Genomic DNA, 922,746 nt, shown 5'->3' with positions numbered 1-922,746 from the left:
GCACGTCCGGGCGCAGTTTGTGCACGGCGCCAATGGCCTCAATGGCGTTTGCGCACTCCCCCACAATCTCAATGTCAGGCTGCTCCTGCAACAGAACGCGCAGGTTTTCCCGTGCTAACGGCTCATCATCCACAATCAGCACTCTTAGCATGCGTTTTCCTCCAGCGGCAGTCGTAACGTAATACGGGTGAATCGGTCGGGCTCGCAGGCCACGGTAATGCCACAGTCATCACCAAAGTGCGCGCGCAGGCGTTTATCCACCAGGCTCATCCCTAATCCGCCTGAGGTGGAAGGCACGTAAAGCCCGGCGTTATCTTCAATATCCAGCACCAGATGATGGTTAAAGCGGCTGGCGGAAATGGTGATCTCCCCAATCCCCAACAGCTGTGACGTACCGTGTTTTATGGCGTTTTCCACAATAGGCTGCAGGGTAAAGGCCGGAAGATGCTGATACGCCAGCTCATCCGGGACGGATAACGAGACCTGCAGACGAGTCTGGAAGCGAGCCTGCTCAATCTGCAGATAGGCATTAACGTGTTCTATTTCATCGGCCAGGGTCACAATCTCGGACGGACGTTTAAGGTTTTTGCGGAAAAACGTCGACAGGAACTGAACCAGCTGCGCGGCCTGATCGCTGTCGCGGCGGATCACCGCTTTGAGCGTATTAAGCGCATTGAACAGGAAATGCGGATTCACCTGAGCGTGCAGGAGTTTAATTTCGGATTGCGTCAGCAACGCTTTCTGACGCTCATACTGCCCGGCGAGGATCTGCGCGGAGAGTAGCTGAGCGATGCCCTCTCCCAGCGTACGGTTGATAGAGCTGAACAGACGGTTTTTCGCTTCATAAAGCTTGATGGTGCCCATTACCCGCTGGTTTTCCCCGCGCAGCGGAATGACCAGCGTGGAGCCCAGTTTACACTGCGGGTGCAGCGAACAGCGGTAAGGAACTTCGTTGCCGTCGGCATACACCACTTCGCCGGTTTCAATGGCGCGCAGCGTATAGGCGGAGGAGATCGGTTTCCCGGGCAGATGGTGGTCGTCGCCCGTGCCGGTAAAAGCCAGCAACCGTTCACGGTCGGTTATCGCCACCGCGCCGATATCCAGCTCCTTATAAAGCACCTGCGCCACCTTCATGCTGTTCTCTTCGTTAAAGCCCTGACGCAGGATCCCCTCCGTCGAGGCGGCGACCTTCAGGGCCGTCGCGGAAAACGCCGAGGTGTACTTCTCAAACATGGCGCGCTTGTCGAGCAAAATACGCATAAACAGCGCAGCACCGACGGTATTCGTCACCATCATCGGGGCGGCGATATTGCTCACCAGATGGAGCGCATCGTCAAACGGCCGGGCAATCAGCAAGATGATGGCCATTTGCGCCATTTCAGCGACAAAGGTGATCGCCCCGGCGGTGAGCGGGCTAAAGACTTTATCCGGACGACCGCGCTTAATCATGTAGCTGTGAACCAGTCCGCCGAGCAGCCCTTCGACGATCGTTGAGATCATACAGCTTAGCGCCGTCATGCCGCCCATCGAATACCGATGCAGGCCACCGGTTAACCCGACCAGCCCACCGACCACAGGGCCGCCAAGCAGCCCTCCCATCACGGCACCGATGGCTCGCGTATTGGCAATGGAGTCTTCGATATGGAGACCAAAATAGGTTCCCATAATGCAGAAAATAGAGAAGGTCACGTAGCAGAGCAGCTTGTGCGGCAGGCGTACGGTAACTTGCATCAGCGGAATGAACAGACGCGTTTTACTCATCAACCAGGCGATGACAAGAAACACGCACATCTGCTGAAGCAACAGCAGCACCAGATTAAACTCGTACATACTCAAAACCGCACACCCTCAAAACGCGTAACATACACTGCTGGCGGTAAACTTTCTTTGAAGCGCGGCAAAAAAGCTGCAATTCGTGCCCGGCATCACACCTTTTGCCGAACCTAACGCCTGCTTCGCATTATTCGTGCAAAAAACAACCATTTCTTCCTGGTTCAGTAAACAGGGACTACAGTTAAGCTGGGGACGCGTAAGCCAGGGGGCGAATATGGCGCTTTACACAATCGGTGAAGTGGCACTCCTTTGTGATATCAATCCCGTCACGCTACGGGCATGGCAGCGACGGTATGGATTACTCAAACCGCAGAGAACGGACGGAGGCCATCGTCTCTTCAACGATGCCGATATCGACCGGATCCGCGAGATCAAAAGCTGGATCGATAACGGTGTGCAGGTTGGCAAAGTGAAATCCCTGCTCAGCCATGACGATCCTGACACGCAGCTTCTCTGGCGCGAACAACAGGAAACGTTGCTGCGCCTTCTGCAGGCGGGCAATCTGCAGCGCTTGCGTGCATGGATAAAAGAGCAAGGGCGCGATTATCCCGCGCAAACGCTGATCACGCATCTTTTCATCCCGCTCCGTCGACGCCTGCAGTGCCAGCAGACCACCCTGCAGGCGCTGCTGAGTATGCTCGACGGCGTCCTGATCAACTATATTGCCGTCTGCCTTGCCTCGGCGAAGAACAAGCACGGAAAAGACGCGCTGGTGGTCGGCTGGAACGTGCACGATACTACTCGTCTGTGGCTGGAGGCCTGGATTGCCACCCAGAATGGCTGGCGCGTTGACGTCCTTGTGCACTCGCTGGCGCAATTTCGCCCTGAATTGTTCGACGGCCAGACCCTGCTGGTCTGGTGCGGAGAAGTGCCTTCCGCCTCGCAGCAACAGCTGATGACGGAATGGCGTGAACATGGCTACCCGGTTTACTCGCTTGGCCCGGAAGAGCCGTAACGGCATTTAATGGTTCATTAACAGCTGCGCTTCACCGTATAATTGTTCCGTTAACAACAGGAGCACATGATGAAGGCAACCAAACTGGCCGTAATTACCCTTTTTGTTCTGATGGCCGTAAGCGGTATCGGTGGCGTGATGCTGGCCGGGTATTCGTTTATTGTTCGTGGCGGTGTCGGCTGAGATACTGCGCCAGACGCTCAAAAACGCGATCGACGACGATTGCCGCCAGCGCGACCAGCAACGCCCCCTGCACAATATAGGCCGTATTGAACCCGCTTAAGCCGATGATAATCGGCGTTCCCAGGGTATTGGCTCCCACCGTCGACGCAATGGTCGCCGTCCCGATATTGATGATCACCGACGTACGGATCCCCGCAAGGATGACCGGTGCCGCCAGGGGGAGTTCAACTTTGCGCAGCCGCTCTGCGCGACTCATCCCCATCCCTTCAGCAACGCTCAGTACCGACGCAGGTACCGCCGCAATACCGGCCAGTGTACCCTGCAGAATGGGCAACACACCGTATAAAATCAGCGCAATGATGGCAGGTTGCTGACCAAAGCCCATCACCGGCACTGCAATCGCCAGCACCGCCACCGGCGGAAACGTTTGGCCAATCGCCGCAATGGTCTCCACCAGCGGGCGAAACTCCCGGCCCGCGGGGCGCGTGACCGCGATGCCCGCCCCCACGCCCAGTACAATAGCGACGGCACTTGAGAGCACCACCAGCCAGAGATGGGCCAGGGCGAGATTAATAAAACTCTCCTGCTGATACACCGGGCGCGGCAAGTCGGGGAAGAGCGTGCTAAACAGCGCCGCGCTGTGCGGCATCAGAAACAGCAAAGCGACAAAGAGCACGACCAGCCAGAACAGCGGATCACGAAGTGCCTTCACGTGTCACCTCCCCTGCCAGCAGATCGCGAAAATGCAGGGTGCCACTTGGCGCGCCCCGGGCATCCGCAACGGGCAACACTTCACACTGACGGGCAACAAACGCCGAAAGCGCATCCCGCAAGCTCATCTGTTCCTGCAGAGGCTCGCCACGCACCGTCGCGTCCTGTCGACGCATATAGTCGCTGACCGTACGCAGCGAGAGCAGCCTGACGCCCAGCTCGCTGCGGCCAAAAAACTCACGCACAAAATCGTTTTTCGGCCAGGTCAGCAGCTCAAGCGGCGTCCCCTGCTGCACCACCTCGCCATGGTCCATCAGCACCAGATGGTCAGCCAGACGCAGCGCCTCATCGATATCGTGCGTCACAAGAATGATTGTTCGCCCCAGAATGCGATGAATGCGGGTCATTTCCGCCTGCAGTGCGGCGCGCGTGACCGGATCCAGCGCGCCGAAGGGTTCATCCATCAGTAACACCTGCGGATTGGCCGCCAGCGCACGCGCCACGCCCACCCGCTGCTGCTGGCCTCCGGAAAGCTGGTGCGGGTAGCGGTCACGCAGCGCAGGTTCTAACCCGAGCAGAGACATCAGTTCATCAACCCGGTCGGCAGTTTTTGCCCGCGACCATTTCTCCAGCTGTAGCACGGTGGCGATGTTCTGCGCGACCGTCCAGTGCGGAAACAGGCCGATAGACTGGATGGCATACCCCATACGACGACGCAGTTCCAGCACAGGCAGGCTGCGGATCTCCTCTCCGGCAAAGCGGATCAGACCGCTGTCGTGCTCAACCAGGCGGTTAATCATCTTCAGGGTGGTGGATTTTCCCGATCCCGATGTGCCAATCAGCACGGAAAATGCGCCCTCGGCAAAATTCAGGTTGAGATGGCTTGCCGCCGGACGACCCGCAAAGGTTTTACTGACATCGTGAAATTCAATCATTGGCTCTTCTCCTGAGCAGCGCGAGCCATAAGGCAAACAGCGCGTCGATGACAACCGCCAGCGCAATCGTGGGCACCACGCCCAATAACACCAGGTCCAGGGCGCTACTCAACAGCCCCTGGAAAACCAGCGCGCCAAAGCCGCCCGCGCCAATCAGCGCCGCAATCACCGCCATACCAACGGTTTGCACCGCCACCACCCGCAGGCTGCGCAGCAGCAGGGGCAAAGCCAGCGGCAGCTGGATCTTCCAGAAACATTGTCTCGCGCTCATCCCCATTGCATGGGCACTTTCCAGCACGTCCGGCGCGACCTGGCTCAGCCCGGCCACCACGCCGCGCACCAGCGGCAGCAGCGCATAGAGCACCAGCGCGATAAGGGCTGGCGTTAAACCGGTTCCGGCGATCCCCATCGTTCCCAGCACCGGGAACGACTTCACCAGCCCGGCCAGCGGAGCAATCAACAGGCCAAACAGAGCGATGGACGGGATGGTCTGAATCACATTCAGTACGGCAAACACCCCACCCTGACGTGAAGGGTGGCGATAGCACCACATACCCAGCGGTATGCCGAGCAGTAAGGCCGGGATCAGGGTGCCGAAGAGGATCGTGAGGTGTTGCGCCAGGGCGTCATTAAACACCTCCTGACGGTTGGCGTACTCTTTTAACAGCGAGAGATTATTCAGCTCACCGCTAAACAGCAGCAGCAATGGAATACACCATATCTGGGCATTGAGTATCCAGCGCCAGACGGATGTTGATATAAGACGGCGAATAGCATCGCTGCAGGCCAGCAGACACAGCGCCAGCCAGAGCCACAAACCGCTACCCACAGAAGTTCTTGCCAGCGGATTTTCCGCCGAGGTCATGTGCGTTGCTGCAAGTCCGCCTCCCCAGAATAAGACGATAAACAGCCCTTCACAAAGGAGCAGCGTCAGCCACTGGGCCGTGCGTCCTTGCCAGAGCGACAACGCAACCCATGCGCCCAGCGCCGCCACCAGCAACCACGGCGTAAATGACCAGACCTGCCAGAGCGAGCGACTCTCCCCCGACATCAGGCGATTCGGGGCCACATTCACAAACGGTAACGCGACCGCCGCGATGGCCACACAGGCCAACAGCAGCAGTACGCGGTTATGACATTTTATTGGCACAGCCCTGTCCTGTTACTTCACAAGCCCTTGTTGTTTCAGGAAATCGGCGGCCACTTTTTTGGCATCCAGTCCCTCAACGGCAATGCTGGCATTCAGCTGTTGCAGCGTTTTTGCATCCAGCTTTTCGAAGACCGGTTTGAGCCATTCAGCAATATCCGGGTACGCTTTAAGTACCGCTTCCCGCACGACAGGTGCCGGGGCGTAAATCGGCTGGACGCCTTTTGGATCGGTTAAGGTTTGCAGGCCAAGCGCCGCGACCGGGCCGTCGGTGCCGTAAGCCATCGCCGCATTAACGCCCGACGTTTGCTGCGCAGCGGCTTTGATGGTCACCGCGGTATCACCGCCCGCCAGAGAGAGCAGCTGGGCCTGATCCAGTTTGAAATCATAGGCTTTTTCAAACGCCGGCAGTGCATCCGGACGCTCAATAAACTCAGCGGAAGCCGCAAGCTTAAAGTCACCCTTCTCTTTCAGGTAGCGACTCAAATCCGCAAGCGAGGTCAGCTTTCCTTTCTCCGCCACGTCCTTGCGCACCGCGATGGTCCAGGTATTGTTGGCCGGCGCCGGCGTCAGCCAGACCAGCTTATTTTGCTCAGCGTCGAGTTTTTTGACTTTTTCATACCCGGCTTTGGCATTTTTCCACGCCGGATCGTTTTCATCTTTGAAGAAGAACGCGCCGTTGCCGGTGTATTCCGGGTAGATATCCAGCTCGCCGGAGGTAATCGCGCCGCGTACCACAGGCGTGGTTCCCAGCTGGACTTTATTGACGGTTTTAACACCGTGGCTTTCCAGTACCTGCAGAATAATGTTACCGAGCAACGCACCTTCGGTATCTATCTTGGAACCCACTTTTACCGGTTCTGCCGCCTGTAATGGCAGACTCAGCGCCGCCAGTAACACCGCTGAACCCAACATCCCCTTTGCAATCGTCATTCCACTGTCCTCATTTTTTTGCTGCCTTTTTCAGAGGCTTGAGAGAAAAGCGTAGCTTAAAACGGCGGAATTAACCGTCAAAATGCCTTTTTAACATAAGGTAAGACGCATCCCCCGCAAAGCGGGGGATGCAAGGGAGGGAAATGTCAGAGCAGCTCGAACTCGCCTTTATTAACGCGGGCGGAATCGACCCCGATAAAGACGTTAAACTTGCCGGGCTCCGCATCATATTTCATCTGCTGGTTCCAGAACTTCAGCGCATCCACGTCGATGGGGAAGCTGATGGTTTTGGTTTCGCCCGGCTTCAGGTTGACCTTCTCGAAGCCACGCAGCTGTTTCACCGGACGGCTCATGGAGGCGGTCACATCCTGGACGTACATCTGAATGACCGTTGCCCCTTCGCGTTTACCGGTGTTGCTCACCTCGACGCTTGCGGTAACTTTGCCGTCACGCTTCAGGGTCGGCGCAGACATTTTGACGTCAGAAACCTTGAAGGTGGTGTAGCTCAGACCGTAACCAAACGGATACAGCGGGCCGTTCGCTTCATCGAAGTAACGGGAGGTGTACTTATTCGGTTTGTCGGCGTTGTACGGACGGCCGGTATTCAGGTGGCTGTAGTAAACCGGGATCTGCCCGACCGAGCGCGGGAAGGACATTGGCAGCTTGCCTGACGGGTTGTAATCGCCAAACAGCACGTCGGCAATCGCGTTACCGCCTTCAGTACCGGCGAACCAGGTTTCCAGGATCGCGTCGGCCTGCTGGTCTTCTTTGACCAGCGCCAGCGGACGACCGTTCATCAGCACCAGCACCAGCGGCTTGCCGGTCGCCTTCAGAGCGGCAATCAGATCGCGCTGGCTTTGCGGAATGGTGATGTCGGTACGGCTGGAGGCCTCATGCGCCATCCCCTGCGCTTCACCCACTACCGCGACAACCACGTCAGATTGCTTAGCGGTGTTCACCGCTTCATCAATCATCTCTTTCGGCGAACGCGGATCGACCTTCACCGCCTCTTCGTACTGATTGAGGAAGGTGACAATGTCTTTATCGTTGGTGACGTTCGCCCCTTTGGCGTAAACCACTTTCGCGTTCTCACCCACGGCGTTCTTGATACCGGTCAGCACCGTGACGGACTGATCGGCCACCCCCGCTGCAGACCAGCTCCCCATCACGTCGCGCTTGCTGTCAGCCAGCGGGCCCACCACGGCAATGGTGCCGGATTTCTTCAGCGGCAGCGTGTCGAGGCGGTTTTTCAGCAGCACCAGGCTTTCGCGTGCCACATCGCGGGCCTCTTTGCGGTGCAGACGGCTTTCCGCGTTGGTGTCTACCGGGTCAGAATCTTTCGGCCCCAGGTGGCTGTACGGGTCGTTAAACAGCCCCATATCATATTTCACGTTCAGCACGTGGCGCGTGGCGTCATCCAGCTCCGCCATGGTCACCTTACCGCTCTTCACCAGCCCCGGCAGGTATTTACTGTAGTACTCGTCGCTCATGCTCATGTTGATGCCGGACTTGAGCGCCACGCGTACCGCATCTTCCGGATCGGAGGCGGTACCGTGCTTAATGAGCTCTTTAATGGCGCCGTGGTCAGAGACGGTGATGCCCTTAAAGCCCCACTGGTCACGCAGAACGTCTTTCAGCAGCCACGAATCGGAGGTCGCCGGCGTGCCGTTGAGGGAGTTCAGCGCCACCATCACCGCGCCGCTGCCGGCATCCAGCCCCGCTTTGTACGGTGGCATGTAGTCGTTGAACAGCCGCTGCGGGCTCATATCCACGGTGTTGTACTCTTTACCGCCTTCCACGGCGCCATAGGCCGCGAAGTGTTTGACGCTGGTCATCACCGCGTAGCGATCTGCCGGGCTCTTGCCCTGCATCGCTTCCACCATGGTTTTCCCCATCGTGGCTGTTAAATAGGTATCTTCACCGAACCCTTCTGAGCCGCGGCCCCAGCGCGGATCGCGGGAGACGTCCACCATCGGTGCCCAGGTCATATTCAGGCCATCATCCGCCGCTTCATAGGCAGAAACGCGCCCCACGGTTTTCACCGCATCAAGGTTAAAGGACGATGCCAGACCAAGGCTAATCGGGAAGACGGTACGCTGACCGTGCACCACGTCATAGGCGAAGAACAGCGGAATTTTCAGGCGGCTGAGTTCCATCACCTGATCCTGCATTTTGCGGATATCCGGGCGGGTGACGGTGTTAAAAATAGCCCCGACCTGCCCGTCTTTGATCATCTCGCGGATGGCCTCTTTCGGGTTATCCGGGCCGACGCTGATAAGACGCAACTGGCCAATTTTCTCATCGACCGTCATTTTCTTGAGCAATTCCGTGACAAACGCGTCCCGGGCTTCAGGCGTGAGCGGGTGATTGCCAAACAAATCCTCTGCCAGCGCAGGTTGCAGCGCCAGGCTGACGGCGACACCTACAGAACATAGCCATTTCATGTCGTTTTACTCTCTCATCAATAACCGCCGGAAGAACTCGGCCAGACCGTGCGAAAAGCGCAGTGTGCCACAAACCCTCAGATCGTTGCAGGGTTATTCTCTGATTTTTCTCGTGAATACTCGACCGCTTAACAGTTAATCGCGCTATGCTTTACAGCGAGAAATTTGCCCCACCACAAGGAGTGGAAGATGTCTTCTGTTCGAACTCACGATAACACGACGTTTATTAACGAACTGTCGCGCCTGGTTGGCTCCTCTCACCTGCTTACCGACCCGGCAAAAACCGCCCGCTACCGTAAGGGCTTTCGTTCCGGTCAGGGCGAGGCGCTGGCGGTGGTGTTTCCCGGCACGCTGCTTGAACTCTGGCGCGTCCTGAGCGCCTGCGTGGCCGCCGACAAAATTATTCTCATGCAGGCGGCTAACACGGGCCTGACTGAAGGCTCAACGCCGAACGGCAACGATTACGATCGTGACATCGTGATCATCAGCACCCTGCGTCTCGACAAACTGCATCTGCTGGATAAAGGCGAGCAGGTGCTCGCGTTCCCTGGCACGACGCTCTACTCCCTTGAAAAAGCGCTTAAGCCGCTGGGACGCGAACCGCATTCGGTCATTGGCTCATCCTGTATTGGCGCCTCCGTGATCGGCGGGATCTGCAATAACTCCGGCGGTTCGCTGGTGCAGCGCGGCCCGGCTTACACCGAGATGTCACTTTTTGCCCGTATCGACGAAAACGGCAAGCTGACCCTGGTCAACCATCTGGGCATTGATCTTGGCGTTACGCCGGAGCAGATCCTGAGTAAGCTCGACGACGATCGGGTGAAAGATGAAGACGTCCAGCACGACGGTCGTCATGCTCACGACCACGATTACATCACCCGCGTGCGGGACATCGAAGCGGATACCCCGGCACGTTACAACGCCGACCCTGACCGCCTGTTTGAATCTTCGGGCTGTGCGGGCAAGCTGGCTGTTTTTGCCGTGCGCCTCGACACCTTCCCGGCCGAGAAAAAACAGCAGGTGTTCTACATCGGCACCAATCAGCCGGACGTGCTGACCGAGATCCGTCGTCATATTCTGGGCGAGTTCGCTCACCTGCCGGTGGCGGGCGAGTACATGCACCGTGATATTTATGACATCGCGGAACGCTACGGCAAAGATACGTTCCTGATGATCGACAAGCTCGGCACCGATAAAATGCCGTTCTTCTTCACCATGAAGGGCCGTACCGACGCGATGCTGGAAAAAGTGCCGCTGTTTAAACCCCACTTTACCGACCGCTTTATGCAGAAACTGGGCAACGTCTTCCCGTCACATCTGCCGGAGCGGATGAAAACCTGGCGCGATAAGTACGAGCATCACCTGCTGCTGAAAATGGCCGGGGACGGAATTGCCGAAGCGCAAACCTGGCTTAGTGAATTCTTCAAAACTGCCGAAGGCGATTTCTTTGCCTGTACCCCTGAAGAGGGCAGCAAAGCCTTCCTGCACCGTTTCGCCGCTGCGGGTGCCGCCATTCGTTATCAGGCGGTGCATTCAGACGAGGTGGAAGACATTCTGGCGCTGGATATCGCCCTTCGCCGCAACGATACCGAGTGGTTTGAACACCTGCCGCCGGAAATCGACAGCAAGCTGGTCCACAAGCTCTATTACGGCCACTTTATGTGCTACGTCTTCCACCAGGATTACATCGTTAAGAAAGGGGTCGATGCGCACGCGCTGAAAGAGCAGATGCTCGCGCTGCTGCACGCGCGAGGCGCACAATATCCTGCGGAACATAACGTGGGGCATCTTTATAAGGCTCCTGACGCACTTAAGCAGTTTTATCGCGAGAATGACCCCACAAACAGCATGAACCCCGGCATTGGTAAAACAACGCGGAATAAATACTGGAAAGAGAGTCCTGACGCGGAGCAGCCCGTGACGCAAGCGTCTGATTAATTCCCACAGCCAAATTTGAGAGATTGTTAAGCGCGCCTTAATCGTACTAGAGTAGCGTTCTGTCGCCGGAGAAACGTTTCTCCGGCATCTGTTACGAGGAGCAGGCACATCATGTCGGCTGTTGATATTTTATCCGAAACCGAAGTGGAAGTGCGCGATGCCCTTCCCGACGATGTGCATGCTATCGCCGCTATCTACGCCTGGCATGTGCTTCACGGGCGCGCATCCTTTGAAGAAGTTCCCCCCACCATTGATGAAATGCGTCAGCGAATGAAAAGCGTAGACGAGAACGGCTTACCGTGGCTTGTCGCGCTGTATCGCGGCATCGTCGTAGGCTACTGCTACGCGACACCTTACCGTCCGCGCCATGCCTATCGTTACACTCTGGAAGAGTCGATTTACGTGGATGCGAGTACTACCGGTCGTGGTTTTGGCTCCGTCCTGATGGATGCGCTGATCGCCCGCTGCGAGCAAGGACCGTGGCGGCAGATGATTGCCGTTGTGGGGGATGGCAACAACAATGCCGGCTCGTTACGGCTGCATAAGAAATACGGCTTCGAAATCGTCGGTCAGTTACGCAGCGTCGGGTATAAGAAAGGTGACTGGCGGGATACGGTGATCATGCAGCGCTCACTCAATGACGGAGACTGGACGCTGCCGGAGTAAGGCGCAGCGAGGTCTGTTGCCCTCTCCCGCGGGAGAGGGCGAAAACACAGTCATTAGCAATCCGGCTCAGTCGTTCTGGGCGGTTGCCATCTGCTCTGCTTTCTGCTTTTTGTAGGTCAACGCCGCGGCCGGTACCGGCTGCACTTTCCCCGTCTCAATCCAGGTACGCAGTCGGCTTGCATCCGCGAAGTGGGTGTATTTACCAAAGGCATCCATCACCACCAGCGCCACCGGTTTACCGTTGAATACGGTACGCATCACCAGGCAGTGTCCCGCCGCGTTAGTAAACCCGGTTTTCGTTAACTGAATATTCCAGTTATCCCGGTACACCAGATGGTTAGTATTACGGAACGGCAGCGAATAGGCCGGGTTAGCAAAGGTCGCCATCTCTTCACGGGTCGTACTGAGCTGACCAATCAGCGGGTACTGTTTGCTGGCAATCAGCAGTTTTGTCAGGTCGCGGGCCGTGGAGACGTTGTGAATCGACAGGCCAGTCGGCTCGACGTAACGGGTATTGGTCATCCCCAGCGATTTGGCTTTTGCGTTCATCGCACGAATAAATGCGTCGTAGCCACCCGGATAGTGGTGGGCCAGGCTCGCCGCTGCGCGGTTTTCAGAAGACATCAGCGCCAGCAGCAGCATATTTTTACGGCTGATTTCGCTGTTCAGTCGCACGCGGGAGTAGATCCCTTTCATCTCCGGCGTATGGCTGATATCCACTTTCAGTTTTTCGTCCAGCGGCAGATGTGCATCAAGCACCACCATCGCGGTCATTAATTTGGTAATCGAAGCGATCGGGCGTACCAGATCCGGATGGCTGGCGTAAATCACCTTATTGGTGTTGAGATCAACAATCATCGCACTGCCGGAAGCGATTTGCGGCTGGGCAGCAGCGGTGGTCACGGCGGGCGTTTTGGCGATCGCTGGCGCGGCAGCGGACGCTCCCAGCAACAGGGCCAGGCTAAGTAAAGAGACTCGGAATTTCAGCATGGTGAGACTTCTGATAATTATTCACGCACGTTATGACGTACACCGCCTGTGTCGATGGAGAAACGCAGGCTGGCTTCGGCATCATAGCGGTCACCGGGCTTTGTCGCCAGAGGATAATCGTGAACAGATGCTGCATTGCTGGCATTTACGCCAGCAATGCAGTGAGCCTAGAAGAGACGGTATCCATAACCCCACAGAATAACCGTCAGAGCCAGTAGCGCTTCCAGCACCAGCACGCCGATGGCGAGCGTTGAACTGGAGAAGCTCAGGCCCTCTTCTTTATTGATATTAAGGAAGGTTGGTACCCCCAGATACAGCAGATAACCGGTGTAAAAGAGGGCAATAGTACCGATCAGCGCGCACAACCAGACCAGTGGGTACAGCGCCACAATACCGCTTAAGAACAGCGGCGTCGCGACATACCCGGCGAAAACCATACAGTGTGCCAGCGATGGACGTTGCGGATAGTTACGCGCCATCCAGTGAATGACACGCCCCATGACAGCCACACCCGCCAGCATCAGGCCATAAAAGAGAATGGCCAGTGAAAGACCAGTAAACCAGGAAAGCTGAACCACGGTGCCATCACCAAAGTTCCAGCCGATTTGTGTTGTGCCAATAAACGCGCAGATTACAGGCACCGCCGCCATCAGCAGCACATGATGCGTGTAATGATGCGAGACCGTTTCGTTCTCCGTTTTGATGACATGCATTTCACGATCGGGATGGGAGAAAAGTCCCCAGACATGGTTCATAACGCCCCCTTGTTGTCGGCCCGTCAGCGATATCTTAAGTATAATGCAGGCCTGAGATTATTTTATGTACAGTGGGAAATTTCCGTTGATTGCCCCGTTATTGATTCATGGGGTATATGATTAACCGAGGCATAATAAGGGAGATGACATTGACGTAATGGATATCAACAGTCTTATTGAACACTATGGATACGCTGCACTGGTCGTTGGCAGCGTGGCGGAAGGAGAAACCATCACGCTGCTCGGCGGGGTGGCCGCGCATCAGGGGTTACTCAAATTCCCACTCGTTGTTGCCGCAGTCGCACTCGGCGGGATGATTGGCGATCAGCTGCTCTACTTTCTGGGACTGCGCTTTGGCCCCACGCTTTTGAAGCGCTTTTCAAAGCACCGCAAGAAAATTCACCGTGCCCAACGGCTTATCCAGCGTCACCCTTACCTGTTCGTGATTGGCACCCGTTTTATGTACGGCTTTCGGATTATCGGCCCAATACTGATTGGCGCCAGCCATTTACCGCCGAAAATTTTCCTGCCGCTGAACATCCTTGGCGCGATTGCCTGGGCCCTGATCTTTACCACGCTCGGTTATGTGGGTGGAGAAGTGATTGGTCCGTGGCTGCATAATGTTGACCAGCATCTGAAGCACTGGGCATGGGTTATCCTGATTGTCGTGGTGGTAATTGCGGTCCGGCTGTGGCTGAAGCATCGGGAAAAGACGCGGGATGAAGAGTAAGTGCAATGGCGCCCTCTCGCACAAAGAGAGGGCGAAAAGTTTCTACCCGGCGGGCTTAAATTGCGGATTTGCCAGCATAAAACCGCCGTCGACAATAAATGATTGCCCGGTAGCATAGCTGGCGTCACCGTCACACAGCCACGCCACCAGGCTGGCAATCTCTTTGGTATGCCCCGGCCGCGCGAGCGGGATCGCGGGCATCGAACCGGCCTTCACTTCACTGTCGTCCATATCATTCATTGGCGTGGCAATGGCACCTGGCGCAACGGCATTCACCAGGATGTTATGCTCGACCAGCTCCAGCGCCATGGATTTGGTTAATCCGCCCAGGGCATGCTTGGCCGCCGTATACGCACTGGCATCCGGTAAAGGCGTGTGTTCATGCACCGAGGTAATGTTCACAATTCGCCCCCCTTCTCCCTGCTTCACCATCTGACGCGCAGCGATCTGTGAACAGAGAAACGCGCCATCCACGTCAACGGTAAAAATCCCCCGCCACTCCTCAAACGGCATGTCGAGAAACGGCGCTTTGGTCATCGCCCCGGCATTGTTGACCAGCACGTCCAGCCGACCAAAGCGCGTAATTAACGTTTCAATGGCCTGCGCCCCCTGCGGGAGAGTGCTTAAATCAAGTTGAACCGCCTCTGCACGCCGCCCCTTCGCCTCGACTTCGCGGCAGGTTTCCAGCGCACCTTTTTCGTCAGAATGCCAGGTGACGCCGATATCAAACCCTCGTTCAGCCAGCATCAAGGCCGTGGTTTTCCCAATCCCGGAATCCGATGCGGTAACAATCGCGACTTTGGTCATACTCACCTCCAGAAAAGCTGCAAAGAGGTAAGTATAGATAATCGCGCTTTTTAGCCCTGATGATAGCCGCCCCCCAGCGCCGAGGTCAGCTGCAGCGTGGCGTCAACGTACTGGCCTTTGAGCATCACCCCGGTGAGCTGCTCCCTGAGGGCCGGTATTCTGGCCTCACTCACGCGGGAGCCGGCGATAATGCCGGCGCGAAAGCGGGCCTGAGCCAGTGCAACAACGCGGGCAGCCTCTTTTTCGACACGCTGCTGGTGCTGGTTTTTGGCGGTCAGTGTTTCGACTTCGCTGGCCGTGCGCGCCACCTGATTCACCGCATCCACCACCGCTTTGTTATAACGCGCGACGGAGAGATTGTTCTGCGCCTGGGCAATATCCAGTTCGGCGTTTAGCCTGCCGCTGTCGAAAATGGGCAGCGTCAGACCGGCGGTAACGCCCATCTGCTGCGCAGAAGAGCGGAACAAATCGCTCAGGTGCAGGGCATCCTGCTGTAAGAAAGCCATCAGATTCACATCGGGATAGAAGGCTGCTCTGGCGGCCTCAACGTCACTCATGGAGGCCTCGATATACCAGCGAGCCTCCTGCAAATCCGGTCGACGTGCCAGCAGTTCATACCCCAGCGTAGCCGGGAGCGAGGCTTCTACCGTGGGTAAGGCGTGGCGTGTAAGCGTCACTGAGGGGGTGTTCGTCAGGGCGCTCAGACGCGCCTCAACGGCTTTCATTTTTCCGTTCACTTCTGCCAGTTGCTCGTCAGTTTTGCTGGCGTTGATGTCGGTCTCGACGCCCTCAACGGAAGAGGTGATCCCATGCTGATACAGTTCGCGGTCGGCTGCAATAATCGTGTCCTGCTGGTGTTTAATCTCCGTGAGAACATCCCCCACCGCAGCCTGGGTTTGCCACGCCCAGTAAAGACGCGCCACGCTGCTGGCAAGCAGTTGCCGGGTTTGCTCAAGCTCCGCTTTTTGCGCGTTTACCCGGCCAATTCGGGCTTCAACCCGTGCACGATTTTTCCCCCACAAATCGAGATCCCAGCCCGCGCTCAGACCAAAAGTACCGTTGGTGTACCACGGTCCGGTGGTTCCCGCCGCCGGATCGGTTATCGCAAAGGGCCCCATCAACCCTTCGGCCGACATTTTTTGCCGTTCAGCATCCGCTGAGAAATCAATTTCCGGCCCCCCGGCGGCCAGGGTGGCTTTTGCCTGCGCTTCCGCCAGCGTGATGCGCTGACGGGCAATTTGCATATCCGGCGCATCGTTCAGCGCCTTCGCAATCAGCGAATTGAGTTCAGGATCGTTATACGTTTTCCACCATGCATCTTTCGGCCACGCGGTATGGCTCAGCGTAGTATTCACCGCAGCCGTTGTTGATTGCATATTTACAGGGGAAACCGAGGCATGTTCCGGCGCGCAGGCCACCAGAATAAAAACCAGGGGAATACTCAGAGATAAAGGTTTCATTACGCCATTCACGCGAAAAATAAAGGCGCAACTTACGCCAGACGTCGCTCTTTTTTTTAGTAACGCGTGGCAACCCGTAATTTGTCATACATTTTCATATTCGGAAAATTATTCATCATAAGAATGAATTAAATGAGTGAATTCATCTTCATTATAAATTCACTGCTACACTTACTTTCGACAAACAGACGCAGGAGAAGCGAATGAAAATATTACTGTGGGTTATTTTAATTATATTTCTGATAGGGCTGCTGGTGGTGACCGGTGTATTCAAGATGATTTTCTGATTTCATTGCCCGGCTCAGCGCCGGGCACATTCCGTTACCTGGACTGAATCACCCGTGCAATATCAGCGGAAGTCTGCAGCGTGCGGATCTCCTGAAATAACCCCAGCGCTTCACTGTACTCTTTGCGTAAATAACTGAGCCACTGCTTAATTCGCGCGACGTGATATAACCCGGTATCACCCTGTTTTTCGAGGCGGCTGTATTTTTTCAGTAGCGTGACCACATCAGCCCACGGCATACGTGGTTCGTTATATTTAATCACCCGGCTGAGGTTTGGTACGTTAAGCGCGCCGCGGCCAATCATCACCGCATCGCAGCCAGTCTCTTTCAGGCACGCCTGCGCGCTTTCGTAATCCCAGATTTCCCCGTTGGCAATAACGGGAATGGTGAGTCTTTTGCGGATCTCGCCAATCGCCTGCCAGTTAATACGTTCGGCTTTATAGCCATCTTCTTTGGTGCGGCCATGCACCACCAGCTCAGTGGCCCCGGCCTGCTGCACGGCATCGGCAATCTCAAATTGCCGCGCGTCGCTGTCCCATCCCAGACGCACCTTTACCGTCACCGGCAGATGCGACGGTACAGCCTCACGCATGGCTTTTGCGCCACGGTAAATCAGCTCCGGATCTTTCAGCAAGGTGGCGCCGCCGCCGCTGCCATTCACCAGTTTTGATGGGCAACCGCAGTTGAGGTCAACCCCAAAGGAACCAAGCTCTACGGCACGGGCCGCGTTCTCCGCCAGCCATTCGGGATACTGACCCAGTAGCTGAATGCGCACCAGCGTGCCGGAAGAGGTGCGGCTTTGATGATGCAGTTCCGGGCAAAGGCGATAGAATGATTTTACTGGCAACAACATATCGACCACGCGCAAAAACTCCGTCACGCAGAGATCGTAGTCGTTCACCTCGGTCAGAAGCTCGCGCACGAGGGAGTCGAGCACGCCTTCCATTGGGGCCAGTAAAACACGCATAGCAGTACCTGTGAAAAAAGACGCGCTATAGTAGCCGCTCTCCCGGCATGAGGAAAGCCCGGCGGTTAACCCGGTGAGGTTATACCAGACGTTCCATTTCGGAATGTCTGGTATGCTCAAAATTCATGATGTGATCCGTGGCACATTTTTAGGTTTAATTGTATGATGAATGCGTTTCATCAAGGACTTTCACCATGAGAAAATCATTGAACATTATCTGGCAATATCTTCGCGCATTCGTCCTGATTTACGCCTGCCTGTATGCCGGAATCTTTATCGCATCCCTGCTTCCCATTACCATCCCCGGCAGTATCATTGGAATGTTGATCCTCTTTGTTTTGCTGGCATTGCAAATTCTGCCTGCCAAATGGGTTAACCCTGGCTGCTTTGTCCTTATTCGCTATATGGCGCTGCTGTTCGTGCCTATCGGCGTCGGGGTTATGCAGTATTTTGATTTGCTCCAGGCGCAGTTCGGACCCATTGTGGTCTCCTGCGCGGTCAGTACGCTGGTGGTTTTCCTGGTAGTAAGCTGGAGTTCGCATCTGGTGCATGGCGAACGTAAAGTGGTTGGGCAGAAAGGAACAAAACAATGATGGCCAATATCTGGTGGTCGCTGCCGTTAACGCTGGCAGTGTTCTTCGCCGCACGCAAACTCGCCGCACGTTTCAAAATGCCGTTGCTTAATCCGCTGCTGGTGGCGATGGTGGTGATTATCCCGTTTCTGCTTCTCACCGGCATTCCTTATGAACGCTACTTTGCCGGCAGCAAAATTTTGAACGACCTTCTGCAGCCCGCCGTGGTGGCGCTCGCCTTTCCTTTATATGAGCAATTGCACCAGATCCGCGCCCGCTGGAAATCCATCATTACCATCTGTTTTGTCGGGAGCCTGGTGGCGATGATCACCGGCACCTCGGTGGCGCTGCTGATGGGCGCGTCCCCGCAAATTGCGGCCTCTATTCTGCCTAAGTCGGTCACCACGCCTATTGCGATGGCCGTGGGCGGCAGCCTGGGGGGGATTCCGGCCATCAGCGCCATGTGTGTGATATTCGTGGGGATCCTCGGCGCGGTCTTTGGACATACCCTGCTGAATGCGATGCGTATCCATACCAAAGCGGCACGAGGTCTGGCGATGGGTACCGCGTCGCACGCCCTGGGCACCGCGCGCTGCGCTGAACTGGATTATCAGGAAGGGGCGTTTAGCTCACTCGCACTGGTGATCTGCGGGATTATCACCTCCCTGCTCGCACCGTTTATTTTCCCGCTGATTGTGGCGGTCATGGGTTAAAATTTGCGATGCGTCGCGCAAATTTCATTTTGTTTTCATAAGTTGCATACATAATGAGAAGTGGATCACATATAAAGCCTCAGCGGCTCCGTAAACTACCGATCCATTAACCTTTATGAGGCAAACGCCATGCATCCACGTTTTCAAGCTGCTTTCGCCCAGCTTGCAGAGAATGTGCAATCAGCTCTGGCCCCGATTCTGGCGGATGAGCATTTCCCGGCCCTGCTGACGGCTGAACACGTCACGGCACTGAAAAAAGCCACAGGGTTGGACGACGACGCGCTGGCCTTCGCGCTGCTGCCGCTGGCGGCGGCCTGCGCCCGCGCCGATCTCTCTCATTTCAACGTCGGTGCGATTGCACGCGGCGTAAGTGGAACCTGGTACTTCGGTGGCAACATGGAGTTCCTGGGCGCGACCATGCAGCAGACCGTTCACGCGGAACAAAGCGCCATCAGCCACGCCTGGCTGCGCGGTGAACAAGCGCTGAGCGCCATTACCGTTAACTACACCCCTTGCGGCCACTGCCGCCAGTTCATGAACGAGCTGAACAGCGGGCTGGAGTTACGCATCAATCTGCCAGGCCGTGCGCCGCATACCCTCGGGGATTACCTGCCTGACGCGTTTGGTCCGAAAGATCTCGACATCAAAACGCTGCTGATGGATGAACAGGATCACGGTTTTGCCCTTTCCGGCGATGCGCTGAGCGAAGCCGCGATTCGTGCGGCGAACAAGAGCCACACGCCATACAGTCACTCCCCAAGCGGTGTGGCGCTGCAGTGTCGTGATGGTCGCATCTTCACCGGAAGCTATGCCGAAAACGCCGCCTTTAACCCGACGCTGCCACCGCTTCAGGGCGCCCTGAATTTGCTGAGCCTCAATGGCTATGACTACCCGGACATTCAGCGCGCTATTCTGGCAGAGAAAGCCGACGCGCCGTTGATCCAGTGGGACGCCACCGCCGCAACGCTGAAAGCGCTCGGCTGCTCAACTATTGACCGTGTTTTGCTTGCGTAATGCCTCCGGCGGGCAGAAATGCCCGCCGCTTTGCTGAAAAACCCCTCAGTTGATTCGCTGTTTCTTGCGCTAACCAGGCGGGTAAAGTAGCCTGAGTTAAATTTCACCTTCGGTACGAGCCATCTGCATGTTAAAGCGCGCTTTTTACAGCCTGTCTGTCCTGGTCGGCATACTGCTGTTGATCGTGCTGGGTCTTGATCGCTGGATGAGCTGGAAAACGGCTCCGTATATCTTTGACGACCTGCAGGACCTGCCCTATCGTCAGGTCGGCGTTGTGCTGGGTACCGCCAAGTATTACCGCACCGGGGTGATTAATCAGTATTACCGTTACCGCATTCAGGGCGCGCTGAACGCGTATAACAGCGGCAAAGTGAATTACCTGCTGCTGAGCGGCGATAATGCGCTGCAAAGCTATAACGAACCGGTCACCATGCGCAAAGACCTGATTGCCGCCGGTGTCGATCCGGCTGATATCGTACTCGACTACGCCGGGTTCCGCACTCTGGATTCCATCGTGCGTACGCGCAAGGTGTTCGATACCAACGATTTCATCATCATCACCCAACGCTTCCACTGCGAACGCGCGCTGTTTATCGCACTGCATATGGGTATTCAGGCGCAGTGCTACGCCGTGCCGTCGCCTAAAGATATGCTGAGCGTCCGCGTACGTGAGTTTGGCGCGCGTTTTGGCGCTCTGGCCGATCTGTACATCTTCAAACGTGAACCGCGCTTTTTAGGTCCGCTGGTACCCATTCCGGCAATGCATGAAGTGCCGGAAGATGCGCAGGGCTACCCGGCCGTCACGCCAGAACAACTGCTTGATATGCAGAAAAAAGAGAAAAAATAGCCTCGCCTTTATACTTTCTTTATACCGGGCGTAACGCTTTTTATCCCGCCTTTACGCCGCCCCTTTTAAGCTGAGTTCACTGCCGCTACGGCTTCATTGAAGAATGACTATGAACTCAATAATGAATGCGTTTTTCCTGAAAAATATCCGCCCCTATTTTAACTTCCCGGGTTTATCACTCCCGACGGCACTCAATGCTGGCCTCTGGCTTGATGACAAACTTGATGCCATGCAGCACAACGTCTCGCTGGAAGTGGCGGATTACCTGGAACGTTACCCGCAGACAAAACATATTGACGTTTACCTGAACGATATCAATGGCATTATGCGCGGCAAGCGGCTCTCGGTGGAAAACATGCTGAATCTGGAAAAAGGCTGTTACTTCCCCCTCTCCGTCTACTCCATGGACCATAAAGGCAAAATAGCCGCCCCGCTTGATGATGAGCCCGACCGGCTCTGCGTTCCCGTCGGCGGTTCCCTGCGCCCCTGTTCGCAAGACCCTCAGCATAACGCGCAGATCCTGCTGACCATGAAAGAGAGCGACGGCAAACCGTGCCCGCTTGAGCCAAGGGTGATATTGCAAAACGTTCTGGCTCGTTTCCATCAGCACGGGCTCTTCCCGGTGATTGCCCCGGAAATTGAGTTTTATCTGACCGGACGCGGCACGCAGGATCCACAAAATCAGGGCTGCTTTCATATGGATACCTCAACGGCACACGCGGCGCTGTTTGACGAGCTGGAGCAGCTGGCGCACCTGCAGCGTATCCCCCTGACCGGGATCGTGGCCGAGGCCGAATCTGGCCAGTTCGAGTTAAACCTGAAGCATAGCCATCGCGTCGTTGAAGTCTGCGATAACGTGCTGGCCCTGCGACGCCTGACCCGCTACGTTGCGGAGAAACAGGGTCTGCAGGCCAACTTTATGGCCAAACCGTTCAGCCAGCAGTCCGGCAGCGGTTTGCACTTCCATTTCAGCCTGAACGATATTCATGGCGAAAACGTATTCGCGTCACCGGTGGAAGCGCTGAACAGCATGATGCGCCTCTGCATCGCTGGCCAGCTGGCGCTGATGCCCGCCTCCATCGCCATTCTCGCCCCTGGCGTTAACGCATTCCGCCGCCTGCGTAAAAACCTCACGGAACCGCTATTTAACTCCTGGGGCTATAACACCCGCTCCGCCGCGCTGCGTATTCCCTGCTCTGATGACCATAACCGGCGTATTGAGTACCGGCTGGCCGGGGCTGATGCCAACCCGTATCTGGTGGCGGCAACGCTTCTGAGCGGAATGCTGTACGGGCTGGAAAATTTTGACGAGCAGGATTTACCTGAACCTCAGCAGGACGGGCCGGATCTGCCGCTGTTTCAGCAGGAGGCGATCGAGACATTTGCACGCTGTCAGTATCTCACCAACAGCCTGGGAGAGGCTTTTTCTCAACAGTGGGTTGCCTGCAAGCTCTCTGAGCTCGACTGGTTCGAGAGCATCGTCACCCGGGAGGAGTCGAGTCTGGCATGAAGCACAAAAAAGCCCGCTCGATGAGCGGGCCAGGTAATGCCAGAGGCGATTATTTTTTACGCGCGTATTTGAGTGAATCCAGGGCGACCGCAAAGATGATGATGCCGCCTTTGATGATGTACTGCCAGTACGGGTTCACGCCGATGTAGGTCAGACCGTAGTTGATTACGGTGAAGATGATGACACCGGTTACCACGCCGAACACGGTACCCACGCCGCCGCTAAAGGAGACGCCGCCGACCACACAGGCTGCGATCGCATCCAGTTCGTACATGAAGCCCAGGTTGTTCGTTGCAGAGCCGATACGGCCCGCTTCCAGCATCCCACCAAAGGCGTAGAACACACCTGACAGGGCATAGATCATCAACAGGTTCAGGGCAACGTTGACGCCGGACACTTTCGCCGCTTCCGGGTTACCGCCGATAGCGAAGATGTTTTTACCGAAGCGGGTTTTGTTCCACAGGATCCAGACAAAAGCGACGGCAATCAGGGCGTAGAAGGTAATGTACGACAGGCGGAAACTGCCCAACGCGATAAACCCTTGCGTAAAGGTCGAGAACCCGCTGTCGAAGCCAGAGATTGGCGACGCCCCCACGAAGTCGTAGTACAGGGAGTTGATACCGTAAACGATGATCATCGTACCTAAGGTGGTGATAAATGGCGTCACGTTCAGGTAAGCGATAATGATGCCGTTAATCAGACCAATCACTGCGCCGATCGCACAGACAATCAGGATCACCACGAAAATGGGCATGGTCGCCATTTCCGGGAACACCTTGTTGGCGTTTTCCATCGACTGCAGCAGCGTTGCCGCGATAACCGCCGCGAGGCCAACCTGACGTCCCGCTGACAGGTCAGTCCCCTGCGTCACGATAAGTCCCGCCACGCCCAGCGCGATAATAATACGCACGGAGGACTGGGTCAGGATGTTACTGAGGTTCAACAGGCTTAAGAACGTAGGGTCCTGGAAAATGATGATAGCCAGCAGTACTAAAAGAACAACGTAAATACCGCCTTCTTTCAGGTAAGTGAGAAAACTTTTTTTATTTAACGCACTCATGAGGAGCCCCTGATCTTAAAGGTGCAAAGACGCAAGACGCAAAATTTCGTTTTGCGTTGTCGTTTTGGTGTCAACAATACCGGCAACGAGACCATTGCTCATAACCAGAATACGATCTGTGATCCCTAACAATTCCGGCATTTCGGAAGAAATAATAATGATCCCTTTATTCTTTTTCGCCAGCTCGGCAATCAGCTGATAAATCTCAAACTTCGCGCCGACGTCAATACCGCGGGTCGGTTCATCCAGCATCAGGATTTCTGGCTGGGTTAATAACCAACGGCCAATAATGACCTTCTGCTGGTTACCGCCTGACAGCGAACCAATTTGCGTGCGGTGACCTGGCGTTTTGACGCGCATGGAGTCAATCACCCACTGGGTATCGCTCTTCATGCGGGAGTTATCCAGCAGCCCGACTTTGTTTTTATAGTTGCGAATATTGGAAATTAACGAGTTAAAGTTAATATCCAGATACGCATAAATACCGGTCGAACGACGCTCTTCCGTGACCAGCGCAAAACCATTATTAATGGCTTCGTTAGCGCTGTGGTTATTGATTTTCTTACCGTGCAGCGTGATGGTGCCCGCGGCTTTCTCACGAATACCGAACAGGGTTTCGACAATATCAGTACGTTTTGCCCCAACCAGACCTGCGATACCGAGAATTTCGCCCTTATGCAGGTCAAAAGAGACATCGCGAATAGACGGCTGACGCAGCGAGGTGAGATTGCGAACCTCAAGGATCACTTCACCCGGCTTGTTCTCTTTGTCCGGGAAGCGCTGGTTCAGAGAGCGCCCCACCATCATGGCGATGATCTTGTCCATATCCAGCCCTTCGAGAGGCTGGGTGGCAATCCACTGGCCGTCGCGCAGGATGGTAATCTCATCACACAGCTGGAAGATCTCTTCCATTTTGTGAGAGATATAAACAATGCCGCAGCCGCGGTCTTTGAGCTTACGAATAATGGTAAAAAGGTGGTTAACCTCTTTTTCCGTTAATGACGATGTCGGTTCGTCCATGATGACGATTTTCGCATCATAGGAGAACGCTTTGGCAATTTCGATCATCTGCATTTGGGATACGGATAACGTTCCCACGCGGGCGCGCGGATCGATATCAATATCCAGTTCATCGAAAATCGCTTTGGTGTCGCGATACATTTTATCCTGATCGACAAAGACACCTTTGGTCGGATAACGGCCCAACCACATGTTATCCATAACAGAACGCTGCAGCACCAGGTTTAATTCCTGGTGAACCATTGAGATACCGTTTTCCAGTGCTTCTTTTGCTGAATGGAAATCGATCTCTTTCCCCTGAAAAAGAATGCTGCCAGAATCTTTTTGATAGATCCCAAAAAGACATTTTAATAATGTTGATTTACCTGCGCCGTTCTCCCCCATTAATGCATGAATAGAGTGAGGACGAACTTTTAAATTAACATTATCGAGTGCCTTAACCCCGGGAAATGACTTGTTGATAGCGCTCATTTCCAACAAGTATTCACCAGATGACTGAGTATTTGTGCTGACCATAATTATACCTTGTTGGCCTCGCATATCGCGTTATAAAAGGGCGCAACAAGTTGCGCCCAGTGAAGACAATTCAAATAACTTATTTACCGATAAACTCAGCCAGGTTGGACTGGTCTACGCCAACGTAAGGTACGCGAACGATTTTGTTTTCAATTTTCCAGGTCGTACCGTCTGCCGCACCTTTGCCATCGGCCAGGTTTTTCGCTAGATCGAAGGTTGCTTTCGCCTGGTTGTTGGCATCGTTCAGCACGGTACCGGCCATTGCACCGGATTTCACCAGGGCCAGAGCTTCTGGCAGCGCATCCACACCGAACACAGGAATGGCTGATTTGTTGTGCGCTTTCAGCGCTTCTACCGCCCCCATAGCCATCGCATCGTTGTTGGCAATTACCACTTCGATTTTGTTAGCGTTCGGGCCGGACAGCCACGCGTCCATCTTATCTTTCGCCTGAGCGGTATCCCACATCGCGGTATCTAATGCCAGCTGCTGGGTTTTCAGGCCCTTATCATTCAGCTCTTTGATAACGTAAGTGGTACGGGCTTCAGCATCCGGATGGCCTGGTTCGCCTTTCAGCAGCACGAACTGGATCTGGCCGTCTTTGTTCAGGTCCCAGTTCGGGTTCGCCGCCCAGTGTTTAGCGATCAGATCGCCCTGAATAATGCCGGACTCTTTGGAGTCAGTACCGACGTAAAACGCTTTGTCATAGCTGTCCAGCGCTTTACGGGAAGGTTCTTTGTTGAAGAAGACAATCGGCACATTCTGGCCGCGCGCTTTTTCAATGACCGTGCCTGCCGCAGCTGGGTCAACCAGGTTGATGGCCAGTGCCTTCACGCCTTTTGCCAGCAGAACGTCGATCTGGTCGTTCTGTTTGGACTGGTCGTTCTGGGAGTCATTCATCAGCAGCTGAACATCTGGCGCTGCTTTAGCATCTTTCTCGATAGCTTTACGGACAACAGACATGAAGTTGTCGTCGTATTTATAGATGGTCACACCAATACGGGTATCCGCAGCGTGCGCTGCTGCACCAAAAAGCATGCTTGCCATTACAGCAGACAGGGTCAACACCTTCTTATTCATGGTATCTCCGGTTTTTTTTATGCAGGGTAGTTCTTGTGAATAACGATCGGCAGGCAGGTGTTAATAAAACGTTACTGACAGCCGAAGTTCACTTATAAAATTTCTATCTTCCGTGTTCGGTAACGCTCCAGAAATGCGTTTTATTCGTTGTTTGCGGCACATTGGCTATGGTGAAAGTGATTAATCACTGTTACATAGCGTTTCAGCCCCTAAAACGCTGACATCATAGTCAGCGCCTTGTTAAGATACTGTGAATTTACTCACAGATTGAAAACGGTTACATCAGCTGATGTAATCAGTTAGTGATCGGAACCACAATTTGCCGGGCAGCGACAGAATGTCGACGCACTAAAGTCGGCATGAAACAGTGTGTTGCGCCCGGATCCAGCAGCCCTGCCGCCCCCTGTAACGCCAGCTCAGTGGCCAGTTTGGCCATAGAGGCAATGGGGTAACGCACGGTGGTCAGCTGCGGGTCGGTGTAACGGGCAATGGGAATATCATCAAAACCAATCAACGATAAATGCTGTGGCACCGCAATGCCGTTATCCTTCAGCGCAGTCAGCGCCCCGGCCGCCATGTTATCGTTATAGGCAAACACGGCAGACAGCTGCAGATTACGGCCCAGTAACTCCACCATCGCCGCCTCCCCGCCCTGCATATCCGGCGTTCCGGTTCCGACCCAGCTTTCAGACGGCGTAATACCCTGTTCTTTAAGGGCGTTTTGCCAGCCTTCGCGCCGCAGCTCATCATCTTCAATATGATGGCTGGAGGCCAAAAAACCGATCCGCTGATGCCCGTTGTTGATGAGCATTTTGGTGGCCATCATCGCCCCGCTGACGTTATCCAGCCCGACGCAGCGGTGGGCATACCCTGGCACAATACGGTTAATCAGCACCATGCCCGGGATTTGCTCCATAAACCCGGAAATCTCGTCATCGCTTAAGGCTTTTGAGTGCACAATCAGTGCGTTACAACGCTGGCGGATCAGCACTTCAATCGCATGACGCTCTTTTTCAGCCTCGTGATAGCTGTTGCCAATCAGCACGTATTTCTGATGCTGCTGAGCGACAACGTCTACCGCTTTAACCAGCGCACCGAAAAAGGCATCAGAGACATCCATCACCACCACGCCAATGGTATCGCTGACCTGCGTGGCAAGCGCCTGCGCATTGGCATTAGGGCGATAACCCAACTGGGTCACGGCTTTCATTACGGTTTCGCGGGTGTCAGGGCTGACCAGCGCGCTGTTGTTCAGCACGCGTGAGACGGTAGCCACAGAAACACCCGCCTGACGGGCGACGTCACGAATGGTGATCATATTCACCATCCTTCAAAGGATTGCAGCAACTCACAGACACCCCCTGTGTTTAGCAAGGTGGCTATTTTGGCAGCGAGAGAAAGGGGACTACGTGAAGAAGCTCACACAGATGAAAACGTTTACATCCGTTTTGTTAATGATTGTGATCCAGATCGTTATCTGGATGTATTTCTCAATGATACCCCTGAAGCATGTGCGGTTAACTGACGCCACACCCACTCCAGCGGCCCCTGGCGGAAATAACGTAGCCAGAGAACAGAAAACGCCAGGTTAGCCATCCAGACCGGGATTACAAACGCCAGCAGCGAAAGCCGGTCGAATTTCATAAACAGGCCAAACCGATAGAAAAGCGTGGTGCATATCAGCGTCTGCAGAATGTAATTGCTGAGGGCCATACGGCCTACGCAGGCAATGGCACTGACAATCCCTGCGCGACACATTTGTGGCCAGAAGCCGTAAATGAGTGCCGCATAGCCAATCGTCTGGAAGGGCGCGCTCAGCTCGCGCGGGACCTGAAGCAGAAACGCACACCAGCGGTAGTTCCAGTGCAGATGCCACTGCATGATCACGGCCGGCAGATTAATCAGCACGCCGAGAAGAATTAACCCGGCTCCCGTCAGGCGATAGTGGCGAAGGGAAAACTCCCCTTTCAGCCAGCCGGTGCGCATCAGTGATGCCCCCATCAGCATCATCCCTGCCAGCTGCCAGCCATACTGCGCCCCCAGCGCCAGCAGGTTATCGCCAAGCATATCCGCACGGTTGCTTATCGCTTCCGTGCCTCCTTTCAGCTTCCAGTACTGCTCGTACTGAAGATTGGCGGCATCGGGGATCCATGAACGGTTTGCCGCATCACCGGAGATTATCCCCAGCAGTAACAGCACGCCAAGGCCCATGACGTAAAGCATCACGCCCGTGTTAAACAGGCTTTTTACGCTGTGCGCATCGCGAATGAGCCGCCAGCAAATCAGCCCGACTAAGCCATAGGCGAGAAGAATGTCGCCATCCCAGAAGAACAGCCCGTGAATAAAGCCGAGGATCACCAGCAATGTCAGACGCGACTGGATCCAGCGCGTGCCGCGCCTGAGCAGTAGCTGCAGGCCCGCGCCAAACAGCAGGGCAAACAGAGTGAGGAATTTGACCTGGGCAAAGAGATCGAGGATGGCCCACGTCCAGGCATCGCTGCGGGTGATGTCGCCATACCACGCAGGATTGAGATACGCCGCCTTCGGCAAGCCGAAGGCGCTGATGTTAAGCAGCAGGATACCGAGAATGGCGACGCCTCGAACAAAATCGAGCGTGACGTTTCGCTCCATGTAGCCTGCCCTGTCAGATTAGTTGTGGTGACGCACGGCGCGCAGAAACTCCTGGCGGGTGTTCTGGCTGGATTTAAACAGACCGCCCAGCGACGTCGTGGTGGTCGCACTGGTGGCATCACGCACGCCGCGCGCTTTCACACAGTAGTGAACGGCGTCGATAGATACTGCCACGTTATTGGTGCCCAGCAGCGTTTGCAGCGCGGTCAGGATCTGCTGCGTCAGACGCTCCTGCACCTGTGGACGCTGAGCAAAGAACTGCACGATGCGGTTAATCTTCGACAGACCAATCACCGTATCTTTAGGAATATAAGCCACGGTCGCTTTACCGTCGATGGTCACGAAGTGGTGTTCGCAGGTACTGGTTAACGTGATATCACGTACCGTTACCATCTCATCCACCTTCATCTTGTTTTCAATGACGGTGATTTTCGGGAAATTGGCGTAATCCAGGCCGGAGAAAATTTCGTCAACGTACATTTTTGCGATACGGTGCGGCGTCTCCATCAGACTGTCGTCGCTCAGATCGAGATTCAGCAGTTGCATGATCTCGGTCATATGCCCAGCAATCAGATGCTTACGGGTTTCATTGTCCAGTTCCTGAACGGGTGGACGCAGTGGCGTTTCAAGACCACGCGCAACCAGAGCTTCGTGAACCAGGGCTGCTTCTTTACTGAGTGATGGCATTCTTTTCTCCTGCAGGTGTGGCGTCTTTTGCCCTCGTTGTGGCAAAAGTGTGCGCTCATTGTGCGTGAGGCGGCGCACATAATCCAGTATTCACGACGATAATTATTGCAATTGCTGTTGCCTTTCGGCCTGACGATCCCAGACCAGTGCGCCGCCGATGAACAGCGCGACGCCCGCCAGCCCCAGCGCAGGCTCCAGTCGGTGCGTGAGCCACGTCGACAACGCCGACGTTACCGGGCCAATCAATTGACCGATGGCATAACCGGTAGTAAGCAGTCCCGCCATGTAGCGCGTGTGATCTGGTGCCAGTTCGCGCCCATAAAGTAAAGAGAGCTGAACGGCACACAAGAACCCGCCCCCAACGAGCAAGCCGCCGGTCAGTAACCCGCCAATCCCCGGCAACAGCCAGGCTGCCAGTACGCCGGCCCCCTGCAACCACAATACGATAGCCAGCCTGCGGTTTGAGGTTGAGGTGTGGCGTAAAACGATGCTGAGCGCAATGCCCGCCACGGCGGCAATACCAAATATCGGCCAGACAAACTGGGCAAACAGACTGCCGGGAAAACGCACGGCCGCCATTTGCGATAAAAAAGTCGCCGGAAGGATATAGCCAAACCCGGCCAGGCTGTAGCTCCAGACCAGGCGCTTTAAATTCTTCGTCAGGACGAGCGGTTCCGGTGCGCTGCCCGGCCGGTGAAGTTGACCCGCCCGCGGCAGATACCGGGCCACCAGCGCGATAAGCACCAGCGCCAGCACGCCGTAGATTTGCCATGCTGCACCGGCGGAGAGCGCCTTAGCCTGGATATAGACGGCGAGCAGCCCGCTGAGCGCAATACCAGCACCTGGCCCGGCAAATACCGCGGCGCTGAGACCCGGTTTCCCCAGTTGTCCCAGCCGCTCGTTGGTCCAGGCGGCAATCAGCACCATCGACCAGCCGCTCATGCAGCCAATCACAAAGCGCAGCAGGCCATGTACCACGGCGTTATCGACCGCAGCGGAAAGCAGCGTCAGCGCAACTGCACCAAAAATACCCAACCAGAGGCGTGTTTCAACGAAGCGGTGCGCACGCATTGCATCCCATGCTCCCACCAGATAGCCCAGATAGTTCATCGCCGCCACCAGGCCCGCGCTGGTGAGCGTGAGTTGCCCGGCGGCAATCATTAGCGGCACCTGAGGGGTAAAAGCAAAGCGCCCTATCCCCATCGCTACCACCAGAACCACAAACCCACTGAGCGCGATACGCAGCGCCATGACCGCTCCAATTGTTAAAGAAAAGTTAATTTATGATGCCGCATCTTACCGTCCTGCGAAAGTGAAAGTTGCTCACAGGTAAATGAAAACTCTGTATTATGGGCCGAGTAAATAGCAATTCGTATTAAGGAGCCCTGCATGGAACTGCTCGAAGAGCATCGTTGTTTTGAAGGTCGACAGCAGCGCTGGCGGCACGACTCCAGCGTACTGAACTGTGCCATGACGTTCAGCATTTTTTTGCCGCCAACTGAAACGGGCGTAAAGCCACCCGTGCTGTTCTGGCTGTCCGGTTTAACCTGTACCGACGAAAACTTCACCACCAAAGCGGGCGCGCAGCGTATTGCGGCTGAACTGGGGATTGCGCTGGTCATGCCTGATACCAGCCCGCGTGGCGATGATGTCGCCGATGATGCCGGGTACGATCTGGGCAAAGGCGCCGGATTCTACCTGAACGCGACAGAGCAGCCCTGGGCACGTCATTACCGCATGTATGATTACATTCGTGACGAACTGCCTGCGCTGGTTCAGGCCGAATTTGAGGTAAGCGACCGCTGCGCCATTAGCGGACACTCCATGGGTGGACACGGCGCGTTGATAATGGCGCTGAAAAATCCGGGAAAATACACCAGCGTGTCGGCATTCGCCCCGATTGTGAACCCCACTCAGGTGCCATGGGGTCAGAAAGCCTTCACCCATTATCTGGGCAGTGACACAGATAAATGGCAGGCGTGGGACAGCTGTGCGCTGATGCTGGCCAGCAACACGGGGGACGCCATCCCGACGCTGATCGATCAGGGCGATGCGGATCAGTTCCTCGCCGGTCAGCTTCAACCTGCGGTTCTGGCCGAAGCGGCACGCCAGAAGGACTGGCCGCTGACGCTGCGTATCCAGCCAGGGTATGACCACAGCTATTACTTTATGGCGTCATTTATTGAAGATCATCTCCGCTTCCATGCGGCGCATCTGTTTAAGTAAGTTCCTCCCTTCTTGCCCGGTGGCGCTCCGTCTGCCGGGCCTCAAAACCCTATCCCTTTGAATAAAAGCCAGTTTCACCAACCAACATCAAAACACAAATGATTTCGATTATCATTTGTGTTTACAATTTCACATTCTTTTGTACAATTCCAGGCTCTTCTCCATCACAAAGAGTTCTTACAAGACAAATACATACAGTTCTCAGGGTTACCCGATGGAGTGTTTTTCTTTTTGATATGGAATGTTCAAATGACAATACCACGCGTTACGTTACTGGCTGTTGCCATCAGCGCCGCCATGCTCTCCCCACTTGCTCACGCAGCCGACCCGGATACCGTGGTGGTGACCGCCACGGGTTTTGAGCAAAAAATCCAGAATGCCCCAGCCTCTATCTCCGTCATTTCAAAGCAGCAGATTGAAGACAAGGCTTACCGCGATGTGACCGATGCGCTAAAAGATGTCCCGGGCGTCGTCGTCACGGGCGGCGGAAGCAGCAGCGATATCAGCATTCGCGGCATGGCGTCCCAGTACACCTTGTTCCTGGTCAATGGCAAGCGCGTCAGCACGCGCAGCACGCGCCCGAACAGCGATAACTCGGGCATTGAGCAAGGCTGGCTACCGCCGCTGGAGTCTATCGAGCGCATCGAAGTGATCCGCGGGCCCATGTCATCGCTCTATGGCTCAGATGCAATGGGCGGCGTAATCAACATCATTACCAAAAAAGTCTCGAATACCAAAGCCTGGACCGGATCGTTACACGGCGATGCCACGTTCCAGGAGAACCATGATTCCGGGGATATCTTCCAGACCAACGCCTACGCTTCCGGCCCGTTAATTGACGGACTGCTCGGTGCAAAAGTGACAGGCCTGCTCTCACGTCGCGCGGAAGATCAGATCCTGAACGGTTTCAATGAGCAGAAAATGCGTAACGGCGGGATCACGCTGAACTTTACCCCGGACGAGCAGAACGATTTTGACCTCGATTTTGCCCGCGAACTTCAGGACCGAAACAGCACGCCGGGCAAGTCGAAAGCGACTGAAACCTGCCGCGGGGCAACCTGCACGCCAAACAGCAAAAGCGAAACCCGCTACGAACATACGACCTATTCCCTTACCCACAGCGGTTACTACAGCGACTTCAACACTACCAGCTACATCCAGCAGGAAAAGACCAATAACCCGGTTCGCAAAATGCGTTCGTATAACACCACTTTCAACAACCAGAACCAGATCTTCCTCGGCGACCATACCCTGACCCTCGGCGGTCAATATCGCTATGAGAAGCTGCGTGACAACGGTAACCAGCTTGAGGCGGCGGACGGGCTCAACAAACTGACGCGCTGGAGCTGGGCGCTGTTTGCTGAAGATGAGTGGGCGATAACCGATAGCTTCACGGCGACCGGTGGTCTGCGTATGGATAAAGACCAGAACTATGGCACCAACTGGACGCCTCGCGGTTATGGGGTGTGGCACCTTGCAGAACAGTGGACGTTAAAAGGGGGCGTTTCTGCCGGCTACCGTGCACCGGATCTGCGTCAGTCCTCCGCCAACTGGGGTCAGGCAACGGGCGGCGGTCGGCTGGATGGCATGATCGTGGGTAACCCGGACCTCAAGCCGGAGAAGAGCCTGAGCGAAGAGATCGCCCTGCTCTGGGATAACAATGACAGTCTTAACGCCAGCGTTACGCTGTTCAATACCGACTTCAAAAACAAAATCACTGAAGTACGTCGCTGTAACAGCAGTGCCGACCCTGCCTGTACGATTGGCGGCCATGCCTACGATTTTGTCAGCGACCGGGTCAACGTCGATAAAGCCAACATGCGCGGTGTGGAATCCACCTTCGGCTGGAAAATCACCCGTGATGTTAACTGGACGGCTAACTACACCTATACCGAATCCGAGCAGAAGAGCGGTCAGTTCTCCGGTAAGCCACTGAATAAAATGCCTAAGCATATGTTCAACACCACGCTGGACTGGCAGGCCACGCAGGATGTGGGCTTCTGGAGCCGCCTGAACTTCCGCGGCAAATCTTCTGAGTATCTCAGCCGAACCTCAATGTCACAGGGCACACCGTCTTACACGCAGGTTGATGTGGGTCTGCGTTATAACGCCAACAAGAACCTGCTGGTAACCGCAGGCGTGTATAACGTGCTGGATAAACAGATTGATTACGAGACTTACGATACCGTACTTGATGGCCGCCGTTACACTGTCGGCATGACCTACAGCTTCTGATCGCCAATAAAAAAGCCCGCTCAACCGAGCGGGCTAAAAGAGAGGAAGTGCGGTTATTGTTTTACGCGTCCCGGAAATTCCATTTCACTGTAGCGAACAAAGCGCGTCCCCTTCGTCAGTTTGTAACCAAACCAGATTATCAGGAACAGCGGAATACCGATGTAGGTCGCCGTTACACCACCCCAGTCGATACGGTCCGCAAGGAACGCTTCATAGTTCTGTCCCAGCGTAATAATCAGGCACAGAATGAAGGCGAAAATAGGCCCCAGCGGGAAGAACCCTGAGCGATACGGCAGGTCATTGATGTCATGACCTTGCATAACGTAACCGCGACGGAAGCGATAGTGGCTGATAGCAATCCCGAGCCAGGCGATAAAGCCCGTCATACCGGACGTATTGAGCAGCCACAGGTACACCGTCTGGTTGCCAAACATGGAGGTCAGGAAGCACAGACCGGCAATCACCGTTGTGGCATACAGGGCGTTACGCGGTACGCCGCCACGGGACAGCTTAGAAAAGATGCGTGGCGCTTTGCCGTCGCATGCCAGGGTATAGAGCATACGGGTAGACGCATACATGCCGGAGTTACCCGCTGAGAGCACGGCGGTCAGGATAACGGCGTTCATCACCGCCGCGGCGGAGAGCAGACCGGCATGCTGGAAGACCAGCGTGAACGGGCTAACGCTGATGTCTTTCACATCATTGCGCAGCAGGCTTGGATCGGTGTAAGGAATGATCAGGCTGATAATCAAAATCGCAAACACATAGAACAGCAGGATACGCCAGAATACCTGACGCACCGCGCGTGGAATGTTCTTCTCCGGGTTCTCGGATTCACCGGCAGCAATCCCGATCAGCTCGGTTCCCTGGAATGAGAAGCCGACAATCATCGCCACGCCAATCATGGCCGAGAATCCACCCGCAAATGGCGCATCGCCAATGCTCCAGTTACTCCATCCTGCAGGTTGAGCGCCTTTGAAAATACCAACGATCATCGCCACACCGACGACGATAAAGATGATGACGGTTGCCACTTTGATCAAAGAGAACCAGTATTCCGCTTCGCCAAAACCACGCACGGAGATGTAGTTGAGCAGGAAGATCACCGCCAGGAACAGCGCACTCCAGATCCAGCCTGGCGTGTCCGGGAACCACCAGTTCATCACCAGCTGTGCGGCGACCAGGTCAACGGCGATAGTAACGGCCCAGTTGTACCAGTAGTTCCAGCCCAGCGCGAAGCCGAAGCCTTCTTCAACGTATTTTTGACCGTAGGTCGAAAACGAACCGGATACCGGCATGTACGCCGCCAGTTCGCCCAGACTGGTCATCAGGAAGTACACCATCAGGCCAATCAGGATATAAGAGAAAAGTGCCCCACCCGGGCCGGCTGCCGAAATTGTTGCGCCAGAGGCAACAAAAAGACCTGTACCGATTGAACCGCCGATAGCGATCATCGTCAGGTGACGCGCCTTAAGTTCGCGACGTAGCGCGGGCGCTTCTGTGGTTTTAATTTCTGAAACCATGTGAAAATGCTGTCCCTTCAACAAATGAGGCGCGATTGTAGCAGACGATACGCGTTCCTTCCGGCAGAAATGCTCAGTTATAAGAGAGCTTCATGACTCGGCCAGGATTATAAGTAAAGCACGCATCTGCATCTCCCCTCTCCCAACGGAGAGAGGATCCGCATTGCGGGTTTACATGTCGCAATAGCGCAGGAAACGCTGCAGAGAGCTGGAAAGGTGTTTCTGACGATGATGAATGCACCACAGCGTGCGCACCAGTTTAGGCAACGGGAGCGGTATTTCGACCAGCGTGCCGGCCTCAAGCTGTTCAGCAATCACCCGCCGGGAGAGACAGCTGATGCCCAGCCCATGACGGACCGCGTGTTTGATGGCTTCCGAGTTGCCCAGCTCCATACTCAGCCGGAAATGCGGCAGGTGGGAGAGCAGCAGGTAATCGACAATTTCACGGGTACCGGAGCCCTGTTCCCGGAGGATCCACTGCGCCTGAGCCAGCCGTTCCAGCGTTACTTCACCCTGTAATAAAGAAGAGGCTGGCGAGGCGAACACCACCAGCTCATCTTCCAGCCAGGGTTCAGCAATGATATCGACGTTGTGACACGGCCCTTCAATCAAACCGATGTCCACGCGGAAATCGATCACCGCATTGATGACATCCTGGCTATTGCCAACGCTCATCTCCAGCGGCAGGGTCGGGAAATCCCGGCGATAGCGGGCAATCACTTCCGGCAGAATGTAATTGCCGATCGTACTGCTGGCGTAAACGCGGATGGCCCCGTTCTCTTCGCGGAACAATTGTTCGATTTCAGTCGCCTGCTCCAGCAATGCCAGCGCGCGCGGGTACAGCAGGCGGCCATGTTCATTGACGACCAGCCGTTTCCCCACTCTGTCGAAAAGCTGAACCCCCAGTTGCCCTTCCAGATCGGTCAGGGCTGCGCTTACCGCGGACTGGGACAGCGCCAGCATTTGCGAGGCCTGCGTCGTCGACCCGCTTTTCAGCACTTCGGCAAAAACTTCCAGCTGACGCAACGTAATGTGCATGGTTACTTACCACTTATATAGATTGATTATAAGTATATAATCAATTTTATTTTTAAGCCACAACGCCGTAACCTTTTAGCCAGATAAAGGAGAAGGTTATGTCAGAACACACCTTACAGCATCAACGTACATTGTTGCACTTCGTGCCGGGTCTTGCGCTCAGCGCGGTGGTAACTGGCGTAGCGTTATGGGGCGGCAGTATTCCGGCCGTCGCCGGGGCAGGTTTTAGTGCCTTAACGCTGGCAATATTGCTCGGCATGGTGGTGGGAAATACCGTTTACCCCCATATCTGGAAGTCCTGTGATGGCGGGGTTATTTTCGCCAAACAGCATCTGCTGCGCCTCGGGATTATCCTTTACGGCTTCCGCCTGACCTTTTCACAGATTGCGGATGTCGGCGTCAGCGGGATCGCTATTGACGTCCTGACCCTGACCAGCACCTTTTTACTGGCCTGCTTTATTGGCCAGAAAGTGTTTGGGCTGGATAAACAAACCAGCTGGCTGATTGGTGCCGGCAGCAGCATCTGCGGGGCTGCCGCGGTACTGGCAACCGAGCCTGTCGTTAAGGCAGAATCCAGCAAAGTGACGGTTGCCGTCGCGACCGTGGTTATTTTCGGTACGCTGGCGATTTTCCTCTACCCGGCCATGTACCCGCTGGTTGCGCACTGGTTTAGCCCGGAGACCTACGGCATTTATATTGGTTCAACCATGCATGAAGTGGCTCAGGTGGTGGCGGCGGGTCACGCCATTAATCCGGATGCGGAAAATGCCGCGGTCATTGCCAAAATGCTGCGCGTCATGATGCTGGCTCCGTTCCTGATTATCCTGGCCGCTCGCGTAAAACAACTCGCGCCGGCAGGCAGTAGCCAGAAGAGTAAAATCACCATTCCGTGGTTTGCGATTATTTTCATCGTGGTGGCGGTATTTAACTCCTTCCACCTGCTGCCGAAAGCCGTGGTGGATATGCTGGTCACGCTGGATACCGTCCTGCTGGCGATGGCGATGGCGGCGCTCGGGGTCACGACACACGTGAGCGCGCTGAAAAAAGCAGGTGCAAAACCGCTGCTGATGGCGCTGGTACTCTTCATCTGGCTGATCGTTGGCGGCGGTGCGATTAACCTCGCGGTACATAGCCTGATGGCATAAACCACTTCATCCTTCTCCTGTTAACCCGCTATCATACGTATTTCGGGTTAACAGGAGTCCCTTTATGAAATATGTTGGAGCGCACGTCAGCGCTGCAGGTGGCCTTGCGAATGCCGCCATTCGCGCCGCCGAAATTGAGGCGACCGCTTTCGCCCTGTTCACCAAGAACCAGCGCCAGTGGCGCGCCGCCCCGCTCACCTCTGAAGTGATTGATGATTTCAAAGCCGCCTGTGAGAAATACCACTACGGGCCGGGTCAAATCCTTCCCCACGACAGCTATCTCATTAACCTCGGCCATCCCGTGCAGGAGGCGCTGGAGAAATCCCGCGAGGCTTTTCTTGATGAAGTGCAGCGCTGCGAGCAGCTTGGACTGACGCTGTTGAACTTCCATCCGGGAAGTCATCTGATGCAGATTGACGAAGATGCCTGTCTGGCGCGCATTGCCGAATCCATCAACATCACGCTGGATAAAACCCAGGGCGTGACGGCGGTCATCGAGAACACCGCCGGCCAGGGCAGTAACCTCGGCTTTAAGTTCGAACATCTGGCGGCCATTATTGACGGCGTGGAGGATAAATCCCGCGTGGGCGTATGTATTGATACCTGCCATGCCTTTGCCGCGGGTTACGATCTGCGAACGCTTGATGAGACGAAAAAGACTTTCGATGAGTTTGAACGCATTGTGGGCTTCAAGTATCTGCGCGGAATGCACTTGAACGATGCGAAAAGCGCGTTTGGCAGCCGCGTGGACCGCCATCACAGCCTCGGTGAAGGCAATATCGGCCACGATGCGTTTCGCTTTATTATGCAGGATGCCCGTTTCGACGGTATCCCGATGGTGCTGGAAACCATTAATCCGGACATCTGGGCAGAAGAGATTGCCTGGCTGAAGGCACAGCAAACCGCTGAACAGGCGGCATAAAAAAAGCCGGGTCGCATAAGCACCCGGCTTTTTTATTGTTTTACCGCTTACGCCGCTTTCGCGACCCCTTCCGCTTCCGGACGTTTCAGCACCGCGTAAGAGAGACCTGCCACCAGCGTACCGGCCACAATCGCCAGCAGATAACCCAGCACTGGCGTGATTGCACCTGGGATCAGCAGCACGAACAGACCGCCGTGTGGTGCCATCAGTTTCGCGCCAACCGCCATGGAGATAGCACCGGTTACCGCGCCCCCCACGATACAGCATGGCAGCACGCGCATTGGGTCACGCGCCGCGAACGGAATTGCCCCTTCGGTGATAAAGCACAGGCCAAGTACCAGGGCGGCTTTCCCCCCTTCCTGCTGCGCTTTGTCGAACTTACGACGTGCAATGATGGTTGCCAGGCCAAGAGCCAATGGTGGCACCATACCGGCCGCCATAATCGCTGCCATTGGCGCGTAGGTCTGGGTACTCAGCAGGCCAACACCGAATGCGTATGCTGCTTTGTTCACCGGGCCACCCATGTCGGTACACATCATGCCACCGAGAATAGCTCCCAGCAGTACCGCATTCGCGGTACCCATGGTTTGCAGCCAGTGGGTCAGACCCGCCAGGATACCCGCTACAGGTTTACCGATGAGGTAAATCATCGCCAGACCCACCACCAGGCTGGAAATCAACGGGATGATCAGGATCGGTTTCAGCGCTTCCATACTCTGCGGCAGTTTCAGCTTCGAGCTGATAAGCTTCGCAACGTAACCCGCCAGGAAACCGGCAATGATACCACCGATAAAGCCAGAACCGGTGCTCACCGCCAGCATACCGCCGATAAGACCCGGCGTCAGGCCCGGACGGTCAGCGATGGAGAAGGCGATAAAGCCTGCCAGCACCGGTACCATCAGGGCAAACGCGGAACCACCACCAATCTGCATCAGGGCAGCAGCCAGCGTGCCTTCTTCTTTAAACGCGGTAATACCAAACGCGAACGAGAGGGCAATACACAGACCGCCCGCCACCACCATCGGCAGCATATAAGACACGCCGGTCAGCAGATGGCGATAGGCGCCAGCTGACTCTTTCTTACCTTCCGTCGCAGTTTGCGTGGACCCTGTTGCCTGATACGGCTTCGCTTCCACCAGCGCTTTATCAAACTCCTGAGCAGTCTTTTTCAGCGCCAGGCCCGTTGACGTGCGGTACATCGGCTTACCGGCAAATTTCGCCAGGTCCACTTCGATGTCAGCCGCAACCATCACCAGATCGGCTTCAGCCACCTCTTCAGGGGTGATTGCGTTGCCCGCACCAACGGATCCACGTGTTTCAACTTTTACCCACCAGCCGCGTTTTTTCGCTTCGGTTTCAATGGCTTCAGCCGCCATAAAGGTATGAGCCACGCCCGTCGGGCAGGCCGTGATCGCCACAATACGTTTTGGTCCGGACGCGGCAACCGGCGCCGCGACCGGTGCGCTGTAAACAGACGCATGACCTTTCGCTTCGCTCAGGAACAGTTCCGGGTGTGCCACCGCGCGATTGATATCGCCCAGCCACACTTTTTTGCCATTCAGCGCACTGTCAGCGGGAATTTTATCACCCAGAACAATCACCATTTCGGCGTCGCCCGGGTTATCCGTGATCTCGAGATGTGCTTTGTTCGCCGCCGCTCCCAGCAAGGTCTTCGCCATATAGGCGCGAGCCTGTCCGAGACCGGAGTCAATGATCAGCAGCGTTTTCATTATTCCTCTCCTGCTGTTAGTTAAAAGGTTTTAAGTCAACGCGCGCCATCATCGCGGCTAACTGGGTACGATCGGTAATACCGACATTGCTCTGGCTAACGGCCAGGGCAGCAACGGCGGTGGCAAGACGTAAAGTATGTTCACTGGATTCACGCATCAGCAGGCCATAAATCAGACCGCCAACCATTGAATCCCCTGCGCCAACGGTGCTGACAACGTCAACCGATGGCGGTTTGGCGATCCATTCGCCAGAAGCGTTAACCCACAGCGCCCCTTCTGCACCAAGAGAGATAACCACGTGAGCGATACCCTGCTCGCGCAGCGCATGGGCAGCGTCAATCACATCTTTTAATTCTGGCAGCTTACGGCCAGCCCAGATCTCCAGTTCGCGGCGATTCGGCTTCACCAGCCACGGCGAGGCTTTCAGGCCGGCGACCAGCGCGTCACGGCTGCTGTCAAAAATAATGCATGGGCACTGGCTTCGCAGACGCGTCATCCAGTCGGTGAACGCTTCCGGGCTCACGCCGGACGGCAGGCTGCCGCTGACGCAGACCATGTCGAACTGACCAAGCCAGGTCAGAGAGTCGTTCACGAAGCGCTCCCAGTCTGACGGAGTCACCTCGAAGCCTGAGAAGTTCAGATCGGTCACTTCGCCGTCTTTCTCCGTCAGCTTGACGTTGATACGGGTACGGCCCTGAACAACCTGAAAACGGTTAGCAATCCCCAGCTCGCTGAACAGCTGCTGGAAACCATCCTGGTTATCTTTACCGAGGAATCCGCCCACGGTGACATCGATACCGAGATCCTTGAGCACTTTCGCGACGTTAATCCCTTTACCTGCAGCATGCAGGCCAGTGGTACGCACGAGGTTTACTTCGCCGCGCTCAATCTCCGGGCAAAACCCCACCAGGTCGTATGCCGGGTTCAGCGTAATAGTCGCAACACGTCTGCTCATTATGCGCCCTCCCCCAGACCTGCCGCGATGGCGTCGCCAATCGCTTTCAGCGCCTGTTCAGCATCAGCACCCTGTGCGGTAAAGCGCAGACGGTGACCTTTCTTCACGCCCAGCGCGACAACTTTCATCAGGCTACGGCCGTTGGCCGGTTTGCCCGTGCCATCAAGGTTAGTCACGGTAATCTCACTTTCGAATTGTTTAATAGTATTCACCAGCATGGTGCCAGGACGGGCATGCAGGCCGTGCTCGTTACGCACTACAAACTCAGCGGTCAGCACGTCATCAGTCAGCACATCATCGCTGGTCAGCAGCGCCAGCAGCGTGCTTGCGTCAGCGTTCAGCAGTTTTTCAGCCTTGTCATTCAGCAGCAGATCGCCAAGTCGTTTTAGCGCGGAAACCGGCTGTTCATCGGTCATCGCGACAGTGACCAGCATCGCAGCGTGCGCGCCCTCAACGTCAAACGCGTTGGCCGCGCGGCTCACCGCGATAGCGCTGCGCAGGTTGCCTTCAGCACTGTCGTTCAGCCAGATACCTTGTCCCAGGTTCAGCGGCTTCTCATTGATAACGCGCGTGATAAAGGACGCGTCTACCGCACCGGCTTCTTTCAGGCGGCCTGCATTCAGCGCCTGCAGCGTGACCAGATCGCTCGCCACAACATCCAGGGTCAATGTTTCATTATCCAGTTTCAGCGCTTCACTCTGTTTTTCGCCCATCAGCAACGCGCGCAGCTCTTCCGCCGTCGTCGCGGACTTCAGCTGTTCAGCCACCGAATCATCGCTCAGCACATGCGTCAGCTGACGCAGCAGGCCCAGGTGCTCGTCGCTGCTGGCAGCGATACCGATTGCCACGTAAGCAACCTGACCGTCGCCCCACACCACACCCTGAGGGAACTGATAAACCTGAACGCCGGTTTTCAGCACCTGATCGCGGGTGTCCGTTGTACCGTGCGGAATGGCGATGCCATTGCCGAGGAAAGTGGAGGTCTGCTGCTCGCGCGCCAGCATGCCGTTAACGTAGCCGTCCGCGACATTACCCGCCTGCACAAGGGCAGCGGCAACCTGGCGAATGGCCTCTTCTTTGTTCCCGGCCTGAGCGCCCGGGTGGATATCCTGAACAGATAACTGGAACATGGTTCTCCTCTCCTGCTGAACTTGAATCGTTTCAGCTTAAATGAGAAAAAATGCGCTAGCCTGCTCCGTTTGTTAAAACAAGATAGCGCTGAAACGTTTCAAAAAGTCTTACGCTTTCTGCTTAACCTTGCAAGAAAAGTTACAAATGGCGATGCAGAATTTAGAGATGCAGCACATTTCTTCTTCGCTCAGCTGAATCTTGCTGACGTTCAGCAAGTCAGTTTCAGCTAAGTTCAGCCCGAGCCTGTTAATTGAAATGGCATTTTGATTTTTCGTGGCGAAATTGACCGCAGTACCTGTTTATTTTCTGACAAGCGTCGTACACTCCGCGTCTCTTTATGACTTGCTGATACTGAAAGTATGCATAACACCCCTGCCGCCGCCTCGCCAAAACCCTTTGATTTGACGTCCACGGCGTTTTTGATTGTTGCCTTCCTTACCGGTATTGCCGGGGCGTTACAGACGCCCACGCTGAGCCTGTTTCTGACCAATGAAGTCCACGCCCGTCCGGCAATGGTTGGCTTCTTTTTTACCGGCAGTGCCATCATCGGCATTCTGGTGAGTCAGTTTCTGGCGGGGCGTTCCGACAGAAAAGGCGATCGTAAAAGTCTGATCGTCTTTTGCTGCCTTCTCGGGGTGTTTGCCTGCGTGTTGTTTGCTTTTAACCGCAACTATTTCATCCTGCTGTTCGTGGGGGTGTTCCTGAGCAGCTTCGGTTCCACGGCGAACCCGCAGATGTTCGCCCTCGCCCGCGAGCACGCCGACCATACCGGTCGTGAAGCGGTGATGTTCAGCTCTATTCTGCGTGCCCAGGTGTCGCTGGCATGGGTCATTGGCCCGCCGCTGGCGTATGCCCTGGCGATGGGATTTGGCTTTACGGTGATGTACCTGAGTGCGGCTGTCGCGTTTGTGGTGTGCGGCACCATGGTGTGGTTCTTCCTGCCGTCGATGCGCAAAGAGCCTAAAGTGGCTTCAGGCGTACTGGAAGCCCCGCGCCGTAACCGTCGTGATGCGCTGCTCCTGTTTGTTATCTGTACGTTGATGTGGGGAACAAACAGCCTTTATATTATCAACATGCCACTGTTTATTATTGATGAGCTGCATCTGCCAGAGAAGCTGGCGGGCATTATGATGGGAACCGCGGCCGGGCTTGAGATCCCGACCATGCTGATCGCGGGCTATTACGCGAAGCGTTTCGGAAAGCGTTTTTTAATGCGCATCGCGGCTGTCGCAGGACTGCTGTTCTATATCGGTATGCTGACGGTGCACACGCCAGGACTCTTGCTGGCATTGCAGCTTCTCAACGCCATTTATATCGGCATACTCGCCGGGATTGGCATGCTCTATTTCCAGGACCTGATGCCAGGCCAGGCAGGCTCCGCCACCACCCTTTATACCAATACCACTCGCGTGGGCTGGATTATTGCAGGCTCAATGGCCGGCATCGTGGCCGAGATCTGGAGCTATCACACGGTATTCTGGATTGCGCTGGTGATGTGTACGCTGACGATAGCGTGTCTGGTGCGAATTAAGGACGTTTAAGGGGCGGTGAGCGCTTCCAGCTCAAGAAGGTAGGTGATCGCCTGCGCGCGCGTGCTGCCGCACATCTCCGCGGACGGCTGAAGGCCGGAACAGACTTTCGGGCGCAGCGGGGAACCAAAGATCATGCACAGGTTATTTTCAGCAAGCTGCACACAGCGGGTATTAGCAGGTTTGCCTAATGAACCATTATTCATAGTTTATCAAAAACATTGTTCCATTAATATCTGGCTAATTTATCTATTATATACCACTCTAAGTTGATCGTATTGTATGTTACCCCACCTTTATTCAGATGTAACTTATTAATATATCGAAGTAAAGAAAGTAAACTTAATCAAACGTCTACACTGTATAGATCTTAAATTTCAAATCTATATCAACTTCTTACAACTACTTTCGGCGGTCTTAATATTTCACTCTTCATAGGAAAAATCGTTTGTATGGAAGCAAAAATTCGAGAACTAAAAAAAACAAATACAAAATGGAGCATTTAATAATTTTACATATAATGTGAAAGCATAAATAAAATATACATTCATCCACCATCCACGCAACGCCACAAAAAAATAAAATGATAAATAGTGAATTTGGGTTTGAAGACTATCAATGAAGGTGGCAAAAAAATCACCACCTTATAAGGTATTACTAAGGTATCACTTATAAATGTCAGCGTTAATAGTCTTATGCTCCTCTTTCCCTTCCTTCGAAGTAATAACGTAGTACTTTCCACCCTTACTATCTACCTTTTGGGAAAGATCATCGTCAGACATTGTAAAACCATCTTCAGTTACTGATAACGTTCCAATTTTGGTGTATTTACTTGCATTTTCCGCATCAATTTCCTCAGCAGCAAATACAGTAGAATTAAACAATACTATAATACAACACAAATATTTTGAGAGTTTCATTCGATTACTCCAAGAATTTTAGAAGCATGTAATATTTTCATATAAGAAGAATCGATAACTTTTACGAATTACGGGTAAGATCAAACAATTCTTAATCAACTGAAAATAATACCTGTACAGTATTAGATTCAGTAATTTTAAATGTTAGCTATAAGTGCTACTATGTCAAGACGCACCTAAAGAATCACATTATATAATCGAAAAATCTGATCGAGATCACGCATAGTTTGTTTATTAAAATTTTCCTAGAAAAAAACTAGATGTATGTTACTTTAATATTTGTATAGGATATGAATAAAAAAAGGATAAGATATATCATGCATGATATATGATGTAAATTTCACGATTTCTCTAAATCTTAAAGGCCGCGAACATGCAAAAACATTCTATACTGATAAAATTAACCATCCTAATTATTGTATATGTGGTTTTTCCGTTAGGAACAACTTCTTATGCTGCCATCTCTGATGCAAAAATAAGCAATCCGATTTATTCAGAAAACAATGATTCAGTATATTTAAAATTTATCAATAACGACAATCTAAATATTGATGCGACTACGCCGAAGTTATTTGTCTCATTTCCAGACGGCGCTGAACGAGAGGTGGTAGTTGATACTGGCTCCACAGGCTTAGTAATTTCAGCTTCTGCAATACCAAATGCAAGTAAGCTATCACCTAGGCCAGGTAAAATCACGTACAACAGTTCCGGACGTATTATGATTGGATCTTGGCTCAATACAACTGTTACTATTGGTGATGGGGATAAATACATTTCTACGAATATTATCCCAGTATTGGCTGTTAACGAAATCCAGTGCCTTGCTCTTGCAAGAAATTGTAAACCTGAACTAAACCCTGAGCATGTATCAATGATGGGCATCGGTTTTGATCGAGAAAGTAGCTTGCAGAGCGAAAGTACTCCAAACACAAATCCTCTTTTAAACACAAATTCAGGAAGCAATAATGGTTATAAACTTACGCGCAACGGCATATATGTTGGAATTAATAAGGATATTGCCGAAGGGTTCTCATTTATTAAATTACAACCTTCAAAAGAAAATAAACATGAATGGATAGCACCGCCAGCATGTATCAAAATAACTGGTTGGCAAGGGTATCAGTGTGGTACGGTCCTTATTGACACAGGAGTAAAAAGTATGTTTTTAACAATACCAAACTACACTTTAAATGGTGGACAATTACCTAACGGAACAACATTAGATATTAAACTAGCAGATGGAATAGAATATGAAATTAAAATTGGGGGGCACAAAAGAAACACTTCTCCTAAAGAAATATTTTTAAACACAACTAGGCAACATATATTCGTTAATACAGGATTCAATTTTTTAAATGGATATGACATTTTGTATGATTATGAAAATGGTTATTTTGGATACAAAGAGAATATATCTCTTCCGTAAAATATCATTTAAAAAAATAATCACATGCAATAAAAAGAGAGATGATTGAAAATGAGTTTCGTATTCAAAACATATAGAAATGATATAACAAACCATACGATGACATTAGAATTCGAGAAAAATAATCGCATCCTATTATATATTGTCTCATTTTACCAAAACTATATTTTTAATATATTGTTTTTAAACAAACACCTTAAAAAGGTACTAAGCAATTTATATGTACATTTTCAACAAAAACCTTATTATTCATAGTCCAACAGCTCATTTAAGATAGAGCGAGGGTTATTTACAAATCGACGAGTCACAATGTAATGATCAGTATTCTCAAGTTTAGTTTCTTCGATCCCATCTTCACTAAAATGCAAGATCTTCGAATCTGGATATGACATTAGTATAGGAGAATGGGTTGCTATTATAAATTGTGAATTGCTCTGAGCCAAACGATGAATATGAGCAAGCGCAGCCATTTGTCTGGTAGGTGATAAAGCTGCCTCAGGTTCATCTAGAATATATAGGCCATTTGGTGAAAAGCGATTCAGTAATAATGACATAAATGATTCCCCGTGCGATTGTTCATGTAGGGAACGTCCTCCATAGGCTCCTTGCACACCTAAACTATCAATCTCAGTTGCAACATTATAAAAACTTTCTGCTCTGAGAAAGAATCCATCTTTTGGTCGCCTAACTCCTCTGACCAGTCGAATTGCATGATGAAGTGAAGAATGACTTTCATTTGAATGAAAATTAAAATTACGTGACCCTCCCTCTGCATTATATCCTGCCGCTACTGCAATGGCTTCAATCAAAGTTGATTTTCCACTACCATTCTCTCCCATTAAAAAAGTTACCCTCGGATGCAGATCCAAGCAATGAAAATTTTTCAAAGCTGGAATGTTATAGGGGTATTGATTCCTTTCATAATCTGTAATTCTTTCTTTCAGTAATAATACTGCTCGGAGAAATTGTTCTAGAGTATGCATAATATAATACGAAACCTTCAGTTTATAACAAAGTGAACAAAAAATAAGGAAGCATAGCTTAATTTAGTCAACCTCTACTAATCATCAACATTTGATAATTAATTAAAATGCTAATAGGCCCGATATTCTTAGAACTTATCGAGATAAAGAACTAACTAAATTAACTTTGATATTAGACATATCAATTTGTATCGGAGTTCTAAATTAATTATTTCAATATCTAATCTGAGGTGTGCATATAATAATTAACGAAGAACATAAAAATCTATTCATTAGGTTCCGAGTACTCTTTAAGCAAATGTGAAACAATAAATGATAATAAAATCAACAAAATTGCTGCAACAAGCATTACATTACCGTGAGAATTTAGAAAGGCAATTTTTGAGGCATGAACTAATTCTTGTCCTTGCCAGTGTGGTAATGAATCTGCAATACCGATCGCCTCACTTAGTGATAATGGAGGAGCTTGCTTGATATCAGCAAGAAAATCAAGAGACAGATTAGCTGTGAATGAAGCCGTCATAATCATCCCGAATAATATGATACCAGTTCCTGCTCCGAGTTCATACGCCATTCCTTCAATTGCTCCAACTTCCCCTGCTTTCTCTTTTTTTGCGGCATTCATAATTACATATGTAGAAGAGATTAAAGCTGCTTCTATGCAAAACCCTAAAATAATCATTGCAACCCAAACCTCCCATCTATTAGAACTAAAATCCATAAATGCCATGAAAAAGAAACATAACGAGCTTAATAAAACACCATAAAATCCAATTTTTTTAACTCCTAACCATGTAAGTGTGAATCCAACGAAAGGACCGGATATAGAGCTCGCAATAATAAATGGAAATAGAAACAGTCCAGCTTGAAAAGGTGATAACCCAAATACTAATTGTAATTCCTGAGAAACAAAAAATTCGAATCCAACCAGCGTGGCCATAGCGATAAACGCAAGAATTAGCCCCGCCAATATAGGCTTATGTTTGAAGAGTTCAATATCTATCATTGGATGAACGAGCATCACCTGCCTTTTCCAAAATATCGTTAACATAACTAGTCCCAACATAATGAATGATAAATAAGTAATAAACTCTTCAGAAGCCCCTAAGTTTTTAACACCTAAAACAATCATTAATATAGAAAACATTAAAAGCAAAGGATCAAGTAAATTTATAATTTTAGAACTGCCTAATACTTTATATTCTTTAAGACCGATTAACATAAAAAAAACAATGAAGCAAATAGGAATATTGATAAAAAAGACAGAGTTCCACGAATAATTTTCTATTAAAAGACCACCCACAAATGGACCGAATGCAGCTCCACCAGTACCTATAGCGGACCATACACCTAGTGCAACAGCACGCTCTTTTGGCTTGACGAAAGATAGCCTTAATGCCAAGAGAGTTGCAGGAATGATCATTGCGGCCCCAATGCCCAATAAAGTTCTTGCACAAATTAACATTATGGTATTAGAAGATATATATGCTAAACATGATGCAATACAAAATAATAGCATTCCAATCAGAGATATCTTTTTGAACCCAATTTTATCGGCGAATACCCCCATCGGCAGCAAAAGACATGCCATAACCAACGAATAGATATCTATAATCCATAAAACTTCCTTTGAAGAAGCTTTAAGATCTAAAGCTACAGATGGAGTTGCAACATGTAGGATAGTAGCATCTAAAGATACGGGTAAATACATTAAAATAACTGTAATAAGAATAAAATTCTTATTATTAAAAAATACATTCTTCTTTTCTAACATAGCATTATCTTTAAAAAGTTTATGATATACACATTTTATTTAAACAAATTACCCTCACAACATCATAAACAAAAAGTTAAAAACTGCAATTACTTGTGATGTAATAGTACATTCGTTTAGCAAGCGTTTAACATTTAATAGTTTTAAATAATAAATTTAATGATAGCATCATAAAACAAAAGCCATAAAATACACAAGGAGCATTTCAACCAAAAATTTACTTGTAATTTACATAAACTGAAAAAATTTACATAACCTATAAATAATATTTGAAACTAACAAATTTACATGGACAAGAAACAAAACTTAATTTTAATCTTTAGTGATAACAGCTATTTATCATTGGGTGTATACAATATAATATCGCGTAACGATGCAATTGTTTATACAAAAGAGGAGTTTATTGACTTTATTGATTTTTTATCTATTTCAAAATACTATAAAATAATTTTTATTTATGACAAAAAATATCGTGACTTGATTTCATTAATGTTTAATGGAACCTCTGCTTTTCACTTTCAAAGTGAAACCTTGTCTAAAGATAACGTCTTAAGTAGTTTATATGTCGAATCATTTATGAGATATAAAAAACATCATTTTTTAGGATTAAAAATTCTTTATTACTATTTTTACTTGCAGCTTAATTATTTTCAGATTAGTGAAATATTAAACATTGATTCAAAAAAAATTAGCCGGCATATCATCAGATGTCTTACAACGGTCAATTATAAAGGTAAGAGAAGTTTTTGGTACGATTACTTAAATAAAAAGCATTGATATACCTTTAGCAGAGACTAGGATTTTAATACAAACTCTCTGCTATGCTCGATAATCCATTCCTTGAAAACATTAAGTGCTTCACTATTATGATTAACCCGAGATTTCTGCAAAGTAAGCCAATAACCGCCAAGCGTGGCATAAATTTCAAAAGGTTTTGCCACGGATCGCTCATTTAATTCTTTTTGAAACATATGATAAGGAACTAGTGCTGCATAATCACCTAACTTTACAGCATCTATCATAAGTCTGGTAGAATCAAAGATAGGCCCTGTAATAGTCCAAGGGTCGATCCCAGCAGCTTTAAACCAATTATTCCATTCCTCCTTTCGATAGGAACGCAGTAAGCAAACTTTTTTTAAGTCTGATGGAATGTACAATTTCTTGGATGTTTCCGGGGAACACAATACTGTATGCGGCGCCTGAAAGAGTAAAATATTTTCCGTATTAATCCAGCCGCCTGTTCCAAATCTAATAGATGCATCAATACCTTCTGCAGCAAGATTGACAACGTTATTATGCGTTAAAATTCTAATATCAATCCATGGATTTTCATTAAGAAACGCAGTAATCCGAGGAAGGAGCCATCCTATTGCAAAAGTCCCTACGACAGCAATAGTAAGCACCTCTTTAATCTTACCTTCATGGAATTTATCCATCGCAGAACTCATCATCTGCAAAGCTTCTGTAATCGAAGGCAAAAGATGCATGCCTTCGTCTGTCAACTGTAACCCACGCGGTACTCTTGTAAAAAGAGCCACACCAAGCATTTGTTCAAGTGTTCTGACCTGCTGGCTTACGGCGGCCTGGCTTACATGAAGTTCTAGTCCGGCTTTAGTAAAATTTAGATATCTTGCTGAGGCTTCAAAAGCTCGTAATGCATTTAAAGGTAATCTGGCACGCATGGTAACCCAAAGAAAAAGTTATGTCTGTATAAAAATTATATTGCTTCAAAGAAAAAATAACAACTGTATAATCGCTCGCTGTTGAAAGTTAATACACGCTATGTCCTAGTTAATATAGAAAATTGTATATAAGGTAAAACCATGTCACTTAATGTAAAGCAAAGTAGAATAGCCATCTTGTTTAGCTCTTGTTTAATTTCAATATCATTTTTCTCACAGGCCAATACGAAGGGCATTGATGAGATTAAAAACCTTGAAACAGATTTCAATGGCAGGATTGGTGTCTACGCTTTAGACACTGGCTCGGGTAAATCATTTTCGTACAGAGCAAATGAACGATTTCCATTATGTAGTTCTTTTAAAGGTTTTTTAGCTGCTGCTGTATTAAAAGGCTCTCAAGATAATCGACTTAATCTTAATCAGATTGTGAATTATAATACAAGAAGTTTAGAGTTCCATTCACCCATCACAACTAAATATAAAGATAATGGAATGTCATTAGGTGATATGGCTGCTGCTGCTTTACAATATAGCGACAATGGTGCTACTAATATTATTCTTGAACGTTATATCGGTGGTCCAGAGGGTATGACTAAATTCATGCGGTCGATTGGAGATGAAGATTTTAGACTCGATCGTTGGGAGTTAGATCTAAACACAGCTATTCCAGGCGATGAGCGTGACACATCTACACCTGCAGCAGTAGCCAAGAGTCTGAAAACCCTTGCTCTGGGTAACATACTTAGTGAACATGAAAAGGAAACCTATCAGACATGGTTAAAGGGTAACACAACCGGTGCAGCGCGTATTCGTGCTAGCGTACCAAGCGATTGGGTAGTTGGCGATAAAACTGGTAGTTGCGGAGCATACGGTACGGCAAATGATTATGCGGTAGTCTGGCCAAAGAACCGGGCTCCTCTTATAATTTCTGTATACACAACAAAAAACGAAAAAGAAGCCAAGCATGAGGATAAAGTAATCGCAGAAGCTTCAAGAATTGCAATTGATAACCTTAAATAAACCTAACTGTAGCCATCATTTCATTATGATGGCTTAACTTCATCATGAAAAAAATGAAAATTTTAATTTTTTTATCATTAGCTATGAGTAGTTTGTCAGCATATGCTCAGTGTGATTTTATCACCGAAGATTCGACAGTGATAGATCTTAAAAACAATCTAGAATGGCAGGCTTGTACTTTCGGCATGCAATGGAATATAGAGAATGGATGTACTGGAGAACCAACTCCCCTTACTTTGAGTACAGCTTTTGGTGAAGCAATAAAACAAGGGAATGGATGGAGACTGCCAAGTATCGAGGAATTATCTTTACTCTCTTCAAAAAGCTGTCTTAAAAATAACCTTTTCAAATCATATTTTGACATACCCCAAGATAATGGTGAAGGAGCATCGCCTTACTGGAGCTCAACGCAAATTCAAAGCATACCTTATTTGTATTATACATTTGACATGATCAATCATTATATTGACGGTCATACTATTGAAATGACTTATCCTGTTCGATTTGTAAGATATGTAATGGTCGACGATGATTTAATATTATAAAAACAGTTTATTACCCATTATTGATTAAAAAAGGATATGCAGTATATTTATAATCACTTAATAAACTGCATATCCAAACACTATCTAAAATTCATTATAAATCGTCCCATTCAGGCAATTCATTTACCACTCTTCGCCATAAATGATAAATACTCATTGATATACCAAAAAGGAAACCTGCCGAGACTGAATATATTAGAAAAGTTTTAATCTCGAAGAGATCAAGCAATAATAGCAGGACTAACATAAGCCCACCCCATACAATCGAAAAATACATCCCAAATATTAATGCATTTAGCCATACAGATGCAAACGGAGGTGGCGGGATTTGATAGCCTTTTTTCCATAACCTTTTATATAAAGGTGGTGCATAATTTAACTCCCACATATTCTTTTGCTTCATAATTGACAATGATTTCTCAAGTTTTTCTTCAAAATTGGTTTTATTCATTTGTATACCTTATTTATTACACAGTAGTTTAATGAACCAATTATAATTATAGCACTTAATCTTAAAAAAACATTATCAACATCATAACTAGAAAAGCTTACTAAAGAAAACAAACATGATAAATCATATCGTGGCACTAAGTTCTCACTATTAAAACACATGTGAACAAGCAAAATTCCCTCCAGCATGGCTTAGAAAGCAGCTTCCTTTTTTCTTCATTCAATCTACCTATGACCGCTCAATTACGATAATATAAAAAAAGCAAATCCTTCAGATATTTCTCGTAAATTTTTTTTGCAAAAGGAATTCTATTTAACTTCAGTTTAACCATGATCTTATATTATAAAAATAGCAAAAATATTACATAAACCGCTTTCTCAATACACTTAAATAGAATGACGAAATTGTATATATTATTATTTATCAATATGTTGGCATTGATCAGCTTTCCTCTTCAAGCCAATAACTTAGACTCCATTGCTGTTCGTGCAACTGAAAAATCCCTGTGGGCTATACCAGTAGGAGATAAACATTTATTTATAAAAACTTTTAAATTGATAGTTACACTGCTCAGTAAGGAATCTATAGATTTATCTGAACACTGCTTTAAAGCTTATACAACGGTTCAAAATGAATATGACCTAGATTCATTTGACGAAGTGTTAAGCGCTGGTGTTCTTATTTTTTTGAAAACCAATTAGAGGAGTAGCTTCATTTTCATCGGATGAAGAACACATTCATAAAGCATCGCTTGTAAGAATTACAAAAAACTGCTGAGAATTTACGTTCTGATTCTATTATATTATTAAGGCTCGCATTAATTTTACCTTTTATTAATTAGAGTCATTTATTAAAAATTACCATTTACTTTATAAATTTTGAGAACTGATGAGACAATTATATTTATTCTCTTGGATCAGCGTATACGCTCTTCTTTGGACAATTGCGACTACTTGGCTTGATCCAACTGTTCCTTATGACGCAATTGAGGCTCTCAATTGGGCACAAAATGCTAGTTGGGGTTCACCTAAGAATCCATGGTTAGTTGGTATGATATGGCGACCGGCATTATGGCTTATTGATTTTCCTATGAGCTTATATTGGTATTGTACGCATTTTACTGCAATTGCTATAGGCATGCTTGGTTGTTGGTATTTAGCAAAATACCTAAGCGGTAACGATCAATTGGCATGGCTAGCATTATTAACTTTGAACCTTTCTGGCATTATAAATTTCGACATAATAAGTTACAACGACAATTATTTACTTGTTATGTTGTGGCCATGGATGTTTTTATTTTTTTATTTTTCAATTACTCGTCATCCGGCGTGGTGGTTATTGTTCTCCATTGCAGCTGGATTGGGAATGATGGCTAAATATTCTACTTTTGTATTCGTCTTTGCCATCTTCATCGCCACAATTTTTGTGCCAAAAATTCGCTATTGTTACCGTTCGCCTTTTTTCTACCTCGCGATATTCCTCTGTGTATGCATTGTAACTCCTAATATTTTATGGCTTTGGAATCATAACTTTGCTGCTGTAGATTGGGTTGATTCACAGATAATTAGACAATTTAATCCTAAAATCATTGTAAAAATAATTAGCATATTTTACCCACTTTTGTTTATGCTATTAATATTGCATCATTATAAGCTCCATTTAAAATGGCCCACTGAAGTTTCTATACTCGTCATTATATACATCGCTTTCATACCACAGTTCTTCATTTGGCTATGGTTCCTTTTTCATCACGGAGGTCGTTTAACAGAGTGGCTTCAGCCTTTTTTCATTATAGCACCTCCTATTATTGTCGCTTGCGTTAGAAATTATAATGGACAATCTTTTAGCAAAGCATTTTTAGCTTTATTTGCAGCAGGTTTACTTTTTCTAATAGGATATATATCAGTATTAGCATTGAACATCAGCAATTCTGGTCAAAAAATGCAAGGAGTAATCACTTTTAGCCAAAAAGTTGAAGCAATATGGCAGAAACATTATAATTCTCCTTTCAAGTATGTTGGAGGCGAGTATCTTTCTGAATGGATCACTTTTTATGCTTCTTCACGACCACAAGTCATAACCCGCTGGGATGAAAATACCCAACCTAATATTTACAACAAAAACATCGAGTTTAGTGACATTCAGAAATTTGGTGCTTTGATTATCGGTCATGCAGATGGACAATGTGAAAACTCAAGCTTTACTAAAGCAATAACTCAATGGCCACAACTTAAGATCGATTATATTATAGATTTAGACTTTCAGAAAGATAAGCAAAGCAGTATTTACACGGTCTGTGTTGGATTAGTGAATCCTGTATAGTTTTTTATAAATTACCAGCAGATAAACTGCTGGTATTTATTATCTTTTTTTGATTTAACAATAAACTTACTTCTGATAAGAATAACTCAGCCTTGATTCGAGTACAATTTTAGTAACAGAATAGCATTTTCTCTGTATATAGTGTATATTACTGACATGCATAACCTAGATTAATATCATGGATATAAGCCATCATGTCAGTTTATACTTAAAAATTTTCCACCTGATATATCATCGACATTCGTGAGATACACTATCAATTCCTATCGGACAAACATTAGATTCCTCAAGAAGCTCAACAATAAGTGATTGCCCCCTCTGTAGAACAACCAACTGATAGTGCATTAATATAATCAAGCATACTCGAATGATCATAAAACCTTACCTCGTAAGCAACATGCTTTTTATAAATCAATATCCAAATATACTTTCTATTAATGTTATAAACTTTATACAACCTAACATTTCATTAATACATTTGTACATTTTACACGCGAGGAAATGCAAAGACAATTGTTTAACATGAACAAATAGCATACAATTTCTTAATAATATAATGTATTTATATTTTTTAACATAATTGTCACTAACGTTGCTAAACTTCCTAGTAAAATTTGTTAATAGATCCTTTTTGTCCCATGCATTTTTGAGATCCCGACCAGATATTTTTTTGCAGTATTCCTCCGTTATCATATCATTCAACAATTAATGCAGGCGTTCACGGCTATATTCTGACAACAATTTTTTCCGTCATTTCTCGTGCTTCATTCAGTGATTTGTACAGATAATAATCAGGTTCTCCTATATGGTATCTCCGGTTAAAATGCTCTTGAAAGCAATCTGCTTCGGTTTACCCGACTGGTTAAATTCCAGTTTCAGTATGTTTCTCTGTACATTCGTCATTACCAGCAAAATACACTCCGGACCTTTATCCATGCGCACCATAGCCGGATAGCCGCACTTTATCGTAATCCTATCGGATCCCTAGACCACTCATGGAGCGGGTAAATAAGGCCAATTTAAATCGGCAACTCCTCTCGGTTACATTCTGGAACTACTTTAAACGTTCGAAAACGACGACAACAGACTAAGGAATCATGCATAAAATCGATCATCTTTGGTTTAGTGTTTCCATAAGGACAAGTGTTGAGGGATTACACACCGATAACAGTTGTTTGCCCTGACGGCAATAATTCAGCTTCAGCAGAGTATAAATAGGGTGGATCCTATTGTGATGCCACGGGTATCCCTGTCGTCGCAGAATCAAGTACAGCTAGCAAAAATCGTATCGTGGATATCATTCTACTACCGCCTGCAATGCAGCAATAACGGGTTCGTCACATGAGATATCCGGACGGTAATGGTAAAACCCCTCAGCTTAGTTTATACAACTACTGGGCTGACGGATACTGAGTCCGGATGTATTGATTAGATAAATGACCAGCTCAGGCTTAGAGGCTGGTAATCATCTGTTTAAGATGTCTGTTCTCGTACTTAAGATCCAGTATCTTTAGTATCAGAAACGTCTATATCGCAGTAATGGGGCTTCCAGTTGTAGCAGGTGTCTTCAGAAAGGTCTGCCTTCAGCCCTACACCTTTGGCATTTCGTCCGGCTTAAACCGACTTAATCATGGCGATGATCTGCTATTCAGTAAAACGGACTATACGCATGGCGATCTCCTTTGTTGGCTGATTGATTATGCCCGCGTCTCTCTAAATGTGAATGAAACTATTATGTGAGATGCTTACGGTTACAGGGCAAGTTTGATTCTCAAGTTTGATAAGGTAGGTCACGGCATCTGTTCGATTTGTTGAACACATTCCCAGAGACGGTTGTAGACTACTGCAAACTTTAGGACGAAGGTTGGATCCAAAAATCTTACATAGATTATCTTTTGATAACTGAACACACCTTACATTTGCTGGCTTGACTAACATATAATTATTCACTGTTTAAAATTCACATTCATGCTGTTAGCATCAGGTCTATCTGATCAATCAATATCATCCGAAGGGAATCACACTCAATGAAACCCAAGCTGTATTCATACGTACGTTTTTCATCTGTGAAACAACGGGAAGGTAACTCCCTGGAGCGTCAGCAAGATACCGCTTTAAAAATTGCGGCCCGCTATAATCTCGAACTTGATACAACGGCTTTCCACGATCTCGGCATGTCTGCGTTCAAAGGAAAAAATGCTCATGAAGGGAAGCTATCGGAGTTCATCAAGCAGATTGGGGCTAAAGTTCCCGTTGGCTCGTGGCTAGTAGTCGAAAATCTTGACCGCATTAGTCGTGATGATGCCTGGAGCGCTTTGGATATATTCAAGAACATACTTAGCAGGGGGATAGTCGTTGTTACTGGCATGGATGAAAAGGTCTATAAGTACGCTGACGTAAAGAATAATCCAACTGATTTAATCATTTCATTGTTGATGTTCACACGCGCCCACGACGAATCGTTGACAAAAAAGAATCGAGTTGAAGCCCAGGCCCGTTCGTTGATACGACAGAACCTGACAAGAAAATCGGGCACACCAGCAAAAGCAATAGAATCTGTCGGTCAGAATGTTTGGTGGGTAGATACAAAATCAGGATACGTTACTCCACATCCTATATATTTTACCGCTGCTCAGAAGATTATCGAACTTAAACAAAACGGCGAAACTCTTCTTGGAATCCAACGATATCTTAACGAACATTACCCTGCCCCTAAAAAGAGGGTTTATAAAGACCAGACCGGTCAAGCGCTCCCCCCCAAAACTGAACAATGGGGTAAACATTTGATCAGAACCTTTTTGAACCCCACTGTTCATGGACAAAAAACCTTCACGCTGGATAAACGCGATGAATCAGGTGTCATCATATACGATTCCGAATCAGATGAGCCGTTAAAAGAAACCTTCATTATTCCTGATTACTACCCTGCTCTTATGTCGGAAGTGGACTACTTGACACTTTCGAAATTAGATCGACACCGCGCCATCACTCGTAATTCATCAAAATACCCAGCAGGTAACCCTGAACCAGAAATCCCGCTACTCTCAGGTATCGGTATTCTTTTTTGCGGCAAATGTGGTTCTTTCATGTTCAAATCTGGTTCAAGTGAAAACAAGTACCGTTATATATGTGGTTCGAAAATTGTTCAGGGTAAACCTTGCGGTAAAAAAGGTTTTACGTCATACCAGCTTGAGCACACTGTTTTGCAACTAATCGCTGATCATGTCTGGAACAATCACCAAGAAGATAAAACGGCCTGGTATGAATCTGAAATTGAAAAGGCATCAGAAGCTGTTAAAAAGCTGCTAAAGCTTGCAACTTTGACAGATGAACTCGAAGAATTGGCAGATCAGATTAATGCCAATAACCAGAAAAAAATAACGCTTGAGCGAGAATTTCAGCAGTACAAAATCCGTCGCTCTGAAATCCAAACTACTGGCTGGGATCAATTTCGAAATTTCGATGTTCATGACACTAAGAACCCTGACCGTAAGCGAATTAGGCTGAAGATTAAGCAAGCTATCAAACGTATTGATTGTTATGACATTGATGGGCGGCATAGTCATTTTGAAGTAACCTTCGCCGACGAGACAAAACAGAGAATCGTGATTAAGTTCAATCGAAACCGATCACCTGGTGTTTCGTATGTAGAAGCACAGACAGTAAATGATCATGACTTACTAAAAATGCAAGGACTAGTGTTGCACTCCTTCATTGATGAACTGATTTCACCTGAAAAATTTGCACAGCATATTAAGGACAAGCATGAAGTCAGCATTCTAAACCCGACGTTTATAACCAAGCTGGAGGATGGTGTAAACCAAGACGAAGGCAATGGATTGGCTATCAAGGTAGATAGTACGACAAGTAAATCGTATGCAACAGTCAACGGTATTAAATACGAGATTAACTCTCTGGAAGACTTAAAAAAACTCTCACAGTAAATCACTCTCCCCTTGCATACCTGTCAAGGGGGAGCTTACCAACGCTCCCAATAGCCTTATCTCCGTTTCAGTTACATCAAAGCATTCTCGGGATTCTTCACACCATAAATGATCGTTTTTATAGATCAATTTCAAGTTATTGATAGTTTTTACAGATCAATGTAAGATCATGATTCTTCGAGTAGTGTTTCTTACAAGCAAGACTCACGGGATGGTGCTCTGCCCCCCGATGGACTGCAGTAGAAAGAAGGTATCCAGAATGACTATCCTTATAAAAACATTAAAAATCATGGCGTCAGGCGTTGTGCTCATTTCAGGTATTACCGCCGCCTCCAGTACCGTCTATTTCTTGCCAGAGGCGAAATCAGCAGGTGTCGCCAGCAACGACAAAAACGCCCTGATGTTTCTCGGAATGGACAGGGATGTAAATCTGAAGGGAATATGCTTCGCGATAACAAAGCAATCATCCTCGATCGTGCCGCTGGTAGATATCACTGCTACAACTGATAACGGCAGATTCACGATGCACGGACTACGCCCAAAGAATAACGACGATACGAAGGAATTAGTCTGTTCACTTGGTTCAGAAGCTGGGGATTTCTTGACTGGCATTGCGAACTCAACCACCGTCAACGTGAAACTAGATTTCAATGGCGAGATCCGCAGTTACAGTTTCAACACTACAGAGTTCAGAAAAATACTGACTGCCAATGGTCAAGGTGTGTGGGACAAAGCAGCTAAAGACTACGCTCAAGGAGTTCGCGCACCCATTTTCTATAATAACAACCGCGAAGCCACCAAAAACAATGCAGTAACCTCAAATGTCGATACACATAGTTATAAAGCAAGCGATGAGAAACTAAATTCGGTCTGGAAAAACCTTAGCCCTGAAACTAGAAAACGATTACTCCCTTCCCAAAGAGAATGGATAAAGCAAAAATCCGGTTGCAATAATGAACAGAAATGTCTTACCGACATGACGAACAACCGTATTATTGAACTAGAATCTGAAAATGAAAAATAATGCACTGACTTTGGTTTTAAAAAACGACTGGATAACTTCGTCTTCTAGTCAAACCTATAACGGGAAATACATGGTTGGACATTTTCACTTGACAGATACGTTTATCGTTGAATATATGAAGCTGATACATGGAGTCGAAATACCTGTTTCATGGATAAGCAGCTGCTTCACTAATACATCAGATACCAATATCCGTAAGGTTATGTATATGGAAGGCTGCGGTATGTTATCTAACGATACAATGAATGAGATCCGTAATGCAGTTAAGTCCCCAACTGACAACGTGAAAATATACCGCAATGGGGAACATATTGTTAAGTTAGAAGTTATGGAAAAGCAAAATGAGAGCACACTCTAAACGTCACTTTAAAAAATCGATTGCAACTGTCGCCATCTCCTTCGGGCTTTATGTGTTGAACGGATTATTAATAACACCATGCCAAGCCAGTACATCCGAATCAATACAGGTATCAAATGGAGGCTCAACTTATTTTCAACAAAAACAACAACCATCCAAACCATCAATAATCGATATACTTCCAAGAGCGTATACTACCGGGGAAGTTTATGCGCGGTTTAAAGAACACGAATTCAGGGCAACGAATGACTTCAAGAAGTGTCGTTTGATGGTGATTGGTAAAATTAAAAGCATCGGTACAGCCACTTTCAGTAAAAAACCGTTAGTAACGTTATATGTCCCTGATTCGAATGAAGGATTAAAATTCATTTTCGAAAATACGGATTATGATAACGATAAAGTTGCTGCGTTAAACGTGGGAGATACTGTGATTATTGCCGGAAGGAATGCACGCCCTGGAACATTTGAAGGTATTTTTTTAGATGGCTCGCAAATCATGACGGGTATGATTTCAAAGAAGAAAAGGCAAATGCTGGCTGTAAATGGTGGAGTCTATGACCGGGAAATTTGCCATAAGTAACGTTCTATAGGATTTTCAAATGCAGGGGCGAATCCCCCCTGCATTACTCGCCAACGGATTAAGTTATTTAATCAATACATGTTCTGCTGTTTAGGATTCGATAAAAAAGTATACCCGACCGATAAGTCAGCTTTGTATCCCATTTCATCAGGCACCAGGGGCGGTGGAATGCGGGTTGTAGCCCACAATGTATCCCATTCTGTATCTCATTTGTAGTAGGTATGTATTTGCTTCTGATCTGACTAACCATTAACAAGTTTCTTGCACATCTACAGCAATGTAACTGGAACAAGTTTACGGGACATTTTGTGTCACGAGAGTCATACTTAACACTAAGATTACGCTTCTCTATTAGTCAAACCATGACTTGAACGTGTACTTGTCCCGCGCTTCCTGCTCTGACATCCCTGTGTAAGCAAAGAACTTTTTAAAGTCTGGTTTCTTAATTGGTTCTATACACTTCAAAAACGCCGCTTGTTTGTTCTCATAAGTCGGCACACCTCCCCATTCCCTGACTCGACTTAACTCAATGTTGCTTTCTGCGATAGCAGGAAACTCAGAAAGAAAGTGATAAAGTTCAACGATTACATGATCTATCAGCGCGATAGAGGTTTCAGTGATGTCAATGAAGCCCCCACAAAGTTTTTTTCCAAGCGTCTGTTGGACATGTTCGAGCGTCAGAATGTCACCATACATCGAAATCTTATCTTTAACTTGTTCGTTCAACTCGTTTCTGTATCTGAGTAAACCCATTGCCTCGTTGTAGTTTCCGAACAAAGCCCCTACTCTGACACTGTTTCGCCAGGTTCCCCTTAGCTCTTCAGATGACGGGGCTCTAATCTTCATTCGTAAAATACGATGCTTAATTTTCCATACGACTGACTCATACAGTTTTTTGTTCGCGGTCGGTATTGGACGTATAAAATACAAGCTGTTTGTACTAAATGTTACATCATCAAACTTAGTGATTATCGTTGTAAAAGCACCAGCCCTTACAAGTGGCTCATCACTGTCTATCTTAAGGTAATTGGTTTTGATGGCAACTAGGTTACTCAGGCAATCTTGTGCTAGCGCTACAGCTTGTATGGAAGTAATCAGATTATCTCTAGCGATTTTTTGTTGCTCTTGTCTTTTGTTGATATAGACCGCTGACACCCCTCCCAGAAAGGCTGAAGCAAATGCCATCGTAACAGGGAAGATGTAATCTTTCACATAATCTGTTGTTGGTCGTAATGACTCAATGGCTTTAGATATATCGCTGGTGTGCTGGTTTAGAATTAGCCAGTCAGTGAATGTCATGATTTATCCACCGTGTACTCGTAATGCATTTTCTCCTCAGACCCTATTTTGAAATCAGGATTTGCTTGCATAATGAAACACCACAAACCAAGAGCCTTACCTTTGTAATCCTTGGGAATCTCAACAGAGAATACGTCAGGGTCAGCTTTCGGAGTTATAGCAGTCACTTCTTGCTCATATACGGTATGCTCGTTGTATGCTTCAGTTATCATCGAACTGAGGCTACCAAACATGGCAAAACCGTTGCGTTCAAAGTCCTCTAATGATTCAGGGTTAAACGTGAAGCGCACGCTGTGAAGTTTCCCGTTTTCATCCATTTCTCCCTCTGGTTCGCCACATTCCCAGCGACCAAACCGCATCAGGTAGAAAGCAATATTCTTCTCATCGTGATCTTCAATCTCTTTCCCGGCACAGTACATCTTCACGTCACCGCAAATGAAACTTGCACGATTTTCTTCATCGACAGAGGCATCTTTACTATTGTCAGCTACCAGTTCGAAAACAAGAGGGGGCTTAGTCCCGACGTTCACGTCACCGAGCATCGCCATTTCATTGTTTGCAAGTGAATGTATCGGTGTTGTTTCGTACTTGTGTTTCAGTTCAATAAATGAATTCACAGGCAGCAATGTCCACATCCTGAGACAACGGTAATAGATTGCAAAATACAATGGAACACCATTTAGCTCACTATAGCGTTGAAGTTTTGCTACGTAGTCCTTTCTCAGTAGGTATGTTGATGTTGGGTTTGGGACACTAGTATTTTTCACCTCAACGAATATCTGCCGACCGTCCTTCAGGACGAGTCTATAGTCAGGTAGTAAAATATCAGCATCATCAGAAATGACGTCACCAGTGTCTTCAGTTTTTATCAGGCGACACCCTTGTAGTCCGGCGGCAACTTGACCAAAACACGCTTCCATGCGTTTCCCGTGAAGTAGTATCTGATTTTCCTGTGAAGCTTTGAGCGATTCGCCAAACTGTTCAAGAAATTTTTCAGTGTCCTCTGGTGATTTTAGTTTGTAGTCATGTTCACGGCTAAATGCTGTAAATACTTCCAGAGCTTCAAATTTTCCAGGATTTCTTACGAGGCGTTTCATCATTTGATGTTCTGTGTTTTTAGGAGGTTACCTAAAATTACACCTGAACAATGATGATGCGCAACAACACTTACAAGGAAGCCCATATAGGGGCGCGATTGGAGAATGAATTTAGCCTAGATTTTTTGACTACCCTGTTTTGTACCATCAAGCCCCCAAATATCCGCAAGGGAAATTGCTGATAAGATATCTCTTTTGGGTATACCTGATTAAGACCATGATACAAAGTCTCAATAGGGTTAAATTAAACTCTATTGACAGCATAACGACGTGATGTATCATATGGGTATCAACTCGATATTCAAAAGAGAATTCATAATGAATATCCGAATCTACTGCCGTGCATCTATTGAAGGCCAACATGCTGATCGTGCATTAGTAAGCTTGCGCGAATTTGCGCAAAGCAAAAACTGGTCGGTTGCCGGAGAATACATTGAGAATGCAAGTGGTGCGAAGCTGGAACGTATGGAACTGATGCGCCTACTTGCGGAAGCACAGCCTGGCGATTTGCTTCTAATTGAAGCGATTGACCGTCTCAGTCGTCTTCAACATGAAGAATGGGCTGAACTCAAAGCTACGTTGAACAGTAAAGGGCTGGTGATCGTATCAATGGACTTACCGACGAGTTGGCAGATGGTTGAAATGTCCGGTAACGACCTTACCAGCGGCATTCTTCGGGCAGTCAACTCTATGCTGATCGATATCCTTGCGACAATGGCACGACAAGATTATGAAACCCGCCGTAAACGCCAGGCACAGGGGATCGAGAGAGCAAAACAGGCAGGTTTATATACGGGGAAAGAAAAAGATATGGAAGCCCGTGAGACTGTTCGCGAAATGCTGGCCCAGAACGTTAAACCAGCCCACATCATGAAAGCGGCAGATATCAGCCGTGCCACCTTCTACCGAATCAAGAAGGAGTTAGTAAGCTAATTATATTAGAATTACATCGGAAGAATGCTCTCGGATATGACCGCCCGCCTTGAGTAAGGTGCAGACATTGCATACTATCTTTTGGTCATTCAAGTGTAAATATCCCGCTGAATATAGCATATTTGATAGTCAGGTCTCCTTAACCACATTATCATCATTGGCTTCATAAGCTGTATAATCATTATCCCCTGTGTACTGGCATTTCTGTTCTTCCAAATATCCATCTGCGAGATACAGAATCCGGTCTGCAGAGGCAATGGTTTCCGGGCGATGGGCAACCAGCAGGACAGGTAGCCCCAACTGGCGTAGTGTCTGGCTTATCTGGATTTCACTCTCAACATCAAGGTGGCTGGTCGCTTCGTCCAGTAATAAAAACCCCGGTTGTTTGTACAACGCTCTTGCCAGCAAAATACGTTGCTTTTGCCCTCCGGAGAGTCCACCACCGGTTTCACCGATTAATGTCTGATATCCCATTGGCATTGCCATGATATCAGTGTCAATCAGCGCAAGACGGGCACACTGGATCATTCTTTCCTGATTGCGGTCTTCGCTGAAGAAAATGATGTTATCTGCAATGGATCCCCTGAAAAGGTGATCATCCTGCAATACGGTACCAATCCGACGTCGTACCTGAAAATAATCGGGGTGCGTTTGCGGTATGCCAAATGTTCTGATTGTCCCTTCATCAGGAATATGAATCCCCAGGATAAGTTTCACCAGCGTCGATTTTCCGCACCCAGATTTACCCGTAATGGCCACCACTTCACCCGGCTGCAGCGCCAGTGAAATTCCGCGAAGTATCGGTTTGTTCCCGCCCTTGTGGCTGAATAAGATGTGCTCGATAGATAACGGGGGATGAGCTTCCGGATTCCCACTGACTACGGAGGTAATGACAGAAGTACTGACGTCTTCATGAACGGGCCGTTGCTGATGCCCTTCTGTTTGGGTTAGCACAATGTCAGCCAGACGCTCATTATAAACAGCAAGCATTCGCCACGAAAAAAACTTGTCAGTAAGGCTGCTAATACTTGAAGAAAAACGCATCTGATAAGACAAGTAGGCAACCAGCATACCGACGGTAAAGGTGCCATTCAGCACTTCACCGGCACCTTTCCACAAAATAACCGCCGATACCACACTGCCGGTCAGGGTGTGCGCAATGTCATAGCACATCAGCAGACGACTCTGGCGCAACTGCGTATTTCTCCGGGTGACGTTAAGATTCAGCCAAGCGGCTTCCCGAAATGCAGTCACACCGTTTATTCTCAGGCTCAGGATCCCGTTAAGGGTTTCAAGAAAATATCCTGATTCCCTGGCCCCAGCATCCCAGACGTCTTCTGCAGACTGTCGAAGAGACGGATACCAGAGCGCTCTCAGCACGCCGTAAATGACTGCTGCCAGTACCGCTATCAGCGTCATTTCAGGACTGTATAACAACATCATGCAGAGCGCAGTCACCACAAGCAGCACATCCAGAATGCCTTCAAGTACCTGCGTGGTCAGCGCCTGCTGGATGGTGTCTACCGCATCAAAACGCGCGTTAATACTCCCCTTACTGCGTGCATCGTACCAGGAGAGAGGGAGACGAACCAGATGATGGAACACCCGGGCAGTCCACTGCATATTAAAATTAACGGACAAGGTAATACTGGCCCACTGACGGGCCAACGACAGCAGCATCTGGGTAAGTGACAGCAGTAATAGGGCGATGATAATAACGGTCAACAGGCTTCGATCGGCGGCGACCAGGACTTCATCGATAACCAGCTGGTTGAGAAGAGGACTTCCTAATGTCAGTATCTCCAGCGCCAGGGCAAAAACGATGATGCGGGACATTGCCGCCAGTAGGCCGGGTGTTTTTCCTGTCAGCTGGCGTAGACGAATTTTCTTTCTTTCATCACTTGCAGTGAAATCGCTTGCCGGCATTAGCTCCAGCGCGACGCCGGTGAAGTGCTTCCCTGCGTCCGTCAGGGAAATTGTCACCTTCCCCTTATCGGGATCATGTATAACCAGCCTGCTCCCACGAACCTTATGAAGTACAACGAAATGATTCATGTTCCAGTGGAGAATACAGGGTAGAGAAAGAGACTTCAGGTCTTCCGGCTCCAGCCTGACGGCGCGGGAAGACAAACGGATACCGGCAGCACATTCAATCAGCCTCTGCAGGGTCATTCCCTGAGTACTGATACTGAAGCGTTCACGAAGGGTGGGAAGATCCGTCTGCAGACCGTGCCAGCTGGCCATCATTGCCAGACACGCCAGGCCACACTCCGCTGACTCTGTCTGGCGGATGAGGGGAAGCTGTCTTCTCCCTGTCCAGTTCAATGCTCCCATTACAGTTTTCCTTTCAGGCTCCAGAGCGGTTCTGTCAGCCACTCCCACAAATGACGTGTATCCAGGCTGACATCCCCTTCGAGGGTCATACCGGGACGAAGAGGTTCTTTTTTGCCATAAGCCAGAATAAAAGTATTCTCAGGTTCGACAATCACACGGTAGTGCCCTTCATTCTCCCTCCAGGTGACAGGGGATACGGAGAGTAAATCTGACGGCGTCAGCGTTGTACGGCTTATCTCACGAATAGTCCCGTACTGAACACCAAACTTCTGATAGGGGAAAGCAGCGAACCTGAGTGCAACACGTTGCCCCGGCTGGACAAATCCGGCGTTCTGACTGGTGGCATAGAGTTCTATCTGCAGACGCGCATTGTCGGGGACCAGCGTCATGACAGGTTCAGATGCTCTGACCGACTGCCCCTGCCTGACCAGCACGGCGGCAACGGTTCCGGATACCGGAGCGGTGAGCGTAAAATGCTCCTGTCCGGCCAGTTCGCCCTGCTGCTGTCTTATCCCCTGTAACTGCCTGTCCAGTTCAGCTTTCCGGCTTTCGCCCTGAACGATGAGATGGATAAGGTCGTCTTCAGCGGCCTCCATTGCTGTGCGTAATTGCAGAAGCCCCTGACGTTGATCCTCAACATTTTGCTGTGCCGTGGAGACGTCAATCTGCTTCTGCTGGTATTCGATATCTGAAACGTAATGCGTACCGGCAAGTTTTTTATAACGCTCCATGACGGACACGGCCAGCGCAACCTGATGCCCGGCAAGCGACAGGCGCTGCTCTGCACTTTTAATCTGAGGTTTCAGGGAGGCAATTCGCTGTTTTATGGCGTGCTGCTGCTGACTGTTGTCACGCATTTCGAGAGCCTGTTGAGAAGACAGCATGGCATACTGAGTTCTCAGGGACATGCCCATGGCAGCCAGCGTACCTGTGCCCTGTTCGTTATAATGCTCGCCGCTGATATGGTAAACGGGCTCACCTGCGATGACATGCTGACCTTCTGAAACAGTCTGTCGGGTGACGTATCCGGCATATTGAGGTGTTATTTTCACCAGTCCTGATGAAGGCATAACGATGCCTGTAAGATGTGCCTTACGGGTATAACTATCAAAATAAATAAATAATGCGATGCTCAAAACCAGGAATATTGTTGTAAGGGCGTATACTGTCATGCCGAATGATGTGGGTAAGACAATATCTCCGTACCCAGTATCACTGTGATGATTTAAAGCTTCTTCCCTGAATATACTCATAGTTATAAAACACTCTGAATATTTAATAATATAACAAATGCATTCATACTTGAATGTATTAATATAGGGTAGAAAAGAGATCTACTTTTTATTTTAACAGCAAATAATAACATCGATACAACAAAAAGAATCATCTGATCCAGCATATTGTAATACTGCCCATGCATTAGACAAAAAAACAAAGAAGTTATTACACACGGAATGACCAGGTTTTTTCTGTAAATTGAGCATGCAACCTCGAAGGCACAGCCTCTGTAGATGATCTCCTCATAATAGGGAACTACTAATGTCATTACTATAACCGTTATCCAGTTTATCTGTGATGGTTCGTAATGGTATAAATAGTTTCTGTAGCAATAAACAGTAAGTTGTATAAAAATAATTATGAGGAATGAAAATACTGAAAATTTAACTGAAGCCGGACTTCCACTCATTTTTATTATACATCCAGGAATCTTTTTCAGATAAAAAAAATAAACGAAAGTTGAAATTAGAATTTCGGTAATAAATATAATAGTAAAAGCAGTATCCAGTCCGACATAGCGCAGCATAAAAGCCGGGGATAGGGTTACAACGGTTGATATAACAACCACTATAAGAAAAACGATAGCACTTTGTTTACTATATATAACTTGGCCCGTACGCTCATTCATTACAAGGCGTCACTTTATGAAAGTTTTTATTTTTGCTAAAATCATATCTGTAAATTTAGCAGTGGAAAACAGAGTAATCAATGTAATTACTATCTTTGAAAACTCCTCAGGTAAGGAAAACCAGGATAGGTCAATAATGGAGGAGCCACTTAATAGCGCAAAACCCAGTAATAAACTTAATATAAAAGACAATATTTTAATAACCATTGCAGCATCCTCCGTTGATACTTACTTATCGGCTACAAGTACCGCCGATGTCACCTCCTGAACAATGACTGGAACCGGCTGTATTTCCTCCCCCGTTACCATTTCCACCACCGGAGAGACACTGGCCGGTAACTGCTCCACCAATAGTTCCTCTTGCCATTCCAACAAGGCCACCTTTGATTGCACCACCGACCATCCCACTAAACACAGCATCACCACACCTAGATGTGTCCGGATCACTGTAAATATGTGTCGGTGCATTCCGTCCCAGCGTGTTACGTGCTCCAGTTTCAGAGTGACTGTTGAAGTTATGTTCATGGTCACCAGAGTTTCCACCACCGCTAACTAGTTCTATTTCACTTAAAGTTAATTCTTTGATATTTGACATAAAAATCCCTCTTTTACATTTTAACATAAAGTGCGATTGCACTATCACACGACAGAAATGTATGGATAAAGTGAATTTATGTAAATAAATGTAAACGCAACCTATTGACTGATTGAATTGAGTTTGCTTTTTATTGCTTATTGATTTTATTCACTGGCATATCTCGATAAGATGCTTGTATCCGACAGGCCTGTGAAGAGCTGTAGCCAGTTGCTTCAGCTGTTTCCCGGATATTCAAGTTTTATACTTGTTGATAGTATCGGGGTCTGAAGTTCAACCGTACGCTAAGTACGTTTTTTGAAGGGTATCAAGTTAAATATCCAAATCAGACTGATTGAAACTCATCATCCCCCTCCTTTACTTCGTTTAGATCAACTAAAAAGACAAGACCTCGAGCGAAGCGAGTTTCGTCAAGCGAAGCGAAGACGGATAGCTAAGCTGGTTAAAAAGCATACGGATATGTCTACTTTTCTCTATATATAAAATATAAAAATATAATAGTAGACATTAGACACTCACTACGTTCGAGTCCCTCGCTTCGCTCGGAATTTTGAAGAAATGTATGAATCTATAAGCAAAGCAACTATCGTTGAACTATCAAGCAACTGACCGAAGCCAAAGTTAATCAGGTTCAAATCATGCCTTAAAACGCTCTGAGCTAAGCTGTAATCGATTTTTATGATATTGGTAATACAATTGCATGCCTTGTAAAGAAAAACGCTCTACGGGCTTCCTGTGCGATATTTACGAATTCAGTGCTTTACTACTCAATTTTGATGTTGAATACAAGCGCGTTCCCTTCCCTGTTTGCGACTTCCCTCGTTCTTTTGCCAGATAAGAAAGCCAGAATACCGGGTCATCAAGTGATTCATGAGCATCTCCATGAATGACGTAGTGCTCGGGATAGTCTTTAGTGGCTTTAGACAAGTTTACCAGCGTTGCTTTACCACCTGTCAGTTTCATCCAGATTTCCGTAATAATACCAGCGATCCCTCTTTCAGGAGTTCCAAACCACCTTACCGAACGATGTGGAAGTGCAATCCAGCAATGGTAATGGGGCTGTGAAGCCTTTTCCTGTTCGCAAACCCAACCGTAAGCAAAATCGATAATAGGTTCCGATAAACCGTTGTTCCCTGACTCCAGGCGGGCACGTAATCGTTTGAACAGTTTGCGTATGTATTCGTTAGAGCGAAAAGGTTGAGCCAATCGAAGACTGTATCCTCTTTGAAATTGGGGAGCACAGCAATGAAACGATACAGGAAAACCAATGTGTGAGATCTGGAAGGATGATGAATCACGAACGAAGAACATTACAGCTTTAAACAAATACAATTAACGTATATTCAGATCACTGTCTTTTACCTTACCAAATCTACCGACCTAATTATTACCGACGAGTCGCGTAGCGACGAAGTTTCACGAGGCGAAGCCGAAGTGACACACAGCATTTTTGAATGTTAACAGTAGGACTATCACTTGTTCGCTTCGCTCACTGCGTGATACTTCGTCGCTACGCGACTCGTAGTAGTTATATTATGTTATTAAAAGTTCTGATTAGGCTGATCCCTGTCATCCGTTCGCTACGCTCACGTCTGAACTCGCTTCGCTCGAGTTCTTTCAGAATTATTGCTTGGGTATGATTTCAACGAGGCGCAGCCGAAGTTGCTATATATTATAATGCAAAATTAAAACATTAAAAAACAATAACATACAAAAATAGATGTCCTTTGCATGTCTCATTCAAGGGTTTTAACGCAAATAAAAAAACATATATATCAATAAGTTATAAATGCATGTCTTTATATGTCACGACTTATGGGACATACAAATTTTGATTGTCCGTGAAAGATGATAAATAATGGCATCAACAACAAATCCAAGTGGATGTAACCATGAAATTGTACTTTACAATCTTTCCCAAAAGAACAGAAAGCGAATCTTATTTTCTTCGCGATTCCAACGTAAAACTGAACCGGGTTGACAATAAAGAAGTTGATTTACATCTCGATTTTGAGCGTTCTTTCTCAACCATAGCCCAAAGACGGGGACTCGATAAAAGCGAAGTAGATCGAGTTAGAAAGATTAAACAACGTCTTCCTCAGCACAAACACATAGGCGTTGCTCGCCTGAGCATAACTATATTAAAAAATCGCCAATCAGCGTTGTGTTATCTTTTCGTCTGTGAAGGCAACGTAGCATACCTGTCAGCACCTGAAATGGTTTTCTGTGGCGATTCTATGTTCATAAGCTCAACAAAAAGATGCTCGGTTTATGAAACGACCTACAAGGCCACCAAACCCGATTCGAAGCATAGTTACGTTAACTTGCGTTTTGATTCTGAATATAAACTTGTCACGAAAAGACGTGGGCCATCGAAGATTGAGAAATCGTCGCTAACTGCAGCTTCCGACGCCTCCTTATTAGAGGAAGTTAAAACTTTGCGCAAAGAAAATGAGAGGTTAAAAAAACAAAACAATGTCACATAAAATTATAGGTGGACGCCGTTCTCATCCGAAGGCGCTGTTGCCTCTTCCAACTGTATAAGGTAAATCATAGCCTCATCGCGGTTCGTAGCACACATTTCTATTGATGGTTTAAGACTAATGCATATTTTTGGGCGTAGGGGCGACCCAAAGATGCTACACAGGTTATCTTCAGATAACTGAACACATCTTACATTAGCAGGCTTACCCTGCGACATTCCTGGGATTGGGCTTGAAATCGATGGGGCAGTACAACAAGCCCCACAATCGGTACGACATTTCATTACTGATTCCTTGCTCATCGTCCATTGGTCATTGACAGTAACAGAATGTCTTACTGGCTGATAGTTTGCCGTATATGTCCACATTTTAAAGTAATGTGACTATTCATTTTCAATGTATTGAAAATATGGGAATAGAAGCATAAATACCCCCATATGCTTTTCTTAACCTCTTCATTTTTTCAGTGTAAAATCTTGCTCAGATGCATTTTCATGCAACTTATTACAAGGAGTTACTATGAGCTTTTATGTTAAGAAGAGCATTCGCGTTGGACCGATGAGATTCAACCTATCCAAATCAGGAGTCGGTGCATCTATTGGTATAAAAGGGCTGAGGTTTGGTACTGGCCCAAGAGGAAATTACATCCACATCGGCGCTGGCGGGGTCTATTATCGTGCTTCGCTTTCACCAAGCCTGGTCCCACAGAACAGAAAGAAGGTTCAACATTTACCAGACGACTCCCCAATAGAACATGCCACTACACATGCACCTCTTGAGGAAATCGAGTCATCCCATATCTCGGAAATCGTTGATTCAAGTTCCCGAGAACTACTTGAAGAGTTGAACAACAAACGTAAGAAGTCACAAATATGGCCCTTGGTCATGTGCCTTTCGATTGCGCTGTTACTTTACGGTTTTTCACAGGCATGGCCTGAGTGGTGCATCGCTATAGGATTTATCGCAGGGGTAGCAATCTCTGTTTTTGCTTACATGTACGATCAGCTAAGAAAGACTACTGTGCTTTTTTATGACTTTGATGATCAAATGATGGCATGTTACCAGCAACTTCATGATAGTGGAGCAAAGCTCGCAAGCTGCTCAAAAGTATGGCATATAGAGGCTTCTGGAGCCGTTTATGACCCCAAGTATCATGCCGGAGCTGGTAACTTACTACGCAGAAAAGTAACCTCTATCAGCAAATCAAAGCCTCCCTTTGTTAAAACAAATATTGAGACGATTGCTATCAATGTCGGTCGCCAAACATTACATTTTTTTCCAGACAGAGTACTCGTTTATGACCGTGAAGGTGTAGGCGCTGTTGGTTATAACCAGCTATTCGTTAATGTTGGTGATAGCCGATTCATTGAAAGCGAAGGTGTACCTGGAGATGCCATAGTCGTTGGCAGGACATGGAAGTATGTGAACAAGTCTGGAGGCCCAGACAGAAGATTTAAAGACAATTCAGAACTTCCTATATGTCTGTATGAAAACCTTTCGTTTACAAGTCATTCTGGACTAAATGAGTTATTACAACTGTCTAAAACTGGCTATGGAGAAAGCTTTTCACATTCAATCGAAACTCTTAGCAAAAAAGTCATTTCTGCTTAGCTTTGTCATTTTTATACTGCGAATAATTGACCATTAGGCTTGCCGTCCGGCATGCCAGGAATGGGGCTTGAAATGGACGGTGCGGTACAACACGCGCCACAATCGGGACGACAATCCATACAGGCTCTCTTTCGCTGAAGAACGCCCGCGCAGTCGGGCATTGCGCGCACAGTAACACCTTTTGTGTATTGATAGCAAAAGCCACGAATTCCGCTTGCCTGAAAGGCCGAGCACGAGTAATTTGGCGCGATATTTTTTACCACCCGTAAACAGGATTACTGCAATGCCAAGAGCGAACGAAATTAAGAAAGGTATGGTACTGAATTACAACGGCAAGCTGCTGATTGTGAAAGATATCGATATTCAGGCCCCGAGCGCCCGTGGTGCAGCAACGCTGTACAAAATGCGTTTCGCCGATGTGCGTACCGGTCTGAAAGTGGAAGAACGTTTTAAAGGTGACGATATCGTTGATACCGTGACCCTGACCCGCCGCTATGTTGATTTTTCCTACATTGATGGCAACGAATACGTGTTCATGGATAAAGAAGATTACACCCCGTATATCTTCACCAAAGATCAGATTGAAGAAGAACTCCTCTTCATTCCTGAAGGCGGGATGCCTGACATGCAGGTTCTGACCTGGGATGGCGTGCTGCTGGCGCTGGAGCTGCCACAGACCGTGGATCTGGAAATCGTGGAAACGGCTCCGGGCATCAAAGGTGCATCCGCAAGTGCCCGCAACAAACCAGCAACCCTGACGACCGGTCTGGTGGTGCAGGTGCCAGAATACCTCTCCGCGGGCGAGAAAATCCGCATCCATATTGAAGAAAAACGCTATATGGGTCGCGCAGACTAATGCGCTATTCGCCCGGTGGCACAACGCCACCGGGCAACAGACGTTACAGCAGTTCCGGGTATTTCGTCATCTTCAGCGCCAGCTCAACGCCCCGCACTTCCGCCATGCCTTTCAGACGACCAATCGCCGAATAACCTGGGTTCGTTTTCTTACGCAGATCGTCCAGCATCTGGTGACCATGATCGGGACGGAACGGGATAGGACGAACGTCACCCGCGTGCTTACGACGTACCTCTTCCGCCAGAATCGCATCCACTACCGCGACCATATTCACATCGCCGCCCAGGTGCGCTGCTTCATGGAAGGTTTTTGGATTATCCTCACGACAGGTCGCACGCAGATGCGTGAAGTGAATACGATCGCCGAAGGTTTCAATCATCTGCACCAGATCGTTATCCGCACGCACGCCATAAGAGCCGGTACACATGGTGAATCCGTTATAGATACTGTCCACGGTCTCTTTCAGCCACTGCATATCTTCAATCGTGGACACGATTCGCGGTAAACCGAGAATAGGACGCGGAGGATCGTCCGGGTGCACGGCCAGGCGTACGCCCGTTTCTTCCGCTACCGGTACGATAGCGCGCAGGAAAAACGCCATGTTTTCACGCAGCTGGTTTTTATCGATATTCCCGTATTCCGCCAGACGCGCGCGGAACTGATCCAGCGTATAGCCCTCTTCAGCGCCCGGCAGGCCAGCAATAATATTGCGGGTCAGCTTTTCAATCTCGGCGTCACTGGCTGCGTTAAACCACGCGAGCGCCTGCTGCTGCTCTTCAGCCGTGTAATCGGCTTCTGCACCAGGACGTTTCAGGATGTGCAGCTCAAATGCGGCAAAGGCAATCTGATCGAAACGTAATGCTTTTGAGCCGTCCGGCAACGTGTACTCAAGATCGGTGCGCGTCCAGTCAAGAATGGGCATGAAGTTATAGCAAACAGTATCAATACCGCAGGCCGCCAGGTGACGAATGCTCTGCTGGTAGTTGGCAATCCAGGTCTGATAATCACCTGAATGGGTTTTGATATCTTCGTGAACCGGGATGCTTTCCACCACAGACCAGGTCAGGCCTTTTTCCGCCAGCAGCGCCTGACGCTTTTTGATTTCTTCAATCGGCCATACCTGACCATTAGGAATGTGATGCAGCGCCGTCACGACACCCGTTGCGCCAGCCTGACGCACATCATCAAGAGAAACCGGATCGTTCGGCCCGTACCAACGCCAGGTCTGTTCCATTGCCTCACCTCTAAAGTTGTTATACCAATATGGATGACTACGATGACGACTACCATACATGTTTGCCGTAAAGGGTCAACACACCGCCACACATTGATTGATCAAACTCACACTTCGGGGATATTTACGGCTCACCAATTTAATTTGCTGTCATATAACTTTACACTGGCGTTGTTAATTAATGGTTAATCAGGTGTGTATTTCATGAAGACAATTGCCTCCACCTCGCTTCCTGCCCATGTCCAGCTCCCTCGCTACGATCGTAAGCAGTTACGCTCTCGCATCGTCCATTTTGGCTTCGGCGCATTTCACCGCGCGCATCAGGCCTTGTTAACAAACCGGGTGCTGAATGAGAAAGGCGGCGACTGGGGTATTTGTGAGATTAGCCTCTTCAGCGGCGACGTGCTGATGAGCCAGTTGCGCGCACAGGATCATCTCTTCACCGTGCTGGAAAAAGGGGCGGAGGGAAACCAGCCGATTATCGTCGGTGCCGTCCATGAATGTCTGAACGCAAAACTGGATTCTCTGCCTGCCATCATTGAGAAATTTTGTGAACCTCAGGTCGCCATTGTGTCGCTCACCATCACAGAGAAAGGTTATTGCATCGATCCCGCCACCGGTAATCTGGATTTGCACAACTCCCGGATCGTTCACGATCTGGAGAACCCGTCTGAACCGCACTCCGCGCCCGGGATCCTGGTCGAGGCGCTCCACCGCCGCCGTGAACGCGGCTTGTCCGCTTTTACCGTCCTCTCCTGCGACAACATCCCTGATAACGGCCATGTGGTGAAAAACGCGGTACTGGGGATGGCCCAGAAACGCGACCCGGCGCTGGCAGAGTGGATTGATTCACATGTGAGCTTTCCGGGGACCATGGTCGACCGAATTGTCCCTGCCGCGACCGAGGCGTCGCTGGCAGAAATCACGCAAGAGCTTGGAGTAGAAGATCCTTGTGCTGTCAGCTGCGAACCGTTTATTCAGTGGGTAGTGGAAGATAACTTTGTTGCCGGACGCCCGGCATGGGAAGTGGCTGGTGTACAAATGGTGCAGGACGTTCTGCCGTGGGAACAGATGAAATTGCGCATGCTCAACGGCAGCCACTCTTTCCTCGCGTATCTGGGCTACCTCGCCGGGTATGCGCACATCAACGAATGTATGGAAGACACCGCGTTTCGCGAAGCCGCACGTCGGTTAATGCTAAATGAGCAGGCTCCTACGCTGCGTATTAAGGATGTCGACCTCACGGCTTATGCCGATAGCCTGCTTGAACGCTTTGCCAATCCGGCACTGCAGCACCGGACCTGGCAAATTGCGATGGACGGAAGCCAGAAATTGCCGCAACGCATGCTGGATGGGATCCGCATCCATCTTGAACGTAAAACCGCGTGGCCGCTGCTGGCCCTGGGCGTTGCAGGCTGGATCCGCTACGTCAGCGGTACCGACGAGCGTGGCGACGCGATTGATGTGCGCGATCCGCTGAGTGATAAAATCCGCACCCTTGTTGCAGCCAGCAGCGACGCTGAGCGCGTCAACGCCCTGCTGGGGCTGAGTGAAATCTTTGGTCACGATCTCGCACAAAATAGCCTATTCGTGGAGGCCATCAGCCAGGCCTATCAGCGCATCGCCCGCCATGGCGCGCGTCAGGCTGTTATCGAAACGTTAAATATTTAGCGATTATTGCGCTTAAGGCGAACGGCGATTGCCTCCGTTCGCCCTCCCCCTTCTCATTGCGCCCGTTTTTCGCCAGGATGATGGATAATTGTTATAGCATCACAATTATCGACTGGAGCGCACGTGACCAAAACCAACCTCATTACCGGTTTTCTCGGCAGCGGTAAAACCACCTCAATTCTCCACCTGCTGGCCAATAAGGATCCGGCAGAAAAATGGGCCGTCCTGGTCAATGAATTTGGCGAAGTGGGTATTGATGGCGCATTACTGGCAGACAGCGGCGCGATGATCAAAGAGATCCCCGGTGGCTGCATGTGCTGCGTAAATGGTCTGCCGATGCAGGTCGGGCTGAATACGCTGCTGCGTCAGGGCAAACCAGACCGTCTGCTGATTGAACCGACCGGGCTGGGTCATCCGAAGCAAATTCTCGATTTACTGACCGCGCCGGTCTACGAGCCGTGGATCGATCTGCGTGCCACGCTGTGCCTGCTGGACCCCCGTCAGCTGCTGGATGAAAAAGCCGTGACCAACGAGAACTTCCGCGACCAGCTCGCCTCGGCAGATATTATCGTCGCCAATAAAGAGGATCGCGCAACGGCGGAAAGCCAGTCCGCACTGGAGACATGGTGGCAGCACTTCGGTGGCAACCGTCAGCGGGTGCAGACCACCCAGGGGAAAATTGATAACGCCCTGCTTGACCTGCCTCGTCTGAACCTGGCGGCGCTCCCGGCAAGCGCGGAACACGCCCACAGCCATCCGCAAAAACAGGGTCTGGCTGCCCTGAGTCTGCCGGAACACCAGCGCTGGCGTCGTAACCTTAACAGCGGCCAGGGCTATCAGGCCTGCGGATGGATTTTCGATGCGGATACCGTTTTCGATACCATCGGCGTACTCGAATGGGCCAGACTGGCTCCGGTCGATCGTGTTAAAGGGATCATGCGCACCCCGGACGGGCTGGTGCGGATCAACCGTCAGGGCGAAGATTTCTTTATCGAAACGCAAAATGTGGCGCCACCTGATAGCCGAATAGAGTTAATTAGTGCGGTTAACGCCGACTGGAATGCCCTGCAGTCCAGCCTGTTGAAGCTTCGTTTAAGTTTGGGCGGCTAACGTTGCCCCAGATTTCACTCTATGCTGAATGTTATGACGACTCGACTTCCCCTGATATTACTGCTTAATGTCGCCGGTCTGGCGCTCTTTTTCTCCTGGTATATCCCGGCGAATCATGGTGTCTGGTTTCCGCTGGATTCTGCCATTTTTCACTTCTTCAACCAGGAACTGGTGAAGAGCGAAGCCTTCCTGTGGCTGGTTGCTATCACGAATAACCGCGCCTTTGACGGCTGCTCGCTGCTGGCGATGGGCGGCCTGATGCTCTCTTTCTGGCTGAAAGAGGACAAAACAGGACGCCGCCGTATTCTGATTATTGGTTTGATGATGTTGCTGCTTGCGGTGGTAATTAACCAGCTGGCAACGGCCATTATTCCGGTTAAGCGTTCCAGCCCAACGCTCTTCTTCCCCGATATTTATCGCGTCAGCGAGCTGCTGCATATTCCAACGAAAGATGCGTCGAAGGCCAGTTTCCCGGGCGATCACGGAATGATGCTGCTTATTTTTTCCGGCGTGATGCTCCGCTATTTCGGCCGAAAAGCCTTTGCGATAGCCCTGATTATTTTTGTGGTTTTTGCCTTCCCACGGGTAATGATTGGCGCTCACTGGTTTACTGATATTGCAGTCGGTTCGCTCTCTTCTGTGCTGGTTGCGCTGCCGTGGTGTCTGATGACACCGCTGAGCGACAAGATAATAGCCGTGTTCGATCGCTACCTCCCCGGCAAAACGCAACAAATCAGAAACCAATAATTAACCTTAATTAACACTATGCATCAGGGATCGTTTTGATCCTTGATGCACTTTTCTCCCCTTTCCCCCCCTCCCGTCATCATTTCGTCACAATATTCGTGATAAAAATGAATGTGTTGCACGGTTTTTAACCTTGATCGTGCGCTTTTTGAACAATTATCAATTTTTACTTTCTGTATCACAATTTCTTATAAAAAAAAGGCTTTTTTTGCTCGCAATACCCCAGGCAATCGGTTAATCTCGAACTCGTTTTGCCCCATAGAGATAATTATTTCGCTGGTGAATAAATTTGTGCGCTACGCCACAAATGTGATCAGAAAGAATTGTCTCATTGTGAACAGATAATTAGTCTCGTCACGTTTGGCATTTTTTATAACGATATTTGTCGTTAAGGACTTCAAGGGATAATAAACAAAATGGTCAAATCTCAACCGATTTTGAGATATATCTTACGGGGGATCCCGGCGATAGCAGTGGCGGTACTGTTATCTGCATGTAGTACATCGAACACCGCAAAGAATATGCATCCTGAGACGCGTGTTGTGGGAATGGAAGATTCCTCGTCACTGCAAGCCTCTCAGGATGAATTTGAAAATATGGTACGTAATCTGGACGTGAAGTCCCGTATTATGGACCAGTATGCTGACTGGAAAGGCGTGCGTTATCGTCTTGGCGGTAGCACCAAAAAAGGCATTGATTGTTCCGGTTTCGTACAGCGTACTTTCCGTGAGCAGTTTGGGTTAGATCTTCCGCGTTCAACTTACGAACAGCAGGAGATGGGCAAGTCGATTTCACGCACTAAACTGCGCACCGGGGATTTAGTCCTGTTCCGTGCGGGTTCGACAGGTCGACATGTTGGCATTTACATTGGCAATGACCAGTTTGTACATGCCTCCACCAGCAGCGGTGTGACCATTTCCAGCATGAACGAACCTTACTGGAAGAAGCGCTATAACGAAGCGCGCCGCGTACTGACCCGCAGTTAAAATAATCATTGTATCGTTGGTTATCCCTTGGCCGGCGATATGATAAAAAAAAGCACTGCTTCGGCGGTGTTTTTTTTTGCCCGTTACACTGAATACATTCAGCGGCAATCCAGGAACCACGACGTCTATGTTCACCCGCTACTTCTCCAGTAATCGCAAGATACTTTTCCTCAGCCTTATCACCGGCCTGATCACAGCCCTGCTCCTGGGTTCATTGCAATTTTTCTGGAGCTACCACAAGCGGGAAGTCAGATTCGACACCCTGATTGATGACGTGAGCATCTACATGGAAAGCTACTTCGATGAGTTGAAAAGCTCTATCGATCTCCTTCAGCCGCTCACGCTGAACAGCTGCCACGACGTCAACGCTGAACTGACCTCTCGCGCGGCGTTTAGCCTTAACGTGCGCGCCTTTTTGCTGGTCAGGGATAAACTGGCGTACTGCTCTTCAGCCACCGGTCCGATGAACGTCCCGATGGAAGAGCTGATACCTGAGCTGCACATCGATAAACAAATTGATATGGCGTTACTGCCGGGTACACCGATGATGCCGCACAGACCCGCGATTGCCATCTGGTATCGAAATCCGCTGGTGAAGGACGGCGGCGTGTTTACTTCGGTAAACATCAACCTGACTCCGTATATGCTTTACACCGCACGCCAGAACGAGTTCGCGGGCATTGCCATCATCATTGGCGACAATGCGTTGTCGACAAGGTCCGCCACACTGGTTAAGGCACAGGATTTACATGAAACGCCGGCGCGTACCGCGACCCTAAAAGAGGTTCCGCTGACGATCAAACTGTACGCCGAAGAGTGGACGAGCGATGAAATCCTGTTCGCGGTGTTCTTTGGACTGGTCTGCGGGATCGCGGCCGGCTCGCTTAATTTCTATATCCTCACCACGCGTCTTAACCCGGGCAAAGAGATCCTGAGCGCCATTAAACGCGGCCAGTTCTATGTGGTGTATCAACCTGTTGTGGATGCCGAGACGCTGCAAATGCGTGGTGTCGAAGTCCTGATGCGCTGGAAACACCCGACGATGGGGGAAATTCCGCCTGATGCCTTTATCAACTTCGCCGAAGCGCAGAAGCTGATTGTGCCGCTGACGCTGCATCTTTTTGACCTCATCATCCGCGACGCGCCGGTATTACAGACCCTTCTGCCACCGGGCGCAAAACTGGGCATTAACATTGCGCCGGGGCATCTGCATGCGGAAAGCTTCAAAGAGGATATGCGCACTTTCCTGGACTTAATGCCGCCGGATCATTTCCAGATCGTGCTGGAAATCACCGAGCGCGACATGGTTAACCATCGGGAAGCCAACAATCTTTTCGAATGGCTGCACAATGAAGGCTTTGAAATTGCGATTGATGATTTTGGTACCGGCCACAGTGCGCTGATTTACCTTGAGCGTTTCACCATGGATTACATCAAAATTGACCGGGGTTTTGTCAACGCGATTGGGACGGAAACCGTGACCTCCCCGGTGCTTGATGCCGTACTCACCCTGGCAAGGCGACTGAATATGTCGACCGTCGCCGAAGGGGTGGAAACGCCGGAGCAGGCAGCCTGGCTGCGCGAACATGGCGTTGTTTTCCTTCAGGGTTACTGGATTAGCCGCCCAATGCCGCTGGAGCAGTTCCGCCAATGGCAGCCTGAACGTTGAATGATTTCACATTGCCCGTGACGTCACTTATTATTCAGCTTAACTGAGCCGGTTAGTCGAAAGGGAGCCGCCGCGAGATGCTTATGCGCTTTATGTTGCTGCTGTTGGCATTAACGAGCCTGTCCAGCCAGGCGCAAACCATCAAAGAGAACATCGCGTTCTCCGTGATTGGTGAGCCAAAGTACGCGGTCAATTTTACGCACTTTGATTACGTCAATCCTGCCGCGCCAAAAGGCGGGAACGTGACCCTCTCCGCTACGGGAACGTTCGACAACTTCAACCGCTTCGCCCTGCGCGGCGTGGCGGCAGCGCGAACAGAATCGCTCTACGATACGCTGTTTGTTACGTCTGATGATGAACCCGGCAGTTACTACCCGCTGATTGCCGACAACGTGCGTTACGCGGATAACTTTGCGTGGGCGGAAATTTCGATTAACCCACGGGCGCGTTTTCACGATGGGACGCCGGTCAAAGCCAGCGACATTGCCTTCACATTTCACAAATTTATGACTGAGGGCGTTCCCCAGTTCCGCATTGTCTACAAAGGCGTTACGGTCAAAGCCATTGCCCCGCTCACGGTGCGTATTGAGCTGAGTGAGCCGAATAAAGAGAACATGCTCAGCCTGTTCTCCCTGCCCGTGATGCCTGAATCGTTCTGGAAAGATCACAAACTTAGTGACCCGCTCTCCACGCCCCCGCTGGCGGGTGGCCCATACCGTATCACCGACTGGCGCATGGGGCAGTATGTTGTCTATTCCCGGGTCAAAGACTACTGGGCGGCAAACCTGCCGGTAAACCGGGGCCGCTGGAATTTCGATACCCTTCGCTACGATTACTATCTTGACGATAACGTAGCATTTGAAGCCTTCAAAGCCGGTGCGTTCGATATGCGCGTGGAGAGCAGCGCTAAAAACTGGGCGACACGGTATATCGGCAAAAACTTCGCTAACGGGTATATCGTTAAAGACGAGCATAAAAACGCGTCCGCTCAGGATACGCGCTGGCTGGCGTTTAATATTCAGCGTCCGGTATTTACTGACCGCCGGGTGCGGGAAGCCATTACCCTGGCCTTTGATTTTGAATGGATGAACAAAGCGCTATTTTACGGCGCTTACAGCCGGGCCAATAGCTATTTCCAGAACACTGAATATGCCGCACGCGATTACCCAAAAGCGGACGAACTTGTCCTGCTGGCACCGCTGAAAGCAGAACTGCCACCGGAGGTGTTCACGACGGTATTTCAGCCTCCGGCGTCAAAGGGTGACGGCTACGATCGCGACAACCTGCTTAAAGCCAGTAAACTTCTGGATGACGCAGGCTGGCCACTGAAGAATCAAAAACGCGTCGATTCCAGAACGGGCAAACCGTTAAGCTTTGAGCTGCTGCTTGCGTCCGGAAGCAACGATCAGTGGGTGCTGCCGTTTAAGCACAATCTTGAACGGCTGGGGATTACCATGAACATTCGCCAGGTCGACAACGCGCAGCTCACCAACCGCAAACGCAGCCGTGATTACGACATGATGCAAACCCTGTGGCCCGCGCAGCCGTGGCCCAGCTCAGATCTGCAAATCTCCTGGGCATCCAGCTATATCGACTCCTCCTACAATGCGCCGGGGGTGAAAAGCCCGGCGATTGATGCCTTGATTGCGAAAATTGTGGCGGCGCAGGGTGATAAAGAAAAACTCCTGCCGCTGGGACGCGCCCTCGACAGGGTCTTAACCTGGAATTACTACATGCTGCCAATGTGGTATATGGGCGAAGACCGGCTTGCGCGCTGGGACAAGTTCTCCGAGCCTGCCGTACGCCCTGTCTATTCACTGGGCTTCGACACCTGGTGGTATGACGTTAACAAAGCCGCCAGACTTCCCGCTGAGCGGCGATAAGGAATCATCATGGGTGCGTATCTGATCCGCCGTCTCCTGCTGATTATCCCGACCCTCTGGGCAATCATCACGATTAACTTTTTTATTGTGCAAATCGCGCCCGGCGGCCCGGTCGACCAGGCTATTGCAGCCATTGAATTTGGCAACAGCGGCGGCATGCCTGGCGGCGGTGGCGAAGGAATGGGCGCGAGCCATGCCCGCACCGGCCTGGGAAATATCAGCGAAAGCCATTATCGCGGCGGACGTGGCCTGGATCCGGAAGTCATCGCCGAGATCACCCATCGTTATGGCTTCGACAAACCGCTTCACGAGCGGTATTTCAACATGCTCTGGGACTACCTCCGCTTTGATTTTGGCGACAGCCTGTTTCGCAGCGCGTCGGTTTTAACATTGATTAAGCAAAGTCTGCCGGTGTCGATTACCCTGGGGCTGTGGGGAACGTTGATTATTTATATCGTCTCTATTCCCCTGGGGATCCGTAAAGCGGTTCACAACGGCAGCCGCTTCGATGTCTGGAGCAGCACGTTTATCATCATCGGCTATGCCATTCCGGCGTTTCTGTTTGCCGTTCTGTTGATTGTCTTTTTTGCCGGTGGCAGCTATTTCGATATCTTTCCGCTGCGGGGGCTGGTGTCAGCGGATTTCAGCACCCTGCCCTGGTACAAGAAGATCACCGATTATTTCTGGCACATCACGCTGCCGGTGCTTGCGACCGTCATTGGCGGCTTTGCGGCCCTGACCATGTTGACCAAAAACGCCTTTCTCGATGAAATCCGTAAACAGTACGTTGTGACTGCCCGTGCGAAGGGCGTCGGCGAAAAGCAGATCATGTGGAAACATGTCTTTCGCAACGCCATGCTGCTGGTGATTGCCGGATTTCCTGCCACGTTCATCAGTATGTTTTTTACCGGCTCGCTGCTGATAGAGGTGATGTTCTCCCTCAACGGACTGGGCTTGCTGGGATATGAAGCCACCGTGTCGCGCGATTATCCGGTCATGTTTGGCACACTTTATATCTTCACCCTGATTGGCCTGCTGCTGAATATCATCAGCGATATCAGTTATACGCTGGTTGATCCCCGAATTGATTTTGAGGGCCGCTGATGCCGCGTTTAAGCCCCGTCAACCAGGCCCGATGGGCCCGTTTTCGCCACAACCGCCGCGGCTACTGGTCGCTGTGGATCTTTGCCGTCCTGTTTGTCTTAAGCATGTGTTCGGAATTGATTGCCAACGATAAACCGCTGCTGGTGCACTTTAACGACCGCTGGTATGTGCCCGTTCTCACCCAATACAGCGAAAGCGATTTTGGTGGCCCGTTTGCGACGCCCGCTGAATATCAGGATCCGTGGCTTCGCCAGCAAATTGAACAGCACGGCTGGGCACTCTGGGCGCCGGTGCGTTTTGGCGCAAACAGCATTAACTTTGCGACCACCACCCCCTTCCCTTCCCCGCCTTCCGCGCAAAACTGGCTGGGAACGGATGCCAACGGTGGCGATGTGCTGGCACGCATCCTCTACGGCACGCGGATCTCGATCCTCTTTGGGCTGATGCTGACCGTCTTTTCCAGCGTGATGGGCGTAGTAGCAGGTGCCGTTCAGGGCTACTACGGCGGGAAAATCGACCTGTGGGGTCAACGTTTTATTGAAGTCTGGTCAGGCATGCCGACGCTGTTTCTGATCATTCTGCTTTCAAGCGTGGTACAGCCAAACTTCTGGTGGCTGTTAGGCATTACCGTCATCTTCGGCTGGATGGCGCTGGTAGGCGTGGTGCGGGCGGAATTTCTGCGCACCCGTAATTACGATTACATTCGCGCTGCCCAGGTGCTGGGGGTGAGCGACCGCGGGATCATTTTCCGCCATATGCTTCCTAACGCCGTGGTAGCGACCCTCACCTTCCTGCCGTTTATTCTGTGCAGTTCCATCACTACCCTCACCTCGCTTGATTTCCTTGGCTTCGGACTCCCTCTTGGTTCCCCGTCGCTCGGCGAGCTACTGCTGCAGGGCAAGAACAACCTGCAGGCACCGTGGTTAGGCATCACCGCCTTTCTTGCCGTGGCCGTGCTGCTTTCACTGCTGATTTTTATTGGCGAAGCCGTGCGCGATGCTTTTGATCCCAACAAGGCGGTATAAGATGACGCAGCCCCTTCTCAGTATTGATAACCTGTCGATTGCCTTTTCAAAACAGGGGGAGGCGCGTACCGTGGTCACGGAGTTGTCGCTGCAGATCCAGCGCGGCGAAACGCTGGCGCTGGTAGGCGAGTCAGGCTCTGGCAAGAGCGTATCGGCACTGTCGATCCTGCGCCTGCTTCCGTCTCCGCCCGTCAGCTATCCGCAAGGCGACATTCTGTTTCACGGTCGCTCGCTGCTGCATGCCGATGAAAAAACCCTGCGCGGAATTCGCGGCAATAACATTGCCATGATTTTCCAGGAGCCGATGGTCTCCCTTAACCCGCTGCACACGCTGGAAAAACAGCTCTATGAAGTGCTGTCCCTGCACCGGGGCATGCGCAAAGAGGCGGCGCGGGGGGAGATTCTGGATTGTCTTGAACGAACCGGCATTCGCAATGCCGCAAAACGGCTGAGCGATTTTCCCCATCAGCTTTCCGGGGGGGAACGTCAGCGGGTGATGATTGCGATGGCCCTGCTCACGCGACCCGAACTGTTGATTGCCGATGAGCCCACCACCGCGCTGGACGTGACGGTGCAGGCGCAAATTCTGCGGCTGCTGCGGGAGTTGCGTGACGAATTGAACATGAGCCTGCTGTTTATCACCCATAACCTCAGCATTGTGAGAAAGCTCGCCGACAGCGTCGCCGTGATGCAAAACGGACGCTGCGTCGAGCAGAACACCGCAGCCACCCTGCTGAAAGCGCCTCAGCACCCCTATACGCAGCGTCTGCTTGATAGCGAGCCCACGGGTGACCCGGTTCCCCTGCCGGCTGACAGCGCGCCGTTGCTGCGCGTTGAGGGGCTGGGCGTGTCGTTTCCTGTTCGCAAAGGGATTCTGCGGCGCATCGTCGACCAGAATCCGGTATTGAAAAATATCCATTTTGCCCTGCGTCCGGGCGAATCGCTGGGGCTGGTGGGCGAGTCCGGTTCGGGAAAAAGCACCACCGGCCTGGCACTGCTGCGCTTAATCGCCTCGCAGGGTGAGATCCTCTTTGACGGTATGCCGCTGCACAACTGGAACCGTCGCCAGATGTTGCCCGTTCGTCCCCGCATGCAGGTTGTGTTTCAGGATCCAAACTCCTCGCTTAACCCACGGCTGAACGTATTACAGATTGTCGAAGAGGGTCTGCGCGTTCATCAGCCGGCATTGACCGTCCGGCAGCGGGAAGAAGAAGTGATACGCGTTATGGCAGAAGTTGGCTTAGATCCGGATACCCGGCACCGCTACCCGGCTGAATTTTCCGGCGGTCAGCGCCAGCGTATCGCCATTGCCCGCGCGCTGATCCTCAAACCGGAGCTGATCATTCTGGATGAACCGACGTCGTCGCTGGACAGAACCGTTCAGGCTCAGATCCTGGCATTACTGAAAGGATTGCAGGAAAAGCACAGGCTGGCCTATATCTTTATCAGCCATGATTTACAGGTTGTGCGGGCGTTATGCCATCAGGTGATTGTGTTGCGACAGGGAGAAGTGGTCGAGCAGGGAGAGTGCCAGCGCGTATTTGCTGCGCCAACGCAGAGCTACACGCGCCAGCTGTTGTCCGCAGACTAGCGCTCAGAAAGGATACTGGCCCGAGAAAGGCTCAGCGATAGCAACACCAAAGTTTTTCAGACGGCAGGTCGCGGCAAATTCATCCTGACTTTTCACGAACAGGCAGGGTTCACCTTCACACTCCAGTACGGAGCTGTCCACTTCAATATCCGTCAGGGCCTCACTGAGACGCTCCATGACTCGCCATGCATTTTCGTCGCTCGGGCTCAGCAACTTAAGTGCAACCAGACAATTCTCGCAACCCGCGACGCTTTGCGGAATCGGTTCAACTTTCGAACCTGCAAAACCCGCCGACCAGCGATAGCTCTGGGGCAAGCGATGGACTATGGAGAGTTGTAATGTATTCACGTTCGTTCCCCGGAAGCAAAATTTACTTCACAATTTATTTACATTTATAGTAACACATCATCGCCAGCCTGCACTATTCGGCGCTTTTTTATAGGTGTTCAGGCTCGCGTCGGCGCTATATGTACCCGTTTCTGCGATCTAACTCAACCTTTTTAAATACAATGATGTGACTTTTTACACAAATAGATTTTACATAAAAGAAACAAACACAGGGTAAACGAACGCAGCTTTGGTTGATGTGTGTCAACAAAAAAGGCCCTGACTGGGCCTTATTTGCGCGTTAGCTGGCCACCTTTCGCGGCCGACTGGCGTAGAGATAGAAAAGAATGGAGCTGGTTGCGCAAAACGCCATCGCCCACAGCATCGGCCAGGCCGTATTAAACGTGGCCATCGACAGTAACGCCCCGACGATGGCGCCGATGCCAAAGCGGAATGTTCCGGCCAGCGACGAGGCGGTGCCTGCCATATGCGGGAATTCGTCGAGGATCACCGCCATCGCATTGGAGGAAACCATCGACACGCAGCCGACGAAGGCCGCAACCCCCACCACCAGCGCCCAGAAGCCCACGCCTGTAAAAGCACTCAGCACCAGCCAGATAGCCATCACAAACTGGATCCAAAGCCCGGCGCGGAACATGTTCAACGCCCCGACTCGGCGGACAAAGCGGCTGTTAATGATGGTCATAATGAACAGGAAGACGATGTTGAGCGCAAAGTAATAACCGAAGTGCTGCGGAGAAACATGGTTCAGTTCGATATAGACAAACGGCCCGGCACTCAGGAATGAGAACATCCCGGCGAAGCTGAAACCGCTCGCCAGCATATAGCTCAGCACGCGCTTATGGCGAAACAGTGAGGCGAAATTCCCCATTGTGGTTCGGATGTGGAACTTCTGTCGGCGCTCCGCGGGTAGCGTTTCATCAATAAAGAAGAAGATCATTGCCGAGGCCAGTAGCGCGGCAAGCGCCAGGATCCAGAAAATCACATGCCAGCTGAACCATACCAGTACCGCACCACCGGCCATAGGGGCCACCAGCGGTGCAATCGTCGTCACCAGCATCACAAACGACATCATCCGGGAGAACTCTTCTTTCGGGTAGATATCGCGCATCAGGGCATTGATCACCACGCTTGCCGCTGCCGCCGCCAGACCGTGGAAAAAGCGCATGACAATCAGTTGATCGATGGTTTGCGCCTGCGCACAGGCCACCGCTGCCCCTGCAAAAATCAGGGTCCCGCCAAGAATAACGGGCTTGCGGCCAAAGCTGTCCGCCATCGGGCCATAAAACAGCTGACCGAGGGCAAAACCGAGAATATAGGTGCTGAGCGTCATCTGCGCGCTGCCTGCCGGTACGCCAAACTGCGCGGAAATAACCGGCAGCGCAGGCAGATACATATCAATAGACAGCGGCATCAGCATGGCCAGCAGGCCAAGAATGAAGACGATTTTGAACGACGAGTGTGGCCTGGTGGTCACAGAGTTCTCCTGAAATTAATGCGAAGGCAGACCAACGCTGGCGATCTCTTCTTCCGTTAACGGGCGATATTCGCCGGGCGCCAGCTCAGGATCGAGTTCAATTGCGCCAATACGTTCACGATGCAGACCGACAACGTGGTTACCCACTGCGGCAAACATACGCTTCACCTGATGGTAGCGCCCTTCACTGATGGTCAGACGAACCTCGGTAGGCGCGATCACTTCAAGCACGGCAGGCCGGGTCAGATCTTTTTCATTATGCAACTGAACGCCGTTGGCAAATTGTTCTGCCGTGTCATCCGCGACCGGAGACTCCAGCGTCACCCGATACGTCTTCTCACAGTGATGGCGCGGAGACGTGATACGGTGTGACCACTGCCCGTCGTCGGTCATCAGCACCAGCCCGGTGGTGTCGATATCAAGACGGCCAGCGGCATGCAGCTTGTGCGCGACCGGTTCGTCGAGGAAATAAAGCACCGTTGGATGATCCGGATCGTCCGTAGAACAGACATAGCCTTCCGGCTTATTGAGCATGAAATAGCGCGGCCCGTGCTGTTGGGTCAGCGGGTTGCCGTCATATTCAACCTGATGGTCAGGCTGGAGTTTGAACGCAGTGTCTTTCACAATGTCGCCATCCACGGTAACGCGGCTGGCGCGAATTTCACGCCCGGCAATAGCGCGGCTTACGCCGAGTTGCTGAGCGATAAACTTATCAAGTCGCATGAAATCTTTTTAGCCTTAATGGTGCTGGAAGTCGGACAACAGGTCCGAAAAAGAAGCAGTCTGGAATGGCTCAGTATAATGGTCTGGTTGCGCCACTCAAGGGAAAAAGTTTCGTGGCATACTATATGCGAAATAACTAAACCGAGACCCCATGACTTTTACACTTCGTCCTTATCAGCAGGAAGCCGTTGACGCTACTCTCGCCTGGTTTCGTAAACACCATGCACCGGCGGCCATTGTGCTTCCCACCGGTGCTGGCAAAAGCCTGGTGATCGCCGAACTGGCGCGTCTGGCACGCGGACGCGTGCTGGTGCTGGCCCACGTCAAAGAGCTGGTGGCACAAAACCATGCCAAGTATTGCGCGCTCGGGCTGGAAGCTGACATTTTCGCTGCCGGGCTAAAGCGTAAAGAGAGCCACGGCAAAGTGGTCTTTGGCAGCGTACAGTCGGTGGCCCGCAACCTTGATCTGTTTCGCAGTGAATTTTCGCTGCTGATTGTCGACGAGTGTCACCGCATCAGCGATGACGACGACAGCCAGTATCAGCAAATCCTCACTCACCTGAAAGAGGTAAACCCGCATCTTCGCCTGCTTGGCCTGACGGCGACCCCGTTTCGCCTGGGTAAAGGCTGGATCTATCGCTACCATTATCACGGCATGGTGCGCGGCGACGAGAAAGCGCTGTTCAGCGACTGTATCTATGAACTTCCTTTGCGCTACATGATCAAGCATGGCTACCTGACGCCGCCCGAGCGGCTGGACATGCCGGTGGTGCAGTACGATTTCAGCCGGTTACAGGCGCAGAGCAACGGGTTATTCAGCGAAGCGGAGTTGAACCAGGAGCTGAAAAAGCAAAAGCGCATTACCCCGCATATCATTAGCCAGATAGAAGAGTTCGCCGCGACGCGCAAAGGGGTCATGATCTTTGCCGCCACCGTGGAGCATGCGCGAGAAATTACCGGGCTGCTGCCCGCCGAGGACGCGGCCTTAATCACCGGCGAGACGCCCGGGCCGGAGCGCGACCGCCTGATCGACGCCTTCAAAGCGCAACAATTCCGCTATCTGGTGAACGTGTCAGTGTTAACCACCGGGTTTGATGCCCCGCATGTCGATCTGATTGCCATTTTACGTCCGACCGAATCGGTCAGTCTTTATCAGCAGATTGTGGGGCGCGGCCTGCGCCTGGCGCCCGGGAAAACCGACTGTCTTATTCTGGATTACGCCGGAAACCCGCACGATCTCTACTCTCCGGAAGTCGGCACGCCAAAAGGCAAAAGCGACAACGTCCCCGTTCAGGTCTTTTGCCCTGCCTGTGGTTTTGCCAACACCTTCTGGGGTAAAACCACCGCAGACGGCACGCTGATTGAACATTTTGGCCGCCGCTGTCAGGGCTGGTTTGAAGATGACGAAGGACATCGCGAACAGTGCGATTTCCGTTTCCGCTTTAAAAACTGCCCGCAGTGCAATGCGGAAAACGATATTGCCGCCCGTCGCTGTCGCGAATGCGATACGGTTCTGGTCGATCCTGATGACATGCTAAAAGCAGCGCTGAAGTTAAAAGATGCGCTGGTGCTGCGCTGTTCCGGTATGGCACTGCAACCCGGCGCGGATGACAAAGGCGAGTGGCTGAAAATCACCTATTACGATGAAGACGGCGCAGACGTCAGCGAGCGCTTCAGGGTACATACGCCTGCCCAGCGTATGGCCTTCGAACAACTCTTTATTCGCCCGCACACCCGTACGCCCGGTGTACCGCTGCGCTGGATTACCGTGGCCGATATCGTGCGCCAGCAGGTGTTACTGCGCCACCCGGATTTTGTTGTGGCTCGTATGAAAGGACAGTTCTGGCAGGTTCGGGAAAAGGTGTTTGATTACGAAGGCCGTTTTCGTCGCGCCAACGAATTGCGCGGTTAAGGGGACTTTTCATTGATGTGAGGGGCGTTTGAGTATAAAATGCCGCCCGCTTCATATCCGTGAAGCAGAACACTCACCTGCTGCTGGGTCGCCTGTAGTAGGGTTTAAAATACAGAGAGAAATCAATGTTTACTATCGAAGCAGAAGTACGTAACGTGCAGGGTAAGGGTGCGAGCCGCCGCCTGCGTAACGCTAACAAGTTCCCGGCTATCGTTTACGGTGGCGAAGCTGCTCCAGTTGCAATCGAACTGGATCACGACAAAGTGTGGAACCTGCAGAACAAACCTGAATTCTACAGCGAAGTTCTGACCATCGTTGTTGGCGGTAAAGAAGAAAAAGTGAAAGTTCAGGCTGTTCAGCGTCACGCGTTCAAGCCAAAAGTCACTCATATCGACTTCGTTCGCGCGTAATCGCAAACACGTCGAAAAAAAAGCCCCGCTTCTGCGGGGCTTTTTTTATGCCTGTTATTTCCCGCCTGAGGTGCGGCGCTGAAGCTGATCGCGCAGGTTCGGCGGCGTGCCTTTAATGGTCAGCGTATCGGTGGCCGGATCCCAGAAGATGCGTTCACCCAACAGCATGGCATCAAAGTTGATGGTCAACCCACCGCCGCTACCGGCAAATTTAGTGAGCTGTCGCAGCGTACTGCGATCCGCCGGGAAGCTCTCTTCGAGCTCATAGCCTTTATCAGCAGTAAATTCCTGGAAGCTGACTTCACTGACGCCCGCCAGCTCTTTTGACAGCGACTCCAGCTCAATCTCTTCTCCCGCCTGCAGCTGTTCGTTGCAGTAACTGTACACCTGCTGGCGCACGGTCTGACGCTCAGATTTATCGAGCTGCGCTTCGGCGGTAAAGTCGTCAACCGCCTGCAGCAGCCCTTTGTTCTGCGCTTTGGCGTTAAGACCTTCGCTGGCGCCGAGGAAGTCCATAAAGAAATCAGCCACTTTACGGCCGACGCGGCCTTTCAGGAAGGTCAGGTAGCGGGTCGATTCCGGGTTCGTTTCCCACTCGGTTAAATCGATACGCGCCACGATATCCGCATGGTTGATATCAAGATAATGGGTAGAGCTGATATCCAGCTGCTCATTCACGCGCATGCTGCTTAAATTGTTCAGCACGGTGACCAGCAGATACTCTACTGCCAGGTACCGATAGTGACAGAACAGGACGATACCGCCGTCTGCGAACGGGTATTTTGCCAGTTCGTCACGCAGACGTCCGGTAGCGGCGCGGCTAAACGCCAGGAAATCCTCTTCGCCCTGACGCTGCAGACGAAGACTATCAGCCAGTTCGCTCTCTTCGCTGAACAGACCATAGGCTTTATTTTTAGCACTGTAGACGCGGTGCAACTCCGCCATCATTTCCACAACGGTCGCTGTGGGTTCCAGTAACGAATCGCGAAGCACCACTTCAAGGGTTTGCTCATCACGCTTGATAAGCTGGTGCAAGGCAATCTGGTTGATTTCCAGACTCATGATAAACTCTCCTTTTAGACCGGGCGGTATTCAACCACCACCAGGTCATGTGTGCAACAACAGATAAAAAAGGGGAAAAAAAGCTGTCGCTACGGTAATATGTTGCCCTTTCATCAACAAACTGATTTTGATTTATGCCACAACATTCCCGCTACAGTGATGAACACGTTGAACAACTGCTCAGTGAGCTGGTCAACGTACTGGAAAAACATAAAACGCCGACCGATCTCTCCCTGATGGTTTTGGGAAATATGGTCACCAACCTTATCAATACCAGCGTTGCTCCGGCTCAGCGTCAGGCGATCGCCAAATCTTTCGCCCAGGCGTTACAGTCCTCCGTCAGCGACGACCAGGCCCATTAAGGGAAACGAACAACAGTTTATGGTGACGAATCGTCAGCGCTACCGTGAAAAAGTCTCCCAGATGGTCAGTTGGGGACACTGGTTTGCCCTGTTCAACATTCTGTTAGCGACGGTCATTGGCTGTCGTTATCTGTTTGTCGCAGACTGGCCGACAACGCTAACCGGGCGTATTTACTCCTGGATGAGCGTTGTGGGTCACTTTAGCTTTTTGGTTTTCGCCACCTATCTGCTGATCCTGTTCCCCCTGACGTTTATCGTCATGTCGCAGCGGCTCATGCGTTTCTTGTCCGCTATCCTCGCGACGGCGGGGATAACGCTGCTGCTTATCGACAGCGAAGTCTTTACCCGTTTTCACCTGCATCTCAACCCCATCGTCTGGGAACTGGTGATCAACCCGGATCAAAACGAAACGGCCCGTGACTGGCAGCTGATGTTTATCAGCGTTCCGGTGATCCTGCTTATTGAGATGCTGTTTGCCACCTGGAGCTGGCAAAAACTGCGCAGCCTGACCCGGCGCCGCCATTACGCGAAGCCCGTTGCGACGCTCTTTTTCGTCTCCTTTATTAGCTCGCACATCATGTATATCTGGGCGGATGCGAACTTCTATCGCCCTATTACCATGCAGCGCGCTAACCTGCCGCTCTCTTATCCGATGACGGCCCGCCGTTTCCTCGAAAAACACGGCCTGCTGGATGCGCAGGAGTATCAGCGCCGTCTGGTCGAACAGGGTAATCCGGAAGCGGTCAGCGTTCAGTATCCGCTGAGCGAACTACGCTATCGCGATATGGGCCGCGGGCAAAACGTCCTGTTAATCACCGTCGATGGCCTGAATTATTCACGTTACGAGAAGCAGATGCCTGCTCTGGCTGATTTCGCCAGTAAGAACGTGACGTTTACACAGCATATGAGTTCCGGTAACTCGACCGACGCGGGTATCTTTGGTCTGTTCTACGGCATTTCAGCCGGATACATGGACGGCGTGCTGTCCGCCCGTATTCCTGCGGCACTGATCACCGGGCTTAATCAGCAGGGTTATCAGTTAGGGCTATTCTCATCGGATGGCTTTAATAGCGCGCTCTATCGCCAGGCGCTGCTGTCAGACTTCTCACTGCCGGCGGCACAGAGCCAGACAGATGAACAGACCGCCAGTCAGTGGATAAGCTGGCTACAACGCTACGCCCAGGAAGATAACCGCTGGTTCTCGTGGGTTGCCTTAAACGGCACCAACCTTGAGGACACGAATCAGAAAGGCTTTGCGCGCCGCTACAGCCGCGCTGCCGGTGATGTGGATGCACAGATTGGCCGCGTACTCGACGCGTTGCGCGAGTCTGGCAAGCTGGATAACACCGTCGTGATCGTCACGGCCGGTCATGGTATCCCGTTGGGTGACGAGACGAAGAGCATGGAGTGGTCGCGTCCAAATCTGCATGTTCCGCTGGTGATCCACTGGCCGGGAACGCCGGCGCAGCGCATCAATATGCTGACTGAACATAAAGATGTGATGACGACCCTGATGCAACGTCTGCTGCACGTCAGCACGCCAGCAAACGAGTATTCACAGGGGCAGGATCTCTTCAGTGCCACCCGCCGCCATAACTGGGTGACGGCAGCCGGAGAGAGCACGCTGGTGGTGACTACGCCAGCGCTGACGCTGGTGCTGAACAACAATGGGAAGTATCAGACGTATAATCTGCAGGGTGAGCGGTTGAAAGACCAAAAACCGCAGCTGAGCCTGCTGCTGCAGGTCCTGACGGATGAGAAGCGCTTTATCGCTAACTGATTAATTATAAACCAGTTAGCAACAGATTCCCTTGCATTCAAAACGGAATCGAGTAGTATTCTTTTTATGCGTCGGCACGTAGCGCAGCCTGGTAGCGCACCGTCATGGGGTGTCGGGGGTCGGAGGTTCAAATCCTCTCGTGCCGACCAAAAATACTCTTTAAAACCAGCCAGCTATGGCTGGTTTTTTTATTGCATCATTTCTGATGGGAATCATTACCTGTAGTTTCAGCACCAACGGTCGACACCTCCCCCCTTAAAACACTCCGCCACGCTTGACGCTGTATATTTTTACAGTAAAAATACCTCCCCCACTTGAAGTTATTACGGAGGTTTTATGTTTGTTGAATTGGTTTACGATAAGCGAAATGTTCAGGGCCTGAATGGAGCCAGAGAAATTATATTGGCCGAGCTTACGAAGCGAGTGCATAACATCTTCCCTGATGCTGAAGTGAAGGTTAAGCCTATGCAGGCTAACGGACTCAATAGCGATGCCAGCAAAAGCGATCGTGAAAAGTTGAACCGCATGCTGGAGGATATGTTTGAAGAGTCTGATATGTGGCTTACAAATGAATAAATTTCTTTGAAGCCCTCATATCGAATGTACTGGCGCGGACTTTAGCTGATAATTTTCCTTTGTGTAACACAATAACATTGGACAATCGACTTAGTGCGATACACCAACGTCTGGAGCAGTGATGATGAAAACAGTCGAGATACTGCAATACAATTTACACAAAGGCACCGGAGCATTTTTTCATAACGTCATGGCAGAAATTAGCGTTCCTCTACATCAACGCCACGGCATCGATGTGGTGTCGTTTGGTAACTCTCTGCACGATCTTGATTGCTACTATCTCATTCGAGCCTTTGAAAGTATTGAAAATATGAATACGGTGCTTAATTCTTTCTATGCGAGCGCAGACTGGCGCTGCGGGCCTCGTGAGTCCATCATTGACTGCATTGAAACAAGCATTAAGACAGTAATTGATCTGCCACGAGTAAGTGTGGATGGGCTACGAGTGTAAGTCCAAATCTGTTACGTCGCGATTGAGCGTTTACTGCCATATTAGGTTTGGTTCGGTGTATTGAAACTGCCAAAACGAGTCTGAGCTTATACATATCTAACCCTGCCCTGCTCCCCATTGATTAACACACCGCGATGTTTGTAATGTCTTCATAAGCCACATGAGGACATCCCCAAGAAGCGTTTTTCCGACCAACATATTGTTGAAAACCAACCCTTCCGGGTTGTTTTTTTATTTCTGCAAAGGGAAATGGGTGTCATGCCACTCACTGGAAAAAAAGGGGCCCGTTTTGGCCCCTGATGCATTACTGTTTCACTTTGGCCTTTTCCTCATTGATGACGTTTAGCGCTGCTGCGGTGCAATCACCCTGAGCGATCCTGAGCGTACCCGCCTGTTGGCGTTGCTCCAACAATGCGGAAAGCGTGTTGTAAACTTTCGTTTCGTGGTGGGCCTGTGCATAGCCCAACGCCTCGCAGATTTGAAAATCTGACATTGCCGCAACACGTTTACCGTTCCCCCCCATGAAAGGCCGGGTGCTTAATGCATCCGTTTCGGGTTGAGAAGCAATGCTACATCCTGTTGTAGTCACCGCTGCCAGAATGAAGAATATCCACTGAGCCTTTTTCATCAGTAACACTTTTTTTAAGGGTTTCACTTAAAATACTTCCCAAATTCGACATGTTGTCGCCTGATTTCTTTCAGGTTTGCCACTATTCCAGCCATACACCAGCCACTGACAACCCCCAAAAACCAACCCATCAAGAGATTTACTATCACCAGTGACCCACGTTTCTGGAGCCAGACTGAGCGCTACCACCACCAATATGATTGCCACCGCCTAAGCCGTGGGCGCTGTTGCTGTTGGCTGCATTGTTGCTGCCGTTCCCCGTTCCATGCTCATGTCGTGAGTTATTACGGCTATGATCGCTTCCCTGACGCTGAGAGACGATCAACGCGTCTACATGCGGAACTGCGATTTGCACATTCGGATCGACTTTGGCGATCTCCCCTGCGGTGGTGGTAGTGGTGACACCATTAACCGTGATATTCACAGGCGTCCCCGGCTTCATACTGGACACAGCAACGTTAATCGAGCCCGTGTCTTTTGTTATGGCAACACTTGTAACGTTATCAGGTGCTTTCGTGGTGGCTGGAGTATGAGTAAGCGAGGGCGCAGTAACCGCCGTGCCAGCGGGTAAGGCTGGACCTGTTGTCGCTTGCTGCATAGACACCACTGCGGCGCGGTAAGTTGTGCCTGTGATTTGTGGCGCAGCCACTGCAGACGTTTTGGTGGCGTCAGGGGGGTTAACGGCAGTTCCTGCAGGTAAGGCTGGCCCTGTAGTGACTTGCTGCATTGAAATCACAGCGTTCCGGTAAGTCGTGCCCGTAATGTGTGGCGTTTTCTGCTGCAGGGGTTGCGGCGTTCTTTGTGTTACAGGTCGCGGCGCATCGGGAGCCATTTCAGTTGCCTGTACTGCATTAATACGATCGCCTGCAGTGCGTAAGCTGTTTTCGATGTCCCCTAAACGGGCCATATTTTCAGGTGAACGGTCGGCATTGTAAGCCTTTAATGCAGCCTGCTTATCCTCCATGGCCTGATTGGCTTCATTGCGAATCGACTGAATAGCAGTGGCTTTTTCCTCCATGGTCATGAAATTAGAAGCGAAGGCGTTCACACTTCCGCATGAAAGCGCAATTATTACGGATAAAGAAATGATAGAATGGCGGTTCATTACAATAATTACCTTTAATTTATGTTAAGGGAAAACAGAAACAACAATTAACTACCCCGGCACATGTCGGGGACTTTTTTCAATAAACGAAACAAGCACTTCAAACCGCGCATAATAACGACTGTAAACGATTACATTTTTGATATTTATCAATATCCCTAATTCAAATCGTAGAAATAACAATCAACTCAACCACTACATTTCCCTGTTAATTCGTTTCAAAACATCTCTATTGTTTTTGCAACCAATCATTTTTTAGTGAATAACACTCATATGGTGAATTTTTCCGGTTCATTATCCTGATTAAAAAAAATGAAATAATGTTTCAGTGCACGTGCATTGACGTAACGAAAGCATCCCTCTTCTGGATAAAGCGCCCTGTCCCTGCATAGCTGGTGTGGCCCCAAGCCAGACACCGTCAGCAATGCAGAGAGGAATACATGCCCGGATTTCACGCGATAAGAGGTGTGATAATTGAACAACGTGGCGGTATAGCGGGAGGCTAATTACAGAGGCAGGAATTTATTGCAATTGATGACAGGGCTGGTTGAATCAGCATAAATGCTGTCCAGCCCAGATTCGTACGACTAAAAAAAGAAAAGCATTTTAATAACCGTATTCTTACCGCACTTCGGCAGGCGTTTTACGCAGATAAAGCAGCGTCAGCAAACAAATCACCGCGCCGGCATAAAAGGTATATTCTGCGCCCCACAGTTCCCAGATAGCGCCGGCACCCACGCTGGACATCAGTAACCCGACCCCGCTGACCAGACTAAAAAGACCAAACGCCGTACCGCGCAAATCCGCAGGCGCTGTTTTGGCCACCATCGCGGCCAGCAGCCCCTGAGTCATCCCCATATGCATGCCCCAGAGCGCAACGCCGACAATAATACCGATCCAGTGGGTACTCAGGGCCAGAACGACATCAGCGGCAATCAATACGACTAGCCCCCACTGCAGAAGCCGGGTATGGCTCATACCATCAGAGAGTTTGCCAAACGGATAGGCCGAGAAAGAATAGATCACGTTCATCACCACCATCACCAGCGGGATTAAGGCCAGGGGAACGCCAGACTGTTGCGCACGGAGGATAAGAAAAGCCTCGCTAAAACGTGCCAGTGTGAATACCGCCCCCAGGCCAATGACCCACCAGCACGATTTTCCCAGCCGCGTTAAATTCTCTCTTTTGATGGGATTAGTGCGTTTATGTTCGACAGGGGTTTTCGGCTCCTTCAGGCCGAAATACAGCAGCGCAACCGAAAGAAAGCCGGGGATCAGGGCTATCCAGAAAACCGCGCGAAAATCATTGTGTAGCAGCAGCATTAATCCCACGGCCAGTAGTGGCCCCAGAAATGCGCCGGTGGTATCCATAGACTGACGCAGGCCGTATGCCGCCCCACGCAGTTCCGGCGGGGTGATATCTGCGACCAGCGCATCCCGTGGAGCACCGCGGATCCCCTTCCCCGCACGATCCATCAGGCGCGCGCCTAAAACCATCCCCGAAGAGGATGCGAGGGCGAAAAAGGGTTTGCTCAGCGCACCGAGGCCATACCCGAGTAGCGCCAGCCCTTTACGCTTGCCAAGATAGTCGCTAATCGCCCCCGAAAAGACTTTGATAAAGAGAGCGGTAGCCTCCGCGAGCCCTTCAATCAGGCCGATAACCAACACGCTCGTTCCAAGCGTAGTCACCATAAACAGTGGAAGCAGGCTGTGAATACTCTCTGACGAGATGTCCATCAACATACTGACGCCACCCACTACCCAGACCCCACGAGGGATCCGGCTGAGTACCGTAAATCTGGAAAGCATCTGTAACTCCTGCTCTGAAAACAGTGGCCTGACTGCTTACAGAATAGGATACGACGGATTAAAAAACCTGAGGAAGAACAACGAGCCAATAAAAAAGCCAGCGCTCAGGCTGGCTTTTTTATCGCAGGAAAGGCGTTTAATGTTTATCACGCCCACCCAGGAAGAAAATACCCAGCGGAATGGCAAGCAGCACGGTGAACACCAGGCTATAAACAAAGATCATCGCTGATTGCAGGACATACATGCTGGTCGTCCAGGCAGAGAGAGGAATGTTGTACTGTTCAATAACGCCAACAATGGTTGCCCGCCCAACGCACGCGGCAGCAATCATAAACACAACCAGTAGCGCCAACAGGAACTTGCGGCCTTCAGGTGTTTTCAGTTTTGCACGTACCATCTCTCTCTTCCCTTCACAGATGAATAACATTATGTGGCGCTTAAAATAACACGATCTGCCGCCAGACTCCAATGCAGTACAAACAACCACTCATTGTGCATGAATATAGTTTTATACGCTGCCAATATTGAAAATGTAAGTAAATTACACTAGCCATTCACGAACATTATGTTAACCTGTGCCTGATAGTTTGACATAAAGGAATGACTGTGAAAAAAGCACCTAAATTTGCCATTGCCCTGATTGCCGCCGCATGCGTTAGCACCAGCGCTTTCGCCAGCGACACCCCTAAAGCGCAGCCTCTGGAAAAAGTAGCGCCTTATCCGCAAGCGGAAAAAGGGATGAAGCGTCAGGTCATTCAGTTACCCGCTCAGCAGGATGAAGCGAATTTCAAAGTGGAACTGTTAATTGGCCAGACGCTGGAAGTGGACTGCAACCAGCACCGTCTGGGCGGTCAGCTGGAAAGCAAAACCCTGGAAGGTTGGGGCTACGACTATTACGTCTTTGATAAAGTGACGTCTCCGGTTTCGACCATGATGGCCTGCCCGGATGGCAAGAAAGAGAAGAAATTTGTTACCGCGTATCTGGGTGACAACAGTCTGCTGCGCTATAACAGCAAGCTGCCAATCGTCGTTTATACGCCTGCAAACGTGGAAGTGAAATATCGCGTGTGGAAGGCGGAAGAAGAGACGGGCACCGCAGAAGTCCGTTAAGGATAAGCCGGGTGGCGATTACGCCTGACCCGGCCATGATACTGTGCGGTTTAATAAGCCGGGTAAGCGCTAACGCTACCCGGCTTTTTCACATCAGAGTGCGATATCCGCGACCGGTTTGTTTTCCGCCTGAGGCTTCAGCTCTGCCTTCGGTGCTGCGTCAGCAGCAGCTTGCGGCTTCACATATTGCAGCTGCAGAACGCGGCTGGTGTATTCCAGTTCCTGTTCCGTCGCGTCAACGTTACCGTTCAGCTTAGTGCCGTAAGAAGGAATAATGGTTTTCAGTTTTGCCTGCCATTCCGGGCTGGCAACTTTGTCTTTAAACACTTTTTCCATCAGATGCAGCATGATTGGCGCAGCGGTAGAAGCCCCCGGTGACGCACCCAGCAGCGCAGCAACAGTGCCTTCTTTGTCACTGACCACTTCGGTACCCAGACGCAGTACACCGCCCTCTTTCGGATCGCGTTTGATGATCTGTACACGCTGACCCGCCTGCCACAAACGCCAGTCTTCTTTCTTCGCCTGCGGATAGTACTCTTTCAGCGCGTCAAAGCGTTCATCGTCAGAGAGCATCACCTGGCTAATCAGGTATTTCACCAGATCGAAGTTATCCAGACCGACGTCCATCATGGGCTTAACGTTAGAGGTGGTGGTCGCACTCAGCAGGTCCCACAGGGAACCGTTTTTCAGGAACTTCGTGGAGAAGGTCGCGAATGGCCCGAACAGCACCACACGTTTACCGTCAAGCACGCGGGTGTCGATGTGCGGAACGGACATGGGTGGCGCACCAACGGAAGCCTGACCGTAGACTTTTGCCAGGTGACGATTCACCACTTCCGGGTTTTCAGACACCAGGAACTGACCGCCCACAGGGAAGCCTGCGTAATCGTCCGCTTCCGGAATACCGGTTTCCTGCAGCAGTTTCAGCGCCGCGCCGCCCGCACCAATAAAGACAAACTTCGCCTTGATGACGTGCTCTTCTTCATTGTGTTTCAGATCGGCAACGGTCACGCTCCAGCTGTTATCCGCATTGCGCTTGAAGCCACGCACTTCGGTGCTGAGCTGCAGATTAAAGTTCTCTTTTTTCTGCAGGGAACCTACCAGCTGGCGGGTAATTTCGCCGTAGTTCACGTCAGTACCAATTTCAGTACGGGTTGCGGCGACTTTCTGGTTCGGATCACGACCTTCCATGACCAGCGGAGCCCACTCTTTAATCTGCGCGTGATCTTCGGAGTATTTCATGCCGCGGAACAGCGTGCTCTGCTGCAGAGCCGCATAGCGCGCACGCAGGAAGTTAACGTTCTGCTCGCCCCACACAAAGCTCATGTGCGGCACGGTGTTGATGAAGGAGTGCGGATCGTGCATTACGCCGCTGTTCACCTGGTGAGACCAGAACTGGCGAGAAATCTGGAATGCTTCGTTGATCTCAACCGCCTTCTCGATACTAATGGAACCGTCCTTTTTCTGCGGTGTGTAGTTCAGTTCCATGAGTGCCGAATGGCCCGTACCGGCGTTGTTCCAGCCGTTCGAGCTCTCCTGCGCCACGCCATCGAGGCGCTCGACCATGGTCATAGACCAGTCCGGCTGCAGTTCTTGCAGATAGGTTCCCAGCGTGGCGCTCATAATACCGCCACCAATTAAAAGGACGTCCGTTTCCTGCTCTTTTGGCGTGTCAGCTTTTGCCGCCATTGAGACGGTATTCAGCCCCACGGCCAGAGACAAGAGCATGGCAGTCATTTTTTTCATAATTTATGCCTTAGTGTAAAAGTGCGTGATGCGTGGAAATTGCAGGTGAAAAAAGCTGCGCGGGAACGGTAACAACTTTTAAATGGTGTTTAAAGGTTAAGAAATTATTGTAATTGTGAAATTTAATGATGGATTGTTTGTGAGGGATTACCTATGCGGCTGGCAAAAGGCGGCTTTTCTGGCTAGTATGTTGCGTTTTGTGATCGCGCGCACGGAAGCCTGCCCTAACCTGCGAAGTGTTATGTCATTACCCGATTCTTCTTTACCCCATGAAGGCCATGTCGCCTCGGTATTACGCTCTCCCCGGCTGCTGATGCGTGAAACGCTGGCGGGCGTGATTACTGCCCTGGCGCTTATTCCTGAAGTGATTTCGTTTTCTGTCGTCGCAGGGGTTGATCCTAAAGTCAGCCTGATTGCTTCCGTGGTGCTGTGTCTTGCCCTGTCCGTGCTCGGCGGCCGCCCGGCAATGGTCACGGCGGCAGCGGGTTCCGTGGCGCTGGTGATTGGCCCGATGGTGCATCAGCATGGCGTGCAGTACATTTTGCCGGCCGTTCTGCTGGCCGGGGTGATCCAGATCCTCTTCGGCGTGCTCGGTATGGCGCGTCTGATGCGCTTTATTCCGCAGTCGGTGATGACCGGGTTTGTTAACGCGCTCGGTATTTTGATCTTCTTCGCCCAGGTTCCCCATTTCTGGAGCCGAAGCCCGCTGATTGTGGGCCTGTTTGTGCTGACGCTGCTGATCGTCCTCTGGGTGCCCCGCTATATCAAAAGTATCCCCGCGCCGCTTATTGCCATTGTGGTGTTAACCCTGTTTACCGTGACCAACGGGCAAATCCTGCCGACCGTGGGTGACGAAGGCACCATGAGCGGTGGCCTGCCCGGGCTGACGCAGCTGCTTGTCCCGCTGAACACCGATACGCTGAGCATTATCTGGCCATGCGCATTAAGCATTGCGTTTGTGGGTCTGCTGGAGTCGCTGCTGACGGCAAAACTGGTGGATGAGCTGACGGCAACCCCGTCCGGCAAGCGCCGCGAAAGCATTGGTCTGGGCATCGGTAACATTCTGGCCGGCTGGTATGGCGGTATCGCAGGCTGCGCCATGATTGGTCAAACCATCGTCAACGTGGAGATGGGCAAAGGCCGAAGCCGCATTTCCACTGTTGCGGCCGGTCTGGTGCTTCTGGTGCTGGTGACGGCGCTGAGTGAAGTGATGGCCCGCATCCCGATGGCCGTGCTGGCCGGGATTATGGCGATTGTCGCCGTCAAAACCTTCAGCTGGCATAGCCTGCAGCCCGCGACGGTGAAAAATGCCCCCATTGCGGAAACGGTCGTGATGCTGGTGACCGTTGCAGCCACGGTATCAACCGGCAACCTGGCCATTGGCGTGCTGGGCGGGATTATCGTGATGGCACTCCTTCCCGCCCGAATTAAGCGTCGGGTTAAAGAAGAAAAAGCGTTGCCAGCCCAAGAAAAATAAAGAAGCCGCCCGTATCGGTGATGGCAGTGATCATCACGCTCGACCCCACTGCGGGGTCGCGCCCGAGCTTTGTCATCGTCAACGGGATGATGACGCCCATCATCGACGCAACCAGCAGGTTCAGCACCATCGCCAGCATCATCACGCCGCCTAATGCCATATCGTCGTACAGCCACCAGGTAATGCCGCCCATAATTCCGCCCCACACCAGGCCATTAATCAGCGCTACGCCCATCTCTCTGAAGATCAGAAAGGCAAAGTTACCCGGCTGAATGTTCTCCAGCGCCAGCGCGCGAACAATCATGGTGATGGTCTGGTTGCCGGTATTGCCGCCTATCCCGGCCACAATCGGCATCAGCGAGGCTAACGCGACCAGCTGCGAAATGGTGTGTTCGAAGCCATCAATCACGCGGGAGGCGATAAACGCGGTACAGAGGTTAATGGCAAGCCAGGCCCAGCGGGTTTTGACCGCCTTGCCCACGGAGGCATGGACGTCATCTTCGGCGCTGATCCCCCCAAGCGCACGCAGATCGTTATCGGTCTCTTCGTAGACCACGTCAACGATCTCATCGATTGTCAGACGTCCCATCAGCTTGCCGACCGAGTCCACCACCGCCGCACTCACGAGGTCGTCACGTTCGAAGGTACGCGCGGCCTTTTCCGCGTCATCCTCCGGCGAGAAGACCATCGGCTCGTTTTCCATGACCTCGCTCACCCGCCGCTGAGTGCTGTTGAGCAGGATCGTTTTCAGCTCCAGCTCACCGAGCAGGGTTTTATCCCGCGAGGTCACGAACAGTTTATCGGTGTTGTCGGGCATACTCCCCATGCGGCGTAAATAGCGCTGCACCGTGCCAAGCGTGACGTCCGGGCGCACCGTGATGACGCCAAACTCCATAATTGCGCCAACGCTGTGTTTATCGTAGTGCATCACCTGGCGCACGCGCGCCCGCTCATCGGCAGGCAACGAGGCCAGCAGTCGGCCGGTCAGGTTACGCGGCAGGTGTTGAACAAGGTAAATCTGTTCGTCGATATCCAGCGTTTGCAGGGCATCAAGAATATCCCGGTCGCTCATCTCATCGATAAGGTCATCCCAGACGTTTTCCGACGCCTCCAGCAGCACCTGCCCGCGCTCGTGATCCTGCACCAGACGCCACAGGGCGTGACGCTCTTCCGAGGGAAGTGCTTCGAGGGTATCCGCCAGGTCGGGCGGAGGCAAATGGGCAACCAGTGCACCTACCTCAGCAATATCGTCGGCTAAAGTGCCGACATCATATTGCTCAGCCAGGGTCAGTTTGCCCAGTAACGCAGACGTGACCGCTTTATCGGTCGTGAGAAGCCAGATGAGACGCGCACGTTCCTGGTCACGCTGCCGGGCGCTATTTTTCTTTAATACCGACATCAATCATAAATCCATGAAATGAGATGGCATTAAGCATAGCGCGGGGATATGTAAATAAGAATAAACAACGGGACGGGATGCATAAAAAAGCGGCACATCGGCCGCGATTTTATCCCCTCTCCCGGTCGGAGAGGGTCAGACGAGACATCAGGCCGTGCGCGCTACCGCATCACGAGACGCCGCATCGCGCTCCTCGCCGGTCAACTCGCTGAGCTTGCCGTCGCGCATCTCCAGCAGACGGTCGGCATGAATGAAGTAGTGATCGTCATGGCTGATAGCGAAAATAGTTTTGCCCATCGCCTTCATCAGCGGCAGTAACACCTGATAAAACTCGCGGCGGAAATGCGGGTCCTGATCTGCCGCCCATTCATCAAGCAGGATGATGTCACGCTCTTCAGCCAGTGCCAACAGCAGCGCCACGCGCTTTTTCTGCCCCTTCGAGAGTTTCAGGTTCAGGATTTTACCGTCCTGAAGCTCAAGCTTATGGGACATCTGCAGTTGCCCAAGCCATTTCTCCACCAGCGCAGGGTTAGCCTGCTGCCCTTCCGGCCCCAGCAGGTGATCAAAGAGCCAGACATCGGTAAAGACCGCCGAGAAGAGCTTGCGATAATCCTCTGGTTTCTCCGCGCTCAGCGCTTTGCCATCCAGCAAAATCTCGCCCGATTGCGGCTGATATAAACCGGTGAGCAGCATCGCCAGCGTGGATTTTCCGCTACCGTTACCGCCAATCAGGAACAGCAGTTCGCCGCGATGAATCGTCAGGTTTACCGGTCCGACGGAAAAAGCGTTGTCCTGATAGCGGAACATGACGTTACGCAGCTCCAGGGTTTGCCAGTTCGGGAAGGCCTGCGGGCGTGGGAATTCGGCTTTAAACGGTGCGAGATCGAATTTATTGAGCTTGTTAAACGCCACCTGAGCGCTCAGCAACGTTGGCAATGCGCCCACGGCGGAGAGGAGCGGTGTACGTAAAAACAGCAGCGTCAGTGAATAGGTCGCCGCGACGTTGGTATCCGCCCATCCCAGACTGTTCGCCATCCAGAAGACCAGACCAATGGCGCCCAACATCATAATGTTCGACCAGTTCACCGCGCTCAGGTGGAAGGTATCGGCGCGAATGATGTGATGCCGGTATTCGCGGGCATCGGGAATATAGAGATGGTTAAAGATATGCTCGGCACGCTCGCGATTCAGGGTCAGCTCTTTACGCCCTTCCAGCACGGTCTGGTAATCGTTATAGAGCTTATCCTCGGTTTCACGCAGCACCGCCATGTGTTTATAGACGCGCGACACCAGCAGAAAACCGCCCCAGATGGTGATAACAATCCACAGCGCAGTGACCGCCAGCATTTTTGTGGAGAGCCAGGCGAGATACGCCGCCGAACCAAAGGTCAAAATAATGCCCTGCACCAGCTCCGGCAGACGAACGAAGGCAATGGTAATGGCGCGCACGTCGCTGGTCAGCCCTGCCAGCAGGGAGGCACTTCCAAGCTGCTCAACGCGTTCTACCTGCGTGTCCAGAATACGCTTGATAAATTCACTGCGCAGACGGAAAACGAAATGGTGTCCCAGCGCCGTCAGCGCCAGCTGCGAGCCGAGCGTCACCGCCATCAACAGCAGTAGCAGGCCAAGAAACTCCGGCAGGACGGCGAGTGAGGTATCGACCATTTCAATCAAGCGCACGTTAATAAACGCGATCAGGCCGATACCTAACGCGGCGCTGGCGAGGCTTAACGCCATGACGGCAATGAAGGGCCAGCGATACTGACGCCAGACGAGGAGAAGTAGTTGCATGCAGGCAATCCGGGCAATAAAAATCAGCCAGCAGTTTAAACTGCCGGACGGTTACATCAAGAATAATTCTTATTTTTATTGGCCACGGGATGCCTGCCGGAACGTCAGGTTAAGGCGGAACTCGCCGGTCTGAGGATGTACTCCCGGTTTGAGGGGCTGAATGCCGTGATAAAAAAGCCGCGATTCCCTGCCCCAAACCACCACATCACCGTGCTCCAGCATGAGCCGTTTCAGCGGATCGTTACGGCGTAATCCGCCAAACTGGAAGACCGCGGGCAGGCCTAAGGATACCGAGACGATCGGCGCGCGCAGATCGGGTTCATCCTTGTCCTGATGCAGTGAGAGCTTTGCCCCCACGGCGTAGCGGTTAATCAGACAGGCATCCGGGCGAAAGTCGGCATAGCCCGCTTCAACGGCGGCGTCATGGCAGAGCGCCCGAAAAACGTCAGGCATCGGCGGCCATGGCTGGCCGGTTACAGGATCGCCCGGGGCATATACATAGCCCTGCGCGTTTGTCGCCCAGCCCAGTTCCCCGCAGTTCGTCATCGCCACCGACATGGTGTACCCCCCGGGTGTCACCATGTGTCGAAACGGCGAGACCGCCGCCACCTCATCGATGCCGGCAAGCAGCGCCGCCGCGCGGGAAAGCGCAAAGCGGCGCAGGATCACCGCGCCGGGCGCAAGGGGCTCCTGCCAGGGTTCCGCATCCGCAAAAAGATCGAGCATTATCCCTCCGGGTTCTTTGCCTCACGTTTCAGTAACAACGCCTTTCGTTCTGGCCCCCAGCGGTAGCCCGAAAGCGCACCGTCGTGACGAACAACACGGTGGCAGGGGATGATAACGGCCAGTTTATTTGCGGCACAGGCTCCCGCCACCGCACGCACAGCGCCTGGGCTACCGATCGTCTGCGCCACCTGGCGATAACTTGCCGTTTCACCGCGGGGAATGTCACGAAGCGCCTGCCACACACGCTGCTGGAAAGCGGTGCCCCGAATATCCAGCGGAAGTGCCAGCGGCACGGTATGGTCATCGATAGCGCTAATCACCCGCTCAATACGCCGGGCGAATTCTCCTTCCAGCGTTTCTCGCTCTGCTTTTGGAAACAGCGTCAAAAGCTCCTCGCTTAATGTCGCATCGTCGTCACCCAGCAGAATCGCGCAGATCCCACGCTCGCTTTCCCCCACCAGGCAACGGCCTAACGAACACTCACCAATCGCATAACGCACGGCCACATCCCCTTTCCGGTACTGCTTCGCCGTCATGCCCAGCGCAGCGTTGGCTTGACGATAATAGCTGCTGCTGTCAGGAAACCCGGCGGCCAGCACGGCATCGGTAATTTTGTCCCCCTGCGCAAGCGCGGTACGCAGGCGTTGTACCCGCGCCGCCTGTTGCCAGGCTTTAGGCGTCATACCGGTAACGGACTTAAACAAGCGGTGGAAGTGGAAAGGACTCATGGCGACCTGCTGCGCCAGCATTTCCAGCGTTAACGCGGGATCGCGCTCCAGCAGACGGCAGGCATGTTCAACTTTTGCCAGCGTCTGTTCCTGCGGATCGCGTTTGTCCGGCTGACAGCGTTTACACGGACGAAACCCTGCCTGAAGGGCATGATCTACATCGGGGTAGAAGCGGACATTTTTACGTAACGCGTGGCGGGCACGGCAGGACGGACGACAGACGATCCCCGTCGTTTGCACGGCAAAGACAAACTGATCGTCAGCACGCGGATCGCGAGCCAGCACGGCCAGCCAGCGATCGTCATCGGTAGTAAAGGTCGGGTTTTTCATCATCAGCTCCTCTTACAAGCATACATACAGCGTGCCCGAGTGCCACTGATTAAAAACCCGCAACCTTGCTTTTTAATTCTTATCACTTACCAGGAAGCTGTCGAACTGCGGCGAACTCCAGGTTTTGAAGCCATCAGCCTCTTTGGTGATCATATAGACAGCCAGTCCTTCCTGGCGGACCACCTCTTTGGCTTTCTCCGGACCGAGGACCATTAAACCGGTATCCCAGGCATCGGCTTCCAGCGCGGTGGGGGCAATGACCGTCACCGAGACCAGATTATGCGCGATTGGGCGGCCGGTCTGCGGATCGATGACATGCGAAATCCGCTTCCCGTCGAGCTCATAATAGTTACGGTAACTCCCGGAGGTGCTGATACCGTGGCCGTTGATATCCACAATCGCCTGTACGGCGTTTTGCTGGTCGGTCGGTTTTTGAATCGCCACCCGCCACGGATTACCGCTGGCATTCATGCCGCGGCTGACTAACGCACCGCCCACGGACACCAGGTAACGTGAAATACCTTCCTGGGCCATCAGCGCGGCCAGATGATCTGCCGCATACCCTTCCCCTACCGTCGACAGATCAACAAACAGATCGGGAATATCTTTTTGCAGGTACTGTTGTCCGTACTGGTTGATCACCGTCAGGTGCTGCAACCCTGTCCGGGCCCGGGCGTCATCTATCGCCGCCTGGTCAGGCGTGGTGACAGGCTGCTTGTTCGGGCCAAACCCCCACAGGTTAACCAGCGGCCCCACGGTCACGTCCATCGCGCCGTTGGTCTTGTAGCCCACGCGCATTGATTCGGTCACGATATCGGCCATTGCTTCGCTCACCGGCCACAGGGAAGTGCTGGTGGAGAGGTTAAAGCGCATCAGCGCAGAGTCATTTTTGTAGGTCGAAAGAAGCTGATCGTCGGCGTCCAGCTGCGACTGAATTTTGCTGCGAAGCTCTTCAGCGCGTGTCTTATCGAGATTCATCACGCTGACACGCCAGAATGTGCCCATCGTTTTGCCTTCCAGCACCGTCGCCGCGGGAGCATCCGTTTTGGCCACAGGCGTGGAAGAGTCACATGCTGTCAGGAAAAAAAGTATAGCCAGGAAGCTGGCGCGTAAAAAAGTCATGTCCATTCATTATTATCCTCATGCCAGGGCGGCAAGAGTACACCAAAAGGGTGAATTGTAAGAACCGAAAAGGCACGAAAAAGGGGCCATAAGGCCCCCTTTGTCACACGATGAAGCGATTAGAACTGGTAAACCAGACCCAGCGCTACGATATCATCAGTACCGATACCCGCCTGACGGGTGAATTCATTTTCATCAACCAGGTTGATTTTGTAATCAACGTAGGTGGACATGTTTTTGTTGAAGTAGTAAGTCGCACCAACATCAACATATTTCAGCAGATCCTGATCGCCGTAACCTTCGATGTCTTTACCTTTGGACTGCAGGTAAGCCACGGATGGACGCAGACCGAAGTCGAACTGGTACTGAGCAACCACTTCGAAGTTCTGTGCTTTGTTAGCAAAGCCGTAAATGTCGCTGCTGCTCTGAGAGTTACCGAAACGGGTTGCGTTATAGGTCTGAGAGTACTGCGCCGCCAGGTAGATGTTGTTGGCGTCGTATTTCAGGCCACCAGAGTAAACTTCAGCACGATCGCCTTCGCCTTTCAGCGCCAGGTTAGCGGTGTCGTTCTGGTCAGCAGTACGTTTAGAAGAAGACATCGCACCACCGATGCTGAAGCCTTCGCCCAGGTTGTAGGTCACAGACGCGCCGTAACCGTCACCGTTCTGTTTCAGGGTGCTACGACCGGAATCGTTTTCACCGCTTACGCTGCCGTTTTTACCCTGATACTGCAGAGCAAAGTTCAGGCCATCAACCAGACCGAAGAAGTCCTGGTTACGGTAGGTTGCTACGCCGTTAGCACGGGATTGCAGGAAGTTGTCTGCACCGTAGGTGTCGCCGCCAAATTCTGGCAGAACGTCAGTCCAGGACGTTACGTCGTAGATCACACCGTAGTTACGACCATAATCGAAAGAACCCGCGTCAGCGAATTTCAGACCCGCGAACGCTACACGCGTCCAGGACTGGTTGTCGCTTTCAGAGGTGTTGCCCTGAATCTGGTATTCCCACTGGCCGTAACCGGTCAGCTGATCGTTAACCTGGGTTTCGCCTTTGAAGCCAAGACGCATGTAAGTCTGGTCGCCATCATTGCTCTTGTCGTCAGAGAAATAGTGCAGACCATCAACTTTGCCGTACAGATCTAATTTGTTGCCATCTTTGTTATAAATTTCAGCCGCATTTGCTGCGCCTGCCACCAGCAGAGCTGGTACCAGGAGGGACAGTACTTTAACTTTCATTTTATTAACCCTCTGTTATATGCCTTATAATTGCCACTGCTTACTGATTAACCCTCATTAACCAGTCGGCAATTTCATTCTCCGCAAAATTACAGAATAATCCAACGGGAATATGATACGAAAACTTTGAAAATGTTTCATTTCACGATAAACATGTTTCAAAATGTAAATATCAAGGAACTTTTACAAAGCACAGAGAGCTTAAGAATTTAGCACTTATCATCAAGCGAGAAGAAAAAACATTTAAATTCAGCAAACTACATTAAAAATATTTACAGCACTGAATGACAAAACAAGATCGGCCGTTATCTCTAAAATAACTCTCGCTATCATCATTAACTTTATTTATTACCGTCATTCAGATTTGAATGTCTGTTTATCCCTAATTCTACCGAATGCCTGGCATTCGGTTTTTTTTTACCTTTCTTTACGTAGCATGCGTTTTTTTGTGCTACCGCCCTGAAATTGTAACGACTATTAACTAAATTCGTTTCCTCTCTCCTTGAGAACCGCGTCATTACTGCAAATCTCAATTTCTTGTTAATTCGTGCTATTTGCCGGTATATATCGGTTTTTATTTGTACACTCTCACTCGCTTTGTACATGTTTCATGCAATGGCGTTCTCCGATATTGTCAGTCGAAAAAGTGGCGGGTTCAAAGAGCGTGACGCTGGAAATTCAGGTATTACCCTTTATACTGCCCTATCGCCATAGAGCACGACCATTACGGGTTAAAGATATCAATGAGTCAGACTGAAACTACCGCTCCGAGCAAATTCTCCCTCTTACCCGGGAGCATCACCCGTTTCTTTCTTCTTTTGATCGTTGTGCTGCTAGTCACAATGGGGGTTATGGTTCAGAGCGCGGTTAACGCCTGGCTGAAGGACAAAAGCTATCAGGTTGTTGATATCACCCACGCCGTCCACAAGCGCATTGATACCTGGCGCTATGCAACCTGGCAGATTTACGACAACATCGCGGCCGCGCCGGCAACCTCCTCCGGAGACGGGCTTCAGGAGACTCGCCTGAAGCAGGACGTCTATTATCTGGAAAAACCACAGCGCAAAACCGAAGCGCTGATCTTCGGCTCTCATGACAGCGCAACGCTTGAGATGACCCAGCGCATCTCAACCTATCTTGATACCCTTTGGGGTGCCGAGACGGTGCCGTGGTCGATGTACTATCTGAACGGTCAGGACAACAGCATGATCCTGATTTCAACCCTGCCGCTAAAAGATCTCTCTTCCGGTTTCAAAGAGACGACCGTGGGCAGCATTGTCGATTCCCGCCGGGCAGAAATGCTGCAGCAGGCGAACGCCCTTGATGAACGTGAGAGCTTCTCATCTCTGCGCCGCCTCGCCTGGCAGAATGGTCATTACTTTACGCTGCGTACCACCTTTAACCAGCCAGGCCATCTGGCGACGGTGGTGGCCTTCGATTTGCCCATCAATGACTTGATTCCACCGGATATGCCGCTCGACAGCTTCCGTCTGGAGCCGGACAGCAGCACTCAGAATATGCGAGCCGCATCGGACAAAGAGGCCGCAGAGAGCGTATCGATCTCCTTTAACGGCTCGAAAATCGAAATTGCCTCTTCGCTGAACTCAACCGGTATGCGTCTGGTGTGGCAAGTGCCGTTCGGCACCCTGCTGCTTGATACGCTGCAAAATATCCTCCTGCCCCTGCTGCTGAATATCGGCCTGCTGGCGCTGGCGCTGTTTGGCTACAGCACGTTCCGCTTCCAGTCAGGGCGTCAAAGCGATGCCGCCCCGGTCCCGGCAGGAACCAGTAACGAACTGCGCGTGTTGCGCGCGCTGAATGAAGAGATTATTTCCGTGCTGCCGCTTGGGGTGCTGGTTCACGATCAGGAAGCCAACCGTACGGTGATGAGCAATAAAATTGCTGACCACCTGCTGCCTCATCTCAATCTGCAGAACATCACCGCTATGGCGGATCAACATCAGGGCGTGATTCAGGCCACCATTAATAACGAGCTGTATGAGATCCGACAGTTCCGCAGCCAGATCGCCTCCCGCACGCAGATCTTCATCATCCGCGATCAGGATCGTGAAGTGCTGGTGAATAAAAAGCTCAAGCAGGCACAACGTCTGTATGAGAAAAACCAGCAGGGACGCGCTGCCTTTATGCAGAATATTGGTGATGCCTTCAAGAAGCCGTTAAAAACGCTGGCGACCCAGGCGGCGGCGCTGAATACATCTGAAAGCCATCAGCTTGCCTGCCAGGCCGACTCGCTGGTGCGCATGGTAGATGAGATCCAGCTGGCCAATATGCTCGAAAATGATTTCTGGAAAGGAACGCCGACCCTCTTCTCTATCCAGAATCTGATCGATGAAGTGGTGCCTGAGGTCCTGCCCGTGATTAAGCGCAAAGGGCTGCAGTTGCTGATCAATAACCATTTACCGGCGAATGATGAACGTCACGGCGATCGCGAAGCGCTGCGTCGCATTCTGCTGATGATTATTCAGTACGCCGTCACCACCACCCAGATCGGCAAGATCACCCTGGAAGTCAGTACCGACGAGTCGGCTGAAGATCGCCTGACGTTCCGTATCCTGGATACCGGGGAAGGCGTAACGACAAGCGAAATCGATAATCTGCATTTCCCGTTCCTGAATGACACCCAGAGCGATCATTACGGCAAGGCCAATGCCCTGACCTTCTGGCTGTGCGATCAGCTGGCACGTAAGCTCGGTGGCCATCTGAATATCAAGGCCCGCGAATCACTTGGCACGCGTTACTCACTGCACGTTAAAATGGCGGCGAATCCACAGGAAGAAGACGAAGAACGCCTGCTGGATGATGTGGTCGTGATGGTGGATGTGACCTCGAATGAGATCCGCAATATTGTGGTTCGTCAGTTAGAAAACTGGGGCGCGGCCTGCATAACGCCGGATGAAAGACTCTCAAGTCAAGAATTTGATCTGTTTTTAACTGATAATCCGTCTAATCTTACTGCCTCCGGCTTGCTTTTAAGCGATGATGAGCCAGGCGTGCGAAAAATCGGCCCAGGCCAGCTGCGCGTCAACTTTAATATAAGCAATGCGATGCAGGAAGCTGTACTACAACTAATAGAAGAGCAACTGGCGCAGGAAGAGATAGCGGAATCACCGTTAGGCGGCAATGAAAATGCCGAGCTTCACGCCAGCGGATACTATTCACTCTTTGTTGATACAGTACCAGATGATGTTAAGCGGTTGTATACTGAGTCCGCTGCGAATGATTTTGCAGCGCTGGCACAGACAGCACACCGGCTTAAAGGGGTGTTTGCCATGCTTAATCTGGTTCCCGGCAAGCAGTTATGTGAAACGCTGGAACATCTAATTCGTGAGAAAGATGCCTCTGGCATTGAAAAATACATCAGCGACATTGACGCCTACGTCAAAAGCTTGCTGTAGCAAGGTAGCCTTATACATGAACAATATGAACGTAATTATTGCCGATGACCATCCGATTGTACTGTTCGGTATTCGCAAATCACTTGAACAGATCGAGTGGGTGAATGTAGTCGGTGAATTTGAAGACTCTACAGCACTGATCAATAACCTCCCAAAGCTTGATGCGCATGTGCTCATCACCGATCTCTCCATGCCTGGGGACAAATACGGTGATGGGATCACACTCATCAAATATATCAAACGTCACTTCCCGGACATCTCGATCATTGTTCTGACCATGAACAACAACCCGGCCATTCTGAGCGCCGTGCTGGATCTGGATATCGAAGGGATTGTACTGAAACAGGGTGCGCCGACCGATCTGCCAAAAGCGCTCGCTGCGCTGCAGAAAGGCAAGAAGTTCACGCCTGAAAGCGTCTCTCGTCTGCTGGAAAAAATCAGCGCCGGTGGCTATGGCGACAAACGCCTGTCTCCGAAAGAGAGCGAAGTTCTGCGCCTGTTCGCCGAAGGTTTCCTGGTCACCGAGATTGCCAAGAAGCTGAACCGCAGTATTAAAACCATCAGTAGCCAGAAGAAATCAGCAATGATGAAACTGGGTGTGGATAACGATATTGCGCTGCTGAACTATCTCTCCTCCGTTACGCTGAGCGCGTCGGATAAGGATTGATGTTGACCGGGTGTGCGGCCTGATGGCCTCACCTCCCCCCTCCCGGCGTGTGAGGGAAACAACAAAAAAGGCCCTGACGGGCCTTTTTTTATACTCTCGCTTTTCTGACCCGCTCCGCATACACGGAGATCGTCTGTTTCAGAACGTCCAGCGTCACCGGTTTCGACAGACAACTGTCCATCCCTGACTCCAGACAGCGCTGTTTCTCTTCCGCCAGCGCATTCGCCGTCACGCCCACGACCGGCAACGTCAGGCCAAGCTGGCGTATACGCTGCGTCAGACGGTAGCCATCCATATTCGGCATGTTGACGTCGCTAAGAACGATATCAATGTGGTTTTTACTCAGCACATTCAGCGCATCCACGCCGTCATTGGCGGTTTTGCACTGATAGCCAAGCGAACCCAGCTGGTCTGCCAACAGGCGACGGTTAATCGGATGGTCATCCACCACCAGAATCATCATATCGTCATTCAGCGATGCCAGCGCATCCGGTGACGGCAACTCCGTCGCCCCGTCGCTATCTTCCAGCTGCACGCTGTAAATACGTGCCAGCAGGCTCATGAGCTCATGCGGCGTCGCCACGCTGTGCACCCATTCACCCGGAGCTCGTTCGACCGGAATACCGATATGGCGACGGCAGAAGTGAACCACCCCTCTGCCCTGCCAGGGTTGTTCCAGCACCTCGTCGGTGATCAGCACATCGTCAACATCCGGCGTTTGCCCTTCATAGCGGGACACGCGCACGCCGCTGTGGGTAAGAAGCGCCGTCAGGTAATCATTCAGGGAGGCATTGTGTACTGCCAGCCAGCAGCGCTTATCGCTCAGGCCGTCCACCACCGCTTTTGCCGGGTACTGGGCAGAATAGAGCGGAATGCGGATAGTAAACTGGCTGCCCATGCCTGGCTCGGTATCAACGGAGATATCGCCGTCCATCATGCTCACGAGCTTCTCACAGATCGCCAGACCCAGCCCGGTCCCCTGGAAGTTACGCTGTACGCCGGTACCGACCTGAAAGAACGGGTCAAACAGACGCACCACTTCCTTCGCCGGGATACCCACGCCGGTATCACGCACGCGAATACTCAGGTAGTCCCCTGCCCGGCACACGTGCAACACAATGCAGCCGATATCGGTAAATTTAATGGCGTTACTGAGCAGGTTAGAAATGACCTGCTGCAGACGCATCGGATCGCCATGCAGCGTCAGCGGCACGTCCGGCTCAATAAAGCAGTAGAGGCCCAGCTGTTTACGTACCACCAGCGGCAGATAGTTGGCGCTGATGTGGTTCATCACCTCGCGCGGAGAGAACTCCCGCGGCTCAATTTTCAGCTGCTCCGACTCAATTTTGGAGAAATCGAGAATATCGCTGATGATTTTCAGCAGCAGGCTGGAGGAGTTATTCATCGCCGTCACCAGGCGATCGACCCCTTTCGGCAGCTCTTTGGTCTGGAGAAGATCAAGGTTACCGATAATCCCGTACAGCGGGGTACGCAACTCGTGGCTGACGGTGGCAAGGAACATGGATTTCGACTGGCTGGCCTGCTCGGCGGCCTGCGCCATCTCCTGCAGGGACTCTTCCATCTTCACACGCGCCGAGACGTCAACCAGGACGCAAATTGCCACGTTCTCATTACGATAGCGGGAGTGCACAAAGCTGATTTGCAGGTTCGTGTGCGTGCTGGTCAGCACGTCAACGAAGTTCACCTGCTGGCCACAGATAATCTGCGTCAGCCTCTGTCGGTCCTCATGCGTCAGCATGTTCAGGTAGTTATGCGCCAGCTCGTTACTGAGGATATTGGTCCCGTCCTGCGTGCGCAGGATGCAGATCCCCACCGGCGCCGAGGCGACAATCTTGCGGTTAAACTGCTCGTGCTCTTCCAGCCGCTGGGCGTCGCTTTCGGCGGGTATAAAGATTTTGCGCTCATACATTCGCGCCAGGGTAAACAGCGCCCCCCCGGCCAGCAGATTCAGCAAAATCGCGTTCATGATAAGAATGCGGATCCGCTCAAGCACCATATCCACGGGCAGCGAATAGACAATACTCAGTGACGAAGGCGGCAAACTCTTTTTAAGCACCAGCTCACGGAAGCCTGAGGTATAGCCAAACCACGACCGCTCCTGCATCCAGTGCGGGTCGACGTTCAGTCGATTATCCGGACCGGCAAGTGAGATCAGGGTATGTCCGTTTTCATCCAGAATGGTCACGCCCATCGGCAGACTGCCCGGCGTGAAGAAGTTTTCCATGCGAATGGTCTGTTCAATCCCCAGCAGCGCCTGCAGACGATTGCCCAGATAGACCGGCGTGAGGGCGTAGAAATAGCCCACGCCCATACGTGGCCCCTGGCTTATCCAGAAGATGTTATTCCCGCGCTCGTCCTGCGGCGCATTGCGATATTTCACAATACGTTCGTGCAGGCTTTTCAGCGCATCATCGCGCTCAACGGGCACATCGCGCAGGCCAAAGTCGGCCATGCAGAGATTTTCACTGCCAATCAGGAAGACGCGGTTCAGATCATAGGCGGCGGAAAAGTTGTCACGCCAGTAGCGCATAAACCAGGAGAGCGACTCCAGTGAACCACGCCAGGTGCTGCCCATCGCAGAGCAATCGGAATCCGGAAACAGCGGCTCGAAATTCGGTACTTCGGTTTTGTCATTACGCCCACGGATGGCAAGAATGCCGTTTTCCGCGGTCAGGCGATTCTCGGCAATGTACTTCAGCTCCTTCATCACGTCGGACGTTCGCTGAATATAGCGCTGGGCCTGATCGGAGCTTAAGTTAAACTCCTGGCGGATCTCCGCTTCTTTCTGATGAAGGGCGTTAACGATGTAGAACACCGACAATAATGCCACCAGCAACCAAAGCAAGAGCGCCAGCGCCCGAAACAGATAGCGAGAGACTTTCAGCGTGGTACGAAAGGAGACGAGGTATTTCAAAGGGGCGAGGCTCCGCCGTCGGGGTCAAAAAGAATGTGGTTAAGGTAGCGGTAAACGCGCCTTGTCGCAACGTTCACTTATCTGCTTGTGCAAAAGAAAAGGGCCGGAAACCGGCCCTTTTTGCATCAGGAGACATTACTCGTCAGCGTCATCCGCTGCATCATCTTCGGTATCGGCTTCTGGTGCGATTTCATCATCACCTTCTGCGACGCTACCGTCGATGGAGTCGAGCTCTTCGTCATCCACAGGCTCAGCTACACGCTGCAGACCCACGACGTTTTCATCTTCCGCGGTACGGATGAGGATCACACCCTGAGTATTACGGCCAACCACGCTGATCTCAGATACGCGTGTACGCACCAGCGTACCGGCATCCGTGATCATCATGATCTGGTCGGCATCGTCTACCTGTACCGCACCCACAACGGATCCGTTGCGCTCGGTAACCTTGATAGAGATAACGCCCTGCGTGCCACGAGACTTGGTCGGGTATTCGCTTTCGGCAGTACGTTTACCGTAGCCGTTCTGCGTGACGGTCAGGATAGCACCTTCACCGCGCGGAACGATCAGGGAAACGACGGTATCTTCACCGGCCAGTTTGATACCACGAACACCTGTTGCAGTACGGCCCATCGCACGAACCGCGTTCTCTTTGAAGCGCACCACTTTACCGGCGGCGGAGAACAGCATCACTTCATCAGAACCGGAGGTGAGGTCAACGCCAATCAGTTCGTCACCGTCGTTCAGGTTCACCGCGATGATACCGGCAGAACGTGGACGGCTGAATTCGGTCAGCGCGGTTTTCTTCACGGTACCGCTGGCGGTCGCCATAAAGACGTTCACGCCTTCTTCGTACTCACGTACCGGCAGAATCGCGGTGATACGTTCGTTCGCTTCCAGCGGCAGCAGGTTCACGATTGGACGACCACGTGCACCACGGCTCGCTTCTGGCAGCTGATAGACCTTCATCCAGTACAGACGACCACGGCTTGAGAAGCAGAGGATCGTGTCATGGGTGTTTGCCACCAGCAGACGGTCAATAAAGTCTTCTTCTTTAATACGTGCTGCCGATTTGCCTTTACCGCCACGACGCTGTGCTTCGTAGTCGGTCAGCGGCTGATACTTCACATAGCCCTGGTGAGACAGGGTGACCACCACATCTTCGCGGTTGATCAGATCTTCAATGTTGATATCAGAGCTGTTCGCCGTGATTTCGGTGCGACGCTCATCGCCGAACTGATCGCGGACCAGTTCCAGCTCTTCACGGATCACTTCCATCAGGCGCTCTGCGCTACCCAGGATATGCAGCAGCTCGGCAATCTGTTCCAGCAGTTCTTTGTATTCGTCGAGCAGTTTTTCGTGCTCAAGGCCGGTCAGTTTCTGCAGACGCAGATCCAGAATCGCCTGGGCCTGCTGTTCAGTCAGGTAGTACTGACCGTCACGCACGCCGAACTCAGGCTCCAGCCACTCAGGACGCGCAGCATCGTCGCCAGCGCGTTCCAGCATGGCGGCCACGTTGCCCAGATCCCACGGACGGGCAATCAGAGACGCTTTCGCTTCCGCAGGGGTTGGTGCGCGGCGAATCAACTCAATGATTGGGTCGATGTTTGCCAGTGCAACGGCCAGCGCTTCAAGGATATGCGCACGATCGCGGGCTTTACGCAGTTCGAAAATAGTACGGCGAGTCACCACTTCACGGCGGTGACGCACAAACGCGCTCAGAATATCTTTCAGGTTCATGATCTTCGGCTGACCATGGTGCAATGCAACCATGTTGATACCGAAGGAGACCTGGAGCTGAGTCTGGGAATACAGGTTGTTCAGTACAACCTCGCCCACCGCGTCGCGTTTGATTTCAATCACGATGCGCATGCCGTCTTTATCAGATTCGTCACGCAGCGCGCTGATGCCTTCAACACGTTTTTCTTTTACCAGCTCGGCGATTTTTTCAATCAGACGCGCTTTGTTCACCTGATACGGGATCTCGTGAACAATGATGGTTTCACGGCCGGTTTTGGCGTCCGCTTCCACTTCGGCGCGGGCACGGATATAAATCTTGCCACGTCCGGTGCGGTACGCTTCTTCAATACCACGACGACCGTTGATGATCGCCGCCGTCGGGAAGTCTGGACCCGGGATGTGTTCCATCAGCCCTTCAATGCTGATGTCTTCATCCTCAATATAGGCCAGGCAGCCGTTGATCACTTCCGTGATGTTATGCGGTGGAATGTTGGTTGCCATACCGACGGCGATACCGGACGAACCGTTCACCAGCAGGTTAGGGATTTTCGTTGGCATAACGTCCGGAATGCGTTCCGTGCCGTCATAGTTATCAACGAAATCAACCGTCTCTTTTTCCAGGTCAGCCATCAGCTCATGGGCAATTTTCGCCAGACGGATTTCCGTATAACGCATTGCCGCGGCGGAGTCGCCGTCGATAGAACCAAAGTTACCCTGACCATCTACCAGCATGTAACGCAGCGAGAATGGCTGCGCCATTCGGACGATAGTGTCGTACACCGCGGAATCACCATGGGGATGGTATTTACCGATTACGTCACCAACGACACGGGCAGATTTTTTGTAGGCTTTATTCCAGTCATTGCCCAATACGTTCATGGCGTATAGTACGCGACGGTGTACCGGCTTCAGGCCATCGCGGACGTCCGGCAGCGCACGGCCAACAATGACCGACATCGCATAGTCCAGATAGGAGCTCTTCAGCTCTTCCTCGATGTTAACCGGTGTAATTTCTCTCGCAAGGTCGCTCATCTAACCGCTATCCCTCTACTGTATCCCGGATTCAAAGGTCGCAAATTATAACACAGCCGCGGTGATTGAGGTAAACCAATAAGCTTTATTCAACCGCGCGGGCTGATATACTCCGAAGTCTTGCAAAATAAGGAGTAAAAGCGCCCATGAATGCCGAAAAATCCCCGGTGGCTCACAACGTTGACCATGAAGAGATTGCCAAATTCGAAGCGGTGGCATCCCGCTGGTGGGATCTCGAAGGTGAGTTTAAACCTCTGCACCGCATTAACCCGCTGCGCCTGGGCTATATCGCGGAGCGTTCCGGCGGCCTGTTCGGTAAGAAAGTGCTCGACGTCGGCTGCGGCGGCGGCATTCTGGCAGAAAGCATGGCGCGCGAAGGGGCCACCGTCACCGGTCTGGATATGGGCTTTGAACCGCTGCAGGTTGCCCGTCTTCATGCGCTGGAATCTGGAGTGCAGGTGGAATATGTGCAGGAAACCGTCGAAGAACATGCGGCGAAGCATGCCCATCAGTACGACGTGGTGACCTGTATGGAGATGCTGGAGCACGTTCCCGACCCCCAGTCCGTGGTTCACGCCTGTGCAAAACTGGTGAAACCGGGCGGCCAGGTCTTCTTCTCAACGATCAACCGAAACGGAAAAGCCTGGCTGATGGCGGTCGTCGGGGCGGAGTATGTGCTGCGTATGGTGCCAAAAGGCACGCACGACGTGAAGAAATTCATCAAGCCTGCTGAATTACTGAGCTGGGTTGATCAGACGTGGCTCAAGGAGCAGCACATCACCGGTCTGCATTACAATCCATTGACCGATAAATTCAAACTCGCACCGGGTGTAGATGTTAACTATATGTTGCATACAACCGCCAAAAACGACTGACGTCATCCATTATTCTTATAAAGATTGCGCGACATCATGTTGCGCAATTCTGACCTCCCGTTGAAGAAATCAGCACTCGATCAAATTTTGAATTTTTTTTCTTAATTATTGACATCTCTTCCAGGCCTTACGGTACGAGGACTTAGCCTTTTTTACCCTTTGACAACCTCAATTTAACGTCAAAATCAACCCTTGTGCTGAAAAGATTCGATACTAGAATACTCACCATATAGCGTTTTTCTTATCGCAAACCCCCTATATGTAGTATTTATCCACAGAGTTAGTCACAAGACGGATCTGTGGATAAGCGGGGGATATTTTTTATTTCACGGACAGGTAAAACCCACATGAATCAGAGTCTGCTGGTGACTAAGCGCGACGGTACCACCGAGCGTATCAATCTGGACAAAATCCATCGTGTTCTCGACTGGGCAGCAGAAGGACTGAATAACGTATCTATCTCCCAGGTTGAACTGCGCTCTCACATTCAGTTCTACGATGGCATCAAGACGTCTGATATCCACGAAACCATCATCAAGGCTGCGGCGGATCTCATCTCCCGTGAAGCCCCGGATTATCAGTACCTCGCTGCACGTCTGGCGATTTTCCACCTGCGTAAAAAAGCGTACGGCCAGTTTGAGCCGCCAAAGCTTTACGATCACGTGGTGAAAATGGTTGAGCTGGGCAAATACGACACGCATCTGCTGGAAGACTATACGGAAGAAGAGTTCGAGCAGATGAACGGGTTTATCGATCACTGGCGCGACATGAACTTCTCTTACGCGGCGGTGAAGCAGCTCGAAGGCAAATACCTGGTTCAGAACCGTGTGACCGGTGAGATCTACGAAAGCGCCCAGTTCCTCTATATTCTGGTGGCCGCCTGCCTGTTCTCTAACTACCCGCGTGACACCCGTCTGGAATACGTGAAGCGTTTCTACGATGCGGTTTCCACGTTCAAGATTTCTCTGCCTACGCCAATCATGTCTGGCGTGCGTACCCCAACCCGTCAGTTCAGCTCATGCGTCCTGATCGAGTGTGGTGACAGCCTGGATTCCATCAACGCGACCTCCAGCGCCATCGTGAAATATGTCTCCCAGCGTGCCGGTATCGGCATCAACGCCGGTCGCATCCGTGCACTGGGTAGCCCGATTCGCGGCGGTGAAGCGTTCCACACCGGCTGTATCCCGTTCTACAAATACTTCCAGACCGCGGTAAAATCCTGCTCTCAGGGCGGCGTACGCGGTGGTGCAGCCACCCTGTTCTACCCAATGTGGCACCTGGAAGTGGAAAGCCTGTTGGTACTGAAAAACAACCGTGGCGTTGAAGGCAACCGCGTTCGTCACATGGACTACGGCGTACAGATCAACAAGCTGATGTACACCCGTCTGCTGAAAGGTGAAGACATCACCCTGTTCAGCCCGTCCGACGTTCCGGGCCTGTATGACGCGTTCTTCGCCGATCAGGATGAGTTCGAGCGTCTGTACACCAAATACGAAAAAGACGACAGCATCCGTAAGCAGCGCGTTAAGGCGGTTGACCTGTTCTCCCTGATGATGCAGGAACGTGCCTCTACCGGCCGTATCTACATTCAGAACGTTGACCACTGCAACACCCATAGCCCGTTTGACCCGGTGGTTGCGCCAGTGCGCCAGTCTAACCTGTGCCTGGAAATCGCCCTGCCGACCAAACCGCTGGAAGATGTTAACGACGAAAACGGCGAAATCGCGCTCTGCACCCTCTCTGCTTTCAACCTGGGCGCTATCAAGAGCCTGGAAGAGCTGGAAGAACTGGCGGTGCTGGCCGTGCGTGCGCTGGATGCCCTGCTGGATTACCAGGACTACCCAATCCCGGCGGCAAAACGTGGAGCGATGGGCCGTCGTACCCTCGGTATCGGCGTTATCAACTTTGCCTACTGGCTGGCGAAACACGGTAAGCGTTACTCCGACGGCAGCGCGAACAACCTGACCCACGAAACGTTCGAAGCGATTCAGTACTACCTGCTGAAAGCCTCCAACGAGCTGGCGAAAGAGCAAGGCGCGTGCCCGTGGTTCAACGAAACCACCTATGCGAAAGGCATTCTGCCGATCGATACCTACAAGAAAGACCTGGATGCGATTTCTAACGAACCGCTGCATCTGGACTGGGAAGCGCTGCGTGAATCCATCAAGACTCACGGCCTGCGTAACTCCACGCTGTCTGCCCTGATGCCGTCTGAGACCTCTTCGCAGATCTCTAACGCCACCAACGGTATTGAACCACCGCGCGGCCACGTCAGCATTAAAGCGTCGAAAGACGGTATTCTGCGTCAGGTTGTGCCTGACTACGAGCTGCTGAAAGACAACTACGAGCTGCTGTGGGAAATGCCAAACAACGACGGTTACCTGCAGCTGGTGGGGATCATGCAGAAGTTTATCGACCAGTCGATTTCTGCTAACACCAACTACGACCCGACGCGCTTCCCGTCTGGCAAGGTACCGATGCAGCAACTGTTGAAAGACCTGCTCACCGCCTACAAATTTGGTGTGAAAACCCTGTACTATCACAACACCCGTGATGGTGCGGAAGACGCTCAGGATGACATGGCACCGTCAATTCAGGACGATGGCTGCGAAAGCGGCGCATGTAAGATCTAATGAAGGGCGGGGATATCCCCGCCTTTATTTCGTAAGACAGGACTCCAATTCATGGCATACACCACCTTTTCACAGACGAAAAACGACCAGCTCAAAGAGCCGATGTTCTTCGGGCAACCGGTCAACGTGGCACGCTACGATCAGCAAAAATATGACATCTTCGAAAAGCTGATTGAAAAGCAACTCTCCTTCTTCTGGCGCCCGGAAGAAGTTGACGTCTCTCGCGATCGTATCGATTTCCAGGCGTTGCCGGAGCACGAAAAGCATATCTTCATCAGTAACCTGAAGTACCAGACGCTGCTGGACTCCATTCAGGGCCGTAGCCCGAACGTGGCGCTGCTGCCGCTGATCTCCATTCCGGAGCTGGAAACCTGGGTGGAAACCTGGGCGTTTTCTGAGACCATCCACTCCCGCTCTTACACCCACATTATCCGCAACATCGTTAACGATCCGGCGGTGGTGTTTGACGATATCGTCACTAACGAGCAGATCCAGAAACGTGCTGAAGGTATTGCGCACTACTACGACGAACTGATCGAGATGACCAGCTACTGGCATCTGCTGGGCGAAGGCACCCACACCGTGAACGGCAAAACCGTCACCGTGAGCCTGCGTGCGCTGAAGAAACAGCTTTACCTGTGCCTGATGAGCGTTAACGCACTGGAAGCCATCCGCTTCTACGTGAGCTTCGCCTGCTCCTTCGCGTTTGCAGAACGCAAGCTGATGGAAGGTAATGCCAAAATCATCCGTCTGATCGCCCGTGACGAGGCCCTGCACCTGACCGGCACCCAGCATATGCTGAACCTGCTGCGCAGCGGTACAGACGATCCGGAGATGGCTGAGATTGCCGAAGAGTGCAAACAGGAGTGCTATGACCTGTTCGTGCTGGCCGCTCAGCAGGAGAAAGAGTGGGCAGACTACCTGTTCCGCGACGGCTCCATGATTGGCCTGAACAAAGACATCCTGTGCCAGTATGTTGAGTACATCACCAACATTCGTATGCAGGCGGTCGGGCTTGAGCTGCCGTTCAAAACCCGCTCTAACCCAATTCCGTGGATCAACACCTGGCTGGTATCCGATAACGTGCAGGTTGCGCCACAGGAAGTGGAAGTCAGTTCTTATCTGGTCGGGCAGATTGACTCTGAAGTTAACACCGACGACCTGAGCGACTTCCAGCTCTGATGAGCCGCGTAACGCTTAGCCTTTCCGGTACCGAAGTGCTGTGCCGGGAAGAACACCCTTCCCTGTTGATTGCGCTTGAGGCGCATCAGGTTGAAGTGGAGTATCAATGCCGCTCAGGCTATTGCGGCTCATGTCGCTGCCGTTTAGTCGCCGGACAAGTGGACTGGCTGACCGAACCGCTGGCCTTCATCAACGAAGGTGAAATTTTGCCCTGCTGCTGCCGGGCAAAAGGCGATATAGAGATTGAGATGTAAACCGCCCCTCCGGGCGAAATAAAAAAGGGCCTTACGGCCCTTTTTCTTTTACTTCAAAAACTGCACGGCTTTATCCGGGAAATCGGTGAACAGCCCGTCCACCCCGGCCTGGTTATACAGCACGTCGTACAGCTGGTTTACGTCCGTCGCATAAGCCGGTAGCTGGTCCGCACGCACCGTATACGGATGAACCTGCATATGGCTGGCATGCGCCTCTTTCACCATTGCCGTCAGCTTGACGTGGCCTGGCGTTGAGCCTTCCGCCACCAGCATATGGTAATCCGGTCCGATACCGTCGGCGTACTGCGCGATCTGTTTCATTGCGCCCGGCTTAAACATCCAGTCGTAGTTGTAATTCACCCACGTGCCGTCGGGCTGTTTCTCCTGAGTTTCATTCCAGTCGGTGTAGGCAATCAGCTGTACCAGATTGAGATCCATCCCTCTCTTTGGCTCCAGCTCGGTTTTGATGCGCTTCAGCTCAGCGGCGTCAAAACACTGCAGATAGACTTTGTCGCGCTTGCTGGTGTAGCCGTACTTTTTCAGCACGTCCAGCGTCTTCGCGGCAATGTCCTTCCCTTCCTGATGGTGGAACCACGGCGCTTTTATCTCCGGGTAGATGCCGATGTTTTTCCCGGTTGAGTGGTTCAGTCCCTGAACAAACTCAATCTCTTCTTCGAAGGTATGAATGCGAAAATCAGATTTACCCATCGGGAAACGTCCCGGATAGACCTGCACCTTCTTGCCGTTTTCAACCTCGAAACCCTCGGTAAACTTCAGCGAACGAATCTCATCCAGCGTAAAGTCAATGGCGTAGTAGCGACCATCTTTGCGGGCGCGGGCCGGAAAACGCTCAGCCACGTCCGTCACGCGGTCAAGATAGTGGTCATGAAGGACGACCAGCTGGTCGTCACGGGTCATCACCAGATCCTGCTCGAGATAATCAGCCCCCTGCGCATAGGCCATCGCTTTTGCCGGGAGCGTGTGCTCTGGCAGATAGCCGCTTGCGCCGCGATGGGCGATAACTATTTTCTCGTTAGCCAGCGCTGAACCTGTCATCAGGCCCGCCACCAGTAGGCCCGTTGCTACGTAAGTTAATTTCATCAGCCTTCTCCTTATTGACGACGCGCCTGCATTTCGGCGTGATGACGTTTTTCACCAATCATCACCACAATCAACAGCAGCACCGCCAGCACGCTACCGCCAATCATCACCATAAAGCCGCCGTCCCAGCCGAAGAAGTCAACGGTGTAGCCCACAATGGCGCTCGCCGCGACCGAACCGCCCAGATAACCGAACAGACCGGTAAAGCCGGCTGCCGTACCTGCCGCTTTCTTCGGCGCCAGCTCCAGGGCATGCAGACCAATCAGCATCACCGGGCCGTAAATCAGGAAGCCGATAACGATCATACAGGCCATATCGATTGATGGGTTACCCGGCGGGTTGAGCCAGTAAACCACGGTGGCAATGGTCACCAGCGTCATAAAGAAGACGCCCGTCGCACCACGGTTACCCCGGAATACTTTGTCCGACATCCAGCCGCAAATCAGCGTCCCCGGGATCCCGGCGTATTCATAGAGGAAGTAAGCCCAGGAGGATTTATCCAGCGCGAAATGCTTCACCTCTTTCAGATAGGTAGGTGACCAGTCGAGGATGCCGTAACGCAGCAGGTACACGAAGACGTTGGCCACCGCGATATACCACAGCAGTTTGTTGGGCAGGACGTACTTCATGAAGATCTGTTTGGCCGTCAGCTCTTCTTCATGCTGCTCGCTGTAATCATCCGGATAGTCGTTTTTGTACTCTTCAATCGGCGGCAGGCCACAGGACTGCGGCGTGTCACGCATCAGGGCGAAAGCGATAACCGCCACCAGAATGGCACCAAAGGCAGGCATATAAAGCGCGGCTTTCCAGTCGTTAAACCACGCCATCCCCAGCAGGAACAGCAGAGGTGGAATACCACCACCGACGTTATGCGCACAGTTCCACACCGACACGATGCCGCCACGCTCTTTCTGCGACCACCAGTGCACCATGGTGCGCCCGCAAGGCGGCCACCCCATTCCCTGGAACCAGCCACAGAGGAACAGCAGCACGAACATCACGGCGATGCTGGAGGTTGCCCATGGCACAAAGCCCATGAACAGCATCACCGCTGCCGCCAGGATCAGACCCGCAGGCAGGAACACGCGTGGATTCGAGCGATCGGACACTGAACCCATGATGAATTTGGAAAAACCGTAAGCGATAGAGATCCCCGACAGCGCGAACCCCAGATCGCCACGAGAAAAACCCTGCTCCACCAGATACGGCATGGCGAGCGCAAAGTTTTTACGCACCAGGTAGTACGCCGCGTACCCGAAGAAGATCCCCAGGAAGATTTGCCAACGCAGACGACGGTATAGCGGATCAATTTCTGCCTCTGGCAGACGCGCCCGATGCGGCGCAGGTTTGAAGATACTGAGCATGACAGCCTCCGTGGCCAGGTATTGAATTTACAGGGGTTTAACTGCCCCACACTCCAGAGAGGCGGCGATGTTAAGAAATCACGGTGATTGTTACTGTGAATCAACGCACAAATTGTTACAGAAATATGACAATGTGCGCAGAAAAGCGCATGGAATCACGTTTCACTTTCGAATTTCGTTCGTTTATGTTCGAAATCAAACAAACCACAGTTTTGATGTGGCTAAATGGTAAAAAACGAACACAGAGGGATAACAATGACAATTCACGATCCTCGCTACAGCGATGTGATTATCATTGGCGGTGGCGCCACCGGCGCCGGCATCGCACGCGACTGCGCCCTGCGTGGGCTGAGCGTCACGCTTCTGGAGCGCCATGACATTGCGACGGGCGCAACCGGGCGCAATCATGGTCTGCTACACAGTGGTGCCCGTTACGCGGTGACCGACCCCGAATCCGCGCGGGAATGCATTGCTGAAAACCAGATCCTCAGACGCATTGCCCGCCACTGCATTGAACCGACCAACGGTCTGTTCATTACGCTTCCCGAAGACGATCTCTCATTTCAGCCAACCTTTGTGACCGCCTGCCGCGCTGCAGGGATTGAGGCTGACGTCATCGACCCCGAACTCGCGCGTCGTCTGGAACCGTCTGTCAACCCGGCCCTTATCGGCGCGGTGAAGGTCCCGGACGGTACGGTTGACCCTTTCCGCCTGACCGCCGCGAACATGCTGGACGCCCGTGAACACGGCGCACAGGTTCTGACCGGGCAGGAAGTGACCGGGCTTATCCGTGAAGGGAACCGCGTCTGCGGCGTGCGTGTTTTTGATACGCAGTATAAGGAGCATGGCGAACTGTACGCCGCCGTGGTGGTCAACGCGGCGGGGATCTGGGGGCAACGCATCGCGGAGTACGCCGAGCTGTCTGTGCGCATGTTCCCGGCAAAAGGCTCGCTGCTGATCCTCGACCACCGCATTAACAACCACGTGATCAACCGCTGCCGCAAACCTTCTGATGCCGACATCCTGGTGCCGGGCGATACCATTTCGCTTATCGGCACCACCTCAACCCACGTGGACTATAGCGAGATTGATTACAACCGCGTGACCGCCGACGAGGTGGATATCCTGCTGCGCGAAGGGGAAAAGCTGGCTCCCGTGATGGCGCAGACCCGAATTCTTCGCGCCTATGCCGGCGTGCGCCCTCTGGTGGCGAGCGATAACGACCCGAGCGGGCGCAACGTCAGCCGTGGCATCGTGCTGCTCGACCACGCCGCACGCGATGGCCTGGACGGGTTTATCACCATCACCGGCGGCAAGCTGATGACCTACCGCCTGATGGCCGAGTGGGCAACCGATGCCGTCTGCCGCAAGCTGGGTAATAGCGAACGGTGTGTGACCGCAGAGCAACCACTGCCTGGCTCGCGTCAGTCCACCGAGAAAACGCTGCAAAAAATCATCTCCCTTTCCGCCCCCCTGCGCGGTTCCGCCATCTATCGCCACGGAGACCGCACGCCGGTCTGGCTGGGGGAAGGACGGCTGAGCCGTAGCCTGGTGTGTGAATGCGAAGCCGTCACGGCGGGTGAAGTGCAATACGCCGTGGAGAATCTGACCGTCAACAGCCTGCTTGATTTACGTCGGCGCACCCGCGTGGGCATGGGCACCTGCCAGGGTGAGCTGTGCGCCTGCCGTGCCGCCGGGTTGTTACAACGTTTTCATACCACCACTGCCACCCAGTCGCTGGCACAACTCAGTGATTTCCTGAACGAACGCTGGAAAGGTATTCAGCCTGTCGCCTGGGGTGATGCCCTGCGTGAAAGCGAGTTTACCCGCTGGGTCTACCAGGGGCTGTGCGGTCTTGAGAAGGAGCAACAGGATGAAATTTGATACCGTGATTGTCGGTGGTGGGCTGGCGGGTCTGCTCTGTGGTATCAGGCTAACGAAGCAGGGGCTGCGCTGCGCCATCATCACCCGGGGCCAGAGCGCACTGCACTTCTCGTCGGGTTCGCTGGATCTGCTGGATGAGGCGTATCGCGATGCCCTGCCGCCAGAGCATCCCTATAACCTGACGGGCAGAGACACCGTCGACCGCTTCGCCCATGAAGCCGAAACCCTTCTGGCCGAGTGCGGCGCACGGCTGCAGGGTAACGCCCGGAAAAATCATCATCGGGTTACCCCGCTCGGCACCCTGCGCTCTACCTGGCTCAGCCCGGAAGAGGTGCCTGTTGCCCCCTTTAACGCAGGACGGGTCCTGGTCGTGGGTATTAGCGGTTTTCTTGATTTCCAGCCCCACCTCGCTGCGGCATCGCTCTGTCGCCAGGGCGTGAACGCACAAACGGCTGAGATAGAGCTTCCTGAGCTTGACGTCCTGCGCGACAACCCGAGCGAGTTTCGCGCGGTGAATATTGCCCGTTTTCTTGATAACGACGATAAATGGCCGCTGCTGTATGCCGCGCTCCGGCCGCTTGCCGAAGGTTGCGACACGCTGTTTATGCCCGCCTGCTTTGGCTTAAGCGACAACCGGCTCTGGCGCTGGCTCTCGGATCGCCTGCCCTGCTCGCTTGGCCTGCTGCCGACGCTTCCCCCTTCTGTCCCCGGCATTCGCCTGCATACCCAGCTTCAGCGTCGGTTTATCGCTCAGGGTGGCGTGTGGATGGCGGGTGACGAGGTGAAAAAAATCACCCTGACGGATGGCTCGGTGAGCGAAGTCTGGACGCGTAATCACGCTGATATTCCGCTTCACGCGCGTTATACGGTGCTGGCAAGCGGCAGTTTCTTCAGCAACGGGCTGCTGAGCCGTCGGGACGGCATCCAGGAGGCCATTATGGGGCTGGATGTCCGGCAAACGCCCTCCCGCGCGGACTGGTATCAGAGTGATTTCTTCACCCCACAACCCTGGCAGCAGTTCGGCGTGATTGTCGATAAGCAACTGCACCCGCAACGTTCTGGTCAGCCGGTCAGTAATCTCTATGCCATTGGCTCTCTTCTGGGGGGATACGATCCCATCGCTCAGGGTTGCGGCGGCGGGGTCTGCGCCGTCACGGCGCTGTATGTGGCAGAGCAAATTGGCCAGCGCATGGAGGCTGAGCAATGAACGATACCCGGTTTGAAAGCTGCATCAAATGCACAGTTTGTACCACCGTCTGCCCGGTCAGCGGTGTGAATCCGCGCTACCCGGGCCCGAAACAGGCCGGACCTGACGGCGAGCGCCTGCGTCTTAAAGACGGTGCGCTGTACGATGAGGCGCTGAAATACTGCATCAACTGTAAACGTTGCGAAGTTGCCTGTCCGTCGGACGTGAAGATCGGCGATATCATCCAGCGAGCCCGCGCGCGTTACAGCACGCAAAAGCCGTCCCTGCGCGATGCGATCCTGAGTCACACCGACCTGATGGGCAGTGTCTCCACGCCTTTTGCCCCGCTGGTGAATGCTGCAACGTCTCTCAAGCCGGTGCGAAAACTGCTGGATGCCACGCTGAAGATAGACCACCACCGCAGCCTGCCAAAATACTCTCACGGTACCTTCCGGCGCTGGTATACATCCGTGGCAGCGGAACAGGCGCAGTACACCGATCAGGTCGCGTTCTTCCACGGCTGCTATGTCAACTACAACCACCCGCAACTGGGAAAAGATCTGCTGAAGGTACTCAACGCGATGGGGACCGGCGTGCAGCTCCTGAAGAAAGAGAAGTGCTGCGGTGTGCCGTTGATTGCCAACGGTTTTACCGATAAGGCGCGCAGACAGGCCAAAAGCAACGTCACATCCCTGCGCGAGGCCATCGTTGATAAAGGAATTCCGGTACTGGCCACCTCGTCCACCTGTACCTTCACCCTGCGTGATGAGTATCCGCACCTGCTGGACGTGGATAACACCGGTCTGCGCGAGCACATTGAGCTGGCGACGCGTTTCCTGTGGCGCAAACTGGACAGCGGGCAGACGCTGCCGCTGCGGGAACTACCGCTGAAAGTGGTGTATCACACACCGTGTCATATGGAGAAAATGGGCTGGTCGCTCTATACGCTTGAGCTGTTGCGGCTCATTCCGGGGCTGGAGCTGACGGTGCTGGACTCGCGGTGCTGCGGCATCGCGGGCACTTACGGCTTTAAGCGAGAAAACTACGAAACGTCACAGGCGATCGGCGCCCCGCTGTTTCGCCAGATTGAAGAGAGCGGCGCAGATATCGTGGTCACCGACTGCGAAACCTGCAAGTGGCAGATAGAGATGTCTACCAGCAAGCGCTGCGAGCATCCGATCACTCTGCTGGCGAAGGCGCTGGGCTAAACCGTGCCGGGGCAAAACGCCCCGGCAAAGGCATCACTCAACAAACAGCGATTCGACAACATTAATCCAGCCGTGTTCGCTGGCCACCTCTTTACCCTTCAGCCAGCGGCGCAGCATGTTCAGCGCCATCATGGCGCAGACCTCCTGACGTACCGCCAGACTGTGGCGGGTAACGCTCATTTTAACCCGCAAAGCATACGTGCCTTCCGGCGTCGCCAGCGCAAAGTTGAGATGTTCCTCATCCAGCCCCCCCACAAACAGCGCCAGGCCAGCAAAATGTTTCACCCTTCTTTCCGAAGCCCAGCGCGCGGTCTGCGCCAGCGTTTCCTGCTGGAACGGCACCACTTCACTGGCTAACAGCGGCGCACTGGCGCGCGACAGCTGCAGCGCCAGCAGGCCGCCGGTGAACTGTTCGCTTAAGGTCACGCTCAGTTGGCGAGACTGCAGATGTGACGCAATCTGCGCCGGCAGCCCCTCGGTGCCTTCAAAGATCAGGCTTTCACCTGCCACGCGCTGCACCTCCGGCCAGAGCGCCAGCATCGCCGCCTTCTCTGAGGCCGGTCCTGTCAGCTTGAGTTCAATGATGGGCATGGAGGAGCGGTAGCCCATTGAGACACCGGGTGGCAGGGAGAGATGATCAAGACTCTGGGCCAGATCGCTTTCGGAGCGGCCAAACGTGGTCAGACGCAGGCAGAGCGGGGGCTCAGGCAGGGTAAAACGTTCGCGAAGGCGCGGCAGGATCTGCTGCTCGACCATCACTTTAAATTCTGACGGTACGCCCGGCGTGAAGAACATCAGGCAGCGGTTCAGCGTAATGGCAAACCCACACGCGGTACCCACGGGGTTATCGACCAGTTCGGCGCTGGCGGGAATTTCCGCCTGCTTGCGGTTGCTGGGTGCCATAACACGGCCACGTTCGGAGAAGAAACGCTCCATCTGCGCCAGCCACTCTTCATGCAGCACCAGCCCTTCACCTTTTGCGGTCGCGGCGGCCAGGGCGCTGAGATCGTCGCTGGTGGGACCGAGCCCGCCGTTCACAATCAACACGTCGGCGTGTTCGCTACGCTCGCGCAGCACATTCACCAGTGACTCAAGATTGTCGCCCACCGTATTGCGGCGCGTTAACGGTAATCCTTGCTCAAAGAAAAGATCGGCAAGCCAGGCAGCATTGGTATCAATAATTTGTCCATGCAGCACTTCGTCGCCGGTGGATAACATCTCCACGTTAATCATTGTGTTCTCCCGCTTATATGGTCAAAACACTATAGCGCAAATGGATGTCGGGAGAAGAGAGAAACTGGCGCGACAGAATGCCGCGCCGGCGTGATTAGAACCCTGCGCTGACCCCCACGTACGGGCCGTCAGCCAGTGCGTTGTCGCGGTTGCCGTCTTTACCCGCCAGGTTCAGATAGCGATAGCCTGCTTCAATCGTAATCGGACGCATGATGGTCCAGCGCGCGCCCGCGTTGGCTTCTTCATAGCTGTCGATACCGCTGGAGAGCGAATCCGGTGAGTAGTAATACTCGCCGAACAGGCCGAAGCTATCGCCAATTTTCCACTGCAGGCCGCCGCCTACCGCCGCCGCGTAACCTTCATCACCGTCGTTCGGGTTAGTGTAAATCCCCTTACCGCCCACGGTAGCCAGGAACGGGCCAAGCGGAATGTTCAGACCCAGGCCGAGGCTTGCCGCATCGCCATCGTCATCGTTATGTGTCCAGCCGCCGGTCATCGCCAGACCGGAGGTCTCGGTCCCAAGGCCAAAGCCGAGGTGAGTATAATCCTGACCCGCCGAGCCGTTGAAGCTGATGGCGTTCGCCGCCGAAGAAACAACCATCAGGCCTAAGCCCACTAATGCCACTTTTTTCATTGTCGTGATCCCGCACAATTTTATAGAGAAGTCCCAAAACCGCGAGATTTTAACCTGAGTCACCCGGGGATCAAGCACTCTGCGTGCGGCAGACAAGTAGTTTGTAACGATTTGATACCCGGTGTTTTTTTACGTGAGCAGCAGAAAACGCATTTTAACGCTCAGGCCACCCAGCGTTTCGCTGCGCGTCAGCTGCAAAGGACTTCTGTGCAGACGGGCAATATCAGCGGCCAGCGCCAGCCCGATCCCTGACCCGGCGGCATCTCCGACGTTATCCAGCCGGTGGAAAGGCAGCATCGCCTGCTGGATCTGGTCCTCTTCGATGCCCGGACCACTGTCCTCCACGCTCAGCTCAACGGCGCCCTGATCTGTTCGCAGAAACACGGTCACCGTCCCTTCTGCAGGGGTATATTTGATCGCATTCTCCAGCAGGTTGGCGCACAACTCCCCCAGCAGCACGTCATCCCCTTCGATCATAACCGGCTGCTGCAGACCGTCATAGCCCAGGTCAATCGCTTTACTGCGCGCCTGCGCCAGCCGGGAGAAGCAGCAGTTTTGCACCACCTGAACCAAATCCACCGGCGCAAACTGGCCCTCCCCCTGCTCCTTACGCTTCACCGCGGAAAGCTGCAGCAGCCGTTCGGTCAGTACAATGGTGTCATCCAGGGTCGCATTCATTGCCCGCAGGCTCTCCTGCCACAGGGCGGGATCCTGACGCATCAGGGCAACGGAGACCTGGGTTTTCAGCACCGCCAGCGGGGTTTTGAGCTGATGCGAGGCATCCGCGTTGAAGCGTTCCTGACGCGACAGCACGCCGCGCAGCCTGTCGATATAGCGGTTGAACGCCACAATCAGCAGCCGGGTCTCAGACCAGGGCAACAACTCCGGCAGCGGCGCGAGCAGGCCAGGATCACGGCGCACCATCAGCGAAGAGAGCTGGCGCATTGGGCGCAGTACGCGACGCAACAACCACGCGGTCAACACCAGGGTCAGCAGCACCAGCAATCCCTGAGAGACCCATGATGAAAAGAGCAACTGACTGGCGAGATAGCGGCGGGACTGGAGCGTCTCCGCAACATAAATCTCCGCCATGCCGACGATATTCCCTTCATTGACGGGCTGCAGCAGACGCGCGACACGGATCGCCTGCCCGCGATATTCGGTGTGATAAAACCAGGCCAGCGCCGGATAGAGCGTGGTGCGGGATGTTGCCGGGGGCATCCGGGGCAGATCGTCATAACCCGAGATTACCCGCCCGTCGGGATCGACCACTTTATAATAGAGCCGGTCGTTCATATTGAGTTCAAAGCTGTCGAGCACCACCCAGGGAACATTCACGCCCAGCCTGCCGTCGTGAACCTCCAGCCGCTCCGATATTGTTCGGGCAGAGGATAACAGCGTGCGGTCGTAAGCCTGCGTGGCCGCCTGCAATGCGCTGACATAGCTGTTAAATGCTGACAACCCCCACAGCAACAACAACGGAAGCCCAAGAAACAGCAGCAGTTGCAGGTAAAGCGACTGCGGCTTAACCCACCTCATCGCCGCACTCCAGCACATAACCCAGTCCGCGAAGGGTGGTAACCCTCACGCCGCTACCGCTGAGCTTTTTGCGCAGACGATGAATATAGAGATCGATACTCTCCGGGCTAACGTCGTCATTCAGGCTAAACACCTGATCGAACAGCTGCTGTCGGGAAACGGGCCGGGTCCGGCGATGCATCAACACCTTCAGCAGCGACAGTTCACGCGGCGTGAGCGACAGAGGCTCGTCGCGCAGCAGGAAAAAGCCTTCGTCGTCATATTCCAGCTCCCCAAGGCGCTGACGCTCCTGCGTTCGCCCTTCGCTTCTGCGCAACAGGGCGCGCAGCCGCGCGTCAAGCTCCTCCAGCTCAAACGGTTTCGGCAGATAATCATCCGCCCCGGCGTTGAGCCCTTTCACCCGGTCCGCCACGTTACTGCGCGCGGTGAGAAACAGGACGGGCAGCGTCTGACCGCGTTTACGCAGACGATGCACGACCTCCAGACCGTCAAAGCCAGGCATTCCGATGTCCAGAATGGCAACCGCATAGCTTTCTCCCTGCAGCAGATGGTCGGCGGCGCGCCCGTCAGAAACGCAGTCCACGGCAAAGCCCTCCTGCACCAGCGCTTTCTCCAGCCAGTGAGCCAGCTCACGATTATCTTCCGCGAGTAAGAGACGCATATCACATCCTGTAAAGTTGGTGTCGCATTGAAAGGGAAATGAAAGGTTATTGTTTTAACAATCACGCAACGGAACCGCTACAAGGTGGTTCACATAATCAGAAAAAAGCCCCGTACCCGTACTCCCGGAACTCCGGCGTGAGGATAAACGATGAAAAAACAACTACTTTCGACGCTTGCTGCAAGCGTATTGATGATAAGTGCCTCTGTCGTTCAGGCGCAGGATGCCCCGTCCCGCACCGAGTGCATCGCGCCGGCGAAACCCGGCGGCGGTTTCGATCTCACCTGCAAACTCATTCAGGTCAGCATGCTGGAGACCGGCGCTATCGCAAAACCCATGCGTGTGACCTATATGCCCGGCGGCGTGGGTGCCGTTGCGTACAACGCGATTGTCGCGCAACGCCCTGCGGAAGCCGGCACGGTGGTGGCTTTCTCCGGTGGCTCGCTATTGAACTTGTCTCAGGGGAAGTTTGGCCGCTACGGCGTGGATGACGTGCGCTGGCTGGCAACCGTCGGTACCGACTACGGCATGATTGCCGTGCGCGCGGATTCACCGTGGAAATCCCTGAAAGACCTGCTGACCGCCATGGAAAAAGATCCGAACAGCGTGGTGATTGGCGCCGGTGCCTCCATCGGCAGCCAGGACTGGATGAAAGCCGCCCTGCTGGCACAGCAGGCGAAGGTTGATCCTCACAAGATGCGCTACGTGGCGTTTGAAGGGGGCGGCGAACCGGTGACGGCGCTGATGGGAAATCACGTTCAGGCGGTATCTGGCGATCTCAGTGAAATGGTGCCCTACCTGAACGGCGATAAAATCCGCGTGCTGGCGGTCTTCTCTGAGAACCGCCTGCCGGGCCAACTGGCGAACGTCCCTACCGCAAAAGAACAGGGTTATGACCTGGTCTGGCCGATTATCCGCGGTTTCTTCGTCGGGCCAAAAGTGACCGATGCCGAATATCAGTGGTGGGTCGAAACCTTCAATAAACTCCAGCAGACCGAAGCGTTTAAAAAGCAGCGCGATCTGCGCGGGCTGTTTGAGTTCAACCTGAGCGGCAAGCCGCTGGATGAGTACGTCAAAAAACAGGTCAATGACTATCGCGAACAGGCGAAAGCCTTTGGCCTTGCCAAATAACCGGAGGCGGTATGAGCGATCGTATTTTTGCCGGGATTTGGCTGCTGCTCTGCGTCGGTGGGATGTTCGTCGCCTGGCAGATCCACAGCGAATACAGCTATGAACCGGTGGGGCCGCGCCCCTTCCCGATGGGCATTGTTGGACTGATGCTGCTCTGCTCGGTGGCCCTGCTGCTCCGTCATCCGGATACCGTAGAGTGGCCACCGCGCCGTATTCTGCAGCGTCTGCTGGTGATGGTCATCGTTCTGCTGATGTACGCCTGGGGTTTTGAGTGGCTCGGCTTTCCGGTGGCAACCGCCATCCTGACGATGGTGATCGGCATGCTGTTTAACGCCACCCTCCCGGCGGCGGGGATTTCCGGCGCGGTAATGGGGATCTTGCTGTGGTTTGCCTTTGACCGCCTGCTGGATGTGACCTTACCGCTCGGCGCATGGTTTAATTAACGGAGCACGCTATGGATACCTGGATTTATCTCTCGCAGGGGTTCGCCGTGGCGATGACCCCCGAAAACCTGGTGATAGCCCTGATCGGCTGCTTTGTCGGGACCATTGTGGGTCTGCTGCCCGGCCTTGGGCCGATTAACGGCGTCGCCATTTTACTCCCGCTGGCGTTTGCCCTGCATCTGCCTGCGGAATCGGCGCTGATCCTGCTGGCGACGGTGTATATCGGCTGTGAATATGGCGGGCGTATTTCATCCATCCTGCTGAACGTGCCAGGCGATGCGGCGGCCATTATGACCGCGCTGGATGGCTACCCGATGGCACGGCAGGGTCGCGGTGGCGTGGCGCTGTCCATCTCCGCGGTCAGTTCGTTTTGTGGTTCGCTGATTGCCATCGGCGGTATCATTCTTTTTGCCCCTGCGCTGGCCCAGTGGTCGCTGGCGTTTGGTCCGGCAGAGTATTTTGCGCTGATGGTCTTTGCCATCGCCTGTCTCGGCAGCATGATGGCGCAGAATCCGCTGAAATCGTTTTTGTCCGCGTTGATTGGCTTAGGGTTAGCCACCGTCGGCGTGGATGCCAACACCGGGGTTTATCGCTTTACCTTTGACAGCGTGCACCTTTCCGACGGCGTGCAGTTTATCGTGGTCGTGATTGGCCTGTTCTCGGTCTCTGAAATTTTATTGATGCTGGAACATACCAGCAGCGGACAGACGCTGGTGCGTAAAACGGGCCGCATGCTTTTCAGTGCCAAAGAGGGCGCACAGTGTATCGGCGCGACGCTGCGTTCGTCGGTGATTGGCTTCTTCGTCGGCATTCTGCCGGGGGCCGGGGCGACCATCGCCAGCGCCATCACTTACATGACCGAGAAAAAGCTCAGCGGCAACAGTGACAGCTTCGGCAAGGGCGACATTCGCGGGGTAGCGGCACCAGAGGCTGCGAATAACGCCTCGGCCTGCGGTTCGTTTATCCCGATGCTGACCCTTGGCGTACCGGGCTCGGGCACCACGGCGGTGATGATGGGCGCGCTGACGCTCTATAACATTACGCCTGGACCGGCCATGTTTACCGAGCAGCCGGATATTGTCTGGGGGCTGATTGCAGCGCTGCTGATCGCCAACGTGATGCTGCTGGTCATGAACATTCCGCTGATTGGTCTGTTCACCCGGATGCTGACAATTCCCCTGTGGTTCCTGGTGCCGGCTATCGCGGCCGTCTCTGCGGTGGGGGTGTATGCGGTACACAGCACCACTTTCGATCTGGTGCTGATGGTGCTGCTTGGTGTACTGGGCTACATCCTGCGTAAGATGCACTTCCCGATGTCACCGCTGATTTTAGGTTTTGTGCTGGGAGAGATGCTGGAGCAGAACCTGCGCCGCGCCTTGTCCATCAGCAACGGCAATATGTCTATTCTGTGGGACAGCAGCGTGACGAAGGTGCTGTTAGCGATGGCCATCCTGGTGATTGTGGTTCCGCCGGTATTGCGTCTGCTGCGTCGCCGCCAGCGCAAACCGGCACCTGATATCGGTTGATTATCCTTTCAACAGACGGGTGACCCACTGTTTTAATGCCTGGCGGGAGATCTTAATCCCGCCATTTTTGAGCTCTGCAGGCAGCATCAGCCAGTGCACCGGCTGCTCAAAGCGCGCCAGTTTACCCTGTACCCACGCCGGGAAGCCGGTGATATCGGTTCCCGGTTCACACTCCACCACCGCCACCGGACGCTGACCGAACTCGGCGTCATCGAGTGGGACGATAAACGCCTGGTTTATCTGCGGATGGCGGGCAATAACCCGCTCAAGGCTTTCCGGCTGGATCCCTTCGCCCCCGCTGAAAAAGAGGTTGTCCATTCGGCCAAGGATCGTCAGGCGCCCGTCATGCCATTCCCCGCGATCGCGGGTGGCAAACCAGCCCTGTGCATTGGTCAGCGGAATCAATGCACCGTCCCGCCAGTAACCTGCGGCCATACTTTGCGCTTTGATCCACACTTCACCGTCAACCACCCGCACCTCTCTGCCCGGCAACGCAGCGCCGACGTCCGGTTCACCGTCCGCCTCTTTGGCACAAACCGTTGAGGCAAACTCCGTCAGACCGTAGCCACAGAAAGTGCGGATCCCCCGCTGGCTCGCCTGCTGAGTCAGGTCAACAGGGATCGCGGCCCCGCCAAGCAGTACGGCTTTTAGCGCGACAGGCTGGTGTGCATTAAGCAGACGCCAGAGCTGCGTCGGTACCAGTGAGGCATGCGTACAGCCCTGCAGGGCCTGCGCCAGCGGCTGCTTCTCGCGGACGGTTAAGCGCGCGCCGGCCTGCAGCCAGCGCCACAAAATCCCCTGCCCGGAGACATGAAACAGCGGCAGGGAGAGCAGCCAGTCGTCTTCATCGTCGTAGGGCATCAGCGAAAGCACGCCGCGCGCACTGGCAAGATGGGCGGCACAGGTATGGACCGCCGCCTTGGGTAAACCGGTTGAACCGGATGTCAGCGTCATGGAAGCCAGCCGCGACGGTTGCCACGCCACGCGACACCCGCCCGGCGCCTCGCGCATACTGAGCGCGACCAGCCCGTCGTAGACGCCGTCCAGCACCAGGGCAAAGCGCAGCGTCATCTGCGGGAGCAACACGTCCAGCATCGGGTGCGGCAGCTGCGGGTTAACGGGAAGAATACGTGCCCCGCACTGAAGCAATGCCAGCCACGCCATCAGGGTTTGCGGGTGATTATGCGCCAGCAGCAGTACGCCGTCGCCCTCCTGCACACCCTGCAGCTGAAAGCCTGCGGCCAGTCTGTCGATGCGCGCGCACAGCTGTTGCCAGCTGAGCGTCTCATCGTTCAGCCTCAGGGCCGGTTTATCAGCATACTTCGCGCACCAGTGTCGCCACGGCCAGTCGGTAAAACTCATAGCAATGGCTCCAGCCCCTCAACGTCAATGAGCGGCAGCGTGCTGTCTGGCCACGGACGGATAAGCTGATTTTGCATCAGGTTCAGCGTATCGAGACCGGGGACAGTGTCTGGCGTTAACCAGGCGGCAATGCGCGCCAGTTGGGTTAGCCCCAGGCTGGACTCAATCGAAGAGCTAATGACCGCCGTCAGCCCGGCGGCATGGGCCGCCGCGACCTGCTCACGTACCTTAGCAAGGCTGCCGGTCAACGTCGGTTTAATGACCACCGCGCGGACACCCGGTTCGGCGACAAACGCAAAGCCGTCTTCACGCAGGCTTTCATCCCACGCGATGGCAATGCCGGTTTCACGGGCAAACGCCCGGGAATCGTCGCGAGTTTTACACGGCTCTTCCAGAAACGCGATACGACTGCGGTACGCCGGGTTTACGTACTTCGCGAACTGCTGCGCCTTCAGCGGCGTCCAGGCGCGGTTAGCATCCAGACGCAGATGCAGGTCGGGCAATGCTTCCAGTAAGAGGTTAGCGACCATCCCATCGCGCACCGCTTCATAGAGACCGACTTTGATTTTCGCCACTTTCTCGCCCGGCATGGCGGCGAGCAGCGCAAACAGTTCATCCGGATCGCCCGTACAGAGCGGTGCCGCGCGGTAATTAGCCTCTGCAGGCAAGCTACCGTCCAGCTCCGCCAGCGCGCAGCTAATACCAAAAGCCGCGGAAGGCACCTCCGGCAACGCCGGGTTCGCGCCCTCACGCCACTCACTGGCCCACGCCAGTAATACCGCCTGCGCGTCCTCCAGCGATTCAAGGCTAAAGCCCGGCAGCGGCGAAATCTCGCCCCAGCCTTCCTGCTCGCCCTGCTGCAGATGCACCAGCATGCCATCACGGGTTTTTAACCGCCGTTCACGCAGCACCACGCCCGCGTCCATCGGTATCTGCCAGCGGTAAACCTGCGCGCGACGCATTACGGATTCCGTTTATATTTGCTGAAGTCAGGCTGGCGTTTTTCGTTAAAGGCGTTGCGACCTTCCTGCCCTTCTTCGGTCATGTAGAACAGCATGGTGGCGTTACCTGCCAGCTCCTGCAGACCTGCCTGACCGTCACAGTCGGCATTCAGGGCCGCTTTCAGGCAGCGCAGCGCCATTGGGCTGTTTTGCAGCATTTCACGACACCAGCGCACGGTCTCTTTCTCGAGATCGGCAATTGGCACCACGGTGTTCACCAGGCCCATATCCAGCGCTTCCTGAGCTGTGTACTGACGGCACAGGAACCAGATTTCGCGGGCTTTTTTCTGACCGACAATGCGAGCCATGTAGGAAGCCCCCCAGCCACCATCGAACGACCCCACTTTCGGGCCCGTCTGGCCAAAGATGGCGTTCTCTGCGGCAATGGTCAGGTCACACATCATGTGAAGCACATGGCCGCCGCCGATGGAGTAGCCTGCCACCATCGCCACCACCGGTTTTGGACAGGTGCGGATCTGGCGCTGGAAATCGAGCACGTTCAGGTGGTGAACGCCAGAGTCATCCTGGTATCCGCCGTAATCGCCGCGCACTTTCTGATCGCCACCGGCACAGAACGCTTTTTCACCTTCGCCGGTCAGGACGATAACACCGATGTTGTCGTCATAGCGCGCGTCTGCCAGCGCCTGAATCATCTCTTTGACGGTCAGCGGACGGAACGCGTTACGCACCTGCGGGCGGTTGATGGTGATTTTGGCAATGCCGTCTGCGGATTTGTGGTAACGAATGTCGGAGTAACCTTCGGAGCAGTCTTGCCATTCAACCGGCGCATAGAGCATGTGTTCATCAGGATAGATCATAGAGAGTCCTTTATTCGAAGACGCAGTATCTGAGCCAGACTCGCAGCAACCGCAGCGGGGTTTTCCCGGTGGGCGTTGTGTCCGGCATGGGGAATCGCATGGCGTACGGCGTGCAGTTCAGCCGCAAGGGCTTTGAACTTCTCATCACGTTCACCATATAAATAATCAAAAGCGACGTTGCAGGCGCTCAGTGCCGGACGCAAATCAGGCTGCACGGCCAGCGAGGTGGCCTCGAGCATCATCGCCAGATTCGCGCCATTGTTCTGGCTACGCAGGCGAATAAGCGCCTGCCGCTGAACGTCCGTCAGGGAAGCAAATACGGGTTGTCGGTACCAGTCGGTGAAAACCACGTCGAGCGATTCGGTGCGAAAGCGCCGCGCCCAGCGGCGATCGGATGCCAGCCGCGCACTCCGCTCACCGGCATCCTGTAGCCCGGGATGGCCGCCTTCCACAATAATGCCCTTCAGCCCCTCTGGCTGCTGGCAGGCATGGAACATCGCAATGCGGCCGCCGAGGGAGTACCCCACCAGCCAGAAATTCAGTATGTTGTAACTAAGCAGGGTTCGGGTCAGCAAATCGCTCATCTCCTCGAACCCGGTTACGCCAGTATTGCCGGAATCACCGTGCCCCGGCAGGTCGAGATACAGCTGCGGGTAATCGCTCAGCGCCGCCCCGACCGTCTGCCACTCGCGGCAATCCCCGGAAAAACCGTGCAAAAAGACCAGCCAGGGATAACCTGGCTTTCCAGCCTGCTGCACGCCCGCGAGGATCACAGGTGGCTTACCTGGGCCAGCAGGCTTTGCAGTTTCTGCGCGCCGTCAGCATCGTTCACCACCAGCTCGATCAGCGTTGCACCGGGCTGTCGCCAGGCACTGCTCAGGGCCGCATCAAGCGCCTCCCAGCTTTCCGGGCGATGGTATTTCAGGCTGAACATTGCCGCGGCGTGTTCAAACTGCACGTTCTGGGGCATCAGATAGAAACGCTCACGTTCGCTCTGCGGGGTGGGCAGCAGGGAGAAAATCTGTCCACCGTTGTTGTTAACCACAATCAGCACAAACGGTGCCGAAACCTGACGCAGCAGCGCCAGGGCATTGAGGTCGTACAGCGCGGAGAGATCGCCAACGATTGCCAGCGTAGACTTCGCGCTGGCACGCTGTACGCCCGCCGCCGTGGAGATCAACCCGTCAATGCCGCTGGCCCCCCGGTTACTGTAGACCGGGTAACCGGCTGGCAGCTTTGAAAAGGCATCTATCAGGCGAACCACCAGGCTGTTGCCGACAAACAGCTGCCCCTGCTCGGGCAGATACTGACGAATACGGTGTGCCAGCCCGGCCTCACTGAACGCTTCGCAGCTCGCCTGGGTTAACGCCCAGGCCTGTTCCGAAAGCGCCGGGATCGCAACGGCCCAGGGCTTGCGTTTTTCAGCCGGATGGAGCGCAAGCCAGGCGTCAATCTCACTGACCAGACGACGACCACGATGGTGCGCCGGGTCGAGCCGCCCGTCCAGCGAGTCCACCAGCCAGTACTCTTCTGGATCACAGGTAGCCTGCCACTGCAGTAACCGTTTGCCGGTCAGGCTTGAGCCGAACTGGATAATAATCTGCGCCTGCGCAAGCTCGGTGACCGCCTTCGCATTCCCCAGCCAGAGATCGGCACACGGCAGCGGCTGACCGGTCTGGGAAAGCACGTCGCCAATCAGCGGCCAGCCAAGGCTTTGCGCCCATTCCGCAACCAGCTTGCCTTGCGCGGCGCTCATGCGCCCGGCAACCACCACGCCACGTTTCTGCCGCCAGAAGAACCAGTCACGTTGTCTGGCGCTTTCAGGATGCGGTTGTGCACGCAGCCACGGCTTTTCACTTTGCCACCACTCACCCAGGGTGCGCTGCCATTCAAGACCGGTGTCATCCATTTCGCCATACAGCGGTTCGGCAAACGGACAGTTAATATGCAGCGCCCCGCCGTGCAGTGTCCCGATGGCATGATCGATTGTCGAGACCAGCCAGCTTGCCGGAATATCCTGAGTGGGACGCGGTAACGCGATTGCCTGTGAAGGGTGCGAGGCAAAGATGCCCGGCTGACGAATGGCCTGGTTGGCGCCACAGTCGATAAGCTCGGGGGGACGATCCGCGGTCAGCAGGATCAGTTTCTCCCCGGTTAATCCGGCTTCGATCAGCGCCGGATAGAGGTTTGCCACCGCGGTACCGGAGGTCACAATCACCGCAACAGGCTCGTTGCTGACTTTCGCCAGCCCCAGCGCCAGATGGCCAAGCCCGCGTTCATCAAAATGAGTGTGGTGAATAAATGCCCGGTTTTCAGCGGCCGCCAGCGTCAGCGGGGTTGAACGAGAACCCGGTGCAATACACACGTGCCTGACGCCATGGCGAATCAGGGCTTCAAGGATCACCGCCGCCCAGCGTCGGTTAAAAGAACTTACTGACATGAGATTGTCCGGTATCAAGAATGCGACACAGTATAAATAATAGAAAAAATTGGAATTTTGATATGAATCGGGATTGCGCGAATCAGTCTTAATCCCTTAGGAGCAGAGAGCGCAGCCCGGCCGCTTTGTTTTCTATCTCCTGCCACTCCTGCTCCGGGTCAGAGCCGCTGACAATTCCCGCCCCGGCGTACAGCCGCAGGGCGTCTTCGTAAACACGGGCAGAACGCAACGCCACGCAGAACTCGCTTTGTTCAGGGGATAAATACCCGGCAGAACCGGCGTACCACTCGCGGTCGAACGGCTCGTTGTGGTGGATAAAGTCGCGCGCCGCCTGACGCGGCAGACCGGCGACGGCCGCCGTGGGCTGCAGAACATGCAGGCATTGTGCATCGTCAGCGTGTTTGAGCTCGGTCCAGATACAGCGACGCAGATGCTGTACTTTACGCAGCCGTACAACCTGGGCGGGCAGCACCTCCAGCGTCTGGGTATGGTGCTGGAGCCGCTGGCAAATATCTTCCACCACCAGCATATTTTCACGCTGATTTTTGTCGTCGTTCATCAGCCAGTCGCCCAGCCGTTCGGCCTGTTTATCATCGGTATGGCTGGCGACGGTGCCTGCCAGCGCTTCCGTGCGCAGCAGCTTGCCGCGTCTGCGCCACAGGCGCTCGGGGGTCGAGCCGAGAAACGCGTTGCTGGCATCGAACACCATGCAGAAATGGTAGCAGTTCAGGTTCAGGGCGCGGCTGGCAGCCATCAGTGCGACAGGGTTAACAGAGTGCTTAAACTGCAGGTCGGTTGCCCGGGCGAGCACCACCTTTTCAAAATCACCGCGAGCGATGGTCTGGGTTGCCTTGCGGATAAGGCGCAGCCATTCGGGTTGTTCCGGATGATGCTTTTCCTGCACAACCTCAACGGACAGTGGACGAATGGGTCTCGCCTCACCGAGTTGCTGGAGAAAATCCAGCGCGGCGCGGGCATCATCGTGAAGTGAACTGTCGCTCCACAGCTGCAGGCGTAACGTGGCCTGTCCGGCGGTACGTCGCCACAGCAGACGCGGTAAAAACAGACTGCCCTGCTCGGGATTAAACGCATTCAGGCCGCAGATACGCGTGTCGCGGGCCGCATCATGCGCCTGCAAAAACTGTGAGGCACATGCCAGAGAGGAGAAATGCGCGACGGCACCAAGCGCAGCAAGTTCTTCATCACCGTTACGCTGTTGCCAGTAAAACTGAGGATAGCAATGCTGAACGCCCAGCCAGGCCAGGGGATCGAAGGCGTCGTTTAACGGGAAAGAGACGTCGAAGTGATGTAAACCGGGTGCAGTGGGTAACGCTTGCGTAAGCTGGCTACGCAGATGCTCCAGCGCGGTGGAAATCGAATTCACGCGAACCTCTCCCTGTTAAAACCGCATATTATACGGGGTACTGACCATAAATAGCAGTACCCACGTATAGGGAGTGGTTAACCGTATAAGGAACGTTAACGGCGGGCTAAAAGCAGCCCCAGCACCAGTCCGACAGCTGCCCCTACCCCGATGCCTTGCCATGGTTTTTCATGGACGTAATCATCGGCACGGTATACCGCCTTTTTCGCGCGGTAATAGTAATTGTCCGAAGCATGGCTGACGCGATTTTTAACATCATCCAGCGCTTTTTCGGCACGGGCTTTCAGCTCAATATATTTCTCATCGGCAGGGTCGCCCGACGAACGTAACACCTCTTCCAGCGTTTCGCTCAGCAAGGCCAGGTCGTCATCGATACGGGTATCCCAGGATTGAAATGACATATTTTTCTCCATGTTAGTACACCAGTCCGCTAACTATAGCCAACGACTCGCCATTACGCCTGTTTCGCTTCCCGCGCCATGCCGATGTGTGGAATACCGTCCTCATCGTACACGTCCGTCACGGGGGTAAACCCAAAATGCCCGTAAAACGGTTGCAGGTGCGCCTGCGCGCCCAGATATAATGCCTTGTCCGGCCACTGTTTTTGGCACGCTTCCAGCGTTTTTTCCATCAGCTGATAGCCCAGTTTTTCACCACGCGCGTTGCCGCTGATAATCACGCGACCAATCACGACAGGCTCAAAATCGTCTTCGCTTTTCAGAATCCTCGCATACGCCACCAGCGCGTTGTCCCGCCAGCCAAGAATATGGCGATTCTCGCCAATAAGATCATCGCCATCGATATCCTGATACGGGCAGGTTTGTTCAACAACAAACACTTCGCAGCGCAGTTTGAGCAGCGCGTAAAGTGACGTTACCGTGAGCTCACTATGGTGTAAATCTTGCCACTGGATCATGTCAGTCTCCTTCCTGGGTTCATCACGTTATACTAAACCCCTCCCCGTTCGGCAAAGGGCTGATTACGTTATGGAACTGATTTTTCTCGGTACGTCCGCTGGAGTGCCAACCCGATCACGAAATGTGACCGCGATTCTGCTGGATTTGCAGCACCCGACGCGGGGTGGATTATGGCTTTTTGACTGCGGTGAAGGGACGCAGCATCAGCTGTTACATACCCCGTATCATCCCGGCAAACTGGATAAAATTTTCATTACCCATCTGCATGGCGACCATCTGTTTGGCCTGCCTGGCCTGCTGTGCAGCCGCTCAATGGCGGGCAATGCCAACCCGCTGACGATTTACGGGCCTGCGGGTATCCGGGAATTTGTCGACACCACGCTGCGTCTGAGCGGCTCATGGACAGATTATCCCCTGGAGGTGGTGGAGATAACCGCCGGTGTGGTCCTGGATGACGGTGTGTATCGGGTGACAGCCCAACCCCTGAGCCATCCGGTGGAGTGCTATGGTTATCGCATTGAGGAGCGGGATAAACCCGGCGCGCTCAATGCGTCGGCGTTACTGGCCGACGGGATTAAACCCGGGCCGCTGTTCCAGCGCCTGAAGCAGGGCGAAACCGTGACGCTGGAAGACGGGCGCATCATCAACGGGCAGGATTATCTCGCCGCCCCGCAGCCCGGGAAAAAACTGGCGATTTTCGGCGACACGGCCCCATGCCCGGCGGCGTTGCTGCTGGCACAGGGTGTGGATCTCATGGTGCATGAAGCCACCCTCGAGGCGGCGATGGAAGAGAAAGCCAACAGCCGGGGCCATAGCTCTACGCACCAGGCGGCGCAGCTTGCGCGTGACGCGGGCGTCGGGAAACTGATCGTCACCCATGTCAGCTCGCGCTACGATGCCCGGGGCTGTGAACGCCTGCTGGCAGAGTGCCGTGAACGGTTCCAGGAATGTGAGCTGGCCGAAGATTTCGCTAAGGTCAGCGTTTAGTCCTTCATTTTTCTCTCAGAGTGCCGATAACGATTAAAAGGTCAGCATTTCTCTCGAGGGTAGAATGGATAATTTCCAGAAAGATATTGATGACAGGGCGAATCTCACCCTGTCGAACCGTTTTGAACTGTTGCTGTTCCGTCTTGGCACCTCTCTGAACGCAAATAAATCCGAGCTGTTTGGCATTAACGTCTTTAAGCTGCGTGAAATTGTGCCGATGCCAGAGTTCACGAAACCCGCCGGGATGAAATCACCGCTGATGGGCATGGTGAATATTCGCGATCAGGTTATCCCGGTAATCGACCTGGCTGCCGTGGCGGGCTGTAAGCCAACCACCGGGCTGAACATCCTGCTGATCACGGAATATGCCCGCAGCGTGCAGGCTTTTGCGGTGGAATCCGTTGAGAACATCATGCGTCTTGACTGGAAGCAGGTGCACGCGGCGGAAACTGCCGTCAGCGGGCGGTACATCACCAGTATCGCTTGTCTGGATGAGAAGACCGATACCAATGAGCTGGCGATGGTGCTCGACGTTGAGCAGATCCTGTATGACATCACCCCGGCCAACCACGACCTGCATGCCACGGATCTGAAGACCACGAAATTCCACATCAAGCCCGGTGCCGTCGCGATTGTCGCCGAAGACTCTAAAGTGGCACGCTCGATGCTGGAAAAAGGTCTGCAGGCGATGGAGATCCCGGCGCAGCTGCATATCACCGGCAAAGACGCGTGGGAGAAAATTAGCGTGCTGGCGGCACAGGCTCAGGCTGAAGGTGTGCCGATTACCGATAAGATCGCACTGGTGCTGACCGACCTGGAAATGCCGGAGATGGACGGCTTTACCCTGACGCGTAAAATCAAAACCGACCCGCTGTTGAAAGATATTCCGGTGGTGATCCACTCTTCCCTCTCCGGCAATGCTAACGAAGATCATATTCGCAAGGTGAAAGCCGACGGTTACGTGGCAAAGTTTGAACTCAATGAACTCTCGTCAGTCATTGAAGAAGTTCTGGATCGGTCAATGAAGAAGATTGACGGTCCGCTGATTAGCCGTAAACAGCTGGCTTAACTTTCAGCAGGCTCACGCCTTCCCGACAGGGCAAGGCCGCAAGCCAACAAAAAACCCGCCGAGGCGGGTTTTTTTATTCACTGCGGTCAAACAGCAACGTGATTACATCAGCGGCATCGCGTGCTGCACGATGGTGATCAGCGGCTGTGGATAGATACCGAAGATCAGTACCAGCAGCGCGGAGATCAGTACCACGATACCACCGGCGCTGTACTGCCAGTTACGCGGCGCATCGCGGTTCAGTTGCTGAGGTGCACTCAGATACAGACTCACGGCCACACGCAGGTAGTAGTAGAGACCGATTGCAGAGCCGATAACCACGCCCGCCGTCAGCCACCACAGGTGTGCCTGCACACCCACTGCCAGCACGTAGAACTTACCGATAAAGCCCAGCGTCATCGGAATACCCGCCAGAGAGAGCATCATTACGGTCATAACGGCGGACAGAATCGGACGGTGCCAGAACAGACCACGGTAGGAGAACAGGGAATCTGCATCCGGACCACGGTACGGGCTGGACATCAGGCTCACCACGCCGAACGCGCCGAGGCTGCTGAACAGGTAACCGGCCAGGTAAACACCGACGGTCTCCATCGACATCTCACCGCTCTGCAGCGCAATCAGTGCCACCATCAGGTAGCCCAGGTGGGAGATAGATGAGTAGCCCAGCAGACGTTTAATGTTGGTCTGGCTCAGCGCCATCAGGTTACCGAAGATGATGGAAGCAAACGCGATGATACCCAGCACCACGCGAACCGCTTCGCTGTCACCCACCGGCGCGTACAGGAACAGACGCATCACCACCCCGAAGATAGCGATTTTGCTCGCCGTCGCCAGGAAGGTTGAGACAGGAGCAGGCGCGCCCTGGTAGACGTCTGGCGTCCACAGGTGGAACGGAACCAGAGAGAGCTTAAAGCCAAGGCCAACAATCATCATGCCCAGACCCGCCAGCAGCAGCGGTTCGTGCAGCATACCGTCGCCGAGGCTCTTGCCGAGCGCCATGAAAGAGAGGTTTCCGGACTGTGCGTACAGCAGCGCGATACCAAACAGCAGGAAAGACGACGCGGCAGCAGACAGAATGGTGTACTTGATGCTCGCTTCCAGAGAGCGTTTCTGACGGAAGGCGTAACCAATCAGACCGAACAGCGGCAGAGAGATAAGCTCAATACCGAGGAACAGCGCAGCCAGATGGTTCGCATTCGCCAGCAGAATACCGCCCAGCGCGGCAATCAGTACCAGCAGGTAAAACTCTTCTTTGTTGTCGTTGTAGCCTTCCAGCCATGGGTACGCAAACGTACAGGTTGCCAGGCTCGCCAGCAGAACCAGACCCGAGTACAGCATGGCATAGCCGTCAACGCGCATCAGTGGAGTGACGTCCATCGCCCCGCCCTGGCCAACAAACCAGAGAGAGACTAATGCGGCGTTCAGACCGATGACCGACAGCGTGGCATTCAGGAAGTGATTGCGTCGCCACGCAATGGAGAGCATCACAACCACCACCGTCAATCCGACGATCAGCAGCGGTAGCAGCGCGATCAGTTGTTGTGGAGTTATTGTCATGGCGAATTACGGCCTTGTAGTAGAAGCAGAATTAACAAACCACTGCTGGATATTCCCCATCGCGGAGTGCGAGGTATCCAGAATTGGCTGCGGGAAGAAGCCCAACAGCACCAGCAGTACGACCAGCAGCAGGATGATGAACAGCTCACGCAGCGACATCCCCGGCAGTTCTTTTGCAGCAATTTCGCTCTTCGCTTTACCGAAGTAAGCGCGGTGCAGCATCGCCAGCGAGTAAACGGAAGCGAACACCAGACCAAAGGTGGAGATCACGGTAATGACCGGCACCACTTTGAAGCTGCCGAACAGAATCATAAATTCGCCGACGAAGTTACCGGTGCCTGGCATACCCAGCGTGGCCACCGCGAAGAACATAGAGAGCGCTGGCAGCCATTTAATTTTGCTCCACAGACCGCCCATCATACGCATGTCACGGGTGTGAAGACGTTCGTACAGCTGACCACACAGGATGAAGAGACCGGCTGCGGACAGACCGTGCGCAATCATCTGGATAACCGCACCCTGGTAAGCCAGCTGGCTGCCGGTGTAGATGGCAATCAGTACAAAGCCCATGTGGGAAACGGAGGTGTACGCAATCAGACGTTTAATGTCGTACTGCGTGAAGGCCATCCAGGCACCGTAGAAGATACCGATCACACCAAGCCACATCGCAATTGGCGCGAACTCAGCGGACGCATTCGGGAACAGCGGCAGAGCGAAACGCAGCAGACCGTAGGCCGCGGTTTTCAGCAAGATCCCCGCCAGGTCAACGGAACCCGCCGTTGGCGCCTGTGAGTGCGCGTCTGGCAGCCAGCCGTGCAGGGGAACCACCGGCATTTTCACCGCGAAGGCAATGAAGAAGCCCAGCATCAGCAGGTATTCCACACCATGAGACATCGGGGTCTTCAGCAGGTCTTCATAGTTGAAGGTCCAGATACCGGTCGCCGTGTGGTGAACAAACACCAGCGCCAGAATCGCAATCAACATCACCAGACCGCTCGCCTGGGTATAGATGAAGAACTTGGTTGCCGCCGTGATACGCGTTTTACCGTCGGACGCCTTATGGCCCCACAGCGCGATCAGGAAGTACATCGGCACCAGCATCATCTCCCAGAAGAAGAAGAACAGGAACATGTCGATGGCAAGGAACACGCCGATAACGCCGCCCAGGATCCACATCAGGTTCAGGTGGAAGAAGCCCTGGTATTTTTCAATTTCTCGCCAGGAGCACAGTACCGCCAGAACGCCGAGCAGACCCGTCAGCACCACCATCAGCAGCGACAGACCGTCGATAGCCAGGTGAATGGTTATCCCAAAACGCGGGATCCACGGCAGAATAAATTCAGACTGCCACTGCGGAATCCCCGCAGACTGCGTCAGAGAGTAGCCACCCTGCAACCACAGTTGCAGACCAAGCGCGAGCGTCAATCCCATGGTGATCAGCGCGATCCAGCGCGGCATCTTCACGCCAAAGCGTTCAGTCTGCCAGCACAGGAAGCCGCCGATGAAGGGAATTAATATTAGCCAGGGTAGTAACATGGCGATTTACATTCCTTTTTAAGGCCCCCAGCAGGAGCCTGATTTTCAACGAATTCGAATAAAATTCACTTAACGATCAACGCAACACCATCAGCAGCGCCAGCACGACAACCGCACCGATGCTCATGGACGCCACATACCAGCGCAGGTAACCGTTCTCGCTGAACAGCAGGCCTTTACCTGCAAAGCGGGAAAGGATCGCCGGGATATTCATCAGGGAGTTCAGCGGATCGCGTTTCAGCAGCCACGCAATGCCCAGGAACGGCTTGACGAAGATCATGTCGTACAGCCAGTCGAAGCCCCACGCGTTGTACCACCAGGTCCCCAGCAGGCGGCCTGGCGCACTGTTGGCAACGGCAGTCACCAGCGTACGTTTGCCCAGCCACAGCCATGCTGCGATCAGGATGCCCGCGATAGCGACCACACCCGAGGTGATTTCAAGCGTCAGAACGCGACCGTGCTCAAGCTCGGTGGTGTCCGGCAGTACGCCCTGCAGCGGTGGCACAATCAGTGCGCCAACGAAGGTGGAGAGTACCAGCAGCACAATCAGCGGCAGGTGATGAGTAATCCCCTTCCCTGCGTGAGCGTGAATTTGTTCTTTACCGTGGAATACGATGAAAATCATACGGAAGGTATACAGGGAGGTCATGAACGCACCGACCAGACCCGCAACCATCAGATTGATATGACCATTCGCCATGGCACCGGCAAGGATTTCGTCCTTACTGAAGAAGCCCGCGGTAATCAGCGGCAGTGCCGCCAGCGCCGCGCCGCCCACTAGGAAGCAGACATAAACCAGCGGAATGGACTTACGCAGTCCGCCCATCTTGAAGATGTTCTGCTCGTGGTGGCAGGCCAGAATCACGGAACCGGATGAGAGGAACAGCAGCGCTTTAAAGAACGCGTGCGTCATCAGGTGGAAAATGGCTGCGTCCCATGCCTGAACACCCAGTGCCAGGAACATATAACCAATCTGGCTCATGGTGGAGTACGCGAGAACGCGTTTGATGTCGGTTTGAACCAGCGCGGCAAAGCCTGCCAGCACCAGCGTTACCGCACCAACGATACCCACCAGATGCAGAATTTCCGGCGTCATCAGGAACAGACCATGCGTACGCGCAATCAGGTAGACCCCAGCGGTAACCATGGTTGCGGCGTGGATCAGCGCGGAGACAGGCGTTGGACCTGCCATCGCGTCGGCCAGCCATGTCTGCAACGGCAGCTGCGCGGATTTACCCACGGCACCACCCAGCAGCATCAGCGTTGCCCACCACAGCATGTCATTGCCGGCAGCGAAGTGCGCTGGCGCCAGTTCCACCATTTCGCGGAAATTCAGCGTGCCCAGTTCGTTGTAGAGAATGAACAGCGCGAAGGCGAGGAAGACGTCACCCACACGGGTCACGACAAACGCTTTCATGGCCGCTGCGCCATTCTTCGGATCGGTATAGTAGAAGCCGATCAGCAGATAAGAGCAGAGACCCACGCCTTCCCAGCCGAGATACATCAACAGCAGGTTATCGGCCAGCACCAGAACAACCATGCTCGCGATAAACAGGTTGGTGTAGGCGAAGAAGCGGGAGTAACCCTCTTCACCGCGCATATACCAGGAGGCAAACATGTGGATCAGGAAGCCCACGCCGGTCACCACGGAGAGCATGGTCAGAGAGAGACCATCCAGCACCAGGTTGAAACCGATGTTGAAATCACCGACCGACATCCAGGTCCACAGCGGTACGCTGAAGGCCTGACGCCCGTTATTAAAGAAGTCGATACCCGCATACGCTGTTACCAGCGCAGCCAGACCCACAGAGCCCATGCCGACGGTGGCGGACAGATTCTCAGACCAGCGGCCACGAGAAAACGCCAGCAGCACGAAGCCAATCAGCGGAAAAATAATGGTTAAGGCAAGCATGTTCATCCACGCAACTCACTTACTGAATCGATGTTCAGGTTCTGGCGGCGACGATGGAGCTGCAGTAACAGCGCCAGGCCAATACTCGCTTCGGCAGCCGCGAGGCTGATGGCGAGAATGTACATCACCTGACCATCGGTCTGGCCCCAGTAGCTTCCGGCGACCACGAAGGCCAGCGCGGAGGCGTTAATCATGATTTCCAGACCGATCAGCATAAACAGCAGATTGCGGCGGATAACCAGACCGGTTAAGCCCAGAACGAATAAAATCGCAGCGAGGATCAGTCCATGTGTTAAGGGGATCATGCGCGTTCCTCCGTTTTTCTTTTCGCGCGGTCGTCAGTGCGGTTGCTCAGCAACTCACCAGCACGCTCTTCGCGGCCAACGTGGAAGGCAACAACCAGGCCCGCCAGCAGCAGCATAGAGGCCAGTTCAACCGCCAGGACGTATGGGCCAAACAGCGTAATACCCACCTCTTTAGCGCCGATTGGCGTGCCGTCGATGCCCTGATCATTCACACCCAGAATGGCGTAAACAATGACCACCAGCATGATGGCCGACAGGATCGCCGGGCCAATCCAGACCTGCGGTTTTAACCACTGACGTTCCTGCTCAATTTCAGAGCCGCCCAGGTTCAGCATCATCACCACGAAGACGAACAGCACCATGATGGCCCCGGCGTAGACGATGATCTCCAGCGCACCAGCAAAGTGCGCGCCCAGCGCAAAGAACACCCCGGAAATAGCCAGCAGCGAGATAATTAAGTACAGCAGCGCATGCACCGGATTGGTGTGCGTAATCACTCGCAGCGTAGCCAGGATGGCGATAAGGCCACAGATATAAAAAGCGAATTCCATTGCCCTCTCCTTACGGTAACAGGCTCTTGACGTCGATAGGCTTAGCTTCGTTCTCTGCTTCGCCCTTATCTTTGCCGTCGATTGCCATACCCGCCATCCGGTAGAAGTTATATTCCGGGTATTTGCCCGGACCGGAAATCAGCAGATCCTCTTTCTCGTACACCAGGTCCTGACGCTTATACTCACCCAGTTCGAAGTCCGGGGTCAGCTGAATCGCCGTGGTTGGGCACGCTTCTTCACACAGACCGCAGAAAATGCAGCGTGAGAAGTTGATGCGGAAGAACTCAGGATACCAGCGGCCATCTACCGTCTCTGCTTTCTGCAGAGAGATACAGCCCACCGGACACGCTACCGCACACAGGTTACAGGCAACGCAGCGCTCTGAACCGTCCGGATCGCGCGTCAGCACGATACGGCCACGGTAGCGCGGCGGCAGATATACCGGCTCTTCCGGGTACATCCGGGTTTCGCGTTTGGCAAACGCGTGCAGGCCGATCATCCAGATACTGCGTACCTGAGTGCCGAAACCTACCAATAATTCTTTTAAGGTCATGGTCTATAGCCCCTTATGGCTGCTGCCAGAGAATGACAGCCGCCGTTACCAGCAAGTTGATGAGCGTCAGCGGCAGGCACACTTTCCAGCCGAAGGACATTACCTGGTCATAACGCGGACGCGGTAACGCTGCGCGAATCAAAATGAACATCATCATGAAGAACGCGGTTTTCAGCGCGAACCAGATGAACGGCGGTAAGAACGGGCCATGCCAGCCACCAAAGAACAGCGTTACCATCAACGCGGAAATGGTGACAATACCGATGTACTCGCCCACGAAGAACAGACCGAATTTCATACCGGAATATTCGATGTGGTAACCGTCGGCCAGTTCCTGTTCGGCTTCTGGCTGGTCAAACGGGTGACGGTGACACACCGCCACGCCCGCGATAGCAAAGGTAATAAAACCAAAGAACTGCGGGATAACGTTCCAGATGTCAGCCTGGTTGTTGACGATGTCGGTCATGTTGAATGAACCGGCTTGCGCCACCACACCCATCAGGGAAAGCCCCAGGAATACTTCGTAGCTCAGCGTCTGCGCAGAAGCACGCATCGCACCCAGCAGGGAGTATTTGTTGTTACTGGACCAGCCCGCGAACAGCACCGCATACACGGCGAGGCCTGCCATCATCAGGAAGAACAGAATGCCGATGTTCAGGTCAGCCACCACCCAGGTCGGGCTGACAGGAACAATCGCGAACGCCAGCAGCAGCGAGGTAAAGGCGATCATCGGTGCCAGAGTAAAGATCACGCGGTCAGAGAAGCGCGGGATCCAGTCCTCTTTAAAGAACATCTTGATCATGTCCGCTACCAGCTGGAGTGAACCACCCCAGCCCACGCGGTTCGGTCCGTAACGGTTCTGGAACAGACCGAGCAGACGACGTTCACCAAAGCTCATGAACGCGCCGCAGGTGACGACCACCAGCAGGATAACTATCGCTTTCAGAATGCTCAGCAGGATGTCGATAAGATCCGGCGTTAACCAACTCATGCTTTTGCCTCCTGCAGATTATCAAGACGCGCACCCGCCAGTACCGGCGCGATGCCAGGCATACCCATCGGCAGACCCACCTGCCCTGCAGTCAGACTTTCAGAGATAATCAGCGGCAAGCTGATTGTCTGGCCATCATAGCTAAAGGCGATGTTCGCACCCGCGTTAACGCCAAGCTTCGCGGCATCTGCCGGGTTAAGCTTGATGTACGGTTGCGGCATGCGGCTCTGGAATACCGGAGAACGCTGGGACAATTCGTCACTGCCGAACAGATGGTAGTACGGCGCAATACGCCAGTTCCCTTCCTGCGCCTGGAAGCTCGCCGGCACGGTGGTGAAGAAGTCCAGACCGGTGTCGGAAGCTTCAATCAGACGCACGCCCGGGTCACCGTGGCGCAGAGAGCCGCCCACTTCAGCCTGGAATTTGTTCCATGCCTGCGGGGAGTTCCAGCCTGGTGCCCATGCGAACGGAACCTGAGAGCGCGGTGCAGACGGCTGGTTGTTCCCTTCCATTGAGAAGGCAAACATCGTGTCTTTATCCTGCGGCTGACGAGGTTCGTGAACGCTGATGTTGGCTCGCATCGCGGTACGACCGCTGTAACGGTGCGGCTCACGCGCCAGTTTCTGGCCACGAATACGGAAGCTTGCGTCAGGAGCCGCATCTTTGATGCCAGCCAGCTGAGGCAGTTTTTCCACGACCGCGTCGATAACATGGTCGAGCTGCGTCCAGTCCACTTCACGGCTCTGAACGGTGCTGTGCAGAGAGTGCAGCCAGCGCCAGCTTTCCAGCATTATGGTGTTGCTGTCGTAGTACGCCGGGTCATACACCTGGAAGAAACGCTGTGCGCGGCCTTCGTTGTTGATAACCGTACCGTCGCTTTCCGCGAAGCTTGCCGCAGAGAGCACCAGGTGCGCTTTGTCCATGATCGCGGTGCGCTGATGGTCAATAACCATCACAAGCGGCGCTTTGGAGAGCGCTGCGTCAACGCGTGCGGCAGAAGCATGACGATGCAGGTCGTTTTCCAGCACCACAACGGCGTCAGCAGCACCGGATTCCAGTTCGCTTAACGCAGCTTCCAGAGAGCCACCGCCAATCATTCCCAGACCGATGCTGTTCACCGCACGAGCAATCATGGTCACGCCAACGTCTGCACCACGGCCTTTCAGCGCTTTAGCCACGTTCGCGGCAGCCTGAATGATCTCTGCGCTACCGGCGTTAGTCCCGGAAACAATCAGGGGTTTCTTCGCACCCGCCAGGGCCTGAACAATCACATCAACCTTGTTCTGCAGGTCGCGATCGAGACCTTCAACGGCCGGAGAATTGCTGTCCAGCGCATGAGCAATCGCAAAGCCAAGACGGGCCTGGTCTTCAACCGGCGCGCAGTAGGTCCATGCCGCGATATCGTCCAGACGCGTGTTGTCGACGTTGGTCACAAACAGAGGATGCTTCGCACGCTGACCGATGTTGAGGATTGCCGCAATCTGCCAGTCAGCCACTTTTTGAGCCGCCGCCATTTCACGAGCTTTACCTTTGACCGCCTGACGAACCGCCAGGGCAGCGCGAGCGCCGGTCTGCGTCAAATCTTCACCCAGCACCAGAACCGCATCATAAGACTCAATTTCACGCAGCGCTGGGGTATGAATACCGCCTTCACGCAGCACTTTCAGTACCAGCTGCAGACGTTCCTGCTCGCCCTGAGCGATACCGGTGTAGAAGTTTTCCGCCCCAACCAGCTCACGCAGCGCGAAGTTACTTTCGATGCTGGCGCGCGGGGAGCCGATCCCGATCACTTTCTTCGACTGGCGCAGAATATCTGCCGCGCCCTGCATCGCCTGTTCAGCGTTCAGGGTGATGAAGTCATCACCACGGCGTTGAACGGGCTGACGTGGACGGTCTTTCAGGTTCACGTAGCCGTAGCCAAAACGACCGCGGTCGCACAGGAAGTAATGGTTAACGGTACCGTTATAACGGTTTTCAATACGACGCAGTTCGCCATAGCGCTCACCCGGGCTGGTGTTACAGCCCAGCGAACACTGCTGGCAGATGCTTGGTGCAAACTGCATGTCCCACTTACGGTTGTAACGCTCGGAGTGGGTTTTATCGGTGAAGACGCCGGTTGGACAAATCTCGACCAGGTTACCGGAGAATTCGCTTTCCAGCGTACCGTCTTCCGGACGACCGAAGTAGACGTTGTCATGCGCGCCATACACGCCCAGATCTTGTCCGTCTGCGTAATCTTTGTAGTAACGCACGCAGCGGTAGCAGGCTATGCAGCGGTTCATTTCGTGAGAGATGAACGGCCCCAGATCCTGGTTGCGGTGGGTACGTTTGGTAAAGCGATAGCGACGGAAGCTGTGACCGGTCATTACGGTCATATCCTGAAGGTGGCAGTTACCGCCCTCTTCACAGACCGGGCAATCGTGCGGGTGGTTGGTCATCAACCATTCCACAACGCTTTCACGGAACTGTTTGGCTTCTTCGTCATCAATCGAAATAAAAGTGCCTTCGGTGGCTGGCGTCATACAGGACATCACCAGGCGACCACGCGTGTCTTCCGCGTTTTGATATTGCTTCACCGCACACTGGCGGCAAGCACCGACGCTGCCCAGCGCCGGATGCCAGCAAAAATACGGAATATCAAGGCCGAGCGACAGACAAGCTTCCAGCAGGTTGTCCGCCCCGTTGACCTCATACTCTTTGCCGTCTACATGAATCGTAGCCATTAGCATGCTTCCAGTTGGCTCAGTCGTAACTGAGCGTTAATCAAAATTCTGTTTTACCAGCGCGCTTTCAGCAGGTTCGGCTGAATCCCATTGATGGCATGGGTATTGCTGAACGGCTGCTTGATGCCTGCTTCGAATTCGTCGCGGAAATATTTAATCGCGCTCTGCAGTGGCTCAACGGCGCCTGGTGCGTGGGCACAGAAGGTTTTCCCTGGACCCAGGAATCGACACAGTTGCTCAAGTGTCTCGATATCGCCAGGCTGGCCTTCGCCACGTTCGATAGCACGCAGGATCTTCACGCTCCACGGCAGACCATCACGGCACGGTGTACACCAGCCGCAGGACTCGCGGGCAAAGAACTCTTCGAGGTTACGCACCAGCGATACCATGCCGATCTCGTGGTCGACGGCCATCGCCAGCGCCGTACCCAGACGGCTGCCTGCTTTACCAATGCTTTCGAATTCCATTGGCAGATCAAGATGGGCCTCGGTCAGGAAGTCGGTCCCTGCACCGCCTGGCTGCCAGGCTTTGAATTTCAGGCCATCACGCATGCCGCCAGCGTAGTCTTCAAGAATTTCACGTGCAGTGGTGCCAAACGGCAGTTCCCAGACGCCAGGGTTCTTCACGCGACCGGAGAAGCCCATCAGCTTGGTACCGGCATCTTTACTGTTCGAGATGCCCTGATACCACTCCACGCCATTGGCGAGGATTGCCGGGACGTTACACAGGGTTTCGACGTTGTTTACACAGGTCGGTTTACCCCAGACGCCAGAGCTTGCCGGGAACGGTGGCTTGGAACGTGGGTTCGCACGGCGGCCTTCCAGGGAGTTAATCAGTGCGGTCTCTTCACCACAGATATAACGCCCTGCCCCGGTGTGCACGAACAGCTCGAAGTCAAAACCGGTGCCAAGGATGTTTTTACCCAGCAGGCCCGCTTCAGTGGCTTCGGCAATCGCGCGACGCAGGTTTTCAGCCGCTTCGATGTATTCACCGCGCAGGAAGATGTAACCCCGGTACGCTTTCAGCGCGAACGCGGAGATCAGCATGCCTTCCACCAGCAGGTGCGGCAGCTGTTCCATCAGCAGGCGGTCTTTATAGGTGCCCGGCTCCATTTCATCAGCGTTACACAGCAGGTAACGGATGTTCATGGATTCGTCTTTTGGCATCAGGCTCCACTTCAGACCGGTGGAAAAGCCTGCGCCGCCGCGCCCTTTCAGGCCAGCGTCTTTGACCGCACTGACGATGTCGTCCGGCGCCATGCCGCCCAGGGCTTTACGCGCACCGGCATAGCCGTTTTTGCTCTGGTATTCGTCGAGCCATACCGGCTGTTTGTCATCACGCAGACGCCAGGTCAGTGGATGAGTTTCAGCAGTACGAATTACAGTTTTCATTTGTACTGCTCCAGCAGGTCAGGAATGGCTTCCGGCGTCAGATAACTGTGAGTATCCTCATCAATCATCATGGTCGGCCCCTTGTCGCAGTTCCCCAGGCAGCAGGTTGGCAGCAGCGTAAAGCGGCCATCGAACGTGGTCTGGCCTGGCTTGATATTGAGCTTTTTCTCAATCGCTGCCTGAATGCCCTGATAACCGGTAATGTGACAAACCACGCTGTCACAGTAGCGGATCACATGGCGACCCACCGGCTGACGGAAGATCTGGCTGTAGAACGTGGCTACGCCTTCTACGTCACTTGCCGGAATGCCCAGCACTTTTGCGATCTCATAGATCGCCCCATCCGGCACCCAACCACGCTGTTTCTGAACGATTTTCAGCGCTTCAATGGACGCCGCACGCGGGTCTTCGTAGTGGTGCATCTCGTGCTCAATGGCGGCACGTTCTGCTTCACTCAGCTCAAAAGCCTCGGTTTGTGGTTGTTGATTCTCGTGCATAATTAGCGGTCCACATCTGACATAACAAAATCGATACTACCCAGATACACAATCAGGTCGGAGACCAGACTGCCGCGGATGGCGGACGGGATCTGCTGCAGGTGCGCAAAGCTTGGTGTACGCACGCGGGTACGGTAGCTCATGGTGCTGCCGTCACTGGTCAGGTAGTAACTGTTAATACCCTTGGTCGCTTCAATCATCTGGAAGGATTCTTGCGCCGGCATGACCGGACCCCAGGAAACCTGCAGGAAGTGGGTGATCAGGGTTTCGATATGTTGCAGCGTGCGCTCTTTCGGCGGCGGCGTCGTCAGCGGGTGATCCGCCTTGAACGGGCCTTCCGGCATGTTGTTGAGGCACTGCTCAAGGATGCGCAGACTCTGGCGCAACTCTTCAACTTTCAGCATCACGCGGGTGTAGCAGTCGGAAACACCGCCGCCAACCGGGACTTCGAAGTCGAAGTTCTCATAGCCAGAGTAAGGACGGGCTTTACGCACGTCGAAATCAATACCGGTTGCGCGCAGACCCGCACCTGTCGTACCCCACTCCAGCGCTTCTTTCGCACCGTAGGCTGCAACGCCCTGGGAACGGCCTTTCAGGATGGTGTTACGCAGTGCGGCTTTCTCGTATGAAGCCAGACGTTTTGGCATCCAGTCGAGGAATTCACGCAGCAGACGCTCCCAGCCGCGCGGCAGATCGTGTGCCACACCGCCGATACGGAACCAGGCCGGGTGCATACGGAAACCGGTGATGGCTTCTACCAGATCGTAGATTTTCTGACGATCGGTAAAGGCGAAGAAGACCGGGGTCATCGCGCCAACGTCCTGAATGAACGTGGAGATATACAGCAGGTGGCTGTTGATACGGAACAGTTCGGAGAGCATCACGCGGATGACGTTAACGCGATCCGGTACGGTGATACCTGCCAGTTTCTCAACGGCCAGCACGTAAGGCATTTCGTTTACGCAACCGCCGAGGTACTCGATACGGTCGGTATACGGAATGTAGCTGTGCCAGGACTGACGCTCGCCCATCTTCTCAGCACCACGGTGGTGGTAACCGATGTCCGGTACGCAGTCGACAATCTCTTCGCCATCAAGCTGAAGAATAATACGGAAAGCACCGTGCGCAGAGGGGTGGTTTGGACCGAGGTTGAGGAACATGAAGTCCTCGTTTTCCGTCCCGCGTTTCATGCCCCAGTCTTCCGGCTTGAAGGTCAGCGCTTCCATCTCCAGATCCTGCTTGGCTTTCGTCAGCTCAAACGGGTCGAATTCAGTCGCACGTGCCGGATAGTCTTTACGCAGCGGGTGGCCGGTCCACGTCTGCGGCATCATGATGCGCGTCAGATGCGGGTGGCCGTCGAAGGTCATCCCGAACATTTCCCAGGTTTCACGCTCATACCAGTTAGCGTTCGGGAAAAGTTTAGTGATCGTCGGCAGATGCATGTCGTTTTCAGACAATGCCACCTTGAGCATGATATCCGTATTACGGTCTATTGAGATCAGGTGGTAGAAAACGGAAAAATCCGCAGCAGGGAGACCCTGGCGGTGCGTACGCAGACGTTCATCCATGCCGTGTAAGTCAAACAGCATGACGTAAGGTTTTGGCAATTTCTTGAGGAAATCGACCACTTCCAGTAATTGCTCACGCTTCACCCAAACAACAGGTACCCCGGTGCGGGTCGCCTGAACAGTAAAGGCATCCGGCCCAAAACGGTTGCGCAGTTCGCCAATGACAGGGTCATCCAGATGATCCCGTGTTTGCCAGGCGGCTTCTTGCGCGGTTAAGTCGGTCATATTGTTCACCATTGCAAATGGTCCGTGGTGACTGTAGGGCGTGGCTTCGCGCTATTTGAGTAGTGATATGCGAAGGTTTACTCCATGCCCACAGGCGCAAATTAAATTTCGTCAGGCGTACGCAGATTGGTTACTGCAATACGTTCGCCGCGTTTACGCTCGCGCTCAGACTGCATGTTGGCGCGGTAAACACCCTGATCGCCAACCACCCAGGAGAGCGGACGACGTTCTTTACCGATAGACTCCTGCAGCAGCATCAGCGCCTGCATGTAAGCTTCCGGACGCGGCGGACAACCCGGGATGTAAACATCCACTGGAATAAACTTATCTACGCCCTGTACGACGGAATAAATGTCGTACATACCGCCAGAGTTTGCACATGCGCCCATGGAAATAACCCATTTTGGCTCCAGCATCTGGTCATACAGACGCTGAATAACAGGTGCCATCTTGGTAAAGCATGTACCTGCCACCACCATCAGGTCAGCCTGACGTGGGGAAGCACGCAGTACCTCTGCCCCAAAACGCGCAACGTCATGCACCGCAGTGAATGACGTCACCATTTCAACGTAGCAGCAAGAAAGGCCAAAGTTGTAAGGCCAGATGGAGTTCTTACGACCCCAGTTGACCATATCGTGCATGGCATGCTCGAGTTTGCCCATGTACACGCTTTTATTGACTTCTTGCTCCAGGGGGTCGGTTACGATCTCCTGTTTTTGCAGGGGGTAACGGTCATTCTCACCGTTAGGATCTATGCGGGTGAGCGTATAATCCATCTTATTGCCTCGCTGTTACTGCTGACGATTAGAGATACTGTTTTCCGGGTTGATGTGTTCACGACGTGAACGCGCAGGCGTCCAGTCAAGCGCGCCAATACGCACCAGATAAACCAGACCGGCCAGTAACACTAAAATGAAAATTGCGGCCTCGACAAAGCCCACCCAACCACTTTCGCGGATGGAAGTTGACCATGCGAAAAGGTAAAGCGCTTCCACGTCAAAGATGACGAAGAACATGGCTACCAGATAGAACTTGGCAGACAGGCGTAAGCGAGCGGAACCTACTGAATCAATACCTGATTCGAAAGGTGTGTTCTTGTGCCTTGCACGGGCGCGACCGCCCAGGAACCAGCCGCCGACTAACATCAGGCAGCACAGGCCAATGGCTACAATAAGAAAGATTGCGAATGCCCAGTGATGAGCGATGACTTCTGTGGATGTTGACATACTCATTGCTTACTCATCAAAAGTGATACCTACGACACTGCTCTTGCTGGCAGATGGGCATCACATCGATTCATGGGGAGGAACGAAAAACCTTACACTAACTGTCAGAAATGAGACGTAGACAGCAAAATGATGGGGTTTTTTACTCCTTTCTATAACCTTTTGTCAACTTTAACAAAGGTTTCTTCACATTAAATTACATCGAGCGATTCTCATTAACATTTGGTGCCCTTTAACCCTGGTGGGTACCTGAGTTTACGTCAAATGCATGTTGTTGAATCGTGTCCGTTTTGGAAGTAAAAAAAATAACCCTCCTATTTTGACAGGATTTGCCAACGATTCCTCCCCCCAAAGAGGAGTATTTTCTTGATCTGAGACACGCTTTTGTTAATTCACCCAAAAAACCAGCAACATATTTCCTGTTTTATTAACATCGGGGCGAGCTGGAGGGAGACTGAACGGGAAATGCACAACATTTGAACAAAAGCATTTATCTTACTGATAAATAGCGACTATCCTGAAAATCCACGTGGTGATCGCGGGTATTACTGCCAAAAAAAAGCCACTGCAGGCGAAAATCGCGTGAGTGGCTTTTTTTTACATTTACAAATTGTTACCAGAATTTTGAGCTGTCGATCACTCAAAGTCCCCTTCAACGATCAGGGAATCATCCCCCCCTTCGGAGGTAACATGTTCGAACTGCCATGGATTATGGTAGTTTTCCATCGCCTCGAACACGACTTTCGCCAGTTCGTTATTGCTGGACGTATTGTGGCAGAGCAGATACTCCGTATCAGGCAAAGCAGGAAGACCATCTGATTTACCCAGTACGCGCAGATCCGGGCTCATCATTTCGACCGGACGGGCCGTTACTCCAAGCCCCGCTTTCACGGCAGCACGTACCGCTGGCAATGTGGAAGCCACATAAGCCAGACGCCATGGAATATTGGCCTCATTGAGCGCCGACAACACCATATCGCGGAACGGGCTCGGATCATCCAGTAATACCAATGGAATTGGCTCACCTTTTTGCAGCACATATTCAGCGGCGCAATACCAATGCGTCGGAGACGTGCGCAACGTCAGGCAATTAAATTGCCCTGGACGGTGCGTGGTCACCACCAGATCGACCTTATTCTCATTTAGCATCTCAATCATAAAAGCATTTCGTTTTACGCTAACGTCCAGCGCAAGCTTCGGATAAACCGAACTAATTCGATTGAGAAGAAATGGCAATATTGTGTCTGCTGACTCATCAGACGCACCTAACGTTAGCACCCCTTGCAGGTTGCTATACATTAATGACATACATGCTTCGTCATTAAAGCGAAGTATTTTCCTGGCATAACCCAGAAGCTGAATACCGTGTTCCGTTAAGAGCTTATTACGCCCGTGACGGGCAAAGAGCTCTTTACCAACCAGTTGTTCCAGCCGTTGCATTTGCTGGCTAACGGCGGACTGGGTTCGGCAAACGGCGGCAGCAGCAGCTGCAAAAGTGTTGAGATCGGCGACCGCAACAAACGTTCTCAGCAGATCGAGGTCGAGATTCATTATCGGACGATTTGCATTTATCATATCTTTTCACTTTCAGGTTGCTCGTGCGGAGCTGCCCGGGTTGAAGCTGTGTGTGTAACAGTTAAGCAATTCCCTCTGAAGGTTTTCCCTCGCATCCCGGCCCGGCAGACTGCCTGACAGATAGTTATTGTGCTGTTTTAATATCAACAGTCAGAAAGCACGTTTCATGACGTTATTTTTATTCTCTTAAACGTTCAGGATATTTAGATGTTTGCAGGTTTATGTAAATTCCATTAAGGGTGATACACCCTTTCTGCCATCTTTCTCGCAGTGCTGTCAACGTAGCAGGAGATGTTTAACCCATTCCGGCCAGAGATAACTCTAACAATAACAATCAATTAATTCAGAAAACCTGTTCCACAAATACAAAACATATGTATCTGCGCCCAGCTTTCCTGAAAGACATCTTAACCCAAATCCACTTTATTTATAAGTCTTATTGCAATATTGCGGATTTATGAGGGTTGTTAAGCTTCTCAACTAATTTTATTAAAATTAACTAAAGTTGCATTTTGTTGGTTAATAATAAATAAATTTTAATTTAGATTAAGGCCATTCATTAATAACACTTAACATTAATTTCACATGAGTAACTTTTAGCCAATGCACACTATTACAACGCCACGTAACGAAGCATTCAGGTTTTACGAAAGGTCACTCAGCGTAACTGCCACGCAGGTTGCGGATATTATTTATTTTTATCAGCACAATATACAACTTTAATATTCTTTAACAGCACAATAAACCTATTATTACACCATTAACCTTACTTTACGTCAGTTAAATTGTTCGTTGATAGCGAAAAAGATTCACACCATTTTCATTCCCTACACAAAATCTTCTCCTGCCCGCCCTTCAAAACGAAGCGAGGGGGGAGTACATTATTCCGTGCTGACTTCCACGGCAGGGAGTGGCAACAATCGCGAAAAGGTTAAAGGTTCATGTCCCCTATCGAAAAATCCAGCAAGCTAGATAACGTCTGTTACGACATCCGTGGCCCGGTTCTGAAAGAGGCTAAACGCCTTGAAGAAGAAGGCAATAAGGTTCTGAAACTCAACATTGGTAACCCTGCGCCATTTGGTTTTGAAGCGCCGGATGAAATTCTGGTTGATGTGATCCGCAACCTGCCTACTGCGCAAGGCTATTGCGATTCAAAAGGACTTTACTCCGCACGAAAAGCCATCATGCAGCACTACCAGGCGCGCGATATGCGTGATGTTACCGTTGAAGATATCTATATCGGCAACGGCGTCTCTGAGCTGATCGTGCAGGCCATGCAGGCGCTGCTGAACAGCGGCGACGAAATGCTGGTTCCCGCGCCGGATTATCCGCTGTGGACGGCGGCCGTATCCCTGTCCAGCGGTAAAGCCGTGCACTATCTTTGCGATGAGTCCTCTGACTGGTTCCCGGATCTCGATGATATTCGCGCGAAAATTACCCCACGCACGCGCGGCATCGTCATTATTAACCCGAACAACCCAACGGGCGCGGTCTACTCAAAAGAGCTGCTGATGGAGATCGTGGAGATCGCCCGCCAGCACAACCTGATCATCTTTGCCGACGAAATTTACGACAAGATCCTGTATGACGCGGCGCAGCACCACTCTATCGCCGCACTGGCTCCGGACCTGCTGACCGTGACTTTTAACGGCCTGTCTAAAACCTACCGTGTGGCCGGTTTCCGTCAGGGCTGGATGGTCTTAAACGGCCCGAAAAAACATGCGAAAGGCTATATTGAAGGGCTGGAAATGCTCGCCTCTATGCGTTTATGTGCCAACGTGCCGGCGCAGCATGCTATCCAGACCGCACTCGGCGGCTATCAGAGCATCAGCGAGTTTATCGTGCCGGGCGGGCGTTTATATGAGCAGCGTAACCGCGCGTGGGAGCTTATCAACGATATTCCAGGCGTCTCCTGCGTGAAGCCGAACGGCGCACTCTACATGTTCCCGAAAATCGACGCGAAACGCTTTAATATTCATGACGACCAGAAGATGGTGCTCGATTTCCTGCTGCAGGAAAAAGTGCTGCTGGTTCAGGGTACCGCCTTTAACTGGCCATGGCCGGATCACGTGCGTATCGTTACCCTGCCGCGTGAAGATGACCTCGAGATGGCCATCAGCCGCTTTGGACGTTTCCTCTCAGGTTACCACCAGTAATCTTAAAATCAGGCTACTTCGGTAGCCTGATTTGCATCTTGCCTCCCCTCCCCGCACAATGAAGTCTGTCGCAGTGAAGACAAAAGGTAACCTATGAGTCAGAGTCATTTCTTTGCCCACCTCTCCCGCCTTAAACTGATCAACCGCTGGCCGCTGATGCGCAATGTCCGCACTGAGAATGTGTCGGAGCACAGTCTGCAGGTTGCGATGGTCGCTCACGCTCTGGCTGCCATTAAAAACCGGAAATTCAACGGGCAGGTTAACGCTGAGCGTATTGCCCTGCTGGCGATGTATCACGATGCCTCGGAAGTGCTGACCGGGGATTTACCGACACCCGTGAAATATTTCAACTCGCAGATAGCCCAGGAATATAAGGCCATTGAGAAGATTGCTCAGCAGAAACTGATCGACATGGTGCCGGACGAGCTGCGCGATATTTTTGAGCCGCTGATTGATGAGCATCAGTACACGGAAGAGGAAAAATTGCTGGTTAAGCAGGCGGATGCGCTATGCGCTTACCTGAAATGTCTGGAAGAGCTGTCCGCGGGGAATAACGAATTTCTGCTGGCGAAAACGCGTCTGGAAAAAACGCTGGAATCACGCCGCAGCGAAGAGATGGATTATTTCATGCAGGTGTTTGTGCCGAGCTTCCATTTGTCGCTGGACGAGATCAGTCAGGACTCCCCTCTCTGACGGTATGCCGGGTCGCGACATCGCTCCCCGGCATCAGGGTTTAAAACGGGAACAGCACGGGAATCAGTATCACGCACACCACCATCACCAGCACGGTGAAGGGCACGCCTATCTTCACAAAATCACTGAATTTGTAATTTCCCGGGCCAAGCACCAGCGTATTGACCGGTGACGAGACCGGAGTCATAAACGCTGCAGATGCCGCCATAGCGACGATCATGGCAAACGGGTACGGCGAAACCCCCATTGATTTCGCCATCGCCAGTGCAATGGGTGCCATCAGGACGGCCGTGGCCGTATTGGAGATAAACAGGCCTATCGTGGCGCACATGATAAACAGGCAGACCAGCATCATGTAAGGCCCGTATCCACCGCCTGCGTCCATGAGTCCCTTGACGATCAAATCCACCCCACCGGTTTTTTGTAACGCCAGGGCAAAGGGCATCATCCCGACAATCAGAATAATGCTCGGCCAGTGAATGGCTTTGTAGGCGCTTTCGGCATCAATACAGCGGAATTTCCCCATCAGAAGACAGGCGATAATGGCCGCAATGGGGTTTGGAATTTCGTCAGTCAGCATCAGTGCGACCATCAACACCAGGCAAAAAATCGCATGCGGTGCCTGGCTGTGCGCCGGAGAAGCATCGCTCTCTTCAACCGGCATATTGAGTACAACAAAGTCGCGGCCTTTCTGCCCGAGCTGACCGATCAGTTTCCAGTTGCCGACGACCAGGAAGATATCACCGAGCAGGATAGGCTCATCCACTACCGCCCCTTCCATCGCCACGCCATCACGCTTTAAGCCCACCACGTTTAGCCCATAGCGGGTCCTGAAGCCGATTTCGCGCACGGTTTTACCCAGTAATTCTGATTCCGGGATCAGCGACACTTCGGCCATGCCGACATCCAGCGCCTGGTCTGAGAAATACTCCCCACGTAGCACCATGGGTTCCAGCAACTGTTCACTGCAAAACTCGCGCAAATCGACATCGGCGGTGGACATATCAATCAGCAAAACGTCGCGTGCACGGAATTCCGACACCCCGTTGACGTTAACAATCACCCGCCGAAAACGACGCCAGCGCTCTACGCCGATCACGTTCGCGCCATAGCGCTCGCGCAGCTTCAGGTCGTCAAGACGCTGGCCAATGAGGGGCGAGCCGGGGCGGATAGCCAGACGGCGCGCCCGCCCGGTCAGACGATACTCTTTGATCAGATCGCGGAAGGTCCGTCGTTTCCAGCCGTCTTTGCTTTTATCCTGTTTTTCCCCCTTCAGGGCAAAACGAGTTAACAGCATGTAGACCACACCCAGCACCAGAATCACCAGTCCAAGTGGGGTCACGCTGAAAAAGCTAAAGCCTTCAAACCCTTCGCGGATAAGCTCACTGTTGACGACCAGGTTCGGCGGGGTCGCCACCAGCGTCATCATCCCGCTAATAAGCCCGGCAAAGCTCAGAGGCATCATCAGGCGCGACGGTGAGGTTTGCATCCGCATGGAGACGCTCAGCACCACCGGGATAAAGATGGCGACGACGCCCGTGGAGCTCATAAACGCCCCCAGCCCGGCAACCGTCAGCATCAGGTAGATCAACATTTTGGTTTCGCTGTTGCCGGCCACCTTGACCAGCCACGACCCCATAATGGTCGCCACGCCAGTGCGCACCAGCCCGTCGCCAATAATAAACAGGGCGGCAATCAGGATAACGTTGGGATCACTAAATCCGGAGAAAGCCTCCGGCAGCGTGAGCGTACCGCTCAGCACAAAGGCAACGATGACAAACAAGGCGATGGCATCCATGCGCACCTTGCCTGAGGCAAAGAGAAGGATGGCGATTAAAAGCAGGCTCAGGACCCAAATCAGTTCACCGTTCACAACATATCCTTGTCAGTGGAGGAGACAAAATTTTGCCATAAAAAAGCCCCAACAATGTGGGGCTATATCATGGGATTACATTTTAAGCGAGACGGTTACAACTCCGTCCGGTGCCTTCGCAACGTTGATGGCCGTCAGCGTGTTAAGCACCAGATCCGCCTCGTTCAGGCGGGGTGAACCCGCCGGAACGTTAACGGCGATGACGTGGCTTCCGGCGTTCAACCCCGCCAGGACGCCTGCTGCCGCATCCTCCACCACCACGCAATCGGCTGGTGCCAGGCCAAGCAGTTCGGCACCGAGTAAAAAGGCATCCGGTTCAGGCTTGCCGCGCTTCACGCGCTCTGCCGTGATAAACACTTCGGGCGTCGGTAACCCTGCGGCCTTGTGGCGGGCATGGGCAACGGGCACCGAGCCGGAGGTGACGATCGCCCACGGGATTTGGGCTTCGTTCAGATGTTCAAGCAGTTCATGCGCCCCCGGCAGCGCTGTGATGCCATCCGTGTCGGTGGCTTCAATGTGCTCAAGATAGCTGAACTCCGCCTGAATCTCTTCCTCAGAACGTCCTGCTAAGAAGTGCCGCAATGAGGTTATGGCCTGTTTGCCATGGATAAAATTCAGTACTTCCTGATGGTCAATGCCATGTCTGTCCGCCCAATGGCACCATGAACGCTCCACAACCGGCAGCGAATCCACCAGCGTACCGTCCAAATCAAACAGAAAACCTCTACACTGCACAAGCACCTCCGTCAGGCATTAATAATTTGTTGAATCTCATTGTTACTTAAATGGTACTGGCGCGGGCAGGCGTGCCAGACGCTCAGCATGCGCTGATATTTTTCCCACATTGGGGTCTGCGCATTGAAGCCGTGTGTGCCCGCGTCAAAATGGGTATAGCGCCCTTCCGTGTTCACCATAAAACGCACATAGCTCAGATAACGCGCTTCCGTTGCGGCATCAAAGCCCAGGAAGGTGACGCGACGTTCGTCAATGGACTGCTGATCTTTGAGATTGGTCCAGGAAACATGCAGGGCGTGATACATCTCCATAATGTCGATCACGGTGCGGCAGGTTTCTTCTTTCATCTCACCAAACTCGCGGTCCAGTTCACGCATCTGCAAACCAAAGCCACGTTCGACGATTGTCTGCAGGCGGCTGTAGCGCTCAGCGTTATCGGGATCAAGCATAGTCATCATTTTGTACTGGTTGGACAAAATCAGACGTTGAGCATGGGTCATTTCCATCTTTCGACTCCTGTAGCGCATTGCACTGTAAAAAAAAGACACGGTAACGGTGAGTTACTGTGCCTTCTTTTATTCGTCGTTTCGATGATCAATCACAAGTCATCGAGGAATGTTTTGTCGAGTTGCTTAAAAGCGCGCTTGAGCGTGTCAGCCAGCGCCTGGTAATCGGGCTTGCCTTCGACCGGGGCAAGCGCCTGCCCGGCTTCCTCCAGTTTCCCGCGAACTTCATAAAACCAGTGTAAAATAGAAGGCGGGAGTGGCGTGATAGAACGTTTACCTAACCACCACAGACCCTGCATCGGCAGACTTAACGCGAAAAGTGCCGTCGCAACGGCCGGGCCAAGCTGCCCACCCAGCGCGATTTGCCAGCAGAGCGTAAAGATGGCGACAGGTGGCATAAAGCGAATCGCATAGCGCGTGGCGCGGATCGTGCGGTTCTCAATAAACATGGGCGCAAGGCGCTTTTCCATTGGCCACGTCTTTGCGTAATGCTGTCCCCGACGAAACAGACTGAAAAAATTCACGGACGGGTTCACTGGTGTCGACATGGCTGTACCTCAACTTCACATATAAAAATTAAAATTTTCGTGCAAAACCACAACAGGCTATGACAACGTTCAAAATATTTTGTCATCAGCACCCCGTATCGGGTATTCTGTGCCAGCCTGATAGGCCCTTAGACGAGAACCATTAACTCGTCAAATTATCGCATATTATGCCATTGGCTGAAAAATGTTCAAAATGGCATAAAATCATATGTATTTCTTCCATCATGCCACAATGTTCGTTTGGCATGATGTTAATCATAAATGTCTGAGTCATTATGCGTTACGCTTTTAGACTCCCTGACGTTTTTTTAGCCACGTATCAATAATAGGTACTTCCATGTCGAGTAAGTTAGTACTGGTTCTGAACTGCGGTAGCTCCTCACTGAAATTCGCCATCATCGATGCGCTCAACGGTGACGAATACCTCTCTGGTTTGGCCGAATGTTTCCATCTGCCTGAAGCACGTATCAAGTGGAAGATGGACGGCAGCAAACAGGAAGCGGCTTTAGGTGCAGGCGCCGCTCACAGTGAAGCGCTGAACTTTATCGTTAACACTATTCTGGCACAAAAACCAGAACTGTCTGCTCAGCTGACTGCGATTGGTCACCGTATCGTCCACGGCGGCGAAAAATACACCAGTTCCGTCGTTATCGACGAAACGGTTATTCAGGGCATTAAAGACTCTGCCTCTTTCGCACCGCTGCACAACCCAGCTCACCTGATCGGTATCGCTGAAGCGCTGAAATCCTTCCCGCAGCTGAAAGACAAAAACGTGGCTGTGTTCGACACTGCGTTCCACCAGACCATGCCGGAAGAATCTTACCTCTATGCCCTGCCGTACAGCCTGTACAAAGAGCACGGCGTTCGTCGCTACGGCGCGCACGGCACCAGCCACTTCTATGTGACTCAGGAAGCCGCTAAAGTGCTGAACAAGCCGGTTGAAGAAGTTAACATCATCACCTGCCACCTGGGCAACGGTGGTTCTGTTTCTGCCATCCGCAACGGTAAATGTGTTGATACATCCATGGGTCTGACCCCGCTGGAAGGTCTGGTGATGGGTACCCGTTCCGGTGACATCGACCCGGCGATCATTTTCCACCTGCACGACACCCTGGGCATGAGCGTTGATCAGATCAACAAAATGCTGACCAAAGAGTCTGGCCTGCTGGGTCTGACCGAAGTCACCAGCGACTGCCGTTATGTTGAAGACAACTATGCAGAAAAAGCAGACGCTAAACGTGCAATGGACGTTTACTGCCACCGTCTGGCGAAGTACATCGGCTCTTACACTGCGCTGATGGACGGTCGTCTGGACGCGGTTATCTTCACCGGTGGTATCGGTGAGAACGCGGCAATGGTTCGTGAACTGTCCCTGGGTAAACTGGGCGTTCTGGGCTTCGAAGTTGACCACGAGCGTAACCTGGCTGCCCGCTTCGGCAAGTCTGGCTTCATCAACAAAGAAGGCACCCGTCCGGCTATCGTTATCCCAACTAACGAAGAGCTGGTCATCGCGCAAGACGCGCACCGCCTGACTGCCTGATTCCACACCGCCAGCAATGCTGGCGGTGCTGTTTTGTAGCCCGCCCCCTGTCGGCGGTAACGAAAGAGGATAAACCGTGTCCCGTACTATTATGCTGATCCCTACCGGAACCAGCGTCGGTCTGACCAGCGTCAGCCTTGGCGTTATCCGTGCTATGGAACGCAAAGGCGTTCGTCTGAGCGTCTTTAAGCCTATCGCCCAGCCTCGTGCCGGTGGCGATGCGCCAGACCAGACCACCACCATCGTGCGTAAGAACTCCAATCTGCCAGCGGCTGAACCGCTGAAGATGAGCCACGTTGAATCTCTGCTGTCCAGCAACCAGAAAGACGTGCTGATGGAAGAGATCATCGCCAACTATCACGCTAACACGCAAGACGCGGAAGTGGTGCTGGTTGAAGGCCTGGTCCCGACCCGCAAACACCAGTTCGCTCAGTCTCTGAACTTCGAAATCGCGAAAACGCTGAATGCGGAAATCGTGTTCGTCATGTCCCAGGGTACCGATAACCAGGAACAGCTGAAAGAGCGTATCGAACTGACCCGCAGCAGCTTCGGCGGCGCGAAAAATACCAACATCACCGGCGTTATCGTTAACAAACTGAACGCACCGGTTGATGAACAAGGTCGTACCCGTCCTGACCTGTCCGAAATCTTCGATGACTCTTCTAAAGCGAAAGTGGTTAAAGTTGATCCGGCGACTCTGCAGGATTCCAGCCCGCTGCCAGTACTGGGCGTGGTGCCATGGAGCTTCGACCTGATTGCTACCCGTGCAATCGACATGGCGCGTCACCTGAACGCTACCGTGATTAACGAAGGCGACATCAACACCCGCCGCGTGAAGTCTGTGACCTTCTGTGCGCGTAGCATTCCGCACATGCTGGAACACTTCCGCGCAGGCTCCCTGCTCGTGACCTCCGCTGACCGTCCTGACGTGCTGGTTGCTGCGTGTCTGGCCGCGATGAACGGTGTGGAAATCGGTGCCATTCTGCTGACCGGTGCTTACGAGATGGATCCACGCGTAAGCAAGCTGTGCGAGCGTGCGTTCGCCACTGGCCTGCCAGTCTTTATGGTGAACACCAACACCTGGCAGACCTCTCTGAGCCTGCAGAGCTTCAACCTGGAAGTGCCGGTTGATGACCATGAGCGTATCGAGAAAGTGCAGGAATACGTTGCGGGCTACATCAACGCAGACTGGATTGAATCCCTGACGGCAACCTCCGAGCGCAGCCGTCGTCTGTCTCCTCCGGCCTTCCGTTACCAGTTGACCGAGTTGGCACGTAAAGCGGGCAAACGTGTTGTTCTGCCAGAAGGCGACGAACCACGTACCGTTAAAGCGGCTGCCATCTGTGCAGAGCGCGGCATCGCGACCTGTGTGCTGCTGGGTAACCCGGATGAAATTAACCGCGTTGCTGCCTCTCAGGGCGTTGAGCTGGGTGCAGGTATTGAAATCGTCGACCCGGAAGTGGTTCGCGAAAGCTACGTTGCGCGCCTGGTTGAGCTGCGTAAGAGCAAGGGCATGACCGAAGCCGTTGCGCGTGAGCAGCTTGAAGACAACGTTGTGCTGGGCACGCTGATGCTGGAGCAGGACGAAGTTGACGGTCTGGTTTCCGGTGCGGTTCACACCACGGCGAACACCATCCGTCCACCGCTGCAGCTGATCAAAACGGCACCAGGCAGTTCTCTGGTGTCTTCCGTGTTCTTCATGCTGCTGCCTGAACAGGTTTACGTTTACGGTGACTGTGCGATCAACCCGGATCCAACTGCAGAGCAGCTGGCTGAGATTGCTATTCAGTCTGCCGATTCCGCGATTGCCTTCGGTATTGAACCTCGCGTGGCAATGCTCTCCTACTCCACCGGTACTTCTGGTGCAGGTAGCGATGTAGAGAAAGTCCGTGAAGCGACGCGTCTGGCGCAGGAAAAACGTCCTGACCTGATGATCGACGGTCCACTGCAGTATGATGCCGCGGTTATGGCTGACGTTGCGAAATCCAAAGCACCGAACTCACCGGTTGCGGGTCGCGCTACCGTGTTCATCTTCCCGGATCTGAACACCGGTAACACCACCTACAAAGCGGTACAGCGTTCTGCAGACCTGATCTCCATCGGGCCAATGCTGCAGGGTATGCGCAAACCTGTGAACGACCTGTCCCGTGGCGCGCTGGTTGACGATATCGTCTACACCATCGCTCTGACCGCGATCCAGTCTTCACAACAGCAGTAATACGTTACTGACTAAAAAGGCGACCCGAGGGTCGCCTTTTTTATTTACAACAACTCCCTCGCCGCCGACACAATGTCGTGTGCCGTCAGGCCATACTCCTTCTGCAGGAAGTCCTGTGTCCCCACCTGGCCGTAACGCTCCTTCACGCCCACCCGACGCATCGGCACCGGACAGGTTTCCACCAGCACTTCCGCCACTGCCGATCCCAGCCCGTTATGAATGCTGTGGTTTTCGCAGGTCACGATACGTCCGGTTTTCTCGGCGTAGTTTTTCACCAGCATCCGGTCAATCGGCTTAAGGGTAAACATGTCGATCACCGCGGCGCTGACGCCCTCCTGTTCGAGCTGACGCGCCGCTTCAAGCGCTTCCGCCACCATAATGCCGTTGGCAATCAGGGTGATGTCACTGCCTTCGCGCAGTACGTTGCCCTTGCCAAGCGTAAATGTCGAACCCGGCGCATACACGCTCGGGGCCTGCTTACGGATGGTACGCACCCAGTAGAAACCGTCGAGGTCAATAAGCTGGCGCAGTACATCTTCAAACATCACCGCATCCGTTACCTCCAGCACCACCGAATGGGCAAGCCCCCGCACGATGCCCATATCTTCAAACGACATATGCGTGCCGCCGTTATGACAGGCCGTCACGCCGGCATCTGAAGCAATGACCTTCACATTGTTACGCTGGTAGTCCAGGGACATAAACAGCTGGTCGAAACAGCGACGGCTGGCGAAGGCGGTAAAGGTATGCACGAACGGCTTGCGTCCGGTCAGCGACAGCCCCGCCGCCGTCCCCATAACGTTAGCTTCCATGATGCCGCAGTTAATCACATGCTGCGGATAATCACGTGCCACGCCATCCATCGCCATTGAGCTCATCAGATCCGCCTCGAGGGCGATAATGTCGCTCCCGGCTTCAATCTGCTGTGCCACAAACCCCGCGTAGACTTTACGCATCTCGACGGCGTCTTTCTGACCTGCAGGTGCAACCTTAATCATGTGAAGCCTCCAGTTGGCGAATCGTCTCGTTGAGGGCCGCCTTGCTCTCGGCGGTTAATCGCAGATGGTGCGAGTTACTCAGTTGCTCCAGATACGGCACGCCCTGCCCTTTGATACTGTCGAGGATCACCACCAGCGGGCGAGCATCCGCCGCCGGAACCAGCGATGTCACCTCCAGCAGTGCCGGAATGTCATCTCCTTTCACCGTCACCACGTCAAACCCGAAGGCACGGAATTTTCCTTCCAGATCGAACGCACAGATAATGTCGTCGAGTTCGCCATCAAGCTGCTGTTTGTTCCAGTCAACGAATACCGTCAGGTTATTCAGGCGATGGTGTGCAATAAACTGGAACGCTTCCCAGCACTGCCCTTCGTTCAGCTCGCCGTCGCCGACGATACAGAAAACCCGGTTGGGACGTCCCGCCAGCTTATGCGACAGCGCCATTCCACCGGCGATGGAAATCCCCTGCCCCAGCGAGCCGGTGGTGGCATCCACGCCGCGCGTTTTTAGCCGGTCCGGATGGCTCGGCAGACGCGTACCGTTCTGGTTCAGCGTGCTCAGCTCTTCCATCGGGAAATAGCCTTTGATCGCCAGGGTGCTGTACAGCGCCGGGCCAGCGTGTCCTTTTGACAAGACAAAGTAGTCACGCTCTGGCCAGTCCGGGTCGGCCGGGTCAATTTTCATCACTGCGCCGTACAACACGGCCAGGGTTTCAACAACCGACATACTGCCGCCGTAGTGACCAAAGCCCAGCAGGGTCAGCATTTTCAGCGTTTCAAGGCGGATCTGACGCGCCAGATGGGTTATCTCATTCTCATTCATGATTTGGCTCCGGTGTTTTCCTGCGCGTTATCGCCCGCAGATTTGTTTTTAGCGAACACGTTGTACGCCACCAGCAGTGCGAACAACGCCACAACAAGGCCGGTGATGGCAAGCGGCGACAGGAAGCGCGCCAGGTTACCCAGCACGATCCCGACAGCGCCAAAGTCAGCGTCCGAGAACGTGGTATTGGCAAATCCAATTGCCCCCAGCACCGGCAGCAGCAGAACCGGCAGGAAGGTGATCAGCAGGCCGTTGGCAAACGCACCAATCATCGCTCCACGACGTCCCCCGGTGGCGTTACCAAACACGCCCGCGGTAGCGCCGGTGAAGAAGTGCGGCACCACACCAGGCAGAATCAGCACCCAGCTGAATTGCCCACAGATAAACAGACCCACCAGCCCGCCAAGGAAGCTGAACAGGAAGCCAATCAGCACCGCATTTGGCGCATACGGATAGACAACCGGGCAGTCCAGAGCCGGACGTGCATTCGGCACCAGTTTTTCAGAAAAGCCGGTAAAGGCCGGGACGATTTCCGCCAGAATCAGGCGCACACCCTGCAGGATGATGAACACCCCCGCGGCGAACGTGATGGCCATGATGATGGCATAGACCAGGTAGTTCTGACCGCCGCTAAAGGTCGCCTCAACGTAGTCACGCCCGGCGCTCACCGCCATGATCAGGTAGATGATCATCATAGTCAGCGAGATGGAGATAGAGCTGTCGCGCAGGAAGCTCAGGTTCTTCGGCAGGTTCATCTCTTCAGTCGAGCGAGAGCCTTTGCCGAACTTGCTGCCAATCCAGCCGGAGAGAACATAGCCCAGGGTACCGAAGTGACCAAAAGCAATGTCATCGTTGCCGGTAATGCGCTTCATGTAACGCTGCGCCAGCGCCGGGAAGAAGGCCATTACCAGACCGAGGATCAGCGACCCGGTAAACACCAGACCAACGCCCTCAAAGCCCGCCACGGTGAGGATGACCCCAATCATGCATGCCATGTAGAAGGTGTGATGCCCGGTCAGGAAGATATACTTCAGACGCGTAAAGCGGGCGACAATGATATTTGCCACCATACCGAATGCCATAATCAGCGCGGTAGAGGCACCGTATTTCTCCAGCGCAATGGAAACAATTGCCTCGTTATTGGGAATAATGCCCTGAATATTAAAGGCGTGTTCAAACATTCCGCCTAACGGATTTAATGACCCAACCAGCACCGTGGCCCCGCCGCCAAGCACAATAAAACCGAGTATGGTTTTAATGGTCCCTTTCACCACATCAGAAAAAGATTTCTTTTGAGCGACCAGGCCAATTAAGGCTATTAAGCCCACCAGCACCGACGGGACTTTTAATATATCAACAACGAAATTCAGCGTTTCAAGGATAAACATATCCACCTCGCCTTATCAGGATTATTGTCTGTCGAACCAGGCGCGGAGCTGCGCTTCGAGTTCGTTGATATCAATGATGTTGTTGATCACCACCAGCTGGCTTTCCGGCACGCTGGCACTGGCGGCAATGTCCTTCGCCATCACGAAAAGATCGGCGGCACCCGGCGTTGCCGAGGAGAGATCGGAGTGTTCAACGTCGGCGTCAATGGCCAGCTTCTTGAGCACCTTTTTAATATTCATTTCGACCATAAAACTACTGCCCAGGCCTGAACCGCAAATAGCCATAATTTTCATTGTTGTCCCCTTTTTTTGAGTAGAGCACGCCCCATCACGCTAAACGTAATGTTGTGATAAATCGGATGAGAGAATTAAATCAGAAGCGGTCAATAATCGTTTTAATGTCCTCCAGGGTATTCGCCTGATGCAATTCAGCCATATCGTCGTCACTGGAAAATAATTCAGCGAGGGCAGAGATCATGTCGATGTGACTGTGTTTATCCGGCGCCGCGAGCATAATAATAACATCCACGGGATCGAACTCGCCGGCACCAAAAGAGACTCCCTTTTTCAGTTTTAATAATGAGAGGCCTAATCCTTTGGCCCCCTCTTCCGGCCGCGCATGCGGCATGGCCAGCCCTGGTGCCAGCACATAATAAGGTCCTAGTGCATGATGCTGCTCAATGATGGCCGTCACGTATTCCGGGCCAATCACCTGCAGATCCAGCAACGGTTTCGCGCATATTTCCAGCGCCTGCGGCCAGCTTTCCACGCTCTCCTGCAGCGTGATGGTTGTATCATATATCCACTTTTTCAGCATTTCTCCGTCCCGCCACAATGCAAAAGATGAGCAAACTTTATTCAACACATCCCATATTGACTGCGATCGGGATCACAAAGATAGCGCTACCAATCGCTAACATTCAGAAGTGTGATAGCGCTATCAAATTGTAATCATGGTGTGAATTCACAGCAAAAAAAGGGATTTAAGGCGTATACTGCGTTTCACGTGAAACGAAGGATGATAATAAAAACGCGTCTGGTCAGCAGGAAGGTGTATGTCTCTAACCCGAAAACGGCGCAGTACCGGTAAAGTGACACTCGCCGATGTCGCACAGCTTGCCGGGGTGGGCACGATGACCGTGTCCCGTGCACTCCGCACGCCTGAACAGGTTTCCGATAAACTGCGAGAAAAAATAGAAGCCGCTGTACAGGAATTGGGTTACATGCCTAATCTCGCTGCCAGCGCGCTGGCCTCGGCATCGTCATGGACGATTGCGATGGTCGTTCCTAATCTCTCCGAATCCGGTTGCTCGGAGATGTTCGCCGGGCTTCAGCAGGTGCTGCAGCCTGCCGGCTACCAGATCATGCTGGCCGAATCACAGCATCGACTCGAGCAGGAAGAAAAATTGCTGGAGACGCTGCTGGCGTCGAACATTGCCGCTGCGATTTTGCTCAGCGTTGAACACTCCGATACTGTCCGCCACTGGCTGAAAAACGCCTCCATTCCGGTCATGGAAATGGGGGCCATGCGCGCCGATCCTATCGATATGAATATCGGGATTGATAACGTCGCGGCGATGTACGAACTGACGGAGATGGTTATTAAGCGCGGCTACCAGAATATTGGCCTGCTGTGCGCTAACCAGGAGCAGTGGATTTTCCAGCAGCATTTACAGGGCTGGTACAAAGCGATGCTTCGCCACCATATGTCACCAAACCGGGTGATTAACGCCGCCATGCCACCGAGTTTTTCCACGGGTGCGGCGCAACTGCCGGAGTTCCTGCTGGCGTGGCCAGAGCTGGATGCACTGGTGTGCGTGTCGGATGAACTGGCCTGCGGGGCACTTTATGAATGCCAGCGTCGGCGTATAAAAGTACCGGACGATCTGGCCGTGGTGGGTTTTGGCGATAGCGACGTCAGCCGGGTCTGTCAGCCACCGCTGACGACCATGGCTGTGCCACATCGTAAGATTGGGATTGAAGCGGGACGCGCGTTACTGGAACGTCTGAATGATGGAGACTGGCGCGATCATAAACCTATCGCGTCCAGCCTGTGTCTGCGGGAGAGCTGTTGAGGCTTACTCCGCCTCTTCCTCTTTTTCCGCTTTCGTGGATTCGTTTTTAGCGTTGCGGGTCATCCACAGCGCCAGCGCTTTTAACGAATCCGGGGTGAACTCGTCGCAACGCGCGGTAATTTCTTCCGGCGTCATCCAGTTCACTTCGCTTACTTCTTCTTCCTGCAGGGCGAACGGGCCATGGGAAACGCAGCTAAACAGCCCGCCCCAGACGCGGCAATGTTCGTCCTCGAAATAGAACTGACCATGCTCGGCAAACGGCACGCCGGCAATCCCTAACTCTTCTTCCGCTTCACGACGCGCGGAGTCCAGCAGAACTTCATCCGCCTGAACAACGCCGCCTGCAGTTGCATCCAGCATACCAGGGAGAAAATCTTTGGTGTCCGTGCGGCGCTGAACCAGAATTTTGCCCATCCCGTCATGCACAACGATGTATGTCGCACGGTGACGCAGACGCTGCGCGCGCATTTGTTCGCGGCTGGCCTGCGCGATCACTTCATTCTCTTCGTTGACAATGTCAACCCACTCTGTACTTGCCAAATGACTCTGCTCCACCATCGGGAAACCTTCTCGTCTAAGCGCTCTTTCGGCGCGTTTGCAGTTGAGGTGTAACTTACGGATTAATCGCTATTTGCGCAATAACTTGCTGATCATTAAGTGCGATTACGCTTAACGTATTCTCATCGAGCATGCCATAGCTTGCTGGATTTCCACCTTTCGGTATGCTGACCGAACCGGGGTTAAAGTGATACATCTCGCCGCGTTTTTCTGCCACCGGAATATGAGTATGACCGTAAACCAGGACATCGCCAGCCGCCAGTGCCGGGAGATTTTCCGGGCTAAAAAGATGACCATGGGTCAGGAACAGACGGCTATTTTCCATCAGTACCTGTTGCCAGGGGGCAGTGATGGGAAAATCCAGCAGCATCTGGTCCACTTCACTGTCGCAGTTACCGCGAACGGCGATAATGCGCGAAGCATACTGGTTGAGTTTTTCCGCTACCTGCGCCGGTGCATAGCCTTCCGGCAGCGCATTGCGCGGACCATGATTTAACACATCCCCCAGAATCACCAGCCATTGCGCCCCGCTTTGAGCAAACAGAGAAAGAACACGCTCGGTCGCGGGCAGCGAACCATGGATATCAGACGCAAACATCAGTTTCATCAGTCACTCCCTGGAAATCAGACTGCCCTATCATACCTGAAGCGTCAGGCTATATCAGCCCGCCCGCTTAGCGGAGAGTGCCACATAGCGCTGCACTGAGGCGCGCTGCCACTGAAACGCAGCATAATCCACCAGCAGCTGAGGCACCTCATCCCCATTGAGGATCAGACGGTTCAGCATCAGCGCCAGATCGGTATCGGCAATACACCACTCGCCGAATAAATTCGGATTACCATGAGCCAGCAGAGAAGTCGCGGTATCGATCAGTTTTTGGGCACTGGCCGCACCGTCTTTACTCAGCGCCGGTTTTTTCACCCCGGCAAACACCACATCCGTGGAGCGTTCCACGCGAATCGGCACCAGATCGCTGCGCAGCCACGCCTGGATCTGACGTGCGCGGGCACGTTTTTGCAGATCGTGAGGGTAGATGCGCTCCCACTCAGGTGGTGCGAACCGATCTTCCAGATACTCATCGATCGCCGACGATTCACTCAGCGCGAAGCCATCAATGTCCAGCACCGGTACGCGACGGGTCAGGGCGTAGCCCTGCCACTGGGGTTTCAGATGTTCACCGCCGCCCAGATCCACCGTCTTTAGCGTAAATGACAGTCCTTTTTCGGCCAGCGCCACGTACGCGCTCAGAACATAGGGAGAAAAGAAATCTGCATCGGACCATAACGTGATTACGGGCTGGTTCATAACATCCTCATCGGCTGATCGGTTTTCATTCAACATATAATCTCTTTGCCTCGCTGTCACTTGATGAAAACTCACGATTTACAACAACCACCTATACTCATTTTTCATGGCGTCACTATTTTCACTGACAGGAGTTGAGAATGATCGACCTTTATTATGCCCCTACCCCGAACGGCCATAAGATCACCCTCTTTCTTGAGGAAGCCGAACTGGATTACAGGATCATTCGCGTGGATATCAGCAAAGGCGATCAGTTCAGTCCTCTCTTTCTGGCTATATCGCCAAACAATAAAATCCCGGCCATTATTGATAACCATCCTGCCGATGGGGGCAAGCCGTTGAGCCTGTTTGAATCCGGAGAAATATTGCTCTATCTGGCAGAGAAGACTGGCAAATTGCTGAGCGGAGAGTTGCGCGAGCGTCACCACACGCTGCAGTGGCTTTTCTGGCAGACGAGCGGTCTGGGGCCGATGCTCGGACAAAACCACCATTTTACTGCCTACGCACCACAGCCGATTCCTTATGCTATCGAACGCTATCAGGTGGAAACCCAGCGGTTATACGGCGTTCTGAACCGTCGGCTGGAGAAAGCACCGTGGCTCGGCGGGGATCATTACAGCATCGCCGACATTGCCTGCTGGCCCTGGGTGAATACCCATGAAAAGCACCGCATTGACCTGGCGTCTTACCCGGCGGTGAACAACTGGTTTGAACGAATCCGCACGCGTCCGGCCACCGAACGCGCCATGCAAAAAATCCAGCAAATTTAAGCCGGTGGCTGGTGTGTGCCGGAGAGGCTCTCATGTATTATGTGAAGGAAATTCTGACACGGAGAAGACCTGCAATGTCACAGCATGACGCTATTATTCGTATAAAAAATTTACGCCTACGCACCTTCATCGGAATCAAAGAGGAAGAGATCGCCAACCGTCAGGATATCGTGATTAATGTGGTTATCCACTACCCGGCTGAGAAAGCGCGGGCCAGCGAAGACATTAATGATGCGCTGAACTACCGCACGATAACCAAAAAAATCATCCAGTACGTGGAAAACAACCGCTTCTCTTTACTGGAAAAATTAACTCAGGATGTGCTCGACATCGCACGCGATCATCACTGGGTCACTTATGCTGAAGTAGAGATCGATAAACTTCACGCCCTGCGTTACGCCGATTCCGTCTCGATGACGTTAAGCTGGCAACGCCAGGCGTAACCCTGGAGGTTGTATGAAGATTTTGCTGACCGGCGGTACCGGCCTGATTGGTCGCCATCTCATTGCGCGTCTGCAGGCGTTGCATCACGACATCACCGTGGTGACGCGCAGTCCAGAGAAAGCGCGCCAGGTGCTGGGCGCAGGTATCGACATCTGGAGAAATCTGGCCGAGCAGCAGAATCTGGACGGGTTTGACGCCGTCATCAACCTGGCAGGCGAACCGATCGCCGATAAGCGCTGGACGGAAGAGCAAAAACAGCTCTTGTGCAGCAGCCGGTGGACCCTCACCGAAAAGCTGGTTGAGCTTATCCGTAACAGTCATACCCCGCCGTCGGTTCTCATTTCGGGTTCCGCCGTAGGGTATTACGGCGATCTCGGCGAGGTGGTGGTAACGGAAGAAGAGCCGCCCCACAACGAGTTTACCCATAAACTTTGCGCCCAGTGGGAGCGTATCGCCTGTGCTGCGCAAAGCGATCATACCCGCGTCTGCCTGCTCCGCACCGGTGTGGTCCTTGCCCCGAAAGGCGGCATTCTGGCGAAGATGCTCCCCCCTTTCAGGCTCGGTCTTGGCGGGCCAATCGGCAATGGCCGTCAGTATCTGGCATGGATCCATATCGACGATATGGTCAACGGTATTCTCTGGCTGCTGGATAACGATCTGCGCGGGCCGTTTAATATGGTTGCGCCCTACCCGGTGCGAAACGAACAGTTTGCCCATGCTCTCGGACATGCCCTGCATCGCCCGGCGATTTTGCGCGTGCCTGCTACGGTGATCCGCCTGATGATGGGTGAAGCGTCCGTGCTGGTGTTAGGCGGGCAACGGGCCCTGCCAAAACGGCTGGAAGCGGCCGGGTTTGCGTTCCGCTGGTATGACTTAGAAGAGGCGCTGGGGGATGTGGTGAGATAATGTTACAGTGATATGCCATGTTCCGACGAAATGGCATATCTATGGCAACCATTACCACTCCCCGGCTCCACCTCACGCCCTTCGAACCCACTGACTGGCCTTTTTTCCGTGCCCTGCGCGAGGATCGCGCCATCATGCAGTATATGGCCGCTATCGCCCCGGAAAAAGAGACCCGACGCCTGTTTGCCGCACGACTGACGGCAGCGCATGTATTCGTTATCCGCTTACGCGATGAAGAGACCCCGCTGGGCGATATCGGCCTGCAAATCAGCGCTGAAAATCGTGAAGAGGCGGATATCGGCTATACGGTCGTGCCTGCCGTGCAGGGACAGGGCATCGCCAGTGAGGCACTGCGCGCGGTGTGTGACTACGCATTTAACCAGACGGGTGTAAAGGCGATTAACGCATATGTGCTGGCAGACAACGGCGGGTCAGTCCGGGTACTGGAGAAAGCGGGTTTTGTGCGCACGCAGGTGCTGGAAAAAGCGTATGAGATTAACGGTGTGCGGTATGACGACTGGGTGTATCGACTGGAGTGTGGTGCGGTCTGATGCCCACACTCCGGCCCTCTCCCACAGGGAGAGGGGAAAGGTTAAACCTACTTCAAAGACCCCTTCAGGAACTGCTGCAGACGCGGGCTTTGCGGGTTCGCTAACACCTCATCGGGATGCCCCTGCTCTTCGATTTTACCCTGATGCAGGAAGATGACGTGGTTAGAGACGTTCCGGGCAAAGCCCATCTCGTGCGTCACCACCACCATCGTTTTGCCCTCTTCGGCGAGCTTCTGCATGATGCGCAGCACTTCGCCAACGAGTTCCGGGTCCAGCGCGGAGGTCGGTTCGTCGAATAGCAAGACTTCCGGCTCCATCGCCAGCGCACGGGCAATGGATACACGCTGCTGCTGCCCGCCGGACAGATGTACCGGATACTTCATCTGCTGGCGCTCATCAATACCCACTTTCGCCAGGTATTTCACCGCACGGTCGCGGGCGTCCTGTTTGCTGAGACCCAGCACCTGGATTGGCGCTTCCATTACGTTCTCCAGCACCGTCATATGGCTCCAGAGATTAAAGTGCTGGAAAACCATCGTCAGGCGCGTACGCAACAGACGCAGCTGATTTTTATCCGCCACCTTCAGCTGGCCGTCTTTGTCACGCACCAGATTGATGTTCTGCCCGCTCACCACAATTGAGCCTTCGCTCGGTTTTTCGAGGAAGTTAATGCAGCGCAGGAAAGTACTTTTACCGGAGCCGGATGAGCCGATAATACTGATGACATCGCCCGCGTTTGCCTGCAGCGACACCCCTTTCAGCACTTCATGTTCGCCGTAGCGTTTGTGCAGATCAATAACGTTTAATTTGTTCTCAGCCATCATCATTCTCAGTGCGTCGAAGAAGGTTTTATATGCTGCAACCAGCGTTTTTCTGCCTTACGGAACAGGCTAATCAGGACGTATGAAATTATCAAATAAAGCACTGCCGCAATACCGAATGCGGTAAACGGCTGATAGGTTGCCGAGTTAATATCCCGGGCAATCTTCAGTAAGTCCGGCACCGTGGCGGTAAAGGCCAGCGCCGTGGAGTGCAGCATCAGAATCACTTCGTTACTGTACGCCGGTAACGCAATACGCAGCGCCGATGGCAGAATGATGCAACGGTAAAGCTTCACGGAGGAGAAGCCGTACGCACGCGCCGCTTCAATCTCACCGTACGGGACAGAGCGAATCGCCCCTGCGAAAATCTCGGTGGTATAGGCGCAGGTATTGAGCGTCAATGCCAGCACCGTACAGTTTAGACCGCTGCGGAAGAACGCATTGAGCATTTCAGTGCCTTTTACGATCTCAAGCGTGTACATCCCCGAATAGAACACCAGCAGCTGCACGTACAGCGGCGTACCGCGAAACACATAGGTAAACAGCCAGATTGGGAACTGGATAAATTTATTGTTCGACACACGACCAATGGCGAGAAATACCGCCAGAATGCCGCCCATCACCACAGAGGAGATCAGAAGCCAGAGCGTAATGGCGACGCCGGTGAAGCGATAGCCATCTGTCCACAGCAGCGATTTCCAGTATTCCTGAATAATCTCAATCACAGATCAGCCCTCTTCACACCCACGGAGTAGCGACGTTCGAGCAGAAGCAGCACACCATTGGAGGCGGTCGTAAAGACCAGATAGATTACGCCACATACCACCGCAAAGTAGAACGGCTCCCAGGTGCTTTTGCCGGCAAGCTGGGTCGCTTTCACCACATCTTCCAGGCCAAGCAGAGAGACCAGCGCGGTTGCCTTAAGAATAACCTGCCAGTTGTTACCGATACCTGGAAGCGCATAGCGCATCATGGCCGGGAACATGATTCGACGAAACGTCTGTGAGGAGGTGAAACCGAATGCGGTTGCCGCTTCAATGTGGCCTTTCGGCACAGCCATATACGCGCCGCGGAAGGTTTCGGTGAAGTAGGCCCCGTAGATAAAACCGAGCGTAATAATACCGGCCACCATCGGGTCGATATCGATTTGTCCCATACCCATAGCGTCCGTCACGCTGTTAAGCGCAATCTGCAGACCGTAAAAGATCAGAAGCATCAGCACCAGATCGGGAACACCGCGAATCAGCGTCGTATAGCCTTCAAAAATCAGCGCCAGCGGCTTGTTAGCCGAAAGCTTCGCCCCTGCGCCCGCCAGACCTATCAGCACCGCCAGCACCACGGAGCTGAGAGCCAGCTCAAGGGTGACAAGCGCGCCCTGTAAAATAACGCCAGAAAATCCGTACAGCATACCGCGAGCCCTGTCGTATCGTGAGTGGTGGAACCGTGTCTTTTCCCCTCCCACAGTGGGAGGGGCTGCACGTTATTTGACGGGGCGATTAGCCGCCGTAAACATTGAAATCGAAGTATTTTTTCGCAATTTTCTCGTACGTGCCGTCAGCGCGCATTTCGGCAAAGGCTTTGTTCAGCGCTTCACGCAATTCGTTGTCTTCCTTGCGCAGGCCCATACCGGTGCCTACACCAAACAACTTCACATCCTTGATGGATGGACCGCCAAACTTATAGTCTTTGCCGACCGGCTGCTTCAGGAAGCCTTCGCTCGCCGCGACTTCATCCTGGAACGCCGCGTCAATGCGACCTGCCGTCAGGTCAGCGTAGATATTTTCCTGGCCCTGATAAGAGACGATTTCAATCCCTTTCGGTGCCCAGTGTTCGTTACCGTAGGTTTCCTGAGTGGTTCCCTGCAGCACGCCCACGCGTTTGCCTTTCAGCGACTCAAGAGTGGGCTGAATATCGGAAGATTTGGCGACCACCAGACGTGAATCTGCCGCGTAAAGTTTGTCCGTGAAAGCAATCTCCTGCTGGCGTTTTTCAGTGATGGAGAGCGAGGACATAATCACGTCGATTTTTTTCGCTTTCAGTGACGGGATCAGCGCATCCAGTGGGTTCTCAACATAGGTACACTGCGCTTTGATGCGTTTGCACAGTTCGTTGGCCAGATCGATGTCAAAACCAACCAATTCACCTTTAGAATTCTTCGATTCGAACGGTGCATAGGTAGGATCGGTACCGATTCGAATTTTCTGCGGAATTGCTGCGAATGCCGCGGTGGCGCTGGAAAAGGCCAGCACCAGAGAAAGTGACAATACTAGTTTTTTCATATCTGTCCTCAACAAACTGTCTACATACGGGATTTTTACGACGACGGGGTGGTGCTAATGTGCCATCAATCCCCTCCGTCAGGCAAAGAATAATGCCTTTGAGCCGGGATTTTTTGCATTATAAATGCGTAAGTATGCACACAGCGATCCAATACAGTGCATTAATTGCACCATATTGGATCATCCCGCCCGACAATGCACCTCAGCAGTGCATTGCCGTCAGGTATTAGTCACCGTAGACGTTGAAGTCGAAGTATTTCTTCGCCAGTTTGTCGTAGGTACCGTCTTTACGCAGCTCAGCAAACGCTTTGTCGAAGGCGGCTTTCAGCTCGGTATCGTCCTTGCGCAGGCCGATACCCGTACCGTCACCAAAGTACTTTTTGTCTTTCACGGACGGGCCAGCAAAAGCGTACTCTTTGCCCGCTGGCTGTTTCAGGAAGCCTTCGCTCGCGGCGACTTCATCCTGGAATGCCGCATCCAGACGGCCTGCAGCCAGGTCAGAGTAGATCAGATCCTGGTTCTGGTACGCCACTACGTCGACGCCCTTCTCACGCCAGTTCGCATTGGCAAACCCTTCCTGCGTTGAGCCCTGAAGCACGCCGACATGCTTGCCTTTCAGCGAGTCGATGGTGGGTTGAATCGGGGAGCCTTTAGCGGCAATCAGACGTGAATCTGCAGCGTAAAGCTTGTCAGAGAAGGCAATCTCCTGCTGACGTTTTTCGGTGATAGAGAGAGAAGAGATAATGGCGTCGATTTTCTTGGCTTTCAGCGACGGGATTAACGCATCAAAGTCGCTGCCCACCCATGTGCATTTCACCGCAATGCGTTTGCACATTTCATTTCCCAGATCGATATCAAACCCAACGAAATCGCCTTTCGCATCCTTGGAAGAGAATGGCGCGTAGGTTGCGTCTGTACCGATACGAACTGGCTGTGGAAGCGCTGCGTAGCTACCTGCTGCCGCACTTAACCCCACCAGCAAAGACAGAGCCAGAACCGTCTTCTTCATACATTTACCCTCAAGTACCGTGATTTTATTATGTATTGTGTTGTGTGTTGTGTTGCAGGCTTCTCTTGCAGGTCTTATGCCACATTGCCGTCTGGTGAAAAGTTCGACGTTAAATATGTTAATAAAACGTTGCGATATTGCCTTAATGGTGAAAGATAGCAGGTCTGCCGAACGAACCGGAAAGAGAAAAAGGGAAAAAGCGAATTAAATGTCGAGGATATGATCGCCGTTGCATAATTGCCCTGAAACAGGGCACGTTATCTTTTCATGCACGCTGTGGGTGCACAGATTCAGGCACCCTGCCAGCGGGTGAAAAGGTCTTCAGGCAGGTCGATATCAAACTGATCGAGAACGCGGTTAACCGTCTGATTAATCACATCATCCAGTGAAACGGGCCGGTGATAGAACGCCGGTACCGGTGGCATGATCACCGCGCCGAGTTCAGCAGCCTGAGTCATTAAACGCAGATGTCCCAGGTGCAGCGGCGTTTCCCGCACGCAAAGAACCAGAGGACGGCGCTCCTTCAGCACCACGTCCGCGGCGCGGGTGACCAGCGTGTCGGTATAGCTGTTTACAATGCCGGAGAGCGTTTTAATGGAACAAGGCAGGATAACCATGCCGGCCGTTTTAAACGAGCCTGAGGAGATGCTGGCGGCGATATCGCGGGCATCGTGAACCACATCCGCCAGCGCCTGAACATCACGCAGTGAGAGGTCGGTTTCAAGAGAGAGGGTCTGACGTGCCGCCTGGCTCATGACCAGATGCGTTTCCACTTCTGCCACGTCGCGCAGCACCTGTAACAGACGTACGCCGTAAATCGCGCCACTGGCACCACTGAGCCCAACAATGAGTCGTTTCATGATTTTCGCCCTAACTGATTTCAGGGCAGACTGTGCAGGATTTTGCGGGGAGTTGCAAGTGAGGGCAAATGCCCTCACTTGCACAGACATCAACCTTCGTTGTGCATCTCTAAACTTTCGAGATCGTTTTGCAGCTGGACGGCCTTCGCATCGTCGTTGCGCAGCGAATCAAGGTAGTCGAGGTACTGCTGGTCAACGTCTTTCGTCACGTAGACGCCATTAAACACGGAGCATTCGAACTGCTGAATATCCGGGTTCTCAGCGCGTACTGCGTCGATAAGATCGTTCAGATCCTGGAAAATCAGGCCGTCGGCACCGATGATCTGACGAATTTCGTCCACTTCACGACCGTGAGCGATCAGCTCATTGGCGGTTGGCATATCGATGCCGTACACGTTCGGGAAACGAATTTCCGGTGCGGCTGAGGCCAGATACACTTTCTTCGCACCCGCTTCGCGCGCCATCTCAATAATCTGTTCTGAGGTGGTGCCGCGAACGATGGAGTCATCCACCAGCAGGACGTTTTTGTCGCGGAACTCAGCGCGGTTTGCGTTCAGTTTACGACGTACGGACTTACGGCGCAGCTGCTGACCCGGCATGATAAAGGTACGACCAACGTAACGGTTTTTCACAAACCCCTGACGGTATGGCTTGTCCAGAATGCGGGCGATTTCCAGAGCGATATCGCAGGACGTTTCCGGAATAGGAATAACGACGTCGATATCCAGATCGTCCCATTCGCGGGCAATCTTCTCGCCAAGTTTTGTCCCCATGTTCACGCGCGCGCTGTAAACGGAAATCTTGTCGATAAACGAGTCCGGACGGGCGAAGTAAACATATTCAAACAGGCACGGATTGCTCACCGGGTTGTCAGCACACTGGCGGGTGAACAGCTGGCCCTTCTCAGTGATATAGACCGCTTCGCCAGGCGCAACATCACGCAGGAACTCGAAGCCCAGGGTATCCAGCGCCACGCTTTCAGAGGCAACCATGTATTCGGTACGACCATCACCGAGATCGCGCTTACCGAGCACCAGCGGGCGGATGCCGTTTGGATCGCGGAAGGCAACCATCCCGTGGCCGATAATCATCGCCACGCAGGCATACGCACCACGGATCTGGCGGTTAGTCGCGGCAACGGCGGCAAAAATGTTGTCTGCTTCCAGCGGATAGTGACGGAAGTTATCCAGCTCGCTGGCAAAGATATTGAGCAGAATTTCAGAATCAGAGGTGGTGTTAATGTGGCGACGTTTCTCTTCGAACAACTTCTTACGCAGCTCGTGCGCGTTGGTCAGGTTGCCATTGTGGGCAAGCGTGATGCCATACGGTGAGTTGACGTAGAAAGGCTGAGCCTCAGAGGCGCTGGAACTGCCAGCAGTAGGATAACGAACGTGACCGATCCCCATATTACCTTGCAGACGCTGCATATGGCGGGCTTCAAACACATCATTTACCAGACCATTCGCCTTACGTAAACGGAAGCAGTTGTTTGCATCAATGGTGATGATACCCGCAGCATCCTGCCCACGGTGCTGAAGCACCGTTAACGCGTCATAAATCGACTGGTTTACCGGCATGAAACCGGCGATACCGACAATACCGCACATTCGTCTTTTCCTCGTTAAGCCACATCTCAGAGCGCATTACGCTCTGGGCAAGAAACTCGACGAGCTTTGCAGATAGTCAAAGAACCATCTGATGATGAAACTGAACTCTGGAATGAGCTGCGATTTTTGCCAGTCTTCACTTTTGGAGAACCCGGTAAAGGTATCCAGGAAGAACAGGATCGCGGCCACAATCAGCACGCCTCGTAGTGCGCCGAAACAGATCCCGAGTACCCTGTCTGTTCCTGACAGACCGGTTTTCTCGACCAGCTGACCTATCACGTAATTTACGATAGCGCCGACAATCAGCGTCGCGATAAACAGCACCGCGATAGCGATTCCATTTCGGACCAGTTCATCTTCAAAGCCCGTGAACCAGACAGACAGGTAAGTGTAGTAATGACTGGCAACAAAGAAAGCACAACCCCAGGTTACCAGCGATAACGCTTCACGAACAAAGCCACGGATCAGGCTAACCAGACAGGAAAAACCAATCACCGCAATGATGGCGTAATCAATCCAGACCATATGTGTCCCACGATTTAACGCCCTGTCATCCAGTTCGGGGCGAATTCTAACAGAAAAAGAAAACGTTTGCGTAGGGATTTCCTTCCCGCGCGTAAATAAAAAAGGCGCTGAAAAAATGTTCAACGCCGTGGCTTTTTACGTCTCTGTGGACGTCTGCCGTCACTCTTCCCCCCACCCTCTCCTCACAGAAAGGATAAGGGTGAGGGAGGGGTTAGTTCGCGCTGTAGCTCATCACCACACCGCTCAGGCCGGAGATCTGCTTCAGCTCACCCAGCGATCCTTTAAGCTTATCTTTGGACGCTTCTGGCCCCACGAGAATACGGGTAATTTTACCCTGTACCGGCGTGGAAGGTGAAGTGTAAACACGATATCCCGCACTGCGCAGTTTACCCACCACCTCATTGACCTTATCGGCATTTTTCAGCGCACCCAGCTGCACGACGTAGGCTTTGCCCGTCGGAGCGGCTTCCTGCTGAGCCGATTTCGCCGGAGGCGGTGTCTCTGTCGCTGCGGCAAGCTGTTCGCTCGTTTTATCACGCTGCGGTTTCGGCTGCGTTTTTTCGACCGACTTCGGTTTCTCAGCCGGTTTAGGCTGCACGACCGGAACCGGTACCGGATCGATATCGTTGGTGTTGCTCGCCGCCAGACGAGACGGATCAAGAGACGGCGCAGCCGCATCGCCCGCGCGAACCTCTTCCGCTGCGCCTTCCGGCGGCTGAGCAGGAAGGGCCTGTGTCGCCGCAGGCAGCATATCCGGCTCGTCGCGATCGCCCGGTTTCGGTACCAGAGGAATGGCTGCAAACTCATCCTGATAGTGCTTTTTCTGCCCGTCGAGCAGGCCCGGGAGAATAATGACTCCCAGCGCCACCAGCACTATTGTTCCTGCTAAACGGTTCTGAAACTTACTCGCCACCGGTTCTCCCCGCGTCCATCACGTCCATGACATGTGCCACCGTGTGGAACGAGCCACACACCAGCACGGTATCTTCTGGTTTAGCATCCGCCATCGCGGCATGCCAGGCCTGAGCCACGCTATTATAGATTGCGCCTTTGCCGAGATGTTCCATCAACTGCTCAGCGGTCGCCCCGCGTGGCCCCTCCAGAGGAGCACAATACCAGCTATCGACCACACTCTCCATGCAGGCCAGCGTACCGCCAATATCTTTATCATGAAGCATACCGATAACCGCCAGCACGCGCCCGGTTTTTGGTAACGATTTGAGACGTCCCGCGAGATACGCCGCGGCATGCGGGTTGTGCGCCACATCGAGGATCAGGCGCGGTGACTCGCTGACAATCTGGAAACGCCCGGGCAGGATCGCCCGCTCAATGCCCTCGCGAATCGCCTGCTCGCTCACCGCCAGACCGCTTGCGCGCAGTGCCGCCAGCGCGGTTGCCGCGTTAGGCTGCGGCACCTGCGGCAATGGCAGGTTGTCCAGTGCGCCCTGCGCATCGCTAAAGCGCCAGACGTCTGCCTGAACCTCATACTGCCACTCTACGCCACGGCGCAGCAGACGCGCACCCGTCTCATTCGCCACCTCTGCAATGGTGTGCGGCATATCCGGCTCGCCGACCACGGCAGGTTTATTCGTCCGGAAAATCCCAGCTTTCTCGCGACCAATGCTTTCGCGATCCGGCCCCAGCCAGTCGGTATGATCCAGCGCAATGCTGGTCACGACGGCCACATCCGCATCCACCATGTTGGTAGCATCAAGACGCCCGCCGAGGCCGACTTCCAGAATCACCACGTCCAGCTGCGCCTGCTTAAACAACCACAGTGCCGACAGGGTGCCGTATTCAAAATAGGTTAATGAAATTTCACCGCGCGCGGCTTCAATTTCCGCGAAAGAGGCGGTATGCGCTGATTCCGGCAGCTCGCGATTTTGCACACGCACCCGCTCGGTATACCGCACGAGGTGTGGAGAGCTGTAAACACCAACCTTATAGCCTGCTGCCATCAGGACAGACTCCAGCGTGCGGCACGTCGTGCCTTTACCGTTCGTTCCGGCAACGGTGAACACAAACGGCGCTGGTTTCAGTACGTCGAGACGCGCGGCAACCTGGCTTACGCGCTCAAGCCCCATATCGATGGTTTTACTGTGCAGGTTTTCCAGATAAGAAAGCCACGCGGCCAGGGGCGACGTGGCTTGGGGAATGCTTTTATTTTCCATGATGCCCGGTCATTAACAGTTGAGAAAGCAAAAGGGCAGCGCCATCCGGCCCTGCCCTTTTCAGTTATCAGGCCTCGGGTTCCTGATCCGGTACCACCACGCCTTCGCGCGGCTCATCCGGGTTCGGCGCTGGCAGATTCATCATCTTCGCCAGGATGCTTGCCAGTTTCAGGCGCATCTCCGGACGGCGGACGATCATGTCGATAGCGCCTTTCTCGATGAGGAACTCACTGCGCTGGAAGCCCGGCGGCAGTTTTTCACGTACGGTCTGTTCGATGACGCGTGGACCCGCAAAACCGATCAGCGCTTTCGGCTCAGCGATGTTCAGATCGCCCAGCATGGCAAAGCTTGCGGAAACGCCACCCATCGTCGGGTCGGTCAGCACGGAGATGTACGGCAAACCGCGCTCCTGCATTTTCGCCAGCGCAGCAGAGGTTTTCGCCATCTGCATCAGCGACATCAGCGCTTCCTGCATACGTGCACCACCGGAAGCGGAGAAGCAGATCAGCGGGCAGTTGTCTTCCAGCGCCTGCTCAACGGCACGCACAAAGCGCGCACCCACGACAGAGCCCATTGAGCCACCCATAAAGGAGAACTCAAACGCGGCAGCCACCACCGGCATCGTGTGCAGGGTGCCTTTCATGACGATCAGCGCGTCTTTCTCGCCGGTCTCTTTCTGTGCAGAGGCCAGACGGTCTTTGTATTTTTTGGAATCACGGAACTTCAGCACGTCTTTTGGCTCAAGCTCGCTACCCAGTTCTACCAGAGAACCTTCGTCCAGCAGGCTATGCAGGCGATTACGCGCCGTCATACGCATGTGGTGGTCACACTTCGGACACACTTCAAGATTGCGTTCCAGCTCTGCGCGGTACAGAACCTGGCCGCAGCTATCACACTTCGTCCATACCCCTTCAGGAATGCTCGCTTTACGAGTCGGGGTTATGTTGCTTTTAATTCGTTCAATCCAGCTCATTGATAACCTTTCTGCCTGAACCTGGTCGTATGCCAGTTTTGCTATAAGAGGCGAATAATGCCATTTTTGCCTCCAACAGACCATGAATGTTGCACATTAAAACATAACAGCCCGAAACTTTGGATAAAAAAGTGGTCGAACCGCCAGTATGCATTTACTTCGCTTGCTTTGCTGCCGCACGTCGGTGACGAATAATCTCAATAACCCCAGGCAGTACCGAAAGCACAATAATCGCTACAATCAGCAACTTAAGGTTTTCCTGGACCACCGGGAGATCGCCAAACAGGTAGCCGGCATAGGTAAACAGCAACACCCACAGCAGCGCGCCAACAACGTTATATGCCGCAAAGTGACGATAGGACATATGCCCCATTCCCGCCACAAACGGTGCAAATGTACGCACAATAGGCACAAAACGGGCAAGGATAATGGTTTTGCCGCCATGGCGTTCATAGAACGCATGGGTTTTGTCGAGATAGCTGCGACGGAAAATTTTCGAGTCCGGATTGCTGAAAAGCCGCTCACCAAACACCCGCCCAATCGTGTAGTTCACCGCATCACCAATAATCGCGGCGATAACCATCAACACAACCATCAGATGCACATTCAAATCGTTAGTCGGTAACGCGGATAACGCGCCGGCCACGAACAGCAGTGAATCCCCCGGCAGGAACGGGGTGACAACCAGACCGGTTTCACAGAACAGAATGAGGAACAGAATAGCGTAAACCCAGACGCCATACTGCGCGACCAGCTCCGCCAGGTGAACATCAATATGCAGGATGAAATCAATCAAAAAACGTATTACGTCCATTTTGTCTAAGCCTTAATTGCACCTTTGATTAGTCCGCTAAAAACAGCGGGCCCATTGGCGGTTTCGGCAGGTCAAACCGATCCGGATAGTCTACCGAGACCAGATACAGCCCTTCCGCTTTCGCCGTGGCTGCCGCAAGCGTTCTGTCCTTCGCTGCCAGCAGTTCTGCAATCCAGCTCTCCGGCTGGTGTCCGGCACCCACTTCCATCAGGCTGCCCACAATATTCCGCACCATATGATGTACAAAGGCATTGGCTTTGATATCCACCACCACATACGCGCCATAACGGCTGACGTTTATGTGCATGACATTACGCCACGGCGTACGGGACTGGCACTGCACCGCACGGAACGAGGTAAAGTCATTTTCACCAATCAGACACTGCGCCGCACGATGCATACGTTCAGCATCAAGCGGTTCATAAAAATGCGTCACGCCCTGGCTTAACACCGCCGGACGTAGACGCTGATTGTAGATGACATAGCGGTAACGGCGCGCGGTGGCGCTGAAACGCGCATGAAAATCATCGGGAACATCTTTAACCCAACGAACTGCAATGTCTCCAGGTAAATTCGCATTCACCCCCAGCGTCCATGCGGCGTCCTTTCGCACAGCGGTGGTTTCAAAATGAACCACCTGCCCCGTGCCGTGAACGCCGGCATCCGTACGCCCGGCACAGAAAACGCTTATCGGTTCGTTCGCCACCTGAGAGAGCGCTTTTTCCAGTTTTTCCTGGACGCTGCGCACCTCATTTTGACGCTGCCAGCCATAATACTTACTGCCATCGTACTCAATACCGAGGGCAATTTTATGAACAGGCTTGTGATCCACTTCTGACATCAGTACAGGTACTCCTGCACGAGTTTCTCCGCAATTTTCACCGCCATCAGCGCGCCGCCAAAGCGAACGTTATCGGCAACTGACCAGAACTGGATCTGCTCAGGCATTCCGTAATCGTTACGTACGCAGCCAACAGACAGATGTGCACTACCGGTCGCATCACCAACCTGCGTCGGGAACTCACTCTCTTCGGAGAGGGCGATATCCTCACCGCGACCAAACGCGTCACGCGCTTCTTCTGCGGCGAGCGGGCGCAGCGCTTCAAAACCGACCATCTGTGCGTGGCCGTAGAAGACAGGAGACTGCACGCAGCTGGCAGAGATCATCAGGCCGTCATCCTGCAGGATTTTGCGGACTTCATCGACAATACGGCGTTCTTCGCGCACGCTGCCTTCGCGATCCGGCAGCAGTGGCAGCATGTTAAACGCCAGCTGGCGACCAAAATAGTCGTCTTCATCAATCGGAACGCCGCTCAGCAATTTCGCGCTCTGCCCGGCCAGCGCGTTAACCGCTTGCTTGCCGTTGGCAGACGCAGACAGCAGGCTGGTGACGAAGATACGCGACAGGCCGCCTTCGTCGATCAGCGGTTTCAGCGCGGTAAGCAGCTGACTGGTCAGGCTGTTCGGTACGGCGATAACGTTGCGGTTACGGTAGTCTGCCAGCACAAACGGGTTCACATCCGGCACCACCAGCGGCACATCCGGCTCAAGCGCGAACAAGCCGCTTAAATCAATCACCAGACAACCCGAGTTGGTGGCCTCTTCAATGTAAGACGCCGTAGCCTCAGCACCGGCTGCAAAAAACGCCAGCTGCGCCTGAGTCCAGTCGAACCCGACCGCATCCTGAACCATGACAGATTTACCGCCAAAACGCAGATGTTCACCCGCGCTATCTGTACGCGCCAGCGCATAGATATCACCCACCGGGAACTGACGCTCAGCAAGGGTTTCGAGCAGGGCTTCACCCACGGCACCCGTGGCACCTAAAATGGCAATGTTCCAGCCTTCAGACATGGTGGTTTACTCCAGAAATAAAAAAGCGTCCCTGTCGGAGTATCCAACAGGGAGCATTAAGAAGACATTAATGTGCCGGGTGATGAACGGCGTTAAAACCCAGTTTATGCAGCTGCGTCGCAGCCGTTGCGTCGTCGCAAATCACATACAGGGAAGACCATTCGCGGCGCTCAACATAGTTCTTGCGCAGCTTATCAAACTCACCCGGAATACCCGCCACTTTACGCAGCAGCGCGTCATCGCGGCGCACATCATACACCAAATGGACCAGTCGTTTCAGCGTTGCCTGATCGAGTGGTCCGTGCAGGGTAATGCGGCCAAATTCAGGCGCAGGCAGTAAGGTATCCAGCGCCACCTGCTGTGGATGGCCGATAAAGGCGCTATAGGCCTCAAAGACCTGCGTCGTGCCGCGGGCTTTTCCTTCAAGGGTATAACCGGCTATATGCGCCGTTGCGACGTCCACCTTGTTAAGCAGCGCAACGTTAAGCTCAGGCTCCGGCTCCCAGACGTCCAGCACCACGCTAAGCGCTTGCCCCTCGTCCAGACATTTCAGCAGCGCAAGGTTATCGACCACCGGGCCCCGGCAGGCATTTATCAGAATAGAGCCAGGCTTCAGACGACGGATCAGGGCTTCGTCAGCAAGGTGCAGCGACTTATAAGGCCCCTCTTTAAACAGCGGCGTATGGAAAGTGATCACATCGCACTGTGCAACCAGTTCATCCAGCGAACGGAAGTCGCCTTCATCACCGTTGTCTTTACGCGGCGGATCGCACAGCAGAGTGCGAATGCCTAACGCCTCAAGACGTTTATGCAGGCGCCCGCCCACGTTGCCCACACCAACAATCCCGACGGTACGGTCCTGCAACGCAAAACCGTCGCGCTCTGCCAGCATCAGCAGAGAGGAGAAGACATATTCCACGACCGCAATGGCGTTGCAGCCCGGCGCGGCTGAAAAACCGATCCCCGCCTGCTTAAGCCATTTATCATCCACATGATCCGTCCCTGCCGTTGCGGTCCCGACAAATTTCACCGCTTTGCCGGAGAGCAACGCCTCATTTACTTTGGTTACCGAGCGCACCATCAGCGCGTCTGCATCATCCAGCTCGTTTACCGGGATCGGCCGACCCGGGACAGCCTTAACGTTGCCGAGGCGGCTAAAGAGCTCGCGGGCATAAGGCATATTTTCATCAACGAGGATTTTCACGTCTGAGTACCTGTTTGAGAGGAAGAAAACCCATCAAGTGTGCCATAATCTGGCCGCCAGGCATATACGTCTGCCAGGTTTACGCTGAGTTTTGACTTTAAGGATTTTTGACGATGCAGCCCATTTCAGGTACGCCGCCGCGCCCTCCGGGTGAAGGCCCTGTCACACCAAACGTTGCAGGCGAACAACCGCTATCCACACAACAGCGCACCGTGCTGGAGCGACTGATCACGCGTCTGATCGCGCTGACGTCGCAGCAAAACGCGGAAGTCTGGGCTGGGGTAAAGCACGATTTAGGTGTCAGGAACGACGCACCTTTGCAGTCGCGCCATTTCCCTGCTGCCGAGCAAAACCTGAACCAGCGGATTGATACTGCACAGCAGAATCACAGCACACGCCAGATTGTCTCGCAGCTGACCGAGCTGTTGGGCCAGGGAAATAACCGCCAGGCGGTGAGTGATTTTATTCGCCAGCAGTTTGGTCAGACCGCCCTGAGCCAGCTGACCCCGGAACAGCTCAAAACCGTACTGACGCTGCTGCAAACCAATCAGCTGTCAATTCCACAGCCTCAGCAACGCCCTGCGACCGAGCGTCCGCTGCTGCCTGCCGAGCACAACACGCTCAAGCAGATGGTGACCAAGCTGGCCGCCGCCACCGGCGAACCAACGAAGCTTATCTGGCAATCAATGCTGGAACTCTCCGGCGTAAAAGCGGGCGAGCTGATCCCGGCGAAACAGTTTACGCATCTGGTGACCTGGCTACAGGCGCGTCAGACCCTCAGCACCCAGACCGCTCCAACCCTGCACACGGTTCAGGCGGCACTTAAGCAGCCGCTGGAGCCGAACGAATTTGACGCCATTCGTGATTACGCCCAGCAAACCTGGCAGGCCACACCGCAAACGGTACTGACCACCGCGCAGGTGCAGGATGTGCTCAACCAGATTTTCGTTCGCCGCGCCGAACGCGAAGGGGGCGTGCCGGAAGCACGAAACATACAGCCAATCTACAATCCGCTGTTTGCGCCAGTGGTGGAAACGTTCAGAACCCTCTCTGCCCGTCCAGGATTGATGTTTATTGCGTTAATGATTGCACTGGCGATTTTCTGGCTGGTCGCATAACGGTTTCGCCCGGTGGCGCTACGCCTGCCGGGCCGACAGCACACCGGGGAAGGCTTGCCGCCCCGGCACTTAACCGCTAAGACTGACGAAACGCCACCAGCGTCACCACAATGCCCACAACCGCTGCAACCGCGCCCGCCAGGAAAACAGACGGATACCCGAACGACGTCGCTAACAGACCTGCCAGCGGCCCGGTTACCCCGTATGAGATATCCTGAAACGCCGCATAGCCGCCAAGCGCCGTGCCACGCACCTGCGGGGCGACACGTTTTACCACCTCCACGCCCAGCGCCGGAAAAATAAGCGAGCATCCGCAGCCGGTCAACGCCGCGCCTAACAACGCTACGGACGCAACGGGTGCATTCCACAGTAACAGCAAACCCAGAGTTTCAATCACCAGTGATGCCACTGCAACCTTCACGCCGCCAAAACGATCCGGCATCCAGCCGAACAGCACGCGCATTAAGACAAATGCGCCACCAAAGGCGCTCAGCGTAAAACCTGCCATCGCCCAGCCGCGGCTCATAAAGTAGAGCGAGACGAACGTACCGATTACCGCAAAACCGACACCCTGCAGGGCCAGGCCAAGGCCCGGCTGCCAGATTTGACCCACCACGCTCCACAAAGACGGGCGCTCCCCTTTATGGGCAGGGACTTTACGCACCGGACCGTTGAATGCCCATGCCAGCAGCGGCAGCATCAGGGTGGTCGCTGCCAGCGCGGCAAAGCCAAAGTGGCTGTGGATAAGCAACCCGAGCGGGGCGCCTGCGGCAAGCGCGCCATAAATGGCCATGCCATTCCAGGACATGACTTTGCCGGAGCGTGCAGGCCCCACCAGTCCCATACCCCATGTCAGCGTACCGGTCAGGAGCTGGCTTTCACCAAAGCCCAGGATTAAACGCCCCACGATCAGCAGCGCAAATTTATACGCAGCGTCAACCGGCAGGAGAGCGGCCAGCAGCCATGCACCTCCCGCCAGACCACAGGCAAACATGCCCTGTAACGCCGAGCGTTTTGCCCCGTGCTGATCCGCCAGACGTCCGGCATAACCGCGGGTTAATACCGTAGCCAGGAACTGAATACCCACAGCGACGCCGACCATGGTGTTGCCATAGCCCAGCTCCTGATGAACAAACAGCGGGATCACCGGCAGCGGCAGGCCGACGGTCATATAGGTCAGGAACACCGCAAACGCGATGCGAAACAGCGAGACGTTCGCTGAAGAGGTTGTTTCTGTTTGAGTGACTGCAGTCATGCTTTACTCCGAAATGAAGAGTAAGGCGGGGAAAAACCACGCCCCCTCTTCCTGATAACCAGGATTTAGGTGCGTTGGTTGACGTTGAACGCTTACGCATTATCGTGAGGATAATGTTGAGGTAGGAAGTTTGCCTGCGAGATCAGCCGCTTGTCAATGCATAAAAAAAGGGAGCCGTCAGGCTCCCCTTTTGAATCAGTCAGAACTTATGCGTTGTACTTACGCATCACCAGCGTGGCGTTAGTACCGCCGAAACCGAAGCTGTTGGACATGACGGTAGTCAGTGTCGCTTCTTTAGGCTGGGTCACGATGTTCAGACCTGCGGCCTGCTCGTCCATTTCGTCAATGTTGATGCTTGGGGCGATAAAGCCATTTTCCAGCATCAGCAGAGAGTAGATCGCTTCCTGAACGCCAGCAGCACCCAGAGAGTGACCGGTCATGGCTTTGGTCGCAGAGATAGCCGGGCTGTTGTCACCGAACACTTCACGGATCGCACCCAGCTCTTTCACGTCGCCTACCGGAGTAGAGGTACCGTGGGAGTTCAGGTAGTCGATTGGTGTGTCAACGCCGTGCATCGCCATCTTCATGCAGCGCACTGCGCCTTCACCGGATGGAGCCACCATGTCAGCGCCGTCAGACGTTGCACCGTAGCCCACGATCTCAGCGTAGATGTGCGCACCACGCGCCAGCGCGTGCTCCAGCTCTTCAACCACAACCATACCGCCGCCGCCTGCGATAACGAAACCGTCACGGTGCGCATCATAGGTACGGGATGCTTTATCCGGAGTTTCGTTATATTTGGTGGACAGTGCCCCCATTGCGTCGAATTCACAGGCCATTTCCCAGCCCAGTTCTTCGCCGCCGCCAGCAAACACGATATCCTGTTTACCCAGCTGGATCTGCTCAACCGCATTACCGATGCAGTGTGCGGAGGTCGCACAGGCAGAGCTGATGGAGTAGTTAACGCCGTGGATTTTGAACGGGGTCGCCAGGCAAGCGGAAACCGCTGAACCCATGGCTTTAGTCACAACATAAGGACCTACCGCTTTCAGACCACGTGGGCTACGCATTGCGTCGGCACCAAAGACCTGCGCTTTAGATGAGCCACCGGAACCGGCGATCAGACCTACGCGTGGGTTGTTCTGGTAAACTTCCGCGCTCAGACCCGCATCCGCAATCGCTTCCTGCATGGAGAGATAAGCATAAATAGAGGCATCGTTCATGAAACGAACCACTTTACGGTCAATCAAACCGGTGGTGTCCAGTTTGACGTTACCCCATACGTGGCTACGCATACCTGAATCTTTAAACTCTTCAGAGAAAGTGATCCCGGAGCGTCCTTCACGCAGAGATGCCAGGACTTCCTGCTGGTTATTACCGATGCTGGAAACGATGCCCAGGCCAGTAATCACTGCACGTTTCATTCAATACCTCTGTAAGTCGCACTATATTAAGTTTCGAGTCGCACAATAGCGTACACTTGTACGCCGAACAAGTCCGATCAGACATTTTCTGCGGAAATTTGCACCGATGGACGCACATCGTTAAGATCGTGTCACTGCCTGTCAGACGAGTAACTTACGTGAAACAAAACGCTATACAACCCGCCAACCTCGAATTCAACGCTGAGGGTACACCTGTTTCCCGAGATTTTGATGACGTCTACTTTTCTAATGATAACGGACTGGAAGAAACCCGCTATGTTTTCCTCGACGGAAACCAGTTAAACGCCCGTTTCCCCACGCATCCGCGCAGTCTGTTCGTGGTCGCCGAGAGCGGGTTTGGCACCGGTCTGAATTTTCTCACCCTCTGGCAGATGTTCGATCAGTTTCACGCTGCTCACCCTGACGCTACACTGCAAAGATTACATTTCATCAGTTTTGAAAAATTTCCGCTCACCGCGCATGACCTTCGTCTGGCCCATCAGCACTGGCCGGAACTTGCGCCATGGGCGGAGCAGCTTCAGGCGCAGTGGCCGCCGCACCTCGGCGGCTGTCATCGTCTGCTGCTGGACGGCGGACGCGTCACGCTGGATCTGTGGCTCGGCGACATCAATGATCTGACCGATAAGCTTGATGATTCGATGAACCAGAAAGTGGACGCATGGTTCCTCGATGGTTTTGCTCCCGCCAAGAATCCGGACATGTGGAGCCAGCATCTGTTTAACGCCATGGCACGCCTGGCGCGTCCTGGCGCAACGCTCGCGACCTTCACCTCGGCAGGCTTTGTCCGCCGCGGATTGCAGGAGGCCGGCTTTACCATGCAAAAGACCAAAGGTTTTGGTCGCAAGCGCGACATGCTGGTCGGAAGAATGGATCAGATGCTGGAGATCCCCGCTCAGACGCCCTGGTTTTCACGCAGCGCCAGCACTTCACGAGAGGTAGCAATTGTCGGCGGCGGGATTGCCAGCGCCCTGCTTTCGCTCGCGCTTTTACACCGTGGCTGGCAGGTAACGCTCTACTGCGCCGACGACGCGCCGGCAAAGGGCGCTTCCGGCAACCGCCAGGGGGCGCTCTACCCACTGTTAAGCGCTCACGATCCGGCGCTGAGCCAGTTTTTCCCGGTAGCCTTTACCTTTGCCCGGCGCCTGTATGATGCCCTGCCTGTGGCGTTTGACCACGACTGGTGTGGCGTTACGCAACTGGGCTGGGATGAGAAGAGCCAGCAAAAAATCGCGCACATGTTGTCGCTGGGTCTGCCGCTCGAAATTGCCCGGGCGGTGAATGCGCAGCAGATAACCGAAACCGCGGGCGTCGATACGGGCTGCGACGGTATCCACTATCCGCTCGGTGGCTGGCTGTGTCCGGCAGATCTGACCACGGCAGCCATTGCGCTGGCGCAGTCGCGCGGGTTGACAGTGCACTATTCCCGCCAGGTCGCCTCACTTCACCACACGGAGCACTGGAACCTGCATTTCACCACCGGCGAAGAGGCGCAGCATACCTGCGTAGTGCTGGCCAACGGTCACCCTATCAGCCAGTTCAACCAGACGGAAAAGCTGCCGCTTTACCCTGTCGGCGGCCAGGTCAGCCATATCCCCACCTCGCCAGCGCTGGAAAAACTGCAGCAGGTACTCTGCTACGACGGCTATCTGACGCCACAAAATCCGTCCAACGGCCACCACTGCATTGGTGCCAGCTACCATCGCGGTGAGACCGACATGCGCTACAGCGAAGACGATCAGCAGCAAAATCGCCAGCGCCTGCTCAACTGCTTCCCGCAGGCCGACTGGGCAAAAGAGGTGGATATCAGCGCCGGTGACGCGCGCTGTGGCGTACGCTGTGCCACCCGGGACCATCTGCCGATGGCGGGAAATGTGCCTGACTATGAAGCAACGCTTGAGGCCTATCAGGATCTTGCTGAAAACCGTGATACCGCGGTGAGTGCGCCAGTTTATCCGCAGCTGTTTATGCTCGGGGGACTCGGTTCACGGGGATTATGCTCAGCGCCGTTGCTGGCCGAAGTGCTGGCGGCACAGATGAGTGATGAGCCCGTTCCGCTGGACAGCGTTACGCTTGCGGGGCTCAATCCCAACCGTTTGTGGGTACGGAAGTTACTGAAAGGAAAAAGGGTGAAGTAACGTACGGGTCGATGTCCTCCCTCTCCCACCGGGAGAGGGAGGAGAAATGACTACCTGGCTTTTGCCTGCTGGAACAGGGTGTCCCACATACCCAGCACTAATGACTGGTCACGCGGAGAGAGTTCCCCTGCCTGGATCGCTTTCTCCAGGCTGCGGCTCACTTCATCATGAATGGCCTCGGCAGAGTGATCGTCCCCTGCTTCCAGCTCAGCGACAGCCAGCGTCAGGTGACCACGCAGATAACCGCTGGCGAACAGCTCATCATCACTGGCGTGTTCCACCATGTCATCAATTAACGCCAGAATGCGTGATTCAAATTCTGCGATCATCTTCTTTCCTCTGTTAAAGATCTTCCGGCCAAGGGAAGCATTCCGCCGTGATCTCCGGCGTGTGGTAATAATTCTTTAAGGCCTCGATCAGGCGCGCCGGGCGTTCCGGGATGCCTTTCTCAAGATACTCCATCACCTGCGCATGAACGCGGCGCTGGAAGACAATACGGTCTGGCTCGACCTCTCCTTCGAGGTTGTCACAGCTGACGTTGAACGGGAAACCTGCCGCCACACAGAATAACCATTCCAGCGCCTGCGGTTTCACCTCCACATCTTCAAACTGGCTCTGCGTGGCGGCGTCACGTCCGTCCGGACAATACCAGTAGCCGAAGTCCACCTGCTCACGACGCGCTTTCCCCGCAATACACCAGTGCGAAATCTCGTGTAACCCACTGGCGTAAAAGCCGTGTGCGAACACGATACGGTTATACGGCACGTCCGCATCAGCAGGAAGATAGATCGGTTCGTCGTCGCCTTTAATCAGACGGGTATTAAAATCATCAGCAAAACAGCCATCAAAAATCTCAATCAGCTGTTCGTATTTATGGGTTGTGTTCATTAATTCATTCCCAGCCAGGTGAGGATCTCTTGTCCATGGCTGTCATAAAGCAGTTTGGCACTCATGACCGCTGAGACGACAACAATCATCGGGCGAATGAGCTTCTGTCCTTTGCTTAATACCAGACGCGAGCCCGCGCGTGCGCCTAAAAACTGCCCTGCCATCATCACAAATCCGGTTGCCCAGATAACTTTGCCACCAATGATAAACAGCAGCAGGCCGCCGACGTTTGACGTCGCATTGAGCACTTTGGCGTGGGCGGTGGATTTAGCGAGATTAAAGCCGGCCAGCGTCACGAACGCAAGGGCATAGAACGAGCCTGCTCCGGGGCCAAAGAAGCCATCGTAAAACCCGACGCAGCCACCCGCGATAAGAGCGAACGGCAGGCCATGCAGACGACGCTGCCGGTCTTCTTCCCCGAGCTTTGGCATCAACAAAAAGTAGAGACCGATGCAGATAACCAGAATGGGGAGGATCTGGCGCAGAATATCGGACTGTACATGCTGAACCAGCAGTGCACCCGAGGTCGAACCAATAAAGGTCATCAGGATATTGAGCTTCTGGTCAGCCAGACTGACGACCTTACGGCGAATAAAATAGAGCGACGCGGAGAGCGAGCCGCCGCACGCCTGAAGCTTGTTAGTGGCGAGCGCCTGTGCCGGGCTCATGCCCGCGGCCAGCAGCGCCGGTACGGTTAACAAACCACCGCCGCCCGCCAGAGCATCAATAAACCCGGCCAGCATCGCCACAAAGAAAAGCACCACCAGCAGAAGCGGCGACACCATAAACAGTTCGACGAAATTATCCATTAAAGTACATGCTCATCCAGTAGCGCCTGGCAGGAAGGCGGCAACGGAGGCGGTGTCTTCTTCTCAGGCTTAGAGGTTCCAGGTTTTGCCGGCTCAAACCAGCTCTGCAGTTCCGCACCACAGCCATCGCCTGGCGGGGGTAACGGCTGATCTTCACATTCCAGGCTGTTTGCCGGGCAGCGCAGACGAACGTGCATATGTGCACGATGCTGGAACCACGGGCGCACTTTACGCAGCCAGTCGCGATCGGTGCCGGCATCCAGGCAGAGCTGCTGCTTGATGGCCGGGTTCACGAAAATCCGCGTGACATCGTTATCTTTCGCCGCCAGCTTAATCATGCTGAAGACGTCCTGCGTCCACAACGATGGCACGACGTTTTTACCGTCGCGCGCCACCAGATCCAGCGCCTGCGGTTTCAGCAACTGGGCTGAACTCCAGCGCGCTTTCGGCAGTTGCAGGAAGATATCGACATCGAGACCGGTCTGGTGACTGGCGTGTCCGCCGTTGAACCGACCGCCGGCAGGCATCCCCATATCGCCAATCAGCATCGTGCCCAGCCCCAGGTTATGCACCTGGTTTCCCAGACGCTGGATAAACAGCACCAGATCCGGGTGGCCAAAATAACGACGCTGGTCGGTACGCATCACCTGATAGGTATCGGACTGCAGCGGAAGTTCCTGTGCCCCAACGATACAGCCGTTCGAGAACGCGCCAATAGACTGCGCGCTGCCCGCCACAGGATGGGTGATTTTCTGCCATGGCGTCGCGGCCAGACTGGCTCCACTGGCAAGCAGTGCCAGCAGAGCAATGACGGTTTTTTTCATGTTTACCAGCGTGGAATGGTGGTCGTCACATCCGCATTCTGCGCGCGCTGGCGCAGGAAGTGATCCATCAGTACGATCGCCAGCATCGCTTCTGCGATCGGCACCGCACGGATCCCCACACAGGGATCGTGACGTCCTTTAGTGATCATCTCAACTTCTTCGCCAGAGCGGTTAATCGTGTGGCCTGGCACGGTAATGCTGGAAGTCGGTTTCAGCGCAATATTGGCAATAATCTGCTGACCGCTGCTGATACCGCCGAGGATGCCGCCCGCGTGGTTGCTCTGGAAACCGTCTTTGGTGATTTCGTCGCGGTTCTGGCTGCCCCGCAGCGCAACGACGTCAAAACCGTCGCCAATTTCTACGCCCTTCACCGCGTTGATGCTCATCAGTGCGTGAGCGATGTCCGCATCCAGACGGTCAAATACCGGTTCACCCCAGCCTGGCGGTACGCCATCAGCCACGACGGTGACTTTGGCACCAATGGAGTCGCCCTCTTTTTTCAGGCCACGCATCAGTTCGTCCAGCGCTTCCAGCTTATCTGCATCGGCACAGAAGAACGGATTTTGCTCGACCAGATCCCAGTCTTTGATAGCCAGTGGAATATCGCCCATCTGGGTCAGACAGCCGCGGATCACAATGCCAAATTTCTGCTGCAGGTATTTTTTGGCGATAGCCCCTGCCGCAACGCGCATCGCGGTTTCACGGGCAGACGAACGTCCGCCGCCGCGATAATCACGGAAGCCATACTTTTGTTCGTAGGTGTAATCGGCATGTCCAGGACGGAACACATCTTTGATGGCGCCGTAATCCTGCGAGCGCTGATCGGTATTTTCAATCAGCAGCCCGATGCTGGTGCCGGTGGTGCGGCCTTCGAAAACGCCGGAAAGAATTTTGACCTGGTCCGGCTCGCGACGCTGCGTGGTGTAGCGAGAAGTCCCCGGACGACGACGGTCGAGGTCGTGCTGTAAATCGGCTTCGGTCAGTTCGATGCCTGGCGGTACGCCGTCAACGATACAGCCCAGTGCCAGCCCGTGCGATTCACCAAAGGTGGTCACCCGGAATAATTGTCCAATACTGTTTCCTGCCATCACGGCTCCGATGTCGTTATTTGTGTTTGAGCGTTGTGAAACGGGCCGAAGCCCGCTGGATTAATCTTTGTAAATGCTGAAGTATTCGCGCGCGTCAAGCAGCTGCGCTTTGGTCAGCATAAAGACGCCGTCACCGCCGTTATCGAACTCGAGCCAGGTGAACGGCACATCCGGGTACTGCTCTATCAGATGTACCATGCTGTTGCCCACTTCACAAATCAGAACACCGTCGTCGGTCAGATAATCCGGCGCGCAGGCCAGAATGCGACGGGTAAGCTTCAGGCCATCAGAGCCTGACGCCAGACCCAGCTCCGGCTCGTGGCGATATTCGTTTGGCAGATCGGACATGTCTTCCGCATCAACATACGGCGGGTTGGTGACGATCAGATCGTACTGCAGCGTTGGCAGATCGCGGAACAGATCGGAGCGGATTGGCGTAACGTGATGGATCAGACCGTGCTCTTCAATATTGTGCTCGGTAACAGCCAGCGCATCGGTGGAGATATCCACGGCATCCACTTCCGCTTCCGGGAAGGCGTACGCACAGGCAATCGCGATACAGCCGCTGCCGGTACACATATCAAGGATATGCTCTGGCTGATGGTTAATCAGGCCTTCAAAGTGGTTGTTGATCAGTTCGCCAATCGGCGAGCGCGGCACCAGAACGCGTTCATCAACATAGAACTCGTGTCCACAGAACCAGGCTTTGTTGGTCAAATAGGCAACCGGAATGCGCTCGTTAACGCGGCGGATAACACGCTCCACGATACGGTGCTTTTCGCTGGAGGTCAGGCGTGCGGTACGCATGTCTTCCGGAATGTCGAGCGGCAGGTAGAGGGACGGCAGCACCAGTTGAACGGCCTCATCCCACGGGTTATCGGTACCGTGCCCGTACCAGATATTTGCGGCGCTGAAGCGGCTAACCGACCATCGCAACATGTCCTGTATGGTATGCAGCTCGTTTACTGCTTCATCGACAAAAATTTTATCCACTCTTTCCTCCAGGGCATGCTCGCATAATTTTCGGCGGCTAGTTTGCCATGAAGACGGCGATAAATCAGCAATGACGCGTCGCGCTTGAGGTTAAAAAATGCGTTTAGTCGGGTACACTGTCGGAAATACGAGATGAGAATGACCCATGAAAAAGAAAACATCCCTTAGCGAGGAGGATCAGGCGCTCTTCCGTCAGCTGATGACCGGGACGCGTCAAATCAAGCAGGACATCATTGTCCACCGTCCGATGCGCAAAAAAATCACGGAAGTCCCGGTCAAGCGATTGCTCCAGGAGCAGGCGGATAATAGCCACTATTTTTCAGATGAATTTCAGCCCCTGCTCAATACGCAGGGCGCGGTGAAGTACGTACGGGAAGATGTCAGCCACTTTGAGCTGAAAAAATTACGCCGGGGGGATTACTCGCCCGAACTGTTTCTTGATCTGCACGGTTTGACGCAGATGCAGGCGAAGCAGGAGCTGGGCGCGTTAATTGCCGCCTGTCGTCGCGAACATGTTTTCTGCGCCTGCGTGATGCACGGCCACGGCAAACATATCCTGAAGCAACAAACACCGCTGTGGCTGGCTCAGCACCCCCACGTGATGGCGTTTCATCAGGCACCCAAAGAGTACGGCGGAGATGCCGCATTACTGATGTTGATTGAAGTAGAAGAGTGGCAGCCGCCAGAATTACCCTGACAGGACGGCGGGAGGCATGTTCTGCTCCCCGCCATATCGCACGTCACATCAGATAGCTTTTGCCATCTTCAGATTGCACGGACTCATTTGCCAGTTGAAGACCCCTTTGCCCGTTTCGTCGAGAGCGACGTTGGCAATGGCGGAAGTCGTGAACATCGGCGGCGTCTCGCCCGGGCACAGCTCAGATACCAGATAGCCAACGAGTGGCAGGTGGGAAATGACCAGCGCGGAAGCGACACCTTCATTGCACAGCGCCTGAAGATAAGCGCTGACAAGGCCGACATCACCGCACGGGGTGAGTTCCGGGAGAACATCCACACTGGCTGGCAGGTTCATACACTCCCCCACCACTTCCAGCGTCTGTTCTGCACGCAGGAACGGACTCACCAGAACGCGTTCGATGTCGACTTTTTGACCTTTAAGCCAGGTCGCCATCAGACGAGATTCGTCGCAGCCACAGACGGTCAAAGGACGTACTGAGTCACTGGCGGCATCGAGTGCCGCGTCGCCGTGACGCATGATAAAAACTTGCATATTGCACCGCTTTTGTTAACCAGAATCACCGGCGTTGACTACCCGCGATTACCGCTCCGAGGTAGAAAACCCGATGGTCGGGCATTGTGCCTGATCCATTCGGTGAATGAAACGCTGTTTTTTACCTCAATGGCGTAAGTATAGTCAATCTCTGTTTACAAAATCGCCAAAACAGGTTCATACACTTCAGGATTTACCCTTTTTTGACCTCAACTTACGAGGACAGTTTCCCTTGAAGGCCAAAATGTCTGGCCCCGTTCCGCCATCTGCAATAATTCGTCACACGGTGTAAACCGCGGACCGTATTGCGAGGCCAGACGTTGCAGGATCGCAACCACTTCACCCGCACCGAGAGTGTCCATGTAACGGAACGGGCCGCCGAGGAACGGCGGGAAACCAATGCCAAATACCGCACCGATGTCACCATCGCGCGCGCTTTTAATCACCTGCTCACCAAAGCAGCGTGCCGCTTCATTAAGCATCATCATCACACAGCGTTCAGCACACTGAACGGGTGACAGTTTCCCCTGACCGGTTGTCGGAATAAGCCCATAAACCGAAGGGTCGACCTGTTTCTTGCTTTTACGCCCTTTCGCGCCGTAAAGATAGAAACCGCGTTCATTTTTTCTGCCTTTGCGATCGTCCTTCAAAATTGCAGAAACAATGTTTGCAGGCGGGCTAAAACGATCTCCATAAGCATCTTCCAGCACAGGTATAATTTTAGTGCCGGTGTCGATTCCCACCTCATCCAAAAGTTGGATTGGGCCAACGGGGAACCCAAACTTCACCAGCGCCTCGTCGACGTGTTCGATCTTCTCCCCTTCCGTCAGCAGCCGCATCGCTTCATTTATATAAGGCGCCAGAATGCGGTTAACGTAAAAGCCGGCTTTGTCCGCCACCACTATCGGTGTTTTCCCCTGCATTTTGGCCAGTTTAACCACGGTAGCAACGGTTTGCGGGCTGGTACTGGCGTGCGGGATAACCTCCACCAGCGGCATTTTTTCAACCGGACTGAAATAGTGCAGGCCAATCACCTGCTCCGGACGCTGGGCTCTGGCCGCAATATCACCAATGGGCAATGACGAGGTGTTCGACGCAAAAATGGTATGGGGTGCGCAATGTTGCTCAACGTCAGCCACCATCTGCTGCTTAAGCGCCAGGTCTTCAAACACCGCTTCAATCACCAGATCGCGATGGGCAAAACCGCTGTAGTCTGTCGTGCCGGAGATCAGTGCCAGGGTTTTATCACGCTCATTGGCCTTGATATGGCGGCGTTTAACCTTTTGATTAAGGTTCTGCCAGCTGTACTGCAGCGCGTGATTGATTCCTTTCGCATTGATGTCTTTGATACGTACAGGCAATTTGCCTTTGCTGGCGGTAACAAAAGATATTCCGCCCCCCATCAGCCCGCCACCCAGTACGCCAATGGCATGCAGCGGGGCAGGTTGCGCCTCGCTGCCGGGGTCTTTTTTTACCTCTGTACTGGCAAAAAAGATGTTACGCAGCGCCTGAGACTGCGGCGTCATTGCCAGCTCACCAAAGGCTTTTGCTTCTGCGACATAGCCGCTGCTGCTGCCCTGAGATAAGCCCACTTCAATAACCTCAAGGATACGTTTCGCCGCCGGGTAGTTGCCTTTGGTTTTTTGTTCGGTTTTCTTGCCCGCCATGCTGAACAGGAGTGTGCGGCCCAGTGGCCCGGCCAGCACGCGCTCACGCACCGGCAGAGGACGTTTTGCCTGCCGTCCTTTGAGCGCCAGTTCAACCGCCGCCTCAAGCAAAATGGCGTGAGGAACCACCTCGTCGACCAGGCCGGCTTTCAGCGCCTGACGGGCACGCAGTTGTTTGCCGGTTAATATCATTTCCAGCGCAGTGCTGACCCCAACCAGACGCGGCAGACGCTGCGTCCCGCCGGAGCCTGGCAGGAGGCCTAACTGTACTTCAGGCAGGCCCAGAACGGTTTTCGCATCGTCGGTACAAATGCGGCTGTGACAGGCCAACGCCAGCTCCAGCCCACCGCCCAGACAGGCACCGTGGATCGCCGCGATGACCGGGATAGACAGCGCATGGATCTCCGCCATGACCTGTTGCCCCTGACGCGCCAGCTCTTCGGCTTCCTGAGCGTTTTGCGCCCTGGCAATCATGTTGATATCGGCTCCGGCAATAAAGTTGTCCGGTTTCGCCGAGATAAACACCAGGCCGCGAATCGCTTTGTTCTCGCGGATCTGCTTTAGCATCGCGCGCACCTGAACGCCGAACTCGGCTTTCAGGGTGTTCATCTTTTCGTTGGGAACATCGATAGTAATAACGGCGACGTTATCGAGGCGTACCGTCAGATTAAATGCAGATGGCATATCCATTATTCAGCCTCCAGAACCATTGCCGCGCCCAGACCACCCGCTGCGCAGGCGGTTACGAGACCAAAACCACCGCCCCGGCGACGTAACTCATGTAATGTCTGGGTGATCATCCTCGCTCCCGTCGCCGCAAATGGATGACCGTAGGCGATGGAACCACCCAGAACGTTAAATTTGCTCTGATCCACTTCGCCAGTGGCATGCGCCCGGCCAAGGACATCGCGCGCGAAACGTTCACTCGCCAGCAGTTGTATGTTTGCCAGGGTTTGTGCGGCAAAGGCTTCGTGCATATCAATGAGGGTTAAATCCGCGAGGGTAAGTCCCGCGCGTTCCAGCGCCAGCGGAGTGGACCACGCCGGCCCTAACAACATGTCCTGCCACACATCTATCGCCGTGAAGGCGTAGCTGCGCAGGTAGCCCAGCGGTTTTATGCCCAGCTCTTTGGCACGGGATTCCGTCATCAGGATCACCGCGGCGGCACCGTCCGTCAGCGGAGTACTGTTGGCGGCCGTGACGGTACCGTGTTTGCGGTCAAATGCCGGACGGAGCCTGGCGTAATCCGCCATCGTCGAACTGCCGCGAATATTGTTATCTTCTGAGAGCGGTTCACGGTATGGCGGGATGTACGCCGTCATGACTTCATCAGCCAGTTTGCCTTCCGACCAGGCTTTCGCCGCCAGCTGATGTGAGCGATGAGCCAGCGCATCCTGCTGCTCACGGGTGATCCCGTAAGTTTTTGCCATCTGCTCGGCGGTATCGCCCATTCTCAGACCGGTGGAATACTCCGCCACTGCGGGCGGTACAGGCATAAGGTCACGCAGGCGTAAGCGTGAGAAAAGTTTGAGTTTCTGACCGACGGTACGGGCTTTGTTGGCGTCAACCAGGATCCGGGCCAGCTTTTTACTGACCCCAATCGGCAGAACCGAAGAGGAGTCCGCCCCGCCGGCGATCCCAGCGCGAATGGTACCTGCCATCAGGCTTTCAGCCACATTAGCCACCGCCTGGAAACTGGTAGCACATGCCCGGCTGACGCTGTAGGCATCAGTGTGGACGTTCATCCCCGTACCGAGGACGATTTCTCGCGCAATATTGGGTGCTTCAGGCATCTGCACAACCTGGCCAAAAACCAGCTGCTCGATGACCTCAGGCGGAATTTCGCTGCGAGCCAGCATCTCCCCCACCACCATTTTCCCCAGATCGACAGCCGGTATGCCATGAAACGCTGTCGCCTGACGTGCAAATGGCGTACGTAATCCACTGACAATGGCAATGCGATCGCCCTGACGGGTAATAAGCGGTAACGCCTGACTCATAACCTTCCCCTGTAAAATTTTTTACTCAAACATAAAGTGGTCTGACCTGATAACAGTCTTAACCATTTTTTTACATTCAGCCAATCAGGGAAACGAAAAAGTGCGAGCTAAGGCACAGAGAAGAAAAAGAAAATGTCTCTGCGAAAACAAAAGCAAAACGGTAACCCGAAGGTTACCGTTTTAGTGTGCACCCTCTACTGTGAGAGAGGGCCAGGATGAGGGCATTACGCCGTTGAGGTTAGCGCAGACCCAGCTGGAAAATCAGCGTTTCCGCCTCGCAGGCGAACACAAAGTCGATATCCAGCTTCACACCACCGTCCACGTCAGTAAAGGTGGATTTGATTTCGCACGGATCGGATTCGACTTCACGTGCACGTTTGCTCAGCGCGGCCAGGGTTTCTTCCGCCTCGGCGCGGTTGCTGAATACACGGCTGTAAGAGGCGGTGCAATCGGAGTTGTCCATGATGGTACCAACATCCATACAGCAGCAAACCGGGGTTTCATCAGCACTGCATTTACTCATAGCTCAATTTCCTCTGTATTCGCGCAAGACGCGAGATAAACACGATGCTGCTATTTTACGCCCCGGGGCTGGCTCTCTCCAGCCGTTAATGGCGCAAAAGCGGATAAGTGACCAATATCACACTAAAAAATGATCTAGAACAAAAATCACCCTTTCAGACGATTCGCAATGGTCACAATTTTGCCAACCAGATCTCGTTTCAAGAAACATGTTTGAAAATATTAATAAACAAACTTGCAACATTCTGGCTGGTCAGACCTATACTCTCGCCACTGGTCTGATTTGTATGTCATACCTCAGACCCTACACTTCGCGCTCCTGTTACGGTATGTAACAATTATTGAATAAAAATAACTCAATGAGGTTATGGTCATGAGCCAGAAAACCCTGTTCAAAAAGACTGCGCTGGCAGTCGCAGTGGCAATCGTCTCTACGTCCGCCTGGTCCGCGGGCTTTCAGTTAAACGAATTTTCTTCCTCTGGCCTTGGCCGTGCGTATTCCGGGGAAGGCGCAATTGCTGATGATGCGGGCAACGCGAGTCGTAACCCTGCACTGATCATGATGTTCGATCGTCCGACCTTCTCTGCTGGTGCAATCTTTGTTGATCCGGGTGTTGATATCTCGGGCCGCTCGCCAACAGGCGCCAGCCTGAAGGCAGACAACATCGCGCCAACAGCCTGGGTGCCAAACCTCCACTTCGTTGCGCCAATTAATGACCAGTTCGGCTGGGGCGCTTCCGTGACGTCTAACTACGGTCTGGCTACCGAGTTTAATAATAACTACGCCGCAGGGGCGTATGGCGGTAAAACCGACCTTGAAACCCTGAACCTGAACCTGAGCGGTGCTTACCGTCTGGACAACCACTGGAGCTTCGGCGTCGGCTTTGATGCGGTTTATGCTAAAGCGAAGATCGAGCGCTACGCGGGTGACCTGGGTAAAGTCGTTGCTGGCTCAGGCGCTCTGCCACCAATTCCGGGTCTGGCACAGCAGGTTGCAGGTATTCCGGCAGATACCCAAATTGCTTACCTTAAGGGTGACGAATGGGGCTTCGGCTGGAACGCCGGTATCCTTTATGAAATCGATAAAAATAACCGCTACGGTTTAACCTACCGTTCCGAAGTGAAAATTGACTTCGATGGCGATTATAAGAGCAGCCTGCCTTCAGCCTATAACCAGATTCTGGGTAGCTTCGGCCTGCCAATGGGCACCGACGGCCGTACCACTGGCGGTTCTCTGAGCCTGCACTTGCCAGAAATGTGGGAACTGTCGGGTTATAACAAAGTGGCGCCGCAGTGGGCGGTTCACTATAGTCTGACCTACACCAGCTGGAGCCAGTTCCAGGAGCTGAAAGCGACCAACAGCAATGGTGACACGCTCTTCTATAAAGATGAAAGCTTCCGTGATGCCTACCGTATCGCGCTGGGTACCACCTACTATATGGATGACAACTGGACATTCCGTACCGGTATTGCCTTCGATGATAGTCCGGTACCGGCTGACAAGCGTTCCATCTCCATTCCGGACCAGGACCGCTTCTGGCTGAGCGCAGGTGCAACCTATGCCTTCAATAAAGATGCTTCTATCGATGCGGGCATCTCTTACATGCACGGTCAAAAAGTTAACTTTAAGGAGGGGCCGTATGAGTTCTCTTCTGAAGGTAAAGCCTGGCTGTATGGCATGAACTTCAACTACGCGTTCTAATCGCGCAGGGATTAAAAAAGGTGAGCATGGCTCACCTTTTTTCTTTATTCCGGGTCGATATCTTTATTCCGAGTCGATATCTTTTAATTCGTTCTCGATTGCTTTCGCGTTCGGATTCTCTTCCGGCTTCAGCTTGCCGCCATTGGCAATAAAGTCGTGATTCTGGAAGTAAGCTTCGCGGACCATAATATACGGGTCAGAAGACTGACGCAGCAGACCGTCCGAATCAAGCAGTTGCGCACGCGTCTCGATCCCTTCCACCGTCCATTTCCCTACCGACAGCGGCCAGGTCAGCCACGACAGAACCGGATACAGCGTATCCACCATGTCGCCGCCGTCATCACGTACGGTGAAACTGCCGTAGAATGGCAGATGAACATATGGGCCATAACCCACGCCATAATGCCCCATCGTACTGCCGAAACGGTGCGGTTGCTCACGCTGAAGTTTCGGGTTCGCCATACCGGCAACATCGATGAAGCCCCCCATCCCCAGCAATGAGTTCAGGAAGAAGCGGGTAAAGTGCACCATACCCTGATACGGATCGCCCTGCAGGAAGTAGTTCACCATCACCGCAGGTTCTTCCAGGTTACTGGTGAAGTTACTCAACCCGTTACGCGCAGGTTGTGGAACATAATCACGCCATGCAACTGCCACCGGGCGAACCACATACGGGTCCAGCACGTTGTAGTTGAAGCTGTACATTGAGCGGTTAAATCCTTCGAGAGGATCGGAGCGTCCCGTTTGCTCTCCAGAGCTGGCGCAGCCCACAAGCATCGTCGCGCCCAGCGCAAGCGCCGACAGCCGAAGTTTCATAAATATCTCCCTGTTCAGTATGGCTATCGTTGATTGCCATCCGTAACGGAGCATGGGTTGCTCCGCCTGTAAACGTGCAAGTGATTGTAACAGCACGTTTACCGATGTCTACGAGCACAATTACGGGCAGTAACCACCGTCACTCTGATCTCAGCATAGCCTGGCTTTTAGAATTCGTTTCGCTGGCAATTTTATAATGTCTTTTAATGAGATGTATCGCCTTTGTTGCCATTGCCGCCAATTTAAGAGCATCCCCACGGGCATTTCATTAAAAGCCGCTACGCTTTATAGAAAGATCATCGTGTTGGAGTGGCTATGAAAGAAGTGGGCGAAGAAAAAATTGGCGAGAGTAATGAGGAAATTGAAATTGAAAGCGAGGAAAAAGAGCGCGGTGAGGAGATAGAAATCAATGAAGATCGCCTTCCTTCCCGTGCGATGGCGATCCATGAACATATCCGACAGGATGGCGAAAAAGAGATGGAGCGTGATGCCATGGCTCTGTTTTGGTCGGCCATCGCGGCAGGCTTGTCGATGGGCGCCTCACTCCTCGCCAAGGGCATATTTCATGTGCAACTGGAAGGGGTACCCGGTGGCTTTTTACTTGAAAATCTCGGCTACACCTTTGGCTTTGTGATTGTCATTATGGCGCGCCAGCAGCTGTTTACTGAAAACACCGTTACCGCCGTTCTCCCGGTGATGCAAAACCCTACCCTCGGTAATTTCGGTTTACTGATGCGTTTATGGAGCGTGGTGCTGCTGGGGAATATCATCGGTACAGGCGTGGCGGCATGGGCATTTGAATATATGCCGATATTCGATGAGCCCACCCGGGATGCCTTCGTGAAAATCGGTATGGACGTAATGAAAAACACGCCGTTCGAAATGTTCTCGAATGCCATCATCTCCGGCTGGATAATCGCGACCATGGTGTGGATGTTTCCTTCCGCGGGCAGCGCCAAAATTGTCGTGATCATATTAATGACCTGGCTGATAGCGCTGGCTGACACCACGCACATCGTGGTCGGAACCGTTGAAATCCTCTATCTGGTCTTTAATGGTACGCTTCACTGGAGCGATTTTTTCTGGCCGTTCGCCCTGCCGACGCTGGCAGGCAATATCTGCGGCGGAACGTTTATCTTCGCACTGTTAAGCCATGCGCAAATCCGTAACGACATGTCTAATAAGCGCAAGGCCGAACAGAAAGCGCGGGAAAACGATGATAAATCTGCAAAAAAAACGACCTGAATGGTGACTCTTTGAGCAGTCAGGCGGCGATGAGCTTAACGCAAAGTGTAAATGAGGCTATACTCGTGCCGCCTTGTCCCCTTAGTTAAATGGATATAACGAGCCCCTCCTAAGGGCTAGTTGCAGGTTCGATTCCTGCAGGGGACACCATGCTCTCATCGGCGCGCCGATACACCGGTACAAGGCGAGTGGTTCCGGTAAGATTATCAAATACCTGTTTTTCCGCAGTGATAATTCTCATTCCGGCCTTTCTCAGACGTGACACCTCAGCAGCAATCCGCTGGATCCCAAACCAGAACAGCGCATCAAGCGCGGTTACCTCCAGACCACTTAACAGAGCACGCTTCAGACGTTCCGTGGGGGGCTTAATTTCTTTGGCTATCTGCAGAAAAGGTTCCGCGGTCAATTGTGTCGCTTCCGTTCGCCGTATACGTGTGGACAGATGATATTGAAAAACGTCAGGTACACCGCTCAAATCGGACTTCACGCTCCAGACACAGCCAAACCGCTTCCCGTTAAAAATGACATTCTTCTGGCTGAGCTGCAGTTCATCACGCAACCCGGCAATTAACTGAGGTGTCCGCACGAGCAGCAGGCGGAAAGGCAGCTCAAAGCTGGTAACGTAATCGACATTGGTCAGGGCAATACGCAGACGCGCCTCGGCCCCGGCCTGGATCGCCTTGCACTCGCTTAAAACGTCGGCCCACTGACGGGTAAGACGCGGAGGTTCATTCGCCTCGGTAAATCTGTATTTTTCAATCTGATAATCGATTTGCTCTGTCACCCGCTTTTCCCTGTCAGTCACGTTTTAGCCGCTAAAGAGAATTTAGCAGCACAGGTTATTATGCTCCAGAGGTGATGTGCAGTGATTGAACCCTCATTTATATGGGTTATGTTATTCCGTATTACAATTCCACTGCTTTGCTCCACAGACCCTCTTCTCTTTCAGGCAACCATCATGAAACAAATCACGCTCTCCGATTTGACGCAACAAAGTGAAGCGGCGGCTAACGCCCCGCGTTTACGCGCGCATCGTAACTTTCATCCTGAACTGAGCGACCCGGTTCAGCGACTGGCCATCGCGATGGAACCTGGCACCTATGTTCGCCCTCATCGTCATCCGCATACCTTTGAGCTGTTACTTCCCCTTCGCGGGCGTTTTGTCGTGCTGAATTTTGACGACCAGGGCGTCGTCACCCGTCGCGTCGTATTAGGTGAAGCGTGTATGGCGCTGGAGATGGAGGCGGGAACCTGGCATGCCGTGCTGTCACTGGATCACGGCGGCGTTATTTTTGAAGTTAAACACGGTGGCTATCAACCGGTGGCTGATGAGGATTTCGTTACCTGGGCCCCCGCCGAGGGAGAGCCCGGTACAGCCGCGCTGATGGCATGGTATAAACAGGTACAGCCTGGCGATGCGGCCTGGAAAGCATAACGACTGCTTTCAAAATATCCAAACAGATGCCGTCGCGCATCTGTTCTGGTTTATAAAAACAGAAAAATCAAAGACCTTTCGAATTGCCGCTTTTTTAATCAAGAACGAGTAATAGCACATACCGTATAAAGGGTGCTACATTATACCGCCCACCCAACGTCAGCAATGGCCAGGCAACGCCGTAAAGATCGGTAAAGCCTGCAACCATGACCTTGTACTACGGTCTAACAGGTACGTGGTTACGCAATGCGTGACTTTCACCGACTTTATATAGGTTCCCATTATTTTGTCACAATCCAAATTCAAACGCGCGTTCCTGCACCCGCGTTACTGGTTCACATGGTTTGGTCTTGGCGTGCTCTGGTTACTGGTTCAGCTTCCTTATCCCGTAATCCGCATTCTGGGCTCCAGGCTTGGCAGCGCATCGCGCCACTTCCTTAAACGTCGTGAGTCTATTGCGCGTAAAAATCTCGAACTTTGCTTTCCACAGTACAATGCGGAACAGCGCGAAAAACTGATTGCTGAAAACTTTAAATCTATCGGCATGGCTCTACTTGAAACCGGTATGGCATGGTTCTGGTCTGATGAACGTGTTCGTAAATGGTTTGATGTGGAAGGCCTGGATAACCTGAAACGTGCCCAGATGCAAAACCGCGGCGTGATGGTGGTCGGCGTTCACTTTATGTCTCTGGAACTGGGGGGTCGCGTCATGGGGCTTTGCCAGCCGATGATGGCAACCTACCGTCCGCACAACAGCGCCGTGATGGAATGGGTGCAGACACGTGGTCGTATGCGCTCGAATAAGGCGATGATCAGCCGTAACAACCTGCGCGGCATGGTTGGCGCACTGAAAAAAGGTGAGGCCGTCTGGTTCGCACCGGACCAGGATTATGGGCGTAAAGGCAGTAGCTTCGCTCCGTTCTTTGCGGTGAAAGATGTCGCCACGACCAATGGTACCTTTGTGATTTCACGTCTTTCCGGTGCCTCCATGTTGACCGTCACGATGGTCAGAAAAGCGGATAAATCAGGCTATCGCCTGCATATCTCCCCTGAGATGGCTAACTATCCGGAAAACGAAGGCGAAGCCGCTACGTTCATCAATAAAGTTATCGAAATGGAAATCATGCGTGCGCCTGAGCAATATCTCTGGATGCATCGCCGTTTCAAAACACGCCCTCTTGGCGAAGCCTCGCTGTATATCTAAATTCCAGAAGGTTAGTTTCGTTAAGAAACTAACCTTTTCAATGACCTGTAATCACGCTGTGTACTGTCTTTCTTTGCGTCGCTCAAAGTGAATTTATTGCGTTCTGAAATCAAACTGTCGCCGTTCCACGACACTCGTAAGTGACGGAAATTATTTAAAAAAATCCCTCTTGTCACCCCCCATTTTTAGGCGTACATTAGCGCCGTCTGGCAACAGGAAAGCACAGAATTCTGAGCGGGAGTCAGCGGTATTACGGGAAAAATCTTATTTCCGCTATAAGCCAACTTCAGCTCTCTATAATCAGGTGGACTCTGTTTTTAAATGCGTACCACAAGATACGCGGAGCGATGAAACGTGAAATATTTCTTTATGGGCATTTCGGTGATTGTTTTAGTCTGGGCCGGAACGTTTGCCCTGATGATCTAGTGAAGAACATGCAGTCAAAAAAACAGGAGCCGATGGCTCCTGTTTTTTTATGTCATGATGACGCGTGATGTTCGGTGACGCTTTTCGATGAGAGAAGTCCGTCGGCGCGGAACATACTCTTGATGCCCCTCACCGCCTGCCGGATGCGGTCACTGTTTTCAATCAGAGCGAATCGCACATGGGTGTCGCCATAATCACCAAAGCCAATGCCCGGCGAGACACATACCTTCGCGTCCTGCAGCAGCTTTTTGGCAAACTCCAGCGATCCCATTGCCGCATACGGCTCCGGAATTTTAGCCCAGACGTACATGGACGCTTTTGGCATGTCCACCATCCAGCCAGCTTCATGCAACCCTTTGACCAGCACATCACGGCGACGCTTATACTGCGCAGCAATCTCATGCACACACTGCTGATCGCCTTCAAGTGCTGCAATAGCCGCGACCTGAAGCGGGGTAAAGGTACCGTAGTCGTGATAACTCTTGATGCGCGCCAGGGCATTCACCAGCGTCTTGTTGCCCACCATAAAGCCGATGCGCCAGCCAGCCATGTTGTAGCTTTTCGACAGCGTAAAGAACTCAACCGCCACATCGCGTGCGCCAGGAACCTGCATAATCGAAGGGGCTTTCCAGCCGTCATAGACAATATCGGCATAGGCTAAATCATGCACCACCAGCACGTCGTAACGTTTGGCCAGGGCGACCACTTTTTCAAAGAAATCGAGCTCTACGCACTGCGCCGTCGGGTTCGACGGAAAACCGAGGATCATCATCTTAGGTTTCGGATAGCTTTCGCGAATCGCACGTTCCAGTTCGTTAAAGAAATCGACCCCTTCCACCAGTGGTACGGAGCGAACCTGCGCTCCGGCAATCACTGCGCCATAAATGTGAATCGGGTAGCTCGGATTGGGCACCAGTACAGTATCACCATGATCCAGTGTCGCCAGCATCAGGTGCGCCAGACCTTCTTTTGAGCCGATGGTGACAATCGCCTCGCTTTCAGGGTCGATATCAACCTGGTAGCGATCCTGATACCAGCGAGAAATTGCACGACGTAATCGAGGAATACCGCGAGAGGTGGAGTAGCCGTGCGTATCCGGACGCTGAGCAACCGTACATAACTTCTCAACAATATGCGGCGGTGTTGGGCCGTCAGGGTTACCCATGCTGAAATCAATAATGTCTTCGCCGCGCCGACGCGCAGCCATTTTCAGTTCAGCAGTGATGTTGAATACATAAGGGGGGAGACGATCGATACGCGTAAAACGGCGTTCAGGACTGAATTCAGCCATAGATTCCTCAGATTAACGTTAGCGCCCGGACCGTCCGAGCGACGCTGCCACCGATGTGGCATGTTTAGAAAATAACCTAAAAAAAATCATGCTGTCGAGAGGGAAATGAAAAAAAAGAGTGCGCACTAAAATCGGAACCCTGCTGCATTGAAAAGCGGAAGCGTCCAAAGTGACAGCCTCTTTCTGATATCTGTTGTGTAACACGATGATATCAAAATCGTTACCTGCTCAGGCGTTATCACAAAAAAATCGGGAGACTTCAGCCCTCTCCTGATAATCCCCTTTGCAAAACAGGGTTTTTCCCCATTTGATAAACCTGACGGATAGCTGGTCAATACGCGCCAGGTTTTTTATCATGGTTCTTTCCCGTTTTCCCTGGTCTACTCGTGCACGAAATATTCAATATGCTGCTGGCGGTTTTTGACCGCGCGGCATTAATGCTGATTTGCCTGTTTTTCCTTATCCGCATTCGCCTGTTCCGCGAGCTTTTGCACAAGTCTGCGCACTCGCCAAAAGAGCTGCTGGCCGTCACCGCGATCTTCTCGCTGTTCGCGTTGTTCAGCACCTGGTCCGGCGTGCCGGTCGAGGGATCGCTGGTTAACGTGCGTATCATTGCCGTCATGTCCGGCGGGATTTTGTTTGGCCCGTGGGTCGGCGTCATCACCGGACTGATTGCCGGTACGCACCGTTACCTGATTGATATCGGTGGCGTGACGGCAATTCCCTGTTTTATTACCAGTATTATTGCCGGGGTACTGTCAGGATGGATTAACCGCAAGATCCCGAAAAAGCAGCGCTGGCGCGCCGGGATCATCGCCGGCATGGTGTGCGAAACGCTGACCATGATCCTGGTGGTGGTGTGGGCCCCCACTATCGCACTGGGGCTGGATATCGTTTCGAAAATCGGTATTCCCATGATCCTCGGCAGCGTCTGCATCGGTTTTATCGTGCTGCTGGTACAAAGCGTTGAGGGAGAAAAAGAGGCCAGTGCCGCGCGTCAGGCGAAGCTGGCGCTGGATATCGCCAACAAAACGCTGCCACTCTTCCGCCATGTGAACGCGGAGTCGTTACGTCAGGTCTGCGATATAATCCGCCGCGATATTCATGCCGATGCGGTCGCCATTACCAATAACGACCACGTACTGGCTTATGTCGGCGTCGGGGAACACAATTACCGCGATAATGACGATACCATTAGCCCCACCACCCGACAGGCGATCAACTACGGTAAAATCATCATTAAGAACAATGATGAAGCTCACCGAACGCCGGAAATCCACTCCATGCTGGTGATTCCGCTGTGGGAAAAAGGCGTGGTAACGGGCACGCTAAAAATCTACTACTGCCACGCGCACCAGATCACCTCCACGCTTCAGGAGATGGCCATCGGCCTGTCGCAAATTATCTCTACCCAGCTGGAAGTTTCCCGTGCAGAACAGCTGCGCGAGATGGCAAATAAGGCAGAACTGCGCGCGCTTCAGAGCAAAATCAATCCTCATTTTCTGTTTAACGCGCTGAACGCCATCTCGTCCTCCATCCGGATGAATCCGGACACCGCGCGTCAGCTTATATTCAATCTGTCGCGCTACCTGCGCTACAACATTGAACTGAACGATGACGAGCAGATCGACATCAAAAAAGAGCTGTATCAGATCAAGGACTATATCGCGATTGAGCAGGCCCGTTTTGGTGACAAGCTCACGGTGATTTACGATATCGATGAAGAGGTCAACTGTGTGATCCCAAGCCTGCTGATCCAGCCGCTGGTGGAAAACGCGATTGTTCACGGCATTCAGCCGTGTAAAGGTAAAGGCGTGGTCACCATCAGCGTAACCGAAAGCGGTAACCGCGTGCGCATTGCCGTGCGCGATACCGGCCACGGTATTGATCCAAAAGTCATTGAGCGCGTGGAGTCTAACGAAATGCCGGGCAATAAAATTGGACTGCTGAACGTGCACCATCGGGTCAAGCTGTTGTTCGGCGACGGACTGCACATTCACCGTCTCGAACCCGGCACCGAAATTGCTTTTTACGTCCCGAATGAACGCTCCCCCGTTCATGCGGCGACATCACTGTTGCCATAGGCCGGAGTAATCAATGAAAGTCATCATCGTGGAAGATGAAATTCTGGCTCAACAGGAGCTGAGCTGGCTTATCAAAACGCACAGCCAGATGGAGATTGTGGGTACCTTTGAGGATGGTCTGGACGTACTCAAGTTTTTGCAGCATAACCGGGTCGACGCCATTTTTCTGGATATCAACATTCCATCACTGGACGGTGTATTACTGGCGCAAAATATTAATCAGTTTGCCCATAAGCCGTTTATTGTTTTCGTTACCGCCTGGAAAGAGCACGCCGTAGAAGCCTTCGAACTGGAAGCGTTTGACTATATTCTGAAGCCTTACCAGGAATCGCGTATTGTCAGCATGCTGCGAAAGCTGGAAGCCGCATGGCAACAACAGGCCACGCCTGCTAACGCAAGCCCGGCGATACGTGAAAACGACACCATAAATCTGGTCAAGGATGAACGCATCATCGTGACGCCTATCGACGATATCTACTATGCCGAAGCGCACGAGAAGATGACGTTTGTCTATACACGGCGTGAATCGTACGTGATGGCAATGAACATCACCGAGTTTTGCAATAAACTGCCGGCGGCGCACTTTTTCCGCTGCCACCGTTCGTTTTGCGTCAATCTAAATAAGATCCGCGAGATCGAACCGTGGTTTAACAACACCTATATTTTGCGTCTGAAGGATCTTGATTTTCAGGTCCCGGTGAGTCGCAGCAAGGTGAAAGAGTTCCGCCAGCTGATGCATCTGTAAAAATCCCCTCTCCCGCAGGAGAGGGATAGTCGTCAGAGGATTTGACCCAGTACCTGACGCAGGTGCGCGCCCGAGCCAAGCAGGCCAGGGTTATCGTGCACAATCAGGTACACAGGGATGTCCTGCACATAGCTTCTGAAGCGACCTTTGTCTTCAAACGCACCGCGGAAGCCTGAGGCAGTAAAGAAGTCGAGGAAACGCGGTACGATCCCGCCCGCGATGTAGACTCCCCCGAAGGTACCCAGCGTCAGCGCCAGGTTGCCGCCAAACCGTCCCATGATCACACAGAACAGCGACAGCGCACGGCGACAGTCGATGCAGCTGTCCGCCAGCGCGCGCTCGGTCACATCTTTTGGCTGCAGATTTTCCGGCAGACGGCCGTCTGATTTTACAATCGCACGGTACAGATTCACCAGACCCGGACCGGAAAGCACGCGCTCGGCGGAGACGTGGCCGATTTCAGCGCGCAGCTCTTCGAGGATAATGCCCTCTTCTTCGCTGTTGGGCGCAAAGTCCACGTGACCGCCCTCACCCGGCAGGCTTACCCAGCGCTGGTCGACGTGAACCAGATGTGAAACGCCAAGACCGGTACCGGCACCGTAGACCGCAATCGGCTTACCTTCTACTGGCGCTGTACCGCCAAACTGAATCAGATGCTCTGGCTTCAGCATCGGGATCGCCATGGACACGGCAGTAAAGTCATTGATGATTTCAAGATGCGCAAAACCAAGGTTTTTTTTCATCTCAGCGATGGAAAATGCCCAGACATGGTTGGTCATCGCCACCCAGTCACCGGTAATCGGGCAGGCAATGGCGATACATCCGTCTTCGATGCTCACCTGTTGCTCTTCAAGATAGACCCGAACAACGGCCTCAAGACTTGGATAATCCAGCCCTGAATAGGTTTTCGCCCGGGAAATTTCACCGCTATTTACATCGCATAGGGCAAGGCGAGCATTCGTGCCGCCCACATCGCCTACCAAAGCATACTTTGTCATTCTTCTACTGCTCCGCTAAAGTCAGAATAAATCTTTGGGACACTGTAAGTTCAAGGCGTGATAACAACAACGACCGGAAGGTGAATGCCCGTAGATTATCGATCTTCGTCACAGAATAACTTTACCGTTTCAGCACCTTTTGCACTATTGCCATAAAGCTGATTGTGCAAAGTAACGTAATAGCGTTTTGTACAAGGAAATCATCATGCTCCATCCGCGAGCCAGAACCATGCTCTTACTGGCAATACCGGCGCTGATCATTGGCGTTGCCTCAAGTCTGGTGCTCATTGTCGTGATGAAAGTCGCGTCGGTGTTGCAGGCGATGTTATGGACGGCGCTTCCTGCACAACTGGGCGTCAGTGTGGATTCGCCGGGATGGATCATGTTGATGCTGACGCTCACCGGCGTTGCGGTGGGTCTGGTGATCCGCTTTAGCCCCGGGCACGCCGGGCCGGATCCGGCGCTTGAGCCACTGATCGGTGCGCCCGTTCCCCCCTCGGCGCTGCCGGGGCTGATTATCGCGTTGATCCTGGGTCTGGCGGGCGGTGTCAGCCTTGGTCCTGAACACCCCATCATGGCGGTAAACATTGGTATGGCGGTCTTTCTCGGTTCGCGCATTTTACCCCGGGTCGGTGCGCTGGACTGGACCATCCTCGCCTCTGCAGGCACCATCGGGGCGCTTTTCGGCACGCCCGTTGCCGCCGCCCTTATTTTTTCTCAGACGCTTACCAGCAATAACGACGTCCCGCTCTGGGATAAACTCTTTGCGCCGCTGATGGCCGCTGCGGCTGGCGCGCTCACGACCAGTCTTTTTTTCCATCCTCATTTCTCACTCTCTCTGCCCCACTACGGTCAAATGCATATTGCCGATATTTTCAGCGGTGCCATCGTCGTCGCGATCGCCATTGCACTCGGGATGATTGCGGTATGGTGCCTTCCGCGCCTGCACCGGCTGAAGCACCCGGTGCTGATTCTGGGGGCGGGTGGTCTGATGCTGGGCGTGTTAGGGGCTATCGGCGGAACGGTAACGCTGTTTAAAGGCCTTGATGAAATGCAGCAGTTGGCTTTCAGCCAGGTGTTCAGCGTGTCTGATTACCTGCTGTTTGCGCTGGTTAAACTGGCGGCGCTGGTGGTGGCTGCTGCATGTGGGTTCCGCGGTGGGCGTATCTTCCCGGCGGTGTTTATCGGCGTGGCGTTGGGGCTGATGCTGCATGAACATGTGGATGCGGTGCCGGCAGCGATAACGGTCTCTTGCTCAATTCTGGGGCTGGTGCTGGTGGTGACGCGCGATGCGTGGCTGAGCCTGTTTATGGCGGCGGTAGTGGTGCCGGATTCAACGCTCTTCCCCCTGCTCTGTATCGTGATGTTGCCCGCCTGGCTTCTGCTGGCGGGCAAACCGATGATGATGGCCTGGCGAAACGACAAGTAATCAGGCGTTATTACACGCTTCCAGAGCCTTGGTAAGCGCCCCGAGCAGCGGCGGGATATCCGCTTTCGGGAGCATCACCTCAATCAACGAGAGCCGCTCGTGGTGCGCCACTTTTTCAAGTACGTCCGCCAGCTGTTCCGCTTCACTGACCCGCCAGCACTCAGACTGAGGATCGAGGCTCAACGCCTGCGGAATGTGCGTCCAGTTCCACAAAGCAATGTCGTTATACCGCTGCTCCGCCCCGTGGATAGCCCTCTCAACCGTGTAACCTTCGTTGTTGAGCACCAGAATAATGGGGTGCTGTTTATCACGCAGCATCGAGCCTAGTTCCTGAATAGTGAGCTGGGCAGCGCCATCCCCCGTCAGCACAATCACGCGCCGGTTCGGGCATGCGGTTTGTGCACCAAACGCCGCCGCCAGCGTGTAACCAATCGAGCCCCACAGCGGCTGGACGATAAAGTTCACATCAGCCGGTAAACGCAGATCAATCGCGCCGAAGGCCGATGTTCCCTGGTCGGCAAGGATAATGTCCCCCGGGCGAATAAAGGTTTGCAACGTTCTCCAGAAATTCTCCTGGGTAAGCGAACCGTCCGGCTGCGGGAACGGTATTGCGCCGGATGATGACGACATAAGGCCAGCATGCACGTGCTGTTTGCAGAGTTCGACCAGCGTCTCAATCGCCTGGTTCATTGGGATGCCGGTAAACCAGACATCCCCGACGCGTGCGGCATGCGGCTGAACTTCAATGGTCTGCGCCGGGGTAAGCTGGTGCGTGAACCCGGCCGTCAGGGTATCGGTAAAACGCGTGCCAACACACAATACCGTGTCAGCCCCTTCAATCGCCTCTTTTACCGCGCCAGTGCTGGCTGAACCACTGTATGTGCCGTAAAAACCCGCCTGACGCTCGTCGAATATCCCTTTCCCCATCAGCATGGTGGCATGGGCCATCGGTACCTCTTTCACCCACTTCTGTAGCGCATGTTTCAGGCCATGGCGCAGAACAAGGAAGTCGGCCAGCAGCGCGGTACGTTTGCTCATCGCCAGTTTGTTCTCAGCAGCATCCCGGAACGCTTTCAGGCAGGCGCTATCGGCATGAGCCTGCTTATGAGTGAGAGCGTTTACAGGCGGCGTGGCGGCTTTTTTTGCCACATCGGCGGGTAACATCAGATAACCGGGGCGGCGTTCCCGAAGCATGGTTGTCAACACACGGTCGATTTCATAACAGGCATTTTGTTCGGTAAGGACCGCCTGTGCGACGGTGATCGGCTCGCTCATATGATAAAAGTGACGGAACTCCCCATCCCCCAACGTATGATGCAGCAACTCTCCCCTTTGCTGTGCCGCCGTACCCGGCGCCCCCACAATATGTAAAACCGGGACATGCTCGGCATAGCTGCCGGCAATGCCGTTCATGGCACTTAACTCCCCAACGCCGAATGTGGTCAGTAGCGCGGCAAAGCCCTTACATCGGGCGTATCCGTCAGCGGCATAGGATGCGTTCAGCTCATTGGCACAGCCCACCCAACAAATATCCGGGCTGTCTATTACGTGGTCGAGAAACTGCAGGTTATAGTCGCCCGGCACGCCAAACAGATGATCGGCACCACAATCTGTAAGACGGTCCAGCAGGTAATCGGCGACGCAGTATGGGGTTCGCATAACAGGTGTCCTTCTGACGTTGACCTCACTTTGAGTATTAAAGAAGCGTGATGGCTGTCCAGAATTGGTCGTAAGAAGGGCATGGAAAGAATGCTTTACAAAAAAGGCTGCGCTATGCTCTTTTTTTTCATGTAAATGTAAACGTATACACTGATTTTTCCTTTCAGCGCCAGAGGGCATCAGAATGGGTTACCAGCCGGACAAAAATCGTTATCAGACAATGCAGTATCGCCGCTGCGGGCAAAGCGGACTCAGGTTGCCCGCTATCTCACTCGGGTTGTGGCACAATTTTGGCGACGCCACGCTTGTCGAAAACAGCCGTCAACTTTTACAACGCGCGTTCGATCTGGGTATTACGCATTTCGACCTTGCCAATAATTATGGTCCTCCTCCCGGCTCAGCCGAACGTAACTTCGGTCGCATTTTGCAGGAAGATTTCCTGCCATGGCGCGACGAGCTGATCATCTCGACCAAAGCGGGTTATACCATGTGGGATGGCCCCTACGGCGACTGGGGGTCACGCAAATATCTGGTTGCCAGCCTGGATCAAAGCCTGAAGCGTATGGGGCTGGAATATGTGGATATCTTCTATCATCACCGTCCTGACCCACAAACGCCACTGCTGGAAACCATGAAAGCGCTTGACCATGTGGTGCGCCAGGGAAAAGCCCTTTACGTCGGGTTATCAAATTACCCTGCAGAACAGGCCCGCAAGGCTATCGATATCCTGAACGACCTTGGGACGCCGTGTCTGATCCACCAGCCGAAATATTCGATGTTTGAACGTGCGCCAGAGGAAGGCCTGCTGGACGTGCTGCAGGAAAAAGGCGTCGGCTGCATTCCCTTCTCGCCGCTGGCGGGGGGACAGCTGACTAACCGCTACCTGAACGGTATTCCTGCAGACTCGCGTGCGGCAAGCGGCAGTAAGTTCCTGAACCCCGATCAGATCACCAAAGAGAAGCTGGAGAAGGTTCGTCAACTGAACGCGCTGGCGGAAAGCCGCGGCCAGAAATTGTCACAGATGGCGCTGGCCTGGATTTTACGCCACGAGTCGGTAACGTCAGTGCTGATTGGGGCCAGTAAAACTGCCCAGATTGACGATGCCGTGACCATGCTGGAAAACCGCCATTTCTCGGCGGAAGAACTAGCAATCATTGATGGGATCCTGAACAGCTCAAAATAAAATCACTTTTAGCAAAAAGTGCTCTCATTCATGAATTAGGAGTTGAGGCGATGAAACGAGCCTTTACCAACTCGTAATATTGCGTTAACAGGCCCCACAAAGGCCCCGATCGTGAAGGAGAAAGAGTATGTTCAGGTCACTGATTCTTGCAGCGGTATTACTGGCTTCGGCCCCGCTGATCGCCACTGCGGGCGAAATCACCCTGTTGCCATCAGTTAAATTACAAATTGGCGATCGTGACGACTACGGCAGATACTGGGACGGTGGCTACTGGCGCGACCGTGATTACTGGAACCGTCACTATGAGTGGCGCGGCGACCGCTGGCGCAGACATGATAATGGCCTGCATCGCGGCTGGTACAAAAACAACGCCTATGAGCGTGGTTACCGTGAAGGCTGGAACGATCGTGACGACCGCCGCGGTGGCTGGGGTCACGGTGGCAGAGGACACGGTGGTCACGGCCATCATCACTAATGCGTCATCAGTAATGCATCATCAATAATGCAAAAAGGAGCCTCCCGGCTCCTTTTTCTTTGGTTCAACGCGACGCTATAACCCCAGAGCAGTGCCGACCAGGAGCCACAGGTTCAACGACACCACTACCGCCACAATGACCCAACCGGTTCGTTTCACCAGCGTGCTGTTCACCAGTTCGCCCATCAGGCTTTTGTCACTGGTAAAGATCAGCAGCGGCACCAGTGCAAGCGCGATACCAAAACTCAGCAGTACCTGGCTCATGACCAGAATTCTCGTGGGATCCAGCCCCATCAGAATCACAACAAAGGAGGGCAGCATGGTCACGGAGCGACGAACCCAAAGCGGAATGTGGAAACGGACAAAGCCCTGCATCACCACCTGCCCTGCCAGCGTCCCCACAACCGTTGACGAGAGACCGGCCGCCACCAGGCTCAGCCCGAATATCGTGGCAGCAGCATGGCTCAGTAACGGCTCCAGCGTAAGGTATGCCTGGTCGAGATCGGCAATACCGGTGTGACCGTTAAAATGGAAAGCGGCGGCAGCGGTCGCCATCATCGCCAGGTTCACAAAACCGGCAATGGTCATGGCGATCGCCACATCCCATTTCGTCGCAGAGTAACGCTCTTTGCGCGTCCCACCGTGCAGGTGCTGTGTCAGCGAGGAATGCAGGTAAATGACATGCGGCATGATGGTTGCGCCCAGCACCCCGGCGGCCAGGAACACCGCTTCAGAGGTTGGCAGGCTCGGGATAATCATCCCTTTGCTGAGCTGTGCCAGATTCGGCTGAGAGAAAATCAGCTCGACGATATAGGCCGCCGCCACAAACAGCAGCAGCCCGCCGATAACTTTTTCCAGCGGTTTTTGACCGCGACGCTGCAGCATCAGGATCAGGAAAGTGGCAATCCCGGTGAGCACCGCGCCCTGAAGCAGCGAGACGCCGAGGATCAATTTAAAACCAATCGCGGCCCCGATGAATTCGGCGAGGTCGGTTGCCATGGCGATAATTTCCGCCTGAACCCAGTAAAGCCATACCGCCGGACGCGGATAATGATCGCGAATTTGTTCAGCCAGGTTTTTGCCCGTGGCAATCCCCAGCTTCGCAGACAGCATCTGGATCAACATGGCCATCAGGTTAGCCCACACGACCACCCAGAGCAGCTTATAGCCGAAGCTGGCCCCGGCCTGAATATTGGTCGCAAAGTTACCTGGATCGATATAGCCGATGGCAGCAATGAACGCAGGTCCCATTAACGCGAACCGCAACTTGCGCGCTGCTCTGCCACTGCTACCCTCTACGCGACTGTTTGTCATTTCTGCCTCTGGAAATATAGCCTTTGCTATGTTTAATGCTATCAAAATGAGAATGATTATCAAGATCATTTAGTGAGTTTATAGTGATTTCTCTGATAGCTTTGAACAATAGACGGGCGGGTAAGGTGGGGCGATCTAACAAAACCTGCAATCGCGCACGCTTTTGTGAAGACTAGCACACAAACTTAACTTTTCACGCATTTACCTAACATAACAAAAATGTATTGTGGATCACTAATTTTGAGACTCGTCACAGGATGTAACTATAGTGTGTCCTTGATCTCGTTTTCTTTTCGCTTGTTACATAGAATGTGCACGAAAATTAAACCTGCCTCATATTTGGAGCAAATATGGACCGCGTCCTTCATTTTGTCCTGGCACTCGTTGTCGTTACTGCGCTTGCGTTACTGGTCAGCCATGACCGTAAAAAAATCCGCATCCGCTTTGTTGTTCAGCTTCTCGTTATTGAAGTTTTGCTCGCGTGGTTCTTCCTGAACTCCAACGTGGGGCTTGGCTTCGTAAAAGGCTTCTCCGAAATGTTCGAAAAACTGCTCGGATTCGCCAACGAAGGGACGAACTTTGTCTTCGGTAAAATGAACGACGAAGGTCTGGCGTTCTTCTTCCTGAAGGTACTGTGCCCTATCGTCTTCATCTCTGCGCTGATCGGTATTCTGCAACACATTCGTGTGCTGCCCGTCGTTATCCGCGCCATTGGTACCGTACTCTCCAAAGTTAACGGCATGGGTAAACTGGAATCGTTCAACGCCGTCAGCTCCCTGATCCTGGGTCAGTCTGAGAACTTCATCGCCTATAAAGACATCCTCGGTAAGATGTCCCGCAACCGCATGTACACCATGGCAGCCACCGCAATGTCTACCGTCTCCATGTCTATCGTGGGTGCGTATATGACGATGCTGGAACCTAAATACGTGGTTGCCGCGCTGGTCTTGAACATGTTCAGTACCTTTATCGTTCTCTCTCTGATCAACCCGTACCGTGTTGACGAAGGCGAAGAGAACCTGCAGATGGCAAATCTGCATGAAGGTCAGAGCTTCTTCGAAATGCTGGGTGAGTACATTCTGGCTGGTTTCAAAGTGGCGATTATCGTTGCGGCGATGCTGATCGGCTTTATTGCCCTGATTTCTGCTCTGAACGCCCTGTTCGCAGCGGTTCTGGGTATCTCCTTCCAGGGCATTCTGGGCTACATCTTCTACCCGGTTGCCTGGGTGATGGGTGTTCCTGCACATGAAGCGCTGCAGGTAGGCAGTATCATGGCGACCAAACTGGTCTCTAACGAATTCGTTGCAATGATGGATCTGCAGAAAATTGCCAGCACGCTCTCTCCACGCGCGGAAGGCATCCTGTCCGTGTTCCTGGTCTCCTTCGCTAACTTCTCTTCCATCGGTATTATCGCCGGTGCGATTAAAGGTCTGAATGAAGAACAGGGTAACGTGGTTTCTCGCTTCGGTCTGAAGCTGGTTTACGGTTCTACGCTGGTGAGCGTACTGTCTGCCTCTATTGCGGCACTGGTACTGTAACACCTGCAGCGAAATAAAAACCGGGAGCTCAGCTCCCGGTTTTTTTATGTCCGTAGTTCATTAAGCGGTTTGGGTTTACCAATCAGGTAACCCTGCAGATAGTCGACCCCGAAGTGAAGCAGCTTCTCCCGCTGTTCCGGCGTTTCAACATACTCGGCCACCACACTCAGTGATTTCGTCTTCGCCAGGTTGCAAATCGACTGCACGATCATCGCATCCATATCGTCGGTACAGATATCTTTTACAAAGCACCCGTCAATTTTGATAATGTCCGCCTGCAGACGTCTGAGACGTTCGTAGTTGGCATATCCGGTGCCGAAATCATCAATCGCGATCCGGAAACCGCAGTCCCGCAACTGCTGAATGTTTTTGATACTGCTGCCCGAATTAGAGAAAGCCTGCTCTTCGGTGATCTCAATCACCACCGCCTGTGGTGCTACGCCATAGCGTTCAAAGAGCGAGCAAATCTCGATGGCCACCTCTTTTTGCATCAACGTCAGGGGCATCAGATTGACAGAAAAACGCACTCCGGCATGCGTCGCTGGATGATCGCGCAGCCACACCAGTAATTTTTCCATCACGCACATGTCGAAGCGGTGGCTCAGGTTAAACTGGGCAATCAGCGGTATAAAGCGGTCTGGGGTGATGATCTCGCCCTCGCTTTCCATGCGCGTCAGTATTTCGTAATACCCGCTACCATCTGCCTTCTGGATTGGCTGGGCGTATAAATGAAACTGTCCGGCATCCAGAGCATGTTTAATGCGCGCTAACATCAAAACCCGCTCGGTTGTTTGTCCTGATGCCACCTCGAGGCTATTGGTGAGCGCCAGTACATTATGCGCTCCGCAAGATTGCTCAGCCAGCCAGCTGAGCTGCCCCAGCGTATGGTGTAACTTCTCACCGTTTTCAACCATTCCCCAGGAAGCGCCAAATTCAATATCCAGCCCGGTGTTGTTCCAGACAATCTTACGGCTGTTCAGCTGATCGACCATATGCTGCAGGCGCTCAGCGGTTCCCGGCCCCAGCAATACCAGCACCAGTTCGCTGCCCGGGAGCTGGAAAAGCCGCTCATCTTTTTGCAAAAATGGCTGCAGCGAGGTGGTCACCATCCGTTTGCAATGCACCCGCATAAGAATGCCGTAGTGACGACTCAAGAACTCAAGGTTGTCCATTCGCAGACAGCACACTTTGGCATCAGGGTGGTCCTGCAAAAAATCTTCCAGTGCACGAATGTTCGGTAAACCGGTCAGCGGATCGGTTAGCGCCCTGTCCTGCCAGTCCTGCTTCAGCCACTCGCTGCGCTGATAAATCCGCGACATGTAGAGCAAACAGATGGCGAAAGAGATAAGGACAGACAAAATAAAGGAGAGCGAATGGCCTGACTCCACGCCATTGAGGAAATTATAGTTATAGGTCAACAGCAGAAGTGCGGATGCCGCCCAGAAAAGAGAAATGAGCGCGTAGCTCAGGCGACTGATCCCTAACGTAAAGAGAATAAAAATCACTGGCATTAAATAGCCCGCAATAATAGGTGACTCAAAAGGAGCACATAAAATTGCGAGGATGACGATTAAAAGCATCAGCCAGACTAATATATATAGCGATTTCTTTTGAAAAAACACGGGCTTCACACTGCGTCGCCAGAAGGTGATGGCATAACGTGGATTAATTATCATTCTTAACGGGTAATAGAACATCATGGTAAATATCAACGCCGCGCAGATCAGACTTTGTATATCGACTACGTTATAAATTGCGGTACCTTCACCGAAGAAGGTTGAGATAGTAACCGGGAAATGGAACAAATAACCTGCCAGGTACATCGACACTTTTATGCCTATCGGTACCATAAAGCCGAGCCAAAATATCCGTAACCCAATATGCTTGTTCGGCACGCAGTAGCGCCAGCGCTTGCCCAGTATGATCCTGAGGATGCCGCACCCCGCAAACACCGAGAACGTCTGACAGAACAATAAAACTGAATATTGTAGCGGTGCTAAATCAATGCTGAGTATATTAGTGATAGTAAAACTTAACAGAACAGGAATAACCGCCCGACGCCCAAATACCAGAATAACCGCCAGCATTACGCTTAAAGGCAGCCATGCTAAATATACGTCATGACCATTAACAACAGCGCGCGGAGAGATATAACGGGAGAATGGCACCGCAACCAGGCAAAGCGCGAGGGCAGTTATAAATATCTTTACATTATTGTAAGTTTTTCTATTCATTAAGTTAGATAATCTATTTTCCATTCGTATCATTGACCGGATGGATAATAGGTTTATTAATTGCGCGAATCAAGTTGAAGTCTATTTATAGACCGCTTTATTGATTTTGATTGAGGTGAGGTACAAAAATACCTCTATTTCAGCAACAAATTAGGGTGAAGAGTTTTACAAAAGCATAAAAAAAACCCCCGTCTTTCGACGAGGGTTCAAATTTTGGTGGAGCTAAGCGGGATCGAACCGCTGACCTCTTGCATGCCATGCAAGCGCTCTCCCAGCTGAGCTATAGCCCCACATGTTGACTTTACTGACCGCACTCTGTTGGGTTCAGAGTGTGGTGGAGCTAAGCGGGATCGAACCGCTGACCTCTTGCATGCCATGCAAGCGCTCTCCCAGCTGAGCTATAGCCCCATCGTAAAGCTGTCATGTTGACGGGCGGCATAATATGAATTCCGCTGCGGAGTGTCAACGGCAAAATCAATGACGGCGGTTCAATCGCCGAAAAATCATGCAAATGAATCACTTTGCGAGTCTGCTCGCAGTCATGAGTTAAGCCTGTCACATTTTCCTCTAAAACGGTGCTATAAAATGAGCCGTTAATTAACCCCACGAATATTCAGGAAATTGCATGATCAAGGAACGAATGACGCCAGAAGAGTTAGCCCTGCTCACTGGCTATAGCCGCCAGACCATCAATAAATGGGTACGCAAAGAGGGTTGGATTACATCGCCAAAACCAGGAGTCCAGGGCGGCAAAGCGCGTCTGGTGCACGTTAATGAAAAAGTGCGTGAGTTTATCCGCAGCGCGCGCCGGGCAAGTGAAACGGCTGAGATACCAGAAAGTGCCAGCCATGATGGCTCGCTTCACTCCCTGCTCCTGACGCTGGCAAATGAAATGACGCCGGAAGAGCAAAGGCAGATGACATCACTGTTACTGCGGGAAGGGATTACCGGATTGTTGCAACGTTTAGGGATACGCGACCAGAACTGATATGAAAAGATTCCGTAGCAAAATGACCACCGAAGAGCTGGCAGAAAATTTGGGTGTTGCACGGCAAACGGTGAACCGCTGGATACGCCAGCAGGGATGGAAAACCGAGGGTGTCAATGGGGTGAAAGGCGGACGTGCACGGCTGATTCACATTGATGCCCGCGTGAAGGAGCACATCATGAGCCTCCCGGCTGTCCGTAACCGTCAGGCGGTGTACCATCTGGCGGAGGTGACATCGTTGTACTGTGACCCCTCCTCTACTTTGCGTCCTGGGATCATCGAGACGCTGGAGAATATGACGCACCTTGAGCAGGAGCGTCTGGATGCCTTACTAAAGCGTGAAGGGATACGCGGCTTTCTTGCACGTCTCGGCATTGCTGAATTTAATGCATAAAAAAACGGCAGGTCTCCCTGCCGTTTTTCATGGTTCAGGCGTTATTACTGCTGATTTTCGCGCTCAGTAATAAAATCCAGCGCCTTGTTAATGCGCGCTACGCTGCGTGATTTACCAATGGCATGAACGGTAACATCGAGTGCCGGAGACTGACCCGCACCGGTGACTGCCACACGCAGTGGCATACCCACTTTGCCCATACCAACTTCCAGCTCATCTGCCGTCGCCTGAATGGCATGATGCACATTCTCGGCAGTCCAGTCAGTCATCGCCGCCAGTTTGTCACGCACCACTTCGAGTGGCTGACGCGCAACCGGACGCAGGTGCTTCTTCGCCGCGTCCGCGTCGAACTCGTCAAACTCTTCATAGAAGTAGCGGCAGCTTTCAGCGATCTCTTTCAGCGTTTTGCAACGCTCGCCGAGCAGTTTCACCAGTTCCGCCAGTTCAGGGCCAGTACGAGTATCAATATTTGCCTGCTCGATGTGCCACTGCAGGTATGTCGCCACATATTCCGGCTGCATGGTATTGATGTAGTGGTGGTTCAGCCAGAGCAGCTTATCAGTGTTAAACGCGCTCGCAGATTTGCTCACCGCGCCCAGAGAGAACAGATTGATCATCTCTTCACGGCTAAAGATCTCCTGATCGCCGCTGGACCAGCCCAGACGCACCAGATAGTTCAGAAGCGCTTCCGGCAGATAGCCGTCGTCGCGGTACTGCATGACGCTGACCGCACCGTGGCGTTTAGACAGTTTTTTGCCGTCGTCGCCATTGATCATGGACACGTGCGCATAGACCGGAACAGGGGCGTTCAGCGCTTTCAGGATGTTGATTTGACGTGGGGTGTTGTTGATATGGTCTTCGCCACGGATAACATGCGTGATTTCCATATCCCAGTCGTCAACCACAACGCAGAAGTTATAGGTTGGGGAACCGTCGGTGCGGCGAATGATCAGATCGTCCAGCTCCTGGTTGCTGAATTCGATCGGGCCACGGATCTGGTCGTCAAAAATTACCGAGCCGTCCTGCGGGTTAGCAAAACGCACCACGCACGGTTCATCAGCAGCATGCTCGCTATGGTCATGGCGGCAGCGGCCGTCATAACGCGGTTTTTCACCCTTCGCCATCTGATCTTCACGCAGCGCATCAAGGCGTTCTTTGGAGCAATAGCATTTATACGCTGTACCCGCGACCAGCATCTCATCAATCACGGCGTTGTAGCGGTCAAAACGTTTGGTCTGGAAATACGGGCCTTCGTCCCACTCCAGATTGAGCCAGTTCATACCATCCATAATGGCTTCAATTGCTTCCGGCGTGGAGCGCTCGAGATCGGTGTCTTCAATACGCAGTACGAACTCACCTTTGTTGTGGCGTGCAAAAAGCCAGGAATAGAGAGCGGTACGTGCACCACCGACGTGCAGATAGCCTGTCGGGCTCGGCGCGAAGCGAGTTTTGATTTTCATGAAATGGCCTTACGTTATAAAGATGCCGGCAATCGGCAAATCCTGGGAAAAAAACAATGGGCAATATTCTATCACTGTGGGGGGATTCCTCAATGTTGATCCCTTTATCGTGAGGGAGTTTGCGATTTTTGTTTAGAAATCATGCGTCATCGCCCGTTTCGCGATCGTTTTGTTTAATTTTACGACGAACGAATAAAAACTTTAGAAAATGCGTTGACTCATTTTCAACTCTCCCTATAATGCGACTCCACACAGCGGGGGTGATTAGCTCAGTTGGTAGAGCATCTCCTTTACACGGAGGGGGTCGGCGGTTCGAGCCCGTCATCACCCACCATCTACTTAAGTAGACTCGCAGTGTAGATAAGTATTGAGATTGGGCGATTAGCTCAGTTGGTAGAGCATCTCCTTTACACGGAGGGGGTCGGCGGTTCGAGCCCGTCATCGCCCACCATTCTCACCTTATCGCAGCAGTTCCGAAATGGGCGATTAGCTCAGTTGGTAGAGCATCTCCTTTACACGGAGGGGGTCGGCGGTTCGAGCCCGTCATCGCCCACCATTTCGGGTCGTTAGCTCAGTTGGTAGAGCAGTTGACTTTTAATCAATTGGTCGCAGGTTCGAATCCTGCACGACCCACCAATGTAAAAAAGCGCCCTAAAGGCGCTTTTTTGCTATCTGCGGTATGGATGATTCGAACCTGCAGCAGGTCCGAGCCGAACGCAGTGACGCAACGGAGCCGTTTACGGCGACGGCCCGAAGGGCGAGCGAAGCGAGTCATCCTGCACGATCCACCAATGCAAAAAAGCGCCCTAAAGGCGCTTTTTTGCTATCTGCGGTATAACATCACTCTTCCGTCAACGTTGCTATCAACGACTTAATCGCCGGTGTCGCCTGCTTCTCGTCATACACCACATACAAATCTGCCGGTATACGTACCTGTAATGGACGAAATACCACACCGGGCCACTGCATTTGCGCATAGCTGTCAGCAGCTAACGTAATCCCCATTCCCATGCTGATCATTGCCAGCACCGTCTGTGGTTCATCGGCTTCACGCACTATCATCGGTGAAAAACCGGCCTGCTGGCACACGCGCTGTAAGAACGACCAGTCAGAATGCGCAGACGGCATAGTTACAAAGTACTCATTCTGCAGTTCGGTGAGCGCAATTGCGCTTTCCCCCACCAGCCGGTGATCCTCCGGCAGCGCAACCAGAAACGCCGCATCCCGTAAGCGGATACTGGTAAACCCTGCGGTGGGCTCGGTTGCCATTCGCCAGATCCCGACATCCAACTCCCGACGCTCCAGCAGCGCCATTTGCATTACCGGCGACTTTTCGCGAAAGACGACATCAACGTTCGGATGCTCTTTCAAAAATGTGCGCATGACCGTGCGCACTTCGCTCCACATGGCGGTACCGACAATGCCCAGCGCAATCCGCCCCGCCTCACCCCGTCCAATTTGTTCGACCCGCGCCAGTGCCTGGTTTGCGCTGGCAAGCAGTCGACGGGACTCTTCCATCAACACTTTACCCGCATGGGTCAAGGCGACGCTTCGTGAGTGGCGAATAAACAGTAAGGTACCGAGCTGACTTTCCAGCTCTTTTATATGCAGGCTCAACGGCGGCTGCGACATATTGAGACGGGCCGCAGCCCGTCCAAAATGAAGTTCCTCAGCGACGGCCAGAAAATAGCGCAGCAGCTTGAGGTCGGTTCGGTAGACGCGTTCCATCAACACATATCCTGGCGATAACACTTATGCTCCCACCTTAAAGCCTTTCACCGCCTGCCGGGAAAACTTTAATGCGCAACTGTGCGCAACTCGCTGTTTTTACTGGTGTGGCGATAGTTAAAGCTGAAATAAAACACCACGGCGAGCACCAACGCATACGCCGCAAATACCAGCCAGATGGTCTGCCAGTCTTTCACCCCATCCACGGAGAAATAATCTACCGCCGCGCCGCTCAATACCGATCCGAAATAAGCACCGATACCGTTAACGGTCGTCATAAACAGCCCTTGCGCGCTGGCGCGGATATCAGCGCTTACCTCCTGTTCGACAAACACCGAACCGGAGATGTTGAAGAAGTCGAACGCGCAACCGTAGACCAGCATTGACAGCATCAACAGCCCGACGCCTGTCGCGGAAGGATCGCCATACGCAAAGAGTCCAAACCGCAGCATCCAGGCCACCATGCTCATCAGCATCACGGTTTTTATGCCAAAACGTCGGAGGAAGAAAGGAATGGTCAGGATGAACAGCACCTCTGACATCTGCGAGACGGAGAGCAAAATAGAAGGATATTTAACGATAAAGCTTTCCGCATACGCCGGATTACGCGCAAAATCATGCAGAAAGGGGCTACCGAAAGTATTGGTGATTTGCAGCACGGCGCCCAGCAGCATCGCAAACAAAAAGAACACCGCCATTCGGGGTTGTTTAAACAGGACGAACGCATTCAGGCCAAGTTTGCTTGTCAGCGACGATGAGGTTTTATTCTTCGCCACCGGAATGGCCGGTAACGTCAGTGAATAGAGCGCCAGAACCAGCGACGCGGCAGCAGCAATGTAGAGTTGAATGTTGGTTAACTCTGCCCCCATCAGGCTTATGGCCCACATCGCCACAATGAAGCCTACCGTGCCATAGACCCGCACCGTTGGAAAATGGGTCACCGTGTCCAGCCCTGCCTGCTCAAGACAGGAGTAGGAAAGGGTATTCGATAGCGCAATGGTCGGCATAAAGGCCATGGCATTAACCAGCATGACCCAGAACATCAGCCCCGGTTCATTGACCTGCGCGGCATAGCAAAGCGCAACGGCACAGACGAGATGGCAAATCACGTATGCACGATCTGCCCGCAGCCACTTATCGGCAATAATGCCCACCAGCGAGGGCATCACGATCGCGGCAAGCCCCTTCGAGCTGTAGACCATACCCACGTCAGAGCCGGAAAAACCCAGGGTGTTAATCATGTAAGCGCCGAGAGTAACGAGCCAGCTTCCCCAGATAAAATATTGCATAAAGGACATCATCTTTAAGCGCGTCGTGATGTTCATACCCGATTCCTTATAGCAGAGTGGCCCTCACGGGCCACGGTGTTGTTTCGCTCAGGCAAGCTGGCGCAGAAAACCGCAGATAAGATCGATGAAGTTCTGGCGAGAGAGTTCGGCGGCGGCAAGCGTTTGTTCATGCGACAGTTTTACATCGCTCAGACCTTCAGCAAGGTTGGTTATGGCCGAAACGGCGACCACCTTCAGGCCACAGTGGCGCGCCGAGATCACTTCCGGCACCACTGACATTCCCACCACATCTCCGCCGATGATCTGCATCATGCGGATCTCAGCCGCAGTTTCGAAGTTAGGGCCTGGATAAGAGACAAACACCCCCTCATGCAATGGAAAGCCCTTCTCGCTCGCCACGGTCTGCAGCAGGGCACGGCAATCTGCGTCATAAGCATTGGCCAGCGAGAAAAAACGGTCGCCAAAACGGTCATCGTTCAGCCCGACCATCGGAGTACCCGGCAGGGTGTTGATGTGGTCGCAGAGGGCAACCAGGCTTCCCGGTTCAACCTCCGGACGTAATGAACCGGCGGCATTGGTACTGAACAGCAGTTCGCAGCCCAGCAGTTTGAAGGTGCGGATTGCATCGGTCATGACGGCGATGCCGCGGCCCTCATAGAAGTGACCGCGCCCTTTCATACAGGCGACCGGAACACCGGCAAGATGCCCCAACACCAGCTCACCGGCGTGACCGTGAACGGTGCTCACCGGGAAGCCCGGCAGTTTTTCATAGCTCAGTACCACAGCATCAACAATCTGCTCGGCGAGCGCGCCAAGACCAGAGCCGAGAATAAACGCAACCCGCGGAGTGAAATCAGGTTTAGCGGCACGAATGATGTCGGCAGAGAACCAGGGATTATTCGAGAGGGTCATAAAAGCTCCTTGAGAATTAAGATCGCGATATCACCGATCGCATGACCTTAGTCTTATATCTGGAGCCTGCGGGTTACCTCCAATACACTTTCTCTGCACCATCAATACTGATTTGGTATCAATACCTTTCCCTGCCAGATATGGCAGTTTTGCTCAAGCTAATTGCGTTGGCGCCGATACCTCTGTTTTACAGCGAGAGGAAAAAGTATGACGACCATTCAGGCTACAACCCAGCCCATTCAAACCAGCGGTGGCGGGAGTCGTTCTTCCGGCGGCAACGATATCGCTGCCCAGATCAGCCGTATCACTGACAAGATAACCAAGCTGACTCAACAGTTAAAAGAGGTTGCGAACGGTTCCGGCAGTGCGGAAGAGAAGAAGAAACAGCAGGAGCTTATCCAGGTGCAAATCAAAGTGCTGCAGGCACAGCTCGCACAGCTGCAGCGCCAGCAGGCGGAAGAAGCCCAGAAGAAACAAGAGCAAAGTCTGGTCAACGTGGAAGGTCCGAAGAACGCATCAGACAATCATCAAATAGACATCTACGTCTAACGCTCTGTTGAGTTAAACAGTGGATCGCGTATACGGGCCTCGGTTAATCGTTGCGCCTGGATACGCACCACTTCCCAGATAGCCTGCGCAGCCCCGGAGAGCGAACGGTTTTTTCGCCGTACCAGCATCAGTTTTCGCTCAATAGCAGGCGTCAGTCGCTTCACGACCAGACGGCTTCCCTGCGGCAAAGGGAGCGCCAGGGCGGGTAATACACTGATCCCTATGCCGGCCTCCACCATGGGAAACAGCGTTGCCGGGTGTCCAATCTCCTGCACAATGGTCGCCTTAACGCCCTGCGTCACCAGCGCAGAATCAATCAGCGGACGGCTGCCTGAGGCATAATCCTGTAATACCAGGTTCGCTCCCTGCAACGCCTGCCAGAGAACAGACGGCTGCGCGGCTAGCGGATCGTCGTCCCGGCAAAGCAACAGAAACGGCTCAGAAAGCACAATTTCACACTCCAGGTCACTCACCTGACCGGGATCGATAACAATACCAAAATCCACATCGCCCTGACGGATGCTCTCCAGCACCCACTGCTGCGGCCTGTCATGCAAAACAAAATCGATATCCGGATAGCGATGATTACCCTCTGCAATACACTGCGGGATAAGGTGCGCGGATATCGTCTGGCTGGCCGCAACCCGCACGGTACCCGACAGCTGCTGTCCCAGTCGACCTACATCTCTGAGCGTACTGTTGAGTTCGTCCAGCAGCCGTTCAAGGCGCTGAGCCAGCTGCTGTCCGGCTTCCGTGAGCACGACTTCACGCGTGGTGCGATCAAGCAGCCGGACACCCGTCTGGCTCTCCAGCTCTTTCACGCTGTGGCTTACCGCGGACTGGCTCAGGCCGATGATCTCCCCTGCCCGACTGAAGCTGCGGGCATGGGCTACGGTGACGAAGATGCGAAGCTGGCGTAAGGAATAATTCATCTGTTTAATTCATGAATGGATGCAATAAATCAATTTTATTTCTCAAACGGAAAAAAGCACAATAGCGATATCTGTTTTCAGGAGTCATTATGAAACTATTTCGTATTCTTGATCCGTTTACGCTTACTCTGGTTGTCACGGTATTACTGGCCTCCTTCTTCCCTGCGCGAGGTGGGTTCGTTCCTTTTTTTGAAGGACTGACGACCGCGGCCATCGCGCTGTTGTTCTTTATGCACGGCGCAAAGCTCTCGCGCGAAGCCATTATTGCGGGGGGGAGCCACTGGCGACTGCACCTGTGGGTGATGTGCAGCACGTTCATCCTCTTCCCTGTACTCGGCGTACTGTTCGCATGGTGGGCGCCGGTGAATGTCGACCCGGCCCTTTATACCGGCTTCCTGTATCTGTGCATTCTGCCGGCCACCGTGCAGTCCGCTATCGCGTTTACCTCTCTGGCGGGCGGTAACGTCGCAGCCGCAGTCTGTTCAGCGTCGGCATCCAGCCTGTTAGGGATTTTCGTTTCGCCGCTGCTGGTGGGTCTGCTGATGAACATGCACGGCGCGGAAGGTAACCTGGAACAGGTAGGTAAAATCTGTCTGCAGCTGCTGTTGCCGTTTGTGCTGGGTCATCTCTCTCGTCCGTGGACGGGCGCGTTTGTTGCAAAGCACAAAAAATGGATCTCAAAAACCGACCAGTCATCGATTCTGCTGGTGGTCTATTCAGCCTTCAGTGAAGCGGTTGTGAATGGCATCTGGCATAAGGTGGGCGCAGGCTCGCTGCTGTTTATCGTGGTGGTCAGCCTTGTTCTGCTAGCGATTGTGATTGGCGTAAACGTCTTTGTGGCCCGCAAGTGCGGCTTCAACAAAGCCGATGAAATTACCATTGTCTTCTGTGGCTCGAAGAAGAGCCTGGCGAACGGCATTCCTATGGCAAACATTCTCTTCCCGACCTCAATGATAGGGATGATGGTACTGCCACTGATGATTTTCCATCAGATCCAGCTGATGGTCTGCGCGGTGCTGGCGCGTCGTTACAAACGCCAGACGGAAAAACAGGCGCAGGAAGAGACCCGCGCCGCGAAAGCTTAAGGACGTTTCAGGGGCTGAACCAACTGCGTCAGCCCCTCGGTTTTAATCAGTAACGTGATAGCCATCAGCTCACCCAGTCGTCCGGCCGGGAACCCATCTTTGCGGGCAAACCACAGCAAATAATCTTCCGGTAAATCAATCAGCCTACGGCCCTTATATTTACCGAATGGCATCTCCGTGTTGGCGATCTCAACGAGCTGCTCTTTCTCCACGTTACTCTCCTAACAGGCGCATCATTTCCGCTTCGTCGATAACCTCAATGCCCAGCTCCTGAGCTTTAGCAAGCTTCGAACCGGCGGCTTCCCCGGCAATAACCAGGTCGGTTTTCTTCGACACGCTGCCTGCCACTTTTGCCCCCAGCGCAACCAGTCGCGCTTTAGCATCATCACGTGAAAGCTGGCTCAGGCTGCCGGTCAGAACGACCGTTTTGCCGGCAAACGGGCTGTCGATCTCGTCAGCGTTGACCACGACCGGAGCCGGCCATCTGATGCCCTCTTCCAGCAGCTTGCCGATCACCTCGCGGTTGCTCTCTTCGGCAAAGAAGTTAAAGACATGCGTCGCGACGACAATCCCCACGTCCGGGACTCTCTGCAGCTCGTCAATACTCGCTTTTTCCAGAGCTTCCAGCGTACCGAAATACGCCGCCAGCCCCGCCGCCGTGGCTTCGCCCACTTCGCGAATACCGAGCGCATAAAGGAATCGGGCAAAAGTCGTCTCTTTGGCAGCATCCAGGGCATTAACCACATTCTGGGCCGACTTCGGTCCCATGCGATCAAGACCCGTGAGCTTACCCGCGGTCAGTTTGAAGAGATCTGCAGGCGTATGAACATATTCTTTCTCTACCAGCTGATCGATAATTTTGTCACCCATTCCGTCGACGTCCATCGCCCGACGGGAAACGAAGTGCTTCAGTGACTCTTTACGTTGTGCCCCGCAGATTAAGCCGCCCGTACAGCGAGCCACCGCTTCACCTTCAACGCGCTCAACGTCAGATCCACATACCGGGCAATGCGTCGGGAACACGATGGCGCGCGTATCGTCAGGACGCTCTGACTCAACCACGTTCACCACCTGCGGGATAACATCGCCCGCGCGACGAATCACCACTTTGTCACCAATGCGCAGGCCGAGACGTTCAATTTCATCGGCGTTATGCAGCGTGGCGTTACTCACCAGCACGCCGGCAACCTGCACCGGCTCCAGACGGGCAACCGGGGTAATCGCGCCCGTACGGCCCACCTGGAACTCCACGTCACGGACAAAGGTCATCTGCTCCTGCGCCGGGAATTTAAACGCCACTGCCCAGCGTGGCGCGCGCGCCACAAAGCCTAACTGCTCCTGCAGCGCAAGTGAGTTAACCTTGATAACCACGCCATCAATATCAAAACCAAGCGTCGGGCGGTCTTCTTCCACTTTGTGGTAGAACGCCAGCACGGCTTCCGGGGAGTCGCACAGCTGAACACGGTTACTCACCGGCAGGCCCCACGCTTTAAACTGCAATAAACGTCCAAGATGGGTATCCGGCAGTTCACCGCCTTCCAGAATCCCAACGCCATAGCAGAAGAAAGTAAGCGGTCGCTTCGCAGTGATACGGGGATCAAGCTGGCGCAGGGAGCCTGCCGCCGCATTACGCGGGTTAGCAAACACTTTCCCGCCGGTACGGCGCGCCTCTTCGTTGATTTTCTCAAAGCCCGCCTGCGGGAGGAATACCTCACCGCGCACTTCCAGACGGGCTGGAATATTATCCCCTTGCAGCTTCAGCGGGATCGCACGGATGGTGCGTACGTTGGTGGTAATGTCTTCACCCGTCGTACCATCACCCCGCGTCGCGGCACGCACCAGCACACCGTTTTCATAGAGAAGGCTGACCGCCAGACCATCCAGCTTCAACTCGCAGCACCAGGTCAGGGAGTCGCTGCTTTTGAGGCGATCCTGCACGCGCTTGTTAAACGCGAGGAAGCTCTCTTCATCAAAGACGTTGTCCAGAGACAACATTGGCACTTCATGACGTACCTGACTGAAAGCACCCAGCGGCTCCGCGCCCACGCGCTGCGTGGGTGAGTCGGGCGTAATCAATTCCGGGTGCTGCGCCTCTAGCTCGCGCAGCTCGCGCATCAGACGGTCATACTCCGCATCCGGCACTTCCGGCGCGTCCATAACATGATAGAGGTATTCATGATGGCGAAGCGTGGTTCGCAGTTCAGTGAGTTGTTGTTCGATTGAGTCCATATCACACCATCAATGAGAAAAAACCCCCGACATGCGGGGGTTGAGGAGGAGTCGATGTAAACGCGATGATTACGCGTTGGCTTCCTTAACTTCGCGGATGCGGTCCTGATACTCGCGCAGTTTCTGCGGCGTCATCATACGACGCTGATCGTCGAGCACCACACCACCGACTTCGTCAGCAATGTGCTGTGCGGACTGCAGCATCAGCTTAAAGTTTTGCAGTTCATCACCGTAGGACGGCACCTGCATGAAGATAGTGACACCCGGCGTCACGAAATCACCGGTCATTTCCGGGTCAAAGGTGCCAGGGTTGACCATATTGGCCAGGCTAAACAGCGCCGGACCGCTACCGTCAGGACTCAGGTGACGATGGAAAATATTCATGTCGCCAAACTTGAAGCCTGCCTGTTGAATGCTGTTAAGCAGGACATCGCCATTCAGGTGGGTGCCATGATGCGCAGCCACGTTCATGATGATGACCGCTTCTTTACGCTGCGGTTTTTCAACAACCGGTTCTGGCTCAACCACGGGCTCTGGTTCAACGAGCGGGGCCGGCGCAGGCTGAGGTGCAGGCTGCACGTGAACAGGCTGCTGCGGTTGGTGTAGCGGCTGTGCAGGCTGTTGTGGTGCAGGTTGCTGCACAGGCTGTTGCTGAACCGGCTGTGGCGCAGCAGGCTGCTGATGGACAGGCTGTTGCGGCGGCTGACGCACCGGCTCTTCTCCAGGCTGCGGCGCCTGCTGGCGCGGCTGTGCAGAAGCATACGGCGGTTGATACTGGTGCTGCGGAGGCTGACGAGGGGCTTCATGCTCCCCATGAGCCGCGCCGGGCGCAGTATTGACCCGATGAACACGAACTTCACCCACGCCGTCGTCGTCGCTTCCGTCGATGTCATTTTCACTGTCATCGTCATCACGACTGGACTTCATGCGCTTCAGTGGGCGATCGCGAAACATAGAGGAACGCTCTTTACGGCTGGTCCAGAAACCATGTACCAGTAAAGCGATTATGGCGATCGCGCCAACAATGATTAATATCAGACGCAAATCCTGCATCATTATATTCTCTGTTGTTCTAACACCTTGCCACCACGGCAAACATTTACTCACTAAGAGTATTTGCCGTTTACGTCAAGTGCAAGTGTGTGCAGAGCATTCACAGCATAAAGATGAACTAAATCGTGCTTTTTGCTGTTTTTTCGAACATTTCCGAACTGGTCATTGGTCCGTAAGTGGATAATATAGGCGGGCAATTCCACTGGTTGTGAAAAAAGGAGTACAGCCTGGTTATGGTTTCAACATCATCTTCTCCCCCGCGCAGCGGCGTCTGGTATTTTTCTCAGGGCTGGAAACTGGTCTCACTGCCGGGGATTCGTCGCTACGTCATTCTGCCGTTGCTGATTAACATTATCCTGATGGGCGGCGCGTTCTGGTGGCTGTTCACCAGACTGGAGAGCTGGATCCCTTCGCTAATGAGCCATGTGCCGGACTGGCTGCAGTGGCTGAACTACCTGCTCTGGCCGGTAGCGGTTATCTCCGTGCTGCTGGTGTTCGGCTACTTCTTCTCGACGATTGCAAACTGGATAGCTGCGCCGTTTAACGGCCTGCTGGCAGAACAGCTGGAAGCACGTCTTACCGGCGCAACGCCGCCGGATACGGGTATGCTGGGGATCATGAAAGATATCCCACGCATCATGAAGCGCGAATGGCAGAAGTTTGCCTGGTATCTTCCCCGCGCCATTGTGCTGCTTATCCTTTATTTTGTCCCTGGCGTCGGTCAGACGGTGGCCCCGGTGCTGTGGTTCCTGTTCAGCGCCTGGATGCTGGCAATCCAGTACTGCGATTATCCGTTCGATAACCACAAGGTGCCGTTCAAAACGATGCGCAGCGCCCTGCGCACGCAAAAAGTCGCGAATATGCAGTTCGGGGCGCTGACCAGTCTGTTCACCATGATCCCGGTGCTCAACCTGTTCATCATGCCGGTCGCCGTTTGCGGCGCAACGGCGATGTGGGTTGACTGCTACCGTGCTAAGCACGCGTTATGGAAGTAATGCAAAAATGTGTAAAAAGGGGGTGGCTTATGCCGCCCCTTATTCCATACTGATCCCCATTATTTCCTTGCAGTATATAGATATGCGAATTCCTTACTTCCCCCTACCTGTTCAACAGGTATGCTGGGACGGTATCCCAATTTCATACAGTTAAGGACAGGCCATGAGTAAGATTTATGAAGACAACTCGCTGACTATCGGTCATACGCCCCTGGTTCGACTGAACCGTATCGGTAATGGACGCATTCTGGCGAAGGTCGAATCACGTAACCCGAGCTTCAGCGTAAAGTGCCGTATCGGTGCAAATATGATTTGGGATGCTGAAAAACGTGGCGTGCTGAAGCCAGGCGTTGAGCTGGTTGAACCGACCAGCGGTAACACCGGTATCGCACTGGCCTATGTTGCGGCGGCGCGCGGTTATAAACTGACGCTGACCATGCCTGAAACCATGAGCATCGAACGTCGCAAACTGCTGAAAGCGCTGGGCGCGAATCTGGTGCTGACCGAAGGTGCCAAAGGCATGAAGGGTGCGATTCAGAAAGCAGAAGAGATTGTTGCCAGCGATCCGGCGAAATATCTGCTGCTGCAGCAGTTCAGCAACCCGGCGAACCCGGAAATTCACGAAAAGACCACCGGCCCGGAAATTTGGGAAGATACCGACGGTCAGGTTGATGTATTTATCTCCGGTGTAGGCACCGGCGGAACCCTGACTGGCGTGTCGCGCTATATAAAAGGCACAAAAGGTAAAAAAGACCTGATTACCGTTGCCGTGGAACCAACCGACTCGCCGGTGATCACCCAGGCGCTGGCGGGCGAAGAGATTAAACCCGGCCCACATAAAATTCAGGGTATCGGTGCCGGCTTCATTCCGGGCAACCTGGATCTGAAGCTTATTGATAAAGTGGTGACCATCACCAACGAAGAAGCTATCTCTACCGCACGTCGTCTGATGGACGAGGAAGGTATTCTGGCGGGCATCTCTTCCGGTGCTGCTGTTGCGGCAGCGCTCAAACTTCAGGAAGACGAGGCCTTTACCAATAAGAATATTGTGGTTATCCTGCCTTCATCGGGTGAGCGTTACTTGAGCACCGCACTGTTTGCCGATCTGTTCACTGAAAAAGAACTGCAACAGTAATGCCAGCATGTTAATAACGCGTAAAAAAGCACCTTTTTGGGTGCTTTTTTGTGGCCTGCTTCAAAGTTTTACCCCTCCTGGCATTGATTCACCCCGTTGGGTCTGGTATTTAAACCAGCAATTATTTTGATGCGTGAAATTAATCAGTGAACGAAATAGCCTTGCTGAATCGATTTTATGATTTGGTTCAAGTCTTGCTTTCGCTGCATAATGTTTAATGACGATCGAAACGTCAGCGCTAACAATACAGGCTAAAGTTAAGTCGCCAGGCTAGACTTTAGTTCCACAACACTAAACCTATAAGTTGGGGAAATACAATGTTCCAGCAAGAAGTTACCATTACCGCTCCGAACGGTCTGCACACCCGCCCTGCTGCTCAGTTTGTTAAAGAAGCGAAAGGCTTCACTTCTGAAATCACTGTGACTTCCAACGGCAAAAGCGCCAGCGCAAAAAGCCTGTTCAAACTGCAGACTCTGGGTCTGACTCAGGGTACCGTTGTCACCATCTCTGCTGAAGGTGAAGACGAGCAGAAAGCAGTTGAGCATCTGGTAAAACTGATGGCTGAGCTCGAGTAAGTTTGCGGGTTCTTTTAAATATCAGTCACAAGTAAGGTAGGGTTATGATTTCAGGCATTTTAGCATCCCCGGGTATCGCTTTCGGCAAAGCACTGCTGCTGAAAGAAGACGAGATCGTCATCGACCGGAAAAAAATTTCTGCCGACAAGGTTGATCAGGAAGTTGAACGTTTTCTGAGCGGTCGTGCCAAGGCATCTGCGCAACTGGAAGCAATCAAGACTAAAGCTGGCGAAACTTTCGGTGAAGAAAAAGAAGCCATCTTCGAAGGGCACATCATGCTGCTCGAAGATGAGGAGCTGGAGCAGGAAATCATAGCCCTGATTAAAGATAAAAGCATGACGGCAGACGCTGCTGCGCATGAAGTTATCGAAGGTCAGGCAACTGCCCTGGAAGAACTGGATGATGAATACCTGAAAGAACGTGCGGCTGACGTACGTGACATCGGTAAGCGCCTGCTGCGCAACATCCTGGGTCTGGCCATTATCGACCTGAGCGCTATTCAGGATGAAGTCATCCTGGTTGCCGCCGATCTGACCCCGTCTGAAACCGCACAGTTGAACCTGAAAAAGGTCCTCGGTTTCATCACTGACGCGGGCGGCCGTACCTCCCACACCTCTATCATGGCGCGTTCTCTGGAACTGCCTGCCATTGTGGGTACCGGTAGCGTCACCTCTCAGGTTAAAAACGACGATTATCTGATTCTGGATGCCGTAAACAACGTGGTTTACGTCAACCCAACTAACGAAGAGATCGAAAAACTGCGCGCGGTTCAGGAGCAAGTTGCGACTGAAAAAGCGGAACTCGCTAAGCTGAAAGACCTGCCAGCCATCACTCTGGACGGTCATCAGGTTGAAGTGTGCGCAAACATCGGTACCGTACGTGACGTCGATGGCGCTGAGCGCAACGGCGCGGAAGGTGTGGGTCTCTATCGTACTGAATTCCTGTTCATGGACCGTGACGCACTGCCAACTGAAGAAGAACAGTTTGCTGCGTACAAAGCTGTGGCTGAAGCGTGTGGCTCTCAGGCGGTTATCGTCCGTACCATGGATATCGGTGGCGACAAAGAGCTGCCGTACATGAACTTCCCGAAAGAAGAGAACCCGTTCCTGGGCTGGCGTGCGATTCGTATCGCGATGGATCGTAAAGAGATCCTGCGCGATCAGGTTCGCGCTATCCTGCGTGCGTCTGCTTTCGGTAAACTGCGCATCATGTTCCCGATGATCATCTCTGTTGAAGAAGTGCGTGCACTGAAGAAAGAGATCGAAATCTACAAACAGGAACTGCGCGACGAAGGTAAAGCATTTGACGAGTCAATTGAGATCGGCGTGATGGTGGAAACACCTGCGGCGGCGACCATTGCGCGTCATTTAGCCAAAGAAGTTGATTTCTTTAGTATCGGTACCAATGATTTAACGCAGTACACCCTGGCAGTTGACCGTGGTAATGATATGATTTCACATCTCTACCAGCCAATGTCACCGTCCGTACTGAACTTGATCAAGCAAGTTATTGATGCTTCTCATGCAGAAGGTAAATGGACTGGCATGTGTGGTGAGCTTGCAGGCGACGAACGTGCTACACTTCTGTTGCTGGGTATGGGTCTGGACGAATTCTCTATGAGCGCCATTTCCATCCCGCGCATTAAGAAGATTATCCGTAACACGAACTTCGAAGATGCGAAGGTGTTAGCAGAGCAGGCTCTTGCTCAACCGACAACGGACGAGTTAATGACGCTGGTTAACAAGTTCATTGAAGAAAAAACAATCTGCTAATCCACGAGATGCGGCCCAAATTACTGCTTAGGAGAAGATCATGGGTTTGTTCGATAAACTGAAATCTCTGGTTTCTGATGATAAGAAAGACTCCGGAACTATTGAGATTGTTGCTCCGCTCTCCGGCGAGATCGTCAACATCGAAGACGTGCCGGATGTAGTGTTTGCTGAGAAAATCGTTGGTGATGGCATTGCTATCAAACCAACTGGCAACAAAATGGTTGCTCCAGTTGACGGCACCATCGGTAAAATTTTTGAAACCAACCATGCGTTCTCTATCGAATCTGATAGCGGTATCGAACTGTTCGTTCACTTCGGTATCGACACCGTTGAACTGAAAGGCGAAGGCTTCAAACGTATCGCGGAAGAAGGCCAGCGTGTTAAAGTTGGCGACCCGGTCATTGAATTCGATCTGCCACTGCTGGAAGAAAAAGCCAAGTCTACCCTGACGCCGGTTGTTATCTCCAACATGGACGAAATCAAAGAACTGATCAAACTGTCTGGCAGCGTCACCGTGGGTGAAACCCCGGTTATCCGCATCAAGAAGTAATTCTTGCCGCACAGAAAAATGGCGCCTTCGGGCGCCATTTTTGTTTATGCGGGCAGGATAAGCTCGTCGTAGCCTTTCGACTGCGTATAAATCATCACATCTGTGACGCGGTCTCCGGCCATGCGAATCGCATCGGCAACGGTTTTGCCCTCAACGATCCCGCTCACCAGCTCTGAACAGAAGAGGTCGCCCGTGCCTTTCAGGTCCGTTTCAACACGCGGATGCGCACTGACGGTCACACCGTCTCGGGTAACCAGCACCACGTGAATATTCTCCGGATCGTCCGCCACCGGCGCGCTGGTGATGGCCACCCATTTCAGCGTGTCGGAAAGTAACCCCTGCGCTGCCGCTATAGCACTTTCAGGCGTACGACACGGTTTACCGCTTAGCACTTCCAGCTCAAAGACGTTAGGCGTGATCCCCTGCGCCAGTGGCAGCAGGTACTCCCGATACGCTTCAGGGATATCAGGTTTCACATACATCCCACTGTCAATATCGCCAATAACGGGGTCAACCAACACCAGCAGGTCAGGATGCTGCGCTTTGATCGTGGTGAGCCACTGCGCCAGGCATTTTATCTGGCTGGCGCTGCCCATGTAGCCCGTGGTAACGGCTTTAAGCTCGCGCAGGATCTCGCGCTCTTCCAGCGCCTTAAGATACCCGCTGAACCACTCATCGGGGATCACGCCACCGTAAAAGGTATCGTAGTGCGGCGTGTTGCTGAACAGCACGGTCGGCACGGCGGTGACGGTCAGCCGGTGGGTACGAATGTTCGGCACCGCAATGCTGTTCCCCACGCTGCCGTAAACCACCTGCGACTGTACCGCGACAATATCGGTTTGCTGCGCCCGGGTGTTATCCCGGAATAAAATCATCTCCATGACGCTTAAATCCCCGCCCCCTGCGTATAACTCTCTTCACCAAAGACGCCGGTAGAAAGATAGCGATCGCCGCGGTCGCAGATAATCGCCACCACGACAGCCCCGGGATGTGCCTGCGCAACACGCAATGCTCCCGCTACCGCGCCACCCGAGCTGACCCCGCAGAAGATACCTTCACGCACGGCCAGTTCACGCATCGTATTCTCCGCCTCGCGTTGATGAATATCCAGCACCTGATCCACCAGCTGGGCGTTATAAATGCCCGGCATGTATTCCGCCGGCCAGCGGCGAATACCCGGTATGCTGCTCCCCTCTTCCGGCTGCAGACCCACAATCGTTACCGCCTTTTCCTGCTCGCGCAGAAAATGGGATACGCCGGTAATGGTGCCTGTCGTGCCCATGCTGGAGACGAAGTGAGTGATGCGCCCGTTGGTCTGCTGCCAGATTTCCGGACCGGTAGTGGTGTAGTGAGCGTACGGGTTATCCGGGTTATTAAACTGATCGAGCAGTTTGCCTTCACCGCGTTCGGCCATGGCTAGCGCCAGGTCGCGCGCCCCTTCCATCCCCTCTTCTTTAGAGACCAGAATCAGTTCGGCACCATAGGCGCGCATCGCCGCACGGCGCTCCTGGCTCATGTTATCGGGCATCAGCAACGTCATGCGATAGCCTTTCAGCGCGGCAATCATCGCCAGCGCAATACCGGTGTTACCGCTGGTGGCTTCAATCAGCACGTCGCCGGGCTGAATTTCACCGCGTTTTTCGGCCTGCACAATCATGGAGAGCGCAGCCCGGTCCTTCACCGAACCGGCAGGGTTATTGCCTTCGAGTTTGACCCAGATTTCGCTGCCGTTGTCCGGCCCCATGCGCTGAAGTTTGACCAGAGGGGTGTTGCCGATGGTGTGTTCTAATGTGTTCAAGATCGCTGTCCAATAAAAAGCCCGGTGGCGCGCAGCGCTCCGGGCATACGGAGATCATATTCCAGACCGGCTAAGCGCAGCGCCTCCGGTCAAACTACGTGTCATTAACCTATCAGGCTGACTCCGCCAGAGCAATATCCTCGCGCGTCTCTATGCGCTCATTGCCATGATAAATACGGGCATGCTGCAGCCCAACAAACAGGCGTTCGCCCCGGTACGGCGGCTCGTCATCACGCATCACTACCGTCAGCGGCTCGGTATACCAGCCCAGCGGCTGTACCACCAATTGGGTGTAGTGCCCTTTAGGGCTAGCTTCCAGCACCTGCACCGGCAGCGGTGAATCCAGACTCGTCCGGCGGCTCACGTCCACTTCCCAGGGACGCAGGAACAGATCGACCGGCCCCTGATGTGCGGAGGTGTATCCCAGCGGCCAGCGGTGTGCGCCCACGTGGAATTGCCCACCGCGGATGGTGCCCTGCAGCCGGTTAACTTCGCCCATAAACTCGAGGACAAATCGGGTCGCCGGTTCACGCCAGAGCTGCTCTGGCTCATCAACCTGCTCGATGTTCCCCTGGCTCATCACTACCACGCGGTCCGCGACTTCCATCGCCTCTTCCTGATCGTGGGTGACGAAGACGCTGGTGAATTTCAGCTCTTCATGCAGCTGACGCAGCCAGCGGCGTAACTCTTTACGCACCTGCGCATCCAGCGCGCCAAACGGCTCATCCAGCAGCAGAATTTGCGGCTCAACGGCCAGGGCCCGCGCCAGCGCGACGCGCTGCTTCTGGCCGCCGGAAAGCTGCGCCGGGAAGCGGTCAGCCAGATGCGCAAGCTGTACCATCTCCAGCAGTTTGGTCACTTTCGCTTTGATGGTGGCCGCATCCGGGCGCTCGCGGCGAGGCAGCACGGTCAGACCGAAAGCGATGTTATCGAACACGGTCATATGGCGGAACAGCGCGTAATGCTGGAACACAAAGCCCACTTTACGGTCGCGGGCGTGCAAACGGCTTACGTCGGTACCGTGAAAACGAATATGTCCGCTGGTCTGATGCTCAAGCCCGGCGATAATGCGCAGCAGCGTGGTTTTACCCGAGCCAGACGGCCCGAGCAGTGCCACCATTTGTCCGGAAGGGATATCCAGCGAGATATCATTCAGCACCTGGGTGCGACCAAAAGACTTCTTAATATTGGCAATCTCAATGCTCATGATTTCCCTCCTGGTGCTGACGTTTTTCCTGGTTCTCTAAACGCCACTGCACCACACTCTTCAAAAACAGGGTCAAAATCGCCATCAGCGTCAGTAACGCTGCGGCAGTAAAGGAACCGACGGTGTTGTAGTCCTGTTCCAGTAATTCAATCTGTAACGGTAACGACAGCGTTTCGCCGCGAATAGAGCCCGAGACGACCGAAACTGCACCGAACTCGCCAATGGCGCGGGCATTGGTCAGCACGACGCCATAGAGCAGCGCCCAGCGAATATTCGGCAGCGTCACGCGGCGGAACATCTGCCAGCCGGATGCGCCCAGCAGAATTGCCGCTTCATCTTCGTTGCTGCCCTGGCTTAACATCACCGGGACCAGTTCGCGCACCACAAACGGACAGGTTACAAACACCGTGACCAGCACCATGCCCGGCCAGGCAAACATGACCTGCAGGTTATGCTCATCCAGCCAGCCGCCCAGCGGGCCGTTAGAGCCGTAGAAGAGCAGATAAACCAGACCGGCCACCACCGGCGACACGGCAAACGGGATATCCAGCAGGGTCAGCAGCAGCTGACGTCCCGGGAAGTTAAAGCGCGTTACCAGCCAGGCCAGCAGCGTACCGAACACCAGGTTGACCGGCACCGTGATAAGCGCAATCAGTACGGTTAGCCAGATGGCGTGCAGCATATCCGGGTTCGCCAGGTTTTCCAGCGCTGGCATCAACCCCTTGCTGAACGCCTGAACAAAAATATAAATCGTCGGCACGACGAGAATAAAGGCGGACACCAGCACGCCCGTACCAATCAGAAACCATTTTCCCCAGTTGATACGGGGAGCATCGTATCGCTTCAATTGAGTAACTTCCGCCATCAGTGACCTACCACGCGTCGACCAAAGCGACTTTGCAGAGTGTTAATTGAGTAGAGCAGCAGCAGCGATGCGGCAAGAATGACCGAGGCAATCGCGCTCGCCGCCGGGTAATCAAACTCCTGCAAGCGGATAAAAATCATCAGCGAGGTAACTTCGGTTTTCCACGCAATGTTCCCGGCAATGAAAATAACCGCGCCGAACTCACCGAGGCTACGGGTAAACGACAGCGCGATACCGGCCAGCAGCGCTGGAGAAAGCTCAGGCAGGACGACCTTGCGGAAGCTCTGCCAGCGCGTGGCACCCAGCGTTTCCGCCGCTTCTTCGTATTCAGGACCTAACTCTTCGAGCACTGGCTGCACGGTGCGTACAACAAAAGGAATGCTGGTAAAGGCCATCGCGACCGCGATACCGAGCCAGGTATAGGTCACTTTGATATCAAGCTTCGCCAGCCACTCACCGTAAAACCCGTTCACGGAAAAGAGCGAGGCGAGGGTTAACCCCGCCACCGCCGTCGGCAGCGCAAACGGCAGGTCCATTAACGCGTCGAGCAGCGTACGGCCCGGGAAACGGTAGCGGGTTAAGATCCACGCCATCAGCAGGCCAAAGGCCCCGTTAAAAATGGACGCCACGAACGCCGACAGCAGCGTCACCTTATAGGCTGCGACGACCTGCGGGTTGGTTATCACTTCCCAGTACTGCGCCCAGCTCATTTGCGCAAGCTGCATTACCAGCGCGCTGAGCGGCAACAATAAGATCAGGCAGACGAACAGCAGGCTGGTCCCGAGGCTTAAGGTAAAGCCCGGCAGCACGCGTCTGGTAGAGACTGCAAACATTACTTACGCCCCGCCGCCAGCAATTTGTCTAACTCACCGCCGCTGGCAAAATGCGTTTTCATGACATCAGGCCAGGAGCCGAAATGGTCTTCCACGCGGAACAGCTCGGTCTGCGGGAATTTATCCTTCAGTTTGTTCATCACATCCGGGTTATTCACGCGGTAGTAGTAATCGGTAATGATCGTCTGCGCCTGTGGGCTGTACAGGTAGTTAAGGTAAGCTTTTGCCGCTTTCTCTGTGCCGTTGGACTGCACGTTTTTATCTACCCACGCTACCGGGAACTCGGCGAGGATATTGGTTTTCGGGATAACGACCTCGAAGCCCTGCGCATCGTACTGTTTGCGGATATTATTCACTTCCGACTCAAAGCTGATCAGCACATCGCCCAGTCCGCGTTCTGCAAAGGTCGTGGTCGCGCCGCGACCGCCGGTATCAAACACCTCGACGTTTTTCAGGAACTGGGTCATGAACTGCTCGGTTTTCGCTTTATCGTTACCGTCAGCTTTGTCCGCCGCGCCCCACGCAGCCAGATAGGTATAACGCGCGTTACCGGAGGTTTTTGGATTCGGGAAAATCAGCTTCACGTCGGAACGCACCAGGTCATTCCAGTCGTGGATATTTTTCGGGTTGCCCTTACGCACCAGGAAACCCATGGTGGAGTAGAACGGTGAGCTGTTGTTCGGCAAACGACTCTGCCAGTCAGCGGCGATCAGCTTGCCTTTGTCGTGCAGGATCTGCACGTCAGTGACCTGGTTATAGGTCACCACATCCGCTTTCAGCCCCTGGAGAATGGCCAGCGCCTGCTTGGACGACCCTGCGTGTGACTGTTTAATGGTCAGCTTGTCGCCGTTGTTGTCTTTCGCCCACTGCTGTTCAAACGGTGGGTTAAGGGCGGCAAACAGCTCGCGGGAAACATCATACGAACTGTTCAGCAGCTCAGTAGCCTGCGCCTGTGCCACCAGCAGCAAACCTGCCAGTGCCAGCGATCCTTTTTTCAGTACAGTAACGGCCATTGCGCACCCTTATAAATGTGATGACTATCTTATAGTCATAATATTTATAACGAGGACGAAAGGAGTAACGGTTTTATATACCGTTTGGTGATTTACAAGCAGAAAAGAGAATAAGGGTGCAGCCCGTCGTGGTCCGCACCCCAGCCCTCTCCGTGCGGGAGAGGATGGAAAGCACTTACAGCGCCAGCAGACGCTCGACGGACGGGGCGAAGTAGTAGCCGCCGGTCACCGGTTTGGTGAAGCGCAGCATGGCGTCACGCTTGCCGTCGGTATCGCCAAACATGCTCAGCAGCTGCTGTTCGATGTTATGCAGGCGCGCGCAGTACGCACAGAAGTAAAGACCGTGGGTACCGCTTGCTGTGCCGTATGGCAGGCTCTGGCGAACAATCTTCAGACCTTTTCCGTCTTCCTTGAGGTCAACGCGGCTCAGGTGAGAGGTGACAGGACGGGCATCGCCGTCGATCTCTTCGTTGGCCTCTTTCGTACGGCCAATCATCATCTCCTGGTCATGCACGCTCATGCGGTTCAGCTGCTTGAGGTTGTGCTCCCAGCGCTGGACGAACACATAGCTGCCGCCCGCGTCGACGCCGTCTTTGATCACTGCCACTTCACGACGCGTCTCTTCACCCGCCGGGTTTTCAGTTCCGTCAACGAAGCCGCTCAGGTCGCGTTCTTCCACCCAACGGAAACCGTGGATCTCTTCCTGAACGTCAATGCTGTCACCAAAAGCCGCAACCGCCGCCTGGGCAACGGAGAAGTTCACATCATGACGCAGCGAGAGAATGTGGATCAGCACGTCGACCTGCGTTGCGGGTGCCAGGCCTTTACCGTAAGGGATAAAATCCTTCAGCTCTTCGGCGCCTTCGCCACCGCTCAGTTGACGCCAGACGTTATGACCAAAGGCAACGACCGCGCCCAGATGGGCATCCGGGAATTTGGCCTGGAAGGTGGCCAGCTTATCAACGAACGCTTTACTGGCCGCACGCAGGGCATCCACATCCCCTTTAACATTGGCTTCAATCCAAATCGCCGCGCGGCAATGTTCTGGCAAAATGCCACTCTGAACCTGAGACATCGCTCCTCCTGAAATAAAGATGCCACGTCAGCGTGGCATTGATGGCGGCTATTATACCCGTATTTCAGCGAGACGGTTTGTTCAGGCGCAAATTACTGCTTCCAGATAATTTTGCTCACTTTCCAGCTTTTCAGCGTGTCGTCAGACGGCATTAAACCTTCCGGACCACTCCAGGTACCGGTGAAGAGATAGCTGATGTGCTGGCTGCCCTGCGCTTTACATTCCACCGCCACGCCGTCGTCAGACGGGGCGCTGGTGCAGTTGCCGAAGGCCTGTTTATAGAGTTCGCTAAACGGGGTTCCCACTTTCACACCGCTTTCGGTTGGGATGTCGTCGTCCATCACAGCAATGCGGTTTACCGTGCCTTTATCACCGTTAATCACCAGCGCCAGCGTGTCACCCTTCAGCGCTTCGAAATAACGCACGATATTGCCGTTTTCTGTTTTCATGCCGCTGCGCAGGCGATAACCGCCACCCAGTGCATCCTGAAGGGCGTCCTGATCCAGCGCCGTCGCGGCGGTAATTTTACCCACGCCCTGCTCGGTCACTTCCGTTAAAGAGCCAAACCAGTTCCACGGATAGGCCGCAGACCAGTTAATTGATGAGAGCGTTGAACAGCCGGTTAACGCCAGCGGGAGAGCGCATAAAAGTAAACGCAGCGATTTCATTGAAACGTCCTTACGTGTTAAATCAACGCTTGTTGGAGTGCGGTATCGGCAAAAAGTGCCAGGTTAATCTTCCTGATGCGTAAAACAGGCGCGAAGGCGGGGATTCGTCAGCAGCCACAGCAGCGCCACGATATCCGCTACGACCAGCGCAATACCGATCCCCGTAAGCGGTTCACCGCTCCACCAGAGCACCGGTTGCCAGACGAGCAGCGCAAGCTGAGCAAGGATCAGCAGCCAGCGAAGCGCACCCCACAGGCACGGGATCGTATTCCGTCGCCCGCTGCATAAAAACGCCACCACCGCCGGCACGCCCGGCAGCAAGCCGAGCCAGAAGGCATCGTGATCGGGATAGAAGAGCGTCAGAAGCGTATCGCCCTGCCCGCGCGACGCGGCGGCCATCACAAACAGCACCCAGGTACGGGCCTGCAGCAGCAGAACGCACCAGAACAAAAAGGGCAGCCTGACACGCCCTTGCGCATCATAATCTGCCGGATGGATCTCAGTACTCTTCATCTTCTATCAGGCGCTTACCTAAGCTCAGTACGTCCGCGTGTTCATAACCCAGGCGTTCATACATGCCCAGCACCACGTCGTTATCTTCCCGCACCATGATCTGAATCTTCGGGCAGCCGCGGGCAATCAGTTTCTTTTCCAGCCGATTGAGCAGCGCATTGGCGATGCCGCGCGCACGAAATTCCGGGTGCACGCCCAGATAATAGGCCGAGCCGCGATGGCCGTCGTACCCGCCCATCACTGTTCCCACCACCTCGCCGTTGACTTCTGCCACCAGAAACAGACTGACGTCGTGATTCAACTTACGTTCAATATCCATTTCCGGATCGTTCCACGGACGCAGCAGATCGCAGCGCTCCCAAAGGGTGATCACCTCTTCGAAATCTTCCTGGCGAAAAACGCGTATCTCCATGGTATTAACCGCCTTTTCGGGTTTAAAAACAGTGATTATGGCGTGAACATCGCGTTTAGCCAATAACCGGGGAAAAACTCGCCAAAATTTGGCATAATGTCACTTTGTCACGTATTGAAATGAAAAGTAAAACAATTCTCAATAAGGACTGTCGTAACGCTAATCACGATACGATATAACACCAGGACCCCAATTTTTACAATTCAGGCCGCATGAGCACATTCAAACCATTAAAAGCACTCACATCGCGTCGTCAGGTTCTCAAAGCGGGGCTGGCGGCCTTAACGTTAACGGGCATCGCACAGCAGGCTCAGGCAAAAGAAGAGAGCACGCTCAAAACCAGTAACGGACACAGTAAACCGAAATCGAAAAAGCCGGGCGCGAAGCGTCTGGTCATGCTGGACCCCGGTCACGGCGGAATTGACACCGGCGCTATTGGTAAAAACGGTGCGAAAGAAAAGCATGTCGTGTTAGCGATTGCAAAAAATGTGCGCGCAATTTTACGCAGCAATGGCATTGACGCCCGCCTGACGCGTTCTGGCGACACGTTTATTCCGCTGTACGACCGCGTAGAGATCGCCCACCAGCACGGTGCCGATCTGTTTATGTCGATTCACGCGGACGGTTTTACCAACCCGTCGGCGGCGGGGGCTTCGGTGTTCGCCCTCTCCAACCGTGGGGCGAGTAGCGCCATGGCGAAATATCTCTCCGATCGTGAAAACCGGGCGGATGAGGTTGCGGGGAAAAAAGCCACCGACAAAGATCATCTGTTACAGCAGGTGCTGTTTGACCTCGTTCAGACGGACACCATTAAAAACAGCCTGACGCTCGGCTCGCATATTCTGAAGAAGATTAAACCGGTGCATCGCCTGCACAGCAGGAGCACCGAACAGGCGGCGTTCGTGGTGCTTAAGTCGCCGTCAATTCCGTCCGTACTGGTGGAGACGTCGTTCATCACCAACCCGGAGGAAGAGCGCCTGCTCGGCACCACCGCGTTTCGCCAGAAGATCGCCAACGCCATCGCCTCAGGCATAATCAGTTACTTCAACTGGTTCGATAACCAGAAAGCGCACTCCAGGAAACGTTGATGAAACCCAATGCACAGCTGGTAAAAACATTCCTGCTGCAGCTGCAGGATGAGATTTGCCAGAAACTGGCCGCCGCAGATGGCGGTGAATTTCAGGAAGATAGCTGGCAGCGCGAAGCCGGTGGCGGCGGACGCAGCCGCGTGCTGCGTAACGGCGGCATCTTTGAGCAGGCTGGCGTCAATTTTTCCCACGTCCACGGAGACGCGATGCCCGCTTCCGCCACGGCCCATCGACCAGAACTGGCAGGCCGCAGCTTCGAAGCAATGGGCGTATCGCTGGTGGTTCATCCGCACAACCCGTATGTGCCGACCAGCCATGCCAACGTGCGCTTTTTCATTGCTGAAAAACCCGGGGCCGATCCGGTCTGGTGGTTTGGCGGCGGTTTTGACTTAACGCCCTACTACGGGTTTAAAGAAGATGCCGTGCACTGGCATACCACCGCACGCGATCTCTGTCAGCCGTTTGGGGACGACATCTACCCGAAATTTAAAAAATGGTGCGATGACTATTTTTATCTGAAGCACCGCGATGAGCAGCGCGGCATTGGCGGGCTGTTCTTTGACGATCTCAACACGCCAGATTTTGATACCGCGTTCAGCTTTATGCGGGCGGTAGGTGAAGGGTATACCGGGGCCTATCTGCCGATCGTGGCGCGGCGTAAAGATACCGACTACGGCGTGCGCGAGCGCGAGTTCCAGCTTTACCGCCGCGGGCGCTACGTAGAGTTCAACCTGGTATGGGATCGCGGCACGCTGTTTGGCCTGCAGACCGGCGGGCGCACGGAGTCCATTTTGATGTCGATGCCGCCGCTGGTTCGCTGGGAGTACAGCTACGAGCCAAAAGAAGGCAGCCCGGAGGCTGCCCTGAAAGACTTTATTACGATTCGGGACTGGGTGTAATGCCGGCAGGCGCAGCGCTTACAGCGGCTGCGTCTGCGCTTCAACCACCGCCAGTGCCACCATATTCACGATACGACGCACCGAAGCAATCGGCGTCAACACGTGCACTGGCTTCGCCACGCCCATCAGCACCGGTCCTACGGTGACCCCTTCAGAGCTGGAGACACGCAGCAGGTTGTAACTGATGCGGGCCGCTTCCACGTTCGGCATAATCAACACGTTTGCAGAACCTTTCAGCGGGCTGTCCGGCATGCGTTCGTTACGAATGCTCTCCACCAGCGCAGCATCACCGTGCATCTCGCCGTCAATCATCAGTTCCGGCGCACGCTGGCGAACCAGCTCCAGCGTCTGGCGCATTTTGCACGCCGCCGCTGATTTCGACGAACCAAAGTTGGAGTGCGACAGCAGCGCTACCTTCGGTTCAATACCAAAGCGACGCACGGTTTCTGCCGCCATCACGGTGATCTCCGCCAGCTCTTCCGGGCTCGGATCGTCGTTGACGTAGGTGTCGGCAATAAAGGTGTTGCCGCTTGGCAGCAGCAGCGCGTTCATCGCCCCGGCGGTGTGGACCCCTTCGCGATAGCCGAAGATCTCCTGCACCACGCTGAAGTGCTCGTGGTAATCACCGATCGTGCCGCAGATCAACGCATCCGCTTCACCGCGGTGGACCATGATCGCCCCGATCACCGTCGTGTTGCTGATCACGGCCTTTTGCGCCTGCTCCTGGGTGATCCCGCGACGTTTCATGATCGCGTAGTATTCGTTCCAGTACTCTTTAAAGCGCGGATCGGATTCGTTATTAACGATCTCAAAATCCACACCCGCTTTGATCTGCAGCCCCAGTTTCTGAATACGCATCTCGATAACGCTCGGACGACCGATCAGGATTGGCTTCGCCAGACCTAAGGTGATCAGCTCCTGCGTGGCATGCAGAACGCGCGCCTCTTCCCCTTCCGCCAGCACCACGCGTTTCGCGTCGGCACGCGCCTGAGAGAAAATGGGCTTCATAAACAGGTTGGTTTTGTAGACAAACTCGGTGAGCTTATCGACGTAAGCATCGAAATCTTTGATGGGGCGCGTCGCCACACCGGAGTCCATTGCCGCCTTAGCAACCGCCGGGGCGATTTTGACAATCAGACGCGGGTCGAATGGTTTTGGAATGATGTAGTCCGGGCCAAAGCTCAGATCCTGGTCACCATACGCCGAGGCGACCACTTCGCTCTGCTCGGCATGCGCCAGTTCCGCAATGGCATGAACGGCCGCGAGCTTCATCTCTTCGTTGATCGCCGTCGCGCCCACGTCCAGCGCCCCGCGGAAGATGAACGGGAAGCAGAGAACGTTGTTCACCTGGTTCGGGTAATCGGAACGACCGGTACAGATAATGGCATCTTCACGCACGGCTTTTGCCAGCGGCGGCAGAATTTCCGGTTCCGGGTTTGCCAGCGCCAGAATCATTGGCGCACGCGCCATTTTCTTCACCATCTCCTGGGTCAGCACTTTCGGGCCTGAACAGCCAAGGAAGATATCCGCGCCGTCAATCACGTCCTCCAGCGTGCGTTTACCGTCGTCTTCTACCGCGTAGGCCGCTTTGGTTTCCGCCATGTTCGGCTCACGGTCCTTGTAGATAACGCCTTTGGAGTCGCAGACCACAATGTTGTGCTTCTGCATGCCCAGCGCCACCAGCAGGTTCATACAGGCGATTGCCGCCGCGCCTGCGCCGGAGACCACCATACGCACGTCAGAGAGATTTTTCTCAACCACACGCAGACCGTTCAGAATGGCCGCGGTGCTGATAATCGCAGTACCGTGCTGGTCATCATGGAACACGGGAATGTTCATACGCTCGCGCAGTTTCTGCTCAATATAGAAACATTCCGGCGCTTTGATGTCTTCGAGGTTGATCCCACCGAAGGTCGGTTCCAGCGCGGCAACCACGTTGATAAATTTATCAGGATCGAGCTCATCCACTTCGATATCGAACACGTCAATACCGGCAAATTTCTTGAACAGAACACCCTTGCCTTCCATCACGGGCTTACCGGCCAGCGCACCAATATTGCCTAATCCCAGCACCGCCGTCCCGTTAGAGATCACGGCGACCAGGTTGCCACGCGCGGTGTATTTATAGGCTGCCAGCGGATCTTTTTCGATTTCGAGGCACGGCGCCGCGACGCCGGGTGAGTAGGCCAGCGCCAGATCGCGCTGAGTCGCCAGCGGTTTTGTCGGGGAGACCTGAATTTTACCTGGGACAGGGAACTCGTGGAAATCGAGAGCACTCTGTTTTAACTGATCATCCATCTTATTTTTCCTTTCACGTATCGGTCAAAAGGGTGACGTTTGCGATCCTGAAGCACACCCTGGTGTGCCGCCTAGTATCGCCGCAGGCAGCCACATAAACTTTGAAGGCTGCCAAACTCTCACCATTGCAGAATAAAAATTGTTATCAATTTATAACAACCATGTTACCCGTCTCAGAAAGCAATGCCTCCCCCGTCTGCTATGCTTTTTTGTTAAGTCCATCATGATTTTTGCAGAAGTGTGAACTAACGCACTCGAGTAACTCTTTTATTTCCAAGGAGTAATTATTTATGAACCAACTAGACGGCATCAAACAATTCACTACCGTGGTCGCCGACAGCGGTGATATCGAGTCGATTCGCCACTATCAGCCCGAAGATGCGACCACTAACCCTTCGCTGCTGCTCAAAGCGGCCGGTCTTGCTCATTTTAGTCATCTGATTGATGACGCTATCGACTACGGTAAACAGCGCGGTAAAACACAGGAGCAGCAGGTCGCCGAAGCGAGCGACAAGCTGGCCGTTAATTTCGGTGCGGAAATTCTGAAAAGCATCCCGGGACGCGTCTCTACCGAAGTGGACGCCCGCCTCTCCTTCGACCAGGAGAAGAGCATCACGAAAGCCCGCCGCCTGGTTGAGCTCTACCAGGAGCAGGGCATCGATAAATCGCGCATTCTGATTAAGCTGGCCTCAACCTGGGAAGGGATCCGCGCGGCGGAAGTTCTGGAAAAAGAGGGGATCCATTGCAACCTGACGTTGCTGTTCTCCTTTGCGCAGGCGCGCGCCTGTGCCGAAGCCGGCGTCTTCCTGGTGTCTCCGTTCGTCGGGCGAATCTATGACTGGTATCAGGCTAAACAGCCGATGGATCCGTACGTGGTGGATGAGGACCCGGGCGTGAAATCGGTGCGTAATATCTACGACTATTACAAACAGCACCGCTACGAAACCATCGTGATGGGCGCCAGCTTCCGCCGTACCGAGCAGATCCTCGCCCTGGCAGGCTGTGACCGCCTGACCATCTCCCCTAACCTGCTTAAAGAGCTGCAGGACAAAGAGGAGACGGTTATCCGCAAACTGGTGCCCACATCAACCGTCCTCCCCAAACCTAAAGCCATGACCGAAGCGGAATTCCGCTGGGAGCACAATCAGGACGCAATGGCCGTCGAAAAACTGGCGGAAGGCATCCGCCTGTTCGCCGTCGACCAGCGCAAACTTGAAGATCTTCTTGCCGCCAAACTTTAACCTTGCCACGGAGTGAATTATGTCCCGTAAAGAGCTAGCCAATGCCATTCGCGCCCTCAGCATGGATGCCGTGCAGAAAGCCAATTCCGGCCACCCTGGCGCCCCCATGGGCATGGCTGACATTGCCGAAGTGCTGTGGAATGATTTCCTGAAGCACAACCCGAACGATCCCAGCTGGTACGATCGCGACCGTTTTATTCTCTCTAACGGCCACGCCTCCATGCTGCTCTACAGCCTGCTGCACCTTTCCGGCTACGACCTGCCGCTATCCGAGTTAAAAAACTTCCGCCAGCTGCACTCAAAAACGCCGGGCCACCCGGAGATAGGCTATACGCCGGGTGTGGAGACCACCACCGGGCCGCTCGGCCAGGGGTTAGCCAACGCGGTCGGGCTGGCGATTGCCGAACGCACGCTGGCGGCGCAGTTTAACCAGCCAGACCACGAGATTGTCGATCACTACACTTATGTGTTTATGGGCGACGGCTGTCTGATGGAGGGGATTTCTCACGAAGTCTGTTCGCTGGCGGGCACGCTGGGGCTGGGCAAGCTGATCGGATTTTACGATCACAACGGTATCTCCATCGACGGGGAGACCAAAGGCTGGTTTACCGACGACACGGCAAAACGGTTTGAGGCCTACCACTGGCACGTAGTGCATGAAATTGACGGTCACGACCCAGAAGCGGTGAAAAAAGCGATTCAGGAAGCGCAAAGCGTGAAGGACAAACCGTCCCTGATCATCTGTCGCACCACCATCGGTTTCGGCTCACCGAACAAAGCGGGTAAAGAGGAAGCCCACGGCGCGGCGCTGGGTGAAGAAGAAGTGGCGCTGACCCGGCAGAAACTGGGCTGGAAATACCCACCGTTTGAGATCCCGAAAGAGATCTACCGCGAGTGGGACGCCCGCGAAGAGGGTGAAAAAGCCCAGCACGCGTGGAATGAAAAATTTGCCGCCTATCAAAAAGCCCACCCGGAACTGGCCGCTGAATTCTCGCGTCGCATGAGCGGTAGCCTGCCGGAGGACTGGGAAGCGAAAACCCAGGCGCTGATTGAAAATCTGCAGTCTAACCCGGCGAAAATTGCCACCCGTAAGGCCTCGCAAAACACGCTGAACGCCATCGGCCCCCTCCTGCCCGAACTGCTGGGCGGCTCCGCGGATCTGGCTCCAAGTAACCTGACCATCTGGTCTGGCTCAAAATCGCTGAAAGAGGATATTGCCGGGAACTATATCCACTACGGGGTACGTGAGTTCGGGATGACCGCCATTGCCAATGGCATCGCCCATCACGGCGGGTTTGTGCCCTACACTGCTACCTTCCTGATGTTCGTTGAGTACGCCCGTAACGCGGCGCGTATGGCGGCATTAATGAAAGCGCGGCAGATCATGGTCTACACCCACGATTCGATTGGTCTGGGTGAAGACGGTCCCACGCACCAGGCCGTTGAGCAGCTGGCGAGCCTGCGTTTGACGCCAAACTTCAGCACCTGGCGTCCGTGCGATCAGGTCGAAGCAGCGGTTGGCTGGAAGCTGGCGGTTGAGCGCCACACGGGGCCAACGGCATTAATTCTGTCGCGGCAAAACCTGGCCCAGATTGAACGCACGCCGGAGCAGGTAAAAAATATCGCCCGCGGCGGGTACATCCTGAAAGACAGCGGCGGCAAACCGGATGTCATCCTGATTGCTACCGGTTCTGAGGTGGAAATTACCGTGAAGGCAGCGGAAAAACTGACCGCCGAAGGTCATGCGGTACGCGTGGTATCCCTGCCGTCCACCGACATTTTTGATGCTCAGGATGAGGCCTACCGTGAATCGGTCCTGCCCTCTAACGTCGCAGCCCGTGTGGCCGTCGAGGCGGGTATCGCCGACTACTGGTACAAATATGTCGGGCTGAAAGGTGCTATCGTCGGGATGCGTGGGTACGGCGAGTCGGCGCCTGCCGACAAGCTGTTCCCGTATTTTGGCTTTACCGTTGAGAATGTGGTTGAGAAGGCGCTGAGCGTAATTTAGCGCGTGATCCACAACGTGGGCCAGGCATCTGGCCCATTCCAGTTATCGCAGCTGGGCTCTTCTGCATAACGCACCAGGCGGAAACGCTGGCCGTCAAAACGCCAGCGCGTCTGGACCCCACAATCGCCAAGACCGCGCCCCAACGCGAGCGTAGTCAGCTCGCGCGTTTTCTCATCAAAGCGGGCATTCATCAATTCGATTTCACTGCTATCGTCTGCAGGGGTGAAAGGCAGACGCAGCCTTACGCTGCGGGAAGAAAACGGCTTTTTGCGCGATACCAGCCAGGCCAGATCGACCGTGTTATACGCCCCCGCCTCACAGCTAATAATCAGCAATGCTTTTTCATCGGTTAACGCGGTGACGCGCACTTCCCGGCGGTTAGGATCGAGCGAGCACTGGCTGTTGTTCATCCGCCAGGTGCCATAATCCAGCAGGTCATTCAGTTCGGCATGGGAGAGCGGCGTCGGCGTCGGATTGACTACCGCCACCTTTTTTAAGGCGGGTGCAGGCGGCACGCTTAACGGCGGATCGTCACCTTTTTTAATCCAGGCCGTTTCACTCCCGACACGTTTCTGCTGCGCGTCAATAAACAACAGCGCGGCTTTCAGGCCGTTCAGAGAGATAACCTGGTCACCGCCGCGCAAGGTCAGGGCTTTTCCTTCCTGGATATTTTTCAGAAACGCCGTGATGGTGGCGGCATCATCACTTTTCAGATGCCACGGGGTTAACTGCCAGTGCTGCCGATCCAGCTTGAGAGGAACCTTATCCAGCAACAACCGTGGCGCAATATCCGCTTCTTTCACGGCAGGGTCAGCAAGGCCGCCGAGATCGATACGCAGCGTAGCGTCGGTTTTCGCGCCGGCACTGCGGCTGAGCGTCATGACCAGCCCCCGGTGTTCACCGGTATTGCGTGCGAGGCAAAAATTCTGGTTATTGCAGGTCACCTGCCAGTCAGAAAATAATTGCTGGGCAGGCGCAGCCCACACCTGCGAGGAGGTGAGCACGCAAAACAGGCAGAGAAGAGAGACGCAATAGCGCATGAATGGCACAATCCCGGAACGAAAACGCTTAACTGGGCTGTATCTTCGTGTTCCCGCCCGGGTTGCTCAATCGGATTTATCGGATAGATTTATCCGAAATACATTCTATCACCGTTCGAAAGAGGCGTTCATCAGCCCGGTCGTTTGAAGATACTGTAGTAATATCACAGCTTTACCATCCCTGATTTCCCCGGCATGCATCATCTCCAGCGCCCGGGAAAACGGCAACTCCAGCACTTCAATATCTTCATCTTCCACGCCACCGCCGCGGTGAGTACGCTGCGCATCGCTGTATTCCGCGATGAAGAAGTGGACGATTTCCGTCACGCCGCCAGGAGACATAAACAGCTCGAAGACTTTTTTGACCTCTCCCACTTCAAAGCCCGTCTCTTCGACGGCCTCTTTGCGGATGCACACTTCCGGCTCGTCGTCATCAAGCAGGCCCGCACAGGTTTCAATCAACCTTCCGTCAGGGTTGCCATTGACCCATGTTGCTACCCTGAACTGACGGATCAGCACCACACTCTGCTTTTCACGGTTATAGAGCAAAATGGTGGCGCCATTGCCGCGGTCATAGACCTCGCGTTTATGGCGGATCACTTCACCGTTATTACGGGTTAAATCGTAAGTGATGTTACGCAGGACAAAGTAGTTTTCAGAAAGGATTTTGTCTTTGATAACGTCAATTTTCAGGGTCATACGGGCTCCACGACACAATGAGTCTTCCTATAGTACGCCGTGAAACCCGCTTTGTCGCCCGCCTGGTTTAGTGCGTTTTCGGCACACTGACCTCAAGCCAGTCGAGGATCCCCCGCGCCGCATGACGCCCTTCCGCCATCGCCGTCACCACCAGATCAGCGCCGCGCACCGCATCACCGCCGGCGAAAATTTGCGGGTTAGACGTCTGGTAACGATAGCGACTTTCCACCGAGGCAATGATTCGCCCCCAGTCATCGGTGTTGACGCCCTGACTCTCCAGCCAGGGCATGGCATGTGGGTTAAAGCCAAAAGCCATAATCACCGCATCGGCCGGCATGACAAACTCGCTGCCCTCCACCGGGACGGGTCGACGACGCCCCTGCGCATCCGGCTCTCCCATCCGGGTGCGCAGCATCCGGATGCCGTTAACCTTGCCGTCAGCAGCAAGGGTCAATTCAACGGGCTGGACGTTAAATTCAAATGCGGCTCCCTCTTCTTTCGCATTCTTCACCTCTTTTTTCGAGCCCGGCATATTGGCTTCATCCCGGCGATAGGCGCAGGTGACTTTTGCCGCGCCGTGACGTAACGCGGTGCGCACGCAGTCCATTGCGGTATCGCCCCCGCCCAGCACCACCACGTTGAGCCCACGGGTGTCGATAAACGGTTCGTTGGCCGTCGCGTCCAGCCCCATGACGTGGCGCGTGTTCCCCACCAGGAACGGCAGTGCATCGTAGACGCCCGGCGCATCTTCATGGGGGATGCCCGCTTTCATCGAACGATAGGTTCCCACGCCAATGAACAGGGCGTCGTAATCTGTTTGCAACTGAGACAACGATACATCGCTGCCCACGTCGCAGTTCAGCTCGAAGTGAACCCCCATCGCAGTAAAAATCTCTCTGCGTCGTGCGAGCAGGGATTTATCCAGCTTAAAGGCCGGAATGCCGAAGGTCAGCAAGCCGCCGATTTCGGGATGCCTGTCATAGACCGTTACGCTCACCCCGCTGCGCACCAGCACATCCGCGCATGCCAGTCCGGCAGGCCCCGCGCCGATAATCGCGACGCGTTTTCCCACCGAAGAAACGCCAGACATATCCGGTCGCCAGCCCAGCGCCAGCGCCTGGTCAGAGATGTAGCGCTCGAGGTTGCCAATGGTCACTGACCCTGATGCATCGCGCACGGTGCAGGCACCTTCACATAACCTGTCCTGCGGGCAGACCCGGCCAGTAATTTCAGGTAAACAGTTGGTCTGATGAGAAAGTTCAACCGCGCCGAGGATGTCACCGGCGTTAATCCGTTCAATCCACTGCGGAATGTGGTTGTGCAGCGGGCAGGTCCATTCACATATGCTGTGCTCCCCGCATTTCAGGCAGCGCGATGCCTCGCGTCTGGCCTGTTCGGTCCGAAACGGCAGGTATATTTCATTGAAATGGCCAACCCGCTCTTCGGCAGCCAGTTTGTCGGGCTCGCCGCGTGGTGGTGTGTTGTGCATCTGCTGCAGTTTGGTGGGTGCCGTCTCCTCGCTGACTGCCTCACTGTGCCAGGGCTGCGCCTCCAGCCTGGCGGTGCGCTGACGGCGCGATTTTGCCAGGTTATCCAGCACGTCAGGCGTCGCCAGCATCAGCACATCTGCCGGGCAATTTTCAATACAGGCCGGGCCCTGCGGGCGGGTCAGGCAGAGATCGCATTTATACGCCGAAGCTTTTGCACTGCCGTTGTCGAGCGGCGTAACGATAATCTCCATTGTGCCGAAGGGACAGGCAACCATGCAGGCTTTACAACCGATGCATTTTTGTTGATTCACCTGTACGCTGTCATCGCATTTGCTGATGGCGCCGTTCGGGCAACTGAGTGCACACGGGGCATTTTCACAGTGGTGACAGGTGACGGGGCTGTTCTGCGCGCCAGAGTTAAGGACCGTAATACGGGGATGGAAATGGCGCTCGCTCAGGACATGTTGCTCATCATTATGCGCCATTACGCAGGCAACTTCGCAGGCATGGCACCCAATACATTGCTGGCTGTTAGCCATAATAAAACGATTCATAACGACACCTGTTTTTGGTTCAATAACCTTATTCTTTGTATGAATATGGTATTTACTCATCACAGCGTCGTCAGGCAATGTTCAATTGCCCGGAATGCCAAACTATTTCCAGTGAACCTGTGGCAGATCAATTTTATTCAGGAAGCCGTTCTGTGACCGTTAAACGCCCTGTTTCCGCAAGCCTGGCCTGGGCTTTCTTTTCGATGATTGTGTTATCCGTTCTGACCAGCACCGTCGCGCTGCTGACGCTTGCCAGCAGCCAGCGTGACGCCGAAGCCATCAATATTGCGGGTTCACTGCGTATGCAGAGTTACCGGCTGGGCTATGAGATGCAGCGCAACAGCCCTTCCCTGACACAGCATCGCCAACACTGGCAACACACCCTGAGCGCACCTGCACTACAAAAGCTGAACCGCTGGTACGTGCCGGACGATGTCAAACAGCGCTACCAGCAGCTGCATCTGGCCTGGCAGGAGATGGATACGCACATCGCCCGCGGCGATCTCGCGTGGTATCAAACCCATATCGAAGATTTTGTTGGCCGCATTGATGCCTTTGTGCTCGCCCTTCAGCACTATACCGAACATAAAATTCAGACGGTGACCCTGCTCTCGCTGGCCGGTGCGCTGGGGATCCTGCTGCTGACGGTGTTTACCCTGCGACGCATCCGTCGCCAGGTTGTCTTGCCCCTCAACAATCTGGTCGCCGCAAGCGAACGCGTTGAACGGGGACAATTTGATACCCCGGCACCGGATACCGCTTTGCCGAATGAACTCGGTCAGCTGTCCCGCGCCTTTAACCATATGTCGGCGGAGTTACACACCCTCTATCGCTCGCTTGAAGATTCGGTTGCGGAAAAGACCCGGCACCTGAACGAGGCGCACCAGCAGCTCGAAATGCTGTTCAAATGTTCGCAGGCGCTCAACACCGGACAGATAGACAGCCACTGTTTCCGCCATATATTGCAAATCGTCCATGAATACACCCGGATGAATTATCTGGAGTTACGGACCAGCGACGACTGGCGTCTGTGTGAAGGAAGTGAGGCAGCCGACATGCCGCTGCAAAACCTGCCGGTGCTGATGCAGGGCACGCTCTACGGCGAGCTGCGCTGGCAGAGCGAGACGGACAGCGTCCCGCTTCCGCTGATGAGAAGCGTGGCGACAATGCTCGGGCGCGGGCTTTACTTCAACCAGGCACAAAAGCATTACCAGCAGTTGCTGCTGATGGAAGAGCGGGCGACGATTGCCCGCGAACTGCATGATTCCCTCGCGCAGGTGTTGTCGTATCTGCGGATCCAGCTTGCGCTGCTTAAGCGTGCCGTACCGCAAGAGAATGCCCCCGCGCAGACCATCATCACCGACTTCTCCCGCGAGCTTAACAATGCCTGGCATCAGCTTCGCGAGCTGCTCACCACCTTCCGCCTGACGCTCAACCACGCTAACCTGCCGGCGGCCCTTCAGGAGTCACTCGACGGTCTGCAGAGCCAGACGCAGGCAAAGCTGCATCTTGACTGTCGCCTCTCCTCGCTGGCCCTTGACGCACAAAAGCAGGTGCATCTGCTGCAGATCGTGCGTGAAGCGGTGTTGAACGCAATCAAGCACGCGCAGGCCAGCGAGATCACCGTAAGCTGCATCACCGCCGTGGACGGCACGCACAGCGTGAGCATTCGCGACAATGGCATCGGGATTGGCGAAGCCAGCGAGCCGCCGGGACATTACGGGCTGAATATTATGCGTGAACGCGCGGAACGGCTCGGCGGTACCCTGCACTTTTCGCAGCCACAAAATGGGGGAACACAGGTGAGCGTGACATTCCCTTCGTCGCTGGCGTTAACAGGTAAATAACCGTAAAGGGGGCAGCGCAGAGAAACGCGCATGATAATTTACATTATCTCCTTTATTTCTCCACGTTTGGTCTTCGTCTTGCCGCTAAAGTGGTGCGGGCAATAAACAATAATGACGTGCAGCAAAACGAGGTCAATTTTTCATGGCGAATTTTTTCATCGATCGCCCCATTTTTGCCTGGGTACTTGCCATTCTGTTGTGTCTGACAGGTGTCCTGGCCATTACTTCACTTCCCGTTGAGCAATACCCCGATCTGGCACCCCCTAACGTGCGTGTCACAGCAAACTATCCCGGCGCCTCGGCACAGACGCTGGAAAATACCGTGACGCAGGTTATCGAGCAGAACATGACGGGTCTGGATAACCTGATGTACATGTCCTCACAAAGCAGCGCCACGGGCCAGGCGACGGTGACCCTGAGCTTTACGGCCGGGACTGACCCGGACGAAGCGGTGCAGCAGGTACAAAATCAGCTGCAGTCAGCCATGCGAAAACTGCCGCAGGCAGTGCAAAATCAGGGCGTTACCGTACGTAAAACGGGGGATACCAATATTTTGACCATCGCGTTTGTCTCCACCGATGGTTCCATGGATAAGCAGGATATTGCGGACTACGTTGCCAGTAACATTCAGGACCCGCTCAGCCGTATTAACGGCGTAGGGGATATCGACGCCTACGGGTCACAATATTCAATGCGCATCTGGCTCGATCCTGACAAGCTGAACAGCTTCCAGATGACGGCGACTGACGTGACGGACGCCATCAAGTCGCAGAACGCCCAGATTGCCGTAGGGCAGCTGGGAGGAACGCCTTCCGTCGAAAAACAAGCCCTGAATGCCACCATTAACTCGCAATCGCTGCTTCAGACTCCGGACCAGTTCCGCAACATCACCCTGCGCGTGAATCAGGACGGTTCAGAAGTGCGGCTGGGCGATGTCGCCACGGTGGAAATGGGCGCGGAAAAGTACGACTACCTGAGCCGCTTTAACGGTAATCCCGCCTCCGGCCTGGGGATTAAACTGGCCTCCGGCGCAAATGAAATGGCGACGGCGAAACTGGTGTTAGACCGCCTGGACGAGCTGTCGAACTATTTCCCTCACGGCCTTGAATACAAAGTCGCCTACGAAACCACCTCCTTCGTTAAAGCGTCGATTGAGGATGTGGTGAAGACCCTGCTGGAAGCCATCGCGCTGGTCTTCCTGGTCATGTACCTGTTCCTGCAAAACTTTCGGGCGACGCTGATCCCGACCATAGCTGTCCCCGTGGTTCTGCTGGGCACCTTCGCGGTGCTTTACGCGTTTGGCTACAGCATCAACACGCTGACGATGTTTGCAATGGTGCTGGCAATTGGCCTTCTGGTGGATGACGCCATCGTGGTGGTTGAAAACGTCGAGCGCATCATGAGCGAGGAAGGTCTTTCCCCGCGCCAGGCCACGCGTAAATCGATGGGGCAAATACAGGGCGCGTTAGTCGGCATCGCCATGGTGCTTTCGGCGGTCTTTATCCCGATGGCCTTCTTTGGCGGCACAACCGGCGCCATTTACCGCCAGTTCTCGATAACTATCGTCTCGGCAATGGTGCTTTCGGTACTGGTGGCGCTGATCCTGACCCCTGCGCTCTGCTCTACCCTTCTTAAGCCTTTGCACAAAGGCGAGCAGCATGGTCAGAAAGGGTTCTTCGGCTGGTTTAACCGCATGTTTAACCGCAATGCCGCGCGTTATGAATCCGCTGTCGGTAAAGTGTTGCACCGCAGCCTGCGCTGGATGCTGATTTACGTAGTGCTGCTGGGCGGAATGGTCTGGCTGTTCCTGCATCTGCCTACCTCGTTCCTGCCAATGGAGGACCGGGGAATGTTCACCACCTCCGTGCAACTTCCGAGCGGCGCGACGCAGCAGCAGACGCTGAAAGTGGTCGAAAAAGTCGAACAGTACTTCTTCACCCAGGAGAAAGATAATGTGGTGTCGGTCTTCTCCACCGTGGGCTCTGGCCCGGGCGGTAACGGGCAGAACGTTGCCCGTATGTTTGTACGCCTGAAGGACTGGGACGAGCGCGACACAAAAACGGGGACCGCGTCGGCCATCATTGAACGCGCAACCCACGCTTTTACGAAGATCAACGAAGCGCGCGTCTTTGCCAGCAGCCCACCGGCCATTAGCGGGCTGGGCAGTTCTGCCGGGTTTGACATGGAGCTGCAGGATCACGCCGGTGCAGGCCACACGGCGCTGATGGCGGCGCGCGATAAGCTGTTAGCGCTGGCGGGCAAAGACGCTGACCTGACCCGCGTTCGTCATAACGGCCTGGATGACAGCCCGCAGCTGCAGGTGGATATTGATCAGCGTAAGGCGCAGGCTCTGGGTGTTTCCATCGACGACATTAACGACACCCTGCAGACGGCCTGGGGCTCAAGCTATGTGAATGACTTTATGGATCGTGGGCGTGTGAAAAAAGTGTATGTCCAGTCCGCCGCGCCGTTCCGTATGTTGCCGAATGATATTAACCGCTGGTTTGTTCGTAATAACGCAGGCGGGATGGTGCCGTTCTCGGCGTTCGCCTCGTCGCACTGGGAGAGTGGTTCGCCGCGTCTGGAACGCTATAACGGCTATTCGGCGGTAGAAATCGTCGGTGAAGCCGCGCCGGGCGTCAGTACCGGTACCGCCATGGACACCATGGAGAAACTGGTGCAACAGCTGCCTGCCGGGTTTGGGCTGGAGTGGACGGCGATGTCTTATCAGGAGCGGCTCTCCGGGGCACAGGCGCCTGCGCTTTACGCGCTTTCCCTGCTGGTGGTCTTCCTCTGTCTTGCCGCGCTGTATGAAAGCTGGTCCGTTCCGTTCTCGGTCATGCTGGTGGTGCCGCTTGGCGTCATCGGTGCGCTGCTGGCGACCTGGATGCGCGGTCTGGAGAATGATGTGTACTTCCAGGTAGGGCTGCTCACCGTGATCGGCCTGTCGGCGAAAAACGCGATCCTGATTGTTGAGTTTGCCAACGAGATGAATGCCAAAGGCCACGAGCTGATGGCGGCCACACTGCACGCCTGCCGTCAGCGCTTGCGTCCGATCCTGATGACGTCGCTGGCATTTGTCTTTGGGGTATTACCGATGGCAACCAGCACCGGTGCGGGCTCCAGCAGCCAGCATGCGGTAGGTACAGGGGTGATGGGAGGCATGATTTCGGCAACCGTCCTGGCCATTTATTTTGTGCCGCTGTTCTTTGTGCTTGTGCGTCGCCGCTTCCCGCTGAAGGAACGTCCTGAATAACAGTACGTAATAAAAAAGGCGGCTCTCAGGGCCGCCTTTTAGGGTGTGTGATTAATTCACACTATGGTTATTTTACTTATTTAAGTGCTCTTGCAATTCTTACTGAATGTCATTTACGAAGCATGCCTTCGATAAAATCTTTCCAGTTCCCCAGTTCACGTTCAATCATAACTACCTCTCTTATTATTATGCGCATTCTACGAAAACGTATCATCATTGTGAAGACCGTCTAACCTATCGCTGTGATTGTACCCCGCTACTGTCAGGGATTTATGATAAATATGAACGCAGGGCCTTAAATTTTGTGTGACGCTCAGCAATATTTTGAAATAACCATACAGGCAGGTGAGATTTAAATTACCGCCTGAGTTCATTAGCATTTTCGGTCTTATGGACATCTATGCTTAAATGATGAAAGAATATTCAGCGTACAGTTGTGAGTTGAATTAAGAAGAAGTGTAAATCAAGACAATTCCTGAATGTGTTATATTCCACTTAAGGATATATCTTCGAAATTACTGAACATTTAATCATCATAAGAACAAAAGGATTCACCATGGTTGTGATGTACGGCATTAAAAATTGCGACACCATCAAAAAAGCACGCCGCTGGCTGGAAGCAAACAACGTGGAGTACCGTTTCCATGACTATCGCGTTGACGGGCTTGATGCAGAATTTCTGCATACCGCTATCAAGGAACTGGGTTGGGAGGCGCTGCTGAATACCCGTGGTACCACCTGGCGTAAACTGGATGAAGCCGTCCGGGCTGGCATCACCGACGCCGACAGTGCCGCCAAACTGATGCTCAAAATGCCGGCAATCATCAAACGCCCATTGCTCTGCGCGCCCGGGCAGCCTATGCTGCTGGGTTTCAGTGAAACCCTTTATTCCGACTTTTTTCGTTGAGGTGTAGTTTATGTCATGCCCGGTCATTGAGCTGACTCAGCAGCTTATTCGCCGTCCCTCCCTTAGCCCGGACGACGCAGGTTGTCAGGCATTAATGATTGAGCGCCTGCGTGCCATCGGTTTCACCGTTGAACGCATGGACGTTGGCGACACCCAGAACTTCTGGGCATGGCGCGGTCAGGGCGAAACGCTGGCCTTTGCCGGACATACCGACGTCGTTCCTGCAGGTGATGCGGATCGCTGGATCAACCCGCCGTTTGAACCGACCATCCGCGATGGCATGTTGTTCGGGCGCGGTGCGGCAGACATGAAAGGCTCGCTGGCGGCGATGGTCGTGGCGGCAGAGCGCTTCGTTGCCCAACATCCGAACCACAGAAACCGCCTCGCGTTTCTGATCACCTCTGATGAAGAAGCCAGCGCCCATAACGGCACCGTGAAGGTCGTTGAGGCGCTGATGGCCCGTAATGAGCGTCTCGACTACTGCCTGGTCGGCGAGCCGTCCAGTACGGAAGTGGTGGGAGACGTCGTCAAAAATGGTCGCCGTGGTTCGCTGACCTGCAATTTGACCCTTCATGGCGTTCAGGGGCACGTTGCCTATCCACACCTGGCCGATAACCCGGTCCATCGCGCGGCACCGATGCTGAACGAACTGGTGACCATCGAGTGGGATAAAGGCAATGAGTTCTTCCCGCCGACCAGCATGCAGATTGCAAACCTGAAGGCCGGTACCGGCAGCAACAACGTGATCCCGGGTGATTTCTTTGTCCAGTTTAACTTCCGCTTCAGCACTGAACTGACCGATGAGATGATCAAAGCGCGCGTTATCGCGCTGCTGGAAAAATATAATCTGCGTTACACCGTGGACTGGTGGCTTTCCGGCCAGCCGTTCCTGACCCAGCGCGGCAAACTGGTGGATGCGGTAGTGAACGCCATCGAGCACTATAATGAAATTAAGCCACAACTGCTGACGACAGGTGGCACCTCAGACGGACGCTTTATTGCCCGGATGGGGGCCCAGGTTGTCGAACTGGGGCCGGTGAACGCAACCATTCATAAAATCAATGAATGTGTGAATGCTGCTGATTTACAGCTGCTGGCCCGTATGTATCAACGAATTATGGAGCAACTCGTCGCCTGACGAACGCTCTGAGAGGAATAGCGAATGGACTGGCTTTCAAAGTACTGGTGGATTCTGGTGTTAGTGTTTCTGGTCGGCGTGTTACTTAACGTCATTAAAGATCTTAAGCGCGTTGATCACAAAAAGTTTCTCGCCAACAAACCGGATCTTCCACCGCATCGTGATTTTAACGATAAGTGGGACGATGATGACGACTGGCCGAAGAAAGACCAGAAGAAGTGATTCTCTGTCCCCTCTCCTGCGGGAGAGGGGGCTACATCACATAAACTCGACGATATCATCGTCATTTGGCTTGCCACCGCTGAGCGCTTCATCAAAGTAGTGCTTCGGTACGGTATAACGCAGATGATCGAGCGCAAACTGCATGCTGCGGTCATCAATCGCGTGCCCCAGATCGTCTACAATATCCAGCGTCACATCCCCGCCTTCGCGGATCAGTGCTTCCTGCGCGGCAACCGCATGCGAAAGTTCAATCACACGGTCTTCACCACCGTGGATCAGATGGATCGTGGTCTGCGTCGTCGCGCGTTGCGGTAACGTCGCAAAGCGACCGTTAAAAGCAATCACACGCGACACCAGGCCTGGCTGCGCTTTTACGCTCTCCAGGGACATGATAGACCCCTGCGAAAAGCCAATCAGCGCGGTCGCATCGGCACCAACGCCGCTCTGCTGCTGCCAGTAACGCACGGTGTCGATAAAGACAGGCATGACGGCGTCAATACGTGCCTGACGGTTCTCTTCCGTAACGCCCTGAACGGAGAACCACTGCCGTCCGTTCGGACCACACGGCTCCACCCCGCCAATACTGACAATCAGCGCCTGCGGAAATACCGGGGCAAACCAGCTGCCAATCTGGCCCATATTGACGGCATTATCGCCAACACCATGAAACAGAAGCAGTAACTGTTTAGCCGGTTTATCAGGGCTTTGAACAACAAAATGATCGTGTTTCATGGCGGTCTCCTTATTTGATGGCCTGGATTCTACGCCTCTCAGGAGGAATGACCATGCCACTTTACTGAAGAAGTCATTGAAAAAATTGCCATTGCAAAATGTCGTCTTTCAGCTGCTGACAGCGTGCAGGTTCAAGGCTTTCAAGCGCTTGCGCCGTTTCACTGCGAAGCCTGGCCAGTAACGCTTTTCGCCCCGAAAGAAGCAGTTCAGCGCTGAGCCGGGCGTCATCACTTCTCGCCTCCACTTTCCCGCGCAGGGCGGGCAGCGGCATGTCCACGCTTAGCAGCAACCGCGTTAACGCCGCGACGGAGGTAGAAAATGCGCGATGGGCAAAGGCAAACCCCGCCAGCTCCAGCCAGTCGTCACTATTAAGGGTAGCCTCCCAGCCATCGTCCACCGGGATCTTTTCACCGTTCAGGGCCGATAACACGCGCGCATCGCGGCGCAGTCGCTGATGCGCCTGCTCACACAGCTGTCGCCCCGCGTCGCTGAGCGGCAGCAAGGCCATTGCGGTATAACAGCCGCTGCTGGCTTCGCGATGGCTGCCCATGCGCACCAGCACAAAGCCGCATCGCTGCCAGAAACGCCACAGTTCATCGGTATAGCCAAAGCTCACCGACAGGTAATCCTCGCCGCTTGCGTTGCGGATCAGTGCCTGTCCGATGCCTTCCCGTTGACGACGAGGATGTACCGCTATTCGGGTCACCCGTCGGCCTTTGAGCGTTGCCGCCAGCGGGGAGCCGCCATGCGCGGCAAGGGACTGCGCCACCAGGTTCCCGCGAGGGCGGCGGAACCCCGCCCAGACGGCACGGCTGAGCTGCGCTGTTAATCCCCCCTCTTCCACCAGCCAGAGCGCCCCGGCAATGACAGAGTCCGTTTGGGCGACGGCGAAGTGCTGGCCGGGCGCGTCCATCATGCGGCGTAAATCAAGCGGTGAGGTGCGGTAATGTGCCGCACAAAGCAGCTCATACACACTCGCCGCCAGCGCCGGGTTGCTCGTCCAGGCTTCCGGGGCCAGAGAGGTCAACTGTATGGCGCCTGTTGGGCTGAGATCGATAAGCGTATCGTCAAACAGCAGTGCGCTGGCGACGACCCGCTCAAGAGGACATCCTGCAGCCCAGCGTACCGGGGTTGATAAGGTATACCGCTGCAACCCGCTGAACCGGCTACAGAACTTAAGCAGAAAGCCTCTTCCAGTTCCTTCGTAACCCTGCACCGTTGTGGTCAGCAGGACGCGCGGGAAACGGTCAACCAGCTTTTCAAGCAGCGGTCCGGGGATGGCGGCGGCTTCGTCGACAATCAGCCAGTCGGCCTGCTCCTCAGAGGCCAGCAGCGCGTCCGGGGCCATAAAGTGAAAACGTTCGCCGGCAAAACGGGCGATAACCTCCGTCGCCCCCTTTGATGGCGCGGTGACAATGGCACTGCCCTGCGTGCGGCTCAACAGCATGCCCGCCAGCGCAGACTTTCCGCGTCCGCGCGGGGCCGTAACGGCCACAACGCCGCGTTTCATGGCCAGGAGTGCTGCCAGGATCTCAGCCTGCTCGCGCTGCGGCGCACCGCTGGCGGGCTGCCAGTCAGGGGCGTCGGATCGTGCGGGAAGCGATAAAGGCTGATGCTGAAGCCAGACTATCGCCTCAGGATCCCCGGCAATCGTCCGGCAAAAGTGGTGAATAAAATTTGGTGTGGCGATGGGTTCGGCGCTGTCACTCCAGCGCAGGGAATCGCTGTCAGGTTGTTCCGCCCACACGTCAGGGGACGGTACCAGCAGCACCAGAAGGCTACCGGCACGCAGCGTCCCGCTCAGGGCCGCAAAGGCTGAGACGTCAAACCCGGCGCGGGCATCAAAAATTGCGTGCCGGAACTCGCGTCCCAGCAGCCCGCTGATGGCTCTGGACGCGTTATCCGCCAGCCACAGCCAGTCTCCGGGCAAGGCATCACGCAGGGCTGATGCCTGCGTGAATGTCCATTGCTCATCGCCGCTGAGCACCACCAGCTGACGATGACCTTTGTGCTCAAGCTCGCGAATCAGATGTTCAAACGCCACCATTACATGGCTTTGCCAAAGGTATTACACTGCGCCGGGTCACCACTGTCGAAACCGCGTTTGAACCAGCTGTATCGTTGTTGTGACGTGCCGTGAGTAAAGCTGTCCGGCACGACGCGGCCCTGGCTCTGCTGCTGAAGACGATCGTCACCGATAGCCTGCGCGGCATTGAGCGCCTCTTCCAGGTCACCGGATTCCAGCACGCCCTGCTGCTGCATGTTGTGCCCCCAGACGCCCGCAAAGCAGTCCGCCTGCAGTTCCATGCGTACGGAAAGACGGTTTACCTCAGCCTGAGAGGCGTTTTGCTGAAGCTGGCGTACTTTGGGTTCTATCCCAAGCAGTTTTTGCACATGGTGCCCGACTTCATGCGCAATGACGTAGCCCTGGGCAAAATCGCCGTCAGCGCCAAGCTTGCGTTTCATGTCATCATAGAAAGAGAGATCGATATAGACGGTGCTGTCTGCCGGACAGTAGAACGGCCCCATCACCGACTGTCCGGTGCCGCATCCGGTACGGGTTGCGCCACGGTACATCACCAGTTTGGGTTGCTGATAGGTACGCCCCATTTTCTCGAACAGCTGACCCCAGGTTTCTTCTGTGGTGGCGAGAATAACGGAGGTAAATTTGGCCGCTTCATCCTCGTTCGGGCTGATTGAGCGCTCAGAATGCTGCTGTTGCTGCAGAGGCTGGCCGGTCATTAAACCGGTCAGATCGACACCGTAGTACCCCGCGACCAGCACCACAATCAGCAGAATAATACCGCCCTTTCCGCTGGGTAACCGGAAACCAGGCCCACCCATTGAAGGACCGCCGCCGCTATCGCTGCGCCTGTCTTCTACATTGTCACTTTCACGACGCCCTTGCCAGCGCATAACCACCTCGAACTATTCCATTAATAATAGCTATGATCGTAGGCGGTTAACGGCAAGATTACCATAGGAAACAAGGGTAAGACGCCAAAGGATATACATATCCTTTGGCGATGAGGGAGTTAGTCGAGCTTAACGCCTAAACGGTGAGCAACCGCTTCGTACGCTTCAATCAGGCCACCCAGGCTCTGACGGAAACGGTCTTTGTCCATTTTATCCAGCGTTTCTTTATCCCACAGACGGCTGCCGTCCGGAGAGAACTCATCACCCAGAACCACTTCGCCTTTGAACAGGCCGAACTCCAGTTTGAAGTCGACGAGGATCAGACCCGCGTCATCAAACAGTTTTTTCAGCACGTCGTTGGCTTTGTAGGTCAGTTCTTTCATGCGCGCCAGGTTCTCTTTATTCACCCAGCCGAAGGTTTCGCAGTAAGAGTCATTGACCATCGGATCGTGCATGGCATCGTTTTTCAGGAACAGGTCAAAAAGCGGTGGATTCAGCTCAATACCTTCTTCAATACCAAGACGCTTCACCAGGGAGCCTGCTGCGCGGTTACGAATGACGCACTCAACCGGAACCATATCCAGTTTTTTCACCAGACATTCCGTATCGGACAACAGCGCTTCCATTTGGGTCGGGATACCCGCTTCGGCCAGTTTGGTCATAATGAAGTGGTTGAACTTGTTGTTCACCATGCCTTTACGATCGAACTGCTCAATGCGTGCGCCATCCCCTGCTGACGTATCATTGCGGAACTCGAGCACCAACAGATCCGGGTTTTCCGTGCTGTATACGGTCTTCGCTTTGCCACGATACAACTCAGCTTGCTTCTGCATCTTCATTACTCCTGGTGTGATGATTGGTGTTCAAAACTGGGGATATTATGCCACGCACACGTTTGCGTAGCACGAAAATAAAAAGGGCTGGATTAACCAGCCCTCGTATTTATTTGCTGAATGCAGCCTGGAAGACGGCCACCAGCGCATCGTTCTGCGACTGGGTCAGCGTGTGGCCTTTCGGATCGATAAACTGCAGACTGCTGCGGTTATCGAGGTCACCTACCTGAATCTTGTAGTCGCCGGAAGCCAGCTGTGGATCGGTGGCGCCCAGTTCCTGCCATGCACTGTCAGACAGCGGCTTATAGGTTGCCGTCATGCTACCGGTTGAACGGGTGCTGTCGGTCACTTTCATGCCCACTTTTTCCAGCGTCGCTGGCAGGCGCTGCCAGGTCTGGTTAAACGGTGCACGCACAACCAGCATTGGCAGACCGGTGTCATCCGCACCGCTCTGAACGTCAAACGTCGCGCCGTTGCGGCTCTGCGCTGCGTTAGCGGCGTCGCTGGCGTTCTTATCCAGACCCGCGGCAATCACGTTCAGCATTTCAGTGCTGTAACGCTGCATTGATGCGGCATCCGCAACCGGTTTACCCGCCTGCTCCAGGTTCAACAGCTTAACGGTAACCGCCTGCTGATAACCCTGAGGTTTAACGGAGACTTGATAACGCCCACGGTACTGCTGATCTTCGTCCAGACGGTTCCACTCGATCCAGTCGGTGGTCAAGGTCTGGCTGGCATCATCGCGTTTATCGATGGTGTAGTTCTTCGCCTGAATGACGCTCACAACCTGCGGCCACAGGGTGGTACCGCGGGCGCTTTCAACCAGCAGCGACGCCGTATCACCGGTGAACTGGGTACGCGCCCCGCTCACCAGCGCCAGAGGCTGTGCTGGCGGACGAATATCGAGCGCTTTACCGACCAGGCCGCTGCCGTTGGTCACGGGAATATTGTAATCGCCGTTCTGAATCGGCAGGATCATACCAGCCGGTGCGTGAAGTTCAGCAAGCGGGGTCGCATCCAGATAGGATTCATCACCGCTCACCTGGCGCTTGTAGCGCGAGTCTGAACTACAGGCAGCGAGCAGCATAACAAGCGAAACACTCGCAACCTTCGCCAGGCGCGACTTCTGTACTGAATAAGCCATCAAATCTCCCTAAACTCTACAGCAAACCGGCATGCTTCAGCGCTGCTGTGACAATTTCACGACCGTGGTCGGTAATCGGTGTCATTGGCAGACGCAGCGTATCGGTTGCTACAAGTCCCAACTCCTTACACGCCCATTTCACGGGGATCGGATTGGGTTCGACAAATAATTTATTATGCAAAGGCATCAGACGCTGATTAATCACGCGAGCTTCATCAAAGTGACCGGCAGCCGCCAGTTTGCACATTTCAGCCATATCGCGGGCCGCAACGTTCGCCGTTACGGAGATCACGCCATGGCCACCAAGCTGCATAAAGTCCAGTGCGGTCGCATCATCGCCGCTCAACAGGATAAAGTCGTCTGAAACCAGCTCTTTGATCTGATGAACGCGGCTTAAGTTCCCTGTCGCCTCTTTAATCCCGATAATATTTTTTACTTTCGAGAGACGACCAACGGTTTCCGGCAGCATATCGCAGCCAGTACGGGACGGCACATTATACAGAATTTGTGGCAAGTCAGTATGTTCTGCGATGGCTTTGAAATGCTGGAACAGACCTTCCTGAGTAGGACGGTTGTAATAAGGGGTCACCGTCAGACAGCCCACGATGCCGCTGTCGTTAAAACGTTTGGTCAAACTGATAGCTTCTGCCGTGGCGTTAGCGCCTGTCCCTGCGATGACCGGGATACGCCCGTCAGCCAGTTCCAGGGTCAGCATCACCACATCGCCGTGCTCTTCGTGGCTTAGCGTTGCAGATTCACCGGTAGTCCCTACCGAAACGATCGCCGAGGTTCCATTGGCGACATGGTAATCAATCAGCTTCTTCATGCTTGACCGGCAGACATTACCTTTTTCATCCATCGGTGTAACAAGCGCGACAATACTTCCCGTGAACATGAGCCATCCTCTGTGCGAACAAGAGCCTCAATGGTACGTTTGGAACTGTAATAAAAGCAAGCGACCTGAGGCCCTCAGGCGGTTGTATGCATGTTTTTTTTATGCTTTCCTTAGGAAGACTTAACCATGCAAAGGAAGAACAGGTTTGACAACCTCATCACAACATTACCTGGTTATCACTGCGCTGGGTGCTGACAGGCCGGGTATCGTGAACACCATCACCCGCCATGTGAGCAGCTGCGGCTGTAATATCGAGGACAGCCGTCTGGCTATGCTGGGCGAAGAGTTCACGTTTATTATGCTGCTGTCCGGGACATGGAATGCCATTACCCTTATCGAATCGACCCTGCCGCTCAAAGGTGCGGAGCTGGATTTGCTGATCGTGATGAAACGCACCACTGCTCGCCCACGTCCGGCCCTGCCCGCGACCGTCTGGGTGCAGGTTGAAGTCCCCGATTCCCCCCATCTGATTGAGCGCTTCACCGCGTTATTTGACAGCCATGAGATGAATATTGCCGAACTCGTTTCCCGAACGCAGCCGGGTGACGGCAGCGCCATTCCCACCCTTTTTATTCAGATTACCGCGCACAGCCCTGCCTCGCAGGATGCGTCAAATATCGAGCAAGCGTTCAAAGCCCTCTGTACAGAATTAAACGCGCAAGGCAGTATAAGCGTCGTCAATTATTCGCAGCATGAACAGGATGGAGTTGAGTAATGAACCCACTGAAAGCCGGTGACATCGCACCGAAATTTAGCTTACCTGACCAGGATGGTGAGCAAGTAAATTTGACCGACTTCCAGGGACAGCGTGTTCTGGTCTATTTTTACCCGAAAGCCATGACCCCGGGCTGCACCGTACAGGCCTGCGGCTTACGCGACAACATGGACGAGTTGAAAAAAGTCGGCGTGGAAGTGCTGGGTATCAGCACCGATAAGCCAGAAAAGCTGTCACGATTTGCTGAAAAGGAGCTGCTTAACTTCACGCTGCTTTCTGATGAAGACCACCAGGTATGCGAGCAGTTTGGCGTCTGGGGCGAGAAGACCTTTATGGGCAAAACCTACGACGGCATTCACCGTATCAGCTTCCTGATTGACGCTGACGGTAAAGTTGAACATGTGTTTGATGACTTCAAAACCAGCAACCACCACGACGTGGTGCTGAACTGGCTCAAACAAAGCGCCTGATCGTTGGGCCGCGGCTTCGCCTGACCCGACCTACGCGGTAAATGCAATACGGTAACGCAGGTTACCGTTTTTGATATTTGCCCCTCTCCCCACGGGAGAGGGTATCAGGCCGCACAACTATCTACTTATCCTCAACCGCAGGCACATCCGGCCACGCGTGAACCACTGCTTTGATCAGCGTTGCCAGCGGAATGGCAAAGAACACGCCCCAGAATCCCCACAGCCCGCCGAAAATCACCACGGATAAGATAATCACCAGCGGATGCAGGTTCACCGCTTCTGAGAACAGCACCGGCACCAGCAGGTTGCCATCCAGCCCCTGAATGATCAGGTACACCGCGAAGCAGCTCCAGAACTCGGTCCCCAGACCAAACTGGAACAGCGCAACGCCGACAACCGGAATGGTCACCACAAAGGCACCGATGTAGGGAATGAGCACCGACAGCCCCACCAGCACCGCCAGCAGCAGCGAGTAGTTAAGCCCGAAAATTAAAAAACCAATCCAGGTAGCCACACCCACCACAATCATCTCCAGCACTTTGCCGCGAATGTAGTTGGTGATCTGCTGGTTCATCTCTTCCCACACCTGCCCGGCCAGCCCGCGATTACGCGGCAGAATGCGCCGCACCGCGTTCAGCATCTGCTCTTTATCTTTGACGAGGAAGAAAACCATTAACGGAACGAGAACAAGGTAGACGGCCAGCGTGAGCAACCCTACCAGCGACGCCAGGGAATATTTCACCACGGAATCGCCCATTGTCATGATGCGGGCGCGCATGTTTTCGGCCATCGCATCAATGATCCCGGCATCCATCAGGGCGGGATATCGGCGCGGCAACGTGGCGGCAAAATCAGAAAGCTTATTCAGCATGCCAGGCATATCGCGGATAAGGTAAATCCCCTGTTGCCAGGCCACAGGCATAACGACAAACGACATTAACAGCAGAATGCCGACAAACAGCACCAGGACGATACTGGTCGCCCAGCGTCGGGAACAGCCTATATTTTCCAGACGCGCCGTTGGCCACTCCAGCAGGTACGCCAGCACAATCGCGACCAGCAGGGGGGCGAGAAGACCGCTGAAGAAGAACAGAATGCCGAACCCGGCGACCAGAATAACCAACAAAGCAATGGCTTCCGGGTCGCTAAACCGACGGCGGTACCACTGCATTAACATTTCGAGCATACAACCCTTCCCTGAATCGGATGGCGGGAGTGAGAACGTGAATTGTATCTAACTGTCACAAAAAAGACTTTCGCTTTTTGTCTCCCTGCCACGATCCGCAAAACCCTGATGAATGGGATTTTCTTCATGCCTCAACACGGCTACACTCGCAGGGCAGTGGAGATGAACGATATGCCGGTTCATCGGTCAAATTAGCACATCCCAAATACAGGACAGTGGTTATGTTCAGGCAGTTGAGAAAAACACTGGTTGCGACACTGATTGCCGCACTGACGGTCGGTCAGGTGTTGCCAGCTTTCGCTGACTCGTCCGATTCATTGCCGGACATGGGCACTACAGCAGGAAGCACGCTCTCCATTGGGCAGGAAATGCAGATGGGGGATTATTACGTTCGTCAGCTGCGTGGCAGTGCGCCGCTGATTAACGACCCGTTGCTGGTTCAGTACATTAACGGGCTGGGCATGCGCCTGGTCGCGCACGCGAACTCGGTAAAAACCCCCTTCCACTTCTATTTAATCAATAATGACGAAATCAACGCCTTCGCCTTCTTTGGCGGCAACGTGGTGCTGCATTCGGCGTTATTCCGCTACTCTGATAACGAAAGTCAGCTGGCCTCGGTCATGGCGCACGAAATCTCTCACGTCACCCAGCGCCACCTTGCCCGCGCAATGGAAGACCAGAAGCGTAACGCTCCGCTGACCTGGGTTGGCGCATTGGGTTCCATTCTGCTGGCAATGGCCAGCCCGCAGGCAGGGATGGCGGCGTTAACCGGTACGCTGGCGGGAACACGTCAGGGGATGATCAGTTTCACCCAGCAAAACGAACAGGAAGCGGATCGTATTGGCATTCAGGTGCTGCAACGTTCGGGCTTTGACCCGCAGGCCATGCCGAGCTTCCTCGAAAAACTGCTCGACCAGGCGCGCTACTCCTCCCGTCCGCCGGAAATTTTGCTGACGCACCCCTTACCGGAAAGCCGTCTGTCGGATGCGCGTAACCGTGCCAACCAGATGCGCCCGGTCGTGGTTCAGTCGTCGCAGGATTTCTACATGGCAAAAGTGCGAACGCTTGGCATGTACAATTCCGGGCGTAACCAACTGACCAGCGACCTGCTGGATGCGCTGGCGAAAGGCAACGTGCGTGAGAAAAACGCGGCTCAGTATGGCCAGGCGTTACAGGCGATGGAAGCGAGCAAATATGACGAAGCGCGTAAAACGCTGCAGCCACTTCTCGCCGCCGATCCGAATAACCCGTGGTATCTCGATCTGGCCACGGATATCGATCTGGGGCAGAAAAAAGCCACCGATGCGATTAATCGCCTGAAAGGGGCAAAAGAGGTGCGGACTAACCCGGTGCTGCAGCTTAACCTGGCGAATGCTTACTTACAGGGTGGTCAGCCTGCTGAAGCGGCGAACATTCTGAACCGCTACACCTTTAACAATAAAGACGATCAGAACGGCTGGGATCTGCTTGCCCAGGCAGAAGCGCAGCTGGGCAACCGCGATCAAGAGCTTGCGGCACGCGCCGAAGGCTTTGCCCTGGTGGGACGTCTTGATCAGGCGATTTCCCTCCTGAGCAGTGCCAGTTCCCAGGTTAAGCTCGGCAGTCTGCAACAGGCCCGTTACGATGCACGTATCGATCAGCTTCGCGGTCTGCAGCAGCGCTTTAAGCCGTACGAGAAGATGTAATAAAGGAGAATTCAGGTCATGACAGACGCGGTAAAAATCTACCACAACCCACGCTGCTCGAAGAGCCGTGACACCCTTAGCCTGCTGAAGTCGAACGGCATTGACCCGGAAGTGGTGCTGTATCTGGAGACACCGCCCGATGCACAGACGCTTCGTCAGCTGCTGCACATGCTGGGAATGGGCAGTGCCAGAGAGCTAATGCGCCAGAAAGAGGACCTGTATACGTCGCTCAATCTGAATGACAGTCGTCTAACCGAGGCTGAGCTGATTCAGGCGATGGTTGAAAATCCGAAACTGATTGAGCGCCCCATTGTGGTCGCAAACGGTCAGGCGCGTATTGGACGCCCGCCGGAAGAGGTGCTCGAGATTCTCTAATCCTTACGCCGCAGCGCTTCCAGAAAGGCCTGCGGCGTGCTCTCTCCCAGCTTTTTCTGCGCTTTACCCCGATTGTAAAACTCGCACATCTCGATCAACACCTGCCCTAACGGAACAGCATTCACTCGTGGAATGATGTCGCCGAGCGGTACCGCAACCTGCACGGCCTTGTGCCTGGTCGGCTGTACTTTTACGACAGGTTCACCCGCGGGTAAGTCGGGTTCAAAACCGAAAGTCTCAACAGATTGGATATCAGCCGGACAGGCGTTCAGCAACTCACGCATCCAGTTGTTCAGCAGCTGTGATGAAATTCCCGCATAGAGCCGGGCATAACACCAGCCGCTCACCGGTTCGCGCCCCCACAGCAGATGCTGCTCCCCGCCATCATCCATATGCAGCGATAAAGGCTGGTGATGCACCAGCAGTTTTGTGGGTAAAACGCCTGCCTTTAGCGCTTTTTTCCCCTGAAGTTCAACGCCTTTGTGTTTCGCAGAAGCGGGACGGAGATAACGGTTCAGCGTCGCCCGCGAAACGGAAATCCCCAGCACCCCGTTAACCAGCAGCAGCAGTTCATCCAGCGGTGCGCCCGTGATATCACGCAGCGCATTAACGAGGTCAACCTGCTCTTGTCTCAGCGCTTTGTGTATCACTTTTGGGGTCGTATGATTGTCAGAAACCCGATCGCGATTGCGCCATCGCCGCACGGTCGTCACGGAAATACCCAGCTCCGTAGCCAGTTCTCTGTCGCTTTTATTGGATTGTTGCAGATAGCGACGGATCCGCGGCGTGGTGGTGGCATTGGCGTGCAATTTGATTTCCATCGCTGTAACTCCATAACCAATCTCATGAGATTTATAATATCTTAGCGAGTGCTTTGTGACCTGTTTCACCTTTCAGCCACCGCGCTTCACTGATAATCCACAGACATAACATAACAACACCACTCAATCTTGTACGGAGTTCACAATGAACAATGTTCTGGGATTTCTTGAAGCAAAACTGATGCCGCTGGCGGCCAAAACCGCGCAACAGCGGCATCTGGGCGCCATACGCGGGGCCTATGTTTCCTTCATGCCGTTTATCATCGTCGGCTCGATTCTGCTGGTCATCTCCTCTTTTCCGAACCAAACCTATCAGCAGTTTATGTCTCAGGCATTTGGTGAAAGCTGGAGTGCCATCATTGAAATTCCGTTCAACGCGGTGTTCTCAACCATGTCGCTGTTTATCAGCTTCCTGGTGGCGTTTCGCCTGGCTGAACACTACGGCGAAGATCGCATTTCCTGCGGCATTCTGGCTCTGGTCGCCTTTTTAATCCTGACACCTTTTATCAAAGTGGCCGAAAACGGCGGTATCACGGTCATGCCGGTGGAGTGGATTGGCAGCAAAGGGCTGTTCGTGGCGATGATTGGCTCTCTGCTGTGGACGGAGCTGTTCTGCTGGCTGAAGCGCAAAAAGCTGGTCATCAGAATGCCTGATGGCGTGCCGCCAGCGGTGCAGGAGTCGTTCGCCGCGCTGATCCCGGCCCTGCTGGTAATGATTCTGGTGCTTATTATCCGCATCATTTTCGAAAACACCCACTACAACACCATTCACCAGTTTATTTACGAGGTGGTCGCCACGCCGGTTCGCCACTACGGGACCTCCTATTTCGGCGCGCTGATGACGGTGTTCAGCATCACCATTCTGTGGTCTGTGGGCATTAACTCAGGCTCAATGATCAACGGCATCATTCGCCCGCTGTGGATGGAGAACCAGACCGATAACATCGCCGCCATCCAGGCGGGTACGACGCCGCCGCACATTATCACCGAACAGTTTTTTGACATGATCTGGATGGGTGGCGCAGGGGCAACGCTCTCGCTGGTGATTGCGATGCTGATTTTTGCCCGCAGCAAAAACATGCGCGAGGTGGCGCGTCTCGGCGCGGGGGCCTCGGTGTTTAACATCAACGAGCCGATTCTGTTTGGTCTGCCGGTTATCATGAACCCCATCATGCTGATCCCGTTCAATCTGGTGCCGCTGGTCCTGGTTACCGTGCAATATGCTGCGATGAAAATGGGTGCCGTCGCTGTGACCACCGGGGTGTTTATCCCCTGGACGTTACCGCCGGTGATCAGCGGGTTTATCGTCACGGGGCATCTCAGCGGCAGCGTGATGCAGCTTATCAACCTGCTGATTGGCGCCATGCTGTATCTGCCTTTCATGCGTATCGTGGATAAACAATACCGCGCCGCGGAGATTGCCACCGTGACGCAAACCGACCCAACCCTTGCAAAACAGGAGTAAAGCATGTGGGGAATTATCGCAACCTGGCGAATGGCGCTTGAAGGGGTCACGGAGTCTGCGTCTGCGCTGGCTGCGGGGAAACCGGTAGCAGAAGCGGTGGTCGATGCCATTGCTGCCGTCGAGGACTTCCCGTTGTATAAATCCGTCGGCTACGGCGGGCTGCCAACCGAAAATGGCGAAGTCGAACTGGACGCGGCGTATATGGATGGCGATACGCTTGCGTTTGGGGCCGTGGGAGATCTGGTTGATATTGCGAACCCGGTGCGTGTCGCCCATGCGCTAAGCCGCCAGCGCTATAACAGCCTGCTGGTCGGCCAGGGCGCGCGCGAATGGGCGCTGAGTCAGGGGTTTGCCGACAAAACCATGCTTACCGACCGCGCGATGCAGCATTACCGTAAGCGCTGCCGGGAAACGCTGGACAAAGGCTTAAGCCCGTACGATGGGCATGACACCGTCGGGATTATTGGCCTCGACAAAAGGGGGTCGATGAGCGTGGCCACCTCCACCAGCGGTCTGTTTATGAAAAAGCGCGGCCGTATTGGCGACTCGCCGATTATCGGCTCCGGCTTTTACTGCGACAGTGAAACCGGTGCCGCCACCGCCACCGGCGTGGGGGAAGACCTGATGAAAGGCTGCACCAGCTACGAAATTGTTCGCCGCATGGCACAGGGCATGTCACCGCAGCAGGCGGCGGACTCGGTGGTCTTCGAACTGGAAGACAAACTGATGTCGCGCTTTGGCCGCGCGGGCGATCTCTCGGTGGTGTGCATGAATAATAAAGGCGAATTCGGCGCCGCAACCAACATCAAAACCTTCTCATTTGTGGTGGCAACGGCCCGCCAGCCTCTCACCGTATTTCGCGCCGAGCGCCTGCGGGAAAAAACGCACTATCAGCCCGTGGATGAGGAATGGATGCAGGCCTATGCCGCGCGGATCCGCGCGCCAGTTGAGGAGTCACAATGATTACCTTTAAGCTTATCACCGCCCTTGCAGACGCAAAGCCCCGGAGTCATCTTATTGCCCGGGCCGCCTGCGCGTTACTGCCGGACACCGCACTCATCGCTGAAATGCGTGAACAAAACGCCGTCGCAGATACCCGCTTTGGCTGTGCTCCGTTTGCCAGAATCACGCTGCTGCCGGATGCGCTCTGGCAGGACAGTCTGACAGAAGGGTTACTCGCCGCCCTCCGTCCACTGCTGGCAGCCCCGGTCAGCGCCGATGTGGTACTGGATGTCACGGATATTGACGAGGTGGTGCTGACGCAGGTTCTGCGTTTTCTCTTTAACCAGGCGTATGACCTTCGCGATCTGCAGCTTAAGAAAACCGATGGCAAAAGCGTTCGCCTTCGCCATGTCACCGCCCTGTGTCATCCGCAACAGCGTGAAAGGCTGGACGCTCTCTTCCAGCAACAGCAGGCCATTGCCCGAGGAATGGTCGCCGCGCGACGTCTGGCGGATATGCCGTCCGATCGCTGTACGCCGCAGTATGTCGTCGACGAAGCGCAAAAGCTGTGCGCCGCCTTCCCCGCCCTGCGGTGTGAAGTGCTTGATGAAAAGCAAATTAATGAACAGGGTCTGGGGCTTCTGCATGCCGTCGGTAAAGGCGCGACCTGTCCACCGCGGCTGCTGGCCATTCACTATAACGGCATCGCTGAGGGCCCGGTACGCTGCTACGTGGGCAAAGGTATAACGTTTGATACCGGTGGCCTGTGGCTGAAGGAAGGCGCGGGCATGTACACCATGAAATATGACATGTGCGGGGCAGCGAACGTGCTCGGGTTGATGCTGAGCGTGGCAGAACTCGGCCTGCCGGTTCGTATTATGGGCGTACTGGCGCTGGCGGAAAACGCCATAGGACCGGATGCAATGCAGCCGGGCACGGTGGCCAGCGCCTGCAACGGTATCACGGTTGAAATCAACAATACCGATGCCGAAGGCCGGCTGGTACTGGCGGATGCGATCGCCTGGGCCAGCCAGCGTCATCCGCAGGCTCGCTATATTATTGATATGGCGACCTTAACCGGTGCCGTCGTGAAAGCGCTGGGGTACGAGCTGAGTGGGTTAATGACGCAGGACGAAGCGCTGCGTCAGGCGCTCACCCGCGCGGGGAAACGGAGCGGTGATGAGGTGTGGTCCCTGCCACTGGATGCACGGTTAAAAAAACAGACCGACAGCGCCATCGCCGACCTGTGCAATACCCCACCCAATAATGCGGCGATCAGCGCATCGGCGGCCTGGCTGTTACACCATTTTTGCCCGCCGACCATTCCATGGGCCCATCTGGATATTAGCGGCACGGCGCTGTGGCGTGAGAACGGAAAAAGCGTGGCCTCGGGCAGACCCATTCCACTTCTGGTTGAGCATTTGCTGGAAGACAGGTGAGTTTTAGCCAGTGGCACTGGTTCTCCCTCTGCGCCAGGCAGAGGGAGAAAAGCGCATCACAGCTTCAGAATATCTTTCACAAAAGGAATGGTCAGCTTGCGCTGCGCGGTAATCGAAGCGCGATCGAGCTGATCGAGCGTATCAAAGAGCGTGCGCATTTCCCGGTCCAGGCGCTTGAGCAGGAAGCGCCCCACGTCTTCCGGGAGTTCAAAGCCGCGCAATCTTGCGCGCAGCTGTAACGCCTGAAGTTTGTCTTCATCCGACAGCGGTTGCAGCTTGTAGATTTGCCCCCAGTCCAGACGGGAAGCCAGATCCGGCAGCCCCAGATTCAGCTGGCGCGGCGGACGATCGCCGGTGATCAGCAGCCGGGTTTTCCCCGACTCCAGAATGCGGTTATAGAGGTTAAAGATCGCCATTTCCCACGGCTCATCCCCCGCCACACATTCGATATTATCGATGCAGACCAGTGAGAGATGTTCCATTCCCTCCATGACTTCAGGCACAAACCAGGTACGTTTATCCAGCGGCACATAGCCTACCGCATCACCCCGCGCGGAAAGCTCCGCACAGGCGGCATGCAACAGGTGGCTGCGCCCCGCGCCTTCGCGTGACCAGATATAGATGTATCCGCTGTGTTCCTGACGCAGCACGTTTTGCAGTGCAGCCAGTAAAGAGGGGTTATCACCCGGCCAGAAACTCGCAAAAGTTTCGTCGTCAGGGAGATAGAGTGGCAGAGAGAGCTGTGCCGGTCCGTTCAGAAGTACCTCAACCAGATCTTACATAAAATCGGCGGTGAGTTTAGCACGGAACGTGCAAGGAGAGAACCGGGCGGATCGTCCGCCCGGTTTTACGATCAATGTGACGCTTTTTCGCTGTCTTCAGCATCCAGCACCACTTCTTCCGGGCGCAGGACGGAGATCAGTTTGAAGATCAGGCTCAGGCCCACACCCACGATGGTCGCGAGCGCCATGCCTTTCAGTTCAGCCGCACCGATGTGCACCTTCGCGCCGCTCACGCCGATGATCAGGATCACAGAGGTGAGGATCAGGTTTTGCGCTTTGCTGTAGTCCACTTTCGATTCAATCAGCACGCGAATACCGGACGCGCCGATCACACCGTACAGCAGCAGAGAGACGCCTCCCATTACCGGTACCGGAATGATCTGAATAGCCGCCGCCAGTTTGCCCACGCAGGAGAGCAGGATGGCGATGATTGCCGCGCCGCCAATAACCCAGGTACTGTAGACACGGGTAATCGCCATCACGCCGATGTTCTCACCGTAGGTGGTGTTCGGCGTAGAACCAAAGAAACCGGAGATAATGGTAGAGAGGCCGTTGGCAAACATCGAGCGGTGCAGACCCGGGTCGCGGATCAGGTCACGTTTAACGATGTTTGCCGTCACCACCAGGTGACCTACGTGCTCAGCAATAACCACCAGCGCCGCGGGCAGGATCGTGAAAATGGCAAACCATTCAAAGCGCGGCGTATAGAAGGTTGGCAGTGCGAACCAGTGCGCTTCAGCAATGGGCGTGGTATCAACAACGCCCATCACGAAGGAGAGCGCATACCCCGCCAGCACACCGATCAGGATCGGGATAATTGCCATAAAACCGCGGAACAGCACGGAACCAAATACCGTTACGCCCAGTGTCACCATCGAGATGATGATGGTTTTGGAATCCGGTGACTGCCCGTCAGCAGGCAGCAGGCCAGCCATATTGGCCGCCACGCCCGCCAGCTCCAGACCGATGACGGCGACAATGGCCCCCATTGCGGCAGGCGGGAACATAACGTCCAGCCAGCCGGTACCGGCCTTCTTCACAATGAAAGAGACCAGGCAGAAGAGGACGCCACACATAATGAAGCCGCCCAGCGCCACTTCATACCCCAGCGGCAGCAACAGCAGAACCGGTGAAATAAAGGCGAAGCTTGAGCCGAGATAGGCAGGGATTTTGCCTTTACAGATAAAGAGGTAAAGCAGCGTACCCACACCGTTGAACAACAGCACGGTAGCCGGGTTAATGTGAAACAGGATTGGCACCAGCACGGTTGCGCCAAACATGGCGAACAGATGCTGCAGACTAAGCGGGATTGTCTGTAAAAGCGGCGGTCTTTCACTCACCCCGATAGCACGGCGCGTCATAGTGTTTTCCTCTGAGTAGTATTGTTGTTGGCGTTTTATTCAAAAAAAAGCCGACTATCAAAGTCGGCTTCATTATCGTTATTCGATTATTTAGTACCAAAAATCTTATCGCCGGCATCGCCAAGCCCCGGGATGATGTACCCGTGCTCATTCAGCCCCTGGTCGATAGACGCGGTATAGAGTTCGATGTCCGGGTGCGCTTTTTCCAGCGCCGCGATACCTTCTGGTGCAGCAACCAGCACCAGCACTTTGATGCTGCTGCAACCGGCTTTTTTCAGCAGGTCGATGGTGGCAATCATTGAACCGCCGGTCGCCAGCATCGGGTCAACCACCAGGGCCATACGCTCGTCGATGTTAGACACCAGCTTCTGGAAGTACGGTACCGGCTCCAGGGTCTCTTCGTCGCGGTAGACCCCGACCACGCTGATGCGCGCGCTTGGCACGTGCTCCAGCACGCCTTCCATCATGCCGAGGCCGGCACGCAGGATAGGCACAACGGTAATTTTCTTACCTTTGATCTGCTCAACCTGAACCGGGCCGTTCCAGCCCTCGATGGTCACTTTTTCCGTTTCCAGGTCAGAGGTCGCTTCATAGGTCAGCAGGCTGCCGACTTCAGAAGCCAGTTCGCGAAAACGCTTCGTGCTGATGTCATGCTCACGCATCAGGCCCAGCTTGTGTTTAACGAGTGGGTGCTTCACTTCCACAATCTTCATTCTCTTTCTCCTCTGAGGGGGCAACCGCAAAAAAATCGCGGGATTATACCGCTTTTTTCGGATTGCACCATACCCAACTTGCTTGACGTACATCAAGCAAAGTGTTTTAGAGGCAAAAAAGCCGGAGGGCAAGCTCCGGCTTTTTGCGTTTTTACTCTGCTGGAATTAAAGAGTGTCGCCGTTGCTGGCTATCACCTGCTTATACCAGTCAAACGACTTCTTCTTACTGCGGTTCAGGGTACCGTTACCTTCATTGTCTTTGTCGACAAAGATAAAGCCGTAGCGTTTTTTCATTTCACCCGTTCCGGCAGACACCAGGTCGATACAGCCCCACGGGGTATACCCCATCAGATCAACGCCATCTTCGACCACCGCTTTTTTCATTTCGCGGATGTGCGCGGCAAGGTAATCAATACGGTACTGGTCATTCACCGAACCGTCGCTCTCCTGCACGTCGATGGCGCCAAAGCCGTTCTCCACGATGAACAGGGGCAGCTGGTAGTGATCCCAGAACCAGTTAAGGGAGTAACGCAGGCCCACCGGATCAATCTGCCAGCCCCAGTCAGATTTCTGCACGTACGGGTTGGAGACCAGGCTCTTACTTTCGTCGTAATCCAGCTCCGGGTTATCCGCCGTCGCTTTGGTGGCGAAAGACATGTAATAGCTAAAGCCAATGTAATCGACACACCCCTGCGTCAGCGCCGCGTTATCTTCTTCTGTAATATCCAGCGTGAAACCGCGACGAGCAAAGTAGTTAAGCAGATGCTGCGGGTACTTGCCGCGCACGTGGACATCGGTGAACCAGTAGCGACGGTGCATGGCGTTCATCGCCATCATCATATCGTCCGGGGCACAGGTCAGCGGATAGATTGGACACATGGCAATCATGCAGCCGATCCGCAGCGACGGGTTAATCCCGCGCCCGGCCTTCACCGCCAGGGCGCTGGCCACCAGCTCATAGTGTGCCGCCTGGAACATCACCGGCTCGCGGTCTTCGCCCGGCTCGTACTTCAGACCGGAGTTGGTAAACGGTGCAAAGTCTTCGTGGAAGTTGGCCTGGTTATTGATCTCGTTAAAGGTCATCCAGTACTTCACTTTATGCTGGTAACGTCTGAACACAACCTCCGCAAAGCGAACAAAGAAGTCGATCAACTTACGGTTACGCCAGCCACCGTATTCGGTGACAAGGTGGAACGGCATCTCGAAATGGGAAAGGGTAATAACCGGCTCGATGCCATACTTCAGGCACTCGTCAAACAGGTCGTCATAGAATTTCAGGCCAGCTTCGTTAGGCTCCAGCTCGTCCCCTTTCGGGAAGATACGCGTCCAGGCGATGGAGGTACGGAAGCATTTGAAGCCCATCTCGGCAAAGAGTTTGATGTCCTGTTTATAGCGATGGTAGAAATCGATGGCTTCATGGTTAGGGTAATTTTTCCCTGGCAGCACGCCGTTGGTGATTTCACGCGGCACGCCGTGCGCGCCGGCCGTCATCACATCGGCAACGCTGATCCCCTTACCGCCCTCATTCCAGCCCCCTTCCAGCTGATGCGCTGCGACCGCACCACCCCACAGAAAATCTGCTTTGAATCCAGACATACACTTTCCCTCATTCTGCGTTATTTTCTGCAAAAACAATTACAGAAACCGGTTTCATCCTGATGATGTGCAAAGGGGCTTTCTGTTGCAAGGAGAAAACCGAAACCGGTTTCATTTTCGTGAACAGACTCAACTTTGGGCGCATTCGCAGGGCCTGCTGAAAAAAAAATCCTCTCGCCGAGAATAGGCTCGCAAACGTTTGCCTGGACTGTTAGAATTGCGCCGATTTTTCTTACTAGCTATGCAATCGCGTGGGGACTTGAGCCGTGACCAACAAAACTTCTCTCAGCTACAAAGATGCCGGTGTTGATATTGACGCAGGTAATGCGCTGGTTGACCGAATCAAAGGTGTGGTGAAAAAAACCCGCCGCCCGGAAGTGATGGGTGGTCTGGGTGGATTCGGCGCACTGTGCGCACTGCCGCAAAAATATCGTGAACCTGTTCTGGTCTCAGGTACTGATGGTGTAGGGACGAAACTGCGCCTGGCGATGGATTTAAAACGTCACGACACGATCGGTATCGATCTGGTCGCGATGTGTGTTAACGACCTGGTGGTTCAGGGCGCAGAGCCGCTGTTCTTCCTGGATTACTACGCGACTGGGAAACTGGACGTGGATACCGCAGCAAGCGTCATTAACGGCATTGCCGAAGGGTGTCTGCAGTCTGGCTGTGCGCTGGTCGGTGGTGAAACCGCCGAAATGCCCGGTATGTATCACGGCGAAGATTATGACGTCGCAGGCTTCTGCGTTGGCGTAGTAGAAAAATCAGAAATTATCGACGGCAGTAAAGTGGCTGATGGTGATGTGCTGATCGCGTTGGCCTCCAGCGGCCCGCACTCGAACGGCTACTCACTGGTGCGTAAAATCCTCGACGTGAGCGGCAGCGATCCACTGACCACCGAGCTTGATGGCAAGCCACTGGCTGACCATCTGCTGGCGCCGACCCGCATCTACGTGAAAAACGTGCTGGAGCTGATTGAGAAGGTTGACGTTCACGCCATTGCCCACCTGACCGGTGGCGGCTTCTGGGAAAACATTCCGCGCGTCCTGCCGGACAACACTCAGGCGGTGATTGACGAATCGTCCTGGCAGTGGCCGTCCGTCTTTAACTGGCTGCAGACTGCGGGCAACGTGAGTTCACACGAGATGTACCGCACCTTTAACTGTGGCGTGGGCATGGTTATCGCGCTGCCAGCAAGCGAAGCGGATAAGGCGATTAAACTGCTGACCGACAAAGGTGAAAACGCGTGGAAAATCGGTATTATCAAAGCATCCGATTCCGAACAGCGTGTGGTCATTGAATGAAAAACATTGTGGTGCTCATTTCCGGTAACGGAAGCAATTTGCAGGCGATAATTGACGCCTGCAAACAGAAGAAAATCAACGGCACCATTCGGGCAGTATTCAGCAATAAGGCCGACGCGTTCGGCCTTGAACGTGCCCGGGAAGAGAACATTCCCGCGCACGCGCTGGAAGCCAGCCAGTTCTCCGGACGTGAAGCGTTTGACCGGGAACTGGTTCAGGAGATTGATGCCTACGCGCCTGACGTTGTCGTGCTGGCGGGGTATATGCGTATCCTGAGCCCGGCCTTTGTCGGGCACTACGCTGGTCGTCTGCTGAATATCCACCCTTCCCTCCTGCCGAAGTATCCCGGCCTGCACACCCATCGTCAGGTTCTGGAAAACGGCGATGAAGAGCACGGTACCTCCGTGCATTTCGTTACCGACGAGCTGGACGGCGGGCCGGTGATCCTGCAGGCAAAGGTGCCGGTCTTTGAAGGTGACAGCGAAGACGACGTTACCGAACGCGTGCAGACGCAGGAACACGCCATTTATCCTCTGGTGGTAAGCTGGTTTGTTGACGGGCGTCTTCAGATGCGCGACGGTGCCGCCTGGCTAGACGGCATCAGGCTCCCTGCACAGGGTTATGCCGCTGACGAGTAGTTTGTTTGATGTGCCCGGCGGCGCGACGCCTGCACGGGCCTGTGGTCTTCACTGTCGGGTGAGCACCGCGCTTCCCGACATGCCCTTCCCCCAACCCTCTAAAATCTCCCAGAAAAAAAATAACTGTCATACTTTTCTGGCACTGTTGGACATATCGTGGAAATGCTCGCCATAATAAGGACGAGACGGATTTACCACGTCCTGTGATTGAACTGGAGTGTGAGCTGTAATGGGTCAGGAAAAGTTATATATCGAGAAAGAGCTAAGCTGGTTAGCATTCAACGAACGTGTACTCCAGGAAGCGGCAGACAAAAGTAACCCGCTTATCGAGCGTATGCGTTTTCTGGGGATTTATTCCAACAACCTGGATGAGTTCTACAAGGTTCGCTTTGCCGAACTGAAACGGCGAATCATCATCAGCGAAGAACAGGGCTTAAACTCTCACTCGCGCCATCTGTTGGGCAAAATTCAGTCGCGCGTATTGAAAGCCGATCAGGAGTTTGACGGCCTGTATAACGAACTGCTGCTGGAAATGGCACGCAATCAAATCTTCCTGATTAACGAGCGTCAGCTTTCAGTTAACCAACAAACCTGGCTGCGTCACTATTTCAAACATTACCTGCGCCAGCACATTACCCCTATTCTGATCAACCGCGAAACCGATCTGGTGCAGTTCCTGAAAGATGACTACACCTACCTAGCGGTGGAAATTATTCGTGGCGACACGATTCGTTACGCATTGCTTGAGATCCCGTCCGATAAGGTGCCGCGCTTTGTGAACCTGCCGCCGGAAACCCCGCGCAGACGCAAGCCAATGATCCTGCTCGATAACATCCTGCGTTACTGCCTGGACGACATCTTCAAGGGCTTCTTCGATTACGACGCGTTAAACGCCTACTCCATGAAGATGACCCGTGACGCCGAATACGATCTGGTGCACGAGATGGAAGCCAGCCTGATGGAGCTGATGTCATCCAGCCTGAAACAGCGCCTGACCGCGGAGCCGGTGCGTTTTGTTTATCAGCGCGATATGCCAGATGCCATGGTGGAAATGCTGCGCGACAAGCTGACCATTTCTCGCTATGACTCCATCGTGCCGGGCGGTCGTTACCATAACTTTAAAGACTTTATTGGCTTCCCGAACGTCGGCAAGGCCAATCTGGTGAACAAACCGCTGCCGCGTCTGCGCCATCTCTGGTTCGATAAATTCCGTAACGGTTTCGACGCCATTCGCGAGCGCGATGTCCTGCTCTACTATCCGTATCATACGTTTGAACACGTGCTGGAACTGCTGCGTCAGGCTTCGTTCGACCCGAACGTACTGGCGATCAAAATCAATATCTACCGTGTGGCAAAAGATTCCCGCATCATCGACGCGATGATCCATGCGGCGCACAACGGCAAAAAAGTGACCGTGGTGGTTGAGCTGCAGGCGCGCTTCGACGAAGAGGCAAACATTCACTGGGCGCGCCGTCTGACGGAAGCCGGTGTCCACGTTATCTTCTCAGCGCCCGGGCTGAAAATTCACGCCAAGCTGTTCCTCATCTCCCGTAAAGAGGGGGAGGACGTGGTGCGTTATGCCCACATCGGGACCGGGAACTTTAACGAAAAAACCGCGCGAATTTATACCGACTACTCGCTGCTGACTGCCGATGCACGCATCACTAACGAGGTTCGCCGGGTGTTCAACTTTATTGAGAACCCGTACCGCCCGGTCAGCTTCGATTATCTGCTGGTCTCGCCGCAGAACTCACGCCGCTTGCTGTACGACATGATCGATAAAGAGATCGCCAATGCCCAGAAAGGGCTGTCGTCGGGCATTACGCTGAAACTCAACAACCTGGTCGACAAAGGACTGGTGGATCGTCTGTATGCGGCGTCCAGCTCCGGCGTTCCGGTCAATCTGCTGATACGCGGTATGTGCTCACTGATCCCTGAACTCGAAGGCATCAGCGACAATATTCGCGTGATCAGCATTGTTGACCGCTACCTGGAACACGATCGGGTCTATATTTTCGATAATGCGGGTGATAAACAGGTCTATCTCTCTTCTGCAGACTGGATGACGCGCAATATTGACTACCGAATTGAAGTCGCGACACCGCTCCTGGATCCGCGGCTGAAGCAGCAGATCCTCGATATCATCGAGATTCTGTTCAGCGATACGGTGAAAGCACGCTATATCGACAAAGAACTCAGTAACCGCTATGTACCGCGCGGCAATCGCCGTAAAGTGCGGTCGCAACTGGCGATTTACGACTATATCAAATCACTCGAGCAACCCGATTAACCTATGCCGATAAATGATAAGACCCCACGCCCGCAGGAATTCGCCGCGGTCGATCTTGGTTCTAACAGTTTCCACATGGTCATCGCCCGTGAGGTGGATGGCGCGTTGCAGATCATCGGTCGTCTGAAGCAGCGTGTACACCTGGCGGATGGTCTTGATGAGCGCAGCATGCTCAGCGAAGAGGCAATGGAGCGAGGCTTAAACTGCCTGTCGCTGTTTGCTGAACGCCTGCAGGGCTTCTCGCCCTCCAGCGTATGCATTGTGGGCACCCACACGTTGCGCCAGGCGCTGAACGCGCCTGAATTCCTCAAGCGGGCCGAAAAAGTGATCCCCTACCCCATTGAGATCATCTCCGGTAACGAGGAAGCCCGACTGATTTTCATGGGTGTTGAACACACTCAGCCGGAAAAAGGACGCAAGCTGGTCATCGACATCGGCGGCGGCTCTACGGAACTGGTGATCGGCGAAGATTTTGAGCCGCGTCTGGTCGAAAGCCGTCGTATGGGCTGCGTCAGCTTTGCGCAGATGTATTTCCCGGGTGGCGCAATCAGCCGCGAAAACTTCCAGCGCGCGCGCATGGCCGCTATCCAGAAACTGGAGAACCTGGCCTGGCAGTACCGTATTCAGGGCTGGAACGTAGCGCTGGGCGCATCGGGCACCATCAAAGCGGCACATGAAGTGCTGTTGGCGATGGGTGAAAAAGATGGGTTTATCACCCCTGAGCGCCTGACCTTGCTGACCGAAGAGGTGCTGAAACATAAAAGCTTTGACGCCTTAAGCCTGCCGGGTCTTTCCGACGAGCGCAAAGCGGTATTCGTACCGGGGCTGGCTATCCTGTGCGGCGTATTTGATGCGCTGGCAATTAAAGAGCTGCGTCTTTCCGACGGCGCGCTGCGTGAAGGTGTGCTGTATGAAATGGAAGGCCGTTTCCGCCACCAGGATATTCGTAGCCGCACCGCGCAAAGCCTGGCAAACCAGTACAATATCGACCGTGAACAGGCGAAGCGCGTGCTGGAAACAACCGTTCAGATATACGACCAGTGGCAGGAGCAGAACCCTAAGCTGGCGCATCCGCAGCTTGCCGCCCTGCTGAAATGGGCAGCGATGCTGCACGAAGTGGGACTGAATATTAACCACAGCGGAATGCATCGCCACTCAGCCTATATCCTGCAAAACAGCGATCTGCCTGGCTTCAACCAGGAGCAGCAAACCATGATGGCGACCCTGGTGCGCTACCATCGTAAAGCCATCAAGCTTGACGATCTGCCGCGCTTCACGCTGTTTAAGAAGAAGCAATTCCTGCCGCTTATCCAGCTGCTGCGTCTCGGCGTGCTGCTCAATAACCAGCGTCAGGCCACGACCACCCCGCCCACGCTGAAGCTCAAAACGGATGACAACCACTGGACCCTGAGCTTCCCGCCAGACTGGTTTAGCCAGAATGCGCTGGTGCTGCTGGATCTGGAAAAAGAGCAGCAGTACTGGGAAGCGGTCACCGGCTGGCTACTCAAAATCGAAGAAGAGAGCTCAGACGTCGCGGCGTAACGGCTCAGGTCTCGACCGGCGACGCCTCTGCTTCCAGCAGTGACTCAAGCGCCACCGGTCTGCCAATCAGATAACCCTGCACATAATCGATACCTAGCGCGTGAACCGCGCTACGTATCTCTTCTGTTTCGACATACTCCGCGACCACCAGCATTTTCTTCATTCGCGCCAGATGGCAAATCGAGGCCACTATCTGATAGTCCAGACTGTTGTTGACGATATTGCGGATAAAGCTTCCGTCTATCTTAAGGATATCGGCGTCCACGCTTTTTAGCCGCGCGTAGCTCGCATAGCCGGTACCGAAATCATCAATCGCAATGCGTACCCCCATTTTTTGCAACTGCCTGAGGGTATGTAACGCCTGCTCACCACTGCCGAAGGTGCTGCACTCGGTCACTTCAAATATCAGCTGCCAGGGTTCCACGGCGTATTTCGCCAGCAGACGACTCACCTCAGCCGGGAACTGCGCACGGCACACGGTGGAAGGGCCCAGATTAATGGCAAAACGCTGGCCGGGCAGATGTACCCGATGCTCTGCCAGGAAGCGTAGCGTGTTCTCCAGTACCCACAAATCAACCCGCGACGACAGACCAAATTCCTGGGCGACGGGCAGGAATTGCAAGGGAGAGAGCAACGCCCCGTTTGCATCTGACATCCGCAGCAACACTTCGTGGTAGCAATCGCCCCGCACGCCGCAAACCGGCTGGACCAGCAGAGTAAACGCGTTACTGTCGAGCGCACTTTGCAGACGGCTCATCATCGCAACCTTGTCCTTCAGGCTACGCTGGAGATGGACAGCACCGCGCTGCTGCAGATTTTCCGGATGGTTGGTCGAAATCGACAGATCGGCAATTACCCCCAGTTCACCGAGGACCAGATAGAGATGGGTCACCGGTGAGCGCACATAGCAGTAGCTCACGCCCACCTGAGGCTGCAGTGGCATCCCATCCCAGACAAAGCGGAACTGTTTAATATGCTCGTCCAGCGCCTCAATGCGTTGCTGGTGCGATTCCGCGTTAAGGCGAACCGCCAGGTCACAGCCGGTGAGGTGATAGACCCGCTCACTGGGCTGCAAGGTGCCATTGACCCACTGCGCCAGCTGCTGTTTATACAGGATCCGCAACAACACCCCGTAATTTCGGCCCAGCACCTCCAGCTCCGGAATGCGCAGCAAACAGAGCGCCGACCACGGGTTTTTGGCAAGATCGCGCGACAAGGCCCGCAGATTCGGCATATGGACAACCGGGTCGAGTAGCGCCAGCCTGCGGGAACGTTTATTTGCGGCGCGCTGGCAGGTGGCCAGCATCGACATGTAAATCACCACAAACGAAAAGACCAGATAGCTGGAAGAGGTAATTGCCAGCTGAATGTCATACCCGGACTGTTGAGGGATATAGCGGTAAAAATAGTGAATAGACACCAGCAGCACCGGGGTCCAGATAAGCGACATCAGCTTATAGCCAAACCGCATCGCTCCCCAGAGCATCACCGGCATCAGCAACGACAGGGTGTAGTTGGTGGTGAAAATCGAGCTGTTTTCATTCATCGGGAGCAGCAGGAGGGTAAGCAGTCCGCCAAGCGCAATGGCCCACAGCAGAAATTCAATGACCGTCACCTTTTTGTCTATCTGCATTCGCACCTGCGAGACAAGACTTCTGATATACCGCGGATGGCGAATCAGACGGATCAGTAAATAGCTTAACGGCACGCCCGTCAGCCCACTGACCAGCAGCGCCTGATAGTTAATCAGCGTACGAATATTAAGCGGGGTCAACCCCTCCAGGCTCTGACGGCTCTCATACACACCCAGATAGAGGGCAAACTGGAACAGCACCAGAAACAGCGTCGCGGGGCAAAAGGCCTGCCAGAAGATACGCTGCGCCATCAGTCTGACATCCCCGTAAGCCGTCATGCTGCGTCTGGGCGCAAACACCCGATACCCTCCCCAGCTGAGCACAACGGGGACAATAAAATGAAAAATGCCGGCGATGGTTTCGAACAACCCAACCGACGGGTAGTAGCGGATGAACAGTGACAATACGATGCCGGGAAGCGCTTCCAGACCAAAAAACATCATCACCGAAAGCAGAAAGGAGAGAGGTAAATAATAGAGTGCCACCAGACCATCGCCCAATCGGGTAAAGGTATTGGCAACGCTTAATACAGGCAGTAAACCCACCGGTAAAATAAGCGGTAAAGCCCACCAGCGGTCTTTATTGTTTTTCAGGAAAGAAATAATGTTCATAGATGCCCGTTTAAACCCCTTTCGCTCCAGAGGGAAATGAAGACAGGCATCCAACCTGACGTACTTGCCGCCCGACAACGTGCGGGGCGAACAGTATGGAGGTGGGATTTTAAATACCAGGCCAGGGAAACCGTTGACTTAAATCAAACTAATTTACTCAAACGATCCTTTCTTACATTTTTTTTGAAATAGTTTTCTTCATATTATCAATATGGTAAATGCAATTATTAATTTCAATAACATTAATTAATGTAACTATTGACGGTTATTTACACATTTGCGAATTGACCCTCTCTTCCCGCTGTGCCTTAATATCCCTGTCGCCCAAAAGGGCATGCCCAGGAAAAACACAGTGAGTCAGGCCACGCGTATGCGAAAACGACATCAGTTCAACACCCGGATGACCCGCATCATACTGCTTATCAGCTTCCTGTTTTTCTTCGGCCGCTTCGTTTACTCCTCTATTGGCGCCTGGTATCACCATCAGGACAAGGCCCAGTCACAGCAATCCAGCCTGACCGTTGATTCAGCCGATCGCTAACGCGTCGAAGGATTTTGTAATATCCGAATTATCCCTGCTATTCCTTTGCTCAGGATTTTATCCTGGCGCATCACCACAGCCAGCTGTCGCTGCAGCACGGGCGTGAGCGACATCACGCATAGCCCTTCGCGGTCAGCCGCCAGGTCTACGGCCATACGCGGCACGATACTGTAGCCAAGCCCCGCACGTACCATCCGCTTGATCGCCTCGATGCTGCCCAGCTGCATCACCGGCGTGAGGATTCGCCCCTCGGCCGCAAACCAGCCGTCGATCAGCGCCCGGGTGCCGCTGCCTGATTCAAAAGCAATGAATGGCTGCGCGTGCAACGCAGCCGGCGTCAACGACTGAAAACCGTCCTGCTGGTCCAGCGACGCGATAAAAACAAACTCTTCGTCCATCACTGGCGTAACGTCGAGCGCTCTTCCGCTCACCGGTAACGTCACCAGCCCCATATCAAGACGGTTTTCTTCAATTGCCCGGACGATGTCGAGCGTATTGCCGGTCGTCACGCCCACTCTGAGAAGCGGATAGTCACGTCCGAGCTGCTGCAACAGCGGCGGCAGAAGATGAATGCAGGCCGTTGCGCCCGTGCCAAGCGTAATGGTGCCACTCACGTCATGGCTGAACTCACTCACGGACCGAATGGCTTCATCCACCGCCTGCTGAATACGCTCCCCGTGCACCAGCAACGCCTGCCCGGCAGCCGTGGGTTTGATGCCCCGCCCGGTACGCTCTACCAGCCGGGTTTGCAGAAACTGCTCCAGCTGGCGGATTTGCAGGCTGACGGCCGGCTGGGAAATGCCCAGCAGGTCCGCCGCCGCGGAAAAACTGCCGCGCTGGATAACCAGACGGAATGTCGCGAGATAGCCCAGGTTGAGCGTTGTCATTCAAAGTTTCTCTTATACAGCGCATAAGGTGACTGACCTGCCAGCACAATAGCGCGCTCGCTATGCTCAGGACAACTGCATAACGGAATGAAAAACAATGAAAACACCTGCCCTTCCCCGTCACCTCGCCCTCCGGGCAGGTTGTCATCAGCTTATCAACTGGGGGATCTCGTTTTATATGCCCGGGACCTTTGCCCAGGCGATTGTGGCCGACCGGGGGTGGTCATCACCGCAGCTCTACCTCGGCCTGACGCTGGCGATGCTGGTAATGGCGATGGTCTCCCCTTTTGTCGCCCGACTGTTGGCGTACGCTGGCGGGCAGAACGTGGTGATGAGCGGAACGTTACTGATTGCCGCAAGCTGCGCGGGCATGGCATATACGCAGACGCTGTTCGGCTGGTACGGTGCCTGGCTGGTTGCCGGTATCGGGATGCGGCTGTCGCTGTATGATGCGCTGTTCGCCGCGCTGGTGAACCTGTACGGCCAGCAGGCACGCAGAACGATCTCGCGCATCACGCTCGCTGGCGGTCTGGCATCAGCGGTTTTTTGGCCGCTGGGTGATGGGCTGCTGAAAGTGATGAGCTGGCAACACGCATTGCAGATCTACGCCCTCTTTGGCCTGCTGAGTGCGGTGCTGATTCGCACGCTTCCCCACCAGCGGCTGGCGGCCCCCCCGCACGTTACCGCGCCGCCCGTGCGCGAGGAACGGCGTAACGGCTGGCGGTATGCCACGTTTATTGCCCTCATGACCTTTGTCTCTAACGGCACGTCCACCCATCTGCCAGAGTTTATTGCCAGTTTTGGCCTGCCGGTCGCCATCGGCATGCTGTGGGGAGTTGGCCAGACGGGCGCACGCGCCACGGAGGTGCTGGCGGGTGCACGCTTAACCCCGCTCAACCTCACGCTCCTGACCGCCCTCGCCATGCCGCTCTGCTTTGTGATCGGGTTAAGCAGCTCGCTGTTTGTCGGGTGTGCCGCCGGTTTTGTGCTGGGCTATGGCGCCATCAACGGGCTGATGACGATAGTAAAAGCCACCCTGCCGCTGACGCTTTTCAGCGCCGAAAGCTATGCCCGCCGCACCGGCATGCTGCTCATTCCCGCACAGCTTATGGCCGCGGCATCGCCGTTTGCCTATGCGTGGCTAAACAAAACGCTGGGGATCGCCGGCGCAATGTGGGTTTCCACCGCGCTGACGCTGGTGATTGCCGGGCTGGCGATAGCGATTGTGCGCAGTGCCGACCCCGCGCGGAATGATGAAATGTATCCCACTGTATCCGGAGCGCCACGCTGACAAGCCGGTACAAAACGCCGTTCCCCGCAAACATCCCGGATACATAAAAATGGTTTTCTGTGTCTGTCATTGTTTGAAACCGAATTTGAAACCGATTGAGGAGAGACTCAGATGATCCGTCGTTATTTACTGCTCCCTGCACTTGTTCTGGCGTCAACAACCTGCTCCTGGGCCGCACCGCTGGATAACCTCAGCGCTGCCGACGTCAACGGCCCTGCCGCTGTTGCCCCGCTGGAACGTCCACAGCCGGCCGCTAAGCTGATTGTCGATCCACCGCTTGCCGGCCCGCTGAGCAAGGGGGCGGTCTTTATTCAATACCGGGCTGAAAACCTGCGCATCGAGCCGGTATTTGGGCCCGATGCGCTGAAGGTCACACCACGTATCGGCCATATCCATGTCGTGGTGGATGACGCCCCCTGGCACTGGGCCGATACCAGCGGAGAGCCAATCATTCTGGTTGGGTTACCCGCCGGGAAGCATAAAGTGACCATAATTATGGCCGACCCCACGCATAAACCCATCGACCATAAAACCATTGAATTCACCGTACCGCCTCACGCAACGGTCCATCATTTTTAAGGAGCCAGACAATGAAAGCACGCTCTGTACTGACGGCGGGTCTGCTGGCGCTTTCCGCCAGCGCCTTTGCTGAGAGCAAAACCAGCGTGGTGCTGGTCCATGGCGCGTTTGCCGATGGCAGCAGCTGGAACAAGGTCATTACCCGGCTGCAAAAACAGCATACCGAGGTGATTGCCGTCCAGCTGCCGCTCACGTCGCTTAAAGATGACGTTGCCGCCACCCGGCGCGCCATTGCACGGGCGCATGGCGATGTGGTGCTGGTAGGTCATTCCTGGGGCGGAACGGTGATCAGCGAAGCGGGCAACGATGCACGGGTAAAATCCCTGGTGTACGTAGCGGCCTTTGCGCCTGATTCCGGCCAGTCGACGGCGGACCTGGCGGGAAGTTACCCACCGCCAGCGGGGAGTGCGGATATCGCAAAAACGGCAGACGGGTATTTGTATCTCCCGCCAGAAGCCGTGATGAAAGACTTCGCACCGGATGCAGGCGCCGTTGAACAGCAGACCATTGCAGCCACTCAGGGGCCGATCAAGGCCGACGCGTTTGCGGAAAAAGTGAGCCATGCGGCCTGGCATGAAAAGCCAAGCTGGTTTGTGGTCAGCAAAAATGACCGGATGATTAACCCGGAGCTTGAACGTGCGATGGCGAAAACGATCCACGCGAAAACCACGGAAGTGGCAGCAAGCCACGTGTCGATGGTGAGTCAGCCGGATGATATTGCCCGCACGATTGAGCAGGCAATAACAAACCATTAAGCATGACACAACAGCCCGCGTATCGCGGGCTTGCAGAGCGTCGGGTTACGTCACTTTCTGCACCTCAGTATCTTGCGCCTTCAGCGCCGTTCCATCCTGCGCTGCTGGCGCCATCAGGGGAACCGGCTTGCCGGTACGCCTGTCGATCAACAGCGAGTGGCGCTCCCCGCGCTCAAACAGATGCTGCTCTCCCCACTGGCGAAGCGCAACGACGATGGGAAACAGGCTTTCGCCTTTGTCCGTCAGGACATATTCCTGATACGACGTACCGTCTGACGCCCCCTGCATCGCGAGAATGCCCGCGTCGACCAGCTTGCGCAGTCGGTCAGCCAGAATGTTACGCGCAACCCCGAGATCCCGCTGAAAATCCCCGAAACGGCGCATGCCGTCAAAAGCATTACGCACAATCAGAAGCGACCAGCGATCGCCAATCAGATCGACGCTGCGGGCAACGGGACAAAATTCCTGTTCAATCGGTTTACGAGACGGCACAGCGTTACCCCGGCAGGTTAGTCAATAATAACTGGTTGCATTTTAAAACTGCATAGCCTAGCCTTCAACTGGTTTCTTTTTAAAACCACATTACCCAGGGCGAGGATTTGAACATGTCACACGCGTCACCACTACCGTCAGATCGAAAAACCGGGCTCGTCCGCTCAGGCGACATGCCGCGTAGCCTGGTGTGGCTGTTCGCCCTCGCCAGCGGCTTAAGCGTGGCCAACGTCTATTACGCACAGCCGTTGCTTGACGCGTTGTCCAGAGACTTTGGCATCAGCCATGGTGCCATTGGCGGCGTGGTCACCGCCACGCAGATTGGCTGTGCTCTGGCTCTGCTGTTCGTGGTTCCTCTGGGGGATAAAGTGGATCGCCGGGGTCTGATGGCGCTACAGCTTGTCGTACTGGTGGCCGCTCTGGTCGCGGTCGGCATGGCGCAGACGTCAACGATGCTGCTGGCGGGTATGCTCGCCACCGGCATGGCAGGAACGGCCATGACGCAAGGGCTAATCGCCTATGCCGCCAACGCCGCGTCGCCGCATGAGCAAGGCCGCGTTATTGGTGCGGCACAAGGCGGGGTATTTATGGGCCTGTTAGTGGCCCGCGTCGTCTCCGGAGGCATCAGTGATATCGCGGGCTGGCGTGGCGTGTATCTCTCTGCCGCCGGGCTGATGGTCATTATTGCGTTTCCGCTGTGGTGGAGGCTGCCCCGTTTGCCTGCGGTGCCTGAAACGATGAGTTACCCGCGCCTGATTCACTCAATGCTGACCCTGCTGCGGGAAGAAAAAGTCCTGCAGGTGCGCGGCGTACTGGCTTTACTGATGTTCGCTGCGTTCAATATTTTCTGAAGCGCCCTGGTGCTGCCGTTAAGTGCTCCACCCTATAACTTATCGCATACCGCCATTGGTGCTTTTGGCCTGGCCGGAATGGCAGGCGCGTTAGCGGCAACCCGGGCCGGAGAGTGGGCCGATCGAGGATATGCCCGGCGCACCAGCGCGGCTGCACTGGTCTTGTTACTCCTGGCGTGGTGGCCGATTTCACTGATGGATCGTTCGCTCGGCATTTTACTCGTTGGCATCGTGCTGCTCGATTTGGGCGGGCAGGCGCTGCATGTCACCAACCAGAGCCTGATCTTTCGCGCCCGCCCCGAGGCGCATAGCCGGCTGGTCGGGCTTTACATGCTGTTTTATGCTGTCGGCAGCGGTCTGGGCGCGCTGAGCACCACGATGACGTATGCCATTGCGGGCTGGCAGGGCGTCTGCCTGACTGGCGCAGCGGTGAGCCTGGTGGCGCTGGTGTTCTGGTGGGTAACGCGCAAAACAGGATAAGGGTGATAAAAAAGCCCGCGGGGTGCGGGCTTCTGCAACGTCAACGTGGATAGTCGCGGTTGATCCACGCGTGATCGTCTTCCCAGGTGAACATCCATTTTCGCACCGGACCGGCCATCACGTTGAGATAGTAGCTGTCATAACCAGCCAGCGTCGCCACCGGATGGTACCCCTTCGGCACCATCACCACATCGCGGTTATAAACGGCCATACACTCATCCAGCGACCTGTCGTCGGTATAGACCCGCTGCATGCAGAACCCCTGCCCGGGATTGAGGCGATGATAGTAGGTCTCCTCCAGGTAGGTTTCCTGCGGTGGATTATCCGTATCATGCTTATGGCTCGGGTATGAACTGGTGCAGCCTTCGTTGGTCCAGACCTCAACCACCAGCAGGCTGTCGGCGGGTTGATCTTCCGGCAGAATATTGTGCACGTAGCGCTGGTTATGGCCTTTGCCACGCGCCTGTGCGTCGATATCCTGCGGAGCGATAAGCCGTGTCGGGAAGGACCCTTTGCCGGGTGCGGCACAGACCGCCAGCTCCAGCGTCGTCAGCGCCTTAATCTGCACCGTCTCCTGCGGCGTGACGTAGACCGCCCAGGGTTTTATGCGCTCAAACGGACTCATCCGCTCGCCGATGTCAGTAAACTGCGCGGTAGGTGTGCTGATAGAGGCCCGTCCGGCTACCAGCACCAGACAGCGCTCTTCGCTGACGGCGGGCAGCGTCAGCGTCTGCCCCTCCTGCAGTTCATACGCTTCAAAGCCAACGTATCCCCAGCCCGCGCGTTCCGGCGTGACGGACTGGGTGCGGCCCTCCGCACTCGGCGGTTGCCAGCGTGATAACAGGCGTGACATGTCACCTCCTCAGATAAGCCCGGCGTCACGCGCCAGACGGCTCAGGTTGTTATACCCCAGACGGGCGTAGGTCAGCGGGTGAGCGATAGCAGGATCCTGCTCCGCCTCCACCACCAGCCAGCCGTGATAATCCTGCGCCTTCAGCAGCCGCATGATGGGCGGATAGTCCACGCAGCCGTCACCCGGTACGGTGAAGACCCCACTCAGCACCGCATCAAGGAAGCTGGTTTTGCGGTTTTTGACGTCCGCCAGCACGTCGGCGCGCACGTCTTTGCAGTGAACATGGTTAATGCGCGATGCCCAGCGCTGGGCCACCGCCAGCGGATCAGCCCCGGCAAAGGTCAGATGGCCCGTGTCCAGCAGCAGGCCCACCTCCTCACCAGTATGAGTCATCAGGTTATCGACATCTTCAGCGGACTCAATGACCGTTCCCATATGGTGATGGTAGGCAATCTGCACCCCCTGCTGCTGCGTGTAGCGGGCAAAAGCGGTCAGCTTCTCGCCGTACTCTTTCCAGCGCGCGTGCGGGAAGCGCGGGCGAAGATGAACCGGCGTCTGTTGCTCGCCGTGAATACAGCCGCTCACTTCGGCGAATACCAGCACCTTTGCCCCCAGTTCGCGCAGCAGCGTCAGGTGGGACTGCACGGCGGCAATCTCCTCCTCCACGCTACGCTCCAGCAGACGCCCTGAATACCAGCCGGAGACCAGCTGCAGATCGTGGCGCTGCAAAATGGGGCCAAGCAGGCGCGCCTCACGCGGGAATTTATTGCCCAGTTCGAAACCGGCAAAACCGGCCTCTTTTCCTTCGCTCAGACAGGTATCCAGCGGCGTCTCCGCGCCGAGTGAAGGCAGATCGTCGTTCGTCCATGTCAGCGGGTTAATGCCTAATTGCACACTCATTGTCGTCTCCTGAATTATGCGTGTCCGCGCTCGCGCCACCAGGCGATAAGCTGCAGGTAATTGTCCCGGATGCGTGCCACCAGCTGCGCATCGTCAATATCGTGTTTCAGCCATGCACGGGACGCATCGCCAAACAGCGTGCGTCCTACGGCAAAGCCCTTCACCAGCGCGTGTCCCGAGGCGGCTTTAAAATCAGCACGAAGCTGCTCAGCCGGGGCGTCCAGCCCGAGGATCACCACGCCACGACAGTGTGGATCCCGACGTTCAATAATCTCGCTCAGCGCCGTCCAGCCATCGGCAGAGAGCGGCGGCAGTTTCCACCAGTCGGGATAAATCCCCAGGTTGTAAAAACGCGAGATGGCGCGCAGGTAAAGCTCATCGCTGCGCGGCATGCTGGCAGGCAGGATCACCTCCAGCAGCAGTTCATGACCGGACTGGCAGCAGGCGTGGTAGACCTCAGCGATTTTCTGCTCCTGCTCCAGACGCAGGCCGTGCGCATCTTCCGGATGGAAAAAGACCAGGCATTTCACCACATGCTCCTGCGGCCAGCTGATGAGCTGCGTGCCGATGTTACCGTGCTCCATCTCCAGCGGCCGGGAGCCCGGCAGCTCAATAGGGCGGCCTATCCACCACCCTTCACCGGTAATCGCGTTCAGGGCGTCCTGACCAAAAGTGCCGTCACACAGCAGACCGGCCTTGCCCTCAAGCCCTGCGCTGCTTGCCGCCTCACGGCTGGCCTGCAGAATAAGCTGCTTCAGCGCCGGGATGCGCTTCAGGGATGCCCCGCACTGCAACGCCATATCTTCCAGCTGGCTGCGATGATCGAAGGCCATCACGCACAGCTCCGGCCACTCGCGGCGGCGGGTAGTGACGCGGTGCAGATGGTTCAGGCGCGCGTCAAGATCGGGACGCGGCACCGACGCCGCACGCGACAGGTAGTCGTCCAGCTCAGCCTTGCTCGGCATCGCCGGGGCACAGCCGTGGCGGGACACCACCAGCGCACCACACGCGTTGGCATAGCGGCAGGCCTGCTCCCAGCCTTCGTCGTTAAGGTAGCCGCGCAGCAGGCCGGACATAAACGCGTCGCCCGCACCGAGCACGTTCAGCACCTCAACGCGCACGCCGGTCACCGTCAGACCCTCATCCAGCCGGGGCGGTATAGCGTCGGTATACACCGAACAGCCAAGCGCTCCACGCTTGCAAACCAGCGTAGCGTTACTCACGGCGCGCACGCGACCCAGCGCCTGCAGGGTATCGGTACTGCCACCTGCAATGTGGAACTCTTCTTCGGTGCCGACAATGACGTCGAAAAGGTGCAGCACCTCCTGCAGTTCACGGGTCACGTTTTCTGCGGCAATAAAGCGCGTCTCCCCGTCCCCTAATGAGGTCAGCCCCCACAGTACCGGCCGGTAGTCGATATCCAGCACCGTGCGAACACCGTGACGGCGGGCATAGTTAAGCGCCGTCAGCACCGCGTCACGGGTCTGAGGGTGCGAGAGATGGGTCCCGGTGATGGCAAGGCACCGTGCGGAGGCAATGTAGCGTTCGTCCACATCGCTGGCCGTGATGGCCATATCCGCGCAGTTATCGCGATAAAAAATCAGTGGAAAGGTGTCCCGGTCTTTAATGCCGAGGAGCACCAGCGCCGTCAGGCGTTCTTTGTCGGTGATCAGATGGCTGGTATCGCAGCCCACCTGGTGTAACTCTTCTCGCAGGAAGCGTCCCATATGTTCATCACCGACGCGTGCCAGCATCGATGAGCGCAGCCCCTGACGCGCCGTCCCGTAGGCCACGTTGCCGGACGAGCCGCCGAGATATTTCGCGAAGCTCGACACATCTTCAAGACGGGCACCAATTTGCTGACTGTAGAGGTCTACCGCCACGCGGCCCATGCATATCACATCAAACTGCTTTTCCACGTTGATACCTCATCAGACAATGTCGTTCACGTTCAGCCAGCGGCCTTCCTGGTGTGAGAGTGCGATGGCGTCCAGCACCCGCGAAACCTTCCAGCCCTCTTCAAAGTCCGGCCACATCGGCACATCAGCGGCAATACCGTCGACCAGGTCGCGTACTTCCACCGTTTTTTGATCGTTAAAACCGATACCATGGCCCGCCCCCATGCAAAACGCGCCATAGTCCGGATGTGACGGACCCACAAGCAGCGTGCGGAATCCCTGGCGGTTTACCGGGTCGTCATGCAGATAGAGCTTCAGTTCCGCCATCCGCTCCTGGGTAAAACTGATGGCCCCTTTGGTGCCGGTTATCACGTACGACAGTCCCATCTTGCGCCCGCAGGCGACGCGGGACGTTTCAATCACCCCTTGTGCTCCGCCGGCGAAACGGACCATCGCGTGCGCCTGATCTTCGTTTTCAACCGCAACGTTTTGCGACGAACCGGCCTGCGCCGGGCGCTCAGGCACAACAATTTTTAAATCACCGCAGACCTGCTGAATGTCCCCGACCAGATACTGCGCCATGTTGACGATATGCGCCGCCAGGTCCCCCAGTGCACCCAGTCCGGCGGTCTCTTTAAAACAGTGCCAGTGAATGGGAGAAAGCGGGTCGGCCATATAATCTTCGTTGTGGGTACCGTAGAAGTGGATCACCTCGCCAATCTCGCCGCGGGCGATGATCTCTTTCGCCAGCTGTGCCGTCGGGTTTTTCATGTAGTTAAAACCCACCAGCGTTTTCACCCCTGCCCGCTTCGCGGCGTCCACCATTTCACGTGCGTCATGGGCATTCAGCGCCAGCGGCTTTTCCGAGTAGACATGCTTACCGTGGCGAATGGCCTCCAGCGCCATCTCTTTATGCAGATGGTTGGGGGAGCATATATCCACGACATCAATCGCCGGGTCAGCCACCAGTGCCCGCCAGTCGCCGGTTGAGCGGTTGAAGCCAAAGGCCTGCGCCCGCTCTGCCGCCAGCGCGGGCGTCACTTCCGCCACCATCTCGCGCACCAGTTTGCCGCGCAGGGTAAATACCGTCGGCGCCTGGGCATAGGCGATGGCATGTGCCTTGCCGATATACCCGGTGCCAATCAATCCAATACGAACCTCTTTCATCCTGATCCTCACAATGCGCCGCGACGGCTCTTGGCATAGGTGTCGAATGCCACCGCCAGAACGATAATTAATCCGGTGATTATTTGCTGGTAATAGGCCGAGACGTTCATCAGCACCAGACCGTTAATCAGGATCCCCATAATGATGGAACCGATGATGGTGCCGCCGATGCGTCCATAGCCGCCCATCAGCGAAGTGCCGCCGATGACCACCGAGGCGATAACGCGCAGTTCAAAGGAGATCCCGGCGACCGCTTCCGCACTGCCAAGACGAGCGCTGAGAATGAAGCCCGCCAGTCCCGCCAGACAGCCAATCAGCACATAGACACTCACCAGCACGCGCTTCACGTTGACCCCCGCCAGGCGCGCTGCCTCCGGGTTACCGCCGATGGCATAGACGAAGCGTCCCCAGCGGGTTTTATGCAGCGCAAGATACCCGCCAAGCGCCACGATGGCGAAAATCCAGATTGGAATGGAGATGCCAAGCAACTCCCCGCGTCCCCACCAGCGGTAACCCGGGTCGAAACCTGCAATGGGCGCGCCGTCGTTGATCACCAGCGTCAGGCCACGCCAGATGGTCATCCCGCCGAGGGTGACGATAAACGGCGGCAGGCGCAGGCGGGTTACGCCCAGGCCGTGCAGGAAGCCAATCGCCGTGCCCATCGCCAGACAAATCCCCAGCCCAATCAGCCAGCTCATGCCGCCCCAGGCGTTCGGATCAACGGTGGTGAAGTTGTCGCCCTTAATCACGTATGCGGCGGTCATGGCGCAGACCGCCAGGATGGAGCCGACAGAAAGATCGATACCGGCAGTCAGAATGACGAAGGTCATCCCCACGGCCATGATCCCGTAGATGGACACCTCGGTCAGGATGTTGAAAATATTGCGTTCAGAGAAAAAATTGCTGTTCTGCGACTGAAAGAAAATCAGCAGCAGGATCATGAAAATCAGTACCCCGAAGCGCTCGAAGAAGGCGATGGGATCGAGGCGTCCGCTGCGTTTCACCGGAACCTGCGTTTTAGAAATCATCTGCGTCATGGAAAACTCCGTTATGCCGCGTTGAGGGCGTTGTGGTTGATGGCCATCATCGTCATCAGCCGCTCTTCGTTAGCGTCGTCGCCGTGGATCTCACCGGTCACCCGGCCTTCACTGAGCGTGATGATCCGATCGGATACCGCCATCACTTCAGGCAGATCGGAGGAGATCACGATCACCGCCACGCCCTGTTTGGCCATATCAAACAGCACCTGGTGCACTTCCGACTTGGTGCCCACGTCGATACCGCGCGTCGGCTCATCGACAATCAGCACCCGAGGGTTCAGCGCCATGCAGCGCGCCAGGATAACTTTCTGCTGGTTACCGCCGGAGAGCTTGCGCACCTCCTGCGCGCTGTTGACCATTTTGATCTGCAGCGCCTTGCGGTAGGACTCAATCAGATCGTCCTCTTTGCGGGTATTCACAAACCAGCGCCACTGCATCAGAGAAGAGAGGCTGGAGAGCGACAGGTTGTCGCGAATCGATAACCCCAGCACCGCCCCCTCTTTCTTGCGATCTTCCGGGACCAGCGCGATGCCCTGCTCAAGGGCGTACATTGGGTCGCGCGGTTGATACGGGACGCCGTCCAGTTCAAAGCTGCCCGAGGTAAAGGCATCCGCCCCGAACAGGCAGCGCGCCACTTCGGTACGCCCTGCCCCCACCAGGCCGGCAATGCCCAGTACTTCTCCGGCGTGGACATGGAAGCTGATGTCATGCAGGGCAATGCCGTGCGGATCCAGCGGCGGTTTTTCGCGGCTTAGCCCTTTTACTGCCAGACGGACCGGCTTGTTTTCATGATGGGTTTCGCTGGCGGGACGACGATTAAAGGCCACGTCACGCCCCACCATCAGACGGATCAGCTGCTCGACATTGGTTTGCGCCACGGCGCCACTGCCGGTGAAACGGCCGTCCTGGAAAACGGTAAAGCGATCGCAAAGCTGGAAAACTTCGTGCAGTCGGTGGGTAACGTAAATAATGCTCACCCCCCGGTTTTTCAGCTCGCGCACCACGCGGTGGAGGCTTTCCACCTCGCTGTCGCTCAGCGCCGCGGAGGGTTCATCCATGATGATCAGCCTGGCGTTCAGCGTCAGCGCCCGGGCAATCTCGACCATCTGCTGCTGGGCTACGCTCAGACGGGCGACAGGCGTGGTTGGCGCAACGTTCAGCTGCAGATAATCGAGGATCACCTGCGCCTCCTGGTTCACCGCTTTTTCGTCGACAATCAGGTTACGTTTACGCGGCTCACGCCCGAGAAACATGTTTTCCGCGACGGTCATATTGGGCAGCAGGTTAAATTCCTGATAGATAGTGATAATGCCCTTGTTCTGCCGCTCAACCGGTGAATCATCCACCGGCAGCGTGTCGCCGTTGAACCAGATATCCCCGCGCGTTTGCGGCTGTGCGCCCGCCAGGGCTTTCAGCAGCGTGGATTTCCCCGCTCCGTTCTCACCCAGCAGCGCGTGGATCTCCCCGGCACCGACGGTGAGCTGTGCGCTGCTCAGCGCCCAGACGCCAGAAAAGCTTTTTGCCAGGTCGGTCACTTTCAGTAAGGGTTGCGACATCGGTCTGCTCCTCCTTAATAGTGAGCCGCCACCTGCGCGGCGGCTCCGGATAAATCAGTTACCGGCCTCACTGATGCGCTCAGCCTGCTGCAGATTTTCTTTGGTGATAAGCGTTGGCGGGTAGTCCGCGCCGGTGATGGCTTTCTTCTCACGCACGTTGGCCACCAGCTGGCTCATCGCCGTTTGTACCGCGAAGCCCGGGCGCTGATCCGCCGTGACCGCCAGCCAGCCGTCGCGCACGCGCGCCAGCGCCTCAGGGACCGCGTCAAAGCCGGTCACCAGAATTTCACCTGGCTTCACGCCCTGGCCCTGCAGCGCTTCAATTGCGCCCAGTGCCATGTCGTCATTGGCGGAGAGGATCACCTGTGGGCGTTTCGGCAGTGACGGCAGAACGCTTTCCACAATGCGCATCCCTTCAGAACGCATCCAGTTGCCGGTCTGATCGGCAACGATCTTGTACTTGTCCCCGCCCGCCTTCAGGCTGTCGCGGATCCCTTTGGTACGTTCAATGTTGGAGGAGGAACCTGGCTGGCCGGTGAGCAGAATAATGTCTGCCCCGTTGGGGAATTTGCTTTTAACGAAGTCGCCAATCGCCTGGCCGCCTTTGTAGTTGTTGGCACCAAAATGCGGCACCTTCTTCTGGCTGTCGACGGAGCGGTCAAGCGTCACAACGGGCAGATTCGCATCCTGAATTTCATCCACCGCGCTGGAGACGGCATTGACGTCATTCGGGGAGACGATGAACCCCTGCGCACCACGGGTGATGGCGTTTTCCAGGTCAGCGACCTGTTTCGGCGAGCTGCCCTGCCCGTCCAGTACCTGAAGCTTTACGCCCATCTCTTTTGCGGCTTTTACCGCAGTACGCTGCATGTGAACTTCAAACGGCATCGCCAGGTTTGGTGTACTGAAAACAATTTGCTCGTTTTCGGCCATTGCTGCCCCGGCGGTCATGGCGATGAGGGCGGCTAAGATCAGTTTTTTCATTATTATGTCTCTCTGTGTAGGGTTGTTGTGTTTAGAGGACGATCTCACGCTGGCTACGCAGGGATTCCAGCGCTTTATCCGCCAGGTACAGCGCACGTTCACCATCATCGCCGCTACAGTCAGGCGTCGCTTCGCCGCGCAGCACCGCAACAAAGTGTTCCCATTCCGCGGCGTAAGCGGATTTGTAGCGCTGCAGGAAGAAGTGTTCCGGCAGCGCGCCGGTGCAGCCCTGTTTGCCGTAGTGCTGCACCTGATTTTCAAGAATATTGCCCGCGCACAGCAGGCCTTCTGAGCCGTGCAGTTCCAGGCGCTGGTCGTAGCCGTAAGAAGAGCGGCGGCTGTTGACGATGGTCGCCATCGCGCCGGAGGCATACTTCAGTACGATAAACGCGGTATCGATATCCCCCGCCTCGCCAATCGCCGGATCCACCAGATTGCTGCCCTGGGCATATACCGACACCGGCTCTTCGCCCATGATGAAGCGCGCCATATCAAAATCGTGAATGGTCATGTCGCGGAACATACCGCCGGAAACGCGCACATATTGCGCCGGTGGCGGGGACGGGTCGCGGGAGATAATCAGCAGCGATTCGGGCTTGCCGATCCGCCCGGCCTGCACCTCGGTTTTGACCCGGCGAAACTGCGGGTCAAAGCGGCGGTTAAAACCGATAAACAGCGGTACGTTGTACTCGTTAACCACTTTCAGGCAGTCGCGCACGCGGGCAAGATCCAGGTGTACCGGCTTTTCACAGAAGATCGCTTTGCCGTGGCGGGCGGCCATCTCAATCAGATCCGCGTGGGTGTCCGTCGCAGACGCGATCAGCACGGCATGAACGTTTGGGTCGCTCATCGCGTCCTCCAGGCTCTGCAGACGAGCCTGATATTGCGTGGCGAGGCGGGTGGCAAATTCCTGATTCGGGTCGACCACAGACCAGAGCGTGGTCTCACTGTGGCTGGCGATGTTAGCTGCATGTACCTGGCCAATTCGGCCAGCGCCCAGTAAAGCAATGTTAAACATAACGGCTCCCGGTGTTGGTGAATGCTGTGAACTAACGACCCCTTAAATAAAACATTTATTTCATTTTTATAAATAGTGAAAATTATATTTTTGAGTGCGGGTTAACACTTTTGAGATGATTGAGATAAATTTTGTTATCAATCTCACAACATGGAAGAAGGTGCTACTAACCCCTCACCCCTGCCCTCTCCCCAAAGGGGCGAGGGAGAAAAGAGTGCACCACACCATCCCCTCTCCCCTTTGGGGAGAGGGTTAGGGTGAGGGGAAAATGAAATGAAAATTTCGTTACGGCGGGAAAACTTAATACTGGCGTGCTTTTTTCACCTGCGCCTGAGTTTGCTCGGCGGCTTTGCGCACCGCAGACGATCCCGCGACCTGCGCATCACCGGTTCGCCACCATGACGCGTAATCATGGGTCATGGTTTTCGGCAGCACTTTGATATCCAGCAGCGTTGGGCCAGGATGCGCCCGCGACGCCTCCAGCGCCACCAGCAGACTCTGCTCGTCGTGGACCCGCCACGCGCGACAGCCGTAGCTTTCCGCGTTCTGGGCGAAATCGACTTTCACCAGCGGCCCGTCAAGCCGGCCTGAATCTGGATTTCGATGACGGTTTTCCGTACCGAAGCTCCCCATCCCGTGCCCCATCTGCAGGTTATTAATGCAGCCGAAGCTGACGTTATCAAACAGCAGGACGGTGACGTTGATCCCCTCCTGCACCGCGGTTTGTAGCTCGGAGTGCAGCATCATGTAGGAGCCATCCCCCACCATGGCGTAAACCGGCTGATGCGGGCTGGCAAGCTTCGCGCCTATCGCCGCCGCAATCTCATACCCCATGCAGGAGTAGCCGTACTCCAGGTGATAACTGTCCGGCGTCTTCACCTGCCAGAGGCGCTGTAAATCCCCGGGCAGCGATCCGGCCGCGCCCACAACGATGGCGTTATCTTCGATATGTTGATTGATAAGCCCCAGCACCCGCGTCTGGGTCAGGCGGGTATTGAGCGCCTCACCGTATTCCGCCAGCTGCGCATCAAGGTGCCCTGCCACTTCAGGCGCATCGTCGGGATGCCACTGACGGCCCCATAAGCGCTGGCACTCCGCATGCCAGGCAGATTTCGCCTGAGCGATCTCCTCTCCCCAGTGGCTTCGGTACGCCGGGAGCGCCTGCGTTAACGCGTGCAGCCCGGTTTGCGCATCGGCAATCAGCGCCGTGGCATCCAGTTTCAGGGCATCAAACTCGGCGACGTTCAAAAGCAGGAACTCGACGTCCGGATGGGAAAAGAGCGCTTTGGAGCCGGTGGTAAAGTCCGTCAGGCGCGTGCCGATGCCAATCACCAAATCCGCCCTGGGTGCAAGCTGGTTAGCGGCCATTCCGCCCGTCACACCGATCCCCCCCAGATTAAGGGGGTGATCGCTTACCAGCGCCCCCTTTCCGGCCTGGGTTTCGGCAAACGGCAGCTGCAGCGTCTCGACAAATTCCCGAAATGCCTCATGCGCGCCGGAATAACGCACGCCCCCGCCACACACCACCAGCGGACGGTGTTTACGGGCAATCAACGCCTGTGCCTGGGCCAGACGCTGGGGGTCAGGCGGACGGCGTTCAATGTGATGCACGCGACGCGCAAAGAAGCTCAGGGGATAATCCCAGGCTTCGCCCTGTACGTCCTGCGGCAGGCAAATGGTCACTGCTCCCGTCGCTGCAGGGTCAGTAAGCGTTCGCATCGCATTTAACATCGCGCTCATTAACTGTTCCGGACGGTTAATGCGGTCCCAGTAGCGTGAAACGGGACGGAAGCAGTCGTTGGTGCTGATACTGAGATCGTGGTACTGCTCGATTTGCTGCAAAACCGGATCGGGCTGGCGGCTGGCATAGATATCCCCCGGTAACAGCAGGAGCGGAATGCGGTTCGCGGTGGCGGTCGCCGCGGCCGTCACCATATTAGCCGCGCCGGGCCCGACGGATGAGGTGACGGCAAAAATGCGCCGACGGCGATGCTGTTTAGCGAATCCGGTCGCCATATGGGCGATGCCCTGTTCGTTACACCCCTGCATCACCTGCAGGTGGCCAGGATCCTGCTCCAGTGCCTGGCCTATACCCAGCACGTTGCCGTGACCAAAAATGGTCGCCACGCCCTCCACGAAGGGCGTTTCTTGTCCATCAATGGAGACATATTGTTGATTAAGGAATCTGACCAGGGCCTGAGCCATGGTCATACGTTCGGTTTGCATAAAACCTCCTGTCAGCCCAGCGTCGGCATGGAGAACGCAGCGCCAGTCTCCTGCTGCATTTCCGGCCAGCGTGCGGTGATGGTTTTCATTCGGGTGTAGAAACGCACGCCGTCGTTGCCGTGGACATTCAGCGCACCAAAGATCGAACGCTTCCAGCCACCAAAACTGTGGAACGCCATCGGCACCGGGATCGGCACGTTCACCCCAACCATCCCCGCCTGCACCTCTTCGCAGAAGCGGCGCGCGCAGCCACCGTCACGGGTAAATATTGCCGAGCCATTACCATATTCATGCCGGTTAATCAGGTCCACCGCGCTGCTGTAATCTGCAACACGCACCACAGAAAGTACCGGCCCGAAAATCTCTTCTTTATAGATGGTCATCTCCGGCGTGACGTTATCGAACAGCGTTGGTCCGACAAAATAGCCTTTCTCGTGGCCTTTCACGCTGAACCCACGGCCATCCACGCGCAGGCGGGCTCCCTGAGTTTCCCCGCTGTCGATATAGCCCAGCACTTTGTTACGGTGTGCCGAGGAGATAAGCGGCCCCATTTCATTCTCTGGCGTCTGGTCCAGACCCGGTCCGACGCGCAGCGCGGCAATCTGTTTTTCCAGCCGGGAACAGAGTTCATCAGCGGTGTTATCCCCCACCGCCAGCACCACCGACAGCGCCATGCAACGTTCTCCCGCCGCGCCGAAGGCTGCGCCCATAATCGCGTTCGTCGCCATATCCATATCGGCATCCGGCATTAAGATGCAGTGGTTTTTTGCCCCGCCCAGTGCCTGACAGCGTTTACCGTGGGCGGAGGCGGTCTCGTAAATGTATTGGGCGATCGGCGTTGAACCGACAAAGCTCACAGCCTGCACGCGTGGGTCAGTCAGCAGCACGTCAACCGACTCTTTATCGCCCTGCACCACGTTAAACACGCCGTCAGGCAGGCCGGCGTCTTTCAGCAACTTTGCCAGCGCGAGCGCCAGAGAGGGATCTTTTTCCGACGGTTTCAGCACGAACGTGTTGCCGGTGGCCAGCGCAATCGGGAACATCCACATCGGCACCATTGCCGGGAAATTAAACGGCGTGATCCCGGCACATACGCCGAGCGGCTGCATCAACGAGTGGCTGTCGACACCGGTGCCAACGTTAGCGGAGTGCTCACCTTTTTGCAGATGCGGGATGCCGCAGGCAAACTCCACCACTTCCAGGCCGCGGGTCAGCTCGCCCACCGCGTCGGAGAAGACTTTGCCATGCTCTTCGCTGATGATGCGGGCCAGGCGCTCCATGTTCTCTTCCAGCAGCGCTTTGAAGCGGAACATCACGCGTGCGCGTTTAAGTGGAGAATGACGCGCCCAGCCAGGAAAAGCCTGCTGTGCTGCGGCAATCGCCTGTTCGGTTTCCTGTGCCGTACTCATCACCACCTGGCGGATCTGCTCTCCGGTGGCCGGGTTGAAGATTGCCTGAACGCGCTGGCCTGAACCGGTGACACACTCGCCGTGAATAAAATTCGCTACCGTCTCCATCCTTAACCTCTCGCTGTTGATACGTGACTGTTACCTGAACACTATATATGAAACAAATATTCCATTTTAAGTTGAAATAAAATAAATGATGATTATTGTGATCAAGGATGGATTTTTATGTTAACAGCCACTATCACCGGTGCAGCCTGCGCTATTAAGGCATTTCAGGCGTTGAAATGCGTGAAGCTTCTGTTTCATTTTTGAGGCCAGATGGACGGCCGGCATTTAAAAGACGCGGTTTTGCGTTTAGAATCATAAAACTATGCATAGGGGGTAAAATGACCACAGCAACCAGCCTGAATGAGCTGCAGCAGCAAATCCGCGATCGCTACGATAGCCTGAGCAAGAGGCTGCAGCAGGTCTCCCGCTATGTGCTGGATAATACCAACAGCGTGGCCTTTGATACGGTCGCCGTCATTGCCGAGCGTGCCGATGTGCCGCCGTCAACGCTGATCCGTTTTGCCAATGCTTTTGACTTCACCGGCTTCAACGAGATGAAACAGCTGTTTCGCATGAACCTGGTGGAAGAGACCGCCAGCTACAGTGACCGCGCCCGGCTGTTTCGCGAAATGGAAAGTCAGGCCGTCCCGGAAACCCCGCTCGATATTCTGCAGGAGTTCGCCCGTTCAAATGCGCAGGCCCTCCAGCAGCTGGCCGCCCGCGCCGAGCCGGAGATGCTGGAACGCGCCGTACAACTGCTGGCCGACGCCGACACAATCTATATCGCCGGGTTACGCCGCTCGTTTAGCGTCGCCGCCTATCTGACCTACGCCCTGAGCCACCTGGAGTGCCGCCCTATTCTGCTCGACGGAATGGGGGGGATGCTGCGTGAGCAGATCAACCGCATCAAAGCGCAGGACATTGTGGTATCGATCAGCTTCTCGCCGTATGCGGAAGAGACGGTAATGGTCAGCGAAACCGCCGCCAGCGTCGGCGCGCGGCAGATTGTGATCACCGACAGCCAGATAAGCCCGCTGGCCACCTTCAGCGATCTCTGTTTTGTGGTGAAAGAGGCGCAGGTTGACGCGTTTCGCTCGCAGTCGGCGACGCTGTGCCTCGTGCAGTCGCTGGTGGTAGCGCTGGCATATCGGCTGGGCAGTGGGAAGTAACGGAGAATAAAAAACCCCCTGCGCAAGCAGAGGGTTTGGGGTGATATCAGGGTAAAATCATTCCCACTCAATCGTAGCCGGTGGCTTACCGCTGATGTCATACACCACACGGGAGATACCGTTCACTTCGTTGATAATGCGGTTAGAGACGCGGCCCAGGAAGTCGTACGGCAGGTGCGCCCAGTGCGCGGTCATGAAGTCGATGGTTTCCACCGCACGCAGGGAAACAACCCAGTCGTACTTACGGCCATCGCCCATCACACCGACAGAGCGCACCGGCAGGAATACGGTGAACGCCTGGCTCACTTTGTTGTACAGGTCAGCTTTGTGCAACTCTTCAATGAAGATAGCGTCCGCGCGACGCAGCAGGTCGCAGTACTCTTTCTTCACTTCGCCCAGCACACGCACGCCCAGACCTGGACCCGGGAACGGGTGACGGTAGAGCATGCCATATGGCAGCCCCAGTTCCAGGCCGATCTTACGTACTTCATCTTTGAACAGCTCACGCAGCGGTTCAACCAGGCCCATCTTCATCTCTTTCGGCAGGCCGCCCACGTTGTGGTGAGATTTGATGACGTGTGCTTTACCGGTTGCGGAAGCCGCAGATTCAATCACGTCAGGGTAAATGGTGCCCTGCGCCAGCCATTTAACGTCTTCCAGCTTCAGCGCTTCTTCATCGAACACTTCAACGAAGACGCGACCGATGATTTTACGTTTCGCTTCCGGATCGTTCTCGCCAGCCAGCGCGTCGAGGAAGCGCTTCTCGCCTTCCACGTGAATGATGTTCAGACCGAAGTGGTCGCCGAACATATCCATAACCTGCTGCGCTTCGTTCAGACGCAGCAGACCGTTGTCCACGAATACACAGGTCAGGTTTTTGCCGATTGCGCGGTGCAGCAGCATCGCGGTGACAGAGGAGTCAACACCGCCGGACAGGCCGAGGATCACTTTGTCATTGCCAACCTGCTGGCGGATACGCTCAACGGCGTCGTCGATGATTTTTGCTGGCGTCCACAGTGCTTCACACTGGCAGATATCACGCACGAAGCGTTCCAGCATGCGCATACCCTGACGGGTGTGGGTCACTTCCGGGTGGAACTGCACACCGTAGAAGCGTTTTTCTTCGTTCGCCATAATCGCAAACGGGCAGTTATCGGTGCTGGCAACGGTCACAAAGTCAGACGGGATAGCGGTGACTTTGTCGCCGTGACTCATCCACACGTCCAGCAGCGGTTTGCCGTCTGCGGTCAGGGAGTCTTCGATACCGCGAACCAGCGCGCTGTCGGTAACGACTTCAACCTGCGCGTAACCAAACTCACGCTCGTTAGACCCTTCTACGTGGCCGCCCAACTGCATGGCCATAGTCTGCATACCGTAGCAAACGCCGAATACCGGCACGCCCGCTTCAAACACGTACTGCGGTGCGCGTGGGCTGTTCTCTTCGGTGGTGCTTTCCGGGCCGCCGGACAGGATGATGCCGCTTGGATTGAATTCGCGAATCTGTGCTTCCGTGACATCCCATGCCCACAGTTCACAGTAAACGCCCAGTTCACGCACGCGACGTGCCACCAGTTGAGTGTACTGAGAACCAAAGTCCAGGATGAGAATGCGATGTTTATGAATGTTTTCCGTCATTGACGCTAATTCCGAGGCAAGTGAAACAAATACAGAGCGCCCGGCATGAGCCGGGCGCGGAAATTTATCAGGAGCCCAGACGGTAGTTCGGGGACTCTTTGGTGATCGTCACGTCGTGAACGTGGCTCTCCTGGATACCCGCACCGCTGATGCGTACGAATTCCGCTTTAGTACGCAGCAGGTCGATGGTACCACAGCCGGTCAGACCCATACAGGAGCGCAGGCCACCCATCTGCTGGTGAATGATCTCTTTCAGGCGGCCTTTATAGGCAACGCGGCCTTCGATACCTTCCGGTACCAGTTTGTCAGCGGCGTTATCGCTCTGGAAGTAACGGTCGGAAGAGCCTTTGGACATCGCGCCCAGGGAGCCCATACCACGGTAAGATTTGTAAGAACGGCCCTGGTAGAGTTCGATTTCGCCCGGGGATTCTTCAGTACCGGCCAGCATGGAGCCAACCATGACGGCTGCAGCACCTGCAGCGATCGCTTTCGCGATGTCGCCAGAGAAGCGGATACCGCCGTCAGCGATAACCGGAATACCGGTACCTTCCAGCGCTTCAACCGCGTCGGATACCGCGGTGATCTGCGGAACGCCTACGCCAGTCACGATACGGGTGGTACAAATAGAGCCAGGACCGATACCGACTTTCACCGCGCTGCAGCCTGCTTCAGCCAGTGCGCGAGCGCCTGCGCCCGTTGCAACGTTACCGCCGATGATCTGCAGGTCTGGGTATTTCGCACGGGTTTCACGAATACGTTGCAGAACGCCTTCGGAGTGGCCGTGAGAGGAGTCAATCAGCAGTACGTCAACGCCCGCAGCCACCAGCGCGTCAACACGCTCTTCGTTACCTGCACCCGCGCCAACGGCAGCACCTACGCGCAGACGGCCATGCTCGTCTTTACAGGCGTTAGGCTTACGTTCTGCTTTCTGGAAATCTTTAACGGTGATCATGCCCAGCAGGTGGAAGTTCGCGTCCACAACCAGTGCTTTCTCAACGCGCTTCTCGTGCATTTTAGCCAGCACGACGTCACGGGTTTCGCCTTCACGGACGGTCACCAGACGCTCTTTCGGGGTCATGTATACGCTGACAGGCTGGTTCAGGTCAGTCACGAAACGCACGTCACGGCCGGTGATGATGCCCACCAGTTCGTTATCTTCGGTGACAACCGGGTAACCGGCGAAACCGTTACGTTCGGTCAGGGCTTTCACTTCGTGCAGGGTGGTGGTTGGCAGAACGGTCTGTGGGTCAGACACGATGCCGGATTCATGTTTCTTCACGCGGCGAACTTCTTCAGCCTGACGCTCGATAGACATGTTTTTATGAATAAAGCCGATGCCACCTTCCTGTGCCAGGGCGATAGCCAGGCGCGCTTCAGTCACGGTGTCCATTGCCGCAGAGAGCATAGGAATGTTCAGGCGAATCGTTTTCGTCAACTGCGTGCTGAGATCGGCAGTATTCGGCAGAACGGTGGAATGAGCGGGAACGAGGAGGACGTCGTCAAACGTCAGTGCTTCTTTAGCGATACGTAGCATGGGCAATATCTCTGACCTGGTGGGTGGTTAAATATTGCCGTGGCATTATACAGAGCGTAACCGATTGCATCCACACTTTTTTATAAAAAAACCTTGCACTCCCCTCTCAGCAGGTTACTATCGACTGAATAACTTGCTGATTTAGAATTTGATCCCGCTCACATGTTATCCACTCAATCCCCCTCAATTTTTACTGTCAGCCGCCTTAATCAGACGGTTCGTTTGCTGCTTGAGCAGGAAATGGGGCAGGTCTGGATCAGCGGTGAAATTTCTAACTTCACGCAGCCTTCATCTGGTCATTGGTACTTCACGTTAAAAGACGACACCGCTCAGGTGCGCTGTGCAATGTTCCGCAACAGCAACCGCCGCGTGACGTTTTGCCCTCAGCATGGTCAGCAGGTTCTGGTTCGCGCCAATATCACCCTGTATGAGCCGCGCGGCGATTACCAAATCATCGTCGAAAGTATGCAGCCTGCGGGCGAAGGTATGTTGCAGCAGAAGTACGAGCAGCTAAAAGACAAACTCTCGCAAGAGGGTCTGTTCGATCAGCAGTTCAAAAAACCGCTCCCCTCACCTGCCCACTGCGTTGGGGTGATTACGTCAAAAACCGGGGCGGCACTGCACGATATTCTTCATGTCCTCAAACGCCGCGACCCGTCCCTGCCCGTTATCATCTACCCGACCGCTGTTCAGGGTGATGACGCACCGGGTCAGATTGTCCGCGCCATTGAACTTGCAAACGCACGTCAGGAGTGCGACGTGCTGATTGTCGGGCGTGGCGGCGGTTCGCTGGAAGACCTGTGGAGCTTTAACGACGAACGCGTGGCACGGGCCATTTTCGCAAGCCAGATCCCGGTCGTCAGCGCCGTCGGCCACGAAACGGACGTGACAATAGCTGATTTTGTGGCGGATTTACGCGCGCCAACGCCCTCCGCAGCCGCGGAAGTGGTGAGCCGCAATCAGCTGGAGCTGCTGCGCCAGCTGCAGAATGGTCAGCAGCGTCTGGAAATGGCGATGGACTATTTCCTGGCCAACCGGACGCGCCGGTTTACCCAGCTTCATCATCGCCTGCAACAGCAGCACCCGCAATTGCGGCTGGCCCGTCAGCAAACCGTGCTCGAGCGTCTGCGTCAGCGAATGAACGTCGCGCTGGATATTCAGCTCAAGCGCGCGGTCTCGCGCCAGCAGCGTATTACTCAGCGCCTGAACCAGCAGAACCCACAGCCGAAGATTTATCGCGCGCAAACGCGTATCCAACAGCTTGAGTATCGACTGGCAGACACTATCCGTGCACGTCTTAGCACCACACGTGAACGCTTTGGCAACGCGGTCACCCACCTCGAGGCGGTCAGCCCGCTCTCGACGCTGGCACGAGGCTATAGCGTAACGACCGCCACCGACGGTAAAGTGCTGAAGCAAACGAAGCAGGTGAAAGCCGGAGATGTTCTCACCACCCGTCTGTCAGACGGCTGGGTGGAGAGCGAAGTGAAAGAGATTAAACCGGTGAAAAAAACGCGCCAGCGAAAAACCGGATAATTCTTCGTCGGTTACAAACTATACTGCTGCTATTCCCTTTTATCTGGCCTTGCCCGAACTAAGGAGAGCAGCATGTCTTATCTTCACAGCGTCATTCCCCCCTATATTCTTCGTCGCATTATCGAAAGTGGCTCTGAGCCGCAGCAGCGCTGCGCCCGTCAGACGTTAACGCATGTGCAAACGCTCATGGCGCATATGCCGGGCAAACCCGCCGCGCCGCACGTCAATAAAGCCGGTCAACTGGAGCGTGATATTTACGATGCCAGACAGACGCAGGAGCTGCCGGGTACTCAGGTGCGTTATGAGGGCCAGCCGTCAAATGGCGATGTGGCCGTTGATGAAGCCTACAATTATTTGGGGGTCACCCATGATTTCTTCTGGAAAATGTATCAGCGCGATTCGCTTGATAATAAAGGCCTGATCCTGACCGGTACCGTGCACTATGGCCGGGAATATCAGAACGCCTTCTGGAATGGTCAGCAGATGGTCTTTGGCGATGGCGACGGCGAAATATTTAACCGCTTTACTATTGCCATTGACGTCGTGGCCCACGAGCTAAGCCACGGTGTCACCGAGACCGAAGCCGGGCTTATCTATTTTGAGCAGTCTGGCGCGCTGAATGAATCATTGTCAGATGTGTTTGGCTCGCTGGTCAAACAGTACCACCTCAAACAGACCGCCGATGAAGCCGACTGGCTGATTGGTGAGGGGCTGCTGGCAGACGGTATTAACGGCAAAGGGCTGCGCTCCATGTCAGCGCCCGGCACTGCCTACGACGATCCTCTGCTCGGTAAAGACCCGCAGCCTGGGCACATGAAAGACTTTATCAAAACGCGCGAAGACAACGGCGGCGTACACCTGAATTCAGGTATTCCCAACCGGGCGTTTTATCTGGCCGCGAAGGCGATTGGGGGTCATGCCTGGGAAAAAGCGGGATATGCCTGGTACGACACAGTTTGCGACCGTCACCTGGCGCAAGATGCCGATTTTGAGGCCTTCGCAAAACTGACGGTTGCCCACGGCGAGAAACGGTCCGGTGGCGACGTGGCGGCTGCGATAAAACAAGCCTGGGAACAGGTGGGAGTGCTGTAAATGCAGGTTCCGGAACTCACAGATGACGCCGTCGTTGAGCTGGCTCGGGAAGGCGGCGTCGCTTTTATCCCTAAGCTAAGCGGCCAACGCACCATTACGCTTTCGTCACTCAATGAGGCCCAGCGTCAGCGCGTGGTAAGCATCCTGGAGCAGGCATTTCCACGCGGCCAGCCGCCGGGTGAACCCACCTCGCCGGGGAGTGGCGATCAGCGTTATTTTCGCATCCAGATAATCTGGACTCAGCACAATCAGGCCCAGTACACCGATATGATTGTGCTGGTGCCTGAGCAGGAAGCCCCTGAGTCGCTGGTCGAGCTGTGGCAGAAAGGCGAAGGCTGCGTGTGTGATTAAACTTCAGCCGGGACAAATTCCACGCGCTTTTTCGAAATCAGGCCGTGGCCGTTCTGGCAGAAATAATCCACCGCACCGCAGGCTTTTAAGACCTGGAGTGGCTGATGACACTCCGGGCAGCGGGCTTCGAGCGCGATATCCTTATCGCAGTGCTCACAGTGGGCGATGCCATTTTGCGCTTCAAGCTCTGCGTGGCAATCCGGGCAGGTAATCGACATGATGACTCCTTTGCTGGGCATTCTGTAATGCGTTGATATTAACACGCAGCACTCAGTGCGGGCCACGCAGCTGTTGCTGTAAGGTCAGCAGCAGTTCTACTTCCGCCATTCGACGGCGTGTCGTCCGGCTCACTTCTTCCGGGTCACATTCGAACAGACTTTTCTGCCCCAGAATGCGCTCTGCCAGGCAGTGCGTATAAATCGTGCCTGGAATATGCCAGCGCTGAACCCGATCGCCGTCCGTCAGCACGAGCACATCTTCCGCTCCGTGACGATCGTGGCTTATGACGCGCCCGTCATGCAGATACAGCCGTAACCCTTTTCGCCCGCCTGACGGTCCCGCATATTTGTTGAGCCAAATCTCCACCGGAATGCCACTAAGCTGCCCGCGAAGATGAGCGCTGCCCTCTGCCGTGGTGAGATCGCCCTGTTTGATCTCACGCCCAAGCCGGTCAGTAGCGGCCACCACCTGCAGCGTCATATCATCCCCGCCCCCCAGATAACGCACCGTTTCACGCAGCATCGCCAGCACATGCGTGCCGATGTCCAGGATAACGCCGTCAGGATGGCGAAGCGTGCGGGTGTCCATTTCACCCGTGGCGAAGTTAAGCGCGACAGGTTCTCCTTTTGCGTTAAACCCGCTCGGTTCCTGCAAAAAACCGTCAATTCTGGCGATATCAGCAAAAGTCCCGATCAGCCCAAGCTGAACCGTTGCGAGGCGCGCCATCCAGTGGTCAAGTGCGAGCACACGGGACGCCGCACCGGGCAACGCCAGCAGTCTGTTCAGTTTTTCGAGCTGCGAGAGCGTGGCGACGATGGGTTTTTCAACCACGATCCGCACCACAGGAGACGCCAGGGCGTGCTCCAGCACCTCAAGATGCTGCAGAGAAGCCGTGGTAATAAACAGGGTATCAAGAGGATGCGAGAGAAGTTCGGTGAGAGAGGCGCAGCGCGTCACGCCTTCAGGGTGTCTGCCAGGCTGAACATCAAACCCCAGGCAGTGCAGTGAATCGCCATACAGATTGTGTAATGCAGGTAAATAAGCGGTTTCCACCACCGCGCCAAGACCAACAAACTCTAACAGCATGTTCTACCTCGTCGAGTAAATTACCGGGGCAAACGCCTGCCCCGGTATTGACGAGCGAGGCGTTATCAGGCGTTAGCGGCCGGTTTAGTCTGCGCATTTTCCAGCATGCGACGTACCGGAACAATGAGGACGATCAGCACCGCGGCACAAATCAGCAGCGCGATGGAGCAACGTGCGAAGAGATCCGGCAGCATATCCAGCTGGTCGGCCTTCACGTGACCGCCAATCAGACCTGCCGCCAGGTTGCCCAGCGCACTTGCGCAGAACCACAGGCCCATCATCTGCCCACGCATTCTTTCCGGTGCCAGCAGCGTCATGGTCGCCAGACCAATCGGGCTCAGGCACAGTTCCCCCAGCGTCAGCATCAAAATGCTGCCCACCAGCCAGAATGGCGACACGCCCGCGCCACCGTTATTCAGTACGTTCTGCGCAGCCAGCATCATCAGACCAAAGCCTGCGGCGGCACACAAAATACCAATAACAAACTTGGTGATACTGCTCGGACGAATATTCATGCTGGCAAGTTTCGGCCAGGCCCAGCTGAATACCGGTGCCAGCAGGATGATGAACAGGGCGTTAATCGACTGGAACCATACCGCCGGGATTTCGAAATCACCGATCATGCGGTTAGTGTAGTCGTTGGCAAAGAGGTTGAATGACGTTGGCTTCTGCTCGAAGGCGGACCAGAAGAACGCAGCGGAGACCAGCAGAATAAAACAGACCAGAAGTCTGGCACGCTCTTTACGATTCAGGCCCGCAAAAAGGAACAGGTAGATAAAGTAGAGGGCAACGGACGCCGCAATCACGTAAACCAGCACGCTGGCTACCGCAACCGGGTTAATCACAATCACACCCTGCGCGATCAGCGTAACGATAACAGCCACCCCAACGGCCAGCGCCAGCAACCATGCGCCTACGCCGTTTCTTTTCACCACCGGGCTGTTCCAGGTCGAGTCCAGCCCCACTTCGCTGTCATAGCGTTTCATTGCCGGAACGGCAAACACACGGAAGATGATCAGGGCAACCAGCATCCCGATGCCACCAATGCCGAAGCCCCAGTGCCAGCCGTGAGATTTAATCAGCCAGCCGGAAATCAGCGGCGCGATAAACGAGCCCATGTTGATGCCCATGTAGAACAGCGAGAAACCGCCGTCACGACGCGCATCGCCTTTTTTGTACAGCGTCCCCACCATGACCGAGATACAGGTCTTAAACAGACCAGAACCGAGCACGATGAACATCAGGCCGATAAAGAACAGGTTATCGCCCATGATGGCCGAAAGCGCAATCGACAGGTGGCCGAGCGCAATCAGGATAGATCCGTACCAGACGGCTTTCTGCTGGCCGAGCCAGTTATCCGCCAGCCAGCCACCCGGCAGTGCGGCCAGGTACATGGTGCCGGCAAAGATGCCCACAATTGCCGACGCGTTTTCACGTGCCAGCCCCATCCCGCCGTCATACACGGTAGCGGCCATAAACAGGATCAGTAATGGGCGAATGCCGTAAAACGAGAAACGTTCCCACATCTCGGTAAAGAACAGCGAACCGAGCGGATAAGGGTGGCCGAAGAACGTTCGGCTTTCTTTTTGATTAACAGAGGATTGCATAATTCTCCCAGGAAGGTATGTGTCGTGCTTGTAAACACCAGCATGTACGCCGGCCAGTTACGTATCTGACCGATTTTTTACATGCGGCGAAAAGTTAGTTAACCATTTGATAACCAGTCGCTAGTTTTGTCTAGTACCGGACCCTGGACTTTAAGATGAAAATTCGATGATTGTCTACTTTCTTAGATTTAAACTTGGTTAAAAGTGAATAGTGATTGACATCACACAGAGAGGACTGGCGGTGTGAGCGGGCGAAAAAAAGCCCGCGATCAACGCGGGCTTCAGAAAGAACGGCAACGCTTATTTGCTTTTCTTAATGTGCTTAATCAAACGCTTACGCTTACGCATCTGGTTTGGCGTCAGGGTATTGCGCTTGTTGGCGAACGGGTTCTCCCCTTCCTTGAACTGGATGCGGATTGGCGTGCCCATTACGTCCAGTGATTTACGGAAGTAGTTCATCAGATAGCGCTTGTAGGAATCCGGCAGGTCTTTAACCTGGTTGCCGTGAATCACCACGATTGGTGGGTTATACCCCCCGGCGTGAGCATATTTCAGCTTCACGCGACGACCACGCACCAGCGGCGGCTGATGGTCTTCTGCTGCCATGTTCATGATACGGGTCAGCATGGCGGTGCTCTGACGACGGGTGGAGCTGTCGTACGCTTCACGCACGGACTCAAACAGATTACCTACACCGCTGCCGTGTAACGCAGAGATAAAGTGCACGCGAGCAAAGTCGATAAAGCCCAGACGGAAGTCGAGCGTCTCTTTCACCTGCTCTCTCACCTCATTACTCAGGCCATCCCATTTGTTGACCACGATAACAAGTGAGCGCCCACTATTCAGAATGAAGCCGAGCAGAGAAAGGTCCTGATCGGAGATACCTTCACGCGCATCGATGACCAGCATGACCACGTTGGCATCTTCAATCGCCTGCAGGGTTTTGATAACGGAGAATTTTTCCACCACATCGGTGATTTTCCCGCGCTTACGTACGCCTGCGGTATCAATGAGCACATACTCACGCTCATCGCGCTGCATCGGGATATAAATACTGTCGCGGGTGGTGCCCGGCATGTCGTAAACGACCACACGCTCTTCGCCGAGGATACGGTTAGTAAGTGTAGACTTACCTACGTTTGGACGGCCCACGATAGCCAGTTTGATCGGCAGATCCTGCGGGTTGAAGTCGTCTTCAGGCTCTTCCTCGCCCGCTTCGCCGTCTTCGAACTGCGCCCAATATTCGGCGTCTTCATCGATCTCTTCCGGCGGGTTAACTTCATCAACCCACGGCAGCAGAACGGTTTCCAGCAGGCTGGTCACGCCACGGCCATGAGATGCCGCGATCGGGTAGATTTCGCCCAGACCTAAGGACCAGAAATCCGCAACCGCCTGGTCTGCATCAATACCGTCAGTTTTGTTCGCCACCAGGAAAGTGGGTTTTTCACGCGAGCGCAGATGTTTCGCAATAGCGGAGTCCGCCGGCATCAGGCCTGCGCGAGCGTCCACCATAAACAGAACCACGTCAGCTTCTTCAATCGCCAGCAGCGACTGTTCCGCCATACGGGTTTCAACACCATCTTCTGTCCCGTCAATACCACCGGTATCAATACAGATGAACTCGCGTCCTTCTACTTCTGCACGACCGTACTTACGGTCACGCGTCAGCCCCGGGAAATCCGCAACCAGCGCATCACGGGTGCGTGTTAAACGGTTAAAAAGAGTGGATTTTCCAACGTTAGGGCGCCCGACAAGCGCGACCACAGGTACCATGTTTGAAGCCTCATAAAATTCAAATAAACGTCGCATTTGCGGCGTTTTTAAAAATGTCAAAACGGCTCCTGAGTGAACAGGAGCCGTTTAGTATACTACAACCGCTGGGTAATTAACGCGTGATCGCGTACAGCGTGCCGTCTTTTGCCTGAATCAGCAGTTTGCCGTCAGCCACGACCGGTTCCGTCAGGAAACCTGAGCTGTCGACTTTTTGCTGAGCAACAAAACGACCGTTGTCCGGGTCAATCCAGTGCATATACCCTTCGCTATCACCCACCACCAGGCTACCGTTATACAGTGCTGGTGCGGTCAGCAGGCGGTGCAGCAGATCGCTTTGCGTCCACAGCGTAACACCACCTTCGGTGCTGAGCGCCAGCAGACGGTCGTTCTGATCGACCATATAGATACGGTTGCCATCAACCACGAAATCATTTACTGAGCCCAGTTCACGTTTCCACATGACCTGGCCGCTGCGCAGATCCAGCGCGGTCAGGTTACCGTTATAGGCCAGTGCGTAAACCACACCGTCAACGATAACCGGGGTCGTGTCGACATCGCTCAGACGATCGATTTCCGTTGAGCCTGTCGCCTGAGAAATACGCTGCTGCCAGATCATCTGGCCTTGCTGCATCAGTACCGCGCTTACACGACCGTTGTCACCGCCAACAATGGCAGCACCAAAGGCGGTAGCCGGCGCAGATTCACCGCGCAGGGACAAGGAAGGCATATCCAGGTTCACGGTCCATTTCACCAGACCATCGGCTTCGTTCAGCGCCTGCAGCTGGCCGTTGCTGGTGTGGATCAGTACCATGCCGTCGCTCACGACCGGACGAGACAGAGACTCACCGGCCACGGAGGTTTGCCATGCAACAGAACCATCGCTGGTGTTGAGAGCATAGACCTGGGCTTTCTCGCTACCCACGTACACATGCCCACCGGCAACGGTCAGACCGCCAGAAAGCAGTGCCGGTTTACGAGAGAACCAGCCGTCTTTTTCCGCCAGGTTAACCGACCACACTTCTTTCCCGTCATCGGCGTTAACCGCCTTCACGGTACCTTTGCGGTCAGCCGCATAGATAACGCTGTCGGCAAAAGCCGGGTGCAGGTTGGAATAAAAATCACCAATACCATCGCCCACGGAGGTGCTCCACGCGGTGGACGGGGTAAACTGGTTTTCAACAGTCGGCAGTGGGGACATTTTCACAACGTCTTCTTCGCCACTGAACAGTGAACAGCCACTCAATAACGTAACAGAAAGCAGTCCTGGCAGAAGTAATTTACGCAATTGCATCGGGTCCCTCTCAGACGGACAAATTATTTATTTTCATCTGCATCATTTCGCTCAGCGCAGGTGAAGCTTTGCTCTCTACGCCAGCTTGCCACGCTTTACGCGCGCCCGCTTTGTCACCTTTGCTCAGCAGTGCTTCACCGCGCAGATCGGCAACAATGGCAGCAAAACCTTCGCCTTTGATGGTATCGAGCGTTTTCAGCGCATCGTCAGCTTTTTTCTGCTGAACCTGAATACGAGCCAGGCGCAGATTGATCACCGCTTTCAGATTTTCATCACTGGCGGCGGTTAGCCCTTGTGACAGCAGGCTAGCGGCTTTATCCAGTTCGTTCTTATCAACGTACTGCTGCGCCACTTCCAGTGCGGCCAGCGCACCGTAGGTGTTTTTGTTGTCAGCGGCAAATTTCTCTGCCGCCGTCAGCGTTTGCGGCTGATCGGCACGGATTGCGCTAACGGTATTTTCATACGACAGCGACGCGTCACGCGCGGAGTCCGCCTGATGACTGTTCCAGTAACGCCAGCCTACCAGCGCACCGACACCTAAAATAACCCCAACAACCAGCGCCTTGCCGTTTTCGACAAAGAAGCGTTTAATCGCGTCGACCTGATCGTGTTCGTTCTCGTAAATTTCCACGCAGTCCTTCTCCTTAGCCCAATAGAGTGCGCAAGTGCGCCGCAACGCCGTCCTGCGTTACCGTTGTCTGCTCACCAGAGCGCAGGTCTTTCACAACCACTTCGCCGTTAGCCACTTCGGACTCGCCCAGCACCAGTGCAATACTTGCGCCCCATTTATCGGCACGAGCAAACTGTTTTTTGAAGTTGCCGCCGCCATGGTTGGTCATCAGCTTCACGTCCGGCAGTGCATCACGCACACGTTCCGCAAGCTGCATTGCCGCAGGCTGCGTTTCCGCGCCTGAGGCTACCAGGTATATATCGACAACGGAATCTGCTTTAAATTCCGGATTAACTGCCTGAACAAGCAAAACAAGTCGTTCAAGACCCATGGCGAAGCCAACGCCAGGGGCTGGACGGCCACCAAGCTGCTCAACCAGACCGTCATAACGACCGCCGGCACACACGGTGCCCTGGGAACCGAGGCTGGATGTCACCCACTCGAACACGGTGCGGTTGTAGTAGTCCAGACCGCGCACCAGACGCTGGTTCACGGTATAAGCAATGCCCGCGGCTTCCAGCAGTTTGCACAGACCCGCAAAGTGCTCACGTGACGCTTCGTCCAGGTAGTCGCCCAATGCAGGAGCATCGTTCAACAGCGCCTGTACGTCAGGGTTTTTGGAATCCAGCACGCGCAGTGGGTTGCTGTACATACGACGTTTGCAGTCTTCGTCCAGCTTCTCTTTGTGCTGCTCCAGGAACGCAACCAGTGCGTCACGGTAGTTCGCACGTGCTTCCAGAGAACCGATGGAGTTCAGTTCCAGTGAGACGTGCTCAGCAATGCCGAGCGCACGCCACCAGCGGGCAGTCAGCATAATCAGTTCGGCGTCAATGTCCGGGCCCTGCAGGCCAAAGACTTCCACACCCAATTGGTTGAACTGGCGATAACGACCTTTCTGTGGACGTTCGTGGCGGAACATCGGGCCGATATACCACAGGCGCTGCTCCTGATTGTACAGGAGACCATGTTCGATGCCGGCGCGTACGCAGCCCGCCGTACCTTCGGGACGCAGTGTCAGGCTGTCGCCGTTGCGGTCCTCAAAGGTGTACATCTCTTTTTCAACCACGTCGGTCACTTCGCCGATCGCGCGTTTGAATAACGGGGTCTGCTCTACAATCGGCAAACGGATTTCGCTGTAACCGTAGCTGCCGAGCACCTGTTTGAGTGTGCCTTCAATGCGCTGCCAGATGGCGGTTTCGCCAGGCAGATAATCGTTCATGCCGCGGATGGCTTGAATGTTTTTTGCCACGTTTATTCTCTTTCTATATACAAAAAAGAACCCAAAGAATGGGTTCAATCATACATGGGAAGCGCCACGCTTCCCATCACGTTATTTTTCAACCTGCTGAATGCTGATGCGCTGCGCTTCATCCATCATTGTTGCTTTGGCACGGATGCGGGCTTCAAGCTGGTCGATCATGTCACTATTATCCAGACGATCTTTACGCACGCCATCTTCATAGAGACCACTTTTCTTGTTACCACCGGTGACGCCGAGCGTTGACACCAGGGCTTCACCCGGACCGTTCACCACGCACCCGATGATGGAGACATCCATCGGGGTGATGATATCTTCCAGACGTTGCTCAAGCGCATTCACCGTGCCAATCACGTCAAATTCCTGACGTGAACAGGTTGGACAGGCAATGAAGTTGATCCCACGTGCGCGGATACGCAGTGATTTGAGGATATCGAAACCGACTTTGATCTCTTCTACCGGATCGGCCGCCAGCGAAACGCGCAGGGTGTCACCGATCCCTTCCGAGAGCAGCAGCCCCAGACCGATCGCCGATTTAACGGAACCGCTACGAAGGCCACCGGCTTCCGTAATCCCGAGGTGCAAAGGCTGATCGATCTGTTTTGCCAGCAGGCGATAAGACTCTACTGCCAGGAATACATCTGAGGCTTTTACGCTGACTTTGAACTGATCGAAGTTCAGACGATCAAGATGATCAACGTGACGCATCGCGGATTCAAGCAGCGCCTGCGGCGTTGGCTCACCGTATTTTTCCTGCAGATCTTTTTCCAGCGAACCGGCGTTAACGCCGATACGGATAGGTATATTTTTATCGCGGGCGCAATCCACCACCATGCGGATACGCTCTTCGTTACCGATGTTGCCCGGGTTAATACGCAGGCAGTCGACGCCATATTCAGCAACTTTCAGCGCAATGCGGTAATCGAAGTGGATATCAGCAACCAGCGGAACGCTGACCTGCTGTTTGATCAGTTTGAACGCCTCTGCGGCATCCATTGTCGGCACGGAGACGCGAACAATGTCCGCGCCTACACGCTCTAACGCTTTGATCTGATTGACCGTCGCTTCCACGTCAGTGGTGCGCGTGTTGGTCATCGACTGGACGGCGATAGGAGCCCCATCGCCGATTGGCACATTACCAACGTAAATCCGTTTCGATTTTCTACGTTGAATCGGAGCCTGGTTATGCATGAAAAATCTCCCGCGTTGCCCGTCTGTTACTGTGCTGCTGATTGTTCGGCATTAACGGTAAGACGCGCAACCTGGTTAGTTCTGATAAAGCGGCTCAGGTCGACAGGTTTTCCTTGATACTGGATCTGTACTGCTGCCGGAGCGCCGATTTTAAGTTTATACGGTGCCTGGCCAGTTAGGTTTAACGTGCCATCTTTACGCTGCAGACCACTGAACAGTTTTTTACCTGTTGCATCGGTCACTTCCAGCCAGCAGTCAGCAGAGAAGTTCATCACCAGCGCATTTGGGTCCGCCGCCGGCGCAGCCGTTCCGGCCGGGTTGGTTGGCAGTGACGCAGCACCGTTGTCCGCAGGCTGAGTGGCCGCTGGCGCGTTGGTCGCGGTATCCACGTTTGCCTGAGAAGGGGCAACCACCGCGTTTGGATCCTGAGCCTGAGGCGCAGGGGTATTAGCCGTTGCGGCGGGTGCCTGCCCGGCATCGGTTGCAGGCGCATCGGTCGCGGCAGTCTGCGGCTCGCTGGAGGTGGCAGCACCTTCGGTATTCAGCGGCACGCTCTGAGCGTTGTCATTGCCGGACTGATTGAGCTCGGCGGAGGATTGATCGGCCATGGTGGTGATCTCTTCCTGCTGCGCCTTGTGGTTTTGCCACCACCATGCGCCCGTCAGGCCGATCACCACAAACAGCACCAGCCAGGTAAAGCTCATCAGCCAGCCATCACGTTTTTTACGACGTTTTCCCAGGGAGAAGGTCTGCATCGGCGCAACTTTTGCTGCGCGGACCGGTGCCTGCTTCTCCATCATTGGCAGTAATTCTTCTTCAGGGATATGCACCAGTTTTGCATAAGAGCGGATGTAACCACGCAGAAATGTTGAAGCCAGATCGGCCGGAGCCTTATCTTCTTCAATATCGCGAACCGTGGAAACCTTCAGACATAAGCGTTCTGCAACGGCTTGCTGGCTGAGTCCGAGTTGTTCACGGGCGTTGCGAAGACGAACGCCAGTGGAGAGTGCTTCATGTTGGTCGTGAGTGGCTTCAGTATTCATTCGCTACAACTACTGGTACGTGAAAAAAAAGGGTTCAGGTGCCGGTAAGTCACAATGCCACCCGCACCGCGAAAGTTCTGATCAGTTAACCTTGAACAGACAGTATAAGTCTGTCAGCCCGGAGATGACAGCACAGCCCTGCCCGTCAGGATAAACTGTTGTTACGTCGTTACATACTGCCCGAAAGTCGGATGAAACGCACCGTAATTATTGATCAGTCATCACGAATCTGACTGATTATTCAGTAAGATTATGCTTCACGGCGCAAATAATGCGCCGTGAGTGCATAAGAATCAAACAGCTTTGACCGCAATCGTCTCGCCCTGCATACGTTTACGCAGGGTACGTTTGGTACGGTCAATCACATCACCTGCCAGCTGTCCGCATGCAGCATCGATATCATCACCACGGGTTTTACGCACGATAGTGGTGAAACCATACTCCATCAGCACCTTGGAGAAACGGTCGATACGGCTGTTCGAGCTACGGCCATAAGGCGCGCCCGGGAACGGGTTCCATGGGATCAGGTTGATTTTGCACGGCGTATCTTTCAGCAGTTCAGCCAGCTGATGCGCATGCTCGGTACCGTCGTTTACATGATCGAGCATGACATACTCGATCGTCACGCGGCCCTGGTTCGCGTTGGATTTCTCCAGGTAGCGACGCACGGCGGCGAGGAAAGTTTCGATATTGTACTTTTTGTTGATGGGTACAATTTCGTCACGGATTTCGTCGTTCGGTGCATGCAGGGAGATCGCCAGCGCAACGTCAATCATGTCGCCCAGCTTGTCCAGTGCAGGCACTACGCCTGATGTCGACAGCGTTACGCGACGCTTGGACAGACCAAAGCCGAAGTCATCCAGCATGATTTCCATCGCCGGAACGACGTTGGTCAGGTTCAGCAGTGGCTCGCCCATGCCCATCATCACTACGTTGGTGATTGGACGGGTCCCGGTTACTTTCGCCGCACCGACGATTTTCGCCGCACGCCACACCTGGCCGATAATTTCAGACACGCGCAGGTTACGGTTGAATCCTTGCTGAGCGGTTGAGCAGAACTTGCACTCCAGCGCACAGCCCACCTGAGAGGAGACGCACAGCGTGGCGCGGTCTTCTTCCGGGATGTAGACGGTTTCAACGCGCTGATCGCCAACGGCAATCGCCCATTTGATGGTGCCATCGGCAGAGCGCTGCTCCTCCACCACTTCTGGTGCACGGATTTCAGCCACTTCTTTGAGCTTATTGCGCAGCACTTTGTTGATGTCAGTCATGTCATCAAAGTTGTCGCTGCAATAGTGGTACATCCATTTCATGACCTGATCGGCACGAAACGGCTTCTCGCCCATCTCTTTAAAGAACTCGCGCATCTGCTGACGGTTCAGATCCAGCAGGTTAATTTTTCCATTTTTATTTGGAACCGCAGGAATGGCGACTTCGGAGGTATTCACTAATTCAGACATAATTTTTTCCGGCCTCGTTGTTACACGTTATGGCCCATGGAGGGTTGAAAAGAAACGCCCCGGAAAGCAGTCTGCTCGTCCGGGGCGTTGCATTGTACAAAGTCTGGCGCAGGGATGCCACGTCTGCACGCGGCATTTACGAAAATAATGTGTAAACGAAACCGTTAAATTAACGGGTACGTGGACACACTTCGCCTTCAGCGAAGAAGAACGCGATTTCACGAGCGGCAGATTCAACAGAATCGGAACCGTGGGTGCCGTTCTCGGTGAAGCTGTCTGCATAGTCAGCGCGCAAGGTACCAGCCAGTGCGTTATCCGGGTTGGTCGCACCCAGCAGGTCACGGTGACGCTGTACTGCGTTTTCGCCTTCCAGTACGGATACAACGATCGGGCCAGAAGTCATGAACTCAACCAGACCGTCAAAGAATGGACGACCTTCGTGCTCAGCGTAGAAACCGCGAGCCTGCTCAACGGTCAGGTGCAGCATTTTGGTGCCAACGATTTTGAACCCTGCTGATTCAAAGCGAGCAAAGATGCTGCCAATAACGTTTTTTGCCACCGCGTTTGGTTTGATGATGGAAAAAGTACGTTCAATAGCCATGATAACCTCTGTAAATGTTCTGTTGTTTTTCATACCTGAGTATGGTGTGGCGCGGATTATAATGAGCAATAGCGCCATTGCCTATGGATTCAGGTAACATTTTTTTAAAATGAGACGAAGATTAGCAACAGCTCACAGCAGAAGAGACGTTTAACGCTACTGCAGCATGAAATTCACCGTCGCCACCTGCCCCGCTTCATCCATCACCAGCACCTGATAATCGCCTGATTTATCAAGCTGCAAGGTGTAAACCCGGCTCTTCACCGCCAGCGGTTCGCCATTCAAAAACCACCAGCGTTCACCGCTATTGCCGGTGGCCTGTAGCGGTAACGAGACGCGGGATTCCCCCGGCAGACGCTTGATAACCGCGCCTTCACGCACGCCAGTCAACATCAGCGGTGCAGGTGAGTCCTGCGACAAGGGCGGACAGGTAGCCGATGGTGAAGGGATCCGTGCTGAGCGCCGCTCGGCTGCAGGCAGCCAGGGTTCCAGCGGCAGCGGCCAGACATCCAGAACTTTCTCGGTCGCATCCGGGCAGTCTGCCGCCACGCGTTTGCCCTCTTTATCCAGCCAGACCGGGAAACGGATCCCGCGAATACCTTCCTGTTCAGGTAGAAGCAATGTCGGCGGCTCGCTGCCGTCCAGCAGCCAGGTCGCCAGGCGACGACGGCAATTTTCGCTCCCTTCCGGCAGCGACTGGCCGCCCGGCCAACAGATGACGCCGCGCCCCACACCGTCAGGACGCGGGTCGCGTGGCAGACGCGCCTGATCGAGCGTTGAACCAGACTGCAGTACATTATTCACCTGGTTAAGCAGAGGTACCGCGCTCGCAAACCCAAACTGACCCGCCACAGGCGTGCCGTCCGGTCGTCCGGTCCAGATCCCAATAACGTAACGGGCATTCAGCCCTACCGCCCATGCGTCACGGTAGCCATAGCTGGTTCCCGTTTTCCATGCCAGAGGTACCACCTGAGGCAGCACATTGTCCGGCAGCGGCTGCGCCTCATTGGCCAGAATACGGCGAATGATCCACGCCGCCCCTTGGGATAACAACGGCCGCTCTGACAGGGGATCGCCTGGCTGTAAGCGCAGCCGGCCCGCTTTACCGTGTCGGGCGAACGCGCTATAGGCCGCGGTGATATCGGCCAGCCGCGCCCCTGCCCCCCCCAGGATCAGCGATAAATTCGGCTGTGCGCCAGCAGGTAAAATCAGCGGCAAACCTGCATTACTCAACATCGCAGCAAAACGTTTTGGTCCGTATGCCTCGAGCACCTGCACGGCGGGCAGATTAAGAGAGCGTACCAGCGCTTCACTCATACTCACCGGCCCATGAAACCCACTGTCGAAATTACCCGGGCGATAATCCCCCGTTTTTCTTGGAACATCCTGGAGCAGCGATGCCGGGTGGATCAAACCGTCGTCCAGCGCCATACCGTAGATAAAGGGTTTGAGCACCGATCCCGGCGATCGGATCGCATTCACCATATCCACATGGCTAAACCGGGTGTCATCGTTAATGTCGACCGATCCCACCCAGCCACGCACTTTCATATCCGTGTGATCGACGACGATCATTGCCAGCGAACTGCGTGCTGGCAGGCGGGATTTCCAGTTCATCGCCAGTTCTTCAAGCTGCCTCTGCAGGGACGCATCTAAGGTAGTCACAATTTTAGTATCGCGACTTTTACTGAGCATCATGCGCGAAAAGAGCGGTGCCAGCTGCGGCATTTGCCGGGGCGCCAGCCATACCGCTTCTTCACGGGACTCCTTAACCTGGCTTGCCGACCAGACGCCCTGCGTCACCATCCGGTCGAGCACTTTGTTGCGTGCCGCTTCTGCACGTTCCGGCCAGCGGTCAGGACGTAACCGGCTTGGTGCCTGCGGCAATACGGCGAGCAGCGCCGCTTCGGAATAGCTGAGCTGCGAAGGTGGTTTGCCGAGGTAGGTCCAGCTTGCCGCACCAATCCCCTGCAGCGTACCGCCAAACGGGGCGCGGTTAAGATAAAGCGTGAGGATGTCGCGCTTAGAGAGGTGCCACTCAAGCTGCATGGCTCGCCAGAGCTGACGAATTTTGCCACCAAAAGTGCGCGGATGCGGATCCAGCAGGCGCGCCACCTGCATGGTGAGCGTGCTACCGCCTGAGACAACCCTCCCGGAGGTAAGATCCTGCCAGGCGGCGCGCAGCACAGAGAACGGATTCACGCCTGGATGGTCCCAGAACCAGCGATCTTCATACTGAATCAAGGCTTCAAGATAGCGGGGAGAAACCTCTTCGAGAGTGACCGGATAGCGCCAGATCCCTTCGCTGTCGGCAAAACGCCAGAGCGGCGTGCCCTTTTCGTCCACCACCACCCGTGCGGGGTTGACCTCTTTCAGAGGCAACGGCCACAGGCGATCAGCGGCCAGGATCAGCCCCCATAAAACGAGAAGCGCTCCCGCCAGCCACAGCCAGCGGGAGCGTATCAGACGTACAAGCCGCATATTACGGTACAACAATCAGCGGGCCACTGGCCGCACCTGTTGCCCGCCACTGCGGAACATACATGGACTCCACCATCGGGACCGGCACCTCATAGGTTCCCGGTGTCACGGCGCGCGCCAGATAAACCAGCGTGACCGGCTGCCCTTCGTTAACCGGCACCGCCGCCACAAAGCGATCGTCGCGGAATTCCATATGCTGAATATCCGCCTGCTGCATCTGACTGAGCAGGTTCTGCACTTCGCTGCCGCTGTCCTGCAGGCTGGCGCTGCTGCTCGCCAGGTTCTGGTTTTCCAGTTCCAGCCCCGCCGGGAGGAGATCGACAACCAGCGCATCCGGCACGTTCTGGCTGGCCTTCACTTCAAGCCATACCAGCACCAGCTCGCCGCTCTTCAGTGACGTGAGCGACTTTGTACTGCCGTCGGTTGCCAGAATATGGCGCTCAATCTGCAGCACGTTAGACGATGGCTGAGGTGCAGATGCCGGATAACCGGTGCTATCAAGGCGTACCCACAGCGGTGTGCTACCGGTATTGGTCACCTGCAGCGCGCCAAGCTGGTCGCCGTTCACGTTCTGTACCAGGGCTTTATCACCGCCTGATGCAGTATCCGCCAGAGACGTTTGCGCCTGCCATGCGCCGGATAAAGTTTGCAGCGAGCGTCCGGCCAGGAACAGGGCGTTACTCTCCTGGGTCGAGAGCCAGCGCTGGCTGAAAGCTTGTTCCGACAAGGCGTTCAGCAGCGTATTTTGCGCATCCGGCAGAAGCTTGTACTCCTCAAGCAGAGAGAGCATCAGCGCATTATCACGAAGCGCACTGCCATAATCGGCCATCCAGTTTTTGCTGTCGTTACGCGGCGTTTTGATGGCCAGACCCAGCGCCTGCTGGCTGCGCGGTGCGTCGCCCATCAATTTAAGCGCCATCCCCAGCTGCATCAGCGGCAGCCCGGAAGCGGCCTGTCCGTGACGTTCCCAGATTTCACGCAACGCACCAAGCGGGGCTTTTTGCTGACGAGCCAGCACCAGCGCGGCATAGGCCTGCACCGCAAATTTACTGGCCTGGGTATCATCGCTGTAGCGGATGGACATCATGCCCGGGTCCTGCAGGTAACGCAGCAAGCGGCTGTTGGCGTTGTTAACCGCCTCAGCAGGCACGCTGTAGCCCTGCTCGCCTGCACGAACCAGGAAGTCAGTGACATAGGCGGTGAGCCAGTACTCCTCCGGACCGTTTTTATCCCAAAGCGCGAAACCTCCGTCATCACGCTGCATCTGCAGCAGACGGGAGATTCCGATATCAATGGCCGCACGGCGCTTGTCATCCGTATCCCCTTTGATGCCAAGCGCGGTCAACTGCGCCGCGTTGGTGTAGAGCGACGGGAACAGACCACTGGTGGTTTGCTCCAGACAGCCATACGGGTATGCCTGCAGCTCACGAATATAGCGCGCCAGATTCAGAGGCGGTTTCCCGCTCAGCAGCAATTGTCCCTGTAGCGTGGCAGGAGAGAAGCCATTAAGGTGCTGCGCCGGTGCACTCCACGACTCACCGGGATTCAGCATGGCACCGGTATTAACGGTCTGCGCCGGGAATGCCGGACGAACGCCGATTTTCCAGCTCTTCTGTTGTGCAGCGAACGTCTCGCCCGGCAGCTGCAGGCCGGTCACCTGAGCGGTCACTTCACCGTCACCGTAACCATCCAGTGCACGTACCGGGATAAACAGGGTGCTGCGCGCGCCCGGCGGTAACTTCACGGGCTGCGGCTGTGCGCCCTCAAGCGACAGCTTGCCGGTAGCGGTAAAGGCAACGTTCAGCGTTTGCGGCTGGTCCGTCAGGTTGGTCACATCCAGCGTCAGGCGTGAGGTATCGCCGCTTGCCAGGAAGCGCGGCGTGTTCAGTTCGGTAATGATTGGGGCGGCGACAATCACTTTACCTTCGCTGCTGCCGAAATCATCTTCCGTCCAGGCCTGCGCCATCAGACGCAGCTCGCCGTTGAAGTCTCCAATGGGCAGCGTCACGGTCCCTTCACCGTTAGCATCGAGCTCGACCGGCTGCGCCTGCTGGGCAATGATAGTCACGTGGTTCACCGGTGGTTTACCGCCGCGCTTAAGCTCATCGCCGTCACCACCAAAGCGCAGTGCAGCCATGCGGCCCTGCCCTTCAATGACCTGACCGTAAATATCGTAGATATCCGCGCCGTAGCGCTTCTGACCGAAGAACGCTTCCCACGGATCCGGGGTAACGTAATCGGTGATGTTCAACACGCCGCTGTCCACTGCCGAGATCAGCACATTCACTTTCTGCGGAACGGCGCCTTCTTTGACGCTGGCCTTCACCTTCACGGACAGCGTCTGGTTTGGCCGCATTTTCTGCGGATTTTCCAGCGCGACATTCAGGCGGCGATTCTCATCGCCCATCGGCAGATGCAGTAACCCGACGGCACGTTTCGGCGTCGCTGATTTGGATTTATCGCCAGGGCGTACCACCAGCGTGCTGAGATAGAGATCGTGACGTTTCCAGGCCTTATCCACCGGGATTGAGAGATCGAGCCCGTTGGCCGGTACGTCGATCTCTTTCCACCACAGCGGCCCTTCGCTGGACTCGATCATCGCATAGCCTTTACCCGCCGCCGGAGCAGCGATATGCAGCTGGATGGTATCTCCCGGCTGATAGGAAGGCTTGTCCAGTTTCATGGTCACACGGTCAGGGCGAGCGGCACCGGTGCCGTCGCTATTATCCTGCCAGCTGTAGCCGGCCCAGAAGCGCACGCTGCTGACCATGTCGTCCGGCGCTTTGACCTCCAGACGGTACGAACCCCACTCCACCGGGAAGGTCACTTTACCGGTTTCATCGGCCTTGAGGGTCAGCTCCTGCTCGCCCTCAACCAGGTCTTTCTGATCAAACTGTGACTGCCAGCCATCGCTCTCTGACCAGTTCCAGTAGTAGTCACGGCGCTCACGGATCAGGCGAACCTGTAACCCGGAAACCGCCTTTTTTGCCCCGCTGGCATCGGCATAGACGATATCAAAGCTGGCATTGCCGTTTTCATCCACGATCGGCTGGTTGACGGTAGTGTCAGTGCGGTAGTCGTAAACGGCCTTACTGGCAAACTGAGGACGGATACCCGGCAGATCGGCCGCCGGCCAGATGGCCTGCTCAGCACGGCGCGTCACCGGGCGACCGCCCGATTCCAGAAGGCTGGCCTGCAGGATCAGCTGCAGCGGTGAATGCGCCTCTTTCCACTGGCTTTCGGTCGAGACCTGTCCGCGCCCCTGTTCATCAAGGGTTAGCTGAACTTCATCCAGGCTGCGGCTCAGGTTCTCTTCGGCGATATCACCGAACTGGAAGCCCGGTAGTGCAGCGACGGCTTCGCGCAGCGGTCGCAGGAAAAGCTGGCCTTGCAGGGAATTTCCGTTGGCAGGTGCGCCATACAGGTAATAACCCGCAATGTTAAAGTCGACGTTATCCTCGGTGGAAACCGGCGCTTTTTGTCCCGTCAGATTAAGCGCCATACGCTCCGGCATAAAATCTTCAACGTGGAAATCCCACAGGCGCTGTTGGTTATCGCCGGTATTGGCGCGGATATGCCACATACCGGTCTGCGCCCCGCCGTCCAGGGAATAATTGAAGCGATAGAGGCCGTTCTCAGGCTGGACGACAACCGTGCGTGCCACCTGTCCGTCCGGGCGCAGTACGTCGAGTTTAACCGGCTGGGCAGGAAGCGGTTTACCGTCGCTGTCGCGCAGCAAACCATTGAGGATCACCGTTTCGCCAGGGCGATAGAGATCGCGCGGGCCAAACATAAAGAATTGCTTGCTGTAGCCTGGGCTACCTGCGATATCAAACTCCGCCAGATCGAGGGCCGGAAGCTTGAGGTCAAGCAGCGTGGTCTGTCCGTCTTTGCTGGCCAGAATCAGCGCGGCTTCTTTGTCAGTCTCAAGTTTTGCGTGGCCGTCAGCATCGCTGTTCGCTTCGGCAAGCGTCTGCCCTTTATCATTCAACAGGGTGACGGTAACGCCGGATTGCGCCGCGCCATCTTCCAGGCTCTGGGTGAAAATATCCAGACGGTTATGATAACGGTGAGCGGACAACCCAATATCACTTAAGGTAAAGAGCGTCGCGGCATTGCTGTAGTTATAGTGCCCGGCCTGATTCATGACCGCGATGTACACGCCTGACTGCTGGAGCGGCTTAATATCCCGCAGCGGCAACAGCAGTTTTTCACGGGTGTTGCGTGCCGGATTGAGGTCAAACCGGCCGGTATACACCAGGTCCGCCATTTTGAGCAGATTATCGGACTCCCAGTTGGTCAGGGAGTTACGGTACTCCCACTGGCTGACAAAGGAGGCCAGGGATTCAGGCTTCACGCGGTAGAAATTCACGTCAACATTGTTGACGTTGAGCGCCATTACCGGCAGACCTTCCACCACCTTGCCCGGCAGCAGCGAGCCACGGCTGGCAAAACCGACCGTCGGTTCAACATCCCGGGTAGTCAGGGCTTTTTCGTAATCGATACCAAATGTCGCTTTGTTCAGCGCCTGCAGATCACGTTCAACGGTGACAACCAGATTGCGGTTGGGTTCCAGATGGCGCAGGCGTAGCTCTTTCAGGTTAGGTGCGAGTTCCCACGCCCCGTCAACCTTGCCGCTTTTTTTATCCACCACATGCACTGTTTTGGCGAAATCCTGATCGGGATTAAGCGGAACAGAGAAGGTCAGCACCAGCGTGGCCGCGCCATCAAGCTGCACCTCTGAAGTATCCAGCAGGGTGAGCGCTTTGCCCTGACTCTGTGCCGCCAGCGTTGCCAGCTTTTCAGCGTCCGGCTTTTCCGGTGCTTTCGGTGTCGTTGCTGTGGATGCTGCGGGAGCCGCAGCCTGAGAGTTATCGTCGCTGTTATCACAGCCGACAAGCGAAAATGTGGTAAGCAGCGCGAGAGAAATCGCGGCTAAGCGAAACGGTGTCATCCTTTGTCCCTGGCCCATGGAGCCTGTTGGTCGTCTTCCGGATAAGTATTATCCGCAAGTTTCATTAATACAAAAAGTCTAATTTTAGAATCTGGAAAGCACCTCGCAGAGCGACGACGCCTTTACTCAGGCACTGCTATGCCGATCACAGTCGCAAACGTCACATGTTACCTTTTACGTCATTTGTTTTTAAAACAAGAAGATAGCTGGATTACCTCGCCTTTAGCCTGCTAGCTTTAAGCTCAAGACGCACCCCGAGTGCGCGGTTCACTAAGAGAGACAGTCATGAAACGAGCCGTGAACGCCCTACAAAATTTCGGAAAATCGTTGTACGGACCGGTACTTATCTTACCGATCGTCGGTCTGTTTATCGCATTCGGTAACGTCCTGGGGAACGGTAACCTCGCAGAGTATGTGCCGTTTCTCGGCCATCCGCTGATTCAGCATGTTGGTCAGCTTATCGCGAAATCGGCCGTGTCAGTACTGGTTAACCTGGCACTGGTGTTTGCCGTCGGGATACCGATTGGCCTGGCCACGCGTGATAAAGGCTATGCGGCCCTGATCGGCCTGGTGACCTTTGTTGTTTTCATTAACGCGATGAACGTTACGCTGCAGCTCCAGGGCGAACTGGCCCCCGCTGACCAGATGAAAGCCGCCGGGCAAAGTATGGTGCTGGGCGTGCAGGTGCTGGAGATGGGCGTTTTCGCCGGGATCCTGACCGGGGCGCTGTCCGGATACCTGTACAACAAATACTCCGGCGTACAGTTTAACGGCGCGATGGCCATCTATTCCGGCCACTGTTTCGTCGCCATCGTCATGCTTCCTGTCTCAATGCTGCTCGGCGTCGTGATGAGCGAACTGTGGCCATTTGCCCAGCATGGCATCAGCGCACTGGCGCTGGCGATCAAAGGTTCCGGGCCTGTTGGGGTGGCCATTTACGGCTTCCTGGAACGTATTCTGGTGCCGACCGGCCTGCATCATCTGGTCTATACCCCCTTCCTGTATACCGAACTTGGGGGGACGCAAGAGGTATGCGGCACGGTTTATCAGGGCGCACGCAATATCTATTTCGCCGAAATGGCTTGTCCGGAAGTGAAGCAGTTGAGCAGCACGGTAGTGTGGGACGCGCGCGGCATCAGCAAAATGTTTGGCCTGCCCGCGGCGGCGCTGGCGATGTACATGACCGCCAGGCCGGAGCGCAAAGCGGCAGCCAAAGCCATCCTGATCCCGGCAGCATTAACCTCTTTGCTGGTGGGCGTTACCGAGCCGATTGAGTTTTCGTTCCTGTTCGTCGCTCCACTGCTGTTTGTGGTACATGCGGTGCTGACCGGCATCGGCATGATGCTTTTCTCCCTGTTCGGTGTTCATGCCATCGGCGCTAACGGAATTATCGATTTTATTCTTTATAACCTGCCGCTCGGCACGGAGAAGTCCAACTGGCCGATGTACATCGTGGTCGGGCTCATCATGTTCGCGCTCTATTTTGTGGTGTTCCGCTTCCTGATCCTGCGCTTCAACATGAAGACGCCGGGACGCGAGGATGACGATCAGGAGACGCGCCTGTACAGCAAACAGGAGTATCAGGCGAAGGGGAACAATGACGGGCTGGGTGAATCCATCGTGGTGGGACTGGGAGGCCGGGAAAACATTGAGGTAGTGGATAACTGCTACACCCGCTTACGCGTCACGGTGAAGGATGTCTCCATCATCGACGAGCCGCGCCTGAAAGCGACCGGCGCGAAAGGGATTATCAAACAAGGTAACAACGTTCAGGTGGTCTACGGGCTGCATGTCAAAAAAATGCGAGAAGCCGTTGAGACGTTTCTCTGAGAGGAGCTAAAGATGTTTACACCCCCTTTTATTCTGTCAATTGCCGGTGGCGGCAGCACCTATACGCCAGGTATCGTGAAAAGCCTGATGGTACGCCTGCAGGACTTCCCGCTGGCCGAGATTCGCCTCTACGATATCGACGAAGCACGCCAGAACACCATTGCACCGGTGGTGGAGAAGGTCATTCGCGACCATAGCCAGAGCATTACCTTCACCGTGACCACAGACCCGGAAGTCGCGTTCAGCGGGGCGCACTTTGTCTTCGCCCAGATGCGTGTCGGCCAGTACAGAATGCGTGAGCAGGATGAGAAGATCCCGCTGCGCCACGGCGTGGTGGGCCAGGAAACCTGCGGTCCTGGCGGGCTGGCATACGGCCTGCGCACGATCCTGCCGATGGTCGAGCTGATCGATCTGGTGGATCGCTACGCGCATGAAAAAGCCTGGATCGTGAACTATTCCAACCCGGCCGCGATCGTTGCGGAAGGGGTGCGCCGCCTGCGACCGGACGCCCGCGTGCTTAATATCTGCGATATGCCAGTGGCCGCGATGCGTAACATGGGGGCCATTTTGGGTGTGGACCGCCACAAGCTGGAGGTGGACTACTTTGGTCTGAACCACTTCGGCTGGTTTACCCGCGTGCGGGTGGACGGCGAGGACAAGCTGCCGGAACTGCGTCGGCATATCGCGAGGTTCGGCCTGCTGACGGAAGATGCGGCCAAAACGGATCCGCAGCACTCGGATCCGTCGTGGGTGAAAACCTGGCGCAACATCAAGCCCATCATGGATAACTTCCCGGAATATCTGCCAAACCCCTATCTGCAGTACTACCTGATGCCAAACCAGATTGTGGAGCATCAGAACCCGGACTATACCCGCGCGAACGAAGTGATGAACGGGCGTGAGAAAAAGCTGTTTGCCGCCGCAGAAGAGTATAAGCGTACCGGGATTTTACCGGATGCCTTCCACGTGGGCGTCCACGGCGAGTTTATTGTCGATGTCGCCTGCTCGCTGGCATTTAACCTGCGTCAGCGCCATCTGGTAATGGTGGAAAACCGCGGGGCGATAACCAATCTGCCGTACGACGCGGTGGTGGAAGTCCCGGCCTACATCACCTCTGAAGGGCCAGAGCCGATCCGCGTGGGTCGGGTCCCGCTGTTCCATCAGACGCTGCTACAGCAGCAGCTCGCCTCTGAACAGCTGCTGGTGGAAGCGACCATTGAAGGCAGCTACGAAAAAGCGCTACAGGCGTTCACCCTGAACCGCACCGTGCCCACCATGGAGCACGCAAAAGCGATTCTTGATGACATGATTGACGCCAACCGTGACTACTGGCCTGTGCTGCAAAAAGCCTGGCAGAACGGTGAAGCGGTGAAAAAATAGGGTCGTGCTCGCGAGTTGAACGTGGTTTGCTTGTCGGTGTCAGAAAAAACACCGACAATCCTTTTTTACGGAAAAGAATGGAGGCAACCCATGTCCACCTCATATTTTGTCGCCGCCGACTGGCTGATTGAGCACGGTGACGATCCGGAAGTACAGATTATTGACGCGCGTATGGCACCTGCCGGGCAGGAACATCTTCGCGATATGGTCGCAGAATACCGCGCAGGGCATTTGCCGGGCGCGGTATTTTTTGATATTGAAGCTCTGTCCGACCATAACTCCCCTCTCCCGCACATGCTGCCGCGCCCGGAAGCGTTCTCCGTGGCGATGCGCGAACTTGGCGTTAATCGTGACAAACACCTCGTGGTTTACGATGAAGGTAACCTCTTCTCCGCACCGCGCGCCTGGTGGATGCTGAAAAACTTTGGCGTGGAGAAAGTCTCAATTCTTGCAGGCGGTCTCGCGGGCTGGAAGCGTGATGAACTGCCATTGCAGCAGGGCGACGTGACGCTGCCGGAAGGCGAGTTCGACGCGACGTTTGATGCGCATCAGGTAAAACGTCTGACCGACGTGCTGGTGGTCAGCCATGAAAAAACGGCGCAAATTGTCGATGCCCGCCCTGCAGCGCGCTTTAACGCCCAGGCGGATGAACCGCGTCCGGGGCTGAAGCGCGGCCATATTCCCGGCGCGTTGAATGTGCCGTGGGGCGATCTGGTGTTTGAAGGTGAATTAAAAACGACCGATGAGCTGCGCGCCATTTTTGATCGTCAGGGCGTGGATTTGCATCGTCCCATTATTGCCAGTTGCGGGTCCGGCGTCACGGCCTGCGTGGTGATTCTGGCGCTCGCCACACTCGGTGTAAACGACGTGACGCTCTATGATGGCGCCTGGAGTGAATGGGGTGCACGAGACGATTTGCCCGTTGAACCGGCCAAATAATGGATAACCGTCTGGCCACGCTGTTAACGCGCGGGGCGTCACTGACCCGCGCGGAATATCGCGTGCTGGCCCACCTCACAGAGCATCCTCTGCTGGTGGGCAATATTACGGTGCGCGAACTGGCGCAGGCGACGTTCGTCTCAACCGCTACCATTATGCGTCTGTGTCAGAAATTAGGCTTCAGCGGTTTTAGCGAATTTATCTGGCACTGCAAACAGCTGTTAACCGAGACGCCGTATATCGCCGCGCAGGCACAACAGCGCCCCGAACTGCCGGAGCTTTTCAGTCAATTTATCGCGAACTATCAGCAAACCTTTCAGTGGGTAACGCAGGAGAAGCGCGCGCAATTTTCGACGTTACTGCGCCAGAAAGAGAGCTTCTTTCTTTATGGCGCCGGCTTCTCTTATCTCTTCGCCGAGTACCTCACCAAGAAATTGCAGGTGCTGGGCAAAACGGCGTTTATTTCCGGGCCGGGCGATAGCCGAAACATTTTCCTCAGCAACGCTGCGCGGTATCAGGTGTTTATCGCCGTCTCACGCAGCGGGGAAACCGAACAGGTGCTGGATAAAGCGCGAATCGCTAAAAACGTGGGTATGACGGTCGTGGCTTTTACGCGCGCTTCGGCCAATACGCTGGCGGGAAAGGCAGATTTGCACTTTGCCTTATATGACGAGGCGGTACATTACGCCGCAGAAGCCGCTGGCGTGACGTCGTTTGAGTCGAATCTGGTCCTGCTGATGGATTTATTGCTGCTGGAAGCGACGGGGTGAAAAATCACCCCGCGTAATCAGATAATGCGGGTGGTTTTGAGATCGCGCAGGAATCCGCCCCAGCGACGCTCGTAAAACGGCGTGATGTGTTCGGTAATAAAGTGGCTGATGCCCTTCTCATCCTTCTTCACCTGACAGATATCGATCGGCTCATCACCCGGCAGCGTATCGGTGGCAACACTGCCCGCAGCCTGAATAATCTCCTCGATATCGCCGTCTGCTTCAATGCCAATCAGCAGTACCGGCTGTTCATCCGTGCTCTCTTTAACAGAGCAGAGGAACGCGCGCCTCACGGGTTTGAGGGTTTTGAACAGCGTGGTCAGCGAATCAATCATCTGCGCAGGGGGGTCGGCTACTTCAGACAACAGCAGCGTTTCGCCCCCTTCCAGCACTTCCTGCGTACTGAGCGGGTTGCCCTCCTCGCCAATCAGATGGTTGATTTCACGCGGGGTGAACTCTTTCCCGGTTGGCAGTTTGGCGTTGAGGAACAAGGTCTGGCCCAGCGTCATTTCGAAGAGAGTGCGCACCGGCATCACCACGAACGCCTGCTCGTCTTCAACAGCCTGCTGCAGCGCTTCCAGCGAAGTGAAGAACGGGATCACCGAAGTGCCGTCGTCTTTCTCCCAGTGGAGCAGGTCCAGCGCGCTGTCTTCAACAACCTGTTCGCCTTCCGCTGCGGTACCCGGAACCCAGACGGTGGACTCCAGCAACGTGCGGAAAAATGCCGGACGGTGGGCAGGTTCGGTCGCCGCCTGTTCCAGCAGAGTTTCTAATTCGTTTTTCGTTTCAGACATAGTTTGGCTACTTCAAGATAATGTCGGCTGGCGCAAGGCTAACAGGCCTACAAAACCGTAGGCCCGGACAAGCACAGCGCCGCCGGACAAAGACAATTACTCGGCAGTCAGCAGGTTCGCGATAGTACGCACGCCCAGTCCCGTTGCCCCTGCAGACCACTGCTCAACGGCCGCTTTACGGTAGGTTGCGGAGCAGTCGATGTGCAACCAGCCTTCGTGATAGTTCTCAACGAAGTGAGACAGGAAGCCGGCCGCCGTGCTCGCACCCGCCGGATAGGCTGCGCTCGCGGTATTGTTCAGTTCGGCGAAGTTAGACGGCAGCTGGCTGCGGTGGAATTCGGCCAGCGGCAGACGCCAGAACGGTTCGTTCTCCGCGGCCGCGCTTGCCAGCAGACGGGCTGCCAGTTTGTCGTCAAAGCTGAACAGCGCATGGTAGTCGTTGCCCAGCGCGGTTTTCGCCGCACCGGTCAGGGTCGCCATGTCGATAATCAGCTCTGGCTTCTGCGCAGACGCGTCGATGAGACCATCAGCCAGCACCAGACGACCTTCCGCATCGGTGTTCATGACTTCCACGTTTTTACCGTTACGGTAGCGAATGATGTCGCCGAGCTTAAAGGCATTACCGCTCACCATGTTGTCCGCACAGCACAGGTAAAGCTTCACGCGCTTGTTCAGACCGCGCGTAATGGCAAACGCCAGCGCGCCGGTGATGGTTGCTGCACCGCCCATATCGGACTTCATGGAGTCCATGAACGCGCTCTGCTTCAGGCTGTAACCGCCGGTATCGAACGTGATGCCTTTCCCGACCAGGCAGGCAAATACCGGTGCTGCTTTATCACCGGTTGGGTTGTAATCCAGCGCCAGCAATACCGGAGGACGCTCGGAACCGCGACCCACGGTGTGGATCCCCATATAGTTCTGCTCGCGCAGGTCTTCACCTTTGGTGATGCGGTAAGACATTTTGTCGCCGGCCACGCCGCACAGCAGGTCAACGGCGCGCTGCGCAAGTTGTTCAGGACCCAGCTCTTCTGCCGGGGCGTTAATGGTATCGCGCACCCAGTCGATAATGGTCAGACGGCTTTCCAGCTCTTTCTGACCCGCTTCGTCGAGCGTCGCCCACTCGATTTTACGGCTGCCTTTCGGTCCTTTGTAACCCGCCCAGAATGCCCAGCTGCGGTCGATATCCCAGCCTTCGCCGTCCAGGGTGACATGTTTAATGCCCAGACCATCAATTTTGCGCGCCGCGCGCTGGATCAGACCCAAATCATCGTTGCCAGTCAGGTGCAGGGTAATACCGTCGTTGTTGATACTGTAGGTGGCTTTCTCGCCCCAGCGCGCGTCAGCAGGCTGATTCGAGATCGTAATCTTCATCGCTTCGGTCATTTTATTTATCCTTATTAGCAAACGGGCCGCCTGAAGGCAGCCCGTAAGGTGATTTATTCTGCTTCATCTAACCAGACTAACAGAATCGCCTCCAGAATTTTTTCATTGGATGCGTTTGGATCGTCGTCAAAATCGTCTAAATCGCAGATCCACTGATGCATATCGGTGAAGCGTACGGTTTTAGGATCGAGATCCGGGTTAGCGTCGTAGAGCGCTTCGCCGATTTCACGGCTGTCAGTCCACTTCAGTCCCATATCAGTGCTCGCGTGCGTGGTTGATGGTGTAGCGTGGGAATTCCACGACCAGATCTTCATCGGTCACCAGAGCCTGGCAGCTCAAACGGCTGTCTGGCTCCAGACCCCATGCTTTATCCAGCATGTCGTCTTCATCTTCGGTGCTCTCGGCCAGAGAGTCAAAACCTTCACGCACGATGCAGTGGCAGGTTGTGCAGGCACAGGATTTTTCACAGGCGTGTTCCACTTCGATACCGTTACGCAGGGCAACATCGAGAATGGTCTCACCGGTCTTCGCTTCCAGAACAGCACCATCCGGACAGAGGTCCGCATGAGGCAAAATAACAATCTTTGGCATATTAAACCTCGTCCACGGACTGGCCTTTCAGCGCGACGCGGACAGATTTGTCCATGCGGCGAGCAGCAAAGTCCTGGGTTTGTTTATCAACGTTTTTAATGGCTTCTTCTATTGCATCAGCATCATTGCCTTCGGCCACTGCACTTAAGCGCGCGGCAGCCTCGTCAATCACCTGACGCTCAGCGGCGCTTAACAGCGCGGCGTCGGCAGCGAGCGCACCGTTCAGACTTTCCAGCACGCGTGCGGCTTCAACTTTCTGTTCTGCCAGCATACGCGCCTTCACATCCTGTTCGGCGTAGCTCATTGAATCCTGAATCATGGAGGCGATCTCACCATCGGTCAGGCCGTAGGACGGCTTCACCTGGATAGACGACTCAACGCCGGTGGATTTCTCCATCGCCGTGACGCTCAGCAGGCCGTCCGCATCCACCTGGAAGGTAACGCGAATATGCGCACCGCCCGCAGGCAGCGCAGGAATACCGCGCAGCGCAAAGCGCGCCAGTGAACGACAGTCCTGCACCAGCTCGCGCTCGCCCTGCATCACATGGATGGACATCGCGGTCTGGCCGTCTTTGAAGGTGGTGAATTCCTGTGCACGCGCCACCGGAATGGTGGTGTTACGCGGAATGACTTTCTCCACCAGTCCCCCCATGGTTTCTAAACCCAGGGAGAGCGGAATAACATCCAGCAGCAACATCTCGCTGTCCGGCTTGTTGCCGACCAGAATATCCGCCTGGATAGCCGCGCCCACGGCAACCACTTTATCCGGGTCGATGGACGTCAGCGGCGTGCGGCCAAAGAATTCACCCACCCGTTCACGCACCAGTGGTACGCGCGTGGAGCCGCCAACCATGACCACTTCCAGCACCTCGTCAGCCTCAACGCCCGCATCTTTCAGTGCGCGACGGCAGGCCAGCAGAGTGCGTTTCACCAAAGGCGCGATCAGGTCGTTAAACTGTTCCCGGGTGATTTCCCCCTGCCAGCCCGCCACGTTGACGGTGACAGACTGCGCATCGCTCAGCGCGATTTTCGCGTCGATGGCCACGTCCAGCAGTTCACGCTGCACGCGTGCATCGCTGCGATCGGGAATACCCGCCTGTTCACGAATGAAATCGGCCAGCAGATGGTCGAAGTCATCGCCACCCAGCGCAGAATCACCGCCGGTAGCCAGCACTTCAAACACCCCACGGCTTAAGCGCAGGATAGAAATATCAAAGGTCCCGCCACCCAGATCGTAAACCGCAATCACCCCTTCCTGACCGGAGTCCAGGCCGTAGGCAATGGCGGCCGCCGTCGGTTCGTTCAGCAGGCGCAGAACGTGCAGTCCCGCCAGACGCGCCGCGTCTTTGGTGCCCTGACGCTGTGCATCATCAAAGTAGGCCGGAACGGTAATGACCACGCCATCGAGATCGCCGCCGAGCGTTGCCGTAGCACGCGCCGCCAGCGCTTTGAGGATATCAGCAGAAACGCGGATCGGGTTCAGCAGCCCCGCTGCCGTGGCAATCATTGGCAGGCCGTTTTCACTGGCCTGCAGCTGATACGGCAGATGCGGATAACGGGTCTGAATATCGGCGAGGGAGCGGCCCATCATGCGTTTTACGGAACTGATGGTGTTCGCCGGATCGCGCGCGGCGTTCGCGCGTGCGTCGTAGCCAACCGCGTGGCCCTGCTGTTGGTAGTGGACCACGGAAGGCAGCAGATGACGGCCCTGCTCGTCAGCCAGCGTTTCCGCCTGGCCGCTTCGCACGGTCGCCACGAGAGAATTGGTGGTGCCCAGATCAATACCTACCGCCAGACGACGCTGGTGCGGTGCGGCACTTAAGCCAGGCTCACTAATTTGTAATAAGGCCATAATTGCTTCCGAAATTAAAAATCGAGCAGCTTTTCTTCGAGTTGTTCAGCACTGCTTCGCAGTTTATCGAGAAAACGGAGTTTGCGCACAGTGTCTGCCGCCACATCCCAGGTCTCGTTGTTCAGTTGCTCCACCATCAGTTGATGGCGGGTATCGAACATGCCTTTTACGCGCTTGATGAAGCTTTCCAGACGCGCTTCATCTTTGGCCTGTTCAATCTCATCCAGCTCTTCACGCAGTTCCAGCTGTTCCATCAAAAACGCCGTATCACGCACGGTGTGCTGTTCACTCGCCAGATCAAAGCCATGAAGCGAGAGCAGATACTCAGCGCGAGACAGTGGATGGCGCAGCGTCTGCCAGGCCTGATTGATGGTCGCAGATTGCGATACCGCAGCCAATTGCTCTGACTGAGTACCACTGGCGAATTTATCCGGATGATACTGACGCTGCAGATCCTGGAAGCGGATCGTCAGCGCCTGCAGATCAATCGGGTATTGAGCGGGTAGTCCGAAGAGAGTGAAGTAATCCATAACAATCTCAGGGGTAGCCTGTTAGAACAAACCCCACGCGCAGGAGTCCTGCGGTGGGGTTTCGGATGACGCGCGGTTAAACGTGGAAGCTTTCGCCGCAACCACACTCGTCTTTGACGTTCGGGTTCGTGAATTTGAACCCTTCGTTCAGGCCTTCTTTTACAAAGTCCAGCTGAGTGCCATTGAGGAATTGCAGGCTTTTGCCATCGACCACCACCTTCACGCCCTTGTCTTCAAACACGGTGTCATCAGACGCCGGTTCGTCAACAAACTCCAGTACGTAAGCCATACCAGAACAGCCGGAGGTACGTACGCCCAGTCGCAGGCCAAAGCCTTTACCACGGTTCGCCAGAAAAGAGCTTACTCGCGCGGCAGCGCTGTCGCTAAGGGTAATCGACATACTCAAACCTCAATTATTTTGCTTCACGTTTGCTTTTGTAATCCGCAATGGCGGCTTTGATCGCGTCTTCTGCCAGGATAGAACAGTGAATTTTCACGGGTGGCAGTTCGAGTTCTTCAGCAATATCCGTGTTCTTGATTGCCTGTGCTTCGTCCAGAGACTTGCCCTTCACCCATTCGGTGACCAGGGAGCTGGAGGCGATAGCAGAACCGCAGCCGTAGGTCTTGAAACGCGCGTCTTCAATGATACCTTCATTGTTGACTTTAATCTGCAGCTTCATCACGTCGCCACACGCTGGCGCACCGACCATACCGCTACCTACGCTTTCGTCGCTGTTGTCAAAAGAGCCAACGTTGCGCGGGTTCTCGTAATGATCAATAACTTTTTCGCTGTATGCCATGTTGAATTCTCCTTATGTACCGATTAGTGATGTGACCATTCAATGCTGTTCAGATCCACGCCCTGCTTGAACATTTCCCACAGTGGAGAAAGGTCACGCAGACGACCGATGGAGTTGCGAACCAGCTTGATGGTGTAGTCAATCTCTTCTTCGGTAGTGAAACGACCTAAAGAGAAACGGATAGAGCTGTGTGCCAGCTCGTCAGTCATGCCCAGTGCGCGCAGCACGTAGGATGGCTCCAGGCTTGCAGACGTACAGGCAGAACCGGAAGAAACCGCCAGGTCTTTCAGCGCCATAATCAGCGATTCACCTTCAACATAGTTGAAGCTGACGTTGAGAATGTTTGGTGCGCCCTGTTCGAGATCGCCGTTCAGATACACTTCTTCCATATCTTTCACGCCATCCCACAGACGGTTACGCAGCGTGCGCAGGCGCGACATCTCGGTTTCCATCTCTTCTTTCGCAATACGGTAAGCTTCGCCCATACCCACGATCTGGTGAACAGGCAGCGTACCGGAACGCATACCGCGCTCGTGACCGCCACCGTGCATCTGTGCTTCGATGCGGATACGCGGTTTACGACGAACGTACAGTGCACCAATACCTTTCGGGCCATAGATTTTGTGGCCGGAGAAGGACATCAGGTCCACTTTCAGCTGGCTCAGATCGATAGGCAGTTTGCCCACGCTCTGGGTGGCGTCTACGTGGTAGATGATGCCGCGCGCACGGCACATTTCGCCGATGGTCGCGATATCTTGCACAACGCCAATTTCGTTGTTTACGTGCATGATGGAGACCAGAATGGTGTCATCACGCATGGCCGCTTCGAGCTCTTTCAGGTCGATGATACCGTTGCTCTGTGGTGCCAGGTAAGTCACGTCGAAACCTTCACGCTCGAGCTGACGGCAGGTGTCCAGCACGGCTTTGTGTTCGGTTTTGCTGGTGATGATGTGCTTGCCTTTTTTCTGATAAAAGTTGGCCGCACCTTTGATCGCCAGGTTATCGGATTCGGTCGCACCGGAGGTGAATACAATCTCACGCGGGTCGGCACCCACCAGGTCAGCAATCTGATTACGGGCGATATCTACCGCCTCTTCAGCATGCCAGCCAAAACGGTGTGAACGGGAAGCTGGGTTACCAAAGTTTCCGTCCAGGGTCAGACACTGCATCATTTTCTCGGCAACACGCGGGTCCACCGGCGTGGTTGCGGAGTAGTCGAGATAAATCGGTAATTTCATTGCTCTATAAACTCCGTACATCGCTTCAATGCAAGGAATCAGGCAACCGGCTGGATGTACGACCGAGTACACGGAGCGAGCGAACGCTCCGGCCTGATTCTGAAATACTTATCTTTTTATTACGCGCGTAATTTGACGTCGATCGCGTCCTGCCCGCGGGTGCTGCGTTGGGAGTCCTGGCTGTGCTGACGGCCAGAGACATCCAGAACTTCCTGGTTATTTACCAGTTCACCTAAGGTGATGTTGTTCAGGAAGCCGGTCAGACGATCGCTCAGGTCGCGCCACAGCGCGTGGGTCAGGCACTTATCGCCGCCCTGGCAGCCGCCTTTACCCTGGCAACGGGTCGCATCAACGGATTCGTCAACGGCACTGATCACTTCGCCAACTGCAATACTGCCCGCGTCTTTACCCAGCAGATAACCGCCGCCTGGGCCACGAACGCTGGAAACCAGTCCATTTTTACGCAGTCTGGAGAACAGCTGCTCCAGATAGGAGAGGGAGATCCCTTGTCGTTCAGAAATATCAGCCAACGGAACCGGGCCCGCTTCGGAGTTGAGCGCAACGTCCAGCATCGCGGTCACGGCATAACGCCCTTTAGATGTCAGTCTCATGTCTTACTTAACCTCAAACTCGCCCCTGCCCGGGGTTTTTTATAGTAAAATGGGGGTATTGCATAGCAGGGCCAAGTCTGACATTCCTGACTAAAATGGTCAACTATTTACTTGACTGTTTTAGTCAGGTATTTAACCTTCCGTGCCGTATCACCAGGATGGGCACTACTCTTTATTCTTTTGCTCAATCGACGCCAGAATCCCGCGCAGAATGTTCAGTTCCTGGCTTTCCGGACGTGCACGGGTAAACAGGCGGCGCAGCTTGTTCATTACCTGCCCCGGGTGACCTTCACGGATGAAACCGGTAGAGAGCAGGGTCTGCTCCAGGTGACCATAGAAGCGCTCCAGATCGTCCACCAGCGGGTAGACGGCCTCTTCCTGCGGCTCTGCCGTTGCTTTTTCCTGCGTCGCCAGCCACGCCATACGCACTTCATAGGCAATCACCTGAACGGCCATTGCCAGGTTCAGGGAGCTGTATTCCGGGTTAGCGGCAATGGCCACGTGGTAATGGCACTTCTGCAGTTCATCGTTGGTCAGGCCCACGCGTTCACGGCCAAACACCAGCGCTACAGGAGCCTGTTCGGCTTCAGAGACGCTTTTCAGACCGCATTCACGCGGATCCAACATCGGCCACGGCAGTGTACGGGAGCGGGCGCTGGTCCCGACCACCAGACTGCACCCTGCCAGGGCTTCGTCCAGAGTATCCACGATCTGCGCGTTACCAATGACATCGCTGGCGCCCGCAGCCAGAGCGATAGCCTGTGAGTCGGGTTTCACCAGTGGGTTAACCAGCCACAGGTTCGTTAAGCCCATAGTTTTCATAGCGCGGGCTACGGAGCCCATATTGCCAGTGTGCGATGTTTCGACCAGCACGATTCGAATGTTTTGCAGCATAGTTTTAATGTCTGGATTCTGTGTCTGAAGAATATTCGGCCATATTATCATAAACGAGAGACATATTCCGATCTCGCTGCTATACTCTGCGCCGATTTTCCCGTTCTTTAACATCCAGTGAGAGAGACCGATGCATCCGATGCTGACCATCGCCGTGCGCGCAGCGCGCAAGGCGGGTAATGTAATTGCCAAACACTACGAAACGCCAGATTCTGTTGAAACCAGCCAGAAAGGCAGCAATGATTTCGTAACCAACGTCGATAAAGCCGCTGAAGCGATTATTATCGATACCATCCGCAAATCTTACCCGCAGCACACCATCATCACCGAAGAAAGCGGTGAACTTGAAGGTACCGATCAGGATGTTCAATGGGTTATCGATCCACTGGATGGCACCACCAACTTCGTCAAACGTCTGCCACACTTCTCCGTGTCTATCGCAGTACGCATTAAAGGCCGTACTGAAGTCGCCGTGGTTTACGATCCAATGCGTAACGAACTGTTCACCGCAACCCGCGGTCAGGGCGCGCAGCTGAACGGCTACCGTCTGCGCTGCAGCAATGCACGCGACCTCGACGGTACCATTCTGGCGACCGGCTTCCCGTTCAAGGCGAAGCAGCACGCAACCACTTACATGAATATTCTGGGCAAACTGTTCACCGAATGCGCGGACTTCCGTCGCACCGGTTCTGCCGCGCTGGACCTGGCCTATGTGGCTACCGGTCGCGTTGACGGTTACTTTGAGCTGTCATTGAAGCCGTGGGATTTTGCAGCGGGCGAGCTGATCGCGCGTGAATCAGGCGCCATTGTTTGCGATTTCACCGGCGGACACAACCATCTGACGACCGGCAACATCGTTGCAGGTAACCCACGTGTTGTTAAAGCCATGCTGGCAAACATGCGTGATGAGCTGAGCGACGCGCTGAAGCGTTAATCCAGCCTGCGGTGCCCTCTCCCGCCGGGAAAGGGCACCATGCTGTACCTGACTAAAACGGCCTTAATCCCCTTCCCACCGGCACCGCGCTCATCCACATCGTTACCGCAGCCACCAGCAGAATCATCCCGCCCGCCAGCGCGAGCGTTGTCCATCCGACCTGCCGCCACAGCACCGGCGTTTTATTGCCGCTGAGTTTGACCGCCAGTTGACGGAAACTGTGCACCAGCAGTGCCAGTGACGAAATCGTGAGTGACGTCCCGGCCGCCATGGCCAATGCCGAGAGCATTCCCCAGCCAAATACACCCATCACCTTACTGAACAGCAGCACCATGATTGCCCCTGAACACGGACGCATGCCCATTGAGAGCACAACCATCAGCCGCGCTCGCCAGTCATCACCGTTCTGCAGCTGCGCCTGCGTCGGCAGATGCTGATGCCCACAGCCGCAGTTCGCAGTGTGTTCATGGTGCGGCGTAAAAGCCCTGAACTGGGGTTTGTGCAGTAAAGCCCGCAGTTTTTTCAGTGCCCGCCAGCACAGGAGCAAGCCCAGCACACCGACCAGCGCGTAACTGCCCTTCTCCAGCCAGAAACTGCTGATATGCAGCTGACGAGCAGGAAGGCGTAATAACGACAGGACGACCACCACCAGCGCAATCGCCACGCCGCCCTGAAGCAGCGAAGATGCGAGGGTCAATCCAATGCTTGATTTGAGCCTGGACGGATGGGTCGCAAGCCAGGTCGCGATCACGATTTTGCCGTGTCCCGGCCCCAGCGCATGCAGGACACCGTAGAGAAAACTGAAGGCCAGAAGAGAACCGCCTGCCTTCGTCGGGTTTTCCGCCACCGCCTTCAGTAAGCCACTCATCTGCTGGTTGACCTCGCGCTGCCAGACAATGCTTTTCATCATCACCTGCGGCCAGGCGTGCCATAGCCACAACGCGCCGCACACGGCCAGCAGCAAAAAGAGCGCCAGCGGCCAGAGATGAAGCCAGCGGCGTGATTTTCGTGCCGGAGACGCGATCACTGACATTGCAACGTCACCTGCTGTGCGAACTGTTTACCCAGCTCCATGTCTTCGGGTGGTGCATCTTCTTTATCGAGAGAGACCGCAAAATTGAGCGTCTCTTCGCTCGGTTTTGGCGTGTGCATTGCCATCTTGCAGGTTTTTTGCAGGGCTGCCGGTAGCGTCACATCACTCCCCTCTGCGTAATGCATATCGACATAGTAAGTGGGATCAAAGGTGGAAAACGTATAGGTCTGCCCAGCCAGCGGTTGCGGATGCGCCAGCGGCAGGACAAACGTCAGTACCGCCTGATGTCCGTCGCGGGTCATGCCATATTCCGTCGGCCGATTCATAAATTTCACTTTTTGTCCGTTATGCCAGAACTCGGTGAAATAGTGCTGACCAAGCACGTTGGCCATCACTTCCGCCGCCAGCTTTTTCCAGATTTCATCCCCGGGTTTTGCATTCCCGGCATCGTACAGCAGGTCAGCCGAGGTGATTTCATCCATCGTCCAGCGCATTTTCAGGCCACTGAGCTGCGTTCCGTCCGTTACCAGCTCGGTTTTCAGGCTGATAAAACTGTGAGGATGCGCGACGACAGCAAAGGGGATCACCGTCAAAAATAACGCCATTGCGCTTTGTTTAACTGTTTGCATCAATTCCTCACGTCATAAATTCTGTGATGTTCGCCAGCAATCCTGAGTGAAAGGCCTGCCGGCGCGCTTTTCAGCGCCCATCCTTTAGCTATTCTTATCAAACATTCCCACTGGATACCCGACAGATGATGACGACGCTTGAAATTCCATCTGTGCTTTCCAGTTCGCAGCGCCGCTGCCAGGTGCTTTTAATGCTTTACCTGCCCGATGCTGCCGTTACCGCACAGAGCATTATCGCTGCCAATGGCGTGGACGACGCTATGGCACGGCAAGATATAGCCGAGACGCGCGATGAAATCCAGCGCTATCACCGGCTCGACATCGTCACGTACCATGACGGCAGCTACCGGATTGAAGGCTCAGCCCTGAATCAACGTTTATGCCTGCTGCACTGGCTGCGCAGGGCTATGCGGCTGTGTCCGCAATTCGTTTCGCATCAGTTTACCCCCGCGCTGAAAACCGCGCTTAAACAGCAGGGCATTGCCCGGCCTCTCTATGACGATACCAACCTGCGGGCGTTGATCAGCTTCTGCTCGCGCAAGCTTCAGCGCCCGTTTGATTGCCGGGACGTACAGTTTTTGCAGCTCTATCTGCAGTATTGCCTGATGCAGCATCATCTGGGGAATACCCCGCAGTTTTCATCGGTGCAGCGTAACTGGACGCAATCAAGAGGGGAATATTTCACCGCTCAGGAGATTGTTCGTCACTGGAAACGCCGTGTGCCACAAGGGACCCACAGCGATGAACAACTTTTTCTCGCGCTGCTGTTTATGATGCTGCGCACTCCTGACCCTGTGCTTGATAAGCATCAGCAGGATCAGCGTCTGCGCCGGGCAATTGTGCGCATGGTCGCCCGTTTTCGGGCGCAAACCGGAATGAACTTCAGCGATGAACAGGGGCTGACCGATCAGCTTTATATTCATCTGGCCCAGGCGCTGGACCGTTCGCTGTTTGAGATAGGCATCGACAATAGCCTGCCGGAAGAGATCCATCGTCTCTACCCCCGCCTGTTACGCACCACCAAAGAGGCGTTGTTTGAGCTGGAAGCGGAATTCGGGCTGCGTTTTTCTGATGAAGAGATGAGCCTGGTGGCGGTCATTTTCGGCGCCTGGCTGATGCAGGAGACCGATCTGCATGAGAAGCAGGTGGTGTTATTGACGGGAGAGGATAAATCCTGTGAGGACGTGATAGAGCAGCAACTGCGCGAATTGACGTTGCTGCCGCTCAACATTCGATATCAGACGCTGCAGGCCTATCAGAAAGAGGGGGCACCGCGCGAAGCGGCGCTGGTCATCACCCCTTATCCGACCGCCCTGCCCCTGTTCTCACCACCGCTGATCCACGCCGTTGAGACGCTGAACACGCAGCAGCAAGAACATATTCGCGCCATGCTGGAATCGTAGCTACGCGCGCGCGGCGACTTTAGGACGAACGAACATCGCCGGTAGGGCGACAAGCGCCATGACCCAGAAGACCCCGTGTCCCAGATGCTGGTAAAGGAAGCCCGCAAAGACCGTCATCACCGCAATGCTGCCGCCCATCGCCACCGCCGAATAAACCGACTGCAACCGAATGACATCCCCGCCTTCACGCGCGGCGATATAGCGCATGGCCGCCAGGTGACATACCGTGAAGGTGCCGCAGTGCAGAATTTGCGCCACGATCAGCCACGGCAGTTCCGTCGTCCAGCCCATAATGCCCCACCGTACGACACCACAGACTGCAGAAAGCAGGAGCAGATCGCGCGCGCCGAAGCGCCGGAACAGCTTTTTGCTCAGCGCGAAGATAATCACCTCAGCGACCACACCGAGCGACCACAGGTAACCCACTGCAGATGCGGAGTACCCAGCCCCCTGCCAGTAGATGGCGCTGAAACCATAGTACGCCGCGTGCGCGCCCTGCAGCAGACAGACGCAGGCCAGGAAACGCCAGCTTTGTGCCACCAGGCTTCGCCAGGCCGGCCAGCCGGCGCTTTCCTGATGACGGCTCTCACCTTGCGGCATTACCGATGGACGCAACAGCATCCCCAGCAGCATGGAGGCAATGCCGATACTCAGCAGCGCAAGGATCGCACGGTAATCGTAAAGGCTAACCAGTTTACCCACCAGTGCAGAGCCGATGACAAAGGCAATTGAGCCCCACAGCCGCACGCGGCCATAATCCATCGTTATCTGTTTTTGCCAGGTGTTTGCCAGGGCATCCGTCAGCGGAACCAGCGGCGAGAAAAAGAGGTTAAAACCGACCATCACCACCATCAGCCATGCAAACTGGTGGCTCACCCAGAAACAGGCGACAAAGACCAGCGTCAACAGCGCCAGAATGCGTACCGCCTTAATCAGCAAGGAGGGATCGCTGACGCGCGGTGCGATCAGCAGGCTTCCCAGGAAACGTGCCACCAGACCAGCGCCAAGCAGGATACCTATGGTCTCGGGCGTCAGGCCGATCCCCTTGAGCCAGACGCTCCAGAAAGGCAGAAAAATACCGTAGCTAAAGAAATAGGTGAAATAACTGAGCGCCAGCCAGCGCGTGGAATGCAAGACCATGAATCCCTCCCGAAATGGAGGCCATAGTCTGGCGAGAATACAAAAATTAAGCAAGTCGATAGCCTGCTATAAATTAACGAAAATTTAACATACTGTGCAGTCATCTGACTTATGGCAGGGAATGAAAATGTGTATTACGTTTAAATTACTCCACTTGCAGAGGTATTTCTGCCATGAACTCACTTCGCTATTTAGATTTCGGCCAGGCACGTCACCTGTTGCTGTTAATAGGTCGTATCGCGCTTGTCGTACTGTTTATTATCTTCGGCTATCCAAAACTGACGGGGTTTAGCGGGACCGTACAATATATGACGTCGCTGGGTACACCCATGCCCATGCTGGCGGCCATTATTGCGGTGGTAATGGAGGTACCTGCCGCCATCCTGATCGTGCTGGGCTTTTTCACCCGCCCTGTTGCCGTACTCTTTGTATTTTACACGCTGGGTACCGCGATTATCGGCCACCACTACTGGGATATGACCGGTGATGCCGTCATGCCGAATATGATTAACTTCTACAAGAATATCAGTATTGCCGGAGCGTTTATTTTACTGGCGATAGTGGGACCGGGAGCACTCTCCCTTGACCGGCGTTAACCCATAAAAAAAGGCCGCAATCGCGGCCTTTTTTATTTCTGCAAAACAGAAAGATTATGCGTATACCGGGAAGCGTGCGCAGATTTCCAGAACTTTACCTTTAACGCGCTCGATAACCGCTTCGTCATTGATATTGTCCAGAACGTCACACATCCAGCCTGCCAGCTCTTTCACTTCCGCTTCTTTAAAGCCGCGGCGAGTAACAGCCGGAGAACCGATACGGATACCGGAGGTCACGAATGGGCTCTTCGGATCGTTTGGCACGCTGTTTTTGTTCACGGTGATGTTGGCGCGGCCAAGGGCAGCGTCAGCTTCTTTACCGGTCAGGTTTTTATCAACCAGGTCCAGCAGGAACAGGTGGTTCTCAGTACCACCGGAAACCACTTTGTAACCGCGGTTCAGGAAGACTTCCACCATCGCTTTGGCGTTTTTAGCAACCTGCTGCTGGTAAACTTTAAACTCTGGCTCCATCGCTTCTTTCAGCGCCACCGCTTTCGCCGCGATAACGTGCATCAGTGGGCCGCCCTGCGCGCTTGGGAATACGGCAGAGTTCAGCTTTTTGTACAGCTCTTCATCGCCACCTTTTGCCAGAATCAAACCACCGCGTGGGCCCGCCAGGGTTTTGTGCGTGGTGGTGGTCACAACGTGAGCATGCGGAACCGGGTTCGGATAAACGCCTGCAGCAATCAGGCCGGCAACGTGCGCCATGTCAACGAACAGGTAAGCACCGATGCTGTCTGCGATTTCACGCATTTTTGCCCAGTCAACGATACCGGAGTAAGCAGAGAAACCGCCGATAATCATCTTCGGTTTGTGGGTCTGCGCCTGCTTCGCCATGTCTTCGTAGTCAATTTTACCGGACTCATCAATGCCGTAAGGAATGATGTTGTACAGTTTGCCAGAGAAGTTAACCGGAGAGCCGTGAGTCAGGTGGCCGCCTTGCGCCAGGTTCATACCCAGAACGGTATCGCCCGGTTGCAGCAGCGCGGTGTAGACCGCGAAGTTAGCCTGAGAGCCAGAGTGTGGCTGTACGTTAGCGTAGTCGGCGCCAAACAGTTCTTTAGCGCGATCGATGGCCAGTTGCTCAACGATATCAACGTACTCGCAACCGCCGTAGTAGCGTTTGCCCGGGTAACCTTCAGCGTATTTGTTGGTCAGCTGAGAACCCTGCGCCTGCATTACGCGCGGGCTGGTGTAGTTTTCGGAGGCGATCAGTTCGATGTGCTCTTCCTGACGTACTTTTTCCTGCTCCATAGCCTGCCACAGTTCGGCATCATAATCGGCAATGTTCATTTCACGCTTTAACATCCGCATCTCCTGACTCAGCTAACAATAAAATTTTGGCCTGAAAAGGCAGTCCTGTTGGACGACGGGCAACAGTATAACTGATTAGTTCTGTGATAACAGGTCTTGACAAACGATTTTACGCAAACGTTTTCCTACCCGCCACGCAAGGGTTTGAGGAATAAAGCCCTCATCATTTTCAACGGATTTCTTTTCAGGTTTGTGATGCATATTTTTCACGTTGCAAAGAACCATTTACAACGCAGGGGTATTTTTTATAAGATGTATTTAAAATACATTATTAAAAACACCACTGAAGGACGCTGCTATGCTCGACGCTCAAACCATCGCCACAGTTAAAGCCACTATTCCCCTGCTGGTCGAAACCGGCCCGAAACTCACCGCCCATTTCTACGATCGTATGTTTACGCATAACCCGGAGTTGAAAGAGATTTTCAACATGAGCAACCAGCGTAACGGCGATCAGCGCGAAGCTCTGTTCAACGCCATCGCAGCCTACGCCAGCAATATCGAAAATCTGGCGGCGTTGCTGCCTGCCGTGGAAAAAATTGCGCAGAAGCACACCAGCTTCCAGATCAAACCCGAGCAGTACAACATCGTCGGCGGCCATCTGCTGGCCACACTGGATGAGATGTTTAGCCCGGGTCAGGAGGTGCTGGACGCGTGGGGAAAAGCCTACGGCGTGCTGGCAAACGTGTTCATTAACCGTGAAGCACAGATCTACAGCGAAAACGCCAGTAAGGCTGGCGGCTGGGAAGGTACCCGCGCTTTCCGCATCGTCGAGAAAACGCCGCGCAGCCAGCTCATCACCAGTTTTGAGTTCGAGCCGGTGGATGGCAACCCGGTCGCTGATTATCAGCCGGGGCAGTATCTGGGCGTGTGGCTGAAGCCTGAAGGTTTCCCGCACCAGGAGATTCGGCAGTACTCCCTGACCCGCAAACCAGACGGTAAACGTTATCGCGTTGCCGTAAAACGCGAAGATGGTGGCCAGGTATCAAACTGGCTGCATAACGAGGCTAACGTGGGTGATGTGGTTCATCTGGCCGCGCCTGCGGGCGACTTCTTTATGGCGGTTGAGGCGAATACGCCGGTTACCCTGATCTCAGCCGGGGTGGGTCAGACGCCAATGCTGGCGATGCTCGATACCCTCGCTAAATCAAACCACAGCGCGCAGGTAAACTGGTTCCACGCCGCCGAGAACGGTGAAGTGCACGCGTTTGCCGATGAAGTGAATGCGCTGGCTTCCGGTCTGCCACGCTTTACCGCCCATACCTGGTATCGTCTGCCGACGGATGCCGACCGTGCAGCCGCACGCTTTGACAGCGAAGGTCTGATGAATTTGAGTCAGCACGAAGGGGCATTCAGCGCGCCGGAGATGCAGTTTTACGTCTGCGGACCGGTAGCGTTTATGCAGTATGCCGCGAAGCAGCTGGTGGAGTTGGGTGTGAATAAAGACAACATTCATTACGAATGTTTCGGGCCGCATAAAGTACTGTAATCGCCCGATGGCGCTACACTTTCCCGGCCGGTGAGGTTTTGCAGGCCGGGTAAGCATAGCGCCACCCGGCTGAATCAGGAATCAGGTACTGACGATTAAATCGCGGCGTCGTCTTCTTCACCGGTACGGATACGGATCACGCGTGCCACATCAAAGACGAAGATTTTACCGTCGCCAATTTTGCCGGTCTGCGCCGTACGGATAATGGTATCCACACAGGTATCCACGATATCGTCGCTCACCACGATTTCAATTTTCACTTTTGGCAGAAAGTCCACCATGTACTCTGCGCCACGGTAAAGTTCGGTGTGGCCCTTCTGGCGACCAAAACCTTTCACTTCCGTCACTGTCATCCCGGTGATGCCCACTTCCGCCAGCGCTTCACGCACATCATCCAGTTTGAAAGGTTTAATAATCGCATCAATCTTTTTCATGGTGGGTCCTTAAACTCTTGCCTGTAAGCTGCTTCGTAATCGGTTGCTCACAGTATCATACTCATTCAGATTTTGCGGTACTACTCTTTAAAATCGTTTGCTTCCAGCTCATGGCGGGAGAGCAGCTTGTAGAACTCGGTACGGTTGCGCCCGGCCATACGCGCCGCATGGGTTACGTTGCCTTTGGTTATCTGCAGGAGTTTGCGCAGATAGTTCAGTTCGAACTGATTACGCGCTTCTGCAAACGTCGGCAGCGCGGTGTTTTCCCCTTCCAGCGCCTGCTCCACCAGCGCGTCGCTAATGACGGGTGACGAGGTCAGCGCCACGCACTGTTCAATAACGTTCACCAGCTGGCGCACGTTGCCCGGCCAGCTTGCGGCCATCAGCCGTTTCATCGCATCGGTGGAAAACGCCCGGACAAAAGGCTTATGCCGATCGGCCGCCTGGCGCAAAAGATGGTTTGCCAGCAGCGGAATATCTTCCGCCCGCTCGGCCAGTGCCGGAATTTTCAGGTTCACCACGTTCAGACGGTAGTAGAGATCTTCACGAAACTCGTTGCGCGCCATGACTTTTGGTAAATCGCGGTGCGTGGCCGAAATGATACGCACGTTAATATCAATATCGCGGTTACTGCCGAGGGGGCGCACTTTTCGCTCCTGCAAAACACGCAGCAATTTGACCTGCAGTGGTGCCGGCATATCGCCAATCTCGTCCAGGAAAAGTGTGCCGCCTTCTGCCGCCTGGAAAAGCCCTTCCCGGCTGCTCACCGCCCCGGTGAACGCCCCGCGGGCATGACCAAACAGTTCAGACTCAAGCAGTTGTTCAGGGAGCGCACCACAGTTAATCGCGATAAAGGCGTTTTTGCTGCGCGGGCTGGCGTTATGGATAGCCTGGGCAAGGATCTCTTTCCCGGTACCGCTCTGGCCGTTAATCAACACGCTAACGTCTGACTGCGCCACCATCCGGGCCTGTTCGAGCAGACGCAGCATAATCGGGCTGCGGGTGACGATAGACTCCCGCCACGCTTCATCATTCGACGGAGCCGCGTGCTCAAGCGCGCTGTCGATAGCCTTATAGAGGGCATCTTTATCTACCGGCTTGGTCAGGAAGCTGAATACCCCCTGCTGCGTCGCGGCAACGGCATCCGGAATCGATCCGTGCGCCGTCAGGATGATCACCGGCATGCCAGGCTGCTGCTTCTGGATCTCCGCGAACAGCTGCAGGCCATCCATTTCATCCATTCGCAGGTCGCTAATCACCAGATCAACCTTCTCGCGGCTCAGGACTTTCAGCCCCTCCTGCCCGCTTTCCGCCGTCACCACGCTGTAGCCTTCACTGACCAGACGCATCCCCAGCAGCTTTAACAGCCCCGGATCGTCATCCACCAGTAAGAGATGGGCAGGTTTTCGGCTTGTCATGGCTTCACATCCTCTTGTTTCTGCGCATCACCGTCTGGCGTCGCGGCTGACCCTTTTGGCGCGTCAGGCAGATAATTTCCGGCCGGTTTACGCGTCGAGAGCTGCCTTTCGATGTCGGTCAGGTTTTCAAGCTTGCGCGTCGTGGTATCCAGTTGAGCACGCAAGTGCTGCTCCTGCTGGCGCAGCGTATCAAGCTCGCTGTCGGTGGATTGCTGTAATTTGCTGTAGCGAAAACGCTCTTCAGACAACTGCAGTTGTAACGCCTGACCATCACGCCAGAGCTGATACACCGGGCGCACCTGCGCCGGAAGATTTCCGACAAACGTGTCCAGCCGCGTGACGTTGGTGCGACGCTCGACGGGGGTGATTTTCGCATCCGCGAGTAAAATCCCACGCTTGAACGCGTCCTGCCAGGTATCGTCACTGAGCATCGCCGCTTGCGAGCGCGCCTCAACCGGCGCCAGACGCTGGGCGCAATCTATTCCACGTAGCCAGAACAGCGGATTGCTCTCGACGTCATGCCCCGACAGATTCCAGATGTCGTCACAGCGGGTCGACAGGAAATCTGCCAGCTGATTATCTGGCCATTTATCTTGTTGTTTATCGCTAATCGCACTTTGCGGCACATGGGAAACACAGCCCGCCAGAAATAAACAGGGCAGGCTCAGGCGAAACATATTGCTGGAAAACACCGCGCGCACGGCGCGGGAAAAGACGTGTGACATACTCACCAGGCATAGATTCATTTCATTGATTTTTCCGGCTCAGGGGCAGTTCAATACGGAAGCAAACATCTGACCGTTCGTCCGTGGCAATTTTCAGCTCACCCTGCATGCGTCGTATGCAGTCCCGGGCAATACTCAGGCCCAGCCCACTTCCTTTTACCGCCCCTTTCCGCTGATGACTTCCCTGGAAAAAGGGTTCAAAGATCATGGTTTTTTCGTCATCAGGGATTGGAGTGCCGGTGTTAGCGACGTCAATAAACACCCGTGAACCATTCGTATAACTTCGGATATAAATGTTACCGGATTCAGTACCATAGTGCACCGCATTGGAGTAAAGATTATCCAGAACGCTCATCAACAGCATCGGTTCCGCGAGGCAGGTTGGCTCACTGAGCTCCACCCCGGTATGCATCATTTTAGCTCTTGCTGGCAAGCTATGGGCGGAGATCACCATATCCACCAGCGGCGCAATATCGACGTTTTCCAGCAACACCGCGCCATCCGCCAGCTTGCGGTTGTAGTCCAGCAGTTGCTCAATCAGCTTTTGCAGATTGCGGCTGCTGGCATCCAGGATGTCGACAATCTCTTTCTGTTCGGGCGTAAGCGGCCCCGCCACTTCATCTGCCAGCAGTTCCGTTCCTTCGCGCATGCTGGCAAGCGGCGTTTTAAGCTCATGGGAAATATGGCGCAAGAACTGATGGCGCTGGGATTCCAGCCATGCCAGACGTTCAGAAAGCCAGATAATGCGCTGGCCAACGGAGCGCAACTCGCGCGGGCCTTTAAAGGCGACCGTATCCCCGAGAGACTTCCCCTCGCCCAGGCGGTTAATCATGCGCTGTATACCCTTCACCGGGCCGATGATCATGCGGGTAAAGAGCAGAACCAGACCGAGGCTGACGAGGAACAGCACCAGCGCCTGCCAGCCAAAGAACTGGCCACGTTCCGCAATCTCCTGCTGCAGCTGTTGCCCGCGCGAGAAAATAACCGTGCGGGTAGACTGCACCATCTCGGTATTGGCATTCGCAAAGGCTTCCAGACGGGCAGCCGCTGCGGCATCCGGGCCGCTGTTCTTACACTGCAGTTGCGCCAGATCGTTCAAATCCTGACGTAACGCCTGATAAAGCTTATCGTCCGGCAGCACCCCTGCATGGGCGTCCAGCATTTCACTGTAGCGTTTACGTTGATTCTGATAGACCTTTTCCAGAGTAGGATCGTCAAGCACGCAGTACTGGCGATAGCTGCGTTCCATCTCCAGCGCGGCGTTAGTCATCGCTTCACTGCGTCGGGCGTCGATCAGCGTCGTGCGGTTAGTCAGTGCCGCCTGCGCACTCAGCGCGTTGAGACTCTGCCACGCCTGCCATGCCAGGATCAGCAAAGGCAGCAGGATTAGCAGAAAGGCCATCATGACAAGCTGTCGCAGGGAACGAGGAAAAACGGGCCAGCGTTTCAACGCATTACTCTCTTTATCGGGGTTTAAGGAGAGCGTAACTGAGTCTGCCCTTCAGATACAACAAAGCCGGGTAAAAACCCGGCTTTGTCATGGAATGAGGCGGTGCCTAACTCGACGTTTCGCCCTGGCCTGATAAAGCAACGCTATGATCAGTAGTTGGACGGCAGGCACCTTTTTGTGCGTCATTCGAAGTTTATGTAGCACGTCCCGAAGGGGCTGACATAAGAAGGTGAATGAGCCACTGATTAATATTATGCAACACTCGTGCCATAATGCAAAACAATAAATTATCTTGTTGATATTTATGTATTTTATGCAATCATGCCGTTAATTGCCCGCTGAATGATTTCCAGGCTAAGTGTCGCTAAAAAGCAACACCTTAACGACAACCCACCACACCCTATACAATTCAATGAGTTAAATGTCTCCTTTTGGAGACACCACGAATAGCGGATTGTCGCGGTTTTGCGACAGGCACAAAAAAGCCCGGTGGCGTTTTCGCGCACCGGGCCTGCTGTGGGAATAGCGGTACGCTTAACCTAGCTGTTTACGCGCATTACGGAAGATACGCATCCACGGGCTGTCCTCGCCCCAGTTTTCCGGGTGCCAGGAGTTGCTCACGGTACGGAACACTCGTTCCGGGTGCGGCATCATAATGGTCGCACGACCGCTTTCGCTGGTCACCGCAGTGATACCGTTCACCGAACCGTTCGGGTTAGCCGGGTAGGATTCTGTCACCTTGCCGAAGTTATCGACAAAGCGCAGCGCCACCAGACCTTTGCTTTCAAGCTGAGCCAGATGAGCTGCATCGCGCACTTCAACCTGGCCTTCGCCATGGGAAACGGCGATTGGCATCTGCGACCCTACCATGCCCTGCAGCAGCAGAGACGGGCTTTGGGTCACTTCCACGAGGCTGAAACGCGCTTCAAAGCGGTCAGACTGGTTACGCACAAAGCGCGGCCAGGCTTCGCTACCGGGGATCAGCTCGCGCAGGTTGGACATCATCTGGCAACCATTACATACGCCCAGCGCCAGCGTTTGCGGACGGTGGAAGAAGGTTTCAAACTCGTCGCGGACACGGCTGTTGAAGAGGATGGACTTCGCCCAACCCTCACCTGCACCCAGCACGTCGCCGTAAGAGAAACCACCGCAGGCGACCAGCGCCTGGAAATCTTCCAGACCGGTACGCCCGGCCAGCAGGTCGCTCATGTGAACGTCGATGGCATCAAAGCCCGCACGGTAGAAGGCAGCAGCCATCTCAACGTGGGAGTTGACGCCCTGCTCACGCAGTACGGCCACTTTCGGACGCGCGCCGGTCGCAATGTACGGCGCGGCGATATCTTCGTTGATGTCGAAGGAGAGCTTCACGTTCAGGCCAGGATCGTTGTCGTTAGCCTTCGCGTTGTGTTCCTGATCGGCACACTCCGGGTTGTCACGCAGGCGCTGCATCTGCCAGGTGGTTTCAGCCCACCACATACGCAGGGTAGAACGGCTCTCGCTGAACACCGCGTGGCCATCCGCTTCAATGACAAAGCGGTCGCCCTGCACGGCTTTCCCCAGATAATGCACGCAATCTGCCAGGCCGTGTTGAGCCAGTACGCTTTCAACCGCGTCACGATCTGCGGCACGCACCTGAATCACCGCGCCCAGCTCTTCGTTAAACAGCGCCGCCAGACGATCCTCGCCCAGCGTCGCGATGTTCGCTTCAACGCCGCAGTGGCCGGTGAAGGCCATCTCAGCCAGAGTAACCAGCAGGCCGCCGTCGGAACGGTCGTGGTAGGCCAGCAGTTTACGCTGTGCCACCAGTGCCTGGATGGCGTCGTAGAAACCTTTTAACTGCGCCACATCACGTACATCTGCCGGCTTATCACCCAGTTGACGATAAACCTGCGCCAGCGCGGTCGCTCCCAGCGCGTTATGACCTTTACCCAGGTCAATCAGCAGCAGGGCGTTATCTTCAGTCACCAGCTGTGGCGTCACGGTATGGCGCACGTCTTCTACGCGGGCAAACGCGGAGATGATCAGCGACAGCGGAGAGGTCATCTCGCGCTGCTCGTTACCCTCCTGCCAGCGGGTCTTCATCGACATGGAGTCCTTACCCACCGGAATGGTCAGGCCGAGTGCCGGGCAGAGCTCTTCACCCACCGCCTTCACGGCTTCATACAGGCCCGCATCTTCGCCCGGGTGGCCCGCTGCGGCCATCCAGTTCGCGGAAAGTTTGATACGTTTAATGTCGCCAATCTGCGTTGCGGCAATGTTGGTCAGTGCTTCACCAACGGCCAGGCGAGCAGACGCGGCGAAGTCCAGCAGAGCGACCGGGGTACGTTCGCCCAGCGCCATCGCTTCACCGTAGTAGCTGTCGAGACTCGCGGTGGTGACGGCACAGTTAGCCACCGGGATCTGCCACGGGCCAACCATCTGATCGCGCGACACCATACCGGTCACGGTACGGTCGCCGATGGTGACCAGGAAGGTTTTCTCCGCCACGGCCGGCAGGTGCAGAACGCGATTGACCGCGTCAGCCACGGTAATACCCTGACGATCCAGCGCTTTGCCAGCTGCTTTACGGGTCTCAACGTCGCGGGTCATCTTCGGCGTTTTGCCGAGCAGCACGTCCAGCGGCAGATCGATTGGCTGGTTGTCGAAATGGGTGTCGCTCAGGGACAGGTGCAGCTCTTCGGTCGCTTCACCGATGACGGCATACGGGGCACGCTCGCGGCGGCACAGCTCGTCAAATAGCGGCAGCTGATCGGCAGCGACGGCCAGAACATAACGTTCCTGGGATTCGTTACACCAGATTTCCAGCGGGCTCATGCCTGGCTCATCACTCAGGATGTCGCGCAGGTTGAAGCGACCGCCACGACCACCGTCACTGACCAGCTCCGGCATGGCGTTGGACAGTCCGCCCGCGCCTACGTCGTGAATAAAGAGGATGGGGTTGGCATCACCCAGCTGCCAGCAGCGGTCAATGACCTCCTGGCAACGGCGTTCCATCTCCGGGTTATCACGCTGTACGGATGCAAAATCGAGATCCGCATCAGACTGACCGGAGGTCATAGAGGAGGCAGCCCCGCCGCCCAGGCCGATGTTCATAGCCGGGCCCCCCAGGACGATCAGCTTCGCACCGACTACGATCTCGCCTTTTTGCACGTGATCGGCGCGAATGTTACCGATTCCGCCAGCCAGCATGATCGGTTTGTGATAGCCGCGCAGCTCTTCGCCGTTGTGGCTCTCCACTTTCTCTTCGTAGGTACGGAAGTAACCGTTCAGCGCAGGACGTCCAAATTCATTGTTGAACGCCGCCCCGCCCAGTGGGCCTTCGGTCATGATATCCAGCGCGGTCACAATACGTTCCGGCTTGCCGAAATCTTCTTCCCACGGCTGTTCAAAGCCCGGGATGCGCAGGTTGGAGACGGAGAAACCGACCAGACCGGCTTTTGGTTTAGCACCCCGTCCGGTTGCGCCTTCGTCGCGGATTTCTCCGCCAGACCCGGTCGCCGCACCCGGCCACGGCGAGATCGCCGTCGGGTGGTTATGCGTTTCGACTTTCATCAGGATATGCGCCGGCTCCTGATGGAAATCATAGCGCCCTGCTTCGCGATCGGCGAAGAAGCGGCCCACGTCAGAACCTTCCATCACCGCGGCGTTGTCTTTGTAGGCAGACAGCACGTGGTCAGGCGTTTTTTCCATGGTGTTTTTGATCATTTTGAACAGCGACTTCGGCTGCTCTTCACCGTCGATAATCCAGTCGGCGTTGAAAATCTTGTGACGGCAGTGCTCAGAGTTTGCCTGAGCGAACATGTAAAGTTCGATGTCGTTCGGGTTGCGGTTCAGCTTAACAAACGCATCCTGCAGGTAGTCAATTTCGTCTTCTGCCAGTGCCAGACCGAGACGCAGGTTGGCGTCAATCAGCGCCTGACGGCCCTGCCCCAGCAAATCGACGCTCTGTACCGGCGCAGGCTGATGGTGGGAGAAGAGTTTCTGCGCATCGTCCAGAGAGGCAAAGACACTCTCCATCATGCGGTCGTGCAGCTCAGCGGCAACGGTTTGCCACTGCGCATCGGTCAGGGTAGAGGCTTCAACGTAGTACGCCACGCCGCGCTCCAGACGGTTAATCTGGTTCAGACCACAGTTGTGGGCGATGTCGGTGGCTTTGGAAGACCAGGGGGAGATGGTGCCTGGACGAGGCGTCGCAAGGATCAGTTTGCCGGTTGGCGTATGGCTGCTCAGGCTTGGACCATATTTGAGCAGGCGTTCCAGCTGTACTCGCTCCTCTGCATTCAGGGGTGCATTCAGGTCAGCAAAATGGACATACTCAGCGTAAATATTGCTTACCGGAAGGTCGGCTGCCTGAAAACGTGCCAGCAGTTTATTGATACGGAAGGCAGACAGTGCAGGCGAACCACGCAGAATTTCCATCATAAGTCTCTCGTCTTCGAAGCGCCGGGGCGCTTACAGTGTGCGCAAGGGGGGAAAACGGGCGTCATTATAGAGAATCCTGAGCGTCGACGAAACCGTTTGCGTCGAAATAAAATCAACGTTTACGTTTAACAATAGATGTGACCTCTCTCTCTAATTTGTTGCCAAGTGGCGTAACTTTACGCAAAATGCCGCTCATTCAATGGCAAACCTTATTCTTAACATGGCTACAGCATACTGAGGCACCCGGCGTCGCAGAGAATTAACTAATTGAAAAAATTAAAGATTAATTATCTGCTCATCGGCATTGTAACGTTGCTGCTGGCAGTGGCCCTCTGGCCTTCCATCCCCTGGTTCGGTAAAGCCGAAAACCGTATCGCCGCCATACAGGAGCGGGGGGAATTGCGCGTCAGTACCCTCAACTCGCCGCTGATTTACAGCGACATTAACGGCAAAACGATTGGCCTGGATTATGAACTGGCGCAGCAGTTTGCCGACTATCTTGGCGTGAAGCTCAAAATTACCGTCCGTCAGAATATCAGCCAGCTGTTTGATGACCTGGATAACAACGATGCCGATATCCTTGCGGCCGGGCTGGTGTACAACAGCGAGCGCAGCAAGAACTATCAGCCAGGCCCAACCTACTACTCCGTTTCGCAACAGCTGGTCTACCGGGTCGGGAGCCTGCGCCCGCGAACGCTGGCGGCGATTAATGCACAACAGTTGACCATCGCCCCGGGTCACGTCGTGATTGACGATCTGCGTGAGCTCAAGGAGAAGAAATTCCCGGACCTGAGCTGGACCGTTGATCCTAAGCTCGGCACGACTGAACTGCTGGACCAGGTAAAAGATAAAAAACTGCCCTACACCATCGCTGATTCGGTCGCGATCAGCCTTTTCCAGCGCGTGCACCCCGAAATCGCGGTGGCGCTGGACGTGACAGACGAACAGCCGGTGACCTGGTTTAGCCAGCTTGATGACGATCAGACCCTCTCTGCGGCGATGCTCGATTTCTTCAACACCATCAATGAAGACGGTACGCTGGCGCGTCTGGAAGAGAAATACCTCGGCCACGGTGACGATTTTGATTACGTCGACACCCGAAGCTTCTTGCGCGCGGTCGATAGCGTGCTGCCAGACCTGCAGCCGTTATTTGAGAAGTATGCCCAGGAGATCGACTGGCGATTACTGGCAGCGATCTCTTATCAGGAATCCCACTGGGATACTCAGGCCACCTCGCCCACTGGCGTTCGCGGCTTAATGATGCTCACTAAAAATACCGCTCAGAGCCTTGGGCTGACCGACCGCACCGATGCAGAACAGAGCATCAGCGGCGGCGCACGGTATCTGCAGGACATGATGGGCAAAGTGCCGGAGACGGTGCCTGAAGAGGAACGGATCTGGTTTGCGCTGGCAGCCTACAACATGGGTTACGCGCACATGCTTGACGCGCGCGCGCTGACGGCGAAAACGAAAGGTAACCCGGACAGCTGGTCAGACGTAAAACAGCGCCTGCCGCTGTTGAGCCAGAAGCCGTGGTACAACAAGCTGACCTACGGTTACGCACGCGGGCATGAAGCCTACGCCTACGTGGAAAATATCCGTAAATATCAGATTAGCCTGGTGGGTTATCTGCTGGAGAAGGAAAAAGAGGCGGCAGAGGCAAATCAGCTGGCCCAGAGTTATCCGGTGGTGGCACCGGACGAACTTACTCGCCCGACAACTTCAATTCTGCCTTTTGTTGCTTTTTCTGCTGACGGCGCATTCGAAAGAAATCACTTAATAGCCCCGCACACTCTGGTGCAAGTACCCCACCGATAGTCTGCACCTGGTGGTTCATCCCCGGGTGTCCCAGTACGTCCATCAGCGAACCGGCCGCTCCGGTTTTTTCATCCCGCGCGCCAAAGACCAGCGTGCCGATACGGCTATGCACCATCGCGCCGGAACACATAACGCACGGCTCAAGCGTGACATACAGCGTGGTATCAAGCAGACGATAGTTTTGCAGCACCATTCCGCCCTGACGAAGGGCCATGATTTCAGCGTGCGCAGTCGGATCGTGACGGCCAATCGGGCGGTTCCACCCTTCCCCTATCACCTGGTTATTGTGGACAAGCACAGCACCCACGGGCACTTCCCCCTCGTCCCAGGCACGCTGGGCAAGCGTAAGCGCATGGCGCATCCAGTATTCATGATCGCGTTCAGGGTTGCACAACGGTTGATACTCCAGTCTAAAAGCGGGCGGCATTATACACACCCGCTATAGATAAGACTATTCGAGTTGCTGAAGTTCGCCTGCGGGCGTGACGCGCCAGCGATGCTGGCAAAAATAGAGCAGCGGGTTGTCCTGCTTGCTGTCGCTGTAGCCGCTGTAAAGACGCAGTGGCGTACCGATTCGCTTCTCCAGTTGCACCACCTTTTCATGCCCCAGGCAGCGCATGGTCAGTACCCATCCGCCATACCCGCGGGTAATTTGCGTGGCGATAAGATTCACCCGCGGCAGCCACGGGGTATCATAATAGACCTGTTCCACCAGCGCTTGCGGGGATCCGGTAATCAACCAGATGTCGGCATCGTTCGCGTCGAGATAGCTGGTGAGCCTTGCCTGAACAACCGGAAACGCGGTCACATGCCCGCGAAACCAGTGCACAAAGTCCTGCTGAAGCTGTTTAAGCCGCGCTTCGCTGCGTCCAAAGGTACAGCCCCAGAGCAACAGGCTCATTGGCCAGCGCGCTGCCCGACCTTTTAGCAGCAACGCAATGCCAATTACGGGTAAGAGAGGTAATACGAGCAGCGCATTCAAAGGCTGACGCCGCAGCAGGTAGCGCATAAACGTACCAAACATATCCTGCTGATGCAGCGTACCGTCCAGGTCGAAAAAAACAACGCGACGCTCGTGATTTGCCAAACCTTACTCCTCTGGATCGTTGAATCCTAACAGCCAGGTAAACAGGAACCCGGCGATCACCGCTACCAGATAGCCTAACAGACAGAGCATAACTTTTCCGGTCACGATGGTGAGCGCCAGCGGCAGCCCGGAGATCCCGAAGGTGATCACCGTTGCCACTTTCCAGTAGCTGATCAGCGCTCCGCCTACCGCCCCCCCCAGGCAAGCACCGAGGAACGGTTTCCCCAGCGGCAGCGTGACGCCGAAAATCAGCGGCTCGCCAATTCCGAGTAATCCGACCGGCAGCGCACCTTTGATCACTTTTTTCAGCCGCGCGTTGCGGGTTTTCATCAGTACGGCAATCGCCGCCCCGACCTGCCCCACGCCAGCCATCGACAGGATGGGCAGCAGCGCGTTGTAACCGTGCGCCTGCACCAGCTCGACGTGGATCGGCACCAGCCCCTGATGCAGACCGGTCAGTACCAGCGGCAAGAAGGTGCCTGACAGCACGGCACCCACTAACAGACCGCCGCGATCGATAGCCAGCGATGCGCCATGGGCGATGGCCTCAGAGATCCAGCCCCCCAGCGGTTGCAACGCCACAATAGCCACGCTACCGGTGATCAATGTCGTTAACAGTGGATTGAGGATCAGCTCAATTGATCCAGGCAGGAGGGTGCGCAGTTTCTTCTCGATCCAGCACATCAGGATGACCACCAGCAGCACGGCAATCACCCCGCCGCGGCCAGGCTGGAGCGCCTCACCAAACAGGGTTATCTGCGCCAGTTGTGGGCTGGACAGAATACCTGCCATCACCCCGCCCATGGCCAGCGAGCCGCCAAAGACCTTCGCGGTGTTGACCCCCACCAGAATGTTCATGATGGCAAACACGGCGCTGCCGAAAATCCCGAGAATGCCTAATAAATTAGGATACTGGGTCGCGAAGTCCCCTACGATATCCGGACGCTTAAGAATATTGATGATCCCGGTGATTAAGCCAGAGGCAATAAACGCCGGGATCAGCGGAATAAAGACGTTGGCCAGTTGTCGCAGCGCATCGCTCATGGGGGCTTTGTATCGGGCCTTTGCCTGCGCCTTCGTACGTTCGACGTCATCGATCGCCACGCTTTCGCCGCCGACCATCAGCGCACGCATGGCATCCACAACCTGCGCCGCCTTTCCCGGCCCGACAATCAGCTGGTGCTGTTGCCCCTGTTTAACGTAACCACTCACGCCGGAAAGCTGCTTCAGACGCGGCACATCAAGCTGCTCGTCGTTATGCACCTCGACGCGCACGCGCGTCATGCAGTTTTCCAGACGCTGAATATTTTTTTCCCCACCGATCCCCTGCAGGATATCGCTGGCGAGCGCTGCTGTTTTGTCCATACACGCCTCTGTTAGTTTTCTAATGCCGCCCGTAAGAACCCGTTATGGGCATTGAGCCTTGCTCTGGCGGCCGCAGCGTCCAGTCCGCTCAGGATCATCAGAATGGCCGGTTTAACATCGTGATCGGTTTGTTTCAGTACCGCTTCCGCCTCTTCGCGGCTTGCTCCTGTCGCCTCCATGACCATACGGCAGGCTCTGTCCACCAGCTTGACGTTGGTCGCTTGCATATCCACCATCAGGTTCTGATAAACCTTGCCAAACTTCACCATCGCGCCAGTGGAGATCATGTTGAGCACCAGCTTTTGCGCGGTGCCGGATTTCAGGCGCGTAGAGCCGGTTAACGCTTCCGGGCCGACAACCGGAGAGATAGCGATAGCAGCGACCTGCGCAATCGGCGAGCCAGGATTACAGGAAATCGCCACCGTGGTGCAGCCCGTCTTGTTGGCATACTCCAGACCGCCGATAACGTACGGCGTACGCCCGGAGGCCGCCAGCCCAACAACCAGATCCTGAGCGGTCAGATTTAGCCCCTTCAGGTCATCCTCGCCGAGCTGTTTGTTGTCTTCCGCTCCTTCCACGGCTTTCAGCAGCGCGCCAGGGCCGCCAGCAATCAACCCGACCACCAAACCGTGCGGCACACCAAACGTTGGCGGGCATTCAGAGGCATCCAGCACACCAAGACGCCCGCTGGTTCCGGCGCCCATGTAGATAATGCGACCACCGGCCTTCAGTGCTTCCGCCGCCGCATCGACGGCTTTCGCCACCTCCGGTAATGTCTCTTTCACTGCCTGCGCGACCAGCGTATCCTGTTGATTAAAACGGTTAACCAGTTCCAGGGTGCTGAGCGCATCCAGATCCATGGTTTGTGGGTTACGCGTTTCAGAAACAAGTGAGCCAAGATTCATCTTTTGTACCTCAAGAATTTTTAATTCATAATAATCTCACTATAATGGAATATAAAATTCATTCAGGCGAGCAAAATTCGTATTTGCGCAGACAATCACAATTTCGCCAGGAGAACCTATGAACTGTTTAATTCGCATTCGCCAGCGCTATGCAGGCTTTGCTCAAAGCGATAAAAAGTTGGCGGATTTTCTGCTCTCTCAGCCCGACCATGCCCGCCATCTCAGCTCGCAGCAGCTGGCGAGTGAGGCCGGAGTGAGTCAGTCGAGCGTGGTGAAATTTGCCCAGAAGATTGGCTTTAAAGGCTTCCCGGCTCTCAAGCTGGCGATTAGCGAAGCGCTGGTGAGTAACCCCAATCCGCAGTCGATGCCGGTACATAATCAGATTCGTGGCGATGACCCGATGCGTCTGGTGGGAGAGAAGCTCATCAAAGAGAATGTCGCGGCCATGCATGCCACCCTTGATGTGAATACTGAAGAAAAATTACTGGAAAGCGTGGCGATGCTGCGTGCAGCGCGACGTATTATTTTGACCGGGATAGGCGCGTCCGGACTGGTGGCACGTAACTTTGGCTGGAAGCTGACAAAAATAGGTTACAACGCCATTGTCGAGCAGGATATGCACGCCCTGCTGGCAACCGTGCAGGCGATGGATGCTAACGATCTGCTGCTGGCGATCTCCTATTCCGGCGAACGCCGCGAGATCAATATGGCTACCGATGAAGCCTTACGCGTAGGCGGTAAGATTCTGGCCATCACCGGGTTTACTCCCAACGCGCTGCAGCAGCGGGCTACGCGCTGTTTATATACGATCGCGGAAGAGCAGGCTACGCGCAGCGCGGCGATCTCCTCGACAAGTGCGCAAATGATGTTGACCGACCTGCTGTTTATGGCCCTGGTGCAACAGGATCTGGAGCACGCGCCAGAGCGTATCCGGCACAGTGAAGAGCTGGTAAAAAAACTGGTTTGAACAGGTAATGAGCGTATAATGCCCGCCCTGTTTGTGTTGTTTCTGAGAATTTCCTGATGGCGCTGTTAATCACCAAAAAATGCATCAATTGCGATATGTGCGAACCGGAATGCCCGAACCAGGCGATTTCGATGGGCGAGAGCATTTATGAGATTAACAGCGACCGCTGCACCGAATGCATCGGCCACTACGAAACACCGACCTGTCAGAAAGTGTGCCCAATCCCCAATACCATCCTGAAAGATCCGGCACACGTCGAGAGCGAAGAGCAGCTTTGGGATAAGTTTGTCCTGCTGCATCACGCGGACAAACTTTAACTTTCGATAATCACCGTCGCGCAGGCGTAGTGGCGTTCATCGGCGAGCGTCACGTGCATGTGATTTACGCCGAGTTTCTCTGCCAGCGTTTGCGCCTCACCCCATAAACGCAGGCGTGGTTTACCCAGCTCATCGTTAAACACTTCAAACTGGTTAAACGCCAGACCGTTACGAATACCGGTGCCGAAGGCTTTGGCTGCCGCCTCTTTGACGGCAAAGCGCTTGGCCAGAAAACGTACCGGCTGCTGATGCGTCTCCCAGATGGCCCATTCGTTATCGCTCAACACGCGTCGTGCCAGGCGATCGCCGCTACGGGCGATCACCGCTTCAATGCGGGCTATTTCAACGATATCGGTGCCTAAGCCCAGAATAGCCATTACTGACGCGCTTCCAGCATCAGGCGTTTCATTTCTGAGACCGCCTCTTTCAGGCCACTCATTACCGCACGGCCAATAATAGCGTGGCCGATATTCAGCTCATGCATTTCTGGCAGGGCTGCAATAGCCTTGACGTTATGGTAGGTCAGGCCATGCCCGGCGTTAACTTTCAGACCCAGGCTCGCGGCATAGGTGGCCGCATTGGCGATACGCTCCAGCTCTTTGGCCTGCGTAGTTTCGTCTTTCGCATCAGCGTAACAGCCGGTATGAATTTCAATATAGGGCGCGCCCACTTCGGCAGCCGCTTTGATCTGTGCTACATCGGCGTCGATGAACAGAGAGACCAGGATACCTGCCTCAGCCAGACGCTTGCAGGCATCACGCATTTTGTCGCGTTGACCCGCCACGTCCAGGCCCCCTTCGGTGGTCACTTCCTGACGTTTTTCCGGTACCAGGCAGCAGAAATGCGGCTTCGTCTCGCAGGCAATCGTCAGCATCTCTTCCGTGACCGCCATCTCCAGGTTCATGCGGGTGTCCAGCGTCTGACGCAAAATGCGCACATCGCGGTCGGTAATATGACGGCGGTCTTCACGCAGGTGAACGGTAATGCCATCGGCGCCAGCCTGCTCAGCGATGAACGCCGCCTGAACCGGATCGGGATAAGCCGTGCCGCGTGCATTACGCAGCGTGGCGATGTGATCAATGTTGACGCCTAACAGTAATTCAGCCATGACAATCCTCGGTATTTTAGTTCGTGTCCCTGCCTCCCTCTCCCTCAATGAGAGGGCTGGAGCGAGGGTCTGATACGTTAACGTTTCGGCATAAACTGCCTGAACAATTCGCGGCTCTTTAAGGGCTTGCCGCCAAGATACGGCTTGAGCGCAATCCGGGTAAAGCGTTTTGCTGCGCGAAGGGTATCCTGATCGGGAAACTCGCGCGCATACAGCGCTCTAAGCTGTCGCCCGGTAAAGGTGCTGTTATCTATCACAACGCTGGCGATAAAGCCTTTTTCTTCACGGTAGCGATAGGTCATCGCATCCTCTACCTCGTCTCCGCTCCCTGCACAATGCAAAAAATCGACCCCATAGCCCAGGTGTCCAAGCAGCGCCAGTTCAAAACGACGCAGGGCAGGTTCGGGCGTACCGGTAGCGCCGGCCAGCGCCTGGATACAGTGCAGGTAATCAAAGAAAAGTTCAGAGAAGCGAGTCTCATGCTCCAGAACACGTGAGATGAGTTCGTTGACATAGAGACCGCTGTACAGCGTGATACCAGAAAGGGGGAGCGCCAGAGAGACGGCTTCGGCACTGCGCAGGGTTTTGACTTCCCCACGCCCACCGAAGCGTACCAGCAGCGGAGTGAAAGGCTGTAAGGCACCCTTCAGGCCGGAGCGTTTGGAACGTGCGCCTTTAGCAACAAGGCGCACACGGCCCGACTCTTCCGTGAAAACGTCCAGCATAAGGCTGGTCTCGCTCCACGGACGGCTATGGAGGACAAAGGCACGCTGCCATCCATCCACGATGTTCAGTCTTAGACGTCGTCGCCGTAACCGAGGCTGCGCAATGCACGCTCATCATCGGCCCAGCCTGATTTCACCTTCACCCACAGTTCAAGGTGAACCGGGGCTTCAAACATGTCCTGCATGTCTCTGCGCGCTTCAATGCCGATGGTTTTGATCTTGGCACCTTTGTTGCCGATCACCATCTTCTTCTGCCCTTCGCGCTCAACGAGGATCAGGCCGTTGATGTCATAGCCGCCGCGTTCGTTGGTCTGAAAACGTTCAATCTCAACCGTTACGGAGTACGGCAGTTCCGCGCCAAGGAAACGCATCAGTTTTTCACGGATGATCTCAGAGGCCATAAAGCGCTGAGAACGATCGGTGATGTAATCTTCCGGGAAGTGATGAATCGCTTCCGGCAGATGTTTGCGCACGATGCCTGCGATAGTATCGACGTTCAGACCGGTCTCGGCAGACAGCGGGACGATATCAAGGAAGTTCATCTGGCTTCCCAGCCACTGCAGGTGCGGCAGCAGATCGGCTTTTTCCTGCACGTTGTCCACTTTGTTGACCGCAAGGATCACCGGCGTTTTACCGTCGCGCAGTTTGTTCAGCACCATTTCGTCGTCAGGCGTCCAGCGGGTGCCCTCCACCACGAAAATCACCAGCTCTACGTCGCCAATCGAGCTGCTCGCCGCCTTGTTCATCAGGCGGTTGATGGCGCGCTTCTCTTCAATGTGCAGGCCCGGGGTATCAACGTAGATCGCCTGATAGGCGCCTTCCGTGTGGATACCGACGATGCGGTGACGCGTGGTCTGCGCCTTACGGGAAGTAATGGAAATTTTCTGCCCAAGCAGATTATTCAACAGGGTAGATTTGCCAACGTTCGGACGTCCGACGATGGCAATAAACCCGCAATACGTTTTTTCTTCGCTCATTCCAGCTCCAGCATTTTTAACGCCTGTTCGGCGGCAGCCTGTTCAGCCTTACGACGGCTAGAACCTGTGCCGACCACCGGTTCACTCAGGCCACTGACCTGGCAATGGATGGTAAATTCCTGATCGTGCGCTTCACCCCGCACCTGCACCACCAGATAGGATGGCAGCGGGAGGTGGCGACCCTGCAAATATTCCTGCAGACGCGTTTTCGGATCTTTTTGTTTATCGCCCGGACTGATTTCGTCCAGACGGGTTTGATACCAGTTAAGGATCAGCTTTTCTACAGTCTGAATATCGCTGTCCAGGAACACACCACCAATTAATGCTTCGACCGTGTCGGCAAGAATAGATTCACGACGGAAGCCGCCGCTTTTCAGTTCACCCGGCCCAAGTCGCAGACATTCGCCCAGTTCAAATTCACGAGCGATTTCCGCCAGGGTATTACCCCGAACCAGCGTCGCGCGCATGCGGCTCATATCACCTTCGTCCACACGTGGGAAACGATGATAAAGCGCATTCGCGATCACGAAACTTAAAATAGAGTCACCCAGGAACTCGAGGCGCTCATTATGCTTGCTGCTGGCACTGCGGTGGGTTAATGCCTGTTGCAACAACTCCTGATGATGAAAAGTGTAGCCCAGCTTCCGTTGAAGCCGATTAATTACGATGGGGTTCATGCGATACCAGTAAATGAATGCGTCAAAAATGCAGCACACGAAACCGACCTGAGAAGACCAACGCGGTTTCGTGTGCCGTGGCACCCTTGCAGGGCCAACCTTAAACTTCGGGGGAATATTCTATACACAACGACAGGGGATGTCGTTAGTCCAAAGAGATTTATCGCTGAAATAATTCACGTAGCCGCTAATTAACGCGGCTACGCGTTCATTTAATGAGAATTAATGGATCCCGCCGATACGATTCAGGCGAACGCCGGTAGGCCATTCGCCTTCCTGCTTCTCAAAACTCATCCAGATAGCGGTCGCTTTACCTACCAGATTCGCTTCCGGCACAAAGCCCCAGTAACGGCTGTCCGCGGAATTATCGCGGTTATCACCCATCATGAAGTAGTGTCCCGGTGGTACGATCCAGCTGGCCAGCTGTTGGCCTGGCTGCCGGTAGTACATCCCCACTTGATCCTGCGCGATTGGCACGGTGAGGATACGGTGGGTCACATCACCCAACGTCTCTTTACGTTCCACCAGGCGAATACCGTCCTCTTTGGTCTCTCCTTTGGGCACCTGGAAGAAACCGCTGGTCGCTTCACCGCCGTTACGGCGAGCAAAGGTCTGCACAAAATCACTTGGCTCAACGTTTGAGTAAGTGATTGGCAGCGCGTTTTCACACGCGGTACCGGAGCTGCAGCCAGGCTGAACGGTAACTTCTTTCGCCACCGGATCGTAGGTGACTTTATCACCCGGCAGACCCACTGCACGCTTGATGTAATCCAGACGCGGATCTTCCGGGTATTTAAACACCACGATGTCGCCACGTTTCGGATGACCGGTTTCGATCAGCGTTTTCTGGTAGATCGGATCTTTAATCCCGTAGGCAAACTTCTCAACCAGAATAAAATCGCCAATCAGCAGCGTTGGCATCATTGAACCAGACGGGATCTGGAACGGCTCGTAAATAAACGAGCGGACAACCAGCACAATCGCCAGCACCGGAAATACCGATGCCCCGGTTTCCAGCCAGCCCGGTTTCGGGCCGACTTTCTTCAGGGTTTTCGCGTCCAGCCCATCGCCAGTGGCTGCCTGTGCGGCAGCCTGACGTTCATGGCGTTTTGGGGCGAAAATAAACTTATCCAGACACCACAACAAACCTGTCACCAGGGTAGCAATGACCAGAATCAGGGCAAACATGTTCGCCATGCCAACTCCTTAGGGTTATTTGCCGTCTTTACCAACATGAAGGATGGCAAGGAATGCTTCCTGCGGCAGTTCGACGTTACCGACCTGCTTCATACGCTTCTTACCTTCTTTCTGTTTCTGCAGCAGCTTTTTCTTACGGCTGACGTCACCGCCGTAGCATTTCGCCAGAACGTTTTTACGCAGCTGTTTCACAGTAGAACGGGCAATAATGTGGTTACCGATGGCGGCCTGAATCGCGATATCAAACTGCTGACGCGGGATCAGCTCTTTCATCTTCTCAACCAGCTCACGGCCACGGTATGGCGCATTGTCGTTGTGAGTGATCAGTGCCAGCGCATCCACACGCTCGCCGTTGATCAGCACGTCCACACGCACCATGTTAGACGCCTGGAAGCGTTTGAAGTTGTAATCCAGTGACGCATAGCCACGAGAGGTAGACTTCAGACGATCGAAGAAGTCGAGGACCACTTCCGCCATAGGGATTTCGTACGTCAGCGCAACCTGATTACCGTGGTAAACCATGTTGGTCTGTACGCCACGCTTCTCAATACACAGCGTAATAACGTTACCTAGGAACTCCTGCGGCAGCAGCATATGACACTCTGCAATGGGCTCGCGCAGTTCTTCGATATTGTTCAGTGGCGGCAGCTTGGACGGGCTATCGACGTAGACGATCTCTTTGTTGGTGGTCTGCACTTCGTACACAACGGTCGGTGCCGTGGTGATCAGATCCAGATCGTATTCACGCTCCAGACGCTCCTGGATGATCTCCATGTGCAGCAGACCAAGGAAGCCGCAGCGGAAGCCGAAGCCCAGCGCCGTGGAGCTTTCTGGTTCATAGAACAGGGAAGCATCGTTGAGGCTCAGCTTGCCGAGCGCATCGCGGAAGTTTTCATAGTCGTCAGAGCTGACCGGGAACAGACCCGCGTAAACCTGCGGTTTAACCTTTTTAAAGCCTGGCAGCGCTTTGTCTGCCGGGTTACGTGCACCGGTCAGGGTATCACCCACTGGCGCGCCGAGGATGTCTTTAATGGCGCAGACCAGCCAGCCTACTTCGCCACATTTCAGCTCGGTACGGTCAACCTGTTTTGGCGTGAAGATACCCAGACGGTCAGCGTTGTAAACCTGGCCAGTACTCATTACCTTGATTTTGTCGCCTTTACGCATGGTGCCGTTTTTAATACGCACCAGCGAGACAACGCCCAGGTAGTTATCAAACCAGGAGTCGATGATCAGCGCCTGCAGCGGGGCATCCGGGTCACCTTCTGGTGCCGGAATATCACGCACCAGGCGTTCCAGCACGTCGGTAACGCCCACGCCTGTTTTAGCGGAGCAGCGCACCGCATCGGTCGCGTCGATGCCGACAATATCTTCAATCTCTTCCGCTACGCGCTCAGGATCGGCAGCTGGCAGGTCAATTTTGTTCAGAACCGGAACAACCTCGAGATCCATTTCCATCGCGGTGTAGCAGTTTGCCAGGGTCTGGGCTTCAACGCCCTGCCCGGCATCCACAACCAGCAGCGCGCCTTCACAGGCCGCCAGCGAGCGTGAAACTTCATAGGAGAAGTCAACGTGGCCTGGGGTGTCGATAAAGTTCAGCTGATAGATTTCGCCATCAGCCGCTTTGTAATCAAGCGTAACGCTCTGCGCTTTGATGGTGATACCGCGTTCGCGTTCCAGGTCCATGGAGTCCAGAACCTGGGCTTCCATTTCACGATCAGACAGGCCACCGCAAATCTGGATAATACGGTCAGACAGCGTCGACTTACCGTGGTCAATGTGAGCAATGATCGAAAAGTTACGTATGTTCTTCATATAGTTAAATAATTATGCCTTACGAATTCCTGGAGGCCGCTGTTCTTAGCCTGACGTTTTTCAGTGCGAAAACGCCGCATTCTACACTACATCCCCGTTACCTGGAAATGTACTTAGCGCCAGGTATAGCGTGAAGAAATGACGTTTTCTGTTTTAGGACGTAAAAAAGGACAAAGCCCGATGGATCACCGGGCCTCAGAAGAGAGCGTCTCAACACGAAGCTGGTCGGGTGCCAGCCCAACGCTGAGAATAACAGGCTGCCACTCTTCGCGTGCGGCAAGCTTCGGGGAGAGAGCTTTGGCCAGCCAGAATCCCCCTACGCCGCCCAATGCCGCACCACACATGGCGGCCACATCGGTACCAAACAGCATCTGGAATACGCCGCCCATAACAAACAGCCCCACCAGCGGAGAGAGATAAACCAGCATGGCGGACGTGAGCAGGCTACCTTCTGCAATTCCCAGCTCCACCTTTTGCCCCACCATCAGCGGCCGATCGCTTGGCACGGAAATGGTATGCGAGGTTTGCGGCCCGAGCTTGTTCAGCACGCGGCTACCGCAACCGGCTCTGGAAGCACAGCTATTGCATGAGGCCTTAACATCACAGCTCACCAGCGCAATGCCATTCTGCCACGATACGACCGTAGCCCACTCTTTAATCATTGTGCAGTCCTGAATTTAATGCTGTCGGAAATACGCTTCGCCGTTTGTGGCGGTAATTCACCCACAATGGTGATCTCTGCGTTATCGCGAACCGTGGTGCTGACCGTCCTGCGTCCGGTACGAAGCATTTGTTCAGAACTGTTTGCCGATGCGCGGTTAATGTTCACCGAGAAACTGAACAAACCATCGGAATAAAGACGCGATTCAACCGGTGTTTCAATGGTTGGCAGTTGTCGACGGCTGCTGGAGACTTCGCTAAACCCTTGCGGGATCCAGGAAGGAACCCAGTTGAAGTTGACGGAATCACCCGCCGGTACCGAAAGCAGTGGCGGCAGGCTGGCTTTCGCCAGATTCTGCATGCTATTACCCACCTGATTGTTTACGCTAAAGGAGATAACGCGGAACTGTTCCAGCGTTTCACCATCACGGTCAAGCAGGTCTACACGCATTGGCAGCTTGGTTTCGGCGTCAATCCAGACGATATAGCTGTAACGCGTTCCGTCACGAGCAACAACGCGGATTACTTCGCACAGTCTGTCCGCAATGCGCGTACGCCCTACCGAAATGAAATCATAGTAAGGCGCAAGACGTTTGAAGTCGGTGTAGATAAGCGATGGCAGAGAATCGACGATATAATCGCCATTCAGTGTGAAAGGCTCCAGACCGGGTTCGAAATAACTGATTTCGTTACCACGCTGGACAACTTCCCGACGCGGGCCATCCATCTGTAAAAGCTGGGCGAGTGGCTGGTTATCAAGACGGGCATGGCGGTATCGTAACGACTCGACGCCCTGCTTATTGATACTGATAAATGCCAACTCGTAATTGAGTGACTGGCTGGCCAGATTCATTTGCTGCAACAACGCCCCGGATGAAACATCAGCCGAGGCGTTGGCAGAGAAGAACAGGCTACCCGCCATCAGAGACATGGCGAACCAAAGTTGCTTCATTACTGCGATTGCGTTCCTAAAGTTTGGTTTCCGGGCACCTGCACAGCCGCTTGCTGGGTTTGTGCCTGCTCAAACTGAAGCTGTTCAGAGTGCAGACGACGCTGCAACTCGTAATCCTGCAACATCGCATTAATGCGACGGCGTTGCTCCTGAACCTGCTGTTGCTGGCCGCCGCTGGCGGATGCATCAGCCGGAACACCCAAACTTACCGGGCTGGCTTTGCCCATCATCGGCAGTGTGTTGAACACTGGCGCTTCTGGCTGCTGATTAGTTTCAGACTGAGTATTATAGTGCTGGACGCCAACGATAACTGCAAGCGATACGCATGCAGCCACACCCATTTGGGTGAGCTGGCTGGCCCACGGACGCACCTTGTGCCAGAACGGCATTTTCTGCCACTGGTGAGGCGCAGGTTGAGCTTCAGGAATCAGCGGAGTGGTCTGACGGACAGGCTCATTTTCAATGGCCGCCATCACGCGAGCTGAGATATCGAAATGGAGAACCTCGCCGGTGTCACCGCGAAGGGTGTCACGGATGAGATGGTAACTCTCCCAGGTCTCTTGCATTTCGGGAGAATGAGACAGCTCGTTGAGCAGCTCACTATCCAGCGTTTCACCATCCATTAAAGCGGAAAGTTTTTCTTTCTGCATGCCTAATACCTTTTCCAGTATCCCGCTATCGTCAACGCCTGATAAGCGGTTGAACTTTATTATCAATTGCTTCTCGCGCACGGAAAATACGTGAACGTACCGTGCCGACCGGACAATCCATGATGGCGGCTATCTCTTCATAGCTCAGACCATCCAACTCCCGTAACGTAATTGCCATGCGTAAATCTTCCGGGAGCGACTCGATCGTGCGAAAAACGATTTGTCTCAGTTCTTCTGACAACATTAAGTTCTCAGGGTTCGAAATTTCTTTCAGCGCACCGCCACTTTCGAAGTTTTCGGCGTCGATTGCGTCCACATCACTTGAAGGCGGACGGCGGCCCTGAGCGACCAAATAATTCTTTGCCGTATTGACCGCAATACGGTACAGCCAGGTATAAAAAGCACTATCTCCCCGGAATGAATCCAGCGCGCGATAGGCCTTAATAAAAGACTCTTGTACTACATCAGGCACATCGCCTGACGGTACATAGCGGGAAACCAGGCTCGCCACCTTATGCTGGTAGCGCACCACCAGTAAGTTAAAGGCTTTCTGATCTCCCTTCTGGACCCGTTCAACCAGGACCTGGTCCGTTAACTGCTCGCTCATCCGAGGTAATGTCTCCCCAAACCTAAATTCCACGCGTTATCGAAACGCCACTCTTAAAAAACCGCACTTTGAGCAAGCACCGAATTAGAGTGTCTGATCTTCAATAAGTTCCGTAACGCCTTTGTTTTTGTTCATCGCGCCGCAGACTGTTCATTTTCTCTCATTATAAGTCTGTTCACGATACGCACCACTTTATGACAAGAAACATCTCTTTTCCCGCCAGAAGAGTAACGCAACCCAGTCTTTATTTCACCACAAAATCTGACGCTAACGATCTGCTTCGCAAAATATTTTCTTTCTTTTACGTGGTTTTAATCCTCCGCCTCGAGTTTAGCGGTTACAACTCATATCAAAAAAAACGTGCGATATCTCGCATTCGGATGCTATTCTGACCAAACACTGTTTAGTAAATTAAACAAAAATCATGAACACAACACCTGAACTGCATTGTGATGTACTGATCATCGGTAGCGGCGCTGCCGGTCTCTCCCTGGCACTGCGTCTGGCCGAACATCAGAGCGTTATCGTTCTGAGCAAAGGGCCGATAAGTGAAGGTTCTACGTTTTATGCCCAGGGCGGTATTGCCGCCGTGTTTGATGAGACAGACAGCATTGCGTCGCATGTCGACGATACACTGATTGCCGGGGCCGGGATCGTGGATGCACATGCCGCAGAGTTTGTGGCCAGTAATGCCCGTCATTGCGTGCAGTGGTTGATCGATCAGGGCGTATTATTTGATACACAGGTGCAGCCAAACGGTGAAGAGAGCTACCACCTGACCCGCGAAGGCGGGCATAGCCACCGCCGTATCCTGCATGCCGCAGACGCTACCGGTAAAGAAGTCGAAACCACGCTGGTCAGCAAAGCCCTCAGCCATCCTAACATTCGGGTCCTTGAGCGCAGCAATGCCGTTGATCTGATTATTTCCGACAAGATTGGCCTTCCGGGTACGCGTCGTGTCGTGGGTGCCTGGGTCTGGAATCGCAATAAAGAGAAGGTTGAGACCTGTCAGGCGAAAGCCGTGGTACTGGCGACTGGCGGTGCATCCAAAGTGTATCAGTATACCACCAACCCCGATATTGCCTCCGGAGACGGGATCGCCATGGCCTGGCGCGCCGGTTGTCGCGTGGCAAACCTTGAATTCAACCAGTTTCACCCGACCGCCCTGTTCCATCCTCAGGCGCGTAATTTCCTGCTGACGGAAGCCCTGCGCGGTGAAGGCGCATACCTGAAACGCCCTGACGGCTCCCGCTTTATGCCGGACTTTGACCCCAGAGGCGAGCTGGCACCGCGTGATATCGTTGCCCGCGCCATCGACCATGAAATGAAGCGTCTTGGCGTGGACTGCATGTATCTGGACATCAGCCATAAGCCGGCAGAGTTTATCCGCCAGCATTTCCCGATGATCTACGAAAAGCTGCTGGGTCTGGGGATTGATTTAACCCGCGATTCGGTGCCCATCGTGCCTGCCGCCCACTATACCTGCGGGGGCGTAATGGTTGACGATCATGGTCGCACCGATGTGGATGGCCTGTATGCTATCGGTGAAGTAAGTTATACCGGACTTCATGGCGCGAACCGGATGGCGTCGAACTCACTGCTGGAGTGTCTGGTTTACGGCTGGTCTGCCGCGGAAGATATCACGAAGCGCATGCCTTACGCCCGTCAGACAGAAAATCTGCCTGCCTGGGATGAAAGCCGCGTGGAGAACCCGGATGAGCTGGTCGTTATTCAGCATAACTGGCACGAACTGCGGCTGTTTATGTGGGACTACGTCGGGATTGTGCGGACCACGAAACGTCTCGAACGCGCATTACGCCGTATCACGATGCTGCAGCAGGAAATCGATGAATATTATGCCAATTTCCGCGTATCCAATAATCTGCTGGAGCTGCGCAATCTGGTTCAGGTTGCCGAATTGATTGTTCGCTGCGCGATGATGCGCAAAGAGAGCCGCGGTTTGCACTATACCCTCGACTACCCCGATCAGCTGGCCGAGTCCGGCCCGTCGATCCTCTCCCCGCAGGTTCACATAAACAGATAAAACGCCTGGGTCAGAGCGGTGTAATCTTCGGAATAACGCTGGTCTGGCCCACGGATCACCATTCGGTCGTTAAAGCATTCACCTTCTTTAGGTGAGAGCGCCAGCAGCACGCGGTGCGGCAATCGCCCTTCGGTATCCGCAATATCGGTGCGTAAACGTAATTTCCAGCCAATCTCTTGCGCTATGCCAATAAACGCATTGCCGGTGCTTTCTGGCAGAACCACGCAGAAAAACCCCTCTTCTGAAATAAGCTCTGCGGCACTGATCAGCAGCGCCTTATGGTCGAGGGAGCCGGTATAACGGGCCTGTTCACGCTCAGGCGTTCCGCACTCAACACCGGGCGCGTAGTAGGGAGGATTGCTGACAATCAGGTCGTAACGCGCGGTTTGCTCCGGCGTCCAGTCGAGCACATCTGCACATTCAACGTTAATCCGGGCGGCCCACGGAGATTCAGCCGCATTTTCACTCGCCTGCTCTGCCGCCTGCGCATCCAGCTCCACCGCATCTATGGTGACATGCGCTTCGGTACGTTGCGCCAGCATCAGCGCCAACAGCCCGCTGCCCGTCCCAATATCCAGAATACGCTTTACACCTGCGACAGGTGCCCAGGCACCCAGTAAAATACCGTCTGTACCGACTTTCATGGCACAGCGATCGTGAGCGACAAAAAATTGTTTAAACGTAAAACCATCGCGGCGCAACTGCGCTTTGAGTTGAGACATGTCAGGGCAACCTTCTAAGTGAAACTGGAGTAGCATAGGGGAAAGCGAAGTGGCCGCAAAGCGATATCCATACAAACAGATGAAGATTACAGCCGTAACGTCTATAATCAGCGCCCCACACAGAGGTAGAACATGACTGTAACGACTTTTTCCGAACTTGAACTCGATGAAAGCCTGCTCAATGCACTTGAGAGCAAAGGCTTTACACGCCCGACCGCCATTCAGGCAGCGGCCATTCCGCCTGCGCTTGAGGGCCGCGATGTGCTCGGTTCTGCGCCAACCGGCACGGGGAAGACAGCAGCTTACTTGCTGCCTGTGTTGCAGCATCTGCTCGATTTTCCACGTAAAAAATCAGGCCCGCCGCGTATTTTGATTCTGACGCCGACGCGCGAGCTGGCGATGCAGGTTGCCGATCACGCCCGAGAGCTGGCGGCCAATACCCATCTGGATATCGCCACGATCACTGGCGGCGTTGCGTATATGAACCACGCCGAAGTGTTCAGCGAAAACCAGGACATCGTCGTTGCGACGACCGGTCGCCTGCTGCAGTACATTAAAGAAGAGAACTTCGACTGCCGCGCGGTAGAAACACTGATTCTGGATGAAGCTGACCGCATGCTGGACATGGGCTTCGCGCAGGATATCGAACATATCGCGGGTGAGACACGCTGGCGTAACCAGACGATGCTGTTCTCTGCCACCCTTGAAGGGGACGCGATCAAAGACTTCGCAGAGCGCCTGCTTGAAGATCCGGTGGAAGTTTCCGCGACGCCGTCCACGCGCGAGCGCAAGAAGATCCACCAGTGGTATTACCGTGCAGATAACCTTGAACACAAGGTTGAGTTACTTAAGCACCTGCTGAAGCAGGACGATGCCACCCGTACCATCGTCTTTGTGCGTAAGCGCGAGCGTGTGCATGAACTGGCTGAAATGCTGCGTAATGCCGGAATCAATAACTGCTATCTCGAAGGCGAGATGGCGCAGGTTAAGCGTACCGAAGGGATTAAACGTCTGACTGATGGTCGCGTGAACGTGCTGGTCGCAACAGACGTTGCTGCACGCGGGATCGACATTCCGGACGTCAGTCACGTCATTAACTTCGATATGCCACGCAGCGGCGACACCTATCTGCACCGCATTGGCCGTACCGGTCGTGCCGGACGCAAAGGTATCGCGATCTCTCTGGTCGAAGCGCATGACTACCTGCTGCTGCAGAAAATTGGCCGCTACGTTGATGAGCCACTGAAAGCACGCGTTATTGATGAGCTTCGCCCGACCACACGTGCACCGAGTGAAAAAATGACGGGCAAACCGTCTAAAAAAGCGCTCGCAAAACGTGCTGAGAAAAAAGAGAAAGAAAAAGAGAAGCCGCGCGTGAAGCAGCGCCACCGCGATACCAAGAATATTGGTAAACGCCGTAAACCAAGCTCTGCCGCACCAGAGACGAAAACTGAAGAGTAAAAAAAAACCGGGGAAAACCCCGGCTTTTTTATTCCACCCCCGAGACTGAAACCTTACAGGCTTTCAGTAAAGGTACGCGCAATAACGTCGCGCTGCTGTTCCGGGGTCAGAGAGTTAAAACGTACTGCATAACCTGATACACGAATGGTCAGCTGTGGGTATTTTTCCGGGTGCTTAACCGCATCTTCCAGCGTTTCACGACGCAGCACGTTCACGTTCAGGTGCTGACCACCTTCAACGCGCACTTCCGGTTTTACTTCCATTGGGATTTCACGGTATTCGATTTCGCCCAGTTTGTTCACCGGAACGATTTCATCTTCAGCAAAACCCGCTTTCGCTACTACACAGCGCGCTTCATTTTTCTCGCTGTCCAGCAGCCAGAAAGAGTTGAGCAGGTCGTCATTTGCAGCTTTAGTAATCTGGATACCTGTAATCATGTGTTGCCTCCCTTAGGCTACATTAACTGGTGTCGGCCTCGCGCGGCCAATTGGTAAAACCATTGTTTCTTGTGTGTATATATATCACTCGCACCCCGGTCATTTATTGATTTAAATCAACAAAAACACCAACCACACAAAGAGTGTGGTTTGATTTTATTGTCCCAGATCAATTTCATTGCTTTGCCAGCTCAACTCCTTTCGCATCTATTCAAAATAAATTGAATGACTTACGGTGATTTTATGCCTGGGATTTTGCACCCCGGGTTTTAGCGGTTAAGCTAGGCGCAGAATGTGATTCGCAGGAGAGCGAGATGACGACACCGTTGACCTGGCACGATGTGCTGGCAGAAGAGAAACAGCAGCCCTATTTTATTAACACCCTCAGCACCGTTGCGGCAGAGCGGCAGTCTGGCCAGACGATTTATCCGCCACAAAAAGATGTTTTCAACGCGTTTCGCTATACCGAACTCAGCGATGTGAAAGTGGTTATCCTCGGTCAGGATCCTTACCACGGACCGGGACAGGCTCACGGGCTTGCTTTCTCTGTACGTCCTGGGGTTGCTATCCCCCCTTCGCTTCTGAATATGTACAAAGAACTCGAAAAGACCGTGCCCGGGTTTACCCGGCCCACGCATGGTTATCTGGAAAGCTGGGCGCGCCAGGGCGTGCTGTTACTGAATACGGTACTCACCGTACGTGCCGGTCAGGCACATTCTCACGCCAGCCTGGGCTGGGAAACCTTTACCGATAAAGTCATCAGCCTTATCAACCAGCATCGTGAAGGGGTGGTGTTTTTACTGTGGGGTTCCCACGCGCAGAAGAAAGGGGCGATTATCGACAGGCAGCGTCATCATGTCCTGAAGGCACCGCATCCGTCACCGCTGTCAGCGCATCGTGGTTTCTTTGGTTGTAATCATTTTGTTCTGGCGAACGAGTGGCTGGAAAAACGTGGCGAAACGCCAATTGACTGGATGCCAGTGTTACCGGCTGAGAGTGAGTAACGCATCGGATGTGCCCGTTAGCGGGCACATCCGACGCACAGTCTTATGCTTTATTCTGACGCCACCATTCCGCCAGCAGTACGCCAGTCGCAACGGAAACGTTCAGACTTTCAACATTGCCTGTACCGTCGATAGAGACGCTCAGATCCGCGCTGGAAAGCGCAGCATCGGACAGGCCATCACGCTCCTGACCCAGCACCAGCACCATTTTACGCGGCAGTGTCGCTTTAAACAGCGGCGTAGCGGCATGGCTGGAGGTTGTGACGATGGCATATCCCGCATTACGGAACTGCTCAATGGCATCCAGAACGCTGTCGCCGGTGATCGGCTGAACATGCTCTGCCCCGCCCTCTGCGGTACGGATCGCGGCACCAGATTCCAGCAGCGCGGCATCCTGTAACAGCACGCCTTTCACGCCAAAGTGCGCGCAGCTACGCATCATTGCACCCAGATTATGTGGGTTGCCCACATCTTCAAGTGCCAGCACGCAGTCATCGGCTTCCGCCTGGCTAACCCACTGCTGTACGGTAGTCCCGTTACGTTTTTTGATCAGGAAGCACACGCCACCGTGGTGTTCAGTGCCTGATGCTTTCGTCAGCTCAGCGTCATCCACCACATGGTAGGCTTTACGGTTTGCCGCCATCCAGCGCAGCGCTTCTTTAAAGCGCGGGGTTACGCTCTGGATAAACCATGCGCGAACGATGCACTCAGGACGGCTCTGGAACAGCGCCTGGCAGGCGTTCTCGCCATAGACTCGGGTCTCTTCTGCACGCTGACGGCGCAGCACTTCCGGGTCAATAAAGCTTTTCCCGCTGATACCGCCGTGATCGGCTTTTTCAGGCGCCTCATCACCAGGGGCGCGAGAAACGGTACGCCAGGGGGATGAACCCTCGCGCGAGAAATCATCGCGTTTGCGATCGTCACGCTTGCGGTCATCACGTTTGCGGTCATCACCGCGGTTATTTCTGTCATCGCGGGCGGGGCGACGGCCACCGTCTGCACGAGAAGACGCCGGACGCCCGCCACCTTTTCCGGTACGCGGATTTTGGGTGCGTTTATCAGAGTCATCATCACTGCGGACATACATCACTTTGACCTTGCCGCTTTTGTTTTTCATTTCGTCGTTCATGCTTTTCTCCACCAGCGCTGCGCGAAGCGCGCAGATTACCCGATGTGCAAGCTCATAGCCATAAATTCGTACAAAAGCCTGTGACTATTGTTCTCATTGAATAAAACGCATTGTCGTTTCAAACAGGCTGAATGATAATATGTAACATATTAGAAACATTATCGGCATTCTGCCGCTGTCCCACGGCTCTATCAGAGGTTAGTTATGAATACCGTATGTGCCAACTGTCAGGCTCTTAATCGCATTCCGGACGATCGGATTGAAGATGGTGCGAAATGCGGGCGTTGTGGCCATGAACTGTTTGATGGCGATGTTATCAACGCTACGGGTGCTACGCTGGACAAACTTCTCAAGGACGATCTTCCGGTGGTTGTCGATTTTTGGGCACCGTGGTGTGGTCCGTGCCGTAGCTTCGCGCCAGTCTTCGAAGATGTTGCCGAAGAACGTAGCGGCAAAATGCGTTTTGTTAAGGTCAATACCGAAGCAGAACGTGAGCTGAGCGCACGCTTTCGCATTCGCAGCATCCCAACCATCATGATTTTCAAAAATGGTGAAGTGATCGACATGCTTAACGGTGCCGTTCCTAAAGCACCGTTTGATAGCTGGTTAAACGAATCACTGTAACATTAACGGGGCGCATCTTGTGCCCCGTTCCTTCCTCTGCGAAAATAGGGTTTTTCCTGCACTTCGCCCATGACTGATAACGCTGTTCTTCAACTGCGCGCCACACGCCTGGCCCGCGCGACTCGCCCTTTTCTTGCCCGCGGCAATCGTATTCGCCGCTGTCAGCGTTGTCTGCTGCCGCTAAAAGTTTGTCTGTGCGAGACCCTTGCGCCGAGCACCGCGAAGAGTCGTTTTTGCCTGGTCATGTTCGATACCGAACCAATGAAACCCAGCAATACCGGACGCCTTATTGCCGACATTCTGCCGGATACCGCGGCATTTCAGTGGTCACGCACGGAACCGCCTCAAGCCCTGCTCGACTTAGTAGCAAACCCGGACTATCAGCCAATGGTCGTATTTCCGGCCTCGTATGCTGGCAAAGATCGCCAGGTGCTTTCGGCACCGCCATCAGATAAACCGCCGCTGTTTATTATGCTGGACGGAACCTGGACCGAAGCGCGAAAAATGTTCCGCAAAAGTCCTTATCTCGATTCATTGCCGGTGATTTCGGTCGACCTTTCACGCGTCTCGGCCTACCGCCTGCGAGAAGCGCATGCTGACGGGCAGTACTGTACCGCTGAAGTGGCGATTGCCCTTCTGGATTTAGCGGGAGATACCGTCGCGGCAGGTGCGCTGGGGAGCCATTTCTCCCGCTTTCGTGAACGTTACCTGGCAGGAAAAACCGTTCATAAGGGCAGCGTCACAGCAACTGAGACAGAAAACGTTTAAAATCATCAGGTCGCTTGCATTCACAGGAGGCCTGCATGAGCCAGCGAGGGTTAGAAGCGCTACTTCGTCCTAAATCCATTGCCGTTATCGGCGCATCAATGAAACCAGATCGCGCAGGCTATCTGATGATGCGTAACCTGCTGGCCGGCGGATTTAATGGCCCCGTCATGCCCGTGACGCCTGCCTATAAGGCTGTTCAGGGGGTGCTGGCATGGCCGGACGTGCAGAGCCTGCCTTTCATACCGGACCTTGCCATCCTGTGTACAAATGCGAAACGTAATCCAGCCCTGCTGGAGTCGCTCGGCAGGAAAGGATGTAAAACCTGCATTATTCTCTCGTCTCCGCCCGAACAGCAGCCGGAGCTTCTGGCATGTGCCAGTCGCTACCAGATGCGCATTCTTGGGCCAAACAGTCTGGGCCTGCTCGCCCCGTGGCAGGGGCTGAATGCCAGCTTCTCCCCGGTTCCTATCCGCAAAGGCAAACTCGCTTTCATTTCGCAATCGGCTGCGGTATCGAACACGATCCTCGACTGGGCGCAACAGCGTGAGATGGGGTTTTCCTACTTCATTGCTCTGGGTGACAGCCTGGACATCGACGTTGATGAACTGCTCGATTTTCTGGCTCGCGACAGCAAAACCAGCGCCATTCTTCTTTATCTTGAGCACCTGAGCGACGCCCGTCGTTTTGTGTCAGCTTCCCGTAGCGCGTCCCGTAACAAACCGATTCTGGTGATCAAAAGCGGGCGTAGCCCCGCCGCCCAGCGTCTGCTGCAGTCGCATTCCGGCATGGATCCCGCCTGGGATGCCGCGATTCAACGCGCGGGTTTGCTGCGGGTTCAGGATACACACGAGCTTTTTTCCGCCGTCGAGACGTTAAGCCATATGCGTCCGTTACGCGGTGAGAAGTTAATGATTGTCAGTAATGGCGCGGCTCCTGCCGCACTTGCACTGGATGAACTGTGGCTGCGCAATGGCAAGCTGGCCACCCTGGGTGAGGAGACGCTACAACGCCTGAAAGAGGCACTGCCGGCAAGCGTTAGCCCGGGCAATCCCCTCGATTTGCGCGATGATGCCAGTAGCGATCACTATATCAGGGCGATCTCCCTTTTACTGGATAGCCAGGATTTCGACGCGCTGATGATTATTCACTCCCCCAGCGCGGTCGCTCCCGGGAGTGAAAGCGCACGCGCACTGATTGACGCTGTCCGGAACCATCCTCGTGGTAAATATGTCACTCTGCTGACCAACTGGTGCGGTGAGTTCTCTTCCCAGGAGGCACGACGCCTGTTCAGTGAAGCCGGTCTGCCCACCTACCGCACTCCGGAAGGCACGATTACGGCGTTCATGCATATGGTGGAGTATCGCCGCAACCAGAAGCAGCTCCGTGAAACCCCGGCTTTACCGGGGAACCTGACGGCGAACACGGCGGATGTTCACCGGCTTTTACAGCAGGCTATCGAAGAGGGAGCCACCTCGCTTGATACGCACGAAGTGCAGCCGATTCTGGGCAGTTACGGGATGCAAACCCTGCCCACCTGGATTGCCGGCGACAGCGCCGAAGCCGTGCATATTGCCGAACAGATTGGCTATCCCGTTGCCCTCAAGCTTCGCTCACCGGACATCCCGCATAAGTCTGATGTCCAGGGGGTGATGTTATATCTGCGGACTGCGACCGAGGTACAGCAAGCCGCTGATGCCATATTCGACCGGGTCAAAATGGCCTGGCCTCAGGCGCGGATCCACGGGTTGCTGGTGCAAAGCATGGCTAATCGCGCGGGCGCTCAGGAGCTGCGCGTGGTGGTTGAATACGATCCTGTCTTTGGCCCGCTTATCATGCTGGGGGAAGGTGGCGTCGAGTGGCGTCCTGAGGAGCAGGCGGTCGTGGCTTTGCCACCACTGAACATGAACCTGGCACGCTATCTGATCATCCAGGCCATCAAAAGCAAAAAAATCCGGGGCCGAAGCGCGCTGCGCCCTCTTGATATTGCCGGGTTGAGTCAGTTCCTGGTGCAGGTGTCTAACCTGATTGTTGATTGCGCGGAGATCCAGCGGCTGGACATCCACCCGCTGCTCGCCTCCGGCAGTGAGTTTACGGCCCTGGACGTCACGCTGGATATCGCGCCTTTCGAGGGTGACAGAGAGAGCCGCCTTGCGATCCGCCCGTATCCTCTGCAACTGGAGGAGTGGGTGGAGATGAAAAACGGAGAGCGCGCGTTGTTCCGCCCTATCCTGCCGGAAGATGAACCGCAGCTGCGCACGTTCATCTCTCAGGTAACGAAAGAGGATCTTTACTATCGCTATTTTAGCGAAATCAACGAATTTACCCACGATGATTTAGCCAATATGACCCAGATCGACTACGATCGAGAAATGGCATTTGTCGCCGTTCGTCGTTCCGATAAGGGCGATGAGATCCTCGGCGTTACGCGTGCTATTTCCGACCCGGATAATGTTGATGCGGAGTTTGCTGTGCTGGTGCGCTCCGATCTGAAAGGGTTGGGTCTGGGGCGACGGCTGCTGGAAAAACTCATCAGTTATACGCGAGATCACGGATTGTTACGCCTCAATGGCATTACTATGCCTAACAATCGCGGTATGGTGACCCTGGCGCGAAAACTTGGATTTGACGTTGATATTCAGCTGGACGAAGGTATTGTGGCCTTATCCCTGAGCCTGATATCAGCGGATAAAGCCGAGTAAGCTACTGGAAATGTTACCCACTTTGGACGGGACTGGTGGTATCATTGTCCGCTTATGTTGTTTGCATGGTACAGACAACCCTTCAATGAACAGAGAAGAAACGCACTGTGATGTTGTCAAAATTTAAGCGTAATAAACATCAACAACACCTTGCTCAACTACCGAAGATTTCTCAGTCAGTTGATGATGTAGAGTTCTTTTACGCTCCCGCCCATTTTCGGGAGACGCTTCTGGAAAAGATTGCCGGCGCTACGCGTCGCATTTGCATTGTGGCCCTGTATCTTGAACAAGATGAAGGTGGGCGCGCGATCTTAAATGCGCTCTATGAAGCCAAGCGTCAACGTCCGGAACTGGATGTTCGCGTGCTGGTCGACTGGCACCGCGCTCAGCGTGGCCGTATAGGCGCTGCTGCTTCAAACACCAATGCTGACTGGTATTGCCGCACGGCGCAGGAAAATCCTGGCGTCGATGTGCCCGTTTACGGCGTACCTGTAAATACCCGGGAAGCGCTCGGCGTCCTTCATTTCAAAGGGTTCATCATTGATGACAGCGTGCTGTACAGCGGCGCGAGCCTGAATGATGTTTACCTCCATCAGCTCGATAAATATCGATATGACCGTTACCATCTGGTTCGTAATCCGCAGATGGCGGATATCATGTTTAATTGGGTTGATAAGAACTTAGTACAGGGTCGCGGCGTAAATCGTCTTGACGATCCACACCGTCCTAAAAGCCCGGAAATTAAAAATGATATCCGCGCGTTCCGCCAGGAACTGCGTGATGCGGTCTACCATTTCCAGGGCGATGCCAATAACGAAGAGCTATCCGTTACACCGCTGGTGGGGTTAGGCAAATCAAGCCTGCTGAACAAAACGATTTTCCACCTGATGCCGTGTGCGGAGCAGAAACTCATCATCTGCACCCCTTACTTCAACCTTCCCGCCGTGCTGGTGCGTAATATCATTCAGCTGCTGCGTGATGGTAAAAAAGTTGAAATTATCGTCGGTGACAAAACGGCTAACGACTTCTTTATTCCTGAAGATCAACCGTTCAAGATTATCGGTGCCCTCCCTTATCTCTATGAGATTAACCTGCGCCGTTTCCTGAGCCGTTTACAGTATTACGTTAACACTGACCAGCTGGTCGTGCGTCTGTGGAAAGATGAAGACAACAGTTATCATCTGAAAGGGATGTGGGTCGACGATGAATGGATGCTGCTTACGGGCAATAACCTGAACCCTCGCGCCTGGCGTCTGGATCTCGAAAATGCCATCCTGATCCATGACCCGAAACATGAGTTAGCGACCAGTCGTGAACGTGAGCTCGAGCTTATTCGCACGCATACCACTGTGGTTCAGCATTACCGTGAACTGCAGAGCATTGCCGATTACCCGGTGAAAGTCCGCAAGCTTATTCGTCGCCTGCGTCGAATCCGTATTGACAGACTTATCAGCCGTATTCTGTGATGTCCAGGCCCTGTCAGCGACAGGGCTTTTTTTTGGAGTCCGCTAATGCGTATTCTTCTCTTGCTGAGTGCTCTCTTTCTCAGTGGCTGTAGCCACATGGCTAACGATAGCTGGTCCGGGCAGGATAAAGCGCAACACTTTCTCGCCTCCGCGATGTTGTCCGCTGCCGGTAATGAGTATGCACAACATCAGGGGTACAGTCGGGATCGTAGTGCGGCAATCGGCCTGATGTTCTCTGTAAGCCTTGGGGCTTCAAAAGAACTGTGGGATAGCCGCCCCGCGGGGAGCGGCTGGAGCTGGAAAGACTTTGCCTGGGACGTAGCCGGTGCCACGACCGGCTATGCCGTGTGGCAGATGGCTCGCTATTAGAGACGAATACCTTTACCCTTTCGATGCAACATCAGGGAGACAATAAAGGCCAGTGCCCCCATCACCGTCACGTACCAGAAGAAGGTTGTTTCCGTTCCCCATGATTTAAGCGACAGCGCGACGTACTCCGCAGAGCCACCGAACAGCGCATTGGCGACCGCATAAGAAAGCCCTACCCCCAAAGCGCGTACCTGTGCCGGGAACATCTCAGCCTTCAGGATCCCACTGATCGATGTGTAAAAACTGACAATGACCATCGCCAGCATGACCAGACCAAAGGCGGCATACGGTGAGGAAACGTGCTGAAGCGCAGTTAAAATGGGAACAGTACATAACGCGGACATGCCGCCAAAGATCAGCATTGATGTGCGACGCCCTATTTTATCGGAGAGCGCGCCAATAAGTGGCTGAATCAGCATAAAGACGAACAACGCGGCGGTCATGATAGCGCTGGCGACGTTGGCGTGCATGCCCGTGGTGTTCACCAGATATTTTTGCATGTAGGTGGTGAAGGTGTAAAAGCTGAGAGAACCGCCCGCGGTGAACCCGAGAACCATCAGGAAAGCTTTGCGGTTACGCCACAGCCCTTTAAACGACCCCGCCTCCTTCAGCGCCCGGACCTCTTTTTGCGAGGTTTCATCCAACTGACGACGCAACCAAAGTGCGACGACCGCCAGTACAGCGCCCATCGCGAAAGGAATTCGCCATCCCCACTCATGAAGCTGGCTGTCGGTAAGGACCTGCTGCAGAATAACCACCACCAGAATGGCCAGAAGCTGGCCACCAATAAGCGTGACGTACTGGAAAGAGGCGTAAAATCCTTTCCGGCCCTCGAGGGCAATTTCACTCATGTAAGTGGCGCTGGTACCGTATTCTCCTCCAACAGAAAGTCCCTGGAACAGACGAGCCAGTAGCAAAAGAGCCGGCGCCCATGTCCCGATAGCATCATAACCGGGGAGACAGGCGATCACCAGCGAGCCAAAGCACATCATGCAGACCGAAATCAGCATGGATGCCTTACGTCCTCGACGGTCTGCGATCCGTCCAAACAACCATCCACCAATGGGGCGCATTAAGAAGCCCGCAGCAAATACGCCAGCCGTTTGCAGAAGCTGTGTGGTGGTGTTTCCGGACGGGAAGAAGATATGTGCGAAGTAAAGTGAACAGAATGAGTAGACGTAAAAGTCGAACCATTCCACCAGGTTCCCTGAAGAGGCACTGACGATTGCCCATACCCTTCTACGGGAATCACTGGCAGCCAGCGTCCCGTTCGATGTTATGCTTTCTGTCATTGTGATTATGCTCCTGCCATAAAAACGGCATGCTGAGTCCTGAGAACTCACGATCTTGTAAAGCAAATGTTATTATTTTGTTATAAATAACATTGAGAGTAAGATCACATTTTCTGTTAGCAAGGTAAGTTATAGGATAAAGACTAAGGGTCGTTGGCTGGTGTGGCGGTGTGCAGTCTGATGCCGTCTCCGGCGACGGGAAAAAACCAAAGCAAAAAACCCCGCACCATACGGTACGGGGTTCTTTTAATTGATCCCTGGCAGTTCCCTACTCTCACATGGGGAGACCCCACACTACCATCGGCGCTACGGCGTTTCACTTCTGAGTTCGGCATGGGGTCAGGTGGGACCACCGCGCTAAAGCCGCCAGGCAAATTCTGTTATCTGTATCAGCTGAAAATCGTCTCTCATCGCCAAAACACCTTCGGCGTTGTAAGGTTAAGCCTCACGGTTCATTAGTATCGGTTAGCTCAACGCATCGCTGCGCTTACACACCCGACCTATCAACGTCGTAGTCTTCAACGTTCCTTCAGGAGACTTAAAGTCTCAGGGAGAACTCATCTCGGGGCAAGTTTCGTGCTTAGATGCTTTCAGCACTTATCTCTTCCGCATTTAGCTACCGGGCAGTGCCATTGGCATGACAACCCGAACACCAGTGATGCGTCCACTCCGGTCCTCTCGTACTAGGAGCAGCCCCCCTCAATTCTCCAGCGCCCACGGCAGATAGGGACCGAACTGTCTCACGACGTTCTAAACCCAGCTCGCGTACCACTTTAAATGGCGAACAGCCATACCCTTGGGACCTACTTCAGCCCCAGGATGTGATGAGCCGACATCGAGGTGCCAAACACCGCCGTCGATATGAACTCTTGGGCGGTATCAGCCTGTTATCCCCGGAGTACCTTTTATCCGTTGAGCGATGGCCCTTCCATTCAGAACCACCGGATCACTATGACCTGCTTTCGCACCTGCTCGAGCCGTCACTCTCGCAGTCAAGCTAGCTTATGCCATTGCACTAACCTCCTGATGTCCGACCAGGATTAGCTAACCTTCGTGCTCCTCCGTTACTCTTTGGGAGGAGACCGCCCCAGTCAAACTACCCACCAGACACTGTCCGCAACCCGGATCACGGGTCTACGTTAGAACACCAGCCATTAAAGGGTGGTATTTCAAGGTTGGCTCCACGCAGACTGGCGTCCACGCTTCAAAGCCTCCCACCTATCCTACACATCAAGGACCAGTGTTCAGTGTCAAGCTATAGTAAAGGTTCACGGGGTCTTTCCGTCTTGCCGCGGGTACACTGCATCTTCACAGCGAGTTCAATTTCACTGAGTCTCGGGTGGAGACAGCCTGGCCATCATTACGCCATTCGTGCAGGTCGGAACTTACCCGACAAGGAATTTCGCTACCTTAGGACCGTTATAGTTACGGCCGCCGTTTACCGGGGCTTCGATCAAGAGCTTCGCGTTGCCGCTAACCCCATCAATTAACCTTCCGGCACCGGGCAGGCGTCACACCGTATACGTCCACTTTCGTGTTTGCACAGTGCTGTGTTTTTAATAAACAGTTGCAGCCAGCTGGTATCTTCGACTGATTTCAGCTCCACCCGCAGGGGCTTCACCTACATATCAGCGTGCCTTCTCCCGAAGTTACGGCACCATTTTGCCTAGTTCCTTCACCCGAGTTCTCTCAAGCGCCTTGGTATTCTCTACCTGACCACCTGTGTCGGTTTGGGGTACGATTTGATGTTACCTGATGCTTAGAGGCTTTTCCTGGAAGCAGGGCATTTGTTACTTCAGCACCGTAGTGCCTCGTCATCACACCTCAGCGTTAATAAGGTACCGGATTTACCTGGAACCTCCGCCTACATGCTTAAACCGGGACAACCGTCGCCCGGCTAACATAGCCTTCTCCGTCCCCCCTTCGCAGTAACACCAAGTACAGGAATATTAACCTGTTTCCCATCGACTACGCCTTTCGGCCTCGCCTTAGGGGTCGACTCACCCTGCCCCGATTAACGTTGGACAGGAACCCTTGGTCTTCCGGCGAGCGGGCTTTTCACCCGCTTTATCGTTACTTATGTCAGCATTCGCACTTCTGATACCTCCAGCACCCCTCACAGGACACCTTCAACGGCTTACAGAACGCTCCCCTACCCAACAACGCATAAGCGTCGCTGCCGCAGCTTCGGTGCATGGTTTAGCCCCGTTACATCTTCCGCGCAGGCCGACTCGACCAGTGAGCTATTACGCTTTCTTTAAATGATGGCTGCTTCTAAGCCAACATCCTGGCTGTCTGTGCCTTCCCACATCGTTTCCCACTTAACCATGACTTTGGGACCTTAGCTGGCGGTCTGGGTTGTTTCCCTCTTCACGACGGACGTTAGCACCCGCCGTGTGTCTCCCGTGATAACATTCTTCGGTATTCGTAGTTTGCATCGGGTTGGTAAGCCGGGATGGCCCCCTAGCCGAAACAGTGCTCTACCCCCGAAGATGAGTTCACGAGGCGCTACCTAAATAGCTTTCGGGGAGAACCAGCTATCTCCCGGTTTGATTGGCCTTTCACCCCCAGCCACAAGTCATCCGCTAATTTTTCAACATTAGTCGGTTCGGTCCTCCAGTTAGTGTTACCCAACCTTCAACCTGCCCATGGCTAGATCACCGGGTTTCGGGTCTATACCCTGCAACTTAACGCCCAGTTAAGACTCGGTTTCCCTTCGGCTCCCCTATACGGTTAACCTTGCTACAGAATATAAGTCGCTGACCCATTATACAAAAGGTACGCAGTCACCCCATAAAAGAGGCTCCCACTGCTTGTACGTACACGGTTTCAGGTTCTTTTTCACTCCCCTCGCCGGGGTTCTTTTCGCCTTTCCCTCACGGTACTGGTTCACTATCGGTCAGTCAGGAGTATTTAGCCTTGGAGGATGGTCCCCCCATATTCAGACAGGATACCACGTGTCCCGCCCTACTCTTCGAGTTCACAGCCTGTGTGCTTTCGTGTACGGGACTTTCACCCTGTACCGTGCGACTTTCCAGACGCTTCCACTAACACACAAGCTGATTCAGACTCTGGGCTGCTCCCCGTTCGCTCGCCGCTACTGGGGGAATCTCGGTTGATTTCTTTTCCTCGGGGTACTTAGATGTTTCAGTTCCCCCGGTTCGCCTCGTTAACCTATGTATTCAGTTAACGATAGTGTGACGGATCACACTGGGTTTCCCCATTCGGACATCGCCGGGTCAAAGGTTCATATCACCTCGCCGGCGCTTTTCGCAGATTAGCACGTCCTTCATCGCCTCTGACTGCCAGGGCATCCACCGTGTACGCTTAGTCGCTTAACCTCACAACCCGAAGATGTTTCTTTCGATTCATCACCGGCTTGCGAAAATTTGAGAGACTCGAACACACATAACATGTGTGTCGTTTCAATTTTCAGCTTGATCCAGATTTTTAAAGAGCAAATATCTCAAACGTCACCCGAAGATGAGTTTTGAGATATGTCGGCAGGTGACTTTCACTCACGAACCAGCAAGTGGCGTCCCCTAGGGGATTCGAACCCCTGTTACCGCCGTGAAAGGGCGGTGTCCTGGGCCTCTAGACGAAGGGGACACTGAAGTCTCAATCGCAAGACGCCTTGCTATTTACTTTTCATCAGACAATCTGTGTGGACACTACAAAGGCAGGTTCTTTAAGGTAAGGAGGTGATCCAACCGCAGGTTCCCCTACGGTTACCTTGTTACGACTTCACCCCAGTCATGAATCACAAAGTGGTAAGCGCCCTCCCGAAGGTTAAGCTACCTACTTCTTTTGCAACCCACTCCCATGGTGTGACGGGCGGTGTGTACAAGGCCCGGGAACGTATTCACCGTAGCATTCTGATCTACGATTACTAGCGATTCCGACTTCATGGAGTCGAGTTGCAGACTCCAATCCGGACTACGACGCACTTTATGAGGTCCGCTTGCTCTCGCGAGTTCGCTTCTCTTTGTATGCGCCATTGTAGCACGTGTGTAGCCCTACTCGTAAGGGCCATGATGACTTGACGTCATCCCCACCTTCCTCCAGTTTATCACTGGCAGTCTCCTTTGAGTTCCCGGCCGGACCGCTGGCAACAAAGGATAAGGGTTGCGCTCGTTGCGGGACTTAACCCAACATTTCACAACACGAGCTGACGACAGCCATGCAGCACCTGTCTCAGAGTTCCCGAAGGCACCAAAGCATCTCTGCTAAGTTCTCTGGATGTCAAGAGTAGGTAAGGTTCTTCGCGTTGCATCGAATTAAACCACATGCTCCACCGCTTGTGCGGGCCCCCGTCAATTCATTTGAGTTTTAACCTTGCGGCCGTACTCCCCAGGCGGTCGACTTAACGCGTTAGCTCCGGAAGCCACGCCTCAAGGGCACAACCTCCAAGTCGACATCGTTTACGGCGTGGACTACCAGGGTATCTAATCCTGTTTGCTCCCCACGCTTTCGCACCTGAGCGTCAGTCTTTGTCCAGGGGGCCGCCTTCGCCACCGGTATTCCTCCAGATCTCTACGCATTTCACCGCTACACCTGGAATTCTACCCCCCTCTACAAGACTCTAGCCTGCCAGTTTCGAATGCAGTTCCCAGGTTGAGCCCGGGGATTTCACATCCGACTTGACAGACCGCCTGCGTGCGCTTTACGCCCAGTAATTCCGATTAACGCTTGCACCCTCCGTATTACCGCGGCTGCTGGCACGGAGTTAGCCGGTGCTTCTTCTGCGGGTAACGTCAATTGCTGTGGTTATTAACCACAACACCTTCCTCCCCGCTGAAAGTACTTTACAACCCGAAGGCCTTCTTCATACACGCGGCATGGCTGCATCAGGCTTGCGCCCATTGTGCAATATTCCCCACTGCTGCCTCCCGTAGGAGTCTGGACCGTGTCTCAGTTCCAGTGTGGCTGGTCATCCTCTCAGACCAGCTAGGGATCGTCGCCTAGGTGAGCCGTTACCCCACCTACTAGCTAATCCCATCTGGGCACATCTGATGGCAAGAGGCCCGAAGGTCCCCCTCTTTGGTCTTGCGACGTTATGCGGTATTAGCTACCGTTTCCAGTAGTTATCCCCCTCCATCAGGCAGTTTCCCAGACATTACTCACCCGTCCGCCACTCGTCACCCGAGAGCAAGCTCTCTGTGCTACCGTTCGACTTGCATGTGTTAGGCCTGCCGCCAGCGTTCAATCTGAGCCATGATCAAACTCTTCAATTTAAGTTTGATGCTCGTGAATTAAACTTCGTAATGAATTACGTATGTTCACTCAGAGACTTGGTATTCATTTAGTGTCCGAAGACATTAAGAATCCATGTCACTTTGAGTGCCCACACAGATTGTCTGATAAATTGTTAAAGAGCAGTGCCGCTTCGTTTTCGCTGCGGCGCGGGGTGTGCATATTACGCTTTCCCGCTTCAGAGTCAAGCATTTATTTTCGCTTGTCTCTGTTGGTGTTCATCTCTGAACCCCGCTGACCCGGCGGCGTGTGTGCCGTTGTTCCGTGTCAGTGGAGGCGCATTATAGGGGGTAATTCTGAAGCTGCAAGGATAAAGTGAAAATTATTTACTGACTGCTCACTTTCCAGGCAATTTGCATCCCAGACCTCAATTCTGGCCTGGTTTTTAAACAAAAACGAGCCGCAAGCGGCCCGTTTTTGCGTTTTGTGACTTACTGCACTGCCACAATTTTGTCGTCGTTGGCTTCCAGACGGATAACTTTGCCCGGAATCAGCTCCCCGGAGAGTATCTGCTGCGCCAGTGGGTTTTCGATCTGTTGCTGGATTGCGCGTTTCAGCGGACGCGCCCCATAAACCGGATCGTACCCATTTGCGCTCAAGAGCCTCAGCGCATCATCGGAGATGTGAATTTCATATCCACGCTCTTCAAGACGTTTATACAGACGCTGCAGCTGAATCTGCGCAATCGACGCAATATGTTTCTCACCCAGAGGATGGAACACTACCACTTCATCAATACGGTTAATGAACTCTGGACGGAAGCTATGGCTTACCACGCCCATCACCAGATCCTTCATATGGCCGTAGTCCAGTTCACCGAAACGTTCCTGAATCAAATCGGAACCCAGGTTCGAGGTCATGATCACTACCGTGTTACGGAAGTCGACCGTTCTCCCCTGTCCGTCAGTCAGCCGTCCATCGTCAAGAACCTGCAGCAGAATGTTGAACACATCCGGATGCGCTTTTTCCACTTCATCCAGCAGGATGACGGAATAAGGACGACGGCGCACCGCTTCTGTCAGGTAGCCACCTTCTTCATAACCCACATATCCTGGAGGCGCACCAACCAGTCGCGAAACGGAGTGTTTCTCCATAAACTCGGACATATCGATACGCACCATCGCATCATCGCTGTCAAACATGAAGTTAGCCAGCGCCTTACACAGTTCGGTTTTACCGACCCCCGTAGGCCCCAGGAACAGGAACGAACCGATCGGACGATTAGGGTCAGACAACCCTGCACGGCTACGGCGAATGGCATTAGAGACCGCTTCAACCGCCTCGTTCTGACCAATCACGCGCTGATGCAGATCCTGCTCCATGCGCAGCAGTTTGTCGCGTTCGCTTTCCATCATGCGCGCAACCGGAATACCGGTCCAGCGAGCCAGCACTTCAGCGATCTCCTCATCCGTTACTTTGTTTCGTAACAGACGCATCGTTTTGCCTTCCGATTGCGTGGCGATCTCAAGCTGTTTCTCAAGCTCAGGAATTTTGCCGTACTGCAGTTCAGACATTCGCGCCAGGTCACCCACACGACGCGCTTGCTCAATGGCAATTTTCGCCTGTTCCAGTTCAGCTTTAATTGTCTGAGTACCCGAGAGTGATGCTTTCTCCGCTTTCCACTCTTCTTCCAGCTCAGAGTACTGACGCTCTTTATCGTCCAGTTCTTCGTTGAGCATATCCAGCCGTTTCTTACTGGCTTCATCAGACTCTTTCTTCAGTGCCTGCTGTTCCAGTTTGAGCTGGATGATGCGACGGTCAAGCCTGTCCAGCTCTTCCGGTTTCGAGTCAATCTGCATACGAATGCTCGAGGCCGCTTCATCAATAAGGTCGATTGCTTTATCGGGCAATTGACGGTCAGCGATATAACGATGCGAAAGCGTGGCTGCTGCAACAATCGCCGGGTCAGTAATCTGCACATGGTGGTGCAGTTCATAACGTTCTTTCAGCCCACGCAAAATCGCGATGGTATCTTCAACGCTTGGCTCAGCAACAAACACTTTCTGGAAACGACGCTCCAGCGCAGCATCTTTTTCGATATACTGACGGTACTCATCCAGCGTGGTAGCCCCTACGCAGTGAAGCTCCCCACGAGCCAGGGCTGGTTTCAGCATGTTACCGGCATCCATCGCGCCGTCCGCTTTACCCGCGCCGACCATGGTGTGCAGTTCGTCAATAAACAGGATGACGTTGCCTTCCTGTTTCGCCAGGTCGTTAAGCACGCCTTTCAGACGCTCTTCGAACTCACCGCGGTATTTCGCCCCGGCCACCAGCGCACCCATGTCGAGCGCCAGTACACGACGACCTTTCAGCCCTTCCGGCACTTCACCGTTCACAATGCGCTGCGCCAGACCTTCGACGATGGCGGTTTTACCGACCCCCGGCTCACCAATCAGCACCGGGTTGTTTTTGGTACGACGCTGCAGTACCTGGATAGTACGGCGAATCTCTTCATCACGGCCGATCACCGGGTCAAGCTTGCCCTGCTCGGCACGCTCGGTCAGGTCGACCGTAAATTTTTTCAAAGCCTGACGTTGGTCTTCGGCTCCCTGATCGTTCACGCTTTCACCTCCGCGCATTTTCTCAATCGCCTGAGTCACATTGGCGGTGGTTGCACCGGCAGATTTCAGCAGGTCGGTCAAGGTACCGCGTGATTCAAGCGCCGCCAGAACGAAAAGTTCTGACGAAATAAAGTTGTCCCCACGTTTTTGCGCCAGCTTGTCGCAAAGATTCAGCACACGCACCAGATCCTGAGACGGCTGAACGTCGCCACCGGTACCTTCTACCTGGGGTAAACGGCTCAGGGCCTGATCGATGGCGGTGCGTAACTGGCCAGCATTAATGCCGGCAGACGTTAATAACGGACGTACCGATCCCCCTTCCTGATTCAACAAGGCGCTCATTAAATGAAGAGGTTCGATGAATTGGTTGTCGTGCCCCAGTGCAAGGGACTGGGCATCGGCGAGAGCAAGCTGGAATTTATTAGTAAGACGATCCAGACGCATAACTCCTCCCATAACAGGTCAAATTTGCTACTGGAGATTAAATGAGGTCATCCCTCAATTATTCAAGGTTAATGACCTGAATTATGTGAAAAGAAAACGGCACGTTCCGGATCGTCTTGATTCTTTAGGTTATATCAGCCAAATAAAACTTGCCATACGACCTGTCGTCTTGTCGCGGCGATAAGAGAAAAAATCACCCTTTTCGGTGAAGGTACAGCGATCGCCGCCGAAGATCTGCGTCACGCCGACATTATTCAGGCGCTGGCGGGCCAACAGGTAAATATCGGCCAGATATTTTTCACCGGCAGGAAGGAAAGCATCCGCGGCCTGCAGATCTTTCTCCATAAAGGCTTCGCGGACCTCTGGCCCCACTTCAAACGCACGAGGACCAATGGCCGGGCCGAGCCAGGCCATGATATTCGCAGGGTCATCTTTAAAGCAGGCGACGGTCTCTTCGAGCACACCTTCACACAGACCACGCCAGCCCGCATGCGCTGCTGCCACCTCGGTACCGGCACGGTTACAGAACAGAACCGGCAGGCAATCGGCAGTCATTACCGCACATACCGTTCCCGGGGTATCACTGTAAGACGCATCGGCCCGTTTAGACGCATAGGGTTCGCCCGTTAACGTCAGTACCGTTTTACCGTGTACCTGTTCCAGCCAGACCGGCTTCGACGGTAAATTCCCGGCAGCAAACAGGCGTTTGCGGTTTTCTTCAACGTGCTCCAGGTTGTCACCACAGTGTGCGCCGAGATTCAAAGATTCCCACGCGCCCTGGCTCACACCGCCGATACGGGTTGAACTGCAGGCAGCCACGCCCTCAGGCAGTGGCCACTCCGGGACAATCAGTTTGGTCATAACCAGTCCACTTGATCTTTATGTTCTTCAAAATCAACGCGCATGGCGTCAATAAGGTCGACCATATCCTGTGGGATCGGCGCGTGCCATTCCATCTGAATACCGGTGATAGGATGGTAAAGACGCAGCATCGTTGCGTGCAGCGCCTGGCGATCAAACTTACGCAGTACGCTAATGAACTCATCCGATGCGCCTTTTGGCGGACGCGGACGACCACCGTAGACCTGATCGCCCACCAGCGGATGGGTAATGTGCGCCATATGAACACGGATCTGGTGAGTACGACCGGTTTCCAGACGCAGACGCAGACGCGTATGAATGCGGAAGTGTTCCATAATGCGGTAGTGCGTTACCGCAGGCTTACCCATCGGGTGCACCGACATATGGGTACGTTTGGTTGGGTGACGGCTGATAGGTTCTTCCACCGTACCGCCAGCGGTCATATGACCAATGGCCACCGCTTCATATTCGCGGGTGATTTCACGCAGCTGCAGAGATTCCACCAGACGTGTCTGAGCTGGAACGGTCTTTGCCACCACCATCAGACCCGTGGTGTCTTTATCCAGACGGTGAACGATGCCGGCGCGCGGAACATCCACGATAGGCGGGTAATAATGGAGAAGTGCGTTAAGCACTGTGCCATCAGGGTTCCCCGCGCCCGGATGAACAACCAAGTCACGTGGCTTGTTGATCACCAGGATGTCATCATCTTCATAGACGATGTTCAGCGGGATATCCTGCGGCTCGAAGCGGATATCCTCTTCGATTTCAGCATTGATGGCGACGGCTTCCCCACCTAACACTTTCTCTTTTGGTTTGTCCCAGATCTTGCCGTTTACCAGCACGCGCTGGTCAAGGATCCATTCTTTTATGCGTGAACGCGAATAATCAGGGAACAATTCGGCCAAAGCCTGATCTAAGCGTTGACCGAGCTGATTTTCGGAGACTGTTGCGGTGAGTTCTACTCGTTGTGCCATAAACTGCTTCTTCGTTTAACGTTGGGTTTTACGGCTTTGCCGTTTAATATAGTGTGCTATTGTAGCTGGTCTTAATCGGGAGCAGGAACAGAGTTTCTCCCGGACAAACATTTGAGGAAAGTCAAAACGTCATGACGCGCATGAAATATCTGGTGGCAGCGGCCACGTTGAGCCTGGCTTTGGTGGGCTGCTCCGGTTCAAATGAACAGGTCCCTGACAATCCGCCGAATGAAATCTATGCGACTGCACAACAAAAGTTGCAGGACGGTAACTGGAAACAGGCGATAACGCAACTGGAAGCGTTGGATAATCGCTATCCATTTGGTCCGTATTCGCAGCAGGTACAGTTAGATCTCATCTATGCCTACTATAAAAATGCCGATCTGCCGCTGGCTCAGGCAACCATCGATCGTTTCATGCGTCTGAACCCGACTCATCCTAACATCGATTACGTCATGTACATGCGCGGTCTTACCAACATGGCGCTGGACGACAGTGCCCTGCAAGGTTTCTTCGGTGTGGATCGTTCTGACCGTGACCCGCAGCATGCGCGTGATGCTTTCAACGACTTCTCCAAACTGGTGCGCGGCTACCCGAACAGCCAGTACGTCACTGACGCGACCAAACGTCTGGTGTTCCTGAAAGATCGTCTGGCGAAATACGAATACTCCGTTGCGGAATACTATACCCGCCGTGGCGCATGGGTTGCCGTGGTTAATCGTGTAGAAGGTATGTTGCGTGATTACCCGGATACACAGGCAACGCGTGATGGCCTGAAGCTGATGGAAAATGCTTACCGTCAGATGCAGATGACCGCACAGGCTGACAAAGTGGCGAAAATCATCGCCGCGAACAGCAGCAACACCTGATATTGCCTCAATGCAAAACGGCAGCCTTCGGGCTGCCGTTTTTTTATGCGTTCAGAGATCAGCTGAAGCGGTTTAGCCTCAACACATCCTATCAACTATGACCGCAAATCGGGCCTTCCACAAGGTAAATATCACCTCTTCCTGCCCTGCCTCACAAAAAACATTCCCTGACAAAAACCGACAAAATAACGTGATCTAAATCACACATTTTGACATTAGGACAGGTATGCTGGAATCACCAAGACGGAAAGACAAGAGGTAAAATTTATGACAATGAACATTACCAGTAAACAAATGGAAATTACTCCGGCAATCCGCCAACACGTCGCAGACCGTCTCGCCAAACTGGATAAATGGCAAACACATTTGATTAACCCACATATCATCCTGTCCAAGGAGCCGCAAGGTTTCATCGCTGACGCAACTATCAATACTCCAAACGGCCATCTGGTCGCCAGCGCAAAACATGAGGATATGTACACCGCTATTAACGATTTGATCAACAAGCTGGAACGGCAGCTCAATAAAGTGCAACACAAAGGTGAAGCCCGTCGCGCCGCAACGTCGGTGAAAGACGCCAGCTTCGCGGAAGAAGTTGAAGAAGAGTAATCCTTTAAATTGAGTTTACCGCCAACGCGCCTTCGGGCGCGTTTTTTATTGACAGCGTGAAAACAGTACGGGTACTTTAACGGTATCAACGACAGGATGATTTCATGAAACACACACCGTTTTTCTTCGCATTCTTTTTTACCTTCCCCTGATTGGGAGGCGTTTCGTCGTGTGATAAAGAATGCGAAGACGAACAACAAGGCCTCCCACACCGGGAGGCCTTTTTTATTAATAACGATAAACGAGACAGGCAACACTATGACACCGGAAAACCCGTTACTGGACCTGCGAGTGAAAATCAGCGCACTGGACGAAAAATTACTGGCCCTGCTGGCAGAACGTCGCACACTCGCCATCGAAGTGGGAAAAGCCAAGCTGGACTCCCATCGGCCGGTGCGTGATATTGACCGTGAACGCGACCTGCTGGAACGCCTGATTCAGCTTGGCAAAGCGCACCACCTCGACGCCCATTACATCACCCGTTTGTTCCAGCTCATCATCGAAGACTCCGTTCTGACCCAGCAAGCGCTACTCCAGCAGCATCTGAATAAAACGAACCCGCACTCTGCACGTGTCGCCTTCCTCGGCCCAAAAGGCTCTTACTCTCACCTTGCCGCACGCCAGTACGCAGCGCGTCATTTCGAAGAGTTTATTGAAAGCGGCTGCGCAAAATTTGCTGATATTTTCAATCAGGTCGAAACCGGACAGGCGGATTACGCCGTCGTACCGATTGAAAACACCAGCTCAGGCGCCATTAACGACGTGTACGATCTTCTGCAGCACACTACGCTGTCGCTGGTTGGCGAGATGACCATCCCTATCGATCACTGCGTACTGGTCTCTGGCTCAACCGACCTAAGCCAAATCGAGACGGTGTACAGTCACCCACAACCGTTCCAGCAGTGCAGTCAGTTCCTCAACCGTTATCCGAACTGGAAAATTGAGTACACCGAAAGCACTTCTGCGGCGATGGAAAAAGTGATGCAGGCAAATTCCCCGACGGTGGCCGCGCTTGGCAGCGAGGCGGGCGGAGCGCTGTATGGCCTGCAGGTACTGGAACGCAACCTGGCGAACCAGACGCAAAATATCACCCGCTTCGTGGTACTGGCCCGTAAAGCCATCAATGTCTCTGAGCAGGTTCCGGCTAAAACGACACTGCTGATGGCGACCGGGCAGCAGGCGGGTGCGCTGGTTGAGGCCCTGCTGGTACTGCGTAACCACAACCTGATCATGACGAAGCTGGAATCTCGCCCGATTCATGGTAATCCGTGGGAAGAGATGTTCTATCTGGATATCCAGGCCAACCTGGAATCTGCATCCATGCAGAAAGCCCTGCGTGAACTGGGTGAAATCACCCGCTCAATGAAAGTGCTTGGCTGCTATCCGAGCGAAAACGTCGTGCCGGTTGACCCCGCTTAACGTTCGATAAAGCGGCTTTTCTTCATCCCTGCCACGCTGACGGGCAGGGTGAAGATGGCGCCGGAGAGCGGATACTGCGCCACTTCATCCGCATCCATATTTTCCCGCGTGGTCGTGATAAACAGGGTCTTCATATCCTCGCCGCCAAAGCAGACCATCGTCGGACAACGAACCGGCATGCGATGCTCTTCCAGTTGTTCCCCTTGCGGTGAAAAGCGTGCGATACGCCAGCCATCAAACATTGCGCTCCAGTAGCAGCCTTCTTCATCCATCGCAGCACCGTCGGGTATGCCCTCCCCCTCTTTAAAGCGGCGGAATATCTCGCGTTTCCCCGGCTCACCTTGCTCATCAAGCGGCGTGCGGTAGATAACGCCATTTGGCGTGTCAGAGGTGAACATCCACTGTTTGTCCGGGCTGAATGCCAGACCGTTGTGCCCGTGAATATCACACTGGATCACTTTCGGCGTCAGGTCATTATCGATACGCATCAGCATGGCGCCGTTGTAATCCCCAGGTCCCCAGAAGGTTCCCGCATAGAACCGTCCATGATGATCGGTACCTCCATCATTAAAACGCGCCAGTTGCGGGTTAGAGGGGTTATCACACACCTTGCGCTGGAGCAGGCCGTGCTTGTCAGCAAGCCAGATGCCATTGCGCATCGCGACGATAAAGCCGCCACGCTCACGCAGAGCGAAACAGCCTACTTCTTCATGGAAAGAGAGTACCGTGTGTTCCGCGGTGGGCAGATGATAACGGTGGATCTCCCCCTCCAGAATATCTGCCCAGTAGAGCGCATGCTCTTCGGCACTCCACGTCGGACATTCGGGCAGATGCCCGGTGTAATTCAACAGCGGCTGCGGTTCGGCCATAACAGTTCCCCAAAATGAAAAAAGCCAGCATTGCTGGCTTTTAGTATATACATCATCGCATTACTGGCGACTGTCATTTGCCTGACGCAAAAGCGTGCGGCTCTCACTCTGAAAACGTTGCGCATAATCGCCAAACCAGTGCTCGACTTTACGGAAGCTGTCGATAAACGCCTGCTTATCGCCATGCTCCAGCAAGGTGATCGCTTCACCAAACCGCTGGTAATAACGTTTGATAAGCGCCAGGTTGTTCTCAGAGGACATAATAATGTCGGCGTAAAGCTGCGGATCCTGAGCGAACAAACGCCCGACCATCGCCAACTCCAGGCGATAGATCGGCGAAGAGAGCGCCAGCAGCTGTTCAAGCTGCACATTCTCTTCCGCCAGATGCAAACCGTAGGCAAAGGTCGCAAAATGGCGCAGCGCCTGAATGAACGCCATGTTCTGATCGTGCTCTACCGCGCTGATCCGGTGCAACCTGGCACCCCATACCTGAATCTGTTCCAGGAACCACTGATAGGCCTCCGGCTGACGACCATCGCAGTACACCACAACCTGCTTCGCCAGGCTGCCACTGTCCGGACCAAACATCGGGTGCAGGCCAAGCACCGGGCCAGTATGCGCCGCCAGCATCGCCTGCAGGGGGCCATTTTTGACCGATGCAAGGTCAACCAGGATGCAATCTTTCGGCAACGGTGGAAGCTTGCCGATGATCTGCTCCGTCACGTGGATAGGCACGCTGACGATAACCATCCCCGCATCGGCCATCAGCGCTGGCGCGTGTTCCCAGTCCTCTTTTTCCAGAATGCGAACCTGATAACCAGAAAGCGTCAGCATTTTTTCAAACAGACGCCCCATCTGGCCCGCACCACCCACAATAACCACCGGGCGCAAGGACGGACAGAGGGTTTTGAAGCCCTTATCGTTTTCGCTGGAATAGGATTCCCGCATTACGCGACGCAAGACATCTTCAATCAGATCCGGCGAGACGCCCAGCGCCTGGGCCTCTTTGCGCCGCGAGGCCAGCATGGATGCCTCACGCTCCGGGACGTAAATCGGCAGGCCGTATTTGCTTTTTACCTCACCCACTTCGGCAACCAGAGCCATACGGCGCGCCAGCAGGTCCAGCAACGCCTTATCTACTTCATCAATTTGATCGCGTAACGCGGTCAATTCAGCAACCATAACTACCCTCTTAAGCCAGACGCGTCGCCAGCTGGCCGCTTAAATCTTTATGGATCTCACGCAGCAGCGCGTCGGTGGTTTCCCAGCTGATGCAGGCATCCGTGACGGATACGCCGTGCTTCATTGCGCTGCGCGGTTGTTCAGATGACTGATTGCCTTCATGAATATTGCTCTCAATCATCAGACCGATAATAGAACGGTTGCCGTCTTTTATCTGTGCCACCACAGATTCCGCAACCGCAGGCTGACGACGGTAATCTTTATTCGAATTACCATGACTGCAATCTACCATCAGTGCCGGGCGCAGTCCCGCCTGCTCCATCTCTTTTTCACACTGTGCCACATCTGCCGGGCTGTAGTTCGGTGCTTTACCACCGCGCAGGATCACGTGACCATCCGGGTTACCCTGCGTTTGCAGGAGGCAAACCTGCCCCGCCTGGTTAATGCCAACAAAACGGTGCGGCATTGCCGCGGCACGCATGGCGTTAATTGCAGTGGCCAGGCTGCCATCGGTACCGTTTTTAAAACCAACCGGCATCGACAGGCCAGACGCCATCTCGCGGTGGGTTTGTGATTCCGTGGTACGTGCCCCAATGGCAGACCAGCTAAACAGGTCGCCCAGGTACTGCGGGCTGTTCGGATCCAGCGCTTCAGTGGCCAGCGGCAGCCCCATGCTGACCAGCTCCACCAGCAGACGACGCGCAATTTTCAGTCCTGCTTCCACATCAAACGAGCCATCCATGTGCGGATCGTTAATCAACCCTTTCCAGCCAACGGTGGTACGTGGCTTCTCAAAATAGACGCGCATTACCAGATAGAGGCTATCGCTGACCTCCTCCGCTAATGTTTTAAATCGACGAGCGTACTCAATGGCGGCTTCAGGATCGTGAATAGAACAAGGACCACATACCACCAGCAGGCGCGGATCGCGGCCAGCGATAATGTCTGAAATGGTCTGACGCGAGTGCTCAATTTGAGCCTCCTGCGCGATGCTCAGCGGGAATTCCGCTTTCAGTTGATCCGGAGTAATCAAAATCTGTTCGTCAGTGATGTGTACGTTGTTCAGCGCGTCTTTTTGCATGATTGCGATCCTGTAAAGCTCGTTTGCGATAGTTGTTTTCCTCGAAGAGGTGAAACAACGATACCATAACAAGTAAAGATTTCAATCCAAAATACGTACACTTTTCTTTACGATCGCCAATTTATTGCAAAAATCAGCCGCCAGATCCGTAAACTTTAAATTACACCCTTACTTTCCGTTACCAGGCTATGCTGAAGAAAAAAGGAGAATGGCTATGCGTTCAATTGCTCTGGTGCTGTTGTCGCTCATTTTATCGGGTTGCCAAATCAATCCTTATACCTTCCACCCGGACTGGACCAGCCCCAGCTGGTTTGATGCAGGTAAAGAAGACGCCATGAATGGTCTGCCGGTTAAAGATAACCAGACGCTGGCCGATAATTTTAATGATCCGCATGTTGATCGTAGTGAATATCTCCGGGGATATGCAGACGGACAGAAGAAAGTGTGTGAAGAAGGTTTTCTCCACGCCTGGGGATTAGCGGGCAAATCTTTTCCTGCCAGCTGCGATACTGCTGAAAATGCAGCAAAACTGCACGAGTCATGGCAAAAAGGCATGGATGAAAGCATGCGCTCCAGCAGACTTAATTAAGCCTCTTTTTATTCACCGGAATATAACAAAGTGTAGGATTTAGCTTAGGTCGAGGCAGGGAAAATTCTGACATAATGACGGCTTTGGTAAACAATGGTATTCTGCCCACAACTCTTAAGGACATCTATTTCCGGAGCGAAGTGGCGGATTCTGGTGAGAAATTTATCCTTGATCTCTTTTTTCCGACTCACTCTGGTGCTAATGCTGTTCCTTATGGTGGGCGCAGCGGCGGCAGGCACGTTCACCGAAACCGATAAATCGGTACGTTCGATCGTTTCAGGTATTGTGAGCTACACCCGATGGCCGTCACTTTCCGGCCAGCCAAAACTCTGTGTTTATGCTTCTTCTCACTACACGCATGCACTCACCAGCAAGGACGGGCAAAGCGAATTACCTTATACCCCCGTTATTGTGCGTAACGATCAGGAAGCCCTGTCCGCGACGTGTGATGCTATTTATTTCGGGGCGGAATCCCCCGTAAAACAACGTGAATTAATAAGTCAGTATCAGGGCAGAGCATTGCTATTAATCTCAGAGCAAAATCCGGAATGTATTATTGGCAGCGCCTTTTGCCTGATAATTGATCGCAACCATGTCCGGTTTTCCGTCAATCTGGATGCGCTGACTCGCAGTGGCGTGAGAGTCAATCCGGATGTATTAATGCTCGCACGGAATAAGCAGCATGGATAAAGATTTCACTTCAGCGCCACGTCCGACGTTTAAAAGAACACTCAGACGAATCAGCATGATAAGCGTCATCATCACGATGACATTAATATGGCTGCTCCTCTGTTTTGCCTCCGTCGTGACATTAAAGCAATACGCACAAAAGAATCTCGAATTAACCGGCGCCACCATGAGCCACAGCCTTGAAGCCTCCCTGGTGTTCAACGATTCAGTGGCAGCCAATGAAACGCTTGCCGCCCTTGGCAAACAGGGCCAGTTTGCCGTGGCTGAAGTCCTCAACGTGCACAAAAAACGCTTTGCGTACTGGTCGTGGAACCCGGCGGATAACAACGACACCCTGGGCGCACTGGTCAGCCGCTGGCTTTTCCCCGAGCCGATTTCCCAGCCCGTATTCCATAACGGCTCAACGATTGGCGAAATACGCCTTACCGCGCGTGACAGCCTGATAAGCCACTTCATCTGGATGTCGTTTGCCGTTCTCACCGGCTGTATTCTGTTTGCGACGGTGGTCGCACTGACCATTACGCAATCCTTGCATCACGGCATGGTTACAGCGCTGCAAAACATTACTGACGTCGTTCATGACGTACGCACTAACCGTAACTTCTCCCGACGGGTGAAAGACGGGCGCATTGAAGAATTTCACCAGTTTGGCGAGGACTTCAACAGCCTTCTGGATGAAATGGAGGAGTGGCAGCTTAAACTGCAGGCGAAAAACGCCCAGCTATTACGCACCGCCATGCACGACCCGCTGACGGGTCTTGCCAACCGTGCGGCGTTTCGTAACAGCATCGCGGCATTAATGAATGACCCCTCAGCAAAAACAAACTCGGCCCTGCTCTTCCTCGACGGTGATAATTTTAAGTTTATTAATGACACCTGGGGACACGCGGCAGGAGACTGTGTGCTGATTGAAGTCGCCAGAAGAATGGTCGAGTTCGGTGATAAGCGCCATCAGTCATACCGCCTTGGCGGCGACGAGTTTGCCATGGTGCTGTACGGCGTCCATTCAGAGCCTGAGGTTCAACATCTTTGTGCTGCCTTATCGCAGCAGTTTATCCGCCCGTTCGAATTGCATAACGGGCAAAAAGCATCAATGTCACTCAGTATTGGCTTTGCTCTGGCGTGGGAAAATGGTTCTGTGGAAGCATTACTGGAGAAAGCCGACCGCAATATGTACCAGGTTAAAACCAGCGTACAAAAACGATAAATTAGAAGGGAAACGATATGTTAAAGCGATACTTCGCGCCGTTGTTATTAGCCTCAGTCGTGCTGGCAGGTTGCCAGTCACCGCCGCAAGGCAAGTTCACTCCTGAGCAGATTGCGGCGATGAAGTCTTACGGTTTTAACGAACTGAACGGCGACTGGTCTCTTGGCCTGTCAGATACCATCCTGTTTGATAAAAATGACGCCAGGCTGCGTGCGGAAAGTGAAACGCAGATCAAGACTATGGCCTCTCGCCTCGCGGCAACCGGCCTGAACCACGCGCGTATGGACGGTCACACGGACAACTACGGCGAAGAGCGCTACAACGAAGCGCTGTCATTGAAACGTGCAAATGCGGTAGCCGACGCCTGGGCGAAGGGAGCCAATATCCCACGCAGCAACCTCTCCACGCAGGGGTTAGGCAAAAAATACCCTGTTGCGAACAACAGTACTGCAAAAGGGCGCGCTGAAAACCGCCGGGTTGCGGTGGTGATCAGCACGCCATAAGGTTATTTAACCGATGATTCTGCGAGCGACACGCCTGTTGCCGCTCGCCAGCGCAGCCAGTCGACCAGCACAAACAGGGCCAGACTCACACCCATCACCGGCATCGCCAGCCCCAGCAGGACACTCACTATCGCCGTGACGGCTCTTCCCCATCCCGATAGCGCCAGCCAGCTCTGACAGAGCGTCTGAACCGGGTTCACGACCGATTGCGCCGGACGACGCATCCACCACATCCGGTATCCCCAGACGATCAGCACGCACAGGGCAATACCGAACGCGATCAGCAACAGCTGATTGGCCAGCCCAAACAAGATCCCCATGTGGAAATCCACGCCCCAGCGGGTCAGTTTTGCCATTAACGGGAAATCTTCAAACCGGGTTCTGTCCAGAATGTGCATGGCGTGCGGATCGACCGCCACCGCATCGACCTGAGTCGGCCAGCTACGATCGATTTCCGTCACGGTCCAGGCCTGTTCAGCCGTTTTCGCCGGGCGGATTTCGAGCTTGCTGGCATCTATACCCGCCGTACGGGCGGCATGCAGGACGTCATCAAAAAGCGTCGGATCCATCACCATCCCGGGCATCATCATCCCGCTATGATGCCCACGGTGCTCAGCGTGCTCGTCCATGATGGCAGGCACACCGGAGAGCGTAGTATTGACCTGCGGCGTAAGCCAGTTCATCCGGGCACGCAGTGTATCCACGTTACCGCCCGCCCACTGAGACCACGTCAGGCCTGTCGCTGAGAACAATAACATTCCCCCCAGTAACACCCAGCCCAGTGCCACATGCACACGACGGCGGTTCTGGAAACGGTTGTCCATCCGACGTTTTGGTCGGGTGTAAAACCACAGGGCGATTCCACCCAGCGCGGCAACCCACATCCAGGAGGCGGCCAGCTCGCTATAGAGACGCCCGACATCGCCAAGCATCAACGAGGTGTGCAGATAATCGATGGTCTGGCGCAACGGCAGAATGCCACTCGTGCCGTACACCGTCATATCGCCCCGCACCTCAAGGCTCACGGGATCCACAAAGATAGCGCGGTTCTCCGAGGGGCCAAGCGCCGGGTCAGCGAACATTACGCGGGTAGTATCACCGTCAACCAGCCCCGGACGAACGGCATGCAGGCGCAGATCTGAACCCACGGCGTTTTCCGCCACGGCAATCTGCTCGGCCAGAGGCTGCGCCTCTCCCACCGAATCCGTGTGCAACGCGTGCCGGTAAAGCGTGTTTTCCAGCTGCGGCGTCGCCACATACAGCGTACCGGTCAGCGCGGCGAAGAAGATAAACGGGCCAACAAACAGCCCGACATAGAAATGGAGTCGACGCAGCAGGTTTCCCCATGCCGCGCGCGGAGTGCAGGTAGTCATACTTTTCCTTTTTAAGGCAAAAAGTTATCGATTTTTTTTAAAGGGAAAAAGCAGACTGCCGCGGCGGCGCGCGGGTATCAGGAAAGAGCCAGGGGAAAAAGTGCCAGTGGCTGACCGGCGGTTGCGGCGGTGTAACGCGACTCCTTTGCAGTACCACACTGAGCAGTACAATCAGCGCCAGCATCATGCCCGGCACATGCGCTAACAGTACACAGTAGCCACACGCTTCCGCATGGTCGACGGGCATCGAGTGCGGCATATCGCCATGGTGCTCATCCATCGACATCATGCTCATGTCATGATGCATTCCCGGCATGGCGCTCATGGGATCTTTTTGCAGCGAGATGGAGATAAGCGGCGCAACCACGATCAGCAGGATCGCAAACAGCGCGGTCAAAGCCGCTGCGCGTTTCCAGTTATGCCGATGCAGTACGTTATCCACTTTCCCTCCCGTTAAGAGGCCAGCATTGTAAATGATTTATGACGAAAGGGTTAATGCGAGAGGTGCAATGGAATAAAAAAGGGCCAGCCTTTCGGCCAGCCCTTTTTAACAGGATGTCGCTTAAGCGAATCTTAGTTCAGACGCTCTTTAATACGAGCAGACTTACCAGTACGCTCACGCAGGTAGTACAGTTTAGCTTTACGTACAGCACCACGACGTTTAACAGCAATGCTGTCAACTACCGGAGAGTGAGTCTGGAAGACACGCTCAACGCCTTCGCCGTTGGAAATTTTACGAACAGTGAATGCAGAGTGCAGACCGCGGTTACGAATAGCGATAACCACGCCCTCGAATGCCTGCAGACGTTTTTTGGAACCTTCAACAACCCATACTTTCACTTCCACGGTGTCACCTGGACGGAAGGAAGGTACGTCCTGCTTCATCTGCTCTTGTTCAAGTTGCTTAATAATGTTGCTCATAATTTAATCTCTTATCCTGGGTAAACTGATATTCGGGAGCGTATTACGCATTCCCATCATGTTCATGCTGCTGTTGCGCGTGTTCTTTTTTGAACTCGGCCAGCAACTTTGCTTGCTCTTCAGTCAGAGCCAGGTTTTCCAGAAGTTCAGGTCTTCTAAGCCAGGTTCGGCCCAGCGACTGCTTCAAACGCCAGCGACGTATCTCAGCATGGTTTCCTGACAGTAACACCGCCGGTACTTCCATCCCTTCTAACACTTCAGGACGAGTATAGTGTGGACAGTCCAGCAACCCATCAGCAAAGGAATCTTCCGTTGCCGAAGCTTCATGGCCCAGTACACCCGGAATGAACCGGGCAACGGAGTCAATCAGCGTCATCGCTGGTAACTCACCACCGCTGAGTACGTAATCGCCGATAGACCATTCTTCGTCAATCTCGGTTTGAATTACGCGCTCATCTATCCCTTCGTAGCGACCACAGACCAGAATCAATTTTTGATTCGTCGCCAGTTCGCTGACGCCCGCTTGATCAAGCTTGCGTCCCTGAGGTGACAGATAAATCACCTTCGCGCCTTCACCTGCCGCGGCTTTTGCTGTGTGAATGGCGTCCCGTAAGGGTTGCACCATCATTAACATCCCCGGTCCGCCGCCGTAAGGACGATCGTCCACGGTACGGTGCCGGTCATGCGTAAAGTCACGAGGACTCCAGCTCTGGATGTTCAGCAGGCCATTCTTTACTGCCCGGCCAGTTACCCCGTAATCGGTAATCGCGCGGAACATTTCAGGAAACAGGCTAATTATGCCAATCCACATAGCGCCGTCTTTTACCGTTTATCCGGAGAATTTAAAAACCAGGATCCCAATCTACTTCAATCGTTTGAGTAGCGAGATCGACTTTCTTGATAACCTGTCCATCGAGGAACGGAACCAACCGCTCCTTGATGCCAAATGCATCTTTCAGGTTTGCCCTAATGACGAGAACGTCATTTGACCCGGTTTCCATCATGTCGATGACTTTCCCCAGGCTATAACCTTCAGTGGTGACCACCTGGCAACCCATAAGGTCTTTCCAGTAGTAGTCGCCCTCTTCCAGCTGCGGCAACTGCGACGAATCCACGATAATTTCACAATTAGTCAGTGCATTCGCGGCATCACGATCGTCAATGCCTTTCAGCTTGATGATGATGTCCTGATTGTGGTGACGCCAGCTTTCCAGCTCGACCTCTTCCCACTTACCGGCTTTCTGGATAAACCAGGGCTGGTAATTAAAAATGCTATCAGCGTCTTCAGTGGAGGAAAACACTCTGAGCCAACCACGAATACCGTAGCAAGAACCCATTTTGCCCAATACAATCGGTTCAACAGGTGCTTTATTGCTCATCATGACCACCGTGACAGATTAAGCTGCTTTGTTTGCTGCTTTGATCAGCGTAGCAACGCGATCGGAAACAGTAGCGCCCTGGCCAACCCAGTGAGCGATACGATCCAGATCCAGACGGGTTTCTTCTTCAGAACCAGAAGCGATCGGGTTGAAGAAACCAACGCGCTCAATGAAGCGACCGTTGCGTGCATTACGGCTGTCAGTAACAACAACCTGGTAGAACGGACGCTTTTTAGCGCCGTGACGTGCTAAACGAATAGTTACCATAACATCCTCTTGTGTGAATAAAACAACCGGGCCCCATCGAGGAACGGAGCCCGGGTGTCATATTAAAAGCCCGAAAATTTTACTGATTTCTGGGGAAAATGCAATCAGCAGTTAAAACTCTGCTGCAAAACACGGCCAGGGTGCGCTTTTCGGGCACACCCCGGCATCAAAATAGCCAACAGCCAGGCGATTAACGGCCAGGGAATCCTGGCGGCATCATGCCCTTCATGCCACGCATCATCTTCGCCATGCCGCCTTTCTTCATTTTCTTCATCATGCGCTGCATGTCGTCGAACTGTTTCAGAAGGCGGTTTACGTCCTGCACCTGCATGCCGCAACCGGCTGCGATACGGCGTTTGCGGGACCCTTTGATGATGTCCGGGTTAGCTCGTTCCTTGAGGGTCATCGAGTTGATGATCGCCTCCATACGCACCAGCACCTTGTCATCCATCTGCGCTTTTACGTTGTCAGGGATCTGGCCCATGCCCGGCAGTTTGCCCATCAGGCTTGCCATGCCGCCCATGTTTTTCATCTGTCGCAGCTGCTCAAGGAAATCGGTCAGGTCAAAGCCGTCGCCTTTTTTCAGCTTGCTGGCCAGCTTCTCAGCCTGGGCGCGGTCAACCTTGCTCTCGATATCTTCGATAAGCGACAACACGTCGCCCATGCCGAGGATACGGGAGGCGATACGGTCCGGGTGGAATGGCTCCAGCGCTTCGGTTTTCTCACCCACACCGAGGAATTTAATCGGCTTGCCGGTGATATGACGAATCGAAAGCGCCGCACCGCCGCGGGCGTCACCGTCCACTTTGGTCAGCACTACGCCGGTTAACGGCAGCGCTTCGTTAAACGCTTTCGCGGTGTTCGCCGCATCCTGACCGGTCATGGCGTCAACAACAAACAGGGTCTCTACCGGATTGATAGCGGCATGCACCTGTTTGATCTCATCCATCATCGCTTCGTCAACGTGCAGACGACCGGCGGTATCCACCAGCAGCACGTCGTAGAATTTCAGCTTCGCCTCTTTCAGCGCCGCGTTAACGATGTCGACAGGCTTCTGGGCAACGTCAGACGGGAAGAAATCCACGCTGACCTGCTGCGCCAGGGTTTCCAGCTGTTTAATCGCCGCCGGGCGATAGACGTCCGCAGAAACGACCAGCACTTTTTTCTTGTGCTTTTCACGCAGGAATTTACCCAGCTTACCCACACTGGTGGTTTTACCCGCACCCTGCAGGCCTGCCATCAGCACGACGGCCGGTGGCTGTGCCGCCAGGTTAAGCACCTGGTTCTCTTCGCCCATCGCCGAAACCAGTTCGTTACGGACGATTTTGACGAACTCCTGACCCGGGGTCAGGCTCTTGTTAACTTCATGACCAACCGCCTTCTCTTTAACGCGGTTGATAAAATCACGAACAACCGGCAACGCGACGTCTGCTTCCAGCAGCGCCATGCGCACTTCGCGCAGCGTTTCCTTGATGTTGTCTTCGGTAAGGCGTCCGCGGCCGCTGATGTTGCGCAGCGTGCGCGACAAACGATCGGTTAAATTATCAAACATTGTCTCTCGCCTGAGTAGAAACGTTGGGTCGCTGGCAGCGACACATACACAGAATTTTGCCGGAGTATAACATGAAGGCGGCTTTGTTGTTATGCAACGGTTGGAGCAGGCGTCACGTAACGTTATACTGCTTCTCTTTCTTATTAAGACAACTGTCGATGCCTATATGCCTGTTTTCGCACTGATCGCCCTTGTTGCCTACTCTGTCAGCCTCGCGCTGATCATTCCTGGACTGCTGCAAAAAAACAGCGGCTGGCGACGCATGGCTATTCTTTCGGCGGTGATCGCACTGATAAGCCATGCGTTCGCGCTGGAATCGCGCATTATCCCCGGCGATGGCAGCGTACAGAACCTGAGCGTGCTCAACGTCGGCTCGCTGGTCAGCCTGATGATCTGCACGGTGATGACCATTGTCGCCTCTAAAAACCGTGGCTGGCTGCTACTGCCGATTGTGTATGCCTTCGCGCTGATCAACCTGGCCCTGGCCACGTTTATGCCCAATGAGTTTATTACGCATCTGGAAGCGACGCCGGGAATGCTGGTGCATATCGGCCTGTCACTCTTCGCTTATGCAACGCTCATTATCGCCGCGCTCTATGCCATGCAGCTCGCCTGGATTGACTACCAGCTGAAAAACAAAAAGCTGGCCTTTAACCATGAGATGCCGCCGCTGATGGTGATTGAGCGTAAGATGTTCCACATCACGCAGGTCGGTGTCGTGCTGCTGACGTTAACGCTGTGCACGGGCCTGTTTTATATGAAGAATCTGTTCAGCGTGGAGAATATCGATAAAGCGGTTCTCTCTATCATCGCGTGGTTTGTCTATATTGTCCTGTTATGGGGCCATTATCATGAAGGCTGGCGCGGTCGTCGCGTGGTCTGGTTCAACGTCGCGGGCGCGGGCATTCTCACCCTTGCCTATTTTGGCAGCCGCTTCATACAGCAATTTGCTGGCTAAGTAACAAAGGAGTTCCCCCTGGAACACATCTCTACCACCACGCTGATCATTACCCTGATCGTCATGGTGGTCATCTCCGCCTATTTCTCCGGCTCGGAAACCGGCATGATGACCTTAAACCGCTACCGGTTACGTCATCGTGCTAAGCAGGGTAACCGTGCCGCCCGTCGCGTCGAAAAACTGCTGCGTCAACCGGATCGTCTGATCAGTCTGGTGCTCATCGGTAACAACCTCGTCAACATTCTTGCCTCTGCGCTCGGTACCATCGTTGGGATGCGCCTGTACGGCAACGCCGGCGTCGCCATTGCCACCGGTGTGCTGACGTTTGTGGTGCTGGTGTTTGCAGAAGTGCTGCCTAAAACCATCGCCGCGCTCTACCCGGAAAAAGTGGCCTACCCCAGCAGCTTCCTGCTGGCACCGCTGCTGATCCTGATGATGCCGCTGGTCTGGTTACTGAACATGGTGACGCGTATTCTGATGCGGATGATCGGTATCAAAGCAGACGTCACCATCAGCAGCGCGCTCAGCAAAGAAGAGCTGCGCACCATCGTGCATGAATCACGCTCGCAGATCTCCCGGCGTAATCAGGACATGCTGCTGTCGGTACTGGATCTGGAAAAGGTCAGCGTTAACGACATCATGGTGCCGCGTAACGAGATCGTCGGCATTGATATCAATGACGACTGGAAAGCCATCGTCCGCCAGCTGACCCACTCCCCGCACGGGCGCATCGTGCTGTACCGCGACTCTCTGGACGATGCCATCAGCATGCTGCGCGTGCGCGAAGCTTATCGTCTGATGACCGAGAAAAAAGAGTTCACCAAAGAGGTGATGCTCCGCGCCGCCGACGAAATTTATTACGTGCCGGAAGGAACGCCGCTCAGCACCCAGCTGGTGAAGTTCCAGCGTAACAAGAAGAAGGTCGGCCTGGTGGTCAATGAGTACGGGGATATTCAGGGGCTGGTGACGGTTGAAGATATTCTGGAAGAGATTGTCGGGGACTTTACCACCTCAATGTCCCCTTCCCTTGCGGAAGAAGTCACCCCGCAAAACGACGGCTCGGTGCTGATCGACGGCAGCGCGAACATTCGCGAACTCAATAAAGCCTTTAACTGGCATTTACCGGAAGATGAAGCACGCACCATAAACGGGATGATTCTGGAAGCACTGGAAGAGATCCCGGCGGCGGGCACGCGGGTGCGCATTGAGCAATACGATATTGATATCCTGGACGTGCAGGACAATATGATTAAGCAGGTGAAAGTCCTGCCGGTAAAACCGATTCGGGAAAGTATTGCAGAGTAGAGAGTAGGCCGGGTACGGCGCAAGCCGCCACCCGGCACTACAGATGGCAAATTACGCTTTCGCTTTCGCCACGGTAACCATTGCAGCACGAATGGTACGACCGTTCAGGGTATAACCTTTCTGCATCACGCCAAGCACTTTACCGGCTTCAACGTCTTCTGATTCCACCATCGCAATCGCCTGGTGCACGTTTGGATCCAGCGGAACGTTGGTATCGCCAACCACTTCCACGCCAAACTTACGTACCACATCCAGCATGGATTTCAGCGTCAGTTCGATACCTTCGATCATCGCAGTGTTGTCCGGGTTAGCTTTATCAGCCACTTCCAGTGCGCGATCCAGGCTATCAATCACCGGCAGCAGTTCATTGATGAATTTCTCCAGCGCAAATTTATGCGCCTTCTCAACGTCCTGCTCGGTACGACGGCGCAGGTTTTCCATTTCCGCCTTGATGCGCAGAACACTGTCGCGTTCGCGATTCTGTGCTTCTACCAGCTGAGCTTCCAGATTCGCAATTTTTTCATCGCGCGGGTCCACCTGCTCAGCAGATGCGTCCGGCTCTACAGCCTCAACATCATCGTGCTGTTCCGTGATAATTTCTTCAGGGGCTTGCCCCTCAGGCGTTTTCTGTTCTTTACTACTCATGAATTTCTCCGCGTTTTTCTGCATTCATATCGCTAACTTCGCTTATTATGGGGATCAGTTTCCGGGATTCAAGGGAACAAGACAGATTGTCATCATTCATCAGGCACAAGGACCTCCAGAAAATGAATAATCATTTCAGGTGTATTGGGATCGTCGGGCATCCGCGTCACCCTACCGCATTGACGACACATGAAATGTTGTATCGCTGGCTGTGTAGCAAAGGCTATGAAGTGATGGTCGAGCAGCAGATTGCTCAGGAGCTGCAGCTGAAGAGCGTCAAAACCGGCACGCTGGCGGAAATTGGCCAGCAGGCGGATCTCGCCGTGGTGGTCGGTGGCGACGGCAATATGCTCGGCGCGGCCCGAACGCTCGCGCGTTATGACATCAAGGTCATCGGTATCAACCGCGGCAATCTCGGCTTTCTGACCGACCTCGATCCGGACAACGCCCAGCAGCAGCTGGCCGACGTGCTGGAAGGTCATTATATCAGCGAAAAACGCTTTTTGCTGGAAGCGCAGGTGTGTCAGCAGGACTGCCAGAAGCGCATCAGCACCGCGATTAATGAAGTGGTGCTCCATCCCGGCAAAGTGGCGCACATGATTGAGTTCGAAGTCTATATCGACGAAATCTTCGCCTTCTCGCAGCGTTCTGACGGGCTGATTATCTCCACGCCGACAGGGTCGACTGCCTACTCGCTCTCTGCGGGTGGTCCGATCCTCACCCCTTCACTGGATGCCATCACCCTGGTACCGATGTTCCCGCACACGCTCTCGGCGCGTCCGCTGGTGATCAACAGCAGCAGCACCATCCGTCTGCGTTTCTCGCACCGCCGTAACGATCTGGAGATCAGCTGCGACAGCCAGATTGCGCTGCCTATTCAGGAAGGTGAAGATGTTCTCATTCGTCGGTGTGATTACCACCTGAATCTTATTCACCCGAAAGATTACAGCTATTTCAATACATTAAGCTCGAAGCTTGGCTGGTCAAAAAAATTGTTCTGATTTTGCATCCAGTACTTTACTGTATATAAAACCAGTTTATACTGTATGAAAACACAGTCATGGTTTTTCATACAGGAAAACAATTATGCTGGCACAACTGACCATCAGCAACTTTGCCATAGTTCGTGAGCTTGAGATCGATTTCCACAGCGGCATGACGGCGATCACCGGGGAAACCGGTGCGGGTAAATCCATTGCCATAGATGCCCTCGGCTTGTGCCTCGGCGGCCGTGCAGAAGGTGACATGGTGCGCAGGGGCGCAAACCGTGCCGATCTCTGCGCTCGCTTCTCCCTGAAAGATACCCCTGCCGCCCTGCGCTGGCTGGAAGAGAACCAGCTGGAAGACGGACGTGAGTGTTTACTTCGTCGCGTTATCAGCAGCGATGGTCGTTCCCGCGGCTTTATCAACGGCACTGCAGTCCCGCTTTCCCAGCTTCGCGAGCTCGGCCAGTTACTCATTCAGATCCACGGCCAGCACGCGCACCAGCAACTCATTAAACCGGAGCAGCAGAAAGCGCTGCTTGATGGCTATGCAGGTGAGTACGCACTTACTCAGCGCATGGCGGAGCACTATCGCCAGTGGCATCAAAGCTGCCGTGAGCTTGCCCAGCACCAGCAGCAAAGCCAGGAACGTGCAGCCCGTGCTGAGCTTCTGGAATACCAGCTTAAAGAACTCAACGAATTTAGCCCGCAGGCGGGTGAATTTGAGCTTATCGACGAAGAGTACAAGCGCCTGGCTAATAGCGGTCACCTGCTCTCAACCAGCCAGAATGCCCTTAACATGCTGGCTGACGGTGAAGACGTGAACCTGCAGAGCCAGCTGTATAATGTTCGTCAGCTCATCACCGAGCTGGCCGGCATGGACAGCAAACTCTCTGGCGTACTGGATATGCTGGAAGAGGCCGCGATTCAGATTTCAGAAGCCAGTGACGAACTGCGCCACTACTGTGAACGTCTGGATCTCGACCCGAACCGTCTGTTTGAGCTGGAGCAACGCATCTCCCGTCAGATCTCGCTGGCGCGTAAGCACCACGTTACGCCAGAAGAGCTGCCTGGCTACTATCAGTCCCTGCTTGATGAACAACAGCAGCTTGACGATCAGGCTGACTCGCTGGAAACCCTGTCACTGGCGGTGAACCTGCACCATGAACAGGCGCTGACGACGGCGAAACAGCTGCATGAGATCCGTCAACATTACGCCCAGGAACTGAGCCAGCACATCACCGACAGCATGCACACGCTGGCGATGCCGCACGGCGTATTCACCATCGATGTCCGTTTCGAAGAGAACCATCTGACGGCGGAAGGTGCGGACCGTATCGAATTCCGCGTCACCACCAACCCGGGGCAGCCGTTGCAGCCCATCTCTAAAGTGGCTTCCGGCGGTGAACTGTCGCGTATCGCGCTGGCGATTCAGGTGATTACCGCACGTAAAATGGAAACCCCGGCGCTGATTTTCGATGAAGTGGATGTGGGGATCAGCGGCCCTACGGCGGCGGTCGTCGGCAAACTGTTGCGCCAGTTGGGTGAATCAACGCAGGTCATGTGTGTTACCCACCTGCCGCAGGTGGCCGGGTGTGGTCATCATCACTTTATCGTCAGCAAAGAAACTGACGGTGAAATGACAGAAACGCATATGAAGCCACTGGATAAACGCGCACGTCTGCAGGAGCTGGCACGCCTGCTGGGCGGCAGTGAAGTCACGCGAAATACGCTCGCGAACGCGAAAGAACTGCTGGCGGCATAAACTTTTTCGGGATCTCAGGGTCATAGAGAACAACAAAAACGCCGCCAGACCGGTTTCAAAGTGGGGCAAGGTCTATTATCATCGGCATATAACATATGAGCCGCGTTCTGCTCGGGCCCGAAAAGGAATCAAATCACTATGCGTTGTAAAATGCTGACCGCTGCCGCAGCGGTTCTTCTGATGTTGACCGCAGGCTGTTCCACTCTGGAGAAAGTGGTTTACCGTCCTGATATCAACCAGGGGAACTACCTTACCCCTAACGATGTGTCCAAAATCCGTGTGGGGATGACACAACAGCAGGTCGCTTATGCACTTGGAACCCCAATGATGTCCGATCCGTTCGGCACAAACACCTGGTTCTATGTATTCCGTCAGCAGCCGGGCCATGAAGACGCGTCCCAGCAGACCCTGACGCTGACCTTCAGCAGCGCCGGTGTGTTGACCAATATCGACAACAAGCCTGCCCTGACCAAATAATCAGGTGTCAGAGATGCAAAAAGGTGCTCAATGAGCACCTTTTTTGTTTTCCTTCATCCCCCTCGCCCCTTTGAGATCAGGCTTAAGGTGAAGAGCGAACTACTTACCCGATTTCTCCGCACGCTGGCGACGCAGCTCTTTCGGGTCGGCAATCAGCGGGCGATAAATTTCGACCCTGTCACCCTCATTCACCACATCAGCCAGTTTGACTGGACGGCTGTAAATGCCGACTTTATTTTTCGCCAGGTCGATGTCACGACGAAGCTCAAGGATGCCAGAAGCGCGAATAGCCGCCTCAACGGTCGCACCTTCTTCCAGCATCACACGCTGGAGATATTGCTTCTCCGGCAGCGCATACACCACCTCGACAGCTATCTTATGCGACACTGTAAACCTCTTTGGCGCGGGTAGTGAACGCCTGAACCATATTCAAGGCCAGCTCTTTAAAGATGCGGCCAAACGCCAGCTCAATCAGTTTATTGGTAAACTCAAAGTCCAGCTGGAACTCGATGCGACAGGCATCAGCGCTGAGGGGGGTAAACTTCCAGCCACCCATCAGGGTTTTAAACGGACCATCTACCAGATGCATCAAAATACTCTGATTGCTCGTCAGCGTATTGCGGGTGGTGAACGTCTTGCTGATCCCCGCTTTGGAGACATCGACCGCCGCCGTCATCTGCGTCGGGCCAGACTCCAGCACTCGGCTCCCGGTACATCCCGGAATAAACTCTGGATAAGACTGAACGTCGTTCACTAACTGATACATTTGTTCCGCGCTGTATGGAACAAGCGCAGTACGGCTAATCTGAGGCATAGCATTTCCCATGGTCACACAACCGACAAATAATAACATTTATCACCTGTTAAAAAAACGCTAAGCCTCATCTCGTGCTAATATAGCGCGTTAGACCTCACAGGACGCAATGAGGTGACTTTTTGAAATCAGATTACCGATGGCTTTACGATACTTATGACGAAGAAAAAAGCACATAAACCAGGCTCGGCGACCATTGCGCTCAACAAGCGTGCTCGCCACGAGTATTTTATTGAAGAAGAATTCGAAGCTGGCCTTGCATTGCAGGGCTGGGAAGTAAAATCGCTGCGCGCAGGGAAAGCCAATATCGGTGATAGCTACGTGATCCTGAAAGATGGCGAAGCCTTCCTGTTCGGTGCCAACTTCACGCCGCTGACCGTCGCCTCGTCACACTACGTGTGTGACCCAACGCGTACCCGTAAGCTGCTGCTGAACAAGCGTGAACTGGAGTCCCTTTATGGGCGCATTAACCGTGAAGGCTTCACCGTGGTTGCCCTGTCGCTGTACTGGAAAAATGCCTGGTGCAAAGTGAAAGTTGGCGTCGCGAAGGGTAAAAAACAGCACGACAAACGTACCGATCTGAAAGAGCGCGAATGGCAGCTCGACAAAGCACGTATTATGAAAAACGCAGGACGTTGATTCTGCGCACTTATTGTACTATTCAATAAGTTAGCGTTCCGGGCTGGTATCCAGGATCTAAAATCTGGTATACTCAGTTCAACACTATTGGGGCTGATTCTGGATTCGACGGGATTTGCGAAACCCAAGGTGCATGCCGAGGGGCGGTTTGCCTCGTAAAAAGCCGCAAAAAAATAGTCGCAAACGACGAAAACTACGCTTTAGCAGCTTAATAACCTGCTCTGAGCCCTCTCTCCCTAGCTTCCGCTCTTAAGACGGGGATTCAAGAGAGGTCAAACCCAAAAGAGATCGCGTGGAAGCCCTGCCTGGGGTTGAAGCGTTAAAACTAATCAGGCTAGTACGTTAGTGGCGTGTTTGTTCGCAGCTGGCGTGCGAATGTAAAGACAAACTAAGCATGTAGTACCGAGGATGTAGAAATTTCGGACGCGGGTTCAACTCCCGCCAGCTCCACCAAAATTCTCCATCGGTGATTACCAGAGTCATCCGATGAAGTCCTAAGAGCCCGCACGGCGCAAGCCCTGCGGGTTTTTTTGTGCCTTCAATTTGTCCCGCGAAGTCCGAAGAGAACTAATTAAATCCGAACCTTTTAGGCCCATTGATAGGCCCAACGAAAAGCTCTATTGTTTTCGTTGGGCCTAAACGCATGGAGACTCCCCATGGCAAGAAAAACTAAGCCGTTAACCGATACGGAAATCAAAGCCGCCAAACCTAAAGATGCCGATTACCAGCTGTATGACGGCGACGGGCTTACTCTGCTAATCAAGGCCAGCGGTAGTAAGCTCTGGCAGTTCCGTTACTATCGCCCTCTGACCAAGCAGCGAACCAAACAGAGCTTCGGTGCCTATCCTGCCGTCTCACTTTCTGATGCGCGTAAACTCAGAGCTGAATCTCGAGTTTTACTGGCGAAAGACATTGATCCGCAGGAACATCAGAAAGAACAGGTAAGAAATTCTCAAGAGGCCAAAACCAACACTTTCCTGTTAGTTGCCGAGCGTTGGTGGAATGTGAAGAAAGCCAGCGTAACAGAGGACTATGCCGACGATATCTGGCGCTCGCTTGAGAGAGATGTTTTCCCGGCAATCGGTGATATCCGTGTCACTGAGATTAAGGCTCATACTCTGGTTAAAGCAGTTCAGCCGGTTCAGGCCAGAGGTGCATTAGAGACCGTTCGCCGCCTTTGTCAGCGAATTAATGAAGTCATGATTTATGCGCAGAACACGGGCCTGATTGATGCGGTTCCCAGCGTAAACATCGGGAAAGCATTCGAGAAACCGCAAAAGAAAAACATGCCAAGTATTCGACCGGATCAACTTCCACAGCTAATGCAAACTATGCGTACGGCAAGTATCGGCCTGTCCACAAGATGTCTGTTCATGTGGCAGCTTCTCACCATCACCCGCCCTGCCGAAGCTGCTGAGGCTCGATGGGATGAGATCGATTTCAATGCCCGCGAATGGAAAATTCCTGCTGCTCGAATGAAAATGAACCGGGACCATACGGTTCCATTATCTGATGGGGCTCTCGCTATTCTGGAAATGATGAAGTCACTCAGTGGCGGGCGAGAGTTTATCTTTCCCAGTCGCATCAAACCAACCCAGCCAATGAACAGCCAAACAGTTAATGCCGCACTTAAGCGTGCTGGCTTAGGAGGCGTACTCGTTTCTCACGGGCTGCGTTCTATTGCCAGCACGGCCCTTAATGAGCAAGGCTTTCCGCCTGATGTTATTGAGGCTGCACTTGCTCATGTGGATAAGAATGAGGTTCGTCGCGCTTACAATCGAAGTGACTATCTTGAGCAACGACGACCGATGATGCAGTGGTGGGCTGATTTTGTTAAAGCAGCAGATAGCGGCAGCATCGTGAATAGTGGGATTAGGGGAATACGTCTTGTAGGATGAATCCTTCATCAGCACCCATAATGGGTGCTGATAACTCACCTATAGGTAATACGGAATTTTACCCTTTGGTTTTCTTTTTTCTAGTAACCGTATTATCTAAAGCCAATTTGATACTCTCAATATTTCTTGACCAGTTTTTTATAATGGTATCTGCCAACGCATCAGGGCTCATCGTTGATATCCGGTATTTTTTACTTTGATTATTAATTTCAAAATTTGACTCTTCGACAAATTTCCATAAGGGGTCAATGAGGTCATTCACCGCAGCTGCTTTACTTTTCCATCCACCTTCAGGTACGGAGCTATTGATCAAATAAACAAGCTTATCCTGAATTATTCGATACACTTCTGATTTACTGTTCCCACCTTCTTTTCCGGCCTTAGCTCTAACATGTGATAATTTTTTTTGGGTAGATACAGAAACATGAAACAATGACATACCAATACATCTATCAAATAATTCAGCTGACTTAATGAACGCTTTAATAGCAACACCCTCATTCTCTGACATAACTGATTTTCCCCATTGATAAGACATTGAAGCAAAAAATAGATGTAATTTAAACACATCATTAATTAAAAAAGGATCCAGAATAAGATGAGAAAATGTTCCTCTGAAAATACGTAATTTTAACTCTTTCCAGCATTCTTGGGCTGGATCATATAATTCTGCATATTCCTCTTTTATTTGCTCCACTCCATCAACAGTACAATATTTATACTCCTTACAAGATGGATCACTGTACAAAATCACACGTGTTCCGACCTTATCTGAATTCCAGAATTGATCTCGCATTTCGCTTAGTTCTTTACGTATCACAGGATAATTTTCGCTAAGCATATCAATGTATATATCCCATTCACATTCATCCATATACCCAGAAAGCCACTTCAATTTTTGACTAATTTCTTCGCAAAACTCAATCACTGACAACATAAACACACCAAATATCAATAAGTTAAGTGTTGTTAAAAATGTTTTTTTGGTACGCGGATTTTTTGCATTAATGCTTGCCGCTAATCTTTCTACAACCAAAATGAACTAACGAGAGGCAATCAAGCATGAACAATCCATCAACCGTTAGGATACTCCGCTTACCTGCGGTAATCCAAAAAACAGGTATGGCAAGGGCAACAATCTACGACTGGTTGAACCCCAAATCACCGCGTTACGACGCTTCCTTCCCCAAAAAGCGAATGCTCGGAGTGAAATCTGTTGGATGGGTTGAATCAGAGATTGATGAATGGCTATCGCAACGCAGCAAACTTATTTGAAGGTGTCACCTGAACATACACTCAAGAGTTGTAATCAGAGTCATTTCATCCTGCTATTTCTGCTATTAATAGTGGAATAGCAACTTGCGCGGAATTTTTAACGTGAATTGTATTAAGGGTATTGTATGTTTAACGGTCATCCTTTTCCTGTAGATGCGTTTCCTCAGATTATCAGAAATGCAATTTATGAAGTGGAACAGCATACGCAGGCCCCTCAAGGTTTGATTGCTGCTTCTGCTCTTGGGGTAATTTCTCTTGCCTGTCAGAACCGGATTGATGTTTGTCGGCTGACTAATCTACGTAGCCCAGTATCACTTTTCTTGCTGACACTTGCAGAATCTGGTGAACGGAAAAGTACGGTTGATAAAATGCTGATGAAGCCATTATATCAACTGGAGGAAAAATTATTTGATAAGTACACGCATGCTCTTAATACCTGGCGAAGTGATGAAGCAATTTTTAATTTTGAAAGAAAAGCACTGATGTCAAAAATCAAATCAGATATTCGCCGTAACAAAGATCATTTGGCGACAAATGAACAACTTAAAGCTCTGTTGGCATCGCACCAGGAAGCACCGATCAGAATCAAGCAGATATTTAATGATGCCACTCCTGCGGCTATTAAAGATTACCTCTGTGGTTATTGGCGATCTGTCGGTATTATGTCTGATGAGGCTGGCACTATTTTTAACGGTTACACGCTGAACGAACTGCCTTTCATCAACAAAATGTGGGATGGCTCAACGTTTTCAGTGGAAAGGAAAAGTGAGCCAGAGAAACTAATCAGAGATGCCAGACTGACGCTAGCACTTATGGTTCAGCCTGATGTGTTTAAAGGTTATCTGCAACGTAAAGGCGATACAGCCAAAGGGATCGGTTTTTTCGCTCGATGTCTCATATGCCAGCCTGATTCAAAGCAAGGTTCCAGAAGAATCACCAGCCCCGTTGTTTCAAGCGAACATTTGCCGGTATTCCATCAACGACTGATGGAGATAGTTAACGAAAGTATTGCCAGAGATAATCAAAATGATCGTCTTTGTCTGCGGTTCTCTGTAGAAGCAGAAAATCGCTGGATCGAATTTTATAACAAGGTGGAGTCAGATATGGGGTTACTCGGCACCTTATCAGATTTTAGAGACTATGCCTCTAAGGTCGCAGAAAATATGGCCAGAGTGGCCTCTCTGCTGCATTATTTTAATGGCAATGATGGAGATATATCTCTTTCTGCAGTCGAAGATGCTGTGAAGATAACTACCTGGTATGTTAATGAGTACATCCACATATTTTCTAAACCTCAAGAATTAACGCCTGCAATCTCGGAGGCGGATGAGCTTTATTGGTGGATAAAAAATCATTGTAATCGTCTTGTTGTACCTTACATTACTAAAAATACTGTACTCCAATATGGCCCTAATAAATTTAGAAATCGTAATAAAGCAAATGAATTACTCAGTATGTTGTACTCTCAAAATAGAATACTTGTGGCAAAGAAAGGCAAAACCACATTGATAGCCATAGCTGGTTTAAATCCCATTATCTGATGATAATAAATAACTTTAATTCAGGAGTAAATACAAACACTGAGCCCAGCCCGGCTAATAGTTTGTTATCATGATAGGTAATATATATTGGATATATTACCTACTCCAATATCATAAAACAGGATGCTATATGACATATACTAGTGAGTTCGGCTCACATGTATCCCTGTATCGGGATAGAATTAAACAGGTTATTGATGATTCCCTCAAGGAATATCCTAATACAATGATTCTACGTGTTGATCTACACGACCCAATAGATACAGAAAATCTGGACAACCCATTCTTTCAACCCAGAATTGACTCTGGTGCTATATCTCGTTTTACCAGCGCGTTAAAAGCAAAACTTGGGCACGATAAACATATCAAAATTCAACGGAAAGAATGGCCTGATAGCCGGCATTCCAACTTGCGTTACGCATGGGTCAGAGAATATACAAAAAATGGGAAGCGGCATTACCATTTAATATTATGCTTCAATCAGCATGCTTATTATCATGTAGGCGATTACGACTTGAGTCGTAATACGTTACGCACAATGATAACAACGGCCTGGTATAGTGCGCTAGGTATCCCCATAGACGGCTCAGGAAAATTAGTTAATTACCCCTCAAATGGAAAATACCTCCTCAATCGTAGTACGAATAACTTTGAACAGACTTATAACGATTTGATGAATAGAGTGGATTATATGACCAAAGTAAGAACTAAAATATTCGGTGATGGAGACCGGAACTTCGGGTGCAGCCGAGGTTGATTTATTTTTACAGCAATTGCCTTTCTTATGGCTGGAAAGGCCAGATTTGTTTGTATTCAGATATAGGTAACCTTTTAATGGTTGGAAGCCCGTCCTAGTAGACACTCTAGCCTACAGAAGATGCGAGTTATTCAAAAATGTCGCTATGGGCTTCTTCCCGCGTTCCGTATGTAAGTATCCCGGTCAAACGTACCTAAATCAATGTCGTCAAATACCGAGTGCGCGCCTGATGAAAGTCTGATCCACATATCCAATCGATCGACTCCAAATGTCCTGAGTATCCCGAAGATACTGGCACAACTCATCCACATCAGCCTGGTCGGAAAATTCCAGCAAGTCTACCAGTCGGTGTAACGTCTGGATGGGAATGCCTATCTCTTCCAAGGCATTGACACCTGGTGGTAGATGGAAACTTTCGAACGCCAATTTGACATGCGTGTAATCGACTTTGCTGCGTATACCACGCTTTAAAGCGTGGTGTTTAACTACATCCTCCATCAAGCTGAGCACCTTAGGTAGGGTATAACCGAAGGTATTGGTGATGAGCTTCAAATCATTGTTGAGGGCGATGGAAAGAGTACGCTTCTCCCCTTCAGAAACCCACTGTCGTGCATAATCGATCTGATTTTTCAGATATTCCGAATAACTTTCAGCACTTAAATAGCCAGCAAGTTTTGCGATCATGACATCAGTAGGCTTAACAGGGACCCCATTGCGACTGAACGTATGGGGAACCAGTCTGGCAATGATCTTTGCAAAGGTCTTGAGGAAGTTTGTCGCGGGGGTCCAGTGAAACACTAACGAGGAAAATTCGTTGTCGTCCATCATCTCGAACATGCTTTGCAGCATTTCGAACTGCTCGACACGGAAGTACGAATGCTTCTTCACAAGGTCGATGGAAACACGGTCGTTTATGAAAACCTCATCAAAACGATCCTGTGAAAACTCGGACAAGTGGTCTGGTTGAACGCTGGCTAAAAGGTTGATTGGGGTATCAATGTCCTGAATACCGAGCGGAATATCCACCTCTTGATTGAGATTGTCTTCCGGGATTTCCTCCAGGCAAAAAATTTTGCCGACGAAGTGAACGCCCATGCGCCCGGCGCGCCCTTTGATGTTCCCATGGGTGAATTTGTCAATGCTGCGAGTTCCATCGCGGTTGTCGTAGATCACGACGTTCTTAGCGATAGTGTTGACTCCTTCAATGATCGTGGAGGTGCAGAGCAAAAAGCGCAGTTTTCCAGCATTGAATTGGTCGGCGGTGTATTGCTGCAGTGCTCTCGGTAGCGCGCCAAAATGCAAGCCAATACCGTTTCTAAGTGCGACTGTGTAATCCCAGTCGGCATCGAACTCTTCGCTGACCCAGTCGACATGAGGACTCTCAGTCGGAGTGCCATGCCCAAGCCTGATCAGCTCGCGCGCCACCAGGCCCGCAACAGTTGGTGACTTGCAATAAATGATCGTTGCGTCGACGCATGCGTGCGCGATTTCCCCTAGCGCGTTGAGCTTGGCTTTGTCGTCATTCGCTTTGATGCCGAACGTCTTAACATCTAGCGCGACTGTATTGAAGTCGGTAGAAACGAAAGTATGCGGATACCCAAGTCTTTCGAGACCGCGAATGCTGTTAACGAACGGTCCAGTCAGGTAAAACTGCCTGGAGACCTTAAGCAGTTTACTCAACGCAATGTTGAGCTCGATGACTCGTTCGTCTTGATGATCAATGTCCCCGCTTTTCAGTTGTCGGAACGCCAACTTGTAAAACTCGTCAATGACGAAGAGGTCAATGTCGACGATGTCGTCACGCTCGTTCACTCGCTCCTGAGTTAACACGTAGACAGCCTGATCGGAATGGCACACTTGGGAACTGTGGTGGATGATCTGATATCGGTCACCGAATCGCTCTTGCAGTCGGCGACGGGTTTCGTCGGCAAGAGCCACGGTTGGAACAACCAGAACAAGCCGTTTCAAAGTTCCCATGCCGAGCAATGAATCGACGATTGCGCTTTTGCCCATGCTTGTAGGTGCGCTCAGCACCACGTTTTGACCGGACTTAAGCAGATCAAATATGTGGAACTGCATTGAGTGGAAAACAAAACCATCCGAGAATGGCGTCCGGTATAGCTCAAGCACCCTCAGGTCATCCGGTGTCAGGCTGGTGAACTCCTTTTTGAGATACGGGAACAAACCTGATTTTCTCACCATATTTTTCAATATTGTGGTGTGCTCGGAAAACCGCTCGCGCGAATCGAGAGCTCGCACGATCAAGTCCCGGCCTAAGTCATACGAAACAGGATTAGACAACAGCTTGTTAACCGCAAACAGATAATTGAAAGATGAGAAGTCCTCACCCTGCAGGCTATGTTTCGCCTGTTCATAGACCTCTGTCATACGACCTCTCTCACCTTCTCATCAACTAATTGGGTTAACCGCTCAAGACTCGGGGCTGGATAAATGAATACGTGGATGCAAAGATTCGCAAACGGCGAATCCTCGATCAGGTCAGCCGCGAATTTTTCGAATAGCGCCGTCGTTTCCTTCTCCAAGTCATCCTCGAACCCCGGCATTTCAGGCTCAGTTAGCAGCTTGGAGTCGTAGCCCACGAACAGAATAAACGTGAAACGATCGAGGTGAGCATCGAAAGGTTGGCTACCATCAAGAATTTCGTCAATATCGTGGCGAAGCAGGTAGTTATCGTCTTTAATGTCGAGGATCTTTCTGCGTGCTGTATCGATGCAATCTGAAATGTCCTCGTACAACCGATCCCGTAACTCCGGCAGTCTGACGGCAATGTCAATATCAGTCACCAACTCGCTGAAGCCAATCCAAAGCTGATCGCCTTCTGGATCGCGGCGAACAATATGCACATTTTCAAGAATTTTTTCGGCCCCTGCTTTTTCCACGTATAGCATGCAAGGGATAGGCTGGCTTTCGTGGTGCTGCCGGATCGTTGCATGCAACAACACTCGACCCAAGAATTCGCTGACGTCATGGAGCGATTTGAAGACGGAATTCTTTAGTCGTTCTCGCTTTTCAATGATTGTTAGTTTATGAATATCAGACATTTCTTTTGGTCGGAGAAAGACCTCATCCAACCATTGGCAGACGTTATCCGCGATGTGCTTGTAGCGGTATTTCTTAAGCGAGTACTGCTGATGGAGAACCTGGCCTTTACGCTTAGCACAGACCGAAGCCAGAGGTGCTCTAAATGGCGTAAGGATGTGGGGTAAGTCCCGTTTGACGTAGATTTTGCGACCTGCCCGAGATTGGTCATCTTCGACACGCTGCTTGAACCACTCAAGTAGGTCTGGTCGTAAGTAGGACTTGTCATCTGCACTATGAATGCGTCGAGAATGCTCGCCCTTGCGCGTCACGGTATCAAGGATTCGGCACCAAATGTCTTCAGCAACGGTTTCAGAACTGAGAATGACCCCATGTAGATCATGGGAGGCCAGCCGTATGTTTTTGATCCCCAGAAGTTCCAGTTCTCGCAGGGATGAAAACACTTCCCACGTAGCCGCATCGACCCAATCTGAAACGCTTATACCTGAGTCTGTTAAATAATTGTTTGTGCGTTTGTTGAGATCATCGATGAGTTCCTGTCGGCCAGGCTTATCTAGTCGGGCGTTTGGGTTGATCGTCAGGTACTCAAGGGTTTTATTGACCTTTTCCTCTGTGACGATGGAGTACCTACGTCCAGGGACCGAGTCAGACTCACACTGCATTGATTTGTGCAAAATTGAACTGCAGGGGATCGTCTTTTTATCAGCACCTTTTGAATTCTGAACGATGTCCGAAATGTTCCAACGTGTTTTGCCGGTGCTTTTTACCTGAACGAAGTCGATGTATCCATCAGATACAATGTCGATATCGTCTGTGACCTCGCAGCGAACACTGCGGATAGTCTTGTCACGAAGCATTCGGGTGACATGGTAAGCGGCTACGCAGTCCTGAAATAAGAAACCGTGCTTGGCGGCTACTCCGCCTGAATCGTTCGACTCCATTTAGACATCCGTGACAACTTTGCGAAAATTAAGAAGATGATATGACACAGTCCAATCTGATCACTGAATAATAACCAGTGATCTACATACCTCATAGCCGTTTCCGGTCACAGGTATCAAACTTTTCACGATTCCATGAATATTAGAATCATGATGGCTAATTTGGTTATATTGTATACTGCTACAGCTAACATAAGGTAGACACAGCCCCAAGCGAAATTTTGGTTTTCAAATGGTTCGGAGCTGAGACCGTCATCGGCACTTTGGCAACACCAGCGATTGTAATCACACTTGATAGAATAAAACACAGTTGCGCGCACTATTTCCTGGTTAGTCGAAGTTTATCTCAATGCCCTTTGAGCAATATCAACATCACGTGTTCATGGCTTTCCATGTTGTTAATATCTTGCCCTCCGGCCACTACTCTTCAGAGCTCATAATGATGGCTTGCTTTTGGCTCTCTGTCCGCTCTGTTCTGGTCTGATCCCGTCCCGATAAATGGTGTTGTGGGCTCAGAGAGATTCTGCAGTTGTGTGCAGTGAAATAATCTTCAGATAGATATCATTCTCCTGAACATATCCTATTAACGGCAGAATCTCACGATTCTGCCGTTTTTGTATTATTTTTCAGAGGAGTAGTGATGGAGAATTCTGAAGGATTGAAGTCGTTTCAGCAATCGCTGTCCGGCTTGCCATACTGGTTATCTGAACGCTTATTGCAGCAGATAAACCAGATCACTAACTATGAGCCGGTAATAGGCATTATGGACAAAACTGGAGCCGGTAAATCCAGTCTGTGCAATGCACTCTTTTCTGGGGAGGTATCGCCGGTCAGTGATGTGGCCGCCTGTACGCGTGAGGCACTGCGCTTTCGTCTGCAGGTCGGTGAGCGTCTGATGACGATCGTTGACCTTCCCGGTGTGGGGGAAAGCAGTGCCCGCGATGCTGAGTATGCTGCGCTTTACCAGCAACAGCTTCCCCGGTTGGATCTGGTGCTGTGGCTGATTAAGGCTGATGATCGGGCTCTGGCGGTGGATGAGCACTTTTACCGTCAGGTTATTGGTGAGGTATACCGGCATAAGGTGCTGTTCGTTATCAGTCAGTCGGACAAGGCCGAACCCACCAGCGGTAATGGTCAGTTGTCCGCTGCGCAGAAGCAGAATATCAGCCGCAAAATCTGCCTGCTGCATGAGCTATTTCAGCCAGTATATCCGGTGTGTGCCATTTCGGTTCGGGCTAAGTGGGGATTGCAGATGATGGCTGAGCGGATGATTAAGTGCCTTCCCCGTGAGGCCAGCAGTCCCGTGGTGGCGCAACTGCAGACTCCCTTTCGTACAGCGACAGTCCAGGAGAAAGCGCGTGACGATTTTGGTGAAACCGTCGGCGCGGCGCTGGATGCGGTAAGTGCCCTGCCGCTGATATCGGCCCCGGTGCGGGCAGTCATACAGGCTGTCCGTAACACCGTGGTGTCCGTTGCCCGGGCTGTCTGGAATTTCTTCTTCTGAATGTTTAACGCTTGCCTGCTTTTTCTCGAGCCCTGTCGCACAAGCGACAGGGCTCTCTTTTTATTAGTTTTCCCCGTTATGAGGAGTCTATTTATGACCCGTCTTACTTCGCGCTTTGGCGCTGCAAATCTTATTCGTCGTGACCGTCCGTTAACCCGTGAGGAGCTGTTTCGCGTGGTGCCCAGCGTATTCAGCGAGGACAAACACGAATCCCGCAGTGAACGTTATACCTATATTCCGACTATATCTCTGTTGGACAGTCTACAGCGGGAAGGCTTCCAGCCATTCTTTGCCTGTCAGACCCGTGTGCGTGATCCGGATCGTCGCGAACACACCAAGCATATGCTGCGTCTGCGGCGTGAGGGACAGATAACCGGTAAGCAGGTGCCGGAAATTATCCTGCTCAACTCTCACGATGGCAGCAGTTCGTACCAGATGCTGCCGGGACTATTTCGTGCGGTTTGTCAGAACGGCCTTGTCTGTGGTGAGTCGTTTGGCGAGGTGCGGGTGCCGCATAAGGGGGACGTGGTGAGTCAGGTGATTGAAGGCGCGTATGAGGTACTGGGGATTTTTGACCGGGTGGAGGAGAAACGGGATGCCATGCAGTCGTTGCTGTTGCCGCCCCCGGCACAGCAGGCACTGGCAAAAGCCGCTCTCACATACCGCTTTGGTGAAGACCACCAGCCGGTGACTGAGTCGCAAATACTCTCTCCGCGCCGCTGGCAGGATGAGAGTAACGACCTGTGGACAACGTACCAGCGTATTCAGGAGAACCTGATTAAGGGCGGTCTCAGTGGGCGTAACGCCAAAGGAGGACGGTCACATACCCGTGCCGTTCGCGGTATTGACGGGGACGTGAAACTTAACCGGGCACTATGGGTGATGGCGGAAGCGATGCTCACGCAGCTGCAGTAAGCGTTTCATGTTGCCACGTTGTTAATACCGGACACCACCTGTCCGCATTGCAACGTGCTGGCGGTCCTCACTCACCGAGGGATGGCTTGTAACCCCCGCTACATCTGGCTTTTGCAGAAATGAAAAATAGTTTCTGTTGTGTCCATACCCTGTCCGCCCCTCTCTTTAAAATAATCACATCATTTTCAGCCAGTTAACTTTCCTGGAGAACCTCTCATGACACAGGCAGAGCGCCGCCATGACCGGCTGGCTGTCAGGCTGTCACTGATAATCAGCCGTCTGGTGGCGGGGGAAACGCTGAGTGTACGTAAGCTGGCCGCTGAGTTTGGTGTGTCGGTACGTACGCTGCGGCGTGATTTTCGCGAGCGGCTGATGTATCTGGACCTGGAGTATCAGTCCGGATATTGCCGCTTACGCACTGCTGGCAGTGAGACGCAGATGGTGCCCGACGTGCTTATCTTTGCCCACCGCAGCGGGATGGCCGGTCTTTTCCCTGGTTTTGACCGTCGTCTGGTGAACGCACTGCTGATGTGCGATGAGTCCCCCTGCGTAATAGCACCAGCTAATCCGGTTTCTTCGCCGTCAGTAGCATTGTCTTTCTGGCGACTGATTCAGGCCATTACCGGGGGCAGGCGGGTGACGCTGATTGCAGAGGGACGGCGCTGCGAGCGGCTGGCTCCCTGCCGGTTACTCATCCACCAGCAGACCTGGTACCTGGTGGCAGAGCACGACGGACATATCGCTGTATTCACCCTGGATGAAATCCATCTGGTTCAGCCCCTGCAGGAGACTTTCCGGCGTAACGACAGTCTGTGTCGTCTTGTTGAAGACCCGGTCTTTATTCAGACCTTACCTCATTTTCGCTTTATCCAGCAGTCACTGCTTGCGTTTGTTCCGGTCGACAGCCCACCGGAATAATGCAGGTCTATCTCAACTAATCCGCAGGGAGAGCCTATGCCATTCATTGCCATTATCGCCATTGTTGTCATCGTCATCATTCTGAGCAAAACCGGGGTGTCCGAGAGCCTCACGGCCCTGACCCTTGCCACTGTTGCTGCGTTGCTAACAGGTGGAGGGACAGCCGGTGCTGCCAGTGTCGCACTGACACCGTTCGTCGGCATACCCGTGGGTGTTTTCGTCGGCATTTATGTCTTTGCCAAAGTAGTTCGTCTGATTTCAGGGAAAAAATAATGAAACGTAAAACACCACCTCTGCTGGCCCTGGTTGCCACCATTCTGTTTCTGAGCGCCTGCGATGACAGGAGTGATGACCTGAAGGCCATCAGCAAATTCAAGGACCTCACGCCTCCGCGCTTCAGCGATGTTGTCAGCCGTCAGGATGATGTCAGCGAAGAATGGTCACAGATTGGCTACTCATCCGGTCTCACCCTGCAGGTCTTACGTACCCGCCAGTCGCCCGATGGCTGCGAGGGAGGCAGTTACTACTACCTCGTGGATATGGAGGAAAAAACCGTGCAGCCGTTGATGAATGCGCTGTGTATTGCCGACAACATCAGACTGGAATACCACGAGAAAACTGACCCGCGTACCCGGGAGCGTTTCCTTGAATATTCCCATGACGGCAAACTGATGGGACGGCTGCTGATACCCTCAAATCCTGATAACAGGGAATAAATACAAAGATAAAGGAGACAGAAATGAAAATACGTTCACTAAGCCGGTTTGTTCTGGCAGGAGCATTGTTTACCAGCTTTACTGCTTCTGCGCTCCCGGGGATTTGGCAGCAAGGTTACGGCCAGGGCAATGCGGAATACAGCGTGACGGATGCCAGTGGGAAAATGTTTACCATCAACTGTACGGAAAATCCGGACCAGAACGGTATTTACCAGCACTCGGTTTTTCTGACCCTCGCAGGGGATAAAACGATCAGCTCACATGATGACAGTACTGACATCACAGTGGTGATGGACCATAAGCAATATGCCATTCCCTCAACCCTTGGCTGGCGTAACGGAGATAATACTTGGTTCAGCTTCATCATGGATATCCGTAAGGCCCGGCAGTTCGACGTCTACGTCAATGACCAGAAAGTTGGATCGTTTAACCTTGATGTTCGGAATGCACAAAAGGTCCTGCCAACATTAGCGGACTGCACTAACGACTGATAGTTGCATTTTCACGTTCCCGACAACCCTGATTGCCTGTGGCTGCCAGGGTTTTCATTTTTTTCTTAATCTCCAGAGGTAGGCCACGTACTTTCGAACGATGAGCGCAGTGGTCAGTTTTTTTCAGATATATTTATCTTTTTTTGGTTGTAAGGTCTGCTAAGAGCGAGGTATAGACTTTTATACCCTGAAAGTTATGCTATTAGGCGATCCAGGGTATGCACGTGCTGGTTAAGCGGGATACTTACCCCTACCCTGTCGAAAGGCTGTACACTGATAACACCTATAGATAATTCTGAGTATTTTATGATTTTGTACAAATACATAGACAATGCATCATTAGATCGATTCTTCAAAGATGGCTGCATTTCTATAAAATTCACCCCTCACAGTGAGTTTAATGATCCGTTCGAAAGTTATGGATATGCACTTGATGATGAATCAATTGAATCATTAACTATGAGGTATGAGATCAATCAAAACCTTGCCTGTTTATGCCTTTCTAAAAATCCACTCAACGTATTGATGTGGTCACATTATGCTGATAAGCATCAGGGCTTTGTTGTAGCAATCGACACTGAGAAAGCAGGATTTGATGATGAAACAAAATGCCTGATTACAGCTCCGAAAGGTGAAATTGTTTATTTAGAGAGCCGAATGAAAAGCAAACTAAAAATCAGTCAAGAAAATATCTATAATACTGATATAATTAGTAAATTATTGCTTACTAAATCACTGCATTGGAAATATGAAGAAGAAATCAGAATAATAAAAAAGACAGACGCATTACAAAAACAAGGCACGGTTTTAATTGATAAAATAATTGATCTAAAATCAATAACAGGTATCTATATTGGGATAAACAACAAGAAGGTTGATGAAATAATTAAAAATAACAGTACATTAGAAGCATTGATTTTGAACAAGGCAGTGCAGTTATATCAGTGTGAATTTAAAAAAAGTACATGGGATCTCGCCATAGAAAGTTATGAATACACCAAATACCCGCATGATATGCAGAGGATGGATATATTTGATTCTGCAGAGAAGGTTTTAAGAGCGATGGAACGTAACCACATAGGCGGTTGAGATTATCCGCGGCGATTACCATGTCAACAATGTACGCTCCCGGCATGGAGCGGACTTCCTGAAGTCCCCTAAGGTCCGCAATGAGCGAGTAGCGGACGTTGGTAATTGTTATAACCGACTTGGGGAAGTTACTAGCATTGCGGAGTGTTAATAAACTGGGAGCAGATCAGCGCACTACTTCATTTGGACCCAGCCTCCATCAATATCATACAAGGGAAGCATCGAGAGCTTGCCTAAATTCTGATGCATCACTTCTCATTACATGGTCAATTTTTTGAAATTCTCTTTTCAAGGCCACACGATATGAGTTCTTGGTCGGCATATCCGAGCCAATGATCACCGCAGTAAGAAATGATGAGGAGACATCCGCTAAATTAGTGTCACGCTGAATATTGATATGGCTACGGACGACGACCTCAAGTAAATATGTCTTGAACTGTGCAGAGATTTTCTCACTTGGAATGATGTCTCTTAGCATTGAGCCAAGCAACTTAGTGGCTTCCTTAGAAATATAGTGCCGATCAAAACCATCACCAGCACGGGTAGCCTCAGGTATCTCAGAGTCCTTAATCCGTGCGCTCTGTTCAGCCCAATCCGTGGCAATGCTGACTAGGCGATAGAGAAGAAAGTGATAAGGTGTCGGCCACTCTTGATAGCTTTCCTCATCCGGCGGCACAGCTATCTGCTTAAGGATCTTCTCCGCGAAGTAGCCAAAATAGTGTAACCACATATGGTCTTGAAGCCCCTGATGGATACCCTCATGAATCATGATTTCGAAAAGTGTTATTCCCGAATTGATTGGGCAGCGGAACCTGCCTGCGTCATGGTAGGAACCTAGCGGTTTGTTAAGTTTCTCGATCAACTTATTATCTTCATCTAGCCGTCTGCATACAGCCTCTCCAATGGCCTTATCCAAACCGTTCTTCAGCGCCATCTCGGCGTCGGCAAAGAAAAATCGAAGCAATCTGTTATTTTCAGGAAGATATAACCTACTACCAACACTCTGGTTTTGATTGTTTTTCAACTCCACGTAGAGACGACTTCCAGGAGCATCGAGCAGTGCATCTATGTAGTGGTCAATAAAATCGGAGCGTATAGCTTCATTGGATTGAAGAAGCCTAAGGCAAAAATGTGGATGCGCAACCGCCAGATGGATGGTTAGCTCTGGAGAGGTGACCAGATTCAAGAGGACTTCATGGGCTTGCGTGCTGGCATCATCACGAACTAGACTCCACGACTTCAATTTTTGAAGTAAGGAATTCAAACGCTTTCGCCATGCAGGTAATACTATTGGTCTTTCACCTCGAAAAATAGCTGCCATATCAATTTGTTGCCTGTCGAAGCGATCAATCCAGCGCACGAGCAAAGACTGCCGCTTGGTCAAGGAAATTAGTTTCGGCAACTGAGGTTCGACTAATAATACCAACTCGTCATAGCGCCTAGTGAGATGCAAGTTTTCAATCAATTCACGGAATATGTGGACTCTACCTCGAGCAAGAGTAGGAAATCTTGTACGCCAAAAGAAATAGCAGGCAACGGATAATAGAAGCAGGTAAACCGCGCTTGAACTATCAAGCCCCCACTTCCACGACCCTAAACTATAGTACAGTCCAAGCCTTTCTAAGGTCGGAGCAAAAACTAAATAATGAATGAGGAGAAAAACTCCGCCACCGACAAACCAATCTCTCCAAGTCATGCAGAAGCGAAGGCGAAGCCTGTTAGTAGGGGAAATCAACGCCCAGACGGCAGCGATTACCCCTAATATGGTGAGCAAGCTAGCAGTATCAGTTTGTGTCGGCGTTGTCATATGATCTTCGTTTTTTGTGTTCAGTATTTTTCTGACAAGTTTACATGCGTCAGATAAATTTGTAATACATAGCTCGTTTAAAAAATCATGGGTTGGGGTGCTCCAACATTTTTGTAGATAAAAAAAGGCCAAGCCCCGACCTGTCGAGTTCACTAAGCTCAGGTGTTGAATGTATCAATCCAGCAAACACATCGTATGCATTTTAAATTGATGCTGTCCCAAACAGACATTTTTGTTTTCCTGTCCTGCTTCCGGTAAGCCAACACATCATGATGCAAGCAGCGCCCTCTTCTGGCACGAAGCGGACCACCTGAAGAGCCGTAAGGTCTGCTACGAGCGAAGAGCGGACCTGAGATTGTGGTATGTTAATTTATGGGGAGCAGGTCAATTGCATTAGTTATCTTTTTTGCTTTTCTTCCCATTCCTTTGCAGTGGTCTGATACCACTCTTCATGTGCTCGTTGTTCCTCGGCTCTGTCACTTGAGCTATAGTTGTCTGTTTTAATTTTTTTGCCTCCTTGGGAAATCGGCCTCCAGTCTTCTCTAATCTTTTTCACCTGCTCGGCTATCTGTGTCATTGGGCTCCTTGCTCCTAAGTAGCTAACCCCCTCGAAAAAAGCCATATCATAAGAATACTCATTCCGCTCTCTTTCAGTTGAGCCCGGCTGTTTAGACCAACTAATACTGACGGAATAAACTTGATCTTTAATCTGTTCATACTTGCAAAGACTGCTGTTGAGGGAATGGCCATTTTTCAATACGCTAACCTTGCTAAATGGTATACCTCTATTTTTTCTATGTTCTGCATTTACCAGTGGGGGATTAAATCCGATTTCAATATCATAGGCTGGGGCATTTCCGGTATTAGCAATATTGATATCAAAATAAAAAGCAGCCCAAGAATTTGGTTCAAGAGTCACAACGACATGAGGTTGAACTGATGCGTCAACCATCCTTTTTGTCTCGTCTGCTAATAGCCTTGTTACTCTCCACAAGAAAAATGTTGCAACTGCTGTTAGCAATGCTGCAAAAGCGGAGATAAGTGTGCCTACTGTGTTTATATGCTCTGCGATAAACTCGATCATGAGTTGTCCTTGGGGTGGCGTGCTAATTGTTTCCAAGAATAAAATAGCGCCCGGCTTGAAAAATTGCACGCTTATGGTTCGATTACCCTCAACGGTTAAGGCTTCAACTTCCCCCATGCGCCTCACCCAGCCGAAGGCTGTATGAGATCTGAAAAAGAACTTACTGACACTTGAAACGTGGCAGCGGCTAGGGTTGCTCATACCCTGCTTGTGCAGGATTTTAATTTCCATAACTGTCTCAAAAGTGACCATAAGCTCTCCCGAATCAGGAGAGCAGATTAACCCCTGGATCTGATTTCAGGCGTCGGATATGGATCACTTTCGCACCGTTAGTAACAAATGCTGCTGTATTCGAAGATGTGTATCGCTTTCTGTTGAATGGTTCTGGGCGGCTGGAACTGCGCCGCATTGACGTGGCCGCTGTCCGTGTCTTCCTTTGGAACTATAAATACCGCCGCTGTGTGGTGACAGCGCCTAACGTCTGCCGTATTAATCACTGTCATAGAATCGGGCGCGTGCGCGCTGCGATATATTGCTCCGCGAACGCTGCTGAGGGCGGCTTTAATGTTAGGCGTTTATTTGGCCTTTCACCCACCAGCATGAGTTCAATGCTGGTGAGTTACCGACAACAATATAAAGGGGTTGGCGTCATCAATCCTGAGTAGAGTCAAAGCCTTTAACTGGTTTTATGATCAGTGTCAATTGTTTGATTATTGATCGTTTACGAAGCTGCACGGGAGTCATATAACTAATGGGCAGGCATAAGCCTGTATCACGAGGAATCAGTAAAATGGCTGATGACAAGACCAAAATCGGTAGCCCTGACAATGATTTAATAAGTATCAAACAGGATTACGAGAGACGTGATTGGGCTGAAAAGTATGGAGTTAGTGAGGCCAAACTTATTCAAGCCGTACAGGCCGTAGGTCATTCGGCTAAGAAAGTACAGGCATGGCTTAAAGACCATTGATATATGAGCGCCTTCCGGGGCGCTTTTTTCTTTGTCCTTTGGAAGATGATTTATGGCTAATAATTTATTTATTACTTACGACCTCATTAAAACGAAAGATTATGCAGCTGTGTATGATGCAATTAAATCTTTAGGGAATTGGGCTGTACCAACTGAATCGAACTGGTATGTTAACTGTAGTTACTCTGCCGAGGATGCAGCCAAAATTGTAAGGGCGGTCATGGATAGTGATGATAAGCTTATTGTTGTAGACGCAACCAATAACTCAGCTTATTGGTACAATCTCTCGGATGAAATTAGTAACCAAATTCTGACTGAGTGGCACAAGTAATAAAAGGGGGGATAGCCCCCTTTTATTCAGAAGCTATCATAATTGACACATTAAATATACTGGGTTAATTCTTTCATCCCTGCTCCCTTGCTATATGTCCTGAATGCTTCCTTTTTGGCATTCTGCTCAGTATGTCCGGTAATGGCACAGAGTGAACCTTCATCACCCGGCATCCACATGCCGCATGCCATCGTCAGGCTGAAAGACTGGCTATCGAAGAACGCAGTTTCTTCCAGTTGTAATCTGAGATCCGAAAACGCCCAGTACCCGAGCTCTTGCGGTCTGTTACTGGAAGGTTTTACATTCTTCTATTGAAATTGAATATGAAAGGTGAATTTGAAACGTTCCTGCCATATGCCTCTGTCCGAGGCCTCCCGCCGGGCGGCCTGGCAACTGTCAGTATAGATCGTAACGGGAAATCAGTATAAAGGGAGACCATTGTTAAATTCGAGTTCCGGCAGTCCGGACAGATCAAACACACAAATACAACATGGAGATTAAAAGATGGGAAAATTTACAAGCTCGAATGATTATGCTGGCCCGTATTTCATACTGCGTCATGGCAGTCTCCGTCCCGGAGATATTATTCTGGAGCGGGGGTATGAAATGCACTCAGATATAATCTGCCAGCAGACCGGCAGCCACTACTCTCATGCAATGATATATGTTGGCGGGACGATTATTGAAGCCACAAGTGACGGAGGCGTATTCAGTCGTATTCCAAACCGATCGGCGGTAAGGGCCATATCTGATTTCAAAGTCCTTAGGCTGGCCAAAGATCCGGGACAAGAAATAACAACAATTGCGTGCAATCAGGCCCGTTACCTTGTGGGCAGCCAGTATTCAGTTGCTGAAGCCATTTTAGTGAAAGGCCCTGAATTTACGAGGAAATTCCGTGAAAACAGCAGAAAACAGTTTTGTTCACGCTTAGTGGCGCAATGCTTTAAAAAAGCAGGCATAAATCTTGTCAGTGATGCGAATTTCTGCTCGCCTGCTGAACTTGAACGATGCGGGCTTCTGGTGACAGTCCCTGATATGGTCCGCCGTGCTTCCGAACAAGAGGCCGCATTCGCGCTTGAGGTTTCGCCGCACGCCAGTCATGCTAAAAATACGGTTCGTTTTGTGGAAGCGGCACTCGGTATTTTAAAAAATCACGGTATCAAAACCGTGGGGGACTCAGACGGAGAAGTGACTGTCACGACGTTAAACGACATTACTCAGGCCGCATTCGAAAACAGAACTTCTCCCGGGCTTGACGGGGAAATGACGGAGGCCATGCGAGCATCGGGCTACCTAGACCATATTGAAATGGACAGGCAACAGAACCCCTTTCGCTATGATTTTGACCTGTTCAGTGCCCGGATTGGCCAGGATGCTGACGATAATGAAATTTCTGAGAGGCTTTGGGGGGAGATCAACAAAGAAGCTCAGGTTTTTATTCCCCGCCTGCAGTCATACATAAATGGCAAACATAATCTTGTATGGGATCTAGATTATTTTAAAGCCGAATTTTCTATATATGAAGGCCTATTGCAGGCGCTGTATGACCGTACCGTGATCATAGAACAGTACTCTGTCTTAAAAAAAGATATTCCGTTTTTCAGTGAAATTTATGAGCTAAGTAATGCTATTTTAAAAGAAATAAGGGAGCATGCACCGGAGATTGCTATTTCCTGAAGTTATCAATACCGTAAACTCATGAGGCGCACTTACTGACCTGATGTATCTTGGGCACCCACCGATAGCAAGCAAGACGTAAGCGCAGACAACTGCTGGTCAGTGCCCGGAAGACCAGCGCTGTTATACACGTTAAAAGGGCCGCAGTAATTCTGCAATCAGAGGCTGAGGGATCGGGATCAGACCGGTGTCAGCAAACGTTGCCGCTGTCATCTGCTTAAAAGCTGGCTGTTTTCCCGGAGACGCTTGATGGCATCCGGCACCAGTTGCAATAACTTGCGGAAGTTTGCTGCCGCATCTCGGTAACGAACATCCTCTGAGCCTGCTTCCGTTTCCGCAGATCCGAAAACCCCAATGTCGGAACTGTAGTGGTCGTCCTTCGCGGGACTGAAGGAAAAGTTCAGGCAAGAGATTTGAAGCGAGGAAATAATCTGGGGTAGTTTCGTAGTCCGCTATGAGCGAAGAGCAGAAGTCCGTAGTTGAGTCACCATGAATCTTGCTAACAATGCCGTGTGCCAATCAACTGGGAATAGATCAAGATGTAATAAAAAGATCAACTTAATTCTATAATGTCTGTTGTTATCTAGGAGCGGTTCCTTGAACCGCCTGCGATTTGGCTACGGTAGACTTATTGAGAATTTGCAGACCACCATGGCGAAGGTCGTCGATGCCAGCTACGGGGAAAAGGAGATCATCTTGTTAGTAAATATTGACTTCGACAATCAATCGACAGTTGCCAGTATTTCGTTGGAAGGTTGGGATCAACCGCTTGTCGAATTCCTCTCACGGTATTTTACCATCCAAGAAGACATTCTTCGTTTGGACTACTCCCACCTATCAACTAAGAACCTCATTACAGCTAAGAGTTGGCCTTATAGATCGCAAACAGAGCGTGAGCACTTTACGTTCGAATTCAAGGATGCGGCACAGCAGGGGCAGATAGCGCTGACCTTAAAAATTCTCGGACACGGATCCGCGGGGATCGAGAAGTCGTCCTCTATCTTGGACCCAAATTCTTACCTGCACGCTCAGGATATCTTCTGGGAGGGCATACTTAATGGCGATCCTCCGGGCTTACGTGAAATCATTGTGGCGGAAATCAAGTCAAGTGCGATTTGGGTTGAATGGTTGCTCGCTAACCGCTCATATTCTCGGAATAAGTATTTGGATGATCAGCAGATCATGAAGGCGTTGGTGGTCAATACGTCCGAGGAAGATTGCATCTATGTTCTTGATCTAGTCGACCCTCATCTGGGGGGGGATCCTTGGGCTTTCGAACAACTGGTCCAGCAGCATTGGCAGCCTGTACGCGACTACTTGGAAAAAAATATCAACAGGACGTCGGACTATTCAAACCGCGGAATGACTGAGTTGATCTCCTCTCTATATGCGAATTCGCCGACAGTGCAGAATTCCCGGTGGGCTTGCGAACAGGTTTTTGAACGAGCAGATCCGTCAGTATTTCCTGAGCTAATCCAACATTGTCGCGCGATATTGCCGGAGGATGTACGTAATCTGTTCCTGCGCTGGAACATCATTTCGAAGAAAGAGAAGAAAGACAATATCAAGCATTGCGTTGCCAAAGCCTTCTCGAGTCTTGCTACATTGTACGTGGACACCATACCCTCGGACCTCGCGCTTGCGGCTGCTTGGCACGAGTTTGGAGACCCAGCGCGGTCTAGTCAGCAAAGCGTCGTTGCCAGCCTCAGAGAACTACCATCCCAGGCGTGGGATAGAGAAACGCTGTGGACCCAATTAGGTCCGTCCGCCCGCGAGGCCTGGCGGCAGGATCTGTTCGATCGGGTTAATGAGGAACCTGAGTTAGCCCAAGGGCTCCTCAATTTTGCCTGCCTTTGGCTCGAGCAGACGGCATTCGCCGAAGTCGAGCCAGTGCTTTTGCGATTGATGGATGACGAGGAGCATCTGGCGTTTGCGAATCGGCTTGTCGGCACTGATGTAAGGCAACTGCAACTGAGGTGCAAGGGACTAGTGCGGTCCAAGCAAGGTGCACTGGACCTAGAGGGGCCGGTAGGTCGGAGCGAGGGTGCCGCTGTGTTGCCTAGCGTAGGAGCCCAAACTTGGCTGGGCGACCCTTCGGTGGAGCGCATCATCTATAGGGCGCTTAGCCAGATTGAGGAAGAATTTTGTTGCGAATATCCGGATACCTGGGGAGAGGACGAGGAAGCCCATACGGCGCGCCTCCTGAGTCTGACAAAGGTGGCGATTAGCAACGTGAGTAGCCAGTTGCGCCAACTCTCGGCTACGACGCGGGCGACGTATCCGAGCCTGACAGTGAACGTGCGTCAACCCAGTAAGCGGGAGGAAGGGGCGAACACACAAGCCGGTGCTCCGCTGGGAGCAGACGTGCTGTTCCTGAGCCGTATCGTGGACAAGGGGAAAACAGTGGTCCAGCGTGCGACCCTTATGCAGGTGAAAAAGCGCAAAGGCACTAATTCGGGACAGGCCTTCAGTTCGACGGTAGGCATTAACCTGAAACAGTGCGAGGACATACTCAAACAGTCAGAACACGCCTACTACCTATTCACGACTCCGGCCTCGCCTCGCCCGGTTCTCTGGGTTGCCCCAGCGCGGCTCGTCAGAAATTTGACCCAATTGCACACGAGCAAATCCACGGTTTCGGTGATGCAGGTGCGCGACGCCAGCTGCTCCTACGCGGATTTTTTTCTGCACGAGCTTGTTGGCCTGTGGGCTGGCGACGAGCATGAGGACATCATCGCCGTCGCCAACGGCGATCCTCGGCTTGGGCGAACACCTCGCCATATTGTTGAAATCGAGGTTCGCCGCCAATCTGATTAATGCTTCGGGGAGAAATTCATGTTCCAACTATAGGGCAGAATCGTCTACCGGGGCGGGGGTAGTCCAGTCTAATTGGCCTACACCCCGTTGATTGCCACAGATTGTTCTCATTAACGTCCGCTCCTGGCACAGAACGGCCTATCAGCAATATAAAAGCATTCAGATATATATCATTTCTATGAACATACCCGATTAACGGCAGAATCTCACGATTCTGCCGCTTTTTTATTATTTTTCAGGGAAGTAGTAATGAGCAACTCTGAAGGTTGGTAGTCATTTTAACAAACGCTTTCTGGTCTGCCGCAGTGGGCATCGGCTGATTGCGTAGCAGGGCCACTGGTATCTGCCGGTATCACCGACATTAACATTGAAAACGACCAGGACAGTCACGTCCGCCTGATAATTCGTGATGCCGAAGGTCGGATGGTTGACGGGCATGGAACTTTTAACCGGATGCCGGTGAAGGTCTTAGCCGTTATATCCGCAGAACAGGCATCCGCACAGACACCTTCCCCCACTGACTCCGAATCATTTACCAGCAACATTTCACCTTCCCAAACGCGCTTTATTACCTCATACGCCAGCCATCGCCGCTGGCGTTTTTTATTGACGGAGAAAATCCATGACGACACAAACGCAATGCGAACTGGTGCCCGCTAATGAACCTCAATTTGACCTTACTGCAACACCAGTACCTGACGAACAGCGTCTCGATTTCTGGCCGCTGTACTTTGGTACTATCCCGCAGTGGATAACGCTGGAACCACGCATTTTCGCCTGGATGGACCGCTTCTGTGATGAGTACAACGGCGGTATCTGGTCCTTTTACACGCTCAGCAATGGCGGCGCGTTTATGGCTCCCGATGCTGACAGTGATGATAAATGGCATCTGCTCAACAGCATGAACGACAATGATGCGGAAATGAGTGCGGAAGCCGCCGGTATCGCTGCCTGCCTGATTGAATACAGCCATCACGCCTGTCGCACCGAATGCGATGCCATGACTGAGCACTATTACCGACTGCGGGATTATGCCCTGCAGCACCCTGAATCCAGCACCATTCTGCGCATTATTGATTGAGGACACTCATGATGGAACAGTCAATTTCCCCACTGGCTCCGGTACTCCCACTAAGCGCACAACGCACTGTGCAACATGCCCTGGCCCTGCTTGACCGCCACCTGCGCGAAACTGGCGTGGCGTTCACCTCCACACAGGCCGCCCGCGACTGGCTGCGGTTGAAAATGGCCGGGCTTGAGCGAGAGGAGTTTATGGTGCTTTATCTCAATCAGCAGAACCAGTTGATTGCCCACGAAACCCTGTTTGCCGGTTCCATTAGCAGCACCGAGGTACATCCCCGTGAGGTGGTCAAGCGGGCTCTGTACTTTAATGCGGCAGCAGTGTTATTTGCGCACAACCACCCTTCCGGTGACACCACACCCAGTCAGGCCGATAAAGCTGTCACGCAGCGTCTGGTGCAGGCGCTCCAGCTCGTTGATATCCGTGTGCCTGACCACCTTATCGTCGGTGGCACGCAGATATTGTCGTTCGCTGAACACGGTCTGCTTTGAGGTATTACATGAAAATTATCAGTAAACGCCGGGCGATGACGATTTACCGTCAGCATCCGGCCTCCCGTATTTTTCGCTACTGCACCGGCAGATACCAGTGGCGCGGCAGTGTCTGTCATTACAACGGTCAGGTAGTTCCTGACATTCCCGGCGTGCTGGCGGTATACGCCGAACGTCGCCAGGACCGCAACGGACCGTATGCCTGCCTAATGAGTATTACCCTGAACTGACAATAAAGGAGGCTATAAATGAGTAACATCACATGGGGCCTGCAGCGGGACATTACGCCACGCCTGGGAGCCCGTCTGGTGCAGGAGGGGAACCGGCTGCACTATCTGGCTGAGCGGGCAAATATCACCGATAAGTTTAGTGATGCCGAGTGTCTGAAGTTGGATGTCGCATTCCCGCATTTTATCAGTCAGATGGAATCAATGCTGACCACTGGTGAAATGAATCCTCGCCATGCCCACTGTGTCACCCTGAACCACAATGGTTTCACCTGCGAAGCCGATACCCTTGGTAGTTGCGGCTACGTATATATCGCCATTTATCCCACTCAACGCTAACGAATTTCACGAGAGCAAACATGAAAACTCTACCGGCTACAATTTCGCGGGCGGCGAAGCCCTGTCTGTCGCCCGTTGCAGTCTGGCAAATGCTTCTTACACGGCTACTAGAAAAACACTATGGTCTGACCCTGAACGATACGCCATTCAGTGATGAAACTGTTATTAAGGAACATATTGATGCTGGTATCACCTTGACTGATGCAGTCAACTTTCTGGTGGATAAGTACGAACTAGTGCGTTTTGATCGGAAAGGATTTTCGTGGCAAGAGCAGACCCCGTATCTTTCCGTAGTGGATATTTTGCGAGCAAGGCGCTCTACCGGCTTGCTAAAAACTAACGTGAAATAAACGCTTAAATACAGAGCAGACCAAAGGAAAGCAAAATGCTAATCTCACAGACGAAGAGGCTCCTGCTGTAACCTCCCCTCCCCTGCAAAAAACCTGACATTTTCTTTTAGGACCAACAATGGGACCAAATTGAAAATTGAATTGAAGGTTAAAACTTATCAAACAACAAGTTACACAACCAATTCAGACTCCGCCAGCCCACCAAAATTCTCCATCGATGATTACCAGAGTCATCCGATGAAGTCCTAAGAGCCCGCACGGCGCAAGCCATGTGGGCTTTTTTGTGTCTATCGTTGTCCGAGGGCAACCAGCTTAATCCAGAGAAATCGATGCAGCTCTCGCGTTTAGGAAAAGGGCTCGTCGTACCCTCGATTGCAATTTCTGTTTACGAAATTTATACCGCTGAGAATAAGGTCTCAGAATCGGGGCGGCAAATAGTGATAAACGCCGCAGGCTGCGTAATGGCGGGATTGATGTATGGGCCAGATGCACCTGTTTGTGTACTTATTGGTGGTTTTGTCAGCGGTGCTCTTGCAGTATGGGAGATGGGGAGTGTGTGGAATTGATTATGAAACAGGTTAATTCAATATCTCTGGTAAAGGGTCAGGAAGCGACAGATTTATCCCAGGCGCAGTCTAACGTAGTGATCAATGGCAATAGCACAGGCATTATTGTACAAGGGCAAATACTGGAAGCAGCTGTTCAGGTTAATGATCATCACTATATCTTTTTTAACGAATGACATTATTTTCGAGGAGTCACTGACAATTGCTCTTATCGATGCTAAGGATGGCGTTAAAGAAATCGTCCGTTTGGGTAATGAGTATTCTACGGGAAGTTTTGAGGTATTATCCGTTGCCGTAGCTAGTATCAATTTCAGATTCATTGGTAATTTTCTCTGGACAGTGAACAACGTCGACTCCCCGCGCTTAAGGCTTCCTTTTGGCTCAGACCCCAAGGTGTAAAACGAGAGGCTGGCCTGAAAAAATACATGACGATTTCAGCCACTCCTGCGCCAGAGAAAGTTCGTTGATGCGACTTTCTGCAAAGCGCAACGTCAGTACGTTAACATTGTAAAGGCCCCGACAAGACCTCTTATTATGTAGCTCGTAAAGCTACATTCTGCACGCGTCCATTCACACACTTTATTTATCCAGGCATAAGTCTGGAAAAACTCAGTAAATCAACATCCTTAACAGAATCTATAGTTTCGAAATTACACCACCCGCGTATACTGCATTCACGCCACCGAAAAACACCTGATCGCAAAAGGATTCGCACCCATGACAGCGTCCTCAAACCGCATCGTAAGCCAGGCTATCGTGGCTCTCACGTTTTTGTTCAGCGGCTGCGTTTACCATGATTATCCCTCCCCTCGTATTGAGGGCACATTGAATAACGCAGGAAAACCGCTGCCCCGGGTAACCGTTTCATTAGTGGAATTCGACCGACACATTGCCACGACACAAACGGATAATAACGGGTATTTTTCTTTCGTACCGCAGGGAGACTGGCATGTTTTTATACCCGTCGGACCGCAAGATCGCCTGAGTAGCTGGACACTGACAACAATCGACCCTCAGGGACAAAAACGCGATATTTACACATCCCAACGCTTTGGCGGGCCTTTTTCAGGCTATTCCAGGAGCGACAGCGTGAAACTGTTCTGCGAACTCTCCCCAACAAGCGGCGAGAGTCAAAATATATTTTGCGAAGCTCAGTGAGTTAATTAACTTTACTCATGGCCAAAAGCCACCAGTAATATGTATATACATGCCCCAGGTACACGGCATTGAACCTGAAAATAATTAATTCCTCTGCGTAACTAAATACGCTTCACGGTATAACGCCAAAATAACATTACAGTTTTTTCCTAAAGCCACGCCGCTTCGTCTGTGCCATGCTGAATCACGCTCATAACCGATAACGTTAAATGAGGATATTATGAAAAAAACAATTATCGCATTATCTGCCGTTCTGCTGGCTTCCCCAGTATTTGCTGCGACCACACATGCAACTGACGATACCGTCGCTGCGGCGAAGGCAAACGCCAACGACGCGAAGCAAAAACTGCACGAAGAGCAGAATAAAGGCGAAGAGCTGAAGCTGAAACAGAAGCATGCTGCAGAGGGTAAAACCGAAAACTTAGGCAGCAAGGTCAGCGAAGATTCCCAGAAAGCCTGGCATAAAACCAAAGAAGGCACCGAGAAAGGGTGGGATGCCACCAAAGAAGGTGCTGAGAAAGGCTGGAATAAAACCAAAGAAGGTGCCAGCGAGCTGGAAAAGAAAGTCACTGAGTAATCCCTTCGAGAGGCCGCAGACGCGGCCTTTTTTATTCCCTCCTGCCCTGCTCCCTGCAGACTAAACTTGTCTCAGGGGGACTCCATCATGAACAGCGAACACACCGCACCTGAAACCCAGGGCGTTACCGTTGAATTACTCTCCGTCGTCGATCTGGGTCCGGAAATAGCGGGCATGGCCGGGCGCCAGCTTCGCATGCGCAAAGTCACTCTCGCTCCCGGCGCGGTCTTTGGTCCGGTGCACAATCATATCGACAGACCGGGCACCGTGTTTATCCTTGAAGGTACCATCACCGATCATCGTCACGGTATTGCGACTGATTACGGTCCCGGTGTCGGCTGGCCGGAAGATCACAACACGGTCCACTGGCTGGAAAACCGGGGTCCGGTAACCGCCGTCGAGATCTCGGTGGATATTATTAAGACGTCCTGACGCCTAAAAGCCGAATAGATCCCCGGGGTTGCGCGTTAACGCCTTGCCACCCCTAAAGAGATCCTGAGATGCTGCGACGCCTGGTTATTCTGTTCGTGTTGCTCTGTCCGCTGGCGCAGGCCGCCCCGCAGAGCTATACCATTGATACTGAAAACACCGCCATACGGTTATCCTGGCACGCCTTCGGGGGGATCCTCTCCTGGGCCAGATTCAGTGGCGTCACGGGTTCCGTAACGCTTAACCCGGATAAGGATATCGATGACCATATTCATGTCACCCTTCCCGTGGCCACCCTGGTTGCCTCAAACAGCCTGCTCACCTGGCAACTGAAAAGCGACATGTTTTTTGAATCTGAACGTTATCCTGTTATCGAATTTATCAGCTCACGCGTGGTCGCTCAGGGTTCAGGAACGTTCAGGGTGTTCGGAACATTGACCGTACGCGACATTGCCCGCCCGGTCATTCTGGACGCCGTCGTGAAAGATCCGCACGCGCCGGTCCTTACGCTGGATGCGACAACAACCATTTCGCGCGCGGCCTACGGCATGGATAAATTTGCGCTGGTCGTTGATGACAGGATTGCCATCACCATTGCGATTCAGGCTAACGGTATCCCGTCATCCTGAAATCAGGCTTTGCAGCTGCTCTGCACTGCCCCGCAACTGTGGGAGCGGGTTGCGGCCGATCAGCACAAACTGATATCCCGCTTTCTGCCACCACACCAGGTTCATGTCGTGCCGCTGTTCCTGTTGAGCGGCTGTCGTTGTCTGCTCTGCCGGGGAGATGCACAGCGCCATCGGGCCATAGTCGGCATTTATCCAGGCTATTTGCGCGATAGAGGTGGTTTCATAGCGCAGCATGCGGACCATTTTAAGCTCTGCTCCATGCAGGATAAGCTGTGACGCCTGAAGTTGCAGGCCGATATCCTGCGCTGCCCGTTCCAGCCCACGCTGCAGAACATGCGGCGCGCTGTCCATATCCAGCAATGTCTCTACGCTGTAAAGCGACATGTATTGCGCTTCGAGGTCACGAATATGGGCGTTTTCATCAGACGGTGCGAAAGCGGGTCGCAACCCATATCCCACGCCGGAACCGACCACCAGGAAACTGACCGACGCGGCAATGAGTGCGCGCCGGCTTACGCCAGCCGGGGTAGCGGGCTTCGGATCGGGCAGTTCCGCCAGCCGGGCCTGCATTTTCTCCAGAGGAGCATCATCCAGCATAGCGGCAAACGCGCCGGGGTAATCCGCATTGCTTTTCATTAACTCGGCGGTCCGCCCGGAGAGGCGCTCGTCACGTCTCAGCTCTTCTTCAAATTTTTGCGCGTCGGCATGACACATCTCGCCATCTATCCATGCCACGATAGCCTCATCGTTATAGGGCGCTGTAAAACGGTGCGCGTTCAAGAGCGTTTCTCCTTAACCGGGGGCAAGGCATCGGCAGACGCTGCCAGCGTTGCCCGTGCCGTCGCCAGTCGGCTCATTACGGTACCGATCGGCACCGCCAGGGTGTTCGCGGCTTCCTGATAGGTAAAGCCTTCGACATACACCAAAAAAACCGTGTTGCGCTGGGCTTCCGGGAGCGCGTTGACGCGCTGCATCACCTTCAGGTAATGCAGGTGCGTCTCATCCTGTTCACGGGTATCCGGTGCCAGAAGCTCGTCGCTGGCGACAAACCCCTGCCCCTGACGAACATGGCGTGCCCGAAGCTCAGAGATCCAGATGGAGTGCAATATCGCAAACAGCCACCTGTCGATACGCGTACCGGGCATGTACTGACTGCTTTTTTCAAGCGCGCGGACGCAGGTGGACTGAACCAGCTCTTCGGCGACATCCCTGTTTCGCGACAACACCAGCCCATAACGCCAGAGACGTGAGAGGTGTGCGGCTAACTGTTGGCGAACCTCACGGGTAGCGATGTGTTTTCCCTCCACGAGAAAATCAGGATTCCGGATGTCCGTTAATGGCAGCCTGCAGGTCACGGTACTCTTCACAGGACTGGCCGCAAATACTGGCAATCACTTTCAGTTGCTCTTTGGCCAGATCCGGCCGTCCCTTGACCATCCACGCCTCGCCCAGGTATTCACGGGCTTTGGCATAATCCGGGGCGATAGCCAGCGCACGCTGGTAGTAACCGATACCTTCATCCGTACGACCCAGTTTGCGGGTGGCATACCCGCGATAGTTCCATGCTTCAGCCGTGTTGTTATTTTTTAACGAATCAAGAAGGTTCAGCGCCGCCTGGTACTCGCCTTTTTTAGCAAGGTGATAGGCATAGTTGGTTTTGTCCTGATCGCTAAGGCTGCTGCTCTTATCGGGCACACATTTCTGAGTTGCACTGTCATACACCTGTCCGGACGGACAGTCGGGTGTTTTGCTCTCGGTACTATTATCGCCCATCGCCAGCGCGAGAGGAGACAACAGGGAAAAAATCAGCACCGGGATCAAACGCACAGAGGTGGTGTTCATAAAAGGCTCCAGGGTGAAATGGGAATGACGTCAGTAAACGCGTGAGCGATGCATTTTATTCATTCCCGGGCCCCTCTTTTTTTCTCAGAATCATGTTGACGTCGTATCCCCATTAAATATTGACCGGGATATTTTATCTTTACTCCCTGTTAGTTGTTATTTTTCTCTCAGTAGCAGAATTCCGGCACCGCACAAGAATATATTTTTAATTAATTACTAACATAATATATGTTATATCAAAAACGTTACCCTAACTTAAACGCACATTAAGCCGGCATAAACAATAGCGTTTAACGCCATCCTAAAAAAAGTCCCCTGCTAAATATTTATTCATGGCAAATGATAAAACACCGCATTTTACAAACAAATAAAAAAACAATAAATACAACATGTTATATTTTTAAAATTATAATAGCCAGCTATGAATTAATGCCCCCTTCAACGCTTCATACAGTGTTTACAGATGCTTAATTTGCACATTCAGACTTTTCTGGCTATATCATTTTTATATCGTCAAAACCAATACCTCTATTAATTACAGGGTTTTATACAACACAAAAATACAAATAAACGACATTCTCTCTCATGAGTAATTAGATTCGCTCTGATGTTGCCACTCTGGATTATGGCGGGCATCGTTCGCTCTAAAAAAAATAACGGTGAGTGCTGCGTAAATAACAGCAACTCCGCCGGGGGCGTGCTTTACCTTCCGCAGAGATGGCGCATCTTGCACGCCGTTCACGACAACTCTGCTGGAGTAATACCTAAATGAGCCAAATCTCTGTTATATCGAAACTCACTGGCGTGGAAACTACCACGGAAGGCACACAGGTTACGCTGAGCCATTCCTCTATCGTTGAGCTTCATGTAGAGCGAGCCGATGTCTCCCACTTCGCCCGCAGTGGTAACGATCTGGTGGTCACGCTGCACTCTGGCGAGGTCATTACCCTGAAGAATTTCTACGTCACCGACGCGGAGGGGGTGAGTCAGCTGGTCCTGGAAGAGAGTGACGGTGCGCTGTGGTGGATTGAAGATCCTACCGGGGCTGCTACCTACGAATCTATCGCCTCCACGGACGTATTACTGGCGGCCTCAGGCGGTGATACCGGTGGCGCAGCCATCTGGCCATGGGTACTCGGTGGTCTTGCTGTCGCAGGCGGGATCGCTGTCGCGGCAAGCAGCGGCGGCGGAGGGGGTGGCGACGATGATGATGACAATACGAACCCCGGCACGCCGGGCAATCCTTCCGATCCGGATACCACACCGCCAAATGCGCCTTCCAACCTTCAATTCTCCTCAGATGGTAAAACTGTCACAGGTACTGCCGAACCCGGCAGTACGATTACGCTGAAAGACGCGGACGGCAATCTGGTCGGCACGGGTAAAACCGGTAGCGACGGCAAATTCACCATTGTTCTGGGCACACCGCTGACGAATGGCGAGCAACTTACCGCCACAGCAACCGACTCATCAGGCAATACCAGCCAGGCCGGCCATGTTACAGCACCGGATACCACCGCACCCGATGCGCCCGATATCGTAATTGTGAATGACGACGTTGGCGGAGAAACCGGACCGCTGACTAACGGTCAGCGTACCGATGATGCCCGCCCCACCTTCAGCGGCATCGGCGAAGCAGGCAGTACCATCACCCTGTACGATAATGGTCGGCCGATTGGCACGACCAAGGTTGATGCCAGCGGAAACTGGACCTTTACCCCGGGTACAAATCTCGCTAACGGAAGCCATTCCATTACCACCACCGCGACCGACGCGGCAGGTAACACCAGCCCAGCCTCCGGCGCCGTGACCTTTGTGGTGGATACCGTCGCCCCCACAGCGCCAGCCATCACGCTCGTGTCAGACGATACCAATCCGGTCACCGGCTCGGTCAGTAACGGTGGTAGCACCAACGATCAGCGACCACAGCTTACCGGCACCGCGGAAGCCGGATCTACGGTCACCATTTATGATGGCGGGATCGCGATTGGCACCGCTGTCGTTGCCAGCAACGGCACCTGGACGTTTACCCCTTCGATCAATCTCAGCGAAAGCACGCATCAGCTCACCGTCCGGGCAACCGACGCCGCCGGTAACACCGGACCGGCTTCCCCGGTGTTCACCGTTACCGTCGATCTCACCGCACCAACTGCGCCAACCGCCATCGTGCTAAACGATGACACGGGCGCCATCAAAGGCGCAATTACCTCTGGCCTGTTCACTGATGCCACTAAACCTGTTCTTGCAGGGAGAGGAGAGCCCGGTGGGACAATTACGATTTTTGATAACGGCGTGCCCATTGCGACCGTTAAAGTTCAGCCCAACGGCACCTGGAGCATCACACCGGACAAACCGCTTTCGGAGGGGGCTCACTCAATAACGGTGCAGGTCACCGACGCTGCCGGGAACCAGAGTGGGTTGTCGCAGCCAATCAACTTCATTGTCGATACCACGCCGCCGGAAACGCCCGACATCACGCTTAATCCGGCAGGCACGCAGATTACCGGCACTGCCGAGCCAAACAGCAGCATTGTCATCACCAGCAGCGACGGCACCATAATTGGCCGGACGACAACGGACGGCAACGGCAACTTCGTTGCCACGTTAACGCCGGCGCAAACTAACGGCCAGCAGATCTCCGTGGTGGCGTCTGATGCTGCTGGTAACCAGAGCACACCTGCGACCGTCACGGCTACGGACACAACCCCTCCTGTCGCCCCCGGAAACCTTCAGGTGGCAGATAACGGCCAGAGCGTCAGCGGCACGGCGGAGCCAGGCAGCACCGTCACCATTAAAGATCCTAACGGCGCGGTCATCGGTGAAACCACCGCCAACAGCGATGGCACCTTTACGGCGGTTATTAGTCCTGCACAGACCAACGGTGAAGTGCTGACGGTCGTGGCAACCGACGGCAGCGGTAACGCCAGCCTGCCCGCTACAGCCGATGCACCAGATACCACGGCGCCACTGGCTCCGGATAACGTTGTTGTCTCAGATGACGGTACCAAAGTGACAGGTACCGCAGAGCCGGCCAGCACCGTGACCATCCGCGAAAATGGCGTCACGGTTGGCGAGGCGAAAGCCAATGACGACGGCAGCTTCACCGTCACGCTGACCCCACCCAAAGCCAACGGTGAAACCCTGACCGCAGATGCCACCGATCCCGCCGGCAATACCGGGCCAACAACGCCTGCCATTGCGCCGGATATTACCGCCGCGCAAACGCCGGTTATCGTTTCAGTGGACGACGATGCCTCTGCCACTACGGGCCCTGTCGCCCAGAACGGGCTCACTAATGACCGGACGCCAACCATAAACGGAACGGGCGAGCCTGGCACAACCATCACGCTCTCCAGCGGCGGCACGGTCATCGGCACGGTACTCGTTCCGGCATCTGGCGTATGGAGCATCACGCCATCCTCGCCGCTTGCTGATGGCGGCCACGTGCTGACGGCAACGGCAGTTGACGCCGCCGGTAACCCAAGCGGGCCATCAAATGCCTGGAGTATCACTGTCGACGGTACTGCACCCGAAGTACCGGTAATTTCGCAAGTGGTGGACGATGTTCAGGGAAGCACAGGTGCGCTCACCGCAGGTGCCATTACGAACGATCCAACCCCGACACTCAACGGCACTGCAGAACCGGGCTCAACGGTCACCATTCGTCTGGACGGTGTTGATATCGGCACCGCGCTGGTCGGTAGCGGCGGCGCGTGGACATTTACGCCAGGCACACCGATTGGTAACGGTGAGCATACCCTGACCGCCGTCACCACCGACGCGGCAGGTAACATCAGCCTGCCGTCAGGCGGCTTCACCTTTACGGTCGATATCACCCCGCCACCGGCGGCGACCATCACAACCGTAACCGATGACGTCGGTGACGTTCAGGGCCCGCTCACCAGCGGCGACACCACGGATGACACGCAACCGTTGCTTCAGGGCAGCGCGCCGGCGGGTACGGTTATTACGCTTTATGATGGCAATACCCTGCTCGGTACCGCCACACTCGACGGTACCGGCGGCTGGAGCTTCACCCCTACCACCCCGCTCACCAACGGCTCGCACTCTCTGACGGTTCATGCGACCGATACCGCGGGGAATACGACCGTCTCCAGCCCGTTTGTGCTGGTGGTCGATACCGTAGCACCCGCCACGCCGGAGACGCCAGAGATCACCGTGAACCCTGACGGCGGCACAACAGAAACCCCGCTGAACCCGGGAGAGACCACCCGCGATACCACGCCGACGCTGAGCGGCACCGGCAATCCGGGCGATACCGTGACTATCTACAACGGCACCGACAAAATTGGTGACGCCGAGGTGGACAGCAACGGTAACTGGACATGGACACCGGATACCCCACTGGCCAACGGTACCTACGACATCACCCTGACCGTCACCAACAAGGACGGCGCGGGCAACGAAAGCGCCCCGTCCCAGCCGGTGACCATCACCATTGACACCGACCCGCCAGCTACGCCAGCAGCACCGGTGATTACGGACAGCGTCAGCCAGATAACCGGACCGGTTGCCGACGGGGAAACCACAAACGATCCGCGTCCGGTCCTGAGTGGCACCGGCACAGCGAACGATGTGCTTATTATTTATGACAGCATTAATGGTCAGCCTGCCACCGAAGTGGGTCGCGTCACCGTAGACAGTAACGGCAACTGGAGCTGGCGCCCTGACGCCAGCATTGATGAGGGAAGCCACGAATTTACCGCCACCGCCACCGACGAAGCCGGTAACGTTTCGGCGGCGTCACCGGGGATCACTATCACCGTTGATACCGTGGCACCTGATACGCCTGTCATTAGCGCCGTTGGCGGTAAGCCAGACGGTGGTGTTACCACGGATACTACCCCCGGTGTGGGCGGTACTGGCACTGCGGGCGAAACGGTCATCGTTTATAACAATGGCGTTGAACTAGGACGCGTCGAAATCGGCAGCAATGGCGAGTGGTCTCTCGATCTTCCGACCCAGACTGATGGCCCACTCAACATCACCGTTGCGGCAGTCGATGCTGCGGGTAACGTCAGCGGCCTCAGCCCGGTCTTCACCGTCACCGTTGATACCACTGCGCCAGAAATCCCGCTGATTAACGCGGTGTCTGACAGCCAGCTCACAAGCAATGTGCTTTATACCCGTGATGGCACGCCTACCCTCACGGGCACCGGCGAACCGGGTACCACCGTTATCGTCTCCGTAGACGGTACAGCATCCACGGTGCCGGTAACGGTACAGCCGGACGGCAACTGGAGCTGGACCGCCGACAGCACGCTGGCGGAAGGCCCGCATACCTTTACCGTCTCCGCGGTCGATCCGGCTGGCAATACGTCCGGTAGCTCTGCACCGCTTAGCGTTAACGTCGATACTCTGGATCCGGCTGCTCCCGCGGTTACTGGCATAGCCGCTCAAGGTACTCCATTGACCGGCACCGCCGAAGCGGGGGCTACCATCACTGTAACCGATAACAATGGTAATGTTCTCGGTACAGGCGTAGCCACCGGTGGCACCTTCTCCATCGCGCTCAGCCCAGCCCAAACGGATGGCGCTGTGCTGACGGTGACCGCGACCGATGCCGCGGGCAACCTCAGTCCTGACGCATCCTACACCGTCACCGGTACGCTGCCGAATCTTCCGGATGTGCCCATCATTACGGCGATTAACGATGATGAAACGCCTGTCACCGGCGACGTGAAAGACAAAACCACCAACGACATTACCCCGACACTCGTGGGTACGGCCGAAGCGGGCAGCATTATCACCATCTACCAGGACGGCATCGCGGTTCCGCTGATCAACGTGATTGCTGATGCGGACGGTAACTGGAGCTATACCCCACTGATTGCGCTGGGTGAAGGGCTGCACACCTTTGAAGTAACCGCGACGGTCGGGCTCTCGACCAGCGGCCGCTCGCCGGTTGCAACCGTCACCGTTGACCTCACCGCACCGGACACGCCGACCATTGGCTCAGTGATTGATGATGTCGGCCCTGGCACTGGTCAACTCACCAACGGGCAGACCACCAACGACAACCAGCCTACCCTTACCGGCTCCGGCACGGTGGGCGATACCATCTCCGTTTACAGCAACGGAACCCTGCTGGGTACCGCACTGGTCGGCAATACGGGGACCTGGGTCTTCACACCGCCCGCGCTGGCGGAAGGCAATAACGTTCTAACCATCCGCGAGACCGATCCCGCGGGCAATGAAAGTGGTCTGTCGACAGACTTCACCATCGTCGTTGATACGGTTTCCACCACACCGGTGATCACTAACGTAACGGATAATGTGGGCAATGCTGCCACCACGATTGTGAGCGGCGATCCGACTAATGACGCGACGCCAACCCTTTCGGGGACGGCGGAAGCGAACAGCGTGGTGAAAATTTTCGACGGCGGTACCCAGATTGCCGTGGTCACGGCTGACGGCACCGGTGCCTGGACGTTCACCCCTGACACCGCGCTCGGCGAAGGGTCTCACGCTTTCACCGTTACCGCCACCGATCCACAGGGCAACGTCAGCCAGGTGTCTAACGGCTGGAACGTCGTGGTTGACCTGACGGCGCCAACGGTTCCAACGCTGGATACGGTTAACGACAATGCCCCTGGCGGCGTGACCGGCAACCTCACCAGCGGGCAAGTCACCAACGACACCACCCCGACGATCGGCGGCACCGGACAACCGGGCAGTACAATCCATATCATGAATAATGGTACGGAGATTGGTCTTGCGACCGTCGACGGAAGTGGTAACTGGACCTTTACCCCGAGCACGCCGCTGGGCGAAGGCAACTATCTCCTTCGCGCCTACGCCACCGATGCGACAGGCAATGCGTCAGCAAACTCGTCGGTCTTTGCCTTTACCGTGGATGCAGCAGGCCCTGCTGCGCCACTGGTCAGCAGTGTGATTGACGACGTCGGCCCGGTCACCGGTACGCTCACTACCGGCAACAGCACCAACGACGCGCGTCCGACCTTCAACGGTACGGGCGAAGTGGGTGCCACAGTGCATATCATTGTGGATGGCAACCAGATTGGCACCGCGGTGGTTAATGCCCAGGGGAACTGGACCTACACGCCTGACACCGCCCTGAGTGACGGGCCTCATGCCATCACCTTCAATGCCACCGATGCGGCTGGCAACACCGGCAGCACGACGGCACCGTTTAACCTGACAGTGGATACGGCACCACCGGCGGCACCGGCCATCACGACCGCGGGAGACAACGCAGGCAGCGTACAGACGCCGCTGACTTCCGGGCAAAGTACCGACGACACCACGCCAACGTTGACGGGCACCGCGGCAGCCAACGCCACGGTGACCATCTATGAGAACGGACAGCCGGTCGGCACCGCGCTGGCGGATGGCACCGGAGCATGGAGCTTTACGCCGTCATCAGCGCTGAGCAATGGCAGTCATACCTGGACCGCGACCGCGACCGACGCGGCGGGGAACGTCAGCCCGGCTTCGCCTGGCTTTACGCTGGTTGTTGATACCAGCGCACCCAATGCGCCGGTTATCAGCCAGGCCGTTGACGATGTGGGCAGCATCACCGGCCCGCTCAGTTCAGGACAGACAACCGACGACACCGTGCCACGGCTTGTCGGGACCAGTGAGCCGTTTGCGACTGTGAATATCTACGAAGGCACAACGCTTGTCGGAACGGGCACCGCGGATGCCAGCGGCAACTGGAGTATCTTGCTCACGACCACCTTAGCCACGGGCGCGCACAGCTTCACCGCGCAGGCCACGGATGCAGCGGGTAATACCAGCGTTTCGTCAGCGGCCTTTAGCCTGACTATCGACACGACGCCGCCAGCCCTGCCGGTACTGAGCAGCATTGTGGATGATGTGGGCAATGCGGCTACGCCGATTGCCAATGGCGGATTGACTAACGACGCGCAGCCTACCCTCACGGGTACGGCGGAAGCGGGCGCCACGGTGAAAATTTTCGATAACGGCGTCCAGATCGGTAGCGCGGTCGCGACCGGCGGGGCATGGAGCTTTACCCCTTCTCCGGCGCTGAGCAACGGGTCACACAGCCTGACCTTTACCGCCACCGATGCCGCGGGCAATACCAGCGCCCCGACCACCGCCTATGTGATCAACGTGGATGCCGCCGCGCCAGCTGCGCCGATCATCAGTGCGGTTGTCGATGATGTCGGCAGCATCACCGGACCGGTAACCGGCAATAACCCGACCAATGACGCGCGCCCATCGCTGAACGGGACCGCCGAAGCCAACGCGACGGTGCGCATCTATGACGGCACGACGCTTGTCGGCACGGTCACCGCCGATGCGAACGGCAACTGGACGCTACCGCAAACCACCACCACACTGACGGAAGGCACGCATAACTTCACCGCCACCGCCACCGATGCCGCGGGCAACACCAGTACGCCATCGGCCACCACCACCATTACCGTGGATCTGACTGCACCGAACGTGCCGGCAAGCCTTGCCGTGATCACCAACGGTACGCACGTCACCGGGACCGCCGAAGCGGGTAGCACCGTTACCATCACCACCAGTACCGGAACAGTGCTCGGTACCGCGACGGCTGACGGCAGCGGAAACTTTAACGCGACAATCACGCCGGCCCAAACCAACGGTGAATCACTGCTGGTCTATGCCACCGATAAGGCGGGTAACGCCGGTGTCAGCACGTCGGTGATTGCCCCTGCGACGCCGGTGCCGAACGCACCGCTTATCACCACCATCAACGATAACGTCGGCACCGTCACCGGTAACCTGACCAACGGTAAAACCACTGACGACACCACGCCAACCCTGAGTGGTACGGCCCTGCCAGGCACCACCGTCACGCTGTATAACAACGGCGTGTCGATGGGAACGGCAGTGGCAGATAGTTCAGGCAACTGGACCTTCACCACCCCGGCGTTAAGCGAAGGCTCTCACGCCTTTACCGCCACGGCGACGAACAGTTCGGGCACCAGCCCGGTCTCTTCCGCCACCAGCGTGATTGTCGATCTGACGGCGCCAACGGCCCCAACCGGAACCTTTAACGCTGACGGTAGCGTATTGACCGGTAACGCGGAGGCAGGCAGTACCGTCTCTATCCGTCTTGGCGATGGCAGCACGGTGACCACAATCGCGGGCAGCAACGGCACCTACAGCTATACCTTCCTCAATAAACAGACGGAAGGTCAGACGCTGCAGATCACCGCCACCGATGCCGCAGGTAATACGTCGCAGCCCGGCTCAGCCCTCGCACCGATCGTCCCGCTCTCCGCCAGCAATAACGTCGAAGAGCTGGATATCAGCACCACGGCCACCGTCACCAACAGCCAGTACAGTGATTATGGCTTCCTGCTGGTGGGTGCCGTAGGCAACGTCCTCACGTTGCTGGGTAATGATACTGCTCAGGTGGACTTCACGGTGGGCAGCGGCGGCAATGCAGATATTGTGGTGAACGCCAATGCCACGGGTGCGGTACTCTCCCTGCTCAATACCCTTGAGCTGGTGGTACAGCGCTGGGACAGCGTCAACGGTACCTGGACTACCGTGGTGGATACCGGACAACCCCAGTTTGCCGATCTGCTGACCCTCGGGGCCACCGGCGTATCGCTGAACCTGACCGGGCTGGCGAACGGCGACTACCGGGTGCTGAGCTATAACACTAACCTGCTGGCGACCGGCTCCTACACCAGCCTCGATGTGGCGGTGAAAGAAACCAGCGCCGGTACCGTGACGGGCGACACCAGCCTGAACGGTAACGTAATTCTCGACGCCGACCCGACCGCGGGCAGCGACAACGCACCGGCAGGGACCACGATCTCTGCTGTCACCAACGCACTGGGTGTCACCACCAGCGTGAACGCCGACGGCACGGTTGTTCAGGGCCAGTACGGTACGCTGACCATTAACCGCGATGGCAGCTACACCTACAACCTGACCGACACCAGCGCCTCGGTCGTGGGCCGGACGGAGAGTTTCACCTACACCATTACCCATAACGGCGTCAGCGCGTCGGCGAACCTGGTTCTGTCGCTGGGTGCCGGTACTACCGCTAACGGTATTGTGGCGGTGGATGACACGGCCTCGCTGACCTTTGACACCTCGGTCCATGAAATCAATAACGGCACCTCGTCGCAGGGCGGCTTTACCGTGGTGGGGATCAATCTCGGCAACACGCTGGGGCTGAACCTGCTGGACGATCTGAGCAATCCGATCATCTACAACGTGGAGGAAGGTACCACCCGCACCATGACCATTCAGGCTTCCGTGGGCGGTGTGGCGCTGGCGTCGGTATTCGACCTGTATGTCTACAAGTTCAATAACGCGACGCAGACCTTCGAGCAGATGCGCGTCGAACCGGGCTGGCTGCGTGCGCCGTTGCTGGGCGGTACCTCGTCTCAGCTGACGCTGAACCTGCCTGCCGGGGAGTACCTCTTCCTGCTGAATACGGCTGCAGGGATCACCGCCCTGACCGCCTACACGCTGAACGTGCTGGAAGATCATGTCTACAGCGTGTCGAGCGTGGGCGAGACCACCACCGGAGATGTGCTGGATAACGATGTCGCAACCGGCGCGGTGGTATCAGAAGTGAACGGCGTGGCGGTGAACAGCAGCGGTCTGACCGACATTCAGGGGGAATACGGCACGCTGAGCATCAATGCGTCCGGACAGTACACCTACACCCTGAAAACCGGTGTGGGTGCTGACGCGATCAGTACGCCGGATACGTTCGTCTATACCATTACCGCGCCAAACGGGGCGAAGGATACGGCATCGCTCAACATCACCCCAACCGCGCGGGCGATGGATGCGGTCAACGATGTCAGTACCGCGATGGACGTCACCTCAGTGCATCACACGACGACCTACTCGGATACCACCGTCGGGACGGCCAGCTGGACAACCGCGCTGCTGTCATCAACCCAGGGCAGCGGGAGCGGAACCTTCGTGGTGGATCCGAACACCGCGCTGCATAACGTGTCGCTGCACTTTAACGTGGCATCGCTGCTGGCATTGGGCGGCCTGACGGTGAACTGGTCAATCAGTGACGGTTCGAATGTTGTTCGCAGCGGCTCCTTCAGCGGCGGTTCGCTGTTGGGTGGCAATATCGACATCGCGCTCTCCGGGCTGGACCTGAATGCCGGGACCTATACGCTGAGCTATACCGGCAGCGTACCGGGGCTCAGCGTGGGGAACATTACCATTACCCCAAGCGTGAACGGCACCACCTACTCGCTGACCCAGTTCGACTCTACCAGCGGCCACACCGTTGACGGCAACATCTTCGATGGCACCGACTCTGCCGGGGCGATGGATCAGTTGCATTCGGTGGATACCCGCCTCAGCGTGACCGGCTACAACGGCGTGACCACCACGCTGGATCCGTACACCGGCAGCGCAACGGTCAACGTCGTCGGCCATTACGGCACGCTGGCAATTGCTGCGGACGGCCACTACACCTACACCCTCAACACCGGGGTGTCGCTCTCAACCATCACCTCGAAGGAGACCTTCAACTACACCCTGACCGATGCCGACGGGAAAACAGACAGTGCCACGCTGACCATCAATATGGCGCCGCAGTTCATCAGCTCGGAACATAACGACGTCATTACCGGCACCGCCTACGGCGACACCCTGATTTACCAGGTGCTGAACGCCACCGCAGGCAACGCGACCGCGGGCAACGTCAGCAGCACTGCCGGCGATCACTGGACCAACTTCTCGCTCACGCAGGGGGACAAAATCGATATCGGCGATCTGCTGGTGGGCTGGAACGGGAGCAGCTCAACGCTCGGTAATTATCTGCATGTTACTAATAGTAATGGCAATACCGTGATCTCCATCGACCGTGATGGTTCAGGGAGCACCTACACTAATACGACGCTCGTGACGCTGGATAACGTCCAGACCACCTACGACGAGTTAGTGAACCAGCAACACATCGTTACCTGATAGCACCTGCACAAATGACCCGGGCGCACAGCGCCCGGGCATAAACAATAAAGCAGTACATTTTTATTAGGGATAAGACATGGGAATGAAGATGCCTTACTGGTGGCTCTCGTGCTGCCTGATATCTGTGCCCGCCCTCTCCGCGACGCCGGCGGCGATGATCAATACCGGACAACTCCGTGAAACGCAGGAACTCCCCTCTCTGAATGGCCGCGTGGCACCTGTCGTCGGCAAGGCTGCCCCCGGCACGCTGCAGCTTGGCGAAGCCGTCAACCGCGCCGTCACCTGGCACCCGGCCATCAGTGAAGCCGTGGGGAAACTCTACCAACAAAGCGAAGAGGTGGACGTCGCCAAATCGAAATACTATCCGCAAATTAATGCCGGCATGGATAACGGTTATACCCACGACGGCGACGATAATGGCTTTACTCCGTCGCTGGTGCTTTCCCTCTCACAAATGCTGTACGACTTTGGCAAGGTGGCAAGCCAGGTGCGTGCGGAAAGTGCCGGCGTCGCCCAGCAGCAGGCCAACGTGCTGGTCAGCATCGACACCATCGCTCACGATACCGCCATCGCGATGGTGCAGGTGCAAACCTGGCAGCAAATGGTCGACACCGCCAAAGAGCAGCTTGAGGCGCTCTCCTCGATTGGTACCCTCACCCGCCAGCGTAATGACGAAGGAGCCACCTCACTCTCTGACGTGGTGCAGACCGATGCACGTATCGAAGGCGCGCGCGCCCAGCTGATGCAGTACCAGTCCAGCCTCGACAGCGCCCGTGCCACGTTGATGAGCTTTCTTGGCTGGAACACCCTCAACACGATCAGCAACGATTTTCCACAAAAGCTGGCCCGCAGCTGCGACATTGCCGAGCCGGACGATCGTCTGGTCCCGGCAGTATTAGCCGCCTGGGCGCAGGCTAACGTCGCCCAGGCCAATCTCGACTACGCCGACGCCCAGATGACACCGACCGTCTCGCTGGAGCCGGAGGTGCGCCACTACCTGAACGAACGCTATGCGGGTAACGAAACGCGGGATCGTACCCAATACTCTGCATGGGTGAAAGTGCAGATGCCGCTCTATCAGGGTGGCGGCCTCACCGCCCGGCGTAACGCTGCAGGCCACGCGGTAGAAGCCGCACAGTCCACCATTCAGCGTACCCGCCTCGAGGTACGCCAGAAACTGCTGGAGTCGCGCAGCCAGGTATTAAGCCTGCTGAGCACGCTGCAGATTCAGGGCCGTCAGGAGGCGCTCAGCGCCCGCACCCGTGAACTCTATCAGCAGCAATATCTCGATCTGGGTTCGCGCCCGCTGCTCGATGTGCTTAACGCCGAGCAGGAGGTCTATCAGGCGCGTTTTACCCAGCAGCAGACCCTAGGACAGTTGCACCAGCTGCAGCTTAACTGCCTCTATAACACCGGGCAATTGCGTCACGCGTTCGATCTTGATAACCGCACCATCCAGACCGTGGAGATCCAGCCATGAAGCAACGCGATATCCCGCAAGGTGAGACCATGACGGATGAGGCCCTGGCGCAGTGGGCGCAGGCCTTTGGTTTTGTCGCCACGCGCTACCGCGTCGCCTGCTCCCCCGGTGCGCTGCTCGCGGGCGCGCCGTGGCTAAAAGGAAAACCGATGGTGCCTGCACTGACTCAGCTGGCCCGTGAAGCAGGGCTGTCGTTTCAGCTGCTGACGGCGGATCAGCAGGCGATCAACAGCTGGCGTCTGCCGGTCGTGGCGGCAATGAACGACGGCAGGATCGGCGTGATCGAACATTTCGATGGCGACGATACGCTGGAGGTCAGCTTTTTCGACGATCAGACCTACACCAACCGGCTTTCGATGACCGCCATGCTGCCCGCCATCCGCCACGTCATTGCCCTGCGTCCACTGGCCGCGCTAAAAGACAGCCGCGTGGATGCCTATATTTCGAAATACCGTCCGGACTGGCTTTACCGGCTGGTGATGCGCGACTTGCGCCCCTACAGCTGGGTGATGCTCGCCGCGCTGTTCATTAACGTCCTGTCCCTGTCGGGGATTGTCTTTTCCATGCAGGTGTATGACCGGGTGATCCCCGCGCAGTCCTACCCGACGCTGTATGTCCTGACCATCGGCGTGCTGATCGCCACCCTGTTTGGCTTTGTGCTGCGCGTGGCACGCGGGCACATTATGGATCTGCTGGGCAAACGCTCCGATCTGCGCGTATCGGATCGGGTCTTCGGTCACGCCCTGCGGCTGCGCAACAGCGCCATCCCTCGCTCGACCGGCAGCTTTATCTCCCAGCTACGCGAGCTGGAGCAGATCCGCGAGATGGTCACCTCCTCCACCATCTCCACAATTGTCGATCTGCCCTTCTTTTTCCTGTTCGTGGTGGTGCTGGCAATCATCGCTCCCCAACTGGCGTGGATCGCACCGGTCGCCGCGGTGATCATGGTCCTGCCCGGTCTGCTACTGCAGAAAAAGCTGGCAGAGCTCGCGAAGCAGTCGGCGCACGAATCCACCCTGCGCAACGCCGTGCTGGTGGAGAGCGTGCAGGGGCTGGAGGACATAAAGCTGATGCAGGCGGAAAACCGCTTTTTGCAGCAGTGGAACAGCTACATCCAGATCACCGCTGAATCTGGCCTGCGCACCCGTGAACTGACCCAGAATCTGATCAGCTGGGGAATGACGATTCAGAGCCTGGTTTATGCCGGGGTGATCGTTGTCGGTGCGCCGATGGTGATCGACGGCACGCTGACGACCGGTTCGGTGGTCGCCGCCTCGATGCTGGCCTCGCGCATGATCGCTCCGATGGCTACCCTGTGCGGCGTGCTGGCGCGCTGGCAGCAGGTCAAAGCGGCGAAAGAGGGACTGGACAGCATTATGCAGCTCCCCACAGAAAACCAGCGTGAGGAGACGCCGATCCGCCAGGACGTACTGCGCGGTCACTATCTTTTCGAGCAGGCGCAGTTCCGCTATCACCCGGAAGATCCGCGCATGGCCCTGCGCATTAACCGTCTGGAGATTAAGCCAGGTGAAAAAGTGGCGATCCTCGGGCGTAACGGCGCCGGAAAATCGACCCTGCTGCAGGCGATGGCGGGCGGAATGGATCTCGCCGGCGGTGAATTGCGGCTCGATAACTTCAGCCTGCCGCACCTCGATGTCGCCGATGTCCGGCGTAACGTCGGCTTTATGACCCAGAACGCCCGGCTCTTTTACGGCACCCTGCGCGAAAACATCACCCTCGGCATGCCGCGCGCCACCGATGAGGAGATTTTCGAGGTGCTGGAGTTAACCGGCGCTGCGGGCTTTGTGCAGAAACTGCCGAAGGGTCTGGACTACCCGATTATGGAGAACGGCGTGGGGTTATCCGGCGGCCAGCGGCAATCCATTCTGCTGGCGCGCATGCTGCTTCGCGACCCCAATATTGTGCTGATGGATGAACCGACTGCGTCGCTCGATGAGCACACCGAGCGGGAATTTATCCAGCGTCTGAGCGCCTGGCTTGGCAACCGCACCCTGATTGTCGCCACGCATCGCGTGCCGGTGCTGGAACTGGTGGAGCGGGTCGTGGTGCTCAAAGAGGGAATGCTGGTGATGGACGCGCCGAAAGCACAGGCACTGAACAACAGCCGCATGCAACAACAGCAGCAGCAGGCAGCAACCGGACGGGAGTGGAAAAATGAAAATCAGTCAGCGTGACGTCGCCGCAATGGACGACCTGGACAATGCGCTCGACTCCGAAAGCGGCTACACCGGTGCGCGGCGGATTGTTATCTTCTCTTTACTGATGTTCGTGGTACTTGGCGTCTGGGCGTGGTTTGGCGTGCTGGATGAAGTCTCAACCGGCACGGGCAAAGTGATCCCCAGTTCGCGCGAGCAGGTTTTACAGTCGCTCGACGGGGGGATCCTCACCGAGCTGAACGTCCATGAGGGTGACCAGGTGCAGGCCGGACAAGTGCTGGCGCGGCTCGATCCCACGCGTTCAGAATCTAACGTTGGTGAAAGCGCGGCGCGCTACCGTGCCTCGCTGGCCTCCAGCGTGCGACTGTACGCCGAGGTAAACGATCTGCCGCTGAAATTTCCCCCTTCGCTGGCGAAGTGGACCGATCTGACCGCCGCCGAAACCCGGCTCTATAACTCACGCCGTGCGCAGCTGGAAGATACCCAGCGGGAGCTGCGTGCGGCATTGGATCTTGCGAATAAGGAGCTGGCGATCACTCAGCGTCTGGTGAAAACCGGCGCCGCCAGCCACGTGGAGGTACTGCGCCTGCAGCGGCAGAAAAGCGATCTGGAGCTGAAACTCACCGACGTGCGATCCCAGTACTATGTTCAGGCCCGCGAGGCGTTATCCAAGGCCAACGCTGAAGTGGATATGGTCTCGGCGATCCTCAAAGGCCGCGAGGATTCAGTGACCCGCTTAACGGTGAAATCTCCGGTGCGCGGAATCGTGAAAAACATCAAAGTCACCACCATCGGTGGCGTCATCCCGCCTAACGGCGAGCTGATGGAGATTGTGCCGGTGGACGATCACCTGCTGATCGAAACCCGCCTCTCCCCGCGCGATATCGCCTTTATCCATCCGAATCAGGAAGCGCTGGTAAAAATCACCGCCTACGATTACGCCATTTATGGCGGGCTGCACGGCGTGGTTGAAACCATTTCGCCGGACACCATTCAGGACGAAGCCAAGCCGGAGGTGTTCTATTACCGGGTATTTATCCGCACCAGCCAGGATTACCTGGTGAATAAAGCAGGCAGGCACTTCTCAATCGTGCCGGGGATGATTGCGACGGTGGACATTAAAACCGGTGAGAAAACGGTACTGGATTACATGATCAAGCCGTTCAACCGGGCGAAAGAGGCACTGCGAGAGCGCTAATCACTGGCGGTTTGTTTGTCCGGCCCTCTGCCCGTGGAAGAGGGCCGGAGTCATGGCATCCGTAACCCGCAACAATACCGCTTAAGCCAGCGGCGAAAGTCTGACCTCGTTTGCCTTTTCCCTTTCCGCCTTCTGTTAAAATAGCCCAAACTCATTTTTCAGGAAGAAACCATGCGTCAACGAACTATTGTCTGCCCCATCATTCAGAACGACGGGGCGTATCTGCTGTGCAAAATGGCCGATGACCGCGGCGTATTTCCCGGCCAGTGGGCATTATCGGGCGGCGGGATGGAGCCGGGAGAAACCATGGAGCAGGCGCTGCGCCGTGAAATTCGCGAAGAGCTGGGCGACGCGCTGGAGATCACGGAGGTCAAACCCTGGGCGTTTCGCGATGACATTCGGGTGAAAACCTATGCCGATGGCACCACGGAAGAGATTTATATGATTTACCTGATTTTCGACTGCATCAGCACAAATCGGCAGGTAACGTTTAACGACGAGTTTCAGGAGGTTGCCTGGGTTCGCCCGGAAGCGATCAAAGCACTGGATCTGAACGAAGCCACACGCATTACCTTCGCACAGAAGGGGCTTCTTTAAGCGCCCACTGCCCGGGCGTTTTGCCGGTAAAGGCCCTGAAAACCTCAATAAACGCGCTGATACTGTTGTAGCCGCACGACAGCGCGATCCAGCCAACCGGTTTACCTGCTGCCAGCCACTCCATTGCCCGCATGACGCGGGCAAGTTGCCGCCAGTTAACAACGTTCATGCCCGTTTCCGCGCTAAACCGACGGTGGAATGTTCGCACGCTCATTCCCGCAAGGGAGGCATAGTGCTCAACCGTCTGGTTGTCGTCCACACGTTGCATCAGATGGCTGGCTACCTTCTTTAATCGGGGATCGGCTGGCATGGGCAGCAGATAGCGCACCTGACGGCCCCGCGCCAGTTCATCCAGCAGCAGGGCGAGCTTTCGCGGATCGTACCCGCTGCCTTCAGCATTTAAGCGTGAAAACAGCGCGCTGGTGAGCTCGTCGGGTTCGAAAAGCGTCGTTTCACCGGGCAGCGCTTCACACCCTGCGGGATCCAGATAGATCGCACGACCGTCAATCACACTTCCGGAAAAGGCAGCATGCTCCTGACCAGGCGGGATCCAGCCGATATGTTGCGCCGGTACAACCGAACGCCCAGACGCTGTTTCGACAACCAGCAGACCCGTCGTAATCCGCCAGAGCTGACCGGCCTGATGGCTGTGCCACGGCGTATGGTATCCACCTGGATGCAAAAGTGTCTCGAAGCTGACCACGTTATTTGGCCGAAAATCGTTATTCATTGGCTTATTACAGAAACTACGTCTCTGTCTGTCAAGGATAATGGCGGCTCAACGCAACGAGGAGTCATCATGAACATCATCACCCGCCTGATTACCCAGTCTGACAATGCTATTTTGCGTGAGGAAATGTCCCGTTTACTGACCGGCCTGTTTAAAGGCGAGATTGATCCGAAAGACGTTTTTTCGCCAGAGTATCAGCAGATCACGGACGGTCATTCTCTTGATTATTCTGGATTTATTCAGCACCTGGAGCACGTGCGTTCGCAGATCCGCGATATCGCCTTCCGCGTGGAACAGATAGGGTGTCATGACACACTGCTGGCTGACCGGCATATCGTGACCGTCACGTATCCCGAAGGCCATCAGGCTGAAATAGAGGTTTATATGTTTGCCACGCTATGTGCAGGAAAAATCTGCCGGATCCACGAAGTCACGCGAGTAGCCAACGGTGAAGCTTCTGCTCGCACGCTGGCCCATGCAACGCGCTAATGTTACTCAGCCGGTTGCGGTGCGCCGCTGAGATACACACTCACATAGCGCGTAAACTTCCCGATAAACACTCCGGCAAATACCCCGCCGGAGACTATCGCCAGCGCGCTCATGGCGGGCTGTTGCAACGTCTGGGGAGAGAGGGCGTTCATCACCCCCAGCACGTATTTCACCCCAAATGCCAGCATCATAAACGGCAGAGCCGTGTTGTCAGGCTGGCGATAAAGGGTACGCGGCGCGTCGGTGCGGGTGATGACCGTCTGCTTAATCAGCACATACCCCAGCGCCGCGCCCGCCACAATCCCCGCAACCCAAAGGGCCACCGTCGCGAGAGTAAGATCGCGATAAACCACCAGATCGTAGATATCCCAGATAAGAAAGATGGCAGGAATGATGGCCAGCCTTTCCAGCGTAATGGTGGCAGGCTTACGGGCATTGAGGCCGCGTGAGATAAGAAAGATAAACAGAACCCACACCCAGACGGGGGTGTGCGTGAGGATACCGATCAGAAATTCAAACATGGGATTCACCATGAACGCTTGCGGCGCTGGCCGCACTGCACAAGTAATGCGCATAACAGCACAGGTGCCATTATGCGCAGGTCTGTTACAGCGATTTTTTCAGGCGACGAACCGCCTCTTTCAGCTCTTCATCGGTTGGCGTGACAAACGACATGCGCAGCGTCGTATGGTCTGGCTCATTGCAATAGAAGAACTCACCCGGCACAAAAACCACGCCGTTGCTTAACGTTTTTTCCAGCCAGCGCGTGGTGTTGATGCCATTGTTCATTTTGGCCCACAGGAACATTCCACCCTTCGGCTTATGGAACGTCATGACATCACCCAGTTCCGCCTCCAGTTCATTTGCAAAGGTCTGGTATTTCTGGCGGTAGGCTTCACGGATCATTTTAATCTGATCGGCCAGACGACCGGTTTTCAGGTACTCGTAGGTCATCAGCTGTGACAGCGTGCTGGTGTGCAGATCGGTGGTTTGCTTGAGATTAACCACCGCGCGTTTCAGCCACTCCGGTACCAGCACCCAGCCCACACGAGTGCCCGGGGCGAGGATTTTGGAGAAGGTCGAGGTATAGACGACGTTCTCTTCATTGCCGATATCTTTGGCATGGGCAATTAACGGGCGGAACACTTCATCGGTATAATTAATTTCGCTGTACGGATCGTCTTCGATAATAACGAAGTCATAGCGCTTCGATAATTCCACCAGCTGTTTACGACGCACCTCAGAAAGCGTTACCCCACCCGGGTTACCAAATGTCGGAACAATATAAACCGCCTTGATGGTTTTATTCGCCACCAGTGCTTCAAGTTCATCCACTTTCATTCCGTCGCCATCGGTGCCCACGGATTCAAATTTGGCCTGTGCCAGACCAAATACCTGCAGTGCCGCGAGATACGTTGGACGTTCGACGACGACGGTATCGCCCGGGTTAATTAACGCCCGCGCCAGCACGTCGAGAGATTGTTGCGAACCGGACGTAATGACCACGTCATCGGCCTTGCAGGAAATCCCACGGCCTTCACAGATGAGCTTAATTTCTTCACGCAGCCCCGGGATGCCTTCGGTCAGACCGTACTGAAAAGCTTCACCAAAATGCTGTGATAATACGGCATCAGCGGCAATTTTCAGGCCTTCATGATCGAACAGTGCAGGGTTAGGAATACCGCCACCCAGCGAAATCACCCCGGCCATTTTGCTATGTTTTAATAATTCACGGATGGCAGATGATTGCAGGCCCTGTGCGCTGCTGGCGAGTTTATTCACAGACATTCTTTGCTTACCTTCTTTTTTTATAATGTGCCTAATCTTAGTAGCATAAGTCTGCGGCTTTGATAATTACTTTTCTTCAACGGCATGGCCGAAATATTCCGCGCCCTGCAGAATATGCGCGACAAATTGCGTGAGCTTGGGTAGCGGACGTAAATCCTGGCGCCACAGCAAATGTACCGGTCGTGGCGCAGGCGTGTAGTTCTCCAGCACCTGCACCAGCCTGCCGCTCGCCAGCTCTTCCGCCACCAGCACTTCGGGTTGCAGTAATAATCCCGCCCCCGCTCTCGCCGCCATCCGTAGCCCATAGCCATCGTTGCAGCGCAGAATGGCATCGCGCTTCCAGCGCATCTCGCCTTCAACCCCCGGTAGCCGCCATTCGTTACGCGCGGTCCACACCGTGTGTGACAGGCAGAGATGATCCGCCAGATCGGCAGGCGTTCGCGGCGTGCCGTAACGCGCCAGATACGCCGGGGCCGCGCAGATCACCATTCGGTACGGGCAGAGGTACTTCGCCACCAGATCGTCGTTATGAATGTCACCGATGCGAATGGCCAGATCGACCCCTTCATCCACCAGATCCACCATCCGGTTGGTCAGATCCAGCTCCACGCGCACGTCCGGGTAGCGCTGCAAAAAGGTCGCGGTGAGAGGGGCTATCACACACCCCCCAAACGAGGTGGGCGCCGTGACCCGCAAGGTCCCGGCTGGGGCGGCACGCAGTCGCTCAACCGCGCTTTCGGCGATAGAGACCTGCTCCAGCACCCGCTTCGCCTCGTCGAAATAGACCCGCCCGGCGTCCGTCAGGCTTTGACGCCGCGTATTTCGCTCCAGCAGCCGGGTGCCGAGCTGAGACTCCAGCAACGCAATGTACTTCCCCACCATCACCGCCGACATCTCCAGCCGGCCTGCCGCGCCGGTAAAACTGCCGCTCTCAACGACAGCAATGAAGGTCTCCATGCTGCGAAGCTTATCCATATTCCAAACCCCTGGTTAGCAATCCTCTAACTTTAGCCCAGTTTATCTGAGTTTTGATTTATTAAAGAATGAAGGCTCACAACCTAAGGAGTCAGCTATGAAAATCGTGATTATTGGTGCCAGCGGTACGGTCGGTCGTGCGGTAACAGAAGAGCTGAGCCGTCGCCACGACGTGATCCGCGTGGGTCGCACGCAGGGCGACTACCAGGTGGATATCACCTCTCAGGCCAGCGTGCAGGCATTGTTTGAAAACATCGGTGCGGTGGATGCGATTGTCTCTGCCAGTGGCGGCCTGCACTTCGGCCCGCTCGCGACCATGAAAGACAGCGATTTCAATCAGGGCTTGCAGGATAAGCTGCTGGGACAGGTTCGTCTGGCGTTGACCGGCCAGCATTACCTCAATGAAGGCGGCTCCATCACCCTGATAAGCGGGATCGTGGCGCATGAGCCTATCGCACAGGGGGTGAATGCCACCACGGTGAACGCCGCCCTGGAAGGGTTTGTCCGCGCCGCGGCCTGTGAACTGCCGCGCGGGATCCGCATCAACCTGATTAGCCCGACGGTGCTTACCGAATCAGCGGAAGCGTACGAAGGCTTCTTCCCGGGCTTTGAAAGTGTTCCCGCCGCAACGGTGGCGCAGGCCTATCGTCGCAGCGTGGAAGGGGTGCAGAATGGACGGGTGTATAAAGTGGGTTACTGAGCCTTAGCGGCAGAAATCAGGACCAGCATCGGACGTTCCGCCTCTTCGGCCAGCGCGGGCCAGGCATCAATTTGTGCCTGCGTTGGTCCCCATTCGTTCACTTCCGTTATTGTCAGCCCCGCCTTAATAAGCGCATTGAGCGTGGTACCCAGCGTACGGTGGTATTTGATCACCCCGTCCGCCAGCCAGTTGCTAACGCGCTCGCCCTCATCCTGATAGCGATTAACGCCCCAGAAACGCTCGCCGTTATCGTCGGTCAGCCAGCCCTGACGTGTGGCGCAGGTGTAAATCGGATGTTCCATTGAAAAGACGAGGCTGCCGCCGGGTTTAAGCGCCCGCCGGATTTGCTCAAACAGGGTCTCCAGCGCCGGCAGGTAGTGCAGCGCCAGTGAACTGTAGATCAAATCAACGCTGTTCTCAGGTAACGCCAGAGATGCCAGATCGCTACGCTGATAGTGTATTTGCACGTCGTCCGTCAGTTCAGCCGCCCGGGCGAGCATCTTTTCGGAGAGATCAACGCCGGTTACTTCTGCCGCCCCCAGCGCGCGTGCAGCGCGACAGAACCAGCCGTAACCGCAGCCAAGATCGATAACTGACTTGCCGGATAACGGTGGCAGCATGCTTTTCAGCGCAGGCCATTCCGGTGCGCCGTCCAGACCCTGTACCGAACGCGGTAGCCGGGCATAGCCTTCAAAAAACGCCGGGTTGTCGTAGATGTTTTGTGCCATGACGGACTCCTTTATCGCAACAGAGGCGAGGGTAAAACACCCCTCGCCCGTTGACAACATACCCGTCTGAAAATCAGAGTCTGCGCCGGATCTTCTCTACCATGGCGGCAGTCGAAATCCCGTAACGCGCGTGAAGGGTCGGTAGCGCACCCGCATCAAGGAAAGCATCCGGCAACGCAACGGTGTCAAAGTCGACGTTAACGCGATGGCGCATCAACAGCGACGCCACGGCTTCACAAAGCCCGCCAACGCTACTGTGGTTTTCAGCCACAATAACCAGACGTCCGGGTTTCGCGGCTTGCGCCAGAATGGTCGCTTCATCCAGGGGCTTAATCGTGGGTGAGTGAAGTACCGCCACGCTGACATTATCCTTGCGCAACTGCTTTGCCGCCTCCAGTGCGCGCATGGTCATCAGCCCTGAGGCGATAATCAGCACATCACTGCCCTCTTCCAGCAGCGCGGCTTTGCCTATTTCAAACCGGTAATTGTACTGTTCCAGCACCACCGGAACCTTACCGCGTAACAAACGCATATAAACCGGCCCTTCGTGGCTGGCAATGGCAGGCACCGCCTGTTCAGTGTCAATCGCATCGCAAGGATCGATAATGGTCATGCCCGGAATGCCGCGCATGATCGCAATATCTTCCGTTGCCTGATGGCTTGGCCCGTAGCCGGTGGTCAACCCCGGCAGCGCGGCGCAAATCTTGACGTTGAGGTGTTCCTCAGCAATGACCTGATGAATAAAATCGTAGGCACGGCGGGTGGCAAACACGGCATAGGTGGTGGCAAAGGGAATAAAGCCCTCTTTGGCCATCCCACCTGCCGCCCCCATTAACAGCTGTTCCGCCATTCCCATCTGGAAGAAACGGTCAGGGTATGCCTGGGCAAAGATATGCAGATCGGTATATTTCGACAAATCTGCCGTCATGCCGACAATGTTCTGACGCTGAGCCGCCAGTTTCACCAGCGCGTGGCCAAACGGCGCGGCCCGGGTTTCCTGCCCTTCCTCTGCAATCGAGGCAATCATGGCGGAGGTGGTTAAACGCGGTTTATTTTCGACGGGCTGGCTCATTACAGGACTCCTTCTGGTTTATTCGCATCGAGCACGGCGAGCGCCTGTTGCCACTCATCGGCATCCACGCGAATAAAATGGTTCTTGTCACGCTGCTCGAGGAAAGGCACGCCCTTGCCCATCAGCGTGTCGCATAAGATGACGCGCGGCTGTTGTTCGGGATAGCGTCTGGCATTATCAAACGCCGACACCAGCGCGGGGATATCGTTACCGTTAACGCGTTGTACATACCAGCCAAAGGAGGTCCACTTATCTTCCAGCGGCTCAAAACCGAGGATGTTATGTGAATTACCGTCCGCCTGTTGCCGGTTAATGTCCACCAGCACAATCAAGTTCGAGAGCCCATGATGCGAGGCTGACATGGCGGCTTCCCAGGTTGAACCTTCGTCCAGCTCACCGTCAGACATGGAGTTAATTACCCACGCCGTGCTCTGTTTGTGCTTCAGCCCCAGCGCCATTCCCACACCAATGCTGAGTCCCTGCCCCAGAGACCCGCCGGAGATCTCCATGCCGGGTGTATACGTTGCCATGCCGGACATCGGCAGGCGGCTGTCATCCGAGCCGTAGGTTTCAAGTTCCTCTTCAGGAACGATCCCCGCCTCGATCAACGCCGCATAATACGCAATGGCGTAATGTCCGTGGGAGAGCAGGAAGCGGTCGCGGCCTTCCCACTCCGGCTCCTGAGCCCTGAAGGTCATACCGTGCGCAAACGCAGTTGCCAGCACGTCGGCATAGCCCAGCGCCTGACCGATATAGCCCTGACCTTGTACTTCGCCCATTCGCAGCGCGTAGCGGCGAATGCGCCACGCGGCCGCGGCAACCTGTTGAACTGTCGTATTCGTCATTCTCGTCTCCCCTTAATGGATCAGCATGCCGCCGTTCACGTCGAGCGTGATACCGGTGGAATAAGAAGAGAGATCGCTCCCCAGGAACAGCGCGGCACGGGCAACATCCTGTGCATCACCAAGACGGTTGAGCGGAATACCCGCCAGAATGGCGGTTTTCATCTCATCGCTCAGCTTGCCAGCGGTGATGTCCGTCTGGATAAGCCCCGGGGTGATGCAGTTCACGCGCACGTTATCCGGCCCAAGCTCACGGGCCATGGCTTTGGCTAGTCCCAGCACGCCGGCTTTTGCAGCGCTGTAGTGCGGGCCGCCAAAAATACCGCCGCCGCGCTGTGCCGAAACTGAAGAGATACAGACAATGCTGCCGGACTTCTGCGCGCGCAGAGTGGGAATCACCGCCTGGGACATCAGCAGCGTACCGCGCAGGCTGACATCCAGTACGGCATCGTAATTGTCGCGCTTAATATCCATCAGTTTGAGCGGCTGGGTTATCCCGGCGTTATTCACCAGAATGTCGATGCGCCCATATTTACCCAGAACCTGCTCAATGGCTGCGTTCACCTGCAACTCGTTGCTGACGTTTGCCGCAAGCCCCAGATGCCCTTCACCCAGACATGCAGCCGCACGCTGGCTGGCCTCGGCATCTAAATCAATAATGACCACTTTCGCGCCCTGCTCGGCATATAATTTTGCCGTGGCGAAACCCAAACCGCGCACAGAAGCCGCGCCGGTAATCACGGCGACTTTATCTTTCAGAAGCATATATTTACTCCAGTATTGTAAGAGAGGTTTTATTTATTATTTCGGTTCTTCCAGCAAGATAATCATGACTAATCCAATTGCTGCGCAAATACCGAAATAAATAAAGACAGAATTAAAGCTTCCAGTTTTATCCAGCAGATAACCTGCCAGCATCGGCGAAACAAATCCGCCGAGATTACCGCCGCTATTAATAATTGATGCGGCGATGGGATACGTTTTGCTGTCCGCAACGGCCATTCCATAAGCGGTGAAGGCGGGCCAGCCTATATTCAGACAGAGACCAACAAAAAAGAGGCCGACACAAACCGCAACGGTGCTTTGCGGGATATTCAGCATGATGACCATCATCAGTACGGTGCTGATGGCTGTAAACATCATGGTCGGTTTACGCCTGCGCCCGAGCCATTTATCGGAGACATAGCCGCCAAAAATCGCGCCGATAAAACCGCCGATACACGGCATACTCGCGACGAGGCCCATGCTCATGAACGTAAAGCCTTTTTCTTTCACCAGATAAAGCGGTATCCAGGTCAGCAGGCCATACAGCACGCTGACCATCATGAAGTAGGCCACACAGTCACCGAGAATATTTTTCGATGTGAACAGACCTTTTACCGTGCTGATGGGCGACAGATCCCGTACGCGGATCAGACGGTCAAGGCGGGAGAAGCCGGGGGAAATCACGATATTTTCCCGTCTGGCATCCGGTGTCGCCTGACCTGCGGTAATGGTCTCCAGTTCGCCCTTTGACACGAAAGGGCTCTCGGAAGGCCGGGTACGTACCAGTAAATACCACAGGACAGCAATGACCAGCCCCGGAATGGCAAAAGAGAAAAAGACCCAGCGCCAGCCCCAGGTCATGGCAATCCACACTGCCAGCGGCGGCACCAGGATGGGGGCAAACATGGTGGCAGCAATATAGACGCCGGTCGCCGTGGCCTTCTCTTTTGGTGGAAACCAGTTATTGATCGTTGATGCCAACCCCACCGGGCATGGCCCCTCGGTTAACCCCAGCCCGAGGCGGATAAACTTCAGGCCCAGCACTGAGGTCGCAGTCCCCATCAACCAGGTAAACGCCGAGAAGCCAAATATCGACAGCGCCACCATCCCGCGAATGCCCTTTTTGGCGATAAAAAAGCCCGCCGGTATTTGGCTCAGGGCGTATCCCAAAAAGAACATACTGGCGATCGCACCGGCTTCGAAATTATTGATATGAAACTCGTCGATGATAAAAGGAAGTACAGCACCAATATTTGTTCGGTCGGCATAGTTAATGGCATACACAATAAATATTAATGCCAGCACAACGAAACGGTAATTGGTTTTCTTTGTCGCTATGTAGGGGGCAACTTGTTCTATACGAGACATGTTTTACCTCATTATTCGAACAACGTGAGTCGTTTTATTTATGCGTTCAACGTCAATATATCGGCTATCGAACGAAACACCATTCAATAAAACTCATTTATTGCTGAGATAAATTTGATACGCGATGCAGGTCATAAAAATAAAATGTAACTCTCATCAATATTCATCGATAAAACACTGTGAACAGGATCATGTTTAATCCATTCAGCCGGGTAAAAATTGCTGACACGATGCCGCAATGTTATGTTTTTTAAAATTGTCTCGTTTAAAAGGAGTGGGCCATGCCCGCGCAGGATCGCCAGACCCTCCCCATACCCTCGCTGCGAAATATTCAGTCCTTTATCGCCGTGGCCAACTCTCTCAGTATCCATCTGGCAGCCGAACAGCTTAACGTCACCGCGTCAGCCGTCAGTCATCAGATCGCCTCGCTGGAATCCTGGATGGGGAAGAAGTTATTTATCCGCAGCGGCAAAGGCGTGACCCTGACCCCGACGGGGGAAAAATATCTGCGCGACGTCTCCGCAGCGATGAGCGCCATCGGCCGTGCAACCGAACAGGTGATGAAAGAGGCTGATAATCCGGTATTGCGCGTTCACTCTTCACCAACGTTTGGCCTGACGTGGTTGTTGCGCCGGCTCGGCAAATTTCGCAGTGAATACCCGGATATTACGGTCAATCTTTCCTGCTCCTATGAGAACCTGCAGTTTGCACGCGATAACATCGATATTGATATTCGCCACGGCATCCCGGACTGGGACGCTTACAGGGTCATGACCATTAAAAACGATGCGCTGGTGGTGCTGGCCTCACCGGCATATCTGCGTGCACATCCCGTCAACACGCCGCAGGACCTGCTTTCACAGGCGCTTATCTCGTCGACCAGCACTCTCGTCAACTGGGAAAAATGGTTTGCCTGGCACAATATCGACCGCCCCTGGCTCAACTTCAGCCTGAGTTTTGATCGTTCTTACATGAGCTTTGAAGCCGCGCGCATGGGGCTGGGATTTATTCTGGAAAGCAAGATGATGGCCACCGATCACCTGAACGATGGCTCCCTGGTGCAGGTGCTACCAGATGAAACGGGGATCGCCATTAATGCGCATCATCTGGTGATGCCGCACATGAACGAACGCACCTGGAAGATCCAGCAGTTTGTTGAATGGATTGATCGCGAGCTGCGTCTGTCGGGGTATCACCTGTAGCAATACCCCGACGTGGCGTCAGGAGACGGTGCCCCACACAAGATGGCCCTTATGGAAGGTCGCGGTACGCGGTGAAATCCGCGCCACGGCCTCGGCGGAACAGGAAGCGTCCACCAGCACAAAGCTGGCATCGTCCTGCGCTTTTGGCCACACGCGCTCGCCTTTGTCGTTCAACGGCAGCACATCACCGGTGGCAATACCCAGCGCGCGGGAGAGCGTCTGTTCATTCGGGCGAATATAGAGCTGGGCGTAAAGATTGGCTTTTTCCAGCATATCCCCCAGCCCATACGGCGACCAGTGGTCAATGACGCTGTCGGTGCCGGTCATGACGAACACCCCCTTGTCACGGAGTTGCTTCAGCGGCATATGCAGGGTGCCAATCGGCACCGTAGAGGCAATGGTCACCTGCTGCGCCGCCATGCGGGTGGCGATTTCATCGACCTGCTGCTCGTTGAGCGTGGCCAGCGCGAAGGCATGGCTGATGGTCAGTTTCCCCTTCAGCGCGGGCGTTTTCTCCACGGTCTCTACCATGTAGTTCACCGCCGCGACGCCTGCCGGGCTGGTTTCATGCAGGTGGATGTCCACCCCTTTATCATAATCCAGCGCAATCTGGAACATCGTGTCGAGGGATTTTTCCATCGCACCGTCCACGTTAGTCGGATCCAGACCGCCCACGTAGTGTGCGCCAGCCTGCATGGCCTCGCGCATCAGCGTTTCGGAGTGCGATAACAGCAAGCCGTGCTGCGGGAAGGCGACAATTTCACAGTCAAACCCCGGCTTGCGGCGCGCTAAGACGGCCTGGAGATTTTCCAGATTCTTCAGGCCGGATGTCGGCTCAATATTGCAATGGCTGCGGGCGAGGGTGGAGCCTTTCGACTGGATTAGATCGATAAGCTTTTCCGCACGCTCCTGCGTGTAGGGCTGTAACTCTGGCAGCAATTTTTGTTCAAGACGGATCATGTCCTGAATGGTCGTGCCCGCCGGGCGGTTAAGGGAATGCCAGGGACCACCGTAAAAGGTTTTATCCAGGTGGATATGCATGTCGCGCATTGCCGGCAGCATCAGCTTACTGCCTGCATCATAGTGTGGCAGCGCGGCATCGGCATGGCTTTTGTTATCACGCAGGGCGACAATTTTGCCGTCATTAATTTCGAGTGTTTTCAGTTCGGTGCGGGTGCTTATCGCCACGCCGCCGTCAACGTTGAACCCGGCCTCCAGCAGCACGTTATCCAGGTAGTAGTGTCTGGCGGTAATGTTCATCGGTTTGCCTGTCTCACAACGTGGTTTCGCAGTCTCTGCAGCATACGCGACGGAGCCAGTGGTGCCAAACAGGGCGCAGGCGGTAACCATTTTGCCGCTCTGGCTAATAAACTCGCGTCGGCTTTTATTCTCACTCATCTTCTCTTCCTTTTACTTACGCATTCACAATGTGGGTACCGGTCTCACCGCGCAGCGCCGCAGGCAGGCAGTCCGGCGAGGTGATGATCACGCGCTTGCCGCCGTCGTTCAGAAACGCCAGCGAGGCGACGATTTTCGGCAGCATGCTGCCCGCCGGGAAGTGCCCCTCCGCCACGTAGCGTTTCATCTGCGCCACATTCACCGTATCCAGCGCCTGCTGGTCTGGCTTACCAAAGTTGATGCACACTTTCTCCACCCCGGTGGTGATCACCAGCACGTCGGCATGGATCTCGCGGGCCAGCAGCGCGGTCGAGAGATCCTTATCAATCACCGCATCGACGCTCTGGTAATCCCCCTGCGCTGTGCGCACCACCGGAATACCACCACCGCCCGCCCCGATCACCACAAAGCCTTTTTGCGTCAGGGTCTTGATAGCCTCCGCTTCAACGATACGCAGCGGCTGCGGTGAGGCCACCACCCGGCGATAACCGCGCCCGGCGTCTTCAACAAAATGCCAGTCAGGATGGGCGTGCTGGAGCGCATCACGCTGCGTCTCACTGAAAAACGCGCCGATAGGTTTGGTGGGATGGGCGAAACCCGGATCGTGTTTATCCACTTCCACCTGCGTGACGACCGTGACCGCTTTTTGCTCGCCGTGGGCGGCCATGCGGTTATTGAGTGCCTGCTGGATCAGGTAGCCGATACCGCCCTGGGTATCCGCCACGCAGTTTGCCAGCGGCGTGAGGGGTAGCCCTTCCCGCTCGTGAGCAATTTCAGCGCGGCGCAGATCCAGCCCCACCTGGGGGCCGTTGCCGTGAGTGAGCACGATGTCATAGTCAGACGCCAGCATCTCCAGCACTGACTCTGCAACCAATTTCACGGCCTGTGACTGGTGTTCAATGGACTGACTGGCGTTATCTTTGATAATGCTGTTGCCGCCAATGGCGACGACCATGAGCTCTTTCATAGTGTTTCCTTTGAAATGGTGCGGGGTGAGGACATCAGCCATTATCAGGACTCCGAAACCGGCGCTGCCGCGCTCACCGCGTCGCGGCTATCAAGAAAATGTTTCACCACAAACATGCCCCCCATCATCAGGTAGGCCGTGACAAACATCAGCGAACTGCCTTCGGCAAAGCCAACCGCTGGCGCGTGGATCACGCCGAACAGCGCCAGCAACGCCCCAACGGCGGCGGCCACGGCTCCGCGCAGCGGTTTGTTGATGATGGCGAAGATAGCGATGCAGCCCCACAGCATGCTGGCGAGCGGTGCGCCGTTACCCAGATGCACCAGTCCCTGGTAGTAGATACCTTTGCTGTGCAGCACGTCGGTGCCAATTTTCGCCGCACTGGTCCCCGCCGCGCCCATCACGCTGTTCATCATGGTCAGCGCCCAGTTGGCGATCCACGGGAACAGGCAGATGAAGATCACGGGGACCTCCACTTTGGGCGTTTCCCGTACTACCTGGTTGGCGGTCACCACCCCGATAAACACCAGAATCGGCACGATGGCGGTCATCGGTATGATGGCGAGCATAAACGCCCCCAGCCCGAACAGCGGTACGATAAACATGGTCACACCGGAGGCCAGCGTGTAGCCAATGCTGGCCCCCATCGCTTTCCAGCCCGCGTGGCCGACGTAAACCGTCACCGGGAACGGGTTACCCATCAGACACCCGAGCATGGAGGCCAGCCCGTTTGCCAGCATCACCTTGCGGGTCGGGTACTCATCCCCCGCCGCGTGGGCGCTTTCGATGTTTTCCAGGTCAAAAATGTAGTTCGCCAGACCCAGCGGGACGGCAGAGGCCAGGTACGGTAATGCGTGCGGCAGTCCCTGCATAAAGCTGTCGACATGCACTTCCGGCGGGTTAAAGCCAAACGACGACATTGAGGCTTTGATGGCCTCCGGGCTCTGCAGACCGGAGATCCACGCCAGCGCGGTACCGGCAATCAGCAAGAGCAGGCCGGTCGGGATTTTGGCGAAGATCGGCTTTTTACCAAACCAGTTAATAAAGATCAGCAGCAGCACGATGAACGACACGGTAGGTGCCTCAAACGCCTGCAGCATCGGGTTCATCGCCAGCAGCAGCAGACCCAGCCCGGACAGGCAAGACAGCAGGACGGTGCGCGGGATCATCTTGCGGATGGTTTCCCCAAGGAACGAACCGCCCGCCAGAATCATCGCCTCCACGAAGCACCACACCAGACCAATCTGGATAGCGAAATCCGCATCTCCGGTTTGCTGGTAGACCGGCATCAGCACCAGAAAGGTCACGGTGAAAATTGACGGCGCGCTTGGGCCAGAAGGCAGCGCGGTGACATCCGTACGCCCGGTCTGGCGCGCCATCTGCAGGCCAAACCACGCGTAGCAGACGCTCGCGACCAGCACCGCCAGCCCGAAGGCTGGCGCAATGCGTCCATAAACAATCTCCTTCGGGATGCCGACGACAAAAATGAGCAGCCCCATCATGGTCAGCAAATTGGTCAGGTTGTTGGTCATCAACCCGAAATACGCCGCCCAGTCACCTCTTTTCCACTCCAGTTTCATGTTTTTCATGGATGCATGCCTTATAAAAAGTAGCGATCGCGGAAGGTCAACAGCGCCTTTTCAAAACAGCTAAACGGCGGGTGAACGATGCCCGCCCCAATCATGCCAATACCTGCGTCTTTGTGGGCAATGGCGGTGTTAATGACCGGCAGAATGCCGCTGCCCGCGACTTTTGTGATGTCGATGGCGGTTGGAATGCCCATAAACGAGAGCAGCGGAATGGTGACGTTCGGGTTTTCACCGAGGGTGATCTCGCGCATCTGACGGGAGAAATCGATGGCTTCATCCACCGTGCCACCCACCAGTGCCACGATCGCCGGGGCTGTGGCCATCGCAAAACCACCGATACCGTAGGTTTCGGTAATGGCGCTGTCGCCAATATCCAGCCCGGAGTCTTCCGGCCTGTAGCCCGCGAACATGGGCCCTATCACCTGCTGCGCCGGGCCGGTGAACCACTGCCCCGGCAGCCCGGAAATGCGCAGGCCGAACTCGTAGCCGTTACGCGCCATGGTGGTGACCACGGTGCTGTACTCAATACCGTGTGCGGCATCCATGGCGGCTTTACACATCGCCATCCACGTCGGGCCGGAGAAGTAATCGCTGCTGGCGACGAACTCAAACACCTCACGCTGCTGTGCCACCGGATACCCGGCCTGAATCAGCCCGGGCGTCAGCGCCTGGATCAGCAGCGTGGTGCCGGCGTTGTTGCGGTTATGACACTCGTCGCCCATGTGCAGCGCCTGGGCCAGCATCAGGCGCAGGTCGATTTCACCAATGATTTTCATGGCATCGCGCAGCATCGGGCCGAGCACGTCACGCATCCAGTTCAGGCGGTCAATAACGCTCTGGTCGTTGGCGCCCATGCGCAGGATCTTCGCCATCTGCTCGCTAAGGTTAGTGAACGCCCGGTTGCCGTAGGTTTTGTTCTCAACGATGTGCATAAACATCGATGCCGAAGTGACGCCCGCCATTGAGCCTACGCAGTCGTGCTCGTGACAGGGCGAGAAGGTGATCGCCCCTGACGCCGCCACGCGCTCCGCGTCGTCGATATCGCGTGCCAGCCCTTCAAACACCAGCGCCCCGGTCACGGCCCCTTTCATTGCGCCACACATGTTTTCCCAGCTGACGGGCGGACCGGCGTGCAGAATGGTGGTGCGGGTCATGCCCGGCACAACGTTGATCGCCTGGTCGTAGCCCACCAGCACCGGATGGGACTGGATAATGCGCTCAAGGGCAATCTTATTGGCGGCGGCGATTTTGTCAGCCAGTGGCGCAAGGGCCAGCTGATCCAGCGCTTCTACAACCTGCAAATTCCCCTGCCCCGGCGGCGTCCAGTCGAGCTGGGTCACGGGGATATGCTGCTTTTTGAGATCCGCACTGAACAGCGCGATACCGACGTTAATCACGTTCAACGGCTGGTTAAATAAGGTCGTCATCAGGCAGTCTCCCCTTTAAAGACAAATTCACGTGCCAGTAATCCGGTGTTGGTGCTGCTGCTCGCCCAGATCACCCCTGCCTCGGTCAGAAGCTGACACTGCTGTGCCAGGGACGGTGAGTCCTGGTCGGTTCCGAGCACATAGCCGAGAATTGCCAGCGGGCGGTTATCGGCTTTCGCCGTCGCCTGCGCCTCTTTTATGGCCTCAAGCATCACGCCAACCGGATCCTCGTGCGCGCCAAAGCCCAGAACAAAGTCCATCACGATCACGCCCACCTCGGGGTCACGCGCCTCCTGCAACAGGCGGCTGATGCGGTTGGTCGGGTCGATCATCGGGTGCGGTTTGCCGTGGGTGAAATCGTCATCTCCAAAATCAAGGAAGGTGTGGGCTTTACTGACGTTGATATCGTCCAGCCGTTTCGCCGGGTCGGGTTGAATGTTGCTGTAGACGTCGTCGAACTTTTCCAGCGCGGCGAACATGGCCTCATCGCACAGGGTGCCGCCGCAGAACAGGCCGCGGATGTATTTCTGCTGGGGTGTCAGCCGGGCACGCACCTCTTCGATCAGTGGCCAGTTCAGCGGATGCAGGTCGAGAGACTCTTTTTTCACCCCCGTTAACAGCACGGCCTTCAGCGCCGCCTCTTTGGTGCCACGGGCGAACTGCAGGTTGCCTTCATCAGCCGGCGGCTGATGACGACCGAGGAAACAGACCACCACCGGTTTGCGGCAGGTGCGGGCGCGGGCCAGCACTTTTTCTGCCACCGACGGCGCAGGCGGTTTAGAGATGAGGGTAATCACCTGGGTGGCGTCGTCAGCGTCCAGCATCGCGATGGCATCCAGCATCATCAGGCCACCTATCTTTTCGCTCAGATCGCGCCCGCCGGTGCCAATCAGCTGCGACACGCCGCCGCCGAATTCATGGATCCGCACGCTCAGCTCCTGGCTGCCGGTCCCGGACGCCCCGATAATACCGATCGGTCCGCGGCGCACCGCATTGGCGAAGCACAGCCCGGTACCGTTGATAATGGCCGTGCCGCAGTCCGGCCCCATCATCAGCAGCCCTTTCTGGTGTGCCAGCTGCTTCAGCGCCAGTTCATCATCAAGGCTGACGTTGTCGGAGAAGAGCATGACGTTGAGATCGTTTTCCAGCGCCTGACGTGCTTCGCGGGCGGCAAACGTGCCGTTTACCGAAATCACCGCCAGGTTGCTCTCAGGGCGATGGGTTTTCGCACTGGCAAGGGTGGCATAACGTGCTTCATGGCTCCCGCCGCTCTCCTTGCGGGTGAAAAGCGCTTCGATGGCTGCCAGCGTTTCGTCATTCGCCGCCTCGCCTTTAATCACGATCATTAAGTCGCCGTTTTTGGCATCCGCTAATTCCGGCGTTAATAGCCCGAGATTTTTTAATACGCCTTTGTTCATTTCTGTCGCCATAGCCACAAAAGCCTGCTCAACGCCCGGCAATTTATTGGCCCTGGTGGAAACCGACATCAATGACACCGAGTCAAAATAGGTATTCTTTTTTATGACGATTTTGGTGGGCATTATTTTCTCCTGAATGAGGATAAAAGGGGGCCGCCGTCGTGCAATAGGCACGTCGGTAAAATACTGTCTGAATGAGCGACCAGCCGGAAAAGGCTGGCCGAAGGAATTACGCGCCTGCGGCCAGCAGCAGGTCTGCTATCTGGTGGTAGCCTTTTTCCCGCGCCAGTTCGAGCGGGGTTTTGCCGTATTTATCGGTCATGTGCGGATTTGCGCCGTTATCCAGTAACAGTTTTACAATTTCCTGCTGTTTCGCGCCGCCATCGTTGAGGACAATCGCTTCCAGTAGCGGCGTCCAGCCCACGAAGTTGGTGTGGTTGACGTTAATATCGGTTTTCTCCAGCAGCTCGCGCACAATCTCAACGTGCCCTTTCTCGCTGGCAGGCGTAATGCCGACACCACCGAAGCGGGTCAGGCGATCAAGATCCGGATTGGCGGGTAAGACTATTCGCAGCAGGGTTAAATCATTTGTCAGGCAGCTAATCAGGAAGGGGTTAAAACAGGTCTGATCCTGTTGATCAATATCTGCTCCGGCGGCAATTAAAAATGCCACGCAGTCATAATGCTTTTTCAGACTGGCAATAATAACGGCCGTTCTTTTCTGGCGTTGAGTGGCATTAATATCGACACCTTTTTCAAGGCAGGCTTTTAGCCCGTCAATATTGCCCTGCTCTGCCGCCAGCAAAAATTCAGTAACGAGTTCGTTCGCAGACATATTCAGACTCCCCATGATGTATTGCTCATGACCTGAGAATAGCAACAGCCTGGTGAGAAAAGAATCCGCTTAAAAATCATTCATCGACAGTCAATTCATTATTGAGTTAAATTCAACAATTCAGCCAAAATGTGCGGCCGTGCAATCTTTTACTTATGTTTTAGCGCTTTTATTCGCCTCAGACAGCATTCTGCTTATGCCTGATGAAGCCTGATATGACGAGGCTCGACGCAAATAATCAGAACTGTGACCGCCGTCATACGCGTTGTAACAGCGCTGTTAAAATATGTTCAAAACTGATGGCTACCAGGAGCCGTAATATGAATTCCATCTTTACTGAAGAGAACCTGCTGGCCTTCACCACGGCCGCACGCTTTGGCAGCTTCAGCAAAGCCGCCACCGAGCTTGGCGTAACCACCTCTGCCATCAGTTACACCATCAAGCGTATGGAGACCGGGCTGGATGTGGTGCTGTTTGTACGCAATACGCGCAGCATTGAGCTGACCGAGTCGGGGTTTTACTTTTACCGTAAAGCGACCGACCTGCTGAATGATTTTCATGCCATCAAGCGCGGGATAGACACCATTTCGCAGGGCATTGAGGCGCGGGTCCGCATCTGCATCAATCAGCTTTTGTACACCCCACGCCATACGGCGCGGCTGTTGCAGGTGCTGAAAAAACAGTTTCCTACCTGCCAGATCACCGTCACGACCGAGGTTTACAACGGCGTCTGGGACTCCATCATCAACAACCAGGCCAATATCGCGATTGGCGCACCGGATACGCTGCTCGACGGCGGCGGCATTGATTACACCGAGATCGGTGCCATCCGTTGGGTATTCGCCATCGCGCCGGAACACCCGCTGGCCTTCGTGCCGGAGCCGATAGCCGAAAGCCAGCTGCGTCTGTACCCCAACATCATGGTGGAAGACACGGCGCACACTATAAACAAGAAGGTCGGCTGGCTGCTGCACGGCCAGGAGGCGATTCTGGTGCCCGACTTCAACACCAAATGCCAGTGTCAGATCCTTGGGGACGGGATTGGTTTTTTACCGGAGTATATGGCCCGCGAGGCGGTGGAGGACGGGCTGCTGGTCACGCGGCGAATCAATAATCCGCGTCAGGATTCACGCATGCTGCTTGCCACGCAGCATGCGGCGACCGGCCAGGTTACACGCTGGATCAAACAGCAATTTGGTCCACAGGGCGTGCTGACCGGGATATACAGCGATCTATTGTGGCGCGCTTAGTTTTTGCTTTGCACCCAAAACGCGTGAATAAGACCAGGGATGTAGCCCAGTAAGGTCAGAACGATGTTAATGATAAACGCCCAGCCAAACCCTTTGCCGAGCAGCACGCCCAGCGGTGGCAGGATAATAGTAAAGACAATACGCCAAAAACCCATAACGACTCCGTGCAAGCTAACCAATTGAAAATAAAAAAGAGAACATTCTCTAAGCGTAGCCAGTTTAACGGCCTGCGCCATCTCTTTATCGCCCTTTTACCCTCTTTTACGCTTTTGACACTGGCTTAATCCTCCCCATTAGTTTAGAGTTTTCTTAATTAAGTAAAGACTAAACTAATATGACTGAACTCGAACAACTTCAGGCCAGCGCCGGACAGGCCGCAGCCCTGTTAAAAGCGATGAGCAATCCGCGTCGGTTGCTGATCCTCTGCATGCTGTGCGGTACACCGGGTACCAGCGCGGGCGATCTGGCGCGGGCGACGGGGCTTAGCCCATCCGCCACGTCACAACATCTGGCGCGTATGCGTGAAGAGGGGCTTATCGACAGCACCCGTGAAGCGCAGCGCATTCTGTATTTCATTAAAAACGATGCGGTGCATCAGCTGATCAGCACCCTGAAAAGCCTCTATTGCCCGTAAGGAGCCACCATGTCACTACCGCTCATTTCACCCCAGCAGGCCAATGCGCTCGTTGCTGAAGGTGCAAAACTGATCGATATTCGCGATCCCGACGAATATGCTCGCGAGCATATTCCCGCCGCCCGGTCCGTGCCGCTGGACACCTTACCCGGCGGGCTTGAGACGCCCGCGGGCGAAACGGTGATTTTTCACTGCCAGTCTGGCGCCCGGACATCCTCGAACGCAGCCCGCCTTGCTCAGGCTGCCGCGCCTGCTCAGGCGTTTATCGTTGAAGGCGGAATTCAGGGGTGGAAGCAGGCCGGGTTGATCACGCAGGAAGACACATCACAGCCGCTGCCGTTGATGCGTCAGGTGCAAATTGCCGCCGGGCTGCTCACCCTGTGCGGGGTCGTGCTGGGCTTTACGCTCTCCAGCGGCTTTTTCCTGCTGAGCGGCTTTGTGGGTGCCGGGCTGCTGTTTGCCGGTCTGACCGGGTTTTGCGGAATGGCGAGACTGCTGAAAGTGATGCCCTGGAACCGGCGTACCTCGTAAGCAGTAATCGGTGAAATACGCTGTACCCGGCATCAGACGTGGGCTAAGGTGAAGATCATTGAAACGATGAGGAGGTAGTATGTTTTCTGTCGGTGATTATGTGCAACCGCGTAAAGGCGGCCCAAAACTGAAAGTACTCGAAGTGAACGGCGATAGCGTTGTGGCGGTTCAGGCCAGCAATGAGCAAGGCGAGAAATTTACCCTGAAGGCCGCAGACCTGGCCCTGTATACCGAAGAGGGTGATTTCGGCGTCTGCTAAACAGGCAACCGGGCGGTGTCTTCCGCCCGGCTCATGGATTAAATCAGAAAATCATCCAGTGATTTACCGTTTGCCAGTGCATTGGCAATAGGCTTTGGCGTACGCCCCTGACCGGTCCATGTTTTCTCTTCACCGTTGAGATCAATAAAGCGATATTTCGCTTCACGCGGTTTACGTTTTTTCGCTGGCTTACCGGCCTGCGCCATATCTGAACCGAGGAGATCGGACGGTGAAATACCATCAGCTTTCATCAGTTCCAGCAGGGCATTAATTTTTTCCTGCTGCTCAGCGCGTTGTTGCTCTAATTCCGCCAGCTCACTCCGTTTCTCTTCAGCAACGACCCTGACTTTTTCCAGCATTTCTTCAAGAACGTCCAGGGATAATTCACGCGCCATCGCACGCAGAGTTCGGATATTATTAAGATTCTGTAACGTCAAAGACATATATTTGAAAACCTTTTCTTTAGGGTAAATCGAAAAATCGACAAGAGAATAATTCATTTCGCCTGGAATATCCACCCGCGGGCACGTCTTGCTAAAAATGTAAATGTTTTAAAATATCGCGTTTAATAATATCGGCGGATAACTGTCGATACCGCCGGATTCAATCTTTATCTCAGTATAAACGGTTAGATTTAATCCAAATCAAAGCATGCCGCACTGCCGTCGTTCGGGCAGAACGTTCGCTTCGACACGCTCAAGATCAACAGATTGATTTACATACAAAAACTGACGACTGGGACAGATTATAACGAACCGAACAAAAAACACGCAATTTTAGAGAATTTTGTGGACAAAATGCGACTAAATAAAAATTAATAACTAGTTGTTAGTTCAAAGGCAGAGATATACGCTATACATGCCTGACAAACCAACCTAAAGCACTAACCGCTGAGGGAAAATCGTTTCTATTGTGTTCTTCTCAAGGAGTTCAGACATGTTCTCACCGCAATCTCGCCTGCGCCATGCGGTAGCGGATACCTTCGCGATGGTTGTTTACTGTTCCGTCGTGAACATGCTGATCGAAATTTTCCTCTCCGGAATGTCCTTTGAGCAGTCACTTTCTTCTCGTCTGGTGGCAATTCCGGTCAACATTATTATTGCGTGGCCTTACGGATTATACCGCGATGCGGTCATGCGCTTTGCGCGTCGTATTAGCCCGTCAGGGTGGGTGAAAAACCTCGCCGACGTTCTGGCATACGTGACGTTCCAGTCGCCGGTTTACGTGGCTATTCTGCTGACAGTGGGCGCAGACTGGCATCAAATCGTCGCAGCGGTCAGTTCAAATATCGTGATTTCAATGTTGATGGGTGCGGTGTATGGCTATTTTCTCGACTACTGTCGCCGCCTGTTTAAGGTCAGCCAGTACAGCCAGGCCAAAGCATGATGTGAGGCGACTGGCGAATGCCAGTCGCAGATTTACTGTACGTCGCCAAACAGTCCCTTCAAAAACCGCTCCAGCGCCATACGCGAACTGAAGCCATGCGGAATACCATAATGTTCATGCGTTTCACCACCTAAATACAGTGGGAATTGCTGATAATGATCGCAGGTTTTAATATCCGAGGCAGGCTCAGCAAATGACAAACTTCTGTCTTTCAGCGTCGGGTGAATAATGAGAGCGGTACGTCCCATTCTTGCTTCACGATTAACGTAAACATAATTCTCGCCACGGCGATATCCATACGCTTTTGATGTCACCTCATCCATGGTGAATCCCTCTTTTTCAAGAACGCGCGCCACCTCATCAGGTCGTAAATACATATCTTTTCCTCGTTATCTTTTCCTGCCCGGCAACCTTACAGTATTCAGCATTAGCAGGGCTTTCAGAATATTCCATAAACTGCCAGATAACGCGTGACGCGCTTCAGATATTAAATTTCTGAACTAAACTAAACGGGAACGCAAAATTACGGAGGATCGTATGTTTAACAGACCGAACCGAAACGATATTAACGACGACACGCAGGATATTCGTAACGATGTCAGCCAATTAGCTGACTCGCTGGAAGAAGTGCTGAAATCCTGGGGTTCCGGTGCGAAGGACGAAGCGGATGCCGCAAAACGTAAGGCTCAGTCTTTGCTACGTGAAACCCGCGCCCGCATGAATGGGCGTTCGCGCACCACGCAGGCTGCCTGCGATGCCATCAGCTGCGCCAATACCTTCGTTCGCGAAAAACCCCTCTGTACGCTTGGTACGGTAGCCGCGGTGGGTATCTTCGTGGGGGCGCTGCTTAGCCTGCGCAAATAGTCGTCTCAACCTGTCCGTATCCGCCCCGGTCGCGTCAGCCCCCGGGGCTTTTCTTTGCCTGCGCGCCTGAAAAAGCCGTACAGCCCGCCCTGCCCCGCTGTGCTCATCATCGGGGCCATATTAATCTGAAATTCCCATATCTTGTATGGTTGAATCTTACGACAACTACATCTAGTATTCCCTTTAGCAAGATACACACAACCTGACGCGATGATTCGCGCCGCTCTCTCATTTTAAATGGAAATACGAATCATGAGCATTATTATTTACACTCGTAACGATTGTGTTCAGTGCCACGCGACAAAACGTGCAATGGAAAGCCGTGGAGTGGCCTTTGAGATGGTGAACATTGACCTGCAGCCCGAAGCTGCCGATACCCTGCGGGCGCAAGGTTTTCGCCAGCTGCCGGTCGTCGTCGCCGGGGAGACCAGCTGGTCCGGCTTTCGCCCCGACATGATTAACCGCCTCGCCACCCAGGCCGCCAGGGCATGAGTGGGCTGGTCTACTTCTCCAGCAGCTCGGAAAACACGCTCCGCTTTATTGAGCGCGTCGGGCTGCCTGCGATACGTATCCCGCGTAATGAGCGGGAACGAATCCGGGTAGACGACCCCTACATTCTGGTGGTCCCGAGCTATGGTGGAGGTGGCACCGCGGGGGCCGTGCCTCGCCAGGTGATCCGCTTTCTCAACGATCCCCACAACCGACAGCTTATTCGCGGCGTTATCGCGGCGGGCAATCGCAATTTCGGCGATGCCTTTGGCCGCGCCGGGGATGTCATTTCTCAAAAATGCGGCGTGCCGTATCTCTATCGTTTTGAACTGATGGGGACACAGCAGGACGTAGAGAACGTGCGTAAAGGAGTGAACGAATTTTGGCAACGACAACCGCAGAACGTGTAATTCAGGCGACACCGGATTACCACGCATTAAACGCAATGCTGAACCTCTATGACCGTGAGGGGCACATTCAGTTTGGCAAAGATCATGAGGCGGTGGAGGCGTTTATCGCCACCCACGTCCGCCCCAACAGCATGACCTTTGCAAGCCAGAATGAACGTCTCGATTATCTGGTCAAGGAAGGCTATTACGAAGAGCGCGTGCTGGCCCGGTACGAACGTGCCTTTGTGGAGACGCTGTTCGGGCAAGCCCATAGCCGCGGTTTTCGTTTCCAGACGTTTCTTGGCGCATGGAAGTTTTACACCAGCTATACCCTGAAAACATTCGACGGCAAACGCTATCTTGAAAGCTTCGAGGACCGTGCGGTGATGGTTGCCCTGACGCTCGCGCAGGGCGATGAAACGCTGGCAGAACGCCTGATGGATGAGATGCTCTCCGGCCGTTTCCAGCCCGCCACACCGACCTTTCTCAATTGCGGAAAAGCCCAGCGCGGCGAGCTGGTCTCCTGCTTCCTGCTGCGCATCGAAGACAATATGGAGTCGATTGGTCGCGCGGTGAATTCGGCGCTGCAGCTCTCTAAACGCGGTGGCGGTGTGGCGTTTCTGCTGTCGAACCTGCGTGAAGCCGGTGCGCCAATTAAGCGTATCGAAAACCAGTCCTCCGGCGTGATTCCGGTCATGAAAATGCTGGAAGATGCTTTCTCGTATGCCAACCAGCTGGGGGCGCGTCAGGGCGCGGGGGCGGTCTATCTGCACGCGCACCATCCGGATATCCTGCGCTTCCTGGATACCAAACGTGAAAACGCCGATGAAAAAATCCGCATTAAGACCCTGTCGCTTGGGGTGGTGATTCCGGATATCACCTTTGCGCTCGCCAAAGAAAATGCCGAGATGGCGCTCTTCTCCCCATACGACATTGAGCGTATTTACGGGAAAGCGTTTGGTGATGTGGCGATAAGCGCCCTGTATCACGATCTGGTGGCCGACGATCGCATTCGTAAGAAGTACATCAACGCCCGCGATTTCTTCCAGACGCTGGCCGAAATTCAGTTTGAGTCCGGCTATCCGTACATCATGTATGAAGATACGGTCAACCGTGCTAACCCGATTGCCGGGCGAATCAATATGAGCAACCTCTGCTCCGAGATATTGCAGGTGAACAGCGCATCCACGTATGACGAAAACCTGGACTACGCCGACATCGGCAAAGACATCTCCTGTAACCTCGGGTCGCTGAATATTGCCCACACCATGGATTCCCCCGATTTTGGTCGCACGGTGGAGACCGCCATTCGCGGGCTGACCGCGGTGTCAGACATGAGCCACATCCGCAGCGTGCCGTCCATTGAAGCCGGTAATGCCGCCTCGCACGCCATCGGCCTTGGGCAGATGAACCTGCACGGCTATCTGGCGCGGGAAGGTATCGCCTACGGTAGCCCGGAAGGACTGGATTTCACCAACCTCTATTTTTACACCATTACCTGGCATGCGCTGCATACCTCAATGATGCTGGCGCGCGAGCGTAACCAGCGCTTTGCGGGCTTTGAACAGTCGCGTTACGCCAGCGGTGAGTACTTCAGGCCATATCTGGAAGGGGACTGGCAGCCGAAAACCGACAAAGTGCGCCAGCTGTTTGCCGATGCCGGGGTTCTCCTGCCCACCCGCGAGATGTGGCAGCAGCTGCGGGACGATGTGATGCGCCACGGCATCTATAACCAGAATCTGCAGGCCGTACCGCCAACCGGGTCAATCTCTTACATTAACCACGCCACGTCGAGTATCCACCCGATTGTGTCGAAGATTGAGATCCGCAAGGAAGGTAAGACCGGGCGCGTTTACTACCCTGCCCCGTTTATGACCAACGACAATCTGGCCCTGTATCAGGACGCGTATGAGATTGGCCCTGAGAAAATTATTGATACCTACGCCGAGGCGACAAAACACGTGGATCAGGGGCTGTCGCTGACGCTCTTCTTCCCGGACACCGCCACCACGCGTGACATTAACCGGGCGCAGATTTACGCCTGGAAGAGAGGGATCAAAACCCTCTACTACATTCGCCTGCGCCAGCGTGCGCTGGAAGGCACCGAAATTGAAGGCTGCGTGTCCTGCGCGCTGTAAGGAGAAAGGATGAAACTGTCACGCGTGAGTGCCGTTAACTGGAATAAAATTCAGGATGATAAAGACCTGGAGGTGTGGAACCGCCTGACCAGCAACTTCTGGCTGCCGGAAAAAGTCCCGCTTTCAAACGATATTCCGGCCTGGCAAACCCTCAGCCACGCCGAACAGCAGCTGACGATCCGTGTGTTCACCGGTCTGACGCTGCTGGACACCATTCAAAATACCGTCGGTGCCCCTGTGCTGATGGCCGACGCGCTGACGCCTCACGAAGAGGCGGTGATGTCGAACATCAGCTTTATGGAGGCGGTCCATGCCCGCTCCTACAGCTCGATTTTTTCGACGCTGTGCCAGACCAAAGATGTGGACGCGGCGTACACCTGGAGCGAAGAAAGCGAGTCATTGCAGCGAAAGGCCAGCCTGGTACTGGAGTATTATCAGGCCGACGAACCGTTGAAGAAGAAAATTGCCAGCGTGTTTCTCGAATCCTTCCTGTTCTATTCGGGCTTCTGGTTACCGATGTACTGGTCGAGCCGCGGCAAGCTGACCAACACCGCCGATTTGATTCGCCTCATCATTCGTGATGAAGCCGTACACGGGTACTACATCGGCTATAAATATCAGAAAGGGCTGGAGAACGTCAGCGAAGATAAGCGCGAAGCGTTAAAAGGTTTTGCCCTCGATTTGCTGATGGATTTGTACGAGAACGAACTGAGTTATACCGAAGAATTGTACGCCGGTACCGGTTGGGAGGAGGAGGTAAAAGCGTTTCTTTGCTACAACGCCAATAAAGCGCTGATGAATCTCGGCTACGAAGCGCTTTTCCCACCGGAAATGGCCGACGTGAACCCGGCGATCCTGGCGGCACTGTCACCCAACGCCGATGAAAACCACGATTTCTTCTCCGGGTCTGGTTCGTCGTATGTGATGGGCAAAGCGGTGGAGACCGAAGATGAGGACTGGGATTTTTAATGAGCGGGTTAACGTTCAATAATTTAATATAAATCTAACAATTTCCTCCCTAATATTTCACGGGCAACTACACTGTAATTCCCCGTTCATATTCGCCTGAATCACTCCGATTCAGGCGAAATTTCGCTGTGCAAAAGCAAAAAATTCAGAAAAATTCAAACCACGCTCAGCCCTTTACTCATGGGAAATTCAGCCGCTTCGCTTACGGTAAAATTCCTGCCATAAGCAAACCCAGGGTTGTCTCAGATTCTCAGTATGTTAGGGTAATGCCAGTTAACTATTTACCATGGTAATGATATCGACATAAACAAATAACAGGACACTCTCTATTGCATGGCAATTAAATTAGAAGTGAAAAATCTTTATAAAGTATTTGGCGAGCATCCTCAGCGCGCATTCAAATATATTGAGAAAGGCCTTTCAAAAGAGCAAATTCTGGAAAAAACCGGGCTGTCGCTTGGCGTTAAAGACGCCAGTCTGGCCATTGAAGAAGGCGAGATTTTTGTCATCATGGGGTTATCCGGTTCGGGTAAATCCACTATGGTTCGCCTTCTCAATCGCCTGATTGAACCCACCCGTGGACAGGTACTGATTGATGGCATTGATATCGCCAGAATATCAGAGGCTGAACTTCGCGAGGTGCGCAGAAAGAAGATTGCAATGGTGTTCCAGTCATTTGCGCTGATGCCGCATATGACGGTGCTGGATAATGCCGCCTTTGGCATGGAATTAGCGGGCGTTACCGCTAATGAACGTCAGGAAAAAGCGCTGGATGCATTACGTCAGGTGGGCCTCGAGAATTATGCACATGCCTACCCGGATGAGCTTTCCGGCGGGATGCGCCAGCGTGTCGGATTAGCCCGCGCATTAGCCATTAACCCAGACATTTTATTAATGGATGAAGCCTTCTCGGCACTCGATCCATTAATTCGCACCGAGATGCAGGATGAACTGGTAAAATTACAGGCTAAACATCAACGTACTATTGTTTTTATTTCCCACGATCTTGATGAAGCCATGCGTATTGGTGACCGTATTGCCATTATGCAAAATGGTGAAGTGGTGCAGGTCGGCACGCCGGATGAAATTCTGAATAATCCGGCCAATGATTATGTGCGCACCTTCTTCCGCGGCGTGGATATTAGTCAGGTCTTTAGTGCGAAAGATATCGCCCGTCGTTCACCGAACGGTCTTATCCGCAAAACACCGGGCTTTGGTCCGCGCTCTGCACTGAAACTGTTGCAGGATGAAGATCGGGAATACGGTTATCTGATCGAACGCGGTAATAAATTTGTTGGCATTGTTTCCATCGACTCCCTGAAAACCGCACTCAGCGAAAATCAGGGCATTGATGCGGCGGTTATCGACTCCCCGCTTGCCGTGGACGCCGAAACGCCGCTCAGCGAGCTGCTCTCTCACGTTGGTCAGGCCCCGTGTGCCGTACCGGTAGTCAGTGAGGAACAACAGTACGTCGGCATCATCTCAAAACGCATGTTGCTGCAGGCTTTAGATCGCGAGGGGACAAACAATGGCTGATCAATCTAACCCGTGGGGAACCACCGAGGCGGCGGACAGCGCTGCTCAATCTGCCGATGCGTGGGGGTCTTCCACGCCTGCGCCAACCGATGGCGGCGCGGCGGACTGGCTCAACAGTGCACCGGCCCCTGCGCCAGAGCACTTCAATATTATGGATCCGTTTCATAAGACGCTGATCCCGCTGGATAGCTGGGTCACGGAGGGGATCGACTGGGTAGTGACTCACTTCCGTCCGGTCTTCCAGGGGATCCGCGTACCGGTGGATTACATCCTGAACGGTTTCCAGCAGCTGATGCTCGGCATGCCCGCGCCGGTCGCTATTGTGCTCTTCTCCCTGATTGCCTGGCAGTTTGGCAGCGCCGGCATGGGTGTCGCCACGCTGATCTCACTGATTGCCATCGGCGCGATTGGCGCCTGGTCGCAGGCAATGATCACCTTAGCGCTGGTGCTCACCGCACTGCTCTTCTGCGTCGCTATCGGCCTGCCGATGGGGATCTGGCTGGCGCGCAGTCCGCGGGCGGCGAAGATTATTCGTCCGCTGCTGGATGCGATGCAGACCACCCCCGCGTTTGTCTACCTGGTGCCGATCGTGATGCTGTTTGGTATCGGCAACGTGCCGGGCGTCGTGGTGACCATTATCTTCGCCCTGCCGCCGGTCATTCGTCTGACGATACTCGGGATTAACCAGGTACCGGCCGATCTTATCGAGGCGTCGCGTTCATTTGGTGCCAGCCCGCGCCAGATGCTGTTTAAAGTTCAGCTTCCGCTGGCGATGCCAACCATCATGGCGGGTGTCAACCAGACGCTGATGCTGGCCCTCTCCATGGTAGTGATTGCCTCAATGATCGCCGTCGGCGGACTGGGTCAGATGGTGCTGCGCGGCATTGGTCGTCTTGATATGGGACTGGCCACCGTGGGCGGCGTCGGCATTGTGATCCTCGCCATTATCCTTGACCGCCTGACGCAGGCTGTCGGTCGTGATTCACGCAGTCGCGGCAACCGTCGCTGGTATAGCACCGGCCCTGTCGGGTTAATCACCCGCCCATTCAGAAAATAAGGAACAACGATGCGACATCGCGTACTTTTTGCCACAGCGTTTGCCACCCTTGTCTCCACCAGCACGTTTGCTGCAGACCTGCCGGGCAAAGGCATTACCGTGCAACCGGTGCAGAGCACCATTTCAGAAGAGACCTTCCAGACGCTGTTAGTCAGCCGCGCGCTGGAAAAACTGGGCTATACGGTCAACACCCCAAGTGAAGTGGATTACAACGTGGGCTACACCTCGATTGCCTCCGGTGATGCCACCTTTACCGCCGTCAACTGGCAGCCGCTGCACGACGACATGTATGCCGCCGCCGGCGGGGATAAAAAATTCTACCGTGAAGGCACCATCGTGACCGGTGCGGCGCAGGGGTACCTGATCGACAAGAAAACAGCCGACCAGTACCACATCACCAATATCGAGCAGCTGAAAGATCCGAAGATTGCCAAACTGTTCGACACCAACGGTGACGGCAAAGCTGACATGATGGGCTGCTCGCCGGGCTGGGGCTGTGAGGCGGTGATTAATCACCAGAACAAAGCCTTTGACCTGGCGAAAACGGTCGACGTCAGCCACGGTAACTACTCGGCGATGATGGCCGACACCATTGCCCGCTTCAAAGAGGGTAAACCGGTTATCTATTACACCTGGACACCGTACTGGGTGAGCGACGTGCTGAAGCCGGGGAAAGACGTGGTGTGGCTGCAGGTGCCCTTCTCTTCCCTGCCGGGCGAGCAGAAAGATATCGACACCAAACTGCCAAACGGCATGAACTATGGCTTCCCGGTAAACACGATGCATATCGTTGCTAACAAAGCCTGGGCTGAGAAAAACCCGGCGGCAGCGAAGCTGTTCTCGGTGATGAAACTGCCTCTGGCGGACATCAACGCCCAGAACGCGATGATGCACGCGGGGAAATCGTCCGAAGCTGACATCAAAGGCCACGTGGATGGCTGGATCAAAGCCCACCAGCAACAGTTTGATGGCTGGGTAAAAGAAGCGATGGACGCGCAGAAGTCATAAGAGCCCTTCAGACCTGCCCTCTCCCCACGGGAGAGGGTTAACTCCCCTAAACCGCACAATCCAGCACGTAACAATCCCACCACATTCACAATCATTCGCTATTATGGTTCACGGAAAAATAATCACTTAACTCACGATTCCTGAACCTGATGACTAAAACAACTCAAGGGCTTAGCCCGGCACTCATCCTTTTAATGTCCGTGGCAACGGGTCTGGCAGTCGCCAGTAACTACTACGCGCAGCCACTGCTCGATACCATCGCCCGCGCATTTAACCTTTCTGCCAGCTCCGCTGGCTTTATTGTCACCGCCGCGCAGCTTGGCTATGCCGCCGGGCTGCTTTTCCTCGTGCCGCTGGGCGATATGTTTGAGCGTCGGATGCTGATTGTCTCCATGACCTTGCTGGCTGCAGGCGGGATGCTGATCACCGCCAGCAGCCACTCGTTAACGATGATGATTATCGGCACCGCGTTAACGGGTCTGTTCTCCGTCGTGGCGCAGATTCTGGTTCCGCTCGCCGCCACTCTCGCCTCACCAGAAAAGCGCGGCAAGGTGGTGGGAACAATCATGAGCGGCCTGCTGCTGGGGATTTTGCTGGCGCGGACCGTCGCCGGGCTGCTGGCGAGTCTTGGTGGCTGGCGTACCGTGTATTGGGTGGCGAGCGTACTGATGGCCGTGATGGCGCTTGCCCTGTGGCGCGGGCTGCCAAAGGTGAAGCAGGAAAATCACCTTAATTATCCGCAGCTTCTCGCCTCCGTTTTCAGCCTCTTCACACACGATAAACTGCTGCGTACACGTGCGTTGCTGGGCTGTTTGACCTTCGCCAACTTCAGCATCTTATGGACCTCAATGGCGTTTCTGCTGGCCGCGCCGCCGTTCAATTATTCCGAAGCGGTGATTGGTCTGTTTGGTCTGGCGGGCGCTGCGGGAGCCCTGGGCGCGCGTCCGGCGGGCGGACTGGCGGATAAAGGCAAATCCCATCTGACGACCTCTGCCGGGCTGGTTCTGCTCCTGCTCTCCTGGGCAGCCATCTGGTATGGCCATACCTCTGTACTGGCGCTGATCGTCGGTATTCTGGTACTCGACCTCACCGTGCAGGGTGTGCATATCACTAACCAGACCGTCATCTACCGCGTGAAGCCAGAGGCGCGTAACCGCCTCACGGCCGGATACATGACCAGCTATTTTATTGGCGGCGCAGCGGGTTCGTTAATTTCAGCCTCGGCGTGGCAGCATGCCGGTTGGTCAGGCGTGTGTGGGATAGGGGCAATCGTCGCCGCGCTGAATCTGCTAGTATGGTGGCGTGGGTACCATCGACAGGACGTAATTAACTAAGTTTTACATTGCTTTGGGCCTCTTAGGGTGTAAAGGGGCCCTGCAGTCTGTTAATGTAAACGTAATCATTTATCCCAGAAATTTTAATGTGGGTGACATATTTTCTACCGGCATGAATAGTTCAGACCCCCGTCCTCACATCCTCTCTTCCGCGGGTTCACTCCCAACGCTCTCTGTGCTCACCGGGTCACGGACTTACCCGGCGCTTTCTGATGGTGACATAAGTTTGGCGGATATAACCGCACAAATAATTCATTTACATTATTTGTCACTATCGTTACTATATCGGCTGTAATTAATGAGGTTATGCCCAAATGGATAGTTCGTTTACGCCCATTGAACAAATGCTTAAATTCCGCGCCAGTCGTCATGAGGACTTCCCGTATCAGGAGATCCTGCTGACCCGCCTGTGCATGCACATGCAGGGTAAGCTACTGGAAAATCGTAATAAAATGCTGAAAGCTCAAGGGATTAACGAGACGTTGTTTATGGCGTTAATTACGCTGGAGTCTCAGGAAAATCACAGCATTCAGCCGTCAGAGCTGAGCTGCGCGCTGGGTTCATCCCGTACTAATGCCACCCGTATTGCCGATGAACTGGAAAAACGCGGCTGGATTGAACGCCGTGAAAGCGATAACGATCGCCGCTGCCTGCATCTGCAGCTGACCGACAAAGGTCACCAATTCCTGCGTGAGGTGCTGCCACCTCAGCATAATTGCCTGCATCAACTGTGGTCTGCCCTCAGCACCACCGAGCGCGACCAGCTTGAGCACATTACTCGCAAGCTGCTGACCCGTCTGGACCAGATGGATGAAGACGGCGCTGTTCTAGAGGCGCTGCGCTAACGCGACAACACGCTCAACAATCCCAGACTCATAAGAAAACCGACAGGCCAGCACGTCACACTGCTGGCCTTTCTGACAACAGCTCGGCTCAGCCGATGTGAAAATAAGAAGATCGTGGAGAACAACAATGAGCGCAAATGCGGAGAGCACTACCCCGCAGCAACCGGTCAATAAAAAGGGCAAACGCAAAAGCGCCCTTATTGTACTGACATTGCTCTTTATTATTATTGCCGTGGCATATGGGATCTATTGGTTTTTAGTATTGCGTCATGCTGAAGAGACAGACGATGCATACGTGGCAGGGAACCAGGTACAAATTATGGCGCAGGTATCGGGCAGCGTGACGAAAGTCTGGGCTGATAACACCGATTTTGTGCAAAAAGGGGATGTATTGGTCACGCTCGATCCGACCGACGCCCAACAGGCTTTTGAAAAAGCCCAGACCGCGCTGGCCTCCAGCGTCCGTCAGACCCGCCAGCTGATGATCAACAGCAAGCAGCTGCAGGCCAACATCGACGTGCAGAAAACCGCACTGGCGCAGGCGCAGAGCGACCTGAACCGTCGCGTTCCCCTCGGCACTGCCAACCTGATTGGCCGTGAAGAGCTGCAGCACGCGCGTGATGCCGTTGCCAGCGCACAGGCGCAGCTGGACGTGGCGATTCAACAGTACAACGCCAACCAGGCGATGGTGCTGGGCACCAGCCTGGAAAACCAGCCTGCCGTGCAACAGGCTGCCACCGAAGTGCGCAACGCGTGGCTTGCCCTGCAGCGTACTAAAATTGTCAGCCCGATGACCGGCTACGTCTCTCGTCGTTCCGTCCAGCCTGGCGCCCAAATTAGCCCAACCACGCCGCTGATGGCGGTCGTTCCGGCGGACAACCTGTGGGTTGATGCGAACTTTAAAGAGACGCAGCTTGCCCATATGCGTATCGGCCAGACCGCGACGGTGATCAGCGATATTTACGGTGATGACGTGAAGTACACCGGGAAAGTGGTCGGCCTGGATATGGGGACCGGCAGTGCCTTCTCCCTGTTGCCAGCGCAAAACGCCACCGGGAACTGGATCAAAGTGGTTCAGCGCTTGCCCGTACGTATCGAACTAGATGCAAAACAGCTGGCGGACCATCCGCTGCGTATTGGCCTCTCTACGCTGGTAACGGTTGATACCGCCAACCGCGATGGTCAGATCCTGGCAAGTCAGGTGCGCAGCACCCCGGCTTATGAAAGTAACGCCCGTGAAATTAGCCTCGATCCGGTCAATAAACTGATCGATGACATCGTGAAGGCAAACGCCGGTTAATACGAAGGTGAGCGTTATGCAACAGCAAAAGCCGCAAAAACCGCTGGAGGGGGCGCAACTGGTTATCATGACCATTGCGCTGTCGCTGGCGACATTCATGCAGGTGCTGGACTCTACCATCGCAAACGTGGCGATCCCAACCATCGCCGGTAACCTTGGCTCGTCACTGAGCCAGGGGACCTGGGTCATTACCTCGTTTGGGGTGGCAAACGCCATCTCCATCCCTATCACTGGCTGGCTGGCGAAGCGCGTCGGTGAAGTGAAGCTGTTCCTGTGGTCAACGGTATTGTTCGTGCTCGCCTCCTGGGCGTGCGGCATGTCCAACAGCCTGACGATGCTCATCATCTTCCGCGTCATTCAGGGGATTGTGGCCGGGCCGCTGATTCCGCTGTCGCAGAGTTTGCTGCTGAACAACTATCCGCCCGCTAAGCGCTCTATCGCGCTGGCGCTGTGGTCAATGACGGTGATTGTCGCACCGATTTGCGGGCCTATCCTCGGCGGCTATATCAGCGACAACTACCACTGGGGCTGGATCTTCTTCATCAACGTGCCAATTGGTGCGCTGGTGGTGATGCTGACCCTGCAAACGCTGCGCGGTCGCGAAACCCGAACAGAGCAGCGGCGAATTGACGCCATTGGTCTGGCGCTGCTGGTGGTCGGGATCGGTAGCCTGCAGGTGATGCTCGATCAGGGTAAAGAGCTGGACTGGTTTAACTCGACAGAGATTATCATCCTGACCGTTGTCGCGGTGATATCGCTGAGCTTCCTGATCGTCTGGGAGCTGACGGACGATAACCCAATCGTCGATCTCTCGCTGTTTAAGTCGCGAAACTTCACCATCGGCTGCCTGTGTATCAGCCTGGCCTACATGCTCTACTTCGGCGCAATCGTTCTGCTGCCGCAGCTGTTGCAGGAGGTATATGGCTACACCGCAACCTGGGCAGGTTTGGCTTCTGCGCCAGTGGGGTTAATTCCGGTCCTGCTGTCGCCGATTATCGGCCGCTTCGCTCACAAGCTCGACATGCGCAGGCTGGTGACCTTCAGCTTTATTATGTACGCGGTGTGCTTCTACTGGCGCGCGTATACGTTCGAGCCGGGCATGGACTTTGGCGCGTCCGCGTGGCCGCAGTTCATTCAGGGCTTCGCCGTGGCGTGCTTCTTTATGCCGCTGACGACCATTACGCTTTCCGGCTTGCCGCCTGAGCGCATGGCGGCGGCATCAAGCCTGTCGAACTTTACGCGTACGCTGGCAGGCTCCATCGGGACGTCGATCACCACGACCCTTTGGACCAACCGCGAGTCGATGCACCATGCGCAATTGACCGAAGCGGTGAACCCGTTCAACCCTAACTCGCAGCAGATGTACAGTCAGCTTCAGGGAATGGGAATGACGGAGCAGCAGGCGTCCGGCTGGATCGCCCAGCAGATCACCAACCAGGGCCTGATTATCTCGGCAAACGAGATATTCTGGATATCGGCGGGGATCTTTATCATCCTGCTGGGACTGGTATGGTTTGCCCGACCACCGTTTGGCGCCGGAGGCGGTGGCGGCGGTGCGCACTAACGTGCGGTGTCCAGATCGCGACAGCGATTGTCAGTAACGATAAAGCAGCGCTCCTGAAATCGATTCACGATAGTGAAAAGACAACAGGAGCGCACCATGCTGAAAACACCTTCCGACAAATACCAACCTCAACCTGCTATTTCCCTGCCCGATCGCCGCTGGCCTGAGCAACGCCTCACGCAGGCGCCGCGCTGGCTTTCCACCGATTTACGCGACGGTAATCAGGCCCTTGCCGAGCCGATGGACAGCAACCGCAAACTGCAGTTCTGGGCGTTGTTACTGCGTTGCGGATTCAAAGAAATCGAAGTCGCTTTCCCCTCTGCCTCGCAGACGGATTTCAATTTTGTGCGTCAGTTGATCGACGAAAACCGCATTCCGGATGACGTCACCATTCAGGTATTAACCCAGGCGCGAGAAGACCTTATCCTGCGCACCTTTGCGTCGCTGCGCGGGGCGAAGCAGGCCACGGTACACCTGTATAACGCCACCGCCCCGCTGTTCCGCCGCCTGGTGTTCGGCATGGAGAAAGCGCAAATCGTTGAGCTGGCGACCCGTTCCACGCGTCTTATCCGCACGCTGTGCGAAGAGAATCCCGCCACCCGCTGGCAATACGAATACTCTCCGGAAACTTTCTGCTTTACCGAGCCGGAATTTGCGCTGGAGATTTGCGAAGCCGTGGCGGACATCTGGCAGCCGTGCGCCGAACGCCCGATGGTGATCAACTTACCGGCCACCGTTGAGGTCAGTACACCGAATGTGTATGCCGATCAGATTGAGTATTTCTGCCGTCATTTCAGCCGCCGCAGCGATGTCTGCATCAGCGTCCATCCGCATAACGACCGCGGCACCGGTGTCGCCAGCGCGGAGCTGGCCCTGATGGCCGGTGCAGACCGTGTCGAAGGGTGTCTGTTTGGGAACGGCGAACGAACCGGTAACGTCTGCCTGGTCACGCTGGCGATGAACCTCTACAGCCAGGGGATTAGCCCGAATCTGGACTTTAGCGACATGAATCACGTGGTGGAGGTGGTAGAAACCTGCAACCAGCTGCCAGTGCATCCGCGACATCCGTGGGCAGGACGGCTGGCGTATACCGCATTTTCAGGTTCGCATCAGGATGCCATCAAGAAAGGCTTTGATGCCCGCAAGCCTGACGAACGCTGGGAGATGCCCTATCTGCCGGTTGACCCACAGGATATTGGTTGCACCTACGAAGCGGTGATCCGGGTTAACAGCCAGTCAGGAAAAAGCGGCAGCGCGTGGCTTATTGAACAAAATCATGGTCTGAAATTACCCCGCGCCCTGCAGCAGGACTTTAGCCAGCACGTACAGCAGGAAACCGACCAGCACGGTAAAGAGATGACGCAGCATGCGTTGTGGCAACTGTTCCGCACACGTTATGGGCTGGTAGAGACACCGGACTTTGCCCTGCACGCTTACCGTAGCGACAGCCAGCAGGACGGGCAGTTACATCTGACGGCAAGCGTCACGACGCAGGGCGGGATGCGCCAGCTGGAGGGGCAAGGCAACGGGCTGTTATCCGCGGCGGCCAATGGTATAAGCCGCTGGGTCACGACCCCGTTTGTGATTAAGGACTATCACGAACATACGCTTGGGGAGCGCAGCGACAGCCGCTCGGTGGCGTATATCCGCTGTCTGTTTCAGGATGGTAGCAGCCGCTGGGGCGTCGGCATTGACAGCGACGTGGCCCGCGCGTCTCTTCAGGCCCTGTTCAATGCTGTCAGCTAGCTGTCTTTGAAATAATCGCTGGGTGATATCCCCATCACCCGGCGAAACATCGCCGTAAAGGCACTGTGGCTGCCGTAGCCCAGATCCAGCGCCACGCGTAGCACTGGCTGACCTTGTCCCAGGCGCAGCAGCGCTTCCAGCAGGCGCGCCCTTCTTAGCCACTCACCGTAGCTTAACCCCGTCTGCTGCTTGAAATGGCGGTTCATCGTGCGTTCACTCATACCAAGCGTGTTTGCGGCCTGCATGCTGCCCCAACTTTCCCCCGGCAACAGCCGGATCTGCTGGCAAAGGGTACGCAACGGCTCGCTTTCCGGCTCAGGCAGGTGAAACGGCAGCACCCGCAACGTGCGGATTTCATCCAGAATGAGCTCATATACGCGCTCATCACGACTGCCCGGGGAGTAGGACGCCTCAAGCGTCAGCGAGGTGAGGATAAGTTCGCGTAACAGACCGGAAATCTGGACTATCTGACAGGCTGCCGGAAGATCGGCTCGCGCGAGGGGATCGATAAACAACGTGCGCGCCGCAACGTTGCCGGTAATACGCAAAGAGTGCGGAGTGCCCGCGGGTAGCCAGACGCCGCGTCCGGGCGGCACCACCCAACAACCTGATGCGGTATCGACTCTCACCACCCCACTCAGGGTGTGCAGCAATTGCGCGCAGTCGTGCTGATGCCACGGCTCGCTGTCGCCATGAAGGTAATCATGGGCACAAGGAACAAGTGGGCGATGGGTAAAGGAGAAGGTTGAGGTTGTGGTCATGAGGTTAAACGCCCCTCACCCTACCCTCTCCCTGAGGGAGAGGGAAAAGGTGCACTAGATGTGCAGTTCCTGCAGTTTTTCTTTTGGCAGCGCCAGCTCTTCGTTGCTGTTTACGCGAACGTCACGCTCGATGATATGACGCGCGATCTCCTGGGCTTCTTCCAGAGAGTGCATCTGGTAAGTTCCGCACTGATATACGTTCAGCTCAGGGATCTGGTTCTGCTCTTTCACCTTCAGCACATCTTCCATTGCCGCTTTCCAGGCATCCGCGACGCGTTTCTCTTCAGGCTGACCAATCAGGCTCATGTAGAAACCGGTACGGCAACCCATCGGAGAGATATCGATGATCTCCACGCCATTACCATTCAGGTGGTCGCGCATAAACCCGGCAAACAGGTGCTCCAGGGTGTGAATGCCTTTCTCTGGCATCACTTCTTTGTTAGGCACGCAGAAGCGCAGATCGAATACGGTGATCGTGTCGCCGTGCGGGGTGTGCATGGTCTTCGCCACACGTACTGCAGGTGCTTCCATACGGGTATGGTCGACAGTAAAGCTATCTAATAACGGCATACGTCACCTCCGATAGTGATTTTTTTTAAAATAAACTGAACTCTTCTACAAAATGCACGTCTGAGTATATGAAAGACGCGCATTTGTTATCATCATCCCTGAATTCAGAGATGTATATTTTGGCCACAGCGATGTGGCCTTTTTCTTTTCTGTTAAGCCTGTTTCGCCAGAAACGCCTCAAACGACTCCGTATCCGCCGCTTCAACCTCTTTCTGACGCACGACAGACGCGTCTCGTTCTGCCACAAAATCAGCTTCACTCAGAATCTCTAACGGCTCCTGCTTCAGCATCTCGCGGTATTCCGCAGAGAGCGAACGCCCGGTGCCGCCAATACCCTGATCAATCATAGAACGCAGAATACGCGCTGAGAACGTCAGTTCCGGGTTATCAAACGATTCAACCAGCTGGTCGCACACGTTCTGATAGGCTTCACCACCGTCAATGCTGTCCATGGTTCGGGCAACACGCTTCAGGTCACGGAACAGATCCTTGCCGACTTTCGTCAGCGGGAACTGCGCTGTCTCGCAGCCAATACCCAGCGTAAGACCCGGCTTGCGCCCTTCCAGAATCACGCGGTTCCAGTTGGTACGGGTACAGAGCAGTTCCTCTGAACTCATTTCCGGCGCATCCGCCAGTACGCACCAGACCATAAACAGATCCAGGAAGCGAACCTGCTGCTCATCAACGCCGATGGGTGAGAACGGGTTGATATCCAGCGAGCGCACTTCTATGTATTCAATCCCGCCGCGCTGCAGTGCATCCGACGGGGTTTCACCGCTGCGCGTAACGCGCTTCGGACGAATAGGCGCGTACAGTTCATTTTCAATCTGCAGCACGTTGCTGTTGATCTGCAGGCGCTTACCGTCTTTTTCGAGGCCGATTTTCTCGTACTCTTCCGACGGCGTTTTGATCGCCCGCTTCAATCCTGCCACATATTCGTGCAATTCGTTAAACGTAATACCGAGATTGCTTTGCGACTTATTGGTATAACCCAGATCGCTAAGACGCAGGGAGGTGGCGTACGGGAGATAGTACATTCCACACTCTGTCTTCTCGAACGGCAGCGTGGTCGGTTTTCCCTGCAGGAATGACGAGCATATCGCAGGCGATGCCCCAAACAGATACGGAATGACCCAGCCAAAACGATAGTAGTTGCGGATCAGGCGGAAATAACCCGCGGAGATCGCGTCTTTATCCGTTTCGCCGCACTTCGCCTGCCAGAACGCCATGGGTAAAGAGAAATTGTAATGCACGCCAGAAATGGTCTGCATCAACGCACCGTAGCGGTTTTTCAGCCCCTCACGATAGAGCGTTTTCAGCTGACCGATATTTGACGTGCCGTATTGCGCCAGTTCAATCTCCTGGCCTTGTTCGATATAGCACGGCATGCTGAGCGGCCACATACGCTCATCACCCAGATTGCGGGCAGTGTAGCGATGGATGTCGCGCAGAATCGTTAGCATATGATCAATATCACCATCCACTGGCGTGATGAATTCCAGCAGCGCTTCAGCGAAATCGGTTGTGATCCATTTATGTGTCAGCGCCGAGCCTAACGCCTTCGGGTGACCCGTTGTCGCTAAGCTACCGTCCGCGTTAACGCGCAGCGTTTCACGCTCAAGACCACGCTGAATACCCTTCAGTGCCTGAGGGTGATTTTCCAGCCAGGCCAGCGCCTGAGATACGTCCGGGATCAAATTGACCTCCCGCCTGTCAAAGTATTGTTACTCAGCATAATTGTAATGGTTGACGATTGAAGGTCGCGTATTCATTCCACCAATTAGTGCCACCACGTCATACCCTGTAGTGTTGCCCATGCCACGAGAACATAGCGCAACGCCTTGCCAAGGCACAAAAAAAAGAGCACTGGCCCCCAGGAGATGCGCATCCATCCCGCCAGCAGGCACAGTAAATCACCTATTACAGGCATCCAGCTTAATAACAGCGTGGCAGCGCCATAGCGTTTTAGCCAGCCGACTGCCTTTTCCTGCCAGCGCGATTTTTCACGCAGCGGAAAGAAACGCCCAAGAATAACGTTAGTCAGCCCTCCAAAGCTATTACCCATTGTTGCTATTAACACGAGCAACCAGGGCTGACTCACGCCAGACAACAGCATCGCTACCAGCACTACTTCCGAATTTCCCGGCAAGAGCGTGGCGCTTAAAAAACTGCTGGCGAATAATGATAAAAGTGACAGCGCGTCACTCACAGTAAGCGGACGTCCACAACATCCATCCCGGCATCGCGCGCGGCCTGAATACCAAAATCAGCATCTTCGAACACAACACATTTCACCGCAGGCACACCCATCAATTCTGCACAACGCAGGAAGGTGTCCGGTGCGGGCTTGTGATTTTGAACATGATCGGCGGCAACCACCGCAGAGAAATAATGGCGCAGGCCAAGATGGGTGAGCAGCGCTTCCGCAATAGCGCTTTCACTGCCCGTGCCAACGGACATAGGACGACGCCCGTGCCATGCTTTTACGACGTCAATTAACGGTAACGGGCGCACGGTATCTAAAAGCATCGCTTTTACCGCATCGGTTTTTTCACGGGCCAGAAGGTGCGGGTCGAGATCGGCATGATTACGTTCAATCACGGCCTGCGCTATACGCCAGGTTGGGGCTCCGTTGAGGGCGATCATCGCCTGAAGATCGAAACGCATACCGTAACGAGCAAGGACATCAGTCCAGGCTTGACGATGCGTGGGTTCGGTATCCAGGAGAGTGCCATCCATATCGAAGATCAAACCGTCATACTGTGCGTACATCGTGCTCTCGCTAAACGATTAACAAAGCATTACTTTATCGTAAACGGTGGTTTTTGTCGCTCAAAGAGAAATGATTGCTGACGGAACGTCGAAGGAATAACCAGGGAGAAAGAGAGTGGTACAGAAAAGAAGATGGTGCATCCGGGAGGATTACTCGGCTGCGCCTCGCCCTTCGGGCCGTTGCTAAGCAACGTTATCTTCCCTGGTGCTTGCGGCTAACCCGCAGACCTTGAAACAACAGCCTTGCTGTTATCTCGGAGAAGATGGTGCATCCGGGAGGATTCGAACCTCCGACCGCTCGGTTCGTAGCCGAGTACTCTATCCAGCTGAGCTACGGATGCATCGGGAAATGCTTTTGAAACAGTAAATGGTGCATCCGGGAGGATTACTCGGCTGCGCCTCGCCCTTCGGGCCGTTGCTAAGCAACGTTATCCTCCCTGGTGCTTGCGGCTAACCCGCAGACCTTGAAACAACAACCTTGCTGTTATCTCGGAGAAGATGGTGCATCCGGGAGGATTCGAACCTCCGACCGCTCGGTTCGTAGCCGAGTACTCTATCCAGCTGAGCTACGGATGCATCAGGGTACTGCTTTCAGAAATAGTAAATGGTGCATCCGGGAGGATTACTCGGCTGCGCCTCGCCCTTCGGGCCGTTGCTAAAGCAACGTTATCCTCCCTGGTGCTTGCGGCTAACCCGCAGACCTTGAAACAACAGCCTTGCTGTTATCTCGGAGAAGATGGTGCATCCGGGAGGATTCGAACCTCCGACCGCTCGGTTCGTAGCCGAGTACTCTATCCAGCTGAGCTACGGATGCATCGGGATTTACTATTGTACTACTCGATATTCATATCACTTCGAAAGCAATATGAAGTAATAGATGGTGCATCCGGGAGGATTCGAACCTCCGACCGCTCGGTTCGTAGCCGAGTACTCTATCCAGCTGAGCTACGGATGCAAAATGGCGGTGAGGCGGGGATTCGAACCCCGGATGCAGCTTTTGACCGCATACTCCCTTAGCAGGGGAGCGCCTTCAGCCTCTCGGCCACCTCACCACACAACGCCTCTTTCGAGTGCTTCAAGTAACTCGTTAAGAGCTTCTCGTCGCTGCGTGGCGCATATATTACTTTCTGGGACTTATAAGTCAAACAATTTTCCAAAAGCTTTTATCGTTTGCACAAATCACACGCAATTCGCATGCAAAAGCTGCAAAGAGGGTGTTTTATAAGCGGATTTTGCAGGCATCTTCTCAGAAAACTGATGACAGAATAGTGATGTTGAGGCGAGTTAAGGGTAAGAGAGTGGTTAAAAACAGAGCGATTGAAATTAAACGGTAACTTTAAGCAGGAAAAATGGCAGGAGAGGTTGCGTCTCGCCCGACAGCGAGACGCGACAATATCAGTAACTGGACTGCTGGGATTTTTCAGCCTGGATACGCTGGTAGATCTCTTCACGGTGGACAGATACTTCTTTAGGAGCGTTTACACCAATACGTACCTGGTTACCCTTTACCCCTAAAACTGTCACGGTGACCTCATCCCCAATCATGAGGGTCTCACCAACTCGACGAGTCAGAATCAGCATTCTTTGCTCCTTGAAAGATTAAAAGAGTCGGGTCTCTTGTATCCCGGCATTATCCATCATATAACGCCAAAAAGTAAGCGATGACAAACACGTAAAGTGTAAGCAGTCACGGCATCACATTCTGTTAAACGTAAGTTTAGCCGATATACACAAACTCAACCTGACTTTATCGTTATCGATAGCGCAGTGAACAAGACGCCATAACGTTACCGCTATGGCGTCTGCTTGTGCTTTGTAGTTATTACAGTTTCGCGCTCACCCAGCTTTCAACACTGGCCAATGCCGCAGGAAGTGCCGCCGCATCCGTACCACCGGCTTGCGCCATGTCCGGACGACCGCCACCCTTACCGCCCACCTGCTGGGCGACCATACCAATCAGTTCCCCTGCTTTTACGCGGTCGGTCACATCCTTAGAGACGCCCGCAATCAGAGAAACCTTACCTTCTGCCACTGTCGCCAGCACGATAACTGTGGAACCGAGCTGGTTCTTCAGATCGTCGACCATAGTACGCAGCATCTTAGGCTCAACGCCCGCCAGATCGCTGACCAGCAGTTTGACACCCTTAATGTCTACAGCTTTGCTGGAGAGGTTTGCACTCTCCTGCGCCGCAGCCTGCTCTTTCAGCTGCTGCAGCTCTTTTTCCAGCTGACGCGTACGATCCAGCGCAACGCGCACTTTCTCGCCCAGGTTCTGGCTATCACCTTTCAACAACTGCGCGATATCGTGCAGCTGATCGCTCTGCGCATGCAGGCTGGCAATCGCGCCTTCACCGGTTACCGCTTCAATACGACGCACGCCCGCCGCCGTTCCTGATTCGGAAACTATGCGGAACAGACCAATGTCGCCGGTACGGGAGGCATGCGTCCCGCCGCAGAGCTCAGTCGAGAAGTCGCCCATGCTCAGCACGCGAACGCGGTCGTCGTATTTCTCGCCGAACAGTGCCATCGCGCCTTTCTTCTTCGCCGCCTCGAGATCCATGATATGGGTTTCGATTGGCAGGTTACGACGGATCTGCGCATTCACCAGATCTTCCACCGCGCGGATTTCAGACGGCTTCATCGCTTCAAAATGAGAGAAGTCGAAGCGCAGCACTTTATCGTTAACCAGAGAACCTTTCTGTGCAACGTGCGTTCCCAGAACTTCACGCAGGGCAGCGTGCATCAGGTGCGTAGCTGAGTGGTTCAGACGAATGCGCGCACGACGAGCTTCATCAACGTTCGCCTGAACACCCTCGCCCACTTTCAGAGAACCGGCAGTCAGTTTGCCCTGATGGCCAATCGCCTGACCGTATTTCTGCGTGTCGCTTACGCTGAAGCTGAAACCGTTGCCTTTCAGTTCGCCTTTATCGCCAACCTGGCCGCCGGATTCCGCGTAGAACGGCGTTTTGTCCAGAATGACAACCGCATCCTGACCCGCGTTGATGCTGTCTACGGCTTTACCGTCAACAAACAGGGCGGTCACTTTGCCAGTCAGTTCCAGATTTTCGTAGCCTTTGAATTCTGATGCGCCATCAACGCGGATCATCGCGTTGTAGTCAGCACCAAAACCGCTGGACTCGCGCGCACGGCGGCGCTGCTCTTCCATTGCGGCTTCAAAGCCTGCTTCGTCCACTTTGATGTTGCGCTCACGGCAAACGTCCGCCGTCAGGTCAACCGGGAAACCGTAGGTGTCGTACAGGCGGAAAGCGGTTTCGCCGTCCAGCGTATCGCCCTGAAGTTTCGCCAGCTCTTCATCCAGCAGCGCCAGTCCGCGCTCCAGAGTACGAGCAAACTGCTCTTCTTCCGTTTTCAGAACCTGCTCAACCTGCGCCTGCTGACGTTTCAGCTCATCACCGGCTGCGCCCATCACGCCAATCAGTGGCCCAACGAGTTTATAGAAGAAGGTGTCCTTCGCGCCCAGCATGTTGCCGTGACGGATAGCACGACGAATGATACGACGCAGCACATAGCCACGGTTTTCATTCGACGGGATCACGCCGTCGGCAATCAGGAACGCGCAGGAACGGATATGGTCTGCAATAACGCGCAGCGATTTGTTGTTCAGATCGGTTGCACCCGTCACTTGCGCAACGGCTTTAATCAGGGTGCTGAACAGGTCAATTTCGTAGTTGGAGTTAACGTGCTGCAGAACAGCCGCGATACGCTCCAGACCCATACCGGTATCAACGGACGGTTTCGGTAGCGGCTCCATCGTACCGTCAGCCTGACGGTTGAACTGCATGAAGACGATGTTCCAGATCTCAATGTAGCGATCGCCGTCTTCTTCCGGGCTGCCTGGAGGACCACCCCAGATGTGGTCGCCGTGATCGTAGAAGATCTCGGTGCACGGACCGCAAGGACCGGTATCGCCCATCTGCCAGAAGTTGTCAGACGCATAAGGTGCGCCTTTGTTATCGCCGATGCGAATAATACGCTCGCGCGGGATACCAACCTCTTTTTCCCAGATTTCGTAGGCTTCGTCATCGGTTTCATAGACGGTAACCCACAGACGATCTTTCGGCAGGTTGAACCAGTTTTCACCGGTCAGCAGTTCCCACGCATATTGAATGGCATCGTGTTTGAAATAGTCGCCGAAGCTGAAGTTACCCAGCATTTCGAAGAACGTGTGGTGACGCGCGGTGTAACCGACGTTTTCCAGGTCGTTGTGTTTACCGCCCGCACGCACGCAACGCTGTGAGGTTGTGGCGCGGGAATAATTACGTTTGTCGAGACCAAGGAACACATCCTTGAACTGGTTCATCCCGGCGTTGGTAAACAGCAGAGTCGGATCGTTGTTCGGTACCAGGGAGCTGCTGGCAACTACCTGATGTCCCTTACTATGGAAAAAATCGAGAAACGCCTGACGGATCTCAGCGGTGCTCTTGCTCATAATTATCCTGAAATCAAGCTAACGAAATGTCGTAGCAAGCCTGTATCGGTAAAACGTTGGACAGACCAGCTACTGGAAAAAGTGGGAATAAGATAAGTTTTCTTTAGTGGGAAGTAAAATCCCGCATGCGTTCAATCCGCAAAATTACGCCAGATATCCTGAATATCTTCCATCAGAAAGCCGCGGTAGAGCAAAAAGCGCTGGATTTTAACTTTTTCTGAAAATTCACGTGGCAAGGGTTCGCCGTACTTGCGAATGGCCTGTTCTTTTGCCAGCGCGCACCAGTCTGTGTCGCATTCGCGCATGGCCTTTTCAATGGTTTCACGGGCGACCCCTTTCTGGTTCAGCTCCTGGCGGATACGCGCGGGGCCATATCCTTTGCGGCCACGGCTGGCAAGAAACCGGGAAGCGAAACGCTCGTCATCCAGATAGCGGTGCTCATAGCACCAGGCAATGACGCGGTCGTAATCTTCCGCAGTCGCATCAATCTCTTCCGGCCCGTTTTTACTCATTACGGGGGCCGACAGTTTTCGCCGCAACTCCTGTTCGCTGTGGTCACGGACGGCAAGAATGCGCACCGCACGGTCCAGTAAGCGTGCATAGGCAGGGCGGCGTGAAGTCGATTCACTCATAAAAAACCTGCTGATTCAGAAATGCAAAAAGGGCCGCATTAGCAGCCCTTCATCTTTAAACGAGAGAATTAGAAATCTTCGTTGGTTTCTTCAGCACCCGCGTTATCCACCACGAAATCAGGCGTACCGTCCTGGTTGTTCAGCAGAAGCTCACGCACTTTCTTCTCAATTTCTTTCGCCGCAGCCGGGTTCTCTTTCAGCCAGGAGATTGCATTTGCTTTACCCTGACCAATCTTGTCGCCGTTGTAGCTGTACCATGCGCCCGCTTTTTCAATCAGCTTCTCTTTCACGCCCAGGTCAACCAGTTCGCCGTAGAAGTTGATACCTTCACCGTAGAGGATCTGGAATTCAGCCTGTTTGAACGGCGCTGCGATTTTGTTCTTCACAACCTTCACGCGGGTTTCGCTACCCACCACGTTTTCACCTTCTTTCACCGCGCCGATACGGCGGATATCCAGACGGACAGACGCGTAGAATTTCAGCGCGTTACCACCGGTAGTGGTTTCCGGGTTACCGAACATCACACCAATTTTCATACGGATCTGGTTGATGAAGATCAGCAGCGTGTTGGACTGCTTCAGGTTACCGGCCAGCTTACGCATTGCCTGGCTCATCATACGTGCCGCGAGGCCCATGTGAGAGTCACCAATTTCGCCTTCGATTTCAGCTTTTGGCGTCAGAGCAGCAACGGAGTCGACCACGATAACGTCAACCGCACCGGAACGGGCCAGCGCGTCACAAATTTCCAGCGCCTGCTCACCGGTGTCCGGCTGAGAACACAGCAGGTTGTCGATATCAACGCCCAGCTTACGAGCATAAACAGGGTCCAGCGCGTGCTCGGCATCGATAAACGCACAGGTTTTACCTTCACGCTGTGCCGCAGCGATAACCTGCAGCGTCAGGGTTGTTTTACCTGAGGACTCGGGCCCGTAGATTTCTACGATACGGCCCATTGGCAGGCCGCCAGCGCCCAGCGCGATATCCAGAGAAAGCGAACCGGTGGAGATAGTTTCCACATCCATGGAACGGTCTTCACCCAGGCGCATGATGGAGCCTTTACCGAATTGCTTTTCGATCTGGCCCAGTGCTGCCGCCAACGCTTTCTGTTTGTTTTCGTCGATAGCCATTATTACTCCTGTCATGCCGGGAGAAGCGACTGTGCTTCACCGTGGATTTCTGTTCTGTTGGTGCAATTATACTGTATGGTCATACAGTATCAAGTATTTTGTAGAAATTGTTGCCAGAGCGTTTTTAATGCATAAACGGTTGCCTGACGACGCACGCTTTCGCGATCGCCGCTAAAGCACTCCCGGCGGGTGATCCCTTCTCCTCTGGCGGTAGCAAAACCAAACCAGACGGTGCCGACAGGCTTCACGTCACTGCCCCCGTCCGGGCCCGCGATGCCGCTAATCGATATTGCATAATCCGCGCGCGCCTCTTTGAGCGCACCAATAGCCATCTCAATCACCACCGGCTCGCTGACCGCGCCATGCTGTTCGAGCGTAGATTCCCGCACGCCGATCATTTGCGCTTTAGCTTCATTACTGTAGGTCACAAAACCACGTTCAAACCAGGCGGAACTGCCGGCAATATCGGTAATCGCTTTCGCCACCCAGCCGCCGGTGCAGGACTCCGCGGTGGTGAGGGTCGCCCCGCGTTGCTTAAGCGCCAGCCCTACCACTTCGCTAAGCTGCATCAATTCATGGTCAGTCATTCTCGCTCCAGGCCTTAGAAAAACATGCAGCACAAGATAGCACTTTCTCGTCAGATATGGGGATGCGCTGCGGGATTTACGAGGGGGCTTCAGAAAAAAGCCGATGCGAGCGCACCGGCGGTGGCGAGGATTATTTCATGCTGTCAGCGAGGGTATCCACATTGTGGCGGAACGCCTTAACGTAGGTCTCTGCCACGCCCCCTTTTGCCGAGAGCGCTTCCGGGTAAAGCTCGCCTCCCGGCTGCGCGCCGGTAGCTGTAGCAATCTGTTTAACCAGCCGCGGGTCGAGCTGGTTTTCCATAAACCAGGTTTTCACGCCGTCCGCTTTAATCTGATTAATGATCTCAGCGACCTGTGCCGCGCTGGCCTCGCTCTCTGATGACAACCCCTGGGGCGCCATAAACGTCACCCCGTAGGCGCGGCTGAAATAGCCGAACGCGTCATGACTGGTCAGCACTTTACGTTTCACCAGCGGGATCTGGCTAAAACGCGTTTTGGCCCAGCTATCCAGCTGCTTAAGCTGCGCGATGTACGGTTTTCCGGTCGCTTCCAGTGCGGTTTTATCTTCTGGGTCGGCTTTCACCAGCCCGTTGAGAATATTTTGCGCGTACAGCGCCCCGTTCGCCGCGCTGTTCCAGGCGTGCGGGTCAGTGACGGTTTTGCCCTCTTCTTCGAGGGTATGCGTCTGCACACCACGCGACGCCACCACCAGCTGGCCTTTGAACCCGGAGGCTTTCACCAGACGATCCAGCCACCCTTCCAGTCCCAGACCATTGACCACCACAACATCTGCCTTGCTTAGCGCCGCGCTATCTTTTGGCGAGGGCTCGAAGGTATGCGGATCGCCGTCCGGCCCTACCAGCGTCGTGACGTTCACATGGTCACCGCCCACCTCCCGGGTCATATCCCCCAGAATGGAAAAGCTGGTCACCACATTGAGCGTTTTCGCCATCACCGTTTGCGACATCATCCCTAGCGCGAGCGCCACTACGAATCCCGTACGTTTCATCGTTTCCCCTTGCGTTAAAAAAGCGCACGCAGGCTGCCAGCCAGCCTGCTGCGCGTGCCAAATAAAATGGAAATAAAGAACAGCGCGCTGGCGGTAAGCACGATGGATGGCCCCGCGGGCAGGCTGGCGGCCCAGGAGAGACTGAGTCCGAGCCACGCGCAGAAAATACCGCTGATACCCGCCATCAATAGCAGTCCGGGTAAGGTGCGTGCCCAGCAGCGTGCCGCTACCGCAGGGAGCATCATCAGCCCGACCGCCATCAACGTGCCAAGCACCTGAAAACCGGCAACGAGGTTAAGCACCAGCAGCGCCAGAAACAGGCCGTGTAATAAGCCGGGAACATGGCGGGCGTTTACCTGCAGCCAGGCGGTGTCAAAGGCCTCGGTCACCAGCCCACGGTAGAAAATCGCCAGCGTGATAAGGGTGAACATGCAAACGCCTGCCACAAACAGCGCGGCATCGTTATCCACCGCCAGGATGGAGCCAAACAACAGGTGCAGAAGATCGACGTTCGAACCGCGCAGTGATACCAGCGTGACGCCCAGCGCCAGCGAACCAAGATAGAACCCGGCAAAACTGGCGTCCTCTTTAAGCGGCGTTCGACGGCTGACCAGCCCGGCCACCAGCGCCACGGTAATACCGGCAATAAAGCCTCCCACGCTCATGGCCAGCAGCGACATACCGCTGAGCAAATACCCCACCGCGACGCCGGGTAAAATGGCGTGAGAGAGGGCATCGCCCATCAGACTCATCCGGCGCAGCTGAAGGAAAACGCCCAGAGCAGTGGTACTGACGGACAACGCCAGGCAAACCACCAGCGCGCGGCGCATAAAGCCATACTCAATAAAAGGCTGAAAAAAGATATGCCAGATCATGCCACCCTCACCCGCTCGGTTTTCCACTGGGGAATGTCAGCGTCCAGCCGTAACGTCTGCGGGAAGTGGCGCGATACACGCTCGCTGTCGTGCAGCACCGCAAGCACCGTTTGCCCCTGCATATACATTTCCAGCATCAGGTCCATCAGCACATTGCAGGTGGCTTCATCAACGCCGGTAAAGGGCTCATCGAGCATGACCAGCGGTGCCTGCTGCACTAATACCCGCGCGAACAGCATGCGCTGAAACTGACCGCCGGAGAGTTCATCAATGGTCGTTAGCGCCATCGTTCCAAGCCCCACCCGCTCAAGCGCACCGGCAATGCGCAGCCGCATTTCACGGCGAAGGCCAGAAAAAAGCGACGCTTCAGGCCAGCAGCCCATGCTGACCACATCCTGCACGGTTAGCGGAAATTGCGCCTCCAGGGCATGACGCTGTGCCAGCCAGCCCATTACCGGGCGTTTTTTCTGCCAGTGAAAACGGCCGCTTACCGGCGGGATAAACCCGGCGAGGGTTTTCAGAAGCGTTGATTTACCGCAGCCGTTGGCCCCGAGGATGGCGGTCATGCTCCCGCATTCAATCACACCGGACAGAGGACGCGCGACCGGCTCGCGGTCGTAACCCGCCGTGAGTTGATTCATCACAATCATGGCAATGCCACCGCCCAGCACGCGGCCAGTCCGATAAAGACAATCAGCGCCAGCGCCATCAGAAGCCGGACCGGCGCAGACAGAGAAAAAAAGGAAGTAGACATCTCATCACCGCATTAAATGTTATAACATAACAATAATGAAAGATGATGCGGATGTAAATGAGCGGAGATTAACGGGAGTGTGGCGAAATGTTTCTGGATATCAGCCCAACCCTCTCCCGGCGGAAGAGGGTTGAACATCAAGCGTTACTGACTGAACGGCGACGCGGCAGGCACGCGCGCCTGTGACACCGCCAGCCCCAGTTGCCATACGGCCATCGCATAGTGGGTGCTGTGGTTATAGCGGGTGATGGTGTAGAAGTTAGGCAGCCCGTACCAGTACTGATAACCCGTACCGACATCCAGACGCAGCAGGCTCGCCTGTTGCGTATTTCCCAGCGGCTGCGTTGGCGTTAAGCCTGCAGCGGCCAGCTGCGAAACGCTGTAGTTGGTTTTAAAGCCGTTCTCAAGCCCTGGAGCCTGGCCGTTAGCCTGCACCGCCACCTGACCGCCCGGCACCCAGCCGTGCGCTTTAAAGTAGTTCGCCACGCTGCCGATGGCATCCACCGGATCCCACAGGTTGATATGACCATCTCCGTTAAAGTCGACGGCATATTGCTTATAGGAGGACGGCATAAACTGGCCGTAGCCCATCGCACCGGCAAACGAGCCTTTGAGATCTAACGGGTCATCTTGTTCATTGCGCGCCATCAGCAGGAAGGTTTCCAGTTCAGACGAGAAATATTCAGCGCGACGCGGGTAGTTGAAGGAGAGCGTCGCCAGCGCATCGAGGATACGGGTTTTGCCCATCACGCGGCCCCAGCGGGTTTCCACGCCGATAATCCCGACGATGATTTCAGGCGGTACGCCATACACCTGCCACGCACGGTTCAGCGCATCTTCATATTGGTTCCAGAAGACCACGCCATTTTGCACGTTATCCGGCGTAATAAACTGTTTGCGATAACGCAGCCATGCGCCATTTGGCCCGGTCGGTACCTGAGCCGTCGGTGCCTGGCGATCCATCAAACGCAGAACATAATCCAGTCGCTTCGCCTGCGACAGAATTTCATGCAGTTGCTGGCGGTCAAAACCGTGTTTGCTCACCATTTTATCGATGAACTGCTCGGCCGCCGGGTTATTCGCAAAGTCGCCGCCCATCTGCATCATATTATGCTGCGGCTCCAGCAGGAATCCTCCGGAAGGCGCGCCAGCCGTTTGCTGCACGGCTTCGGTCTTGGGTTTGCTACTACAGGCAGACAGCAGAATAAGCGCAGGTAATAACGCTGCATAACGACGCTTGAACATGTGACATCCATTTAACGGGTTCGATAAGAACCCAGTATGGTAAAGCATCCGCAACACCTCAAGGAAGTGGTACGCACCTCCCCCACCAAATCTTTACGCACCCCATCGCAAATCTGTGCAATTTTCGTCCACCCAAGACTCCCACCGTCAATTAACTTTCAAAATAATCCATTTTTCTTTCATTGTGAGATCTAATTAACACTTTAAAACCTTTCAAAGTGATTATTATTAGCCTCGGTTATACAAAAACAAAAAAGCCCCACAGGAGAGAAGAATGATAGAAACCATCACCCACGGCGCCGAGTGGTTCATCGGGCTGTTTCAGAAAGGCGGAGAAGTGTTCACCGGCATGGTGACCGGGATCCTGCCCCTGCTGATTAGCCTGCTGGTCATAATGAACGCGCTGATTAACTTTATCGGCCAGCAACGCATTGAACGCTTTGCCCAGCGCTGCGCCGGCAATCCGCTGTCCCGTTACCTGGTTCTGCCCTTCATCGGCACGTTTGTTTTTTGCAACCCGATGACGCTGAGCCTCGGCCGCTTTATGCCTGAAAAATACAAGCCCAGCTATTACGCCGCAGCCTCCTACAGCTGCCACTCCATGAATGGCCTGTTCCCGCATATCAACCCCGGCGAGCTGTTTGTCTATCTGGGCATTGCCAGCGGCCTGACCACGCTTGGCCTGCCGCTCGGTCCGCTGGCGGTGAGTTATCTGCTGGTCGGTCTGGTCACCAACTTTTTCCGCGGCTGGGTCACGGACCTCACCACCGCCATTTTCGAGAAGAACATGGGTATCCAGCTTGAACAGAAAGTCCATCTTTCAGGAGCCGCAGCATGAGCCGTATTCGCATTGAAAAAGGAACGGGCGGCTGGGGCGGCCCGCTGGAATTCGACGCCACTGAAGGCAAAAAAATCGTCTATATCACCGCAGGCACACGTCCGGCCATTGTCGACAAACTGCGTGAGCTGACCGGCTGGGAAGCGGTCGACGGCTTCAAAGAGGGCGAACCGCCTGAAGCGGAAATTGGCGTGGCGGTGATTGACTGCGGCGGCACGCTGCGCTGCGGCATCTACCCCAAGCGGCGTATTCCTACCGTGAATATCCATTCCACCGGTAAATCAGGTCCGCTGGCGCAGTACATCCTGGAGGACATTTACGTCTCCGGCGTGAAGGAGGAAAACATTCACCTGGCACAAGGGTCTGCTGCCCCTCAGAAAGCGGCCCCGCGTGATTACGACACGAGTAAAAAAATCACCGAACAGAGTGACGGCCTGCTGGCAAAAGTCGGAATGGGGATGGGCTCTGCCGTGGCCGTGCTGTTCCAGTCCGGGCGCGACACCATCGACACGGTGCTGAAAACCATTCTGCCGTTTATGGCATTCGTTTCGGCGCTGATCGGCATCATCATGGCCTCGGGTCTTGGCGACTGGATTGCCCATGGCCTCGCCCCGCTGGCGAGCCACCCGCTCGGGCTGGTGACGCTGGCGCTTATCTGCTCCTTCCCGCTGCTGTCGCCGTTTCTCGGCCCAGGCGCGGTCATCGCGCAGGTTATCGGCGTGCTGATTGGCGTGCAGATTGGCCTTGGCAACATTCCCCCGCATCTGGCTCTGCCCGCCCTGTTTGCCATTAACGCCCAGGCGGCGTGTGATTTCATTCCTGTCGGGCTGTCGCTGGCGGAAGCGCGCCAGGACACCGTGCGCGTTGGCGTGCCGTCTGTACTGGTCAGCCGTTTCCTGACCGGCGCACCGACGGTGCTGATTGCCTGGTTTGTCTCCGGCTTTATTTACCAATAAGAGGTTCCTGTGATGACCGTAATTTACCAGACCACCATCACCCGCATTGGTCAGAGCGCGGCCGATGCGCTCAGCGACCAGATGCTGATTACCTTCCGCGAAGGTGCGCCCGCGGATATCGAAGAGTTTTGCTTTATCCACTGTCACGGCGAGATGAACGGCGAGCTGAAGGCCGGGAGCCAGCTGGAGTTGGGCGACGCGCGCTACGCCGTGACCGCCGTCGGCGACGTGGCCGGACAAAACCTGCGGGAGCTCGGCCATATCACCCTGCGTTTTGATGGCCAGCCGCAGGCGGAATATCCCGGTACGGTTCATGTGGATGGCCCGGTTCCGCAGGCTGTCACCCCAGGCTGCACGTTGAAGTTTGTTGCGTAATTTAAGGAGAAAGATATGAGTCAGGTTGCCGTTGTCATTGGTGGGGGACAAACCTTAGGCGAGTTCCTCTGCCGTGGGCTTGCTGCAGAGGGTTACCGCGTGGCGGTAGTGGATATTCAGAGTGAAAAAGCCGCACGCGTGGCGGACACCATCAACACCGAATTGGGTGAAGGGATGGCCTACGGATTTGGTGCTGATGCCACCAGCGAGCAGAGCGTGATGGCGCTGGCCCGCGGCGTGGACGAGATTTTTGGCCGTACCGACCTGCTGGTATACAGCGCAGGGATAGCCAAAGCGGCCTTTATCAGCGATTTCGAACTGGGGGATTTCGACCGCTCCCTGCAGGTTAACCTGGTGGGCTATTTCCTCTGCGCACGCGAGTTTTCCCGTCTGATGATCCGCGATGGCATTCAGGGGCGCATCATCCAGATCAACTCGAAATCGGGCAAAGTGGGCAGCAAACACAACTCCGGTTACAGCGCGGCGAAATTTGGCGGCGTAGGGCTGACGCAATCTCTGGCCCTCGATCTGGCCGAATATGGCATTACCGTTCACTCGCTGATGCTGGGCAACCTGCTGAAATCGCCGATGTTCCAGTCCCTGCTGCCGCAATATGCCACCAAGCTCGGGCTGAAAGAGGAGGAAGTGGAGCAGTATTACATCGACAAAGTGCCGCTGAAGCGCGGCTGCGATTATCAGGACGTGCTGAACATGCTGCTGTTTTATGCCAGCCCCAAAGCCTCTTACTGCACCGGGCAGTCCATTAATGTCACCGGCGGGCAGGTGATGTTCTGATCGAACACGCTGATGCCCGTATCCCCCTCTCCTTCGGGAGAGGGAACAACAAGGAGCTCGTATGGTTACCGCATTCATTACCGTCGCCGCCATCGCCTGGATGTGCCAGCTGATCTTTGGCGGCTGGCAAATCTGCCAGTTTAACCGCGCGTTTGATGCCCTGTGTCAGAAAGGGCGCGTGGGTGTCGGGCGTTCCGGCGGGCGTTTCAAACCGCGCGTGGTGGTTGCCATTGCGCTGGACGAACACAATAGGGTCTGCGATTCCCTCATCATGCGCGGGATGACCGTTTTTGCCCGCCCGGCGAAAATCCAGGCGATTAACGGGATATCGCTGCAGGAATTACAACCCGATGTGATCTTTCCCCATGATTCGCTCTGTCAGAATGCTCTATCATTAGCGCTTAATCTGAAACATGGATAATTTCGTTGTGAACGCGATAAGCTTGCGAAATTATCATTTCGCAACCTAAGGAATTGAGCGCCTATGAAACCACGTCAGCGTCAGGCGGCCATTCTGGAGCATCTGCAAAAGCAGGGAAAATGCTCGGTAGAAGAACTGGCCCACTACTTTGACACCACCGGCACGACAATACGAAAGGATCTGGTATTGCTCGAAAACTCTGGTGCAGTCATCCGAACCTACGGCGGCGTGATGCTCAACAAAGATGAAGCCGACCCGCCTATCGATCACAAAACGCTGATCAATACTCACCAGAAAGCGCTGATTGCCGAGGCCGCCGTAAAATTTATCCATGATGGCGACTCCATTATCCTTGATGCAGGCAGCACTGTGCTGCAGATGATCCCGATGCTCAGCCGCTTTAACAACATCACGGTGATGACCAACAGTCTGCACATCGTCAACGCCCTGTCGGAGTTCGACAGCGAGCAAACCATTCTGATGCCCGGCGGGACGTTCCGTAAAAAATCTGCGTCGTTTCACGGTCAACTGGCGGAAAACGCCTTTGAACACTTCAGCTTTGATAAACTCTTTATGGGCACGGACGGTATCGATTTGAACGCCGGCGTGACGACCTTTAACGAGGTGTTCAGCGTCAGCAAAGCGATGTGCAACGCCGCGCGCGAAGTGATTTTGATGGCAGACTCGTCGAAGTTTGGCCGTAAAAGTCCCAACATAGTCTGCAGCCTTGAAAGCGTCGATAAGCTCATTACCGACGCAGGTATCGACCCGGCGTTCAAAAAAGCGCTGGAAGAGAAAGGGATCGACGTGATTGTAACCGGAGAGAGAGATGAGTGATTTTCTGTTAAACGCAGGCCGCCAGACCCTGATGCTGGAGCTGCAGGAAGCCAGCCGCCTGCCGGAACGTCTGGGCGAGGATTTTGTGCGCGCGGCAAACACCATTATCCAGTGCGAAGGTAAAGTGGTGGTCTCCGGGATCGGCAAGTCCGGTCATATCGGCAAAAAGATTGCCGCTACGCTTGCCAGCACCGGCACACCGGCGTTCTTCGTGCATCCGGCCGAAGCGCTGCACGGCGATCTGGGGATGATTGAAAGCCGCGACGTGATGCTGTTTATCTCCTACTCCGGTTCGGCCAAAGAGCTGGATCTCATCATCCCGCGTCTGCAGGAAAAATCGGTCGCGCTGCTGGCGATGACCGGTAAATCCCGCTCACCGCTGGCACTGGCGGCCAAGGCCACGCTTGATATCTCCGTTGAGCGCGAAGCCTGCCCGATGCACCTCGCCCCCACCTCCAGCACCGTGAATACGCTGATGATGGGCGACGCGCTGGCAATGGCGGTAATGCAGGCACGCGGCTTTAACGAAGAAGATTTTGCCCGCTCGCACCCGGCGGGCGCGCTCGGTGCGCGACTGCTCAATAAAGTTCATCATCTGATGCGGACCGACGAGGCCATTCCGCAGGTCAAACTCAACACCAGCGTAATGGATGCGATGCTGGAACTGAGCCGCACCGGGCTGGGTCTGGTAGCGGTGTGCGATGAAACCGGTAGCGTTAAAGGCGTGTTTACCGACGGCGACCTGCGCCGCTGGCTGGTGGGCGGCGGCAAGCTGGAATCCCAGGTTTCGGAAGCGATGACCCGGGGCGGGCTGACCCTGAACGCCGAGAGCCGCGCCATCGAAGCCAAAGAGGTGCTGATGAAACGCAAAATCACCGCCGCGCCGGTGGTGGATGAGCACGGCAAGCTGTGCGGCGCCATCAACCTGCAGGATTTCTACCAGGCCGGGATTATTTAACCTTTGAGTCCCAGACGTTTCGCCAGCCGGTGCAGGTTGGCGACGTCCATTTCCAGCGCTCGCGCGCACGCCGCCCAGCTGCGGTTATTCTGCTCCAGCGCGCGGGCGATAGTCTGACGCTGAAACGCTTCCGTTGCGTCCCGCAGGTTCTCATGGGCCATTTCCGGCGTGGCAGGCGTAACGAACGAAGCGGTATCATCGCGCAATGCGAAATGCCGCGCGTGGATCACCACCTCATCTCCCGAACGTGTCGCCCGCGCCAGCACCACGGCGCGGTGAATCGCATGTTCCAGTTCGCGTACGTTACCCGGCCAGCCGTAGCGCATCAGATGGGCTCGCGCGCCGGGGCTTAATACCACGCGGGAAAGCCCCATTCGTAACCGACATTGCTCGCAGAAAAACCCCGCCAGCAGCACCACATCGTCGCCGCGCTCGCGTAGCGGCGGCACGGTAAGCGGAAACACGCTCAGACGATGGTACAGGTCAGCGCGGAAATTCCCGGCCAACACCTCTTCGCGCAGGTCACGGTTGGTTGCCGCCAGCACACGCACGTTGACTCTCAGGCTGCGATCGTCGCCGACGCGCTGAATATCGCCGTACTGCAGGACGCGCAGCAGTTTGGCCTGAAGCGACAGCGACAGTTCGCCAATTTCATCGAGGAACAACGTGCCGTTATCCGCCATTTCGAATTTGCCGCTGCGGTTGCTGATCGCCCCGGTAAACGCCCCTTTGACGTGACCAAACAGCTCACTTTCCGCCACGCTTTCCGGCAGCGCGGCGCAGTTGAGGTACACCAGCGGGTTGACCGCGCGCGGCGAGGCTTCGTGGATGCCCTTCGCCACCAGCTCTTTACCGGTGCCGGTTTCCCCGAAAATCAGCACGTTTAAATCCGAGGCCGCCACGATATCGATCTCTTTTTTTAGCTGCACCATCCCCGGTGACAGCCCAATCATCTCCGTGTGTGCCACCGGTTCAAACGCCGACGGGCTGCCGGGAAGGATGTTCTGGCTCTCCAGCTGTTCGATCAGTAGCGCGTTATTCAGCGCACCGGCGGCCAGCGCGGCAATCAGCCGCAGCTCTTCATCGCTAAAGGTGTCGAACTGATCCGGCGACAGGCCGTCGAGGGTTAATGCCCCAATCAGGTTTTGTCCGGCAAACAGCGGCAGACCGATACAGGCATGAACTTTCAGGCTCTCCTGCCCCGGGATCAGCCCGTCGTAAGGGTCGGGCAAATCACTGTCCGCCGGAAAGCGCACCACGTCACCGGCCCGGGCGATGGTTTCCAGACGCGGATGGCCTTCCAGGGAGAAGCGTCGCCCAAGAACGTCCTGCGCCAGCCCGTCGATAGCCAGCGGAATAAACTGCCGGGCGTCGTAGCGCAGCAGTGCCGACGCATCGCACGCCAGCACGTGGCGCAGCGTCGAAATCAGCCTCTGAAAACGGTCCTGATGACCGATACCGGTTTGCAGTTCAATGGCAATTTTTGCCAGTACGTCCACGGAAAAGCTCATCTGCGCCTCACTGTCATTTTGACCATTCATATTGTCACAATGACCATAAATCAGATAGTCATATTGACTACCCATTACGAGTAATAAAATTTAAAAACCTTAAAAAACAGCAACATGAAAAACTGGCACGCAACTTGATAAAGGCTAGTCATCTTATTTGAAAAACGCCGTATTAATTGAGGTTGCTATGTCTATTCTGGTTAAAAATAACATTCATTGGGTTGGCCAACGTGACTGGGAAGTGCGTGACTTCCACGGAACGGAGTACAAAACGCTGCGCGGCAGCAGCTACAACAGCTATCTCATCCGTGAAGGCAAAAACGTGCTCATCGATACCGTCGATCACAAATTCAGCCGGGAGTTCGTGCAAAATCTGCGCAGTGAAATCGATCTTGCGGATATCGACTACATCATCATTAACCATGCGGAAGAGGATCATGCCGGGGCGCTGACCGAGTTAATGTCCTGCATTCCCGACACCCCGATTTACTGCACCACCAACGCCATCGACTCGATTAACGGCCATCACCACCACCCGGAGTGGAATTTCCACACCGTCAAAACCGGCGACACGCTGGATATCGGCAACGGCAAACAGCTGATCTTCGTTGAAACCCCGATGCTGCATTGGCCCGACAGTATGATGACCTACATGACCGGCGATGCGGTGCTGTTCAGCAACGATGCCTTCGGCCAGCACTATTGTGACGAGCGCCTGTTTAACGACGAAGTGGATCAAACTGAGCTATTCGAACAGTGTCAGCGCTACTACGCCAATATCCTGACGCCGTTCAGCCGTCTGGTGACGCCAAAAATCACCGAAATCCTCGGCTTTAACCTGCCCGTGGATATGATAGCCACCTCTCACGGCGTGGTGTGGCGCGAAAACCCCACCCAGATCGTGGAGCTGTACCTCAAATGGGCCGCGGATTATCAGGAAGACCGTATCACGCTTTTCTACGACACCATGTCTAATAACACCCGCATGATGGCGGACGCCATTGCGCAGGGTATTAACGAAGTCGACCCGAACGTGGCGGTGAAAATCTTCAACGTGGCGCGTAGCGATAAAAACGAGATCCTGACCAACGTCTTCCGCTCCAAGGGCGTGCTGGTGGGCACCTCCACGATGAACAACGTGATGATGCCGAAAATTGCAGGCCTTGTGGAAGAGATGACCGGCCTGCGCTTTCGTAATAAACGGGCCAGCGCATTTGGCTCCCACGGCTGGAGCGGCGGCGCAGTAGACCGGCTCTCCACGCGTTTGCAGGACGCCGGTTTTGAGATGTCCATGAGCCTGAAGGCGAAATGGCGTCCGGACATCGACGCGCTTGAATTGTGTCGCCAGCATGGCCGTGACATTGCGCGTCAGTGGGCGCTCGCGCCGCTCCCCGACATGAACGCTAAAAACCCCGCGCCGCAGCAAGCCTGCGCCACAGCGGTCGCTGACGTTGGCCCTCGCATGCAGTGCAGCGTCTGCCAGTGGATTTACGACCCGGCACAGGGCGAGCCGCTGCAGGATGTTGCCCCCGGTACCCCCTGGTGCGACGTGCCGGACAATTTCCTCTGCCCGGAATGTTCCCTGGGAAAAGAGGTCTTTGGCGAACTGGCAACGGAGGCACAATGAACCACGGTATCGTTATCATCGGCTCGGGCTTTGCCGCCCGCCAGCTGGTGAAAAACATTCGCAAGCAAGACGCCAGCGTGCCGTTGACGCTCATTGCCGCCGACAGCATGGACGAGTACAACAAGCCTGATTTAAGCCACGTTATCAGCCAGAATCAGCGAGCCGAAGACCTCACCCGCCAGACCGCAGGGGCGTTCGCGGAACAGTTTAGTCTGCGGTTATTTCCGCACACCTGGATAACCGATATCGACGCCGCCGCCCATGTGGTGAAAGCAAAAGACAAAACCTGGCAATACGACAAGCTGGTACTGGCGACAGGGGCGTCTGCTTTTGTCCCGCCGGTGAAAGGCCGGGAACTGATGATCACCCTCAACAGCCAGCAGGCGTATCAGGCCAGTGAAACCCTGCTGCGTGACGCGAAGCGGGTGATGATTGTCGGCGCAGGGTTGATTGGCACAGAGCTGGCGATGGATTTTAACCGGGCGGGTAAATCCGTCACCCTGGTCGACCATGCGGCAAGCATTTTGTCGGCGCTGATGCCTGCAGAAGTAAGTAGTCGCTTACAGCATCGTCTGACCGATATGGGCGTACATCTGCTGCTGAAATCCCAGCTGCAAAGCCTGAAGAAAACCGGGAGTGGGATTCATGCAACGCTCGACCGCAGCCGCAGCGTTGAGGTGGATGTGGTGGTTGCCGCCACGGGCCTGCGTCCGGAAACGGCGCTGGCGCATCGCGCCGGCGCGGAAACAGGCCGTGGCGTGAAGGTAGACAGCTACCTGCAAACCACGCAGCCCGATATTTACGCCCTGGGTGACTGCGCTGAAATTAACGGACAGGTCCTGCCCTTCCTGCAGCCCATTCAACTGAGCGCCATGTACCTCGCGAAAAACCTGTCTGGCGGCAGTGCGCCACTGAAATTACCCGCCATGCTGGTAAAAGTAAAAACGCCAGCGCTCCCGCTGCACCTGGCAGGCGAAACCGAGCGTCCGGACCTGCACTGGCAACTCACCATTGAACCTCAGGGAATGGTGGCTCGTGGGTGCGACAGCGAAGGACAGATGCGCGCCTTTGTAGTGAGCGAAGACCGGATGAAAGAGGCTTTCGCTCTGCTGAAATCATTACCCGCTTAACGCTGATTCGCCTGCCACGCTAACGTAACCTTTGGATTTTATGGTCCACAGCCCCGATGTCCCGGGGCTTTTTTTTCAACGTCGTTTAGCCAGATAACGACAATGATGTTCAGACGCCGCGTCAGGAACGCACGACAAGCGCATCGTAGCCGCGCCAGCGATAGTTGATCATGGAAATCAGCCAGCAGGCAACGAACAGCCCGACCACCACGAACCCGGCGTTACCGAGGTTGTCATTAACTGCGCCAATGCGATCCCAGAAGCCTCCGCTGAGGGCAAATTTATCCATCAACAGACCCAGAGCTTCCAGCCCGCCGATAAACAGCGCCACCACCACGGAGGTGCCGGTGATGGTCATGTTGTAGTAAAGCTTGCGCTGCGGCTTATTAAACGCCCAGCCGTAAGCACCGACCATCAGCAGATTGTCGAGGGTATCGACCAGCGCCATACCGCTGGCAAACAGCGCCGGGAAGATCATGATGGACCAGACTGACATCCCGTTTGACGCGCTGGCGGCCGAAATCCCAAGCACACCGATTTCCGTCGCGGTATCAAACCCCAGACCAAACAGGAAACCGACCAGGTACATCTGCCAGCTCTTGTTCACCAGGCGGAACGTTGCGCCAAACAGCCAGTTCATGACTCCGCCTGATGCCGGAAGCGTGATGTCGTCACGCGTGACCTGACCGTTCTTCAGCGCCTGAAAATTACGCCACACGCCGCGCAAAATCACCAGATTGACCAGCGCCATCGCCAGCAGAAACGTTGCAGAAACGGCGGTGCCAATCAGGCTGCCGGTTTCATGAAACCATGCCATATTCTTCTGAAACGCCGTGGCGGTGGCCGCAATGGCAATGGAGGCCAGCACCACAATGGTGGAGTGTCCCAGAGAGAACCACGCCCCCACGCCGGAAGGGCGTTTACCCTGCTGCATCATCTTACGCGTGACGGTATCAATGGCCGCGATGTGGTCGGCATCCACCGCATGACGGAGTCCATAACACCAGGCCAGCAGGCTGGCGGCCATCAGCGCCGTACTGCCGCTGAAGGTTTGCCATGCCCAGCCCCATGCCAGAAGATTAGCCATTACCAGAGCCAGCAGCAGAAACGCCGCGCGGGGTTCATTGCGTAAGAGTCGTAACATTTTACATCCTTTGTGAACATGACCGGGCGGCAGCAACCACCGCCTGCCCGAAGGAGATAGCGCCGTCACCTGACGGCAGATGATGAGGAAAAAGCAGCGTGAAGTCTGAGAGGTAATGGCGCAGTCGCGCGCGCAGCAGACGGTTATGTAACACGCCGCCGCTGAAGCATACGGTGGAAAGCCCCAGTCGCCGGGTATGGGAGGTGACAAGCTCCGCCAGCCCTTTCGCCAGCGCATCGTGAAACGCCCATGCCCGCTCGCAGGGTTCCGCCTGCCAGTTCAGCCACTGTTGCCAGAAGCGCGTAAGGTTATCAGCCTGAAGCGTAACCGGATGTTGAACGTCGTGGCACTGCGCGGCCAGCGCTTCAAGCCGGCAGGCGGCCTCACCTTCATAGCTCTGGGTTTCTGACGTGATGCCGAGCGCGCAGGCCACCGCGTCGAACAGACGGCCGCAGGATGAGGCCAGCGGCGCGTTTAAACCGCGCTGAATGGCCGTAGCCAGCAGCGGCCAGTTTTGCCGCTGAACGTCACGCGTTTCCGGGTACTGCTGCCAGTCCGGCACAAACGCCAGGCAGTGGGCGAGTAAATTGCGCCACGGCTGCATGGCAGCCCTGTCCCCGCCCGGCAGCGCAACCGCAGGCAGACCGCCCAGACGTTCGCAGTCGAGATAGCTTACCCGCAGGCACTCCCCGCCCCACAGCGCGCCGTTTTCGCCCATGCCGATCCCATCCAGCGTCAGGGCAATGACATCTCCGCCCTCAAGCGGCCAGCCGTTTTCTGCCATGCATGCCGCCGCGTGAGCGTGGTGGTGAAGCACGGTGTCGATCGGCAAAGCCTGGGCTTGCGCCCACTGTCGGGCGTGATAGCCCGGATGGGCGTCGCATACCACGCGCTGCGGCTGAAACGCATAGATCTGCTGCATCATCGACAGCGCAGAACGCCACTGGGCCTCGACACCGTCGTCACTCAGATCGCCAAAGTGCTGACTCAGTACCGCCTGGTTACCGCGCACCAGACAGAAGGTATTTTTCATATCAGCACCGGTGCACACCATCGCCGGGACAGCGCTGAAACCGGCGGGCAGCGTGATGGCATCCGGCACAAAACCGCGCGCGCGACGCAGCAGCATACCGTCCTGATCCACCACGGAATCATCCATACGCTGCAGGATGTCGCGGTTGTGCAGCAGGAATCCGTCAGCGATGTCGCCCAGTTCATCCAGTGCCTGCTGGCAGGTGATGGCCGGCGGACGCCCGCTGAGGTTGCCGGAGGTCATCACCAGCGGGCGCTGGCAGTCCATCATCAGCACATGCTGTAGTGGGTTAGCGGGCAGCATCAGGCCAACGGTGTCCAGCCCGGGCGCAATCGCGTCAGGAAGCGGAGGACACCATACTTTTGGCGTGAGCACGATGGGCGCTGCAGGCGAGCGCAGCAGCGTTTGCACCGATTCCGGCAGTCCCTCCGCCTGCGGGATCATGACCGCCAGTGGCTTCATCGGGCGCTGTTTGCGCGCCCGCAGGGTTGCCACCGCCTGCGCGTTGGATGCGTCACAGGCAAGGTGAAAACCGCCCAGCCCTTTGATGGCGACAATCCCGCCATGTTTGAGCATGTGGACCGCCGCACTCAGCGCAGACTCGCGGGTGGCAACGGTCTCGCCCGCGCGCCATTCCAGCTCGGGTCCACAATCCGGACAGGCTACCGGCTGCGCGTGAAAACGGCGGTCAGCGGGATTGCGGTACTCGGTTTCACACGGTTCACAGAGGGGAAATGCCGCCATTGACGTGGCCGGGCGGTCATAGGGCATGGCGCGGATGATGGTAAAACGTGGACCGCAATGGGTACAGTTGATAAACGGATAGCGATAACGCCGCGCTCGGGGATCGCGCATTTCAGCCAGGCACGCCGGGCAGGTAGCGGCATCCGGTACAATTTGGGTGTCCATCGCTCCGCCCGCGCTATGGCGAATGGTGAACGCCTGCGGCACCGTTGGCCAGGTAAACGGCTGGCTGTCGACAGCATCGATACGTGCCAGCGGTGGGCAGTCCTGATGCAGCCTCGCGGTAAAGGCCCCCCCATTACCCGCGAGACGCACCAGCACGCCCTCTCCGTCATTACAAACGTCACCCGTCAGCTGTAGCTGATGCGCCAGTTGCCAGACGAAGGGACGAAACCCTACCCCCTGCACCTTGCCGCGCACCCGCAACTGTACGCCGTTATCGCCCATCGCGACTTAAAACAGCAGTGACGATGACGTGTCGAACGCGGCACGACGGCGTTTTTCCGCGCTCATCTGCTCAAGCTTGTCGCGATCCACGCAGACCAGGGCGTGCGTCGGGCAGGCTTCCATACAGGCCGGGCCGGCGTCACGGTGGTAGCAGAGGTCGCATTTATTGGCTTCCGCTTTTTCCGCGCGCACGTTCAGCCCCATGCCGCTGTTGCGCACAACCGGACGCACCACGACTTCCATCGCACCGTACGGGCAGGCAACCACACAGGTTTTGCAGCCGATGCAGCGCTCCTGCATCACATGCACGAATCCTTTCTCACGTTTGATGGCCCCGTTTGGGCAGACGTTAGCGCACGGCGCATCCTCACACTGGCGACAGATAGCGGCAGTGGAGATATTCACGCCTTTAATGACGTGGATCCGCGGTAAAAAGGTATCAGGGGTGAGCGATGCGCAATCCTGCTCCGCCTGATGGGAAACCACACACGCCACTTCACAGGTACGGCAGCCAATGCATTTACTGGCATCGGCCATAATAAAACGGTTCATCTGCTTCTCCAGCATTACAGTCCTGCGCGGAGATATACATAAACCGTGCCAATTATTAACCTGTTGATTTTATGCAGTTTATAAAATGAAAGCAGGGCTGTCATCGTCACTTCTGACGATGACAGCTGTCGACATCAGCGGTGAGGCCCGTCAATGACCGAGTCACGCAGGATAAGCTCGCCGGAGAAGGTTTGCTGGTACTTAAACTCACCGCCATCCAGCAGGAAGATCAGGCGGCTAATGGTCTCTTTGATCATCTCCGTCACCGGAATGCGCACGCTGGAGAGCGAGGGGACGATGTAGGGGGCGATGGCCACATCGTCAAAGCCAATCACCGACACGGCATCCGGGGTGGCGATCCCGCACTCGTGCAACTGTTTCATGGCACCAATCGCCATATCGTCATTACTCGCCACCAGCGCCGAAAAGGTTTCACCGCGCGAAAGCAGCTCAGACACCGCCGCCGCACCGCTGGCCGGGTTCCATTTCCCCTGCGCAATCAGCGACGGGCGCAGCGGGATCTGGTGTTGTGCCAGGGCGTCTTTGTAGCCCGAGAGACGCTCAACGCCCGTGGGGGAATCCAGCGAACCGGTGATAAACGCAATCTCCCGGTGCCCTTTCTGAATAAGCTGCGACACGGCGTCCTGGCAGGAGGCTTTATGATCTGACCAGACGCTGTGACTGCTGTTTTTCCGTAAGCGGCGGTTAAGGACCATAATCGGCTGTTCGCATTTCTCAACGATGTCGTCCATCTCATCCACGCTCAGGAAACGCGGGTAAATGATCACCGCGTCACAGCGCATATCGAGCAAATACTGAATGGCCTCGCGCTCTTCATCCGCACTGTGCTTACCGTCCGCCAGGATCAACTGCCGCCCTTTCTCTTCCGTCATGCGGGCGGCGTGAAAGAGCAGTTCGCTAAAATAGACGCCGTGATAAAGGGTGTTGGTGACCACCAGACCCAGCGTCTGGGTACGTTTGGTCGCCAGATTTCGTGCCAGCAAATTCGGGCGATAGCCGCTCTCTTCAATCGCCTGAAACACCCGGTCTTTGGTCTCCTGGCTGACGTAGCCATTGCCCGACAATACCCTGGAAACCGTCGCTTTCGAAACGCCTGCCCGCTTCGCGACTTCAAGCATCGTGGTCATCGTAATCTTCCGTTTGAAACTACCAGGGCGCAGTGTACTGCACTGCAGAAAAATTGTCGCAGCGGCGATATCACGCTTTTTACCCCTCCAGGTGATCATCATCACGAAATGAAAAAATGTACAAAATGTGATCTTGTTTCATTCAAAGAAACTATTGATGATTATGTGGAACCGGTTTCCTACATTTCTCACAACGATAACAGGATTACATCCGATGGCCAAAAATTACGCTGCGCTGGCGAATGACGTTGTCAGCGCGCTCGGCGGCAGAGACAACATCGTCGCCGTCACCCACTGCATGACGCGACTGCGTTTCGTCCTCAAAGACGAAAGCCTCACCGATGCCCCGCGCCTGAAAAGCATTAACGGCGTGCTCGGCGTGGTCCGCAACGACAACCAGTGCCAGGTGATCATTGGCAACACCGTGTCTCAGGCCTACCGCGAAGTGGTAAGCCTGCTGCCCACCGACCTGCAGCCTGCCGTACCGGAAGGCCCGCAGAAAATGACCCTGCGCCGCATCGGTGCCGGGATCCTCGATGCGCTGATCGGCACCATGTCACCGCTGATCCCGGCGATCATCGGCGGTTCAATGGTCAAACTGCTGGCAATGATCCTGGAGATGACCGGCGTCCTGGAAAAAGGGGCACCGACGCTCACCCTTCTGACGCTGATTGGCGATGGCGCGTTCTTCTTCCTGCCGCTGATGGTCGCCGCCTCTGCCGCAGTGAAATTCAAAACCAACATGTCGCTGGCGATTGCCATCGCGGGCGTGCTGGTACACCCGGGCTTTATCGAACTGATGGCGAAAGCCGCACAGGGCGAGCACGTTGAATTCGCCTTTATTCCGGTGACGGCAGTGAAATACACCTACACGGTCATCCCGGCGCTGGTGATGACCTGGTGCCTGTCGTACATCGAACGCTGGGTTGATCGTATTACGCCGGCGGTCACGAAAAACTTCCTTAAACCGATGCTGATCGTTCTGATTGCCGCCCCGCTCGCCATTGTGCTGATAGGGCCGCTCGGGATCTGGATCGGGAGCGCGATTTCAGCGCTGGTCTACACTATTCACGGCTATCTGGGCTGGCTCTCCGTGGCCATTATGGGCGCCCTCTGGCCGCTGCTGGTGATGACCGGGATGCACCGCGTATTTACGCCGACGATCATTCAGACCATTGCCGAGACGGGCAAAGAGGGAATGGTTATGCCGTCGGAAATCGGAGCCAACCTGTCGCTCGGCGGTTCATCGCTGGCGGTGGCGTGGAAAACGAAAAACCCGGAACTGCGCCAGACGGCGCTGGCGGCAGCGGCTTCTGCCATCATGGCAGGCATTTCAGAACCTGCCCTCTATGGTGTGGCGGTACGTCTGAAACGCCCGCTGATTGCGAGCCTTATCAGCGGCTTCATCTGCGGGGCAGTGGCTGGCATAGCCGGTCTTGCCAGCCACTCAATGGCGGCGCCGGGGCTGTTTACCAGCGTACAGTTCTTCGATCCGGCCAACCCAATGACCATCGTCTGGGTATTCGGGGTCATGGCGCTGGCGGTTGTGCTCTCGTTTGTTCTGACCCTGATTTTAGGTTTTGAAGATATCCCGGTCGAAGACGAGGCTGAGAAAGCACGCGCCCTGCAGAGCGCTCCGGTTCAGGCCAAAGCAGCACAAGTCTAAATTTATAGCGAGGTAAAGATGTCTGTTTTTCCACAAGGATTTTTATGGGGCGGCGCGCTTGCCGCCAACCAGAGTGAAGGGGCTTACCGTGAAGGCGGCAAAGGACTGACGACGGTCGATATGATCCCCCACGGCGCGAATCGTCTGGCGGTGAAGGTCGGTAAGGAAAAACGTTTTACGTTGCGTGACGACGAGTTTTACCCGAGCCACGAGGCGATTGATTTTTACCATCGCTACAAAGAAGACATCGCCCTGATGGCGGAGATGGGCTTTACGGTATTTCGTACCTCGATTGCCTGGAGCCGCCTCTACCCGAACGGCGATGAGCCGCTGCCCAATAAAGAGGGGATTGCCTTCTACCGCGCAGTGTTCGAAGAGTGTAAAAAATACAACATCGAACCGTTGGTCACCCTGTGTCATTTCGACGTACCGATGCACCTGGTCACGGAGTATGGATCCTGGCGCAACCGCAAGATGGTCGATTTCTTTGCCCGCTATGCCCGTACCTGTTTCGAAGAATTTAACGGTCTGGTGAAATACTGGCTCACCTTCAACGAAATCAACATCATGCTACACAGCCCGTTCTCCGGCGCGGGGCTGGTGTTTGAAGAGGGTGAGAACGAAGATCAGGTAAAATATCAGGCCGCGCATCACGAACTGGTGGCAAGCGCGCTGGCGACCAAAATCGCCCATGAGGTCAACCCGGAAAACCAGGTCGGCTGTATGCTGGCCGGCGGCAACTTCTACCCCTACTCCTGCAAGCCGGAAGACGTGTGGATGGCGCTGGAGAAAGACCGCGAAAACCTGTTCTTTATCGACGTGCAGGCGCGCGGCAGCTACCCGGCCTATTCTGCCCGCGTGTTCCGCGAAAAAGGGGTGGTGATTGTCAAAGACCCTGGCGACGATGAACTGCTGAAAAACACCGTCGATTTTGTGTCGTTCAGCTATTACGCCTCGCGCTGCGCGTCGGCGGACATGAACGCCAGTAATACCAATGCGGCGAATATCGTGAAATCCCTGCGCAATCCGCACATCCAGGTCAGCGAATGGGGCTGGGGGATCGACCCACTGGGGCTGCGCATCACCATGAACATGATGTACGACCGCTATCAGAAGCCGCTGTTCCTGGTGGAAAACGGCCTCGGCGCGAAAGACGTCATGGATGAACACGGTGAGATTAATGACGACTACCGTATCAGCTACCTGCGCGAACATATTCGTGCGATGGGCGATGCCATAGAAGACGGTGTGCCGCTGATGGGCTACACCACCTGGGGCTGCATTGACCTGGTGGCCGCATCCACGGGCGAGATGAGCAAACGCTACGGGTTTGTCTATGTTGACCGCGACGACGCGGGCAACGGTACGCTGGACAGAACGCGTAAGAAATCGTTCTGGTGGTATAAGAAGGTCATTGCAAGTAACGGCGCGGATCTGGCGTAGCCTGTTGCCCTCGCCCTCTCCCACAGGGCGAGGGAGTGTCCAGGCCGGGTGGAAGCTACCACCACCCGGCACTGCTCACAGTCGGGAAAAACCGCCGTCCTCACGCCATCCGGCAAGCCGGGAGTAAACCTCTTCGACGGCCTCTTTCACCGGCGGCGTCATCGGATAATAAAACCCAACGATGTCCGGCTGAATACCCAGAAACAATACCTCACCCACGTCGTCTTTAATCTGATCGACCAGATAGTTCAGCGGCATATTGTGGGTGGTCATCATAAACATCTCGGCGATGTCATCCGGATCAATCAGGCGGGTTTCCCCCGGATTAAGTCCCATATCGGTTGCATCCACAATCAGCAGCCTGTCCGGGTGCAGCTCACGGATCGCCACCACATCGTTTTCCGGTGCGTTGCCGCCGTCAATAACCACCCATTCGCCCTGCGGATGCGCGGCACACATTTGTGCAAGCAGCGGGCCCGCGCCGTCGTCGCCCATCATGCTGTTGCCGACACACAGTAAAACATCAGTCACGTAATCTCCTCACCATCAGGTAGATGGCACTCTCCTGATGAATATCATGCAGCATGCTGAGCAAAATTTTGCTCCAGGCCTGCTGCTGTGGGGTTTGCACGCTCAGCGCGGCGTCGAAAGCACTGGCGAGCATCGCAATGTGGTTGGCGTCGATAACGATCTCACCGTACTTCGGCACGCCTTCCATTTTGCGGCGCGCCGTACTGCCCTCCTCCAGCGTGGCGATCCACGCCAGATAATCAGGCCACGGGCAGCTTAATGCCGTTTCGAGACAATCTATCACCCCGAGGTGATGCCCAATGGCCAGGCTGTAATAGACCACCTGCTGCGCCGCATCCGGCGTGGCATCGTTCTCATCAATAAACTTACGGCTCAGCTGACTGAACACCACCGTTTCACTCATCGGATACGCGCCTCTTCCACCACCTGATTCAGGTTCGCGACGATCTCATTAAGACGAGGATCGTTTTCCGCCTCCAGCCAGCGCGTGACCTGATGATCGCCCTGGCTCAGCAGACGCAGATAATCGTCGGCAATCTGGCGACCATAGCGATACCCCGCGAGTCGGCGCGCCGTGCGATCGACCTTCACGCGCAGCGGCTGCACCATATCCGGGTGTAGAATTGCGGCAGCCTGGTTGTCGCGCTCACCCGGTTCACGGGCATGTATTTTCTGCTCCAGCAGCCCGAGCGCCATGGCAAAACCGTACAGCGTGGCCGCAGGCGTTGGCGGACAACCGGGAATGTAGACATCCACCGGAACAATTTTATCGGTGCCGCCCCAGACGCAGTACAGGTCATGGAAGATGCCGCCGCTGTTGCCGCAGGCACCGTAAGAGATACAGATTTTTGGATCCGGTGCGGACTGCCAGGCACGTAATGCTGGCGATCTCATGGCACGGGTGACGGCACCGGTAAACAGTAAAATGTCCGCATGACGCGGCGAAGGCACCACTTTAATACCGAAGCGTTCGGCGTCGAACAGGGGCGACAGCGTGGCAAAGATCTCAATCTCACAGCCGTTGCAGCCGCCGCAGTCCACGCGGTACACATAGGCCGAACGTTTAATGTTTTTCAGCAGCGAGGCCTTCATGCTGGCGATGGATTCCTCCACCGTCATCGGCACCGGAATGCCGTTAGCGTCGCGTGGGCCGATCAGGTTTTCCATCAGCTGGCCTCTCTCATATGACGGGTAATATCGATGCGGTCCGACGGCAGCAGGCATTTCTGCCGTTTGCAGTCCGGGCAGGTTTCAAAGCTTTCGCGATGATGCTCCGCGCGGGCATCACCGTTGTGCTGCAACAGCGCGATGGCGTAGTCGATCTCTTTTTGTACGGCAAACGGGCGTTTGCAGACACGGCAGTTGCAGAGCGCGAAACGCGACTGCTGCAGAAAATCCTCTTTCTTCCAGACCGCCAGCTCGTACTCCTGCGAAAGACGGATCGCCACCGTCGGGCAAACCTCCTCGCAGCGGCCGCAGAAAATGCAGCGCCCGAGGTTGAATTGCCAGGCCAGCTCGCCCGTTTTCAGATCGGTTTCCACCGTCAGGGCATTTGACGGGCAGGCGTTAACGCAGGCAGCACAACCGATGCACTGTTGCGGGTTGTGCTCCGGCTTGCCGCGAAAGTTTTTATCGACCGGCATCGGCTCCAGCGGATAGCGACTGGTCACCGTCCCGGTTTTGATCACTTTTTTGATGAAGGTAAACATGTTGACTCCTGCTTATGTGCTGCCTGTGCTCCGCACCCCGGATCTCTCATCAAAAGAGGGTCAGGGTGAGGGCATCAGCCAGCACAAAATCCCCTATTTCAACGGCGAGTTCTTACGCTCGATGCTGTAGCGCTCCAGCTCTTTGTACGGCACCACCTGGCTTTTCTTCTTGCGCACATCCACCACCGTCATGCGGTCGGTGCAGGAGTAGCACGGATCGAGGCTGCCAATGATCAGCGGCGCATCGGATACCGTATTGCCGCGCAGCATGTAGCGCAGGGTTGGCCAGTTGGCGTAGGTTGCCGCACGGCAGCGCCAGCGGTAGAGCTTCTGGTTGTCACCGGTCATGCTCCAGTGGATATCGTCTCCACGCGGGGCTTCGGCAAACCCCAGCGCGAAGCGGTTTGGAATGTAGGTGAAGCCCTCAACCATCAGCGGACCGCCCGGCAGATTATCCAGACCGAAGTCGATCATGTTCAGCGCGGTGAAGACCTCGTTGATACGCACCTTCAGACGCGAAATAACGTCGCAACCCTGCTCGCTGTGCACGGTCATAGGCAGCAGGCCGTAGCCGACGAACGGATGATCGGCGCGGGTATCGCGGGCGTGGCCGCTGGCGCGAACCATGGGGCCAACGTTACTGAAATCGCGGGCGATTTGCGGCTCCAGTCGGCCAATACCGACGGTACGCTGCTCAATGTTCGGCGTGCTGAGCAGCATATCCACCAGCTCCTGAACGTCGCGACGCATCTGCTGCGCCAGTTGGCGGGTCTGGATCATGTCATCTTTCAGCAGATCGCGACGAATCCCGCCGATCAGGTTCAGACCGTATGTTTTACGCGCCCCGGTCAGGATCTCCGCCATCTTCATGGAGGCTTCACGTACGCGGAAAAACTGCATAAAGCCGGAGTCAAAACCGACAAAGTGACAGGCCAGACCGAGGTTCAGCAGGTGCGAGTGCAGACGCTCCACTTCCAGCAGGATGGCGCGGATCATCTGCGCGCGTTCCGGCACCACAATCCCCATGCCGTTCTCCACCGAGGTGGTGTAGGCGGTACTGTGGGCAAACCCGCAGATGCCGCACACGCGGTCAGAGAGGAACGTCACTTCGTTATATCCCATCCGGGTTTCCGCCAGCTTTTCCATACCGCGATGGACGTAGAACAGGCGGTAGTCGGCATCAATAATATTCTCGCCGTCGACAAACAGGCGGAAGTGGCCCGGCTCGTCAGACGTGACGTGCAGCGGGCCTATCGGCACCACATTGTTCTTTTTGCTGCCGAGCTCATTGATGAACGCGTAAGTCTCGCTGTCGGTGGTCGGGGCCGGACGCTGACGGTAATCCATGCTGTCTTTACGCAGGGGATAGAGTTCGTCTGGCCAGTCGTCCGGCAGCACCAGACGGCGCTCATCCGGAAGCCCAACCGGGACCAGACCATACATATCGCGCACTTCACGCTCGCCCCAGACGGCGGCGGGCACGCGCGGGGTGACAGACGGGTATTCCGGTTTGTTGGGATCCACTTCGACACGCACGGTGAGCCAGCACTTCTCGCCCTGCTCCATCGACATCACGTAGTAAACCGCATAGTTTCCGCACAGCTGACGCTCGTCGTTGCCGAACAACACTGACAGCCAGCCACCCTGCTGGTAGTAGAGAAACTCCACCACTTCCGGCAGGTAGTTCACTTTCACGGTCACCGTTATCTGGTCTTTGGTTTGCCAGGACTCCTCCAGCACCACGCCCGGGAAGGCCTGGTGCAACGCGGCGAGATACTGCTGACCTTTCTTTTCTTCAGACATAAAAACTCTCTTTAATCACGCCACCAGCAAGGAGACGAACGCTAAAAATGCAAAACCAAAACCGGCCCAGGTGATGCGCGACGTCGCCACAAAACGCAGACGCGCCATGCTGTTCTCAAACAGGGCAATCACCAGCACGCCGACAAGTAGCTTGAGCGCGGCAACGACCACCGCCAGCACCAGGCCGGCCGCGGAAAAGTGCGTCATCTGCCCCCACGGGAAGAAGACACCGACAAACATCTGCAGCACCACCAGCTGTTTGAGGCTGATGCCCCATTTCAGCACCGCAAAGCCGTAACCGCTGTACTCGGTCAACGGACCTTCCTGCAGCTCCTGCTCCGCTTCCGCGAGGTCGAACGGCAGTTTGCCCATCTCGATAAACGTCGCGAAAGCGCAGGCGCAGAGCGCCAAAAGCAACGGAAGGGAACGGTCCACGGGCCAGTGATACACGGTATGAGTGATAAAGCTGATATGGGTTGACCCCGCGACCTGCGCAGCGACCCACAGGCCGAGCAGCAGGATCGGCTCAACCAGCACGCCGAGCATGGCCTCGCGGCTGGCACCAATCCCGGTAAACGGGCTGCCGGTATCGAGGCCGGCAATCGCGAAGAAGAAGCGCGCGATGGCGAAGAGGTAGATAAGCGTAATGAGATCGCCCAGCACCGGCAGCGGCGATCCGACGGTGACGACCGGTAACGCCGTGGCGATGGTGAGCATGACGCCAGCCAGCACAAACGGTGTCAGGCGAAAGACCCATCCTGCCGCGTCCGGAGAAACGCTCTGACGTCCCATCAGCTTGAACAAATCACGGTACTCCTGGAGTACACCAGGCCCGCGACGGTTATGCATCCGGGCACGCGCCACGCGGCTCACCCCGGAGAGCAACGGCGCCATGGCAAATAGCACCAGCGCCTGAAGTATTGCCAGTAACAGACTCATGTCAGGCTCCTCGTGAAATCACAATCACAACCAGTACCGCCAGCTCGATCAACGCCAGTCGGCGGAACAGCACGGGCACGGCAGCGCTCTGCCAGCCCGGCACCCACCCCACCGGGTTAAGCCAGTCCCGCAGTTTCAGCACCGCGGCAAAGTTCTCTTTGACCGGCATGGCAAAGCCGTGCGCTGTGATCACCATGGATTGCTCGTGTGCGTAACCGCAAGCCCAGGCGGTACCGCGTGCGCGAGAGGAGAGGCGGTCGCGTCTGAAGAACAGCATCAGCACGAACGGCAGCAGCGGCGCGGCAATCAGCAGCAGCGCAATCATCGGCTGGGACACCGTGGTATGCGCCGTGGTGAGCGGCAGAGGAATGGCGTTACCCAGCAGCGGCAGAAGCCACGGGGCGGCCACCCCGCCCGCGATGCAGCACAGCGCCAGCGCGACAACGCTCGCCCCCATCAATGCCGGTGCACAGCAGGCGTTTTCGGCCTCACGCGTGCGCGGTGCACCCAGGAAGGTCACGCCGTAGACTTTAGCCATACACATCACCGCCAGCGCACCGGTTATCGCCAGGCCAACCGCCAGCAGCGGGCCGAGCAACCGGGCGATAAACACCTCGCTCTGACCGAGTGCGAAGAAGGACTGATAGATAACCCACTCGCCGGCAAAGCCGTTCAGCGGCGGCAGCGCAGCCATTGCCATCAGCCCCACCAGCATGCACAGAGAGATAACGGGCATTTTTTTGCCGATGCCGCCGAGTTTTTCGATATCGCGATGACCGGTGCGGAACCAGACGCTACCGGCCCCGAGGAACAGGGTGCTTTTAAACAGGCTGTGGTTGATCAGGTGATACAGGCCGCCGATAAAGCCGGCCGCAATCAGCGCCGGTTGATTGAGCGCCAGCCCGGTAACGCCTGCGCCAATACCCAGCAGGATAATGCCGATGTTCTCAAGGGTGTGGTACGCCAGCAGACGCTGGATATTGTGCTCCATCAGGGCGTACAGGCCGCCGATGAAGGCGGTGATCATCCCGGCGACCAGCAGCACAACGCCCCACCACAGCGGTGGCTGCCCACCGGTGAGCGTTATCGTCAGAATGCCGAACAGACCCACCTTCATGACAACCGTCGAGAAGAGCGCTGCGGCAGGCGCGGAGGCATGTGCATGTGCCTGTGGCACCCAGCCGTGCAGCGGGATAATCCCGGCCAGCAGGCCAAAGCCGATCACGCCAAGGAGCCAGACATCATTCCCCAGCGACTGACCGTTAAGGGCGGAGAAGTCCAGCGTGCCGAAGCGCTGCCACACCAGCCAGCAGGCCAGTGCCAGCAGCAACGTGCCAAGACGCCCCAGCGCAAACCACAGTTTGCCGGAGGTGCTACAGCCCGTAAGGAATACGCCGCACAGCGCCATGATCTCGGCCATCACCACCAGCGCGCCGAGGTTGCTGGCAGTCACGGTACAGACCGCCGCGGCCATCAGCAGATTGACCAGCAGACCGTTGGGCTGAGTGTGCTGATGGCGGTGCCAGTCAATATTAAACAGGCTGATAAACACGCCGCACAGACCAAAGGTCACCAGCCAGATGGCATTCAGCGGCGTAATTTCAACGGTGTGCCGTATCAGCGGCATCACCGCTTCGACAGATTGTCCGCCTGTTAACACGAGGCCACCGGCCACCAGCGTCATCACGCTGCCAACCGCCCCGCCGATACCGGCTATCCAGCCGCTCAGGGTTTTATGGAAAGAGAAGATCAAGGCCAACACAGCGGCGGCGGCAAAATAGGCCACCGCGCTGGTAATCATCATCACCGCGTTCATTTCGCCCCCTCGTTCAGCGCCTGAAGCAGAGAAAGATCGCCGAAATCACTGTTAATGGTCAGCTCACGCTTACGTTTACTGGTGCGAACGATGTCGCGAATATTGACCAGAATCAGCGCCTTCGTCGGGCAGGTGCGCACACAGGCTGGCCCTTGTTCATCAAAGCTGCACAGGTCGCATTTGACCGCAACGGCACGCACGCCGGGAACCCAGTCAAGCAGCGTGCTCACCTTCGCCGGCGCAGGTGGCGCTGGCGGCGCTTTCGGGGAGTTGGCATTCGCCGGGATATGCAGCGGACGGCTGCCGGAAAATTCAATCGCACCGAACGGGCAGGCAATGCCGCACAGTTTGCAGCTCACGCACAGACTTTCATTCAGCTGCACCGCCCCCTCGACACGGGTGATGGCATTAACAGGACAGACTCCCGCGCAGGGGGCATCTTCACAGTGGTGGCAGAGCTGCGGCGCAGACTCATTTTCATTACGCATGACGCGCAGGCGCGGCATGGACTGTAGCCCGTGCTGACGGTGCGTTTCCGAACAGGCCGCCTCACAGGTTCGACAGCCAATACAGACCGTCGAGTCAGCAATTACAAAACGGTTCACCGGGTCATCCTCTGGTGATAGTCATTTTTGACGAAAAACTGTCTTGTCGACACTTCTCGACACGCAATGGTCAGGCCACGTTCGCTGAGGGATTTCCATCCATCAGCTGTTTCAGGTTGACCGGGAGATCGTGTTCAACAGCGGCGTACAGGCCGTTATAAACCGGCGCGATTTTTTCCAGATAGTGCTCCAGCACCTGCTGGCGATCGCGGTTACTGACGTGACCATCGACCATCCCGTCGGCCATCAGCTGCGCCTTCGCAATACACTGTTTTTCACCTTCTTTTGTTTCGACGTAGTACTCGATGGTGTGGCTGTTGAAGGTGTCGGCCAGGGTGACGTTTATCGTGAAATGGCCGAAGAGCACAAAGCGCATATCCCCCTGCGCTGCACAGCTCATGGCGTGGTGAAGACGGGCTTTTGACAGGGTGATGCCCTGAACCAGAGAGTTGCAGTAAAGGTGCCACTGCTCCTGTAACTGCTGATGGCGCTGCGCAATGTAATCCGCTTTTTCGCTAATTTCCCAAATAGTCATAAAAGGTATCCGGTTAATGGAGATAGCGGCTGTTAAGCAGATTCCATGCCAGTTTTTAACAGATTGATTTTTAACTATTTTAATCAAAAGAAGCGTGTCAATCGCGCCGTGTCGACGTGTCATTTCGACAGCATTGACATCGTCACGCCTTAACAAAAATCAAGCTGGCACCGTTATTGCATTATCGGGGCAATTCATTGAGGAGGCGTCATGCACGAAATCACCCTCTGCCAGCGGGCCGTCGAGTTAATTGAACAGCAGGCGCGGGCAAACAATGCGAAACGCGTCACCGGCGTCTGGCTACAGGTCGGGGCCTTTTCCTGCGTTGAAACCAGCGCCCTGACCTTCTGCTTTGAGCTGGTGTGCCGCGGCACGCTGGCGGAAGGCTGTGAACTTCATATTGAAGAACAGCAGGCGGAGTGCTGGTGCGCGCAGTGTCAGCAATACGTCACTCTGCTTTCTTCGAAGGTTCAGCGCTGTCCACAATGCCAGAGCAGCGAGCTTCGCATCGTGGCGGATGACGGCATGCAGATCCAACGTCTCGAAATCGAGAAGGAGTAAAATATGTGTAGTACCTGCGGTTGCGCTGAAGGCAACCTGTATATAGAAGGGGATGAACACCGTCCTCACGCCGCGTTTCGCTCCGCACCCTTTTCACCTGCCCCTCGTCCTGCAGCGGCATTAACCGGTATCACCTTCGCCCCCCGACACTCCGCTGCGGGCGACCTGCATTACGGGCATGGCGTCGCCGGTACCCACGCGCCGGGGCTCAGCCAGCGTCAGATGCTGGAGGTGGAAATCAACGTTCTGGATAAAAACAACCAGATTGCAGCACGCAACCGCGCCCGCTTTGCCACGCGTAAACAGCTGGTCCTGAACCTGGTCTCCAGCCCCGGCTCCGGCAAAACCACGCTGCTGACACAAACGCTCCACCGCCTGAACGGACGCATCTCCTGCGCGGTGATCGAAGGCGATCAGCAGACGGTGAACGACGCCGCGCGTATACGCGAAACCGGCACGCCCGCCATTCAGGTTAATACGGGTAAAGGCTGCCATCTGGATGCACAAATGATTGCCGACGCCACGCCGCGCTTGCCGCTGGCGGACAACGGCATCCTGTTTATTGAGAACGTGGGCAACCTGGTCTGTCCGGCCAGCTTCGATCTCGGTGAGCGACATAAGGTCGCGGTGCTCTCGGTGACCGAAGGTGAAGACAAGCCGCTTAAATATCCGCATATGTTTGCCGCCGCTTCGCTGATGTTGCTGAACAAAGTTGACCTGCTGCCGTACCTGAATTTCGACGTGGACAAATGCATGGCCTATGCCCGTGAAGTGAACCCGGATATTGACATCATGCTGGTGTCCGCCACCCGCGGCGACGGGATGGATGCCTGGCTGAACTGGCTGGAGAGCGAACGATGTGCATAGGCGTCCCCGGACAAATTCACGCCATTGACGGGAATCAGGCCCGCGTTGAGGTGTGTGGCATATTGCGCGACGTCGACCTGACGCTTGTCGGCAGCACCGACGAAACCGGCGCCTCACGCCTCGGTCAGTGGGTGCTGGTGCACGTGGGGTTTGCCATGAGCATCATCAACGAAGCGGAGGCCCGCGACACGCTCGATGCCCTTCAGAATATGTTCGACGTGGAGCCGGACGTCGGGGCATTGCTGTACGGCGAGGAGCGGTAAACCATGCGCTACGTTGATGAATATCGCGCGCCTGAGCAGGTGATGCAGTTGATTGAACATCTGAAAACACGGGCGGCACAGCTGAGCTATACCGCCGAAAAGCCGCTGCGTATTATGGAAGTCTGCGGCGGGCACACGCATGCCATCTTTAAATTTGGCCTCGACCAGCTTCTGCCGGAAAACATCGAGTTTATCCATGGCCCCGGCTGCCCGGTGTGCGTCCTGCCGATGGGACGCATCGACGCCTGCCTTGAGATAGCCCACCAGCCTGACGTGATTTTCTGTACCTTTGGCGATGCGATGCGCGTGCCGGGCAAAAACGGCTCGCTGCTGCAGGCAAAAGCCCAGGGCGCGGATATCAGGATCGTGTACTCGCCGATGGACGCCCTGACGCTGGCCACCCATAACCCCGGTCGCAAGGTCGTCTTTTTCGGGCTTGGTTTTGAAACCACTATGCCCGCCACGGCCATCACGCTGCAGCAGGCCAAAGCCCGCGACATTGATAACTTTTTCTTTTTTTGCCAGCACATTACGCTCATCCCGACGTTACGCAGCCTGCTTGAAGAGCCGGACAACGGAATTGACGCTTTTCTGGCGCCGGGCCATGTCAGCATGGTTATCGGGACGGCGGCCTACGGCTTTATCGCTGAACAGTTCGAACGGCCTTTAGTGGTGGCTGGTTTCGAACCTCTTGATCTACTGCAAGGCGTGACCATGCTGGTTGAGCAGAAAATAGCAGCCCAGAGTGCAGTAGAAAATCAGTACCGCCGTGTCGTCCCCGACAGTGGAAATGTGGTGGCCCAGCAGGCGATAGCCGAGGTATTTAGCGTCGAGGGCGACAGCGAATGGCGTGGACTGGGGCTGATTGCAGAGTCCGGCGTGCGCCTGACGCCAGCCTACCGGTCGTTCGACGCCGAAGCCCACTTCCGCCCGCAGCCGCAACAGGTGTGTGACGACCCGCGGGCCCGCTGTGGCGAAGTGCTCACCGGTAAATGCAAACCCCATCACTGCCCGTTATTTGGCAACACCTGTAACCCGCAAACGGCTTTTGGCGCGCTGATGGTCTCTTCCGAAGGGGCGTGTGCCGCGTGGTATCAGTATCGCAATCAGGAGTCTGAAGCATGAATACGGTTGAAATGGCACACGGCAGCGGCGGCCTGGCGATGCAGCAGCTGATTAACCGTCTGTTTATGGACGCGTTTGATAACCCCTGGCTGGCGGAACAGGAGGATCAGGCCCGCATTGACCTCTCCACCCTGACCGCGCAGGGCGACAGGCTGGCCTTTTCCACCGACAGCTACGTGATTGACCCGCTGTTCTTCCCGGGCGGCGATATCGGCAAGCTCGCGGTCTGCGGCACAGCAAACGACGTGGCCGTCAGCGGCGCTGTTCCGCGCTTTCTCTCCTGCGGCTTTATCCTTGAAGAGGGGCTGCCGATGGAGACGCTCTCTGCGGTCGTCAGCAGCATGGCGCACACGGCACGCGAGGCGGGTATCGCCATCGTCACCGGCGACACCAAAGTGGTCCAGCGTGGCGCAGCCGACAAACTGTTCATCAATACCGCCGGCATGGGGGCGATCCCTGCCGACATTCACTGGGGCGCGCAGCAGCTTGCCGTCGGCGACGTGCTGATCGTCAGCGGATCGCTGGGCTGCCACGGGGCGACGATCCTGAACCTGCGTGAAGGCCTGGGGCTGGACGGAGAATTACGCAGTGATTGCGCGGTACTGACCCCGCTTATCCAGACCCTGCGTTCCCTTCCAGGCGTGAAAGCCCTGCGCGATGCGACCCGCGGCGGGGTTAACGCCGTGGTACATGAGTTCGCGGCACGCTGCGGTCTGGGTATTGAACTCACTGAACGCGCGCTGCCCGTTAAGCCTGCCGTTCGCGGCTTGTGCGAACTCCTCGGGCTCGACCCGCTAAACTTTGCAAATGAAGGCAAGCTGGTCATTGGCGTGGAGCGCGCGGCGGCCGAATCCGTACTTGAACAGCTGCGGGCACATCCTTTCGGGAAAGAGGCCGCGCTGATTGGTGAAGTGGTTGAGCGCAAAGGGGTGCGCCTGACCGGGCTGTATGGCGTCAAGCGGACGCTGGATCTGCCGCACGCGGAACCTTTACCCCGCATTTGCTAGAACCGCGCCAAAAGCGGTCAGCACTGACTTTCTCTTTTTTGCCAGTTTCTATTGGAAAGCAATATGCCGTATACACCGATGAGCGATCTTGGACAGCAGGGCCTGTTTGACATTACGCGCACACTTTTACAGCAGCCCGATCTTGGCGCGCTGAGCGATGCCCTGACGCGGCTGGTCAGGCAATCAGCGCTGGCAGACAGCGCCGCAATTGTGCTCTGGCATAGCGCAAGCCATCGCGCGAGCTACTATTCAACGCGCGACAATGGCAAAGCGTTTGAGTACGAGGATGAAACCTACCTCGCTCATGGTCCTGTCCGGCGTATTCTTTCCCGCCCGGAGGCGCTGCACTGCAATTTTGAGGAATTCCGCGAAGCGTGGCCGATGCTGGCGCAGAGTCAGTTATACCCGCCTTTCGGCCACTACAGCCTGCTGCCACTGGCGGTGGAAGGGCATATCTTCGGCGGCTGCGAGTTTATTCGTAACACCGACCAGCCGTGGAGCGAGGCGGAATACGAGCGTCTGCACACCTTTACCCAGATTGTGGCCGTGGTCGCAGAGCAAATTCAAAGCCGCGTCACCAATAATGTGGATTATGACCTGCTGAGCCGCGAACGTGACAATTTCCGGATTCTGGTGGCCATCACCAACGCGGTGCTTTCGCGCCTCGATATGGATGAGCTGGTCAGCGAAGTCTCAAAAGAGATCCACCACTATTTCAAAATCGACGCCATCAGTATTGCGCTCCGGGGGCACCGGAAAGGCAAGCTGAACATCTACTCCACCCACTATCTTGATGAGGCAAACCCCGCCCACGAACAGAGTGAAGTGGATGAGGCGGGCACGCTCTCTGAGCGGGTATTTAAAAGCAAAGAGATCCTGCTGCTCAACCTCAACGAGCAGGATGCGCTCGCGCCTTATGAGCGGATGCTGTTTAACACCTGGGGGAATAAAATCCAGACGCTGTGCCTGCTGCCGCTGATGTCCGGCAATACTATGCTTGGTGTCCTGAAGCTGGCGCAGTGTGAAGAGGGCGTCTTTACCACCGCCAACCTGAAACTGTTGCGCCAGATTGCCGAGCGTATCTCCATCGCACTGGATAACGCGCTGGCCTATCAGGAGATCCACCGTCTGAAAGAACGGCTGGTGGATGAAAACCTGGCGCTGACGGAACAGCTCAATAACGTGGACAGCGAGTTTGGCGAAATCATCGGCCGCAGCGATGCCATGTACAGCGTGCTGAAACAGGTGGAGATGGTGGCGCAAAGTGACAGTACGGTGCTGATCCTCGGTGAAACCGGCACCGGTAAAGAGCTGATTGCCCGTGCGATCCACAACCTCAGCAACCGTAACAGCCGCCGCATGGTGAAGATGAACTGCGCCGCTATGCCCGCAGGCCTGCTGGAAAGCGATCTCTTTGGCCACGAACGCGGCGCGTTTACCGGTGCCAGCAGCCAGCGCCTGGGCCGTTTCGAGCTGGCGGACAAAAGCTCGTTGTTCCTTGATGAAGTGGGTGACATGCCTCTGGAGTTGCAGCCCAAACTGCTTCGCGTCCTGCAGGAGCAGGAGTTTGAACGTCTTGGCAGTAACAAACTTATCCAGACTGACGTGCGGCTCATTGCCGCCACCAACCGCGATCTGAAAAAAATGGTCGCCGACCGCGAGTTTCGAAGCGACCTCTATTATCGCCTGAACGTCTTCCCAATCTGCTTGCCGCCCCTGCGTGAACGGCCGGAAGATATCCCTCTGCTGGTCAAAGCGTTTACCGCCAAAATAGCCCGCCGGATGGGCCGCAACATCGACAGTATCCCCGCCGAGACGCTACGTACCCTCTCCTCGATGGAGTGGCCGGGTAACGTCCGTGAACTGGAAAACGTCATTGAACGTGCGGTATTGCTGACGCGCGGTAACGTACTGCAACTCTCCCTGCCCGAAGTTTCCCTGCCCGAAACCCCGGTTACAGCCACCGACGTGGCGCAGGAAGGTGAAGACGAATATCAGCTGATCATGCGCGTGCTGAAAGAGACTAACGGTGTCGTGGCCGGACCGAAAGGTGCCGCCCAGCGACTGGGGCTAAAACGCACCACGCTGCTCTCAAGGATGAAGCGTCTGGGGATTGATAAAGAGAGCCTGGTGTAGCGTCATTCTGGCTGAGATCCCGCATGCAGGCGTTGGGATACGGTTGTCAGCGAAGCGCCTGAACGGTTACTTTTTCGGGCGATACTTTTCCGGTAATTCCGGTACCGGGCGACGGTCATCCATCAGGTGGCGTACCGTCAGGATGGGATGACGCCATAACATACGTGGGCCAGTCCAGCACATCACCTGCTTCATCTCTTCGCGCCTGGCAGGCTGATAGCAGTGAACGGGGCACTGTTTACAGGCGGGTTTTTCCTCATCAAAAACGCATTTATCCAGGCGCTTATTGGCATACGCTTTCAGCGCCTGATAATGCCCCTCTTCCTGCGAAGCCTGGGGACACTGTGTTTCATACAGCGCGATCATTTTCGCGATCGTCTCTTTCTCACGTGTAATGCGTTTTCCGGACATAACGGCTCACCAGATAATAAAGTGCATTTATAATACGCCTTTCAGATACTGATTTCAGGTGTTGCATTCTGTTTTCTGAAGGCTGATTCCAGTATTAAGCCCACGCCTGCAGTAAATCACTGGTATTTTATACAGCATCAGGAATGACCCTTGTCCACGTTGTCCGGAGGCCGTATGCACGAGATCGCTATCACCAAATCCTATCGTCATTTGAAAGTGGGGTATTTCAGAAAGCGTCATGAAGACCGTAACACCAAGATACCCAAACGCTACAGCGTGCATGCGGCGCTGAGCTTAAAGGGCGACTGGCTTGAAAAAGCGGGGTTTACCACCCATTCGCAGGTCAGAGTGGGGGTTGAGCATGGAAAAATTGTCATTGAGTTAGTGCAGGAAGGCACCTCGTAATGCCGCGACATTTTTCTGCGCCGTACCTTTTTTTCATGCGACAATAGAAGGAACTAACGGCCACTGAGCCGCCCAAAGCGTATTATTTTCAAAGAAATGGACATCATAACTCCATGAGCACAATCGACAATTTCGACGCACATACGCCGATGATGCAGCAGTACCTGAAGCTGAAAGCACAGCATCCGGAAATCTTGCTGTTCTACCGTATGGGCGATTTTTACGAGCTATTTTATGACGATGCCAGACGTGCGTCGCAGCTGCTCGACATCTCGCTGACCCGGCGTGGCGCATCTGCAGGCGAGCCCATTCCCATGGCCGGTATTCCGCATCACGCGGTAGAAAACTACCTTGCGAAACTGGTGAATCAGGGTGAGTCAGTCGCCATCTGCGAACAGATCGGCGATCCGGCAACATCAAAAGGGCCGGTTGAGCGCAAAGTCGTGCGCATCGTCACGCCTGGTACGATCAGCGACGAAGCCCTGCTGCAGGAGCGTCAGGATAACCTGCTGGCAGCACTGTGGCAGGACGGCAAAGGTTTCGGTTATGCGACGCTGGATATCAGCTCCGGACGTTTTCGTCTGAGCGAACCGGCAGATCGTGAAACGATGGCGGCTGAATTGCAGCGCACGAACCCGGCAGAACTGCTCTATGCCGAAGATTTTGCCGAGATGGCGCTGATTGAAGGCCGCCGCGGTCTGCGCCGTCGTCCGCTGTGGGAGTTCGAAATTGATACCGCGCGCCAGCAGTTGAATCTGCAGTTTGGCACCCGCGATCTGATTGGCTTTGGTGTGGAAAATGCCCCGCGCGGACTGTGTGCCGCGGGTTGCCTGCTGCAGTACGTCAAAGATACCCAGCGCACCACCCTGCCGCATATCCGCTCGATCACGATGGAGCGTCAGCAGGACAGCATCATTATGGATGCCGCGACGCGTCGAAATCTGGAGATCACCCAGAATCTGGCCGGAGGCGTTGAAAACACCCTCGCTTCCGTCCTCGACAGCACGGTGACGCCGATGGGCAGCCGTATGTTAAAACGCTGGCTGCATATGCCCATTCGCGATACCGACACGCTTACCTGTCGTCAGCAGACGATTGCCGCGTTGCAGGATCGCTACAGTGAACTGCAGCCCGTGCTGCGTCAGGTCGGCGATCTGGAGCGTATTCTTGCGCGTCTGGCGCTGCGTACGGCACGTCCGCGCGACCTCGCCCGCATGCGTCACGCCTTCCAGCAGTTGCCGGAATTGCGCAGCTTGCTCGCCGATGTGGATAGCGCGCCGGTGCAGAAACTGCGTGAAACCATGGGTGAATTTAGCGAGCTGCGCGAGCTGCTCGAACGCGCCATTATTGACGCACCTCCGGTTCTGGTGCGTGACGGCGGCGTAATTGCCCCGGGCTACAACGAAGAGCTGGATGAATGGCGTGCGCTGGCCGACGGTGCCACGGACTACCTGGATAAGCTGGAAATTCGCGAGCGCGAACGCCTTGGGCTCGATACCCTCAAAGTGGGCTATAACGCGGTTCACGGTTACTACATTCAGATCAGCCGTGGACAAAGCCATCTGGCCCCCATCCACTACGTGCGCCGCCAGACGCTGAAAAACGCTGAGCGTTACATTATCCCTGAACTGAAAGAGTATGAGGACAAAGTTCTCACCTCGAAAGGCAAGGCGCTGGCGCTGGAGAAACAGCTGTATGAAGAGCTGTTCGACATGCTGATGCCGCACCTTGCAGACCTGCAGTCAAGCGCCAGCGCACTGGCAGAGCTGGACGTGCTGGTCAACCTGGCAGAACGCGCTGAAACGCTGAACTACACCTGCCCGACCTTTACCGATAAACCCGGTATTCGCATCACCGAAGGCCGTCATCCGGTTGTGGAACGGGTGCTGAACGAGCCGTTCATCGCTAACCCGCTAAGCCTGTCGCCGCAGAGAAGAATGCTGATCATTACCGGTCCAAACATGGGCGGTAAAAGTACCTATATGCGCCAGACAGCGCTTATCGCTCTGCTCGCCTATATCGGCAGCTACGTTCCTGCGCAAAAAGTGGAGATTGGCCCTATCGACCGTATCTTTACCCGTGTCGGGGCAGCGGACGATCTGGCCAGCGGCCGCTCAACCTTTATGGTGGAGATGACCGAAACCGCCAATATTCTGCATAACGCGACCGAATACAGCCTGGTATTGATGGATGAAGTCGGGCGCGGAACATCAACCTATGATGGTCTGTCACTGGCATGGGCCTGCGCTGAAAACCTTGCCAATAAGATCAAGGCAATGACGCTGTTCGCAACCCACTATTTCGAGCTGACACAGTTGCCAGAAAAGATGGAAGGCGTGGCAAACGTCCACCTCGATGCGCTGGAACACGGCGATACCATCGCCTTTATGCACACCGTACAGGATGGTGCCGCGAGCAAGAGTTATGGTCTGGCCGTGGCCGCGCTGGCGGGGGTTCCAAAAGAGGTGATCAAACGTGCGCGCCAGAAATTGCGTGAGCTGGAGAGCCTGTCACCGAATGCCGCGGCCACGCAGATTGATGGCACGCAAATGTCGTTACTAGCCCCGGCAGAAGAGACGTCACCGGCCGTTGAGGCACTGGAAAATCTCGATCCGGACTCGCTCACGCCGCGTCAGGCGCTGGAGTGGATTTATCGCCTGAAAAGCCTGGTGTAATCTGCACCCGGTGGCGCAATGCTTACCGGGCCTGTCGGGAAGTAGCGGTATCTGAAACAAACAGGCCGGGTAAGGCGAAACCGCCACCCGGCTTTTTTTTAGCGCTTATCGTCGGCCAGTAACGGCGGGATCGTCGGCACCTGTGGTGCGTCATCGATATCCTTCTGCGTCATGCGAAACGCTTGCGGATAATGATCGCGGTGGGTCCGGCGTAGCGGCTCCGTGTCACGCCAGGTATACAGACAATGCTGGCACTGATAGACAGTCCAGACCCCTTTCACCGGTGATGTTGCCATCACCTCAATATGCTCATCAGCACAACGTGGACATATCATCTTTTCCTCCTTATTGGCGTGCAGCCAGCATCGCAGTCAGTTTTTCGGCCCAGGCTTTGGTTTCAGGTAAATCCTGTACCGGCTGGCTGAAGTGGCCCCGGTTGTCGGGTGCAACAGGCGTGGTGGCATCAATAATCAGTTTGTCGGTAATGCCTGCCGGGCTGGAGCCCGGGTCCAGTTCAAGTACCGACATATTCGACAACTGCACCAGATCGCCCGCCGGGTTCACCTTCGAGGACAGCGCCCACATCACCTGCGGCAGGTTGAACGGGTCAACGTCTTCATCCACCATAATCACCATCTTCACGTAGCCCAGGCCGTGCGGCGTGGTCATAGCACGTAAGCCGACTGCGCGGGCAAAGCCACCGTAGCGTTTTTTGGTGGAGATAATCGCCAGCAAACCGTGGGTATACATGGCATTGACCGCCTGCACTTCCGGAAATTCTGCTTTCAGCTGCTGGTAGAGCGGTACACAGGTAGCCGGGCCCATCAGGTAGTCAATTTCGGTCCACGGCATGCCGAGGTAGAGGGATTCAAAAATAGGTTTTGTGCGGTAAGACACTTTATCAATACGCACCACCGTCATGTTACGGCCACCAGAGTAGTGCCCGGTAAACTCACCAAAGGGTCCTTCGATTTCGCGCTTGCGGCCTTCAATCACCCCTTCCAGAATGACTTCAGATCCCCACGGTACATCAAAGCCGGTCAGCGGTGCCGTCGCAATGGGATAGGGGCTTTCGCGCAGCGCACCGGCCATCTCATACTCAGATTGATCGTATTTCAGCGGCGTCGCGCCCATAAGTGTAATAATCGGATCATTGCCAAGCGTAATCGCGACCGGCAGATCTTCACCGCGCTCTTCCGCTTTATGCAGATGCAGGGCGATATCGTGCATCGGAACCGGTTGCAGACCCAGCTTGCGTTTTCCCTTCACTTCCATGCGATAGATACCGACGTTCTGCTTGCCGAAGTTATCCGCATCAAGCGGATCGCGCGAAACGACGCACGCTTTGTCGAGGTAAAAACCGCCGTCACCGTCGTTCAGACGGAACAGCGGCAGGATGTCGAAAAGGTTAATGTCTTCACCCTCCACCGTATTTTGAGCCCAGGCGGGATCTGCACGGCGCTCTGGCGTGACGGGGAATTTATCCCAGCGGCGAATAAACTCATCAATCTGTTTTTTGACGGGGGTGTTCGCGGGCAGTCCCATAGAAATGGCGTGATTCTGCCAGGAACCAATGGTGTTCATTACCACCCTGGCATCGGTAAACCCGCGAATATTATCGAACCACAGCGCCGGTGCGCCGTCGCCAATACGGCCTGTGGCATTGGCTGCCGCGGCCAGGTCCGGTTCTGCATTCACCTCTTCTTCAATTTTTAGCAGTTGCCCTTGCTCATCGAGCGCCTGCAGGAAGCTTCTCAAATCATCAAATGCCATCTTTATTCTCCTGTGAAAAATGTTTTGCTTCCCGCAACCCGTTCCAGCGGCGCGCTTTTTTGTGCTCCAGACCAAACTGGTCGAGCACGCGGGTCACAATGTGATGGGTGATATCGTCGGCGGTCTGCGGGTGGTTGTAATACGCGGGCATCGGCGGCACCATAGCCACGCCCATACGGGACAGTGCGAGCATATTCTCGAGATGAATGGTGCTGAGCGGGGTTTCACGAGGAACCAGCACCAGTTTGCGCCCCTCTTTCAGCACCACATCTGCCGCACGGCCCACCAGTCCTTCGGCGTAGCCTGCGCGAATGCCTGCCAGGGTTTTCATACTGCAGGGAATGACGATCATGCCGTCGGTGCGAAACGAGCCGGATGAGATAGTGGCAGCCTGATCGGCCGGGCTATGGACAACATCGGCCAGCGCAGCCACATCCTGTGCGGTGTAGGGTGTCTCCAGCTCAATGGTGGTTTTTGCCCATTTCGACATGACCAGATGGGTCTCCACCTCCGGCATGTCACGTAATGCCTGCAGCAACGCTACGCCCAGCGGCGCGCCCGTTGCGCCCGTCATTCCAACTATCAATCTCATTCAGCACCTCAATTAATTCGTTCGCATACGAACATGTTAGGTACGTTACTCCCGGATCCTGTTTCTGACAATATTGTTCGTACACGATCACATTAATTGCTAAAAATTGCCGCGTTAAAATCCTGGGCAAGAGCGGCTATCATAGGGAGAGAATTTTTCGTCGGAGTGTTCATGGAACTGAGACAAGAGGCGTTTCACCTGTTACGCCAGCTTTTTCAACAGCATACTGCCCGTTGGCAACATGCATTGCCGGAACTGACCAAACCGCAGTACGCGGTATTGCGGTCTATTGCCGAAAATCCGGGGATTGAGCAAGTTGCGCTGACAGAAGTGGCGGTCAGCACAAAGGCGACGCTCGCGGAGATGCTGAGCCGCATGGAGGCGCGTGGACTGGTAAAACGCGAGCACGATCCGGCGGACAAGCGCCGTCGTTTCGTCTTTCTGACGCCGGAAGGTGAAGCGCTGCTTGCCAGCTGTAAACCGCTCGGCAATGACGTGGATGAGGCGTTTTTAGGGCGGCTGAGCAACGACGAGCGGGCGCAATTCTCCGCACTCGTCAAAAAAATGATGCGCGACTAGTTAACCCGGGTGCGCATAAAATCGATAAAGGTGCGCACTTTCGCGGGCACATGCGGGGCATCGGGATAAACCGCATAGATGCCCTGCCGCGCAAAGGTATATTCCGGTAAAACCGACACCAGCGTGCCGTCATCAAGCGCATGGCGCACCAGCCACGCCGGCAACAGCGCCACACCGCATCCCGCGACCGCAAAGGCCATCAGCGCCTGAGCACTGTCCGCAAACAAACGCGGTGCTTTTTTAATTTCCAGCGTGGCGGGCTCACCGCAGGCATCGTTCACCTGCCAGCGCAGCGGCGAGGCTAAGCGCTCATGAATAATCCAGTCAGCTTTCGCCAGCTGTTCAAGCGATTCTACAGGATGGTTACGTAGCCAGCCGGGCGTCGCTACGGGGAAAATAGTGAACTCCGTTATCAATGCCGCGTGGTAGCGTGAATCTGCAAGGGTTCCCAGCCGGATGGCGACATCAAAGCGCTCTGAAATCAAATCGGCATGCAGTGAAGACGAAACGTGACGCACGCGAAGGTCCGGGTGTTGCTGGCTAAACTCAGCCAGTAACGGGACCACAACCTGCGAGCCGTACTCCGGTGTGGTGGTGATCCGCAACTCCCCCGTGAGACCTGCATGGTTTGCACGGACGTCGTCCTTCAGGCGTTCCGCGTCCTTTAAAAGCGCGACGCTCCGTTGATGGAAAAGCCTCCCTGCCTCGGTTAACGTCAGTCGACGGGTGGAACGCAGCAACAGGGTGACACCCAGTTCATCTTCCAGCTGGCGGATATTGAAGCTGACCACCGCTTTTGTCAGCCCCATTGCCTCTGCTGCGGCGGTGAAACTCCCGGTATCTGCGACGGCGACAAACATCGCGGTACGCTGCAAATTAATCATTGTCAGCCCTATTACTGTCAAAAATTTTTTGACAGTATATCGCGCTTTATAACGTTTATCCGTACCTCCCTGCCCGATACGATACGCCCCTCACTGGAGGTGCCGCCATGTCGTATCGCAGCAAAGTCGCCGTTGTCTATCTGCTGGGCTTTTTTCTTGATTTAATTAATATGTTTATCGCCAGCGTCGCTTTTCCGTCAATGGCTCAGGCGTTCAACGCCACGCCCTCATCGCTTGCCTGGGTCAGTAACGGCTATATTGCCGGTCTGACACTCGTCATCCCCTTCAGCACCCTGCTGACGCGCAGGCTCGGGCCGAAGCATGTCATTCTGCTTTCGCTTTTTCTCTTTAGCGCCGCTTCCGTTGCGGCAGGTTTGTCGTCCTCACTTGAGAGCCTGATTGCCTGGCGAGTGCTGCAGGGCATGGGAGGGGGTTTACTGATCCCGGTCGGACAGGCGCTGACCTGGCAACAGTTTAAACCCCATGAGCGTGCCAGGCTCTCCTCAGCGGTCATGCTGGTTGCATTGCTTGCGCCTGCATGCTCACCCGCCCTGGGGGGAGTGCTGGTTCAGGCACTCAGCTGGCGATGGATATTTTTTGCCACAACGCCTGTCGCCGCCGTGACGGTTTTCCTGGCCTGCGTGTGGCTTAAGAATGAGAGACCCCCCGTGAAAGCGAGCAGGCTGTTAAACCTGCCCCTGCTGGCCGACCCGCTGCTGCGTTTTTCCATGCTTGTCTATTTGTGCGTACCCGGCATGTTTATTGGGGTGAACGTCACGGGGATGTATTATCTTCAGAGCGAGGCGCACATGACACCTGCCGCAACGGGGATGCTGATGCTGCCATGGTCTCTGGCCTCGTTTATGGCGATCACCGCGACCGGACGTTATTTTAACCGCGTGGGTCCCCGGCCTCTCATTGTCGTGGGTTGCCTGTTACAGGCGCTGGGCGTTTTACTGCTGCTTAACGTCAGCCCGACTACCACAGTGTTGTTACCTGGCGTCGCGTTTACGTTAATGGGCGCGGGCGGCAGTCTTTGCAGCAGTACGGCGCAAAGCAGCGCATTTTTAACGACGGCGCGCGACGATATGCCTGACGCCAGCGCGCTATGGAATCTTAATCGTCAGATCAGTTTTTTTGCCGGGGCATTCCTGCTCTCGCAGGTGCTGAACCTGACACTGGCGTTTTTCACGCCGCTCGCCGCATGGCACTGGATGTTTAGTGTTGCTGCGACCATCACATTACTGCCCGTCGTGTACGTCTTTCGTCTTAACAACACGCAGGTGCTTTCAGAGGTGCAACAGGAGAAACCATGACCCATTTCGAACAGGACATTATCGACGTTCACGTTATGCTGGAGAACTGGTTGGGTAAGGGCGAAGGGGATGTTGACGCCCTGCTTGCCCACTTTCAGCCGGATTTTATGATGCTCACCCCAGGTGGCGTCCATTTTGACTATAACGCGCTTGTCGGTTTCCTGGACCTTCAGCGCGGCAGCCGTCCTGGTCTGGAAATTGTTCTTGATGAGATAACGACGCTACAGACGTGGGCCAACGGCGCAGTGCTTCACTACCGGGAAACGCAAACTCGCCCGGATCAGCCCGTCAATGTGCGCTGGTCAACCGCCGTGCTCAATCAGAAGGATGGCAAGATAACGTGGCGTTTGCTGCACGAAACGGCACAACCGTAACGCAAAAGAAAAAGGCCCGTCTCACGACGGGCCTTTTTTGATGAAAGATTGCTTATTCGCGGAACAGCGCTTCGATATTCAGACCTTGTCCCTGCAGGATTTCACGCAGGCGACGCAGACCTTCAACCTGAATCTGACGAACACGTTCACGGGTCAGGCCAATTTCGCGGCCGACGTCTTCCAGTGTTGCAGCTTCATACCCCAGTAAACCGAAACGACGTGCCAGCACTTCACGCTGTTTGGCGTTCAGTTCGAACAGCCATTTGACGATGCTCTGTTTCATGTCATCGTCCTGCGTGGTGTCTTCCGGACCGTTGTCTTTTTCATCGGCCAGGATGTCCAGCAGCGCTTTTTCGGAGTCGCCACCCAACGGGGTGTCAACGGAGGTAATGCGCTCGTTGAGACGCAGCATACGGCTTACGTCATCAACCGGTTTATCAAGTTGTTCGGCGATCTCTTCCGCGCTTGGCTCGTGGTCCAGTTTATGGGACAACTCGCGCGCAGTACGCAGATAGACGTTCAACTCTTTGACGATGTGAATCGGCAGGCGAATCGTACGGGTTTGGTTCATAATCGCCCGTTCGATGGTCTGACGAATCCACCAGGTCGCGTAGGTTGAGAAACGGAACCCGCGTTCCGGGTCAAACTTCTCAACTGCGCGGATGAGACCTAAGTTGCCCTCTTCAATCAGGTCCAGCAGAGCCAGACCTCGATTGCCGTAACGACGGGCAATTTTCACGACCAGACGCAAGTTACTTTCAATCATGCGACGGCGCGAGGCAACATCACCACGCAAAGCACGACGTGCGAAATAGACTTCTTCTTCGGCCGTTAACAGTGGGGAGTAACCAATCTCCCCAAGGTAAAGCTGAGTCGCGTCCAGTACACGCTGTGTGGCGCCCTGCGATAACAGCTCTTCTTCAGCCAAATCGTTATCACTGGGTTCCTCTTCTACTAAGGCTTTTTCATCAAAAGCCTCTGCTCCGTTCTCATCAAATTCCGCATCTTCATTTAAATCATGAACTTTCAGCGTATTCTGACTCATAAGGTGGCTCCTACCCGTGATCCCTGAACGAGACACCCTGGCTGGCATGCCCCGTCAACTTATCGCTGCGGCAAATACTGCAGCGGGTTTACGGATTTCCCCTTGTAACGAATTTCAAAATGCAAGCGTGTAGAACTGGTGCCGGTGCTACCCATGGTAGCGATTTTTTGCCCCGCCTTAACTTCTTGTTGTTCCCGGACCAGCATTGTGTCGTTATGGGCGTAGGCACTCAGGTAATCATCGTTATGTTTGATGATAATAAGATTACCGTAACCGCGCAGAGCGTTACCGGCATATACAACACGACCGTCTGCGGTCGCGATAATAGCCTGTCCCTTATTCCCTGCGATATCGATCCCTTTATTTCCTCCCTCGGAGGAAGAGAAGTTTTCGATAACCTTGCCGTCAGTTGGCCAGCGCCATGCAGAAATTGGCGAACTGGAGGTCATACTGCTGGCAGTCGGTTCAGTAGAGCTAACCACAGGTGCCGTAGTCGGTGCTGTGACAACAGTCGCAGTCCCTTTATTATTCGGCAACATTTTGTTAGCAGTCTGATCACCTGAATCCTCAGAATACGTAATTACCGGTTGTGAAGCAACCACCGTGGTGGATTTTTGTGCAGGCTTAACGCTGTTATTTTGCGCAGTGACATCGGCCGCTGAAACGGTGTTGCCAGGCGTGAGCGGCGTACCCGTCGCATTGCCCACCTGGAGCGTCTGGCCGACTTCCAGACCATACGGGGCCTGGACGTTATTACGCTGCGCCAGGTCACGGAAATCGTTCCCGGTGATCCACGCAATATAGAACAGCGTGTCGCCGCGTTTTACGGTATAGGTGCTCCCACCGGTATAGCTACCTTTCGGAATGTTCCCATACTGGCGGTTATACACTATGCGGCCATTTTGAGTCTGCACAGGGTGTTCCACTGGCTGAACTTGTGTTGGCTGCGTAACAGGAGGCTGCATTGGCTGAATGGGCGGATTTTGTTGTGCCGCAGCAGTGCCCATTTTAGGCGGAGGCGTGATCAACATTCCGCTGGACGTGTTACCCGAGCTGCTGGATCCCCCCACGGAACTGACGGGCGCAGGTGCATTATTAGAACTTGTACAGCCTGCCAGCCAGAGCGAAACCAGTGATAATGCCGCAACACGGCTGATGGTGAATTTAGGGCTTCCCGCGCTCATTTATCCCCCAGGAATGTGTTAACTACCAGTGACTTAAAATTTACCGTGATGACACGAATCTTTCGCGCCACACCATACGCTGAATTTGCCTTAATAACCCTGGATAATTCTGAGTCTCAGGCCAACTCCCCCTTTACCAGAGGAACAAAGCGCACGGCTTCCACGGTATCGATAATAAACTCGCCGCCACGCCGACGAACGCGCTTCAGGAGTTGTTGCTCGTCCCCGACAGGCAGAACAAGAATGCCGCCTTCATCCAGCTGCGATAACAGAGCAGCGGGAATTTCAGGTGGAGCAGCCGTCACGATGATCGCGTCAAACGGGGCGCGTGCCTGCCAACCCTGCCATCCATCACCGTGTCGTGTCGAAACGTTATGTAAATCAAGTTGTTTCAGGCGACGACGCGCCTGCCACTGCAAACCTTTAATACGCTCAACGGAGCAAACATGATGCACCAGATGCGCCAGGATCGCGGTTTGGTACCCCGACCCGGTGCCAATTTCCAGCACGCGCGAATGGGGCGTGAGCTCCAGCAGCTCCGTCATACGCGCCACCATGTAAGGCTGTGAAATCGTCTGACCCTGCCCGATAGGCAGCGCCACGTTTTCCCACGCTTTGTGTTCAAACGCCTCGTCTACAAATTTCTCACGCGGCACCTGGGCGAGCGCGTCGAGCACATGCTCGTCGCGGATCCCCTGAGCGCGTAGCTGTTCCAGAAGAGTTTGTACACGTTTGCTTACCATTGCGCGTTCACTCCTGCGCGATCCAGCCAACCCGACACCACATCATGCGCACTATACGCGGTTAAATCTACATGCAGCGGCGTAACCGAGACATATCCTTCATCAACGGCGGCAAAGTCGGTATCCGGTCCGGCGTCACACTTGTCGCCAGGAGGACCAATCCAGTAAAGCGTATTGCCACGCGGATCCTGCTGCGGGATCACCTGGTCAGCCGGGTGTCGGCTTCCGCAACGCGTTACGCGAATGCCTTTGATTTCACTCAGCGGCAGATCCGGCACGTTAATATTGAGGATGCGCCCGGTACGCAGCGGCTCGCGATTGAGCGCCCGCAGGAGAGAACAGGTCACCGCTGCCGCCGTGTCGTAGTGCGTGTGGCCGTTTAACGAAACGGCCAGTGCAGGGAACCCCAGATGGCGCCCTTCCATGGCGGCGGCCACGGTTCCGGAGTAAATCACATCGTCGCCAAGATTGGGCCCGGCGTTAATACCGGAGACGACGATGTCCGGGCGCGGGCGCATCAGCGCGTTCACGCCCAGAAAAACGCAGTCGGTCGGCGTGCCCATCTGGACGGCGATATCACCATTTTCAAAGGTAAAGGTGCGAAGCGACGACTCCAGCGTCAGAGAGTTAGACGCTCCACTGCGGTTACGATCGGGTGCCACGACCTGCACTTCCGCAAATTCGCGAAGGTGTTTCGCCAGGGTCTGTATACCCGGCGCATGGATCCCGTCATCGTTACTCAGCAATATTCGCATAATCACCCGACGTGTTGATAAGTTCCCTGACAACACTGGTGGCAAAGCTACCTGCCGGCAGCCAGAAGCGTAACTCGACGGTTACGTCGTCCCACCAGTTCCAGCTCAACTGTTGCGGATAGAGCAGCATCGCACGGCGTGCCGCCTCGACTTTTTCCCGCACCAGCAGTGTTTGTAATGCCTGCATATCAGCGACGGCAGACTGCTCAGCAGCCAGCGCATCGCCCTGCGTACCCCAGTCGCCCGTGCCGGGCAAGGCTGCGGTAATCATCAGCGTTTGAGTATCCACGCGCGACTGCACATCGGCCATTTCTTCAGCCGTTGCCACAAACCAGCTCCCGCGTCCCGCTAATTGTAGCGCATCGCCGACAACAACTTGATTCGCGTCCGGTTTTTTCAGCCGTTCGCTCACAATCTGATTAAACAACGCACTGCGGGCCGCCGACAACCAAAAACTGCGTTTATTCCTGTCGCGAACCGGGGCATCGCTTTGCGCCCAGCGCAGTGCGCCGAGCAGGTTGCTGCCGCCGATACCAAAGCGCTGTGCGCCAAAATAGTTTGGTACGCCGCACGCATTGATAGCGTTCAGGCGTTTTTCCACATCGTCACGGTCCGAAATCTCACGCAGTACCAGCGTAAAATGGTTGCCCTTCAACGCGCCCAGACGCAGTTTGCGCTTATGGCGTGCGTATTCCAGTACCTTACAGCCCTCAAGCTCAAATTTGCTTAAATCAGGCATCGTATTACCCGGCACGCGTGCGCAGAGCCACTGTTCGGTGACGGCGTGTTTATCTTTCTGCCCGGCAAAGCTCACTTCGCGGGCATGAATTTTGAGGAATTTTGCCAGCGCATCGGCCACAAAACGGGTATTGCAGCCATTTTTCAGAATGCGTACCAGGATATGTTCGCCTTCGCCATCCGGCGCGAATCCCAGGTCTTCCACCACAACAAAATCTTCAGGGCTGGCTTTCAGCAGCCCGTTCCCCTGCGGTTTACCGTGCAGCCAGGTCAGGTTGTCGAAGTCCGTCATTGGCTTGCCTTCACCAGCAGCGCCACGGCCTCACAGGCAATCCCTTCACCACGACCGGTAAAGCCCAGTTTCTCTGTCGTCGTCGCTTTGACGTTAACATCATCCATGTGGCAACCCAGATCTTCTGCAATGAACACGCGCATCTGCGGGATATGCGGCAGCATTTTGGGGGCCTGGGCAATGATCGTCACATCCACGTTGCCGAGGGTGTAGCCTTTCGCCTGAATACGACGCCAGGCTTCACGCAGCAGCGCACGGCTGTCCGCGCCTTTGAAGGCCGGGTCAGTGTCCGGGAACAGCTTACCGATATCGCCCAGTGCCGCAGCACCCAGCAATGCATCGGTCAGGGCATGTAATGCTACGTCGCCATCAGAATGCGCAAGCAGCCCTTTTTCATAAGGAATGCGTACGCCGCCAATGATAATTGGGCCTTCTCCGCCAAAGGCGTGTACATCAAAACCGTGTCCAATTCGCATTATGCCTTCTCCTGATGGGTCGAACGGGTAAGATAAAATTCCGCGAGCTGTAAATCTTCCGGACGCGTCACTTTTATATTATCAGCGCGTCCTTCAACCAGCTCAGGATGGAAACCGCAATACTCCAGCGCCGAGGCTTCGTCCGTGATGGTCGCACCTTCTTTAAGCGCACGCGTTAAGCAGTCGTGAAGTAATTCGCGGGGGAAAAATTGGGGGGTCAGCGCGTGCCATAAATCGACGCGCTCAACGGTGTGCGCGATAGCCTGCTTGCCCGGCTCAGCGCGCTTCATGGTGTCGCGTACAGGGGCGGCAAGAATACCGCCTACCCGGCTGGTTTCGCTAAGCGCCAGCAGGCGCGCAAGGTCATCCTGATGCAGGCACGGACGGGCAGCGTCATGGACCAGAACCCATGGTGCCTCACCGGCGGCCTGAATGCCCGCCAGCACGGAATCGGCACGCTCGGCGCCGCCGTCAACAACGGTAATCTGCGGATGATTTGCCAGCGGTAACTGCGCGAAACGCGCATCACCCGGGCTGATAGCGATAATCACGCGCGTCACCCGCGGATGCGCCAGCAGCGCCGCCACGGAATGTTCGAGGATCGTTTTATCGCCAATAGAGAGGTATTGCTTGGGACATTCTGTCTGCATGCGCCGGCCAAAACCCGCAGCCGGCACCACGGCGCATACGTCCGAAAAAGTTACTGCCATGTCGTAATCCTGGGCCTGATTATCGATTGTTTTGTGCTGAGCCCTGATTGCGTTTAGACGCATCCGGAACCAGACGATAAAAAGTTTCGCCCGGCTTAGTCATACTGAGTTCATTGCGTGCGCGTTCCTCAATCGCCTCTTGCCCGCCATTGAGGTCATCAATTTCAGCAAAGAGTTGATCGTTTCGCGCCTTAAGTTTGGCGTTTGTTGCCTGCTGAGCCGCGACGTCATCGCTTACCCGGCTATAGTCGTGCAGTCCGTTTTTACCGAACCACAGCGAATATTGCAGCCAGATCAGCAAAGCCAGCAACAGCAGCGTTAGTTTACCCATCCTGCCCCCTGAAAAACGGCATCATCATCCCAAAACGCCCCCAGATCTTTTTGCCGGGGTAACAGAGATGCCGCAACATCGCGGGCAAATGTACCACATTTTTTCCGCAGAATCGCCTTGCTCAATATCGTCACACAGTTGTTTACGGTTTGAATTATGGCTGAAGTTAGCCCATGAGCCACAAAAATAACAGACCAAACATCAGAACCACCGTCACAATCGTGACCACGGTACTGTAAAGAAGTTTGCCATTAAGCAGCGAGTGCAGCGCAATACCGACGACAACCGCCACAGGCATCAGCGCCAGGAAGAAAGGCCAGGTATAGAGAAAGAAGAACAGCGTATTACCGCCGTAGATAAGAAAAGGGATGCCCAGGGCCAACAACCACGAGACGAAGCCGACTATGGCCCCAGGAAAGGACCAGGTCGTCTCGTCGTCGGTCGCTAACGGCTCCGACCCGGTGGTAATAATGTAGTTCTCACTGTTGCGCATAGCTGATCCTGTGACCGTGACTCATCGTTCGGGAAGACAGCTCCCGAACGATACCGTCTCAGGATCTGATAATATCGTCCCGTCTGAGCAGGTCTAATAATTGGCTTACTAAATTTGTTACCAATTGTTGACCTTCCAGGTGAATTTCAGGCGATTCAGGCGCTTCGTACACCGAGTCAATGCCGGTGAAGTTTCGCAACTCTCCCGCGCGCGCTTTCTTATACAGCCCTTTGGGATCGCGCGCTTCGCAAATTTCCAGCGGCGTATCAACAAACACTTCGATAAAGCGATCCTGCCCGACGCGCTCGCGCACCATCTGGCGTTCGGCACGATGCGGTGAGATAAACGCGGTCAGTACCACTAACCCGGCATCCGCCATCAGGCTGGCCACTTCCCCCACCCTGCGAATATTCTCTTTACGATCGTCGTCGCTGAAGCCCAAATCGCTGCACAGGCCGTGGCGCACATTGTCGCCATCCAGCAGGTAGGTACTGACCCCCTGCTGGTGTAGCGCCTCTTCCAGCGCGCCCGCTACCGTGGATTTACCAGAGCCGGATAGCCCGGTAAACCACAGTACCACGCCACGATGACCGTGAAGTTTCTCGCGCTGCGCGACGGTGACCGGATGAGGATGCCAGACGACGTTCTCATCATGGGCGGCCATTACTTGCCTCCCAGCAGATCGCGCGCACCCCAGTGCGGGAAGTGCTTACGCACCAGCGCATTCAGCTCCAGCTCAAAAGCGCTGAACTCAGAGGCTACCGTAGCCTGTTCATTTGGCTCACGCACCATACCGGCACCCACGGTCACATTGGAGAGGCGATCGATAAAGATCAGCCCACCCGTTACCGGGTTCTGCTGGTAGGGATCCAGCACCAGCGGCTCGTCAAAGGTCACGTCGACCAGACCAATGCCGTTCAGCGGCAGCTCGGTGACATCGCGCTGGGTCAGGTTATTGATGTCCACCTGGAACTGGATACCGTCCACGCGGGCACGGGTTTTCTTACCCGCGATTTTAATGTCGTAGCTCTGACCGGCGCTCAGCGGTTGTTCAGCCATCCACACCACATCAACGGAAGCCCCCTGCACCGCTGCCAGCGTCTCCTGAGCGTCCACCAGCAGATCGCCGCGGCTGATATCAATTTCATCTTTCAATACCAGCGTGACCGCTTCACCCGCACCGGCTTGCGGCAGATCGCCATCAAAAGTGACGATACGGCTGATGGTGGATTCCACACCAGACGGCAGAACTTTAACGCGCTGACCGACCGCCACGGTGCCCGACGCGAGAGTGCCGGAGAAACCGCGGAAATCGAGGTTAGGACGGTTAACGTACTGAACCGGGAAGCGCATCGGCTGGGTGTCGACCACGCGCTGGATCTCCACGGTTTCCAGCACTTCGAGCAGCGTCGGGCCGCTATACCACGGCATGTTCGCGCTCTGGGAAGCCACGTTGTCGCCTTCCAGCGCAGAGAGCGGCACAAAGCGAATATCCAGGTTACCCGGCAGCTGTTCAGCAAACGTCAGGTAACTCTGGCGGATCTCATCAAACTTCTCTTCGCTGAAGTTCACCAGATCCATTTTGTTGACCGCCACCACCAGGTGTTTGATCCCCAGCAACGTGGAGATAAAGCTGTGGCGACGAGTCTGATCCAGTACCCCTTTACGGGCGTCAATCAGCAGGATCGCCAGTTCACAGGTAGACGCACCGGTCGCCATGTTACGGGTGTACTGCTCGTGCCCCGGGGTGTCGGCAATAATAAATTTGCGCTTCTCGGTGGAGAAATAGCGATACGCCACATCAATGGTGATGCCCTGCTCGCGCTCGGCCTGCAGGCCGTCCACCAGCAGCGCCAGGTCGAGTTTTTCGCCCTGGGTACCATGACGTTTACTGTCGTTGTGCAGGGAAGAGAGCTGATCTTCGTAAATCTGACGCGTATCGTGCAGCAGACGGCCGATCAGCGTGCTTTTCCCGTCATCGACGCTGCCGCAGGTCAGAAAGCGCAGCAGGCTTTTGTGTTGTTGCGCGTGCAGATAAGCTTCTACGCCGCCTTCATTGGCAATTTGTTGAGCAATGGTCGTGTTCATGGCGGCTCCTTAGAAATAACCCTGACGTTTCTTCAGCTCCATGGAGCCTGCCTGGTCGCGGTCAATCACGCGGCCCTGTCGCTCACTGGTGGTCGACACCAGCATCTCTTCAATGATCTCCGGCAGCGTCTGCGCGCTGGACTCCACGGCACCGGTCAATGGCCAGCAGCCGAGGGTACGGAAACGCACCATCTGTTTTTTGATCACTTCGCCTGGCTGCAGGTCGATGCGATCGTCATCGATCATCATCAGCATGCCGTCACGCTCCAGCACCGGACGTTCAGCGGCCAGGTACAGCGGCACGATCTCGATATTTTCCAGATAGATGTACTGCCAGATATCCAGCTCGGTCCAGTTGGAGAGCGGGAACACGCGAATGCTTTCGCCCTTGTTGATCTGGCCGTTGTAGTTATGCCACAGCTCCGGACGCTGGTTTTTTGGATCCCAGCGGTGGAAGCGGTCGCGGAAAGAGTAGATACGCTCTTTCGCACGGGATTTTTCTTCATCACGGCGTGCGCCGCCGAAGGCCGCGTCAAAACCGTATTTGTTCAGCGCCTGCTTCAGCCCTTCGGTTTTCATGATGTCCGTGTGTTTGGCACTACCGTGCACGAACGGGTTAATGCCCATCGCCACCCCTTCCGGGTTTTTATGCACCAGTAGTTCGCAGCCGTAGGCTTTTGCCGTACGGTCGCGGAATTCATACATTTCACGGAATTTCCAGCCGGTATCAACGTGCAGCAGCGGGAACGGCAGCGTACCCGGGTAAAACGCTTTACGCGCCAGGTGTAGCATCACGCTGGAATCTTTACCGATGGAATACATCATCACCGGGTTAGAGAATTCGGCTGCCACTTCGCGGATAATATGGATACTTTCCGCTTCGAGCTGCCGCAGGTGAGTAAGTCGTTTTTGGTCCATAACCGTTCCTTAAGCCAGATTCACCACAGAGGAGCCAAACCCCTCTGAGTCTGTTGTATGTTGAAACCAGGCGAGTGTGCTGTGCAGGTGCACCACTTCCCCTACCACGATAAGCGCGGGCATAGGGGCCTCTTTCGCCAGGGTGGCAAGATCCTGTAGCGTACCGATAGCCACATGCTGATCGACGCGCGTGCCGCGAGAAATTACGGCGACCGGCGTGGTTGCCTCTCGACCGTGTTGAATAAGTTGTTCACTGATGTCCGCCGCCTTCATCGTGCCCATATAGATAGCCAGCGTCTGACGACTCTGGGCCAGATGCGACCAGTCAAACGGGGTGCTGTCCGCCTTGTAATGGCCCGTGACAAAGGTCACGCTCTGGGCATAATCGCGGTGAGTAAGCGGTATACCGGCGTAGGCCGTCACTGCGGAAGCCGCCGTGATACCCGGGACGACCTGGAACGGCACGCCCGCTTCAGCCGCCGCCTGCAGCTCTTCCCCGCCGCGACCAAAGATAAACGGGTCGCCACCTTTAAGCCGCACCACCGTTTTGCCCGCTTTTGCCGCCGCCACCAGCATCTGGTTGGTGTCATGCTGCGGTACAGAGTGCTCGCCCGCCCGTTTGCCTACGCAGATTTGTTCTGCGTCACGGCGAATCAATTCGCGCACCCCGTCGGTGACCAGATGGTCATAGAACACCACATCGGCATCCTGAAGCACCTGCAGGCCGCGCAGGGTCAGCAGCCCGGCATCACCCGGCCCCGCACCGACCAGAATGATCTCGCCGCCGCTACTGCCAGGGTTATCCAGCTCATCTTCGAGGATCTGCTGCGCCGCCGTTTCATTTCCGGCATGCATCAGGCTGGCAAATCGGCCGCGGAACACGCGCTCCCAGAAGCGACGGCGTTCCGTCACGCTGGTCAGGCGCGTTTTCAGATGGTTACGCCAGAAGCTCGCTTTCTCCGCCATCCGCCCAAGGCTGGTAGGCAAAAGCGCTTCGATTTTTTCCCGCAGCACGCGTGCCAGCACCGGCGCGGTCCCGCCGGAGGAGATGGCCACCAGCAATGGCGAACGGTCAACAATCGACGGGAAGATAAACGAACACAGCGGCCGATCGTCCACCACGTTCACCAGACGGTGACGGGCCTGAGCCGCCTCTGAAATACGGCGGTTGAGCTCACGGTTATCGGTTGCCGCAATCACCAGCACCACGGTGTCGATTTGCGACTCGTCGAAATCCGCCTCGTCGACTACCCGTACCTGCGCCCCCGCTCGCTGCAGAAACGCGATTTTGCGATCGGCAACCTCACCGGTGCCGACTACCAGCACAGGTCTGTCTTTTATCGCGGCAAAAAGGGGCAGATAGTCCACAAGCTACAACTCACTAACAACAAGGAATAGTGGGACTATAGGGGGCGGCTTAGATCGAATGAAATTACGAATTGGAATGAGTAGTTACTCAATGGAATAACGCCGTGGAAAAGCAAAGATCAAAAAGTGCTTAACACGCGAATTTTCGGGCATTTAAGAGCAATTCAAATTGTGTATGGTCGATCACAGTTTCATACTAGGCGGGTTAAAATTTTGCTCTGTTTTTAAGGACTCACTATGTTTTCCGCAACGCGCCACCGTATCGCTGCCCTGGCGCTCGGCGTTTGCTTTATCCTTCCGGCCCAGGCAAAAAATCAGCCCTATGGTGAAATCGCGAATATGCAGGCGCGGCATATTGCGACCGTCTTTCCGGGTCGTATGACCGGCACGCCAGCGGAAATGCTTTCCGCCGATTATATTCGCCAGCAATTTGCTGACATGGGATACCAGAGCGATATCCGATCGTTTCACAGCCGCTACGTCTATACCTCGCGCAATAAAACAAAAAACTGGCATAACGTGACCGGCAGTACGGTCATTGCGGCGCATGAAGGTAGCGCGGCGGAACAGATCATTATCATGGCGCACCTGGACACCTACGCGCCAATGAGCGACGCCGATACCGACAATAATCTCGGCGGGCTGACGTTACAGGGGCTGGACGATAACGCGGCGGGTCTGGGCGTGATGCTCGAACTGGCAGAGCGAATGAAAGACATTCCAACCCAATACGGGATCCGTTTCGTTGCCACCAGCGGTGAAGAAGAGGGAAAACTTGGCGCGGAGAATCTCCTGAAACGCATGAGTGCCGAGGAGAGGAAAAATACGCTGCTGGTGATTAACCTCGATAACCTGATCGTCGGCGATAAGCTCTATTTCAACAGCGGACAGAGTACGCCGGGTACCGTGCGTAAACTGACGCGCGACCGCGCGCTGGCGATTGCCCGCAGCCATGGGGTGTATGCCACCAGCAACCCGGGCGGGAATCCCGATTATCCTCGCGGAACCGGCTGCTGTAACGATGGTGAAGTGTTCGATAAAGCGGGCATTCCTGTTCTGTACGTGGAAGCCACTAACTGGATGCTGGGTAAGAAAGACGGTTATCAGCAGCGGGTGAAATCGAAGGCTTTCCCGGACGGGACGAGCTGGCATAACGTGCTGCTGGATAATCAGCAGCATATTGATAGCGCACTGCCGCAGCGGATTGAACATCGCAGTCGGGATGTGGTTAAAGTGATGCTGCCGCTGGTGAAAGAGCTGGCAAAAGCTGGGAAAGCGTAGAACAGAACATGTCCCTCACCCTTTGTAAGAGGGTGAGGGAAAAGGGAACAGAATTTACCCTTCGTGCAATCCGCACTCACGCTTGAGTCCAAAGAATCGCGTCTCTTCTTCCGCCATGCCCGGTTCCCATTTACGCGTGGTATGGGTATCGCCCACGGACAGATAACCCTGGTCCCAGAGCGGGTGGTATTTCAGTCCGTGTTTTTGCAGGTACTGGTAAACCGTACGGTTATCCCAGTCGATGATCGGCAGCACTTTAAACACCCCGCGCTGAACCGCCAGCACCGGGAGCGTGGCGCGACTTCCGGACTGCTCGCGGCGTAACCCCGCAAACCAGGTCTGCGCGTTAAGCTCTTTCAGCGCCCGGTTCATCGGCTCGACCTTGTTGATCTCATTGTATTTCTCAATGCCCTCAACGCCCTGTTCCCACAGTTTGCCATACCGCGCCTCCTGCCAGGCCGCGCTTTGCTCCGCGCGGTAGACTTTCAGGTTCAGCCCGAGCTTGTCCGTCAGCTCATCGATAAACTGGTAGGTTTCCGGAAACAGGTAGCCGGTATCGGTCAGGATCACCGGAATGTCCGGACGAATCTGGTTCACCAGATGCAAACTCACCGCTGCCTGGATACCAAAACTCGACGAGAGCACATAATCACCTGGCAGGTTCTCCAGGGCCCATGCCACGCGGCCTTCGGCGTCGAGCTTTTCAAGCTGCGCATTGGTTTCTGCCAGCGCCAGAATGCGATCGACTTTTGGCAGTTCATTTAGGGCGTTTAGATCGAGTACGGACATAATTACCTCTCGTGTTTACTCCCAGAAATCCCTTGCGGGATCGAGCACCGGGCGAATAATGCCCGCACGCACCGTAAAGTCGCCGAAGCCTTCACCCGCTTCGCGCTCTTTCGCCCAGCGCCCGACAAGCTCGTCGATAGAATCAAGAATTTCCGGCTCGGTGATGTTCTCACGGAACATGCGCGGAATACGCGTTCCGATACGGTTGCCGCCGAGGTGCAGGTTATAGCGACCCGGCGCTTTACCCACCAGACCCAGCTCGGCCAGCATCGCACGGCCACAGCCGTTCGGGCAGCCGGTGACACGCATAACAATATGCTCGTCCGGAATACCGTGTTTTTCCAGAATCGCTTCCACCTTATCGGTGAATGACGGCAGGAAACGTTCTGCTTCCGCCATCGCCAGCGGGCAGGTCGGGAACGACACGCAGGCCATGGAGTTTTCACGCTGCGGCTTCACCGCGTCCATCAACCCATGGTCGCGCGCCAGTTTCTCGATCTTCGCTTTCTGGCTTTCCGGCACGCCGGCAACGATCAGGTTCTGGTTAGCGGTGATACGGAATTCACCTTTATGGATCTTCGCAATTTCCAGCAGACCGGTTTTCAGCGGGCGGCCCGGATAATCAAGAATACGGCCGTTTTCAATAAACAGCGTCAGGTGCCATTTATTGTCGATGCCTTTGACCCAGCCAATACGATCGCCACGTCCCGTAAATTCATACGGACGGATCGGCTCAAACTTAATCCCCGCGCGACGCTCCACTTCTGCTTTGAACGTCTCTACGCCCACGCGCTCCAGGGTGTATTTGGTTTTCGCGTTTTTACGGTCCGTACGGTTACCCCAGTCGCGCTGCGTGGTGACAACCGCTTCAGCCACGGCCAGCGTGTGCTCCAGCGGCAGGAAACCAAATTCGCTTGCGGTGCGGGCGTAGGTTTTCTTGTTACCGTGTTCGATGGAGAGACCGCCGCCCACCAGCAGGTTAAAGCCCACCAGCTTGCCATTTTCGGCAATCGCCACGAAGTTCATGTCGTTGGCGTGCAGATCGATATCGTTCTGCGGCGGGATCACCACGGTAGTTTTGAACTTACGCGGCAGATAGGTCTGGCCGAGGATCGGTTCTTCGTCGGTGGTGGCCACTTTTTCCTGATCGAGCCAGATCTCCGCATAGGCGCGGGTGCGTGGCAGCAGGTGTTCAGAGATCTTCTTCGCCCACTCATAGGCTTCGGCGTGCAGCTCGGACTCGTACGGGTTCGAGGTGCAGAGCACGTTACGGTTCATGTCGTTGGCCGTGGCCAGCGCGTCCAGCCCGACAGAGTGCAGCATCTGGTGTACCGGCTTCACGTTCTTCTTCAGAATGCCGTGGAACTGGAAGGTCTGACGGTTGGTCAGACGGATGCTGCCATAAAGGGTATTTTCACCCGCAAACTTATCGATCGCCTGCCACTGTTTCGTGGTGATCACCCCGCCCGGAAGACGGCAGCGCAGCAGCATCGCATGACGCGGCTCCAGCTTCTGTTCTGCACGTTCGGCGCGGATATCACGGTCGTCCTGCTGATACATACCGTGGAAACGGATCAGCAGAAAGTTGTCGCCTTTAAAGCCGCCGGTGAGACCGTCATTCAGATCTTCAGCAATGGTGCCGCGCAGATAGTTGCTTTCCAGCTTCATGCGCTCGGCGTCTGTCAGTTTACCTTCGACCACCAGTGGCCCTGGATGTTTTTCGCTCATTAGTAGACATCTCGCTGATAACGGCGCTCAACGCGCAGCTCACTTAAAAATTCATCCGCCGTTTCGGCATCCATACCGCCGAATTCGGCAATCACTTCCAGCAATGCCTGCTCAACGTCTTTCGCCATGCGATTGGCGTCGCCGCAGACATAAATGTGGGCACCGTCATTGATCCAGCGCCACAGCTCTGCGCCCTGTTCGCGCAGTTTGTCTTGTACGTATACTTTTTCTTGCTGATCGCGGGACCAGGCCAGGTCGATGCGCGTCAGGACGCCTTCTTTGACGTAACGCTGCCACTCAACCTGGTAGAGGAAATCTTCCGTAAAGTGCGGGTTGCCGAAGAACAACCAGTTTTTACCCGGCGCCTCATCTGCAGCGCGCTGCTGCATAAAGGCGCGGAATGGTGCAATACCGGTACCCGGCCCAATCATGATGACCGGTGTTTCCGGGTTCGCAGGCAGACGGAAGTTGTCGTTGTGCTCGATAAACACGCGCACTTCACCGTCTTCCTCCACGCGATCGGCCAGGAAGCTTGATGCCCCGCCCGCACGGGCACGGCCTTCGATGTCATAACGCACCACGCCCACAGTGATATGCACTTCGCTCTCCACTTCGGCCTGCGAAGAGGCAATGGAGTAGAGGCGCGGCGTCAGTGGACGCAGCAGGCCGATTAGCGCATCCGCATCCAGCTGTGCCGGAGAGAAACGCACCATATCGACAATCGGCGTCGTCGCGGCGTAATGCTGCAGCTTCGCCTTATCCCCCACCAGAGGCAGCAGCGATTCACTGCGCGTTAAGGTGGCGTAATTTTCAACGATGTTTGGCGTGTTGACCGTCAGCTCGAAATGCCACTGCAGCGCCTCAGAGAGCGGCTGCGTGTTACCGTCGACGGTGACAGGCTCATCGCCTTTCAGCCACAGCAGTTCGACCAGTTCTTTAACCAGCGCCGGATCGTTCTGGTACCAGATCCCAAGTGCATCGCCCGGCTGGTAACGCAGACCGGAATCACCGAGATCGATTTCAATATGCCGCACGTCTTTCTCAGAGGCGCGACCGGTAATTTTCTGATTAACCGCCAGGCTCGCTGCCAGCGGTGCCTCTTTGGTAAACGGGCTGGTGTGAATATCATTGACTGCACCCGCCGCGGTGACGGCAGCCTGCGCTGGCGTCTCTTTCGGCACGCGTGCTTTCAGCACGTCAACGATGCGCGCACGCCATTCAGCGGCTGCAGTCTGGTATTCCACATCCGCATCAACGCGGTCCAGCAGGCGCTCAGCGCCCAGTTCCGCCAGTTTGCTGTCGAAATCTTTACCGGACTGGCAGAAAAATTCGTAGGAGGTGTCGCCCAGGCCAAACACGGCGAACGCCGTCCCGTTCAGTTTTGGGGCTTTTTTCGAGAACAGGAATTTATGCAGGGCCACCGCTTCTTCAGCCGGCTCACCCTCACCCTGGGTTGAGGCAACCACCACCAGCAGTTTTTCGGACGCGATCTGTTTGAATTTATAGTCCCCGGCGTTCACCAGGTTCACGTTCAGTTTGGCGGCCAGCAGGTCGTCGCGCAGCGCTTCGGCCACACGGCGAGCATTGCCCGTCTGCGAGGCAGAAATCAGCGTAATCGCCGGAATTTCTACCGCAGTTGCAGGTGCAGCAGCCACAGCGCCCGGTTGCTGGTTAAGCATTCCCCAGAAATAGCCGGAGACCCAGGCAAGCTGGGTGGGAGAAAAATCAGAAGTGGCAGCCTGAAGGCGCGCCAGTTGCTCCGGGTTCAGGGGAAGCAAATTTGAAGGTGGGGCCTGTGTTGTCATGCGTCGTTATGTTCCAGTAGCCAAGCGGACTTTAAGCGAATAAATCCAAACTGAAGATAAGGTTAACGGCGAGGATAATAACAATTAAAGAAGGGATGGAAATAATAAATAACCAAATGGACTAACCTGTTTTAGTTATCGTTCTTAACGGTAAAAGCGATTAACTAACCCATTGAAATTCAATCATAAAATAGTATTCCTTTCTCGTATGCACCACGTTGCGGCAACAGAGCCGTTTTAGTTAATGATAAAAATTGTGCTTTCCGGTACTATGCGGCGGTTTTTCCGCATTACTGAGAGCAATAATGTCCACCACACTGTTTAAAGATTTCACCTTCGAAGCCGCCCACCACCTTCCGCATGTTCCTGAAGGGCATAAATGTGGCCGTCTGCACGGGCACTCGTTTATGGTGCGTCTTGAGATAACCGGTGACGTCGATCCGCATACCGGTTGGATCATGGACTTTGCCGAGCTGAAGGCGGCATTCAAACCGACCTACGATCGTCTGGATCACTACTATCTGAATGATATCCCGGGTCTTGAAAACCCGACCAGTGAAGTGCTGGCTAAATGGATTTGGGATCAGATGAAACCGCAGGTTCCTCTGCTGAGCGCGGTGATGATCAAAGAGACCTGCACCGCGGGCTGTATCTATCGCGGTGAGTAAAAAAAGCCCGGAATATCCGGGCTTTTTTTTAGGCGATGTTCAGGTACTTGTGCGTCTGCATCGACAGCCGCCAGTTGCGGGCAATACAGGTTTCAATACACAAGCGCGTGGCATCCTCTTTCTGGCTGATAGGCTGCAGCGCGATGATCCGCTGCTTTTCATCCGTCAGCGTGGCGAGCAGTTCATCCAGCGCTTCGATATCACGCACGCGGCCAACCGGGTGTTTGATCTCATCAGCACGCTCCAGAGCCTGAGAGAGTACATCGTAGCCGCCGCGCATGTTAACTTTCGGCGAAACCGTCACCCAGGTGGTGTGAGAACAGCGCACTTCATGCGTGCCGCTGGTTTCAATCTGACAGCTGTAGCCGTTCTTTTCGAGCAGCTCGGTCAGCGGCGTCAGATCGTGGATGCAGGGTTCCCCCCCGGTAATCACCACGTGGCGCGCCGTCCAGCCCTGACGGCCAATGATCGCCAGCAGATCTTCTGCACTTCCCGCGCCCCACTTATCGCTCTCTTTGGTTTTAGCCAGAATGCTAAACAGCGACACTTCCCGATCTGCGAGTTTATCCCACGTATGTTTGGTATCACACCAGGCACAGCCAACCGGGCATCCCTGTAATCGAATAAAGATGGCGGGAACGCCGGTAAAGTAACCCTCGCCTTGCAGGGTCTGGAACATCTCGTTAATCGGGTACTGCATAGTCATCTCAGTTAAGGGGATAAACGATAAGTATCGCAGATCCCCGTCAGATGGTCATGCTCCATCGGTGCTTTGAGCGCCAATCGCTGCCATAAACCGCGCAGTAATTTGCTGTGGACGGGTGATGGCCCCGCCGACAACGACCATAAAGGCACCAAGTTCCAGGCACCTCGCCGCCCGTTCAGGTGTGTCAACGTTGCCTTCGGCCACCACGGGAATGTCGACGGCAGCCAGCACCTCTTTCAGAAACGCGCAGTCATTGTCCGGTAGCGCATGGCCTGCGGTTTCTGTCGTATAACCGTAAAGCGTGGTCCCCACACAATCAAAACCCAGCGCCTGCGCCGTCACGGCCTCTTCTGTTGTGGAAATATCCGCCATCAGGCGTACCGACGGGTACCGCGTGCGGATATGCGCGACCAGCGTCGCCAGGTCTTCGCCGCCAGGGCGCTGTCGCGCAGTCGCATCCAGGGCAATGATTTCCGGAGAAACCGTCATCAGCTCATCCACTTCTTTCATCGTGGCGGTGATAAACACCTCACTATCCGGATAATCGCGTTTGATGATGCCGATAACCGGCAGCGCTACCTGCTGCTTGATGGCTTCGATATCCACCACGCTATTGGCACGGATCGCTGCCGCCCCACCCTGCGCGGCGGCCAGCGCCATTCGTGACATAATAAACGCGCTATGCAGAGGTTCATTCTCCAGCGCCTGGCAGGAGACGACCAATTTTCCCTTCAGGTTATCCAGTACAGTTTTCATTACGATAAGATCTCTTCCACTTCGTTTTTAATAATCGTGACATGCGGCCCATAAATGACCTGAACACCGTTGCCGCGGACGATAACGCCGCGTGCGCCGGTCGCTTTCAGCGCCGATTCATTCACTTTGCTGCCATCCTTCACCGTGACGCGAAGACGCGTCGCGCAGCAGTCCACCTCTTCGAGATTGTCTTTGCCACCTAACCCGGCGATCACTGCAACGGCACGCTCGCTCTGCGAAAAGGTCACTTCATCCGCCATCGCCTCTTTCTCACGCCCCGGCGTGGCAAAATCAAAGCGATTAATCAGATAACGGAACGTAAAGTAATAAAGGAAGAACCACGGCACCCCTACCAGCGGTACGAACATCCAGTGGGTTTTGGCCTCGCCCTGGAGAATGCCGAACAGCACGAAGTCGATAAAACCGCCTGAGAAGGTTTGCCCGATAGTGATGTGTAAAATATGGGCGAGCATAAACGCCAGCCCGTCAAACAGGGCGTGAATGACGTACAGCACAGGAGCAACAAAAAGGAATGAGAACTCAATAGGTTCAGTAATCCCCGTCAGGAACGAGGTCAATGCCGCCGAAAGTAACAGCCCCGCGACGCGTTTTTTGTTCTCCGGTTTTGCCGTGTGGTACATCGCGAGGCAGGCCCCCAGCAGACCAAACATCATCGTGATGAAACGTCCGGACATGAAACGCGACGTGCCTTCATAAAACTGGCGTGTTGTCGGGTCAGCAAGCTGGGCGAAGAAGATCCGCTGCGTACCTTCGACAAGCTGACCGTTAACGATCTCGCTGCCGCCAAGCGCGGTCGTCCAGAAGGGAAGATAGAAGATGTGGTGTAAACCAAACGGCCCGAGCATGCGCAAAATGAAACCGTACAGCATCGTCCCCAGATAACCGGTGGCATCCACAAGCCCGCCCAGACCGAAGATCAGCTTCTGGAAATGCGGCCAGATGACGGTCATTAATGCCCCGACAAGTATTGCCGCCAGCGAGCTGACGATCGGTACAAAACGTGAACCGCCAAAGAAACCCAGGAACTGCGGAAGCGCGATTTTATTGAACCGATGATGTAACGCGCAGGTCACGAGCCCGATGACGACTCCACCAAATACACCGGTTTCCAGCGTCTGGATCCCCAGCGTCATTCCCTGCCCTACGGCACCCGGGTTCTCAAGCGCCAGTTTTCCGGTCAGGATCAGCAGCGCATTGATGGTGGCATTCATCACCAGAAAAGCGAGCAATGCCGCCAGCCCTGCGGTTCCTTTGTCATTTTTTGCCAGCCCGACGGCGACCCCGACAGCAAACAGCACCGAGAGGTTGGCGAACACAATCGAACCGGCACTGCTCATAATGGTAAAGATGGCCTGTAGCCACGCGACATCTAAAAACGGGTAGGCCGTGAGGGTATTGGGGTTTGATAACGCGCCTCCAATCCCCAGCAACAAACCCGCCGCGGGCAAGACGGCGATGGGCAACATAAATGATTTGCCAAAGCGCTGCGCTTTCTCAAACCATCCGCCAGAAGAAGCCCCACTGAACATTTGCATCATTTTTTCATCCCCTCGTGTATAGATGAAAATTTTTACCACATTAATTATTAATAGTGAAAATTATCATCAATAACCAGGATGACGATCATACTTTTTCGAAATGACTGGCATCTTTCCCCCGCTTTCCGCCACACTAGTCGACAGAAGAATGCATTAAGGATCTCGCATGTCAGACCATGAAAACCTGCTGCTGAAGCTACGCCAGGAGGCTTCCGGGTACAGCCCAACGCAACGAAAACTGGGTGAGTTTGTCCTCAACGATCCTGCCCGGGTGCTTTACCTGACGATCACTGAGCTGGCGCGCGAAAGTCATACCAGCGAGGCCAGCGTGACGCGTCTTTGCCGCACGCTGGGCTGTAAGGGGTACACGGAATTCAAAATGGCACTTGCGCTGGACATTCAGCAGGGTCAGCCAGAGCGTCAGGCCGGGGATGAAATTGATAGCGTAGTGGAAGAGTCTGTACAGGCTCTGCAGGATACCGCCAGACTGCTCGACAGAGCACTGCTGGAAAAGGCGGCACAGGCGCTGCATCAGGCGCAGTCAGTCCAGATTTATGGGGTCGCTGCCAGTGCGATCCTCGGCGAGTATCTGCATTATAAGCTGTTGCGCCTGGGCAAACCTGTGCAGCTCTTCAGCGATATGCACCGTGCAGCCATGAATGCGACCACCCTCTCTAAAGCGTCGCTGGTGGTAGCCATCTCCAGTTCAGGCTCAACGCGGGATTTACTTCACGTCGTAAAACTTGCGCGCAAACGTGGCGTCCCCGTGCTGGCGCTCAGCAATACGCCGCGTAGCCCGCTGGCGTCCCTTAGCGATATGCTACTGGTTGCAGCCAAACCCGAGGGGCCGCTTAGCGCAGGCGCACTCAATGCCAAAGTGGGCGTTATGTTGTTGGTCGAGTTGCTTACCCATTCCCTTATTGCAATAGACGGTCATTACGGCGAGGTCAGCCAACAAACCGCCAGCGCAACGCTTCCGCTGTTGCTGTAGAAAACCTTCGCAGGCTATATATCAATAGCCTGCGAGTTCGTTATTTTAAGTGTACTTAAGCATCCGTTAAATTATTTACCGCATCAATGAATGATGTTACAAAGTATTTTTATAATTACATTTTGACTTAATATCCCCACGACACAGGAAGCGCATTTACAATATATAAATCAGTAAGTTAAAATAAATATCTTGATAAATTGAATTTTCTTCCCTCCTGCAATGTCCAATCTCATCCCCTGAATTCCTTACCTTAAAATAAGCTTAAGAAACGGTAAGGCTGGCCATTTTTTTATTTAAACGCCGTTTACTTTCGCCCGCCTACAATCCGCCTCATCAATCATAATGAGACGGTATCAATGAAAACCTTACTGATTACAGGCGTGACCGGATTTCTGGGTGGTGCAGTACTTGAAAAAATCCTGACCGGCGAAAGCGCCGTAAATTTACTTCTGCTTGCGCGCGCCAGTGACCCGCAAGGTGGGCTGGCGCGAGTGCAGGAGAATATGCGTAAGTTCAACGTGCCTGAGCATGCACTGGCCTCGCTGAGCGTGGAGAATATCCTCATTGGCGATCTCAGCCAGCCGGAAGCCTTCCTGAACGATCCGCGTCTTGAAAAGGTGACGCATGTCGTTAACTGCGCGGCCGTCGCGTCATTTGGCAACAATCCGCTTATCTGGAAGGTGAACGTCGAGGGCACCCTGGCGCTGGCGCGCCGCATGGAACGGGTGTCGACCCTACAGCGCTTCCTGCACGTTGGCACGGCGATGTCCTGCACGCCGGAGCAGGATTCGCTGGTCGCCGAAAGTGCAGAATTCAGAGAGAACGCCGAGCATCTGGTGGAATATACCTATTCGAAATCCACCATTGAACAGCTGATGCGCCAGCACTGTCCTGACCTGCCGCTGCTCATCGCCCGCCCGTCTATCGTCGTCGGCCATACCCGTCACGGCTGCACGCCTTCAAGCAGTATTTTCTGGGTCTTTAGCATGGGGTTAATGCTGCAAAAATTCATGTGTTCGATGGAAGACAAAATCGATGTCGTTCCGGTGGACTATTGTGCCGACGCGCTGTTAATGCTGCTTACCAGTGATGCACGTTCAGGGGAAGTGGTACATATTTCTGCCGGGGAAGAGAACAGCGTTCGCTTTGCTGATATTGATAAGGCAATGGCGCAGGCGCTGGAGAAAGCCCCTGTCGGAGATCGATACGCTCAGGTGAGTTACGAAACGCTGGTCAGAATGCGCCGCGAACTGAAGGATATTTTTGGGCCGTGCAACGAGCGCCTGATGCTGAAAGCAATGCGTTTATACGGTGCTTTTGCCACACTCAACGTGCGCTTCAGCAATGATAAGCTGCTTAGCATGGGCATGCCTAAGCCACCCCGCTTTACGGACTATATTGCCCGCTGCGTGCAAACCACTCAGGGGCTGACCATTCCGGAACAAATGGCGGTCGATTTTAAATAGCCAAAAAAAATGCCAGTCTTGCGACTGGCATTTTCATTTTAAGGCTTAGCGATTATGCCTGGCCTTTGATCTCTTTACGACCGTTGTATGGTGCTTTTTCGCCCAGTGCTTCTTCGATACGAATCAGCTGGTTGTATTTAGCAACACGGTCTGAACGGCTCATAGAACCGGTCTTGATCTGGCCAGCCGCGGTACCAACAGCCAGGTCAGCGATGGTAGCGTCTTCAGTTTCGCCAGAACGGTGAGAGATAACAGCGGTGTAGCCAGCGTCTTTCGCCATTTTGATCGCAGCCAGTGTTTCGGTCAGAGAACCGATCTGGTTGAATTTGATCAGGATGGAGTTAACGATGCCTTTCTCGATGCCTTCTTTCAGGATCTTGGTGTTGGTTACGAACAGGTCGTCACCCACCAGCTGGATTTTGTCGCCCAGTACTTTAGTCTGGTATGCGAAGCCATCCCAGTCAGACTCGTCCAGACCGTCTTCGATAGAAACGATTGGGTACTGTTTGGTCAGGTCTTCCAGGAAGTGAGTGAACTCTTCAGAGGTGAACGCTTTGTTGCCTTCGCCAGCCAGAACGTATTTACCGTCTTTGTAGAATTCAGACGCTGCACAGTCCATCGCCAGAGTGATGTCTTTGCCCAGCTCGTAGCCTGCTGCTTTAACCGCTTCAGCGATAACAGCCAGTGCTTCTGCGTTAGAACCCAGGTTTGGCGCATAGCCACCTTCGTCACCAACAGCCGTGTTCATACCTTTAGCTTTCAGAACTTTAGCCAGGTTGTGGAACACTTCAGAACCCATACGTACTGCTTCTTTCAGGGATTTCGCGCCAACTGGCTGAATCATAAATTCCTGAATATCAACGTTGTTGTCTGCGTGCTCACCACCGTTGATGATGTTCATCATCGGTACAGGCATGGAGTATTTGCCTGGAGTGCCGTTCAGTTCAGCGATGTGTTCGAACAGTGGCATACCTTTAGCAGCCGCTGCAGCTTTGGCGTTCGCCAGGGAAACAGCCAGGATTGCGTTAGCACCGAAGTTAGATTTGTTTTCAGTACCGTCCAGATCGATCATGATCTTGTCGATGCCAGCCTGGTCTTTAGCGTCTTTGCCAATGATTGCCTGAGCAATAGGGCCGTTTACGGCGCCAACAGCTTTCAGTACGCCTTTGCCCATGAAACGGGATTTGTCGCCATCGCGCAGTTCCAGCGCTTCGCGGGAACCAGTAGAAGCACCTGACGGAGCAGCTGCCATACCGACGAAACCACCTTCCAGGTGAACTTCGGCTTCAACGGTCGGGTTACCACGGGAGTCGATGATTTCACGACCGATGACTTTAACGATTTTGGACATTAGATTTTCCTCAGTACAAGTTAAACTAAAACTCCAGACAAACAACGCGTACCAGGGGTACGCGTTGCCGTTCTAACTTTTTTTACTTCGCCTGACGCTTCTGGTAATCGCTGGCGGCTTTCACAAAGCCTGCAAACAGCGGATGCCCGTCACGTGGCGTTGAAGTAAATTCCGGGTGGAACTGGCAGGCGACAAACCACGGATGGTTTGGCACTTCGATGATCTCGACTAACTGATCATCCCCGGAGCGGCCCGCAACACGCAGACCCGCAGCTTCAATTTGTTTCAACAACATGTTGTTGACTTCATAGCGGTGACGATGACGTTCGGTGATAACCGGCTCGCCATACAGCTTGCGAACGACGCTATCGTCGGACAGCTGGCAGGCCTGTGCGCCAAGACGCATCGTGCCACCCAGGTCGCTCTTCTCGGTACGGACTTCGACGTTACCTTCTTCGTCGCGCCATTCAGTGATAAGCGCCACGACAGGGTACTTACAGTCTGGCACAAATTCCGTAGAGTTCGCGTTTTCCATTCCCGCTACGTTGCGCGCAAATTCGATCAGCGCAACCTGCATACCCAGGCAGATACCGAGGTATGGAATATTGTTTTCACGCGCATAGCGTGCGGTGGCGATCTTGCCTTCTACACCACGGTAGCCGAAGCCGCCAGGGATAAGGATAGCATCCAGATCTTTCAGAATTTCAACGCCACGCGTTTCAACATCCTGCGAATCAATCAGCTTGATGTTAACGGAGACGCGGTTCTTCAGACCACCGTGTTTCAGCGCTTCGATAACTGACTTATAGGCATCTGGCAGTTCAATGTACTTGCCAACCATGCCGATAGTCACTTCGCCAGCCGGATTCGCTTCTTCGTAAATAACCTGTTCCCATTCAGACAGGTTAGCTTCCGGACAGTTCAAGCTGAATCGTTTACAAATATAATCGTCCAGGCCCTGTGATTTCAACAGGCCCGGGATTTTATAAATGGAATCGACATCTTTCATTGAAATAACGGCTTTTTCCGGCACGTTACAGAACAATGCAATTTTCGCGCGTTCGTTCGCCGGAACCGCGCGATCGGAACGGCAAACCAGGATGTCTGGCTGAATACCGATGGAGAGCAACTCTTTAACGGAGTGCTGAGTAGGTTTGGTTTTCACTTCACCTGCGGCTGCCATGTAAGGCACCAGCGTCAGGTGCATGAACAGCGCGTTTTCACGGCCAATATCAACCGCCAGCTGACGAATCGCTTCCAGGAATGGCAGGGATTCGATATCACCCACGGTACCGCCGATTTCAACCAGCACCACGTCGTGGCCTTCACCGCCCGCAATAATGCGTTCTTTGATAGCGTTAGTGATGTGTGGGATAACCTGAACGGTAGCACCAAGATAATCACCACGGCGCTCTTTACGCAGAACGTCGGAGTAGATGCGGCCTGTCGTGAAGTTGTTACGACGGGTCATTTTAGTGCGGATGAAACGCTCGTAGTGGCCAAGATCCAGATCGGTTTCAGCGCCGTCTTCAGTAACGAACACTTCCCCGTGTTGGATTGGACTCATGGTACCCGGATCGACGTTGATGTACGGATCCAGTTTCATCATGGTCACATTGAGGCCACGGGCTTCAAGAATGGCTGCGAGGGAGGCTGCGGCAATGCCTTTACCCAGAGAGGATACGACCCCGCCGGTCACAAAAATATAGTTCGTTGTCATGCTGAACCTGAGAAGTTAGGGTGAAACGATGGAATAACCAGGACGGGAAAGTAGTATACCCGAACACGGCGAGCGCCACAAACTTTCATTCTCCGTCTCCTGTCCAGCCAATGACAAACATAAGGAGTGAGAAAATAGCCCCTTTTGGGTAAATGTTTTTGACGCAAATCAAGCGCTTGTCATTTAAAAAATCACACAAATTGCGCTTGATCGCAAAATTTCGTTAGAGATCAGTTTCCTGGCGTTTTACTTCTTGCCAGACTTCTTCCATCGCATCGAGGTCAATTCCGCTCATTTCCAGGCCGCGCGAGGCCACAATCCGCTCAACTTCGCGAAAGCGTCGTTCGAACTTAATGTTGGCTTTTTGCAGGGCGGTTTCCGCTTTTACACCCAGATGGCGAGAAAGGTTGACGGTCGCGAACAGCAAATCGCCCATCTCTTCTTCAAGCTTTGCTTCATCTACCACGGCCTGTTGCGCTTCGTGCATCACTTCGTCGATCTCTTCATGCACTTTTTCCAACACCGGGCCAAGTGACGTCCAGTCAAAGCCAACCGCGGAGCAGCGTTTCTGAATTTTATGCGCGCGCATCAGCGCAGGCAGGTTCAGGGGGATGTCATCCAGTGCCGAGTGCTGGGATTTCTCCGCGCGCTCGGCGCTTTTAATCTGTTCCCAGCGCGCCAGCACTTCCGCGCTATCGCCTGCGGTGGCATCGCTAAAGATATGCGGATGACGGCGTTCCAGTTTGTCGCTGATGGCAGCGCAGATGTCGTCGAAGTTAAAACGCCCCTCTTCCTGCGCCATTTGCGCATAGAACACCACCTGGAACAGCAGGTCACCCAGCTCACCACGCAGGTCGTCAAAATCCTCGCGTGAAATGGCGTCCAGCACTTCATAGGTCTCTTCGAGGGTGTACGGGGCGATGGTGGCGAAAGTCTGCTCTTTGTCCCACGGGCAGCCGTTTTCCGGATCGCGCAGGCGTTTCATGATGCCAAGCAGGCGGTCAATTTGGGTCATAATTCTGTCCTGATTAAAAATAAATGCCGGGTAAAGGCTACGCCTTACCCGGCTTACAGAAAGGTGGGCTTACCCGCCGTGCAGACGACGTGCGTCAATCACATCCGGGACCTGGTTCAGTTTGCCAAGCACGCGGCCCAGCACCTGCAGGTTGTAGATTTCGATGGTCATATCGATGGTGGCAAGCTGCTCGCGCGTATCGCTGCGGCTGGCCACGCCCAGCACGTTGACCTTCTCGTTCGCGAGAATGGTCGTAATATCACGCAGCAGGCCGCTGCGATCATTTGCGGTGACGCGAACCACCAGCGAGTACCCCGCCGAGTAGCTCTCGCCCCAGACCGCTTCCACAATACGTTCCGGTGCATGCGACTGCAGCTCAGCAAGCTGGTCGCAGTCTGAACGGTGAATGGAAATCCCGCGTCCCTGGGTGATAAAGCCAACGATATCATCACCCGGGATTGGCTGGCAGCAGCGGGCAATGTGGTGCATCAGATTACCCACCCCTTCCACCACAACGCGGCCATTGTCTTTGCTGCGCTGTTGTGGCGCATAGGTTTTCTGCTGCAGCTGCTTCAGCGCCGCCGCATCCTGCTCCGCCGCGCTTGGCTTGTTGAACTGCGCCTGCAGGAAGTTCACCATCTGATTAAGACGGATATCACCACCGCCAATCGCCGCCAGCAGCTCATCCAGCTCGTTGAAGTTGTAGCGCGGCAGCAGGAATTTCTCGGCCTCTTTCAGGCTTATGCCGATATGTTCCAGCTCGTCGTCGAGGATCTGGCGACCGGCAAGAATGTTCTTGTCACGATCCTGCTTACGGAACCAGGCGTGAATTTTTGAGCGCCCGCGGCTGGTGGTGACATAACCCAGGTTCGGGTTAAGCCAGTCACGGCTCGGGTTAGGCTGCTTCTGCGTGATGATTTCAATCTGGTCGCCCATCTGCAGCTGATAGGTAAACGGTACGATACGCCCGCCGATTTTCGCCCCGATGCAGCGGTGCCCCACATCACTGTGGATGTGATAGGCAAAGTCCAGCGGCGTGGAGCCTGCTGGCAGGTCGACCACGTCACCTTTCGGCGTAAAGACGTAGACCCGGTCGTCAAAGACCTGGCTTCGCACTTCATCCAGCATTTCGCCGGAATCCGCCATCTCTTCCTGCCACGCAATCAGCTTACGCAGCCAGGCAATGCGGTCTTCATGACCAGAGCGCACGCCACCTGACGTCCCCTCTTTGTATTTCCAGTGCGCCGCGACGCCAAGCTCAGCGTCCTCGTGCATCTGTTTGGTACGAATTTGAATCTCGACCGTTTTGCCGCCAGGCCCCAGCACCACGGTATGAATAGACTGATAGCCGTTAGGTTTCGGGTTCGCGACATAGTCATCGAACTCATCTGGCAGATGGCGGAAGTGAGTATGTACTATCCCTAACGCGGCGTAGCAATCCTGCAGACGCTCCGCAACGATGCGCACGGCACGCACGTCAAACAGCTCATCAAAGGCGAGATGTTTCTTCTGCATTTTGCGCCAGATGCTGTAGATGTGCTTGGGTCGACCATAGACTTCGGCCCGCACATTCTCTTCTTTCATCGACTGGCGCAATCCGCTGACGAACTCCTCAATATAGTGCTCGCGGTCAATGCGGCGCTCGTGCAGGAGTTTTGCAATCCGCTTATATTCTGCCGGGTGCAGGTAACGGAAGCAGTAATCCTCCAGCTCCCATTTCAGTTGACCAATCCCTAAGCGGTTCGCCAGCGGTGCATAGATGTTCGTACACTCTTTCGCGGCCAGTACGCGCTCGTCTTCCGGCGCATCTTTTACTTCGCGCAGGTGGGCAACGCGTTCAGCGAGCTTGATGACCACGCAGCGGAAATCGTCCACCATGGCCAGCAGCATCCGGCGAACGTTATCAACTTGCTCCGAGGAGACGGAATCGGTATGTGCGGCTTTGAGCTGGCGGATTGCCGCCATATCCCGTACGCCGTGGATCAACGCCACGACGGATTGCCCGACGCTGTCGCGCAGCACGTCTTCAGTGACGACATCCGCATCGGCAAGAGGGAACAAAAGCGCAGCCTGCAGCGTTTCGATATCCATGTTCAGCATGGATAAGATTTCAACCATCTCCACGCCGCGCCACAATAACAGTTCGGCGTCAGGATGCCCCAGAGTGGTGCGCTGACAGTAGGCCCAGGTTTCGGTTAAGCGTTCACACGACTGCTGGCTGGAAATCCCCAGACTTGCTATCCATTTTTGTGGGTCAAACTCCCCAGCTTTATTAAGATGTGCACTTCTTACCGCAACCATTGTCCTCTCCTTTAGGGACCAGGGCCTGTCGAAGTCGACAAGCCAAACTAATTAGATGTGCTCAAACAACACCATCGATTCCAGATGCCCAGTGTGCGGGAACATGTCCAGCATTGCCAGACGCTGAATCTGGTAACCCGCACGGATTAATGCCTCACTGTCTCGGGCAAGCGTTGCCGGGTTACAGGAAACATAGACCACGCGCCTGGGCGCGAGTTTAATTATATGTTGCATTACACCCGGTGCACCTGCGCGCGCCGGGTCGAGAAGAATTTTGTCAACCCCCTGCGTCGCCCACGGCTGCTGTGTCACATCTTCCTCAAGATTTTGGTGAAAGAATGTCACATTTTGCAAGCCGTTCTGTCGTGCGTTCTCCTGCCCTTTAGCCACCAGCGCCTCAACGCCTTCGACGCCCACAACGCTTGCCGCCTGCCGGGCCAAAGGCAGCGTGAAATTGCCCATTCCGCAAAACAGGTCAAGTACCCGATCGCTCTTCTGCACATCGAGCCACATCAGCGCTTTCTCAATCATTTGCTGATTGACGCCATCATTTACCTGAATGAAATCGCGCGGACTGAACGTTAAGCGTAGCCCGTTTGACGCATACCAGGGCGCTTCACCTGTCAGTTGCTCAAGTATCTCGCTTTGGGGGGCAAGGAAAAGCGCCAGCTCGTGGGAATGCGAAAAGCGTTCCAGTTTTTCCCGATCTTTTTTCGACAGCGGCGCGGTGTGGCGCAGCACCATCAGCGGGCCATTGTTGGCCATGACCAGTTCGACGTGCCCGAGGTGACGAACGCCGTCCAGTCCGCAGAGGCAGGCGTGCACGTCAGGAAGCAATGCCTCAAGACGGGGCACCAAAATGGGGCACTGCCTGATATCGACGATATCGCTGGAGCTGGCTTTGCGAAACCCCATCTCCAGCCGCTCAGTTTTTGGCTGATAGTTCAGGCTCAAACGCGCGCGACGACGATAGCCCCAGGGCTGGTCGGCGATGATCTCGTTGACGTCGTGCTTAAGCAGGCGGGCCAGGGCGCTGCTTTTACTTTTTTGCTGTAATTCTGTGCTGACATGCTGTTGCTGGCAGCCACCGCAGACGCCAAAATGCGGGCAGCGAGGCTTCACGCGGTCCGGGCTATCGTTATGACGCTGCTTAACCTGCCCGCGTGCAAACTGGCGTTTATCTTCCGTCAGCGTAATTTCTGCTCGTTCTGTTGGCAGTAAACCTGTTATAAACAGTGTCTTACCATTATGACGCGCAACCCCCTGGCCAAAGGGATCGAGGTCAGTGGCTTCAACAGTTATGATCTGACGCGTCGTCACGCGTCGCTTTGCAGAGTAGAATTGCGCCATCGCCGAGATTTTTCTCACATAAACATAATTATCCTAATTGTCCCATAACGGAACGCCATGACCAACTACAGCCTGCGCGCGCGCATGATGATTTTGATCCTCGCCCCCACCGTTCTTATCGGTTTGCTGCTGAGTATCTTTTTTGTGGTGCACCGCTATAACGATTTGCAGCGGCAACTGGAAGATGCCGGTGCCAGCATTATCGAACCGCTGGCCGTCTCCAGTGAGTATGGGATGAACCTGCAAAACCGCGAATCGATAGGTCAGTTAATCAGCGTGCTGCACCGCCGTCATTCGGATATCGTGCGTGCCATCTCCGTTTACGACGAGCATAACCGCCTCTTTGTCACCTCGAATTTTCATCTGGATCCAGCGGCCCTGAAAATTCCTGACGGTACGCCCTTCCCGCGCCACCTCACCGTGCTGCGACGCGGCGATATCATGATCCTGCGCACCCCGATTATTTCGGAAAGCTATTCACCCGATGAATCCGCCCAGTCTGACGCCAAATCCAGCGACAATATGCTCGGATATGTGGCGCTGGAGCTGGATCTCAAGTCGGTGCGTCTGCAGCAGTACAAAGAAATTTTCATCTCCGGCGTTATGATGCTGTTCTGTATCGGGATAGCACTTATCTTCGGCTGGCGCTTGATGCGTGACGTGACGGGGCCCATTCGCAACATGGTTAACACCGTCGACCGCATTCGGCGGGGCCAGCTCGACAGCCGGGTGGAAGGGTTTATGCTGGGCGAGCTCGATATGCTCAAAAACGGCATTAACTCGATGGCGATGTCGCTGGCAGCGTATCACGAAGAGATGCAGCACAACGTCGACCAGGCGACCTCTGACCTGCGCGAAACCCTGGAGCAGATGGAGATTCAGAACGTTGAGCTGGATCTGGCGAAAAAACGCGCGCAGGAAGCCGCACGTATCAAATCCGAGTTCCTCGCGAATATGTCCCACGAGCTGCGTACGCCGCTCAATGGCGTGATTGGCTTTACCCGTCTGACGCTAAAAAGCGAGCTGAACCCAACCCAGCGCGATCATCTGCACACCATTGAACGCTCGGCCAACAACCTGCTGGCGATCATCAACGACGTGCTGGACTTCTCCAAGCTGGAGGCCGGCAAGCTGATCCTGGAGAGCATCCCGTTCCCGCTGCGCAGCACGCTCGATGGAGTGGTGACGCTGCTCGCACACTCGTCGCACGATAAAGGCCTGGAGCTGACGCTCAACATTAAAAATGACGTGCCGGATAACGTCATTGGCGACCCGCTGCGCCTGCAGCAGGTGATAACAAACCTTGTCGGTAACGCCATCAAATTCACCGAAAGCGGCAACATTGATATTCTGGTGGAAAAGCGCTCCATCAGTAATAACAAGGTTCAGATTGAAGTTCAGATCCGCGATACCGGCATCGGTATTCCAGAGCGGGATCAGTCCCGTCTGTTCCAGGCGTTTCGTCAGGCCGATGCAAGTATTTCCAGACGTCATGGCGGCACGGGGTTGGGTCTGGTTATCACACAGAAACTGGTTAAGGAGATGGGGGGAGATATCTCTTTCCACAGCCAGCCAAACCGGGGCTCCACGTTCTGGTTCCATATCAATCTGGACCTTAACCCGAACGTGCTGACCGACGGTCCGGTAACCAATTGCCTGAAAGGAATGCGCCTTGCCTACGTTGAGCCGAACGCCGCAGCGGCGCAGTGTACGCTTGATATCTTAAGCACCACGCCGCTGGAGGTGATCTACAGTCCTACCTTCTCAGCGCTTACCGTGGAGCATTACGACATCCTGCTGTTGGGGGTCCCGGTCACCTTTACCGGCGAGCTCACCATGCAACAGGAACGGCTGGCGAAAGCCGCATCGATGACCGACTACCTGCTGCTGGCCCTGCCGTGTCATGCCCAGATCAATGCGGAAGAGTTAAAAAATGACGGGGCCGCCGCCTGCCTGCTTAAGCCACTTACCGCGACCCGCCTGCTGCCAGCACTGACGGAATACTGTCGTCTGAGCCAGCACGCCCTGCCGCTGATTGACGATGAACAAAAATTGCCGATGAGCGTAATGGCGGTGGATGATAATCCGGCCAACCTGAAGCTGATTGGCGTGTTGCTTGAAGATCAGGTTCAGCACGTAGAGCTGTGTACCAGCGGTGCGCAGGCGGTTGAGCATGCGAAACAGATGCAGTTCGATTTAATTCTGATGGATATTCAGATGCCCGGCATGGATGGCATTCGTGCCTGCGAGCTGATCCGTCAGCTCCCGCATCAGCAGCAAACGCCGGTGATTGCGGTCACCGCTCACGCGATGGCCGGCCAGAAAGAGAAGCTGCTGAGCGCCGGAATGAATGATTATCTGGCCAAACCTATCGACGAAGAGAAGCTGCATAGCCTGCTGTTACGCTATAAGCCGGGGCATATCGGCGGAACGTACACGGTATCGTCCGAACCGGTGGAAATCAGCGTCAATCAAAACGCCACCTTTGACTGGCAGCTTGCGCTGCGCCAGGCGGCGGGTAAGCCTGATTTGGCCCGCGACATGCTGCAAATGCTGGTCGCGTTTCTGCCGGAAATTCGTAATAAGGTCGAAGAGCAGCTGGTGGGTGAAAACCCGGAAGATCTGCTGGAAGCCATTCATAAGCTGCACGGTAGCTGCGGCTACAGCGGTGTGCCGCGGCTGAAGAATCTCTGCCAGCTGCTGGAGCAACAGCTTCGCGCGGGCACGCCGGAAACAGAGCTTGAACCGGAATTTCTGGAGCTGCTGGATGAGATGGATAATGTGACGCGGGAAGCCATGAAGGTGTTAGGTAACTAGCGTTGCCCTCTCCCGCCGGGAGAGGGCAAACAGGATTGCCCGCCGTTCAGAGCCTGAACGCCTGCCCCACTTTCAGTACTGCAGCGATATTGCGAGCGGCCATCCGCACATTGTCGCTGGCATTTTCCAGCGCGTCCTCCAGCGAACAGATGGTATAAATCACGCTGAATACCGCGTCGATGCCGTGATTATGTACCACCCCGACATCCGCCGTCAGGCTACCCGCAATACCGATGACCGGTTTATTAAAGCGTTTAGCCACCTTCGCGACGCCCACCGGCACTTTGCCGTGGATCGTCTGGCTGTCGATGCGCCCTTCTCCCGTAATCACCAGATCGGCGTTAGCCACCTGCTCTGCCAGATGCAGCGCATCGGTGACAATCTCAATCCCCTGACGAAGCTGCGCACCGCAGAAAGCGTAGAGTGCCGCCCCCATCCCACCCGCCGCACCGCCGCCGGCAAGGTTGATGACGTCGATATCCAGATCCCGGGCAATGACCTGCGCGTAATGCGCCAGGGCGTTATCCAGGGTCACAATCATCTCCGGCGTGGCGCCTTTTTGCGGGCCAAAGACCGCGGATGCCCCTTCGTCTCCGGTGAGCGGATTAGTGACGTCACAGGCGACTTCAATCCGGCACTCCGCCAGACGCTTATCCAGCCCGCTCAGGTCGATACGGGCCAGTTTTGCCAGCTCGCCGCCCCCCTGTCCAAGGGGCTGCTCGTTGGTATCCAGCAGCTTTACCCCCAGCGCCTGCACCATGCCGGCACCGCCGTCATTGGTGGCACTGCCGCCAATGCCAATAATAATATGCTTAACGCCCGCATCCAGCGCGTGCCGGATAAGCTCGCCGGTCCCCCAGGAGGTGGTAAAAAGGGGATTGCGTTGCGAAGGCGCAACCAGCTCCAGACCGCTTGCCGCCGCCATTTCAATAAACGCGCTCTGTTCGTCACCGGAGATGCCATAGAACCCGTCCACAGGCTCACCCAGCGGGCCTGAGACAGAGGCATGGACAATGCGCCCCTGCGTCGCCGCCACCATAGCTTCTACGGTACCTTCTCCACCATCGGCGACCGGCAATTTCACAAAGTCAGCCGCGGGGAAAATCTCGCGAAAACCCAGCTCAATCGCGGTGGCTACCTCAAGGGCGCTCAGGCTTTCCTTATACGAATCCGGTGCGATAACAATCTTCATAAGCCATCCTTACGCATAGTCATTACGTTAAGCATACACCACGTAAACGACCGCTCATGGGAGCGGTCCCAGTGCGTTTATCGTACCATGCACGGACGTTTATTGTCGAATTTCCAGTCAGGTATCAAATATTGCATGGCCATCGCATCGTCGCGTGCCCCCAGACCATGTTTTTGATACAGCTCGTGGGCTTTTATCACCTGATCCATATCCAGCTCAATGCCCAGACCCGGCGTGGTTGGCACCTGCACCATGCCTCCTTTGATCTCAAACGGCTCTCTGGTCAGTCGCTGATTTCCTTCCTGCCAGATCCAGTGGGTATCGATAGCGGTGATCGTGCCCGGTGCAGCAGCGGCCACGTGGGTGAACATTGCCAGCGAGACATCAAAGTGGTTATTGGAGTGCGAGCCCCAGGTCAGGCCAAATTCATGACACATCTGTGCCACACGCACCGACCCCTGCATCGTCCAGAAGTGGGGGTCTGCCAGCGGAATATCGACAGACTGTAACGACAGGGTGTGCCCCATCTGACGCCAGTCGGTGGCAATCATATTGGTCGCGGTGGGTAAACCGGTGGCGCGACGGAATTCCGCCATCACTTCACGGCCCGAGAAGCCCTGCTCAGCCCCGCACGGATCTTCCGCGTACGCCAGCACGCCTTTCAGTTGTTTACCAATGCGGATAGCTTCATCCAGAGACCAGGCACCGTTCGGGTCGAGCGTGACGCGCGCCTGCGGGAAACGTTTTGCCAGTGCGGTAATGGCTTCCGCCTCCTGTTCACCCGCAAGCACGCCGCCCTTCAGTTTGAAATCGTTAAAGCCATATTTTTCGTACGCGGCTTCCGCCAGGCGCACCACCGCCTCCGGGGTCATCGCGTCTTCGTGGCGGAGTCGGTACCAGTCACATTTTTCATCCGCCTGGTTCTGGTACGGCAGCGGCGTCAGCGTGCGGTCGCCAACGAAGAACAGATAGCCCAGCATTTCCACTTCACTGCGCTGCTGACCTTCGCCCAGCAGCGACGCAACGTTAACGCCCAGGTGTTGGCCCAGCAGATCCAGCATCGCGGCTTCGATACCGGTGACCACGTGAATGGTGGTTCGCAGGTCGAAGGTTTGCAGGCCACGACCGCCGGCATCACGGTCAGCGAAGGTGCTTCGCACGGTATTGAGGATATTTTTATATTCGCCCAGCGTTTTTCCCACCACCAGCGGAGCGGCCTCTTCCAGCGTTTTGCGGATCTTCTCACCACCGGGGATTTCACCCACGCCGGTATGCCCGGAGTTATCGTTGATAATGACAATATTGCGGGTGAAAAACGGCGCATGCGCTCCGCTCAGGTTCATCAACATGCTGTCATGGCCGGCGACCGGAATGATCTGCATGGAAGTGACTACAGGGGTAGTAAAAGTACTCATCGTTCAATCCTTTTATCAGTGACGTCCAAAAACAGGGCGCTTACGATCAAATGTCCAGCCGGGGATCAGGTACTGCATCGGCCCCGCGTCGTTACGCGCGCCACCTGGCAGTTTTTTATACGCCTCATGTGCGTGATGAACCTGATCCCAGTCAAGCTCAACGCCCAGCCCCGGTGCATCTGGTACGGCAATCTTGCCATTTTTGATTACCAGCGGTTCTTTCGTCAGGCGGGCTTCTCCCTCCTGCCAAATCCAGTGGGTATCAATGGCGGTCGGGTTGCCCGGAGCCGCCGCGCCAACGTGCGTAAACATCGCCAGCGAAATGTCGAAATGGTTGTTGGAGTGACAACCCCAGGTCAGTCCCCAGTCGTCGCAGAGCTGTGCGACGCGAACGGCACCTGAGAGTGTCCAGAAATGCGGGTCCGCCAGCGGAATATCGACCGCGTTCAGCATCACCGCGTGGCCCATTTCACGCCAGTTGGTGGCGATCATATTTGTGGCCACCGGTAGACCGGTGGCACGCCGGAATTCCGCCATCACTTCACGGCCCGAGAAGCCCTGCTCGGCCCCGCACGGATCCTCCGCGTAGGTCAACACGTCGTCCAGCCCTTTGCATAAGGCAATGGCCTCATCCAGCAGCCATGCACCGTTCGGATCCACCGTGATGCGCGCATCCGGGAAGCGTTTTTTGAGCGCGCGGGCAGTTTCAATCTCCTGCTCGCCGGGCAATACGCCGCCTTTCAGCTTGAAATCTTTAAATCCGTAGCGATCCTGCGCGGCTTCCGCCAGCCGAACCACCGCCTCACCGGAAAGTGCCTCCTGGTGACGCAGGTGATACCACTCGTGGTCGCCAGGGGAATGCGCCAGATAAGGCAGGTCGGTTTTGTTGCGATCGCCAACATAAAACAGATAACCGAGCACCGTCACCGCGTCGCGCTGTTTTCCTGGCCCCAGCAGTTCGCAGACCGGGACCTTCAGCGCCTTACCCAGTAAATCAAGCAGCGCAGCCTCCAGCGCGGCGACAGCGTTGACGCGCAGTTCGAACGTCCAGGCGCCTTTGCCGAACGTGTCAAAGTCTGCCGACTGATTGCCCTTGTGCACCCGCTGCACCACGTTATTGAGGCGAGCGACCTCTTTCCCGACGACCAGCGGAATGGCGTCTACCAGCGTCTGGTGGATGACCTCGCCACCCGGCGCTTCCCCAACGCCGGTGTGGCCCGCGGAGTCCGTCAGCACCACGATATTACGGGTAAACCAGGCGTTATGTGCGCCACCGATGTTGAGCAGCATACTGTCCTGTCCGGCCACCGGTATGACCTTCATGTCGGTAATCACCGGGCTTGATTGAGTCGTCATCAGCCGCGCTCCACTACAGGTTTAAGTTCCACGCGCTTGATATCACCCACCAGAACCAGGTAGCTCAGGACCGCCACCAGCGCGTGTACGCCAACGTAAATCAGCGCGCCGTTGAAGGAGCCAGTGGTTCCCACGATGTAGCCGATGGCAATGGGGGTCACAATCCCGGAGATGTTGCCAAACATGTTGAACAGTCCACCGCTCAGGCCGCTGATCTCTTTCGGTGCGGTATCCGCCATGACCGCCCAGCCGAGGGCACCGATCCCTTTACCGAAGAAGGCCATCGCCATAAAGCCAATAATCATCCACTCAGCGCTGACATAGTTACAGAACACCATGGTCATGGAGAGCAGCATGCCGAGCACAATCGGCGTTTTACGCGCGATATTCAAAGAGCCTGTACGGCGCATCAGCCAGTCGGAAATCACGCCCCCCAGCACACCCCCTACAAAACCGCAGATAGCCGGGACTGACGCCACAAAGCCCGCTTTCAGGATCGACATCCCGCGCGCCTGCACCAGGTAAACCGGGAACCAGGTGATGAAGAAGTAGGTTAAGGCGTTAATGCAATACTGGCCCAGATAGATGCCGATCATCATGCGCGAGCCGACGAGCTGTTTGATCTGCGCCCATTTCTGGCTGAACGGTACTTTTGCTTTTGCCGATTTCTGATCCATGTTGATCAGCGCCCCGCCTTCAGCAATGTACTCCAGCTCTTTTTTATTCACGCCGGGATGCTGGTTCGGTTCATGGATCACTTTCAGCCAGACGAAGCTAATGATGATCCCAAGCCCACCCATAAAGAAGAAGACATGTGACCAGCCCACTTCATGCGTCAGCCAGCCCATAATGGGTGCAAAGATCACCGTCGCAAAGTATTGCGCAGAGTTAAAAATTGCCACCGCCGTTCCCCTCTCCTGCGCCGGGAACCACGCCGCCACAATACGGCTGTTACCGGGGAAGGAAGGTGCTTCGGCTAAGCCCACCAGGAAGCGCAGGGTGAAGAGCGCAACGATGATGCCAAATCCGTTGAACACATCGACGAAGCCCTGCAACAGGGTAAATGCCGACCAGATGAAGATGGACCAGAAATAGACGCGTTTGGAGCCAAAACGATCAAGCAGCCAGCCGCCAGGAATTTGGCCAATAACGTAGGCCCATGAAAATGCGGAGAAAACGTAGCCCATGCCAACCGGATCAAGACCGATGTCTTTTGCCATTTCAGAACCGGCAATCGACAGCGTGGCACGGTCACCATAGTTAAAGGATGTGACGATAAACAGCATCACCACTATCCAGTAGCGCGCATTTGTGCGCTTCTCAGCGCTGCTCGCCGCGTGGCTTAATGTACTCATTGTTGCACTCCTGAATCCAGGCTCTCGCCAGTTCATTCTGTACAGCACCGGTAGGGTAACCAGAATGAGGGTTAGTATTTGGCAGTTTTGGTACGGCTTGATGCCGTTTTATAGTGCGCACTGCCTTTTTGATGACTGACCGGAAAAGTATAGGGAGAAGTGCCTCTGTCCCTCACCGTGCATGAACACAACATTGAGGGGTCAATGAGAAGTTGTTTGGGGCATAAGCCCAAAGCAGTGGAAGGTAGTTCACGGAATTCGCCGGAAGGCGGGAGAAAAGCAAAACGGTAACCGACGTTACCGTTTTGTGTTTGCGCTCGCGCCACGTGGGCGCGGGAGCCCGGGTATGCGAAGGGCTGCCCGGCCAGAGCGTTATTTAAGCAGCGTTGCCCAGTGTTCAACCCACGGGTTCGATTCACTCTCTGGCTCAGGGTGTTCACCTGCATCAATCAGCAACATCTCACCGACGCGTTGCGCGCTCTGTTCCTGCAAAAGCGCATCGAACTGCTTACCACCGCCGCAGAAATTGGCGTAAGAACTGTCGCCCAGAGCAATGATGCCGTAGTGAACATCCGGCTGATAGCCAAGCTGATCCTTGATTGCCTGGAAAAGCGGCACGATGCTGTCCGGCAGATCGCCCTGCCCGGTAGTGGAGGTAACCACCAGAATGTATTTATCTTTGTACTTTTCCCAGTCTGCCAGCTCCGGGTCTTCATAGACCGTGGCTTTATGGCCCTGGCCTGCGAGTATCGCCTCAGCCTCTTCTGCTACCAGCAGCGAGTTGCCGTACATTGTGCCGACAAAAATGCCCACTTCAGCCATGATGTATTTCCTTGATTATTGCGCTTGCTGTTCATCCTGAACGTTGCCCGATACAAACTCAACCCTTTCATTTTCGGGGAGTTGCCCCAGCCAGCCAAACTGTGACAGCGCCTGCATCCAGACGTTGTCCAGCCCCGCATGGAGAGTCAGCGGTTCGCCGGTAAACGGGTGCGTCAGGCTCAGTTCACTGGCATGCAGCATCAGGCGGTCGCAGCCAAAATGTTCGGCAGCACTGCGGTTCTGTCGCAAATCGCCGTGCTTGCTGTCACCAATAATCGGATGACGCAGATGTTTCAGGTGACGGCGGAGCTGGTGTTTGCGCCCGGTTTTGGGCAACAGCTCAACCAGACTGTAGCGGGTGGTCGGAAACTTGCTGGTTGCCACCGGCATTTCCGTGGTCGCCATGCCGCGGTAATCCGTCACGGCAGGCTGCGGGCCTTTGTCATCGCGGGCAAATTTATCGGCAATCTTGTCCAGCTCTTCCACCAGCGGATAATCGAGCGTGGCGCTCTCCGTCAGCCAGCCACGAACGATCGCGTGGTAGCGTTTCTGGATCTGGTGCTGTTCGAACTGCTGCGACAGCAGGCGGCCCGCTTCGCTGGAAAGCCCCATCAGCAACACACCGGAGGTTGGCCTGTCGAGACGATGAGCCGTAAAGACGTGCTGACCAATCTGGTCGCGCACGGTTTGCATCACCACCACTTTTTCATCGCGGTCCAGCCAGCTTCGGTGCACCAGCCAGCCAGACGGTTTGTTTACCGCGACCAGCCACTCATCCTGATAGAGGATCTCAAGCGTCATGCATCTTCACCGGCAAACACAGCATCCAGCTTTTCCAGCTCAATCAGCATGACATCGCGCGCAGGGTGGGTCGCGTCCAGCGCCATTTCATAATAAGGCGCAACAGCGAACGCCTGCGGCAGCGGGTGGCCACCGTCGAGCAGCGCGTGCATACGCGGAATTAACACCCACTGGAGCCATTCGAACGGTGCCAGCGTATCCAGACAGAACGGCTGAGTGCTTGCGAAGGCTTCTGGCTGCGGCGCGGTCTCCTGCCACAGCTGATGTTGGCGCAATAATGCCTCGATGGCGTGCAACCGGGCACGAACGCTATCGTGTTGCGTCATAGTAACCTCAACTGAAAAAGTGAACGGCGCGCAGCATAGCATTGCAGGAGACAGAAATAAAAAAAGGGAGCACTGTAAAAACAGTGCTCCCGGTTCGTTCCGCAGCAATCCAGCTACAATTCGTGCTCCCTGCTCATCCGTGACAACTTTTCCTGAAGCCCGAAGGCCTGGTCATCCTTCACCTTGTGCATCCTGCTCACATCGTCCTGATGTGTTTGTTTCATCCTGAAACGTCCTGGCCATCCTGACCCACCGACCATCCTGACCGGCTCTCATTCTCCCTTCCTGGAGGTGTCCCTTACGCATCCTGCGCGATCCTTTTGCTTCATCCTGAAGCCTTCCTGCAGCGTCATCCTGACGTGTTCCTGGTGAGAAACGCCATCATCCTGATGTTCGTTTCTCGTGTCGGCGTCCTGTCGACACAACTAGAATCCGCTATTCTGCTTCGTCTTACAACCCATGCTGGCAGCGCTGTAAGCCGTCCCGTGCCCCCCTGGACGCGGCGATAGCTCATTAACGTATTGAAAAATAGAGTAATGTTAATCTTAATTAAATAAGGCAATACTGAATGATCCAGCGATCTCTCACAACTCTGTAAGAGATCTCTCACACGCGCGATAGCATCGTGGATTACAGAAGTGGCTCAAGTCGGGTGAGGAATTCCGCAAGTGAGGGGGCGAGAGTCTCGCGATTGCGGGTACCGATGGTCTCTTTAACCACTTCACCAGACAGGTTGCAGACTGAGATAACGTCCAGTTCACTGTCCAGCGTGGCAATAAAGAGCGTCGGAGAAAGCTTAAGGCGTTTTTGCGTGACCAGATGACCAATCAGGTTTTCCTGAACACGCTGCAGATCGTCTTCACTCCAGGTCTGCAACAGCGTCAGGGTGATATCAGCAAATCGCGCAGGCATATCCCCTGCAAATTGCGTGGTATAAAACGCGTGAACCGCTGGTTGTACCACAATGTCCATTGCCCGTTCAACCGCATTTACATTTTGCTCACCCGTCGGGGATTGCGGTTGCCAGATAACGTAATCATCCGGAGAAGAGATAATACACGGCGAAGGTACACCATATAAGTCAGTGCTTTGCGGCCATGTGCCGTGCGTTTCATGCCATGCATCGCAATAGCGGGTCGTGAAGGCAGTGAGGGCATTTGCAGTTTCGATGTCCACCGATTTCTCTCTTCTTGTAAGACAGGATAAACTCAGCCCATAAGTGTACCTGTAAAGTGGCTATGAAACATGTCTTACGAAAATCATCAGGCGTTAACGGGCTTAACGCTGGGTAAATCGACCGATTACCGCGACACCTACGATGCAAGCCTGCTGCAGGGCGTACCGCGCAGTCTGAATCGCGATCCTCTGGGCCTGCGCGCTGACGCGCTGCCGTTTGTTGGCGGTGATATCTGGACGTTGTACGAGCTCTCCTGGCTCAACGCCCGCGGTCTGCCGCAGGTTGCTGTGGGCCATGTTGAACTGGATTATGCCAGCCAGAACCTGGTGGAATCCAAAAGCTTTAAGCTCTATCTCAACAGCTTTAACCAGACCAAATTCGACAGTCAGGAAGAGGTTCAGCATACCCTGGAGCGGGATTTAAGCGCCTGCGCGCAGGGCAAGGTGAGCGTGTCACTCTATCGTCTGAATGAGCTGGAAGGGCAGCCGGTTGCCCACTTCAACGGCACCTGCATCGACGATCAGGATATCGCAGTGGATAATTACGAATTCAGTACCGATTACCTCGAAAATGCGGCAAGCGGAAAGATCGTTGAAGAGACGCTGGTAAGTCATTTACTGAAATCCAACTGCCTGATCACCCATCAGCCGGACTGGGGCTCCGTGCAGATCCAGTATCGCGGTCCGAAGATTGACCGGGAAAAACTGCTGCGCTACCTGGTGTCGTTCCGCCATCACAACGAATTCCACGAGCAGTGCGTGGAGCGCATCTTTAATGATATTCAGCGTTTCTGTCATCCCGAAACGTTAAGCGTTTATGCGCGCTACACCCGCCGTGGTGGTCTGGATATCAATCCATGGCGCACCAACACGGACTTTGTGCCTGCCACCGGCCGTCTTGTACGCCAGTAACCTAAATATTTTCGCAATATGCGCGGTCTATTCCGCGCTTTAGGTTGTGAAACGTCGTAAGCCAGGGCTATTGTAATCAACAGGGAAAGACGATAATCGTCCCGTAAGGAGCTCACTTGATTACACATATTAGCCCTCTTGGCTCAATGGATATGTTGTCGCAGCTGGAAGTGGACATGCTTAAACGCACGGCCAGCAGCGATCTTTATCAATTGTTTCGTAACTGTTCACTTGCCGTACTGAACTCCGGAAGCCTGACCGACAACAGTAAAGAGCTGCTGTCCCGCTTCGAAAGCTTTGATATCAACGTGCTGCGCCGCGAGCGTGGCGTGAAACTTGAAGTGATCAACCCGCCGGAAGAGGCCTTTGTGGACGGGCGCATCATTCGCTCCCTTCAGGCCAACCTGTTTGCCGTGCTGCGTGACATCCTGTTTGTTAACGGGCAGATCCACAACGCAGGCCGCTTCCAGCATCTCGACCTGGAAAGCTCGGTACATATCACCAATCTGGTGTTCTCCATTTTACGTAACGCCCGCGCCCTGCACGTGGGCGAAGCCCCTAATATGGTCGTCTGCTGGGGTGGTCACTCGATTAACGAAACCGAATATCTCTATGCCCGTCGGGTAGGAAACCAGCTCGGCCTGCGTGAGCTGAATATCTGTACCGGCTGTGGTCCCGGGGCGATGGAAGCGCCGATGAAAGGCGCGGCAGTGGGACACGCTCAGCAGCGTTACAAAGAAGGGCGCTTTATCGGCATGACCGAGCCGTCGATCATCGCCGCTGAGCCACCTAACCCGCTGGTTAACGAACTGATTATTATGCCGGATATCGAGAAACGCCTTGAGGCGTTTGTCCGTATCGCCCACGGGATAATCATCTTCCCGGGCGGCGTGGGAACCGCAGAAGAGCTGCTCTACCTGCTGGGTATTCTGATGAACCCGGCTAACAAAGATCAGGTTCTGCCGTTGATCCTGACCGGGCCGAAAGAGAGCGCTGACTACTTCCGCGTACTGGACGAGTTTATCGTGCATACGCTGGGGGAAACCGCGCGTCGTCACTATCGCATCATCATTGACGATGCGGCAGAAGTGGCGCGTCAGATGAAAAAAGCGATGCCGCTGGTTAAAGAGAACCGTCGCGACACCGGAGATGCCTACAGCTTTAACTGGTCAATCCGCATCGCGCCAGACCTGCAGATCCCGTTCGAACCCTCGCACGAAAACATGGCCAACCTGAAACTGTACCCGGACCAGCCGGTAGAAGTCCTGGCTGCCGACCTGCGACGCGCCTTCTCCGGCATCGTGGCGGGTAACGTGAAAGAGATGGGTATCCGTGCTATCGAGAAGTATGGTCCGTATAAGATCCATGGCGATCGCGAAATGATGCGCCGCATGGATGACATGCTGCAGGGCTTTGTTGCCCAGCACCGCATGAAGCTACCCGGGTCGGCGTACATTCCTTGCTACGAAATCTGCACGTAACATTTTCACTCTCCTGATAAAAGCCGGGCCACGATGCTGTGGGGCCCGGCTTTTTTATTACCGAAACAACTCATAGATATTGCTTATACCTTTTACAAACTCCGACGTCACGCAAACGATTACCTCGTTTTTACAACCGTAAATTATCAGCCTTAAACTAAATTACCTGCCAGAAAATCCTAAAAACCCATTTCTTTACAGCGTAAGACACCTATCTTCGCGGGTGCTCTTTTAGCTCACATGTTGTTGATGGTAGCCTTCGCGCCCGTAAATCCTATTCGATGTTTTTTTAATAGATAAATGGTCTAAAGATGCCCACATCAAAAGTGGATTATTGCAATTGGGATCGGGATCACTGATAGATTCATAACGAGAATGTATCTTTCCGCCCGCCAATAGTTACGGGCGAAAATTATTAAAAAACCGTCACTGAACGAATTTCATATTACCGTCAGGCACTTTTTCATCGGATTTGACTACAAACCTGACAATTTGCTTCCTCCAGGAGATACAGATGGAAACCACTCAAACCAGCACCGTTGCTTCGATTGAATCCCGAAGTGGTTGGCGCAAATCAGATACCATGTGGATGCTTGGCCTTTACGGCACAGCTATCGGCGCTGGTGTATTGTTCCTTCCTATTAACGCAGGCGTCGGCGGTCTGATTCCGCTGATCATCATGGCTATCATTGCCTTCCCGATGACCTACTTTGCGCACCGCGGCCTGACCCGCTTCGTGCTGTCCGGTAAAAATCCTGGCGAAGACATTACTGAAGTCGTTGAAGAACATTTCGGCGTGGGCGCAGGTAAACTGATTACCCTGCTCTACTTCTTCGCGATTTACCCTATTTTGCTGGTTTACAGCGTTGCAATCACTAACACCGTTGAAAGCTTCATGCTGCACCAGCTGCACATGACGCCACCACCGCGTGCCATTCTGTCTCTGATCCTGATTGTGGGCATGATGACCATTGTCCGTTTCGGTGAGCAGATGATCGTGAAAGCGATGAGCATCCTGGTGTTCCCGTTTGTGGCTGCACTGATGGTACTGGCGCTGTATCTGATTCCACAGTGGCACGGTGCCGCGCTGGAAACGCTCTCCCTGAGCAGCGCATCTGCAACCGGTAACGGCCTGCTGATGACCCTGTGGCTGGCGATCCCGGTGATGGTATTCTCCTTTAACCACTCACCGATCATCTCCTCCTTCGCCGTGGCGAAGCGTGAAGAGTACGGCGACGGTGCAGAGAAGAAGTGCTCCAGCATCCTGGCGCGTGCGCACATCATGATGGTGCTGACCGTTATGTTCTTCGTCTTCAGCTGTGTACTGAGCCTCTCCCCGGCGGATCTGGCGGCAGCGAAAGAGCAGAACATCACCATTCTGTCTTACCTGGCGAACCACTTTAACGCACCGGTCATCGCGTGGATGGCACCTATCATCGCGATCATCGCCATTACCAAATCCTTCCTCGGCCACTACCTGGGCGCACGTGAAGGCTTCAACGGTATGGTGATTAAATCTCTGCGCGGTAAAGGCAAGAGCATTGAAGTCAACAAACTGAACAAGATGACCGCGCTGTTCATGCTGGTCACCACCTGGGCAGTTGCCACGCTGAACCCAAGCATCCTGGGCATGATTGAAACCCTGGGCGGCCCGGTTATCGCGATGATTCTGTTCCTGATGCCGATGTACGCGATTCAGAAAGTACCTGCCATGCGCAAGTACAGCGGTCAGATTAGCAATATCTTCGTGGTTATCATGGGGCTTATCGCTATCTCCGCAATCTTCTACTCCCTGTACACCATGTTCTGATTATCACCCGCGCCGTCTCAGGACGGCGCACTCCTCCCCCTCTGACTGAAAGCAATGGACGCATCATGATTAGCGTATTCGATATTTTCAAAATCGGTATTGGTCCTTCCAGCTCTCACACCGTCGGACCAATGAAAGCCGGTAAGCAGTTCACGGATGACTTGATTGCGCGCGGCATTTTGCACGACGTAACCCGCGTGGTTGTCGATGTGTACGGCTCTCTCTCCCTGACAGGTAAGGGCCACCATACCGATATCGCCATTATCATGGGCCTGACAGGAAACCTGCCGGATACCGTTGATATTGATGCGATCCCTGGTTTCATCCAGGACGTCAATACCCACGGTCGCCTGCTGCTGGCAAATGGCGAACATGAAGTGGAATTCCCGGTTGATCATTGCATGAATTTCCATGCTGACAACCTGTCACTGCACGAAAACGGGATGCGTATTACCGCACTGGCAGGCGACAAAGTGGTATACAGCCAGACTTACTACTCTATCGGCGGCGGGTTTATCGTCGACGAAGACCACTTTGGTGAAACCAGCACATCCTCCGTTGACGTGCCTTATCCGTACAAAACCGCGGCGGATCTTCAGCGTCACTGCCAGGAAACGGGTCTCTCCCTTTCCGGCCTGATGATGAAAAACGAGCTGGCCTTGCACAGCAAAGCGGAGCTGGAGCAGCACTTCACCAGCGTCTGGGAAGTCATGCGCGGCGGTATCGAACGCGGGATCACTACCGAAGGCGTTCTGCCCGGTAAGCTTCGCGTACCACGCCGTGCGGCAGCGCTGCGTCGGATGCTCGTGAGCACCGACAAAACGACCACGGACCCCATGGCGGTCGTTGACTGGATCAATATGTTCGCGCTGGCGGTAAACGAAGAGAACGCTGCGGGTGGCCGCGTGGTGACAGCACCGACTAACGGCGCCTGCGGTATCGTTCCGGCGGTACTGGCGTACTACGACAAGTTTATCCGCGAAGTGAACGCGAACTCGCTGGCACGCTACCTGCTGGTCGCCAGTGCGATTGGTTCACTGTACAAGATGAACGCCTCCATTTCCGGTGCAGAAGTAGGCTGTCAGGGTGAAGTTGGCGTCGCCTGCTCCATGGCTGCGGCGGGTCTGGCAGAACTGCTGGGCGCAAGCCCGACACAGGTCTGTATTGCGGCTGAAATCGGCATGGAACATAACCTGGGACTGACCTGCGACCCGGTTGCCGGACAGGTACAGGTGCCTTGCATCGAGCGTAACGCCATCGCCTCCGTGAAGGCGGTCAACGCCGCACGTATGGCGCTGCGTCGTACCAGTGAACCGCGCGTTTGCCTCGATAAAGTTATCGAAACCATGTACGAAACAGGTAAAGATATGAACGCCAAATACCGCGAAACATCTCGCGGCGGTCTGGCGATGAAGATTGTGACCTGCGATTGAGCCTTTCAGGAAGCCTCGTTTTGCGAGGCTTCTTCCTGTTTTCCCCACCGCACATAGTTTCCCACCGCTGACAATGTTACCCTTCCCCCATAAAACAGAAGGGAGATTATCTGTGGCTGTTCATTTGCTTATCGTCGATGCGCTCAACCTCATTCGCCGGATCCATGCGGTGCAAGGTACGCCCTGTAAGGACACGTGTCTGCACGCGCTGGAGCAACTTATCCGCCATAGCGAACCGACCCATGTGGTTGCCGTTTTTGATGATGAAGCGCGTAACAGCGGCTGGCGACACCAGCGCCTTCCCGACTACAAGGCCGGGCGCGCACCAATGCCTGACGATTTGCATGCCGAAATGCCGGCCATTCGCGCCGCCTTTGAACAGCGCGGCGTTCCCTGCTGGGGAGCCCATGGCAATGAAGCCGATGATCTGGCCGCCACGTTAGCCGTCAAGGTCGCGAGCGCCGGACATCAGGCCACCATCGTCTCAACCGATAAAGGCTACTGCCAGCTGCTTTCGCCCACCGTCCGCATCCGCGATTACTTCCAGAAGCGCTGGCTTGATGCCCCCTTTATCGCCAGTGAGTTTGGCGTCTCGCCGGAACAACTTCCTGACTACTGGGGGCTGGCCGGAATAAGCAGCTCGAAGGTTCCGGGAGTGGCAGGCATCGGGCCGAAGAGTGCCGCCCAACTGCTGACGGATTTTCAGAGTCTGGAAGGAATTTACGCCAGGCTGGACGAGGTCCCGGAAAAATGGCGCAAAAAGCTGGAGGCGCATAAAGAGATGGCCTTTATCTGCCGGGATGTGGCGACGTTACAGACGGATTTACAGCTGGACGGGAACTTGCAGCAGTTGCGCTTAGAACGTTAAATCGTTTTCAGATGAATTGCCCGGCAAGCAAAACGCCACCGGGCAATGTAACGCGTATTATCGCTCGTCGCGACGTCCGCCGACAGCAGCCCACCAGCGACGAATGTGCACCGTCACTTCTTCGCGGTCGTGATACAGCTGGCGCGCCTGAATCTCCACGTTAATGCCGTGCTCATCCATTTGCGCCTGGATATAGGCCAGGTTTTGCGAGACTTCCTCATAGCGCTTTTTCATCGGTAGCTTAAGGTTAAAGATAGTCTCACGGCACCAGCCGTTCACCAGCCAGGAGGCCATCAGCGCGGCCACTTTTGCCGGCTTCTCAACCATATCGCACACCATCCAGGAGATGTTGTTGCGGGTGGGACGATAGCGGAAACCATCTTCACGCAGCCAGGTGACCTGTCCGGTATCCATCAGGCTTTGGGCCATCGGGCCGTTATCAACCGAAGAGACCCACATGTTGCGTTTCACCAGTTGATAGGTCCAGCCGCCCGGACACGCGCCGAGATCGACCGCGTACATGCCGTTCGCCAGACGCTCATCCCACTCATCCGCCGGGATAAACACGTGGAACGCCTCTTCCAGCTTCAGGGTAGAACGGCTTGGCGCATCTGAAGGGAATTTCAGACGCGGAATGCCCATGAAGAAGGGAGAGTTGTTGTTGGTGTAGGAGTAACCCGTATAGCAGCAGCCGGGGGCGATAAAGAATATATGCACCACCGGACGTTTTGGCGTTTCGTAGTTTGTCAGCACGCCTGCGTCACGCAGTGCAGCGCGCAGCGGTACGGTGAACTTACGGCAGAACTTCATCAGCTCTTTGCTTTCGTTGGTGTCCGCGACTTCAACACGCAGCTCGCCACCCTTTTCCACGACGCCCTGCAGCATACCCACAACCGGCGTGATGCGGTCTTCCGGCGGAAGATCTTTTAGCAGTTCACCGGCAACAAACATCTGGCGAGCGAAGATCAGTGAGCTGAACGGCAGCTCACGCGCGAGTTTATCCGCATCCTCAGGCTGATAGCACTCGAATACGACGTAGCCGGCATTATCTTTAACGCGTGCAAAGCCAAAGACTTCGCGCTTCGCCGCTTTATCAGTAATTTCCGCGGCGCACTCTTTCTCAAACCCCGGGCGACAATATAAAACAACCTTATTCATGAACAACGCCCTTGCGTTTCAGACGGATGGCTCCGATAAACATTAATACCCAACCTGCCAGGAAGCTGACGCCGCCGACAGGTGTAACAAACGCCCACAGGCGTAAATGCGAAAGCGCCAGGCAGTAAAGACTACCGCTGAACAACACGGTGCCTAACGCCAGGAATACGCTGCTCCAGTAAAACCAGATGCTGATGCGGCGCTGCATTGCCACCGCCAGCCCAAAAATCGCCAGCGTGTGGAATGCCTGGTATTCAAGGCCGGTCTGGATCCAGCCCATTTCTACCGCCCCCAACGACTTGCTTAATACATGTGCGCCAAAGGCGCCCAGTGCAACAAAAATAAAGCCACTCACCGCGGCAAAAATCAGCATGAATCGGCTGGTCATGTTTAAATCCTAAAGTGATGCGTGCCCGGCACACAAAAGTTACTGTTCATACCTGAAGCGGAATTTTTCTTGCTCGCTCGCCGCTTTCGCCAGAATCCACTGTCGGAAAGCGGCTATTTTACCCAGTTCTGCCTGACTGTCATGACAAACCAGATAAAACGCGTTCTTGCTGACCAGCACATCATTAAATGGACAAACCAGACGGCCTGCCTCAATTTCGGACTGCGCCATGACGTTATTCGCCAACGCCACGCCTTGCCCGTGAATGGCAGCCTGTAACACCATTGCGCTGTGGCTAAAAATGGGGCCCTGCTGCACGTTTATATGATTAAGACCTAATTGACGGGTATAAGTTTGCCAGTCACGGCGAGAAGCATCATGTAAAAGCGTATGTCGCGCCAGGTCAGCGGGGGTCTTCAGCGCCTTTTCGCCCGTTAAGAGCAGCGGTGAACAGACCGGCAGCAGATATTCTGCGTATAATTTTTCCACACGCAAGCCTGGCCAGTTACCGCGGCCATAAAAAATGGCGACGTCCACATCATCGGCCAGCTTGTCTTCCTGACGGTCCACCGCCTGGATTCGAACGTCGATTCCCGGATAAGCTGAGTTAAAGCTTGTGAGTCTTGGCACCAGCCACTGAATGGCAAAACTGGGTAATAAACTTACCGTCAGCGCGCCTTTTGCACTGCGGGCCTGCAGCTTGCGCGTGGCTTCCGTGAGCTGGGAAAAAATCTCTTTAATATCCTGAAAATAGCTCTGCCCCTCTTCGGTCAACAGTAATGAACGGTTGCGCCGACGGAACAGCTTAAGGCCTAGGAAATCCTCCAGAGACTTGATTTGGTGACTTACTGCGGCCTGTGTCACAAAAAGCTCATCGGCTGCGCGCGTGAAACTCAGGTGACGTGCTGCTGCATCAAAAACACGTAATGCATTTAGGGGTGGCAATCGCTTCGACATGGTTATCTGGCTTAGATGTTAACGAGATTTAACAAACAGGAAACAATGTTTAACCTATTAGTTTTTTTTATCTGAGCCATTATAATTTGTCCGTTGAGGAACTACCAGCAAATACCTATAGTGGCGGCACTTCCTGAGCCGGAACGAAGAGCTTTTTTCGGAATGCGTGTTCTGAAGGGCTTTTGGCTTACGGTTGTGATGTTGTGTTGTTGTGTTTGCAATTGGTCTGCGATTCAGACCACGGTAGCAACGCTACCAATTTTTCACTTCCTGTACATTTACCCTGTCTGTCCATAGTGATTAATGTAGCACCGCCAATTTGCGGTGCTTTTTTTTCGCCTGCGATCGATTAATGCTCGATTTCTTTCATTTCCTTCACGTCAGTGCGATTAATCTGCTGCTTGTTCCCGTTCGCATCTTTATACGAAATCATACCGGTGTCGTTATCGGTTGTCGGTTTCCCTTCAGAGACGATAGAACGGCCATCGTTAGTATGCATTACGTAGTTGTTACCGGAACAGGCGCTCAGGGCAAAGGTCAACGCACAGGCAGAGATAATGGCGGCTGTCTTTTTCATGCTTATTCTCCTTTAGCAATTAATGCTATTCAAACATCGATTTATAACAGGCTTAAACATTCACCTAACCTTATTTAGCATAACCTGCTTTTTCAGAGTCGCCAGGATAAGTGGGGATTAGCAGACAAATCTGATAGATATCAACCTTCTTGCCCTGCCGATGAAATTGCGCGACGATCTCACTATTGAGATGAGGAATTCCATGAACGCTTTCAGTCCCGCGCAGTTTCGCGCACAGTTCCCGGCGCTGGCCGATGCCGGTATTTACCTTGATAGCGCTGCCACCGCCCTTAAGCCTCAGGCTGTCATTGAGGCGACGCAGCAGTTCTACAGCCTGAGCGCCGGGAACGTGCACCGTAGCCAGTTTGCCGAAGCACAGCGATTAACCGCGCGCTATGAAGCCGCGCGCGATCAGGTCGCACGCCTGATCAACGCCGAAAGCGGGAAAAACATCGTCTGGACGCGAGGCACTACTGAAGCCATTAACATGGTGGCCCAGTGCTATGCGCGCCCGCGGCTAAAGCCCGGCGATGAAATTATTGTCAGCGAGGCAGAACACCACGCCAACCTGGTTCCATGGCTGATGGTGGCTGAGCAAACGGGCGCGCGCATTGTGAAACTGCCGCTGGGTGCAGATCTTCTGCCAGACGTAGCGCGCTTATCTGAGTTCATTACCCCCCGCAGCCGCATTCTGGCACTCGGACAAATGTCGAACGTCACAGGGGGTTGCCCGGATCTGGCTCTGGCCATCGACGTGGCCCACGCTAACGACATGGTGGTGATGGTCGACGGTGCCCAGGGCGTGGTGCATTTCCCCGCTGATGTACAAAAGCTGGATATTGATTTTTATGCCTTCTCAGGACATAAGCTGTATGGCCCAACCGGGATCGGGGTGCTGTACGGAAAACCGACCCTGCTGGCGCAAATGACGCCGTGGCTTGGGGGAGGCAAAATGATCACCGAGGTGACCTTTGAGGGCTTTAAAACACAGGATGTCCCTTACCGTCTGGAAGCCGGAACGCCGAACGTCGCAGGCGTCATCGGCCTGAGTGCCGCGCTTGAATGGCTGGCTGAAACGGATATCGCTCAGGCAGAACGCTGGAGCCGGGGTCTGGCGACGCTTGCAGAAGAGGCGCTGCAGAAACGTCCGGGTTTTCGATCGTTCCGCGTGCAGGACTCAAGCCTGCTGGCCTTTGATTTTGCCGGCGTTCATCATAGCGATATGGTTACGTTGCTTGCCGGGTATGGCATTGCCCTGCGTGCCGGCCAGCACTGCGCGCAGCCATTACTGGCCGCGCTGGGTGTGAGCGGTACACTGCGTGCGTCGTTTGCGCCGTATAATACACAAAGCGATGTGGATGCGCTGGTTGATGCCGTTGACCGCGCCCTTGAAATACTGGTGGATTAATGACGAATTCAGCGTTAGCCGAGCATCCGTTTGGCACGGTCATCACAGAAGAGACCTTAAAACAGACTTTCGCCCCGCTGTTGCAATGGGAAGATAAATATCGCCAGCTGATCCTGCTCGGCAAGCAGTTGCCGGCGCTGTCAGACGAACGCAAAGCGCAGGCGAAAGAGATTTCCGGCTGCGAGAACCGCGTCTGGCTGGGATGCACGGTATCCGGTGAAAAACTGCATTTCTTTGGCGACAGCGAAGGACGTATCGTTCGCGGGCTGCTGGCGGTACTGTTAACCGCCGTGGAAGGGAAAAGCGCGGCGGAGCTGCTGACGCACTCGCCGCTGGCATTGTTCGATGAGCTGGGGCTACGGGCGCAGCTCAGCGCCTCGCGCGGTCAGGGCCTGGTCGCACTCAGTGAGGCGGTACAGGATGCCGCGCGTCAGGCTCAGGCCTGACGTTCCGCCTTCGCCATCATTTTCTTCAGGGCGTGAGAGACGGCTACAAAGCCGAAAGAGGCGGTCACCATGGTGGCCGCACCAAAGCCTGAGGCACAATCCATCCTTTTTGGCCCTTCCGCCGTGCTTTTCATCGCACACACCGAACCGTCAGCCTGCGGGTAGACTAAGGCTTCAGTCGAAAAGACACAGTCAACGCCCAGCTTGCCTTTACTGTTTTTCACGACGTTAAAATCGCTTTTTAAGCGCTCGCGCAGCTTGGCCGCCAGCGGGTCCTGAATCGTCTTTGCCAAATCGGCCACCTGAATCTGCGTGGGATCGATTTGCCCGCCCGCCCCCCCGGTGGTAACCAGAGGAACCTTGTAACGCCGACAGTAGGCAATCAACGCCGCTTTTGGACGCACGCTGTCGATAGCGTCGATGACATAGCTGTAGCCTTTACTCATGTATTCGGCGACGTTATCTGCCGTCACAAAGTCATCGATCACCGTCACGCGGCATTCCGGGTTAATCAGGCGAATACGCTCCGCCATCACCTCAGATTTCGCCAGCCCGACGTTATCGCGCAGGGCATGGATTTGACGGTTGGTGTTGGTGACGCAAACGTCATCCATATCAATCAGCGTGATCGCGCCAATGCCGGTTCTCGCCAGCGCTTCCGCCGCCCAGGAGCCAACACCGCCAATCCCCACGACGCAGACATGCGCATCCGCAAACAGCTGCAGGGCTTTTTCACCATATAGACGTGCCGTGCCGCCAAAACGCTGACGCCAGGCATCGCTGATTACTACAGACATAAAACCTCAGATGTCAAAAGGGTGAGGTTATTCCTCACCCTTCTCTGTTAATTCAGTACGACTCAGAATACCACAATCAGCCGCTGAATACGTTACCGCTGCCAGGGGCTGCCTTGAGCACCCATACGCGCCCATAGTGGTTATACCAGCCTGCACGGTGCCCCGCATCCGGGCCAATGCCCTGATAAATATCGAAGTGCTGACCTTTAATCGCACCGCCGACATCCAGCGCGACCATCAGACGTAGCTCGTACTGACCGTTAAATTTGCCGTTGTTATCCAGCAGAGGCACTTCCGCCAGCAGCGTGGTGCCCGCAGGAATAATAGAACGATCCGAAGCTACCGAGGCGCGGCCAATCAGTGGAACGGCACTCGCCCCTTTCACTGGCGCAAAGTTTTGCGGTTTAAAGAAGACAAACGACGGGTTCTGTTCCAGCAGCTCACGCACTTCGGCTTCGCTGTGTTTTTCACCCCACTCGCGGATCGCCTGCATCGACATGTCTTCTTTTTTCACTTCGCCTCTGTCGATCAGCACTTTACCAATGCTGCGATAGGCATGACCGTTTTTACCGGAATAACTAAAGAAGTTCAGGGGGGAGCCATCGCCAAAGTCGATATAGCCGCTGCCCTGAACATCCATGATGAAGTTGTCCATCAGCGAGTTGCTGTAGGCCAGAACGTAGTTTTCGCTCAGCGCACCGGAGTAGATCTCAGCGCGGGACGGCAGACGACCGCGTTTAGGCGGCATTCGGTAAATGGGATACTGGAACTCGCCCTGACGCGTGTGTCGCGCCTGGATAACCGGGGTGTAGTAACCGGTAAACTGGACGTTGCCATAGTTATCCGCCCCTTCCATCTGCCAGGCGTCGATACCAAACTGGCGCATATTGCGCGTATCACCGCCCGCGCGTAGCCAGTCCTGTACCGCGTTATAAACGCTGCTCTGTGAGCCATACAGACGTGGCGACGCGTTGCGGATCTGGTAAACCTGCTCGGAAAAGTCTCCGGCGTTGATCGGTGCGCCAACGGCATCAGGTTGATTAACTAAAGAGAAAGGCTGGGATAGCTTCCCGTCTTTATACTGTTGACCGCGATCGGTCGGTTTAGAAGAGCAGGCCGCAAGAATGGCTACCATTGCCCCTGTCATTAGATACTTCGCCCAACGTCCTTTCATTATATCTCGTCTTAAAGTTGCCCATTACCGCGTGATGAAGATAACAAACCCACTGTTCTAAAGAAACGGAATCACATGCCCTTTGGCAAATTCTGAGCAAAAAATAGTCCAAATATCGCAACGCCGTTCAATTTACATACAAAGTTAATGATTTATGTGAAAAAGGGGTTGCATCACAAACCTAACCGAGTATAGTGCGCTTCCACGGACGCGGGGTGGAGCAGCCTGGTAGCTCGTCGGGCTCATAACCCGAAGGTCGTCGGTTCAAATCCGGCCCCCGCAACCAATTAAAATTTGATGAAGTATCTTCTACGACAGTAGGAAGACGGACGCGGGGTGGAGCAGCCTGGTAGCTCGTCGGGCTCATAACCCGAAGGTCGTCGGTTCAAATCCGGCCCCCGCAACCAATCAAATTTGAAGAAGTAAGTTTCTACAAGAGTAGAAAGACGGACGCGGGGTGGAGCAGCCTGGTAGCTCGTCGGGCTCATAACCCGAAGGTCGTCGGTTCAAATCCGGCCCCCGCAACCAACACTTCTTAAAACAATAAACACCCTTCAGGGTGTTTTTTTGTATCTGCGGTTTGTGAAACTGCCGGGCGGTTACCCGGCGCACTCAACTACCCAAGCCTTGCCAGCGTCGCCCCATCTGAGAAATACGCCCGGATCCCTGCCAGAATCGACTCTGCCACTTCCTGCTGGAATTTTGCCGTCCTGAGCTTACGCTCCTCTTCCACGTTACTGATAAACGCGGTCTCGACCAGAATCGACGGAATATCCGGGGCCTTCAGCACCGCGAACCCGGCCTGTTCAACGCTGTTTTTGTGCAGCTTATTAACATTGCCTAGCTTGCCCAGCACCGCTTTACCAAATTTCAGGCTGTCGGTGATGGTCAACGACTGCACCATATCAAACATGGTGTGGTCGACATAGCGATCGCCACTTTTGCTCACGCCGCCAATCAGGTCCGAGGCGTTCTGAGAGTCAGCCAGGAATCTTGCGGCGGTGCTGGTTGCCCCTTTAGTCGAGAGCGCAAACACCGACGAACCGCTCGGCTGGCGGCTGGTAAACGCATCGGCATGAATCGAGACGAACAAGTCTGCACGCTGCTTCTGGGCTTTCGCCACGCGGACTTTCAGTGGAATAAAGACATCTTCGTTTCGCGTCATATAGGCGCGCATATTGCCTTCTTTATCGATCAGCGCCTTCAGCCGGCGGGCGATTTGCAGCACCACATCTTTTTCCCGGGTACGATATTTCCCCACTGCGCCCGAGTCTTCGCCGCCATGACCAGGATCCAGCATGATCACAATCGGGCGATCGCGCCCTGCTTTTCCGGGCTGCGGACCGCTCTGGGCCGGTGGCACCTGCTTCTCCAGGTTGCCCTGGTTGTAGTCTTCCAGTAATGCCAGCAGCGGATCCTGAATATCCGTCGCATTCGCCGGATAGAGATCCATGACCAGACGCTCTTTGAACGTCGCAACAGGTGCCAGGGCAAACAGCTGCGGTTTAACGTTTTGCTTCAGCTCAAACACCATGCGCACGGTTTGCGGATCAAACTGACCCACGCGCGCCGATTTGATAAACGGATCGTCGCCGCGGATCTGCGCCGCCATTCCCTTAAGCACAGAGTTGAGGTTAACACCTTCGAGATCCACCACCACACGCTCAGGATTGCTGAGGGCAAATTGCTTATATTTCAGCACCCGATTGGATTCTACCGTAACGCGTGTATAGGTCGACGACGGCCAGACGCGCACCGCCACCACCTGACTGGTGGCGGCAAGACCCACCTGGCTGACGCTAAGCAACCACATCGCCCCTGCCCCTTTTAACAACCGGCGGCGGCTTATTGCTGAATTGGATCCCGACATGCTTCTCCCGAGCAAGAAAAGTGATTGATTTACAAAATCGCTAAATTGACCGAAAACTTTAACGAATGACGCATAAACTGTCATCTATAAAAGGGTAAACATTCATACGCTAACGCACGGATTACTTATCAATTTCTGTGGGTCGCAGAAAATTTAGGCTTGCACACACGGCCACAATCGAATAAAAATACAGAAATTACGAATAAACATTCATTAAGGGTTGTGTCATGGTGAAGGAACGTAGAACCGAACTGGTCCAGGGATTCCGCCATTCTGTTCCCTATATCAACGCCCATCGGGGAAAAACGTTTGTCATCATGCTCGGCGGCGAAGCCATTGAGCATGAAAACTTTTCCAGCATCGTCAATGACATTGGCCTGCTGCACAGCCTCGGGATCCGCCTGGTTGTGGTGTATGGCGCGCGCCCGCAGATTGATGCCAACCTGGCCGCGCATCACCACGAGCCGATTTACCATAAACATACCCGCGTCACGGATGCGAAAACCCTTGAGCTGGTGAAACAGGCGGCGGGTCTGCTGCAGCTGGATATCACCGCTCGCCTGTCGATGAGCCTTAACAACACACCGCTGCAGGGCGCGCACATCAACGTTGTGAGCGGCAATTTTATCATCGCTCAGCCTCTCGGCGTGGACGATGGCGTGGACTATTGCCATAGCGGACGTATTCGTCGTATCGATGAAGAAGCCATTCACCGCCAGCTGGACAGCGGTGCCATCGTGCTGATGGGGCCTGTGGCAGTGTCCGTGACCGGTGAAAGCTTTAACCTCACCTCAGAAGAGATTGCCACTCAGTTGGCCATCAAGCTGAAGGCGGAGAAAATGATTGGGTTTTGCTCTTCCCAGGGCGTCGTGAATGATGAAGGGGTGATTGTGCCAGAGCTCTTCCCGAATGAGGCCCAGGCTCGCGTGGAAGCGCTGGAAGCCGAAGGGGATTACCACTCGGGTACCGTGCGTTTTTTGCGCGGTGCCGTGAAGGCCTGCCGCAGCGGCGTGCGTCGTAGCCACCTGATCAGCTATCAGGAAGACGGTGCCCTGCTGCAGGAACTGTTCTCCCGCGATGGTATCGGCACCCAGATTGTGATGGAGAGCGCGGAGCAAATCCGTCGCGCCACCATCAATGATATCGGCGGAATTCTGGAGCTGATTCGCCCACTGGAACAGCAGGGCATTCTGGTTCGGCGCTCCCGCGAACAGCTGGAGATGGAGATCGACAAATTCACCATTATTCAGCGCGATAACCTGACCATTGCCTGCGCCGCCCTCTACCCGTTCCCGGAAGAGCAGATCGGAGAAATGGCCTGCGTGGCGGTGCATCCTGACTACCGGAGCTCTTCACGGGGTGAAATGCTGCTTGAGCGCGTGGCGGCTCAGGCGCGTCAGATGGGGCTGAACAAGCTGTTCGTGCTGACTACGCGCAGCATTCACTGGTTCCAGGAGCGCGGATTTACACCGGTGGACATTGAATCACTGCCGGAGAGTAAGAAAGAGATGTACAACTATCAGCGCCGATCAAAAGTGCTGATGGCCGATCTGGGATAATACGAAGCCCTCACCACCCGGTGGGGGCTATCGCTTAAAGGGATTCAAATATCGCGCTCAGGCCGCTTCGACGTTCCGTGCGGGTGGCAATCGCCTGTAGCAGCACACGTTCATCGGCATACAGCGACAGGCGCTGACGCGCGCGCGTAATGGCGGTATAAATCAGTTCGCGGGTAATGACGGGCGAAAGCTGTGTCGGCAGGATCAGCGCCGCATGGTTGAACTCGGAGCCCTGAGACTTATGCACCGTCATTGCCCAGGCCGTTTCATGTTCAGGCAGACGGCTGGGCTGAACGGATTTCACGCTTCCATCCGGCATCTGGAACCAGACGCGCAGCCCCAGTCCACGATCGAGGGCAATCCCGATATCCCCGTTAAACAGCCCCAGCGCGCTATCGTTGCGGGCGATCATCACCGGGCGTCCCTCATACCAGCGCGAGTGCGGGGTGCGGTGGATTTTACGTTTCTGGCCCAGGAGCTGTTCGAACCTGTCGTTCAGACCGCTTACGCCAAATGGCCCTTCCCTCAGTGCGCACAGTAGCTGATACTCGCCAAAGGCGGCGAGCGCCTGTGCCGGCGTGCATTGCTGTTGTACACCCGTCAGGAAATGCTGATACCCCTGCAGGGCGTCATCAAGCATCGCCTGATACTCTTCCCCGGTTTGCAGCGATTTTTTCTCGATATCGGTGAATTGACCGTCAAATACCGCACAGGTCGTCTGCCGGTCGCCTCTGTTCACAGCCGAAGCCAGCTGACCGATGCCCGAGTCGCTGCCGAAACGGTAGCTTTTTTGCAGCAGGCACAGGCTGTCGCGCAGCGCCCCCGCCAGGGAATGGTTTTCACTGGCGAGTGAACAGCCGGTCAGACGGGACAGCTCCTCAGCGCGTTCAGCGGTATATCCCAGGCTTGCATAAGTGCAGATATCTCCCAGCACCGCCCCGGCTTCCACCGAGGCAAGCTGGTCGCGATCGCCCAGGAAAATGACCCGGGCGTGCGCTGGCAGAGCATCAATCAACCGCGACATCATCGTCAGGTCGATCATTGACGCCTCATCCACCACCAGCACATCCAGATGCAACGGGTTACCGGCGTGATAGCGCAGACGCTGGCTTCCCGGCTGAGCGCCCAGCAGCCGGTGCAGCGTGCTGGCTTCGTTTGGGAAAAGGGCAAGCTGCTCCCCGGTGAGTGGCAACTTCTGCAGCGCACCACCTAACGACTCGGTCAGGCGTGCCGCCGCTTTGCCGGTAGGGGCCGCCAGACGAATACGGCACTTTTGCTCACCCGATAACTGAATCAGGGCGGCAAGCAGTTTGGCCACGGTGGTGGTTTTACCGGTTCCCGGGCCGCCAGAGATGACGGAGATCCGCCGTGTTAAGGCCACGGCCGCCGCCACTTTCTGCCAGTCTGTCGCCTCAACAGAGGTAAACAAGGTATCCAGCGTTTGCCGCAGTTGGGCTTCATCGCAGGGAAGAGGCGCATTGGTCTCGCTGAAAAAACGCGCGACCGCCAGTTCATTACGCCACAGTCGGTTGAGGTACAAACGATCGCCCGTCAGGATCATGGGTGTCTGGCTATCGGCTGCGCTGACGGCAGGCGAACGGTGCAATACCGTCGGCCAGTCCACGGATTCTCCCATCAGAGCAAAGCAGGACTGCAGGGCCGCGGGCATTTTCTCATCCATCGCCAGACGCGAAAGCGGCAGGCAGACGTGCCCTTCCCCTGCGTCTTTACTCAGGATGGCAGCGGCGAGCATCACGGCAGGCTCATCACCTGACACCATCATGGCGAACTGTACGTCCAGGTGGCGCAGTAGTCGCTGTTCTACCGCTTCCAGCAACAATTCCTGCATCGTCATGCCACTTCCTCCGTGTTTGCTGCAAATAAGTTATCCATTTTCTCGATCAGTGCCGCATGCGGGCGTGTGCTAAAGATGCCTGAACGCGGGTCAGCCGCATCCACACCGCGCAGGAAAAGGTAAATCACCCCACCAAAGTGCTCTTCGTAACGGTAGTCAGCAATGCGATGGCGCAGATAACGATGCAGCGCCAGAGTGTAGAGCTGGTACTGCAGATCGTAGCGATGCATTTGCATGGCGGATGCCATCGCCTGCTGGGTGTAGGCTTCGCTGTTCTCACCCAGCCAGTTTGATTTGTAATCCAGCAGGTAGTAGCGCCCTTCGTGACGGAAAACCAGGTCGATAAAGCCTTTTAACATCCCCTGCACCTGGCGGAAGTTCAGCGGCGGGCAACCGGCAGACAACGGGTCATACTCGCGGATCACCGCATCAAGCGCGTCAGCCCGCAGCGGGCTGGCGATGGGAAGGTAAAACTCCATCTCCACCTGTTTATCTTTGGCGGTCAACTGGCTGAGAGAGAGGCCCTCTGCCGTGAGCGGGGCGTGCAGAATAGCGCGGATCCACTCGGTGAGGACCGGCTGCCATTGTGCATCATAGCCCCCACTCTGTAACATCTTCAGGACCCATTCGTCAGAGACAGGCTGGGTAAAATCCAGCTCTTCAAACAGGCTATGCAAAAAGGTTCCCGGTGACGCGCCGCGTGGAAATTGATGCGGCGTAAGCGCAGGCTCAACCGGTACGCTACCGGCTCCGGCGGCATCAATATCCAGCTTTGGCATCAGGTCCTGCGCAATGCTCTGCCCGTGCTGCTGTAACCCGGAGTAGCTGGTAACGCGCCAGTCGTCGGCAATGGTGCGCAGAATCTGCCGGGCTTCCAGTTCAGATTCCCGCCAGTCCGGCATCTGCCAGCGGCTGTTATCGGGCGGCGACGGAATGTGCAGAGCAACATGCTCGCCGCACAGCGACTCGATGCACTGGCGCAATCCGGCAGCATCTTTGGGCTCGCCGAGCTGAATGAGTCGCCCCAGCGCGCTCAGGTGGAAATCGCTCTCCCCCGACTTGTCGCCACGACGGCGGAACAGCGGCGCCACGCCCAAGCTGCAGTGCCAGACCGAACGGGTCAATGCCACGTAGAGCAGGCGTAAATCTTCCGCCAGACGTTCGGCCTCGGCCAGCTCAACGCTGGACTCCGCTTTACTGAGATCGAGCACGGCGTCGAACGACTCGCGATCGTGGTAAAAGGCCTGATCCTGCACGCGGTAATTGGCGATAAACGGCAGCCAGACCAGTGGATACTCCAGGCCTTTCGACTTGTGAATCGTGACGATCTGTACCAGATGTTTATCACTCTCAAGACGCATCTGCTGGCTGGAGGCGTTGCTGTTTGGGTCGGCAATCTGTTGCGCCAGCCAGCGCACCAGAGCATGTTCGCTTTCAAGCTGCGTGCCCGCCTCCTGCAACAGCTCACTGATATGTAAAATGTCGGTCAGACGGCGTTCACCGCCTGCTGTCGCGAGCATATTCTCCGCAAGGTGTCGCTTCGCCATGAGCTCGCGCACCATCGCCATCACACCGCGCTTCTGCCATCGCTCACGGTAGTGAACAAACTCTTCGACCACCGCATCCCATGCGGCTTCGTCATTATTGAGTGCATCAATGTCACGGGCGTTCAGACCGAGCATTGCGCTGGCTAGTGCGCTGCGAAGCGTACTTTCGCGCTCCGGGGACAGCACGGCCTGAAGCAGCCACAACATCTCCTGTGCTTCCAGGGTTTCAAAAACGCTGTCACGGTTTGAGAGGTACACGGACGGGATGTTCAGCAGGGTAAGCGCATCGCGGATCAGCGACGCCTCCTGACGACTGCGCACCAGCACCGTGATATCAGACGCCTTCACGGGGGCTGACTCATTTTCCTTCCACAACAGCGCCTCGCCACGTGCACCAGCGCTGAGCCAGTCACGGATCTGCGCGGCACAATGCTGGGCCATGGCATTTTGATAGTCCGCGACGCCACAGCCTTCACCGTCCAGCAGCCAGAAGTTCATGGCGGGCTGCGTCACCCCGTTGAATTCAAAACGCAGCGAGCTGTTTTTTGCGGCAAACTTTACCGGCTGAAAGGGGATCTCACGGAACATAAACGCCGTATCCATGCGGCTAAACAGCGCATTGACGCTTTGCACCATGCCCGGGGAAGAGCGCCAGTTGGTATCCAGCGTATAGTGCGCCTCTACCTCACTGCGGGCCTTCATGTAGGTGAAAATATCCGCACCGCGGAAAGCGTAAATGGCCTGTTTCGGATCGCCGATTAACAACAGTGCGGTGTCGGGCTGTTGTCGCCAGATGCGGCGGAAAATACGGTACTGCTGAGGGTCCGTATCCTGAAATTCGTCAATCATCGCTACCGGGAAGCGGGTGCGGATCGCGCAGGCAAGGGCTTCGCCGTTTTCACTGCACAGCGCCGCATCAAGGCGGCTCAGCATATCGTCAAAACCCAGTTCGCCACGGCGACGTTTCTCACGTGATACGGCTTCGCGAATTTCCGTCATGGCGCGGGTGATCATCAGGTCATTGAGCGTGAGTGGCTCAGCGAGCAGCGATTCAATCGCAACAAACAGAGGATGCTCAGGCACAATGCCGTCGGCTTTAGTCCGCTCAATCAAAAAACGCTGCGAGAATTTCTCCAGTGCGTCCGGAAGCTGATAACCGCGCGTCTCTTCCTGCGCCCAGGCGCTGATCTTCTCGATCCATTTACCCTGGTTGCCGCGGTTAAATTTACGTCTGTCGATCCCGGAGTTTTCGATGATCGCCTCAATCTCACCGACAGACTCATTCCATTTTTGCTTGAGCGCAGCAATTTTTCCGACGATCTTTTCATGACGTGAAGCCAGCGTTTCGTCTGCAGGTGGCGGGGATTTGATAACCGGCGCTTCGCCCTGAAGATAACGGTCGATAGCGCGAAGAAGCTCTTCGGGACCTTTCCACAACGCATGGACCGCTTCAGCGATATCGCGCGATAAAGGGTAACAGTGGCGACGCCAGAAATCCGCACAGGCCTGATAGCGAAGCACAGATTCATCTTCAATGAGCTGCTGTTCGAACAGCATTCCGGATTCAAAAGCATTCAGGCTCAGCATGCGCTGACAAAAACCATGAATGGTGAAAACGGACGCTTCGTCCATCTGCCGTTCCGCCAACAGCAGCCACTGGGCGGCCTGTTGCTTATCTGAAATCTCTTCAAGAAGGCTGGCGTAGAGAGGGTTGTCCGTGGTCTGGCGCAGGCAGGCGATGCGCAGCTCATGAATATTGGCACGAATACGACCGCGCAGCTCAGCGGTAGCGGCCTCGGTGAAGGTGACCACCAGCAGCTCTTCCACGCTTAACGGACGTGGAAAAGCGGCGTTACCACCAAGCCCTAACAGAAGACGCAGATAGAGCGCGGCAATGGTGAAGGTTTTTCCCGTTCCCGCTGAGGCTTCAATCAATCGTTCACCCTGTAGAGGTAAACGTAAGGGATTAAGGGACTCAGCGGTATCGGTCATTCTTTCTTACTCCAGGGCATAGATTGCTGCAGCGCGCTGACGCTCTTCCAGATCGTCCAGCCTTTCGGGTTAACGTAGTCCGTTTTCCCGTTCTGACTACCGGAAACCTGCGACAGAATCGCCATTCCCTGCGGTTTAACCACCGCCTGGTGGAAGAAATCAGCAACCTTCTGCGGCGTCAGCTGTTTTATCTCAGCCACTACTTTATCACGCGAATCAAATTTCAGATTACCGCGATCAAAATCTTTGCTCAGTTGTGATGCTTCTTCACCCAGCGTCTGCGGCGGCTGCATCACCTGCGCGATGACGGCCTGCTGAATCTGAGCAAACTCCTCCGGCTTCATCGCCCGCAGCTTCGCTTCCGCCTGTGGGAAGAATGCCTGATAACGCTGCCAGAGATAAGCAGGCTGTTTATCACTGCTTTGCAGCAGGAAGCCCAGCCCCCACTGGCGACCCACGTTCATGGAGAAGGCAAAGACCGCGTAACCAAGCTGCTCTTCTGTACGCAGCTGGTTGTAGAACCACGGCTGAATAATCTGCCCCAGCACCGCACTCTGCGCGGTACTGGTGAATTCATCATAACCCGTGGGTACAAACACAGCGGCCAGGGCTGAATCCGTGCTGTTACCCGCCTTTTCAAAAATCACATTCTGTTTTTTCTCAACCAGTACGTCCTGGTTGCGGCACCACTCGTCGCCTTTCGAACCAAGCTGCGTACGGACATTTTCTGCCAGTGTTTTGGCCTGTACGTCACTCATGTTTCCGACGATAAGGAACTCCGGACGCGTGTTCGTTTTCAGCGCATCACGATACGCCAGCACATCTTTTAAGGTGATAGAGGGCAGCAGCGCCCGGCGATCTTCGCGCTGGAAATAGGGAATTTGCGAAAGCATTTGCGTCGGCATGAGCGCCAGGTCATACGCTTTACCCTTCTCGGCAGAATCCATCATCTGCGCATACCAGGATTTGGCCTGCTCAAGTTGCTCTTCGGTCGGGGTATAACTGAAATAGCCTTCCAGTAACGCCTGGAACAGCTGCGGCAGACGCTGGGTGTAGCCGTTGGCATTGACCATCAGACCGTTATTGGCGTTGGTCGAGAAGCTTATCCCGCCGACGGCCGCCTGATTGCTAAGCTGATCGAGTGCGATACCGGCAAGATAGTCATTGAGCGCAAACATCACCTGATTTTTAGCGCTGTTCATTGCTTTTGGGTTACGCAGAACCACGCTCACATCGGCTTTCGGTTCACTCGCGAAATAGCGGCTTGGCGTATACACCACGCGCAGCGTCGGCTCATCAACGATAAGTTCCGGGTGCGGATAGGCTTTCGTGGTTTTAATCAGCGAGAAATCATCCGGAATGTAGGGGTTCAGCTCCGGCAATTTAAGCGCGATCTCACCGGCCTTTTTCTGCCAGTCGGCGAAGGTCTGGTCACTGATTTTATCCACCTGATAAGGGGCATCGACAAAATAGGCCATTTTGTTATGCGGTTCGTTCGGGCTGATATACCAGACGCGGGCATTCTGCGGCGTCATCATCGCCAGGCGGGCTTTTACCGCGTCGGCGTCATACTGGTCGGCAATATTGACCGCGTCGAGGGTATGTTCCACCGGTACACGGATCATGGTATCCGCCAGCCATTCAACGTAATCCATGTCGCGGGTAATGGACGGATAACGGAAATCGAGATCCAGCACGTGCGCCAGTTCATCAAAGTAACGTTTATCGACGCCTTTATCGCGCAGCAAAGAGAGGTAGCTGAAGATAGCCGCCACGACGTCATCACGGTGAGCCAGACCTTTGTCAGTCAGGGTGGCGGAGATCGCCAGCACGCCGCTGTTGCCGTTCACAACCGGATCGGAGTCGGCACGGATACCTTCCACCAGCCCTTGTTTTTGCAGCCAGTCAGAAAGTGTTCCCGGGCTGCGATTGCCAATCAGGTAGGTGACCAGTTCATCGGTTTTGCTGCGAAACTGCGCCGTATTGTTATCAATGCGGAACTCAACGCGCAACACTTTACGCGGCAGTGCAGGAACGTAGTGGATAACGATCCCTTTTTGCGCGTCCGTGACCACAGGAACGTTTATCTGCGGCAGGTCGATATTTTTATTCGGTACCCGGCCAAACGTCTGTGCCGCCATGCTTGCCAGCTCAGGCAACGGTTTGTTGCTGTAGATGACCGCTTTCATCAGATTGGCGGAGTAGTATTTATCGCGAAAGGCATGCAGGGCATCCAGCACCGGGCTGTTCGGTTTATCGCTCAGCGTCTCCAGGTTACCACCGGAAAAACGCGATCCCGGGTGCGCCGGGTTAATGGTTTCTGCACTCACCTGCGCCATGCGCATCCCGTCTCGCGTACGGGCAAGGGTCAGTTCAGCATTAACGGCATTGCGTTCGCGGTCAGCGTATTTTTTATCCAGCAGGGGAGCCGCGATAGAATCCGCCAGACGATCCACTGCACCTCCCAGCGCATCATTCTCAACTTCGAGATAGAAGGCTGTACGGTACGGCGCCGTGCTGGCGTTGTGGCTGCCGCCATGCATTTTGAGAAATTCGGACAGGCTATCTGGCTGTGGGTATTTTTTGGAACCCATAAGCGTCATATGTTCCAGATAGTGTGCAAGCCCAGGGTGGGCTTCCGGATCTTCCAGCGACCCAACCGGCACCACCAGTGCCGACAGGGATTTTACCGCCTGCGGATCGGAAACCAGCAGCACAGTCATCCCGTTATCAAGGCGAATAGCCTGATACTGACGGGTATCTTTTTCGCTCTTACGGATAGTTTCCTGAATGGGTTGCCAACCGGAGCCTGCCTGAGTGAAAGGTGCCCAAAGGGCGACAAACAAAACAAACGCTTTGAACAAGGTGCTGCCTGGCATTACGACCTCTTTATCACGGCTACATCATTAACAAACTGCGTGCTGGACTCACCAACATCTCTTTCTTTGGGTACATCAGTCCGTGATAAGAAGTGCATCATAAATGAACACCCCATGCTGCGCAATTTTTATACAGCACTCAGGACTGATTAAATTTGAACAACGGTAACAGGTAGCGTTGTGCTTCTTCCGTGATAGCCTGGAAGTATTCAGGCTCAAGCGTTCGCCATAAACGTTGATACCAGACATCCTCACCTTCGCCGCGCACCATCATGTTACCTTCATACGCCTGCATGAATTTACTCCGTGCTTTCTGCAGTGAAGCGTCATCCGTTAACATGGCATCATTCTGTGCGTCATAACAAGCTTTTATCCAGGCGCCACCGCTCTCGGGCAGTAGCAGGAGCGGTTTATTCATTCCCCGCAGGTAGCCTTCAACGTACAAGGATAAATAACGTAACGCCTGCTCTGCGTCCATCGGCGGAAAGCGCCATTCGCCCTCTTTGCGGACAAAAATACGGCTTTCGCCTTTATGGCCGCCAGCACTGTAGACAAGATGTTCGAGCCAGAGTTGCAAACCTTGTGAAACGCTAAGCATGGAAGGACGCCAGCGCAGGAGCCCATCCGGCTGTACCTGAGTTAGCCAGCCCGTGAGCTGCACACCCTGGCAGTTGAGATCGATTTCAATACTGGTTCCGGGTTGCCGGCATTCCCTCACGCGTTCTGCCAGAGCTTCCATCTCCTGGCGCTGCGCCTCCCAGACAATTTCTCCGAACGCCCCGTAGGGTAACTGCCCCGCAGCACGGTAGCGGCGGTAAAGCTTGTCGGCATCTTCCTCTTCAACCAGCGCGTTCAGCAGCTGCAGGTTTAACTGATAACGCTCCAGCCCTTCCAGCGTAAACGGCTCTGCATCAGGAATTTCACTCTCTTCAGAACGGAAATTGACCTGCAACCGTTGCTGGAAGAAAGCGCGTACCGGATGCCCCCAAAACCGCTGAAGCTGTTCAAAGGTCAGGGTGTCTATCGGGCGAGGATCAAGCTCCTGAATGAAATCGGTATGCGCTCTCCCCTCTTTTTTCGCCGCAGGCAGCCATTCGTGGGCATAGCTCTGATGATCGCTGACCATGTAGTTCACCGGGTCAAACGGCATGCGGCTATGGAAGCGGGTGATATGCGCCTTCACTCGCTGCGCGCTTTCATCACAGTTACGGGCTTCATCCCCCGCCAGATAGTGGCTCTGCCCGATATAATCCACCAGTTCCTGCACCAGAACAGAAGGAAAGCGCTCGCTGTTGTCCTGGATAGAGCGGCCGATATAGCTGATATACAGCTGACGTTGAGCCGAAATGAGCGCCTCAAGGAAGAGATAGCGGTCATCGTCACGACGGCTACGATCGCCCCGCTTTGGATTCGCACTCATCAGATCAAAACCCAGAGGCGCCAGGGCTCGTGGGTATATACCGTCATTCATTCCGAGCAGGCACACCACTTTGAACGGGATAGAACGCATTGGCATCAGGGTGCAAATATTGATTGGGCCTGCCAGGAAACGCTGGCTAATTCGCTCCTGATCGAGCCGTTGCGTCAGCTCATCGCGCAGCAATGACAACGGGATAGCCTCGTTATAGTGGGAACTCATGCCCTCTTCGACGATTGCCTGCCACTGCGTTTCAATGAGCGCCATAGCGGCTTCGGTATCACTGTCCGGCAGGAAGAAATCATTGAGCAACGCCCTGCATACCGGGAGCCACTCATCCAGTGGACGCGGCTGCATCAACTCGAGCCGCCAGCGGTTAAGTTGCATCAGCAGGGAAGCTAAATGACCGACCAGCTCAGCGATCAACCCGCTGGACTCATCGTAGGGCAGGACTTCATTCCACTCGCCCTGGCTGCTTTCCATCGCATAGCCCAGCAGCATACGTGTCAGGCCAAACCGCCAGGTGTGCTGGCCGGTAGGAGGAAGCTCGAACGCCTGAACGTTGTCATCATCAATGCCCCAGCGTACGCCGGACTCGTTAACCCACTGACGAAGGTAACGCAGCCCCTCTTCATTAATATTGAAACGTGCGGCCAGGACTGGGACATCCAGTAATGCCAGGACATCTTCGGAGATAAACCGGCTATCCGGTAATGAAAGCAAAGTAATAAAGGCCTGCAAGGCCGGATGAGACTGGCGGGCCCGTCGGTCAGAAATGGCGTACGGCAGGTAGCGTTCACCCGTCGCACTCCCAAAAACAGCCTGAATAAAGGGACTGTAACTGTCGATATCCGCCACCATCACCACAATGTCACGTGGCGTCAGCTCAGGATCGTCCTGCAACATCGCCAGCAGTTGATCGTGAAGGACTTCAACCTCGCGCTGCGGGCTGTGGCAAACGTGGATCGTGACGCTGCGATCGTCGCCGTCCAGCTTGCGCTTACTGTCGCTGCGTTCAAATTCTTTCGCCGTAACGCCCATGACGGCGCGGTTTTCGAGATCCAGAATGTCGAGCTGGATATTATGCAGCAGGCTATCCGGAGCGATCTCGACGAAGGCATCCACATCCCCTTCGCCTGACGACGTGATGTCTGAGAGCATGTGAATGTAGTCACGGCCCAGCTTTCCCCAAGAGGCAAGCAGCGGGTTTGGCAGGTTTTGAATGCCGTGCTCATCAAATAGCTGTGCGGCAGACGCGCTGTCTTTAAACAGTGGCACGGTACGCTCTTCAAACAGGCGTCGTCTCTGGCGAGACACCAGCCGCGAAAGCCAGCGTTCATCCTGAATGTCGCCCCAGTACTGGCGACACGGATTGGTAAAGAGGATATGTATGTCGATGTGTTTACCCAGCGCACTCAGCGCCTGCAAATACACCGGTGGCAGCGCCGAGATGCCGCAGATAAACACGCGAGAGGGCAGCCGGGCTGGTCGCTCAGCGCTGTTTTCCAGTATGGAGATAAACCGCTGGTAGAGGTTTGCACGGTGCCACTTCGGCTGGCCAAGTTTCTCAGTGTGTTCCACCAGCGCTTTCCAGAGCGGTGCCTGCCAGACTTGCGCCTCCGGTAACCCGTCGACCCGCTCGCCCGCTTCCCAGCGAGTCAGCCATTCCGGGCGATACACCAGATACTGGTCATAGAGATCGGCGGTGCGTGATGCCAGCTGGAACAGCTTGCGTTTATCGGTGTCGTCATTGAGGTAGTGGCGTAGCATGACGAATTCATCATGCTGCAGCATGTCCGGCAACAATGCCATCAGCTTCCAGCTCATGCTTTGCTTGTTGAAGGCACTCTGTTCCGGGATGTCCGGCAACACGCGGACAAACATCTCCCAGATAAAACTCGCGGGCAGCGGGAAATCGATATTTGCGGCAATGCCGAATTTACGCGAAAGCGACATCTGCAGCCACTGTGCCATACCGGTGCTCTGCACCAGCACCATTTCTGGCTCAAAAGGATCGTCAAGCCGCTCGCGCTCAACGATAAATTCCATCAGCGCTTCCAGCACATCCAGACGATTTGAGTGGTAGACCCTTAACATAGACGCTCCCGACTACTGGCTAACCGGGCAATGCAGACGCGTCATCTCGCCGCGCCGCCCCAGAGGAGAAATAAGTGTAACCGTGATGCTGACACATCCAGAGAGTGTTGTCTGCCCCCGACTGACCTGCCAGCCTGCCGGGAGAGCAATTGTTGAAAGCTGAGACTGATTCCAGGCATGATGCCAGAGCTGACGATACTGATTAAACATGGAGAACCGCGTCGCCAGTGCCCGCTGATAACCCGACAGTGCCGTGACAATCATCACCAGCAGCATCATCGCCAGTAATACCTCAACCATGCTAAAGCCTTTTTCTCTGCTCACGGCAGCTGGCATAACGCACTCTCCTTAAGCGGACAAAAATCACTCCAGCCGTGTGGCGAGAAATGGATCTTGCCGTCGATGATTTCGCCTCTGCGCCATAGCAGCAGGTCATCACTCCCGGCGATAAGCAGCACACGCGTTTCATTCAGTAGCCGCAGGCAAACTCGCCATGCCGATCCCTTTTTGCACTGGATCTCAGGCTCAGATAACCAGCTCTGAACGCGTCCCCATTCAAGCGCTGACTGCACGGATGCCTGCTGTTGAACCGAGCGGCTCTCACCGCCCACCAGTGCGCTAAACGTGGTCAGCTGCTGATTGAGGCCGGTGAGGATCAGCGTGCCCAACACCAGTAAAAGTAACACCAGCGCCAGCGAGGACATCCCGCGCTGCCGGTTCACAGGTTGTACCCCGTGACGCCATAAAAAGCCTGACAGGGGGCCCCCTGCTCGCCCTGACGAAGGGCGGTCATTTCAATATTCAGCTGGGGGGCAAACCCCGCATGCTCAACTTGACTCACCACAAAGTGCTGGATGAGAAGCCTGTTGGGGTCAGTGAGTTTCTCCCATCCTTTACCCTCACACGAGGTCGCCCCATGCAGGGTCTCCAGTGCACCTGATTCCAGACGAAAACCTGTGCTGTCGTTTTCCGAAGACGAGCTATCCCAGTTACCGTTACTGTTTGCATCCCATCGTACAATGACACAGCGACCTTGCCTGCCGATCGTCAGTCCCTGCCCCGCACAGTTTCCGGCGCAATACCCCGCACGCTGAAGCTGTTTGCCGAGGGAAAAAAGGCGTTGCCACACCTCCTCCTCAAGCTCCCGCTGACCGGATTGCTGTAAAACAGCCCGCTGCAAGCCCGGTAAAAAGCGCGAGGCGCTTATCAGTAACAGACTGCTGATCGCCGTGGCAATCAGAACTTCCATCAGTGAGAAACCCTGCTGGTTTAGGGACATGAACCTTCTCCTGTGACATTGCACATCCTGATTCGCCCTCCATTCGAGACAATGACGAGCCATTCTCCTGCACGACTTTGCAGGCGTATTCGCCCTGCCCATGCCGTATCCCTGAGTCCATAGAAGCCAAATAACGGCGTTATTTCACTTACCGTGACCTCCGGCCACAGGGGAATAAATACAAACGGACTGCCTTTATCACAGCCCTGCACGAATGCGCTCATCAGACAGGTGACGCCTCTGTCGCGCCGCAATGTGACCTGGTGGTCACGGTTGTGCCGGTTTGCGTCATTGCGCAGAAATACCAGGTAATCACGCACCTGCCCGGCAGTTTGCCAGAGCCGTTGCTGCCGTTGCCAGTTGTCCCAGCCGTATAGCCCGGAGGCGCTGAGAATGACCACCAGCGAGATAGCCACCAGGGTTTCGATAAGCGTAAAACCGTTCTCTTTTTTCATGCCGGGAGTGTGGCGAAATGGCCTGGAATTGACGAGCAACGGATGACCGTTTTACGAGCCCTTATCAAGGAAAGTTAAGCGGTTGCAGTGCGTTGCATACATTCTGGATAACGCGTCGGAAAGCGGGAAGAAGGCGAAAAAAAACCGGCGCTAAACAGCACCGGTTATGTCAGGATTGACAGCCTCAGATAGCGACGGGCGCTTTGATGCCTGGATGAGGGTCATAACCCTCAATCTCAAAATCGTCAAAGCGGTAATCAAAAATGGATTCCGGTTTGCGTTTGATAATCAGCTTAGGCAAGGCGCGCGGTTCGCGGGTCAGCTGGAGATGCGTCTGTTCCATATGGTTGCTGTAGAGATGGGTATCCCCACCGGTCCAGACGAAATCGCCCACGTCCAGATCGCACTGCTGCGCCATCATATGCACTAACAGCGCATAGCTGGCAATGTTGAACGGCAGGCCGAGGAACACGTCGCAGGAGCGCTGATAGAGCTGGCAGGAGAGCTTACCGTCTGCCACATAGAACTGGAAGAACGCATGGCACGGTGCCAGTGCCATTTTGTCCAGCTCGCCGACGTTCCAGGCGGAAACAATAATACGGCGCGAGTCCGGATCGTTTTTCAGCTGGTTCATCACGGTGGTGATCTGGTCAATATGGCGGCCATCCGGCGTAGGCCATGCGCGCCACTGCTTACCGTACACCGGGCCCAGGTTGCCGTTTTCATCTGCCCATTCGTCCCAGATAGAGACGTTGTTTTCATGCAGATACGCAACGTTGGTATCGCCTTGCAGGAACCAGAGCAGTTCATGAATGATCGAGCGCAGGTGGCAGCGCTTTGTCGTCACCAGCGGAAAACCTTCCTGCAGATTGAAGCGCATCTGGTGGCCAAAAATGGAGAGCGTGCCGGTACCGGTACGGTCATTTTTCGGCGTGCCCTCATCGAGCACTTTTTTCATCAGTTCAAGATACTGTTTCATGGTTCCTCAGGAAAGTTGTTGCTGTGGACGACGACGATACGCCCAAATCATCATAATGACACCCGCGACAATCATCGGAATGGAGAGGATCTGCCCCATGCTGATGTACTGTACCCATTCGCCGGTGAACTGTGCATCCGGCTGGCGGAAGAACTCGACGATGATACGGAATGCACCGTAGCCAATCAGGAACAGACCGGAGACAGACCCCATCGGACGCGGTTTACGGATAAAGAGATTCAGGATGATAAACAGCACCACGCCTTCCAGCGCCAGCTCGTAAAGCTGAGACATATGGCGCGGCAGAACACCGTAAGTATCGAACAGGGATTGCCACTCAGGATGAGACGGTAGCAGCGCCATGTCCTCTGCACGCGAACCCGGGAACAGCATAGTAAAGGAGACACTCGGGTCGACACGTCCCCAGAGCTCACCATTGATAAAGTTGCCCAGACGTCCTGCTCCCAGACCAAACGGGATCAGTGGCGCGATAAAATCTGACACCTGGAAGAAGTTGCGCTTGGTGCGTTTGGCAAAAATCACCATCACCAGGATCACACCAATCAGCCCGCCGTGGAAGGACATGCCGCCATCCCAGACGCGGAACAGGTAGAGTGGATCGTTCAGGAATACCGGGAGGTTATAGAACAGAACATACCCAATACGGCCGCCCAGGAACACGCCAAGGAAGCCTGCATACAGCAGGTTCTCGACTTCGTTTTTGGTCCAGCCACTGCCGGGACGACTGGCGCGACGGCCAGCAAGCCACATGGCAAAAATGAAGCCGACCAGGTACATCAGACCGTACCAGTGAAGCGAAACAGGTCCTATTGAGAAAATGACCGGATCAAATTCCGGAAAATGCAGATAACCACTGTTCATCTGTCACCACAAGATGTTGTTATTCCGCTGAAAGTGGACAGCGGTAGAAATGCGATTCTGCTGTTAGCAGAGGCTCCAAAGTTGCGAATCATAGCATAAGGCGGACGCGGAGGATGCGCCAGAGATGTAAAAGATGTGTATAGAGGAGTGTGTTATATCCTCACCTCCGCCCTGTCACAAAGGACGAGGACGGAGTGAGGGGAAAAGTACGTATTAGCGACCGCCGCGAATCAGGCCGCCCATACCGCGTCGTTCCATGAAGGCAGCCACCTGATGACGCACTTCGGCGGCCAGCTGCGCTTCAAGACTGCGTTCAGCCAGCTCGCGGGCATCCTCAATATCGATATGCCGCAGCAGGTACTTCACGCGGGCAACCGCACGGCCGTTCATGGAGAGGTGGCGGTACCCCAGCCCAATCAGGATTGCAACGCACATCGAATCTCCGGCCATTTCACCACACAGGCGCAAATCAATATCGTGCTGTTCGGCTTCTCGCGCGATCATCGCTAACGCCCGGATCATCGCAGGGTGCAGGCTGTCATAAATGCTGGCAACACGCGTGTTGTTACGGTCGACGGCCAGAATATACTGCGTCAGGTCATTGGTACCGACCGAGATAAAGTCGACACGGTTAGCCAGCTGCGGCAGCATAAAGACCATTGACGGCACTTCAAGCATCACCCCAATTCGTGGTTTGGGGATCGCATAGCCAATCATCTCTTCGACTTCACGGCCGGCACGCTCAATCAGACGCCGCGCCTCGTCAATCTCATCAATGCTGGTGACCATCGGCAGTAAAATGCTGAGGTTACCCGTCGCCGCATTCGCGCGCAGCATGGCACGCACCTGGATCAGGAAGATCTCAGGCTGATCGAGCGTAATGCGTATCCCACGCCAGCCCAGGCACGGGTTTTCTTCACTGATCGGCATGTACGGCAGCTGTTTATCTGCCCCGACATCAAGGGTGCGCAGGGTGACCGGTTTGTCGTTAAACATCTGCAGCATGCCCTGATACTGCGCGACCTGCTCCTCTTCAGAGGGAAAGCCACTTTGCAGCATGAACGGGATTTCGGTGCGGTATAAGCCGATACCGTCGATGCGGCTGCCGAGCTTCTCTTCATGCTCGGGGCTTAAACCTGCGTTGAGCATGACTTTGATTCGCTCGCCGCTTTTGAGCTGCGCGGGCAGATTAACGTCATCCTCTGCCAGCTTGCTTAATTCATTCTCTTCGCTGATAAGGCGCTGGTATTCCTGAAGCAGAACCGGCTCAGGATCAACCAACAGCTCACCGCGATAACCGTCGACCACCAGGGTGCGTCGGTGCAGCACCGATGGCTGGATATCCGCCCCCATAACGGTGGGAATTCCCAGCGCGCGCACCATAATGGCCGCGTGCGAGTTCGCCGCGCCATCGCGTACCACCACGCCCGCCAGGCGGTCATGAGGCAGTTCAGCCAGCGTTGTCGCGGAGAGTTCATCGGCAACCAGCACAAAACGTTTTGGCCAGGCATTCGCGCCCTGAATAGTGTCATCAAGATGGAACAGTAAACGCTGCCCCAGGGCGCGTAAATCACCGGCCCGCTCTTTCAGGTAACCGTCGGTCAGTGCCGCAAACTGCTCGGCAAATTTTTCGATGACCTTTTTAACCGCCCACTCCGCAACCGCACCTTTGTCGACTTCGTCAAAAAGCTCGCGGCGCAGACGTGCATCGGAGAGAAGGTGCGAGTAAAGGTCAAAAATGGCCGCCGTCTCTTTTTGCGCCCCAGCGGCAAAGCGCTTGCTGTAGCGACGAAACTCATTCGACGCCTCTTCCAGCGCGGCGGTGAGACGCTCACGCTCAAGCGCTTCATCAAGCGTTGAGGCTTCGTACACCTGCTCCATCAACGGCAGAGTGGCGTCCATCCAGCCTTCGGCGATAGCAACGCCCGGCGACGCCGGAAGCGCGCGAATACGCGTATGACGATACTGACCAAACAGTGCCGTCAACTGGGACTGGGAGAGGATCGCGGCCATCTGCGTGGCCAGCGTGACGAGGAAAGACTCTTCGCTTTCATCGTACTGACGCAACTCACGCTGCTGTACCACCAGCACACCAAGCAGCTGACGGCGCTGAATAATCGGCACACCCAGGAAGGCGCGGAAACGATCTTCTTTTACGGAGGGGATATATTTAAAGCTGGGGTGTTTTTGCGCGTCGGCAAGGTTGATAGGTTCGGCGAGTCGCCCAACCAGACCAACGATACCTTCATCAAACGCGAGCGTTACGGTGCGTCCACGTGGCTTTTTCAAACCACGGGTCGCCATCAGGTAATAGCAACGCCGATCGTGGTCGGCCAGATACACCGAACAGACTTCGGTCTCCATCGCAAGACAGATGTCGGTAACCAGAATGTTCAGCGCCTCATTCAGACGCGGCGCACTGGCCACCTTCTCGACTATTTCTCGCAAGCGGGTGAGCATGATTTGCGTAGCTTAACCTCTTTTACGTCGCCAGGCAGGTGCGCTCTGCGGCTTAGGCGGGATCTCCTGAAGCTGCATGACAACACTTGCGAACTCTTTCATCACCCTACGGTAAACATCGCGTTTAAATGACACGACCTGACGAACAGGATACCAATAGCTCACCCAACGCCAGCCATCAAACTCCGGCGTACTGCTGGTTTGCATATTGATATCTGAATCGTTGCCCACCAACTGCAGTAGAAACCATTTTTGTTTCTGGCCGATACAAACCGGCTTTGTGTCCCAACGCACCAAACGTTTCGGTAACTTGTAACGCAACCAGTTGCGGGTCGAAGCCAGGATGCGAACATCTTTTCGGCTTAAACCAACCTCTTCAAACAGCTCCCGGTACATCGCTTGTTCTGGGGACTCTCCCGGGTTGATCCCGCCTTGCGGGAACTGCCAGGAGTGCTGACCATATCGACGGGCCCACATCACCTGGCCCTGACGATTACAAATTACTATTCCTACGTTCGGGCGGTAGCCATCGTCATCAATCACCGGACTACCCCAAACTAAACCTTATATATGAATGATTGTTTCACACTACAGGGAGGCGGTAAACCACTCTCTTACAGGGCTGCAACCTAATAACATTTGAATAACTCACAAATACAGGCAGAGTTATAAACAGATGAGCGGCTCAAAGGGGAATTTTATTCACCTTTTCTGTGGATATAGTTGTGAAGAAGTGTCTGATTACCGATGAACAACCTCAGCCGCCGTCAATCTCCCTCCATTACCAATAAAAAATAAAATCATTAGTTTCATAAAGTTAATAACCATAAAACCAACCCACACCGCTTAATCGTGACGATCGTCACATCAGGGATCGTTGTGCTGATGAAAGATCGAACAGCGTCGGTTTTATCCACAGATTGTGCCAATAAGTTAGGCACAATTTGTTTGAAAATTGGATTTTCGTCCCACGTCAAGGCTGTAAATTGAAACAGTAGTCAGGGTTATGCCCAGTTATCCCACTTTTCTGTGGATAACATGGTGTAAGATCCTGTTCATTGTCAGTGACCAGAATTGAACAACCGAATTTTTGTCCTTCGCCATCCATTTTTAGCGTGCTAAAAAAACCTATAAATCATACACATGGCATATTCGTACAGAAAAAGTTAAACTCTATCCACAGGGGACAATTTCTTAGTGTATTTTTTAATCAAAAGGTTACCTTCATGCATTCGCTTTTACCCTTGCTTTCACCGCCGTCCAGCGAAACCCAGTTGCTACAGCAGGCGCAGCGTCTGGCTGGCTTTTCGCTTGGCGAGCTGGCGGCAATGGCTGGCCTGCCGATCCCTCAGGATCTGAAGCGGGATAAAGGCTGGATCGGCATGCTGCTGGAGCTGTGGTTGGGTGCAAGCGCAGGGAGTAAACCGGAGCAGGATTTCGCCGCCCTGGGCGTAGAGTTAAAAACCATTCCCATCGATAGCCTTGGTAAGCCCCTGGAAACGACATTTGTCTGCGTTGCACCGTTAACCGGGAATACCGGTGTGACGTGGGAAACCAGTCACGTTCGCCATAAACTGAAGCGCGTACTTTGGGTCCCCGTAGAAGGAGAACGTCAGATCCCGCTGGCTGAACGCCGGGTTGGCGCACCGCTGCTGTGGAGTCCGGATGAAGATGAAGAGCATCAGCTGCGTCTGGACTGGGAAGAGCTGATGGATATGATTGTCCTCGGTCAGGTTGAGCGCATCACCGCCCGACACGGAGAGGTGTTACAGCTGCGGCCAAAGGCGGCGAACAGTAAAGCGCTCACGGAGGCGATCGGTGCCCAGGGCGAGCCGATACTGACATTGCCACGCGGTTTTTATCTCAAAAAGAACTTTACCGGGGCGCTCCTTGCTCGCCATTTCTTACTCAAAACGTAGTTTTTTACTTATTTTGAGAGCTCTCAAACATAATCACCTGGTTTTTAAGATTTTACCGCTTCCTCCTGTCGAAATATCGGGTTATTACTACACTATGATTTGATACGAGCCAGGTGAGGACGATAACGATGAAAAAATGGGCAGTGTTAATTTCAGCAGTCGGATTAGCGTTTGCAGTATCGGGCTGTAGCAGCGATTACGTGATGGCGACAAAAGATGGCCGGATGATCCTGACAGACGGCAAGCCGGAAGTCGATGATGACACCGGTCTGGTCAGCTACCGCGATCAGTCCGGGAATAAAATGCAGATCAATCGCGACGAAGTCTCGCAAATTATCGAGCGATAAACAGAGAGAGGTCAGTACCTTGCTGGCCTTTTTGATTTTTTTCTTCCCCTTTTGCTTCCCCTCTGCCATGTTTATATTCCTTTGTCGGGAGGTTCCTGACGCGGTCTACATGTCTATTGAAGGAAGCCGGCTATGCATTATCACCGTATCCCCCACAGCTCTCTGGAGATAAGCCAACTGGGGTTGGGCACGATGACATTTGGTGAACAAAACAGCGAAGCCGATGCCCATGCACAACTCGATTATGCCGTCAGCCAGGGCATTAACCTGATTGATGTCGCAGAGATGTACCCTGTTCCTCCACGCCCGGAAACGCAGGGGCTTACCGAAACCTACGTCGGCAACTGGCTGGCAAAACGCGGCAACCGCGAGAAACTGGTTGTCGCCTCGAAAGTCAGCGGCCCTGCGCGTAACAGCGATGCCGGGATCCGCCCAAACCAGATCCTCGATCGCAAGAATATCCGTGCCGCGCTGGATGCCAGCCTGAAGCGCCTGCAAACCGATTATCTTGATCTCTACCAGGTACACTGGCCGCAGCGTCCAACCAACTGCTTTGGTAAGCTCGGCTACAGCTGGAACGAAAGCGCTCCCGCCGTTACGCTGCTTGAAACGCTGGAAGCGCTGACCGAATGCCAGCGAGCGGGCAAAATCCGCTACATCGGCGTGTCTAACGAAACGGCTTTTGGCGTTATGCGCTACCTGCACCTGGCTGATAAACACGATCTGCCGCGCATTGTCACCATCCAGAACCCCTACAGCCTGCTCAACCGCAGTTACGAAGTGGGTCTGGCCGAAGTGACGCAATATGAAGAGGTTGAGCTGCTCGCCTATTCCTGCCTGGGCTTTGGTACGCTGACGGGTAAATACCTGAACGGTGCGAAGCCAGCCGGCGCGCGTAATACGCTCTTCAGCCGCTTTACCCGCTATAGCGGCGAGCAGACGCAGAAAGCCGTCGCGGCCTACGTTGATATTGCGAAGCGTCACGGGCTCGATCCTGCCCAGATGGCACTGGCCTTCGTACGCCGTCAGCCGTTTGTGGCCAGCACCCTGCTGGGCGCAACGACGATGGAACAGTTGAAAACCAACATTGAGAGTTTCCATCTGGACCTGAGCGAGGACGTGCTGGCGGAGATTGACGCGGTGCATCAGGTTTATACCTATCCGGCACCGTAAAAAAAGCAAAACGGCAACCTCTGTTGCCGTTTTTAATGTTTGCACCCGCTTGTGAAAAGGCGCTGAAGACGACCCGAATCAGCGGCGGCGCTGCCAGACCCACAAGCCGGCAATCGCCAGCGCGAACAGTCCACCGAACCCGACGCCAATCCCCACCACAGGCGCGCCGGCTTTAACCGCCAGCGAATACAGGCCCAGCATCAGCAGCATCGCCAGGTTTTCACCGAGGTTTTGCACCGCAATAGCATTGCCCGCCCCGACCGTCTGCTTGCCACGCTCCTGCAAAAGCGCATTCAGCGGCACCACGAAGAAGCCCCCCAGAATACCAATCAGGATCAGCAGTACGTAGGCTGACAATAACGCGTGTTGCAGCGCGAAAAAAAGCACCGCAACGCCAATCAGGATCCCTGCCGGCATGCAGCGAGCAACGGTGTCGAGCGTCACCAGTTTTGCCGCTGCCCCCGCGCCCACCACAATCCCGATCGCCACCATCGCATTAAGGTAGGTTGGCGTCGCGTTGTCCGTGATCCCCAGCGCCACCGGCACCCACAGCACCAGCAGGAAGCGCAGCGTAACGCCAGCGCCCCAGAACATGCTGGTGCCCATCAAAGAGAATCGTGTTTCACCGTTACGCCACAGTACGCGGCAGGCATTGAAGAAGCTGCCGGTCATCGGCTTAAAGCGCCAGGATTGCCCCGGACGCGCCACCGGCAGTTTCGGAATAAACAGGTTAGCGACTACCGCGCCACCGTACACCACGGCACACACGCCGAGGGCCGCCAGCACGTGCCAGTCAGCGAGGACACCGCCTGCGACGGAGCCAAGCAGGATTGCCGCAATGGTGGAGGACTCCATCAGCCCATTGGCTTTCACCAGCTTATCACCGGTGGTCAACTCCCCGAGGATGCCATACTTCGCCGGGGAGTAGGCTGCGGCGCCAATGCCGACCAGCGTATAGCCAATAAACGGATTGAAACCAAAACAAATGCTGGCGGCTCCCAGCAGTTTCAGACCGTTGGCAAACATCATTACCCGGCCTTTCGGGAAGCTGTCCGCAACCTGTCCGACAAACGGTGCAAAGATAATGTAAGCGCCCACAAACACCATCTGCAGAACCGGCTGACTCCAGTCGGGGTAAAACTCAGCCTTGAGCAGTGCCAGCGTGGCAAACAGCAGCGCGTTATCGCCAAAGGCGGAAAGGAACTGGGCGGCAATCACCGCCATCATGCCTTTTGAGCGCAGAGAGGTGTTAGTGTGTACTGACTCACGCATTATGTTGTTCCGCCTGTTCAACCATGCCCTTGAGGGTCACGAAGTCGGGCTTACCGCTGCCGAGCACCGGAAGCTGTTTCAGGTAGCGAATATCACGAGGTACCGCCAGCTCCGGAATGCCGTGCTCGCGGGCATAGCTGAGTAACTGGTCGCGCTTAAGCTCGCTGTCGGTGGTGAACAGCACCAGCGCCTCGCCTTTACTTGCATCACTCTTCACAACTGTGGCATGCATCTTCTCGGCGGAGACGCCCGATGCCAGCTGTTCAACCATCTCAAGCGAGACCATTTCACCCGCAATCTTGGCAAAGCGCTTTGCACGCCCCTGGATCTGCACAAAGCCTTGCTCATCGAAACGTACAATATCGCCGGTGTCGTACCAGCCCGTTTCAATCTCGCCATTAACGTTTTCTGCAGTCGGTGCTTCCAGCACGCCGGGGTTTTCCACGCGCAGATAGCCGTTCATCACGTTTGGCCCTTTCAGCTGCAGACGGCCGCCGTCTTCAATGCCAGGCACCGCCAGCAGACGAGCATCCAGCCCAGGCAGAATTCGGCCTACTGTCCCCGGTTTCGCCGCCATTGGCACGTTGATAGAGACCACCGGCGCACACTCTGTCACGCCATACCCCTCGAGGATACGCAGACCAAATTTGTCCTGCCAGATCTGTCGCGTGCTCTCCTGCAGTTTTTCCGCGCCCGCAACCACGTAGCGCACGCGGAAGAAGTCATACGGATTGGCGAAACGCGCGTAGTTCCCGAGGAAGGTTGAGGTTCCAAACAACACGGTACAGTTACGGTCATACACCAGCTCCGGCACAATGCGGTAATGCAACGGGCTTGGATAAAGGAAGACTTCGGCACCGGTCAGCAGCGGCGTGAAAAGCCCCACCGTCAGACCAAAAGAGTGGAACAGCGGCAGCGCTGACATAAACCGGTCTTTCGCGGTAAAGTCGGCAATGCTTTTGATCTGCTCAACGTTCGCCAGAATACTCTTGTGACTGTGGACGACACCTTTCGGGTTGCCTTCAGAGCCAGAGGTGAAGAGGATAATCGCGTCGTCTTCCGGCTGCTGTTTCACCTGGGCCAGACGTGGCATCAGCAGATGAGCAAAAATCCACAGTTTGTCGCCTGTCGTCACATCCGCTTTAAGATCTTCCAGGAAGACCCAGCGTACCTGGGTAAGCTGTTCAGGAAGATGCCACAGTTTGCCTTTGTCGAGGAACTGGCGGGAGGTAAAGACGGTTTTGATTTGCGCTGCCGTGATGGCGCTGGTCAGCCCTTTCACGCCCGCCGTGTAGTTCATCATCGCCGGAATACGGCCACGGGAAACGGCACCAAAAATCACCGCCGCACTGATGCCTGCGTTGGGCAGCATCAGGCCAATCTTTTCACCCTGCTGACTGTACTTCTCAAGAATACGGCCCACGAACAATGTTTTGGTCAGCAGCTTGCGATAGGTATCCGGGGTAAAGTTGATGTCTTCGATGCAGTTTTTCTTCGCGCCGTAGCGGTGCTGTGCCGACAGCAGGGATTCATACAGCGTCTCGCGCGGGCGGACCGCCATACGCGCTTCCATCATAATCTGGTGCAGCATCTCCCCGGCAATTTTACGGCGATCGCGCGCACGGGGCGCGTCAGGCATCGGTAACGACGTTGGCGGCAGGATATGCAACGTAATTTTTGGGAACACGCGCTGCTTTACCAGCCCTTTCAGACGGCTGAAATAGGAGCGCTCCGCCCCTTCAATACGCAGTGGCACCACGGTTGCTTTTGACTTCGCCGCGACAAACCCGGCGCCGTCGTAGATTTTCATCAGTGAACCGGTCACCGAGATGCGCCCTTCCGGGAAAATAACCACCGGACGCCCCTGCTCCACCAGACGCACCAGATGTTTAATCATCATCGGTTTGGTCGGGTCGAGCGGCACAAAATCAATCAGCGGCGTGAGCCAGCGCATGTACCACTGCTGGCTGATGGAGGTATAAACCGCAAACACCGGACGCACGGGCAGAAATAGTGCCAGCAGAATGCCGTCGATAAAGGAAACATGGTTAGGTGTGATAAGAACGCGTTCGCCGCGAAGCGCCTGAGCATCGCCAGTGACGCGAATGCGAAAGAGAATACGGAAGAGTGTACGGAAGAACCCAAAAAGCATCTCAACTCCCTTTGCCAGCCAGTGTGAAGGGTTGATAGTAAATGGAGGCAGATTACACGAGAAGTGATACGGGAGCGACTGCAAAGTTGAGGCGAAAAAAAACCTGCGCATCCGCGCAGGTTGGTGCAAGAGAAGAGTACGAAACCGTACTAAGAATTCTCACCAATCAATACCTCTGGGATCTCGACTCTATCAATCTCCCCCTCATCCTCGCCATCGGACAATCGCAACAGCCTGAGGCAAAGTGTAACTAAAGGTTCAGATTGACATTATTCAGACATGACTGGCCGTGTAACGATTACACGGCCAGGGTTGTGCTGCGTCACGTTTGTGGAGGGCGAAACCCCGCGCCCCTTGAATGCACGGCGCTTTTCCGCAACACTATTTCGTGTGTAAACGCTTACCCCCACTAAGAAGGTATGTAATGGCGACAATAAAGGATGTGGCCCGTCTGGCTGGTGTTTCCGTGGCGACCGTCTCGCGCGTGATTAACGACTCCCCTAAAGCCAGTGACGCATCACGCCAGGCGGTGCAAAACGCCATGGAATCATTGAATTATCATCCGAATGCCAACGCCCGCGCCCTTGCCCAACAGTCTACTGAAACCATCGGACTGGTGGTGGGCGATGTGTCTGACCCGTTTTTTGGCGCCATGGTAAAAGCGGTTGAACAGGTTTCTTATCAGACCGGCAATTTTCTGCTGATCGGCAATGGCTATCACAACGAACAAAAAGAACGCCAGGCTATCGAACAGCTGATGCGCCACCGCTGCGCTGCGCTGGTTGTTCACGCCAAAATGATCCCCGATGCTGAACTCATTCATCTGATGAAGCAGATCCCCGGCATGGTGATCATCAACCGAATTATTCCCGGTTTTGAGAAACGCTGCGTGGCACTCGACGACCGCTACGGCGCCTGGCTTGCTACCCGCCATTTGATTCAGCAGGGCCATACCCGCATTGGTTATCTCTGCTCCAATCACCCGATTTCCGATGCCGAAGATCGCCTGCAAGGCTACTACGATGCCCTGCGCGAAAACGGTTTGCCGTGTAATGACCGGCTGGTGGCCTACGGCGAGCCAGATGAGAGTGGCGGCGAACAGGCAATGACAGAGCTGCTGGGGCGTGGACGGAATTTCACGGCGGTTGCCAGCTATAACGACTCGATGGCCGCCGGGGCAATGGGGGTGTTAAATGACAACGGAATCGAGGTGCCGGGAGAAATTTCACTCATTGGCTTCGATGATGTGCTGGTGTCCCGCTACGTGCGTCCCCGCCTGACCACCGTACGTTACCCGATTATCACAATGGCAACGCAGGCTGCGGAGCTGGCACTGGCGCTGGCCGAACAACGCCAGCCACCGGATATCACCCACCTGTTCAGCCCCACCTTAGTCCGCCGTCACTCTGTAGGTTCGCCAGCAGAAGCGGGAGAGGAATAGCGATACAGATGTACCGTTTTGTTCGGGTATTCGAGCGCATCGCCAATGTACTGCCAGCCGTAACGTTCGTAGAAGTCGCGGCAGGCAGACCACAGATGCAGTTCGTGATACCCGGCCTGCGCGGCATAGGCGATAACATGCTGCTGCAGTTTTCCCGCCAGTCCGTTACCACGCGCCGCTTCATCAACGTACAGCGCAGCCAGCCACGGACAAAGATCCTGTCGGGTGATTAAATCGCAGCGCCAGATCCCGACCGTACCCAGAAGCTGTTCGCCCTCCAGAGCAATAAAGGTCAACGGTAACGCGCCCGGCGTCTGGCTATGTTCAACGATGCTCTGGAAAAACGCCCGCGTAAGCCCGTCACCGAACGCCTGCCAGATCCAGTCAGTTACCTGTTCCGCATACTGAGGCGCGGCATAGAGAGGCAGAATAGTCACACCAGCTTCCCCTGAAACACGGGCACAGATTCAAAAAGATAACCGTCAAAATCCGGCGCATCTTCATCGGAGAGTTCAAGTAAGCTCTTTTTCACATTTTCCAGATGCTGGAACATCGCCTGCCAGGCGCCCATCACGTCACGACGGCGAAGCGCCGCGAGGATGGTTTGTCTGTCGCCCAGCCATTTCAGGCGGTATGCACGGCTGGCGATATGCCCATTGAATTGCTGCCACAGCGGGCTGCTGTCCATGTGGTGCCAGATACTCTCTACCGTTGCCAGCAGCATCTGGTTTTGCGTTGCCCCCGCCAGCACCAGGTGAAACATTTTATTGTTGTCCTGGCTGTTATCGTTGGCGGCAATGGCGCGCTGCTCCTGCTCAATAATACGGCGCAGATTGTCGATGTCTGCGCGTGTCGCCATTTTGGCAGCAAACGCAGCGATGTTGCTTTCGAGGAGCTGGCGCGCCTGCAGGATCTCAAAGGGGCCGACGTCGCTGTTCAGAAAACGTTCTTCTTCGTTTTCGTGTTCTTCAGGAATACGCATCACATAAACGCCAGAACCCTGGCGGATATCCACCGTGCCCTGCAGCTCCAGCATCAGCAATGCCTCACGCACGATGGTACGACTTACGCCGTACTTCTCAGCAATATTTCGCTCGGGCGGCAGACGGGAACCTACGGGATAGTGCCCCTGGATAATTTGCGCCCGTAAATCCTCGCCAATTTCCTGGTACTGTTTTTTTTCCGGCAGGATGACAGCCTTATCCACGTTTTCACCTGTTTTTTCAGTTAATGCGCAGGCCGGGCGTCCTCCCGGCCAGTTTGTGCGCTATTTTACCAGAACCAGCATGGTTTTCGCTTACTTCCATTCATCATCGACCGGGAGCGTGAGCACGCGCGCATCGCGCAGCTGCCGGAACCAGCTCGCCGACCTTTTCGCCCGCCTGGCGCGATTGTTATCGAGATCGATCTCAATCAGCCCGTAGCGATTTTTGAAGGCGTTCATCGGCGATACGTTGTCCGTGAAGGCCCACAGCATATAGCCATGACAGTTTGCCCCCTCCTCCCGCGCCAGCAGCGTGTAATAGAGGTGCTCGCGAATGAACGCAATGCGGTACTCGTCGTCAATGACCCCGTCACTGTTGCGAAACTGCGCTTCGTTCTCCACGCCCATCCCGCTCTCCGCCACGAACCAGTCGATGTTGCGGTAGTCATTTTTTATCCGCATCGCCATATCGTAGATAACGCGGGGGTAGATTTCCCAGCCGCGGGATTTATTCATTCGCCGTCCTGGCAGTTCGAACGGTTCGTAGTAGTACGCCGGGTGGAACGGTGTCTCCGGGTGCCAGGCACGAGACGGCACTTTCACTCGATGCGGGTAATAGAGGTTTATCCCCAGCTCATCGACGGTGTTCTGCGCAATCAGTTCCAGCTCTTCTGCGGTGTAGTCCCACGCCACCTGATGCTGTTCCAGCAGCGTAAACAGTTCTGGCGGGTAGCGCCCGTGCACCAGCGGATCGAGAAATACGCGGTTATAGAACAGATCGTACTTCTCTGCGGCGTTAACATCGTGCGGCGCGCACGAGCGAGGATAGGTGACTTCGGGGTTGAGAATACAGCCAACCGAGCCAGGGTAGCCTTTGGCGCGAAACAGCTGTACAACCTTTGCCGTCGCCAGAACCTTATGGTGGTTCCACTGCATCCATTTACCGGTATTCTGCTCGTAGGGCCAGCGCAGCGCATCGAGATAAACGCGGGTCTGTACCACGATCGGTTCATTGAAGGTAAACCAGCGGGTGACTTTACCGTGGTAGCGTTCAAAGACTTTTTCCGCATAGCGGACAAACAGGTCGACAACCTGCTTTGAAGCCCAGCCGCCGTAAGTGTCAAGCAGCACGCCCGGCAGCTCGTAATGCTCAAGGCAGATCATCGGCTCAATACCCTGACGGTGCATCTCATCGAACAACGCGTCGTAATAGGCGGCGTACTCCTCGTCCACCGTCACTTTTTCATAGTCGGTTAAAAAACGTGACCAGTTAATCGAGGTTCGGTAGTGCGTCAGCCCTGCCTGCTTCATCAGCGCCACATCCTCGCGAAAGCGGTTGATAAAGTCGGTCGCCACCGCCGGGCCATAGCCGTTGTGCCAGACGTGGCGATCGTTTTTGTACCAGAGATCGATCCACGAATCCTGCCCCGCCTTTTTGCCGCTCCAGCCTTCGGTTTGCCAGGCTGACGCGGCCGCGCCCAGAATGAAATCCTGCGGAATGGTTATCTGTTTTGTCGTCATCACATCCTCATGCATTGTCGGTCGCCTGTTGCAGCGCGGCCTGTTCGGCACGTCGTGAAGCAATCTTCACAAACGGCAGGTAGATAATGACGGCAGTCACAATGCAGATAAGCTGAGTGATGACCGCCCCCATCGATCCGGCGGTGGAGAGCCAGGCGTTGATCAGCGGCGGCGTGGTCCACGGCACCATCACCACGGCTTTACCGGCAAAGCCGGTCACGGTGGCAAAGTAACCGATAGAGCCGGTCACCAGCGGCGTGATAATGAAAGGAATGGCGAGGATCGGGTTAAGCATGATTGGCATGCCGAAAATCACCGGCTCGTTGATGTTAAAGAGCCCCGGACCAATGGAAAGCTTGGCGATCTCTTTCATCTCTTTGCGTTTGGTGGCAATCATGACCGCGATCAGCAGGCCGATGGTCAGCCCCGACCCGCCGATGCTCATGTACACATCCCAGAACGGCATGGTGATGATATTCGGCACCTCTTTGCCCTGCTCAAAGGCGCTCATATTAACGGTGATGGCGCCTAACAGCAGCGGCTCGCGGATCGGCTTGATCATCTGGTTGCCGTGAATACCAATCACCCAGAAAAGCTGTGCGACAAACATCAGCAGCAGAATGCCCGGCAGGCTTTGCACCACGCGCTCCAGCGGCTGTTGCACCACCTGATAGACCGCGTCATAGAGATACATGCCGGTGAGTTGATGGAAGACGAAACCCAATGTGGCAATTGCGGTAGTGGTGATGATCGCCGGGATCAGCGCGGAGAACGATGTCGCCACGTTTGGCGGTACGGTGTCCGGCATCCTGATCTTCAGCCCCTTGCGGTTTTCCAGCCAGCAGTAAATTTCAACCGACAGAATCGCGATAAACATGCCGAGGAACAGGCTACGGGTATCAGAGAACTGACGCAGCAGCACGTCTTTCACCACGTGCATTTCACCATCCACCAGCATCTCGACGGTTGTCGGCGTCACGCAGATAAAGCAGATCACCGCCAGCAGGCCAGGGAATAAGGATTTGATCCCGTTGATGCGGCCCAGTTCGATACCGATTAAGAACACCGCGCCAATGTTAAGGAAATTCAGGGTGGCGTAATTGAGCGCGCTGGTGATGGGTTTTAGCGTGGCGAGAAAAGAGAGGGACTGGAAGCTCGCCAGGCCATTTTTCGGATCCAGTACCATATTGGAGATCAAGACAGAGAATGCCCCAACGATGATGACCGGCATTAAGGTAATAAAGGCAGACTTGATCGCCATGATATAGCGATAACTGTTGAATTTTGTGGCAAAACTGCCCAGAGCGTCGATCAGTTTTTCCTGTAATGCCATAGGGTAATACCTCAGTAAAAGGGCTTTTATTGGATAAGGTGTACAGCCGGATACTATTGGCATACCAAAAATAGCTACATGTCGGGTTTTGTTCTGTGATTAAGCTCTCAACGACGTAACAGGTATTCCAAAATGCGGTTTATATCGATTTTGGCATACCACTTAAAACCCTGTATTTCGAACTGACCGATCGTTACCTAAAAGCGTGATCGTGCTGGAAGTTTTGCCCTTCCCGCATCGCTTATGCACCGGATGGTCTGTGTTAAACTGCAGATCGTTACGTGGAATCAGGAATGTCTAATGGCAACAATGCTGGATGTCTCATTGCGCGCGGGCGTGTCGAAAGCCACGGTATCGCGCGTGCTGAACGGCACAGGTCAGGTTAAAGAGAGTACGCGTCAGCAGGTGTTTAATGCGATGGAAGAGCTGGGCTACCGCCCGAATTTTCTCGCGCGTTCGCTGGCGAACCAGACCAGCAACAGCATTGGTCTGGTGGTCTCTACCTTTGATGGTTTTTACTTTGGTCGTCTTCTTCAGCAGGCCTCCCGACAGACGGAAACCCACGGCAAGCAGCTGATCGTCACGGATGGTCACGACGCCCCGGAGCAGGAAGAGCAGGCGGTACAAATGCTGGCCGATCGCAAATGCGATGCCATCGTGCTTTACACCCGCTACATGAGCGAAAAAGCGATCATGAAGCTGATCCATTCGGTGCAAACCCCGCTGGTGGTCATCAACCGTGAAGTCAGCCAGGCGCCCGATCGCTGCGTGTTCTTCGAACAGCAGGATGCCGCCTTTAAGGCCGTGGATTACCTGATCAACCAGGGCCACCGGGAGATCGCCTGTATCACCGTCCCGATCCACACGCCAACCGGGAAAGCGAGGCTGATGGGCTACCGTAAGGCGCTGGAAAAGCACGGCATTCGTCTGGACGAACGGCGGATAAAGTATGGCGATGCGGGAATGACGCGAGGATATGAGCTCTGCAAAGAGCTGATTGCCGACGGTATAGCGTTTAGCGCTCTGTTTGCCTGTAACGATGATATGGCGCTGGGTGCGTCCAAGGCGCTACACCAGGCGGGGCTGCGGATCCCACAGGATATTTCCCTGTTTGGCTTTGACGATGCCCCATGCGCGAAATGGCTGGAGCCAGCGCTCTCGTCGGTTTACCTGCCTATCGACAATATGATCGTTACGGCTATCGATCAGGCGATCCGGCTGGCAAAAAACCAACCGGTCGACGCGATCCCGCCGTTCACCGGTACGCTGGTATTACGCGACTCGGTCACGACGGGGCCGTACTTCACTCAGACGAGTTCCAGCGCCAGCAGCTCCTGAATGGTCTGGCGGCGGCGGATCAGCCGCGCCTTGCCGTTATCAAACAACACTTCTGGCAGCAGCGGGCGGCTGTTGTAGTTTGAGGACATTGACGCCCCGTAGGCACCGGTATCGTGCAGCACCAGATAGTCGCCTGGTTTAACTTCCGGCAGCGCGCGGGTTTCCACTTTCCCCCCTTCCTGCTGGGTAAAGACATCACCAGACTCACACAGCGGGCCCGCAACAACCGTCTCGATACGCGGCGCGTGAGTTAAATCGCGGCCATCGGCAGCCAGAGCCGAAATGTGGTGATAGCTGCCGTACATTGACGGGCGCATCAGATCGTTAAAGCCGGCGTCAATCAGCACAAAGTGCCGCGAGCCCATCTCTTTCACGCTGCGAACCTGCGCCACCAGCACCCCGGATTCAGCCACCAGGAAACGACCCGGCTCAATTTCCAGCTTCACGGCATGACCAAGATGTGCGGCGACCTGGTCACGCGCGGCGCTCCACAGGCCGTAATAGTGATCGGTGTCGATCGCCTCTTCCCCTTCACGGTAGGGAATGGAAAGACCGCCCCCGGCAGAGATCGCCTCCAGATCCTGACCAAACTCGATCACCTGGCGCACCATTGCGCCACAAACCTGCTCAAGGTGCGCGTAATCCACGCCGGAGCCGATGTGCATATGAATGCCCACCAGCTTCAGATTGTAACGCTGCAGTACGTCCAGGGCAGCGGGCATATCGGCATACCAGATACCGTGCTTGCTGTTTTCGCCGCCGGTATTGGTTTTTTGGCTATGACCGTGACCAAAGCCCGGGTTCACGCGCAGCCAGACGCGGTGGCCCGGAGAAACTTGCCCAAGCTGTTCCAGCATATCCACGGACCCGGCGTTTACCGGCACCTGTAGCTCATGGACGCGAGCAAGCGTGGCGTCGTCGATCACATCGGCGGTAAACACAATCGCGTCAGGATCGGTTTTCGGATCAAACCCGGCCGCCAGCGCGCGCTCAATCTCCCCCAGGGAGACGGAGTCGACCTTCACACCCTGCTCACGCATCAGACGCAGAATGTGGATATTGGAGCACGCCTTCTGGGCAAAACGCACCACGTCAAACTGATGCAGGGCAGCAATCTTCTCGCGAACAATCTGCGCGTCGTAGACCCACACCGGACAGCCAAACTCGGCAGGCAGGCGTAGCAGGTTTTCGGCATTCAAATCGGTATCAGTCTGGTTAAGCGGGCGTGGCATGGTCTTTCTCCGGGGTGACATTTTTTTATGATTACGCCACAGCAGGAAGAGAATAAAAAATATCGTTTTATCGCGAGTCTATGCAAAAATGATATGGACAGTTCTTTGTATTCAGGTGAACTATGCCCGCCGTCAATTTACGCCATATCGAGATTTTTCACGCCGTGATGACCACGGGCAACCTCACCGAGGCTGCGCAGATGCTCCATACCTCGCAGCCAACGGTCAGCCGCGAGCTGGCGCGATTCGAGAAAGTGCTGGGACTGAAGCTGTTCGAACGCACCCGGGGCAGGCTTCACCCGACGGTACAGGGGCTGCGCCTGTTCGAGGAAGTGCAGCGCTCATGGTACGGCCTGGATCGCATTGTCAGTGCGGCGGAAAGCCTGCGCGAGTTTCGGCAGGGCGAGCTATCGATTGTCTGCCTGCCCGTCTTTTCACAGTCTTTTTTGCCGACGCTGCTCCAGCCTTTTCTGGCCCGATATCCGGAGGTGAATCTCACGATTGTCCCGCAGGAGTCACCGCTGCTTGAGGAGTGGCTCTCCGCACAGCGCCATGATTTAGGCCTGACCGAAACCCTCTCTACGCCCGCTGGAACGGAACGCACGGAACTGCTCTCTTTAGATGAGGTGTGCGTGCTGCCAGCCGGGCACCCGCTTGCCCGCAAGCAGATTCTGACGCCAGCGGATTTTCACGGTGAGAACTACATTAGCCTGTCACAAACCGACAGCTACCGGCAGCTGCTGGATTCACTGTTTGCTGAGCATCAGGTGAAGCGCAGGATGGTGGTCGAGACCCACAGTGCGGCCTCCATTTGCGCCATGGTGCGCGCCGGGGTGGGCGTTTCGGTGGTGAATCCACTGACGGCGCTGGATTACGCCGGGCGCGATATTGTCATCCGCCCGTTTAGCCTGTCAGTCCCGTTCACCGTGAGCCTGATCCGCCCCCTCCATCGCCCGGTCTCAGCGCTGGTGGAGGCGTTTACGGAGCACCTGATAGCCCATGCCCGTCAGGTGGCGCTTCGTTTATCCGATCGGCAAAGTTTATGACAGCATAAACTCCACGGCATCGGCGGCATGAATCGCGGCGGTATCGAAGACCGGAATCGGGCTTTGCTCAACCGGCACCAGTAAACCGATTTCCGTACAGCCGAAGATCACCCCTTCCGCCCCCTGCTGCGCGAGTTTTTCAATCACGCTGACGTAATATGCCCGGGATGATTCGCTAAAGGTGCCGAGGCAGAGTTCATCAAAGATAATCTGGTTGATGCGGGCCCGGTCTGCCTCATCCGGGATCAGGCTTTCAATGCCAAACTGGCTGCTCAACCGACCGCGGTAAAAATCCTGCTCCATGGTGTAGCGCGTTCCCAGCAGCGCCACACGACGTAACCCGGATGCGGTGATGGCCCGCCCGGTTGCATCGGCAATGTGCAGGAAGGGCAGCGAACAGCGCGCTTCGATATGGGACGCGACTTTATGCATGGTGTTGGTACAGAGCAAAATCCCCTCTGCTCCCGCACGCTCCAGCCCCAGCGCGGCCTCGGACAGTATTTCCCCGGCTTTATCCCATTCACCGCTCGACTGGCAGGCTTCGATTTCATGGAAATCTACGCTGTGCAGCAGCAGGCTGGCAGAATGCAGGCCCCCCAGACGTTGCTTCACCCCTTCATTAATCAGGCGGTAATAGGGGATTGTCGATTCCCAGCTCATCCCCCCTAACAGGCCGATCGTTTTCATCATCCCTCCTTAAGTGTTTATCCCAGTGAAGCAAACTTGTGATCGTGTTTCCAGTTCTTTGTCACGTCGTTTCTTTTTAACCCCTGGTGATATAAATTAAATGAAACATTGTTTTAATACATTCCGGGGTGACGATATGTTTATTTTCCACAACGAGACCACGCTTGACGATCTGGGGAACGGCGTGACGCGCCGTATTCTTGTCCATGGCGGTAAAATGATGGCGGTGGAGGTGAATTTTGAACAGGGCGCGACAGGCCCACTGCATAACCATCCTCACGAACAGTTAACTTATGTGCTGTCCGGCGAGTTTGAGTTCACGATTGGAGATGAAAAACATGTGGTGACAGCCGGGGATACCCTCTACAAAAAGCCACATGTGATGCACGGCTGCGTGTGTCTTAAACCCGGCACGCTGCTGGATACCTTCACGCCGGTACGTGAGGATTTTTTGAAATAAAAAAAGGGCGCTGATAACAGCGCCCTTCTCGTCTGCGTTTTTTATTCCGTTACAGGCTCGACCAGAGGATTGCGACTGAGCATGGCCTCACGCAGTAATACGCTGCCACAGGCAAACAGCCCGCCCAGCAGTCCCGCCAGGATCACAATCAGGGCTTTGCCCGGACCGTCTTTTTTCACCGGCATGGATGGAGAGAGCTGATACTTGAACGGTTCAAGTTTGACGTCTTCGACAGACAGCTTTTTCAGTTGCGCCAGGTAGTATTCCCGGTTCTGGAAGTCTGCGTTCAGCTCAGCGATGTCCTTGAGATTTTTTTCAATCTGCAGTTTTTGCGCAATACCGTCGGCACCGAGCGCGACGGAATAATCCGGATCGTCTTTAACCGCCTGACCGTTGCTGTAGACCGGCTTTTTGATACCCGCCGCGTTGGCCACTTCCAGAGAATAGTTAAGACGCTGCAGATTGGTGTTGTGAACATTCGTCAGACGTACCCGATCCAGCTCCAGCTGCTGCTCCACCACTTTGGTTTTCAGGGTGATCTGGTTACGGATATTCTCCATGGTTTCCTGCTCAACAATCTGCGAGATGTAATCCACGTAACCTTTAAGAACCGTTTGCGCATCCCCCGCCGTCGGCGCGGTGAAGCTCAATGTCCACGAGACGTACGGCGCTTTATCCGCATCTTTTGCCAGGGTGTTATCTACCGCTTTCATCTTTTCGGAGATATTGACCACCGCACGATGCAGCTCAAGCGGATCCACGTCAGTGCCTTCCAGCTGTGCCATCACGTAAGGTGAGGATTTCATGTACTCCTCAAGCAACGACTGCGACTGGAACTTTTTAATAAACTGGTTAAACACGTCCGGACGGGTAATTTTCACGTCCACGTCGAGCACCTGCAGGGCGACCATCATCTGGCGCAGCGGGTTCCACTGCGTCTGTTCCGCCGGTGTGATCACCGCTTTACTGGTCCATTTTTGTGGCAGTAAGAACGCGATGGCCAGTCCAACCAGTGCGAATGCGAAGGCAATCACGATGATACGTTTTTTTGCCGCCAGAAGAACTTCTAACAGTCCCAGAAGGTCAATTTCTTTGGAACTGACTGCCGGGGCCGCGTAATGGGGGAAGTCGAGATCCGTATTTTTTTTGAAATCCATTGCTGACATAGCCATTCTTCTTTTGAGGGTGCAGACCATTTCTGCCTGATTGGTTACAGTGGTCCGATGATACAAGAAAGTAAGAATTATCTGAACGAAAGAATGATCCAGCTGTAGACCTGCTATCAGAATTAGTAGTTAGTTTCTCCACGGTATTGTCTTTATTAATCATCCAGTTCTTTCCGCCCGCCCTCCTCTCTCTTCTTTGAACGCCTGAAATAGCGCAAAAATGCCATCCCCATCACCTTATTGAAACACCGTTTCGACTTTGATCACATTTCCGCTATTAAGCGAATGACGCAGAAACAAATAGCAATAATATAAAATAAAACGACGTTTTATTATCCAGGAACACGAGTTCTACCGTATTGAAACCCAGGCGTTTCGCTCAACGATGAAATCGAAAAAAGTCTTATAAAACAAAGTTAAATGAAGTAACCGTGACACGTATTACCCAGAACATCGCCGTTCAGGCTCGGTTTCGACAGCCTGAAAGGTTGTTACAGACGCAGATTCCGTTTTAAACCATTGATTACCAGGTAGGTAAGTATGAATGAAAACAAGCTGCTGGGGCTCGCGTGGATATCACCCTACATCATTGGGTTGATACTCTTTACGGCTTTCCCCTTCGTCTCATCGTTTTTCCTGAGTTTTACGGATTATGACCTGATGAGCCCGCCGGTATTTAACGGCATTGAAAATTATCGCTACATGTTTACGGAAGACACGCTCTTCTGGACATCAATGGGAGTGACGTTTGCGTATGTATTTCTGACCATTCCCCTGAAGCTCGCCTTTGCATTAGGGATTGCGTTTGTTCTGAACTTTAAATTACGCGGTATTGGATTCTTCCGTACCGCCTACTATATTCCGTCGATCCTCGGCAGCTCCGTGGCCATTGCTGTTTTGTGGCGCGCGCTCTTTGCTATTGATGGTCTGCTGAACAGCTTTATTGGCGTATTTGGTTTTGACCCGGTGAACTGGCTGGGTGAGCCCTCGCTGGCCCTGATGTCGGTCACCCTGCTGCGCGTCTGGCAGTTCGGTTCCGCGATGGTCATCTTCCTGGCCGCGCTGCAAAACGTTCCGCAGTCGCAGTATGAAGCGGCGATGATCGATGGGGCATCCAAATGGCAGATGTTCACGAAAGTGACCGTGCCGCTGATCACGCCGGTAATTTTCTTCAACTTCATTATGCAGACCACCCAGGCGTTCCAGGAATTTACCGGACCGTATGTCATTACCGGCGGCGGGCCAACGTATTCCACTTACCTGTTCTCACTCTACATCTACGACACCGCGTTTAAATACTTTGACATGGGTTACGGCGCAGCACTGGCGTGGATCCTGTTCCTGGTGGTGGCCATTTTTGCCGGTATCGCCTTTAAGTCATCGAAATATTGGGTGTTCTACTCCGCCGATAAAGGAGGCAAAAATGGCTGATATCCAACAACTTTCCACGGCGAGGACGATTGCCGAGCGTGAAGTCGCCCGCACGCTGCGCAGAGAGAAAATTAACGCCGCAGTGCGCTACGTGATCCTGCTGTTTGTCGGCCTGCTGATGCTTTATCCGCTGGTGTGGATGTTCTCGGCGTCGTTCAAACCGAACCACGAGATTTTCACCACTCTCAGCCTGTGGCCTGCCCATGCGACCTGGGACGGTTTTGTGAATGGCTGGAAAACCGGCACCGAATACAACTTCGGCCATTACATGCTGAACACCTTTAAGTATGTGATCCCGAAAGTGATCCTGACCATTATCTCCTCCACCATCGTGGCGTACGGCTTTGCGCGCTTTGAAATCCCGTGGAAGAAATTCTGGTTCGCTACCCTCATCACCACCATGCTGCTCCCCAGCACCGTGCTGCTGATCCCGCAGTACCTGATGTTCCGTGAAATGGGCATGCTCAACAGCTATATGCCGCTGTACCTGCCGCTGGCCTTCGCCACCCAGGGGTTCTTCGTCTTCATGCTTATCCAGTTCCTGCGCGGCGTGCCGCGTGACATGGAGGAGGCGGCGCAAATTGACGGCTGTAACTCGCTTCAGGTGCTGTGGTACGTGGTGGTGCCGATCCTGAAACCGGCCATTATCTCCGTCGCCCTGTTCCAGTTCATGTGGTCAATGAACGACTTTATCGGGCCGCTGATTTATGTCTACAGCGTGGATAAATACCCGATAGCACTGGCTCTGAAAATGTCCATCGACGTCACCGAAGGGGCGCCGTGGAACGAAATTCTGGCAATGGCGAGCATCTCCATTCTGCCATCCATCATTGTCTTCTTCCTGGCACAGCGCTACTTCGTCCAGGGCGTCACCAGCAGCGGAATTAAAGGTTAAGAGGGAAATATTATGGCTGAAGTTATCTTCAACAAACTGGAAAAGGTCTACTCCAACGGCTTTAAAGCGGTACATGCCATTGACCTGAAAATCGCTGAAGGAGAGTTCATGGTGATCGTTGGCCCCTCCGGCTGCGCCAAATCCACCACCCTGCGCATGCTGGCCGGCCTGGAAACCATCAGCGGGGGTGAAGTCCGCATCGGCGATAAGATTGTGAACAACCTCGCGCCGAAAGAGCGCGGGATTGCGATGGTGTTCCAGAACTACGCGCTCTATCCCCACATGACGGTGCGTGAAAACCTGGCCTTTGGTCTGAAGCTGAGCAAACTGCCAAAAGATCAGATTGAATCTCAGGTCAACGAAGCGGCCAAAATCCTTGAGCTGGAAGAGTTACTCGACCGCCTGCCACGCCAGCTTTCCGGCGGCCAGGCACAGCGCGTGGCGGTAGGCCGTGCGATTGTGAAAAAGCCGGATGTATTCCTGTTTGACGAACCGCTGTCAAACCTCGACGCCAAACTACGCGCCTCAATGCGCATTCGTATTTCCGACCTGCATAAGCAGTTAAAGAAATCCGGTAAACCGGCGACCACCGTCTACGTCACCCACGACCAGACCGAAGCGATGACCATGGGCGACCGCATCTGCGTGATGAAACTCGGCCACATCATGCAGGTTGATACCCCGGACAACCTCTACCACAAGCCGAAAAACATGTTCGTGGCAGGCTTTATCGGCGCGCCGGAGATGAACATTCGTCAAAGCCTGCTGGTGGAAAGCGCCGGGAAACTGCACATCGCCATCGGCAATGAAACCATGCCGCTGAACGCCGGGATGCAGGAGAAAGTCTCCGCTTATGCCGGGCAGGCCATTTACTACGGCGTACGTCCGGAATTCGTTTCCCTCTCCGACGCACCATTCGTTGACGGGGGCTGCAGTGGCGAAATGGTTCGCGTGGAAAACATGGGCCACGAATTCTTCGTCTATCTGAAGGTTGCGGACTACGAACTGACCGCCAGAATTCCATCCGATGAAGCTAAGCCAATGATTGATAAAGGCCTTCATCGCAAGGTGTATTTCAAATTTGATATGAATAAATGTCATATTTTTGACGCAAAAACTGAACAGAACCTCTCTCTCTGATGGAGTTTATAAAAATGAAAAAAGTGCTTTTAAGCGCAGCAATCTCCGCGACGCTGGGCCTTACCGCTTTGCCATCGATGGCGCAAGATGTCGAATTACGCATGTCCTGGTGGGGCGGTAATGGCCGCCATCAGGTGACGTTGAAAGCGCTGGAGGAATTCCATAAGCAGAACCCGGATATCAACGTTAAAGCAGAGTACACCGGCTGGGATGGGCACCTCTCCCGCCTGACCACCCAAATTGCGGGCGGCACCGAGCCGGATGTGATGCAGACCAACTGGAACTGGCTGCCAATCTTCTCGAAAACCGGCGACGGGTTCTACGACCTGAACAAAATGAAAGACGTGATCGACCTGACCCAGTTCGATCCCAAAGAACTTCAGTCCACCACCATCAACGGCAAGCTGAACGGCATTCCGATCTCCGTCACCGCACGCGTGTTCTACTTCAACGACGAGACCTGGAAAAAAGCCGGTATTGCATACCCGAAAACCTGGGACGAGCTAATGGCGGCGGGTAAAACCTTCGAGAGTAAACTCGGCAAGCAGTACTACCCGGTCGTGCTGGAGCATCAGGACACGCTGGCGTTGCTGAACTCGTACATGATTCAGAAGTACAACATCCCTGCCGTGGACGAAAAAACCAAGAAGTTCGCCTACAGCAAAGCGCAGTGGGTGGAATTCTTCCAGACCTACAAAACGCTGGTGGATAGCCACGTCATGCCGGACACCAAATACTATGCGTCGTTTGGTAAGAGCAACATGTATGAGATGAAGCCGTGGATCCAGGGAGAATGGGCGGGAACCTACATGTGGAACTCCACCATCAACAAGTATTCCGACAACCTGAAGCCACCGGCAAAACTGGTGCTGGGCAGTTACCCGATGCTGCCGGGCGCAACCGATGCGGGCCTTTTCTTCAAACCGGCGCAGATGCTCTCGATTGGTAAATCCACCAAAAACCCGGAAGCGGCGGCGAAACTGATTAACTTCCTGCTGAACAGCAAAGAGGGGGTAGACACGCTGGGTCTGGAGCGTGGCGTGCCGCTGAGTAAAGCCGCGGTGCAGTTCCTGACCGAAGACGGCACCATCAAAGAGAGCGATCCGTCGGTCGCGGGGCTGCGTCTGGCGCAGTCTCTGCCGGCCAAACTTTCCGTGTCACCTTACTTTGACGATCCGCAGATTGTGGCCCAGTTCGGCACCTCTCTGCAGTACATCGATTATGGACAGAAATCCGTGGAAGAGACCGCCGCTGACTTCCAGCGTCAGGCTGAACGTATTCTGAAACGCGCGATGCGCTAACAAAAAGCCGGGTGGCCTCTTCGCCACCCGGCAACAGATTACACGCCAATATTACGCAGCTTCTCGCCGGACATCAGCCTGCGCTCGATATGCTCCAGCGTGACACCTTTGGTTTCAGGGATCAGCCAGAACGTGACCCCGATAAACGCGACGTTAAGAACCGTATAGAGCCAGAAGGTTCCTGCCGCGCCAATTGAATCCAGCAGCGTCAGGAAGGTCGCGCCGATGATCATGTTCGACACCCAGTTGGTGGTCGTGGAACAGGTGATGCCAAAGTCACGGCATTTGAGCGGCTGAATTTCGGAACACAGGATCCACACGACGGGCGCAGCGCTCATCGCATATCCGGCAATACACATCATGGTCATGCCAACAGAGAGCCAGGAAAGACCGCTTGAGGCCGTGCCGTTATCAAACTGCATCAGGCAGTAGCCAAGGATCAGCGTACCGAGCGCCATGACGCTAAAGCCAATCTTGAGTGCCGGTTTACGTCCGGCTTTATCCACGGTGAACACCGCGATAAAGGTGGCGAACATAAAGGTCAGCCCCACCACCAGCGTGGCAACCATTTGTTGTTCCGTGGTGGTGAACCCCGCCATTTTGAAGATACGTGGCGCGTAGTACATGATGATGTTCATCCCGGTGAACTGCTGCATCGCCTGCAGCAACATGCCGAGGAACACCGCGCGACGTACGTTGCGGTTGATCTTAAACAGCGCCCAGCCCCCCTGCTTCAGCTTCAGGCTTTCGCGGATCTCGTTCAGCTCTTCACGTGCTTTTTCTGAGGTATCACGCAGCATCCGCAGCACCTCTTCCGCTTCCACATGACGGCCCTTTTGCGCCAGCCAGCGCGGACTGTTTGGCAGGAAAATCACCAGAACAATCAGCACCAGCGCCGGGAGCGCCAGCACGCCCAGCATCGCGCGCCAGTTGCCGCTGTAGCTGAAATAAGTGTCAGACAGAAACGCCAGCACGATACCCAGCGTCACCATCAACTGGTACATACTGATCATCTTGCCGCGCACGTTCTCGCTCGCCATTTCGGAGAGGTACAACGGCGCAGTGTAAGAGGCAATCCCCACCGCCACACCGAGCAGCACGCGGGAGAGCAGCAGCATTTCCACGTTCGTGGCAAATGCTGACCCAATGGAGCCGGCGACAAACAGAATCGCCCCCACCATCAGGCTGTATTTTCGCCCGAGGCGGAACGAAAGCCAGCCGTTAAACAGCGCGCCGATGGCCGCACCCAGCATCATGCTGCTGACCACCCACTCCTGCAGGCGGTTACTCAACGTAAAGTGATCGGTGATAAAGGGCAGCGCCCCGGCGATCACGCCAATATCCAGACCGAACAGTAAACCGGCCACTGCAGCCGCGATGGAGACAAACTGATTCATGCGTCGGGTATCACGCAACGCGGCGGGCATAAGGGTAGAGTCATTTATAGATGTCATATTTTCCTGCCTGAACAGCGAAATTCGTTAACTGAAATTACGAGATAGCGCGGAAAAGTGTCAGGCCGTAATTCGCGAAGATATGGATTATTTCGCTGTGGCATAGCGATCTGTGATGGACATTACAATTTCAACTAACGAAGAAATACCGCCAGTTTTTATTAATCATTTAATTTTTAAGCAATAAAACTGTGATGCATATCATTTATGATTTTTTAGTATGGATTTTTCGTCTTGAGCCATATGGATAATGGCAATTTTTGGACAAAAAAAACCTCCACCCACGGGTAGAGGTTTAAGACGGAACACGCAATTAACGCGCCAGCCAGCCGCCATCGACCGCCACGGTATAGCCGTTGATGTAATCGGATGCCGGAGAGGCCAGGAATACAATCGGCCCCTTAAGATCGTCCGGAAGGCCCCAGCGGCCCGCCGGGATACGGTCGAGGATTTCCGCGCTACGCTGTTCGTCAGCACGCAGCTGCTGAGTGTTATTCGTCGCCATGTACCCCGGCGCAATCGCGTTGACGTTGATGTTGTGCTTCGCCCACTCGTTTGCCAGCAGACGGGTAACGCCCATCACCGCGCTCTTGGATGCGGTATAAGACGGCACGCGGATACCGCCCTGGAAGGAGAGCATAGAGGCGATATTAATGATCTTGCCGCCTTTCCCCTGGGCAATGAAATGTTTCGCCGCCGCCTGGGATATAAAGAACACGCTCTTAATGTTCAGGTTCATCACGTCGTCCCAGTCGCGCTCGCTGAAATTAATCGCGTCTTCACGGCGAATCAGTCCGGCATTGTTCACCAGAATGTCGATATGGCCGAATTCCGCCACCGCGCGATCCAGCAGTTCAGGGATGGCGTCAATTTTACGCAGATCGGCGGTCAGGCTCAGAAAACGACGCCCCAGCGCGGTGACGCGCTCGATGGTTTCAGTAGGCTCAACAATGTTAATCCCGACGATATCGCAGCCCGCTTCCGCCAGCCCTAACGCCATACCCTGGCCCAGTCCGGTGTCACAACCGGACACCACAGCCACTTTACCCTGCAGAGAAAATGCATCCAGAATCATGTTTGTTCCTTAATCTTTCAGCGCCTGTCACCAACAGGCAGGTTTATGCTTAACTGACTGCGGCTAGCGCAGATCGTTAACCGCGACGTGGTCCATGTCATCAAAGACCTGGTTTTCACCGACCATACCCCAGATGAAGGTGTACGCTTTCGTGCCTACGCCCGAATGAATAGACCAGCTCGGCGAAATCACCGCCTGCTCGTTATGCATCACGATATGGCGCGTTTCCTGCGGTTGCCCCATCATGTGGAACACGCAGGCGTCCTCGTCCATGTTGAAGTAGAAATACACTTCCATACGGCGCTCGTGGGTATGGCACGGCATGGTGTTCCACAGGTTGCCCGGAGCAAGCTCGGTCAGCCCCATGCTGAGCTGGCAGGTTTCCAGCACATCCGGAACAAAGTATTTATTGATGGTGCGACGGTTGCTGGTGAGGTTGTCACCCAACGTCACCGGGGCGACATCCGCCGGGGTCACTTTTTTGGTGGGATACGGGGTATGTGCGGGCGCACAGTTGTAGTAAAACTTCGCCGGTTTACCGCTGTCGATGCTGGCGAACACGACCTCTTTCGCCCCTTTACCGACATACAACGCGTCGCGATGACCTATCTCATAGCACTGTCCGTCTACGGTGATGGTGCCGGGGCCACCGATGTTAATCACGCCCAGCTCGCGACGCTCAAGGAAATAGCTCACACCAAGCTGTTTACCCACTTCACCGCCCACGGAGACGGTCTGCGTCACCGGCATAATCCCGCCAATGATAATACGGTCGATATGGCTGTAGACCATGGTGTACTTATCGGCCTCGAACACCTGCTCGACTAAAAACTCATTGCGCAGCCCCTGAGTATCCAGCGTTTTGGCGTGCGCACTGTGGATGCTTTGTCTGACGTCCACCGTAACCTCCAGAAATGATCGTGCCCGCAGGCAGAAAATTAACGAAACGACGTTCCGTTTTCATGATGAGCACAGTCTAGCCCCAGAGAAGGGGGTTTTCAATTACATTTAAAACAACGTTTCATTTTTTCTGTTTGTTTATACCAGAAATGGCGTTCGGATCACGATAAAGAGAGCCAGACAGTAATCTCGCCAATGAAACAGACAAAGTGCGCCATCAGTCACACATAATGAAACATTGTTTTGATAATTTAACACTCACTTTTTAATCTACTTTTATCGTTCAAAGGAGTGCATTATGGCTAAAGGTATGCGGGTCAAGCTGAACTACGCGGTCAGCCACGATCCGGATACAGGCGTGGAAGTCACCCGCCTGACCCCACCCGACGTGACCTGTCACCGCAACTACTTCTACCAGAAGTGCTTCTTTAATGATGGCAGCCACCTGCTGTTCGCAGGAGCGTTTGACGATCACTGGAACTACTACCTGCTGGATCTGCAGAAGGCCGAAGCGGTACAGCTGACGGAAGGCGCGGGGGATAATACCTTTGGCGGGTTCCTCTCTCCGGATGATAAATCCTTCTACTATGTGAAGAACGACCGCACGCTGCTGGAGGTGGATCTCCATACCCTGGTAGAACGCGAGGTGTACCGTGTCCCTGATGACTGGGTCGGTTACGGTACCTGGGTCGCCAACAGCGACTGCACCAAACTGGTTGGGATAGAAATCGCCCGACGTGACTGGACGCCGCTCAACGACTGGAAAATTTTCCACGACTTCTTCCATAAGGGGCCGCACTGTCGACTGCTGCGGGTGGATCTGAAAACCGGTTTAAGCACCACAATCCACGAAGAGAAAAACTGGCTTGGCCACCCTATCTATCGTCCGTTCGATGACAACACGGTGGCGTTTTGCCATGAAGGGCCCCACGACCTGGTCGACGCCCGCATGTGGCTGGTCAACGAAGATGGTACGCACGTGCGCAAAGTGAAAACGCATGCGGAAGGCGAAAGCTGTACCCATGAATTCTGGGTGCCGAACGGTTCTGCACTTGTGTATGTCTCTTATCTGAAGGGCCAAAAGGGCCGCACCATCTGCAGCTTCAATCCGGATACGGGCGTCAATGACGCAGTCATGCCAATGCCCGCCTGTTCCCATCTGATGAGCAACGTTGACGGCTCCCTGCTGGTGGGCGATGGTTCAGGCACGCCGGTTGATGTGAAGGATACGCACGGTTACACCATTGATAACGATCCTTATCTGTACGCCTTTGACGTGGCGAAAAAAAGTTACTTCCGCATTGCCCGTCACGATACCTCCTGGGCAACGGTGGCAAATAGCCGCCAGGTCACCCACCCGCATCCCTCCTTTACTCCGGATGAGAAAGCGGTGCTGTTCAGTTCCGATAAAGACGGTCAACCCGCCCTCTATATCGCGAAACTTCCTGAGCAACCTGAAATGTTGCATGCATGATTTGAGTTTGTGTTTCTGTAACTGGCCTTGCCCTCCGTTTCGGAGGGCTTTTTTTTCAGTGGGCTTTTGCCCGTTGGGCGGCGCTTATCAGACATGGGTAAGCCGGGTAGGCACTGGCGCTACCCGGCAATGTTCAGCGGAATAATGTGATATCAGAAAGAATAGGCCACGCCTAAACGAAGGCGGGTCTGGCGTTCATCGGTATCTTTCACGCCGATGTTACCCACTTCAACATACGGTGCCCAGTTTTTATCCCACTTATACGCCAGCTTGGCGTTATATTCGTTGGAATAATCTTTGTTATTATTACGAACCATACCTTCAGAACTCTTCGCATAAACATAATTGAGTTCGGTACGCCAGTCACCCATTACCCAGCCAACCCAGGCATCACCACGGTTAACTTTGTCGTCATCTTTATTCGAGCTTGACGGGTAGCGGGTATATTCATAACGATAACGCGCGGCAACATAGAAGCCATTGTCGAAACTATATTGCAGATGCAGATTCGGTTTATATATTGTGCGGCTATCGTTACTTTCAAGGGTAAACGCCGGCGTCAGTGCAATATTCTCAGTCGCTTTCCAGCGCCAGCTAATTTGATCTTCATGCCCGTTACCCACCACATCCGCAAACGGCTGGTCGGCTTTATCACCACCGGATTTCCATTTAGCTTCTACAGAAAAACCGACCCCGTTAGCAAAGCGATGTGAGACCGAGACACGGTCAGCATTGGCACCACTGTCGATATATTCATGGCGCAGATCGACGGTAACGGCCTGAGCCATGAAGGACGTACCGATAAGGGAAGTAAGGACCAGAGATTTCTTAAACATGAAAAAACCCTCAACTGAAATAATGTTTCTTATTTATGAAACTGCAGTTTATTTTTTAAAGAACATTATTTTAGTGACAGGGATCGTAATTATTTGTTTCATTTTTTTTGGCAAAGATGGACGTGACCCCCATCAACAAACAGGGTGTATTAACGTGAAATTATCGGAGGGGGATCACACTAAGACGTTAACAACGATAATAATTAAGGCCGTAATTATTCAATACCAGAGTGAGAATGTACTAATAACGGTTAATTCGTCATACGTTATGTAAAAAAAAACCTCCTGAAGGGAGGCTCTTTTATGCGGGCGGGATTTTAGCGTTCAATGGCGAGGGCGACACCTTGTCCACCACCGATACAGAGCGTCGCAATGCCTTTGCGGGCATTGCGCTTTTTCATCTCATGCACCAGCGATACCAGAATTCGACAACCGGACGCGCCGATAGGATGACCCAGTGCGATTGCCCCACCGTTCACGTTCACCCGCAGGGGATCCCATTCCAGCATTTTGCCAACCGAGATTGCCTGTGCGGCAAAGGCCTCGTTGACTTCAATCAGATCCACATCAGAGAGCTGCCACCCTGCGCGCTCCAGGCAGCGACGGGTAGCATAAACCGGGGCGATACCCATTAACGCAGGATCAACACCCACGCTGGCAAATGCCTTAATGCGGGCCAGGACGGGCAGATCCAGCTCGAGGGCTTTGCTTTCACTCATCATCATCACGGCCGCAGCGCCATCATTAATGGAGGAGGCATTTCCCGCCGTCACTGAGCCCTGAGTTTCAAACGCAGGATTGAGCCTCGCCAGCCCTTCAGCGCTGGCGTCGGTGCGCGGCTGCTCATCGGTATCCACCACGGCAGCCTCACCATTCTGACGCTGCGTGCTGACCGGGACGATTTCATCCCGAAAGCGCCCGGCATCAATCGCCGCGCGCGCTTTTTGCTGCGAGCTTAACGCGTAAGCGTCCTGCAACTCACGGCTGATACCATACTCACGAGCCAGATTTTCCGCCGTCACGCCCATATGATAGTCATTGAACGCATCCCACAGACCGTCATGCACCAGACTGTCGAGCAACTGGCTGTTGCCCAGCTGCGCGCCGGTACGGCTGTCGGTCAGCACGTGTGGTGCCCGGCTCATATTTTCTTGTCCGCCGGCAATCACGACATCCGCTTCACCACACTGAATGGCCTGCGTCGCCAGATGCAGCGCTTTTAACCCTGAGCCACAGACGTCGTTGATGGTGATAGCGGAGACGGTATTGGGCAGGCCACCCTTGAGCGCCGCCTGACGGGCAGGGTTTTGCCCGGCACCGGCGGTCAGCACCTGTCCCAGGATCACCTCATCAATTTCATGTGCTGCAATCCCGCTGCGTTCCACCAGCGCTTTCACCACTACGCTGCCCAAATCAACAGCCGAGTGGCGTGCAAGCGCCCCCTGAAAACAGCCGATAGCCGTACGCAACGCACCCACTATAACGACATCTTTCATCACAACCTCTGTGTTAAATGACATGACGATAGTAGTGGATTGTTATTAGCAATTATCTTAATTGTTTAAAAATAGTGAGTTTAATCACAAGGATTAGCGCGCATCCTGCAGATACTGCCGCAGCCAGCTTCCGGCAACGCCGGGCGGGGATCGTTTATTCCAGAGCAGATCGATACCGATCGCCCGTGGCCAGCCGGGGACATTCAGCTGCACCAGCGATTTCGCGGCGGCAAATTCATCCACCAGCGCGCACGGCAGCACGCACCAGCCAAATCCCTGTACCGCCATACTGAGCAGTAACAGGTAGTTGGGTGCCGACCAGACGGGTCCGCGTGCGAGCGTTGCCTCCCGCTCCAGATAGGTGCTAAGCCGCAACTCCCGCCAGCCGTGCAGCTCATCGGCCTGGATTTCTTGCTGCCCGGCCAGAGGATGGTTGGTCGCGACATAGATTGCCATTCGGGTCTGTATCGGCAACCGGGTAAAACCAATATCGGTCGGATAACTGTCACGCGCTTCCGTGAGACCAACCTGCGCACGCGACTTCTGCAGCAGATCGATAACGTCCTCTTCCTCGCCAATCAGGCATTCAAATTCGGTATGGGGAAAGCGCTGGTCGAACTGGTTCATCAGGTCTTCCAGCACGTCCGGGTTGAGGGTATCGGAAAGAACAAACGTCAGGCGCGCCTCCGTTTGTGCCGTTAACGACACCGCCAGTTCGTCAAGCCGCGTGCTGGCCGCGAGGATCGCCTGCACATAACCCAGCACCTGTTCGCCCTGGGCGGTTAACACCGGCTGACGGGCCGAACGGTCAAACAGATCAAAGCCCAGATCGGCTTCAAGATTGGCGATGGATGTGCTCACGGTCGACTGGCTTTTACGTAACCGACGCGCGGCGGCAGAAAAAGAGCCAGCCGCGACGGTCTCAACGAATGCGATAAGGGCTTCAGGTGAATAACGCATGCACTATCTACTTTATCGATGGATACCATCTTTAATATATCACCTTTAGCGATAACAATAGGCCGCATCAACGCCAAAATGCGTATTCACGAGGTCTAAAACTATGCAACATCAGGATGCACTCCAACGTAAACTGCCGGAGCGGATCTTTCATGCCGTCTGTTTCGAAGGGATTGCCACGGCGATCCTCGCCCCGACGGCGGCGTGGCTTATGCAACGTTCCGTGGTGGAGATGGGTGGATTGACCATTATCCTGGCAACCACCGCCATGCTCTGGAACATTATCTATAACGTCGGCTTCGACCGTTTCTGGCCGGTTCACCGCATCACACGCACGGCAAAAATTCGCGCACTGCATGCGCTGGGATTCGAGTGCGGGTTTATTGTGATCGGCGTGTCGATAGTCGCCGCGGTGCTGGGCGTCACGCTGCTGCAGGCATTCACACTGGAAATTGGTTTCTTCCTGTTCTTCCTGCCGTACACCATGTTCTATAACTGGGCTTACGATACGCTGCGCGAGAAATTCCTTAAACGTCGCCAGCAGCGACGCGCCCTCGCAGGCTAATTCCCTCTGGCCGGACGCCCGCTCCGGCCAAACTCCTTCGAAGCAACTGCGCTCTCAACCCATAATTATGGTAAATTGCGCTCCATTCTGTTGGTTTGATAGTTGATACGTTGCTCTAATGTCGAAAATTTGGTCAAAAGATGAGACTCTCTGGAGTTTCGCTCTCTATGGCACGGCCGTGGGCGCAGGAACGCTGTTCTTGCCCATTCAGCTGGGCTCCGCAGGCGCTATCGTCCTGTTTATCACTGCCCTTGTGGCCTACCCATTAACCTACTGGCCGCACCGCGCGCTGGCACAATTCATCCTGTCGTCGAAAACAAAAGGCAATGAAGGGATCACCGGCGCCGTCTCCCATTATTACGGCAGGAAGATAGGCAACCTGATCACCACGCTCTATTTCATCGCCTTCTTCGTGGTGGTGCAGATTTATGCAGTGGCCATCACCAACTCGTTAACTGAGCAGCTGGCAAAACACATGACGGTGGATACCGCCGTTCGCGTGCTGGTCAGTTTTGGCGTGGTGCTGGTGTTAAATCTGATCTTCCTGATGGGACGGCATATCACCATAAAAGTGATGGGCTTCCTGGTGTTTCCGCTGATCGCCTACTTCCTGTTTGTCTCGCTCTATCTGACCGGAAGCTGGCAACCCGCGCTGCTCACAAGCCAGATGGCATTTGACCGCCATACGCTGCATCAGGTCTGGATTTCGATCCCGGTGATGGTATTCGCTTTCAGCCATACGCCAATTATCTCGACGTTTGCCGTTGACCGCCGTGAAAAGTTTGGCGACGCCGCCATGGACAAGTGCAAGAAAATCATGAAGGTGGCGTACCTGATTATCTGCCTGAGCGTGCTGTTCTTCGTCTTCAGCTGCCTGCTCTCAATTCCACCGTCCTATATCGTTTCGGCAAAAGAGGAAGGGGTAACCATTCTGTCAGCGCTGTCGATGATGCCCTCTTCTCCGACATGGCTGGGGATTTCCGGGATTATTGTGGCGATTATCGCCATGTCGAAATCGTTCCTCGGCACCTATTTTGGGGTGATCGAAGGGGCGACGGAGATTGTGAAGTCATCGCTGAACCAGGTGGGCGTGAAAAAGAGCCGCGCCTTTAACCGCGCGATCTCCATCATGGGGGTGTCGTTAATCACCTTTGCGGTGTGCTGCATTAATCCGAATGCCATTTCGATGATTTATGCCATCAGCGGTCCGCTTATCGCCATGATCCTGTTTATCATGCCGACGCTGTCGACGTACCTGATCCCGTCCCTGAAACCGTACCGATCTGTCGGCAACCTGTTGACGCTGATCGTTGGCGTACTGTGCGTGTCAGTGATGTTTGTAGGCTAAAAGCCCCTGCGCCCGGCGCTCTGCCGGGCGCGTTATTCGTCACGCCCTGAGAGGTCGAGCGGAAACGGCCTGTCCTGCACGACCGTTTTCATGACCAGCGTTGAGCGAAGATGCTGAACGCCGGGCATCGCAGAGAGCTTCTCATCATAGAGTTTCTGAAAAGCCGGCAGGTCGCGGGTCACGACGTGCATCAGATAATCAGGATCGCCAAACAAACGCTGCGCCAGCACAATTTGCGGGATCTCTTCCACCGCCTCCTCAAAGGCGCTCACCGCTTTTCTGTCACCCTCTTTCAGAGTCGCAAACACGATCGCCAGAAAGTTAAACCCCATTTTGGCGGGATCGAGACTGGCCCGGTATCCCGTAATGGCCCCGCTTTGCTCCAGCGCCCGCACGCGCCGGTGACACGGCGAGAGGCTCAGGTTCACCCGTTCAGCCAGCTCCGTAAGAGATAAACGGCCATCAGCCTGCAACTGCGCAAGAATTTTTCGATCAATGCTGTCCATGTGGAAGATTTTGTCAATTTCACCGTCTTTTGAGCATAACATTGAAAACTCATTTCGTCCGGATACCGATATGCTTTCTCTCTGTTGACGGGTGAAATTCTGGAGTTTTACAGACGATGGAAATGAGTATTGTGGCCGGGTTTTGGGTGGTGTCTTTCCTGCTCATCATGACGCCGGGCGCCGACTGGGCTTACGCCATTAGCGCCGGCATCCACGGGCGGCGCGTGGTACCCGCAGTGATGGGCCTCATGTCCGGGCATCTGCTGGCGACACTGATTGTGGTCGCGGGCGTGGGCGTCATGATGGCGCAACATCCGCTGGCATTATCCGGGCTGACGATAGCGGGAGCACTTTACTTGCTGTGGCTTGGTATCTCACTGTTACGCGCTCCTGGCGCACCGGAAAGCGCCACAACCTCGGCGGCAAACTGGAAACAGTGGGCGGTGAAGGGATTATGTATCAGCGGCCTTAACCCGAAAGTTTTTTTGCTGTTCCTGGCCCTGCTTCCACAATTTACTGACCCGAAGGGAAGCTGGTCGGTTGCGATGCAGATGTCCGCGCTGGGCTTGCTACACCTCATCACCTGTACGCTGGTCTATCTGCTGGTGGGATACGGTTCAAAAGCCATCCTGGCCACCCGCCCGCAGGCCGCGCGTCTGGTGAGCAGAGCATCAGGGGGAATGATGGTAGTGATTGCGGTGGTACTGCTGTTTGAACAGATCAGATGAAAAAACACCGGCCATTGCCGGTGTGTTTCTACGCCCGAATATCGTCATATTCCCGCGTATTATCAAACTCATGTTTGGCAAACGGGCATAGCGGGATAATTTTTCGATTTTCACCGCGCATCTTCGCGACCACTTTTGCCACCAGCTGTTTACCCACACCTTGCCCTTTCAGGCTCGGATCCACATCGGTGTGCTCGATAATGCTCAGATGTTCACCGGTCGGTACGAAGACAATCTCTGCAACCTGGTTACCGTCAGCATCGTTGACGTAAAACTTGTTATGGCCTTCCAGAATATCCATGGTTCCTCGCTTATTTTTGGCGATACTTCAGCGCACCGCTCGGGCAGGTATCAATCACATGTACAACCGTTTCGACGTCCACTTCATCCGGTATAATCCACGGTTTACGTTTCAGGTTGAAGAGCTTAGCGCTCCCGCGCACGCAATTTCCTGAGTGTTTGCAGATTGCGGTGTTGAAGTAAACGTCAATTTTCTCTCCGGTATAAGCCCGGTAGCCTGCATCCAGTAGCGCTTTATCCACGACATTGCCTCTGTAATTATTCGGGTGCTGGATGAAGCATAGCCTTACGCGATCCTGATAGCTATAACCCCCAAAACGAAAAGCCAGGTCACAACTCTGTTTTCGCCAGATTGCATCCCCCATTTCCTCATGTCAGTCTGCGCAGACCGCTCTAATCAGACACCCCGCGTCAGGTCGTATGAAACGCAGACTCTCTTTTCAGGTAAAACTTTTTTTAGCGCTGGTGTGCTTCTCCTGCCTGCTGTTAGTTCTGCTGGGAACCATCCTGTTTCATTTTATTGACCGGCAATTGCATCACGATCTCGGCCAACGCGCCCGGGTTCAGGCCAGCGAAATCGCGTTGATGCCGGGTCTGGCGGAAAACGTCGCGGCCAGAAATATCCCCGCCATCGCCCGTTTAATTCAGCCTATACGGGCCGAAAGTGATGCCAGTTATATTGTCATTGGCGATACCCGGGAACAGCATCTCTATCATTCAGAATCACCGGAGCGCATCAATTTACCGATGATCGGCGGGGATAATGCGGAGGTATTACAAGGCAAAACGATTATTTCGGTGCGTAAGGGTGGGATTGGGGTTTCACTGCGCAGCAAAGCGCCCATCTTTAATGCGCAGCATCAGGTGATTGGGATTGTCTCGGTCGGTTATTTGACGTCGTACATTGCGAATATCAATGCGCGTATTCTCTGGCAGTCCGGGTTATACGGTATGGGTCTGTTGCTGTTACTGTTTATTTTTTCCTGGTTGTTTACCCGCAATCTTAAAAAGCAGATGTTCCGCCTTGAGCCAAAAGATATTGCGCAACTGGTCTTACAGCAACGCGCGCTGCTGGAAGCAATGTATGAAGGGGTATTTGCCGTCAATGAAGAAAAGCAGCTGATTTTAATTAACCGTGCCGCCAGAGAGATGCTGGATATTCATCAAAGTGAGAAAGCGCTTATCGGCAAACCGCTGGAAGACGTTCTGCAAACGTCCCCCGGTTTTTTATCTCAGCGCTACGCCTCGGTTAGCCGCGGCAGCCACGACCAGATTGCGGTGCTTAACCAGCGCGAGGTGATTGTGAACCGCGTGGCGATTGAGGTTGAACCTGGTGTTGAAAGCGGTTGGGTTTATAGCTTTCGCGACAAGAATGATATCAACACTCTCAGCAGCCAGCTAAGCCAGATTAAACGCTATGCGGATAACCTGCGCATTATGCGTCATGAACAGCTGAACTGGACCGCCACGCTGGTGGGGTTGCTGCAGATGAAACACTATGACGAGGCGATCCGTTACATCCAGGCACAGTCAGAAGGGGCGCAGCGCGTGCTGGACTTCGTCTCAGCCCATTTTGTCTCGCCGGCCCTGTGCGGATTGCTGCTAGGGAAATATGTCAGCGCCCGGGAAAAGGGCGTTGAACTGCAGTTTGATCCCGCCTGCCAGCTCACCCGCATGCCTGCCAGCATCACGGAAACGGAGCTGGTGTCGGTGATTGGCAATCTGCTGGATAACGCCGTTGACGCCACCCTGAAAGCCCCGGTTCCCGCAGCTGTAGAGCTTTACATTTCCGATCGCAACCAGGAGTTGCTGATAGAGGTGGCCGATCGGGGTTGCGGGGTGGATGAGGCGATGAAACCGCATCTCTTTCGCCAGGGATTCAGCAGCAAGCCGGAAAGCGAGAACGACATTGTGGGCACAGAGCACGGTATTGGCCTGTTTCTGGTGGCAGGCTATATCAACAAGGCGGGCGGCAGCATTGAGATAACGGATAACGCTCCTCAAGGCACGATATTCTCTGTGTTTATTCCCAATCCACTCCCCGTTCGACAGGGCTAACGCATGACCACGACCCGAGCACTTGATGTTGTGATTGTTGAGGATGAGCCGCACCTGGCGGAACTGCATCGCGAGTATATCGAGCAAAATTTCCATTTGCGCGTGGTGGGCATTGCCGCGTCGATTGAGCAGGCGTGTAACCTGATACGCCAGTATCAGCCGAGGCTGATACTGCTGGACAATTATCTCCCGGACGGTAAAGGCGTGGCGTTAATCGATAACCCGCTCCTGAAAAGCTATGAATGCTCGGTGATCTTTATCACCGCAGCCAGCGATATGCAGACCTGTAGCCATGCCATGCGCAGCGGCGCGTTTGACTACCTGATTAAGCCTGTTTTTTTCCAGCGACTGCACGCCTCGCTGGAGCGTTTTATGCGTTTCATCCACACCGTGCAGCAGGTGAAGGTTGTCGACCAGCATGCGCTGGATCGCCTGTTTAACCTCCCCGCCGCGGACACCTCGCAGACCCCGTCCACAAAGGGTATTGAGCCCCACACCCTGAACCGTATTAAGCGTTTATTTGCGGAACACCCCGAAAAAACAATGTCGGTGGAAGAGGTGGTGGAATACGTCGGGATCAGCAAAACCACGGGCCGCCGTTATCTGGAATACTGCGTGGAAAGTGGGTTAATCAGCATCGAAATGCTGTATGGCAATATCGGTCATCCCAGAAGGCTTTACCGCAAAGCGGCAGAGAAAACGTAATCCGCAACCGTTCGTTTGCTAAGCGTCGCGGATTTTATGGTGTTAATTGCTGAAACGACGCCGACAATCACACTTCGGAACCGCAACCCGCGCCCCCCTATTGTCGGCGCGGAGCCATGCGCTATGTTGACAATTAGTTCCTCAAGTGTAACTAAAAGGTTAACTATAATGTCGAACATTTTCCGAATTTCTCTGATTACCGCTACCGTACTGTGTTCTGCTTCCGCACTGTCTGCTTTGCCGCAGGGCTACCCTGCTGACTATCAAAAAATGGTCGATGCCGCGACCAAAGAGGGCAAAGTGGTGATCTACTCCACCACCGACACCAAAGCTGCCGGGCCGCTGATTGAGGGCTTCGAAAAAACCTATCCGGGCATCAAAGTTGAATATAACGACATGAACAGCACCGAGCTGTACAACCGTTTTATCAGCGAACAGGCCTCGGGTGGCGGAAGCGGCGATGTGGTCTGGAGCTCCTCCATGGACACCGGGCTGAAGCTCGCTACCGACTACGCCATGGAGTACAAATCACCGGAGCAAAGTCAGCTGCCGAAATGGGCGGTCTGGAAAGATAAAGCCTACGGCACCACCTATGAGCCCGTCGTGTTTATCTACAACAAACGGCTGATCCCGGCGGGCGACGTGCCTGATTCCCATGCGGCGCTGGCTAAGCTTATTGCCAGCCAGACGGATAAATTCAAGAGCAAAGTCACCACCTACGACATCGAAAAATCGGGTCTGGGCTTTATGCTCTCGGTGCAGGATCACAAGGCCGATCCTAACTACTTCAAAACCCTGGCCGATATCGCCAAAGGGGGCTTAGCCGTTCAGTCTTCAACCGGCACCATGATGGAGAGGGTGTCATCAGGGGAAAACCTGATCGGTTTTAATATCCTCGGATCCTATGCGGAAGCGCGCGCGAAGAACGATCCGTCGCTGGGGATCGCCTATCCAAAAGATTACACTCTGGTGTTATCACGCGTGTCGTTCATCAGCCAGCAGGCGCAAAACAGCAATGCCGCGAAACTGTGGCTGGACTACGTCCTGTCTGAAAAAGGACAAAGTATTCTGGCAAGCCAGGCGGATATCCCGTCCATTCGTAACGATATCGACGGCAAAAATGATATCGATGGCCTGACGAAAGTGCTCGGCAATGCGCTGAAACCTATTCCGGTTGATGAAAGCCTGCTGGAGTATCTGCAGCCGAAAAAACGCCTGGAGTACATCAAACAGTGGCGTACCGCCGCCGCCAAATAAGCGTCTGAGCGCGACGCGGGTCGTCGCGCTCCTGTTACCTGAGTTCGTTTTGCTGGACTGCAACACCAGGGATACCCCATGAATACATTACGCAGAAAGTGGCAAAGCCTGCCGCGCGGTATTGTCGTGTTGATAACCGCCCTGGTTATCTACACGCCGCTGTCGTTTATCGTGATACAGAGCTTCTTGTCCGCCCCGTTCTTTTCACCGGCAAAAGAGTGGAGCCTTGAATCATTTGGTTTTATCTTCACCGACCCTGATTTCTATAAGGCGCTGAAAAGCGGTTTTATTCTCGCTTTCGGGCTGGTCATCATCGCCATTCCGTTAGGGGGCGTGCTGGCCTTTCTGATGGTGCGTACCGACCTGCCCGGCCGCCGCCTGATTGAACCGCTGATCCTCGTGCCGGTTTTCGTGTCGCCAATGGTGCTGGGATTCGGCTACGTGGTGGCCGCCGGTCCGGTGGGCTTTTTATCCCTCTGGGCGCAGGCGCTGATTGGTTTCGTACCGTGGAATATCTACGACATGTCGAGCATCGTGGTCATTGCTGGCCTGACGCATGTTCCGCATGCCTATCTCTATATTTCGTCCGCGCTGCGAAGCGTCGGTTCCGATGTGGAAGAGGCCGCACGTACCGCGGGTGCGTCGCCCTTACAGGTGATGACCTCGGTCAGCCTGCCGATGGTGCGCCCGTCCATTTTGTACGCCATCGTTCTGCTGTTCTTCCTCGGTCTTGAAGTGTTTGGTCTGATGCTGGTCCTCGGCGATCCGGAAGGCAACATGGTGCTGGCAACCTACCTGTACCAGCTGACCAACAAGCTTGGTACCCCTTCCTACCACCTGATGGCGGCGGTTGCGGTGGTGCTGATCTGTATCACCATTCCGCTGGTCATGCTGCAGCGTCGCCTGATGCGCACCGCCAACCGTTTCGTGACCATGAAAGGCAAAGCATCCCAGGCCCGGGCCTTACCTCTGGGTAAATGGCGCTGGGTGGCGGGCGCGGTGGTCGCCTTCTGGCTTACCGTCACGATCGGCGTTCCCCTGCTCGGCGTGGTATTGCGCGCGTTTATCTCAAACTGGGGCGTGGGCGTTTCGCTGTGGGACGAGCTTTCCCTCAGTACTTTTCGCACGATATGGGCGCAGCCGAACCTGCTGCGCGCCATCGTCAACTCCATGTCCATTGGGGTCATTGGCGGCGCGCTGGCCGTGGCGTGCTACCTGTTTGTCGGTATCGCCATGCACCGCAAACCGGACAATACCACGCGTTTCCTGGATTACAGCGTCCTGGTGCCGCGCGCCGTGCCTGGCCTGCTCGCGGGTCTGGCTTTTCTCTGGGTGTTCCTGTTCCTGCCGATGTGGCTGGATAACTCGCTGAAATCGGGCTGGCTTTCCGGGTTCACCTGGAGCGACTGGATGCGTGAAAACCTGATTGTCTGGCTACGTTCGCTGCGCAGCACCATTTTCAGCGTCTGGCTGGCCTATACGGTGGTCTGGATGGCGTACGGGCTGAGACTCATCTCGTCCACCCTGCTGCAGGTCGCGCCGGAGCTTGAAGAGGCCGCCCGCAGTACGGGGGCTACGCGTGGCCAGATCACCCGCCATGTCACGATCCCGCTCTCCCGCTACGGCCTTATCGGTTCGTGGCTGCTGATGTTCCTGATTTTTGAACGCGAATATTCAACGGGTGTGTACCTGCTTTCACCCGGCACGGAAACCATCGGCTCGATGCTGGTATCCCTCTGGGCCGCGGGAGCCATTGATATTGTGGCGGCGCTCTCTTTTATTAACATCCTGCTGGTGGTGGTAGGTCTGGGCATTGCCCTTCGTTTCGGAGTCAAAATACATGATTGAATTAGCGGTTAACGATCTGCACCTGACCTACGGTGACAATCCTGTTTTAAAAGGGGTCTCCATGAACCTCAACCGCGGCGAAGTGGTCTCCCTGCTGGGGCCATCCGGCAGCGGGAAAACCACCCTGCTGCGTGCGGTGGCGGGCCTGGAAAAACCGACTCAGGGCTCGATTATCATTGGCAAAAACAAAGTCTATGACGGCACGCCGCGCAGTGAGATCCCGGCGGAAGAGCGTAACCTGGGCCTGGTGTTTCAGTCGTATGCGCTGTGGCCGCACAAAACCGTTTTTGAAAACGTGGCCTATCCGCTCAAGCTGCGCAAGGTTCCTGCCAAAGAGATCCAGCAGCGCGTACAGGACGTGCTGGACCAGCTCGGGCTGGGCCATCTGGGCAAACGCCACCCGCACCAGCTCTCCGGTGGACAACAGCAGCGCGTGGCAATTGGCCGGGCGCTGGTCTACAACCCGCCGGTCATTTTACTGGATGAACCGCTCTCTAACCTCGACGCTAAGCTGCGTGAAGAGGCTCGCGTATTCCTGCGTGAGCTGATTATCAAGCTGGGCTTATCCGCATTGATGGTAACGCACGACCAGAATGAGGCGATGTCGATTTCCGACCGTATCCTGCTGCTTAACAACGGTAAAATCGAGCAACAGGGCACACCGCAGGAGATGTACGGCTCGCCGAAAACGCTGTTTACCGCTGAGTTTATGGGCAGCAATAATCGCCTGCACGGCAAAGTAACGGAAGTACGTGACGGTAAAGCGCGTATCGAAGGCAAAGGCTGGGTGCTGTGGGGTCAGGCCGGTGAAGGGGTACGAAGCGGTGAAGACGCCACCGCGGTGATCCGCGTCGAGCGCGTGGCGGTGGTCGAGGGGCCGGGTGAAAACCAGCTGGCGCTCCCGTTACTGACCAGCATGTATCTCGGTGACCGCTGGGAATACCTGTTCCGCACGCCGGGGGATGATTTTGTCATTCGCGCCTATGGTCACGAGGCCCGGGACCCGCTGCACTGCCACCTTTCGCTGCCTGAAAAGCACGTGTGGATCTTCCCGAAAAACTAAATGTAAAAAGGCTGCGATAAGCAGCCTTTTTTATACCCGACATACTGCCTGCACACGGCAGTGAAAGCCTTACGTCATCAGCTTACCAGGCAAGACTGCCCGTGCTGAGTCAACGTCCATAAGGTTGTGACCGCCGGGATGAACGCGGACTGACCGGCGTTCAGCGTCATGGTGGCACCCTCGGGGTGGCTGAGCGTGGCACTTCCCTTCAGCACCAGCAGAATTTGCGCACGGTCTGTCCCGATGCTTTGCTGCTCGCAATGTTCAATAACGCTAAAGCGAAAATCCGTTACCGGGATCGGGTATTGCTGCATCCCCTCTTCCCGGTGCGGATGCATCCTGAGGCGGTCGGCTGGGGTTTCGTCAAACACCGTACAGCGCACTAATTCTGCCACGTTGATGTTCTTGGGGGTTAAGCCCGCACGCAGCACGTTGTCAGAACTGGCCATGACCTCTACCGCCGTACCGTTCACATAGGCATGTAGCGTACCGGCGCGCAGGAACATCGCCTCACCCGGCGCAAGCGTAATGCAGCGCAGATACAGCGGGGCCAGAGCCCCGATGTCCCCCGGGTAGTCTCGCAGTAGCCGTTCGATAAAGGGCGCTACCGGAGCAAACACCCCGCATGCAAGTCGCGCTTCAAGACACGTCAGCACGCCCTCTTTTTCCGTCGGCTCAAGCGCCATCAGACGCGTAAAAAAGGCCTTAAGCCCTTCAGCATGCAGGTTGTTGCGAAACAGCGACAGCGCGGACGTCAGGGCCGGGGCATCCAGGCGCAAAAAGTGATTAGCAATCTCCTGATACGGCCGGAAGCCGTTCATGGCCATAAAAGGCGTCAGGGCAAAAACCAGCTCGGGCTTATGGTTCGCATCGGTGTAATCCTCTCCGGGCAGGTTGCCCTGACGGGCGAACCCGTCTTCTGCCAGAAGCTTATTGGGATGTACCTGCAGCGACAGTGCGCGCTCCGCTGACAGCAACTTCAGCAGGTAAGGCAACTGCCCCGCAGTTTCTCCCGCGCAGGCGCCCAACATCTCTGCCGGCCTCTGTGAAATAAGGTCCTGTAAAGAGCGTAACCCTGTATCGGTTTCAATCTCCGAGCAGCCTGCGGGGTGGCTTCCCATCCAGACCTCGGCCTGGGGTTGATCGTCAGGGTTGAGCAGGCCAAAAAGATGATTAAGCGCTACGCGACTGCCCCAGGCGTAATTTTTGATGCCGTTACGCATCCGGTAAAAAGGCTGACTCATTGCGTATCCTTTTCACATTCGCCAGGGGTGAAGCCATTTTCAGCCGCCAGCTGCGCAAACCACAATGCGTTACGTTTGATTTGTCGCTCCCCGGTGGCTAAATCCAGACGCCAGAAGCCATATCGCCGCTTGAAGCTGTTGATCCAGGACCAGTTATCAATGAAGGTCCACTGATGAACACCAAAACAGTTGGCGCCGTCAGCGATACCACGATGCAGCTGAGCCAGATGCTCCTCCATCAGAGCGATACGGAAGGTGTCATCTATCACGCCATCAGCCTGCACCGGCCCTTCGGACTGCAGATCCATCGCGATGCCAATTTCCGCCAGATACCATTTAATATTGCCGTAGTTATCGCGAATATTGCAGGCAATGTCATAGATAGCTTCCGGATGGATCTCGTTATTGTCGCGATAAGGGTTAAACCGTCCCTGAGGATCAATGTAATTTTCGAAATAGACTTCCGGCGTGAAGTAATCGAGCGCGTAAACGCTTTCCCGCGCTTTCACCCTTCTCGGCACATAATAATTCACCCCCAGAAAATCAATTCTCGACTGCAGGATCGTCTCCACATCCTGCCGTGAAACCTCTGGTAAGCAGCCGTTTGCGGTTAAGATTTCGCACAGTTCTTTGGGGAATTCATGTTTAACCAGCGGGTCGAGGAAGCTGCGGTTAAACAGCAGGTCGGCATACCAGGCCGCTTTTTTATCGGCCTCGCTGTCGCTGCGGGTATAAGAAGGCGTGAGGTTGAGCACGACACCAATCTCACCCGGCAAGCCCATTTCACGGTAGACATTCACCGCCCTGGCGTGCGCCAGCATAATATTAAAGGCGACCTGAGCCGCCAGTTTGCCATCTTTTTTACACGGATAATGGAAGTCATATAAATAACCGCCTTCCACCGGTACGATCGGCTCATTAAAGGTTATCCAGTATTTCACCTTATGGCCAAACAGCTCGAACGCGGTGCGGGCGAAGCGGGCAAAAAGCTCGGTTACGTAGGATGACTCAAATCCGCCATATGCTTTTTGCAGCGCCTCGGGCATATCAAAATGGTAAAGATTGATGATGGGCTCGATGCCGTTGGCAATCATTTCATCGAAGTAATCGTTATAGAAGCGGACGGCGTCGCGGTTTGGCTGTCCGGTTTTGAAATCATCGATCAGACGCGACCACTGAATAGAGGTTCGAAACGAGTTAAACCCCGTTTGCTTCATCAGGGCTACGTCTTCTTTATATTTACTGTAGGTTTCACAAACGTGCTGCGGACCAATCTGCTGAAAAAAACGCTCCGGTTGTTCGGCAAACCAGCTGTCCCAGACAGAACGGTGCGGCTTATTGGCTATGCCTTCCGTCTGCGGACCTGATGCCGCTGCGCCCCAAAAAAAACCTTCCGGGAATTGATACCGGTTCATAACGCCTCCTGAATGAAAAAAAGGGCTGCCCCGAACAGGGCAGCCAAATAACTACTCTGCAGTGACTTCAATTGATTTGATGAACATATATCCCCAGTCGCCAGAGAACTTGCCAAAGCTAATGGTGTTGTCCCCTGCCCTGAGCGTGACCGGTACGATCATCGTCTGGCCTTTCTCATCCGTTTGCGGGAATTCAATGCTCACCGGCGTTCCGCCGTTCACAATGAATGAGTTTTTCTTACTCCCCCATTTGCCGTTAAATTTCACGTGCAGGGCAAACTTACCGTCCCAGGGGGCGTTAACCTGCCAGGTCACGCTGTCTCCGTCATTGGCAAAAGGACCAAGGAAACCGTCTTCACCAATCGCTAACGTATCTTTATCGCTCTTGGTGATGTTCAGTTTCCCCTTGCTGACGTCCAGCGTTCCGCCGCCAAAATGACAGTAGTCCGCCGGCACGGGTCCCGCCGCGGCCTTCACGCTAACGTTTACCGTCTTGCTGCTTTTCAGCAGTCCATCGTCAGCGGTAAAGGTCAACGCATAGTCACCGGGAGCCGAGAACCAGGCACGGGTTTCCGCTTTGGTGCTGTCACAAAAGTGGACGTTATCCTTGCCTTCGTGATGCCATGCCACGCTGACCTTCGGCTCCGGCAGATTGTCATCCTGCCAGGCCGCGGTGAGCTGAACGCCTTTATCCACGGTGGTAGAGAGCGCATCCTGCAGAGTGATGACCGGCGGCAGGTTTTTCTGCGTATGCTCAAGGCGAATCACGTTTGAAGGCGCAGACTGACCGCTTTCGTTCTTTGCGATCACCCGGTAGTAGTAAGTCTGGCCCAGCGTCAGGCTGCGATAGTCATCACGGAAGAGATCCATTTTTGCCGGATCCCACTCATTTTTGCCGTCAGAGATATCCTGACCAACGCGAGTCCACGGGCCGTGTGGCTGAGTCGCTCTCTCCACATCGTAATAACGCCCGACGGGGGATCCCATCCAGTTAATGGCAAACGGTGAGTTGCTCTCGCGCAGCTTAGGCGCTTCCGGGACCGGCAGAGCCGGCGCCTGGCTCAGCCCCGCCATTTGCGCCGAGGCGGTTCGCACCAGATTGACGACCTCCATCTCCTGGTTTGCTTTGCCCTCAACCGGGAAGCCAGGCAGATGGTAGCTGTAGTGCCCGGTAAACTCTTTGTGCCAGTAAAAACCACCATCATGACGATGACCACGGAAGCCCCAGATAAAGCCCCCCGCCGCCTGCGCGCCATTGACCTCGGTATGCACAATGGCCTGCATGATAGTGTTAAGGTCATTTTGATCGAGCAGACCAAATTCGCCAACCAGATAGACCTTTTTGCCGCCAATCGCCTCCAGATCTTTACGAACCTGCTCGGGGTGGTTGTTCTCGGCGTTGGTGTAATAGTGGTTACTGATGATGTCGACGTTCGGATCGTTGAGCGCGAAATCATTCACCTTTTTATAGGTACCATCGACGACAAGCTGATGAGGCGCCCACTTGCGGATCCAGGCCGACGTTTTCTGCAGGAAATCAGCGTTGGTGTTTTCCAGCTCATTACCCGTTTCCCAGGCCATGATCGCCTTTTCATCGTAGTAATGGCGTCCCGTAATGGTGTTGGTACGGGTAATCACCTGACGGATCACATCCTGATAAGCACGGTAGGTTTTACTGTCGGTTCGATAAAAATCTTCCGGCTTTTCATGATAAAACGCGGCCAGCTGTTCTCGTCCCCCCCACCACCACCAGTGGTCAATAAACGGCAGAATCAGGCGCAGCCCCTGCTTATCTGCCTCGGCAATCATGTTGTCATACACTTTCATGGCCGTTTCATTCAGCCGCGGCATGCCGTCCGGCGTTGCCGGTGCCAGAATATGTGTCTCACGTCCGCAGGCAGCATCATTTTCCTGCTGCACGGAAAGCACATATACGCGCTGTGCTTTAGCACCGGTTTGCACCAGCGCTTTGATCCAGTTCTCCTGCTCTTCAGCAGTCGGCCATCTAAAGTATTGCCCCCAGCCGCGCGGATCGGCCTTACAGGTTCCGCGCGCGTCATCTTCTATACGATGCAGCTCCGGGGCGTGGATCCCGGCGAAGCGAAAGACGCGATCGCCATCTTTTAACGCTGCGCCATCGCGAGTAATAAAGTGTTCAAAATGGGATTGCTCGGCCGCCAGAGCCCCCGCGCTTCCCAGCGCGGAGAGTAAGGAGACGAGAAGCAGTTTTCGAATCGGGAAAGCCATCTCTTTTCTCCTCAGAACCAGACTTCAGCCTGCACACCAAAATTCAGCGTATCGGTATCGCCGCTACGTGAATATCCCCCCGGACTCAGGGTGCCAGTGCTCCAGTCGTAATTTCTGTCCATCGCATCCGAGACGCCTTTATCCCATTTTGCGTAGGTGGCAAAGAAGCGCAGTTGCGGACGGCTCCAGAAACCTGAATCAAAGGTCAGGGTCGGCGCAATGGTCACCTTGGTCAGGCCACCTTTCCCTTTACCGTTTACGCCCATGTAGTTTTTATCATCCAGATATTCGTAGCCCACCTCATATTGCATGGCGAAGTTTTTGGTTATCTGATGATACGGACGGATACCCGCTACCCACATGGACCGTCCCCAGCCGTCATCGTCGTTGGTCCACCAGCGGTAGTTTTTGTCTTTCTGATAAAACGCAAAGGTCGATACTTCCACGTCACCCAGGTTGGCCATGCTGTCCAGCACGACGCGCCAGGATTGCGTATCCTCAAGGTTTGCCCAGCCCCAGCCGTTTTTACCCAGCGAATCCGCGGCGGCCAGGCCTTTGCCATACTGGAAAGCGATGCGGGAGTATCCGTTGGTCAGGCCGTAGAAGCTGTCAAAGTTGTACAGCGCGGTCACGCCGTACCCCTTCTCAGCCGAGGTAGGATGGTTTTCATTGCGGTTCATGTGGTGGCCGATAAGTTCGACATCGAGCCCGGTGCCGCCAATCTTTTTAAACCACAGGTTAAGCGAATAGTCGTCCGGATAGCCCTGATCCCCCAGATCTACCGGATAAGCTTTGGCTTCGTCGGTGGTCGAGAAGGCATACACACCCGCATCAAAGCGCGCAAAGCCTAAGTCCAGGTTATCGAACCCGCCCCCGGTTCCGTTGTACTGAATGTACTCCCAGTCGAACTGGTGGCTGGAAAGGTTGGAGCTGCTGTAGCGTTTACCGGCCCAGAAGGTCATGTCCGGGGCAAAATCGAGATTCGTTAATTCAGCAAACCCTTCGCGGAACTGGGTCTCTTTGCCGTCATCGTCAGTACAGTTCCAGTCGGCGGTACATTTGGTCTGGTGCGTCAGGTTGGCCTGAATACGTGCGACTGCGCCTGAATCCGACTTCAGCGTCACCGTCGGGATCAGCTCAATTTTGGTATCTTCTTCGTTACCCAGACGCCATTTCCCGTCAGGCATCAGCCCCACCGAATCGACCCGGTTGCCATCGCTATTGGCAAGAATACCCGAGCGTAAATAGCCGTGGAGGGCGAAATCATATTTCTCATCGGCGCTGGCATAACCGCTGATGACAGTAAGAGCAATCAAGGACAGAGGTATTGATTTCATTAACGTTTGCATAGGTTCCCTTTGAATTTTTATTTTCACGGTTAAACGTGCAGGGGAAATGTAAGGATCAAATCTGGAAATGTACATCCACAAACGGAAAGCGCTTTCCATGTTTGCCGGATTGAATCACAAATTTAAGATCAAAGAGAAAATTTTTGTGAAGAATGTCACGAAATAATCTTCTGCCCATCAGGAACGGGCAGAAGCAGGGAGGCGGGGATTATTTTTCCAGCTGCATCAACTGGCGTTCATGAACCTTAAAGAAGGGGCGATAGAGCATCCATGCATTGAAAAAGGCGAACAGGCACATGCACATATTTTTCCAGCTGCCGTTCGCCGACCAGGCTGCGCCCAGCGGTGAAGGCATAGACCAGGGCAGCATGGCGACGGCTCTGTCGAGCACGCCAAGCTGGGTTAAATACCAGGCTATACAGGCATTTATCAGCGGTACAAACACAAAGGGCAGTAAAAAAACCGGGTTCATGATGACGGGGAAACCAAACAATATCGGCTCGTTAATGTTGAACAGCGACGGCAGAAGGCCAATTTTCCCGACGCTCTTCAACTGCCGGGATCGGCTTCGCATCGCCATAAAGACCAGCGGCAGCGTAGAGCCGATACCGCCAATCAGCAGATAAAAATCCCAGAATCCCTGCAGATAAATATGGGGCAGCACGGCTTCCCCGGCGGCCAGGGCACGCTGGTTTTCAAACAGATAGGTGAGCCAGAACGGGTTCATGATGCCCGTAATGATCAGGGCGCCATGAATACCGACGAACCATAAAAGATTACACAGAAACAAGGAGATAAGCACCGCCGTAAGGGTATCGGATGCCACGATAAGCGGGCGTAACGCCTCGCCAATCAGCTGTGGCAAAATTTGTCCGGTCGTCTGCAGCATCACGGCATTCATTACGCTAATGGAGAGCATGATCACCAGCAGCGGCATCAGCAGCTGGAAACCATTTCGCGTCATCACCGGTACCTCCTCCGGCAGACGAATGCACCACCCTCTCTTGTAGAAAAACCTTATTATTTCAATAGAGTAAGCGCTTGAAATGAGCGCAGTAAAAAGCCCCATCCCGCCCAGAAAAATATTCGTTGCACCGTTATCCCGAAAGCCAATGAACAGCAAAAAGGAGAGGCAGCCGGTGAGTCCACACAGCCGTTCCGGGAGTTGATACTGCTTGGCCAGACTGGCGCTGGCACCGAACGCGACAATCAGCGCCACCAGTCCGAGCGTCAGCTCAAAGGTTGGCAACAGCATCGGACGCAGCAGCAGATAGACGTGTCCGAGGCGCGATGCACTTGAAATGGCGAACGGTGGAAACAGCAGCGGCACCATCAGGCTTCCCACAATCACAAAAGGCATGGCGAGGGAAAAGCCGTCCCGCATCGCGGTAATATGTTGATTTCTGGTGATTATATTGGCTGCTGGTGTGAGACGTTGCTCAATCAAATCCACAGCAACATTCATCAAATGAATGTTCATAAGTCGACCTTAATAGTTCGTGAATAGCCGCGATGATCTCGCACATCCGGACAAAGTGAAAGATTCCCTCAGGTGATCGCGGTCACAATTACCTTATCCACCAATGGAAAGCGCTTTCCGTTTTGTTCCATGATGACTATATTCCAGCCGTAAGTTCAAAGGAGACGTTATGAAAAAAATCATGTTGTGTTGTTCTGCCGGGATGTCCACCAGCCTGCTGGTGAAAAAAATGGTCGACGAAGCGCAAAAGCGTGGCCTGGAAGCGGAGATCAAAGCGTTTGGCGTGGCCGAATTCGCCGAGCAGGTCGGTCACTATCAGGTGGTGCTGCTTGGACCGCAGGTGAAGTACATGCAAAGCGATCTTCAGAAACAAGCTGATAAATACGGGATCCGTGTTGAGCCTATCAACATGATGGATTACGGCATGCAAAAAGGGGGCGCCGTTCTCGATTTCGCCCTCTCCCTGATAGATAACAAATAACGAAGGGAAAACCCATGAGCTCTCTGTACGCGAAACTTATCCAGGTCATTGAACAGAAAATTACCCCGATGGCAGGCGCCGTCGGGCAGCAGAAGTATGTGACCTCGATTCGTGACGGCTTTATCACTGCCCTGCCGTTCATGATCGTCGGTTCCTTTATGCTGGTGTTTATTTTCCCGCCCTTCTCACCCGACACGTCCTGGGGTTTCGCCCGGGCATGGCTGCAATTCTCGTTGGATCACCGTGAAGCCCTGATGCTGCCGTTCAACTTCAGCATGGGGATCATGACGATCTTCATTTCAGTCGGGATCGCCGCGAGCCTGGCCAAACATCACGATCTGGATGCCCTTACCGCTGGCATGCTGTCGCTGATGGCATTTCTGCTGGTGGCTGCGCCGTTAAAAGACGGACAGATTTCTACCGCCTATTTCTCCGGGCAAGGGATCTTCACGGCCATTCTGGTGGCTATCTACTCTACCGAGCTGTATGCCTTCCTGAAGCGTCACAATATTACCATCCGCCTACCGCCAGAAGTGCCTACGGGCGTTGCGCGTTCGTTCGAAATTCTGATCCCGGTGCTGGCAATTGTTGTCACTCTGCACCCGCTCAACCTCTTCATTGAGGCCCAGCTCGGCATGATTATTCCGGAAGCGATTATGTCGCTGGTGAAACCGCTGGTTGCCGCCTCCGATACGCTGCCTGCCATTCTGCTCTCGGTGCTGGTGTGCCAGGTTCTGTGGTTTGCGGGCATCCACGGCGCACTGATTGTCACCGGAATTATGAACCCGTTCTGGATGGCGAACTTGTCGGTTAACCAGGCAGCAATGGCTGCCGGTCAGGCGATCCCGCACATTTACGTTCAGGGATTCTGGGATCACTACCTGCTGATTGGCGGGGTCGGCTCTACGCTGCCGCTGGCGTTACTGCTGCTGCGCAGCAAAGCGGTGCATCTGCGTACCATTGGGCGTATGGGTGTGGTGCCGGGGATGTTTAATATCAACGAACCAATTTTATTCGGTGCCCCTATCATCATGAATCCGCTCTTTTTCCTGCCGTTCGTGCTGGTTCCGATGGTCAACGCCACCCTCGCCTACTTTGCCCTTGATTTCGACCTGGTCAGTCGCGTGGTCTCGATGACACCGTGGACAACGCCTGCCCCTATCGGCGCATCCTGGGCGGCCAACTGGAGCTTTAGCCCGGTGATCCTCTGCCTGCTGTGCATGGTTACCTCAGCGGCCATGTACTTCCCGTTCCTCAAAGCGTACGAGAAGCAGCTGCTGGAACAAGAGCATGAAAATGCGGTTGAACAATCTGAAGAAGCGGCACAGTCCGCCTGATAGTGAAAACACAGAGGTTACTGATGGAATTAGAAGAACAGGTCATGGGCATTATTATCAATGCCGGTCAGTCACGCAGTCTCTGCTACGAAGCGCTTGGCTTCGCAAAAAAAGGTGACTTTGCCTCAGCCGACGCGCGAATGAAAGAGGCGGCGCACTTCGCCCGTGAAGCGCATCTGGTACAAACCCAACTGATCGAAGCTGACGAAGGGGAAGGCAAAACCAAAATGACGCTGGTGATGGTGCACGCTCAGGATCATTTGATGACCTCGATTCTGGCGAAAGAACTGGTGACGGAGCTGATCGAGCTGTACCGCACTCGTCAGGCATAACCATTCAGGAGAGGCGCTGGCCTCTCCTTTTCGAGGAACGTATGCACTATCTTGGACTCGATATTGGCGGCACAAAAATGGAAGCCGTCCTGCTTTCGCCTCAGGGCGAATGCCTTTGGCGTGAGCGTCGTCCGACGCAAAAAGAGAGTTATGACGCCTTTATGCACCATCTGCTGGCGTTTATCGGTGAAGCGCGCGCGGTAAGTGAAGTGCCATTCAGTATCGGTATTGGCCTGCCGGGGGCCATCGACCTACAAAGCGGGCTGATTAAAAACTGCAACTGCCTGGTGCTCAACGGTCACGACCTGAAGCATGATTTAGCAAAGCAGCTCAATCAGCCCGTGTGGATAGCCAATGACGCAGATTGCTTCACGCTGTCTGAAGCGGTTGATGGCGCAGGCGCGAAAGCAGATACCGTCTTTGGCGTAATTGTCGGTACCGGATGCGGCGGTGGCGTGGCGGTACATAAGCGTCTGCTTCAGGGGCCAAACGCCATCGCTGGCGAATGGGGACATAACCCGTTGCCTGGCTATGCCCCCGAGACGGATGGTCCGGCGCAGTCCTGCTATTGCGGGAAACATAACTGTATCGAAACCTTTATCTCTGGCACCGGCTTTGCCCGCCGTTATCCCAGCGAACTGAGCGCGCAGGCCATCATTGAAGCGGCGGCCCAGGGAGACCTGACCGCGCGGGCCCACTGGCGACACTTTATCGACGCTTTTGCCCGCAGTCTGGCCTCGGTGATCAATATTCTTGATCCGCAGGTTATTGTGTTGGGCGGTGGGTTATCAAATGTCAGCCAGCTGTACGACGAACTTCCGGCCGCCATCAGGCCCTACATCTTCTCGGAAAGCTGCCGTACCCGTATCGTCCCGGCCCGTTACGGCGACGCCAGTGGCGTGCGTGGCGCGGCGTGGCTACCGGGTTTGCACGCCGCGCAGACGTGAAACCGCCTGTGGGGGGCGCTAAGATTCTTAAGGTGGGTTATGTTAAGATAACCAAAACCCACCACGCAGAAAATGCTATGCCAACGATTGACGATGTATCACGATTAGCCAATGTCTCACGAGCAACCGTCTCACGCGTGTTGACGGGGACGCGCGGCGTGCGCGAAGAGAGCCGTGAAGCCGTGCTGCGCGCCGTAGAAGAGCTTAATTATCGCCCAAGCTTTGCCGCGCAAAACCTGGCAAGTCAGTCATCAAGCTACGTTGGTCTGGTTCTCTCTGCGAAGGATGAAAGCAGCGGAGCACGTTTGCTGCCTGCGCTCTCCCGCGCCATGAAAGCGTTGAATAAAACGCTCATCGTAGAGTACGTAAACGACCCTGTTGAGCAGGCTGTCACCGTTGATGATCTTCAGCGCCAGTGCGTTGCTGTCGTAGTCTTTGGGCCGGTTGCGGCCGGTAGCGCAGAGAATGTTATCTCCTTCGATCGTCCCGTGGTGGATGCGAAACCTCAGGGATATGACTTTGCCTTTGCGACGGAAAGCGCCTGTCGTTACATGACGGGTAAGGGCCATCGCAATATCGCACTGGTGATTGACAGCGAACACGATGACAACAGTAAAAAGATGGTGGAAGGCTATCGCAACGTCCTGCAAAACTACTCTTTGCCGTTTAATCGCCAGCTGGTGTTAACGGCGAATGAAGATGTTGAACAGGCGCTGCTGACGCTTATCAACAGCCTGAGCAAGTTTTCCGCCATTGTGGTTAAACGTGATGCCTATGCCGCTGAAGCGATGCGTCTGTTCCGGGAATTTGGCATTTCCGTTCCGCAGGAAGTATCACTGCTGAGTCTGGAAGATTCGCCTCTGGCAACCCAGCTCTATCCACAGCTGACCTGTATCTCGTGGCCAATGGATCAGTTGCTCACTCAGTGCGTTGAGCGCATTAAAAGCCTGGTGGATGGCCGACCTGTTCGCACGTCAGAGCTCTCCCCCGTGATTGGTAAACTCACACCTCGCCAGTCGGTGATGGAAAAAAGCTAGCGGGTACGCAGCGATTGCCGGCTTAAGGGTGTGATAACACAATAGACGTTATCCCTGTTCTGGAGCGAGATGATGAAAACCTTTCTGTTCATAAGTGCCCTCACCCTTTTCTCGGCGCTCTCCTGCTATGCCATCGCCCAGGAAACGTCCCTGCCGCTGAAAGAGCAAATTCATACCGATGAAGGTACGTTATGCGTGTATGGCGATGCTTCGCGCAGTGAAAAAGTTGTGATGCAGGGCGGCAACGATTGCCCACAGAGTAAAGCGGCAAAACAGTCCTGATTGCAGATAGGATGCTGTTTTTTTGGGGGGCGGCGGAGCAAAATACCGTTCCTATTTCACTTTCTAAGTCATTTGACCGGCAAACATTTACATCTTCATTAATGAACCGGTCTTTTGCTCTTAACGTGAATATTTCCCCCACTATACCGATCGCAGCTATACGGAAAAGGTACCAGTAATAATTAGCACCGGCATGAGGCTTGCATTTACGAAGGGAAATGTCCTTACAGTAGATATCAAGCGAGACTAATCGGATATTGATGTAGTAGAATTGGCTAACTCCCGATTAGCGCTGAAGATGGGGATGAAGGCAAAGTGGGTGCAGTTATTCACACGCAGGCTGGGTCAAATTTTCTTATCAACTCAACTGTAACCTGCTGACTAGCTCATGACCTTTCATCTGACGTGGAATAATATAATTTTTCCAAGAAAATAATATCAAGCATCGTATTATAGATCAAAAATAATCAGGCGGACCACCTACAAGACGGCCCGTATAATTATACCCCCACATCCCCCATCAAAGGAAACACAGAGATTCATCCATAAAAATAATCATAAAATGCATTGAAATTTTCATCTCCGATAAATGGAACAACCCTTACCTTTAACTCATCCATAAAATCTTTTTTTACTTCATCATTATCATCTGCTATATCAAAAATATCGTAATAACCATATACCAAATCAATGAGTTCTGTTAGTGAAAGTAAAAAGCCAGAGAGATTATCAGCTATTTTAAACGGTTCAACTACGTCATAAGACGCATAAATAGAGGTATTACCTTCATCTACAACAGCAATTATAGGCTTACCACCACCTAAATCATCGCCAATTACAAGATAATTATCTGGTAAGTATTCATAACCACTTTGAGCTTTTGCAAGTTCACTGACTGAATAAAATTTAATTGGCGTAAAACCTGTTTCTATTTTTAACTTCTCAGGATTATTTTTTCCATATAAATAATCCAACTCTGCCGAGCGAGGTAAGTTGGAAGGGAATACGTTGTCAATGTCATTAACGATATTGAAACTCCCGGACAGTGAATATTTATTGCAAATAGCAACAAATTTTTTTAATGACTCTTCAATTTCACTCATAATAACACCTCATATTTATCACATTCACTGATATTATTGACAGCTCTTTAAATTCTTACGGGTCAGGTTACGGTCTATCAATCGTCCTTTACCTGGAGTGTCATAACTTCCTCGGTGACCTTGCAAACCATGTAAATGTTCATCATAGCCGCTTGGATGATTAGCATTCTGGAGAAATACAATATTCCTTGGATCGCCTTGCCATTTTCCTCCTAAAACACCGTTCCCTTTCACACTATTGATATGATGGCCTGTATAGCCCATTTCGGACATAACCGACGATAATTGGCGATTATTTTTTGTACTTAGTATTACTTCGCGTTCAGCGGCCGTCCAGTCCCGGCTTCCTCCTCCAGCTGCAACCAGTTCTCTTTCTTCTCCCCATGCTCGGCTTATTGCTGTCGCCCGACTGCGCGCAAAGGGTAGTAGCAGAACATAGAGCAGCCGTTTCACCGTCAGCATACTGCCCAGCGTAGCGAAACGGCTAATGCGGCATCACCGTGCGCTGAACAAGCTTTGTAGCCCTTGCAGTCTGATAGCGGACTTCGCCAAAACTGCAATACTGGCCGCTCCAGTGTACCTCGCCACGCGCATCGGTCACCTCCAGTTGCGCACCATTCAAATCGGTACTGAACCAGTAAATCTCACCGCTGCTCTGGTCACGCAGATGATCATCCCAGCCGGCGGGCTACAGGATTCATTCGGGTCATAAACATAAGTGCTGAACCCCTGGTTTCCTGCTCCTCCTGCAACAGGCGGTAGCCCCGCCACAGGAAGCGCGTTTCGGTGATGCCATGCGCCGTGGTGACGATTTTACGCGTACGGAGGCCCAGCTCAAGGTCTGGTAGATATACATGACCGGCATCCGGTTGTCCTGATCCCTGAATTTGTGCGGCAATGAATGGCCCGGTAAAGAGCCAGAAGAGATAGTTATTGACGGAGTGGTCGGGAATGTGAAGATTTAGTCATCGAGCCTGATTTATATAAGGCTGCAGTAGATAACTCAAATTGTAATGAATGTTAGTTTTCGTTCTGTTGCGCGGCAAACGCCGTTCACCTTGCTGATTCATACCGGCAATTCCCTGCTGACGAGAATGAAGTACACTTCCCGGTTACACTCTGACGTCCACAGCTCACCGGCGATAATTTTTCTGGCAAAGGAGTAGGCACGTATTTAATGAAATATATATGAACAATAGATTTAAAAAATCTGGGAAATTAATATTTTTCGGCGCATTATCATTCATTAAAATCAAAAAACACCCAATAAAATACCCCCCATTGAGGCTTTAATTTGCCCTGTAGGAGTTTAATTAAACCATCTCCTATATTGATACACAAACCCTCTCCGTTGTTTGTTATAAAAACACCTGCTCTCACTTTGCACTCCATCCATAGGGGTATATTCTTTCGATATTTTTAATATTTAATGCGGTCTTTTAAGATCAAGTTGGCACGAGGAGTTTATAACAAACCAACTGATCTAATAAATTTATTGATTTCTGATATAAAAATCAGAGCCGTTCTTGATGTGCAAATGAAATTGAGAAAAACCAGAAGAAATGGCGACTCATATAGAAAGAAAAGCATCACTATACCCTTGAATTATATCATAATACTACCAACATCGAGATTGACTCAATAACTTTATGTTCTCAGATAACATAATTTATCACCCATTTTTTCTTTTCGAGAGGCTTTTTAATTCTGGTTACTCTCGCCTCTTCCAATATGCTTAACGATCTAGGTTAAAAAATTTCTGCTTATAGGATTAATAGAATGAGCAATGGATAAATAAGGATGCGGAGAATTTACTCTATAATAGGCCTGATGCGTATTTGAAAAAAGCTCAAATAAAGAGTTTAGCCCATTTTGTTTAGAAAGATGAAGATTAGCAGCTACGGCTGCCCCCTTCACAGATCCCCGCCATAAACACTACTCCTCGTTGTTTTTATTCTCGTTATTTTGCCGCATGGATTCTATAAACTCTCGTTGCTCCTGTGTGAGTTCAAGATCATCCAGCAAGCGATCCAACTCTTCTTCAGGTAATTCTTTTTGGTTCTGTCTCTTCCCGATAGCCATGCTCACCCTTGAGTTAATAGGATTAATCTCAGGGTATCCAGGGTGCATAAAATGCGCAACTAACAGATTTTGGACAATAGAAGCCATAAAGCCCCGTTAGTGGTACAAGCAACAAGCAGAGCGTAGCGACTTCATCAGATTGTCTGAGGGATCACACCTTATCAGGGTGCTCGTATATCTGTCGAAGCGCTGGAAGAGCCTGTATATCGGGCTTTAATGCGAGTGATCAGTCTGTCGATGTCATAACAATGCCAGGATAGGTTTTTTTCACGTTTTACTATCGCGGTGTGAGGATGCAACTGCCGCCAACGCTGAGTTATCATGTCATCTCACCGTGTAACTTAGCGTGACAGTTACCAGGGGCGGATCATAATGGTAGAACCCATAGGCGACTAAAATAGGTAACTATTTAATTTGCTGATAGAGAAGGATTTAAAGGGCTTCTTCAGAAAGGGAGAGACTGGAGCGGGCGAAGGGAAATCACCCCCGCTCCAAAGATCTCGTAATCCCATGGATTTATTAACAAAAACTTGGTGCATTGTAGGAGGGTTTTGTAGGAGGAACTACAACGTTTTGCAAACCGCTTCACTCCAGAACGCTGATAAGTTTTAGCGCGTCACTTCTGACAGAATCTTGTATTCGCCCAGAGTCAGCGATCAACGTCAAAGCCTCAATACTTAAACCATCCCTGATCACTTTTCGCGCTTTACTGAGACGGCCCCGGCAACTTTTCTCTGTATAACCCTCACGTGAGTGCATTTGCTCAATGATATCAGCGCTTGATAAATTTGAATCGGCAAAATGATGGTAGTAGTTTACAAAGCACTCCATCCCGATAGCCTTAAGGAGGCTGACCAGGGTAACACTACTCGTTATCTTCTCTGGTTGATTCAAAACCTCTTCCACAGGTTCGGGTGGAAGGGTTTGCATAGCCGCTTCATTGACTGAAACCGAACTCCTGACAATCAAGTCTTCTTTGATGGAACTAACTCGGGGATCAGTAAGAATCGCGCCCTTGAGGTTAACGATATGTGCGTTAACGTGGTCACTATGCCGTGCATAATCTCGTATTACTTCATGTGGGATTTTGTAAGCATCAAGAATGTTGTAAGTCCCATCGAAAATAACCGCGATTAAATAATCAAAATCGGCTGCCTCATAGTTACGCAAGGCACTAAGCTGCCGGGAAGGATTATCCGGCGTAACTCTCCTAGCTTTGATCTGCACTTTCAGGCCATCAGCATCAATGGCATCAGCACCCGCCGAGGAATTACTGAGAAGAGTCATACCCAGTGCATTAGAAACCAGCCATTCAGCATAGTCACCAACAGGATTATTCTTGGTGCGAATGACACCTCTAGAACGCAACTGCGTTAAAATTTCGGAATGAAGTGACAGCAATTCAAGATTATTCAGCGCATTTAGCCAATCATATGATGTTAAATGATTATTTTTCAAAAACACTCTCCATTGCCGAAGTGAAATGCCACTGTAACGCCTACGTAACGCACCTGGGTTTTGATGTTTTGTCGACTCTTATAGAAGAGTAAGACTGATTCATAGGTGTCTCATCTTTTGCCAAAGAAGACTGTTCATTAATACAGCATCCAGAATTTATAAACTTACACTTACTTCACTTTCTCAGTTTGCCCCACCGCACTGCCGAAACAATGCTCCAGTTGCCACTGGCATTGGGCCTACGCCATTTTGCTGTCTCCATGCTACGGAGATACTCAAGAGCTTCAGAAAACGTGCCAAAACGCTTCTGAGCCGCTTTATCACCTACGCCAAACGAACCATCACGGGTGCTCGCCAAACCGGGGTGAAAACAGGAACCATCGGCTGCGTATGGAACCAACAGTTCAGGATCGTTATCTTCAGATGAGTCAGACGCTAACAACTGCCACGGCTCAACACTGAGAGCATTAGCCAGCACCTCAATCGCATCCAAAGACGCATTAGAACCGCCGCGTTCAATGCGGCTCATATAGCTACGAGCAAACCCACACCGATCGGCAAAAGCTTCTTGGCTCATTCCGGTGGCAATGCGCAACTCTTTTACTCGTTGTCCAAACAGTTTTCTCAGGGTCATGTTCATGCCCTGAATTTGCGCAGATGTCCACTAAAGAGCCACGCACCAATAGTGACATTTTGAATCAATGCGTTATTATGCGGTTAAAATCACCGCTGGGGTGGATTCTGAGGGATAACAACATGTCAAAAACACGGCTTAGTAAGCCCGGTTTTTCAGCCAAGTCTGTGCTGACCATTATGTTAATCGCTGCGTCATCTTCATCTTATGCAGCAGAAAGCATCGATCAACTGGCGACGCGCATCGGTATGGATCACTTTCGGGAAGCGATTAAGAATGGCGACCGTAACGCCTTTAAAACCCTACCGGCAAAAGGCTATAAAAACGGCTTAACCGGGTTACTACTTAAAACGAACACCTACGTTAACCCCGAATACAGCTTTGCTGATTGCGATACGGACACCGTTATTATCTCGGTGCAAGAACACAAAACGCTCCCCGGTTGCCGTATCTCTTTAAAGCTAGCGACAAAAGATGCAGGAGGCAGTTATCACGACAATGGAATCCGCGTTGAATACGGTATTGCCACCGGATCTAAAAAGTTCATAGCCAACAATTCAATGTGGGCGCAACATGCCATTAGCGGTGACAAAGTGCTGGAAGGCGCTCTCCATCCGGATAAAACGAATAATCATAAAGATCAAATGTGCATAGGTATGGCTCAATTTACTGCAAACGTAACTGAAGGTCGAAATAGTGGAATGGCCAAAGGGGAGTATTATCAGCGCCTCGATAATATGAATGGCAAGTCAGAAGTCACTCCCCAGATGATTAAGCTCTACAAAAGTTTCGTTGATTATGTATATGAACACCCTAAACAGAACGCCCAAGATTCATCGTCATTCATTTACACTAACTGCATGAATAATTTATGATTCTCGGCTTTGTATTAGGTCTAGACATGACTACGCTCCATTCCATCCAAAGTAACCTAGATGCAATACTCAGCAAGAGTCTGACTTATGGATTTTTATAGCTAAACTCGAGGGATGACAGCGTGATTTATGTTCGGTAGGAGTAGGCTCAGGATAGAGCTTAGCCTCCTAAACTATGCAGTAGCACTTACTTAGGCATTATTTATATGTTACTTCGTTCAGCAAATTTACTCATTTAGTTACTTTCCTATGTTTAATGGTAGGCAATAATGTTCAACTGTTTGGTTGACCAAGATTTGAAGACTATGTTCTAATAAACTAAGGTATATCATAGGTTATTAAGTGTTTTATATACATTACATGGCCTACAAAACATTAAGATAATGATATTAAGATTTAATGAGATGAACTATATATATCAATAGAAAGGGTTTTATCATGACATACACACAGCTTGCAGATAGTTCTTTCTGGTCAGCATTACAACAAAGGAAAGATCTTGAAAAATACGGAAACCTAAACTGCGCATTATATGCAATAGAGTTACATGACAATATAGACAGTATTGATTTAATAGCTCCTGACATAATAACTGAAGGTGGGGATGATGAAAACATAGATATATTAATGACAGATAGGGAAAGCAAACAAATATATCTAATACAATCTTATCAATCTACGTTATTCCGACCTCAAGGAGCGAAGCCATCTAAAGCTCAAGAAACCGCTTATGCAGAAACTGCTTTACTTTCTGCCGACATAGATAATATACCTCTTAGGATAAGGGAGCAGGTAAAAGATGCAAGGGATGCATTACGGAACAATGAAATTGATAAGATAAATGTATGGTTCGTTCATAACTGCCCTGAGACAGCAGAGTGCGAAAAACCTCTCCATTCGATTGGCCGCTCGATTATGGATAAATTAAAATCAATTTATCACATTGATAATATGAGAGTAAGTTCCAAGCAAATGGGCTTGAATTCGCTTGACGAATTATATAATTCTCAACACAGTCCGATTTTGATATCAGATAAAATATCATTAACCGGAATGCACGGCTTCTATCAAAATTCAAATGAGAACTGGGCCTCATTTTCTACACTAGTGCCTGGGAAGTTTATTAAAGAGCTTTATAATAGTTATGGTGAAGATAAATTATTCAGCGCCAATGTGAGATCTTATTTAGGCAGTAATAAAAAAGACCTTTCAATTAACAACGAAATACAAAACACCGCCATAGCACACCCAGGGAATTTCTTTGTATTTAACAACGGTATCACTGCATTAGTCCATGATTTTGAAATGGATTTCATCGATGAATCCAAAACTCTCGGTCAAATTAAAAGTGTTACAGGTATTTCAATTGTTAATGGAGCCCAAACCACCGGCAGCATCTCAAATTTAGGGAAAGAACCAGATGATGCGCTAAGAATTGCGATTAGATTTATAAAAGTAAGCAATCCAGAGTTAATCAATGAAATAACGCTTGCAAACAATTCGCAAAATAAGGTTTTGCGATCAGACTTTCGCTCCAGTGATTCCATACAAAAAAGGTTAAGAAAGGACTTCGAGAAAAATAAAGAAGCTTTATACACTGGTGGCCTTCGCCAAGTATTAACACCTGCCCAAAAAAGAATCTTATTACCAACAGACACAGTTGCACAAATCCTGATAGCTTTTCATGCTCATCCAACAAGCGCATATCATCGGAAAAAAGACATTTGGGATGATGAAGACCTCTATAAAAAAGCTTTTGATGATACAATTACAGCAGGCCATATTATCTTTGTTTATTCATTAAATGAAGCAATAAGCCAGATAAAGTCTGATTTCAACGAACAATTCAGACATAATCAACTTCCGGAAATAGATACCATCAAACATAAATTATTAACTCAACCAGGGGTATCATTATTGTTGATTCATGCTATAGCCAGCATATTGGAAATAATACTAGGTTCTGCCATCCCAAATAAATACACAATATCCTTTAAAGAGGGTGTCAACAGAGAAAGTGCAAGAACACTATGGATCCCTGTAATCAAAAGAGTATTAACTAGATCTGCGATACTGGAACCAGCAACAGCAGGAAGGTTATCCAAAAGCAAAGAAATATCAGAGATAATTTCTCGTTTCCAGAGTGATATGGATATGTATCGAGATGATTTTAAAGAACTACTTCCTGACTTCATCGCGAACATCCATTATTAGTTTTTAATTTAGCCCTCAATCGGGGGCTTTTACTCTTCAAGATTAATCTTCTTGCCTTTGATAATTTTCAAAACTAACTAAATTGCTATCAGTCTACTAATGCGGCTATAGTCGCTCTGGATACGCTATATTCCCGAGCTAAAGCGCTAATACTGATCCCATTATTCTTTTTCTCAATAATAGCCCTATGTGCTTCAGGGGCGATTTTCGACGGCCTACCTAACTTCTTGCCTTCGGCTTTTGCTCGTGAGAGCCCCGCCTGAGTGCGTTCAATTAAAAGATCGCGCTCCATTTCTGCTACCGCTGCCAGCATTGACAACAGGAGCTTACCCGCAGCGGAAGTGAGCTCAGTTGTGCCAAGTTGGTGGACAATTACTTTAATATTGCGCTCAGCCAGCGCCTTGACAGTTTGCAGAACGTCAATCGCATCACGTCCCAGACGGTCTAGTTTTGCAACTACCAATGTTTCACCATCGCGGATTTTGCTGAGCATTTCAGAAAATGCTTTGCGTTGCATCGCAGGAACCTTCCCGCTAAGAATATCAGCAAACCAAAAGTCAAACGTCCATCCTGCTTTTTCAAGTTCCAAACGCTGGTTCTCAGTATCCTGCTGCGATGTCGAAACACGCCCGTAGCCAAAAATCGCCATAGTCATATCCTCATCCGGCCCCTGCCAGAAAACGATGTCAACTTAGGATGGCCTGCCAGAAAAGCCAAGGCTAATTTTCCATCAGTGTAAAAGTATGGGATCGGAAGATGCCGGAAAACGGTCGTTTATTGGCATACTTATTAGTTAACAAATAGAGTTAGGGCAATCTAGTCATCAGATAGAGGTATAATGCACCAACACATTACGGATAAGAGAAAATCATGAACGAGCTGCCAGATAACCATCGTCGCTGGGTTGCCAACTATTGCGGTGGGAAAATTGAAGAATTGCAATACCACTTAGCCGCCATCGTAACGGCTTGCGATACATCGATTAACTTATTTACTAGTAACCAACAGGTTCCCGAGTCAAATAGTCAGGCTGTTATTTATGGATTTTCATCGTTCACGAATGTCATTCAGACGCTTAAAGATTCGATAAAAACAGTTACAGGCAAGCAGTTACCTTGGTCGAAGATACAGCAACTAAGCCATGGGTCTTTTTTTCAGGATGCGCGAAATGCAGCAACGCATGATGGTAATCCTGTCATAAACGCTTGGGTTGACGGAAGATACTACGTTGCCAACAAAATTGTTCGACTAGGTGATAGAGGACAAGTTATAGAAATCCCTGCACCAAATAATGATGTTCGCACCCTTTGCCTAGAGTTTGCTGATGATTTTTGCCAACTTCTACGCCAAAAACTGCTTGAAACAAAAGAGAGCAGTTCTCTGGAAGGCACCCCCTTCAAAATGGCTGACCTAGAAGAAGCTTTCACAAACTTCAATTTAATCCCAGATTTTGCTATTCAATTGTTTACAAAAGAAAAAGAAAGAATAGCCGAAAGCCTTAAGGATTCTAAACATGACCCTGTGGCACAAGCTATTGCTCGCCTTGATACCCTGCTCAAATATATCAATGAGCAACGAAAAACTGCACAGAGAATTTAGACCGAATATTTTCAAAAAGTTAAAAAACAGCAGCTTTTACCAACTTTACAGTGAGATTTAATGCGTTCAGAATATGAACTCACCCATATGATATATAACACTTTTATTGGAAAACAGGGTGTGCTATGTTGGCTCTGACACCTACCTCATGCGGTAAACCGGTCCGGGTAAGTGGAGCTTTACCGCTGTTTAGCGGAAAACGTCAGGATGGGAACTCTGCGTAACGTTGATTGTGGTAGGTAGGGCGCGCAAGCGTTTGATGCAGCCAAGCAGAGGGTGAAAGTAGCAATCGGCGGATTCTTGAGTAGCTTCTTTTGCGCATAATGCATCTTTCAAGAAAGGTCGTCACACCACGAGGAAGACTTGATCTTCATCTGGCAAGGGGAACCGAGCAAACCTACAGGCTATCTTCTCAGATGGCCTTAGGGTTGATATGTCCGGCTTCCCCCCCGAGGAAGGATTAACATTTTAAAGAACACTTTATGTTTTAACATTTTTAACAATTACGCTTTTCTCTTGCTCGTTGTATCAAACCGTTCCTTTCAGAAGTAAGTCTGCCGTTCTTCTCGCCTTCGCAACACACAAACCTGAACCGATAGCTGTTAACCCTCAACGGTTCCCGGTGTAAATGCAGCCGGATAAATCTGCTGCGAAAAAGTGGATCTCCTAGATTTGGAAGCACCCCTCTCAGGCATTGTGTCCGAAAATTTCCGTTGCGGCGAGACAGTCCTTATAGAGCCAAACAGACTCAAAAGTTAAGCCGCGCAGTAAAGCTAAAGCTCGCCCAGATTTCTCATTGATTGCTCGATCTCCGCAACCCATTTATCAGGGCAAGGATAAACACGGCTTTCGGTGCTAATGCGGTTTGGAGATACGCGGCAGGTTAGCCCATGCAATGACTTAACATGCGCTATCCAACATGTTTTGACTGTTCTCCCCGTTCGGGATTTAACATCATCGGCAATTTGTCTGTAGGTCGCCATTAACGTCCATACTCCGCTAGTTGTTTAAATATTGCGAAAGAGGCTGCTTGTTGAAGGTTACATCTGATTCATCTAGCTGCGCCAGTCGAGCTACGAAAGCGCCGCAAATTCCACATCATGATTTCCACTGCCCTTGATAAAAAACGCGCCACAGAGCTTCCTGGCGCGTTTGGCACATCTTACGATTTATGCCTGCGCCGTGCGTCGATGACCGCCTTGATACCCGCTTGCGAATCAAACTGCGCAATATCAGGTAAACTGTAGTGAAGCTGCGAAATCACGCCCAATTGCTCACCCACATCAGCATCCTTACGATAGGTGGTCATCGCGGTGGTGCTGCCCCGAACATGTCCAACAAGCTGCGCAATCGTGCGTTCGTTGATCTCAAACTTGTCTACGGCGTTGATGAAAGTGTGCCGCAGCGAATGGAACGTTTTCTTACCGTCACGGGTAAAACCGAGGACTTTGCCAAAGTAGTTTTCGTTAAACCATTTTGAGGCGGCGGCACGATATCCTTTGATTTTGTTGTGCTTCAACTCAGGGAAAAGACGATCATATCCGGCAGCTTTCAATGCATCTACATACTCCAGCAGCCCTAGTTCGATAAGTCGCGGATGAATTGGAACCTGACGGATCGCATTCACCGTCTTTAATGATTTAACGCCACCAGCCTGCGCTTCTTCATCCATCACCTTATCCGGCGCATCAAGGTTAAAATCAATATAGGCAACTTCGTTTTTATCTTCGCGAATATCCGTCAGATAAAGCTGGCAAAGCTCATTGATGCGCCCGCCCACATATAATGCCAACAGAGGCAACCAGTAGTGAAACGGGCGGAAGCTCGTATAACGTCCGTATTGATTGGGCCTTCCCGCGCCTTTCTTAAACCAGTCAGCCGAGAAAATTTGCTCTAGTTCATCGTCGGTGAAGAGGTCGCGGCGATCCTGCTCACGCACCATCACACGACGCTGAGCCAACACATTCTCAGCAGGGTTATCAAAAAGATAACGTTCACTCTTAGCCCATTTGAGCATAGAACCCAGTGACTCAATATGCCTGCCAATAGCATCTCGGCTCATAACTGGCTGACCATCAGCTAGCGCTATTTCAATTAGCTTTTGAGTATCTGAAATCTTGTATTTTCGCCGCATCAAATACAGGTTACCGGGCATATTCTGCATTTTGGTGACGTAATCTTTCACAACGTCACGATTCAGTTCGCCTAGAGTTAAATCGCCCATTATCTCCACGAAGTGTTCAATTCTGGAACGAATTTTCCCCTCGCTGGCGAGCTTAATATCGCCCGTATTTTTATAGACCAAAAACGCTTTCAGCAATGCTGAAACCGTCATGCTCGCATATGTCGGGTTGCAATACGGGTTGATGGTAGCGGCCACAGGAATCGCTGGTGTTACACCTACCGGAGCGCATGGCAGAGCACTTAATGTTGGCTCCGATTTCGCAAGCGCCTTATCCCAAGCGCTACGCAGTTTTTCAGCCTGCACGTTGTTGATGAACAAAGAACTTGCATTCAGCGTCACCCCGGGCAAATCCAACAACCAGAGGGAAAGAGGATTGCCGTTGTTAGCCCTGAATGCCGTAACCTCAACCTCTCGCCCGTTCAGCAATTCAACAAGGGCAAACTGCGGCTGGTAAAGCTGCATATAGCCGTTTACCGCAGCCTCAGCACCGTCATACGCAATGTTATTCAAAACGAACCCATGCGAATCAGGATCACGCTCAAGCGTGCTGAAATCATCAATCAGAAAGCCACGCTGGTTAGATACAAGGGCATACAGCGGCACATTGGCTGCCAGAAGATGCTGGACGACAGTCTCAGCCCCAACTCCAAATGAATCGCAAAACAACGCCAGGCTGATTTTGCCTGCTCCAGTCAACAATGGGGCATTGCCCCTGATCTTCTCTTTATCCACTTGCCTGAACTCTTCCAGAGACGCATACCACTTCTCCAGCAAACACGCGGCAATAGCTCTGGCATTTGCAAGGTGGGTTGTGCGGGTAGATGCATGAATTTCACGCTGCCCTATCAGGGCGCGATAACGAACCGGAACGGTGATCCGCAGAACATAGATACCGCTTGGACGTCGATAGAGATTATCACGCTGCGCCATCGGTTGTATGACCCCTTTGTAGGAGGATCACGAGCGCCGTCACGTATGAATCAGAAAAAGGCTGAGGAATGAATACGTTAGGGAGTTTTTGGAGCGGGCGAAGGGAATCGAACCCTCGTATAGAGCTTGGGAAGCTCTCGTTCTACCATTGAACTACGCCCGCTTTGAGGTGCGTAAGGCATTATAGACCTTACGCCTCTTCATACAAGCCTCTTTGCAACTAAATGGCGATTATATAATCACTTAGCACTTTGGCTTACTGCCTGGCGCCGGAAGATAACGCTGCGGATCGATGGCTGTGGCGCGATAGCGGATCTGGAAGTGTAACTTCACCGAGTCCGTGCCGGTACTGCCCATGGTGGCAATCTTCTGCCCAGCCTTCACATTCTGCCCGTTGTTCACCAGCATCGTATCGTTGTGGGCATAGGCAGTGATGTAATCTTCCCCATGTTTAATCATGATCAGGTTACCGTAACCGCGCAGCTGGTTGCCGACGTAGACCACCTTCCCTGCCCCTGATGCATAGACTGGCGTGCCGCGCGCAGCAGCGATATCAATGCCTTTATTGCCCCCCTCAGACAAGGAGTAAGGCAACACGACTTTGCCGCTGGCAGGCCAGACCCAACAACGCTGGCCGACCGGAGGCCATGAGGACTGCGGCACCGCGTAAGACGGTGTCACTTTAGCTGTTTTGCCTTTAGAGGATTTCTTCGTTGAAGACGCGCCACCGTTAACCTTCAGTTTCTGCCCCACCTCGATGGTGTAGGGTGGAGAGATGTTATTCAGACGCGCCAGATCCTTCACGCTGGTCCCCGTTGCGCGCGAAATCCGATACAGCGTATCCCCGCGCTTAACGGTATAGACCGCACCGGAATAGCTGCCCATATCCGACGACTTGCTTCCTGAACAGCCTGCCAGTAATAGCGTCAGCGTCAGACAAAAAACGGCGGTAATGGGATTTCTCGTCAGGCTTCCTGCAAACAAAACAGATCCTCGGTCAGCGTGAATGGCGCACTATGATACCAGCCCTGACTGATATGGGTCAGCCCTTTTCCGCTCTTGAGAGCAAACGGCGCATGGAGGAATGCAGTATAATGCAGCTGCTGATGGTGCTGAGCCATCCGCATCGTTGGCACTGGAGCATCAATGAGTATTCAAGAACACGTTATTTTGGTAAATGACCAGGGAATGGTGATTGGCACTCAGGAAAAGTACGCCGCGCACACCGCCCACACCCCGCTGCACCTGGCTTTCTCATCGTGGCTTTTTAACGCCAGAGGTGAGTGTCTGGTTACCCGACGCGCCTTAAGCAAAAAAGCCTGGCCAGGTGTCTGGACCAACTCCGTTTGTGGACATCCTCAGTCTGGTGAAAAGACGGAACAGGCTATCATCCGCCGTTGCCGCTTTGAGGTTGGCGCGGAGATCGCCAATATCACCCCCATCGCCTCTGAGTTCCGTTATCGTGAAGCCGATCCTTCGGGGATCGTGGAGAACGAGATTTGCCCGGTATTCGCAGCACGCGTCACCAGCGAACTGCATATTAATCACGATGAAGTGATGGAGTATGAATGGGTCGAACTGGAAGCGTTGTTCCGCGCACTGGACGCTGCCCCCTGGAGCTTTAGCCCGTGGATGGTGCAGGAAGCGACGGTCGCCCGTGACGCGCTCAGGGCCTTCAAGGCGCAATAAAAAAGCCCCTTTCGGGGCTTTTTTTACTGTCTTAACGGCTTACTTCACCGGGCGCATCGCCGGGAACAGGATCACATCACGGATGGTGTGGCTGTTAGTGAACAGCATAACCATACGGTCGATACCAATCCCCAGACCTGCGGTTGGTGGCAGACCGTGCTCCAGCGCAGTCACATAGTCTTCGTCGAAGAACATCGCTTCGTCATCGCCCGCCGCTTTCGCGTTAACCTGATCCTGGAAGCGCTGAGCCTGATCTTCTGCATCGTTCAGCTCGCTAAAGCCGTTGCCGATTTCGCGGCCACCGATGAAGAACTCAAAGCGGTCAGTGATTTCCGGGTTCATATCATTACGACGTGCCAGCGGAGAAACTTCTGCCGGGTATTCGGTGATGAAGGTCGGCTGAATCAGGTGCGCTTCGGCTACTTCTTCGAAGATCTCGGTCACGATACGGCCCAGACCCCAGCTCTTCTCAACGTTGATACCGATGCTTTCCGCGATCGCTTTCGCAGAGTCGAAGTTATCCAGATCGGCCATGTTGGTTTCTGGACGGTATTTCATGATCGCTTCGCGCATGGTCAGTTTTTCGAACGGCTTGCCGAAGTCGAAGACTTCTTCGCCGTAAGGCACTTTAGTGGTGCCCAGAATGTCCTGCGCCAGGGTACGGAACAGTGATTCGGTCAGCTCGATCAGATCTTTATAATCCGCATACGCCATATAGAGTTCCATCATGGTGAACTCTGGGTTATGACGCACGGAGATGCCTTCGTTACGGAAGTTACGGTTGATTTCGAACACGCGGTCAAAACCACCGACGACCAGACGCTTCAGGTACAGTTCCGGCGCGATACGCAGGTACATGTCCAGATCGAGGGCGTTGTGATGGGTTATGAACGGACGTGCAGACGCACCGCCTGGGATCACCTGCATCATTGGGGTTTCCACTTCCATAAAGTCGCGGTTAACCATGAACTGGCGGATACCGGCCATGATCTGAGAGCGAATCTTGAAGGTCTTACGGGATTCATCGTTGGAGATGAGATCCAGGTAACGCTGACGGTAGCGCGCTTCCTGATCCTGCAGGCCATGGAATTTGTCCGGCAGCGGGCGCAGGGCTTTGGTCAGCAGACGCAGTTCGGTGCAGTGGATAGACAGCTCACCGGTCTTGGTTTTGAACAGCTTACCTTTCGCCCCCAGGATATCGCCCAGGTCCCACTTCTTGAACTGCTCGTTGTAGATGCCTTCCGGCAGGTCGTCACGGGAGACGTACAGTTGAATACGGCCGCCAACGTCCTGCAGCGTCACGAAGGAGGCTTTACCCATGATACGACGGGTCATCATGCGGCCAGCAACGGCCACTTCGATGTTCAGCGCTTCCAGCTCTTCGTTCTCTTTACCGTCGAAGTCAGCGTGCAGTTGGTCTGAGGTATGGTCACGACGAAAATCGTTCGGGAACGGCACGCCCTGCTCGCGCAGTGCTGCCAGCTTCTCGCGGCGGGTTTTCAGTTCGTTATTAAGATCGACTACCGCGTCAGCGCCCTGTGCTTGTTGTTCAGACATGTTGGTTCCTCATAACCCTGCTTTCAAACTTGCTTCGATAAATTGGTCCAGGCTGCCATCCAGCACCGCCTGCGTGTTACGGGTTTCAACCCCGGTACGCAGGTCTTTGATGCGGGAGTCATCAAGGACGTAAGAACGGATCTGGCTGCCCCAACCGATGTCAGATTTGTTATCTTCCATCGCCTGTTTCTCAGCATTTTTCTTCTGCATCTCCAGCTCATAAAGCTTCGCTTTCATCTGCTTCATGGCCTGGTCTTTGTTCTTATGCTGGGAACGGTCGTTCTGGCATTGCGTCACCAGCCCGGTTGGAATGTGGGTGATACGCACCGCAGATTCCGTACGGTTAACGTGCTGACCACCCGCGCCGGATGCGCGGTAAACGTCGATACGCAGATCCGCCGGGTTGATGTCGATATCGATATCTTCGTCAACTTCCGGATAGACAAACGCGGAGCTGAAGGAGGTGTGACGACGGCCGCCGGAGTCGAACGGGCTCTTACGCACCAGGCGGTGAACACCCGTCTCGGTACGCAGCCAGCCGTAGGCGTAATCGCCAATAATCTTGATGGTGACAGATTTAATACCGGCCACTTCGCCTTCAGACTCTTCGATGATTTCGGTTTTGAAGCCGCGGGCTTCCGCCCAGCGCAGATACATGCGCATCAACATACTGGCCCAGTCCTGGGCTTCGGTACCGCCAGAACCTGCCTGAATATCGAGATAGCAGTCAGCGTTATCGTATTCACCGGAGAACATGCGACGGAATTCAAGCTGCGCCAGCTTCTCTTCGAGCACGTCGAGTTCAGCCACGGCTTCGTTAAAGGTTTCTTCGTCGTCAGCTTCGACGGCCAGCTCCAGTAAACCGGAAACATCTTCCAGCCCCTGAGCCATTTGATCCAGCGTATCTACGATAGCTTCGAGAGAGGAACGCTCTTTACCCAGCGCCTGCGCGCGTTCAGGTTCGTTCCAGACGTCCGGCTGTTCCAGCTCGGCGTTTACTTCTTCAAGACGCTCTTTCTTGGCATCGTAGTCAAAGATACCCCCTAAGAACGTCAGAGCGCTCCGTGAGGTCCTGAATACGGTTTTTTACCGGATTAATTTCAAACATGGTCTGTTTTCTTTTATGGACTTGTCAAAATGCGGTGATAAGAGCGGGATTGTACCGAATCCACGCCCTTTTTTATAGAGATTACTGCCGCTAAATTGGCCAGATATTGTCGATGATGATCTGAAGGGTGCGGTTACCGCGGAACTCGTTTATATCCAGTTTGTATGCCAGCTCAACTTCGCGCACGCCGTTGTCCGGCCAGACAGCGGTATCGACGTTAAAGGCAATACCGTCCAGCAGCGGGCCACCGCCTACAGGCTCGACCATCACTTTCAGATGGCGCTCACCAACAATGCGCTGTTGCAGCAGACGGAAGCGGCCATCGAACAGGGGTTCCGGGAACATCTGCCCCCACGGCCCTGCATCCCGGAGCATCTGTGCCACTTCCATCGTCATCTCAACCGGCGTGAGTTCGCCGTCGGAAACCACTTCGCCCTGCAGCAGGGCCGGGTCAATCCAGTCGGTGACCAGCTCGCCGAACAAACGCTGGAACTCGTCGAACTTCTCCTCTTCCAGCGACAAACCTGCCGCCATGGCATGGCCGCCGAACTTGAGCATCAGACCCGGGTAGAGGGTATCCAGACGCTCCAGCGCATCGCGCATGTGCAGCCCCTGAATCGAACGCCCGGAGCCTTTGAGGGTGCCATCACCAGCCGGTGCAAACGCAATGACCGGGCGGTGGAAACGCTCTTTAATACGCGAAGCCAGAATGCCCACCACGCCCTGATGCCACTCAGGGTGATACATCGCCAGGCCGCCCGGCAGCGTATCGCCGCTGCGTTCCAGTTTTTCGCACAGGGTCAGCGCTTCAACCTGCATTCCCTGTTCAATCTCTTTACGGGTCTGGTTCAGGGCGTCCAGCTCATTAGCCAGCACGCGCGCTTCACCAATGTTGTCGCACAGCAGCAACGCGACGCCAACGGACATGTCGTCCAGTCTGCCGGCCGCGTTCAGGCGAGGCCCCAGAGCGAAGCCCAGATCGCTTGCCGCCAGCTTGAGCGGATCGCGGTTAGCAATCTCAAGCAGCGCTTTGATACCGGGACGGCATTTGCCCGCCCGGATGCGGCTTAAGCCCTGCCAGGTCAGAATACGGTTATTGGTATCGAGCGGCACCACGTCTGCGACGGTCCCCAGTGCGACCAGGTCGAGATACTCGGCCAGGTTCGGCACGGCAATACCGCGGGCGTCGAACCAGCCCTTATCACGCAGCAGCGTGCGTAACGCCAGCATCAGATAAAATGCCACGCCGACGCCTGCGAGTGATTTCGACGGGAAATCGCAGTCGCGCAGGTTCGGGTTGATGATCGCTTCCGCGGCAGGCAGCGTTTCACCCGGCAGGTGGTGATCGGTAACCAGCACCGGGATCCCCAGCTGATGCGCATGATCGACGCCCGCATGGGAAGAGATCCCGTTATCTACGGTCAGGATCAGCTGTGCGCCGCGGGCATGGGCCTGATCGACCACTTCCGGGCTGAGGCCGTAACCATCTTCAAACCGGTTCGGCACCAGATATGTCACGTTGGCGCAGCCCAGCGCGCGCAGGCTCAGCACGCTCAGCGCGGTACTGGTTGCGCCATCAGCATCAAAATCCCCCACCACCACAATGCGCGTACCTTCACACAGCGCGTTGTAGAGTATTTCTGTGGCTTTTTCGATGCCGTTTAACTGCTGCCATGGCAACATCCCTTTAACGCTGCGCTCAAGGTCGGCGGCGATACGCACGCCACGGCTGGCGTATAGCCGCTTTAGCAGCGGCGGGAGGTCGTCAGGCAAATCAGCATGTTCAACCGCCTCGCGGCGGCGCAGTTTTATTGGGGCTTTCACGCGAATTATTTACCACCAAACTGTTTCTGGTGCGCGTCGAGGAACTCTTTCATCTCTTTAGGTCCCTGATAACCCGGAACAACATAGCCATTGCTCAGGACAATCGCTGGCGTACCGTTCACCCCAAACTGCACACCCAGCGCGTAGTGGTTAGCGATATCAATGTCGCAGGATGCAGGCTGCACGCCTTTGCCATTCATCGCGTCATCAAAGGCTTTGTTGCGGTCTTTCGCACACCAGATAGCTTTCATATCCTGCTCTGGCTTGCTCTCAACGCCCGCGCGCGGGAAGGCCAGATAACGCACGGTGATCCCCAGCGCGTTGTAATCTTTCATCTCTTCATGCAGCTTATGGCAGTAGCCACAGGTGATGTCGGTGAAGACGGTAATGACGTGTTTTTCCTGCGCCGCTTTATAAACGATCATCTCTTTTTCGAGCGCGTTCAGGTTTTTCATCAGCAGCTGGTTGGTTACGTTGACCGGCTGTGCACCGCTCACGTCGTACATTGGCCCCTGAATAATGTGTTTTCCGTCTTCGGTCACGTACAGCACGCCGCTGTTCGTCAGAACCGTTTTCATGCCGGCAACCGGTGCAGACTGGATATCACTGCTGGTGACGCCTAGCTTCGCCAGAGACTGTTTGATAGCGGCGTCATCCGCATGGGCAAAACCGGTAAATGAGGCTGCCAGCAGGGTGAACAGCGCGAAAGACTTTTTCATATAAGATCCTAATTCGTCGGCACTCACGCTCGTGGGTGGTGCTGTTGGTGTAGCTGCCGCAGCCGTTCCGTCGCGACATGGGTATAAATTTGGGTCGTGGAAAGATCGCTATGTCCCAGCAGCATCTGCACCACGCGCAGGTCGGCGCCGTGGTTCAGCAGATGCGTCGCAAAGGCATGACGCAAAACGTGTGGCGAAAGCTTTTCACTGTCGATACCCGCCAGTGTGGCGTAATGTTTGATGCGATGCCAGAACGTTTGCCGCGTCATCTGTTGTGCGCGCTGGCTGGGGAACAAGACATCGATTGAAGTGCCATTAAGCAACCATGGACGACCGTGCTCCAGATACGTTTCCAGCCAGTACACCGCCTCTTCACCCAGCGGCACCAGCCTTTCCTTGTTTCCTTTACCGATTACGCGAACCACGCCCTGACGAAGGCTAATGTCGCTCATCGTCAGGCCGACCAGTTCAGAAACACGCAAACCGGTAGCATACAATAGCTCAAGCATGGCTTTATCGCGTAACTCCAGCGGCAGGTCAACTGCGGGTGACTGTAATAATCTCTCAACTTGTGCTTCGCTGAGATCTTTCGGCAGCCGCTGCGGGAGTTTCGGGGAGGCCAGGAGCGCGCTGGGATCGTCTTCGCGAATTTTCTCACGGTTGAGGTGCTGGAACAGCCGACGCATTGCGCTGAGCAAACGTGCGGAACTGGTGGCCTTGTAGCCCCCTTCCATCCGCTCGCCCAGCAGCGCCTGCAGGTCGTCGCTTTGTGCGTTCGCCAGCGACAGCCCGCGGTGCGCCAGCCACTCCACCAGCATGGTGAGATCGCGCCGGTAGGCACTGAGCGTATTCTCGGCCAGGTTCTTCTCCAGCCACAGTGCATCGAGAAACTGTTCGATGAGTGCGAGATCCTTTTCCACATCAGCCCCTTTGATTCTGCAGTCAGGCCATTATGCCTGATTGCGATCGGTTTCTGGTACACTACGCGCAAAGTCAAAGCAAGAATTGAGATAGTCACGCGATGAATATTGGTCTGTTCTATGGTTCCAGCACCTGCTACACCGAAATGGCGGCAGAGAAAATTCGGGACATCATTGGCCCGGAACTGGTGACGTTGCATAACCTGAAAGATGACGCGCTTACGCTGATGGAGCAGTACGACGTGCTGATCCTCGGCATCCCGACCTGGGATTTCGGCGAAATACAGGAAGACTGGGAAGCCATCTGGGACCAGCTTGATACGCTTAACCTCGACGGCAAAATCATTGCCATGTACGGCATGGGTGATCAGTTGGGTTACGGTGAGTGGTTCCTGGACGCACTCGGCATGCTGCACGACAAACTGGCACCGAAGGGCGTCACGTTTATCGGTTACTGGCCAACCGAAGGGTACGAGTTCACCAGTAAGAAACCGATTATTGCCGATGGGCAGCTGTTTGTCGGGCTGGCACTGGATGAAACCAACCAGTACGATCTCAGCGATGAGCGCCTGCAAAGCTGGTGTGAGCAGATTCTGGGCGAAATGGCAGAACAGTTCAGCTAACGCGAATTACTCCTGCGTCAGTTGCTGTAATAACATCCGACGCAGGTCCCGCCACTCAGCGCTATCCATACTGTCCGCGGCCAGCCACAGATGCTGGCGACGCCCGCTGTCCACGCTACGTAGCCGCAGCATCATGCCGGAAGCGATCATCCAGGGCAGACCGAGAATTTCCCACTCTTTTCCCTGCCAGCGCAGGCGGGAATCCATCAGTAATTTGATCTCCCCCTGACGGGCATGAATGCGGCGCTGGCTGCGCACGCTGTCAAACACCACAAACGACAGCAACAGCAGCCACAGAGGCGTATAGCTAAGCGGCCACGGCATCAGTAACACAAAGGCCGCGACCAGGCCGTGGAGCAACAACGACATCCACTGCGAGCGCCACGAGACGCGAAGGTCAGATTGCCACAGGACCACGTTCCTGATTCCGTGTTTGAATTAATTGCACCATCCGTTGCAACTCGGTGTCGGCGGGTTTGCCGTGATTCATCAGCCAGTTAAATAAATCAGGATCGTCAGACTCAAGCAGGCGAACAAACAGACGCTTATCATCATCGCTTAAGCTGTCATACTCATATTCGAAGAAAGGCATGATGGAAATATCAAGTTCACGCATGCCGCGACGGCACGCCCAGTGAATACGGGCCTTGTTGTTAATATCCATGTTCTGTTTCCTGCATTACGTTTGGCACAGTCGGCACCCCGTCCAGTGTTCTTGATTTCTCTGCGGGGACACCAGCTAGTGTAACGTGTTTTTGACCGTTTCTTTACTGGAATATTGCGAACCACGAGCGCGCTTCCACAATAAACCCTATAAAGACAGCGGATTACACTATTTTGCGTGGCGCTACGCATAACCGGGTTATGGCACAAATGGCCTGTTGAAAGCGCTTGCAATGCCAGCAGGCTCTTTTACCATTAGGCATTATCAAAGCGTTAAGCAATTCAGGATATCGTTATGGCCTTTACACCATTTTCTCCTCGCCAGCCCGCCGCCTCTGCGCGTCTGCCGCTGACGCTTATTACTCTTGATGACTGGGCGCTGGCGACACTCACCGGTGCAGACAGCGAAAAATACCTGCAGGGCCAGGTAACCGCCGACGTCAGCCAGATGGACGAACACCAGCATCTGCTGGCCGCACACTGCGATCCAAAAGGGAAGATGTGGAGCAACCTGCGCCTGTTCCGTCGCCAGGAGGGTTTTGCCTTTATTGAGCGCCGCAGCCTGCGGGACGCGCAGCTCACCGAGCTGAAAAAATACGCGGTCTTCTCAAAAGTCACTATCGCCGCGGATGATGAACACGTTCTGCTGGGCGTGGCAGGCTTCCAGGCCCGTGCGGCGCTGAAAAATCTGTTCAGTGAACTCCCGGATGCCCAGAAACAGGTCGTCAGCGAAGGCGCAACGTCTATCCTGTGGTTTGAACACCCGGCGGAACGCTTTCTGTTAGTCACGGATACCGCGACCGCCGAACGCGTCACCGAGGCGCTGCGCGGTGAAGCCCAGTTTAATAACAGCCAACAGTGGCTGGCGCTGAACATTGAAGCCGGGCTGCCGGTGATTGACGCCGCAAACAGCGGGCAGTTCATTCCTCAGGCCACCAACCTGCAGGCGCTGGGTGGCATTAGCTTTAAGAAAGGGTGCTATACCGGCCAGGAGATGGTGGCACGCGCCAAATTCCGCGGAGCCAACAAACGCGCACTGTGGACCCTGGCGGGCCACGCCAGCCGCGTGCCTGACGCTGGTGAAGATTTAGAGCTGAAGATGGGCGAGAACTGGCGCCGTACAGGCACGGTGTTAGCCGCAGTTCAACTGGATGATGGCCGCCTTCTGGTTCAGGCCGTCATGAACAACGATATGGAAGCCGACAGCGTGTTCCGCGTGCGTGACGATGCCAATACACTGAGCATTGAGCCACTGCCGTATTCGCTGGAAGAGTAAGGCGTCATTGCCCGGCGACGAGATAAAAAAACGGTAACCTGACGGTTACCGTTTTTTTTGCTTACTCTCACGAAGAGAGGGCGGAGGCAAGAAGATCAACGTCCTGAAATTAAACCTGTCCCACATAGAGATAAATCGCTAAAAAGTGGCACACGCTACCGCCCAGCACAAACCCATGCCAGATAGCATGATTGTACGGGATACGCTTGCAGACATAGAAAATGACGCCCAGCGAGTAGACGATGCCCCCAACGGCCAGAAGCGTCACGCCCCCTACCGCCAGCTTGATCGCCAGTTGATAAACCACAATCAGCGAAAGCCAGCCCATCGTGAGATAGGTCACCAGCGACAGCACCTTAAACCGGTGCGCAATGGTCAGCTTAAACAGGATCCCCAGCAGCGCCAGGCTCCAGATAACAATCATCAGGCCACGCGACAGCGGCGAGTTAAGACCCACCAGCAGGAAAGGCGTGTAGGTACCTGCAATAAGAAGATAGATAGCGCAGTGGTCGAATTTCTTGAGCCAGATCTTGGCCCGTTGATGCGGGATAGCGTGGTACAGCGTCGACGCCAGGAACAGCAGGATCATACTCCCGCCATACAGACTGTAGCTGGTGATGGCCATTGCGCTGGCATTCGTATCCACTGCCTGCACCAGCAATAACACTAAACCGACAATCCCAAAAACCAGGCCAATACCGTGGCTAATACTGTTGGCTATTTCCTCAGCCAGCGAATATCCCTGTGCAATTAATGGTCTGCTCACCATACAAAACTCCGGGAAAACTAACGATGAATATTCATCACCTGTCTATGCTAACTGAGAATGATTCCAGTGAACACCTGTTAGCTAAAATAATTTCACAAACATAATTTTTATCTATAAATCATGAACATAAACAAATTATTCACCTAACATTTGTTCACATTAAAATTTAATCATTAAGAATCAAGGGCATAAAATTGGATCCTGCCGACTTGCTGCATGTTATGATGAATAAATGATGTCTGAATGAGAGTTTCGCCATTGTGAGTATGTTCACCCACGCAGCCATTGCCAGTCTCAATAATCTGGAAATGATGGTCTACAACTATGTCATTAAAAATCGTGACAAAGTCATGTACATGACCATCCGCGAGCTGGCGGATGCGGCTGGCGTCTCAACGACCACTATCCTGCGCTTTTGCCGCAAACTCAACTGCGAAGGCTACTCTGAATTCCGCGTGCGCTTTAAGCTCTATTTAGAGCAGAACGAACCTCAGCAGGCAAATTTTGGTGCCAGTGAAATTATTAGCTTCTTTAAAGGCGTTAATAACGAAGAGTTCGATGCTTTATTAGATGAGGCGGTCGATATTATTTTATCTTCCGAACGTATTATATTTGTCGGTGCGGGCACGTCTGGCTCGCTGGCAAAATATGGCGCACGCTTCTTTTCGAATATCGGTAAATTCAGCAACCACATCGACGATCCTTATTTCCCGGTCACCAATGATATGGCTAAAAACGCGCTGGCGATTGTGCTGTCGGTATCCGGTGAAACTGAAGAGATCCTGCGCTTTGCCAGCCAGTTTAGCCTGCATCGCTGCAAAGTGCTCTCCATAACCAGCCACGAGCACTCGCGCCTGGCAAAGCTCGCGGACTTTAACCTCTCCTGGCATGTCCCTCAGACGCGGATAGGCGGCGTGTACGATATCACCACACAAATACCCGTCATCTATATTCTCGAATCACTTGGCCGGAAACTGGCGAAGAAACTGACAGAATAAAACACCCTGTTTTTTCGATGTGACAAATTACATTTTCAACGACTTGTTATATCGTGACATTTAATTCCGCTTTGCTAGACTCGAACGCAATATGTCATTTATTGAGAATAGCAGCGATGAAAAAACTTACCCTACCAAAAAACTTTTTATGGGGCGGCGCAGTGGCCGCTCACCAGGTTGAAGGCGGCTGGAACAAAGGCGGTAAAGGGCCGAGCATCTGCGATGTCTTAACGGGCGGTGCGCACGGCGTGCCGCGCGAAATCACGCAGGAAGTCGTGCCGGGGAAATACTATCCTAACCACGAAGCTATCGACTTCCATGGCCATTACAAAGAAGACATCAAGCTGTTTGCTGAGATGGGCTTCAAATGTTTCCGCACCTCTATCGCCTGGACGCGTATCTTCCCGAAAGGGGATGAAACACAGCCGAATGAAGAAGGCCTGAAGTTCTACGACGACATGTTCGATGAGCTGCTGAAATACAATATTGAACCGGTCATCACCCTCTCCCACTTCGAAATGCCGCTGCACCTGGTGCAGGAGTACGGCGGCTGGACCAACCGTAACGTGGTGGATTTCTTTGTGCGCTTCGCGGAAGTGGTGTTTGAGCGCTACAAAAATAAGGTCAAATACTGGATGACCTTTAACGAGATCAACAACCAGCGTAACTGGCGTGCGCCGCTGTTTGGCTACTGCTGCTCAGGCGTGGTTTATACCGAGCATGACAATCCGGAAGAGACCATGTACCAGGTGCTGCACCACCAGTTCGTTGCCAGCGCGCTGGCGGTGAAAGCGGCGCGTCGCATTAACCCGGAAATGAAAGTCGGCTGTATGCTGGCAATGGTGGCGCTCTATCCGTTCTCCTGTAAACCAGAGGACGTGATGTTTGCACAGGAATCCATGCGTGAACGCTATGTCTTTACCGATGTCCAGCTGCGCGGTTACTACCCATCCTATGTGCTTAATGAATGGGAACGCCGTGGCTTCACCATCCATATGGAAGCGGGTGACGAGCAGATCCTGCGTGAAGGCACCTGTGACTATCTGGGCTTCAGCTATTACATGACCAACGCCGTGAAAGCGGAAGGCGGTACTGGCGATGCTATCTCAGGCTTTGAAGGCAGCGTACCGAACCCGCATGTGAAAGCCTCTGACTGGGGCTGGCAGATTGACCCGGTGGGTCTGCGCTATTCCCTGTGCGAATTGTACGAGCGTTATCAGAAACCGCTGTTTATCGTGGAAAACGGCTTTGGCGCCTACGACAAAGTAGAAGAAGACGGCAGCATCAATGATGACTACCGCATCGACTACCTGCGTGCGCACGTGGAAGAGATGATGAAAGCCGTCACGTATGATGGTGTGGATCTGATGGGTTATACCCCGTGGGGCTGCATCGACTGCGTGTCGTTCACTACCGGCCAGTACAGCAAGCGCTACGGTTTTATCTATGTGAACAAGCACGACGACGGTACCGGCGATATGTCACGCTCGCGGAAAAAGAGCTTTAACTGGTACAAAGACGTGATTGCCAGCAACGGCGAGACGCTTTAACGCTTTTCTCCTCTCCCCGATGGGGAGAGGAGATGTTTATTTCCCACCCGCCAGTTCAATAAAACTTCCCGTCACATACGAGGCTTTCTCGCTCAACAGCCAGACAATCGCCTGCGCCACCTCTTCCGGCTGACCGCCACGCTGCATAGGCAGCATGGATTTGACCCTATCCACCCGGCCCGGCTCACCGCCAGATGCATGAATCTCGGTGTAAATCAGCCCGGGACGCACGCAGTTTACGCGGATCCCTTGCGCTGCCACTTCCAGCGATAATCCCGTCGTCAACGAATCAACAGCACCTTTGGACGCGGCGTAATCCACATATTCACCCGGAGCACCGAGGCGCGATGCCGCGGATGACACGTTCACGATCGCGCCGCCTTTGCCACCATGTCTGAACGACATGCGTTTTACCGCTTCGCGGCAGCAGAGGAAATAACCGGTCACGTTCGTGGCTAACACGCGGTTGATCCGTTCAGCGGAGAGGTGTTCAATCGTGGATTGTTCAAACAGGATCCCGGCGTTGTTCACCAGTGCGGTAAGCGGTCCGGCTTCACGATCGATACTGTCGAACATCGCCAGCACCTGAGCTTCATCACTGATATCTGCACGCACGGCAAAAGCGGTACCCCCCGCGTCGGTAATCATCGTGATCACATCCGTCGCGGCTTTAATGTTGTGGTGATAGTTCACCGCCACGGTGTAGCCTTCGCGCGCCAGCTGCAGCGCGGTGGCTTTACCGATACCGCGGCTGGCGCCGGTGACCAGTGCAATTGCCATCTATGTCTCCTTATAAAAAAAGCCGGGTAGCGTTAACGCTGACCCGGCCTGTAACACGTTATAACCGCGGAACGATTACTGGTATTCGCTCATTGGCACACAAGAGCAGAACAGATTACGGTCACCGTAGACGTCATCGAGACGTTTCACGGTCGGCCAGTATTTGTTTGCTATGCCGGCCGGGAACACCGCCTGCTCACGGGTATAATCGTGCTCCCACCCGGAGACCAGCTCATTCTGGGTGTGCGGTGCGTTAACCAGCGGGTTATCAGCCAGCGTCCACTCACCGGCTTTCACGCGGTCGATTTCAGCGCGGATAGCCAGCATCGCGTCAATAAAGCGGTCCAGCTCAACTTTGCTTTCAGACTCGGTGGGTTCAACCATCAGCGTACCCGCCACCGGGAACGACATGGTTGGCGCATGGAATCCGTAGTCAATCAGACGCTTAGCAATATCCAGCTCGCTGATACCTGTCTCTTCTTTCAAAGGACGGATATCGAGGATGCACTCGTGCGCCACGCGACCATCACGGCCCGTGTAGAGCACCGGATACGCTTCTTTCAGACGCGTTGCGATGTAGTTAGCATTGAGGATAGCCACCTGGCTTGCCTGCTTCAGCCCTTCCGCGCCCATCATGCGGATATACATCCAGCTGATGGGCAGGATTGAGGCGCTACCGAACGGTGCCGCAGAGACCGCGCCCTGACGGGTCAACATGCCTTCAATCTGCACTACGCTGTGGCCTGGGACAAACGGCGCCAGGTGTGCTTTCACACCGATTGGGCCCATACCCGGACCACCACCGCCGTGTGGAATACAGAAAGTTTTATGCAGGTTCAGGTGCGACACATCCGCGCCGATAAAGCCCGGAGAGGTAATGCCAACCTGTGCGTTCATGTTCGCACCGTCGAGATAAACCTGACCGCCGAACTGATGGACCACTTCACACACTTCACGGATGGTCTCTTCGTACACACCGTGGGTGGACGGGTAGGTCACCATGATGCAGGAGAGTTTTTCGCCCGCCTGCTCGGCTTTCGCACGCAGATCGGCCAGGTCAATGTTGCCATTCTTGTCGCAGGCCACCACCACCACTTCCATACCCGCCATCTGGGCAGACGCCGGGTTGGTGCCGTGCGCAGAACTTGGGATCAGACAGATATCGCGATGCCCTTCATTGCGGCTTTCGTGATAGTGACGAATTGCCAGCAGGCCCGCGTATTCCCCCTGCGCCCCGGAGTTTGGCTGCATGCAGAGTGCATCGTAACCGGTCAGCTTCACCAGCCAGTCGGAGAGCTGGTTGATCATCAGATGGTAACCTTCCGCCTGCTCTGGTGGGCAGAACGGGTGCAGCTCGGAAAATTCAGGCCAGGTGATTGGGATCATCTCTGCCGCAGCGTTCAGCTTCATGGTGCAGGAGCCCAGCGGGATCATCGCCTGGTTCAGCGCCAGGTCTTTGCGCTCCAGAGAGTGCATATAGCGCATCATCTCGGTTTCGCTGTGGTAGCGATTGAACACCGGGTGAGTCAGGATCGCATCATCACGCAGCATGCTTTCCTGGATAGAGCGGCTGTCGAGCGCGACATCTTTATCGAGCGTATCAATGTCCAGGCCGTGCGCATCGCCCAGCAAGACGTTAAACAGGTTAACGATATCTTCGCGGGTAGTGCTTTCATCCAGGGTAATGCCTACCGCGTTATGGATGTCGCTACGCAGGTTGATCTCTGCCGCGTCAGCACGAGCCAGCACCGCGGCTTTGTCAGCCACCTCAACGCACAGCGTGTCAAAATAATGGGCGTGGCGCAGTTTCAGGCCTTTCTGCTGCAGACCACAGGCCAGAATATCCGCCAGACGGTGAATACGGCTGGCAATGCGTTTCAGGCCAACAGGACCGTGGAAGACAGCGTACAGGCTGGCGATATTGGCCAGCAGGACCTGCGAGGTACAGATGTTGGAGTTCGCTTTCTCGCGACGAATATGCTGCTCGCGAGTCTGCATTGCCATGCGCAGCGCGGTGTTACCGGCGGCATCTTTTGAAACGCCGATGATACGGCCAGGCATGGAGCGTTTGAATTCATCTTTTGAGGCAAAGAACGCCGCATGTGGGCCACCGTAGCCCATCGGGACACCAAAGCGTTGTGCAGAACCGAAAACAATATCCGCGCCCTGTTTACCTGGAGCCGTCAGCAGGACCAGCGCCATAAAATCAGCCGCGACGCTGACAACCACTTTGCGGGCTTTCAGCTCAGCAATCAGTGCGCTGTAGTCGTGAACGTCACCGGTGGTGCCGACCTGTTGCAGCAGCACGCCAAACACATCCTGATGATCGAGGACTTTGTCGGCGTCGTCGACAATCACGTCAAAACCAAAGGTTTCGGCACGGGTACGAACCACATCAAGCGTTTGCGGATGCACGTCCGCTGCCACGAAGAAGCGGTTGGCATTTTTCAGTTTGCTCACGCGCTTCGCCATTGCCATTGCTTCGGCGGCGGCGGTGGCTTCATCCAGCAGTGAAGCGGACGCGATATCCAGGCCGGTCAAATCCAGCGTAACCTGCTGGAAGTTCAGCAGCGCTTCCAGACGGCCCTGAGAAACTTCTGGCTGATACGGGGTGTAGGCGGTGTACCAGCCCGGGTTTTCCAGCATATTACGCAGAATAACCGGGGGTAACTGCACGTTGGTGTAGCCCATGCCAATGTAAGACTTATAGCGCTTGTTCAGGCCGGCAATTGCCTTCAGCTCCGCCAGAGCGGCGAATTCAGTGGTGGCTTCACCCACCTGAGGCGGCGTGGCAAGCTGGATGTCTTTTGGCACAATCTGGCCGATCAGTGCATTTAATGAATCCGCGCCAACTGTCTTCAGCATCTCCTGCTGTTGCTGAGCATCCGGCCCAATGTGACGTTCAATGAAGGCGCCACGGTTTTCAAGCTGGCTTAAAGTCTGTGTCATGAGCGATGGTTCCTGAAACGTGCAGTGAATGTGTTTTCTCCCTCTCCCTGAGGGAGAGGGCTGGGGTGAGGGTGTCGTCTGTTCCCCTCACCCTACCCTCCCCCAAAGGGGAGAGGGTTAAGGCTTACTCGTTTTCTAACAGCGCTTCGTACGCGGTGGCATCCAGCAGCGCGGTGACCTGCGATTCGTCGCTGGCTTTGATCTTGAAGATCCAGCCGCCTTCATAAGGCTCGCTGTTCACCAGCTCCGGGGAGTCGCTCAGGGCGTCGTTCACGGCAACAATTTCACCGCTTACCGGGGCGTAGATATCAGAAGCCGCTTTAACGGACTCGGCCACGGCGCAGTCATCGCCTGCTTCCACGGATGCGCCGACTTCAGGCAGGTCAACAAACACCATGTCGCCCAGCAGCTCCTGCGCATGCTCGGTGATCCCTACGGTGTAAGTGCCGTCCGCCTCTTTGCGCAGCCACTCGTGTTCTTTGCTGTATTTCAGTTCTGCTGGCACATTGCTCATTGAAGTTCTCCTGATAAAAATGATTAGGCGACCGGCTTACCGGCGCGAACAAAAATCGGTTTGGTCACGTTGACCGGCATTTCACGGTTGCGGATTTGCACCACTGCCGTTTCGCCAATGCCCGCCGGAACACGCGCCAGTGCAATACTGTAGCCCAGCGTCGGGGAGAAGGTACCGCTGGTGATCACGCCTTCACGCGGGTTACCGTCAGCATCTGTAAAACGCACCGGCAGCTCGCCGCGCAGCACGCCTTTCTCGGTCATCACCAGGCCAACCAGCTGTTCAGTGCCCTTTTCACGCTGCATTTCCAGCGCTTCACGGCCAATAAACTCACGGTCAGCCGGTTCCCAGGCGATGGTCCAGCCCATGTTGGCCGCCAGCGGTGACACGCCTTCATCCATCTCTTGCCCGTAGAGGTTCATACCGGCTTCCAGACGCAGCGTATCGCGCGCGCCCAGACCTGCCGGCTTAACGCCGGCTTCCACCAGCGCACGCCAGAAATCGGCGGCTTTCTCATTCGGCATGGCAATTTCATAGCCCGCTTCACCGGTGTAGCCGGTGGTCGCGATAAACAGATCGCCCGCCTGTACGCCGAAGAACGGCTTCATGTCGTCGGTGGCTTTACGCTGCTCATCGCTGAACAGAGAGGCGGCTTTAGACTGCGCGTTCGGCCCCTGTACGGCGATCAGCGACAGATCATCGCGGACGGTGATGTCGATGGCGTAAGGTTCAGCGTGTTGGGTAATCCAGGAGAGGTCTTTTTCGCGGGTGGCGGAGTTTACAACGAGGCGGAAGAAATCTTCAGAAAAGTAATAGACGATGAGGTCATCAATTACGCCGCCGGAGGCATTCAGCATGCCGGTGTAGAGCGCTTTGCCTGGCGTCTTCAGTTTGGCGACGTCGTTTGCCAGCAGATAACGTAAAAACTCCCGGGTGCGGCTGCCATGCAGGTCGACAATCGTCATGTGTGACACGTCGAACATACCGGCATCGGTGCGCACCGCGTGGTGCTCATCAATCTGCGAGCCGTAGTGCAGCGGCATCATCCAGCCATGGAAGTCCACCATGCGTGCGCCGCATAACACGTGTTGTTCGTACAAAGGAGTCTGTTGAGCCATCTTTTCCTCGTTGAATAAGCAGGGCTGTCTTGCGTTTCGCACACCTGAACAGTGCCACGAAACCCGGCGCCGCGATCGCTTTCTGGACCCCGACGCAAACGTTCTCTTTTACCTGAACTTACCACCGAAACCGGCGATTAACCATAAGGTAAAACGGGCCATCACATTAGCTTATGACCTAAAAACACGAAAAAGCTTACAGAGTTATTCACTGGCAAACTGCGATTAAACCCGCATAAAATTAACATTACTCTAACAGGATTTAGCAGATGGTGATATTTCATGCGGAAAAACGGGCGGAATTTTCGTAACATAAAAATAGTAAGATTAGATTTTCTAATGCGAAAAATGCGGTGAAATTAGATTATTTCAAACGAGCGAATTTCCCCGGCGCAGAGGCCGGGAAAACAAAGTGTGACGGGGGTCTATATTAGCGCAGCCAGTCCGGCAGGTCGTTAAGACCCATCGCCTGGCGAAGGAGTTGAGGTTTTACGCCCGGAAGGGTATCGGCAAGTTTAAGGCCGAGGTCGCGCAGCAGTTTTTTCGCTGGATTCGCGCCGGCAAACAGCTCACGGAAACCCTGCATGCCTGCCAGCATCACCGCTGCACTGTGCTTACGGCTGCGTTCGTAGCGACGCAGATAGAGATGCTGGCCGATATCTTTGCCTTCGCGATGCAGGCGACGCAACTCTTCAACCAGCTCTGCCGCGTCCATAAAGCCAAGGTTCACGCCCTGCCCGGCCAGCGGATGGATCGTATGCGCCGCGTCACCCACCAGCGCCAGACGGTGCGCCGCAAACTGACGCGCATAGCGTCCGGTTAACGGGAACACCAGCCGCTCGCTCTCAAGGGTGCATAGCCCAAGACGGTTATCAAACGCGACGCACAGCGCCTGGTTAAACGCCTCGGGAGTCGCCTCCTGCATCTGTTGCGCTTTATCAGGAACCAGAGACCAGACAATCGAACACAGGTGCGGATCGCTCAACGGCAGGAATGCCAGAATGCCGTCATTGTGGAAGATTTGGCGTGCCACCCCACCGTGCGGCTCTTCAGTGCGAATCGTTGCCACCAGAGCATGATGGCGATAGTCCCAGAACGTCAGCGGAATATCCGCCTTGTTACGCAGCCAGGAGTTGGCACCGTCAGCGCCCACAACCAGTCGCGCGGTCAGCATGTCACCGCTTTGCAGGGTGATAAAGGCGTCGTTTTCTCCCCAGGCGACCTGCTGGATTTGCGCCGGTGCCAGCAGCGTGACATCGCTGCAGGACTGCGCTTTTTGCCACAGAGCATGGTGAATAACGGCATTTTCGATGATGTGTCCCAGATGGCTGTAGCCCATGCTTTCATCATCAAACGCGATATGACCAAAGCTGTCTTTGTCCCACACTTCCATGCCGTGATAACAGCTGGCACGCTGCGCCACGATCTCTGACCAGACGCCAAGGTGCGTCAGCAACTTTTCACTGGCCGCATTGATTGCCGAGACGCGCAGTTCCGGCGGCGCGTCCTGCGCGACAGGCTGAGGCACGTTTTGCTCCAGTACCGCAACGCGCAGGCCGCTGCCCTGTAAACCACAGGCCAGCGCCAGTCCTACCATTCCGCCGCCAACGATGGCGACATCAACATTTTGCACGGTGATAACTCCTTAACGCGCGACCCAACCAAGAGTCCGCTGCGCCAGCACGTCACGTGCCGGAATGAATAATTCCATCGCCATCAGCCCAAGATTGCGGCCTGCAACCAGGGGTGCCCAGCGATTGGCAAACAGGTGCACCAGACCATCCGTCACACCAATCGTCGCCTCTTTATCTGCCCGGCGTCGCTTCTGGTAATGGCTGAGCACCGACCAGGCACCACAGTCTTTTTGCTCGCTCCACGCCTGCGAAAGCGTTTCTGCCAGGCTCATCACGTCGCGAAGCCCGAGGTTAAACCCCTGCCCGGCGATGGGATGCAATGTCTGCGCGGCATTGCCGACCAGCGCCATGCGATGGGAGATAGACTGCGAGGCGGTGGTCAGCGACAACGGGTATACGCTCCGCTTTCCCGCGTGGGTAATACGTCCCAGCCGCCAGCCAAAGGCTTTTTGCAGCTCGGTACAAAAACGTTCGTCAGACCAGGTCTGTATCTCAGCCGCGTTGTCCTGCGGATGGCACCACACCAACGAACTGCGATCGTGGGACATAGGCAGCATCGCCAGCGGGCCATGCTGGGTGAAACGCTCAAAAGCGCGGCCGTTGTGAGCACCCGCTGTCGAAACGTTAGCAATGACGGCCACCTGCCCGTAGGGCTGTTGTCGCCACTCCACGCCGCACTGCGTGCCGAGCGAAGAGCGCGAACCGTTTGCCGCTACCAGAAGCTGGCCTTCAAGGACGGTACCGTTATCCAGCACCACGTTGACCGACGCGTCACTGCGGCTAAAACTGGCCACACGCGCCGGGCAATGCAGAGTCACGCCTGGCGCATCCTTAAGCAGGCGGAACAGGCGTAACCCGACGTCGTGCAGCTCCACGACCCGGCCCAGCGCATCTATACGGTAATCATGCGCATCCAGGGTAACGAAACCGGCATGACCGCGATCGCTGACGTGAACGGTGTTAATCGCCGTCGCGCAGTCGGCTATCGCCTGCCAGATGCCAATGCGTGAGAGTTGCTGACAGGTACCCTGCGCCAGTGCAATGGCGCGGGCATCAAAACCGGGGTGATCAGAGGCCTCTGGCGCAACGGCCTCCACCAGATGCACCGGCAGTTTTCCCTGCGTAAAATGCGAGATGGCCAGTGCCAGCGTGGCTCCGGTCATCCCGCCGCCAACGATAATCACGCTCATACGCGTGCCGCTGCCATCAGCGCCTCGATATCGTCAGCATTTTTCACGACGCTGGCGGTCAGGTTTTCGTTGCCGGTTTCGGTAATGACGATGTCGTCTTCGATACGAATGCCAATCCCGCGGTATGCTTCCGGCACGTCGGCATCCGGCGCGATATACAGCCCCGGCTCAACGGTTAATACCATGCCTGGCTCCAGCACGCGGGAACGATCGGCAGCGTATGCTCCCACGTCATGCACATCCAGCCCCAGCCAGTGGCTCAGGCCGTGCATAAAGTACGGACGATGCGCGTTCTCGGTAATCAGGGTATCCACGTCGCCTTTCAGGATACCGAGCTTCACCAGACCGGTGATCATGATGCGCACCACTTCGCCGGTCACTTCCTGAATAGACGTGCCTGGACGGTACAGCCTGAGCGCCGTCTCGAGCGATTCGAGGACGATGTCATACACCGCGCGCTGTGCGGGGGTGAATTTACCGTTCACCGGGAACGTACGGGTAATATCGCCCGCATACCCCTGGAATTCGCATCCGGCGTCAATCAACACCAGATCCCCGTCGCGCAGCGCACTTTCGTTTTCGGTGTAGTGCAGAATGCAGCCGTTTTCACCGCCACCGACAATGGTGTTGTAAGAAGGATAACGCGCGCCGTGGCGGTTAAATTCGTGATGAATCTCCCCTTCCAACTGGTATTCAAACATTCCCGGGCGGCATTTCTCCATGGCGCGGGTGTGCGCCAGCGCGCTGATTTCACCCGCGCGGCGCATCACGTCCAGCTCTTCCGGCGATTTGAACAGACGCATCTCATGCACCACCGGACGCCAGTCCGTCAGGGTGGCCGGGGCGGACAGATTCTGCCTCGAACCTTTGCGCAGCTTATCCAGAGCGGTAAAGACAATCTCATCGGCATACGCATACTCGCCCTGCGCGTGGTAAAGCACATCCAGGCCATTCAGCAGTTGATAGAGCTGCTGGTTGATCTCACTGAATGCCAGCGCCCGATCCACCCCCAGCTTCTCTGGCGCAGCCTCTTGCCCTAAGCGGCGGCCAAACCAGATTTCGGCTGTGAGATCGCGAACGCGGTTAAAAATCACGCTGTGGTTGTGGGTGTCATTACTCTTAATCAGCACCAGTACCGCTTCCGGCTCGTTGAAGCCGGTGAAGTACCAGAAATCGCTGCTCTGGCGATAGGGGTATTCGCTGTCGGCGCTGCGCGTCACTTCTGGCGCAGCAAAAATCAGCGCGGCGCTGCCCGGCTGCATATTGGCCAGCAGCGCCTGACGACGGCGCGAATACTCTTGATTTGAGATAACCATGACACCCTCCTGTGCGTTATTTTTCTTAATGTAAGGTTGGCTTGCGGACTTCCGGCGCGGTCGGCTGCGAACGCGTAAAGTGGTCGTGGCACAGCAAAGCAGCAACGCGAACGTATTCGATGATCTCTTCGAGAGACATTTCCAGCTCTTCCTGGTCTTCGTCTTCATCGTAGCCCAACTGCGCAATGTTACGCAGATCGTCGATCGCCTCACCCGCTTCGCCGGTCACTTTATCGAGTTTCGGCTGCGTGACGCCCAGCCCCAACAGGTAGTGGTTAACCCAACCTGCGAGCGCATCGGCACGATCGAAGACGCTGACGTCATCGCCTTCAGGCAGATAAAGCTGAAAAAGGAAGCCATCGTCTTCCAGCGAATCGCTGATCGCGGAGTGCATTTTACGCACGGCTTCCGCCAGCTCGTGACCAAACGCCAGCCCTTCGTTCGTCAGGTCGTGGATCAGCGGCTGCCATGAGCTGTCGCTGTTTCCGCCGCACAGCATGCCACTGATCAGACCGTGCATTTCCGCAGAGGTTAAACCGACTCCCTGCTGGTTCAGTAACTGGTTTAAATCCTTGTAACCAGGCATTTCGTTCTGTATAGACATGCGCATTCGTCATCGTTGGGAGGAATATTCATGATATGCTACCACTTTGGACCCTGGTGATACCAGAAAAGGGCTTGTATCTTCACATCAGGGTAGCTATAGTGTCGCCCCTTCGCAGCCCCCGGGGCAGTAAGCGAAGGCAGCGCAGTCAATCAGCAGGAAGGTGGCATGTCTGCACAACCCGTCGATCTCCAGATTTTTGGCCGTTCACTGCGAGTGAATTGTCCGCCTGAACAAAGGGATGCCTTGAATCAGGCTGCGGACGATTTGAATCAGCGGTTGCAAGATCTCAAAGAACGCACTAGAGTCACAAATACTGAGCAGCTGGTTTTCATCGCCGCGTTGAACATCAGTTATGAACTGACTCAGGAAAAAGCGAAGACCCGCGATTACGCGGCAAGCATGGAGCAGCGCATTAAAATGCTCCAGCAGACCATTGAACAGGCATTGCTTGATCAAGGTCGCAATCCCGAAAGACCGGGACCAAAGTTTGAATAACACTTCTCAGTTGACTATGGTAGAGTAACTGTGAAGACAAAATTTCTCTGAGATGTTCGCAAGCGGGCCAGTCCCCTGAGCCGATATTTCATACCACAAGAATGTGGCGCTCCATGGTTGGTGAGCATGCTCGGTTCGTCCGAGAAGCCTTAAAACTATGACGACACATTCACCTTGAACCAAGGGTTCAAGGGTTACAGCCTGCGGCGGCATCTCGGAGATTCCCTCTCTTTTTCTTCTACCGACTACCATGACCCAACTCCCTGAAGTCTCTTCCTCACGCGAGGACATCCGTCAGCTCATGCGTCAACGCCGTCGTGCGTTAACTCCCGAACAGCAAGCACAGTTTGCCCAGCAAGGCGCTGCCCGTATGATGGCCTATCCCCCTGTTGTGATGGCGCGTACCGTCGCCCTGTTCCTCTCGTTTGATGGCGAGCTGGATACTCAACCGCTGATCGAACAGCTGTGGCGCGCCGGGAAAAGAGTGTACCTGCCGGTGCTGCATCCGTTTAGCCGGGGAAATTTGCTGTTTTTACATTACCATCCGCACAGCGAACTGGTGGTGAATCGTCTGAAAATCACCGAACCAAAACTCGACGTCCGCGACGTCCTCCCCCTATCAGAACTGGATGTGCTGATCACGCCGCTGGTGGCGTTTGATGAGCAGGGTCAGCGCTTAGGGATGGGTGGCGGTTTTTATGACAGGACGCTGCAAAACTGGCAGCAGTATCATTTACAGCCTGTGGGGTACGCACATGACTGTCAGGGCGTGGAAGCCTTGCCGGTAGAGAAGTGGGATATTCCGCTGCCTGCGGTAGTGACGCCGGGCAAAACCTGGCGCTGGTAAAATAAAGCCGGGTAGCGACCCGGCTTTATGCTCACAGAAACAGAATCAGTACAGCAGACGGGCGCGAATGGTACCCGGAATAGCCTTCATGCTCTGCAGCGCTTTTTCCGCTACATCTTCGTCCGCTTCAATATCAATCACCACGTAACCCATCTGAGAGTTCGTTTGCAGATACTGCGCGGCAATGTTGACGCTCTGCTCGGCAAAGATCTGGTTGATCGCAGTCAGCACGCCCGGACGGTTTTCATGGATGTGCAGCAGACGACGGCCACCGTGCAACGGCAGAGACACTTCCGGGAAGTTCACGGCAGAGAGCGTAGAACCGTTGTCGGAATATTTGCTCAGCTTGCCCGCGACTTCCAGACCGATATTTTCCTGCGCTTCCTGCGTCGAGCCGCCGATGTGCGGCGTCAGGATCACGTTGTCGAATTCGCACAGCGGAGAGGTGAACGGATCGCTGTTGGTAGCAGGCTCAGTCGGGAAGACGTCAATTGCCGCCCCCGCCAGATGCTTACGCTTCAGCGCATCGCACAGCGCCGGAATATCGACAACCGTACCGCGCGCGGCGTTGATCAGCAGTGACCCCGGCTTCATCAGCGCCAGTTCCTCAGCACCCATCATGTTTTTCGTCGACGCGTTTTCCGGCACGTGCAGGCTGACCACGTCGCTCATGTTCAGCAGGTCAGAGAGGTGTTGAACCTGAGTGGCGTTGCCCAGCGGCAGTTTGCTTTCGATATCATAAAAATAGACATGCATCCCCAGGGATTCAGCCAGGATCCCCAGCTGAGTACCGATGTGACCATAGCCGATGATACCGAGTTTTTTACCACGGGCTTCGTATGAACCCGCAGCCAGTTTGTTCCACACGCCGCGGTGCGCTTTGGCGTTAGCTTCCGGAATACCACGCAGCAACAGCAGCAGCTCGCCAATCACTAACTCCGCCACGGAACGGGTGTTGGAGAACGGGGCGTTAAAGACAGGCACACCGCGTTTTGCGGCGGCATTCAGGTCAACCTGGTTGGTACCGATGCAGAAACAGCCGATGGCAACCAACTTTTCCGCCGCGGCAATCACGTCTTCAGTCAGTTGGGTACGGGATCGCAGGCCAATGAAATGGGCATCACGGATGGACGCTTTCAGCTCTTCGGTGTCAAGCGCGCCTTTGTGAAATTCGATGTTGGTGTAACCTGCTGCACGAAGGCTATCAAGCGCTTTCTGATGCACGCCCTCAACCAGCAGGAATTTAATCTTGTCTTTCTCCAGTGATACCTTTGCCATTTACCTTACCCGACCCTGTTTTTGTCTGAACTGATGTTGTGCTGGATTTAAATCCGCTGTAGCCAACATATCAAAAAAAACTATTGCAGCAATATGAACGTTTGCGTCGGCACTCTGAAGAAAAGTCATACAGAGCAAAATGACAGAGGAAAATGCTGTAGAAATTTGCGAATGCGGCAGGATCGGCAAACGAGAGGTAAAAAGCGTGACACAAGTCACCGAATTTAGCTTTTCAAAATTTTTTTAGCGGGGGGAGGTCTCCCCCCATCAGATCATTTTACGATGGTTTGCACGCCATCTGCCGTGCCGATCAGCGCGACATCCGCACCACGGTTGGCGAATAACCCTACAGTCACTACGCCTGGAATACCGTTAATGGCATTTTCCAGCGCAATGGCGTCGAGAATTTCCAGACCGTGAACGTCGAGGATCACGTTGCCGTTGTCAGTGATGACGCCCTGACGATATTCCGGGCGTCCACCCAGTCTCACCAGTTCACGCGCCACAGCGCTACGCGCCATTGGGATCACTTCTACCGGCAGCGGGAATTTACCCAGGATATCAACCTGCTTTGACGCATCGGCGATACAGATGAATTTATCCGCCACGGAGGCGATGATTTTTTCACGCGTCAGCGCCGCACCGCCGCCTTTGATCATCTGCATATGGCCGTTGATTTCATCCGCGCCATCAACGTAGATACCAAGACGGTCAACTTCATTCAGATCGAAAACGGTGATGCCAAGGCTTTTCAGCTTTTCCGTGGAAGCGTCGGAGCTGGAAACTGCGCCCTCGATCTGCCCTTTCATCGTGCCCAGCGCATCGATAAAGTGTGCCGCCGTCGAGCCCGTACCAACACCGACAATGGTACCCGGTTGCACATACTGGAGAGCGGCCCATCCTACTGCTTTTTTCAGTTCATCCTGCGTCATGATCGTTTAGCCTGTGGTGTGAAAACGTAGGCCGCATTATAGAACACGTCGGGTGGATTTCGTCTGCCACGAAGGGAAAATTGTGTCATAGTGCAGATTAAGCAAAATTAAGGAGTCAGCCAGAGCAATGAAACGTCCGGACTACAGAACACTACAGGCACTTGATGCAGTTATTCGTGAACGCGGTTTTGAGCGCGCAGCGCAAAAGCTTTGTATCACTCAGTCCGCCGTATCACAACGCATCAAACAGCTGGAGAACATGTTCGGGCAGCCTCTGCTGGTACGTACTGTTCCACCGCGTCCAACGGAGCAAGGGCAAAAGCTCCTCGCCCTGCTGCGCCAGGTTGAACTGCTCGAAGATGAGTGGCTGGGTGACGAACAGACCGGCTCAACGCCGCTGCTGCTCTCGCTGGCGGTGAACGCCGACAGTCTGGCAACCTGGCTGTTGCCGGCCCTTGCGCCGGTGTTAGCGGACTCCCCGATTCGCCTGAATCTGCAGGTTGAAGATGAAACCCGTACGCAGGAGCGCCTGCGTCGCGGTGAAGTGGTTGGGGCGGTCAGTATCCAGCCTCAGGCGCTGCCGAGCTGTCTTGTCGATCAGCTGGGCGCACTGGACTACCTGTTTGTCGGCTCAAAAGCGTTTGCCGAGCGCTACTTCCCGAACGGCGTCACCCGCGCCGCGCTGCTGAAAGCCCCTGCGGTGGCGTTCGACCATCTGGACGATATGCATCAGGCCTTCCTGCAGCAAAACTTCGATCTGCCGCCGGGCAGCGTGCCATGTCATATCGTGAACTCGTCTGAAGCGTTTGTGCAGCTCGCGCGTCAGGGCACCACCTGCTGTATGATCCCGCACCTGCAGATAGAGAAAGAGTTGAAAAGCGGTGAGCTGATTGACTTAACGCCGGGGCTGTATCAGCGCCGGATGCTCTACTGGCACCGTTTTGCGCCAGAAAGCCGCATGATGCGCAACGTCACCGACGCGCTGCTGGCGTATGGGCATAAGGTGTTGAGACAGGATTAAGGAACAATCCCCCTCTCCTGACAGGAGAGGGGGATCGTGAAGACAGATTACTGCGCTTTTGCCGGCTCAGTCTGCTGACTTTGGGTCGGCTGCAGCTGGAATACCACATCAACCTGATCGTCGAACTGAATCGTCGGCTGCTCATAAGTTTCCTGAGCAGACACCGGCGCCGCGTCGGCCTTCATCATCCGTACCATCGGGCTTGGCTGATAATTTGAGACATGGTAACGCACGCTGTATACCGGACCGAGCTTACTGTTGAACCCGGACGCCAGCTGTTGCGCCTGATGGATTGCATCATCAATGGCGGCTTTACGCGCCTGGTCTTTGTATTTTTCCGGTTGCGCAACGCCCAGTGAGACGGAACGAATTTCGTTCAGACCCGCTTTCAGCGCGCCATCCAGCAGCGAGTTCAGTTTATCGAGCTGACGCACGGTCACTTCAACGGTGCGCACGGCACGGTAGCCTTTCAGGATGCTTTTACCGTTCTGGTAGTCGTAATCAGGCTGGGTACGCAGGTTGGCAGAGCTGATGTCTTTTTTAGCGACACCGTTCTGCTCCAGAAAAGAGAGATATTGCGCAACACGATCGTCAGCCTGCTTCTTGGCAGAAGCGGCATCTTTCGCGGCCACGTTCACTTCAATTGCCAGCGTTGCAACATCGGGTACCGCATCCACGCTTGCGGTGCCTGAAGTGACGATGTGCGGGCCATCAGGCAATTCACTTGCCTGCACCGACACCGCACCTAAACTCACTAATGCCGCCAGGGCCATCACTTTAAACTTCACTGTCATTCCTCCATGTTGCGAAGAGTGCCCAACAACAGGGCGCATGCCAGCAAGCTTAGCGGCTCTCGCTCAGTTGTCCATAAGACAACGCTTAGTTGAGCAATTCCTGAACATGATGAATCCCCTCTTTTGCCAGCTGAAAGGCGATAAACCACATCACCACGCCCACCAGCGTGTTGATGATCCGCTGGGCTTTAGCGGTACGCAGACGCGGGGCCAGCCATGCCGCCAGAATCGCGAGACCGAAGAACCACAGGAATGAGGCGCTGACGGTACCCAGGGCAAACCAGCGTTTCGGCTCAACGTCGAGCTGCCCACCCAGGCTGCCCAGCACCACAAAGGTATCCAGATAAACGTGCGGGTTGAGCCAGGTGACCGCCAGCATGGTAACGATAATCTTCCAGCGGCCCTGCTTCATGACCTCGGCGCTCGCCAGTTCGAGATTGCTGCTCATTGCCGTTTTCAGCGCCCCAAACCCATACCACAGCAGGAACGCTACCCCACCCCAGGTCACCAGCGCCAGAAGCCAGGGAGACTGCATCAGCAGCGCACTGCCGCCAAAGATTCCGGCGCAGATCAGCAGCAAATCGCTCACCGCGCACAGCAGGGCAATCATGAGATGATACTGACGGCGAATGCCCTGGTTCATCACGAACGCGTTTTGCGGGCCAAGGGGAAGGATCATGGCCGCACCTAATGCAAGGCCTTGAAAATAATAAGATAACATGAATAAATTCTCAGCAAGTTGTCCTGGGATCTGACTATACTGCGAGAACCTTATTAGAGGAAATTGATAATATTAATTGGTGATTAGTATTGCTAATAAAAAGGCCCGATGGCGTTGCCGCTCACCGGGCCTCCTGAGGAAGAGGATTACTCGGCTTCTTTCTCGCGTTTAAGGTTCACGTCCATCTGTGGATACGGGAAGCTGATCCCGTTGGCATCAAAATCACGTTTGATACGTTCCAGAACATCCCAGTAAACGTTTTGCAGATCGCTGCTTTTGCTCCAGATGCGCACGACAAAGTTGATGGAGGATGCCCCCAACTCGTTCAGGCGAACGGTCTGCTCTTTATCTTTCAGAATACGATCGTCGGAGGCAATGATATTGGCGATCAGCGATTTCACCTGATCGATATCAGAGTCATACGCCACGCTGATAATCAGCTCGTTACGACGCACCGGCTCGCGGGAGAAGTTAATGATGTTGCCCGCGATAATTTTCCCGTTCGGTACCACCACGATACGGCCATCAACAGTTCGCAGAGTGGTTGAGAAAATCTGCACCTGCAGTACGGTGCCGGCAATACCGCCCAGGTCAACGTACTCGCCAGAGCGGAACGGACGGAAGGTTACCAGCAACACACCCGCAGCCAGGTTCGAGAGCGACCCCTGCAGCGCCAGACCAATGGCCAGACCGGCGGCACCGAGAACAGCAATCACCGAGGCAGTCTGTACGCCAACACGCCCCAGTGCAGCAATCAGCGTAAAGGCAATAATACCGTAGCGCACCAGTGCAGAGAGGAAGTCAGCCACAGTAGCGTCAATGTGACGCGCCAGCATCACGCGGTTTACGGCGTTTGATACGATACGCGCCACGATCATCCCGACAATGATGATGGCAATCGCCGCGACGATGTTAACGGCATAGCTCAACAGCAGCGCCTGGTTGCGCACCAGCCAGTTACCGGCATTATTGATGCTGTCTACAACATCGAGTTGTTCCATTTAGTCTTCCTTTTGTTATCCCAAAAACACAAAATCCATCCCCCATGGAGACAGGCAGGTCAGTAAAGGGTAAACAAAAAGGACCGGTTTTGCCAAACAGATCACATAAACGGGCCGGGCAGACCATTGAAAAAGCATAAAAAAAGGCCCGCATTCGCGGGCCTTCTGATGCTATGAGGAGCTTAAATTACAGAACGTCAACCGCGTTCAGTTCTTTGAAAGCCTGCTCCAGACGCGCCACCATGGAAGTCTGCGCAGCACGCAGCCATACACGTGGATCGTAGTATTTCTTGTTCGGCTGGTCTTCGCCTTTCGGGTTGCCCAGCTGGCCCTGCAGGTAAGCTTCGTTCGTTTTGTAGTACTGCAGGATACCGTCCCATGTTGCCCACTGGGTGTCGGTATCGATGTTCATTTTCACTACGCCGTAGCTTACGGAGTCTTTGATTTCCTGAGCAGAAGAACCGGAACCGCCGTGGAAGACGAAGTTCAGGCTGTTGTGCGGCAGGTTGTGTTTCTTAGAAACGTATTCCTGAGAATCACGCAGGATAGTTGGGGTCAGAACCACGTTACCTGGTTTGTAAACGCCGTGTACGTTACCGAAGGACGCTGCGATGGTGAAGCGTGGGCTGATTTTGCTCAGCTCGGTGTAAGCGTAATCAACGTCTTCTGGCTGGGTGTACAGTGCAGAAGCGTCCATGTGGCTGTTGTCCACGCCGTCTTCTTCACCACCGGTGCAACCCAGTTCGATTTCCAGGGTCATGTCCATTTTGGCCATGCGCGCCAGGTACTTAGAGCAGATTTCGATGTTTTCGTGCAGGGACTCTTCAGACAGGTCGATCATGTGAGAAGAGAACAGTGGCTTACCGGTCGCTGCGAAGTGTTTTTCACCCGCGTCCAGTAGACCGTCGATCCACGGCAGCAGTTTCTTCGCGCAGTGGTCAGTGTGCAGGATAACCGGAACACCGTAGTGTTCAGCCATCTGGTGTACATGGTGCGCACCAGAGATTGCGCCCAGGATTGCCGCGCCCTGAGGAACGTCAGTTTTCACGCCTTTACCAGCGATGAATGCTGCGCCACCGTTAGAGAACTGAACGATAACCGGTGCTTTAACTTTTGCAGCAGCTTCCAGTACGGCGTTAATGGAGTCGGTACCAACGCAGTTAACTGCTGGCAGAGCGAAGTTGTTTTCTTTAGCTACCTGGAACACTTTCTGAACGTCATCACCAGTGATCACGCCAGGTTTTACGAAATCAAAAATTTTAGACATGTTGCTTAGTCCTGTATCTTCGGCCGTTAGAAAAGGTGCGAGCTCTTAAAGCGCGCTGAAAATTGGGCAGGTTTCCCTGCCCTTGAATGGCTTACTTCTTAGCGCGCTCTTCGAGCATTGCTACTGCTGGCAGTACTTTGCCTTCCACGAACTCGAGGAATGCGCCGCCACCAGTGGAGATGTAGGAGATCTTGTCAGAAATACCGAACAGGTCGATTGCTGCCAGCGTATCACCGCCGCCTGCGATAGAGAACGCTTCGCTGTCTGCGATAGCGTTAGCAACGATTTCAGTACCTTTGCGGAAGTTCGGGAATTCGAACACGCCAACAGGACCATTCCACAGGATAGTTTTTGCGTTTTTCAGGATTTCAGCCAGTTTCTGTGCAGAAACGTCGCCCAGGTCCAGAATCTGCTCATCATCTTTGATGTCGTTAACAGATTTCAGGGTCGCAGCCGCTGTTTCAGAGAACTCAGTCGCGACGCGAACATCCGTTGGAACCGGGATATCGCAGGTAGTCAGCAGACGTTTTGCTTCGTCAACCAGATCCGCTTCGTACAGGGATTTACCGACGTTATGGCCTTGTGCCGCCACGAAGGTGTTCGCGATACCACCGCCAACGATCAGCTGGTCAGCGATTTTAGACAGGGAATCCAGTACGGTCAGTTTGGTAGAAACTTTAGAACCACCAACGATTGCAACCATTGGACGAGCAGGTTCTTTCAGCGCTTTACCCAGTGCGTCCAGCTCAGCAGCCAGCAGAGGACCGGCACACGCGACGTCTGCGAATTTACCGATACCGTGGGTTGAAGCCTGCGCACGGTGAGCAGTACCGAAGGCGTCCATCACGAATACGTCACACAGTGCAGCGTATTTTTTGGACAGCGCTTCGTCGTCTTTCTTTTCGCCTTTGTTGAAGCGAACGTTTTCCAGAACAACCAGTTCACCGGCAGCGATGTCTACGCCGTCCAGGTAATCTTTTACCAGGCGAACCGGGTTGGACAGTTTGTCTTTCAGGTAATTAACAACTGGCAGCAGAGAGAACTCTTCATTGTACTCGCCTTCAGTTGGACGACCCAGGTGGGAGGTCACCATCACTTTAGCGCCCTGCTTCAGAGCCAGTTCGATGGTTGGCAGAGATGCACGGATACGCGCGTCGCTGGTCACTTTGCCATCTTTAACCGGTACGTTCAGATCAGCACGGATGAAAACGCGTTTACCAGCCAGATCCAGATCGGTCATCTTAATTACAGACATGGTGAATCCTCTCGTTGATTCTTAAAGTTTTGCAGACGCACGATGCGTCTTACCTGAAACCTTGAGCGGCCATTGCTAACGTGGTGTCGAGCATTCGGTTAGCAAAGCCCCATTCGTTATCACACCAGACCAGCGTCTTGATAAGGTGTGCGCCACTGACGCGCGTTTGAGTGCCATCGACAATGGCGCTGTGCGGGTCGTGGTTAAAATCTACTGAGACCAACGGTAATTCCGTATAGTCAACTATACCATGAAATGCCCCCTGTGCCGCTTTTTGCAGCAACAGGTTGACTTCACAGGCTTTTACCGGTTTTTTCACCGTCACGCTCAGGTCAATTGCGGTGACGTTAATCGTCGGTACACGTACGGCAATTGCTTCAAAACGATCATTAAACTGCGGGAAAAAACGGGTGATACCTGCCGCCAGTTTTGTGTCCACCGGAATGATTGACTGGCTCGCGGCTCGCGTGCGTCGTAAGTCCGGATGATAGGCGTCAATCACCTGCTGATCGTGCATCGCTGAATGAATCGTGGTTACGGTGCCGGATTCAATGCCATACGCATCGTCTAACAGTTTGATGACCGGAATAATGCAGTTGGTGGTGCAGGAGGCGTTGGAAACAATGCGGTGTTCGGCTTGCAGCTCATGCTGATTCACGCCAAATACGACGGTCGCGTCGAGGTCGTTGCTGCCAGGATGGGAAAACAGGACTTTTTTCGCACCTGCTGTCAGATGCGCTTCGCCATGCTCGCGGTTACCGTATACGCCAGTACAGTCAAGTACGATATCCACACCCAGTTCACGCCACGGTAGCCCGGCAATACTGCTCTCATGCAGCACGCGGATGGCATCGTCGCCGACAAACAGCTGATCTCTTTCCTGGCGAACATCCCAGGCAAAGCGTCCGTGGCTGGTGTCATATTTCAACAAATGCGCCATGCCCGCAGCATCCGCCAGTTCGTTGATAGCCACCACGGTTATTTCCGCCCGACGCCCGGATTCATATAAAGCACGAACCACGTTACGCCCGATGCGACCGAAGCCATTAATCGCTACGCGTACGGTCATAGATCTCCTGCAAAGCTATCCCTGAGTTTGAGGTGGCTGAAAGAGTAATCCAGCTACGCCCGAAGGGGAATCCTTGCTGTCACAAACTGCGATTGATTGGTCAATTGTCGAACATTTAATCGACTGAAACGCTTCAGCTAGAATAAGCGAATCAGTGAATAAAAGGAATGTCTGTCCAGAGCAATAAGCGCGCTATATGACTTGCGTCACATTTTGGATGGAATAATTCACAGGAACGTTACATGTTTGAGGAATAGTGGACATATAAGGCGGATAGCGTGAAAAAAACTAAACGGTAACCCAAAGGTTACCGTTTAGGGTGTTTGTGCCCTCTTCTCAGTGAGAGCATGGACAGGGGCTCGCGCCCCTCCCCTACAAACAATTACAGCAGTTCTTTTGCTTTCGCGACAACGTTTTCAACGGTGAAGCCGAACTCTTCGAACAGCAGCTCTGCCGGAGCAGATTCACCGAAGGTGGTCATGCCGACGATTGCGCCGTTCAGGCCCACATATTTGAACCAGTAGTCAGCGATACCTGCTTCTACTGCCACGCGCGCGGTAACGGCTTTAGGCAGTACGGATTCGCGGTAGGCGGCATCCTGCTTGTCGAACGCATCGGTAGACGGCATGGAAACCACGCGCGCTTTAACGCCTTCGGCAGACAGTTTTTCCCATGCGGCAACAGCCAGCTCAACTTCAGAACCGGTCGCGATGAAGATCAGCTCTGGCTGACCCGCGCAATCTTTCAGCACGTAACCACCACGGGCGATGTTCGCCAGCTGCTCTGGAGTACGCTCCTGCTGTGCCAGGTTCTGACGGGAGAGGATCAGTGCGGTTGGACCGTCCTGACGCTCAACACCGTATTTCCACGCCACGGCGGACTCAACCTGGTCACATGGACGCCATGTGCTCATGTTTGGCGTCACGCGCAGGGAAGCCACCTGCTCTACCGGCTGGTGAGTTGGACCATCTTCGCCCAGACCGATGGAGTCGTGGGTGTAGACCATCACCTGACGCTGTTTCATCAGCGCAGCCATACGCACGGCGTTACGCGCGTACTCGACAAACATCAGGAAAGTAGAGGTGTACGGCAGGAAACCACCGTGCAGGGAGATACCGTTCGCAATCGCGGTCATACCGAATTCACGCACACCGTAGTGGATGTAGTTACCGGCAGTGTCTTCGTTGATTGCTTTAGAACCAGACCAGATTGTCAGGTTAGATGGCGCCAGGTCAGCGGAGCCGCCCAGGAATTCTGGCAGCAGCGGACCGAACGCTTCAATCGCATTCTGAGAGGCTTTACGGCTGGCGATTTTGGATGGGTTCGCCTGCAGTTTAGCAATGAACTCGTTCGCTTTGGCGTCGAAGTCAGACGGCATGTCACCCTTCATACGACGGGTAAATTCAGCCGCTTCCTGTGGGAAGGCTTTCGCATAGGCAGCGAACTTCTCATTCCATGCGGATTCTTTCGCCTGACCCACTTCTTTAGCATCCCACTGCGCGTAAATTTCAGATGGGATTTCGAAAGCAGGATATTTCCAGCCCAGCGCTTCGCGCGTCAGTGCGATTTCCGCGTCGCCCAGTGGCGCACCGTGAGAATCGTGGGTACCCGCTTTGTTCGGAGAACCGAAACCAATGATGGTTTTGCACATCAGCAGTGACGGCTTGTCCGTCACTGCGCGCGCTTCTTCTACTGCACGTTTAATCGAGTCAGCATCGTGACCGTCAACGCCACGTACAACGTGCCAGCCGTAAGCTTCGAAACGCTTCGCGGTGTCGTCAGTGAACCAGCCTTCAACGTGACCGTCGATGGAGATGCCGTTGTCGTCATAGAACGCAACCAGTTTGCCCAGCTTCAGGGTACCTGCCAGGGAGCACACTTCGTGAGAAATGCCTTCCATCATGCAGCCGTCGCCCATGAATGCGTAGGTGAAGTGGTCAACAATGTCATGACCTGGACGGTTGAACTGCGCGGCCAGGGTTTTCTCGGCAATCGCCATACCCACCGCGTTAGCAATACCCTGACCCAGCGGACCGGTGGTGGTTTCTACACCTGCGGTGTAACCCACTTCCGGGTGACCTGGCGTTTTGGAGTGCAGCTGGCGGAAGTTTTTCAGCTCTTCAATTGGCAGATCGTAGCCAGTGAGGTGCAGCAGGCTATAGATCAGCATTGAGCCGTGGCCATTAGACAGCACGAAACGGTCGCGGTCAGCCCAGGAAGGGTTCTGCGGGTTGTGGTTCAGGAAATCGCGCCACAGGACTTCGGCGATATCAGCCATCCCCATAGGGGCGCCCGGGTGGCCGGATTTGGCTTTCTGTACTGCGTCCATGCTCAGCGCACGAATAGCATTAGCAAGCTCTTTACGTGAGGACATTTTAACTCCAGATCGGACTGTTAAAGGCCATGCCCTTGACGACAGCGCGTTTTGGGCTACGCCGGAAAAAAGTGCCAACAATGTAACCCAAGCGGCATGTCATGTACATGGAGCATTCTTTTGCAGCTTAAGAAATCTCTGGATCATGCTCGCATGTTGCGCAATCTGCTCGCCCGGCCCCGTAGATATTCCTTATACTTAGCCCGACCCCGGCTTCGTTGCCGGTGCACTTTTCAGATTTTATTCAGATTAACGAGTACGGAAGCGACATCATGAAAATGCGTGCAATAGTGCTGGCCCTGGGTACAACGCTCCTGCTGAGCGGCTGTCAGAATATGGATTCTAACGGCCTGATGTCCTCAGGCGCAGAAGCCTTTCAGGCCTACTCCCTGAGCGACGCACAGGTTAAAGCGCTGAGCGACCAGGCCTGTAAAGATATGGACGGAAAAGCCACGCTTGCCCCGGCCAATAGTACCTACACGCAGCGTCTGAATAAGATAGCCTCCGCGCTGGGTGATAACATTAACGGCCAGCCGGTGAACTATAAGGTGTACATGGCCAAAGATGTAAACGCCTTCGCGATGGCGAACGGCTGCATCCGCGTTTACAGCGGGCTGATGGATATGATGACCGACAACGAAGTTGAAGCGGTTATCGGCCATGAAATGGGCCACGTTGCACTTGGCCACGTGAAGAAAGGCATGCAGGTTGCGTTAGGCACTAACGCCATCCGCGCCGCGGCGGCGTCTACGGGCGGTATCGTCGGCAGCCTGTCACAGTCGCAGCTTGGCGATGTGGGTGAAAAACTGGTTAACTCTCAGTTCTCGCAGCGTCAGGAATCCGAAGCGGATGACTACTCCTACGATCTGTTGCGCAAACGCGGCATTAATCCATCAGGTTTAGCCACCAGCTTCGAAAAACTGGCCAAGCTGGAAGCCGGTCGCCAGAGCTCTATGTTTGATGACCACCCGGCGTCAGAAGAGCGCGCACAGCATATTCGCGACCGTATGGTCGCAGACGGAATTAAATAATTCGAAAGGAGGCATATTTGCCTCCTTTTTATTTCGCATGAATTGTTAATTTAACCGCACATATCGGTAATAGCACTTTAGCACCTTTCTAAGCCGCGCAAACACTGGCTTATTTCCCTGAAACGTCTCGTCACATAATTATTGCAATCATTTACCATTCGGGTAATTATCGAGCTCGCAGTAATTCAATTTACAATATTAAGACAGAGACGTTCCCTCCGTGAAAAAAGAATTATCATTAATTGCGTTAAGTTTATTCGCCGCATTACCCGCCGTTGCAAGCCAGCAATCCGACAGCAAAGGGTTTGTTGATGACAGCCATTTAGATCTGTTTTTACGCAATGCGTATATCAGCCGTGATTATCATCAGGGCCAGCAGGACAAAGCCGAATGGGGTCAGGGTATCGTTGCCACGTTCGAATCCGGCTATACCGAAGGGCTGGTTGGCTTTGGTGTAGACGGCATTGCCCAGTATGGCGTGCGTCTGGACGGCGGTCGTGGAAAGAGCGGCGCGGGCGGCATTGACTTCTTTAAACAGGAAGACGATGGCCGGGCTAAATCCGATCTGGCGAAATTTGGCGCCACAGCAAAAATGCGTATTTCCAATACCGTGCTGAGCTACGGTAACCAGCGTCCGGAATTACCGATTGTGAATGCCGACAATTCCCGTCTGCTGTTTGAAAGCTTTACCGGCACCATGCTGACATCAAAAGAAATCACGGGTCTGGAAGTGAACGCCGGTTACTTCACCGATGAGCAGCGCAAAAGTGACGACCGCCACGACAGCGGCCTGAAGAGCCTCTCCTTCGGCGGTGCGAGCTACCAGTTCAACGACCAGTTCAGCGGTGCGCTGTATGCCTCTCATGTGGAAGAGGTGATGAACAAGCAGTACCTGGGAATGAACTTCAAACAGCCGTTCAGCACCGGGCAACAGCTGGTGCTCGATTTCAACGGCTATAACTCACGCCTGGATCAGCGCTACGCAGACAGCCTTGATACCGGACGCAGCAATAGCATCTGGAGCCTGGCGGCAAGCTACATCTGGGATATTCATACCTTCAAGGTGGCGTATCAGCAGAGCAGCGGCAGCACCGGCTATCACTATGGCAGCTATCGCGATCAGGGTGGCGTAGGTGACGGCGGCAATACCATCTGGCTGGCGAACTCCTACTGGTCTGATTTCAACGGCGAAGACGAGCGCTCCTGGCAGGCTTCTTACGCGCTGGACTTCGGCGGTCTGGGCTTACCGGGTCTGAGCTGGACCACAGCTTACGTGCGTGGCGACAACATCAAGACCTCTGAAACCAGTAACGGTAAAGAGCATGAGTGGTTTAACCAGATCCAGTATCAGGTGCAGGACGGCCCGGCTAAAGATCTGAAACTGAAACTCCGTTACTCCGTCCTGCGCGTGTCCAGCAACGCCAGCGACTATAACGTGGGCGGGGATGAGATCCGCGCGTACGTGGAATACCCGTTTAACGTGTTCTGATTAAGCCCCTCACCCGCCCTTCTCCCTAAGGGAGAGGGCGGAAGTGAGGGTAAACACGCTTAGTACAACGTCTTCTGCGGCGGCCCGGCAAACTTAAGCGCGCCAATCTGTCCCATCCGCACTTCCACTACCGACGGTCCTGGCATGGCAAGCGCTTCGGTCATCACCGCGTCAAAATCCTCCGCCCGTTCGACGCTCCACGCCTGTAACCCCATCGCATGCGCCAGCTGCGTAAAGTCCGGGGTATGCAGCTCGTTATAATACTGACGCCCGCCGAAATACTTGTCCTGAATGCCGCGCATGACGCCGTAACCGCCGTCATTCATCACCAGCAGCGTCACGTTGGCCTTTTCCTGCGCCAGCGTTGCCATCTCGCCCAGATTCAGGCTTACGCCACCATCACCCACCAGCCCCACCACTTTGCGTTGCGGGTTGGCAATCGCCGTGCCAATCGCCATCGGTAGCCCCATGCCGATGGCGCCTGCCAGCGAGTGAATGTTCATCAGCGGTCCATTGGCGCGGAACAAACGGCTGCCCCACAGGCTTCCGGAAACGGTGATATCACGAACCAGCAGGCCATCTTGCGGCAGCGCGTTCTCGATGGCGTCGTTGAGCTTCGCATAAGCACCGCACTGCTCACGCAGCCCCGCAACGGCTTTCGCCAGCGCCTGCTGCACCTGTGTATCCCACTGTGCATCGCCCCATTCCCGCCCCTGCGCTTTAGCCGCCAGCGCGGTTAACAGCGCCGCGCAGTCGGCCACAAGGGTTGTGTCCATCAGATAGTTGCGGCTCGCCGCCGCGGGGTCGATATCAATCTGGACGCGGGGATGCGGTAATTCAAGCGTCCACGAGCGGGTTTCGTTGCTGCGCAGGCGTGAGCCGGCGACCAGCGTAAAGTCGCACTGGGCGATCAACGCCTCAACTGACGGCGAGTTATGAAACGCCCGCAGGCTGGCGCGATGGCTGTCCGGCAGCACGCCACGCGCGTGGGTGCTGGAGATAACCGTCACTCCTGCATCCGCCAGTTTTTTTACCGCATCAGCGCTACCGAGCGCGCCGCCCCCCAGCCACAGCAGCGGCTGTCTGGCCTGTTTAAGCTGCGCCCACAGCGTGTCGACCACTGTCGTATCAACCGCGGAAACCGACGTCGGTTTCACCGGAGCGGTGATCAGCGACACGGGGATTTTCGCCCCCTGAATATCAATCGGGATCTCCACGGAGACCGGCCCGCACGGCGGAGTTTGCGCCTCCTGAATGGCCTTGTGAAGGATCGCTATCGCCTGGTTTGCGTTGCTGATGCGGTATGCCCGTTTTGAGCTGGCCTTCAGGAAGGTCAGCTGGTCGCGGGTTTCGTGGATAAAACCGGTATCGGCATCCAGCCAGGCTTTTTCCACCTGACCGGTGATGTGCAGCAGCGGTGTGCAGGCATTCATGGCTTCCACCAGCGCGCCGACGGCGTTACCCGCCCCGGCGCCGGTACTGGTCAGCGCCACACCGAGCCCGGAAAAACGGCCGTGGGCATCGGCCATGGTGACCGACCCCGCTTCGCCACGTGCGGGTACAAAGCGAATATTCCCGCGCTGCCCTACCGCATCGGCGATGGGTAAATTGTGGATGGAGATGACGCCGTAGATGGCCTCAACCTGATACTGCTCCAGCGTTCTGGCGATGGCGTCGCCGACGGTTATCATTTCGCTCATTACTCACCCTTTCTCAGTCGCACCAGTGGTTGACGCTGTTACCCGTCGCCAGATAAATGCTCTTTTGCTGCATCCAGGCTTTCAGCCCCTGAATGCCCTTTTCGCGGCCCAGACCGCTCTCTTTAAAGCCCCCGAACGGGGTCGAAATCGCAAACACTTTGTAGGTGTTTATCCACACTGTGCCCGCTTCAAGCTGCTCGCTCAGGCGCAGGGCGCGCCCGGTATCCCGCGTCCAGATCCCGGCGGCAAGGCCATAAACGGAGTCATTCGCCTCACGGATCAACGCGGCTTCATCGCTAAAGGGCATCGCCACCAGCACCGGGCCGAAGATCTCCTCCTGACAGGCGCGCGCGCTGTTGGTCAGGCCTTCGATGATGGTGGGCTGGAAGTAACTGCCGTTTGCCAGCAGTGGATCGGCAGGGATCTCCCCGCCACACAGCACGCGGCCCCCTTCACGCTTTGCCAGTTCAACGTAAGCCTGCACGCTCTTGCGGTGCGCGTCGTTAATCAGCGGTCCCACATGGGTGCCGTCGGTAAAGGGATGCCCGACCCGCAGGCCGCGCGTTAATTCGAGCAGCCTCGCCATCAGTGGGGCGTAAAGGCGCTCATGGATAAAAAGTCGCGAACCGGCAATACAGGCCTGACCCGCCGAGCTGAAAATGCCGTAGCAGATCCCGCGCGCAGCCAGCTCAACGTCGGCATCTTCCAGCACAATGGTCGGGGATTTACCGCCCAGTTCCAGCGAGGCCGGGATCAATTTTTCCGCCGCCACGTGCGCCAGATGACGGCCTGTGGTGGTGCCACCGGTAAAGGAGATTTTTCGCACTTTCGGGTGACGCGCCAGCGCATCGCCAATCACCGAGCCTTTACCCGGCAGCACGCTCAGCAGCCCGGCGGGTAAGCCTGCCTGCTCAAAAATACGCGCCAGCTCCAGCGCCATCAGCGGGGTGGCTTCGGCTGGTTTGAGAACCACCGCGTTACCGGCAGCAATGGCCGGCGCCACTTTCTGCATTTCGCTGGCAATGGGGGAATTCCAGGGCGTGATAGCTGCCACCACGCCGAGCGGTTCATATCGGCTGAGGGTAAGCATATCAGGCTGGCGTGGGGTCGGCAGTTCACCTTCCAGCAGCTCGCAGGCAGCGGCAAAATAACGCGCCGTGCCTGCCGCGCTCATCACCAGCCCCCGCGCTTCCGCCAGCGGTTTACCGTTGTCGCGACTCTGCATGCGGGCCAGTTCATCGACGCGGGATTCGATCAGATCCGCCACCTTATGCAGGATCTTCGCACGCGTATGCGGCAGGCTGTTACGCCAGGCAGGATCGCGCCATGCGCGCTCTCCGGCGTCGATAGCCTCCTGCAGATCGTCCAGGCTTGCCGCGTGGAGCGTGGCGTTCACCGCACCGTCTGCCGGGAAACGACTCTGCATCAGGTTACCGCCGCCACGCCGCCAGTTGCCGCCAATGAAAATGTTAAGATCGTCCATCGTCGCTCCTCAGCGCTGCGTCAGTTCACGGCAGGCGCGAACCGCGCTGAGTGCCGCCAGGGTGGAGGTTTTGGGGTTGCTGGCAAGCGGTAGCCCGCTCAGCTCCAGATGGAACTCGCCAAACATCCCTTCGACGTGCAGCGTGTGGGTATTGCGTTGAGTGGCCGGGTCGACCATCAGTTGCACGCGGGTGTCATCCATCCCCACGCCGCCAAGTGCCACGGTCGCCGCCACGTTGGCGTTGGCCGGAAACAGTCGTGCCGCTTCGCGTGCGCTGCCTTCAAAGAAGATCTGCGCCTCGGACACGGCGTTAAGATCGATAAGCTGCTCGGCATAGCTGCCGAGCCAGCTGGCCGGGCTTTTACGCGACTGGTAGGTCACCTTCTCAAGCCCGCCCTCTTTTGCCGCCGCCAGGCCATCAATGCCCGCCACCGCCCCGGAGAGCAGCGTCAGCTTTCCGCCTGCGTTAAGCAGACGCTGTTCCAGCGCGCTGTCTGCCAGCGCGCCGGTGGAGATCACCGCCAGATGCCATCCACGGCGTAAAATCGCTTCCCCGTACTGCGCTACCGCCTGCTGGCTGGCACATTCCAGCACCAGATCGGGAGTATCCGTACATAATGCGGGCGAGGTCAGTGCCACCACCGCATCGCCAAACTGCTGGCGGATAGCAGCATGATGCGTCTCGCGCGCCACGATCCAGCCGATGGCAACCTGCTCGGGCAGACGCTCAATGACCGCCTGCGCCATGGCACCGTAGCCGATTAACATGATTTTTTTCATGATGTGTCCTTACAGATGACGGCAGAAGCCGCCGGAAACGTCCAGCGCCGCACCGGTGGTAAACGAAGCCAGCGGCGAAGCGAGGAACAGCAGAGCCTGCGCAGGCTCCTGCGGCTTACCGAGACGCGCCATCGGAATGCCGCGTTTGCGGGCAATATCCGCCGTCCACTGCGGCCAGCTCTGACTTTTATCCGCCCGGTTCTCAAAGCGACGCCGCCACTGGCCGGATTCCACCATGCCAAGCAAAATGGAATTCACGCGGATGCCCTTACTCACCAGCTCTTTCGAGAGCGTGAGCGTCATATTGAGCAGCGCGGCACGTGCTGCGGAGGTGGCAATCATGTGTTCCTCTGGCTGCAGCGCCAGCAGCGAGTTCACGCAGGTAATGGAGGCAATATCCGATTGCTCCAGCTGCAGCTGAAAAGCCTGTACGGGGTTAATCACCCCAAACAGTTTCAGTTCGGCTTCATGCAGCCAGGCCTCGCGCGGGGTGTCATTGAAGTGCGCCACATACCCCTGTCCGGCGTTATTAATCAGCAAGTCTGTCCCGCCAAAGCGGGACTTAACGGCCTGGGCAAAGGTCTGAACCTGGTCTGCGTCCAGCACGTCGCAGCGGTGAGAGAAAATCTCGCCATCAGGGAATTCGTTTTGCAGCGACGCATGCGCGCTGGCAAGCCGGTCCGGGTCGCGGCCACAGAACGCCACTTTTGCCCCCTCGCCCAGCAGCAAGCGCAGCGTTTCAAAACCAATGCCAGAAGAACCGCCGGTGACTACCGCTACGCGCCCGTCAATTTGTGCATTCATCGCGCACCTCTTCGTTGATACGTAAAAGCTGTTGATTAAAAAACGCGTCGTTATCGAGATAGCTGGCGTGCCCGGCCAGGGGAATCGCGGTAAACGGCATGCCGTAACGTAGCGCCAGCCCCTGAACCAGCTCAGGCTGGGTAATGGCGTCCTGCTCACCGCACCAGACTTCAAAGTCACCGGCGTAACGCTTCAGCCAGCCGTGAATATCGTCATGTGCCAGCATCCATGCGGCAGCGAGGTAGCCTTCCGGGCGCAGTTTGCGCATGCCCGCCGCAACGGTGGCAATATCGTCCTCACGCGCGCCCGGGCGTAATAATTTAGCGGCCCGGGTTTGCGCCAGGATCTCGCCCCCAAGCGCCATCTGCTGCTCCCGGTTACGCCAGACCTGCTCGCGCTGCGCCGGCTCGGCCTGGCCGTAACCCTGCGCGGCATCGGCCAGTACCAGATGCAGTACGCGTTCGGGATACTTCGCCGCAAAGGCGCTTGCCACCAGCGCCCCAAGCGAATGCCCGACCAGAACGACCTGCCAGACGCCCGCGCGGTCCAGCATGGCCGCCAGCGCGTCGGCGTAATCCCCCGCGTTGGCGCGCTCAACCGCCAGCATCGGGCTTTCGCCATAACCGGGCATGTCCCACGCCAGCACGCGAAAACCGTTCAGCGCCATCTGTTTATGCCAGGAGGCAGCGCCGGAGCTGATGCCGTGGAGCAGCATCAGCGGGATGCCGCTTCCCTGTTCACGAAAGCCCGTCATCGCGCCCCCTTAGTTCCGCTTCACTTTCGACAGCGGGTGATCGGCCGGATAGGTCGGGATTTCCGGCTTGTTGGTGCCGAGCATCACGCACATCAGCGCCTCTTCTTCACCATGATTGAACAGACCGCGATAGATGCCCGGCGGAACGGAGATCAGATCGCGTTCGCGCAGCACGGTTTCGGTGTAGTGATCGCCGTCCTGGATCATCAGCGTGATCTGCCCTTTAAGCATGAAGAACACCTCTTCCACGTCGTCATGCAGATGCAATGGTCCCTCGCACTTCGACGGCAGCACCATGGTGGAGAAGGTAAAGTGCTCAGCCGGCACGGTATTGGTATCGCTTGCCACGCCCGTTGCCCCGGTACCGATGTAGCGCATCTGCGCACGGCGGTATTTAGGATCGAAATCGGCCTGGAACTTCAGCGCGTTCCAGTCATATTTACGCCCTTCAAAGCGCGCAATGCGCGACTCGATCCACTCTTCCATGGTCAGATGGTCAGGTTTAATGCCTGGTTTTGCAGTTACGGTTGAATCAGTCATGACACTCTCCTCAGTAACGTCTCAGCAGCGGCAGTAACAGGACGCAGCCCACCGCCGCCATCACCGCCAGAAAAATCAGCCCGGAATCCATGCTGTGGGTGAAGGCGATCAACGCGCCCATCACCGCCGGCGACAGCGCGCCCGCAAAGTTTCCCAGCCCGTTGAAAATACCGCCCGCCGTCGCGCTCACCCGGGGATGGGTAGCCTTCGCCAGCAGTGCGAAAATGTTCGGCGCACCGGTGCCCCACATAAAGGTGCTAAAGCTCATCGCCGCGATAACGGCCAGCGGGGTATCAAGATGCATGACCGCCGTCAGGCCTAATCCCGCGCCAGCCATCGAGATAAAGCAGGCCACCGCGCGTTTATCGACCCGGTCAGAAAGCCATGCGCCAATCACCTCACCCGCCAGCATGGCAATAAACGGCATCGACGACAGCCAGCCCGCGTGTTCAAGATGAATGCCTTTCCCTTTAATCAGGTAACCCGGCAGCCAGCCATTGATTCCCCACAGGTAGGTGAGAAACGCGATGTTAAAGATGCAGATAATCCAGAAGTGCGGGCTGACAAACAGCTCGCGCCGCGCGGCACGTCGTTCATCCTGTGATTCGCGATCCGCAGCCGGTTTGGCACCCAGACGGATCCCGCGCAGACCAATGCGCACAAACACCAGCACCGGCACGGTGAGCATCGCCATCACAAAGAAGGTGCTCTGCCAGCCGAAGGCATTCAGCAGCCAGATAGAAAGAGGGAAGCCAATCGCCGCGCCTACCGGGGTACCCAGCAGCCACAACATGGTCGCTCGCGCCTGCAGATGCTGCGGGAAGTTATGCCGCACAATGGCAAACGCCAGTGGAAACAGCGGCCCTTCTGCCACGCCCAGCAAAATGCGCAGGACGATCATGACCGTGTAGTTATGGGTAAATCCCATGGCCACCATCAGCACGCACCACACCACCATCATGCCGGTGAGCAGGCGAAGCGGTGCAATCTTGTCCCCCAGTCCGCTTAAAAAGACCGATGAGAAGCCGTAGCTCAGCAGAAAGGCGCTCATCAGAATGCCGAGGCGCGTGGTGTCAAAATCAATGCCCATCGCCTGCTGGAAATGGCTGTCGGAAAAGAGCGCCGCAATGCTGATTTTGTCGAAAAATGCCAGCAGCACGCAGGCCAGCAATGACAGCGGGATGGCCCAGCGCACCGCTTTTTCGGGCGTGCGGGTGCCCTCACCGCTTGCCTCAACCGGCGCGGTGTTAGTCTCAAATGTGGTCATGTCTCCCCCTACGGGTGCGGGTTAGCTATCGCAATGACATCAGTGAAAAAGTCGGGTCAGCCAGCGGCACATCGGACAGATCCCTTCCGGCAGCCATCCAGCGTTTCGCCAGCTTGACGGTACGCGCATCGTTGAACGCCACCAACTGGGTCAGCCGTCCGTTTTCATCCAGTGAGAAAAACAGCGCATTATCCCGGGCAAGGGTTGTGCAGCCGGCCTGCGGAATACCGAGGATCTGAATGTTGTGCTGGTATTGATCCGACCACAGCCACGGCGCGTCGTCATAGCCGGGGGCATCGGGATTGAGCATCGCCTTTGCCGTGGCAACCGCCTGATTCTGGGCAAAGGCCCACGACTGAATGCACAGCCCATAGTGATGGTGCTGGGCCACATCACCGGCAGCAAAAATAAACGGATCCGACGTTCGCCCCTGAGCGTCCACCACGATCCCGCGCTCAGTCTGCAGACCCGCATCGCGCGCCAGCTCCAGATTGAGATCAACACCGATCCCGACGACCACGGCATCAAAGGTTTCACGCTGGCCGTCACAGTGAATGACCGGCAGACCATTGTTATCTTCAAGCTCCAGCGTTCCGCAGCCGGTGCGGATATCCACGCCCTGTTCGCGGTGAAGTGTTTCCAGCTGCTGCGATACCTCGGCACTCACCGAACGCATGCACAGCGCGGGCTGCTGCTCAAACAGCGTCACGTCGATGCCACATTTACGCGCGGAGGCCGCAATCTCCAGGCCAATCCAGCCTCCGCCGATAATCGCCAGGTTTTGACTCTCTGCCAGGCGCGCCTTCAGCCGCTGTGCGTCCTGCCAGTGGCGCAGGGTATAGACCTGCGGGTGGGCCGCCCATGCATCGCCCGGCAGACGCGCCCGACCACCGGTAGCGATTAAAAGAATGTTGTAACTAAGGCATTCACCGTTGCTTAAGCACACCGTTTTCGCGTGACGATCGAGAGATTCCGCGCGCACCGGCCGGCACCATGTCAGGTTCAATGCCTGTTGCGCCGCTTCAGGAAAGAGACGCGGTAGCGGCGCGTCCGGCTCCAGTAACGCAGCCTTGGACAGCGGCGGGCGTTCGTAGAAATCCCACCCCTCTTCCGCCACGACGCAAATCTCGCCGTCGAAGCCTTCGTCACGCAGGGTTTTCGCCGCCCAGCCACCTGCCTGACCGCCGCCAATAATGACAATGCGCGAGGTCATACCGCCTCCGGCTTTTTCTGCTGACGGCGAGTGTCGTGGTCAATCCCACCCTCTACCGCCCACTCGGTGAACGACACCAGCGAATGTTCCAGCTCGCGCGGCTGCCAGTTTTCGGTGAGGTAATCATCGTTGGTGTAGTATTCAAACGCCCCGCCGGTTGGGCTGTTGACGTACCAGAAATAGGCCGAGGAGACCGGATGACGCCCCGGGCCAATAAAGGTGCTCCAGGCGTTTTTGTTCATCGCTATCCCACCGCCGATCACCTCGTGAATGTCGCGTACGGTAAAGGCCACGTGGTTCAGACCCCGCTTACGGTTAGGCAGCTGAAGAAGGAACAGGTTGTGATGCCCGCCGCGCACGCCACAGCGCAGGAACACCGCACGGTTGATGTAGCGGTCAGACACCTGGAACCCAAGCACCTCACGGTAGAACGTCTCCACCGCCGCCAGCTCCTCCACGAAGAACACCACGTGGCCCACGTTAATAGGCTGGGCGCGATCGTAGACCGGGCTTGGCGTGTCGATACGGCGGGCATCGCCCCACTGGTTAATCGGCTCGACGTTCAGCTCCACCGGCACCTGATGGCTGACCTGTACGCGCAGGGTCATGCCGTTCGGATCGCGGCACTCCAGCGCGTCGCCCACCTCACGAAAACCGGGCTGCTTCTCAAGCTTCGGGCGCAGCGCCTCCAGATCGTCCCGGGTGGCGACTGCCCAGGTCATCCGGCGCAACGTATTTCCTTCTTCAAACGCTGGTGGCAGGTCAGGGCTGTCGACAGGATTTAGCTCCACGCGCGCGCCGCTCAGGGTAGTAAAACGCTGGCCGCTGGCATCGCCCGTCAGGCCAAAATCACGCATAAATTTGGCGCAGTGCGTCAGGTTCTCGACGCCAAATTCCAGCTTTTCAATTCCGGTTATACACATCGTTCGTTGCCTCGTCTGGCCCAGATTGGGCGTAAAACATGCCCGACGCAATGAAGCGCCTGGCGTTAACCTGATGATTTAACTGGCCTGTGACAAATACCCTAAGAAGCCAGAAATTTTATCCGCCGCCATGCGGACATCGTTTTGCAGGCGCTCGCGATCGGTCTGCGGGATCTCCTCCGAAGGCACCAGAATGCTCACCACGGCCGCCACCCTTTCGCTGCGGTCATACACCGGATAAACGATGGAGGAGATGCCATGACGGAAGAAGGATTCGCCGATCACATAGCCGCGTGCTTTGTCCTGCTGCACCATCTGCCACAACGCTTCACGGTCGTGGATCTGGCCCGGCGTGTTGCCCGGCAGACGCTCGTGCGGGAACAGCTGTTCGAAATCGGCTCGCGAAATATCAGTCAGCAGCATGCGCCCCAGCGACGTGCAGTGCACCGGCAAACGGGTACCAATGCTCACCTGATTGATGCGAGAACCGGCGGCGCTGACGCGGGCGATATAGATGATGTCGCGCCCGTCACGGATCGCCAGATGACTGCTGCACTGGCTGACGTCACGCAGCTGCTCGATGACCGGCTGACCGACCTGCGCCACATCCAGTGAGGCGATGTATTCAAAGCCCAGACGCAGGACGTTCATGCCAAGCGAGAAGGTATTGGTTCGCGTGTTGCGCTCCAGAAAACCCATGTATTCCAGCGTTTGTACCACGCGGTAGGCGGTGGCTTTCGGCATATCGACCAGCCTGTGCAGCTCGGCAAAGGTCAGTTCACGGTGCTGCTCGCCAAAGGCCAGCAGCAGCTGTAAGCCTCGCTCCAGCCCCGGCACCAGGTACTTCACTTCGTGATCGCTTGCCATAGTTGCTTTACCTCAGTTAAAGACAAAACCGCCGTTGACCGGAATCAGCTGGCCGGTGATAAACCGCGACAGATCGCTTAACAGCCAGACCACGCTGCCGGTGACGTCTTCCGGCTGCTGCGCCCCGGTGAGCGCCCGGCCGTTTTCGTAAAGCTGATGCCGCTCTGCAGGGACATATTCCGTCGCTTCGACGCGGGTTAAGCCCGGGGCGATGGCGTTAATACGAATGCGTTTTTCACCCAGCTCGCGCGCCATTGAACGGGTCATGGCAATCACGGCGCCCTTGCTGGCCACGTAGGCCATCAGACGCGGCGCGCCCCACAGCGCGGTATCGGAAGCCACATTGACAATGGCTGCCCCTTCGCGCAGCAGCGGTACCGCATCCCGGGTAACCAGCCAGGTGCCTTTAACGTTAACGCTCATCACCCGGTCCCACAGATCCGGATCGTAATCAAGCATGTCCTTGCCGCCGACCCCGGTCGCCATCGCCGCGTTATTGACCAGACCGTCGATCGGTCCCTGTTTGCCAATGGTGCTGAACACCCGCGAAATGGAGAGCGGATCGGCCAGATCGATAACGTGTGATTCAATCGCATAGCCCTTCTCACTTAAGCCATGCGCGCTTTCAGCCAGCTCGCCCTGAAGGATGTCGCACATCACCACCGCCGCGCCCTGCTCTGCGCAGGCTTTCGCGAAATGAAAGCCCAGCCCACGCGCGGCACCGGTCACCACGATGCGTTTCCCGTTCAGCAGCCCATTCATCAGGCGGCTCCCTGCTGAGCTTCACGCGCCGCCAGCTGCTCTTTCGCCGCTTTTTGCATCATGCGGCGCAGGCGCGAGAGGCCCACATCATGCTGGTAAAGGTATTCATGTTCCCGTGCATCTGGCGCCATGCTCTCCAGTACCACGCGGTCCTGCTCAAGGACTTCCCAGTGCAGTTTTTCCAGACGGTTACGGTACATGAAACGCCACATATCGCGCTGCCAGCCCTGCACACGGCGGATACGCCAGAAGAAGACGCGGCAGTTATCGTTATCTTCCGGCACCACCATGCCAACAATGAAGAAGTGACCGCCCGGCCCGAAACGCTTCTTATAAGGAATGGACAAACGCATCCAGTAGGTGCCGCTGTTGCCCAGTTCAACCCAGTCGAAGTTGACGCCGCTCTGGCCTTTTTTCTCGAAGATAAACCCGGTTTTCGTCGGCTGCAGAACCATATCCGCTTTGCGATCCCCTTCCGCCATGGAGTGCGACGAAGAGTGCAGATAGGTGCCGTGCATCGGGTCCATCACGTTTTCCAGTGCGTACTGGTAATTGCATTTCCACGCGGCGGTGCAGAGAAAATTGCTGTAGGCGTCGGTGTCAGCCAGTTCGTCCGGGAAGCTCAGTTCGTCGGGTTGCTGATCGGCGGTAACGCCAAACCAAAGGAAGATGGCCCCGTGCACTTCCTGCACGTTGTAGCTGCGCACACACTGCTGGCCGACCAGCGGACATTTATCCACCGCAGGCACATCCTTCACTTCGCCGTTGCCCGCCACTTCCACGCCGTGATACCAGCAGGCGATACGATCGCCCAGATTCCAGCCCATCGACAGACGCGCGCCACGGTGCGGACAGCGATCTTCCAGCGCCTGCACCTGGCCATCTTTGTTGCGCCAGACCACAATCTGTTCGCCCAGACGGGTGATCCCCACGGGCGCAGACTGAACTTCCCAGCTCGCCAGCACCGGGTACCAGAGGCCGCGCAGACCTTTATCAAGATAGTTTTGTACGGTAGTCGTCATCGCATTGCCCTCAGTAGCCGTTAACCTGTAAGAAAGCCTGGAAGCTGGCATCGCTCCATGGCTCGCCCTGCTGATCGTGCATACGTACCGCGTTCAGCCCGTTGACCAGTTCCGGCACGGTTTCAGCGCCCTGTTCGAAAAGGTCTTCCAGCGTGGAGATAAGCGTGATTTCCCAGTTTTCCGGTACGCGGCTGCGGGTCTGCCAGATCAGGTTCTGGTAATCACCGGGCTTATGGATGGCGCCGTTACCGCCCTCAGCCGGAGGGGTAAACTGACGGCTTTCCGGCAGCGCCGGGTTGAAGTTCAGACTTTCGCTCATGCCACTGTCTCCTCGACGAAGGTAATCTGGATCTGGTTTTCAAATACCCGAACCGGGTAACGATTGAGGTTACGTCCGCCGGGGCCGTGCAGGCACTGGCCGGTTTTGACATCGAAAACCGCCTCATGCAGCGGACATTCCACTTTACCGTCCTCGACGAAACCCTGACTCAGCAGCGCGTAAGCGTGCGGGCATACGTCTTCCAGCGCGAAATATTCGCCATCAATCAAATAAACGCCGATCTCTTTGCCCTCGACGTTACCGCTAAAAGGGAAATCTTCCTGTACTTGTTCTGCGTCACATACGCCTATCCAGCTCATCACGATCCTCCAGGCTTTTGTTTCATATATGAAACTCTGTTTCTTATTTAATACGGTCAATATAAAAGCGATGAATGTTTCGTCAAGCGCGAATGTGACGAATTTGTTAATCAGTCGAGGTTTAATTAGCTAAGTGTGCAAGCGATCACGAAAAAATGCAGCGATATGAAATTTTCATTATTCAGGCGTGAATGAATACATTTTTTTGATGATCTTTTATTTTTTAAAATAGAGATTGACTTCTTTTATTTTTATTCCTTAAAAATTATATGTGCGCATACCTCTGGTGTTTCATCTGTGAAACTTTAATTTAATTTATCTCATTAAAACAATGAGTTTCACAGGTGAATCATTTTAGTTACGTGACAATAACGTTCATAAAAAATATAAACATACAGCACGATTAAGGCGGATTAAATGACGGCAAGATGGCAAGGCACGTTGGCACTTCTGGTGCTCATTATTATTTCCTACGTTGACCGCGTAAATATCTCGGTGATGATTTTAAACCCTGAATTTGCCGAACATTTTCAGCTAAATGAAAACAGAATGTTACAAGGAATGCTCATGACCTGCTTTTTGCTGGGTTATGGTTTTTCCGCTTTACTATTGACCCCAGTTATCGAAAGCAAATTACATTACCGACAGGGATTGTTAACCAGCATTGCGATATGGGCCGTGGTCTGCGCCATCTCGCCACTGCTGGGGTCGCTGATGGGCATGCTTATCGCCCGCCTGATTTTAGGCATTGCCGAAGGCCCACTCTTTTCACTGAAAACACGCTTTATCAGCGATAACTTTAGCGCCGGGGAGATTGGTAAGCCCAACGCCGTTACCGCGCTGGGCGTTTCACTGGGGCTGGCGGTAGGCTTTCCGCTGATCACCTGGCTGATGGCACACCTTGGCTGGGCGGGCTCATTTTATGCCCTCGCGGCGATCAATCTGGCGCTGGGTGGGGGGTTAATCTGGCGTTTCCTGCCGGCCCCTCAACATTCGGAAAAGCGCCGAACGTCCGGGTTTGTACAGACCTTTACGGTTGCCTGGCAGACACCGCTTCTGGGCTTGATCCTGCTGGTTGAAATCGCCACGCTGAGTTATCTCTGGGGCAGCAGCGCCTGGCTTCCGGCCTGGCTGCGCGATGAACACCACTTCTCCCTGCACGCGACCGGCTTTCTCGCGGCTATCCCCTTCCTGCTGAGTCTTGGCTCAAAGTTTCTGGGCGGTGTGCTGCTCGACAAAATGCGCCCGGACCAGGCACCGCTGCTGTTTGTGGTGGGCGGGATCTTAACGGCGAGTTCCGTCGTCATGCTGATGCTGAGCCACCAGCCCGGTTGGCTGGCGCTGTTTATGCTCTTGGCCAATATTTTCTGGGGACTTCAGGGGGCGGCCATTCCGGCGGTTATCCAGCATCATGCGGTGCGGGAAGCCGTTGGCAGTGCCTACGGGATCATCAACGGGATTGGGAATATTTGCGCGGCGTTTATTCCGCTGCTGATGGGGATGGTGATGAAATCGGTGGGTTCAGTCAGCTCAGGGTTTTCGGTGCTGGTCGTCTCGCAGGTTATCACCCTGCTGGCAGGAGGCATGTTGCTGCTGCGCATGCGTCGCGCAGCAGCAATCCGGGCGTAAGGCTTATTCGCCTTTTTTCGCGGCCTGGATGTAGAGCATTTCCAGCGCGAGGGTGGCCGCTGCCAGAGCAGTGATCTCTGACTGGTCGTAAGCCGGAGCCACTTCCACCACGTCCATACCCACGATGTTCAGATCCTTCAGGCCGCGCACCAGTTTGATGGCGCGGTCAGAGGTCAGGCCGCCGATCACCGGCGTGCCGGTGCCCGGGGCAAACGCCGGATCCAGACAGTCGATATCGAAGGTCAGGTAAACCGGCATATCGCCGACAATCTGTTTTACCTGAGCGATGATGTCATCCACGCCGCGATCGTTCACCTGGCCGGCATCCAGCACGGTGAAGCCGTTGTCTTTATCAAACTCGGTACGGATACCGATCTGCACAGAGTGGTTTGGATCGATCAGACCTTCGTTTGGCGCGGTGAAGAACATGGTGCCATGGTCGAATTCACAGCCGTTCGCGTAGGTGTCGGTATGGGCATCAAAATGCACCAGCGCCATCTTACCGAAGTGCTTCGCGTGAGCACGCAGCAGCGGCAGCGTGACGAAGTGGTCACCCCCGAAGGAGAGCATGCGTTTACCGGCAGCCAGCAGTTTTTCGGCATGGGCCTGCAGTTTTTCACTCATCTCGCGCGCGTCGCCAAAAGCGTACACCAGGTCACCGCAGTCAACCACGTTCAGGCGCTCGCGCATGTCGAAGTTCCACGGGAAGCGGTTGTGCTCCCAGGCCAGGTTAGTGGAGACCTGACGAATAGCTGCCGGACCATGACGGCCACCAGCACGGCCTGACGTGGCCATATCAAACGGCACGCCGGTGATCACCCAGTCAGCGTCACTGTCGTACGGCTGGAAGTTCATCGGGAGACGTAAAAAACCAAACGCGTTAGATACCAGAGAGTTATCGTACTGATGGCCTAAAGTGCTCATGTCCTGACCTCTTTAAAGTCGATACATTAAAAACAGATGAAAAAAAATCCCCTCCGCGTCGTTAAACCCGACGAGGAAGGGATTGATTTGTAAATCGCTTATTGGGGCGAATTATCGCCGCTAATTCATACGGGTTCAAGTGAGTATAGGCGAGGGTACTGCCCCTTGCCCTCACGCCGCCCCTCTCCAACAGAGAGAGGCAGGTTTACTTACTCGTCTTCCAGATAGGTGTATCCGTAAAGACCCGCTTCAAACTCTTCCAGGAACTGCTGCTGCAGCGCATCGTCCAGACCGGTATTTTTCACCTGGTCACGGAACTGGGTCAGCAGCTTTTTCGGATCCAGCTGAACGTATTCGAGCATATCTGCCACGGTGTCCCCTTCGTCGGACAGCTCAACTTCCACGCTGCCGTCAGGGAAGACAAACACGTCAACCGCTTCGGTATCACCGAACAGGTTATGCATGTTGCCGAGGATCTCCTGATAAGCACCGACCATGAAGAAGCCCAGCATCGGCGGGTTCTCAGGATCGTACTCTGGCATAGGCATCGTGGTCGCGATACCGTCGCCGTCGACGTAGTGATCGATAGCACCGTCGGAGTCGCAGGTGATGTCCAGCAGCACCGCACGACGTTCCGGGGCGTGGTTCAGCCCTTCCAGCGGCAGAACTGGGAACAGCTGATCGATACCCCAGGCATCCGGCATCGACTGGAACAGCGAGAAGTTGACGTACATTTTGTCCGCCATGCGCTCCTGCAGTTCGTCAATAATCGGACGGTGAGCACGGTTGCTCGGGTCCAGCTGCTGCTGTACGTCGTGGCACATGTTCAGATAAAGCTGTTCTGCCCATGCGCGTTCCTGCAGGCTGAACGTGCCCGATGAATACCCCACATGAATATCATGCAGATCCATCTGGCTGTCGTGCAGCCACTCGCGCAGCGAACGGCGGGTACCCGGCTCGTGCATCTCCTGCCAGGTTTCCCACATGCTTTGCAGCGCACGAGGCGCGTCCTCAGCCGGCGGGGTTACCTCGGAAATTTCACTGCGTTCAACGCCGATAATGTTCGATACCAGCACGGTGTGGTGGGCAGTAACCGCGCGACCAGACTCGGTGATCACCGTTGGGTGCGGCAGGCCGTGCTCTTCACAGGCATCGCCAATCGCCCAGATGATGTTATTGGCATATTCGTTCAGGCCGTAGTTCACGGAGCAGTCGGACTGCGAGCGGGTACCTTCATAATCCACGCCCAGACCACCGCCCACGTCGAAGCACTGAATGTTTACGCCAAGCTTGTGCAGCTCAACGTAAAAACGTGCTGATTCGCGTACGCCGGTGGCGATGTCGCGAATGTTGGCCATCTGCGAGCCGAGGTGGAAGTGCAACAGCTGAATGCTGTCCAGACGACCACGCTCACGCAGAATCTCAACCAGCTGCAGAACCTGGGTCGCCGCGAGACCAAATTTGGATTTTTCGCCGCCTGAGGACTGCCATTTACCGGAACCCTGCGACGCCAGACGCGCTCGCACGCCCAGACGCGGGATAACGTTCAGACGCTCCGCCTCTTCCAGCACGATAGCGATCTCTGTCATCTTCTCGATTACCAGATAGACCTTGTGGCCCATCTTTTCGCCAATCAGCGCCAGACGAATGTATTCACGGTCTTTATAACCGTTACAGACGATCACCGAACGGGTCATGCCAGCATGTGCCAGCACGGCCATCAGCTCCGCTTTGGAACCTGCTTCCAGGCCCAGCGGTTCACCGGAGTGGATCAATGATTCAATCACGCGGCGGTGCTGGTTCACCTTGATAGGGTAAACCAGGAAGTAATCGCCTTTATAGCCGTAAGATTCACGCGCGCGTTTAAACGCGGCGTTAATGGAACGCAGACGATGTTGCAGGATCTGCGGGAAGCAGAACAGTGCAGGCAAACGCTGGCCCTGCGCCTCGCGTGCTTTCACCAGTTTGGCGAGATCCACGCGCGCTTCAGGAACGTCAGGATCCGGGCAAACGCTGATATGGCCCAGTTCGTTGACGTCGTAGTAGTTATTGCCCCACCAGGCAATATTGTAAGTGCGCAGCATCTTGCTGGCTTCCTGGGAGCTCATCGCAACCTCCTGCATGGAACGTAGTACACCCTGTTCGCCCGCTGACGAAGGCGAAAGCGAAGACATGTCGTCAGACATAGCGAACCTCAACTCTTTGTATTAAGTGTAAAACAGTTGACTACTATCGCAGCGTTATACGGCGATAACAACCCATAAACGGATCCATTTCCCAGCAGACTATGCTGAAAACCAGACCGTGCGACCGGTTTCATATTCATATCATTGTAAACACGTGTCCGAACTTAATTATGACAACGTTCGGCGAAACCACGAGAAAACTCTTGTCTTAACAAGAGCGCCCTTGTTCAGTTTTCACAAAGCGTGACCGGCCCTGGAATCCTGAGAAGCCCCGAGATGGGTATAACATCGGCAGGTTTGCAGATTAGAAATGCGGGTTGCGGGAATCAAATACGCGCCAGAACGGCTGCGCTGAATTAGCGGAAAACACTGGTTCATTATCTCGTATCACCTCCACGGCCGCTCCTGCTGAAACGGACCACAAGCCAAAGCTAAAAGTTCACTGCTTAACCCGGCTGGAAGTGGCGACACGATGAGTTCATCGAGCGCTTATTGGTATGAGCCGCGCGCCGCGTTTTATACCGAGAACAGGGGTAAATTGCAAAAGATAAATGCGCGGGTTGCCAGCGCCGTCAGGAAAAATTTCCAGCAGCGAATTCAACTCAGTGAGAGGTTAGTCAAAAAAAACTGGAAATCGGGCGAAGAACTGACCTAAAATAGCCATCCAGATGTTAATCCATCCATACTGATTAACACTCAGACTGCCAGTGTCATTAACCTGCAGGCCTTGGTAGAATTATCTCCTTTGGCTATTCCACACAGCAGCTTGAGCTAAACAAATTCCTTTTAGGTGAAATAAAACATGGCAAAACACCTGTTTACGTCCGAGTCCGTATCAGAAGGACATCCAGATAAAATTGCTGACCAAATCTCCGATGCGGTGCTTGATGCGATCCTGACACAGGATCCAAAAGCGCGCGTCGCGTGTGAAACCTACGTCAAAACCGGCATGGTTCTGGTTGGCGGTGAGATCACCACCAGCGCATGGGTGGATATCGAAGAGATCACCCGTAACACGGTTCGTGAGATCGGTTATGTCCATTCTGATATGGGCTTTGATGCCAACTCTTGCGCGGTACTGAGCGCAATTGGCAAACAGTCTCCGGACATCAACCAGGGCGTTGACCGTGCCGATCCGCTGGAGCAGGGCGCGGGCGACCAGGGCCTGATGTTTGGTTATGCAACCAACGAAACTGACGTGCTGATGCCAGCGCCAGTGACCTACGCACACCGTCTGGTGCAGCGTCAGGCTGAAGTGCGCAAGAATGGCACCCTGCCGTGGCTGCGTCCTGATGCGAAAAGCCAGGTGACCTTCCAGTACGACGACGGCAAAATCGTCGGTATTGACGCGGTCGTTCTGTCTACTCAGCATTCCGAAGAGATCGACCAGAAATCCCTGCAGGAAGCAGTGATGGAAGAGATCATCAAGCCGGTTCTGCCAACTGAATGGCTGAGCTCCGCAACCAAATACTTCATCAACCCAACCGGACGCTTTGTTATCGGCGGCCCAATGGGTGACTGCGGTCTGACCGGCCGTAAAATCATCGTTGATACCTACGGCGGCATGGCGCGTCACGGTGGCGGTGCCTTCTCCGGTAAAGACCCGTCTAAAGTTGACCGTTCTGCTGCGTACGCTGCGCGTTATGTTGCGAAAAACATCGTTGCTGCTGGCCTGGCTGACCGCTGTGAGATTCAGGTTTCCTACGCTATCGGCGTGGCTGAACCGACCTCCATCATGGTTGAAACCTTTGGTACCGAGAAAGTGCCATCCGAGCAACTGACGCTGCTGGTGCGCGAGTTCTTTGACCTGCGCCCATACGGTCTGATTCAGATGCTGGATCTGCTGCACCCAATCTACAAAGAAACCGCTGCATACGGTCACTTTGGTCGTGAACATTTCCCATGGGAAAAAACCGACAAAGCCGCTCTGCTGCGTGAAGCTGCTGGTCTGAAATAATCGACTGACAGCGAATGTTAAAAAAGGCCAGCCCCGTGCTGGCCTTTTGCTTTTGTCAGCCAGAGAGCCTGACATTGCGCTTTGCGTGAAACCGATTACACCCCACCCGATATACCTCGCTTTCAGAATAATCTCTTTGCATGATCGCATGTCTTATGCTGTTACATTTCCTTTCAGTTAAGTCTGAAATTCATTCAAACGCGATGCGCATCAACTAATTTACCTCTATATTTTCAAAGCTTTAATTTTATTTACGGTTGCACACTAGTGTAACCGATTACACCAATGTGATTTATCTCACATATTTATACGGGTTGCTCACTTACCCTTAACATCGATAAAACTGATAACCCAACTGGAGGGCATAATGCCTGACAATAAAAAACAGGGGCGTACGTCCAATAAGGCGATGACATTTTTCGTCTGCTTCCTCGCCGCCCTGGCAGGATTACTTTTTGGCCTGGACATTGGCGTGATTGCCGGTGCGCTACCCTTTATCACTGAAGAGTTCCAGATAAGCGCTCACACCCAGGAGTGGGTAGTAAGTTCCATGATGTTTGGTGCGGCCGTGGGTGCCGTGGGCAGCGGCTGGCTCTCTTTCAGGCTGGGCCGCAAAAAGAGCCTGATGATCGGTGCAATTCTGTTTGTTGCAGGTTCGCTCTTCTCAGCAGCGGCTCCAAACGTTGAGGTATTGCTGCTTTCCCGTGTGCTGCTTGGTCTGGCCGTGGGTGTGGCGTCGTATACCGCCCCACTCTATCTCTCTGAAATCGCACCCGAGAAAATCCGTGGCAGTATGATTTCGATGTACCAGCTGATGATCACCATCGGCATCCTCGGAGCTTACCTTTCCGATACCGCGTTCAGCTACAGCGGCGCATGGCGCTGGATGCTTGGCGTGATCATTATCCCTGCCATTCTGCTGCTGATTGGCGTTTTCTTCCTGCCGGACAGCCCACGCTGGTTTGCAGCGAAGCGTCGTTTCGTCGATGCCGAGCGCGTGCTGCTGCGACTGCGCGATACCAGCGCGGAAGCGAAAAACGAACTGGAAGAGATCCGCGAGAGCCTGAAGGTAAAACAGTCAGGCTGGGCGCTGTTTAAAGAGAACAGCAACTTCCGTCGTGCGGTATTCCTGGGCGTGCTCCTGCAGGTGATGCAGCAGTTCACCGGGATGAACGTCATCATGTACTACGCACCAAAAATCTTTGAACTGGCGGGGTATACCAATACCACCGAGCAGATGTGGGGGACCGTCATCGTTGGGCTGACCAACGTTCTGGCGACCTTTATCGCTATCGGTCTAGTGGACCGCTGGGGCCGTAAGCCAACCCTGACGCTGGGCTTCCTGGTGATGGCCGCCGGTATGGGGGTTCTCGGCACGATGATGCACGTGGGGATTCACTCTCCAACCGCCCAGTATTTCGCGGTGGGCATGCTGCTGATGTTTATCGTCGGGTTTGCGATGAGCGCCGGTCCGCTGATTTGGGTGCTGTGCTCTGAAATCCAGCCGCTGAAAGGGCGTGATTTCGGTATCACCTGCTCCACCGCGACCAACTGGATTGCCAACATGATTGTCGGTGCGACGTTCCTGACCATGCTCAATACGCTGGGCAACGCGAACACCTTCTGGGTCTACTCCGGCCTGAACATCTTCTTTATTGTTCTGACGCTGTGGCTGGTTCCTGAAACCAAACACGTGTCACTGGAACATATTGAACGTAACCTGATGAAAGGTCGTCCACTGCGCGAGATTGGCGCACACGACTAATTCTCTGGCGGGAGGTGCCTCTTGCACCTCCCCGCTTCGCGCTTTATGCTCTGCCCCTATGAAAGCACCCCGTCTCCCCATCGCCCTTCAGCAAGCCGTTATGCGCAGCCTGCGGGAAAAACTCGCCCAGGCCAACCTGAAACTCGGCCGGAATTACCCTGAGCCGAAACTCGTCTACCAACAGCGTGGCACGGCGGCGGGTACGGCGTGGCTCGAATCCTATGAGATCCGTCTGAACCCGGTGCTGATGCTGGAAAATCAGCAGGCGTTTATTGAGGAAGTGGTGCCGCACGAGCTGGCGCACCTGCTGGTATGGAAACACTTTGGCCGCGTGGCACCCCACGGCAAAGAGTGGAAGTGGATGATGGAAGCCGTGCTGGGCGTTCCGGCACGCAGAACCCATCAGTTTGAACTTGAGTCGGTACGCCGCAATACCTTCCCCTACCGCTGCCAGTGTCAGCAGCATCAGCTTACCGTTCGCCGTCATAATCGCGTGGTGCGCGGCGAGGCCACCTACCGTTGCGTCAAATGTGGTGAACCGCTGGTCGCGGAATAACCAACTGAACTTTCAGGAACTTTCCTGATCTGACTGATTGCATACAGGAACAACATTCGTTACGTTGCGGGCTCGTTTTGACACGGAGTGTAAGATGTCCCGTAATTTTTCTCTCGCGGTCGCTTTTCTGGCGACAGCACTCTCCGGCCAGGTTCTGGCCGACGGTATTAACAGTTTCTCCCAGGCAAAAGCGGCAGGCGTAAAGGTCAACGCGGATGTTCCCGGTGATTTTTATTGCGGCTGTAAGATTAACTGGCAGGGTAAAAAAGGGATCGTTGATCTCGAATCCTGCGGCTATAAAGTGCGTAAGAATGAAAACCGCGCCAGCCGCATCGAGTGGGAACACGTGGTGCCGGCATGGCAGTTTGGCCACCAGCGTCAGTGCTGGCAGGATGGCGGTCGTAAAAATTGCGCCAAAGATCCGGTCTATCGCCAGATGGAAAGCGATATGCACAACCTGCAACCCGCGGTTGGCGAGGTGAATGGCGATCGCGGCAACTTTATGTACAGCCAGTGGAACGGCGGAGAGGGTCAGTACGGCCAGTGCGGCATGAAGGTTGATTTTAAAGAGAAAGTCGCTGAGCCCCCGGCCCGCGCGCGCGGCAGTATCGCCCGCACCTATTTCTATATGCGTGACCGTTACGACCTCAACCTTTCCCGCCAGCAGACGCAGCTGTTCAACGCGTGGGACAAGCAATATCCGGTGACGGAATGGGAATGCCAGCGTGACGCGCGCATCGCGAAAGTTCAGGGTAATCACAACCCTTACGTCCAGCGGGCTTGCCAGGCGCAAAAGAGCTAACCTACACTAGCGGCAATTCGCTTACACCGCATGACATATGGAATTTCTGACTATGCGCATTCCTCGCATCTACCACCCTGAGCTGATTACCGTCGGCCGCGAAATTGCCCTCTCTGACGATGCCGCCAACCATGTTGGTCGCGTACTGCGCATGGGAGCAGGGCAAGCTATTCAGCTGTTTGATGGTTCTAATCAGGTTTTCGACGCGGAAATTACGCGTGCTGATAAAAAAAGCGTGCATGTAACGATATTGCGCGGCGAAGTGGATGACCGTGAATCTCCGCTGCACATACACCTGGGACAGGTGATGTCGCGCGGAGAAAAGATGGAATTCACCATCCAGAAATCCATTGAACTGGGTGTAAGCCTCATTACGCCACTTTTTTCTGAGCGCTGTGGCGTTAAACTGGATGCGGAACGTCTGAATAAAAAGATCCAGCAGTGGCAGAAAATTGCCATTGCTGCCTGTGAACAGAGTGGCCGCAACCGTATTCCGGAGATCCGCCCGGCGATGGATCTGGAGGACTGGTGTGCTGAAGAGGAAAGCGGGCTGAAGCTCAATCTCCATCCACGCGCCAGCGCCAGCATCAATACGCTGCCGCTACCCGTTGAACGTGTTCGCCTGCTGATTGGTCCGGAAGGCGGCTTGTCCGCTGACGAAATTGCCATGACGGCGCGTTACCAGTTTACTGATATTCTGTTGGGACCTCGCGTTCTGCGTACTGAGACAACGGCACTCACAGCCATTACCGCGCTACAGGTGCGTTTTGGCGATCTGGGTTAACGCTAAGCCTGAGCCCTCAGGCTTTTAACGGAGATGAAAATGATCAAGCTCGGCATCGTGATGGATCCCATCGCAAACATTAACATCAAGAAAGATTCCAGCTTCGCGATGCTGCTGGAAGCGCAGCGTCGCGGCTATGAACTCCACTACATGGAGATGAACGATCTTTACCTGATCAACGGTGAAGCCCGCGCACGCACCCGCATCGTTAACGTCGAGCAGAATTACGACAAATGGTATGAATTCGGCACCGAGCAGGATATTGCCCTTGCCGACCTCAATGTCATTCTGATGCGTAAAGATCCTCCGTTCGACACCGAATACATCTACTGCACCTATATCCTTGAGCGCGCGGAAGAGAAAGGAACGCTGATCGTCAACAAACCGCAGAGCCTGCGCGACTGTAACGAGAAGCTCTACACTGCATGGTTCTCTGACCTGACGCCTGAAACGCTGGTGACCCGCAACAAGGCACAGCTGAAAGCGTTCTGGCAGAAACACGGCGACATCATCATGAAACCGCTGGACGGCATGGGTGGCGCATCTATTTTCCGCGTGAAGGAGAGCGACCCGAATATTGGGGTGATTGCCGAAACGCTGACCGAGCTGGGCACGCGTTACTGCATGGCACAAAACTACCTCCCGGCCATTAAAGATGGCGATAAACGCGTTCTGGTGGTGGATGGTGAACCGGTGCCGTATTGCCTCGCGCGTATCCCGCAGGGCGGCGAAACCCGCGGTAACCTGGCGGCCGGTGGCCGCGGTGAGCCGCGCCCGTTAAGTGAAAGCGACTGGGAAATTGCCCGCCGCGTTGGCCCGACACTGAAAGCCAAGGGCCTGATTTTTGTCGGCCTGGATATCATCGGCGATCGTCTGACCGAAGTGAACGTGACCAGCCCAACCTGTATTCGTGAAATCGAAGCGGAATTCCCGATTTCGATCACCGGAATGCTGATGGACGCCATCGAGAAACGTTTACAGAAATAACCTTTCAATACTATTAGTGACAGCACCCCGGTTTGTCCGCATACTGGGGCTGTCGCTTTTTAAACCAGGAAACAGTACCTCTGACAATGAATTTACAGCATCACTTTCTTATTGCCATGCCTGCTCTCCAGGATCCGATTTTTCGCCGCGCCGTGGTTTATATTTGTGAATACAATGAAGACGGCGCGATGGGCATTATCATCAACAAACCGCTGGAAAACCTGCAGGTTGAAGGGATTCTGGACAAGCTGAAAATTTCGGCTGAAGAGCGTCTGCCGGAAATCAGGCTTGATAAACCGGTGATGCTGGGCGGGCCACTCGCAGAGGATCGCGGTTTTATCCTGCATACGCCGCCGGTCTTCTCTTCCAGTATTCGCATCTCTGACAACACCGTCATTACGACCTCTCGCGACGTGCTCGAAACGCTGGGTACCGCTGAGCAGCCGTCGGAAGTGCTGGTGGCGCTGGGCTACTCCTCCTGGGAGAAAGGCCAGCTTGAGCAAGAGATCCTCGATAACGCCTGGCTGACCGCGCCTGCGGACATGAACATTCTGTTTAAAACCCCTATTGCCGATCGCTGGCGTGACGCCGCAAAACTGATCGGCATTGATATCCTGACTATGCCTGGCGTAGCGGGGCATGCCTGATGAGCGGAACACTTCTGGCCTTCGATTTTGGCACCAAAAGCATAGGCGTCGCCGTGGGTCAGCGAATCACGGGTACCGCACGTCCACTCACGGCCCTGAAGGCCAGTGACGGCACACCGGACTGGAACCTCATTGAGCGCCTGCTAAAAGAGTGGCAGCCGGATGACGTCATCGTTGGGTTACCGCTGAACATGGATGGCACTGAACAACCGCTTACCGCCCGAGCGCGTAAGTTCGCCAATAAAATCCATGGCCGCTTTGGCGTCTCCGTGAAGCTCCACGACGAGCGTCTGAGCACCGTTGAAGCACGTGCAGGTCTTTTTGAACACGGCGGCTTCAGGGCTCTCAACAAAGGCAGCGTTGACTCCGCGTCTGCTGTCATCATTCTCGAAAGCTATTTCGAACAGGGTTATTGAGCGCCGGGGCCTGGAGTTGCCCCTGCGCCCGTCTTTCAGCCAGGCTCTGGTCAAAGTTCTGCATCCCCGCCTGCTGGCCGGTTTGAATAATACCGGGCAATTGCCACGTTTTTCCTTCGCGAATGAGATTCGCCGCCGCCGGAGTATTCACCAGCAGCTCATAAAGCGCCACGCGCCCGCCCTGCGCATCGGGGAGGAGCTTTTGCGCCAGCACCGCCCGCAGGCTGCCGGCCAGCTGATTGCGCACCGGATCTTTCTCCTGCGCCGGAAACGTATCGACCAGCCGCTCAATCGCCTGCGCTGCCCCGCGGGTATGCAGTGTCGCGAGCACCAGATGTCCGGTTTCTGCCGCCGTCAGCGCGAGGCGGATTGTTTCACTGTCGCGCAGCTCACCCAGCAGTATGACATCAGGATCCTGGCGTAACGCCCCGCGCTGCGCGTCGGCAAATGACGGGCTGTGTTGGCCAATCTCGCGCTGCTGGATCAGGCACCGTTCGCTCTGGTACAGAAACTCCACCGGGTCTTCGAGCGTCAGAATATGCCCGTCAGTATGGTGATTAAGAAAATCCACCATCGCTGCCAGCGTAGTGGACTTACCGCTGCCGGTTGCCCCGGTGACCAGAATTAGCCCGTTGTCACTGGATAACAGCTCAGGAACAACCCGGGGCACCCCCAACACGGAGAGTTGCGGGCAGACCCCGGGCAACAGCCGCAGCGTCATTGAGACGCCGCTTGTCTGTTTAAACGCGCTTCCGCGCAGGCGCTGATTGCCCGCCAGGGTAACGGCAAAATCCACCTGCCCGTTCGCCCACCACGTTCCCTGCTGTTCATCGTTGAGCCACGCTTTTAATAGCGTATCGACTTCGGGCGGCGGAAACGGCGCGGGTTCAAGACGACCTGATCTGCGCCAGCGCGGTGGCGAATCACTGCACAGGTGTAGATCGGAGACATTATGCTTTACACTAAGGGCCACAATTTCTTCCACATCCATACAATACTCCTCGGAAAATGAACGACATTGCGCACAACCTGGCACAGGTCCGGGACAAAATCTCAGCTGCAGCAACACGTTGCGGCCGTGCTTCAGAAGAAATTACGTTACTTGCAGTGAGTAAAACCAAGCCTGCGAGCGCCATCGCAGATGCGATTGAGGCGGGTCAGCATGCGTTTGGTGAAAACTACGTGCAGGAGGGCGTGGATAAAATTCGCTTCTTCCAGGAACAGGGGAAGACGGATCTGCAATGGCACTTTATTGGCCCCTTGCAGTCGAACAAAAGCCGTCTGGTCGCTGAACATTTCGACTGGTGCCATACCATTGACCGTTTGCGTATTGCTTCGCGCCTGAACGACCAGCGCCCTGAAGCGTTACCGCCGCTGAATGTGCTGATTCAGGTCAACATCAGTGACGAAAACAGCAAGTCCGGTATTGCGCTGGAAGAACTGGATGCGCTGGCAGCAGACGTCGCGGCACTGCCGCGCTTAACCCTGCGCGGGTTGATGGCCATCCCGGCACCGGAGTCAAGTTATGAAAGGCAGTTTGCCGTGGCACAGCAAATGGCTGTAGCATTTGAGGCGCTTAAAGCGCGCTATCAAACGGTAGACACGCTTTCTCTGGGCATGTCGGATGATATGGAAGCCGCCATCGCGGCAGGCAGCACTATGGTGCGCATCGGCACGGCAATTTTCGGTGCGCGCGATTACACCCAATAATAAGGAAACCTGAGGAACGCCATGAAGACGTTGACTTTCCTGCTTTCAACGGTCATTGAGCTGTATACGATGGCGCTGTTACTGCGCGTCTGGATGCAGTGGGCCCGCTGTGATTTTTACAATCCGTTCTCGCAGTTTGTCGTGAAAATCACGCAACCTATCGTAGGACCGCTGCGTCGCGTCATTCCGGCGATGGGCCCCATTGACAGTGCTTCTCTGCTGGTCGCGTTTATTCTGAGCGTTATCAAAGCGATTGTGCTGTTTATGGTTATCACCTTCCAGCCGATAATCTGGATTGCCGCCGTACTGATTCTGATAAAAACCGTCGGTCTGCTGATCTTCTGGGTGCTGCTGGTCATGGCGATCATGAGCTGGGTAAGCCAGGGCCGTAGCCCGGTGGAGTACGCGTTAATTCAGCTGGCTGAACCGCTGCTGCGTCCAATCCGTAACCTGCTTCCGTCTATGGGCGGCATCGATTTCTCTCCGATGATCCTGGTTCTGCTGCTGTACGTCGTGAATATGGGGATCGCTGAGCTGTTACAGTCCACGGGCGATATGCTGCTGCCGGGGCTGTGGATGGCGCTATGAGTGCAGTGAGCACTTGCGCTGACGGGCTGGTTTTACGGCTGTATATTCAGCCTAAAGCCAGCCGTGACAGTATTGTTGGACTGCATGGCGACGAGCTAAAAGTCGCCATCACTGCCCCACCGGTTGATGGCCAGGCGAATGCGCATCTGACCAAATATCTGGCAAAACAGTTTCGTGTCGCCAAAAGCCAGGTGATCATCGAGAAAGGTGAACTTGGGCGGCATAAACAGGTAAAAATTCTCAACCCGCAATCTATCCCGACGGAAGTCGCGGCGCTGACAGAGCAGGATTAAACCATGCAGAAAGTTGTTCTCGCTACCGGTAACGCCGGTAAAGTGCGCGAGCTGGCCTCGCTATTAAATGATTTTGGACTGGATGTCGTTGCACAGACCGAACTGGGTGTGGATTCCGCCGAAGAGACAGGGCTGACGTTTATCGAAAACGCGATCCTGAAAGCGCGCCATGCCGCACAGATTACCGGTTTGCCCGCGATTGCCGACGACTCCGGTCTGGCGGTAGATGCCCTTGGCGGTGCGCCGGGTATCTACTCCGCACGCTATTCTGGCGTCGATGCCACCGACCAGCAGAATCTGGAAAAGCTGCTTGTCGCACTGAAAGACGTGCCAGATGATAAACGCCAGGCTCAGTTCCACTGCGTACTGGTCTATCTGCGTCATGCCGAAGACCCTACGCCAGTCGTCTGCCACGGCAGTTGGCCGGGTGTGATTACCCGTGAAGCGGCAGGCAGTGGTGGCTTTGGCTACGACCCGATTTTCTTTGTCCCGTCTGAGGGCAAAACCGCTGCGGAACTGTCCCGCGAAGAGAAAAGCGCGATTTCCCACCGTGGACGCGCCCTGAAACTGTTACTGGAAGCACTGCGTAATGGCTAATTTGCCGCCTCTGAGTCTTTATATTCACATCCCGTGGTGCGTGCAGAAATGCCCGTACTGCGATTTCAACTCGCACGCGCTAAAAGGTGAAGTGCCGCATGATGACTACGTTGCGCATCTGCTGGCCGACCTGGATGCCGATGTACCTTACGCACAGGGACGTGAAGTTAAGACCATTTTCATTGGTGGCGGTACGCCGAGCCTGCTTTCTGGCCCGGCGATGCAAACGCTGCTGGACGGCGTGCGTGCGCGCCTGAACCTGGCCGCGGATGCTGAAATAACGATGGAAGCCAACCCCGGCACCGTTGAAGCCGACCGTTTTGTCGATTATCAACGTGCAGGCGTAAACCGCATCTCGATCGGTGTCCAGAGCTTTAGCGAGCCGAAGCTGAAACGTCTGGGACGCATTCACGGCCCGGAAGAGGCAAAGCGAGCAGCAAACCTGGCCACTGGCTTAAGCCTGCGCAGCTTTAACCTGGATTTGATGCACGGCCTGCCGGACCAGTCGCTGGAGGAAGCGCTGGACGATCTGCGTCAGGCGATCGCGCTTAACCCACCGCATCTCTCCTGGTATCAGCTGACTATTGAGCCAAACACGCTGTTTGGTTCCCGTCCGCCGGTGCTGCCGGATGATGACGCCCTGTGGGATATCTTTGAGCAAGGTCATCAGCTTTTGACCGCAGCAGGTTATCAGCAGTACGAAACCTCCGCATACGCGAAGCCGGGTTACCAGTGTCAGCACAACCTGAACTACTGGCGCTTTGGTGATTATCTGGGGATTGGCTGTGGCGCACACGGTAAAGTGACCTTCCCTGACGGGCGCATCCTGCGTACCGCCAAAACGCGTCATCCGCGTGGTTACATGGAAGGCCGCTACCTTGAACGTCAGCATGATGTTGAGGCGGCGGATAAACCGTTTGAGTTCTTTATGAACCGCTTCCGCTTGCTGGAACCCGCACCACGTGCGGAGTTTGCGCGTTATACCGGATTGCCGGAAGCCACGATTCGTCCGCAGATTGACGAGGCGCTGGCGCAGGGATATCTCACCGAGTGTGAGGATTACTGGCAGATCACCGAGCACGGCAAACTGTTTTTAAACTCCCTCCTTGAGTTGTTCCTCGCAGAAGATTCCTGAAGGCTGATTCAGGATTTTGCACCCCATTCTGCCGGCTGAGGGAAAGGCTGGCAGAGTGTGGGGATGGATATTACTCGTACTTATGCAAAACAGCTTAGACGGGAGCTGACAAAAGAAGAAAGACGGCTTTGGTATCTACTGCGCAGCCGCCGTTTCGAAAATTATAAATTTCGTCGACAACATCCTGTAGATCACTACATTCTGGTTTCGCCTGCTGTGCGGCTCATCTGGCTATTGAACTGGATGGCGGGCAACATGATGAAAAGCAGGAATACGATCGTCAAAGAACGTGCTGGCTTAACGAGAAAGGCTGGTATGTCATTCGATTTTGGAACAACGAACTCTGGAATAACGAAGAAGCGGTGTTAGAAAAGATCCTTGAAACACTGCAAATGCTGCAACCCTCACCCCGGCCCTCTCTCTAAAAGGGAGAGGGCGCAAACCATCCCCTCGCCCCTTTTAGAGAGAGGGTTAGGGTGAGGGGAAATTACTTCAGCGTTCCCACCAGCGCCTTGCGGCTATCTTCCAGCGACACCACGCGCTTACAGACGTCTTTGCCGAACTGCTGGAAATCGTCTTCCTGGTTCTTCCACTCGTTCTGAATCGAGGTCTGCAGGCCGCCCAGGCTACCGAGCACGCCCTGCAGTGGGTTACCGCCGCCTTTCAGCACCGCTTTAGCCCCCATCTCGTTAATGCTGTCCTGCAGTATGCCACCCATTGCCTGGTTCACCAGCTGCTGACCGTCGGCACGAACCTGATCGATTGCCTTGTAATGGAACGTCAGGCCGTCGGAGCGATGCTCAATAATGCGGTTCATCTGCTCTTTCAGCTGTTTGTCGAGCTTCGTCAGGCGGGTGCGCATGTTACTGCTCTCACCCACCTCTTTGGTGATGATCTTATCCAGCGCGACGCGGCTCTTCTCTACGCGCGTCAGGGCACCTTCATCAATCCACGGCAGCGCGGTACGCAAATCGGCCTGGTAGTCTTTCGCCTGCTCACGCTGAGCGGGGGTCAGGTTGTACTGTTTACCGTTAAATGTGACGTTCCCGTCCGGCGTAATCACCAGATGACCGTTCTCGCCTTTGACCTGCACGGTTTGCGGGCTTAACACCACGTCATCACGCGGGGTGACGCTACATTTATACTCCGCATGAGCGGTGAATCCGGTTGCCATTAAGGCAACAGCCAGCAACGTTTTGCGCATCTTAAACACTCCCTCAGACAAAATGGGCCAGCTAATGCTGGCCCCTTACTGCTTAATTAGTCCCACCAAACGTCAAAAAGTTCGCTGACGCGGACATCTTCCAGTTTGTGGTCTTCAAGCCATTTGCGCACAAGCGCCTGATGTTCTTCGGTGCATTTACCGACTTCCTGGGTGCAGATCAGACCTTCCCATGCCAGGTAACCGCTACCATCAAAGGCCAGCTTGTTTGGCTCGATCACTTCATTAATGAACGCATCTACGTCCTGATCGATCTGGTCTACGCTGGTGCCTTCCGGGAAACGCCACGCAACGGAGAAGCCCACTTCCTGGAATTCTTCGATGTGCATTTTTTTACGCAGACGACGGCTACGATTCTTTGCCATTATTTCACCCTCTCGAACATTAAGTCCCATACGCCGTGACCAAGACGATGGCCACGCTGTTCAAATTTTGTCACCGGACGTGAATCCGGACGCGGTACATAGTCGTTGCTTGCAGACTGGTTTTTATACCCGTCCAGAGACGACATGACTTCCAGCATATGTTCCGCATAAGGTTCCCAGTCGGTCGCCATATGGAAGACACCGCCCAGTTTCAGCTTACTTTTTACCAGCTCAGCAAACGGCGCCTGAACGATACGGCGTTTATTATGCCGTGCTTTGTGCCACGGGTCAGGGAAAAAGAGCTGAACCATCGTCAAAGAATTGTCAGGAATCATTTTGTGCAGCACTTCAACCGCGTCGTGACACATAACGCGCAGGTTCTCAACGCCCTCTTCATGAGCCGTTGCCAGACATGCGCCTACGCCTGGTGAGTGCACCTCAATGCCGAGGAAATTTTGCTCCGGGCGCGCGTGGGCCATGGTAACCAGTGAAGACCCCATACCGAAGCCAATCTCCAGTGTTACCGGCGCGTCGCGGCCAAACAGCTCGGTAAAGTCCAGAGGCTGCTCGCTGAACTCAACGCCCATCACCGGCCAGTAGTTGTCCAGCGCATGTTGCTGCCCTTTGGTCAGGCGACCCTGACGGCGGACAAAGCTGCGAATACGGCGCAGCGGGCGACCGTTTTCATCAAATTCCGGTGAAATGACGTCGTTTTTCATAAAAGAGTTGTCTGCTTGTGAGAATGTTCGGGAAACGGGCATTATCCAAAGTTAAGGCTTCTATGCAAGCATGGGAAAGATCCGGTTTACAGCAGATTGACGCTGTGCTGCAATCGGCGTCCCTGATTATACGAATCGATGACCATGCAAGCCTCTCAATTTTCAGCCCAGGTGCTGGACTGGTACGACAAATACGGGCGTAAAACCCTGCCCTGGCAAATTGAAAAAACGCCTTACAAAGTATGGCTCTCCGAAGTGATGTTGCAACAAACGCAGGTCGCCACGGTGATTCCTTACTTCGAGCGCTTTATGGCACGTTTCCCAACGGTGACCGACCTGGCCAATGCGCCATTAGACGAGGTGCTGCACCTGTGGACCGGTCTCGGTTACTACGCCCGTGCGCGCAATTTGCATAAAGCCGCGCAGCAGGTGGCGACCCGACACCGCGGCACATTTCCGGAAACCTTCGATGAAGTGGCTGATTTGCCCGGCGTCGGACGTTCAACCGCAGGCGCGATCCTCTCCCTGTCTTTAGGCAAGCATTTCCCGATCCTCGACGGCAACGTGAAGCGCGTCCTCGCACGATGCTATGCCGTTGACGGCTGGCCGGGAAAAAAAGAGGTCGAAAAACGGCTGTGGGAGATCAGCGAAGCGGTTACCCCGGCAAAAGGCGTGGAGCGCTTTAACCAGGCGATGATGGACCTGGGGGCCATGGTCTGCACGCGATCAAAACCGAAATGCGAACTTTGCCCGGTCAATAATCTCTGCGTGGCTTATGCGAACCATTCATGGGCGCAGTATCCGGGCAAAAAGCCAAAGCAGACGCTGCCAGAACGCACCGGCTACATGCTGTTGATGCAGCATGGCGATGGGGTCTTTCTGGCGCAGCGGCCGCCGAGCGGCCTGTGGGGTGGTCTATACTGCTTCCCACAGTTTGAAAATGAAGAATTGTTACGGGAATGGCTTAAACAGCGCGGCATCGCTGCCGATAACCTGACGCAGCTGACCGCGTTTCGTCATACCTTTAGCCATTTCCATCTGGATATTGTACCGATGTGGCTTCCCGTGTCCTCAATCACTGCCTGCATGGATGAAGGAACGGCTCTCTGGTATAACTTAGCGCAACCGCCATCAGTCGGGCTGGCGGCTCCCGTGGAGCGCCTGTTACAGCAATTACGTGCCGGTGCAATGGTTTAGCATCAGCCACCAACAGAGGAATGAGTATGGCCAGAACTATTTTTTGTACTTTCCTGCAGCGTGACGCTGAAGGCCAGGATTTCCAGCTTTATCCGGGCGAACTGGGTAAGCGCATCTATAACGAAATTTCCAAAGAAGCCTGGGGACAGTGGCAGAAAAAACAGACCATGCTGATCAACGAGAAGAAACTCAGCATGATGAACCCGGAGCACCGCAAACTGCTTGAGCAGGAGATGGTGAACTTCCTGTTCGAAGGCAAAGACGTCCACATCGAAGGCTATACGCCGCCGGAAAAATAACAGCGTGCGGGGGCAACTCCGCCGTACAAGCAAACACAACACGCACTCCCGGAATGATGAAAAAATTTTTAGCGCTAGCCCTTGTTGCGCCGTTGCTTGTCTCTTGTTCTTCCAAAAAAGGCGATGATTACAACGAAGCCTGGATAAAGGACACCAACGGTTTTGACATTTTGATGGGGCAGTTTGCCCATAACATCGAAAATATATGGGGATTTAACGAAGTTCTTATTGCCGGACCTAAGGACTACGTTAAGTACACCGACGCCTATCAGACCCGTAGCCACATCAACTTTGATGAGGGGACTATCACGGTTGAAACCATCGCAGGCACCGAACCTGCCGCACGGTTACGTCAGGCGATCGTGAAAACCTTGCTGATGGGTGATGATCCAGGCTCAATCGATCTCTACTCCGACGCCGATGACATCACCATCTCCAAAGAACCGTTCCTGTACGGCCAGGTTGTCGATCAGACCGGACAGGCCATCCGCTGGGAAGGGCGTGCCACAAAATTTGCCGATTATCTGCTGCAGACGCGCCTGAAAAGCCGCTCTAACGGCCTGAAGATCATCTACAGCGTCACCATCAACCTCGTGCCGAACCACCTCGACAAACGTGCGCATAAGTACATTGGCATGGTGCGTCAGGCCTCGCGTAAGTACGGCGTGGATGAGTCGCTGATCCTGGCGATCATGCAGACCGAATCGTCGTTTAACCCGTACGCGGTAAGCCGTTCCGACGCGCTGGGGCTGATGCAGGTCGTGCAGCACAGCGCAGGTAAAGACGTCTTCCGCGCTCAGGGTAAATCCGGTACGCCGAGCCGCAGTTATCTGTTCGATCCGCAAAGCAACATTGATACCGGTACCGCCTACCTGGCGATGCTCAACAATGTCTACCTGGGTGGAATTGATAACCCGACATCACGTCGCTATGCGGTGATCACCGCGTATAACGGCGGTGCGGGCAGCGTCCTGCGCGTCTTCTCGAGTGACAAAGTGCAGGCGGCGAATATCATCAACAGTATGGCGCCGGGGGATGTCTATTCCACGCTCACCACCCGACACCCGTCTGCGGAATCGCGTCGTTATCTGTATAAAGTGAACACGGCGCAAAAAAACTACCGTCGACGCTAAACCCTTTACCCTGCCCTCTTCCTGTGGGAGAGGGCCAGGGTGAGGGCATCAGACCGCACCTTCCCCGCTCCCACCCATACGAAAATGTTATTTGCATCACAATCCAAACTGCAAATTAATGTGGATTGCATTTTTTTGCGGGAGGTAACAAAACATAACCTCGCCTGCTGATAGAATTGCATCAAATAACAACCCTGAATGTTCCTATAACAACATATCTCCCGCTCACTTGTGAGGAAAGTAACATGAACCTTAAGCTGCAGCTTAAAATATTGTCGTTTCTGCAGTTCTGCCTGTGGGGTAGCTGGCTAACTACACTCGGCTCCTATATGTTTGTGACGCTCAAGTTCGATGGTGCGTCTATCGGTGCCGTCTACAGCTCGCTCGGCATTGCGGCTGTCTTTATGCCAACGCTGTTGGGTATCGTGGCGGATAAATGGTTAAGTGCGAAATGGCTGTACATGCTTTGCCATCTGGTGGGTGCGGGGACGCTGTTTATGGCAGCCCAGGTCACCACGCCGGGGGCGATGTTCATGGTGATCCTGTTTAACTCGCTGGCCTACATGCCAACGCTTGGCCTGATCAACACCATCTCCTACTACCGCCTGAAATCTGCCGGTATGGAAATCGTCACCGATTTCCCGCCAATCCGTATCTGGGGCACCATCGGCTTTATCATGGCAATGTGGGGCGTGAGCTTCGCAGGCTTCGAACTGAGCCATATGCAGCTCTACATCGGGGCGGCACTCTCCGTGGTGCTGGCGCTGTTCACCCTGACCCTGCCGCATATTCCGGTGTCTAACCAGCAGAAAAACCAAAGCTGGAGCACCATGCTCGGTCTGGACGCCTTTGCGCTGTTTAAAAACAAACGCATGGCGATCTTCTTTATCTTCTCCATGCTGCTGGGTGCGGAACTGCAGATCACCAACATGTTCGGCAACACCTTCCTGCACAGCTTCGACAATAACCCGCTGTTCTCTGGCAGCTTTATCGTTGAACATGCGTCAGTGATGATGTCCATCTCTCAGATCTCTGAGACGCTGTTCATCCTGACCATCCCGTTCTTCCTGAGCCGCTACGGCATCAAGAACGTCATGCTGATCAGTATCGCTGCATGGATGTTGCGCTTCGGTCTGTTTGCCTACGGCGACCCAAGCCCGTTCGGTACCGTGCTGCTGGTTCTGTCGATGATTGTTTACGGCTGCGCCTTCGACTTCTTCAACATCTCTGGTTCGGTGTTTGTGGAAAAAGAGGTGAAACCTGAAATTCGCGCCAGTGCTCAGGGTATGTTCCTGATGATGACCAACGGCTTCGGCTGTATTCTGGGCGGGGTGGTGAGCGGTAAAGTGGTTGAGATGTACACCACTAACGGCATCACCAACTGGCAGCCCGTGTGGCTTATCTTCGCCGCGTACTCATTGGTACTGTTCTTCGCGTTTATCGCACTGTTCAAGTACAAGCACGTACGCGAACCGCACGCTGCGCAGCCTATCGCGCATTAATGATTATCCCCTCTCCTTTCAGGAGAGGGGTAATTTCGCCAGCACCCATCCTACCGACAATAAATCCGCACTGCCCCCCGGGCTTAAATTCCGTTCAATGAGCGCATTGTCCATCTGTATTAATGCATCACGATCCCAGCCACGCGTCAGTAATGCCCGCGCATAACCCTGCACATAGCGCAGCCCTTCCATACCACCGCGCGACACCAGGTTACTGTCCTGATTCATCGCCATCAGGCGCAGCAGCAGGTCATGCAGCGCGTGCCCGTTCCATTGCGCCAGCGCTGCACGCACCGTAGCAAAACCGCTTTCCGCTTCGCCCCGCGCGCCGGTTAAACCATACTGCTGAAACTGCCGCTCCCCTGCCGTCGCCTGTCCACTGCGGGCCGCCAGCTCACGCGCCACCAGCCCGCGACAGAGGTGACTCACCTCACTACAGAGGCTCTCAGCCGTGGCATGTTTCACACGTCCGGCGGCAAAGCACAGCAAACCAAGGGCAAAAATGCCGCCTTTATGCGTGTTCACCCCGCACGTTGCAGCGTACATTGCCTGTTCACAGGCAATGCCCATCGGGCGAATGATCCGTATTTGTTCCGCCGCGGGTTTATCCGCATGGGTATGACCCAGCTCTGCAAAGCGCGCAAACCACGGGGTGATAGCCGCAATACTGCGGGTAAACAGCGCATGGTCCATATCGCGGTGTGCACCGTTGTTGAGCTTATCCACCAGACCCGGCTTGGGCGTCAACGCCAGCTCCTGCCATAACGCTTCTTCGGCGAGCCCTGGCACATCGCATGGCTGCGGGTTAGTCGCGAGCAAACCAGTCATCGATCATCTTCTCCACGCGAGCCACCACCTGCTCTACAGGATGCTTACGCGAACGGGAACAGGCGTGGGCAGGCTCATCACATAACAGACAGCGCCGGAGGTGTGCCCCTAAAGACTGGCGCCCTACATGCCCCTGTGCCGGGCAGATCACATCCAAATCCCACAGCCTGCCGAGCGGGTGAGTCTGCTCCAGATCCGTACAGTGCGCTTTGATTTCCGCCGCCGGATGCGCCACGCACCAGATTGCTTCTGGCCCGGTGGGCAGCCACAGCACCTGGCGGTCCAGCACCTGCCAGCGGTTTTCCCACAGCAGCTGGTCGCACATCTGCAATGCCACGCCCATCGTATTGCGATAGCGCAGGCTGTCTTTGATCTCCCCGGGGGTGACGAGCGTGAGAGAAATCACCGGTTGTTGATAGTGCGTGAGCCAGTCAGTCTGGCGTGCTGCACGGCGCTCTTTCGCCACCAGCAGCTCCTCCAGGCTGACACCCGCCCGCACGGGTGTCGCTACAGTCATCATTACTCCTTCACCTGTCGAACGGTGTCGATGACGCTGCCGTCGCGGTAGCGGATCACACCGACGATTTTGTCGGTAAACTCAATGGGTTTTGGTACGCCGGTCAGTGATATCGCCCGCTCGAAAAGCGCGTTGATATCGACAACGTTGAGGCCTGCGGCAAGCAGTCGTTCGCGGATTTCCGGGCGTGCCGGGTTAACCGCGATGCCGTGATCGGTAACCAGCACGTCGATGCTCTCCCCGGGCGTCAGCCGGGTGGTCACCCGCTTCACGACGGTTGGAATACGGCTACGCAGCAGGGGGGCGACCACGATGGTCAGGTTTGCCGCCGCGGCCACATCACAATGTCCGCCGGATGCCCCACGCATTACGCCGTCAGAGCCGGTAATAACATTGACGTTAAAATCGACGTCAATTTCCAGGGCGCTGAGGATCACCACATCAAGCTGGTCGCAGCTTGCTGCCTTGCTGCCGGGGTTGGCATAAACGTTGGTGGAGATCTCCACATGATTCGGATTTCGTGCCAGCGAGGCTGCAGCCTCGCCGTCGAAACACTGGGTATCAAGCAGCTTTTCGATCAGGCCTTTCTCGTGCAGATCCACCAGGCTGCCGGTAATGCCCCCGAGCGCGAAGCGCGCCTTCACGCCGCTGCGCTCCATTTTCTCCTCCATAAAGCGGGTACAGGCGGTAGCCGCCGCACCGGAGCCGGTCTGCATGGAAAAACCGGGTTTGAAATAGCCTGAATGTTCAATCACATCCGCCGCGTAGCGGGCAATCATCAGCTCACGCGGATTACTGGTCACGCGAGCCGCACCGACGCTGATTTTCGCCGGGTCACCCACGCTCTCCACCTGCACAATGTAATCCACCTGATCCTGCACCAGGCTGGCGGGCATATTCGGGAACGGCACCAGCGCTTCGGTCAGCAGCACCACCTTACGGGCGAAATGCGCATCCACCATTGCATAGCCAAGCGAGCCGCAGCACGATTTCCCGTGCGTGCCGTTGGCGTTGCCAAATTCATCGCTGCACGGCACGCCAAGAAACGCCACGTCGATATTCAGCTCACCGTCCTGCAACAGCTTCACGCGCCCGCCGTGGGAGTGAATTTGTACCGGCTCGGCCATCAACCCGTGTGAGATAGCGTCCGCCAGCTTGCCCCGCATACCGGAGGTATAAATCCGGGTGATAACACCGCTTTCGATGTGTTCGATCAGCGCGTCGTTACAGGTCATCAGCGAGCTGGAAGCCAGCGTCAGGTTTTTAAAGCCCATACGCGCAAGCAGCGCCACGACGGTATTGATCACCCGGTCGCCTTCGCGAAACGCGTGGTGGAAGGAGACGGTCATCCCGTCCTGTAACCCGCTGCGTAACACCGCCTCTTCGACCGAAGCACAGAGCTTACGGGTGTGTTTTTCGTCAGGGCTGTTCAGCCATGGCGTTGCGCTGTGGGCAGCATCAAACGGTTTTAAGTCCCGCAGATGGGGGAAATTCACATGGAGAAGTTCTGTCTGATTCATTGTGTAATCCTTAACGACGCACGCCGGAGGCCGCCGCGCGTTCCAGCACCATCTGCGCGTGGTTAATAATAGGGGCATCGACCATTTTGCCGTTGAGCGACACGACGCCCAGGCCGTTACGCTCCCCCTCTTCTGCCGCTTCAATCACCCGTTTCGCGTGATCCACTTCCTGCTGGGTTGGGGCATAGGCGTTATGTAACAGGTCAATCTGACGTGGGTTAATCAGCGATTTACCGTTAAAGCCCATCTTGCGGATCAAATCGACCTCGCGCAGGAAGCCGGCTTCATCGTTAACGTCCGACCACACCACGTCGAAAGCGTCGATACCCGCGGCGCGGGCGGCGTGCAGCACGGCACAGCGGGCATAAAACAGCTCAGTGCCATCCCCGCGTTCCGTCTGCATGTCCATCACATAATCAAAGGCGGCCAGCGCGATCCCGATTAAGCGCGGAGAACTGCGGGCAATGGCCACGGCGTTAATCACCCCAATCGCGGACTCAATAGCCGCCATGACGCGGGTCGAGCCCGGCTCGCGCCCACATTCACGCTCGATACGCGCCAGATGCCCTTCCAGCTCATCGATATCCTCTGGGGTGTCGGTTTTCGGCAATCGAATCACGTCCACCCCTGCCCGCACGGCGGCTTCCAGATCCAGCAAGCCAAACGGCGTGCTCAGCGGGTTAATGCGCACCACGGTTTCGATATCCTGATACATCGGGTGCTGCAGGGCATGAAACACCAGCATGCGCGCGGTATCCTTCTCGCGCAGGGCGACGGCGTCTTCAAGGTCAAACATGATGGAGTCCGGGCGGTAGATAAATGCCGTAGAGAGCATGGCGGCGTTTGCGCCCGGCAGGAACAGCATACTGCGGCGGAGTTTGCTCATTTCAGCGCCCCCCAGTTAAGTGTTGGCTCATCGGCTGCGCGCAGGAGCGCGCTTTGCAGGCGGGCGCGGATCACACAGTCCAGCGCCCCTTTGTCTTCAACAATAATTAATCCCTGGTGCACGTTCATGGCGCGCAATGTGTCGTTAACGACCTGGCGAATATGTTCGCCAAACTGCTTAATCACTTCACTGTGGATGATAATTTCCAGCTCACCCTGAGCGGGGGCAATTTTTACCATCAGGTCGCTGGACTCCTGCGTACCGGCCAGCGCCTCCCTTACAATTTTCATGATAAATTCCTGATAGTTATGCGACTTCCGCACTCGCACGGTAATGCGTTTCGAGGTGCGCGAAGGTGGAGTCCGGGACAATCTCCCGGATCCGGGAAAACTGCTGTGTCTTGAGCAAGCGGCGGACTTCCGACGCGGAAATAGCGTTGCCGGTGACCTTGATGCGCGGCATTTCCACCACGTCAATCTGCGAGGCCAGCAGGTCGTGCAGGGTCTGGTTGTACTGACGGGTGATATCGCAAAACGGCTCCGAACCGATAAAGCGATGCGTAATACCCAGCGCCGGGGCGATGAAGTCCCGGAAGATCAGCACATCGATTTCGCTCCACGCCTGCTGTACTTTGCCGGTCTCTTTCAGGAAGTAGGCCGGAAACGTGGCGCGGGAGATGATGTACTGCGATCCTTCATGCACAATCACGTTCGGCAGATGCGCCACGCCCGCCCGTACCATCTCTAGCCGGGCGCTGAACGGGAAGAACGAGGCATCCTCGCGCACCACAAACAGATGCAGCGCATCGCACTGCCCCGCGGCCTGCTCGACCAGATGCCGGTGGCCGAGTGTAAACGGATTCGCATTCATCACGATCGCGCCAATCTTCTTCCCGGCCTTGCGCTGGCACTTGAGCGCGCGGCAGTAGCGCTGGATCCCCTGCGGGGTGTTCTCCATCAGCACCGCGTTGTTCCCGCTCTGGGCAATCGGCCAGAAGCCGCTGCGGCCAAAGCGCTCCTTGTTGCACGGACGGGTGCAGAGGAAGAGGTGAAAATGGCCGCGCTCCAGCGCCGCATTTTCCACCTCTGCCAGCAACCGTGCGCTGAGGTTCTCCCCACGAAGCTGCTCGTTTACCGCCACGCACTTGATGACGTTAGCGGCAAGCCCGGCACAACCCACCAGCTGCGTGCCGGACCAGGCTTCGACAAACAGCGTGATGTCGTTGTCCAGGCCAAGGCCGCTGTCTGCCAGCAGGTAACGGATCTGGCTTAAGCGTTCCGGGTGTTTCGCCACAAGGGTGTGGCGAAAATCGATAGTGGGTTGACTGTTCATGCCGTTTTACTCAGTGTGCTGCCGCAAGCCCGGTGGCGGGCGCTTCCATGATCACATTGCTCAGATGACCGATATGCTCGATCTCAACCTCAATGCGATCGCCCTCTTTCATGAACAGCGGCGGGTTGCGCTTTTTGCCCACGCCGCCAGGGGAGCCGGTGATGATCACATCGCCCGGGCTGAGGCGGGTAAAGGTACTGATGTATTCGATAAGCTCCGCGACCTTGTGGATCATGCTGCTGGTGTTGTCTTCCTGCACCATACGGCCGTTAAGCCAGGTGCGGATCGCCAGCTGGTGCGGGTCCGGGATCTCATCAGCCGTCGCCATCCACGGGCCAAACGCTCCGGTCTGACGCCAGTTCTTGCCCGCCGTAAACCAGGTGTGCTGCCAGTCGCGGGCGGAACCGTCCATATAGCAGCTGTAACCCGCCACATGGCGCAGCGCCTCATCACGGCTGATGTTCTCTCCGGCTTTGCCGATGATGACCGCCAGCTCTCCTTCGTAGTCGAATTCACTGGAGTGACGCGGCTTCAGCACCGGTTCGTTATGGCCGGTCTGCGAATCCGGGAAGCGGACGAACAGCGTCGGCGCCGGGTTGTGCTGGTCAAACTCTTTGCGTTTGTCGGCGTAGTTCATGCCCACGCAGAGGATTTTTTCCGGCTGCTCAATCACCGGTAAGAAGGTGATGGCATTCAGAGGGACATCCACGGCGTCGTTGAGATAACGGGTGGCCTCAGCCAGCCCGTTGCCCTGCAGCAGCGCTTTGAGGTCGCTGTAGCGGTCGCCGAGACGGCGACCTAAATCAATCACACCTTCGGCCTGAACGATGCCGTAGCTGCGTGTTCCCTGGTATAAAAAGCTTGCGAGTTTCATTGTTCTTTCCTGAAAACTTAAACGAGGAAGTTGCCCAGTATCAGCAGAGAGATAGAGACGTTAATCGCGCCGCCGATACGGGTAGCAATCTGGGCGAAGGGCATCAGGCTCATACGGTTGCCTGCGGTCAGAATCGCCACGTCACCGGTACCGCCCTGACCGCTCTGGCAGCAGGAGACGATGGCGACATCAATCGGGTGCATGCCAATCTTTTTGCCAACGAAGAAACCGGTCGCCACCAGCGCGGAGACGGTGCTGACAATCACCAGCAGGTTGGTCAGCGTGAATGCGGCGACCAGTTCATGCCAGGGGGTAATGGCCACGCCCACGGCGAAGAGAATGGGGTAAGTTACTGACGTCTGGAAGAATTTATACACCACCTGAGAGCCTTCCAGCAGACGCGGAGAAGCACCATTGCAAAGCTTGACCAGCACCGCCATAAACAGCATGCCAACCGGTGCGGGCAGGCCAATCAGCTTGTGGCCGAGCATCCCCAGCATGTAGAGCAGAACGGCCAGCAGTGCGCCAGAAGCGATCGTGGTGACGTCTGCTTTACCGGAGAACGCAGGCTGTGCGGTGGTTTCATCGGTATTCGCACGGTTAGGCATCAGCTGGCCTTCGCCGGTCAGGTGCGGGTAACGTTTACCGAGCTGATTGAGGCAGCCGGAGATGATGATTGCCGTCAGGCCGCCGAGCATAACCATAGGCAGAACGCGACCGAGCGCCACGCCCTGGTCCATATGCAGCAGGGTGGCATAGCCGATGGAGAGCGGGATCGCCCCTTCCCCAACACCGCCCGCCATGATCGGCAGAATGATAAAGAAGAAGATCTGGAATGGCTCAAGGCCCAGCGCTATCCCTACGCCCATGCCAACAATCATGCCGACAATTTCGCCGCACAGCATCGGGAAGAAGATGCGCAGGAAGCCCTGAATCAGCACGGTGCGGTTCATGCTCATGATGCTGCCGACAATGATGCAGCAGATGTAGAGATACAGAATGTTGGTGGATTTGTAGAACTTCGTGGTGGACTCCACCACCACATCCGGCAGCAGACCGTAATAGACCAGTGCCGAAGGAATAAAGGTGGCGCAAATCGCCGCCGCGCCGAGTTTACCGACAATCGGCAGGCGCTTGCCAAACTCACCGCAGGCAAAACCGAAGAACGCGAGCGTGGCGACCATCACCACGATATCGCTGGGCAGTTTGCCGCCGAGGCAATCAATGGCAATCAGCGCGCCGGCCAGGACAAACAGTGGCAGAGGGATAATTCCGATTTTCCACGTATCCATAATATGCCACCAGCGCTCTTTGAGTGATGGTCGCTGAATATCAATCGGGTCGTGGGTAACAGAGAAAGAATCGTCAGTTGTGCTCATAATAAGCCCCTTAGTTATTTTGTGCGTTCAGCTTAGAGTCACAAAGGCTTACTTTATGTGAGGGATGACATATTAAAAGCGAAGTTTTTATGGCAGCTATGGTTTTAATGGTTTCTTTTATTTAATGTGATTTACGCCTTATTTATTGCCGTGGTTTTTATGGTTTCTTTTCTAAAACGAACAATCAAATAACATTTCTCCAGACGGCTTCAGGCGCATAGGCTATTCGGAAAATTCTTTTACAGGGCCTGCTGTGCAAGGGATCACAAGTTTTCGGCAAACCGGGCATCCGCGCGAAAAAAGATGATATATTGGCAATCTTTGCTGCTACCTCGCGTGATAGTTATGAAAGTATCGTTTCAGATTAAGCTGTTTATTTCGCTGGTCGCCTTTTTCTCAGTACTTTTTGCGTTACTGGGCGGATATTATTACGTCGATGTCGGCAAGCAGCTTTATCAGGAAATGAGCGCACGTGCCAAAATACAGGCGGAAGAGATCGCACTTATTCCCTCATTACGTGATGAGGTTGAACAAAAAGATATCAAAGCCATCCATGATTTTATGCAGAAAATTGCCGCTCACAGTGATGCCAGCTTTATTGTGATTGGGGATAATAAAGGTCTGCATCTTTTTCATTCGGTCTTTGCCGACAGAGTGGGCAAGACGCTTATCGGTGGAGACAATGAGGAGGTCCTGCAGGGAAAAAGCACCACCACCATCCGCAAAGGGGGGTTGGGTATTTCGCTGCGCAGCAAAGCGCCCATCTTCAACGATGCGGGGCAAGTGGTGGGGATTGTCTCGGTGGGTTATCTCACCAGCTACCTTGATACCATTACCGTCAGCAAAGTGGTCAATATCCTGCTGGCCGCCGTGCTGCTGTTGATTGCGCTCTTTATCTTCTCCTGGTTCTTTACCCGCAGTATCAAAAAGCAGATCTTCTCCCTGGAGCCACGGGAAATCGGCCTGCTGGTGCGCCAGCAAAAGGCGATGATGGAGTCTATCTATGAAGGGGTGATCGCCATCGATGATGAGCTGCGCATTGAGGTGATCAACCAGGCGGCGCGCAAGCTGCTTGGCCTGAGCCAGCCAGCCCGTGAACTGCGCGGGCAACTGATTAGCCAGGTTATCGACCCTGTCCCGTTCTTCTCGACGCAGACGATGCTGGCGAAAGATACCCATGATGAAATTTGCCGTTTTAACACCCTCACGGTGATTGCCAGCCGGGTGCGCATCATGCTTGAGGATTCGCTGCAGGGCTGGGTGATCACCTTCCGCGATCGGAATGAAATTGACTCGCTTAGCGCCCAGCTCAGCCAGGTTAAACGCTATGTCGATAACCTGCGCATCATGCGTCATGAGCAGTTGAACCGCATGACCACTCTGTCCGGCCTGCTGCACATGGGCCGCTATGAAGAGGCGATTGGCTATATTCAGGCGCAGTCGGAACACGCTCAGGAGCTGCTGGACTTTATCTCTTCCCGCTTCAGCTCCCCGACCCTGTGTGGTCTGCTGCTGGGTAAAGCCGCCCGCGCGCGGGAGAAAGGGGTTGAGCTCAGTTTTGACCCGGCCTGCCGGCTGGACAGGCCGTTCCCGTCGCTGGCTGAAGAAGAGCTGATCTCAATCATCGGCAACCTGCTGGATAACGCCATCGAAGCGACGCAGCGCTCACCGCTTCCCCATGCACCGGTCGAAGTGCTGATCAAACTGAGCGAGCAGGAGCTGATTATCGAAGTGGCCGACCAGGGCGTTGGCATCAAACCGGAGATCCGTGACAGGATATTTGAACGCGGCATCACCACCAAAACACGCGGCGATCACGGGATTGGCCTGTATCTGATCGAAAGCTATGTTACGCAGGCTGGCGGCGCGATAGAAATTGCCGATAACACCCCGCGCGGCGCCATTTTCTCACTGTTTATTCCCGCCCGGCGTCCCGCCCAGCAACTGGAAGATACCGACTATGCAACATGAACTTATCGACGTATTGATTGTTGAAGACGAGAACGAACTGGCGCAACTGCACGCGGAACTTATCGGTAAACATCCGCGCCTGAGGCTGGTAGGGATCGCCTCGTCTCTCGCTGCCGCCCAGGTCCAGCTTGAAAGCAAACAGCCGCAGCTTATGCTGCTGGATAACTATCTGCCGGACGGTAAAGGGATCACACTGATCAATGACCCCATGCTCACCCGCGCCAACTGTTCGGTGATTTTCATTACTGCTGCCAGCGACATGGACACCTGCAGCCAGGCCATCCGAAATGGCGCCTTTGATTACATCCTGAAGCCGGTCTCCTGGAAACGCCTCAGCCAGTCGCTTGAACGCTTTGTGCAGTTTGCCGAACAACAGCGGGTCTGGAAGATTGTCGACCAGCAGAACGTCGACTCGCTCTACCAGCTGCAGGCGAAAAACTACCGTCTGGATAACGGCAGCAAAGGTATTGAGGAGAATACGCTGGCACGGGTGCAGGCGTTGTTTAACGACAAGGCGACACACTGTTTTTCCGTCGACGAGGTCGTGCAGGAGACAGGATTAAGTAAAACCACCACCCGACGCTATCTGGAGCACTGCGTGGAGGCGGGGTTTCTGAGCGTAGAGATGTTGTACGGGAAGATTGGGCATCCACGCAGGATGTATAAAAGAAGTGCGGTGTGAGCCCTGACCCTCTCTTAAGGGGAGAGGGCCGGGATTACGGATGACGGCGACTATGACAAAACATACCCGTACAGTCGTTTAATCCCGTCGGGATCCTTTTCGCTGTAAACGCCCTGCAGTTCCGGCGAGAAGCCAGGCAGCAGGTTGATGCCCTCCTCCAGCGCCAGGAAGTAACGCTGTACCGCCCCACCCCAGATTTCACCCGGCACCACGCACAGTACGCCAGGGGGATACGGCAGCGCGCCCTCGGCGGCAATGCGTCCGCCGGCATCACGGATGCGCACCAACTCCACCTTCCCGCGAATATACGCCTGATTCGCATCCTGCGGATTCATCGCCCGTTCTGGCAGACTCTCTTTACGGAACATTGCCTTCTGCAGATCTTTCACGTCAAAGCTCACGTAGAGATCGTGCATCTCCTGGCAGAGCTGGCGAAGGGTGTAATCGCGATACCGTACCGGGTATTTCTGGTAGATGGTCGGCAGGACGTCAGCAAGCGGCGTATCGTCTTCAATATGCTGTTCAAACTGACCCAGCATCGCCACCAACTGCGCCAGCTTCTCACTGCTTTCGGCAGGCGTCAGCAGGAAGAGGATCGAGTTGAGATCGCACTTCTCCGGCACAATACCGTTTTCACGCAGGTAGTGCGCAAGAATGGTCGCCGGAATGCCGAACTCGGTATATTCCCCGGTTTCCGCATCAATACCCGGCGTGGTCAGCAGCAGCTTGCACGGATCGACGAAATACTGCTCGCTGGCATAGCCTTCAAACCCGTGCCATTTAGCCCCCGGCTCAAAGCTGAAGAAGCGGCGCTCGCTGGCGATGGCGTGAGTGGGATGATCCTGCCACGGACGCCCGGCCACCATCGGCGGAATAAACGGTTTGATCATATGGCAGTTGGCAATGATCGCCTTGCGGGCCTCAATGCCCAGCTCAACACACTCCGCCCAAAGCCGGCGCCCGCTCTCCCCTTCATGGATTTTCGCGTTCACATCAAGAGCTGCGAACAGCGGATAGAACGGACTGGTCGAGGCATGGAGCATGAACGCATTGTTGAGGCGCTTGTGCGGACAGAAACGTGCCTGGCCGCGAATGTGATTATCCTTTTTATGGATCTGCGAAGTCTGCGAGAACCCGGCCTGCTGTTTATGCACCGACTGCGTCACGAAAATGCCCGGATCGTTCTCGTTCAGATCCAGTAACAGCGGAGAGGTTTCCGCCATCATCGGAATAAACTGCTCGTAGCCCACCCAGGCCGAATCAAACAGGATGTAGTCACAAAGATGGCCGATCTTGTCGATCACCTGACGGGCGTTGTAGATCGTGCCATCGTAGGTACCAAGCTGAATGATCGCCAGACGAAACGGGCGTTTCTCCATGGCCTTTTCCGGCGCAACTTCACGGATCTGATTTCGCAGGTACGCGTCGTCAAAGCACTGCGCGTCAATCCCGCCAATAAAACCAAACGGGTTACGCGCCGCTTCAAGATAAACCGGCGTGGCACCCGCCTGGATCAGCGCACCGTGGTGGTTGGACTTATGGTTGTTGCGATCGAACAGCACCAGGTCGCCGCGGGTCAGCAGCGCATTGGTGACCACCTTATTTGCAGCGGAAGTGCCGTTCAGCACAAAGTAGGTTTTATCAGCATTAAAGACTTTTGCTGCGAACTTCTGGGCATGCTTGGCGGAGCCTTCGTGGATCAGCAGATCGCCCAGTTTCACATCGGCATTGCACATATCGGCGCGAAATACGTTCTCACCGAAGAATTCATAGAACTGCCGTCCCGCAGGGTGTTTTTTAAAAAATGCACCGTGCTGGTGTCCCGGACAGGCAAACGTACTGTTGCCCATCGCCACGTACTGGCTCAGGGTGTCAAAAAATGGCGGCAACAGATTCTCTTCATACCGGCTGGCCGCCGTCTCCAGTTCCAGAAACTCCTGAGCTTTACCTGATATCACTGCCGTTGCGCCATCAGGAACGTCTGACGGCTCTTGCGAGTAAATAAACACCGGAAGCTGAAAGCCCGTGCGTTTAAGCAATGCCAGAATGCCGCTGCAACTTTCCGCGGGGGTAATGACGACTGCCGCCACATCCGTAAAATCAGTGTTATCCAGCGTCACCTTTTCGCGGTGCGTAGACACAGTAGAGACCAGCTCGCGGCTGACGGCGATTTTCATGGTTTTCATAAGTGCAGTTACCCTCACCGAACGGTGAGACAGGAGTAGATAATATCGATACGGGTGAGCGTTCGCGCAGCGACAGACAACATCATCATTGGCGGCTCCGTACACAGGAAGGAGAAATTTCGCGCAATCATGTCACCTTTTATTTTGAGGTGCAAGAAGCAATCAGTATGTGTTAACCCGCCTAAACCTAAGCTTAACAGGCCCCTGGCGTGTCATAATCCTGCAATACCCATGATTAGCTAACAGGAGTTCACGGTGGTTATCGGACCCTTTATCAATGCCGGTGCCGTATTGCTGGGCGGCGTACTTGGCGCCGTATTAAGTCAGCGGTTGCCGGAGCGTATTCGCTCTTCCATGCCCTCAATATTCGGCCTGGCCTCGTTAGGTATCGGCATTTTGCTGGTGATCAAGTGCGCCAATCTGCCGGTGATGGTGCTTGCTACCCTGCTCGGCGCGCTCATTGGCGAGTTCTGCTATCTGGAAAAGGGTATTAACAGTGCGGTCAGCAAAGCCAAAAACCTGATTGCCCACCCGGGCAAGGCGAAAAACGGCACTCACGAGTCGTTTATTCAGAACTACGTCGCGATAATTATTCTTTTTTGCGCCAGCGGCACAGGCATTTTCGGTTCAATGCAGGAAGGCATGACTGGCGACCCCAGCATATTGATTGCGAAGGCGTTTCTTGATTTCTTCACGGCCACCATTTTCGCCACGACCCTTGGCATCGCCGTCGCCGCGATTTGCGTGCCCATGCTGCTTATCCAGCTGGCTCTCGCTACCTGCGCCACACTGATCCTTCCGCTCACCACGCCGGCGATGATGGCCGACTTCACCGCCGTCGGTGGCCTGCTGCTGCTGGCGACAGGGCTGCGGATATGCGGAATTAAGATGTTTGCGGTGGTGAATATGCTGCCCGCGCTGTTGATTGCAATGCCGCTATCCGCGCTCTGGACGCACTTTTTTGCTTAAGATTACGGCGAACTGGTGAGAGAGTGTGCAGTCCGTTACGAAAACAACAAATTTCGTTGACGGCAGAGGGCATATCAGGTTTAATGCGCCCCGTTGCCCGGATAGCTCAGTCGGTAGAGCAGGGGATTGAAAATCCCCGTGTCCTTGGTTCGATTCCGAGTCCGGGCACCACTCATTTATAACCCTCGCTTCGGCGGGGGTTTTTGCTTTCTGAGCCAACAACTTGTTGGTTCACCAGAAGTAAACACCCTTACCTCTCCCCCAACTCCACTTCCCGATGGTACAAAATGGGCGTTATGACAAAACCCACCAAATACCGAAACGGCGCTTAGTATATCCGCCATGCAGTTCCTCAGGGGAAGGTAAGAATCGGTACAAGGTACCGTGCCAGCATCAACCGAGGGAACACCGTCAGCAACGTGCTGATTTCTATGACAAGCACTCCCGCATAGATAGAATCCACACGGGGTGCTACGACGGGCTTAGCAAGCCTGCAAAGAAGTCTTTATACGATTAAAGAGGTTTTCGGTTTTCAGTCCTGAAAATCATCGTTTTCCAGGTAATAACGAACCGCGTAGAGAAGCTCACCACTCCCTGAGGCAGGATTATGCTCTAGCTTATTGTCAATGATCGCCTTAAAGATTGGCGCTTCAAGGAAAGTGCCGTAGTTATCTTCAAAATCCATTTCTTCGTCTTCGTTTTCAGCAATATAATAACGACCATTGACTATATCTTCTTCTGAAGAAAGGCTGAACGATGGCGAAACATACAGCCAACCTACATCAGGCAAACCATCTTTCATTTGTAGCAATTCATTAAAACCATTAATGACAATCATTTTAAACCTCCACTATTTTCTGCAGGACGTCCCGCCACCCCATTTATTACGACCACCAGTTCCATCAGGATGGTAAATTTTATGGTAGCTTTTATGATCATTAAAATTTGCTAACTACAGTGCCGAGGGGTGTCACCATGATGCCACGCCCTCCGTTTAGGCGATAACCATTTGAATTTACGATATCTTAGCGATCGAACTTGCTTCGCTACACCGGGGTATTTGCCTTGTCACACTCGTTCAAAATCAGAGTCCACTTTCAAATGCTTGTATGCTCTGAAGAGTCCAAAGTATGTTCATGGAACACATAGTACACCTTAAGCCTGGTTCAACCTTCCACGTGACCTAATTGAATTCTGCGAGATGGAACGCCCCCACCTCCGGTTCAAACTAACGGAACAAGTTATAATGTAGCGCACCCTCGTGGCGGGTTTTTGCTTTTGGGGTAAAGCAAAGCTAGGGATCGTTCCCATCCGAATCCAGCAGTTTATTTTTAAAGATAAACAAACAAGCCTCGTTGAAGTTCTCTGCCCCCAGCCGTTCTGAGAGCGCGGTCCGTTTGCGGTAGAGGCTTTTAATCGACGTATTCAGTTCCTGTGCCACCTCTTCCATCGCCATGCCAGCCCTGAGCAACCGCAGCATAATGGCTTCATGCGTGCTCAGCCGTAAGTTCAGCAGCCACTTTGTTGTCAGACGTTTGCCCTTCATGTTGAGCACCAGGTTGAATAACGACGCCATATCGGGTGCCGTGAGCGACGTGTTCATGAACAACTTCATGCTGAGCAGATTCTCCTCGCGATGCCGCATATCGAGCATAACGCAGCAGATTGTTTTTTTCGTTCTGGCCGGATGGCGTATCAGGTAATCATATAAACGCAGCGGTGCACGGCTATCAATCAATACAGAATATTCATCTGCGCCGTTATCAAATATCTTTCTGTCAATGGAGTCCAGCAGGATTATATCCGGAAAAAATATCCTCATCCCCCTGACAAGGTAGCGATCCTGTGTCACTAACACTATTGAAGTTGCCACTAACCATCCCTTTTAGATTAAAGCAAGAACGACCCTTCGGAAAGAAGTCCGCCTTCGTTTTATAGCGCTTTTATATTAACGATAAATGTATTCTGGCTTTGATTGACCCTCAATTCGCACATTCATTGATACGCCTTCCCATAGACTATCATTCAATGGCTGCCATTAATTATAAGTAAAAAACAATCTCAGAAAAGTCACTTTTATGGATATTAAGAATTTTTGTCATGAAACTTCCCAAACATGCACCGGAAAGTACTTTAATTCACACCAATAAGGCACATTAAAAATATAAACAAATTTGTCACAATATAAATAAAAACCAATAAAATCATAAAGCTACAAATATAAACTCATTTCAAAATAATCGTTTAGGACAGCTCATTACAGAATTATCTCAAAACAACCACCCTGCTTTTCAACATATTTATCTGCCAACATATCGGGTGTACATTACCAGCCACTTAGCCCTGACCATAAGGACCCATAATTACCTTTAAGTAAGTACCCCATAACGTAACTGCATTCAGATTAAACGTTCTCATTTATGGCCTTTAACCCCGTGCTTAAAGGCGGCCGTGTTATGCAATGGATTTATGATAAACAAATGGCAAATAGATATGGAAAGATCACTTCGCTTCAATACGTTATTCTTTTACCGCACTCCCGCTTTATTGTTTCTGTTATTACTTTTCCCCTTTCTGGTTCAGGCAGCAGAATCAGTATATGAACAACAGATTCAGCAGGCGCGTAACGGTAATTACGCACCTTTTCTGCAATATCTTCAGCGTTATCAGCAGCAACATGCCCTGACGCCTGAGCAGGTTGCGGACTGGTTGCAGGTGGCGTCCTGGGCGGGTCGTGATGACGACGTTATTCAGGTCTGGCTGCGTTATAAGGTCTATATGCCTCTTCCTGCCCGTGGCGTGGCTGCTGCTGCTCAGGCAAGGCGAAACCAAAAGGCGTGGCAACCTGCGTTAATGCTCTGGAAGGAGGCGTGTAACCTTGCACCGGATAACGACGATTATCGCATCGGCTACATCAAAACCCTCGCCGACGCCCGCATGGATACACTGGCTCTGCAGGAAGCCCGGCAACGGGTGGCGGAAAAGCCCTCTCTGGCTCACCTCCAGACGCTCTCTTATGTCTATTCACGCCTGGGGAAAAACCAGGAGCGGCTTTTGGCAGACATCCGTGCGTTGAATAGTGCGCCAGCGGATGACGCCCTTCGTACTGAGTTGATTGATGCGTTAACAGACAACCGGGCCGACACGCCTGCCCTGCGGCTTTCACAAACGGTGACGCTGCCCCCCGCGCAACGTCGCCGCCTGGCACTCAACGCCGCCGCCGAAATGGTACGCCTCGCCGATGTGCCTGCCCGTACTGAAACAGAGCGTTTGCAGCTCGCGCAAGCGGCGCTGAACCGCTATGACGAGCTGCTGTCCCGCTGGCAAAACGAACCTCAGGCAGCGGAGGACGTTATCCGGGCCCGTGTCGATCGGCTTGGCGCGCTTCACGCCCACGGTGATTATCCACAGGTCATCAGGGAATATCAGGCGTTAACGTCGGCTCAGCATCCCGTGCCGACCTGGGCAATTGGCTGGGTTATCTCCGCGTATCTGGAGGAGAAAAATGCCGATGCCGCCCTCTCGCTTCTCAAACGTTATCCAGACTATGCGCCGGATCCGCAGGACGACGATCATGCGCTCTTCTACGCCTGGCTGGATACCGGGCAGTATCAGGCCGCTCGCCAGTATGTTGAGAAGATAACCCGTAACACGCCCTGGACCCGCTACGATTTCGGTTCGCCAACCCCGCAACCCAACGATCAATGGCTCATCGGGCAGTCGCTCACCTTTAACTATTTGCTGATGACCAATGCCCTTCCGCAAGCCGAAAAGCTGGCGCAACGTCTGGCTGCGTCAGCGCCGGGAAATCAGGGATTACAGATTGACTACGCCACCTTACTTCAGGCGCGGGGTCTGCCGCGGGCGGCGGAGCAAAAGCTCAAAATGGCCGAGACGCTGGAGCCATCCAATATCGAGCTGGAACGGCAGCAGGCCTACGTCGCAATGGATCTGCAGGAGTGGCGACAGATGGATTTACTGGCCGATGACGTTATCGCCCGCGCGCCTGTCGACGGGAGCGCCCGACGTCTGGACAGGCTCAGAAACGTCCATCACCTGTCCGAACTGCGTCTGAACGCGGGCAAAGGACTGCACTCTGATAACCCCGTCAGCGGCACACACGATCTGAGCTGGGATGCCACGCTCTACGGTCCGCCCGTCGCGGATAACTGGCGGCTGTTTGGTGGAACCCGATTTGCGCAGGGCAATTTCGACGAAGGCAAAGGCAGCAGCCGCCACCTGTTTGCCGGCGTCGAATGGCGGCCTCGCGACCTTCTGGTCGAAGCAGAACTCTCCGGCAACCATTATCACGGTGCAAACAAGCCCGGTGCTCGCCTCTCGGCGGCGTACAGCCTGAACGATAGCTGGCAGGTGGGCGGAAACCTCGAACGTCTTTCACGCACGACGCCTTTACGGGCACTGCGTAATGGCGTCAGCGCAAACCGGGGAGAAGGCTGGGTTCGCTGGTATCAAAACGAACGCCGTGAGTACCAGTTTAACGCCTCTGCCAGCCACTTTTCCGACCATAACCGCCGCCAGGAGTTCGCCCTTACGGGTAAAGAGCGGCTGTGGCAGACACCCACCCTGACGCTGGATCTCGAACCGGGTATATCAGCGAGTACCAACACCCTGCGGGACACGCTCTATTACAACCCGGAGCGGGATCTCTCCGTAACGGCGGCCCTGTCCGTCGATCACCAGATGTACCGCCATTACGACACGCTCTGGAGCCAGCAGGTCGTTCTCGGAGGCGGGGAATACTGGCAGAAAAATCAGCCCGCTGGTGCCATCGCCCTGCTGGGTTACGGGCAGCGCATTCAATGGAACAACGTCATTGATAGCGGCGTGATGCTGAACTGGGACAAGCGCCCTTTCGACGGTAAACGAGAAAGCAATCTCTCCGTCACGTTTGATGCGAATTTACGCTTTTAAGGATGAATATGCTGAACAAACGTTTTTCTGTGAGCCTGATAATTATCGGCTGGTTATGCCTCAGCGCGAGCGTCTGCGCTCAGGCCCTCTCGTTTATGTCCCCCCAGGAACGGCCACAGCCTGAGGCGAGTAAACCCTGGCCAACAAACCATTTTCTGGTTCTGGCCTACCATGACGTTGAAGATGATGCAGCCGATCAGCGCTACCTGTCCGTTCGTACCAGCGCCCTAAACGAGCAGATCGGCTGGCTTGTGCATCACGGTTATCACGCCATTAGCGTGCAGGATATTCTGGATGCGCATGAGGGCAAAAAAACGCTGCCGCCCAGAGCCTATTTACTCAGTTTTGATGATGGCTACAGCAGTTTCTACACCCGCGTCTGGCCACTCCTTCAGGCCTGGAACGTCCCTGCGCTGTGGGCACCGGTGGGCAGTTGGGTAGATACGCCAGCGAATCAGAAGGTCAATTTCGGCGGACTGATGACGCCCCGCGAGCGCTTTGCAACCTGGGATATGGTGCGGGAGCTAAGCCAGTCTCCGCTGGTTGAGATTGGCTCGCATACCTGGGCTTCGCATTACGGCATACCGGCTAACCCACAGGGAAGCCGTGAACCCGCCATCGCCAACCGCTTTTACGATAAAGCGACGGGGCGTTATGAAACCGATCGGCAGTTCAACCAGCGGATCGCTGATGACGTGCGCAAAGTTACCGATAAAATTACCCGGGTGACGGGAAAAGCGCCCCGCGCCTGGGTCTGGCCCTATGGCGCCGCGAACGGCACATCGCTCGCCATCGCCAGAAAGCAGGGTTATCAACTGGCCTTTACCCTTGAAGACGGGCTGGCGGATGTGCGCGATCTCGGCAATATTCCGCGTCTTTTGATTTCCGGAAATCCCTCGCTCAAATCCTTTGCCAGCACGGTCAGCCAGATTCAGGAGGCCGATCCCGTGCGCGTCATGCATGTCGATCTCGATTATGTCTACGATCCCGATCCGGCCCAGCAAACCAACAACATCAACAAACTTGTCCAGCGGGTTTACGACATGAAAATCAGTCATGTTTTCCTGCAGGCGTTTTCCGATCCGCTGGGCGATGGCACGATCAAAGCGCTCTACTTCCCTAACAGCCGGCTTCCGGTGCGCGCCGATCTGTTTAATTTTGTCGCCTGGCAGCTGCAAACTCGCGCAGGCGTAAAAGTCTATGCGTGGATGCCGGTGCTCTCTTTCGATCTCTCACCCGCACTCCCGCGGGTACAGCGCTGGGATCGTCAAACGGGCCAATTGCACGAGGCTACCGACCCCTACATCCGCCTCTCCCCGTGGAACCCCGAGGTTCGTCAGCAGGTCACGGAAATCTATGAAGATCTTGCCCGCTACGCCAGCTTCAATGGGATCTTATTTCACGACGATGCGGTGCTGACAGACTTTGAAGATGCCGGCCCGGATGCCCTACGCGCCTGGAATAACCGCAGCATCGCCGCGATGCAACACGATCCGGCCGCCCTTCATGCCTGGAGTCGCTTTAAAAGTCAGACGCTCATCGGCTTTACCCGCAGCCTTAGCCAGGCGGTGAAAAACATACGCGGCCCGCAGATTAAAACTGCGCGGAATATGTTCGCCCTGCCCATCCTGCAGCCCGAGAGCGAAGCGTGGTTTGCACAAAATCTGGATGATTTTCTGATGACCTACGACTGGACGGTTCCGATGGCTATGCCGCTGATGGAATCCGTTCCGGCCGAGGAAAGCGATGCCTGGCTCACGCGGTTGATCGCCGCCGTTGCCGCACGGCCCGGTGCACTCAATAAAACCATTTTCGAGCTACAGGCCCGGGACTGGGAGCAGAAACCTCAACGTGCCGTGCCCGACACGCGTCTGGCGCAGTGGATGCGCGTTCTCCAGCTGAACGGCATCAAAAATTATGGTTACTACCCCGACGATTTCATCAACAACCAACCTGATATTTCACGCATCAGGCCTGAATTCTCTTCGTACTGGTACCCTGACAATGACTGATCGCATTATCGCATTCTCTATTTTATGCCTGGTATTCGGGTTGCCTCTGGGCGTGGCTGCCCTCTTTACCGGAGAACTGATTCTGGATTTTGTCTTCTTCTGGCCACTGTTCATGTCCGTGCTCTGGATAACCGGGGGGCTCTATTTCTGGTTTCAGCTTGAACGGCACTGGTCATGGGATAAGCAGACGCCCGCTCCCACGTTAGACGGCGATCCGTTAATTTCAATCCTGATCCCGTGTTTCAACGAGGAAAGAAATGCCCGGGAGACCATTAGCGCCGCGCTGGATCAGCGCTACCCCCATATCGAAGTTATCGCGATCAACGATGGTTCTTCCGACAACACCGCAGAGGTGCTGCAGCAGCTGGCGCAGGAACAGCCGCGCCTGCGCGTCATTCACCTCGCAGAAAACCAGGGTAAAGCGGTGGCGCTTAAGGCCGGTGCGGCGGCGGCGCGCGGCGATCTGCTGGTCTGTATTGATGGCGACGCCCTGCTCGATCGTGATACCGCAGCCTATCTGGTAGAGCCGCTGATTAAGTATCCCCACGTCGGGGCCGTCACCGGGAATCCGCGTATTCGCACACGATCAACGCTGATTGGCCGTATTCAGGTAGGCGAGTTCTCATCGATTATTGGTCTCATCAAACGGACGCAGCGGATCTACGGCAGGGTCTTTACCGTCTCCGGGGTTATTGCGGCCTTTCGCCGACAGGCGCTGGCAGATGTGGGGTACTGGAGCCCGGATATGATCACCGAAGATATCGACATCAGCTGGAAGCTTCAGCTTCGACACTGGGATATCTTTTTTGAGCCGCGGGCGCTGTGCTGGATCCTGATGCCAGAGACGTTAAAAGGTCTGTGGAAACAGCGTTTACGCTGGGCGCAGGGCGGTGCAGAGGTCTTTCTGGTTAACCTTCGCAAGATCGTGCGCTGGGAACATCATCGCATGTGGCCGCTGTTTTTAGAGTACGCGTTGTCAACGCTCTGGGCATTCGCCTATGCGGTGACCGTGTTGCTGTTCATTGTCAGCCATATCATTACGTTACCCACAAACCTGACCGTCGAGAGTCTGTTTCCTCCTGAATTTACCGGGTTGCTTCTGGGGGTCATGTGTCTGATGCAATTCCTCGTCAGTTTGTATATCGAGCGGCGCTATGAAAGAAACGTGGCGAGTTCGCTTTTCTGGGTGATCTGGTTCCCGATGGTGTACTGGATGATTGGTCTGTTCACCACCCTCGTCGCCTTTCCAAAAGTCATGCTTAAACGTCAGCGTGCACGTGCGCGCTGGATCAGTCCGGACCGGGGAAAAGGAAGCATTCAATGAACGAAAATACGCTAATTCTGACTGAACATCGGCTATTGCCCCGTCTTTTTGATGCGGTGCTGACGCTGCTGGCATGGGGAGGTTTTCTGTTTTTCCTCTATGCCAATCTGTGGATGCAGGTAACCGAGGAGAGCAACTACCGCTGGGGCATTATTATTGCCTCGTTTAATACGGTGCTGATCTATTTGCTGATCGCCGCGCTTAACGGCTGGTTGCTCATTCTGTGGTATCAGTACAATCGCCGTCGCGCTCAGGTAAGGCGGCGGCGTCCCGATGCCTGGCGTCACGATGAGCTGGCGAGAAGCTTTAACGTCCCCCCGCAAATCATTTCAGAGATGAGTCAGTACAATTTGCTGACGGTCTATCATGACCAGATCGGCCGCATCATTGACCTGAAGATAAGTCAGCAGCACGACGAGCATCACTGAGCCGCCAGAAAACGAAAAACACCCGCAAGGAACACTTGCGGGTGTGTGTTGACAGCCGGAACAGCTTACTTGTCTTTCACCACAATCAACGGTTCGATGTCGCTCTCTTTCTTCACCACCAGCGAATCATCCCCGCGCAGGCAGGTGCCACCGTAGTTACCGCCCACGGTAAACGTACAGACCTGGATATGCTTGCCATCCACCTTCGGCAGGCACCACAGCTGCTGGTAGATATTTTTGCGATCGACAAACTTGCCGCTCGACTTGTCCAGCACTTCATCCCCGGCGCTAATCAGATCGATATTGCTGCCGCAGCGTCCGGCAATCGGTTTGATGGCGTAACCGGTCTGTTTCAGCAGGTCGTTAACCTCGAAATCGGTATCGAGCAGATAACGGTGATTCGGGAACAGCTGCCAGAGCACCGGGAGGATCGCCTTGTTGCCGGGAATAACCGTCCACAGCGGTTCGAACACCAGCACTTCCGGACGCAGCAGGACGTCAATCAGCCGTACGTCACCTGCCGGATGCCCGGTGCGGATCGGCACGGCGGCATATTCGGTTTCGCTCACCTCGCGGATCTGCTCTATCGCCGTCTCCCACGCCCAGGTTTTCCACACGCAGTTAACGTGACGGCCTTCATCGTCAATCAGTTGCCCGGCTGCATCCCAGCTGAGAGCGTTAAGCCCATGCAGAATTTTGGTTTCAAACCCGGCCTGCAGCAGAGAGCGCTGAATAAAGAGCGCGTGATAATCCTCTTCGACGTCATTGTCCTGCATGATGTGCACGAACGGACGCGCATGGCTGTGCTTCCACGCGCCGGTAAGTTCTTCCAGCAAACCTTCCGCCGGATTGTGGCCGTTACCGCGGTAACCGTTCTTCACCCACTCTTCGAGGATTAATCCCCCTTCCGTGTGGCAGGAGGCGGAATCGGCGTTGTACTCGTAAACCTTGATGCCACGCTCATCCATACAGAAATCCATACGACCGGTGATCATATGGTGACGACGCCACTGCCATGAGAGGCGCAGACGCGGCCAGAGGATTTTAGGGATGTCAAAAAGCGCCAGTAAGTTATCGTCCTTCAGCACTTTGTCGGTCGCGTGCAGGTACATCAGGTGCAGTTCATTGGTCGCTTTGATCAGCTCCTGCTCGGCACTTTCGGTGATGGTAAAATACTGGCAGGGATCTTTATTGATAAAGTGGCCGTTTGCGCGGACATATGCCTGCTGCAGGGCGTCGTTTTCGTTGAGCCATTTCCCGTCAAACTGACGTTTATTCTTCAGCCGCGCACCGCTGATTTTGAGCAGTTCACCGTCGAGTTCCGGCTGCGGGATGCTGTGCTCCGTGTCGTCCGTCTGGATCATCCAGCCGAGAATTTCGGTATCGTTAAAGGTGTCATGCAGCGTGTAAGTACCGTTCTCAACGGTCATTCGCAGCTCGCGCGTCCACTGCTGCCCGAGCGGGAGCGGGGAGTGAATAACGTTCTGCTCGGCAATGCGCACCTTATCGTCCAACAGTTGCGCGATCACGGCAACGTGGCCGGTCTCATGAAACTCCCCACCCTTTTGCCAGATAAGCAACGCCCCGGCCTGCGGCGCGCGTTTCGACCCATTGGCAAAGGCCTGAAGCGGCAGGATGTTATCGTTCACGACCTGGCGCAAAAAGCGCAGAGAGAAGATCTCCCACGCCATACCGACGTCGGTGAAAACACATCCATAATTGAGAAACAGAAAACGGCGGGCAAACTCAACACATTGCCACTTGTGGCCCATGTATTCATTGCCAATATAGCTGCGAAAATCCGCGTCTTCCGGATAACGACGCGGATCGAGACTGCCGTAGTTTGAAGAGTAAATCGCCACGCCACCCGGCGCATAACCTAATAACGTCCCGAATGGCGCGTCACTGCTTAACTTTCCTTTACGCATGTATCCAACCTAAGACGGGCAGGCGGCAATGTTGAAAGGGTTGTCGTCGTCTGCACGTTGTAATTAACCTGACAGAGGTGTGATTTATCATACACCCGTTCCGCTGTCTGTGTAGTGTGGCGCGAAGGGGAAATGTATTGCGCTCAGTTCGCTAAACCCTCCCATGAACTCCTGCTACACTCCCTCAACACATCACAAAAAAGGCAGGCCAACATGTCAGACGAAAATACCTATCAGCCACCCAAAGTGTGGGAATGGAAAAAGAACGGTGGCGGCGCGTTCGCCAATATTAACCGTCCTATCTCCGGTGCGACGCATGAGAAAGAGTTACCCGTGGGCTCGCATCCGCTGCAGCTCTATTCTCTGGGCACACCAAACGGGCAGAAAGTGACCATCATGCTGGAAGAGCTTCTGGCGCTTGGCGTGACGGGTGCCGAGTACGATGCATGGTTGATTCGCATTGGTGAAGGCGACCAGTTCTCCAGCGGCTTTGTTGAAGTGAACCCGAACTCGAAAATTCCGGCGCTGCGTGACCACTCCACGACACCGCCCACGCGCGTATTTGAATCCGGCAGCATCCTGCTCTATCTGGCAGAGAAGTTCGGCCATTTCCTACCAAAAGATCCGGCGGGACGTACGGAAACCCTGAACTGGCTGTTCTGGCTGCAGGGCGCGGCCCCGTTCCTCGGCGGCGGTTTCGGCCACTTCTATAACTACGCACCGGTGAAGATTGAGTACGCGATTGACCGCTTCACGATGGAAGCCAAACGCCTGTTCGACGTGCTGGATAAACAGCTGGCGCGTAGCCGCTACGTGGCCGGTGAAGAGTACACCATCGCCGATATGGCGGTCTGGCCGTGGTTCGGCTGCGTGGCGCTGGGTAGCGTGTATAACGCCGCCGAGTTCCTCGACGCTGAGAAGTACACCAACGTTCAGCGCTGGGCGAAAGATGTGGCACACCGCCCTGCCGTGAAGCGCGGGCGTATCGTTAACCGCACCAGCGGCGAGCTCAACGAGCAGCTCCACGAACGCCACGCGGCGAGCGACTTCGAGACCAATACGGAAGACAAGCGTCAGGCGTAATTCTCTGCCGGGCGGACCACCGCCCGGCAACAGGGATCCCTGCCAGGGGCATGATTTGCTTAAGGGTTGAGCCGGTATTACTGGCACTATGCGGACGTTTTTCTCAGGTCAGATGACGAGAAAAGCGGACTCAACCGACAGCAGTCACAAAGGATTTGTTATGAAATTGATGAAAACAGCGCTGATTATCAGCACCCTGATCTTTTCCACTTCTGGTATGGCGATAGATAAAACCGCCGCCGGTGCAGTGGCCGGTGCGGCAATTGGCGCAGCCACGGGCAAAGATTTGAAATCCACGGTAGGCGGTGCGGTCGTTGGCGCGGGTACCGGTGCGATGTTCAAAAACGGCGACAAAGGTAAAGCTGCGCGTAAAGGCGGCGCGGTGGGTGCCGTGGTGGGCGCAGGTGCTGCAGCGGTAACAGGCAACAGCGTACTGAAAGGGGCCGCCGTCGGTGCCGGCTCTGGCGCACTGATTGGTGAAGCCACCCACTGATAAGCGGCGGGCGGCGCTCCGTTTGGCTCGCCTGCGTTTAACCAAAAAAAAGGCCGCACACGGCGGCCTTTTAGCAGTGTTTATGCCGAGAGGCGGAATTTCTGCACCGACCGCTGAAGCTCTTCGGTCTGACGTTCAAGCGCGGAGGCCGCTGCCGAGACCTCTTCCACAAGCGAGGCGTTTTGCTGTGTCACGCCATCCATTTGCGTGATAGCAATACCCACCTGCGAAATCCCCTTACTTTGCTCCTCAGACGCAGACGCGATTTGCTTCATGATGGTCGTCACTTCCGTCACATCACGCAAAATGGCATCCATGGTGGTGCCCGTGTCGCCCACCAGCTTTGCGCCCTGCTCAACGCGGGAAACGGAATCGGTAATCAATCCCTCAATTTCTTTTGCCGCGTTGGCGCTGCGGCTTGCCAGGTTACGCACCTCGCCGGCCACGACGGCAAACCCACGTCCCTGCTCGCCCGCGCGCGCCGCTTCCACGGCAGCGTTGAGCGCCAGGATATTGGTCTGGAAGGCAATGCTGTTGATCACATTGGTGATTTCAGCAATCTTCTTCGAGCTCTCAGAAATACCGCTCATGGTGGTCACCACCTCTTCCACCAGCGAGCCGCCGCGGCTGGCCGTTGTTGACGCCACATCCGCCAGCTGGCTGGCCTGACGCGCGCTTTCCGCATTCAGCTTCACGGTGGCGGTCAGCTGTTCCATGCTGGCCGCCGTCTCTTCCAATGCGGCGGCCTGCTCTTCGGTACGAGACGAGAGATCGTTATTACCGCTGGAGATCTCCGTCGCGCCGCGCCAGATATTCTCGCTGCCGGATCGAATAGAGCTCACCGCTTCTCGCAGGCTATCCTGCATCGCGCTCAGCAGGGGAACCAGTTGCCCCACGCAGTTGCGACCGAACGGTTCAATCGGCTGACTGAGATCGCCCTGGGCAATCTGGCGGAACTGCTGGCGAATGCGAGCCAGCGGTTTTACCAGCATCGCCATCAGGTAACGGTCGGTGAAGAGCAGTATTAACAGGCCAATAATCGTGGCGGTGATAATCACCGTGCGGGTCATACTGGTCAGGCTGTCTACGACGACTCGGGTGCTGTCGAGTGCCCGGGCAGCCGCGTTGTTAAAGTTCTCCGCAGCAGCACCAAACGCACGACTCAGCGGAGGGGTGATGTTATTCGCCTGCTGACGGTAGCCCTCCAGAGAGGACTGCTTCGCCTGCTGCATTTGCGGCGTTACGCCCTGCTCAAGCAAAGCCTGCCAGCTACCGATCACCTGAGCTGAAACTTGCTCATCCATCGGTCCTGGTGAGATTGCCTTCATCTCAGCCAGTTTCTTCCCCATATTGTCCAGCGCCTGCTGGGCAGGGGCCAGGTCCGGTGTGCCACCCGCGGCTTTCACTTCCATCGCGCGACTCAACCGGGTCACAAAGCGAAAATACTGATCGTTACCCTGACTGAGTATGGTCATCTGTTTGACCAGCTGGCGATCCACCTCATTGCCCTCTGATACCCGTGACAGAGACCAGGTGCTGTAAAGCCCCACGCCCGCCCACATTAAACAAAAGATCCCGAGAATCGTCAGCATGACGAAACGGATCGTGAAATTACGCAACATATTCATAAGTCTTCCTTGCCGTGAGGGTGAATTCGCCCAGAGGCGAGTCTTACCCTCGTTATCGGCAGGAATGAGCAAATTCATCACCTTTCACGCATTATTTTTATTAAAATTTTTACTGCCCCTGCGTTCATTCAGAAAAAAGAGACATTTTCGAAGGGGAAAATTACCCTGCTAAGAATGTGTTTTACTTTGTCAGTGGATAAATAAATGTAAAACTGGAGCGCATTAAATTAACGGCCATACCTCCTGAGGAGTACATCATCAACAGGTTGCGTCAATCAATAGCGCTACCCTTTCGCGAAAACCCGCTTAATTTGCAGGGTAACTATTCAGTTCTATTTATCACATAAATATATTAACACCTAATTATCAGATTTCCTGATTTAAATACCCCAATAACTTACTCCTTATCTTTTAAATTTCATTACATCCTTTACTTATGAGAAATTTCTTAAATTAAATAAATTCCTTTACAAGGATGTCGACGATTTTTTATTAACGGAGTTTCAGATGCGTAAATTTATGAACCGCACATTGCTTTCGCAGTGTGTCTTAATGGCTTTAACCTCTTTCGGTACCCAGGCAGCAATGACGACAGCGACACCGTGTGAGGATGGCGTGACGACGCAAACCTGTGGATTAACGAAATATACCGATGACAGCTTTTATCAAAATCCCGGTGTGACAAATGCGGTTATGGCCGACGCCACGGCGAATAATATTTTCATGGATGGTCATCGAGGTGATGGCGACACGCAGTCATTAACGGTATCCGGAACGGATATGTCAGGCCACTATATCCAGGGAAGCAACGGCGGTACCGCGAATATCACCCTGAATAACGGCGCTACGGCCGATATGATTGAAGTCGGTAGCGGAGGCGCGACCACCAATACCACCGTGACGGTTGATGGCGCGACGCTGAACGGTGAAAACAGCACAGGCAATTACCAGGGTGATAAAACCTATATGATGGGCTCAGCGATTTATCTCGATCCCCTGGATAAAGGCTACCACACCGTCAATATTGAGAACGGGAGCGCGCTGCACGGCAGCATTGTAAGCGCCGGTGCTGGCGAACAGGATATTACCCTCAGCAACAGTACAATGGATAAGGGCGGTATTTATGCAGGGAGCGATCAATCGGATACCCGCATTACGCTGACCGGAGCCACCGTCGATGCCTCGCAGAGTGAAATCGCGCAGAACATGGGCGACCTGGCCGAAAAACTCAGCGAGTATAAGCCGTTCAGTGACATCAACCTGGATGGCGTGGGCGATCTTGCCATCGCCATGTACGGCACCCAGGCCGATTCCCTGGCCCTGAATAACAGTACCGTCACTGGCGATATTGGCGTTATTAATGAAAAGGGGTCGACATCACTTACGTTTACTAATAAGAGCGTCGTGAATGGCAATATTACCCTGAACGGCAGTTCAGCGAATTCTGTTCTGGTGGATAACAGCACCATTAATGGTGCGGTAAATACCGGTCAAAACAGCGGCAATACCACCATCACGCTGCAAAACAATGCCACCGTAAATGGTGATATTACAACCGGTGCGGGCGATGATACGGTCGTGCTGACCAATAATTCTCATGTTAACGGCAATGTTGATGGCGGTGACGGTAGCGACACGCTGTCAATGGATGCCGGCAGTTCTGTTTCTGGTGAAATTAGTCAGTTCGAGACGGTGAACACGACCAGCAATAACAGCATCGCCATTGATAAAATTAACGATGCCACCAGCTGGAGTTTGCAAAATGGCTCAACGCTTGTCGCTACTACCACCGGCAGTAATGCGATGGTAAATATGAGCACCGACAGCTTTGTTGATTTCGGCAATATCACCGGGGTTAATAACGCCGTTGTCGTCAACAGCATTACTCCCTCGGCACAAAATCAGCAGAACGTGATTCTGGGTACGTTCACCACTTCAGGCACCAGCACCCCGCAAAATTATGCGGCGGCCACCTTCACAAATGGCCAACAGAATGTTGAAAACCGTAGCGGCGCTTATAACTATGACAACAGTCTGAATATTGTGGCCGTAGATACCGCGCCGCAGACACGCCTTACCGCCGATAATACGCAGTCGTGGAATATCGAATTTAACAGCCAGAAGGGCAGCCTCGCGAGCGACGTTCAGGGCCTTGTTGCCGGTCTGGACGCTGCCGAGCAGGCCGGACATCAGGTGGCTGATGATATCAGCAACCATATGAATCAGGTGCATCTGGCTAACCTGCTCGGCAAGCAGGAGGAAGGTGCGCAGGTCTGGGGTGATTTCCTCTATCAGAATGGCAATTTCAGCAATGATGTTGACTATAAGAGCATCACCCAGGGCGCTCAGGGTGGCGTGGACTGGACGGCGCATCTGGACAACGGTGATAGCGTCACTGGCGGTATTGCACTGGCATGGACGCGCAGCCGCGTGCAGGATACCCATGACGGCGCTGATAGCTTTAATGACAGCGTCTACGGTAATTACTACAGCCTGTACGGTGGCTGGCAGCAGGCGCTTAACGGCAGAACATGGGGTATGTTTGCCGACGGTAGCTTCAGCTATGGCGATATGCGGTACACCCTGTCTGCGAATAACGTGACGGGGAATACCAGCGGCATGACCGAAGCACTGCACGGTTCGACGGATGGCACCCTGTATATGGCGCAGGCGCGTACCGGTGTGAACGTGTTGCTGCCAGGTGAAACCCTGCTGCAGCCTTACGCCACCTTAGGCTGGGATCAAACCAAAGCAAACGGCTTCTCCGACAGTGAAGTGGCCTTCGCCGACAGTCAGGTCTCTTCCTGGAACAGTGGGGTCGGGTTGAGACTCACCACAACGCTTCGCGATCTGAGCAAGAACGTGCAGATGATGCCGTGGATCGACGCACGCTTCCAGAAAGAGTTCAGCGACGATACTGATATTCAGGCGGCGGATTACCACACCACCTCCGGCCATAACAACACGATGGGGATCTTCGGAGCAGGCATCAATGCAACGATAGCGCATAACTTCACGCTCAATACTGGGGTGTATGTCGGCACCGGTGACGTGGACAACGATGCCAGCGTGCAGGCGGGGATGAGCTACAGCTTCTGACGAGTGAACGCCCGGTCAGTCTGATGCTGCCGGGCTTTAATCATTCAGGGTGGTCAGGCATGTCATCGCTTATCAACAGGATTTGTGATTTGATAAGCACAGAATGAAAACGTTGTTTCGAAAATTCATCGACAAGAAAGGAGACATCATGTCCTGGCACCCTTACCCCGCCCGCTACGAAAATATGCAGTACCGCTACTGCGGAAAAAGCGGCCTGCGCCTGCCGGCGCTGTCGCTTGGTCTGTGGCATAGTTTCGGTCACGTACAGCCTCTCGACTCTCAGCGGGTGCTGTTGCATAAAGCCTTCGACCTCGGCATTACCCATTTCGATCTTGCCAACAACTACGGCCCGCCGGCGGGAAGCGCGGAAGAAAACATGGGTCGTCTGCTGCGGGAAGATTTTGCCGCGTATCGTGATGAACTGATCATCTCAACCAAAGCAGGCTATGACATGTGGCCGGGGCCGTATGGGTCGGGCGGGTCGCGCAAATACCTGCTCGCCAGTCTCGATCAGAGCCTCAAGCGCATGGGGCTGGAGTATGTGGATATTTTCTATTCTCACCGCGTAGATGAAAATACGCCGATGGAAGAGACCGCCGCTGCGCTGGCCCAGGCTGTGCAGAGCGGTAAAGCGCTGTATGTCGGTATCTCCTCCTACTCCACGGAGCGCACCCAGAAAATGGCGGACCTGTTACGTGAGTGGAAGATCCCGCTGCTTATCCACCAGCCATCTTACAACCTGCTCAACCGCTGGGTCGATCACACCGGCCTGCTGGATACGCTTGAGAAAAACGGGGCGGGTTGCATTGCGTTTACGCCGCTGGCGCAGGGTCTGCTGACCGGAAAATACCTGAACGGTATTCCTGAAGATTCTCGTATGCAGCGTGAAGGCAAGAAGGTGCGCGGTCTGACGGAAAACATGCTGACTGAAGCCAACCTGAACAGCCTGCGTTTACTGAATGAGATGGCACAGGCCCGTGGTCAGACGATGGCGCAAATGGCGCTGAGCTGGCTGCTGAAGGATGAACGCGTGACATCCGTACTGATTGGTGCGAGCCGTCCGGAGCAGATCGAAGAGAACGTGCAGGCCCTGAATAACCTGCACTTTAGCGACGATGAGCTGAAAAGGATTGACCAGCATGTTGCGGATGGGGAATTGAATTTGTGGCAGGCATCGTCGGATAAATAGCGCGGTCTGTCGTGCTCACGCTCCCCCTCTCCCTTGGGAAGAGGGGGGGAAAATTACTTCTTACTGATCTTATCCAGATACCCCATCACGAACGCAGACAGCACAAACGTCAGATGGATAATCACATACCACATCAGTTTGTTGTCCGGGACATTCTTGGCGTCCATGAATACGCGTAACAGGTGGATAGATGAGATCGCCACAATCGACGCGGCCACTTTATTCTTCAGCGACGAGGCATCCATTTTGCCCAGCCAGTTGAGCTTCTCTTTGCGCTCGTCGATATCGAGCTGAGAGACAAAGTTCTCATAGCCGGAGAACATCACCATCACCAGTAATCCGCCCACCAGCGTCATATCCACCAGCGAGAGCAGAACCAGAATCAAATCTGCTTCGGCAATGGAAAAGATGTTCGGCAGAACATGCAAGATTTCCTGGAAAAACTTAATCGTCAGCGCAATCAGCGCCAGCGAAAGGCCAAAATAGACGGGTGCCAGTATCCAGCGAGAGGCGTACATCGCGTTTTCAAAGAAGCGTTCCATAAAGTCCTGTCTGCAAACGAAACCAGCGCCCAGTATATCTCAACGGCGCTGACTGTTTGCAACAACTCACTCGTTGTACGTTCAGACATTGTCAGGATTGACGTCCGGGCGCGCATACTCCGGCCAGACCAGCACCACCAGTTCCGGATACGCCTCCAGGCTGAACTCACGAAAACACTGGCGCAGGTTTAATACGTCCAGATCGGAACAGGAGACCTTCTCACCGTTAAGGCAACGCTTTTTGATATTGTCATAATATTTATACACTGCGGAATTCAGGTCGCTGCAGCGGCGTTGCGCTTCAAACAACCCAGGCGTGTCATTAATTTCCGACATTTTCATTCGCTTAATTGTCGCGTGCAAAAAGTCGATATATTCATGGTTCACCCGCCAGTACCAAACCGGTGTAACCGAGTTCATCAATACGGAGAAATGGTCTTCACCTTCCTCTTTTGTCATCAGTTCAGGTAGCGGAGGTTCACTGGCGTCTTTCGACACTTGCGTTTTATTGAACTCCTGCATCAATAAAAGAACACCAGCGGTCAGTAATAGTAATGTGATGACCGTAAAAAAAATGCTGTTCATGGGTAGGCTCCATTTTTTTTGATTTTAAAATTGCCTCATGATATTGTCAACGAATCTCACGCCTTTACCAACCCCACCCTGTTGTAATTAAAGGAAATTAAAATGCTGCCCGACTACCTCGTCCCGGCTAAGTACCACATTGCGCCTGTGGAACAGCAAACGACGGAAGCAGAAAAAGAGGCTAATTTCACTCAGGGGAAAAGAAAGCTCTCTGATTACGAGTCTGACATATTAATAGGCGTTTCTCGCACCGGTAAATCCCGTAATATGTTACTGGAAGAGCACGACCGTCATATAAAGGACCGGTTATTTCGCGCCGTTAAAATAGAAGCCTTTGTCCATCTGCTGAATGACCTGCAGGCCGAAGGTGAAATAGATGCGCAGAAACTAAGTCAAATAATCGCGGAAAAAACCAAAGAAATAAACGAAGCCGGCAATGAAATTTGGCTTAATCTAATTACGCGTGAAACCAACAACCCTATTTTTTATAACCTGGGGGAAGAGTAACGTGAAAGAAATTAAAGATAACGACGTTTATTTGGCTTTAGATAACAAAAAAAGTGATGAATTTATCTTAAAGCAAAATCTCGATGCACTGCGAAACACAAAAAATGCCGAGATGACGCGAATAACTCAGGACCTGGTATCGATCCCGGCGACGCTGGTACGCCTGAAATGGCATAATCGCCGCGAGATTTATCCTCTGCAGGTGAAGGAAGAGATATACGGCGCGGTGATGAATACCCTCATCGAACAGCGGCCTGAGCTGAAAGAGAAGCTTCTCGGGCGTCTGGAGGCCAATTATCAGTATCTGCTCGCCAGAGAAGTGGCCACCCTGCGCCTGACGCGCAAACTGTCCGACGGCGAGTACCGCACGTCAAACGTCACCTGCGTTGCGCTTGATGAAGACGCGCTGGCGTCCCACGCGCCTGCGTCCACTGAGACAAAAAACTGATCGCCCGACACGCATAAAAAAAGCCGGCTTTCGCCAGCTTCTTTGTTATTTCGCGGCCGCTTTCTCTTCGCCGACCAGCCCAATCTTGAGATAACCCGCCTGATGCAGCGTGTCCATTACCTTCATCATGGTTTCGTAATCGACGGTTTTATCCGCGCGGAAGAAGACCGTGGTGTCTTTCTTGCCGCCGGTGAGCTGATCCAGCGCCGGGATAACAGACTGATCCGTCACCGGGTCGTTGCCGAGGAACATCGATTTATCCGCTTTCACCGACAAATAGACAGGTTTCTCAGGACGCGGCTGCGGCTGGCTGGAAGAGGCTGGCAGATTCACCTTCACATCGACCGTCGCCAGCGGCGCAGCCACCATGAAGATAATCAGCAGAACCAGCATGACGTCAATAAACGGCGTCACGTTGATTTCATGCATTTCGCCGTTATCGTCCAGATTTTCGTTAAGACGCATCGCCATACAATCAACCTACGCGCAGTTTAGACGCCGCATGCACCGGTTTAACGGAGCTGGCATTGAGGTCAAGATCGCGGCTTTGCAGCAGCAGCACCTGCGCGGCGACGTCACCGAGCGTGGCTTTATAGTTGCCAATCATACGCGCGAAGATGTTATAAATGACGACCGCCGGAATGGCCGCGACCAGACCGATTGCGGTCGCCAGCAGCGCTTCGGCAATCCCTGGCGCAACCACCGCCAGGTTGGTGGTCTGCGTCTGCGCAATGCCGATAAAGCTGTTCATGATGCCCCAGACCGTACCGAACAGACCGATGAACGGTGAGATCGCCCCGATAGTGGCCAGATAACCGTTACCGCGGCCCATATGACGGCCAACGGCAGCAACGCGACGCTCCAGGCGGAAACCGGTACGTTCTTTAATGCCTTCGTTATCTTCACTGCCTGCGGAGAGTTCCAGCTCGTTCTGTGCTTCGTTGACTAACAGGGTGGTCAGGCTTTTTCCATGGAAGGATGAGGTCATGTCTAAGGCCTGATCCAGGGAGCGGGCTTCAGCCAGTTGCTGTTGTTCCCGCTTGAGGCGACGCTTCTGCGACAGCAGTTCGACGCTCTTACTGAAGAAGATAGCCCAGGTGATCACGGACGCCAGAACCAGGCCGATCATCACAATCTTAACCACGATGTCAGCATGATGATACATGCCCCAGACGGAGAGATCCGTCTGCATCAAATTATTACCCACTCTGTATCTCCAGGACGCAAATCACAAAATCTGACCGTAATAATATCAAAACGTCGTCGAATTGATAGTAGTTCTCATTAGTATTTACATACTGCCGTAATTTTCGTTCACTTTCCTTGCGCTTACGCAGTAAAAATTTCTTATGCGTATTTTTGCTAATATTTTCTGCTTATTCGATAAGCCCCCGGGTGCAGATTTTTACAATCGTGGTAGTCTGGACGTCCAGACGTATAAAAACAGGGTTAGCGAACATGACAAAGAAGCATCTTGATACCACGCTGGTACAGGCAGGACGCAGCAAAAAATACACTCAGGGATCGGTCAACAGCGTGATTCAACGCGCCTCTTCGCTGGTATTTGATACCGTCGAGGATAAAAAAATAGCCACGCGCAACCGCGCCAAAGGCGGGCTGTTCTATGGCCGTCGTGGCACGCTAACCCATTTTTCACTTCAGGAAGCCATGTGCGAACTGGAAGGCGGCGTGGGCTGCGCCCTGTTCCCCTGTGGTGCGGCGGCAGTCGCCAATACCATTCTGGCGTTTGTGGAACAGGGCGACCATATCCTGATGACCAATACCGCTTATGAACCAAGCCAGGATTTTTGCACCAAAATCCTCAGCAAGCTCGGCGTGACCACCGGCTGGTTCGATCCGCTGATTGGCGAAGGTATCGCTGAACTTATCCAGCCGAACACGCGCATTATGTTTCTGGAATCCCCAGGCTCTATCACCATGGAAGTGCACGACGTCCCGGCTATTGTGAAAGCAGTGCGCAGCAAAGCCCCCGAGGCAATCATCATGATCGACAACACCTGGGCGGCGGGCGTCCTGTTCAGGGCGCTGGAATTCGACATTGATATCTCTATTCAGGCAGCAACCAAATATCTGATTGGCCACTCTGATGGCATGATCGGTACTGCGGTATCCAACGCGCGCTGCTGGGATCAACTTCGGGAGAATGCCTACCTGATGGGCCAGATGGTGGATGCGGATACAGCCTACATGACCAGCCGCGGTATCCGTACGCTGGGGGTGCGCCTGCGTCAGCACCATGAAAGCAGTCTGAAGGTGGCCGAATGGCTGGCCCGGCACCCGCAGGTCGAGCGCGTTAACCATCCGGCGCTTCCGGGCAGCAAAGGCCATGAATTCTGGCAACGTGACTTTACGGGCAGTAGCGGGTTGTTCTCATTTGTTCTTAAAAAACGGCTCAGTAACGACGAACTGGCGAACTACCTGGATCATTTTACCCTCTTCAGCATGGCTTACTCCTGGGGCGGGTTTGAATCCCTGATCCTGCCTAACCAGCCGGAGCAAATTGCGGCTCTGCGCCCCGGTGGAGAAGTGGATTTCAGCGGCACGCTGATCCGACTGCATATTGGTTTAGAAGATGTTGACGATTTAATTGCGGATTTAGCGGCAGGGTTTGAACGTATCGTGTAGAGTGCATGCTGAAAATGTACTCCCCGGACGCTTTTGTGAACACTGCCACCAGAAAAGTCTGCATTAGTTGCGCCCGCGATCAAACCCCACGGGCGAATTAGGGAGTACAATAGCGCTATATCTGCATCTGCTGTTCCACAGGAAAGTCCATGGCTGTTATTCAAGATATTATTGCGGCGCTCTGGCAACACGATTTTGCCGCGCTGGCGGACCCTCACGTTGTAGGTATCGTCTATTTCGTGATGTTCGCAACCCTGTTTCTGGAAAATGGATTACTGCCAGCCTCATTTTTACCCGGTGACAGCCTGCTTTTACTGGCCGGGGCATTAATCGGTAAAGGCGTCATGGACTTCACGCCGACGATGGTCATACTCACCTCCGCTGCCAGCCTCGGTTGCTGGCTGAGCTATCTGCAGGGCCGCTGGCTCGGCAATACGCGCGTCGTGAAAGGCTGGCTGGCGCAGTTACCGCATAAATATCATCAACGTGCGACCTGCATGTTTGACCGCCACGGTCTGCTGGCGCTGCTGGCCGGGCGTTTTCTGGCGTTTGTTCGCACGCTGCTGCCGACCATGGCAGGCATTTCCGGGCTGTCAAACCGCCGCTTCCAGTTCTTTAACTGGTTGAGCGCCCTGCTGTGGGTAGGCGTGGTGACCACGCTTGGCTACGCGCTGAATATGATCCCCTTTGTGAAACACCACGAAGACCAGGTAATGACCTTCCTGATGATCCTCCCGCTTTTCCTGCTGGTCGCGGGACTGCTCGGGACGATTGCGGTCGTGATTAAGAAGAAATACTGCAGCGCATGATATAAAAAAGCCGGGTGACGTTACGCTTACCCGGCTGGACTCTCCCCTCAGGTCCCCTGCATCATTCTGATGCGCGACGCATCTTCCCCCGGCGTGACGCCGAAGTAACGCTTAAACTCCCGGCTAAACTGCGACGCACTTTCATAGCCCACCCGCATCGCCGCCGCGCTGGCCTTCATGCCGTCGTGGATCATCAGCATACGAGCCTTATGCAGCCGATAGGTTTTGAGATACTGCAGCGGCGAGGTGCTGGTCACCGACTTAAAATTATGATGAAACGCCGAGACGCTCATGTTTGCTTCCGCCGCCAGCTGGTCAACGCTCAGGTTTTCCGTGTACTGGCTTTCGATACGCTTGAGCACGCGGCTAATCAGGCTGAAGTGCGTCTGGCGGCTGACCAGCGCGAGTAATGCCCCACCGCCCGGCCCCAGCAGCACATGGTAAAGAATTTCGCGGATAATCTGTTTGCCCAGGATGCGTGCATCCAGCGGCCGTTCCATAACGTCGAGCAGACGCTCAATGGCGCAGAGGATCTCCTCGGATAACGTCGCGGAGTTAATCCCGCTCGCGGGCATCGACGGCCGGAACAATGCGTCCTCGCCAATCTCCATCAGCAGCTCCTGCAGCTGAAGGATATCGACATTTAAACGAATGCCCGCCAGCGGTACCGCTTCTGTCGCGAAAGTTTCACATTCGAAGGGTAAAGGGACTGTGAGCAGCAGATATTCATTGGTGTCATACCGGAACACGCGCTCATTGATATAGCCAATTTTATGGCCTGAAAAGAGAAAAACGATGCCCGGCTGGTACATGACCGGTGTGCGTGTCCCTGGCTGCGTCCCATACAGAAGACGAATGTCAGGCAACATGTCACCGACACCATTTTCTTTATCAATCAGTCTTTTAATCTGCGCAGTAAGCTGAAGGCAGATCGCTTCACGGTTCATTTTACGTTACTCCGGCTACGGTTTCCGACGTTGACAGTGTGCGCAGTTTACCGTGTTTTCTCCAGCGCTCTGTAGAAATGGGCAAGACATCGGCAGGAATGTGCATTGAGAGGATAGCCCCGGACGGCCACAATGTGCAGCATCAGGTCGCCTTCAGCGCCACCACGGTTTTTCACCCACATAAGGGAACGAGCAATGAATAATTTTAATCTCCACACCCCAACCCGCATTCTGTTTGGTAAAGGCGCTATCGCCGACCTGCGCGCACAGATCCCCGCTGATGCCCGCGTACTGATCACCTACGGTGGCGGCAGCGTGAAAAAAACCGGCGTACTGGATCAGGTTTACAGCGCGCTGGAAGGTCTGGACGTGCGTGAGTTCGGCGGTATCGAGCCTAACCCGTCTTATGAAACACTGATGAACGCGGTCAAGATCGCCCGTGATGAAAAAGTCACCTTCCTGCTGGCAGTCGGCGGCGGCTCCGTCCTGGACGGCACCAAATTCATCGCCGCTGCGGCGCACTACGCGGACGGTATTGACCCGTGGCACATTCTGGAAACCCGCGGCAGCGATATCAAAAGCGCGATCCCAATGGGTTCCGTGCTGACCCTGCCTGCGACCGGTTCTGAATCCAACAAAGGTGCCGTTATCTCCCGTAAAACCACGGGTGATAAGCAGGCCTTTATGAACGATCACGTTCAGCCTGTATTCGCCATCCTCGATCCGGTTTACACCTACACCCTGCCTGCACGTCAGGTCGCGAACGGTGTGGTTGATGCGTTTGTGCACACCGTTGAGCAGTACGTTACCTACCCGGTAGATGCCAAAATTCAGGATCGCTTCGCGGAAGGCATTCTGCTGACGCTGATTGAAGACGGCCCGACAGCGCTGAAAGAGCCGGAAAACTACGATGTGCGCGCCAACGTGATGTGGGCGGCAACCCAGGCGCTGAACGGTCTGATCGGTGCCGGCGTGCCGCAGGACTGGGCAACCCATATGCTGGGCCACGAACTGACGGCCATGCACGGTCTGGATCACGCGCAAACGCTGGCCGTCGTCCTGCCTGCACTGTGGAACGAAAAACGTGATACCAAACGCGCCAAACTGCTGCAGTACGCTGAGCGCGTGTGGAACATCACCGAAGGTTCTGACGATGCGCGTATCGACGCGGCTATTGAAGCAACCCGCAGCTTCTTTGAAGGTCTGGGCGTGCCAACGCGTCTGTCCGGCTATGGTCTGGATGGCAGCTCCATCCCTGCCCTGCTGGCGAAACTTGAAGAACACGGTATGACCCAGTTGGGCGAGCACGGCGACATTACGCTGGAAGTGAGCCGTCGTATCTACGAAGCGGCACGCTAAGCGTTTTTGACATCCCGCCTTTCGTTTTTTGACATTTCGTCCAGACTTAATGCACATCACATCGTCGGGGGTTCCCTCCGACGATGAGCACCTGAAGGAGGAAAAATGGCAAACCAAACCGTAATCAAGCTGCAGGATGGCAACGTGATGCCCCAACTGGGGCTAGGTGTATGGAAAGCCGGTAACGACGAGGTCGTCTCCGCCATTCATAAAGCACTGGAAGTCGGCTATCGGTCGATTGATACCGCCGCCGCGTACAAAAATGAGGACGGCGTGGGTAAGGCACTGGCCAGCGCTGGCATGCCCCGCGACGATCTTTTCATTACCACCAAACTGTGGAACGACGATCAAAAACGCCCCCGCGAAGCCTTGCAGGAGAGTCTGGACAAACTCCAGCTCGATTTCGTCGATCTCTATCTGATGCACTGGCCAGTCCCGGCTATCGATCACTATGTTGACGCCTGGCAAGGGATGATTGAGCTGCAGCAGGCAGGGCTGGTGAAAAGCATCGGCGTGTGTAATTTCCAGGTTCACCACCTGCAGCGCCTGATTGACGAGACGGGTGTCGCGCCGGTTATCAACCAGATTGAGCTGCACCCGCTGATGCAGCAGCGTCAGCTTCACGCCTGGAACGCCACGCACAAGATCCAGACCGAGTCCTGGAGCCCGCTGGCACAGGGCGGTGAAGGGGTGTTCGACCAGAAAATTATTCGCGATCTCGCGGATAAATACGGCAAGACGCCGGCGCAAATCGTTATTCGCTGGCATCTGGATAACGGCCTGGTGGTGATCCCGAAATCGGTCACGCCATCGCGTATCGCTGAGAACTTCGACGTCTGGGATTTCCGCTTGGATAAAGATGAACTGAGTGAAATTGCGAAGCTGGACAAGAGCAAGCGTTTAGGCCCGGATCCCGATCAGTTTGGCGGGTGAATAAAAAAACCCCGGCTCGCCGGGGTTTTTATTTTTTACGCTTTACGTTTCACGGGTTTCTTCGCACTGGCGTTACCGTTTGAACGCTGATGCACAATCGGCGTGTGCTTGGTCAATGCCGGACGCGTATGGCGGTTCTGGCGGCGCGCTTCACGCATCTCGTCAAGCGTAGGCGCAGGCACCAGGCAGTCGCGGCGCGAGCCGATCAGATGCTTTTTACCCATATCTTCCAGCGCCTGACGGATCAGCGGCCAGTTAGCCGGATCGTGGTAGCGCAGCAGTGCTTTATGCAGACGGCGCTGTTTATCCCCTTTCGGCACCACCACATCTTCACTCTTATAGCCAATTTTACCCAGCGGGTTCTTGCCGGTGTAATACATGGTCGTTGAGTTTGCGAGCGGTGATGGATAGAAGTTCTGCACCTGATCCAGACGGAAGCGACGCTGTTTCAGCCACAGCGCCAGGTTCACCATGTCCTCATCGCGCGTGCCAGGGTGCGCGGAGATGAAGTATGGGATCAGATACTGCTCTTTACCCGCCTGCTTCGAGTAGGTGTCAAACAGCTCTTTAAAGCGATCGTAGCTGCCCATACCCGGCTTCATCATCTTGGACAGCGGGCCTTCTTCGGTATGCTCAGGGGCAATCTTCAGGTAGCCACCCACGTGATGCGTCGCCAGCTCTTTGATGTAGCGCGGATCTTCCACGGCGATATCGTAACGTACCCCGGAGGCGATCAGGATCTTCTTGATCCCTTTCAGGTCACGCGCACGACGATAAAGGTTGATCGTCGGTTCATGGTTGGTATCCATGTGCTGACAGATATCCGGATACACGCACGACAGACGACGGCAGGTCTGTTCCGCGCGCGGTGACTTACAGCGCAGCATGTACATGTTGGCAGTCGGACCGCCCAGATCGGAGATCACCCCGGTGAAGCCAGGCACGGTATCGCGAATGGCTTCGATCTCATTGATGATCGAATCTTCGGAGCGACTCTGAATAATGCGCCCTTCGTGCTCGGTAATGGAGCAGAAGGAGCAGCCGCCGAAGCAGCCGCGCATGATGTTTATTGAGAAACGGATCATCTCATACGCCGGAATTCGGCTCTCGCCGTATGCCGGATGCGGCACGCGTTTGTACGGCAGCGCGAAGACGCTGTCCATCTCTTCGGTGGAAAGCGGGATTGCCGGCGGGTTGATCCAGATAAAGCGCTCACCGTGCTTTTGCATCAGCGCACGCGCGCAGCCCGGGTTGGTTTCGTGGTGCAGAATACGGGACGCATGCGCGTAGAGCACTTTATCGGCTTTGACCTTCTCAAAGGAAGGCAGCAGCACGTAGGTTTTTTCCCACGGTTTCGGGCGCGGCGGCTGAACAACGATAGCTTTCGTTTCGGCTTTCTTTGGCTCTACCGGCTTGTTATCCGCACACGGCAGATCGTCGCCGTACGGGTGCGGGATCGGGTCGATTTTACCCGGCATATCAATGATACGGGAATCCACCCCGCTCCAGCCCGGCAGCGCCTCTTTCACCATGATCGCGGTGTTGCGCACGTCGCGGATGCTGCTCACCGGCTCACCCTGTGAGAGACGGTGCGCCACTTCCACCAGCGGACGTTCACCGTTACCGTAAATCAGCATATCGGCTTTGGAATCCACCAGCACCGAACGGCGCACGGTGTCTGACCAGTAGTCATAGTGCGCGGTACGGCGCAGACTCGCCTCGATGCCGCCCAGGATAACCGGCACGTCTTTCCAGGCTTCTTTGCAGCGTTGGGTGTAGACCAGCGTCGCGCGGTCAGGACGTTTACCCGCGACGTTATCCGGCGTGTAGGCATCGTCATGACGCAGCTTACGGTCGGCGGTATAGCGGTTGATCATCGAGTCCATATTGCCTGCGGTCACGCCGAAGAAAAGGTTGGGTTTCCCCAGACGCATAAAGTCGTCTTTGCTGTTCCAGTCAGGCTGGGCGATGATCCCCACACGGAAGCCCTGCGCTTCAAGCATACGGCCACAGATAGCCATGCCAAAGCTCGGGTGGTCGACATAGGCATCGCCCGTCACCAGAATGATATCGCAGCTGTCCCAGCCCAGTTGGTCCATCTCTTCCCGGGACATCGGCAGGAACGGCGCCGGTCCAAAGCAGGCCGCCCAGTACTGGGGCCAGGAGAAGAGGTCACGATCCGGCTGGATCAGGGAAATTGCGCTCATAGTGCTTCCGAAGAAAAAATAGACAAAAGGAGCGGGATTATACGCTGTTAGTCCGCCGGATTTGAAGAAAAGGATGCAAGAAGTAAACAGAAAATCCTGGAAGCCGTTAAAATACAGCGCACTGTTAATTTTGGATCATAATATCCACTATATCTTGCGGTAATCAGTTACCGGGATGCATTCTGGCACGGAGTTTCTTTGTGAAGTTCAACGATTCGTTACATGTGTCCCAGCTGCGGGTTGTGCTTCACCTCTGCGGTTTTCTGGTTCTTCTGTACAGCCTGTCCATGCTGCCGCCGATGGTTATCGCCCTGCTGAATAAAGAGCGAACCTACTTTGCTTTTTTAACCACCTTTTTGACCTTTTTCACCCTTGGCGGACTCACCTGGCGGGCAACACGTCATTCCGGTATACAGCTGCGCACCCGTGACGGTTTCGTGATTATCGTTCTGTTCTGGCTGCTGTTTTCATTGATTAGCGCCATGCCGTTATGGATGGATGACGGTCTGCAACTCTCCTTTTCCGATGCGCTCTTTGAAGGGGTCTCAGGGATCACCACCACCGGGGCGACGGTGATTGGGGACGTCAGTGCCCTGCCGAAGTCGTACCTTTATTACCGCGCTCAGCTCAATTTCATTGGCGGATTAGGGGTCATCGTACTGGCCGTCGCGGTCCTGCCGCTGCTCGGTATCGGTGGCATGAAGCTATATCAGTCGGAAATGCCTGGGCCGTTCAAGGAGGAGCGCCTGACGCCCCGACTCGCCGATACCGCGCGTACGCTGTGGGTAACCTATCTGGCGCTGGGACTGGTCTGCACGCTGGCGTACTGGCTGGCGGGCATGCCCTTTTTTGACGCCGTCTGTCACGGGCTTTCCACCGTCTCATTGGGTGGGTTTTCAACCCGAAGTGAGAGCATCGGGTTTTACGACAGCCACGCGATTGAGCTTGTCGCCGGGGCTTTTTCACTGCTTTCCGCGTTTAACTTTACCCTCTGGTATGTCGTCATCGCGCGCCGCACGCTGAAACCGATTCGGCGCAGCCCGGAGGTGAAATTCTTTCTCGGTGCCGCCACCGTCATTATCGCCATCACCGCCTGGCAGGTGTGGCACGCGGGGATGTACAACGGCACCGACAGCCTGGTACATGCCTTCTTTCTGGCCAGCTCCATGATGACCGACAACGGTCTTTCGACGGCCGATTACGCACACTGGCCACCCCACACCATTTTCCTGCTGTTGAGCGCCAGCTTTTTTGGCGGCTGCGTCGGCTCTACCTGCGGCGGGATCAAAGCGCTGCGTTTTCTCATCATGTTTAAGCAGTGTATTCAGGAGATGAATCAACTCGCGCATCCGCGCGCGCTGCTGAGTATTAAGGTCGGCAAAAGCGTCGTGAATGAACGCGTTCTGCGCTCGGTGTGGAGCTTCTTTTTTCTCTACGTGATGATAACGGGCTTTTTCGTCTGGGCGCTGAACCTGCTGGGATACGATCTGTTCACGTCATTTGCCACCGTTGCGGCCTGCATTAACAATATGGGGCTGGGGTTCGGCGAAACGGCATCGACCTTCGGGACGTTAAAAGACGAGGCCAAGCTGTTGATGTGTGCGGCGATGATTATGGGACGTCTGGAAATTTATCCGGTGCTGATCCTGTGCTCACGCTTTTTCTGGCGGGCATAAAAATTCCCGGCGAACCGGGAATCGTATCGTGGTTTAGGGTGCCGGGTTGACCAGCATCTGGCCGACGGATCCCCTGTCCATCATCTCCAGCGTCTGGCTGTGGAACAGGAACGGGAAGTGCGGCCACGAAGGCTGTCCGTAGTAGACCAGCAGTTCGACCTGCCCATCCACCCAGACGGTATCCTTCCAGCCCCTGTCTTCGGGGAACGGCATCGCGCCATTGACGTTGCGGATCAGGAAACTCACCCCTTCGATATGGAACGACTGCGGCATGTCCGAGCGAACCGTCCAGCGCTCCCAGGTACCCTGCTGCGCGGTAATATCGATACGGTTAACGTCCCACAGCGTGCCGTTGATCCCCGGGTCGTCGCCCAGGCTGATATCGCGGCTGCGCACCGGCGAACCGCTCATGATCTCCTGCGGAAGCAGGCGCATCGGCAGGCTATCGGTCACCAACGGCAGCAGGCCGGTAGGACGCAGGGTCAGCACCAGGGTGGAGACCAGGATACTCGACGGCTCAAAGAAACCGCGAATGCGGTCCACAATGCTGGCCGCTTCGCCACAGGTGATCGACACCTCATCACCGTTGGTCATATCAATAAGGATTTCGCGGCGTTCACCTGGCGACAGCGCCAGCTGCTTCACGGAAACCGGGGCCGGTAAAAAGCCCTGGTCGCCGGAGATGACGTGTAGCGCGCGGCCATCGCTCATTTGCAGCTGGTAGCGGCGCGAGTTAGAGGCATTCAGCAGACGCAGACGTACCCATCCGCGCGACACTTCGACATACGGACTTTGCGCGCCGTTAACCAGCAGCGTATCGCCAACGAAGCCACCGCTGCCCGGCTCGCTGTATTCCGGCGTGCCGAAATTATCCAGCCGTTTGTCCTGAATAATGACCGGAAAATCATCCACGCCATAGTGGTTCGGGATTGGCAGGGATTTACTGATTTCATCTTCCACCAGCCACATGCCGGCCAGGCCGTTATATACCTGCTGGGCCGTGCGGTTAGGGGTATTAGCATGATACCAGAGCGTCGCCGCGCTCTGACGAATCGGCAGAACGGGCGCCCAGTCAGCATTAGGCGACATCATGCGTGCCGCGCCGCCAAGCAGCGGGCCAGGCACCTGTAAACCACTGATGGTCATGGCGACATTTTCTGTCGTACGGTTACTGTAGATCAGCTTAACGTCATCGCCATTCCACACGCGTATGGTCGGCCCAAGGTAACGCCCGTTAATGCCCCACACCGGCGCACGCGTGCCCTGGGTAAAGGACCAGTGGCTGCGCTGTAGCGTCAGGAAAAGCGGCTGCCCGCGACGGGATTCTATTAACGGCGGAATGGGCAGCGGCTGTTGCTGCCCGGCGGCGTTGGCTGTCAGCGGCAGCGCACCCGCACAAAGGGCGATCCCGGAAGCCTGAATAAACTGACGCCGACTGAATGACATATAAGCTCCATCTGAAACGACTAACAACGCGGGAATTCGTTTTCCCTTTTAACGCCGGCTTACTTCTTACCGGCGGCTTCTCTCTCTGCGACTTCTTTGTCGAGCAGCGCAATATGCTGAGCCATCAGTTCACGGCAGTGTGCTGCCAGCTCGCGAACCTGATCTTTACCGTATTTGCTGGTATCCACCGGCGGCAGCATTTCGACAATCACCAGCCCGTTATTCAGGCGGTTAAGATTAATCTTATTAGAAGTATTGGAAACACACACAGGAATAATTGGAACACCTGCCGCAATTGCAGCATGAAACGCACCGGTTTTGAACGGCAGCAGGCCACGACCACGGCTGCGCGTCCCTTCCGGGAACATCCAGATTGAGATCCTGCGCTTTTTGAAGTGATTAACCACTTCAGCAATAGTGCTGTGCGCTTTCGCGCGGTTGTTACGGTCAATCAGCAGGTTACCGGTCAGCCAGTACAGCTGGCCGAAAAAAGGGATCCACAGCAGGCTCTTTTTGCCCACGGTCACGGTCGGTGGCAGAACAATGTTGGAGGCCGTCACCATATCGTAGTTGTTCTGATGGTTAGCGATAAAGATGGCGTTACCGAAGTTCTCAGCCCCTTCCGGCAGGCGTTTTTCAACCTTCAGGCCAAACAGCGGCGCAAGGCGGCCGAACATATGGCCGAAGGTGGCGACATGTTTCGGATTGCGCGGACTGAACAGGCAATAAATAGAGCCGAAAATACAGACCAGAATGCAGTAAATAATGGTAAGAATTAAACGAACAATGAATAGCATAGCGACCTCTGAAGCCCTGACAGCTGACAATTATACTTCACCTGTGGCCAGGTAAGGACTTTATTACGAGCGCGTATTGTTAATCGCAACGCACGAATTAACAACGATTTTACGGGAAATTTTATTGAAATTCCCCCTCCGGAACAGAGGGGGAGATAACGGCGTTACTCTTCGCTGTCGCCCGCGGTACTGCGTGCAGGAGAGTCAATCTCCACGCGGTCAATACGCTGCAGGCCGCGCATCAGCGAGCCGCGTCGACCGCGCTCGCCCACCACTTTCTGCAACTCTTCCGGACGAAGCTTGATTTTACGTTTGCCGACATGAATGGTCAGCGTGCTCTGCGGCGGTAGAATAAAGAGGTGCGCCAGACCATCTACCCCTTTCGCCGCTTCCGCTGACGGGATGCTGATGATCTTGTTGCCCTTGCCTTTTGACAATTCCGGCAGGTCGCTGACCGGGAACATCAGCATACGTCCGGCGGCAGTGATCGCCAGCAGCATATCGCTGTCGTTTTCCACCACCAGCGGCGGCATCACATGCGCGTTGTCAGGCAGGCTGATCAGCGCCTTACCGGCACGGTTGCGGGAAACAAGATCGTTAAAGGTACAGATAAAGCCGTACCCCGCGTCAGACGCCAGCAGCAGTTTCTGGTCATCGGCTTCCATCAGCATATGGTCAACCGTTGCACCCGGCGGCAGCGTCAGCTTACCGGTAAGCGGTTCGCCCTGTCCGCGGGCAGAAGGCAGCGTGATCGGGTCGATGGCGTAGCTGCGCCCCGTCGAGTCGATAAAGGCGACCGGCTGGTTGCTCTTACCTTTCACGGCCGCTTTAAAGCTATCGCCCGCCTTGTAGCTCAACCCTGGCGCGTCGATATCGTGACCTTTAGCACTGCGCACCCAGCCGCTCTGAGACAGCACAATGGTGACCGGCTCAGATGGCTGCATGTCGTGCTCATTCATCGCCTTCGCTTCTTCGCGCTCATGCAGCGGAGAACGACGGTCGTCACCGAATGCATCGGCGTCAGCCTGCAGCTCTTTCTTGAGCAGGTTGTTCATCTTGCGTTCGGACGCGAGGATCGCCTGCAGCTGATCGCGCTCTTTTTCAAGTTCGTTCTGCTCACCGCGGATCTTCATCTCTTCGAGTTTGGCGAGATGACGCAGTTTCAGCTCAAGGATCGCTTCGGCCTGGGTTTCACTGATGTCAAAGCGCGACATCAGCGCCGGCTTCGGCTCGTCCTCGGAACGGATTATCTCAATAACTTCGTCGATATTGAGGAACGCCACCAGCAAACCTTCAAGGATGTGCAGGCGTTTAAGCACTTTTTCCAGTCGATAGTTCAGACGGCGGCGAACGGTATCGCGGCGGAACGTCAGCCATTCGCTCAGGATCTCCAGCAGGTTTTTCACTGCAGGACGACCGTCGAGGCCGATCATGTTCAGGTTGATGCGGTAGCTTTTTTCCAGATCGGTGGTGGCAAACAGGTGGTTCATCACCTGCTCCATATCCACGCGGTTGGAACGCGGCACGATCACCAGACGCGTCGGGTTTTCGTGGTCGGATTCGTCGCGCAGGTCATCCACCATCGGCAGCTTTTTATTGCGCATCTGGGAGGCAATCTGTTCCAGCACTTTCGCGCCGGAGACCTGGTGCGGCAGCGCGGTGATGACCACTGCGCCGTCCTCTTTGGTCCACACCGCACGCATGCGCACGGAGCCGCGGCCGTTCTGGTAGATTTTGCGGATTTCCGCGCGCGAGGTGATGATTTCGGCCTCGGTCGGGTAGTCCGGCCCCTGCACGATATCCAGCAGATCGTCCAGCGTGGTTTTCGGCTGTTCAATCAGGGTGATGGCGGCTTTCGCCACTTCACGCAGGTTGTGCGGCGGAATGTCCGTCGCCATACCCACCGCGATACCGGTAGTGCCGTTCAGCAGGATGTTCGGCAGACGCGCAGGCAGCATTTTCGGCTCCTGCATCGTACCGTCGAAGTTTGGCACCCAGTCCACGGTTCCCTGACCCAACTCGCCCAGCAGCACTTCAGCGTAGCGGGAGAGACGGGATTCGGTATAACGCATCGCTGCGAAGGATTTAGGATCGTCCGGCGCGCCCCAGTTCCCCTGACCATCCACCAGCGGATAACGGTAAGAGAACGGCTGTGCCATCAGCACCATCGCTTCATAACAGGCGCTGTCGCCGTGCGGATGGTATTTACCCAGTACGTCACCGACGGTACGGGCGGATTTTTTGAACTTGGCGGTCGCATTCAGCCCCAGCTCGGACATCGCATAGACGATGCGGCGCTGAACGGGCTTCAGGCCATCCCCGATAAACGGCAACGCCCTGTCCATGATGACGTACATGGAGTAGTTCAGGTAGGCGTTTTCCGTGAATTCATGTAGCGCGAGGCGCTCTGCCATATCGCTCATTATGTGTGATTCCTCAACTCAGAAACCGAAAGGTTTCAGGCAATATTGCCGCAGATACTACCTTATCTGGCGTGTTGAGTCACAAAGAAAAAGGGCCGCATCCGCGGCCCTTTCGGGGTTATTTGTTCAGTTTGATAACCTGCTTCACGTCGATTTCAAAATCGTTCCACTCTTTATCGACTTTACCCTGGATTTCCACCTTATCCTGCGGGGTTACGGTCACGCCGTTCCAGCGCTTGTGGTCAATCTCCACGTTAACCGTACCGGTCTCATCGCGGAAGGTGTAGCGGTCATCAGACAGGCGCTGAGTGATGTTCCCGCGCAGCTTCACCCAGCTGTCGTCCTTCATGTCCTTCACTTTCACCGCGGTGGTGAGGTTCGCGTCATTATCGACAAAACCGCCCGCCTGCGTCTGGGCCTGGGTTTGTGCGGCAGAGGGGCCGTTAAATCCGCCCTGTGCAGCAAAAACAGGGGCAGTGGTCATCATCATGATGGCGGCAATCGCAGCGAATTTTTTCATATTAACTCTCCCTTTAATGTGGTTTCGCAGTCCATTTAACAGGGTAAACCTTAACAACTTCTTAAGGGAAAAATTTATTTATTATTACTGTACAGCAGGCTGATGCAGAGGGTTTACTGACGTTATCAAGGAGGGAACATGCGCATTTTACTGGTTGAAGACGACAAGTTGATCGGCGATGGCATCAAAGCGGGGTTAAGCAAAATGGGCTTTAGCGTGGACTGGTTCACCGACGGAAAAACCGGCCAGACCGCGCTTCATTCTGCACCGTATGATGCCGTAGTGCTGGATCTGACGCTGCCGGAAATCGACGGACTGGAGATTCTGCGCGCCTGGCGCGAAAGCGGACGCCGCGAGCCGGTATTGATTCTGACGGCGCGGGATGCGTTGAACCAGCGTGTCGAAGGGCTGCGTCTGGGGGCGGATGATTACCTGTGCAAGCCCTTTGCACTGATCGAAGTGGCTGCCCGCCTTGAGGCGCTGGTGCGCCGAAGCCACGGCCAGACCCGCAGCGAGTTGCACCACGGAAAGGTCACGCTCGATCCCACCAGTCTCGTGGCCACGCTGGACGGCGAAACGCTGACGCTCAAGCCGAAAGAGTTCGCCCTGCTGGAGCTGCTGATGCGTAACGCGGGCCGCGTGCTGCCGCGCAAGCTGATCGAGGAAAAGCTCTACACCTGGGACGACGACGTCTCCAGCAACGCCGTTGAAGTCCACGTCCACCATCTTCGTCGTAAACTGGGCAGCGAATTTATCCGCACCGTGCACGGTATCGGCTATACCCTGGGTGACGCATGAAACTGACTCAACGCCTGAGCCTGAAGCTGCGCCTGACGCTCCTCTTTTTAGTGCTGTCGCTGACGGCGTGGTTTGCCGCAAGCCTGGTCGCCTGGCAGCAGACCACCCACACGCTGGATAAGCTGTTCGATACGCAGCAGATGCTGTTTGCCAAACGGCTGTTGACCATGGATCTGGATGAGATCCGGGCCCCCGAACGGATGCGTGAGATCCCCAAAAAAGCGAAGCACGGTCGTCTGGATGACGACGCGCTGGCCTTCGCCATCTACGCCACCGACGGCAAGATGATATTAAATGACGGCGAAAACGGGCGGGACATTCCGTACCACTATCGCCGCGACGGGTTTGATAATGGACGGCTGCAGGGCGACAACGACGAGTGGCGTTTTTTATGGCTCACCTCACCCGACGGAAAGTACCGCGTGGTGGTCGGCCAGGAGTGGGAGTATCGCCAGGAGATGGCGGTAGATGTGGTCAGCTCCCAGTTGACCCCGTGGCTGGTCGCGCTGCCCCTGATGCTGTTGTTGCTTATTGTTCTGCTGAGCCGGGAGCTGAAACCGTTAAAAAAACTGGCGCAGACCCTGCGCTCCCGCTCACCGGATGCCACCGACGCGCTCCCGACTCAGGGGGTTCCCACTGAGGTGCGCCCGCTGCTCGACTCGCTGAACCATCTGTTCACGCGAACCCAGGAGATGATGACCCGCGAGCGTCGTTTTACCTCAGATGCCGCGCACGAGCTACGCAGCCCTCTCGCAGCCCTGAAGGTGCAAACCGACGTGGCGCAACTGTATCAGGACGATCCGCAGGCGCAGCAAAAAGCGCTGGCGCAGCTGCATGCGGGTATCGATCGCGCATCCCGGCTGGTGGATCAGCTCCTTACGCTGTCGCGTCTGGACTCGCTGGATAACCTCGACGATATCGAACCGATCGTGATGGCCGATCTCCTGCAGTCGGCAGTGCTGGATATCTGGCATCCGGCACAGCAGGCCGGGATTGATATTCGCCTGAACATTCATGCTCCACAGATCACACGTCAGGGCCAGCCGCTGCTGCTGAGCCTGCTGGTGCGTAACCTGCTGGACAACGCCGTGCGTTATAGCCCGCAGGGCAGCGTGGTGGACGTCACGCTGGACACCCGGCGTTTTACCGTGCGTGACACCGGCCCCGGCGTTTCCACCGATGCGCTGGCGCGTATTGGTGAGCGTTTTTATCGCCCACCGGGACAGGATGCAACGGGTAGCGGCCTGGGGTTATCTATCGTCAGGCGCATTGCCGCCCTGCATGGTATGCGCGTCGCGCTGGGCAATGCGGCAGAAGGCGGCTTCGAAGTGAAGGTCAGCTGGTAAGGGATTATTGCGTTTAATGCAAAAGACTTTGCACATTTTGCTCATTTAACCGCATCGCTCGCGCGCGTAAAATCCTCGCCATACTTTCATCTTCGAGGACACCTCATGAGCAACATTCTGATTATCAACGGTGCAAAAGAATTTGCGCACTCTAAAGGCCAGCTGAATGACACCCTGACCGAGGTCGCGGACGGTTTTCTGCGCGACGCCGGGCATGATGTTAAGGTCGTGCGCGCGGACAGCGATTACGATGTCAACGCGGAAGTGCAGAACTTCCTGTGGGCTGACGTGATTATCTGGCAGATGCCTGGCTGGTGGATGGGTGCCCCCTGGACCGTGAAAAAATACATGGATGATGTCTTCACCGAAGGCCATGGCGCACTGTACGCCAGCGACGGTCGCACCCGCTCCGACGCCTCCAAAAAATACGGTTCTGGCGGCCTGATTCAGGGCAAAAAATATATGCTGTCCCTGACCTGGAACGCACCGCTGGAAGCGTTCACCGAGAAAGATCAGTTCTTCGAAGGGGTGGGCGTTGACGGCGCATATCTGCCGTTCCACAAAGCTAACCAGTTCCTCGGAATGACGCCGCTGCCAACCTTTATCGTTAACGACGTCATCAAAATGCCTGACGTCCCGCGCTATATCGCAGAATATCGCAAGCATCTCGCGGAAATTTTTGCTTAACTGGTAACCTGGAATTAGAAGGAGTTAACCATGCTTACTGTTATTGCTGAAATCCGTACTCGTCCAGGCCAACATCACCGCCAGGCGGTGCTGGATGAGTTCGTGAAAATTATCCCCGCCGTACTGAAGGAAGAAGGCTGCCACGGCTACGCGCCGATGGTCGACGCCACCACCACCGCCAGCTTCCAGGCTACTGCCCCAGACTCGATCATTATGATTGAGCAGTGGGAAACCGTGGCCCATCTTGAAGCCCACCTGCAGACCGCGCACATGAAAGCGTGGAGCGACGCGGTGAAGGGCGATGTGCTGGAAACGCATATCCGCATTCTGGAGCAAGGGGTGTAAGTTTACCCAGTTCCTGATTCCTGCCCTCCCCCTTCCGGGAGAGGGTCAGGGAGGCATATTACCAGTACAACTTCCAGCTTTGGGTAAACCTGACCAGCGCCTCCACGTAGAAGTAGTCCCCCCAGCTCGCGCACTCGTCCACGCCTTTATTGCTTGCCAGATGATAAACGGAGTGCTTCAGCAGCCCAGTGCCCTTCTCATCTTTGCCCATCAGGTAGTGTTTCGTCAGTGACGACATCATTCCTTTTGCCCATTCAGAATACCGCTCGCGATCCGGGTCGGTCACCGGCAGATGCTTCACCAGCTCCAGCAGGCCACATACCGCAATCGCCGCCGAGGACGCGTCGCGTAGCGCATCCGTGCCGACCAGCGCCAGGTCCCAGTGGCAGACGTAATCTTCCGGCAGACGGTTGAGGAAGTAGTTCGCCAGCCGTTTCGACAGGGCAATCATCGTCGCATCACCGGTATAGATGTAGCTCAACAGGAAGCCGTAAATTCCCCACGCCTGCCCGCGCGACCAGCAGGAGTCATCGGCATAGCCTTGCTGAGTATTACCGTAGCGCGCCGCGCCGGTGTGCACATCCATATAGTAGGTGTGGAACGTTGAGGCATCTTCACGGATAAGGTACCTCGCTGCCTGCATCACGTGTGCTTTGGCGGCATCGGCAAAGCGCGGATCGCCCGTCTGTTCGCTCGCCCAGTAGAGCAGCGGCAGGTTCATATTGCAGTCGATAATCATCCGCCCGGCCTGTTCCGGGTCAGCCAGATCGCCCCACGCCTGAATAATCTTTGCCTTCTCGTGGAAGCGCTCCAGCAGCGCCTCCGCCGCCAGCAGCGAGAAGCCACGCGCCTCACGGTTACCGGTCAGTCGCCAGGCCGCCACGCAGGAGAGCGTATACAAAAAGCCCAGATCATGGGTATTTGTGTCGTGGCGCCCGGCGATACGCAGTCCAAACGAGCGCACATGTTTTTCCGCCATCGCGCGGAATTTCGCTTCGCCGCTCATCTCCCACGCCAGCCACAGCTGCCCGGTCCAGAAGCTGGTGGTCCACTCCACGTTGTCGGTCAGCGGATAAAAACCCTGCTGGCAGGTTTCCGCCGGGAACTGCTCACCAAACGCCGTTAAATGGCGGCTAATCAGCGCAAGGACATGGTCGCGTGCTGAACTCAGTTCATCGCGGAATACGCGCGAGTCAACGGGCACGGGGATAGCGGGCAGGCGTTCCTCTGCGATACGACTTAACATATTTCGGTTCCTTCTTTGACGGCTTAATTATCGTGATGAGGGTTCTGCTACGTTCAGCGCGCGGGGGCCGCGCCATTTACTCTGGCAGGCAGATAACGTAAAGGCAGAAATAAACGTGAAGATCAGCGCCGTGGCGCCCATGATGATATAGGTGTTCTCGAAACCGATGCGGTCATACATATAGCCGGCAGGCGACGAGACCACAACATTGCCGACGTACAGCATCGCCTGATATCCCAGCAAATACATGGTGGCGTTAACGCGCTTATCGAAATGTTCGGCAATATATTTAAAGACGGAGACCAGCAGCAGACAAATTTCCAGACCGTACAGCGGCTTAAGAATGGAAATTAACAGATGTGAATCACACAGACCGGAAATAATCAGACGCGCACCGACCACCAGCCCGACAATTAACAGCCCACGTTTGGCGCCAATAGCGTTCACCAGCAGCGGGATCACCATATACATGACAAACTCCATTCCCGACTGCACGGTCCCCAGATAACCAAACACCGCATTGCCCTGGTGAATATCATCAAAGAAGGTCACGAAATAGCGCGAAAACTGCTGCTCGGCGATAAACATCATCCACGCCACACCGGCCACGTACAGACAGAAGGCCCAGAATTTACGGTTACGCAGCAGCGCGTAAACGTCTGACGGGGCAATTTTCTCTTTCGTCAGCACTTCGCCGGCATGTGCGGAGTTAGTGTTCACTTTCAGGCTCAACAGGACAATCAGCATCACCACCGATGCCACGCTGCCCATAATAAAGTTATACGCTGGTGAGAGATTAAACAGCAGGCCGGAGAAGGAGGACGCCACTGCCCAGCCAAGGGAGCCCCACATCCGGATCTGGCCAAATTCCATGCCATTTAAACGGCTAAAACGGTCAGAATAGGATTCGCACGCCGCCACGCCCGCATACCAGGCAAAGCTTAAATAGAGTGCGCCAATAATAATCCCCAGCAGCGTGTTGGACATTAACAGCGGCTGATAGACATAAATAAAGAACGGCGCCATCAGGGCAGACATTGCCACCACAAAATAGAGCAGGTATTTACTCATGCCGATCTTATCGAGAATATAGCCATAAATGGGCTTCAGAATGACGGAGAAAATACCGTTCACCGCAAATACGGTACCAATCACCGAACCACTGAGGTTCGCTTTCTGGCCTAACCAGATAGCCAGCAGGCCAATACTGGCAGACCAGGTAAAGAAATAGAGAAATATAAAACTGCTGATTTTGTAATATTCAGTTCTGTTTGTTGTAGCGGTCTTTTTCATATCATCCTCGCCGACGTGTAGGGTCAGAGTTTTTATAATGAGAACGACAGCTGTCGCTCACTGCCGGGCTCGCGGATAACAACCCGGTTCTCGCTAATATTCAGTTGTGGGACTGCCATAACCGGCTGGCTTTCGCCGGCGACGGCGGCACAACAGAGCCAGCTCTCCCCCTGCGCAAGCGTGGTTTTCAACAGCGGAATGGCAGCGCATTCCGGGAACATAATGCTGCTGTTCGGCGGTGTGACGATGCTGTCCGGTTCACGGTTAACCACCGGAGAGAGATCGACCAGCACGCTGGTGCCGTTACCGGCGACAAGCCAGCATCCGTTCTCACGGATCTGCGGTTCGGTGTTCATCACCGCAAAACCGCCCTCCGCCGTATTCAGTCGACGGGCGCTGTTGATACGGTGCAGGCGCAGGTGCCACTCACCAAACGGCACTTGCCAGGTTTCGATATGGACGTCATGCCACGGAGACCAGCGTGAGTAGAGATAATCGTCAGTGACCCGCACCGCTTCACACTCGCGGCGCCCGCGGAAATAGTTATCCCCGTCTGCCAGCAGCAGCATGGAGTCGCAGGCGGCATGTTTCAGGCCAAACCGTCCGCGCTCAATCGTGAAACCAAAGCGGCTGGAGTAGGCAAATTTGGTGTATTTGGCTTCCGTATTCACGTAGTTATTCAGCTCAAGCTGCCCGGCGGTAAGCAGAGTGACGTGCTGCGACTGACCGGCATGCATCAGGATCTGCTGTGCATGCGGGATGACGCGTTTTTCCGCAAGCGCGGGCAGCGGCTGCTCTTCAGCCTGCCAGAACGGATGGTCCTCCGGCATCGCCAGAATCAGGTAGGTTTTCAGCGCCCAGTATGGCGAGCCGGGGGCGTTATAGTCCTCACACATCGCCAGGTTCGGATAAGCAAAACCGAGGGTCAGAATGCCGTCCCGATCGGTGATGGGCTGTTGCTGCCACCAGCGCAGATGGCGCAGCACGATGCCCTTCACAATCCCCGGGGTGAACACCTCCAGACCGGAAAAGGCGACCGCACTCCAGAAGGCGACCATTGCAAAGCGATAGGTCAGACTGCGACCAAACGGTACCGAGGCACCGTCGGCGGCTGACCAGTAGATAAAGTCTTCGGCGAACAGGCGCGAACGCGCTCGCAGCACCTGCGCCCTCTCCTCGTCACCGCTCAGGGTGGCGTAAATCAGGCCGTAGAAATGGAATGCCATCGAGATGTAATAATCTTTCGGCCGCCCCGGCCCGTCGGAATACCAGCCATCGCCCAGATAATAGGCCTCCATCATCGCAAACCGTCGGTCAATCGCCGTCTGGTCATACGGCAGCCCGGCGCGCTTAAAACCGAGCTGCACCATAATGGCAAAGTAGTTCCAGTTGCTGTCCGGCATTTGCGCATGGGCGATCTGGTTGAGCCATGCGTGCAGGTTCATGACCTCGCGCCCGGTGAAGTGCGCGGTGAGTTTATCCCCCAGCAGGGCAAGCCCCAGACCGTAGGCCGCCATTTCGACCAGACGCTGATCGTAGGGGCCGGTTTCGCCCCAGTAACCGTCACTGTGCGGATCGGTGCCGAGTTTGATCGCGGTAAGGTATTTTTCGCAAAAAGGGCTGGCATCACCGGATGCCAGCAGCGGAAACAGCCCCCATAGCGCACGTGAGAGTCCCTCCATCTGCGCGATATCCGTGCTGTAATGCGCACAGGTTTCGCCCAGCGAAAATCGTGAACTGCCCGGCGCAAACGCCTTATCCAGCGCACTCAACAGAGTATTCAGTGACGCCACGATATCCTGGCGTGAAGACAACGGATTTGATTTTTCTTTATTTGCCGCCCACATACGCTCACCCTCGTAATCAACTGCGGCAAAGCATAGTGAATCCACACGGGGCAGAAATGTTAGCCGTGTCACAGGTAAGAGCGATGAATAAACCCACAGTTAAGAAAATTTAAAAAGGTGGTTTATAAAGAGATTCTGACGGGAAAAAGTTGAGTTTTATTGCACTATGCGCGACACGCCAACATCCGATCATCTGGAGCTGATTACCTTAAATGACACCGTGGTGTCGTTTAGCCGCCTGTTCGCCAATACGGTGCGCTATCACCACTGGCATCAGTGTCTGGAAATTCTCTATGTGGAAGAAGGCTTTGGCGTGGCGATTGTCGATAACCGTCACTACACCATGCGCCCCGGGCGGCTGTTTTTCTTCCCACCGTTTACTCTGCATAAGGTGATGGTGGACGAGAAGGCAGAGGCCCTTTACAGGCGCACCATTATTCATCTCGACCAGCATGCCGTACTGAAAACCCTGCGTGATTTTCCGCAGGCTCAGCAGCGTCTGCAGAAGCTGTCTCATCGTGGCGGCGAGGCCTGGGTCGCTGACCTGGCGCATTGCCAGAAGCATATCGATTATCTTCTTGGCTGTTATCAGCCGCCGCTGAACAGCGAAAACATTGCCGGGCTGTTGATTAGCCTGTTTGCCATGCTGCCGGATGATAACGACGGTGCCCCGGGGAGCAGTCAGGGGGTGGCAAGCCAGGTGATGTTCTGGCTGGATGAGCACTATCGGGAGAAATTTCGCCTGGATGCGCTGGCGGCTGAGCTGGGGAAATCACGCAGCTATGTATCGCGAAAATTTCATGCGGAAACAGGCGAGAAGATCCACGACTATCTGAATACGCTACGGCTGCGAAAAGCCTGCGAGTACTTACTGCACAGCGATGCCAGCGTGCGTGAGATTGCCGCACGGGTGGGATTTTCCGATGTGACGTGGTTTATCAGCGCCTTTAAAAAAGGGATTGGCGAGACGCCGCTGCAGTACCGGAAAAATCATGGCGCGGCGTGATCCCCTCACCCGCTCTTCTTGCCCGGTTTTAACCCGCGATGAAATTCGTTAATGCGCTTCATCGACCTGATGGTGCGCTGGGGCTCCGTTGAGGCTACAGATAAAATAATCATCTCCAGACACAGCAGCACCGTGCCATGGAGCGGAATTTTGCCCTTTTCACCGCCGCGCGGAACGTGGATCACCACGCTGGCCTCTTTGCTGAAGCGCGAGTCCGTAGCATTGGTCAGCAATATCGTGGGAATACCCAGCCGTTTCGCTTCACGCAGCGTGGTTTGTCCTTCCCGGTGGGCCGATTTTTGCGCCATCATCACCAGCACGTCGCCGCGCTGTAAGGCTATCAACTGCTCTGCCAGACCAATGCCGGTGCGGTTGAGTGCAATAGCGGGCAGACCGATACGGCTGAACAGCCGGGAAGTGTACTCGGCCAGAATGCCGGAAGCCCCAATCCCAAAGATCGCGACCTGACGTGCCTGCGCCAGCAACGACACCGCCTGCGCCATTGCGTAGCGGTTGTGCGGCTCGGATAGCACGTCACAGGTATGCTGATGCCCTTCCAGCACAAAATCGATGCTCGCGTTCACGTCGCTGGTGAGCGTATTCACCGTGGTGGACATTTTTTCGCTGGAGGAGACCACCGGCCCAAACCACTGCTCCAGAGTCTGCTTCAGGTCACGCAGCCCGGCAAAGCCAAGAGCCTGAATGGCGCGTACCACCGTAGCGTCCGAGGTTTTCAGCAACGCGGCAATCTCCATCGCCGTCTGCTCCATCACCGCTTCGCGGTTTTCATTGATGTAACGCGCAACCTGCAGCAGGCGCGGCGTGAGCTGGTGCCCCCGCGAGCGAAAGCGGTCGCCATAGACATCAACCCGGGCTTTGTCTTTTCTGATCACTGTGACGCCTCCGGCAGCGGTCGACCGGCAATCTGCGACTGCACCTGGGCGGCCATCAGGCCTAAGGAGGCAAAGGAGTTCGAGATGGCCTCTTCACGGGAGATCAGTACGTAGTGGCCGGTGCGACAGGCATTGAGGAACTGACACCAGCCAGGCATCACGGCATCCATCGCTGCCAGCTCATCCTGCGGTTTGCCGCCGGTATCCCCGCGCCAGGTGGCAAAGACAAAATCTGCATCCAGCTCGGGCAGACGCTCGGCGCTGACGTCAATTCGACCGCCGTCAGGGATGGACTCAATCAGCGGCGGGAATGTGAATCCTGCGTCGCGCAGCACGCGCCCCAGCGAGTGGTAGCTGTGCATGGCGTTGATTTTGCCCTGGTTGGCCTGTATCACCGACACGGTAATGTTGCGGGTGTCGATGGTCGCTTTCAGGGCGTTAATCTGCTCCTGATAGCGACGTTCAAGGATCTTCAGCCGGGCTTCGGTGCCCGTGAGCTGTGCGAGCTTGCGGTAGATCTCCGGCGCGCCGCCATCGAGATGATCGATACTCACCGTCGGGGCAATTTTCTCCAGCTGTTCAACCGGCGTGTTACGGGTTGGTTCGGTGATGATCAGATCCGGCTTTGCAGCGGCGATGGCCTCGATGTCGATATCCGCGGAGCCGATAAATTTGATGTCGGCGTTATCAAAATCAACGCCCGTCAGCATGCCGCTGGCGCGCAGAAAATGGCTACCGTCCGGCCGCGTGCGCCCGTGGCTTGCCACTGGCGGCACGCCGAGCTCAATCAGCGGAATGGTGATATCCAGATCGTGCAGCGAGACAATCCGCTTCGGGTGAAGGGGCACAGTCACCTTGCGGTTCAGATCGTCGGTAAACGTCTGCGTCGGCTCCGCCGCACTCACGGTAAACCCCACCAGCAACAACATCGAAAAAAGTATACGCATCACCATCCCCTAAAATCTGTCCCGTCGCTGCCAGAGCAGCAGCAGGAAAAACGGTCCGCCAATCAATGAAATGACTACGCCTGCCGGCAGCTGCAGCGGCAGGAAAGCCAGACGTCCGACGTTATCTGCCAGCAGAACCAGCAGCGCACCCAGCACGGCACTTCCCGTCAGCAGCGCGGTTTGTCCGCCGCGCAGCAGCAGGCGTGCCATATGTGGCGCAATCAGTCCCACAAAACCGATACTGCCCACGCAGGAGACGCAGGCCGCAGTCAGCACCACCGGGGCAAGCACGCGCAGCAGCGCCAGACGCGAGGTGTGTACGCCAAGCCCCGTTGCGGTGGGGTTGCCCATCAGGGCCACGTCTGCGGCGCGCGCGGTCAACAGCAATAGCGCAAATGCCGGCAGCGTCCAGGCTGCCGCAATGCCCACCAGCGTCCAGTTTGCTGCATGCAGGCTTCCCGCCAGCCACAGCATAGCCGTCTGCACGTCACGCACGTCGGCGGTGGTCATGAAGACCCCCATTGCCGCGGCAAACGCCCAGGAAACACCGATCCCCGTCAGGATAAATCGCGGTCGCGAAATATCGCGCGCCAGCGCCACCACCAGCAGCGCGGTGAGTATGCCCCCCGCCATTCCCGCCAGCGGTCGCCAGGCCAGGCTGAGCGCCGGGAACTGAAAAATCAGCACCAGCACCGCCGCGCTACATCCCTCTTTCACGCCGATAAGCCCCGGGTCGGCAAGGCCATTACGGGTGACAGACTGCATCGCTGCCCCCGCCATGCCGAGCATGGCACCGCATAACACCGCCATCAGCAGACGCGGCAGACGGATATCCATCACGATGTAGCGCGTATCCGCCTCCAGACTTTGCGGATACAGCAGCGCCCGTCCGATGGCCGACGTCGGGATCGGCAGCGAGCCGTGCGTCAGGCCAAACCCGAGCAGGATAAAGGCCGCGAGCGAAATCAGCGCAAGGCAGGCCAGCGCCCTCGGGCGTACCAGCGTAGAAAAATTGCCTATACGCAACGCGCGCAGTCCGGCCCGGCTCATTTGAACACCCTCGAGGCCATAAAGATAAAGACGGGAGCACCGACCAGCGCGGTCATAATGCCGGTCGCCAGTTCATAAGGGGTAAACAGCGTGCGGGCGGCGAGATCCGCCAGCAGCAAAACCAACCCTCCACACAGGGCTGAAAGCGGCACCATCACGCGCAGATCCACCGTCACCAGACGCCGTATCAGCTGTGGCACCACGAGGCCAATAAAACCAATCGGCCCGGCAACGGAGACTGCCGCGCCACACAGCAGCGCAATTGAAAGCAGCGCGAACAGGCGCGTCCTGAGAAGCGATACGCCAAGCCCCTGGGCCATCCGGTCCCCCAGTGCCAGCATATTGAGTGACGGCGACAGCCAGAGCGCAAGAGCGAAACCCGCGCCAGCGGCCCACGAAGCGCTGCGAAGCGTTCCTTCTGTTATCCCGGCCAAATCCCCCGCCAGCCAGGTGCGTAAGGCGAGAAGCGTCTGCTCATCAAGGATCAGAACCGTGGCGGTAATCGAGGAGGCGAACGCCGACATCGCCACCCCGCACAAGGTGACTTTCATCGGCGTCAACCCGGTGCGTCCCGAAGAGGAGAGCATCAGTACCAGCAGAAACAGCGCGGCGGCGCCGGCGGCGGCAATCAGCGGGCGACCAAACGGCAGGGTGAACCCGAGTGCGCTTGTCAGCACGACGGCCAGCGCGGCGCCGGCATTCAGCCCCAGAATATGCGGCTCGCCCAGCGGGTTACGGATAACGGACTGCAGCAAGACGCCTGCCACGCCAAGTGCAGCGCCGGTCAGCATGGCCGCAAGGAGGCGTAACAGGCGCAGCCTGATAATGATGTTATGGTCGAAATTGCGCGGGTCGAAATCGACAAAAGCCTGCACGACCGTCAGGGGAGAAATAACGCGCGCGCCCGTGCCCAGGTGTGCAATTGCGCCCATCACCAGCAGTAACGCAAAGAGCAGAAAAGCCAGTGACGTTCGTATCATGATTTTTCTGCGACCTGGCGAAACGGCATGAAGAACGGTTTGCCAGTGAGCGGATTAACTGACATATGTACGTCAACCTCAAACACCGCTTTGATCAGTTCCGGCGTACAGGTATCGCCCTCGTGAAGCACACCCTCTACTTTCCCCTGGCGTAAAAAGACCAGGGAATCACCGTAGTTCACCGCGAAGTTAAGATCGTGCAGCACCACCACGACGGTGCGCCCGTGCTGGCGGGTCAGCGTATGCAGCAGTTCAAGGATTTCCACCTGATAGCGGAGGTCAAGAAACGTTGTCGGCTCGTCGAGCAGGATATAGGGCGTTTGCTGCGCCAGCGCCATCGCAATCCAGCAGCGCTGACGCTGGCCGCCGGAAAGGCTTTCCACCGGCAAATGGGCAAACTCCGCCGTACCGGTCAGGCGCAGTGCCTCTTCCACGGCCTGCTCGTCTTCGTCACTCCACTGGCGCATAAAATTTTGCCAGGGGAAACGCCCGCGCGAAACCAGCTCAAACACGGTTAACCCTTCCGGCAACAGCGGTGACTGCGGCAGAATGCCCAGCTGACGGGCGACCGCTTTGGTTGGCTGTTGATGAATGGCTTTGCCATCCAGCAGCGCAGCTCCCCCGAGCGGTTGCAGCAAACGTGCGATCGTGCCCAGCAGCGTGGATTTTCCACAGCCGTTCGCGCCCACCAGAACGGTTATTTTCTGTGGGGGGATCGCAAGCGAGATCTCATCGACGATGATTTTTTTCTGATAGCCAGCAGAGAGGTTTTCAAGAACCAGCCCTGACTTATTCGTGTTGTGAGCCACGTGAACGCCAACTTAATAAAAAACTAACAAATAAAAATAAAACTCATTCTCTTTTGAGAGTTTGCCGCTGCGCCATGTAGTAGTCAAGAGAAGAAACACCCTTAAAACCCCAGGGTTATCGGGCAGGAACGGGAAAGCCGATAAACGCATTAATTAATTTATTTTCAACGAGTTAATTACTTATCTGGCTAAGTATCAGAGGGGACGTACTGCTGTAGTCGATTTTTGCTTTTTTCCATTTACTACTACATCAGCGCATGATTGAATGATTCTCAATTACATGTTCGATGCCAGCGATGGCTAACGAGCAGACCGTAAAGGGCAATGACTCACACATTCTTCCGTGACGCTTCATTCGCGGGATATTTCGGGAAAACAGATGTAATGGCTACGTTCACTCCTTCGCTCTCTGGGGTAAAAGGGCGCGCGCTCTTTTCACTGCTGTTTATGGCGCCGCTGGTACAGGCAGCAGACAACACTGCGGCTCAGGACGGTGAAACGCTTACCGTCACCGCCGATCCTAATGCCGTGGCCGATGCCACCAACGGCTATCAGCCGCTGAACACCTCCACCGCCACACTGACCAATATGCCGATGCTGGATATCCCGCAGGTGGTAAATACTGTCAGCGATAAAGTGCTGGAAGATCAGCACGCTACCACGCTGGATGAAGCCCTCTATAACGTCAGTAACGTGGTGCAGACCAACACGCTGGGCGGCACGCAGGATGCGTTTGTACGCCGTGGATTTGGCGCGAACCGCGACGGCTCAATCATGACCAACGGCCTGCGCACCGTGCTGCCGCGCAGCTTTAACGCGGCCACCGAGCGTGTGGAAGTCCTCAAGGGACCGGCCTCAACGCTGTACGGCATCCTCGATCCGGGAGGGCTTATCAATGTGGTCACCCGACGTCCGGAAAAACAGTTTGGCGGTGCGATCTCGGGCACCTCCTCAAGTTTTGGCGGCGGTACCGGCCAGGTCGATGTCACGGGTCCCATTGAAGGAACGCGCCTGGCTTACCGCCTGACGGGCGAGTACCAGGACGAAGATTACTGGCGAAGTTTCGGCAAGGCGCGCAGCACCTTTATCGCGCCCTCGCTGACCTGGTTTGGCGATGACGCCACCGTGACCGTGCTCTATTCACATCGTGATTATAAGACGCCGTTCGATCGCGGCACGATCTTCGATCTCACGACCAAACAACCGGTGAATGTTGACCGTAAAACCCGGTTTGACGAGCCGTTCAACATTACCGATGGCCAGTCCGATCTGGCGCAGCTCAACGCGGAATACCGCCTTAACAGCCAGTGGACGGCGAAGTTCGATTACAGCTACAGCCAGGATAAATACAGCGATAACCAGGCGCGGGTGATGGCCTATGACGCAAAAACCGGCAACCTGACCCGTCGTGTGGATGCGACGCAAGGATCAACGCAGCGCATGCATTCCACCCGTGCAGACCTGCAGGGGAACGTGGATATCGCGGGCTTTTACAATGAGATCCTGACCGGCGTGTCGTATGAGAATTACGACCTGCTGCGCACGGATATGATTCGCTGTAAGAATGTAAAAGATTTCAATATTTACCATCCGTCTTACGGCAATCTAAGCAAGTGTACGACCGTTTCCGCCGCGGACAGCGATCAGACGCTCAAGCAGGAGAGTTACTCCGCTTATGCTCAGGACGCCCTGTACCTGACGGATAAATGGATTGCCGTCGCGGGGCTGCGTTATCAGTATTACACCCAGTACGCGGGCAAGGGCCGGCCGTTCAACGTCAATACCGACAGCCGCGACGAGCAGTGGACGCCAAAGCTGGGGCTGGTCTACAAGCTCACGCCATCCGTCTCGCTGTTTGCGAACTACGCCCAGACGTTTATGCCGCAATCATCCATCGCGAGCTACATTGGCGACCTGCCGCCAGAAACGTCCAATGCCTACGAAGTCGGCGCTAAATTTGACCTGTTCAACGGTATTACCGCCAACATCGCGCTGTTTGATATCCACAAGCGCAACGTGCTGTACACCGAAAGCGTGGCGGGTGAAAACATTGCTAAAACCGCTGGCCGCGTGCGCTCGCAGGGCGTGGAAGTGGATCTGGCTGGCTCTCTGACCGAGAACACCAATATTATTGCCAGCTATGGCTACACCGATGCGAAAGTGCTGGAAGACCCGGATTACGCCGGCAAACCGCTGCCAAACGTGCCGCGCCATACCGGTTCGCTGTTCCTGACGTACGATATTCACAATGTCATCGGCGGGAATACCCTGACAATCGGCGGCGGTGGACACGGCGTGAGCCGTCGCTCCGCGACCAACGGTGCGGATTATTATTTGCCAGGGTACGTTGTTGCTGATGCCTTTGCGGCCTATAAAATGAAGCTACAGTATCCGGTGACGCTGCAGGTCAACGTGAAGAACCTGTTTGATAAGACCTACTACACCTCGTCGATTGCGACCAATAACCTCGGTAACCAGCCAGGCGATCCGCGTGAAGTGCAGTTTACGGTGAAGATGGAATTTTGATGTAAAAAAGCCCGGTGGCGCTAGCGCCTACCGGGCCTTCGTTCCATCCCCTCTCCCGGCGGGAGAGGAGTAAAGAGAGGGCATCAGGCCTCAATATCCGCCATATCGCCTTTTTCCTGCAGCCAGTTGCGTCGGTCTTCCGAACGCTTCTTGGCAAGCAGCATATCCATCATGGCGTTGGTTTGCTGTTCGTCTTCGTCGCTGATGGTCAATTGCACCAGGCGGCGGGTGTTTGGATCCAGCGTGGTTTCGCGCAACTGCATCGGGTTCATCTCGCCCAGCCCTTTAAAGCGCTGCACATTCGGTTTGCCCTTCTTACGCTTGAGCTGTTCCAGTACGCCCGCTTTTTCCTCTTCCGTCAGCGCGTAGTAAACCTCTTTGCCGAGGTCGATACGGTAGAGCGGCGGCAACGCCACGTGGACGTGACCGTTTTTCACCAGCGTCCTGAAGTGCTTCACAAACAGCGCGCACAGCAGCGTGGCGATGTGCAGACCATCGGAGTCCGCATCCGCGAGGATACAGATCTTACCGTAGCGCAGCTGGCTCAGATCGTCGCTGTCCGGATCGATGCCGATCGCAACGGAGATATCATGCACTTCCTGCGAGGCCAGCACTTCATCCGACGACACTTCCCAGGTGTTCAGGATCTTACCCTTGAGCGGCATGATCGCCTGATATTCACGATCGCGCGCCTGCTTGGCAGAGCCCCCTGCCGAGTCCCCTTCCACGAGGAACAGCTCGGTGCGGTTCAGATCCTGCGCGGTACAGTCCGCCAGCTTGCCCGGAAGCGCCGGGCCACTGGTCAGTTTTTTACGCACCACCTTCTTGGCAGCACGCAGACGTCGCTGGGCACTGGAAATGGCCATTTCTGCCAGCATCTCGGCGGCCTGCACGTTCTGGTTCAGCCACAGGGTGAAAGCATCTTTGACCACGCCGGAGACGAACGCCGCACACTGACGTGAGGACAAACGTTCTTTGGTCTGACCGGCGAACTGCGGATCCTGCATCTTCACCGACAGGACGTAGGCGCAGCGATCCCAGATATCTTCCGCCGACAGCTTCACGCCGCGGGGCAGAATGTTGCGGTATTCGCAGAACTCGCGCATCGCATCCAGCAGCCCCTGACGCAGACCGTTGACGTGCGTACCGCCAAGCATGGTCGGGATCAGGTTGACGTAGCTTTCGGTCAGCAGCTCGCCGCCTTCCGGCAGCCACAACAGCGCCCAGTCCACCGCTTCCGTATCACCGGTGAAATTACCGACAAACGGTTTTTCCGGCAGGGTTGGCAGGCCGTTAACGGCTTCGCACAGATAGTCGTTTAGACCGTCTTCATAGCGCCAGGTCTGTTCGGTGTTGTTGACGTTATCTTTAAAGGTAATTTCCACGCCAGGGCACAGTACCGCTTTGGCTTTCAGCAGGTGCGTCAGGCGTGAAACAGAGAAACGAGGACTGTCGAAGAAGCTTTCGTCAGGCCAGAAGTGGACGCTGGTCCCGGTATTGCGCTTGCCGCACGTGCCGACGACCTGCAGATCCTGCACCTTCTCGCCGTTTTCAAAGGCGATGTTATACACCTGACCGTCGCGGCGGACGTTGACTTCCACGCGTCTGGACAGGGCGTTAACCACGGAGATCCCCACGCCGTGCAAACCACCCGAGAACTGGTAGTTTTTGTTGGAGAACTTACCGCCCGCATGAAGACGACAGAGGATCAGCTCAACGGCTGGCACACCCTCTTCCGGGTGGATATCCACCGGCATGCCGCGTCCGTCGTCGATGACCTCCAGCGACTGATCGGCATGGAGGATGACGTCAACGCGTTTGGCATGGCCAGCCAGCGCTTCATCCACACTGTTATCAATAACTTCCTGGCCCAGATGGTTTGGGCGTGTCGTATCGGTGTACATCCCAGGGCGGCGGCGAACCGGCTCAAGCCCGGTGAGTACCTCAATGGCATCAGCGTTATAGGTTTGCGTCATGATTTAAACTAGCAGTTCGCATTGATTGTCAGTGGCTGTGCAGTCCAAGAAAATCGACAATCTGGGTGAAATGATTCTCAAAGCCCGTGAAAGCATGGTTTCCGCCTTCTTCTATAGTCTGGCGGCAGGATGCGTAATACGCCACTGCCTGGCGGTAATCCAGCACTTCATCACCCGTCTGTTGCAGCAACCAGATAAGATCGGGCGCTTCAAGCGGGTCTACCTGCATAACTTTGAGATCGTAAATATGGCGTGACTCTAGCACATATTGTTGGCCGGTGTAGGGGTTCTCGTTTTGCCCGAGAAAGTCCCGCAGCAGCTCAAATGGCCGAACCGCCGGGTTAACCACCACCGCAGGCAGCATAAAACATTGCGAGAGCCAGGTGGCGTAATATCCGCCCAGCGAAGAACCGACCACGCCGAACGATTCGCCGCCGTGTTCCATCACTACCGATTCCAGCATTTCTGCGGCTTCCGCCGGGTAAGGCGGCAGTTGAGGGATAATCATCTCAACGTGCGGGTGATGTTCGCTCAGCCACTGGCGAAACTGCGTCGCTTTCGCAGAGCGCGGCGAACTGTTGAATCCGTGCAGATAGAGGAGCGTAGACATCAATAGCCTTCTGAAGCGGTGTCCGGGCGGAATTTTGCGCCGGTTAAACGGCAGACTTCCGTGGTGAGCAGGCCATCGGGATGCAGTTCGAGCCAGCGCCAGCCCGGTGCGATGGTGTCCAGGGTAAAGTTTGCGCAATGCGGCTTGAACTGAACGCAGGTCGAGGGTGTGGCCAGCAGTCGGCGGCCATTCCAGTCGAGATCCTGTTCCTGATGAATATGTCCGCACAGGAGATTCTGCACCCGCGGGAATTTCGCCAGCACTCTGTCCAGCGCGGCAGAGTTGCGCAGGCTGTGTTGATCAAGCCAGCTACAGCCCGCCGGCAAAGGATGATGATGCAGCAACAGCAGCGTATGACGTTCAGGTTCGGCAGACAGTTTGGTCTCAAGCCAGTCGAGTTGAAAGTCGCTTAACTCACCGTGTGGGACGCCAAAGACCTGGCTGTCCAGCAGCAGGATCTGCCAGTGGTCACCCACAAAAACACATTTTGCCGGAGAGATCCCCGCATCCTGCAGCGAGCTGTACATGGCAGGCTGGAAATCGTGATTTCCCGGTAGCCAGACGCAAGGCACGCTAAAACTCGCGATGCCTTCAGCGAAATGCTGGTAGGCCGCGGAGGATTGGTCCTGCGCCAGATCGCCCGTCGCGACAATCAGATCGCATGGGCGATTTTCAGCGTGAATGGCGCTAAGTACCGCCTGATAGCTCTCCCAGGTATTCACCCCAAGCAGAGTTTCATGCTTTTCGGCAAAAAGGTGGGTATCGGTGATTTGTAATATCCTGACTGGTGCCCCACCAGCAACAGTCAGGTTCAACAGGCTTTCCAAATGGTGTCCTTAGGTAGGTTTATGACGCTAACAAACCGGAATCGCCATTGCTCCATGTGCTAAACAATATCTTAGCCAGTCGGCTAAAAACTGGTTAATTTGATGCTTTTCGTCGCGTTGATGCAACTTTTTATTCGGATAATCATACCGCGCTTTGAAGCGAAAGATCTGCTGGCTTGAACACACTTCAGCGACCATCGCGTCATGGTAAAGGCGCACCGTCATCGACGGCAGGCTCCAGTAGCTAATGCTGGGCGCCGTTTGTTCAATTTCGACAAGCGTAGTGTAGCGCGTTGATTCTGTTATCGTTAATCGATACTGCGCGTTGCTCACCTGATAGCTCACCGTTTCGCCGGGTGCGTCGTTTTTCGGCAGCAGGCGGCGCAATTGTGCGAAATTGGTTTCGCACAGGCGCATCATTTCTGGGAAGTCAGGTGTATAACGCTTCATTTTTTCCACTCGTTTCGTAAAGTCTGATAATGCAGTTGCAGCCATTGCAGAGCGATGACAGACGCTGCGTTGTCGATTTTCCCCTCTTCTACCCACTGATAAGCCTGCTCCCGACTCACCACATGAACCCGAATATCTTCGTTTTCATCTGCCAGACCGTGGATCCCTTCCGCCGTCGTGGCGTCCACTTCGCCCACCATAATGGACAAGCGCTCGCTGGTGCCGCCTGGGCTTGCCAGATAACTCAGCACCGGTTTTGTCCGGCCAACCACCAGCCCCGCCTCTTCCAGCGCCTCGCGGCGGGCAACGTCTTCGACCGATTCGCCCTCTTCAATCATGCCGGCCACCATCTCCAGCAACCAGGGGCTGGCGCTGACGTCATACGCGGCAATACGGATCTGCTCCACCAGCACGACTTCATCACGCACTGGGTCAAAGGGTAGCAAGACTGCCGCATGCCCGCGCTCAAAAATTTCGCGTCTGATTTCACCGCTCATTTCGCCGTTAAACAGGCGATGCCTGAAACGGTAAAGTTCCATTGAAAAAAAACCGCTATAAAGCGTTTCTCGTGCAATAATTTCTACATCGTTTTTCGCGAATGTCACGGGCAAGTTTTCTGGTTTTTGCATGAGTCGAGTCCTGGTAGCAATGGTGATGAAATTATGAATTTCAAGGCTGTTTGGCTGCCGTTTGTAAGGCTATATGGTAGATTGGTGCAAATTACCGCCAGATGGCACGTAACGCCAACCTTTTGGTATGGAAGATTCTGTTAGAATCGGCAATTATTTTTTAATTAGATCAGCGCTAATACTGCTTCACAACAAGGAATGCAAATGAAGAAATTGCTCCCCATCCTTATCGGCCTGAGCCTGACGGGCTTCAGTGCAATGAGCCAGGCGGAAAACCTGTTACAGGTCTACCAGCAGGCACGTCTGGGCAACCCTGATTTACGTAAATCAGCGGCCGATCGTGATGCTGCGTTTGAAAAGATTAACGAAGCGCGTAGCCCATTGCTGCCACAGTTAGGTTTAGGTGCAGATTATACCTACAGCAATGGTTTCCGCGACGCCAATGGCGTTAACTCCAATGTTACCAGCGCCTCACTGCAATTAACACAGACGCTGTTTGATATGTCCAAATGGCGCGCCCTGACTCTGCAGGAAAAGAGCGCGGGCATCCAGGATGTGACGTATCAGACCGATCAGCAAACGCTGATCCTCAACACCGCCACCGCATACTTCAACGTGCTGAGCGCAATTGACTCGCTCTCCTACACCGAAGCGCAGAAACAGGCGATTTACCGCCAGTTAGATCAAACCACCCAGCGTTTCAACGTGGGTCTGGTGGCAATCACTGACGTTCAAAACGCCCGTTCACAATACGATAGCGTCCTGGCCAACGAAGTGACCGCACGTAACAACCTCGATAACGCGCTGGAATCCCTGCGTCAGGTTACCGGGAATTACTACCCTGAGCTGGCGTCTCTGAACGTCGACAGCTTCAAAACGGATAAACCGCAGGCCGTTAACGCCCTGCTGAAAGAAGCGGAAAACCGCAACCTGACGTTACTGCAGGCGCGTCTGAGCCAGGATCTGGCCCGCGAGCAAATCCGTCAGGCACAGGACGGCCACCTGCCGACCCTGAGCCTGAGCGCGTCTACCGGCGTGTCTGATACCACTTACAGCGGTTCTAAAACGAACACCTCCCAGTACGACGACAGCAACATGGGTCAGAACAAAGTAGGTCTGAACTTCTCGCTGCCACTGTACCAGGGCGGCCAGGTGACCTCTCAGGTGAAACAGGCGCAGTACAACTTTGTTGGCGCGAGCGAACAGCTGGAAAGTGCCCACCGCAACGTGGTACAGACCGTTCGTTCGTCCTTCAACAACGTGAATGCCTCTATCAGCAGCATCAACGCCTATAAACAGGCCGTTGTGTCTGCACAGAGCTCTCTTGATGCCATGGAAGCGGGTTACTCCGTGGGTACGCGTACCATCGTTGACGTCCTGGACGCAACGACCACGCTGTACAACGCGAAACAGCAGCTCTCCAGCGCACGTTATCAGTACCTGATTAACCAGCTGAACATCAAACAGGCGCTGGGTACGTTGAACGAGCAGGATCTGCAGATGCTGAACAGCACCCTGGGTAAACCTGTCTCTACTTCTCCGGAAAATGTTGCGCCAGAGAACCCTGAGCAGGTTGCCGCCGTTGATAACTTCAACGGTAACGGTGCTGCACCTGCCGCGCAGCCAGCTGCCGCACGTACGACTGCACCCGCCAGCAGCGGTAACAATCCGTTCCGCAATTAAGCATGTCATCGGGCCCACTGCGGCCTGATGCCTTCGCCATACCCCTCTCCTTTTGGGAGAGGGCGTATGCAAATCACACCTGAACGTAAGCCAACGTAAAGATCCCCCTCATTCCGGCCATCATCGCTTCATTTTCAACCACTCATCCTCTATCCTGAGCGTTATTACCACTGGGTCCAGGAAGACAACGATGAAACGGACAAAATCTATCAATCACGCTTCGTTCCGCAAAAGCTGGAACGCGCGTCATCTCACCCCTGTTGCGCTGGCCGTCACGGCTGTCTTTATGCTGGCAGGCTGTGAGAAAAGCGATGAAACAGTTTCGCTTTATCAAAACGCGGACGACTGTTCTGCTGCAACCGGCAACGCCGCAGAGTGTAAAACGGCGTATACCAACGCCCTGAAAGAGGCGGAACGTACTGCGCCGAAATATGCTTCACGTGAAGACTGCGTGGCAGAGTTCGGTGAAGGTCAGTGTCAGCAGGCACCGGCTCAGGCAGGCACGGCCCCTGAAAACCAGGCACAGGCCCAGTCCAGCGGCAGTTTCTGGATGCCGCTGATGGCAGGTTACATGATGGGCCGCCTGATGAGTGGCGGCGCGGGTTACCAGCAGCAGCCGCTGTTTAGCTCGAAAAACCCGGCCAGCCCGGCTTATGGTCAATATACCGATGCCAGCGGCAAAGGCTATGGCGCAGCCACCCCTGGCCGCTCCGTAACCGTACCGAAAACGGCGATGGCTCCGAAGCCCGCGACCACCAGCACCATTACCCGTGGCGGGTTCGGTGAGTCTGTGGCGAAACAGACCAGCATGCAGCGTAGCGCGTCAGGCACGTCCACTCGCTCAATGGGCGGCTGATCATGGAACGAGTCAGTATCACCGAGCGCCCGGACTGGCGCGAAAAAGCGACCGAATACGGTTTTAACTTCCACACCATGTACGGCGAGCCATACTGGTGTGAAGACGCTTACTACAAGCTCACGCTTGCCCAGGTTGAGAAACTGGAAGAGGTGACCGCCGAGCTGCACCAGATGTGCCTGAAAGTGGTGGATAAAGTCATCGACAGCGACGCGCTGATGGCGAAGTTCCGCATTCCGAAGCACACCTGGAGTTTCGTCCGCCAGTCGTGGAAAACCCACCAGCCTTCGCTTTACTCACGTCTGGATCTGGCGTGGGACGGCGTGGGAGATCCTAAGCTTCTGGAAAACAATGCTGATACGCCAACCTCGCTGTACGAAGCGGCGTTCTTCCAGTGGATCTGGCTGGAAGACCAGGCCAATGCCGGCAACCTGCCGCAAGGCAGCGACCAGTTCAACAGCCTGCAGGAAAAGCTGATTGAGCGTTTCGCCGAACTGCGCGAACAGCATGGTTTTAATCTGCTGCACCTTGCCTGCTGCCGCGACACGGAAGAAGACCGTGGCACGGTGCAATATCTGCAGGACTGCGCGGCTGAAGCTGAAGTGGCGACCGAGTTTCTCTATATCGAAGATATCGGCCTGGGTGAGAAAGGTCAGTTTACTGACCTGCAGGATCAGGTGATAAGCAACCTGTTCAAGCTCTACCCGTGGGAATACATGCTGCGTGAAATGTTCTCCACCAAGCTGGAAGACGCCGGCGTGCGCTGGCTGGAGCCGGCATGGAAGAGCATTATCTCCAACAAAGCCCTGCTGCCGATGCTGTGGGAGATGTTCCCGAACCATCCGAACCTGCTGCCGGCTTACTTTGCGGAAGACGATCACCCGCCGATGGAGAAATACGTCGTTAAACCGATCTTCTCCCGCGAAGGGGCGAACGTGTCGATTATCGAAAATGGCAAAACGCTGGAAGCCGTTGAAGGGCCTTACGGCGAGGAAGGAATGATCGTCCAGGCGTTTTATCAACTGCCGAAGTTTGGTGACAGCTATACCCTGATTGGCAGCTGGCTCATCAACGATCAGCCAGCCGGGATTGGCATCCGCGAAGATCGCGCGCTGATCACGCAGGATCTGTCACGGTTCTATCCGCACATTTTCGTCGAGTGATCGGGTGTGCCGGGGTGCGAGCGGAAGCCCTCACCCCGGCCCTTTCTCTTTGGGAAAGGCATGCATACGTTATCCAATCTGCACCGACAACATACTTAAGCTTCCCATCTCAATGCCATCGACCGGTATGCTGATCGGCTCCTGACCATCCCACGCGCCCAGTACATACAGCAACGGCAGAAAGTGTTCCGGCGTCGGGTTAGAGAGTGAACCGCCTTCGTGATCCAGATAGTTCACCAGCGGATGCTCCTCAACCGGCCCTTGCCAGGTCAGATTCGCTTTCACGTAATCGTTAAAAGATGTCGCCCACGGGTATGGCGTGTTCTCACCGTGCCAGCGCGCTGTACGCAGGTTGTGTACCACGTTGCCGCTTGCGATCAGCATGATACCCTCGTCGCGTAAGGTCGCCAGTTTTCGCCCCATCTCCAGGTGCCAGGCCGCCGGTTTAGTGCTGTCGATACTCAACTGCACCATTGGGATGTCCGCCTCGGGATACATCTTTATCAGTACGCCCCACGAGCCATGGTCAAAGCCCCAGGCTTCGTTATCCAGCGCCACAGGCACAGGCGCGAGTAATTCCACCAGCTGTCGGGCCAGCGCTGGCGAGCCGGGTGCCGGATAGTGCGTGTCGTACAACGCCTGCGGGAAGCCGCCGAAATCATGAATGGTTTTTGGCGTTTCCATTGCGGTCACGCCCGTGCCCCGGGTAAACCAGTGCGCAGACACCACCACAATCGCTTTCGGACGCGGTAGCGTCTCGCCCAGATGACGCCATACTCGGGTATAGACGTTGTCTTCCAGAACGTTCATTGGGCTACCGTGGCCTAAAAACAGTGCTGGCATACGGGAAGAAGTCATGGTGATATCCTTACAGAAGGTGTCAATTTAATGGTTCTACATTACGCGCAATCTCGCCCGGATGAACGCTGATAAGCGTGAAGATCATCATCAGGAAATTTGAATGTAAGGAATGTGTAAAGCAGGGTTTCGCCTCTCGCTTTGACCGAAATGAACCATTAATATTAATGATAATCATTATCATAAGGAGCAATGCATGTCAGTCCCCTTGATCCTGACTATACTGGCGGGCGCCGCAACGTTCATCGGTGCCATTCTCGGTGTGCTTGGTCAAAAGCCGTCTAACCGCGTGCTGGCCTTCTCATTGGGCTTTGCTGCCGGGATCATGCTGCTCATCTCTCTGATGGAGATGCTCCCTGCCGCACTGGGCACCGAAGGCATGTCTCCGGTGCTGGGGTATGGCATGTTTGTATTCGGCCTGCTTGGCTACTTTGCCCTCGACCGCATGCTGCCGCACGCGCATCCGCAGGATTTAATGCAAAAAAGCGTGACCCCGATGCCGCGCAATATTAAGCGCACGGCCATTCTCTTAACGCTCGGCATAAGCCTGCACAACTTCCCGGAAGGCGTGGCAACCTATGTCACCGCCAGCAGCAATCTGGAGATGGGCTTTGGTATCGCCCTGGCGGTAGCTTTGCACAATATTCCTGAAGGACTGGCGGTGGCCGGGCCGGTTTATGCCGCCACCGGCTCGAAACGGACCGCGGTCTTCTGGGCGGGGATCTCGGGGATGGCCGAAATTCTCGGCGGCGTGCTGGCGTGGTTGATTCTGGGCAGCCTGGTCTCGCCTGTGGTGATGGCCGCTATCATGGCCGCCGTGGCCGGGATAATGGTGGCGCTCTCCGTGGATGAGCTGATGCCGCTGGCGAAAGAGATCGATCCGAATAATAACCCGAGCTATGGCGTGCTGTGCGGTATGTCGGTGATGGGCTTGAGCCTGGTGCTGCTGCAAACAGCAGGGATCGGCTAAGACAATCGCGCATTAACCTCTCACAACAAAAAAGCCGGGTTTCCCCGGCTTTTTCACATCAGCCCTTTCAGCTGGCTTTGCGCGCGTGCGCCTGGCGATACTCCACCAGATCTTCAATCGTCACCACGGGCATATTATGCAGACGGGCAAAGGTGATGCACTCCGGCGCACGTGCCATGGTGCCATCGTCGTTGGTGAGTTCACACAGTACGCCCGCAGGTTTAAAGCCTGCCAGGGTCACGAGGTCAATGGTCGCTTCGGTGTGACCGCCACGGGTCAATACACCGCCAGCCTGCGCACGCAACGGGAAGACGTGGCCTGGACGATGCAGGTCTGATGGCTTCGCATCATCGGCAATCGCGGCACGTACGGTGGTCAGACGGTCAGCCGCCGACACGCCGGTGGTCACGCCATGTGCCGCTTCGATGGTCACGGTAAAACCGGTTCCAAAGGCGCTGGTGTTGTTTTCAACCATCATGGGCAGGTCGAGCTGCTTACGACGGTCTTCGTTGATACACAGGCACACGATGCCGCTACCGTGACGGATGGTCAGCGCCATCTGCTCAACGGTCATGTTTTCGGCGGCGAAAATCATGTCGCCTTCATTTTCACGGTTTTCATCGTCAAGCACCATCACGCCGCGGCCTTCGCGCAGTGCATCCAGTGCATGTTCAACACGTTCAATAGAAGTGCCAAAAGAGGAAAGTAGCGTCTGATTCATGGTAAAAAAACCTCATTAACATTATGGTTACCAGAATCAGGGCAGTCTTAGGAGCGCCGTATAAGCGGCAAAAAGATAACGTGAGCGGGCCAGGCCCGACTTGATCGTTACTCTCTCCCATCCGGACTCTAACCGTCGGCCCCGGAATTACACCGGATCTGCTGTCCTTTGAGTAGTGACCCAAAGCGCTCGCGGGCTTTCAGCGTTACGCTGATTTACCGCCGGTGGGGAATTTCGCCCCGCCCTGAGAATAAGCGAGATAACTATAACGCGATTGATTACCCTGGGCAATGCGCAGACATAAAATCTCCTTTATCCTGGGGCATGACGCGCTACAATGTTCATTAACACCGTCTTATCAAGGGAAGCCACAATGATTGACCCGAAGAAAATTGAGCAAATTGCGCGTCAGGTTCATGAGTCTATGCCAAAAGGCATTCGTGAGTTTGGGGATGACGTAGAGAAGAAAATCCGCCAGACGCTGCAGGCGCAGTTGGTTCGCCTTGATTTAGTCAGCCGCGAAGAATTTGACGTGCAGACGCAGGTTCTGCTGCGTACCCGCGAGAAGCTGGCCCTGCTGGAGCAGCGTCTGAACGAGCTGGAAAACCGCAATACGCCAGCGGAAGTAAAACCGGCACCGGCCATTCCACCGGTTGATGAAGCAGAATAACAGCCGCGTATAACGGGCTGTTTGCGAAGATACCCCCTCCTGCAAAGAGAGGGTGAAAAAAAACGGGCCAGATGGCCCGTTTTTTATTTGCTGACTTTATTTGCTGTCTTTCTGGATCTTCTTGATGATGTTGGTGGTTGAGCACCCGTCCTCAAAGTTGAGCACCATCACTTCACCGCCATTAGCCCAGACCTCTTCGCTGCCTGCGATTTGATCCGGTTTGTAATCGCCGCCTTTCACCAGCAGATCCGGCAAAATACCGGCAATCAGGCGCTGCGGGGTATCTTCTTCAAACGACACCACCCAGTCCACCGCTTCCAGTGCACCCAGCACGATCATGCGCTGCTCCAGCGGGTTCACCGGACGCGTTTCACCTTTAAGACGTTTCGTCGACGCATCGCTGTTCACCGCCACAATCAGACGGTCGCCCAGCTTACGCGCATTGGCCAGATAAGAGACATGACCGGCATGCAGGATGTCGAACACGCCGTTGGTCATCACCACTTTTTCACCGCGTTTACGGGCGGCGGCAACGGCCACTTTCAGCTCATCTTCGCTCATCACGCCAAAACCGGTATCGGCACGACCGCGCACCGCGTTTTCCAGTTCGATCGGCGAAACGGTGGAAGTTCCCAGCTTGCCGACGACCACGCCTGCCGCAGCATTAGCGAAGTAGCACGCTTCTTCCAGAGAGTTACCTGCCGCCAGCGTCGCCGCCAGAACGCCAATGACCGTGTCGCCAGCACCGGTCACGTCATACACTTCCTGCGCCTGGGTCGGCATATGCAGCGGCGCTTTGCCAGGCTGCAGCAGCGTCATCCCCTGCTCGGAGCGGGTCACCAGCAGTGCGGAGAGTTCGAAGTCAGCAATGATCTTCATGCCGCGCTCAACGAGCTCTTCTTCCGTCTTACATTTGCCCGCCACCGCTTCAAACTCAGAGAGGTTTGGCGTCAGCAGCGTTGCGCCGCGATAGCGCTCAAAGTCGGTACCTTTCGGGTCGATCAGCACGGGCACATTGGCTTTACGCGCGAGCTGAATCATCTGCTGTACGCTTGCCAGCGCACCTTTGGCGTAGTCGGACAGCACCAGCGCGCCGATAGTGCTCAGCGCCTGGTTAATGCGCTCGTGCAGCGGCTCAGGATCAACGCCCTCAAAGCCTTCCTCAAAGTCGAGGCGGATCAGCTGCTGGTTACGCGACAGAACGCGCAGTTTGGTGATCGTCGGGTGTGTCGGAACCGAAACGAAGTCGCACTTCACGTTCACGTCCGCCAGCGACTTGCTCAGCGCACGCGCCGCATCGTCAATGCCGGTTAAGCCAACCAGACGCGACTGCGCGCCCAGAGAGGCAATGTTCATCGCCACGTTTGCCGCGCCGCCAGGACGCTCTTCAATGGTGTCGACCTTAACTACCGGTACCGGTGCTTCCGGAGAGATGCGGCTGGTCGGCCCGTACCAGTAGCGATCCAGCATGACATCCCCGACAACCATAACTCCAGCACGTTCAAACTCTGGCAGTGTTACTTTCATTCCTGACTCCAGAAAGATTCACAATTTGCGCGCGATAATATCACACTTGTTTTGTTACGCACGGTTCCACCAGCCACTTCTGCCAGCTGGCGGTGACCTGCGCGCGTTCAGTGGCGAAACAGTCCAGCGCGACGTGGCCAGGCTGCTCCTGTAAGGCCAGGTGGTGCAGCTCGTCGCGCAGCGTGGTATAGGCGCGCGTTAAGGCCTGCGCCTCCTGCTCATCCATAATGTCGTTTTGTGCCAGCAGTTCCAGAATACGCACATTATCAGACCAGCGGGTCAGCTTCGGTTTAGCGTGCGCATGGCGTAGCACCAGATATTGCGTAATAAATTCAATATCGGTAATGCCGCCCTCATCCGCTTTAATATCAAAGCGATCGCGATGCTTATTGCCCAGGTGCGCGCGCATTTTCTCGCGCATCTCACGCACGTCGGTCTGCAGCGTGCTGCCGTCACGCGGGGTTGTCATAATCTCCCGACGAATGGCATCAAACTGCGTTTTCAGCGACGGATCGCCGTACACCACGCGGGCTCGCACCAGCGCCTGATGTTCCCACGTCCAGGCTTCATTCTTCTGGTACTCAGCGAAGGACTCCGTTGAGGTCACCAGCATGCCGGCCGCGCCGGAAGGACGCAGACGCGCATCCACTTCATATAAAATGCCGGATGACGTGCGGGTGCTGAACAGATGCATAATGCGCTGGGCCAGACGCAGGTAGAACTGACGCCCGTCGATTTCACGGTCGCCGTCGGTCATGACGTCTGCCGGGCAGTCATGCAGGAAGATTAAATCGAGATCCGAGCTGTACCCCAGTTCCCATCCGCCGAGCTTACCGTACCCCACAACGGCAAAACCGCGGCCTTCGCGATCAGCAAGGTGTTTCGGCTGACCGTAGCGCGCCACCATCTGAATCCATGCCTGATGCACCACCGCATCAATGATCGCTTCTGCAAGCCAGGTCAAGTGATCGCTCACTTTCATCACTGGCAGCGTTCCGGCGATATCTGCCGCCGCCACGCGCAGCATTTGCGCCTGCTTAAACTGACGCAGCGCCTCCAGCTGTTGCTCTTCGTCCTCTTCCGGTACGCGCAGCAGATACTGACGCAGCTCGTCACGGTAGGCGTCCGTTGCCGTCGGCTGGTAGAGCGTATTGGGATCGAGCAGTTCATCCAGCAGCAGCGGATACCGCGCCAGCTTGTTGGCCACCATCGGCGAGGCGGCGCAAAGCGTAATCAGATGCTTGAGCGCGCCCGGGAACTCGCTCAGCAACTCAAGATAGGTCGTACGGGTGATGATCCCGCTCAGCAGCGGCATCATGCGCGACAGCGGGACCGGCGCATCCGCACGCGAGCAGACGTTGCTCAGCAGGTGCGGCATCAGATGATCCAGCACCTGACGACCGCGCGGACCAATGGCCCGTTTATTCAGTTCGAGACGGAAATCAGCAATTAACGCCACCACACGATGGCGATCGTCGTCGCTCAGGTGCGCCAGCACCGGCGTGGTGTCATCTTCCTGCAGCGCGTCCTGCCACAATTCGCGCCAGTGTTCAGAGAGCGTATCGTCCTGTGATTCACTTTCATCGTCACCAATCAGCGCGTTAAAGACACGCCGCACGCCGGCCATATGCGCATCCAGTTGCCCGGTCAACGTTGACCAGTCGTCGACGTGCATTCCCCAGGCCAGCCGCGCCCGGTTCAGGTCATCGCCTGGCAAAGTCTGGGTCTGCTCGTCATTGATGCTTTGCAGCAGGTTTTCCAGGCGGCGCAGGAACAGATAGGCCTCACGCAGGATCTGCGCGTCGCCTTCCGGCAGCAGATGCAGTTGCTCTATGGCTGACAGCGTCGGCAGCAGCGAACGGGATTGCAGTGAAGGCTCACGTCCGCCGCGGATCAGCTGGAAGACCTGAACGATAAATTCGATTTCACGAATGCCGCCCGCGCCGAGCTTGATGTTGTCCTTCAGACCCCGGCGACGCACTTCACGGGCGATCATTCCTTTCATGTTGCGCAGCGACTGAATAACGCTAAAGTCGATATAGCGACGGAACACGAACGGGCGCAGCATGGCGCGCAGCTCGTTGGCGTAGGCATCGTCGCTGTCTCCCATGATCCGCGCTTTGACCATCGCGTAACGCTCCCAGTCGCGCCCCTGCTCCTGGTAATAATCTTCCAGTGCCGCAAAGCTCAGCACCAGCGGACCGCTGTCGCCAAACGGGCGCAGGCGCATATCCACGCGATAGACAAAACCATCCTGGGTAGGTTGATCCAGCGCTTTAATCAGACGTTGCCCGAGACGGGTAAAGAACTGCGCATTGTCCAGTTCACGGCGGCCCCCGCGTGTGGAGCCGTTCTCCGGCCAGGCAAAAATCAGGTCGATATCCGAGGAGAAATTCAGTTCGCAGCCCCCGAGCTTGCCCATGCCCAGAATCAAGAGTGGCTGAGGAACCCCATCCTCATTGCACGGCGTGCCCCACTCTTTACAGCAGGCGGCATAGAGCCAGTCCCGTGCGGCAACAATCAGCGTCTGTGCCAGCTCGCTCAGCTGCTGCAGGGTACTTTCTTCGCTGACCAGCTCCAGCGCCTGAGCCCAGGCAATACGCACCATCACCCGGCGGCGGAACTGGCGCAGGACGCGCATCAGTGTCGCTTCATCCGCGACCTCTTCAAGTGCGGTTTGCAACCAGCCCGCATAATGCCGCCACTCGTCTGCCTGCGGCGGGGTGCTCTCAAGCGTCTCCAGCCAGTCCGGGTAAGCGGTGATACTTTCCTGCACAAAATCACTGAAGGTGAGCACGCTCCTGGCCTGCTCGCTTAACGATGACGCCGGTAATGACTCAGGCAGACGTTCGCAAACGGTCTGCCACTGCTGCTGTAACTGCGAAGAAAGCGGCATTATAGGGTTCCTTGCCAGAGTTAACGTTTTCCGCTGTGCAGCCAGAACGGCTCCTGCGAAATGGCTTCATTACGGAAATGCTCAATCTCAATGTGCTGACGGGTTTCGATAGCATGTTTCAGCCCCTGCCAGTTCTCCAGCCAGGCCTGCGCTTTAGGGCCGTCATAGGCACCCGACAACAGCAGCATGCTGTCGATATTGCGCGACAGGCGGATCAGCTGATCGCCATACTGGTCTCCCAGCGGATACGCAAAGGTGGTTTTAAGCTCCGCCGCGTGGCGTGAAAGATGGATATCCGCGAAACGTTTGAAGTTATCTTCAATTTTGGCCTGCGCTTTTGCATCCAGGAAGGCACGCCAGCTGCGCGTCACCAGAAACTCGGTCAGCGCCAGCCTGGCGGCGGCGTTTTGCGGGCTGTAGAGCGCCGTTTGTGCGGATACGTCAGAGAGCAGCAGCGCTTCGGTCTGGGTCAGCAGGTCACGTAAGTGAGCGCTCGCTTTACGAGGTACGATGCCGCCGAACAGCGCCAGGGTATGACGCACAAGGCTCATCGCCGCTAACACGTGCGCTTTTGCGTTTTTCACATTACGCACCCAGAGCTCTTCATGATAAAGCCACTGTGAGAGCGCCAGTTCCAGCGCCGCCTCCATGCCCTGCTCAACGTTGGCTTTCGGTGGCACGTGCAAAATAGTCGTCTCTTTCAGCAGGCGTGGCGCATTCCCGGCGGCCAGATGATACCCCCGCGCCGCTTTGCTCAGGCTGCCCTGACGCAGGCCCGGCTGGCTTACCAGCTTACGCGCCAGCTTCAGTACGTCCTGGACTTCACCCTCCAGCAGTTCAAGCTCCAGCTCGCAAATCGGCTCCTGAAGCTCACCCGCTTTTACCTCACCCTGATCGAGGGCGATTTCAATGCGGCTTTTCCCTTCCGTTACCAGCCATTTTTCACGCCAGAAATCGGTGCTAAACAGCGGTTTCACCTCGGCGGATAAGGTTTCTGGCAGCACGCCGTCCGGCCAGACTTCTGCCGGGAAACGATCCAGCTCAAGTTCTGGCTGATTGATGTCGATATTGTATTCCGGGCGCTGATGCAAACCGCCGACCACGCGGCCAGCGATTTTCATCGTCATCTCGTAGCGCCCGTTCGCGCCACGGATGCGCAGTCCCATATCATGGCGGCGCAGCCAGTTGTCTGGCGTTTCGTAATAGATATTAAGCAGTTGTACCGGTTCATGGTGTTCGCCGGAAAGGGTCTGCAGATGCTGACGGAGTGCGTCAACGCTGTCTTTTTCGACGATAAATTTTAATTCGATTTCTTGAGCCATAGCCTTGTACTTTTGCAGGCGTCACAGACGCGTCAATGAGGGCGAACTTCCTCGCCATTTGTTTGTCAGTACATAGTATTTTGCGCCAAATTGCCACGCAATGAGCAATTTGACGGGCGTAAATGTTTAGGGTCGTGACACAGATGATTCTGATTGCTGACGAATGCTTTGCGTAGAGACACTGTTGCCACTACTATCGTTCCACTATTTATGAAAATAACGACTAATGATGCTTAAATTACGCCTGATTGGACTTACTTTCCTCGCTTTTAGCGCCGCAACCACCGTGCACGCTGAAGAGAAGCGTTACGTTTCTGACGAACTGAACACCTGGGTACGCAGTGGCCCTGGAGATAATTATCGCCTTGTGGGTACGGTCAATGCCGGCGAGGAAGTGACGCTGTTACAGACCAACGCGGAGACCAATTATGGTCAGGTTCGCGACAGTACTGGCCGCACGTCCTGGATCCCACTGAAAGAGCTGAGCGCGGTGCCAAGCCTGCGCACCCGCGTGCCGGATCTGGAAAATCAGGTGAAAACGCTGACCGACAAGCTGAACAATATCGACGGTACCTGGAACCAGCGCACCGCGGAAATGCAGCAGAAAGTGGCCCAGAGCGACAGCGTGATTAACGGTCTGAAAGACGAAAATCAGAAACTGAAAAACGAGCTGATTGTCGCGCAGAAGAAGGTGAACGCCGCCAATCTGCAACTTGATGACAAACAACGTACCATCATCATGCAGTGGTTTATGTACGGTGGCGGTGTGCTGGGCGTTGGCCTGGTGCTGGGTCTGGTGCTTCCTCACCTGATCCCAAGCCGTAAGCGTAAAGACCGCTGGATGAACTAATTCGTCTTCTCTGCCAGACTTACGTATTATCTTGCGAAAAGAGAAAACGGGAGTACAGGGCGTGAAGAGTTATCTGGTCGGTGGTGCGGTACGTGATGCGTTGTTAGGTCTGCCGGTCAAAGATAAAGACTGGGTGGTGGTGGGAGCCACACCTGAAGAGATGCTTAACGCGGGCTACCAGCAGGTAGGCCGCGATTTTCCTGTGTTTCTGCACCCGCAAAGCCGTGAGGAGTACGCCCTGGCGCGTACCGAACGGAAATCTGGTTCGGGTTATACCGGCTTCACCTGCTATGCCGCACCGGACGTCACGCTGGAGCAAGATCTCCTGCGTCGCGATCTCACCATCAACGCGCTGGCGCAGGACGAAGACGGCCAGATCATTGACGCGTATGGCGGTCAGGACGATCTGCGTAATCGACTGCTGCGTCACGTCTCCCCGGCGTTTTCTGAAGATCCGCTCCGCGTGCTGCGCGTGGCGCGCTTTGCGGCGCGTTACGCGCATCTGAGCTTCCGTATTGCCGATGAGACCCTGGCACTGATGACCGCCATGACCGAGGCGGGCGAACTGGCCCACCTCACGCCAGAGCGCGTCTGGAAAGAGACGGAAAACGCCCTTACTACCCGCAACCCGCAGGTCTTTTTCCAGGTGCTGCGTGACTGTGGCGCCCTGAAAGTGCTGTTCCCGGAAATTGACGCGCTGTTCGGCGTGCCCGCCCCGGCGAAATGGCACCCGGAAATCGATACCGGCGTGCATACCCTGATGACCCTGAGTATGGCTGCTATGCTCAGCCCCGAGGTGGATGTGCGTTTTTCAACGCTGTGCCACGATCTCGGCAAAGGATTAACGCCAAAAACCATGTGGCCGCGCCACCATGGCCACGGTCCTGCCGGGGTGAAGCTGGTCGAAGGGCTTTGCCAGCGCCTGCGGGTACCCAACGAGATCCGCGATCTCGCCAGACTGGTGGCGGAATTTCACGACCTGATCCACACCTTCCCGATCCTCAAACCGGCCACCATCGTTAAGCTGTTTGATAACATCGACGCATGGCGCAAACCCCAGCGCGTCGAGCAGATCGCGTTGACCAGCGAAGCCGACGTACGTGGCCGCACCGGTTTTGAAGCCTGCGATTATCCGCAGGGGCGGCTGTTACGCGCAGCGTGGGACGTGGCAAAAGCGGTACCGACTAAAGCGGTTGTCGAGGCGGGCTTCAAGGGACCGGAAATCCGGGAAGAGCTGACGAAACGTCGAATTCAGGCGGTGTCGGACTGGAAGGAAAAGCATTGCCCTCAGCCTAAAGACTGAGGGCCGTCGGTCAGAAGAAGACCACGTAAACCGCAGCCGCCACGATAAAGCGATAGATCGCGAACGGAATAAACGAGATACGCTTAATCAACTGCAGGAAGGTTTTGATGGCGATCAGCGCCACAATAAAGGCGGTGACAAAGCCCACGGCGAACATCGGAATGTCACCCGTGGTGAGGAAGCCAATGCTTTTATAGACGTCGAGTGCGGTCGCGCCCATCATCATCGGCACTGCCAGCAGGAACGAGAACTCCGACGCAGCATAGCGGCTAACGCCCATCAGCATCCCGCCAGAAATGGTTGCGCCTGAGCGTGAAAAGCCCGGCCACAGCGCCAGACACTGGAAACAACCAATGATAAACGCCTGACGGTAGGTCATGTCATCCAGACCTTCCGCGCGTAGCGTTTTCGGCTTCAGCAGTTCTGCCGCGATCAGCAGGAAACCGCCGACGACCAGCGCATACATGACGTTAATCGGGTTAAACAGCGATTTAATGGTGTCGTGGAAAACCAGGCCCAGAACCACTGCCGGAACCATGCCAAGCAGAATATGGATAAGCGTCAGGCGACCTTTGCTTTCACCCTCGCGCTGAGGAAGACGGCCAAAGTGGATACCGATAAGCCCGAACAGACGACGCCAGAACATCACAACGACCGCCAGAATAGACCCCAACTGAATGACAACTTCAAACGTCTTTGCGGTATCGCCTTCAAAGCCAAGCAGATGGCCAACGATAATCATATGGCCCGTGCTGGAAACCGGCAAAAACTCCGTCAATCCTTCGACCACACCCAGTATTGCCGCCACCAGCAGCGAGTGCATATCGCTCATCTATAAACCCCTAAAAAGATATAAAAAAAACGGTGTCCCACGCGGACAACCGTGAAAGATACAGCTTTAAGACCGGTATAACCTAAAATGGTTTAGCTATTATGACGTTAAATCTTCCCTTTCAGATTTGTGCCACGCTCAATGATCACGCCGACGTTAGCGGCACGCGCCACGGCGCCCGGTTTGCTCAATTTGATGCGTACCCACGGTGCGTTGAACTTGCTCAGCAGCAGCTCGGCCACCTCTTCTGCCACACGCTCCACCAGCGCAAAACGTTGCCCTTCGACGTGGCCCACAACCGTTTCACTGATATCCGCGTAGCTCAGACAGTCATTCACGTCGTCGCTTTTTGCTGACTTGCGGTTATCCCAGCCCATTTCGATATCGAACACGAGTTTCTGCTCAATGGTCTGTTCCCAGTCGTAAACACCAATAGTGGTGATTACCGAAAGTTGCTCTATAAATACAATATCCATCACGACCTGCCTGCTTTTTGGCTAAACCGGATACCACTTCCGGCGAATTATGCGTATTATCCACAGATGCTGAGAATACAGATACATTTTCAAAACGGAACAGCGTTATGAGTGCAATCGCGCCTGGAATGATCCTCCTCGCCTACCTTTGCGGCTCAATCTCCAGCGCCATTCTGGTCTGCCGCATTGCCGGGTTACCTGACCCGCGCGAAAGTGGTTCCGGGAATCCGGGGGCGACCAATGTACTACGAATTGGCGGCAAGGGAGCAGCCGTAGCGGTATTGATTTTTGATGTTCTGAAAGGAATGTTACCCGTCTGGGGAGCGTATGCGCTGGGCGTAACGCCGTTCTGGCTGGGGCTCATTGCTATCGCCGCCTGTGTTGGCCATATCTGGCCTGTATTCTTTGGTTTTAAAGGCGGTAAAGGCGTCGCCACCGCCTTTGGTGCTATTGCCCCAATCGGCTGGGACTTAACCGGCGTGATGGCCGGCACCTGGCTACTGACCATTCTTCTGAGCGGTTACTCGTCACTGGGCGCCATCGTCAGCGCGCTGATCGCGCCATTCTATGTCTGGTGGTTCAAACCGCAGTTCACCTTCCCGGTGTCAATGCTCTCCTGCCTCATCCTGCTGCGTCATCACGATAATATTCAGCGCCTGTGGCGTCGCCAGGAGACCAAAATTTGGTCGAAGCTCAAGAGAAAGAAAAAAGACGCCCCGTAAGGGGTTAGTTATGCCTTATAACCAAATGTGATTTTGGTCACCCTCTGCCTGTGGTAACTGTTAATGACACAACACAACCACACAAAAAGAAAATGGCAGACATTACAGACACAACTCCCCTTTCAACGGCAGGACATTCGCCTGATGGCGACATCAAGTGGGTACGTAACGCCTCTGACGTTTCACGTCTGGTCAACGACGGTTCTCAGGGTCGGGCCAACGCCCGCATCGTAGTCGGTATCGCGCTGGGCGGTATTTTCCTTGATGCGTACGACCTTGGTGCGCTGGCGTTCGGCATCAAAGACATCACTCGCGAATTTAATCTCACCCCCGCCGGTACCGGCATGGTGGCCTCGGCCATTACCTTTGGCGCGATTGTCGGGGCGCTGCTGGGTGGCTACCTCACGGACAAGATCGGACGCTACCGCGTCTTTATGGCCGACATGCTGTTCTTTGTGGTAGCGGCCATCGCCTGTGCACTGGCACCCAACGAATATGCGCTGGCGGGCGCACGCTTTGTGATGGGCCTCGGCGTGGGGATCGATCTGCCGGTGGCGATGGCGTTTCTTAGCGAGTTCGCCAGGCTCAAAGGCCCCGGAAACAAGGCCTCCAGCGTGGCAATGTGGTGCCCAACCTGGTATGCCGCAATCAGCATCTCTTACCTGTTGGTGTTATTCTTCTACGCCGTACTGCCAGAAAGTCACAGCGACTGGCTGTGGCGCTTAATCCTGGGGTTTGGCGCAGTGCCTGCGCTGGTGATTATCGCCATTCGTAGCCGCTACATGAGCGAGTCCCCGGTCTGGGCGGCGAATCAGGGTAACCTGAAAGAGGCGGCCGCTATCTTGCAGCAATCGTATAACATCAACGCCCACGTGCCGCAGGATGCGCTTAATCAACCGGCACCGGTGGTCAACAAGGCGAAGTGGGCAAACTATCTGAACCTGTTCCGTGGCGTCTATCTGCGACGTACCACGCTCGCCACCCTGCTCTCGGTGGTGTCGTCTTTCGGCTATAACGCCGTCGCATTTGGTCTGCCGGTCATTATCTCCAGCTTCTTTGTGCAGTCGATGCTGACCACTATTCTGATCTCGCTGATGCTAAACCTGCTGTTTGCCTTCGTCGGCGGATTGCTGGCGGTGCGCTATGTTCCGCGCTTCGGCGCGTGGCGGATGTCACTGGCGGGCTACGCCTGTCAGCTTGTTGCTCTGCTGGGGCTGGCGCTGATTGGTCGTCCGGAAGGCGTATCGGAAGGCGTTATCGCCGTCGCGATGCTGGCGCTGTTCCTGTTCGGTCAGGGCTTTGGGCCCGGTGCCCATACCATGACGTTTGCGTCCCTGAGCTATCCCACCTCTCTGCGCGGCGTGGGCGTGGGCCTTAACCAGACGCTGATGCGCAGCAGTTCTACGCTCTCGCTGTTTCTGTTCCCGCTGCTGGTGGCCTCTCTTGATACCGCCGTGTTCTGGGTGATCGCCCTGGCACCGTTTATCGGGCTGGCTTCGCTACTGGCGATCCGCTGGGAACCGTCCGGCTATGATGTGGATGCAGAGGATTATCGATAACCTTCTCAACCGGCTCCTTGAGCCGGTTTTTTTATCCATAAGCGACTCATATGACAGCCTTCATTTCTGCCAGGGCATACTGAAACGTCTCCCGATGATGAGCAGATGGATGCAGCATGTTAGCAGCTCAGGTCACTGATAATTCTTACAAAGGCTGGCAGGCATCGCTTGCCCTGCAGTTTTGTTACACCCCTGAGAAAACCCTCCTGCACGCTGCTCATCACATCGGGCCCCTCACCGTACAGCGACCTTTTTATCCCGAAGGCGACACCTGCCACCTGTATTTACTGCACCCGCCAGGCGGGATAGTTGGCGGCGATACGCTGGATATTTCGGTGCATCTGGACGCGAAAAGCCATGCGCTGATCACCATGCCCGGCGCGAGCAAGTTCTATCGCAGCAGCGGCCCGCAGGCCTGTCTCAATCAGCACTTCTGGCTCGGTGATGAGGCTACGCTGGAGTGGCTGCCGCAGGACACCATTATCTTTCCCGGTGCGAATGCCGCCCTGCGTTCCGTTTTTCATCTGAAGGCCTCCAGTACACTGCTGGCATGGGAGCTGTACTGTCTGGGTCGCCCGGTGATCGGCGAAACCTTCAGCCACGGCACGCTGGAAAGCCGCCTTGAGATCTGGGTCGACGATGAGCCACGGCTGATTGAACGTCAGCACCTCAGCAATGGCGATCTCACGCCCGTTGCAGGTCTCCCGTGGGTCGGCACGCTGCTGTTCTTTCCGGCCAGGGAAGCGCACCTCGAAACGGTGCGCGAGCTGCTGACGCCGCTGAGCCATTTTGCCGGGGCAACGCTCACAGACGATCTGCTGTCGGTGCGTTTTCTCTCCCACGACAACCTGATTTGCCAGCGGGTGATGCGCGATATCTGGCTGTCGCTTCGCCCGCTTTTAACCCCCAAAACCGCCTGTTCGCCGCGTATCTGGCAGACATAAGAGAAACGTTATGGAACTGACCCCCAGAGAAAAAGACAAGCTGTTGCTGTTTACCGCTGCGCTGGTTGCCGAACGCCGCCTTGCGCGCGGGGTAAAACTGAATTACCCGGAATCAGTCGCGCTGATCAGCGCGTTTATTATGGAAGGCGCCCGCGATGGCGAAACCGTCGCCTCACTGATGGAAGCGGGCCGTCACGTCCTGACGCGCGACCAGGTGATGGAAGGCGTACCGGAGATGATCCCCGACATTCAGGTGGAAGCGACGTTCCCGGACGGATCAAAGCTCGTCACCGTCCATAACCCGATCGTATAAGGAGCGCGTGATGATCCCAGGCGAATACCAGATCCAATCCGGAAACATTGCGATCAACGTTGGGCGAGACACGCAAAACGTGATCGTCGAAAACCATGGCGACAGGCCGATCCAGGTGGGATCGCACTACCACTTTTATGAGATTAACCCGGCGCTGAAATTCGACCGGGAAGCTACCAAAGGCTATCGGCTGAATATTCCGGCAGGCACCGCCGTGCGTTTCGAACCCGGACAGAAGCGCGAGGTGACGCTGGTTCAGGTCAGCGGCGCGCAGCGTATTTTCGGCTTTCGCGGCGAGGTGATGGGAGAGGTGAAAAATGGCTGAAATTTCACGCCAGGCCTACGCCGATATGTTCGGCCCCACCACTGGCGATAAAGTGCGTCTGGCCGACAGCGAGCTGTGGATAGAAGTGGAAAACGATCTCACGGTCTACGGCGAAGAGGTCAAATTCGGCGGCGGGAAGGTGATCCGCGACGGTATGGGCCAGGGGCAGATGACATCCGACGGCTGCGTGGATCTGGTGCTGACCAACGCGTTGATTATCGATCACTGGGGGATCGTTAAAGCCGATATTGGCGTAAAAAACGGACGGATCTTTGCCGTGGGTAAAGCCGGTAATCCGGATATACAACCCGGGGTCACGATCCCGATTGGCGCAGCGACAGAAGTGATCGCCGCCGAGGGGAAAATTGTCACCGCCGGCGGGATCGACACGCACATCCACTGGATCTGCCCGCAGCAGGCGGAAGAGGCGCTGGTCTCTGGCGTCACCACCATGATTGGCGGGGGCACGGGCCCTGCGGCAGGCACCAACGCCACGACCTGTACGCCGGGGCCCTGGTATATCGCACGGATGTTGCAGGCGGCCGATACACTACCGGTGAATATCGGCCTGCTTGGCAAAGGTAACGGTTCCAACCCTGATGCCCTGCGCGAGCAGATCGCAGCGGGTGCCATCGGGCTGAAGATCCACGAAGACTGGGGCGCGACGCCGGCCGCCATCAACTGCTCACTGGCGGTGGCGGAGGAGATGGATATTCAGGTGGCGCTGCACAGCGACACGCTGAACGAATCCGGGTTTGTTGAGGACACGCTGGCGGCTATCGGCGGACGGACCATTCACACCTTCCATACGGAAGGGGCGGGCGGCGGACATGCACCGGATATTATTACTGCCTGCGCGCACCCGAATATTCTGCCCTCCTCCACTAACCCGACGCTGCCCTACACGGTGAATACCATCGACGAGCATCTCGACATGCTGATGGTGTGTCACCACCTCGACCCGGATATCGCCGAGGATGTGGCCTTTGCTGAATCACGCATTCGCCGGGAGACCATCGCCGCGGAAGATGTCCTTCACGATATCGGTGCCTTCTCGCTGACCTCGTCCGACTCCCAGGCAATGGGTCGCGTCGGCGAAGTGATTATTCGTACCTGGCAGGTGGCGCACCGTATGAAGGTTCAGCGCGGCGCACTGTTGGAAGAGACCGGGAACAACGATAACTACCGCGTGAAACGCTATATCGCCAAATACACCATTAACCCGGCGCTGACCCACGGGATTGCCCATGAAGTGGGCTCGATTGAGGCCGGGAAACTGGCGGATTTAGTGGTCTGGTCCCCCGCGTTCTTTGGCGTCAAACCCGCCACCATTGTGAAAGGCGGGATGATCGCCTGCGCGCCGATGGGGGATATCAACGCCTCTATCCCAACGCCGCAACCGGTCCATTACCGCCCGATGTTTGGCACGCTGGGTGCCGCACGCCATGCGACACGGCTGACGTTTGTTTCCCAGGCTGCCGATGCGAAGGGCATTTCGCACCAGCTCAGCCTGCAGAGCGGCATAGCCGTCGTAAAAGGCTGCCGCACGGTGAAAAAGGCCGACATGATCCACAACAGCCTGCAGCCCAACATCACCGTTGATGCACAAACTTACGAGGTTCGCGTTGATGGCGAGCTCATTACCAGCGAGCCGGCAGACGTTCTGCCGATGGCCCAACGCTATTTCCTGTTTTAAGGAGTGACGATGATCTACCTGACCCAACGCCTTGACCATGCCCATCCGATAACCGCCAGCGTCACGCTGCCGATTGATGTCCGGGTAAAAAGCCGTGCCCGCGTGACGCTGAATGACGGCCGCGAAGCCGGGCTGATGCTGCCGCGCGGCCTGCTACTGCGCGGGGGGGATCTGCTGACCACTGACGACGGCAGCGAGGTGATCGAGGTGATCGCTGCGCCGGAATCAGTCTCCGTCGTGCGCTGCGACGATCCGTTCCTGCTCGCCCGCGCCTGCTACCACCTCGGCAACCGCCACGTGCCGCTGCAGATCATGCCCGGCGAACTGCGCTATCACCACGATCATGTGCTCGATGACATGCTGCGCCAGTTCGGGCTCGAGGTGACATTTGCCACCCTCCCGTTTGAACCGGAAGCAGGGGCGTATACCAGCGATGCCCACAGCCATAGCCATAGTCACTCTCACGCTCATTCACATTAAGGATTCATCATGCGTACGTTTTTACCTCTGTTACTGCTGGCCTTTTCTCTTCCTGCCCTGGCGCATCCCGGACACGGCACAGACAGCTTTCAGGCCGGTTTTTTCCATCCGCTGACGGGTCTTGATCATCTGCTGATGCTAACCGGTGCGGGCGTACTTTCGGCCCTGAGCGGGCGCAAGCTGCTGCTGCCTCTTGCCACTCTCGGCATGATGCTGGCCGGGGCCGTTGCAGGCAGCCTGCTTGGCGGCTTTAGCGGCATGGAAATGCTGATTATCGCCTCGCTGGCGGTCTGCGGCGCGATGATGTTTAAAACCGAAAATCGCCTGCTGTTGGCCGTGCCGGCGCTGGCAATGTTCCACGGCTGGGCGCACGGGGTAGAGATGTCTGGCCACAGCTTCTGGCTCTTCACCAGCGGCTTTATGTTTGCCAGTGCCACGGTGCTGTGCGCCAGCTTCGCCGCCGGGTTGCTGCTGCGCCGTCACGACGGGTTACGTAAAACCTTTGGTGGCGGGCTGATTGTCTCTGCGCTGCTGGCGCTGATGGGCTGATGGAGCACGTCCGCCAGCGGCTGCGCCTGATGCAGCTCTCCAGCAGCAGCCTTCCGGTCGGGTCATTCACCTGGTCGCAGGGGCTGGAGTGGGCCGTTGAAGCAGGCTGGGTCCCCGATGCTGAGGCGTTCAAAAACTGGCAGATCCTGCAGATGGAGCAGAGCTTGTTCTGTGTCGATCTGCCGCTGTTTTCCCGACTTTATCAGGCGTGCGAGCAAAACGATTTGGCGACGGCAACACGCTGGACGGCCTACCTTCTCGCCTGCCGGGAAACGCGTGAACTGCGTGATGAGGAACGCAACCGCGGGGCGGCCTTTACGCGCCTGCTCAAAAGCTGGGAGCCGGACTGTCCGGCAGAGTGGCGGACGCTGTTTATGCAAAGCCAGCTCAGCGGCATGGCGTGGCTCGGAGTACGCTGGGGCATTAGCGCCCATGAGCTGGCCCTGAGCCTGGGCTACAGCTGGATTGAGAGCGCGGTCATGGCGGGCGTCAAGCTGGTGCCGTTCGGGCAACAGGCGGCGCAGCAGCTGATTATCGACCTGAGCGACCACTTTGCCGCCGGGCTTGAACCGGCTTTTTTGCGTGGCGACGACGCGCTGGGTGCGGCAACGCCGCTGTCGGCCATCGCCTCTGCGCGCCACGAAACACAATATTCACGATTATTCCGTTCCTGAGGAGACAACATGGCTGATTACAAACATCCCCTGCGCGTGGGCGTGGGCGGCCCGGTGGGGTCGGGCAAAACCGCGTTACTGGAAGCACTCTGCAAAGCAATGCGCGACACCTATCACCTGGCAGTGGTGACTAACGATATCTACACCAAAGAGGATCAGCGCATTCTCACCGAAGCGGGCGCCCTTGAGCCAGAGCGCATCGTGGGCGTGGAGACGGGCGGCTGCCCGCATACCGCAATCCGGGAAGATGCCTCAATGAACCTGGCGGCAGTGGAAGCGTTAAGCGAAAAGTTCGGCAATCTGGACCTGATCTTCGTTGAAAGCGGCGGTGACAACCTGAGCGCCACCTTCAGCCCGGAGCTAGCTGACCTGACGATCTATGTGATTGACGTCGCTGAAGGGGAGAAGATCCCGCGTAAGGGCGGCCCAGGGATAACCAAATCCGATTTTCTGGTGATCAACAAAACCGACCTGGCACCCTATGTGGGGGCCTCACTGGAGGTGATGGAGCGTGACACCAACCGCATGCGCGGCGAGCGCCCGTGGACCTTCACCAATCTGAAGGCGGGCGACGGACTGGCGACGATCGTGACATTTCTGGAAGAGAAAGGGATGTTGCGGGTGTAACCGTATAACTCCCCTCTCCCTGGCGGGAGAGGGTCAGGCATTACGCCTCCGGCAACTCCGCCAGCGGCCAGCGTGGACGTACAGAGACGCTCAGATCGGCGGTCGCGCCAGCGTTCAGACGTACCATACCCGCGTAGGCGATCATCGCCCCGTTATCGGTACAGAATTCTGGACGGGCATAAAATACTTCCCCACCACGCTTTTGCATCATCTGCGCGAGTTTTGCACGCAGCGTGCGGTTGGCGCTGACGCCCCCGGCCATCACCAGACGCTTAAAGCCGGTCTTTTCCAGTGCGCGTTTGCATTTGATCATCAGGGTATCGACCACCGCGTCTTCGAACGCACGGGCGATATCAGCACGGGTCTGCTCGCTATCGTCGTTATTGCGAATGGTATTGGCCGCGAAGGTTTTCAGACCGGAAAAGCTGAAATCCAGCCCTGGACGGTCAGTCATCGGACGCGGGAAGACGAAACGCCCTTCCGTGCCCTGCGATGCCATTTTCGAGAGCATCGGACCACCAGGATAATCCAGACCCAGCAGTTTGGCCGTTTTGTCGAAGGCCTCACCGGCTGCGTCGTCAATGGACTCGCCGAGCAGCTCATACTTGCCAATCCCCGTTACGCTAATCAGCTGGGTATGGCCACCTGAAACCAGCAGCGCCACAAAAGGAAACGCAGGCGGATTATCTTCCAGCATCGGCGCCAGAAGATGCCCTTCCATATGGTGAACCGGAATGGCCGGCACATCCCACGCGAACGCCAGCGAACGGCCCACCGTTGCGCCGACCAGCAGCGCACCCACCAGGCCCGGGCCTGCGGTATACGCTACAGCATCAATATCAGTAGAGTTCAACCCGGCTTCTTTCAGCGCCGCCTGAATCAGGGGAACCGTTTTACGCACGTGGTCACGAGAAGCCAGTTCAGGCACGACGCCGCCGTAGTCAGCGTGTAATTTCACCTGACTATACAGTTGGTTGGCAAGAAGCCCTTTTTCGTCGTCGTAAATGGCGATGCCGGTCTCATCGCAGGATGTTTCAATACCCAGTACACGCATGACTTGTTTTACCTCGTTTCAATACCGCGCAGTGTAGGGCCAATGCGGATTGATGTAAAACTTTGTTCGCCCCAGGAAGAAGCCTCGTGTATACTCCTCACCCTTATTAAAGTCCCTTTCAAAAACGCGTCGGTGCTTTACAAAGCAGCAGCATTTGCAGTAAAATTCCGCACCATTTTGAAATAAGCTGGCGTTGATGCCAGCGGCAAACCGAATTTATCAAAGGTGAGAGTTACATGCCGGTAATTAAAGTACGTGAAAACGAGCCGTTCGACGTTGCACTGCGTCGCTTCAAACGTTCATGCGAGAAAGCAGGTGTTCTGGCTGAAGTTCGTCGTCGTGAGTTCTATGAAAAACCAACGACCGAACGTAAGCGCGCTAAAGCTTCTGCTGTGAAACGTCACGCGAAGAAACTGGCTCGCGAAAACGCACGCCGTACTCGTCTGTACTAATCAGTTGAGGGCCTCAGCCCTCAATGACAGACAGAGTTGTAGTCGTAAGGCCGTGCTTCCGGAAGGAATGCGCGGCTTGTTTTCGTTTATGAGTTACTAAAATTTTTGGGGCATATGGCCGGACGAATCCCACGCGTATTCATCAATGACCTGCTAGCCAGAACCGACATCGTCGATCTCATCGACGCGCGGGTAAAGCTGAAAAAGCAGGGCAAGAACTACCATGCGTGCTGTCCTTTCCATAACGAAAAAACCCCCTCCTTCACCGTAAACGGTGAAAAGCAGTTTTACCATTGCTTCGGCTGTGGTGCTCACGGTAATGCTGTCGATTTTTTAATGAACTACGACAAGCTCGAGTTCGTTGAAACCGTCGAAGAGCTGGCGGCGATGCACAACCTTGAAGTGCCGTATGAAGCAGGCAGTGGGCCAAGCCAGATCGAGCGCCATCAACGGCAGACGCTGTACCAACTGATGGATGGTCTGAACTCGTTTTATCAACAGTCTCTTAAGCACGCTGCTGCTGAGCCTGCGCGTCAGTACCTGACAGCGCGCGGACTGAGTGACGATGTGATTGCGCGTTTCGCTATTGGTTACGCCCCGCCCGGCTGGGACAACGTGTTAAAGCGTTTTGGCGGCAATAGCGAAGATCGTAAGTCTCTTATCGATGCCGGCATGCTGGTCACCAATGACCAGGGACGAAGCTACGACCGCTTCCGCGAACGGGTGATGTTCCCGATCCGCGACAAGCGTGGCCGGGTGATTGGTTTTGGTGGTCGCGTGCTGGGTGATGCCCTGCCGAAGTACCTCAACTCCCCGGAGACCGATATTTTTCATAAAGGTCGCCAGCTTTACGGTCTTTATGAGGCGCTGAAGGATAACGCGGAACCTCCGCGCCTTCTGGTCGTCGAAGGCTATATGGATGTCGTCGCGCTGGCGCAGTATGACATCAACTATGCGGTTGCATCTCTGGGCACCTCGACCACAGCCGATCACATTCAGCTGCTGTACAGGGTGACTAACAATGTCATCTGCTGTTACGACGGTGACCGTGCAGGACGCGACGCCGCCTGGCGTGCGCTGGAAACCGCACTGCCTTATATGACCGACGGGCGTCAGTTACGCTTTATGTTCCTGCCCGACGGTGAAGACCCGGATACGCTGGTGCGTAAAGAGGGCAAAGCGGCGTTTGAAGCGCGGATGGAGCAGGCTCAGCCGCTCTCCACGTTTTTGTTTAACAGCCTGATGCCGCAGGTCGATTTGAGTACCCCTGACGGGCGCGCGCAGCTCAGCACGCTGGCGCTGCCGTTAATCAGTCAGGTGCCCGGCGAAACGCTGCGCATCTATCTGCGTCAGGAGCTAGGCAACAAGCTCGGCATTCTGGATGACAGCCAGCTTGAACGTTTAATGCCTAAACAGTCTGAAAACGGTGCGGTTCGTCCCGCGCCTCAGCTAAAACGCACAACCATGCGTATACTGATAGGGTTACTGGTTCAAAACCCCGAACTTGCTCCGCAAGTGCCATCGCTGGCGGGTTTGAACCACGAAAAATTGCCCGGGCTTGGCTTATTTTCAGAATTGGTCAACACTTGTTTGTCTCAGCCAGGTCTGACCACCGGACAACTTTTAGAACATTATCGCGGCACAAAAGAGGCTGCTACCCTTGAAAAACTGTCGATGTGGGACGATATAGCAGATAAGGACATTGCAGAAAAAACGTTCACCGACTCACTCAACCATATGTTTGATTCGATGCTTGAGCTGCGCCAGGAAGAGTTGATAGCTCGCGAGCGCACACACGGCTTAAGCAGCGAAGAACGCCGGGAACTCTGGATGCTGAACCAGGAGCTGGCAAAAAAATGAATTTAACGGCTTAAGTGCCGAATATCGATCGGGAAGCCCCCGGCAGCCGCACTGAGAGGCAGCGGCACAAATATAAGTACGCCCTCGCTTTAAAGGTTGGCAGCCCCATCGCCGACACCAATCAAACGAATTAAGTGTGGATACCGTCTTATGGAGCAAAACCCGCAGTCACAGCTGAAACTTCTTGTCCAACGCGGTAAGGAGCAAGGCTATCTGACCTATGCCGAGGTCAATGACCATCTGCCGGAAGATATCGTCGATTCAGATCAAATCGAAGACATCATCCAAATGATCAATGACATGGGTATTCAGGTGATGGAAGAAGCACCTGATGCCGATGATCTGTTGCTGGCTGAAACCTCCAACAACACTGACGAAGATGCGGAAGAAGCTGCTGCACAGGTCCTGTCCAGCGTGGAATCTGAAATCGGGCGTACCACTGACCCGGTCCGCATGTACATGCGCGAAATGGGTACCGTTGAACTGTTGACCCGCGAAGGCGAAATTGACATCGCGAAACGCATCGAAGACGGGATCAACCAGGTTCAGTGCTCTGTTGCCGAATACCCTGAAGCGATCACCTATCTGCTGGAGCAGTACGATCGTGTTGAAGCGGAAGAAGCGCGCCTGTCTGACCTGATCACCGGTTTTGTCGACCCGAACGCTGAAGAAGATATGGCACCGACCGCCACTCACGTTGGATCTGAACTGTCTCAGGAAGAGATGGATGATGACGAAGACGAAGATGAGGAAGATGCCGACGACGACACCGCCGATGATGACAACAGCATCGACCCGGAACTGGCGCGCGAGAAGTTTGCCGAGCTGCGTACCCAGTACGAAGTCACGCGTGACACCATCAAAGCAAAAGGTCGCAGCCACGCAGCCGCACAGGAAGAGATCCTGAAACTGTCTGAAGTCTTCAAACAGTTCCGTCTGGTGCCTAAACAGTTCGACTACCTGGTTAACAGCATGCGCGTGATGATGGATCGCGTACGTACCCAGGAACGCATCATCATGAAACTGTGCGTTGAGCAGTGCAAAATGCCGAAGAAGAACTTCATCACCCTCTTCACCGGCAACGAAACCAGCGAAACCTGGTTCAACGCGGCTATCGCGATGAACAAGCCGTGGTCTGAAAAACTGCATGACGTGAAAGAAGACGTGTTCCGCGGCCTGCAGAAACTGCATCAGATTGAAGAAGAGACCGGCCTGACCATTGAGCAGGTTAAAGACATCAACCGTCGTATGTCCATCGGTGAAGCGAAAGCCCGCCGTGCGAAGAAAGAGATGGTTGAAGCGAACCTGCGTCTGGTTATCTCTATCGCCAAGAAGTACACCAACCGTGGCCTGCAGTTCCTGGATCTGATTCAGGAAGGCAACATCGGTCTGATGAAAGCGGTTGATAAGTTTGAATACCGTCGTGGTTATAAGTTCTCCACCTATGCTACCTGGTGGATCCGTCAGGCTATCACCCGCTCTATCGCGGATCAGGCGCGCACCATCCGTATTCCGGTGCATATGATTGAGACCATCAACAAGCTCAACCGTATCTCCCGCCAGATGCTGCAGGAGATGGGCCGCGAGCCAACGCCGGAAGAGCTGGCTGAGCGCATGCTGATGCCGGAAGACAAGATCCGTAAAGTGCTGAAGATCGCCAAAGAGCCAATCTCCATGGAAACACCAATCGGTGATGATGAAGATTCGCATCTGGGTGATTTCATCGAGGATACCACCCTCGAGCTGCCGCTGGACTCTGCGACGACCGAGAGCCTGCGTGCTGCAACGCACGACGTTCTGGCTGGCCTGACCGCCCGTGAAGCAAAAGTGCTGCGTATGCGTTTCGGTATCGATATGAACACCGACCATACGCTGGAAGAAGTGGGTAAACAGTTCGACGTTACCCGCGAACGTATCCGTCAGATCGAAGCGAAGGCGCTGCGTAAACTGCGCCATCCAAGCCGCTCTGAAGTACTGCGTAGCTTCCTGGACGATTAATCGATCCTGTCAGTGAAAAAGCTCCCTTTTGGGAGCTTTTTTTTTTGCATTTTCTCCGCCCCTCAGGGACAAGGAAACACCGCCCTAGAGCCCACGCACAACCAGGGCCTCATCCAGTTCCCGATACGCCTCCACCAGCTTATCCAGCGTTGCCCTGTTAAGCCCGCTCGGGTTCGGCAGCACCCACACCTGCGTGACACCAATGGTGATGGCCTGTTTGCCCCACTGCGCACCGCGCTGACTGAACGCCTGTTCGTAAGCCTGCTTACCCAGGATTGCCAGCGCTGCCGGCTGATAATCTTCAATCTTCTTAATCAGCTCCCGCCCACCGCTGCGCAGTTCATGCAGGTTCACCTCACTCGCCTGTACCGTGGGCCGCTCGACCAGCATGGTAATCCCGCAGCGCGTATCCAGCAGGTGCTGCTCCTCTTCAGGCTTCAGTAGCCTGTCGGTAAACCCGGCCTGGTAGATAACCTTCCAGAAGCGATTCCCCGGATGGGCAAAGTGAAAACCGGTGTGCGCCGAGGACTTCCCAGGGTTAATCCCGCAAAACACCACCCGCAAGCCCGGGGCCAGAATATCGTTGATCATCTCTACTCCCATTGATACATCCTTATGGAAGTATAAAGGATTGATTATGCATTGTTTATAAAAACAGCAGGCAGGTGTGAATGGCTGGATTGCTGAAGGGAGTTCCTCTATAATTCACCGCCACGGCCCCTTAGCTCAGTGGTTAGAGCAGGCGACTCATAATCGCTTGGTCGCTGGTTCAAGTCCAGCAGGGGCCACCAAATTTTAGCTTTAAAATCAAAGAATTAAGCCACTCTACTGAGTGGCTTTTTTTTCACTAATAGTATGAATGTCGCAAAAGTGTCGCATGAGACTCACTTTGCTGTGGTAGCTCACGCGTTTTGCATCTCCCTTCCGTATGTTGCCTGATGTAAACTGTTACAGTTCATGAAACCAAGGAGGCACTAATGGCTGACCCTATTGCGACGGTTTTGTCGCACTTAACTAACCTTGTAACCTTCAGGTCATCTTTAAGGCTACTTATCATCGCTGGTTCGATAATTTGTTGCTGGGTGTTTATCGAGCCAAAACTCAGTCCTTTCAAGTTGCCAAATGAATTATCGTTAACATTAATAACTGTAATAGGATTCTCATTTGGCGCTTTACTATCTGCCACCTTGTTTAACACATTAGATTTGGCAATAAAATTTGCGACAAAGAAAATCTACTTAAGAAATAAACAACGTGAAATCCAAAAAGAAGAAGAAACTAGAAAAGCGAATGAACATCAAAAAGTAGAATTGTTTAAGAAAAGTTTCAACGATTACTCACTGGATGCTAAAGAAATACTACTAAAATTAAAGGATAATGATTGCACCATTGAGTCAGGTACAACTGCCGGGGAAGCACACAATAATGCTCTCTTGGGACTACTTGAAAATAAAATAATACTACCACAGCATAGACTGGATAAAAGGCACACTTATTGCACAATCAATCCATTGTATAAAGATGCTATAATTCAAGCATTTGAAGAAAAACACCGGAAGGAAGTCGATGAAGTCTTTTCTTTAGAATCTAACGACTTGAATATGCTTTTGAGAAAATTCAGCAACACAACTTACGAAGATAATCATGTTTTCAATATTGTCCACAGCATTTATCGGAATAGATACAATTATATGCCAGTCATAAAGCATGAGTTTTATGACGAGGGTGATTTCATTGAAAACTGTAATATTCAATTTTATGTCTCAGATCCTCACTATCCATTTGTTTGCGAAAAATTAGGTTCGGAAATTAGGGGTTACATTTTAGGAAATTATAAGGAAGAAGTGGTTAGAAAAAGACGTGGGTGACGAGACATTAGAGTTTAGACGTCCCCTTGTTTAATTACTAACTCCGTTCCATTTTATTTCATTTTTGATAGAAGCAGTACTCGTGCACAAACCCGCACCAGCACTACCTCAAAGAAGTCAGACATGAATTATTAATACATTATGCGCATATCATCAAAGGTGAGCAAAAAACAAAAAAACCATTATATTTCTGATAGTTAAGCAATTTCAGGGATTTTATTTTGATCCTAAAAACTGAAAAACACTGAAATTCTTTTCAATCTTTTCAGTTCTGGTTTTCCGCAAAGCCGCCAGCACTGGCGCGGTCTGGCGGTGCGGTTTGAAGAAAAATAAAACTGAAAAATTTTTATGATCCAAAACCCGCAGGCGGGTGCGGTGTAGTGCGATTTTGGTCTGCGAAAGATTTTTTTTGCCACGCTGTGATGCACCAGCGCCCCGTTGTGGACACGATCTGTTTTAAGGGTGGCTCTGAGTGTCTGGAAAGGCTGAACGCGCCAGAGCGCCGCTGGCAGCGCGTAGCGATAGCCGCTTGTGAGGAAAGAAAAGAGATATCCCCGCCAGGGGATGAAGGGCATAAAAAAAACCCGCTTTCGCGGGTTATGTTCAGGGCTGGTTTACTTGCCAATCACCGGGGAGTATTTGCCGTTCAGCGTGTCCGCTTTCGTTCCGGTGTTCCGAATGGCTCCCGCGTTGGTCGGTGCGCCCGTATTGCTGTGCGTGTGGCTTGCCGTTTGCTCTGCCAGCTCTTTTACCACGTCGAGTGTGTCGAGCATCAGCTGTGCCACGTTGATAGTGCCAGAGCCAATCCACACCACCGGGGCAATAATCTGCTGTTGGACGGCCGCCACGCTTTTGCGTATCTGGCCAATCTTCTCAATCAGGTCTTTACCCGTTGTGACTGTCTGGCTCCCGGCGATGTCCGTTTCATCGTTGCCGCCGATACTCGTCACCCGGTTATTTACTGCCTGGCTGTAATCGCCCGTGCATACCTGCTGAATGGCTCCGGCCAGCAGTGTGGACGTGCCCAGCACAGTCAGTTTATCCGTGGCCTTAACCGTCGTTTCACGGCTGACCAGCTCCCGCTGTTCCGTATCTGACTTAACCACCCGCGCCATTGAGGTTTCACTGATCGTCTGGTCTGTCTGCCTCACCCAGTCACCCGCCTGGGTGACGCGCTGCGACACCTCCGCTCGCTGCTGTTGCAGCTGTTCGCCAGGCTGGATATCCGGGAGGCTGGTTCCTTCCGGCACGGTTTGCCGCACAAAGGGTTTATCCGGCCGTCCGCCAGTAAAAGCGATTTCTACCAGCGTCCCTTCAGGCGGAAACTGGAACATCCCCGAATCATTACCCGCCATAGGAACCGGCAGCGGAACGGCTGAATAAACAGGCGTGTCTTTATCCGGGTTGCCGTCCGCGTCCAACAGCTGCACGTCAACCGCATAGCGGGGACGGAACGGATCGGAGAAATTGCCGCTTTTCACCGCCTCAACGGGATTCATGACACGGCCAAACTTTGGCAAATGCAGCCCGGATGCCAGCTCCGGATAATGGCTTTCAATCTGGCGCTGAACAGGCGTTTTTTGAAGTGCCTTCCCCGTGGCACGGTTGCGGGGCGTCCATGTAACAGCCATCGTGTCATTTTGCAGGTAGACTTTTGTCACCCTTTGCCCGTTCAGATCCACACCGGGGCGCAGACTCTGCACCAGGGGAAGCGTCATTGAGTTCCCCCCGGCTGCTCCCTGATTAAATTCATGTGGGATCTCAACCGGGCGATCAGCAAACAGGGCTTTTTCCGCGCCGCCTGTATATACCGCCCCGTCCGGCAACTGATACCAGACGTAATCCGTGATGCCGAAAGCCTTTCCCAGATTATCCAGCAACTGATAACCCGTACCGCTGTGGGTGAAATGTGGGATCGGACGATCTGAGTAATCTGCATCCGGCACGCTGAAGGTTAACCCACTGTGTTCTGTCAGCCAGCTGGCCACATCGCGCAGCGTGGGGTGCTGGAAGGAACATGGCCATTGACGTTCGAATACGCCGACCAGCTCACGGACAAACAGACGCTGAAAGCCGTTTTCAGCAGGTTGAGAGCGTTCCACGTACCCGGTAAACCAGCGCAACACCAGATCGGTGTAACCAACATCGAGACGTACCAGTTTCCCGGTATAGTCCTGGGTGGTTCCGGCAGTAATAAACCCCCGGCCGCAGCTGTTCAGTTCCAGCACCAGGCTGGCATCAGCCAGATGAATTTCATCCGTTGAAAGATATAAGCGCTTTATTGGTTTCATGATTATGCCAGTGCGTCATTTACGGGCTTGAGTACGTTACTTTCAAACCACGTCAGTTTTTCTTCATCCTCGCCAGCAGCCTGGCCACCGTTCTGGCCGCCGCCACTTCCCGCCGTTTGCTTCACGGCTTTGGTTTTGCCGCTTGTCCTGGCCTCACGCTTTTCCTGCACGCTGATATGTTCGGTCAGGGTGAACGTAACCAGCCAGGACATACGCCCGTCCTGTGGCGGGGCGTCCAGGGTTCCGGTGAAAGTCGCCTCACGAAAATTCACAGCCCGCGCTGCCTCATGTGCAACGCGGTATTTCTGGCGCTGGCCGCTGGCATCCGTCGCGCTGCCTAGCTCAAATATACGGCGCAGGATCTCCGGATTTTTATACGGAATTTCACCAGATACGCGCAGCTCTTTGCCTTTGATGCCCTGCTCTGATTTGGTTGTGGCACTCGTCTGGCCGGACTGGTCTTTGTCCTGAAATTGCTGCGAAACGGTCACGCGCATGTTCTTCAGCAGAATTACTTCACCGTTAAGCGCCAGTGTCGGGTTCGATGTCATGTATCATTCCTTTTATGCCGTCGAGATTGTCGCCAACCAGCATCATGGCGGCGGTGTACACGGAGGACTGAAGCGGGATCCCTTTTACCAGCTCCAGAAGCGTGGACGGCAGATCGCCGCTGGCCGTAAATACCCATGCCCTGGCGCTTTTTCCCTGCAATTCAGTCAACCCGCTGGCAATGTCAGAAATCAGGCTTTCCCGTTGCTGTTTAAACTCCCCCATCAGCTTGTTTAAGCCCGTCAAATCCGCGACGGCTGCGGCTTCCTGCTGGGCTTTTTTCACCGCTGCGGCCGCCAGGGCTGTGCGGCTTGTAGGCACTGATAGCGGGATCGCCGCAGGTAAACTTTGACTGTATTTCGCCGGAATTTGCATTTTCTCCGCTGCCAGCTGCGCGGCGGACTGCGCCAGCCTCCGCACCTGGGTAAATGCCGGACTGGGGAACACATCCACAAGCTTATTCAGGCTGGCCATAAAGCTGTCGTGCGTCTGGCCAGAAACCATCATGATCACGATATCCGCCGCACCGCCCGTTCCGGCCAGTTTCTCAGCCAGGTAATTGATTGCGTTTACCGGGCTGAGATACGCGCCGTTTTCAGTCTGCTGTCCTACCCCGTACACCCAGGGATGCACCGGGATAACGGAACAATTCAGCGCGGCCACGGAATCACTGAACGCAATTCGTGCTTCACGCCACATTGCCAGGCACCTCTGGCCAGTCAATATCCGGCGCTGCGGTAACGTCTACCCGATTTAACAGCACGCGGTAAATTTTCCATACAGGTAGAAGTGCATTTTCCTCGGCTGTCGCCATGCCCAAATCTACAGAGTCCTGCAATGTAGAAATTGCCGTGGTAGCTGCATTCATAAGGCGCGTTTTCTGGGCTTGCGCTCTGGTTTCAATTTCATCCTGACTCAATTCCCGCGCAGTAATTTTCTTACCATCAAATATCCACTTACCTGCACCAACTTCAAAGCTATCAGGTAAATTTTTGCTTTCAATCTCGGCCACAGAACAATTAATCGGCCAGAGCCGTGATGCATCCATTTCAGCGCAACAAATCACTCCATCAGAATCAAACATTATCTTGAGAGAGTTCTCACTAAATTCCTTTTGTGCTTCATACCAGTCCATTCCCTCAGCAGAAAGCAGAAATAATACATTCTCCGGAAGGTCGTCCGCCTTCGGTAAGTAAGAAGTAAAATTTTTAAATATTTTCATGACTGAGCCACCGTATACCATGTTCCGTTAATCTGCTTTTGCAATGGACGCATCACAATATAATCGCCATCACCATCGACTTGTCCCTCAATCTGAAGCCCCGTTATAACGTTACCTGAAACTTCATACATTCTTCCCCTGGCCATTACTTGATAACTTCGTGCCCCCAGGCGGAAATCCTGAAGATATCGCGCGTTGCTTTCTGCTTTTGTATATGCCTCGCCAGCTGGCGTATAACTTCCCTTCGGCTGGAAGCGTCCGTCACTTTCTGCTTTGGTATAGGCCTGTCCTGCCGGGGTGTAACTCCCTTTTGGCTGGAAACGTCCATCGCTCTCAGCTTTGGTATACGCGCCCGTTTTCGGCATGTACCCGGCATCGGTCTGGGTTTTTGTGTAATAACGGTAATCAAAATTCGCAAAGTTACCCGGAATTAATTGCCCTGGTGCGGAAAAGTTTCCGTTAGCGTCCCATTTATAGCTAATATCTCCGCCGCCGCTCCCCTTCATATGCAGGTGCCACGAAAGTGCATCACCGCTAACCAGAGTTCCCATTGAAAAAGCCCAGGAGTTAATACCAGGAATACTTGCCTGTTGTTTTATTAGAGGGTGGTATTCACTTCCGCCTGTTGTTGAAAAGGTGTTAAAGAATGGCGCTTTCGTTCTATATTGTTCTGCAAAAGCAAATGCCCCACTATAACCCGCTGTAATTTCCTTTGTCGCATCAATAGTATTAATTACGCTTAATGGAGTATCTGACTGTAACGCACCAGTTGCGAGACTAACCCGTAATGGGCGAATCGCGTTATAAGTTCCGTAAGCATCCCCTTTATTGGTCAGCATCAGATAAAGATTATTGCCGTCATTACGCCAGAATGTGCCGTAATCACCATATGCGATACGAAAACCATTTGCGTATGCCGACTGGACTTCGGCATTAACTTTTAATGTCCCGGTCATGGTATCGCCGCTTTTATTAACAGCATTAATATCAGCCGGAGACGGTTTATTTGCCGCGTCATACTGCTTTGTCCACGCAGTCCAAACGCCACTGTATAGCGTTCGGATGTATGAGCGGGAATTGCTATAAATCCTGTAAATCTGCGTGATTCCGGCATGCTTATAAACCTCAAGCGAACCAGCAGCACTCTCCGGGTAGTTCCTGCCAGTTTGCGCCTGTGCGTTCGCTGCCTGGTAATACAGTCCCGGAGTGGTGAAGGTGTTCAGGTCAGCAGCATCACCAATCCCAACGGTCTGCCCGTTGAAAATATCCTGCGCAGTGATACTGATATCAGTACTCAACGCCCGGCCATTTACCTTGCGGCCGGACGGAACGCGCCCATTTGCATTGTCATTTGCAGCTTTAACTGCTTTTGGTGTGGCCGCAAGCGATTCTGAAACACTATCCAGGGCGCTGCTGAGTTGCGTAAACCCTTTAGCTGCCGTGGTAGCGTCCGGATGATTACGCGACTGCTCATGTTTTTTCAGCGCATCACTGGCGGTCTGTTCGTTAAGCGTCCCCTTAGGGCGCAGATCGGTAATATTGCCGCTTGCATCGATACTGGCCACGGCAAAAACATAGTGCTGCACACCGTTCTGCACATAATCAGCCAGGCTACTCGCCACGGTGATTTTGCTGGCCACGCCCCAGGCACTCGTCAGGGTTCCTGTCCAGGCCACATCCAGCCAGATTTTTACGGGCGTGGTTGCAACCGTAATGTTCTGGTTAGCTTCCAGCTGCGCACGTAAGCCCCGGACATATCCCGCCCCGGCAGTAACGTAAAATTGCGTGCCGTTTTTTGCTACCAGGTAGCCATTCCCCAGGAAAGCCGCCGCGCCGTAAAGGTCAATATTCTCCAGGCGCTGGCGTTCATCCATCGCGGCCATACGGGCGGTGAAGTCAATCTGCCAGGTTTCCGCTGGTGTGTTGATTCCGGTTTCAGCCTGTGCGCCGTTATACTCCATCAAAAACGAACGGGTGAGAACATTACCCTGCTGACCATCTTTCGTTTTCAGCTTCTGCTGTAGGGGTGCATGAACAATCATGGCCAGCGTGTTGCTCGCCTTGTTAATCAGGCCAATCCAGTTAAACGAAAAATCGCCCACTTCCGCGCCCAGTACAACGGAGTGAACCACGGCATTTTCATTCACAACACCTTTACGACTGACGGCCTGGCGGTGAACGATTTGCGCGGCAGGGGGCAGCGTTTCGCTGCGGTCAATCGGTTTACTGGCATCCAGCCCCGGCACGTTGGCAAAAACAAACTCATCCAGCAGAACGGGTTCACCCGTAACGGCCTGGCTGGTTTTCCACTGCTCAAAGGCCAGTGTGATCGCTGTCTGTGACATAAATTCTCCCTATAAACTCGCGCTAAACGTTGCGCCGCTGGCATCCGTGCTGCTCAGGCGTGCCGGATAAACCACGTATTCCCCCTGATCCCATCCCGCCCTGATAGCCAGGCTTTCAGATGTGATCACTTCAAACTGATAACGGCGGCAGGTTCGTCCGTACTGCCGGATTATCTGAATCATCAGCTGCGTGTTGTCTGCGATCTGGCTGTCCGTGACGCGCACCATGATCACGTCCCAGTCAATGTCCGGCTGGCGTTCAACCAGCTCCACGTAACCAATTCCCAGCCGCGCAAAAATATTAATGAATCCTTCAACGGAACCCGCATCACGGGCATTGATGAAGGCAAAGGCTACGCGTTTGCGGTACAGGCTCAGCGGCTCGCCACTGAAGCGGCTTATGTCGCGGTCATACGCGATTAAATTGAGTACCGGCTCAATGCAGGTCAGCGGATCAAACTGCCGTAATGGCCACGTGATCCAGCCGTATACCTCAGCCCAGAACCTCCGCGCCGTGCGCAATAAAGCCAGTGGCTCACCTTTATTCATCCAGGACGGCAACGCCATGCTGGCCAGCTTTTTAAGAAAATCAGTCATCTTTCAGACTCACCGTTAAGGAGTTAAGGCGCGGGACGCTCAGATCGCTTGTTATATCCTTCAATGAAAACTCAATGGAATCCGACTCCGGGAAGGTTTTGTGCACCTCCCGCCCCAGCTGCGAAAACGAAAAGCGGGAATATGGCCATGTCTTTTTCACGTCATAATCCGTGTTTTCCCTGAAGGCACAGCGGATCAAGTTTTCAATCCCTTTTTTCAGCGCGTCCTGTTGTTCCGCCTCCAGGTTGCTCAGGTTTCTGACATACACCGTCACGCTCAGATCGTGACGGGTTTCCGGCATGGCAAAACACTGCATATCATCCCCGTGGCCGTGGTGGCCTTGCGTGTTGATGTAGTCATTAACGGCTTCAATAAACGGCTCAGACGTTACCCCGCTGTCCAGCAACAGATACGCGTTTGCTGTACCCGGACCACGTGGCGCATCATGCAGAAAGAAAATCCGATCAATGCTCAGTCCGGCCACACTGGCAATCATCGAACGGTAAACCGCGTCCGTGTGATAGTTCCCCACCAGGTTGAACTGATTCCGGCAGCGCTCGCGCAATTCATCATCACTTTCTTCGTCCGCGCCCGGAACGGTCAGCCAGTCCTCTTCACTGGCCACATGGCTGATACCGTCCACGGCCACGGGCAGAATGCGGTAATAACCCGGCGCAAGGTTGAACGCCCCGCCTGTTCCAGTGGCTTTGACGGAAAGCAAAGCACTTGCCGTGCCGGACGGGATCACCACATCGGCCACGGTGGCCATAGCGTAAATTTTGCCGTTTATTCTTTCTGTCTGAACAACCGTTCCAGCCATCACGGTAACGGCCTGTTTTGAATCTTCCTTGTAAAAGCGGATCACACCTTCCGCAGCGCTGGCAGGTTTAGCCGTGACGTTCACCGCCCAGGCCAGCAGACGCAGCATCTGTCCACCCGCAGTGGCCACAAACATATTGGTCATGACCACCGAAACCAGCGCATCCTTCAGCCACATCACTGGCGCGGTCACAATGGCGGTAATGAGCCGCCAGAACGGAGACATGCGCGATGTGTTAGTAATCAGCCCTTCCTCTGCGGCGATGGCATTGAAACGGGTGCGCGCCGCCTCTTCCGTAACGGGCATCCCGCTGGACTTCACCACCTCTTCAAAATCCACCTGCGGCTTTTCCGTCATAGCTCCACCTGCGCCGATATTCCGCCAAAGTCATACGTGCTCGCCGTTATCCATAACCGCTTCTGACTTTCCTCACTCACTTCCACCGTTCCCGGCACAATGCGTTCATCCTCTTCAATGAGCAGCTCCAGCTGCGTGAAGATATCCGCGCGTAAAGTCGGGCTACGTTCGCCAACCAGCTGCGTGGCCAGACCGCTTTCCAGAATGCTGTGGATAATGTCCTGCCCGATACTTTTGCGGTTATTACACAGCTCAGGCTCTTTTCCGGTATTCAGAACGAAATTACCGTTTTCAATCAGCAGATCGATGTAAAGCAAATCACTCATGGGTTTAGCTCCTGCCACTCCTGCAATTGTCCCGGTGAAAGCGTTTCTTTCGGATAAATATTCACCGTGTCAATTTTGCGGCTGTTGTCCGTAACAGACTTAGAATTACTGTTTATGGTTTTACTGATACCGCCGCGCTCAATGCCTTTCAGCTCCCCGCCTGTTAAAAGTACATTGGGGGCGATTGCTGGCGGCGGCTCCGGTAATAACGTGTTTTGCGTTAAGTGCTGCGTAATATTCCCGCCATACTCAACCTGTTTTATTTCAGGTGAAGTGATCGCAGTCTGTTCAATTTGTTTAGGATTAAAGGGTATTCCCTTTTTAGCTCCCGAACCTGAATCAGCAGCCAGGGCAATATCTACGCCCGGAATTTTATTCAGCTTTTCAATAATCCAGTTGTACGTTCCGGTAAATGAACCTTTCAGCGCGTCCCACAGTTTCCCGAACACACCACCGATCACACTGGCCATTTTTTCAAATGATGCGACAGGAGAATTAATATCAAAGGCGTTAACCACATCACCCCAACCCTCAATAATGATCCCGAACATCTCAATGACCGTCTGAATGGAACGATAAACCAGCTGAAACGGAGTCAGAACCAGGCCAACCGCACCCGCCACGACACGACCAAAGGTTTCCCCCGCGCTGGTCACGCCAGCCAGTTTTTCCCCGGTCATTTGTACCGGGGAAAGCAGGTTGCCAAACCAGCCAAACAGCGTTTTCACGCCGTTCCAGACCCAGCCCACCGCCGTGGCGATGCCGCTGAAAAGCCCCTTAAACGGAGTCAGTGCGCCACTGGCCTGGCTGAAACCACTGATAAAACCGCTGACGAACGCCTTAATCGGCTGCCAGAATTTGATAACCGCCAGCACCACGCCAGCAATAGCCAGGGCAACGGCCGCTATCGGGCCGATCATCAGCAAGAACGAGGCGGAACCCGCACGGGCGGCGATACTTGCCGCCAGGAGGGTGGCACGTAAACGACGCAATCCGGCAGTAAACAGCTGTGTTACAGCATTACTCGCGAGCATTGCCAGGCGATTAAGTCCCAGCAGTCTGGCCATAGGTGCCAGCACCTTCGTTACGCCCATCATCACAAACGTATTAACACCCATCACAATATTGGCGATGGCTCCCACGGCGGCAAAACTCAGCAGTGCCAGTGCGGCATAACCCACCACCCGTGCAATATTGGGAAACAGCTGCATCCAGCGGGCAAAGGTCTGCCCCATATCCGCCAGGCGATTCAGCAGGGGATAAAGCACCGGGATCAGCGTCAGCCCAATAACGGTTTTAATGGCCGTCAGGATGGCAATAAAGCGATCCCACGGCTTAACCATTTTGGCCGCCATTTCCTGGGTACGTTTCAGCCCGTCAGCGCCGCCCAGCTCGGTGATATTGCGCTGAAGCAGCGCCACGTTGCCATACAGCTGTTTAACCACCGCCGAACTGTCCCCAAAGGCTTCATCCAGCTCCGCCTGTGCCTTCAGGTTCCCTTCCAGGCTCTTGCCATATTTGCCCTGTAGCTTCGTCAGCATTTCAGGCATGGACAGCATTTTCCCGGTAGCGTCGGTGAAGGACAGCCCCAGCTTTTTAGCGCCATCAATCGCGCCCGTCATAAAGCCTTCGTAAGCGCTGCTCGCTTCCGTTCCCAGCGTGCGGCTCAGTTGCCCCAGCACGGCCAGCTGTTCATCCAGCCCGACACCATAGTTTGTCCCCACCCCGCGCGCGCCTTCCATCAGGTCTTTGATAGTGGCCATTTCCGCGCCGAACGTCTTGCGCATGTAAACCATCTTTCCGGCCAGCTGTTCAGCAAACTGCACTTTGCCCAAGCGTGCGGCATCAGACGCAAAGTTACCGAACATCTGCCCCATGAACTCCGACGTTTCCGCCGCGGTTGATTTCATGGCAAACGCCAGGACGTTGGCGACTTTGGTCACTTTCGGCAGTTCATTCCCGGTCAGCCCGGCGATGGCCGCATTGATTGATTCAGTGGACTGCACAAACTCCACCGCGCTGGCTCCGTATGTGGTGCTGAACGCCAGTGCATCACGCTGAACAGTTTTAAGCGCAGAATTGTCGATGCCTTTTGCGGCCGCATCATTCAGCGCGTCATACATTTCAATGGCCGGAGACAATGCGCCTTTGATGGCCATTCCCGTTCCGGCCAGCGCCAGCACGCCGCCTCCAATCTGCATAAACGCTGCTTTTGATTTATCCGCAAAGCCGGTCACATTGTTCTGCACCTGTTTTAACGGGCGGGACAATTTATCGATCAGGCTTAATGTAAAATCTAACTGTTTCATTCAGCGCCTTTAAAAGCAGTGCCTATTCCGTTTGCCGTAGCAATACGCATGTTTTCCCAGTAACGATTATCCAGCCAGACAGCGGCGGCAATATCATCAATGGAATCTTCCCCGTGGGGTAAATAATGACGGCGTAAAATTAAATACTGATCGAGTCCGTTTCGCTCAATAGCCCGGACTCGCCTTGTCAGTTTTTTACTTCAATTTCCAGCTCTGGTGCGTAAATTTCATTTACTTTGCCCGTCAACTGCAACGCAGCACCGGGATGTTTCAAGATTTCCGTCAGCGCGTCTTTACTTTCTGGTTCAACAATACGCATAAGATAGCTATGCGCCGGGGCAACTTTGTTATCCATCGCCATTTCATTAATGAATTTGTTATAGGCGGTCTGGTTTGGTGAAAATACAATGGTTTTACCACACACGGATAATTCAATTTTCTGTTCCATTTAATACACTCTCTCGTTTATTCATTTCATCAATCAGCGCGTTATGACGTGCTGCACACACAGAATATAAATCCTGATATTCAATAGCAGGGGCAGCAATATCCGCCCCGGTATTACCTTTAATGCGCGGAAGATTTTCCGTTGGGCATTTTCGCTTCAGATTTTCCTGATAGGGTACGTTCGGTATTGTCGACGGTTGCGTTATACATCCGGATAAATTCATCAGACACGCAAACATTAGTGAATACCGGCT

838 protein-coding genes, 20 tRNA genes, 3 rRNA genes, 3 other RNA genes, 11 pseudogenes, 1 riboswitch and 1 other annotated feature (2 of these 877 only partly in view) are annotated in these 922,746 nt (G+C 54.5%); of the genes and pseudogenes, 364 read left to right on the top strand and 511 right to left on the bottom strand.

Going from position 1 to position 922,746, the window contains the following annotated elements:
• On the bottom strand, positions 1-151 hold the 5' portion of the coding sequence (gene btsR / locus AM410_RS14985; RefSeq protein ID WP_020883216.1) for a two-component system response regulator BtsR. The gene continues 569 nt to the left of window position 1, outside the view; only the first 151 of its 720 coding nucleotides appear in the window; it begins with the start codon at positions 149-151; its stop codon lies off the left edge, out of view.
• Positions 145-1,830 carry a sensor histidine kinase gene (locus AM410_RS14980; protein WP_025203652.1) on the bottom strand — a complete coding sequence of 562 codons (1,686 nt, stop codon included), beginning with the start codon at positions 1,828-1,830 and terminating at the stop codon, positions 145-147. Before AM410_RS14980 ends, btsR begins: the two co-directional genes overlap by 7 nt.
• Before the next feature lie 217 nt (positions 1,831-2,047).
• Here AM410_RS14980 and mlrA point away from each other — a divergent pair, with 217 nt between their 5' ends.
• Positions 2,048-2,788, top strand: coding sequence for an HTH-type transcriptional regulator MlrA (gene mlrA, locus AM410_RS14975; protein ID WP_020883214.1), 741 nt, complete (start codon positions 2,048-2,050; stop codon positions 2,786-2,788).
• 69 nt (positions 2,789-2,857) lie between these two features.
• A complete protein-coding gene (locus AM410_RS14970; RefSeq protein ID WP_010433613.1) occupies positions 2,858-2,971 on the top strand; it encodes a protein YohO in 114 nt (37 codons plus the stop codon).
• Here AM410_RS14970 and AM410_RS14965 read toward each other — a convergent pair.
• From AM410_RS14965 to bglX, 5 genes are all read right to left on the bottom strand, one after another.
• Positions 2,946-3,683: an ABC transporter permease gene (locus AM410_RS14965; RefSeq protein ID WP_032680602.1), complete on the bottom strand. Its 738-nt coding sequence runs from the start codon at positions 3,681-3,683 to the stop codon at positions 2,946-2,948. The two genes, AM410_RS14970 and AM410_RS14965, sit on opposite strands and share 26 nt — an antisense overlap.
• A complete protein-coding gene (locus tag AM410_RS14960; RefSeq protein ID WP_032680601.1) occupies positions 3,667-4,617 on the bottom strand; it encodes an ABC transporter ATP-binding protein in 951 nt (316 codons plus the stop codon). Before AM410_RS14960 ends, AM410_RS14965 begins: the two co-directional genes overlap by 17 nt.
• A complete protein-coding gene (locus tag AM410_RS14955) occupies positions 4,610-5,767 on the bottom strand; it encodes an ABC transporter permease (RefSeq protein WP_108648014.1) in 1,158 nt (385 codons plus the stop codon). Before AM410_RS14955 ends, AM410_RS14960 begins: the two co-directional genes overlap by 8 nt.
• A gap of 12 nt (positions 5,768-5,779) precedes the next feature.
• On the bottom strand, positions 5,780-6,697 hold the full coding sequence (gene osmF / locus AM410_RS14950) for a glycine betaine ABC transporter substrate-binding protein OsmF (RefSeq protein WP_014170886.1): 918 nt from the start codon (positions 6,695-6,697) through the stop codon (positions 5,780-5,782).
• Between the two features lie 146 nt (positions 6,698-6,843).
• Positions 6,844-9,141, bottom strand: coding sequence for a beta-glucosidase BglX (gene bglX / locus AM410_RS14945; RefSeq protein WP_032678566.1), 2,298 nt, complete (start codon positions 9,139-9,141; stop codon positions 6,844-6,846).
• 189 nt (positions 9,142-9,330) lie between these two features.
• Between bglX and dld the strand changes: the two genes are divergently transcribed.
• Positions 9,331-11,079 (top strand): D-lactate dehydrogenase, encoded by a 1,749-nt coding sequence (gene dld, locus AM410_RS14940; RefSeq protein WP_020883209.1) that lies wholly within the window; start codon positions 9,331-9,333, stop codon positions 11,077-11,079.
• A gap of 111 nt (positions 11,080-11,190) precedes the next feature.
• A complete protein-coding gene (locus tag AM410_RS14935) occupies positions 11,191-11,745 on the top strand; it encodes a GNAT family N-acetyltransferase (RefSeq protein WP_032680597.1) in 555 nt (184 codons plus the stop codon).
• Between the two features lie 66 nt (positions 11,746-11,811).
• Here the strand turns inward: AM410_RS14935 and pbpG are convergent, their stop codons facing one another.
• Positions 11,812-12,735, bottom strand: coding sequence for a D-alanyl-D-alanine endopeptidase (gene pbpG, locus AM410_RS14930; RefSeq protein ID WP_014170890.1), 924 nt, complete (start codon positions 12,733-12,735; stop codon positions 11,812-11,814).
• A gap of 167 nt (positions 12,736-12,902) precedes the next feature.
• Positions 12,903-13,490 carry a Yip1 family protein gene (locus AM410_RS14925; protein ID WP_014170891.1) on the bottom strand — a complete coding sequence of 196 codons (588 nt, stop codon included), beginning with the start codon at positions 13,488-13,490 and terminating at the stop codon, positions 12,903-12,905.
• Between the two features lie 157 nt (positions 13,491-13,647).
• On the opposite strand from AM410_RS14925, the gene AM410_RS14920 reads away from it, so the two are divergent.
• Positions 13,648-14,220, top strand: coding sequence for a DedA family protein (locus AM410_RS14920; protein ID WP_020883206.1), 573 nt, complete (start codon positions 13,648-13,650; stop codon positions 14,218-14,220).
• 42 nt (positions 14,221-14,262) lie between these two features.
• Here the strand turns inward: AM410_RS14920 and AM410_RS14915 are convergent, their stop codons facing one another.
• Positions 14,263-15,027, bottom strand: coding sequence for an SDR family oxidoreductase (locus AM410_RS14915; protein WP_020883205.1), 765 nt, complete (start codon positions 15,025-15,027; stop codon positions 14,263-14,265).
• A 50-nt stretch (positions 15,028-15,077) separates the two neighbouring features.
• Positions 15,078-16,487, bottom strand: coding sequence for a multidrug resistance outer membrane protein MdtQ (mdtQ, locus tag AM410_RS14910; RefSeq protein WP_032680595.1), 1,410 nt, complete (start codon positions 16,485-16,487; stop codon positions 15,078-15,080).
• Positions 16,488-16,690: 203 nt separating this feature from the next.
• Here mdtQ and yohP point away from each other — a divergent pair, with 203 nt between their 5' ends.
• Complete coding sequence (gene yohP, locus AM410_RS24355) at positions 16,691-16,774, top strand: small membrane protein YohP (protein WP_015572324.1); 84 nt, start codon at positions 16,691-16,693, stop codon at positions 16,772-16,774.
• A gap of 34 nt (positions 16,775-16,808) precedes the next feature.
• Here the strand turns inward: yohP and dusC are convergent, their stop codons facing one another.
• Positions 16,809-17,741, bottom strand: a complete 933-nt coding sequence (gene dusC, locus AM410_RS14905; RefSeq protein ID WP_025203644.1) for a tRNA dihydrouridine(16) synthase DusC — start codon at positions 17,739-17,741, stop codon at positions 16,809-16,811.
• Positions 17,742-17,935: 194 nt separating this feature from the next.
• Here dusC and AM410_RS14900 point away from each other — a divergent pair, with 194 nt between their 5' ends.
• The 5 genes from AM410_RS14900 to AM410_RS14880 all read left to right on the top strand — a co-directional run bounded on the left by AM410_RS14900 (position 17,936) and on the right by AM410_RS14880 (position 22,397).
• Positions 17,936-18,334 (top strand): CidA/LrgA family protein, encoded by a 399-nt coding sequence (locus AM410_RS14900; protein ID WP_063214759.1) that lies wholly within the window; start codon positions 17,936-17,938, stop codon positions 18,332-18,334.
• Positions 18,331-19,026, top strand: coding sequence for a CidB/LrgB family autolysis modulator (locus AM410_RS14895; RefSeq protein ID WP_014170901.1), 696 nt, complete (start codon positions 18,331-18,333; stop codon positions 19,024-19,026). The genes AM410_RS14900 and AM410_RS14895 overlap by 4 nt, the downstream gene beginning before the upstream one ends.
• A 129-nt stretch (positions 19,027-19,155) precedes the next feature.
• Positions 19,156-20,040: a cytidine deaminase gene (gene cdd, locus AM410_RS14890; protein ID WP_044858476.1), complete on the top strand. Its 885-nt coding sequence runs from the start codon at positions 19,156-19,158 to the stop codon at positions 20,038-20,040.
• Positions 20,041-20,167: 127 nt separating this feature from the next.
• Positions 20,168-20,887 carry an outer membrane permeability protein SanA gene (sanA, locus tag AM410_RS14885; protein ID WP_014170903.1) on the top strand — a complete coding sequence of 240 codons (720 nt, stop codon included), beginning with the start codon at positions 20,168-20,170 and terminating at the stop codon, positions 20,885-20,887.
• Positions 20,888-21,008: 121 nt separating this feature from the next.
• Positions 21,009-22,397 (top strand): glutamine synthetase family protein, encoded by a 1,389-nt coding sequence (locus AM410_RS14880; RefSeq protein WP_073396148.1) that lies wholly within the window; start codon positions 21,009-21,011, stop codon positions 22,395-22,397.
• A 49-nt stretch (positions 22,398-22,446) separates the two neighbouring features.
• On the opposite strand, the gene mglC is transcribed toward AM410_RS14880, so the two are convergent.
• From mglC to AM410_RS14845, 7 genes are all read right to left on the bottom strand, one after another.
• Complete coding sequence (gene mglC / locus AM410_RS14875) at positions 22,447-23,457, bottom strand: galactose/methyl galactoside ABC transporter permease MglC (protein ID WP_014170905.1); 1,011 nt, start codon at positions 23,455-23,457, stop codon at positions 22,447-22,449.
• 15 nt (positions 23,458-23,472) lie between these two features.
• Entirely contained in the window at positions 23,473-24,993 is a 1,521-nt protein-coding gene (gene mglA, locus AM410_RS14870; RefSeq protein ID WP_020883197.1) for a galactose/methyl galactoside ABC transporter ATP-binding protein MglA, read from the bottom strand.
• A gap of 79 nt (positions 24,994-25,072) precedes the next feature.
• Positions 25,073-26,071: a galactose/glucose ABC transporter substrate-binding protein MglB gene (mglB, locus tag AM410_RS14865; protein ID WP_014170907.1), complete on the bottom strand. Its 999-nt coding sequence runs from the start codon at positions 26,069-26,071 to the stop codon at positions 25,073-25,075.
• Positions 26,072-26,366: 295 nt separating this feature from the next.
• Positions 26,367-27,389 (bottom strand): HTH-type transcriptional regulator GalS, encoded by a 1,023-nt coding sequence (gene galS, locus AM410_RS14860; protein WP_020883196.1) that lies wholly within the window; start codon positions 27,387-27,389, stop codon positions 26,367-26,369.
• Between the two features lie 155 nt (positions 27,390-27,544).
• On the bottom strand, positions 27,545-28,702 hold the full coding sequence (gene yeiB / locus AM410_RS14855; RefSeq protein WP_073396149.1) for a DUF418 domain-containing protein YeiB: 1,158 nt from the start codon (positions 28,700-28,702) through the stop codon (positions 27,545-27,547).
• Positions 28,703-28,720: 18 nt separating this feature from the next.
• Positions 28,721-29,389, bottom strand: a complete 669-nt coding sequence (folE, locus tag AM410_RS14850) for a GTP cyclohydrolase I FolE (RefSeq protein WP_020883194.1) — start codon at positions 29,387-29,389, stop codon at positions 28,721-28,723.
• Positions 29,390-29,491: 102 nt separating this feature from the next.
• On the bottom strand, positions 29,492-30,640 hold the full coding sequence (locus tag AM410_RS14845; RefSeq protein ID WP_073396151.1) for a YbfB/YjiJ family MFS transporter: 1,149 nt from the start codon (positions 30,638-30,640) through the stop codon (positions 29,492-29,494).
• Positions 30,641-30,778: 138 nt separating this feature from the next.
• Between AM410_RS14845 and fghA the strand changes: the two genes are divergently transcribed.
• Positions 30,779-31,615: an S-formylglutathione hydrolase gene (gene fghA / locus AM410_RS14840; protein WP_014170912.1), complete on the top strand. Its 837-nt coding sequence runs from the start codon at positions 30,779-30,781 to the stop codon at positions 31,613-31,615.
• A 249-nt stretch (positions 31,616-31,864) separates the two neighbouring features.
• Positions 31,865-33,850, top strand: coding sequence for a ligand-gated channel protein (locus AM410_RS14835; protein ID WP_073396152.1), 1,986 nt, complete (start codon positions 31,865-31,867; stop codon positions 33,848-33,850).
• Positions 33,851-33,903: 53 nt separating this feature from the next.
• Here AM410_RS14835 and AM410_RS14830 read toward each other — a convergent pair whose 3' ends face one another.
• Together AM410_RS14830 and yieE are read right to left on the bottom strand one after the other, a co-directional pair.
• Entirely contained in the window at positions 33,904-35,373 is a 1,470-nt protein-coding gene (locus AM410_RS14830) for an amino acid permease (RefSeq protein ID WP_020883191.1), read from the bottom strand.
• A 171-nt stretch (positions 35,374-35,544) separates the two neighbouring features.
• Entirely contained in the window at positions 35,545-36,411 is an 867-nt protein-coding gene (gene yieE / locus AM410_RS14820) for a DNA-binding transcriptional regulator YeiE (protein WP_014170915.1), read from the bottom strand.
• A 98-nt stretch (positions 36,412-36,509) separates the two neighbouring features.
• Here yieE and AM410_RS14815 point away from each other — a divergent pair, with 98 nt between their 5' ends.
• A complete protein-coding gene (locus tag AM410_RS14815) occupies positions 36,510-37,556 on the top strand; it encodes a YeiH family protein (protein ID WP_108648012.1) in 1,047 nt (348 codons plus the stop codon).
• A 64-nt stretch (positions 37,557-37,620) separates the two neighbouring features.
• On the top strand, positions 37,621-38,478 hold the full coding sequence (gene nfo / locus AM410_RS14810) for a deoxyribonuclease IV (protein ID WP_014170917.1): 858 nt from the start codon (positions 37,621-37,623) through the stop codon (positions 38,476-38,478).
• 47 nt (positions 38,479-38,525) lie between these two features.
• On the opposite strand, the gene fruA is transcribed toward nfo, so the two are convergent.
• Genes fruA through fruB form a run of 3 tightly spaced genes read right to left on the bottom strand, consistent with a single transcriptional unit; the run spans position 38,526 to position 42,293 of the window.
• Entirely contained in the window at positions 38,526-40,208 is a 1,683-nt protein-coding gene (fruA, locus tag AM410_RS14805; protein ID WP_073396156.1) for a PTS fructose transporter subunit IIBC, read from the bottom strand.
• A 16-nt stretch (positions 40,209-40,224) separates the two neighbouring features.
• Positions 40,225-41,163: a 1-phosphofructokinase gene (gene fruK, locus AM410_RS14800; RefSeq protein ID WP_014170919.1), complete on the bottom strand. Its 939-nt coding sequence runs from the start codon at positions 41,161-41,163 to the stop codon at positions 40,225-40,227.
• Positions 41,163-42,293, bottom strand: a complete 1,131-nt coding sequence (gene fruB, locus AM410_RS14795) for a fused PTS fructose transporter subunit IIA/HPr protein (RefSeq protein ID WP_014170920.1) — start codon at positions 42,291-42,293, stop codon at positions 41,163-41,165. Before fruB ends, fruK begins: the two co-directional genes overlap by 1 nt.
• Before the next feature lie 360 nt (positions 42,294-42,653).
• Here fruB and setB point away from each other — a divergent pair, with 360 nt between their 5' ends.
• Complete coding sequence (setB, locus tag AM410_RS14785; protein ID WP_020883187.1) at positions 42,654-43,835, top strand: sugar efflux transporter SetB; 1,182 nt, start codon at positions 42,654-42,656, stop codon at positions 43,833-43,835.
• Here setB and AM410_RS14780 read toward each other — a convergent pair.
• Both AM410_RS14780 and AM410_RS14775 read right to left on the bottom strand, forming a co-directional pair.
• Complete coding sequence (locus AM410_RS14780; protein WP_050737106.1) at positions 43,832-44,029, bottom strand: hypothetical protein; 198 nt, start codon at positions 44,027-44,029, stop codon at positions 43,832-43,834. The genes setB and AM410_RS14780 overlap by 4 nt on opposite strands.
• A 459-nt stretch (positions 44,030-44,488) precedes the next feature.
• Entirely contained in the window at positions 44,489-44,743 is a 255-nt protein-coding gene (locus tag AM410_RS14775) for a YdgH/BhsA/McbA-like domain containing protein (protein ID WP_045143149.1), read from the bottom strand.
• A gap of 373 nt (positions 44,744-45,116) precedes the next feature.
• Here AM410_RS14775 and AM410_RS23920 point away from each other — a divergent pair, with 373 nt between their 5' ends.
• Positions 45,117-46,169, top strand: a complete 1,053-nt coding sequence (locus AM410_RS23920) for a hypothetical protein (protein WP_126028368.1) — start codon at positions 45,117-45,119, stop codon at positions 46,167-46,169.
• A 245-nt stretch (positions 46,170-46,414) separates the two neighbouring features.
• Here the strand turns inward: AM410_RS23920 and AM410_RS14765 are convergent, their stop codons facing one another.
• Positions 46,415-47,152: an AAA family ATPase gene (locus AM410_RS14765; protein WP_072048473.1), complete on the bottom strand. Its 738-nt coding sequence runs from the start codon at positions 47,150-47,152 to the stop codon at positions 46,415-46,417.
• Positions 47,153-47,417: 265 nt separating this feature from the next.
• Complete coding sequence (locus tag AM410_RS14760; protein ID WP_050737107.1) at positions 47,418-48,926, bottom strand: MFS transporter; 1,509 nt, start codon at positions 48,924-48,926, stop codon at positions 47,418-47,420.
• A 288-nt stretch (positions 48,927-49,214) separates the two neighbouring features.
• Here AM410_RS14760 and AM410_RS14755 point away from each other — a divergent pair, with 288 nt between their 5' ends.
• On the top strand, positions 49,215-49,703 hold the full coding sequence (locus AM410_RS14755; protein ID WP_050737108.1) for a hypothetical protein: 489 nt from the start codon (positions 49,215-49,217) through the stop codon (positions 49,701-49,703).
• Between the two features lie 17 nt (positions 49,704-49,720).
• Here AM410_RS14755 and imiR read toward each other — a convergent pair whose 3' ends face one another.
• A complete protein-coding gene (gene imiR / locus AM410_RS14750; protein WP_045143249.1) occupies positions 49,721-50,608 on the bottom strand; it encodes a LysR family transcriptional regulator ImiR/NmcR in 888 nt (295 codons plus the stop codon).
• 141 nt (positions 50,609-50,749) lie between these two features.
• On the opposite strand from imiR, the gene AM410_RS14745 reads away from it, so the two are divergent.
• Both AM410_RS14745 and AM410_RS14740 read left to right on the top strand, forming a co-directional pair.
• Positions 50,750-51,628: an IMI family carbapenem-hydrolyzing class A beta-lactamase NMC-A gene (locus AM410_RS14745; protein ID WP_050737109.1), complete on the top strand. Its 879-nt coding sequence runs from the start codon at positions 50,750-50,752 to the stop codon at positions 51,626-51,628.
• Between the two features lie 53 nt (positions 51,629-51,681).
• Positions 51,682-52,173 (top strand): Lcl domain-containing protein, encoded by a 492-nt coding sequence (locus tag AM410_RS14740; protein ID WP_072048475.1) that lies wholly within the window; start codon positions 51,682-51,684, stop codon positions 52,171-52,173.
• 94 nt (positions 52,174-52,267) lie between these two features.
• On the opposite strand, the gene AM410_RS14735 is transcribed toward AM410_RS14740, so the two are convergent.
• The gene (locus tag AM410_RS14735) at positions 52,268-52,624 is read right to left on the bottom strand and encodes a DUF6404 family protein (protein ID WP_045143250.1); all 357 of its coding nucleotides are present in this window, start codon (positions 52,622-52,624) and stop codon (positions 52,268-52,270) included.
• 395 nt (positions 52,625-53,019) lie between these two features.
• On the opposite strand from AM410_RS14735, the gene AM410_RS14730 reads away from it, so the two are divergent.
• Both AM410_RS14730 and AM410_RS14725 read left to right on the top strand, forming a co-directional pair.
• Positions 53,020-53,325 (top strand): DUF4354 family protein, encoded by a 306-nt coding sequence (locus AM410_RS14730; RefSeq protein ID WP_072048476.1) that lies wholly within the window; start codon positions 53,020-53,022, stop codon positions 53,323-53,325.
• A 187-nt stretch (positions 53,326-53,512) separates the two neighbouring features.
• The gene (locus AM410_RS14725) at positions 53,513-54,946 is read left to right on the top strand and encodes a glycosyltransferase family 39 protein (RefSeq protein WP_045143254.1); all 1,434 of its coding nucleotides are present in this window, start codon (positions 53,513-53,515) and stop codon (positions 54,944-54,946) included.
• Positions 54,947-55,579: 633 nt separating this feature from the next.
• Here AM410_RS14725 and AM410_RS23970 read toward each other — a convergent pair.
• Positions 55,580-56,578 (bottom strand): annotated as a pseudogene (locus AM410_RS23970) (integrase core domain-containing protein); the annotation flags it as partial.
• Positions 56,579-56,659: 81 nt separating this feature from the next.
• Positions 56,660-56,875 (bottom strand): annotated as a pseudogene (locus AM410_RS24300) (hypothetical protein); the annotation flags it as partial.
• Positions 56,876-56,973: 98 nt separating this feature from the next.
• Between AM410_RS24300 and AM410_RS14705 the strand changes: the two are divergent.
• The 4 genes from AM410_RS14705 to AM410_RS14685 all read left to right on the top strand — a co-directional run bounded on the left by AM410_RS14705 (position 56,974) and on the right by AM410_RS14685 (position 60,852).
• The gene (locus AM410_RS14705) at positions 56,974-58,890 is read left to right on the top strand and encodes a recombinase family protein (protein ID WP_045143234.1); all 1,917 of its coding nucleotides are present in this window, start codon (positions 56,974-56,976) and stop codon (positions 58,888-58,890) included.
• A gap of 259 nt (positions 58,891-59,149) precedes the next feature.
• The gene (locus tag AM410_RS14695; protein ID WP_172972899.1) at positions 59,150-59,914 is read left to right on the top strand and encodes a lysozyme inhibitor LprI family protein; all 765 of its coding nucleotides are present in this window, start codon (positions 59,150-59,152) and stop codon (positions 59,912-59,914) included.
• Positions 59,904-60,272 (top strand): hypothetical protein, encoded by a 369-nt coding sequence (locus tag AM410_RS14690; RefSeq protein ID WP_045143233.1) that lies wholly within the window; start codon positions 59,904-59,906, stop codon positions 60,270-60,272. The genes AM410_RS14695 and AM410_RS14690 overlap by 11 nt, the downstream gene beginning before the upstream one ends.
• Positions 60,256-60,852, top strand: coding sequence for a hypothetical protein (locus AM410_RS14685; protein ID WP_045143232.1), 597 nt, complete (start codon positions 60,256-60,258; stop codon positions 60,850-60,852). Before AM410_RS14690 ends, AM410_RS14685 begins: the two co-directional genes overlap by 17 nt.
• 351 nt (positions 60,853-61,203) lie before the next feature.
• On the opposite strand, the gene AM410_RS14680 is transcribed toward AM410_RS14685, so the two are convergent.
• Both AM410_RS14680 and AM410_RS14675 read right to left on the bottom strand, forming a co-directional pair.
• The gene (locus AM410_RS14680) at positions 61,204-62,151 is read right to left on the bottom strand and encodes a hypothetical protein (RefSeq protein WP_045143231.1); all 948 of its coding nucleotides are present in this window, start codon (positions 62,149-62,151) and stop codon (positions 61,204-61,206) included.
• Complete coding sequence (locus AM410_RS14675; RefSeq protein ID WP_181010274.1) at positions 62,148-63,251, bottom strand: hypothetical protein; 1,104 nt, start codon at positions 63,249-63,251, stop codon at positions 62,148-62,150. Before AM410_RS14675 ends, AM410_RS14680 begins: the two co-directional genes overlap by 4 nt.
• 315 nt (positions 63,252-63,566) lie before the next feature.
• Here AM410_RS14675 and AM410_RS14670 point away from each other — a divergent pair, with 315 nt between their 5' ends.
• Positions 63,567-64,181, top strand: a complete 615-nt coding sequence (locus tag AM410_RS14670) for a recombinase family protein (protein WP_045143235.1) — start codon at positions 63,567-63,569, stop codon at positions 64,179-64,181.
• 129 nt (positions 64,182-64,310) lie between these two features.
• Here AM410_RS14670 and AM410_RS14665 read toward each other — a convergent pair whose 3' ends face one another.
• The 3 genes from AM410_RS14665 to AM410_RS24150 are packed head-to-tail and all read right to left on the bottom strand — an operon-like array spanning position 64,311 to position 68,202.
• Positions 64,311-66,515, bottom strand: coding sequence for a peptidase domain-containing ABC transporter (locus AM410_RS14665; RefSeq protein WP_045143230.1), 2,205 nt, complete (start codon positions 66,513-66,515; stop codon positions 64,311-64,313).
• Complete coding sequence (locus AM410_RS14660; RefSeq protein ID WP_045143229.1) at positions 66,515-67,768, bottom strand: HlyD family secretion protein; 1,254 nt, start codon at positions 67,766-67,768, stop codon at positions 66,515-66,517. Before AM410_RS14660 ends, AM410_RS14665 begins: the two co-directional genes overlap by 1 nt.
• 2 nt (positions 67,769-67,770) lie before the next feature.
• Positions 67,771-68,202: a CPBP family intramembrane glutamic endopeptidase gene (locus AM410_RS24150; RefSeq protein ID WP_227542186.1), complete on the bottom strand. Its 432-nt coding sequence runs from the start codon at positions 68,200-68,202 to the stop codon at positions 67,771-67,773.
• A 235-nt stretch (positions 68,203-68,437) separates the two neighbouring features.
• Here AM410_RS24150 and AM410_RS23915 point away from each other — a divergent pair, with 235 nt between their 5' ends.
• On the top strand, positions 68,438-68,689 hold the full coding sequence (locus tag AM410_RS23915) for a hypothetical protein (RefSeq protein ID WP_154820316.1): 252 nt from the start codon (positions 68,438-68,440) through the stop codon (positions 68,687-68,689).
• Here AM410_RS23915 and AM410_RS14645 read toward each other — a convergent pair.
• From AM410_RS14645 to AM410_RS14635, 3 genes and pseudogenes are all read right to left on the bottom strand, one after another.
• Complete coding sequence (locus AM410_RS14645; RefSeq protein WP_072048459.1) at positions 68,654-69,016, bottom strand: hypothetical protein; 363 nt, start codon at positions 69,014-69,016, stop codon at positions 68,654-68,656. The genes AM410_RS23915 and AM410_RS14645 overlap by 36 nt on opposite strands.
• Before the next feature lie 130 nt (positions 69,017-69,146).
• Positions 69,147-69,275: pseudogene (locus AM410_RS24145) on the bottom strand (recombinase family protein); the annotation flags it as partial.
• Positions 69,276-69,760: 485 nt separating this feature from the next.
• A pseudogene (locus AM410_RS14635) lies at positions 69,761-70,201 on the bottom strand (YagK/YfjJ domain-containing protein); the annotation flags it as partial.
• 707 nt (positions 70,202-70,908) lie between these two features.
• Between AM410_RS14635 and AM410_RS14630 the strand changes: the two are divergent.
• A complete protein-coding gene (locus tag AM410_RS14630; protein ID WP_045143046.1) occupies positions 70,909-71,502 on the top strand; it encodes a hypothetical protein in 594 nt (197 codons plus the stop codon).
• Positions 71,503-71,504: 2 nt separating this feature from the next.
• Here the strand turns inward: AM410_RS14630 and AM410_RS14625 are convergent, their stop codons facing one another.
• Positions 71,505-71,783, bottom strand: coding sequence for a YkgJ family cysteine cluster protein (locus tag AM410_RS14625; protein WP_072048460.1), 279 nt, complete (start codon positions 71,781-71,783; stop codon positions 71,505-71,507).
• Positions 71,784-72,018: 235 nt separating this feature from the next.
• On the opposite strand from AM410_RS14625, the gene AM410_RS14620 reads away from it, so the two are divergent.
• The gene (locus tag AM410_RS14620; RefSeq protein WP_045143047.1) at positions 72,019-73,110 is read left to right on the top strand and encodes a DUF4236 domain-containing protein; all 1,092 of its coding nucleotides are present in this window, start codon (positions 72,019-72,021) and stop codon (positions 73,108-73,110) included.
• 35 nt (positions 73,111-73,145) lie between these two features.
• Here AM410_RS14620 and AM410_RS23910 read toward each other — a convergent pair.
• Positions 73,146-73,229 (bottom strand): annotated as a pseudogene (locus AM410_RS23910) (YkgJ family cysteine cluster protein); the annotation flags it as partial.
• Positions 73,230-73,393: 164 nt separating this feature from the next.
• On the opposite strand from AM410_RS23910, the gene yeiP reads away from it, so the two are divergent.
• The gene (gene yeiP, locus AM410_RS14615; RefSeq protein ID WP_008500940.1) at positions 73,394-73,966 is read left to right on the top strand and encodes an elongation factor P-like protein YeiP; all 573 of its coding nucleotides are present in this window, start codon (positions 73,394-73,396) and stop codon (positions 73,964-73,966) included.
• A 43-nt stretch (positions 73,967-74,009) separates the two neighbouring features.
• On the opposite strand, the gene uxuA is transcribed toward yeiP, so the two are convergent.
• Positions 74,010-75,200, bottom strand: a complete 1,191-nt coding sequence (gene uxuA / locus AM410_RS14610; RefSeq protein ID WP_108648009.1) for a mannonate dehydratase — start codon at positions 75,198-75,200, stop codon at positions 74,010-74,012.
• 204 nt (positions 75,201-75,404) lie between these two features.
• Between uxuA and AM410_RS14605 the strand changes: the two genes are divergently transcribed.
• The 9 genes from AM410_RS14605 to yejF all read left to right on the top strand — a co-directional run bounded on the left by AM410_RS14605 (position 75,405) and on the right by yejF (position 86,986).
• The gene (locus AM410_RS14605; protein ID WP_108648007.1) at positions 75,405-76,871 is read left to right on the top strand and encodes a mannitol dehydrogenase family protein; all 1,467 of its coding nucleotides are present in this window, start codon (positions 75,405-75,407) and stop codon (positions 76,869-76,871) included.
• A gap of 123 nt (positions 76,872-76,994) precedes the next feature.
• On the top strand, positions 76,995-77,981 hold the full coding sequence (locus tag AM410_RS14600; RefSeq protein ID WP_059306572.1) for a CobW family GTP-binding protein: 987 nt from the start codon (positions 76,995-76,997) through the stop codon (positions 77,979-77,981).
• Between the two features lie 33 nt (positions 77,982-78,014).
• Positions 78,015-78,728, top strand: coding sequence for a phosphatase PAP2 family protein (locus AM410_RS14595; protein WP_025203633.1), 714 nt, complete (start codon positions 78,015-78,017; stop codon positions 78,726-78,728).
• 416 nt (positions 78,729-79,144) lie between these two features.
• On the top strand, positions 79,145-79,714 hold the full coding sequence (mepS, locus tag AM410_RS14590) for a bifunctional murein DD-endopeptidase/murein LD-carboxypeptidase (RefSeq protein WP_014170930.1): 570 nt from the start codon (positions 79,145-79,147) through the stop codon (positions 79,712-79,714).
• Positions 79,715-79,841: 127 nt separating this feature from the next.
• Positions 79,842-81,383 carry a cyclic di-GMP phosphodiesterase gene (locus tag AM410_RS14585; protein ID WP_020883182.1) on the top strand — a complete coding sequence of 514 codons (1,542 nt, stop codon included), beginning with the start codon at positions 79,842-79,844 and terminating at the stop codon, positions 81,381-81,383.
• Positions 81,384-81,460: 77 nt separating this feature from the next.
• On the top strand, positions 81,461-83,266 hold the full coding sequence (locus AM410_RS14580) for an extracellular solute-binding protein (protein WP_025203632.1): 1,806 nt from the start codon (positions 81,461-81,463) through the stop codon (positions 83,264-83,266).
• Positions 83,267-83,275: 9 nt separating this feature from the next.
• Entirely contained in the window at positions 83,276-84,370 is a 1,095-nt protein-coding gene (locus AM410_RS14575) for a microcin C ABC transporter permease YejB (protein ID WP_108648006.1), read from the top strand.
• The gene (locus AM410_RS14570; RefSeq protein WP_014170934.1) at positions 84,370-85,395 is read left to right on the top strand and encodes an ABC transporter permease; all 1,026 of its coding nucleotides are present in this window, start codon (positions 84,370-84,372) and stop codon (positions 85,393-85,395) included. Before AM410_RS14575 ends, AM410_RS14570 begins: the two co-directional genes overlap by 1 nt.
• A 1-nt stretch (position 85,396) precedes the next feature.
• The gene (gene yejF, locus AM410_RS14565) at positions 85,397-86,986 is read left to right on the top strand and encodes a microcin C ABC transporter ATP-binding protein YejF (protein WP_108648004.1); all 1,590 of its coding nucleotides are present in this window, start codon (positions 85,397-85,399) and stop codon (positions 86,984-86,986) included.
• A gap of 3 nt (positions 86,987-86,989) precedes the next feature.
• On the opposite strand, the gene AM410_RS14560 is transcribed toward yejF, so the two are convergent.
• From AM410_RS14560 to rsuA, 3 genes are all read right to left on the bottom strand, one after another.
• Complete coding sequence (locus AM410_RS14560; RefSeq protein ID WP_014170936.1) at positions 86,990-87,334, bottom strand: YejG family protein; 345 nt, start codon at positions 87,332-87,334, stop codon at positions 86,990-86,992.
• 280 nt (positions 87,335-87,614) lie between these two features.
• A complete protein-coding gene (locus AM410_RS14550; protein WP_014170937.1) occupies positions 87,615-88,811 on the bottom strand; it encodes a Bcr/CflA family multidrug efflux MFS transporter in 1,197 nt (398 codons plus the stop codon).
• 15 nt (positions 88,812-88,826) lie between these two features.
• Positions 88,827-89,534 carry a 16S rRNA pseudouridine(516) synthase RsuA gene (gene rsuA, locus AM410_RS14545; RefSeq protein WP_014170938.1) on the bottom strand — a complete coding sequence of 236 codons (708 nt, stop codon included), beginning with the start codon at positions 89,532-89,534 and terminating at the stop codon, positions 88,827-88,829.
• A 151-nt stretch (positions 89,535-89,685) separates the two neighbouring features.
• On the opposite strand from rsuA, the gene AM410_RS14540 reads away from it, so the two are divergent.
• Together AM410_RS14540 and rplY are read left to right on the top strand one after the other, a co-directional pair.
• The gene (locus AM410_RS14540; protein ID WP_108648003.1) at positions 89,686-91,446 is read left to right on the top strand and encodes a DEAD/DEAH box helicase; all 1,761 of its coding nucleotides are present in this window, start codon (positions 89,686-89,688) and stop codon (positions 91,444-91,446) included.
• Positions 91,447-91,571: 125 nt separating this feature from the next.
• Positions 91,572-91,856, top strand: a complete 285-nt coding sequence (gene rplY, locus AM410_RS14535) for a 50S ribosomal protein L25 (protein WP_014170941.1) — start codon at positions 91,572-91,574, stop codon at positions 91,854-91,856.
• A gap of 54 nt (positions 91,857-91,910) precedes the next feature.
• Here rplY and yejK read toward each other — a convergent pair whose 3' ends face one another.
• On the bottom strand, positions 91,911-92,918 hold the full coding sequence (yejK, locus tag AM410_RS14530; protein WP_014170942.1) for a nucleoid-associated protein YejK: 1,008 nt from the start codon (positions 92,916-92,918) through the stop codon (positions 91,911-91,913).
• A gap of 134 nt (positions 92,919-93,052) precedes the next feature.
• On the opposite strand from yejK, the gene AM410_RS14525 reads away from it, so the two are divergent.
• The 5 genes from AM410_RS14525 (at position 93,053) to AM410_RS14505 (ending at position 96,087) form a co-directional block, all read left to right on the top strand.
• Positions 93,053-93,280 carry a YejL family protein gene (locus tag AM410_RS14525; RefSeq protein ID WP_001135586.1) on the top strand — a complete coding sequence of 76 codons (228 nt, stop codon included), beginning with the start codon at positions 93,053-93,055 and terminating at the stop codon, positions 93,278-93,280.
• Positions 93,281-93,299: 19 nt separating this feature from the next.
• The gene (gene yejM / locus AM410_RS14520) at positions 93,300-95,060 is read left to right on the top strand and encodes an LPS biosynthesis-modulating metalloenzyme YejM (protein ID WP_025203628.1); all 1,761 of its coding nucleotides are present in this window, start codon (positions 93,300-93,302) and stop codon (positions 95,058-95,060) included.
• Between the two features lie 72 nt (positions 95,061-95,132).
• Positions 95,133-95,209: transfer RNA gene (locus AM410_RS14515), tRNA-Pro, on the top strand.
• A 187-nt stretch (positions 95,210-95,396) separates the two neighbouring features.
• Positions 95,397-95,636, top strand: coding sequence for a DinI family protein (locus AM410_RS14510; RefSeq protein WP_063214740.1), 240 nt, complete (start codon positions 95,397-95,399; stop codon positions 95,634-95,636).
• 124 nt (positions 95,637-95,760) lie between these two features.
• Entirely contained in the window at positions 95,761-96,087 is a 327-nt protein-coding gene (locus AM410_RS14505) for an NIPSNAP family containing protein (RefSeq protein ID WP_032681961.1), read from the top strand.
• A 304-nt stretch (positions 96,088-96,391) separates the two neighbouring features.
• Here AM410_RS14505 and AM410_RS14500 read toward each other — a convergent pair whose 3' ends face one another.
• The 4 genes from AM410_RS14500 to AM410_RS14485 form a co-directional block, all read right to left on the bottom strand.
• Positions 96,392-96,715, bottom strand: a complete 324-nt coding sequence (locus AM410_RS14500; protein WP_236900066.1) for a hypothetical protein — start codon at positions 96,713-96,715, stop codon at positions 96,392-96,394.
• Positions 96,716-96,860: 145 nt separating this feature from the next.
• Positions 96,861-97,820 (bottom strand): hypothetical protein, encoded by a 960-nt coding sequence (locus AM410_RS14495; RefSeq protein WP_108648001.1) that lies wholly within the window; start codon positions 97,818-97,820, stop codon positions 96,861-96,863.
• Between the two features lie 621 nt (positions 97,821-98,441).
• The gene (locus tag AM410_RS14490) at positions 98,442-99,629 is read right to left on the bottom strand and encodes an MFS transporter (protein WP_108648000.1); all 1,188 of its coding nucleotides are present in this window, start codon (positions 99,627-99,629) and stop codon (positions 98,442-98,444) included.
• Between the two features lie 136 nt (positions 99,630-99,765).
• The gene (locus tag AM410_RS14485) at positions 99,766-100,026 is read right to left on the bottom strand and encodes a DUF2534 family protein (RefSeq protein WP_010433451.1); all 261 of its coding nucleotides are present in this window, start codon (positions 100,024-100,026) and stop codon (positions 99,766-99,768) included.
• 209 nt (positions 100,027-100,235) lie between these two features.
• Between AM410_RS14485 and eco the strand changes: the two genes are divergently transcribed.
• On the top strand, positions 100,236-100,739 hold the full coding sequence (eco, locus tag AM410_RS14480) for a serine protease inhibitor ecotin (protein WP_025203609.1): 504 nt from the start codon (positions 100,236-100,238) through the stop codon (positions 100,737-100,739).
• 93 nt (positions 100,740-100,832) lie between these two features.
• Here eco and mqo read toward each other — a convergent pair whose 3' ends face one another.
• On the bottom strand, positions 100,833-102,485 hold the full coding sequence (gene mqo / locus AM410_RS14475; protein ID WP_014170951.1) for a malate dehydrogenase (quinone): 1,653 nt from the start codon (positions 102,483-102,485) through the stop codon (positions 100,833-100,835).
• Positions 102,486-102,672: 187 nt separating this feature from the next.
• On the opposite strand from mqo, the gene AM410_RS14470 reads away from it, so the two are divergent.
• Positions 102,673-103,962: a SulP family inorganic anion transporter gene (locus AM410_RS14470; protein ID WP_108647996.1), complete on the top strand. Its 1,290-nt coding sequence runs from the start codon at positions 102,673-102,675 to the stop codon at positions 103,960-103,962.
• Here AM410_RS14470 and mgtE read toward each other — a convergent pair.
• The 6 genes from mgtE to AM410_RS14440 all read right to left on the bottom strand — a co-directional run bounded on the left by mgtE (position 103,925) and on the right by AM410_RS14440 (position 111,293).
• A complete protein-coding gene (mgtE, locus tag AM410_RS14465) occupies positions 103,925-105,361 on the bottom strand; it encodes a magnesium transporter (protein ID WP_108647994.1) in 1,437 nt (478 codons plus the stop codon). The two genes, AM410_RS14470 and mgtE, sit on opposite strands and share 38 nt — an antisense overlap.
• A gap of 147 nt (positions 105,362-105,508) precedes the next feature.
• Positions 105,509-107,152: a multidrug ABC transporter permease/ATP-binding protein gene (locus AM410_RS14460; protein WP_014170954.1), complete on the bottom strand. Its 1,644-nt coding sequence runs from the start codon at positions 107,150-107,152 to the stop codon at positions 105,509-105,511.
• Between the two features lie 75 nt (positions 107,153-107,227).
• Positions 107,228-107,878 (bottom strand): DNA oxidative demethylase AlkB, encoded by a 651-nt coding sequence (gene alkB / locus AM410_RS14455; protein WP_020883168.1) that lies wholly within the window; start codon positions 107,876-107,878, stop codon positions 107,228-107,230.
• Positions 107,878-108,936 (bottom strand): bifunctional DNA-binding transcriptional regulator/O6-methylguanine-DNA methyltransferase Ada, encoded by a 1,059-nt coding sequence (ada, locus tag AM410_RS14450; RefSeq protein WP_108647993.1) that lies wholly within the window; start codon positions 108,934-108,936, stop codon positions 107,878-107,880. The genes alkB and ada overlap by 1 nt, the downstream gene beginning before the upstream one ends.
• A gap of 72 nt (positions 108,937-109,008) precedes the next feature.
• Positions 109,009-110,064: an FAD:protein FMN transferase ApbE gene (gene apbE, locus AM410_RS14445; RefSeq protein WP_032678595.1), complete on the bottom strand. Its 1,056-nt coding sequence runs from the start codon at positions 110,062-110,064 to the stop codon at positions 109,009-109,011.
• A 113-nt stretch (positions 110,065-110,177) separates the two neighbouring features.
• A complete protein-coding gene (locus AM410_RS14440; RefSeq protein WP_020883165.1) occupies positions 110,178-111,293 on the bottom strand; it encodes a porin OmpC in 1,116 nt (371 codons plus the stop codon).
• Positions 111,294-112,036: 743 nt separating this feature from the next.
• Between AM410_RS14440 and rcsD the strand changes: the two genes are divergently transcribed.
• On the top strand, positions 112,037-114,709 hold the full coding sequence (rcsD, locus tag AM410_RS14435) for a phosphotransferase RcsD (RefSeq protein WP_014170960.1): 2,673 nt from the start codon (positions 112,037-112,039) through the stop codon (positions 114,707-114,709).
• Positions 114,710-114,725: 16 nt separating this feature from the next.
• Positions 114,726-115,376, top strand: coding sequence for a response regulator transcription factor RcsB (gene rcsB, locus AM410_RS14430; protein WP_006176468.1), 651 nt, complete (start codon positions 114,726-114,728; stop codon positions 115,374-115,376).
• A gap of 88 nt (positions 115,377-115,464) precedes the next feature.
• Here rcsB and rcsC read toward each other — a convergent pair whose 3' ends face one another.
• Both rcsC and gyrA read right to left on the bottom strand, forming a co-directional pair.
• Positions 115,465-118,311, bottom strand: a complete 2,847-nt coding sequence (gene rcsC / locus AM410_RS14425) for a two-component system sensor histidine kinase RcsC (RefSeq protein ID WP_014170962.1) — start codon at positions 118,309-118,311, stop codon at positions 115,465-115,467.
• A gap of 135 nt (positions 118,312-118,446) precedes the next feature.
• A complete protein-coding gene (gene gyrA / locus AM410_RS14420; RefSeq protein ID WP_014170963.1) occupies positions 118,447-121,083 on the bottom strand; it encodes a DNA topoisomerase (ATP-hydrolyzing) subunit A in 2,637 nt (878 codons plus the stop codon).
• A gap of 146 nt (positions 121,084-121,229) precedes the next feature.
• On the opposite strand from gyrA, the gene ubiG reads away from it, so the two are divergent.
• From ubiG to yfaE, 4 genes are all read left to right on the top strand, one after another.
• Positions 121,230-121,958 (top strand): bifunctional 2-polyprenyl-6-hydroxyphenol methylase/3-demethylubiquinol 3-O-methyltransferase UbiG, encoded by a 729-nt coding sequence (gene ubiG, locus AM410_RS14415; RefSeq protein ID WP_014170964.1) that lies wholly within the window; start codon positions 121,230-121,232, stop codon positions 121,956-121,958.
• 347 nt (positions 121,959-122,305) lie between these two features.
• Positions 122,306-124,591 carry a class 1a ribonucleoside-diphosphate reductase subunit alpha gene (gene nrdA / locus AM410_RS14410; RefSeq protein ID WP_108647991.1) on the top strand — a complete coding sequence of 762 codons (2,286 nt, stop codon included), beginning with the start codon at positions 122,306-122,308 and terminating at the stop codon, positions 124,589-124,591.
• A gap of 51 nt (positions 124,592-124,642) precedes the next feature.
• Positions 124,643-125,773, top strand: coding sequence for a class Ia ribonucleoside-diphosphate reductase subunit beta (gene nrdB / locus AM410_RS14405; RefSeq protein ID WP_014170966.1), 1,131 nt, complete (start codon positions 124,643-124,645; stop codon positions 125,771-125,773).
• A complete protein-coding gene (gene yfaE / locus AM410_RS14400) occupies positions 125,773-126,027 on the top strand; it encodes a class I ribonucleotide reductase maintenance protein YfaE (RefSeq protein WP_014170967.1) in 255 nt (84 codons plus the stop codon). The genes nrdB and yfaE overlap by 1 nt, the downstream gene beginning before the upstream one ends.
• 48 nt (positions 126,028-126,075) lie before the next feature.
• Here the strand turns inward: yfaE and glpQ are convergent, their stop codons facing one another.
• Together glpQ and glpT are read right to left on the bottom strand one after the other, a co-directional pair.
• Positions 126,076-127,128: a glycerophosphodiester phosphodiesterase gene (gene glpQ / locus AM410_RS14395; protein WP_108647989.1), complete on the bottom strand. Its 1,053-nt coding sequence runs from the start codon at positions 127,126-127,128 to the stop codon at positions 126,076-126,078.
• A gap of 11 nt (positions 127,129-127,139) precedes the next feature.
• On the bottom strand, positions 127,140-128,492 hold the full coding sequence (gene glpT, locus AM410_RS14390; RefSeq protein WP_025203601.1) for a glycerol-3-phosphate transporter: 1,353 nt from the start codon (positions 128,490-128,492) through the stop codon (positions 127,140-127,142).
• A 255-nt stretch (positions 128,493-128,747) separates the two neighbouring features.
• On the opposite strand from glpT, the gene glpA reads away from it, so the two are divergent.
• The 3 genes from glpA to glpC are packed head-to-tail and all read left to right on the top strand — an operon-like array spanning position 128,748 to position 132,770.
• The gene (gene glpA, locus AM410_RS14385; protein WP_032678599.1) at positions 128,748-130,376 is read left to right on the top strand and encodes an anaerobic glycerol-3-phosphate dehydrogenase subunit A; all 1,629 of its coding nucleotides are present in this window, start codon (positions 128,748-128,750) and stop codon (positions 130,374-130,376) included.
• Entirely contained in the window at positions 130,366-131,583 is a 1,218-nt protein-coding gene (gene glpB, locus AM410_RS14380; RefSeq protein ID WP_073396180.1) for a glycerol-3-phosphate dehydrogenase subunit GlpB, read from the top strand. Before glpA ends, glpB begins: the two co-directional genes overlap by 11 nt.
• The gene (gene glpC / locus AM410_RS14375; RefSeq protein ID WP_063156661.1) at positions 131,580-132,770 is read left to right on the top strand and encodes an anaerobic glycerol-3-phosphate dehydrogenase subunit GlpC; all 1,191 of its coding nucleotides are present in this window, start codon (positions 131,580-131,582) and stop codon (positions 132,768-132,770) included. The genes glpB and glpC overlap by 4 nt, the downstream gene beginning before the upstream one ends.
• A 33-nt stretch (positions 132,771-132,803) precedes the next feature.
• On the opposite strand, the gene AM410_RS14370 is transcribed toward glpC, so the two are convergent.
• From AM410_RS14370 to tctD, 4 genes are all read right to left on the bottom strand, one after another.
• Complete coding sequence (locus AM410_RS14370) at positions 132,804-134,003, bottom strand: nicotinamide mononucleotide deamidase-related protein YfaY (protein ID WP_108647988.1); 1,200 nt, start codon at positions 134,001-134,003, stop codon at positions 132,804-132,806.
• Positions 134,004-134,097: 94 nt separating this feature from the next.
• Positions 134,098-134,637, bottom strand: a complete 540-nt coding sequence (locus AM410_RS14365) for a YfaZ family outer membrane protein (protein ID WP_020883156.1) — start codon at positions 134,635-134,637, stop codon at positions 134,098-134,100.
• A gap of 129 nt (positions 134,638-134,766) precedes the next feature.
• Entirely contained in the window at positions 134,767-136,176 is a 1,410-nt protein-coding gene (locus tag AM410_RS14360) for a sensor histidine kinase (RefSeq protein WP_047356563.1), read from the bottom strand.
• Complete coding sequence (tctD, locus tag AM410_RS14355) at positions 136,163-136,837, bottom strand: transcriptional regulator TctD (protein WP_014170976.1); 675 nt, start codon at positions 136,835-136,837, stop codon at positions 136,163-136,165. Before tctD ends, AM410_RS14360 begins: the two co-directional genes overlap by 14 nt.
• Positions 136,838-136,987: 150 nt before the next feature.
• Between tctD and AM410_RS14350 the strand changes: the two genes are divergently transcribed.
• Genes AM410_RS14350 through AM410_RS14340 form a run of 3 tightly spaced genes read left to right on the top strand, consistent with a single transcriptional unit; the run spans position 136,988 to position 139,937 of the window.
• Positions 136,988-137,968 (top strand): Bug family tripartite tricarboxylate transporter substrate binding protein, encoded by a 981-nt coding sequence (locus AM410_RS14350; protein ID WP_014170977.1) that lies wholly within the window; start codon positions 136,988-136,990, stop codon positions 137,966-137,968.
• Between the two features lie 11 nt (positions 137,969-137,979).
• Positions 137,980-138,411: a tripartite tricarboxylate transporter TctB family protein gene (locus AM410_RS14345; protein ID WP_020883153.1), complete on the top strand. Its 432-nt coding sequence runs from the start codon at positions 137,980-137,982 to the stop codon at positions 138,409-138,411.
• Between the two features lie 11 nt (positions 138,412-138,422).
• A complete protein-coding gene (locus AM410_RS14340; RefSeq protein ID WP_014170979.1) occupies positions 138,423-139,937 on the top strand; it encodes a tripartite tricarboxylate transporter permease in 1,515 nt (504 codons plus the stop codon).
• Here the strand turns inward: AM410_RS14340 and menE are convergent, their stop codons facing one another.
• The 8 genes from menE to AM410_RS14300 all read right to left on the bottom strand — a co-directional run bounded on the left by menE (position 139,938) and on the right by AM410_RS14300 (position 147,858).
• Positions 139,938-141,299, bottom strand: a complete 1,362-nt coding sequence (gene menE / locus AM410_RS14335; RefSeq protein ID WP_073396183.1) for an o-succinylbenzoate--CoA ligase — start codon at positions 141,297-141,299, stop codon at positions 139,938-139,940.
• On the bottom strand, positions 141,296-142,261 hold the full coding sequence (menC, locus tag AM410_RS14330; RefSeq protein WP_073396185.1) for an o-succinylbenzoate synthase: 966 nt from the start codon (positions 142,259-142,261) through the stop codon (positions 141,296-141,298). The genes menE and menC overlap by 4 nt, the downstream gene beginning before the upstream one ends.
• Complete coding sequence (gene menB, locus AM410_RS14325; protein ID WP_014170982.1) at positions 142,261-143,118, bottom strand: 1,4-dihydroxy-2-naphthoyl-CoA synthase; 858 nt, start codon at positions 143,116-143,118, stop codon at positions 142,261-142,263. Before menB ends, menC begins: the two co-directional genes overlap by 1 nt.
• Positions 143,115-143,891 carry a 2-succinyl-6-hydroxy-2,4-cyclohexadiene-1-carboxylate synthase gene (menH, locus tag AM410_RS14320; RefSeq protein WP_073396186.1) on the bottom strand — a complete coding sequence of 259 codons (777 nt, stop codon included), beginning with the start codon at positions 143,889-143,891 and terminating at the stop codon, positions 143,115-143,117. The genes menB and menH overlap by 4 nt, the downstream gene beginning before the upstream one ends.
• Positions 143,888-145,558: a 2-succinyl-5-enolpyruvyl-6-hydroxy-3-cyclohexene-1-carboxylic-acid synthase gene (gene menD, locus AM410_RS14315; RefSeq protein WP_073396188.1), complete on the bottom strand. Its 1,671-nt coding sequence runs from the start codon at positions 145,556-145,558 to the stop codon at positions 143,888-143,890. Before menD ends, menH begins: the two co-directional genes overlap by 4 nt.
• Positions 145,559-145,646: 88 nt before the next feature.
• The gene (gene menF, locus AM410_RS14310; RefSeq protein WP_073396189.1) at positions 145,647-146,942 is read right to left on the bottom strand and encodes an isochorismate synthase MenF; all 1,296 of its coding nucleotides are present in this window, start codon (positions 146,940-146,942) and stop codon (positions 145,647-145,649) included.
• Between the two features lie 95 nt (positions 146,943-147,037).
• Positions 147,038-147,343, bottom strand: a complete 306-nt coding sequence (gene elaB / locus AM410_RS14305; RefSeq protein ID WP_083599655.1) for a stress response protein ElaB — start codon at positions 147,341-147,343, stop codon at positions 147,038-147,040.
• 53 nt (positions 147,344-147,396) lie between these two features.
• Positions 147,397-147,858, bottom strand: coding sequence for a GNAT family N-acetyltransferase (locus AM410_RS14300; RefSeq protein WP_014170987.1), 462 nt, complete (start codon positions 147,856-147,858; stop codon positions 147,397-147,399).
• Positions 147,859-147,928: 70 nt separating this feature from the next.
• Here AM410_RS14300 and rbn point away from each other — a divergent pair, with 70 nt between their 5' ends.
• Entirely contained in the window at positions 147,929-148,846 is a 918-nt protein-coding gene (gene rbn, locus AM410_RS14295) for a ribonuclease BN (protein WP_073396192.1), read from the top strand.
• A gap of 64 nt (positions 148,847-148,910) precedes the next feature.
• Positions 148,911-149,915: a chemotaxis protein gene (locus AM410_RS14290; RefSeq protein ID WP_014170989.1), complete on the top strand. Its 1,005-nt coding sequence runs from the start codon at positions 148,911-148,913 to the stop codon at positions 149,913-149,915.
• Positions 149,916-150,017: 102 nt separating this feature from the next.
• Here the strand turns inward: AM410_RS14290 and nuoN are convergent, their stop codons facing one another.
• From nuoN to lrhA, 14 genes are all read right to left on the bottom strand, one after another.
• On the bottom strand, positions 150,018-151,475 hold the full coding sequence (nuoN, locus tag AM410_RS14285; protein WP_014170990.1) for an NADH-quinone oxidoreductase subunit NuoN: 1,458 nt from the start codon (positions 151,473-151,475) through the stop codon (positions 150,018-150,020).
• 6 nt (positions 151,476-151,481) lie between these two features.
• The gene (nuoM, locus tag AM410_RS14280) at positions 151,482-153,011 is read right to left on the bottom strand and encodes an NADH-quinone oxidoreductase subunit M (RefSeq protein ID WP_014170991.1); all 1,530 of its coding nucleotides are present in this window, start codon (positions 153,009-153,011) and stop codon (positions 151,482-151,484) included.
• A gap of 76 nt (positions 153,012-153,087) precedes the next feature.
• Positions 153,088-154,929 carry an NADH-quinone oxidoreductase subunit L gene (gene nuoL / locus AM410_RS14275; protein WP_014170992.1) on the bottom strand — a complete coding sequence of 614 codons (1,842 nt, stop codon included), beginning with the start codon at positions 154,927-154,929 and terminating at the stop codon, positions 153,088-153,090.
• Positions 154,926-155,228, bottom strand: coding sequence for an NADH-quinone oxidoreductase subunit NuoK (gene nuoK / locus AM410_RS14270; RefSeq protein ID WP_003861496.1), 303 nt, complete (start codon positions 155,226-155,228; stop codon positions 154,926-154,928). The genes nuoL and nuoK overlap by 4 nt, the downstream gene beginning before the upstream one ends.
• Positions 155,225-155,779: an NADH-quinone oxidoreductase subunit J gene (nuoJ, locus tag AM410_RS14265; RefSeq protein WP_014170993.1), complete on the bottom strand. Its 555-nt coding sequence runs from the start codon at positions 155,777-155,779 to the stop codon at positions 155,225-155,227. The genes nuoK and nuoJ overlap by 4 nt, the downstream gene beginning before the upstream one ends.
• A 10-nt stretch (positions 155,780-155,789) precedes the next feature.
• A complete protein-coding gene (gene nuoI / locus AM410_RS14260) occupies positions 155,790-156,332 on the bottom strand; it encodes an NADH-quinone oxidoreductase subunit NuoI (RefSeq protein ID WP_003861491.1) in 543 nt (180 codons plus the stop codon).
• 13 nt (positions 156,333-156,345) lie between these two features.
• Positions 156,346-157,323 (bottom strand): NADH-quinone oxidoreductase subunit NuoH, encoded by a 978-nt coding sequence (gene nuoH, locus AM410_RS14255; RefSeq protein WP_014170994.1) that lies wholly within the window; start codon positions 157,321-157,323, stop codon positions 156,346-156,348.
• The gene (gene nuoG / locus AM410_RS14250) at positions 157,320-160,046 is read right to left on the bottom strand and encodes an NADH-quinone oxidoreductase subunit NuoG (protein WP_040018032.1); all 2,727 of its coding nucleotides are present in this window, start codon (positions 160,044-160,046) and stop codon (positions 157,320-157,322) included. The genes nuoH and nuoG overlap by 4 nt, the downstream gene beginning before the upstream one ends.
• A 53-nt stretch (positions 160,047-160,099) precedes the next feature.
• A complete protein-coding gene (nuoF, locus tag AM410_RS14245) occupies positions 160,100-161,437 on the bottom strand; it encodes an NADH-quinone oxidoreductase subunit NuoF (RefSeq protein ID WP_014170996.1) in 1,338 nt (445 codons plus the stop codon).
• Positions 161,434-161,934: an NADH-quinone oxidoreductase subunit NuoE gene (nuoE, locus tag AM410_RS14240; protein ID WP_014170998.1), complete on the bottom strand. Its 501-nt coding sequence runs from the start codon at positions 161,932-161,934 to the stop codon at positions 161,434-161,436. The genes nuoF and nuoE overlap by 4 nt, the downstream gene beginning before the upstream one ends.
• Positions 161,935-161,936: 2 nt before the next feature.
• Complete coding sequence (nuoC, locus tag AM410_RS14235; RefSeq protein WP_014170999.1) at positions 161,937-163,739, bottom strand: NADH-quinone oxidoreductase subunit C/D; 1,803 nt, start codon at positions 163,737-163,739, stop codon at positions 161,937-161,939.
• Positions 163,740-163,828: 89 nt separating this feature from the next.
• Positions 163,829-164,503 (bottom strand): NADH-quinone oxidoreductase subunit NuoB, encoded by a 675-nt coding sequence (gene nuoB / locus AM410_RS14230; RefSeq protein WP_003861482.1) that lies wholly within the window; start codon positions 164,501-164,503, stop codon positions 163,829-163,831.
• A gap of 15 nt (positions 164,504-164,518) precedes the next feature.
• Complete coding sequence (gene nuoA, locus AM410_RS14225) at positions 164,519-164,959, bottom strand: NADH-quinone oxidoreductase subunit NuoA (protein WP_014171000.1); 441 nt, start codon at positions 164,957-164,959, stop codon at positions 164,519-164,521.
• A 630-nt stretch (positions 164,960-165,589) separates the two neighbouring features.
• The gene (lrhA, locus tag AM410_RS14220; RefSeq protein WP_014171001.1) at positions 165,590-166,528 is read right to left on the bottom strand and encodes a transcriptional regulator LrhA; all 939 of its coding nucleotides are present in this window, start codon (positions 166,526-166,528) and stop codon (positions 165,590-165,592) included.
• 941 nt (positions 166,529-167,469) lie between these two features.
• On the opposite strand from lrhA, the gene alaA reads away from it, so the two are divergent.
• Entirely contained in the window at positions 167,470-168,684 is a 1,215-nt protein-coding gene (gene alaA / locus AM410_RS14215; RefSeq protein WP_014171002.1) for an alanine transaminase AlaA, read from the top strand.
• Between the two features lie 93 nt (positions 168,685-168,777).
• Complete coding sequence (gene yfbR, locus AM410_RS14210) at positions 168,778-169,377, top strand: 5'-deoxynucleotidase (protein WP_014171003.1); 600 nt, start codon at positions 168,778-168,780, stop codon at positions 169,375-169,377.
• Positions 169,378-169,417: 40 nt separating this feature from the next.
• Here yfbR and AM410_RS14205 read toward each other — a convergent pair whose 3' ends face one another.
• From AM410_RS14205 to yfbV, 4 genes are all read right to left on the bottom strand, one after another.
• Complete coding sequence (locus tag AM410_RS14205) at positions 169,418-171,250, bottom strand: SLC13 family permease (protein WP_014171004.1); 1,833 nt, start codon at positions 171,248-171,250, stop codon at positions 169,418-169,420.
• A gap of 75 nt (positions 171,251-171,325) precedes the next feature.
• Entirely contained in the window at positions 171,326-171,985 is a 660-nt protein-coding gene (locus tag AM410_RS14200; RefSeq protein WP_025203583.1) for a sugar phosphatase, read from the bottom strand.
• An 11-nt stretch (positions 171,986-171,996) separates the two neighbouring features.
• Positions 171,997-172,491 (bottom strand): YfbU family protein, encoded by a 495-nt coding sequence (locus tag AM410_RS14195; RefSeq protein ID WP_020883140.1) that lies wholly within the window; start codon positions 172,489-172,491, stop codon positions 171,997-171,999.
• Between the two features lie 92 nt (positions 172,492-172,583).
• A complete protein-coding gene (gene yfbV / locus AM410_RS14190; protein WP_025203582.1) occupies positions 172,584-173,039 on the bottom strand; it encodes a terminus macrodomain insulation protein YfbV in 456 nt (151 codons plus the stop codon).
• A 337-nt stretch (positions 173,040-173,376) separates the two neighbouring features.
• Between yfbV and ackA the strand changes: the two genes are divergently transcribed.
• The gene (gene ackA, locus AM410_RS14185; protein ID WP_040018038.1) at positions 173,377-174,579 is read left to right on the top strand and encodes an acetate kinase; all 1,203 of its coding nucleotides are present in this window, start codon (positions 173,377-173,379) and stop codon (positions 174,577-174,579) included.
• Between the two features lie 76 nt (positions 174,580-174,655).
• On the top strand, positions 174,656-176,797 hold the full coding sequence (gene pta / locus AM410_RS14180; protein WP_014171009.1) for a phosphate acetyltransferase: 2,142 nt from the start codon (positions 174,656-174,658) through the stop codon (positions 176,795-176,797).
• A gap of 44 nt (positions 176,798-176,841) precedes the next feature.
• On the opposite strand, the gene AM410_RS14175 is transcribed toward pta, so the two are convergent.
• The 5 genes from AM410_RS14175 to AM410_RS14155 form a co-directional block, all read right to left on the bottom strand.
• Positions 176,842-177,795, bottom strand: coding sequence for a transketolase family protein (locus AM410_RS14175; protein WP_040018039.1), 954 nt, complete (start codon positions 177,793-177,795; stop codon positions 176,842-176,844).
• A complete protein-coding gene (locus tag AM410_RS14170; protein ID WP_049022768.1) occupies positions 177,788-178,618 on the bottom strand; it encodes a transketolase in 831 nt (276 codons plus the stop codon). Before AM410_RS14170 ends, AM410_RS14175 begins: the two co-directional genes overlap by 8 nt.
• Complete coding sequence (locus AM410_RS14165; RefSeq protein ID WP_020883137.1) at positions 178,615-180,006, bottom strand: PTS ascorbate transporter subunit IIC; 1,392 nt, start codon at positions 180,004-180,006, stop codon at positions 178,615-178,617. Before AM410_RS14165 ends, AM410_RS14170 begins: the two co-directional genes overlap by 4 nt.
• Positions 180,007-180,027: 21 nt before the next feature.
• Positions 180,028-180,300, bottom strand: a complete 273-nt coding sequence (locus AM410_RS14160; RefSeq protein ID WP_014171013.1) for a PTS sugar transporter subunit IIB — start codon at positions 180,298-180,300, stop codon at positions 180,028-180,030.
• Between the two features lie 79 nt (positions 180,301-180,379).
• Positions 180,380-180,823, bottom strand: coding sequence for a PTS sugar transporter subunit IIA (locus AM410_RS14155; RefSeq protein ID WP_025203579.1), 444 nt, complete (start codon positions 180,821-180,823; stop codon positions 180,380-180,382).
• Between the two features lie 238 nt (positions 180,824-181,061).
• Here AM410_RS14155 and AM410_RS14150 point away from each other — a divergent pair, with 238 nt between their 5' ends.
• Positions 181,062-182,081, top strand: coding sequence for a LacI family DNA-binding transcriptional regulator (locus AM410_RS14150; protein ID WP_014171015.1), 1,020 nt, complete (start codon positions 181,062-181,064; stop codon positions 182,079-182,081).
• 3 nt (positions 182,082-182,084) lie between these two features.
• Here AM410_RS14150 and yfcD read toward each other — a convergent pair whose 3' ends face one another.
• Genes yfcD through yfcF form a run of 3 tightly spaced genes read right to left on the bottom strand, consistent with a single transcriptional unit; the run spans position 182,085 to position 183,945 of the window.
• Positions 182,085-182,639, bottom strand: coding sequence for an NUDIX hydrolase YfcD (gene yfcD / locus AM410_RS14145; protein ID WP_108647986.1), 555 nt, complete (start codon positions 182,637-182,639; stop codon positions 182,085-182,087).
• A gap of 55 nt (positions 182,640-182,694) precedes the next feature.
• The gene (gene yfcE / locus AM410_RS14140; RefSeq protein WP_014171017.1) at positions 182,695-183,246 is read right to left on the bottom strand and encodes a phosphodiesterase; all 552 of its coding nucleotides are present in this window, start codon (positions 183,244-183,246) and stop codon (positions 182,695-182,697) included.
• A 54-nt stretch (positions 183,247-183,300) separates the two neighbouring features.
• Entirely contained in the window at positions 183,301-183,945 is a 645-nt protein-coding gene (gene yfcF, locus AM410_RS14135; RefSeq protein WP_032681959.1) for a glutathione transferase, read from the bottom strand.
• 140 nt (positions 183,946-184,085) lie between these two features.
• Here yfcF and yfcG point away from each other — a divergent pair, with 140 nt between their 5' ends.
• The 4 genes from yfcG to AM410_RS14115 all read left to right on the top strand — a co-directional run bounded on the left by yfcG (position 184,086) and on the right by AM410_RS14115 (position 186,616).
• Positions 184,086-184,715, top strand: coding sequence for a GSH-dependent disulfide bond oxidoreductase (yfcG, locus tag AM410_RS14130; RefSeq protein ID WP_020883132.1), 630 nt, complete (start codon positions 184,086-184,088; stop codon positions 184,713-184,715).
• Positions 184,716-184,789: 74 nt separating this feature from the next.
• A complete protein-coding gene (gene folX / locus AM410_RS14125; RefSeq protein ID WP_020883131.1) occupies positions 184,790-185,158 on the top strand; it encodes a dihydroneopterin triphosphate 2'-epimerase in 369 nt (122 codons plus the stop codon).
• A 13-nt stretch (positions 185,159-185,171) separates the two neighbouring features.
• On the top strand, positions 185,172-186,065 hold the full coding sequence (locus AM410_RS14120) for a TIGR01777 family oxidoreductase (protein WP_014171021.1): 894 nt from the start codon (positions 185,172-185,174) through the stop codon (positions 186,063-186,065).
• A 41-nt stretch (positions 186,066-186,106) separates the two neighbouring features.
• Entirely contained in the window at positions 186,107-186,616 is a 510-nt protein-coding gene (locus AM410_RS14115; RefSeq protein WP_079231823.1) for a GNAT family N-acetyltransferase, read from the top strand.
• A gap of 47 nt (positions 186,617-186,663) precedes the next feature.
• Here the strand turns inward: AM410_RS14115 and hisP are convergent, their stop codons facing one another.
• From hisP to pdxB, 15 genes are all read right to left on the bottom strand, one after another.
• Positions 186,664-187,437 carry a histidine ABC transporter ATP-binding protein HisP gene (gene hisP, locus AM410_RS14110; RefSeq protein ID WP_020883129.1) on the bottom strand — a complete coding sequence of 258 codons (774 nt, stop codon included), beginning with the start codon at positions 187,435-187,437 and terminating at the stop codon, positions 186,664-186,666.
• Positions 187,438-187,445: 8 nt separating this feature from the next.
• Positions 187,446-188,162, bottom strand: coding sequence for an ABC transporter permease (locus AM410_RS14105; protein WP_008502590.1), 717 nt, complete (start codon positions 188,160-188,162; stop codon positions 187,446-187,448).
• The gene (locus tag AM410_RS14100; protein WP_020883127.1) at positions 188,159-188,845 is read right to left on the bottom strand and encodes a histidine ABC transporter permease HisQ; all 687 of its coding nucleotides are present in this window, start codon (positions 188,843-188,845) and stop codon (positions 188,159-188,161) included. The genes AM410_RS14105 and AM410_RS14100 overlap by 4 nt, the downstream gene beginning before the upstream one ends.
• Before the next feature lie 88 nt (positions 188,846-188,933).
• Positions 188,934-189,716: a histidine ABC transporter substrate-binding protein HisJ gene (gene hisJ / locus AM410_RS14095; RefSeq protein WP_020883126.1), complete on the bottom strand. Its 783-nt coding sequence runs from the start codon at positions 189,714-189,716 to the stop codon at positions 188,934-188,936.
• Positions 189,717-189,942: 226 nt separating this feature from the next.
• Entirely contained in the window at positions 189,943-190,725 is a 783-nt protein-coding gene (argT, locus tag AM410_RS14090; protein WP_108647984.1) for a lysine/arginine/ornithine ABC transporter substrate-binding protein ArgT, read from the bottom strand.
• A gap of 290 nt (positions 190,726-191,015) precedes the next feature.
• The gene (locus AM410_RS14085) at positions 191,016-191,585 is read right to left on the bottom strand and encodes a UbiX family flavin prenyltransferase (protein WP_014171027.1); all 570 of its coding nucleotides are present in this window, start codon (positions 191,583-191,585) and stop codon (positions 191,016-191,018) included.
• An 89-nt stretch (positions 191,586-191,674) separates the two neighbouring features.
• The gene (gene purF / locus AM410_RS14080; RefSeq protein WP_014171028.1) at positions 191,675-193,192 is read right to left on the bottom strand and encodes an amidophosphoribosyltransferase; all 1,518 of its coding nucleotides are present in this window, start codon (positions 193,190-193,192) and stop codon (positions 191,675-191,677) included.
• 36 nt (positions 193,193-193,228) lie between these two features.
• Positions 193,229-193,717 carry a colicin V production protein gene (gene cvpA / locus AM410_RS14075; protein ID WP_000262116.1) on the bottom strand — a complete coding sequence of 163 codons (489 nt, stop codon included), beginning with the start codon at positions 193,715-193,717 and terminating at the stop codon, positions 193,229-193,231.
• A 211-nt stretch (positions 193,718-193,928) separates the two neighbouring features.
• A complete protein-coding gene (dedD, locus tag AM410_RS14070) occupies positions 193,929-194,630 on the bottom strand; it encodes a cell division protein DedD (protein WP_108647982.1) in 702 nt (233 codons plus the stop codon).
• Complete coding sequence (gene folC, locus AM410_RS14065) at positions 194,620-195,888, bottom strand: bifunctional tetrahydrofolate synthase/dihydrofolate synthase (protein ID WP_108647981.1); 1,269 nt, start codon at positions 195,886-195,888, stop codon at positions 194,620-194,622. Before folC ends, dedD begins: the two co-directional genes overlap by 11 nt.
• Before the next feature lie 67 nt (positions 195,889-195,955).
• On the bottom strand, positions 195,956-196,861 hold the full coding sequence (gene accD / locus AM410_RS14060; RefSeq protein ID WP_108647979.1) for an acetyl-CoA carboxylase, carboxyltransferase subunit beta: 906 nt from the start codon (positions 196,859-196,861) through the stop codon (positions 195,956-195,958).
• Between the two features lie 154 nt (positions 196,862-197,015).
• Entirely contained in the window at positions 197,016-197,675 is a 660-nt protein-coding gene (locus tag AM410_RS14055; protein WP_020883122.1) for a DedA family protein, read from the bottom strand.
• A 28-nt stretch (positions 197,676-197,703) separates the two neighbouring features.
• Entirely contained in the window at positions 197,704-198,516 is an 813-nt protein-coding gene (gene truA, locus AM410_RS14050; RefSeq protein WP_025203571.1) for a tRNA pseudouridine(38-40) synthase TruA, read from the bottom strand.
• The gene (locus tag AM410_RS14045) at positions 198,516-199,529 is read right to left on the bottom strand and encodes an aspartate-semialdehyde dehydrogenase (protein ID WP_020883120.1); all 1,014 of its coding nucleotides are present in this window, start codon (positions 199,527-199,529) and stop codon (positions 198,516-198,518) included. Before AM410_RS14045 ends, truA begins: the two co-directional genes overlap by 1 nt.
• A gap of 67 nt (positions 199,530-199,596) precedes the next feature.
• Complete coding sequence (pdxB, locus tag AM410_RS14040; protein ID WP_108647978.1) at positions 199,597-200,733, bottom strand: 4-phosphoerythronate dehydrogenase PdxB; 1,137 nt, start codon at positions 200,731-200,733, stop codon at positions 199,597-199,599.
• 113 nt (positions 200,734-200,846) lie between these two features.
• Between pdxB and flk the strand changes: the two genes are divergently transcribed.
• The gene (flk, locus tag AM410_RS14035) at positions 200,847-201,851 is read left to right on the top strand and encodes a flagella biosynthesis regulator Flk (RefSeq protein ID WP_025203569.1); all 1,005 of its coding nucleotides are present in this window, start codon (positions 200,847-200,849) and stop codon (positions 201,849-201,851) included.
• A 76-nt stretch (positions 201,852-201,927) separates the two neighbouring features.
• Here the strand turns inward: flk and AM410_RS14030 are convergent, their stop codons facing one another.
• Entirely contained in the window at positions 201,928-203,106 is a 1,179-nt protein-coding gene (locus tag AM410_RS14030) for an MFS transporter (protein ID WP_108647976.1), read from the bottom strand.
• A gap of 206 nt (positions 203,107-203,312) precedes the next feature.
• Complete coding sequence (gene fabB, locus AM410_RS14025; protein ID WP_014171039.1) at positions 203,313-204,530, bottom strand: beta-ketoacyl-ACP synthase I; 1,218 nt, start codon at positions 204,528-204,530, stop codon at positions 203,313-203,315.
• A gap of 158 nt (positions 204,531-204,688) precedes the next feature.
• Between fabB and mnmC the strand changes: the two genes are divergently transcribed.
• Complete coding sequence (gene mnmC / locus AM410_RS14020; RefSeq protein ID WP_108647974.1) at positions 204,689-206,686, top strand: bifunctional tRNA (5-methylaminomethyl-2-thiouridine)(34)-methyltransferase MnmD/FAD-dependent 5-carboxymethylaminomethyl-2-thiouridine(34) oxidoreductase MnmC; 1,998 nt, start codon at positions 204,689-204,691, stop codon at positions 206,684-206,686.
• A 50-nt stretch (positions 206,687-206,736) separates the two neighbouring features.
• Here mnmC and AM410_RS14015 read toward each other — a convergent pair whose 3' ends face one another.
• From AM410_RS14015 to prmB, 6 genes are read right to left on the bottom strand one after another with little or no spacing between them, the layout of a single operon-like run.
• Entirely contained in the window at positions 206,737-207,015 is a 279-nt protein-coding gene (locus AM410_RS14015) for a YfcL family protein (protein ID WP_020883115.1), read from the bottom strand.
• 13 nt (positions 207,016-207,028) lie between these two features.
• Positions 207,029-207,574 (bottom strand): elongation factor P hydroxylase, encoded by a 546-nt coding sequence (locus AM410_RS14010; RefSeq protein WP_047743002.1) that lies wholly within the window; start codon positions 207,572-207,574, stop codon positions 207,029-207,031.
• A complete protein-coding gene (locus AM410_RS14005) occupies positions 207,574-208,383 on the bottom strand; it encodes a sulfite exporter TauE/SafE family protein (RefSeq protein ID WP_014171043.1) in 810 nt (269 codons plus the stop codon). The genes AM410_RS14010 and AM410_RS14005 overlap by 1 nt, the downstream gene beginning before the upstream one ends.
• On the bottom strand, positions 208,383-209,207 hold the full coding sequence (gene mepA / locus AM410_RS14000) for a penicillin-insensitive murein endopeptidase (RefSeq protein ID WP_014171044.1): 825 nt from the start codon (positions 209,205-209,207) through the stop codon (positions 208,383-208,385). Before mepA ends, AM410_RS14005 begins: the two co-directional genes overlap by 1 nt.
• Positions 209,208-209,209: 2 nt before the next feature.
• Positions 209,210-210,295: a chorismate synthase gene (gene aroC / locus AM410_RS13995; protein WP_025203566.1), complete on the bottom strand. Its 1,086-nt coding sequence runs from the start codon at positions 210,293-210,295 to the stop codon at positions 209,210-209,212.
• A gap of 60 nt (positions 210,296-210,355) precedes the next feature.
• Positions 210,356-211,288 (bottom strand): 50S ribosomal protein L3 N(5)-glutamine methyltransferase, encoded by a 933-nt coding sequence (prmB, locus tag AM410_RS13990; protein ID WP_014171046.1) that lies wholly within the window; start codon positions 211,286-211,288, stop codon positions 210,356-210,358.
• A 145-nt stretch (positions 211,289-211,433) separates the two neighbouring features.
• Between prmB and smrB the strand changes: the two genes are divergently transcribed.
• Complete coding sequence (gene smrB / locus AM410_RS13985; RefSeq protein WP_108647972.1) at positions 211,434-211,985, top strand: endonuclease SmrB; 552 nt, start codon at positions 211,434-211,436, stop codon at positions 211,983-211,985.
• A gap of 48 nt (positions 211,986-212,033) precedes the next feature.
• Here smrB and sixA read toward each other — a convergent pair whose 3' ends face one another.
• The 4 genes from sixA to AM410_RS13965 all read right to left on the bottom strand — a co-directional run bounded on the left by sixA (position 212,034) and on the right by AM410_RS13965 (position 216,709).
• Complete coding sequence (gene sixA / locus AM410_RS13980; RefSeq protein WP_014171048.1) at positions 212,034-212,519, bottom strand: phosphohistidine phosphatase SixA; 486 nt, start codon at positions 212,517-212,519, stop codon at positions 212,034-212,036.
• Between the two features lie 209 nt (positions 212,520-212,728).
• A complete protein-coding gene (fadJ, locus tag AM410_RS13975) occupies positions 212,729-214,876 on the bottom strand; it encodes a fatty acid oxidation complex subunit alpha FadJ (protein WP_108647971.1) in 2,148 nt (715 codons plus the stop codon).
• Positions 214,876-216,186: an acetyl-CoA C-acyltransferase FadI gene (gene fadI / locus AM410_RS13970; RefSeq protein ID WP_032678623.1), complete on the bottom strand. Its 1,311-nt coding sequence runs from the start codon at positions 216,184-216,186 to the stop codon at positions 214,876-214,878. The genes fadJ and fadI overlap by 1 nt, the downstream gene beginning before the upstream one ends.
• 238 nt (positions 216,187-216,424) lie before the next feature.
• Complete coding sequence (locus tag AM410_RS13965) at positions 216,425-216,709, bottom strand: YfcZ/YiiS family protein (RefSeq protein WP_014171053.1); 285 nt, start codon at positions 216,707-216,709, stop codon at positions 216,425-216,427.
• A 372-nt stretch (positions 216,710-217,081) separates the two neighbouring features.
• Here AM410_RS13965 and fadL point away from each other — a divergent pair, with 372 nt between their 5' ends.
• Complete coding sequence (gene fadL / locus AM410_RS13955) at positions 217,082-218,410, top strand: long-chain fatty acid transporter FadL (RefSeq protein WP_020883109.1); 1,329 nt, start codon at positions 217,082-217,084, stop codon at positions 218,408-218,410.
• Between the two features lie 63 nt (positions 218,411-218,473).
• On the opposite strand, the gene mlaA is transcribed toward fadL, so the two are convergent.
• On the bottom strand, positions 218,474-219,226 hold the full coding sequence (mlaA, locus tag AM410_RS13950; RefSeq protein WP_020883108.1) for a phospholipid-binding lipoprotein MlaA: 753 nt from the start codon (positions 219,224-219,226) through the stop codon (positions 218,474-218,476).
• 315 nt (positions 219,227-219,541) lie between these two features.
• On the opposite strand from mlaA, the gene AM410_RS13945 reads away from it, so the two are divergent.
• Positions 219,542-220,471 (top strand): formate/nitrite transporter family protein, encoded by a 930-nt coding sequence (locus AM410_RS13945; RefSeq protein WP_108647969.1) that lies wholly within the window; start codon positions 219,542-219,544, stop codon positions 220,469-220,471.
• 75 nt (positions 220,472-220,546) lie between these two features.
• Positions 220,547-220,621, top strand: a tRNA-Arg gene (locus AM410_RS13940).
• Here AM410_RS13940 and AM410_RS13935 read toward each other — a convergent pair.
• Positions 220,581-221,255, bottom strand: a complete 675-nt coding sequence (locus AM410_RS13935; RefSeq protein ID WP_020883106.1) for a helix-turn-helix domain-containing protein — start codon at positions 221,253-221,255, stop codon at positions 220,581-220,583. The genes AM410_RS13940 and AM410_RS13935 overlap by 41 nt on opposite strands.
• A gap of 174 nt (positions 221,256-221,429) precedes the next feature.
• Here AM410_RS13935 and AM410_RS13930 point away from each other — a divergent pair, with 174 nt between their 5' ends.
• The 3 genes from AM410_RS13930 to ypdK all read left to right on the top strand — a co-directional run bounded on the left by AM410_RS13930 (position 221,430) and on the right by ypdK (position 223,536).
• Complete coding sequence (locus AM410_RS13930; protein WP_047366497.1) at positions 221,430-221,906, top strand: WbuC family cupin fold metalloprotein; 477 nt, start codon at positions 221,430-221,432, stop codon at positions 221,904-221,906.
• 283 nt (positions 221,907-222,189) lie between these two features.
• Positions 222,190-223,110: a kdo(2)-lipid IV(A) palmitoleoyltransferase gene (gene lpxP / locus AM410_RS13925; RefSeq protein WP_086532242.1), complete on the top strand. Its 921-nt coding sequence runs from the start codon at positions 222,190-222,192 to the stop codon at positions 223,108-223,110.
• Between the two features lie 354 nt (positions 223,111-223,464).
• Positions 223,465-223,536: a membrane protein YpdK gene (ypdK, locus tag AM410_RS13920; RefSeq protein WP_099458937.1), complete on the top strand. Its 72-nt coding sequence runs from the start codon at positions 223,465-223,467 to the stop codon at positions 223,534-223,536.
• Positions 223,537-223,588: 52 nt separating this feature from the next.
• Here ypdK and alaC read toward each other — a convergent pair whose 3' ends face one another.
• On the bottom strand, positions 223,589-224,827 hold the full coding sequence (alaC, locus tag AM410_RS13915) for an alanine transaminase (protein ID WP_025203511.1): 1,239 nt from the start codon (positions 224,825-224,827) through the stop codon (positions 223,589-223,591).
• A 386-nt stretch (positions 224,828-225,213) separates the two neighbouring features.
• Between alaC and AM410_RS13905 the strand changes: the two genes are divergently transcribed.
• On the top strand, positions 225,214-226,911 hold the full coding sequence (locus AM410_RS13905) for a sensor histidine kinase (RefSeq protein WP_025203510.1): 1,698 nt from the start codon (positions 225,214-225,216) through the stop codon (positions 226,909-226,911).
• A gap of 13 nt (positions 226,912-226,924) precedes the next feature.
• A complete protein-coding gene (locus AM410_RS13900) occupies positions 226,925-227,656 on the top strand; it encodes a LytR/AlgR family response regulator transcription factor (RefSeq protein ID WP_020883103.1) in 732 nt (243 codons plus the stop codon).
• Between the two features lie 32 nt (positions 227,657-227,688).
• Here the strand turns inward: AM410_RS13900 and glk are convergent, their stop codons facing one another.
• Entirely contained in the window at positions 227,689-228,654 is a 966-nt protein-coding gene (gene glk / locus AM410_RS13895) for a glucokinase (RefSeq protein ID WP_020883102.1), read from the bottom strand.
• Positions 228,655-228,859: 205 nt separating this feature from the next.
• Between glk and AM410_RS13890 the strand changes: the two genes are divergently transcribed.
• A complete protein-coding gene (locus tag AM410_RS13890) occupies positions 228,860-230,083 on the top strand; it encodes an ion channel protein (protein ID WP_108647966.1) in 1,224 nt (407 codons plus the stop codon).
• On the opposite strand, the gene ipdC is transcribed toward AM410_RS13890, so the two are convergent.
• Positions 230,084-231,742 (bottom strand): indolepyruvate decarboxylase, encoded by a 1,659-nt coding sequence (gene ipdC, locus AM410_RS13885; RefSeq protein WP_073396207.1) that lies wholly within the window; start codon positions 231,740-231,742, stop codon positions 230,084-230,086. It lies immediately after the preceding gene.
• Between the two features lie 184 nt (positions 231,743-231,926).
• Between ipdC and mgrA the strand changes: the two genes are divergently transcribed.
• Positions 231,927-232,925, top strand: coding sequence for an L-glyceraldehyde 3-phosphate reductase (gene mgrA, locus AM410_RS13880; protein ID WP_073396208.1), 999 nt, complete (start codon positions 231,927-231,929; stop codon positions 232,923-232,925).
• A 127-nt stretch (positions 232,926-233,052) separates the two neighbouring features.
• A complete protein-coding gene (locus AM410_RS13875) occupies positions 233,053-233,400 on the top strand; it encodes a DUF2502 domain-containing protein (protein WP_014171067.1) in 348 nt (115 codons plus the stop codon).
• 75 nt (positions 233,401-233,475) lie between these two features.
• Here the strand turns inward: AM410_RS13875 and AM410_RS13870 are convergent, their stop codons facing one another.
• A complete protein-coding gene (locus AM410_RS13870) occupies positions 233,476-234,714 on the bottom strand; it encodes an Nramp family divalent metal transporter (RefSeq protein ID WP_020883097.1) in 1,239 nt (412 codons plus the stop codon).
• A gap of 350 nt (positions 234,715-235,064) precedes the next feature.
• On the opposite strand from AM410_RS13870, the gene AM410_RS13865 reads away from it, so the two are divergent.
• Entirely contained in the window at positions 235,065-236,252 is a 1,188-nt protein-coding gene (locus tag AM410_RS13865) for a NupC/NupG family nucleoside CNT transporter (protein ID WP_014171069.1), read from the top strand.
• A gap of 44 nt (positions 236,253-236,296) precedes the next feature.
• Here the strand turns inward: AM410_RS13865 and AM410_RS13860 are convergent, their stop codons facing one another.
• From AM410_RS13860 to AM410_RS13850, 3 genes are all read right to left on the bottom strand, one after another.
• Entirely contained in the window at positions 236,297-238,486 is a 2,190-nt protein-coding gene (locus AM410_RS13860; RefSeq protein WP_068794847.1) for a sensor domain-containing phosphodiesterase, read from the bottom strand.
• A gap of 214 nt (positions 238,487-238,700) precedes the next feature.
• Positions 238,701-238,776 (bottom strand) — tRNA-Ala (locus AM410_RS13855).
• 42 nt (positions 238,777-238,818) lie between these two features.
• Positions 238,819-238,894: transfer RNA gene (locus AM410_RS13850), tRNA-Ala, on the bottom strand.
• 217 nt (positions 238,895-239,111) lie between these two features.
• Here AM410_RS13850 and AM410_RS13845 point away from each other — a divergent pair.
• Together AM410_RS13845 and AM410_RS13840 are read left to right on the top strand one after the other, a co-directional pair.
• Positions 239,112-239,474, top strand: coding sequence for a YfeC-like transcriptional regulator (locus AM410_RS13845; protein WP_032680532.1), 363 nt, complete (start codon positions 239,112-239,114; stop codon positions 239,472-239,474).
• A 1-nt stretch (position 239,475) separates the two neighbouring features.
• On the top strand, positions 239,476-239,868 hold the full coding sequence (locus tag AM410_RS13840) for a YfeC-like transcriptional regulator (protein ID WP_068794848.1): 393 nt from the start codon (positions 239,476-239,478) through the stop codon (positions 239,866-239,868).
• Positions 239,869-239,912: 44 nt separating this feature from the next.
• On the opposite strand, the gene gltX is transcribed toward AM410_RS13840, so the two are convergent.
• A complete protein-coding gene (gene gltX, locus AM410_RS13835; RefSeq protein ID WP_014171074.1) occupies positions 239,913-241,328 on the bottom strand; it encodes a glutamate--tRNA ligase in 1,416 nt (471 codons plus the stop codon).
• A gap of 258 nt (positions 241,329-241,586) precedes the next feature.
• On the opposite strand from gltX, the gene AM410_RS13830 reads away from it, so the two are divergent.
• The 5 genes from AM410_RS13830 to AM410_RS13810 all read left to right on the top strand — a co-directional run bounded on the left by AM410_RS13830 (position 241,587) and on the right by AM410_RS13810 (position 242,119).
• Positions 241,587-241,662 (top strand) — tRNA-Val (locus AM410_RS13830).
• A gap of 41 nt (positions 241,663-241,703) precedes the next feature.
• Positions 241,704-241,779 (top strand) — tRNA-Val (locus AM410_RS13825).
• 29 nt (positions 241,780-241,808) lie between these two features.
• Positions 241,809-241,884 (top strand) — tRNA-Val (locus AM410_RS13820).
• A 4-nt stretch (positions 241,885-241,888) separates the two neighbouring features.
• Positions 241,889-241,964 (top strand) — tRNA-Lys (locus AM410_RS13815).
• A gap of 27 nt (positions 241,965-241,991) precedes the next feature.
• Positions 241,992-242,119: non-coding RNA, RtT sRNA (locus AM410_RS13810), on the top strand.
• A 49-nt stretch (positions 242,120-242,168) separates the two neighbouring features.
• Here the strand turns inward: AM410_RS13810 and AM410_RS13805 are convergent.
• The 3 genes from AM410_RS13805 to xapA all read right to left on the bottom strand — a co-directional run bounded on the left by AM410_RS13805 (position 242,169) and on the right by xapA (position 245,257).
• Positions 242,169-243,056 carry a LysR family transcriptional regulator gene (locus AM410_RS13805; protein WP_020883096.1) on the bottom strand — a complete coding sequence of 296 codons (888 nt, stop codon included), beginning with the start codon at positions 243,054-243,056 and terminating at the stop codon, positions 242,169-242,171.
• Between the two features lie 68 nt (positions 243,057-243,124).
• A complete protein-coding gene (locus tag AM410_RS13800; RefSeq protein ID WP_073396210.1) occupies positions 243,125-244,381 on the bottom strand; it encodes a nucleoside permease in 1,257 nt (418 codons plus the stop codon).
• Positions 244,382-244,432: 51 nt separating this feature from the next.
• Entirely contained in the window at positions 244,433-245,257 is an 825-nt protein-coding gene (xapA, locus tag AM410_RS13795) for a xanthosine phosphorylase (protein ID WP_020883094.1), read from the bottom strand.
• A 207-nt stretch (positions 245,258-245,464) separates the two neighbouring features.
• On the opposite strand from xapA, the gene AM410_RS13790 reads away from it, so the two are divergent.
• A complete protein-coding gene (locus tag AM410_RS13790) occupies positions 245,465-245,806 on the top strand; it encodes a FlxA-like family protein (RefSeq protein WP_020883093.1) in 342 nt (113 codons plus the stop codon).
• On the opposite strand, the gene AM410_RS13785 is transcribed toward AM410_RS13790, so the two are convergent.
• A complete protein-coding gene (locus tag AM410_RS13785) occupies positions 245,803-246,738 on the bottom strand; it encodes a LysR family transcriptional regulator (protein ID WP_020883092.1) in 936 nt (311 codons plus the stop codon). The two genes, AM410_RS13790 and AM410_RS13785, sit on opposite strands and share 4 nt — an antisense overlap.
• A gap of 89 nt (positions 246,739-246,827) precedes the next feature.
• Here AM410_RS13785 and AM410_RS13780 point away from each other — a divergent pair, with 89 nt between their 5' ends.
• Positions 246,828-247,823: a bile acid:sodium symporter family protein gene (locus AM410_RS13780; RefSeq protein ID WP_014171081.1), complete on the top strand. Its 996-nt coding sequence runs from the start codon at positions 246,828-246,830 to the stop codon at positions 247,821-247,823.
• Here the strand turns inward: AM410_RS13780 and AM410_RS13775 are convergent.
• From AM410_RS13775 to zipA, 3 genes are all read right to left on the bottom strand, one after another.
• Positions 247,820-248,035 (bottom strand): DUF3820 family protein, encoded by a 216-nt coding sequence (locus tag AM410_RS13775; protein ID WP_014171082.1) that lies wholly within the window; start codon positions 248,033-248,035, stop codon positions 247,820-247,822. The genes AM410_RS13780 and AM410_RS13775 overlap by 4 nt on opposite strands.
• 1 nt (position 248,036) lies before the next feature.
• Positions 248,037-250,052, bottom strand: coding sequence for an NAD-dependent DNA ligase LigA (gene ligA / locus AM410_RS13770; RefSeq protein ID WP_025203500.1), 2,016 nt, complete (start codon positions 250,050-250,052; stop codon positions 248,037-248,039).
• Positions 250,053-250,121: 69 nt separating this feature from the next.
• Entirely contained in the window at positions 250,122-251,108 is a 987-nt protein-coding gene (zipA, locus tag AM410_RS13765) for a cell division protein ZipA (RefSeq protein WP_073396211.1), read from the bottom strand.
• A gap of 230 nt (positions 251,109-251,338) precedes the next feature.
• Here zipA and cysZ point away from each other — a divergent pair, with 230 nt between their 5' ends.
• From cysZ to crr, 5 genes are all read left to right on the top strand, one after another.
• Positions 251,339-252,100: a sulfate transporter CysZ gene (gene cysZ / locus AM410_RS13760; RefSeq protein WP_014171085.1), complete on the top strand. Its 762-nt coding sequence runs from the start codon at positions 251,339-251,341 to the stop codon at positions 252,098-252,100.
• 163 nt (positions 252,101-252,263) lie between these two features.
• Positions 252,264-253,235, top strand: coding sequence for a cysteine synthase A (cysK, locus tag AM410_RS13755; RefSeq protein ID WP_020883087.1), 972 nt, complete (start codon positions 252,264-252,266; stop codon positions 253,233-253,235).
• Positions 253,236-253,552: 317 nt separating this feature from the next.
• Positions 253,553-253,810, top strand: coding sequence for a phosphocarrier protein Hpr (ptsH, locus tag AM410_RS13740; protein WP_000487600.1), 258 nt, complete (start codon positions 253,553-253,555; stop codon positions 253,808-253,810).
• A 44-nt stretch (positions 253,811-253,854) separates the two neighbouring features.
• Complete coding sequence (gene ptsI, locus AM410_RS13735) at positions 253,855-255,582, top strand: phosphoenolpyruvate-protein phosphotransferase PtsI (RefSeq protein ID WP_014171087.1); 1,728 nt, start codon at positions 253,855-253,857, stop codon at positions 255,580-255,582.
• A gap of 40 nt (positions 255,583-255,622) precedes the next feature.
• Entirely contained in the window at positions 255,623-256,132 is a 510-nt protein-coding gene (crr, locus tag AM410_RS13730) for a PTS glucose transporter subunit IIA (RefSeq protein WP_003861316.1), read from the top strand.
• Positions 256,133-256,176: 44 nt separating this feature from the next.
• On the opposite strand, the gene pdxK is transcribed toward crr, so the two are convergent.
• The 10 genes from pdxK to AM410_RS13680 form a co-directional block, all read right to left on the bottom strand.
• On the bottom strand, positions 256,177-257,013 hold the full coding sequence (pdxK, locus tag AM410_RS13725) for a pyridoxine/pyridoxal/pyridoxamine kinase (RefSeq protein ID WP_025203495.1): 837 nt from the start codon (positions 257,011-257,013) through the stop codon (positions 256,177-256,179).
• A gap of 5 nt (positions 257,014-257,018) precedes the next feature.
• Positions 257,019-257,930, bottom strand: a complete 912-nt coding sequence (gene cysM, locus AM410_RS13720) for a cysteine synthase CysM (RefSeq protein ID WP_108647964.1) — start codon at positions 257,928-257,930, stop codon at positions 257,019-257,021.
• A 112-nt stretch (positions 257,931-258,042) separates the two neighbouring features.
• On the bottom strand, positions 258,043-259,137 hold the full coding sequence (gene cysA, locus AM410_RS13715) for a sulfate/thiosulfate ABC transporter ATP-binding protein CysA (RefSeq protein WP_014171090.1): 1,095 nt from the start codon (positions 259,135-259,137) through the stop codon (positions 258,043-258,045).
• The gene (cysW, locus tag AM410_RS13710; RefSeq protein ID WP_020883085.1) at positions 259,127-260,002 is read right to left on the bottom strand and encodes a sulfate/thiosulfate ABC transporter permease CysW; all 876 of its coding nucleotides are present in this window, start codon (positions 260,000-260,002) and stop codon (positions 259,127-259,129) included. The genes cysA and cysW overlap by 11 nt, the downstream gene beginning before the upstream one ends.
• Complete coding sequence (gene cysT / locus AM410_RS13705) at positions 260,002-260,835, bottom strand: sulfate/thiosulfate ABC transporter permease CysT (RefSeq protein WP_020883084.1); 834 nt, start codon at positions 260,833-260,835, stop codon at positions 260,002-260,004. The genes cysW and cysT overlap by 1 nt, the downstream gene beginning before the upstream one ends.
• A complete protein-coding gene (locus tag AM410_RS13700) occupies positions 260,835-261,848 on the bottom strand; it encodes a sulfate ABC transporter substrate-binding protein (RefSeq protein ID WP_047743027.1) in 1,014 nt (337 codons plus the stop codon). The genes cysT and AM410_RS13700 overlap by 1 nt, the downstream gene beginning before the upstream one ends.
• Positions 261,849-262,023: 175 nt before the next feature.
• Positions 262,024-262,923, bottom strand: coding sequence for a Dyp-type peroxidase (locus AM410_RS13695; RefSeq protein WP_073396213.1), 900 nt, complete (start codon positions 262,921-262,923; stop codon positions 262,024-262,026).
• 92 nt (positions 262,924-263,015) lie between these two features.
• Positions 263,016-263,591: an RpoE-regulated lipoprotein gene (locus tag AM410_RS13690; RefSeq protein ID WP_073396214.1), complete on the bottom strand. Its 576-nt coding sequence runs from the start codon at positions 263,589-263,591 to the stop codon at positions 263,016-263,018.
• Between the two features lie 63 nt (positions 263,592-263,654).
• Positions 263,655-264,104, bottom strand: a complete 450-nt coding sequence (locus AM410_RS13685) for a DUF2919 domain-containing protein (RefSeq protein ID WP_073396216.1) — start codon at positions 264,102-264,104, stop codon at positions 263,655-263,657.
• Positions 264,091-264,516: a GNAT family acetyltransferase gene (locus AM410_RS13680; protein ID WP_020883079.1), complete on the bottom strand. Its 426-nt coding sequence runs from the start codon at positions 264,514-264,516 to the stop codon at positions 264,091-264,093. Before AM410_RS13680 ends, AM410_RS13685 begins: the two co-directional genes overlap by 14 nt.
• 212 nt (positions 264,517-264,728) lie before the next feature.
• On the opposite strand from AM410_RS13680, the gene amiA reads away from it, so the two are divergent.
• Positions 264,729-265,604, top strand: a complete 876-nt coding sequence (gene amiA, locus AM410_RS13675; protein WP_014171098.1) for an N-acetylmuramoyl-L-alanine amidase AmiA — start codon at positions 264,729-264,731, stop codon at positions 265,602-265,604.
• Positions 265,604-266,503: an oxygen-dependent coproporphyrinogen oxidase gene (gene hemF, locus AM410_RS13670; RefSeq protein WP_073396217.1), complete on the top strand. Its 900-nt coding sequence runs from the start codon at positions 265,604-265,606 to the stop codon at positions 266,501-266,503. Before amiA ends, hemF begins: the two co-directional genes overlap by 1 nt.
• An 18-nt stretch (positions 266,504-266,521) precedes the next feature.
• Here hemF and maeB read toward each other — a convergent pair whose 3' ends face one another.
• Positions 266,522-268,801 carry an NADP-dependent oxaloacetate-decarboxylating malate dehydrogenase gene (maeB, locus tag AM410_RS13665; RefSeq protein WP_014171100.1) on the bottom strand — a complete coding sequence of 760 codons (2,280 nt, stop codon included), beginning with the start codon at positions 268,799-268,801 and terminating at the stop codon, positions 266,522-266,524.
• A gap of 290 nt (positions 268,802-269,091) precedes the next feature.
• Here maeB and tal point away from each other — a divergent pair, with 290 nt between their 5' ends.
• Positions 269,092-270,042: a transaldolase gene (tal, locus tag AM410_RS13660; protein WP_014171101.1), complete on the top strand. Its 951-nt coding sequence runs from the start codon at positions 269,092-269,094 to the stop codon at positions 270,040-270,042.
• Positions 270,043-270,061: 19 nt separating this feature from the next.
• Positions 270,062-272,050 carry a transketolase gene (gene tkt, locus AM410_RS13655; RefSeq protein ID WP_108647962.1) on the top strand — a complete coding sequence of 663 codons (1,989 nt, stop codon included), beginning with the start codon at positions 270,062-270,064 and terminating at the stop codon, positions 272,048-272,050.
• On the opposite strand, the gene AM410_RS13650 is transcribed toward tkt (AM410_RS13655), so the two are convergent.
• The 3 genes from AM410_RS13650 to aegA form a co-directional block, all read right to left on the bottom strand.
• On the bottom strand, positions 272,047-273,090 hold the full coding sequence (locus tag AM410_RS13650) for a DUF1176 domain-containing protein (RefSeq protein WP_108647960.1): 1,044 nt from the start codon (positions 273,088-273,090) through the stop codon (positions 272,047-272,049). The genes tkt (AM410_RS13655) and AM410_RS13650 overlap by 4 nt on opposite strands.
• Positions 273,091-273,198: 108 nt before the next feature.
• Entirely contained in the window at positions 273,199-273,789 is a 591-nt protein-coding gene (gene nudK / locus AM410_RS13645; RefSeq protein ID WP_020883075.1) for a GDP-mannose pyrophosphatase NudK, read from the bottom strand.
• 67 nt (positions 273,790-273,856) lie between these two features.
• Positions 273,857-275,833 carry a formate-dependent uric acid utilization protein AegA gene (gene aegA, locus AM410_RS13640; RefSeq protein ID WP_068794852.1) on the bottom strand — a complete coding sequence of 659 codons (1,977 nt, stop codon included), beginning with the start codon at positions 275,831-275,833 and terminating at the stop codon, positions 273,857-273,859.
• Positions 275,834-275,985: 152 nt separating this feature from the next.
• Between aegA and narQ the strand changes: the two genes are divergently transcribed.
• The gene (narQ, locus tag AM410_RS13635; protein WP_086463483.1) at positions 275,986-277,680 is read left to right on the top strand and encodes a nitrate/nitrite two-component system sensor histidine kinase NarQ; all 1,695 of its coding nucleotides are present in this window, start codon (positions 275,986-275,988) and stop codon (positions 277,678-277,680) included.
• Between the two features lie 142 nt (positions 277,681-277,822).
• The gene (gene acrD, locus AM410_RS13630; protein WP_020883072.1) at positions 277,823-280,936 is read left to right on the top strand and encodes a multidrug efflux RND transporter permease AcrD; all 3,114 of its coding nucleotides are present in this window, start codon (positions 277,823-277,825) and stop codon (positions 280,934-280,936) included.
• Positions 280,937-281,045: 109 nt separating this feature from the next.
• On the opposite strand, the gene ypfM is transcribed toward acrD, so the two are convergent.
• Positions 281,046-281,105 (bottom strand): protein YpfM, encoded by a 60-nt coding sequence (gene ypfM, locus AM410_RS13625; protein WP_015572204.1) that lies wholly within the window; start codon positions 281,103-281,105, stop codon positions 281,046-281,048.
• A gap of 387 nt (positions 281,106-281,492) precedes the next feature.
• Here ypfM and AM410_RS13620 point away from each other — a divergent pair, with 387 nt between their 5' ends.
• Genes AM410_RS13620 through AM410_RS13610 form a run of 3 tightly spaced genes read left to right on the top strand, consistent with a single transcriptional unit; the run spans position 281,493 to position 283,203 of the window.
• Positions 281,493-281,843, top strand: coding sequence for an ArsC family reductase (locus tag AM410_RS13620; RefSeq protein WP_032680519.1), 351 nt, complete (start codon positions 281,493-281,495; stop codon positions 281,841-281,843).
• Positions 281,844-281,853: 10 nt separating this feature from the next.
• Positions 281,854-282,981, top strand: a complete 1,128-nt coding sequence (gene dapE / locus AM410_RS13615) for a succinyl-diaminopimelate desuccinylase (protein ID WP_014171110.1) — start codon at positions 281,854-281,856, stop codon at positions 282,979-282,981.
• Between the two features lie 24 nt (positions 282,982-283,005).
• Positions 283,006-283,203, top strand: a complete 198-nt coding sequence (locus tag AM410_RS13610; RefSeq protein WP_014171111.1) for a YpfN family protein — start codon at positions 283,006-283,008, stop codon at positions 283,201-283,203.
• A 36-nt stretch (positions 283,204-283,239) separates the two neighbouring features.
• Here the strand turns inward: AM410_RS13610 and ypfH are convergent, their stop codons facing one another.
• The 6 genes from ypfH to dapA all read right to left on the bottom strand — a co-directional run bounded on the left by ypfH (position 283,240) and on the right by dapA (position 289,723).
• Positions 283,240-283,935 (bottom strand): esterase, encoded by a 696-nt coding sequence (ypfH, locus tag AM410_RS13605; protein ID WP_032680517.1) that lies wholly within the window; start codon positions 283,933-283,935, stop codon positions 283,240-283,242.
• 73 nt (positions 283,936-284,008) lie between these two features.
• Entirely contained in the window at positions 284,009-285,982 is a 1,974-nt protein-coding gene (locus tag AM410_RS13600; protein ID WP_032680516.1) for a tRNA(Met) cytidine acetyltransferase TmcA, read from the bottom strand.
• Positions 285,982-286,851, bottom strand: coding sequence for a KPN_02809 family neutral zinc metallopeptidase (gene ypfJ / locus AM410_RS13595; protein WP_020883068.1), 870 nt, complete (start codon positions 286,849-286,851; stop codon positions 285,982-285,984). Before ypfJ ends, AM410_RS13600 begins: the two co-directional genes overlap by 1 nt.
• A 119-nt stretch (positions 286,852-286,970) precedes the next feature.
• Positions 286,971-287,684, bottom strand: coding sequence for a phosphoribosylaminoimidazolesuccinocarboxamide synthase (gene purC, locus AM410_RS13590; protein ID WP_008501631.1), 714 nt, complete (start codon positions 287,682-287,684; stop codon positions 286,971-286,973).
• A gap of 109 nt (positions 287,685-287,793) precedes the next feature.
• Complete coding sequence (gene bamC, locus AM410_RS13585) at positions 287,794-288,828, bottom strand: outer membrane protein assembly factor BamC (RefSeq protein WP_020883067.1); 1,035 nt, start codon at positions 288,826-288,828, stop codon at positions 287,794-287,796.
• A 16-nt stretch (positions 288,829-288,844) separates the two neighbouring features.
• A complete protein-coding gene (gene dapA / locus AM410_RS13580) occupies positions 288,845-289,723 on the bottom strand; it encodes a 4-hydroxy-tetrahydrodipicolinate synthase (protein WP_014171117.1) in 879 nt (292 codons plus the stop codon).
• 145 nt (positions 289,724-289,868) lie between these two features.
• On the opposite strand from dapA, the gene AM410_RS13575 reads away from it, so the two are divergent.
• Complete coding sequence (locus AM410_RS13575; RefSeq protein ID WP_047356595.1) at positions 289,869-290,438, top strand: glycine cleavage system transcriptional repressor; 570 nt, start codon at positions 289,869-289,871, stop codon at positions 290,436-290,438.
• A complete protein-coding gene (gene bcp / locus AM410_RS13570) occupies positions 290,438-290,908 on the top strand; it encodes a thioredoxin-dependent thiol peroxidase (RefSeq protein ID WP_014171119.1) in 471 nt (156 codons plus the stop codon). The genes AM410_RS13575 and bcp overlap by 1 nt, the downstream gene beginning before the upstream one ends.
• Positions 290,909-291,029: 121 nt before the next feature.
• On the opposite strand, the gene AM410_RS13565 is transcribed toward bcp, so the two are convergent.
• A complete protein-coding gene (locus AM410_RS13565; protein WP_014171120.1) occupies positions 291,030-292,094 on the bottom strand; it encodes an AI-2E family transporter in 1,065 nt (354 codons plus the stop codon).
• A 221-nt stretch (positions 292,095-292,315) separates the two neighbouring features.
• On the opposite strand from AM410_RS13565, the gene bepA reads away from it, so the two are divergent.
• Both bepA and arsC read left to right on the top strand, forming a co-directional pair.
• Positions 292,316-293,779, top strand: a complete 1,464-nt coding sequence (gene bepA, locus AM410_RS13560; RefSeq protein ID WP_020883065.1) for a beta-barrel assembly-enhancing protease — start codon at positions 292,316-292,318, stop codon at positions 293,777-293,779.
• An 18-nt stretch (positions 293,780-293,797) separates the two neighbouring features.
• Positions 293,798-294,154 carry an arsenate reductase (glutaredoxin) gene (gene arsC, locus AM410_RS13555; RefSeq protein ID WP_014171122.1) on the top strand — a complete coding sequence of 119 codons (357 nt, stop codon included), beginning with the start codon at positions 293,798-293,800 and terminating at the stop codon, positions 294,152-294,154.
• Here arsC and AM410_RS13550 read toward each other — a convergent pair.
• Positions 294,151-294,975, bottom strand: coding sequence for a helix-turn-helix domain-containing protein (locus AM410_RS13550; RefSeq protein ID WP_068794854.1), 825 nt, complete (start codon positions 294,973-294,975; stop codon positions 294,151-294,153). The genes arsC and AM410_RS13550 overlap by 4 nt on opposite strands.
• 145 nt (positions 294,976-295,120) lie before the next feature.
• Here AM410_RS13550 and celB point away from each other — a divergent pair, with 145 nt between their 5' ends.
• Genes celB through AM410_RS13535 form a run of 3 tightly spaced genes read left to right on the top strand, consistent with a single transcriptional unit; the run spans position 295,121 to position 298,821 of the window.
• On the top strand, positions 295,121-296,440 hold the full coding sequence (celB, locus tag AM410_RS13545; protein ID WP_014171124.1) for a PTS cellobiose transporter subunit IIC: 1,320 nt from the start codon (positions 295,121-295,123) through the stop codon (positions 296,438-296,440).
• A 3-nt stretch (positions 296,441-296,443) separates the two neighbouring features.
• On the top strand, positions 296,444-297,403 hold the full coding sequence (locus AM410_RS13540) for a N(4)-(beta-N-acetylglucosaminyl)-L-asparaginase (protein ID WP_073396225.1): 960 nt from the start codon (positions 296,444-296,446) through the stop codon (positions 297,401-297,403).
• On the top strand, positions 297,400-298,821 hold the full coding sequence (locus AM410_RS13535; protein ID WP_073396226.1) for a leucyl aminopeptidase family protein: 1,422 nt from the start codon (positions 297,400-297,402) through the stop codon (positions 298,819-298,821). The genes AM410_RS13540 and AM410_RS13535 overlap by 4 nt, the downstream gene beginning before the upstream one ends.
• A 56-nt stretch (positions 298,822-298,877) precedes the next feature.
• Here AM410_RS13535 and AM410_RS13530 read toward each other — a convergent pair whose 3' ends face one another.
• The 4 genes from AM410_RS13530 to AM410_RS13515 all read right to left on the bottom strand — a co-directional run bounded on the left by AM410_RS13530 (position 298,878) and on the right by AM410_RS13515 (position 303,273).
• Positions 298,878-299,579 carry a DnaA inactivator Hda gene (locus AM410_RS13530; RefSeq protein ID WP_212479862.1) on the bottom strand — a complete coding sequence of 234 codons (702 nt, stop codon included), beginning with the start codon at positions 299,577-299,579 and terminating at the stop codon, positions 298,878-298,880.
• 95 nt (positions 299,580-299,674) lie between these two features.
• On the bottom strand, positions 299,675-300,964 hold the full coding sequence (gene uraA / locus AM410_RS13525; RefSeq protein ID WP_014171128.1) for a uracil permease: 1,290 nt from the start codon (positions 300,962-300,964) through the stop codon (positions 299,675-299,677).
• An 86-nt stretch (positions 300,965-301,050) separates the two neighbouring features.
• Positions 301,051-301,677 carry a uracil phosphoribosyltransferase gene (upp, locus tag AM410_RS13520; RefSeq protein ID WP_020883061.1) on the bottom strand — a complete coding sequence of 209 codons (627 nt, stop codon included), beginning with the start codon at positions 301,675-301,677 and terminating at the stop codon, positions 301,051-301,053.
• Between the two features lie 165 nt (positions 301,678-301,842).
• Positions 301,843-303,273 (bottom strand): 6-phospho-beta-glucosidase, encoded by a 1,431-nt coding sequence (locus tag AM410_RS13515; RefSeq protein WP_108647959.1) that lies wholly within the window; start codon positions 303,271-303,273, stop codon positions 301,843-301,845.
• A 266-nt stretch (positions 303,274-303,539) separates the two neighbouring features.
• On the opposite strand from AM410_RS13515, the gene purM reads away from it, so the two are divergent.
• The 4 genes from purM to ppx all read left to right on the top strand — a co-directional run bounded on the left by purM (position 303,540) and on the right by ppx (position 309,047).
• Positions 303,540-304,577: a phosphoribosylformylglycinamidine cyclo-ligase gene (purM, locus tag AM410_RS13510; protein WP_020883059.1), complete on the top strand. Its 1,038-nt coding sequence runs from the start codon at positions 303,540-303,542 to the stop codon at positions 304,575-304,577.
• On the top strand, positions 304,574-305,215 hold the full coding sequence (gene purN / locus AM410_RS13505) for a phosphoribosylglycinamide formyltransferase (RefSeq protein WP_059305764.1): 642 nt from the start codon (positions 304,574-304,576) through the stop codon (positions 305,213-305,215). Before purM ends, purN begins: the two co-directional genes overlap by 4 nt.
• Positions 305,216-305,444: 229 nt before the next feature.
• Positions 305,445-307,505 carry a polyphosphate kinase 1 gene (gene ppk1, locus AM410_RS13500; protein WP_014171133.1) on the top strand — a complete coding sequence of 687 codons (2,061 nt, stop codon included), beginning with the start codon at positions 305,445-305,447 and terminating at the stop codon, positions 307,503-307,505.
• 3 nt (positions 307,506-307,508) lie between these two features.
• The gene (gene ppx / locus AM410_RS13495; protein ID WP_020883058.1) at positions 307,509-309,047 is read left to right on the top strand and encodes an exopolyphosphatase; all 1,539 of its coding nucleotides are present in this window, start codon (positions 307,509-307,511) and stop codon (positions 309,045-309,047) included.
• Positions 309,048-309,051: 4 nt separating this feature from the next.
• Here ppx and AM410_RS13490 read toward each other — a convergent pair whose 3' ends face one another.
• Positions 309,052-311,292, bottom strand: a complete 2,241-nt coding sequence (locus tag AM410_RS13490) for an EAL domain-containing protein (protein ID WP_040018113.1) — start codon at positions 311,290-311,292, stop codon at positions 309,052-309,054.
• A 370-nt stretch (positions 311,293-311,662) separates the two neighbouring features.
• On the opposite strand from AM410_RS13490, the gene AM410_RS13485 reads away from it, so the two are divergent.
• Entirely contained in the window at positions 311,663-311,833 is a 171-nt protein-coding gene (locus AM410_RS13485) for a YfgG family protein (protein WP_020883056.1), read from the top strand.
• On the opposite strand, the gene AM410_RS13480 is transcribed toward AM410_RS13485, so the two are convergent.
• Positions 311,830-312,720 carry a LysR family transcriptional regulator gene (locus AM410_RS13480; RefSeq protein ID WP_014171137.1) on the bottom strand — a complete coding sequence of 297 codons (891 nt, stop codon included), beginning with the start codon at positions 312,718-312,720 and terminating at the stop codon, positions 311,830-311,832. The genes AM410_RS13485 and AM410_RS13480 overlap by 4 nt on opposite strands.
• A 97-nt stretch (positions 312,721-312,817) precedes the next feature.
• Here AM410_RS13480 and AM410_RS13475 point away from each other — a divergent pair, with 97 nt between their 5' ends.
• From AM410_RS13475 to AM410_RS13465, 3 genes are all read left to right on the top strand, one after another.
• The gene (locus tag AM410_RS13475; protein WP_032680502.1) at positions 312,818-314,011 is read left to right on the top strand and encodes an MFS transporter; all 1,194 of its coding nucleotides are present in this window, start codon (positions 312,818-312,820) and stop codon (positions 314,009-314,011) included.
• 111 nt (positions 314,012-314,122) lie between these two features.
• A complete protein-coding gene (locus tag AM410_RS13470) occupies positions 314,123-314,590 on the top strand; it encodes a DUF6130 family protein (RefSeq protein WP_073396228.1) in 468 nt (155 codons plus the stop codon).
• An 11-nt stretch (positions 314,591-314,601) separates the two neighbouring features.
• Entirely contained in the window at positions 314,602-315,345 is a 744-nt protein-coding gene (locus tag AM410_RS13465; protein WP_047743058.1) for an alpha/beta fold hydrolase, read from the top strand.
• A 45-nt stretch (positions 315,346-315,390) separates the two neighbouring features.
• Here the strand turns inward: AM410_RS13465 and AM410_RS13460 are convergent, their stop codons facing one another.
• Entirely contained in the window at positions 315,391-315,837 is a 447-nt protein-coding gene (locus tag AM410_RS13460; protein WP_073396230.1) for a winged helix-turn-helix transcriptional regulator, read from the bottom strand.
• A 113-nt stretch (positions 315,838-315,950) separates the two neighbouring features.
• Between AM410_RS13460 and AM410_RS13455 the strand changes: the two are divergent.
• Positions 315,951-317,168 (top strand): annotated as a pseudogene (locus AM410_RS13455) (MFS transporter).
• A gap of 40 nt (positions 317,169-317,208) precedes the next feature.
• On the opposite strand, the gene iolB reads toward AM410_RS13455, so the two are convergent.
• The 10 genes from iolB to AM410_RS13405 form a co-directional block, all read right to left on the bottom strand.
• Complete coding sequence (gene iolB / locus AM410_RS13450) at positions 317,209-318,021, bottom strand: 5-deoxy-glucuronate isomerase (protein WP_073396231.1); 813 nt, start codon at positions 318,019-318,021, stop codon at positions 317,209-317,211.
• Positions 318,022-318,030: 9 nt separating this feature from the next.
• Complete coding sequence (gene iolE, locus AM410_RS13445; RefSeq protein ID WP_073396233.1) at positions 318,031-318,921, bottom strand: myo-inosose-2 dehydratase; 891 nt, start codon at positions 318,919-318,921, stop codon at positions 318,031-318,033.
• Between the two features lie 14 nt (positions 318,922-318,935).
• A complete protein-coding gene (locus AM410_RS13440; protein ID WP_032680495.1) occupies positions 318,936-320,840 on the bottom strand; it encodes a bifunctional 5-dehydro-2-deoxygluconokinase/5-dehydro-2-deoxyphosphogluconate aldolase in 1,905 nt (634 codons plus the stop codon).
• Positions 320,841-320,852: 12 nt separating this feature from the next.
• The gene (locus tag AM410_RS13435; RefSeq protein WP_020883047.1) at positions 320,853-321,986 is read right to left on the bottom strand and encodes a Gfo/Idh/MocA family protein; all 1,134 of its coding nucleotides are present in this window, start codon (positions 321,984-321,986) and stop codon (positions 320,853-320,855) included.
• 8 nt (positions 321,987-321,994) lie between these two features.
• The gene (locus AM410_RS13430) at positions 321,995-323,023 is read right to left on the bottom strand and encodes an ABC transporter permease (RefSeq protein WP_014171147.1); all 1,029 of its coding nucleotides are present in this window, start codon (positions 323,021-323,023) and stop codon (positions 321,995-321,997) included.
• Positions 323,024-323,034: 11 nt separating this feature from the next.
• Positions 323,035-324,582: a sugar ABC transporter ATP-binding protein gene (locus AM410_RS13425; RefSeq protein ID WP_014171148.1), complete on the bottom strand. Its 1,548-nt coding sequence runs from the start codon at positions 324,580-324,582 to the stop codon at positions 323,035-323,037.
• Positions 324,583-324,636: 54 nt separating this feature from the next.
• Positions 324,637-325,566 carry a sugar ABC transporter substrate-binding protein gene (locus AM410_RS13420; RefSeq protein WP_020883045.1) on the bottom strand — a complete coding sequence of 310 codons (930 nt, stop codon included), beginning with the start codon at positions 325,564-325,566 and terminating at the stop codon, positions 324,637-324,639.
• A gap of 31 nt (positions 325,567-325,597) precedes the next feature.
• Entirely contained in the window at positions 325,598-326,584 is a 987-nt protein-coding gene (gene iolG, locus AM410_RS13415; protein WP_025203474.1) for an inositol 2-dehydrogenase, read from the bottom strand.
• Positions 326,585-326,884: 300 nt separating this feature from the next.
• A complete protein-coding gene (gene iolD, locus AM410_RS13410) occupies positions 326,885-328,810 on the bottom strand; it encodes a 3D-(3,5/4)-trihydroxycyclohexane-1,2-dione acylhydrolase (decyclizing) (protein WP_108647957.1) in 1,926 nt (641 codons plus the stop codon).
• Between the two features lie 11 nt (positions 328,811-328,821).
• On the bottom strand, positions 328,822-330,327 hold the full coding sequence (locus AM410_RS13405) for a CoA-acylating methylmalonate-semialdehyde dehydrogenase (protein WP_108647955.1): 1,506 nt from the start codon (positions 330,325-330,327) through the stop codon (positions 328,822-328,824).
• Between the two features lie 278 nt (positions 330,328-330,605).
• Here AM410_RS13405 and AM410_RS13400 point away from each other — a divergent pair, with 278 nt between their 5' ends.
• Positions 330,606-331,436 carry a MurR/RpiR family transcriptional regulator gene (locus AM410_RS13400; protein WP_020883041.1) on the top strand — a complete coding sequence of 277 codons (831 nt, stop codon included), beginning with the start codon at positions 330,606-330,608 and terminating at the stop codon, positions 331,434-331,436.
• Between the two features lie 57 nt (positions 331,437-331,493).
• Here the strand turns inward: AM410_RS13400 and guaA are convergent, their stop codons facing one another.
• Together guaA and guaB are read right to left on the bottom strand one after the other, a co-directional pair.
• Positions 331,494-333,071 carry a glutamine-hydrolyzing GMP synthase gene (gene guaA / locus AM410_RS13395; RefSeq protein ID WP_108647953.1) on the bottom strand — a complete coding sequence of 526 codons (1,578 nt, stop codon included), beginning with the start codon at positions 333,069-333,071 and terminating at the stop codon, positions 331,494-331,496.
• A 67-nt stretch (positions 333,072-333,138) separates the two neighbouring features.
• Positions 333,139-334,605: an IMP dehydrogenase gene (gene guaB, locus AM410_RS13390; RefSeq protein ID WP_020883040.1), complete on the bottom strand. Its 1,467-nt coding sequence runs from the start codon at positions 334,603-334,605 to the stop codon at positions 333,139-333,141.
• A gap of 162 nt (positions 334,606-334,767) precedes the next feature.
• Between guaB and xseA the strand changes: the two genes are divergently transcribed.
• From xseA to AM410_RS13375, 3 genes are all read left to right on the top strand, one after another.
• Entirely contained in the window at positions 334,768-336,141 is a 1,374-nt protein-coding gene (gene xseA, locus AM410_RS13385) for an exodeoxyribonuclease VII large subunit (RefSeq protein WP_108647951.1), read from the top strand.
• Between the two features lie 72 nt (positions 336,142-336,213).
• The gene (locus AM410_RS13380; protein ID WP_014171157.1) at positions 336,214-337,233 is read left to right on the top strand and encodes a M4 family metallopeptidase; all 1,020 of its coding nucleotides are present in this window, start codon (positions 336,214-336,216) and stop codon (positions 337,231-337,233) included.
• Positions 337,234-337,584, top strand: a complete 351-nt coding sequence (locus AM410_RS13375; protein ID WP_020883037.1) for a protealysin inhibitor emfourin — start codon at positions 337,234-337,236, stop codon at positions 337,582-337,584. It begins immediately after the preceding gene.
• Here the strand turns inward: AM410_RS13375 and AM410_RS13370 are convergent.
• From AM410_RS13370 to AM410_RS13310, 13 genes are all read right to left on the bottom strand, one after another.
• Entirely contained in the window at positions 337,581-337,802 is a 222-nt protein-coding gene (locus tag AM410_RS13370) for a zinc ribbon domain-containing protein (protein WP_020883036.1), read from the bottom strand. The genes AM410_RS13375 and AM410_RS13370 overlap by 4 nt on opposite strands.
• Before the next feature lie 52 nt (positions 337,803-337,854).
• A complete protein-coding gene (locus tag AM410_RS13365) occupies positions 337,855-338,889 on the bottom strand; it encodes a Gfo/Idh/MocA family oxidoreductase (protein WP_108647949.1) in 1,035 nt (344 codons plus the stop codon).
• 65 nt (positions 338,890-338,954) lie between these two features.
• Complete coding sequence (locus AM410_RS13360; protein ID WP_025203468.1) at positions 338,955-340,496, bottom strand: peptide MFS transporter; 1,542 nt, start codon at positions 340,494-340,496, stop codon at positions 338,955-338,957.
• 300 nt (positions 340,497-340,796) lie between these two features.
• Positions 340,797-342,269 (bottom strand): ribosome biogenesis GTPase Der, encoded by a 1,473-nt coding sequence (gene der, locus AM410_RS13355; protein ID WP_020883033.1) that lies wholly within the window; start codon positions 342,267-342,269, stop codon positions 340,797-340,799.
• A gap of 112 nt (positions 342,270-342,381) precedes the next feature.
• Positions 342,382-343,560, bottom strand: coding sequence for an outer membrane protein assembly factor BamB (gene bamB / locus AM410_RS13350; protein ID WP_014171163.1), 1,179 nt, complete (start codon positions 343,558-343,560; stop codon positions 342,382-342,384).
• Positions 343,561-343,570: 10 nt separating this feature from the next.
• On the bottom strand, positions 343,571-344,191 hold the full coding sequence (locus AM410_RS13345) for a YfgM family protein (RefSeq protein ID WP_020883032.1): 621 nt from the start codon (positions 344,189-344,191) through the stop codon (positions 343,571-343,573).
• 13 nt (positions 344,192-344,204) lie between these two features.
• The gene (gene hisS / locus AM410_RS13340) at positions 344,205-345,479 is read right to left on the bottom strand and encodes a histidine--tRNA ligase (RefSeq protein ID WP_020883031.1); all 1,275 of its coding nucleotides are present in this window, start codon (positions 345,477-345,479) and stop codon (positions 344,205-344,207) included.
• A gap of 81 nt (positions 345,480-345,560) precedes the next feature.
• Positions 345,561-346,679, bottom strand: coding sequence for a flavodoxin-dependent (E)-4-hydroxy-3-methylbut-2-enyl-diphosphate synthase (gene ispG, locus AM410_RS13335; RefSeq protein ID WP_014171166.1), 1,119 nt, complete (start codon positions 346,677-346,679; stop codon positions 345,561-345,563).
• A 26-nt stretch (positions 346,680-346,705) separates the two neighbouring features.
• Positions 346,706-347,722: a cytoskeleton protein RodZ gene (rodZ, locus tag AM410_RS13330; protein ID WP_014171167.1), complete on the bottom strand. Its 1,017-nt coding sequence runs from the start codon at positions 347,720-347,722 to the stop codon at positions 346,706-346,708.
• Between the two features lie 293 nt (positions 347,723-348,015).
• Complete coding sequence (locus AM410_RS13325) at positions 348,016-349,182, bottom strand: bifunctional tRNA (adenosine(37)-C2)-methyltransferase TrmG/ribosomal RNA large subunit methyltransferase RlmN (RefSeq protein WP_014171168.1); 1,167 nt, start codon at positions 349,180-349,182, stop codon at positions 348,016-348,018.
• A 169-nt stretch (positions 349,183-349,351) separates the two neighbouring features.
• Positions 349,352-349,783, bottom strand: a complete 432-nt coding sequence (gene ndk, locus AM410_RS13320) for a nucleoside-diphosphate kinase (RefSeq protein WP_003860625.1) — start codon at positions 349,781-349,783, stop codon at positions 349,352-349,354.
• A 156-nt stretch (positions 349,784-349,939) separates the two neighbouring features.
• Complete coding sequence (pbpC, locus tag AM410_RS13315) at positions 349,940-352,264, bottom strand: peptidoglycan glycosyltransferase PbpC (protein WP_108647948.1); 2,325 nt, start codon at positions 352,262-352,264, stop codon at positions 349,940-349,942.
• A 1-nt stretch (position 352,265) separates the two neighbouring features.
• A complete protein-coding gene (locus tag AM410_RS13310) occupies positions 352,266-357,218 on the bottom strand; it encodes an alpha-2-macroglobulin family protein (protein WP_073396246.1) in 4,953 nt (1,650 codons plus the stop codon).
• A 285-nt stretch (positions 357,219-357,503) separates the two neighbouring features.
• Between AM410_RS13310 and AM410_RS13305 the strand changes: the two genes are divergently transcribed.
• The 4 genes from AM410_RS13305 (at position 357,504) to AM410_RS13290 (ending at position 362,137) form a co-directional block, all read left to right on the top strand.
• Positions 357,504-359,048 (top strand): PTS transporter subunit EIIC, encoded by a 1,545-nt coding sequence (locus tag AM410_RS13305; RefSeq protein WP_063214641.1) that lies wholly within the window; start codon positions 357,504-357,506, stop codon positions 359,046-359,048.
• A 12-nt stretch (positions 359,049-359,060) separates the two neighbouring features.
• On the top strand, positions 359,061-360,428 hold the full coding sequence (locus AM410_RS13300; protein ID WP_059305569.1) for a 6-phospho-alpha-glucosidase: 1,368 nt from the start codon (positions 359,061-359,063) through the stop codon (positions 360,426-360,428).
• 90 nt (positions 360,429-360,518) lie between these two features.
• Positions 360,519-361,367: a 3-mercaptopyruvate sulfurtransferase gene (sseA, locus tag AM410_RS13295; RefSeq protein WP_025203463.1), complete on the top strand. Its 849-nt coding sequence runs from the start codon at positions 360,519-360,521 to the stop codon at positions 361,365-361,367.
• Entirely contained in the window at positions 361,367-362,137 is a 771-nt protein-coding gene (locus AM410_RS13290; RefSeq protein ID WP_073396248.1) for a MurR/RpiR family transcriptional regulator, read from the top strand. Before sseA ends, AM410_RS13290 begins: the two co-directional genes overlap by 1 nt.
• A gap of 17 nt (positions 362,138-362,154) precedes the next feature.
• Here AM410_RS13290 and sseB read toward each other — a convergent pair whose 3' ends face one another.
• The 11 genes from sseB to trmJ all read right to left on the bottom strand — a co-directional run bounded on the left by sseB (position 362,155) and on the right by trmJ (position 370,830).
• Positions 362,155-362,931 carry an enhanced serine sensitivity protein SseB gene (sseB, locus tag AM410_RS13285; protein ID WP_025203462.1) on the bottom strand — a complete coding sequence of 259 codons (777 nt, stop codon included), beginning with the start codon at positions 362,929-362,931 and terminating at the stop codon, positions 362,155-362,157.
• Positions 362,932-363,027: 96 nt separating this feature from the next.
• Positions 363,028-364,314, bottom strand: a complete 1,287-nt coding sequence (gene pepB / locus AM410_RS13280) for an aminopeptidase PepB (protein WP_020883024.1) — start codon at positions 364,312-364,314, stop codon at positions 363,028-363,030.
• Positions 364,315-364,367: 53 nt separating this feature from the next.
• Complete coding sequence (iscX, locus tag AM410_RS13275) at positions 364,368-364,568, bottom strand: Fe-S cluster assembly protein IscX (RefSeq protein WP_014171178.1); 201 nt, start codon at positions 364,566-364,568, stop codon at positions 364,368-364,370.
• Position 364,569: 1 nt separating this feature from the next.
• Positions 364,570-364,905: an ISC system 2Fe-2S type ferredoxin gene (gene fdx / locus AM410_RS13270; RefSeq protein ID WP_014171179.1), complete on the bottom strand. Its 336-nt coding sequence runs from the start codon at positions 364,903-364,905 to the stop codon at positions 364,570-364,572.
• A gap of 1 nt (position 364,906) precedes the next feature.
• The gene (gene hscA, locus AM410_RS13265) at positions 364,907-366,757 is read right to left on the bottom strand and encodes a Fe-S protein assembly chaperone HscA (protein ID WP_020883023.1); all 1,851 of its coding nucleotides are present in this window, start codon (positions 366,755-366,757) and stop codon (positions 364,907-364,909) included.
• Positions 366,758-366,771: 14 nt separating this feature from the next.
• Positions 366,772-367,287, bottom strand: coding sequence for a co-chaperone HscB (gene hscB / locus AM410_RS13260; protein ID WP_014171181.1), 516 nt, complete (start codon positions 367,285-367,287; stop codon positions 366,772-366,774).
• Between the two features lie 76 nt (positions 367,288-367,363).
• Positions 367,364-367,687, bottom strand: a complete 324-nt coding sequence (gene iscA / locus AM410_RS13255) for an iron-sulfur cluster assembly protein IscA (protein WP_003860659.1) — start codon at positions 367,685-367,687, stop codon at positions 367,364-367,366.
• Positions 367,688-367,700: 13 nt separating this feature from the next.
• A complete protein-coding gene (iscU, locus tag AM410_RS13250) occupies positions 367,701-368,087 on the bottom strand; it encodes a Fe-S cluster assembly scaffold IscU (protein WP_003860661.1) in 387 nt (128 codons plus the stop codon).
• 23 nt (positions 368,088-368,110) lie between these two features.
• Positions 368,111-369,325, bottom strand: a complete 1,215-nt coding sequence (gene iscS / locus AM410_RS13245) for a cysteine desulfurase (RefSeq protein ID WP_073396249.1) — start codon at positions 369,323-369,325, stop codon at positions 368,111-368,113.
• Positions 369,326-369,444: 119 nt separating this feature from the next.
• The gene (gene iscR / locus AM410_RS13240) at positions 369,445-369,936 is read right to left on the bottom strand and encodes a Fe-S cluster assembly transcriptional regulator IscR (protein ID WP_020883021.1); all 492 of its coding nucleotides are present in this window, start codon (positions 369,934-369,936) and stop codon (positions 369,445-369,447) included.
• Between the two features lie 165 nt (positions 369,937-370,101).
• Positions 370,102-370,830, bottom strand: a complete 729-nt coding sequence (trmJ, locus tag AM410_RS13235) for a tRNA (cytosine(32)/uridine(32)-2'-O)-methyltransferase TrmJ (RefSeq protein WP_032669904.1) — start codon at positions 370,828-370,830, stop codon at positions 370,102-370,104.
• Between the two features lie 130 nt (positions 370,831-370,960).
• Between trmJ and suhB the strand changes: the two genes are divergently transcribed.
• Entirely contained in the window at positions 370,961-371,764 is an 804-nt protein-coding gene (gene suhB, locus AM410_RS13230) for an inositol-1-monophosphatase (RefSeq protein WP_020883019.1), read from the top strand.
• A gap of 52 nt (positions 371,765-371,816) precedes the next feature.
• Here the strand turns inward: suhB and AM410_RS13225 are convergent, their stop codons facing one another.
• Together AM410_RS13225 and AM410_RS13220 are read right to left on the bottom strand one after the other, a co-directional pair.
• On the bottom strand, positions 371,817-372,797 hold the full coding sequence (locus tag AM410_RS13225; RefSeq protein ID WP_025203459.1) for a nickel/cobalt transporter: 981 nt from the start codon (positions 372,795-372,797) through the stop codon (positions 371,817-371,819).
• The gene (locus AM410_RS13220) at positions 372,788-373,426 is read right to left on the bottom strand and encodes a DUF1007 family protein (RefSeq protein ID WP_047955965.1); all 639 of its coding nucleotides are present in this window, start codon (positions 373,424-373,426) and stop codon (positions 372,788-372,790) included. Before AM410_RS13220 ends, AM410_RS13225 begins: the two co-directional genes overlap by 10 nt.
• A 125-nt stretch (positions 373,427-373,551) precedes the next feature.
• Here AM410_RS13220 and csiE point away from each other — a divergent pair, with 125 nt between their 5' ends.
• Complete coding sequence (gene csiE, locus AM410_RS13215; protein ID WP_014171189.1) at positions 373,552-374,829, top strand: stationary phase inducible protein CsiE; 1,278 nt, start codon at positions 373,552-373,554, stop codon at positions 374,827-374,829.
• Here the strand turns inward: csiE and AM410_RS13210 are convergent, their stop codons facing one another.
• The gene (locus AM410_RS13210; protein WP_032678696.1) at positions 374,830-375,969 is read right to left on the bottom strand and encodes a 3-phenylpropionate MFS transporter; all 1,140 of its coding nucleotides are present in this window, start codon (positions 375,967-375,969) and stop codon (positions 374,830-374,832) included.
• Positions 375,970-376,142: 173 nt separating this feature from the next.
• Between AM410_RS13210 and AM410_RS13205 the strand changes: the two genes are divergently transcribed.
• Entirely contained in the window at positions 376,143-376,565 is a 423-nt protein-coding gene (locus AM410_RS13205) for a DoxX family protein (RefSeq protein WP_014171191.1), read from the top strand.
• Between the two features lie 54 nt (positions 376,566-376,619).
• Here AM410_RS13205 and glyA read toward each other — a convergent pair whose 3' ends face one another.
• Positions 376,620-377,873 (bottom strand): serine hydroxymethyltransferase, encoded by a 1,254-nt coding sequence (glyA, locus tag AM410_RS13200; protein WP_020883014.1) that lies wholly within the window; start codon positions 377,871-377,873, stop codon positions 376,620-376,622.
• A gap of 304 nt (positions 377,874-378,177) precedes the next feature.
• Between glyA and hmpA the strand changes: the two genes are divergently transcribed.
• Positions 378,178-379,368 (top strand): NO-inducible flavohemoprotein, encoded by a 1,191-nt coding sequence (gene hmpA / locus AM410_RS13195; RefSeq protein WP_073396253.1) that lies wholly within the window; start codon positions 378,178-378,180, stop codon positions 379,366-379,368.
• Positions 379,369-379,463: 95 nt separating this feature from the next.
• Here hmpA and glnB read toward each other — a convergent pair whose 3' ends face one another.
• The 5 genes from glnB to purL all read right to left on the bottom strand — a co-directional run bounded on the left by glnB (position 379,464) and on the right by purL (position 387,817).
• Positions 379,464-379,802 carry a nitrogen regulatory protein P-II gene (glnB, locus tag AM410_RS13190; protein WP_003860685.1) on the bottom strand — a complete coding sequence of 113 codons (339 nt, stop codon included), beginning with the start codon at positions 379,800-379,802 and terminating at the stop codon, positions 379,464-379,466.
• Between the two features lie 80 nt (positions 379,803-379,882).
• Positions 379,883-381,220 (bottom strand): two-component system response regulator GlrR, encoded by a 1,338-nt coding sequence (gene glrR, locus AM410_RS13185; protein WP_014171196.1) that lies wholly within the window; start codon positions 381,218-381,220, stop codon positions 379,883-379,885.
• Positions 381,217-381,966 (bottom strand): two-component system QseEF-associated lipoprotein QseG, encoded by a 750-nt coding sequence (gene qseG, locus AM410_RS13180; protein ID WP_014171197.1) that lies wholly within the window; start codon positions 381,964-381,966, stop codon positions 381,217-381,219. Before qseG ends, glrR begins: the two co-directional genes overlap by 4 nt.
• A gap of 1 nt (position 381,967) precedes the next feature.
• Positions 381,968-383,395 carry a two component system sensor histidine kinase QseE/GlrK gene (qseE, locus tag AM410_RS13175; RefSeq protein WP_083599656.1) on the bottom strand — a complete coding sequence of 476 codons (1,428 nt, stop codon included), beginning with the start codon at positions 383,393-383,395 and terminating at the stop codon, positions 381,968-381,970.
• A gap of 534 nt (positions 383,396-383,929) precedes the next feature.
• Entirely contained in the window at positions 383,930-387,817 is a 3,888-nt protein-coding gene (gene purL, locus AM410_RS13170; protein WP_108647946.1) for a phosphoribosylformylglycinamidine synthase, read from the bottom strand.
• Positions 387,818-388,084: 267 nt separating this feature from the next.
• Between purL and mltF the strand changes: the two genes are divergently transcribed.
• A complete protein-coding gene (mltF, locus tag AM410_RS13165; protein WP_014171200.1) occupies positions 388,085-389,635 on the top strand; it encodes a membrane-bound lytic murein transglycosylase MltF in 1,551 nt (516 codons plus the stop codon).
• On the opposite strand, the gene tadA is transcribed toward mltF, so the two are convergent.
• Genes tadA through murQ form a run of 4 tightly spaced genes read right to left on the bottom strand, consistent with a single transcriptional unit; the run spans position 389,523 to position 392,992 of the window.
• Complete coding sequence (gene tadA / locus AM410_RS13160) at positions 389,523-390,062, bottom strand: tRNA adenosine(34) deaminase TadA (RefSeq protein ID WP_020883010.1); 540 nt, start codon at positions 390,060-390,062, stop codon at positions 389,523-389,525. The genes mltF and tadA overlap by 113 nt on opposite strands.
• 24 nt (positions 390,063-390,086) lie before the next feature.
• Complete coding sequence (gene yfhb, locus AM410_RS13155) at positions 390,087-390,722, bottom strand: phosphatidylglycerophosphatase C (protein ID WP_020883009.1); 636 nt, start codon at positions 390,720-390,722, stop codon at positions 390,087-390,089.
• Positions 390,723-390,725: 3 nt separating this feature from the next.
• On the bottom strand, positions 390,726-392,087 hold the full coding sequence (locus tag AM410_RS13150) for a PTS transporter subunit EIIC (protein ID WP_108647944.1): 1,362 nt from the start codon (positions 392,085-392,087) through the stop codon (positions 390,726-390,728).
• An 11-nt stretch (positions 392,088-392,098) separates the two neighbouring features.
• Positions 392,099-392,992 (bottom strand): N-acetylmuramic acid 6-phosphate etherase, encoded by an 894-nt coding sequence (gene murQ / locus AM410_RS13145; protein ID WP_014171205.1) that lies wholly within the window; start codon positions 392,990-392,992, stop codon positions 392,099-392,101.
• Positions 392,993-393,110: 118 nt separating this feature from the next.
• Between murQ and AM410_RS13140 the strand changes: the two genes are divergently transcribed.
• Positions 393,111-393,959, top strand: a complete 849-nt coding sequence (locus AM410_RS13140) for a MurR/RpiR family transcriptional regulator (RefSeq protein ID WP_014171207.1) — start codon at positions 393,111-393,113, stop codon at positions 393,957-393,959.
• Between the two features lie 56 nt (positions 393,960-394,015).
• A complete protein-coding gene (locus AM410_RS13135) occupies positions 394,016-394,276 on the top strand; it encodes a YfhL family 4Fe-4S dicluster ferredoxin (protein ID WP_020883006.1) in 261 nt (86 codons plus the stop codon).
• Here AM410_RS13135 and acpS read toward each other — a convergent pair.
• The 11 genes from acpS to rpoE form a co-directional block, all read right to left on the bottom strand.
• Positions 394,273-394,653, bottom strand: a complete 381-nt coding sequence (gene acpS, locus AM410_RS13130; RefSeq protein ID WP_014171209.1) for a holo-ACP synthase — start codon at positions 394,651-394,653, stop codon at positions 394,273-394,275. The genes AM410_RS13135 and acpS overlap by 4 nt on opposite strands.
• Entirely contained in the window at positions 394,653-395,384 is a 732-nt protein-coding gene (pdxJ, locus tag AM410_RS13125) for a pyridoxine 5'-phosphate synthase (RefSeq protein ID WP_014171210.1), read from the bottom strand. Before pdxJ ends, acpS begins: the two co-directional genes overlap by 1 nt.
• A 77-nt stretch (positions 395,385-395,461) precedes the next feature.
• Entirely contained in the window at positions 395,462-396,169 is a 708-nt protein-coding gene (gene recO, locus AM410_RS13120) for a DNA repair protein RecO (protein WP_014171211.1), read from the bottom strand.
• A gap of 11 nt (positions 396,170-396,180) precedes the next feature.
• Positions 396,181-397,086: a GTPase Era gene (gene era, locus AM410_RS13115; RefSeq protein ID WP_073396259.1), complete on the bottom strand. Its 906-nt coding sequence runs from the start codon at positions 397,084-397,086 to the stop codon at positions 396,181-396,183.
• Entirely contained in the window at positions 397,083-397,763 is a 681-nt protein-coding gene (gene rnc / locus AM410_RS13110; RefSeq protein ID WP_003860711.1) for a ribonuclease III, read from the bottom strand. Before rnc ends, era begins: the two co-directional genes overlap by 4 nt.
• A gap of 222 nt (positions 397,764-397,985) precedes the next feature.
• Entirely contained in the window at positions 397,986-398,960 is a 975-nt protein-coding gene (gene lepB, locus AM410_RS13100; RefSeq protein ID WP_014171215.1) for a signal peptidase I, read from the bottom strand.
• A gap of 15 nt (positions 398,961-398,975) precedes the next feature.
• Positions 398,976-400,775: a translation elongation factor 4 gene (gene lepA / locus AM410_RS13095; RefSeq protein ID WP_014171216.1), complete on the bottom strand. Its 1,800-nt coding sequence runs from the start codon at positions 400,773-400,775 to the stop codon at positions 398,976-398,978.
• 185 nt (positions 400,776-400,960) lie between these two features.
• Positions 400,961-401,437: a SoxR-reducing system protein RseC gene (gene rseC, locus AM410_RS13090; protein ID WP_014171217.1), complete on the bottom strand. Its 477-nt coding sequence runs from the start codon at positions 401,435-401,437 to the stop codon at positions 400,961-400,963.
• Positions 401,434-402,387, bottom strand: coding sequence for a sigma-E factor regulatory protein RseB (gene rseB / locus AM410_RS13085; RefSeq protein ID WP_047955969.1), 954 nt, complete (start codon positions 402,385-402,387; stop codon positions 401,434-401,436). The genes rseC and rseB overlap by 4 nt, the downstream gene beginning before the upstream one ends.
• Positions 402,387-403,037, bottom strand: coding sequence for an anti-sigma-E factor RseA (rseA, locus tag AM410_RS13080; protein WP_025203448.1), 651 nt, complete (start codon positions 403,035-403,037; stop codon positions 402,387-402,389). Before rseA ends, rseB begins: the two co-directional genes overlap by 1 nt.
• Before the next feature lie 31 nt (positions 403,038-403,068).
• The gene (rpoE, locus tag AM410_RS13075; RefSeq protein ID WP_006176728.1) at positions 403,069-403,644 is read right to left on the bottom strand and encodes an RNA polymerase sigma factor RpoE; all 576 of its coding nucleotides are present in this window, start codon (positions 403,642-403,644) and stop codon (positions 403,069-403,071) included.
• A 424-nt stretch (positions 403,645-404,068) separates the two neighbouring features.
• Between rpoE and nadB the strand changes: the two genes are divergently transcribed.
• On the top strand, positions 404,069-405,688 hold the full coding sequence (nadB, locus tag AM410_RS13065) for an L-aspartate oxidase (protein WP_020883000.1): 1,620 nt from the start codon (positions 404,069-404,071) through the stop codon (positions 405,686-405,688).
• Here nadB and trmN read toward each other — a convergent pair.
• Complete coding sequence (trmN, locus tag AM410_RS13060) at positions 405,673-406,410, bottom strand: tRNA(1)(Val) (adenine(37)-N(6))-methyltransferase TrmN (RefSeq protein WP_032680478.1); 738 nt, start codon at positions 406,408-406,410, stop codon at positions 405,673-405,675. The two genes, nadB and trmN, sit on opposite strands and share 16 nt — an antisense overlap.
• 132 nt (positions 406,411-406,542) lie before the next feature.
• On the opposite strand from trmN, the gene srmB reads away from it, so the two are divergent.
• Positions 406,543-407,871 carry an ATP-dependent RNA helicase SrmB gene (srmB, locus tag AM410_RS13055; protein WP_020882998.1) on the top strand — a complete coding sequence of 443 codons (1,329 nt, stop codon included), beginning with the start codon at positions 406,543-406,545 and terminating at the stop codon, positions 407,869-407,871.
• 53 nt (positions 407,872-407,924) lie between these two features.
• Here srmB and grcA read toward each other — a convergent pair whose 3' ends face one another.
• Complete coding sequence (gene grcA / locus AM410_RS13050; protein WP_013098327.1) at positions 407,925-408,308, bottom strand: autonomous glycyl radical cofactor GrcA; 384 nt, start codon at positions 408,306-408,308, stop codon at positions 407,925-407,927.
• 314 nt (positions 408,309-408,622) lie between these two features.
• On the opposite strand from grcA, the gene ung reads away from it, so the two are divergent.
• Complete coding sequence (gene ung, locus AM410_RS13045) at positions 408,623-409,312, top strand: uracil-DNA glycosylase (protein WP_073396262.1); 690 nt, start codon at positions 408,623-408,625, stop codon at positions 409,310-409,312.
• A gap of 43 nt (positions 409,313-409,355) precedes the next feature.
• Here the strand turns inward: ung and AM410_RS13040 are convergent, their stop codons facing one another.
• The gene (locus tag AM410_RS13040; protein WP_025203443.1) at positions 409,356-410,441 is read right to left on the bottom strand and encodes a tRNA/rRNA methyltransferase; all 1,086 of its coding nucleotides are present in this window, start codon (positions 410,439-410,441) and stop codon (positions 409,356-409,358) included.
• A gap of 204 nt (positions 410,442-410,645) precedes the next feature.
• On the opposite strand from AM410_RS13040, the gene trxC reads away from it, so the two are divergent.
• The 5 genes from trxC to AM410_RS13010 all read left to right on the top strand — a co-directional run bounded on the left by trxC (position 410,646) and on the right by AM410_RS13010 (position 416,367).
• On the top strand, positions 410,646-411,065 hold the full coding sequence (gene trxC, locus AM410_RS13030; RefSeq protein ID WP_014171226.1) for a thioredoxin TrxC: 420 nt from the start codon (positions 410,646-410,648) through the stop codon (positions 411,063-411,065).
• A 69-nt stretch (positions 411,066-411,134) separates the two neighbouring features.
• Complete coding sequence (gene tapT / locus AM410_RS13025; RefSeq protein ID WP_073396264.1) at positions 411,135-411,833, top strand: tRNA-uridine aminocarboxypropyltransferase; 699 nt, start codon at positions 411,135-411,137, stop codon at positions 411,831-411,833.
• A gap of 35 nt (positions 411,834-411,868) precedes the next feature.
• A complete protein-coding gene (locus tag AM410_RS13020) occupies positions 411,869-414,532 on the top strand; it encodes a bifunctional acetate--CoA ligase family protein/GNAT family N-acetyltransferase (RefSeq protein ID WP_025203442.1) in 2,664 nt (887 codons plus the stop codon).
• Between the two features lie 110 nt (positions 414,533-414,642).
• Positions 414,643-415,998 (top strand): CDP-diacylglycerol--serine O-phosphatidyltransferase, encoded by a 1,356-nt coding sequence (pssA, locus tag AM410_RS13015; protein ID WP_020882993.1) that lies wholly within the window; start codon positions 414,643-414,645, stop codon positions 415,996-415,998.
• 45 nt (positions 415,999-416,043) lie between these two features.
• Positions 416,044-416,367, top strand: coding sequence for a YfiM family lipoprotein (locus tag AM410_RS13010; protein ID WP_014171230.1), 324 nt, complete (start codon positions 416,044-416,046; stop codon positions 416,365-416,367).
• Here AM410_RS13010 and AM410_RS13005 read toward each other — a convergent pair.
• The 8 genes from AM410_RS13005 to rluD all read right to left on the bottom strand — a co-directional run bounded on the left by AM410_RS13005 (position 416,364) and on the right by rluD (position 427,755).
• Positions 416,364-417,659 carry an MFS transporter gene (locus AM410_RS13005; RefSeq protein WP_025203439.1) on the bottom strand — a complete coding sequence of 432 codons (1,296 nt, stop codon included), beginning with the start codon at positions 417,657-417,659 and terminating at the stop codon, positions 416,364-416,366. The genes AM410_RS13010 and AM410_RS13005 overlap by 4 nt on opposite strands.
• A 255-nt stretch (positions 417,660-417,914) precedes the next feature.
• Positions 417,915-418,030, bottom strand: a 5S ribosomal RNA gene (rrf, locus tag AM410_RS13000).
• A gap of 63 nt (positions 418,031-418,093) precedes the next feature.
• A 23S ribosomal RNA gene (locus tag AM410_RS12995) occupies positions 418,094-421,000 on the bottom strand.
• Positions 421,001-421,192: 192 nt separating this feature from the next.
• Positions 421,193-421,268: transfer RNA gene (locus tag AM410_RS12990), tRNA-Glu, on the bottom strand.
• An 85-nt stretch (positions 421,269-421,353) separates the two neighbouring features.
• Positions 421,354-422,893 (bottom strand): 16S ribosomal RNA (locus AM410_RS12985).
• The 16S, 23S and 5S rRNA genes sit together here with 1 tRNA gene alongside, the layout of an rRNA operon.
• A 450-nt stretch (positions 422,894-423,343) precedes the next feature.
• Positions 423,344-425,917 carry an ATP-dependent chaperone ClpB gene (gene clpB, locus AM410_RS12980; protein ID WP_020883924.1) on the bottom strand — a complete coding sequence of 858 codons (2,574 nt, stop codon included), beginning with the start codon at positions 425,915-425,917 and terminating at the stop codon, positions 423,344-423,346.
• 129 nt (positions 425,918-426,046) lie between these two features.
• A complete protein-coding gene (gene yfiH / locus AM410_RS12975; RefSeq protein WP_032678710.1) occupies positions 426,047-426,778 on the bottom strand; it encodes a purine nucleoside phosphorylase YfiH in 732 nt (243 codons plus the stop codon).
• A complete protein-coding gene (gene rluD, locus AM410_RS12970) occupies positions 426,775-427,755 on the bottom strand; it encodes a 23S rRNA pseudouridine(1911/1915/1917) synthase RluD (protein WP_014171235.1) in 981 nt (326 codons plus the stop codon). The genes yfiH and rluD overlap by 4 nt, the downstream gene beginning before the upstream one ends.
• Positions 427,756-427,886: 131 nt before the next feature.
• Between rluD and bamD the strand changes: the two genes are divergently transcribed.
• The 4 genes from bamD to pheA all read left to right on the top strand — a co-directional run bounded on the left by bamD (position 427,887) and on the right by pheA (position 430,652).
• Positions 427,887-428,624, top strand: coding sequence for an outer membrane protein assembly factor BamD (bamD, locus tag AM410_RS12965; RefSeq protein WP_013098339.1), 738 nt, complete (start codon positions 427,887-427,889; stop codon positions 428,622-428,624).
• Positions 428,625-428,891: 267 nt separating this feature from the next.
• Positions 428,892-429,233 carry a ribosome-associated translation inhibitor RaiA gene (raiA, locus tag AM410_RS12960; protein WP_003863162.1) on the top strand — a complete coding sequence of 114 codons (342 nt, stop codon included), beginning with the start codon at positions 428,892-428,894 and terminating at the stop codon, positions 429,231-429,233.
• Positions 429,234-429,336: 103 nt separating this feature from the next.
• Positions 429,337-429,462: a sequence feature (Phe leader region), on the top strand.
• On the top strand, positions 429,338-429,385 hold the full coding sequence (gene pheL, locus AM410_RS12955) for a pheA operon leader peptide PheL (protein WP_001386991.1): 48 nt from the start codon (positions 429,338-429,340) through the stop codon (positions 429,383-429,385). It overlaps the preceding feature by 48 nt.
• A gap of 29 nt (positions 429,463-429,491) precedes the next feature.
• Complete coding sequence (gene pheA / locus AM410_RS12950; protein WP_020883922.1) at positions 429,492-430,652, top strand: bifunctional chorismate mutase/prephenate dehydratase; 1,161 nt, start codon at positions 429,492-429,494, stop codon at positions 430,650-430,652.
• On the opposite strand, the gene AM410_RS12945 is transcribed toward pheA, so the two are convergent.
• The 3 genes from AM410_RS12945 to aroF are packed head-to-tail and all read right to left on the bottom strand — an operon-like array spanning position 430,649 to position 433,784.
• Positions 430,649-431,521 carry an SMP-30/gluconolactonase/LRE family protein gene (locus AM410_RS12945; protein WP_014171237.1) on the bottom strand — a complete coding sequence of 291 codons (873 nt, stop codon included), beginning with the start codon at positions 431,519-431,521 and terminating at the stop codon, positions 430,649-430,651. The genes pheA and AM410_RS12945 overlap by 4 nt on opposite strands.
• Before the next feature lie 60 nt (positions 431,522-431,581).
• Positions 431,582-432,703: a bifunctional chorismate mutase/prephenate dehydrogenase gene (gene tyrA, locus AM410_RS12940; RefSeq protein ID WP_014171239.1), complete on the bottom strand. Its 1,122-nt coding sequence runs from the start codon at positions 432,701-432,703 to the stop codon at positions 431,582-431,584.
• A 10-nt stretch (positions 432,704-432,713) separates the two neighbouring features.
• Complete coding sequence (gene aroF, locus AM410_RS12935; protein WP_020883920.1) at positions 432,714-433,784, bottom strand: 3-deoxy-7-phosphoheptulonate synthase AroF; 1,071 nt, start codon at positions 433,782-433,784, stop codon at positions 432,714-432,716.
• A 214-nt stretch (positions 433,785-433,998) separates the two neighbouring features.
• Between aroF and AM410_RS12930 the strand changes: the two genes are divergently transcribed.
• From AM410_RS12930 to AM410_RS12915, 4 genes and pseudogenes are all read left to right on the top strand, one after another.
• Positions 433,999-434,373 carry a DUF2799 domain-containing protein gene (locus AM410_RS12930; RefSeq protein WP_020883919.1) on the top strand — a complete coding sequence of 125 codons (375 nt, stop codon included), beginning with the start codon at positions 433,999-434,001 and terminating at the stop codon, positions 434,371-434,373.
• Between the two features lie 201 nt (positions 434,374-434,574).
• Positions 434,575-435,063, top strand: coding sequence for a YfiR family protein (locus AM410_RS12925; protein WP_020883918.1), 489 nt, complete (start codon positions 434,575-434,577; stop codon positions 435,061-435,063).
• Positions 435,056-436,275: pseudogene (dgcN, locus tag AM410_RS12920) on the top strand (diguanylate cyclase DgcN). Before AM410_RS12925 ends, dgcN begins: the two are co-directional and overlap by 8 nt.
• A gap of 12 nt (positions 436,276-436,287) precedes the next feature.
• Complete coding sequence (locus tag AM410_RS12915) at positions 436,288-436,773, top strand: OmpA family protein (protein WP_020883916.1); 486 nt, start codon at positions 436,288-436,290, stop codon at positions 436,771-436,773.
• Positions 436,774-436,775: 2 nt separating this feature from the next.
• Here the strand turns inward: AM410_RS12915 and AM410_RS12910 are convergent, their stop codons facing one another.
• The 7 genes from AM410_RS12910 to ffh all read right to left on the bottom strand — a co-directional run bounded on the left by AM410_RS12910 (position 436,776) and on the right by ffh (position 442,265).
• Entirely contained in the window at positions 436,776-438,146 is a 1,371-nt protein-coding gene (locus tag AM410_RS12910; protein WP_020883915.1) for a PepSY-associated TM helix domain-containing protein, read from the bottom strand.
• Between the two features lie 37 nt (positions 438,147-438,183).
• On the bottom strand, positions 438,184-438,588 hold the full coding sequence (locus tag AM410_RS12905; RefSeq protein WP_014171246.1) for a DUF2946 domain-containing protein: 405 nt from the start codon (positions 438,586-438,588) through the stop codon (positions 438,184-438,186).
• 131 nt (positions 438,589-438,719) lie between these two features.
• Positions 438,720-439,067, bottom strand: coding sequence for a 50S ribosomal protein L19 (gene rplS / locus AM410_RS12900; protein ID WP_002914145.1), 348 nt, complete (start codon positions 439,065-439,067; stop codon positions 438,720-438,722).
• Between the two features lie 43 nt (positions 439,068-439,110).
• Complete coding sequence (trmD, locus tag AM410_RS12895; protein ID WP_014171247.1) at positions 439,111-439,878, bottom strand: tRNA (guanosine(37)-N1)-methyltransferase TrmD; 768 nt, start codon at positions 439,876-439,878, stop codon at positions 439,111-439,113.
• Between the two features lie 31 nt (positions 439,879-439,909).
• Positions 439,910-440,449, bottom strand: a complete 540-nt coding sequence (rimM, locus tag AM410_RS12890; protein WP_032670210.1) for a ribosome maturation factor RimM — start codon at positions 440,447-440,449, stop codon at positions 439,910-439,912.
• 15 nt (positions 440,450-440,464) lie between these two features.
• Positions 440,465-440,713, bottom strand: a complete 249-nt coding sequence (gene rpsP, locus AM410_RS12885; RefSeq protein ID WP_014171249.1) for a 30S ribosomal protein S16 — start codon at positions 440,711-440,713, stop codon at positions 440,465-440,467.
• A gap of 190 nt (positions 440,714-440,903) precedes the next feature.
• Positions 440,904-442,265: a signal recognition particle protein gene (ffh, locus tag AM410_RS12880; protein ID WP_014171250.1), complete on the bottom strand. Its 1,362-nt coding sequence runs from the start codon at positions 442,263-442,265 to the stop codon at positions 440,904-440,906.
• Between the two features lie 166 nt (positions 442,266-442,431).
• Here ffh and AM410_RS12875 point away from each other — a divergent pair, with 166 nt between their 5' ends.
• Together AM410_RS12875 and AM410_RS12870 are read left to right on the top strand one after the other, a co-directional pair.
• Complete coding sequence (locus AM410_RS12875; protein WP_003863130.1) at positions 442,432-443,223, top strand: cytochrome C assembly family protein; 792 nt, start codon at positions 442,432-442,434, stop codon at positions 443,221-443,223.
• A gap of 18 nt (positions 443,224-443,241) precedes the next feature.
• Positions 443,242-444,528, top strand: a complete 1,287-nt coding sequence (locus tag AM410_RS12870) for an HlyC/CorC family transporter (protein WP_040018985.1) — start codon at positions 443,242-443,244, stop codon at positions 444,526-444,528.
• Positions 444,529-444,579: 51 nt separating this feature from the next.
• Here the strand turns inward: AM410_RS12870 and grpE are convergent, their stop codons facing one another.
• A complete protein-coding gene (gene grpE, locus AM410_RS12865) occupies positions 444,580-445,173 on the bottom strand; it encodes a nucleotide exchange factor GrpE (protein ID WP_020883911.1) in 594 nt (197 codons plus the stop codon).
• A 122-nt stretch (positions 445,174-445,295) separates the two neighbouring features.
• On the opposite strand from grpE, the gene nadK reads away from it, so the two are divergent.
• The 3 genes from nadK (at position 445,296) to bamE (ending at position 448,398) form a co-directional block, all read left to right on the top strand.
• Positions 445,296-446,174: an NAD(+) kinase gene (gene nadK, locus AM410_RS12860; protein ID WP_020883909.1), complete on the top strand. Its 879-nt coding sequence runs from the start codon at positions 445,296-445,298 to the stop codon at positions 446,172-446,174.
• Between the two features lie 85 nt (positions 446,175-446,259).
• Positions 446,260-447,921, top strand: a complete 1,662-nt coding sequence (recN, locus tag AM410_RS12855; RefSeq protein WP_020883908.1) for a DNA repair protein RecN — start codon at positions 446,260-446,262, stop codon at positions 447,919-447,921.
• Positions 447,922-448,059: 138 nt separating this feature from the next.
• Positions 448,060-448,398, top strand: a complete 339-nt coding sequence (gene bamE, locus AM410_RS12845) for an outer membrane protein assembly factor BamE (RefSeq protein ID WP_014171256.1) — start codon at positions 448,060-448,062, stop codon at positions 448,396-448,398.
• A 99-nt stretch (positions 448,399-448,497) separates the two neighbouring features.
• On the opposite strand, the gene AM410_RS12840 is transcribed toward bamE, so the two are convergent.
• Together AM410_RS12840 and AM410_RS12835 are read right to left on the bottom strand one after the other, a co-directional pair.
• On the bottom strand, positions 448,498-448,785 hold the full coding sequence (locus AM410_RS12840) for an RnfH family protein (protein ID WP_032680464.1): 288 nt from the start codon (positions 448,783-448,785) through the stop codon (positions 448,498-448,500).
• Complete coding sequence (locus AM410_RS12835; protein ID WP_218190033.1) at positions 448,775-449,212, bottom strand: type II toxin-antitoxin system RatA family toxin; 438 nt, start codon at positions 449,210-449,212, stop codon at positions 448,775-448,777. The genes AM410_RS12840 and AM410_RS12835 overlap by 11 nt, the downstream gene beginning before the upstream one ends.
• Before the next feature lie 156 nt (positions 449,213-449,368).
• Here AM410_RS12835 and smpB point away from each other — a divergent pair, with 156 nt between their 5' ends.
• The 3 genes from smpB (at position 449,369) to AM410_RS12820 (ending at position 451,749) form a co-directional block, all read left to right on the top strand.
• Positions 449,369-449,851, top strand: a complete 483-nt coding sequence (smpB, locus tag AM410_RS12830; protein ID WP_008502505.1) for an SsrA-binding protein SmpB — start codon at positions 449,369-449,371, stop codon at positions 449,849-449,851.
• 89 nt (positions 449,852-449,940) lie between these two features.
• Positions 449,941-450,304, top strand: a transfer-messenger RNA (tmRNA) gene (gene ssrA / locus AM410_RS12825).
• 203 nt (positions 450,305-450,507) lie between these two features.
• Positions 450,508-451,749: an integrase gene (locus tag AM410_RS12820; protein ID WP_108647941.1), complete on the top strand. Its 1,242-nt coding sequence runs from the start codon at positions 450,508-450,510 to the stop codon at positions 451,747-451,749.
• Positions 451,750-451,807: 58 nt separating this feature from the next.
• On the opposite strand, the gene AM410_RS12815 is transcribed toward AM410_RS12820, so the two are convergent.
• Positions 451,808-452,686 (bottom strand): hypothetical protein, encoded by an 879-nt coding sequence (locus AM410_RS12815; RefSeq protein WP_108647939.1) that lies wholly within the window; start codon positions 452,684-452,686, stop codon positions 451,808-451,810.
• A gap of 125 nt (positions 452,687-452,811) precedes the next feature.
• Here AM410_RS12815 and AM410_RS12810 point away from each other — a divergent pair, with 125 nt between their 5' ends.
• From AM410_RS12810 to AM410_RS12800, 3 genes are all read left to right on the top strand, one after another.
• Positions 452,812-453,024 carry an AlpA family transcriptional regulator gene (locus AM410_RS12810; RefSeq protein WP_032191013.1) on the top strand — a complete coding sequence of 71 codons (213 nt, stop codon included), beginning with the start codon at positions 452,812-452,814 and terminating at the stop codon, positions 453,022-453,024.
• Between the two features lie 125 nt (positions 453,025-453,149).
• Positions 453,150-454,565, top strand: coding sequence for a YfjI family protein (locus AM410_RS12805; RefSeq protein WP_108647937.1), 1,416 nt, complete (start codon positions 453,150-453,152; stop codon positions 454,563-454,565).
• A 130-nt stretch (positions 454,566-454,695) separates the two neighbouring features.
• Entirely contained in the window at positions 454,696-455,322 is a 627-nt protein-coding gene (locus AM410_RS12800; protein WP_108647936.1) for an inovirus Gp2 family protein, read from the top strand.
• Between the two features lie 207 nt (positions 455,323-455,529).
• On the opposite strand, the gene AM410_RS12795 is transcribed toward AM410_RS12800, so the two are convergent.
• Together AM410_RS12795 and abpA are read right to left on the bottom strand one after the other, a co-directional pair.
• Entirely contained in the window at positions 455,530-457,710 is a 2,181-nt protein-coding gene (locus tag AM410_RS12795; protein WP_108647934.1) for a DEAD/DEAH box helicase, read from the bottom strand.
• Positions 457,707-459,323: an anti-bacteriophage protein AbpA gene (gene abpA / locus AM410_RS12790; RefSeq protein WP_108647932.1), complete on the bottom strand. Its 1,617-nt coding sequence runs from the start codon at positions 459,321-459,323 to the stop codon at positions 457,707-457,709. Before abpA ends, AM410_RS12795 begins: the two co-directional genes overlap by 4 nt.
• A gap of 640 nt (positions 459,324-459,963) precedes the next feature.
• On the opposite strand from abpA, the gene AM410_RS12780 reads away from it, so the two are divergent.
• The 7 genes from AM410_RS12780 to AM410_RS12750 all read left to right on the top strand — a co-directional run bounded on the left by AM410_RS12780 (position 459,964) and on the right by AM410_RS12750 (position 464,956).
• Complete coding sequence (locus AM410_RS12780; RefSeq protein ID WP_108647928.1) at positions 459,964-460,827, top strand: GTPase family protein; 864 nt, start codon at positions 459,964-459,966, stop codon at positions 460,825-460,827.
• Positions 460,828-460,920: 93 nt separating this feature from the next.
• Positions 460,921-461,742, top strand: coding sequence for a DUF932 domain-containing protein (locus AM410_RS12775; protein ID WP_108647926.1), 822 nt, complete (start codon positions 460,921-460,923; stop codon positions 461,740-461,742).
• A 216-nt stretch (positions 461,743-461,958) separates the two neighbouring features.
• A complete protein-coding gene (locus tag AM410_RS12770; protein ID WP_108647924.1) occupies positions 461,959-462,660 on the top strand; it encodes a DeoR family transcriptional regulator in 702 nt (233 codons plus the stop codon).
• A 36-nt stretch (positions 462,661-462,696) separates the two neighbouring features.
• Complete coding sequence (locus AM410_RS12765) at positions 462,697-462,933, top strand: hypothetical protein (protein ID WP_108647923.1); 237 nt, start codon at positions 462,697-462,699, stop codon at positions 462,931-462,933.
• Positions 462,933-463,376 (top strand): YfjS/YafY family lipoprotein, encoded by a 444-nt coding sequence (locus AM410_RS12760; protein ID WP_108647921.1) that lies wholly within the window; start codon positions 462,933-462,935, stop codon positions 463,374-463,376. Before AM410_RS12765 ends, AM410_RS12760 begins: the two co-directional genes overlap by 1 nt.
• 23 nt (positions 463,377-463,399) lie before the next feature.
• Positions 463,400-463,867, top strand: a complete 468-nt coding sequence (gene yfjT / locus AM410_RS12755; RefSeq protein WP_000702494.1) for a protein YfjT — start codon at positions 463,400-463,402, stop codon at positions 463,865-463,867.
• A gap of 306 nt (positions 463,868-464,173) precedes the next feature.
• A complete protein-coding gene (locus tag AM410_RS12750; protein ID WP_108647920.1) occupies positions 464,174-464,956 on the top strand; it encodes a DUF2971 domain-containing protein in 783 nt (260 codons plus the stop codon).
• Positions 464,957-465,161: 205 nt separating this feature from the next.
• On the opposite strand, the gene AM410_RS12745 is transcribed toward AM410_RS12750, so the two are convergent.
• Both AM410_RS12745 and AM410_RS12740 read right to left on the bottom strand, forming a co-directional pair.
• Positions 465,162-466,763: a hypothetical protein gene (locus AM410_RS12745; RefSeq protein WP_181012742.1), complete on the bottom strand. Its 1,602-nt coding sequence runs from the start codon at positions 466,761-466,763 to the stop codon at positions 465,162-465,164.
• 397 nt (positions 466,764-467,160) lie between these two features.
• A complete protein-coding gene (locus tag AM410_RS12740) occupies positions 467,161-468,099 on the bottom strand; it encodes a hypothetical protein (RefSeq protein WP_236900065.1) in 939 nt (312 codons plus the stop codon).
• A 538-nt stretch (positions 468,100-468,637) separates the two neighbouring features.
• Here AM410_RS12740 and AM410_RS12735 point away from each other — a divergent pair.
• The 16 genes and pseudogenes from AM410_RS12735 to AM410_RS12660 all read left to right on the top strand — a co-directional run bounded on the left by AM410_RS12735 (position 468,638) and on the right by AM410_RS12660 (position 479,489).
• Positions 468,638-468,817, top strand: a complete 180-nt coding sequence (locus AM410_RS12735; RefSeq protein WP_108647918.1) for a DUF3606 domain-containing protein — start codon at positions 468,638-468,640, stop codon at positions 468,815-468,817.
• A 52-nt stretch (positions 468,818-468,869) separates the two neighbouring features.
• The gene (locus AM410_RS12730) at positions 468,870-469,148 is read left to right on the top strand and encodes a hypothetical protein (RefSeq protein ID WP_108647916.1); all 279 of its coding nucleotides are present in this window, start codon (positions 468,870-468,872) and stop codon (positions 469,146-469,148) included.
• Between the two features lie 504 nt (positions 469,149-469,652).
• Positions 469,653-470,825, top strand: a complete 1,173-nt coding sequence (locus tag AM410_RS12725; RefSeq protein ID WP_108647914.1) for a YiiX/YebB-like N1pC/P60 family cysteine hydrolase — start codon at positions 469,653-469,655, stop codon at positions 470,823-470,825.
• 597 nt (positions 470,826-471,422) lie between these two features.
• Entirely contained in the window at positions 471,423-473,642 is a 2,220-nt protein-coding gene (locus AM410_RS12720) for a hypothetical protein (RefSeq protein ID WP_236900064.1), read from the top strand.
• Positions 473,643-473,978: 336 nt separating this feature from the next.
• Positions 473,979-474,163, top strand: a pseudogene (locus tag AM410_RS12715) (DUF905 family protein).
• A 101-nt stretch (positions 474,164-474,264) separates the two neighbouring features.
• Entirely contained in the window at positions 474,265-474,723 is a 459-nt protein-coding gene (locus AM410_RS12710; RefSeq protein ID WP_000211836.1) for an antirestriction protein, read from the top strand.
• A gap of 8 nt (positions 474,724-474,731) precedes the next feature.
• Entirely contained in the window at positions 474,732-475,214 is a 483-nt protein-coding gene (locus tag AM410_RS12705) for a JAB domain-containing protein (protein ID WP_040083479.1), read from the top strand.
• Between the two features lie 8 nt (positions 475,215-475,222).
• Positions 475,223-475,444: a DUF987 domain-containing protein gene (locus AM410_RS12700; RefSeq protein WP_000691992.1), complete on the top strand. Its 222-nt coding sequence runs from the start codon at positions 475,223-475,225 to the stop codon at positions 475,442-475,444.
• 18 nt (positions 475,445-475,462) lie between these two features.
• Entirely contained in the window at positions 475,463-475,780 is a 318-nt protein-coding gene (locus AM410_RS12695) for a type IV toxin-antitoxin system YeeU family antitoxin (protein WP_108647913.1), read from the top strand.
• A 20-nt stretch (positions 475,781-475,800) separates the two neighbouring features.
• Positions 475,801-476,130, top strand: coding sequence for a TA system toxin CbtA family protein (locus AM410_RS12690; protein WP_108647911.1), 330 nt, complete (start codon positions 475,801-475,803; stop codon positions 476,128-476,130).
• A 269-nt stretch (positions 476,131-476,399) separates the two neighbouring features.
• Positions 476,400-476,696 carry a hypothetical protein gene (locus AM410_RS12685; RefSeq protein WP_108647910.1) on the top strand — a complete coding sequence of 99 codons (297 nt, stop codon included), beginning with the start codon at positions 476,400-476,402 and terminating at the stop codon, positions 476,694-476,696.
• 2 nt (positions 476,697-476,698) lie between these two features.
• Positions 476,699-476,872, top strand: coding sequence for a hypothetical protein (locus AM410_RS24125; RefSeq protein ID WP_233098554.1), 174 nt, complete (start codon positions 476,699-476,701; stop codon positions 476,870-476,872).
• Between the two features lie 541 nt (positions 476,873-477,413).
• Positions 477,414-477,854, top strand: a complete 441-nt coding sequence (locus AM410_RS12675) for a hypothetical protein (protein WP_073396531.1) — start codon at positions 477,414-477,416, stop codon at positions 477,852-477,854.
• 220 nt (positions 477,855-478,074) lie between these two features.
• Positions 478,075-478,431 (top strand): hypothetical protein, encoded by a 357-nt coding sequence (locus tag AM410_RS12670; RefSeq protein WP_014171277.1) that lies wholly within the window; start codon positions 478,075-478,077, stop codon positions 478,429-478,431.
• Between the two features lie 87 nt (positions 478,432-478,518).
• Positions 478,519-478,863, top strand: a complete 345-nt coding sequence (locus tag AM410_RS12665; protein WP_020883895.1) for a cupin domain-containing protein — start codon at positions 478,519-478,521, stop codon at positions 478,861-478,863.
• 68 nt (positions 478,864-478,931) lie between these two features.
• On the top strand, positions 478,932-479,489 hold the full coding sequence (locus AM410_RS12660) for a YceI family protein (protein WP_025203421.1): 558 nt from the start codon (positions 478,932-478,934) through the stop codon (positions 479,487-479,489).
• Here the strand turns inward: AM410_RS12660 and AM410_RS12655 are convergent.
• The 3 genes from AM410_RS12655 to AM410_RS12645 are packed head-to-tail and all read right to left on the bottom strand — an operon-like array spanning position 479,481 to position 481,331.
• Positions 479,481-480,269, bottom strand: coding sequence for an anti-sigma factor family protein (locus AM410_RS12655; protein ID WP_047356646.1), 789 nt, complete (start codon positions 480,267-480,269; stop codon positions 479,481-479,483). The genes AM410_RS12660 and AM410_RS12655 overlap by 9 nt on opposite strands.
• Positions 480,266-480,796: a sigma-70 family RNA polymerase sigma factor gene (locus tag AM410_RS12650; RefSeq protein ID WP_080346980.1), complete on the bottom strand. Its 531-nt coding sequence runs from the start codon at positions 480,794-480,796 to the stop codon at positions 480,266-480,268. The genes AM410_RS12655 and AM410_RS12650 overlap by 4 nt, the downstream gene beginning before the upstream one ends.
• 7 nt (positions 480,797-480,803) lie before the next feature.
• Positions 480,804-481,331: a tetratricopeptide repeat protein gene (locus AM410_RS12645; protein WP_108647908.1), complete on the bottom strand. Its 528-nt coding sequence runs from the start codon at positions 481,329-481,331 to the stop codon at positions 480,804-480,806.
• Between the two features lie 768 nt (positions 481,332-482,099).
• Here AM410_RS12645 and AM410_RS12640 point away from each other — a divergent pair.
• The 5 genes from AM410_RS12640 (at position 482,100) to nudI (ending at position 498,729) form a co-directional block, all read left to right on the top strand.
• Positions 482,100-493,274, top strand: a complete 11,175-nt coding sequence (locus AM410_RS12640; RefSeq protein ID WP_108647907.1) for a BapA/Bap/LapF family large adhesin — start codon at positions 482,100-482,102, stop codon at positions 493,272-493,274.
• Between the two features lie 79 nt (positions 493,275-493,353).
• Positions 493,354-494,757 carry a TolC family outer membrane protein gene (locus AM410_RS12635; protein ID WP_108647905.1) on the top strand — a complete coding sequence of 468 codons (1,404 nt, stop codon included), beginning with the start codon at positions 493,354-493,356 and terminating at the stop codon, positions 494,755-494,757.
• The gene (locus tag AM410_RS12630; protein WP_047356649.1) at positions 494,754-496,952 is read left to right on the top strand and encodes a type I secretion system permease/ATPase; all 2,199 of its coding nucleotides are present in this window, start codon (positions 494,754-494,756) and stop codon (positions 496,950-496,952) included. The genes AM410_RS12635 and AM410_RS12630 overlap by 4 nt, the downstream gene beginning before the upstream one ends.
• Before the next feature lie 10 nt (positions 496,953-496,962).
• Positions 496,963-498,132, top strand: coding sequence for an HlyD family efflux transporter periplasmic adaptor subunit (locus AM410_RS12625; RefSeq protein WP_086462978.1), 1,170 nt, complete (start codon positions 496,963-496,965; stop codon positions 498,130-498,132).
• Positions 498,133-498,303: 171 nt separating this feature from the next.
• Positions 498,304-498,729 carry a nucleoside triphosphatase NudI gene (nudI, locus tag AM410_RS12620; RefSeq protein ID WP_108647903.1) on the top strand — a complete coding sequence of 142 codons (426 nt, stop codon included), beginning with the start codon at positions 498,304-498,306 and terminating at the stop codon, positions 498,727-498,729.
• On the opposite strand, the gene AM410_RS12615 is transcribed toward nudI, so the two are convergent.
• Positions 498,701-499,459 (bottom strand): AraC family transcriptional regulator, encoded by a 759-nt coding sequence (locus AM410_RS12615; protein ID WP_236900063.1) that lies wholly within the window; start codon positions 499,457-499,459, stop codon positions 498,701-498,703. The two genes, nudI and AM410_RS12615, sit on opposite strands and share 29 nt — an antisense overlap.
• Positions 499,460-499,528: 69 nt before the next feature.
• Here AM410_RS12615 and AM410_RS12610 point away from each other — a divergent pair, with 69 nt between their 5' ends.
• Positions 499,529-499,948: a hypothetical protein gene (locus AM410_RS12610; RefSeq protein ID WP_108647902.1), complete on the top strand. Its 420-nt coding sequence runs from the start codon at positions 499,529-499,531 to the stop codon at positions 499,946-499,948.
• A 2-nt stretch (positions 499,949-499,950) separates the two neighbouring features.
• Here the strand turns inward: AM410_RS12610 and AM410_RS12605 are convergent, their stop codons facing one another.
• The 3 genes from AM410_RS12605 to AM410_RS12595 all read right to left on the bottom strand — a co-directional run bounded on the left by AM410_RS12605 (position 499,951) and on the right by AM410_RS12595 (position 502,711).
• Positions 499,951-500,469 (bottom strand): DUF6622 family protein, encoded by a 519-nt coding sequence (locus AM410_RS12605; RefSeq protein WP_181012741.1) that lies wholly within the window; start codon positions 500,467-500,469, stop codon positions 499,951-499,953.
• 85 nt (positions 500,470-500,554) lie between these two features.
• Positions 500,555-501,736, bottom strand: a complete 1,182-nt coding sequence (locus AM410_RS12600) for an aminotransferase-like domain-containing protein (RefSeq protein ID WP_044868553.1) — start codon at positions 501,734-501,736, stop codon at positions 500,555-500,557.
• 66 nt (positions 501,737-501,802) lie between these two features.
• A complete protein-coding gene (locus tag AM410_RS12595) occupies positions 501,803-502,711 on the bottom strand; it encodes a LysR family transcriptional regulator (RefSeq protein ID WP_032678815.1) in 909 nt (302 codons plus the stop codon).
• A gap of 97 nt (positions 502,712-502,808) precedes the next feature.
• On the opposite strand from AM410_RS12595, the gene AM410_RS12590 reads away from it, so the two are divergent.
• Positions 502,809-503,411 (top strand): short chain dehydrogenase, encoded by a 603-nt coding sequence (locus AM410_RS12590; RefSeq protein WP_025203409.1) that lies wholly within the window; start codon positions 502,809-502,811, stop codon positions 503,409-503,411.
• Here the strand turns inward: AM410_RS12590 and AM410_RS12585 are convergent.
• The 5 genes from AM410_RS12585 to AM410_RS12565 all read right to left on the bottom strand — a co-directional run bounded on the left by AM410_RS12585 (position 503,405) and on the right by AM410_RS12565 (position 508,186).
• Positions 503,405-504,139, bottom strand: a complete 735-nt coding sequence (locus AM410_RS12585) for a class I SAM-dependent methyltransferase (protein ID WP_108647898.1) — start codon at positions 504,137-504,139, stop codon at positions 503,405-503,407. The two genes, AM410_RS12590 and AM410_RS12585, sit on opposite strands and share 7 nt — an antisense overlap.
• Before the next feature lie 73 nt (positions 504,140-504,212).
• Positions 504,213-505,211, bottom strand: a complete 999-nt coding sequence (locus AM410_RS12580; protein WP_047956005.1) for a transketolase family protein — start codon at positions 505,209-505,211, stop codon at positions 504,213-504,215.
• Complete coding sequence (locus AM410_RS12575; RefSeq protein WP_040018943.1) at positions 505,211-506,056, bottom strand: transketolase; 846 nt, start codon at positions 506,054-506,056, stop codon at positions 505,211-505,213. The genes AM410_RS12580 and AM410_RS12575 overlap by 1 nt, the downstream gene beginning before the upstream one ends.
• Before the next feature lie 12 nt (positions 506,057-506,068).
• Positions 506,069-506,818 (bottom strand): SDR family NAD(P)-dependent oxidoreductase, encoded by a 750-nt coding sequence (locus tag AM410_RS12570; RefSeq protein ID WP_014171297.1) that lies wholly within the window; start codon positions 506,816-506,818, stop codon positions 506,069-506,071.
• Positions 506,819-506,854: 36 nt separating this feature from the next.
• Positions 506,855-508,186 (bottom strand): MFS transporter, encoded by a 1,332-nt coding sequence (locus tag AM410_RS12565; RefSeq protein ID WP_014171298.1) that lies wholly within the window; start codon positions 508,184-508,186, stop codon positions 506,855-506,857.
• Positions 508,187-508,467: 281 nt separating this feature from the next.
• On the opposite strand from AM410_RS12565, the gene AM410_RS12560 reads away from it, so the two are divergent.
• Positions 508,468-509,388, top strand: a complete 921-nt coding sequence (locus AM410_RS12560) for a LysR substrate-binding domain-containing protein (protein ID WP_020883878.1) — start codon at positions 508,468-508,470, stop codon at positions 509,386-509,388.
• Positions 509,389-509,406: 18 nt separating this feature from the next.
• Here the strand turns inward: AM410_RS12560 and AM410_RS12555 are convergent, their stop codons facing one another.
• From AM410_RS12555 to AM410_RS12530, 6 genes are all read right to left on the bottom strand, one after another.
• Positions 509,407-510,786 carry an amidohydrolase family protein gene (locus AM410_RS12555; RefSeq protein ID WP_108647896.1) on the bottom strand — a complete coding sequence of 460 codons (1,380 nt, stop codon included), beginning with the start codon at positions 510,784-510,786 and terminating at the stop codon, positions 509,407-509,409.
• 16 nt (positions 510,787-510,802) lie between these two features.
• The gene (locus tag AM410_RS12550) at positions 510,803-511,753 is read right to left on the bottom strand and encodes a carbamate kinase family protein (protein ID WP_025203405.1); all 951 of its coding nucleotides are present in this window, start codon (positions 511,751-511,753) and stop codon (positions 510,803-510,805) included.
• A 44-nt stretch (positions 511,754-511,797) separates the two neighbouring features.
• Positions 511,798-513,342 carry a hypothetical protein gene (locus AM410_RS12545; protein ID WP_032678822.1) on the bottom strand — a complete coding sequence of 515 codons (1,545 nt, stop codon included), beginning with the start codon at positions 513,340-513,342 and terminating at the stop codon, positions 511,798-511,800.
• A gap of 11 nt (positions 513,343-513,353) precedes the next feature.
• Complete coding sequence (locus AM410_RS12540) at positions 513,354-514,769, bottom strand: DUF1116 domain-containing protein (protein WP_032680426.1); 1,416 nt, start codon at positions 514,767-514,769, stop codon at positions 513,354-513,356.
• On the bottom strand, positions 514,769-516,310 hold the full coding sequence (gene fdrA, locus AM410_RS12535; protein ID WP_059306469.1) for an acyl-CoA synthetase FdrA: 1,542 nt from the start codon (positions 516,308-516,310) through the stop codon (positions 514,769-514,771). Before fdrA ends, AM410_RS12540 begins: the two co-directional genes overlap by 1 nt.
• A 106-nt stretch (positions 516,311-516,416) precedes the next feature.
• Positions 516,417-517,022 (bottom strand): ankyrin repeat domain-containing protein, encoded by a 606-nt coding sequence (locus AM410_RS12530; RefSeq protein ID WP_020883872.1) that lies wholly within the window; start codon positions 517,020-517,022, stop codon positions 516,417-516,419.
• Positions 517,023-517,342: 320 nt separating this feature from the next.
• Between AM410_RS12530 and AM410_RS12525 the strand changes: the two genes are divergently transcribed.
• On the top strand, positions 517,343-518,272 hold the full coding sequence (locus AM410_RS12525) for a LysR substrate-binding domain-containing protein (protein ID WP_020883871.1): 930 nt from the start codon (positions 517,343-517,345) through the stop codon (positions 518,270-518,272).
• Here AM410_RS12525 and AM410_RS12520 read toward each other — a convergent pair.
• On the bottom strand, positions 518,269-518,427 hold the full coding sequence (locus AM410_RS12520) for a YqaE/Pmp3 family membrane protein (RefSeq protein ID WP_032678825.1): 159 nt from the start codon (positions 518,425-518,427) through the stop codon (positions 518,269-518,271). The two genes, AM410_RS12525 and AM410_RS12520, sit on opposite strands and share 4 nt — an antisense overlap.
• 179 nt (positions 518,428-518,606) lie before the next feature.
• Between AM410_RS12520 and AM410_RS12515 the strand changes: the two genes are divergently transcribed.
• From AM410_RS12515 to AM410_RS12505, 3 genes are all read left to right on the top strand, one after another.
• Positions 518,607-518,906: an ArsR/SmtB family transcription factor gene (locus AM410_RS12515; RefSeq protein WP_020883869.1), complete on the top strand. Its 300-nt coding sequence runs from the start codon at positions 518,607-518,609 to the stop codon at positions 518,904-518,906.
• Positions 518,907-518,915: 9 nt separating this feature from the next.
• A complete protein-coding gene (locus AM410_RS12510; RefSeq protein WP_073396516.1) occupies positions 518,916-519,437 on the top strand; it encodes a rhodanese family protein in 522 nt (173 codons plus the stop codon).
• A gap of 79 nt (positions 519,438-519,516) precedes the next feature.
• Positions 519,517-519,696: a hypothetical protein gene (locus AM410_RS12505; RefSeq protein WP_014171310.1), complete on the top strand. Its 180-nt coding sequence runs from the start codon at positions 519,517-519,519 to the stop codon at positions 519,694-519,696.
• A 38-nt stretch (positions 519,697-519,734) separates the two neighbouring features.
• Here the strand turns inward: AM410_RS12505 and stpA are convergent, their stop codons facing one another.
• Positions 519,735-520,139: a DNA-binding protein StpA gene (stpA, locus tag AM410_RS12500; protein WP_020883867.1), complete on the bottom strand. Its 405-nt coding sequence runs from the start codon at positions 520,137-520,139 to the stop codon at positions 519,735-519,737.
• A gap of 493 nt (positions 520,140-520,632) precedes the next feature.
• On the opposite strand from stpA, the gene alaE reads away from it, so the two are divergent.
• On the top strand, positions 520,633-521,082 hold the full coding sequence (gene alaE, locus AM410_RS12495; protein ID WP_020883866.1) for an L-alanine exporter AlaE: 450 nt from the start codon (positions 520,633-520,635) through the stop codon (positions 521,080-521,082).
• A gap of 32 nt (positions 521,083-521,114) precedes the next feature.
• Here the strand turns inward: alaE and AM410_RS12490 are convergent, their stop codons facing one another.
• Positions 521,115-521,459 (bottom strand): DUF2002 family protein, encoded by a 345-nt coding sequence (locus tag AM410_RS12490; RefSeq protein WP_006811693.1) that lies wholly within the window; start codon positions 521,457-521,459, stop codon positions 521,115-521,117.
• A 160-nt stretch (positions 521,460-521,619) separates the two neighbouring features.
• Between AM410_RS12490 and AM410_RS12485 the strand changes: the two genes are divergently transcribed.
• From AM410_RS12485 to leuA, 13 genes are all read left to right on the top strand, one after another.
• Complete coding sequence (locus AM410_RS12485) at positions 521,620-521,946, top strand: DUF883 domain-containing protein (RefSeq protein ID WP_014171314.1); 327 nt, start codon at positions 521,620-521,622, stop codon at positions 521,944-521,946.
• A 252-nt stretch (positions 521,947-522,198) separates the two neighbouring features.
• Entirely contained in the window at positions 522,199-522,438 is a 240-nt protein-coding gene (gene nrdH / locus AM410_RS12480; RefSeq protein ID WP_068794949.1) for a glutaredoxin-like protein NrdH, read from the top strand.
• Positions 522,435-522,845, top strand: coding sequence for a class Ib ribonucleoside-diphosphate reductase assembly flavoprotein NrdI (gene nrdI, locus AM410_RS12475; RefSeq protein ID WP_108647895.1), 411 nt, complete (start codon positions 522,435-522,437; stop codon positions 522,843-522,845). Before nrdH ends, nrdI begins: the two co-directional genes overlap by 4 nt.
• Positions 522,818-524,962, top strand: a complete 2,145-nt coding sequence (nrdE, locus tag AM410_RS12470) for a class 1b ribonucleoside-diphosphate reductase subunit alpha (RefSeq protein WP_108647893.1) — start codon at positions 522,818-522,820, stop codon at positions 524,960-524,962. The genes nrdI and nrdE overlap by 28 nt, the downstream gene beginning before the upstream one ends.
• Positions 524,963-524,971: 9 nt before the next feature.
• Positions 524,972-525,931, top strand: coding sequence for a class 1b ribonucleoside-diphosphate reductase subunit beta (gene nrdF, locus AM410_RS12465; RefSeq protein ID WP_108647891.1), 960 nt, complete (start codon positions 524,972-524,974; stop codon positions 525,929-525,931).
• A 333-nt stretch (positions 525,932-526,264) separates the two neighbouring features.
• Positions 526,265-527,467 carry a glycine betaine/L-proline ABC transporter ATP-binding protein ProV gene (gene proV, locus AM410_RS12460; protein ID WP_014171319.1) on the top strand — a complete coding sequence of 401 codons (1,203 nt, stop codon included), beginning with the start codon at positions 526,265-526,267 and terminating at the stop codon, positions 527,465-527,467.
• Complete coding sequence (gene proW, locus AM410_RS12455) at positions 527,460-528,524, top strand: glycine betaine/L-proline ABC transporter permease ProW (RefSeq protein ID WP_014171320.1); 1,065 nt, start codon at positions 527,460-527,462, stop codon at positions 528,522-528,524. Before proV ends, proW begins: the two co-directional genes overlap by 8 nt.
• Before the next feature lie 9 nt (positions 528,525-528,533).
• A complete protein-coding gene (proX, locus tag AM410_RS12450) occupies positions 528,534-529,532 on the top strand; it encodes a glycine betaine/L-proline ABC transporter substrate-binding protein ProX (RefSeq protein ID WP_108647889.1) in 999 nt (332 codons plus the stop codon).
• A gap of 149 nt (positions 529,533-529,681) precedes the next feature.
• The gene (locus AM410_RS12445) at positions 529,682-530,866 is read left to right on the top strand and encodes an MFS transporter (protein ID WP_014171322.1); all 1,185 of its coding nucleotides are present in this window, start codon (positions 529,682-529,684) and stop codon (positions 530,864-530,866) included.
• Between the two features lie 314 nt (positions 530,867-531,180).
• On the top strand, positions 531,181-531,711 hold the full coding sequence (emrR, locus tag AM410_RS12440; protein ID WP_014171323.1) for a multidrug efflux transporter EmrAB transcriptional repressor EmrR: 531 nt from the start codon (positions 531,181-531,183) through the stop codon (positions 531,709-531,711).
• A gap of 127 nt (positions 531,712-531,838) precedes the next feature.
• On the top strand, positions 531,839-533,011 hold the full coding sequence (emrA, locus tag AM410_RS12435; RefSeq protein WP_040018933.1) for a multidrug efflux MFS transporter periplasmic adaptor subunit EmrA: 1,173 nt from the start codon (positions 531,839-531,841) through the stop codon (positions 533,009-533,011).
• 16 nt (positions 533,012-533,027) lie between these two features.
• The gene (gene emrB / locus AM410_RS12430) at positions 533,028-534,575 is read left to right on the top strand and encodes a multidrug efflux MFS transporter permease subunit EmrB (RefSeq protein ID WP_020883860.1); all 1,548 of its coding nucleotides are present in this window, start codon (positions 533,028-533,030) and stop codon (positions 534,573-534,575) included.
• 96 nt (positions 534,576-534,671) lie between these two features.
• Positions 534,672-536,321, top strand: coding sequence for a 2-isopropylmalate synthase (gene leuA / locus AM410_RS12425; RefSeq protein WP_063156779.1), 1,650 nt, complete (start codon positions 534,672-534,674; stop codon positions 536,319-536,321).
• Here leuA and AM410_RS12420 read toward each other — a convergent pair.
• The 19 genes from AM410_RS12420 to mltB form a co-directional block, all read right to left on the bottom strand.
• The gene (locus AM410_RS12420) at positions 536,318-537,082 is read right to left on the bottom strand and encodes an AraC family transcriptional regulator (RefSeq protein WP_108647887.1); all 765 of its coding nucleotides are present in this window, start codon (positions 537,080-537,082) and stop codon (positions 536,318-536,320) included. The two genes, leuA and AM410_RS12420, sit on opposite strands and share 4 nt — an antisense overlap.
• A gap of 54 nt (positions 537,083-537,136) precedes the next feature.
• Positions 537,137-537,652 carry an S-ribosylhomocysteine lyase gene (luxS, locus tag AM410_RS12415; protein WP_008499539.1) on the bottom strand — a complete coding sequence of 172 codons (516 nt, stop codon included), beginning with the start codon at positions 537,650-537,652 and terminating at the stop codon, positions 537,137-537,139.
• A gap of 152 nt (positions 537,653-537,804) precedes the next feature.
• Positions 537,805-539,349: a glutamate--cysteine ligase gene (gshA, locus tag AM410_RS12410; RefSeq protein ID WP_014171329.1), complete on the bottom strand. Its 1,545-nt coding sequence runs from the start codon at positions 539,347-539,349 to the stop codon at positions 537,805-537,807.
• Between the two features lie 83 nt (positions 539,350-539,432).
• Positions 539,433-539,861, bottom strand: coding sequence for a YqaA family protein (locus tag AM410_RS12405; protein WP_032678833.1), 429 nt, complete (start codon positions 539,859-539,861; stop codon positions 539,433-539,435).
• Positions 539,858-540,424, bottom strand: coding sequence for a fructose-1-phosphate/6-phosphogluconate phosphatase (yqaB, locus tag AM410_RS12400; protein ID WP_014171331.1), 567 nt, complete (start codon positions 540,422-540,424; stop codon positions 539,858-539,860). Before yqaB ends, AM410_RS12405 begins: the two co-directional genes overlap by 4 nt.
• A 264-nt stretch (positions 540,425-540,688) precedes the next feature.
• A tRNA-Arg gene (locus AM410_RS12395) sits at positions 540,689-540,765 on the bottom strand.
• Between the two features lie 158 nt (positions 540,766-540,923).
• A tRNA-Arg gene (locus AM410_RS12390) sits at positions 540,924-541,000 on the bottom strand.
• 161 nt (positions 541,001-541,161) lie between these two features.
• Positions 541,162-541,238: transfer RNA gene (locus tag AM410_RS12385), tRNA-Arg, on the bottom strand.
• 64 nt (positions 541,239-541,302) lie between these two features.
• A tRNA-Arg gene (locus AM410_RS12380) sits at positions 541,303-541,379 on the bottom strand.
• Between the two features lie 4 nt (positions 541,380-541,383).
• A tRNA-Ser gene (locus AM410_RS12375) sits at positions 541,384-541,476 on the bottom strand.
• A 343-nt stretch (positions 541,477-541,819) separates the two neighbouring features.
• Entirely contained in the window at positions 541,820-542,005 is a 186-nt protein-coding gene (csrA, locus tag AM410_RS12370; RefSeq protein WP_000906486.1) for a carbon storage regulator CsrA, read from the bottom strand.
• 241 nt (positions 542,006-542,246) lie between these two features.
• Positions 542,247-544,874, bottom strand: a complete 2,628-nt coding sequence (alaS, locus tag AM410_RS12365) for an alanine--tRNA ligase (protein WP_025203392.1) — start codon at positions 544,872-544,874, stop codon at positions 542,247-542,249.
• Between the two features lie 131 nt (positions 544,875-545,005).
• Entirely contained in the window at positions 545,006-545,506 is a 501-nt protein-coding gene (gene recX, locus AM410_RS12360; RefSeq protein WP_014171334.1) for a recombination regulator RecX, read from the bottom strand.
• Between the two features lie 68 nt (positions 545,507-545,574).
• Positions 545,575-546,633: a recombinase RecA gene (gene recA, locus AM410_RS12355; protein ID WP_020883855.1), complete on the bottom strand. Its 1,059-nt coding sequence runs from the start codon at positions 546,631-546,633 to the stop codon at positions 545,575-545,577.
• A gap of 89 nt (positions 546,634-546,722) precedes the next feature.
• A complete protein-coding gene (gene pncC / locus AM410_RS12350; protein ID WP_020883854.1) occupies positions 546,723-547,220 on the bottom strand; it encodes a nicotinamide-nucleotide amidase in 498 nt (165 codons plus the stop codon).
• A 130-nt stretch (positions 547,221-547,350) separates the two neighbouring features.
• Positions 547,351-548,229: a metal ABC transporter substrate-binding protein gene (locus AM410_RS12345; RefSeq protein WP_020883853.1), complete on the bottom strand. Its 879-nt coding sequence runs from the start codon at positions 548,227-548,229 to the stop codon at positions 547,351-547,353.
• A gap of 14 nt (positions 548,230-548,243) precedes the next feature.
• A complete protein-coding gene (locus AM410_RS12340; protein WP_025203390.1) occupies positions 548,244-549,104 on the bottom strand; it encodes a metal ABC transporter permease in 861 nt (286 codons plus the stop codon).
• Positions 549,101-549,754 carry a metal ABC transporter ATP-binding protein gene (locus tag AM410_RS12335; RefSeq protein WP_073396508.1) on the bottom strand — a complete coding sequence of 218 codons (654 nt, stop codon included), beginning with the start codon at positions 549,752-549,754 and terminating at the stop codon, positions 549,101-549,103. The genes AM410_RS12340 and AM410_RS12335 overlap by 4 nt, the downstream gene beginning before the upstream one ends.
• A gap of 248 nt (positions 549,755-550,002) precedes the next feature.
• On the bottom strand, positions 550,003-551,103 hold the full coding sequence (mltB, locus tag AM410_RS12330; protein ID WP_025203388.1) for a lytic murein transglycosylase B: 1,101 nt from the start codon (positions 551,101-551,103) through the stop codon (positions 550,003-550,005).
• A 274-nt stretch (positions 551,104-551,377) separates the two neighbouring features.
• Between mltB and srlA the strand changes: the two genes are divergently transcribed.
• The 7 genes from srlA to gutQ all read left to right on the top strand — a co-directional run bounded on the left by srlA (position 551,378) and on the right by gutQ (position 556,283).
• Positions 551,378-551,941, top strand: a complete 564-nt coding sequence (gene srlA / locus AM410_RS12325; RefSeq protein WP_108647885.1) for a PTS glucitol/sorbitol transporter subunit IIC — start codon at positions 551,378-551,380, stop codon at positions 551,939-551,941.
• Positions 551,938-552,897 carry a PTS glucitol/sorbitol transporter subunit IIB gene (gene srlE, locus AM410_RS12320; RefSeq protein ID WP_014171344.1) on the top strand — a complete coding sequence of 320 codons (960 nt, stop codon included), beginning with the start codon at positions 551,938-551,940 and terminating at the stop codon, positions 552,895-552,897. Before srlA ends, srlE begins: the two co-directional genes overlap by 4 nt.
• 12 nt (positions 552,898-552,909) lie before the next feature.
• Complete coding sequence (srlB, locus tag AM410_RS12315) at positions 552,910-553,272, top strand: PTS glucitol/sorbitol transporter subunit IIA (protein ID WP_073396507.1); 363 nt, start codon at positions 552,910-552,912, stop codon at positions 553,270-553,272.
• A 15-nt stretch (positions 553,273-553,287) separates the two neighbouring features.
• Positions 553,288-554,067, top strand: a complete 780-nt coding sequence (gene srlD / locus AM410_RS12310; RefSeq protein ID WP_014171346.1) for a sorbitol-6-phosphate dehydrogenase — start codon at positions 553,288-553,290, stop codon at positions 554,065-554,067.
• 61 nt (positions 554,068-554,128) lie between these two features.
• A complete protein-coding gene (gutM, locus tag AM410_RS12305) occupies positions 554,129-554,488 on the top strand; it encodes a transcriptional regulator GutM (protein WP_073396506.1) in 360 nt (119 codons plus the stop codon).
• Between the two features lie 63 nt (positions 554,489-554,551).
• The gene (gene srlR / locus AM410_RS12300; protein WP_014171348.1) at positions 554,552-555,325 is read left to right on the top strand and encodes a glucitol operon DNA-binding transcriptional repressor SrlR; all 774 of its coding nucleotides are present in this window, start codon (positions 554,552-554,554) and stop codon (positions 555,323-555,325) included.
• Positions 555,318-556,283: an arabinose-5-phosphate isomerase GutQ gene (gene gutQ, locus AM410_RS12295; protein WP_020883846.1), complete on the top strand. Its 966-nt coding sequence runs from the start codon at positions 555,318-555,320 to the stop codon at positions 556,281-556,283. The genes srlR and gutQ overlap by 8 nt, the downstream gene beginning before the upstream one ends.
• On the opposite strand, the gene norR is transcribed toward gutQ, so the two are convergent.
• Positions 556,280-557,794 carry a nitric oxide reductase transcriptional regulator NorR gene (gene norR, locus AM410_RS12290; RefSeq protein ID WP_041162991.1) on the bottom strand — a complete coding sequence of 505 codons (1,515 nt, stop codon included), beginning with the start codon at positions 557,792-557,794 and terminating at the stop codon, positions 556,280-556,282. The genes gutQ and norR overlap by 4 nt on opposite strands.
• Positions 557,795-557,981: 187 nt before the next feature.
• On the opposite strand from norR, the gene norV reads away from it, so the two are divergent.
• Both norV and norW read left to right on the top strand, forming a co-directional pair.
• Positions 557,982-559,421 carry an anaerobic nitric oxide reductase flavorubredoxin gene (gene norV, locus AM410_RS12285; RefSeq protein ID WP_073396505.1) on the top strand — a complete coding sequence of 480 codons (1,440 nt, stop codon included), beginning with the start codon at positions 557,982-557,984 and terminating at the stop codon, positions 559,419-559,421.
• Positions 559,418-560,551 carry an NADH:flavorubredoxin reductase NorW gene (gene norW / locus AM410_RS12280; RefSeq protein ID WP_108647884.1) on the top strand — a complete coding sequence of 378 codons (1,134 nt, stop codon included), beginning with the start codon at positions 559,418-559,420 and terminating at the stop codon, positions 560,549-560,551. The genes norV and norW overlap by 4 nt, the downstream gene beginning before the upstream one ends.
• A 121-nt stretch (positions 560,552-560,672) precedes the next feature.
• Here norW and AM410_RS12275 read toward each other — a convergent pair whose 3' ends face one another.
• The 4 genes from AM410_RS12275 to AM410_RS12260 form a co-directional block, all read right to left on the bottom strand.
• Entirely contained in the window at positions 560,673-561,695 is a 1,023-nt protein-coding gene (locus AM410_RS12275; protein ID WP_063213980.1) for a HoxN/HupN/NixA family nickel/cobalt transporter, read from the bottom strand.
• 1 nt (position 561,696) lies between these two features.
• Positions 561,697-563,919, bottom strand: coding sequence for a carbamoyltransferase HypF (gene hypF, locus AM410_RS12270; protein WP_108647882.1), 2,223 nt, complete (start codon positions 563,917-563,919; stop codon positions 561,697-561,699).
• Positions 563,920-563,925: 6 nt separating this feature from the next.
• On the bottom strand, positions 563,926-564,471 hold the full coding sequence (hydN, locus tag AM410_RS12265) for an electron transport protein HydN (protein ID WP_047743814.1): 546 nt from the start codon (positions 564,469-564,471) through the stop codon (positions 563,926-563,928).
• A gap of 134 nt (positions 564,472-564,605) precedes the next feature.
• The gene (locus AM410_RS12260) at positions 564,606-565,619 is read right to left on the bottom strand and encodes a LacI family DNA-binding transcriptional regulator (protein ID WP_047956018.1); all 1,014 of its coding nucleotides are present in this window, start codon (positions 565,617-565,619) and stop codon (positions 564,606-564,608) included.
• 214 nt (positions 565,620-565,833) lie between these two features.
• Here AM410_RS12260 and ascF point away from each other — a divergent pair, with 214 nt between their 5' ends.
• Positions 565,834-567,285 carry a PTS cellobiose/arbutin/salicin transporter subunit IIBC gene (gene ascF / locus AM410_RS12255; protein WP_108647881.1) on the top strand — a complete coding sequence of 484 codons (1,452 nt, stop codon included), beginning with the start codon at positions 565,834-565,836 and terminating at the stop codon, positions 567,283-567,285.
• 18 nt (positions 567,286-567,303) lie between these two features.
• Positions 567,304-568,728, top strand: coding sequence for a 6-phospho-beta-glucosidase (locus tag AM410_RS12250; protein ID WP_020883838.1), 1,425 nt, complete (start codon positions 567,304-567,306; stop codon positions 568,726-568,728).
• Between the two features lie 75 nt (positions 568,729-568,803).
• On the opposite strand, the gene hycI is transcribed toward AM410_RS12250, so the two are convergent.
• From hycI to hycA, 9 genes are all read right to left on the bottom strand, one after another.
• Positions 568,804-569,259, bottom strand: coding sequence for a hydrogenase maturation peptidase HycI (hycI, locus tag AM410_RS12245; RefSeq protein WP_108647879.1), 456 nt, complete (start codon positions 569,257-569,259; stop codon positions 568,804-568,806).
• Complete coding sequence (locus AM410_RS12240; RefSeq protein WP_020883837.1) at positions 569,252-569,662, bottom strand: formate hydrogenlyase maturation HycH family protein; 411 nt, start codon at positions 569,660-569,662, stop codon at positions 569,252-569,254. The genes hycI and AM410_RS12240 overlap by 8 nt, the downstream gene beginning before the upstream one ends.
• Positions 569,659-570,426, bottom strand: a complete 768-nt coding sequence (locus AM410_RS12235) for an NADH-quinone oxidoreductase subunit B family protein (RefSeq protein WP_014171362.1) — start codon at positions 570,424-570,426, stop codon at positions 569,659-569,661. The genes AM410_RS12240 and AM410_RS12235 overlap by 4 nt, the downstream gene beginning before the upstream one ends.
• A complete protein-coding gene (locus AM410_RS12230) occupies positions 570,426-570,968 on the bottom strand; it encodes a formate hydrogenlyase complex iron-sulfur subunit (RefSeq protein WP_014171363.1) in 543 nt (180 codons plus the stop codon). Before AM410_RS12230 ends, AM410_RS12235 begins: the two co-directional genes overlap by 1 nt.
• Before the next feature lie 93 nt (positions 570,969-571,061).
• Entirely contained in the window at positions 571,062-572,771 is a 1,710-nt protein-coding gene (locus AM410_RS12225) for a hydrogenase large subunit (protein WP_014171365.1), read from the bottom strand.
• A gap of 15 nt (positions 572,772-572,786) precedes the next feature.
• Positions 572,787-573,710, bottom strand: a complete 924-nt coding sequence (locus AM410_RS12220; RefSeq protein ID WP_014171366.1) for a respiratory chain complex I subunit 1 family protein — start codon at positions 573,708-573,710, stop codon at positions 572,787-572,789.
• Between the two features lies 1 nt (position 573,711).
• Positions 573,712-575,526 carry a formate hydrogenlyase subunit 3 gene (hycC, locus tag AM410_RS12215; protein WP_108647878.1) on the bottom strand — a complete coding sequence of 605 codons (1,815 nt, stop codon included), beginning with the start codon at positions 575,524-575,526 and terminating at the stop codon, positions 573,712-573,714.
• Positions 575,523-576,131, bottom strand: coding sequence for a 4Fe-4S dicluster domain-containing protein (locus AM410_RS12210; RefSeq protein WP_108647876.1), 609 nt, complete (start codon positions 576,129-576,131; stop codon positions 575,523-575,525). Before AM410_RS12210 ends, hycC begins: the two co-directional genes overlap by 4 nt.
• A gap of 70 nt (positions 576,132-576,201) precedes the next feature.
• A complete protein-coding gene (gene hycA, locus AM410_RS12205; protein WP_032680403.1) occupies positions 576,202-576,666 on the bottom strand; it encodes a formate hydrogenlyase regulator HycA in 465 nt (154 codons plus the stop codon).
• Positions 576,667-576,876: 210 nt separating this feature from the next.
• On the opposite strand from hycA, the gene hypA reads away from it, so the two are divergent.
• From hypA to flhA, 6 genes are all read left to right on the top strand, one after another.
• Complete coding sequence (gene hypA / locus AM410_RS12200) at positions 576,877-577,227, top strand: hydrogenase maturation nickel metallochaperone HypA (protein ID WP_014171370.1); 351 nt, start codon at positions 576,877-576,879, stop codon at positions 577,225-577,227.
• A 3-nt stretch (positions 577,228-577,230) separates the two neighbouring features.
• Entirely contained in the window at positions 577,231-578,094 is an 864-nt protein-coding gene (hypB, locus tag AM410_RS12195; protein ID WP_063925532.1) for a hydrogenase nickel incorporation protein HypB, read from the top strand.
• A complete protein-coding gene (locus tag AM410_RS12190; protein WP_014171373.1) occupies positions 578,085-578,357 on the top strand; it encodes a HypC/HybG/HupF family hydrogenase formation chaperone in 273 nt (90 codons plus the stop codon). Before hypB ends, AM410_RS12190 begins: the two co-directional genes overlap by 10 nt.
• 3 nt (positions 578,358-578,360) lie before the next feature.
• Entirely contained in the window at positions 578,361-579,482 is a 1,122-nt protein-coding gene (gene hypD, locus AM410_RS12185) for a hydrogenase formation protein HypD (protein WP_073396494.1), read from the top strand.
• On the top strand, positions 579,479-580,489 hold the full coding sequence (hypE, locus tag AM410_RS12180; protein WP_044865615.1) for a hydrogenase expression/formation protein HypE: 1,011 nt from the start codon (positions 579,479-579,481) through the stop codon (positions 580,487-580,489). The genes hypD and hypE overlap by 4 nt, the downstream gene beginning before the upstream one ends.
• A 63-nt stretch (positions 580,490-580,552) precedes the next feature.
• Positions 580,553-582,625: a formate hydrogenlyase transcriptional activator FlhA gene (flhA, locus tag AM410_RS12175; RefSeq protein WP_108647874.1), complete on the top strand. Its 2,073-nt coding sequence runs from the start codon at positions 580,553-580,555 to the stop codon at positions 582,623-582,625.
• A 66-nt stretch (positions 582,626-582,691) separates the two neighbouring features.
• Here the strand turns inward: flhA and AM410_RS12170 are convergent, their stop codons facing one another.
• Positions 582,692-583,036: a nitrous oxide-stimulated promoter family protein gene (locus AM410_RS12170; RefSeq protein WP_108647873.1), complete on the bottom strand. Its 345-nt coding sequence runs from the start codon at positions 583,034-583,036 to the stop codon at positions 582,692-582,694.
• Between the two features lie 174 nt (positions 583,037-583,210).
• Between AM410_RS12170 and AM410_RS12165 the strand changes: the two genes are divergently transcribed.
• Together AM410_RS12165 and mutS are read left to right on the top strand one after the other, a co-directional pair.
• Positions 583,211-583,441 (top strand): SymE family type I addiction module toxin, encoded by a 231-nt coding sequence (locus tag AM410_RS12165; RefSeq protein WP_020883826.1) that lies wholly within the window; start codon positions 583,211-583,213, stop codon positions 583,439-583,441.
• A 113-nt stretch (positions 583,442-583,554) separates the two neighbouring features.
• Positions 583,555-586,116, top strand: a complete 2,562-nt coding sequence (gene mutS, locus AM410_RS12160; RefSeq protein ID WP_014171380.1) for a DNA mismatch repair protein MutS — start codon at positions 583,555-583,557, stop codon at positions 586,114-586,116.
• Between the two features lie 98 nt (positions 586,117-586,214).
• On the opposite strand, the gene AM410_RS12155 is transcribed toward mutS, so the two are convergent.
• The 3 genes from AM410_RS12155 to AM410_RS12145 are packed head-to-tail and all read right to left on the bottom strand — an operon-like array spanning position 586,215 to position 588,481.
• Positions 586,215-586,451: a non-oxidative hydroxyarylic acid decarboxylases subunit D gene (locus tag AM410_RS12155; RefSeq protein ID WP_014171381.1), complete on the bottom strand. Its 237-nt coding sequence runs from the start codon at positions 586,449-586,451 to the stop codon at positions 586,215-586,217.
• Between the two features lie 10 nt (positions 586,452-586,461).
• Positions 586,462-587,889 carry a non-oxidative hydroxyarylic acid decarboxylases subunit C gene (locus tag AM410_RS12150; protein WP_025203369.1) on the bottom strand — a complete coding sequence of 476 codons (1,428 nt, stop codon included), beginning with the start codon at positions 587,887-587,889 and terminating at the stop codon, positions 586,462-586,464.
• Entirely contained in the window at positions 587,879-588,481 is a 603-nt protein-coding gene (locus AM410_RS12145) for a non-oxidative hydroxyarylic acid decarboxylases subunit B (RefSeq protein ID WP_014171383.1), read from the bottom strand. The genes AM410_RS12150 and AM410_RS12145 overlap by 11 nt, the downstream gene beginning before the upstream one ends.
• Before the next feature lie 171 nt (positions 588,482-588,652).
• On the opposite strand from AM410_RS12145, the gene AM410_RS12140 reads away from it, so the two are divergent.
• A complete protein-coding gene (locus tag AM410_RS12140) occupies positions 588,653-589,060 on the top strand; it encodes a MarR family winged helix-turn-helix transcriptional regulator (protein WP_020883824.1) in 408 nt (135 codons plus the stop codon).
• Here the strand turns inward: AM410_RS12140 and AM410_RS12135 are convergent.
• Positions 589,057-589,944, bottom strand: coding sequence for a LysR family transcriptional regulator (locus AM410_RS12135; RefSeq protein ID WP_108647871.1), 888 nt, complete (start codon positions 589,942-589,944; stop codon positions 589,057-589,059). The genes AM410_RS12140 and AM410_RS12135 overlap by 4 nt on opposite strands.
• Positions 589,945-590,051: 107 nt before the next feature.
• On the opposite strand from AM410_RS12135, the gene AM410_RS12130 reads away from it, so the two are divergent.
• The gene (locus AM410_RS12130; protein WP_108647870.1) at positions 590,052-591,260 is read left to right on the top strand and encodes an MFS transporter; all 1,209 of its coding nucleotides are present in this window, start codon (positions 590,052-590,054) and stop codon (positions 591,258-591,260) included.
• On the top strand, positions 591,257-591,634 hold the full coding sequence (locus tag AM410_RS12125) for a DUF4440 domain-containing protein (RefSeq protein WP_014171387.1): 378 nt from the start codon (positions 591,257-591,259) through the stop codon (positions 591,632-591,634). Before AM410_RS12130 ends, AM410_RS12125 begins: the two co-directional genes overlap by 4 nt.
• A gap of 52 nt (positions 591,635-591,686) precedes the next feature.
• Here AM410_RS12125 and rpoS read toward each other — a convergent pair whose 3' ends face one another.
• The 13 genes from rpoS to cysG all read right to left on the bottom strand — a co-directional run bounded on the left by rpoS (position 591,687) and on the right by cysG (position 602,766).
• Complete coding sequence (gene rpoS, locus AM410_RS12120) at positions 591,687-592,679, bottom strand: RNA polymerase sigma factor RpoS (protein WP_013098493.1); 993 nt, start codon at positions 592,677-592,679, stop codon at positions 591,687-591,689.
• 59 nt (positions 592,680-592,738) lie between these two features.
• Positions 592,739-593,863 carry a murein hydrolase activator NlpD gene (gene nlpD / locus AM410_RS12115; RefSeq protein ID WP_020883821.1) on the bottom strand — a complete coding sequence of 375 codons (1,125 nt, stop codon included), beginning with the start codon at positions 593,861-593,863 and terminating at the stop codon, positions 592,739-592,741.
• A 116-nt stretch (positions 593,864-593,979) separates the two neighbouring features.
• Complete coding sequence (locus AM410_RS12110; RefSeq protein ID WP_020883820.1) at positions 593,980-594,606, bottom strand: protein-L-isoaspartate(D-aspartate) O-methyltransferase; 627 nt, start codon at positions 594,604-594,606, stop codon at positions 593,980-593,982.
• The gene (surE, locus tag AM410_RS12105; RefSeq protein WP_020883819.1) at positions 594,600-595,361 is read right to left on the bottom strand and encodes a 5'/3'-nucleotidase SurE; all 762 of its coding nucleotides are present in this window, start codon (positions 595,359-595,361) and stop codon (positions 594,600-594,602) included. The genes AM410_RS12110 and surE overlap by 7 nt, the downstream gene beginning before the upstream one ends.
• On the bottom strand, positions 595,342-596,391 hold the full coding sequence (gene truD / locus AM410_RS12100; protein ID WP_014171393.1) for a tRNA pseudouridine(13) synthase TruD: 1,050 nt from the start codon (positions 596,389-596,391) through the stop codon (positions 595,342-595,344). The genes surE and truD overlap by 20 nt, the downstream gene beginning before the upstream one ends.
• Positions 596,388-596,867, bottom strand: a complete 480-nt coding sequence (gene ispF / locus AM410_RS12095; RefSeq protein WP_014171394.1) for a 2-C-methyl-D-erythritol 2,4-cyclodiphosphate synthase — start codon at positions 596,865-596,867, stop codon at positions 596,388-596,390. Before ispF ends, truD begins: the two co-directional genes overlap by 4 nt.
• Positions 596,867-597,577 carry a 2-C-methyl-D-erythritol 4-phosphate cytidylyltransferase gene (gene ispD, locus AM410_RS12090; protein ID WP_040018909.1) on the bottom strand — a complete coding sequence of 237 codons (711 nt, stop codon included), beginning with the start codon at positions 597,575-597,577 and terminating at the stop codon, positions 596,867-596,869. The genes ispF and ispD overlap by 1 nt, the downstream gene beginning before the upstream one ends.
• A 19-nt stretch (positions 597,578-597,596) precedes the next feature.
• On the bottom strand, positions 597,597-597,908 hold the full coding sequence (ftsB, locus tag AM410_RS12085) for a cell division protein FtsB (protein ID WP_008499609.1): 312 nt from the start codon (positions 597,906-597,908) through the stop codon (positions 597,597-597,599).
• A 166-nt stretch (positions 597,909-598,074) separates the two neighbouring features.
• Positions 598,075-598,401 carry a DUF3561 family protein gene (locus AM410_RS12080; RefSeq protein WP_014171396.1) on the bottom strand — a complete coding sequence of 109 codons (327 nt, stop codon included), beginning with the start codon at positions 598,399-598,401 and terminating at the stop codon, positions 598,075-598,077.
• Positions 598,402-598,459: 58 nt separating this feature from the next.
• Positions 598,460-599,065: an adenylyl-sulfate kinase gene (gene cysC / locus AM410_RS12075; protein ID WP_014171397.1), complete on the bottom strand. Its 606-nt coding sequence runs from the start codon at positions 599,063-599,065 to the stop codon at positions 598,460-598,462.
• On the bottom strand, positions 599,065-600,489 hold the full coding sequence (gene cysN, locus AM410_RS12070) for a sulfate adenylyltransferase subunit CysN (protein ID WP_047956030.1): 1,425 nt from the start codon (positions 600,487-600,489) through the stop codon (positions 599,065-599,067). The genes cysC and cysN overlap by 1 nt, the downstream gene beginning before the upstream one ends.
• Positions 600,490-600,498: 9 nt before the next feature.
• Entirely contained in the window at positions 600,499-601,407 is a 909-nt protein-coding gene (cysD, locus tag AM410_RS12065; RefSeq protein WP_006811770.1) for a sulfate adenylyltransferase subunit CysD, read from the bottom strand.
• 9 nt (positions 601,408-601,416) lie between these two features.
• Positions 601,417-602,766, bottom strand: a complete 1,350-nt coding sequence (cysG, locus tag AM410_RS12060) for a siroheme synthase CysG (protein WP_153852664.1) — start codon at positions 602,764-602,766, stop codon at positions 601,417-601,419.
• 246 nt (positions 602,767-603,012) lie between these two features.
• Here cysG and AM410_RS12055 point away from each other — a divergent pair, with 246 nt between their 5' ends.
• Positions 603,013-604,056, top strand: a complete 1,044-nt coding sequence (locus AM410_RS12055; protein ID WP_032678868.1) for an aminopeptidase — start codon at positions 603,013-603,015, stop codon at positions 604,054-604,056.
• Between the two features lie 54 nt (positions 604,057-604,110).
• Here the strand turns inward: AM410_RS12055 and cysH are convergent, their stop codons facing one another.
• Genes cysH through cysJ form a run of 3 tightly spaced genes read right to left on the bottom strand, consistent with a single transcriptional unit; the run spans position 604,111 to position 608,378 of the window.
• Complete coding sequence (gene cysH / locus AM410_RS12050) at positions 604,111-604,845, bottom strand: phosphoadenosine phosphosulfate reductase (protein ID WP_014171401.1); 735 nt, start codon at positions 604,843-604,845, stop codon at positions 604,111-604,113.
• Positions 604,846-604,860: 15 nt separating this feature from the next.
• Positions 604,861-606,573: an assimilatory sulfite reductase (NADPH) hemoprotein subunit gene (gene cysI, locus AM410_RS12045; protein WP_014171402.1), complete on the bottom strand. Its 1,713-nt coding sequence runs from the start codon at positions 606,571-606,573 to the stop codon at positions 604,861-604,863.
• Entirely contained in the window at positions 606,573-608,378 is a 1,806-nt protein-coding gene (cysJ, locus tag AM410_RS12040; RefSeq protein ID WP_014171403.1) for an NADPH-dependent assimilatory sulfite reductase flavoprotein subunit, read from the bottom strand. The genes cysI and cysJ overlap by 1 nt, the downstream gene beginning before the upstream one ends.
• Positions 608,379-608,683: 305 nt before the next feature.
• Between cysJ and queD the strand changes: the two genes are divergently transcribed.
• Positions 608,684-609,046: a 6-carboxytetrahydropterin synthase QueD gene (queD, locus tag AM410_RS12035; protein ID WP_014171404.1), complete on the top strand. Its 363-nt coding sequence runs from the start codon at positions 608,684-608,686 to the stop codon at positions 609,044-609,046.
• Positions 609,047-609,074: 28 nt separating this feature from the next.
• Here the strand turns inward: queD and queE are convergent, their stop codons facing one another.
• From queE to AM410_RS12020, 3 genes are read right to left on the bottom strand one after another with little or no spacing between them, the layout of a single operon-like run.
• Positions 609,075-609,746, bottom strand: a complete 672-nt coding sequence (gene queE, locus AM410_RS12030) for a 7-carboxy-7-deazaguanine synthase QueE (protein ID WP_020883810.1) — start codon at positions 609,744-609,746, stop codon at positions 609,075-609,077.
• A gap of 54 nt (positions 609,747-609,800) precedes the next feature.
• Positions 609,801-610,508 carry an N-acetylmannosamine-6-phosphate 2-epimerase gene (locus AM410_RS12025; RefSeq protein ID WP_025203360.1) on the bottom strand — a complete coding sequence of 236 codons (708 nt, stop codon included), beginning with the start codon at positions 610,506-610,508 and terminating at the stop codon, positions 609,801-609,803.
• Entirely contained in the window at positions 610,508-612,067 is a 1,560-nt protein-coding gene (locus AM410_RS12020) for a maltose/glucose-specific PTS transporter subunit IIC (protein WP_020883808.1), read from the bottom strand. Before AM410_RS12020 ends, AM410_RS12025 begins: the two co-directional genes overlap by 1 nt.
• Before the next feature lie 166 nt (positions 612,068-612,233).
• Between AM410_RS12020 and AM410_RS12015 the strand changes: the two genes are divergently transcribed.
• Both AM410_RS12015 and AM410_RS12010 read left to right on the top strand, forming a co-directional pair.
• Entirely contained in the window at positions 612,234-613,058 is an 825-nt protein-coding gene (locus AM410_RS12015) for a MurR/RpiR family transcriptional regulator (protein WP_020883807.1), read from the top strand.
• A 359-nt stretch (positions 613,059-613,417) separates the two neighbouring features.
• Positions 613,418-614,527: an SDR family oxidoreductase gene (locus AM410_RS12010; protein ID WP_108647868.1), complete on the top strand. Its 1,110-nt coding sequence runs from the start codon at positions 613,418-613,420 to the stop codon at positions 614,525-614,527.
• A 52-nt stretch (positions 614,528-614,579) separates the two neighbouring features.
• Here AM410_RS12010 and eno read toward each other — a convergent pair whose 3' ends face one another.
• The 5 genes from eno to rlmD all read right to left on the bottom strand — a co-directional run bounded on the left by eno (position 614,580) and on the right by rlmD (position 622,264).
• On the bottom strand, positions 614,580-615,878 hold the full coding sequence (gene eno / locus AM410_RS12005) for a phosphopyruvate hydratase (RefSeq protein ID WP_014885045.1): 1,299 nt from the start codon (positions 615,876-615,878) through the stop codon (positions 614,580-614,582).
• Between the two features lie 82 nt (positions 615,879-615,960).
• Positions 615,961-617,598, bottom strand: coding sequence for a glutamine hydrolyzing CTP synthase (gene pyrG / locus AM410_RS12000; RefSeq protein WP_014171412.1), 1,638 nt, complete (start codon positions 617,596-617,598; stop codon positions 615,961-615,963).
• Between the two features lie 223 nt (positions 617,599-617,821).
• On the bottom strand, positions 617,822-618,613 hold the full coding sequence (gene mazG / locus AM410_RS11995; RefSeq protein ID WP_032680388.1) for a nucleoside triphosphate pyrophosphohydrolase: 792 nt from the start codon (positions 618,611-618,613) through the stop codon (positions 617,822-617,824).
• A 69-nt stretch (positions 618,614-618,682) separates the two neighbouring features.
• Positions 618,683-620,914, bottom strand: a complete 2,232-nt coding sequence (gene relA / locus AM410_RS11990) for a GTP diphosphokinase (protein ID WP_014171414.1) — start codon at positions 620,912-620,914, stop codon at positions 618,683-618,685.
• 51 nt (positions 620,915-620,965) lie between these two features.
• The gene (gene rlmD / locus AM410_RS11985) at positions 620,966-622,264 is read right to left on the bottom strand and encodes a 23S rRNA (uracil(1939)-C(5))-methyltransferase RlmD (protein WP_108647867.1); all 1,299 of its coding nucleotides are present in this window, start codon (positions 622,262-622,264) and stop codon (positions 620,966-620,968) included.
• A gap of 57 nt (positions 622,265-622,321) precedes the next feature.
• Here rlmD and barA point away from each other — a divergent pair, with 57 nt between their 5' ends.
• Complete coding sequence (barA, locus tag AM410_RS11980; protein WP_108647865.1) at positions 622,322-625,081, top strand: two-component sensor histidine kinase BarA; 2,760 nt, start codon at positions 622,322-622,324, stop codon at positions 625,079-625,081.
• 46 nt (positions 625,082-625,127) lie between these two features.
• Here barA and AM410_RS11975 read toward each other — a convergent pair whose 3' ends face one another.
• The 8 genes from AM410_RS11975 to syd form a co-directional block, all read right to left on the bottom strand.
• Positions 625,128-626,273 (bottom strand): glycerate kinase, encoded by a 1,146-nt coding sequence (locus AM410_RS11975; protein ID WP_108647863.1) that lies wholly within the window; start codon positions 626,271-626,273, stop codon positions 625,128-625,130.
• Positions 626,274-626,350: 77 nt separating this feature from the next.
• The gene (gene gudD / locus AM410_RS11970) at positions 626,351-627,688 is read right to left on the bottom strand and encodes a glucarate dehydratase (RefSeq protein ID WP_108647861.1); all 1,338 of its coding nucleotides are present in this window, start codon (positions 627,686-627,688) and stop codon (positions 626,351-626,353) included.
• Between the two features lie 15 nt (positions 627,689-627,703).
• Positions 627,704-629,044, bottom strand: a complete 1,341-nt coding sequence (locus AM410_RS11965) for an enolase C-terminal domain-like protein (RefSeq protein WP_025203355.1) — start codon at positions 629,042-629,044, stop codon at positions 627,704-627,706.
• Positions 629,044-630,399, bottom strand: coding sequence for an MFS transporter (locus AM410_RS11960; RefSeq protein ID WP_020883799.1), 1,356 nt, complete (start codon positions 630,397-630,399; stop codon positions 629,044-629,046). The genes AM410_RS11965 and AM410_RS11960 overlap by 1 nt, the downstream gene beginning before the upstream one ends.
• 372 nt (positions 630,400-630,771) lie before the next feature.
• Positions 630,772-631,221, bottom strand: a complete 450-nt coding sequence (locus AM410_RS11955; protein ID WP_014171421.1) for a flavodoxin — start codon at positions 631,219-631,221, stop codon at positions 630,772-630,774.
• 15 nt (positions 631,222-631,236) lie between these two features.
• A complete protein-coding gene (gene truC / locus AM410_RS11950) occupies positions 631,237-632,022 on the bottom strand; it encodes a tRNA pseudouridine(65) synthase TruC (RefSeq protein WP_014171422.1) in 786 nt (261 codons plus the stop codon).
• A complete protein-coding gene (locus AM410_RS11945) occupies positions 632,019-632,348 on the bottom strand; it encodes a YqcC family protein (RefSeq protein ID WP_032678877.1) in 330 nt (109 codons plus the stop codon). Before AM410_RS11945 ends, truC begins: the two co-directional genes overlap by 4 nt.
• Before the next feature lie 630 nt (positions 632,349-632,978).
• Complete coding sequence (gene syd / locus AM410_RS11940) at positions 632,979-633,524, bottom strand: SecY-interacting protein (RefSeq protein WP_040018897.1); 546 nt, start codon at positions 633,522-633,524, stop codon at positions 632,979-632,981.
• A 69-nt stretch (positions 633,525-633,593) separates the two neighbouring features.
• Here syd and queF point away from each other — a divergent pair, with 69 nt between their 5' ends.
• The 5 genes from queF (at position 633,594) to xni (ending at position 640,028) form a co-directional block, all read left to right on the top strand.
• On the top strand, positions 633,594-634,436 hold the full coding sequence (gene queF / locus AM410_RS11935) for an NADPH-dependent 7-cyano-7-deazaguanine reductase QueF (RefSeq protein ID WP_032680380.1): 843 nt from the start codon (positions 633,594-633,596) through the stop codon (positions 634,434-634,436).
• A gap of 116 nt (positions 634,437-634,552) precedes the next feature.
• Positions 634,553-635,917: a nucleotide 5'-monophosphate nucleosidase PpnN gene (ppnN, locus tag AM410_RS11930; RefSeq protein WP_014171428.1), complete on the top strand. Its 1,365-nt coding sequence runs from the start codon at positions 634,553-634,555 to the stop codon at positions 635,915-635,917.
• 514 nt (positions 635,918-636,431) lie between these two features.
• Entirely contained in the window at positions 636,432-637,727 is a 1,296-nt protein-coding gene (locus AM410_RS11925; protein WP_020883794.1) for an HAAAP family serine/threonine permease, read from the top strand.
• A 65-nt stretch (positions 637,728-637,792) separates the two neighbouring features.
• On the top strand, positions 637,793-639,160 hold the full coding sequence (locus AM410_RS11920) for an L-serine ammonia-lyase (RefSeq protein ID WP_108647859.1): 1,368 nt from the start codon (positions 637,793-637,795) through the stop codon (positions 639,158-639,160).
• A gap of 112 nt (positions 639,161-639,272) precedes the next feature.
• Positions 639,273-640,028 carry a flap endonuclease Xni gene (gene xni / locus AM410_RS11915; RefSeq protein WP_014171431.1) on the top strand — a complete coding sequence of 252 codons (756 nt, stop codon included), beginning with the start codon at positions 639,273-639,275 and terminating at the stop codon, positions 640,026-640,028.
• A 57-nt stretch (positions 640,029-640,085) separates the two neighbouring features.
• On the opposite strand, the gene rlmM is transcribed toward xni, so the two are convergent.
• From rlmM to AM410_RS11895, 4 genes are all read right to left on the bottom strand, one after another.
• The gene (rlmM, locus tag AM410_RS11910; RefSeq protein ID WP_025203351.1) at positions 640,086-641,186 is read right to left on the bottom strand and encodes a 23S rRNA (cytidine(2498)-2'-O)-methyltransferase RlmM; all 1,101 of its coding nucleotides are present in this window, start codon (positions 641,184-641,186) and stop codon (positions 640,086-640,088) included.
• Entirely contained in the window at positions 641,179-641,574 is a 396-nt protein-coding gene (locus AM410_RS11905; RefSeq protein ID WP_008499646.1) for a DUF423 domain-containing protein, read from the bottom strand. Before AM410_RS11905 ends, rlmM begins: the two co-directional genes overlap by 8 nt.
• Positions 641,575-641,613: 39 nt before the next feature.
• Complete coding sequence (gene gcvA / locus AM410_RS11900) at positions 641,614-642,531, bottom strand: glycine cleavage system transcriptional regulator GcvA (RefSeq protein WP_014171433.1); 918 nt, start codon at positions 642,529-642,531, stop codon at positions 641,614-641,616.
• Positions 642,532-642,880: 349 nt separating this feature from the next.
• Positions 642,881-643,108, bottom strand: coding sequence for a YgdI/YgdR family lipoprotein (locus tag AM410_RS11895; RefSeq protein WP_003862759.1), 228 nt, complete (start codon positions 643,106-643,108; stop codon positions 642,881-642,883).
• 202 nt (positions 643,109-643,310) lie between these two features.
• On the opposite strand from AM410_RS11895, the gene csdA reads away from it, so the two are divergent.
• Both csdA and csdE read left to right on the top strand, forming a co-directional pair.
• Positions 643,311-644,516 (top strand): cysteine desulfurase CsdA, encoded by a 1,206-nt coding sequence (gene csdA, locus AM410_RS11890; protein ID WP_025203350.1) that lies wholly within the window; start codon positions 643,311-643,313, stop codon positions 644,514-644,516.
• Positions 644,516-644,962, top strand: a complete 447-nt coding sequence (gene csdE / locus AM410_RS11885) for a cysteine desulfurase sulfur acceptor subunit CsdE (RefSeq protein ID WP_106503455.1) — start codon at positions 644,516-644,518, stop codon at positions 644,960-644,962. Before csdA ends, csdE begins: the two co-directional genes overlap by 1 nt.
• On the opposite strand, the gene tcdA is transcribed toward csdE, so the two are convergent.
• Complete coding sequence (tcdA, locus tag AM410_RS11880) at positions 644,953-645,759, bottom strand: tRNA cyclic N6-threonylcarbamoyladenosine(37) synthase TcdA (RefSeq protein ID WP_006811804.1); 807 nt, start codon at positions 645,757-645,759, stop codon at positions 644,953-644,955. The genes csdE and tcdA overlap by 10 nt on opposite strands.
• Before the next feature lie 76 nt (positions 645,760-645,835).
• The gene (gene mltA / locus AM410_RS11875) at positions 645,836-646,933 is read right to left on the bottom strand and encodes a murein transglycosylase A (RefSeq protein ID WP_025203349.1); all 1,098 of its coding nucleotides are present in this window, start codon (positions 646,931-646,933) and stop codon (positions 645,836-645,838) included.
• Positions 646,934-647,142: 209 nt separating this feature from the next.
• On the opposite strand from mltA, the gene AM410_RS11870 reads away from it, so the two are divergent.
• The 3 genes from AM410_RS11870 (at position 647,143) to AM410_RS11860 (ending at position 647,461) form a co-directional block, all read left to right on the top strand.
• Positions 647,143-647,219 (top strand) — tRNA-Met (locus tag AM410_RS11870).
• Between the two features lie 44 nt (positions 647,220-647,263).
• Positions 647,264-647,340: transfer RNA gene (locus AM410_RS11865), tRNA-Met, on the top strand.
• Positions 647,341-647,384: 44 nt separating this feature from the next.
• Positions 647,385-647,461, top strand: a tRNA-Met gene (locus tag AM410_RS11860).
• A gap of 88 nt (positions 647,462-647,549) precedes the next feature.
• Here AM410_RS11860 and amiC read toward each other — a convergent pair.
• A complete protein-coding gene (gene amiC / locus AM410_RS11855) occupies positions 647,550-648,803 on the bottom strand; it encodes an N-acetylmuramoyl-L-alanine amidase AmiC (protein ID WP_020883787.1) in 1,254 nt (417 codons plus the stop codon).
• A 227-nt stretch (positions 648,804-649,030) separates the two neighbouring features.
• Here amiC and argA point away from each other — a divergent pair, with 227 nt between their 5' ends.
• Positions 649,031-650,362 (top strand): amino-acid N-acetyltransferase, encoded by a 1,332-nt coding sequence (gene argA / locus AM410_RS11850; protein ID WP_020883786.1) that lies wholly within the window; start codon positions 649,031-649,033, stop codon positions 650,360-650,362.
• A 34-nt stretch (positions 650,363-650,396) separates the two neighbouring features.
• On the opposite strand, the gene recD is transcribed toward argA, so the two are convergent.
• The 12 genes from recD to rppH all read right to left on the bottom strand — a co-directional run bounded on the left by recD (position 650,397) and on the right by rppH (position 668,747).
• On the bottom strand, positions 650,397-652,217 hold the full coding sequence (gene recD, locus AM410_RS11845) for an exodeoxyribonuclease V subunit alpha (RefSeq protein WP_108647858.1): 1,821 nt from the start codon (positions 652,215-652,217) through the stop codon (positions 650,397-650,399).
• On the bottom strand, positions 652,214-655,756 hold the full coding sequence (recB, locus tag AM410_RS11840; protein WP_108647856.1) for an exodeoxyribonuclease V subunit beta: 3,543 nt from the start codon (positions 655,754-655,756) through the stop codon (positions 652,214-652,216). The genes recD and recB overlap by 4 nt, the downstream gene beginning before the upstream one ends.
• Positions 655,753-658,635, bottom strand: a complete 2,883-nt coding sequence (gene ptrA, locus AM410_RS11835; protein WP_020883783.1) for a pitrilysin — start codon at positions 658,633-658,635, stop codon at positions 655,753-655,755. Before ptrA ends, recB begins: the two co-directional genes overlap by 4 nt.
• A gap of 139 nt (positions 658,636-658,774) precedes the next feature.
• Complete coding sequence (gene recC, locus AM410_RS11830) at positions 658,775-662,149, bottom strand: exodeoxyribonuclease V subunit gamma (RefSeq protein ID WP_108647854.1); 3,375 nt, start codon at positions 662,147-662,149, stop codon at positions 658,775-658,777.
• 12 nt (positions 662,150-662,161) lie between these two features.
• The gene (locus AM410_RS11825; RefSeq protein ID WP_014171443.1) at positions 662,162-662,485 is read right to left on the bottom strand and encodes a prepilin-type N-terminal cleavage/methylation domain-containing protein; all 324 of its coding nucleotides are present in this window, start codon (positions 662,483-662,485) and stop codon (positions 662,162-662,164) included.
• On the bottom strand, positions 662,470-662,871 hold the full coding sequence (locus AM410_RS11820; protein WP_032680370.1) for a DUF2509 family protein: 402 nt from the start codon (positions 662,869-662,871) through the stop codon (positions 662,470-662,472). The genes AM410_RS11825 and AM410_RS11820 overlap by 16 nt, the downstream gene beginning before the upstream one ends.
• Positions 662,868-663,428 (bottom strand): prepilin peptidase-dependent protein, encoded by a 561-nt coding sequence (locus AM410_RS11815; protein WP_025203343.1) that lies wholly within the window; start codon positions 663,426-663,428, stop codon positions 662,868-662,870. Before AM410_RS11815 ends, AM410_RS11820 begins: the two co-directional genes overlap by 4 nt.
• Positions 663,419-663,883, bottom strand: a complete 465-nt coding sequence (locus AM410_RS11810; protein WP_032680368.1) for a prepilin peptidase-dependent protein — start codon at positions 663,881-663,883, stop codon at positions 663,419-663,421. The genes AM410_RS11815 and AM410_RS11810 overlap by 10 nt, the downstream gene beginning before the upstream one ends.
• 184 nt (positions 663,884-664,067) lie before the next feature.
• Complete coding sequence (gene thyA / locus AM410_RS11805; RefSeq protein ID WP_014171447.1) at positions 664,068-664,862, bottom strand: thymidylate synthase; 795 nt, start codon at positions 664,860-664,862, stop codon at positions 664,068-664,070.
• Between the two features lie 6 nt (positions 664,863-664,868).
• Complete coding sequence (gene lgt / locus AM410_RS11800) at positions 664,869-665,744, bottom strand: prolipoprotein diacylglyceryl transferase (protein ID WP_014171449.1); 876 nt, start codon at positions 665,742-665,744, stop codon at positions 664,869-664,871.
• A gap of 213 nt (positions 665,745-665,957) precedes the next feature.
• On the bottom strand, positions 665,958-668,204 hold the full coding sequence (ptsP, locus tag AM410_RS11795; protein WP_014171450.1) for a phosphoenolpyruvate--protein phosphotransferase: 2,247 nt from the start codon (positions 668,202-668,204) through the stop codon (positions 665,958-665,960).
• A gap of 12 nt (positions 668,205-668,216) precedes the next feature.
• Positions 668,217-668,747 carry an RNA pyrophosphohydrolase gene (gene rppH, locus AM410_RS11790; RefSeq protein WP_013098553.1) on the bottom strand — a complete coding sequence of 177 codons (531 nt, stop codon included), beginning with the start codon at positions 668,745-668,747 and terminating at the stop codon, positions 668,217-668,219.
• Between the two features lie 463 nt (positions 668,748-669,210).
• Between rppH and AM410_RS24120 the strand changes: the two are divergent.
• The 4 genes and pseudogenes from AM410_RS24120 to AM410_RS11775 form a co-directional block, all read left to right on the top strand.
• Positions 669,211-669,276 (top strand): annotated as a pseudogene (locus AM410_RS24120) (hypothetical protein); the annotation flags it as partial.
• A gap of 154 nt (positions 669,277-669,430) precedes the next feature.
• Entirely contained in the window at positions 669,431-670,123 is a 693-nt protein-coding gene (mutH, locus tag AM410_RS11785) for a DNA mismatch repair endonuclease MutH (RefSeq protein WP_047956048.1), read from the top strand.
• 128 nt (positions 670,124-670,251) lie between these two features.
• Positions 670,252-670,470, top strand: a complete 219-nt coding sequence (locus AM410_RS11780) for a YgdI/YgdR family lipoprotein (RefSeq protein WP_020883776.1) — start codon at positions 670,252-670,254, stop codon at positions 670,468-670,470.
• Between the two features lie 132 nt (positions 670,471-670,602).
• Entirely contained in the window at positions 670,603-671,643 is a 1,041-nt protein-coding gene (locus AM410_RS11775; RefSeq protein WP_047956049.1) for an NADP(H)-dependent aldo-keto reductase, read from the top strand.
• A 78-nt stretch (positions 671,644-671,721) separates the two neighbouring features.
• On the opposite strand, the gene lplT is transcribed toward AM410_RS11775, so the two are convergent.
• Positions 671,722-672,915, bottom strand: coding sequence for a lysophospholipid transporter LplT (gene lplT, locus AM410_RS11770; protein WP_083599662.1), 1,194 nt, complete (start codon positions 672,913-672,915; stop codon positions 671,722-671,724).
• Positions 672,908-675,067: a bifunctional acyl-ACP--phospholipid O-acyltransferase/long-chain-fatty-acid--ACP ligase gene (aas, locus tag AM410_RS11765; RefSeq protein WP_044866655.1), complete on the bottom strand. Its 2,160-nt coding sequence runs from the start codon at positions 675,065-675,067 to the stop codon at positions 672,908-672,910. Before aas ends, lplT begins: the two co-directional genes overlap by 8 nt.
• Positions 675,068-675,491: 424 nt before the next feature.
• Between aas and galR the strand changes: the two genes are divergently transcribed.
• Positions 675,492-676,508, top strand: a complete 1,017-nt coding sequence (gene galR / locus AM410_RS11755) for an HTH-type transcriptional regulator GalR (protein WP_020883772.1) — start codon at positions 675,492-675,494, stop codon at positions 676,506-676,508.
• On the opposite strand, the gene AM410_RS11750 is transcribed toward galR, so the two are convergent.
• The 4 genes from AM410_RS11750 to AM410_RS11735 all read right to left on the bottom strand — a co-directional run bounded on the left by AM410_RS11750 (position 676,469) and on the right by AM410_RS11735 (position 680,566).
• Positions 676,469-676,945 (bottom strand): GNAT family N-acetyltransferase, encoded by a 477-nt coding sequence (locus AM410_RS11750; protein WP_014171458.1) that lies wholly within the window; start codon positions 676,943-676,945, stop codon positions 676,469-676,471. The genes galR and AM410_RS11750 overlap by 40 nt on opposite strands.
• Positions 676,942-677,715 (bottom strand): GntR family transcriptional regulator, encoded by a 774-nt coding sequence (locus AM410_RS11745; protein ID WP_014171459.1) that lies wholly within the window; start codon positions 677,713-677,715, stop codon positions 676,942-676,944. The genes AM410_RS11750 and AM410_RS11745 overlap by 4 nt, the downstream gene beginning before the upstream one ends.
• Before the next feature lie 90 nt (positions 677,716-677,805).
• On the bottom strand, positions 677,806-679,233 hold the full coding sequence (locus tag AM410_RS11740; RefSeq protein ID WP_108648582.1) for a glycoside hydrolase family 1 protein: 1,428 nt from the start codon (positions 679,231-679,233) through the stop codon (positions 677,806-677,808).
• Between the two features lie 7 nt (positions 679,234-679,240).
• Positions 679,241-680,566: a PTS sugar transporter subunit IIC gene (locus AM410_RS11735; protein WP_073396466.1), complete on the bottom strand. Its 1,326-nt coding sequence runs from the start codon at positions 680,564-680,566 to the stop codon at positions 679,241-679,243.
• 300 nt (positions 680,567-680,866) lie between these two features.
• Here AM410_RS11735 and AM410_RS11730 point away from each other — a divergent pair, with 300 nt between their 5' ends.
• Positions 680,867-681,904 (top strand): LacI family DNA-binding transcriptional regulator, encoded by a 1,038-nt coding sequence (locus tag AM410_RS11730; protein ID WP_032678896.1) that lies wholly within the window; start codon positions 680,867-680,869, stop codon positions 681,902-681,904.
• Here AM410_RS11730 and lysA read toward each other — a convergent pair.
• A complete protein-coding gene (gene lysA, locus AM410_RS11725; RefSeq protein WP_020883768.1) occupies positions 681,874-683,136 on the bottom strand; it encodes a diaminopimelate decarboxylase in 1,263 nt (420 codons plus the stop codon). The two genes, AM410_RS11730 and lysA, sit on opposite strands and share 31 nt — an antisense overlap.
• A gap of 122 nt (positions 683,137-683,258) precedes the next feature.
• Here lysA and AM410_RS11720 point away from each other — a divergent pair, with 122 nt between their 5' ends.
• Complete coding sequence (locus tag AM410_RS11720) at positions 683,259-684,182, top strand: LysR family transcriptional regulator (protein ID WP_014171464.1); 924 nt, start codon at positions 683,259-683,261, stop codon at positions 684,180-684,182.
• On the opposite strand, the gene AM410_RS11715 is transcribed toward AM410_RS11720, so the two are convergent.
• Entirely contained in the window at positions 684,177-684,869 is a 693-nt protein-coding gene (locus AM410_RS11715) for an aspartate/glutamate racemase (protein WP_073396464.1), read from the bottom strand. The two genes, AM410_RS11720 and AM410_RS11715, sit on opposite strands and share 6 nt — an antisense overlap.
• Before the next feature lie 136 nt (positions 684,870-685,005).
• Between AM410_RS11715 and AM410_RS11710 the strand changes: the two genes are divergently transcribed.
• Positions 685,006-685,329 carry a cupin domain-containing protein gene (locus AM410_RS11710; RefSeq protein ID WP_073396463.1) on the top strand — a complete coding sequence of 108 codons (324 nt, stop codon included), beginning with the start codon at positions 685,006-685,008 and terminating at the stop codon, positions 685,327-685,329.
• 41 nt (positions 685,330-685,370) lie between these two features.
• On the opposite strand, the gene wzz(fepE) is transcribed toward AM410_RS11710, so the two are convergent.
• A complete protein-coding gene (wzz(fepE), locus tag AM410_RS11705) occupies positions 685,371-686,495 on the bottom strand; it encodes an LPS O-antigen length regulator Wzz(fepE) (protein WP_073396462.1) in 1,125 nt (374 codons plus the stop codon).
• Positions 686,496-687,035: 540 nt separating this feature from the next.
• Between wzz(fepE) and AM410_RS11700 the strand changes: the two genes are divergently transcribed.
• Genes AM410_RS11700 through AM410_RS11685 form a run of 4 tightly spaced genes read left to right on the top strand, consistent with a single transcriptional unit; the run spans position 687,036 to position 691,262 of the window.
• Positions 687,036-687,926, top strand: a complete 891-nt coding sequence (locus AM410_RS11700) for a carbohydrate ABC transporter permease (RefSeq protein WP_014171468.1) — start codon at positions 687,036-687,038, stop codon at positions 687,924-687,926.
• On the top strand, positions 687,919-688,821 hold the full coding sequence (locus AM410_RS11695) for a carbohydrate ABC transporter permease (protein ID WP_025203331.1): 903 nt from the start codon (positions 687,919-687,921) through the stop codon (positions 688,819-688,821). The genes AM410_RS11700 and AM410_RS11695 overlap by 8 nt, the downstream gene beginning before the upstream one ends.
• A gap of 12 nt (positions 688,822-688,833) precedes the next feature.
• On the top strand, positions 688,834-689,961 hold the full coding sequence (locus AM410_RS11690; protein ID WP_032680361.1) for an ABC transporter ATP-binding protein: 1,128 nt from the start codon (positions 688,834-688,836) through the stop codon (positions 689,959-689,961).
• A gap of 14 nt (positions 689,962-689,975) precedes the next feature.
• Positions 689,976-691,262 carry an ABC transporter substrate-binding protein gene (locus tag AM410_RS11685; protein ID WP_020883762.1) on the top strand — a complete coding sequence of 429 codons (1,287 nt, stop codon included), beginning with the start codon at positions 689,976-689,978 and terminating at the stop codon, positions 691,260-691,262.
• A 38-nt stretch (positions 691,263-691,300) separates the two neighbouring features.
• Here the strand turns inward: AM410_RS11685 and araE are convergent, their stop codons facing one another.
• The 3 genes from araE to kduI form a co-directional block, all read right to left on the bottom strand.
• Positions 691,301-692,734, bottom strand: coding sequence for an arabinose-proton symporter AraE (araE, locus tag AM410_RS11680; RefSeq protein ID WP_226777985.1), 1,434 nt, complete (start codon positions 692,732-692,734; stop codon positions 691,301-691,303).
• Positions 692,735-693,029: 295 nt separating this feature from the next.
• Positions 693,030-693,791: a 2-dehydro-3-deoxy-D-gluconate 5-dehydrogenase KduD gene (gene kduD, locus AM410_RS11675; protein ID WP_073396458.1), complete on the bottom strand. Its 762-nt coding sequence runs from the start codon at positions 693,789-693,791 to the stop codon at positions 693,030-693,032.
• Positions 693,792-693,854: 63 nt separating this feature from the next.
• Positions 693,855-694,691, bottom strand: coding sequence for a 5-dehydro-4-deoxy-D-glucuronate isomerase (kduI, locus tag AM410_RS11670; protein ID WP_032680355.1), 837 nt, complete (start codon positions 694,689-694,691; stop codon positions 693,855-693,857).
• 298 nt (positions 694,692-694,989) lie between these two features.
• On the opposite strand from kduI, the gene AM410_RS11665 reads away from it, so the two are divergent.
• Complete coding sequence (locus tag AM410_RS11665; RefSeq protein WP_108647850.1) at positions 694,990-696,165, top strand: oligogalacturonate lyase family protein; 1,176 nt, start codon at positions 694,990-694,992, stop codon at positions 696,163-696,165.
• A 152-nt stretch (positions 696,166-696,317) separates the two neighbouring features.
• On the opposite strand, the gene AM410_RS11660 is transcribed toward AM410_RS11665, so the two are convergent.
• From AM410_RS11660 to AM410_RS11645, 3 genes are all read right to left on the bottom strand, one after another.
• On the bottom strand, positions 696,318-697,001 hold the full coding sequence (locus AM410_RS11660) for a porin (protein WP_014171477.1): 684 nt from the start codon (positions 696,999-697,001) through the stop codon (positions 696,318-696,320).
• A 317-nt stretch (positions 697,002-697,318) separates the two neighbouring features.
• Complete coding sequence (locus tag AM410_RS11650) at positions 697,319-698,497, bottom strand: acetyl-CoA C-acetyltransferase (protein ID WP_040018879.1); 1,179 nt, start codon at positions 698,495-698,497, stop codon at positions 697,319-697,321.
• A gap of 93 nt (positions 698,498-698,590) precedes the next feature.
• Positions 698,591-699,457 (bottom strand): LysR family transcriptional regulator, encoded by an 867-nt coding sequence (locus AM410_RS11645; protein WP_073396452.1) that lies wholly within the window; start codon positions 699,455-699,457, stop codon positions 698,591-698,593.
• 103 nt (positions 699,458-699,560) lie between these two features.
• Between AM410_RS11645 and AM410_RS11640 the strand changes: the two genes are divergently transcribed.
• Both AM410_RS11640 and AM410_RS11635 read left to right on the top strand, forming a co-directional pair.
• Positions 699,561-700,022 (top strand): multidrug/biocide efflux PACE transporter, encoded by a 462-nt coding sequence (locus tag AM410_RS11640; protein WP_014171480.1) that lies wholly within the window; start codon positions 699,561-699,563, stop codon positions 700,020-700,022.
• A 118-nt stretch (positions 700,023-700,140) separates the two neighbouring features.
• The gene (locus AM410_RS11635; protein ID WP_049023254.1) at positions 700,141-701,370 is read left to right on the top strand and encodes an amino acid permease; all 1,230 of its coding nucleotides are present in this window, start codon (positions 700,141-700,143) and stop codon (positions 701,368-701,370) included.
• Positions 701,371-701,402: 32 nt separating this feature from the next.
• On the opposite strand, the gene AM410_RS11630 is transcribed toward AM410_RS11635, so the two are convergent.
• Positions 701,403-701,876, bottom strand: coding sequence for an Lrp/AsnC family transcriptional regulator (locus tag AM410_RS11630; RefSeq protein ID WP_025203324.1), 474 nt, complete (start codon positions 701,874-701,876; stop codon positions 701,403-701,405).
• A 116-nt stretch (positions 701,877-701,992) separates the two neighbouring features.
• Between AM410_RS11630 and AM410_RS11625 the strand changes: the two genes are divergently transcribed.
• The gene (locus tag AM410_RS11625; protein ID WP_032680350.1) at positions 701,993-702,604 is read left to right on the top strand and encodes a LysE family translocator; all 612 of its coding nucleotides are present in this window, start codon (positions 701,993-701,995) and stop codon (positions 702,602-702,604) included.
• A 28-nt stretch (positions 702,605-702,632) separates the two neighbouring features.
• Here the strand turns inward: AM410_RS11625 and AM410_RS11620 are convergent, their stop codons facing one another.
• Complete coding sequence (locus AM410_RS11620; protein WP_014171484.1) at positions 702,633-702,905, bottom strand: GNAT family N-acetyltransferase; 273 nt, start codon at positions 702,903-702,905, stop codon at positions 702,633-702,635.
• A 10-nt stretch (positions 702,906-702,915) separates the two neighbouring features.
• A complete protein-coding gene (gene yjdI / locus AM410_RS11615) occupies positions 702,916-703,146 on the bottom strand; it encodes a 4Fe-4S mono-cluster protein YjdI (protein WP_020883756.1) in 231 nt (76 codons plus the stop codon).
• 178 nt (positions 703,147-703,324) lie between these two features.
• On the opposite strand from yjdI, the gene AM410_RS11610 reads away from it, so the two are divergent.
• From AM410_RS11610 to AM410_RS11590, 5 genes are all read left to right on the top strand, one after another.
• Positions 703,325-704,962, top strand: a complete 1,638-nt coding sequence (locus tag AM410_RS11610) for an ATP-binding protein (RefSeq protein WP_014171486.1) — start codon at positions 703,325-703,327, stop codon at positions 704,960-704,962.
• Between the two features lie 3 nt (positions 704,963-704,965).
• Positions 704,966-705,667, top strand: a complete 702-nt coding sequence (locus AM410_RS11605) for a response regulator (RefSeq protein ID WP_073396451.1) — start codon at positions 704,966-704,968, stop codon at positions 705,665-705,667.
• Positions 705,668-705,835: 168 nt separating this feature from the next.
• On the top strand, positions 705,836-706,924 hold the full coding sequence (locus tag AM410_RS11600; RefSeq protein ID WP_020883753.1) for an ABC transporter substrate-binding protein: 1,089 nt from the start codon (positions 705,836-705,838) through the stop codon (positions 706,922-706,924).
• Positions 706,925-707,002: 78 nt separating this feature from the next.
• On the top strand, positions 707,003-708,772 hold the full coding sequence (locus tag AM410_RS11595) for an ABC transporter permease (protein ID WP_073396450.1): 1,770 nt from the start codon (positions 707,003-707,005) through the stop codon (positions 708,770-708,772).
• Positions 708,765-709,835 carry an ABC transporter ATP-binding protein gene (locus tag AM410_RS11590; protein WP_020883751.1) on the top strand — a complete coding sequence of 357 codons (1,071 nt, stop codon included), beginning with the start codon at positions 708,765-708,767 and terminating at the stop codon, positions 709,833-709,835. Before AM410_RS11595 ends, AM410_RS11590 begins: the two co-directional genes overlap by 8 nt.
• Positions 709,836-709,912: 77 nt before the next feature.
• Here the strand turns inward: AM410_RS11590 and manA are convergent, their stop codons facing one another.
• The 5 genes from manA to AM410_RS11565 form a co-directional block, all read right to left on the bottom strand.
• Positions 709,913-711,079: a mannose-6-phosphate isomerase, class I gene (manA, locus tag AM410_RS11585; protein WP_073396449.1), complete on the bottom strand. Its 1,167-nt coding sequence runs from the start codon at positions 711,077-711,079 to the stop codon at positions 709,913-709,915.
• On the bottom strand, positions 711,076-712,494 hold the full coding sequence (locus tag AM410_RS11580; protein ID WP_032678911.1) for a glycoside hydrolase family 1 protein: 1,419 nt from the start codon (positions 712,492-712,494) through the stop codon (positions 711,076-711,078). Before AM410_RS11580 ends, manA begins: the two co-directional genes overlap by 4 nt.
• A gap of 51 nt (positions 712,495-712,545) precedes the next feature.
• Complete coding sequence (locus AM410_RS11575; protein WP_108647846.1) at positions 712,546-714,741, bottom strand: CBM35 domain-containing protein; 2,196 nt, start codon at positions 714,739-714,741, stop codon at positions 712,546-712,548.
• Positions 714,742-714,752: 11 nt separating this feature from the next.
• Positions 714,753-716,090, bottom strand: coding sequence for a maltoporin (locus AM410_RS11570; protein ID WP_025203318.1), 1,338 nt, complete (start codon positions 716,088-716,090; stop codon positions 714,753-714,755).
• Positions 716,091-716,298: 208 nt separating this feature from the next.
• Complete coding sequence (locus tag AM410_RS11565) at positions 716,299-717,570, bottom strand: PTS sugar transporter subunit IIC (RefSeq protein WP_020883745.1); 1,272 nt, start codon at positions 717,568-717,570, stop codon at positions 716,299-716,301.
• Between the two features lie 169 nt (positions 717,571-717,739).
• On the opposite strand from AM410_RS11565, the gene AM410_RS11560 reads away from it, so the two are divergent.
• The 6 genes from AM410_RS11560 (at position 717,740) to AM410_RS11535 (ending at position 721,986) form a co-directional block, all read left to right on the top strand.
• Positions 717,740-718,051 carry a PTS sugar transporter subunit IIB gene (locus AM410_RS11560; protein WP_014171497.1) on the top strand — a complete coding sequence of 104 codons (312 nt, stop codon included), beginning with the start codon at positions 717,740-717,742 and terminating at the stop codon, positions 718,049-718,051.
• Between the two features lie 14 nt (positions 718,052-718,065).
• Positions 718,066-719,388 (top strand): PTS sugar transporter subunit IIC, encoded by a 1,323-nt coding sequence (locus AM410_RS11555; protein WP_014171498.1) that lies wholly within the window; start codon positions 718,066-718,068, stop codon positions 719,386-719,388.
• A gap of 2 nt (positions 719,389-719,390) precedes the next feature.
• Positions 719,391-719,720, top strand: a complete 330-nt coding sequence (locus AM410_RS11550; protein ID WP_014171499.1) for a PTS lactose/cellobiose transporter subunit IIA — start codon at positions 719,391-719,393, stop codon at positions 719,718-719,720.
• Positions 719,721-719,761: 41 nt separating this feature from the next.
• Positions 719,762-720,667, top strand: a complete 906-nt coding sequence (locus tag AM410_RS11545; protein ID WP_108647844.1) for an ROK family protein — start codon at positions 719,762-719,764, stop codon at positions 720,665-720,667.
• A 77-nt stretch (positions 720,668-720,744) separates the two neighbouring features.
• Entirely contained in the window at positions 720,745-721,704 is a 960-nt protein-coding gene (locus AM410_RS11540) for a LacI family DNA-binding transcriptional regulator (RefSeq protein WP_025203317.1), read from the top strand.
• 69 nt (positions 721,705-721,773) lie between these two features.
• Positions 721,774-721,986: a hypothetical protein gene (locus AM410_RS11535; RefSeq protein WP_108647842.1), complete on the top strand. Its 213-nt coding sequence runs from the start codon at positions 721,774-721,776 to the stop codon at positions 721,984-721,986.
• Between the two features lie 539 nt (positions 721,987-722,525).
• Here the strand turns inward: AM410_RS11535 and AM410_RS11530 are convergent.
• Genes AM410_RS11530 through AM410_RS24115 form a run of 3 tightly spaced genes read right to left on the bottom strand, consistent with a single transcriptional unit; the run spans position 722,526 to position 723,690 of the window.
• The gene (locus AM410_RS11530; RefSeq protein WP_106503469.1) at positions 722,526-723,089 is read right to left on the bottom strand and encodes a hypothetical protein; all 564 of its coding nucleotides are present in this window, start codon (positions 723,087-723,089) and stop codon (positions 722,526-722,528) included.
• Between the two features lie 33 nt (positions 723,090-723,122).
• Complete coding sequence (locus AM410_RS11525) at positions 723,123-723,551, bottom strand: hypothetical protein (protein WP_108647840.1); 429 nt, start codon at positions 723,549-723,551, stop codon at positions 723,123-723,125.
• A gap of 22 nt (positions 723,552-723,573) precedes the next feature.
• Positions 723,574-723,690 carry a hypothetical protein gene (locus AM410_RS24115; protein ID WP_236900121.1) on the bottom strand — a complete coding sequence of 39 codons (117 nt, stop codon included), beginning with the start codon at positions 723,688-723,690 and terminating at the stop codon, positions 723,574-723,576.
• A 234-nt stretch (positions 723,691-723,924) separates the two neighbouring features.
• Between AM410_RS24115 and AM410_RS24350 the strand changes: the two are divergent.
• Positions 723,925-724,036 (top strand): annotated as a pseudogene (locus AM410_RS24350) (SOS response-associated peptidase); the annotation flags it as partial.
• Positions 724,037-725,024: 988 nt separating this feature from the next.
• Here AM410_RS24350 and AM410_RS11515 read toward each other — a convergent pair.
• From AM410_RS11515 to AM410_RS11505, 3 genes are all read right to left on the bottom strand, one after another.
• Positions 725,025-725,258 carry a hypothetical protein gene (locus tag AM410_RS11515; protein ID WP_081308099.1) on the bottom strand — a complete coding sequence of 78 codons (234 nt, stop codon included), beginning with the start codon at positions 725,256-725,258 and terminating at the stop codon, positions 725,025-725,027.
• A 498-nt stretch (positions 725,259-725,756) separates the two neighbouring features.
• The gene (locus AM410_RS11510; RefSeq protein ID WP_236900118.1) at positions 725,757-726,635 is read right to left on the bottom strand and encodes a DUF6998 domain-containing protein; all 879 of its coding nucleotides are present in this window, start codon (positions 726,633-726,635) and stop codon (positions 725,757-725,759) included.
• A gap of 169 nt (positions 726,636-726,804) precedes the next feature.
• Positions 726,805-727,263, bottom strand: coding sequence for a helix-turn-helix domain-containing protein (locus AM410_RS11505; RefSeq protein ID WP_126488034.1), 459 nt, complete (start codon positions 727,261-727,263; stop codon positions 726,805-726,807).
• 122 nt (positions 727,264-727,385) lie between these two features.
• Here AM410_RS11505 and AM410_RS11500 point away from each other — a divergent pair, with 122 nt between their 5' ends.
• Both AM410_RS11500 and AM410_RS11495 read left to right on the top strand, forming a co-directional pair.
• Positions 727,386-728,138: a hypothetical protein gene (locus tag AM410_RS11500; RefSeq protein ID WP_050737352.1), complete on the top strand. Its 753-nt coding sequence runs from the start codon at positions 727,386-727,388 to the stop codon at positions 728,136-728,138.
• 438 nt (positions 728,139-728,576) lie between these two features.
• The gene (locus AM410_RS11495; RefSeq protein ID WP_049023369.1) at positions 728,577-730,352 is read left to right on the top strand and encodes an AIPR family protein; all 1,776 of its coding nucleotides are present in this window, start codon (positions 728,577-728,579) and stop codon (positions 730,350-730,352) included.
• A gap of 88 nt (positions 730,353-730,440) precedes the next feature.
• Here the strand turns inward: AM410_RS11495 and AM410_RS11490 are convergent, their stop codons facing one another.
• Positions 730,441-731,001: a recombinase family protein gene (locus tag AM410_RS11490; protein ID WP_049023370.1), complete on the bottom strand. Its 561-nt coding sequence runs from the start codon at positions 730,999-731,001 to the stop codon at positions 730,441-730,443.
• Positions 731,002-731,222: 221 nt separating this feature from the next.
• Here AM410_RS11490 and AM410_RS11485 point away from each other — a divergent pair, with 221 nt between their 5' ends.
• Positions 731,223-731,951: a hypothetical protein gene (locus tag AM410_RS11485; RefSeq protein WP_049023371.1), complete on the top strand. Its 729-nt coding sequence runs from the start codon at positions 731,223-731,225 to the stop codon at positions 731,949-731,951.
• A gap of 1,162 nt (positions 731,952-733,113) precedes the next feature.
• On the opposite strand, the gene AM410_RS11470 is transcribed toward AM410_RS11485, so the two are convergent.
• From AM410_RS11470 to actS, 3 genes are all read right to left on the bottom strand, one after another.
• Positions 733,114-735,066 (bottom strand): site-specific integrase, encoded by a 1,953-nt coding sequence (locus AM410_RS11470; protein WP_049023372.1) that lies wholly within the window; start codon positions 735,064-735,066, stop codon positions 733,114-733,116.
• 89 nt (positions 735,067-735,155) lie between these two features.
• Positions 735,156-735,229: transfer RNA gene (locus AM410_RS11465), tRNA-Gly, on the bottom strand.
• Positions 735,230-735,309: 80 nt separating this feature from the next.
• Positions 735,310-736,050, bottom strand: a complete 741-nt coding sequence (actS, locus tag AM410_RS11460; protein ID WP_014171504.1) for an amidase activator ActS — start codon at positions 736,048-736,050, stop codon at positions 735,310-735,312.
• Positions 736,051-736,212: 162 nt separating this feature from the next.
• Between actS and idi the strand changes: the two genes are divergently transcribed.
• On the top strand, positions 736,213-736,755 hold the full coding sequence (gene idi / locus AM410_RS11455) for an isopentenyl-diphosphate Delta-isomerase (RefSeq protein ID WP_108647838.1): 543 nt from the start codon (positions 736,213-736,215) through the stop codon (positions 736,753-736,755).
• A 39-nt stretch (positions 736,756-736,794) separates the two neighbouring features.
• Here the strand turns inward: idi and lysS are convergent, their stop codons facing one another.
• From lysS to xerD, 5 genes are all read right to left on the bottom strand, one after another.
• The gene (lysS, locus tag AM410_RS11450) at positions 736,795-738,312 is read right to left on the bottom strand and encodes a lysine--tRNA ligase (protein WP_020883733.1); all 1,518 of its coding nucleotides are present in this window, start codon (positions 738,310-738,312) and stop codon (positions 736,795-736,797) included.
• A gap of 9 nt (positions 738,313-738,321) precedes the next feature.
• Positions 738,322-739,420 (bottom strand): peptide chain release factor 2 gene (gene prfB / locus AM410_RS11445; RefSeq protein ID WP_104440355.1). Its coding sequence is split into 2 segments (ribosomal slippage): positions 738,322-739,344 and positions 739,346-739,420, totalling 1,098 coding nucleotides; the frame shifts between segments, so codons are not numbered across the junction.
• 90 nt (positions 739,421-739,510) lie between these two features.
• A complete protein-coding gene (gene recJ / locus AM410_RS11440) occupies positions 739,511-741,244 on the bottom strand; it encodes a single-stranded-DNA-specific exonuclease RecJ (protein ID WP_108647836.1) in 1,734 nt (577 codons plus the stop codon).
• 5 nt (positions 741,245-741,249) lie between these two features.
• Positions 741,250-741,963, bottom strand: a complete 714-nt coding sequence (dsbC, locus tag AM410_RS11435) for a bifunctional protein-disulfide isomerase/oxidoreductase DsbC (RefSeq protein ID WP_020883731.1) — start codon at positions 741,961-741,963, stop codon at positions 741,250-741,252.
• A 23-nt stretch (positions 741,964-741,986) separates the two neighbouring features.
• Entirely contained in the window at positions 741,987-742,883 is an 897-nt protein-coding gene (gene xerD, locus AM410_RS11430) for a site-specific tyrosine recombinase XerD (RefSeq protein ID WP_086532138.1), read from the bottom strand.
• Between the two features lie 101 nt (positions 742,884-742,984).
• On the opposite strand from xerD, the gene fldB reads away from it, so the two are divergent.
• Entirely contained in the window at positions 742,985-743,506 is a 522-nt protein-coding gene (fldB, locus tag AM410_RS11425; RefSeq protein WP_014171513.1) for a flavodoxin FldB, read from the top strand.
• Between the two features lie 6 nt (positions 743,507-743,512).
• Here fldB and AM410_RS11420 read toward each other — a convergent pair whose 3' ends face one another.
• Both AM410_RS11420 and sdhE read right to left on the bottom strand, forming a co-directional pair.
• Positions 743,513-743,923, bottom strand: coding sequence for a protein YgfX (locus tag AM410_RS11420; RefSeq protein WP_086532137.1), 411 nt, complete (start codon positions 743,921-743,923; stop codon positions 743,513-743,515).
• Complete coding sequence (sdhE, locus tag AM410_RS11415) at positions 743,904-744,170, bottom strand: FAD assembly factor SdhE (protein ID WP_003863437.1); 267 nt, start codon at positions 744,168-744,170, stop codon at positions 743,904-743,906. Before sdhE ends, AM410_RS11420 begins: the two co-directional genes overlap by 20 nt.
• A 294-nt stretch (positions 744,171-744,464) precedes the next feature.
• Between sdhE and ygfZ the strand changes: the two genes are divergently transcribed.
• Positions 744,465-745,445 carry a tRNA-modifying protein YgfZ gene (gene ygfZ / locus AM410_RS11410; protein WP_079231695.1) on the top strand — a complete coding sequence of 327 codons (981 nt, stop codon included), beginning with the start codon at positions 744,465-744,467 and terminating at the stop codon, positions 745,443-745,445.
• Positions 745,446-745,554: 109 nt separating this feature from the next.
• On the opposite strand, the gene trhA is transcribed toward ygfZ, so the two are convergent.
• Positions 745,555-746,214 (bottom strand): PAQR family membrane homeostasis protein TrhA, encoded by a 660-nt coding sequence (gene trhA, locus AM410_RS11405; RefSeq protein ID WP_014171517.1) that lies wholly within the window; start codon positions 746,212-746,214, stop codon positions 745,555-745,557.
• Positions 746,215-746,480: 266 nt separating this feature from the next.
• On the opposite strand from trhA, the gene AM410_RS11400 reads away from it, so the two are divergent.
• Both AM410_RS11400 and bglA read left to right on the top strand, forming a co-directional pair.
• Complete coding sequence (locus tag AM410_RS11400; protein WP_040018863.1) at positions 746,481-747,212, top strand: MurR/RpiR family transcriptional regulator; 732 nt, start codon at positions 746,481-746,483, stop codon at positions 747,210-747,212.
• 116 nt (positions 747,213-747,328) lie between these two features.
• Positions 747,329-748,762 carry a 6-phospho-beta-glucosidase BglA gene (gene bglA, locus AM410_RS11395; RefSeq protein ID WP_108647834.1) on the top strand — a complete coding sequence of 478 codons (1,434 nt, stop codon included), beginning with the start codon at positions 747,329-747,331 and terminating at the stop codon, positions 748,760-748,762.
• 36 nt (positions 748,763-748,798) lie between these two features.
• Here bglA and AM410_RS11390 read toward each other — a convergent pair whose 3' ends face one another.
• The 8 genes from AM410_RS11390 to AM410_RS11350 form a co-directional block, all read right to left on the bottom strand.
• Entirely contained in the window at positions 748,799-749,542 is a 744-nt protein-coding gene (locus AM410_RS11390; protein WP_025203278.1) for an SDR family oxidoreductase, read from the bottom strand.
• A gap of 75 nt (positions 749,543-749,617) precedes the next feature.
• Positions 749,618-752,491 carry an aminomethyl-transferring glycine dehydrogenase gene (gene gcvP / locus AM410_RS11385; RefSeq protein WP_108647832.1) on the bottom strand — a complete coding sequence of 958 codons (2,874 nt, stop codon included), beginning with the start codon at positions 752,489-752,491 and terminating at the stop codon, positions 749,618-749,620.
• Between the two features lie 124 nt (positions 752,492-752,615).
• Positions 752,616-753,005: a glycine cleavage system protein GcvH gene (gcvH, locus tag AM410_RS11380; protein ID WP_020883725.1), complete on the bottom strand. Its 390-nt coding sequence runs from the start codon at positions 753,003-753,005 to the stop codon at positions 752,616-752,618.
• A 23-nt stretch (positions 753,006-753,028) separates the two neighbouring features.
• Complete coding sequence (gcvT, locus tag AM410_RS11375; RefSeq protein ID WP_108647830.1) at positions 753,029-754,123, bottom strand: glycine cleavage system aminomethyltransferase GcvT; 1,095 nt, start codon at positions 754,121-754,123, stop codon at positions 753,029-753,031.
• A 430-nt stretch (positions 754,124-754,553) separates the two neighbouring features.
• Complete coding sequence (gene ubiI, locus AM410_RS11365) at positions 754,554-755,756, bottom strand: FAD-dependent 2-octaprenylphenol hydroxylase (RefSeq protein WP_032680331.1); 1,203 nt, start codon at positions 755,754-755,756, stop codon at positions 754,554-754,556.
• Positions 755,757-755,768: 12 nt separating this feature from the next.
• A complete protein-coding gene (ubiH, locus tag AM410_RS11360; protein WP_032678928.1) occupies positions 755,769-756,947 on the bottom strand; it encodes a 2-octaprenyl-6-methoxyphenyl hydroxylase in 1,179 nt (392 codons plus the stop codon).
• On the bottom strand, positions 756,944-758,257 hold the full coding sequence (pepP, locus tag AM410_RS11355) for a Xaa-Pro aminopeptidase (RefSeq protein WP_108648580.1): 1,314 nt from the start codon (positions 758,255-758,257) through the stop codon (positions 756,944-756,946). The genes ubiH and pepP overlap by 4 nt, the downstream gene beginning before the upstream one ends.
• A 31-nt stretch (positions 758,258-758,288) precedes the next feature.
• Positions 758,289-758,867 carry a YecA/YgfB family protein gene (locus tag AM410_RS11350; RefSeq protein ID WP_025203274.1) on the bottom strand — a complete coding sequence of 193 codons (579 nt, stop codon included), beginning with the start codon at positions 758,865-758,867 and terminating at the stop codon, positions 758,289-758,291.
• Between the two features lie 168 nt (positions 758,868-759,035).
• Between AM410_RS11350 and zapA the strand changes: the two genes are divergently transcribed.
• The 3 genes from zapA (at position 759,036) to AM410_RS11330 (ending at position 760,212) form a co-directional block, all read left to right on the top strand.
• Positions 759,036-759,365: a cell division protein ZapA gene (zapA, locus tag AM410_RS11340; RefSeq protein WP_006811891.1), complete on the top strand. Its 330-nt coding sequence runs from the start codon at positions 759,036-759,038 to the stop codon at positions 759,363-759,365.
• 41 nt (positions 759,366-759,406) lie between these two features.
• A non-coding RNA gene (gene ssrS / locus AM410_RS11335) (6S RNA) lies at positions 759,407-759,590 on the top strand.
• 25 nt (positions 759,591-759,615) lie between these two features.
• Positions 759,616-760,212 carry a 5-formyltetrahydrofolate cyclo-ligase gene (locus AM410_RS11330; protein WP_108647828.1) on the top strand — a complete coding sequence of 199 codons (597 nt, stop codon included), beginning with the start codon at positions 759,616-759,618 and terminating at the stop codon, positions 760,210-760,212.
• A 45-nt stretch (positions 760,213-760,257) separates the two neighbouring features.
• Here AM410_RS11330 and serA read toward each other — a convergent pair whose 3' ends face one another.
• Together serA and rpiA are read right to left on the bottom strand one after the other, a co-directional pair.
• Entirely contained in the window at positions 760,258-761,490 is a 1,233-nt protein-coding gene (gene serA, locus AM410_RS11325) for a phosphoglycerate dehydrogenase (protein WP_014171529.1), read from the bottom strand.
• A gap of 272 nt (positions 761,491-761,762) precedes the next feature.
• Entirely contained in the window at positions 761,763-762,422 is a 660-nt protein-coding gene (gene rpiA / locus AM410_RS11320) for a ribose-5-phosphate isomerase RpiA (protein WP_014171530.1), read from the bottom strand.
• A 127-nt stretch (positions 762,423-762,549) separates the two neighbouring features.
• On the opposite strand from rpiA, the gene argP reads away from it, so the two are divergent.
• Entirely contained in the window at positions 762,550-763,443 is an 894-nt protein-coding gene (argP, locus tag AM410_RS11315; protein ID WP_008499727.1) for a DNA-binding transcriptional regulator ArgP, read from the top strand.
• A gap of 47 nt (positions 763,444-763,490) precedes the next feature.
• Here argP and AM410_RS11310 read toward each other — a convergent pair whose 3' ends face one another.
• The 7 genes from AM410_RS11310 to tkt (AM410_RS11280) form a co-directional block, all read right to left on the bottom strand.
• Entirely contained in the window at positions 763,491-764,231 is a 741-nt protein-coding gene (locus AM410_RS11310) for an oxidative stress defense protein (RefSeq protein WP_025203272.1), read from the bottom strand.
• Positions 764,232-764,322: 91 nt separating this feature from the next.
• Positions 764,323-764,958, bottom strand: coding sequence for an arginine exporter ArgO (gene argO, locus AM410_RS11305; RefSeq protein ID WP_014171533.1), 636 nt, complete (start codon positions 764,956-764,958; stop codon positions 764,323-764,325).
• A gap of 146 nt (positions 764,959-765,104) precedes the next feature.
• Positions 765,105-765,959: a small-conductance mechanosensitive channel MscS gene (mscS, locus tag AM410_RS11300; RefSeq protein ID WP_014171534.1), complete on the bottom strand. Its 855-nt coding sequence runs from the start codon at positions 765,957-765,959 to the stop codon at positions 765,105-765,107.
• A 187-nt stretch (positions 765,960-766,146) separates the two neighbouring features.
• Positions 766,147-767,226 (bottom strand): class II fructose-bisphosphate aldolase, encoded by a 1,080-nt coding sequence (gene fbaA, locus AM410_RS11295; protein WP_014171535.1) that lies wholly within the window; start codon positions 767,224-767,226, stop codon positions 766,147-766,149.
• Positions 767,227-767,317: 91 nt separating this feature from the next.
• Positions 767,318-768,481, bottom strand: a complete 1,164-nt coding sequence (gene pgk / locus AM410_RS11290) for a phosphoglycerate kinase (RefSeq protein WP_020883716.1) — start codon at positions 768,479-768,481, stop codon at positions 767,318-767,320.
• A 49-nt stretch (positions 768,482-768,530) separates the two neighbouring features.
• Positions 768,531-769,550: an erythrose-4-phosphate dehydrogenase gene (gene epd / locus AM410_RS11285; RefSeq protein ID WP_014171537.1), complete on the bottom strand. Its 1,020-nt coding sequence runs from the start codon at positions 769,548-769,550 to the stop codon at positions 768,531-768,533.
• A gap of 382 nt (positions 769,551-769,932) precedes the next feature.
• Positions 769,933-771,924 (bottom strand): transketolase, encoded by a 1,992-nt coding sequence (gene tkt, locus AM410_RS11280; protein WP_020883715.1) that lies wholly within the window; start codon positions 771,922-771,924, stop codon positions 769,933-769,935.
• A gap of 272 nt (positions 771,925-772,196) precedes the next feature.
• Between tkt (AM410_RS11280) and AM410_RS11275 the strand changes: the two genes are divergently transcribed.
• Together AM410_RS11275 and AM410_RS11270 are read left to right on the top strand one after the other, a co-directional pair.
• Positions 772,197-772,955 carry a M48 family metallopeptidase gene (locus tag AM410_RS11275; protein ID WP_073396437.1) on the top strand — a complete coding sequence of 253 codons (759 nt, stop codon included), beginning with the start codon at positions 772,197-772,199 and terminating at the stop codon, positions 772,953-772,955.
• Between the two features lie 220 nt (positions 772,956-773,175).
• Complete coding sequence (locus tag AM410_RS11270) at positions 773,176-774,444, top strand: OprD family outer membrane porin (protein WP_040018858.1); 1,269 nt, start codon at positions 773,176-773,178, stop codon at positions 774,442-774,444.
• Positions 774,445-774,503: 59 nt separating this feature from the next.
• Here AM410_RS11270 and AM410_RS11265 read toward each other — a convergent pair whose 3' ends face one another.
• The 14 genes from AM410_RS11265 to AM410_RS11200 form a co-directional block, all read right to left on the bottom strand.
• On the bottom strand, positions 774,504-776,144 hold the full coding sequence (locus AM410_RS11265) for a thiamine pyrophosphate-binding protein (RefSeq protein WP_040018857.1): 1,641 nt from the start codon (positions 776,142-776,144) through the stop codon (positions 774,504-774,506).
• 13 nt (positions 776,145-776,157) lie between these two features.
• On the bottom strand, positions 776,158-777,627 hold the full coding sequence (locus AM410_RS11260) for an aldehyde dehydrogenase (RefSeq protein WP_073396434.1): 1,470 nt from the start codon (positions 777,625-777,627) through the stop codon (positions 776,158-776,160).
• A gap of 9 nt (positions 777,628-777,636) precedes the next feature.
• Positions 777,637-778,407 carry an aspartate dehydrogenase gene (locus tag AM410_RS11255; RefSeq protein ID WP_073396430.1) on the bottom strand — a complete coding sequence of 257 codons (771 nt, stop codon included), beginning with the start codon at positions 778,405-778,407 and terminating at the stop codon, positions 777,637-777,639.
• A 9-nt stretch (positions 778,408-778,416) separates the two neighbouring features.
• Positions 778,417-779,211, bottom strand: a complete 795-nt coding sequence (locus AM410_RS11250) for an SDR family oxidoreductase (RefSeq protein ID WP_032678938.1) — start codon at positions 779,209-779,211, stop codon at positions 778,417-778,419.
• Complete coding sequence (locus AM410_RS11245; RefSeq protein ID WP_025203266.1) at positions 779,195-779,965, bottom strand: alpha/beta fold hydrolase; 771 nt, start codon at positions 779,963-779,965, stop codon at positions 779,195-779,197. Before AM410_RS11245 ends, AM410_RS11250 begins: the two co-directional genes overlap by 17 nt.
• A 9-nt stretch (positions 779,966-779,974) precedes the next feature.
• On the bottom strand, positions 779,975-780,505 hold the full coding sequence (locus tag AM410_RS11240) for a cupin domain-containing protein (protein ID WP_020883709.1): 531 nt from the start codon (positions 780,503-780,505) through the stop codon (positions 779,975-779,977).
• A gap of 10 nt (positions 780,506-780,515) precedes the next feature.
• Positions 780,516-781,772: an MFS transporter gene (locus tag AM410_RS11235; protein ID WP_025203265.1), complete on the bottom strand. Its 1,257-nt coding sequence runs from the start codon at positions 781,770-781,772 to the stop codon at positions 780,516-780,518.
• A gap of 25 nt (positions 781,773-781,797) precedes the next feature.
• The gene (locus tag AM410_RS11230; protein ID WP_108647826.1) at positions 781,798-782,985 is read right to left on the bottom strand and encodes an NAD(P)/FAD-dependent oxidoreductase; all 1,188 of its coding nucleotides are present in this window, start codon (positions 782,983-782,985) and stop codon (positions 781,798-781,800) included.
• The gene (locus tag AM410_RS11225) at positions 782,982-783,908 is read right to left on the bottom strand and encodes a VOC family protein (protein WP_086532126.1); all 927 of its coding nucleotides are present in this window, start codon (positions 783,906-783,908) and stop codon (positions 782,982-782,984) included. The genes AM410_RS11230 and AM410_RS11225 overlap by 4 nt, the downstream gene beginning before the upstream one ends.
• A 78-nt stretch (positions 783,909-783,986) precedes the next feature.
• Positions 783,987-784,775 carry an IclR family transcriptional regulator gene (locus AM410_RS11220; protein WP_108647824.1) on the bottom strand — a complete coding sequence of 263 codons (789 nt, stop codon included), beginning with the start codon at positions 784,773-784,775 and terminating at the stop codon, positions 783,987-783,989.
• A gap of 12 nt (positions 784,776-784,787) precedes the next feature.
• Positions 784,788-785,537, bottom strand: a complete 750-nt coding sequence (locus AM410_RS11215; RefSeq protein ID WP_032678944.1) for an SDR family oxidoreductase — start codon at positions 785,535-785,537, stop codon at positions 784,788-784,790.
• Positions 785,537-786,559, bottom strand: a complete 1,023-nt coding sequence (locus AM410_RS11210; protein WP_020883703.1) for an aromatic ring-hydroxylating oxygenase subunit alpha — start codon at positions 786,557-786,559, stop codon at positions 785,537-785,539. The genes AM410_RS11215 and AM410_RS11210 overlap by 1 nt, the downstream gene beginning before the upstream one ends.
• A 10-nt stretch (positions 786,560-786,569) precedes the next feature.
• Positions 786,570-786,878, bottom strand: coding sequence for a recombinase-like helix-turn-helix domain-containing protein (locus tag AM410_RS11205; RefSeq protein WP_014171555.1), 309 nt, complete (start codon positions 786,876-786,878; stop codon positions 786,570-786,572).
• Positions 786,875-787,198 (bottom strand): Rieske (2Fe-2S) protein, encoded by a 324-nt coding sequence (locus AM410_RS11200; RefSeq protein WP_020883702.1) that lies wholly within the window; start codon positions 787,196-787,198, stop codon positions 786,875-786,877. Before AM410_RS11200 ends, AM410_RS11205 begins: the two co-directional genes overlap by 4 nt.
• A 417-nt stretch (positions 787,199-787,615) precedes the next feature.
• Here AM410_RS11200 and AM410_RS11195 point away from each other — a divergent pair, with 417 nt between their 5' ends.
• The gene (locus AM410_RS11195; RefSeq protein WP_108647822.1) at positions 787,616-788,827 is read left to right on the top strand and encodes an MFS transporter; all 1,212 of its coding nucleotides are present in this window, start codon (positions 787,616-787,618) and stop codon (positions 788,825-788,827) included.
• A gap of 3 nt (positions 788,828-788,830) precedes the next feature.
• On the opposite strand, the gene speB is transcribed toward AM410_RS11195, so the two are convergent.
• The 4 genes from speB to AM410_RS24345 all read right to left on the bottom strand — a co-directional run bounded on the left by speB (position 788,831) and on the right by AM410_RS24345 (position 792,315).
• Positions 788,831-789,751 (bottom strand): agmatinase, encoded by a 921-nt coding sequence (gene speB / locus AM410_RS11190; RefSeq protein ID WP_014071686.1) that lies wholly within the window; start codon positions 789,749-789,751, stop codon positions 788,831-788,833.
• 209 nt (positions 789,752-789,960) lie between these two features.
• Positions 789,961-791,937 carry a biosynthetic arginine decarboxylase gene (speA, locus tag AM410_RS11185; protein ID WP_020883700.1) on the bottom strand — a complete coding sequence of 659 codons (1,977 nt, stop codon included), beginning with the start codon at positions 791,935-791,937 and terminating at the stop codon, positions 789,961-789,963.
• 8 nt (positions 791,938-791,945) lie between these two features.
• Positions 791,946-792,077 (bottom strand): acid stress response protein YqgB, encoded by a 132-nt coding sequence (gene yqgB, locus AM410_RS11180; protein ID WP_071605459.1) that lies wholly within the window; start codon positions 792,075-792,077, stop codon positions 791,946-791,948.
• A gap of 94 nt (positions 792,078-792,171) precedes the next feature.
• On the bottom strand, positions 792,172-792,315 hold the full coding sequence (locus AM410_RS24345; protein ID WP_419763464.1) for a hypothetical protein: 144 nt from the start codon (positions 792,313-792,315) through the stop codon (positions 792,172-792,174).
• 94 nt (positions 792,316-792,409) lie between these two features.
• Here AM410_RS24345 and AM410_RS23895 point away from each other — a divergent pair, with 94 nt between their 5' ends.
• The 9 genes from AM410_RS23895 to ruvX all read left to right on the top strand — a co-directional run bounded on the left by AM410_RS23895 (position 792,410) and on the right by ruvX (position 799,851).
• A complete protein-coding gene (locus AM410_RS23895) occupies positions 792,410-792,592 on the top strand; it encodes a hypothetical protein (RefSeq protein WP_025203262.1) in 183 nt (60 codons plus the stop codon).
• 147 nt (positions 792,593-792,739) lie between these two features.
• Positions 792,740-793,894, top strand: a complete 1,155-nt coding sequence (metK, locus tag AM410_RS11170; protein WP_014171559.1) for a methionine adenosyltransferase — start codon at positions 792,740-792,742, stop codon at positions 793,892-793,894.
• Positions 793,895-794,261: 367 nt separating this feature from the next.
• Positions 794,262-795,659 (top strand): galactose/proton symporter, encoded by a 1,398-nt coding sequence (gene galP / locus AM410_RS11165; protein ID WP_014171560.1) that lies wholly within the window; start codon positions 794,262-794,264, stop codon positions 795,657-795,659.
• A gap of 58 nt (positions 795,660-795,717) precedes the next feature.
• Entirely contained in the window at positions 795,718-796,215 is a 498-nt protein-coding gene (locus tag AM410_RS11160) for a SprT family zinc-dependent metalloprotease (protein WP_032670169.1), read from the top strand.
• Positions 796,216-796,309: 94 nt separating this feature from the next.
• A complete protein-coding gene (gene endA, locus AM410_RS11155) occupies positions 796,310-797,017 on the top strand; it encodes a deoxyribonuclease I (RefSeq protein WP_106503478.1) in 708 nt (235 codons plus the stop codon).
• Positions 797,018-797,069: 52 nt separating this feature from the next.
• Positions 797,070-797,801 carry a 16S rRNA (uracil(1498)-N(3))-methyltransferase gene (gene rsmE, locus AM410_RS11150; protein ID WP_020883697.1) on the top strand — a complete coding sequence of 244 codons (732 nt, stop codon included), beginning with the start codon at positions 797,070-797,072 and terminating at the stop codon, positions 797,799-797,801.
• A 39-nt stretch (positions 797,802-797,840) separates the two neighbouring features.
• The gene (gshB, locus tag AM410_RS11145) at positions 797,841-798,788 is read left to right on the top strand and encodes a glutathione synthase (RefSeq protein ID WP_020883696.1); all 948 of its coding nucleotides are present in this window, start codon (positions 797,841-797,843) and stop codon (positions 798,786-798,788) included.
• A gap of 86 nt (positions 798,789-798,874) precedes the next feature.
• Positions 798,875-799,435 (top strand): YqgE/AlgH family protein, encoded by a 561-nt coding sequence (locus AM410_RS11140; protein ID WP_020883695.1) that lies wholly within the window; start codon positions 798,875-798,877, stop codon positions 799,433-799,435.
• A complete protein-coding gene (ruvX, locus tag AM410_RS11135; protein ID WP_014171567.1) occupies positions 799,435-799,851 on the top strand; it encodes a Holliday junction resolvase RuvX in 417 nt (138 codons plus the stop codon). The genes AM410_RS11140 and ruvX overlap by 1 nt, the downstream gene beginning before the upstream one ends.
• On the opposite strand, the gene AM410_RS11130 is transcribed toward ruvX, so the two are convergent.
• Positions 799,817-800,842 (bottom strand): type IV pilus twitching motility protein PilT, encoded by a 1,026-nt coding sequence (locus tag AM410_RS11130; RefSeq protein WP_108647820.1) that lies wholly within the window; start codon positions 800,840-800,842, stop codon positions 799,817-799,819. The two genes, ruvX and AM410_RS11130, sit on opposite strands and share 35 nt — an antisense overlap.
• 17 nt (positions 800,843-800,859) lie before the next feature.
• Here AM410_RS11130 and AM410_RS11125 point away from each other — a divergent pair, with 17 nt between their 5' ends.
• The 6 genes and pseudogenes from AM410_RS11125 to AM410_RS11100 all read left to right on the top strand — a co-directional run bounded on the left by AM410_RS11125 (position 800,860) and on the right by AM410_RS11100 (position 804,599).
• Complete coding sequence (locus AM410_RS11125; protein ID WP_044865459.1) at positions 800,860-801,561, top strand: YggS family pyridoxal phosphate-dependent enzyme; 702 nt, start codon at positions 800,860-800,862, stop codon at positions 801,559-801,561.
• Between the two features lie 21 nt (positions 801,562-801,582).
• Positions 801,583-802,149, top strand: coding sequence for a YggT family protein (locus AM410_RS11120; protein ID WP_014171570.1), 567 nt, complete (start codon positions 801,583-801,585; stop codon positions 802,147-802,149).
• Positions 802,146-802,442, top strand: a complete 297-nt coding sequence (gene yggU / locus AM410_RS11115; RefSeq protein WP_014885193.1) for a DUF167 family protein YggU — start codon at positions 802,146-802,148, stop codon at positions 802,440-802,442. Before AM410_RS11120 ends, yggU begins: the two co-directional genes overlap by 4 nt.
• Before the next feature lie 3 nt (positions 802,443-802,445).
• Complete coding sequence (locus AM410_RS11110; RefSeq protein WP_014171572.1) at positions 802,446-803,039, top strand: XTP/dITP diphosphatase; 594 nt, start codon at positions 802,446-802,448, stop codon at positions 803,037-803,039.
• Positions 803,032-804,174 carry a radical SAM family heme chaperone HemW gene (gene hemW, locus AM410_RS11105; RefSeq protein WP_108647818.1) on the top strand — a complete coding sequence of 381 codons (1,143 nt, stop codon included), beginning with the start codon at positions 803,032-803,034 and terminating at the stop codon, positions 804,172-804,174. Before AM410_RS11110 ends, hemW begins: the two co-directional genes overlap by 8 nt.
• A 63-nt stretch (positions 804,175-804,237) precedes the next feature.
• Positions 804,238-804,599, top strand: a pseudogene (locus tag AM410_RS11100) (endonuclease domain-containing protein).
• Positions 804,600-804,661: 62 nt separating this feature from the next.
• Here AM410_RS11100 and AM410_RS11095 read toward each other — a convergent pair.
• From AM410_RS11095 to trmB, 3 genes are read right to left on the bottom strand one after another with little or no spacing between them, the layout of a single operon-like run.
• Positions 804,662-805,378 carry a DUF2884 domain-containing protein gene (locus AM410_RS11095; RefSeq protein WP_020883689.1) on the bottom strand — a complete coding sequence of 239 codons (717 nt, stop codon included), beginning with the start codon at positions 805,376-805,378 and terminating at the stop codon, positions 804,662-804,664.
• Between the two features lie 56 nt (positions 805,379-805,434).
• A complete protein-coding gene (locus AM410_RS11090) occupies positions 805,435-805,761 on the bottom strand; it encodes a YggL family protein (RefSeq protein ID WP_020883688.1) in 327 nt (108 codons plus the stop codon).
• Complete coding sequence (gene trmB, locus AM410_RS11085) at positions 805,761-806,480, bottom strand: tRNA (guanosine(46)-N7)-methyltransferase TrmB (protein ID WP_020883687.1); 720 nt, start codon at positions 806,478-806,480, stop codon at positions 805,761-805,763. The genes AM410_RS11090 and trmB overlap by 1 nt, the downstream gene beginning before the upstream one ends.
• Before the next feature lie 144 nt (positions 806,481-806,624).
• On the opposite strand from trmB, the gene mutY reads away from it, so the two are divergent.
• From mutY to AM410_RS11065, 4 genes are all read left to right on the top strand, one after another.
• The gene (gene mutY, locus AM410_RS11080; protein WP_181012753.1) at positions 806,625-807,677 is read left to right on the top strand and encodes an A/G-specific adenine glycosylase; all 1,053 of its coding nucleotides are present in this window, start codon (positions 806,625-806,627) and stop codon (positions 807,675-807,677) included.
• 26 nt (positions 807,678-807,703) lie between these two features.
• Complete coding sequence (locus tag AM410_RS11075; RefSeq protein WP_013098674.1) at positions 807,704-807,976, top strand: oxidative damage protection protein; 273 nt, start codon at positions 807,704-807,706, stop codon at positions 807,974-807,976.
• Between the two features lie 56 nt (positions 807,977-808,032).
• Entirely contained in the window at positions 808,033-809,109 is a 1,077-nt protein-coding gene (mltC, locus tag AM410_RS11070; RefSeq protein WP_025203253.1) for a membrane-bound lytic murein transglycosylase MltC, read from the top strand.
• A 245-nt stretch (positions 809,110-809,354) separates the two neighbouring features.
• Positions 809,355-810,611 (top strand): nucleoside permease, encoded by a 1,257-nt coding sequence (locus tag AM410_RS11065; RefSeq protein WP_020883685.1) that lies wholly within the window; start codon positions 809,355-809,357, stop codon positions 810,609-810,611.
• A gap of 18 nt (positions 810,612-810,629) precedes the next feature.
• Here the strand turns inward: AM410_RS11065 and citG are convergent, their stop codons facing one another.
• The 8 genes from citG to AM410_RS11025 are packed head-to-tail and all read right to left on the bottom strand — an operon-like array spanning position 810,630 to position 817,947.
• On the bottom strand, positions 810,630-811,439 hold the full coding sequence (gene citG, locus AM410_RS11060) for a triphosphoribosyl-dephospho-CoA synthase CitG (protein WP_108647814.1): 810 nt from the start codon (positions 811,437-811,439) through the stop codon (positions 810,630-810,632).
• Positions 811,417-811,956, bottom strand: a complete 540-nt coding sequence (citX, locus tag AM410_RS11055; protein ID WP_108647812.1) for a citrate lyase holo-[acyl-carrier protein] synthase — start codon at positions 811,954-811,956, stop codon at positions 811,417-811,419. The genes citG and citX overlap by 23 nt, the downstream gene beginning before the upstream one ends.
• Before the next feature lie 2 nt (positions 811,957-811,958).
• Positions 811,959-813,476: a citrate lyase subunit alpha gene (gene citF, locus AM410_RS11050; protein ID WP_108647811.1), complete on the bottom strand. Its 1,518-nt coding sequence runs from the start codon at positions 813,474-813,476 to the stop codon at positions 811,959-811,961.
• Between the two features lie 10 nt (positions 813,477-813,486).
• The gene (gene citE, locus AM410_RS11045; protein WP_014171585.1) at positions 813,487-814,362 is read right to left on the bottom strand and encodes a citrate (pro-3S)-lyase subunit beta; all 876 of its coding nucleotides are present in this window, start codon (positions 814,360-814,362) and stop codon (positions 813,487-813,489) included.
• Positions 814,359-814,652, bottom strand: coding sequence for a citrate lyase acyl carrier protein (gene citD / locus AM410_RS11040; RefSeq protein ID WP_020883681.1), 294 nt, complete (start codon positions 814,650-814,652; stop codon positions 814,359-814,361). The genes citE and citD overlap by 4 nt, the downstream gene beginning before the upstream one ends.
• A gap of 16 nt (positions 814,653-814,668) precedes the next feature.
• Positions 814,669-815,694, bottom strand: a complete 1,026-nt coding sequence (gene citC, locus AM410_RS11035; RefSeq protein ID WP_014171587.1) for a [citrate (pro-3S)-lyase] ligase — start codon at positions 815,692-815,694, stop codon at positions 814,669-814,671.
• A 10-nt stretch (positions 815,695-815,704) separates the two neighbouring features.
• A complete protein-coding gene (locus AM410_RS11030) occupies positions 815,705-816,568 on the bottom strand; it encodes a fumarylacetoacetate hydrolase family protein (protein WP_014171588.1) in 864 nt (287 codons plus the stop codon).
• A gap of 17 nt (positions 816,569-816,585) precedes the next feature.
• Positions 816,586-817,947, bottom strand: coding sequence for a 2-hydroxycarboxylate transporter family protein (locus AM410_RS11025; protein WP_014171589.1), 1,362 nt, complete (start codon positions 817,945-817,947; stop codon positions 816,586-816,588).
• A gap of 345 nt (positions 817,948-818,292) precedes the next feature.
• On the opposite strand from AM410_RS11025, the gene AM410_RS11020 reads away from it, so the two are divergent.
• Both AM410_RS11020 and AM410_RS11015 read left to right on the top strand, forming a co-directional pair.
• Complete coding sequence (locus tag AM410_RS11020) at positions 818,293-819,918, top strand: ATP-binding protein (RefSeq protein ID WP_025203246.1); 1,626 nt, start codon at positions 818,293-818,295, stop codon at positions 819,916-819,918.
• A complete protein-coding gene (locus AM410_RS11015; protein ID WP_014171591.1) occupies positions 819,908-820,600 on the top strand; it encodes a response regulator in 693 nt (230 codons plus the stop codon). The genes AM410_RS11020 and AM410_RS11015 overlap by 11 nt, the downstream gene beginning before the upstream one ends.
• A 50-nt stretch (positions 820,601-820,650) precedes the next feature.
• Here AM410_RS11015 and AM410_RS11010 read toward each other — a convergent pair whose 3' ends face one another.
• Positions 820,651-822,786 carry an ornithine decarboxylase gene (locus AM410_RS11010; protein ID WP_025203245.1) on the bottom strand — a complete coding sequence of 712 codons (2,136 nt, stop codon included), beginning with the start codon at positions 822,784-822,786 and terminating at the stop codon, positions 820,651-820,653.
• Positions 822,787-823,041: 255 nt separating this feature from the next.
• On the opposite strand from AM410_RS11010, the gene AM410_RS11005 reads away from it, so the two are divergent.
• Complete coding sequence (locus tag AM410_RS11005) at positions 823,042-823,755, top strand: DUF554 domain-containing protein (protein WP_014171594.1); 714 nt, start codon at positions 823,042-823,044, stop codon at positions 823,753-823,755.
• Positions 823,756-823,850: 95 nt separating this feature from the next.
• Positions 823,851-823,926, top strand: a tRNA-Phe gene (locus AM410_RS11000).
• Between the two features lie 361 nt (positions 823,927-824,287).
• Here the strand turns inward: AM410_RS11000 and AM410_RS10995 are convergent.
• Together AM410_RS10995 and AM410_RS10990 are read right to left on the bottom strand one after the other, a co-directional pair.
• The gene (locus AM410_RS10995; RefSeq protein ID WP_106503483.1) at positions 824,288-824,593 is read right to left on the bottom strand and encodes a DUF7716 domain-containing protein; all 306 of its coding nucleotides are present in this window, start codon (positions 824,591-824,593) and stop codon (positions 824,288-824,290) included.
• A 456-nt stretch (positions 824,594-825,049) separates the two neighbouring features.
• Positions 825,050-825,577, bottom strand: a complete 528-nt coding sequence (locus AM410_RS10990) for a helix-turn-helix transcriptional regulator (RefSeq protein WP_044857798.1) — start codon at positions 825,575-825,577, stop codon at positions 825,050-825,052.
• A 671-nt stretch (positions 825,578-826,248) separates the two neighbouring features.
• Between AM410_RS10990 and pgaA the strand changes: the two genes are divergently transcribed.
• The 4 genes from pgaA to pgaD are packed head-to-tail and all read left to right on the top strand — an operon-like array spanning position 826,249 to position 832,451.
• Entirely contained in the window at positions 826,249-828,687 is a 2,439-nt protein-coding gene (gene pgaA, locus AM410_RS10985; RefSeq protein WP_083599661.1) for a poly-beta-1,6 N-acetyl-D-glucosamine export porin PgaA, read from the top strand.
• Positions 828,688-828,695: 8 nt separating this feature from the next.
• Entirely contained in the window at positions 828,696-830,699 is a 2,004-nt protein-coding gene (pgaB, locus tag AM410_RS10980) for a poly-beta-1,6-N-acetyl-D-glucosamine N-deacetylase PgaB (RefSeq protein WP_073396395.1), read from the top strand.
• On the top strand, positions 830,692-832,023 hold the full coding sequence (pgaC, locus tag AM410_RS10975) for a poly-beta-1,6-N-acetyl-D-glucosamine synthase (RefSeq protein ID WP_032678962.1): 1,332 nt from the start codon (positions 830,692-830,694) through the stop codon (positions 832,021-832,023). The genes pgaB and pgaC overlap by 8 nt, the downstream gene beginning before the upstream one ends.
• The gene (gene pgaD, locus AM410_RS10970; RefSeq protein ID WP_073396393.1) at positions 832,020-832,451 is read left to right on the top strand and encodes a poly-beta-1,6-N-acetyl-D-glucosamine biosynthesis protein PgaD; all 432 of its coding nucleotides are present in this window, start codon (positions 832,020-832,022) and stop codon (positions 832,449-832,451) included. Before pgaC ends, pgaD begins: the two co-directional genes overlap by 4 nt.
• Positions 832,452-832,516: 65 nt before the next feature.
• Here pgaD and gss read toward each other — a convergent pair whose 3' ends face one another.
• Positions 832,517-834,379 carry a bifunctional glutathionylspermidine amidase/synthase gene (gene gss, locus AM410_RS10965; protein WP_025203162.1) on the bottom strand — a complete coding sequence of 621 codons (1,863 nt, stop codon included), beginning with the start codon at positions 834,377-834,379 and terminating at the stop codon, positions 832,517-832,519.
• Positions 834,380-834,592: 213 nt separating this feature from the next.
• Between gss and yghU the strand changes: the two genes are divergently transcribed.
• Both yghU and AM410_RS10955 read left to right on the top strand, forming a co-directional pair.
• Positions 834,593-835,462: a glutathione-dependent disulfide-bond oxidoreductase gene (gene yghU / locus AM410_RS10960; RefSeq protein WP_020883668.1), complete on the top strand. Its 870-nt coding sequence runs from the start codon at positions 834,593-834,595 to the stop codon at positions 835,460-835,462.
• A 160-nt stretch (positions 835,463-835,622) separates the two neighbouring features.
• Positions 835,623-835,955, top strand: coding sequence for a glycine zipper domain-containing protein (locus AM410_RS10955; protein ID WP_020883667.1), 333 nt, complete (start codon positions 835,623-835,625; stop codon positions 835,953-835,955).
• Positions 835,956-836,035: 80 nt separating this feature from the next.
• Here the strand turns inward: AM410_RS10955 and AM410_RS10950 are convergent, their stop codons facing one another.
• Entirely contained in the window at positions 836,036-837,583 is a 1,548-nt protein-coding gene (locus AM410_RS10950) for a methyl-accepting chemotaxis protein (protein WP_014171604.1), read from the bottom strand.
• 507 nt (positions 837,584-838,090) lie between these two features.
• Here AM410_RS10950 and AM410_RS10945 point away from each other — a divergent pair.
• Together AM410_RS10945 and AM410_RS10940 are read left to right on the top strand one after the other, a co-directional pair.
• Positions 838,091-840,682 carry an autotransporter family protein gene (locus AM410_RS10945; protein WP_108647809.1) on the top strand — a complete coding sequence of 864 codons (2,592 nt, stop codon included), beginning with the start codon at positions 838,091-838,093 and terminating at the stop codon, positions 840,680-840,682.
• A gap of 148 nt (positions 840,683-840,830) precedes the next feature.
• Positions 840,831-841,871: an aldo/keto reductase gene (locus AM410_RS10940; protein WP_050737294.1), complete on the top strand. Its 1,041-nt coding sequence runs from the start codon at positions 840,831-840,833 to the stop codon at positions 841,869-841,871.
• A gap of 53 nt (positions 841,872-841,924) precedes the next feature.
• Here the strand turns inward: AM410_RS10940 and AM410_RS10935 are convergent, their stop codons facing one another.
• Positions 841,925-842,413, bottom strand: a complete 489-nt coding sequence (locus AM410_RS10935; protein WP_014171606.1) for a TIGR00645 family protein — start codon at positions 842,411-842,413, stop codon at positions 841,925-841,927.
• Positions 842,414-842,494: 81 nt separating this feature from the next.
• The gene (locus AM410_RS10930) at positions 842,495-842,998 is read right to left on the bottom strand and encodes an ESA_00282 family adhesion-associated protein (RefSeq protein WP_020883663.1); all 504 of its coding nucleotides are present in this window, start codon (positions 842,996-842,998) and stop codon (positions 842,495-842,497) included.
• 102 nt (positions 842,999-843,100) lie between these two features.
• On the opposite strand from AM410_RS10930, the gene AM410_RS10925 reads away from it, so the two are divergent.
• Positions 843,101-843,505 carry a hypothetical protein gene (locus tag AM410_RS10925; protein WP_020883662.1) on the top strand — a complete coding sequence of 135 codons (405 nt, stop codon included), beginning with the start codon at positions 843,101-843,103 and terminating at the stop codon, positions 843,503-843,505.
• A gap of 1 nt (position 843,506) precedes the next feature.
• Positions 843,507-843,953: a cytoplasmic protein gene (locus tag AM410_RS10920; RefSeq protein ID WP_086532115.1), complete on the top strand. Its 447-nt coding sequence runs from the start codon at positions 843,507-843,509 to the stop codon at positions 843,951-843,953.
• A 45-nt stretch (positions 843,954-843,998) separates the two neighbouring features.
• On the opposite strand, the gene exbD is transcribed toward AM410_RS10920, so the two are convergent.
• Both exbD and exbB read right to left on the bottom strand, forming a co-directional pair.
• On the bottom strand, positions 843,999-844,424 hold the full coding sequence (gene exbD, locus AM410_RS10915; protein ID WP_014171610.1) for a TonB system transport protein ExbD: 426 nt from the start codon (positions 844,422-844,424) through the stop codon (positions 843,999-844,001).
• Between the two features lie 4 nt (positions 844,425-844,428).
• Positions 844,429-845,160, bottom strand: a complete 732-nt coding sequence (gene exbB / locus AM410_RS10910; RefSeq protein ID WP_014171611.1) for a tol-pal system-associated acyl-CoA thioesterase — start codon at positions 845,158-845,160, stop codon at positions 844,429-844,431.
• Positions 845,161-845,411: 251 nt separating this feature from the next.
• Between exbB and metC the strand changes: the two genes are divergently transcribed.
• Entirely contained in the window at positions 845,412-846,599 is a 1,188-nt protein-coding gene (gene metC / locus AM410_RS10900) for a cystathionine beta-lyase (protein WP_108647807.1), read from the top strand.
• A gap of 149 nt (positions 846,600-846,748) precedes the next feature.
• Entirely contained in the window at positions 846,749-847,408 is a 660-nt protein-coding gene (gene yghB / locus AM410_RS10895) for a DedA family general envelope maintenance protein YghB (protein ID WP_014171613.1), read from the top strand.
• A gap of 47 nt (positions 847,409-847,455) precedes the next feature.
• On the opposite strand, the gene AM410_RS10890 is transcribed toward yghB, so the two are convergent.
• Positions 847,456-848,355, bottom strand: coding sequence for an AraC family transcriptional regulator (locus AM410_RS10890; RefSeq protein ID WP_020883659.1), 900 nt, complete (start codon positions 848,353-848,355; stop codon positions 847,456-847,458).
• Positions 848,356-848,550: 195 nt separating this feature from the next.
• Here AM410_RS10890 and yqhD point away from each other — a divergent pair, with 195 nt between their 5' ends.
• Together yqhD and dkgA are read left to right on the top strand one after the other, a co-directional pair.
• Positions 848,551-849,714: an alcohol dehydrogenase gene (gene yqhD / locus AM410_RS10885; RefSeq protein ID WP_020883658.1), complete on the top strand. Its 1,164-nt coding sequence runs from the start codon at positions 848,551-848,553 to the stop codon at positions 849,712-849,714.
• 105 nt (positions 849,715-849,819) lie between these two features.
• Positions 849,820-850,647: a 2,5-didehydrogluconate reductase DkgA gene (gene dkgA / locus AM410_RS10880; protein ID WP_073396386.1), complete on the top strand. Its 828-nt coding sequence runs from the start codon at positions 849,820-849,822 to the stop codon at positions 850,645-850,647.
• 35 nt (positions 850,648-850,682) lie between these two features.
• Here the strand turns inward: dkgA and AM410_RS10875 are convergent, their stop codons facing one another.
• The gene (locus AM410_RS10875; RefSeq protein ID WP_020883656.1) at positions 850,683-852,854 is read right to left on the bottom strand and encodes a YgiQ family radical SAM protein; all 2,172 of its coding nucleotides are present in this window, start codon (positions 852,852-852,854) and stop codon (positions 850,683-850,685) included.
• Between the two features lie 200 nt (positions 852,855-853,054).
• Here AM410_RS10875 and AM410_RS10870 point away from each other — a divergent pair, with 200 nt between their 5' ends.
• Positions 853,055-854,530, top strand: coding sequence for a TrkH family potassium uptake protein (locus AM410_RS10870; RefSeq protein ID WP_014171619.1), 1,476 nt, complete (start codon positions 853,055-853,057; stop codon positions 854,528-854,530).
• A gap of 33 nt (positions 854,531-854,563) precedes the next feature.
• Here the strand turns inward: AM410_RS10870 and ftsP are convergent, their stop codons facing one another.
• The 4 genes from ftsP to AM410_RS10850 all read right to left on the bottom strand — a co-directional run bounded on the left by ftsP (position 854,564) and on the right by AM410_RS10850 (position 859,716).
• The gene (ftsP, locus tag AM410_RS10865; RefSeq protein ID WP_020883655.1) at positions 854,564-855,976 is read right to left on the bottom strand and encodes a cell division protein FtsP; all 1,413 of its coding nucleotides are present in this window, start codon (positions 855,974-855,976) and stop codon (positions 854,564-854,566) included.
• Positions 855,977-856,035: 59 nt separating this feature from the next.
• Entirely contained in the window at positions 856,036-856,773 is a 738-nt protein-coding gene (gene plsC, locus AM410_RS10860) for a 1-acylglycerol-3-phosphate O-acyltransferase (protein ID WP_020883654.1), read from the bottom strand.
• Between the two features lie 164 nt (positions 856,774-856,937).
• Entirely contained in the window at positions 856,938-859,196 is a 2,259-nt protein-coding gene (gene parC / locus AM410_RS10855; protein ID WP_040018829.1) for a DNA topoisomerase IV subunit A, read from the bottom strand.
• Between the two features lie 118 nt (positions 859,197-859,314).
• Positions 859,315-859,716, bottom strand: coding sequence for a YgiW/YdeI family stress tolerance OB fold protein (locus tag AM410_RS10850; protein WP_020883653.1), 402 nt, complete (start codon positions 859,714-859,716; stop codon positions 859,315-859,317).
• A 138-nt stretch (positions 859,717-859,854) separates the two neighbouring features.
• Between AM410_RS10850 and qseB the strand changes: the two genes are divergently transcribed.
• The 4 genes from qseB (at position 859,855) to AM410_RS10830 (ending at position 862,892) form a co-directional block, all read left to right on the top strand.
• On the top strand, positions 859,855-860,514 hold the full coding sequence (gene qseB, locus AM410_RS10845) for a quorum sensing response regulator transcription factor QseB (protein ID WP_040018828.1): 660 nt from the start codon (positions 859,855-859,857) through the stop codon (positions 860,512-860,514).
• Entirely contained in the window at positions 860,511-861,860 is a 1,350-nt protein-coding gene (gene qseC / locus AM410_RS10840) for a quorum sensing histidine kinase QseC (RefSeq protein ID WP_073396384.1), read from the top strand. Before qseB ends, qseC begins: the two co-directional genes overlap by 4 nt.
• Positions 861,861-861,965: 105 nt before the next feature.
• Positions 861,966-862,547: an NAD(P)H-dependent oxidoreductase gene (locus tag AM410_RS10835; protein WP_014171626.1), complete on the top strand. Its 582-nt coding sequence runs from the start codon at positions 861,966-861,968 to the stop codon at positions 862,545-862,547.
• A 30-nt stretch (positions 862,548-862,577) separates the two neighbouring features.
• Positions 862,578-862,892 carry a putative quinol monooxygenase gene (locus AM410_RS10830; RefSeq protein ID WP_073396383.1) on the top strand — a complete coding sequence of 105 codons (315 nt, stop codon included), beginning with the start codon at positions 862,578-862,580 and terminating at the stop codon, positions 862,890-862,892.
• Positions 862,893-862,950: 58 nt separating this feature from the next.
• On the opposite strand, the gene AM410_RS10825 is transcribed toward AM410_RS10830, so the two are convergent.
• Genes AM410_RS10825 through AM410_RS10815 form a run of 3 tightly spaced genes read right to left on the bottom strand, consistent with a single transcriptional unit; the run spans position 862,951 to position 867,278 of the window.
• Complete coding sequence (locus AM410_RS10825) at positions 862,951-864,138, bottom strand: glycoside hydrolase family 88 protein (protein WP_073396381.1); 1,188 nt, start codon at positions 864,136-864,138, stop codon at positions 862,951-862,953.
• A gap of 27 nt (positions 864,139-864,165) precedes the next feature.
• Entirely contained in the window at positions 864,166-865,431 is a 1,266-nt protein-coding gene (locus AM410_RS10820; protein WP_025203155.1) for an oligosaccharide MFS transporter, read from the bottom strand.
• A gap of 32 nt (positions 865,432-865,463) precedes the next feature.
• Positions 865,464-867,278, bottom strand: coding sequence for a DUF2264 domain-containing protein (locus AM410_RS10815; RefSeq protein WP_073396380.1), 1,815 nt, complete (start codon positions 867,276-867,278; stop codon positions 865,464-865,466).
• Between the two features lie 166 nt (positions 867,279-867,444).
• On the opposite strand from AM410_RS10815, the gene AM410_RS10810 reads away from it, so the two are divergent.
• Entirely contained in the window at positions 867,445-868,284 is an 840-nt protein-coding gene (locus AM410_RS10810) for an AraC family transcriptional regulator (protein ID WP_047956105.1), read from the top strand.
• 5 nt (positions 868,285-868,289) lie between these two features.
• Here AM410_RS10810 and AM410_RS10805 read toward each other — a convergent pair whose 3' ends face one another.
• The 5 genes from AM410_RS10805 to AM410_RS10785 are packed head-to-tail and all read right to left on the bottom strand — an operon-like array spanning position 868,290 to position 872,963.
• Entirely contained in the window at positions 868,290-869,177 is an 888-nt protein-coding gene (locus tag AM410_RS10805) for a MurR/RpiR family transcriptional regulator (protein ID WP_014171632.1), read from the bottom strand.
• Positions 869,174-870,124 (bottom strand): iron-siderophore ABC transporter substrate-binding protein, encoded by a 951-nt coding sequence (locus AM410_RS10800; RefSeq protein WP_073396560.1) that lies wholly within the window; start codon positions 870,122-870,124, stop codon positions 869,174-869,176. Before AM410_RS10800 ends, AM410_RS10805 begins: the two co-directional genes overlap by 4 nt.
• A gap of 9 nt (positions 870,125-870,133) precedes the next feature.
• Positions 870,134-871,174, bottom strand: a complete 1,041-nt coding sequence (locus AM410_RS10795) for a FecCD family ABC transporter permease (protein ID WP_073396378.1) — start codon at positions 871,172-871,174, stop codon at positions 870,134-870,136.
• On the bottom strand, positions 871,171-872,154 hold the full coding sequence (locus AM410_RS10790; RefSeq protein ID WP_073396377.1) for a FecCD family ABC transporter permease: 984 nt from the start codon (positions 872,152-872,154) through the stop codon (positions 871,171-871,173). The genes AM410_RS10795 and AM410_RS10790 overlap by 4 nt, the downstream gene beginning before the upstream one ends.
• A complete protein-coding gene (locus AM410_RS10785) occupies positions 872,151-872,963 on the bottom strand; it encodes an ABC transporter ATP-binding protein (protein WP_073396375.1) in 813 nt (270 codons plus the stop codon). The genes AM410_RS10790 and AM410_RS10785 overlap by 4 nt, the downstream gene beginning before the upstream one ends.
• Before the next feature lie 384 nt (positions 872,964-873,347).
• On the opposite strand from AM410_RS10785, the gene AM410_RS10780 reads away from it, so the two are divergent.
• A complete protein-coding gene (locus tag AM410_RS10780) occupies positions 873,348-875,489 on the top strand; it encodes a TonB-dependent siderophore receptor (RefSeq protein ID WP_073396374.1) in 2,142 nt (713 codons plus the stop codon).
• An 83-nt stretch (positions 875,490-875,572) separates the two neighbouring features.
• Here AM410_RS10780 and parE read toward each other — a convergent pair whose 3' ends face one another.
• From parE to nudF, 5 genes are read right to left on the bottom strand one after another with little or no spacing between them, the layout of a single operon-like run.
• Positions 875,573-877,465: a DNA topoisomerase IV subunit B gene (gene parE / locus AM410_RS10775; protein ID WP_020883640.1), complete on the bottom strand. Its 1,893-nt coding sequence runs from the start codon at positions 877,463-877,465 to the stop codon at positions 875,573-875,575.
• 28 nt (positions 877,466-877,493) lie between these two features.
• Positions 877,494-878,075, bottom strand: a complete 582-nt coding sequence (gene yqiA, locus AM410_RS10770; RefSeq protein WP_025203008.1) for an esterase YqiA — start codon at positions 878,073-878,075, stop codon at positions 877,494-877,496.
• Positions 878,075-878,902 carry a 3',5'-cyclic-AMP phosphodiesterase gene (cpdA, locus tag AM410_RS10765; protein ID WP_014171641.1) on the bottom strand — a complete coding sequence of 276 codons (828 nt, stop codon included), beginning with the start codon at positions 878,900-878,902 and terminating at the stop codon, positions 878,075-878,077. The genes yqiA and cpdA overlap by 1 nt, the downstream gene beginning before the upstream one ends.
• A gap of 27 nt (positions 878,903-878,929) precedes the next feature.
• On the bottom strand, positions 878,930-879,352 hold the full coding sequence (locus AM410_RS10760; RefSeq protein WP_014833293.1) for a DUF1249 family protein: 423 nt from the start codon (positions 879,350-879,352) through the stop codon (positions 878,930-878,932).
• Positions 879,349-879,981, bottom strand: coding sequence for an ADP-ribose diphosphatase (nudF, locus tag AM410_RS10755; protein ID WP_014171643.1), 633 nt, complete (start codon positions 879,979-879,981; stop codon positions 879,349-879,351). Before nudF ends, AM410_RS10760 begins: the two co-directional genes overlap by 4 nt.
• Positions 879,982-880,185: 204 nt before the next feature.
• Between nudF and tolC the strand changes: the two genes are divergently transcribed.
• From tolC to AM410_RS10735, 3 genes are all read left to right on the top strand, one after another.
• On the top strand, positions 880,186-881,664 hold the full coding sequence (tolC, locus tag AM410_RS10750) for an outer membrane channel protein TolC (protein WP_108647805.1): 1,479 nt from the start codon (positions 880,186-880,188) through the stop codon (positions 881,662-881,664).
• Between the two features lie 190 nt (positions 881,665-881,854).
• The gene (locus AM410_RS10740; RefSeq protein ID WP_014171645.1) at positions 881,855-882,520 is read left to right on the top strand and encodes a DUF1190 family protein; all 666 of its coding nucleotides are present in this window, start codon (positions 881,855-881,857) and stop codon (positions 882,518-882,520) included.
• A 2-nt stretch (positions 882,521-882,522) separates the two neighbouring features.
• Positions 882,523-883,683 (top strand): glutathionylspermidine synthase family protein, encoded by a 1,161-nt coding sequence (locus AM410_RS10735; protein ID WP_014171646.1) that lies wholly within the window; start codon positions 882,523-882,525, stop codon positions 883,681-883,683.
• Between the two features lie 69 nt (positions 883,684-883,752).
• On the opposite strand, the gene ygiD is transcribed toward AM410_RS10735, so the two are convergent.
• Positions 883,753-884,541, bottom strand: coding sequence for a 4,5-DOPA dioxygenase extradiol (ygiD, locus tag AM410_RS10730; protein ID WP_020883636.1), 789 nt, complete (start codon positions 884,539-884,541; stop codon positions 883,753-883,755).
• A 196-nt stretch (positions 884,542-884,737) separates the two neighbouring features.
• Here ygiD and zupT point away from each other — a divergent pair, with 196 nt between their 5' ends.
• Positions 884,738-885,511, top strand: coding sequence for a zinc transporter ZupT (gene zupT / locus AM410_RS10725; protein WP_014171648.1), 774 nt, complete (start codon positions 884,738-884,740; stop codon positions 885,509-885,511).
• A gap of 67 nt (positions 885,512-885,578) precedes the next feature.
• Here the strand turns inward: zupT and ribB are convergent, their stop codons facing one another.
• Positions 885,579-886,232: a 3,4-dihydroxy-2-butanone-4-phosphate synthase gene (gene ribB / locus AM410_RS10720; protein WP_014171649.1), complete on the bottom strand. Its 654-nt coding sequence runs from the start codon at positions 886,230-886,232 to the stop codon at positions 885,579-885,581.
• Between the two features lie 105 nt (positions 886,233-886,337).
• Positions 886,338-886,488, bottom strand: a riboswitch (FMN riboswitch).
• A gap of 117 nt (positions 886,489-886,605) precedes the next feature.
• Between ribB and ubiK the strand changes: the two genes are divergently transcribed.
• Positions 886,606-886,902 (top strand): ubiquinone biosynthesis accessory factor UbiK, encoded by a 297-nt coding sequence (gene ubiK / locus AM410_RS10715; protein ID WP_020883634.1) that lies wholly within the window; start codon positions 886,606-886,608, stop codon positions 886,900-886,902.
• A 96-nt stretch (positions 886,903-886,998) separates the two neighbouring features.
• On the opposite strand, the gene hldE is transcribed toward ubiK, so the two are convergent.
• The 3 genes from hldE to AM410_RS10700 are packed head-to-tail and all read right to left on the bottom strand — an operon-like array spanning position 886,999 to position 892,647.
• Complete coding sequence (gene hldE / locus AM410_RS10710; RefSeq protein WP_020883633.1) at positions 886,999-888,429, bottom strand: bifunctional D-glycero-beta-D-manno-heptose-7-phosphate kinase/D-glycero-beta-D-manno-heptose 1-phosphate adenylyltransferase HldE; 1,431 nt, start codon at positions 888,427-888,429, stop codon at positions 886,999-887,001.
• A gap of 40 nt (positions 888,430-888,469) precedes the next feature.
• Positions 888,470-891,328, bottom strand: a complete 2,859-nt coding sequence (gene glnE / locus AM410_RS10705) for a bifunctional [glutamate--ammonia ligase]-adenylyl-L-tyrosine phosphorylase/[glutamate--ammonia-ligase] adenylyltransferase (RefSeq protein WP_108647803.1) — start codon at positions 891,326-891,328, stop codon at positions 888,470-888,472.
• 17 nt (positions 891,329-891,345) lie between these two features.
• Positions 891,346-892,647: a CYTH domain-containing protein gene (locus AM410_RS10700; protein WP_079231675.1), complete on the bottom strand. Its 1,302-nt coding sequence runs from the start codon at positions 892,645-892,647 to the stop codon at positions 891,346-891,348.
• A 229-nt stretch (positions 892,648-892,876) separates the two neighbouring features.
• Here AM410_RS10700 and AM410_RS10695 point away from each other — a divergent pair, with 229 nt between their 5' ends.
• The gene (locus tag AM410_RS10695) at positions 892,877-893,497 is read left to right on the top strand and encodes a TIGR04211 family SH3 domain-containing protein (protein ID WP_032681945.1); all 621 of its coding nucleotides are present in this window, start codon (positions 892,877-892,879) and stop codon (positions 893,495-893,497) included.
• A 61-nt stretch (positions 893,498-893,558) separates the two neighbouring features.
• Positions 893,559-894,800, top strand: coding sequence for a multifunctional CCA addition/repair protein (locus tag AM410_RS10690; protein WP_073396368.1), 1,242 nt, complete (start codon positions 893,559-893,561; stop codon positions 894,798-894,800).
• A 10-nt stretch (positions 894,801-894,810) separates the two neighbouring features.
• Here AM410_RS10690 and bacA read toward each other — a convergent pair whose 3' ends face one another.
• Complete coding sequence (gene bacA / locus AM410_RS10685) at positions 894,811-895,632, bottom strand: undecaprenyl-diphosphate phosphatase (RefSeq protein ID WP_083599660.1); 822 nt, start codon at positions 895,630-895,632, stop codon at positions 894,811-894,813.
• Positions 895,633-895,739: 107 nt separating this feature from the next.
• Positions 895,740-896,108, bottom strand: coding sequence for a bifunctional dihydroneopterin aldolase/7,8-dihydroneopterin epimerase (gene folB / locus AM410_RS10680; RefSeq protein ID WP_020883629.1), 369 nt, complete (start codon positions 896,106-896,108; stop codon positions 895,740-895,742).
• Between the two features lie 107 nt (positions 896,109-896,215).
• Here folB and plsY point away from each other — a divergent pair, with 107 nt between their 5' ends.
• The 10 genes from plsY to ureG all read left to right on the top strand — a co-directional run bounded on the left by plsY (position 896,216) and on the right by ureG (position 903,997).
• Positions 896,216-896,830: a glycerol-3-phosphate 1-O-acyltransferase PlsY gene (gene plsY / locus AM410_RS10675; protein WP_020883628.1), complete on the top strand. Its 615-nt coding sequence runs from the start codon at positions 896,216-896,218 to the stop codon at positions 896,828-896,830.
• A 92-nt stretch (positions 896,831-896,922) separates the two neighbouring features.
• A complete protein-coding gene (locus tag AM410_RS10670; protein ID WP_073396367.1) occupies positions 896,923-898,389 on the top strand; it encodes an MFS transporter in 1,467 nt (488 codons plus the stop codon).
• A 116-nt stretch (positions 898,390-898,505) separates the two neighbouring features.
• A complete protein-coding gene (locus tag AM410_RS10665) occupies positions 898,506-899,333 on the top strand; it encodes an urease accessory protein UreD (protein ID WP_063156862.1) in 828 nt (275 codons plus the stop codon).
• Positions 899,334-899,343: 10 nt separating this feature from the next.
• The gene (locus AM410_RS10660) at positions 899,344-899,646 is read left to right on the top strand and encodes an urease subunit gamma (RefSeq protein WP_003862556.1); all 303 of its coding nucleotides are present in this window, start codon (positions 899,344-899,346) and stop codon (positions 899,644-899,646) included.
• A gap of 10 nt (positions 899,647-899,656) precedes the next feature.
• Positions 899,657-899,971 carry an urease subunit beta gene (locus tag AM410_RS10655; protein WP_020883624.1) on the top strand — a complete coding sequence of 105 codons (315 nt, stop codon included), beginning with the start codon at positions 899,657-899,659 and terminating at the stop codon, positions 899,969-899,971.
• Positions 899,964-901,667 (top strand): urease subunit alpha, encoded by a 1,704-nt coding sequence (gene ureC / locus AM410_RS10650; protein ID WP_108647801.1) that lies wholly within the window; start codon positions 899,964-899,966, stop codon positions 901,665-901,667. The genes AM410_RS10655 and ureC overlap by 8 nt, the downstream gene beginning before the upstream one ends.
• A gap of 9 nt (positions 901,668-901,676) precedes the next feature.
• On the top strand, positions 901,677-902,147 hold the full coding sequence (gene ureE, locus AM410_RS10645) for an urease accessory protein UreE (protein WP_032680264.1): 471 nt from the start codon (positions 901,677-901,679) through the stop codon (positions 902,145-902,147).
• Between the two features lie 9 nt (positions 902,148-902,156).
• Positions 902,157-902,696, top strand: a complete 540-nt coding sequence (locus AM410_RS10640; RefSeq protein ID WP_073396361.1) for a HupE/UreJ family protein — start codon at positions 902,157-902,159, stop codon at positions 902,694-902,696.
• Positions 902,696-903,370, top strand: a complete 675-nt coding sequence (locus tag AM410_RS10635; protein ID WP_073396359.1) for an urease accessory protein UreF — start codon at positions 902,696-902,698, stop codon at positions 903,368-903,370. Before AM410_RS10640 ends, AM410_RS10635 begins: the two co-directional genes overlap by 1 nt.
• 9 nt (positions 903,371-903,379) lie before the next feature.
• Positions 903,380-903,997 (top strand): urease accessory protein UreG, encoded by a 618-nt coding sequence (gene ureG, locus AM410_RS10630; protein ID WP_014171666.1) that lies wholly within the window; start codon positions 903,380-903,382, stop codon positions 903,995-903,997.
• A gap of 40 nt (positions 903,998-904,037) precedes the next feature.
• On the opposite strand, the gene tsaD is transcribed toward ureG, so the two are convergent.
• The gene (gene tsaD / locus AM410_RS10625; protein WP_073396357.1) at positions 904,038-905,051 is read right to left on the bottom strand and encodes a tRNA (adenosine(37)-N6)-threonylcarbamoyltransferase complex transferase subunit TsaD; all 1,014 of its coding nucleotides are present in this window, start codon (positions 905,049-905,051) and stop codon (positions 904,038-904,040) included.
• Positions 905,052-905,287: 236 nt separating this feature from the next.
• Between tsaD and rpsU the strand changes: the two genes are divergently transcribed.
• The 3 genes from rpsU to rpoD all read left to right on the top strand — a co-directional run bounded on the left by rpsU (position 905,288) and on the right by rpoD (position 909,361).
• The gene (gene rpsU / locus AM410_RS10615; RefSeq protein WP_001144069.1) at positions 905,288-905,503 is read left to right on the top strand and encodes a 30S ribosomal protein S21; all 216 of its coding nucleotides are present in this window, start codon (positions 905,288-905,290) and stop codon (positions 905,501-905,503) included.
• Between the two features lie 114 nt (positions 905,504-905,617).
• Positions 905,618-907,363 (top strand): DNA primase, encoded by a 1,746-nt coding sequence (gene dnaG, locus AM410_RS10610; protein WP_025202985.1) that lies wholly within the window; start codon positions 905,618-905,620, stop codon positions 907,361-907,363.
• Positions 907,364-907,513: 150 nt separating this feature from the next.
• The gene (gene rpoD / locus AM410_RS10600) at positions 907,514-909,361 is read left to right on the top strand and encodes an RNA polymerase sigma factor RpoD (RefSeq protein WP_020883616.1); all 1,848 of its coding nucleotides are present in this window, start codon (positions 907,514-907,516) and stop codon (positions 909,359-909,361) included.
• Between the two features lie 84 nt (positions 909,362-909,445).
• On the opposite strand, the gene mug is transcribed toward rpoD, so the two are convergent.
• Positions 909,446-909,952, bottom strand: a complete 507-nt coding sequence (gene mug, locus AM410_RS10595) for a G/U mismatch-specific DNA glycosylase (RefSeq protein WP_025202984.1) — start codon at positions 909,950-909,952, stop codon at positions 909,446-909,448.
• 124 nt (positions 909,953-910,076) lie between these two features.
• On the opposite strand from mug, the gene AM410_RS10590 reads away from it, so the two are divergent.
• Together AM410_RS10590 and AM410_RS10585 are read left to right on the top strand one after the other, a co-directional pair.
• A tRNA-Ile gene (locus tag AM410_RS10590) sits at positions 910,077-910,152 on the top strand.
• A 186-nt stretch (positions 910,153-910,338) separates the two neighbouring features.
• The gene (locus AM410_RS10585) at positions 910,339-911,229 is read left to right on the top strand and encodes a hypothetical protein (protein ID WP_078774174.1); all 891 of its coding nucleotides are present in this window, start codon (positions 910,339-910,341) and stop codon (positions 911,227-911,229) included.
• 227 nt (positions 911,230-911,456) lie between these two features.
• On the opposite strand, the gene AM410_RS23890 is transcribed toward AM410_RS10585, so the two are convergent.
• The 13 genes from AM410_RS23890 to AM410_RS10525 form a co-directional block, all read right to left on the bottom strand.
• On the bottom strand, positions 911,457-911,804 hold the full coding sequence (locus AM410_RS23890) for a hypothetical protein (RefSeq protein ID WP_159082266.1): 348 nt from the start codon (positions 911,802-911,804) through the stop codon (positions 911,457-911,459).
• Between the two features lie 39 nt (positions 911,805-911,843).
• A complete protein-coding gene (locus tag AM410_RS10580; RefSeq protein ID WP_078774173.1) occupies positions 911,844-913,520 on the bottom strand; it encodes a hypothetical protein in 1,677 nt (558 codons plus the stop codon).
• Between the two features lie 2 nt (positions 913,521-913,522).
• Positions 913,523-914,071, bottom strand: coding sequence for a baseplate complex protein (locus AM410_RS10575; RefSeq protein ID WP_108647797.1), 549 nt, complete (start codon positions 914,069-914,071; stop codon positions 913,523-913,525).
• Positions 914,043-914,768, bottom strand: a complete 726-nt coding sequence (locus AM410_RS10570) for a hypothetical protein (RefSeq protein ID WP_078774171.1) — start codon at positions 914,766-914,768, stop codon at positions 914,043-914,045. The genes AM410_RS10575 and AM410_RS10570 overlap by 29 nt, the downstream gene beginning before the upstream one ends.
• Positions 914,758-915,291 carry a tail fiber assembly protein gene (locus AM410_RS10565; protein WP_108647796.1) on the bottom strand — a complete coding sequence of 178 codons (534 nt, stop codon included), beginning with the start codon at positions 915,289-915,291 and terminating at the stop codon, positions 914,758-914,760. Before AM410_RS10565 ends, AM410_RS10570 begins: the two co-directional genes overlap by 11 nt.
• Positions 915,288-917,636, bottom strand: a complete 2,349-nt coding sequence (locus tag AM410_RS24110) for a phage tail-collar fiber domain-containing protein (protein ID WP_236900117.1) — start codon at positions 917,634-917,636, stop codon at positions 915,288-915,290. Before AM410_RS24110 ends, AM410_RS10565 begins: the two co-directional genes overlap by 4 nt.
• A 9-nt stretch (positions 917,637-917,645) precedes the next feature.
• Positions 917,646-918,233, bottom strand: coding sequence for a hypothetical protein (locus AM410_RS10555; RefSeq protein ID WP_063435122.1), 588 nt, complete (start codon positions 918,231-918,233; stop codon positions 917,646-917,648).
• Positions 918,226-919,410: a baseplate J/gp47 family protein gene (locus AM410_RS10550; protein WP_078774169.1), complete on the bottom strand. Its 1,185-nt coding sequence runs from the start codon at positions 919,408-919,410 to the stop codon at positions 918,226-918,228. Before AM410_RS10550 ends, AM410_RS10555 begins: the two co-directional genes overlap by 8 nt.
• Positions 919,407-919,736: a DUF2590 family protein gene (locus AM410_RS10545; RefSeq protein ID WP_044857199.1), complete on the bottom strand. Its 330-nt coding sequence runs from the start codon at positions 919,734-919,736 to the stop codon at positions 919,407-919,409. Before AM410_RS10545 ends, AM410_RS10550 begins: the two co-directional genes overlap by 4 nt.
• A complete protein-coding gene (locus AM410_RS10540; protein WP_078774168.1) occupies positions 919,733-922,045 on the bottom strand; it encodes a phage tail tape measure protein in 2,313 nt (770 codons plus the stop codon). The genes AM410_RS10545 and AM410_RS10540 overlap by 4 nt, the downstream gene beginning before the upstream one ends.
• Entirely contained in the window at positions 922,042-922,185 is a 144-nt protein-coding gene (locus AM410_RS24340) for a DUF6890 family protein (protein WP_409014059.1), read from the bottom strand. The genes AM410_RS10540 and AM410_RS24340 overlap by 4 nt, the downstream gene beginning before the upstream one ends.
• Positions 922,186-922,232: 47 nt before the next feature.
• Positions 922,233-922,493, bottom strand: coding sequence for a putative phage tail assembly chaperone (locus AM410_RS10535; protein WP_044859343.1), 261 nt, complete (start codon positions 922,491-922,493; stop codon positions 922,233-922,235).
• A gap of 119 nt (positions 922,494-922,612) precedes the next feature.
• Positions 922,613-922,746, bottom strand: the 3' end of a protein-coding gene (locus AM410_RS10525; protein ID WP_044859344.1) for a hypothetical protein. 235 nt of this gene lie beyond the right edge of the window; 134 of the gene's 369 nt are visible here — the last part of the coding sequence; the start codon falls outside the window, past its right edge; its stop codon occupies positions 922,613-922,615.

Origin of the sequence: Enterobacter cloacae complex sp. FDA-CDC-AR_0164 (assembly GCF_003071645.1) — a bacterium.
GTDB lineage: Bacteria > Pseudomonadota > Gammaproteobacteria > Enterobacterales > Enterobacteriaceae > Enterobacter > Enterobacter ludwigii.
This window is presented reverse-complemented; position numbering and strand designations above follow the sequence as displayed.

Bases quoted from the DNA above. Each gene is read 5' to 3' on its own strand.
- mglB (WP_014170907.1), bottom strand. From the start codon at position 26,071: ATGAATAAGAAGGTGTTGACCCTGTCTGCTGTAATGGCAAGCATGCTT.
- AM410_RS13700 (WP_047743027.1), bottom strand. From the start codon at position 261,848: ATGGCCGTTACTGTACTGAAAAAAGGATCGCTGGCACTGGCAGGTTTG.
- AM410_RS14595 (WP_025203633.1), top strand. From the start codon at position 78,015: ATGACGACTCGACTTCCCCTGATATTACTGCTTAATGTCGCCGGTCTG.
- AM410_RS14970 (WP_010433613.1), top strand. From the start codon at position 2,858: ATGAAGGCAACCAAACTGGCCGTAATTACCCTTTTTGTTCTGATGGCC.
- AM410_RS12025 (WP_025203360.1), bottom strand. From the start codon at position 610,508: ATGAAAACTGTACTGGATAACCTGAAGGGAAAATTGGTCGTCTCCTGC.
- AM410_RS24110 (WP_236900117.1), bottom strand. From the start codon at position 917,636: ATGTCACAGACAGCGATCACACTGGCCTTTGAGCAGTGGAAAACCAGC.
- nrdF (WP_108647891.1), top strand. From the start codon at position 524,972: ATGAAACTGTCACGCGTGAGTGCCGTTAACTGGAATAAAATTCAGGAT.
- AM410_RS12110 (WP_020883820.1), bottom strand. From the start codon at position 594,606: ATGGTAAGCAAACGTGTACAAACTCTTCTGGAACAGCTACGCGCTCAG.
- AM410_RS13785 (WP_020883092.1), bottom strand. From the start codon at position 246,738: ATGAATTATTCCTTACGCCAGCTTCGCATCTTCGTCACCGTAGCCCAT.
- aas (WP_044866655.1), bottom strand. From the start codon at position 675,067: ATGCTTTTTGGGTTCTTCCGTACACTCTTCCGTATTCTCTTTCGCATT.
- AM410_RS11215 (WP_032678944.1), bottom strand. From the start codon at position 785,537: ATGAATGGGCTGCTGAACGGGAAACGCATCGTGGTGACCGGTGCCGCG.
- AM410_RS11240 (WP_020883709.1), bottom strand. From the start codon at position 780,505: ATGACTGATTCAACCGTAACTGCAAAACCAGGCATTAAACCTGACCAT.
- AM410_RS12530 (WP_020883872.1), bottom strand. From the start codon at position 517,022: ATGTCTGCGAACGAACTCGTTACTGAATTTTTGCTGGCGGCAGAGCAG.
- norV (WP_073396505.1), top strand. From the start codon at position 557,982: ATGTCTATTCTGGTTAAAAATAACATTCATTGGGTTGGCCAACGTGAC.
- rplS (WP_002914145.1), bottom strand. From the start codon at position 439,067: ATGAGCAACATTATTAAGCAACTTGAACAAGAGCAGATGAAGCAGGAC.
- fruA (WP_073396156.1), bottom strand. From the start codon at position 40,208: ATGAAAACGCTGCTGATCATTGACTCCGGTCTCGGACAGGCTCGCGCC.
- AM410_RS11210 (WP_020883703.1), bottom strand. From the start codon at position 786,559: ATGACGACTACCGTACAAAACTATCTTGATAAAGGTCTGCGCGGCCTC.
- yfcF (WP_032681959.1), bottom strand. From the start codon at position 183,945: ATGAACCAGCCCGTAATCACGTTATGGTCCGATGCAGATTTCTTTTCT.
- AM410_RS13535 (WP_073396226.1), top strand. From the start codon at position 297,400: ATGATTACCTTTAAGCTTATCACCGCCCTTGCAGACGCAAAGCCCCGG.
- manA (WP_073396449.1), bottom strand. From the start codon at position 711,079: ATGAGTCAGCCTTTTTACCGGATGCGTAACGGCATCAAAAATTACGCC.
- AM410_RS12695 (WP_108647913.1), top strand. From the start codon at position 475,463: ATGAGTAACATCACATGGGGCCTGCAGCGGGACATTACGCCACGCCTG.
- barA (WP_108647865.1), top strand. From the start codon at position 622,322: ATGACCAACTACAGCCTGCGCGCGCGCATGATGATTTTGATCCTCGCC.
- AM410_RS13010 (WP_014171230.1), top strand. From the start codon at position 416,044: ATGCGTATTCTTCTCTTGCTGAGTGCTCTCTTTCTCAGTGGCTGTAGC.
- srlA (WP_108647885.1), top strand. From the start codon at position 551,378: ATGATAGAAACCATCACCCACGGCGCCGAGTGGTTCATCGGGCTGTTT.
- recD (WP_108647858.1), bottom strand. From the start codon at position 652,217: ATGACGATGCAGGAATTGTTGCTGGAAGCGGTAGAACAGCGACTACTG.
- AM410_RS14660 (WP_045143229.1), bottom strand. From the start codon at position 67,768: ATGAGTATATTCAGGGAAGAAGCTTTAAATCATCACAGTGATACTGGG.
- AM410_RS12190 (WP_014171373.1), top strand. From the start codon at position 578,085: ATGTGCATAGGCGTCCCCGGACAAATTCACGCCATTGACGGGAATCAG.
- mltA (WP_025203349.1), bottom strand. From the start codon at position 646,933: ATGAAAGGACGTTGGGCGAAGTATCTAATGACAGGGGCAATGGTAGCC.
- AM410_RS11125 (WP_044865459.1), top strand. From the start codon at position 800,860: ATGAACGACATTGCGCACAACCTGGCACAGGTCCGGGACAAAATCTCA.
- purF (WP_014171028.1), bottom strand. From the start codon at position 193,192: ATGTGCGGTATTGTCGGTATCGCCGGTTTCATGCCGGTAAACCAGTCG.
- iolG (WP_025203474.1), bottom strand. From the start codon at position 326,584: ATGTTTAACATTGCTTTACTGGGCGCTGGCCGAATTGGCCAGGTACAT.
- bglX (WP_032678566.1), bottom strand. From the start codon at position 9,141: ATGAAATGGCTATGTTCTGTAGGTGTCGCCGTCAGCCTGGCGCTGCAA.
- menD (WP_073396188.1), bottom strand. From the start codon at position 145,558: ATGTCAGTAAGTTCTTTTAACCGACGCTGGGCGGCGGTGATCCTTGAA.
- AM410_RS13360 (WP_025203468.1), bottom strand. From the start codon at position 340,496: ATGCAATCCTCTGTTAATCAAAAAGAAAGCCGAACGTTCTTCGGCCAC.
- mglA (WP_020883197.1), bottom strand. From the start codon at position 24,993: ATGGTCAGCACAAATACTCAGTCATCTGGTGAATACTTGTTGGAAATG.
- AM410_RS10665 (WP_063156862.1), top strand. From the start codon at position 898,506: ATGTTAGCAGCTCAGGTCACTGATAATTCTTACAAAGGCTGGCAGGCA.
- AM410_RS12780 (WP_108647928.1), top strand. From the start codon at position 459,964: ATGGAGAATTCTGAAGGATTGAAGTCGTTTCAGCAATCGCTGTCCGGC.
- AM410_RS12595 (WP_032678815.1), bottom strand. From the start codon at position 502,711: ATGGATAAGCTTCGCAGCATGGAGACCTTCATTGCTGTCGTTGAGAGC.
- sixA (WP_014171048.1), bottom strand. From the start codon at position 212,519: ATGCAAGTTTTTATCATGCGTCACGGCGACGCGGCACTCGATGCCGCC.
- AM410_RS11015 (WP_014171591.1), top strand. From the start codon at position 819,908: ATGCAACATGAACTTATCGACGTATTGATTGTTGAAGACGAGAACGAA.
- ftsB (WP_008499609.1), bottom strand. From the start codon at position 597,908: ATGGGTAAACTAACGCTGCTGTTGCTGGCTTTGCTGATCTGGCTGCAA.
- AM410_RS14895 (WP_014170901.1), top strand. From the start codon at position 18,331: ATGATGGCCAATATCTGGTGGTCGCTGCCGTTAACGCTGGCAGTGTTC.
- AM410_RS11780 (WP_020883776.1), top strand. From the start codon at position 670,252: ATGAAAAAATGGGCAGTGTTAATTTCAGCAGTCGGATTAGCGTTTGCA.
- AM410_RS11960 (WP_020883799.1), bottom strand. From the start codon at position 630,399: ATGAGTACATTAAGCCACGCGGCGAGCAGCGCTGAGAAGCGCACAAAT.
- imiR (WP_045143249.1), bottom strand. From the start codon at position 50,608: ATGCGTGCCAGATTACCTTTAAATGCATTACGAGCTTTTGAAGCCTCA.
- mutH (WP_047956048.1), top strand. From the start codon at position 669,431: ATGCATTCGCTTTTACCCTTGCTTTCACCGCCGTCCAGCGAAACCCAG.
- glnB (WP_003860685.1), bottom strand. From the start codon at position 379,802: ATGAAAAAGATTGATGCGATTATTAAACCTTTCAAACTGGATGATGTG.
- AM410_RS12765 (WP_108647923.1), top strand. From the start codon at position 462,697: ATGCCATTCATTGCCATTATCGCCATTGTTGTCATCGTCATCATTCTG.
- luxS (WP_008499539.1), bottom strand. From the start codon at position 537,652: ATGCCGTTATTAGATAGCTTTACTGTCGACCATACCCGTATGGAAGCA.
- AM410_RS11205 (WP_014171555.1), bottom strand. From the start codon at position 786,878: ATGAGCGAAAGTCTGAACTTCAACCCGGCGCTGCCGGAAAGCCGTCAG.
- queD (WP_014171404.1), top strand. From the start codon at position 608,684: ATGTCCACCACACTGTTTAAAGATTTCACCTTCGAAGCCGCCCACCAC.
- AM410_RS14290 (WP_014170989.1), top strand. From the start codon at position 148,911: ATGGATAATTTCCAGAAAGATATTGATGACAGGGCGAATCTCACCCTG.
- AM410_RS14490 (WP_108648000.1), bottom strand. From the start codon at position 99,629: ATGCTTTCCAGATTTACGGTACTCAGCCGGATCCCTCGTGGGGTCTGG.
- gcvA (WP_014171433.1), bottom strand. From the start codon at position 642,531: ATGTCGAAGCGATTGCCACCCCTAAATGCATTACGTGTTTTTGATGCA.
- ygiD (WP_020883636.1), bottom strand. From the start codon at position 884,541: ATGACTTCTTCCCGTATGCCAGCACTGTTTTTAGGCCACGGTAGCCCA.
- plsC (WP_020883654.1), bottom strand. From the start codon at position 856,773: ATGCTATTCATTGTTCGTTTAATTCTTACCATTATTTACTGCATTCTG.
- AM410_RS11600 (WP_020883753.1), top strand. From the start codon at position 705,836: ATGTCGAACATTTTCCGAATTTCTCTGATTACCGCTACCGTACTGTGT.
- AM410_RS11945 (WP_032678877.1), bottom strand. From the start codon at position 632,348: ATGACGCAACACGATAGCGTTCGTGCCCGGTTGCACGCCATCGAGGCA.
- AM410_RS13475 (WP_032680502.1), top strand. From the start codon at position 312,818: ATGAAAACACCTGCCCTTCCCCGTCACCTCGCCCTCCGGGCAGGTTGT.
- csiE (WP_014171189.1), top strand. From the start codon at position 373,552: ATGATGACGACGCTTGAAATTCCATCTGTGCTTTCCAGTTCGCAGCGC.
- ureG (WP_014171666.1), top strand. From the start codon at position 903,380: ATGGCTGATTACAAACATCCCCTGCGCGTGGGCGTGGGCGGCCCGGTG.
- AM410_RS12540 (WP_032680426.1), bottom strand. From the start codon at position 514,769: ATGACGACCTTATTTAACCAGCCGTTGAACGTGATTAACGTCGGTATC.
- AM410_RS13465 (WP_047743058.1), top strand. From the start codon at position 314,602: ATGAAAGCACGCTCTGTACTGACGGCGGGTCTGCTGGCGCTTTCCGCC.
- dsbC (WP_020883731.1), bottom strand. From the start codon at position 741,963: ATGAAAAAGTCTTTCGCGCTGTTCACCCTGCTGGCAGCCTCATTTACC.
- AM410_RS11065 (WP_020883685.1), top strand. From the start codon at position 809,355: ATGAACCTTAAGCTGCAGCTTAAAATATTGTCGTTTCTGCAGTTCTGC.
- AM410_RS12520 (WP_032678825.1), bottom strand. From the start codon at position 518,427: ATGGGTTTTTGGCGTATTGTCTTTACTATTATCCTGCCACCGCTGGGC.
- speA (WP_020883700.1), bottom strand. From the start codon at position 791,937: ATGTCTGACGACATGTCTTCGCTTTCGCCTTCGTCAGCGGGCGAACAG.
- cysN (WP_047956030.1), bottom strand. From the start codon at position 600,489: ATGAACACGACCATTGCTCAACAAATTGCCAATGAAGGCGGCGTAGAA.
- srmB (WP_020882998.1), top strand. From the start codon at position 406,543: ATGACTGTAACGACTTTTTCCGAACTTGAACTCGATGAAAGCCTGCTC.
- AM410_RS11665 (WP_108647850.1), top strand. From the start codon at position 694,990: ATGGCTAAAGGTATGCGGGTCAAGCTGAACTACGCGGTCAGCCACGAT.
- AM410_RS12275 (WP_063213980.1), bottom strand. From the start codon at position 561,695: ATGTTACGACTCTTACGCAATGAACCCCGCGCGGCGTTTCTGCTGCTG.
- argT (WP_108647984.1), bottom strand. From the start codon at position 190,725: ATGAAGAAGACGGTTCTGGCTCTGTCTTTGCTGGTGGGGTTAAGTGCG.
- AM410_RS14370 (WP_108647988.1), bottom strand. From the start codon at position 134,003: ATGATTAACGTGGAGATGTTATCCACCGGCGACGAAGTGCTGCATGGA.
- metC (WP_108647807.1), top strand. From the start codon at position 845,412: ATGACAAAGAAGCATCTTGATACCACGCTGGTACAGGCAGGACGCAGC.
- dusC (WP_025203644.1), bottom strand. From the start codon at position 17,741: ATGCGTGTTTTACTGGCCCCAATGGAAGGCGTGCTCGACTCCCTCGTG.
- pepB (WP_020883024.1), bottom strand. From the start codon at position 364,314: ATGACCGAAGCGATGAAGATTACGATCTCGAATCAGCCTGCTGACGCG.
- epd (WP_014171537.1), bottom strand. From the start codon at position 769,550: ATGACCGTACGCGTAGCGATTAATGGCTTCGGTCGCATCGGGCGTAAC.
- mutS (WP_014171380.1), top strand. From the start codon at position 583,555: ATGAGCACAATCGACAATTTCGACGCACATACGCCGATGATGCAGCAG.
- hypD (WP_073396494.1), top strand. From the start codon at position 578,361: ATGCGCTACGTTGATGAATATCGCGCGCCTGAGCAGGTGATGCAGTTG.
- AM410_RS12725 (WP_108647914.1), top strand. From the start codon at position 469,653: ATGGGAAAATTTACAAGCTCGAATGATTATGCTGGCCCGTATTTCATA.
- trmB (WP_020883687.1), bottom strand. From the start codon at position 806,480: ATGAAAAACGACGTCATTTCACCGGAATTTGATGAAAACGGTCGCCCG.
- yeiB (WP_073396149.1), bottom strand. From the start codon at position 28,702: ATGGAGCGAAACGTCACGCTCGATTTTGTTCGAGGCGTCGCCATTCTC.
- AM410_RS13135 (WP_020883006.1), top strand. From the start codon at position 394,016: ATGGCGCTGTTAATCACCAAAAAATGCATCAATTGCGATATGTGCGAA.
- AM410_RS10640 (WP_073396361.1), top strand. From the start codon at position 902,157: ATGCGTACGTTTTTACCTCTGTTACTGCTGGCCTTTTCTCTTCCTGCC.
- nuoK (WP_003861496.1), bottom strand. From the start codon at position 155,228: ATGATCCCCTTAACACATGGACTGATCCTCGCTGCGATTTTATTCGTT.
- AM410_RS12705 (WP_040083479.1), top strand. From the start codon at position 474,732: ATGATGGAACAGTCAATTTCCCCACTGGCTCCGGTACTCCCACTAAGC.
- AM410_RS12230 (WP_014171363.1), bottom strand. From the start codon at position 570,968: ATGTTTACCTTCATCAAAAAAGTGATCAAAACCGGGACGGTGACCAGT.
- AM410_RS12795 (WP_108647934.1), bottom strand. From the start codon at position 457,710: ATGACAGAGGTCTATGAACAGGCGAAACATAGCCTGCAGGGTGAGGAC.
- AM410_RS11560 (WP_014171497.1), top strand. From the start codon at position 717,740: ATGAAAAAAATCATGTTGTGTTGTTCTGCCGGGATGTCCACCAGCCTG.
- zupT (WP_014171648.1), top strand. From the start codon at position 884,738: ATGTCAGTCCCCTTGATCCTGACTATACTGGCGGGCGCCGCAACGTTC.
- nadK (WP_020883909.1), top strand. From the start codon at position 445,296: ATGAATAATCATTTCAGGTGTATTGGGATCGTCGGGCATCCGCGTCAC.
- ispF (WP_014171394.1), bottom strand. From the start codon at position 596,867: ATGCGAATTGGACACGGTTTTGATGTACACGCCTTTGGCGGAGAAGGC.
- sseB (WP_025203462.1), bottom strand. From the start codon at position 362,931: ATGTCTGAAACGAAAAACGAATTAGAAACTCTGCTGGAACAGGCGGCG.
- recB (WP_108647856.1), bottom strand. From the start codon at position 655,756: ATGACCGATACCGCTGAGTCCCTTAATCCCTTACGTTTACCTCTACAG.
- pgaB (WP_073396395.1), top strand. From the start codon at position 828,696: ATGCTGAACAAACGTTTTTCTGTGAGCCTGATAATTATCGGCTGGTTA.
- AM410_RS14510 (WP_063214740.1), top strand. From the start codon at position 95,397: ATGTTTGTTGAATTGGTTTACGATAAGCGAAATGTTCAGGGCCTGAAT.
- AM410_RS12640 (WP_108647907.1), top strand. From the start codon at position 482,100: ATGAGCCAAATCTCTGTTATATCGAAACTCACTGGCGTGGAAACTACC.
- mepA (WP_014171044.1), bottom strand. From the start codon at position 209,207: ATGAAAAAAACCGTCATTGCTCTGCTGGCACTGCTTGCCAGTGGAGCC.
- mltC (WP_025203253.1), top strand. From the start codon at position 808,033: ATGAAAAAATTTTTAGCGCTAGCCCTTGTTGCGCCGTTGCTTGTCTCT.
- AM410_RS14920 (WP_020883206.1), top strand. From the start codon at position 13,648: ATGGATATCAACAGTCTTATTGAACACTATGGATACGCTGCACTGGTC.
- lepA (WP_014171216.1), bottom strand. From the start codon at position 400,775: ATGAAGAACATACGTAACTTTTCGATCATTGCTCACATTGACCACGGT.
- tadA (WP_020883010.1), bottom strand. From the start codon at position 390,062: ATGCCGCCCGCTTTTAGACTGGAGTATCAACCGTTGTGCAACCCTGAA.
- folX (WP_020883131.1), top strand. From the start codon at position 184,790: ATGTCACAGCATGACGCTATTATTCGTATAAAAAATTTACGCCTACGC.
- AM410_RS11020 (WP_025203246.1), top strand. From the start codon at position 818,293: ATGAAAGTATCGTTTCAGATTAAGCTGTTTATTTCGCTGGTCGCCTTT.
- hmpA (WP_073396253.1), top strand. From the start codon at position 378,178: ATGCTCGACGCTCAAACCATCGCCACAGTTAAAGCCACTATTCCCCTG.
- sseA (WP_025203463.1), top strand. From the start codon at position 360,519: ATGTCCACCTCATATTTTGTCGCCGCCGACTGGCTGATTGAGCACGGT.
- surE (WP_020883819.1), bottom strand. From the start codon at position 595,361: ATGCGAATATTGCTGAGTAACGATGACGGGATCCATGCGCCGGGTATA.
- xapA (WP_020883094.1), bottom strand. From the start codon at position 245,257: ATGACCCTCTCGAATAATCCCTGGTTCTCTGCCGACATCATTCGTGCC.
- AM410_RS13515 (WP_108647959.1), bottom strand. From the start codon at position 303,273: ATGTCTGGATTCAAAGCAGATTTTCTGTGGGGTGGTGCGGTCGCAGCG.
- ada (WP_108647993.1), bottom strand. From the start codon at position 108,936: ATGAAAAACCCGACCTTTACTACCGATGACGATCGCTGGCTGGCCGTG.
- gcvT (WP_108647830.1), bottom strand. From the start codon at position 754,123: ATGGCTCAACAGACTCCTTTGTACGAACAACACGTGTTATGCGGCGCA.
- hldE (WP_020883633.1), bottom strand. From the start codon at position 888,429: ATGAAAGTAACACTGCCAGAGTTTGAACGTGCTGGAGTTATGGTTGTC.
- AM410_RS12685 (WP_108647910.1), top strand. From the start codon at position 476,400: ATGTGGGCTTTTTTGTGTCTATCGTTGTCCGAGGGCAACCAGCTTAAT.
- srlE (WP_014171344.1), top strand. From the start codon at position 551,938: ATGAGCCGTATTCGCATTGAAAAAGGAACGGGCGGCTGGGGCGGCCCG.
- aroF (WP_020883920.1), bottom strand. From the start codon at position 433,784: ATGCAAAAAGACGCGCTGAACAACGTACACATCACTGACGAACAGATT.
- AM410_RS13685 (WP_073396216.1), bottom strand. From the start codon at position 264,104: ATGAAGAGTACTGAGATCCATCCGGCAGATTATGATGCGCAAGGGCGT.
- AM410_RS11490 (WP_049023370.1), bottom strand. From the start codon at position 731,001: ATGGCGATTTTTGGCTACGGGCGTGTTTCGACATCGCAGCAGGATACT.
- AM410_RS14765 (WP_072048473.1), bottom strand. From the start codon at position 47,152: ATGCATACTCTAGAACAATTTCTCCGAGCAGTATTATTACTGAAAGAA.
- nuoM (WP_014170991.1), bottom strand. From the start codon at position 153,011: ATGTTACTACCCTGGCTAATATTAATTCCCTTCATCGGCGGCTTCCTG.
- AM410_RS13840 (WP_068794848.1), top strand. From the start codon at position 239,476: ATGAAAAGATTCCGTAGCAAAATGACCACCGAAGAGCTGGCAGAAAAT.
- AM410_RS11630 (WP_025203324.1), bottom strand. From the start codon at position 701,876: ATGGACAGCATTGATCGAAAAATTCTTGCGCAGTTGCAGGCTGATGGC.
- alaE (WP_020883866.1), top strand. From the start codon at position 520,633: ATGTTCTCACCGCAATCTCGCCTGCGCCATGCGGTAGCGGATACCTTC.
- glk (WP_020883102.1), bottom strand. From the start codon at position 228,654: ATGACAAAGTATGCTTTGGTAGGCGATGTGGGCGGCACGAATGCTCGC.
- fadJ (WP_108647971.1), bottom strand. From the start codon at position 214,876: ATGGATATGCCATCTGCATTTAATCTGACGGTACGCCTCGATAACGTC.
- AM410_RS12505 (WP_014171310.1), top strand. From the start codon at position 519,517: ATGTTTTCTGTCGGTGATTATGTGCAACCGCGTAAAGGCGGCCCAAAA.
- yfbR (WP_014171003.1), top strand. From the start codon at position 168,778: ATGAGTCAGAGTCATTTCTTTGCCCACCTCTCCCGCCTTAAACTGATC.
- zapA (WP_006811891.1), top strand. From the start codon at position 759,036: ATGTCTGCACAACCCGTCGATCTCCAGATTTTTGGCCGTTCACTGCGA.
- AM410_RS10585 (WP_078774174.1), top strand. From the start codon at position 910,339: ATGGCTGACCCTATTGCGACGGTTTTGTCGCACTTAACTAACCTTGTA.
- dnaG (WP_025202985.1), top strand. From the start codon at position 905,618: ATGGCCGGACGAATCCCACGCGTATTCATCAATGACCTGCTAGCCAGA.
- nrdB (WP_014170966.1), top strand. From the start codon at position 124,643: ATGGCATACACCACCTTTTCACAGACGAAAAACGACCAGCTCAAAGAG.
- AM410_RS12590 (WP_025203409.1), top strand. From the start codon at position 502,809: ATGAAAATCGTGATTATTGGTGCCAGCGGTACGGTCGGTCGTGCGGTA.
- AM410_RS13875 (WP_014171067.1), top strand. From the start codon at position 233,053: ATGTTCAGGTCACTGATTCTTGCAGCGGTATTACTGGCTTCGGCCCCG.
- AM410_RS13220 (WP_047955965.1), bottom strand. From the start codon at position 373,426: ATGCAAACAGTTAAACAAAGCGCAATGGCGTTATTTTTGACGGTGATC.
- tctD (WP_014170976.1), bottom strand. From the start codon at position 136,837: ATGCGTCTCTTACTCGCGGAAGATAATCGTGAGCTGGCTCACTGGCTG.
- AM410_RS14300 (WP_014170987.1), bottom strand. From the start codon at position 147,858: ATGATCCAGTGGCAAGATTTACACCATAGTGAGCTCACGGTAACGTCA.
- ffh (WP_014171250.1), bottom strand. From the start codon at position 442,265: ATGTTTGATAATTTAACCGATCGTTTGTCGCGCACGCTGCGCAACATC.
- yggU (WP_014885193.1), top strand. From the start codon at position 802,146: ATGAGTGCAGTGAGCACTTGCGCTGACGGGCTGGTTTTACGGCTGTAT.
- AM410_RS13860 (WP_068794847.1), bottom strand. From the start codon at position 238,486: ATGAATAGAAAAACTTACAATAATGTAAAGATATTTATAACTGCCCTC.
- AM410_RS11690 (WP_032680361.1), top strand. From the start codon at position 688,834: ATGGCTGAAGTTATCTTCAACAAACTGGAAAAGGTCTACTCCAACGGC.
- AM410_RS11580 (WP_032678911.1), bottom strand. From the start codon at position 712,494: ATGAACCGGTATCAATTCCCGGAAGGTTTTTTTTGGGGCGCAGCGGCA.
- glyA (WP_020883014.1), bottom strand. From the start codon at position 377,873: ATGTTAAAGCGTGAAATGAACATTGCCGATTATGATGCCGAACTGTGG.
- AM410_RS13470 (WP_073396228.1), top strand. From the start codon at position 314,123: ATGATCCGTCGTTATTTACTGCTCCCTGCACTTGTTCTGGCGTCAACA.
- nuoG (WP_040018032.1), bottom strand. From the start codon at position 160,046: ATGGCTACGATTCATGTAGACGGCAAAGAGTATGAGGTCAACGGGGCG.
- rlmD (WP_108647867.1), bottom strand. From the start codon at position 622,264: ATGGCGCAATTCTACTCTGCAAAGCGACGCGTGACGACGCGTCAGATC.
- AM410_RS11245 (WP_025203266.1), bottom strand. From the start codon at position 779,965: ATGACGGGCTTTCGTGAACAGGGAAGCGGCATCCCGCTGATGCTGCTC.
- AM410_RS11495 (WP_049023369.1), top strand. From the start codon at position 728,577: ATGACATACACACAGCTTGCAGATAGTTCTTTCTGGTCAGCATTACAA.
- rlmM (WP_025203351.1), bottom strand. From the start codon at position 641,186: ATGAATAAGGTTGTTTTATATTGTCGCCCGGGGTTTGAGAAAGAGTGC.
- AM410_RS12945 (WP_014171237.1), bottom strand. From the start codon at position 431,521: ATGGCCGAACCGCAGCCGCTGTTGAATTACACCGGGCATCTGCCCGAA.
- rluD (WP_014171235.1), bottom strand. From the start codon at position 427,755: ATGGCACAACGAGTAGAACTCACCGCAACAGTCTCCGAAAATCAGCTC.
- AM410_RS12145 (WP_014171383.1), bottom strand. From the start codon at position 588,481: ATGAGATTGATAGTTGGAATGACGGGCGCAACGGGCGCGCCGCTGGGC.
- csdA (WP_025203350.1), top strand. From the start codon at position 643,311: ATGAACGCTTTCAGTCCCGCGCAGTTTCGCGCACAGTTCCCGGCGCTG.
- mdtQ (WP_032680595.1), bottom strand. From the start codon at position 16,487: ATGAAACCTTTATCTCTGAGTATTCCCCTGGTTTTTATTCTGGTGGCC.
- fruK (WP_014170919.1), bottom strand. From the start codon at position 41,163: ATGAGCAGACGTGTTGCGACTATTACGCTGAACCCGGCATACGACCTG.
- AM410_RS12735 (WP_108647918.1), top strand. From the start codon at position 468,638: ATGGCTGATGACAAGACCAAAATCGGTAGCCCTGACAATGATTTAATA.
- crr (WP_003861316.1), top strand. From the start codon at position 255,623: ATGGGTTTGTTCGATAAACTGAAATCTCTGGTTTCTGATGATAAGAAA.
- AM410_RS12700 (WP_000691992.1), top strand. From the start codon at position 475,223: ATGAAAATTATCAGTAAACGCCGGGCGATGACGATTTACCGTCAGCAT.
- AM410_RS12810 (WP_032191013.1), top strand. From the start codon at position 452,812: ATGAACAATCCATCAACCGTTAGGATACTCCGCTTACCTGCGGTAATC.
- AM410_RS12235 (WP_014171362.1), bottom strand. From the start codon at position 570,426: ATGGAAAACCTGATCGGCCCACGCGACGCTAACGGCATTCCGGTGCCG.
- ung (WP_073396262.1), top strand. From the start codon at position 408,623: ATGACGACACCGTTGACCTGGCACGATGTGCTGGCAGAAGAGAAACAG.
- ligA (WP_025203500.1), bottom strand. From the start codon at position 250,052: ATGGACTCAATCGAACAACAACTCACTGAACTGCGAACCACGCTTCGC.
- ptrA (WP_020883783.1), bottom strand. From the start codon at position 658,635: ATGCCAGGCAGCACCTTGTTCAAAGCGTTTGTTTTGTTTGTCGCCCTT.
- AM410_RS13965 (WP_014171053.1), bottom strand. From the start codon at position 216,709: ATGAGTAAATGCAGTGCTGATGAAACCCCGGTTTGCTGCTGTATGGAT.
- AM410_RS13425 (WP_014171148.1), bottom strand. From the start codon at position 324,582: ATGTCGCAACCCTTACTGAAAGTGACCGACCTGGCAAAAAGCTTTTCT.
- grpE (WP_020883911.1), bottom strand. From the start codon at position 445,173: ATGAGTAGTAAAGAACAGAAAACGCCTGAGGGGCAAGCCCCTGAAGAA.
- AM410_RS11535 (WP_108647842.1), top strand. From the start codon at position 721,774: ATGATGAAAACCTTTCTGTTCATAAGTGCCCTCACCCTTTTCTCGGCG.
- ptsI (WP_014171087.1), top strand. From the start codon at position 253,855: ATGATTTCAGGCATTTTAGCATCCCCGGGTATCGCTTTCGGCAAAGCA.
- AM410_RS14085 (WP_014171027.1), bottom strand. From the start codon at position 191,585: ATGAAACGACTCATTGTTGGGCTCAGTGGTGCCAGTGGCGCGATTTAC.
- AM410_RS12915 (WP_020883916.1), top strand. From the start codon at position 436,288: ATGTTAAAGCGATACTTCGCGCCGTTGTTATTAGCCTCAGTCGTGCTG.
- AM410_RS12250 (WP_020883838.1), top strand. From the start codon at position 567,304: ATGTCTGTTTTTCCACAAGGATTTTTATGGGGCGGCGCGCTTGCCGCC.
- AM410_RS12815 (WP_108647939.1), bottom strand. From the start codon at position 452,686: ATGTTGTCAGTGATTGAGTTTTGCGAAGAAATTAGTCAAAAATTGAAG.
- cdd (WP_044858476.1), top strand. From the start codon at position 19,156: ATGCATCCACGTTTTCAAGCTGCTTTCGCCCAGCTTGCAGAGAATGTG.
- AM410_RS14005 (WP_014171043.1), bottom strand. From the start codon at position 208,383: ATGGATAATTTCGTCGAACTGTTTATGGTGTCGCCGCTTCTGCTGGTG.
- AM410_RS12710 (WP_000211836.1), top strand. From the start codon at position 474,265: ATGACGACACAAACGCAATGCGAACTGGTGCCCGCTAATGAACCTCAA.
- AM410_RS12660 (WP_025203421.1), top strand. From the start codon at position 478,932: ATGCTGCGACGCCTGGTTATTCTGTTCGTGTTGCTCTGTCCGCTGGCG.
- cysT (WP_020883084.1), bottom strand. From the start codon at position 260,835: ATGTTTGCAGTCTCTACCAGACGCGTGCTGCCGGGCTTTACCTTAAGC.
- AM410_RS11710 (WP_073396463.1), top strand. From the start codon at position 685,006: ATGTTTATTTTCCACAACGAGACCACGCTTGACGATCTGGGGAACGGC.
- fruB (WP_014170920.1), bottom strand. From the start codon at position 42,293: ATGTTCCAGTTATCTGTTCAGGATATCCACCCGGGCGCTCAGGCCGGG.
- AM410_RS14815 (WP_108648012.1), top strand. From the start codon at position 36,510: ATGTCAGAACACACCTTACAGCATCAACGTACATTGTTGCACTTCGTG.
- AM410_RS14160 (WP_014171013.1), bottom strand. From the start codon at position 180,300: ATGAAAATTATGGCTATTTGCGGTTCAGGCCTGGGCAGTAGTTTTATG.
- ypfH (WP_032680517.1), bottom strand. From the start codon at position 283,935: ATGAAACACGATCATTTTGTTGTTCAAAGCCCTGATAAACCGGCTAAA.
- glpT (WP_025203601.1), bottom strand. From the start codon at position 128,492: ATGCTCAGTATCTTCAAACCTGCGCCGCATCGGGCGCGTCTGCCAGAG.
- AM410_RS11120 (WP_014171570.1), top strand. From the start codon at position 801,583: ATGAAGACGTTGACTTTCCTGCTTTCAACGGTCATTGAGCTGTATACG.
- AM410_RS11640 (WP_014171480.1), top strand. From the start codon at position 699,561: ATGCAACATCAGGATGCACTCCAACGTAAACTGCCGGAGCGGATCTTT.
- hisP (WP_020883129.1), bottom strand. From the start codon at position 187,437: ATGGCTGAGAACAAATTAAACGTTATTGATCTGCACAAACGCTACGGC.
- apbE (WP_032678595.1), bottom strand. From the start codon at position 110,064: ATGGACATGACTTTTTTACGCGCCAGCTTCCTGGCTATACTTTTTTTC.
- AM410_RS10825 (WP_073396381.1), bottom strand. From the start codon at position 864,138: ATGTTAAGTCGTATCGCAGAGGAACGCCTGCCCGCTATCCCCGTGCCC.
- aegA (WP_068794852.1), bottom strand. From the start codon at position 275,833: ATGAATCGTTTTATTATGGCTAACAGCCAGCAATGTATTGGGTGCCAT.
- AM410_RS14120 (WP_014171021.1), top strand. From the start codon at position 185,172: ATGAAGATTTTGCTGACCGGCGGTACCGGCCTGATTGGTCGCCATCTC.
- raiA (WP_003863162.1), top strand. From the start codon at position 428,892: ATGACAATGAACATTACCAGTAAACAAATGGAAATTACTCCGGCAATC.
- AM410_RS10940 (WP_050737294.1), top strand. From the start codon at position 840,831: ATGTCCTGGCACCCTTACCCCGCCCGCTACGAAAATATGCAGTACCGC.
- nrdA (WP_108647991.1), top strand. From the start codon at position 122,306: ATGAATCAGAGTCTGCTGGTGACTAAGCGCGACGGTACCACCGAGCGT.
- AM410_RS12730 (WP_108647916.1), top strand. From the start codon at position 468,870: ATGGCTAATAATTTATTTATTACTTACGACCTCATTAAAACGAAAGAT.
- AM410_RS12910 (WP_020883915.1), bottom strand. From the start codon at position 438,146: ATGACTACCTGCACTCCGCGCGCGGCATGGGGAAACCTGCTGCGTCGA.
- nuoE (WP_014170998.1), bottom strand. From the start codon at position 161,934: ATGCACGAGAATCAACAACCACAAACCGAGGCTTTTGAGCTGAGTGAA.
- rcsB (WP_006176468.1), top strand. From the start codon at position 114,726: ATGAACAATATGAACGTAATTATTGCCGATGACCATCCGATTGTACTG.
- ndk (WP_003860625.1), bottom strand. From the start codon at position 349,783: ATGGCTATTGAACGTACTTTTTCCATCATCAAACCAAACGCGGTGGCA.
- glpC (WP_063156661.1), top strand. From the start codon at position 131,580: ATGAACGATACCCGGTTTGAAAGCTGCATCAAATGCACAGTTTGTACC.
- iscX (WP_014171178.1), bottom strand. From the start codon at position 364,568: ATGGGACTGAAGTGGACTGACAGCCGTGAAATCGGCGAAGCGCTCTAC.
- AM410_RS14730 (WP_072048476.1), top strand. From the start codon at position 53,020: ATGACGAAATTGTATATATTATTATTTATCAATATGTTGGCATTGATC.
- AM410_RS11730 (WP_032678896.1), top strand. From the start codon at position 680,867: ATGGCAACAATGCTGGATGTCTCATTGCGCGCGGGCGTGTCGAAAGCC.
- AM410_RS14830 (WP_020883191.1), bottom strand. From the start codon at position 35,373: ATGGTTTCAGAAATTAAAACCACAGAAGCGCCCGCGCTACGTCGCGAA.
- AM410_RS11025 (WP_014171589.1), bottom strand. From the start codon at position 817,947: ATGAGCACAACTGACGATTCTTTCTCTGTTACCCACGACCCGATTGAT.
- AM410_RS12740 (WP_236900065.1), bottom strand. From the start codon at position 468,099: ATGGTCACTTTTGAGACAGTTATGGAAATTAAAATCCTGCACAAGCAG.
- AM410_RS12805 (WP_108647937.1), top strand. From the start codon at position 453,150: ATGTTTAACGGTCATCCTTTTCCTGTAGATGCGTTTCCTCAGATTATC.
- bglA (WP_108647834.1), top strand. From the start codon at position 747,329: ATGAAAAAACTTACCCTACCAAAAAACTTTTTATGGGGCGGCGCAGTG.
- rpsP (WP_014171249.1), bottom strand. From the start codon at position 440,713: ATGGTAACTATTCGTTTAGCACGTCACGGCGCTAAAAAGCGTCCGTTC.
- AM410_RS10930 (WP_020883663.1), bottom strand. From the start codon at position 842,998: ATGAACAGCATTTTTTTTACGGTCATCACATTACTATTACTGACCGCT.
- mlaA (WP_020883108.1), bottom strand. From the start codon at position 219,226: ATGAAACTTCGGCTGTCGGCGCTTGCGCTGGGCGCGACGATGCTTGTG.
- nuoH (WP_014170994.1), bottom strand. From the start codon at position 157,323: ATGAGTTGGTTAACGCCGGATCTTATCGACATCCTGCTGAGCATTCTG.
- fghA (WP_014170912.1), top strand. From the start codon at position 30,779: ATGGAACTGCTCGAAGAGCATCGTTGTTTTGAAGGTCGACAGCAGCGC.
- emrA (WP_040018933.1), top strand. From the start codon at position 531,839: ATGAGCGCAAATGCGGAGAGCACTACCCCGCAGCAACCGGTCAATAAA.
- AM410_RS14915 (WP_020883205.1), bottom strand. From the start codon at position 15,027: ATGACCAAAGTCGCGATTGTTACCGCATCGGATTCCGGGATTGGGAAA.
- der (WP_020883033.1), bottom strand. From the start codon at position 342,269: ATGGTACCTGTGGTCGCGCTTGTCGGGCGCCCTAACGTTGGAAAATCC.
- AM410_RS14460 (WP_014170954.1), bottom strand. From the start codon at position 107,152: ATGCAACTACTTCTCCTCGTCTGGCGTCAGTATCGCTGGCCCTTCATT.
- rsuA (WP_014170938.1), bottom strand. From the start codon at position 89,534: ATGCGACTTGATAAGTTTATCGCTCAGCAACTCGGCGTAAGCCGCGCT.
- ygfZ (WP_079231695.1), top strand. From the start codon at position 744,465: ATGGCCTTTACACCATTTTCTCCTCGCCAGCCCGCCGCCTCTGCGCGT.
- smrB (WP_108647972.1), top strand. From the start codon at position 211,434: ATGAAAAAGAAAACATCCCTTAGCGAGGAGGATCAGGCGCTCTTCCGT.
- pbpC (WP_108647948.1), bottom strand. From the start codon at position 352,264: ATGCGGCTTGTACGTCTGATACGCTCCCGCTGGCTGTGGCTGGCGGGA.
- iolB (WP_073396231.1), bottom strand. From the start codon at position 318,021: ATGTCACGCCTGTTATCACGCTGGCAACCGCCGAGTGCGGAGGGCCGC.
- AM410_RS10570 (WP_078774171.1), bottom strand. From the start codon at position 914,768: ATGTGGCGTGAAGCACGAATTGCGTTCAGTGATTCCGTGGCCGCGCTG.
- AM410_RS14740 (WP_072048475.1), top strand. From the start codon at position 51,682: ATGAAAATTTTAATTTTTTTATCATTAGCTATGAGTAGTTTGTCAGCA.
- AM410_RS14935 (WP_032680597.1), top strand. From the start codon at position 11,191: ATGTCGGCTGTTGATATTTTATCCGAAACCGAAGTGGAAGTGCGCGAT.
- AM410_RS13310 (WP_073396246.1), bottom strand. From the start codon at position 357,218: ATGACACCGTTTCGCTTAGCCGCGATTTCTCTCGCGCTGCTTACCACA.
- cysZ (WP_014171085.1), top strand. From the start codon at position 251,339: ATGGTTTCAACATCATCTTCTCCCCCGCGCAGCGGCGTCTGGTATTTT.
- AM410_RS10540 (WP_078774168.1), bottom strand. From the start codon at position 922,045: ATGAAACAGTTAGATTTTACATTAAGCCTGATCGATAAATTGTCCCGC.
- yfbV (WP_025203582.1), bottom strand. From the start codon at position 173,039: ATGTCGACACCAGTGAACCCGTCCGTGAATTTTTTCAGTCTGTTTCGT.
- ptsH (WP_000487600.1), top strand. From the start codon at position 253,553: ATGTTCCAGCAAGAAGTTACCATTACCGCTCCGAACGGTCTGCACACC.
- AM410_RS11540 (WP_025203317.1), top strand. From the start codon at position 720,745: ATGCCAACGATTGACGATGTATCACGATTAGCCAATGTCTCACGAGCA.
- ruvX (WP_014171567.1), top strand. From the start codon at position 799,435: ATGAGCGGAACACTTCTGGCCTTCGATTTTGGCACCAAAAGCATAGGC.
- AM410_RS14745 (WP_050737109.1), top strand. From the start codon at position 50,750: ATGTCACTTAATGTAAAGCAAAGTAGAATAGCCATCTTGTTTAGCTCT.
- iolE (WP_073396233.1), bottom strand. From the start codon at position 318,921: ATGAGTGTGCAATTAGGCATTAACCCGCTGACATGGACGAACGACGAT.
- yejF (WP_108648004.1), top strand. From the start codon at position 85,397: ATGACGCAGCCCCTTCTCAGTATTGATAACCTGTCGATTGCCTTTTCA.
- nuoA (WP_014171000.1), bottom strand. From the start codon at position 164,959: ATGAGTATGTCAACATCCACAGAAGTCATCGCTCATCACTGGGCATTC.
- AM410_RS13365 (WP_108647949.1), bottom strand. From the start codon at position 338,889: ATGCTGTTAGAGTTTGTTGGTCTTGGCGCGGTGGTGGAAACCGCTTAT.
- AM410_RS14620 (WP_045143047.1), top strand. From the start codon at position 72,019: ATGAGCTTTTATGTTAAGAAGAGCATTCGCGTTGGACCGATGAGATTC.
- AM410_RS13900 (WP_020883103.1), top strand. From the start codon at position 226,925: ATGAAAGTCATCATCGTGGAAGATGAAATTCTGGCTCAACAGGAGCTG.
- ispD (WP_040018909.1), bottom strand. From the start codon at position 597,577: ATGGCAGTAACTTTTTCGGACGTATGCGCCGTGGTGCCGGCTGCGGGT.
- gss (WP_025203162.1), bottom strand. From the start codon at position 834,379: ATGCGTAAAGGAAAGTTAAGCAGTGACGCGCCATTCGGGACGTTATTA.
- mqo (WP_014170951.1), bottom strand. From the start codon at position 102,485: ATGAAAAAAATGACTGCCATGCTCTTGTCTCTGGCCGTGGGGCTGAAT.
- AM410_RS13325 (WP_014171168.1), bottom strand. From the start codon at position 349,182: ATGTCTGAATTAGTGAATACCTCCGAAGTCGCCATTCCTGCGGTTCCA.
- AM410_RS13405 (WP_108647955.1), bottom strand. From the start codon at position 330,327: ATGGAGACGGTAGCGAATTTTATTCACGGCGAGTGTGTCACCGGTTCA.
- AM410_RS10670 (WP_073396367.1), top strand. From the start codon at position 896,923: ATGGCAGACATTACAGACACAACTCCCCTTTCAACGGCAGGACATTCG.
- rnc (WP_003860711.1), bottom strand. From the start codon at position 397,763: ATGAACCCCATCGTAATTAATCGGCTTCAACGGAAGCTGGGCTACACT.
- qseB (WP_040018828.1), top strand. From the start codon at position 859,855: ATGCGCATTTTACTGGTTGAAGACGACAAGTTGATCGGCGATGGCATC.
- hypA (WP_014171370.1), top strand. From the start codon at position 576,877: ATGCACGAAATCACCCTCTGCCAGCGGGCCGTCGAGTTAATTGAACAG.
- pbpG (WP_014170890.1), bottom strand. From the start codon at position 12,735: ATGCTGAAATTCCGAGTCTCTTTACTTAGCCTGGCCCTGTTGCTGGGA.
- menC (WP_073396185.1), bottom strand. From the start codon at position 142,261: ATGCGTCGCGCGCAGGTTTACCGCTGGCAGATACCGATGGACGCGGGC.
- hycC (WP_108647878.1), bottom strand. From the start codon at position 575,526: ATGAACGCGGTGATGATGATTACCAGCGCGGTGGCCTATTTTGCCGCC.
- aroC (WP_025203566.1), bottom strand. From the start codon at position 210,295: ATGGCAGGAAACAGTATTGGACAATTATTCCGGGTGACCACCTTTGGT.
- AM410_RS11545 (WP_108647844.1), top strand. From the start codon at position 719,762: ATGCACTATCTTGGACTCGATATTGGCGGCACAAAAATGGAAGCCGTC.
- AM410_RS12605 (WP_181012741.1), bottom strand. From the start codon at position 500,469: ATGTTTGAATTTCTGATCGGTATCCTCACGCACACCCCCGTCTGGGTG.
- AM410_RS14470 (WP_108647996.1), top strand. From the start codon at position 102,673: ATGTTGCGTTTTGTGATCGCGCGCACGGAAGCCTGCCCTAACCTGCGA.
- AM410_RS12580 (WP_047956005.1), bottom strand. From the start codon at position 505,211: ATGAGCCAGCCCGTCGAAAATAAACCGCGTTTAACCACCTCCGCCATG.
- nfo (WP_014170917.1), top strand. From the start codon at position 37,621: ATGAAATATGTTGGAGCGCACGTCAGCGCTGCAGGTGGCCTTGCGAAT.
- rpoS (WP_013098493.1), bottom strand. From the start codon at position 592,679: ATGAGTCAGAATACGCTGAAAGTTCATGATTTAAATGAAGATGCGGAA.
- yeiP (WP_008500940.1), top strand. From the start codon at position 73,394: ATGCCAAGAGCGAACGAAATTAAGAAAGGTATGGTACTGAATTACAAC.
- AM410_RS14150 (WP_014171015.1), top strand. From the start codon at position 181,062: ATGTCTCTAACCCGAAAACGGCGCAGTACCGGTAAAGTGACACTCGCC.
- AM410_RS11775 (WP_047956049.1), top strand. From the start codon at position 670,603: ATGCATTATCACCGTATCCCCCACAGCTCTCTGGAGATAAGCCAACTG.
- bacA (WP_083599660.1), bottom strand. From the start codon at position 895,632: ATGAGCGATATGCACTCGCTGCTGGTGGCGGCAATACTGGGTGTGGTC.
- rplY (WP_014170941.1), top strand. From the start codon at position 91,572: ATGTTTACTATCGAAGCAGAAGTACGTAACGTGCAGGGTAAGGGTGCG.
- menB (WP_014170982.1), bottom strand. From the start codon at position 143,118: ATGATCTATCCTGATGAACACATGCTCTATGCGCCGGTTGAATGGCAA.
- AM410_RS12610 (WP_108647902.1), top strand. From the start codon at position 499,529: ATGAACATCATCACCCGCCTGATTACCCAGTCTGACAATGCTATTTTG.
- AM410_RS14900 (WP_063214759.1), top strand. From the start codon at position 17,936: ATGAGAAAATCATTGAACATTATCTGGCAATATCTTCGCGCATTCGTC.
- AM410_RS13150 (WP_108647944.1), bottom strand. From the start codon at position 392,087: ATGGACAAAACAGCAGCGCTCGCCAGCGATATCCTGCAGGGGATCGGT.
- AM410_RS11195 (WP_108647822.1), top strand. From the start codon at position 787,616: ATGACGGCAAGATGGCAAGGCACGTTGGCACTTCTGGTGCTCATTATT.
- nuoJ (WP_014170993.1), bottom strand. From the start codon at position 155,779: ATGGAATTCGCTTTTTATATCTGTGGCCTTATCGCCATCCTGGCTACG.
- AM410_RS11825 (WP_014171443.1), bottom strand. From the start codon at position 662,485: ATGCCAGCTGCCGTGAGCAGAGAAAAAGGCTTTAGCATGGTTGAGGTA.
- AM410_RS14100 (WP_020883127.1), bottom strand. From the start codon at position 188,845: ATGCTGTACGGATTTTCTGGCGTTATTTTACAGGGCGCGCTTGTCACC.
- glpQ (WP_108647989.1), bottom strand. From the start codon at position 127,128: ATGAAATTAACTTACGTAGCAACGGGCCTACTGGTGGCGGGCCTGATG.
- AM410_RS11565 (WP_020883745.1), bottom strand. From the start codon at position 717,570: ATGAACATTCATTTGATGAATGTTGCTGTGGATTTGATTGAGCAACGT.
- thyA (WP_014171447.1), bottom strand. From the start codon at position 664,862: ATGAAACAGTATCTTGAACTGATGAAAAAAGTGCTCGATGAGGGCACG.
- ispG (WP_014171166.1), bottom strand. From the start codon at position 346,679: ATGCATAACCAGGCTCCGATTCAACGTAGAAAATCGAAACGGATTTAC.
- ascF (WP_108647881.1), top strand. From the start codon at position 565,834: ATGGCCAAAAATTACGCTGCGCTGGCGAATGACGTTGTCAGCGCGCTC.
- AM410_RS12150 (WP_025203369.1), bottom strand. From the start codon at position 587,889: ATGGCATTTGATGATTTGAGAAGCTTCCTGCAGGCGCTCGATGAGCAA.
- AM410_RS12760 (WP_108647921.1), top strand. From the start codon at position 462,933: ATGAAACGTAAAACACCACCTCTGCTGGCCCTGGTTGCCACCATTCTG.
- AM410_RS13005 (WP_025203439.1), bottom strand. From the start codon at position 417,659: ATGACAGAAAGCATAACATCGAACGGGACGCTGGCTGCCAGTGATTCC.
- AM410_RS11130 (WP_108647820.1), bottom strand. From the start codon at position 800,842: ATGGATGTGGAAGAAATTGTGGCCCTTAGTGTAAAGCATAATGTCTCC.
- AM410_RS11220 (WP_108647824.1), bottom strand. From the start codon at position 784,775: ATGGCAAGCGATCACGAAGTGAAGTACCTGGTGCCGGGGCTGGAGCGA.
- AM410_RS14015 (WP_020883115.1), bottom strand. From the start codon at position 207,015: ATGATCGCAGAATTTGAATCACGCATTCTGGCGTTAATTGATGACATG.
- mazG (WP_032680388.1), bottom strand. From the start codon at position 618,613: ATGACCCAAATTGACCGCCTGCTTGGCATCATGAAACGCCTGCGCGAT.
- trmJ (WP_032669904.1), bottom strand. From the start codon at position 370,830: ATGCTGCAAAACATTCGAATCGTGCTGGTCGAAACATCGCACACTGGC.
- rpoD (WP_020883616.1), top strand. From the start codon at position 907,514: ATGGAGCAAAACCCGCAGTCACAGCTGAAACTTCTTGTCCAACGCGGT.
- AM410_RS11570 (WP_025203318.1), bottom strand. From the start codon at position 716,090: ATGCAAACGTTAATGAAATCAATACCTCTGTCCTTGATTGCTCTTACT.
- AM410_RS14575 (WP_108648006.1), top strand. From the start codon at position 83,276: ATGGGTGCGTATCTGATCCGCCGTCTCCTGCTGATTATCCCGACCCTC.
- AM410_RS14625 (WP_072048460.1), bottom strand. From the start codon at position 71,783: ATGAAATGTCGTACCGATTGTGGGGCTTGTTGTACTGCCCCATCGATT.
- AM410_RS10835 (WP_014171626.1), top strand. From the start codon at position 861,966: ATGAGCAACATTCTGATTATCAACGGTGCAAAAGAATTTGCGCACTCT.
- fdrA (WP_059306469.1), bottom strand. From the start codon at position 516,310: ATGCCCACCAAAATCGTCATAAAAAAGAATACCTATTTTGACTCGGTG.
- murQ (WP_014171205.1), bottom strand. From the start codon at position 392,992: ATGAATCTTGGCTCACTTGTTTCTGAAACGCGTAACCCACAAACCATG.
- AM410_RS12645 (WP_108647908.1), bottom strand. From the start codon at position 481,331: ATGAACACCACCTCTGTGCGTTTGATCCCGGTGCTGATTTTTTCCCTG.
- upp (WP_020883061.1), bottom strand. From the start codon at position 301,677: ATGAAGATTGTGGAAGTGAAGCACCCACTCGTTAAACACAAGCTGGGC.
- yieE (WP_014170915.1), bottom strand. From the start codon at position 36,411: ATGCACATTACGTTGCGTCAGCTGGAAGTTTTTGCCGAAGTGCTGAAA.
- ptsP (WP_014171450.1), bottom strand. From the start codon at position 668,204: ATGCTCACCCGCTTGCGAGAAATAGTCGAGAAGGTGGCCAGTGCGCCG.
- AM410_RS11650 (WP_040018879.1), bottom strand. From the start codon at position 698,497: ATGAAAGATGTCGTTATAGTGGGTGCGTTGCGTACGGCTATCGGCTGT.
- emrR (WP_014171323.1), top strand. From the start codon at position 531,181: ATGGATAGTTCGTTTACGCCCATTGAACAAATGCTTAAATTCCGCGCC.
- hscA (WP_020883023.1), bottom strand. From the start codon at position 366,757: ATGGCCTTATTACAAATTAGTGAGCCTGGCTTAAGTGCCGCACCGCAC.
- purN (WP_059305764.1), top strand. From the start codon at position 304,574: ATGAAAAACATTGTGGTGCTCATTTCCGGTAACGGAAGCAATTTGCAG.
- AM410_RS12445 (WP_014171322.1), top strand. From the start codon at position 529,682: ATGACTAAAACAACTCAAGGGCTTAGCCCGGCACTCATCCTTTTAATG.
- AM410_RS12750 (WP_108647920.1), top strand. From the start codon at position 464,174: ATGATTTTGTACAAATACATAGACAATGCATCATTAGATCGATTCTTC.
- AM410_RS10795 (WP_073396378.1), bottom strand. From the start codon at position 871,174: ATGAGCCGGGCCGGACTGCGCGCGTTGCGTATAGGCAATTTTTCTACG.
- AM410_RS14755 (WP_050737108.1), top strand. From the start codon at position 49,215: ATGGACAAGAAACAAAACTTAATTTTAATCTTTAGTGATAACAGCTAT.
- AM410_RS14630 (WP_045143046.1), top strand. From the start codon at position 70,909: ATGAAATTGTACTTTACAATCTTTCCCAAAAGAACAGAAAGCGAATCT.
- AM410_RS14960 (WP_032680601.1), bottom strand. From the start codon at position 4,617: ATGATTGAATTTCACGATGTCAGTAAAACCTTTGCGGGTCGTCCGGCG.
- AM410_RS13305 (WP_063214641.1), top strand. From the start codon at position 357,504: ATGAAACGAGCCGTGAACGCCCTACAAAATTTCGGAAAATCGTTGTAC.
- AM410_RS13800 (WP_073396210.1), bottom strand. From the start codon at position 244,381: ATGAACATCACGACGCGCTTAAAGATGATGTCCTTTATGCAATATTTT.
- AM410_RS14580 (WP_025203632.1), top strand. From the start codon at position 81,461: ATGCTTATGCGCTTTATGTTGCTGCTGTTGGCATTAACGAGCCTGTCC.
- lplT (WP_083599662.1), bottom strand. From the start codon at position 672,915: ATGCGTGAGTCAGTACACACTAACACCTCTCTGCGCTCAAAAGGCATG.
- AM410_RS14175 (WP_040018039.1), bottom strand. From the start codon at position 177,795: ATGATTAAGGTTGCACCTGCAGGTCAGAAAGACGCCGTCGAGATGCGT.
- AM410_RS14525 (WP_001135586.1), top strand. From the start codon at position 93,053: ATGCCACAACATTCCCGCTACAGTGATGAACACGTTGAACAACTGCTC.
- AM410_RS12800 (WP_108647936.1), top strand. From the start codon at position 454,696: ATGACATATACTAGTGAGTTCGGCTCACATGTATCCCTGTATCGGGAT.
- AM410_RS13930 (WP_047366497.1), top strand. From the start codon at position 221,430: ATGAAACAAATCACGCTCTCCGATTTGACGCAACAAAGTGAAGCGGCG.
- AM410_RS13805 (WP_020883096.1), bottom strand. From the start codon at position 243,056: ATGGAACGCGTCTACCGAACCGACCTCAAGCTGCTGCGCTATTTTCTG.
- AM410_RS12875 (WP_003863130.1), top strand. From the start codon at position 442,432: ATGCCTGTTTTCGCACTGATCGCCCTTGTTGCCTACTCTGTCAGCCTC.
- fadL (WP_020883109.1), top strand. From the start codon at position 217,082: ATGAGCCAGAAAACCCTGTTCAAAAAGACTGCGCTGGCAGTCGCAGTG.
- eno (WP_014885045.1), bottom strand. From the start codon at position 615,878: ATGTCCAAAATCGTTAAAGTCATCGGTCGTGAAATCATCGACTCCCGT.
- AM410_RS14505 (WP_032681961.1), top strand. From the start codon at position 95,761: ATGAAAACAGTCGAGATACTGCAATACAATTTACACAAAGGCACCGGA.
- rseA (WP_025203448.1), bottom strand. From the start codon at position 403,037: ATGCAGAAAGAAAAACTTTCCGCTTTAATGGATGGTGAAACGCTGGAT.
- nuoI (WP_003861491.1), bottom strand. From the start codon at position 156,332: ATGACCTTAAAAGAATTATTGGTAGGTTTCGGCACTCAGGTACGCAGT.
- lrhA (WP_014171001.1), bottom strand. From the start codon at position 166,528: ATGATAAATGCAAATCGTCCGATAATGAATCTCGACCTCGATCTGCTG.
- galS (WP_020883196.1), bottom strand. From the start codon at position 27,389: ATGATCACCATTCGTGACGTCGCCCGTCAGGCGGGTGTTTCTGTGGCT.
- stpA (WP_020883867.1), bottom strand. From the start codon at position 520,139: ATGTCTTTGACGTTACAGAATCTTAATAATATCCGAACTCTGCGTGCG.
- ribB (WP_014171649.1), bottom strand. From the start codon at position 886,232: ATGAATCAGACGCTACTTTCCTCTTTTGGCACTTCTATTGAACGTGTT.
- pdxJ (WP_014171210.1), bottom strand. From the start codon at position 395,384: ATGGCTGAATTACTGTTAGGCGTCAACATTGATCACATCGCCACGCTG.
- AM410_RS14350 (WP_014170977.1), top strand. From the start codon at position 136,988: ATGAAAAAACAACTACTTTCGACGCTTGCTGCAAGCGTATTGATGATA.
- AM410_RS10790 (WP_073396377.1), bottom strand. From the start codon at position 872,154: ATGATACGAACGTCACTGGCTTTTCTGCTCTTTGCGTTACTGCTGGTG.
- yfcD (WP_108647986.1), bottom strand. From the start codon at position 182,639: ATGGTGGAGCAGAGTCATTTGGCAAGTACAGAGTGGGTTGACATTGTC.
- rimM (WP_032670210.1), bottom strand. From the start codon at position 440,449: ATGATGAGCAATAAAGCACCTGTTGAACCGATTGTATTGGGCAAAATG.
- celB (WP_014171124.1), top strand. From the start codon at position 295,121: ATGAACAATGTTCTGGGATTTCTTGAAGCAAAACTGATGCCGCTGGCG.
- pyrG (WP_014171412.1), bottom strand. From the start codon at position 617,598: ATGACAACGAACTATATTTTTGTGACCGGCGGGGTCGTATCCTCTCTG.
- bamE (WP_014171256.1), top strand. From the start codon at position 448,060: ATGCGTTGTAAAATGCTGACCGCTGCCGCAGCGGTTCTTCTGATGTTG.
- gudD (WP_108647861.1), bottom strand. From the start codon at position 627,688: ATGAGTACTTTTACTACCCCTGTAGTCACTTCCATGCAGATCATTCCG.
- tkt (WP_020883715.1), bottom strand. From the start codon at position 771,924: ATGTCCTCACGTAAAGAGCTTGCTAATGCTATTCGTGCGCTGAGCATG.
- cysC (WP_014171397.1), bottom strand. From the start codon at position 599,065: ATGGCCGCCCATGATGAGAACGTCGTCTGGCATCCTCATCCGGTCACC.
- citE (WP_014171585.1), bottom strand. From the start codon at position 814,362: ATGAGCAAACTCCGCCGCAGTATGCTGTTCCTGCCGGGCGCAAACGCC.
- AM410_RS10800 (WP_073396560.1), bottom strand. From the start codon at position 870,124: ATGCGTATACTTTTTTCGATGTTGTTGCTGGTGGGGTTTACCGTGAGT.
- norR (WP_041162991.1), bottom strand. From the start codon at position 557,794: ATGAGCTTTTCCGTGGACGTACTGGCAAAAATTGCCATTGAACTGCAA.
- alaA (WP_014171002.1), top strand. From the start codon at position 167,470: ATGTCCCCTATCGAAAAATCCAGCAAGCTAGATAACGTCTGTTACGAC.
- AM410_RS13290 (WP_073396248.1), top strand. From the start codon at position 361,367: ATGGATAACCGTCTGGCCACGCTGTTAACGCGCGGGGCGTCACTGACC.
- AM410_RS13695 (WP_073396213.1), bottom strand. From the start codon at position 262,923: ATGTCTCAGGTTCAGAGTGGCATTTTGCCAGAACATTGCCGCGCGGCG.
- setB (WP_020883187.1), top strand. From the start codon at position 42,654: ATGCATAACACCCCTGCCGCCGCCTCGCCAAAACCCTTTGATTTGACG.
- AM410_RS14485 (WP_010433451.1), bottom strand. From the start codon at position 100,026: ATGGTACGTGCAAAACTGAAAACACCTGAAGGCCGCAAGTTCCTGTTG.
- pncC (WP_020883854.1), bottom strand. From the start codon at position 547,220: ATGACTGACCATGAATTGATGCAGCTTAGCGAAGTGGTAGGGCTGGCG.
- nrdI (WP_108647895.1), top strand. From the start codon at position 522,435: ATGAGTGGGCTGGTCTACTTCTCCAGCAGCTCGGAAAACACGCTCCGC.
- iscR (WP_020883021.1), bottom strand. From the start codon at position 369,936: ATGAGACTGACATCTAAAGGGCGTTATGCCGTGACCGCGATGCTGGAC.
- yghB (WP_014171613.1), top strand. From the start codon at position 846,749: ATGGCTGTTATTCAAGATATTATTGCGGCGCTCTGGCAACACGATTTT.
- purC (WP_008501631.1), bottom strand. From the start codon at position 287,684: ATGCAGAAGCAAGCTGAGTTGTATCGTGGCAAAGCGAAGACCGTATAC.
- glpA (WP_032678599.1), top strand. From the start codon at position 128,748: ATGACAATTCACGATCCTCGCTACAGCGATGTGATTATCATTGGCGGT.
- AM410_RS12125 (WP_014171387.1), top strand. From the start codon at position 591,257: ATGACCCATTTCGAACAGGACATTATCGACGTTCACGTTATGCTGGAG.
- ppk1 (WP_014171133.1), top strand. From the start codon at position 305,445: ATGGGTCAGGAAAAGTTATATATCGAGAAAGAGCTAAGCTGGTTAGCA.
- AM410_RS14170 (WP_049022768.1), bottom strand. From the start codon at position 178,618: ATGAATGAGAATGAGATAACCCATCTGGCGCGTCAGATCCGCCTTGAA.
- AM410_RS10780 (WP_073396374.1), top strand. From the start codon at position 873,348: ATGGCTACGTTCACTCCTTCGCTCTCTGGGGTAAAAGGGCGCGCGCTC.
- AM410_RS12820 (WP_108647941.1), top strand. From the start codon at position 450,508: ATGGCAAGAAAAACTAAGCCGTTAACCGATACGGAAATCAAAGCCGCC.
- AM410_RS12240 (WP_020883837.1), bottom strand. From the start codon at position 569,662: ATGAGTGAAACGGTGGTGTTCAGTCAGCTGAGCCGTAAGTTTATTGAT.
- AM410_RS13865 (WP_014171069.1), top strand. From the start codon at position 235,065: ATGGACCGCGTCCTTCATTTTGTCCTGGCACTCGTTGTCGTTACTGCG.
- AM410_RS14570 (WP_014170934.1), top strand. From the start codon at position 84,370: ATGCCGCGTTTAAGCCCCGTCAACCAGGCCCGATGGGCCCGTTTTCGC.
- hemW (WP_108647818.1), top strand. From the start codon at position 803,032: ATGGCTAATTTGCCGCCTCTGAGTCTTTATATTCACATCCCGTGGTGC.
- trmD (WP_014171247.1), bottom strand. From the start codon at position 439,878: ATGTGGATTGGCATAATTAGCCTGTTTCCTGAAATGTTCCGCGCGATT.
- xseA (WP_108647951.1), top strand. From the start codon at position 334,768: ATGTTATCCACTCAATCCCCCTCAATTTTTACTGTCAGCCGCCTTAAT.
- citG (WP_108647814.1), bottom strand. From the start codon at position 811,439: ATGACTGGTTTGCTCGCGACTAACCCGCAGCCATGCGATGTGCCAGGG.
- nuoB (WP_003861482.1), bottom strand. From the start codon at position 164,503: ATGGATTATACGCTCACCCGCATAGATCCTAACGGTGAGAATGACCGT.
- AM410_RS11975 (WP_108647863.1), bottom strand. From the start codon at position 626,273: ATGAAGATTGTTATCGCACCGGATTCGTATAAGGAAAGCCTGAGCGCC.
- yqhD (WP_020883658.1), top strand. From the start codon at position 848,551: ATGAATAATTTTAATCTCCACACCCCAACCCGCATTCTGTTTGGTAAA.
- recC (WP_108647854.1), bottom strand. From the start codon at position 662,149: ATGTTAAGGGTCTACCACTCAAATCGTCTGGATGTGCTGGAAGCGCTG.
- AM410_RS14195 (WP_020883140.1), bottom strand. From the start codon at position 172,491: ATGGAAATGACCCATGCTCAACGTCTGATTTTGTCCAACCAGTACAAA.
- AM410_RS10660 (WP_003862556.1), top strand. From the start codon at position 899,344: ATGGAACTGACCCCCAGAGAAAAAGACAAGCTGTTGCTGTTTACCGCT.
- AM410_RS11595 (WP_073396450.1), top strand. From the start codon at position 707,003: ATGAATACATTACGCAGAAAGTGGCAAAGCCTGCCGCGCGGTATTGTC.
- AM410_RS13565 (WP_014171120.1), bottom strand. From the start codon at position 292,094: ATGCTCGAAATGTTAATGCAGTGGTACCGCCGTCGGTTTAGCGACCCG.
- AM410_RS11095 (WP_020883689.1), bottom strand. From the start codon at position 805,378: ATGCGCAAAACGTTGCTGGCTGTTGCCTTAATGGCAACCGGATTCACC.
- AM410_RS13490 (WP_040018113.1), bottom strand. From the start codon at position 311,292: ATGAACATTATTTCTTTCCTGAAAAACAATAAAGACCGCTGGTGGGCT.
- AM410_RS14925 (WP_014170891.1), bottom strand. From the start codon at position 13,490: ATGAACCATGTCTGGGGACTTTTCTCCCATCCCGATCGTGAAATGCAT.
- AM410_RS10935 (WP_014171606.1), bottom strand. From the start codon at position 842,413: ATGGAACGCTTCTTTGAAAACGCGATGTACGCCTCTCGCTGGATACTG.
- AM410_RS11660 (WP_014171477.1), bottom strand. From the start codon at position 697,001: ATGTTTAAGAAATCTCTGGTCCTTACTTCCCTTATCGGTACGTCCTTC.
- smpB (WP_008502505.1), top strand. From the start codon at position 449,369: ATGACGAAGAAAAAAGCACATAAACCAGGCTCGGCGACCATTGCGCTC.
- speB (WP_014071686.1), bottom strand. From the start codon at position 789,751: ATGAGCACTTTAGGCCATCAGTACGATAACTCTCTGGTATCTAACGCG.
- citD (WP_020883681.1), bottom strand. From the start codon at position 814,652: ATGAAAATTGTAAGGGAGGCGCTGGCCGGTACGCAGGAGTCCAGCGAC.
- AM410_RS13945 (WP_108647969.1), top strand. From the start codon at position 219,542: ATGAAAGAAGTGGGCGAAGAAAAAATTGGCGAGAGTAATGAGGAAATT.
- AM410_RS13550 (WP_068794854.1), bottom strand. From the start codon at position 294,975: ATGGAAATCAAATTGCACGCCAATGCCACCACCACGCCGCGGATCCGT.
- AM410_RS12055 (WP_032678868.1), top strand. From the start codon at position 603,013: ATGTTTTCCGCAACGCGCCACCGTATCGCTGCCCTGGCGCTCGGCGTT.
- AM410_RS11075 (WP_013098674.1), top strand. From the start codon at position 807,704: ATGGCCAGAACTATTTTTTGTACTTTCCTGCAGCGTGACGCTGAAGGC.
- AM410_RS11700 (WP_014171468.1), top strand. From the start codon at position 687,036: ATGAATGAAAACAAGCTGCTGGGGCTCGCGTGGATATCACCCTACATC.
- pssA (WP_020882993.1), top strand. From the start codon at position 414,643: ATGTTGTCAAAATTTAAGCGTAATAAACATCAACAACACCTTGCTCAA.
- AM410_RS13210 (WP_032678696.1), bottom strand. From the start codon at position 375,969: ATGGTCTTGCATTCCACGCGCTGGCTGGCGCTCAGTTATTTCACCTAT.
- galR (WP_020883772.1), top strand. From the start codon at position 675,492: ATGGCGACAATAAAGGATGTGGCCCGTCTGGCTGGTGTTTCCGTGGCG.
- AM410_RS11515 (WP_081308099.1), bottom strand. From the start codon at position 725,258: ATGGCTTCTATTGTCCAAAATCTGTTAGTTGCGCATTTTATGCACCCT.
- hydN (WP_047743814.1), bottom strand. From the start codon at position 564,471: ATGAACCGTTTTATTATGGCCGATGCCAGTAAATGCATTGGCTGCCGT.
- cysH (WP_014171401.1), bottom strand. From the start codon at position 604,845: ATGTCCGTACTCGATCTAAACGCCCTAAATGAACTGCCAAAAGTCGAT.
- AM410_RS13650 (WP_108647960.1), bottom strand. From the start codon at position 273,090: ATGCGCTATTGCGTCTCTCTTCTCTGCCTGTTTTGCGTGCTCACCTCC.
- AM410_RS10925 (WP_020883662.1), top strand. From the start codon at position 843,101: ATGCTGCCCGACTACCTCGTCCCGGCTAAGTACCACATTGCGCCTGTG.
- acrD (WP_020883072.1), top strand. From the start codon at position 277,823: ATGGCGAATTTTTTCATCGATCGCCCCATTTTTGCCTGGGTACTTGCC.
- AM410_RS12930 (WP_020883919.1), top strand. From the start codon at position 433,999: ATGCGTTCAATTGCTCTGGTGCTGTTGTCGCTCATTTTATCGGGTTGC.
- AM410_RS10735 (WP_014171646.1), top strand. From the start codon at position 882,523: ATGGAACGAGTCAGTATCACCGAGCGCCCGGACTGGCGCGAAAAAGCG.
- era (WP_073396259.1), bottom strand. From the start codon at position 397,086: ATGAGCGAAGAAAAAACGTATTGCGGGTTTATTGCCATCGTCGGACGT.
- AM410_RS13610 (WP_014171111.1), top strand. From the start codon at position 283,006: ATGGACTGGCTTTCAAAGTACTGGTGGATTCTGGTGTTAGTGTTTCTG.
- acpS (WP_014171209.1), bottom strand. From the start codon at position 394,653: ATGGCTATTCTGGGCTTAGGCACCGATATCGTTGAAATAGCCCGCATT.
- nuoC (WP_014170999.1), bottom strand. From the start codon at position 163,739: ATGGTGAACAATATGACCGACTTAACCGCGCAAGAAGCCGCCTGGCAA.
- AM410_RS11470 (WP_049023372.1), bottom strand. From the start codon at position 735,066: ATGGCGCAGCGTGATAATCTCTATCGACGTCCAAGCGGTATCTATGTT.
- emrB (WP_020883860.1), top strand. From the start codon at position 533,028: ATGCAACAGCAAAAGCCGCAAAAACCGCTGGAGGGGGCGCAACTGGTT.
- fdx (WP_014171179.1), bottom strand. From the start codon at position 364,905: ATGCCAAAGATTGTTATTTTGCCTCATGCGGACCTCTGTCCGGATGGT.
- citF (WP_108647811.1), bottom strand. From the start codon at position 813,476: ATGAATCAGACAGAACTTCTCCATGTGAATTTCCCCCATCTGCGGGAC.
- AM410_RS13435 (WP_020883047.1), bottom strand. From the start codon at position 321,986: ATGAAAGAGGTTCGTATTGGATTGATTGGCACCGGGTATATCGGCAAG.
- plsY (WP_020883628.1), top strand. From the start codon at position 896,216: ATGAGTGCAATCGCGCCTGGAATGATCCTCCTCGCCTACCTTTGCGGC.
- iolD (WP_108647957.1), bottom strand. From the start codon at position 328,810: ATGCAAACCGAACGTATGACCATGGCTCAGGCCCTGGTCAGATTCCTT.
- AM410_RS12340 (WP_025203390.1), bottom strand. From the start codon at position 549,104: ATGATCTGGCATATCTTTTTTCAGCCTTTTATTGAGTATGGCTTTATG.
- AM410_RS13690 (WP_073396214.1), bottom strand. From the start codon at position 263,591: ATGAAATCGCTGCGTTTACTTTTATGCGCTCTCCCGCTGGCGTTAACC.
- AM410_RS11200 (WP_020883702.1), bottom strand. From the start codon at position 787,198: ATGAGCTGGATAGGCGTATGTGACGCAGAACAAGTACAGGAAGATTTC.
- pheA (WP_020883922.1), top strand. From the start codon at position 429,492: ATGACACCGGAAAACCCGTTACTGGACCTGCGAGTGAAAATCAGCGCA.
- AM410_RS11905 (WP_008499646.1), bottom strand. From the start codon at position 641,574: ATGACCAGCCGATTCATGCTGATTTTTGCCGCGGTGAGTGGCTTTATT.
- rpiA (WP_014171530.1), bottom strand. From the start codon at position 762,422: ATGACGCAGGATGAACTGAAAAAAGCAGTAGGATGGGCCGCTCTCCAG.
- purL (WP_108647946.1), bottom strand. From the start codon at position 387,817: ATGATGGAAATTCTGCGTGGTTCGCCTGCACTGTCTGCCTTCCGTATC.
- AM410_RS10635 (WP_073396359.1), top strand. From the start codon at position 902,696: ATGGAGCACGTCCGCCAGCGGCTGCGCCTGATGCAGCTCTCCAGCAGC.
- AM410_RS12690 (WP_108647911.1), top strand. From the start codon at position 475,801: ATGAAAACTCTACCGGCTACAATTTCGCGGGCGGCGAAGCCCTGTCTG.
- ftsP (WP_020883655.1), bottom strand. From the start codon at position 855,976: ATGTCATTCAGTCGGCGTCAGTTTATTCAGGCTTCCGGGATCGCCCTT.
- AM410_RS12135 (WP_108647871.1), bottom strand. From the start codon at position 589,944: ATGATTAATTTGCAGCGTACCGCGATGTTTGTCGCCGTCGCAGATACC.
- alaC (WP_025203511.1), bottom strand. From the start codon at position 224,827: ATGGCTGAATTCAGTCCTGAACGCCGTTTTACGCGTATCGATCGTCTC.
- hypF (WP_108647882.1), bottom strand. From the start codon at position 563,919: ATGGGCGATAACGGCGTACAGTTGCGGGTGCGCGGCAAGGTGCAGGGG.
- gcvH (WP_020883725.1), bottom strand. From the start codon at position 753,005: ATGAGCAATGTGCCAGCAGAACTGAAATACAGCAAAGAACACGAGTGG.
- AM410_RS14980 (WP_025203652.1), bottom strand. From the start codon at position 1,830: ATGTACGAGTTTAATCTGGTGCTGCTGTTGCTTCAGCAGATGTGCGTG.
- AM410_RS11230 (WP_108647826.1), bottom strand. From the start codon at position 782,985: ATGACCTCGCGCATTGTCATTATTGGCGGCGGTCAGGCAGGTGGCTGG.
- AM410_RS14645 (WP_072048459.1), bottom strand. From the start codon at position 69,016: ATGTCAAATATCAAAGAATTAACTTTAAGTGAAATAGAACTAGTTAGC.
- nudK (WP_020883075.1), bottom strand. From the start codon at position 273,789: ATGACCCTGAAAATTGACGTTATCAAAGACAAAATCCTTTCTGAAAAC.
- AM410_RS10830 (WP_073396383.1), top strand. From the start codon at position 862,578: ATGCTTACTGTTATTGCTGAAATCCGTACTCGTCCAGGCCAACATCAC.
- elaB (WP_083599655.1), bottom strand. From the start codon at position 147,343: ATGTCATTTCAATCCTGGGATACCCGTATCGATGACGACCTGGCCTTG.
- AM410_RS12225 (WP_014171365.1), bottom strand. From the start codon at position 572,771: ATGTCTGAAGAAAAGAAAGGTCAGCAGTATCTCGCCGCGTTGCACCAG.
- zipA (WP_073396211.1), bottom strand. From the start codon at position 251,108: ATGATGCAGGATTTGCGTCTGATATTAATCATTGTTGGCGCGATCGCC.
- AM410_RS11645 (WP_073396452.1), bottom strand. From the start codon at position 699,457: ATGCGTTATTCACCTGAAGCCCTTATCGCATTCGTTGAGACCGTCGCG.
- nudF (WP_014171643.1), bottom strand. From the start codon at position 879,981: ATGCAAAAACCAGAAAACTTGCCCGTGACATTCGCGAAAAACGATGTA.
- yejK (WP_014170942.1), bottom strand. From the start codon at position 92,918: ATGAGTCTGGAAATCAACCAGATTGCCTTGCACCAGCTTATCAAGCGT.
- AM410_RS14115 (WP_079231823.1), top strand. From the start codon at position 186,107: ATGGCAACCATTACCACTCCCCGGCTCCACCTCACGCCCTTCGAACCC.
- AM410_RS12670 (WP_014171277.1), top strand. From the start codon at position 478,075: ATGAAAAAAACAATTATCGCATTATCTGCCGTTCTGCTGGCTTCCCCA.
- mglC (WP_014170905.1), bottom strand. From the start codon at position 23,457: ATGAGTGCGTTAAATAAAAAAAGTTTTCTCACTTACCTGAAAGAAGGC.
- AM410_RS12560 (WP_020883878.1), top strand. From the start codon at position 508,468: ATGCCCGCGCAGGATCGCCAGACCCTCCCCATACCCTCGCTGCGAAAT.
- AM410_RS11485 (WP_049023371.1), top strand. From the start codon at position 731,223: ATGAACGAGCTGCCAGATAACCATCGTCGCTGGGTTGCCAACTATTGC.
- hisJ (WP_020883126.1), bottom strand. From the start codon at position 189,716: ATGAAAAAACTAGTATTGTCACTTTCTCTGGTGCTGGCCTTTTCCAGC.
- argA (WP_020883786.1), top strand. From the start codon at position 649,031: ATGGTGAAGGAACGTAGAACCGAACTGGTCCAGGGATTCCGCCATTCT.
- serA (WP_014171529.1), bottom strand. From the start codon at position 761,490: ATGGCAAAGGTATCACTGGAGAAAGACAAGATTAAATTCCTGCTGGTT.
- folB (WP_020883629.1), bottom strand. From the start codon at position 896,108: ATGGATATTGTATTTATAGAGCAACTTTCGGTAATCACCACTATTGGT.
- rbn (WP_073396192.1), top strand. From the start codon at position 147,929: ATGGAACTGATTTTTCTCGGTACGTCCGCTGGAGTGCCAACCCGATCA.
- mutY (WP_181012753.1), top strand. From the start codon at position 806,625: ATGCAAGCCTCTCAATTTTCAGCCCAGGTGCTGGACTGGTACGACAAA.
- iscS (WP_073396249.1), bottom strand. From the start codon at position 369,325: ATGAAATTACCGATTTATCTCGACTACTCCGCAACCACGCCGGTGGAC.
- AM410_RS11620 (WP_014171484.1), bottom strand. From the start codon at position 702,905: ATGGATATTCTGGAAGGCCATAACAAGTTTTACGTCAACGATGCTGAC.
- AM410_RS11530 (WP_106503469.1), bottom strand. From the start codon at position 723,089: ATGAGTGAAATTGAAGAGTCATTAAAAAAATTTGTTGCTATTTGCAAT.
- AM410_RS10945 (WP_108647809.1), top strand. From the start codon at position 838,091: ATGCGTAAATTTATGAACCGCACATTGCTTTCGCAGTGTGTCTTAATG.
- AM410_RS11715 (WP_073396464.1), bottom strand. From the start codon at position 684,869: ATGAAAACGATCGGCCTGTTAGGGGGGATGAGCTGGGAATCGACAATC.
- AM410_RS11390 (WP_025203278.1), bottom strand. From the start codon at position 749,542: ATGGCAATTGCACTGGTCACCGGCGCCAGCCGCGGTATCGGTAAAGCC.
- AM410_RS13020 (WP_025203442.1), top strand. From the start codon at position 411,869: ATGAGCCAGCGAGGGTTAGAAGCGCTACTTCGTCCTAAATCCATTGCC.
- dld (WP_020883209.1), top strand. From the start codon at position 9,331: ATGTCTTCTGTTCGAACTCACGATAACACGACGTTTATTAACGAACTG.
- AM410_RS12515 (WP_020883869.1), top strand. From the start codon at position 518,607: ATGACTGAACTCGAACAACTTCAGGCCAGCGCCGGACAGGCCGCAGCC.
- AM410_RS12570 (WP_014171297.1), bottom strand. From the start codon at position 506,818: ATGCTTCTGAAAGATAAAGTCGCCGTGATTACCGGCGCGGCTTCTGTG.
- AM410_RS14605 (WP_108648007.1), top strand. From the start codon at position 75,405: ATGAAGACAATTGCCTCCACCTCGCTTCCTGCCCATGTCCAGCTCCCT.
- metK (WP_014171559.1), top strand. From the start codon at position 792,740: ATGGCAAAACACCTGTTTACGTCCGAGTCCGTATCAGAAGGACATCCA.
- AM410_RS12745 (WP_181012742.1), bottom strand. From the start codon at position 466,763: ATGACAACGCCGACACAAACTGATACTGCTAGCTTGCTCACCATATTA.
- recX (WP_014171334.1), bottom strand. From the start codon at position 545,506: ATGAGTGAATCGACTTCACGCCGCCCTGCCTATGCACGCTTACTGGAC.
- uxuA (WP_108648009.1), bottom strand. From the start codon at position 75,200: ATGGAACAGACCTGGCGTTGGTACGGGCCGAACGATCCGGTTTCTCTT.
- AM410_RS14340 (WP_014170979.1), top strand. From the start codon at position 138,423: ATGGATACCTGGATTTATCTCTCGCAGGGGTTCGCCGTGGCGATGACC.
- fbaA (WP_014171535.1), bottom strand. From the start codon at position 767,226: ATGTCTAAAATTTTTGATTTCGTAAAACCTGGCGTGATCACTGGTGAT.
- tsaD (WP_073396357.1), bottom strand. From the start codon at position 905,051: ATGCGTGTACTGGGTATTGAAACATCCTGCGATGAGACCGGCATCGCC.
- gltX (WP_014171074.1), bottom strand. From the start codon at position 241,328: ATGAAAATCAAAACTCGCTTCGCGCCGAGCCCGACAGGCTATCTGCAC.
- AM410_RS11250 (WP_032678938.1), bottom strand. From the start codon at position 779,211: ATGAATGCACAAATTGACGGGCGCGTAGCGGTAGTCACCGGCGGTTCT.
- AM410_RS14365 (WP_020883156.1), bottom strand. From the start codon at position 134,637: ATGAAAAAAGTGGCATTAGTGGGCTTAGGCCTGATGGTTGTTTCTTCG.
- AM410_RS10575 (WP_108647797.1), bottom strand. From the start codon at position 914,071: ATGACATCGAACCCGACACTGGCGCTTAACGGTGAAGTAATTCTGCTG.
- AM410_RS14155 (WP_025203579.1), bottom strand. From the start codon at position 180,823: ATGCTGAAAAAGTGGATATATGATACAACCATCACGCTGCAGGAGAGC.
- AM410_RS11740 (WP_108648582.1), bottom strand. From the start codon at position 679,233: ATGACGACAAAACAGATAACCATTCCGCAGGATTTCATTCTGGGCGCG.
- AM410_RS14735 (WP_045143250.1), bottom strand. From the start codon at position 52,624: ATGAATAAAACCAATTTTGAAGAAAAACTTGAGAAATCATTGTCAATT.
- AM410_RS14055 (WP_020883122.1), bottom strand. From the start codon at position 197,675: ATGGACGTAATACGTTTTTTGATTGATTTCATCCTGCATATTGATGTT.
- proW (WP_014171320.1), top strand. From the start codon at position 527,460: ATGGCTGATCAATCTAACCCGTGGGGAACCACCGAGGCGGCGGACAGC.
- AM410_RS13870 (WP_020883097.1), bottom strand. From the start codon at position 234,714: ATGACAAACAGTCGCGTAGAGGGTAGCAGTGGCAGAGCAGCGCGCAAG.
- ureC (WP_108647801.1), top strand. From the start codon at position 899,964: ATGGCTGAAATTTCACGCCAGGCCTACGCCGATATGTTCGGCCCCACC.
- AM410_RS24125 (WP_233098554.1), top strand. From the start codon at position 476,699: ATGAAACAGGTTAATTCAATATCTCTGGTAAAGGGTCAGGAAGCGACA.
- AM410_RS14690 (WP_045143233.1), top strand. From the start codon at position 59,904: ATGAAAAATAATGCACTGACTTTGGTTTTAAAAAACGACTGGATAACT.
- AM410_RS14495 (WP_108648001.1), bottom strand. From the start codon at position 97,820: ATGAACCGCCATTCTATCATTTCTTTATCCGTAATAATTGCGCTTTCA.
- truD (WP_014171393.1), bottom strand. From the start codon at position 596,391: ATGACGGACTTCGACAACCTGACCTGGCTGCACGGTAAACCGCAGGGG.
- parE (WP_020883640.1), bottom strand. From the start codon at position 877,465: ATGACGCAAACCTATAACGCTGATGCCATTGAGGTACTCACCGGGCTT.
- AM410_RS13540 (WP_073396225.1), top strand. From the start codon at position 296,444: ATGTGGGGAATTATCGCAACCTGGCGAATGGCGCTTGAAGGGGTCACG.
- amiA (WP_014171098.1), top strand. From the start codon at position 264,729: ATGAGCACATTCAAACCATTAAAAGCACTCACATCGCGTCGTCAGGTT.
- alkB (WP_020883168.1), bottom strand. From the start codon at position 107,878: ATGCTCGATCTTTTTGCGGATGCGGAACCCTGGCAGGAGCCCCTTGCG.
- AM410_RS12015 (WP_020883807.1), top strand. From the start codon at position 612,234: ATGTCAGACCATGAAAACCTGCTGCTGAAGCTACGCCAGGAGGCTTCC.
- rsmE (WP_020883697.1), top strand. From the start codon at position 797,070: ATGCGCATTCCTCGCATCTACCACCCTGAGCTGATTACCGTCGGCCGC.
- galP (WP_014171560.1), top strand. From the start codon at position 794,262: ATGCCTGACAATAAAAAACAGGGGCGTACGTCCAATAAGGCGATGACA.
- recA (WP_020883855.1), bottom strand. From the start codon at position 546,633: ATGGCTATCGACGAAAACAAACAGAAAGCGTTGGCGGCAGCACTGGGC.
- hemF (WP_073396217.1), top strand. From the start codon at position 265,604: ATGAAACCCAATGCACAGCTGGTAAAAACATTCCTGCTGCAGCTGCAG.
- guaA (WP_108647953.1), bottom strand. From the start codon at position 333,071: ATGACGGAAAACATTCATAAACATCGCATTCTCATCCTGGACTTTGGT.
- AM410_RS13420 (WP_020883045.1), bottom strand. From the start codon at position 325,566: ATGAAAAAACTGATCTTAGCCGCCCTCATCGCCATGACCGCCGGGGCA.
- gyrA (WP_014170963.1), bottom strand. From the start codon at position 121,083: ATGAGCGACCTTGCGAGAGAAATTACACCGGTTAACATCGAGGAAGAG.
- queE (WP_020883810.1), bottom strand. From the start codon at position 609,746: ATGCAGTACCCGATTAACGAGATGTTCCAGACCCTGCAAGGCGAGGGT.
- AM410_RS13375 (WP_020883037.1), top strand. From the start codon at position 337,234: ATGCAGGTTCCGGAACTCACAGATGACGCCGTCGTTGAGCTGGCTCGG.
- AM410_RS13225 (WP_025203459.1), bottom strand. From the start codon at position 372,797: ATGTCAGTGATCGCGTCTCCGGCACGAAAATCACGCCGCTGGCTTCAT.
- leuA (WP_063156779.1), top strand. From the start codon at position 534,672: ATGCTGAAAACACCTTCCGACAAATACCAACCTCAACCTGCTATTTCC.
- AM410_RS14045 (WP_020883120.1), bottom strand. From the start codon at position 199,529: ATGTCTGAAGGCTGGAACATTGCCATTTTAGGTGCCACGGGTGCCGTG.
- yqiA (WP_025203008.1), bottom strand. From the start codon at position 878,075: ATGTCTACGCTCCTCTATCTGCACGGATTCAACAGTTCGCCGCGCTCT.
- AM410_RS14725 (WP_045143254.1), top strand. From the start codon at position 53,513: ATGAGACAATTATATTTATTCTCTTGGATCAGCGTATACGCTCTTCTT.
- folE (WP_020883194.1), bottom strand. From the start codon at position 29,389: ATGCCATCACTCAGTAAAGAAGCAGCCCTGGTTCACGAAGCTCTGGTT.
- AM410_RS14500 (WP_236900066.1), bottom strand. From the start codon at position 96,715: ATGAAAAAGGCTCAGTGGATATTCTTCATTCTGGCAGCGGTGACTACA.
- yghU (WP_020883668.1), top strand. From the start codon at position 834,593: ATGTCAGACGAAAATACCTATCAGCCACCCAAAGTGTGGGAATGGAAA.
- lysA (WP_020883768.1), bottom strand. From the start codon at position 683,136: ATGCCACGCCCGCTTAACCAGACTGATACCGATTTGAATGCCGAAAAC.
- AM410_RS10740 (WP_014171645.1), top strand. From the start codon at position 881,855: ATGAAACGGACAAAATCTATCAATCACGCTTCGTTCCGCAAAAGCTGG.
- yohP (WP_015572324.1), top strand. From the start codon at position 16,691: ATGAAAATATTACTGTGGGTTATTTTAATTATATTTCTGATAGGGCTG.
- AM410_RS24345 (WP_419763464.1), bottom strand. From the start codon at position 792,315: ATGAACCAGTGTTTTCCGCTAATTCAGCGCAGCCGTTCTGGCGCGTAT.
- mscS (WP_014171534.1), bottom strand. From the start codon at position 765,959: ATGGAACAACTCGATGTTGTAGACAGCATCAATAATGCCGGTAACTGG.
- AM410_RS12260 (WP_047956018.1), bottom strand. From the start codon at position 565,619: ATGACCACGATGCTTGAAGTCGCGAAGCGGGCAGGCGTTTCGAAAGCG.
- AM410_RS10655 (WP_020883624.1), top strand. From the start codon at position 899,657: ATGATCCCAGGCGAATACCAGATCCAATCCGGAAACATTGCGATCAAC.
- argO (WP_014171533.1), bottom strand. From the start codon at position 764,958: ATGTTATCTTATTATTTTCAAGGCCTTGCATTAGGTGCGGCCATGATC.
- ubiH (WP_032678928.1), bottom strand. From the start codon at position 756,947: ATGAGCGTGATTATCGTTGGCGGCGGGATGACCGGAGCCACGCTGGCA.
- cysI (WP_014171402.1), bottom strand. From the start codon at position 606,573: ATGAGCGAAAAACATCCAGGGCCACTGGTGGTCGAAGGTAAACTGACA.
- AM410_RS12155 (WP_014171381.1), bottom strand. From the start codon at position 586,451: ATGATATGTCCACGTTGTGCTGATGAGCATATTGAGGTGATGGCAACA.
- AM410_RS12140 (WP_020883824.1), top strand. From the start codon at position 588,653: ATGGAACTGAGACAAGAGGCGTTTCACCTGTTACGCCAGCTTTTTCAA.
- ipdC (WP_073396207.1), bottom strand. From the start codon at position 231,742: ATGCGAACCCCATACTGCGTCGCCGATTACCTGCTGGACCGTCTTACA.
- flk (WP_025203569.1), top strand. From the start codon at position 200,847: ATGCAGCCCATTTCAGGTACGCCGCCGCGCCCTCCGGGTGAAGGCCCT.
- AM410_RS11590 (WP_020883751.1), top strand. From the start codon at position 708,765: ATGATTGAATTAGCGGTTAACGATCTGCACCTGACCTACGGTGACAAT.
- pgaD (WP_073396393.1), top strand. From the start codon at position 832,020: ATGAACGAAAATACGCTAATTCTGACTGAACATCGGCTATTGCCCCGT.
- mlrA (WP_020883214.1), top strand. From the start codon at position 2,048: ATGGCGCTTTACACAATCGGTGAAGTGGCACTCCTTTGTGATATCAAT.
- srlR (WP_014171348.1), top strand. From the start codon at position 554,552: ATGAAACCACGTCAGCGTCAGGCGGCCATTCTGGAGCATCTGCAAAAG.
- AM410_RS14705 (WP_045143234.1), top strand. From the start codon at position 56,974: ATGAAACCCAAGCTGTATTCATACGTACGTTTTTCATCTGTGAAACAA.
- bcp (WP_014171119.1), top strand. From the start codon at position 290,438: ATGAACCCACTGAAAGCCGGTGACATCGCACCGAAATTTAGCTTACCT.
- AM410_RS12080 (WP_014171396.1), bottom strand. From the start codon at position 598,401: ATGCGCAACAGTGAGAACTACATTATTACCACCGGGTCGGAGCCGTTA.
- AM410_RS14685 (WP_045143232.1), top strand. From the start codon at position 60,256: ATGAGAGCACACTCTAAACGTCACTTTAAAAAATCGATTGCAACTGTC.
- AM410_RS12020 (WP_020883808.1), bottom strand. From the start codon at position 612,067: ATGATGCAAATGTTCAGTGGGGCTTCTTCTGGCGGATGGTTTGAGAAA.
- AM410_RS12585 (WP_108647898.1), bottom strand. From the start codon at position 504,139: ATGGCACAAAACATCTACGACAACCCGGCGTTTTTTGAAGGCTATGCC.
- AM410_RS10760 (WP_014833293.1), bottom strand. From the start codon at position 879,352: ATGAAGCGTTATACACCTGACTTCCCAGAAATGATGCGCCTGTGCGAA.
- AM410_RS12630 (WP_047356649.1), top strand. From the start codon at position 494,754: ATGAAGCAACGCGATATCCCGCAAGGTGAGACCATGACGGATGAGGCC.
- AM410_RS11330 (WP_108647828.1), top strand. From the start codon at position 759,616: ATGACCCAACTCCCTGAAGTCTCTTCCTCACGCGAGGACATCCGTCAG.
- AM410_RS11925 (WP_020883794.1), top strand. From the start codon at position 636,432: ATGGAAACCACTCAAACCAGCACCGTTGCTTCGATTGAATCCCGAAGT.
- AM410_RS14835 (WP_073396152.1), top strand. From the start codon at position 31,865: ATGACAATACCACGCGTTACGTTACTGGCTGTTGCCATCAGCGCCGCC.
- amiC (WP_020883787.1), bottom strand. From the start codon at position 648,803: ATGTCGGGATCCAATTCAGCAATAAGCCGCCGCCGGTTGTTAAAAGGG.
- AM410_RS12335 (WP_073396508.1), bottom strand. From the start codon at position 549,754: ATGATTGTGATGAATCAACTCACGGCGGGTTACGACCGCGAGCCGGTC.
- AM410_RS12345 (WP_020883853.1), bottom strand. From the start codon at position 548,229: ATGAAACGTACGGGATTCGTAGTGGCGCTCGCGCTAGGGATGATGTCG.
- ureE (WP_032680264.1), top strand. From the start codon at position 901,677: ATGATCTACCTGACCCAACGCCTTGACCATGCCCATCCGATAACCGCC.
- trmN (WP_032680478.1), bottom strand. From the start codon at position 406,410: ATGTCTCAACTCAAAGCGCAGTTGCGCCGCGATGGTTTTACGTTTAAA.
- AM410_RS12575 (WP_040018943.1), bottom strand. From the start codon at position 506,056: ATGACGAATACGACAGTTCAACAGGTTGCCGCGGCCGCGTGGCGCATT.
- AM410_RS11735 (WP_073396466.1), bottom strand. From the start codon at position 680,566: ATGGCATTACAGGAAAAACTGATCGACGCTCTGGGCAGTTTTGCCACA.
- pgk (WP_020883716.1), bottom strand. From the start codon at position 768,481: ATGTCTGTAATTAAGATGACCGATCTGGATCTGGCTGGTAAACGCGTT.
- AM410_RS12625 (WP_086462978.1), top strand. From the start codon at position 496,963: ATGGACGACCTGGACAATGCGCTCGACTCCGAAAGCGGCTACACCGGT.
- ubiG (WP_014170964.1), top strand. From the start codon at position 121,230: ATGAATGCCGAAAAATCCCCGGTGGCTCACAACGTTGACCATGAAGAG.
- AM410_RS12550 (WP_025203405.1), bottom strand. From the start codon at position 511,753: ATGAAAGAGCTCATGGTCGTCGCCATTGGCGGCAACAGCATTATCAAA.
- AM410_RS12665 (WP_020883895.1), top strand. From the start codon at position 478,519: ATGAACAGCGAACACACCGCACCTGAAACCCAGGGCGTTACCGTTGAA.
- AM410_RS11010 (WP_025203245.1), bottom strand. From the start codon at position 822,786: ATGAAAACCATGAAAATCGCCGTCAGCCGCGAGCTGGTCTCTACTGTG.
- rcsD (WP_014170960.1), top strand. From the start codon at position 112,037: ATGAGTCAGACTGAAACTACCGCTCCGAGCAAATTCTCCCTCTTACCC.
- AM410_RS13890 (WP_108647966.1), top strand. From the start codon at position 228,860: ATGCTCCATCCGCGAGCCAGAACCATGCTCTTACTGGCAATACCGGCG.
- AM410_RS14695 (WP_172972899.1), top strand. From the start codon at position 59,150: ATGACTATCCTTATAAAAACATTAAAAATCATGGCGTCAGGCGTTGTG.
- AM410_RS13600 (WP_032680516.1), bottom strand. From the start codon at position 285,982: ATGGTGGCGTTTGAACATCTGATTCGCGAGCTTGAGCACAAAGGTCAT.
- flhA (WP_108647874.1), top strand. From the start codon at position 580,553: ATGCCGTATACACCGATGAGCGATCTTGGACAGCAGGGCCTGTTTGAC.
- cvpA (WP_000262116.1), bottom strand. From the start codon at position 193,717: ATGGTCTGGATTGATTACGCCATCATTGCGGTGATTGGTTTTTCCTGT.
- gcvP (WP_108647832.1), bottom strand. From the start codon at position 752,491: ATGACACAGACTTTAAGCCAGCTTGAAAACCGTGGCGCCTTCATTGAA.
- menE (WP_073396183.1), bottom strand. From the start codon at position 141,299: ATGAGTTTTACCGACTGGCCGTGGCGACACTGGTGCGCGAAGTATGCT.
- AM410_RS11895 (WP_003862759.1), bottom strand. From the start codon at position 643,108: ATGAAAAAGACAGCCGCCATTATCTCTGCCTGTGCGTTGACCTTTGCC.
- AM410_RS12130 (WP_108647870.1), top strand. From the start codon at position 590,052: ATGTCGTATCGCAGCAAAGTCGCCGTTGTCTATCTGCTGGGCTTTTTT.
- bamD (WP_013098339.1), top strand. From the start codon at position 427,887: ATGACGCGCATGAAATATCTGGTGGCAGCGGCCACGTTGAGCCTGGCT.
- cysA (WP_014171090.1), bottom strand. From the start codon at position 259,137: ATGAGCATTGAGATTGCCAATATTAAGAAGTCTTTTGGTCGCACCCAG.
- maeB (WP_014171100.1), bottom strand. From the start codon at position 268,801: ATGGATGATCAGTTAAAACAGAGTGCTCTCGATTTCCACGAGTTCCCT.
- iscA (WP_003860659.1), bottom strand. From the start codon at position 367,687: ATGTCGATTACCCTTAGCGACAGCGCTGCCGCGCGAGTAAGCTCTTTT.
- AM410_RS11955 (WP_014171421.1), bottom strand. From the start codon at position 631,221: ATGGCTGAAGTGGGCATTTTTGTCGGCACAATGTACGGCAACTCGCTG.
- AM410_RS11265 (WP_040018857.1), bottom strand. From the start codon at position 776,144: ATGAGCGAAATGATAACCGTCGGCGACGCCATCGCCAGAACGCTGGAG.
- AM410_RS14675 (WP_181010274.1), bottom strand. From the start codon at position 63,251: ATGATGAAACGCCTCGTAAGAAATCCTGGAAAATTTGAAGCTCTGGAA.
- gutM (WP_073396506.1), top strand. From the start codon at position 554,129: ATGGTTACCGCATTCATTACCGTCGCCGCCATCGCCTGGATGTGCCAG.
- AM410_RS13845 (WP_032680532.1), top strand. From the start codon at position 239,112: ATGATCAAGGAACGAATGACGCCAGAAGAGTTAGCCCTGCTCACTGGC.
- hypB (WP_063925532.1), top strand. From the start codon at position 577,231: ATGTGTAGTACCTGCGGTTGCGCTGAAGGCAACCTGTATATAGAAGGG.
- arsC (WP_014171122.1), top strand. From the start codon at position 293,798: ATGACAGACGCGGTAAAAATCTACCACAACCCACGCTGCTCGAAGAGC.
- AM410_RS11500 (WP_050737352.1), top strand. From the start codon at position 727,386: ATGTCAAAAACACGGCTTAGTAAGCCCGGTTTTTCAGCCAAGTCTGTG.
- pgaC (WP_032678962.1), top strand. From the start codon at position 830,692: ATGACTGATCGCATTATCGCATTCTCTATTTTATGCCTGGTATTCGGG.
- nuoN (WP_014170990.1), bottom strand. From the start codon at position 151,475: ATGACAATAACTCCACAACAACTGATCGCGCTGCTACCGCTGCTGATC.
- ppx (WP_020883058.1), top strand. From the start codon at position 307,509: ATGCCGATAAATGATAAGACCCCACGCCCGCAGGAATTCGCCGCGGTC.
- norW (WP_108647884.1), top strand. From the start codon at position 559,418: ATGAACCACGGTATCGTTATCATCGGCTCGGGCTTTGCCGCCCGCCAG.
- recN (WP_020883908.1), top strand. From the start codon at position 446,260: ATGCTGGCACAACTGACCATCAGCAACTTTGCCATAGTTCGTGAGCTT.
- AM410_RS11815 (WP_025203343.1), bottom strand. From the start codon at position 663,428: ATGTCCCTAAACCAGCAGGGTTTCTCACTGATGGAAGTTCTGATTGCC.
- glpB (WP_073396180.1), top strand. From the start codon at position 130,366: ATGAAATTTGATACCGTGATTGTCGGTGGTGGGCTGGCGGGTCTGCTC.
- tkt (WP_108647962.1), top strand. From the start codon at position 270,062: ATGTCCCGTAAAGAGCTAGCCAATGCCATTCGCGCCCTCAGCATGGAT.
- AM410_RS11140 (WP_020883695.1), top strand. From the start codon at position 798,875: ATGAATTTACAGCATCACTTTCTTATTGCCATGCCTGCTCTCCAGGAT.
- trhA (WP_014171517.1), bottom strand. From the start codon at position 746,214: ATGGTGAGCAGACCATTAATTGCACAGGGATATTCGCTGGCTGAGGAA.
- AM410_RS14585 (WP_020883182.1), top strand. From the start codon at position 79,842: ATGTTCACCCGCTACTTCTCCAGTAATCGCAAGATACTTTTCCTCAGC.
- AM410_RS12165 (WP_020883826.1), top strand. From the start codon at position 583,211: ATGCACGAGATCGCTATCACCAAATCCTATCGTCATTTGAAAGTGGGG.
- qseC (WP_073396384.1), top strand. From the start codon at position 860,511: ATGAAACTGACTCAACGCCTGAGCCTGAAGCTGCGCCTGACGCTCCTC.
- AM410_RS11505 (WP_126488034.1), bottom strand. From the start codon at position 727,263: ATGACCCTGAGAAAACTGTTTGGACAACGAGTAAAAGAGTTGCGCATT.
- fldB (WP_014171513.1), top strand. From the start codon at position 742,985: ATGAATATTGGTCTGTTCTATGGTTCCAGCACCTGCTACACCGAAATG.
- tolC (WP_108647805.1), top strand. From the start codon at position 880,186: ATGAAGAAATTGCTCCCCATCCTTATCGGCCTGAGCCTGACGGGCTTC.
- AM410_RS10700 (WP_079231675.1), bottom strand. From the start codon at position 892,647: ATGGCTCAAGAAATCGAATTAAAATTTATCGTCGAAAAAGACAGCGTT.
- AM410_RS12555 (WP_108647896.1), bottom strand. From the start codon at position 510,786: ATGAGTGAGAATAAAAGCCGACGCGAGTTTATTAGCCAGAGCGGCAAA.
- AM410_RS14780 (WP_050737106.1), bottom strand. From the start codon at position 44,029: ATGAATAATGGTTCATTAGGCAAACCTGCTAATACCCGCTGTGTGCAG.
- mug (WP_025202984.1), bottom strand. From the start codon at position 909,952: ATGATCAACGATATTCTGGCCCCGGGCTTGCGGGTGGTGTTTTGCGGG.
- AM410_RS11350 (WP_025203274.1), bottom strand. From the start codon at position 758,867: ATGTCTATACAGAACGAAATGCCTGGTTACAAGGATTTAAACCAGTTA.
- AM410_RS11810 (WP_032680368.1), bottom strand. From the start codon at position 663,883: ATGAAAAAAGAGAACGGTTTTACGCTTATCGAAACCCTGGTGGCTATC.
- AM410_RS14360 (WP_047356563.1), bottom strand. From the start codon at position 136,176: ATGAGGTGGGTTAAGCCGCAGTCGCTTTACCTGCAACTGCTGCTGTTT.
- AM410_RS12925 (WP_020883918.1), top strand. From the start codon at position 434,575: ATGCTGTTCCTTATGGTGGGCGCAGCGGCGGCAGGCACGTTCACCGAA.
- nuoL (WP_014170992.1), bottom strand. From the start codon at position 154,929: ATGAACATGCTTGCCTTAACCATTATTTTTCCGCTGATTGGCTTCGTG.
- rseB (WP_047955969.1), bottom strand. From the start codon at position 402,387: ATGAAGCAACTTTGGTTCGCCATGTCTCTGATGGCGGGTAGCCTGTTC.
- AM410_RS11235 (WP_025203265.1), bottom strand. From the start codon at position 781,772: ATGACCACATTTGAGACTAACACCGCGCCGGTTGAGGCAAGCGGTGAG.
- yfjT (WP_000702494.1), top strand. From the start codon at position 463,400: ATGAAAATACGTTCACTAAGCCGGTTTGTTCTGGCAGGAGCATTGTTT.
- AM410_RS10810 (WP_047956105.1), top strand. From the start codon at position 867,445: ATGCGCGACACGCCAACATCCGATCATCTGGAGCTGATTACCTTAAAT.
- AM410_RS14440 (WP_020883165.1), bottom strand. From the start codon at position 111,293: ATGAAAGTTAAAGTACTGTCCCTCCTGGTACCAGCTCTGCTGGTGGCA.
- AM410_RS14880 (WP_073396148.1), top strand. From the start codon at position 21,009: ATGAATGCGTTTTTCCTGAAAAATATCCGCCCCTATTTTAACTTCCCG.
- alaS (WP_025203392.1), bottom strand. From the start codon at position 544,874: ATGAGCAAGAGCACCGCTGAGATCCGTCAGGCGTTTCTCGATTTTTTC.
- AM410_RS11575 (WP_108647846.1), bottom strand. From the start codon at position 714,741: ATGGCTTTCCCGATTCGAAAACTGCTTCTCGTCTCCTTACTCTCCGCG.
- argP (WP_008499727.1), top strand. From the start codon at position 762,550: ATGAAACGTCCGGACTACAGAACACTACAGGCACTTGATGCAGTTATT.
- AM410_RS12490 (WP_006811693.1), bottom strand. From the start codon at position 521,459: ATGTATTTACGACCTGATGAGGTGGCGCGCGTTCTTGAAAAAGAGGGA.
- AM410_RS13140 (WP_014171207.1), top strand. From the start codon at position 393,111: ATGAACTGTTTAATTCGCATTCGCCAGCGCTATGCAGGCTTTGCTCAA.
- clpB (WP_020883924.1), bottom strand. From the start codon at position 425,917: ATGCGTCTGGATCGTCTTACTAATAAATTCCAGCTTGCTCTCGCCGAT.
- nrdH (WP_068794949.1), top strand. From the start codon at position 522,199: ATGAGCATTATTATTTACACTCGTAACGATTGTGTTCAGTGCCACGCG.
- yqgB (WP_071605459.1), bottom strand. From the start codon at position 792,077: ATGAATATGAAACCGGTCGCACGGTCTGGTTTTCAGCATAGTCTGCTG.
- yfcG (WP_020883132.1), top strand. From the start codon at position 184,086: ATGATCGACCTTTATTATGCCCCTACCCCGAACGGCCATAAGATCACC.
- bepA (WP_020883065.1), top strand. From the start codon at position 292,316: ATGTTCAGGCAGTTGAGAAAAACACTGGTTGCGACACTGATTGCCGCA.
- AM410_RS23890 (WP_159082266.1), bottom strand. From the start codon at position 911,804: ATGCCCTTCATCCCCTGGCGGGGATATCTCTTTTCTTTCCTCACAAGC.
- gshB (WP_020883696.1), top strand. From the start codon at position 797,841: ATGATCAAGCTCGGCATCGTGATGGATCCCATCGCAAACATTAACATC.
- AM410_RS10555 (WP_063435122.1), bottom strand. From the start codon at position 918,233: ATGACTGATTTTCTTAAAAAGCTGGCCAGCATGGCGTTGCCGTCCTGG.
- bamC (WP_020883067.1), bottom strand. From the start codon at position 288,828: ATGGCTTATTCAGTACAGAAGTCGCGCCTGGCGAAGGTTGCGAGTGTT.
- proX (WP_108647889.1), top strand. From the start codon at position 528,534: ATGCGACATCGCGTACTTTTTGCCACAGCGTTTGCCACCCTTGTCTCC.
- rseC (WP_014171217.1), bottom strand. From the start codon at position 401,437: ATGATTAAAGAGTGGGCTACGGTCGTATCGTGGCAGAATGGCATTGCG.
- relA (WP_014171414.1), bottom strand. From the start codon at position 620,914: ATGGTTGCGGTAAGAAGTGCACATCTTAATAAAGCTGGGGAGTTTGAC.
- AM410_RS13480 (WP_014171137.1), bottom strand. From the start codon at position 312,720: ATGACAACGCTCAACCTGGGCTATCTCGCGACATTCCGTCTGGTTATC.
- AM410_RS11090 (WP_020883688.1), bottom strand. From the start codon at position 805,761: ATGGCAAAGAATCGTAGCCGTCGTCTGCGTAAAAAAATGCACATCGAA.
- folC (WP_108647981.1), bottom strand. From the start codon at position 195,888: ATGGAAAATAAAAGCATTCCCCAAGCCACGTCGCCCCTGGCCGCGTGG.
- yfiH (WP_032678710.1), bottom strand. From the start codon at position 426,778: ATGACCAAACTGATTGTCCCGGAGTGGCCACTGCCTGAGGGCGTGGCT.
- sdhE (WP_003863437.1), bottom strand. From the start codon at position 744,170: ATGGATATTAACAACAAGGCCCGTATTCACTGGGCGTGCCGTCGCGGC.
- AM410_RS13300 (WP_059305569.1), top strand. From the start codon at position 359,061: ATGTTTACACCCCCTTTTATTCTGTCAATTGCCGGTGGCGGCAGCACC.
- osmF (WP_014170886.1), bottom strand. From the start codon at position 6,697: ATGACGATTGCAAAGGGGATGTTGGGTTCAGCGGTGTTACTGGCGGCG.
- AM410_RS14760 (WP_050737107.1), bottom strand. From the start codon at position 48,926: ATGTTAGAAAAGAAGAATGTATTTTTTAATAATAAGAATTTTATTCTT.
- AM410_RS11625 (WP_032680350.1), top strand. From the start codon at position 701,993: ATGGAAATGAGTATTGTGGCCGGGTTTTGGGTGGTGTCTTTCCTGCTC.
- tyrA (WP_014171239.1), bottom strand. From the start codon at position 432,703: ATGGTTGCTGAATTGACCGCGTTACGCGATCAAATTGATGAAGTAGAT.
- AM410_RS10815 (WP_073396380.1), bottom strand. From the start codon at position 867,278: ATGTGGGCGGCAAATAAAGAAAAATCAAATCCGTTGTCTTCACGCCAG.
- ypfJ (WP_020883068.1), bottom strand. From the start codon at position 286,851: ATGCGCTGGCAAGGGCGTCGTGAAAGTGACAATGTAGAAGACAGGCGC.
- AM410_RS13380 (WP_014171157.1), top strand. From the start codon at position 336,214: ATGTCTTATCTTCACAGCGTCATTCCCCCCTATATTCTTCGTCGCATT.
- AM410_RS10550 (WP_078774169.1), bottom strand. From the start codon at position 919,410: ATGACGGAAAAGCCGCAGGTGGATTTTGAAGAGGTGGTGAAGTCCAGC.
- kduD (WP_073396458.1), bottom strand. From the start codon at position 693,791: ATGATTCTGGATGCATTTTCTCTGCAGGGTAAAGTGGCTGTGGTGTCC.
- exbD (WP_014171610.1), bottom strand. From the start codon at position 844,424: ATGGCGATGCGTCTTAACGAAAATCTGGACGATAACGGCGAAATGCAT.
- nadB (WP_020883000.1), top strand. From the start codon at position 404,069: ATGAACACAACACCTGAACTGCATTGTGATGTACTGATCATCGGTAGC.
- AM410_RS13370 (WP_020883036.1), bottom strand. From the start codon at position 337,802: ATGTCGATTACCTGCCCGGATTGCCACGCAGAGCTTGAAGCGCAAAAT.
- csdE (WP_106503455.1), top strand. From the start codon at position 644,516: ATGACGAATTCAGCGTTAGCCGAGCATCCGTTTGGCACGGTCATCACA.
- yejM (WP_025203628.1), top strand. From the start codon at position 93,300: ATGGTGACGAATCGTCAGCGCTACCGTGAAAAAGTCTCCCAGATGGTC.
- AM410_RS11685 (WP_020883762.1), top strand. From the start codon at position 689,976: ATGAAAAAAGTGCTTTTAAGCGCAGCAATCTCCGCGACGCTGGGCCTT.
- dkgA (WP_073396386.1), top strand. From the start codon at position 849,820: ATGGCAAACCAAACCGTAATCAAGCTGCAGGATGGCAACGTGATGCCC.
- AM410_RS11920 (WP_108647859.1), top strand. From the start codon at position 637,793: ATGATTAGCGTATTCGATATTTTCAAAATCGGTATTGGTCCTTCCAGC.
- pgaA (WP_083599661.1), top strand. From the start codon at position 826,249: ATGGAAAGATCACTTCGCTTCAATACGTTATTCTTTTACCGCACTCCC.
- AM410_RS10820 (WP_025203155.1), bottom strand. From the start codon at position 865,431: ATGAAAAAGACCGCTACAACAAACAGAACTGAATATTACAAAATCAGC.
- AM410_RS24150 (WP_227542186.1), bottom strand. From the start codon at position 68,202: ATGAGTGGAAGTCCGGCTTCAGTTAAATTTTCAGTATTTTCATTCCTC.
- AM410_RS11555 (WP_014171498.1), top strand. From the start codon at position 718,066: ATGAGCTCTCTGTACGCGAAACTTATCCAGGTCATTGAACAGAAAATT.
- srlD (WP_014171346.1), top strand. From the start codon at position 553,288: ATGAGTCAGGTTGCCGTTGTCATTGGTGGGGGACAAACCTTAGGCGAG.
- AM410_RS10535 (WP_044859343.1), bottom strand. From the start codon at position 922,493: ATGGAACAGAAAATTGAATTATCCGTGTGTGGTAAAACCATTGTATTT.
- AM410_RS14010 (WP_047743002.1), bottom strand. From the start codon at position 207,574: ATGAACACAACCCATAAATACGAACAGCTGATTGAGATTTTTGATGGC.
- glrR (WP_014171196.1), bottom strand. From the start codon at position 381,220: ATGACAAGCCGAAAACCTGCCCATCTCTTACTGGTGGATGACGATCCG.
- AM410_RS13430 (WP_014171147.1), bottom strand. From the start codon at position 323,023: ATGACGCAGATGATTTCTAAAACGCAGGTTCCGGTGAAACGCAGCGGA.
- gutQ (WP_020883846.1), top strand. From the start codon at position 555,318: ATGAGTGATTTTCTGTTAAACGCAGGCCGCCAGACCCTGATGCTGGAG.
- AM410_RS10545 (WP_044857199.1), bottom strand. From the start codon at position 919,736: ATGAGTGATTTGCTTTACATCGATCTGCTGATTGAAAACGGTAATTTC.
- AM410_RS12835 (WP_218190033.1), bottom strand. From the start codon at position 449,212: ATGCCTCAGATTAGCCGTACTGCGCTTGTTCCATACAGCGCGGAACAA.
- AM410_RS12525 (WP_020883871.1), top strand. From the start codon at position 517,343: ATGAATTCCATCTTTACTGAAGAGAACCTGCTGGCCTTCACCACGGCC.
- AM410_RS12675 (WP_073396531.1), top strand. From the start codon at position 477,414: ATGACAGCGTCCTCAAACCGCATCGTAAGCCAGGCTATCGTGGCTCTC.
- AM410_RS11720 (WP_014171464.1), top strand. From the start codon at position 683,259: ATGCCCGCCGTCAATTTACGCCATATCGAGATTTTTCACGCCGTGATG.
- AM410_RS10695 (WP_032681945.1), top strand. From the start codon at position 892,877: ATGCTTAAATTACGCCTGATTGGACTTACTTTCCTCGCTTTTAGCGCC.
- AM410_RS10955 (WP_020883667.1), top strand. From the start codon at position 835,623: ATGAAATTGATGAAAACAGCGCTGATTATCAGCACCCTGATCTTTTCC.
- AM410_RS23920 (WP_126028368.1), top strand. From the start codon at position 45,117: ATGCAAAAACATTCTATACTGATAAAATTAACCATCCTAATTATTGTA.
- AM410_RS10875 (WP_020883656.1), bottom strand. From the start codon at position 852,854: ATGAGCGCAATTTCCCTGATCCAGCCGGATCGTGACCTCTTCTCCTGG.
- mgtE (WP_108647994.1), bottom strand. From the start codon at position 105,361: ATGTCGGTATTAAAGAAAAATAGCGCCCGGCAGCGTGACCAGGAACGT.
- grcA (WP_013098327.1), bottom strand. From the start codon at position 408,308: ATGATTACAGGTATCCAGATTACTAAAGCTGCAAATGACGACCTGCTC.
- AM410_RS13485 (WP_020883056.1), top strand. From the start codon at position 311,663: ATGCGAAAACGACATCAGTTCAACACCCGGATGACCCGCATCATACTG.
- parC (WP_040018829.1), bottom strand. From the start codon at position 859,196: ATGAGCGATATGGCAGAGCGCCTCGCGCTACATGAATTCACGGAAAAC.
- AM410_RS23915 (WP_154820316.1), top strand. From the start codon at position 68,438: ATGAAAGTTTTTATTTTTGCTAAAATCATATCTGTAAATTTAGCAGTG.
- AM410_RS12485 (WP_014171314.1), top strand. From the start codon at position 521,620: ATGTTTAACAGACCGAACCGAAACGATATTAACGACGACACGCAGGAT.
- citX (WP_108647812.1), bottom strand. From the start codon at position 811,956: ATGACTGTAGCGACACCCGTGCGGGCGGGTGTCAGCCTGGAGGAGCTG.
- AM410_RS11160 (WP_032670169.1), top strand. From the start codon at position 795,718: ATGAAAGCACCCCGTCTCCCCATCGCCCTTCAGCAAGCCGTTATGCGC.
- cysK (WP_020883087.1), top strand. From the start codon at position 252,264: ATGAGTAAGATTTATGAAGACAACTCGCTGACTATCGGTCATACGCCC.
- mepS (WP_014170930.1), top strand. From the start codon at position 79,145: ATGGTCAAATCTCAACCGATTTTGAGATATATCTTACGGGGGATCCCG.
- nuoF (WP_014170996.1), bottom strand. From the start codon at position 161,437: ATGAAAACTGTAATTCGTACTGCTGAAACTCATCCACTGACCTGGCGT.
- idi (WP_108647838.1), top strand. From the start codon at position 736,213: ATGAGTATTCAAGAACACGTTATTTTGGTAAATGACCAGGGAATGGTG.
- srlB (WP_073396507.1), top strand. From the start codon at position 552,910: ATGACCGTAATTTACCAGACCACCATCACCCGCATTGGTCAGAGCGCG.
- yqaB (WP_014171331.1), bottom strand. From the start codon at position 540,424: ATGTACGCACAGTATGACGGTTTGATCTTCGATATGGATGGCACTCTC.
- AM410_RS11400 (WP_040018863.1), top strand. From the start codon at position 746,481: ATGTTCACCCACGCAGCCATTGCCAGTCTCAATAATCTGGAAATGATG.
- AM410_RS12010 (WP_108647868.1), top strand. From the start codon at position 613,418: ATGAAAACCTTACTGATTACAGGCGTGACCGGATTTCTGGGTGGTGCA.
- mgrA (WP_073396208.1), top strand. From the start codon at position 231,927: ATGGGTTACCAGCCGGACAAAAATCGTTATCAGACAATGCAGTATCGC.
- tal (WP_014171101.1), top strand. From the start codon at position 269,092: ATGAACCAACTAGACGGCATCAAACAATTCACTACCGTGGTCGCCGAC.
- AM410_RS23895 (WP_025203262.1), top strand. From the start codon at position 792,410: ATGAGTTCATCGAGCGCTTATTGGTATGAGCCGCGCGCCGCGTTTTAT.
- AM410_RS10565 (WP_108647796.1), bottom strand. From the start codon at position 915,291: ATGAAAATATTTAAAAATTTTACTTCTTACTTACCGAAGGCGGACGAC.
- AM410_RS13400 (WP_020883041.1), top strand. From the start codon at position 330,606: ATGACCACAGCAACCAGCCTGAATGAGCTGCAGCAGCAAATCCGCGAT.
- suhB (WP_020883019.1), top strand. From the start codon at position 370,961: ATGCATCCGATGCTGACCATCGCCGTGCGCGCAGCGCGCAAGGCGGGT.
- AM410_RS11610 (WP_014171486.1), top strand. From the start codon at position 703,325: ATGAAACGCAGACTCTCTTTTCAGGTAAAACTTTTTTTAGCGCTGGTG.
- AM410_RS14540 (WP_108648003.1), top strand. From the start codon at position 89,686: ATGACTTTTACACTTCGTCCTTATCAGCAGGAAGCCGTTGACGCTACT.
- rpoE (WP_006176728.1), bottom strand. From the start codon at position 403,644: ATGAGCGAGCAGTTAACGGACCAGGTCCTGGTTGAACGGGTCCAGAAG.
- bamB (WP_014171163.1), bottom strand. From the start codon at position 343,560: ATGCAATTGCGTAAATTACTTCTGCCAGGACTGCTTTCTGTTACGTTA.
- proV (WP_014171319.1), top strand. From the start codon at position 526,265: ATGGCAATTAAATTAGAAGTGAAAAATCTTTATAAAGTATTTGGCGAG.
- abpA (WP_108647932.1), bottom strand. From the start codon at position 459,323: ATGGAGTCGAACGATTCAGGCGGAGTAGCCGCCAAGCACGGTTTCTTA.
- tapT (WP_073396264.1), top strand. From the start codon at position 411,135: ATGACTGATAACGCTGTTCTTCAACTGCGCGCCACACGCCTGGCCCGC.
- AM410_RS10995 (WP_106503483.1), bottom strand. From the start codon at position 824,593: ATGATTGTCATTAATGGTTTTAATGAATTGCTACAAATGAAAGATGGT.
- citC (WP_014171587.1), bottom strand. From the start codon at position 815,694: ATGAACAGTCAACCCACTATCGATTTTCGCCACACCCTTGTGGCGAAA.
- AM410_RS14845 (WP_073396151.1), bottom strand. From the start codon at position 30,640: ATGGCGCTGCGTATCGCGCTCAGTGGGTTTGTGGTTCTGGTGGTAGCG.
- AM410_RS12545 (WP_032678822.1), bottom strand. From the start codon at position 513,342: ATGAAAAACATGAAACTGGAGTGGAAAAGAGGTGACTGGGCGGCGTAT.
- dapA (WP_014171117.1), bottom strand. From the start codon at position 289,723: ATGTTCACGGGAAGTATTGTCGCGCTTGTTACACCGATGGATGAAAAA.
- rodZ (WP_014171167.1), bottom strand. From the start codon at position 347,722: ATGAATACTGAAGCCACTCACGACCAACATGAAGCACTCTCCACTGGC.
- lysS (WP_020883733.1), bottom strand. From the start codon at position 738,312: ATGTCTGAACAACAAGCACAGGGCGCTGACGCGGTAGTCGATCTTAAT.
- cysJ (WP_014171403.1), bottom strand. From the start codon at position 608,378: ATGACAACACAGGCCCCACCTTCAAATTTGCTTCCCCTGAACCCGGAG.
- uraA (WP_014171128.1), bottom strand. From the start codon at position 300,964: ATGACGCGCCGTGCTATCGGGGTGAGTGAAAGACCGCCGCTTTTACAG.
- hypE (WP_044865615.1), top strand. From the start codon at position 579,479: ATGAATACGGTTGAAATGGCACACGGCAGCGGCGGCCTGGCGATGCAG.
- nlpD (WP_020883821.1), bottom strand. From the start codon at position 593,863: ATGAGCGCGGGAAGCCCTAAATTCACCATCAGCCGTGTTGCGGCATTA.
- AM410_RS11030 (WP_014171588.1), bottom strand. From the start codon at position 816,568: ATGAAACTCGCAAGCTTTTTATACCAGGGAACACGCAGCTACGGCATC.
- AM410_RS13620 (WP_032680519.1), top strand. From the start codon at position 281,493: ATGGTTGTGATGTACGGCATTAAAAATTGCGACACCATCAAAAAAGCA.
- AM410_RS10950 (WP_014171604.1), bottom strand. From the start codon at position 837,583: ATGAATATGTTGCGTAATTTCACGATCCGTTTCGTCATGCTGACGATT.
- AM410_RS14665 (WP_045143230.1), bottom strand. From the start codon at position 66,515: ATGGGAGCATTGAACTGGACAGGGAGAAGACAGCTTCCCCTCATCCGC.
- AM410_RS10890 (WP_020883659.1), bottom strand. From the start codon at position 848,355: ATGAACCGTGAAGCGATCTGCCTTCAGCTTACTGCGCAGATTAAAAGA.
- AM410_RS13040 (WP_025203443.1), bottom strand. From the start codon at position 410,441: ATGAACGACGAAATGAAAAACAAAAGCGGCAAGGTCAAAGTGATGTAT.
- AM410_RS13780 (WP_014171081.1), top strand. From the start codon at position 246,828: ATGAAACTATTTCGTATTCTTGATCCGTTTACGCTTACTCTGGTTGTC.
- truC (WP_014171422.1), bottom strand. From the start codon at position 632,022: ATGACGCTTGAGATCCTCTATCAGGATGAGTGGCTGGTCGCGGTAAAC.
- dapE (WP_014171110.1), top strand. From the start codon at position 281,854: ATGTCATGCCCGGTCATTGAGCTGACTCAGCAGCTTATTCGCCGTCCC.
- AM410_RS11275 (WP_073396437.1), top strand. From the start codon at position 772,197: ATGAAAATGCGTGCAATAGTGCTGGCCCTGGGTACAACGCTCCTGCTG.
- AM410_RS14165 (WP_020883137.1), bottom strand. From the start codon at position 180,006: ATGTTTATCCTTGAAACGCTGAATTTCGTTGTTGATATATTAAAAGTC.
- cysW (WP_020883085.1), bottom strand. From the start codon at position 260,002: ATGGCGGAAGTTACTCAATTGAAGCGATACGATGCTCCCCGTATCAAC.
- yfaE (WP_014170967.1), top strand. From the start codon at position 125,773: ATGAGCCGCGTAACGCTTAGCCTTTCCGGTACCGAAGTGCTGTGCCGG.
- AM410_RS12220 (WP_014171366.1), bottom strand. From the start codon at position 573,710: ATGAGTCTGTTACTGGCAATACTTCAGGCGCTGGTGCTATTTGCCATG.
- AM410_RS10990 (WP_044857798.1), bottom strand. From the start codon at position 825,577: ATGAGGATATTTTTTCCGGATATAATCCTGCTGGACTCCATTGACAGA.
- sanA (WP_014170903.1), top strand. From the start codon at position 20,168: ATGTTAAAGCGCGCTTTTTACAGCCTGTCTGTCCTGGTCGGCATACTG.
- AM410_RS12510 (WP_073396516.1), top strand. From the start codon at position 518,916: ATGTCACTACCGCTCATTTCACCCCAGCAGGCCAATGCGCTCGTTGCT.
- AM410_RS14680 (WP_045143231.1), bottom strand. From the start codon at position 62,151: ATGACATTCACTGACTGGCTAATTCTAAACCAGCACACCAGCGATATA.
- AM410_RS11635 (WP_049023254.1), top strand. From the start codon at position 700,141: ATGTCGAAAATTTGGTCAAAAGATGAGACTCTCTGGAGTTTCGCTCTC.
- lgt (WP_014171449.1), bottom strand. From the start codon at position 665,744: ATGAACAGTGGTTATCTGCATTTTCCGGAATTTGATCCGGTCATTTTC.
- hycA (WP_032680403.1), bottom strand. From the start codon at position 576,666: ATGACTATTTGGGAAATTAGCGAAAAAGCGGATTACATTGCGCAGCGC.
- nudI (WP_108647903.1), top strand. From the start codon at position 498,304: ATGCGTCAACGAACTATTGTCTGCCCCATCATTCAGAACGACGGGGCG.
- csrA (WP_000906486.1), bottom strand. From the start codon at position 542,005: ATGCTGATTCTGACTCGTCGAGTTGGTGAGACCCTCATGATTGGGGAT.
- AM410_RS11110 (WP_014171572.1), top strand. From the start codon at position 802,446: ATGCAGAAAGTTGTTCTCGCTACCGGTAACGCCGGTAAAGTGCGCGAG.
- queF (WP_032680380.1), top strand. From the start codon at position 633,594: ATGTCTTACGAAAATCATCAGGCGTTAACGGGCTTAACGCTGGGTAAA.
- AM410_RS11260 (WP_073396434.1), bottom strand. From the start codon at position 777,627: ATGGACGATCTTAACATTTTCATTGGCGGCAACTGGCGGCGTGGCGGC.
- qseG (WP_014171197.1), bottom strand. From the start codon at position 381,966: ATGAATCTATGCCTGGTGAGTATGTCACACGTCTTTTCCCGCGCCGTG.
- AM410_RS12635 (WP_108647905.1), top strand. From the start codon at position 493,354: ATGGGAATGAAGATGCCTTACTGGTGGCTCTCGTGCTGCCTGATATCT.
- AM410_RS12775 (WP_108647926.1), top strand. From the start codon at position 460,921: ATGACCCGTCTTACTTCGCGCTTTGGCGCTGCAAATCTTATTCGTCGT.
- AM410_RS11525 (WP_108647840.1), bottom strand. From the start codon at position 723,551: ATGCTGACGGTGAAACGGCTGCTCTATGTTCTGCTACTACCCTTTGCG.
- AM410_RS14345 (WP_020883153.1), top strand. From the start codon at position 137,980: ATGAGCGATCGTATTTTTGCCGGGATTTGGCTGCTGCTCTGCGTCGGT.
- accD (WP_108647979.1), bottom strand. From the start codon at position 196,861: ATGAGCTGGATTGAACGAATTAAAAGCAACATAACCCCGACTCGTAAA.
- AM410_RS11695 (WP_025203331.1), top strand. From the start codon at position 687,919: ATGGCTGATATCCAACAACTTTCCACGGCGAGGACGATTGCCGAGCGT.
- AM410_RS12600 (WP_044868553.1), bottom strand. From the start codon at position 501,736: ATGTCTGTGAATAAACTCGCCAGCAGCGCACAGGGCCTGCAATCATCT.
- yfcE (WP_014171017.1), bottom strand. From the start codon at position 183,246: ATGAAACTGATGTTTGCGTCTGATATCCATGGTTCGCTGCCCGCGACC.
- tcdA (WP_006811804.1), bottom strand. From the start codon at position 645,759: ATGTCTGTAGTAATCAGCGATGCCTGGCGTCAGCGTTTTGGCGGCACG.
- guaB (WP_020883040.1), bottom strand. From the start codon at position 334,605: ATGCTACGTATCGCTAAAGAAGCACTGACGTTTGACGACGTCCTCCTC.
- AM410_RS13790 (WP_020883093.1), top strand. From the start codon at position 245,465: ATGACGACCATTCAGGCTACAACCCAGCCCATTCAAACCAGCGGTGGC.
- AM410_RS13680 (WP_020883079.1), bottom strand. From the start codon at position 264,516: ATGGAGATACGCGTTTTTCGCCAGGAAGATTTCGAAGAGGTGATCACC.
- cysD (WP_006811770.1), bottom strand. From the start codon at position 601,407: ATGGACCAAAAACGACTTACTCACCTGCGGCAGCTCGAAGCGGAAAGT.
- AM410_RS11965 (WP_025203355.1), bottom strand. From the start codon at position 629,044: ATGACGACTCAATCAAGCCCGGTGATTACCGACATGAAGGTCATACCG.
- trxC (WP_014171226.1), top strand. From the start codon at position 410,646: ATGAATACCGTATGTGCCAACTGTCAGGCTCTTAATCGCATTCCGGAC.
- ackA (WP_040018038.1), top strand. From the start codon at position 173,377: ATGTCGAGTAAGTTAGTACTGGTTCTGAACTGCGGTAGCTCCTCACTG.
- endA (WP_106503478.1), top strand. From the start codon at position 796,310: ATGTCCCGTAATTTTTCTCTCGCGGTCGCTTTTCTGGCGACAGCACTC.
- AM410_RS12420 (WP_108647887.1), bottom strand. From the start codon at position 537,082: ATGACCACAACCTCAACCTTCTCCTTTACCCATCGCCCACTTGTTCCT.
- AM410_RS14030 (WP_108647976.1), bottom strand. From the start codon at position 203,106: ATGACTGCAGTCACTCAAACAGAAACAACCTCTTCAGCGAACGTCTCG.
- fabB (WP_014171039.1), bottom strand. From the start codon at position 204,530: ATGAAACGTGCAGTGATTACTGGCCTGGGCATCGTTTCCAGCATCGGT.
- AM410_RS14775 (WP_045143149.1), bottom strand. From the start codon at position 44,743: ATGAAACTCTCAAAATATTTGTGTTGTATTATAGTATTGTTTAATTCT.
- AM410_RS11255 (WP_073396430.1), bottom strand. From the start codon at position 778,407: ATGAAAAAAATCATGTTAATCGGCTACGGTGCCATGGCGCAGGCGGTC.
- AM410_RS11605 (WP_073396451.1), top strand. From the start codon at position 704,966: ATGACCACGACCCGAGCACTTGATGTTGTGATTGTTGAGGATGAGCCG.
- truA (WP_025203571.1), bottom strand. From the start codon at position 198,516: ATGTCAGAAGTGGATCACAAGCCTGTTCATAAAATTGCCCTCGGTATT.
- mltB (WP_025203388.1), bottom strand. From the start codon at position 551,103: ATGTTCAAGCGTCGTTATGCAGCGTTATTACCTGCGCTTATTCTGCTG.
- AM410_RS13205 (WP_014171191.1), top strand. From the start codon at position 376,143: ATGAACTCACTTCGCTATTTAGATTTCGGCCAGGCACGTCACCTGTTG.
- AM410_RS10850 (WP_020883653.1), bottom strand. From the start codon at position 859,716: ATGAAAAAATTCGCTGCGATTGCCGCCATCATGATGATGACCACTGCC.
- iscU (WP_003860661.1), bottom strand. From the start codon at position 368,087: ATGGCATACAGCGAAAAAGTTATTGATCATTACGAGAACCCGCGCAAC.
- pdxK (WP_025203495.1), bottom strand. From the start codon at position 257,013: ATGGAGATGATTTTATTCCGGGATAACACCCGGGCGCAGCAAACCGAT.
- hscB (WP_014171181.1), bottom strand. From the start codon at position 367,287: ATGGATTACTTCACTCTCTTCGGACTACCCGCTCAATACCCGATTGAT.
- AM410_RS12770 (WP_108647924.1), top strand. From the start codon at position 461,959: ATGACACAGGCAGAGCGCCGCCATGACCGGCTGGCTGTCAGGCTGTCA.
- ubiK (WP_020883634.1), top strand. From the start codon at position 886,606: ATGATTGACCCGAAGAAAATTGAGCAAATTGCGCGTCAGGTTCATGAG.
- AM410_RS10580 (WP_078774173.1), bottom strand. From the start codon at position 913,520: ATGAAACCAATAAAGCGCTTATATCTTTCAACGGATGAAATTCATCTG.
- AM410_RS11225 (WP_086532126.1), bottom strand. From the start codon at position 783,908: ATGTGTATAACCGGAATTGAAAAGCTGGAATTTGGCGTCGAGAACCTG.
- rpsU (WP_001144069.1), top strand. From the start codon at position 905,288: ATGCCGGTAATTAAAGTACGTGAAAACGAGCCGTTCGACGTTGCACTG.
- AM410_RS12170 (WP_108647873.1), bottom strand. From the start codon at position 583,036: ATGTCCGGAAAACGCATTACACGTGAGAAAGAGACGATCGCGAAAATG.
- AM410_RS14670 (WP_045143235.1), top strand. From the start codon at position 63,567: ATGAATATCCGAATCTACTGCCGTGCATCTATTGAAGGCCAACATGCT.
- lepB (WP_014171215.1), bottom strand. From the start codon at position 398,960: ATGGCGAACATGTTTGCCCTGATTCTGGTCATTGCTACCCTGGTGACA.
- fadI (WP_032678623.1), bottom strand. From the start codon at position 216,186: ATGAGTCAGGCGTTACCGCTTATTACCCGTCAGGGCGATCGCATTGCC.
- AM410_RS12615 (WP_236900063.1), bottom strand. From the start codon at position 499,459: ATGAATAACGATTTTCGGCCAAATAACGTGGTCAGCTTCGAGACACTT.
- AM410_RS12565 (WP_014171298.1), bottom strand. From the start codon at position 508,186: ATGTCTCGTATAGAACAAGTTGCCCCCTACATAGCGACAAAGAAAACC.